This window comes from Streptomyces sp. E-08 (genome assembly GCF_049913095.1).
GTDB lineage: Bacteria > Actinomycetota > Actinomycetes > Streptomycetales > Streptomycetaceae > Streptomyces.
This window is the reverse complement of sequence record NZ_CP183971.1, coordinates 7,017,422-7,927,083: the sequence shown is the minus strand read 5'-3', so window position 1 is coordinate 7,927,083 and position 909,662 is coordinate 7,017,422. Positions and strand designations below refer to the sequence as shown.

Sequence of the window (909,662 nt, the reverse complement as noted above, 5' to 3'; positions counted from 1 at the left end):
CGGTCGTGGGCGGGGGCAACGTCACCGGCGGGAACTTCTCAGTACTCGATCGGGTCACGCCGCATGAGGCGGCGCAGGAGCAGGGTGAAAGCGGCGACCAGGACAAGGCTCGTGACGTCGGCCGCGCACACCACGCCGATCTGCGGGATGCCGTCGCCGGTGAACGCGTTGCGGTAGAAGACGCCACCAGGAGTAGGGCGAGGCGTCCGCCGCCGACCCGGCCCGCCCCGGGGCCGTCGGTCCTGCTGCCCTCCGATGCCCAGTGCGAGGCGCCACAGGTGTGGCGCCTCGCTGGACTGAGCGGGGCCGTCAGCGGGCGGCGGTCCTGATGGGGTGGGTTCCTCCCGCCGTCTCCAGAAGGGCTGCCGCTCCGAGGAGCAGATCCTCGCGGTGGTGGCGCGCCACGAGCTGGACGGCGCAGGGGAGCCCGTCGCTCTGTCCGGCCGGGACGCTGATCGCCGGGTGGCCGGTGTCGTTGAAGACGGAGGTGTACGCGATCGGGACGGTCCGTTCGCGTATCACCTCCGCGAGGTCGGGGCCCTCCGCCCACCAGGCCGTCGTCGGTACGGTCGGGGTGAGCAGGAGGTCGTGGCCGGTGAACAGGTCGGCCGCCCACTGGTCCAGGCGCGCCCGGTGCTCCCAGTACTGGGCGATCTCCTCCACCGTGACCGCGCGGCCCTGCTCCAGGACGGCCGCGAACCACGGCTCGAAGTCCTCTGGGCGGGCCGTGAAGGTCTCCAGGATGCTGGTGAGCCGGGCGCGGGCGAGTACCTTCTGCCTGAGCTGGGCGAGGAGGGGGAAGTCGTCGGCGCCGGGCAGTGCGGCGTCGTCGTCCACGACGTGGAGGCCCTGGGCGCGCAGCGCGTCCGCCGCCCTTTCGAGGGCTGCGAGCTGTGCGGGCTTCGGGTCGGCGACGCCGAAGGTGCGCAGTACACGGACCCGCGGCTGATGTTCGAAGTGTGCTGTGACGGCTTGCTGATAGGAGATCCCGGGCGCCGGCAGCGAGAACGGGTCCGCCGCGTGGTGGCCGGCTGCGACGTCCAGGTGGAGAGCGGTGTCCAGTACGGTGCGGGTCACGCAGCCCAGGACGGTGTTGCGGGGCCAGTGCGTGCTCCGGGACGGGCCCTGTGGGATGCGGCCCCGGCTCGGCTTCAGACCGACCAGTCCGCAGAGGGCGGCGGGGATTCGGGTGGACCCGCCGCCGTCGCCCGCGGTGGCGAGGGCGACCAGCCCGGCGGCGACGGCCGCGGCCGAACCGCCGCTGGAGCCGCCCGGGGAGAGGTCGGTGTTCCAGGGGTTGCGGGTGATGCCGAAGGCCTCGTTGGCGGTGTGGACGCCCGCGCCCATGGGCGGCAGGTTGGTCTTGCCGATGACGATCGCGCCGGCCGCGCGGAGCCGGGCGACATGGACCGAGTCCCGGACGGCGGGCGGGTTGTCGCGGAAGGCACGGGTGCCGTGGCTGGTCGGGAACCCGGCGGCGTCCTCGCCGTCCTTGACGAGGACGGGCAGGCCCGCGAGCGGGCCGAGTGCGGGGGCGTGACGGCCGATGCGCTCGGTGGCGTCGGCGGCCTCGGCGAGGGCGCGCTCGGCATCGAGCCGGACCACGGACCCCAGGACGCCGTCGTGCTCGCGAACGCGGTCCAGGGTGTGGTGCATGAGCTCGGTGGGAGAGAGGGCGCGGCTCCGCATCAGAGCGATGAGCTCGGTGGCCGAGGCGTAGGAGAGGTCGGTCGTGTCAGTCATGGGCGGCGTGCTCCGGGTTGCGGGGAGGGGGCGGGGTACGGGGTTCGGCGTGTGCGGTGGCTTCGAGGCTGAGTCCGGTCGTGCGGGGGCCGAGGGTGACGGCGACGACTCCGCCGACAACGGCCAGACCGGCCAGGAAGAGGAAGACCGCGCTGTAGCCGAGACCGGTGAAGACGGCGGCGATCAGGGTGGGAGCGGCGAGGTTGACCACCCGGGACAGGGCGTTGGCCGTGCCGGAGCCGAGGGCGCGGATGCGGGTGGGGAAGGCCTCGGCCGAGTACACCTGCAGGAACGGCACGGTCATCTGGAACAGCACGTTGACGGCGCAGCCGAGGACGAGGACGGCGGCGGGTGCCTGTACGAGCGCGAAGAGGAGGAGTGCGAGCGCACTCAGGAGGCCCAGGACGAACTGGGTGACGCGCCGGTCCCAGCGGTCGATGAGCGGAGCTGAGAGCAGGGCGCCGAGTGGCGCGGCGGTGGCGAGGACGGCCGACATGAGGAGGGTGTCGTCGAGTGCGAGACCGTTCTCGGCGAGGAGCGTGGGCGTCCAGGTCTGGAAGGCGGAGTAGGTGAGCAGCCCGGTCGCCCACATCGCCGAGACGACGAGGAAGGTACGGCGGTGGGCACCGTCGAGGAGGTCCCGCAGACGCGGCGGCGCGAGGGCCGGCGAAGGTCCTGGCAGAGGGTGTACCGACGCGGGATCGGCTGGTCCGGACCCCGCGGGCCCGGCTGCCGCGGACACCATCGGCCCGGGTCCCGTGGCCGTGGGCTCCCGCCCCGCCGGCCCCGCTCCGCACTGCCGCTCGATGGCGCGGACGATTTCGTCCGCCCGCGCGAACTCCCCGCGGGCGACGAGCCAGCGCGGGCTTTCCGGTACCCAGCGCCGGATCAGCCAGGCGAAGACGCCCCCGAAGAGCCCGAGCGCGAAGACCGCCCGCCATCCCCAGCTGCCCTGCGGGACGAGGAGGTAGCCTGCCCAGCCGGCGACGGGGATGCCGAGCGAGCCGATGACGACCTTGTACGTCTGTAGCCGTCCCCGGTGGGCGGCCGGGACGAACTCCGTCAGGACGACGATGGCGACGACGGCCATGCCCTGGGTTCCGAAGTGCGCGGCGAAGCGCGCCGCCATGAGCTGCCAGGGGTTCTGGGCCAGGACGCACAGCAGGGTTGCCGCGCAGTAGACGGTGACGAAGACGAGCATGGTGCGCCGCCGTCCGGCCCGGTCGGCGAGCCGGCCGCCGAGGATGCCGCCGGCGAAGGCGCCGAGCGAGGCGATGCCGGCGACGGCGGCGATGTCCGTCAGGGAGAGGTTCCACTGGGTGCGCAGGGCGGGGGCGACGAACGCGAAGGAGTACGTCTCCACCCACTCGAAGAGGATCATGCCCGCGAGGGCGAGGACCAGTCTGCGGTGGAACGTGCCGAGCGGGAGCCGGTCGAGGCGGGCTCCGAGCGTCACCGCGGCGGCCGACGCTTCGGTGGTGCTCATCAGATCACTCCGTCGGCCCGCAGGGCGGCGAGTTCGGTGGGGCCGAGGCCGAGCAGCTCCCGGTAGACCTCGGTGTTGTGCTCGCCGAGCGCCGGGCCGGTGGAACGGATGCTGCCGGGCGTCTCCGACAGGCGAGGGATCGGCGCGGGCATGGGGAGTGCGCCGAACTCGGGGTCCTCGACGTGGACGAGGCTTCCGCGTTCCAGGTAGTGGGGGTCGGCGGCGATGTCGGCGATGCTCATCAGCGGCGAGGCGGGGACGCCCGCGTCGTTGAGCAGCTCGGTGAGCGCGTCGGCCGTACGCCCGGCGACCCAGTCGGCGATGAGCGCGTAGAGCCGGTCCGCGTGCTCGATGCGCGCGCTTCGGGTGGCGTACTCGGGTGCGTCGGCCAACTCGGGGCTGCCCATGACGGCGGCGAGGCGACGGAAGAGCGGGTCGGTGCCCGCGTGCAGGGAGAGGCGCCGGCCGTCAGCGGTGGTGAAGTCGGTGGCGGGGACGATCAGCGGGTTGCGGTTGCCCAGCCGTTCACGGACCCGGCCCGTCGTGGCGTACGCGGTCAGGGCGTCTTCGGAGGCGCGGAAGCCTGCCTCGTAGAGGGCGAGGTCGACGACCTGGCCGCCGCCGCCCGCGGTGTCGCGGTGATAGAGGGCGGTGACGACGGAGAAGGCGCCGAGGTAGGCGGCCATGTAGTCGATGGTCGAGTACCCGCTGCGGACGGGCGGCCGGTCGGGGTCGCCGGTGACGTGGGTGAGTCCGGCGAAGGCGCTGGCTATCCGGTCGAAGGAGCCGCGGTCGCGGTACGGGCCGGTCAGGCCGTACCCGGTGACGTACACGAGGACCGTGTCCGGCGCGAGGACGCGGAGGGAGTCGGGGTCCAGGCCCCATTTCTCCAGTGTGGGCGGACGGTAGTTGGTGATCACCACGTCGAAGCGGGGGACGAGCTCACGTATGAGGCGCTGCCCGCTTGCGGTGCGGAGGTCCAGGGTGACGGACTTCTTGTTCCGGGCCTCCTGGGCCCAGTACGGGGAGCGTCCGCCGCCGGCGGCGCCCCGGGTGAAGTCGCCGTGCCCGGGTTCCTCGACCTTGACGACCTCGGCACCGAAGTCACCGAGGAACGTGGCGGTGACCGGTGCCGCGAGGACGGTGGAGAGATCGAGGACACGGATGCCCGCCAACGGAAGATTCGCCATGCGATGCCCCTCACACAGTAGTAACGTTTCGTTATTAACGGAACGTTGTTAGCGGGACCTTAAGCTAGGCGTCGCGCAGAGGACAAGACCTCTGGGGAAGACGCCGCGAAGGAAGAAGCCGACTGATGGACGGGGAGCCGGGCGTGAACGAGGGGCCAGGCGTGAGCGAGAACGGCGCCAAGCCGCGGCGCCGCCGTCGCAGCCGACAGGAGACCGAGGCCGACCTGCTCGCCGCCGCGCGCCGGCTACTGCAGCGCGACGGCGTGCTCGCGGGCGTCAACCTGCGCGAGATCGCGACCGAGGCCGGGGTCAACCACGGCCAGATCTACCAGTACTTCGGCAGCCGACAGGCCCTGCTGCGTGCCTCGGTCGCGGATCTGGTGGACCGCCAGACGGCCGAGCAGGACGCCGGGTTCTGGGAGCTGCCCTTCGCGGAGCGCAGGGCGACCATGTTCCGGCACCGGCTCGCCGAACCCGAGGTCGTACGCCTGGAGGCGCTGCTCGCCCTGGACGGCGACGAGGGGGTGAACCCACTGCCCCGCTTCGCCCAGACCCGGCGCAGCCTGGAGCGGGACCGGCGCGAGGGCGCCCTGCCCCCGGACGCCGACGCGGTGGCCGCCCACGTCATGGCGGCCTCGGCACTGGTCGGGTACGTGATCTTCCGCGAGGCGTACGCGCGGGACACGGGCATCCCCCTCGACGAACTCGACGAACGCGCCGAAGGCGCCTACGCCCGAATGGTCGCGGGCCTCGCGGGGACTCCCCCGACAGAAGAGACGCACGATCCGACGGCGCGGTGACACGCCGGAACCCCTGCGATCACCACCCACGCCGAGGGCGGTCCCTGACGTGTGGCGCCAGGTGGTGTCGCGGTCACCGCTGCTGAGCTGCGCTGATGTGCCCGCCGGCGCCTCGCTCCGCACCCGGCGCCCGGCACCCCGGGGAATCCACCCGTGCCCCGAGGCCGCCCTCCTGACCGGCGAGTTGAAGGAGCAGGTCGACCTCACGCAGGTCGAGGTCCAGTTCCAGCTGAAGCTGGGCGTGATCACCCTGATCCCGAAGTCGTACCTCCTCCCCGACCTGCTTGCCGCCTGGGGCGCGAAACTGTCCGGCGACCCCAGGCCGCCCGCCGGTGAGTGGAAGCAGAGCTGGACCTTCCAGCTGCCCAGGGAGATCCCGAAGGGCGACTTCCGCCTTTACCTCACCTCGTACGCCGAAGACGACTCGGACTTCGCCGACCTGAAGGCGCACGTCGACTTCCGCAAGCCCTGACGCCGAAGCCCACCGGGTTCTGTGCGCGCCGGCACATGCCGGCGCTCGGGGCCGTCGCGCCACCAGTGCCCGGCGGCCCCGTGCTGTTGAGTGCGGGCCGTTCGGACTGGCCTCGCTGCTTCAGGACTCCGGTCGGTTCGCGGTCGGCGGCGCGGGCCGCGTCAGTTCCGGGCCATACACGGGCCAGATCGCGGCTCTCGCGTACTCAGGGCGCACCAGGACGATGCCGCGCCCGGCGCCGCACGCGAAGCAGGCGATCACGAGTCCCGTGAGGACGCGTACCTGCGCGTCGAGTCGGCCTTGTCCGAGCTGCGCGGTACCCCCGTCTGTTCGAGCTGACGCTCCAGCTGACGGACCGTCCGAGGCCATCAGCGATGACCGACATGCGAACTCGACGATCGCCATCCTGGCCGGGGCCATCACCGGAGCTCTGGCCCGCGGCACGGCGGCTCCGGCCGCCTCACCATGCCGGCTTGCGGGTACGGGCATAGACGAAGGGGCCCGCCGGGTGGTCCTCGAAGTGGAGGTGCGGGCCGGTGACGTTGCCGGTCGCTCCGACCTTGCCCAGCTGTTGGCCCGCCCTGATCTGCTGGCCGGTGATGACGCCCCGTTTCGACAGGTGGCAGTAGACGTACACCCGGCCGTTCTCGGCCTGGAGGCCGCCCCAGCGGCCGTAGGCACCACCGTTGTCGTTGGACCACTGGATGGAGCCGTCGCGTACGGCGACCACCGCAGTGCCCAGTGCCGAGGCATAGTCGTCCCCGGTGTGGTAGCCGGCTAGGTACCGCGGATTCTGGATGCCGTAACGGTAGGTGACGAGATGCCCGGGCACCGGGGAGGGCACCCTTCCCGACCCCCCTTCGCCCTGGACTTCGAACCCGAAACGGGCACCGAGCTTCTTGAGCGAGTCCATTCCCGGGAGGCCGTCCGCGTCCGCGCCGGAGAAACCGAGGTGCCGCTGCCACTTGGCGTAGGCCTCTCTGGTGCGATCACCGTAGACACCCGGGCCCGAGCTGAAGTCGAGTCCCACCGCCTGGGCAAGGGCCTCTTGGACCACCAGGACGCTGGCGTTGTGCGCACCTGGGTGCAGCTCCGACAGACGTACGATCTTGGACATGATGGGCGTCCCTTCGTGGACCGTGATCAGTAGCCGCACGGTCCACGGTTGGGGTCGAACTGACAGACGCGGCCTGCGAGGTTCGTCCCGTCGCGGTACACGCCGTATCGAGCCATCACATAGTTCATGGCTGCGCAGATGTTGGCCACGCCGTCGTAGATGACCGTTGACGTACCAGGCTGGTGGAACGAGGCGAACGTCGGCGGGATGACCTGCATGACTCCGCGGGAGCAGTTGCGTGGATGGCCGTCGCTCTGCTTGGGCCCGGTGGCGTTGGTGTCCCAGTCGTTCACCGCGTTGAACCGGTACGACGACTCGCGCCGGGCGGCGACCAGGATGCCCGGCACCCAATGAGTCTCCGGTACGCGAAGGATGCGGCAGGCCTCCTTGGCCGCCGCCGTGGTGCTTCCGTCCGGCACGTGATCGAACTTGACGCTCGCCAGGGGGATGGCGGAGTGCCCTTCGACCTCTCCGTCCGGCAGGATAGGCCGCTCGAAGAAGCTCAGCCCACGGACCGTGAACCTCTGCCGACGGCCCAGTTCGGTGAGCGAGAAGCGCCCGAACACACCGTCCGCGTCGCCCTCGGTGAAGCCGAGCTTGCGCTGGAAGGCGGCCACCGCCGCTTTCGTACGCGGCCCGAACGTGCCCGGTGCCGCAGCGTAGTCAAGCCCCACTTCCTTGGCGAGCGCGCCCTGGACGATTCTCACTGAGGTGTTCCGCGCGCCGAGCACGACCTCCGAAGCTGTCACCGCGATGTCCGAACGCGGCAGTACGGGACCGGCCCAGCGCCATGAGGCGACGGCCGTCCCGCCCCGGTGATCGTCGGGGTCGGCGGTGGGCGGACAGCCGTCCTCGAACTTCGGCGCGAAGTAACCGACGACCTTCATGCTGCGCCGCTCCGTACGGTGCGAGTAGACGCCGTAGCCCTGGCCCGCGTCTTCGGCGTTCTCGGGAACGGTGTTGCCGCCCTTGGTGTAGACGTGGGTCTCGTCGAAACCGACCACGACCTCGGTGTGGCCGCCGGAGGACAGGTTCGTCCACGCCCCGATGGAGGGGTAGTCGGACCACTGATCGCGCGTCCTTGCCCATTCGGTGAAGACGGAAACGTTGTTGACCTTGGGAACGATGTGGTCCAGGCCGACGTCGGCGTACATGTCCCAGTTGAACATGACGCACCACGGCTCGCCGTCCTCGCCGAACTGCCTTCCGAACTGTGTCCGGTTGTCATAACCGGTCCCCGGCACGTTCGTCTCGTACACACCCTCGGGAACGCTCTGGATCTGATCGACCAGTCTCCGCCATTGAGGTGCTGCCATCGTCCGCCCATCCCTTCGATGAGTCGGCGTTCAGGGAACCCGACAGGACTTTGGTACGGAGGCCCACCCCTTCCAGCGAATCAGCCACGGCTGGTGATCGCCACCGGAGTGGGCGGTTGCCCCAGACGGCTTCACTGACGGCGATCGGTCCTGATGCGGAGCCCATGACCATGTGGCCCTCGGGCGTCCCCGCCGTTCACCTGTCCCTGTCTTCCGCGTCGGGGTCGATGCGGGCCGTCTGCCGGCCTGGAGTCCGGCCTCGGCACACCGCTACGGGGCCGGTTTGACGTTCTTCATCGTGGAATGCGAGGTGACGTTCTTTGCATTCACCGCCCGACGACTCGTCGAGGAGGCCCCCTTGCCTAGGCACTGTCCGGCGGATCATGTGATTACTAGAATTCAGGAGCGTCCATTCCCTGTTGATCAGCGCCGCGGACTGGATGGATGCGGCAGTGATGAGCGGCGCAGATCCGGTTCTTCCCGCAGCGGAAGGCGAACGGGGGGCCTGTGGGGAGTCGACGGTTGCATGGATGTCTCGGGGCGGCGGTGGCTCTGCTGCTCGCGATATCCGCTGCCACGCTCCTGGGCAGGTCGTGGACCGCTTGCGACGTGGGTGTGAACAACGCGGCCAACAGCGGTTTCCTGTTGTGGCTGTTCATCCCGGGCCTCTGGACGGTCCTGCTGCTGGCCTGGGTCGCGGTGGGCGCCCTTCTTGGGAGCCGTCCCCTTCTCCATGCCTTTGTCCTCGCGGTGACGCTCCTCGGCGTTGCCTGGTGCGTCATCTCGCTCTTCTGGGAGGGCGCCGCCTCTCCTCCCTGCCCCAACGGTGTGCCCCCGTGGTGGCCAAGCTTCATCCCTGCCCCGGGATTCTGAGCTCGGTCCCGGTGGGTCACGGCTTGAGCCAGAGGCGGACTGCTGCTGCGGTGACGGTGCCGTGGAAGACGTAGGCCGCGCGTCGTAACGGGTCGCGACAGCACGGGAGTTCTTGAGGCGGTTGATGGTCCGCTCGACCTCGTTCCGGCGCCGGTAGCGGTCAGGGGCGAAGCCGGTGGGTCTTCCGCCCGCACTGCCTTTGCGTCGGCGATTGGCACGTTGGTCCTTCAGTTCCGGGATGGTGTTGCTTGATGTCGCGCCGTCGCAGGTAGCGGCGGTTTCGGCGGGAGCTGTATGCCTTGTCGCCGCTGACGTGGTCGGGCCGGGTCCGGGGCCGTCCACCCAGTGGGCGGGGAACCCGGATCCGGTCCAGGACCTCGATCATCTGCGGGGCGTCGCCCCCACTGGCCTGAAGTGATCAGGAGAGCCATCGGGCGGCATCCGCCTTCCCCGGCGAGGTGAGCCCGCCCCGGGACCGTCCGAGCCCCTCGTCGGGGTGGTGGTGCCCGGGGCGTCGTCCTTAAACAGGATCCCGTTGAGGCACGCGGCTCCGATGGGGATCCGTGAAATCCCCAGGTCTGCTCTTCGTTCCTCAGTCCCTGCTTGTACACCGATGATCGATTGGCTTGTCTGAGGGGACGTAGCCTGTTGCCGCACGGGACATCGTTGAGGCGGGTAAGAAGTCACTGTGAGCGTTGGCAAGAAGTATGGAACGCACCCAGAGGTGATCGCGGCACTACTGGATGTCGTCGGCGAAGCAGCGATGGTGCTGTCGTTCCGGGAGGACCGCACGTTCGCCGCACTCAGTGTGGGGCGCTTCGGAGCTGTGGGATCGACTCGGCTGGACTGGGCAGGGGCCGAAGTCATCGAGCGGTGCGAGTCGTTCGACGCGGACGAACTGCGCAGGCTGGTTGCTTCGTGCGCTGGGGCGGACGAACTCGCAGTCGTGTTCTGGAGCAATCTCGCAGTGCCGTCCGTGGCTTTGCCTGCCGCTCTTGTAGCAGTCCAGGCGGAAGCAGTGTTGGAGTGCTCTCCTGAATGCTGGATCTATCTCGTCGACAGCGGAGTGCTGGTCGAGTTCCAGGACGGCGAGGGATTCACCGCGGGAAGGGTTCCGCGCTGATGCTGCTTCGACGCGGGTGGGGAATCCCGGTGAGCACGTGTCCCACCCCTGAGCCCGGGGTGGGGAAATTCAACGATCCCCATCAGCTCTCCATCCGTCTTGTCAACCGCCAGGCTGAGAGCTGCTCACACAAGGAGGTGCCCGCTACATGCAAGCGACGCAGCAGGTGAGGTCTTCCGAGAGGAAGATGGTGAACCGTCGCTTTGAGCCGGTGATCGTCGCCAGGAAGATCCGGGCTGTTCCTGCGGCATGAAGTCTGGCGACAGCTTCGGGTAGCCCGGGACGAGGCGTGACACCGGTTTCGAGCATGACTTGGTGCCGGTGGGACCAGATGTTCCAGAGCTGTGGGCAGAGGCGGATTGGCTTCCGAAGAACTTGAAGGCCGCGCCGACCTGGAGTTGAGCCCGGGCTGCACGTGCAGAGGTGCTGTCGTCCCGGTCGAGTGCGGATGCCCGGTCTTCACGGTTCACGCGGCCAGTCTGCCGGACCTTCCCGAGCGTGAAGCGGGTGACGGTCATGTCAGGGACAGCATTTGCCGGTGGGTGATGAGGCAGCAGGCGAGCTTGAGGTGCCAGAGCATCCAAGTGCTCTTCCAGTACTACGCCAGTTCCTGGACGGTCTTCAGGAGCACTCCAATCTGCTCGTCGAGGGAGTGACCGTCTCCGCCGCTGAGCACACGGCCGGGCGCCGACGACGCACAACAACCGCGTGGTCGCCGCCGGCCGCCTGCCCCGGCACCCCGCACACACCGTACGGTCCCGTTCCGCGACCTGGTCGCGGACGGGGCCGTGGGCTGTCTCGGCCGCGGTCACCCCACGCTGCTTCTGCGGGGTTTGCGAGGGCGTTTCGATCATGCGAACTACGTGCGTCGACCGTCCCGTACGCCGTTGAGGACCCCGTCCGCACCGGCGAGACTCCTGCCTGATACAGCCCCGCGTGGCCCCTCGGGCAGCGCCGGCATGTGGTCCTCGTCCGTGTCGCGAGCGCGGTCCATCGCTGCGCCCGACGGCCGGTTCCCGCACATCACGCCGCGCGGGGAGTACCCGAGAGGGCGGTGACCGAGCACAACAAGACGGTGTTCACCACCCGGCGGCACCAAGTCGGCCAACCGTGCGAAGAACGTCGTCGGGCAGGGCCCGGCCGTTCCGCGGAACCGGCTCTACTGCGACAGCGCTCGCCGCGAGAAGAACCGGTTGACCGCGGTGGCTACCTGCAAGCGGGGGGCGCCGTGGGCCGACTGCCTCGTGCTGCGCGGCAGCATGCCGATGGACGCCTCGTTCGGCGACTCCGCCCGTGCCACGAAGGACATCGACTGAGTCGTCGTTTCCGAGACCTGGCGCATCGAGGACGCCCGGACCCGTGCGATGCCGGGTATCGCCGCGGCAGCCGAGCACCTCGCCGCGAAGCGCGGGACGGATCTGGCGATTGCCGCGACCGGTGTCCGAGTACATCTGGACGTACGAGCGGGTACCCGGGCACCGTCTCGTCCTGCCGTGGGCCGCACCCGGGCTGCCCGGTGGCGGGCCAGCTCGACTTCGTCCTCCACGAGCGCCTCCCGACCCGTCCCCACCCCGCTGAGGTCGCAGGCGTCCGCCTGTCGGCCGCGGGCCGGCAGTGCTCCTTGGCCTGGAAGCATGCGACTGAGCTGCGACATGTGCATGTCGACCAAAGACCTGTGGGTCATCCCGTTCGCTGGGCGTTGGCTGACCTTGCCAGGGGCCCGTCCCGAACGCGCAACAGCGCGGGAGGCATCTCCTCGATTTTCAATGTAATGAAACTCCAAGGACGGACGGTCAGCCCCGCGAAGCACAACCTTACGAGCAGCAACTACGTGACAGGTACGATGTTTGATTGCATCGGCGGCGCGAGCGAGGACCCTCAAGCTGCACGCCTCCACAGGCCGGCCAGGCTGATCCTTTCAATAAAGATTGACTCTGGCGCTGCGTCAGGGGGAGGATGACGCAGCGCGACACGGCCATGTGCACCCGTCATCGGGCCGTCAGAAGAGGCCGAACACTCCGCGCTGTCAGCCGTCGCCCGTAAACAGCGGGCGGCTGCGCCCCAGCACTCCATCGATCCGGGGGGATCCCTGCATGTCCATCACCACTCGTCGCTCGTTGGCGCTCACTGCCGCGACCCTGCTGGTTGCGGGCTTCGCCGCCGCGAGCCCGGCCGTGGCCTCGACGAATCCCGTGCCGGCCGCATTCGCGGCGTCTCCCAGCGGCGTCGGGGTCGCCAACCCGACCCCGGCCGTGGCGCCGCGTCTGGCTGCCGCCCCCACGTTGACCCGCAGTGAAGTCCTCCAGCGTGCGAACTCCTGGGTGGGACTGGGGCTGGTGTACTCCGGCGGCGGCACCTACCAGGGGTATCGGACGGACTGCTCCGGCTATGCCTCGATGGCCTGGCAGCTGGGAGGTCCCGGACTGGACACCACCAGCTATGTGCCCGCAGGTGCGGCCGAGTGGATCGACAAGGCCGACCTGAAGCCGGGAGACGCCCTCCTGAACGACGGTGCAGGTCCGAACGGCCACATAGCCCTGTTCGCGAATTGGACCGACGCCTCGCACACCTCGTACATGGGCTACGAGTTCACTCCGGGGGGCGTCCAGTACCGCACCATCCCCTACCCGTACTTCAGTGGGCACGGCACGTTCAAGCCGGTGCGTGCCAACAACGTGGTCGACGACGTCGTGGACCCGGGTCCGGAGAACGTGGGGGTCTATCGTCCCTCGACACACGAGTTCCACCTGCGTCTGGACGACGGCCAGTTGAGGAAGATCGGCTGGGGAACGGTCGGCGACCGCCCGATCGCCGGAAACTGGGACGGACAGGGACCCGAGAACGTCGGCATCTACCGGCCCTCCACCCACACCTTCCACCTCCGCATGGACAACGGGACCGAGAAGCAGATCGGCTGGGGCAGCACCGGCGACATCCCGATCAGCGGCAACTGGGACGGCGGAAAGAACGAGAACGTCGGCGTCTACCGACCCACCAACCACACCTTCTACCTCCGCGCCGACGACGGCACCCTCCTCACCGAAGCCCCCTGGGGAGACGACGGCGACATCCCCGTCTCCGGAAACTGGGACGGCGGCCACGCCGACAACTACGGCATCTACCGCCCCTCCACCCACGAATTCCACCTCCGCATGGACGACGGAACCCTCAAGAAGGTCGGCTGGGGCACCACCGGCGACCTCCCCGTCGTCGGCGACTGGGACAACACCGGCCCCGACAACCTCGGCATCTACCGACCCGGCGCCCACCAGTTCCACCTCCGCGCAGCCGACGGATCACTCCTCACGCAGCTCACCTGGGGCGACGACGGAGACATCCCCCTCTCCGGCAACTGGGACGCACCGCAGTAACGCCCTCTCTTCTGCCGGGGGACGGCGTACGGCCCCTCTCATGAGCCCCGCCCGACCCGGCCCCCGGCAGAAGTAGCGCGCCGTCCTTCTCCCCTCTCGATCCGGAAGCCGAGCAGATCACCATGTATTCACGCCTGCGCCGTCATGCGACGGGCCTCGCCACCGCCACCGCCATCACCGCCGGCGCTCTCGCCGGCGCCACGGGCGCCCAGGCCGATGACCTCACGGACCTGTCGAACCCTGCCGCCGTGACCCGGGCGCAGGACTACTCATGCGGGCCCGTCCTCGGCTCCGACCAGGCCCTGGCCGACCAGCTGAACCCCGCGCTGACGGGCAAGCTCCGCGGCTTCATGACGCCCTACCGGCTGTCGTGCGCACGGGCGATCGTCTCCGCCGTCCGCTCCCGAGGGCTGTCCGAGCGCGCGGCTGTCATCGCCGTGACCACCGCGATAGTCGAGAGCACCCTGCGCAACAACCCGGTCGAGGAGGACCACGACAGCGTGGGCCTCTTCCAGCAGCGGGCCAGCTGGGGTTCGTTCGAGAACCGGATGAACCCGACCTGGTCCACCAACGCGTTTCTGGACGTGATGCTGACCGTGAACAACTGGGAGACCCGTCAGATCGGCGACGTCTGTCAGACGGTACAGCGCTCGGCGTTCCCCGAGCGCTACCAGCCCGAGGCGGGCGACGCCGGGCTGATCGTCGCCGTGCTGTTCCAGCCCGATCCGGGTCCGGAGAACGTGGGGGTCTATCGTCCCTCGACACACGAGTTCCACCTGCGTCTGGACGACGGCCAGTTGAGGAAGATCGGCTGGGGAACGGTCGGCGACCGCCCGATCGCCGGAAACTGGGACGGACAGGGACCCGAGAACGTCGGCATCTACCGGCCCTCCACCCACACCTTCCACCTCCGCATGGACAACGGGACCGAGAAGCAGATCGGCTGGGGCAGCACCGGCGACATCCCGATCAGCGGCAACTGGGACGGCGGAAAGAACGAGAACGTCGGCGTCTACCGACCCACCAACCACACCTTCTACCTCCGCGCCGACGACGGCACCCTCCTCACCGAAGCCCCCTGGGGAGACGACGGCGACATCCCCGTCTCCGGAAACTGGGACGGCGGCCACGCCGACAACTACGGCATCTACCGCCCCTCCACCCACGAATTCCACCTCCGCATGGACGACGGAACCCTCAAGAAGGTCGGCTGGGGCACCACCGGCGACCTCCCCGTCGTCGGCGACTGGGACAACACCGGCCCCGACAACCTCGGCATCTACCGACCCGGCGCCCACCAGTTCCACCTCCGCGCAGCCGACGGATCACTCCTCACGCAGCTCACCTGGGGCGACGACGGAGACATCCCCCTCTCCGGCAACTGGGACGCACCGCAGTAGCAGCGCCACTCCCCGCGATCAGTGTGGCTCGCTCTGTCGCCCGGCCCGCCTCGGTGTGCCGGGCGACAGGTCCCGGGCGGTCCTGAGGACCTCGGGACGGTCAAGGGCGGCCGAGACCCGGGCGAACCACGCGATCTCGCCATCCAGGGCGTCCGACTCGCGCCGTACCTGAAGCCTGCGCCCCGGCGCGGGATCGCGTTTGTCCGACGAGGCCTGGCTGGCGTAGCGGAGCAAGGCCGCCTCCGCCGCCGGCGCGACATGGGCCTCGTCTACTCCCGCCTGCCGCAGTGCGGCCTCCGCTCGGGCTTGATGACCGGAGTTCAGGTGCGTCTCCAGGGCGAGGATGCCGTCCTGGATCTCGATGACGCACCGGTAGAGCCTCAGTCGGGGGTTGCCGTGCCTGAGCTCGTCGGGCAGCGGCAGCACCACGCCCGGCGTCGCCGCCTGCAGCAGCCGCCACAGTGGCATGATGCGCTTCTGCTGCGCGACAACGGCCCGCTTGTACCGGAACTCGGCGAAACCCGGCCAGAGGACGGCAAGGCCGAACAGCACCCACGTCAGACCGAGGAGGGCTTGGGTCACCGTGGTGACGACCGCCGACTGCGGCACTCTCCAGCCAAGCTGCTGTGCGGTCACATAGACCAGCCGGTGTACGAGATAGACGGCGTCCGCCAGGAACGCGGACTTCAACAACCACATCGCCGTGCGCGCCGGGCCGGGGGCCACCTGCTTCCCGTGCGCCCAGCACACCCGCGCCGCCACCGCGACGCCGAACGCGGTGAACGACGTGAGCAGGGTCCAGTACGCGAACCCGGCAACGGACTTCTGGCCGTACGTCAGCAGGTCCACCTCACCGTCGGGTCGCGGCATCACCGCGAACACGACGGCCAAGGTGAAGGACTCGGCGGCCAGGAGACGCATGTTCAGCAGGGACACGCGGCCCCGGGCCCGGCCCGTGATCTCCCGGACGAACTCGATGACCGCGGCGGTGCCGACCAGCCCCACCACGTGCACCAGAAGGTTCGTGATACTGGCGATACCGATGAGCGCGTCCGTCACCCGTCGTACTGCCGGCGTGCCCAGGGTCACCGCGAGCGTCCACGAGCCCCACATCACCGTCAGCACTCTGTTGCGTCGCGGAGCCGCCTGCCACCCGGCCAGGCCGTACGCGCTGAGGAGCCACAGGAGCGGAAGCGTGATCAGCTCATACGGCCTCAACGTTCACCCGCCACCGGTATGTGTCCGCGAAGGTCCCCATCGCCAAGGAGATCGCGTCGACGGACCCGATCGGAGCCGAAGCAAGCGCGGACGGCCGCGCGTCGACGTACTCCCACAGCAAGGAGGCCAGCAGTTCGGCCTCGGCCTCCTGCCCTTCGTCCGTTCGGACCGGATCGCGTGCCAGGAGCCGAGCCGCCATCCGGGGGTCGAGGTCCGGGAACAGCTGCCGCAGGGCCACCTCGTCCGGCTCCCCCACCTGCCGGTGGTCCAGCAGCATGTGCGCCAGTTCATGCAGCACGATGTGCGACTGGTGAAGCGAGCTCGTTCCCACCGCGTGGTAGACGTGATCGCTGTCCCCGAGCGCGATCCACACGCCGCAGATCTGCGTGTCCGCGCCGTCCTCCTGGCGGAGGGGGAAGAGACGCAGGGGTCGGCCCCGGTGCCGCGCCACGGCGTCCGCCAGCGCCTCGATGGTGAACTGCCGCGGCAGGTCCAATTGTCTGATCAAGGAGTCGCAGTGCGCTTTGAACGCACGCCAGTCCTGCTCCCGCACTCCACGCCCCCACACTCGAACGGCATCAATCTACCGGGCCCCCCGCCCGCACATGGATTCTAGAGCGCCGCTCAGAACAGGCTACGAGGCGGCGTCCTGCGGAGCCTGGCCCTCGTCCGGGCGCTTGCCACCGGTTGAGTCGAACGCGCCGCTCTGCTCGACCAGAGAGCGCACCATGTCCAGACCCTGCGCGGACATGGTGGCCACGGCTGCCGCCCGTAGTGCGACCGAGCGCACGTCGTTCTCCCGCATCGCCGCGATCAGCGCGAGCTGGGCCGCCACGCGCTCCGCAACCTCGTCGTCGATGAAGTAGGCCTGTGGGACGCCGAAGAAGTCACCCACCGCCCGCAGTGTGCCGATCGTGGGATTTCCGGCCTTTCCCTTCAACAGCGTCCACAGTCGGCCGACGGAGACCTTCGGTTCCCCGTCCCCGGCGGCAGCACTGATGCCGGCGACGACCTCCTGCAAGGTGTAGCGGCGATGCAACGGCTGCACGTGAGCAAACAGGAACTCGAGCCGCTCGCCCAGTCGTGCAGCCTCAGGGTCGGCGGAAGTCTCCGCCTCCGCCCTGGAGCTGTCCCCGTCATTCACACCGCTCGCCCTTTCACCGCCTGAGACCACCTAGCCTATCCTCGCGCGGGGCCGGCGAGGACGCCTCGCGTGGCGTCCCTGGCCGTGGCCAGACGGTCCCATGGGGCTCTTCGACGAGACGAGACCTGCGGCCCAGCGCCTGCGGATGGGTGGCTGGGCCTGTCTCACCGTCGACGCTTGCGGCGGTGGGGGCCGGCATGGTCTGCGACTGCTCGGCCCGGATCTCGACCCCAGGCAGCAGACCGACTCTGACACTCACCTGAGCGCCTTCCACTGATCTCAAGCCGCGTTGGCAAAGCGTCCGCCGGCCCGTGGGTGGGCACCTGTGCGAGGACCTCGCGGAACCGGGCGCGATCTTCGACCGGCACCGGATGCTTCGCCCTCGCATCGCGCCTCGGCCGGATCTCTGCCGACACACGTACGCGCCCGTTGATCGAGAGGCCACCGCACGATCGGAATAGCCTCAGCACCGACCGGCAAGTCCCCGCCGACCGGCGCCCCGTGAACCGTCCACCAGGGCTCCCGTGGCTACCGAGGGGACGGCAGAGGAGTCGCTGGCCATGGCTGGTCAGCCGAGCGATCAGCAGAGCGCCGCCGGCGTTCAGGTCGATGGCCCAGGTCACCGGGCTGTCCTCGGCCAGCGCGAGGGCGTCGCCTATCAGCTCCAGGAGCTCGGGCTCATTGTTGGGCACCCGGCGCGATGGCGCCTTCGTTCCGTCCGTGTCGATCACCGTGCAGTGATGCGCGGCCTTGCCGGCATCCGTCCCCGCCCACAGCTCGGGCTCCCGAGCCTCCCTCATCGATCGGTTGACCGGTGCCTGCAGACGACCACGCCGACGTGTCCTTACGAAGCGATCTCTGTTCGCTTATCCCAATGAGTGGCCGTGTCGTCGCGGGGCGCTGGGCGGCCAATCAGTCAAAGCCACAACCACGGCATGAGCGCTTCCAGCCACACCCAGGCCCCTGGGTCTCCCGATCGTACGAAGGACCGGAATCAACCCGCCAACACGGTAAGGAGCGCTTCACGTGGCGGGTCTCGCCGGCTGAAGCGCTCAGCGTGCCGTGCCTCCCCGGTGGGCATAGACGGGGAGCCATGGTGCGATGACGGCGGCGTCCCAAACCCTGGCAGTCAGCCGCGCGCCGTGAGATCGTCCGCGGGTGACCGACGCTGCTGATGGGGCAATGATCTTGAGACGGCCGGACGACCGCGCTGCGTCCGCCCTGCGCTTCGCGACGGAACTCGTCGCGTGGGTGGCCACCCCCTGGGCCCTGGCCAGCCACTCATGGCTGCTTGCCGCCCTGTCCGTGCTGGCCCTGATCGGCCTTCCGACGTTGCTCTCCACCCCGGGGGACAAGGCCAACGTGATCATCGCGGTGCCGGGATGGGCCACGATCCTGCTGGTGCTGCTCCAGCTCGCCGCGGCCGTGGTCTCCTCATGGCTGGCCTGGCCCGCCTGGGCGGCGGCCCCCGTGACCCTGCTGGCCGCGGCCACCCTCGTCACGGAGCGTCGACGCTGGCGGTGGCTTGTCTCCGCGAACCGAATCGCCAACTGAAGCGCTCACCCGCCAGCTGGAGCGCTCAGTCGCAATGGCGGGGACCAGGCGTTTTACGCGGGCCGGTCTACAGCTCGATGCCGAGCAGCTCCACGTCGGTGAACTCCCCGTCCGAGCCGGGCGCGCGGCTGTTGTTGGCGCGGAAGTACATCCGGGCCAGGCCCTCGGCCGCGATCTGCCTGAGCTACCGCAAACGGTGCGGCCCACTCAGCGTCCGTCCGCCGGCCTTCGGCCGCGGGGCCTACAAGCACCACAACACGGTCGAGCGGTGCATCAACAGGCTCAAGCAATGGCGCTGTCTGGCCGATGCTGTCGAAGTACCGGCCTCCTCTGGGATGGTCCCCGCGCAGGTGACCTCGTCCTTCGCTGTGCCATGACATCCACTACTCGAGGGCCTTCGGGTGCTCCGCAGCAGCCGACTTGTTGCCCGTTCCGCGGTCCAAGCCCTGGCGCCTCTGTCTCGTGGCGCGTTGGATCGAGGCGTGCTCCGTGGAGACTTGTCGGCCCGCCCCTCGTTGGCGTGCCGACTGGCTGCCGCCACGGGCAATCTGCCAAGGAGCCCGCTCCGTGCCGACCAAGTTCCGGGCCATACGCGGACCAGCCGCCTGCAGCTTGGCCGTATCGTGGCCGTTTCCGCTGGTCAGCGGCCATGCGAGGCGTGTACCACCAGCACACCAAGAACCTGCTGTGTCGGGCGTCCCTCTCGGCATGGGATTGGATCGTCAGGCGCCCGACGTCATAAGGGTTCTGGCCTCAGCGGGCGCCCGAGGCTCGCTCGATCTCGAAGGCCGGAAACGGCGTCCGCTTGCTCTCCGCGAGAAGACGGCGGTGAAACGCGTCCAGGACGACGGCGGTCCGGGCGTGTCGTTCGATGATCGCGGCGATCTCCGGCGTGACGCCATCGGGCTTGCGGCCGGCGATCCATTCACGGAGGAACGCCTCCTGATCCGTGTCGACCCGTATGCCGTCGGGCAAGTGGTGGCGGAGCAGGTGGCTCGGGGTGTACCAGCGGTCGTAGGCGAGATGTTGGGAGAGGAACTCGGCCTCATTCGCCGCGAGTTGGAAGCTCGAGCTCAGGGCGAGTCCGAAGTCCGCGAAGTAGAGAAGTCGTCCGTCGGTCAGGATGTTGCGGAAGTGGGCGTCGAAGTGGACGAGCCCGTGAGAGCTCATGAACGCGGTCCCGCGTGCCAGAGCCTCCTCCACCCATGGGTAGGGCGAGCCGCCCGCGCTTCGCTGGCCGGCTTCTCGCTGGTCGGCCAGCCACGTGGCGAGCGTCTGTGGCACGTGTTCCAGGAAGAGGACCAGACTGTGGGAGGACCGGCCGATGGCCTCCAGCCGCTCGCGCACGGCCGGTGAGTCCTCCCAGTGCGCGACCGCTCCGTCGATGCCCCCGAACTCGTCGGCGAACCCCTCGGGAGGGGAGTCGGGCAGGACCCGCCAGTGGTACATCAGCGGAAAGCCCTCGTACTCGTTTCCGAGGACCCAGTGGGTCGTCATGGTGTGCACGGCCAGCTCGCGCCAGGCTCCGAACCCGGCCGACCCCACTCCGTACTGGTAGAACATCGGCAGTCCGAAGAGATTCGCCGTCGACCGCACGTTCTCCGGCCGCAACTCGATGTCCGTCAAGGGGACCCGCTTGACGAAGACACGCGTCCCGTCGATGTCCAACTCCGCCGACCTGCCGCCGATGCCGGACCCGAGCGGTGCGACGGCCGCCACGACCTCGCCGAGCCGGTGGTCGCTCAGCAGGGACAGGCGTGTGGCGACGGTCCCGTACGTGGCGAGGCGCGCGGCATGCCACGGGTCCGGGTGGTACATCGACGGCTCCTCAGTACCCCGAACCAGGGCGTCGGTGATCTCATGAACGTGATCGACCCTATCGGCCGAGACGACCCCTGCACGCCCCTGCACGCCCTCGAAGCCGTCCCCGAACGCAACCAGGGTGTACGGCGCCGACGGTCGCCGTCAGCGCGGTCGCCACCATGGACGGCGCCCCCGGCCGGAGAAGCCGGTTGCGCCGGGGCGCCGGGGCCGCTCCCGGGGAACAGGCGCCGGAGTCGGTGCCGGTCGGCCGGTGGGCCTGTGCCATGGACGTGTACGTGTACGTGTACGTGTCCCCCAGTCGTCCCGCGGGGCTTGGACCGCGGGTCGCGCCGTCCCCTCCCCACACTTGCGCCGCCTCACGGTCGGGTCCGGCTCTGTCGCGCACCACGCGTGGGATCCGACGTCCGTCCGCCCGGCCGCTATACCTTCCGAGGGCAGGACAGCGCCAACACTTCACATCCGACCGTTAGGGCCGCCACCGTGACCGGAAGCACCCCAGAGACGACCGAGAGCCCGAGGCCGGACGAGTCCTTGGGCGAGCCACGATGGCCGATGGCAGCAGCCGTCGTCATCGCCATGGTGCTGACCGTCTTCCTCCCCGACGACCTCCGTCTGGCACCTCGCTGGGTTCTCCCTGCCATCGAGGGACTGCTCCTGTTGGCGCTCATCGCCGGCGACCCGGGCCGGATCGACCGACGCACGGCCGCCTTGCGGAGCCTGTCGATCGCCCTGGTGGGAGTTCTGGCCCTCAGTGCCGTCTGGTCGACCGTGCAACTGGTCGACGACATCCTCCATGCCGGGAAGGAGACCAGCTCCGCCACCAGCCTGCTGCAGACCGGCGGCACGGTGTGGGCCTGCACCGTCCTCGCCTTCTCCCTGCTGTTCTTCGAGCTCGACAGCGGTGGACCCGCCTCCCGCGCCCACCGCATGCCCTCCAGCCCCGCGCTCGCCTTCCCCCAACAGCTCGATCCCCGGCTGACCAGCGCCGACTGGCGACCCCGCTACATCGACTACCTCTACCTCGCGCTCACCAACGCGACCGCCTTCAGCCCCACCGACGTCATGCCCCTGGCCCCCTGGGCCAAGATCACCATGGGTGTTCAGTCCCTGGTGTCGCTGCTCATTCTCGGGCTCGTGGTCGCCCGTGCCGTCAACGTCCTCGCCTGACGAGTTGCCGGAACGACCAGGTCGGCCGCACGGCTCCCGCTGTGTCGTACGACGCCGGGCCACGGCCGTCCTCCGACTCCCCGGGCCTTGGAGCAGCCATCGGGCCCACGACCGGACGTCGATCCCGCGTCGGCGTCTGGTCAGCCGCCACCAAGCACACAAGGCGAGGGCCCCACCTCGGGGCGAACCGGGGTGGGGCCCTTCCTCTTCGTGCTGTCGTTCAGGCTAGTTCTGGACATTGCGGCGACGCCGCATCCACCACACCAGGGCAGCGCCGGTGGCGGCGATCGCCGCGGCGATCCCGGAGATCAGGCCGATCGGGGTGTCCGATCCGGTGTCGGCGAGGCCGCCGTCCGGGTCCGGCCGGTTCGCCGGAGGCGTCGCGCCCCCACTGCCGCCGGTGTCGCCGTTGCCAGGCTTGGTCGGGGCCGGGCCCGGCGACGTGGGCGGATCGGTCGGGTCGGTCGGCTTCGGCGTCGGCGTCGGCGTCGGCGTCGGCGTCGGGTCGGGCTTCCCGTCATCCGTCAGGGCGGCGCCGTTGCCACCCAGGAACGCGGTGTCGCTGTCGCGAGCAGAGGTCTCGGTGCGTACGGAGTCCTTGGTCGCGCGGGGCAGTTCACGGTGCTGGGCAGTGAACTCGGCGCCGGTGACGTTCCGCTTGGGGGCCTTCGCGAAGTCGATGCCGCCGACGAAGAACGTGTAGATCCGGCCGTCGCCGAGGGGCCATTCGTAGGTGAAGTCACCCTCGGTGAAGGACTTCACCATCTCCCTCCACACGGTCCGCTTGTCCCAGTGGGCGTTCTCGCCACGCAGCGGCCACCGCTTCAGGTTGTTGCTGTTGATGATCGGACGGAAGTCGGTGGCCTTCTTCGCGTCCTGCTGGCGGATCCACTCGGCCGCGACGCGGGACTTGTAGACGCGGCGCAGGTCCGCGTACTTGGGGTCGGTGTTGATCTGCTTCTCGACGTGCGGGACGAGATACTGGGTGATCAGCCGGTGGCTGCGCTCCTTCTCCTCCTTGCTGAGCCTCTTCGAGCAGTCCTCTCCCGGTACGGGGGTGGAGAAGTCCATCGCCGCGTGGTTGACCTTCAGCGGGGCGTCGAGGATGTAGATCCCGCCGTCCTGCTCGCGGACCTTCGCCCGGCCGGGAACGATCCAGTTGCGTCCCGATCCCCAGCACGGCACCCCGTCGACCTTGGGGGCGGCGTCCATGAACTCCTTGCCCGGGGACTTCTTGGGGTCCATGGCACGGGAGAAGTCCCGCTTCATCTCCATGTCGGCCACGAGGAGGACACGGCCGGCGTCGGTTTCACCGAACGTCTTGTCCATGATGATGTCGGGCTGGTCGGGGTTGAGGTTCACCCACTGCCGGTCCGGGGTCAGCGCCAGCCACGTGAACAGGGCATCGGAGGCCAGTTCGAGCTTGGCCTGTCCACCCCAGCCCGGGTTGTCGTCCTCATCGGGCATGAGGTCGGCCTTCATGGAGTAGTCCAGAGCCTTGCCCTTGACCGGGTTGCCGACGTACTGGAGCTCCAGAGTGGAGAAGTCCACCCCGCCCGGGCCCCGGCCGAGCGCGGACCGGGAGTTGTTCGCCACGTACTGGTTCTGCAACTGCCGGGCCTGGGACGGGTTCTGTCCCGACCCGTAGGCCATCGAGGCGCCCGGGCCCTGGGTGCCGCGGTTCGGCAGCGGGTTGAACACGTTGTACGTCTTCGTGTACTTCGTCTGCGGCCACAGGCCCTTCGCGGTCGCCCGGCGCTCCGCGATCCGGATCGGATTGTTCCCCGTCCCCCGCTCGGCCCGCAGCTTGTCGTTCTCGGCCTTGTAGTCGCGGAGGGTGGCCCCGTTCGGCTTCTCCGACGTGAACATCGTCAGGCGGTGCCGGGTGAAGTCGTACTTCGCGTCCTTGTGCCGCAGGATGATCTTGTCGGCCCGGAGCTGGGCCGGCTTGCGCTTCCCGTCGGACTTGAACTCCCCCAGGTCACCGGTGCGCTGGTTGTAGGAGTCGTACCGCCGGGAGGCGATCTTCTTGCCGTCCTTGTCGAAGATCTCGATCGTGACCTCGCACAGCCAGTCAGGGCCGACCATGTTGAAGTCCTGAACCGCCTTGACCTCGAACACGCCCCCCTTCTGCTTGCTGACCTGCGCGCTGATCAGGTTGACCTTCCAGCTGCCGAACGGCTTGGGGTTGTTCGATTCGTTCCGATGCCGCTTGTAGCGGGAGTAGATCGCTTTGCGCATGTCCTCCGGATCCTTGGAGGCCGCATAGGCGTTGTCCCACTTGTCGATGTCCGCGCGGCTGCCGGTGACCTGCCCCAGCTCGGCCGCAGTGGGCGCGGGAACGTTCTCGAACCCCTTGAACGCGTTGTCGTAGTAGTACTCCTCGTCCGGCCCGGACTTCGTCCAGTGGTGCTGACCCGTCGGCGCACCCGAGTTGTTCGGCGTACGCGGGATGGTCCTCTTCAGGTGCATCTGATCGCACCGCTTGCCGCCGGTGATCTTCGCGTAGTCCCCGGGCGCGGCCGACGCCGCGGACGGCAGGCCGACCAGCAGCACCGTCGCCGAGGAGACGACGGCCAGCGCGGCAGATAAGCGCCTCTTCAGACGCTGTCGTATGGGTGTGCTCACGTAGTGTCCCTGGTCGTGGGGGCCACGGGACTCACAACTGCGAGGGCAGGCCGGACAAGGGGCCCCCGTATCGTGCCCGCTCCTGCCGCCCCACCACACTAGGGGCCGTCAACACCCCACGTACAAGCCGTTGTTGACGCGTCGTGTGATGAGTCCGAGGAGATCCTGCGCGGGCGGCAGCACGGTTCGGTAGGTTCTGGCCATGACCACACCCCACTCCGACTACGACTCCACCCGCCACCCCGACCTCCTGGTCTGGCTCACCGAACGCCGGGCCGCCTTCGAGAGCTGGGCTCGGGAAGCCGGCGGCGTCGACGGGTTCGACTTCTCCGATGCCTCCCTCGACGTCCTGGAAGACCTGGTCAAGGAGACGTTCGCCGAGCCGGAGGAGATCACCGCCCAGCGCCGCTCCCCCTTCGTCCAGGGTGCCGTGTGGTACATCGGCGAGACCCTGCGCCGACGGCGCGAGGGCTGGGTGTGGAAGTTCGAACCGGACGTCACCTTCGGTCTGCTCCCGGCTTTCTACCCGGCGGACCCGGACCCCGCGTACCTGGACACCCCCTGCGTCGGCGCACCCGACGCCAAGCCCGGCGACCACTGGTACCCCCTGAACACGCTGCGCCGACTCCTCGTCACCGAGGACGAGTTCGACAACCCGATCGACGAAGGCCTCGTCGGCATGATCGAGGGCTGGTACGACGAAGACGAGGAGGTCGACGAGTAACCGCCGCCCGCAGTGCGGGCGGCAGGCCATGTCGGACGAATGGATCTCGTGGTGGGTCGTGTGAGCCGACGGCTCGGGATGGCCGGCCGTCCCAGCCGGACTCCGTCCGGCCCGCGCTCTTCGACGACACCGCTGTCTTCGACCGCCGGTGCAGGGAGGCGCGACGGGCGGTTCGACTGTCGTCAGGCCTCTGTGGCCGCACGCCGGATCGCGTCGAGTGTGCGCGCCACGTCGTCGTCGGTGGTCGACCAGTTGCTCACCGAGATCCGCATGACGCGTCTGCCGTGCCAGGTGGAGCCGCTGATCCACGCCGTGCCGTCGTCGAGCAGCCGGGCGAGTACCCGCTCGGTGCGTCCGACGCTGCCGAACTCGGCACAGACCTGCGTGAACGCGACCTCGTTGAGAACCGTCGCGCCGTCGATCCCGGCGATGCCGGCGGCGAACGCGGACGCGTGACGACACAGCCGCTCGACCAGGTCGGAGACGCCTGATCGGCCGAGGGACCTGAGAGCGGCCCACACGGTGAACGCTCGGCCGCGCCGCGAGAGTTCGGGCACCTTGTCGATGGGGTCGCCGTGCTCGTGCTGGATGAGGTAGTCGCCACGCTGGCCCATCGCCGCCCGGACCGCGGACGCGTCGCGCACGATCGCGAGTCCGCAGTCGTAGGGGACGTTCAACGTCTTGTGGGCGTCCGTCGCCCAGGAGTCCGCGTCCGCGCAGCCCGCCGTCAGGTGGGCGTAGCGCGGCGAGGCCGCTGCCCACAGTCCGAACGCGCCGTCGACATGGACCCAGGCGTCCGCCTCGCGCGCCGCACGGATGCTCGCGGCGAAGGGGTCGAAGGCGCCGGAATGGATGTCGCCGGCCTGGAGGATCACGATCGTGGGGCCCTGTCCGCCCGCCGTCAGCGCCCCGCGCAGGGCCTCGGGCTCGATGCGTCCTTGACCGTCCGCCGCCACCAGGTCGGGCCGACCGAGCCCGAGGTAGCGCAAGGCCAGGTCGATGGCCATGTGCCGGGACTCGCCTGCGACGACACGCACGGGCGGGCCACCCGTGAGGCCGTCGCGGGCGACGTTCCAGCCGGTGCGCCGCAGCACCGAGTCCCGCCCGGCGGCGAGACACGTGAAGTTCGCCATCGTCGCACCCGTGGTGAAGCCTACGGAGCTGCCGCTCGGCAGGCCGAGCAGATCGAGCAACCAGGCGCCGGCGATCTCCTCCGCCGCCGCGTACGCGGGCGAGACCGTGCGCATCACACAATTCTGGTCCCAGGCGCTGACCAGCCAGTCGGCAGCCAGGGCGGCCGGCTCGGTGCCGCCCACCACGAAGCCGTAGAAGCGGCCGCTGGGGAACGCGGTGAGCCCCGGCTCACAGGCCGTGGCCAGCAGGTCGACGACGTCGGCGGGAGTGCCGGGGCCGGCAGGAATTTCGGTACCGAGCGCGCTCACGACCTCGTCGACCGAGGCGCGGGCGGGAATCCGGCGGTCGGGCAGGCTCGCCAGCCACCGGACAGCATGCTCGTACGCCTGTCGGAGCGCCGCCTCACGCGCGTCCATACCTCGGACTATGCGACCGTCGCCGCCGCCCCGCAAGCCGACCGCGGTCGGGGTCCCTCGCGAGATCCGGAGGGAGAGTCCGGATGCGTTCCGGCTGTCGCGTTCCCCCGACGGGTCGACGTACTCGCCCCGGAGCCCGACGTCGCGTCCGATGGATTGGATGGGACGGGGACGGGGGCGGGAGGCGGATGGGCGGATGGGGGAACCATCTGGGCGCGGGCGCCCGGCTCGCCGCCCAGGCGTTCCTCGCCGCGGTGCCTCGACCGCGGCGGTGTGCCGGGGCCGGTCTCTGCCGGTCTGGGACCCAGCCCTTGAACCCATGCCCGTTCTCAGGACACTCTTCGTGTCGGCCGTCTCCATGGCCCGTGGCGGTCTCACCGCGCCGGCTTACGGAGACCGAACAGATGGAAGAGGTCCGCATGACCACGCGTACTCCGCAGGAACTCGCCGTCCCCGTACGAGGAGGCGACCTCGCCGTGGCCCGCTGGCCGGGCGAAGGGCCTGCGGTCATCGCCCTGCACGGCATCACGGGCAACAGCTTGTCCTTCGGCGCCGTCGCCGAGCGGCTCGGCGACATCGATCTGTACGCCCCGGACCTGCGAGGCCGGGCCGGCAGTGCTGGTCTGCCGGGTCCCTACGGCATCCCCGTCCACGTCGAGGACGTCCTCGCCGTCCTCGATCACCTCGGCCTGCGTCAGGTGCTGCTCCTCGGTCACTCCCTGGGGGCCTTCACCACCGCGGTGGCCGCCGCGCGGCACCCGGACCGCTTCCCGCGCGTGGTCCTGGTCGACGGTGGCCTCGGGTTCCCGATTCCGGGCGGCGCGGACATCGACGAGGTGATCGAGTCGGTCATCGGCCCGGCGATGCGCCGGCTCAGGACGACCTTCCCGAACGGCGACGCGTATCGCGCGCTCTTCCGTGAGCACCCGGCCTTCACGGCCCACTGGGGCCCGCACATCCAGGCATACGTGGACCGCGACCTGGCCGGCGAGCCCCCCGAGATACGCAGCAGCTGCGTCCTGGACGCGATCCGTGCGGACGGCGCGGGCCCCATCGGCGACCCCGAGACGCTGGCCGCCATCCACCAGCCGGAGGTGCGCGGCACCATGCTGTGGGCGGAGCGAGGAGTGATGAACGAGCCTCAGGGGCTGTACGACGAGGCGCGTCTGGCCGCGGGCGACCTCTCCCCCGACCGGATCACCACCCGCCGGGTCGACGACACCAACCACTACACGATCCTCTTCGCGGAGAACGCGACGGCAGCCATCGCAGAGGCGGTGCACACGGAGCTGAAGCAGATGTAGCACCGGACGCTTCGTGACACACGGGGCCGAGCGTGCGTCTGATGCTGCGGAACAACGCACATTCCGCGGTCGGCCTCCAGAAGCATCGCGGGCACTGCGACGACCCGGGGCAAGCGTCGTCGGGCCTGCCCGCGGGGCCGCGGACCCGTACAGGGGTGCCGTGACAGACCTACCGGGCTCACAGCATGGTGCTTCCCGTCAGGGCGAGGCCGGCCGCTACCGCACTATCCCGGGCTCTGCGGCGACAGCCGCTGCGTGATCCGGTTGAACAAGTCCGTCAGCGGCTCGCTGATCTCCTGGCCGAAGGCAGACAGCCCGTAGGTGACCTGGGGCGGCGTCGTCGGCTCCACCTCCCGCCAGATCAGGCCGTCCTCGACCAACGCGCGCAGGGTCTGAGCGAGCATCTTCTCGCTGATGCCCTGGATGCTGTTGCGCAGCTCGAAGAACCGAAGGTCGTTGTTCCGCAAGGAGATCAGCACCCAGATGCCCCATCGGCTGGTCACGTGGTCGACCATGTCCCGCGCGGGGCACTCGGTGTGAAACACCTCATACCGATTGCCCACCTCGGCCTGTTTCAACTGCGCGCCTTCCTTCATGTCCGGAGCTTACCTCTGGGTATGTTCTTACGAAAAGTAAGCCCAACTCCTAGCGTCAATTGCCGTATTGCACGACTGACCAGGAGCTGAACATGATTGTGGTGACCGGGGCCACCGGGAATGTGGGCCGACCTCTGACTCAGGCCTTGGCCAAGGCTGGCGAGCAGGTGACGGCTGTGTCGCGGCACGCGGTGGCGGTGCCGGACGGCGTCCGGCATGTGGCGGCCGACCTGGCCGAGCCGACAAGCCTCACGCCCGCGTTGGACGGGGCGAAAGCGCTGTTCCTCCTGCTGTCCGGCGACCTGCACGCACCCGAAGCCAGGCCGGCCGACATCATCGGCCTGGCCGCGGCCCGTGGGGTCCGCCGAGTCGTCCTGCTGTCTTCGCAGGGAGTGGCGACCAGGCCGCTCGGCCCGTCGCGGGTCGCGATGCGCGCGGTGGAGGACGCGTTGCGGGACTCCGGCCTGGCCTGGGCCGTCCTGCGACCGGGCGGCTTCGCCTCCAACGCCTTGGCCTGGGCTGAGTCCGTCCGCACGCAAGGGACGGTCGCCGCGCCCTTCGGCGACGTGGGGGTGCCGGTCATCGACCCGGCAGACATCGCCGACGTCGCGGCGGCCTGCCTGCTGGACGACCGGCACGCCGGCGGGGTGTACGAGCTGACCGGGCCAGAGGTCATCACGCCGCGTCAGCAGGCGGAGGCGATCGCCACCGCACTCGGCTCGCCTGTACGGTTCCACGAACTCACCCGCGACGAGGCCAAGGCCATGATGACCCGGTTCGTGCCGGTGGAGCTCGCCGACGACACCCTCGACATCGTCTCCGCCCCGAACCCGGCCGAACTGCGGATCAGCCCGGACGTCGAACGAGTCGTCGGCCGCGCCCCGCGTCCCTTCAGCGACTGGGTCGCCCGCAACATCGCCGTCTTCCGTTGAGGCAACGACTCAACGGAAGAACACCTGGCGCCTCGTGCGGCTGTGGCCGCACGAGGCGCCCACCTGCGCGGAGCCCCGTTGACTTGTGCGTGGCCAGCAACAAGCCTCCGAGCCGCGCCGCAACCCGTTCCCCACCCGTCAGGCGCCGGCGCCCGCGGCCGGGCGGTCGTCGTCCGCATCGTCGTAGTCGACCGTGCCCGAGACCAGGTTCCCCGCGAGCCCGAGGAGCAGGAAGAGCCAGACCAGTACCTGAGCGGTGGTGCTCAGGCGAAGCGGACGCGTCGCGGAATACGCGGGCTGTGACGCGGCCTCGGGGGCGTCGCCCAGGAGTCCCTTGGGATACACCGGCGTCAGCATCGTCGCGTAGGCCACCAGTCGCATCCGGTACCGGACGACGGCCGCCGTTGCGCCGAAGACCGGCTCGGGGAGGCGGCCCAGGACGATGCCGATCAGCCAGAACACCCAGCTGATCGCGAACCAGCCGGCCTGCGCGAGACTGCTGATGATCGCCGCCGGGATCATCAGGATCAGCCGGAACAGCACGGCGAGCCGGTTGAGCGGGGTGGCTCGCAACTCAATGCGCACCGGGTAGTCGGGGGCGTCGAAGGAGAACGGCGGGTAGCGGTCGACGAGCAGGGCCGCACTGGCCGAGACCCGGGTCTCGTAGGCGAGGACCGAGTACAGGAAGGACGAGATCGCGTCGGGCAGGCGGCCCAGGACCAGGGCGCTGAACCAGGCCGCGATCGTGACGAAGAATGCGGCGAACGACAGCACGGCGACGACGATGAACTGCGGCAGGAGCAGCAGCCAGCGCAGCAGTACCGTCCAGCGACGCTGCTCCCCCGGCGGGGGCACGTCCAGAGCCGGCCGCCATTCGACTCCTTCGGCGTCGGCCGAAGGCCGGGGCTCCCAACCTGCTGTCATGACCGCATCCGCCTCTCCCGCTCTCCGCGCTCTCCCAGGTCACGTCGATGCTGCCGCAGCCGGCCGGCCGTCGCACCGCCACGGGGCCATCGGGACCACACGGGGGGGCCGCCCGAAGTCTGGAGCCCCTCAGCATGCGCCGACTCACCGCCGCCCCGACCGAGATCCGGGCCGTATCGCGGACCGGTCGCGTACACCTCGTCCGAGTCCATGCCGTTTTCGCTGGTCAGCGGCCACGTGAGACGCGTACCAGCAGCAGACGGTGTCTGCTGCTGGTCAGCTACTCACCGATGAAGCTCGGGTTCTTCCCGGGGCAAGCGGAGAGGCGCCTCGCCTGCGCTTCTGCCAGCGGTTCACCGGCCGCACGGCGATGCAGCCCGGGCACGGCCGGTGTGGTCCGCGAGCCGATGGCCCCGGTCACTGCAGCCCGATGCGCCGCGCGATCTCTTCGGTGTGCCGCAGTCGCGCGGGCGCGTCCTCGCCCAGTGCCGCGACGACTCCGGCGACGACGGTCTCGACCACGGCGAGGGTGGGCACGAGACTGTCGTACGGCGACGGCGTCGTGACCAGGCTGGGCAGCACGACCTCGGCGTGGGCGGAGACCGGGGACAGCCATCGGTCGGTGAACAGGACGACCTTCGCCCCCTGTTCCAGCGCGAGTTCGGCCATGGTGACCTTGTCCTGCTCGTAGCGGCGGTAGTCGAAGACGACCAGGACGTCGCGGCGTGTCAGCGCACCGAGCGCCGCGGTCCGCTCGACGTCACCCGCGGGGAGGAGGCGGATGTCACCACGCAACTGCATGAGGTGCAGTCCGAGGTACTGGGCGAGGAGATGCGTGAAGCGGCCGCCGGCCAGGGTGATGCGCCGTCTGCCGTCGGCCAGGAGCGAGACGGCGTGTTCCAGGTCGTGCGGCGGGAGTTCGGTGAGGGTCTGCGCGACGGCGGAGCTGAACAGCCTGCTTCCCCGCCCGAGAAGGGACCCTTCGCCGTCCGTCGCCTCGTCGATACGGGCGCGGTCGGCGGATTCGTACAGGGACAGGGGCGAGGCGTTGCGTTCGTCGAGTTCCTCGCGCAGGGCGGTCTGGAAGTCGGGGAAGCCCCGGTAGCCGAGCCGGTTGACGAAGCGGATGACGGTGGGGGCGCTGACGCCCGCCCGTCCGGCGAGGACGGCGACGGTCTCGAAGCCGGCGGAGGGGTAGTTGGCCAGGAGGACGCGGGCGACCTTGCGCTCGGCGGGGCTGAGGTCGCCCAGCTTGTGCCGGATCACGTCGGCGAGTGCGCCAGAGGCCATCGCGGGTTCCCCTCTCGGTCGTCGGCGGGGCTGCGGCCCGCGTGCCGAGCCTAATGCCGATCATCTACGGCCTGATCCAGGCCGCCTCGGGGGCGGTAACGGGTGCTCCCGCACCGGGCAACGGCGCGATGAACCGGTGCGGGAGCGTCGGGGGCGGCGTCAGTCGCTGCGACCGTCGCCGAGGTCGGCGATGAGGGAGGCGAGCAGGGCGACCCTGGCGGGGACCGTACTGACGTCGAGCCATTCCTCCGGGGTGTGGTCGGCGCCGCCGACCGGTCCCAGGCCGTCCAGGGTCGGGACGCCTGTGCCGGCGATGGTGTTGGCGTCCCCGACGCCGCCTGTCGCCGTGGCGCCGAAGACCAGGCCCAGGCGTGCGCCGATTCCCCTGGCCCGGTCGAGCATCCGGCGGGAGGCGTCCGTGTCCTCCATCGGCGGGCAGGACGCGAGTTCCTCGACGGTGACGCGGGTGCCGGCGACGACGGGCCGAGCGGCGGCCTCCTCGAGGGCTGCGGTGGCCGCGCGCATCCCGCTGTCCGTGGCCGAGCGGATCTCGACGAGGAGTTCCGCCTCGGGGCAGACGACGTTGAAACGGCTGCCCGCGCGGACGACGCCCACGTTGAGGGTGACGCCCTCCCACTCTCCGTTCAGCGCCTGGATCGCGATGACGAGGTGGGCGGCCGCCAGAGCCGCGTTCGCTCCGCGTTCGGGTTCGATGCCCGCGTGGGCCGCGCGGCCGGTGACGGTGAGCCTGAAGTCGGCCACACCCTTGCGCGCGATGACCAGGTCGCCGTTCTCCCGGGCGCATTCGAGGGCGAGGGCGTAGTGCGCCCCGTCGGCCGCCCGCCGGGTGACCGGTCGGCTCGCGGGTGAGCCGATCTCCTCGTCGGGGGTGGCGAGGAAGACGAGTTCCGCGTAGTCCTCGATGCCTGCCGAGGCGAGGATCTCGAGGGCTGCAAGGCCGGCGATCAGGCCTCCCTTGTCGTCGCTGACGCCGGGTCCGTGGGCGAGGGATCCGTGGAGGGAGAAGGGTCGTTCGGCGGCGGCGCCGTCGTCGAAGACGGTGTCCATGTGCGCGGCGAGAAGGACTCTGCGGCCTCCGTCGGCGACGGCGAGGCGACCTTCCTTTCGGCCGATGAGCACATCTCCGACGCGGTGTCCGCCGGCCGGCGGAAGCGGGACACGTTCCACGGAGAAGTCCAGCCGCTCGAGCCGGGCCCGGACCAGGTCGGCGACCCGGTCGACGCCGTCGGCGCTGTACGAGCCGGAGTCGATCGCGACGAGTTCGGCCAGGTCCTCCAGGTACCGCGCCTGGTGTGCGTGGGACAGGGACAGCAGCGCTTCTTCGAGGGGCTGCTGTCGGAGCGGGGCGCTCACAGGACCTTCGAGAGGAAGGCGCGGGTGCGCTCCTGCTCCGGCTCGGCGAGGACCCGTCGGGGGTCACCGGATTCGACGACGACGCCTTCGTCCATGAAGACGGCCAGGTCACCGACTTCGCGGGCGAAGCCGATCTCGTGCGTGACGACGACCATGGTCATGCCGTCGTCCGCGAGCCGGCGCATGACGTCGAGAACGTCGCCGACGAGTTCGGGGTCGAGCGCCGAGGTCGGTTCGTCGAACAGCATCAGTTTCGGTTTCATGGCGAGGGCGCGAGCGATGGCGACGCGCTGCTGCTGGCCGCCCGAGAGCTCGGCCGGGTAGTGGCTCTCGCGGTCGGCGAGCCCCACCTGGTCCAGCAGGGCCCTCGCCTCGTCGCGGGCGCGGTCCTTGGCCGCGCCGGCGACCTTGACCGGGGCCTCCATGACGTTCTCCAGGGCGGTCATGTGCGGGAAGAGGTTGAACCGCTGGAACACCATGCCGATGTCGCGGCGCCGGGCGGCGACCTCGCGCTCACGCAGCTCGTGGAGGCGGGCGCCCTGCGGCCGGTGGCCGACGGGTTCGCCGTCGACGGACAGCCGCCCTCCGTCGATCTTCTCCAGATGGTTGATGCACCGCAGGAACGTGGACTTGCCGGACCCGGAGGGCCCCAGCAGGCAGCACACCTGGCCGCGTCGGACCGTCAGGTCGATGCCCTTGAGGACCTGGAGATTCCCGAAGTGTTTGCGTACGCCTTCGGCGTGCACCATGGGCGCGTTCAACGGCCCGCCTCCTTCTGTGTGCGGCCGCGCAGGGCGGTGAGGGGTCCGGCGCACAGGCGTCGCAGGGGGGAGAGCTCGGCGCCGCGGGCCGTGCCCCGTCCGTAGCGGCGTTCGAGCCACGCCTGCGGGACGCTCAGGAGGCTGACCAGAGCCAGGTACCAGAGCGACGCCACCACGAGCATGGGGATGACCTGGTAGTTCTGCCCGTACACGTCCTGGATGTTGGACATCAGGTCATGCGCCGCGATCACCGACACGAGGGCGGTCATCTTGAGCATGTTGATCGTCTCGTTGCCCAGCGGCGGGATGATCACCCGCATCGCCTGGGGCAGCACGATCCGCCGGATGGTGAGTGCCGGGCGCATGCCGAGCGAGTGGGCCGCCTCGGTCTGGCCGGCGTCGACGGACCGGATCCCGGCACGGACGATCTCGGAAGCGTACGCGGCCTCGTTCAGGCCGAGCGCGAGCAGGGCCGCGACGGCCGGGGTGAGCAGGGTGTTGGTGTCGGCCCGGAAGAAGGTGATGCCGGTGAACGGGACGCCGATCATCACCTGCTGGTAGAGGGCTCCGGCGTACCCCCAGAAGATGATCTGCACGAGCAGCGGGGTGCCGCGGAAGACCCAGACGAACAGGGACGAGAGACCGTACAGAACCGGGTTGGCGGAGAGCCGCATGACGGCCACGAGGGTGCCGAGGACGAGGCCGAGGGTCATCGCGGCGGCGGTCAGCCACAGGGTGGTGGTCAGGCCGTCGAAGATGAGCCCGGCGAACAGGTAGTGGCCGACGACGTCCCAGTGCAGGTTGCCGTTCTTCGCGAGTGAGCCGATGAGGCCGGTCAGTGCGGCGACGGCGGCCACCGCGGAGATCCAGCGACCCCAGTGGTGGACGGGGACGATCTCGAGGGTGTCGGTCGCAAGGGTTTCACCGGCGTGCGGTGTGCCCACGTGGGTGGTCGTCATCTCTAGTCCACCGCCGCGTTCGTGGTGGCTTCCTTCACGGCGATGGAGGCGACGCCGTACTTGTCGCAGATCTTGGTGAGGGTTCCGTCGTCGATCAGTGCCTGCAGTGCCCGCCTGATCGCTTCGGTCAGTTGCGGGAGTCGTCTGGTGACCGCGATGCCGTTGGGTGACGAACGGTAGCCGGCCGGCGCCTGGGGGTCTTCTGCCAGGTCGAAGGCCTTGCCTCCGTCGGCGGTCTTGGCCGACCAGCCGGCGGCGGGTTTGGTGACGACCTCCGCGGTCACCTTGCCGGCGCGCAGGGCGAGCTGGGCGTCGGATTCCTTGGGGAAGGTCTGGATGTCGGCCGTCTCCCGGCCGGCCGCCCGGCACGTGGCCTGGTGGGCCTTGAGCAGCTTGTACTGGTTGGTCGCCGCCTGGACGCCGACCTTCCTGCCGCAGAGGTCGTCCAGCGTACTGATCTTCGCCGGGTTGCCCTCGGCCACCAGGATGCCCGAGCCGGATCGCGAGTAGTCGACGAAGTCGACGACCTTCTGCCGCTCCTTGTTGTCGGTCAGTGCGGACATCGCGGCGTCGAACCTGCCGGCCTGGAGTGCGGGCACGATGCCGTCGAACTTCGTCGGGGTGAAGGCGAACCTGACGCCGAGCTTCGCGCCCAGGGCCTGGCCGAGGTCGTAGTCCAGGCCGGTCAGGTCGTTCTTCCCCTCGGTGACGAACATCGCGAACGGGGGGTAGGGGACGTCCGTGGCCACGCGCACGGTGCCCGCCTTCTTGATCTGCTCGGGCAGGGCCTCGTGGAGGGTCGCGTCCCGTGTGACGGTGACCCCGGCGACCCGGCCCCCGGCTGCCGATTCGCCACCGCCGTCGTCGCTCGCGCCGCAGCCGGACACCACCGCCAGAACCGTGCAGGCCAGCACGGCGGTCGCCCCGCGGCGGGGCACAGAGATGTACATCAACGTCGTTCCCTCTCGGACGTCCGAAGCGGGCGGAATCACCTCCGCCGACGTTCCAGAAGTTACACATCAATGTTTGTGATGGCTAGATGTAATGCCTATTACTTGCGGGTCTCGGCAACGGGACCCTCGGCCCCGGTGGACACGGCGACTCGGGTGGGACCCCGGTGGACGCGGTGACTCCGGTGGACGCGCGACTCCCCCGCCACGGCATACCGGTCGACCGGTCGACCCTGGTCATCGATAATGGGTCGCATGCCCCGAAATACCACAGAAAAGGCGCATCGTCCGTCCACCCTGACGGTCAAGGGACGGGACATGCGGTTGCGAACCCTCGCGTTCTTGACCCTGGCCGCCCTGGCGATCTGGTTCATCGCGGTGAACACGGGGTCGGTCACCCTCAGGCTGTGGATCCCAACAGTCACCCTCCCCCTCTGGATCGTCCTCACCGTCACTCTTCTCGTGGGCATCGTTCTCGGCCTGTTCATCGCCCGCCGCCGCGCGCAGCGGTGACGAGCGGTCCCCGCCACTGCGGGTCCCCCCTCGCGCGAGGGGGGACCCGTTGGAGCGGCCACGGAACCGGCCGGCGACCGGCGTCGCAGCCGGTGGGGCGGAAAGGGGTCCCCGCGACGGGCCCACTCGGTCCGGTCTACGGCGGAGTGCAGCGAGTCGGTGGAAGCGTCACCCAGGAGGGCGCGATCAGTGGCGCGGCGCCCAGCACGATGTTTAGCTGACTGAGAGTGATCGCTACTGAGCACGCGCTCCTCGGAGTTGATCCAGAACCTGTCGCCGGGCAAAAAGGAGATTTCGTCCATGGTTAAAAAGGGTCAGAAGTTTGAGGTCGACATCGACGGGATCGACCTGCCTGACGAATTGGTGCAGCGCATCGACTCCGCAATCCGGAAGGCGGTACTCACCGAGCTGGCCACCGTCGATCTCAACGGTCGTTCCATCGACCTCCTCCGGGAGGGCCTTGCGTTGGAGTCTCTGGGCCTGCCTGGCCACACGCAGGGAGTTCACATCAGGAAGGCGCCGGCCTGAATGCCCGGTTCGGAATCCGGCGCCGGCTCGTCCCCCCGCGCCGCAGCGGCCACACAAGGGACGACGTGTCCGAGCTCGACCTGCCACGAAGGTGCCGTACTCATCGGCGTGCTGGGCGACGACGGGCGCCTGGGCTACCTCCGCCCGCCGCTCACCGTCGACGACGTGTTCGCAGAGGCCTGCAAGCAGCACGGCGATCCCGAGTCGCGGTTCCGATTCGCCGACACCTGTCGACAGGACTGCTGTGAGCACTGGAGCGGTCAGGACTGTTCCCTGGTCGGCCGCTTGATCAGCTCCGGGACCGACACGGCGCTGGAGGTGTCGGAGCGTGGCCTGCCACGATGCGCCATCCGAGCCGATTGCCGCTGGTTCTTCCAGGAGGGCTCGGCTGCCTGTGCCGTCTGCCCGATCGTGGTCTACCGGCCCCGCGACTCACCCACCACCCTGGGTTCGCACGACGCATGACGTGACAACACCTCTCAATCGTCAGTAGTGAGAGGTCCTGGATCTCTGACCCTTTGTCAAGACTGGTGGCACTGGGCGTCGGTCGGCCCTCGCAGGCCGCCCACGGCTGATGCGGTGGCGCGCCCTCGGAACCCAGGAATCAGTGCGCCGTGCGGGCCCGCGTGAAGATCTACGCGGTCAACCCGATGGCTGCCTCCCGCTACCGCGACCGGCACGGAGTCAGCCGCAAGAAGTCCGACCCGGGCGACGCCCTGGTCCTCGCCCACATCACCCGCACCGACGCGCCGATGCACCGCCCGCTGCCCGCCGACACCGACCTGGCCCCAGCCGTCGCCGTCCCGGCCCGAGCAGCGCAGGACGCGGTCCGGAATCGCCGGCAGGTCGCCGATCAGCTGCGGTCTCTGCTCCAGGAGTACTTCCCGGCGATGATCGAGGCGTCCACGGACAAGCCAGGAACCTTGAACCGCCCTGACGGCCGCCACGCACCCACACCTGCCCTGGCAGCCAAGCTGCCGATGTGGGAGCTGACCGCCATGCTCCGGCGGGCCGGCCCCGCCGGTGCCTCGGGCGAGGTTGGTCGCAGTAGCCCGTCCTGGGCCACTTCGAGCGGCACAAGGGCTCCATCGGCACCTGAGGCCGCTCTTTCAGTGCCCCTGCATCCACGAGCGCGCGTCCGCTGCCCGATGCTCTGGCCCGACCCCGCCCAACGCGACCGATTGGTCGAGATCCGCAACAACCTGATTGCCCGTCACGCCCCCTCCGCTTCACCACATAGGACGCGGGCTCAGCCTTTCTGTTGCAGCTGGATGCGGCCTGTCAGGCGGTCGATGACCTGGCGAGTGCCACCGAGCAAGCCTTTCGGTCACACCCAGACGCGGCGATCATGCCGAGCTTCCCGGGGATCGGTCCCCAGGTAGAAGCGACACCCCAGGTCTTCTGGTCACACCAGCCCCTACTCGCGTGCAGGCAGGTCGAGCAGCAGCCGCGGCCCGGGGTGAAGCAGCCGGCCGAGGAAGAGACCGATGCCGGCTGCGCCGGTGGCGTAGTCGTCGGAGATCCTGCGCAGCCATCGGCCGGGCCACGCCACCCCTTCAGGCCGATTGATCCTGAACCACATGACCGTCTCGGCCATGTCGAGGGCGAGGTCGTGGTACATGGGCTCGCCAGTGTGGATGTGAAGGTCCGTCATGAACTCGCCGATTCCAGCCAGGCCCTCGAACTGTCCGGGCTCGACTGAGAACTTGACGGCTGCGTCATTGGCGATGCGGCGCGCGGCGGCGAGGAACCGTGCGTCGCCCAGGACTCGGTGGAAGCGCACTAGTGTGCTGCCGATGCCGGCACCACCCGTAATCCAGTACGGCTTGACCAGGGTGTCGCCGTCGAAACTCTTCCATTGCCACCCGAGAGGCGTCTCCATCCGGTGCGCGAGATCGTAATCGATCGCTTGCACCGCTGCGTCCCGGAACCTGGTTTCTCCGGTCAAGGAATAGAGCTGCAACAGGAACAGGCCGCACCCTGCGGCGCCATACCCGAACCCATAGTGGACAAGGCCGTCAGAATTCTGCACCCAGTGGAGGGTGTCTCCCTCGCGGCGGGCGGTGTCCATGAGGTGATCGGCCGCCTCGACAGAGCGGTCCAGGAGAGCCGGGTCGCCCAGACCTTCGTACAGGCGAAGCGCTGCCAAGCCCCATCCGGCGCATCCGAACAGGACGTTGGCCTCATCGAACAGGAGCGGTGACTTGCCGGCGAGCGCCATGGCCTCCCGGGCCCTTTCCGGCATGCCCAACTCCAGGAAAGTACAGGCAATTCCGGCGAGCCCGACGTAGAGGCCTGGCGGATACGCTTCCGTGTCGAGGGGCTGCTTCAGCAGCCATGTGCGCGACTGCTCGGGCAACTCCGCCGGCGTGTAGGGATGATGGAGGAAAAGGGCGGGGCCGCATGCCCCGTACGCCACGCTCATCGGGTTCGTCGCAAAGACTGCCGAGTCGGCGGGCCACAATCGGTCGGTGCGCTCGTGGTCGGCTGTGCTCAGGACATAGCGGGCAGTTTGCGCGAGTGTCACCCTCGCGTCGTCGTGAATCTTCTGACGGGAAGCAGCATCAAGAAAGAACGGACGGAGAGGGGTCTCTGCCAAGGACATAACTCCTCCTTGCCCCGAGGTCTTCAGTAGCACTGTAGGGGGCGCCACCTCCGGATGCGAACGGACAAGTAAGAACCTATGTTTGAAGCAGGGGCAACCTGCGGGAGTGAAGGAGACCTCCCATGTCAGAGACAGAACCTGATCTCTCTGCACAGCTCGAAACTCTCTTGGCCAGACTCGCGCGGGTCGAGAGAATCCTGCACCTACAGGCGCTCAACCCCGCATCGCCCGAGACAGGCGAAGACGATATGGCGGGAAGCACGCAATCGAACTACTGCCACGGGAACAGCCACGCAAGCATGGGCTGCGTGCTGGGGGAAGACGCCCGAACGCGGTAGACCACGACCACGACGACACGCATTCTGAGGAACCGTGGTCGCTGAACCACGGGCCCACCCCAATAGCCTTGGGCCGGCGGGTGGGCGCCAAGAGCGGCTGATAGGGCCGCTGCCATCAGGCGCGGACTTCTTTCACGGTTCTCCTCGATGAAGTGAAGGAGACCTCCCGATGCCGGAACCTGATCTTTCCGCACAGCTCGAAGCATTCTCAGCGCGGCTGGCACGAATCGAGAGAATACTGCAGCTGCAGGCACTGGACCCCACGTCGCCTGAGACAGGGGAAGCCGATTGCGGCGGAAGCAGTCAGTCGAACCATTGCCACGGCAACAGCCACGCAAGCATGGGGTGCATCAGGGCACTAGACCCACAAGGATAGTGCACCAAACAGTTGGGACACCGCGAGAGGTGACCACCATCAGATTCCTGAGGGGCAGGTTTCAGGACTGCGGCGAGGAAACACCCGGGGGCGCTTTGTCGGCGCCTCCAAAAGGGGATGGATCCGCGCGATGACAGAACTCGATCTTTCTGTTCAACTCGAAGAGCTATCAGAGCGTCTGACACGGATGGAGAACATCCTGCAGTTGCAGGCGCTTCATGCCACCTCACCTGAGACACGTAACGACGCGGGCTGCGGCGGGAGTAGCCAGTCGAACCATTGCCACGGCAACAGCCACGCAAGCATGGGCTGTGAGCGCGCATTCGGGGACTACGGCAACAGCCTCCCAAGCATAGGTTGCGTTCGTGAATTCGAGGTCTGAGGTCAAGAGATACCCGATCAACGCGACTCGCGTCCGGGTGTGCTCCGTTGGCTCTGGTGGCTACCAATAAGAGCCGAAATCTGGGCACGACGGGGAGGTTCCCACCATGGACACCTACTCAGATTTCAATGAAGCGTGGTCCAGGCGAGCACTGTCCCCACTGTACCGCGAGAACCTCGCTCAACTGCTTCCCGCAGGGTGGACGATCCATCGGCACGACATCTGGCTTCATGCCAACAGGGAGGAATCCAGCTGGCCGAACGGTCAGGCTCACGAGATCACACAGGGCTTCAAGATCCATGTCTCTTCCGCACTCGACACAGCGCTTCAGGTCATGAAGATCGTCATTCCGGAGTGTGTCAAGCGAGGAATCGAGTTCAAGGTTGTCGGAGACCCTCAGCTGCACATCATGCTCGACGGAAAAAGGCAGACGCGTGCGGCTTCCGGCAAGTTCATGACGATCTACCCACTTGAGACAGAGGCGATGCGGGAACTTCTCGAAGTGCTCTATCGCCTCACCCGGGACGAACCGCTCGCAGGTCCGCACATTCTCTCCGACCGACGCTACCGCGACAGCAGGATCCTCTCCTACCGCTACGGAGGTTTCTACCCTCCGCAGCGCGTCCGGATCGACGGAACCCATGAGACTCTCCTGGTCTCCCCGGACGGGGAATACGTCTCCGATGAGCGCGTCCCGTACTTCAGGCTGCCGCCGTGGGCGGTAGACCCCTTCGGTGCAGGACCTTTGACTCGATCCGGCGAGCAAATCGCGCTCAAGGACCGGTACTTGGTGGAGTCGGCGCATGGGTTCTCCAACGCGGGTGGAACCTACTACGGGACCGACACGGTGACGGGCGCCCCCGTTTTCATCAAAGAGGCCCGGCCTCTGACCAACTGCTGGGTCCGGGACGGGAGGTCCTGGGACTCGACGAACATCCTGCGTCACGAATTCGACGTTCTCGAAAAGCTCCATCCTCTGCCCTGGGTACCCGCCCCCGTGGACTGCTTCGAAGACGCGGAGCACACCTTCATGGTCCAGGAACGCGTGACGGGCATGAACGTGCGCCAGTTCTGGGCCCGCAACGATGTGATCCTCAGCCCATACATCAGGGTGCCCGGGCGGCTCGAGAATTGGGTTCCCATCTTCCGGACCGTCGCGGAAAAGCTGATATCCATGGTCATCGAGGTCCACGGCCAAGGGGTCCTTCTGGGCGATCTGTCGCCGGACAACGTCCTCATCGACCCCGAAACCCACGACATGTGGCTCGTCGACTTCGAAAGCGCCGTCATGGACGAGGACGACCTGGACCAGCATGCACGGGGTGTCCTGTGGGGCACCCCGGGTTTTATGCGCCCGAAGCGGACAGAAGGCCAACACCTGGCCCCCGAAGACGATTTCTACGCTGCGGGAATGATTCTCTACGGCGCGCTGTGCCCAGTCAATCAACTGTTCGATCTCAATCCGTCTGCCCGTGAGGTCTTCCTGGACGGATTCATATCTCTCGGGCTTCCTCATGCGGTGAGAACGACGATCGACTCCGCTCTCGCAGGCGACTCCAAGAAGGCCTTGGAGTCGTTGGAGAGCCTGTCTGTGCCTTGAGGTCTTCCCGGCCAGAAACGCCTTCGAAGGTGAGATCCATGACCCAGAATCAGCACACAGCAGTGTCCAACCAGCCGCAAGGGGAGAGCTCCCTGGTCCAGGCAGCGATGTTCAGTCCGCCTCACCGTCCCGTTCCGCCGACCCAAACGGCACTGCTTCGAGGCGCCGCACCGCAGCAGCAGAAGCAACAGCAACAGACAGCACTGTCGGAGATCCCCGTCCAGGAGATTCACGGCGAGACAGAGGACGTTGAGGGCTACGACCAGCCAGGGCCCGAATCCCTCCTCTCGGGAGAGTGGACCGCCCCCAGCGGCCTGCTCCCCGACGTGGGGCAGGCGTCGTTCGGGCCTCCGCCCTCACCAGCGGAGACAGTCCACGGCCCCGACGACCGCGTACAGATCCAGAACACAGCAATCTATCCGTGGAGCGCGCATGCGTCGTTGCTGATCACCGCCAACGACTACTCGACCTGGATAGGTACCGGCTGGTTCATCGGACCGCACACTTTGGCCACCGCCGGCCATTGCGTCTACATCAAGAACAGCGGCGTCCCGGGCCGTGACGGCTGGGTGAGGAGCATTCAGGTCATGCCGGGGCGCAATGGAGCCCTGCTGCCGTTCGGCTTCGTGACCTCCTTGGCCTACCACTCGGTGACGGGTTGGACGGATACGGGCGACGAGAACTACGACTACGGGGCGATCAACACTCCGATCAACATGGGCAACACCACAGGATGGCTCGGTATAGGCACCTGGCCCGACGACGACCTCCTCGCGACCGCCGGGAACATCGCCGGATACCCAGGGGACAAGCCTGCCGGAACGCAGTGGTACGCAAGCCGCCAGATCAGCTCCGTAACACCGTTCAAGGTGTACTACGACATAGACACCGCCGGCGGTCAGAGCGGAACGGCGGTGTACCGGGCCATCGGGGGCGACCGGTACGGCTTCGCCGTCCACGCCTACGGAGGGACGACGGTCAACTCCGGTACCCGTATCAACCGTGCCGTCTACGACAACCTCGTGAGTTGGTCAGCCTGAGCCATGGCCGACCGAAGGCAACGTTTCGGCCCGCCCCTACGTCCGCCGCCTTGGGTTTCGCCTGACGACGCCTGTTGGTGTCATGGCAGACGACAGAGCCATCCCTGTCGGCTCGCCCCTCGTTTGGGCCATCGCCGTCGCCACGGACCGCTGGTGAGCGCCCGCTCCACGCCGACAAGATCCGGGACATGCATGAGAGGCGCCTGACCTGTGCTTATACCCGTCAGACTGCCCTCCATGGACTGCTTCGGTGACGCGGTTGCCAGGAAGGTCGGCCAGAATGACGGTCCTGGCACTCGCAGGCACCGTCCGTGTCCGTTTTGCTCCTACCGGTCACCGGCGCATCACGGTGTCGCGCCCCCGCGAGTCGGAGGGCGTGGTCTGTCGCGCGAGGGGCCCGCTCGTCACGTCGCTGAGCGGGCCCCTCGCGGATACTCTGGGATTCATGATCGAGTCCGGACGGCCGGGGCACCGCCGGAGCCCCGGCTACGGCAGGCTCGTGCGGCTGTCGCCGGTGATTCTGACCGTCGTGATCGCCAGCCTGGCCTACGCCACTCCGCCGGAGCTGGCCTTCAGCCGCCTCCTGCCCGCGGCGCCGGCTCTGGCCGCCTCCATGTGGCCGGTGCTCCCGACCGTCCTCCTCGGGACCGTCTGCCTCCTTCTGATGATCGGCCTCAGCTTCGTCTTCCCCGATCTCGGGACGTGGTGGACGTGCGGCGGGATCATCGCGGTCACCGTGGCCGCCGCGTACGGGAGCCACGTCCGGCTTCAGCGGGAGCGCACGCTCTTCCAGGTACGGCTCGTCGCCGACGCGGCCCAGCAGGTGGTGCTGCGGCCCCTGCCGCACCGATTCCGGAACGTCGAGATCGAGTCGCTGTACCTCGCCGCCGCCGCGGAGGCTCGTATCGGCGGGGACTTCTACGAGGTGATCGACACTCCGTACGGGGTACGGCTGCTCATCGGCGACGTACGGGGCAAAGGCCTGCCGGCGGTGGGGGCGGCCGCGGCGATCGTCAACGCCTTCCGGGAGGCGGCGCACGGCGAGGCCTCCATGGCCGATGTCGCCCGCAGGCTCGATGCCAGCTGTGCCCGGCACAACGCCGCCCATCCGCCCGAGGCACCGATGGAACGCTTCGCCACCGCGCTGCTCGTCGAGATCCCGCATCAGGGCAGCCGCATCACCATCGTCAACTGCGGACACCCACCGCCCTTGATCCACAGCCTCAGGAACGTGCGCATCCTGGAGCCGTCCGTCCCGTCGCCGCTGCTCAGCCTCGCGGAAATGATCGGCGACCATTACCGTGCGGACGCCTTCGACTTCGCTCCCGGCGAGCTTCTCCTCCTCTATACGGACGGGGTCGCCGAAACCCGCGCCCGGGACGGTGAGTTCTTCCCGTTGACCGCGTGGATGCGCCGACAGCCCCCCACACCTCCCCGTGATCTGCTCACGGCACTGCACCATGACCTCCTACGTCACAGCAGAGGCAGTCTCGACGACGACATCGCCGCCTTGGCCGTACGCCTGCACACCCCGTGAGCCAGGCCTGTGGGCCCGTCAGGGCACGGGCAAGGCCTGTTCCGCCCAGATCGTCTTGCCCGTCGGCATGTACCGGGTGCCCCAGTGCTCGGTGAGCTGGGCGACCATGAACAGGCCGCGTCCGCCCTCCTCGTCGTTGCCGGCGTAGCGGGCATGCGGTGAGGTGTGCTGGGAGTCGGAGACCTCACAGATGAGGGAGCGGTCCCGGATCAGGCGCAGACCGATCGGGCCGGAGGCGTGACGGATCGCGTTGGTGACCAGTTCGCTGACCACCAGTTCCGTGGTGAAGGCCAGATCGTCCAGTCCCCACCGCCCCAGCTGCTCCGAGGCCATCGCACGTGCGCGTGCGACGAGTGCGGGGTCCGAGGGCAGCTCCCAGGCCGCCACCTGGCGTGTGTCCAGGGCACGGGTGCGCACGACGAGGAGCGTCACGTCGTCCCGCACACGGTCCGGCGCCAGCTCCGCGACGATCTGGGCGCACAGCAGGTCGGACGACGATTCCCGCTGCTCCCCGAGCACAGCCGCCAGGCGGTCCAGCCCCACGTCGACGCCCTGACCCCGGGCCTCCACGAGGCCGTCGGTGAACAGGACGACCAGGCTTTCCGCGGCGAGCTCCACTTCCGCGCCCTCGTAGGGAAGCCGTCCCACGCCCAGAGGAGGCCCCGGTGGCAGGCGGAGGAAGGTGACGGGGCCGTGCGGCTGCACCACAGCCGGCGGCAGGTGTCCCGCCGCCGCCCAGGTGCTCGTCCGGGAAGCCGGATCGTAGATCCCGTACACGCACGTCGCTCCGACGGCGCCACTGCCGTCCGGGCCTTTCGCGTGGTCGTCCGACGCGTCCCTGCCGACTTGATCGCTCAGCCGGGCCAGGAGTTCGTCGGGCGCGAGGTCGAGCTCGGCCAGGGTGCGCACCATCGCGCGCAGGCGCCCCATGGTGGCAGCGGCTGCCAGCCCGTGGCCGACGACGTCCCCCACGACGAGTCCGACCCGTGCGCCGGACAGCGGAATGACATCGAACCAGTCACCGCCGGCGCCGAGGTGACTGTCGGCGGGCAGATAGCGACTCGCCGCCTCGACGGCGGTCAGCTCGGGCAGCGACCGGGGCAGCAGACTGCGCTGGAGCATGAGCGCCGCGGTGCGTTCCCGGCGGTACCGCCGGGCGTTGTCGATGTACACAGCGGTCCGCGATGCCAGCTCCTCCGCCACCGCCCGATCGCCGTCGTCGAAGGGTTCCGAGTCCTCGCCCCGCACGAAGGTGACCAGGCCCAATGGCGTCCCCCGCACGATCAGCGGGACGTACAGTCGTGTCGGCGCGACCGCGGCGTCCGCGGTCACACGGCCCCCCGCCAGGCTCTCGGCCTGCGACGATCCGGCGGTGTACGCGACCCGCTCCCCCACCCGGGAGGGTTCTCCGTCGGAATCGGCCACACGTACCAGGTCCCATGCCGTGACGGGCTTCGGCTCCTCTCCCTCGAGCACCTCTGCCGCCACGTCGACCAGCACGGCGTCGGCGTACTGGGGCACGGCGATCCTGGCGAGCTCCGCTGCCGTTCCGGACGGGTCGAGCGTCGCCCCGATCCGTGCACCGGCCTCCGCGAGGAGCGCGAGGCGCTGCTGCGCACGGTAGTGGTCGGTGACGTCGATGGACTGTTCGCACACGCCCACCGGCTCTCCCCTGCCGTCAAGGAGGCGGAAATAGGACGAGGACCAGACGCGCTCACGCCGCGGGTCGGACGGGGCGCGCCCTCGGAAGTGCACGTCGATGACCGGCTCACCGGTCTCGAGGATCTGTTGGACGAAGTCCTCGGGCGGCATCAGATGCTGGGTGGTGAGGACGTCGCCGGGAAAGAGTTCGGTCATGGAGCGGCCCAGCGATGCCTCGAGGTCGCCGCCCAGTTCCCGGACGCTGGACGCGTTGGCCCACAACAGGCGCGCGCCGGGGCCGTAGATGGTCAGTGTCACCGGCGACTGGGTCACGAGCCCCTGCAGCATCGCCTGTCGGGTCTCCCACCAGCGAAGCCCCTGCAGCTCGGCCGCCATGAGCACGGCGGAGGGGACCCGGCCCGTGGAGTCCCCGTCGGAGACGGGGGTCAGGGGACGCAGCGTCACTGCCACACGTACGGTGTGTCCGCTGCGGTGGCGCACGTCCACGACGGCACTGCGTGTCCCGTCGAGCCGCAGCCGCTGATCCGGCCGCCGCTCTTCCGATCTGTCGCGATCGGCGTGGGGGGTCACGAGCAGGTCCGCCGCCGGGCGTCCCAGGACCTGCGAAGCGGGATAGCCCAGGAGGGCCTCGGCCTCATGGCTCCACCCGACGAGTACTCCGTCTGCGGCAAGCAGGGCGAAGGCGGCCGGGGGCGGACCGAGGTGCCCGCCTTCGTCCGCCCCGGCGGGAGCAGTGAAGGGTAGCCCTTCCATGGTCCCATCATCCTTCCGTGCGGTCGCGACCGCAGTGCGCCCGCTCCGGTCCGGGCGGCCACCGCACAGGGCGGGACGCGGCCCGCGGCGCTTTGGCGCTCGGGTTGCGGAAGCTCCACGGTCGTTGTCGCGCCCGCCCGGCCCTCGTACGACGGACCGGTGCGGGCGGCCGGTGTCGGCCGAGCCCTGGATGATCCACCGGTGATGCCGTGGGGGCAGGCGCTGTGAGGTTCGGCCACGCGGTCAGGGCTCCTCCCTTCGCGGCAGTGCGGTGAGAAAGGCGCGGATCTCGTCGGCCTCGGGGACAGCGAGGGCGGTGTAGAGGTTCAGGGCCTGTCGCGCGTGGTCGTGGGCGAGGTCGATGCGACCCAGGTCGCGGTGGACGTGCGCCAGGCCGTCGTGGGCGCGGGCCTGCTCGGGGCGGTAGCTGAACTCGCGGGCGAGGGTCAGCGCGGTGTCGTGTTCGGTCTCGGCCCGGGCGAGGTCGCCCATGGCCCGGGCTGCTTCCGCCAGGGCGTTGAGCGACTCGGCCTCGTCTCCGGGGAAGTCGAACCGCCGGCTCAGTTCCAGGGCTTCGTGATGGTGGCGCCGGGCCTCGTCGTAGCGGCCTTGCCGTTGGTACAGCAGCCCGATGTTGTTCTGCACGATGGTCTCGCCGATGCGGGATCCGGTATCGCGGTACGCGTGCAGCGCCTGCCGATGGTATTCGTGGGCTTCCTCGTGGCGTCCCCGGCGTTCGTGGACGATGCCGAGGTCGGTCAGGCACCTGGCTTCGCCGCCGCGGTCGCCGAGCTCGCGGAAGAGCACGAGGGACCGGGCGCAGTGGTCGTGAGCCCGGTCGTACTCCCGCCGCCGCCTGGAGACGTTGCCGAGGCCCTGCAGTGCGCGGGCCGCGGCGCCCTGATCGCCGGTCTCGGACGCCAGGTCCAGGGCGTGCCGGTAGTGCTCGGCCGCTTGCTCGTAGGCTCCGTGCCACCAGAAGTGCACCTCGCCGAGATCGATGAGCGTGCGCGCCTCGGCGGCTCTGTCGCCGCTCCGGCGGCCGGCTCGGAGTGCCAGGTCGTGGAGGACCAGCGCGTCGCCCTGGTGGGCGTGACCCAGCAGGTAGCGGTGCAGGATGGCGGCGAGTTGGCTGGTCTGGGGGAGCCAGTCGTGCTCGGCCGCGTACTGGCCGGCCGCCATGAGGTTCGCGCGCTCGCCGTCCAGCCAGGCGGTCGCCTCGGCCTCGTCCCGTGGGGGCGCGGCCGGGGTGTCCGGCGTGGGGATGCGTGGCCTGCGGTTCCTGCCCTCGGGGTAGAGGAGGTCGATGGCCGTGCTCGCGGTGTGGAGATAGTGGTGGAACAGTCGGCCGAGGGCCTCCCGCCGGGCGGTCGGGGGTTCCTCGGCGGCCGCGGTGGCCAGGGCGTGTTCGCGCAGCAGGTCGTGGAAGGTGTACCGGCCCAGCTGGTGCTGGGCCAGCACGTGGGCGTCCAGGAGGTCTTCCAGGAGCGTCTCGGCGTCGTCGAGCGGGAGGTCGGCCAGGGCGGCCGCCGCATCGGGGCTGACGTCGCGGCCCGGCTGGAGCCCCAGGAGCCGGAACATGCGTTGCTGATCTGCGGTCAGCGACTGGTAGGACAGCGTGAACGCCGCCGCCACTCCTCGCTCCTGGGTCGCCAGTTCGGAGAGTCTGCGGCGCTGGTCGCGCAGCCGGTCGGCCAGATGGGCGACGGTCCAGCGGGGGCGATGGTGCAGACGGGCGGCGGCGATGCGCACGGCCAGCGGCAGGAAGCCGCACAACTGCAGGACATCGAGGACGGCCAGGGGTTCGGCGGTCGCCCGTTCGCCGACGATCGACGTGAACAACTCCACGGCGTCCGCGGCGGGCAGCACGTCCAGGGACAGGGCGTGTGCCCCGTCCAGGTCGGTCAGTCGCCGGCGGCTGGTGATCAGGATCAGTGTGCGGGAGGCTCCGGGCAGCAGGTGACGTACCTGGTCGGCGCCGAGGGCGTTGTCCAGCACGGCCAGCACACGACGCCCGGAGAGTTCGGACCGCCACAGCGCGGCGCGATCGGCGACGGATGCCGGTATGTGCTGGGCGGGAACGCCGAGTTGGCCCAGGAGGACCTCGAGCGCGGTACCGGCGTCGAGCGGCGCCTGGCCGGCGGTGTGCGCCTGCAGGTCGACGAAGAGCTGTCCGTCCGGGAAGCGGTCGGCGAGGCGGTGCCCCACGTGCACCGCGAGCGTCGTCTTGCCGACCCCGGCCATCCCGTCGATCGCCGAGATCGTCACGACGCCGCCGTTGTCTCCCGACCACAGGCGGGTCAGCCCGTCGAGTTCGCCCTCACGTCCGGTGAAGTCCGGGACGTCGTACGGCAGGAAGTTGATGCCCTGCCGCTTCGCCGGCGCGGGGAGCGGCGGACGCAGGTCGGGGGCGTCCCGCAGGATGTCCTGTTCGAGCTTGGTGAACGCGTGGCCGGGATCCAGTCCCTGGTCCTCGGCCAGGGTCGCCCGGAAGGTCCTTGCCACGTGCAGCGCGTCGGTCTGGCGTCCGGCCCGGTGCAGGGCGAGCATCAGCTGGCCGCAGAGCCGTTCCCGCAGGGGATGGGCCGCCGCGTGGACGGACAGTTCGTCGATCAGGTCCTCGTGCCGCCCCTGGGCCAGTTCCAGCTCGGCCAGGCGCTCGACGGCGGTCAGCAGCTGGCCGTTCAGACGTGCCCTGGCGCTCTCGACGTAGTGACCGGTGATGTCCGCCAGCGGCTCTCCCCGCCAGAGCGCCAGCGCGGTGCGGATCTGGTCCGCGGTCTCCCCCGGGGCGTCGGGGACGGCCGGCGCCTTGGCCATGAGGCCGGTGAACTCGTCCAGATCGAGTTGTCCCGGCTCGGGCGTGATCACGTACCCGGCCGGCCGTGTGGCCAGCATTCCGTCGGCTCCTGAAGCGCGCAGCATCCGTCGGATCGCAGCGATCGTGGTCTGGATCTGCGCGCGGGCGGAGTCCGGCGGCAGCGGCCCCCACATCGCGTCGATCAGGCGATCCGTGCTGATCACCGCCCCGGCGTGCAGCAGCAGGTAGGCCAGCACCGCGCGATGCCGGGGTGCGAGACCGGGCGCGTCCGAACCGGGAGCCACGGCCTCCACCGGACCGAGGATCGTGAACCGCATGCCGTTACTCCCGGGGTCACCAGCGCGTGCATCGAAGAAGCATCGGGAATGTATCAAGATCACCCGGCAGGGTTACCGGCATGCCAGCACTACACACCGTTGAACCGGAGATCGCGACCGGTGAGGCAGCAGCCCTGTTCACCGCCACGCACCGGGCCATGGGGGTCATCCCCAACCTGGCCCGGGTGATGGCCAACAGCCCGGCCGTACTGAAGGGGTACGTGGGCGCCCTCACCGCCCTGAACGCGGAGGGAACCCTGCCGGCGGACGTACGCGAGCGCATCGCACTGCTGGTGGCGCAGGAGAACCGCTCCGACTACTGCCTGTCCGTCCATGCGTTCCTCGGCACCAGGACGGCCGGGCTGAGTGCGGCCGAGGCCACCCGCGCACGCCACGGCGAGGCCGACGACCCGCGGCCCGCCGCCGTCCTGGACCTGGCCGCCGTGCTGGTACGCGACCGCGGAACCGTTGCCGAGGAGCAGCTGGCCGCGGCCCGGCGAGCCGGCCTGTCCGACGGTCAGATCGTCGAGGTCGTCGCCCACGTCGCCCTCAACGTGTTCACCAACTACCTCGCCACGGCTGCCCGCATCGACATCGACTGGCCGCTCGTGCGCCACACCGACTGAAGGAACGCGAACGCGATGACACGGACAGAGCCGTATCGCCTGACCCGGACCACCCCAGCAGCCCTCCGCACAGCGAAGACCATCCCCACCCAGGAGTCCCGCATGTTCACCGTCGTCCCCCTCCCTCAGGTCTCTCCTGACGATGCCGCCGCCTGGCACGCGGTCGTGGCGGCCTCGCTCGCCGGCGATCTGCCTGAGGAGCCCCGGCCCACGTTCGAGCAGGTCCACGCCCAGCTCACCGTCATCGGAAGGGACAACCGCCGACTGCTCTGGCAGGCCACCGGCACCGACGGCAGCGTGATCGGTGTGGCCGGGCTGCGGTTGTTCACCTCGCCCGGCCAGAGGCACCTGGCCGAGCTGGAACTGCACGTCCGTCCGGACCGGCGGCGCTCGGGCGTCGGCTCGCACCTGCTGGCCACGGCCGTGGAGGCGGCACAGGCCGAGCGGCGCCGCAGCCTGATCACCGCCGTGGCGGGCGGCGGGCCGGGGGACGCCTTCTGCGCCGTGCGCGGCTTCCGGCAGGTCCTCGCACTGGACCACCTGCTGCTCGACGTCGCGCGGGCCGACGATGCCGCGGCCGACGCCCAGCACCCCGGTTACGAACTGGCCTGCTGGACCGGCACGGTTCCCGACGGCCTGGCCGAGGCGTTCGCCGCCGCCAAGAACTCGATGAACGACATGCCCACCGGCGAGATGGACTACGGCAGCCAGGCCTGGACCGCCGACCGGGTCCGGGCCATGGCCGAGGTGCTGGCCGACCGCGGTGACGTACTGCTGACGACCGCCGCGCTCCGCACGGGGGAGATGGCCGGATACACCGAGATCGTCATCCGTGCCGGGGAGACCCGCCGGGCGCTGCAGTACGACACCGTCGTGGTGCCCGCACACCGTGGTCACGGACTCGGGCTGTGGGTCAAGGCCGAGATGGTGCGCAGGCTCCGCGCCGAGCACCCCGCCATCGTGGAGATCGAGACCGACAACGCCCAGGACAACGCCCACATGCTCGCCGTCAACCGGCAGCTTGGCTTCCGTCCCCACCGCAGCACCCACGAGTACCAGCTCGACCTGCCCACCACCTGACCGCCGCTGGACCACGCCACGACCGGCCACCCCACGGGCAACCTGTGCCGACCCCGTCGGCACCCGCGAGTCCGTTCCCTCGGGAGACGCGGATGGACCAGTGGTCCGCCGGCCTCCACACCTGAATCCCGCCGCACCGACGCCGGCTGATGCCGGCACCCACAGAAACGAGAATCACGACATGCGTGTCCTGTTGATGGCGTACGGATCCCGCGGCGACATCGCGCCGCTGGCGGGACTGGCCGCGCAGTTGCGGAAACACGGCGCGGAGGTACGCGTCTGCGCACCGCCCGACGAGGAGTTCGCCGGACTGCTGGCCGGCGTCGGCGCGGAGTTCGTGCCCTTCGGGCGGGACGTGCGCGCGCTGCGGACGGGGGCTCCGCCGTCGGACGCGGCCGCGTTCGCGGCCGAGCTGGTCGCCGCGCACTTCGACACGGTGGCCGAAGCGGCCGAGGACTGCGACGTGCTGGTCGCCAGTGGGCTGATGCCGGCGGGGGCCCGCTCGGTGGCCGAGAAGCTGGGCATCCGCTACGTGTACGCGGGCTTCCACCCCTTCGAGATGCCTTCCGCGCACTACCTCCCGTCGCCCCGGCCGGGCCCGCCCGCCCCGCCCTGGATGACCGACGGCCAGGACCTGTGGGACCTGGACGCCCAGAAGGTCGACGCCCTCTACCTCCAGCCCCTGAACACCCACCGCGCGGCGATCGGCCTCGCGCCGGTGGACAACGTCCGCGACCACGTCTTCACCGAACGGCCGTGGCTGGCGGTGGACCCGGTCCTCGGTCCGTGGCAGCACATGACGAACCTCGCGCTCGTGCAGACCGGCGCGTGGATCCTGCCCGACGAACGCCCCCTGCCCGCCGACCTGGAGGCGTTCCTCGACGCGGGCACCCCACCGGTGTACGTCGGCTTCGGCAGCATGCCCATGACCGCAGCCGCCGACATCGCGCGGACGACCGTGGAGGCGGCGCGGGCGCAGGGCCGCCGCGTGCTCGTCTCCCGCGGCTGGGCCGACCTGGCCTTGGCGGACGGCTCGGACGACTGCCTCGCCGTCGGCGACGTCAACCACCAGGCGCTGTTCGGCAGGGTCGCGGCGGTCGTCCACCACGGCGGCGCGGGCACCACGACCACCGCCGCCTTGGCCGGTGCGCCCCAGGTGGTGGTGCCCCAGTTCGTGGACCAGCCGCACTGGGCCGCCCGCGTGGCCGAGCTCGGCATCGGCGCGGCACACGACGGCCCGACCCCCACCTTCGCGTCCCTGTCAGCCGCACTCAGGACGGCCCTGAACCCCGAGACACGGACCCGGGCGAAGGCTGTCGCCGGCACGATCCGCACCGATGGGACGGAGGTGGCCGCGAGACTGCTGCTCGCCCCGGAGCACGCTGCGCCGGTGAGCCGCGAACAGATCTCCGCGATCGCGCATGCCGACCACCCGATCAAGTCCCCGCTCGGCGACGACTCGGTCAGCCGGCTGCTCGAACGCAGCCTCACGCGAGGTGACGAGCGCGTGCTCGACCTCGGATGCGGCACGGCGGAGTGGCTTCTGCGTGCCCTGGCCACTCGCCCGCACCTGCGTGCCGAGGGCGTCGACGTCTCCGAAGTCTCCCTGGCGCAGGCCCGCCGGGCCGCGAGCGAACTCGGCGTCGGTGAGCGCCTGGTCCTTCACCGGCAGGAGGCCGCGGACTTCGTCTCCGCGCAGCCGTTCGACCTGGTGATCAGCGTCGGCGCCACGCATGCCTTCGACGGACTCCTCCCCACCCTCGCGGCGGCCCGCGAGCACCTGGCCCCCGGCGGGCGCGTCCTGATCGGTGAGTCGTTCTGGGACCGCGCCCCTTCACCGGCGGCCGTCGAGATGTTCGGTGAGCTCGACGACCTGGCGACCACGGTGGACCGCGTCGTCGCCGACGGGTGGACACCCGTCCACGGGCACGTCAGCACCCGCAGTGAGCTGGACGCCTACGAGTGGGCCTGCTGGGGCTCGCTGGCGGCATGGGCCCTGGACCACGCCGACGAGCCGGCCGGCGCGCAGGTGCTCGAGACGGCCCATGCCCAGCGTTCGCAGTGGCTGCACGGATACCGGGACAGCTTCGGTTTCCTCTGCCTGGTCCTGCGTCGAACGTCGGATTGAGGGCCGGCCGGTGCTTCCGCGTGCGAAGTCCGCCGCGGTGACGGTGGGTTCGCCGTGACGGCAGAGCCAGCGCCGGAATTGGCCCGGGTCGTCCGGGTAGCAGCTCATGCCGCCGACGGGCACGTTGAGCCGGTGCTCGGGGAACTCGGTGGCGTACGCGGTGCCCCGGCCCGCCTCCGGCGCGGGGTCGACGAGGATCAGGTCGAGCGGGATACGGCGCCGGGCCGCCCCTTCGCACAGCTGGACGGCGACGAGCGCACCGGCCGCGCCCGCGCCGACGGCCGCCACGGTCGGTCGGGGACGGGCGGACTCGGCGGACGGCGAGGACGCGACAGTCACGACGGACACCACGGAACGCGCGATGGACGGACCGCTCGTCAGCGTGCGGGACCTGAAGCTGACGGGTCTCGAGTACCGGGGGCGGCGGCTCCCATGCCGGATGTGTGGCGTGCCGTGCGGACCAGCCTGCGCCAGGTCCTGGAGAGCACGACCCTCGCGGATCTGGCGACGGGGACACTGCCCGAGCTCGTACGGGACCGGGCCCGCGACTACAACGACGACGTGCGGACGTACCCGTAGCGTCCACGGCCCTCGACGGCCCGCCCCGTACCCTCGAAGGCGTGCCGTCCTCCACCGAGACCCCTGAGCGCGCCGGATCCGCCGACGGCCGACCGCGTCGCCTGTTCGTGCTGCGGCACGCCAAGAGCGCCTGGCCGGAGGGCGTTGCCGACCGGGACCGTCCCCTCGGCCCGCGCGGGCTGCGCGACGCCCCGGCAGCCGGAGGGTTCCTGGCGGAGAGCGGCGCACTGCCCGGCCTCGCCCTGTGCTCCCCGGCCCGGCGCGCCCGCCGGACCTGGGAGCTGGCCGCCGCTGAGCTGGACGGACCCGTGCCCACCCGCTTCGACCCGCGGCTGTACGGGGCGGACGCCCAGGAACTGCTCGATGTCCTCCACGGCGTACCCGACGAGGTCGCGACCCTGCTCCTGGTCGGGCACAACCCGGGGCTGGAGGACCTGATCCTGCTGCTCGCGGGCAGGGCGGCCGGGGACGCCCTGGACCGAGTGCGGACCAAGTTCCCGACCTCCGCGATCGCCGTCCTGACCTGGTCCGGCACCTGGGCGGACCTCCACGCCGGCGAGGCGCTCCTGACGGACCTGGCGATTCCCCGCGGAGCCCGCGACTCGTCCTGAGCGGGACGGATCCGCGCGCCGTCGCGCCAGACGGCCGAGCACGTCGGACAGCCGGAGCCAAGAACGACACCGGCCGACCGTGGCGGTGCGTCGGCGAGGTTGATCGTTTCTTCCTACTCCGCACGGATGACGTCATGTGTCCGCGCCCAACTCCCCGGGGAGTACGCACCCGACGAGATGAGGTGCGGCATCGTGTGGGAACTGAGGCGCCCGTCGCGGGCCCGTGGCGTGCTGCGCGGTGCGCCGCGCGCAGCGGCCGCGGCAGGGGTCACGCCCGGCGTCTGGCAGTCGGCACCGGACATGCCGTTCGCGGGGTTCTGGGCTCAGCCGGACGGGGCGGCGGCCCTGTTCGGCGCCGACGGCGTGCTGATCGCGGGCGGCGAGGACGGTCGTCGGCTGCCGACCGACCTCAGCGCGCTCCTCACCCCGTCCACCGGTGTCTGGACGTCCACGCCCCCGCTCCGGCAGGCCCGCCGCCTGCACACGCTGACCCGGCTCGAGAACGGTCAGATCCTGGCGGTGGGCGGTATCGGCGCGGGCCCCGGAGCGCCCTCGGCCGGCCTGGCCACGGCGGAGTTGTACGACCCCGGGAGCGGGGGCTGGGTCCCCGTGGGCGGTCTCTCCGAAGGGCGCTTCTCGCATTCCGCGACCGCGTTGAAGGACGGCCGTCTGCTCGTCGCGGGCGGCTGCACCGCCCGCGACGACCACTCGCTGCGCACCTTGCGGTCCGCCGAGTTGTACGACCCCGGCAGCCGGGCGTGGACTCCGGTGCGCGCGCCGATGACGGACGCCCGGTTCGGGCACCCGACGGTGCGGTTCGACGACGGCCGGGTGCTCCTCGTCGGCGGGGCGCTCGCCGTCGGGCGGGGCAGCTACGCGGCGCTCGGCCACTGCGAGGTGTTCCACCCCGCCGATTCGACCTGGTCGCCCACCGGCACCCTGGCCACGGCGCGCAAGGGCCACCAGGCCACGCTGCTCCTCGACGGAGACGTACTCGTGACGGGCGGGGACATGCGCGGGTTCCGGGACGAGGACTGGGCCTACGACCCGTACAGCCAGTGGACCTCCGAGCGGTACGACCCGGACGCGGGCACCTGGAGCGCCGACGCCGACATGCCCTGGGGCCGCAGTCACCACCGGGCGGTGGCGCTCAGGTCCGGTGCCGTGCTGGTGCTCGGCGGCACCGACGACTCCTCGCTCGCCGTCGGCTACCAGAACGCCGTCCTGTACGACCCCGACGCCCGCGCCTGGTCCGACGAGCTCCCGATGGCCGAAGGCCGCTGGGCGCCGGCCGCCGTCGCGCTGAACGACGGCCGGGTCCTGGTCCTCGGCGGACTCACGCACTCCGGTGCGGCGGCCCCGGTACCGGGCGAGGACCAGGTCACCGCCACCACCGAGACGTACACGCCCTGACCGACGGCCCCCATCGGCGCACGGTGCGAAAGGAACGGAATGCGCGACCTACTGGCCGGCGGAGCGGGGTCCACGGCGGGCACGAAGGAGATGCCGTCGGACCCGGCCGGGCACTCCCCCTCACGGACCGCCGCGGGTGGCTGGACGGCTGCCGGGGAGTTCCCGGTTCCCCTGGTCTACTGGCACGGACAGTACGAGGGGCCCGTCACCCTCAAGGACGGCCGTGCCCTCGCGGCGGGCGGCGCGGGACCGCTGCTGCAGGCCCTGGCCGACTCCTGCGTGTACGAACCCGGCCCCGGCATGTGGACGGTGACCGGTTCGCTGGTCCGGGACCGGCGTCTGCACTCGCTCACGGCGCTCGCCGACGGCCGCGCGCTGGCCGCCGGAGGGGTGCCCGGCCGGCAGGCCTATCCGCAGCCGTCGTTCGCCCACGCGGAGCTGTTCGACCCCGGCAGCGGTATCTGGCGGGCCACGACGGAGATGACCAAGGCCCGCAACGGCCACTCGGCGACCCTGCTCGGCGACGGGCGGGTGCTGGTGGCGGGCGGGCAGCGGCCCCGCTCGCGCCACGGCATGCTCACCCTCGCCGACGCCGAGATCTTCGACCCGGAGCACGAGACCTGGGAGCCGACGGGCGCCATGACCGTGGCCCGCTGGGGGCACATGGCCGTGCCGCTGCCGGGCGGCCGCGTCCTCGCCGTGGGCGGCATGGTCGGCACCACGCGGTACGGCGGCGACCCGGCGCTCGGCCTGTGCGAGGTGTACGACCCCGGGAGCGGCACCTGGGAGCCGACCGGGTCGCTGAGCGCGGCCCGCGGCCTGCACCAGGCGGTGCCGTGGCCCGACGGGTCCGTGCTGGCCGTCGGCGGTGAGTCCGGCCGCGCCGCCGACGACGCCCGCTTCCGCCCGTACAGCCTGGCGAGCACGGAGCTCTACGACGTGGTGACCGGGGTGTGGCGACCGGGGCCGCCGCTGCCGTGGGGGCGCTCCTACCACCGGGCGGTGCTGACCACGGACGGGGTGCTCGTCTTCGGCGGCACCGAAGGCGCCTGTTTGCACACGGGGTTCGCGAGCACGCTCCTCCGACGGGACGGTGCCCGCTGGTGGGAGCCGGTGGGGCCCATGCTCAGCGGCCGCTGGGCCTTCGGGGCGACGGTGCTCGGTGACGGGCGGGTGCTCGCGGCCGGCGGCGTCTCCCGCGCGGACGCGGCCGCCCCCAGGAGCACCGAGGCCGTCCCGGCCGGCACCGCGGAGGTGTTCACGCCATGAGCCGAGGACGGTGGGCGGCGGCCGGCGAACTGCCGTGGGAGCGGAACCTGTTCGGTGCGGCGAGTTCCGCCGTGCGGCTCGGGGACGGACAGGTCCTGATCGCGGGCGGCGGCGACGACCGGCTGAAGGCCGAGGACGGGACCGCGCTCTTCGACCCGCGCTCCGGGGCGTGGACCGGGGCGGCGCCCCTCCGGGAGGCCCGCCGGATGCACTCGACCACCCTGCTGGCCGACGGGCGCGTGCTCGTGGCCGGGGGCAGCGGAGGTTCTGCGGCCTACCCGGTGCAGGCGCTGGACAGCGCCGAGGTGTACGACCCGGACGAGCGGCGCTGGTCGGACGGCGGGCGGATGGGGCAGGGACGGTGCGGGCACTCCGCGACCCTGCTCCCGGACGGCCGGGTGCTCGTGGCCGGGGGCACCGCAGCCCGCTCCCCCGACAGCGAGCGCTCCCTCGTCTCGGCCGAGGTGTTCGACCCGGAGTCGGGGCGGTGGAGCCCGACCGCCCCGATGCTCGATGCCCGCTCCTTCCACCCTGCCGTGGCCCTGCCCGGTGGCGCGGTGCTCGTCGCGGGCGGCTGGGCGGCGACCCGCCGCGACTGGCGTGGGGGTGCGGGACTCGCGTACTGCGAGCGCTACGACCCGGCCACCGGCAGGTGGACGCCCACGGGCGGCTTCGTCGCCGCCCGCACCGGACACCGGCTGACGCCCCTGGCCGACGGGACGGTGCTCGCCACCGGCGGCGGCGACCCCGACGCCGGCGCGCAGGGGCGTCCTGACCCGTACAGCCGGGCCACCGCGGAACGGTACGACCCCGCGACCGGCACCTGGAGCCGGGAGGCGGACATGCCGTGCGGCCGGGCGCTGCACCAGGCCGTGCGCCTGCCCACCGGCGAGGTGCTGGTCGTCGGCGGCACCGGCGACACGCTCGGAGAGGCCGGTTACCGCAGTGCCGCACGCTACGACCCGCGCTTCGGGACCTGGTCGGCGGAGCCGGGCATGGCGGTCGGGCGGGTCGACTTCGCCGCGACCGTCCTGGCCGACGGCCGGGTCCTGGTCGCCGGCGGGGCGGTGCGGACCGGACCCGCCACGCCCTCGGGCTCGTACCTCCGGCTCACCCGCACCAGCGAGCTGTTCACCGTGTAGTCCCTCCCCCACCGCACAGAGGAGTTCCGCCATGACCGCAGAGCCCGCCGGCCCATCCGACTCCGCCCCACCGGTGCGCCGCCACGTCACCGGCACCGTCGAGGACGGCGGCCGGTCGGCCGCCGCCGGGACCCTGGTCGAGCTCGTCGCCCGGCGGTTGCGGTCCACGAGCACGCTCGGCGAGACCCGGACGGGAAGCGACGGACACTTTCGGCTGGAGTACGAGGCCCCCGCCGGGCCGGCCGGTCTGGTGGTACGGGTGTCGTCCCCCGACGGCAGGTCGGTCGAGGTCCCCTGCCCGGCGCCCGACTCCGGGAGGGTCCTGGACGTCACCCTGCCCGCGGATACGCGCAGCGAGTACGCGCGGCTGCTCGCGGCGGTGGCACCGCTGCTCGACGGCGCCGATCCCGCCGGACTCGCTCCCGAGGAGGTGGGGTTCCTCGGCCAGGCCGCCGGGGTCGACGCGGCCCACGTCCGCCTCGCCTCCGGGGCGGCCCGGCTCGCGGCCGCCACCGGGCGGCCGGCGGAGCTGTTCTACGGTCTGCTGCGCCGGGGTCTGCCGGACGACCTCGGGGAACTCGCCCTGCGGCGTACCCGTGACGTACGGGACGCGCTCGCGACAGCCGTGGAGACCCGCCTGATCGACGGCGCGGACGGCGCCGAGGAACTCGTCGCAGCCGTACGCGGCAGCCAGCTCGGCTTCGAAGGATCCGCGAGCGCCGGCGGGGCCGCGGGCGTCGACGGCCACGACGCCGGGACGCGGCCGCCCGCCCTCGCCCGCCTCTTCACGCTCACGATCGCGGACCCGGAGGTGCGGCAGCGCCTCTTCTCCGCCCACGTCGACCACGACGGGCGTGAGGCCACGGCCCGGGAGGCGTTCGCCGCCGTCGGCGCCCCGACCGCCACGACCGAACGCCTGCTCCTCGCCCTGGAGTTGGATCGGGTGGCCGACGGACACCCCGAGCTGGTCGGGGCGCTCCTGGACCGCTTCGACAGCGGGGAGCTCGCCCACCCGCGCGAGCTCGTCCGGCTCGACGGGCACTGGGAGGGCCTCGTCGCGGAGGCGGGCGGTCCGCCCCATGCGAGTCCGCCGGCCTTCTCCCCGGAGGAGTACGCCGAAGAGCTGCGCTCCCGCGTCGAGCGGACGTACCCGACCGCGTACGTGGCCCATCGGCTCGCCGCCGCCCCGGCGCCGGACAGCGCCCCCGCCGCTCGCTTCCTCGCCGCGAACCCGGACTTCGACCTGGTGAGCACCCCGGTCGACGCCCGCAGCGTCCCCGACGAGGAGGCCCGTCCCGAACTGGCCGCCCTCCAGCGGGTGTACCGGGTCGCCCCGCGCTTCGACGCGACGCGTGCGCTGCGGGGCGAGGGGTTCTCCTCCTCCGCGGCCATCGCGGCGGTGGCCCGGGACACGTTCGCCGCGCGGATGGCTGACCACCTGGGCGAAGAGGAGGCGCACGCGGTGCACACGCGGGCGCTGCGGGTGCACGCCGCGGCCGTGAACCTGGTGGCGGACCTGCGGACCGCCGGGCAGTTCGAGGTGCCGTGGCTGCCCCGGGTGGAGGCGCACACCGATCTGGTCCCGGACTGGGGGGAGCTGTTCGGTTCCGCGGACCAGTGCGCCTGCAAGGAGTGCCGGACGCTCTACAGCCAGCCCGCCTACCTGGTGGACCTGCTGTACTTCCTGAAGCGGGCACCCAGTTCCGGGTCGATGGGCGAGCTGGGCGAGAGCCCCATGGCGGACACGCTGTACGCCCGGCGGCCGGATCTGTGGCACGTGAAGCTCGGCTGCGACAACACCAACCTGACCCTGCCGTACATCGATCTCGTCAACGAGGTCCTGGAGAACGCGATCACCCAGGACCCCGCCACCGGGGACACCTTGCGGCAGAGCAGCGGCGACTCGGCGCACCTGCGGATCCAGCCGCAGTGGACCAATCACAGCGCCTACAGCTGGCTGGCCGACGCCGCGTATCCGTGGTCACTGCCGTACGACCTCTGGGCGGACCGCGCCCGCAGCTACCTCGGGTTGCTCGGGGTGCGCCGCGAGGAGCTGATGGCCACGCTGCACCCGGCCGGCGCGGACTCCGTCGAGGTGGTCGCGGAGAGCCTGGGCATCACCCTGGCCGGGCTGCGGCTGATCACCGGCGAGTCCACGGGGCCGACGCGGACGCTGGCCGCGTTCTACGGCAGGCCCTTCGGCATGCAGACGGCCCAGCTCCTCGACTCCGTCTCGACGGTGCGTGCCATGCTCGACACCGCCCAACTGGACTATCCGGAACTGGAGTCGCTGCTCGGCACTCGCTTCGTCGACCCGGACCGCACACTGACGATGGAGCCGACCGACCCCGACCATCCGTGCGACACGGCCCTGTTGCGGATCAACGGTGTCACCGCGGACACCCTCGACCGGCTGCACCGCTTCGAGCGGCTGCGCAGGGTGCTCGACTGGCCGGCGCACCGGCTCGACCGGGTCATCGCCACCTGCACCCCGGGCGAGCTGACCGCCGCGACGCTGTCCTGCGTGGTCGCCGTACGGCGTCTGTCCGACCGGTTCGGCCTGCCCGTGGAACGGCTGCTGTGCCTGTACGGACCGCTGGACACCCATCTGTACCGCACCGGCGACGACCCTTCGCTCTACGACCGCCTGTTCCTCGACGACACGGTGGTCGCCGCCGTGCCGGGCGGCCGTAACCCGTTCACGCTGAACCCCTCCCGCACCGAGGTCGATGCCGTCGGTGACCTGCACTCCTATCCCGTGTCGGCCGCCCTGCTCGGGAGCCTGGAGATCACGGACACGGAGCTGAGCGCGCTCGTCGACGGACCGCGGGCCGTCGTCGCGGACACGCGCCTGACGCTCGCCAACCTCTCCGCCCTGGTGCGCACGGTGACACTGGCCCGCGCCGTCCGGCTGTCGGTCGCGGACCTGCTCCGGCTCTTCGAGCTGCGCGGCGGCAGTCCGCTGCGGCCCGACCGGCCCGCGCCCGGCGCCGGGAGGACACCGGGTGACGAGACGGAACTGCCCGCCGGCCGGCCCGTACGGCTGAGTCCCTCGCCGGTCGACGACCCGGGGCGCCGGGAGTCGTCGGCGGGCTCCGGGGGCGCGGTGGGCGAGCCGCCGCCGACCGGGGACCCCGCCGCCTCGGTGCGCGCCTCGCTCGCGGAGACCAGCAGGTTCGCCGACGAAGTGGAGGCGATCCTGGCCGGCGGACTGACGGTGGCCGAGGCAGACGCCGTGCTGACCGCGACGACCGGCCCCGAGGGCTCGACCGTGCCGTCGGACACCGCGCTCGGCGCGGTACTGACCGGCCTGCGTACGGCCCTGCGAGCGGTGTACGAGCAGACGGCTCAGACCACGGACGACAAGGGCACACTGACGGGACGCCATCTCTCGCTGCTGGGATGGGAACCGACCCGGGTCGAGCAGGCCGTCACCACCCTGCTGGGCACCGCCGTTTACTCCGTTCCGGTGCCCGACGACGTCGGCTCCCGCCCGTATCCCGCGGATCTTCCGGTGCGCTTCGACCCCGGTCCGGACGGGCAGGGAATGCTCCGGTTCACCGGTCCGATGACGCTCGCCCAGCGGGACCGGATGTACGGCCTGGGCTCCGGCGAGTTGTGGGGGATCTACGTACGGAAGCTGTTCGCGGGCCCCCGGGACTTCGTGACCACCCAGATGAACGCCTACCGGATCCCGGTCTACCGGACGCCGCTGACCCTCATGCCCGCCGATCTCGTGTTGCCGCCCGAACTCGTCGGCAAGGTGTTCCACGATCCGTCGGCGCGGACGCTGTGCTCCGTCGGTCACCGCAGCCAGGAGGAGATCGAGGCCCTGACGAACGCGAGCGGGGACGTCGACTTCCAACGTGCGGTGCACCTGCTGCAGGGGGCGCAGACCGAACCGGTCGAGGACGGGAACACGTTCCTGGACGCGTCGCATGCCCACAGCCTCTTCGACGAGCCGCAGGCACCGGCCGACCGTTTCCGGCTCGTCCTGTCCGTCCTGCTGCCGGAGCTGCGCCGTCGGATCGGCGAGACGACCGTGAAGCTCCAGCTCGGCCAGGCGACCGGCCTCGACGCGGGCTCGGCGGACGCGCTGCTCGGGACGTGGCTGCGCGCCCTGTCCGTGCCCGGTCCGCTGGTCCTCGACTTCCTCGACCCCGCCTTCGTCGGCAGCGACCCGGCGGTGGCCGTCACCCGCACGGGCTTCCCCGCCCAGTTCACCGCCCTCTCCCTGCTGCACCGGGTCGCCCTGGCCCTGTCGCGGCTGCGGGTCACCGGCGAGGAGCTACCCTGGGTGATCGGGTACGCGACGGGCGCCGGCTGGCTCGATCTCGCGACGCTGCCACCGGCCCGAGTCGAGGGCGCCACGCCGCTGTACCGGCCGTTCGTGCGCCTGCTCGATCTGCTCGCCCTGCGCGACACCCTGCCCGGCGGATCGGACACGCTCCGAGCCGTCCTCGCCGCCGGTCGCGGACCGGAGGCGTCCGGCTACCGCGTCTTCGACACCCTCAGCGAGCGGACCGGGTGGAACAGGGACGACATCGAGGTGCTGTGCACCGCCGACATGCTGGGGATGGCCCTGCCCGGCGAGCTCGGGGACGAGCGGGGCCTGGGCAGACTGCGGGCGGGCGTGTCGCTGCTGCGCCGCCTGGGGGTGTCGGCGGCACGGGCCGGCGCCTGGATCCCGTCGCGACTCCCGAGGGACATCGTGCAGTCGACGATGATGGCCGCGAAGGCGCGGTTCTCGCCGGAGGACTGGCTGGCCGCCGCCGTCCCCGTCGCGGACGCCCTGCGCGAGCGCCAGCGGGCCGCGCTCGTGTCCTATCTCGTCGCGAACCCGCTGACCACCAGCGGCGGATTCCCGTACTGGAAGGACGTCAACGGCCTCTACGACCACTTCCTGCTCGACGTGGAGATGGGCGGCTGCCGGCTGACCACCCGGACGGCCCAGGCGATCAACACGGTGCAACTGTTCGTCCAGCGGGTGCTGCTCGGCCTGGAGCCGCGGGTGCGACCCGGTGACGACGAGACCTGGGAGCAGTGGGAGTGGATGAAGCGCTACCGGCTCTGGGAGGCCAACCAGAAGGTCTTCCTGTACCCGGAGAACTACTTCCAGCCCGATCTGCGGCTCGGCGCCTCCCCGTTCTTCACCACCCTGCACAACGAGCTGATGCAGAAGGAGGTGGTCGGCGACAACATGGGGGAGGTCTACCGCAACTACGTCGACCGGCTCGACTCGGTGGCCCGGCTGCAGCCCTGCGGCATCGTCCACGACCTCTCCACCGGAGTGGAGGTGGTGCACCTGTTCGCGTGCACCGAGTCCGCGCCCCGGATCTTCCACTACCGCCGCTGGACGAAGAACCGGACCACGTGGACGCCGTGGGAGAAGATCGACCTCGATCTCGACACCCCGGCCCTGATCCCCTTCGTGTGGAACAAGCGCCTGCAGGTGATGTGGCCGACGTTCGTGAAGTCGGGTGATCCGCAGGCGATCAGGAGACTGCCGGATCCGATGGTGAAGGGCTCGGCGATCGAGCAGCCCCAGATCTACTGGAAGACGCAGCTCAACTGGACCCAGTACGCGAACGGCACCTGGCTGCCGAAGCGGATCACGCAGTCGCTCGACACGTTCCGGGGCTGGCAGCCGTCGAGTCAGGAACAGCAGATCGCCAACGAGGCGGACCCGTTCAAGACCACCGGCCACTACCGGCTCTACCCGCAGAGGGGGCCTGGCGGCGAACTGACGGTGTGGAGCGTGTACAACCTGCACGGCAGGCCCTACGGCGGCCCGCGGGGCGGAGTGATCTCCGGCGCGTTCCGGTTCGGCCTCCGCCCGGGTTCGGTCACCGTCGACCCCCACATCTGGTGCGAGGACGACACTCCCGAGGCCGCGGCCCGGGGGCAGCTCTTCATCTGGCCGGTCGACACCCAGAACATCAACAACGAGTTCGTCGAAAGGCTCGACCCCAACGCTCCCCCCGGCTCCCGGCCGAAGGTGCACCTCCCGGAGTTGTTCCACTTCCACGGCAGCAAACTGATCCTGGAGAACCCCCAGGGCCCGGCCCTGTTCCGGCTGCAGATGCCGGTCGACTTCGCCTCGCCCGAAGGCTGGCTCTACGACTCGGCCACGTTCACCGACGGGGCACGCAGCTACCACATCACACCGGACCTGCGGCCCGCCGGCCGGACGCTGCTCCGCTTCACGCCGATGTACCACCCGCACGTCGACCTCTTCCTGAGCCTGCTCAACCGCGACGGCACGCGGGCCCTGCTGGACCGGTCGGTCCAGCTCGACCCGGGCGCGCAGTGGGAGCTGTTCGACTTCCGCACCTACGGCCCGACCGATCTGGTGTCCCCGGAGTACCCCACGGAGAGCGAGGTGGACTTCACGCCGGAGGGCACCTACGCCGACTACAACTGGGAGCTGTTCTTCCACATCCCGCTCCTCATGGCGCAGCGGCTCAGTGCCAACCGGCGCTTCGCCGAGGCGCAGCAGTGGTTCCACACGATCTTCGATCCGACCTCGCGGTCCGGCGGCGACTCGCCCGGGCGCTACTGGATCACCAAGCCGTTCCACCTGCAGCAGGACTACCAGCGGCAGCGGATCGAGGACATCCTCAAGCGCCTCGCCGAGGGCGACACGGGCGAGCGGCGCCGGGTCGAGGAGTGGCTGGCGCATCCCTTCCAGCCGGACGTGGTCGCCAAGTTCCGGACGACCGCCTACCAGAAGGCGGTCGTGATGCGGTACCTGGACAATCTGATCGCCTGGGGCGACAGCCTCTTCCGCGAGGGCACCCTGGAGTCGGTCAACCAGGCGACCCAGATGTATCTGCTCACCGCCGAGCTCCTCGGGCCGCGGCCCGTGTCCGTACCCCCGCCGAACGAGCCCGCGCCGCTCAGCTACGCCGAGCTGCGCGCACGCGACGCGGCGGCGCCGGATCCGGTGACGGCGGCCGAGCACCTGATCCCGGCGGGCGGGGCGGAGCCGCCGCCGACGAGGATCGCGCCCGGTCTCGGCCTGGGCTGGCTGACGTACTTCCGCGTTCCGCCCAACGACAAGCTGCTCGGCTACTGGGACACGGTCGAGGACCGTCTGTACAAGATCCGCCACTGCCAGGACATCGAGGGCGTACAACGCGCGTTCGAGCTGTTCGGAGCCCCGATCGACCCCGCCCTGCTCGTCGGCGCCGTGGCGACGGGTGCCGCTGCGGCGTCCGTGTCGGAGGACCTGGGCGGGCCGCTCCCCCACTACCGCTTCACCACCATGGTCACGAAGGCCAGGGAGTACACCGCCGAGGTCAAGGCCTTCGGCGGGCTGCTGCTCTCCGCGCTGGAGAAGCGGGACGCGGAGGCGCTCGCGCGGCTGCGCTCCAGTCATGAGACCGCCCTGCTCGACGCGGTGCGGGAGCTGCGACTGTCCCAGGTCACCGAGGCGGCCCACACGGTGGCGGGGCTGCGGCAGGCGCGGGACGGGGCGACGAGGAAGCAGGACTACTACGGGTCGCGCCGGAAGATGAACGCCGGCGAGAAGGTGCACGAGGTCCTCACCGGCCTGGGCATCGGCACCCAGTCGGTCGCCGCGGTCATCGACATGACGGTGAGCGTCATGAGGATGCTTCCGGAGCTCAAGCTGGGTACACCGACCACGATCGGTGCGACCTGGGGCGGCACCAACCTCGGCGAGGCCCTCAAGGGGCTGTCCGGCTCGCTGTCGCAGATCGCCGGCACCTTCCACTCCGGGGCCTCGCTGGCGGCGACGCTGGCCGGCTACGAGCGGCGCTCGGAGGAGTGGGACTTCCAGAAGGGCCAGGCCGATTCGGAGATCGCGAACTACGACGCCCAGATCGATGCCGCGGTCGTCCGCCACGAGATCGCCCGGCGGGAGCTCGCCAACCACGACCTCCAGGCCGCCCACACCCGGGAGGCGGACCGCTTCCTGCACGACAAGTACACCGGCCAGGAGCTGTACGACTGGATGGTGGGTCAGCTGTCCACGTCGTACTTCCAGGCGTACCAGCTCGCGTACGACACGGCGAAGCGGGCCGAGCAGGCGATGCGGTACGAACTGGGCGCCGACGGCCCGCCCCTCGTCCGGTTCGGCCACTGGGACACCCTCCGCAAGGGCCTCCTCGCGGGCGAGCGGCTCGCGAGCGACCTGAACCGGCTCGACGCCGCGTACCTCGCCGACAACGCGCGCGAGTTCGAGCTGGCGAAGGCGGTGTCGCTCGCCCAGCTCGACCCGACCGCGCTCCTGTCGCTCAAGGAGACCGGCAGTTGCTACGTGTCCCTGCCGGAGGTCCTGTTCGACCTGGACACGCCGGGGCACTATCTGCGGCGGATCAGGACGGTGAGCTTCACCGTGCCGTGCGTCGGCGGCCCGTACACCGGCGTGAACCTGACCGCCACGCTCCTGCGGAGCAGTGTGCGGACGGACACCCGGCTGCCGGGCAACCGCTACGCGCGGCAGACGCCGGACGCCCGGTTCCGGGACTACACGGGACCGGTCCAGTCGGTCGTGACCAGCAGCGGCCAGGACGACAGCGGGCTCTTCGAGACGAATCTGCGCGACGAGCGCTTCCTGCCGTTCGAGGGGGCGGGCGTGATCGGCGAGTGGCGGCTGAGTCTGCCGCAGGAGTTCCGGCAGTTCGACTACGAGTCGATCGCCGACGTCGTCATGCATCTGCGGTACACGGCACGCGACGGCGGGGCCGGCTTCGCCGACCGGGCCGTGTTCGAGCTCCGCGACGGCCTGAACGGCTGGCTCCACGCACACGGCGGCACGGGCCTGCTGCGTGCCGTCAGCGCGCGGCGCGAGCTCGGCGACCAGTGGTACCGCTTCGTGAGCGGGGCGAGCCCGACACTGCGGTTCCCGGTGTCCAAGCGCTGGTTCCCGCGCCTGTTCTCCGACGACGGCATCCGCCTGAGCGACCCGCAGGTCGTGCTCGTGCTCTCGACGGATCTGTTCGACGGATCGACGCGCTACGTGGACTGTTACGGGACGGGGACCGGCGACCTGACGCTGACCCTGAAGCCTCCTGAGGGCGACGGCGTCCCGGCCACCCTCAGCGCCGACCCGCAGCTGAAGGCGCAGCCGCGGGCCCGCTTCGACGTCGAGGGGCAGGTCGCCGAGCACGACGAGGACTGGCTGCTCACCGTGCCGCTCCAGGGTCTCGACCCGCGCCTGCGCAAGGGCGGCGGGCTGAACCCGGACGCGGTGGTGGACCTGGTCCTGGTGTGGCAGTACGAGGTGACGCGGGTGGCGTGACGGGCGGGGGGCGGCGCCGTCGAGGCGCCGCCCCCGTCCGGCTCACCTCCGCCCGGTGATGATGTCGTTCAGATCCGATCCCGGTCTCCGTGCCTCCGCCCCCAGAGCCCGCACGGCCTCGATGAGGGCGTTACGGTACTCCCACGTGTGCTCCGGCTTGCCGTCCAGGGCCTTCGTCAGCTCCCTGAACACCGGCGCGTGGTACCGCTCCCCGTGTGCCCCCTTGTGCCCTTCGACGGGCTCGAGGTTGAAGTCGCTGTCGAGCGTCACGTCGGGCACGCCGGGGATGCTCGCCTTGGCGAAGATCTCCTTGAAAAGCGGCGTGTACACACTGTCCTTGTTGCCGACGATGTGGTGCTTGGGCGGCGGCTTCTCCGGGAGCTTCTCCGGCTCGCGCCCCGAGTCGAAGAACTGCTGCCGGGCGGCCTTGTCGGCGTCCTTCTTCTTCGCGTCCGCCCGGGCCCGCTCGTCGATCCAGTTGTTCGACGGTCGCGGCGGAGCCTTGCGCGGTGCCCCGGTCTGCTCCTTGGGCGCCGTGTCGCCCTTCTGCGGCGGCTTGCCCGCTCCCCCGACGGCGGGCTTGGGCGGTGCCGGGTCCTGGTCCTTGGGGACGGCGGGGACGAACTTGCCGTCGACCCAGTTGCCGTGGATCTTCTCCGTCCCGGGGTCGGGGTCCGTGCGCGGCGGCGGAACCACCGCGGGCGGCTGCGGCTTCTCCTCGTGGGTGGCGTACACGTACGCGCCGTACGCGACCGCGGCCACCACGAGGGCGACGGCCGCCAGTTTGAAGTACCCCGGGGCGACCCGGGCCACGACCCCGGCCGCCTCCAGCGTGGGCGCGGCCGCGGCGGCCGCCGCCGCGAACTTGCCGCCCTCGTCCACCAGTCGCCCGTCCGGGTCGTGGAACCGCACCGGTCCGCACCGCGCGTACGCGTAGCGGCACGGACCGTCCGCCAGTCCCGCCGGGTCGCAGCTCGTCCAGCGGCCGAGCCAGGGGGCGTAGTAGCGGGCGCCGAAGGACGAGAGGCCGGTCTCGTCGTCCCGTTCCTTGCCGGTGTACCGGTAGCGCTTGAGGCCGGTCTCGGCGGCGGTGCGGCCGGACTGGAAGGCGGTCGTGCCGTAGGGGTGGTACTCCTCGTGGCCCACCAGGGCGCCGTTCTCGTCGAGTTCGACGCGGACGGATTCCTGGTGGTCGGCGAACCGGTAACGGACGGCGGGCCGGCCGGCGGGGAGGGTGGCCGTCTCGACGAGGGCCACGGGCTCGCCGGCGTCGCCGACGCGCAGGGTCTCGCGTTCGAGGGCCGTGCCGCCCGCGCCGTACTCGCGGTAGAGCTCGAAGCCGCCGACGTACCGGCGCTCGTTCTTGAGTGCCCCGGCCGCCGTCACGGTCACCTTGCGGGCCCGTTCACCCATGGAGTCGTAGACGTAGTACGTCGTCTCGGGCGTGCCGGCGTTCACCACCTGCCGTGCGGTGGCCGCCAGGCGGTCGCCGTGGTCCCAGCGCATCAGCGGAAGGTGCGGCATGCGGGTGATGTCGCCGTGCGCGTCGTGGGCGTACCGGGCGCCGTAGCCGCCCTCCGTCGCGTAGTCCGGCAGGCCGCCGGCCTCGCCGGGCAGGCTGGTGGCGAGGAGCCGGTTGCTGTCGAGCGCGTACTGGTGGTGGCGCCGCCACAGGGTGGGGCCGGGGGCCTCGACGTCGGTGCCCTCGTGGTGGGCGAGATGCATGAGGTTGCCGACGGCGTCGTAGCGGTAGCGCTCCACGTAGCCGCGCAGCCCTTGGAGGTCGTGGGGGTGGACGCGGGCGCCGGCGAAGGGGTGGTCCCGGTGGCCGCCGTCGGGCGGGTCGGGCAGGAAGTCCGTCTGGCCCGTGTGTTCGCGCCCGCTCGCGGCGACCAGCCGGTAGAGCGCGTCGTGGGTGTGGTCGCGGGCGGTGTCGACGCCCGCGATCGTGGCGAGTGCGGCGTCCTCGACGCGCGTGATGTTGCCGACCGGGTCGCGGGTGTAGTGGAGGTCCTGCACCACGGAGGCGTTCGTGAACAGGAGCGAGGCGGTGGCGTCGGGGTCGGCCGGCCGGGTGGTGCGCACGCCGGTGAGGTGGAAGGTGAGCGGGTCGTACGTGTACGTGCGGCGGGCGCCGTTGCCGTAGGCCACGCGGGTGCGCCGCCCGTGGGCGTCGTAGTCGACGTCGGTGACGAACGCGGTGGACGCCGCGGCGCCGCGCAGCCGGACGTCGACGCGCTCGGGCAGGCCCGCCTCGTTGTAGGACCACAGGGTGACGAGGCCGTCGGGGGTCGTGGTCGCGACCGGGCGGCCGAGGGCATCGTACGTGGTGCTCGTGGTCAGCGGCGGGCCCGGTTCGAGGAGCGGTTCGGCGAGCTCGGCGGTCCGGTCCGGGTCGGTGAGGGAGCCGAGGGCGGACCAGTCCGTCGTGCCGGTGTAGTCGCGGGCGAAGCGGCGGGAGGTGGCGAGCAGGTTGCCCTGGAAGTCGTAGCGTTCGCTGGTCGTCGCTCCGGCGCCGTCGTAGACGCGGAAGGCCCGGCCGCGCAGGTTCCGGTCGGGGTCGGGGTGCGTCTCGCCGTAGACCCGGTGCTCGACCAGTGTCTCGGGTGCCGGTGGGTCCGCGGGGTCGCGCGGAGCCCCGGTGACGGTCGTGTCGCCGGTCGCGGTGACGTACGTGCCGACGGGGCGGCGCAGGGGGTCGTAGGTCGTGCGGGTGCGGAATCCGCGGGCGTTCCAGGTGAAGAGAGGTCCGTCGGTCGCGTCCTTGAGGGTCCAGCGGGCGCCGGAGTCCGGGCTGTGCTCGAAGAGCGCGCGCCCGGTCAGGTCGTAGCCGGCGCTGAAGCCGCCCGGGGACAGGTTCTGCGGGTCGTCGAGGGGATGGGGCCCGGGTGGGAGGGGTGGGACGGTGTGCTGGAGGACCCGGTTGCCGCGTGGGTCCTGGATCCAGAGCGGAGTGCCCTCCACGTCCAGCCGGGTGAAGGTGACGTGCTTCTCGTCGACGCCGTCGAGCCTGTTGTGGGCGATCGTCAGGACGGTGTGGCCGAGGCTGTCGAGCAGCTTCCGTCCGGGGGTGCCGGCGTGGGCGGCGGCCTGCCGGGCGGCTCGGCGTTCGGCGGGCAGGGCGGAGGTGCTCGTCCGCGCGTACCACCCGTTGCCCGGTTCGAGGACGGTGTCGTTCTGGTCGTGGTCGGTGACGTGCCAGGGCGAGAAGTCGACGCGGCGGTGGCTGCCATCGGGGAGGTCGGTGCGGATCAGCCGCCCGATCGCGTCGTAGAAGTGCAGCGGGGTGACGCCGTGCTCGCCGGGTTCCTCGAAGCGGTGACCGCTCTCGGGCGGGCTGAAGTAGGGCTCGTACCGCTTGACCGGGTTCCCCTTGTTGTTGACGACGGTCTTGCCTTCGGCGATCCAGCGCAGCGGGCCGCCCGGTGCGTCGGGTTCTGCCTGGGCCTTCCTGACCAGGGGGTTGCCGACGCCGTCCGTGTAGAGGAAGGCGGCCTGGAGGGGGCTCTCGGTCTGCTCGTCGGCGTGCCGTTCGCGGGTGAGCACGGCGGTGCAGGGCGGGTGTGCGGCCCAGACGACCTCGCCGTCGCGGAGTTCCTCGCCGAAGTGGCAGAGCCATCGGTTCCTCGCGCCGAGGAGCAGGGTGCGGGCGTGCGCGGGGTCGTAGGCGTCGGTGGCGAAGAAGGCGGTGAGGGCGGTGAGTCCGGGGTCGAGCGCGGCCGGGTCGAGCCCCGCGAGGTGGTCACCGGTGCCGTCCTTGCCTCCGTGCGCGTCCGCGGCCGGCAGGCCCAGGGCGTCGAACCGGACCTCGGCGTGGTTGCCGTTGATGTCACGGATCCTGCGGGGCGCCATGACCCGGTAGTCGTGGGCGAGCACTTCGGTGCGGTTGCCGAGGGGGTCGGTGCTCACCCTCACGGAGAGCCCGTACGGGTCGTGTTCCAGGCGGGTGCTGTTCCCGAAGGGGTCGGTCCGGCCGGCGGGCAGGAAGAACCGGGTCGCCGCGTCGGGGGCGTACTCGGCGCCTTCGGAGCAGCGCCAGTACCGGCCGGCGGCGTCCTCGCCGAGGAGCCGTACGGCGGCCGGGCCGCCGAGGTGGCCGCTGACGGCCCGGTCCGCCGCCGCGGCCCTGACCTCGGCGGTCGCCTTGTCACCCAGGACCGTCGTGAGCATCGTGTCGGTCCAGGCGAGGGTGTAGGTCCCGAACGGCACGGCGCGGGCCGTCAGGCCTCCCAGGGGCAGGGGCGCGGTGAGCGTCTCGTCGTGGAAGAGCGTGCGGACGAGTTCGAGGAGCCGCTTCTGCGGTGTCGTACGGTCGGGCAGCTGGTGGTGTTCGAGTTCGGCGACCGGGATGCCGCTGCTCTGGTACCGCTCGCCGAGCCGGAGGCGCCGCAGGCCGTCCGCGGTGACCCACCGGCCGTCGCCCGCCCGGACCGGGCCGATCCCGGTCAGCTCGTACGTGCGTGCCTCGCAGGGCAGGGGGAGGCGGTGCCGGTCGGGGTGGGACGGGAGCGGGTCGGTGGTGCGGCTCTCGGTGTAGGCGACGTGGATCTCGCCCTGGACGGCGGCGACGAGGGCCTCGGTGCCGGGCGGCAGGAGAGGATCCGCGAGGGGGACCGGGCGGGTGCGCGGGTAGGCGACGGTGACGGCCTGGAGGACGCTTCCGTACGCGTCGACGGTGAGGTTGAGGGTGTGGACGATCCGTGGATCGGGTGCGGGTGCGGACCCCGTGGAGCGCAGGTCGAGTTCGTAGTGGTGGGCGACGGTCTCGCTCTCGTACGTGTGGAGGACGGCGTGGTGCCCGCCGACACGGGGCTGGACGAGGCGGACGTGGTGGGCGTGCGAGGTGGCGGCGAGCACGCGGACGGGAGCCGGGGGTCGTTCCGCGTCCTCCGCGGCGCCGAGGTCGAGTTCGTACGTCTCCTCGCGGAGGAGCGCGCCGTGGAACGCCCTCACCGCCTCCCGCCGTTCGTCGGGGCCGAGCGGCAGGCCGTCGTGGCCGGGGCCCGGCGACGCGTACTCGTCGGACGCGCGGAAGTACTCGTGCCGGAACGGGTGCAGCGGGTCCCGGCCCTCGACGGGCACCCCGGTGTGGTGCCAGGTGACCGTCCGCACGGGTGGCTGGTGGAGCCGGTGGTCGGCGGTCACGTACGGGCTGTCCGCGTTGGCCGCGGCGAACGTGCCGTAGTCCTCGACGTCGGTCCGCTCCACACGGGCGAAGCCGCGGAACTCGCGCTCGGTCCCGTCGAAGCAGCCGTGGTGGTAGCTGTAGCGGCTGGTGAAGGCCGTCCCGCGCCACTTGTCGCGCGTGGTCGTCCGCTCGACCACATGGACGGGGAAGGGCAGCGTGGTCGCCCACGGGGTGCCCGCCCGCCGGTCGCGCAGGGCGAAGGCGGTGGAGGGCGCGTACGTGACCTCGGTCTCGGCGCCGAGGTTGTTGCGCACCCGGGTGAGGAGGTGGGGCTTCACCCCGCCCATCAGGTCGAGATAGCGCAGGGGGCGGCGGCCGTCCTCCGGCAGGGGTGAGGACCACACCAGGCAGGCCGTGCCGTTGCCGAGCAGGTCGACGGCGAGGACGTCGGTGAGGGTGTCCGCCGGGGGCAGTGCCGGCAGCGGTACGGGCGGCGCGAAGTCGTTGCCCGACCGGTTGAAGTGGATCAGCGCGCCGTCCGGGTGGAGGTGGAGGAGGTCGGTGCTGCCGGAGCCGTCGACGTCGGCGAGGAGGATGCGGCGCTGGTCGAAGCGGTCGGGGTGGTCGGACGGGGCGCCGGCCATCACGATCTTCGGGCCGAAGCGGCCGTGGCCCAGGTTCGGCCAGTAGCAGACCTCGCCATTGCGGATGCGGACGAGGTCGCTGAGGCCGTCCCCGCTCATGTCGGCCAGGTGGACCGACTGTTCGGCGTCGGCGAGGACGAGCACCGGGCCGTGCTCCTCGTCCTGGGCGCGCCGCTCGCGCCGCTCGGGAGCGAAGCCCTCTTCGCCGAGGGAGGGGTGCCAGACCAGGGCGTCGTCCTCGGTCACGAGGACGTCGGCGAGTCCGTCGCCGTCCAGGTCGACGAACCGGAGGCGGGGATCGTTCCAGTCGCGGTCGGGCAGTGAGCCGAACGGGGTGTACGGCCCCCATGCGCCGTCCGCGGCGCGTTCCTGGAACCCGGGGTCGGGCCCGGTGAAGCGGACGAGGTCGGGGCGTCCGTCGCCCGCGAGGTCGAGGAACCGGGCTCCGGTGGCCAGGGCGAGGGACGGGCGGTCCAGGACGAGCTCGGGCGGCCCGAACCTGGCCTGGGCGACCGGAGGGACCCGGGCGGATTCGGTGTCCGGGGTGGACCGGCCGGCTCTCGTGGCCCGTGGCGCGGCGAGCGGGCTGAGGTTGCGCTTGTAGAACCACCCGCCGCCCTGTTCGGTGAGGATGCCCGGCAGCCCCTCGCCGTCCAGGTCGACCCACATGTGGCGGGTTCCGTCCAGGCCCGTGGGCAGTCCGTCCAGGCTCTCCTCGTCGAGGTCGCGCAGCGTGTGGTCGACGACGGCCTCGGAGTAGTCGAACTCGACCGGGGGCAGGGCTCGGGACCGGTAGCCGTCACCGTCGCGCTGGTAGCCGCGGTGGGTGACCGCCGCGAGGGTGGCGTGCACGCCGTACGCGTAGCGGAGTTCCGTCGAGCGGACGAGGCAGTCGGCCCCGACGTCCGGCTCGTCGGGAAAGTGATGGAACATCAGGATGCGTCGGCAGAGGCGGTGGGTCCGCGCCTCGAAGCCGGAGCGGAACGAGGAGAAGGGGTCGGGGCGGGCGGCCCAGGGGCCGGTGCCCCGCGGGGTGGGGGCGGCCGGGTCGTGCTCGCCGTAGTCGAGGACGAGCTCGAAGTGCCATTGCTCGGCGGCGGGGTGCGGGTGCCAGCCGGTGGCGGGGTCGAAGGAGGACGGCCAGGGGGTGCGGTTTCCGTAGCGGATCCGCTTGAGGTGGCGGTTGGCCGCGCGCTGCCGGTGCCGCTCGTGGCCGGCTGCCGTGTCCACGCACTCGTCGTCCTCGGGCCGGTAGCCGTAGGCGACGAGGTTGCCCCGGTCGTCGTGGCTCTCGCAGATCAGCCAGCTGAACACGCGCGACCCGTCCGCCGGGTCGGCGATCCGTGACTCCGGGGTGCGCCCGTACCAGGTGGTGACGTCGTCGCGGGAGATCGAGCGCCAGAAGACGTCCGTCGGGTCCAGGGTGTTCGTCCAGCGCTCGATGCGGGCGAAGAGGCCCTCGACGCGGGGGCGGTAGCGCCGGACGGTGTAGCGGGTGCCGCCGACCGTGCGCGGCGGCAGCGCTTCCGGCACCCAGCGGTCGCCGTCGGGGACGAGGACGGGTACGAGGTCCTCGGCACCAGCCAGGACGAACACGTCGGAGTCGGCCGCGTCGTCGTACCGTGGCACGCCCTTGTCGGTTCGGCGGGTGATCGCGGGAAGCCCGAGGCTCCAGCCGAGTCCGAAGGGCCCGTTGCCCGCGCCCGAGTCGTAGCCGAGCGCGAGGGCGGGTCCGAAGCCCGAGCGCCCGGGCGTGGCCGCGACCGGTACGGTCATGGCACCGGTGCCGGTCACCGGATTGGCCCCGAACTTCTCTCCGATGCCCTTGATCGCCCCGCCGCCCTTCGGCAGGCTCACGGCGGGCGGACGCCGTGGAGCGGACGTGGGTGCACCCGTCGTGCCGGGCCCGCTGTCGGCCGCACTCGGCGCGGATTCGCTGTTGATGGCCACCACAACCCCCACCTGATCATCGCCCCGGGTACACGGAAGCTAGTACACCGGCCCTTACTCCCCCATGCACGACATACATGCCGTCGAAGCACACACCCGACATCGCACACCCGAGTGCGCCGCGCGCGCCCCGCCACGTCCCGGAGGGCTGTCGTCGGGGGCGAAGCGCAGGCGATGATCCATGTCACTGTCGTGGGTCCTTCAGAAGGCCACGGCGCAGCCCTTAGCGTGGCCGGAACGAGCCGGGCGCGACGCGGGCGCGTGCCGCTGAGGGCACCGCGTACGCAGGGAGGTGTCGGCGACCCGTAGTGCTCATCACCGGCAGGGTGAAGGGATCATGATGTTCCGCAAGGTACTGGTGGCCAATCGCGGGGAGATCGCGATTCGCGCGTTCCGCGCCGGCTACGAACTGGGGGCGCGCACGGTTGCCGTCTTCCCGCATGAGGACCGCAACTCTCTGCACCGGCTGAAGGCCGACGAGGCGTACGAGATCGGTGAGCCCGGGCATCCGGTGCGGGCCTACCTCTCCGTCGCGGAGATCATCCGGGCGGCCCGCCTGGCCGGCGCGGACGCCGTCTACCCGGGCTACGGATTCCTGTCCGAGAACCCGGAACTGGCACGCGCCTGCGAGGAGGCGGGCATCACGTTCGTGGGGCCGTCGGCGCGGACCCTGGAGCTGACCGGCAACAAGGCGCGTGCGGTGGCCGCCGCCCGCGAGGCCGGTGTACCCGTGCTCGGTTCGTCGGCGCCCTCCACCGATGTGGACGAACTGGTGGCGGCCGCCGAGAGCGTGGGGTTCCCGGTGTTCGTCAAGGCCGTCGCCGGTGGCGGCGGCCGCGGCATGCGGCGGGTCGAGGACCCCGCGACGCTGCGCGAGTCCATCGAGGCGGCGGCCCGTGAGGCCGAGTCCGCGTTCGGCGACGCCACGGTCTTCCTGGAGAAGGCCGTCGTCGACCCGCGCCACATCGAGGTGCAGATCCTCGCCGACGGCGAGGGCAATGTCATCCACCTGTTCGAGCGGGACTGCTCGCTGCAGCGCCGTCACCAGAAGGTGATCGAGCTCGCCCCCGCCCCCGGTCTGGACCCGGCGGTGCGGCAGCGCATCTGCGACGACGCCGTGAGGTTCGCCCGCCAGATCGGCTACCGCAACGCGGGCACCGTGGAGTTCCTCCTCGACCCCGAGGGCAACCACGTCTTCATCGAGATGAATCCACGCATCCAGGTCGAGCACACGGTGACCGAGGAGGTCACGGACATCGACCTGGTGCAGTCGCAGCTGCGCATCGCCGCCGGGGAGACCCTCACCGACCTCGGCCTGACGCAGGAGTCCGTCGTCCTGCGCGGCGCGGCCCTGCAGTGCCGGATCACCACCGAGGACCCGGCCAACGGCTTCCGACCGGACACCGGCATGATCAGCGCGTACCGCTCGCCGGGCGGCTCGGGCATCCGGCTCGACGGCGGCACCACCCACGCCGGTACGGAGGTCAGCGCCCACTTCGACTCGATGCTGGTCAAGCTGACCTGCCGCGGCCGGGACTTCAGGACCGCCGTGGACCGCGCGAGGCGCGCGGTGGCCGAGTTCCGCATCCGGGGCGTGTCCACGAACATCCCGTTCCTGCAGGCCGTGCTCGACGACCCGGACTTCCAGGCCGGCCGGGTCACGACGGCCTTCATCGAGCAGCGGCCGCACCTGCTCACCGCGCGCCACTCGGCCGACCGCGGCACGAAGCTGCTCACCTACCTCGCCGACGTCACCGTCAACAAGCCGCACGGCCCCCGGCCCGAGCTCGTCGCCCCGGCCACCAAGCTGCCCCGGCTGCCCGCCGGCGAGCCGCCCGCCGGGTCCCGGCAGCGGCTCGCCGCGCTCGGCCCGGAGGGCTTCGCGCGCGGTCTGCGCGAGTCGCCGACCCTCGGCGTCACCGACACCACCTTCCGCGACGCCCACCAGTCGCTCCTCGCCACCCGGGTCCGTACGAAGGACCTGCTCGCCGTCGCCCCGACGGTGGCGCACACCCTGCCGCAGCTTCTGTCCCTCGAATGCTGGGGCGGCGCCACCTACGACGTCGCGCTGCGCTTCCTCGCCGAGGACCCGTGGGAGCGGCTGGCCGCGCTGCGCGAGGCCGTCCCGAACATCTGCCTGCAGATGCTGCTGCGGGGCCGTAACACCGTGGGGTACACCCCGTACCCGACGGAGGTCACCGACGCCTTCGTGCAGGAGGCCGCGGCCACCGGCGTCGACATCTTCCGGATCTTCGACGCGCTCAACGACGTCGACCAGATGCGCCCCGCGATCGACGCCGTACGGGAGACGGGGACGGCGGTCGCCGAGGTCGCCCTGTGCTACACGTCCGACCTCTCCGACCCGTCGGAGAAGCTCTACACGCTGGACTACTACCTGCGGCTGGCCGAGAGGATCGTCGCCGCGGGCGCGCACGTGCTGGCGGTCAAGGACATGGCCGGTCTGCTGCGCGCCCCCGCCGCGGCCAGGCTGGTGTCCGCGCTGCGCCGGGAGTTCGAGCTCCCGGTGCACCTCCACACCCACGACACGGCGGGCGGCCAGCTCGCCACGTACCTCGCGGCGATCCAGGCCGGCGCGGACGCGGTGGACGGCGCGGTGGCCTCCATGGCCGGGACCACCTCGCAGCCCTCGCTGTCGGCGATCGTCGCCGCCACCGACCACTCCGACCGGCCCACCGGCCTCGACCTGCAGGCGGTCGGCGACCTGGAGCCGTACTGGGAGAGCGTCCGCAGGATCTACGCCCCCTTCGAGGCGGGTCTGAGTTCACCGACCGGGCGCGTGTACCACCACGAGATTCCCGGCGGGCAGCTCTCCAACCTGCGCACGCAGGCCGTCGCCCTCGGCCTCGGCGACCGGTTCGAGGACGTCGAGTCGACGTACGCCGCCGCGGACCGGATGCTGGGCCGTCTGGTGAAGGTCACGCCGTCGTCGAAGGTCGTGGGCGACCTCGCGCTGCACCTCGTCGGCGCCGGCGTGGCGCCAGAGGACTTCGAGGCGGCGCCGAACCGCTACGACATCCCCGACTCGGTGATCGGCTTCCTGCACGGCGAACTGGGCACTCCGCCCGGCGGCTGGCCGGAGCCCTTCCGCAGCAAGGCGCTCCAGGGCCGCGCCGGCCCCAAGCCGATGCGGGAACTCACCGCGGAGGACCGCACCGGCCTGGCCGAGGACCGGCGCGCGACGCTGAACCGCCTCCTCTTCCCCGGCCCGACGAAGGCGTACGAGACACACCGTCAGGCGTACGGCGACACGAGCGTGCTCGACAGCAAGGACTTCTTCTACGGGCTGCTGCCCGGGAAGGAGTACGCCGTCGACTTCGGGCCCGGCGTGCGGCTGCTCATCGAGCTGGAGGCCATCGGCGAGGCCGACGAACGCGGCATGCGGACCGTCCTGTCCACCCTGAACGGCCAGCTGCGGCCGATCCAGGTCCGTGACAACGCGGCGGCCGCCGACCTCCCGGTGACCGAGAAGGCGGACCGGTCCGACCCCGGGCACGTCGCCGCGCCGTTCGCCGGTGTGGTGACCCTGGCCGTCGCCGAGGGCGACGAGGTCGAGGCCGGCGCGACGGTGGCCACCATCGAGGCGATGAAGATGGAGGCCTCGATCACCGCCACGACGGGCGGACGGGTGTCCCGCCTGGCCATCACCAGGATCCAGCAGGTGGAGGCCGGCGACCTCCTCGTCGAGATCCGGTGAGGCAGTAGGCGTCCGGCGGCCGGGACACCGCATCGGGTGTCCCGGCCTTCGGCCGTCACGGCGGCCCCGGGGCCGATGGTTTCGGTGCGTCACGACGCCTTGGCCGGGGTCGTCGCCGGGGCGCGGTTCCACTGCATCCGGGACCACGGCAGGGCGAGCCGGCTCCGGTGGGAGACCTCACGCGGGGTCAGGTCGCAGATGCGTGCGGCTTCGCGGTGCCGGGCGTGGACGGTGTCGACGTAACGGTGTCCGGTGTCGGCGGCGACGAAGAGGACCGTCCGCTCCGGGGACCGGTCCCGTTCGTGGCGGGCGGCGAGGTAGCCGGCGCCGGTGGACAGGCCCGCGAAGACCGCGTGCCGGCGCAGGAGGTCCACGCTGCCGGCGAGTGCCGCGTCGAAGGAGATCCAGTGGAGGGTGTCGTACAGCTCGTGCGAGACGTTCCCGAAGGGGATGGAGCTGCCGATCCCGGCGATGATGATCTCGGGGTCGGAGACGTGCTCGGAGCCGAAGGTGACGCTGCCGAAGGGCTGGACGCCGACGAGTCCGACATCGGCCTCGCGCCCGTCGGGGGTCTCGCGCAGGTAGCGGGCGAGGGCTCCGGTGGAGGCTCCGGACCCGACTCCTCCGACGAGGGTGAGCCCGTCCGCTCCGGTCGCCTCCCGGATCCGGTCGGCGACCGCGCGGTAGCCGAGGTAGTGGACGTCGTCGTGGTACTGCCTCATCCAGTGGTACTCGGGGTGCTCGGCGAGGATCTCGTGGATCCGTTCGACGCGGCGCTTCTGGTCGAGTTTCAGGTCGCTGCACGGCTCCATCCGCTCCAGCGTCGCTCCGAGCACGGCGAGTTGGGTCCTCAGGGTGTCGTCGACCGTCGTCGAGCCGACGATGTGACAGCGCATTCCGTGCCGGTGACAGGCCAGGGCGAGGGCGTAGGCGTAGATGCCACTGGAGCTGTCCAGGAGGGTGTCCCCGCGGCGCACCACTCCGTTGTCGAGCAGGTGGCGTACCGCCGCGAGGGCGGAGACCACCTTCATCGTCTCAAAGCGCAGGCAGACGAGCCGGTCGTCGAGGCGTATCAGGTCCGGCCTGCCGATCGACTCCGCGATGTGCTGGTCCATTCGGGAGCTCCTTGGTCGTGGTGAAGGTCGTGAAGGTCCGGGTGGCGGGGATGCCGTGGGCGTCGAGGGCTCCCAGGCAGCCGCGGACGCGGTGCCGCAGCCCCGGGGCGGCGGGGTCGAACAGCACTCCCGCCACCGCGCCGCTGTGCGCGATCTGCACACCCACCGCCCCGGCCTGGCGTGCGATGCCGGTCAGCGCGTCGAACTCCGGATGGCCGAGCACCTGCTGACCGCGCGTCGCGCTGGCGGTGGCCACCTCGCCGAGCTGCTGCACGTCGCCGGTGGCCACCGCCCGGCGGAGCAGCGCGCGCAGCCGCTCGAAGGCCCGTACGTCGCCGTCGCCCGCTTCGCGCACCGGCAGCGAGAGGGTGTCCACCGGTGCGCCCCCGCCGAGGGTGCAGCCCACCACGACCAGCGGTGGCAGGGCCGGGCCGAGGACCTCCAGGACGCGGCCCTCCCGCTGGGCGAAGAGGACCGGGCGGCCGTCCAGCATCAGCGGGTCGCAGGCGAGCTCCGCCCGTACGGCGAGCCGGGCGATCGTGTCGCCGGGCAGCCGCAGCCCGTACGCGTCCGCGACCGCGCGCACGGTGGCGATCACGTCGCTGGTGGAGCTGCCCAGGCCCAGGCCCACGGGTACGTCGCAGGTGAGCAGCACGTCTCCGCCGCACGGTGGCTCCCCTGTCCGCCGGGCGCACTCGGCCACCGCGAGGGCGGCGGCCCGCGCGGCTTTCGTACGGTCGGCGGGCAGGACGGTCAGCGCCTCGGGCGCCGTGCCGGGCCTGCGGGTGAACACGGCGGCGCAGCCGGGCCCGGCCATGGGGAGGGTGACCAGGCCCGCGCACCGGTGCCCGTCGTCGTCGAGGAAGACGCCCTGGAGGAGCTCGCCGTGGTGACAGGGGGCGTACCCGGTGCCGGTGGGGAGTTCACCGGCGCGGGAGGTCGCCGGGAGGGCGGCGGGGATCACGCGCCGCCCGCCGTCCGGTAGCGGTACAGGGTCGTCTCCTCGGCGCTGAACTGGGAGAAGGGGAACGGTTCCGCTGATACGGCGGTCACTCCGGAACCGAGGAACGCGCGGGCGACGGCGCTGCCGCTCTGGGCGTAGACGACGAGCGGGATGCCCCGGGTCCGGCAGCGCTCCAGGATGGTGTCGAACGAGCCGTTGCTCAGGGTCATTCCGGTGGCGACGACGGCCTCGGCGCGGTCGAGGACCTCGTGCATGTCGTCGGTGACCGGGTCACCCCACTGGGTGGCCTTGAGGTTGAAGTCGCAGGGCAGCGGTTCCCCGCCTCGCTCGCGGATCGCCGCGACGAGCGGGTTGACGACGCCGATGAGGCCGACCCTGGCGCCCTGCTCGATGTCCAGCAGGCCGGCGATGGCCGCGTCGCGGGCCTTCGCACGGACCTCCGGGGTGCCGGCGGGGAGGGTGACGCCCTCGGCCGCGTTCGCCGCTGCGGCCACGCGGTGCGGACGGGTCTCGGAGAGGTAGGCGTCGAGGGCCGCGATCCGCAGCGGGCGCGGCGCCTCGCGCAGCAGGACGTCGAGGGGGGTGCCGGAGGAGTCGCGGCAGATCGACGGGGCGATCTCGCCGGCCTCGAAGGCGCAGCCGCCGAAAGAGCCGCCGAGGCGGACCAGGACGTACTGGTTGAGGTAGGTGGTGTCGCCGCCGGCCAGGCGGGTGCCGTGGTGGATCCAGAACACGCTGGTCGCGACGAGCGTGGAGGGAGGCGGGCCGTGCTCGCCGGCCAGGACGGCCGCGATGAGCCCGTCGACGGTCGTCACGGTGGAGGCGCCGGGGGCGATGGCGGTGGGGGTGGGCTGGGTCATGGGAACTCTCGTTTCACAGGGAGGGTCGGGGGGCCGGCGCCGTGGCCGGGACCGGGGTGCCGAGCGGCCCCCGGTAGGCGACCTGGGGGTGCCCCAGGGCGTCGGTGGTGAGTTCGGCGTCCACCTCGAAGACCTCGGCCAGCCGTCGGGCCGTCAGGACGGCGGCGGGCGGGCCGGAGGCGACCAGGCGGCCGTGGTGCAGGAGCAGCAGCCGGTCGCAGTACCGGGCGGCCAGCGACAGGTCGTGCAGCGCGACGAGGACGGTCCGGTCGGTGCCGGTCAGCAGCTCCATCAGTTGCAACTGGTGGGTGACGTCGAGATGGTTGGTGGGTTCGTCGAGCAGGAGCCCGTACGGCTGCTGGGCCAGCGCGCGGGCGATGTGGGCGCGTCGGCGTTCGCCGCCGGACAGCGCCTTCCAGGAGCGGTCGGCGAGCGCGGTGAGTCCGAGGCGCTCCAGCGCAGCGGCGACGACCGCCCGGTCGGTGGCGTCCGGTCCGCGCCAGGGGTCCCGCGACGGGATGCGTCCCAGGCCCACGACGTCGGCGACCCGCAGGTCGCTGTCCGCGCCCGCGTCCTGGTCGACGAAGGCGACGCGGCGGGCGATCCGGCGGGCGCTCCAGTCCCGTACGGACACGCCGTCGTAGCGGACCGTGCCCGCGTCGGGGGTCCGCAGGCCGGCCAGGCAGCGCAGCAGCGACGACTTGCCCGAACCGTTGGGGCCGATCAGTCCGACCGTCTCGCCCGGCGCGATGTCGGCGCAGACGCCGCGTACGACCGGCGTGCCCGCCACCGACCAGCTCAGGTCCTCGGCGGTGATCCTCACAGTTCACCCCGCCGGCGCAGGACCATCAGGAAGAGCGGGACGCCGAGCAGTGCGGTGATCACGCCCACGGGAACCTCGCGGGGTGCGAAGGCGACCCGCGCCAGCGCGTCCGTCCACACCAGGAACACCGCGCCGGCGAGCGCCGCCCACGGCAGCAGCACCCGGTGCAGGGGTCCGACGAGGAACCGCACTCCGTGGGGGACGATCAGCCCGACGAAACCGATGGCGCCGACGCTGGCCACCGCCACCGCGGTCAGCACGGCCGTGACCACGAGCAGCAGCATCCTCGTATGCCGTACGCCGATCCCGAGGGACGCGGCGGTGTCGGCGCCGAACGCGAGCCCGTCGAGGGCAGGGGAGCAGAGCCAGGCCACCGCCAGTCCCAGCGGGGTGGCGACCGCGCAGACCGCGACGGTGTCCCAGCGGGCCGGCGCCATCGAGCCGAGCAGCCAGTGGGTGACGGCCCGGGTGGTGTCCGCGTCCGCCGAGGCCATCAGGACGAGCGAGGTCAGCGCGGTGAAGAGCTGCCCGACGACCACGCCGGTGAGGACGATGCGTACCGAGTCGAGGCCGGTCCGCCGCAGCAGCGACAGGAGCAGCCCGAAGGAGAGCAGCGCGCCGGCCAGCGCGCCGCCGGTGACCCCGAGCGTGCTCGCGCCGACTCCGAGGACGACCACGGTGACGGCTCCCGCGGACGCTCCCGAGGAGACGCCGAGCAGGTACGGGTCCGCGAGCGCGTTGCGGGTGACGGCCTGGAGCACCGCGCCGCACACCGCGAGCGAGGCGCCGACGAGGGCGGCCATCAGGACGCGCGGCAGACGCAGGTCCCAGACGAGGGAGTCGACCAGCGGGGGCAACGGCTCGACGTCCAGGCCGAGACGGGCACCGAGGACCCGTGCGAGGTCGCTCCATCCCACGTCGGCCGTGCCGATGCGCACGGACGCCACCGCCGAGGCCGCCAGGCCTCCCGTGGCGAGGAGGAAGAGGGCGGCCCGGGCCGCCGGGGACCTGCCCGGGCGTCCGGCGGACCCGGCGTCTCTGCCGGGCCGGGGCCGGGTGGGGACGGTGTCCCCCGTCACCGCCCGCTCGCGGACCGCCGGGAGCGGGAGTCGCGCCACGCTGCTCGGAGTGTCCTGGTCAGCGGACATACCCGAGGTCCTTCATGCCGTCGGCGAGGAGTCCGAGGGCGTGCACGGAGCGGACCGACGGGTCCAGCTCGATGCCCGGCACCTCCAGGATCCTGCCGTCGCGGACCGCGGCCAGCCGGGAGATCACGGGGTGCGCCGTCATCGTGGCTCGCTTCTCGGCGGCGCTGTCGCCGGGCCGGCCGCGCTCGGACAGGTCGCCGATCACGATGAAGTCGGGGTCGCGCCGGGCGACTTCCTCCCAGGAGACCTCGGGCCAGTCCTCGTTCACGTCGTCGAAGGCGTTCTTCGCGCCGACGATCCGGCTCATCTCGCTGGGCAGACCGGTCCTGCCCGCCACGTACGGCATTCCGTTGAACACGGAGTAGAGGTAGACCACGGTCGGCCGGTCCGCCCCCCGGGGCGTCCTGGCGGCGTTCGCCCCGGCCCGGGCGACCGCGGCGCGCTGGGCGGCGGCGAGCTCGCCGGCCCGCTTCTCGGCGCCGAAGATCCTGCCCAGGTTCTCGTAGTCGGAGAAGAGGAGCTCGAAGGGCGTCGTGGAGGCGGGGTTCTGCCGGGGGCAGTCCACGGCGCTGACGAAGGTGGGGACCTTGAGGGCGGCCAGCTCCTCGCGCGTGCCGGCCCGGTCCTCGGTGTAGAGGTCCGTGGAGCCGGCGACGACGAAGTCGGGGGTGGCTGCGCGCAGTTGCTCGCCGGTGGCGATCTTCGGGGCGATGACCGGGACCTTGGCGTACGCGGCCTCGTACGGCGGGGGGATCTTCGTCTTGAGGTTGGCGGTGCCCGCCATCCGGTCCTGGAGCCCGAGTTCGAGGAGGGTCTCGGTCGAGGTCTGATCCAGGGCGACGGCCCGCTTCGGAGGTTCGGCGAAGGACGCCTGGCGGCCGCAGCTGGTGACGGAGACCGCCCCTGCGGAGGCCGGGGCGGTCGGCTCGCCGCCGGTTCTGGAGCCGCTGCCGGCTGTCGTGGAGCAGCCCACGGCGGCCAGGGCGAGGGTGAGGGCGATGGCGAGGCGGGCGGGATGGCGCATGGGTTCTCCGGTCTGCGGGAGGGCGTGGGTGTTGTCGTGCACCGGGCAGGAATGCTCCGTCGGAAGGGTACTGTAATGGAATTCATTTTCATTAACGACTCCGGGGTGGGGTTCGGCGAACCCCACCCCCGCCTCCGAGGAGCAACCACACCGTGGCAACCCCACCCGCGCCCACAGCGGCGAAGTCCCCGACCGTGCCGCCGCGTTCGGTCCTCCGCGACATCACCTTCCTGCGCCTCTGGGCGGGCACCACCGCCTCCGGCCTCGCCACCTGGGCCCTGCCGTTCGTCCTCGGGCTCGCCGTACTGCACCACGACCTCGGCGCCACCGGCCTCGGGCTGGTCCTCGCCGCCCGCACGGCGGGCTTCCTCGCCGCCGTCGCCGTCGGCGGCGTCCTGGCCGACCGGCACTCACGCCGCGCGGTCGTGCGCTGGTCCGCCCTCGCGGCGGCCGCCGCCGCTCCCCTCCTCGCCGCCGGACTCGACCGCTCACTCGTGCTGATGACGGCGGCCGCCGCGCTCGCGGGCGCCGGACAGGGCGCCTGCCGCCCGGCGTTCCAGGCACTCACCGCCGAGACCGTCGGCCCCGACCAGCGCCAGCAGGCCAACGCCGCCATGACCATGGCCGTACGCAGCTCGACGCTCACCGGACCCGCCCTGACCGCCCTCCTCGCGGCGTTCCTCGACGTGGGGTCGCTGCTCCTCGGCATCGGCCTGCTCTGGCTGGTCGCCGCCCTCGTCCCGGGCAAGGGCACGTACACGGCGGCGGACCCGGCCGCCGAGCCCGGCCCGCGCCCCGGCTTCCGCGCCGAGTTCCTGGAGGGCATACGGGAAGCACGCCGGCACCCGTGGTTCCTCGCCGGGCTCGCCGCCCTCGTCGCGGTCGTCGCCCTGGGCTACTCCGCCACCAGCGTCGCGCTGCCCCTGATCAGCCGGGACCGCTACGGCACCGAGTGGGTGCTGGCCTCGGCCATGACCGCGTACACCGTGGGCGCGCTCTGCGGCGCCATGGTGATCGCCCGCCGCCGGCCGCGCTCCCAGGGGTGGGCCGCCTTCGCCGGTCTGGCCGCGTACGGTGTCGCGCCGCTGAGCCTGATGCTGCCGGTGCACCCGGTCGTGGTCGTCGCCGCGTACGCCGTCGCCGGGATCGGGATCGAGCTGTTCAACGTGCCGTGGTTCACGGCCACTCAGCGCGAGGTCGCCCCGGACAGGCTGGCCCGCGTCTCGTCGCTGGACTTCCTGGTCTCCTACGGTCTGGCGCCGGTGGGCCTCGCCCTGATCGCCCCGGCCATCGACGCGTTCGGGGTCACTCCCGTACTGGCCGTGTGCGCCGCCGCCTGCTTCCTCGTACCGGCAGCGGCGGCGCTCGTACCCACCTCCCGCCACTTCGCCCGGACGGCCCCGCCGACGACCGACTGACGGACCGGCCCACCACGACACGAGCCCTGTCGCCGCCCCGATCGGCGCGGGCGGCTTCCTACGGTGGAGGGGCGCACCGCCGTGGCGGTGCGCCCCTGGGGTGGTCAGCCTTCCGGAGGCCAGCCCGTCGTAGTGGTCAGCCTGTCCGGAGGCCCAGCCCGTAGTAGGTGACGTCGTAGCCGTCCACGTATCCCGCCTCGCCGCCGATGATCAGGTCGGTGGGATCGCTCGCGCCCGCCGCCCTGGCCGTGGCCACGAGCATCTCGGCGAGTGCGCGGCCCTTCGGCTCGCCGGGGCCGCCCGCGTCCACACGCCACACCGGATCGTCGTCGCCGAAGACCGATGCCGTGTGCGGGAAGTCGGCGACCGTGCCCCAGCCGAGTGCGGCCGGAGCGACGTCGTCCGGGGCGAAGCAGGCGATCGAGAGCCGGTCGCCGCACACCACGTCGAAGAGAAGGGGCGCGCTCTGGCCGTTGCGCCCGTAGAACGGCATGGCGAGCCGGATCCCCAGGGCGGTCGTCTCGGCGGGCAGCGCTCCCAGGAAGTCGCTCAGCGACCGCGTGACGGTCTCCCAGCTCCGGGCGGTCCACCCGCCCGGGAACCCGAGGCCGACGTTGGCCTGATCACGGTTGCTGCCGAAGAAGCCGCTGATCGCGTGCTCCTCGCCGACGCCCTGGCGCCAGAACCAGTTCTCCGCGGGGTCGGTGGGCTGCAGGACCAGCTCCGGCCCCGACGTCCCGGCCCGCAGTTCGAGCGTGTCCGGGCTGCCGCGCCAGCGCAGGAAGGGGGCGCCCCAGAGCGGCTCGCTGTCGTAGAACGGGCCCATCTCACCGTGCGAGCCCATGATCGACGGCCTGCCCAGTGCGGCGGTGACTTCCTCCTTCGCGGCACGGAAGGCCGCCGCCTGCGCCGCGGCGTCCGGTGCGGGAACCGCCACGGGGACCGCGAGCTCCACGTACGACTCGCCGTCGACGTAACGCTTCTCGTAGTCGCCGACCGGGCGCAGACGCGCGTCGCCCGAGGACCGGCCGGTGATCAGCACGGGAGCGTCCGACGTGCCGGCCCAGGCCCACCCCAGCTCGGCCGCCAGGGCCCTCGCACCCTCCGGCGTCCAGCCGCCGGTGTCCGCCGCGACGAGCCGCCGGGCCACCTCCCCGATGGATTCCTCTGCTGTGCTTCCCTGTTGTGCGTTCATCCGGCCATCGTCCCGCATCCCGCACCCCGCAGGTTCAGGGAGCGGGGACGGGTCCGCCGGGACGAAACCGCTCCACCCCGACGATGTGGCGCACCTTGAGCGGGCGCACGACCACGGCCGCGGCTGATCGTCGCTCTGCCGGGCCCGCACCGTCCCGTCATTGACAGTTGTCGACCTTGGTCGGTCTAATGCGGACGCGTAGCCATCGGGCCCGTCCGGTCCGGTCACGAGGGAGGGCGCGGTCGTGGGTGTGCACATCGGCGTGCCGGACGACGCACCGGCCGGGATCGCGGAGCTGTACGGGCGGGACCGCACGTGCCGGACCCTGGGCATCGCCCTGGAGGAGGTCGCGCCGGGCCGGGCGCTGATGCGCATGCGGGTGGGCGAGGACATGGTGAACGGCCACGGCATGGCTCACGGAGGCTTTCTCTTCCTCTTCGCCGATGCGGCGTTCGCTTACGCCTGCAACGGCTACGGGCCGGTCACCGTGGCGCAGTCCGCGCAGGTCTCCTTCCTGCTGCCGGCCGCGGTGGACGACGAGCTGCTCGCCGAGGCCGTGGAGCGGACGCGCTCGGGCCGCAACGGGATCTACGACGTGACGGTCCGCCGGACGGACGGGACGGTCGTCGCGGAGTTCCGCGGACAGAGCGTGATGCTCGCCGGCAGGGCGCGGCCCCAGCCCGAGTGACGGGCGCGGCCCGACGGCGGACGACACCGACGGGCCGCGGGACGTACGACCGCCCGGTCAGCCGGCCGGACGCTCGTCGACCACCTGCCTGAGCTTGCCCGTCCGCGGGTTGGTGAGCAGCTCGGCGCGCGGCACCCACTCGATGCCCAGCTCGTGGATGGCGCCGTCCGCGACCTCCGCGGGGAACAGCGGCCGGGCCGCGTAGACCGCCTCGACGAGCCGGGCGCTCAGGTCCGCCGGGGGCTCTTCGACGTACCCCAGGCGCAGGATCAGGCCGTCCCGTCCGTCCCAGCGGCGCTGCACCATCTGCATGCCGGCTATGTGCCGGTCGGGGTCCGCCTCCACGAGCACCGCGCGGACGTCCTCGATGGGCATCGAGACCGTGCCGACCCGTCCGCCCTCCATGGACCGGCCGAGGAGGCGGAAGCGCGTGCACCGCGGGTCGACCCACTCGCCGCGGTCGCCCGTGGGAAACCTGATGACCGGCATGAGGGTGCGGAACAGGTTGGTGACCATGACGCGGCCGGGCACTCCCGGTGTGGTGATCGGCTCGGCGGTGACGTCGTCGACGAGTTCCACCACCGTCCGGTGCGGGAAGGCCTCGTGGACCCGTACGTCGTCACCGGGTACGGGCCGCCCGACGAGACCCGCGTCGATGGAGGCGTAACCGACCGAGGCGATGGCCGCCTTGGGGAAGGCCCTCAGCAGGATGGGCCGCAGGTCGGTGAAGAGCAGGTCGCCGCCGAAGAGCAGCAGTTCCACGGAGTCGGCGGTCCGGCCCCGCCGGACGAGGCACTCCGCCACGGCGGCCAGTTTCATCGGGACGCCGGCGAGGACGTTCACGCCGAAGTCGTCGATCAGGTCGGCGATGAACTCGTTGGGGGCGCCGGCACCGACGGGCAGGCGGACGTTGTCCACGGGGGCCGCGTGCAGGGCGTGTTCGATGTAGAGCATTCCGCCGTACAGTTCGCCGGCCCAGAAGAGGTTGGCCACCCGGTGCCCCGGCTGCAGCCCGGCCCGCACGATGCCGGCGCCGAACGCCGTGACCGAGTCGGCGTGCTCCGACCGCGACCAGACGGACAGCTTGGGCACGCCGGTGGTGCCGCCGGTCCTGTAGACCCCGGCGTCGGTCAGCGGGCCGGTCAGCACCCGGTTGTCCGGCCAGGTGTTCGCCGCCCAGAACTCCGCGTGGTCGACGACGGGAAGCTGGGTGAGGTGCGAGACCGTCCGTGGCACGTCCCGGTACGCCTCCGCGTAGAAGGGCGAGTGCGTGCGGACGAAGTCGACCAGTTCCTGAAGGGTTTTGGCGGGCACTACCTCTCCTGCTCTGTGTCGTCGGATTCCCGTCGGCGCCCGATCCACGTACGTGCGAGTTCCCGCACGACGGAGCCGTCACGGTCGGTCAGCTTGTGCTCCAGGTAGGCGGCCGCCCAGGGGTTGGTGGGAACGCGGAAGGCCGGTCGCTCGGCCCGTAGCGTCCGGACCACGACCTCCGCCACCTCGGACGCGCTCTGCCCGGCGCCCTCCCATCCGTGGTGGACCACCCAGTCGATGTAGTCGGCGAAGGTCGGGCCGTAGGGTCCGGAGGCGGCTTCGATGGTCTTGCGGTTGACGTCCGGGAAGATCCCGAACGAGGTGTCCCTGACGAATCCCGGGACCACGACGGACACCCTCACCCCGTGCGCCTCCGCCACGGGAGCCAGGCTCTCCATGAACCCCTCGACGGCGAACTTGGCCGCGCAGTAGGCCTCGTTGAAGGGCTGCCCGACGATTCCGTGGACGCTGCCGATGGTGACGAGACTCCCGCGGGCGGCCCGGAGCAGCGGCATCGCGGCCCGGCTCACCTCGACCACCCCGAAGAAGTTCACCTCCAGGTTGGCCCGCAGTGCCTCCGTGGTGGACATCTCCAGGGTCGGGTCGAAGTTGGAGACGCCGGCGTTGTTGACCACGGCGTCGAGCCGTCCGTACGCCTGGTGCACGTCGTCGACGCAGCGGGCGATGCAGTCGGCGTCGGTGACGTCCAGTCTGCGGATGTCCAGAGGGACGCCGGCCCGGTCGGCCTCCTCCCGCAGGGCCCCGGCACGGCCGGGCTCGCGCAGGGTGGCGACCGTGGTGAAGCCGGCCCGTGCCGCGGCGATCGCCGTGGCCTTGCCGATGCCCGAGGACGTCCCGGTCACCAGGACCACCCGACGCCCTTCGCTCCCTCCGGTGCTCATGAGGTGCCCTCGGCCAGGACCGGTTCGGCGTTCCCGCCGTCCGCCTCCGGTGTCCGCTGCCGTTCGGCCGCGTCCAGCAGGCGCTGGATCCGCAGCGCGGGCAGGAAGGACAAGGCCGCGAGCAGCGTGCCCCCGGCCATGGTGACCCGGGCCGCGTCCAGTACGCCGAGCGGGCCGGTGAGCAGGCTGACCGCGAGGCCTCCGGCCAGGGCGGCCAGGGGGATCACACCCCAGGTCGCGGTACGGAAGGCCGCGTGCATCACCCCCTGGTTCCGTGCGGCCATCCGGGACTGCCGGATGGGGGCACTGCTCACGTTGATGAAGGACATGAAGAAGCCGTAGCAGCCCATGGTCACGGCGATCACGGCCCCGGCCGGGAGCGCGGGTGCGGCGAGCACGCCGAGGCCCACCAGGCAGTGCAGGAGCAGCGCCCAGGCCAGCATCCGCCCCGTCCCCAGCCGTTCACCGGCCTTCGGAGCCAGGGCCGCGCCGGCCAGGGCGCCCACCGCGGCCACGGACATGGCGGCGCCGAAGACCCCGACGGAGACGCCGAGTCCCTGGTAGGCGAGGATCGGGAGCACGGTGACGAAGACGGGCCCGCCGCAGTTGAGCGTCACGGCCGCCACCACCACCCGGCGCAGCACCGGGTCGGCCCAGTTCAGCCGGAAGCCCGCCGTCAGCCGCTCCCACACCGTTCCCTCGGCGGTGGTCCGCTCGCCCCAGGGCCGCATGGAGCGGATGGACAGGGCGGAGATCAGATAGCTCGCTGCGTCGACGAGCAGGGCGGCGACGCCCAGGGCGCTGTAGAGGCCGGCGGCCAGGGACGGGCCGGAGACCTCGGAGACCGAGCGGCTGCCTTCCAGCCGGGAGTAGGCGCGGACCAGGTGGTCCTTCGGCACCACGGCGGGGACGGCGACGAGATAGCCGACGGTGAAGAAGATCGTGGCGCCGCTGATCACCGCCACACAGGCGAAGAGGAGCGGGGTGGAGAGCCAGCCCTGCCAGTACGCCAGGGGAATGACGGCCACCGCCGCCAGCCGCGCGAGGTCGCAGACGAGCAGGGTGCGGCGGTTGTCCCACCGGTCCACCAGGACTCCGGCCAGCGGACCGAGGAGGGGTATGCCCAGGTACTGCGCCATGGCGACGATGCCGACCTGGAACGCGGAGGCGTCCAGGGCGAAGATCATCACGGTCGGAACGACGAAGACGGTGATGCGGTCACCGACGGTGCTCACCGACTGGCCGATCCAGAAGCGGTTGAACTCGGCGCCGAGTGACACCGGCCGCGCGAGCTTCACGGCCCCTCCAGAACCACGAGGCCGGAGGTCTTGCCGGTCCGGTCGTTGCTGATCAGGTCCGCGACGGGGCGCACGCGGAAGTTCTCCGGATCGTGCTGGAAGGCGGTGCTCAGGGTGAAGGTCTCGGTCAGGAGCTCCTTGCGGAGCGGTTCGACGTCCACGGTCGCGCCCGGGGCGGTGAGCAGCAGCACCTCCACGGATGCGGCACGCCCGCCGGTCTCGGAGATCACCACCTGGGCGCGCGAGACACCCGCCTCCCGCTCCACGCGTGTGATCACCTCTTCGACGTGCAGGCCCAGGCCCCGGACCTGGACGACGCTGTCGCGGCGGCCGAGCACCTGCACGGCCCGCCCGGGCCGGCCGCACGGGCACGCCACCAGTCGTCCCGCGTCCCCGGTGCGGTAGCGCAGCACCGGGTTGAGCATCTCCGGGTTGAGGGTGGTGAAGTCCAGGAGCTGGTCCTCGCCCACGTGGACCAGCTGGTCGGGCAGGGTGTGGAAGGTGTCCGCGGGGCAGTCGGGGGTGTTGGTCCCGACCACCCAGGTCTCGGTGCTTCCGAACATGCCCCAGCGCCGGGCCGCCGGCGCGACCGCGGCCATGTCCTCCTCCAGCTGTGGCTGCCACGCCTCGCCGAGCCAGAGCACCTTGCGCAGGTCCGGCAGTTCCAGGCCGGCGGCCCGGGCGTGGGCGAACCAGAGCCTCAGCACGCTCGGGGTCCCGCCGATCGCCGTCACCCCGCGTGCCGCGAAGAAGGCCAGCCACTCGGCGTACTCGTCCTTGGCGACCGATCCCAGCGCCATCACCTGGCAGCCGGAGAGGTCGGCCAGGGCGGCGACCAGGAAGTGCGCTCCCCACATGCGTCCGGCACCCCAGGCGTTGACGAAGACGTCCTCGCGGTCCAGCGGCTGCCAGTGGGCGTGCACCCCGGACATGTAGAAGCCGGTGGGCGCGTGGCCCAGTTTGGGCGCTCCGGTGCTGCCTCCGCTCTGGAAGAGCCAGGTGGCGCCCTGCTCGGCGCGGGGTTGCAGGTGGGCGAGGGCGACGTTGAGGTCGTCCTTGAGCAGCGGCGGGAGCGCGGCGACGCCGTCGAGGGTACGGATGTCCTCGACGTCGCGGTAGCGCGCGGCCAGTTCCGGCACCTGCCGCAGGAGTTCCAGTGTCCTGCGGGCGACCGGCAGCCGTGACTCGGCCGCCTCCGGGGTGAGCGAGAACATCGTGGTCAGCTCCCTTCCGTCGGTGAGGTGAACGGGGACGCTTCGCCGTCGGCGTCGGCGAGGTGCCGGGCGTGGGCGTCCCGGTAGGCGGCGAAGCGGGCCCGGGTGATGTCCCGTTGGACCGTCCCGTCCGGGTCTCCGGGGACGCGGGGTATGACGCCGTCGGGCTCCAGCTCGGAGAACCAGAACCGCTGTCCGTCGTGGAGGAAGTCGAGGCAGAAGAACGGGACGGGCAGCCGTTCGGCGAAGTAGGCGGTGGCCTTGGCGAGTTCCTCGGGCACGGGAGTGAACTCCATGGTGCCGCCGTGGCTCATGTTGGCGACGGCCGAGCCGGGTTGCGGGGTCCGCTTCAGGACCGTGTGGGGCGCGCCGTCGATCACGTACACCCGGTGGTCGACCGTGCCGTCCCCGAGGTAGGGCTGGACCACGAGCGTGGTGTCGCCGCCCTGCGCGAGGCTGGCCAGGCCCCGGATGTCCCCCACGCTCCGCGCCAGGTTGATGCCGCCGCCACCGCACCAGCCGGCCGGCTTGACGATGGCCGGATACGTCATGTTCCCGAGGGCCACCTCGTACAGGTGCCTGCTCACGTCGCGACCCGTGCCGATGCGGACGGTGGGGATCGGGGGGACCGGGGAGCCGCCGAGGTGGAGCAGGGTGGCCAGCTTGTCGTTGCCGATCAGCGAGGTCTCGGGCGGGAAGGGCAGGTAGAAGCCGGCCTGTTGCAACACCGCGCTCAGGGCGTACTGGTTGAAGACGTCCATCTGCTGGTACGGCAGCGAGTAGAGCGCGGTGATGAAGAGCGTGTCGCGGGGGGTGACGGGCTCGTCGTCGACGTAGACCCGGGTGCGTCCGGGTTCCGTGCAGTCCACCGTCACCGCGTCGGGGGAGTGCCGGGTCCAGCTCATGCCCAGGTCCGCGGCGGCCTCGGCGTACAGGTCCCAGAACATGGCGTGCCACGTCCCGGCCATCCGGGTCGATTCCCGGTCGGGGAAGATCCAGCACATCCGGCGCAGCGGGCCGGTGGCGGGGCGGGCTGGGAAGGCGTTCACGGGGTGACCTCCGGAGCGGTGGGTCGGGGGTGCGGGGCGCCGGCCGATCCGTCCTGAGCGGGGGCTCGCTCCGTCCACCAGCGGCGGCCCGACTCGGGAAGGGTGTCCAGCGGGTCGTAGTACGGGTGGCGCCGGGCCAGCGCCCCTTCGAGGTCCTCGTCGGGCGACTGCCGGACTTCGAGGCCGGTGCGGTAGTTCTTCGTCCAGTACGAGATGCCGCGCTCGCGCTCGTACGCGACGGCCTGGTGCACCCAGCGCTTGCCGACGTGCGGTACGTCGCACACGATCCGCGGGGTGGCGTAGCCGGGGAGGTACCCCATGATCGCCTCCTGGAGCCGCTGGGCCTGGTGGAGGGAGGTCCGCCAGTGTTCGGCGTGGGGTATCACGTCGCAGAGGTAGAAGTAGTACGGGAGGATGCCCGCTTCGCCCTGGAGCGCGAAGCAGAGGTCGAGCAGGTCCTCGGGGGTGGCGTTGACCCCGCGCATCAGCACCCCCTGGTTGCGGACGTCCCGGACGCCCGCGTCGAGGAGGGCCCGGGCGGCCTCGGCGACCAGGGGGGTGACGGACTGCGCGTGGTTGGCGTGGGTGTGCACCGCGAGGTTGACCGCCCGCCGGGCGGCGACCGAGGCGACCCGCTCCACGCCTGCGACGACCTCGGCCCTGAGCCAGTGCTGGGGCAGGCCGACCACGGCTTTGCTGGCCAGGCGGATGTCGCGCACCGACCCCAGGTCGAGCAGCCGCATGAGGAAGGCTTCCAGCTGGGGCCAGGGCATGTTGGCGACGTCTCCGCCGGACACGACCACGTCGCGCACGGTGGGGGTCCGCTTGAGGTAGTCCAGCATCTGCTCCTGCCGGTCCCTCGGGCGGAGCACGAGCCTGGCCTTGGTGACCTGGGGTGTGGAGGTGCCGACGAGGTCCATCCTGGTGCAGTGCCCGCAGTACTGCGGGCAGGTGGCGACCAGTTCGGCCAGGACCTTGTTCGGATAGCGGTGGGTGAGGCCCTCCACCACCCACATGTCCGCCTCGTGCAGCGAGTCCCGTCCCGCCTTCGGGTGGCTCGGCCACCGCGGGTGCCGGTCCGAGCGCACCGGCAGCATGTACCGGCGGACGGGGTCGGCGAGGAACGCCTCGGTGAACGCCCCCGGTTCCACGGCGGCCCGGGGCGCCATCGTGTTGAGCATCTGCGGCGTGATCAGCATAGCCATCGTGGCGAACTCCGCCTGGTCGGCGGCGAGATCCCCGTAGAAGTCGTCGGTGAGCAGGTCACCGACGACGTCCTTGAGCTGGCGCGGGTTCTTCACGCAGTGGGCCCTCTGCCACTGGGCGTCGCGCCACTCACGTTCCGTGACACGGCGCCATCCCGGCAGCCGTCGCCAGTCCGGCTCGGTCAGCGGGGTCCGCGCGTACTGGTACGGCTGCGGGATCATCGGGGCCCGCCTATCGGCCGGTCAGGAAGGTGGCGAAACGGGTCCGGAGCTCTCGCTTGAGCACCTTTCCGGTGGGGCCGAGCGGGAAGTCCTCCGGAGCACGCGCGATGCTCACCGCGGCCAGCGGTGTCAGCCCGGCGTCGGTCAGGGCCTTGTTGGCCGCCTCCTGGACCTCCTCCGCCGTGCTCGCGGCGGCCTCCGCCTGCAACCTGACGACCGCCAGCGGAAGTTGCCCCTCTCCCTGTCCGGCGGGAACGCCGATCACCGAGCAGTCCTGCACCAGCGCGGCGCAGTCGGCGAGCAGCACCTCCTCGATCGGCAGGCTGTACGCCGGACCGCCCACGGTGTCGATGACGTCCACCGTACGGTCGAGGTGGTAGAACCGTCCCTCGGTGTCACGCCTGGCCACGTCGCCGGTGAGCCAGTAGCCGTTCCGTTCGAACGTGCTGGTGAGCCTGTCGTCGTTCCAGTATCCGGGGGTGCGCGAAGGCGTGATCACACCGAGCAGACCCACCGTGCCGTCGGGGACCTCCTCGCCGTCCTCGTCGAGCACCGCGGCCTTCTCCACCACGTCCAGGGGCTTGCCGACGCAGCGGTCGTCGCGCCCGCTCTCCGGCGTGGTCATCTGTCCGAACAGGGCCATGCCCATCTCGGACGAGCCCAGACCGTCGATGAACTGCGAGCCGGGCAGGGGCGGCTGCTCCTCCTTCTCCGCGGGCAGCAGCCAGGGCCTGACGAGGCCGGCGGGCCGCTCGCCGAGCTGCACCAGCCGGCGGATGTGCCCGTAGTGGGCGCTGTCACCGGTGTTGAACCAGGAGTGCACCTTCGCCGCTCCCTCCACCGGGAGTTCTCCGGTGGCCAGTTCCACGAAGGTGCGGGGGAAGGAGGCGACCATGGTGGGCAGGAAGGCCTCCATCACCGGCTCGACGACCGTACGCCGCCAGTCGGACATGACCACGGTCGGCAGGCCCAGCAGGGTGGCGGTGAGGAAGTAGCTGAGGCCGCCCGCGTGGGTGTGCGGCATGAGCGACATCAGCCGGTCGTCGTTCTCCGCGGGGAAGCGCACCATGCGCGGCTGCTTGCCCTCCCAGAACTGGCGGTGCGCCAGCTTGGTGGACTTCGGCGTCCCCGTGGTCCCGGAGGAGTGGATGAGCGCGACCACGTCGTCGGCGGCGTGCTCGTACGGGTAGACCGCGGGGAGCTCCGCGGACACGGCGTCGAAGGCGTGGAGTTCGGCCGCCATGGCGATGAAGCGGGGACGGCGGTGAGGGGTCTCCCGGTAGGCGGCGGCCAGCCGCGTGGGGTCGTCCGCGACCACTCCCACGACGCCCACGTGGTTCAGGTAGCGCACCATCACCTCGTGCGGCATGGCGTCGTTGACGAGGGCGGGGACTGCCCCCAGCGCGGCGAGCGCAAGGAAGTGGACCAGGGGCTCCAGGCCTTCGCGGACGACCACGCCGACCGGATCGCCGGGCCTGACACCGTTGGCCCAGTACCACTTGGCGTGATGGTCGCGCAGGGCGGCCATGTCGAGCAGGCTGTGACCGCGCAGTTCGACCGCGCCCCGGTGGTCGACGCGATGGGTGTAGGCGTACGGGACCGCGCGGTTCGGGTTGACGGCGATGGCGTGGTCGAGGAAGTTGCCCGCCCCGAGGGTGGGCTCGGTCATCAACGCCTGTCTGGCCGCGAGAGGCGCGATGGACGTGTGGTCGCTCATGAGGTCTCCCGTTGGGCGTCGCCGGGACGGATCCTGGTGGGGCCGGGGCCCGACGACTGATCGAAGGCTTGCTGTTCTCGGCGGAACTTGTGGTTCGGCTTGCCTTTCCCGTGCCGTCGTGAGGTGCGGCGCACGGGCTGACCTCGGACGCGTCGCGGTGTGTCGTGACGTGTCGCGATCGGCACGGGGGGAGGGTCGGGTCGGTGGGTACGGAGGTGCGGCGAAGACGAGAGGGAGGTCCGGAGGCGGCTCGGAGCACGCGCGCGTGCCGGGCCGGGGGTCCGGCAGGGGCGACGGGCGCCGGCGGAACGGGTTCCTGGCGGGCGAGGGCCGGCGGGGCGGGGACGGAGCGGCTCCCCGGCGGCGCGGGCCGGTCGGTCTGCGGCCGTACCGCGGCCCGTACCGGCGCCCGTGCCCCTTCCCGTACCGCCTCTTCCCGTACCGGGTCTACGGGCGGGCGAGGATCTCCGCTGCCACCCGGCGGCCGGAACGGATCGCCCCCTCCATCAGTCCGAAGAACTCGGTGCTGGTCTCCGTTCCGGCCCAGTGCACCCGCAGGTGGGGTGCCGCAAGACCCGGGCCGTGCCGCACCCAGTCACCGGGACCGAAGAGAGCGGCGTAACAGCCCTTGCTGTAGGGCTCGTTGACCCAGTCGGTCACGTGGAAGCCCACGGGTTCGGGAAGCATCGGGAACAGACGGGCCGCCTGCTCGACCGCCGCCGACCGCTGCTCCCGCGGATCGAGCGCGGCGAAGCGATGGGCCTCGGCGCCCGTGACGAAGCCGGTGAGGACACCGACTCCGGCTCCCGCTCCGGCTCCGGCGCCGGTCGGCGAGTCGTCCACGGTGGACAGCAGCGGTCCCTCGGCGTTCACCGACCACCCCGACAGACCGTGGTCCCGCCATACCGGCGCCGGATACACCAGGTGGACCTTGACCGCGCAGCCCCGCGCGGTGCGGTCGCTCGTCCGGCGTGCCGGCGGCTCGGGCCGGTGGTCGACGGCGTCGGCGAGCAGGGGCGGCAGGGCCATGACCGCCACGTCGGCCCGGTACTCCCCGCTCGGGCTGTGGACGGTGACCCCCTCGTCGTCCTGATGCACGCTGTGGACCGGCTCGCCGAGCCGCACCCTGGCCCCGAGCCGGGCGGCCAGCCGCTCGCACACCTGGTGGGCGCCTCCGTCGATCCGGTCCTGCTGGGCACCGCCCTCGAAGGCGTTCAGGTAGCGCAGCCCACCGCCGGACCGCAGGTAGAAGGCCACGTGCAGGATGGACACCCTGGCCGGGTCGGCCGCCATCATCTCGCCCAGGAAGAGCGGGAAGAAGAGCCGGGCGTCCGGGTGCGCGAGGTGGTGATCGGCCCAGGCTCCGGCGGTCAGGGCGTCCAGCTCCTCGGCGCCCGGCGTGAGCCAGGGGGCATCGGGGCGGACGGTCGCGGTGAGTTCGTCGAGCCTCTCGAAGAGGTCGCCGAGGGCCACGGCGTTGAGCGGCGGGAACCGGCCGTCCCGGGTGCTGTCGTCGCTCCCGAGGGCGAAGCGGCTGGCACCCTCCATGACGGTGGGCGTCGCCTTGAGGTCCAGCTCCGCCATCAGGGAGTGGAGCTCCGTGTGCCGGTCCCCCAGGTAGGCGGCGCCCGCGTCCACCCAGTCCTCGGCGGAGACCTGGAGTCCTCTCGCCCGACCGCCGACCCGGTCGCGTGCTTCCAGTACGGTCACGTCGACCCCGGCGGCGGCGAGTTCGGTCGCGGCCGTCAGTCCGGCGAACCCCGCCCCGACCACCACGGCGCTGGTGACGCCGTCGGAGCGCCCGGGGGCGCCGTCGGCCCCGGTTCCTTCGGGCGCGGTCACCGGGCCTCCGCGATCTTCTCGGCGAGCCGTTCCGGGGTCGGAGCGCCGACGAAGTCCTCGAAGGTCAGCTCCACCCCGTAGGAGCGGGCGATGGCGCTGAGCACCCGCGTCGCGACGAGCGAGTCGCCGCCGAGGAGGAAGAAGTCGGAGTCCGCCGCGACGTCCTCGGTCTCCAGTACGCGCCGGAACATCGCCACCACGCCGTCGGTGCCGGCACCGGCGGGTGTGCCTGGGCCGGCGGGCGAGTCCTCGGCGGCCGAGGGGGTGGTGTCAACGCTCATCAACGGTCTCCTTTGACCTGTTCACGGTTGCGTATCGCTGGTGCGAGGCTCTCCGGTCGACCTTGCCGCTCGTGGTCAGCACGAGGTGCGGGACGACGGTGATCCGGCTCGGTACGAGATGGGCGGGCACCCGCTCACGCAGGTAGGCCCGCAGGTCGCCGTCGAGATGCCCGGTCTCGGTGTCCGGCCTCGGCACGACGTAGGCGACGAGTGCGGCGCGGCCGACGCTGGTGGCTCCGGTGACGGCCACCGCGTTCACCGCGGGGTGGCCGGCGAGGTGTGCCTCCACCTCGGCCGGATCGACGCGGATGCCCCGGATCTTGATCTCGTCGTTCAGCCTGCCCTCGTGGATGAGGAGACCGTCCGGCGTCCTGCTGACCCGGTCTCCGGTACGGAACCGGCGCTCGCCGCCCACGACCGCGTACCCCTCCTCGGTGGCCCGGGCCATGCCCAGATAGCCGAGGGCCAGCGCGGGGCCGCCGATCAGCAGCTCGTCCTGGTCCCCGATGTCCTCCACGACGTGGGCCAGGGGCCGGCCGATCGGCGCCCGGGTGCCGCTCGCCCAGTCCCAGCCCGGGACCGGGGCGCCGGGGCCGTGCAGATCGACGGCGTGGGTGATCAGGGTGGTCTCGGTGCATCCGTAGGTGTTGACGAGCCGGATGCGGCCCGTGTCGAGGCGGCTCCAGTCGGCCAGCCGTGCGGGGCTGACGGCCTCCCCGCCGATCACCGTCAGCCGGACGCAGTCGGGGAGGGTCGTTCCCTCCTCGGCCAGGTGGAGCACGAGCTCGTGCCAGAAGGCCGTGGGGAGGTCGAGGACGCTGACGCGTTCCCGCTCGATCATCCGCAGGAACCGGGGGAAGGATCCGGAGTGCGCCTCGCGGTCGAACACCAGGCCGGCTCCGGCCGTCAGTGTCGGGAGGATCTCCTCCAGCGAGGTGTCCCAGTTGAGCGAGGCGAACTGGAGCACCCGGTCCTCTTGCGTGAGCGATAAGAGCTCACGGAGCGAGCGCACGGAGACCGAGATGGCCCGGCGCGGCGTCACCACCGGCTTGGGCCGGCCGGTGGAGCCCGAGGTGAAGAGGATGTACGCCGGTGCCTCGGGGCCCCTGTCCCGCGCGAGGCCGCCGGTGGCCGCCGCCGCGGCCTCTCCCGTCTCCTCCTGGCCCCAGGGGATGACCGGCAGGGCGAGTCGGGGGTCCAGAGCCGCGCCGGTGTCGATCACCGCACGGCAGTCGGCCGCGGATGCCATGTCCTGCTGGCGCGCCGGCGGGAAGGCCGGATCGACGGGGCAGTAGACGCCTCCGGCCGCGAGCACGGCGAGCAGCGCGACGACGGTCTCCGGTGTGTGCGTCGCCGGCACGGCGATGGCTCCGTGCCACGGTCCGAGGCGCTCCGCGAGGCCGTTCACGAGCTTGTGCAGCCGGCGGTACGTCACGACCCGTCCCTCATGGACGAGCGCCGCGCGATCCGGGTGACGAAGAGCGGCTTCCGTGAAGGCCTCGATGAGGTCCGGAGTGGTGCCAAGGGTCTCGCACTGCATCGACTTGATCGCCCCGAATAAGCTTGAAAGCGCCTGTCCGTGCCCGACGAACGGGGACTCTACATGCGAACAGGTGCTGCCACAATGGGAGTTGTGGAGAATTGATGATCTCCGTGAGCACAGCGTGATGGCGTGTGCTCCGGCAGGTCAGAGCCCCTGCGGGGGTTCCGCTTCCGCTTTCGACGCGGGGGCGTCAGCGGAGGAGTCCCCACCGCGCAAGGCGATGCCCGACCCTTCCCTCAAGGGGCCGAAAGTGAGGCATCACCTCCGAGAGGGATCACATCGTCCTTCGACGCGACGACGAAGCGGTCGACGACTAGACAACCGTCCCGCCGAGCGGGCCGCGGCCACCCCGGCCGGTCCATGTCAGGCTCCTCTCCCCGAGGGCGGCCACCCGCGTCGCCCGTAGAGCACGGCGGCAGCCGACCCGACGCACACCGCCGCCCGAAGCGCCTCCGTACCTGCCGGTCCTGACGTCCGGTGCGCGGGACCGTGGTGGCGGCCCACCACCCCCCGGCGAAGGAGATCCCGTGCTCGAAGGCTTCGGCGAGGCGCTCGCGGACCGGGAGTACTACCTGCCGCTGCCCAGCGTGCCCGACCCCGGACCGCGCTTCACCCCCGGCGGGGTGCCGCCGGGCCTGCGCGGATCGACCCAGGGCATCTGGACGGTCTGGGGCGGTCCGCGGGCGGGGCTCGCCGAGCAGGGCTGGAAGATCCACGTGTCGGCGCGGCTGGACCGGGCGCAGCACGTGCTCGACACGGTCGCCGGGATCTGCTTCTCCGAAGGCGTGCCGTTCAAGCACCTGAGCGCCCGGCTCTTCTTCCTGTTCCTCCATCACAAGCACGCCGTGCGGGCCCAGGCGGGCAAGTTCTGCGCCGTCTATCCACCGGACACGGCGACCGCCGGCCGACTCCTCGAACGCCTGCGCGACGCACTCGACGGGGAGGAAGGGCCGTACGTCCTCACCGACCGGCGCTTCCGCGACTCGCGGACGGTCCACTACCGCTACGGCTCCTTCGACGGCGCCCACAGCCGACTCCGGGCCGACGGCACCCGGGAGGGTCTGATCCGCGACGGCTCCGGCCGCGAGGTCGTGGACGCGCGGATGCCCGCCTTCCACCTGCCCGCGGGGATCACCGACCCCTTCGTCGAACAGGAGGAGCAGCCGCACGCGGGCCCGATCCTGATCCGCGACTACGAGGTGACGCGCGCGGTGCGCCTGAGCAACGCCGGCGGCGCCTACCAGGCCCGCGACCGGCGAACCGGCCGCACCGTCTTCCTCAAGGAGGCCCGCGCCCACAACGGCCTGGTCTTCGACGGGACCGACGCGCGGCAGCGGCTGCGGCACGAGTACGACCTGCTGCGCGAACTGCACGCGGTCGCCCCCGGGGTGGGCCCGGAACCGCTGGACCACTTCACGGAGTGGGAGCACGACTTCCTCGTCACCGAGTACGTCGCTGGGCAGCCGCTGGTGGGCTGGCTGAGCCGGTCCTCCCCGCTGGCCCGCGCCGACCGCACGGACGGGTCCGTCGCCGCGTACTACGAGGCGTGCCGGCGGCTGCTGTCCGGGCTGGACGCCACGCTGGAGCGGCTGCACGCTGCCGGATACCGGTTCGGTGACCTCAGCCTGGGCAACGTCCTGGTCACACCGTCGGGCGGGGTCCGTCTCGTGGACTTCGAGGCGGCCTCGGCGCTGTCGGCGGCCCCGTCCGGGATGGGCACTCCGGGGTTCACGCCGCCGCCCGGCCTGCGCAGGGCCGACACCGATCCGCTGCTGCAGGACCGATACGGCACGTCGGCGGTCGCGCTCGCCTTCCTGGCGCCGTTCCACGAGATCGCCGAGCACGCACCCGCCAACCTCGCACTCCTGCGCCGCGATCTGGCGGACGTGGCTCCGCCGCAGGACCTGTGGCGGCGGGCGACCGCATTCCACCTGACGGAGGACCGGGCGCAGGACGCGTACGGTCCCGGCCGCCCGCCCTCCCCCGCCGAGCTGGACACCGATCCGCGCGGCTGCCTCACCCGGCTGGCCGAGGAGGTGGCGGCGGGGCTCCTCGGGATGGCCGACGCCGACCGGCCGGAGTGGGCCTTCCCGCCCTCGCCCGAGGCGTTCCGGACCAACAACGTGTGCCTGGCCTACGGCACGGCCGGGGTGGTGCACGCCCTGCACCGCGCCGGGGCCGCGGTGCCGGAGGAGATCGGCGAACGGCTGCGCAACGACACGCTGGCGCTGCGCGACGCGCTGCCCCCCGGGCTGCTCGTCGGCTCCGCCGGCGTCGCCCGGGTCCTTGCCGACCTCGGCCGGCTGGACGAGGCCGTCGACCTGCTCCGGGACGCCGACGCGCACCCGCTCACCGCCTCCTGCGGCACGCTGGCCGGCGGGCGCGCCGGGGTCGGCCTGGGCTGGCTCGCCCTGCACCGCCTGACCGGGGAGAAAGGCCACCTGGAGCGAGCCGCCGCGGCGGGGGAAGGCCTGCTGCGCACCCCCGACCTGCCGGCCACCCTCGGCGAGCACGACGCCCGCGGCCTGCTGCACGGCCGCTCGGGGCTCGCCCTCTTCCTCCACCGCCTGGCCCACGACACCGGCGAGACCCGTTTCCTGGAGGCGGGCCGCCTGCTGCTCCACCAGGAACTGGACCGGACCTTCCCGCTGGACGACGGCGCCCTGTCCCTGTCCGACAACGCACGGCTCACCCGTGCCATGCCGTACCTGGCCACGGGCGCGGCCGGTCTCGCGGCGGTGCTCACCCGCTACGTGGCCACCGCGCCGGACGAACGCGGTGCCGCGGCCCTGCCACGACTGATCGCCGGCATCCGGGTCTCCTGCGCGACGAAGGAGGCGGGCCTCTACCGGGGGCTGGCAGGACTGACCTGGTGCCTGACCGAACACGCCGAGCTCACCGGCACGGACGCCGCCCGCAGGGACGCCGTGCGCGCCGCGACCGGCCTGCTGAAGTACGCCGTCCCGTACCGGCGCGGCGTCCGCTTCCTCGGAGCGGGTTCGCAGCGGTTCACCGCCGACCTGGCCAGTGGCGGGGCCGGCGTCCTGCTGACCCTGCACCGCCTGCTGGCCGGACCGCTCCTGACGGGGCCCCACCCTGCGCGCCTCCGGCTCCCGGCAGCCGTCTGACATCGGACGGGCCCCATGAACCCCTGGGCAGGACGGCGAACACCTCCGTGCCCAGGTCTGCGTCGACCGACCGAAGCACCACCACGACAGGAATGAGGAGATCAACCATGAGCCAGATCCTCGCGCTCCAGACCCTGGACACCGAGCAGGAAGCCGACGCCTTCGTCGCCCCCTGCTTCAGCGTCGCCTGGAGCATCACCGACATCTTCCCCGAGCCGATGTAGCAAGCCGTCACCCGCGCGGGCCGGAACCGGTGCTCCTGGCACCGGTCCCGGCCCGGCCGCGCTCGCGCGTTCGACGGCCGACCATCGATCCACAACGGCGCAGCGGGGTGCCGTTTCCTTCGTTCGTGTCGCGGACCATACTGGTCGGGCCCTGATCGCCCACCGAACGGTTCCATGGCCAAGAACAGCACTTCATCGACCACCGTCCCCGACACCGCCTGGCTCGCGCGTGGGCGTCACCTCGGGCCCGAGCCCGAGCGGGACGTCCGGCGCAACCTGCTCGCCCTCAAGGCGGCCCGGGTGATCGACGACTTCCTGGACCTCGACCCCGTCGAGGCGGCGCGTTCCACCGACCTGTACCCCCGGGGCGAGTCCGCCGACCCGGGCCCGTCCGCCCGCCGCCTCTTCGAGGCCCGCTGGCGCGTGGCCGACAACGTCACGGTGCGCGCACAGCTGACCACGTACGAGCCCGAGTCCCGCCGTACGAAGGGCGAGGGTGTCGCCTGGGTCCTCGCGGCCGAAGCCGAGAGGGCGTGGGAAGCGAGCTGGCCCTCGCCGGCCACCATGTTCTGGCCCGACAGCGACCAGGTCGCATGGGACCACGAAACGGTGCCGGACGTACGCCTGCGGGCGGCGAACCACCTGCCGAAGGACGACGACGAGTTGCGCCGCCTGTTGCGGGCCTGCACCCGGCAGAGCTGGTTCATCCATGTCGTCGTGCACGAGGCGATGACGCCGGACGCCCTGGGACGCCGGCCGATCACGGCGTTCCTGCCACCGAGCCTGCGGCACCGCGTGGTCGAACACCGGGCCACGCCGGAGCAGGCGCTGATCGCCGACTTCGTGATGAAGCGTGAGCTGGGGGTGGGGATGCCGCGCGGCGGCGCCGTCGTCCTGCCCCCGACACCGCAGGCCGTCGCATACGACGCGGAGCGGTTCACGATTCGCGACGTCTTCCTGGACGGCACGGAACCCACCAGGCTCCTGGACAAGATCAAGGAGTTCGCCTCACTGCCCCAGCCCATGCCGGCCGAGGCCGAACGGGTCCTGACCCGGCTGCGCGAAGGCTGGCACCTGCTCACCCCCGACGAGGAACTGGCCCACGCACGGGCCATGGTCACCAAGTACGCCGAGGCCCTCGAAGCCATGACCGCATCCTGCGACCTGTACCGGGAGGCCGCCGAGTCGGCACTCGACGCGCTCGCGGAGGCGACCGACCGCGACGGCGCACCCCGGACGACATCTCCGGCGACGACCGGGGACGACCCCTCGCCCTGGAAGAGCCTCACGAAGACACTCGCCCGCTTCCGCGGCCCGAACCCCCAAGCGCCGGACAGGCAGGTCCAGCAGCGTCCGCACGACCAGTAGGACTGGCGACCGGTATCGGTCGCTGCCGCCGAGTACGCCGCCGAAGCCTTCCCCGCCTGGGCGGTACCCGACCGCTCGGTGCGGTCGGGTACGACGACGGCGTACCGGCGGCCGGGGCGAGTACCTGGCAGAGCTCCAGGCCGGACGCGGTCGATGGGGTGTCGGCCGGCCGGGCGCGGCACGGCACGTCAGGTCGTCAGGCACCGGACCGAGGACTGGAGGCGTGGTGACCGCTCGTCGGGAGGCGCTCAGGGGCCGGAGTACGCCCATATGGCGACGCTTGATGCCACGTTAGGTATCGAATGAACTACGCCAAGTCGCCAGTCGGGCCGAGGAGGCTGACGGTGGGCACGTCGCTGCGTTCGAGAAGCCGACAGACAGTCAGCCGACGCACGCGACGAAAGGAAGTCTTCGATGCGCTCTGCCCGCATTCTCTTCGCTGCGACGGCCGCCGCCGGCACCCTGGCGCTCGTCGCACCCACCGCCTACGCCAGCACCGCGGGCGACTGGGACAAGGACGAGCAGTCCCACAGCCAGCAGCAGGAGCACGACAAGCCGCACGGCGGGGTCCACACCGGCTCCGGCGCCCTCTCTCTCGCCGACGGCGACGACTGGTCCAAGGGCGACCAGGAGAAGGGCGACCACGACAAGGGTGACCACGACAAGGGCGACCACGAGAAGCCGAAGGGCGGCATGCACACCGGCTCCGGCGCCCTCTCCCTCGTCAACGGCGACGACTGGTCCAAGGGCGACCAGGAAAAGGGTGACCACGACAAGGGCGACCACGACAAGGGCGACCACGAAAAGCCGAAGGGCGGCATGCACACCGGCTCCGGCGCCCTCTCCCTCGTCAACGCCGACGACTGGTCCAAGGACAAGGAGACCGAGAAGGAGAGCGGCTCCAAGCCGGAGAAGGAGAACGGCTACAAGCCGGAGAAGCCGTCGGGCGGCATGCACACCGGCGGTGGCGGCCTCGCGGACACCGGCGCGAACGTGACCGGCGCGCTGGTGGTCGCCGCAGGCCTCGCCGCCTTCGTCGTCGTCCGCCGCAGGAAGGCCGCCGGCAACGCCTAGCAGTATCCGGACGTGGGGGCCCGTCACAGCGGCGCCCCCACGTCCGGCCCCGTACGGAACTCCGCCCGCATCCGAAAGGTGTCCTCCGGTGACGACCCCACCCGACCCCGTCAGCACGGGAACATCCCGACGCACCGCGCGATGGGTCGTCCGAGGCGTGTTCTGGGCCGTAGCACTGGCCGTGCTGCTGTACGCCTTCGGCGGGAAGATCTTCACTTCGGACGCGACCTCCCCGACCACGCCCCCTGTGCCCTCTGCGACGGAGCAGGCCCCGGCAGCCGCACCACAACCCGCTCGACCGCACGCCTCTGCCTCGTCCCGACCCGGCGAGACCACGGTGAAGAGCCTGGCCATGCCCCGCTCCGCCCCCGTTCGGCTGCGGATCCCCAAGATCCGCGTGGACGCCCCCTTCACGGGGTTGAAGATCGGCCCGACCGGTGCCCTGGACCCGCCTCCGGCGGACGACACGAACCTGGTCGGCTGGCAGAGCTCCGGGATCTCGCCCGGTCAGCGGGGCACGGCGGTCATCGCAGGCCACCTGGACACGAAGACCTCCCCGGCGGTCTTCGCGCGCCTCTCCGAGCTCTCGCCCGGGGACAGCTTCGAGGTCGACCGCGACGACGGCACCACCGCGGTGTTCCTGATCGACTCGGTGGAGAACTTCGACAAGGACGACTTCCCCGACAAGCGCGTCTACGAGGACACCCCCGACGCCCTGGCCCGGCTCATCACGTGCGCCGGTGCCTACAACCGCACGGCGCGCGACTACACGGAGAACCTCGTCGTCTTCGCCCATCTGGACACCGTCGCCTGACCCGGCACCGCCGGCCGCCGCACCGCAGCGTCCGGCGCCGGGCTGCCCTTCCGCACGGGAAGGCCGGCCGGGGTGCCGGCCGGCCGCGTTCTCGCCGCCCGCAGGATCGGGCTCGGGCGGCTCGGCAGGCGGGAAGGTGGACTTCGACACCGTCTTCAAGACCGAGGAGAAGTTCAAGCAGACCGGTCGGCCTCATCGCACCGCCCCTGCACGGGCCGGGAGGCGCCGACGCGCCACGCGGCTCTAGAGGCCGATGTCGCGGCGGTTCATGTCGTCGAGTGATTCTCGGCGTACGAGTGTGCGCGCGGTCGTGCGGCAGCGCTCCCGGACCTCCTCCTCGTCCAGTACGTAGACGGGGCCGCCGAACCGGGCCGCCGCCTCGGCGAGCGACACACCGGCGACGGTCACGTCGCCGCTGAGCCCGGGGCGGGTGGAACGCGGCCAGATCGACAGGCCGTCGGTCTCGGGCGACGCGGGCGACGGCACCTGGGATGCCGTGAGGGGCCGGGACACGACGTCTCCTCAGCCGATCAGGAGGTTGATGCACGAGAGGGCGGCGGCGACGCCCGCCACCCGCAGGACGCCCACGTGCCGGGGGTCCCAGGTCCGCCAGGAGCCCTCGTCGCCGGGGGGCTTCGAGACCCCGGGAGCGGCGAACTGCGGGTCGACGGTGAGGGCCGTGACGCCCAGGGGCGTCACGAGGGCGCGCAGTGCGGGCTCGGAGAGCCTGACGCAGGCGTGGTCGGGGCCGAGGGTGGCGGCGAGTCTGGCCTCGGAGGTGAATCCGACGGCCGTCCGGCCGCCGAGCGGGGTGCGGAAGAGGCGAGCGGAACAGCCCGCGGGTCCCGGCCGGACGGGGACGAGAAGAGGTCCGGCCGGGACGCGTTCGGAAGGCTCGGGGTCCTCGGAGTGCTCGACTTCGGACATGGCGGTGCCCCTCGAAGAAGGAGAAGACGACGTGGAGTCACGCGGCCGCTCTGCCGTGCGCTCCGAGATGAGGCTATGCCCACCGGACCGGGGTCCGGCCACCTCCCTGACGCGCGCTTGACGCCCTGGGCCGGCCTCCTGACGCCCTCCTGACGGACCCGGCGGAAGGGCAGGGGCCGGGGAGACGCCGGCCCCGCGCCGTTCAGCGGCCGTGCGTCATCGTTCGGCGTGGGCCGTGGACGCGGAACGCAGTCTGAGGGTGACGATCTGGAACGGGCGCAGGGTCAGGGACACCCGGCCGGCCGCGGTCCGTCGGGCGGCGGGCTCCTCTCCGGGGGCGAGCGGGCGTTCCAGGAGGTCCGTCACGGTGGCCGACTCCAGCGGGAAGCCGGTGGTCAGCAGGGTCGTGGCCCGTCCGCCGTGTGCCTCGTAGAGGCGTACGACGACGTCGCCGGTGCGGTCGTCGGCGAGTTTCACCGTGTCGACGACGACGGCGTCGTCGTCCGTGGCCACCAGGGGTACGACCTGCGCCGGGGCGCCGGGCACGGAGCGCTCGGGTACGTTGAAGCCGTATCCCTCGCGTACCGCGTCCGCGATGTCGGCGCCGATCACGAACCCGTACCGCAGGTGGTGCCGGCCCCGGTCGGAGTCCGGGTCGGGGTAGCGCGGGGCGCGGAGCAGCGAGAGGCGGACCGTCGTGGTGGTGCCGCCGTCGGGGCGGACGTCCCGTGTGACCTCGTGCCCGTAGGTGGAGTCGTTGACCACAGCCGCGCCCCAGCCCCGTTCGCCGACGTGGAGGAAGCGGTGGGCGCAGAACTCGAACTTGGCGGCGTCCCAGCTGGTGTTGGTGTGGGTGGGGCGCTGGACGTGCCCGAAGGGGATCTCCGCGCTGGAGTGGTCGGCCCGTACGTCGAGCGGGAAGGCGGCCTTGAGGAGCTTCTCGTTCTCGTTCCAGTCGATCTCGGTGTCGATGTCCAGGCGCCGGGATCCCTCCCCGAGGGAGACGAACTGCTCGATCCGGGAGTCGCCGACGGTCCGCACGATCCGCACGCCGTCCGGCTCCGCCCGCACCGACTCGGCGTCCCGGAGGTCGTGCACGGTGTTGCGGTAGAAGGCGTCGATGTCCCAGGCGTCGTACTCGTTGGGGAAGTCCTGGTGGAGCTGGAGGAGGTTGGCCGCGGCTCCGGGGGCCAGGGCCTCGCGGGCCGCCGTGAGGTCGTACGCCGAGGTCACCAGGCCCCGGTCGTCGATCCGGACGCGGACGAGTCCGTTGTCGAGGAGGTGGCCGCCCTCGACCGGTACGGGAGCCACCGGGCCGGCCGGCGAGCCCGTGCACGGTGACGCGCCGAGGGCGGGGATGCCGTCGCGTGTGAACGGGGACGCGTTGAAGACCACCTTGTTCTCGCCTTCCCCCGCCAGCGCGCGCTGGGCGGCGGCGACGATCGACTCCAGCTCGGCGGTGACCGCCGCGTGGGTCGCCTCGGCCTCGCGGTGCACCCAGCCGATGGAGGAGCCGGGCAGGATGTCGTGGAACTGGTGCAGCAGGACCGTCTTCCAGAGCCGGTCGAGGGTCTCGTACGGGTACGCGAACCCGGTGCGGACGGCCGCGGTGGCAGACCACAGTTCGGCCTCCCGGAGCAGGTGCTCGCCGCGCCGGTTGCCCTGCTTCGTGCGCAGCTGGCTGGTGAGCGTGCCGCGGTGGAACTCCAGGTACAGCTCGCCGAGCCACACCGGGGCGTCGGGGTACTCCGCGTGTGCCCGCTCGAAGAAGGCGGCGGGGCTCTCGACGGCGACCCGCGGCGAGCCCTCCAGGTCCTCGACCCGGGCCGCGCGGGCCAGCATCTCGCGGGTGGGGCCGCCGCCGCCGTCTCCGTAGCCGAACGGGAGCAGTGAGCTGTTGGCCGCCTCCCTGTCCTGGAAGTTCCGTACGGCGTGGGCGAGTTCGGCGCCGGTGATCTCGGCGTTGTACGTGTCGACGGGCGGGAAGTGGCTGAAGATCCGGCTCCCGTCGATGCCCTCCCACCAGAAGGTGTGGTGCGGGAACCTGTTGGTGGTGTTCCAGGAGATCTTCTGGGTGAGGAACCAGCGCACGCCGGCGAGTTTCATCAGCTGCGGCATGGCCGCGTTGTACCCGAAGGTGTCGGGCAGCCACATCTCGGTCGTCTCGACGCCGAACTCGTCCAGGTAGAAGCGCTTGCCGTGGATCAGCTGCCGGGCGAGGGCCTCGCCGCCGATGATGTTGGTGTCGGGTTCCACCCAGAGGCTGCCGACGGGCAGGAACTGTCCGGTCCTCGCCTTCTCCTGGACGCGGCCGTAGACCTCGGGTCGGTGTTCCTTGAGCCAGGCGAGCTGCTGGGCCTGGGACATGGCGAAGCGGAAGCCGGGGTGGTCGTCCATGAGGTGGGTGACGTTGGAGAGCGTCCGGGCGACCTTGCGCACGGTCTCGCGCAGGGGCCAGAGCCAGGCGGTGTCGATGTGGGCGTGTCCGACGGCGGACATGCGGTGGGCGCTGGGGGCGGCGGGAGCCGCGAGCGCGGGGCGGAGCACCTCGCGGGCGGCGGTGGCGCTGCCGGACACGTCCTGCAGGTCGATGCCGTCCAGGGCCCGCTCGATGGCCTGCTGGAGCTGCCAGCGGCGCGGCTCGGCCTCGGGGAGTTCGCGCATGAGCTCGCCGAGGACGTCCAGGTCCTGGGCGAGTTCCCACACCTCGCTGTCGAAGACCGCCAGGTCGAACCGGAGCAGCTGGTAGAGCGGGGCATCGGTGGCGCCGGTGCCGCTCAGCCAGGAGGGACGGTCACCGGTGCGGGTGGGTGCGTGGCTGTCGTTCAGGTTCGGATTGGCGGCGGCCTCGACGTAGTACGTGAACTCCTCGCCGCCGACCGCCGGGTCGGCCACGGGGATGTAGGCGTTGCGGGGGTTGAGGGCCTTCACGACGGTGCCGTCCGCGCGGTGGACCAGGCCCTCGCTGGAGAAGCCGGCCCCGGTGAGGTTGAAGCCGATGTCGACGACGGCCTCCACGCGGCGGCCGGCCCACTCCTCCGGCACCCTGCCGCTGATCCGGAACCAGCTGGTGGTCCACGGCGGCCCCCAGCGGTGGCCGAGCGTCACCGGCTCGTACGGTGCGGCCAGGCCGTCGGCGACGGGTACGGGTTCGCCGGGGACGTTCCAGATCGCGATGTCGAGCGGGACGGTACGGGCGTGGACGGCGGGCCTGATCCGCTGGTCGAGGACGCGGGCGAGCCGCTGCTCGGTGAGGCGTTGCCTGCTGTGCATGGATGTCTCCGGAGTCGTAAGGGAAATGAGGTCAGCGGCCGTGGCGCGTCACGCCGTCCACCACACCGTGGTGTGCCCGGGCAGGGTGAACGCCTCGCCGGGCGGGCCTTCGACGGCCTCGATCGGGGAGCTGGAGAGCAGCGGGCGCCCGACCGAGGGGATGATCAGTACCCCGTCCGCCGTGTTGGCCGTGCAGACGAAACCCGGCCGCCGGAAGGCGAGGACGCCGTGGGGCGCGTCGTCCCACTCGACGGTGTCTCCGGCGCCGAGGCCCGGGTGCCACCGGCGCAGGGCGAGCGCCGCACGGTACAGCTCCAGGGTCGATCCCGGGTCTCCTGTCTGGGCCTCGACGCTGAGGGTTCCCCAGGCCTCGGGCTGCGGCAGCCAGCTGCCGCCGGTTCCGAAGCCGTACGAGGGGCCGGCGAGGGTCCAGGGAATCGGCACCCGGCAGCCGTCGCGGAATCCGTCCGTCTTCCCGCTGCGGGCGAAGGCCGGATCCTGGCGCACGTCGTCCGGCAGGTCGGTGACCTCGGGGAGGCCCAGTTCCTCGCCCTGGTAGAGGTACGCGGAGCCGGGCAGCGCGAGCATCAGGAGCGTGGCGGCGCGGGCCCGGCGCAGACCGAGGGCGCGATCACCCGCACGCGGGCACTGTCCCTCGGGCTGCGGACCTGCGAACCGTGTGGCGTGCCTGCAGTGGTCGTGATTGGACAGCACCCACGTCGCCGACGCCCGCACCTTCCGTACGGCCTCCAGCGAGGTGTCGACGACCCGCCGGATCTCCTCGGCGTCCCAGGAGGCGCCCATGAGAGCGAAGTTGAACGCCTGGTGCAGTTCGTCGGGGCGTACGTACAGGGCGGTGCGTTCCTCCGTGGGCGCCCATACCTCGCCGACCGCGATCCGCTCCCCCGGATACGAGTCGAGGACCCGGCGCCACGAGCGGTAGATCTCGTGGACGCCGTCCTGGTCCCACATCGGCGAGGCCTCGGTGCCGAGCATCCTGCGCTGGTCGGTGCGGCCGATGTCGGGCAGCCCTTCGGCCTTGACCAGGCCCTGGGCGACGTCGACCCGGAAACCGTCGACTCCCCGGTCGAGCCAGAATCGCAGGATCGAGTGGAAGTCGTCCCGTACGGCCGGCTGGTCCCAGTCGAAGTCGGGCTGCTCGGGGGCGAAGAGGTGCAGGTACCAGTCGCCGGGGGTCCCGTCCGGGTTCTTCGTGCGGGTCCAGGCGGGGCCGCCGAAGACGGAGGTCCAGTCGTTGGGAGGCAGCTCCCCGTTCTCGCCCTTTCCGGGGTGGAAGTGGTAGCGGTCGCGGTACGGCGAGCCCGGTCCCTCCTCGCGTGCGCGCCGGAACCACTCGTGCCGGTCGGAGGAGTGGTTGGGCACGAGGTCCACGATCACTCGAATCCCGAGCTCGTGGGCGTCCCGGATCAGCTCCTCGGCGTCCGCGAGGGTGCCGAGGGCGGGCTCCACGGCACGGGGGTCGGCGACGTCATAGCCCGCGTCCGCCTGGGGGGAGGCGTAGAAGGGGTTCAGCCACAGGGCGTCGACGCCGAGGTCCCTCAGATACGGCAATCGGCTGCGGATGCCGGGGAGGTCGCCCATGCCGTCGCCGTTCCCGTCGGCGAAGCTGCGCGGGTACACCTGGTAGACAACGGCTTCCCGCCACCATGCCGGTGGAGGTGCCGCCGGAGCGACCCTGTCGGAAGCATCGGATGCGTACGGGGACATCGTCTGTCTCTCTCGGCAGAAGGTGGTGGTGTGTCGACGGGGCGGCGGCCTCAGTCCTCGACGGGTCCCAGGTCGGGTGTGCCGCGGAGGTCCACCGTCCGGGTCGTGGAGCCGTGCAGTTCGAGGACGGTGATCTCGTTCCGTCCCGCGCGCAGGACCGGGGCGGGGACGTAGAGCGTGGTCTGCGGGCCTCGGGACCAGTAGCGGCCGAGCGCGAAGCCGTTGATCCACATCAAGCCCTTGGTCCAGCCGTCCAGGGCGATGAAGCCGTCGGCCGGGCGGGCGATGTCCACGTGTCCGCGGTGGAAGGCCCGGCCGACCGGGGGCGCGGACGCGTCGAGGGCCCCGGTCGTGCACCTCCTCGACGCGGAGCACGGTGCGGCCGGCGGCCGGGAGGGTCGTCTCGTGCAGGACGAATCCGAAGGACTGGCCGAGCTGTTCCATGGAAGTGGGGCAGGTCGAGACCTCCGTCCGCGCGGAACTCGCCGCGCCGGGGCGCGTGCCGGTTCCACGGGACGTAGGTTTCGACCGTGTTGAGCCCCAGCAGCCTCGCCTTGTGGAGCCGGTCGGTCCACTGCTCCGGGTGGACGCGGAAGGAGTGCAGTCCACCGGGGATGATGCGGAACGGTCGGCCGTCGAGACGGAAGCCGTCTGCGGCGATCTCCAGTCGAGGCACGGCTGTGGTGCTCCTTGGGTCGGTGCCGCCGTCCGTGCGGATGTGCCGGTGCGCCGGTGCGCCGGTGCCTGAGGCTGTCGGTCAGGCTCGGGGGGCGGAGAGCGCCGTCAGCCCTTGAGGCCGGAGTGGGCGATGCCTTCGACGATGTGGCGCTGGGCGACCAGGAACATGACCACCAGAGGGGTGATGGTCACGACGGCGCCCGCGAACAGGCCGGGCAGGTTGATCGTCTGCGCCGTGAGGAAGGTGGACAGGGCGATCTGTGCCGTCCAGGAGGACGGGTCCTGCCCGATGACCAGGGGCCACAGGAAGGAGTTCCAGCTGTCGATGAAGGCGAGCGCGCCGAGGGAGGCGAGCATGGCTCCGGACGACGGCAGGGCGATCCGGCGGTAGAGGCCGAGCCAGCCGAGGCCGTCCAGGCGGCCCGCCTCCTCGATCTCGCGGGGGAACTGCAGGTAGAAGTTGCGGAAGAGCAGGACCGCGAAGGGGTTGAAGAGTCCGGGGGCGATGATGCCCCACAGGGTGTTGACGCCTCCGAGCGAGCCCACGACGACGAAGGTGGGCACGAAGGTCGCCGAGCCGGGGATCATGAGCGTGGCCAGGACGAGGCCGAGCACGACGCCGCGTCCGGGCACGGGGATGCGGGCGAGCGCGAAGCCCGCGGCCGAGGCCAGCAGGGTCGACACCGGGGCCGTGATGGCCGCGATCAGCAGGGAGTTGCCCAGGGACCGGCCCATGTCCACGGCGGGGTCGTCGAACAGGGAGGTGAAGTTCTCCCAGTGCATCGTCGAGGGCCACCAGGTCCACTCCGGCGCCGTCAGCGTCCGCGCGTCCATCAGCGCGTTGCGCAGCATCAGGTAGAAGGGGGTGAGGAACACCACCATCAGAATCCCGGCCAGCAGGCCGCGCACGGGGCGCCGCAGGGAACGGGCTCCCTCTCGTACGGTCGTCACCGCGCTCACTCCTCGCTCTTTCCGAAGCCCGTGACCCGCCCCTGGACCAGGGTCACTCCGACGATCAGGGCCGTGAGGACGAAGGCGCCGGCCGATCCGAGACCGTAGTTCTGGGCGCCCATCGCGGTGTCGTAGAGGTAGGTCAGCGGGGTCTTGACGGGCGCGGTGCCCGATCCGGACATACCGCCGCCGAACAGGTTGTAGAACTCGTCGAACGCCTGGAACGCCGCGATGAACAGCAGCATCAGCACGGCCACCGAGGTGTTGCGCAGCATGGGCAGGGTGATCCTGCGCAGCAGACGAAGCCCGGTGGCTCCGTCCAGGGCGGCGGCCTCGTACAGTTCCTTCGGGATCGCCTGCAGGCCGGCGAGGAAGAGCACCATGTAGAAGCCGACCTGGAGCCACAGGCGCAGGGTCACCAGGGCGATCCAGTACAGCGGGGGCGAGCCGCCCTGCAGCCAGGGGACGGCCTCCATCCCGAACCAGTCGCCGATCATGTTGGCGATGCCCGCCGGCATCCCGCTGAACAGGGACATCTTCCACACCAGCGAGGCCGCGACGTACGAGACGGCGGCCGGGATCAGGAACGCGGTCCGCAGGACGGCCCGGCCCCGCCGGATCCGGTGGACGAGGAGCGCGAGGCCGAGCGAGGCCGCGAACGTGATCGGCACGATGAACAGGGTGAACAGCAGGATCTTGACCAGGGAGCCCTGGAAGACGGCGTCGCCGAGCAGCTGCCGGTAGTTGTCGAGCCCCACCCAGTCGCCGAGCGCGATGGTGCCCTGGGCGTCGCTGAGGCTGAGCAGGAAGCTCCAGGCGATGGCGATGTACTTGAACACCCCGAGGCCGATCAGCATCGGCGCGGTGAGCAGGGCGAACGCGCCCCAGGAGCGCAGGTCGGTGCGGCGATCGCGGGGCCGGGCGGGGCCCCGCGGTGTGACCGCGGGGCGCCCTGCCTTCTCGGAGCGTGGTCCGGAGTGCGTGGTGGCGTTCATCAGGACAGCTGCTTGTCCACGGCGGCCTGGGCCTGCTTGGCCGCGTCGGCCAGCAGCGGGGCGGCGTCTCCCTGGCCGGTGACGATCTTCGCGACGGCGCCGGCGAACGGGGTGCCGGAGGCGGAGTCCCAGGTGTTCGGGTTGCTCCTGCCGTACTTCGCGGCCAGCTCGACGGCCTCCTTGGCGGTGCCCTTGCTGAGCTTGGCGGCCGTGGCGGCGACGGACCTGCGCGGCGGGACGTGGAAGCCGTAGCCCTCGGCCCAGTCCTGCTGGAGCTTGGTCTGGTCGATCCAGAGCCACTTGACGAACCTCTTGGCCGCGTCCACGTTCTTGCCCTTGGCGTTGACGCAGCTCGTCCAGCCGCCGACCCGGAGGACCGGGCTGCCGCCGGCCTTGAAGGCGGGCCAGGGCAGGATGCCGAAGTCTTCGCCGAGCGCGTCCACGATGGCGGGCATGGCCCAGAGCCCGGTCCACTGCATCGGCACGACGTCCTGGATGAAGGCCGAGGGGTCCCACCAGTCGGTGGTGAAGCCGAGCAGCACGGACTTGTCGTCGTGCAGGCGCTTGAGGCCCGTGATGGCCTCGACGGCCTGGGGAGAGGAGAAGGCGATCTTGCCGTCGGCGACCAGCTCGCCGCGGTTGGAGAACACCGAGAGCGCCGGAGTCTCGCCGACTCCGTCGTTGCCGATGAACAGCCCCTTGCTCTTCTTGGTGGTCAGCGCCCTGGCGGCGGCGACGAGCGCGTCGTAGGTGGTGGGCGGGGTGATCCCGGCCTTCGCGAGGGCGCTCTTGCGGTAGTAGAGCATCTGGACGTCGTCGATCATCTTGACGCCGTAGAGCTTCCCGTCGACGGTCACCAGGTCGCGGCCGCCCTGGTTGAAGTCGTCCTTGGCGCTGCCGTACTCGGCGTCGAGCGCGGCGACCTGGCCACGCCGGGCGAGCCCCTGGGTGAAGTCGCCGTGCTCGAAGACGTCGGGTGCGGCGTCGGTGAGCAGCGAGGCGTTCAGCTTGGCCGTGTAGTCGCCGGGCACCCAGGTGACCTTGACCGCTATGTCCGGGTTGGCCTGGGTGAACTCGGTGGCGTAGCGGGTGAGGGCCTGCTGGGTGCCGACCTCGCCGTAGGCGTGGGACCAGACGTTCAGGGTGGTCTTGGCCCCGGACGAGGAGCCGCCGGTCGGGCTGGTGGTGCAGCCGATCGCCGTTCCGGCGACGAAGAGGAGGGATCCGCCGAGGAATCCTCTGCGGCTAAGCTGGGCTCTCTGTGCGCTCATGTCGTTTCCTCGCGTGGTGATGGGGGCGTGCGGGTTGCGTTGTCCGGCGGGGCCGGTGTCCGACGATCACGGCTGGCAGGCGGTGACGGACATCGGTCACGTCGGTGACGTGGTCCGGTGACCGGGGTCCCGGTCACACGGCGTTCTCAGGGTGACCGTTCGTCGCGGTCCGTGGCGGCCCTACGGGAAGAGCGCCTGGATGCTGACGACGGCCGCGGCCCGGGCCCATTCCTCCCAGGGAAGGGGCCGCAGGGTCAGCGGGCATTTCGCGGCCGCTTTGAAGCAGTGGGCGGCGTACGCCTCCCTGATGTGCACTCCGAAGAGGTCGTAGGTGTCGAGCCCTTCTCCGGTGACGACGACGCGTTCGGGGCCCAGGAGGCTCACTAGGTTGGCGATGCCGACACCGATGGCCTTGCCGGCCCGGGCGAAGGCCTCCCGCGCGGCGGGCTCTCCCTCACGGGCGAGGCGGACCGTGCCGTCGAAGTCGAGGTCGGTGCGGCTGGTGGCCCGGCGCACCGTGGTGAGGATGGCGTCGCTGGAGGCGATCGCCTCGACGCAGCCGATGGAGCCGCAGTGGCAGCGCGGTCCCGCGGGATCGACGCTGATGTGGCCCATCTCGCCGGCCACCCCGTAGGCCCCGTCGACCAGTTGGCCGTTCACGACGATGCCGGAGCCGATGCCCGCGCCGATGGTGACCAGCGCGAAGTACTCGGTGCCGATGCCGTCGCCGAACCAGTGCTCCGCGACGGTCAGGGCCTTGACGTCGTTGGCGATGGTGACGCTGAGCCCGGTGGCACGGGCCACGTCCTCGGCCAGCGGCACGTCGCGCCACCCGGGGAGCACCGAGTAGCGCACGCGCCCACCGGGCCGGTCGACGTCACCGGACACGGCGATGCCCAGGTGCCGGGTGCGGGGCCTGAACTCCGGCTCGGTGTCGAGGAGTTCGTCGACCAGCTCGGCGATCAGGGCACACACCGCCGCCGGGCCGCGGTCACCCAGCGGCCGGCTCGCGTGGACGCGAGGCCGGGACCGCAGGTCGCACACCGTGCCGTACAGGGTGTCGGCGCTGATCTTCACTCCGACGAAGAACTCCCGGTCGGGGGTGACGGACAGCGGGTTCACCGGGCGTCCGGCCCCTGGAGCGGTACGCTCCGGTGGGAGTTCGTGCAGGTAGCCGTCGTCGATCAGGGGCCGGGCGGCCTTGGTCACCGCGGTCGAGGACAGCCCGGTGCGGCGGGCCAGTTCGACCCGGCTGAGCGGGCTCTCGGCCAACAGCAGGCTCAGGATGGCGGTTTCGGCCGGCGCGGTGACCAACGGCCTTGTCTGGTTCGGAAACACGGCGGCAACGTACCGGTAAATAAATAAGTTCGTCCAGTATTGATTTTCGCGAACCGGCCCCCCTACCCTCGGGTCACTTCCGCGTCTCTCCGGAGGCTTTGCCGACGGCCGTCCGCCCGCCGCGCGCCACTGCTCACGTTCGCCCTACACCTCTCTGGGATCACACGTGTCTCGAACGTCCTCGACCGTCTCGTTCGACCGCTCCCTCGGGCTCGCGGTCCTCCGGACTCCCCACAGCATGTACGCCGTTCGCATCGGGGCCGACGGCAGCCCCCGGCATCTGTACTGGGGACCCGGCCTCGACGTCGCGGAACTCGGGGCGCTGCCCGACGTGGTCTCCCCCGCGTCCAGCAGTTTCGAGGCCGACGCCGCGCCGGACGAACTCGCCCCCGAGACCGGAGCGCGCTTCGGGCCCGCGGGCCTCCAGGTCCGCTTCGCCGACGGCACGCGCGGCGCCCAGTGGAACTTCACCGGCCACCATGTCGACGGCGGCGAGCTGCGACTTCGCCTTGCCGACCGCCACTACCCGCTGACCGCCGAGCTCTGCTACCGGGTCCGCCCCGACAGCGACGTCATCGAACGCTGGACGGAACTCACCCACACCGGGAGCGCGGACTCCGGCCCGATCGCGGTCGCCCGGCTGGACTCCGCCTCCTGGACGGCGCCGGCCCTGCCCGACTACCGGCTCAGTCACCTCGCCGGCGGCTGGAACAGCGAGTTCCAGCTGCACCGCGACCGGCTCCCGGTCGCCGAGACCGTGCTCACCAGCCGCCGCGGCGTCACCAGCCACCACGCCAACCCCTGGCTCGCCGTCGACGACGGCACCGCCGGCGAGGAGGACGGCGAGGTCTGGAGCACCGCCCTGTCCTGGAGCGGAAGCTGGCGCATCACCGCGCACCGGGATCCGGTCGGCCGCACCACCTGGACCGGCGGCTTCGGCCACGAGGGAGTCGGCTGGACGCTCGGCCCGGGCGAGACCCTGCGCACCCCGGCCTTCGCGGGCCTGTACACCGACGGCGGCTTCGGTGCCGCGAGCCGCGCCTGGCACACGTACCTCCGTACCCACGTGCTCCCCTCCCCCGACCGGGACCGGCCCGTCCTCTACAACTCGTGGGAAGCCACCGGCTTCGCCGTCGACCACCCCGGACAGCTGCACCTGGCCCGCCTCGCCGCCCGCGTCGGAGCGGAGCTCTTCGTCGTGGACGACGGATGGTTCGGCGCACGGACCAGCGACCGGGCGGGCCTCGGCGACTGGACACCCCGGCCCGCGGCCTTCCCCGACGGCCTGCGGCCGCTCGCCGACGAGGTGCACCGCCTGGGCATGGACTTCGGGCTGTGGGTCGAGCCGGAGATGGTCAACCGCGACAGCGACCTGTACCGCGCCCACCCCGACTGGGTCGTCCACGCACCGACCCGGGACGCCACGGAGCTCCGCAACCAGTTGATGCTGAACTTCGCCCGGCCCGAGGTCGAGGCGTGGGCGCTCGGGACCCTGGACCGGCTGGTCCGCGACAACGCGGTGGACTGGCTCAAGTGGGACGCCAACCGGGTCGTCACCGAAGCGGGCTGGCCGGGACATCCCGACCCCGACCGGCTGTGGATCGACCACACCCGCGCCGTGTACCGCGTCATGGACCGCCTCCGCGCCGACCACCCGGGACTGCGGATCGAGGCCTGCGCGGGCGGTGGCGGGCGGGTCGACCTCGGCGTCCTCGCCCGCACCGACCAGGCCTGGACCTCCGACAACACCGACCCCGTCGACCGGATCGCCATCCAGGACGGCTTCAGCCAGCTCTTCCCCGCGCAGTCCATGGCCGCCTGGGTGACCGACAGCCCCAACGTCACCACCGGCCGCGCCACCCCCCTGCGCTTCCGCTTCCACGTGGCGATGGCCGGGGCGCTCGGACTCGGCGGGGACCTCACCCGCTGGTCCGAGGAGGAACTCGACGAGGCGGCGGTGCTCGTCGCCCGCTACAAGGAGATCCGCCCCCTCGTCCAGCACGGGCGGCAGCACCGCCTCAGTGGCCCCGCCGGCGTGACGGGCGTGCACTACGCCTCCGAGGACGGCGCCGAGCACGCCGTCCTCGCCTGGCGCCCCGCGACCCGCTTCGGCCACGCACCCGCCGCGCTCGCCCTGCCGGCGCTGGACCCCGCGGCCCGGTATCGGGACCTGGACGAGGGCACCGTCCACATCGGCGCCGTCCTGGCCCGGCACGGAATCGATCCCGCCCTGCCCGAGGGCGACTACGCCAGCCGGTTGATCCGGCTTCGCCGCACGGCCTGAACAGCCGTGGTCACTCCCACCGGGCTCTCACAGGTGCAGCGTGCCCCTGAGGGCCCGGTGGGCGAGCGGCGCGTGACCGTGCAGACGGCGGAACGCGGTGCTGAAGGCACGGACGTCGGCATAACCGCAGGCCTGGGCCACCTCCGTGACCGAGGCACCGGCGTCGAGGAGCAGGGCCGCGCCCAGATCGAGCCGCATCCGGCGCAGGCTCGCCATCAACGAGCCACCGGTCTCGTGCCGGAACAGCCGCTCGGCATGGCGCGCCGACAGGTGAACGGCGGCCGCGACGTCCCGGACCGTCACGGGCCGGGACAGGTTGTCGGCCAGATAGCGCTGCATAGCCGCCACTGCGGGCGACAGCCGGGGCGCCGCGGGCGATCGCGTACACAGGTCCTCCTCGGCCGCGAAGGCCCGCGCGGTGTCCACCACGAGTGCGGCCCCGAGACCGGAGAGCACGGACTCGTACCCGGACCGCACCGGAGCGGCGTGCTCGCCGAGTGCCGTGACCAGGGACGCCAGCGAACCGATGCGCCGTGACACCGTCGGCCTGGTGATGTCGGTGAGCCCCGACCACCAGCCCCGTTCCCCGGGACTCGGGGCGTCCTTCCCGGCCCGCAGGGCAAAGCTCCAGAAGGCGATGCCCAGCGGGTCCGTGTGGCTCGACTCGATCTCGTGCACGTCACCGGGCCGGGCCAGGAAGACGTCACCGGCCCCGACGTCGTGATGCTCGGCGCCGGTGCTGAACCGCCCGGCGCCCCCGTAGGCGAGGCAGACCTCGTAGAAGGAGTGCCGGTGCCAGTAGTTGCGCCAGGGCGACTCCGGATAGAAACCCCAGCTGAGGAAGTCGACCTGAAAGGCCCCGGCCCGGCAGGTCTGCAGCACACCGCTCAGCTCGGTGAACGAGCCGGCGTCCGCCACGCTCCTCAGGTTCAACCGGATCTCCTGCCCGTGGGGTCGACGCCGGCCAGCATCATGCCCTGGCCCCGCGAGTGGTCGTGCGCCCGGACCGCCGGCGGATCCGCCGGGTCCCGGAACTGCACCAGCCAGGTGGTGCGAGCCTCGCCGCTGAGGTTCACACCGGAGGCGTGGACGGTCAGGTACGAGAAGAAGAGCACGTCACCGGCCTCGGCGGGAAGCGGCACGGTCGCGTCGAACGACACGTCGGGAAGGTGGTGCCCGCCGTCCTCCACGTGCTCCAGAGGGCCCTGGCGGTGGCTGCCCGGCACGATCCGGACGCAGCCCTTCTCCTCCGGGGCGTCGTCCAGGTGGAAGATCGCGGCACCGACGCGGTGGTGGGTGTGCGGGAAGAACGGATGGTCCTGGTGCGGGGGAAACGGCGACCCGTTCTCCGGCGGCTTCACGAACAGCTTCGTGTGGTGCAGCTGCACGTTCGGCCCACCCAGGACCGCCGCCGCGACGCGAGTGAAGCGTTCGTCCGTCAGCAGCCGGGAGAACGCCGCGGAGTGGAACTGCACGTCGTGCAGGTGCCGCAGCCGGGTCGGCGTTCCGGCCGCCACGCCGGCCGCCGAGTCCCAGGTCGCGTTCTCGTCGTCGTCCAGCGTGGCCAGCGCGTCGTGGGCGCTCTGGCGGTAGGCGGCCGCCTCCTCCCTGCTCAACAACCCCTTGGCGAGCACGTACCCGTGCTCGTCGTATTGACCGGCCAGGGCCGCGAGTTCGGCCCTTCCCCACGTCACCGTCACTGTCTTCCTCCCACGTCCCGACCGGTCGGAGTGCCGCCGGGTTCGGGAACGACACTAGGTATCGGGCCCGTGCCCGCTGTAGGCCCGCGACGGACGGGGGTGTTCGCGAGACGGACACGGGCCCCTCGCCGCAGACCGGTGGGTCGGCGCGCGAAGACACGGGTGACGGAGGGTCAGTAGACATCCGTGGGGCGGGAGCCGGGTAGCGGGGAGATCGGCATGACGGGGTTGCCGAAGGGCCGGCGCCAGTCGCCGGTGCCCGCGTAGGTCTGCAGGAAGCGGCTGGAGTACATGCCGATCAGGTCGGCGTGCCCGTCGCGGGGGGTGAGGTCGCCGATGCCGATGAGCACCGCGTACGCGTTCCAGCCGCTGCCGACGCGGGTGCGCGGCACGAACGTGCCGTCGCCCTTGCCGAGGTAGAGCCAGAGGACACCGTCCTTGCCGCGGGCGACGAGGTCGCCATGGGCCGCTCCGCCGAGGTTCCCGGGGACGACGAGCTTGTTGTAGTCGCCCCAGCCGCCGCCGATCCTCTTGCGCGCGGAGAAGGGCGCGTTCGCGTTCCCGGTGCCGGGGTAGAGCCACAGGACGCCGGTCCTGTCGGTCGCGAGGAGGTCGTTCCGGCCGTCGCCGGTCAGCTCGGAGCCGCCGGCGAGCTTGTCGTACACCTGCCAGCCGCTGCCCACGCGGACGCGGGCGCCGAAGGGTGCCTTGAAGTCGGCCTTGCCCTCGAAGAACCAGAGGACGCCGGTCCTGTCCCGGGCGACGAGGTCGTCGTTGCGGGTGCCGCCGAGGTTTCCGGTCGCGGTGATCCGGTCGTACGTGTTCCAGCCGGGGCCGATCAGCGTCTCGCGCGCCCGTTCGAAGCTGGCGAGGTCCCTGATCTGCCGGGCGTCGTAGAGAGAGGTAGCCGTTGCCCTCGCGGACGAGGACGTCCGGTGAACCGTTGCCGTCGAAGTCGCGGGGCCGGGGCGCGCGGGTGAGGGTGAAGGAGCCGGTACGCACGACGGTCGGGCCGATGCCGTTCGCGGGCGTGGCCGTCAGCTTCCAGGTGTAGGCGCCGTTGTAGGCGCGGTAGCCGTCGTCGAAGCGACCGTCCCAGGTGACAGCGGGGTGCGACCAGTTTCCGCCGGGCCAGTGGGAGTTCGGCCGGGCGGTCCGGCCCGAGGCGGTGTGCGTCAGCGTCAGGTCCAGCGTCGCGTTGGAGCGGCTGAGCTTCATGGCGGCCGTCAGCTCCCCGCCCGCGCGGTCGAAGTCGAAGGTGCCGGTGGGCGGCAGCGTCTCTTCGAGGACCGTGAGGGCCGTCGGCCGGCCGGAGCCGCGGACGAGGGTGGCGGCGGGCTTGCCGGTGACCCCGTCGGGGGCGATCCGGTAAAGGCCCTCGCCGTGCGCGAGGGTGCCGCCGAGGACGAGCAGGTTGCCGTCCTGGTCGTAGGCGGTGGATGACGCGTGGTCCAGGAGCGGGAACGTTTCGCCCGTCGTCAGGGAGCGGGCGGTGAGCGCGTGGAGGGGGTCGGCTCCGGTGGAGGCCGTGCCGCCGCCGGGCCGGACGTACAGCGCCCAGTCGCCGAGCGGGCGGACCTCGACACCGCTCGCTTCGCCCGTGGTCGTCAGCGGCACCCGCCGTACGTCCTGCGTGCCCCGTTCCGCGTACGCCAGCACGGGGTTCTGGCGCCACTCGATCCATGCGAGGTGATGCGCGGCCCGGGCGACCGAACCGACGCGGTACGAGGAGTCGGGGATCGCCTCGTACGTCTCCGTCACCTCGCCGGTCGCCACGTCCACCACGCAGATCCGCTGCGCGTACTGGGGCGGTTCGTACCTGCCGTAGCCGATCGCGACCCGCCCCGGTCCGGCGTCGTACAGGTCGTAGTCCCAGCGTCCGACCGGCGTCGCGACCGGACGGTCGACGATCCGGCCGTCCTCCACGGAGACCAGGCGGTACGTCACCTTGTAGTCCACGTAGAAGGTCATCAGGAGCGTCGTGCCGATGACCCGGCGCAGGTGGTAGCGCTCGCCGGTGGGGCCGAGGCCGGACGTGTCGATCACGACCGGCGCCGCCGTCCCGCTCATGTCGGTGAGGGTGTACACGTCCCCGTCCCTGGAGGCGACGAGGTCCGTGCCCGTGCTGCCCCACTTGGGCCCGGTGGAGAGCGTGACGGTGGGACCGCCCGAGTACGGCGTCCAGCGGTACTCGGCGGTCTCCGGCTGCCAACCCGTGCTGGTCAGCATCCCGGTCCGGCCCGCGCTGAGCAGCTTCGAGTCCTCCGGGAGGTCGAGCGGGGCCTGCTCCTCCGCCGCCTCCTGCGCGGTGACGGCGGCGACCGCCGGTGCCGCCGCGAGGACCGGGGCCGTCAGGCCCCGGTGGTCAGCGCGAGGACGACGGCGACGGAGAGTCGCCGACCGGTGGGGCTGAGGTGCTTCGAGGGGGTTTCCTCCGGGCTCTGTGGTCGTGGCGTGCACGCGCCACGACCACAGGACTCACGACAACCGTTCAAGGTTGTACGGCTCATAGGGTGAGAGATGATCAGACGAAACCGAACGGGGAGGACCTTGATGAACGTGACTCTGCAGGTGGACGCGACGCCGTCCGCCCCCGCGCTCCACCTGCGCGCGTGGAACGACGGCGACGCCGAGGCACTGGTCGAGGCTTGTCGCGATCCCACGTTGCGTCGATGGACGAGCCATCGAGTGGAGAACACCGAGGACGCGGCCGAGTGGCTGGAGCTTCAGAGGCGCGGCTGGGAGACCGGAGAACGGCTGAGCTTCGCCGTACTTGAAGATCACTCCGCCACCGGCGAGACCCGACTGGCCGCCAACGTGGTCATGAAGCGGACCGGTCCCGGCCAGGAGTCCGCAGAGGTCGGCTACTGGACAGCGGCCCACGCCCGAGGCCGGGGCGTGGCGCCTCGCGCCCTGGAAGCGCTCACCGGTTGGGCCTTCGACGCCTTCAGGGCCGAGGGCCTGGAGCGTCTCGACCTGTTCCACCAGGTGGACAACCTCGCGTCGTGCCGGGTCGCGGAGAAGACCGGATACCGGTTCCACCGGACCCTTCCGGCTCGTCCGCCGTTCCCGAGGGACGGGCACTGGCACATCCGGAGGGCCGACGCTCCCGTCTGATGCCCGGGGGCGGCCGCCCGCCCGCGGTCCAGGCCGCACCGGGCCAGAACCCGGGCGACCGGGGAAGCCCCATCGGCCAGGCCCGTTCCGGGATGCGTCTCGGCGCCCATGAGGACGCCGCATGACGGACAATCCTTGTGGGGGGCGGGAACGAGCCCACCGACCGCAGGGGTCGCCATGTCCGATCTGCCGGCTGCCGCCACACCCACGCGGGTCCTCCTCGTCGACGACCACGAGGTCGTCCGCCGGGGCCTTCGCGACCTGATCGACGACGAACCGGACCTGGAAGTGGCCGGTGAGGCGGCGACGGCGGCGCAGGCCCTGGCCCGGGGGCCGGCGCTGCGGCCGGACGTCGCGGTGCTCGACGTACGGCTGCCGGACGGCGACGGCATCTCCGTCTGCCGGGAACTGCGCTCCCGGATGCCCGAGCTGGCCTGCCTGATGCTGACGTCGTTCGACGACGAGGACGCCCTGCTCGACGCGATCATGGCGGGCGCGGCCGGGTACGTGCTCAAGCAGATCAAGGGGACCGACCTCGTGTCGGCGATCCGTACCGTGGCCACCGGGCAGTCGATGCTGGATCCCGCCACCACCGCGCGCCTGATGCGTTCGCTCAGGGATCCCGAGACGGCGAAGCCTCCCGAGGACGAACGGCTCGCGGTGCTGTCCGAGCGGGAGCGGTCCGTACTCGACCTCATCGGCGAGGGGCTCACCAACCGGCAGATCGCGAAGCGGCTCTACCTGTCGGAGAAGACCGTCAAGAACCACATCTCGCGGCTGCTCGGCAAGCTCGGGGTGGAACGCCGTGTGCAGGCCGCCGTCATCGCCGCGCAGGCGCACGAGCACGCCTCCGAGGAGACGTAGAGGCTGTCACTCCCGCTCGTCCGGGAGCGGGATCCGCCACTCCAGTACCGTGCCGCTGCCCGGCTCCGCTCTCGCGTGGACCGACATGGTGCCGCCCAGCCGCTCGGCCCTCTCGAAGAGGTTCCGCAGTCCGCTGCGGGCGCCTCCCCGCGGGATGCCGGTACCGTCGTCACTCACCGTCACCGCCAGCACGCCGTCCTCGGCGACGACCGCCACCTCTGCCCGGCGGGCCCGCGCGTGCCGGGCCACGTTGGTGAGCGCTTCACCGATGACCGCGATCACCTCGTCGGCCGCCTCACGGGGCACGTTCGTGTCGAGGAGACCCTCCATGCGCAGGGCCGGGGCGGATCCGAGCGCGGTCGCGGCCTCGTCCACCGCTTTGACGACACGGTTTCTGAGCTTCGGGGCCTCGGAGGTCTCGTGTTCCCGGAGCGCGAAGATGGTCGACCTGATGATCTTGATGGTGGCGTCGAGGTCGTCGATCGCCCGGGTCAGCCGGTCCGCTGCCTCCGGGTGCTCGACGAACCGACGGGCGCTCTGCAGCGTCATCCCCGTGGCGAACAGACGCTGGATGGCGAGGTCATGCAGGTCACGGGCGATCCGGTCCCGGTCCTCCAGAAGGATCACCTGCTCGGCGTCCCGGCGACGGTCGGCCAGTTCGAGCGCCAGGGCCGCCTGCCCCGCGAATCCGGGGAGGGCGGTGATCTCCGAGCCTGTGAACGGGGGCCGTCCGTGCCGCCGCGCGAGGATCAGCACCCCGCTCAGTCGTTCCTTGGTGCCGACCGTCACGGCCACCGCGGGGCCGAAGCCCACCCACCGTTCGGGCTGCACCCTGATGCGCGGCTCGTGCTCGACGTCGACGACCGTGAGCAGGCCCTCCTGCGCGAGGGCGGCCTCGGCCAGGGTTCCTTCGCTGGTCGGCAGGACGACGCCCCGGTGCGCTTCGGCTCCCTCGCCGCGGGCGAGCGAGCCCCGCAGTTCACCGCCGGCACCCACCAGGTAGAAGACCCCGATGTCGGCACCCGCGATGTCCACGGCCTGCTCCAGCATCCCGTCGAGCACCTCGGTCTCCTCCGCACCCGACAGGAGGGCGCTGGTCAGGTCGGAACTCGCGGCGAGCCACCGCTGCCTGAGGCGGCCTTCCTCGTAGAGGCGGGCGTTCTCGATGGCGATGCCGGCCGCGACGGCCAAGGTCGTCACCACGGCCTCGTCCTCGGCGTCGAAGTCGACCCCTCCACGCTTCTCGGTCAGGTAGAGGTTGCCGAACACCTCGTCGCGGACCCGGATGGGCACACCCAGGAAGGTGTGCATCGGCGGATGGTGCGGGGGGAACCCGTACGAGGCGGGATGCTCGGACAACTCGGCGAGCCGCAGCGGTTCGGGGTTGCGGATCAGCTCACCGAGCAGCCCGTGGCCGGAGGGCAGGTCCCCGATCCGCGTCCGCAGGTCGTCTTCGATACCGACGGGCAGGAACTCGGACAGGCGCTTGTCGTCGCCGATGACGCCCAGCGCGCCGTACTCGGCGTCCACGAGGGTCACTGCCGCTTCCACGATGCCTCTGAGCACCGTGGGCAGGTCGAGTTCCCTGCCCACGGACATGACGGCTTCGAGGAGTCCGTCGAGGCGGTCCCTCGTCCCCCGCACGTCGTCGATGCGCGCCTGGAGCTCGTCGAGCAGCTCGTCGAGGCGCAGCCGCGGCATCCTGCTGCCCGTCGGACGTGTGCCTTCCGGCTCCATCGCCACCTCCGGCCACGTCCGGCGCACGGTCCGCGCTCCACGGGCTCTTCTTCACCGTAGTCCCGATGGGGAATCGGTGCCGGTGACACCGGGCGGCCCGCGGTCCGCGGGGTCCAGGGCGGGGCGGGGCGTGCGCTTCGGGCGACGAGCCCGTTCGGTCCTGGCCTTGGACCGTTCGGCCCTCCCCGACCCCGGGCGTGCGTTGGAGGGTGGGTGAGGCGGGACGGCGCACCAGCCGGGCCCTCGCCCTCGAACGGGAGGCGCGGCGATGAAGCACATGAAGGTCGGCGGTCTGATGACCGACGGCGTGGTCTCGACGGTCCCCGCGACGTCGTTCAGGGAGGTGGCGGAGATGCTCGCCAAGCACGAGATCAGCGGGGTGCCCGTGGTGGACGAGGACGACCACGTCGTCGGAGTCGTGTCCGGGAGCGACCTCCTGGCCCGCCGCGACCTCACCGCACGGGACCTGATGACCACGCCGGCCGTGACAGTTCACGCCGAGGAGACGGTGGCGGACGCGGCGCGGCTGATGGGGCGTCGCGGAGTCGAGCGCCTTCCCGTGGTCGACGCGGAGGAGCGCCTGGTCGGCATCGCGACCCGCCGCGATCTCCTGTACGCGTACCTCCGCCCGGACGCGGAGATACGGCGCCGCGTCCGCGAGGACGTCCTCGCGGATGCCATGCACCTGCCCGCGGCCGCGGTGGACGTGCACGTCCACGACGGTGTGGCGACGCTCGCCGGTCGTGTCCGGCGGCGCCGTCAGGCCCTGATGCTCGTCGCACTCGCCGAGCGGGTGGACGGCGTCGTCGCCGTCGTGGACCGACTGGCCTTCCACGAGGACGACACACGACCCTCATCCTCCACCCGGACTCCGCACGACATTTCCTGGTGACTCATCGCAGACGGGACGAACCGTGTCCAGCACCGCTCTGATCCAACCCCTCGTGACGTCGCTGATCGAAGACGCCGTCACGGCTCCCTCGATGCACAACGCACAGCCGTGGAAGTTCGTCGCCAGGACGGAAGCCGGCGTCATCGAGCTGCACGGTGATCCGCAGCGCGGCATGCCGCACGGAGACCCCGACCACCGTGCCCTCCACCTCGGCTGCGGCGCCGCCCTGTTCGGTCTGCGGGTCGCCGCCGCGCACCGGGCCCTGAGTCCGGTGGTGCGGCTGTTGCCCTCGCCCGAGGATCCCTGGCACTTCGCCGACGTACGGCTCGACGGCCCCGACGAAGCCGACAGCGATCTGGGCGCGCTCCATGCCGCCCTGGCGCGGCGGCACACCAGCCGCTTCCCGTTCACGGAGGAACGGATCCCCTCCGAGGTGATCGACGGACTCCGGGCCGCGGCCCGGCTCGAAGGCTGCCGGCTGGTCGTACCGGGAGAGTGGCACGCCGACACCGTCATGGGTCTCGTCCACGCCTCCGAACTCTTCGAGTCGGCGGACGAGTCCGTACGCGCGGAGATCGCCGCCTGGACGCGCACCGGTGCGGCCGGTGAGGGCCCTGGCACCGAGGGGATTCCCTCGTACGCGTTCGGCCCCCGGCAGTACGACGTGACCTCCCCGGTCAGGGACTTCGACGCCCCCCGGCGGGTGCCCGGCCGCGCCTCGGCACGCTTCGAGAAGCGGCCGCAGATCGCCCTGCTCGGGACGGCCGGGGACACGCGGGCGGAATGGCTGAGGGCCGGCCAGGCGATGCAGCGCGTCCTTCTGCAGGCCACCCTGGACGGACTCGCCACCTCCCTCATGTCCCAGCCACTGGAATGGCCGGAACTCCGTTTCGACGCACGCGATCCCAGCTCGGCGGTCGGCTTCGTCCACATGGTGTTCCGCCTGGGCTACGGCCCCCAGGGGCGGGCCACCCCGCGTCGGCCCGCATCCGAGGTGCTCACTTTCGGCTGAAGTCCCCTCACCGACGCTGATGCGCCTCAGGTAGTACGAGACGGTCGCACGCCACGGTCGGCGCCGCTCACCGTCAGGCCCGCCCTAGACGCGTCGGAGCTGTCGATCGAGTCGGGCAGCGGATGGACGGACAGGTCGGCGAAGGGCACGCGGACGTACTCGGCCTGGGTGCCGTCGAGGGTGTGACCGAGGATCCAGCCTCCCCGCCGCGGCACTGTCCGTAGCGGCTCTCCCGGCAGAAACGGCACCTGCCGCAGGCGCAGATGCAGGAGACCAGGACGCGGTCCCCGGGTCGTACGGTGCGGACGTCGCCGCCGGTCTCGGCCACCGTGCCGACCGCCTCGTGCCCGAGGACCCGGCCGGGGGTCACCTCCGGGACCTCCCCTTTGCGGATGTGCAGGTCCGTGCCGCAGACGGTGACGGCGTCGACCCGCACGATCACGTCGGCAGGGTCCTCGATACCCGGGTCGGGTACGTCCTGCCCAGGCCGTCCGGCCCGGCCCCTGGAAGGCGAGTGCCTTCATGGCGCCCGCCCACTTCCCTCGCGCTCCGCTGCGGTCCTTCGCCCACCAGGCTCCGCCCGGAACTCGGGAGACACATGGGCCGGTCGGCCCCCGATGGACCCGAACGGCCCCTCCGGGGCGGGCCCGGTCGGATGCGAGGGTGAAGACTGGTACACGTTCCGAAGGAGGGCCGGCCATGCCCGAGGCAGCCCCGAACCCCGCTCCCACTCCCCCGCGACCGGCGCTGCTCAGCTTCCTGGGCGGGGTGGGTACGGTCACGGGAAGCAAGTTCCTGATCGAGAGCGACCACGCGCGGATCCTCCTCGACTGCGGTCTCTTCCAGGGTTTCGCGCCGCTGCGGCGGCGCAACTGGGAACGGTTCGCCCGCGACGCCGGGGACGTGGACGCCGTGGTCGTCACCCATGCGCATCTGGACCACTGTGGCTATCTGCCGCGCCTGGTGCGGCAGGGTTTCAGGGGGCCGATCCTCACCAGCGCCCCCACCGCCCGCCTCGCCGGGATCGTGCTGCGCGACAGTGCCCGGCTCCAGATGGAAGCCGCCCGGCACGCCAACGAGCACGGCTGGTCGAAGCACCGTCCGGCCAAGCCGCTGTACGACGACGCGGACGTGGAGAAGACGCTGTCGTTCTTCGACCCCGTCCCGATCGGCGTCGACGTGGAGATCATGACCGGAACCACGCTCAGGTTCCACCACGGCGGGCACATCCTCGGCTCGGCGTGGGCACACCTGACGCTGGAGGACGGCCACACCCTGGCCGCCTCCGGCGACCTCGGACGGCCCGGGCATCCCCTGCTGCTGCCGTCGGAACCGTTCTCGGGCTCCGACGTCCTGCTCATGGAGTCCACGTACGGCGACCGCCGTCACGACCAGGACTCCGCGAGGTCAGAGTTCGCCGCAGTGATCGGGCGGACGCTGGCCAGGGGAGGAACCGTCGTCATCCCCGCCTTCGCGATCGACCGCACCGAGGTCGTGCTGCACGAGCTGAGCCGGCTGCGCGACACCGGCGTCCTTCCCCGGTCGGTCCCCGTGTACGTGGACAGCCCCATGGCCCTGGCCGCGCTGGACGTCTACCGGGACGCCGTACGGGAGCGGTCCACCGAGCTCCGGCCGGAGATCCTCGCCCGAGGCGAGTCCGCGCTGAGCCCCGAGCCGTTCCTCGCCGCCAGGACCGTCCAGGAGTCCATCGACATCAACAGCACGCACGGCCCGGCCGTCATCGTCTCCTCGGCCGGCATGGCCACCGGCGGACGCGTCCTGCACCACCTTGACCGGCTGCTCCCGGACCCGCGCAACGCCGTCGTCATCGTCGGCTTCGCCGCCGCCGGCACCCGGGCGCGTGACCTGGTCGACGGAGCCCGGACACTGAAGATGTTCGGCGCGTACGTGCCCGTACGGGCCGAGATCGCCGACGTGCCCTACTTCTCGGCCCACGCCGACGCGGACCAGATCGTCGACTGGCTGCGCGACGCCCCTCCCCCACACACCACCTACCTCGTCCACGGCGAACCGACGGCGTCCGCCGCCCTGCGCGACCGCATCGACCACGAACTGGGCTGGACGGCCGTCGTGCCCCGCTCGGGGGAGGCCGTCCTGGTCCGCTGAGGCCGGCCCGTCGGTCCCGCCCGTGGGACCCCTGGACGACCCCATGAAGCCCGCCGGCATTCGGCCCCCGGCCCACGCCCGTCGAGGAGGGCGCCATGACCACCCCACCGTTCACCGTCGCCGACGTGATGACCAGGAAGGTCGTCGCCGTGCTGCCCGGCGCGGAGTTCAAGGAGATCGTCACCGCCATGGAGCGGTGGAAGGTCACCGCCGTGCCCGTGGTCGAGGGCGAGGGCCGCGTGGTCGGAGTGGTCTCCGAGGCGGATCTGCTCGTCAAGGAGGAGTTCCACGACCACCGCCTCGGCCTCGTCGAGCAGATGCGGCACCTCGACGCCACCGCCAAGGCCGGCTCTCGCCGCGCCGAGGACCTGATGACCTCCCCCGCCGTCACCGTCGCCCCCGAGGCGTCACTGCCTCAGGCCGCGCGCCTCATGGCCGCCCATCACGTCAAGCGGCTGCCGGTCGTCGACACGACCGGCGCGATCCAGGGGATCGTGAGCCGCGCCGACCTCCTCAAGGTCTTCCTCCGCCCGGACGACGATCTCGCCGCCGAGGTGCGCCACGACGTCATCGAGCAACTGTTCCCGCTCTCCCACCGGAAGGTCGGGGTCCGTGTCGACGCGGGTGTCGTGACCCTTTCCGGCGAGGTGGGCGACAGCGCGCTCATCCCTCTCGCGGCACGCCTGGCCCGGGCCGTCGAAGGCGTGGTGGACGTACGGTGCGATCTCAGCGCCCGGGGCAGGACACAGCCACACCCGAGGTGACCACCACCGACCCGTATGCCCCGAGCTCGGGACAGCTGGTACGTACGCCCCGCACAAGGCCGGTGACGGCGCGTGCTTCGGCCGACGACAAACGTCAGGCGTCGTCACCTCCGGCGTCGCTGCCTCGGCGGGGACGCCCGGACCATACGGGTTCCACCTGTTCCCACTCCCGCTCCCATGCCGCGAGCCGGTGGCCTTCGGCCCTCCGCCGGACGAGGAGGACCACACCCGTTCCCGCCACCCCGACGGCGCCTGCTGCCGCGGTGCCTCCCGAGACGGAGGTGAAGGCCCGGTCCGCGGCGCTCCCCGGGGGCCGGGCGGGCGCTCCCGCGTCGTCCACCCAGATCGTCACGGTGCGCCCCTGGGGCGTCCGAGGCGGAACGTGGATGCTCCCGGACCGGCGGACGTCGGCAGGCTGTTCCCACACCGCCGGAGCGGTGGCCTGCGGCTTCCCGCCGTAACGGGTGGCGGCCCGCGGCTCCTCGGCCGGTCCGGTCGTGGTCGCCCGAACCTGGTGGCGGTGGACAGCGAGCTCGCGATCGGCCCTGGCGCCCGCGTTCCACAGCAAGCCGGCGGCCACGGCACCGCAGATCAGGGCGGCCATCAGAACGAAGACCAGCGCCGCACGCCCGAATCGCTCATTCGGCTGCGACGCGGCCCCACTGCCCGGCGGCTCCTGGCGGGACATGGGTGGCCTACAGCTCTGTGGCACCGGTCAGGGGGGCGGCGCCGAGTTCCGTTCCGATGTGGTGGGCCCACGCCCGGATCCGTTCCGGGTTGCGGAAGTCGCCGCCCTTGCCCCGGCTCACCATGTGCCGGGCGACCGGGTCCGACGTCTCGGCGGTCACGGCGCCGCCGAACGGAGCCGAGTGCGCGGACGTCGCGGGCCGCCACCCGGGCAGCCCGGGAAACTCCCTGCCGAACCAGTCGTTGAAGTCGGGGAGGAGGCTGTGCCCGCGCTCCACCGTGCCTCCGGCCATTGTTCTGCTCCTCGTGTACGGGGCCCGGTGCGGGTTGCCGTGGGCCCGAAAAGCGGTGCGGACAGGCGGCGGATCGGGCCGTCGCCCGCGTTCATCGTCGTGAGCCGCTCGCTGTCGGCGCGTACGTCGATCATGGCCGCCAGAGCGTCCTCTCGCTCCACCGTCCCGCCCCGGACCAGGTGCGCCCAGTGCCGAGCGGGGCCGACACCCAGGGCCGGTCGGTCCGTGGGGAAGCGGGACCGTTCGGCCCATGGCCGGTCCCCTTCCCGCCCTTCTCGTTCTGCAAGGGACACGGTGATCACCGGGTCCTCGGTGTGGTGCGCCAGGCCGTGGACTCGACACCTCACTGCTCTCCGTCCTGGGGCTCCGGATGCCGCTGGGGCACCACGGCCACCGGGCACGCGGCATGGTGCAGGGCTCGGTGGGCGACCCTGCCGAGCTCCCGACCGACGAGAGCATCCCGGCGGCGGGCCCCGACGACCATCAGGTCGGCGGCGGCGGAGCGCTCGGTCAGCACCCTGCCGGCAGAGCCCTCGACCGTGGTGCTGCGCAGACGGACCCGCGGGTACTCGGATGCGGCGGCCCCAAGGGCCTTGTCGAGCAGTTCGGAGGATCGTTCCGCGGAGCCGGCACCCTTGTCGCCGCTCGGCAGCACCTGGTCGGCAGGCGCGTGAGAGTGCCGTCGCCAGGCGAGGACGACGTCGAGTTCCGCGTCCCGCACGGCCGCCTCACGGAAGGCGAACCTCACCGCCGGCGCATCCACGTCGTGCTCTCCGACGCCGAGCAGCACGCGCTCGTGGCGTGCCTCCAGGGCATGCCGATCTCCTCTCACGACGACGACCGGGCAGTGAGCCCGGGCGGCCACGACGAGACCGACGGATCCCCGCAGGAGGTCGGCGAGCTCGCCGCGCCCGGGGGACCCGACGACCACGGCCATGGCGCTCTGTCCCTCCCGGAGCAGCGCGCTGGATGCGTCCTCGCCGAGGACGTCCGTGGTGACGGAGAGACCGGGTGCGCGCGCTCGGACGCGTTGGGCCGCGGTGGCGACGATGCTCTCGGCAAGGATCTGGCCCGAGGGCCGGTCCGCGCTCCGGGTCGGCACCGCTCCCTCGTACCGCTCCCACAGCGAGGCGTGGACGATCCGCAGGGGGCATCCGTGCCGTACCGCCTCGTCGACGGCCCAGTCCAGTGCCGTGAGGCTCGCGTCCGACCCGTCGACTCCTATCACCAGGGGTGATTCCATCGTGCCCACCGCCTTTCCGGGGCGTGACCTCCGGGCTGATGGAGCCGGGCAGGGCCGGTCGGGTCCCGGCCCGCCCCGCGCGGCCCCACCAGGACCGGCACGACGAGAGGCGGGGCCTGTCCGCTTCCCGCGGATCCTGATGATCGCGCGGTACGCGGCTCGAAGCCACTTCTCCGGGTCCTGGGAGCGGGCCCCTCCGCACCTCCAGGAAAGCATCGCCCCCCGGTCCGTGCCAGGCCTGGCGGCCCTGTCGGACGCGACGCGCGCGGCGGCGTTCCGCCGTGCGTAGGCGCACGCGACCGACGTGCCCTGCCGTGTGGTTCGCCCACCGGCCCGGCCCCGGAGCGTCGCGCGCCTAAGATCACCGGGACGGGGGACGGCGGACGAGACACGGGAAGGCGGCGGACATGGCGGACGAGCGCGTGTACCTGGTGACCGGGGGCGGAACGGGGATCGGGGCGGCGACCGCGCAGTCACTGACCCGGGCGGGACACAAGGTGGCGGTGTCCGGACGCCGCCCCGAGCCGCTGCGGCTGGTCGCCGAGGAGACCGGCGCCCTGCCCGTACCGTCGGACATCGGGGACCCCGCCGCCGTGACCTCGCTCGTCGAGACGGTGGTCGGTACGTACGGTCGGCTCGACGGCCTGGTGCTCAACGCCGGCATCGGGCGGGGCGGCGGGGTGGGAGAGGTGACCCTGGAGGACTGGGACGAGGTCATGAGGACCAACCTCACCGGTCCGTTCCTGCTGCTGCGCGCCGCGCTCCCGCACCTGCTCGAAGCCCGCGGTGCGGTGGTCGCGGTGGCCTCGGTGTCCGCCCTGCGCAACGGCGTCGGGAACGCCGCCTACGCCACCTCCAAAGCAGCGCTGCTCCAGCTGTGCCGCTCGCTCGCGGTCGACTACGGGGGCACGGGGTTGCGCGCCAACACCGTGTGCCCGAGCTGGGTGCGCACCGACATGGCGGACCGCCGGATGAACCGGTTCGCCGACGAGGCGGGCCTGGAGGGGAACGGTCTGGAAGCGGCGTACGAGGAGGTCACCCGGGTCCTGCCCGCCGGTCGGCCCGGTGAGCCGCGCGAGGTCGCGGAGGCCATCGCCTGGCTGCTGTCGCCCGCCGCCTCGTTCGTGAACGGTGCGGTGCTCACCGTGGACGGCGGCGCGACCGCACTCGACCCGGGCACCCTCGGCTTCGAGTTCCGGCTGGAGCCACGCGTCCCGCGGACCTGACCGGCACTCAGGGCCGAGGCGGCCGGGCCGCCGCAGTACCTCGGGAAGACGCAGAGCGGGGAGGCCGTCCGGGAACACTTCCGAGACGCGCCTATGCGCTGCATGTCACCCCGGCTCCAGTGGACCTCTCGCTGCCCGGCTGCTGCGGCGTGCCTCCCCAGCGCAGGACTCGAGGATGGGCATCGTAGAGCCGACCCCCACGTTGGAGATGTGTACCGTGAAGGCTCCGATCAGGCTCATTGTCCTTCCCTTTGCTGTTGCCCTCCTCATCAGCGCCTGTGGCGATGAAGGAGAACCGAGTTCAGAATCCCAGAAGAAGAATCTGCAGCAGGACGTCGAAGCGGTGCTGGCCAGTGACGTCCCCGGCGCAGTGGTGGTGACTGCCGACAACGGGAACCAGGTCGCCAACGCCTGGGGAGTGGGCGACATCGCATCCCGTGCCCCCATGCGGGTGGAGGATCGGTTCAGGATCGGCAGCCTGGCCAAGTCGTACGTGGCGGTCGTCATTCTTCAGTTGGTCGACGAGGGAAAGATGACTCTCGATGATTCCGTGCAGAAGTGGCTGCCCGGCCTGGTCCCCGAAGGGGAGAAGATCACGGTCCGCCAGCTGCTGAACCACTCGAGCGGAATCCCCAACTACGAGGAGAACCCGAAGTACCTGGCCCCGTACCTCGCCGGTGACGTCACGCATGTCACGACGCCGCAGCAGCTCGTGAAACTGGGAACATCCCTGCCGAGGAAGTTTCAGCCCGGTACCGACGCCTCATACTCGAATACGAACTACACGGTTGCCGGGCTCATCATCGAGAAGGTATCCGGGGCCCCTCTGGCCTCCCAGTTCAACGACCGCATCTTCAAGCCGCTCAAGCTCGATTCCTCCTACTTGCCCACCGGGCCCGATATCGCCGGACCCCACGCGCACGGATACTTCGTGCTCGGGAAGCCGCCCGCCACCGACGTGACGCGATTCAGTCCCTCCATCGCGTGGGCCGGTGGTGGGATCATCGCATCCCCAGGCGATGCCTCGTCGTTCTACCACTCTTTGCTGACGGGCCACCTGCTCCCGCCTGACCTGATGAAAGAGATGATGACGACGGTGACAGGGAAGAGTGGCGCCACATACGGTCTCGGGATCGTACCCCGTCAATTCTCCTGCGGTACCTGGTGGGGGCACAGCGGGAATTTCCCCGGGTACCTCGTCGAGTCGTACGCAACGACGAACGGTCAGCGTCAGGCGACCGTCGCGCTGAACTACGATCCGAACTCCATGCAGGAGAAGACGAAGAAAGCGGTCGAGAAGCTCATGGATGCGGCCGCGTGCTCGAAAACCGAATAGGACCGCAGGCTGACGGAGCCAGTCGCGCACCGCGACCGGTCCAGCTGGGCGTGATCAGGGCTACGGGTCGGTCAACGCCCCTGCTGTCGCGGGGCTGACGTTCCGCCAGTGCCCCGGAGCGACGAGCCTGAGTCGATGCTCCGGCGGAATGAGTACGGCTACTCAGGCGGCCGGTGGCCACCGGCCCGCAAGGTACCGACATGCGATCGATTCTCTCCCCTAAGCCCCTGCTCACCGCCGCACTCGGCAGCGTCGTCGTCCTGGCCGCCGTCGGCACCCAGAGCGCCCACGCCACCACCACCCGCGGCTCCGCCGCCACTGTCACCTCCACCGCCTCGACTCGCGCATCCGCCGCCCACGCCTCCGTCGTGCGGAGCGCCCGGCCGGCCACCGCCGTGACGAGCGCCCGCGAGGCCGAGGCACGGTTCCTGGAGCTGGCCGACCTCATCGCGCAGACCTGTGAACCGAACGTCAACGGCGCCGTCGGCCAGCCGGCATCGGCACCGACCCCCGACAGCACCATGCCCGTCCTGGCCGACCCGGTGCCGCTGATTCCGACGGAGGAGTGCGCCGCCAAGAGGCACCAACTCCGGATCATCAAGGCGTTCTCCGGAAAGGAGACGGCCACGTACGAGCAGATGCGGGACAGGCTGACGACCCTGAAGTACCCCGGGGCACGGATCCACCGCATGCCGAACTTCGCGGGCAGGCCCGTGGCGAGGCTCGACCTGCGCGTGGGAGCAGAACACCTGGCCCTGGAGGTCACCGACATCGGCCACAGCGTCATGGTCGAGGCGTTCGGCGCACCGCACGACGTGAGCGTGACCGAGGTCCGTTTGAAGAGGGAGCCGGCCCGGCCCACCTCCTGATCTGACGGACGGCCCCCGGAGGGGACCCGGACCGCGCCGAGAACTCGCTGTGCTGCGGTCCGCTCTCCAGTCGGCCACAGCCGAGGGATGTCCCCAGCGCATGGGGTCGGGTTGTACGCCGCCCAGCGCCGCCGACCGAGTCCACATATGCCTGTGGCCGGTTCGTGCACGACTCTGGCGTACACGACCCGGGCGGTGGCAAGGTGAACGGCAAGCGGCCCTCCGCACCGCTCCCCCGCGGTCCAGGCCGCCGGCCGCGCTCCGCGTCCCCCGTGGGAGCCATGGCCGCGCCTGCCTCCCGGCTCCCCACGGGAGGCCACAGGCGTGCGGGCTGCCGCTGCTGCGAAGCCGACATCCGAAGCGACGTCCTCGACGGTGCCGCACCGGCCGACCGGAGCCGACCCCGGACCATCCACCGTGCACCTCTTGTCCGGTGCACCTCTTGTCCGGCCGTGCATCGGCCTGGTACTCACGGTGGGCCCCCTCGCGTGGTGCGTGGGGTGTAACCCCGCGTGTGACGGAGGCGTGATCGTCCGGAAACCGGGCCTTCCTACGGTCGGAGGCGTGGGAATCTGCCCACCTGGTTCGTCGATGGGGAGGGGTGCCGGTGGCGTCGCGGGACTCAGGGACCGAGGCTGTGCGGACGGTCTGCTCGTACTGCGGGGTCGGCTGCGGGATCGTTCTCGACATCGCGCGTGATCCTGCCACCGGCCTGCGGCGCGCTGCGAAGGCCTCCGGCGACAAGAGCCATCCGACGAATTTCGGCCGGCTCTGCACCAAGGGCTCCACGAGCGCGGACATGCTGGCGGCGCCCGGGCGCGCCACGGCCGCGCTGGTGCGCGGAGCGGGGCGGCGCGGCAGTCGAGACCGACGTCGACGCCGCCGTCACCGAGGTCGCGAGGCGGCTGCGCGCGATCCTGGACGAGCACGGTCCTGACGCGCTGTCCTTCTACGTGTCCGGGCAGATGTCGCTGGAGGCGCAGTACCTGGCGAACAAGCTGGCCAAGGGCTTCGTCCGCACGAACCAGATCGAATCGAACTCCCGGCTGTGCATGGCGTCCGCCGGGTCCGGTTACAAGCTGTCGCTGGGCGCGGACGGTCCCCCCGGCTCGTACCAGGACTTCGACCGGGCCGACGCGTTCTTCGTCATCGGCTCCAACATGGCCGACTGCCACCCGATCCTCTTCCTGCGGATGATGGACCGGGTGAAGTCGGCCGGGGCGAAGCTGATCGTCGTCGACCCGCGACGGAACGCCACCGCGGACAAGGCCGACCTGTTCCTCCAGATCAAGCCGGGTACGGATCTCGCCCTGCTCAACGGGCTGTTGCACCTGCTCGTGGAGAACGGGCACGTCGACGAGGCGTTCGTGGCCGAGTTCACGGAGGGGTGGGAGGCGATGCCCGCCTTCCTCGCGGACTACCCGCCGGCCAGGGTCGCCGAGATCACCGGCATCCCCGAGGCGGACATCCGTCAGGCCGCGCGGTGGATAGGCGAGGCCGGTGAGTGGATGAGCTGCTGGACCATGGGACTCAACCAGTCCACGCACGGCACCTGGAACACCAACGCGCTCGTCAATCTGCACCTCGCCACCGGCGCCCTCTGCCGCCCCGGCTCCGGGCCCTTCTCGCTGACCGGTCAGCCCAACGCCATGGGGGGACGGGAGATGGGCTACATGGGACCCGGCCTTCCCGGACAGCGTTCGGTCCTCGTCGACGCCGACCGCGCCTTCGTCGAGGACCTGTGGCGGATCCCCGAGGGCTCGCTGCGGACCGAAGTCGGGCGCGGCACCGTCGAGATGTTCGAGCAGATGGCGGCCGGCGACATCAAGGCCTGCTGGATCATCTGCACCAACCCCGTCGTGTCCGTCGCCAACCGGAAGACCGTCATCACCGCCCTGGAGGCCGCAGAGCTCGTCATCACCCAGGACGTGTTCGCCGAGACCGAGACCAATGCCTACGCGGACGTGGTTCTGCCCGCCACCCTGTGGGCGGAGTCCGACGGCGTCATGGTCAACTCCGAACGAAACCTCACCCTCGTCCAGGGCGTGGTCGACCCGCCCGGTCAGGCCCTGCCCGACTGGCTGCTCATCGCCCGCGTCGCCTGCGAGATGGGCTTCGCCGAGGGGTTCACGTACGCGTCCGCGGAGGAGGTGTTCGAGGAACTCACACAGGCCTGGAACCCGCAGACCGGCTGGGACCTGCGCGGCATCGGCTACGAGCGGCTGCGCACCACCCCGGTCCAGTGGCCCGCCCCCGACGTCGACGGCCCCGACCGCAACCCGATCCGCTACGTGAACGACGGTGTCAGTCAGACGCTCCTGGTACGCGAGGACGGCACCCGGCCCCGGCTGGTCTTCCCGACGTCGAGCGGACGCGCCCGGTTCTTCGCACGACCGCATCTTCCGGCGGCCGAACTCCCCGACGACGACTATCCGTTCGTCCTCAACACCGGGCGCCTTCAGCACCAGTGGCACACGATGACCAAGACCGGGAAGGTCGCCAAGCTCGCGAAACTCAACCCCGGCCCTTTCATCGACATCCACCCCGAGGACGCGGCTGCGCTCGGGATCACCGAGGGCGACCACGTGGAGATCGCCTCGCGCCGTGGACGCGCCGTCCTGCCCGCCGTCGTGACCGACCGGGTCCGACCCGGGAACTGTTTCGCTCCCTTCCACTGGAACGACCTGTTCGGCGAGTACCTCAGCATCAACGCCGTCACCAACGACGCCATCGACCCGATCTCCTTCCAGCCCGAGTTCAAGGCGTGCGCGGTGACACTCGCGAAGACAGCCGCTCCCGTACCCATCGCACACCCGGAGCCGCAGTCGTCCGGAGAGACGATGCGCACCTCCGGCTCGGCCCCTGCTGTCACCGGCGGGCCACGCACGGAAGCCGTGCCCGCACTCGCCGGTCTCTTCGGCGTGGCCGACCTCGTCCCTCCTCCCTTCACCGAACCGGAGCGTCGCTACCTCGCGGGCTTCCTGTCCGGACTTGCCGGAGCGTCGGTCGACGGCCGCGTCCCCGTCCTCCCGGTGTCCGCGCCCTTCGCGCCGGAGCGCGGTGTCTGGGTCGACGGCGTCCTCGCCGGGATGTTCTCCCGTACCGACGCACCGGCTCCGTCTCCGTCCTCGCCCTCGCCCTCGCCCTCGCCCTCACCCTCGCCCTCGCCCTCGCCCTCGCCCTCGCCCTCGCCCTCGTCCCCGGCCTCGTCCGGGCCGATCGCACCGGTGGCGCCGGACGGGACGGCCACACCGATCGCACCCTCGGGAAGGGGGCCGCAGGCCGCCCCCGCACGTCGTCTGCTGGTCCTCTGGTCCTCCCAGACCGGGACCGCGGAGGACTTCGCCGCCACCGCCACCGGCCGCCTGGCCGAGGCCGGGCATGCTCCGGCCCTCCACCCTATGGAGAGCGTCGACCTTGCGGAGGTCGGCCCCGACACCGACCTCCTGGTCGTGACGAGTACGTTCGGGGACGGAGACGCCCCCGACAACGGGGCCACGTTCTGGCAGAAGCTGGCCTCGCCCGACGCCCCGCGCCTGGACGGCGTCCGCTTCTCCGTCCTGGCCTTCGGCGACTCCAGCTACGACGACTTCTGCGGCCACGGTCGGCGTATCGACGAGCGCCTCGCCGAACTCGGCGCCACCCGTCTCCATCCCCGTACCGACTGCGAACCCGACCACGAGGAGCGCTCCGAAGCCTGGCTCACGGCTCTCCTCCCCCTTCTCTCCGCCCTCGCACCGGAGCCGCACCCCGCCTCCGTGACGGCTGGGCAGCTCACGCCTTCGGCCCGCACCGCTGCCTACGGCCCGGCTGGGGACGGGCAGGGCTCCGATACGACGCGGTCCGCCACGTACACGAAGGCCTCGCCCTTCCCCACCCTCCTCATCGGCAACCACCTCCTGAGCCTTCCCGGCTCCCAGAAGGAGGTACGCCGGTTCGCCTTCGACACCCGCGGCGGCGAACTCGCCTACGAGGCGGGCGACGCCCTCGGCGTCTGGCCGGCCAACAGCACCGACCTGGTCACCGAGTGGCTGGCCCTGACGGGACTCCACCCCCACGAGCCGGTCGACGTCGGCTCCTCCGGTCCTCTCCCACTGGCCGAGGCCCTGCGGACCCGGTTCGACATCACACGGATCACGCCCGACCTGCTGAAGTTCGTGGCCGACCGCACAGGGAGCCTCGACCTCAGGCGGCTCCTGCGCCCGGGGAACAAGGACGAGGTGGCGAAGTGGAGTTGGGGGATGCAGATGGCCGATGTGATGGGCGGCTTCCCCGTACGCGCTTCCGCCGGTGAGTGGACCGGGGTCCTCAAGCGGCTGCAGCCGCGGCTGTACTCGATCTCCTCCAGCCCCCTCGCCCACCCGAGCGAGGTCCGGCTCACCGTCTCCGTGGTCCGCTACGCCAACGACCGCGGCCGGGACCGCACCGGCGTCTGCTCCGCCTACCTCGCCGACCACGCCGACGACGGCCCCGTACAGGTCTTCGTCCAGCGTTCCCCGCACTTCCGCCCACCAACCGACGCCGCCGCACCCATGATCATGGTCGGTCCCGGGACGGGCGTGTCACCCTTCGTCGGCTTCCTCGAGGACCGGCTGGCCCGCGGCCACACCGGCCGCAACTGGCTGTTCTTCGGCGAGCAGCGCGAGGCCACCGACTTCTACTACCGCGAGGACCTGGAGGCCCACGTGGCCTCCGGCCACCTCGACCGCCTCGACGTCGCCTTCTCCCGCGACCAGCGCAACAAGGTCTACGTCCAGGACCGGATCCGTGAACACGGCTCCGCCGTCTGGTCCTGGCTCCAGGACGGCGCCCACTTCTACGTCTGCGGCGACGCGACCCGCATGGCCAAGGACGTCGACCGGGCGCTGCGCGAACTCATCGCCCGTCACGGCGGGATGAGCGACGAGGAGGCCGCGGCCTACGTGAAGCAGATGGCGGCCGAGAAGCGGTACGTCCGCGACGTCTACTGACGCGTCGCCCGAAGGCCGAGCGGCGACGAACCGCCCTCGCGAGCCGGGCCCCTCGGCCTCCGGACGTCAGGGTCAGGTATCAGGAGCCGGCGTCAGGCATCAGGCATCAGGCATCAGCGTGTACGACGTCCACAGCTGTCACCGCGCCCGTCACGCGAGGTCCAGCAGCTGCTCGTAGAAGCCGCCGAAGACGTAGGTGCGGCCGAAGTCGGCCTCGTACTCCTCGAAGATCGGGCCGAAGTCGGCGGAGGCGACGTCGTCCTCGCCGATGACGCGGTCCGGCGGGTTGTCCTGGTAGGGCAGCAGGGTGTTGGGGCCGAAGCGGATGATGCGCTTGTGTCAGTGCCTGGTGGTCCCGAACATGTCGTTCGCCAGGTCACGGATCGCGTCGCTCACCTCTCGCTCGCCCCGGCCCGGCGCCACCAGGCCACGCCGCTCGATCTCGGCGAAGAGCGCGATCGCCTTCTCCTGCGCCCCGATGAGGCCGGCCACCCGCCCGCTCTCGTCGAATGCCATCGTCAATCGCTCCCCGTGCTCACATTTGCCAGACCTTCAGGGATATCAGCATGGCAAAGGGCGTCACGGCCACCACCATCTCGCGGATACCATTCGATGATGATCGACTTTCGTGCCCGCACCCTGGTCTTCGACATCGACGGCACCCTCTGCTTCGACGGACGGACCATCGACGACCGGATTCTCACGGCGATCGGAGACTGCGAGCGCGCCGGCCACTCCCTGGTCTTCGCCTCCGCCCGACCCGTCCGAGACCTCCTGCCCGTGCTCGACGGGGCCTTTCCGTCCGCCACGCTGATCGGGGGCAACGGAAGCCTCGTCTCGGTCGACCGCCAGGTCCGGGCCCGGGCCACGTTCGGCCCTGACGTGCTCGGGGCCCTGATGGACGCGATCGGACGGTACGAGGCGACGTACCTCGCCGACGGCCCGTGGGACTACGCCTATACGGGACCCGAGGACCACCCGGTCAGGAGCCGCGTCGATCAGGGCAAGCTCGCGAACAGGGTCGACCTCGCCGAGCTGCCCGAGGTCGTGAAGCTCCTCGTCGTCGAAGCCTCGGACCTGGCCGGGTTCGCGAACGTGGGCCGTGGGCTCGGGCTGACGGTCAACCATCACCTCGACGAGGCGATCGTGGACCTCGCCCCGGCTTCGACGACTAAGCGGGAAGCCCTGGCTTCGATGGGGATCAACGCCTATGTCGCGTTCGGCAACGACATCAACGACCTCGACCTCCTGGGCCACGCGGAGCGAGCCGTACGCGTCGGCGCCCACCCGGCCCTGGACGGCATCGCCCATGTGACCGTGCCGGCCGACCCTGAGGCGGTCGCGACCGAGATCTCCCTGCTGGCGCGGACAGCCTCGTCAGCCGAACCGGTGGGCCTGGCCGAGGCCATCGACCAAGCGATCGTTTCAGAATGAGTTGATTGATCTCCAGTGGGTGAGGCTCGGTTCCGGCTCGTCGGGCGCTCTGCTCGACAGCTGCGCCGGCTCAGGCCCGAGCAGGGAAATCCGGATGGCCGGCATAGGCCGAAGCAAGATCACGCAAGTCGTGGCACGGCCAGGGATCGCGGGCGTGACGGGCCAGGATGCGCCGCTTGGCCTCGACTTCGCGCAGGATGCGAGCCGGGTCGTGCAGAGCCACATGGAGAGCGATCGTGGGGTGGAAGCCGGAGAGGTCGACCTGGCAGAAGTCGACCGTGTGGCCGTGGGCAACCCACTCCCCGCACCCGTCACCGTCGCAGCGCCGGGCCAAGTCCGCCTCCTCGTCCAGCCGCGCCTCAAGGAATCTCACGAGTTCTTCAGTCATGCGGGCATTCTCGATGCTGCGCCGGACATCATGGAACGATTTTGTGGCTGTTGGCGTGCTCACAGCGTCGGAGCCGTCGTGGACAGCTCCGCCTCTCCGACGAAGGCCGAGCCGGCAACCACGACGCCTTGCATCGCGGCACGAGCTGTGGCTGTCGCTCGTCCTCGACCGAGGTGCTACACGAGTAGCACCAGGTTCCACGCCGCCCAGGTCAGGGCCAATGGCAGAAAGACGGGGAGGAAGATCTCACGGATGGTCCGGAAGGGCGGCTTGACCGGGTCCTTCCACCGGTAGAACGTCGCCGCCAGTCCGAGGAGCACCGTGGTCAATGCGGCGATGCCGGTGAAGAAGGCGTAGTCGGCCACGTCATCCCCATGGCTGATGAGCCTGCCGCACACGAAGACGACGGGGCCGAGTCCCATGGCGAGGAAGCAGCTACCCGTGACGAGGCGCCCGTCCCGCACGTGCCAGGCGGGACACCGGCGGCGCTGATCCGGTCGCCGGTACGCGGGGGTGCGGCGGCACAGGGCCCTCGGCCGTGATCGTGGGCGCTGCTGCGCGCAGTACGGCCGGGGTGCTTTCCACGGTCGGGCGGTCTTCGGGGTTCTTGGCGAGGAGCGCGGTGATGAGGGAGGCCAGGAGGGGGCCGGCGTGCTGCATCGGCGGGGGCTCGTGAAGGGCGATCGCGACGATGGTGGCTGTCGGGGTCTCGCGTCGGAACGGGGAGATTCCCTCCACCGCCTGATACAGCATCACCCCCAGCGAGAACAGGTCGCCGGTGGCCTGGTCCTGGCTGCCCTGGAGGCGTTCGGGGCCATGTACTCGGCGGAGCCGATGACGCCCCCGGTGGCCGTGAGGGCCGCGCGCGGGGCGGGCAGCCGCCCGTCCGCGCGCAGGGTCTCCTCCAGGGATCGTCCCGGTATCGCCCGCCGACGAGCCGCGCCGCCCCTCCTGCACTCCCAACGCCTCTCACCTCTCCACGAGTTCACCACGCCCAGCCCGGGGCCTGACCGAGGGGCACGCGCGGAGCACCAGACTCCCACCGAACCACGGGCCCGATGAGCTCTTCGGGCCATCGGGAGTTCGGCAGTCGCCGGTCGGACCGTCACTCGTACCGGTACCTCAGCGAATCCGCCTCCGCCTGCTCGATGTCGGCGATCGTCAGCTCCGGCATCCGCAGCTGGGCCAGCGTCACCTCGGCCGAGGTCGGCTGGGCATCCGCCGGCAGCCACTGCTCCGGCTTCCAGGCCGCGCTGCGCAGGAGCGCCTTGGGGCAGTGCGGGTAGACCTCCTCGATTCCCACCACCAGCGCGCTCGCCGGCGGCTTGCCCACGGCGGTGAGCTGCGCCAGCAGCTCCGGACGGGTGGAGACGCAGGCCCGGCCGTTGACCCTGAGCGTCGTGGTGCGCCCCGGGATGATGAACAGCAGCCCGGCCCGTCCGGTGGCGATGACGTTCTGCAGGGTGTCGAGACGCTTGTTGCCGGTCGCGTCCGGTATCGCCACCGTCCGCGCGTCCAGGACGGTGACGAACCCGGCGGGGCCGCCGCGCGGGGAGACGTCACAGTTGCCCTGAGCATCCGCGCTGGCGACCAGGACCAGCGACGAGCAGCCGATCAACCTCCGCGTCTGATCGGTGAGTTCGGTCATCTGCTTGCGTACGGCCGTGTCTTTGGGGAGTTCGTAGACCTGGCGCAACGCCTGCTGGTCGGGCACGGCGTCGAGGCGGAGTTCGTCGAAGGCACTGCTGGCAAGGAAAGTCGTCATGTCCCCCGACCCTAGTGGGCCGCCCCGCGATCGATCTTGGCGGCCCGGCCGGCCCGGCATGCGGTTCCACAGACCCGCGACAGGCGTCCAAGGGTGCTCGTCCTCCTGGCAGGCAGTGGCGCTACTCGGTCCACGGGTCGGCGATGTCGTGAAAGCCCCGCTCCTCCGCTTCGAATCAACCTCCCATCCACGCGGTCGGCACAGCGCCCAAGCGCGCATCTGTGTCCATGACAGGCGATCAGATAGGCATTTGCCAGCTGTCTTACGTAACTGCCCTGGTGGATGCACGATGCTCGTTGGAGTCCGGCGGTCAGTCGGAGGGGTTCTCGCCCTGTGCGATCTCCACCCCTCGGTGCAGCCAGACGGCCCCGGCGGCGGAGGAGACGCTCGCCGCCGAGCAGAGCAGGATCATGGCCAGCAGGGCGGGGGCGACGCGACGCGTGGGGGCTTGGGCGAGCAGCGCCCTCACCCGGGCGGGGACCGGGCCGGTGGTGCCGCCCGCCGCGAGGACCGGGCGTTCCGGTCCCGCTGGACGGGCGTTCGCCGCGAGGGCGGCGCGGCCGACGGCACGGGCGGCCAGACGGCGATCCCCGCACGCCCGGGCGGCACTCTCGTCCGCGGCCCGCTCGACCGCGAACGAGACGTGCGGGACGGCGGCGGCCAGCGCCGGGTGACACCGGCCGGCCAGGGCGGCGACCGCGAGGAACAGGTGATGCCGGGCGGTCAGGTGGGCGCGCTCGTGGCCGAGGAGCGCCTCGCGCTCGTGGCTGTCCAGGGCGCGGAGCATGCCGGCGGTGACGACGATCCGATCCGTGCCGCGAGCGCCGCCGGGGAGCGCGAACGCGTCCGGGCGGTCGTCGTCGATGACGCACATCCCCCCGGCCTCGGGGAGCCCCGCCACCCTGCGGCGGGCCGAGCGCAGCCGGGCCGCTTCGGCCAGGGCGCCGCGGACTGCGGCCAGCAGCGTCACGGCGAGGGCGCCGGCCGCCACGGCGGACACCGCGGACACGAGGGCCGCCGGACCCGCCTGGAGCGGCTGGAGGAGGTGCAGGAGGGCCGCGAGCTGGGGGACCCGTACCGCGAGCGGGAGCAGCAGGACGCCGAGGCAGGCGATCACACCGACGGCCAGCGCGGCCGAGGCACCCGTGATCGCCACGAGGGCGATGTCCGGACGCACGCGCTCGACGGTCCTGCGCGCCAGGGGCGGCAGGGCCCAGGGGAGCAGGAGGGGAAGGAGGAGGAGGGCGATCACGGGCCGTCTTCCTGCGGGATGGGGAGGTGAAGGAGGAGGACGATCACGGGCCGTCTTCCTACGGGAGGGGAAGGAGGAGGGCGGTCACGGGCGCTCTTCCTGCAGGAGGCGGCGCAGCTCGGCCTCGTCGTCGGGGCTGAGCCCCTCGACGAAGCGGGCCAGGACGAGGCCTCGGTCGTCGCCGCCCTGGTCGAGCGCGCGGTGCATGCGGCGGGCGGTCAGACCGTTCGAGTCCTCCACGGCGAAGTAGACGAAGCCCCGGCCGCCCGGACGGCGCCCGATCACGCCCTTGTCGTGGAGCCGGGCCAGGAGCGTGGCGACGGTGGTGCGCGCCAGATCCTGGGATATCGATGCCCTCACCTGGGCGGCCGTCTGGGGTGCCCCGGCCGCCCAGAGAGCCGCGAGGACGCTGGCCTCCAGCTCACCGGCGGGCCTGCGCTCGCCTTCGGAGACCGTCATGGAACCCCTTCCCTCCACTTTGCGTCTACAGTGAAGTAGACCGACTACTGTCCTGTAGACAGGATAGGCGGTCACCGCCGATCCGTGCCTGTCGAGCACCCGGTCGCCCCTGCGGCCGCCTCCGTCCCCGCCCATCAGAAGGGGCTTCGCCCATGACCCCCGCGCTGACCGTCGCGTCACAGGTGCACCTCGCCGTGAACGTCCTCGACGCCCGGTCCCTGCTCGCCGCCTTCGGCACGCTCGGCATCGCCGTCGTCCTCTTCGCCGAGACCGGCCTGCTCATCGGCTTCTTCCTGCCCGGCGACTCGCTGCTGTTCACCGCGGGCCTGCTCTGCGCCGGCTCGTCCACCCAGCCCGGCCACCTGTCGCTCCCCTGGGTGCTGGTGGCCGCCGCGACCGGCGCGCTGGCCGGGGCGCAGACCGGCTACCTCCTCGGCCGCAAGGCGGGCCCCGCGTTCCTTGCCCGCTCGAAGTCGAAGAAGATCGGTGAGGGCGCCGACCGGGCCGCGGAGATCCTGCGGCGGTACGGGTACGCGAAGGCGATCGTGCTGGCCCGCTTCCTGCCGATCGTACGGACCGTCCTCAACCCTCTCGCCGGTGTCCTCGGCGTCCCGGCGCGCGCCTTCACGACGTGGCAGGTCCTCGGAGGGCTGCTGTGGACGGTCGGACTGGTCCTGGCCGGATACGCGCTCGGCGCCTCGGTGCCGAACGTCGACCACTACCTCCTGCCGATCATCGCCGCCGTCGTCGCCGTCTCCCTGATCCCCGTAGCCCTGGAGCTCACCCGCTCCCGGCGAGCGCGTCGGCCCGGCGGGAACGTCTGATGGCCGGGGTGATCGCCGCGACGCCGGTCGCCACGAACCCCGAGGCCTTCGACGGCTCGGGCATCGACGGGACGGCGTACCTCGACGTCGTCCACACCGCGCAGGCCGCCCCGGCGTGGCTCGACCACCTCGTCAGCGGCTACTCCGCCTACGGCCTCGCCCTGTTCGCCGTCCTCACGGTGGTCGCCTGGTGGCGGGCCCGCGACCAGGGCCCCGAGCGGGCCGTCCGTGCACTCGCCGTACCGTTGATCACCGTCGCCGCGTTCGCCGTCAGCAGCCTGTCGAAGCAGGTCGTACGAGAAGCCCGCCCCTGCCAGTCGCTCCACGTGACGGTCCTGGAGGCGTGCCCGGCCCCGGGCGACTGGTCCTTCCCCAGCAACCACGCCACCCTCGCCGCCGCAGCGGCCGTCGCGCTGCTGTTCGTCTCTCGCCGGCTGGGCGCGGTCGCCCTGGCGGCGGCGGTCCTGATGACCCTCTCGCGGGTGTGGGTGGGGGCGCACTACCCACACGACGCCCTCGCCGGGTTCCTCCTCGGCGCCACCGTGTCCCTCCTCGCCACCTGGACCGTGCGCCGCGTTCCGGGCTCCCTTTCCGAGCGGCTGGTACGCGGTCCCCTGCGCCCCCTGCTGGCCGGGCGGTGACCGGCGGCGGGGCCGCCCAACGGTTCGGGCGGGCGGGCCTGACGGCGGTGGCGGCCTTCGCGCTGCTCGCCACGGCGGTGCTCCACGCCCCGGACGGCCTGCTGCCCGCCGACGCGGCACTGCACGACTGGTCCCTGCGACACCGGCCCGCACTCGCCGTGGCCGTGGCGCGGGCCGTCACCGCCACCGGCACCGGGCTCCTTCCGTACGCCGTGGTCGTCCTGGCGGGACTGGCCGCGGGCGGGACGCGGCGCAGGCGCAGCACCGCATCCGCCGCGTTGTGCCTGTGTCTCGGCGCCGGGCAGGCTCTCCGGTACGCCGTGATGTCCCTGATCGCCCGGCCGCGCCCGCCGGCCGGGGACTGGGCGACCCAGGCCTCGGGCTGGTCCTTCCCCTCGGGCCACGCCACCACCGCCGCCATGACCGCCGGGCTCGTGATCGCCGCCCTGGTGCTGCGCGGCTCACGACTCCCCCGGCTGCCACTCGTGCTGATCGGCGGATGGGCCGTGTCGGTGGGGCTGACCCGCGTCTACCTCGGCGTGCACTGGTTCTCCGACGTGGTCGCCGCGTGGCTGTTCGCCGCTGCCTGGCTCGCCCTGAGTGGATCCGTGGGGCAGTGGTACACCAGGGGCGCGGCGACGATCGGAAACACCTCTCGATCGCCCAGCGAACCCCGGTGACCGAGAGCGCCCCTTGATCGCCCGGCGAATCCTCGTGGTGGAGGACGACCGTGCCCTGCCCGTCGCGTCCCCCGCCCTGTCTCTGCTCAGCTCAGTTGCTCGGCCAGCCCGACGATGATCCCGCTCGGTCCGCGGAGGTAGCACAGCAGGTAGCTGTCCTCGAAGCGCATCACTTCGCCGACGAGTTCGGCGCCGTGCGGCCGGAGGCGGGCGAGGGTGTCCTCGATGTCGTCCACGGCGAACATGACGCGGTGCAGGCCCCGGGTGTTCGCCGGGGTGGTCTCCGGCTCGGGGGTGATCGCCTTCGGGCTGTGGTACTGCGCCAGTTCGAGCCGGCCCGGGGCGTCCGGGATGCGCATCATCGCGATCTCGCATCGCATGTTGTCGAGCCCGACGACCTTCCCCGCCCAGCTTCCCTCGATCGGCATCCTGCCTTCCAGCTCCATGCCGAGCTCGGTGAAGAAGGCGACGGCGGCGTCGAGGTCGTCGACGACGATGCCGACGTTGTCCATGCGCTGAATCGTCATGCCCCGAGGATAGGGACCGCGTCCGGCACCGCCGGCTCGACCAGCCGTCCCGCCGGTCACCATTACTTCCTGCGAAGGTTCGGACTCAGCTCTACTTCCTGCGGAGGTCGGTCGGACTCAGCTCGGACGTCCGAGCATCGCGAGGCGGCTGGCCGTGCGGTCCAGGTCCCGGGTGAGCGCCTGGTCGGCGGGGAGCGCGGTCAGGGGGTCGGTGCCGATGAGGACGAGCCGGATGTCACGGTCGCAGGCGACGTCGACGAGGTTCGCGAACCGCTGCCGTCCGTCCGCGGAGGCCTCGGCCAGCGGGGGGACACCGTCCAGGACCAGTGTGCCGAAGCGTTCGGCCAGGGCGAGGTAGTCGGGCACCGCCGTCGCGGTCTCGCACAGCGCTTCGAAGGCGAGCCACACGAGGTCGCCGCGTACCGCGCGGGCCGGCAGCTCCCTCAAGTGGGCCGGGACGGTGGTGGCCTCCGCGGGCGCCGGGACGGTGAGGCCCTGCGTCTCCAGGGCGGTGTCCCCCGGGGCCAGGCATAGGCCCGTCGCGAACCGGCGGCCGCCGTCCTGCGACCGGGGCGGGGCCAGTCGGCGGAAGTCCACCGGACCCGAGACGTCCAGGACGTCCATCCGCTCCTCTATGAGCTGGATGGTCGGCTCGAACAGGTGGTGGTAGAGCGGATCCGGCATCAGCCCGGCGGGCGGGTAGTTGGAGGTGGTGACCAGGGTGATCCGGCGGTCGAGCAGCGTACGGAAGAGGCGTGCGATCAGCATCGCGTCGCCCGCGTCGTGCGCGTGGAACTCGTCGAAGACCAGGACCCGGCTGCCCCCGATCAGCTCGTCGAGAGCGCTGTCGACGGCGCTCTGCCCGTCGTGGCGGGCGCCCGGTCGGGTCACCCCGTCGTGCAGCCGGCGGAAGAAGTCGTGGAAGTGCAGACGGCGTTTGCGCTCCGTCGGCAGCCCTTCGTAGAAGGTGTCCACGAGCCAGGACTTCCCCCGGCCCACCGGGCCCCAGACGTACAGGTCGCGCGGCGGCCTGGGGAAGGTCCACGCCGGCCGGGCGAGCTCGCCCGCCAGGCGGGCCAGCCGTTCGACGGCGGCCTCCTGCGCCGGGGCGACCGAGAAGCCGCGCCGTGCGGCGGCTTCGTGGAAGTGGCTGCGCATGGCCTGGACGTGCTGGGACACAGGTCTGTTCATCCGTTCGTACGCGTGGGTCTCGGGGTCGGGGCATCGGCTCGTCGACGCAGCAGCCGACGGGTGAGGGGGCAGGCGGATTCCGGGGCCGTGGACGCCGGTTCCAGGACGTCCACCGTCCCGCGGCCGCCGTCCACCCGGCTCCTGTCCCCGGTCCGGATCCGGGTCGTCGCGGTGCCGCATCCGACCACCGCCGGGATGCCGAGCTCCCGCGCCACGATCGAGGCGTGGGAGAGATTGGCGCCGACGTCCGTCACGATCGCCGAGATCCGCGTGAACAGCGGTGTCCAGCCGATGTTCGTCACCGTGGTCACCAGGATCTCGCCGGGCCGGATGGCCTCCCCCTCCTCCACGGTGGCGACGACCCGGGCGATCCCCTCGACCACGCAGCCGGACGCGGGCGAGCCCGCGACCCTGTCCGTGGCCGGTGTCGTGTCCTGTGCGTCGAACAGGTCCGCCCGCCGGTTCGGGTCCGGCGGCCCAGGCCTGCGGGTCGAACTCGCCCCGGATCAGGGTCGGGTAGGCGGGCAGCCCGCGGTAGCCCTCGTACGCGGCACGGCGGGCCGGCACCACGGCGAGCGGGGCCCGGTCGCCGCCGGGCACCGCGAGGATCTCCTCGCGGGACAGGAAGAACCGCTCCTCCCCCGCCCCGCTGATCTCACCGGTCCGCAGGACGAACGTCCGCAGCAGCCAGAAGACGCGGGCCACCTCGGTACGGGCGGCCTCGCGCAGGCGCGCCGCCGCCCAGGTGTCCACCGCCTTGCGCAGGCCCGCCACCCGCCGCGGGTGCGCGGCGGCCAGTCGGTCCCACGCCGCCGCGCGAGCCGTGGTCTGCCGCCCGAGCCGCAGTGCCGCGTCCTCCTCGACCGTGCCGAGCGCGGCGAGCTGCCGGCGGCGGCGGAAGTACGGCACCACCTCCGACTCCCACAAGGCAGACAGTTCCCCGGCGTTCGCCGCGGCGGCGACACGGGCGCGCAGGTCCTCGCAGCGTTCGGGTGCCTCCTGCAGGAACGTCGGCAGCTGCTTCCCGTTCGCGCGGATGCGGCTCATCAGCGCGAACGCCTCACCGATCGTCTCCCGCCTGACCCGCGGCCTGGATGCGGGCAGCAGTGGAATCGTCACGCCCTCGGGCAGTCGCCCGAAGACGAGCTCGTTGGCCCGGGCGAAGGTGCGGCCCTGTCCGAACGCGGCGGCGAGGGTGGCCGTGACGCCGAGGTTCATGTAGAAGCGGCCGCCGATGTTCCCGTACATCGGGCGTCCCTCCAGGCTCGCCCCGACCATGACGTCGCCCATGAACGCCTTCACGAACGACCAGGTCGCCGGCGTCATCACGTCCGGGACGGCCTCGCCGAGGTTGGCGCTCGTCCAGAGGGAGTCGGTGCCGGTGCTGTCGTTCCACACCTCGGGCCGGGGCGCGGCGACCGTGGTGACGGGCCGTGCCTGGAGGATGCGGAAGGAGCCTGCCTCACGGGCCCACTCGACGTCGCGGGGCTCGCCGTACAGTTCCTCGATCGCGCGTCCGAGACGGGTCAGTTCACCGGCCACCGCGGTGGTGAGGGCCGGGGCTTCGCGCAGGTCGGCGGGGACCGGCCGCTGCCGTGCGCCGCCGGACGGAAGGGTGCGCCCTCCGACTCCGACCACAAGTGGGCCGAGAATTCCGAACTCAAGCCGCTCCCCCACCGCATCCCCCCTAGCCGACCGCGCCCTGCCAGCAAGATCACCTTACCGGCACAGGACGCCGGAGCGCGGTTCGGCCACCCCTCCGCGATACGGGCACCCGGCACCAGCGGGACGGGAGATGTCTACGGGTGACGTCGACCCGAAGTCCCTTACACCGGCGCGCACTTGAGGGACCGTCGGGAGCATCTCACTCGACGACGCAGCGAGGGCCGCAGGGGCGGAGTGACACCCCTGCGTCACATGGGGAGCGAGAAGAGCCGTACGGGTTCCGAGACCCAGCGGGCATCGTCGTGCAGGGGTGTCACCATCGTCCGCAGCGGCATGGTCACCAGGCGGCCCTCGGGCTGTTCGACGAGTACTTCCTTGTCCACGAGGTGCCATCCGAGGCGCTGGTAGAGCGGCACGAGGGGAGGTCGGCAGAAGAGGAGGGCGTGCCGAGGGCCCATGGTGCGGGCGTGCGCCAGGGCCGCGGTGACGACGAGCCGGGCCAGGCCCTGACCTTGCATGCCGGGCGCGACGGCCACTCCTCCGACGCCCACCACCTCTGTCCTGGTGTCGCCGATCGCGACAGGCAGTCGCAGCAGGCCGGTGTGTGCCACGAGCCGTCCTTCGTGCCTGATGCCGAAGTGCTCCTCTTTCGGCAGCCAGGTCAGACCTGCCGAGGCGACACCGAAGGGGTCGTCGCCCTTGCCGAGAATCTCTTCCTGGTCCGTCTTCGTGTACCCGGGGAGCCGCACCACGTCGGGTGCCACAGGGGATCGCTGGTCAGACATCCCCCCATCATGATCTTTCGGCCGGACAGGGCCAAGTCGATCCCGCTCGCGGAATCGACGCACGACACCCGGCCAACGACGTCGTCGGATCGTCAGTTGCCGAGGGCCGGCCTGATGCCGATGACGGTACCGGTGATCCGGTCGAGCAGTCGGCGAGCCGGGGGCTTGCGGAGCCGTCCTTGCAGGACGCGGGCGAAGCCGATGAGGACGGCGGACCCAGAGCAGACCGATCACGATGGGCACCGTGGTGAGCAAGAGTCCCATGGCGCCCCATCGATTCCGGGAGTCAAGGCGAGAAGCCCTACAACCTCTCCGCCGCTCCGTGGAGCCGGGTCAGCAGGTCCATGAGCTGTTTCTGCTCGTCCGGGGTGAGGGGTGCGAGCAGTTCGGCATTGGCGACTTCGGCCAGAGCTCCACAGCGGGAGAGGACGGCCGCGCCCTTCGGAGTGACGGTGACTGCGTTCTTGCGGCGGTCGGAGGGGTGGGGGGAGCGCATGCGCCATGAGGTCGACGGTGGGCCCGAAGTGCTCGTCGCCGAGGAGGTCGACCGACCCGAGGCAGCCGCCGGGGAGGTGCTGATCCGGGTCGAGGCGATCGGGGTGACCTTGCCCACCGTGCGCAAGGTACGGGTGGGCGGCGAGCCGATCCCGCTCGGAGGCGAGGTCGCCGGGGAGATCGTCGCCCTCGGCGCGGGAGTCACCACCTTCGCCGTGGGAGACCGCGTCACCGGGCTGTGCTTCGCGGACGCCTACGCCGAGTTCGCGGTCCTGAACACCGCCATGGCCTCCCTGGTTCCGCACGGCGCGACCGCCGTGGAGGCGGTCGCCCTGGTCCGCAGCGGCCTGGTGGCGCGCGGCGCCTACGAGTCCGCGCGTGTGGAACCCGGCGAGTCGGTACTGGTCACGGCGGCGGCCAGCGGCGTGGGCACGCTGGCCCTCCAGTACGCCAAGGCCGGTGGGGCAGCTCGCGTCGTCGCCGCCGTCAGCAGCGCCGACAAAGGCGACTTCGTCCGGGGGCTGGGCGCCGACGAGGTCGTCCTCTACGAGGACGCCGACTGGGGCGCCCCGTACGACGTGATTCTCGACGGCGTCGGCGGCGACCTCCTCGGCCGCGCCGTGCGGGCCCTCGCGACGGGCGGCCGACTGGTGGCCTTCAGCTCCGGCGGCGGCACGGTCGAGGCGTACGAACTCCTGGTCCGCGGCGCCTCGATGATCGGTTTCCAGATGCGCGTCATCGCTGCCGACAAGCCCGAACTGTACGACCGCTGGCTACGCGAGCTCTGGCAGATGCGCGACGCGGGCACCCTGCGCACCGCCGTACACGAGGAGATCCCCCTCACGGACGCCGCCCGAGCTCACACCCTCATCGAGCAGCGCCGCAACCTCGGGAAGGTTGTCCTTGTCCCCTAAAGCCTCTCTGGTGCCCCGTCCTCAACCGACCAGGCGCCGGCACCAGTCCAGAGGGGTGACGGTGATGGCCCGGCCGGGGTCACGGTCCCACTCGGCGTGGAGGCCGACTGCCGCGAGGGCGGTCACGACCTCGTGGCCGATGGCTCCAGTGGTCTCGGACGAGCCGTCGAACCCGCCGTAGAGGAGCGTCAGTCCGTGGCCCGCCACGGCGGAATCCGTGCACCGGGTGTGGAAGTAGACGAAGCCGCGGGTGTCAGGGCCGCCTTCGGCACCGATCTCGGACTGACCGCAGCTACGGCAGCAGGCCAGCAGCGACCAGGGCAGGCCACCGCGCCAATCGGCCTCCTGGCGTGCCCAGCCGGTCATCGCCGCAACCACGGCCTCGGGCCGGTCAGCCATCGCCTGGAAGTGCCGGTCGGCGGCACCGTCCCGATACTCCAGCGTGTAGTCACCACCGGCCTTGTGCCAGACCTGGGCGAAGACATCAGGCAGGTCGGGTATCCGCTGGACCACCAGGAAGCGGTCACCGTCGCCACCGATTCGCCGGACCAAACGGGCCAGCTCCTCGGCGGACACGCGGACGTACCGCTCCCGGTTCTCCGTCTTCACCACGATCTCCAGCATGCGCAGACTCTCGCACGCCCCTCGCCCCATGACGCGGGCCGCCTTGTCGGGGCGCTTCCCTGCCCGCGCGCCGTTTCGAAGGTGCAGCCCAGGTGCAGGGTCGCCTCTCGCCCCTTCCCGCACTCTCGCGTACCACCCGTCATACCTGAGAGCTACCCAGGAGTTTGGCTCCCCGGCGGGACGCCGACCACAAGGAGTGCTGCCTAGTTTCGGGACCTGGAACGAACCCCCGGTACGAAAGGAACTCCCATGGCGCGCCTCCCGCGTGGTCTCCGCCGCGCACCCTCTCCCGGACGGCTTCGCCGTACGCTGCTCGCCGCGTTCGTCTCCGCCGCCGTCGCGGTGCCGGTCGCGGGGGCCGCGCTGCCCGTGGACGTGCCCGCGCCCGCACCGGCGCCGGTCGTGCCGCTGGTCTCGGCGACGTCCGCCGAGCTCGCCGCGCGGTACGCGGCCGGGCGGGAGGCGGTGCGGGCGGCGGAGCACAGTGCCGAGGCGTACGGGGCGCACAAGCGGGCCGCCTCACTGCGCTCCATGGCCGCGGCCGGGCGCCAGTTCCTCTCCTTCGACGGGCGGGACGGCGGCCGCAGCGCCGAGGTCGTCGGCGACCTCGCCCGGGCCGACCGGATCGCGGTGCTCGTCCCCGGGGCCGACACGGACCTCGACCGCTACGGGCGCTTCCGCGCCGGCGCCGTCGCCCTGCACGACGAGCTCCGGAGCGAACCCGGCGCCCGCGCCGCCGTCGTCGCCTGGCTCGGCTACCGCACCCCCGCCACCGGCAGCACCGCCTCCCTCACTCCCGGCCGGGCCGACCGGGCGGCATCCGCGCTCCGCGCCTTCGTGGACGAGCTGCGCGGGGCGAAGCCCGGAGCCCGGATCACCCTCCTGTGCCACTCCTACGGCTCCGTGGTCTGTGCCCGAGCCGCCTCGGACCTCCCCGTCGACGCCCTCGTCCTCTACGGCAGCCCCGGCACCGGTTCCGACACCGCCGCCGGCCTCCGTACCCGGGCGGCCGTCTGGGCCGGACGCGGCACCGCCGACTGGATCGGCGACGTCCCGCACGTCCGCCTCCCGCTGCTGCCCGGCTCCGAACTCGGCTTCGGCGAGGACCCCATGGACCCCGGCTTCGGTGCCCGCACCTTCGACGCCGGGGAGGGTGGCCACAGCGACTACCTCGTCCCCGGGTCCGTACCGCTGGAGAACATCGCACGGATCACCGACGGCCTGGAGCCCCGCCATGCCTGAGCCCGCGCACCGGCTCCGTACGTCCGTAGGCACCGCCGTACGTACCTCCATAGCCGCTCCCCTCCATGCCTTCGTCGAGCGGGTCGAGGCCGCCACCCCGCCCGGGCGCGACCGTGCCCTAGACGCTCTCCGCGGGCTCGCCATCCTCGGCGTGGTCCTCGGGCACTGGCTCGTCACCGCGCTGGTCACCGACAGCGGCACCCTCCGCGCCGACAGCCCGCTCGGCCATCTGCCCGAACTCACCCCCGTCTCCTGCGTGTTCCAGACTCTCGCCGTCTTCTTCCTCGTCGGCGGGTACGTCGCCGCGCGCGGTCACGGCGCCGCGCGCGCCCGGGGCGAGACCCACGGGCGCTGGACCGCCGCCCGGATGCGGCGCCTGTTCCGGCCGGTGGTTCCGCTGCTCGCCGTCTGGACCGTGGCGACGGTCATCATGCTCGCCTGTGGCGTGCCCTGGCAGACCCTGCACACCCTGGGCAAACTGGTGCTGTCCCCGCTGTGGTTCCTGCTGGTCCTCGCCGCACTCACCGCCGCCACCCCGCTCGTCGCCCGGATCCATCCGCTGTGGCCGCTCGCCGTCGTCGTCCATGTCGACCTGGTCCGCTTCGGATTCGACGGGCCCGACACGCTCAGCTGGCTCAACCTGCCCGCGGGCTGGCTCGTCCCGTACTGCCTCGGCGCCCTCGTCGCCCGCCGAGGCCCCCTGCCACGCGCGGCCGCCTGGGCGCTGCTGCTCGGCGGGGCCGCCGCCACCGGGCTCCTCGTGGCCTTCGCCGGTTACCCCGGCTCCATGGTCGGCGTGCCCGGCGCCCCCGTCTCCAACCTCAACCCGCCCACCCTCGCCGCCGTCACCTTCGGCCTCGCCCAGTCCGGCGCCGCCCTGCTGCTCCTCGGTCCGCTCCGCCGCGTCCTGCGCAGGCCCGCCGCCTGGGCGGCCATCGCCCTGCTCAACCTGCGGGCCATGACCGTCTTCCTCTGGCACCAGACCGCGATGATCGCCGTCACCGTCGGCGGACTCCTCACTGCGGGGCTCCTCGGCCACGGGCCGCTGACCGGGCTCCACACCGCCCCGGACGGGTATGCGTGGGTCCTCGCCCGGCTCGGCTGGTTGGCCCTGTTCGTGTGTGCCCTGGTGGTCTGCGGGGCCGCCTTCCACGCGTACGAGCGCACCACGCAGCGTCCGGCGGGCAGGCCCGACGTCCGGACGGAGGCACGGCATGCCTAGGCTGTGGCAGCCCGACGATCTTCGAAACCACGACCACGAGCACGACCACGTCCACGCCAGGGGGAACACAGTGAAGGACGCCACACGGTGGGAGGCGTCGCTGCGCGCGGTGCCCGGCATCCTCCGGGCGGATCTGTGGACAGCGCGCCGCGACCCGCTGCCGCGCAACCGCTGGCTCAACTGGCTGCCGCACGCCCACCTCGTACTTCTCATCGTGGTGTTGGGCGTGTGGAACCTGAACCTCTTCGCACGGTACATGGACCCCACCCCCGGCAGCGTCACCGCGCTCGTCGTCGCCCAGTGCGCCGCCCCCATCCTGGCCCTCACCCGGCCCACCCCCGGCTGGTGGCTCTCCACGGCCGCGCTCATGGTGTCGGTGAACATCACCTCGTCCGTCCTCGGCGCCGAATGGCCCTGGAACACCGCTGCCATCGCCCTGCACACCGTCGTGCTTCTGCTCCTCTCCCTGCGCGTCCGGCCCGTCGCCTCGGCGACCGCCTTCGGCATCACGTTGCTCACCGGGCTCGGGGCGCTCAGCCCCGGCAGCGTTCCGCACGCGCCCACGCTCTGGGCGGGGACCACCGCCTTCGCCACCGCCACCGTCGTCGGGGCCTCGCTCCGCGCGACCCGCGTGTCGCGCACCCGGCTCGTCGAGCAGGAGGAACTGACCGCCGAGGAGCGCGCCCGGCGCGCGCTGCTCGAGGAGCGCGGCCGGATCGCCCGCGAGCTGCACGACGTCGTCGCCCACCACATGTCCGTCATCTCCATCCAGGCCCAGGTCGCCCCCCACCTGGTCGAGAACCCCTCCCCGGAGCTCCGCGAGAACCTGGCCGGCATCCGGCAGAACGCCGTCGACGCCCTCACCGAACTGCGCCGCGTCCTCGGTGTCCTGCGCGGTGACGGGGCGGCGGGCGATGCCGCGGCGGGCGTACGGCACGCCCCGCAGCCCACCCTCGACCGGCTCGGCGAACTCCTCGCCAACGTCCGCGCGACCGGCCTGGACGTCACCGCCGAGACCGTCGGAGCGCCCCGGCCGCTCTCTCCGGGCACCGAGCTCTCCGCGTACCGCATCGTCCAGGAGGCCCTGAGCAACGCCATGCGGCACGCGCCCGGCGGCCGGGCCTCCGTGGCGACGCACTACCACGCCGACGGGCTGACCGTCCGGGTCACCAACACCGCCGCCACCCGCCCGGTCGGCTCCGTACCCTCGGGAGCGGTCCGAGAGCCCGGCCACGGGCTGCTCGGGATGCGTGAGCGCACCGCGATGCTGGGCGGCGAACTCGCTGCCGGACCCACCCCCGACGGCGGCTGGGACGTCACCGCCACCCTGCCCGCTCCGCTTCTCGACCCACCCCACACGAAGGACGGTTCATGACCTACGGCAGCGACGGCCTCGACGGCAGCGGTTCCGGCCGCGACATCCGGGTGCTCATCGCCGACGACCAGGTGATGGTCAGGCAGGGTTTCACCGTCCTCCTCAACGCGGAGCCCGGCATCCAGGTGGTCGGCCAGGCCGTCGACGGCGCCGACGCCGTCGCCAAGACCGCCGAACTCGCCCCCGACGTCGTCCTGATGGACATCCGCATGCCCGGCACCGGCGGCCTCGAAGCCACCCGGATCCTCACCGAGCCCGCCGACGCCACCGTGAAGGTCCTGGTCCTGACGACCTTCGACCTGGACGAGTACGTGTACGAGGCGCTGCGCGCCGGCGCGTCGGGCTTCCTGCTGAAGGACGCCTCCGCCGAGGAACTCGCCCAGGCGGTACGGGTCGTGGCACGCGGCGACGCACTGCTGGCGCCCAACGTGACCAAGCGGCTCATCGCCGAGTTCTCCCGGCTCAGCCCCGCGCCCCGCTCCCCGCACCCGGGCCGGGCGGGCGCCCTGACCGAGCGCGAGACCGAGGTGCTCACCCTCATCGCGCAGGGCCTGTCCAACGCCGAGATCGCGGGCCGGCTGGTGGTCGCCGAGCAGACCGTGAAGACGTACGTGAGCCGGATCCTCACCAAACTGTCGCTGCGCGACCGCACGCAGGCCGCGGTCCACGCGTACGAGACGGGGCTGGTCCGCCCGGGCGGGATCTGACGGCGGAGTTCCTCCCCCGGACCCTCAGACCCCTCGCCTCCGGGCCCCTCGTTCCGTTCATTCCGGAGCTGTCCGGGGTTCCTGGTCCTTCGGGACGGCGCGGTCGCCCGGGTGGCGGACGGCGCACAGGAAGCCGAGAGCGAGGGCGACGGCCATGCCGTAGAAGACCCATTGGTTGGCCTGGGCGAAGTCCATCTGGATGGCCGACATGGCGTCGCGGGTAGCTTCGGCGACCTGGCCGGTGCCGGTGGGCGGGGTGGCGTCGCCGTGGCCGGAGACGGAGTCGGTGATGCCGCGGGCGACCTGGTCCGCGGTGGCGGGCGCGATGCCCCGTGCCCGGAGCGTGTCCGTCACGTTCTCCGTCATGGCCCGGGACAGCAGGGTGCCGAACACCGCGAGGCCGACGCTCGCCGCGTAGTTGCGGACGGTCTGGGTGATACCGGTGACCTCGCCGTACGAGGCGCCGATGGCCCGGTTGACCGCGTCCGTCGACGCCGGGGCCAGGATGAAGCCGATGCCCGCGCCGGCGAGCGCCGCGTACGGCCACTGGTCGTGCATGGACAGGTTCGTCAGTTCGTTGGCCCACAGGGCGAAGCCGACCGCGCCCAGGCTCGTCCCCGCCTTCAACGCGGGGCGCGCGCCCCGTTTGTCGAGGATCCGGCCGCCCCACTGGGAGGCGAGCGCGAAGCCGACGAAGAAGTACAGCAGGAAGAGCGCCGCCTGGTTGGGCGAGGCGCTGAGGGACACCTGGGCGTAGACGGAGGAGAAGAAGAACACCGGCACGAAGGCGAGCATCGCGAAGAACAGCACGGCGGTGTCGACCGTGAACGCCTTGTCCTGGAAGACCCGCAGGTCGATCAGGGGGTGGCGGAGGCCGCGCTCGTACCGTACGAACACGTACAGGATCGCGAGGCCGCCGACGACGCACAGCCAGGTGGCCCAGCTCCCCCATCCCCAGGACCACGCCTGCTGGAAGCCGAGGACGCTCAGGCCCATGCCGGCGGCGACGAGTGCCGCGCCGCGCACGTCGAGGGTTCCGGGGCGGGGGCGGTCGGCGATGTGCGCGAGGGTGGTGAGGATCAGGGCGATGACCGCGACCGGGACGTTGACCCAGAAGACGGCGCGCCAGGTCCAGGAGGCCGTGAGCCAGCCGCCGAGCAGCGGCCCGACGGCGGTCAGCGCGCCGGAGATCCCGAAGAACAGGGCGAGGGCCCTGCCCCGCCGTTCGACGGGGAACACCGCCACGACCACGGCCAGCGCGGCGGGGAAGAGCAGCGCCGCGCCGAGACCCTGCACCGCCCGGAAGGTGATGAGCCAGGGCTGGGCGTAGTCGCCGGAGGGGACACAGCCGCAGAGGACCGACGCGACGACGAAGACGACGGTGCCGATGACGACGACGCGCCGTGGCCCGTACAGGTCGGCCAGGCGGCCGCCGAGGGCGAAGAACGCGGCGAGGGCGAGGAGGTAGGCGTTGACCACCCATTGCATGCCCGAGCTGGAGAGTCCCAGTTCGCGCACGATGTCGGGGGCGGCGATGGAGACGATCGTCTGGTCGATGAAGGTCATCGCCACCGCGAACATCATCGCCGCGAGTGCCACTGTCTGGTTCGGGAGCCGCCCCCCGTTCGTCTGCGCGGGGCGCGGCTGTGGACCCGGTTCCGTCCGGCTGCTCACTCTGTCCAGTCTGGGACCGTCCGTGGCTTCGCGCACGCCGTGCGGAGGGTCAGGCCAGGACCCGGAGGGCCGCGGGCATCGCCCTGAGGGTCACCGGGAGGGTCGCGTCGACCTCGCCGTCCGCGCCGTACGGCAGGGGGCGGTCGGCTTCGATGCGGACCTCTCTGCCCCGCAGGATCTCGATCTGAGGACGCTTCACGTGTACGCCCGTCTTCAGTTCGTTCATCATGGCGAAGAAGAGACGCTTGGGCGCCTCCTTGATCACCACGACGTCGAGGAGGCCGTCGTCGACCCGGGCGCCCGGGGCGATCTGCCTTCCGAACCCGTAGTAGCCGGAGTTGGCGGCGACGACGGTGTAGCCGGTGCGCTCGTGCCGGATCCCGTCGATCGTGATCCGGTACGCGGCGGGCTTCCAGGCGAGGACCGCCCGGAGGCCGCCGGCGTAGTAGGAGGCCGCGCCGCGCAGCAGACGGGAGGCGTTGGCGTGGCGGTTGGCCACCGCGTCGACCCCCGCGTACACGCTGCCGAGGATGCAGGTCCCCCGGTGCCGGGCGGACTCCACCTCGATGGTGTCCACGGCCCGCGGCTCGCCGTCGAGCAGCACCTTGGCGAGGCCCGGGGCGTCGGTGGGAAGCCCCAGGGCGCGCGCGAAGTCGTTGCCGCGGCCGGCGGGGACCAGGCCGAAGACCGTGTCCGTGCCGCTGAGCGCGCCGCCGACGGTGCCGGCCATGCCGTCACCGCCGACGGCGAGCACGACGTGCCCCTTGGCTCCGGCCTCCCGGGCGAGTTCCTGCGCGTGTTCCAGGCTGCGGCTGTAGACGGTGTCGAGCCCCGCGCCCGCCTCCCTCAGCAGCCGGGCCAGCGGGAGCAGGCTCGCCGTGCCGCTGGAGCCCCCTGCGGTGGGGTTGACGACGGCGGTGAACTGTCGCATGGATCTGGCCTCCGGGCGGCAGAAGAAGGTTCGGGAGGGAGCGGTTCGGGGGGCGTTCGGGGTGTTCGTGGGAGGGTACTCAGCGGACGGGGATCAGGACCCCGGGGCTCAGCACGTCCGACGGGTCGACCTCGGCCTTGACGGCCTGCAGCATGCGGATGCCGAGGGGGCCGATCTCGCGGGCGTACCAGTCGCGGTGGTCGGTGCCCACGCCGTGGTGGTGGCTGATGGTGCCGCCCGCCGCGAGGATCGCGTCGTTCGCCGCCCGCTTCACCGGCGCCCAGTGCGCGACGGCGTCCTCGCCCTGCGCGGAGACGACGGTGAAGTACAGCGAGGCGCCGTTCTCGTACGTGTGCGAGATGTGGCACATGACGAGCGGCGGGGTGCCGGCCTCGGCGAGGGTCTGGGTCAGCGCGTCGCGTACGGCCGTGTACAGGCCGGGGATCGCGGACCAGAAGGCCGCGGTCTCCAGCGTCTCGGCGAACGCGCCGGCGTCGAGCAGCGCGTCGCGCAGGTAGGGCGCGTTGTAGCGGCCGTGCTCCCACTTGTCGCCGGCTTCCTCGCCGATGAACTCGCCGTCGCAGGCGAGGAGGACCTCGCGCGCGGCGGCGCGTCGGGCGGCCGTGTCGGCCTCGGTGCCCTCGAAGCCGACGATGGCCATGCAGCCGGGGTTCTGCGGGAGTTCGGTGTTGCCGATGGCGTCCGGCTGTGCCAGTCCGATGAAGGTCTCGGACTCGTCCGAGAGGCGCAGCACCGTGGGCCGCGGGCCGTCCTGGGCGAGGCGGCGCAGGGCCGCCGTGCCCGCTTCGAAGGAGGCGAAGCGCCAGCCTTCGTAGATCCGCTTCTGCGGCAGCGGGCGGATGCGCACGGTCACGGACGTGATCACGCCGAGGGCGCCCTCGGAGCCGAGGATGAGCTGGCGCAGATCGGGGCCGGCCGCCGAGCGCGGGGCCCGGCCGGTCTCCAGGGTGCCTTCGGGGGTGGCGACCGTCAGGCCGACGACCATCTCGTCGAAGCGGCCGTAGCCGGCGGAGGCCTGGCCGCTGGAGCGGGCCGCGGCGAAGCCGCCGACGGAGGCCCATTCGAAGGACTGCGGGAAGTGGCCGAGCGTCCAGCCCTGTTCGTTGAGCAGCGCCTCGCACCGCGGGCCGCGCAGTCCGGGCTGCAGGGTCGCGGTGCGCGACACCTCGTCGACGGCGAGGAGCTGGTCGAGCCTGCGGAGGTCCAGGGCGACGAAGGGCCGCTTCGTGGTGGGCGTGAGGCCGCCGACGACGGAGGTGCCGCCGCCGAAGGGGACGGCGGAGAGGCCGTGGTCCGCGCAGGCCCGCAGGACGGCGAGGACCTCGTCGTGGCTGCCGGGGAGTACGACGGCGGCCGGGATGTCGTCGACCTCGCCGGCGCGGATGCGCAGGAGGTCGGGTGTCGACTTGCCCCGGGTGTGCCGGATGCGGCTCTCGGCGTCGTCCCGCAGGCCGTCGGGGGCGGCGACGGCGGCGCGCAGTGCGCTGTCCGCCTCGTCGGTCAGTGCCGGGGCGGGCACGTCGATGTCGGCGAGGGCGGACGGGCCGCTCTCTCGCGGGGTGACGCCGAGCAGGTCCCGCAGCAGGCCGGTGACCGATTCGGGCAGGGGTGCCGCCTTGGCCGGGTCGCCCCAGCCGCTCCACAACATGTCCACTTCGAGAGGTTCCTCACGGTCTGTTTCACGAACGGCGCTGCCACTCGGCCTGCGCTGGCATTACACTGTGACAGATGACGCCCATTCGTCACAACCATGCGGACGCAGACCCCGTACTCGACGCCGCACGCGACTGCGTGCTCGCCGTCGGCGTGCGGCGAACCACCCTCACCGACGTCGCCCGGCGGGCCGGCGTGTCCCGGATGACGCTGTACCGGCGCTGGCCCGACGTACGCACCCTCGTCGGCGACCTGATGACCCGTGAGTGGATCGCCGTCGCCGCCGGCGCCATGCCGCCCTCCGACGACGACCGGCCCGAACGAGAGCGGATCGTCGAGGGGCTGGTGGCGGGAGTCGCCGCGTTCCGGGCCCAGCCGCTGTTCCGGAAGATCCTCGACGTCGACCCCGAGCTGCTCCTGCCGTACGTGCTCGACCGGCGGGGCGCCAGCCAGGACGCCCTGCTCGGACTGCTCGTCACCGCGCTGGACGAAGGGCACGAGGACGGCTCCGTACGCCACGTACACCCCGACCTCCAGGCCCGGTCCCTCCTGCTCGTCGTCCAGTCCTTCACGCTCTCGCTGCGCACCATGGCCGACGAGACCGATCCCGAACTGAGCGAAGCCGCCTTCCTCGAAGAGCTGCGCACCCTGTTGGAGAGGACCCTCACCCCATGAACCCCACGAGCAGCACCGCCCTCCCCGGGGCCTCGCTCAACGCCGAGCGGCGCCGGCGCGACCTGGAACGGCTCTCCGACAGCGACACCGGCGCCGTCGTGGACGTCCTCGTCGTCGGGCTCGGCGCCACCGGCGCCGGAGCCGCGCTCGACGCGGCCACCCGTGGGCTCACCGTCGCCGCGATCGACGCCCACGACCTGGCGTTCGGCACCTCCCGCTGGAGCTCCAAGCTGATCCACGGCGGACTGCGCTACCTCGCGTCCGGACAGCTCGACGTCGCCCACGAGAGCGCCGTCGAACGCGGCATCCTCATGGAGCGCACCGCCCCCCACCTGGTGCGCGCCCAGCCGTTCGTGCTGCCGCTCACCCCGCTCGTCAGCCGCGGCCAGGCCGCCCTCGCCCGCGCCGGGTTCCTCGCGGGCGACCTGCTGCGCGTCGGCGCCCGCACCTCGCGCCGCACGCTGCCGCAGCCGCGCACGCTGTCCGCCGTCGAGACCCGCCACCTCGCCCCGGCCCTGCGCCGGGTCGGGCTGCGCGGCGGACTCCTGTCCTGGGACGGGCGGCTCACCGACGACGCCCGCCTGGTCACGGCGATCGCCCGCACCGCCGCCGCCCACGGCGCCCGCATCCTCACCCGTACGCGCGCCCTGGAACTCCACGGCGACGGCGCGCTGGTCCGCGACGAGACCACCGGCCAGGAGCTGCGCCTCCGCGCCCGTACGGTCATCAACGCGGCCGGCGTCTGGGCGGGCGGCCTCATCGACGACGTACGCCTCCGGCCCTCGCGCGGCACCCATCTCGTCCTGCGCTCCGAGACCCTCGGCACGCTCTCCGCGGGTCTGCACATCCCCATCCCCGGCGAGACGAACCGCTTCGTCCTGGTCCTGCCCCAGGGCGACGGACGCGTGTACGTCGGCCTCACCGACGAGCCCGTCGACGGCGACATCCCCGATGTGCCGTCGGTCCCCGAGACCGACATCGGCTTCCTCCTCGACGTGCTCGGCTCCGCGCTCGACGTCACCGTCCACCGGTCCGACGTGGTCGGGGCGTTCGCGGGCCTGCGGCCCCTGCTCGACACCCGGGACGCCTCGGGCCGCACGGCCGACATCTCGCGCAAGCACGCCGTGCTCACCTCCCCCGACGGCATCGTGACCGTCGTCGGCGGCAAGCTGACCACGTACCGCCGCATGGCCGAGGACGCCGTCGACGCCGCCGTGGCCGCCCGCGGCCTGGACGCGGGCCCGTGCCGCACCGCGTCGCTCCCGCTCGTCGGCGCCGCGCGGCCGCAGACCCTCGCGGGGCTCGACGTACCTCCCCGTCTCGTCCAGCGCTACGGCTCCGAGGCACCGGCCGTCCAGGCCCTCGGCCTCGCGGATCCCGCGCTCGCCGAACCCGTCGTCCCGGGCCACACCGTCACCGGCGCCGAACTCGTGTGGGCGGTCCGCCACGAGGGCGCCCTCGACACCTCCGACCTCCTCGACCGCCGCACCCGCATCGGCCTGGTCCCGGAGGACCGCGCCCAGGCCGAGGAGGCGGCCCGGGACGCCCTCGCCCGCACGGCCCGGGTGGCGTGAACGGAGGGTGCCCCTGCCCGGACGCGCGGGCGGGGGCGCCGTCCGCACCCCGGCCGGAGCGAGGCCGTACCGGATGCACCGCGCGACGTCCGGTGTTGGAATGGCGACCAGGGACCTCCACGATGCAGAGGTGACGTTGTGAGCGAGCAATTCGAAGAGATCGGCCCCATCGACTACGTGGTGGTCGAGTTTCCCGGCAGCCGCATGACGGGCGAGGGCTTCCAGCTCCTGATCGACCTGGTGGACCGCGGCCTCATCCGGATCCTCGACCTGATGTTCATCAGGAAGGACGAGGACGGTTCGGTGACCGCGCTGGAGATCGCGGATCTCACCGGGGACGGCGAGCTCGACCTCTCCGTCTTCGAAGGCGCCCAGTCGGGGCTCCTGGGTCAGGACGACCTGGAGGAAGCCGCCGCGGCCGTGGAGCCCGGCAACTCCGCCGGTCTGCTGATCTACGAGAACGTGTGGGCCGCGCCGTTCGCCACCGCCCTGCGCCGGAGCGGTGCCCAACTGGTCGCCTCCGGGCGGGTGCCCGTACAAGCCCTCCTCGCCTCGCTCGACGCGGCCGAGGAATCGGCCTGACCCCTTGGGCCCCCGGCTCCTCAGCCGACGGGCCCGGAAGCCGTCCGACGCCTTCGCGTCGGACACGAGAGGAGTACGCGATGCCCGGTCTACTTCGTGGAGTGGCCCGCACCGCGGTCGTCGCGGGTACGGCGACCGCCGTGTCCAACCGCGTGTCCCGCCGCCAGCAGGGCCGATGGGCCGCCCAGCAGGGCTATGAGCAGCAGCCGGCCGAACCGCCGCCCGCCGCCGCCCCCGCCGCCCCCGCTCCGCAGCCGGCCGACAGCATGGAGAGCAAGCTGGACCAGCTCAAGCAACTCGGGGAGCTCAAGGAGCAGGGCGTGCTCACCGAAGCCGAGTTCGAGCAGCAGAAGCGCAGAATCCTCGGCTGACCGGCCCCCGGACGAGGGCCTCGGGGACGCCGCCGGCTCCGGGGCACGGAGGGGCCGAGTCCCGGTGGCTCGGCCGGTCGGGCCTCGGGATCATTTCCCCGGGAGGACACCCATGGCCCCTGACCCGCACAAGCCGACGCCGGAGGACTCCCCCGGCGCCGGGGCGGCGGAGAGCCCTGACGCGGCGGAGGACCCCGAGGCGGCGGAGAGCCCCGAGGCGGCGGAGAGCGAGGGCCCCGAGCCGGCCACCGGCTTCTGGAAGCGCCGTCGGTCGCCCGGCCTCACGCTCCCCGGCTGCTGGGGTGCCCTGCTCCTCGCCTGCCTCTCCTTCTCCCCGTCGCTGCTCCCTCGCGGCGGGATCCTCCAGGGTCTGATCTGCGGCATCAGCGCGGCCATCGGGTACGGGCTCGGGGTGACCGCGGCCTCGGTGTGGCGGGCGTTCGCCGACCGGGAGGCGCGGATCCCGTCGCACCGTTCGTGGCGGGTCCTGACCGTCTGCGCGATCGTCCTGTTCGGTCTGTCCTTCGGTCTCGGCCAGTACTGGCAGCACGAGATCCGCACCCTCATGGGGGTCACCGACTACAACCTCCTCTTCACCATCGCCTGCCCCTTCGTCGCCGCGCTCGTCTTCTGGCTGCTGTTGCTGGCCGCCCGGGGACTCCGGCGTCTGTACCGCCGGCTCGCCGGCCTCCTCCGCCGCTGGATCGGTCCCCGCGCGGCGCGGGTGGTCGGCTGGGTCGTCGTGGCGGGCCTGGCGTGGGCCGTCGTCAGCGGGGTCCTGCTGGCCGGCTTCGTGAGCGCGGCCAACGAGGCGTTCTCGGTGCGCGACACGGAGACACCCGAAGGCGTGCACCAGCCCACGTCGACGGTGCGCTCCGGCGGGCCGGGGTCGCTGGTGCCGTGGGACTCGCTCGGCAGACAGGGCCGGGTCTTCACGGGCAGCGGTCCGACGGCCGCCGACATCGGGGCGTTCACCCACCGCCCGGCGCAGGAACCCGTGCGGGCCTACGCCGGACTCGCGACCGCCGACACCACCGAGTCGCGCGCGGAGCGGGCCGTCGCTGACCTCGTACGGGCCGGCGGCTTCCACCGCGCCAACCTGCTCGTGATGACGACCACGGGAAGCGGCTGGGTCGATCCCGCCGCCGTGGACTCCTTCGAGTACCTCGGCGACGGAGACGCCGCCACCGTGGCGTTGCAGTACTCGTACCTGCCGTCGTGGCTGTCCTATCTCGTGGACCAGTCGAAGGCGCGCGAGGCCGGTCGCGAGCTCTTCGACGCCGTCTACGACGTCTGGTCCAAGCTCCCCCAGGACCAGCGGCCGCGCCTGTTCGTGGCGGGCGAGAGCCTGGGGTCGTTCGGCGCGGAGACGGCCTTCAGCGGCGAGTACGACCTGCGCAACCGCACCGCGGGCACCCTGTTCGCCGGTCCCCCGAACTTCAACACCCTGTTCCGCGAGTTCAGCGATCACCGCGACGCGGGAAGCCCGGAGAACGAACCCGTCTACAAGGACGGGCGGACCGTACGGTTCACCGACGACCCGACCACCGGGATCACGCCGGAGGGAGCGCCGTGGAACGGTACGCGGGTGCTGTACCTCATGCACCCGTCCGATCCGATCGTCTGGTGGAGCCCCGACCTGGCCCTCTCCGAACCCGACTGGATCGGCGAGGCTCCCGGCGGCGACGTGCTCGACGAGATGGTCTGGATCCCCTTCGTGACGTTCTGGCAGGTGACCGCGGACCTGCCGTTCTCCACGGGCGTGCCGGACGGCCACGGTCACACGTACAAGGCCGCGTACGTCGACGGCTGGAACGCGATCATGCGGCCCACGGGCTTCACACCGCAGGACCTGGACCGACTGCGCGACGTCATCCAGCCGGATCACTGATCCCGTGCGCCCGGCACGGCCGCGGGGTCACCGCAGCAGGAAGCCGACGACGTAGCCGAAGGCGTTCACCGCCCAGTGCAGGCCCATGGGCGCCAGCAGGCTGTCGCTGCGGCGGCGCAGTTCACAGAACAGGACGCCCGCCGCCGCCGTGAACAGCACGGCCGCGGCGACCGCGACCGCGGAGCCGAGCCCGGACTCCCCGAAGACGCCGGTCAGGGCGGGTTTCGCGGTCGCCAGGTGCAGGGACGGCAGGACGTGCCACAGGCCGAACAGCAGACTCGACACCGTGGTCGCCCAGACCGTCCCGCGCGCCCGGCGCACCAGTCCGTAGAGCACCCCGCGGAAGGCGATCTCCTCCACCAGGACGGTGCCGACGGGGACCACCACGAGGACGCGCACCGCCAGCTCACCCCCCGTCATCCCGTCGTACCGCCGGTCCTCGAACAGCGAGCGGGTGGCCGGCAGCAGCGCTCCGACGAGGTAGACGGCCGCGACGAGCCCCGTCAGGGCCGCGGCCCACCTGGCACCGCGGGCCAGTGTCCCGGGCGCCAGCCCCGCGTCCGCCCACGAGCCGCCCGCCCAGCGGAGCACCCCGAGGAGCACGACGGCGACGACGACCGCCGCGACCAGGCGGAGCGCGCCGGTCCAGGTGTGCAGAAGGAGGTTGGCCGCGACGAGAACGGCGACCGTCAGGACGACGGCGGGCCAGGTGCCGAGCGGCCGGCGCCACCGGCCCCGCGGCGGGCCGTCCGCGGGGCGGGGCCGCCGTACGACGGCCCGCCGGCCGTCGTCGGGATCGCGGCGGGACACCGGAACCGGTCCGTGCGTGGGTGCGGGGGCGGGGGCGGGGGCTACGAGCGGTCGCGCTTGAGCGAGTCCATGATTCCCTCGGCCCGGTGGCGCACGCTCTTCGCCTTCTCACGGAGCCTGGCCTTCGCCTGGTCCGTCCTTCCCTCGGCCTCGAGGCGCTCGTGGCCGGTGATCTTGCCGGCGATCTCCTTGAGCCTGCCCTTGGCCTTGTCCATGGCGTCACTCATGCTCGCGCTCCTCCGTCCGATCGGTTCCCACCCTCCACGCTAGGTTCGGACGACCCCCGGTGCTCGTCGGCCGAAACCGGAGGTGAGGCGGCGGCCCCACGAAGGGTGCAGACTTGAACCGGAGCCTCGCACGGTCCGTCTCCGGCCCTTCTGTGCGGCCGTGCGACGGGCGGGGCTCCCTGGGCCATCCACCCGGGCGAGCGGGAGGACACATGACCACGTCACAGGGCTCCGCACCCGGCACCGGACCGGAGGACAGCACCGGCGACCCGTTCGGCTCTTCCGCGGGCGACCCGTCGGACCAGCTGGCACGTCTCGGCCGTTCCTGGACCTGGCTCCTCGGCGCGGCGATCGCGACCCTCGTCCCCGGCATCCTGCTGCTCGTCTGGCCGGACGTGACCTTGCACGTCGTCGCCGTCCTCATCGGGCTCTACCTGCTGGTGATCGGCGGCTTCCGCTTCGTGTCCGTGTTCGGCCGCGACAGCGGCGACCGCGTGCCCGGCCTGATCGTGGCCGTCCTGTGCGTCCTGGGCGGGGTGCTGTGCCTGAGGAACCCGCTCCAGACGATCGCCGCGCTGTCGCTCATCGTCGGCGCCGTCTGGCTGGTGTCCGGCATCGTCACCCTGTACTCCGCCATCGCCACGAAGAACATGCCGCACCGCGGTGTCGTCATGGCCGTCGGGCTCCTCGGCATCGTCGCGGGAATCGTGGTCCTGGCCCTTCCGACAGAGTCGGCCCGGGCCCTGACCAGGCTGCTCGGACTGTGGCTCGTCCTCATGGGCCTGGCCGAGGCGGCGTTCGCCCTGGCGTGGCGGTCGGCCCTGCGCAGGGCGGGCATCACGGGCCACGGCGCACCCGGCCCGGGCACCTGAGGGCCCGCGGCACCGACGGCGTGTCGCGCTGCTCCTGACGGCCCGTCCCGCCTGACTGTCTGCTCGCCGCCGCACGTGCCGCTCGACGCGACCGCCGAGCGCGACATCGACCCGGAGATCCGCCGCTGGCTGTCCTTCGCCCGCCAGAAGGCCACCGAGATCGCCACGCGGCCCGCGGGCTGTCCCGGGGCCCCTCGGCCATCGCCGCCGAGCCGGCCGCCGACCGCCGCGAGGTCAGGGCGGAACTGACCGGCCACAAGGGCTGACGCCCCGGTGTCCGGGCCGGACGCGTGGTCGTCCGGCCCGGACAACCACGCCCGGTCGACGCCCACGCCCCCGGCGGCATGAGGTGTGCCACAGGGGCTGTCGAAGGCACGTCGGGCCCTTCCGCGCGCGCCGTGCGCTCTGGTAGACGTGGTGGCGTACTTGTTCGATTCACCCGGAAAGTCCCCCCATGGACCACGCCCCCGACTCTCATTCCGACCTGGTCGGCTTCAGCATCGACCTCACCGTCGAGGAGGCACGTCGGCGTGCCGAGGTCGTGGCGGCGCTCGGGCCCGACTGGGACCCCGTGGCCGTTCTGCGCGAGGAGGAGGCGGCGCACGCACTGCTGTACTCGAACCTGGACGAGGAGCAGCAGAAGGTGCACGCGATGCTGGTCGCGGCCGGTGTCCTGCCCGGGGAGGTGCGGGGCCGTGCGTCTTCCGATTGATCCCCACGCCGACCCGGCCCGGCGGGCCTGGGTCGCGTGCCCCGGCTGCGACGACGCCCGTGACTGCGGGACGTGCCTGGACCTCCGGAACTGCCGGAGCCACTGGCGCTACCTGATCGGGAACAAGGGGCCCCGGGTCCACCTGCAGTGCCCGAACTGCACCCACACGTGGACCCTCGACACCTCCCGCGGGCGACCCGGCCGCCGGGTCTGAGCTCAGCAGATCCGCGGCAGCTGCTCTCCGAGCGGCATGTCCACGACGCGGGTGCCGCCGAGTCCGGTCCGCGCCACCACCATGCCCGGGTGGGTCTCGACCGCCTCGCCGATCACCGCCGCTCCGGCGCCCAGGGGGTGGGCGCGCATCGCGGCCAGTACGGCGTCCGCGTGCTCACGCGGGACGAAGGCCACGAGCTTGCCCTCGTTCGCCACGTACATGGGGTCGAGTCCGAGCACCGCGCACGCGTTGCCGACCGCCTCGGGGACCGGAACGGCACGCTCCTGGATGACGACGCCCGTCCCCGACGCCGCCGCGATCTCGTTCAGGGATGCGGCCAGACCCCCGCGCGTGGGGTCGCGCAGCACGTGCAGGTCCCGTGTGACGGCGAGCATCGCCTCGACGACGCCACCGAGCGGTGCGCAGTCGCTGGTGATCTCGACACCGAATTCGAGGCCCTCCCGCACGCTCATGATCGCCACGCCGTGCAGACCGATCGGGCCGCTCACGATCACCACGTCCCCGGGCACGACCCGCTGCGGGCGCAGGTCGACGCCGTCGGGGATCAGTCCGACGCCCGAGGTGTTGATGTAGATGCCGTCGCCGTGACCGGCCTCCACGACCTTGGTGTCACCGGTGACGACCTGGACTCCGGCCCCGCGCGCCGCTGCGCCGAGGTCCTGCGCGACGCGGGCGACGACGTCGGTCTCGACGCCTTCCTCCAGGATGAACCCGCAGGAGAGGTGGCTCGCGCGGGCGCCGCTCATGGCGAGGTCGTTCACGGTGCCGTTGACGGCGAGGTCGCCGATGCTGCCCCCGGGGAAGAACAGGGGGCGTACCACGAAGGAGTCCGTGGAGAACGCCAGGCGGGCGCCGCCGATCCGGATCTCGGCCGCGTCGGCGGTGTGGGCGAGGGCCGGTCCGCCGTAGGCGGGCGCGAAGACGTGCTCGATCAGCTCGGCGGAGAGTGCTCCGCCGCCGCCGTGGCCCATGACGATGCGCGGCTGGTCGCGCAGGGGCGCGGGGCAGGTCCAGGCGAGCATGTCGGGCGCCGGCTGCGGGGCGGCGACCGCCGGGGTGGTGCTGACGGTGGTGTCGGGCACGGTGTCAGGCAAGGGGGCTGCCCTCCAGGGAGGCGGTGACCGGGGTCGGGGTGCCGGGGGCCGTGCGGGCCGGGGCGGGAGGCCGCTGTCCCGGGGTGCCCGCGTCGAGCCGCCGGTAGAGGTAGTAGGCGGCGCAGGCGCCTTCGCTGGACACCATGGTGGCGCCGAGCGGGGAGCGGGGGGTGCAGGTGGTGCCGAACGCCTCGCACTCGTTCGGTTTCAGCAGGCCCTGGAGGACTTCGCCGCTGCGGCACTCGGCGGGCTCGCGGGTGTCGATCCCCCCTACGGAGAAGCGGTGCTCGGCGTCGTGGTCCCGGTAGCGTTCGGAGAGGCGCCAGCCACTGGCCGGGATGACGCCGATGCCGCGCCAGGCCCGGTCGGTGATCTCGAAGACGTCGCTCAGCATCGCCTGTGCCGCCGGATTGCCCTCTGCCGTCACGGCACGCTCGTAGGCGTTCTCGACGGTGTGCTCACCCCGCTCCAGCTGGAGCACGGTCCTGCGGACGCCTTCCAGGATGTCCAGCGGCTCGAATCCGGTGACCACGATCGGCACCTGGTGGCGTCGCGCGAGCTCCGGGTACTCGGCCGTGCCCATCACGCTGCAGACGTGGCCGGCCGCGAGGAAGCCCTGGACGCGGCAGTCCGGGGACCGCATGATCGCGTCGATCGCCGGGGGGACGCGGACGTGGGAGACGAGCAGGCTGAAGTTGCGGATGTTCCGCTTGCGCGCCTGATGGACCGTCATCGCGTTGGGCGGCGCCGTGGTCTCGAAGCCGATGCCGAAGAAGACCACCTCCCGGTCCGGGTTCTGCTCGGCGATCCGCAGCGCGTCCAGCGGGGAGTAGACCACCCGGACGTCGCCGCCCTGCCCGCGGACCTGGAAGAGGTCGCGGCCCGTGCCGGGGACTCGGAGCATGTCGCCGAACGAGCAGAAGATCACCCCCGGCCGGGAGGCGATCTCCAGGGCCTTGTCGATCATCTCCAGCGGCGTGACGCAGACCGGACAGCCAGGGCCGTGGATCAGCTCGATCTCGGGTGGCAGGAGCTGGTCGACACCGTGCCGGATGATGCTGTGGGTCTGGCCCCCGCAGACCTCCATCAGGGCCCAGGGGCGGGTCACGGCCGCACGGATCTCGTCGAGCAGCCGGCCCGCCAGCTCCGGGTTCTGGAACTCGTCGATGTACTTCACGGCCGCGCCTCTCCGTGGACCTCGTCCTGCGTCTGCCACTCGATTCCCGCGGCCTCGGCCTCGGCGGCCTCCCACGGGTCCCCGAACTCCTCCTGGAGCAGGCCGAGGGTCTCGAACAGCTCCAGCGTCCGCCTGGCCGACTCCTCGTCGAGCCTCTGGAGGGCGAAGCCCACGTGCACGATGGCGTACTCACCGGGCTTCAGGTCCGGCAGGTACTCCAGGCACACCTCCTTGACCACGCCTCCGAAGTCGACCGTGGCCATCCGGGTGCCGTCCCGGTCCTCGACGTCCAGCACTCTTCCGGGTACCGCCAGGCACATGCGTGTCTCCTCACTGTCGCTCTCGTCGCGGCGTTCCGCGGGCCGCCCCGTCGGTGATCCGGGCGGCCACGACGAGCTGGCCGAGGGCCAGACCGCCGTCGTTCGGCGGGATCAGGCGGTGGCGCAGCACGGTGAAGCCGTCCTCCCGCAGTCCTTCGGCGCAGGCCGAGGAGAGCAGCGTGTTGGCGAACACTCCCCCGGTCAGGGCGATGGTCTCCACGCCGGTCTCGCCGCGGGCGGCGGCGCAGACCGTACGCACGAGCCGGGCCACGGCGAGGTGGAACCGCGCCGCGACGACGGTCGCGGGGGTCCCGTCCAGGACGTCGGCGACCACCGCGGCCAGCAGGGGTGCGGGGTCCGCGGTGCGCGGGGCACCGGCGTGGGGCGAGGCGAGGCGGAAGGCGTAGCGTCCGTCCTCGGCCACGGCGGGTGCGCGCAGGGCCGCGGCCTCCAGTTCGATCGCGGCCTGCGCCTCGTATCCCGCGTGGTGGCGGATGCCCGCGAGGGAGGAGACGGCGTCGAAGAGGCGCCCCATGCTGGACGTGGGCGCACAGTTCAGGCCGCGCTCCAACTGCCTTTTCAGTACGGGTAGTTCTCCTGGCGCGCAGGCGCGCGTGCACGGCAGCGCAAGGTCGGCGGCGAGGCCCGCGGCCCGCAGGTGGGCCAGGGCCATGCGGTAGGGCCGCCGTACGGCCGCGTCGCCGCCCGGCAGGGGCACGTAGGCCAGGTGGGCGAACCGCTCGAACCCGGCGTAGTCCGCGAGCAGGAACTCACCGCCCCACACGGCGCCGTCGAGACCGTAGCCGGTGCCGTCGAAGGCGACGCCGATCACGGGGGCCGTGCCGTCGAGGCCGTTCTCGGCCATCGCCGACGCGACGTGCGCGTGGTGGTGCTGTACGGGGACGACGGGCCGTCCCGCCGCGTGGTCGCGGGCCCAGCGGGTGGACCGGTAGGCGGGGTGACGGTCGGCGGCGAGCAGTCCGGGCCGTACGCCCGTGACGGACTCCAGCTGCCGCTCGGCGGAGGTGAGGGCGAGCTGGGTGGCGAGGTCGTCCATGTCGCCGATGTGGGCGGAGAGCCAGGCCTGGCGTCCGTCGCCGAGGCAGAAGGTGTTCTTCAGGTCCCCTCCCACGGCGAGGGAGGGGGCGACCTCGACGGGCAGCGTGACCGGCAGCGGTGCCCAGCCCCGGGAGCGGCGCAGCGTCAGCTGCTCGCCGTCGCAGACGCGGACGACGGAGTCGTCGCAGGGCACGTGGATGGGCCGGTCGTGCAGCAGCCAGGCGTCCGCGAGTCCGGCGAGCCGGGTCAGCGCCTCCGCGTCGTCCGTGACGATGGGCTCGCCCGAGAGGTTGCCGCTGGTCATCACGAGGAGCCGGGGTCCTTCCCGGTCCGCCGCGCCGAGGCCGAGGAGGAGGTGGTGCACGGGGGTGTACGGGAGCATGAAGCCGAGGTCGGGGCTGCCGGGGGCCACCGCCGGGGCCGGGGAGGCCCCGTGGCGGTGCTGTGCGTCGTCGCGGCGGCGCAGCAGGACGACGGGCCGGACGCCGCCGGTGAGGAGGTCGCGTTCGAGCGGGCCGAGGTGCGCGAGGGGCTCGATGTCGGCGAGGCCGGCGGCCATCATCGCGAACGGTTTGTCACCGCGCGCCTTGCGGCGGCGCAGTTCGGCCACCACGTCGGGGTTCGTCGCGTCGCAGGCCAGGTGGTAGCCGCCGAGGCCTTTGACGGCGAGGATCGCGCCGGAGGCGAGCATGGTGCGTGCGGCGGCGACCGGGTCGGGACCGGGGGCGCGGCCGGGGACGGCCCGGTCGGCGTCGGGGGCCCGGCCGGTGTCGAGGGGCCCCGTGACCAGCCGCAGCCGGGGCCCGCAGTGGGGGCAGGCGACGGGCTGTGCGTGGAAGCGCCGGTCGGCGGGGTCCGCGTACTCCCGGGCGCAGTCCGGACACATCGGGAAGCCGGCCATGGTGGTGTGGACCCGGTCGTACGGCAGTCCCGTGACGATCGTGAACCGGGGGCCGCAGTGGGTGCACGTGATGAAGGGGTGCAGGTACCGCCGGTCGGCGGGGTCCGCCAACTCCGTGAGGCAGTCGTCGCAGGTGGCGGTGTCCGGCGGGACGAGGGTGCGGACGGCGCCGCCCCCGCGGGAGGGGACGATCGTGAACCCGCTGCCGCCGCTCGCGGCCACCTCGGCCGCCTCGACCGACTGGACCCGGGCCAGGGGTGGGGCGTCGGGCGCGAGGCGGGCGCAGAAGGACGCGACGTCCGCGGGGTCTCCCTCGACCTCCGCGACGACGCCGTCGGCCGTGTTCGTGACGTGGCCGGACAGCCGGAGGCCGGTGGCGAGGGCGTAGACGAAGGGCCGGAAGCCGACCCCCTGCACGACGCCGCGGACGACCACCCGGCTGCGCCGCGGGGCCGTGGCGGGGGCGGGTCCGGGCCGCGCCGTGGTCACGCGCCGGCCCGGGCCATCACCGGGGTGTGGACGCGGTCGCCCTCGGCCGTGGCGAGGGCCCGGTCGAGGAGCGCGCCGGCTCCCCGGCCGTCACGCACCGAGCTGAGGACGACCTCGACGCCGGGGTTGACCTGCTGCACGTTCGCGCGGAAGGCCGTCTCGTCGAACTCGGCGACCTCGGCCATGTCGGTCTTGGTGACGATCACGAGCTGGGCGAGGCCGAACGCGGTGGGGTACTTGAGCGGCTTGTCCTCCCCCTCGGTGACCGAGGCGAGGACGACGCGGAGCGACTCGCCCAGGTCGTAGCCGGCGGGGCAGACGAGGTTGCCGACGTTCTCGACGAACAGCAGCCGGGTGGTCTCGGGCAGCCAGTCGTGCAGGTGCCGGGCGACCATGTCGGCTTCCAGATGGCAGAGGCCGTCGGTGAGCACCTGCTTGACGGGGGCGCCCGAGCGGGCCAGGCGGCGGGCGTCGTTCTCGGTGGCGAGGTCGGCGGTGAGCGCGGCGGCACTGACGCCCCGTTCACCGGCGAGGCGCAGTTCGCGCTCCAGCAGGGCGGTCTTCCCGCTGCCGGGGCTGGAGAGCAGGTTGACCACCGTGGTGCCGCGGGCGGTCAGTTCGGTGCGCAGGATCTGTGCCGCGGCCTCGTTCTTGGCGAGAACGGCACGCTGGAGATCGACGGCTCGGCACATGCTCAGCTCTCCTCGGTGATCGGTTGGCGGTGTTCCTCGCGCGGCGCCCCGGGGTCGGCCCGGGGGACCTCCCCGATCCCGGGATCGGCCCAGCGGACCTCCCTGATCCGGAGTTCGCGGCCGGAGACGAGTTCGGCGGCGGCGGCGCCGCAGCCGGGGCAGAGCAGGGTCGGCGGCATGCCGACCGGCCAGACCTCGGCGCACGGTGTGCAGCGCGCGGTGCCGGGGACGGTACGGGTGATGAGCTCGGCGCCCTCGACGACGGTTCCGGCGCAGGCGAGTTCGAAGCAGAAGGCGAGGGCGTCGGCGACGACGCCCGCCAGCTCGCCCACGTCCAGGGCGATGCTGCTGACGCCGGCGGCCCCGCGCGACCTCGCGGCGGTCTCCACCTGGTCGACGACGGCGACCGCGAGGGACATCTCGTGCATCGGTCTCCGTCCTGGGCGCGGGCGTGGGCCTCGGGCGCCATTAGAGAACGGGGGGTGGCGGGGGCACGCCCGGCGCGCCGGGACCGGGCGGGGGTGTCGTCCGTTCGGTGCAGCCGCCGCCACCGGACCCGAGGGGTGTCACATCCTGCTGATGCGCAGGTAGCGGCGGAGGTCGGGGAGGACTCCCACGACGACGGCCGCGACGGCCAGGGCTGCGGTGGCGGCGACTGCGGCGCCGAGGATGCTCCTGTGCATGGTGCTCTCCGTTTCGGTGGTCATACGACGGCTTCCTGGCGGACCAGTTCGGTCACCATGCGCACCGCCTCGGGCACGGCAGCGGCGACCTGCGGGCTGAGCCCGATGCCCTCGTCGAGGAGGGCCGGTTCGCAGCCGACGACGAGGATCCGCCGGGGCGGCGCGGCCCCGGTTCCCGCGCACAGGGTGTCGAGCAGGGCGAGGACGGCGTCGGGGGTCATCCGGTGGCCGTCGAGCGGCGCGGGCTCCGTGCCGCGGGCGTCGGCCGCCGAGGCGTCGATCAGATAGAGCGTGCCCGGTTCGCCGCCGCGGGCGGTGACGTCGACGAGGACGAGGGTGTCCCAGCCGTCGAGGAGTTCGTAGGCGAGGTGGACGCCCCGGACCCCGACGTCGGTCAGCTCGACATGGGCGGGGAGTTCCTCACGGGCGAGCCGCCGCAGGGTCTCCACGCCGAAGCCGTCGTCGCCGAGGAAGATGTTGCCCACGCCGGCCACGAGGGTGCGGGCCGTGCCGGGCGCCCCGGGCGCGGGGCGGTTCACACGTCCTCCAGGGCTTCGACCTCGTCGGGCTGGAAGTAGAGGAACCGGCCCTGCTCGCGCCGGATGTCGGCGCCCGGGTCGTCCTCCACGGTCACCGCGATGTGGACTCCGCCGTCGACGTCGTGGAGGACCGCCTCGACCAGCGCGCCGCGCCCGTCGAGGAACAGGTCCTGGGCGTCCGTGCGGCGGAGCCGTGGGCGCAGGACGACCCTGCTGCCCGCGCGGACGGCGCGACCGTCGACGAGGACGTGGTCGCTGCCCGGGTCGACACCGGTGTCGCCTCCCGGGTCCCACCACGGGGTGTCCGGTTCGAGGATGTTCCCGGCCGGCTTCGGGGGCCCGGTGATGCTCTGGAGGCTCCGTACCGCGCCGTGCAGACGTTCGAGGACTTCGGGCGGCATGGTGTCCGCCAGCTCGATCACCGCCGCCGCGCGGGCGTCGGTCCCCCGGGCCTCGCGCTTCTCCTCGTCGGTGAGGGCCGCCGTGCGCAGGGCGAGGATCTCGTCGATCTCGGTCGCGTCGTAGAGGGCGCCGGGGCTCTCGGGCGCGATGGCCGGGTGGTCCTCCAGGATGATCGGCGAGGAGAGCACGAGGTCGCCGCGGCCGGGTTCTCCGGCGAGGACGGGCCAGGTGTGCAGGTTGCGGCAGGCCGCGACGGCGCCCTTCGCCCACTCCGGCGGGTCGGTCATCGACAGGAACGAGCCGCCGTCGAGGCGGAGCAGGGTGTGGGTGGCGACGAGGGAGTACGGCAGTGCCGCGTGGCGGTCGGTGTCCCGCTCGGCGGTCCAGTCGCTGGTGTTCTCCACCGTGACCGACAGGCGCTCGACGCGGTACGGGCCGTCGAGTTCGGCCGCCGAGATCCGCAGGGTGCCGCTGATCTCCTCGCGGCGGCGTACGAGCCGGCCGAGGACGCGCCCGTCGGGGTCGAGGACGTCCTCCGTCTCCTCGGCGGCGGGCCGGGTGAAGGGCAGGGCGGCGCCGTCTCCCCGGAGGTCGCCGACGGGCACGGTGAGGGTGACGCGTTCCTCGACGCCCTCGTCCCAGGGCACGAGGACCCGGTCGGGCAGGCGGAGTTCGCCGGTCGGGGCGAAGGTGCCGTCCTCGCGCGATTCCTCGACGGTGCGCCGCTGGGCACGCAGGAAACGGACCTCCACGGAGAGTTCGGCGCCGGTCCTGGGCTCCATCAGGCACTCGGTGAGCTGGAAGTCGTGCTCCTCGGCGGCGGCGCTCCAGGACGGCGGGACGAGGACCCCGAACTGCCAGCGGAGCCGGTTCTTCGCGGCGGACGCGCGGTACGGGTAGAGGACGTACCCCTCGAAGAGGACGGCGTCGGCGACGTGCCGGGCGACGGCGAACCGCGCCTCGGTGACGGGGGTGAAGGCGACCGTGGTCATGGGGTCCTCTCCCCCGCCGCTTCGAGCAGGGACTCGACGGTGGCCTCCCACGACGGGAGGGCCCGGCGGGAGCGGTAGGCGAGCAGGGCGTCCATCGCGTCGCCCGGGAGCCGGATCCATCCGCAGCCGGGGAAGTGCTGGTCGATCATCTCGCGCCAGACCTTCACGGGCATGCGGTGGGAGACCTCCTTGTCCCAGGGCACGGGCTCGACGTGGAAGCCGCCGGCGCCGGTGAAGGCGGTGCCGGAGAAGAGCAGGAGCAGCGGGACGTCGCCGTCGGAGAGCGCCCGGAAGTAGCGGGAGGCGGCGATGTCGGTGTCGTAGGTGCACGGCACGACGAGGTCGGTCTCGATCTCGTCGGTGAAGCCGGGCACCATGACGGAGGCGTGGGCGAACTGGACCGGGTTGAGGGTGCTGCCCCACCGGGAGCGTTCGCCGAAGAGGTCGCCGAGGGCGGCGGCCTCGATGTCGTCGTAGCCGCGCCGGGCGGGTTCGACGCGGATCTGGCAGCGCAGGGCCATGGCGTGGACCCGGGTGCCGCCGGTGGCGGTGATCCGCAGCCGGAACACGAGCGTGGGTCCGGCCGCGTAGGCGTCGGCGCGGACGCCGGTGCAGCTGAAGGAGAACTCGGTCACGGCCGGCTCCCCTGTGGCTCGCGGGCCAGGCCTCGGACGCGGGCGAAGAGGTCGTCGAGGTCCGCCCGGGCCTCCGCGCCTCCGTCGAAGCCCTGCCAGTGCAGTCGCATGCGGCCCACCAGTTCGTAGCAGAGGTCGATCGGCACGAGGAAGCACTCGGTGCGGCCGTCGTGGCGGCGCAGCAGCAGGGCCTCGACGTCGGGTTCGAGGTGGGCGGCGAGCCGGGTGGCGTCGAGGACGGACCGCCAGGCCTCTTCGTCCGGTTCGCCCTCCGTGGCGCCGGCGGGGCTCGGGTAGAGCGCCACCGGCCGGTCGAGCGCGGAGTTGTGGAAGAGGAACGCGACCGAGACGGGGATCCGCAGCGACTCCCAGGTCCGGTCGTCGATCCGGTGGCCGGGGTCCCTGAGGAAGCGGCCGGGGACCGCCCGGAACCGCCCCGGGGAGGCGGCGGAGCGGTCCATGAGCTGCGCGCACGGGCCGCAGGCGCAGACCAGGGCCCGCTGGTCGGTGTCGACGAGGTGCGGGTGGCGCTCCTCGGCCGCCAGCGGGGCGCCGCACAGTTCGCAGCGCTCCTCGCGGGGCGGGCGGGGGGTGGTGAACCGGCGCAGCCCGGTGGGGCCCGGGGGCCGCACCGCGCTGTTCGGGGGCCCGTTCACCGGGCGGCCGACGATCGGCCGTCCGCGCCCGCGAGCGACGGACGGGTGCCGATCTGGAGCAGCGCCGGTTCGCGCGGGGCGCCGCTCTCCAGTTCCACGCCGGTCACCTCGGGGGCGAAGCAGGCCAGGGCGTCCACGGCCGCCTGCCGGACGGAGTCCTGGGTGCCGGAGCAGCCGCAGCCGGACGAGGCGGTCGCCCGCAGCCGCAGCACGCCCGTCGCCGGGTCGAAGCCGGCGTTCTCCACGGGCTGCGGCAGCGCGGACAGGGCGCGTGCGATGCGGGTCGGCGCGTCCTCGGGGTGCAGTCCGTGCAGGTTGAGGAGGCTCGCGACGAGGTCGTCCGCGAGCAGCGGGCCCAGCGGGTCGGCGGGCGGACCGGCGGCGGGACGCCCCAGGAGTTCGACGACGCGGGCGATGCCGCTGCCGTAGAACTCCATGAGGACGCGTACGACTTCCTCCGCGGCCGCGCAGGCCTCGGCGTCGCCTTGCTCGGCGAGCCGGTCCAGGACCTCCTCGACCCGTCGGCCCGCCTGTTCGGCGGTGGTCGTGCTCATCCGGCCAGACCGCTCAGGCCGGTGGGCACGTGCATCTGCTTCACGGTCCTGCCGCTGCCGGTGTACATGTGGACGCCGCACGGCAGGCAGGGGTCGAAGCTGCGCACGGCGCGCATGATGTCGATGCCCTTGAAGTTCTCGGGCGTGTTCTCCTCGAAGATCGGGGTGTTCTGCACCGCGTCCTCGTACGGACCGGGGGTCCCGAACGTGTCCCGCGTGGAGGCGTTCCACGGCGTCGGCGGGTAGGGGTGGTAGTTGGCGATCTTGCCGTCCCTGATGACCATGTGGTGCGAGAGGACGCCCCGTACGGCCTCGGTGAAGCCGACGCCGATGGACTCGTCCGGCACCTCGAACTTCTCCCACGTCTGCGTGCGTCCGGCGCGGACCTCCTCCAGGCCCTTCTCGGCGCAGTGCAGGGCGACGGCGGCCGCGTACGCCTGGAAGTAGGTCCGGGCGCGGTTGCGCTCCAGGGCGTTGCTCCACTTCGGGATCTTCCACTCGAAGGTGGTCTCCGGCTTGGTCATCGTCCGGGGGAGGTTGATGACGACGCTGTGCCCGGTGGCCTTGATGTAACCGATGTCGACGAGGCCGGAGAGCGCGGTGGACCACAGGCGCGCGAGGGGGCCGCCGCCGGTGTCCAGTGCCAGGTGGTCCTTGCCGTCGAACCAGCGCGGGGACATGACCCAGCTGTACTTGTCGTCGAAGTTCCGCTTCTGCGGGGCGGGGATGGTGTGCTGGTTCCACGGGTGGCGCGGGTCGACCGGGTTGCCCAGGGGGTCGTGGGTGACGAACTGCTCCTGGCCCTGCCAGTCCTCGTAGTACGAGCTGCCGAGCAGGATCCGGATGCCGAGGTTGATCTCGGTGAGGTCGTTGGTCACCAGTTTGCCGTCGACGACGACACCGGGGGTGACGAACATCCGCCGGCCCCAGTCGGTCATGTTGGCGTAGGTGAAGTCACAGTGCTCGGGGTCGTTGAGGGCGCCCCAGCAGCCGAGCAGCACGCGGCGGCGGCCGACCTCCTCGTAGCCGGGCAGCGCCTCGTAGAAGAAGTCGAAGAGGTCGTCGTGGAGCGGGACGACCCGCTTCATGAACTCCACGTACCGCATGAGGCGGCTCATGTAGTCGGTGAACAGCTGGACGGACGCGACCGTGCCGACACCGCCGGGGTAGAGGGTGGAGGGGTGGACGTGCCGCCCCTCCATGAGACAGAACATCTCCCGGGTGTAGCGGCTGACCTGGAGCGCCTCGCGGTAGAACTCGCCCTCGAGGGGGTTGAGGGAGCGCATGATGTCCGCGATCGTGCGGTAGCCGTGCTCGGCGGCGTGCGGTGCCTCGGTGCGCTCGGCGAGCTCCAGGACGCCCGGGTTGGTCTCGCGGACCATCTTCTCGCAGTAGTCGACCCCGACCAGGTTCTCCTGGAAGATGTTGTGGTCGAACATGTACTCCGCGGACTCGCCGAGGTTGATGATCCACTCACCGAGGTGCGGCGGCTTCACGCCGTACGCCATGTTCTGCGCGTACACGGAGCAGGTCGCGTGGTTGTCACCGCAGATGCCGCAGATGCGGCTGGTGATGAAATGCGCGTCGCGGGGGTCCTTGCCCCGCATGAAGACGCTGTAGCCGCGGAAGACGGAGGACGTGCTGTAGCACTCCGCGACGCGCTTCTGTTTGAAATCGATCTTCGTGTGGATGCCGAGGCTGCCCACGATCCGGGTGATGGGGTCCCAGGCCATCTCCACAAGGCCGGAGCCGTCACCCGTCGTCTTCGCCGGAGATGCCATGGTCGCTTTCGTGCCCTTCGTCAACTCTTCGACTACGCGAACAGGGGGGTGGATGGGGGGTCCTGCGGGGGTCGCGCGAGGGGGTCACGGTCACCAGGGCGGCCGGTAGCCGGTGGTGATCCGCTCGCCGGTGTGCCGCCACTTCGGCTCCTTGTCCACGGTTCGGGCCGTGATGGTCCGCAGGCGGCGGATGACGGAGCCGTACACGCCGCTGGCGGTGCTGGAGACCTTGCCGCCGGGAGGTTCGTCCATGAACGGCATGAACTTGTCCGGGAATCCGGGCATCGTGCACGCGATGCAGATGCCGCCGACGTTCGGACAGCCGCCGACCCCGTTGATCCAGCCGCGCTTGGGGACGTTGCACTTGACGACCGGACCCCAGCAGCCGAGCTTCACCAGGCACGTGGGCGAGTCGTACGTCGACGCGAACTGGCCCTGCTCGTAGTAGCCGGCCCGGTCGCAGCCCTCGTGCACGGTCGCCCCGAACAGCCAGGTCGGCCGGAGCTTGTCGTCGAGCGGGATCATGGGCGCGGAGCCGACCGCCTGGTAGAGCAGGTAGGTCAGTGTCTCCGCGAAGTTGTCGGGCTGGATGGGGCAGCCGGGCACGCACACGATGGGGATGCCGGCATGCGACTTCCAGTCCCAGCCGAGGTAGTCCGGGAGGCCCATCGCGCCGGTCGGGTTCCCCGCCATGGCGTGGATGCCGCCGTACGTGGCGCAGGTACCGATCGCGACCACCGCGAGGGCCTTGGGCGCCAGCCGGTCGATCCACTCGCTGGTGGTGATGGGCTGACCGGTCTCCGGGTCGTCGCCGAAACCGCTCCAGTAGCCCTCCTGCTTGATCGCCTCGTTCGGGATGGACCCCTCGACGACCAGGACGAACGGGTCGATCTCACCCCGCTCCCCCTTGAAGAACCACTCGATGAAAGTGTCGGCGCCGCCCACCGGACCGCACTCGAAGTCGATCAGCGGCCAGTGGACCGCGATCCTGGGCAGCCCCGGCAGCCCCGCGAGGGCGATCTCCTCGATGCTGGGCTGCATGGCGGCGGTCAGGGCCACCGAGTCGCCGTCACAGCTCAGACCCGCGTTGATCCAGAGGATGTGGATCGGCTTCTCTTCGCTGCCGGGTGCGGCACCCTGGTCCTCGACCGGGGCCGGCTTCACTGCGCTCATGGGTCGCCTCCTGAGGAGGGATGGGGCGAAGGCCTCGTTTCGGGCCTGGGTCTTGCTTAACAGTCGGCCGATCCGCCCGCGCCCGCACCTGGGCCGTCCGGGACCGCCGCTCGCGAGCCTGCCTCCTTACGGACGAAGGCCCGGCGCCGCGCGTGGTAGCTCGCGGCGGGATCCTCGAAGATCGCCCGCATGCGGGCGAGCTCCCTCTCCCGGTGGGCAGCAAGGGGAGCGACGGACTCCGCGCGCTCGTGTTCCGCCTTCTTCGCGGCGATCCGCGGCTGGAGACCGCCGCGGGATGCCAGGTGGAGGGCCGATCGGGTGATCTCGGCGGCGAACTCCCCCGGTCCGCAGTCGACGACCCTGTCGACCAGACCCAGGTCGAGCGCTGCCGCGGCGGACACCGGGCGGGCCTCCTCGGTGAGGCGCGCGGCCAGGGCCTCGCCGACCCTCCCGGGCAGGGTGCGGGTCCAGTACTCGGATCCGTACAGACCCATGCGCCGGTAGTGCGGGTTGAGCACCGTGCCCGAACGGCACCAGACCTCGTCGGCGGCGAGGGCGAGCATCACGCCGCCGGCGGCGGCGTTGCCGCCGATCGCGCTCACGACGAGCCGGTCCGTCGTGGTGAGCACGGCCTCGACCAGGTCGTTCATGGCGTTGATGTTGGCCCAGGACTCGGCTGCGGGGTCGGCGGCGGCCTCGATGACGTTCAGGTGGATGCCGTTGGAGAAGAAGTCGCGCTGTCCGCCGATCACCAGGACGGAGGTGGGGCGGCCGCGGGCGGTCTCGTACGCGGCGAGGAGGCGGCGGCACTGGTCGGTGCTCATCGCCCCGCCGGGGAACGAGAAGGACAGGACGCCGACCGGTCCCTGCTCGCGGTACCGGATGTCGGACCAGGTCCGCCGGTCCGGCACCGGTTCGGCGGGCGCCGGAAGTTCGGGGAGCTCCGGCAACCGGCCGGCGAGGGCCAGGGTGGCGGGGAGCTTGCAGGCACGCGGACGGCCGGGGCCGGTGCGGGCACGGAGCTCGGGGATCCACACCGCACCGTCCACGGTGGCCCGGCAGACCGCGCCCGCCCGGGTGGCGAGGAGGGCGCCGGGCCGCCCGCGCAGACCGTCCTCCGCGTGGCCCCCGTGCAGGAACCACTCGGCGCCGAGCAGCCGGTCCGGCACACCGGGCTGCGAGTCGGCGGCCCGCAGGGCGCGCAGAACGGTCTCGGTGGTGTCCTCGTCCCACGAGATCCGACGCTCCTCCTGCCGGAGCGCGGGGCGGGCTCGGCTCTCGCCGGTCTGCGGACGCGGCGCCACCCCGGCGGCGACCCTCTCCACGGCCAGGAGCACGGCGGTCACGGCGGCGTCGGACAGCTCGTTGCGGTACAGGTCGCTCTTGCCGACCTCCGGGACGCGGAACCCGGCGGACGCCCAGACGTCGCCCGCGTCCATCTCGTCGTCGGCCTGGAGGACGGTGACGCCCCACTCCTCGACGCCGTCGAGGATCGCGTGGTCCAGCGAGGACGGGCCGCGGTCGCCCACGGGCCCGGGGTGCACGATCAGGCAACGGTGCGCCGTCCACACGTCGCGCGGCACGACGGCCTTCAGCATGGGGGCCACGACCAGCTCGGGCGCGTGGCGCGCCACGGCCTCGCGGACGGCGGCCCCGTCGGGGGTGACCTCCACGGCGACGGTGTGCCCGCGGTCGCACAGCTCGACCAGGACGCGCTGGGTGAGGCTGTTGAAGCCGGCGGCGACGAGCAGGATGCGCATGGACGGCCTTTCCGGGTCGCGGGGGACGGTGCGGGCTTGGCGCCCAGTGGACGGTCCGGGCCTCGCACCGCGGTGGACGGTGCGGGCTCGCACCGCGGTGGACGGTGCGGGGCCTGGCGCCGCGGTGGACGGTGCGGGGCCTGGCGCCGCGGTGGACGGTGCACGCCTGGCGCCGCTGTCCACCGACCGCCTGCGATCATCAGGCAGCGCGCGCCGGGCGGCGGGGCGGCGGAGCCCGCAGCTCACCCGTTCGAGGCCTGCGTCCGACCGATTGGCGGGCACACGCACGCTCCTGCGCATGCACCCCCGATGGAGCCTCCCTACGATGAACGCGTAGGTCTCGCCGTTCTGTCCGGCTCGACGGGTGCGAGGGAACATGACCGCTGAGGACGCCGCGCCCGACGGGCGGCCCGTGGGTTTGAAGGCGAACGCCATCGGCTTTGTCGACGCCCTCGTCATCGGGCTCAACGCCACCTCTCCCGCCTACTCGCTCGCGGCCGTGATCGGCCCCGTCGTCGCCCTGGTCGGGATCTACGCCCCCGGCGTCATGGTCGCGTCCTTCGTCCCGATGCTGCTCATCGCGTCGGCGTTCTACTACCTGAACAAGGTCGACCAGGACTGCGGCACCACCTTCTCCTGGGTCACGCGCGCCATGGGCCCCTGGGCCGGCTGGCTCGGCGGATGGGCCATCACCATGACCGGCGTCCTGGTCGTCGGCTCGCTCGCCGACGTGGCCGTCAGTTTCGCCCTGCTCGCGTTCGGCCTGGACGGCTGGGTGGACAACACCTTCGTCCGCCAGCTGCTCACCGTGCTGCTGATCCTCGTCATGACGGCCGTGTGCGTCATCGGCACCGAGCTGTCGGCCCATGTGCAGAACGTCCTGATCCTGGCCCAGGTCGCCTGCCTGCTCATCTTCGTGGGCGTGGCGCTGTACAGCGTCTACAACGGCACGAGCAAGTACGACTCCGTGGAGCCGGCCCTCAGCTGGCTGAATCCGTTCGGCGCCGGTGGTGCCGCGCTCACGAGCGGGCTGCTGCTCGGCGTCTTCATCTACTGGGGCTGGGAGTCGGCGGTCAATCTCACCGAAGAGGTCGAGGACTCCGCGACCGCGCCCGGCAAGGCCGGTCTCTGGTCGACCGTCATCCTGCTGGTGACCTACGTGTCCGTGGGCTTCGCCGTTGTGGCGTACGCCGGGCCGGCGTTCCTGGCCGAGAACGCGGACGAGGAGGAGTTCGTCTTCGCGAAGCTCGCCACGGACGTCCTGGGCGGCTGGGACTGGATCCTTCTCCTCGCCGTCTCCACCTCCGCGATCGCCTCCACCCAGACGACGATCATCCCGGCCTCGCGCACCGCGCTGTCCATGGCCCGCCGCCGTGCGCTGCCGTCCTCGTACGGCCACATCAGCCCGCGCTTCCGGACGCCCGACGTGAGTACGTGGTGGGTCGCCGGGATCGCCATCGCCTGGTACCTCGCGGTGAGCCAGATCAGCTCCAACGCCCTGTTCGACTCGCTCACCGCACTCTCCCTGCTCATCTCCTTCTACTACGCGCTCACGGGCCTCGCCTGCGTGGTCTACTACCGCCGCCACCTCTTCCAGAGCGTCCACAACCTCCTGTTCATCGGGCTCGGCCCGCTGGTCGGTGCCGGACTGCTCACGTGGCTCCTGGTGCGGTCGGTCGCCGACATGTCCGACCCGGAGAACTCGTACAGCGGCGCCTCGTGGTTCGGCCTCGGTCCCCCGCTCGTGATCGGCATCGGCATCGCCCTCGCCGGCGTGGTCATCATGGTCGCCTGGCGGCTGCGGGCCCCCGCCTTCTGGCGGGAGCGTCCGGGCGTGGCCGACCCCGAGCTGGTCGGCTCCCACGGCCTTCACAAGGAGTCCTGAGATGTCGGTCGTCCTGGGCTACGACGAGTCCCCCGGCGCCGCCCGGGCGCTGCGCATCGCGGTGGAGGTGGCGGCGGCCTTCGACGAGCGGCTCGTGCTCGTCTACGGGGCGGCGGCCCCCGGCCCGGTCGGCGAGGAGTACGCGTCCCACCACGAGGCCATCCGCCAGGCCGGCCGCACCGGTCTGGAGCACGCGGTCACCGAGGCCGAGCGGGCGGGTGTGCCGACCGTGGTCGAGGTGATCGACGACAAGCCCGCCCAGGCCCTCATCGAGGCGGCGGCCCGCCACGACGCACGCGTCATCGTGGTCGGCAGCTGGGGCGAGAGCCCGATGCGCGGAGCGCTCCTGGGCTCGACCCCTCACAAGCTCCTGCACATGTCCACCGTCCCTGTGCTGTGCGTCCCTCCCGAGGAACGGGCGTGAGGCGCGGGCAGGCGGGGCCGTGACGCCCTGAGCCCGCCCTCGGCGACCCGCGCGGCGACATGCGAACGGAACGAATGCGTCCGATCCGCCCTTACACGTCCGGGTGTTGACGCATCGTCAGAGCGGATCATACACACGGATGTTTGGGCGCAAGTCGGGAGAGCCCACCGCGGACATGGGGGCTGATTCCGGGCGGTGGACGGCCCTTGACGACCCTTGGACGGTGTGCGAATCTCTCGACAGGTCTGGACCAATGGTCTTCATCGGGCGGGGCCGGAGATACCAGACGCCTCGGGGCATCCTGGCATGTCCGGTGGTCCTGACCGCTCACGGCCGTCGACCGGTCCACGGGGGGTGGACCTGCGCGACACGACGGCCGGTGCCGTGGCCGAACCCGGCCGCCGCAGACCGCCATGGGCGCCTGCGGCACACCGGGGTGCGGCAGCCCAAGCCCCCGCCACCCACACGTTCACCCGCACCGCTCCTTGACCACGCTCCGACGTCCTAAGTGAGCCGCCCATGTCCGAAGTCCTCTCCCTGACCGACCGCATACCGGCCTCCCCCGCGCAGCAGGGGGTCTGGCTGACCGATCGGCTGGGACTGGCCCGTGAGGCGTTCCACATGCCTGTACGGATCTCCTTCGACCGGGTCGACATCGCGGCGCTGGCCCGCGCGGTGACCGCCGTGACCAGGCGTCATCCGGCCCTTGCCGCCCGCCTGGTGGAACGTGACGGCCAGGTCTGGCAGGAACCCGCGGCGCGACGGCCCGAACTGGTGCTGCTCGACGCGCCGGCGGACAAGGCCCATCTGGAACGGCGGCTGGCGGACGAGGCCGCTCAACCGTTCTCCCTGGAGACGGGCCCGCTCAGCCGCTTCAGCCTGCACCGGCACGCCGACGGGAGCGCGGAACTGCTGGTCACCGCCCACCACGCGGTCTTCGACGGCAACTCCAAGGACGTCCTGATCCGGGACCTCGCGGCCGCGTACGGCTCCGCGCCCCTGCCCGTGACCACCGCGCCGCCCGCACCGGCACCGACGGCGGATCCGGACACCGTGCGGCGGGCCGCCGAGTGGTACGGGCCACGCTGGGCCGATGCCACCGACCCGGTACTCCCCGGTGCACCACGCACCTCGACCGCCGCCGGTCCCGGTGAGGCCGTCGAGTGGCGCCTCGGCCGCGGAGAGGCGGCCGAGTTGGCCGCCGCGGCCGCCCTCGGCGGCACCACGGTCTTCGAGTTCCTGCTCGCCGCGCTGCACGGGCTGCTGCGGCGCTACGGCGGCGAAGCGGTTCCGGTGTCCGTCCCGCTCTCCACCAGGACGCCTGAACTCGGCCAAGAGATAGGCATGTTCGTCAACGAACTGCCCGTCCACGCACCCGCGGCCGACGCGACACAGACCTTCACCGCCTTCGCCGCCGCCGTCCGGGCCGAGCTGCGGGCCGGATACCCGTACCGCAACGTTCCCTTCGGTGCCGCCGTCGCCGGACTGGGGCCCCGCGTCGGCCTGTCCGCGGTCTCCCTCGGCTACCGTCGGCGCGGCCCGGACCCGGACTTCGCCGACACCGGGGCCCGGATCGCCTGGGCCGTACACCACCGCACCGCCCGCAACACCCTCCACCTCCAGATCGTCGACGCCCCCGGCACCCCGGGCGGCATCGACTTCAGCCTCCAGTACGACGCGGCCGCACTCGCCCCCGACACGGCCCGCCGGATCGCCGGCCACTACCGCACCCTGCTCGCCGCCGCGGTCGCCGCGCCCGGCACCCGGCTGGTGGACCTGCCGCTCCTGGACGCCGCCGAACTCCGGGCCGTCACCACCGGGCCCAACGCCACGGACCGGCCCTACCCGGCCGACCGGACCGTGCTCGACCTGGTCCGCGCCCAGGCCGCCGCCACCCCCGAGGCGATCGCGGTCACCGCCGCCGGCCACCACCTCACCTACCGCGAACTCCTGCTCCGCGCCGATGAGTTGGCCGGAGTGCTGCGCGCACGGGGCGTCCGGCCCGGCGATCTGGTCGCCCTCCACCTGGACCGCACCGCCGACCTCCCCGCCACGCTGCTCGCCACCCTCGCCACCGGGGCGGCGTACCTGCCGCTGGACCCCGGCTATCCGGCCGAGCGCCTCGCCCTCGTCCTGCGCGACTCGGGAGCCGTTCTGGTGCTCGCCGACCTCGAGCCCTCGCCCGCGGTCGCCGATGCCGCCCGCGCGGTCCTGCGGCTCCCGGCACCTTCGGCGCGGAACCCGGCCGAGGTCGCTCCTGGCATCATCGAGGACACCGCCCCCGGTCCCGACGACGTGGCGTACGTCCTCTACACCTCGGGCTCGACCGGTCGCCCCAAGGGCGTCGCGGTCGGCCACCGGGCGCTGGTCAACCTGCTCACCTCCTTCGCCGACCGGCTCGACTCCGGGCCTCGGCACTCCTGGCTGGGCCTGACCTCGCTCTCGTTCGACATCTCGGCGCTGGAGCTCTACCTGCCCCTGATCACCGGTGGCCGCCTGGTCCTGGCCCCGGACGGACTCGCCGTCGACGGGCCCGGGCTGCTGGCCCTGATCGACGGCGAAGGTGTCACCCATGTCCAGGCCACGCCGTCCGGATGGCGGGTCATGCTCACGGCGGGAACCGGCACCGAGGCGCTCACCACCGTCACGGGCCTGGCCGGCGGCGAGGCGCTTCCGCTCCCGCTCGCCCGCGAACTGCGCGCGCGCACCGCCCGGCTGTTCAACGTGTACGGGCCCACGGAGACCACCATCTGGTCCACCTGCGCCGAACTCCCCGCCGCACCCGAGCAGGTCCGCATCGGCCGCCCGATCGCCAACACCCAGGTCTACGTGGTCGACGCGCGGCTGCGCCCCACCCCGCTCGGCATCCCGGGGGAGCTGGTGATCGGCGGGGACGGCATCGCACACGGCTACCTCGGCCGACCCGGACTCACCGCCGAACGGTTCGTGCCGAACCCGTTCGGCCCGCCCGGCACCCGGCTCTACCGCACCGGAGACCAGGCCGCCTGGACGCCCGGGGGCGAACTGGACTTCCTCGGCCGGATCGACGAGCAGGTCAAGATCCGCGGCCACCGGATCGAACTCGGCGAGATCGAGGCCGCCCTGCTGGAGCACCCGGCCCTCGCCCAGGCGGCCGTCGCTGTCCGCACCGAGGAGGACGGCGAGCCCTTCCTGGCCGGCTACCTGGTCCCGGCCGCGGGCGCCCGGCCGCCCGCCCCCGCCGATCTGCGCGAGCACCTGCTGCGCACGCTGCCGGCCGCGATGACTCCGCAGCGCTGGCTCGTCATGGAGCGGCTGCCGCTCACCCCGAACGGCAAGCTGGACCGGCGGGCCCTGCCGGTACCGGCACGCGAGGCCCCGGCGACACGGGCGGCCGAAAGCGGCGACGAGACGACCGAGACGGTCCGCCGGATCTGGGCCGAGGTGCTGGATCTTCCCGACGTCGGCCCCGAGGACGACCTGTTCGACCTCGGTGGACACTCGCTGACGGTGGTTCAGATCGCCGCCCGGATCCGCGACGCGCTCGGCGTGGAGGTCGACTTCGACGTCTTCTTCGACGTCCCGACCCCCGCCGGCATCGCCACGGCCGTCCGCGAACGCCGGTAGGGCCCTCCACCGGGGGGCGCGGCCCGGCCGCTCCCCCACCGCACCGGGCACGGGCACTCCCTCAGCGCGCCGGGTACGGGCCGCTCGGCCGCGCCCGGACCCCGGCCGCGCGCTGCCCGCGCGACGGCCGACCCACCGACACGCAGACACGCAGACACGGCCACACGGCCATACGACGACACGGCGACGGCCGACGGCCGACGGCCGACCGCCGACCGCCGACCGCCGACCGCCGACCGCCGACCGCCGACCGATCCTCCGACGCGTCCGCGCCCGCTCGACTCCCTCGCCGAAGACTCCCTCACCGAAGAGTCCCTCACCGCACGCCCGAACAGGAACCCGATGACGGATACCCAGGACCTGCCCGCCGGCTGGTCCCCAGCCAAGCGCGCCCTGCTCAGCCGGCGGCTGCGCGGCACCTCAGCCCCCGCCCGGGTGGTGGACCCCCGCCCGGCGGACATGGCACCGCCCCTCTCCAGCGGTCAGGAACGGCTCTGGTTCATGGACCAGTTCGCTCCCGGCTCCACGGCCTACACGCTCGCACCGGCCCGCCGGTTCCGGGGCCCCTTCGACCGCGCCGCGCTCGACGCCGCGCTGAGCGACCTGGTGGCCCGGCACGAGAGCCTGCGGATGACCTTCCGCACCACCGAGGCGGGCACCGCCGAGGTGACCATCGCCGAACCCGCGCCGTTCGCCGCCCTGCACCTGGACGCCGCCGGGGACCCGAACCCGGAGGCGCGGGCCGCCGCCGAACTCGGCGCGCTGATCGCGCAACCCTTCGACCTCCAGGCCGGCCCGCTCCTGCGCGCCCTGGTGATCCGCATCGCCGAGGACGACCACGTCGTCGCCCTGGTGATGCACCACATCATCTGCGACGGGTGGTCCATCGACCTCCTCAACCGCGAGATCGACGTCCGCTACGCCCACCACGCCCACGGCGCACCGGGTGAACTCCCAGCTCTGGACGTGCAGTTCGGTGACTACGCGGCCTGGCAGCGGGACCGTCTGGAGAACGGCCGGCTCGCCGCCTCACGCGCGTACTGGCGGGGCGAGCTCGACGGCGTCCCGGCCCTGGAGCTGCCCTCCGACCGTCCCCGCCCCCCGCTGCTCACCTTCGACGGGGCCGCGACCGAGTTCCGCTGGAGCCCTGGACTCTCCCGTCGGATCGGTGAGGTGGCGCGGACCTACGGCGCCTCCCCGTACATGGTGCTGATAGCCGCGTTCCAAGCGCTGCTCGGCCGGCACACCGGGCAGCGCGACTTCGCCGTCGGCTCGGCCGTCGCCGGCCGTCTCCACCGTGAACTCGAGAACGTGGTCGGGGCGTTCGTCAACATGCTCCCCATCCGCGCCCGGCTCTCCCCCGGCCTCGAGTTCGGCCAGCTCATCGGCCGGGTCCGCGAGACCACGCTCGACGCGTACGCGCACCAGGAGGTTCCGTTCGAGCAGATGGTCAACGACCTCGCGGTGGAACGCGACGTCAGTCGCGCCGCCGTCTTCCAGACCACCTTCGCCTTCCAGAACTACGGCGACCGCGCCGCCACCCCGGCCGCGGGCCGACCGGACTCCGAGGGCTTCGGCTACGAGGCCACCACCACCCACGCCGACCTCGCCCTCTACATGCGCGAGGAGCCGGACGGCGGCCTCTACGGTCTGTTCACCTACCGCACGGATCTCTTCGACGCCGGAACCGTCGAGCGCCTCGCCGAGCGGTTCGAGCTCCTGACCGCGGCCGGCGTCGCCGACCCCACGCTGCCGGTCGACCGGCTCCCGCTGCTCGGCGCGGCCGAACGCACGGCCGTGCTCGAGACCTGGGCCGTCGGTCCCGCGCTTCCGGACGGCGGTCCCGCCACGCTCACCCGGGCCCTGTCCGAGGCGGCGACCCGTACGCCCGAGGCGCCTGCGCTGGTCTTCGAGGACCGGACACTGACCTACGGGGACCTGGACCGCCGCGCCAACGCCCTGGCCCGGCGCTTGCGGACGCTGGGCGTGGGTGCCGACGACCGGGTCGCCGTCTGCCTGGAGCAGTCCGCCGAGCTCGCGGTCGCCCTGGTCGCCGTACTCAAGGCCGGCGGCGGCTACCTGCCGCTCGACCCCGAGCAGCCCCCCGCCCGGCTCGCCCACCTGGTGGCCGACGCCGGAGCCAAGGTCCTGATCACCGACGCCGTACTGAGACCGCGGTTCGGCGACCACCCGGCGGTCGACCTGCTGACCGACGGCGGTGCCGACGCGACACAGTGGGACGAGTCACCCCTGGAGGAGGTCTCCGGACCGGACCACCTCGCCTACGTGATCTACACCTCGGGCTCCACCGGCACCCCCAAGGGCGTCGCGGTGCAGCACCGCCAGCTCCTCAACTACCTCGCCGGCGCCGGCGAGCGGCTGCGGATCGAGCCCGGCGCCGCCTTCGGACTGCTGCAGTCGCTCTCCTTCGACTTCAGCATCACCATGCTCTACCTGGCGCTGACGACCGGCGGGCGTGTGCACCTGCTGCCGCGCCGGATCGCGGGTGTGGAACTGGCCGCGGAGATCGAGCGCGCGGGCATCGACCACCTGAAGATGACGCCCTCCCACCTGGCCGCACTGACCGCCGACGCCCCCCTCGAACGGCTGCTGCCGCGCCGTGCGCTGGTCCTCGGCGGCGAGGCCAGCAGCTGGTCCTGGGCGGCGGGCATCGCCGCGCTGGGCCGGTGCGCCGTGTTCAACCACTACGGGCCGACCGAGGCGACGGTGGGGATCACCGTCCACGAGGTCACCGCCGACGGCCTGGACGCACCGGGCAGCACCCCGATCGGCAGGCCGCTGGCCGGCGGGCGCTGCTACGTGCTGGACGAGGCCCGCAACCCCGTTCCCCCGGGGGTCACCGGCGAGTTGTACCTGGGCGGGGACCGGCTGGCCCGTTGCTACCTCGGGCGGCCGGACCTGACGGCCGAGCGCTTCCTGCCCGATCCGTACGCCGGTCCGGCGGACGATCCGTACGCCGACCCGGCGGACCCGGAGCCGTCCGGCACCGATCCCGCCGGCTCCGCCCCGGGCGCCCACGTGACCGGCGGACCCCGGATGTACCGCACCGGCGACCTGGCACGCTGGCGGACCGACGGGACGCTGGAGTACCTCGGCCGCGGCGACGACCAGATCAAGGTGCGCGGGTACCGGGTCGAGCCCGGCGAGATCGAGGCCGCGCTGACCGCCCTGCCCGCCGTCACCCAGGCGGTGGTCCTGGCCCGGGGCGAGGGCGTCCGGCAGAACCTCGTCGCCTACCTGGAACGCCCCACCGGAGGCGCGGCGCCGACCGCCTCCGAACTGCGTGCCGCCCTGGGCGAGGTCCTGCCGGACTACATGGTCCCGGCGCGCTACGTGGTGATGGAGCGGCTGCCGCTGCTCGCCCACGGCAAGGTCGACCGGAAGGCGCTGCCCGCGCCCGCGGACGGCCCGGCCGACGGGGGCGACCACGTCGACCCCGAGGGCGAGACCGAGCGGGTGATCGCCGCGATGTGGGCCGAGCTGCTGGATCTTCCCCGGGTCGGCGCGCTGGACGACTTCTTCGACCTCGGTGGTCACTCCCTGCTCGCCACTCAGCTGGTCGCCCGGATGCGCCGGGCCTTCCCCGACCTGGCCACCCCGGTCGGCGTGATGGACCTGTTCAGGCATCCGACGGTCCGGCGGCTCGCCGCCCTGGTGGCCGCGCCCGAGGGCGACCGCGGCCCGCGCGGGCTGCTGCACCTGCTCACCCCCGAGCGCCGCGAGGTGGCCGCCAGTGTGGTCTGCGCGCCCTACGGAGGCGGCAGCGCACTGATCTACAAGCCGCTCGCCGACGCACTGCCGGCGGACTGGGCGCTGCACTCGATCGCCGTCCCCGGCCATGAGCTGGGCGAGGAGGCGATGGACGTGGACGAGGTCGCCCGGCTCTGCGCCGAGGAGATCGTCGCGAACGTCGCCGGACCGCTGGTGCTCTACGGGCACTGCGGGGTCGGCGTCCGGCTGACGGTGGAGATCGCCCGCCGGGTGGAGGCCGCCGGGCGGGAGATCGACGCCGTCCACCTCGGAGGCATCTTCCCGTTCGCCCGTCCGAAGGGCCGTGGCGCCGCGCTGGCCGAGCGCTTCGCCGAGCTGTCCGCCCGGCTGCGCAGCGACCAGGGCATGATCAACGCCCTCGCGGCGGCGGGCCTGGACGTGGACGAGGTCGACGAGGACCAGCTGCGGCTGATCGTGCGGAACCGCCGGGTCGGCACCCAGGGCGCCGAACGCTACTTCGGGGAGCTGTACGAGAGCGAGGGCGGCACCCTCACGGCACCGGTGATCGCCGTCTGCGGCGACCGCGACCCGGCGACCGAGTTCTACGAGGAGCGGTTCCGTGAGTGGCACCGGATCACCGGCACCGCCGCCGTGGTGGTCCTGGACGAGGCCGGGCACTTCTATCTCAAGTACAGGGCCGCGGAGTTGGCGGACATCCTGACGGGGGTGCACCGCTCGATCGCCGCCGGCGAGGAGGCCCGCCACGCACGCGGCGCCGACTCCACCTGGTGGCTGGCGGGCGTGTCCCGCGAGGGAGCCGGGACGGTTGCGGCGCCGGTACGCGGGCGGCCGGAGCGGTCCGGGACGGCGGGGACCGCACGCAGGGCGCGCGGGAGTGGCCCGGTCCGCCCGACCATGGGCCGCTTCCTGACCATCGCCACCGGCCAGCAGCTGTCGATGATCGGCTCGGCCCTCACCGAGTTCGCCCTGCCGATCTGGCTCTACCTGCAGACCGGTTCGCTGTTCCAGCTCGGCCTGCTCGCCGCCTTCGGCCTGGTGCCCAGTGTCGTCGTCGCCCCGCTGGCCGGCGCGATCGTCGACCGCGGCGACCGACGCCGGGTGATGCTGTGGGGCGACCTCGCGGCCGGCCTGACCCAGGCGGCCCTCCTGGTGCTGTACCTCAGCGGTTCGCTGGAGATCTGGCACACGTACGTGCTGATCTCCGTGCTCTCCGCGGCGCTCGCCTTCCAGCGCGTCGCCTGGGGCTCCGCGGTGCCGCAGCTGGTGCCCAAGCGCTTCCTGGGCCGCGCCAACGGTGTGGTCCAGATGGCCCTCGGTCTGGCCCAGTTCCTCGTCCCGCTGATCGCGGTCGGCATCCTGCACCTGATCGGCCTCGGCGGCATCCTGGTCTTCGACGTCGTCAGCTACGTGGTCGCCACCGGCGTCACCCTGGCGGTGCGCTTCCCGGACGCGATGGCCGCCACCCGCCGCGAGACCGTCGGCGCCGAGATCCGGGCGGGCTTCCGACGGGCGCTCGGGAGCCGCCACTTCAGGGCCATGCTGTTCTGGTTCGCCGCGCTGAACGTCTTCCTCTCGCCGCTCTTCCTGCTCGTCACCCCGCTGGTGCTGTCCTTCTCCTCGACCGCGGCGGCCGGCTGGGTCTCCACCGCCGCCGGCCTGGGTGCCGTGCTCGGCGGCCTCACCCTGCTGGTCTGGGGAGGCCCGCGCCGGATGCGGCTGCGCGGTGTCCTGCTCGCCACGACCGGCCTGGCCGCCGCCTGCGTCGTCACCGGCCTGCGGCCCTCGGTGACCGTGGTCGCCGTCGGCGCGTTCGGCATGACCTACGGGCTCGCGCTGCTCAACGGCATCTACGCGACGGTCGTCCAGACCAAGGTGCCGATGCGCTTCCACGGCCGGGTGATCGCGGTGAACACCATGGTCGCCTGGTCCACCCTCCCGATCGGCTTCGCCCTGGTCGCCCCCCTGGGCCCCGAGCTGCTCCAGCCCCTGATGGACGAGGGCGGCGCGCTGGCCCCGACCGTCGGCGCGCTGATCGGCACCGGCGACGGGCGCGGCATCGGCCTGCTCTACCTGGTGTTCGGCCTCGCCATGGCCGCACTCGTCCTGATCAGTTTCTTCATCCCCGTCCTGGCGCGCTTCGACCGCGAAGTCCCGGACGCCGAATCCGACGACCTGATCGGCCTGGAAACCCTGAAGGCCCGCGCGAGAAGCGAGAGACACGCATGACCTCCCCGACCCCGATCGCCCGCCATCCGCTGACCGACGAGCAGCGCCGCCTCTGGTTCCTCCAGCAACTGAACCCGGAGGACGCCGGGTTCAACATGTACCTGAACCGCCGGTGGAGCGGCCCGATCGACCCGGGGGCGCTGAGTGCGGCGCTCACCCGGCTGACCGCCCGGCACGAGGTGCTGCGCACCCGGTTCGCCCTGGACGGCGAGCAGCCCGTCCAACTCGTCGAGCCCGTGCGGGACGTCGACCTCGCCCGTGTCCCGGTCCCGGACGCCGCGGAGGAGTCCTTCACCGCGGCCTGCGCCCCCTTCGTCAACGCCCCCTTCGACCTGGGTGAGCGCCCGCCGCTCCGGGCCGTCCTGGTCAGCGCCGGCGAGCACGAGCACGCCCTGGCCGTGGTGGTCCACCACATCGTCTCCGACGGCTGGTCGTTCACCGTGCTGTGGCGTGAACTCCTCGCGCTGTACCGCGAGGAGATCGGCGAGGCGCCGGCCGAACTGCCGGACCTCAAGCTCCAGTTCGGGGACTTCGCGCGCGCCGAGCGGGCCAGGCTGGACGACGGGGCGGCCGAGGAGGCATTCCGGTACTGGAGCGAACGACTGGCCGGCGTCGGCACCCTGCGGATGCCACTGGATCACACGAGACCCGCCGAGCCCGCCCACCCGGCCGGCTTCGCCGACCTCGCGCTCGGGCCGGGCCTCGTCGCCGGGCTCGACGCCCTCGCACGCGAGCAGCGCTGCACCCCGTTCATGGTGCTGCTCGCCGCCTACCAGTGCGTGCTGGCCCGCTGGAGCGGCAGCCACGACTTCGCGGTCGGAACCCCGCTGGCCGGCCGCAACGAGACCGCCCACGAAGCGCTGCTCGGCTACTTCTCGCGCACCGGGGTGATCCGCGCGGACCTCACCGGCGAGCCCGGCTTCCGCACCGTGCTGCGCCGGGTGCGCTCCGCCACGATGGCCGCGCTGACCCACCAGGACGTCCCGGTCGAGCGGGTGGCCGCCGCACTGGACCTGCCCGCGCCGCCCGGCGCCGGCCCCCTCTACCAGGCGGTGTTCGTCCACCAGAGCCAGTACCAGCTGGCCGGTGCCGACGAGCGGACCGCGCTGCCCGCGGGCGTCCGGACGGCGAGCATGGACTCCGGTTTCGACCGGGCCAAGACCGATCTGCTGCTGGACAGTTGGCGTACCCCGGACGGTGGGATGACGCTCTCGTTCTGCTTCGACCGGGAGCTCTTCGAGCGGGCCACGGTCGAGGGCCTGGCGCGCCGGGTCCGTGACCTGCTCGCCCGGGCCGTCGTGGACGTGGAGCTCCCGCTGCACGGTGACTGGCTGCTGTCCGGTGAAGAGCGCACCGCGCTGCTCGCCCTCGGGGCCGGACCCGCCGTCGCCGAGGACGCCCGACCGGTCCTGCGCGGTTTCGCCGAGCAGGTCGCCGCCCGTCCCGACGCTCCCGCTCTCGAGTGTGCGGGCCGCGTCCTCACGTATGCCGAACTCGATCTCGCGTCGGACGAGTTGGCCGGTCGACTGGGTCAGGTAGCCGGCCGTGCGGTGGGCGTCCGGATCGCGCCCTCCTTCGCCCTGGTCACCGCCCTCCTTGCGATCTGGAAGGCCGGCGCCGGCTATCTGCCGCTCGACCCCGCGCATCCGGCCGAGCGCCAGCGCCTGATGCTGGGCGAGGCGGACGCCGCCCTGCTGCTCACCGGAGGCGAGCTGCCCGAGCTGGGGGTCCCGGTGCTGGCCGTCGGCGATCCGGACGCCGGGGCCGAGGAGACCGGCGCCGAGGAAGCCGGGGCAGAGGAGACCAGGACCGGGCAGACCAGGACCAGCGGGTTCGGCGCCTCCGGCGTCGAGGCCGGGAGCGTGGGCCCCGCCGTGGCCGCGCTGCCCGGGTCCGAGCCGGGCGGTCTCGCGTACGTCCTCTACACCTCGGGCTCCACCGGCACCCCCAAGGGCGTCGCCGTCGAGCACGCCGCTCTCGCCGAGCGCGTCCGCTGGATGGCGGGACCGGAGGGCTACGGGCTCGGGCCGGGCGACCTGATCGTCCAGTTCGCCTCCGTCGGCTTCGACACCCACGCCGAGGAGATCTGGCCCGCCCTCACCGCGGGCGCCTGCGTCGTCCTGCTGCCCGGTGGCGGCCGGACCCTGCCCGACCTGCTGCGCGGCGAGACCGGGCGGTCCGTCACCGTGCTCGACCTGCCCACCGCGTACTGGGAGGAACTGGTCTCGCTCGGAGAGCAGACCCCGTGGCCGCCGGCACTGCGCCTGGTCGTCCTCGGCGGTTCCGAGGCACGCGCCGCCGCCGTCGCCCGGTGGCGGGAGCGGCACGGCGACACCGTCCGGCTGGTCAACACCTACGGCCCGACCGAGGCCACCGTCATCGTGACCGCGGGCGAGCTCGGCGGCCGCCCCGTCGGCGAGCCCGCCGACGGGCAGCGCCCGCCGCTCGGCCGTCCGCTGCCGGGGGTGCGGCTCTACGTCCTGGACGAACACGGCGGCCTGCTGCCCGCCGGATCCGAGGGCGAGCTGTACATCGGCGGCAAGGGCCTCGCGCGCGGCTACCTGAACCGGCCCGGGCTGACGGCGGAGGCCTTCCTGCCGGACCGGTTCGCCGACGCCCCGGACGGCCGGATGTACCGCAGCGGCGACCGCGTCCGGTGGCGCGGCGACGGCCAGTTGGAGTTCCTCGGCCGCACCGACGACCAGGTGAAGATCCGCGGATACCGGATCGAGCCCGCCGAGATCGAGGCCGCCCTCACCTCCCACCCGGCCGTCGGCCGTGCGGCGGTGCTGGTCCGCGACGGCCGCCGGCTGATCGCCTACGCCGTCCCGCGAACGACCCCCGGGCAGGGGTCCGCGGCCGCTCCTCCGCACCCGGCCGAACTGCGCGAACACCTGGCGCTGCGGCTGCCGGTCTTCATGGTGCCGGACGCCGTGGTGCTGCTCGACACCCTCCCGCTCACCGCCCACGGCAAGCTCGACGCCGCGGCCCTGCCCGACCCGGGTCCGGCGGGCGCGTCCGACGGACACCTGGCGCCCCGCACGGAGGCCGAGGCCCTGGTGGTCGAGGTCTGGCAGGAGGTGCTCGGCGTGCCGGAGGTCGGCGTGCGGGACGACTTCCTCGCCCTGGGCGGGGACTCGCTCCTGGTCACGAGGGTCGTCGCCCGCATCCGCGCCGACGTCGGCATCGACCTGTCGATCCGTGACGCCTTCGAGAGCCCCACCCCGGCGGCCCTGGCCGCCCGGATCGAGGCCCTGCTGATCGCCGAGATCGACGCCCTCAGCGAGGAGGAGGCCGCGGGCCGGCTGAACTGACTTCGCGACCCGCGCGCCCCCTGCCCGCACCCCGGGGTCCGCCGTCGGACACCCAGTACACGACATCCGTCCCCACGCATCGCATCGGAGAACGCCATCGCCACCACCGTGCCGCCCGCCGCGACGACCGTCCCGGAGCTCCTGGACGCGCGGGCCACCGAACACCCCGACCACACGGCCCTGCACGTCGTCGGCGGCGGGGAACTCACCTACCGCCGCTGGCGCGCGGAGGCGCTGCGCGCCGCCGCCGGACTGGCCGCCGCCGGGGTCGCACCGCGCGACAGGGTGGTGCTGCGGTTCTCCAACGCGCGCTGGGAGCGGTACGCCGTCGCATTCCTCGCCGTCCAGTACGCGGGCGGGGTGCCCGTCCCGGTCCGTGAGGACCTGTCCGAGGCCGATGCCGCCGCCCTGGCCGCGCTGGCCGAGGCCGGCACGGTCCTGACGGACGGCGACCTGCCCGGCGTACCGGAACGCGTGCAGCTGCGTCTGGACGCTCTGCTCGCGGCGCACCCCGAGCCGCCGCCCTGCCCGCCCCACCGGGTCGCTCCGGCCGACCCGGCCCAGGTGATCGGCACCTCCGGCACCACCGGCGCGCCCAAGGGCGTGGTCGCCGCGCACGGCAACCTGACCGCGGGCCTGGCCGTGCACCCCCGCCGCCGCGCCTACGCCCACTCGCGGCACGCCCTGCACGCCTTTCCCCTCGGGACCAACGCGGGTCAGGTGATGCTCCTGAACGCACTGACCGCCGCGCCCACGGTCCTCAGCCTGCCGCGCTTCGAGGCGGACCTGTTCGGGAGGGCGGTCGAGGAGTTCGGGGTCGGCACGGCCTTCCTGGTGCCCTCGATGGTGATCGAACTGGTCAACGCGGGCACCGCCGGGCGCCACGACCTCGGGAGCCTCCGTCTGGTCAACTCCTCCGCCGCCGCACTGCCCGTACCGGTGGCGGCCGCGCTGGCCGCGGCACTGCCCGGCGCGACGCTGGTCAACACCTACACCTCCGCCGAGGCCTCGCCCGCGCAGATCTCGACCGTGGTCGACGCGCGCCGCCCCGGCTCGGTGGGCCGCCCGGCGGACCCCCGTGCCCTGCGGATCCTCGACGCTGACGGGCAGCCGCTGCCCGCCGGTCAGGTCGGCGAGGTCTGGCTGCGCCAGCCCGGACCGCCCCGCGGCTACCTGGGCGCAGCCGGGCACAGCGCCCGGGTGTTCCGGGACGGCTGGGTGCGGATGGGCGACGTCGGACGCCTCGACCAGGACGGGTACCTGTACCTGGTCGACCGGGAGAGCGACGTCGTCAAGAGCGGTGCGCTGAAGGTCTCCACGCTGCGGATCGAGGAGGTGCTGCACGAGCACCCGGCGGTCGCGGACGCCGCCGCGCTCGGCCTGCCGCACCCGGTGATGGGCGCCGTCCCCGCGGCGGTGGTGGTGGCCGGGCCCGGCGGTCTGGACCTGGACGAGCTGCGGCTGTTCCTGAGCGCCCGGCTGAGCCGGCCCGAGCTGCCGGTCCGGATCCTGCTCGCGGGCGACCTGCCCAGGAACCCGAGCGGCAAGGTGGTCAAGCACCTGCTCCGCCCGCTGTTCGACGCCTCCCCCGAGCCCACCGGTCCCGCGGTCGCCCCGGCCACCCCGACGGAACTGCGCCTGGCCGAACTCTGGCGGCGCCTGCTCGGCCGACCGGTCACCGATGTCGCCGCCGAGTTCTTCGCGCTGGGCGGCGACTCGTTCCGGGCGGTCCAGCTCGCCACCGGTATCAGCGCCGAGTTCGGGATCGGCGTGGGCACCGGCGTGGTCTTCGAACGGCCCTCGCTGCGCGCCCAGGCGGCCTGGGTGGACCACCCCGACCGGCGGCCGGCCTCTGCCGAAGGAGCGTCGGCCGGGACGGAGACCGTGACGCCCTACCTGGCCGCGCTCCGCGCGCAGTCGCACGCCGTCGCCCTCACCTCGCAGCAGGAGAACTTCTTCCGCTGGATGGCCGAAGCCCCCGGGCGGGACGCCGGTGCGGTGACGGCGCTGTTCCGGGTGGTCGACCGGCTCGAACCGGAGACCCTGGGCCGGGCGCTCACCGAGGCGGTACGGCGCCATCCGGCGCTGCGCACCCGGTTCGAGGCGGTGGGGGACGGGGTCGTACGGACGGTCCTGGACGAGGAGCCCCGGGTACGGATCACCCTGACACGGGCCCCGGGGGCCACGGACCCGGAGGTGGACGCCCTGCTGCTGGCCGAGCGCGACCGTCTCACCGATCTGGCCCGTGACCCGATGACGCGCCTCCTCGTGGTCAGCCGGTCGGACACCGACCACGTGGTGCTGGTCGCGACGCACCACATGGTGTCCGACGGCTGGTCGGTCGGTGTGCTCCTCGCCGACCTCGGCGTCCTCTACTCCGCGCTGCGGCGGGGCCGCACGGCGCCGCCTGCCCGTTCGGGCCAGGGTTACGAGGATTTGGTGCACTGGTCGAACGGGCACTGGCCCGCCTCCCGGGCCCACTTCGGGTCCGCGCTGGCCGGAGCGCCCGAGGCCGTCGAGCGGTTCGCGGGCCGCCGGGCGGTGGACGAAGTCCTCACCCAGGGGCACGAGTTCGAGGTTCCGGCGCGGCTGGCCCGGGCCCTGCGGGCCCGGGCGGCCGAGCTGGGCGCCACACCCTTCCTGGCCGTCGCCGCGGCCTGGACCGGCCTCCTTGCGAGCCGCAGCGGCCGTCCCGACCTGGTGGTGATGACCCCGGTGCCCGGCCGCCCTCGCCCGGACGCCGAGCGGGCGGTGGGGTGCTTCGTCCAGTCACTGCTGTTGCGGGTGGACGTGGGCGGAGGACCCGGCTTCGCCGAGCTGGTGGACCGGCTGCGGGTGGTCTACGGCGAGGCACTGGACCACCAGCTGTACCCGTTCGCCGAGTTCAGCCCGTCGGTGCCGTTCGCGGCCTGGCTGCGGTACGAGGCGTGGGCCGCGCCCGCGCAGCTGCCCGGCCTGGCCTGCGAGCCCTGGGAGCTACCTCGCGGGAGCACCGTGACCTGGCCGCTTCCGGGCGGTGACCGGGGCGTGCCCGAGCTGACCGTGGCCGAGCAGCCGGACGGGGGCCTGCGGTGCTGGCTGCAGTACAACGCGCTGGCCTTCGACCTCCCCGTGATCACCGGACTGGCCGAGGAGTTCACGGCCGCGCTGGCCACCGCCTGTGGGTGAGCGGTGGGTCTGAACGGGGTTCTTCGCAGGGGGCGTTCGGCGTGCGTCGCCTAACGCCCGCGCGTGAGGGCGTTAGCCGGGCGTTTGCGGAGGATGGGAGTCTCACCTGGGCAACCGCGGTCGTCGGACCGCGGTTCCCGACTCGTCCGACACCGCTTCCCGTGCTTGCGAGAGGGTTCGATGCACTCGAACGACAGGAACCCGAAGCGTGACGGCGAACGACCTGGCCGGACCCCCGCCAGGGCCCGTTCCGCCGGAAACGGCTCCCCTGCCGGACTTCTCGCGCTTCAGGCAGCCGCGGGCAACTCCGCCGTGGTCCAGATGCTCCGCCGGGCCGGCCAGGCCCCAGCTCTGCAGGAGCAGCACCAGCACGGTGCCGGCTGCGGCCACCCGCAGGCCGTGCAGCGCTCCGCCGTCCACGACGTCCTGCGTACCGGCGGCCGTCCCCTGGACGACAGGACGCGCACGGACATGGAGGCCCGCCTCGGGGCCGACTTCTCCGACGTCCGCATCCACGACGACGCCGCCGCGCAGGCTTCCGCGGCCGAGGTCGGCGCCCGCGCCTACACCAGCGGACATCATGTCGTCGTCGGCGCCGGCGGCGGCGACGCCCACACGCTGGCGCACGAGCTCACCCACGTCATCCAGCAACGCCGGGGCCCCGTCGCCGGCACCGAGAACGGCCAGGGCCTCAAGGTCTCCGACCCGTCCGACCGCCACGAGCGCGAGGCCGAGGCGAACGCCGTGCGGGTCATGCGGTCCGCGGCACCGGTCCAGGGTGCCCCGGCCACGGAATCCGCGGGCCCCGTCGCGGCGTCGTCCACCGGCACGACCCCCGCGATCCAGCGGCACATCTCCTTCAATCCGACGGGCGCGGGCGGCAATCCGCAGTTCGAGGTGGACGGCACCCGACCGGGCTGGCAGGGGCCGGTGGCGGGCGCTCCCGGCGCCGGAAACTCCAGGAACCACCAGATTCCGTTCGACGGGATACAGAACGACCTGGCCCTGCGGCTCAACAACTACATGAACTTCGGGGGCGTGAACGGTGGCGCCGTAGCCCAGGCACAGCTCACCGCCATAGAAGCCCTGACGGATTCCCTGTTCCCCACGGCCGGGACCTATCAGAGGAACATGAGGGCCACCAGGGCCGCACTGATCAGGGCCATCGACACGGGGAACGCGAACGATTCCCACAACTACGCGCGCAGCCTCCTCTCGCAGATGAACAGCTCGCCGGACAACATCCGCAACGGTCCTTCCGGCCTGAACTCGAGCATCTCCGACAACCTCGACGTCGAGTTCAACGCCGGCTCCACCCCGTTCACGGGTTCCGCCGAAACCGCCAACGGCGTGCAGCAGTTCAACGCCCTCCAGGTCCTCACCCTCCAGGCGCGGAGCAACGACATCGTCTTCGGATACTCCCAAGGCGCGGTCGGGGCACCGGGGTTCGTCCTGGACCCGGTGACGGGCCTCCAGATGTCCTCCACCGCCGCCCCGAGCGGAGTCGGGCGGCATCCCGGCGGCGGCAGCTGGCCCGTACTGGTGCGAGACCCCTCGGGCGCGGGAAACCACCTGCTGTTCTGGGACTAAAGGGTGTTGCAGAAGGTGGTGTCCGGGCAGGTCAGGGCCGGTCTTGGCGCCGGTCCGGTCATGCGGTGAGGGCGAGGTTGTGCATGTGGGCGACGGCCTGGACGGCGTGATGGAGGCCGGTGCCGCGCTGCCGGCAGTCGCGGAGGATCTTGTAGTGCTTCATGCAGGCGAAGGCGTGCTCGACGCGGGCCCTGACGCGACGGTGTTCGGCGTTCCACGATCCACAGCCGCTCGACCGCGTCGGCGGGACGTGCTGCCGGCTCGAGCGCGAGCAGTGGCCGCAGCCGCTTGATCACCCGGCAGACGGTCGCGGGCGAGCAGCCGAACAGCGGCGCGAGCTGCCGCATGGTGAGGTTCGTGCGGTAGCAGACGGCCACCAGCAGCACCCGGTCCGGCCGCCCCCGGGCCCATTCCCACCCCGTTCACGCACAACCTTCAACAGCCGCTCGAACTGCCGCATCCGCAGACCCGTGAACGTCTCCACCCACAACGGCTCAGCCCACAACACCCCACACATACAGGGGAAATGCCCGCCTCGCAGACTTCTGCAACACGCTTTAGGGCGTGTATCGAAAGCACGGACAGGCGGGGCGGGGTGATGTCCCGGTCCGGCCCGTCCGCTCTCTGCTAAAGGTCGAGTTGATACTGGTGTGTCGTGTGCGTGGGTGTGTAGCCGAGACCGTCGTTGACCCGTCGCATATGCGCGTTGCTGTCGGGGCCTGTCGGATCGACTCGGCCTTCATCCATCGGCCGAGGCCGTGACCTCGGTGCTCGGGCAGGACCCCCGTGCCGTAGTGCTGGCCGTCACCTGTGCCGTTGCCGGGGATGACGAGTTCGGTGAAGGCGGCGATCGAGCCGCAGAGTTGAGCTCGGCCGCCTCTTGACCGACCCCAGACCTGACGGCGAAACGCCGCGGCTTGCCGGGGCGTTTCCTCAGTTCAGCGCAAACCGTCTGTGTCGTCGTGCTCTTCGCCGATTGGGAGTGGCCGACGGTCCTCCATCGGGTCATCGCTGTAGATGACCGCGGAGACCGCGCTGTCGTAGGCATCGTCGAGGCCGTTACCGCTTGCGCCGAGTATGTTCTCCCAGTCAATTCCCATACCTACGAGCCTACCCGTAGTGTTCGAGGAACCGAGCGATGTGGGCGTTGAGCTCGTCCGCCTGGGCAAAGATCGCAGCTTCCTCTCCTGGAAGGTGGGCGGCGCGGCCGGCCAGCCTCGTCATCGGGCTAGGGCCTGTGTCAAGTGGATCAAGTGATGTATGCGGATCCGGGAGGGCCGTATGCTGCACTCGCATGAAGGATCTTGGTAGTCAGATCGCGTACTGGGACAGCGTCGGCGCAACGAAGACGTTCACTCATCCGGTGAATCTGAGCTGGCTGGCGGGGGTGAGTCCGGACGCCCGGGTTCTGGACTACGGCTGCGGGTACGGCCGTGTCATGGCCGAGCTGGGCGAGCACGGTTTCCGCGACGTGTCCGGCGTGGATCTGTCTCCCGCGCTGATCGAGCGGGGCCGTCAGTCGCGGCCTGACCTGCGCTTCGCCGTCCTGGAGTCCCCGCCGGCCCTGCCTGCCGCGTCGGGGAGCTTCGACGTGATCCTGCTGTTCGCAGTGCTGACCTGCATCCCCGACGGCAATGCTCAACGGGAGCTGGTCAATGAGCTGAACCGCGTCCTGGCGCCTGGCGGGCTGCTCTACGTCAGCGACGTGGTCCTGCAGGACGACGAACGAAACCGCAGCCGTTACGCCGCCTATGCCCGGCAATTCGACACGCCTTACGGCGTCTTCGCCACCGACGACGGTGTGGTGTGTCGACACCACGACATCGCAGAACTGCGGGCCCTGCTGTCGGGCTTTGACCCGGTGGACGAGCAAGCGATCGAGGTCGCCACGATGAACGGCCACCGGTCGCAGGCGGTGCAGCTGCTGGCCCGCAAGCGGTAGCGATCACAGCCACTCGTTGATGGCCGCGATCAGCACGGTCCCCTCGTAACGGACGGAGAGCTTGTCATACCTCGTGGCCACCGCGCGGTGGCGCTTTACGCGGTTGATCCCGCACTCCACCGCGTGGCGCTCGCGAGCCTTCGGCGGTTGCGGGCCTGGTCGGCCTTGTCCGGGATGGTGCAGCGAATCCCGCGGCGGCGCAGGTAGCCGCGGTTCCTGCGGGAGGCGTACGCCTTGTCGGCCCGCACGCAGTTCGGGCGGACGCGTGGCCGTCCCGGACCGATGCGGGGCATCCACGAGGCGGTGCGCGAGCGGGTGTTCGCCCCCTACCGCGAGCTGTTCCTCGCCGCGCTGGCGCGCGGGGCGGCCAAGGGCGAGGTGGACCCCGCAGTGCTGACCCCCGTCGTGGCCAACACCGGGCCCGCGATGCTGGTCCACCGCTACTTCCTGGAAGGACCCGGCATCCCCGACGACTTCATCGTCGACGTGGTCGACCAGGTCCTCCTTCGGATGGTCAGGCCCTAGGGAACCTTGCCCCAATTCGCGGCCTCCGCGATCGCGCCCTCCAGCAAGGCCTGGAAGACCCCGGCATCCTGCCATTGCCGCGACCTCGAGGGCGAAACCCGCAGATTGACCTCAATCCGATACGGGCCCCAGTGACGCCGACCGGAGCACGTGGTCTTCGGGCGGTGGGCGGCGGGAGCGGTCCTGCATGAAGTCCTGGTGGCGGACGTCGTCGGCCGGCCGCCCCGGATCCCGTAGCGCCCGTCTCACTCCGTCGGTGTCTCCGTCCGGCGCCGTGCGACGGGGGGCGCCCCGGTCATCGGGGGTGGCACGTGGCTGCGGCTTCGGCGCAGCCAGAGGTAGAGCATCAGGCACGGCAGCAGCAGTCCGCCGACGGTGAGGGCCAGGAAGGCCGGGAAGCCGCTGATGTGGGTGACCAGCCAGTCGAAGTTCTGCCCGAAGAAGCCGACCACGAAGGACAGCGGGAGGAACACGCTGGCGAGGATGGTGAGTCGTTCCATCGTGGCGCTCTGGCGAAGGTTGATCTTGTTCTGCTCGACGGAGATGACCGCGATGTTCGCTTCCAGGACGGTGGTCAGGAGGTCGCGCTGGGCGGCGACCTCCTCGTTGACCAGCAGCAGGTGGTCGTGCACGTCGCGGATGTAGGGCAGGAGCGCGGGCGGTGACTTGCCGGCCTGCAGGCGCCGCCCGAGTACCGCGAGCAGCGGGTGCACCGCGCGGTAGAAGTCCGTCGCCTCGCGGCGCAGGAAGTAGATCCGTTCGGTCGGGGCGACCGCCCCGGAGAACACGGTGGCCTCGATCTGCTCGATGTCGCGTTCCAGCTCCTCGATGACGGGCGCGTAGCTGTCGACCACCTGGTCGAGGATGGCCCACAGGGTGGAGGCGCTCCCGGCCTTCAGCAGCTCGGGGCGGCTTTCGAGCCGGCTCCGGGCTTCGCTCAGCTCGCTCGCGATGCCCTGGCGCACGGTGATCACGAAGTGTTCGGCGAGGAAGACGCTGATCTCGCCGGTGTCGATCTCCTCGCGTTCGTCGTCGTAGCGTGCCGTGCGCAGGATGATCAGTTCGGTGCCGTCCTCGTACTGCTCGGCCTTCGGCCGCAGGTGGAAGGTCCGCGCGTCCTCGACGGCCAGCTCGTGGAGTCCGAAGACCTCACGGATCCGTCTCAGTTCCTCGGGGCCCGGTTCGAAGACGCCCAGCCAGACGAAGCCGCCCCGTCTGCAGTGCGCGGCCGCCTGCTCCAGCGGCATCGCGCCCTCGTGCTGCCGGCGCCCGTCCCGGTAGTGCGCGCAGTCGACGATCATGGCGTCCTCCTTCCGCCGGCCGGCGTACGCCGTCCCTCGCCCACGGCGCGTGGCGCAGCGTGTCGGCCCCACAGCAATAGATGCTCCTCCGACGCGGCGGGAATGTCGTCATGCCGGGGGCTCGGGATCCCGCTCTCGTCGTGACGTCCCGGGCAGTCCGGCCTGCGCCGACACGCCCGCCCGGATGCGGTGATCGGCAGGACCGGTCGACGAGGATCGCACTGCGGGCACCGCACGACGACGCGGCCATGCGGCCGCCCGCGACGATCGTGCCCGGCTTCGGCCGGCCGCACCCGCCCGGGTGCGGGGCTCCCCCGGCGTCGGGCCGGACCGGGCCGTTCCCCTCCCAGCCCGTCGGAGTCACCATGGCCCCACCCTCCCCGGACTCGTCTCGCCCCCACCGCTTCGGGGCGTCGATCCTGCCGGTTCTGATCCCCGTCGCGGTCCTGATCATGGTGGCGGTGAGCGTGGGGTCGAGGCTGCAGTTCGCCGAGCGACAGGCGGTCGACACGGTCCGCACGGCCGGCTCCGGGGCCGCCGACCGCGTGGACGTGACGGCCACCGTCCAGCACGTGGACGCGGCGGCCCGGGAGCTGGTGCTGCGGGTCCGGGTCACCCCTCGGGGGACGTACGCCGAGGAGGACGGGACCGCCCCGGTGGCCGATCTCGTCCTCCAGACCTCCGCGGCGACCCTCGGCGACCTGGCGTTCGAGGCGCACGAGCGGCTCACGACGCGGGACATTCAGGTCGCGATCACAGGCGGATCGATCAGCGACTACCCGTTCGACACCTACGAGTCCGAGATCGAGTTCTGGGCCCTGCTCGGCGGCGAGCAGGTCCCGGTGCGGCTGCTGTTCTCCAACAACGACACGCTCTTCTCGGTCTCCGCGACTCCCGCGGCCTCCCGGCAGGAGGCCACCATGGGGCTGTGGGTGGCGCGGTCGGGCAGCCAGACCGTCTTCGCGGTCTTCATGATGGTGGTGATGTGGGCGCTGGCGACGTCCGTGATCATCGGGGCCTGGTACCTGACGACCCGGCGCAAGGGCCTGGTCTGGCCGGGCCTCGCCTGGATGGCCGCCACGCTGTTCGCCCTCGCCGCGTTCCGTAACACGGCCCCGGGCTCACCTCCGATCGGCTGCGTGCTGGACTGGTTCGCCTTCCTGTGGGCCGAGACCGTCATCGCCCTGTGCCTGATCACCGTGGTGATCACCGGTGTCCGCGCCGCCCTCCGTTCGGACGAGGGCTCCTGAGGCGGTTCACGGCGCGATCTCGAAGGCAGGCGGCTGGAGGCCTGCGAGACATCGTGTGTCCGGCGCGGTCGGCTTGTCGAAGAACGACCGGGTGATCGTCTGGGCGCACGCCGAGTCGGCGAAGACCACGTGGGCGACGTAGGGCACGGTGACGGCGGTGGACCGGCTCAGCGTCCGGGCGACGTACGCCCCGTTGCTCGGGGCGGTCTGGGCGTCGAAGCCGCCGGAGAGGGCGAGGGTCGGGATGTCGCTGCGCGTCACGTCCCGGATCCAGGCGGGCGCCGGAGGGATGTCCCAGGCGCGGCAGTCGTCGTGGAGCCAGGCGAGCTGCGGGGCGTTGGCCAGCATCGATCGGGGGAACGTCGGGAACGCGCGCCGACCGCCTCGGATGATGTCGGCCCGGCTCTCGTAGGGGGTCCACTGGCTGCAGAAGATGCCGTAGACGAGCCCGTGGGCGACCCTCCCGATGGCCTGCGGACTGTACTTGCCGCCCGCGAGCTGCTCCGCGATGCGCTGCGGATCGCCGTGGGCCAGTGCGTCGAGGGAGCGCGGCACCCCGGCCGCCACGTGGGTGGCCGAGGTCAGCCAGGTGACCAGGTTGCTCCCGTCGAGGACGACCTTCACCGGTTCGGGGTGGTCCGGGACGGTGACGGTGGTGGTGAGCGGTCGTGCCTCCAGCTCGCTGACGAGGCGGAGGAAGGTGGCCTTCAGGTTCGGGTAGCGGGTGTTGCAGGCGGGCTGCAGTTCGCAGGCCTTGAACAGGCCGTCGAAGCCCTCTCGTGCGGCCTTCCAGGTCACGGCCCCGCCGGCGAGGGAGGGCGGCAGGACGCCGTCGATGCCGACCGACCGGATGCCGTCCGGGTGCAGGCGCATGTAGTTGAGCGCCAGCTGGGTGCCGTAGGAGATGCCGAAGACGTTCCACTTCCTGATGCCCAGCGCGCGGCGCAGGGCATCGTAGTCGGCGGCGCTCTCGATGTCGTTGTAGGCGCCGGGGTCGGCGCCCTTGGCCACCACGCTGTCGCGGCACTCCCGTGTCGCCCGGACGTGCAGGCGCCCGGTGGACGGTGCGTTGGAGACGAGGCCGAGGGCGCGGGCGTTGAACGCGTCGATGTTCGCGCAGGTGAGCTCCGGGTCGGCCGAGTAGGTCCCGCGCTGGGACATGAAGATCACGTCGCGGTCGCTGTTCAGGCCGCCGGCGAGCGCCATCGGGATCTCGGAGACGGCGTCGTCGCCGGGGCCGCCGGCGAACCACACGATCGGGTCGGGCGACGGTCGCTCGCTCACCGCGGGGATGATCGCGACCGCGAGGGTGATCTTCCGTCCCCGGTGCCGGGACCGGTTCTCGGGCACGGTCAGCGTTCCGCAGTGGGCGCGTGCCAGGTCGGGGATCGGGTCCGCCGTCCTCGGGCAGGGGCCGGGCTCGAAGCGGGCGCCGTCCGCCGTCCGGGCGACCGTGCCGAGCGGCGCTCCGGCACCGGCCTCGGCTCGGGCGGGCATCGCGGCCAGGCCGACGACGAGGGCACCGGCCGTGGCTCCGGCCAGCGCGGCCGGGAGCCTGCGCGGTGCGCGCCGGTGTCGGGGTGGGACGAGGGACGTCATCGGGTCTCCGCTTCGGGGGTGACGGTGAACGGTTCCGGCGTGAGCCCGGCCACGCAGCCGGTGTCGGGAGCGGTCGGTCGGGTGAGGAAGGACGCCAGGACGCTCTGCGCGCAGGACGACTGGGGGACCACGAAGTGGCCGATCCCGGGGATGAGCACGGCGGTCGAGCGGGGCAGCGTGCGGCCGGTGTACGGTCCCCAGCTCGCACCCGTCTTCGCGTCGAACGTGCCGGAGACGATCAGCGTCGGCACGTTGCTGTGGGTGGCCACCCGCTGGACCGCGGTGCGGTCCGGTACGTTCCAGACGCGGCACAGGTCGTACTCGAAGGGAAGCTGCGGCGCATGGGCCAGGACCGTGTCCGGCCACCCGGGGAACGCCCGGCGCCCGGCCTCCAGCACGTCGGTCCTCGAGAAGCCCGGCGCCCACTCGCCGCACGCCACCGAGTGCGTCAGACCGTGGGCGAACTCGCCGATGGCGGGCGTCGCGCCGGCGGCCCGGGCCTGTGCGAAGCGCTCCGGGTTCCCGTGGGCGAGTTCGTCGAGCGCCGCGGGGACGTCGACGGCCGGCATGGCGCCGCCGTCGGCGACCAGCAGGTTGACCAGTGCGCCGCCGTCGAGGACGACCCTCACCGGGCTTCCGCCGCCGGGGGGACGCACCGTCAGCCTCAGGGGATGCGCCTCGAGGCGCCGGACCTGCTCGGTCAGGGTGCGCGAGAGGTGCGGGTAGCGGCCCTTGCAGGCGGGCTGGGCCTCGCAGGCCGCGAAGATCGTGTTGATCCCCTCCTGCGCGCTGTCCCAGGCCCACGGCAGGCTCACGATCTGCGGCGGGACGACCGAGTCGATCGCCACCGAGCGGATCCCCTCGGGGTGCCGGCGCAGGTAGGTGAGGGCCAGGTCGGTGCCGTAGGAGTAGCCGTAGACGTTCCACTTCCTGATGCCCAGCGCCGTGCGCAGGTCGGCGAAGTCCGCGGCGTTCTCGGTGGTGTTGTACGCGCTCAGCCGGATTCCGTCGGCCGTCAGGCGGTCCCGGCACTCCTTCGCCGCACGCACCAGGAGGCGCCCGGTGGAGGGCGCGTCGTACGGGAGCCCCACGGCGGCCGCGTTGAACCGGTCGAGCTCCGGGCAGGCCAGGTTCGGCTGTGAGTGGAGTCCGCCGCGCTGGGTCATGACGATCAGATCGCGGTCCCGGTTCACACCGGAGTCGATCAGGAAGGGGATGGCCCCGAGCGCGTCGCCGCCGGGGCCTCCCTCCATGAACACCACCGGGTCCTGGGCCGGCGTGGACGACGCGGCCGGGATGACGGCGACGGTGAGTCTGATGGTCCGTCCGCCGCGGTGGGTCCGGCTCTCGGGCACCTCCAGGAGGCCGCATCGTCCGGGGATCGGGTCGGGCGTGGTCGGGCAGGGACCGGGGACGAACCGCGCCGGGCCTCCCGGACGGGGGCCGGTCGGGGGAGGACCCACGGCGCCGCTCGGCGCCGGGGCGACCGTGCCCAGGAGCGCCAGACCGGCCGCGACGACCGCCACCCGGGCGGGCGACCGCCGGGAGCGGCGCGGCGCGTACGGTCGCGGCCCCCTCGTTCGTACGAGCCCGCCGCTCCCACGAGCGGGCGGCAGGCAGCCTGTTCCGATGGCTCGTTCCGCCATGTGTTCCTGTCTTTCTGAGGATCCCGGCCACGCCGGGACCGACGACGATGCGGTGCGGCTCCGCGCATCCCCGCATACGTCGGGTGGCGGCCACCGCCAGGCCAGCGTCGGCGCCGTGACGGGCGGGCACCACCGGAGGGATCCAGTCGGAGCAGTCCGTCGTCGCGCCTCCTTCCGGCCGGGCTCACCCCCGTTCCGGCCCGGCTCCGCGCGTCCGTTCCGGCGGGTGGGGGAGCACACTGGCAGGAGGAGGGGGCGGGAGGCTTGCCCCGACCGGGTCCGGCCGGTCCGCCCGCTCGTGGAAGAGGGTGCGCGGATGCCCAGAACTCGGTCCTCGTCCCGCTCGCGCTACGCCCCCGACCGGGGGCTCGCGACGCGCATGGCGACGACGATGTTCCTGATCGGCCTGCTGTACGTGGTCTTCGTCGGCGTTCTGCTGGTACTGCTGCGCGGATCCTGGCCGATCATCCTGCTGATCACGGGCGCTCTGTTCGTCGGGCAGTTCTGGTTCAGCGACCGGATCGCCGCGCTGGGCATGGGAGCACGTGAGGTGACCAGAGAGCAGGCGCCCGAGCTGCACGGCACCGTCGACCGCATCTGCGCACTGGCCGACATGCCCAAGCCGAAGGTGGCCATCGCCGAGAGCGACGTGCCGAACGCGTTCGCGACCGGCCGTGGCGAGAAGACCGCGCTGGTCTGCGTCACGACGGGCCTGTTGCGACGCCTGGAGCCGGAGGAGCTGGAGGGGGTCCTCGCGCACGAGATGTCCCACGTGGCGCACCGGGACGTCGCGGTCATGACCATCGCGTCCTTCCTCGGCGTCCTGGCCGGGATGATGACGCGGGTCGCGCTCTACAGCGGTCTCGGACGCAGCCGGGACAGCACCATGGGCCTCGCCGTGATCCTCGTGCCCGTGGTCAGCGCGGCCGTCTACGTCGTCAGTTTCCTGCTGACCCGCGTACTGTCCCGCTACCGCGAACTGGCCGCCGACCGCGCCGCCGCGCTCCTGACGGGCCGCCCGTCGGCGCTCGCCTCCGCGCTCACCAAGGTGAGCGGCGAGATGGCCCGGATCCCGACGAAGGACCTGCGCAAGGCGGAGCCGTACAACGCCTTCTGGTTCGCGCCGGCCTTCTCCTCCAAGGAGAGCCTGAGCCGGCTGCTCTCCACCCACCCCACCCTGGAGCAGCGGCTCGAGCAGCTCACGCGGATCTCGGCCCAGCTCGGTGGGGCGTGACGGCGGTGGGACTTCTCGACAGCATCCTCGGACGCAGCCGGCCGGTCCGGCCCGACCTGGACCGTCTCTTCGGCCTGCCGGCCGCGGCGCTCACCCTTGAGGCGGGCACGGGGTTCGTCCCGGCCGGTGCCGGGTCGGTGTGCTTCGCCGCGGTGGAGGGCGGTGCCTTCGCCCGCCTGAAGGGAGAGGTACGGGACCTCCTCGACGTCGAGGTGGTGGCTGCCCCCGACCCGGGCGGGGGTGACGGCGGGGGCCGGAGCGCCGGACCGGGGGCGTACCCCGTGACGTACTCCTCGGACGCTTACGGCTACACCTGGCTCACCGTACGACGTCCCGCCGAGGACCTGATCACGCTGGTCAACGACCTGCACGCGGTCAACGCGCTCCTTGAGGAAGCCGGGTTCGGCCCCAACCTGCTCTGCTCCCTGACCGCGTTCCGCGCTGCGGCGGCCGGGGCGCGGGGCCCGGGGACGGAGGGGGATCCGGTGGACGGGGACCGGGCGGAGGGGGCGTGGACGGACGCTCCGGGCGCCGGCGGGCACCGGGCGCGCGACCTCGCGCTCGTGTACCTCTACAAACGCGGCACCTTCTACCCCTTCGCGCCGCGCGCCGATCGCGCCGAGAGTCGCGACAACACCCTTGAGGTCCAGGTCAGGGGCCTGCTGGCCGGCGATCTCGCGATGGAGCCGGACATGGAGCGGTGGTTCCCGGTCTGGGGCGCGCCGGGGCTCGGCGGTACGGAGCGGCTCCCGGAGCTCTGACCGCCGTTCGGTGCGTCGTACGCCCCGCCGTACGGTCCGTCGTACACCCCGCCGTACGGCCGCCGTCCGGATCGTGCGGGCGGTGTCAGTCGGCGATCGGCCAGTTGAGCTCGGTCCGCAGGTCCCGAGGGTCCATGTCCGGCGTCGGCTGCGTCACGTACACCTCCCACCGGTACTCACCGGCTCGCAGCCCCTGCGCCCGGATCCAGGCCCCGAGCCGCTCCCAGGTATCCCCGAGCCCGTCGAAGCCGCCGTGGTGCGTCACCCGCGCGACCCGCCCGCCGGGCAGCTCGCCGGTGACGACCCCGTGCTCGGCCCGCACCTCCCTCCCCGTGACGAACCCGACCTCCAGGTCCCACTTCTCCCCCGGCGCCCCGTGATGCAGGCCGAACGCGGCGCTCCGCGGCGGGACCCGCTGCTCGCGCAGCACGCGCCCGAGTGCTCCGAAGGCCTCGTCGAAGAAGGTGCGCACTTCGGCCGGGGACACGACGCCGTGCACGACGGCGGTGGTCTCGGGTTCGCGTTCCACGAGCCGGGGCTGCTGCTCGGGGTCCTGGGTGCTGCTGTCGTGGTCGTTCTGCGTGTTCATGTCGTTCCGACGCTCCGATCCGCGTTGACGGCGTACTCGGAACGTACCGACCGGATGCGTGTCGGAAAGTCATCGGCGCGCCCGGAGCGGGATCCGCCGCGTGGAGTCCTCATGGCGTGAGGACGACCTTGCCGGTCACCGTGCCCGATTCGGCGAGCCGCAGCGCCTCGGCGACCCTCGCGAGCGGCAGGACGGCGGCGACCTGGGCCGTGATCTCACCGCGCCGCTGGGCGGCGAACACCTCGGTGAGGTCGGCCCGCAGGCGGGCGCGGAAGCGGTCGGCGGCGAAGGCCCGGCCGGCCCAGATGTTGAAGAAGTACGCACGGCGCCCGTTGGGCAGGGCGTTCCACAGCCACACCCGGCCGAGGATCTTGAGCACCGGCCACTGCTTGGAGCCGGTGTCGTCGCGCGTGGCGGCGCTGCCGTACGAGACGAGGGTGCCGCCGGGGGCGAGCAGTCGCCAGGAGTCGCGCACGCTGCGGGCGCCGATGTGGTCGAACACGGCGTCCACTCCTCCGGGCGCGAGTTCCCGGACGCGGGCGGGCACGTCCTCGGTGCGGTAGTCGACGGGAGTGACGCCCAGGGCGCGCAGGGCGTCGTGATGCCGGGCCGAGGCGGTGCCGATCACGGTGGCGCCCGCCGCGCGGGCGAGCTGGACGAGGACCGTGCCGACGCCTCCGTTCGCGCCGTGCACCAGCACCGTCGCGCCGGCCCGCACCCGGGCCCTGCCGTGCAGCATCTGCCAGGCGGTGATGCCGTTGACCACGAGCGCCTCGGCCTCCGCCGCGCCGAGGCCGTCGGGCACGGGCACCGCGTCGGCCGCGTCGAGGACGACGTGGCTCGCCCAGCCGCCGACCTTGACGAGCGCGGCCACCCGGCGTCCCACGAGCCGGGCGTCGACGCCCTCGCCGGCCGACGCGACGGTGCCGACGAGGTCGTACCCGGGCACGAAGGGGAACGGCGGCTGGTCGTAGTAGCGGCCGCGGCGCATCTGCTGCTCGGCGAAGGACACCCCGGTCGCCTCCATGGCGACGACGACCTGTCCGGGGCCGGGGGCGGGCACGGAACCGTGCCGCAGACGAAGCCCCTCGGGCTCGACGGTGCCGGGCAGGACGACCTCGACCAGTTCCGTGGTTTCCATCTCACGCCTTCTTCAGATGTCGCCGGATGCGTTAGAAGCTATAACTAAAGTGACGGTACTTAGCGAGGGTGTCAACCCCACTCCCCATTTCCCGCTATCGCCCCTCGTCATCGCGATAGGGTGTAACGAAGGGCAGTGCAAGGGCGATGGGCGACGGCGAGGGGTGAAGAGTGATGAGCGAAGCGGCGGCGACCCCGCGCGAGCGGTACCGGAGCCAAGTGCGGGCGGAGATCAAGCAGCACGCCTGGGCGCAGATCGCGGACGCCGGGGCCTCGGCGCTCTCGCTGAACGCCATCGCCAAGCGGCTGGGGATGAGCGGCCCGGCGCTCTACCGCTACTTCGCCGGCCGCGACGAGCTGATCACCGAACTCATCCGCGACGCGTACCGCAGCCTCGCCGACACGTTCCACGCCGCCGCGGCGGACGGCGCCGACGTCACGGCGCTCGCGCACGCCCTGCGCGACTGGGCGCTCACCGACCCCCAGCGCTACTTCCTCGTGTACGGCACGCCCGTGCCGGGCTACCACGCGCCGGACGACGTCACCGGGATCACCCAGGAGATCATGGGCGTCCTGCTCGACGCCTGCGCCACGCTGCCGGACGGCGCCACGGCCGCCGTCCCCTTCGACGCGCACCTCGCGGCCCACCGGCAGTGGGCCGACCCCCACCCGGCCCCGTCGGCGGCCCTCCGTCGCGCCCTCGCCTTCTGGACCCGCCTCCACGGGGCGCTGTCCCTGGAACTCGCGGGCCACTTCACCGGCATGGGCTTCGACCCGGCCCGGTTGTACGCGGCGGAACTGGACGAACTCACCGGAGCGGCCCGCCCGGGGGCCTGATCAGGCCACGGAACGGGCCCTCCTTCGACCTTCCGGGGAACCGTTCAGCGCACCCAGGTGCCGGTGAGCGTCCGGACCGCGGAGCCGTCCAGGTCGGCGAGCGTGGTGCCGACGAACGCGCGGGCCCACTCGGAGGTCTGGACGCGGAACGGGGGCCTGTCCCCAGCCAGGGCCTCGACGATCGAGGCCGCGGCCTCGAAAGGCGTCTGGGCGTTGCCGAAGGACTCCTGGGTGCGGGCGATGTACGCCCGGAGGGCCGGGGCGTAGGGTCCCGCCGCGGCGAGCATGGCGGGGACGTCCAGGCCGATGTTGGCGACGAACTCGCTGGCCACCGCGCCCGGTTCGACCACGACGACGTCGACCCCGACGGCGGCGGCGACGGGGTCGAGCGACTGCATGAAGCCCTCGACGGCGAACTTCGCCGCACAGTAGGCCTCGTTGAAGGGCTGACCGACGGCGCCGCCCACACTGGTGACGGTGATCACCCGGCCCCGGGACGCCCGCAGGTGCGGCAGGGCGGCGCGGGTGGCGGCGACCACGCCGAAGAAGTTGACCTCCATGGCGCCCCGGACGTCGTCGAGGTCCATCTGCTCGATGGTGCCGACCTGTGCGGCGCCGGCGTTGTTGACCAGCGCGTCGAGGCGGCCGTGCTCGGCGATCACCTCGTCCAGGCACGTGGTGATGCTGTCGGGGTCGACGACGTCCAGGCGCTTGACCTGGATCCGGTCGGTGACCGCGTGCTCCGCCGCCGCCTTGAGCAGCGCCTCGGCCTTTCCGGTGTCGCGCATGGTGGCGATGACGGTCCAGCCGTCCCGGGCGGCGGCCACGGCGGCGGCCAGGCCGATTCCGGAGGACGTACCGGTGATCAGGACGGTCTTCTCGCTGGTCATCAAGGGGTCTCCTTGCTTGTCGAACGGAGCCTCGGCCCGCAACCGGGGAACTCCCCACTTCTGCCCGGGAGGCTAACCGGGGGACTCCCCGGTTGTCCAGATAGACTGGATCCCGACGAAGGGAGCAGCCGTGACCACCCAGCCGAGCGTCTTGCGCGCCGATGCCCGCCGCAACCGGGAGCGCATCCTCGAAGCGGCCGTACGCGCTTTCGCCGAGAAGGGCGCGGACGTACCGATCGACACGATCGCCAAGGCGGCCGGCGTCGGCTCGGCCACGCTCTACCGCCACTTCCCGACGCGCGAGGCGCTGGTCGAGGCCGCCTACCGCAACGAGCTGGCCCGTGTCTGCGACAGCGCCGCCGAACTGCTGGCCGGCCTCCCTCCGGACCGGGCCCTGCGCGAGTGGATGGACCGGTTCATCGACTACCTGGCCGCCAAGCAGGGCATGGCGGACGCCCTGCGGGCCGCCGTCGCCTCGGGCGCGGACCCCTTCGCCGAGACCCTCGACCGGCTCGGCGCAGCGATCGACTCCCTGCTCCACGCGGGAGCCGACGCCGGTCTCCTGCGCTCGGACGTCGACCCCTTCGACGTCGGCCTCAGCCTCGCCGGTGTCGCCCTGATCACCAGCTCCCCGGCCCAGCGGGACCGGTCCGGCCGCCTCCTCGACCTGCTCCTCGACGGGCTTCGCCACGGAGCGGCCGGGTGATCCCCCATCGGGTTCGCCCACTCCTCACCGTCGCTGTGACCGACCGCGCCCCTGTCGGCCACAGGGAGCGACCGGGCAGAGGTTCGCGGTCACAGCTCTAGCCGCGAGCCGCGGCCGGCAGGGCGAGGCGCCGCTGCCGGTCCAGGGGCGCGAGGGCGAGCAGCAGCAACACGCCGGCCAGGGGCAGGAGATCGAGGCTCATCGCGGCCACGGCTATGCCCGCGATCACGACGAGCGGCCGCCAGAGGGCGATCCGCCGGATCGCCGCCAGCTGCACCGAGAGCAGGACCAGGCCCACGTAGAAGAGCAGCGGACCGATCGTGTAGACGGCCGGTGTGACCCCCGCATGACTCCTGACCTCCTCGAACAGGACGTCCATGGCCTCCCGGTCCGCGCACAGGAACCCGACGACCAGATCGATCACGGTCTGTGTCGCCGCGGCGGCCGCCCCGAGCAGACCCGCGACGGCCGCGGCGTCGGCGAACCACCGTGCCGCCGCTCCGCGCCCCGCCCTCGCCCACCGTCTCAGGGACCACATCAAGGGCACGAAGGCCGACACGGAGGCCAGCAGCGCGAGATGGCCGACCGACCAGGCGAGGCCGGGGCCGTGGGTGGAATCGGTGAGGCGGATGACTCCGTAGAGGGCCATGCACAGGGGGGCCAGGGTGAAGGCGGTCCACGGGGGCGTTGTCGTCGTCATGGAACGATCATGCTGACGACGCACCCCGCACGGCATCGGGGAGAGCCCTGACGCACCCCCCGGCTATCCCCTGGTCGACGTCAGGGTCGCGACATCTCCCCGATGCCCAGGCGCACTTCGAGGGCCCGGGGATCGGACCGTCGCCGTGGACGTCCGTCACGCGCCCTCGGGTCCAGCGGGGCCGCCGCCGGTGAGCGGGTCCCCGGTCGGCGTCACGAGCCGCCCGGCGCGGTCCACTTCGGGTCGCGGCCGCTCAGCCCCACCGTACGGTCCAGCAGGGGAGCCCTTTCCGGGACGGGCACCGCGGCGCCGAAGAGGCCGCCACCGTCCCCTTGCTCCTCGGCCGCGGCCAGCAGGAACGTGTGCGAGGCGCGCAGCGCGGCCGGGTCGGGCGCGTACGCCTGCCCCGTGGCCCGGGCGAGGTCCCAGCCGTGGATGACCAGCTCGTCGGCGGCCACGATCCCCGCGACGTCGCCGGGCAGGTCCACACCGCCCGCACGGGTGAATCCCGTCCAGGCCTGCGGGTCCCGCCAGGCCTCGGCCAGCTCCGCCAGGAGCCGCGGCAGTTCCGTGCGCCAGCCGGCCGGAAGGACCGGCCGGGTGCTGCCGGGCGGGACGGCGGTGCTGGGGCCCAGGTCCTTGCGGGCGGCGTCACGGAACGCCAGGGACAGGCCGGCCAGGTGTCCCAGCAGGTCGGTCACCGCGTACTCCGGGCAGGGCGTCCGGCCGGCGAGCCGCGCCTCCGGCACGCCCGCCGCGAGACGCGCCACGATCAGCGCCTGGGGTCCGAGGTCGAGATCGGTCATGGATGTCATCTGCTCTCCTCCGGGACTACGGTCTGAAGGGTGGACCGGCCGCGCGCCACGAACTCATCGCGAGGCGGCCGGGGAATCGTCGCCGGCCGCCATTCCCTCCGAAGAGCGAGGCATACCGTGCGGGCACCCCGAGCAGACGCACAAGGGTCGAAGCCGCACCCGAGCGGCCCAAGCCGGGCGCCGAGCGTGATCGACCGCGTGCGGCCGGGAACCCCTGACCCCGGTGCCCGGGACCGTCTCCCGCGGCCGCCCGCTTCCGCAGGAAAGGACCTTCGCCATGACCGCAGCGCCCCCGACCGTCACGCTCGGACCCGACAGCGACCTCTCCGAGGTCTTCGAACTCGCGCAACAGCTCCGGGTCGACTCGGTGCGCGCCAGCACGGCGGCGGGCTCAGGCCACCCCACCTCCAGCCTGTCCGCGGCCGATCTGATGGCCGTACTGATGACCCGCCACCTCCGCTACGACTGGGCGGCGCCGGACAACCCGGCCGGCGACCACCTGATCTTCTCCAAGGGTCACGCGTCGCCCCTGCTGTACGCGATGTTCAAGGCCGCCGGCGCGATCGACGACGACGAGCTGATGACCACGTACCGCCGCTTCGGCCACCGCCTCCAGGGGCATCCGACCCCGGTCCTGCCCTGGGTGGACCTGGCCACCGGCTCCCTCGGCCAGGGCATCGCGTACGGAGTCGGGATCGCGCTCGCCGGCCGCGACCTGGAGCGGCAGCCGTACCGGGTATGGGTGCTGTGCGGCGACAGCGAGATGGCCGAGGGTTCCGTGTGGGAGGCCCTCGACAAGGCCGGGCACCACCGGCTCGCCAACTTCGTCGCCCTCGTCGACGTCAACCGCCTCGGCCAGAGCGGTCCCACCGAGCTGGAGTGGGACACCGACGCGTACGCCCGGCGCGTCGAGGCCTTCGGCTGCCGGGCGCTCGTGGTCGACGGCCACGACCTGGCGCAGGTCGACCGGGCCCTGACCGTGGCCGCGGACGGAACGGGGCCCGCCGTGGTCGTCGCCAGGACGGTCAAGGGCCGTGGCGTCTCCGAGGTCGCCGACAAGAACGGCTGGCACGGCAAGCCGCTGCCGAAGGACATGGCCGAGCGGGCCGTCGCCGAGCTGGGCGGCGTCCGCCACCTGGCCGTACACGGCCCGAGGCCGCCGGCGGGCCGGCCCCCGCACGCGGACGCCGGCGCGGCCGCGGCGGCCCCTGTGGAACTGCCGCGCTACGAGGTCGGGGACGAGGTCGCGACCCGCGTCGCGTTCGGCGCCGCCCTCGCCGCGCTCGGCGCCCGCCCCGAGGTGGTCGCCCTGGACGCCGAGGTCGGCAACTCCACGCACACCGAGGACTTCCAGAAGGCCCATCCGGAGCGGTTCTTCCAGACGTACATCGCCGAACAGCAGATGATCGCCGACGCCGTCGGCATGGCCGTACGCGGCTTCCGCCCGTACGCCACGACCTTCGCCGCCTTCCTCACCCGTGCGCACGACTTCATCCGCATGGCCGCCGTCTCACAGATCACCATGTCCCTCTGCGGCACGCACAGCGGCGTCGAGATCGGCGCCGACGGACCCTCGCAGATGGGCGTCGAGGACCTCGCCATGATGCGCGCGGTCCTCGGCTCCACGGTGCTCTACCCCGCCGACGCCACCTCGGCGGCAGCCCTGACCGCCACCATGGCCGACCTCGACGGCATCTCCTACCTGCGCACCACGCGCGGCGCGTATCCGGTGCTGTACGCCGCCGGCGAGACCTTCCCGGTGGGCGGCTCCAAGACCCTGCGTCAGGGCGAAGGAGACCGGGTCACCCTCGTGGGCGCGGGCGTGACGCTCCACGAATGCCTCGCCGCCGCCGAGGAGCTGGCCGCCGACGGTGTGCGGGCCCGCGTCGTCGACCTCTACTCCGTCAAGCCGGTCGACACCGACACCCTGGTCCGGGCCGCCCGTGAGACCGGTGCCCTGGTCGTCGCCGAGGACCACCACCCCGAGGGCGGAATCGGCGAGGCCGTGCTGTCCGCGCTCGCCCCGGGCGGCCACCAACCGGCCTTCGCCCACCTCGCGGTCACCCGTCTGCCGGGCTCGGGCACCACGAAGGAGCTCCTCGACGAGGCCGGCATCTCCCGGACCCACATCGCCCGCGCCGCCCGCGCCCTGCTCGACCGGTAGGCGGCGGCACTGGACCTCGACCGGTAGGCGGCGGCACTGGACCGGAGGCGACGCGCGCGACGCCACGACGCAAGGAACCGCGCAACGCCACGACGCAAGGAGCCGCGACGCCACGACGCAAGGAACCGCACAACGGGCCCCACCGGCCGGGCGGCGACGCTCACGCGCCGTCGCCCACCGTGATCCGTACACACTCCCGTACGACCTCGCCCAGATCACGGCCGTCGCGGTGGAGGTCACGCTGACGCCGCGCGCCGCCGCCCCGCTCCCGGAGGGCGGCCAGAGCGCGCCGGGCCCCGTCCCGGTCGCCGGTGGAGTCCAGAGCCGCGTCCGTGTGCTCCAGGAGGGCGTCCAGGGCCACCCCGGCGGTTGTCTCGCACATCGAGCGGGGGTCGAGGAGCGGCCCCTGGAGCCCGGAGCGGGCGGCGCGCCAGGACGCGAGCCGCAGCAGTCCCGCCGGGATCCGCGCGGGAGGGTCTCCGGCGCGCCAGGCGCGGGCGGCGGTCTCCACGAGACCCCGGGCCAGGGTCGCCACCAGCACGGTGGTGTCGGGCTCCAGGCAGACGTCGGCGACACGGATCTCCACGGTGGGGTAGGTGTGGGAGAGCCGGGCGTCGAAGTAGATCATGCCCGCGTCGCGCAGCACCCCCGTGGCCAGCATGTCGCGCACCCTCTCGTGGTAGCCCTCGGCGCTGCCGAAGGGCTCGTACGGCCCGGCCGAGGGCAGGCGGTTCCAGACCCGGCTGCGGTAGCTGCTGTACCCGCTGTCCCTGCCGTCCCAGAACGGCGAATTGCCGCTGATCGCGTTGAGGAGGGGGAGCCAGGGCCGGATGCGGTCCAGCACGGCGACCCCCTCCTCGTCGGATTCGACGGAGACGTGGACGTGGCACCCGCAGGTGAGCTGCTCCTGCGTGGTGAGGGCGAACTGCTCCGCCATCCAGCGGTACCGGCGGCCGAGGTTGCGCGACGGTTCCACCGGCAGCGGCGAGGTCGCCAGGGCCGCGACCCGGGCGCCGGCCTCCTTCGCGTGGCGAGCGGCCTCGGCGCGCCATCGGACGATCTCCTCCCGCAGTTCGTTCATGCCGCTCAGGGGCCGGGTCGCGAATTCCAGCTGCTCCTGGTGCAGCTCCTTCTCGAACACGCCGTCCGCGCCCTCACCCCCACCGGCCGCCGCCGCGGCGAGCACCGCGGACGACACCGCGAGCGGCTCCCCCGTCGTGGCGCTGACGAGCAGCAGTTCCTCTTCGACTCCTACGGTGCGCATCGATGCTCCTGTACGACTCCGGGCACGCCCTGTCACGCGGACTCCCCGGAGTCCGCAGGCCCTGCGTCTGCCCACGACGGCCGGGACAATGCTCCTCTCGCCGAGGACCAGGTACGTGATGGGCTCATGCCGGCCCGTGGCCACCCTGATGACGGAGTGCAGCGCCCACCTGCGGGCGAAGCCCGGGGCGCCATCCGCTCGCTGATCCGGTGGGTTCACTCTTTCTCGGTCGTGTGACCGCCAGCCTCCCCGCCGGGCCTCCCCCAGGCGAACTCCGACCGCCCCGGTGGCACGCACGTGCCCGCTTCCGCACACTTTTCCTATGGGGACCCGTGTCGACGCGCTCCTGCGCCGTGTGGCCCAAGAGCTCAGGCCGCGGACGAACCAGTCGGCCGACGTCTTGGTGCGTCGCATACGCAGCGAGGTTCCCGAGCCCTCGGTGGACGAGGACATCGCCGACCTCGTGGCGGAGGAGACGGCCGGTCACATCACCACGTTCCTCGACGTCCTCGAACACGGCGGCGACGCGGCCGACTACACCGCGCCGCCGCAGGCCGTGGAGATGGCGCGCCTGTACGCGAGGAACGGCGTGCCGATCAGTTCGCTCCTGCGCGCCTACCGGCTCGGGCACCTCGCCATGTTCCAGCTGTTGCAGGGCGAGATCCTCCGGCTCACCGACGACCCCGAGCTGGTCAACGCCGCGGCGATGCGGCTGATGGAGGCCGGTTTCGGCTACGTGGACCGGGGCTCCGAGCAGGTCGTCGCGGCCTACCAGGAGGAGCGCGACCTGCGGCTCCGGCACCGACTCGTCCTGACGAACGAGGCGAGCCGGCGGATCGGGACGACGCTGGACGTCGGCCGTACCGCTCGGGAGCTCGCGGACGTCGGCACCGACGGCTTCGCCGCTCTCGTCACCGTCGACCTCCTCGACTCCGTCCTCGACGGCGAGGGGGCACGGACGCCGTCGGATCCGCCGCCGCTCCGACGCGTCGCCCACCGGTCCGCGTCGGGTGACGACCCCGGAGGACCGTCCGACGGCGAGGGCCCGACGCACACGTACCCCGAGGGGTCGGCGCCGGCGGACGCGCTGGCCACCGGCCGCCCCGGGTTGTTCCACTCCGCGACGTCGGGCACCCCCGGGTGGTGGCCCCCGGACACGGACGGGACCCCGCACCGCTTCCGCTCGGCCCTGCTGCTGCCCCTGGTGGCGCGCGGCGACACCCTGGGCCTGGCCCAGTTCTTCCGCGACGAGAGCGCGGCGCCGTTCGACCAGGAGGACCTCACCCTGGCACAGGAGATCGCGGCCAGGGCGGCCGTGTCCGTCGACAACGCCCGCCGGTACACGCACGAGCGCTCCACCGCGCTCACCCTCCAGCGCAGCCTGCTGCCGCGGCCCACGGAGGAGCAGTCCGCCGTCGTGGCCGCCTCCCGCTACCTTCCGAGCGGTGCCCGCGCGGGCGTGGGCGGCGACTGGTTCGACGTCATCCCGCTGTCCGGGGCCCGGGTCGCCCTCGTCGTGGGTGACGTGGTCGGCCGGGGGCTCCACGCCGCCGCCACCATGGGCCGCCTGCGGACGGCCGTCCGCGCCTTCGCCGACATCGACCTGATGCCCGACGAACTGCTCACCCACCTCGACGACGTGGTCATCCGGCTCCAGCGCGAGGAGGGCCGGGACGACGGCGAGCTCGGCGCCACCTGCCTCTACGCGGTCTACGACCCGGTCTCCCGGATGTGCTCACTGGCCAGCGCCGGACACGTGCTGCCGGCCCTGGCCACGCCCGCCCCACCGGCCGACGCCCACGGCGACGGCGACGGCGACGGCGACGGCGACGGCGACGGCGACGGCGAAGGTCCGGGGCGGTCCGCCCGCTTCCTCGACATGCCGATCGGTCCCCCGCTCGGCCTGGGCGGACTCCCCTTCGAGACCGCGCAGTTCGAGCTGGCGGAGGGCAGCCTGCTGGTGCTCTACACCGACGGACTCATCCAGCGGCGGACGGAGGACGTGGACGCCGCCCGCACCACCCTGCGCGACACCCTGGCCGCGGCGCCCGGGCCGCCGGACGAGGTGTGCGACCGGCTCCTCGCCGCGCTGCTGTCCGGCCATCCCGCCGACGACATCGCCCTGCTGGTCGCCCGCACCCTGGCCCTCGACCCGGGCCACGTCGCCACCCTCGACCTCCCCTCGGACCCGGCGGCCGTCTCGGGGGCCCGGCGGTTCACCTCCGACACGCTGTCCGCCTGGGGACTGGACGACCTGTCCTTCGGTACGGAGCTCATGGTCAGCGAGCTCGTGACGAACGCGATCCGTTACGGCAAGAGCCCCGTCCGGCTCCGTCTGATCCGGCAGGCCTCGCTGACCTGCGAGGTCTTCGACGCGAGCAGCACCGCTCCGCATCTGCGCCGGGCCCGCACCTTCGACGAGGGCGGCCGCGGCCTGCTTCTCGTCGCCCAGATCGCCGAGCGCTGGGGCACGCGGCACAGTCGCGAGGGAAAAGCCATCTGGGCCGAGCAGGCCCTGCCGCGCCGGCTCCCCTGACATCGGAGCCCGCGCGGGCCACGGGCATCAACGGCTACGGCACGACCGAGACGGCCTCGCTGATCACCGTCCCGCCGGACGCGGACGCCGTCGAACTCCGGCTCCCCGGGGAGCCGACCCGCCGGGCTCCGTGACCCTCCCGCACGGGGGATGATGGGTTTCACATTGACGGAACGCCAGGTCAGGAGCTTCCCATGGCGAAACGGATTCACCAGCCCCGCGAGGACGCGGAGTTCGATTTCATCCTCGGGATGAGCACGGTTCCGGTCCTCGCGTACTTCACCGGGGCGTGGCCCAAGGCGATCGAGCCCTGCCGGGCGATGGACCTCGTCGTCGGTGACATCGCCGACGCGTACGCGGGCCGCCTGACGGCCGTCCGTACCGACATCACACGCTGTCCCGCCGCGACCCGGCGGTACGGCGTCACCGGCGCCCCCTCCTGCGTCCTCCTGGTGGCGGGCGAGGCGGTGGCCCACGCGACGGGCCCCATGACGGGCTCCGAGGTACGGCAGCTCCTGGACGCCCACCTCTGAACCGGCGCGAACTCCCTTCCTCCGCACCGCAGTAGGGCCTGCCCCACCCCGACCCAGGGGGCCCGTCGGAGTGATCGGGACCCGTCGCGCGTGATCGGCTGTCCGCACGGGACTTCGCGCGACGGAAGGTGGACGGATGAGAGTCCGAATCGGCTACTCGGCCTGGATCGTGGGCGTGGTGCAGTTCTTCGTCGTCCACTGGATCGTCGAGTCGGCCTGGGGCCGACCGTACAGCTGGGCCCGGAACAACATCAGCGACCTGGGCAACGCGCACTGCGCCCTGCAGGCGGAGCCCGAGCCCCGGTACGTCTGCTCACCCGAGCACGGTCTGATGAACGTCTCGTTCGTCGCCCTGGGAGTGCTGCTCGTGCTCGGCGTCGCCCTCACCGGCGGCGCCGCCCTGTGGCGCGGCGGCCGTGCCACTGCCACGGCCCGCCTGCTGCTCGCCGCTGCCGGCGCGGGATTCGTGCTGGTCGGGCTGGCCCCGGCGGACGTCGACGAGAACCTGCACGTCCTGGGCGCCCTCCTCGTGATGGCGGCGGGCGACATCGGGCTCGTCCTGGCGGGGTTCCGCCTCGCGACCCACGTGCCGGGCCCCCTGCGCTGGGGCGCCGGCCTGCTCGGCGTCACGGCGATCACGGCCCTGGGGCTGTTCCTCTCCCACCGGTACCTGGGGCTCGGCATGGGGGGCATGGAACGGCTGGCCGCGTTCCCCCTCCTGTTGTGGGCGCTCGCCGTCGGGGTCCGGGGCGTCGGGGCCGGTGTCGCCGGTTCCGGGGGCTCGGGGCCCGCGGCGGTCGCCGATGAGGCCGGACGACGGCCCGGGGCCGTAGCCTGGTAAGCGCCGCGGACGACCTGCCGCGGCTTCGGAACGCCGACATCGGACAGGAGAGCGGCATGGACGGCTCCGTCTGGCTCATCGTGGCCGTGGTTCTCGCGCTCGTGGTGGCGGGTTTCGCGGCCGTGCTGCTCGTCCGGGTCTTCCGGGCTCGGCGGCTGCTGCTCGACGCCGGTGTCCCCCTGCAGTCCAAGGCGCTCTTCTGGGCGGCGGTGGTCTACACGATCTCGCCGATCGACCTGATTCCGGACCCGGTCTACCTGGACGACATCGGCGTGCTCATGATCGCCCTCAAGGTGCTGCACGCGGCGGCGGCCGGAAGCAGGACGGCCCCCGGGCGGCTGACCGAGGGCCCGTAGGGGATCCCCGCGGTCCGGCCTCCCGGCGTCGGCGGGCCGGTCGCCCTCAGGAGGGCAGGTCCTGTTCCGCCCAGACCACCTTGCCTGTCACGGTGCGGCAGAAGCCCCACCGGCGGCACAGCATGTTGATGAGCTGGAGGCCCCGGCCGCCCTCGTCGCTGAGATCCGCGTGCTGGATCTGGGGCAGGTCGGGGCCCGTGTCCGAGACCTCCACGACCAGACGGTCGCCCCGCAGCAGCCGGATGGTCCCGGGGCCGTTGCCGTAGCGCAGCGCGTTGCCGACGAGCTCGGAGACGACGAGCTCGAAGACGTCGGCGAGCTCGGTCAGGTCCCACGCGGCGAGCTGGTCCGTCACCAGGTGACGGGCGACGGACGCCGCTCTGCCTTCCTGCGGCAGCTCCCATTCCCGCAGGTCGGCGGGGTCCTCCGAGCCCACCGTCGCGACGAGGAGCACGGCCTCGTCGAACCGGGCCGCGTCGGCGGGGGCGCACTCGATCAGGCCGCCGCCTTCGAGCGCCCCGGGTTCCAGGTCACGTGCGGCGGAGCGCAGACAGTCCAGCTGGTGGTCGATGTCCTCGGACCGTGACTTGATGAGCCCGTCCGTGTACATGACCAGGCTGCCGTCCCTCGGCGCCTTCAGACGGATCGGGTCGTACGGAATCACTCCCGCGCCCAGCGGCGCGCCGACGGGCACGTCCACGAACTCGGCGGAGCCCTTTCCGTCGAGGAGCAGCGGCGGCAGGTGCCCTGCGCTGGCCAGCGTGTACGTGGAGTCGGCGGGGTCGTACACGGCGCACAGGAACGTGGCGACCTGCTCGTCCTCCAGGTCGCGCGTGGCGAGGTCGAGCCGGGCCAGGACGCGCTCCGGGGCCATGTCCAGGGTCATCAGGGTGCGGGCCACCGCCCGCAGCCGCCCCATGGTGGCGGCTGCGGGCAGCCCGTGGCCCATGACGTCGCCCACCATGAGGGCCGTGCGTCCGCCGGGCAGGGCCATGACGTCGTACCAGTCCCCGCCCACGCCGTGGTGGGCCGCCGAGGGCGCGTACTCGGCCCGCACGCGCAGCCCGGGCGTCACCGGGGTCGCGCGCGGCAGCAGGGCCCGCTGCAGGGAGACGACGTGCTCGCGCTCACGCCCGTACAGCCGGGCGTTGTCGATGTAGACGGCGGCTTGGGACGCCAGCTGCTCCGCCAGCGCGAGGTCGGTGGAGGAGAACGGCGGGCTTCCGCGGCCGCGGACGAAGTCGGCACTGCCGAGCAGCAGCCCGCGGGCGATGAGGGGCACGGCGAGGTAGCTGTGGACTCCGGCGGCGCGCATCTTCGCCGCGGCGCTCTCCGTCGGCGCGACCTTGACGAAGTCCTCGTTCCGCATGCGGCTCACGAGGACCGGCCTGCCCTGTCGCAGGCAGTAGCGGTGCAGCAGCGTCTCGTGGGCCTCCTCGGCGCGGGCCGAGGTCTCGCCGACCGGGGTGGGCTCCAGGGAGGAGAGCGACTCGACGGCGCACAGCGCGGTGGCCCGCATGAGCGGGGCGCCCGTGCCCGTCCACCGTGAGCCCTCGTCGCCCCGCAGGACGCTCTCCAGGATGTCGACGGCGGCGCCGTCGGCGAAGCGGGGCACGGTGAACTCGGCCAGCTCCTGGGCGGTGCGTTCCAGGTCGAGGGTGGTGCCGATCCTGGAGCCTGCGGAGTTCAGCCAGGCGAGCCGCCCTCGGGTGGTGAGCCGGTCGAGGGGGACCTCGCCGCCGATCCGGGCACGCCGCCCGCGGGCACCGGGCGAGCGGTGCACCGCGGCACCCTTTCTGGTCGAAGCGCGGGCGGTCAGGCGCCGCTTCCCCTCGCCGCCGTTCACTCTTTCGACCTCCCGACAGGAACTCGACCGTTGTCGGTGCCCAGCATGCACCCTTTTCCGGCCGCTTGGCTGCTCCCGACCGGTACGGCGCGGAAAGCGGGCGGGCAGAGGCCCCTGGGAGGCCGGCACGGCCACGCTCCGGTCCCCGGGGATCGACGTACGGTGATCACGGCGGCGTCGTCGGGCGGGCACGGGTCGGCGCGGCCCTCAGAACCGGTCGGACGCGAGGTCGCCGCTCCGGCCCAGCCGGCCCGCCCGGTCGCGGGCGGCGGCGGCCCGCGAGGCGTCACCCAGGGACTCCGCCAGGCGGGCCCTGCTCAGCCAGTTGTACGGACTGTCCGGGCGCAGCGCGGTCCGCTCGCTGATCAGCACCCGCGCCTCGTCGTGCCGCCCGGACCGCAGGGCCGCGTCCAGGAGCGTCTTCTGGAGCGCGTCACGCTGTGCGTGGCTTCCTCCGAACTCGTGCAGCCGTCGCCGCAGCGGCCACAGCAGCGCCAGGACGGTGGCGTGGTCTCCCGCGGCGTGGGCGACGAGCGCCTCGCACACGGGCAGGCCCACGTCCGCGGTCATCGCGTGGTTGGTGACCTCTCCCGCGCCCGGTTCCGTCAGCCAGCGCCGGCGGTCGGCGATCAGCCGACGCGCCTCGCCGATCCGGCCCGCGCCGACGTAGGCCATGACCGCGTGCACGTCGTTGAAGGCGTAGAACGGGGGATCGGCCCGTGCCGTCCAGGCGTCCGCGAGCGCCTCCCAGCGGCGGGCCTGGTCGGAGCGCGCGAGATGGAACCGCCACAGCATGGCCGCCGCGTCGAGGAGTTCCATCGCCACGCCCCTGGAGTCCTCGTTGTGCAGGGCGGTGTCGTAGATGCCGAGCGCCGTGTCGGTGCGGCCCGCCTCCAGGGCGTAGAGGGCGTAGTGCCACCAGGTGTGGACCGTCAGGAAGGTGCCGTCCGACCAGTCCTCGGCGCGCGCGTCGAGATAGGCGGTGCCGTCGGCGAAGCGGCCCTGCATCTCGTAGGTGTGGGCGACGGCGTGGATGGCCCACACGTCGTGGCGGTTCCGTTCGACGGCGGCCGCTCCCGTGTCCCGTGCGTGGGCGTAGTGCCCGGTCTCCTCGAGGCCGAACGCGTACATGCCCAGGAGCGGGCCCCGGTGGGGGTCGTCCTCGTCCCAGGCGGACAGGGCGCCGCCGATCCTGTCCCGCAGGCGCAGCGCGTCACCGGTGAGGAAGTCGAGCTGGTGCCCCACGAAGAGGGCGAGCGCGTCCCGCGGGTGGGCCACGGTCAGCTCCTCCAGGAGTGCGCTGCCCCGCCGCAGGTCGCCCGCGAGCAGGCTGTCGGCGGCAGCCGTGTGCAGCCGCTCCCTCAGGGGCAGACTTGTGAGGTCGAGGCCGGAGACGAAGCCGTCGAAGCGGCGCCGCGCCTCCGCGGCGGCCGTCGGCTCCGTGCCCAGGACGCCCAGATAGGCCGCGAACGCGTGCGCGACCGGCGCGGCGGGGGCGGCCGCGAGCAGGTCGTCGACGGCGCCGGCCACTTCGGGGCGGAAGAAGAGGAGTGCCTCCACCGCGCGGTCCAGGTGCGCGGCGGCCTCCGCCGTGCCGTTGTACACGTCGTGGCCGTACCGGTCGGTCGCCAACGCTGATCACCTCGTCATCAGAGCCACACCATCAGGGGGCGTCGCCATGGGGACGCCCCTCCCATGGAGCCAGGAACGGGCGCCCGGGCACAGTCCCTGAACAGGTGATCCGGAGGCGGCACGCGCGAGGAGCGCCACCGGCCGGGAGGTGACCGGGCACGGCCGGCGGTGGATCGACCACCGCGAGGGGCCCGAGGGCGCGGCGGGTCGGGCGTTCCGCCTCCCGTCCGGGGGTCCGGCCCGTAGCGTGGGTGCCATGACGGCGATAACCCCGCGCGAGGCCCGGCGCTGCTTCAACGCCCATCACCCCGTTCACGCGGCGTACTACTTCTGTCCCGAGCACGACGAGACCTACGCGGAACTCGGCCTGGAGGGCGGCCCCATGGCCTACCTGGCCGGGCGGGCCGCTCCGTTCGGGGCGGTCGGCCCGGGCGTGGTCACGGCGGCGTTCTACACCTTCCACCCGGACCTCGTCGCACGGCACCTTCCGCGCGCCTGGGAGGTCACGTCCCCGGCCGCCGTCCTGGAGGCCCGGCTGCGGATCACGGACGCGTATCTGACCCGGCTGTTGGGGCGGGAGGCGCTGGCCTCCCGGGAGATGGCGGAGGCCGCCGGGCTGGCTCTGCGCGCGGCCGAGGGATGCGGTCGGCCGGGCAGGACGCTGTACTCGGCCAACGCCGACCTGCCGGTGCCCGAGGCACCGCACCTGGCCCTGTGGCATGCCGCGACCCTGCTGCGGGAGCACCGCGGGGACGGGCATGTCATGGCGCTCTCCGAGGCCGGTCTCGACGGTCTCGAGGCCCTGGTGTCCCACACGGCCACGGGAACGAACTGGCGTCCCGCCCACCTGCGTTCCGCGCGGGGCTGGTCAACGGAGGAGTGGGCGGCGGCGAGGGACCGGCTGGTGGCGCGCGGGATCCTCGACGGCGACGGCGAGCTGACCGGCGAGGGGGCGGAGCTGCGCCGCGCCGTGGAGGCCGCCACCGACCGTCTGGACGTGGCGCCCTACGCGCGTCTGGGGGCGGAGGGCACCCGGCGGCTCACCGAACTGGCGGGTGCCTTCTCCAAGGTGGTGCTGGCGGGCGGCGGGCTGCCGCTCCAGGACATCGGCAAGCGCTGAGGGCCCGCCGACGCCCGGAGGACAGATCCTAGGCTCCCTGTTCCTTCGCGGCCCGGGCCATCGCCGCGAGCACGTCCTCCAGGGCTCGCAGCGTCTCCTCGTCCCTGACCCGGCCGTCGGCGACCTTGGCGCTCGCGAGCGCGATGGGGAGCGACTCGGGGAGGATCTGCGCGCCCATCACCTCCAGGGTCTCCTTGACCCAGGCCTGGGCCCGGTCGCCGCCGGTCATCGACGGTGAGGCGGTGACCACGGCGACCGGTTTGCCCACCAGTTCCCCGCCGCCGACCACCCACTCCAGGGCGTTCTTCAGCACCCCCGAGGTGCCGTGCGCGTACTCGGGGCTGGAGACGAGCACCGCGTCGGCGGACTCCAGCAGCGCGCGGAAGGCCAGGACCTCGGGCGGCGGGCACTCGGCCTCCACGTCCTGGTTGAAGAAGGGCAGGTCTCCCAGCCCCTCGTAGACCGTCATCGAGGTCGGCGGCAGACACAGTTCGGCTGCCGTCCGTACCACCGCGGTGTTCAGCGACTTGGCCCGCAGGCTTCCGGAGAAGGCGACGAATTTCAACTGTTTCCCTTCCTGCTTTCGGGGATTCCCCAGGTTCGTGTGCGGATCGACGACGGGCGGCCCGTTCCGGGGAGGGCGAGCGCCGCGGCGGCGCCGTCGCCGACGTCGACATCGGTCACCGTCCAGGAGTCCGGGCCCGCCCCCGCGGCGCACCGGACGCCGACGGTCCCGGCGCGGCCGGGGCTGACGTCGACGGTTCTCAGGTCCATGGCGATGCCGACGCCGACGGCCTTGGCGACCGCCTCCTTGCGGACCCAGGCGCGGTGGAAGGCCCGCAGCCGCTCCCCCGGCGGAAGGCCGAGCACGTACGCCGCCTCTGCCGGTGAGAGGCACTGTCCCGCCGTCGCCGGGACGTCGAGCGGTCGCACGGTCTCGACGTCCACCCCCACGGGCCCCGACAGGGCCACGGCCACCAGTGCGTGCCGTCCCGAGCGGGAGAAGCCGAAGGCCGGGGCCCCGGGGGGTTCGGCGACGCGCGGGGGTCCGTGGCGGTCGCTGCCGCACCCGGGGCAGCGCGCGCGTCCCCAGGTGATCGTGTCGGCGCCGACGTCCAGGTGCTCCGCGAGGACGCGGCGCAGGGCGGCCCGTCCGCCCACGAACGACGCCCGGTCCTCCGCCCGCCGGTAGCGGTCGGCCCTGGCGCGTTCGGCGTCGTCGAGCAGGGCGAGGTCGTCCTCGGTCGCGGTGGGCGGGAGCGACACCGTCCACACGTGGGCCTCGGGCGTCGTCACGGGCGGAGCTCCGGCGTGGTCCGGCGCGCCGCGGCCACCGCCGCGGTGATGCGCCGGGCGACCGGGCGGCGGTGCTCCGACAGGTAGAAGTGTCCGCCGTCGAACATGTTCACACCCAGGAAGCGTTCCGTCCGGCCCGCCCAGGCGGCCAGGCGCTCCCGCCCGACGACGGGGTCGTCGGCACCTCCGAAGGCGGAGACGGGGACGCGGAGCGGTTCGGCGTCCGGCGCCGGCCGCCAGGTGTCGACGAGGGCGAAGTCGTTGCGGAAGGTGGGGCCGAAGTAGCTCCAGGTCGCCTCCTCGTCCAGTACGGCGGAGGGTGTGCCGCCGACGGACCGGAGCCAGTCCCGCAGTTCGTCGTCGGTGAGCAGGTGGCGTGCCCTCGGCGTGGTGGTCGTGCCCCGGGCGGGCTGCGGCGCGGCACCGCACGCGGAGACGCCCAGCCAGACGGGCAGGGTGCGTCCCTCGGCCGCCAGACGCCGTGTCAGTTCGTACGCGACGAGGGAGCCCATGCTGTGCCCGAAGAAGGCGAAGGGGCGGTCCGTCCAGGGCTGGAGCTCCCTGGCGAAGTACGTCACCAGGGCGTCGGTGTTGTCGATCAGGGGGACGCCGCTCAGGCGCCCCCGGCCGGGGGCGTCGAGCACGCACACCTCCCAGTCGGACGGGAACTCGTGCTCCCAGTTCCGGTACAAGAGGTGCGAGCCGCCGGCGTGGTGGAAGAGGAACAGGCGCAGCGCGGCCCCCGGCACGGGCCGGGGGCAGGTCACGGCGCCGTGCGCCAGCGGACGCCGGGCCGGCAGCGCGGCCGTACGGGGCACCATGTGCGTCCTCACTTCCCCGCCGGGGACAGGGCCTCGGCTCCGGCGGCGTCCCGGGCCTCCGCCGCGAGGACGGCCATGCGGGCGAAGTCCACCACCTGCGTCGCCATGGCCTCCAGGCGGCTCCGGAGGTGCGGATCGGTGCACCGGCCGTCCGGCCCGAAGCCTGCCTCCGTGGTGTTCACCACGACGCCGAGGGGGGTGGGCCAGCCGCGCAGGGCGTGGGTGACGTCTCGGAGCGCGGCCAGCGTGGACACGCCCCCCTGCCAGCCCTGGGCGACGGCGAGGCTGCCGACGGCCCGCCCGCTGAAGTACGGGCGGGCGTCGTCGCGCAGTTCCTCGACGTGGTCGAGGGCGTTCTTCACGAGTCCCGAGATGCCCCCGTGGTAGGCCGGGCTCGCGAGGACGAGGCCGTCGGCGGCGGCTATCTCGGACACCAGTCGGAGCGCCCGCGCCGAGCGGAGCTCGGACGTGGGGTCGTAGAGCGGCATCACCAGCTCGGCGCCGCCGATCAGCGACACCTCCGCTCCTTGGCGCTCCGCCTCGGCGAGGACGGCGCGGAGGGCCCGTTCGGCTGTCGAGTCCGGCCGGGGCGAACCCCCGATTCCGACGACCTTCACGGTCTGCTGCACAGTGATTCGCCCCATTTTCTTTCGCCAGGCCTACGGGTGGGTGCTCGGGTCGCCGCGGTCAGGCGGCGGCCGTCTCGGGTGCGGCCGCCGCGGACTCGCTCCGCGCGCTCTCGTGCAGGTCGCGGCCGCGGATGAACACGAAGGCGATCGCCGCGCCCACGGCGGCGACCACGGCGCAGACGACCATGACGTCGGCGAGGGAGTCGACGAAGACGGTGCGGGCCGTCGCCGTCACCTGGTCGAGGACGGACGGGGAGACGGAGTCCGCGAGGCCGGAGGTGCCGCCGGTGGCGACCTGCTGTCCCACGGCCTCGGCCCGTCCGTCGAGCTCGGTGCCCGTGGCCGAGGCGGCGAAGGCGTCGACGACCTTGTGGTGGAAGAGCGCGCCGAAGGCGGCGACGCCGACGGCCACGCCGACCTGCTGGAAGGTCTCCCCCATGCCGGAGGCCATGCCGGCCTTCTCGGGCCGGACGACGCCGATGGTGACGGCGGCGCGCGGCGGGTTGAACAGGCCCATGCCGACGCCGGTGACGATCATGCTGGGCAGCATCGCCGTCCACGAGTCGTCCGGCCCGACGAGCACCATCAGGCCCATGCCGAGGGCGATGAGGCCGATGGACAGTCCGATCAGCAGGCCGGGCGCCACCTTGGCGAGCAGGCCCCCGGTGACGCCGGCGACGACGAAGAGCGTGAGCATCATCGGCATGAAGCGCAGTCCCGTCTCCCAGGGCGAGTACCCCAGGACGTTCTGCACGTACGAGATCTGCAGGAAGACGGCGGCGAGGCTGGTCGCGTTGGACAGCAGCGTGGCCAGGCAGACCCCGGTGAAGGTGGGCGTGCGCATCAGGGAGAGGTCGAACATGGCCCGTTCGCCGCGCACCTTCTCGATGACGACGAAGGCGGCGAGCAGGACGACACCACCGGCGAACGCCCCGACGATGGGGGCGCTGGTCCAGCCGGAGGCCTCGCCGCGCAGGAATCCGAGCACGAGCAGGCCGAGACCGAGGCCGAAGCTCAGCATGCCGGGCCAGTCGACACCGTGGGCGGCCGGTTCCCGTGACTCCCGCAGCCGCAGGGCGCCGACGATCAGGGCCGCGACGCCGATCGGCACGTTGATGAGGAAGATCCACCGCCAGCTGAGCGCGTCGGTGAGGAAGCCTCCGACGAGCGGCCCGAAGGCCAGGGCGAGGCCCGCGACTCCGCCGAAGACGCCGAACGCCTTCCCTCGGTCGGCGCCCCGGTACTCGTTGCCGATCAGGGCGGGTCCGACGGAGAAGAGCACCGCGGCGCCGACGCCCTGGACTCCGCGCGCGATGTTGAGCGAGAGGACGTCCTGGGCGAGGCCCGCGCCCAGCGAGGAGAGGGTGAACAGGACCAGGCCCGCGCCGAAGACCCGTTTGCGGCCCAGCCGGTCGGCGAGCGAGCCGCCGGTGAGGAGGAAGGCGGCCAGGGTCAGGGTGTACGAGTCGATCACCCACTGGAGGTCGGAGAAGTCCGCCCCGAGCGAGGTCCGCAGGTCCTGCAGTGCGACGTTGACCACGGTCACGTCGAGCATCAGCATGAACATCGCGACGGAGGCCAGCGCCAACGTCCATGTCCGGGCGCGGTCGGCCGGCGGCCCGTTCTCCGCCTGACTGCCGACGGCTGCTTCGGCTGACATCACGTTCTCCTCATTGCTCCGCGGCACCTCGGTGCCGCATTTGTCGGTCTCTTGCGAACTCACCGCGGTCACGCGGGCGTGTGGAGGGCTCCGGGCCCGGAGCGCCAGGTCCGTGTCCCCGGGTCGTACGCGCCCTTCTCCGCCCCCCGCAGGCCCGTCACCCGGACGAGGGCGCGGCCGTCCGGGGCGACCAGGGCGCAGTGCTCCTCGCCGGAGGAGGCGTCGGACCAGTGGCGGAGCACCAGTCCCTCCGGCCAACCGGCGGCCAGGTCCTCGTCGTTGGCCGGGGTGTACAGGTCGAGGGAGGCGAGCGCCGTGGGCACGATCACCGGCACGTCCCCCGGGCGGCGGCCGTCGAGTACGGAGGTGCGCAGCAGGCAGTCGAGGGCGACGCTCGGCAGGATGAAGCGGGAGAGCACGCTCCCGCCCGGCGGAAGGGAGAGCCGCAGTTCCGCGGATCCGCCGTCGGCCGCAAGGCGGGGGTGCCGCAAGGCACGGAAGACACCGCTCAGTTCGACCGGTGTGCCGGGGAGTTCGTACGTGTTGGGCGCGTCGGGTCCGCCGGGCGGGGCGGGCGGGCACAGGGGGCCCTCGGGCAGCGTCCGCGCCAGGTGCACCACCATGCGGGAGTGCTCGCGCTCGGGCACGGGCCCGGCCCCGGGCGACGTGATCCGCACGCGCACCCGGTCGCCGTCGCGTACGGCCGAGACGCGCAGGGTGCGCGGCCAGCGGTGCCGGGCGGCCCGGATGAACTGGGACAGGACGACATCGGTGACGCGCGCCGGGACGAGGCCGGGGGCCAGTTCGGCGGCGGCCTCGGCCGCCATTTCGAGGATGAACGTCCCGGGTACGGTCGGCCGGTCGTCGACCAGGTGGTCCAGGAGGTACGGGTGCTCGTCGAGGCCGACCTCGAACTCCCAGGTCGCCGACGTGCCGTCGCGGTGGGCCGGGCCCGTCAGGTAGGCCCGCCGGCCCACCGGTGCCGGGACGCTCCGCCGCTCCGGTGTGTGCGCGGCCTCCCGCTCGCAGGCCGCGCGGAAGCCGGGTGCCCTGCGCTGGAGGGTCGTCCAGTCCGCGTCGCCGATCCATGTGGTGGCGAGGCCGTGGCTGCCCCGGCCGCGGAGTTCGGCGCGGAAGAACTCCCGGCCCTGGGCATCGGTCATCTGGCCGATCTCGCCCTGCCGGGCCAGGAAGGCACCGCCGGGGGTGTCCGCCGACGCCATGCCGGACTCGACCCAGAGTCCGGAGACCAGGGCCACCTCGTCCGCGCCCTCGGTCGCCCGCGCGTGCGCGGCGGCGAGGAGCAGGAACTCGTTGGCCGCGCCGTAGTCGGGCTCTCCGCGCAGTCCGGTGAACGCGGAGACGGAGCTGACGCTGCACCACAGCGCGGGGTTCCGGCCCCGGAGCGCGGCCCGCAGATGCGCGTATCCGCGCACCTTCACGTCCCGTACGGTCCGGAAGTCGGCGAGCTTCTTGCGGGCGATGCCCGCGGAGCGGGCCAGGCCCGCTCCGTGCACCAGGACGTCCACCCGGCCCTCCGCGGCCAGGATCTCGTCGATCACGGTGCGCACGGCGTCCCCGTCGAGTACGTCGCACTGGCGGTAGTGGACCCGGCCGGCGCCGACGGAGCGTTCCAGCTCCTGGAGCGTGCCGGTGCGTTCGAGCTGCTGGACGGCCCGGTCGTAGCGCCGGCTCAGGGCGGCCGGGGTCTCGGAGGGGTACGCCGTCATCAGCTGCCGCAGGGCGTCGGCGCGCGGCAGCCGGGCCAGGGCGGTCGCGGCCGGGTCGGGCGCGGGGCCCGTGCCGAGCAGCCAGACGCCGCGCGGTGCCCGGTCGGCCACGAGTTCGTGGACCAGGTGGGCGGTGAGTCCGCGCGCGCCGCCGGTGGCCACGATCACCGGGTCCTGCGGCAGACCGAGGCCCGTGCCGTCGCCTTCGCCGTCGCGCGGTGCCTCGACGGGCAGCAGCATGAGTGCGTGCCGTACGCCGCCCCTGTCGTGGACGACCGGGATGTGGTGGTGCGCGGCCGATTCCTCGGCCAGTCGGGCCAGCCCGGCCCGCGCGTCCTCGGTGTCGGTGGCCAGTGCGTACACCAGGCAGCCGGGGAGCTCCTGGGACAGGCTGCGCACCAGTCCGCCGAAGAGGCCCACGGCCGGTACGGGGACGGCGCCGTCCGCGGCGTCCAGCGCGAGGACGGCGAGGCAGCCGCCGTCGTCGAGCGGCGCGGCGGCGTGCTTGGCCGCCAGGAACGCCAGGTCGTGGAGGGCGAGGACGCGCTCGGGCACGTCCCAGGCGGCCGCGCCGGCGCGCGATCCTGCGACGACGACGCGGATCTGACCGAACGGCCTGCCGTCCGCGGTCAGCAGCGCCTCCAGTTCCCCGGGCGCGTCGAGGCGGGTCACCGGGAACGGCAGGCTCGGGTCGGAGGTCCCTGTCCCGGGCGCGACGACCAGGCAGTCCGCCGGTATCCCGACGTCGCGCAGCGCGCTCGGGTCGTCGGTCAGCACCAGGCTTCCGGCGGGCAGCGCCGCCACGCCGGGACGGACGTCGCGCGCGGGCACGGGGCGCAGCACGAGCGCGTGCCGGGCGAGATGGCCGCTCAGGGATCCGGCGGACCGTGGGGTGGTGACATCGGCCACCGGCGTGGCGGCTTCGGCCACCGGCGTGGTGACGTCGGCCCGCGGCGTGGCGGCTTCGGCCACCGGCGTGGTGACGTCGGCCCGCGGCGTGGCGGCTTCGGCCACCGGCGTGGTGACGTCGGCCGGCGGCGTGGCGGCTTCGGCCACCGGCGTGGTGGCCGGCGTGGTCGCTTCGGCCTGCTCCCACGCGCCCTCGGCCGCCCCGTGCGGTGTGACCACGAGGGCGGGCGTGTGGGTGTCCTCCCGTGGCCGCACGACCGTGTGCCGCCCGGAGTGCAGGGCGTGCAGGAGGGCCACGGCGCCCTCGGCCCCGCGGTGGTTGCGTTCCCGTACGGGCTCGTCGTCGCCCGTCCCGGCGGGCGTGCCGTCCGTCGCGAGGTCCAGGCGGCCGAGGACCGTCATGCCGTGCTTCCGGGCGACGCTCAGCCGCGTCAGGACGAAACCGACGGCGGCCTCCGCGTTCTCCTTGCTTCCGTGGGTGGGAACGTGGTCCGTCGCGGCGTTGACGCCGATGACGACGGCGAGGTCCATCTCGCCGTCCCGGAGGTAGCGGACGGCGGTGGCCAGGGCCGAGTTGGTGGAGTCCCGGCCCGCGTCGAGGGTCATGTTCGGCCCGTGGAGGTCCAGCTGCTGCACCACGCGGGCCGCGATGACGTTGGGCATGAGGCCGGGGTAGGCGTCCTCGTTGACCGGGCGGGACATGGCGCGTATCGCGTCGTCCAGCGCCCGGGGCGGTACGCCGTCGGGTCCGGTCAGCCTGCGGAGCAGGTCCTCGCGGTAGCAGCGCAGGTCGGAGGCGAGGGCGGCCCGGGTGGGCCCGCTGTGGCCGACGAGCACACCGGTGCGCGCGGACAGTTCCGCGTCCTTCGCCCACGCCCCGGAGAGGCGGTCCGCGCAGCGCACGGCCATCAGCTGGCTGCGGTCCATGGCCGCGATCGCCGAGGGCGCGAGCCGGACCTCCACGGGGGACGGCAGCGGGTAGGCGTCGCCGAAGGAGGACGGCCAGTCGGCGGTGCCGCCCGACAGCCAGCGGGCGACGCGCTCCTCGTCCGGGTCGCCGGGGAAGTGCGTGCCCTCGGCCACCACGACGACCGGGTCGACCTCCGTCGGGCGGGTGGCGGTGGTCTCCGCGCGGGCCGGGGGCCGGTCCGTGAGGACGAGGTGGCCGTTGGTGCCGCCGAAGCCCATGGCCGACACCCCGACGGTGCGGCGGCCGGCCGAGGCGGCCCACGGGACGTCGTCGACCGGCACGCGCACGGCCGTCGTCACGCCCTCGGGCAGTTCGCCGAACTGCCGCTGGGCGGGAATGACTTCGTGGCGCATGGCGAGCAGGGCGTGGATGGCCGACACCGCTCCCGCCGCCCAGCCGGCGTGCCCGACGAGCGACTTGTTGGACGTCATCGTCCACGTCTTGTCCGGCCCCGCGCTCCGGGTGAGGGCGGTCATCTCGGTACGGTCGCCGGTCGGCGTACCGGTGGCGTGCGCGACGATCCAGTCCACGTCCTCGGGCGTGACCCCGGCGGAACGCCAGGCCCGGTCGAGGGCGATCGTCTGGCCCGCGGCGTTGGGGGCGTAGATCGCCTTGCCGCGCCCGTCGGACGATCCGCCGAAGCCGGCGACGAAGCCGAGGACGGGGTCGCCGTCGGCGATCGCCCGCGCGTACGTCTTCAGGGCGAGCACGGCGGCGCCGTCGCTGAACAGCACGCCGTCGGCGTCCCGGTCCAGGGAGCGCACCCGTCCGGACCTGGACAGTCCGCGGAGCTTGGAGAACAGCACCAGGTTCTGGGCGCTGAGCGCGAAGGCCCCGCCGCACAGGGCCACGTCCGCCTCGCCCGCGAGGAGCGCCCGGACACCGAGGTCGACGGTGTACAGGGAGGAGGAACAGGCGGTGTCGACCACGACGATCTCCGCCGACCCGGGAAGATCGGGGGCGGCCATCCGGGCGATCCGGTAGGGCAGGACGTCCTCCGGGGAGTCGGAGGCGAGCGGGTAGAGCGTTCGGAAGGTGTCCGGCAGTTCCTCCCCCGCTTCGGCGAGGATCCCGCGCACACCGGCCGTGACGAGGCTGTGCTCCAGGTGGTGGCTGCCGTCGGGGGTGAGGCCGACCGCGAACAGCTGGCGGTCATCCGGCCGGACGGTGACCTTCTCGGTGGCGCCGAGCAGCGAGTGCCGCAGCCACAGCGCCGTGTACTCCTCGCTGTCGAAGGCCCCGGACGCGAGTTCGTCCCGCAGGCGCGGGTGCGGTTCGAATCCGGTCATGAAGCCCGAGACGCGCGAGTAGGTCTTGTCCTCGGCGGTGGCGTCGGCGGACCAGAGGGCGTCGAGGTCGAGCCGGTCCCCCGGTTCTCCGAAGACCGGCTCGCCGTTCTTCAGGAGCTCCCAGAACTGCTCGGGCGAACTCGCCCCGGGGAGGGCGAGCCCCATGCCCACGACGACGACGGCGTCGTCGGCCGGCGGGGTCGGAGCCGGGGCCGGTGCGCCGCCGAAGACGAGGGTCCTGCCGTCGACGGATGACGCGTCCTCGGACACCAGGAACCCGACGAGCTGCGCGAGGGCCCCGGCCGCGGACCGCTCGGCCTCCTCCCGTACGAGGACGGCGTTGACCCGCACCCCGTCCGGTGTCCCGGCGGCGGTGTCGCGCACGAGCTCGGCCACCGCCTCCTGGGCCGGCGGGGCCGTGACCACGTGCACGATCGCACCGTTCGCGTGCGGCGTCAGGAGGGTGAGGGCCCCGGCCGTCGCCGTACGGGCGTCACGCGGGCCCGGCTCGCCGGTCACGAGGTTCACGAGCGCGTCCACGCGGCCGGGGCGGTCCGGGTGGCCGCCGGCCGGGCCCGTCGCGGCCCTGATCCCGGGCGCGTCGTACGCGTCGCAGGTCACGACGTGTGCGCCGAGCCGCGTGAGCCGCTCGGTGAGGGGCGCGCCGAGCGACCGGCCTGCGCCGGTGACCAGGACGGTGCGGCCGGAGAGGTCGAGGGACATGCTGGCTCCCGTTCAAGTAGAGATCAGCGCGCGGACGGCCGGGCGGCGGTGATGAGGTCGGCCAGGTCGGCGAGGGTCGGCTGGGCGACGAAGCGGCCGTCCACGGCTGACTCCCCGAGCCCGAAGTGCGCCGACACCTTCCCGAGCATCTCCGCACGCTTCAGCGAATCGATCCCCAGATCCGCCTCCAGATCCGCGTCCCCGGTGATCACCTCCACCGGATAACCCAGCGCCGACGCGTACAACTCCCGCAACTCGTCCAGGACTTCGACCACGGAGGCGACGGGCTCCGGTGCGGCTCCCCGGGCCTCGGTGATCAGTCCGGCCAGGTCGGCGAGCGTGGGCTGGGCGACGAAGCGGCCGTCCACGGCCGACTCCCCGAGCCCGAAGTGCGCCGACACCTTCCCGAGCATCTCCGCACGCTTCAGCGAATCGATCCCCAGATCCGCCTCCAGATCCGCGTCCCCGGTGATCACCTCCACCGGATATCCCAGCGCCGACGCGTACAACTCCCGCAACTCGTCCAGGACTCCGGCGACGGAGAGAACGGGCGTCGCCGGGGCCGGCGCGGCAACCGGAACCGGGGCGGAGTCCGCGGGCGCGGCAACCGGAACCGGGGTGGAGTCCGCGGGCGGGGCAGCCGGCGCGGACGCGCCGCCCCGCGTCCGTACCGTGCTGGTCGCGACGACCTCCGGCACGCTGCGCCGTACGAGTCCCGAAAGACCCGCCTTGCCGCACTCGACGAACCTCGTCGCGCCGTCGGCGTGGAGCTCACGCACGGCGTCCATGAACCGTACGGGGGTGGTGAGCTGACGGACCAGCAGCGCCTTGAGGTCGTTGTCGTCCCGGAGGTGGCCGCCGGCCACCGGCGAGTACACCGCCCTGCGCAGCGGATGCTGCCGGATGCCGGTGATCGCCTCGCCGAAGGCCTCCCCGGCGAGCGCGAGGACGGGACTGTGGAACGGGAAGGGCGCGTTCAGCCGGGTGGCCTGCACACCGAGCGCTCCGGCCAGCTTCGCCACGAGCGCGACGGCCTCGTCGGGTCCCGACACCACCGTCTGGCGGGGTGCGTTGCACACGGCGACGGCCAGTCCCCGGTCGGCGACGGCGCCCACCAGGTGGGCGGCGCGGGCGGCCGGCAGCTCCAGGGCCACCATGCCGCCGTCCGACGGGCAGTGCGCGAGGAGCGCCTCCGAGCGGTGGCACACCAGCCGGGCCCCATCGGCGAGGCCGAACGCCCCGGCCACGGTCAGCGCGGCGATCTCCCCCATGCTGTGCCCGACCACGACGTCCGGCGTGTCGTGTCGCTCCGCGACGCGGAAGCTGCCCACGGCCGCGGCGAACACGGCGAGTTGCAGGGCGAAGGAGTCCGAGCGGACCAGGTCGGCCGCCGAGGGGGAGTCGGTGCGCGTCAGCAGCCCCGAGACGCCGCCGCGCCCGAACTCCGCGGCGATCCCGTCCACCGTGTCGAGGACCTCGCGGACCTCGGGCGACCCGTCGCCGGCGAAGAGCCCAGGGGTGTAACCCCCTTGACCGGGCAGGAGGAAGACCGTTTCAACCGCCATCATGCGTCCTTTGCGTCCTTCGTGGGGGTGAGTGGCATTGCCGGGAAGCGGCGGGAGGTTCACCAGGTGACGGGGAGTCCGCGGACCCCGTACAGCACCATGTCGTGGCGGAACGGCAGGTCCTCCAGCGGCCGCGCGAGCTTCAGCGTGGGCAGGCGGTCGAAGAGTCCGGCGAACACGGTGCTCAGCTCGACGCGGGCGAGCGTCAGTCCGATGCACTTGTGGAAGCCGTGGCCGAACGCGACGTGCGCCTGCGGGTCCTTGCGGTGGATGTCGAAGCTGTCGGGCTCCTCGAACACGGCCGCGTCGCGGTTGGCTGCGTTGATCATCACCAGGAGGCCGTCGCCCGCCCGGATCTCCTGGCCGCCGACGGTGAGGTCCTCCGTGGCGGCGCGGGGCAGCCCGGCGTGGTTGATGGAGAGGTAGCGGAGCAGTTCCTCGATGGCCTGCGGGTACAGCGAGGGGTCGGCCTTGAGGTCGTCCAGCTGGTCCGGGTGCTCCAGGAGGGTCGCCGTGCCCAGGCCGATCATCTGGGCCATCGTGTCGTAGCCGGAGAGCATCAGCAGGGCGGCGAGGCCGACGAACTCGTCGTGGCTGAGCCTGCCCGCCTCCTCCTGTGCGACCAGACGGCCGAGCATGTCGTCGGTCGGCTGTTCCTTGCGGGCCCTGACGACGCCGTCGAAGTACGCCATGAGCTCGCGGGCGGCGCCCTCGGCCTGTTCGGGCGTGCTGCTGCGGTCGAGGATCGTGTCCGTGAGGGTCACGAAGACCGTGTGGTCCTCGTACGGCACGTCGAGGAGTTCGCACATCACGGTGGCGGCCATCGGGAGGGCCAGCTGCTTCACGAGGTCGGCGGTGTTCCCCTGACGCACCAGCTCGTCGAGCAGCGTGTCGAGGATGGCCTTCATCCGGGGCCGCTTCGCCTCCATCTGGCTGATGAGGAACTCGCGGGTCACCAGGCGGCGCAGGCGCGTGTGGTCCGGTGCGTCCTGGTTGAGGAAGAAGCCGGGCGGGAGCGGGGTGTCGCCGGAGATGTAGGAGGGGTAGCCGGGGCTCTTCGGGTCGGAGCTGAACCGGGTGTCGGTGAGCACGGCGCGTGCGTCCGCGTGGCGGGTCACCACCCACACGGCCTCGCCGCGCGGGGTCTGCACCCGGAACACCGGCTGCTCGGCGCTGAGCTCGCGGTACCGCGGCGGCGGGTCCAGCGGGTGCCGGCGCGGCATCGGGAAGGCGGGCACGGCAGGAGCGGTCATCACGAACTCCACTGGGTCTGGGGGCGGGCGGTGCCACCGGGAGGGGCGGGCAGGAAGCCCGACGCGACGAAGTAGTCGAGGTAGAGGTCGAACAGTTCGCGTTCGACCGGTGCGCACTCGATGCCCGAGCCGTCGAGTGCGGCACGCAGGTTGTCGGTGCGGAAGTCCGGCCTGCTGCCCAGGTAGCCGACTTCCTCGGCCGGCTGGTCGGCGCCGAACAGGGGGAGGTACACGGCGAGTTCGTTCTCCTCGCCGCGCTCCACGGCGGCGGCGAGCTCGCGGTACCAGGTCCGGTACTCCAGGCGGCGCAGCGGATAGCCGTACGCCACGATCAGCTCGAAGATGTCGTTCATGCTGACGGACCGGGCGCTGGGGACGTTGAAGACGGCTTCCGGGCGGCCTCCGGAGAGTGCGGTGTGCACCACCGTGGCCGCGCAGAAGTCCACCGGCACGAGGTCGAGGAGCAGGTCGTAGTCGAGGTAGGCGCCCAGCTGGACGCAGCCCTTGATCAGGTGGTTGATGAAGGTGTCGGACGAGCAGGCGCCGGTGGTCTGCGATCCGGTGATGGCGCCGAGGCGGTACACGTGGGTGGGCACACCGCGGTCCCGGGCCTGCAGCATGAGGGTGTCCGCGACCCACTTCGACTGGCGGTAGCCGCCGACGACGTGGTCGGCCTCGGTGAGCCGGGTCTCCGCCCAGCTGCGCTCCCCCTCGTGTCCCGGGTACACGCCGATCGTCGAGACGAAGTGCACGGCCTTGACCCGCTTGCGGCAGGCGAGCCGCAGTACCTCCAGGGCGCCGAAGACGTTGACGGGCTTGATCTTGGCGTAGGGGACGATCCAGCTGGAGATCGCCGCGTTGTGGATGATCAGTTCCACGTCGGCGGCGAGTGTCTGGTGGTCCGCCTTCGTCAGCCCGAGGTAGGGGCGCCCGGTGTCGCCGGGGACTCCGGCGATGCGCTCCTGGTCGCCGTCCCGCAGCAGCCCGTACTCGGCCAGGTTGCCGAGCACCCGCTCGCCGGCCTGTTCCGGCCCGTCGGCGCGTACCAGGACGTGCACGGTGGCGTCCGAGCGGTCGAGCAGTTCGCGGAGCAGGAAGGCCCCGGTGTATCCCGTGCCGCCGGTGAGCAGGACGGTGCGGTACGGGCCGGTCGACGCGGGCGCGGCGCCCTCCTCGGGCGTGATGTCGGCCGGCAGGACGGCGTCGGTGGCCATCGCCTCGCTCGTGACGCCGCGGGGGTTGCCCGCGCCGGTCACGGTGGGGTCCGCCTCGGAGCTGACCATGCGGGCCAGCTGGGCGACGGTGGGGTCCTCGAACATCCTGCGGAGGTCGAGGCGCACGTCGTAGACCTCCCGCACCTGGGCGGTCATCTGCAGGACCGTCAGGGAGTCGCCGCCCAGGTCGAAGAAGCTGGTCTCCACCCCGACCTTCGGCAGGCCGAGCAGGTCCTGCCAGATGCGGGCGAGTTGTGTCTCCACCGGGGTGCGGGGGGCGACGAAGGCGGTCTCGGGGGTCTCGTCGGCCGTCAGGGGAGGCAGGCTCCCGCGGTCCACCTTGCCGTTGGGCAGCTTCGGCAGCTCGGGCAGCACCACGAAGTGCGCCGGGACCATGGCGTCGGGGAGGTGCGTCCTCGCGTAGGCGCGGAGGGAGGAGCGCAGCCCCGCCGCCCAGGCCGAGGTGAGCGGGTCGTTGGCGAGTGGTCGGGTCGTGCTCATGCCTCGTCCTCGGTGTCGTCGTGGGCGGGGACCGGCGTGGAGAACACCGCGTCGAAGGTGTCGAGGCGGCCGTCCGCCGGCACCAGGGCCCGGAGCCGGCGTCCTTGCTCGGCGGCCAGGTCGAACAGGTCCTCCGGGTGGGCCCCCGCCTCGTCGTCGAGGTCCCACAGGAGCCGTTCCAGGTCCCATCCGGTGGCCGCGCCGTCGGTCTCCTCCAGCGCGCGTACGGCGGCCGTGGTCCGCAGCAGCCTCCGGTTGGGGATCCCGGTGACGACCAGGTCCTCGGCACTGCCAGCGAGTCGCCGTCGTACGCCGTCGAGGCCGTCGTCGAGCGCGTCCCAGGGGAGGTGGTGCCCGGGTGTTCCGGGCGTCGCCGGGTCGCCGATCAGCAGGGTGACGTCGTAGCGGAAGAGGGAGAGCTCGTTGTCCGCGGCACCGCGCTTCAGCTCGACGCGTACCTCGCCGATGCCGTCGAGGCCGGCCGCCAGCTCGTGGAAGAAGGCCGGGGACAGGCACAGTTCCCGTTCCTCGTGCAGCCGGCGGGCGATCGCGGAGCGGATCTCCTCGACGGTGTGGAGCGGCCCGGACCGGTGGAGCGCGACGGCGGTGTGGAACTCGGGCAGCATCTCGACCGAGCGGACATCGCCGACGAAGACCGCTCCCCCGGGCCGTACGGCCCGGGCGGCGTCGGTCAGGACGGTGCGCAGGTAGTCGGTCCCGGGGAAGTACTGCGCCACGGAGTTGATCACGACCGTGTCCAGGCTCCCCGGAGCGAGGCGGGTCAGGTACTCGGGACCGGACTGCTCCAGGTGGACGTGCTCGGGGAGCGGTCGTCCGAGGGACGCGGCCGCGGCGGTGAGGGCGGCGGGCGAGACGTCCACGCCGTGGTACTCCCCGACCCGGTCGGCCAGGTTCCGGAGGACGAGTCCGACGCCGACGCCGATGTCGGCGACCGCGGTGGGACGGAGCGCGCGGATCCGGTCCACCGTGTGCCCCAGCCATTCCCGCATCTCGGGGACGGGGATGGGCTCGCCGGTGTAGCTGCTGAGCCAGCCGGCGAACTCGGCGCCGTCCTGCGGGGCGCTGTCGGAGGTGGTGTACGCGCTCTCCCAGACCTCGCCCCAGCCGCGGACGTGCGCGTCCTGCACCGAGGCGTCGGAGAGGGAGTCCGCGGGAGACACGTAGGCCACGAGCTCGGTGCCGTGAGCTCCGTCGATCGCCGTGACGGCGACCGCGTCGAGCCGGGGGTGGCGCGAGAGGACGCTCTCGACCTCGTCGGGCTCGACGCGGTGGCCGAGGATCTTCACCTGGCGGTCGACGCGGCCGAGGAACTCCAGGCCGCCGTCGGCGCGCCGGCGCACCCGGTCGCCGGTCCGGTAGAACCGGCCGGTGCCCTCGACTCCGGTGACGAACCGCTCGGCGGTCAGCTCGGGCCGTCCGACGTACCCGGCGGCGACGCCGTCGCCGCCGATCCACAGCTCGCCCGGGACGCCGACGGGGAGCGGCCGTCCCCGGTCGTCGACCACCCGCACCTCGGTGTTGGCGATCGGGCGGCCGATGGAGATGGTGGCGGCCGTCGCGTCCCGGCGCGCGTCCAGCTCGTGCACGGTCGACCAGATGGTGGTCTCGGTGGGGCCGTACATGTTGTGGATCCGCACCTCGGGCAGGGCTTCGAGCAGGCGCCGGGCGAGACCCGAGGGGAACGCCTCGCCGCCGATGAGCAGGGCGCGCAGGCCTCGCAGCGCGTCCAGGGCGGCGGGTTCCGCGGCGACGGCGGTGAAGAGCGAGGGCGTGCCCTGGACGAGGGTGACCCGGTGCCGCTCGCAGAGTTCCGCGAAGGAGTGGGCGCCCTCGGCGACCTCGGTGTCATGGGCGTCGCGGAGGCGGTCGACCCAGGTGAGGCTCTCCATCACGGCCTGCGCCTCGACACCGAAGTCGACCAGGCAGGCGATCTCGTCGACGCCCGCGCCGGCCAGCGCGCGGACGAGTTCGGCGCAGGTGTCCGGGGAACCGAAGAGGCCGGAGGTCTCGAAGTACCGGTTGATCGCCATGTCGATGACGGCGTCGATCTGCTCCTCGGCGCCCATCTCCGGGAGGTCCTTGCCGGTGGAGGCGAAGAGGGTGCGCCACAGCTCGGTGGAGCTGCGCAGATAGTCGCGGAAGGGTTCCCGCGCCTGTTCCCTGGCCCGCTCCGTGTCGTCCGACATGAAGGTGTGCACCATGACGGTGACCTGTCCGGGACCCTGGTGTCCGGCGGCTTCCCGGGCCTTCCGGTACGCCTTGATCTTCTCCGCGAGGTCGTCGGGGCTCTGGCCGAACAGGTGGGTGAGGAGGTTCGCGCCGGACGCGCCGGCCTTCTCGAAGGTCTGCACGGTGCCGACGGAGGTGAGCCAGACGGGCGGCTCGTCCTGGACGGGCGCGGGGAATATCCGTACGTCGACGAGTTCGCCGCTGCCGCCGACGCGCTGGACCGGTTCTCCGCGCCACAGCCTGCGGAACTCGTCCAGCTGGTCGGCCATGTGCTGTTTGCGTCCCGCGAAGTTCTCCGGGCGCAGGACGAAGTCGTTGGAGTTCCACCCGGCGGCGAAGGCCAGGCCGACCCGGCCGTTCGAGAGGTTGTCGACGAGCGACCACTCCTCGGCGATGCGCACCGCGTCGTGCAGCGGGGAGACCACGCTGCCGCAGCGCAGGGCGATCCGCTCGGTGACGGTGGCCAGCGCGGCCGACATCACGGAGGGGTTGGGGTAGAGGCCGCCGAACGCGTGGAAGTGCCGCTCGGGCGTCCACACGGCCTCGAAGCCGTGGGTGTCGGCGTACTTGGCGGCGTCGAGGACGAGCTGGTAGCCCTCGCGGTGGGACGCCCCCGCGGACGCGGCGAAGAAGAAGAGGCTGAAGCCGAGGGGCCGCTCCCGGGCCTCCGACCGGGGGACGAGGTTGGTGATGACGCGTTCTCCCGCGACGACCACCTTGGCGCCGTGGGTGAGCGGCCACAGCAGTTCGAGGACCGAGATGTCGAAGGAGACGCTGGTCACGGCGAGGACGACGTCCTCGGTGCCGCAGCCGACGCGGTCGTCCATGCCGGCGAAGAAGTTGACGGCGTTGCGGTGCCGCAGGGCGGTGCCCTTGGGCTTTCCCGTCGAGCCGGACGTGTAGATCACGTAGGCGGTGTCGTCGCCGGTGACCTCGGCCTCCGGCGGTGTCGCGGGCGAGCGCTCGATGGTCGCGGCGTCGGCGGCGACGTCCACCACACGCGGTGCGGTGAGCCCGTCGGGTGTGCCCGGCCCCCTGACGAGACAGCCGATGCCGGAGTCGGCGGCGATGTCCGCCAGGCGCCCGCCGGGGAAGGCCGGGTCCATCGGTACGTACGCGGCGCCGCTCTTGAGTACCGCCAGGAGGGCGACGACGAGGTCGACGCCACGGCGCAGGCTCACGCCGACCAGGTCCCCGGGCCCGACGCCCTGGTCCCGCAGGTGATGGGCGAGGCGGTTCGCCCGGGCGTCCAGGTCCGCGTAGGTCACCTCGTCGAAGCGGTGCGCGACCGCGATCGCGTCCGGGTGCGTGCGGGCCTGCCGCTCGAACTGTCCGTGCACGGTGTCCGAGGGGTCGTACGGCACGGCCGTGTCGTTCCAGGCGGCCAGCTGGGCGTGCTCGGCCGGGGCCATCAGGTCGACGGAGGTGAGCCGCTCGTCGGGCTGCCGGGCCACGGCGGTCAGGGCGCGCGCGTAGTAGCCGGTCAGCCGCGAGCAGAACTCCTCGGGCAGAACCGCCAGGTCGCAGTCGAGCCAGAGCTGGAGCCGGCCGTGCTCGGGGTCGATGAGGAAGTTCACGGCGAGCGGGTAGTTGGTCTCGGCGACGCCCACCGTGACGGCCAGGAGGCCGTCGGCCGACCGGTGGCGGTCACGGTGGAAGTCCATGAAGTTGACGTAGCTGTCGAGCTGGAGGCCCTCGCCCACGTCGTGCTGCATCTGCGCGAACGGGTAGCGGCGATGGGCCGCCGACCGGCGCTCGTGGTCGAAGACCAGGCGCGCCGTGTCCAGGAGGGTGGTCGCGGAGACGTCGAGGCGCAGCGGGAGGGTGTTGAGGAAGACGCCGATCGTCTCGTCGCCGCCCTCCTCCTCCAGACGGGCGTTGGCCACGACGCCGGTGAGCACCTCGTCGTCCCCGGAGACCAGGCGCAGCACGGCGAGGTGCGCGCCGACGAGGAGCGACTTGAGCGGCAGTCCTGCGTGTCCCGCGAGGGAGCGCAGCGCGGCGGCGACCTCGTCGTCGACGGGTACGTCGTACCGCTGGTTGGCGGCCGTGCGTGCGGCCTCGGGGCGGTCCTGTGCGGTGGCGCCGCGGGACACGAGCCGGGTGGGCTCGGCGCCGCGCAGGAGGCCGGTCCAGTGGTCGCGCGCCCGCTCGTCGGCCAGGGCCCGGCGCTCCGCGGCCACGAAGTCCCGGTAGAGGGAGCGGACCGGCGGCAGGTCGAGGGGCTCGCCGGCCAGGCGGGCGCGGTAGTGGTCGGCCACCTCTTCGAGCATGCGCATGTCGCTCCACCCGTCGAGGACGACGTGGTGTTCGATCACGGAGAGCTCGAAGGCCTCGGGTCCGCAGGGGTGCGCCACGAACTTCAGGAGGGGCGCGACCTCCGGGTCGAAGCGGGTGAACTTGGCCTGCTCGACCCAGTCCGTGACGGCCCGCAGCCGGGCCTCGTCGTCCAGGCCGCCGAGGTCCAGGCCGGTTTCCAGCGGGATCTCGACGTGGCTGTGCACGAGCTGGAGGGGTTCGGAGAAACGGGCCAGTTCGAAGGAGCAGCGCAGGGAGGGGTGCCGGGCGGCGGTGTCGTCGATCGCGGCCCGCAGGGCGGCGGGGTCGAGGCGGGTCGCCACCCGTGCGCTGGTCACCACGCGGTAGACGGAGGAGTCCTCGGCGTAGGCCGCGTGGTAGAGCATGCCGGCCTGCATGGCGCTGAGCGGATAGGCGTCGTCGAGCCCGTCGGGCAGCAGCCGCCGGTCCTCCGGGGTCAGGAGTCCGAAGGGGGCGCGGTCGGCGGAGTCCTCCCGCTGTTCCAAGGGCCGCAGGACGAGGGCGAGTTCGCGGATCGACGGGCCCTGGAGGAGCTCGGCGACGTCGAAGGTGCGGCCGCCGCGTTCGACCTCGGCGCGGACGCGGATGGCGTGCATGGAGTCGCCGCCGAGGACGAAGAACGAGTCGTCCACGCCGATCGCGTCGGTGTCCAGGACGGTGCTCCACGCCCGGTGGAGGAGCCTCTCCTCGTCGGTCCGCGGCGGCGTCAGGGTGCGTTCCGGCCGGCTCTCGGGGACGGGCAGGGCCTTGCGGTCCAGTTTGCCGTTGGACAGCAGGGGCAGGGCGTCGAGGGTGACGAAGTGCGCCGGTGCCATGTACGCGGGCAGGCGCTCCCGCAGCCAGTCCTGGAGCTCTCCCGGTGCGGGAGCGTGGCCGTCGGGCACGACGTGGGCGACGAGGCGGCGCTGTCCGTCACCGCCGACGGGTGCCGTCACCACGGCCTGGTCGACGGCCGGGTGTGCGAGGAGCACGGACTCGATCTCGCCGGGCTCGATGCGGAATCCGTGCACCTTCACCTGGTGGTCGAGCCGGCCGCGGTAGAGGACGACGCCGTCCTCGCGCAGCACGGCCAGGTCTCCGGTGCGGTACAGCCTGCCGGGGCCGAAGGGGTTGTCGACGAAGCTCGCCGCGGTGAGTTCGGGGCGGTTGAGGTAGCCCGAGGCGACCTGGACGCCGCCGATGTGGAGCTCGCCGGCGATGCCGTGCGGCAGGGGACGGCCCTGTCCGTCCAGTACGTAGAGGCTGGTGTTGGCGATCGCCCGGCCGATGGGCACGGGGCCGTGGACGTCCTCCGGGGTGCACCGCCAGTGGGTGACGTCGATGGAGGCCTCGGTCGGCCCGTAGAGGTTGTGCAGTTCGGGACCCGTGTGCCGCGCGAAGAACCGGCCCACGGTCTCGGGGCGGAGGGCCTCGCCGCTGCACAGGACGCGGCGCAGGGTGGGCAGGTCCCCGCTGGTGGGCTCGGCCAGGAACAGGTCGAGCATCGAGGGGACGAAGTGCACCGTGGTGATGCGGTGGCCGCGGATGACGTCCGCGAGCGCGCGCGGGTCGCGCTGGGCTCCGGGGGCGGCGAGGTGGAGCACGGCGCCGGTGAGCAGCGGCCAGAAGAACTCCCACACGGAGACGTCGAAGGTGAAGGGCGTCTTCTGCAGGACGCGGTCGTCCGCTCCGATGCCGTACTCCTCCTGCATCCACAGGAGCCGGTTGACCACGCCCCGGTGCGGTACGGCGACGCCCTTGGGGCGGCCGGTCGACCCGGAGGTGTAGATGACGTACGCGGTGTCCTCGGGCCCGGCCGTGCCCGGGAACGGACCGGACGCGGGCAGCGTGGGCAGCAGGACGTCGACGGCGACGGCCTCGGCGCCGGTTCCGGCGAGCCGCGCGGCGAGGTCCGAGCGCGTGAGGACGACGCGTACGCCGGCGTCCTCGATCTGGAACGCGACGCGGGAGAGCGGGAGTTCGGGGTCCAGGGGCACGTAGGCCGCGCCTGACATGAGGACCGCGAGCAGCTCCACGACCAGGTGGAGCGAGCGCTCGTCGTACACGCCCACGACCTGGCCCGCCGTGACGCCGTCGGCGCGGAGGCGGGCGGCGAGGGCGCGGGCGCGGTCGACGAGCTCGCGGTAGGTCAGCGAGCCGTCCTCCGTCTGGGCGGCGACGGCGTCCGGCGTCCGTGCGGCCTGCTCCTCGATGAGTTCGTGGAGCGGTCGGCTGAGGTCGAACTCCCGCGCGTGGGCGGTCGCTTCGGCCTCGATCGAGGCGCGTTCGGACGCGGTCAGGACCTCGATGTCGCCGACGGGCAGCTGCTCGTCGGCGCGGGCGAGGGTGTCCAGGAACGCGGCGAACCGGTCGCGGTGCGCGGTCACGGTCGCGGCGTCGTGCAGCTCGGGGTCGGGGTCGAACGACAGCTGGAGGTCCGCGCCGTCGGCGCCGCCGAAGAACTCGATCGAGAGGTCGCGCACGGGTCCTGAGGACACCTGGCGAACGGTGCCGAGGAGGTCGCCGAAGCGCAGCTGTCCGTCGAACGACACCACGTTGACGACCACGCCCGGGAGTTCCTCGGCGGCTCCGGTCCGCCGGAGTTCCCGGTGCAGGGCCTCGCCGCGGAACCGCTGGTGCGCGAGCACCTCGCCGGCCCGGGCGGCGACGTGCCGGACGAGTTCGCCGAACGGCATGCCGGGGCGGACGGACAGCCGCAGGGGGAGGATGTTGGCGAGCATGCCCGGTGTGGTCAGCGCGGTGCGCGTGGTCCGGGCCCGGACGGGCAGTCCGACGACGATCTCGTCGTGCCGGGTGATCCGGTGGAGGTAGGCCGCGGTCGCGGCGAGGACGACGACCGCCCAGGGGGTTCCGTGCCTGGCGGCCAGCTCGTCGATCCGCCCGACCCGTACGGGGGGCTGGAAGCGTTCGGCCGGCGGGGAGGTCCTGGCGCCGCGGTCGCCGAGGCTGATGTGTTCGGGCCAGGGGGCGGCCTGGTCGAGCCAGTGGGCGCGGTCGCTCTCGTGGGCCGGCGACGCCCGGTAGGCGGCTTCCTCGTCGAGGAGTTCACTCAGGGTGCCGGCGCTCTTCTCGCGTACGGCCGTCCCCTGGTCCAGGGCCGTGTAGATCTGCGCCAGTCGGCGCCAGTAGAGGACCTGGCCGTATCCGTCCAGCACGATGTGGTGGTACCGGAGGTGGAAGAGGTGGTGATCGGGGGCCAGGCGGAGCAGTGTGTGGGTGAAGAGCGGGTCGTTCTCCAGGTCGACCGGAGTGGCGAGGTCCGACCGCACCCATTCCTCGGCGGCGCGTAAGGGATCACTCCGCCCGCTGAGATCCCGTACGTTCAGCGGGGCTTCGACCTCGGTGGGCAACTGCCACGGGTTGCCCTTCTCATCCGCAACGAACCGGACGCGTAAGCAGTCGGTCTCGGCGATGGTGCGCCGGACGGCCTCGGCCAGGTGTCCCTCGTCCAGACGGCCCCGGATCTCGATGTATCCCCCGCAGTTGTGGCGGGCGCCGCCGGTGTCCAGCTGGTGGGCGATCCACACTTCGTGTTGCGCGGTGGACACAGGTAAGCGCCCGGCAGAGCTCTTCACGAGTCACTCCAACTCTCGGTTCCAAGAAGGCGCACGACTCGTGCCCGCCGGGCGCGCGGGGCGCATGGGGCAGGGCGGACGAGCAGGGGTGCGCACTGAGTGCTTGCAGCCTGTGGAGACAGTGGCGGCGCGGCCGCCTCGGCGAGCCGCGAGGGCCCGGGACGGCCGCTACATGCGGCGTCGAGCGGAGGGCGCCGAACCGGGCCAGGTGCGCGTGAACATAGGTATCCCCCGTACGTGCCGCGCGAGCGGCACTCCCCGTTGACCCGGCGCCTCAGACGCCGGGCAGAACGCCACGCCCCGGGACCCGGCCTCTCGGGCGGTCCCGCCGCATGACTGGTCCCCAGCCAGCCATACGGCGCACACCGTGTCAAGGCATTGCAGCAGCGAAGAGGCGTCGTTCACCGGCGGCGTTTACCCGGCACTCAGGGGGACTTGACCATTCCATTGCCGGGGAGGCTTCCCACATGGGGAAACGTTCCCGCCGACTGATCACCGCGTGAACAGGAGTCCACACGGCGAGTGATGTTAAAGCTTGCGTCAAACGGCAGCGTCGGTAAGGGAGTTCAGCCGACGAGGAGGTCCTCCCTGAGGTGCTTCAGCTCGCGGTGGTCGATGCCGAGGGCGTCCTTCAGGTAGCGGTCGAACGAGCCGTACGCCGTCCCGACCTCGTCGTAGCCGGAGTTGAGGTACTCGGGTCGGACGTCGAGCAGCGGCTTATAGACGGCGGCCTGCGCGGGCGGAAGGTGGCCGAGCACGGCGTCGTCGGCGGCCTTGCGATAGGTGTTGCTGGCGAGGTAGTCGGCCATGACGGTCTCGCGCGGCACGCCGAGGGCGGTCAGCAGGGCGGCGGCGGCCCAGCCGGTGCGGTCCTTGCCGGCGGTGCAGTGGAAGAGCACGGAGCGCGCGTCGTCCTCGGCGATGCCGTCGAACACCTTGCTGTACGCCTTCCTGCCACCCTCGCCGCTGACCATGGACTTCTCCGCGTCGACCATCATCCGCTCGGCCTCGGCGGGGGTCCCGGGGAGCTGCTGGAAGGCGCCGGAGCCCGCGAAGACGTCCGCGACGACGTAGTCGGCGCCGGCGGGGACCCGGTCGGGGCCCTTGGCGCGCTCGTCCGCCATGCGCAGGTCGAAGACGGTCCGCACGCCCAGGCGGCGGAGCCTCTCCTGGTCCTCGGGGGTCAGGCGGTCGAGGGCGTCCGAGCGGTAGACCTCGCCCATCCTGACCCACCGGCCGTCCTCGGTGCGGTAGCCGCCCGCGTCGCGGAGGTTGACGGTTCCGGAGAGCCTGACGAGACGGTCGGCGAGCCGCAGGCCCTGGCCGCGGTCGGCCTCGAAGCGGAACCACTGGCGGTCGGCGGCGGGCAGGCCGGTGACCACGGCGCGGCCGGTGGCACCGCCCCGCGCGACGACCCTGCCGTTCGCGCGGATCTCGACGCGCCGTACGCCCTCCGCCTTCCAGTCGAGGGTGTACGAACCGTCGGAGCCGGCGGTGACGGTGGCCTCGGTGAACGGAATGGAGTGGCCGGAACGGTGCTGTTCACGGGCCCGCGACAGGCCCTGCCCGGAGGTGCTCGCGGTGGCGGTGGGCGCCAGGGGAAGGCCGAGGGTGAGGGCGGAGACGACGGCGGTCGCGGAGAGGGTTGCCTTGTTCATGGCCGTGAGACTGGGCGGCCGGGGCGAACCTCGCGTGAACGCGGCATGGCCGGATACCGCCCCACCGAAGACAGATGGCACAACATGCCACCCGTGCAATCCATGCAGGCCGTCGGCGGACCGTCACCGGCTGCGGAACTACGCCTCCGTGGGCAGCCTCTCGATCGCGACGAGTGCCGCGTCGTCGCCGAGATGGCCGCCCGCGTACTCCTGCAGATCGGCGCGCAGCCGCCCGAGGAGGGTCGGCGGGTCCTCCCCGGCCCAGGCCGTGAGCCGCTCCGTCAGCGGATAGAAGGCGCGCGTCCGGTCGCGCGCCTCGACCACTCCGTCCGTGTAGAGCAGCAGGACGTCTCCGACACCGAAGGGAAAGGTCTCGACCGTCACCTCGGGAGAGACGATGTCCGCGAGACCCAGCGGAGGGCCCGCCTCGGCCGTGTCGAGCGGGATCACCTTCCCGCCCCGGATGAGCAGCGGCGGCGGATGCCCCCGGTTCACGAGCCGCACCACCGGTTCGCGATCGGGGATGTCCAGGACGAGTGCGGTGACGAAGGCCTCGTCCGTGTCGGCGGCAGCCCCGCCCCCGCCGGACCCCGCACCGCTCGACTCCCCGGCGTCCTCCTCCGAGCCCACCCCCGCCTCCAGGTGCCCGACCAGTTCCGGCAGCTCCTGCTCGCGCCGGGCCGTGACCCGGAAGGCGCCCAGGACGAGCGACGCCTCGCTGATGGCGTCGAGCCCCTTGCCCCGGGCGTCGCCGATCAGCAGCCGGGTCCCGGACGCCGTGCGGGCCGCCGCGTACAGGTCCCCGCCCATCTGCATCTCCTCATCGGCCGCGAGATAGACCGAGGCGATGTGCAGCGGGCCCGCCCGGTGGGGCAGGGGACGCAGCACGACGCTCTGGGCCGCGTGCGCGATCGACCGCAGCCGCGTCACCCTGCCCTCGTCCCGCTCGCGCAGATGGGCGAAGAAGGTCGCGATGACCGAGATCAGGACCAGCGCGACGATCTGGTAGGTGTGGTTGAGGTCCGTGAACGTCGTCCGCGCGACGGCCACCACCGACTGGGCGAGCACGGCGACCGCCCCCACGAAGGCCGTCATGCGCGGCCCCGCGAAGGACGCCGTCACGGCGGGCGCGGCGATCAGGAACGGCCCCAGGTGCACGTCGGGGGGCACCAGCACGTCCACCACGGTGACCAGCGCGATCAGCGCGAAGGGCACGGCGAGCAGCAGCCGGCCGCCGCGCCGGGAGAGGCGCGGGACGAAGACTCTGCGGCGGGACCCCATGGGAAAGGCATACCTCAGGTGCCGTGGCGTGTCCTGTTGCCCGCCGGCCACGGGCCGGGCGGCCCCCGGACGCGTGTCCCGCGGATCCGGTTCCGTGATCACGATCACTCTTGTTCCCGGGGTTCCGTGTCAACCGGCGGGCCCACGACAGGCGTATGCGGGGTGTAGTCGGAGATCCGGGAGTGTTCGTTGACCGTCGAGGAGTTCGAAGAGTTCTACGCCCATGCGGTGGCGCGGCTCACGGGCCAGTTGTACGTGATGCTCGGCGACCTGCACGAGGCGCAGGACGTGGTGCAGGAGGCCTTCGTCAAGGGCTGGGACCGGCGGCGGCAGCTCGACCGGGACGGCCGGCCCGAGGCGTGGATCCGCACGGTCGCGTGGCGGCTCGCGGTGAGCCGCCGGCGGTTCCGCCGGCGTTCGACCGAGGCGTGGCGGCGAGGGGCGCCGCCGCCCACGGTCGAGGGCCCGGGACCGGACCACCTCGTGCTGGTCGAGGCGCTGCGCGGCCTGCCGCCGCAGCAGCGGCGCACCCTCGCGCTGCACTACCTGTGCGACCTGAGCGTCGACCAGGTCGCAGCCGAGACCGGTCTGTCGACCGGCACCGTCAAGACCCACCTGTCCCGCGGCCGGGCGGCGCTCGCCCACCGGTTGGAGGACCCACGGGGCGCGCACCCGCACGCCGGGGAGCCCCGGGGCGGGCGCCCCCACAGCGGGGAGCGGCCGGACGCGCGCCCCCGTACCGACCGTTCGTCCAGCGAGGAGGCCCCCGGTGAATGAGTCCCACGACCCGCTGAAGTCGCTCTTCGAAGAGGCCGCCGCCGCGGGCCGGGCCCGTGTTTCCTACGCCCCGGCCGCCGAGATCAGCGCCCGCGGGCGGCGCGCCCACCGGCGCCGTCTCGCGGTGCTGGCCGCGGCCGCGTGCCTGGTCGTGGGCGGCGGGGGCGCCGCGCTCGCCACCCTCCTGCCCGGCTCCTCCGGGCCGGTCCTGCCCGCGACCACCCCGTCGGTGGGCGGCCCGACCCCGGCCCGTACGAGCACGGGCACGGACGCCCCCCTCCCGCCGGGGGCCACCACCGCCCCGCCCGGGAGCGCCACCGCGTCTCCCCCGCTCGGGACGCCCACGAGCACGTCCGCGACCACCACACCGCCCGGCGGCGCCGGCTAGGCCCCGCCCCTTCCTTCCCCTCCCGAGCCTCCAGGGACCGCCGCGCGACGCCGGGCCGTCCCGCGCCCCGCCGTGCCCTCCGAGAGAAGCGGACGCCCGCCATGACCCTGATGGATCGAGACATCCCCGGCATACGAACCATCGCGCCGTCGGCGCGGCGGAGCCGTCTCCGTCTCGACGCCGGCGACCGTGACGTCCTCACCCTCTACCTGTTCACACGCGTCGCCGTCCTCCTCGCCGCGTACTGCACCGCGTGGCTCTTCCCGCGCGACCCCGAGACCCACCGGCCGCAGCCGTTCGCGGCGGTCGTCGGGCAGTGGGACTGGAACCACTACCTGCACATCGCCCGCGACGGCTACTTCCCCGACGACCCCTCGGCCCGGCCCGAGGAGTGGGACAACAGGGAAGCCTTCTTCCCCGGCTTCCCGCTCCTCCTGAGGGCCCTTCACCTCGTCGTCCGCGACTGGGCGGCGGCCGGACTCCTCGTCTCCCTCGTCGCCGGGGCCGTCGCCGTCCTCGCCCTGGGCCGCATCGCCCGGCTCCATCAGCCCCGGGCGGCAGACGGCCGGCGGGCCGTCCTCCTCCTGCTGGTCTCGCCGTGCGCCGTGTTCCTCGCCGTCGGCTACACCGAGTCCCTCTTCCTCGCCTTCGCCCTGCCGGCCTGGCTCGCGGCACGGCGCCACGACTGGCGGCTCGCCGCGCTCCTGGCGGCCGGTGCCACCACCGTGCGCGTCAGCGGGCTGTTCCTCGTCGCCGCGCTGGTCGTCCACTTCGCCCTCACGGCACACCGGCGGGGCGAGCTGCGGAGACTGCCGTGGCTGGCGCTGCCCGCGCTGCCGCCACTCCTCTACTCCTGCTACCTGTACGGGCACACCGGGGACCCGATGGCCTGGAAGCACGCCCAGGAGCGCGGCTGGTACCGCGAGTTCCACGCCCCCTGGGAGGCCTGGGGCACCACCTGGGAGGCCGCCTTCGGCCACGGCTACACCACGCCGTACGCCCTGATGTGGCAGGCCGAGCTCGTCGCCATGGCCGTCGGCCTGGTCACGGTGGCCCTCCTTGCCCGCGCACGCCGCTGGCCCGAGGCGGTGTACGTCGCGCTCAGCCTCTGGGCCCTCGGCACCTCGTACTGGTACATGTCCGTCCCCCGCGCCACCCTCCTGTGGTGGCCGCTCTGGATCGGCCTCGCCGCGTGGACCTCGCGCGGGCCCCGGCGCTCGGCCGCCTGGCTCTGCCTGTCGGTCCCGCTCTCCGTCGTCCTCGCCGTGACGTTCTTCTCGGGGCGCTGGGCGGGATGATTAGGGGGTGTCTTGTCGATCAGGCCGCGAGCCCGGCCTGATCGGCAAGACACCCCCTAGGGGGTCTCCGACGCCCCGACGAGGGGGTCGGAGGCGCCGAACGCCCGGCGGTAGGCGGCGGGCGAGACGCCGAAGGCCGTGCGCATGTGCGCGCGCAGGGAGTTCCCCGAGCCGATACCCGCCCGGTGCGCCACGAGGTCGATGGGGAGGTCGGTGGTCTCCAGGAGCTGTTTGGCCAGTTCCAGGCGCTGCGCCGTGAGCCACTGCACGGGCGTCATCCCGACCTCGTCCCGGAACCGCCGGGTGAAGGAGCGCAGGCTCATCCGGGCGTGCTCGGCGAGCCGGGCGAGGGTGAGCGGCTCCCCGAGGTGTTCGAGGGCCCAGGCGCGCGTCCCGGTCGTGCTGGCGAGGGTCGGCTCGGGCACGGGCCGGTCGATGAACTGGGCCTGCCCGCCGTCCCGCCACGGCGGTACGACGCACATGCGGGCGGCCCGGTTGGCCGCCGCGGCACCGTGGTCGCGGCGGATCATGTGCAGGCACAGGTCGACCCCGGCGGCCACCCCGGCCGAGGTGAGCACGTCGCCGTCGTCGACGAAGAGCACCTCCTCGTCGAGCTTGACCCGGGGGTACGCCCTGCGGAACTCCGGGGCCAGGTTCCAGTGGGTGGTGGCGGGGCGCCCGTCGAGCAGACCGGCGGCGGCGAGCACGTACGACCCGGTGCAGATGGACACCAGACGGGTGCCGGGCCGGATCCCGGCGATGGCTTCGGCGACCTCGGGCGGCAGCGGGCCGCCGTGCCCCAGCTCCGGCATGGCGTGCGTCGGCGGGACGACGACGGTGTCGGCGGCGACGAGCGCCTCGGGGCCCGCCGCGGGCTGCACGACGAACCCGGCGTCGCTCGGGACGGGCGCGCCGTCGGCGGTGCAGACGGTGACCTCGTACAGGGGGCGGCCCTCCTCGTCCTGGACGCTGCCGAAGACCCGCGAGGGGATGCCGAGCTCGAAGGGCGGCACGCCGGGCAGCGCCAGGACCGCGACGCGGTGGGCGCGGACCGGAGCCGTGTTCGGGGTCGTCTCGTCCATGGCCAAATCCTGGCACATAGTGGCCCGAGGGCCAACACCGCGGAGGGCCGCGAGACGGGAGGGTGAACGAGTCGCCGCCGGAGAGGTTCCGGCGGACGCCCGACGAGAAGGAAGAAGGCGGAGCATGCGTGCGGTGGTCGTGGAGCAGTGGGGCGGTCCTGAGAAGCTCGTCGAGCGCGAGGTGGAGCGCCCGGAGCCGGGCCTGAACGAAGTCCTCGTGCGGGTCCACGCCGCCGGAGTGAACCCGGTGGACTGGCACACCCGTGCGAGCGGTGCCCTGATCACCTGGGGCGCGCCGGCGATCGTCGGCTGGGACGTGTCCGGCACGGTCGAGGCGGTGGGGCCAGGCGTCGGGAGCCTCCGGCCCGGCGACGAGGTCTTCGGGATGCCGCTGTTCCCCCGGCAGGCGGGCGGCTACGCCGAGTACGTCGTGGCGCCGGCCCGTCACCTGGCGCCGAAGCCGGCGTCCCTCACCCACGTGGAGGCCGCGGCGCTGCCGCTCGCCGCGCTGACCGCCTGGCAGGCCCTGGTCGACGCGGCGGACGTGCGGCCCGGCGAGCGGGTCCTCGTGCACGCGGCGGCCGGCGGCGTGGGTCACTTCGCCGTCCAGATCGCCAAGGCGCGCGGCGCGTACGTCATCGGCACGGCCAGCGCCGCCAAGCACGCGTTCCTGCGGGAGCTGGGCGCGGACGAGGTGGTCGACTACCGCGAGGCCCCGTTCGAGGACGCCGTCTCCGACGTCGACGTCGTCCTCGACGCGCTCGGCGGCGAGACGGCCGAGCGTTCCCTGAAGGTGCTGCGGACCGGGGGCCGGCTCATCACGCTGCCTCGCCCGGACGACGTCCCGGCCGCCCCCGACGGCGTGCGGGCCGCCTGGGTCCTGGTCGAGCCCGACCACCTCGGTCTGCGCGAGATCGCCGCCCTGGTGGAGAGCGGCGCGCTGCGCCCGGTCGTCGACACCGTCCTGCCGCTGTCCGAGGCGGCGAAGGCCCACGAACTCGGCGAGCGGGGCCGGACGACCGGCAAGATCGTCCTGTCGGTCGTCTGACGCCGGGCCGGTCTCCCGCCCGTCGGCCGCCTCCTCCGGGGAGGCGGCCGACGGGGATCCCCCTCGGAAGCGTCAGGCGACGTTGACCGCGGTCCAGGCCTTCGCGACGGTGGCGTACTCGGTGCTGGTGGCGCCGTACAGGTCCTTCGCCGCGCTCAGGGTCGCGGTGCGGGCGCCCTTGTAGTCGGTGGTGGAGGTCATGTAGACGGTCAGCGCCCGGTACCAGATGGCCGAGGCCTTCTGGTTGCCGATGCCGGTGACGGCGGAGCCGTTGTACGTGGGGCTGTTGTAGGTGACGCCGTTGATGGTCTTAGTGCCGCTGCCCTCGCTGGCGAGATAGAACCAGTGGTTGCCGACGCCCGAGGAGTTGTGCACGTCGAGCCGGCCGACGCTCTTCGACCAGTAGTCGGCCGAACGGCCGTCCAGGGACGGCTTGTCCATGCGGCGCAGCCACGGCGGGGTGGACTGGTCGCTGAAGAGGTAGTCGGGCGTGTCGATCGCGTTGTTCGCGTACCACTCGACCATGGTGCCGAAGATGTCGCTGGTGGCCTCGTTGAGGCCGCCGGACTCGCCGCTGTAGCGGAGGTTGGCGGTGGCCGAGGTGACGCCGTGGGTCATCTCGTGGCCCATGGTGTCGAGGTCGACCTGCTCGGGGTCGACGCTGCCGTCGCCGTCACCGGTCATCATGCAGAAGCAGGCGTCCGACCACTGGGCGTTGTCCCAGTTGGTGCCGACGTGGACGAACACGGTGGCGCCGCGGCCGTCGTTCTTGATGCCGTTGCGGCCGAAGGTGGACTTGTAGTAGTCGTACGTCTTCGCGGTGTTGGCGTGCGCGTCGACGGCGGCGGTGGCGCGGTCGGTGGAGAACTTCCTGCCGTCGCCCCAGATGTTGTCGGCGTCGGTGAACAGCGTGCCCGAGGACGCGTTCAGGGACGAGGACGAGACGTTGTGCGCGTCCTTGGTGACGTGGCCGCGGACCGGGTCGATCAGGGCGAAGGTGCCGTTGGCCTGCTGGGTCGTGTCGAGGGTGATGTCCCCGGTGTACTCGGAGTGGCCGGTGGCGGTGGCCTCGCGCTCGGTGTCGTAGCTCTCGATCGAGGCACCGGTGGTGGCGTCGGTGACGAAGACCTCGCCGTGCGGCTGGCCCTTGTCGCCCAGGCCCTGCACCGTGGTGCGCCAGGCGAGGCGCGGGGTGCCGTCGGCGGCCCACACGATCAGCTCGGGGGTGGACCGGGCGTCGTCGACCAGGCCCTCGGAGCGCTTCAGGGCGCCGGCGGCGGTGCCCTTGGCGTCGACCCCGGGGGTGACGGAGGCGACGGCCACCTTGTGCGCCCTGGCGTGGGTGGAGCCCTTGAGGGAGCCGTCGGCCTTCTGGTGGACGACGAAGTCGCCGCCGACGACGGGGAGGCCGCGGTAGGTCCGCTCGAAGCGGACGTGCTGGGTGCCGTCGGCGTCGAGCACGACGTCCTTGACGTGGAGCTTCTGGCCCGCGCCGAAACCGAAGGTGTCGGCGTGACGGTTCACGTTCGCCTCGGCCCGGGATATCGCGGTGTCGTGCGCGGAGGTTCCCCGCTGGGCCGCGTCGGGCTGCGACCAGGCCGGCACGGCCATCGCGCCCGTGGTGACGACGGCCGCGGCGACCATCGTGGAGAGGGCAAGGAGAGGACGGGACATGACGGGGTGTTCCTTCGCTCGTCGTGGGGGGTGACGACGTCCTGGGACGTTGACGCGAAGTGTTCACCAGGTGACATGTTCCTGACGTGATCCCATGTGGGATACAACAGCGGAGCTATAGGGGGTGGGCAGCCCTGGGTTTCAGCGGTCCGAGCCGAGGGCGAACTCCGCCCCGCCGTCCTCCCACCAGGCCAGGTACTGCGGCCGCTCGCGCACCAGCGACAGGTACGCCTCCGACAGCCGCTCGCCCACCGCGTCGGCGAGCTCCGGCGGCACCGACTCCGGGTTCCAGGCGAGTTGGAGCCGCCGGTGGAAGGGGACGTCCACCAGGGGTCGCTGCACGGTGCCCTGGGCGGGGACGTCGGCGCTCGGCCACACCCCGCAGACGGCACGCCGGCCGGCGACCAGGATCTGCGCCACGGAGAGGTCCGGCGTCACGTGCGCGACGCGCGGGGTGAATCCCGCCGCCTGGCACGTGAGATGGAGGTACGCGTGCACACCGCTCTCGTCCGCCTCCGGCATGACCCACTCCTCCCCGCTCAGATCACTCAGGCGGACCCGCTCCCGGCGTGCCAGCGGATGGTCCTCGGCGAGCAGGACGAAGACCGGCTCACGCAGCAGCGTGCGCGTCACCACCGACTCGCCGACCGGCAGGGGGAATCCCGGGAACTCGCCGAACACCGCTATGTCGCATTTCGACTGACTCAGGGCTTTCACCAGGGTGTGCACGGAGCGGCGGGCGTCGATGGTGAGCCGGCTCTCCGGGACGAGCTCGAAGAGGGCCGAGATGAGGAGCGACACCAGGGGCCCGGCCGTGCCCCCCGCCCGCAGGGGTGCCACGGTCCCCTGGTCCGCCTCGGCCGCCGATCGCGCGTGCTCGCGCAGCCGGTCGAAGCCCACCACGAGGTCGCGGGCGCAGCGCAGCACGTACTGCCCGTTCGCGTTCGGCTTCACGCCCTCGGCGCTGCGGACGAACAGCGGGCCGCCCAGCTCGTGCTCGATCCGCTTCAACTGCGCGCTCGTGGCGGGCTGCGAGAGCTGGAGGCGTGCGGCGGCCTTGCGGATGCTGCCGGCCTCGGCGACGGTGAGCAGGACACGGAGGTGCCGGAACTCGAGGTGCATGAACATTCCCCGCTCAGGGCGGAGGGCCCTGTGCACCCCCCGTGACCAGCAGAACCAGCTGCCCGAGGGCATGGTGACCAAGATCCGACGGGGCTGTCGGAGCGGCAACCACGGGAGGGCAAAATCTCCGTGCCCGGGGCCCGGCGCCTCTCCCGGTGGCGCCGGGCGGTGGGCGCGCGCTCAGAGGCGTACGAGGGCCTCGCGGGTGAGGTCCGACAGGGCCGGGTAGCCGTCCACGGCCATGATCAGGTCGGCCTCGGCGAGCAGCGAGCGCAGGACGTGGACGACGCCGTCCGTGCCGCCGAGCGCGAGCCCGTAGACATAGGGGCGGCCGACGCCGACGGCGGTCGCACCGAGGGCGAGGGCCTTGACCACGTCCGCGCCGCTGCGGACGCCGGAGTCGAAGAGGACCGGCAGACCGTCGGCCGCCTCGACCACGGCGGGCAGCGCGTCCAGGGCGGGCAGGCCGCCGTTGGCCTGGCGGCCGCCGTGGTTGGAGCAGTAGATCCCGTCGACCCCTCCGTCCCTGGCACGGCGGACGTCCTCGGGGTGGCAGAGGCCCTTGAGGATGATCGGCAGGTCCGTGAGTGAGCGCAGCCAGGGGAGGTCGTCCCAGGTCAGCGGGTTGCCGAAGACCCCGACCCACTCCAGTACCGCCGCGCCCGGGTCCTCCTCGGGCGACTTCGCGAGACGGGCCCGGAAGACCGGGTCGGTGAGGTAGTTGGCGAGGCAGTGGCCGCGCAGCTGCGGGAAGTTGCTCGCGGCCAGGTCGCGTGGGCGCCAGCCGGTGACCCAGGTGTCGAGGGTGACGACGACGGCCTTGTACCCGGCCGTCTCCGCGCGGTGGACCAGGCTGGCGGCCAGGTCGCGGTCGGTGGGGGTGTAGAGCTGGAAGAAGCCGGGGGTGTCGCCGAACTCCGCGGCGACCTGCTCCAGCGGGTCGACGGTCAGCGTGGAGGCCACCATCGGCACGCCGGTGCGGGCGGCGGCCCGGGCGGTGGCCAGATCGCCGTGGCCGTCCTGGGCGCAGAGCCCTATCACGCCGACGGGCGCCATGAAGAGCGGCGAGGGCAGGGTGTGGCCGAAGAGGTCCACCGTCATGTCCCGGCGGGTCGCGCCGACCATCATCCGCGGGTACAGGCCCCACCGCTCGAAGGCCCGGACGTTGGCGTCCTGGGTGAACTCGTCCCCGGCGCCGCCGGCCACGTAGGAGAGGACCGACGGCGGGAGCGCGCCCCGGGCCTTCGCCTCCAGTTCCGCAAAGGTCATCGGCAGGGCGGGCGTCACCCCGCCGAGGCCATTTAGGTAGATCTCGTTCTGGTAGTCGCCGAACTGCGGGTTCGTCATGGCGTGTCTTCCTGTGAGGAGGGCCGGGGCGCCGGGCGTACGGCCGCCGGATGCGCTCGGCGCCCCCCGGGAGATCCGCGCCGCGAGGTTACCCCGGGTCAGGCCGGAGCGGAGGGCGTCCGCGACGACCGGCCCCCGTCCGCCCGGTTCACGATCCGCAGCTCGGGAAAGCGGGCTCCCGGGTCCTCGAACAGGGTCGTCGGGCGGTGCTTGAGGTGGAGGTCGAAGAAGGCGGTGAGGGCGGCGCGTTGGGCCGCGAGGGAGCGGCGCGGGTCGACGGTGCCGATCAGCTCGGGGGCCGCGGGCACCGGAAGGTGTGCGGTGACCTGCGGGAGGACGACCTGGAGGTCGGTGTACGAGCCGTGGCGCGCGTCCCGCAGGAGCAGCGTGATCCGCGGGCCGGGCGAGCCGGGCCGCGGCGTGCTCCCGCCCGGCTCCGCGGCCGGGGGCTTCCCGTCGGAGACCATAAGGAGGTACGGCCCTGTGACACCGGTGTGGGCGACCGGGCCGACCAGCTCGCCGTCCAGGTTGGCCGCCGCGCGGACGCGTGGGTCGTCGTGCGCGAGCTGGGCGGCGACGGAGCCGCCCAGGGACTGGCCGAACATGCCGGTCCGGGAGGTGTCCAGCACCTCGGGGAGTCCTGCCGGGAGCGGTCGTCCCCCGGCGTCGGGGTTGCGGCCGGCGGCCAGGGCCTCGATCCGCCGGAGGACGAACCGGGCGTCGGCGACGCGCGCGCGTGCGTGCTTCTCCAGGAGCTCCGCGATCACCTCGGGGGTGAGGTCGTCGGGCAGCGGGACGGCGCGTTCGACGCGGCCACCGGGGAACTCGACCTGGTCCGCCTCGTACGGGGAGTCGAGCGTGACGACGACGTAACCCCGGCTCGCCAGCTCCTCCACCACAGTGGTGCCGAGTGCGCGGGTGCCGCCGTCGCCCGAGGAGAACAGGACGACCGGCAGCCGTCCGGCCGAGCGCGCGGCCGGTGCGCCCGTCCGCGCGTGCGTGCGGATCCCCCGCCAGTCCACCGCTCCGGCGGGGACGGTCATGCCGGGTGCGGAGTGCGCGTCCCAGTCGGCGGCCGCCCCCGGGAGCAGCCAGGGGGCGACCGGAGACGTCCCTCGCCGGTCCGCCGGGTACCAGACGCCGATCATCAGCTCCCGGAAGGGTTTCGAGGGCACGAGCGGGTCGGGGCGCGTCCGGTCGACGAGGTGGAGGTCGACCGTGCCGACCGGCCACGGCCCGGTCGGCGGGGGCAGGGAGACCGCCACGGGCGTTCCGCCGGGGGGAGGCGGGGCGCTCCCGGCACCCCCCGCCGGCCGGCCGGACGGGGAGCAGGCGGTGCCCGTCGTGGCGAGGACGGTGGCGGCCGCCAGTTTCATCAGCGTTCTGCGTCGGGGGTGTCGCATCGGTGGGCTCCTCCGGGAGACGGCCGGTCACGGTCCGAGAAGCATGTCGACGGCGCACGATCCGCCGCGACGTGCCGGGGGACGATCCGGGTATCCCGGGGGCGCACTCCCTTCTCCTCCTCCGGCGGGAGGCGGAGGCCCGCTCCGGCGCCCTAGCGTGGGCGAGATGAAGACACTCCTCGCCCCCGCGGCGCGCGTGCCGGTCCTCGTGCGGGACGCGGCGCTCGCGGCGGCGCTCTTCACCGTGACCTTCGGACCCGGGCGGCTCGAAGGCACCACGGGGGTGGTCCTCCAGACGGCGCTGGTGCTGCCGCTGGTGTGGCGGCGCCGGGCTCCCCTGACCGTGTTCTGGGTGATCGCCGCCGTCGCCTGCGGGCAGTGGCTGCTCGGTGTCCAGTTGCCCGCCGACGCCGCGCTGCTGATCGCCCTCGGCACGGTCGCCGCCCGCTCTCCCCGGCGTCAGGCGCTGGTGGCCGGGGCCGCCCTGCAGACCGGTGTCCTACTGTCGGCGGCGCGCTGGGCGCCCGAGGGCCGGTTCCTCGCCTCCGCCGCCGCGCTGACCGCCGCGGTCGCCGCGTCCGGCCTGCTCGGGCTGAACCTGCGGCTGCGTCGCGCCGCCGAGGAGGACCGCGTCGCCCACCTGGAACGCGAGCGGGACCGGACGGCTCGGCTCGCGATGGCCGAGGAGCGGGCCCGGATCGCCCGGGAGATGCACGACGGCGTCACCCACCACCTGTCCGTCGTCGTCGCGCTCGCCGACGCGGTCGTGTACGCACGGCCGGCCGACACGCTCGCCGTGACCGAGCGGATCGCCGAGACCGGACGGCAGGCGCTGACCGAGATGCGGCGTTCGCTGGGACTGCTCCAGGACGGCGAACCCGAGGCCGAACGCCATCCGGCACCCGGCCTGGCGCAGCTCGACGGCCTGTGCGCGCGGATGCGTGCCGTGGGGATGCCGACCGCCCTGCGGATGGACGGCGACGCCTGCGCTGTCCCCGCCGCGGCGCAGCTGACCGCGTACCGGATCGTGCAGGAGTCCCTGACCAACACGCTCCGGCACGCACCCGCCGGGACGCGCGCCGAGGTCCGCGTCTCCTGCGACCCGGGCGGCGTCACGGTCGAGGTGACCGACGACGGCCCCGTCGCGGCGGGCGCCGCGCCGGGGCGCGGCATCACCGGGATGCGGCAGCGCGCGACGGCCCACGACGGTGTCCTGGGCGCCGGCCCCCTTCCCGGCGGGGGCTGGCGGGTCTCGGCGCGCCTGGCCGCTGGAGGCGGCCGATGAGCGTCCGTGTCCTGCTCGTGGACGACGAGGAGCTCCTGCGCGTCGCGTTCACCCTGATCCTGCGCGCCGAGCCCGGCCTGGAGCCGGTCGGCGAGGCCCCGGACGGCGAGGCGGCCGTCCGTCTGGCCCGCGAACTGCGGCCGGACGTGGTCCTGATGGACGTACGCATGCCGGGCACCGACGGCATCGAGGCGACACGCCGGCTGGTGCGGGAGTCACCCCTGACGCGGGTGCTCGTCCTCACCACCTTCGATCTCGACGCGTACGCCTTCGGTGCGCTCCAGGCGGGGGCGTCCGGCTTCCTCCTCAAGAACACCAGGCCCGAGGAGCTCGTCGCCGCGATCCGCGACGTCGCCCGCGGGGACGCGGTGGTGTCCCCACGGGTGACCCGGCGCCTCCTGGAGAGCTTCGCGCACCAGCTTCCCGTCGCCGCCCCGGGCGGTGACGAGCGCCTCCGGCTGCTCAGTCCGCGCGAGCGGGAGGTCCTCCTCCACACCGCCCGCGGCCTGACGAACGCGGAGATCGCCGCGGCCCTGCGTCTGGCGGAGCCCACCGTGAAGAAGCACCTCGGCCGGATCCTGGCCAAGCTGGGGCTGCGCGACCGGGTGCAGGCCGTGATCTTCGCGTACGAGACAGGCGTGGTCAGACCGGTCTGAAACCGTGCGGCCGGGGGGCGGCCCGGCCCCGACCTGCGCGGGGACCGGCCGGAGGCGGGCCGGGAGCGGCTCGTTACAGTGGGGGCATGCCTCGTACCTCTCCTGCTGTCGCCCTCGACGCCATGCTCTCCGGCAACGGGCGCTTCGTCGCCGGGACGCCGGAACACCCCAACCAGGACGCCGCCCGCCGCGCGCAGCTCGAACCCGGGCAGGAGCCGTTCGCGGTCATCCTCGGGTGCTCCGACTCGCGGCTCGCGGCGGAGATCATCTTCGACCAGGGGCTCGGGGACCTGTTCGTCGTACGGACCGCGGGCCATGTACTGGGGGCCGAGGTGCTGGGCAGCGTCGAGTACGCCACGAGCGTGCTCGGCTGCCGGCTGGTCGTCGTCCTGGGACACGACTCGTGCGGCGCCGTCGCCGCCGCCCGCGCCGCGGTGGAGAACGGTCTCCCGGCGGCCGGCTTCGTCCGGGACGTGGTGGAGCGCGTGACGCCGAGCGTCCTCGCGGCCCGCGCCGCGGGCCTGACGGAGGACAGCGACATCATCGACGAGCACATAAGGCACACGGTGCAGCTGCTCATGGACCGTTCCCGGGTCCTCTCGGAGCAGGTGCAGACGGGCGAGGTGGCGGTCGTCGGACTGGCCTACCAGCTCGCCGAGGGCAGCGCGCGCCTCGTGACCTCGCACGGCGTCGAGGACGCGCGGTGAGCGGCCCCGTGGCACGGCGCTTCGACTGCGCGGACGCCTCGGGCCGGTCGGCCGGCATCGAAGCGGCGGTGGCGGCCCTCGGGGAAGGGCGTCTCGTCGTCCTCCCGACGGACACCGTGTACGGGATCGGCGCGGACGCGTTCGATCCGCGGGCCGTGGCCGGTCTGCTGGCCGCGAAGGGGCGGGGCCGGCACAAGCCGTCCCCCGTGCTCGTGGGCTCGAAGGACGCACTCGACGACCTGGTCGCCGAGCTGCCGAAGACGGCCGAGGACCTGATCGGGGCGTTCTGGCCGGGCGGTCTGACCCTGGTGCTCCGCCACCGGCCCTCGCTCTCCTGGGACCTGGGCGAGACCGGCGGCACGGTGGCCGTGCGGATGCCCGACCACCCCCTCGCCCTCGACCTGCTGGCCGCGGCCGGCCCGATGGCCGTCTCCAGCGCGAACCTCACCGACCGGCCCTCGCCGGAGGACTGCGACGCGGCCCTCGGGATGCTCGGCGACTCGGTGGCGGTGTACCTCGACGGCGGGCGGACCGCCGGACCGGTGTCTTCGTCGATCGTCGACCTGACCGGCGACGTCCCCGTTCTCGTACGGGAGGGTGTCCTGTCCGCCGAGGTACTGCGCACGGTCGTGCCCGCTCTGGTCGTGCGCTGACCGCCCGTCCGGCCGCTCCCGCGCCCCGCGGTCAGGAGCGGTCGCGCCTCCGGCCGCCGTGCATCTCCAGGCGCTCCCCGGGGAACCTCTCGCGGAAGCCGCGGTCGTGGGAGACCACGACCACCGCGCCCGGATAGCCCGCGAGCGCCGTCTCCAGGTCCTCGACGAGGTCGGGCGCGATGTGGTTCGTCGGCTCGTCGAGGACGAGGAGGTCCGCGGGCCGGGTCACCAGTCGGGCGATCTGCAGGCGCCGCCGCTGCCCCGCGGACAGCGCCGCGACCGGGACGTGCAGGTCCTGTTCGCGGAACAGGCCCAGCGCGAGGAGCGGTACGGCGTACTCCTCCGGCGGCCCCGGCCGGCCGGCCGCGAAGGCGGCGAGCAGTGGGATCCGCGGGGAGCGATCGGGCAGCTCCTGCGCGAGGTACCCGATCCGCCCGGGGCGGCGCACCGTGCCCGCGTCCGGTTCGAGATCGCCCGCCAGGACGCGGAGGAGCGTGGTCTTGCCCGCCCCGTTCCCGCCCGTGACCAGCAGGCGCTGACCGGGCGCGACGGCCAGCGTCCCGTCCAGGCGCAGCCGTTCGCCGACCGTCACGCCGTGCAGCTCGGCGAGGGGTCCTCCGCCGGGAGGCCCGCCGTCGGCCGTGAGCGGCGTCGCCGTGAACCGCAGCGGTTCGGGTGGTGCCGCGACCGGGTCGCGCCGCAGGTGGGCGAGGCGCTCCCGGACCGCCCGGACCTGCCCGCCGAGCTTCGCCTCGTGCGAGCGGCGGTGCTTGCCGAAGCCCTGGCCCGGGTCCCTTCCGGTGGTCGCCAGGCGCCGCCCTGCGGCGTCGAGCAGCTCCTCGGCGCGGGCCGTCTCCAGGAGCCAGGCCGCGTGTTCCTGCTCGGCGCGGCGCCGGGCCGCGGCCTTCGCGGCGCGGTAGCCGGCCCAGCCGTCTCCGTACCGGCGCACGGTCCTCGTGTCCCGGTCCACCTCCAGGACGGTGGTGGCGATGCGTTCCAGGAAGCCGCGGTCGTGGGTGACGGCGACGACGGTGCCGCGATGGGCGCGCAGTCGCTCCTCCAGCCAGCGCACGGCCGCCGCGTCGAGGTGGTTGGTCGGCTCGTCCAGGAGCAGGAGCTCCGGGGCCGCGGCGAGGACGCCGGCGAGCGCGAGGCGCGACTGCTCGCCGCCGGAGAGCGAGCCGAGCGCGCGGTCGCGGGTGATGCCGGCGAGCCCGAGGCCGTGCAGGGCGGCGTCGACGCGGGCGTCCGCCTCGTATCCGCCGCGCTCCCCGTAGGCGGTCAGGAGTTCGCCGTACGCGGCGAGTTCGTCCGGCGACGCCTCGCCGAGGCGCTCCTCCGCCGCGCGCAGCCGGTGTTCCATGGCCCGGAAGTCGCGGAGGGCGAGGTCGACGGCGTCCTGCACCGTGCGGTCCGCCGCGAGGTCGAGGGTCTGGCCGAGATGGCCGGTGCCGCCGGGGAAGCCGACGGTGATCTCCCCGGCGTCCGGGGTCTCGGCCGCGGCGAGCAGCCGCAGGAGGGTGGACTTGCCGGAACCGTTCTCACCGACGACGGCGGCCTTCTCGCCGGGCCGGACGGTGAAGGTGACCCGGTCGAGGACGGTCCGGAGGCCGTAGGACTTGGTGACGTCCTTGACCGAGAGCTGTGCGCGTTCACGCATGGCGGCACTTTCCTGAGTGGGTGTCGAGGGGCATCGGAGACGGCGGCGACAGCCGTGCCGGGACTCAGAGAAAGTGGTGGAAGTGCATGGCCCCACGATAGAAGACGATACGTATCGTCTGCATCTGTATTTCGCCCGCCACGGCTCGGAAATCCGTGGACGCATCCGCGGAAGATCACGTACGGTGTGGCTTCACGCCGCGTAACGAACGGAAGGAGGCGAGTGCCGTGCAGTTCACACCTTTCCCGCGCTCCCTCTTCCGCTGCCCCGGCGTGGTTCGTCAGTTCTGACCGGGAGCGCTCCGAGCAGTCTTCTTCCCGGAGGAACCCATGACCGATCCGGTCATCCGCACGCTCTCCACGAGCGACGCACATCTCTTCGACGCACTCCCCGACCCCCTCGGCGCCCGTGAGGGCCATCGGCGTACCCGCTTCCGCCCCGACTGGAAGCGCGTCGCCCTGCGCGACGGCGAGGTCGTCGCACGCGGCGCGTGGTGGGGCGGTCCCGACGACGCGGAGCCCGTCAACATCAACTGGTTCGACGTGGCCGAGGGCGAGGAGGAGGCCGGGGCCGCACTCCTGCGTTCCGCTCCCTGGCAGGTCGAACTGGAGATCAACCTGCCCGGCGGCTGGCGGGAGAGGACCGACCTGCGCGCCGCCGCCGAGGCCCGCTTCGCCGCCGCACGCGCCGCGGGGTACGAACTCCTGGTGGAACGCTTCCTGTACCGATGGACCCCGGAACAGGGCCTGCCCGAGCGGCCCGGACGCCTGCGGTTCAGCGCCGAACCCGACGACACCGTCTTCTTCGACGCGCTGCGCCGCATCCACTCCGCCACCCTGGACGCCCACGCGCTCAGGGCCGTGGAGGAGGGCGGGCTCGACCAGGCCGCCCAGGAGGAACTCGACTTCTTCCACTGGTGCCCCTCCCCGCGGGAGTGGTGGCAGACCGCCCACACACCGGAGGGCGACCTGGCCGGCATCCACATCCCGGCCCACAACCCCTCCGGCCCGACCATCGGTTTCATCGGAGTCGTCCCGGAACACCGCGGGCGCGGCTACGCCTACGACCTCCTCGCGGAGTGCACCCACCTCCTCGTCGAGCAGGGCGCGGAGTTCGTCAGCGGAGCGACGGACCGGGGCAACGTCCCCATGGCCGCGAACTTCGCCAAGGCCGGCTTCCCCGTCACCAAAGAACGCATCAACTTCCACCCGGCGGGCCACGCGGCCTAGCGAGGCCTAGCGAGAAGCAGCACGCGGTGAGCGGTCCGGACCGAGAGACAGGTCCGGACCGCTCGTCAGTGGCGGAGGAAATGCCGGCACCTTCCCGGTGAGCGGGAAACGGACCCTGCGCCGGGACGCCCCTCCCTGACACGCTCCCCTCCGCTGTGGTTCCACCGCCCGCGCCCCGCCGGGGGACGGGGCAGCAGGGAGGACGTGACAGATCATGAGGGGCGCGCAGACCATCGCCCGGCTCGCGGACTGGGCCGCGGAGCGGTACGGGGATGAGGAGGCCCTCGTCTTCGGCGAGGAGCGCTGGACGTTCGCGGACCTGCGCGAGCGGGTCGACCGGGCGGCCCGCGCGGTGATCGCGCAGGGGGTGCGCCCCGGCGACTCGGTCGCCGTGTGGGCGCCCAACAGCGCGCGCTGGGTGGTGGCCGCGCTGGGCGCGGTGGCGGCCGGCGGGGTGCTGGTCCCGGTGAACACCCGTTACAAGGCGGCCGAGGCCGCCGACATCCTGCGCCGCTCCCGCACCCGGCTGCTGTTCACCGAGCACGACTTCCTGGGGACGGACTACCGGGCACTGCTCGCGGACGCGGGGGAGGAACTCCCGCTCCTGGAGCGGACGGTGACCCTGCACTCCGCGGACTGGCCGCGGTTCCTCGCGGGTGCCGACGGGGTGACCGCGGAGGACCGGCTGGCCCGCACCGCCGCCGTGGGGCCCGGCGACACCGCCGACATCCTCTTCACCTCCGGCACCACCGGCCGCCCCAAGGGCGTGCCCACCACCCACGGGCAGAACCTGCGCGTGTACGACGCCTGGGCCCGCACGGTCACGCTCCGGCGCGGCGACCGCTACCTGCTCGTCAACCCCTTCTTCCACACGTTCGGCTACAAGGCCGGCGTCCTCGCCTGCCTGCTCCACGGGGCCACGGTCCTCCCGGAGCGGGTCTTCGACGCGGACGCCGTGCTCCACCGGATGCAGGAGGAGCGGATATCCGTCCTGACCGGCGCCCCGACGGTCTTCACCTCGCTCATCCGCCATCCCGAGCGCGAGGCGTACGACCTGAGCGCCATGCGGATGGCGGTCACGGGCGCGGCGAACATCCCCACCGCGCTCATCGAGGAGATCAGGACGAACCTCGGCGCGCGGAGCGTCAACACCGCCTACGGTCTCACCGAGTCCACGGGCGTGGTCGCGATCTGCCCGCCGCACGAGTCCCCGGAGACCCTGGCCCGGACCTCCGGGACGGCCCTGGAGGGCACGGAGCTGCGGATCGACGCGCCGCCCGGGGAGCCCGGCGAGATCCTCACCCGCGGCTATCACGTGATGCACGGCTACCTCGACGACCCCGGGGCCACCGCGCGTGCCGTCGACGCGGACGGCTGGCTGCACACGGGGGACGTCGGGATCCTCGACGAGCGCGGGTTCCTGCGGATCACCGACCGGCTGAAGGACATGTTCGTGGTGGGCGGGTTCAACGTGTACCCGGCGGAGGTGGAGCAGGTGCTGCGCGGCCACCCGGACGTCCTGGACGCGGCGGTCGTCGGGGCGCCGGACGCGCGGCTCGGGGAGGTCGGCGTCGCGTACGTCGTACCGGCGGCCGGGGCCCGGGTCGACGCGGCGGGGCTGACCTCGTACACGCGTGAGCGGCTGGCCAACTTCAAGGTCCCTCGCGCCTTCCACGCCCTCCCGGCCCTCCCCCACAACGCGGCGGGCAAGGTCGACAAGAGGGCGCTGCGGCGGTCGGCGGAGAACACCACCACCCGATGAGGAGAGTACGAACGTGAACGACAGCAAGATCCAGTCCGTCGACGTCGTCGTCGTCGGAGCGGGCGTCACCGGTCTGTACGCCGTGCACAAGCTGCGCGGTCTCGGCCACAGCGTGCGCGGCTTCGAGCGGGGCGGGGACGTGGGCGGCGTCTGGTACTGGAACCGCTACCCCGGCGCTCGCTGCGACGTGGAGTCCGTGGACTACTCGTACTCCTTCGACGAGGAGCTCCAGCAGGAGTGGGACTGGAGCGAGAAGTACGCGACGCAGCCGGAGATCATCCGCTATCTGCGCCATGTCGCCGACCGCTTCGACCTGCGCCGCAGCTACTCCTTGGGCACCTCGGTGACCTCGGCCGAGCTGGACGAGGAGACGCTGCGCTGGACGGTCCGCACGGACGGCGGCGAGGTGGTGTCGGCCCGGTTCTGCGTGTTCGCCGTCGGCTGCCTGTCCAGCGCCCACGTGCCGGACATCCCGGGGGCCGGTGAGTTCGCCGGCGCCGTCCACCACACCGGCGCCTGGCCGCGCGAGGGCGTGGACTTCGGGGGACTGCGCGTCGGCGTGATCGGCACCGGCTCCTCCGGCATCCAGGCGATCCCCCTGATCGCCGAGCAGGCGGCGCACCTCACCGTCTTCCAGCGCAGCGCCAACTTCAGCGTCCCGGCGGGCAACAGGCCCCTGGACGACGAGACGCGCCGCCGGCAGAAGGCCGCATACGCCGAGCGGCGTCGCCTCTCCCGGCTGAGCGGCGGCGGCTCGCCGCACGAGGCGCACCCCTCGGCGACGTTCGGGGTGTCCCCCGAGGAGCGGCGGGCCGCTTTCGAGGAGCGCTGGGCACTCGGGGGCGTCCTGTACTCGAAGACGTTCCCGGACCAGCTCACCGACCGCGCGGCGAACGACGAGGCGCGGGCGTTCTGGGAGGAGAAGGTCCGTGCCGTCATCGAGGACCCGGCCGCCGCCGACCTGCTGGTGCCGACGGACCACCCGATCGGCACCAAGCGGATCGTCACGGACTCGCACTACTACGAGACGTTCAACCGTGACGACGTGCGGCTCGTGGGCCTGCGGGAGAACCCGATCGAACGGATCGACCGCGGCGGGGTCGTGCTGGCCGACGGCAGCCGGGTGGATCTCGACGCGATCGTGTTCGCGACCGGGTTCGACGCGATGACCGGCGCGATCGACCGGGTGGACGTCCGGGGGCGCGGCGGCCGGAGCCTGAAGGAGGTCTGGAGCGGGGGTCCCCGCACCTATCTGGGCCTGGGCGTCGACGGCTTCCCGAACCTGTTCAGCCTGACGGGTGCCGGCAGCCCGTCCGTCATGGCCAACGTCGTGCTCTGCGCCGAGCAGCACGGCGACTGGCTGGCCGACTGCCTGCGCCATCTGGACGAGCACGGCTACCGGGCGATCGAGGCGAGCGGGGAGGCCGTCGAGCAGTGGGTGGCGCAGTGCCGCGACCGGGCGGCCGCCACCCTGTTCCCGGAGGCCGACTCCTGGTACCTGGGGGCCAACATCCCGGGCAAGCCACGGGTGTTCATGCCGTTCATCGGCGGCTTCGGGGTGTACGGGGAGATCATCGCGGACGTCGCGGCCTCGGGGTACAAGGGGTTCGAGCTGATACGCCGCTGAGACCGCGCCGGCACCTGGAAAGCGCCCCGCCCCTCACCTGATCGGGTGAGGGGCGGGGCGTACGCGCGCGTGCCGGCGGATCAGGGCGCGGTGAGGGCCTTGCGCAGGGCGGCGAAGGCGGCCGCGCGGGCCTCGGCCGCCGCGGGCAGGGCGCCCGCCATGGAGAGGAAGCCGTGGAACATCCCCGCGTGGTGCCGGGTCTCCACGGGCACCCCGGCGGCGGTGAGGGCCTCCGCGTACGCCAGGCCGTCGTCCCGCAGCGGGTCGAAACCCGCGGTGACGAGCTGGGCGGGCGGGAGCCCGGACAGGTCGGCGCCCGCCAGCGGGGCCGCGTAGGGGCTGGTGCGGTCGGCGGGGGACGACAGGTAGCCGTCCCAGTACCAGCGCAGGTGGTCGGCGGTGAGGAAGTACCCCTGGGCGTTCTCCCGGTGCGAGGGGCGGGAGCGGGTGGGGTCGAGCATCGGGTAGTAGAGCGCCTGGCAGGCGATCTCGGGGCCGCCCCGGTCGCGGGCGAGCAGGGTGAGGACGGTGGCGAGGTTGGCGCCCGCGCTGTCCCCGGCGACGGCGATGCGGCGGCCCGGGAACGTCGCCGCCGTCCAGAGGAGGGCCGTGTAGGCGTCCTCGGGGGCGGCGGGGAAGGGGTGCTCGGGGGCGCGGCGGTAGTCGACGGAGACGACGGTCGCCTCCGTGGCGAGGGCGAGGGAACGGCAGAAGGCGTCGTGGCTGTCGAGGTCGCAGAGGACGAAGCCGCCCCCGTGACAGAACACGATCACGGGGCTGGTCTCGTGGACGCCCGGGTCGTAGACGCGTACGGGCACGCCGTCGGCGTCCTCGTCCGCGACGCGGGCGACGGGCGGGTGGGGGACGTCCGGCCGGGGGCGGGCGGCGAAGAAGGCGCGCACCTCGGCGATGTCCGTCATCTCGGTCGCCAGCGGGGGGAATCCCGCGGTGGCCAGGTCGATGACCGCCTGCACGTCGGGGTCGGGCCGGATCACGCGTCCGCTCCCTTCAGGGTTCGGTTCACTCGTGCTCTCCTTTCGGGGTTTGTTCACGCGTCCGCTCCCTTCGGGGTTCGGTTCACTCGTGCTCTCCCTTCGGGGTGAGGGCCGGCATGCGGCCGGCCGACGCACCGCCGTCCACGGCGAGTTCGGCGCCGGACAGGTACGAGGCGTCGTCGGAGGCGAGGAACGCGACGAGCCGGGCGACCTCCTCGGGCTCCCCCACCCGTCCGAGGGGCGCGGCGGGATGGTCCTTCGTACCCAGGTGGGCGGTCATGGCCGTCGCGATGGCTCCGGGGTGGACGGAGTTGACGCGGATGCCGTCCCCGCCGAGTTCCAGGGCGGCCGTCCTGGTGAGGCCGCGCAGGCCCCATTTCGCGGCTCCGTACGCGCCGTGTCCCCAGATGCCCTGGAGGCCGGCCTGCGAGGAGATGTTGACGATGGAGCCCCCGCCGCTCGCCCGCATCGCGGCGGCGACGGCGCGGATGCCGAGGAACGGGCCCATGAGGTTGACGCGGAGGATCGCCTCCAGGCGGGCCGGGTCCTCGTCGGTGATGAGTGAGGTGGAGTAGACGGCGGCGTTGTTGACGAGGACGTCGAGCCGGCCGAAGGCCTCCAGGGCGGTGTCCACGGCCGCCGCCCAGGACTCCTCGTCGGTGACGTCGTGGCGTACGAAGCGGGCGGCGGCGCCGAGGGAGGCGGCCGTCGCCTCTCCCTCCGCCTCCAGGACGTCGGTGAGGACGACCTTCGCCCCGAGGGCGGCGAAGAGGCGGGCCTCGGCCTCGCCCATGCCGCGTGCCGCGCCGGTGACCAGCGCGACCTTTCCTGTCAGATCGGCGGCCATCAGGGGTTCTCCTCGGTCGGTCGGGGTGACGATCACCGTGCTGCCCCGCAGGTCCGTCACGGGGGCGCTCACCGCGCCCCGGCGGAGCGCGTACGGGAGATGTGGTCGGCTGCGAGCCAGCTGAAGGTCATGGCGGGGCCGATGGTCGCGCCGGGGCCCGGGTAGGTCTCCCCCATGACGGCGGACGAGACGTTGCCGGAGGCGTACAGGCCGTCGATGGCACTGCCGTCCTCCCGCAGGACGCGGGCCGTGGCGTCGGTGACCAGGCCGCCCTTGGTACCGATGTCGCCGGGGTGGACGGGGATCGCGTGGTACGGGCCCTTGTCCAGCGGCGCCAGGTTGGGGTTGGGCAGCGTCGGGTCGCCGTAGTAGCGGTCGTAGACGCTCTCGCCGCGGTGGAAGTCCTCGTCGCGGCCGGTGCGGGCGAAGCCGTTGAAGCGGTCGACGGTGGCGCGCAGCCGCTCGGGGGCGACGCCGATGCGGGCGGCCAGCTCCTCGACGGTCGCGGCCCTCTTCACGAAGCCGCTCTCCAGCCAGGGCTTCGGGAAGGACTGGCCCGGGAAGAGGCCCATGAAGAGGTAGCGGGCCTTCGCGGTGGCGTCGAGGATCAGCCAGGACGGCACCGTGCCCGCCCCGGGCCGGTCGTTCGCGTACATCGCGTCGACGAACTCGTGGTACGGGGCGGCCTCGTTGGCGTAGCGCTCCCCCGCCTCGTTCACGATGACCATGCCGGGGATGCCCCGGTCGGCGACCAGGAAGAACGGCTTGCCCTCGGGGGGCACCACCGACGGCGCGCCCCAGACCCTGTCCATCAGGTCGGTCGCGGCGCCGAGGGCCACGGCCGGTTCCAGGGCGTCGCCGGTCTGTCCTTCGGAGGCGGAGCTCCACGCGGTGGAGGTGGGCGCCGGCAGGTACTTCTCGCGGAGCCGCTGGTCGTGGGAGAAGCCTCCGGAGGCGAGGACGACGCCGCCGTTCGCCCGGACGGTCAGTTCCCGGCCGTCCCTGGTGACGCGGACGCCGGTGACCCGGCCGTCCTCCTCGACGAGCCCGGTCAGCGGGGCGGACAGCCACAGGTCGGCGCCGAGGGCGTCGAGGGAGTGGCGCATGCGGGCGATCAGCGCCTCGCCGAGGGACAGCGGCTCCTGGCCGGAGAGCCGGGCCCTGACCGCCTGGGCGCCCACCTTGACGGCGGTGCGGCGGCCGGCCCAGGTGCGTCCCACCATGTTCAGCTGCCGGAAGTCCTTGGAGGTGATGGTGAGGCCGTACGTGGGGAGTCCGGCGCGCCGCATGGTGGCGCGCTGCTCGGGGCCGAGCTTCCGGAAGTCGAAGACCTGCGGTTCGACGGAGCGGCCCTGCGGGTAGCCGCCGAGCCGCTCGGGGTAGTAGTCGGAGTAGCCGGGGGTGTAGACGAAGCGCACGGCCGTGCGGTCGTGGAGCTCGCGCACCATCCGCGGTCCGTGGGTGACGTAGGCGTCCTTGCGTGCGGCGGGGACCCGGTCGCCGACCGTGGCGTCCAGGTAGGCGCGGGCCTTCTCGGGGGTGTCTCCGAGCCCGGCCTCGTCCAGGTGGAAGTTGTCCGGGACCCAGATCGCGCCGCCGGACAGGGCGGTCGAGCCGCCGTAGACCTCGGTCTTCTCCACCACCAGGGCGGTCAGGCCGCGCAGCCGGGCGGTGAGGGCCGCGGCCATGCCGGCGGCGCCGGAGCCGACGACCACCACGTCGTACGTGTGGTCCCACGTGTCGTTCATCGCGTTCTCCCTGGTCGTGACAGGGCCTGTCCGGCAGGCCCTGGGTGGGTCGGCGGCCGGGGCGGACCGTCCTCCGCCCCGGCCGCCGGGTCATCGCGCGGTGATCCGCGCGTCGGTGAGGACTTGCGCGTCGCCTCGGTCGGCCGACGTGGCGGTCAGCCGGTGGCCGTCGGGGGTGTCCCAGACGCGCAGCCGCAGGGTCTCGCCGGGGAAGAAGACCCCGGCGAAGCGGGTGCGGCAGGAGGCGACCGCGCTCGCGTCGCCGCCGAGCAGGCGGTCGGTGACCGCCTTGACCGCCATCCCGAAGGTGCAGAGCCCGTGCAGGACGGGTCGGTCGTGGCCCGCGCCGCGGGCGGTGGCGGGGTCGGCGTGCAGCGGGTTCCAGTCCCCGGTGAGCCGGTAGAGCAGCGCCTGCTGACGGAGCGTCGGGATCTCCGCCACCAGATCGGGGGCCCGGTCGGGCGCGGGAAGGCGCTCGGAGGGACCGCGGTCGCCGCCGAAGCCGCCCTCGCCGTGGACGAAGATCTGGTTGCGCTGGGTGATCAGCGGCTCGTCGTCCTCGCCGAGGAGGGTGGACTCCTGGACGATGACGGCGGCCCTGCCCTTGTCGTACACGGCCGTGGCCCGGGTGACCGCGGTCGCCCGCGCGGCGGCCGGCAGCGGGCGGTGCACGGTGATCTCCTGCCCGCCGTGCAGCACGTGCGCCAGGTCGATGTCGACGCCCGGCAGGTCGAAGACCTGGAAGCCGACGCCTCCGGTGCCGCCCGCGACGACGCCGAAGGTGGGCAGGACCTGGAGGCCCCGCTCGTGTCCTTCGTAGACGTAGCGCAGTTCGCGCGGGTCGGTCTCGGGGCTGCCGGCGCCGAGCGCCAGGTGGTAGAGCCGTACGTCGCGCTCGTCCCAGACGACCTCCGTGCGCACCGGCGGCGCGGAGACCGCCTTCTCGGCGTCGAGGGGCATCAGAAGGCGCCCACGGCGTAGCGGCTGCGGAAGAACAGCAGCGGCCTGCCGTCCTCGCCGGCGTCCAGCGCCACCACCTGGGCGGTCACCAGATGGTGGTCGCCCGCCTCGTACACGGCGTCGAGCTCGCACTCCACGTGGGCCAGCGCCCCTTCGACGCGTACGGTGCGGTGCTCGCCGGTGCTCCAGGGCACCCCGGCGAACTTGTCGGGGCCGCTGCGGCCCAGCGCGGCGCAGGTGGCCCGCTGGTCCTCGGCGAGGATGTTGACGCAGAAGCGGCCCGACCGCTCGATCCTCGGCCAGCTGGTGGAGTTCTTGCCGACGGCCAGCATGACCAGCGGAGGGTCGAGGGAGAGCGAGGCGAAGGACTGGCAGGCGAACCCGACGGGCTCCCTGGTGTCGGCGTCGAGCGACGCCACCACCGTGATGCCGCTGGCGAAGCGCCCGAGGACGTCCCGGAACTCGGAGGGCGGGATCAGCCGTTCCACTGGTGGCCCCAGAAGCTGTCGGCGGTGATCTCCTTCGCGACCCACGTGGCGGGGTCGACGACGAGCCCGTCCCAGCCGTACTCGACCTGGAAGCCGCCGGGGGCCTGGGCGTAGAAGGACACCATGCGGTCGTTGGTGTGACGGCCGAGGCTGGAGGCGATGGGGATGCCCGCGGCGTGCGTGCGGTCGAGGCCGCGGCCCACGTCGTCGAGGGTCTCCAGCTCCACCATGAAGTGGACGATGCCGGGGGGCAGGGCGCCGGGGTAGAGGCCGAGGCTGTGGTGGCGGCGGTTGGGGCTCAGGAAGTGCATCCAGTGGAAGTCCCGCTGCTCGGTGGCGGTCGGGACGGCCTGCGGGGGCAGCTTCATGGAGTCGCGCAGCTGGAAGCCGAGCAGGTTCTCGTAGAAGTCGAGGGCGGCCTCGATGTCCGGCACCGGGAGGACGACGTGGCCGAGGCCCAGGTCGCCGGTGACGAAACGGTTGCCGTACGGGGTGCCGAGCGCGCTGTGGTCCTGGGCCTGGCCCCAGTAGATCTCCAGGGGGTTGCCGCCCGGGTCGGTGACGTGGATCAGGCCCTGGACGCGGCGCTCGGCGAGTTCGGCGGGGTCGGCGGCCTTGACGGCGACGCCGGCCTCCTCCAGCTCCTCGGCGGCGCGGGCGAGGGCGGCGGCGCTCGCCACCTCCCAGCCGGCGGCGAGGAGCCGGTCGCTCTCGCCGGCCTGGATGACGATGCGGTGGGTGCGGTCGTCCAGGCGGAGGCAGAGGGTGTCCTCGGTGGTGCCGGTCGCCTCCACCATGCCGAGGACGTCGAGGGCGTAGCGCCGCCACTCGTCCAGGGTGGTGGTCTCCAGACGGAGGTAGCCGAGAGCACGGATGTCCATGGGGTGCACCTCTTCGGTGGAAGGTTCGGAGGACTCAGTGGGAGAAGAAGTCGACGGCGAGGCGGTTGAACTCGTCCGCCTGCTCGGTCTGGGCCCAGTGGCCGCAGTGCGGGAAGACGTGCAGGCGCGCGTCGGGGATGGTCCTGAGGGCGACCAGGGCGCCGTCGAGGGGGTTGACGCGGTCCTCGCGGCCCCAGGTGAGCAGCACCGGCTGGGTGATGCGGTGGGCCTCGCGCCAGAGCATCGTGTCCTCGGCCCAGGCGGGGTGGGCGAAGGAGGCGCCCATCCGGGCGCTGCCGAGCCGGGTGTCGGGGTCGGTGGCCGAGGCGAAACGCTCCTCGACGAGTTCGTCGGTGACGATGGACGGGTCGTACGCCATGACACCGAGGAAGGCGCGCATCTGCTCCTTGGTGGGCTCGGGCGAGGCGTTGAACTCGAAGAGCCGCTTGATGCCCTCGGTCGGGTCGGGGGCGAAGAGGTTGACGGAGACCCCGCCGGGTCCCATCAGGAGGAGCTTGCCGGCCTTGTCCGGGTGGTTCAGGGCCATGCGGACGGCCGTGCCGCCGCCGAGGGAGTTGCCGATGAAGTGCGCCCGTTCGATGCCCAGTTCGCCCATCAGGGCGGCGACGGCGTCGGCGCTGAAGCTGAAGTAGTCCTTGTCGAGCTCCGGCTTGTCCGAGCGGCCGAAGCAGGGCTGGTCGACGAGGATCGTACGGAAGTGCTGGGCGAGGACGGGGAGGTTGCGGCCGAAGTTGCTCCAGCCGGAGGCCCCGGGACCGCCGCCGTGCAGCATGATCACGACGGGGCCCGCGGCGGCAGCCGCTGGTGTCTCCGTGTCCCGGTCCGCGGGCGCGGCCTCGTGGTAGTGGAGGGTGAGCCCGGCCGCCTTGACGGTTCGGGAGGTCGACTCGTAGGTGAGCTCTGCCATCGTCAACGCCTCTCAGGCCATGGTGTCTTGGATGTCGATGCCGAGCGCGGCCTGCCCGTACATGACCAGTGCCCGCTCGGGGTCGTTGGCGGCGTGGCCGCGGCCGGTGTGGGCGTCGCGCCAGGCGCGCTGGACGAGGCCGGGGCCGGTGCGCATGGCGCTGCCGCCGGAGTTCTCCATGAGCAGGTCGACGGCGGCGACGGAGCGTTCGGTGGCGAGCACCTGGTCGCGGCGGGTGCGGGTGCGCAGCTCCATGGGGATCTCCTCGCCGCGCTCGGCGAGGGCGTACATCTCGCCCATGTTGCGGGTCAGTTGCAGCCAGCTCGCGTCGATGTCGCTGGCGGCGCGGGCGATCCGTACCTGCGCGAAGGGGTCCTCGGCGACCTTCTGCCCGTACGAGACGCGGAACCGCTGCCGGGTGGCCTCGGCGTACGACTCGAAGGCGCCCTCGGCGATGCCGACGATCGGGGTGGAGATGGTGGTCGTGAACACCCCGGCGTAGGGCAGCCGGTAGAGCGGCTCGGGGTTGACCTCGTGACCGGGCACCTTCAGTGAGGTGACGGGACCGAAGCTCAGGGCGCGGTGCTCGGAGACGAAGACGTCCTCGACGACGACGTCGTTGCTGCCGGTGCCGCGCAGGCCGACGGTGTCCCACACGTCGTCGACGCGGTACTCGGACCGGGGGACGAGAAAGGTGCGCATGTCGACGGGGTTGCCCTCGCCGTCGGTGACGAGGCAGCCGAGGAGCGCCCACCGGGCGTGGTCGCAGCCGGAGGAGAAGTGCCACCGGCCGGAGAGCCGGAAGCCGCCGTCGACGGCGGTGGCCTTGCCGGTGGGGGCGTACGAGGAGGCGATGCGGGTCTTGGGGTCCTGGCCCCACACCTCCTGCTGGGCGCGGGGGTCGAACAGGGCGACGTGCCAGGGGTGGACGCCGACGACGGAGGCGACCCAGCCGGTCGATCCGCACGCCTTGGCGATCTCCTTGACCGCCGTGTAGAAGACCACCGGGTCGGCGGCCCGGCCGCCGAAGGCCTTGGGCTGCAGCAGCTGGAAGAAGCCGGTGTCCTCCAGCTCCTTGACGGAGGTGTCGGGCACGCGGCGCAGCGTCTCGGCCTCGGCCGCGCGGTCGCGCAGGGCGGGGGCGAGGTCACGGATCGCTGCCAGGACGTCATCGGCCATGGGGCATCCCCTTTCGGGTCGTGGTGGGGGAATGCCAGGACCGTACGGCGTGCCGCACGGCAGCGAAATGCGCTGCTCCCACTGAGCGGGAACCCCCGCCGGGAACCCCCGCCGGGAGGCTCCGCCGGGACCCCCGCCGGGAGGCTCCGCCGGGTGGGAAGGGGCCGACCCGCCGGTCGGAACGGGGCGACCGGGCCTCCCCGGCCTCCCGGGCCTCCCCAGCCTCCCCGGCCTCCCCGGCCTCCCGGGCCTCCCCGGCCTCCCGGGCCTCCCCGGCCTCCCGGGCCTCCCGGTCAGAGCATGGGGTCGTGGACGTCCATGCCCAGGGCGTCCTGCGCGTAGAGGAGCAGTGCTCGCTCCACGTCGTTGGCGGCCTGGCCGCGGCCGGTGTGGAGGTCGCGCCAGGCCCGCTGCAGGACGTCGTCGCCGACGCGCAGGGGACCGCGGCCGGCGTTCTCCATGAGCAGGTCCACGGCGGTGAGGGCGCGTTCGGTGGCGAGCGCCTGGTCGCGGCGGGCGCGGGCGCGCAGCTCCATCGGGATCTCCGTGCCGCCGCGCGCAACCGCGTACAGGTCGGCCATGTTGCGGGTGAGCTGGAGCCGGGCGGCGTCGATCTCGCCGGCCGCACGGGCGATCCGTACCTGCGCGAAGGGGTCCTCGGCGGCGCGCCGGCCGTGCGGGGCCTTCAGGCGCTCGCGGGCGGCGCCGACCTGGTCCTCGTGGGCGCCCTCGGCGATGCCGACCATCGCGGTGGAGATGGCGGTGGTGAAGACGGCCGCGTAGGGCAGCCGGTAGAGCGGTTCGGGGTGGATCTCCTGGCCGGGGCAGCGCAGCAGGGTCACGGGGCCGTAGCCGAGGGTCCGGTGGGCGGGGACGAAGGCGTCCTCGACGACGATGTCGTTGCTGCCGCTGCCGCGCAGGCCGACGGTGTCCCACACGTCGTCGACGCGGTACGCGGACCGGGGGACCAGGAAGGTGCGCATGTCGACCGGGCGGCCGTCCGCGTCGGTGACGACGCCGCCGAGCAGCGCCCAGCGGGCGTGGTCGCAGCCCGCGGAGAAGTGCCACCGGCCGGAGAGCCGGAAGCCGCCGTCGACGGCGCTGACCTCCCCGGTGGGGGCGTGGGAGGAGCAGATCCGGGTGGAGCCGTCCGCGCCCCAGACCTCCTCCTGCGCCTGTGGGTCGAGCTGGGCCACGTACCAGGGGTGGACGCCGAGGACGGACACGGCCCAGCCGGTCGATCCGCACGCCTTGGCGATCTCGTGCACGGCGGCGTAGAAGACGGCCGGGTCGGCGGCGAGACCGCCGTACGCCCGGGGCTGGAGCAGCCGGAAGAAGCCGGCGTCCGCGAGCTCCTCTACGGAGACGTCGGGGAGCCGGCGCAGCTCCTCCGCCCGGGCCGCGCGGTCGCGCAGGGCGGGGGCGAGGGCGCGGACCGCCGTGAGAACGTCCTCGTCGCGCATGGGCGCCCTCCCGGAATCCGGTCTCGTCGTGCCGTGACGACAGGGAACCTACGCGTTACTGTTCCGAGACGGAACTCCCTCTTCCCAGCGCCTGTCATCCTCTGGCAATCTCCACGCAATACCGGAGATTACGGGCCCGGCCAGGGTCGATCGGCTGTGCTGTCCGTGTGGGAGGTGCCGATGACGACCAGTGCTGTCGAGGCTGTCGAGGCCGGGATGCCGCCTCTTTCCCTGCTGGAGAAGGCGGCGAAGGTGCTGAGCGCCTTCGAGAGCGCGGGGCCGCGGCTCACCCTCACCGAGGTCGTGCAGCGCTCGGGCATCCGCAGGTCGTCCGCGCACCGGATCCTCGATCAGCTGGTGCAGCTGCGCTGGCTGGAGCGCGAGGGCCGCGACTACCGGCTGGGCATGGGCATGCTGGAGCTGGGCGCCATGGCCTCGCACCACAACCGGCTCCGCCGGGCCGCGCTGCCCCATCTGCACGCGCTGCACGAGTCCACCGGCCATCTGGTCCACCTCACCGTCCTCGACGGCTCCGAGGTGGTCTACCTGGAGCGGATCGGCGGCTCGGACGACTCGGTGGTGCCCTCGCGCACGGGCGGACGTCAGCCGGCGTACTGCACGGCCTCGGGCAAGGCGATCCTGGCGTTCGGCGACGGCACGGCGGTGGACCAGGTCATACGGGACGGTCTCCGGCCGCGTACCCCGCGCACCCTCACCCGCCCGGACTCCTTCCGCCGCGAGCTGGCGATGACGCGGGAGCGCGGCGTGGCCTTCGACCACGAGGAGGGGTACCGGGGGGTGTTCTGCGTGGCCGCTCCGCTGCGCGGCGCGGGCCGGGCGATCGCGGCGGTCTCGGTGAGCGGCCACGGCGTCCACCGGGAGATGGAACGGCTCGCGCCGGCCGTGCGCGGCTGCGCGCGGTCGGTGTGGCAGTCGATGTTCGGGCCGGGACGGCATTCGGAGAAGCGGGACCGGCAGGCCGGTCCGGGGTCCCCCGAGACGCTGCCGCAGCCGTCGATGGACAACATGATGGCCTGGCTGCGCTTCAGCGACTGGATGTGACGCCGCCGTCCCCGGTGCACCCTCCCGGGCGCCGGGGACGGCGGGAGCTCCTCCGGGTGGTCACCAGACGCGGTCGCCGCGCAGGACCGCGTCGGCGCCCCCGTCGACGAAGACCACCTGCCCCGTCACGAGCGCGTTCTCGGGCGAGGCCAGCCACGCGATCAGCGGGGCGATCTGCTCGGGACGGGCGTGGCCGTGCAGGGGCATGGGGACGCTCCGCTCGACGAGCTCCCGCATCCCGGGGTCGTCGAGCAGCGGCCGGGTCAGGGGCGTGACGACCACGCCGGGGGCCACGGCGTTGAGCGGGACGCCCGCGCCGGCCCACGCGTCGGTGGGGGCGGCGCGGCGGACCCAGCGGGAGATCGCCGCCTTGGACGAGGAGTAGACGAGGTGTCCCTCGCCGCGTTCGACGGCGGCGCGGGACGCGGCCACCGCCGCCGTCTCGTCCCCGGCGAGCGCGGCGTCCACGATCGCGCGGTCGGTCGGGTGGACGGAGTCGACGGATCCGACGACCACGGCCCGCGGATCGGTGCCGGCCGCGAGGAGCGGGCGCAGACCGTCGAGCGTGGCCACGGCTCCGAAGTGGTTCACCTTGACGGTGAGGGGATCGAAGTGGGCGACGCCCGCGCAGGAGACGACCGCGTCCAGCCGGCCACCGGTCAGTTCACCGGCGCGGGCGACGAGTTCGGCCCGGCCCTCGGGCGTGGACAGGTCGGCGCGGATGTCGCCGTCGGCGAGGTCCGCGCCGATGACGGTGTGGCCCCGCTCGCGCAGGAGGGCCGCGGTGGCCGCGCCGATGCCGGAGGCCGCTCCGGTGACCAGACAGGTTCGGGACATGGCGGATTCCTCGTCAGGAGTAGGTGATCTCGACCCGGTCGGTGAGCGGGACGGCCTGGCAGGCCAGGACGTATCCCTCGGCGATGTCCCGGTCGTCCAGGACGTCGTTGCGGAGCATCGTGACCTCGCCCGCCACGACCCGGCAGGTGCAGGCGCTGCAGGCGCCCTCCCGGCAGGAGTACGGGGCGTCCACGCCGGCGGCCAGGAGCACGTCGAGCAGGGGTGCCGCCGCGGGCCAGGCGACGGTGTGGGTCTCGCCGTCGAGTTCGATCTCGGCCGAGGCCCCGCCCGCCGCCGCCGTGTCCACCGCCACGGCGGGGGCGTCGAAGACGTCCGCGCCGAGGGAGAAGAACCGTTCCCGGTGGATGCGGTCGCCGGGCGCGCCGAGCGTGCGCAGGGCCTGCTCGACGGCGTCCATGAGCGGCTGCGGGCCGCAGACGAAGGCCTCGCGGCCGGCGTAGGGCGCGAGCGCGGCGGCCAGCCGGTCCACGGAGGGCAGGCCCTGGAGCGACTCCAGCCAGTGGAGCACGAGCAGCCGGTGCGGGTGGTCCTGGGCCAGTGCCCGCAGTTCGTCGCGGAAGACGACCGAGGACTCGTCGCGGTTGGCGTACAGCAGCACCACCCTGCCCCGGCCCTCGGCGAGGGCCGATTTGGCGATCGACAGGACCGGGGTGATGCCGCTGCCCCCGGCGACGAGCAGCAGGTCGCCGTCGAGGGAGTCGGGGGTGAACGTGCCGGCCGGGGGCAGCACCTCCAGTTCGTCGCCCGCCGCGAGACGGTCGCAGACCCAGTTGGAGCCGTACCCGCCGGCGACGCGCTTGACGGTGATCTTCAGGGGCTCGCCGGTGTGGGGCGAGCTGGCGAGGGAGTAGCAGCGGGCGGCCGGCCTCCCGTCCGCCCCGGGCAGCTTCAGGGTGAGGAACTGCCCGGGGCGGTACGTGAAGCGGTCGGCGCTCTCCGGTGGTGCCTGGAGCACCAGGGAGTGCGCGTCGGCCGTCTCGGCGATGACCTCGACGACCCGCAGCCGGTGTGTGCGGGAGGCGGTCGTGGACTCAGGCACCGACGGCCTCCGGGGTGCCGGACTCCAGGGTGCCGGACTCCGAAGTCCCGGACTCCAGGGTGCTCACCGTCAGGGTTCCGTCCTCGACGGCGCGGGCGATGCTCGCCCGCAGGGACCGGCAGGTCCGCATCCGGGCGGTGGTCCCGCCGGGCCCCACCCGGTCGCGGAACTCCGCGCAGGCGACGGCCGCGTCGGCCGTCCACTGCACGGAGGTGTGGGCGACGCTGAACTTCTCGCACAGGACCTGGTTGCCGCAGGCAGCGCACTCCACCGCTCGCATGTCAGGCTCCGGCTTCCGTCTCCGCCGCGCGGCGCGCGAGGTTCTCCTCGACCTCGGCACGCCAGGCCGCGTTGGCGCGCTGTGTGTCGATCTCGAACTCGAATCGGCGGGTCATCTCGTCCTTGACGTCGGCGACGTCGACGTAGAACTGCTCGTACCAGCGGCGGAGCTGGTAGACCGGGCCGTCCTCCTCGGTGAGCAGGGGGTTGTCGATGCGGGTCTTGTTCCGCCAGATCTCCACGTCCTGCTCGAAGCCGACGGTGGCGCCCTCGGCGGTGAGCCGCGCGGCCTCCGCGGCCTGCTCGTCCGTCATCCCGGGGAGCCGCCGCACGATGGCCCCGTACTGGAGCAGGAAGCTGTCGGCGTCGATCGGGTAGTGGCAGTTGATCAGGACGATCTCCATCTCCGCGCCGCCGCCGACGTCGCTGTAGAGGTGGTCGATCATGTAGGAGGGGCCGAAGTAGGAGGCGTCGGAGCGGAGGCGGCCGGAACTCAGGGTGCCCAGTTCCATGTCCCCGCGGGGGCTGCTCTCCATGTACTGCGTGGCGACGTGGCCGTCGAAGACGTTCTTGAAGTACTCGGGGAACGCGTAGTGGACGTAGTAGAAGTGCGCCATGTCCACGACGTTGTCGACGATCTCGCGGCAGTTGGCGCCCTCGACCCGCAGGGTCTTCCAGGTCCAGTCGCTCCACTCGCCGGCGTCCGGGCCGTGGATGCCCGCGATCTCGGGGACGGTGACCTCGGGGGGCGGCGGGTTGCCCTCGGGGTCGTTCCAGACGAAGAGCTGCCCGTTCCGCTCCATGGAGATCCAGGCGCGGGTCCTGGCGCGGGGCGGGACCCGGCGGGCGTACGGGATGCCGGCGCAGCGGCCGTCGCCCGACCAGCGCCAGTCGTGGAACGGGCAGGCGACGGCGTCGCCCTTGACGCTGCCCTGGGCGAGGTTGCCGCCCATGTGGGGACAGTGGGCGTTCAGGACGTGCAGCAGGCCGTCGCCCTGACCCTGGAAGACCACCAGCTTGGTGCCGAAGGCCTCGATCTCGTGCGGCGTGCCGTCCTTGAGGTCCTCTGCGAGGCCGAGGCAGTGCCAGCCCCGGGCGAACCGCGTCGGCGGCGTGCCCGCGTCGATGACCCGGACCTCGTCGTTGAGAGCAGTCATCTCGTCCCTCCTGATTTCTGTCGTGTCGGTTCAGCGCTGTGCGGCGAGTTCGACGGCGATGTCGATGAGCTGGTCCTCCTGGCCGCCGACCAGGCGGCGTTCGCCCGCGCGGAGGAGGATCTCGGCGCCGGAGACGCCGTAGCGCTCGGCCTGCCGGTAGGCGTGCTTGAGGAAGCTGGAGTAGACGCCGGCGTGGCCCATCAGCAGGGCGAGCCGGTCGAGCCGGCACTCGTCGTCCATGACCGGGCGGACGACGTCCTCGGCCGCGTCGATGATCTTCAGTACGTCGATGCCGGTACGGATGCCCATCTTGGCGCAGACGGCGACCAGCGCCTCGACGGCGGTGTTGCCCGCGCCGGCGCCGAGCCGGCGGGTGGAGCCGTCGATCTGCAGGGCCCCGGCCCTGATCGCGGCGATGGAGTTCCCGGTGCCGAGGGCCAGGTTCTCGTGGCCGTGGAAGCCGACCTGGGCGTCGTCGCCGAGCTCGGCGACCAGGGCCTGGACGCGGTCGGTGACGTCGTCCATGACCATGGCGCCGGCCGAGTCGACCACGTACACGCACTGGCAGCCCGCATCGGCCATGACGCGGCCCTGGCGGGCCAGCTTCTCGGGGGTCGTGGAGTGGGCCATCATCAGGAAGCCGACGGCCTCCAGGCCCATCTCGCGGGCGAGTCCGAAGTGCTGGACCGCGATGTCGGCCTCGGTGCAGTGGGTGGCGATGCGGCAGATGTCCGCGCCATTGCCGTGGGCGGCGCGGATGTCGTCCTTGACGCCGAGTCCGGGGAGCATCAGGAAGGCGATCCGCGCGCGCCGCGCCGTGTCTACGGCGACCTTGATCAGTTCCTGTTCGGGTGTCCTGGAGAAGCCGTAGTTGAACGAGGATCCGCCGAGCCCGTCGCCGTGCGTCACCTCGATCACCGGGACGCCGGCGTCGTCGAGGGCGGCGACGACGGACCGGACGTCCTCGGCGGTGAACCGGTGGCGCTTGGCGTGCGAGCCGTCGCGCAGCGAGGAGTCGGTGACGCGGATGTCGAGGGTGTCCGAGTAGGGCATGCGAGGTGCTCCTTACGCGCCGGGAGCGAGGATCGCCTGGGCGAACTCCTCGCCGACCCTGGTGGCGGCGGCGGTCATGATGTCGAGGTTTCCGGCGTAGGGCGGCAGGTAGTCGCCCGCGCCCTCCACCTCCAGGAAGATCGCGACGCGGGCCATCCCGCCGTTCTCGGGGCTCGGGTCGTCGAACTGCGGTTCCGCACGCAGCCGGTAGCCGGGCACGTAGGTGGCGACCTGCTCGGCGATCTCCTTGACGGAGAGGGCGATGGCGTCCCGGTCGGCGTCCTCGGGGACGGCGCAGAAGACGGTGTCGCGCATGATCACGGGGGGCTCGGCCGGGTTGAGGATGATGATGGCCTTGCCGCGCTCGGCGCCGCCGATGGTCTCGATGCCGCGCGAGGTGGTGCGGGTGAACTCGTCGATGTTCGCGCGGGTTCCGGGGCCGGCCGAGACGGAGGCCACCGAGGCGACGATCTCCGCGTACGCCACGGGCACGACGCGGGAGACCGCGTACACCATGGGGATGGTGGCCTGTCCGCCGCAGGTGATCATGTTGACGTTGGGCCGGTCGAGGTGCTCGCGGAGGTTGGCGGGCGGTACGACGGCGGGGCCGACGGCCGCCGGTGTCAGGTCGACGGCCTTGATGCCGAGCTCGGCGTAGCGGGGGGCGTTGGCCCGGTGGACGGAGGCGCTGGTGGCCTCGAAGACGATGTCGGGCCGCTCGTCCTGGGCGAGGAGCCAGTCGACGCCCTCGTGGCTGGCCTCCAGACCGGCGCGGGCGGCGCGGGCGAGGCCCTCGCTGCCGGGGTCGACGCCGACCATCCAGCGGGGTTCGACGTACGCGGAGCGCAGCAGCTTGTGGAGCAGGTCGGTGCCGATGTTGCCGGATCCGACGATGGCGGCGGTCGCCTTTGCCTTGATGGTCATGATCACCTCAGATGAACGAGAGGGAGACGGAGCCGAGGCCGCCGAACCCGGCGGTGAAGGTCGCCCCGGCCGCCACGTCGACGGCCCGGGTGCACGAGCCGGGCAGCACCACGTGCCCCTTCTTCAGGGACACGCCGAAACGGGCGACGGTACGGGCCAGCCAGGCGACGGAGAGGGCCGGATCGCCGAGCACGGCGTCGCTGCGGCCCTCGGCGAGGAGCTCTCCGCCGCTGCTCAGCCGGGCGTCGATCGCCTTCAGGTCGAGCTCGCGGGGGTCCCGGCCCTCGCCGATGACGTATCCGGCGGAGGAGGCGTTGTCCGCGATGGTGTCGGCGATGGTGATCCGCCAGTCGCGGATCCTGCTGTCGATCAGCTCCAGGGCGGGCACGACGCGTTCGGTGGCGGCGAGGACGTCCTCGGGGGTGCAGCCCTCGCCGGGCAGGTCGTCGCCGAGGACGAAGCCGACCTCGACCTCGACGCGCGGCCGGCAGTAACGGGCGGCGGTGACGGGGATGTCGGGCCGCAGCTCCATGTCGTGGAGGAGATGGCCGTAGTCCGGTTCGTCCACGCCCATCATGCGCTGCATGACCGGGGAGGACAGGCCGACCTTGTGACCGCGCACCTCCGCTCCGGCCGCGACGCGGTGCCGGATGTTGACGAGCTGGATCTCGTACGCGTCCTCGGTGTCGATGCCGGGGAACGCCTCGGTCAGCGGGGCGATCGGCGTGACACCGTCTTCGGCGGAGCGCAGCAGCTCGGCCGCCTCGAGTCTCTGGCGGTCCGTGAGCATGGCGGGTCCCTCCTGCGGGCGGTTGGGGCTGTCCGGCGAGGCTAGGCGGGGGCGGCGGGCAGGAGGGAGCGCCCGTTCCCGGTGAGCGGGAAACCCTCACGGGGCGGGGTGCGGAGCCCCGCATCGGGGCCGCGCCCGCCCGCTGTTGGTGACGCCCGCCCGTTGCGGGCCGCGCCCGCCCTTTGTGGGCTCGCGCCCGCCCCTTGCGGGTGGCGTCCGCCCGTTGTGGGCCCGCGCGCCCCGCAGTTGTGGGTCCCCGCCCCGCCGTTGTGGGCCGCGGGCCCGGCCCCGCCCGTTGTGGGCAATCGTTCCGCAGGGCGGAACGGGTGGGCACAACGGACGGCGCCCCGTGCCGGGCCCAGGCTTCCGCGCCCTGGCCCGCACCGGATGTGCGCCGCGCAGAAGGGTGCGGGTCCAGGCTCGGAACGCGGAGGCGCCGCGAAGGGCGCCGTCCCGTGTGCCCACCCGTCCCGCCCTGCGGGACACCTGCCCACACGGCGGCGGGGCACCGCCCACACGGCGCGGGCCCACACGGGCGGCGGACCAAGGCGCCGCACAGCGCGGGCGCGGGCCCACACGGCGGCGGGGCACCGCCCACACGGCGCGGGCCCACACGGGTAGCGGACCAAGGCACCGCACAGCGCGGGCGCGGGCCCACACGGCGGCGGGGCACCGCCCACACGGCGCGGGCCCACACGGGCAGCGGACCAAGGCACCGCACAGCGCGGGCGCGGGCCCACACGGCGGCGGGGCACCGCCCACACGGGCAGCGGGCGCGGGCCCACACGGGCAGCGGGCCGAGGGGCCGCGCGGTGCGGGTGCGGGCCCGTACGGGCGTGGGCCCACACCCGTGCGGGCCCGCCGCATAACGGTGGGGCTCACAAGGGCTCGCCCGTGCGCCGCGGGCGTCAGTGCGAGCCGTAGACCGGGTGCGGGGGTTCCGAGGCCGCCAGGAGCTTCAGGGTCGTCTCGCCCGCCTCCGTCGGCGTCCAGCGGGCGCCCTTGTCGGCCGTCGGGCCGGGCCGCCAGCCCTCCATGACCGTGATCCGGCCCGCCTCGGCCTCGAAGACCCGGCCCGTGACGCCGGCCGAGGCCGCGGAGCCCAGCCACACCACGAGCGGGGAGACGTTCTCCGGGGCCATCGCGTCGAAGCCGGCCCCCGTGGGCGCGGCCATCGTCTCGGCGAAGGTCTGCTCGGTCATCCGGGTGCGGGCCGCGGGGGCGATCGCGTTGACCTGGACCCCGTACCGGCCCATCTCGGCGGAGGCGACGAGCGTGAGGCCGACGATCCCGGCCTTGGCGGCGGCGTAGTTGCCCTGGCCGACGCTGCCGAGCAGGCCCGCGCCGGAGCTGGTGTTGATCACGCGGGCCACGGGCTCGCGCCCCGCCTTGGCCTCCGCCCGCCAGTGCGCGGCGGCGTGCTTGAGGGGCAGGAAGTGGCCCTTGAGGTGGACGCGCATGACGGCGTCCCAGTCGTCCTCCCCCAGGTTGACGAGCATGCGGTCGCGCAGGAAGCCGGCGTTGTTGACGAGGGTGTCGAGCCGCCCGAAGGCGTCCAGGGCGGTGGTGACGAGCGAGGCCGCGCCGTCGGAGGTGGCGATGTCGCCGCCGTGGGCGACCGCCTCGCCGCCCGCCGCCGTGATCTCGTCGACGACCTGCTGGGCGGGGCCCGCGCCGCCCCCGGTGCCGTCGAGGCCGACGCCGAGGTCGTTCACGACGACCTTGGCGCCCTCGGCGGCGAAGGCGAGCGCGTGCGCGCGGCCGAGGCCGCGGCCCGCGCCGGTGACGATGACGACGCGTCCGTTGCACAGTCCGGTCATGGTGGGTGCCTTTCGGTGGGTGGGTTTCAGTGGTTGGCGGTGGCCGCGTCCAGGAAGGCGGGCCGTTCTCCGCCCCCGTGCACGAGCAGGCTGGCGCCGCTGATGTACGCGGCCCGGTCGGAGGCGAGGAAGACGCAGGAGTCGCCGATGTCGCCGGGCTCGGCGAGCCGGCCGAGCGGCACGGTGCGGCCGACGGAGGCGATGCCGTCCTCGTCGCCGTAGTGCAGGTGGGAGAGTTCGGTGCGGACCATGCCGGGGACGAGCGTGTTGACCCGCACCAGGGGCGCCCATTCCACCGCCATGGACCGGGCGAGGTTGTCCAGGCCCGCCTTGGCGGCCCCGTAGGCCGCGCTGCCCGGTGAGGGACGGGTGCCGCTGACGCTGCCGATCATGATGACGGACCCTCCCCCGGGCTGGTGCCGCATGACCTCGTACGCGGCGAGGGAGGCGGTCAGGGGGGCGACGAGGTTCAGTTCGACGACCCGGGCCTGCTGCGCGGCCGACCCCTCGCCGAGCATCCGGAAGGGCGTTCCGCCCGCGTTGTTGACCAGGACGTCCAGCCGTCCGTGGTCCTCGCGCACCCGGTCGAAGAACCCGGCGACGGCGGCCGGGTCGCGCAGGTCCACGGGGAGGAAGCGGGCCGTGCGCCCCGCCGCCTCGACGGGCTTCTCCGGAGCCCGTCGTGCGCAGGTCACGACCTCCGCACCGGCTTCGAGCAGGGCCCGGGTGATCCCGGCGCCGACGCCCCGCGTGCCGCCGGTGACGACGGCGACGGATCCGCTCAGATCGATGGTGACTGGCAAGGGACACCTCCCGCAGCGCGCGAACCGCTGCTATCTTCCACCTAACAAACGTTTGGTGGAAAGGTAGCTGATCTGCTCATGGGTGTCTCCACCTCCGCCCCGGACAAGGGCATCGCCGTCGTCACCGTCGACTTCCCACCGGTCAACGCCCTCCCCGTACAGGGCTGGTACGACCTCGCCGCCGCGGTCCGCGCCGCCGGTGCCGATCCCGAGGTGCGCTGCGTCGTGCTCACCGCGGAGGGCCGCGGCTTCAACGCGGGCGTCGACATCAAGGAGATCCAGCGCACCGCGGGGCACGACGCCCTCCTGGGCGCCAACCGCGGCTGTTACGAGGCCTTCGCCGCCGTCTACGACTGCGAGGTGCCGGTGATCGCCGCCGTGCACGGCTTCTGCCTCGGCGGCGGCATCGGCCTCGTCGGCAACGCCGACGCGATCGTCGCCTCCGAGGACGCGACCTTCGGCCTGCCCGAGCTGGACCGAGGGGCGCTCGGCGCGGCCACCCACCTGGCCCGGCTCGTCCCGCAGCAGCTGATGCGGGCCCTCTACTACACCTCGCGCACGGTCACCGCCGAGGAGCTGCACCGGCACGGCTCGGTCTGGCGGGTCGTCCCGCGCGAGCGGCTGCTCGGCGCGGCGCTCGAACTCGCGCGGGAGATCGCCGCGAAGGACGGACAGCTGATCCGGCTCGCCAAGGCCGCGATCAACGGCATCGACCCGGTGGACGTCCACCGCAGCTACCGCTTCGAGCAGGGCTTCACCTTCGAGGCCAACCTCAGCGGCGTCGCCGACCGGGTCCGCGACGCCTTCGGCAAGGAAGCCACCTCCGGCGAGGACAAGGAGCAGCAGTCGTGAGCAGGGACAAGACGATGACCGCCGAGGAGGTCGTGGGCCGGCTCCGGAGCGGCATGACGATCGGCATCGGCGGCTGGGGATCACGGCGCAAGCCGATGGCCCTGGTGCGCGCGCTGCTGCGCTCGGACCTCACCGACCTGACCGTCGTCTCGTACGGCGGCCCGGACGTCGGCCTCCTCGCCGCGGCCGGGAAGATCCGCAAGCTGGTCGCGGCCTTCGCCACGCTCGACTCCGTCCCGCTGGAGCCGCACTTCGGCGCGGCCCGGCAGCGCGGCGACTTCGAACTGGTGGAGCTGGACGAGGCGATGGTCATGTGGGGCCTGACCGCCGCCGTGCACCGGTTGCCCTTCATGCCGATACGGGCAGGGCTCGCCTCGGACGTGATGACCGTCAACCCCTCGCTGCGGACGATCACCTCCCCGTACGAGGACCGCGAGGAGCTCGTCGCCGTCCCCGCGCTGCGCCTGGACGCCGCGCTCGTCCACGTCAACCGTTCCGACGCGCACGGCAACGGCCAGTACCTGGGCCCCGACCCGTACTTCGACGACCTGTTCTGCGAGGCCGCCGACACCGCGTACGTCTCCTGCGAGCGGATCGTGGAGACCGAGGAGCTGCTCAAGGACGCGGCGCCGCAGTCGCTGCTGCTCAAGCGCGCCTTCGTCGACGGGGTCGTCGAGACCCCGAACGGCGCGCACTTCACCTCCTGCGCCCCCGACTACGACCGGGACGAGGCCTTCCAGCGCGCCTACGTCAAGGCGGCCCGGGACCCGGAGGGCTGGCGGGAGTTCACCGCCCGCTTCCTGTCCGGCGACGAGGACGCCTACCAGGCCGCGGTCGCGGCGTTCCACGAGGAGGAAGCATGAGCGACACCCTGACGAACGCGACGAGGGCCGAGTACTGCGCCGTCGCCTGCGCCGAGGCGTGGCGCGGCGCCGGCGAGGTCCTCGCCAGCCCGATGGGCACCGTCCCGATGATCGGCGCCCGGCTCGCGAAGCTCACCTTCTCCCCCGAACTGTTGCTGACCGACGGGGAGGCGCTGCTCATCGGCGACGTCCCGGCGGTCGGCGCGGCGCCCCGGGTGGTGGAGGGCTGGCTGCCGTACCGGCAGCACCTGGCCATGGTCACCACCGGGCGCCGGCACGTGATGATGGGCGCGAGCCAGATCGACCGGTACGGCAACCAGAACATCAGCTGCATCGGCGACTGGGCGCGGCCGAAGCGCCAGCTCCTGGGCGTGCGCGGCGCCCCGGTCAACACCCTGAACAACCCGACCAGTTACTGGGTCCCCAGGCACTCGACGCGCGTCTTCGTCGAGCGGGTCGACATGGTCTCGGGCGTCGGATACGACCGGGCCGCCGCGGCTGGCCCCTCCGCGACCCGCTACCACCGCCTCCCGGACGTCATCAGCGACCTGGGCGTCTTCGACTTCGAGACCCCGGACCGCACCATGCGCCTACGCTCGCTGCACCCCGGCGTCACCGTCGAGCAGGTCCGGGAGGCGACCGGCTTCGCGCTGACCGTCCCCGACGACGTGCCGTACACCCGCGAGCCCACCCCGGAGGAACTGCGGCTGATCCGCGAGGAGATCGACCCGAAGGGGCTGCGTGACCGGGAGGTCCCCTCGTGAGCGACGCCGTGATCGCCACCCCGCTCACCGAACTCCTCGGGGTGCGCCACCCCGTCGTTCAGACCGGCATGGGATGGGTGGCGGGCCCCCGCCTGGTCTCGGCCACCGCCGAGGCCGGGGCGCTCGGCATCCTGGCCTCGGCGACGATGACCGTCGACCAGCTGCGCTCGGCGGTGCGCGAGGTGAAGTCCCGTACCGACGCGCCCTTCGGCGTGAACCTGCGCGCGGACGCCGGGGACGCGGCCGAGCGCGTGCGGATCATCATCGAGGAGGGCGTGAAGGTCGCCTCCTTCGCGCTCGCGCCGTCCCGCGAGCTGATCGCCCGGCTCAAGGACGCGGGGGTCGTCGTCATCCCCTCCGTCGGGGCCAGGCGGCACGCCGAGAAGGTCGCGGCCTGGGGCGCCGACGCGGTCATCGTGCAGGGTGGGGAGGGCGGCGGCCACACCGGCAGCGTCGCCACCACCGTCCTGCTCCCCCAGGTCGTCGACGCCGTGGACATCCCGGTCGTCGCGGCGGGCGGCTTCCACGACGGACGCGGCCTGGTCGCGGCTCTCGCCTACGGCGCGGCCGGCATCGCCATGGGCACGCGCTTCCTGCTCACCTCCGACAGCACGGTCCCCGACGCGGTGAAGGCCCGCTATCTCGAAGCGGCGGTCACGGACGTCACGGTCACCACCAAGGTGGACGGGCTGCCGCACCGGATGCTGCGCACCGATCTCGTCGACGCGCTGGAGCGCTCGGGCCGGGCCGCCTCTCTGCTGCGGGCGGTCCGGCACGCGGCGGCCTTCCGGCGCGAGTCCGGCATGAGCTGGCCGCAGATGGTCCGTGACGGCCTGGCGATGAAGCACGGCAAGGACCTCACGTGGAGCCAGATCCTGCTGGCCGCGAACACGCCGATGCTGCTCAAGGCGTCCATGGTCGAGGGCCGCACCGATCTGGGCGTGATGGCGTCCGGGCAGGTGGCCGGGCTGATCGACGACCTGCCGTCCTGCGCCGAGCTCGTCGACCGGCTGATGACGGAGGCGTACACCGCGCTCCGCGCTCTGCCCACCACGGACTGACCGCTCACGCACGTGACCGCCGGGGTACCTTCACCCCGGCGGTCACGTGTCTCCACCGATCCCCACCGCACCGACCCGAACGGAACCGCCATGCCGATCCAGCGGCTGAACCACGCCGTCCTCTTCGTCTCCGACCTGGAGCGCAGCCTCGCCTTCTACCGTGACGTCCTTGAGTTCCGGCCGCTTCCCCAGGCGTTCCCCGGGGCGGCCTTCCTCCAGGCGGCGGGCTCCGCGAACGACCACGACCTCGGTCTGTTCCAGTCCCCCGAGCGAGGCGCCGGGCACGCCAGGGGGCGGGTCGGCCTGTACCACCTGGCCTGGGAGGTGGACACCCTCGCCGAGCTGCGGCGCATGCGGACCCGCCTGGCGGAGGCGGGAGCCCTGACGGGCGCGAGCAACCACGCCTCCACCAAGGCCCTCTACGCGCGGGACCCGGACGGCATCGAGTTCGAGGTGTGCTGGCTGGTCCCCGACCACGCGGTGGCCGGGGAGCTGACGACGATGACCTCCCCCACCCTCCCCCTGGACATCGAGGCGGAGATCGAGGTGTACGGCGCGGAGACCCCGGGAGGCCCCCGCACCGGTCACGCGGTCTGGCAGCGGATCTTCGGCGCCGGCCTCACAGACGCTCGATGATCGTCACGTTCGCCTGACCACCGCCTTCGCACATCGTCTGGAGGCCGTAGCGGCCGCCGGTGCGCTCCAGTTCGTGGAGCAGGGTGGTGGTCAGCTTGGTTCCGGTGGCGCCGAGGGGGTGGCCGAGGGCGATGGCGCCGCCGTTGACGTTGACCTTCTCCGGATCGGCGCCGGTCTCCTTCAGCCAGGCCAGGACGACCGAGGCGAAGGCCTCGTTGATCTCCACCAGGTCGATGTCGTCGAGCGTCATCCCGGCCTTCTTCAGCGCGTACGCCGTCGCCGGTATCGGGGCGGACAGCATGCGGATCGGGTCCTCGCCCCGCACCGACAGGTGGTGGACGCGGGCGCGCGGCGTCAGCCCGTGTTCGCGTACGGCGCGTTCCGAGGCGATGAGCATCGCCGAGGCTCCGTCGGAGACCTGGGAGGAGACCGCGGCGGTCAGCCGGCCGCCCTCGACGAGCGCCTTCAGCCCGGCCATCTTCTCCAGGGTGGTGTCGCGGCGCGGGCCCTCGTCGGTGGTGACGTCCCCGTACGGGACGATCTCGCGCGCGAAGCGGCCCTCGTCGATCGCGCGGGCGGCCCGCCGGTGCGAGCGCAGGGCGAACTCCTCCATGTCCCGGCGGGAGATGTCCCACTTGGCGGCGATGAGCTCGGCGCCGTGGAACTGGTTGACCGGCTGGTCGCCGTAGCGGGCGCGCCAGCCCTCCGAGCCGAGGTAGGGGCCGTCGGTGAGGCCGAGCGGATCGGCGGCCTGGCGGCTGGCGAAGGCGATGGGGATCATCGACATGTTCTGCACGCCGCCGGCGACGACCAGGTCCTGGGTGCCGGACAGGACGCCCTGCGCGGCGAAGTGCAGGGCCTGCTGGGAGGAGCCGCACTGCCGGTCCACGGTGGTGCCGGGGACCTCCTCGGGCAGTCCGGCGGCCAGCCAGCTGGTGCGGGCGATGTCGCCGGCCTGCGGGCCGACGGTGTCCAGGCAGCCGAAGACGACGTCCTCGACGGCGGCCGGGTCGGCACCCGAGCGCTCCATCAGCGCCTTCAGGACGTGTGCTCCGAGGTCGGCCGGGTGGACGGCGGACAGTCCGCCGTTCCTCCGGCCGACCGGGGTGCGTACCGCTTCGACGATGTAGGCCTCGGCCATGGTCACTCCTTGTTCGTACGTCATGCGTACGTCCGATGTCCGTCACGGAGGGCGATGCCCTCCAGCACCATCGACAGGTACTGGCGGGCGATCTCCTCCGGGCTGTGCTGTCCGCCCGGCCGGTACCAGGACGCGGCGACCCAGACGGTGTCGCGCACGAAGCGGTAGGTGAGCCGGACGTCGAGGTCGGTGCGGAAGACCCCGGCGGCCACGCCGCGCTCCAGGGTCCTGAGCCAGGCCTCCTCGAACCTCCGCTGGGAGCCCGCGAGATAGCCGAAGCGCGGCTGCTCCCGCAGGTGCCTGGACTCCTTCTGGTAGATGGCGACGGCGGCGCGGTGCCGGTCGATCTCCCGGAACGATGCGGTGACGAGGGCCTCCAGGGTCTCCCGCGGGCCGAGCAGCGCGGCGAGCACGGCGTCGTACCGGGCCCACAGCTCGTCCAGGAAGGCGCGGAGGATCTCGTCGAGCATCGACTCCTTGGAGTCGAAGTGGTAGTAGAGGCTGCCCGCGAGCAGGCCGGCCGCGTCGGCGATGCGGCGGACGGTGGTGGCGTCGTACCCCTGGGCGGCGAAGACCTCGGCCGCCGTGTCCAGGATCTCGCGGCGCCGCTCCGGCGCCGGTCTCACGGGTGCTGGCTGCTGACGGAGAGGACCTCGCCCGTCAGGTACGAGGAGTAGCCGCTGGCCAGGAAGACGATCACGTTGGCCACCTCCCAGGGCTCCGCGTGGCGTCCGAAGGCCTCGCGGGAGGTGAGCTCCTCCAGGAGTTCGGGGGTGGTGACCTTCACCAGGTGCGGGTGCATGGCCAGGCTCGGGGAGACGGCGTTGACCCGTATCCCGTACGCGGCGGCCTCCAGGGCGGCGCAGCGGGTGAGGGCCATCACGCCGGCCTTGGCGGCGGCGTAGTGGGCCTGTCCCTTCTGGGCGCGCCAGCCGACGACCGAGGCGTTGTTGACGACGACGCCCCCGGCGCCCGCGTCCTTCATGCGGCGCAGTGCGGCGCGGGTGCAGCGGAAGGTTCCGTTGAGGGTGACGTCGAGGACCCTGTCCCACTGTGCGTCGGTCATGTCGACCAGGTCGGCGGTGCCGCCGAGGCCGGCGTTGTTGACGACGACGTCGAGGCGGCCGTGGCGCTCGACGGCGAGGTCGAACAGGGCGGCGACCTGGGTCTCGTCGGTGACGTCGCAGGGCAGGGCGGCGACGCGGTCCGCGCCGAACTCGGCGGCCAGTTCGGCCTCGGACTCCTTCAGTCTGCGGGCGTGGGCGTCGGAGATGACCACGCGCGCGCCCTCCTCCAGGAGCCGCCGGGCCGTCGCTCCCCCGATGCCGGCGCCGGCGGCGGCGGTGACGACGGCGTCGCGGCCGGCGAGCAGACCGTGGCCCGGCACGTAGGGGGGTGGGGTGCCGGTCATGGGCGGACCTCCTTGGGCAGGCCGAGGACGCGCTCGGCGATGATGTTCCGCTGGATCTCGTTGGATCCGGCGTAGATGGTGTCGGAGCGGGAGAAGAGGTAGAGCCGCTGCCAGTCGGTGAGGTCGTACGGTGCTCCGTCGGCCAGCATCCCCGCGGCTCCGCAGACGTCCATGGCGAGTTCGCCCAGTTCCCGGTGCCAGGTGGCCCAGAAAATCTTCCCGATGGAGGCCTCGGGGCCGGGGGCCCCGGAGGCGACGCCGTCGAGCATGCGCAGGGCGTTGAAGCGGATGGTCTCCAGGCCGATCCACGCGCGGGCGATGCGGTCGCGGATCAGCGGGTCGGCGGCTGCCCCGTTGCGCCGGGCCAGCTCGACGACGGCCTCCAGCTCGCGGCGGAAGCCGACCTGCTGGCCGAGGGTGGACACGCCCCGCTCGAAGCCGAGGGTGGCCATGGCGACCTTCCAGCCGTCGCCGGGGGCTCCGACGACGTGGGAGGCGTGGGTGCGGGCGCCGTCGAAGAAGACCTCGTTGAACTCGGAGGTCCCCGTGAGCTGGACGATGGGCCTGATCTCGACGCCGGGCTGGTCCAGGGGGACGAGCAGGTAGGACAGGCCGTGGTGGCGGGTCGATCCGGGCTCGGTGCGGGCGACGACGAAGCACCAGTCGGCCTCGTGCGCCAGTGAGGTCCACGCCTTCTGTCCGGTGACGACCCACGCGTCGCCGTCGCGCTCAGCGCGGGTCCGTACGTTCGCGAGGTCCGAGCCGGCGTCCGGCTCCGAGTAGCCCTGGCACCACTGCTCCTCGACGGTGACGATCTTCGGAAGGAAGCGCTCGCGCTGTGCGGGGGTGCCGAAGGCGATGAGGGTGGGTCCCAGGAGCTGCTCGCCGATGTGGCTGACGCGGGCGGGGGCGTCGGCGAGGGCGTACTCCTCGTGGAACGCGACCTGCTGTTCGAGGGTCGCGCCCCGTCCGCCGTACTCCTTGGGCCAGCCGACGCAGGTCCATCCCGCGGTGGCCATGTGCCGCTCCCAGGCGAGGCGTTCGGCGTGTGCCTCGTGTTCCCGTCCGGGGCCGCCGCGTCCGCGCAGGGCGGCGAACTCGCCCGTGAGGTTGGCGCTCAGCCAGCCGCGGACCTCTCTGCGGAACTCCTCGACGTTGCTCATGGCCGTACGTTAACCTACCAAACACTTGTTAGGGAAGGAGGGCGGATGTCCGCTGCCCGCACCGCATCCACGGCACCGGTCCGCTACGAACGCCTCGGCCCGGTGGCCGTGGTCACGATGGACCGGCCCGATTACCGCAACGCCCAGAACTCCGCGATGACGTACGCCCTCGACCGCGCCTTCTACCGCGCGGCCGACGACGACGAGGTCAAGGTCGTCGTGCTCGCCGGAGCGGGGAGGCACTTCTCCGCCGGCCACGACATCGGCACCCCCGAACGCGACGCCCACCTGCCGTTCGACCGGAAGGCGGGACTCTGGTGGGACCACTCGGACAAGAGGGGCGCGGAGAGCCGCTTCGCCCGCGAGTCCGAGGTCTACCTGGGCATGTGCCGACGCTGGCGTGAACTGCCCAAGCCCATGGTCGCGTCGGTGCAGGGCGCCTGCGTCGCGGGCGGCCTGATGCTCGCCTGGGTGTGCGACCTCATCGTCGCCTCCGAGGACGCGTTCTTCGCCGACCCCGTGGTCCGCATGGGCATCCCCGGCGTCGAGTACTTCGCCCACCCGTGGGTGATGCCCCCGCGCATCGCCAAGGAGTTCCTGTTCACCGGCGACCGGATGGACGCCCGACGGGCCTACGAGGTCGGCATGGTCAACCGGGTCGTGCCGCCCGGGGAACTCACCGAGCGGACCATGGAACTGGCCCACAGGATCGCCGAGATGCCCCGCATGGGTCTGGCCCTGACCAAGCGCGCGGTCAACCAGGCCGAGGACCTCCAGGGCCTGCACACCGGCATGGACTCGGTCTTCGGGCTGCACCACCTCGCCCACGCGCACAACGCCGAGACCGCCCCCGACGCGCTGGGCGGCATGGACATAGCCTCGATGCTGCGACATTCCGGGGGACGACCCCCCTACCCCCGGGAGGCGGGAGCCTGATGGACCTCGACTTCTCCGCGGCGGAGGACGCCTTCCGGGCCGAGGCCCGCGCCTGGCTCACCGCCCACGTGCCCGACACCCCGCTGCCCTCCCTGGAGACGGAGGAGGGCTTCGCGGCCCACCGGATCTGGGAGCGGACGCTGTCCGACGACCGCTGGTCGGTGGTCTCCTGGCCCCAGGAGTACGGCGGCCGGGGCGCCTCGCTGCTCCGGTGGCTGATCTTCGAGGAGGAGTACTACGCGGCCGGCGCCCCCGGCCGGGTCAGCCAGAACGGCATCAACCTCCTCGCCCCCACCCTCTTCGAGCACGGCACCGACGAGCAGCGCGCCCGCGTCCTGCCCTCCATGGCGAGCGGCGAGGTCATCTGGGCCCAGGCCTGGTCCGAGCCCGAGTCCGGCTCCGACCTCGCCTCGCTGCGCTCCACGGCCGAGCGGACCGAGGGCGGCTGGCTCCTGCGCGGCCAGAAGACCTGGTCGTCCCGGGCGGCCTTCGCGGACCGCGCCTTCGGCCTGTTCCGCAGCGAACCCGACACCCCGAAGCCGCACCAGGGGCTCACGTACCTGATGTTCCCGCTGGACGCCGACGGCGTGACCGTACGGCCCATCGGGCGCCTCGACGGCAAGCCCGCCTTCGCCGAACTCTTCCTCGACGACGTGTTCGTGCCCGACGAGGACGTGATCGGCGCGCCGGGACAGGGCTGGCGGGTCGCCATGAGCACCGCGGGCAACGAGCGGGGGCTGACCCTGCGCAGCCCCGGCCGGTTCACCGCCGCCGCCGAGCGGCTCACGGAGCTGTGGCGGGAGACCGCGGACCCCTCCGACACAGCCCTGCGCGACCGGGTCGCCGACGCGGTCATCGGGGCGCGCGCCTACCGGCTGTTCGCGTACGGGGGCGTCTCGCGCATCGCCGCCGGAGGCGCCATCGGCGCCGAGTCCAGCCTCAACAAGGTCTTCTGGTCCGAACTCGACATCGCGCTCCACGAGACCGCCCTCGATCTGCTCGGACCGTACGGCGAACTGTCCGACGGGGCCGCGGACGCGCCCGCGCACGGCGGCTGGGCCGAGGGCCACACCTTCTCCCTCGCCGGACCCGTCTACGCCGGCACCAACGAGATCCAGCGCGACATCATCGCCGAGCGGCTGCTCGGCCTCCCGAAGGGACGCCGGTGATGCGGTTCCTCCTCGACGACGAGCAGCGGGAGTTCGCCCGCTCCCTCGACTCCATGCTCACGGCGGCCGGCACCCCCGCGGCCGTACGGGCCTGGGCGGCGGGCGACACGGCCCCCGGCCGCGCGCTCTGGTCACGGCTCGCCGAGGCGGGGGTGTTCGCCCTCGCCGTACCCGAGCGGCACGACGGGCTCGGCCCGCTGCCGGTCGAACTGGCCGTCGCCTTCACCGAACTGGGCCGTCACGCCGTGCCCGGACCGGTGGTGGAGACCGTCGCCGCGGCGGCGCTCCTGGACCGGCTCGGCGACGACACCTCCGCCGCCCTGCTGCCGCAGATCGCCTCGGGAAAGGCGGTCGTCTCCCTGTGCGTGCCGGCCGCGGGCAGCCCCTACGCCCTGGACGCCGACACCGCCGACGCGGTGCTCGTCGTCGAGGGCGACACCGTGCGCCTCGCGGAGACGGCCGGCCCCGTCCAGCCCTCGGCCGACCCGGCGCGCCGGCTGGCCCGCCCCCTCGGCGGAACCGTCCTGGCGCGCGGCCCGGCGGTGACCGCGGCCGCCGCGCACGCCACCGAGGTCGCCGCCCTGGTCACCGCCGCCCAGTGCCTGGGACTCGGCCGGGCCCTGCTCGACCGGACCGTGGAGTACGTGAAGCAGCGCACCCAGTTCGGGGTCGCCATCGGCACCTTCCAGGCGGTGAAGCACCGCCTCGCCGACACGCTCATCGCCCTGGAGTTCGCCCAGCCGCTGTTGCACGCGGCGGCGCTGGCCCTGGCGGAAGGGACCGGCCGCGGCTCCGCCGAGGTCGCCGCGGCGAAGGTCACGGCGGGCGAGGCCGCGTACGCCGCCGCCCGCACCGCCCTCCAGCTCCACGGGGCCGTCGGCTACACGGAGGAGCTCGACCTCGCCCTGTGGATCCGCAAGGCCCGTCCCCTCCGCGATGCCTGGGGCACCCCCGCGGCCTGCCGCGCCCGCGTCCTCGCCCCCTGACCGGTCACCCCGGACGGTGTCCGCCGCCCGGTCGGGGCGGCGGGCCTCCCCCGTCCGTCTCGGGCCCCCACCGCTCGTCGTCCCCCGCATCCCTACCGCACCCGGGAGCCAGCGTGTCCCCCGCACCGTCCCCGCACACCCCCGGAAGACCCTCGGACCCCGCCCTGCTGCACAGGGTGGCGCTGTCCGGTCTCCTCGGCACCGTCGTCGAGTACTACGACTTCCTGCTCTACGGCACGACGGCCGCGCTCGTCCCCGGCGAGCTGTTCACCCGACCCGCACCGAGAGGAGCAGAGGCATGAGGCCGACGGAGGAACAGGAAGAACTGCGGTCCGCCGTACGGGCCGTGCTCGGACGGCACCCCGGAGAGGCGGCCTGGCGACCGCTGACCGGGCAGATCGGCGTCGCGGGACTCGCCGTCCCCGAGGAGTACGGCGGCGCCGGGTACGGGGCCGGGGAGGTCCACGTGGTGATGGAGGAGCTGGGGCGGGAGCTCAGCCCCGTCCCGTACCTCGGCTCCGCGGTGCTCACCGTGCCCGCGCTGCTCGCCTCGGGCGACCGGGAGGCGTGCGCGCGGCTGCTGCCCGACCTGGCCTCGGGCGCCGTGGTGGGCGCGCTGGCGTGGGCGGAGCACGGCTCCTGGGACCCGTCGGCCGTACGCGCCGAGGCCACCGCGCGGCCCGGCGGGACGTGGCGGATCACCGGGACCAAGGACCACGTCCTCGACGGCGCGGAAGCCGGGGTCCTGCTCGTGGCGGCCCGCACGGGAGCGGACGTCTCGCTCTTCGAGGTCCCCGTGGACGGCGCGGGAGTGGCCCGCTCGGCGGCCGTGACGATGGACTCCACCAGGGCGCAGGCGCGCGTGGTGCTCACGGAGGCGGAGGGGCGGCTCGTCGGCGCGGAGGGCGAGGGCGAGGGCGTGCTCGCGCACGTCCTCGACCTGGCCTGCACCGCGCTCGCCGCCGAGCAGGTCGGCGCCGCCGCGCGCTGCCTCGACATCACGCTCGCCTATGCCCGGGAGAGGGTCCAGTTCGGCCGGCCGATCGGCTCCTTCCAGGCGGTCAAGCACCGCCTCGCGGACGCCTACGTCCTGGTGGAGTCGGCGCGCTCGGCGGCGCTCGGCGCCTCCTTCGCCGCCGCCGCGGCCGACCCGGCGCTGACCCGGCTCGCGGCCGGGGCCAAGTCCGCCTGTTCGGAGGCGTTCTCGGCCGTGGCGGGCGAGATGATCCAGCTGCACGGCGGCATCGGCATCACCTGGGAGCACGACGCCCACCGCTACTTCAAGCGGGCGCACGGCTCGTCCCGGCTCTTCGGCCCGCCCGCCTGGCACCGCGCCAGGCTCGCGGCGGAGCTGGGCCTGACGGCGGCCTGATCACGTCCCGAGGGAGCGGGGGCGCCGCCCCACCCGGACGGCGTCCCCGCCCTCGGTCATGAACCGTTTGACCTCGACTTAACTTCAGGTTCTACGGTGTTCCTCGTCGCGAACAACCCCCGTGAGGAGCACCGGACATGACGACGTCACCTCTCACCGACGCCCAGCTCGCCACCCAGCCGGCCGCGTACTGGACCGGACTGGCCTACGAGGCCCTCATCGCCTTCACCCGGGACCGCCAGGCCGAACTCGGCTTCACCCAGCCCCAGTTCTGGCTCCTGCGCAACCTGTCCGGGAACGACATCTCGGCCGACGGCCACGGCATGACCCTCCCCGAGCTGCGGGAGGCGATGCGCTCCTACCTCAGGCCCGAGGACGATCTGACGGCCGAGTCGCGGGTCCTCGTCGAGCGCGGATGGCTCCGTCTCGACGACGAGGGGAGGCTGTGGATCACCGAGGCGGGAGAGGCGGCCCGTGTCGACCTCAAGCAGCACGGGCCGGCGATCCGCGGGCGCATCCACGAGGGCATCGACGACGCCGACTACGTCACCGCCCTCAGGGTGCTCCGGCAGATGCTCCGGAACACCGGCCGCCCCGTGGACTGAGCCTCCCGGATTCAGCCCACCGCCTCGATGTGGGCGAGCACCGCGGCCGATCCGTCCTCCGCGGCGATCCCCCGGGCGAGTTCGGCCGCGCGGCGGCGGAGCGCCGGGTCGGACAGGCACGCCGTGATCGCGTCGCCGAGGGCCGCGGCGGTCAGGTCCTCGAACGGCAGGGGCCGGGGGGCGACTCCCAGCCCGTGCAACCGGGCCGCCCAGAACGGCTGGTCGGCCATCACGGGGACGGGCACGGCGGGTACGCCGGCCCGCAGACCGGCCCCGGTGGTGCCCGCGCCGGCGTGGTGGACGGCGGCGGCCGTGCGCGGGAAGAGCCAGTCGTGCGGGACGTCGCCGACGGTCAGGACGTCGGCGCCCCAGCCGCCCAGCTCCGCCCAGCCCGCCTGTACCACCGCGCGCACGCCCGCCCGCTTCACCGCCTCCGCCACCAGCTCGCTGAGCCGCTCCCCCTCTCCCGCGGCCATGCTGCCGAACCCGATGAACACCGGGGGCGGACCGGCCTGGAGGAAGTCGGCCAGCTCGGCCGGGGGCTGCCATCCGTCCGGCCGCGCCGGCCACCAGTAGCCCGGCACCTCGACGCCGGACGGCCAGTCCTCGGGGCGCGGCAGCACCAGCGGGCTGTATCCGTGGAAGGCCGGCCGGATGTCCGCCGCCGCCGAGGGCGTGCTGTCGGGAAGGCCGAGGCGGTCGCGCAGCCGGGTCACCGCGCCGGCGAGGACGTTCTCGGCGCGCCTCAGGACGTCCCGGCCCGCCGCGAGGTTGCCCTCGGGTCCCGGGTCTTCGGTGCCCCGCGCGTTGGGCAGCGGGAAGCTCCGGGTCGCGAACGACGGGACCAGGTAGGTGCCGACGACGGGAATGCCGAGGGCGTCGCCGGCCGTCCGGCTCAGCGGGGCCGGGCCGTGGGCGGTGAGCAGCACGTCGGCTCCGCCCGCCACGGCCTCCGCCACCCCGTCGGCGAGCCCCTCGGCGTACGCCCGGGTCAGCGCCTGGGCCTCCTCCCGGGAGGCGGCCCGGGACCAGCCCCGGATCAGCCCCTGCGGGTCCCCGGGCACGCTTCGGTGTTCGAGCCCGCACCCCTCGACGAGCGGGGCGAAGGAGGCGTGGGCCGCCAGGGCGACCTGATGGCCCGCGTCCAGCAGCCGCCGCCCCAGGCCCGTGAAGGGGGCGACGTCGCCACGGGAGCCGGCGGTGACGATCAGAATGCGCATGGCGCGATTCTCCTCGCCGGGGGCCGGCCGCGTCTCACGGAACGGCGACCAGCCGCCTCAGGAAGGCGAGGTCCACCTCCAGGAGTGTGCCGGCGACCGTCCTGCGCGCTGCCGGGAGGACGGGGGCGTACGAGGGCACCGCCAGGACCGCGCAGCCGGCCGCCTCCGCGGACGCGACGCCCGTCGGGGTGTCCTCGACGGCGACGCAGCGGGCCGCAGCGGCGCCGAGGGCGGTCAGTGCCGCCCGGTAGGGGTCGGGGAACGGTTTGGTGCGCGGGGTCTCCCCCTCGGCGACGGACGTGGCGAAGTGGTGCCGCCCGAGGGCGTCGAGGACGGTGTCCACGACCGGCCGCGGCGAGGCGGAGACCAGTGCCGTGGGCATCCCCGCGGTCCGGAGCGCCGCGAGGAGTTCCACGACGCCGGGCAGCGGCTCGACCCGGCCGCGTACCAGCTCGGTGAAGCGCCGTTCGAGGGACGCGGCGAGCCGGGCCGGATCCGCGTCCCGCGCCGCGCGGGAGGCGAGGTGCCGCGCGCAGGGCTCGATCGCCCGGCCGAGGACGGACGCGAGGTCCGCCTCCGTGAGCGCGAGGCCGAGACCGAGGGCCTCCTCCTCGACCGTGCGCAGCCACAGCCGCTCGGTGTCGACGAGCGTGCCGTCCATGTCGAAAAGGACCGCCTGGAGTCCGGTGGGCACGGGGGCCTTCCTGGTGGTCGGGATCGGGCTCATTCCTCGGTGGGTCCGAGGTCGGGCGTGTTCCGCAGGTGGACACGGCGCGTGGTGGCGGCATGGAGTTCGAGGACGGTGACCTCGTTGGCTCCGGGGCGCAGGACGGGCCCGGGGACGTACAGGCTGGTCTGGGGCCCCCGGGACCAGTGGCGGCCCAGGGGGAAGCCGTTGATCCAGGCCAGGCCCTTCGTCCAGCCGTCGAGGTGGAGGTAGGTGTCGGCGGGCTCGTCCACGGTGAAGGTGCCCCGGTGGAAGGCCGGTCCGACCGGCGGCCTGGCCGGGTCGGAGGGCCGCAGGTCGAGGCAGTCCAGGTCGTCCAGGGGCAGGGCGCGGCTGTGCCAGACGGCGGGCGCGGTCCCGTTGAGGGTGGTGCGGCCGAGGAGGCCCTTGCGGTCGTGGAGCCCCTGGCCGTAGTTGACGCGGCCCTGGTTCTCCACGAGGACGGCGAGCCGGGCTCCCGGGCGGGGCACGGTGAAGGCGAGGGCGTGTTCGTGGTTCTCCCGTTCCAGGACGCCGACGGGCTGGCCGTCGACGAAGACCTGGGCGCGGTCGTGGACGTGCTCGGCGTGCAGGACCACGGGGCCGGGCGTGGGCAGGTCCGTCTCGTGGAGGACGAAGCCGAAGGGGTGGCCGAGTTCCTCCAGGGACAGCGGCCGGTCGGCGGTCTTCGGGACGCCGAGGGCGTCGACGTGGTCGAACAGCGCGGCCGTACGGGTGAGTTCGACGGTTCCGTACGCCGCCTTGGGTCCGGCGGCCGGTGGCGGGTCGGCGGGCACGGACGCGTGACGGGCGATGACCTCGCGGAAGGCGGCGTACTTGGGCGTGGGGTCGCCGGCCTCGTCCAGGAGGGCGTCGTAGTCGTAGGAGGTGACGGTGGGCCGGTAGGTGCCCTTGTCGTTGGCGCCGTTGGTGAAGCCGAAGTTGGTCCCGCCGTGGAACATGTAGATGTTCACGGAGGCGCCCGCGGCGAGCAGGAGGTCGAGCTCCGCGGCGGCGTCGGCCGGGTCGCGGCGGGCGTGGACGCCGCCCCAGCGGTCGAACCAGCCGATCCAGAACTCCATGCACATCAGAGGACCCTCGGGCCGGTGCGCGCGCAGCGCGGCGAGCCCTTCGGCGGTGCGGCTGCCGAAGTTGGCGGTGGCCAGGACTCCGTCGAGACTGCCCCGGTCCAGGTCGGCGGGCTGGTCGGAGGTGAAGAGGGGGACGTCGACGCCGTGGCGGCGGAGCAGGTCCGCGAGCTCGGCAAGGTAGGGGGTGTCGTCGCCGTACGCGCCGTACTCGTTCTCGACCTGGACCGCGAGGACGGGGCCGCCGTTGCTCGCGAGGTACGGACGGAGCGGCGGCAGGAGCGCGCCGAGGTACTCGTCGACCGCCCGCAGGAAGCGCGGGTCGCGGCTGCGCAGGACGATGCCGTCCTCCGTGAGCAGCCAGGAGGGCAGGCCGCCGCCCTCCCATTCGGCGCAGATGTACGGCCCGGGGCGGAGCAGGACGTGGAGTCCCTCGGCGGCCGCGGCGTCGAGGAAGCGGGGCAGATCGAGGGCTCCGTCGAGGTGGAACTCGCCGCGGCGCGGGGCGTGCAGGTTCCACGGCACGTAGGTCTCGACGGTGTTGAGACCGAGGTCGCGGGCCTTGCGGAGGCGGTCGGCCCACTGCTCCGGGTGGATCCGGAAGTAGTGCAGGGCTCCGGAGATGATGCGGAACGGGCGGTCGTCGAGACGGAATCCGTCGTCGGCGATCTCCAGTCGGGGCATGGTGGTGGTGCTCCTCGGGTGCGGGAGGCCGGGCCGGCCGCCCGGGTGGGTCGGCCGGCCGCGGTGCGGACGGAACTCGGTGAGTTCGCTCAGACGAGCGGACGGCACAGCAGGGCGTCGGGGACGCCGCCGTGGTTCCACTTCCAGGTGAAGGCGACACCGGCGAGGTACTCGCCGTCGGTGCACTGGCCCTTGTAGTGGCCGGGTGCCCAGTCGCTCGCGGTCGAGCCGCCGGTGGCGGGGCGGTTGTCGCCGTGGTCGAACCAGAGGACGCGGCCGGTGGTGGGGAGGGATGCGGTGGCGGGTGCGCACAGGAGGGCCGCCATGGCGTTGCCGTGGACGCTGTAGCCCACGGCGAACGTGCGGTCGGGGCACTGGAGCTTGTTGTAGCCGCTGGCCCAGTCGCCGCCGGTCACGTACCGCTCGTCGGTGACGACGGTCCAGGGGCCGCTCGCCTTGGCGGGCTGCCCGGCGTCGGTGCACAGGCCCCGGCCGCTGCTCCGGGCGAGGCCGGTGACGCGCTGGCTGTCGGGGCAGTTGCCCTTGCGGTTGCCCGGGGACCAGTCCGGCTTGGCCAGCGTGGTGGTGGAGACGTCGTAGTCGGCGTAGTCCAGGTTGAGCATGTTCCAGCGCGGGGCCGGGGCGACGGGGCCGGTCCGTCCGGTGGCGTTGACGAGCTTGTTCCAGTCGGTGGCGCGCCAGTCGCCGGCGTCCATGACGCCGAGCCGGGTGCCGTCGGCGCTGTAGTTGACCATGGCCCAGTTGTCCTGCGGCGTGCCGTTCGCGTCGGTCCAGCCGACCAGGGGCCAGATGGCGAAGTCGGAGTCGTTGCGGACCAGGATGTCGGTGAAGTTCGAGAACCAGGCGCGTTCCCGGGCGTCGGCGGGCCCGCGGCCGGCGGCGCCGAACTCGCTGATCCAGACGGGTGCGGTGAAGTGCTGGCCGGACCGGGTGACGAACAGGGCCTGGTCGTCGACGACCTGGGCGAGCTGCGCGGGGGTGAGCTCCTCGTAGCGCGGGTCGTGCGTCTCCCCCGTGCCGGTGGCGCCGGTGTGGTTCGGTCCCGTGTAGCCGTAGAAGTGGGCCGCGTAGACGAGCTTGTCGGAGCGGATCAGGGTGTTGGACAGGGTCGCGACCGGGGTGAGCGTCGGGCGGCTGTGGGGGGTGATGTCGGTGGGGATCCCCTGCCAGTTGATGCCCTCCATGACGACGAGCATGTCCGGATTGGCCTGGAGGATCTTGTTGCCGGCCTCCTCCAGGGCCTTGTTGAGGTCGTGGTCGTCGCCCCAGCCCCAGTTGGCGTCGTCCCAGGTGTCGCGGCGGACCTCGTTGCGCAGGTCGGCTCCGACGACCCGCTTGTCGGACCGGTAGCGCGTCGCCAGGAAGACCCAGTCGTCGATCCACTGCTGGGTGGTCTGGCCGCTGTTCCAGCGTTCGTTGCCGTCGAGGCCGCAGCAGAAGCGGTAGCTGGTGGTGTGGTTGTTGAGGATGACGGCGAAGCCGTCCGCCGTGAGGGCCGCGACGACGGCGTCGAGCACCTGGAGCGGGGTCTTGCCCTTCAGCTGAGGGTTGGCGGCGACGGCCGCGTCGGGGACGACGCTCGTGTCGTGCACGAGGGCGTTGGCGAACGGCAGCCGGATGCTGTTGAGGCCGAGGGCGTGGAAGTCGGCCAGGATCCGGGAGATCGGTGTCCTGTCCAGGCCGAGCGGGATGTTGTGCGACATCTGCCGGGCCTGGTGGTTGGCGACGTCGCCGACGTCGCCGCTGCCCTGCCAGGTGCCCTGCGCGCCGGCCCAGTTGCCGGACTTGAGCTTGAAGCGGTCGCCGTCGGCGTCGACGACGTACCGGTCCCGGGTCGAGAGGGGTGCGGTCCACGAGGCGGCGAGCTGGGGGCCGATGAGCGCCGGGGGCGCCGCCGTCCCGGTGTCCGCCGCGGCGGTGTTCGGGGTGAGGGTGGCGAGGAGGAGTGCGGTCGAGGTGGCGAGGACTGCGGTCGCGCGTCGGAGCAGGGTGAAGCGGGAGGTCACGGGGGCTCCTTACGGTGGGAGTGGGGTGCCTGCCTTGTGCGTGGTCCGGTGCGGAACCCGTGGAACGTGGTGCGGGACCGTGCTGCAACATAGATCAAATAAATAACTTCTTCCAGTATTGATTTGGGAGTTGGGCTCGCCCTACGCTCGGCCCCGCCTCCGTGCCACTCCAGGACGTCGCGAACGCGCGCTCGTCCTGGGGTGGCCGCGTCGCCGCGCCTCCAAGTCGCCCTGCACCAGGCACCGTTCCCCGCCACGTCACCACAAGCCCCTGGAACTCCCCATGGACAACGCCCGCGTCCTGGTCGTCGGCATCGACGGCGTACGCTTCGACCTCCTCCCCGGCCTGCACACGCCCCACCTGGACGGCATCGCCCGCGCCGGCTTCCTGGCCCCCGTCGAGGTGGACTCCGTGACGCCCACGATGTCGGGTCCGTGCTGGACCACCGTCGTCACCGGCGTCGGCGTCTCCAAGCACGGCGCCTGGGGCAACCGCCTGGACGGCAACCGCCTCGACGTCTTCCCCGACTTCACGACCCGCCTCGCGAAGGACTGCGGACGGCGGACGTTCGCGGTCGGCGGCTGGGAACCCCTGTTCCTCGCCCAGCAGGGCGGCCCCCTCTTCACCGCCCCCACCCGGCTCCGCTACACCGCTCCCCGCGAGGACACCCCCGAGGCGTGGGAGGAGGTGGACGACAGGGTCACCGACGACGCGGAGCACCTCCTCGGACTCGGCGAGGACCTCCACGCCGGATTCGTCTACCTCGGTGCCGTCGACGAGACCGCCCACTTCCTCGGCTGCGGCGAGGAGTACCGGCGGTCGATCGAGGCCGCCGACCGGCGTCTCGGCCGGCTGCTCGGCGCCGTACGCGAGCGGCCCGGATACGCGGCCGAGCGGTGGACGGTCATCGTGGTGACGGACCACGGCCATCGCGACGAAGGGGGCCACGGGGGACGGAGCCTCCTGGAGCGCACCGCCTGGATCGCCGCGTGCGGTCCCGGGCTGACCGCCGGCGAGGTCCCCTCCCCGCTCCACCACGCCGATGTCGCCGCCCATGTCTACACGGCGCTCGGGATCACGCCCGACCCCCACTGGACGCTGGACGGGACCGCCTTCACGCGGTGACCCGGCCGACCCGCACGATCATTCTCCGCGACCGCCGCCTCAGCAGAGGTGCACGGCCACTCCGCACAACCCGAGCCGCGCACGAGCGGCCGCACGCCACACCCGCAGGGGCCCGTCGAGAACGCTCTCCTCGCCCTCGCCGTAGTCCAGCCAGTCCCGCGCCTCCGCGGCGGCCCGTTCGGCCGGGGCGAAGGTCAGCGCACGGTCGACGTCCGACAGGCTCGCGCGCACCTGGGCCGCGGTGAGCCGGCATGACGGGGACGCTAGCGCCCGCCACTGACAGAAGGCGGGCGCCGGGAGCGAGGCGCTCAGGCCGGGCGTCTGGCCATGACGACCACGCCCGGGCCCGTGTGTTCGTCGGCGGGGACGCGGAGTTCGGCCACCGGGTGCAGGCCGGCCTGTTCGATCAGGGTGACGAGCTGGTCCGGGCGCCACTTGTGGGTCGTCCAGCGGACCGGGACGCCGCCGTAGGCCTCGGTGCGCAGGAAGTCCTCGTCGCCGACGTGGGTCGCGGTGATGAAGTGGCCGCCCGGCTTCAGGGCACGCGCGAACATCGCGAGCACCTGCGGGAGGACCTCGCGCGGCAGGTTGAACAGCGACCACCAGCCGAGGACGCCGGCGAGGGACCCCTCGGCGAGGTCGAGTTCGGTGGCGGAGGCGACGTCGAAGCGGCACTGGGGGTGGAGCCGGCGCGCGTTCTCGATCATGCGCGGGGAGAGGTCGACCCCGCTCACGTCGAGACCCCGCTCGGCGAGGTACGCGGTCACCGTTCCGGGTCCGCAGCCGACGTCCAGGACGGGCCCTGCCCCGCCCACGCTGTCGGCGAAGGCGTCGATCGACGCCTTGAACCACGGATGGCGACGGATGTCACCCACTCCCGTCGTCAGGACCATGTCCACGTAGTTGTCGGCCACGCGGTCGTAGGACTCACGGACCGTGTCGAGATCTGACGGGCGGTCGATTCGGTGGGCGCACATCCGCTCATCTTAGGAGCGTGCCGCCCCCGGCGGACCCGGTGTGGATCTCGTGGGGATCGACGGCAGGTCTTGCACCAAGGGACCTTCAAGCTGGCGATTGCACCCCAAACGCCCCACCCATAAAGGGCATTGGCGACACGGTGGCCAAGTGGCCTTTCGATCCGGCGTTCTGGAACCCTCCGTTCGACTTGTTCGACACCCGATCAACGGAGGCAACCCCGCATGCCCTCAAGGCGAATACGTCGCGCCTGGCTCACGGCGGCCACCGCGGCCTCGCTCGCTCTCACCGCCCTGGTGTCCCCGGCCCGGGCCCAGGACGTCCCGGCGGGCACCTCGGACCCGACGGTCCAGGAGCCGCTCGCCGCCGAAGCCCCTCCCTCCGCGTTCGCGGCCGCCGTGAGCTCGCCCGGCGGCGCGGCCTCACCCGGTGACTTCACGCTGTCCCCCGGCGCGCTGAACGCCGAGACCGCCACCCGCGTCGCCCGCCTGGACTCCGTGCTCCCCAAGTCGGGCGTGCAGAACCTCCTGGCCGGGGCGAACCGCACGGTGCAGCCGTGGTGCTCCCGCGACCCGTTCGGCACGGCACCGGACCCCGACATCAAGTACTGCCTGCAGAACGACGACTCCGTCTCGCGGGAGTGGGTCCCCCAGGGCTTCACGGGCGTCTCCGACGCCCAGGACGACGAGCTGTGGGGCACGGCCGGGAACATCCAGCTGTTCGCCTCGTACGACGGCTGGGACCCGGGCCGGGAGAACGACCCGGACCCGGCGACCGGCGACTGCACCACGGCCGAGCTGGAGGCCGATGACGCCTGCAACCAGAAGGGCGTCCGGATCACCTTCGTACAGAGCCGGGTCAACCCGGCCTCCGGCATCTCGGAGGTCAAGTACCGGCACGTCCTGCTGGGCTGGACCTACGTCAACTCCGCCGACCACGTCTCCTTCGACGGACTCCACGCCTCCGAGTACCCGATCCAGAAGGGCGTCCACGCCGGCGGGATCGTCTGGTACGGCAACTACCTGTACGTCGCCGACACCCGCAACGGCCTGCGCGTCTTCGACGTGCGCACCATCATGGACCTCGACCCCGACGGCGACCCCACCACGCACGACGCGATGGGCAGCGACACCGACGGGGTGAAGACCACCGCGAACACCGAGGACAAGACCAAGGTCGGGCGGCACGACAACGTCTGGTACAGCTTCGGGTACCGCTATGTGATGCCGCAGGTCGCCGCGTGGAAGTTCAAGGCGAAGCAGGGCAATCCGGCGGGTTCGTACGCCTGCGTCGACACCGGCGCCCCGAAGGCCTCCTTCATCTCGCTCGACCGCAGCACCACCCCGGACCGCCTGATCATGGGCGAGTACTGCCGTCCCGCGGGCGACCTCGACTCCCCCGGCCGCGTCGCCTCGTATCCCGTCGCGGACCTGGAGGGACGCTCCGCCGACGTGACCGCGCAGGGCTGGGCCGACTACCTGCCGCTCCCCGGCGGCGGCGCCCAGGGCGCGGCGGCGCAGGACGGCACGCTGTACGTGAACGAGTCGAAGGGCACGGACGAGCCCGGCAACCTCTGGCGATTCGGCTGGAGCGACGGTCAGTTGGTGGCGAAGGGAGCGGCCGTCAAGACGGCCCGGGGTGCCGAGGACCTCTACGTCGAGCGCGGCACGGGCCGGCTGTGGTCGCTCTCCGAGCACCGCCCGGCGTCGGAGTCGGACTGCACGGCGAACCGGGACTCCGCCGATCCGGCGGGCACGGACTACTGCCAGCGGGTGCTGTACGGGCACAAGCTGAGCTGGCTCGACGCCCGGCCGTAGCGGGAGCGGGGCGGAGCGCGTTCCCGCCGGCCGATTCCGTACCCCGGAGAGCACCCTCCCCGGGGTACGGAAACGGCCAAGAGGAAGGACGCGCTCCCCTCGCGCGGACGCCGGGCCGCGAAAAGCCCGCGAGGACTGCCCTGAGCGGGGCCCGAGGGCCCCGCCGTCGCGCAAGGATCGCCCCGCCGTCACAGTGCGGTCACACTCCCATCGCCGCCCCATCGAACTCGGGCATTGCACGATGGCCGGAAACCACGGGAATCAACGCCCCGCTCCCCCACCCGCGTTGATCACGTCTTTCTCTCCTCACATACTGCGCTGACCGGTGACGGGCGCCCTCGTGGCCCCGGCCGGGAATCGACCACTCGACCTCATCCCAAGCTCCTGGGGGAGACTTGCGCGCACACGTGCAGAGAGCACGCGCCTTCACCATCGCAGCGGCCACATCGGTGGCGCTCGTGGCAGGCATGACAGGCCCCGCGGCGGCGATCGCCGCGACCGCGGCGGCCGCACCGGGCGACACCACCCGCCTCGGCGGTACCGAGCGGATCCCGCTCGTCACCGGCGACCGCGTGGTGGTGGACGCCAAGGGCCGGATGGTGGGCTTCGAGGCCGCCAAGGGCCGTGAACACATACCCGTCCAGGTGCAGCGCACCGGGGACCGCACGCTCGTGGTGCCCGCCGACGCGCGGCGCCTGATCGCCACGGGCCGCCTCGACCAGCGGCTCTTCGACCTCGACGTGCTCACCGACCCGCGGCTGCGGAAGAGCCACCGCGCCGGGCTCAAGCTGATCGTGCAGTACGCGGGGGGCGCCGACGCGGCACGCGCCGAGGTGCGCTCGGCCGGCGACACCCAGCTGCGCCGTACCTTCCCGACGCTCCACGCCGACGCCATCCGGACGCCCCGGGAGGACGTGGCCCGGGTGTGGGAGGCGCTGACCAACCCGCAGACCACCGGCCTGCGCGCCACCGCCTCCGGCATCGACAAGGTGTGGCTGGACGGGGTGCGCGGCGCGAGCCTCGACCGCAGCGTCCGGCAGATCGGTGCCGACAAGGCGTGGGAGTCCGGTTTCGACGGCACGGGCGTGAAGATCGCCGTCCTCGACACCGGTGTGGACAAGACCCACGACGACCTGAGGACCCAGGTCGTGGGCGAGAAGAACTTCTCCGCCTCCGCCGACGCCGTGGACCGCGTCGGGCACGGCACGCACGTCGCGTCGATCGCCGTCGGCACCGGCGCCAGGTCCGGCGGCCGGTTCAAGGGCGTCGCCCCCGGCGCCAAGGTGATCAGCGGGAAGGTCCTGGACGACGAGGGGTTCGGGGACGACTCCGCCGTCATCGCGGGCATGGAGTGGGCCGCCGCCGAAGGCGCGGACGTCGTCAACCTCAGCCTCGGCGGCCCCGACAGCCCCGGCGTCGACCCGCTGGAGGCCACGGTCGACCGGCTGACCGCCGAGAAGGGCATCCTGTTCGCCATCGCGGCGGGCAACGAGGGCGAGACCGGCCCGGAGTCCGTGGGTTCGCCGGGCAGCGCGGACTCCGCGCTGACCGTCGGCGCCGTGGACAAGGACGACAAGCTTGCGCCCTTCTCCAGCACCGGCCCGCGCGTCGGCGACGGAGCCGTCAAGCCGGACGTGACCGCGCCCGGCGTCGCCATCACGGCGGCCGCCGCTCCCGGCAGCGCCATCGACACGCGCCCGGGCACGCCGCACCCCGCTCCGGGCTACCTCCAGATCGACGGCACCTCCATGGCCACCCCGCACGTCGCGGGCGCCGCCGCCCTCCTGAAGCAGCGGCACCCCGACTGGAAGTCCGCCGAGCTCAAGGGCGCGCTGACCGGTTCCGCCAAGGGCGGCGCCTACACCGCCTTCCAGCAGGGCACGGGCCGCATCCAGGTCGACCAGGCGCTGAAGGTGAACGTCGTCGCCGAGCCGGTGTCGCTGAACTACGGCACGGCGCTCTGGCCGCACAACGACGACAAGCCCGTCACCAAGAAGATCGCGTACCGCAACCTCGGGGACACGAACGTCACCCTGGACCTGTCGGTGTCCGCCCTCGACCCGTCGGGCAGGCCCGCCCCGGCCGGGTTCTTCTCGCTCGGCGCCTCGAAGGTGACCGTGCCCGCGGGCGGCACCGCCGAGGTCGACCTCGTCGCCGACACCAGCGTCGGCGAGGCCGACGGCACCTATTCGGGCTACGTCACCGCCACCGGCGCGGGCCAGTCCGTCCGCACGGCCGCGGTGGCCGTACGGGAGGCGGAGTCGTACGACCTCACCGTCCGGACCCTCGGCCGTGACGGCGCCGACGCCCAGAACTTCGCCACCACGCTGACCGGCGTCGGCGGTCCTGCGGCGAACTTCCAGGCCCGCGTCGACAACGAGCCGGGCGCCCACACCATCCGGGTGCCCAAGGGTTCGTACACGCTGAACACGGCCGTCTACCAGGACCCGTCGGACTACACGGCGGGCACCGACTGGATCGCCCAGCCGAAGCTGGAGATCACCGGCGACACCACGGTCGTCTCCGACGCCCGCACCACCAAGCCGGTGGACCTGACCGTGCCCGGCATCGACAAGGCCGACTACGCGGGTACGTACTACGAGGTCGCGACCGGCATCGGCCGCATCGGCAACGGCTGGGTCCTGCGGGGCTTCACCGGCTTCCGCACCGCCCACATGGGGCCGGCCGTCACCGACGGCTCCCTCCTGCAGACCTGGGACGCGCACTTCGTGAAGGACGCCACCAGCCAGTACTCGGTGGCCTTCGGCGGAAAGACGAGCACGGTCGCGACGGGCTACACCAAGCACGTGAAGGCGACCGAGCTGGCCACCCTCAAGGTCGGTCTCGGCGCCTCCGGGCCCGGCAAGTCGGCGCTCGCCTCCCCGTACGCCCACCTGCCTGGCGCGCCGGAGGGCAACGGCTTCTCCGCTCCGCAGCCGGCGCCCGGCACGCGCACCTTCTACGTCTCCACCGGAGACGGCGCCACGTGGCTCACCCGGTACAACCAGCTGGGCGACAAGGACCAGTGGGGCTACCCGGCATTCGAGGGTGCCTGGGAGATGGTCAAGCCGAAGCGCTACGAGGCCGGCCGGACGTACCGCGAGACCTTCAACACCGGTGTCATGGGCCCGCTCCTCGGTGAGGGCATGGGCGTCTTCCGTACGGTCGACCCGGTGACGGGCGTGCAGCAGATCGTCGGCGCCGTGCCGCTCGCCTCGGACGGCGAGGGGCACTCCGGGACCGTCCCGTACTCCTCGTCCACCTCGACGCTGTACCGCGACGGGGTGAAGGTCGCCGAGAGCACCGACCCGCTGAGCGGATACGAGCCGTTCGCGGTCGACGCCGCCGACTCCGAGTACCGGCTGACGGCCTCCGTGGAGCGCCCGGCGAAGACCGGGGCGGTCTCCACCCGGATCGAGACCGGCTTCACGTTCCGTTCGGCGCAGGTCGCGGCCACCACGGCGCTGCCGGTGTCCACGGTCCGCTTCGCGGCCCCCGTCGACCTCGGCTCGCGTCTCCCCGAGCGCGTCTCGGTCCTGGTGCCGGTGACCGTGCAGGGCGCGGCGGCCGGTGCGAACCTCAAGTCGCTCGCGGTGTCCGTGAGTTACGACGGCGGGAAGACCTGGCAGTCCGCGAAGGTCGTGGGCGGGCTGATCTCCGTGAAGAGCCCGGCGAAGGACAGCGGCATCGCGCTCTCCGCCAAGGTCACGGACAAGCAGGGCAACACGTCGACGGTGACCGTCCACAACGCGTGGCTCGGCAAGTGATCCCCTCCCGGTGACCTCGGTCGCCGGACGCGGCGCCACCACCTCCCGGTGGTGGCGCCGCTCCGTCGTGCGCGTCAGGCCCGGCGGAGCGCCGAGCGGCCCGCGTAGCGTGCCGCGTCGCCCAGCTCCTCCTCGATCCGGATCAGTTGGTTGTACTTCGCCGTGCGGTCGGAGCGGGAGAGCGAGCCGGTCTTGATCTGGCCGCAGCCGGTCGCCACCGCGAGGTCGGCGATGGTGGTGTCCTCCGTCTCGCCGGAGCGGTGCGACATGACGGCCGTCCAGCCGGCCCGCTGTGCCGTGGCCACGGTGGCGAGCGCCTCGGTCAGGGTCCCGATCTGGTTGACCTTGACGAGGACCGAGTTGCCGACGCCGGTGCGGATGCCCTCGCGCAGCAGCTTCTCGTCGGTGCAGAACACGTCGTCGCCGGTGAGCTGGCAGCGGTCGCCGACGCGGGCGGTGAGCTCGCGCCAGCCGTCCAGGTCGTTCTCCGCCATCGGGTCCTCGATGGAGACGATCGGGTAGGCGTCGATGAGCTTGGCCAGGTAGTCGGCGTTCTCGGAGGGGGTGCGGCGGACCCCCTCGCCCGCGTAGTCGTACACGCCGTCGCGGAAGAACTCCGACGAGGCCGGGTCCATGATGAGGCCGATGTCCGTGCCGGGGCGGTAGCCGGTGCGCTCGATGGCGGACACCACGAAGTCGAGCGCCTCCTCGGCGGTGCGCAGCGCGGGCGCGAAGCCGCCCTCGTCGCCGACGCCCGTGGAGTGGCCGGCGGCCAGCAGGTCCCGGCGCAGGGTGTGGAAGACCTCGCTGCCCATGCGGACGGCTTCGGCGAAGGTGTCCGCGCCCACGGGCGCGATCATGAACTCCTGGAAGTCCAGCGGGTTGTCGGCGTGGGCGCCGCCGTTGACGATGTTCATCATCGGCAGCGGCAGGAGGTGGGCGTCGGGGCCGCCGAGGTAGCGGTAGAGCGGCAGGCCGTGGGCCGCCGCGGCGGCCTTGGCGGTGGCGAGGGAGACGCCGAGGATCGCGTTGGCGCCGAGCCGGGACTTGTCGGCGGTGCCGTCGAGGGCGATCAGCGCGGCGTCGAGGCCCGTCTGGTCCGCCGCGTCCCGGCCGCGCACGGCCGCCGCGATCTCGCCGCCGACGTGGGCGACCGCGCGGTCGACGCCCTTGCCGTGCCAGCGCGCCGCGTCCCCGTCCCGCAGTTCCACGGCCTCCCGGGCGCCGGTGGAGGCGCCGGAGGGAACGGCCGCGCGCCCCAGGGAGCCGTCCGTCAGGACGACGTCGACCTCGACGGTCGGGTTGCCGCGGCTGTCGATGATCCGGCGGGCGGTGACGGCGTCGATGGCGGCGTCGACGGTGCCGGATTCCTTGCTGGACATGGTGGTTCCTCCCCGTGGTCGTGTGCCGTGACCCGTGGCGCGTCCGTGTGGGCGCCGAGCCCGACACGACCGAACTCTACAGCAATGCTGTTCAGTTTCTCTGTTCAGTTCTGCTGTACAGCATTGCTGTGCAGGTCAGCCGCACAGCGGCCCAGGACCACGGGGTAAAGTGCCGTATGCCCACCCCGGAAGCCGCCGCCATCGCCACCGAACTGCGCACCGCGATGGGCAAGCTCACCCGACGCGTCAAGGACGAGGACCGCATCCCGCTCGGCCAGGCCGCCGTGCTCGGGGCCCTCGACCGCAACGGCGCGATGACCACCAGCGACCTCGCCGCCGATCAGCGCGTGCGCCCCCAGTCGATGGCCCGCGCGGTGGGCCTCCTGATGGAACAGCACCTGGTCACGCGCCGGGCCCACCCCACGGACGGCCGCAAGTCGCTGGTCGAGCTGTCGGACGCCGGCCGCTCCGCGCTGGAGGCCGAGCGGGGCCGCCGGGCCGGCTGGCTCGCGCAGGCCATCGAGGTCGAACTCACGGACGAGGAAAGGACGCTGCTGGCCCGGAGCACCGCCCTCCTGGAGCGGCTGGCCGGGCGCTAGCCGCCGAGTACGCGTACGGCCTCCACGATCAGGTCCCAGAAGGCGGCCGTGTCGACCTCCATGCCGACCTCGGTGCCGGCGGGTTCGTCCGTCACCCCGTGCAGGTCCACCACCGTCGCGCCCCGGGTGTGGGTGCCGTTCAGCTCCACGGTCACCGACGCCCGCACCAGGCTGACCAGTGGGGGGTTGATCAGGTGCGCGACGGTGAGCGGATCGTGCAGCGGGGGCGCGTCGAAGCCGTACACCTCGCGGTAGGTGGACGCGAAGTAGGTCAGCAGGTCGACGCAGAGCGCGCTCAGCGGAGTGCCGAGCGCGGCGATCCGGGCGACGACCTCGGCGGTGGCCCGGACCTGGTGGGTCGCGTTGAGGCCGAACATGGTCACCGGGAGGCCGCTGCGGAAGACGATGTCCGCCGCTTCCGGATCGCAGAGGATGTTGAACTCGGCGGCGGGCGTGGTGTTGCCCCGGCCGGTCGAGCCGCCCATGAGCACGATCCGCTCGATCCGTTCGGCGAGCTCGGGGTGGGCGAGCAGGAGGACCGCGATGTTGGTGAGCGGCCCGGTGGGGACGAGCGTGACCGGTGCCGGGTGCGCGAGGAGGGTGTCGCGTACGAGGGTGAGGGCGTCCCGCGGGTCCTGCGGCACGTCCGGCTCACCCCGCGCGAAGCCGGGCCCGTCCAGGCCGGACTCGCCGTGGATGTTCTCGGCGATCCGGCGCGGTGCGTGCAGCGGCCGGTCGCGGCCCGCCGCGACGGGTACGCCCCGGATCCCGGCGACCGAGCAGACCCGGCGGGCGTTGAGGGTGGTCTTCTCCAGCGTCTGGTTGCCCGCGACGGTGGTGATCGCGAGCAGGTCGATCGCGGGGTGCGCGGCGGCCAGGAGGATGTTGAAGGCGTCGTCGTGACCGGGGTCGCAGTCGAGGATCACGGGAACCGGCATGCCCTCACCGTCCCACATCGGGCCCGGCACGCGAAGGACCCGGGACCTGGAGAAGCCCCGCTCGCCCCTCCGGTACGCCCGGAACGCTCCCGTCCGGCCGTACGGGCGTTCTAGCGTGCTCGGATGACCTCGCCCAGGAACTGGCGCGCACCGCTGCTCGCCCTCGTGACCGTCCTGACGCTCTCCGCCCCGGCCTCGGCGGCGCAGTCCCCCGTCGGCGTCTCCGCCGCCGCGCCCGCGGCGACACCGGACCGTCCCTCCTACGACGTGAAGCTGCGCGCCGACGCCGACGGCTCGCACTGGACGGGCCGCCAGACGGTGTCGTTCCGCAACGCCTCCCGCACTCCGCTGCGTTCGGTGGACGTACGGCTGTGGGGCAACGGCACCGACGGGTGCGGGGTCCCGGGCGCGCCGTCCCCGGTCCGGGTGAGCCGGGTCGCCGGCGGCACCCCGCGGCCGCTCGCCGTCGGTTGTACCGCGCTGCGGATCGACCTCCCGAAGCCGCTGCCGTACGGGGCGCGGGCGCGCGTCTCGTTCGACCTCGCGATCGCCGTCCCGGACCGCGTCCACCGCTTCGGCCGGGACGGCGCGTACCGCTTCCTGGGCAACGCGCTGCCGCTGCTGTCCGTGCAGGACGCGCGGGGGCGCCACCTGGACCCGGACGTCGGCTTCGGCGAGAGCTTCTACACCCTCGCCGGTGACTTCCGCGTCGCGCTCGACCACCCGGACGCGCTCGTCGTCCCCGCGACGGGCACCACCACCCGGCACGCGGGCGCGCCCGGGCGCACGGTCAGCACCAGTGTCGCCCGCGGGGTGCGGGACTTCGCCTGGGCGGCGGGGCCCTTCCGGTCGAAGAAGGTGACCACGCCGGGCGGGGTGCGGCTGAACGCGTACTGGACCGCCACCACGCCCGCGGAGGGCGTCGCCGTCAGCCTGAGGGACGGCGCGAGCTCGGTCGACTCGTTCGGGAAGCGGTTCGGGCGCTACCCGTACGGCGAGCTCGACCTCGTCATGAGCGACCACCTCGACGACTTCGGCAGCATGGAGTTCCCCGGTCTCGTCCTGCTGTGGACGGAATCGGAGGGCTCGGCCGTCGTGCACGAGATCGCCCACCAATGGTTCTACGGCATCGTCGGCAACGACCAGTTCGCGGCGCCGTGGCTGGACGAGTCGTTCGCCCAGTACGCCAACCAGTCGTACTACCGGGAGGACACCGCCGGCTGCTGGGAGGACCAGGGCATGTGGCCCAGCGACACGGCCGCCCTCACCCGGACCATGGGCTACTACGCGGACGGCCGCCGTTCGGAGTACGTCCGGGTCGTCTACGCGCGGGGCTCCTGCGCCCTGCACGACCTGGAGCGCGTCCTGGGCGGCCCGCGGATGGCGGCCGTGCTGCGCGGCTACGTCCGGGACCACTGGCTGGGCGTCGCCACCACCGCGGACTTCAAGCGCGCGGCGCAGGCGGCGACCGCCAGGGACCTCGGTCCGTTCTGGGCCGAGCACCGGATCGGCTGAGAGCGGTCAGGCGTCCCAGGTGACCGGAAGGCTCTTCACCCCGTAGATGTCCGCGGTCTCCGGGCGCAGGGCGACGTCCTCGGCCGGGACGGCCAGGCGCAGCGTGGGGAAGCGCTTGAAGAGGGCGGCGAACGCGACCCGCATCTCGACGCGGGCCAGCTGTGCCCCGAGGCAGAGGTGGATGCCGTGGCCGAAGGCCAGGTGACCGCCGGCGTCCCTCCGCAGGTCGAGCGTGTGGGGGTCGGGGTAGCGCTCGGGGTCGCGGTCGGCGGTGTGGTACGAGAGGACGACCGTCGTGCCGGCCTCGACGGTCTGGCCGCCGACCTCGACGTCCTCCAGCGCGGTCCGCATGAAGGACTTGGCGACGGTGAGGTAGCGCAGGAGCTCCTCGACGGCCTGGTCGACGAGCGCCGGATCGGCGCGCAGCGCGTCGAGCTGGTCCGGGTTCCGCAGGAGGGCGAAGGTGCCGAGGGAGAGCATGTTGGCGGTGGTGTCGAACCCTGCCGCCAGGAGGATCAGGCTGATCCCCTTCAGCTCCTCGTCGGTCAGGTCGCTGTCCGTGAGTTCGCTGAGCACGTCGTCGGTGGGGTTCGCGCGCTTGGCGGCCACCAGCCGGGCGAGGTACTCCTGCGTGGCGGTGTAGGCCGCGATCAGGTCCTCGTCGCTCGTCTCCCCGCCCATGAACGTGTCGATCTGCTTCTGGAAGGAGTCCCGGTCCTCGTACGGCACGCCGAGGATCTCGCAGATGATGATGGTGGGGATGGGCTTGGCGAAGGCGGTCACGAGGTCCGCCGACGGGCCGGCCGCCTCCATGGCGTCCAGACAGTCGGCCGTGACCTGCTCCACGCGCTCGGTGAGCAGGCGCATCCGCCGGGCGGTGAACTTGCCGACGAGGGGCTTCCGGTAGCGCCCGTGCTGGGGTTCGTCCATGAGGAGGAACTCGCCGGGCGGGGCCGGCGGCAGCTCGAAGTCGACCACGTTCATGAGGTCCTTGCGCGAGCTGAACCGCGGGTCGGCCAGGACCGACCGGACGAGGTCGTGTCCGGTGATGATCCAGCCCGGTGTGCCGCCGGGGTGGGTGTAGCGGCTGATCGGGCCGTGCTCGCGGGCCTCGATCAGCTGGGCCGGCGGATCGAAGGGGCATCCCGCGGGGCGCTCGGTGGGCAGGTCGGTGACGGTGTGGACGGACTCGCTCATGGCCATTCCTCGATCTCACGGCGGCAGGTGTTCGAACCACCCCGAAAGCTACGTTGCGTTCATGGTTTCGTCAATGATCCAAAACCCATACCCCCAGCTTGCGGCAGCGAAATTGATGCAATGACCCTGCGCCTTAATGCAACGCCACGTTGCAATGGATCACCGCTTCGAGGACCTCGGACCCGTCGGCACCCGGGTCGACCGCTCTTGACCACCGTGATCGCAGGGCATTAATTTGCGGGTCTGCACCGGCCCATGACGACCGAGAGGAGGCGACCGGCGGATGAACACCAGCTCCGACCTGAGTCGCCTCGCCCACATCACGGTCTGGGTTCCGGGCCGCATCGCCCACGGCTGCTGACGACGCCGTCCCCCGTGCCCTTCCGGGGCACATCACGGTTTCCCCTCACCCTTCCCGGCACGCCACGGTCGCGTGCCGTTCCGCGCCCGCCTCTCCCCCGCGGCGCGTCCGAGCACAGAAAGCTGCCCGACATTGGCGAACATGAGGAACCGACCCATCGCGCACCGAATCGAGGGCCCGTCATGGTAGAGGCGCGGATCACCGTCAACGGCGAGGAAGCGCCCCTCGCACCGGCCGCGCCGCACACCACGGTGCTGGACTTCCTGCGCGAGCGCGGCCTCACCGGCACCAAGGAGGGCTGCGCGGAGGGCGAGTGCGGCGCCTGTTCGGTCCTGGTGGCCCGCCCCGGGGTGAACAGGCCCACCGACTGGGTGGCGGTCAACGCCTGTCTGCTCCCGGCCGCGTCACTCGACGGCCAGGAGATCGTCACCTCCGAGGGCCTCGCCACCGGCGGCGCGCCCGGCACGCCGCCCACCCTGCACCCCGTGCAGGAGGAGATGGCGGTCCGCGGCGGATCCCAATGCGGCTACTGCACCCCGGGGTTCGTCTGCAGCATGGCCGCCGAGTACTACCGGCCCGACCGCTGCGCCCACCCGCAGGCGGACGGCGCATCCGGCGCCGAGCACGGCCCGAACGGCTTCGACCTGCACGCGCTCAGCGGCAACCTGTGCCGCTGTACGGGCTACCGCCCGATCCGGGACGCCGCGTTCGCCGTCGGTACGCCCACCGACGAGGACCCCCTCGCCCGGCGCCGGGAGGAGGCCCCGCCCGCACCGGTCGCCACCGAGTACGCCCGGGACGACAGCGTGTTCGTCCGGAAGGCGACCCTGGCGGAGACGCTGCGGCTGCTGCGCGAGCGGCCCGACGCGGTGGTGGTGGCCGGCTCCACCGACTGGGGCGTCGAGGTGAACATCCGCTCCCGGCGCGCCGGCTGCGTGGTCGCCGTCGACCGCCTTCCCGAACTGCGGGAGCTGCGCGTCGAATCCGACCGCGTCGAGATCGGCGCGGCCCTGACCCTCACCGAGATCGAACGCCGCCTCGACGGCGAAGTGCCGCTCCTCGCCGAGCTGTTCCCCCAGTTCGCCTCCCGGCTCATCCGCAACGGCGCCACCCTCGGCGGCAACCTGGGCACCGGCTCCCCCATCGGCGACAGCCCGCCGGCCCTGCTCGCGCTCGACGCGTCCGTGGTACTCGCCGACGCCGACGGGGAGCGCGAGGTCCCCCTCGCCGCGTACTTCACCGGCTACCGGCAGAGCGTGCGCCGTCCCGGCGAGCTGATCCGCGCCGTGCGCGTACCGCTGCCGCTGTCGCCCGTCACGGCCTTCCACAAGATCGCCAAGCGGCGTTTCGACGACATCTCCAGCGTGGCCGTCGCCTTCGCGCTCGACGTCGAGGGCGGGATCGTCCGCAAGGCGCGCATCGGCCTGGGCGGCGTGGCCGCCACCCCGATCCGCGCCCTCGCCACCGAGGCGGCCCTGGAGGGCCGCCCCTGGACGGCGGAGACCGTCGAGGCCGTGGCGCCGGTGCTGCGGGAGGAGGGCACACCGATGGACGACCACCGGGCCAGTGCCTCCTACCGCTCCGCCATGCTCGGCCAGAGCCTGCTGAAGCTGTACGCGCGAACCACCGAGGCGGTGTCGTCATGAGCCAGTTGTCCGAACGTCCCGAGAAGCCCGTCGTCGGCCTCTCGGTGCCGCACGAGAGCGCCACCCAGCACGTCACCGGCACCGCGCTCTACACCGACGACCTGGTGCACCGCACCAAGGACGTGCTGCATGCCCACCCGGTCCAGGTCATGAAGGCCCACGGCAGGATCACCGCGCTGCGCACCGCGCCGGCGCTCGCCGTGCCCGGCGTGGTGCGCGTGCTGACCGGCGCCGACGTGCCCGGCGTCAACGACGCCGGGATGAAGCACGACGAGCCGCTCTTCCCCGACGAGGTCATGTTCCACGGGCACGCGGTCGCCTGGGTGCTCGGCGAGACGCTGGAGGCGGCCCGGCTCGGCGCCGCGGCCGTCGAGGTGGAACTCGACGAACGGCCCTCCGTGATCACCCTGGCGGAGGCCATCGCCGCCGGCAGCTTCCACGGCGCCCGGCCGGTGATGGTGACCGGCGACGTCGACGCGGGCTTCGCCGACTCCGCGCACGTGTTCACCGGTGAGCTGCAGTTCTCCGACCAGGAGCACTTCTACCTGGAGACGCACGCGGCGCTCGCCCACATCGACGAGTCCGGGCAGGTGTTCGTCCAGAGCAGCACCCAGCACCCCTCCGAGACCCAGGAGATCGTCGCGCACGTGCTCGGCCTGCACAGTCACGAGGTGACCGTGCAGTGTCTGCGGATGGGCGGCGGCTTCGGCGGCAAGGAGATGCAGCCGCACGGGTTCGCGGCCGTCGCCGCGCTCGGCGCCCGGCTCACCGGCCGGCCCGTCCGGGTCCGGCTCAACCGCACCCAGGACCTGACGATGTCCGGCAAGCGCCACGGCTTCCACGCCTCGTGGCGGATCGGTTTCGACGCCGAGGGCCGCATCCAGGCCCTCGACGCGACGCTCACCGCGGACGGCGGCTGGAGCCTGGACCTGTCCGAACCGGTGGTGGCCCGCGCCCTGTGCCACATCGACAACACGTACTGGCTCCCCCACGCCCGCGTCACCGGCCGGATCGCCCGGACCAACAAGGTCTCCAACACGGCCTTCCGCGGCTTCGGCGGGCCCCAGGGCATGCTGGTGATCGAGGACATCATGGGCAGGTGCGCGCCCCTGCTGGGCCTCGATCCGGCGGAGCTGCGGGAGCGCAACTTCTACCGGCCGGGGCAGTCGACGCCGTACGGGCAGCCGGTCGTCCAGCCGGAGCGGATCTCCGCCGTCTGGGAGCAGGTCAAGGACAGCGGCGGCATCGCCGACCGCCGGCGCGAGATCGCCGCCTTCAACGCCGCGCACCCGCACACCAAGCGGGCCCTCGCGCTCACCGGCCTCAAGTTCGGCATCTCCTTCAACCTCACCGCCTTCAACCAGGGCGGCGCGCTGGTGCTGATCTACAAGGACGGCTCCGTCCTGATCAACCACGGCGGCACCGAGATGGGCCAGGGCCTGCACACCAAGATGCTCCAGGTGGCGGCGACCACCCTGGGCATCCCGCTGCACAAGGTGCGCCTCGCCCCGACCCGTACGGACAAGGTGCCCAACACCTCCGCCACCGCCGCCAGCGCGGGGACGGACCTCAACGGCGCGGCGGTGAAGGACGCCTGCGAGCAGCTGCGCGGGCGGCTGCTCCAGGTCGCCGCGACGCAGCTCGGCACCCACGCCTCGGACGTCCGCATCGTCGAGGGCGTCGCGCGCGGCCTGGGCGGCGACAAGGAGCTCGGCTGGGACGAGCTGGTGCGCACCGCGTACTTCCAGCGCGTGCAGCTGTCGGCGGCCGGCTTCTACCGGACCGAGGGGCTGCACTGGGACGCCAAGACGTTCCACGGCTCGCCGTTCAAGTACTTCGCGCACGGCGCCGCCGCGGCCGAGGTGGAGGTGGACGGCTTCACCGGCGCGTACCGCGTGCGGCGGGTGGACATCGTGCACGACGTCGGCGACAGCCTGTCCCCGATGATCGACATCGGCCAGGTCGAAGGCGGCTTCGTGCAGGGCGCGGGCTGGCTGACCCTGGAGGACCTGCGCTGGGACGCCGGCGACGGGCCGCACCGCGGGCGTCTCCTCACGCAGGCGGCGAGCACGTACAAGCTGCCGAGCTTCTCCGAGATGCCCGAGGAGTTCCACGTCACGCTCCTGCAGAACGCCGGCGAGGAGGGCGCGGTCTACGGCTCCAAGGCGGTGGGCGAGCCCCCGCTGATGCTGGCCTTCTCCGTGCGGGAGGCGCTGCGGCAGGCCGCCGCCGCGTTCGGGCCGGACGGGATCAGCGTCGAACTGGCCTCGCCCGCAACGCCGGAGGCGGTGTACTGGGCGATCGAGGCCGCTCGCCGGGGCGGCGCGGCTGCCGGCGTCGGGGCCGGCGCGGAAGCGCTGAGCGGTGCCTGACATGACGTGGTTCGCCGCGGTCGCGCGGCTGCGGGCACGCCGGGAGGCCGGCGTGCTCGTGACCGTCGCGACCGTGCGCGGCCACGCCCCGCGCGACGCCGGCGCGAAGCTCGTGGTCGGACGGACCGAGACCTGGGGGTCGATCGGCGGCGGCAACGTGGAGGCGGTCTCGATCGACCGGGCCCGGGAGATGATCGCCGCGGCCGCACCGGAGCCCGAGCTCATCGACTTCGCCCTGAACGACAAGGTGACCAACCGGCACGGGGTGCAGTGCTGCGGCGGCACCGTGTCGGTGCTGCTCGAACCCCTGCCGGTGGTAAGGGCGGTGGCGATCTTCGGCGTCGGGCACGTCGGGCTCGAACTGGCGCGGATCCTGGCCCGTCAGGACCTCGACCTCCATCTGGTCGACTCCCGCTCCGACACCCTCACCGCGGAGCGGCTCGACGTCCTCGCGGACGCGGTGGCGCGGGTGCGGGTGCACCACACGCCGCTGCTGCCCGAGGAGGTCCTGGAGGAACTGCCGCTGGGCACCCACGTCCTGATCATGACGCACGACCACGCCGAGGACGCGGCGCTGTGCGATGCCGCCCTGCGCACGAGCCACCTCGGCTCCATCGGGCTGATCGGGTCGGCGGCCAAGTGGGCGCGGTTCCGCAGGCGCCTGGCCACCGAGGGCGGTCACGACGAGGCCGTCATCGACCGGATCAAGACCCCGATCGGCCTGGCCGAGATCACCGGCAAGGAGCCCGCGACGATCGCCGTCAGCGTCGCCGCCGATCTGCTGCGCACCTTCGAATCCGCCTTCGAGTGACAGGAATCGACATCGCTCGGCCCGCTCCGTTCGACACCGGACGAGGCGATGCGGGAGCCGATCGCCTTCCGGAGGCCGCCCGGGATCGTGCGCGCGGCCCTCGGGGACGATGCCGGACGCCGGGTCGCGGGGCTGCTCGCCCCTGACCCGCTCGCGCCCGCCCGGGGCGGCCGGCCCGCGTGAGGCGTGGGCCCGGCGCGATCCGGTGGCGGGCCGGTCGGCGCCCCCGCGCGACCCGTTCGCCGGGTGGTGCGGGGGCGCCGGACCTGCTGGGGCCGCGGGCCGCCGGGGTCCGGACGTGGGGGGGCTTACAGGCCGCCGGTGTCCGGACGTGGGGGGGGGGCTTACAGGCCGCCGGTGTACAGGAGCGCGTTGGGTGTGCCCCCGCTGACGTTGCTCAGGGCGCCCTCCGTCGCGTTGTCGTCGATCCACTCGGCGACCTCGGCCGGGCTCGCCGTGGGGTGCTCGGCCTTGTAGAGCGCGGCGACTCCGGTGACGTGCGGGGCGGCCATGGAGGTGCCGCTCAGGGCGACGGAGCCGCCGCCGACGCGTGCCGAGACGATGTCCTCGCCGGGTGCGAAGATCTCCACGCAGGGCCCGTAGTTGGAGAAGGACGTCTCCTCGTCCCGGATGTTGGAGGCCGCGACGGTCAGGACGCCGTCCGCCGAGGCGGGCGACACCTCGCAGGCGTTCTTCGACGAGTTCCCGGCCGCGATGACGGGCAGCACGCCCGCGGAGTACAGAGCGGTGGCGGCGTCGTTCAGGGCCACGGACCTGTCGCCGCCGAGCGAGCCGTTCAGGACCGCGGGCTGCCGGGCGTTCTTGGCGACCCAGTCGAGTCCGGCGATGATGCCGGAGTACGTGCCGCGGCCGTCGCAGCCCAGCACGCGGACGCTCACCAGGGAGGCCTTCCGGGCCACCCCGTACGTCATGCCGGCGACCGTGCCCGCGACGTGCGTGCCGTGGCCGTTGCAGTCCTGGCCGAGGCGCCCGTCGCCCATGGCGTCGAAGCCGAACGCGGCGCGGTTGCCGAACTCGGCGTGGCCGTAGTCGATGCCGGTGTCGAGGATGTACGCGGTCACGCCGGCGCCGCTGCCCCGGGTGGTGAAGTCGTTGTCGAGCGGCAGGTCTTGCTGGTCGATCCGGTCCAGGCCCCAGTCGGCGGCCGGTCCCCGGGCGGCGGAGGACGTGACCGGCTGGGGCGGGGCGGCCGCCACCGCGTCCTCCTCCACCGAGGTCACTCCCGGGGTGCTCCTGACGGCCGCCAGCTGGAGGTCGGTCAGCGGGGCCGCGAAGCCGTTGATGGCCTTGTCGTAGACGAACGTGGGACGGAGGTCCAGCCCCGCTGCGACCGCCGCGGCGTCGGCGGTCCCGTCGAGGGTCACGATGTACTGGCCGGGCACCGCGTCGGCGGCGGTGACGAGCGGCGCCGGGGTCGGCTCGGGACCCGAGGCGGACGCCGTCGCCGTCGGGGCGGTGACGGCGAGGGCGGTGAGGGCGGCGCTCGCGAGAGCGAGTCTGGTACGCGTGTTCATGCCCCGAGGGCATCATGCAGAAACGATCAGACCCTACGACATCTCCGAGCGATTCCGGTCGATTCCAACGGATGCCGGACACGTCACCGCCATGGTCCGCGCCCATGCGGTGCCGTGCCTCAGCGTCTCAGCTTGAGCAGCACCGCCTCCGCGTCGTCGTGCCGGAGCGCGTCGAGGAGCTCCCAGGCCTGCCGCCACGCCTCGCGCGCGTCCTCGGGCCGTCCCGCCGCCCACTCGACGTCGCCGAGGTGGTCGAGCGAGACGGCCTCGTGGAACGGCGCGCCGACCTCACGCAGTCCCTCCGCCGAGACCCGGAAGCAGTGGGCAGCCCGCTCCAGGTCGCCCGTCTCGTGGTGCACCACGCCCAGGCTGTCCCAGGTGAGGCCCAGACTGCGGCGGTCCCCGAGCTCCTCGAAGACCAGGCGAGCGGCGTCGCACATGGCCAGCGCCTCGGCGTGGTTGCCGAGCAGCGCCTGGAAGTAGCCCACGTTGTTCAGGGCCTTGGCCTCGCCGCTCCGGTCTCCCCGCTCCCGGAAGAGGCCGAGGGCCAGCGCGTTGTGGCGCAGTGCCTCCTCGGCGCGCTCCTGCCGCTCGTACCTGCCCGCGAGGTCGAGGTGGACGTCGGCCTGGCCGAGCAGGTCCCCCTCTGCGGTGAACAGGTCGAGGGCCCGCCGCAGATGGGTCCCCGCCTCGGGGTCCCGCGCGGTCCAGCGCAGGGCCGCGGCCAGGCTCCGGTGCGCCCGGGCCCGGGCCGTCGGGTCGTCCATGCGCTCGGCCGCCGCCAGGGCGGCGGTCTGGACGGTCGCCCCGTCCGCCCAGTGCCCGCCCCAGGAGAGGTAGGTCTTCAGGACGTACGCCAGCTGCCAGCACGCCAGGTCGAGGCCGCTCGCGCCCGCCCGGACGACCGTCTGGACGAGGGCCGCGTGCTCGCCGGTGAACCACTCCCTGGCCTCGCCGATGTCCGCGAGCGGCTCGGGTCCCACGCCCCGCCCCGCCTTCGGGGGCAGGTCGGCGGGCGGCAGTTGGGGATCCATGAGCAGCGCACCGCGCTGCGCGGTGTGGAGGTAGTGCTCCGTGACCCGCCTCAGGGCGGTGCGGCGGCTCGGCCCGGAGTCGACCTCTTCGCCGAGTTCCACGGCGTACGAGCGCAGCAGGTCGTGGAAGGCGTACCTCCCGTCGGCGCCCTCGGTGACCAGGTTGGCCTCGGCCAGCTCGGTCAGCAGGGCGTGCGCGCGGGGCCCGGGGAGCGCCGAGAGGCTGCCCGCCACGGGCACGGTGATCCCCGGGCCGGGATGGACGGCGAGCAGCCGGAAGAGCCGTGCGGCGTCGGTGCTCAGCGTCTCGTACGACCAGGAGAGCACCGCGCGGACGTCGCTCCAGGCGTCGCTTCCGGTGAAGGCGTCGAGACCGCGGGCGCGGCGCAGCCGTTCGACGAGCCGGGTCAGGCTGAGGGTGGGGGTGACCGCCGCCCGTGCGCCCACGACGGCCAGGGCCAGCGGGAGGCGCGCGGCGAGCTCGACGGCCTCGTCGACCGCGTGGGGGTCGGCCGCGACGCGCGCCTGGCCGACGCGCGCGGTGAGGAGCTCGCGGGCCTCCTCGGGCGACAGCACGTCGAGCGCCACGGGCTGGGCGTCCTCGACGGCGACGAGTCCGAGGAGCTGGTCCCTGCTGGTCACGACGGTGAGGCTGGTCGCGGACCCGGTCAGGAGCGGCCGCACATGGGCGGCGTCGCGGGCGTTGTCGAGGAGGATCAGGTAGCGGCGGCCGTCGGTGAGGGTGCGGTAGAGGGCGGTCCTGGCCTCCTGGGCCGCCGGGATGCGTGCGCGGGGCACGCCGAGGCCTTCGAGGAGGCTCCGCAGGGCGCTGTCCGGTGTCACGGCGGATCCGTCCGGGGCGAAGCCGCGCAGGTTCAGATGGAGCTGCCCGTCGGGGAAGTCCGCGCGGACGCGGTGCGCCCAGTGGACCGCGAGGGTCGTCTTGCCCACGCCGCCGGGGCCGGAGACGACGATCGGTCCGGTGCCGGCGTGCCCGCGGGCCTCCTCCAGGAGCGCGTCGAGCCGCGCCAGCTCCGCCCGCCGGCCCGAGAAGTAGCGGGAGACGGGAGGAAGCTGGGCCGGTGCCGCCGCCGCACCGTCCCCCGCGGGCTTCCCGGAGGCGGCCGATACGGGTGCGGGTGCGGGGGGCTTGGGCGACGCGGGCTCGTCGTCGCCCCGGAGGATGTCCGCCAGCGCCTCCTGCACGGCGCGGCCGGGTGAGACGCCGAGCTCGTCGGCGAGGATCCTGCGGAGCCGGTGGAAGACGGCCAGGGCCTCCGCCTGACGGTCGGTGCGGTGCAGGGCGACCATCAGATGGCGGTGGAACCCCTCGCGCAGGGGGTGCTGTTCGGTGAGCGCGTACAGCTCCGCGGCCAGGCCGTCGTACCGGCCGAGCCGGAGGTCGGCCTCGCAGCGCCACTCCAGGGCGACGAGCCTGGCCTCGTCGAGGGCCTGGAGGCCCGGCCCGTACGGCACGCCGTGACCGAGGGCGGGCAGGTCGGCGAGCGGGCTGCCCCGCCAGAGCCCCAGGGCCGTCGCGCAGGCCTCCCGCACGGTCTCCCAGTCCTCGCGGAGCCGGGCGCTCCGGGCCGTCCCCAGCAGCTCCTCGTGCCGGTCGCTGTCGAGCGCGCCGCGGTCCACGTCGAGGACGTATCCGGGCGGCACCGAGCGGAGGCGCACCGCCCCCTCCGGGCCCAGCGTCCTGCGCAGGCGCGTCACGTGGTTGTGCAGGGAGCTGGAGGCCGTCGCGGGCAGGTCCGTACCCCAGAGGGCGGCCTTGAGCTCGTCGGAGGAGACGACCTGACCGCGCTTCAGGAGCAGGATGCCGAGCAGGGTCCGGACCTTCGTGCCGCCGATGACGAGGGGACCGGCGGCGTTCTGCGCCGTGAGGGGGCCGAGCAGACCGAAACGCATCCGTGTGACTCCAGGGCTCGGTGGATCGAATGACCGCGTGCGTCGTTGAACGGGCTGGTCACAGGTTGTACGCCACACATCACAGCGCAGGCGAACCGGACACACGTTCATGTCTCGAATGTGAGCTTGAACGCGGGCTCCATACCGGGCAGGACGGCTCAATTCGTCTGTGGAAGCGGCGAGTTCGCCGCACCGGGGACGCCAGGAAGCCGTTCCCGGAGGTGCCTCCCGTGCTGCTCGTCATCCTCGTCGCCGTCGCGGCCCTGCTCGCGGGCCTCGCCGCCGACCGGTACCTGCGGCCGCGGTTGCTCACCGAGGACGACGACACCGGCATGGCCGTCAAGGACCTCGTCGGACCTCTGCTGACACTGACCGTCCTTCTCCTCGCGTTCGTCCTGGTCACCGCGAACGGCTCCTACGGCAAGGCGGAGGTCGCCTCCCGGGGTGAGGCCCGCGCCCTGGACCAGCTCGTCGAGACCGCCGAGTACGCCCCGCAGGTCCAGCGCTCGCGGATCCAGGCCGACGTCGTCTGCTACGCCCGCGCCGTCCGCACCCGGCAGGCCACCCGTGACTTCCTCGCCCACAGCCGGGTCACCGAGCTGCCCTGCGACAGCCAGGGCAACCGGGTCGCCTGAACCGGCCCCGCCGGGACGCCCGGCCTCCCTCATGGACAACACTGGCGCCGTGCGGCGGAGTTGTGTTCTCCTGAACCCATGAGCCTGCTCGTGACGCGCCGACACGTGGACTACGTGCGCGTCACGACCATGGCGTGTTCCGGCTGACACCGAGGCCTCGACCCGGCGTCCGGACACCGACGCGCTCGCCCCGACCGTTCCTGGGCGCCCCCTGACGGCCTCGTCCTGCCCCGCGCTCCGATCGTCCCCCCTTCTCGGCGGGTACACGACCGCGCGCACCTCACACCATCCACTCCCGCAGGAGGAGACGCATGAGCGTCCGTGGCATTCCCACCGCCCCCGAGACAACCACGACCGATCCGGAGCTCTTCGCGACGGAATGGGAGAAGTGGCACCTGGACAAGGACGCACGGCTCGCCTCGGAGCACGGCTTCCTCGCGATCACCGGTCTGCACTGGCTCTCCGACGAGCCGCAGGCCTTTCCCGGCGCGCCCGGGACCTGGTCGACGGGACCCGAGGGTGCCGTCGTGGAGCTCGACGAGGGCGGCGAACTCGTCGTCGGTGGCGTGCCGGTCCGCGGGCGGCACCTCTTCGGCGTCATCCCCGAGCGCGGAGGCGTCGACGCCGTCTGGGGCGACACCGTGATCGAGGTCGCCAAGCGCGGCGGCAACGACGTGATCCGCCCGCGCCACCCCGGCCACCCGCTGCGCGTCGCCTTCGCCGGCACACCCGCGTACGAGCCGGATCCGCGCTGGGTGGTCACGGGCCGGTACGAGGCCTTCGACGAGCCGCGGCCGACGACGGTCGGCGCCTCCGTCGAAGGGCTGCAGCACGTGTACGACGCTCCCGGCCGGGTCGTCTTCCGGCTCGCGGGGCAGGAGCTGAGCCTGACCGCGTTCAACGGGCACGCGCCCGGCAGCCTCACCCTGCTGTTCACCGACGCGACCTCGGGCGTCACGACGTACGCGGCCAACCGGAATCTCACGGTGGAGACGCCGGGGCCCGGCGGCGAGGTCGTCCTCGACTTCAACCGCGCGACCAATCTGCCCTGCGCCTACACGGACTTCGCGACCTGCCCGCTGCCGCCGGCCGAGAACCGGCTGCCCGTCGCCGTCGAGGCCGGGGAGCGGATCCCGCACGAGCGCGGCCCGGTCTCCTAGCCGGGCCCACGGGATCGCCCGGGAGCGGTCTGTTGCCGCCGCGTTTCGGCTCCATGGCCACCCCGTGGCGATCACGGCCGGATCCGGCCCGCCCGGCGGGACACCCCCTAGCATCCGGTGGAACGGCCCCGCGGCTGCCGCGGGGCCGTTTCCCGCACCCCCCAAGGACAGGTTCCCCATGGGCATTTCCCGCACCCTCGGCGTCGACGAAGTACTGCCCCGGCTGGCCGAGTTGCACGTGGTCGACGTCCGCACTCCCGGAGAGTTCGCCTCCGGCCGCCTTCCTGGCGCCGTCAACATCCCCCTGGACCGCATCGACGCCGGCCTGCCGGACCTGCGGCGGGCGGCCGAGGCCGGAGCGCTGCTCCTGGTGTGCGCCTCCGGTGCCCGCTCCGACAAGGGCGCCGCGGTCCTCGCCTCCCACGGGATCGCCGCCGCGAGTCTGGCCGGTGGCACCCGGGCCTGGGCCGACGCCGGTCACGGGCTCGAGCACCCGCCCGGTCCGGTCCGGGCGGTCTGGGGGATGGAGCGTCAGGTGCGTCTCACCGCGGGGGGCCTGGTGCTGCTCGGGCTCGCCCTCGGGCTGTTCGTGCACCCGGCGTTCCAGCTGCTGTCGGCGGCGATCGCCGCGGGCCTGGTGTTCTCGGCGGTGACCGACACCTGCGGCATGGCGGCGGTCCTCGGGCGGCTCCCCTTCAACCGGCGGGGCCCGGCCTCCCTCGGCTGATCCCGGGGCGCGGGTCACTCCCGTGGCGGTGGCCCCGACGCGCAGGGGGCTCCGCCACCCCGGCCGGTCCGGCCGAGCAGCGCCGTCAGGAGCACGGCCGTCAGGGTTCCGGCGACCACGCCGCTGCCCAGGATCGTACGGGCCCAGCCGGGGAACCCCGCGTACAGGTCGGGGCTGAGCAGGGGCAGCAGTCCCGCGGTGAGCGCGAGCGCCGCCGTCAGCGAGCCCGGCCCCGTGCCGGACAGGTCGGCCCGGCGGAGCATCTCGACGCCCATGACGGCGATCACCGCGTACACGACGAGCGCCGAGCCGCCCACGACGGCCTCGGGGATCCCGGCGAGCACCCGCGAGACGGGGGCGGCCAGGCCGAGGACGACCAGGAGCGCTCCGGCGCCGGCGGTCACGAACCGGCTGCGGACCCCGGCGAGGCGGCCGATGCCGATGTTCTCGGCGCTGGTGACCATGAGCGAGGTGCCGAAGAGGCCGCCGGCCAGGGACACCAGGGCGTCGGCGCGGGCGACGCGAGGGACGTCCCGCTCGGGGGCCGGAGTCCGGCCGACGGTCTCGCTGTTGAGCACGGTCTGCCCGGTGATCTCGGCGAGCGTGGTGAGGCTGAAGACGAGCAGCGGCAGCGCGGCCACGAGGTCGAACCGCGGGGCACCGAAGGGCAGGAACACGGGCAGGGCGAAGCCGCTGCCGGCCGCGGGGCTGAAGGAGCCCAGGCCGGTCCCCACCGCGACGAGGGTTCCCGCCGCCATCCCGAGGAGGACGGACGTCTGTCGCCAGACGCCGCGCAGGAACACGTACGCGGCGAGGGTCGCCGCCACGGTGAGCGCGGCGAGGAGCACCGCGCGCGGCTCGCCCGTGCCGTCGGGACCGGTGACGAGCCGGGCCGCGACGCGGATCATCGCGATGCCGATGAGCAGCACGGTCACGCCCATGACCAGGGGCGGGAAGAGGCGTACGACACGGGCGTACAGCGGCAGGACGGCGAGCAGCAGCGCGGCCGCCAGGAGGACGGCGCCGGTGGCGGTCGCCGGGCCGTGTTCCTGGGCGATCTGGAGGAACAGGGCTGTGGCGGCGCCGCCGGGCAGCATGACGAACGGCAGCCGGCCGCCGATCCGCCACACGCCGAGGGACTGGAGCAGGGCGCCCGCTCCGCAGAAGAGCAGGACGGTGCTGAGCAGCGAGGCCGTCGCACCGGGCGACATCCTCAGGCTTCCGGCGACGAGGAAGACGGTGGAGACGGGGGCGGCGATCATCGCCAGGACGTGCTGGGCCGCCAGGGGGACCAGGCGCCGCCAGGGGACCCGGGCGTCGACGGCTTCGGCCGGGCGGGTCCCGGCGGGGGCGTCGGTCGGTGCGGTCGTCATGCCGTCTCCTCCAGCCACGGGATCTCGGCGGCGGTGTAGCGGTAGGCGCGGAAGACGGCGTTGGGTTCGGAGGGGAAGAGGCCGCGGACCTCGCTCTCGCCGTAGCCGGCGAAGTGCGGGACGACGTACTCCCAGCAGAGGTAGCCGTCCTTCGTCACCTCGAAGAGGCGGCCGGACGGGGAGTCGGTGACGAGCGTGTTGCCGTTCGGCAGGCGCTGCGCGGAGCCCATGAAGGGCGCGAAGAAGAACTCGCGGGCCGGGTCGTGGTACTCCCACACGATCTCGCCGTCGGTCCGGTCGATCTCGACGACACGGGAGTAGGGGACGTCGTGGCCGGGCCGGAAGACGCCGTTGTCGAAGACGAGGAACCGGCCGTCGTCCAGTTCGGTGGGCGCGTGCTGCTGGCTGACCGTGCCGGGGCGGCTGCGCCAGAGGATCTCGCCGGTCTCGCGGCTGATGACGACGACGGCCGAGACGCTCCGCAGGCTCGCGAGGATGTTGCCGTCCCGCAGGGGCGTCACGCTGTTGATCAGCGGCCAGTGCTCGCGGGCGTAGGCCTCGTGGAGGGGGAAGGAGTCGCGGTCGAGGTGCTCCGCGGCGCGCCAGGACCAGAGGAGTTCGCCGTCGGGGCCGACCTCCTTGACGGTGTCGGCCCAGACGACGCCCGCGGCCTCGGAGCCGGGCACGCCGCCCCGTACGGCGGCGGCCTCGTCCCCGGCGAGGGGTTCCAGGGCGGTGTAGAGGATGCGGCCGTCGTCGAGGTGGTGGGCGTCGTGGTGCTGGAGGGGGTCGCGGTGCTCCCGCAGCACGGTGCCGTCGGGTGCCGCGCGGAGCATGACGCCGCCCCGGTACTTGTGCCACATCGGGAAGAGCGCCTTCTCGCCCGGGAGGACGCCGTTGTAGGCGAGGGTGCCGTCGGCGAGCAGCCGGGCGTGACGGCCGGGGCGGTACGGGAGGTTCCACCGGTGGACGGTGCGGCCGTGGAGGTCGACGAGGTGGACCTCCCCGGTGCCGGTGAGCGGTGCGTAGAGGGTGTAGCCCTCGGACGCGGCCGTCTCGTCGAGGGCGATGAGGCCGGTGGGACGGCGGCGGCGTGAGTTCTGGTCGATCGTGGGCACGTCGGAGCTCCTCCTTCAAACTTTCTTTGATGAGAACAACCGACTTTGACGGTAGGGGCGTGGTGTGACGGGCGTGTGTCGGGAGTACGAAACCGTCTCCGGGCCGTCTCCGGGCCGGGGCCGCGCGCCGCGTAGGGTGCGGGTCATGCGCCGTGGAACAGGACGAACGGCGCCACGGGGCGGGAAGGGACGGGACCGACCATGGAGGCCGTGAACACACCGCGGGTGGGCGCCGCCGTGCGCCGCCGGCGACGGGCACTGGACCTGACGCTCGCCGAGGTGGCGCGCAGCAGCGGGCTCTCGTCGCCGTTCCTGAGCCAGATCGAGAACGACCGGGCGCGCCCCAGCATGCGCTCGCTCCAGCGGATCGCGGACGCCCTCGGGACGACGGCGGTCCAGCTGCTCGCCGCCTCCGACGAGACCCGCACGGTCGACGTGGTGCGCGCGGACGACGACAGCGGCCTCGACCGGGAGGCGCGCGTCCGGCCGGTGGTCCGCGGCCGTCATCAGCTGCACGCGCTGGAGTTCGTCGGCGCGCACGAGGCGGACCGCGAGTTCCGGCACCGCAACGACGAGCTGCTGTACGTGGCGGACGGTTCCGTGGAGGTGGAGGCCGACGGTCGCGTCCACCGGCTCGGCCGCGGGGACACGCTGCTGCTGTCCGGTGGCGTGCGGCACCGCTGGCGCACCACCGAACCGGGCTCACGGGTCCTCGCCGTCGCGATCGGCGACCACGTGGAGGTACTGGAGTCCTGAGCCCGGACCGGTCGTGCCCGCTCGTGCGATCGGCCCGAACCCCCTTCTGCGGAGCGGGCGTCAGGCCTCGCGGGCTCCCTCGTACATCGCCTCGACGACCTCGGCGTACTCGCGCTCCACGACGGGGCGCTTCACCTTGAGGCTCGGGGTGAGTTCGCCGTGCTCGACGTCGAGGTCGCGCGGCAGCACGGCGAACTTCTTGATCGTCTGCCACCGCTGCAGGTCGCCGTTGACGCGCTGGACGAAGCCGTCGATCAGCGCGTGCACCTCCGGCGAGGAGACGACCTCGGCGTAACCGCGGCCCCCGAGGCCGTTCGACGCCGCCCAGGGCATGATGACGCTCTCGTCGAGCGCGATCAGGGCGGTGCAGTAGTTGCGGCCGTTTCCGATGACCAGGATGTTGCTGACGAACGGGCAGACGGCCTTGAACCGGCCCTCGATCTCCGTGGGCGCGACGTACTTGCCGCCCGAGGTCTTGAACAGGTCCTTCTTGCGGTCGGTGATCCGGAGGAAGCCCTCCTTGTCGACCTCGCCGATGTCCCCGGTACGGAACCAGCCGTCGCTCTCCAGGACTTCGGCGGTCTTCTCCGGAAGGTTGTGGTAGCCGCGCATGATCCCGGGGCCGCGCAGGAGGATCTCGCCGTCCTCGGCGATCCGGACCTCGGTGCCGGGAAGCGGCCTGCCGACCGTGCCCACCCGGTAGTCGTCGGCCGGGTTGACGGTGCACCCCGCGCTGGTCTCCGTGAGGCCGTAGCCCTCCAGGACGGGCACGCCCGCGCCGGCGAAGAAGTAGCCGATGTCGGGGGCGAGGGCGGCGCTGCCCGAGGCGCTGCCCCGGAGCTCGCCGCCGAACGCCGCCCGGATCCTGCCGTAGACCAGCTTGTCGGCGAGGGCGTGCTGCGCGGTCAGCCAGAGGGGCACCGTGCGGGTCCCCGTCGCCACCAGGCTCTCCTGGCCGGTCCTGGCGTGCTCGCGGGCGACCTTCGCCGCCCACCGGAAGATCCTGTACTTCGCGCCGCCCTCGGCCCGGGCCTTCGCGGCGATGCCGTTGTAGACCTTCTCGAAGACCCTCGGCGCCGAGGCCATCACGGTCGGCCGGACGACGGGCAGGTTGGTGACGATGCGGTCGATCCGCCCGTCCACCGCGATCACGTGCCCGGTCCGCACCTGACCGGAGATCAGGGCCTTGCCGAAGACGTGGGACAGCGGCAGCCACAGGAACTGCACGTCGTCGGGTTCGAGGAGGCCGCTGACCTCCTGGGCGACGCCCTGGTAGGACCAGCAGTCGTGCACCAGGCGCACGCCCTTGGGACGGCCGGTGGTCCCGGAGGTGTAGATCAGGGTGGCGAGTTGCTCGCGCTCGATGGCCCCGACCGCCGTCTCGACCGCCTCCGGGTGCTCCTGGAGGTACGCCGTGCCGCGCGCCTCCAGCTCGGCGAGGCTCAGCACCTCCAGGCCCTTGACCTGCGGGAGGTCCGCCTCCGGGTCGAAGAGGATCGCGTGGCGGAGCTCCGGCAGCCGGTCCGTGTGCTCGGCGGCCTTGGCGAGTTGGGCGGCGTTCTCGACGAAGATCGCCCGGCTGCCGGAGTCGGCGAGGATGTACGCCGTCTCGTCGGCGTCGGTGCTCGGGTAGACGGCGGTCGCGGCGGCGCCCGCGCACATCACTCCCAGGTCGGCGAAGATCCACTCCACCCGGGTCGAGGAGGAGATGGCCACCCGCTCCTCGGTCCTCAGCCCGAGGGCGAGCAGGCCGGCCGCGATCGCCGTCACGCGCTCGGCCGCCTGGGCCCAGGTCAGCGAGCGCCACTCCTCGGCGCCGGGCACTCCCTGTCCGGCCGGCACGGGGTAGCGGTAGGCCTCCCGGTCGGGCGTGGCCGCGACCCGCGAGAGGAAGAGGTGCGCCACCGAACGCGGCCGGTTGTCGAGCTGGTACTGCGCGGAACTCATGGCGACCTCCGGGCCCAGTGTGCCCGCCAACGTTGTTGACCGGCAGGTAACTTGTGCGCAGAGGTGAGGCTAAGGGGTAACCCGTCACCGCGTAAGGGGTCGGTCGGCGTCCGTCTCGCCCCCCTGTGCCGCGATCAGCGGGCCCAGGAGCCGTGTGCCCGGCCCGACCCGGCCGCCGGGGCCGGGGAGTTGGGTCGTTCCGGCGACCGTGAGCGGCTCCCGGCAGGCGTCGCAGGCCACGACGGGGGTGGCGACGTGCCCGCAGGCGTCGTGGCGGATCCGGGCGGGCGGGCCGGCGGGCCCGGCGTACCACTTGTCGCCCCACGCCATCAGGGCGAGCAGGACGGGGTAGAGCTCCTGCCCCTTCTCGGTGGGCACGTACTCCTCGCGCGGCGGACTGTCCTGGTACCGCTCGCGCGCGAGCACGCCCTCCTCGACGAGCCGGGCGAGGCGCGCCGCGAGGACCTTGCGGGAGAGGCCGAGATCCTCCGCCAGCTCGTCGAAGCGGCGGATGCCGACGAGGACGTCACGCATGATCAGGGCCGTCCAGGCGTCGCCGAACAGGTCGGTCGCGCGGGCGATCGAGCACGCGACGTCGGAGAGCGGGGTTCGGGTCACCGCCCCATCCTATCCACCTTGGGTTCCCTCAGGGAACTGGACGATGCTAGGTTTACTCGGGGAACCCACCCCGCACGTCGAGGGAGCCGTCATGCCCGTCGCCCCGCACATCGCACTCGACTCGGCCGGGCCCACGGCCGTCGACGGCCGCCACATCCGGGCCCTGACCTTCCAGTCCGTACGCCTCGCCTACCTGCGGCACGTGCTCTCCCGGCTGGACCTCCCGGCGGATGGCGGCCGGGCGCTCGTGATCGGCAGCGGGCGCGGCCTGCTGGCCCGCGGACTCGCCCGGCTCGGCTTCGAGGTCGTCGCCGCCGACCCCTCCCCCGCCGCGACCGCGCTCGCCGCGGCGGCGGACGACGGCCTCGGCGTCACCTACCTGACGTCACCCGCGGAGGAACTCGACCTGCAGAGCGGCTCGTTCGACCTCGTGTACTGCGCCGACACCCTGGAGATCACCGAGCGGCCGGACGACGTCCTCGCCCGGGCCGCGCGCGTCCTGCGCCGCGGCGGAGCGTTCGTGTACGACACGGTGAACCGCACCCCCGTGTCCCGCCTCATCTACCTCGGGGCCTTCCAGGCGTTCCCCGGCACCCGGATCATGCCCCGCGGCCGGTACGCCGCGCACCGCCTGCGCCGCCCGGCGGAGCTCGCCGAGGCCCTGGGCCGGGCGGGCCTGTCCACGCGGGACGTCACGTCGTTCAAGCCGCGCGCCGTACGCAGCCTGGTGCGGGCCACGCACGGACGCAGGCGCGGCAGACTGACCGACGAGCAGCTGCCGGGCCTCGTCGACATGGTGCTCCGGCCGGACGGCAGCCCGGTGGTGACGTACCTGGGGTACGCGGTCCGCCGGGCCTGAGCCGCCTTCGGTGCCCTCCGGCCGGGCAGAGCGGTCCGGTCCTACGGACGCGGCTTCCAGGACCCCGGGCCCCGGTCGTCCAGCAGGGCGCAGACGAACTGTTCCTCGACCGCGCGCAGCCGGGCCAGCAGGGCGGGGTCCCGCGTGGCCTGGGCGGCGACGGAGATCGTGACGGCGCGGCGGCCGTCCCGGGTGGCCGCGGCGAACTGCGTGTAGCCGGGGGTGTTGCCGGTGTGGCCGAGGACCGTGCCGCACCGGGTGGTGTAGCGGAAGAGCGCCAGACCGGCCGCGTTGGCCCCCGGGCCGGCCGGCTCGGAGGCGCCGCCGGGGAGGAAGTCCTGCTGCGCGCGGCGGGTGGCGGGGGTCAGCAGCTCCGGTCCCGCGTAGCCGCCGATGAACCTGTTCAGGTCGGCGGGGGTGGAGACGATGCCGCCGGACGCCCAGGCCCCGGAGGCGCTGATCGCCTCGCTCACGTCCTCGGGCGGCTCGCCGGGCGTGGTGTCGTAGCCGTGCAGGAAGGGGCGGGGCAGCAGATGGCCCTGCGGGAGGCTGGTCCCGGTGAGGTCGAGCGGGCGGTACACGAGCTGGCGCAGCAGCGACTCGTAGGGGCGCCCGGTGGCCTGCTCGGCCATCAGGGCGACCGCGATGTTGTCCGAGTTGGAGTAGGCGTAGCGGCTGCCCGGCGGGAAGGCGAGCGGCTGCCCGGCCACGAAGTCGAGCAGCCGCCGGGAGTCGAAGTGGTGCCGGGGGTCGGCGCGGACGATGTCCTGGAACGCCTGGCTCTTGCTGTAGTCCGGGAGTCCGCTGGTGTGCTGGAGCAGCTGACGCAGGGTCACTGCGTGCCAGGCCGCGGGCAGTTCGGGCAGCCACCGGCCGATCGTGTCGTTCAGGCCGAGGGCCCGCCGGTCCACGAGGCTCAGCGCGACCGCGCCGCTGAAGGCCTTCGCCGCGCTGGCGATGCGCATGTGGTCGTCGGGCCGGGGCGGGCGCCCCGTGCCGAGCTCTGCCGTGCCGGCCCGGTAGACCTGGCGTACGCCGTCCCGGGTCAGTACCGCGATCGCGCCGGGCGGGCCGCCCGGTGCCCCCACCAGACCGGCGAGGGCCCGCTGGAGTGCCGGGTCGCGGTGACCGGAGTCGTGCGGCACCGGGCCGGGCGGGGTCGCGGCGACCGGTCCGGCCGCGGCGCCGCTCAGGACGGCGGCCGCCGTGACCGCCCCGACGGCCGCCGCGCGGAGCCGGCGCCCCGGGCGAGGTCCGGTACGGCCGGGGGCGGAGCTCGTGGAACTCCGGCCGCCGTGCGCGGCGGGGACACGTCGGGGCATGCGCTACCTCCTCGGTGGCGGGACGAGGAACGGCGCGCGGCGCGCGGTCCGGACGCGGTCGGGCGTCCGGGCGTCCGGGCGTCCGGGCGCTCCTCGGACACCGGGCCGTGTCGTTCCTGGGTTCGGCCACCCTCTCGCGGAGCGGGCCGCGCCGCGCGGCGCCTGCGCCATCCGGCCCACACCCGCGCCCCGCGGACCCCGCCCTCAGGCTCCGGTGGCCGTCCGCTCCCCGGACCCGCCCCGGTAGCCGAGGACGACCAGGGCGGTGGCGGCCAGGACGACCGCGCCCGCCGTGCGCAGCGCCGGGCTCATCGCGTCGGCGAAGGACCCGACGCGGGCGTCGGCCTGGTGCGCGGCGAGCACGGTGCCGGTGACGGCCACACCGAGGGCTGCACCGATCTCCCGCGCCGAGGTGCCGAGGCCGGAACCGAGGCCCGCCCGGTCGGTGGGGAGGGAGGTGACGACGCCGACGGTCAGGGCGGGCATGCACAGCCCGGTGCCGGCCGATATGACGAGCAGCCAGCAGGCGTACAGCGCGTACGGCGTGGCCGCTCCGGCGGTGGAGACCCCCAGGAGTCCGGCGCCGATGAGGAGGAGCCCGGTGGCGACGGCGGGGCGCGGGCCCGAGGCGGCCTGCCAGCGGGTCGCGACCTTGGGGAAGAGGGCCATGCCGAGGGTGAGCGGGACGATGGCGAGCCCGGTGAGGGCGGGGCCGTACCCCTTGACGTACTGGAGGTACTGCGAGTTGGCGTAGAAGAGCGAGAAGAGGCCGAAGAACCCTGTGGCGGTGCCGAGGACGGCGGCGCGCAGCCGCCGGGAGCGGAAGACCCGCGGGTCGAACAGGGCGGCCGGCGAGCGGAGCGCGTACCAGGTGAACAGGCCGGTCAGTGCCGCGCCCACCGCGAAGAGGACGAGGATGCGGGGGGAGGTCCAGCCGTGCGCCGGGCCTTCGATGATGCCGGCGAGGAGGGCGACGAGGGCCGCGACGAGCAGCAGGGTGCCGCGGGGGTCGGGGCGCCCGTGCGCGGAGCGCTCGGTGCGCGGGACGGCGACCGCGACGGTCCAGGCCAGGACCGCGGCGAGCGGGACCATCAGCCAGAACAGGGCCCGCCAGGAGAGGAACTGACCGACCGCTCCCCCGCCGGCGTTGCCCGCGAGACCGCCCAGGCCGACGGCGAGGGTCCACGAGGCGAGGGCTCCGGCCCGGCGTTCCGGCCCGGCGAGCCGCACGAGGATCGACATGGTCGCGGGCATGACGCAGGCGGCCCCCGCGCCGGACACCCCGCGGCCGGCGATCAGCAGCGCCGGTGACGTCGCCAGGGCACTGATCGCCGCCCCCGTGGCGAACAGCGCCAGACCGGCGAGCAGCACGCCCTTGCGGCCCCGGCGGTCGCCGAGTGCTCCGGCGGGGATGAGCAGTCCGGCGAAGACGATGACGTACGCGTCCACCGTCCACAGCAGTTCGGTGGCGGACGGATGGAGGGTGGAGGCGGCCAGTTGCGGGATGAGGAGGTTGATGGCGGCGACCATGCTCTGCGCGACGAGGACGCAGGCGCAGAGGGCGAGCAGGGTCGGCCGGGTGAGCGGGCCCGGCGCGGTGTCGGCCGGGGCGGAGGGAGGCGGTGAGAGGGCAGGCGAGGACATGGCTCCTCCGGGGAGCGTCGTGGTGAGGGGATGTGCGCCCACCGTAGGCTCGGCCCGTGGATTACTTCCAGTGCATCTTTCGCAAGGGGTGAGTGCGTGTGACGCAATCCGTGGAGCCGACCGGTCTCGACCTCAATCTTCTGCTCGCCCTCGACGTCCTCCTCGACGAACAGAGCGTGCGGGGAGCGGCCAGGCGGCTGCACCTGTCCGAACCGGCCACCAGCCGCACGCTGGGCCGGATCCGCAAGGCGCTCGGGGATCCGATCCTGGTGCGCGCGGGGCGGGCGATGGTGCCGACACCGTACGCGCTGTCCGTCCGGGCCGAGGTCGGCGCGGTCGTGGAGCGGGCCAGGGCGCTGTTCGCGGCCTCGGGGCCCACCGATCTCCGCACCGTCGCACGGACGTTCACGGTGCTCGGTCAGGACGCCCACGCCGCACAGCTGGGCCCCGCCCTCCTGGCGCGGGCGGGCCGCGAGGCGCCGCTGACGCGGTTGCGGTTCCTGAACGAGAGCCACGTCGACGCGCCGACGCTGCGGGAGGGGGTCGCCGACCTGGAGATCGGTGTCATCGACACCGTGCACCCCGAGGTGCACACCGAGCACGTCCTGGACGACCGCATGCTCGGGGTCGTCCGGGCGGAACACCCGCTGCTGCGGGGGCGCCTGACCCGGCGGCGGTTCGCGACGGAGGCGGACCACCTGGTCGTGTCGCGCCGGGGCAGGCTGCACGGCCCGGTCGACTCCGCGCTGGCCGAGTACGGGCTGCGGCGCCGGGTGGTGGCGGGCGTCGGCACGTACCCGGCGTCGCTGTTCGTCCTCCGCGACACCGACCTCGTCGGCCTGATCAGCGCGCGGAGCCGGGTACTCGCCGAGTCCCTGGGGCTCGTCACCTTCGACGTCCCCCTCGACCTGCCGCCGCTGCCGGTCGGCCTCGCCTGGCATCCGCGCCACGACGCCGACCCGGCCCACGCCTGGCTGCGCGGCTGCGTGAGGGACCTCCTGCTGGACCGGTCCGGCTGAGCGCGGACCGGTCCGGCGGGCGCGGGTCAGGCGACGCGGTCGGTGGCGAGCCGTGCGGCCAGGGCGGGGATGCCGAGGGCCTGCTCCTGGGCGGGTGTGGCCTGATACAGCTTGTTGGTCAGCTGGTACGGGTCGTCGACCAGGTCGTAGTACTCGCGGAACTTCACCTGGCCGGTGCCGGTCACGGTGCCGTTCCCGTCGGTGGTCAGGTCGTAGTACTCCGTGTACTGCTCGTCCTTGGCCACGTACGAGGACCAGGCGGGCGCGCCCCCGGTACCGGTGCCCTGTTTCCACCATTCCACCAGGAGGTGGTCGCGGCTGTAGCCGGTGAGCAGCGACCGGCCGTCCTGCGGGGCGGCGGGGGTGATGCCGGCGGCGTCGAGGATGGTCGGTGCGATGTCGATGTTCGCGACGATGCGGTTGTCCTGGGTTCCCGCGCCGAGGCCGCCGGCCGGCCACGAGAGGTAGAACGGCACCTCGTGCGCCGGGCGGTAGGGCACCGACTTCGCCGTCCAGCCGTGGTCGCCCCAGCTGAAGCCGTTGTCCCCGATGTAGATGACCAGGGTGTTGTCGAGCTGACCGAGGGCCTGCAGCCGGTCCTTGAAGGCCTGGACCGCGTCGTCGACGGAGAGCAGGGTTCGCAGCTGTTCGGCGCGGATCTGCCGGCCGTCGGCGAGGGTGCCGGTGGCGTTCTTGATGTAGCCCGGTTTGTCGGCGCGGTCGCCCTCGGGGACGGAGGGGCGGCCGTTCCAGTCCGGGACGGCGGTGCCGGCGTACTTGGCCTCGGGGGTGCGCGGGCCGTGGGACGCGTAGGGCGTGACGTAGGCGAACCAGGGCCGGGGGTCGGTGGCGGCCTTGTCGAGGAACTTCAGGGTGCGGTTCCTGACGACGGTGGTGGTGTAGCCGTCGATCGTCTGGACGGCGCCGTCGACGTTCCAGCGGGCGTCGACGTACCCGGGCTGGAGGAGGGCGAACTCCTCGAAGTGCGGCGGGTTGTCCTCCAGGGTCCAGGAGTTGAGGTACTTGCCGAAGAGGCCGGTGCGGTAGCCCGCGTCCTTGAGGTACTTCTGCACGGTGGTGTTCTGGTCGAGCGCGTACGAGGCCTTGTTGTTGCGCACGCCGTGGTTGTGGGCGTGGCGGCCGGAGAACACGCTGGAGCGCGAGGGGGCGCACAGCGGGGTGGTGACGTGACCGTCGGTGAACCTCACGCCCTGCTCGGCGAGCCAGGCGACGGTCTTGGGCAGCGCCCATTCGGTGTGCTTGGGCTGGTCGTCGGTGACGATCAGCAGGATGTTCGGCCGGGCGGCGGCAGCGGCGGGGCCGGCCGCGGCGACCTGCGCGACGGCGGGCACGGCGGTCGCGGCCGCGACGGCGGCGGCGCCGCCGAGGAAGCCTCGCCGGCTCACCTGCGGGCGTCGGTTCTCGCTCATGGTGTCCGTTCCTCTGGGTGCGTGGGCACAGGGGGCGCCCGCGCGCGAACGGCGGTCGGTGCCGCCGCCGGGCACGGTGCGGAAGGGGAAGAGACGGGAGTCGGGCGGAGGCCGCCGGGTGGGGATCCCGTGGGGGGAGGGGGCGCGTTCAGCGCGCCGGGGCGACCGTACACAGGGCGCTCGCCACGTGCCCCTGGTCGACGTGGCGGCGCGCAGTGAGGATTCCTGCTGCCATGGCCACGACAATATGGGGAGGGGGCCCGCAGTTCCATGTACGGCGGATGAAATGGCGTACCTACCGGCCGACGGGCAGGAGGCGGTGTCCGGTGCCAGGGTGAGCCGTACTGGATCCGCGAAAGGAATCACCATGCTCACCACTGCCTTCGTGCCGGGCTCCCCCTGCTGGCTCGACCTCGGCGCCCCCGACGTACCGGCCGCCGCGGCCTTCTACGGCGCCGTGCTCGGCTGGGAGTACGAGCCCATGGGCGAGGGGCAGGACGCGGAGGGCGGGATGCTGCGGAAGGACGGGAAGGTCGTCGCCGGGCTCGGGAAGCTGACCGAACCCGGCGCGCGCTCGGCCTGGATGATCTACTACTCCGTCGCCGACGCCGACGCCACGACCCGGGCGGTGGAGGACGCGGGCGGCACGGTCCGGGTGGCGCCGAGGAGCTTCGGCGAGCAGGGCCGGATGGCCCAGTACAGCGACCCGCTCGGGGGACAGTTCGCCGTCTGGCAGGCGGGCGACATCAAGGGCGCCGAGCTGGTGGACGAGCCGGGCTCGCTGAGCTGGACCGAGCTGTACACGACCGACGCGGCGGCCGCGAAGGCCTTCTACGGCGGGGTCCTCGGCTGGTGGTTCGAGGACATGGCACTGCCGGAGGGCGCGGGCACGTACAGCCTCATCACCCCCGCGGGGCTTCCCGCGGAACGCATGCACGGCGGCCTCATGCAGCTGTCCGCGGAGGATCTCGACATCGCGGGCGGACGGCCGTACTGGCACCCCGTCTTCGCCGTCGCCGACTGCGACGCCACGGTCGCCGAGGTCACCCGGAAGGGCGGGAGCGTCCAGATGGGGCCGGTGGACATGGAGGGGGTCGGCCGGCTCGCCGTCTGTCTCGACCCGTCGGGCGCCGACTTCGTGGTCCTCACCCCGCCCGCGGGCTGACCCGGTCTGGAAACGGGGCCGCCGCCCCGTGAGAATGCCCCCATGACCGATGCAGCAGCGACACCGGCGGAGCACGACACCGTCCGCGTCGAGCGCGACGGGCCCGTGACCACGGTGATCCTGTCCCGGCCCGCCGCCCGCAACGCCGTGGACGGGCCGACGGCGGAGCGACTGGCGGACGCCTTCCGCTCGTTCGAGGCCGACGAGGACGCCGCGGTCGCGGTGCTGTGGGGCGAGGGCGGGACGTTCTGCGCGGGCGCCGACCTCAAGGCCGTCGGGACACCGCGCGGGAACCGGGTGGCGCCCGACGGCGACGGCCCGATGGGGCCGACCCGGCTGCGGCTGACCAAACCGGTCGTCGCGGCCGTCAGCGGCCATGCCGTGGCCGGCGGCCTCGAACTGGCCCTCTGGTGCGACCTGCGCGTGGTCGAGGAGGACGCCGTCTTCGGGGTGTTCTGCCGCCGGTGGGGCGTGCCCCTGATCGACGGCGGCATGGTCCGGCTGCCGCGGCTGATCGGCGAGAGCCGCGCCATGGACCTCATCCTGACCGGCCGTCCGGTCCCCGCCTCCGAGGCGTACGACATCGGGCTCGCGAACCGTCTCGTACCGTCGGGCGGAGCGCGGGCGGCGGCGGAGGAACTCGCCCGGGAGATCGCCGGGTTCCCCCAGCAGTGCCTGCGCCACGACCGGCTGTCCGTGCGCGAGCAGCACGGCCTGCCCGAGCCCGAGGCCCTGGCGGCCGAACTGCGGCACGGCATGGTGCCCCTGTCAGCAGGCGAAACCCTGTCGGGCGCCGCCCGCTTCGCGGCCGGGGCGGGACGACACGGCTCGTTCACGGCCTGAGCCGTCCGGGTCACCCCCTGGGGTGTCCGCTCCCCCGTGATCGGCCGTACGAGGCCGCTGTCGACCGCTCCCGGCGCGTCGGTTCCGCTCCGGCGACCGCGCCGGAAGGCCCGCCTCCCGCGTCTGTCACCTCGCGGGGACAGGGAGGGGCCTGTTCCGCCGAAGCGCGTCCGCCGAGGGCACGCCCACGGGGCAGGGACCGGCGAACACGCCCTGGTCGATCCTCCAGCCCCCGCCCCGCGCGGGGAGCGATTTCCGGCCTCCGCACCAGTCGTCCGCCCTCCCTCCCCCGGGCTTCACTGGCTCGGAACCGCAGCCGCACCTGCGCCGGCTGATCGAGCGGCTGACCGTCCGCTCGTCCACGCAGACCCCGCTCCTGACCCGGCGGGCCCTGTGCGCGCTGTAGCTTCACCTCCCGCTCGCGGAAGGTGTCGCTGTCGCACACCTGGCAGCGGATCGGCCTGTCACCGATCGCCGCGTGCACCGGCTTGGCCGTGCGGGGGCTCGCTCTGTCCGCCGCTTCCGGCGGTGTTCGGGTACGGGTGGGGCGCCTCGGTGGCGCGGAGGATCGCGGTCTCGACGGCCGTGACGCGGTCGGCGAGCAGGGTGAGGGCGGCGACCGCCCGGGACAGGGCGTCGTCCCCGGGGCCGCCGAGGGCGCGTGTCCGGGCGGCGGTCAGTTCGGCCCGGCGCGCGGCCTGTGCGGGGGTGAGGGTGCCGCGGAGGGCGGCGAGCGCGAGGAGGTTGGCCTCGGCGTCGGTGGTGAGGGTCTGGGCCTCGGCGGTGTAGTGGTCGTCGACGAGGGCGCCGACCTCGGCGCCGTCCATGACGGGCGAGATGCGGGCCGCGATCCTGTTCATCGTGCGGTAGGACCCCTGGAGCCTGAACGGCGGTTCCGTGCGGGTCTCGTCGGCGGTGGCGGCGGAGGCGATGTACGCCTCGTTGACGGCGAGGACCGTCTCGCGGGCGGTGAGGAGGTGCCGGAGGACGGCGAGGACCTCGTCGAGTTCGGCCGGGTCGTAGGCGTGGGCGAGCCGGTCGCGGCGGGCGGCCGGGTCCCCTGCCGCGAGGCGGGTCAGCAGTTCCAGGTCGGCGCGGTCGCGGCCGGCGAGCGGGGCGAGGACCGGGTGGGACGTGAGGGCGTTCTCGACGAAGCTGAACGCGAAGGCCTCCTCCTTGCCGGTGAGGACGTCGCCGAGGTTCCACACGTCGGCCCGGTTGGCGAGCATGTCCGGTACGCGGAAGGCCCGTCCGGACTCGGTGTACGGGTTCCCGGCCATGCAGACGGCGAAGCGCTTGCCGCGCAGGTCGTGCCCGTTCAGGGTGCGGGTGGCGTCGCAGAGGGGGATGAACTTCTGCAGGAACTCCGGTGAGGCGTGCTGGATGTCGTCCACGTACAGCAGCACGTTGTTGGCGGCGGCCAGGGCGAACGCGATCTTCTCCAGCTCCCGCCGGGCGGCGGCGTCGGGGGCCGCGGCGGGGTCGAGGGAGGTCGTGCGCGGTCCGAGGGCGGGTCCGTCGACCTTGACGAGGAGCAGGCCGAGGCGTTCGGCGACGTACTCGACGAGGGTGGTCTTGCCGTAGCCGGGCGGGGAGAGGAGCAGCAGCAGTCCGTGGGAGTCGGCGCGCTTGGCGTCCCCGGCCGCGCCGAGCTGCTTGGCGAGGCTGTCGCCGACGAGCGGGAGGTACACCTCGTCCACGAGCCGGTTGCGGACGAAGGACGACATGACCCGGGGGCGGTACTCGTCCACGCGGAGCCGGGCGCGCTCGCGGGCGAGGAGATCCGCCCGCTGCCGCTGGTAGGCGCGGAAGGCAGGCACGTCGTGGTCGGCGAACTCCCTTGTCCTGGACAGGAATTCGTCGAGCCGCAGCTCCAGCGAGCGGGCGCGTACCCGGGGGTGGCCGCCCAGGAGTCCGGTGACCGTCGCCGTGGTCGGGGCGGTGACCTCGTAGCGGTCGAGCCCGGGGCACAGTTCGACGGCGACGGCCTCGGCGAGCACGCCGGCGTCGTGCGGTTCCCCGGACACCGAGGCGTACGAGGTGAGCCAGGCCTCGGCGAGCTGACGCCGTGCGCCCGGCTCGGTGAGGGCGGCGAGGGCGTCGTCGTAGGCGGAGGAGCCGACGGTGCGGCGGAACTTCTCCAGCAGGGTGCGCGCCGCTCCGGAGACGGCGAACCCCGGTGGCCCGGAGGCGAGTTCGGCGATCAGGTACGCGGCCGCCGACGCGTCTCCCGTCGCCTCCGCCAGCTCCTCCCTGAGCCCGTCGAGGGCGGACTCGGTGCCGAAGAGATCGCGGGCCCGGGTCAGCGCGACGGCGCGGTGGGTCCACTGCTCGCGGGCCTCGGCGGTGGTGGCGTGGGCCCAGAACATCTGGGCGGCGGCGCGGGCCGCCCCGGTGTGACCGAGCGGTCCCGCGCCCTCGCCGAGCTCCAGGACGGCTGCCAGGATCAGGGCCGCGTCGTGGTCGTGGACGCCGTGCTCGTATCCCTCGTCGTAGGCGGCCTCGGCCGCCCGCCGTGCGAGCGCGCCGAGGTCCGCGCCGGCCAGGCCGTCCGCGCCGTGTTCGGCCAGGAGGCGGGCGGCCAGGTGTTCGGCGCGGTAGACCTCCGGGGACTCGGAGGGCAGGGTCCTGCCCCAGAACGGACGGGCCGCGGCGAACGCCGGGTCGGTGACGGGCGCGCGGTAGTCCGTGCCGGTCACGGCGAGGACGAGCGTGTCCCCGTGCGGTACGAGGGTCAGCTCGGGGGCCTGCCGGGTGACGGCGAACCGGTGCCGGCCGAGCCGGATCGTGTCGCCGCCGTCGGAGAACAGCTCGGTACGGTCCCGCAGCGCCCGTCCGGCCTCCTGCCGGGCGGCGGCGAGTCGGCTCTCCAGTTCCTCCGCCCGTACCGGGTCGTCGAGTTCCCGCAGCTCGGCCGTGGTGCGCCGGATCCTGGCGACCATGGGGTCGGAGGCGAAGTACGTGTGCACCTCGTCCAGGCCGGTCAGGTTCACGGCCCGCCGGGCGACGGCCTCCAGGACCCGGCCGGCCGATTCGGCGAGGCGTTCGGCGCGGCGGGCGCGGGCGTCCTGGAGGGACTGGCGGCGCGCGGTGAAGGCGTCGTGGATCTCGGTGCGCCGCTCGGCGAGGCCGGTGAGGAAGCCGTCGTGGTCGGCGAAGCGGGACTCCAGGTTCTCCAGCTGGAGCAGGAGCCGGCCGAACTGTTCGTCGCAGCGCTCGGGGGTGTCGGCGGCGGCCAGCGCGCCCGTGACGGCCTGGCCGAGCAGGGCGAGCTCGGCGGCGAACTCGGCCCGGCCCTCCTGGTCCAGGAGTTCGGCGCGGCGGGCGGCGAGGAGCGCCCGGGCGCGGTTGAGCGCGCCGAGGACGTCGGCGATCCGCGCCAGGATCGAGGCGCGGACGGTCGCGTCGCCGATGTCGAGTCCGGCGATGACCTCGCTGAGCGTGCGCAGCTCGTGGGTGCGCGCGTCGATCCGTTCGGCGGCCGGGCCCGTGCCGGCGACGGTGGTCACGGCCTCGGCCTCGGCGGCGAGCCGTTCCGCCTCGGTGTGGTGGGGGGTGAAGGCGTCGTCGCCCTTGAGGAAGGCGACGGCCCGGCGGGCGGCCGAGGCGATGTCGGCCTCGACGTCGGCGGCGAGGGTGTCGATGCCGTCCGTGTCGGCGTACCGCATGTCCCGCAGGGTCACCAGGTGTCCCTGGGCGTGGCGGAGTTCGGTGATGCGGGAGATCCACTCCCCCGCCGTGGCGGGCGCCTCGCCGCGGACGCGGCGGACGAGGCGGCTGATCTCCTGGGCGGAGTCGGCGAGGGCCTCGGCGGCCTGCCGGGTCAGCGCGGTGACGGTCGCGAACTCGTCGAGGACCTGGGCCGCGGTGGCCCGCAGCTCGGCCAGCGGGGTGCCCAGGTCGCCGGCGTCCGGGTCTCCGAGCCAGTGGTGGACGTCGCCCGCGCGGACGCAGGCGGCGACGAGCGCCTCGTACGTCCCGGCGGCGGGGGTCTGTTCGCCGGCCTGCCGGGCGATCGCCAGGCAGTCGGCGATGCCCCGGACGAGATCGGCGTTGCCAATGCGGGTCAGCGGGCCGTTGCCGGCGGGGCGGGCCCGGGTGTCGGAGACGTACGGCGTGCGCCAGATCTGGACCGGGTGGACCCGGCCCGGTTCGTCGGGGCCGCCGCGGAGCACGGCCATCGTCCCGTCGTCGAGCAGCGCGTACCCGCGGCAGACGACCGGGGTCGCGATCTCCTTGCCGATCAGGTCGTACGGGAGGAGCAGGGTCCGGCCCTCGTCCCGGGTGCGGAAGACGTAGAGGAGGTGCTCCCCGTCGGGGGAGCGGACCGTCCGGTCGAAGGCGAGTCCCTCGGTCTCGGTGTCGAAGGTCCTCACGGCGCCGGAGGCCAGGCAGTAGCCGCCGGGGAAGACGATCCCCTCGTCCTCGGGCAGCCGCAGACAGGCCTGTCCGATGCCGTCGAGTCTGACGACGGTGCCGGTCAGTGTGTTGAAGACGAGGTGGCGGCGGACCTCTTCCCTGTAGGGGCGGATCCGCACCAGGATCAGGGCTCCGACGGTCGCGTGGGCCACCTCGGCGTCGGCGAGGGACTGCAGCGGCTCGTCGACGGGCTCGGTGTGGACGGCCCCGGCGGTGTCGGTGTCGTCGTCGGTCCTGACCGTCAGCGTCCCGCCTGCCGTGGAGACGTACAGGCGGCCGGCGAGCGAGATGCGCGGGTGCCGTCCGGGCACGTGGTCGTCGCGGGTCGTCTCCACCCAGCCGAGGTCGTCGGAGGGGGGCAGGACGTGGTCGCGCTCGCCGCGCGCGTCCAGGAACCGCGTCTCGCCGGAGGGCCCGACGGACCAGCGCAGCACCCGCAGGTCGTCGCCCTGCTCCCCGGTCCGGAAGACGGCGAGGATCCGGCCCTCCGTCCGCCGCAGCCGGACCAGCCGGGCCCCCCGGTAGTAGCGGTGCAGCGCGGAGAACTCCCGTACGAAGTCGGGGTCGTCCAGGAGTCCGGGCACCGCCTGCTCGGGCAGCGGGTTCAGGTCGCGGTCGTGGAGGGTGAGGACGTCGGAGACCGAGACCTCGGAGAGCGCCGCGCCGGACGGCCGGCTGCCGAGGAGCAGCAGGCCGTCGCCGACCGCGACGAGGTCCTGGGGCACGCGGGCCCGCTCGCTGTCGAGGTGCCGCGTGTCGGCGAGGGCGAGCTCGCCGGAGCCGAAGGCCTCGATGCGGGCCTCGTTGAGGGCCCCGGCGCGCCGGGCCAGTTCGGTGGCGCGGGCGGTGAGCCGGTCGCGCAGCACCGTGTACGTGTCCTGGTCGATTCCGGCACCCATCTCGTCCCGCTCCTTGTACGGTGGTGTCTACGGGTCCGGTGCCGCCAACTCCCCCGTTTGCCGGCACCGGACCCTCTGCGACCGCTCCCCCCCGGGGGCGGTCAGTTCTTCGCGGTGCCGTTCAGCGCGGCCGTCTCGGCCGGTGCGGCCGGGGCCGGAGCGGGGACGTGTCCGTCGAGCACACCGGACTTCATGACCTTCGCGAGGAGCGCGGAGGCGCTGAGGTTCCGCACGTCGACCGTGGACAGCGAGCCCAGCACCCTGGTCAGGTCCTCGGTGAAGGACTCCTCACCGTTCAGCCACGGGCCTGCCAGCGTCCGCGCGGTGGTGGAGTGGTCCATGAACCCGTCGACCGACCTGCCGAGGGAGATCGACTGCACCAGGCGGTCGAGGAAGACCGACTCCCCGCCGACGATGCTGATGTCGGCCTGCTCCAGACCGGTCGCGAGGACGGTGGCCTGCGCCTCCGCGACCTGCCGCTGGACGTCGAGCCCGGCGAGCCGGATCTCCTTCTCGGCCGCGAGGCGCAACCGGTACTCCTCGTGGGTGCGCGACGCCTCGTCGAGGGCGGCCATCGCGGCGGCCTTCTCGGTGAGACCGGCCGCCTCCGCCTTCAGCTTCTCGCCGATCGCCGTGGCCTCGGCGAGCGCCTTCTCCCGCGTCCCGGCCGCCTCGGCCAGTGCCTTCTCGCGGACGCCGGCCGCCTCGGCGCGCAGCCGTGCCTCGGTGGCCTCCGCCTCGGCGCGGCCCGACTTCCCGATGACGTCCGCCTCCATGTCCCGTACCCGTACGGCCGCGAGGCCCTCGGCGGCCGCCTCCGCCTGGACGCCCTCGGCGAGGCGGATCTTGGCGCGGGCGTCCATCTCGGCCGCCCGGTTGCGGGCCTCGGCCAGGGTCAGCTCCTCGGCGGCCCGGTGGACGGCGGCCTGCTCGGCCGCCTCCGCCGCCTTGATGTCCTTGACCAGCCGCTCCTGCGCCTCGGCCTCGGCCGCGATGACGACGGCCTGCCGGGTGCGCTCGGCCTCCTCGACGACGCGGAGCCGCTTGATGGACTCCTCCTGCTCGGCGACCGTCCGGTCCACGGCGACCCGCTCCCGGATCACCTCGGCGATCTCCCGGCGCTCGGCCTCGACCTCCTTGTCCGCCGCGATGCGGGTGAGTTCGGTCTCCCGGTCGCGGGCGATGACCTCCAGGAGGCGGTCCTTCTCGATCCGCTCGTTCTCGACGGCGATGACCCGCTCGCGGTTCTTCTGCGCGACGGCCACCTCGCGGGCCTGGTTCTCGCGCTGGACGCCGAGCTGCTCCTCGGTCCTGAGGAAGGCGCTCTGCGCCCGCAGCCGCTCCTCCTCCACGACCCGTGCGGTCTCCGCCTCCTCACGGGCCCGTGAGGTGTCGATCTCCCGCTTCTGCTTGATCTCCGCGTCGGCCTGGCGCCGCTCCAGCTCCAGGATGGCCTCGCGCGCGTCGACGTTCTGCCGGGTGATCTCCTTCTGCTCGTTCTGGCGGTACTCGTTCGTCCGGACGTTCTCGAGGGCCGTCAGCTCGGTGATCTTGCGGATGCCCTGGGCGTCGAGGATGTTGCCGGGGTCGAGCTGGCTCAGCGGCGTCTGCTCGACGTGGTCGATGGCGGCGTCCTCCAGGTGGTACCCGTTGAGGTCGATGCCGATGAGCTCGATGATCCGGAACCGCAGTTCCTCGCGCTTGGTGTAGAGGTCGGTGAAGTCCAGCTGCTTGCCGACGGTCTTGACGGCCTCGGAGAACTTGGCGTGGAACAGCTCCTGCAGCGTCTCCTTGTCGCTGGCCCGGGCGGTGCCGATCGCCTGCGCGACCTTGATGACGTCGTCGACGGTCTTGTTGACCCGTACGAAGAACGAGATCCGGATGTCGGCGCGGATGTTGTCCCGGCAGATCAGTCCGTCGCGCCCGGTCCGGGAGATCTCGATGGTCTTCACCGAGATGTCCATGACCTCCGCCTTGTGCAGGACGGGCAGGACGATCTGTCCCGTGAAGGTGACGTCCACCTTCCGCATCCTGGAGACGATCAGCGCCTTGCCCTGCTCCACCTTGCGGAACAGCCGGCCGACCAGCAGGAGCACCGCGACGGCGATGAACAGGACAACGGCGACCAGCACGCCGATGCCTCCGGTGATGGCGTCCATGAGAAACCCCGTGTCCCTGTGTCGTGGCGTCGACGGAAGGAACAGGAGCCGCTCGCTGTTTCCGTCTCCCGGCATCGGGTCCGCGCCCGTGCCCTCCCGTGCCGCCATCCTGAAGGACGATCACCCTCGGTGCATTGCCGTGACCCGGCAGTCTTCGGCGTCCTCTCGGTGCCGGTGACGAACCCTGACGAACGGCATGTCACTCTTGATCACCACGTCAAGAAGTCGTCAAGGACGTGTGGAGAAGGGGGAGGGACCGTGGCGGAGAGGGAGCCGGCCGAGGAGTACCTGGAGGGGTACGCCGAGATCCTGGCGAGCGTGTGCGCGACCCGCCGCAGGCTCAGCCGGGAGGAACGCGAAGCCCTGGGCGCGCTCGGGGAGCGGGCGGCGGAGGCGGGCCTCGGACTGCGGGGCCTGGTCCGCGCCCACCTCACGGCCGCCGAGCGGGTGCGCCCCGGCCTGTCGCACTCCGCCGCCGACCACCTCCTGACCGCCGTCGAGCAGGCCGTGGACGCCTTCGCCGAGGGGCACGAACGGGCCCAGCGCCTGGCGATGCGTCAGGAGGAGGCCGCGCGCCGGGAGTTCATCGACGACCTGCTGTACGGCCGGAGCGACCTCGGCCGGCTGGCCGAGCGGGCCGAGCGCTTCGGACTGCTCCTCTCCCACGCCCACGCCGTGGCCGTCGCCCAGGGCCCGGAGCCGTACAGCGACGGCTACGCGGTCACCCGTGCCGTCGAGTCCTCGCTCGTCGCCCGGTTCGGCGACCGCCGGATCCTGCTCACCACCAAGGACGGACGGCTGATATGCGTCGCCCCGGGCGACGAGCCCGAGGTGCTCGCCCACTTCGCCAAGCAGGCGTACGCGGCGACCGACGGCGGACAGGTCGCCGTCGGCCGCCCGCACCCGGGCGCGGGCGGCGTCGTCCACTCGTACGAGGAGGCCCTCAACGCCCTCGCCCTCGCGGCCCGCATGAACCTGACCGATCCGGTCCTGCACGCCACGGACCTCCTCGTCTACCCCGTCCTGACCCGCGACCGGCAGGCCATGGCCGACCTCGTGCGCACCGTGCTCGGCCCGCTCGGACAGGCCCGCGGCGGTGCGAAGCCCCTCCTGGACACGCTCACGGCGTACTTCGACACGGGCTGCGTCACCGCCCAGGCGGCCCGCAGCCTCAGCCTGAGCGTGCGGGCCATGACGTACCGGCTCGATCGCATCCACCGCCTGACCGGCGCGGATCCCGGCGATCCCGTCCAGCGCTACACCCTCCAGACGGCCGTCATCGGCGCCCGCCTCCTGGACTGGCCGGACCAGCCGCTGTGACACGGCCCCACACACCCCAGAAGGATCGTTCCTTTACGGGAGCGATCCCGAACTGATCGACAACAGTGGAGAGTTGTCGGTTTCCGGTCGTCCCTGGCGGGCAGGTTTGGAGAGCCGCAGGGCGGGCAGCACCCCGCCTCGCGGCACACCGGTGCGGGCCGAGGACACAAGGAGGTCGGTCCCCATGACAGTGCGTGCCGTCGAAGTCCCCCTGCTGTGGATGCCCTACGCGCTGCGGGTGAACCCGCATCTGCCCGCCCTGCACGAGGAGAGCGAGTCCTGGGCGCGCGCCATGGGCATGCTGGACGGCTACCGGGGCCCCGCGGCCCGCCCCGCGATCTGGACCCGGGCCGCGTTCCACGCCATGACCGTCGACCAGCTGACGGCGTGGACCCTTCCCGACGCCTCCCTCGCCGACCTCCGGCTCAACCACCGGTTCAACATCTGGGCCCTGGCCTGGGACGACTACTTCGCCTCCGCCTTCAAGCAGACCGGCGACCTCGCCGGCGCACGCGCCTTCACCACCCGGCTGCACGCCTTCCTGCGGCCCGGCGGCGCCCGGCCGCCCGAGCCGACGAACGCCGTCGAGCGGGGGATCGCCGATCTCCAGCAGCAGCTCTTCCCGCCGCGACTGGCGCACTGGCGGACGGAGTTCAACCGCGCCCTCGCCCGGTACATCGACGCGGGCGTCGAGGAACTGGCCAACAGCCGCAGCGGCCGCATCCCCCATCTGATCGACTACGCGCCGTTCCGGCGGGAGAGCTTCGCCGCCTACACGGCCCCCTACTCCGTCGAACTGGCCACCGGCGCGCGGATACCCGAGCAGATACGGCACTCACGGACCGTCCGTGCCCTGCTCGACGCCTTCATGGACTTCATGGGTCTCGCGAACGACATCGCCTCCTACGAGAGGGAGGTGCACGAGGAGAAGGACGTCAACAACCTGGTGCTGGTCGTCGGAACGTCCCTGGGCATCTCCCTGCGCGACGCGGTACCCGCCGCCCTGAACCTGGTGAACGCCCGCCTGAGGGACTTCGAGCACCTCAGGCGGAACGAACTGCCGCCGCTCGTCCACCGGTCCGGCCTCGACCGCGACGAGCGGGCCGATCTCGAGACCTGGCTCACGGGCGCCTGCGGCTTCCTCTCCGGCCTCCACGCCTGGTACACCGGGGCACCCCGCTACGCCTCCGCGGACGTCTCGTTCCCGGAGTGAGAACAGCGGGGTCGCCCCGGCGCGCGGCTACCTCCCGCGCAGGAAGCGCCCGACGCGCGACAGCCACGAGACCCGGGGCGCCGGACCCCGTACCGCCGCCCCCGGGGGCGCCTCCGCCGCCGCGCCCGCGTCCGGCAGCGGGGCCGTCGCGGGCCGTACGTCGCTGCGGACCGGCGGGGCCGGCAGCGGGGCCGGGAGGTCGTCGGCCTGCGGAGGCCGCGGGGCGAAGGACACGGGCAGGGCCGTGAGGTGCCGGGCCCAGGTGGAGGAGCGCCAGCTGAGGCTCTCCTCGGGGACGGACAGGGCGATGTCGGGCAGCCGGGTGAGCAGGATGTCGATGCCCGCGTCCGCGATGATGCGGCCGATGTCCTGGCCCGGGCACTCGTGCGTGCCGGCGCTGAAGGACAGGTGCGCCCGGTTGTGGTGCACGGGCGTCGCCGCGTCCGGCCGGATGGCCTGGTCGACGTTGCCCGCGGCCAGACCCAGGAGCAGCATGTCCCCGGCCTTGATCTGCTGCCCCCCGAGGGTGGTGTCGTCGTTGGCCCAGCGGCCCGGACACACCATCAGCGGCGGCTCGTCCCAGAGGACCTGCTCCACCGCCTCGGGCAGGGTCATCTGACCGCCCGCCAGCGAGCCGCGGAACCGCGGGTCGGTGACGACCATGCGCAGGACGTTGGACATGAGGTTGGCGGTCGTCTCGTAGCCGGCGAGGAGGATGAGCCGCAGGTGGTGCTGGACCTCCTCGTCGGTGAGGCCCGCGGGGTGGGCCATCAGCGCCGAGGCGATGTCCAGGCCCGGACGGGACCGCTTCGTGACGACGAGCTGTGCGAGGCACTCCAGCACATAGGCGTTGCTGGCGAGGGAGGTCTCCGTCGCCTTGAACAGGTCACGGGCGGCGTGCACCAGCCTGGGGGCGTCCTCGTCCGACATCCCGAGGAGGTGGGTGAGGGTGAGCATGGGCAGGTGCTCGGCGAACCGCTCCACCAGTTCCACCTCGCCGTCCTCGCAGAACGAGTCGATCAGCTGGTGCGCGAAGCGGGTGATGGAGCGCCGCACGCCCCGGTGGTCGAACTGGCTGAGCGAGGCCGTGACCGCGCCGCGCAGCCGCTGGTGCTCCTCGCCGTCCGCGCAGACGCAGTCGGGGCGCCAGCCGATCATCGGGATCAGCGGGGAGGTGGCGGGGTCGATCTCCCCGCTCCGCCAGCCGTGCCAGACGCGGGGGTCGCGGGAGAACTGGGTCGGGCGGCTGGCCACGTCCCGGTTCTCCAGGTACCCGAGGACGAGCCAGGCGCGGACGTCGCCGTCGAGGAGGACGGGCGCCACCGGGCCGTGGGCGGCGCGCAGCTCCTCGTACAGGCCCATCGGGTCCGTCTCGGCGGCCTTGCCGTAGAGGCGGGTGGCTCCGCCGGGGCCGTCGTGCAGGTGGGCCGGGCAGCCCGGGGGCGGGATCGCCCCGGGCTGTGCGGTGTCGTGTTCGGTGGGTGGGAGGGTCATGCGGTCTCCTGGGCGGCGGCGAGGGTGCACAGATAGCCCATCAGCGAGAGCAGGGCGTCGCGGCAGGACGCCCGGTCCCGTGCGTCACAGGTGACGATGGGCACGGTTTCGCTGAGGGCCAGAGCGGTGCGCAGATCGGCTAGGGGGTACTGCGGGGCCTCCGGGAAGGTGTTGACGGCCACGACGAACGGGACGCGGCGGTCCTCGAGCCGGGTGATGACCTCGAAGGAGACCTCGATCCTGCGGGTGTCGACGAGGACGACGGCACCGAGCGCGCCCTCGAAGATGCCGTTCCACAGGAACCAGAATCGCTCCTGTCCGGGGGTGCCGAACAGGTAGAGGATCAGTTCCTGGTTGATGCTGATCCGGCCGAAGTCCAGCGCGACGGTGGTGGTCTTCTTGCCCCGGACGCCGGGGTTGTGGTCGATCCCGACGCCCGCCTGCGTCATGGTCTCCTCGGTGGTCAGTGGCGGGATCTCGCTCACCGCCCCGACCATGGTCGTCTTGCCGACTCCGAAGCCGCCGACGACCACGACCTTGACTCCCCTGGCGCCGTGCGGCAGCAGCAGGTCGGTGTCGCGCCGGCCGGCGGCGAGTACGTCAGAGCTTGCGTAGTCCATGGATCACCGCCTCCAGTAGGCCGCGTTCGGGATAGGCCGCCACGGGCACGGGCGCGATGGCCTCGACCCGTTCCTCCTCGACGAGTTGGGTGAGCAGCACGGTGACGATGCTGAAGGGGAGGCTGAGGTAGGCAGAGACCTCGGCCACCGAGAGCGGGTACGTGCACAGGGTGAGGATGGCCGCGTGCTCGGGCTGCATGGCGGGGTCGGGTTCGGACCTCGTCGCGATGAGGGTGACCAGATTGAAGGTCCCGGACGAGGGGTCCGGGCCTCCGGTAATGACGTAGAGCGGGACGGGTGTGCCTTCATTCCAGGGGCCCTGGTTCTCCGATGTCACATCGCCTGCCCGACGTCCTCACGGGGCGGGCTGGTCATGTGCTGGCCGATGCGGATGACCAGCGTGCGCATGCGGTCGCCGAGGAGTCCGGCGTCCACCTCCTGGTCGGCGAGGACCGCGAGATAGGCCCCGGGACCGGCGGCCATCATCGAGAAGTAGCCGCCGTCGGCCTCGATCCCGACCATCCGCGTCGATCCGTCCCCCTGCGGGAACATCTGCGCGATGGCCCGCGCCAGGCTCTGGATGCCGGAGCAGGCGGCGGCGAGCGCGTCGGCGGTGTCGGGGGCCGTGTTCGCCTGCCCGATGCACAGGCCGTCCGACGACAGGACGACCACGTGTCGCACGTACGGGACGCTGCTCACCAGGTCCGTGAGCATCCAGTCCATGTTCGGCAGTGGCTGCATGTTACTCGTCCTCATCTGACGGCTCGCTGGGGGAAGGGGAGGGTTCGGCGACCGTTCTCCTGTCGCCTCTCTTGTCGCCGTTGAACGCCTCCCACATCAGTCCCGGCTGCCGGGAACCGCCGGAGGTGCCCCGGGAGGCCGCCGGATCGGCGGAGGGCGCGGGTCCCGTCTGGACGACGGGGGTCGGTACGGGCGACTCGCGCCGTCGCTGCGGGAGCGCGGGCGAGGGGGAATCCCGTCGTCGCTGCGGGAGTCCGTTGGCGGTCCTGCGGATCTCGACGGTGTCCGCGCCGGCGCCGGGCGCGGGGGTCGGCCGGGGCAGGACGGGGCCGCCGATGCGCCTGCGGAGGAGCTCCGGGCTCCGCAGGGCGGACTGCGGCACGGTGGTGATCAGGCGGCGGGGCACGAGCACCACGGCCCGTACGCCTCCGTAGGCGGAGGTGCGCAGGTCGACCTCGCAGCCGTGCTCGCGGGCCAGCCGGCTGACCACCGGGAGGCCGAGCTGCGTGAGCTCGCCCAGACCAGACAGGTTGATCGCGTTCCGCGACTGCGCCATGACGCGTTCGACGCGCTGCCGGACCTCTTCGGTGAGGCCCACGCCGCGGTCCTCGATCTCGATCGCGATGCCGGTGGGCACCTCGCTCGCGGTCACCTCGACCGGGGTGTGCGGCGGGGAGAACGTCGTGGCGTTGTCGAGGAGTTCGGCGAGCAGGTGCATCAGCGGCTCGGCGCCGGGGCCGACCACCGCGACCTCCGTCACCGACGTGAGCTTCACGCGGGGGTAGTCCACGATGCGGGACATGGCCCCGCGCAGGACGTCGTAGAGCGGGATCGCCTTGGACCACTGTCGGCCGGGGCGGGCGTCGCCGAGGACCGCGATGCTGGCCGCGAGGCGGCCGATCAGGGCGTTGCGGTGGTCGACGTCCTGCAGACCGCGGGAGACCACGAGGTCCGTGCCGTGGAGGATCTGCATGGCGTGCAGGTCCTTGGCGAGCTGGTGCACGATGGCCTGGACGCGGCGGGCGACCGCCACCAGGGCGCGCTGGGAGGCGTCCCGGGTGTTCTCCTCGGCCTCCACGGCTTCCAGGAAGGTCTGCAGGGCGCCCATGAGGGCTTCCGTGTAGTCCGGGTCCAGGTGCTTCCCGAACCTGACGGCCCTGAGGATCTCCCGGGAGGGGTCGCCCTTCTGCAGACGGGCGACGGCCGCGGGGAGGAGTTCCTCGGCGAGCCAGACGACGGTGGCCCGCTGGTCGCCGAGGCGTCCCAGCAGCTCTGCCTCCCGCTGGGCGTGCCGCTCCGCCGCCTCGGCGACCGTCCGCGCGTGACGGTCCGCCACGGCCGCGCGTGTTCGGCGCGCGGCGGTGGCGGAGGTGACGAGCGTGAGCAGGACCGCGGCGAGTCCGCACCAGGCGACCGGTGTCCGTATCTGCGCGGGAGAGACGAGGAGCGCTATCGCGGAGGCCGCGGCGAGGACACCGGGCGGGAGGAGCCATACCCGGGCGGCCGCGGCCGGACCGGATCTGGAAAGTGAGCCTGCACGAACCATCAGGGGGTCCCTAAACCGTCTGAAAACGAACGGACTGAGGTGATGCGATGCGCCGACGGGTCGCTTCGAAAGCGCGCGGGCGACCGCTTTCCCTCACGGCCGCGCTCCGTCCGCGCGCCCCCAGCGTTCATGACTCGCTGTGAGCGCGCCGCAACACATCGGGGAGCATAGTCAGTTCGGGTTCGCCATGTGACCTTGCTGGAAGGACAGCCTCCAGCGGTCATTTCGGGCCCAGAAAGCGACCGATTGCCGAACGAAAATGTAATGAACCGATCGCGTTCTGGCGTCCGGGCGCATGGGTCCGCCCCCGGCCCGCCGCGCGGTGCGACGAGGATCGGGGGCGGAGCGGGAGACGGTCTCCGTCAGGCCCGGGCGCGGCTTCCGCGCGCGCGGCGGCGGAGGTGGACCGCGCCGCCCGCGACCGCTCCGGCGAGCAGGACGCCGCCCACGGCGAGCGGGGTGCTCAGGGAGTCGCCCGCGGCCTCCGCGGCCGTTCCGGCGGGCCCGGCGGCGATCGCGACCGTCGCGGCGGGACGGGCGGCGCCCGCGGCCGTTCCGGCGGGACCGGCGGCGCCCGCGGCCCAGCCGAAGCCGGCCTCGACGCCGCCGTGGGGCCGCCGCACGGCGATCTGGTAGGTCACGGTCTGCTTGATCCGCGGCGGGCACTTCAGCGTCACCGTGTCGGTGCCGGCCGTGGCACCGTCCGGCACCACGAACTCACCCACCAGGACACCCTTCCGGCTGCCCGGCAGGAGGTGGAACTGGCCGCCGGCCTCGGACTCGCCCTTGCCGTAGGTCTCCTTGCCGCAGGCGGTGGTGGTGACGGTGACGGTGGTGCCCGGAGCCGCGCGCAGCGGGCTGATCCGGACGTCGGGTTCCCCGGCGGCGGCGAGAGCCGTGGGGGCGGACAGGACGACTGTGCCGACGATCAGGCCGATCTGCAGTCCGGTGCGTGCGCGACGCATGCTCATCTCCTTCGGTGGAGCGTTCCGGCCGGCTCCATCGCGCGGCACCTGTGCTGTTGCTCCGTGCACGAGGCAAAGGCCGCCCCGCGGTCCTCGCAACACGGGGAGCGCGTTCGGCCGTCCACCGGTCGGGCCCACGTCGTCGCACGCCCCGATCCGTCACAGCAGGTCACCGTCGTGCGCGTACCGCCGCACGGGTGATCCATCCCCGCACGCGAACGGACCAGCGTCCGCACGGCCGCCCCGCGGAGGCCCCGGTCGGCCCCGGCCCGCCCGGGGGATCAGCGGTGGCGGGCCGGAACACACGCTCATAACTTCGCGATATGACGAAACGACAGATCGCCCTCCTGGCGTGCACCGCGGCCCTCACGGCCTCGGGGCTCGGAGCCGCCGCGCCGACGGCCGGCCACGGGACGGTGCACCGGGTGAAGCCGGGCGAATCGATCCAGAAGGCCGTGGACTCCGCGCGCCCCGGCGACACGATCCTCCTCGCCCCGGGCACGTACCGCGAGAGTGTCAGCATCACCACCCCGAACCTCACGCTCCGTGGTTCGAGCGTCTTCCGCACCGTCATCGCACCGGCCGCCACCCCCGGCACCGACGCGTGTGCGAAGGCGGGCAACGGCATCTGTGTCACCGGCACCGAGGCCCGCCCCGTCGAGGACGTGACCGTCCGCTCGCTGACCCTCAGGGGCTTCGCCGCGAACGGCCTGTGGGCGAAGTGGACCGACCGCCTGGAGGTCCGCGGCGTCACCGCCGAGTCCAACGGCACCTGGGGCATCGCCCAGGAGCGGTCCGTACGCGGCGTGCTGCGCCACAACGTCGCCCGGAACAACGGGGACGCCGGACTCTTCCTGGCCAACACCGTCACCGAGGAGGGCGGAGCCACCGACACCCACGGCACGGTCGTCAGCGGCAACCGCGTGTCCGGCAACCGGATCGGCATCACGGTGCGGCGCCTGCGGAACCTGACGGTCGACCACAACGAGGCGACGGGCAACTGCGCCGCCGTGTTCGTCGTGGGCGACGAGTCCACCCCGCGCGCCGGGGCGATGACCGTGCGCCGCAACCACATCCACGAGAACAACAAGCTGTGCCCGAAGACCCCGCGCCTGCCCGCCCTCCAGGGCTCGGGCATCGTGCTCACCGGCGCCGAGGACACGGTCGTCGAGCGCAACCGGGTCGAGGACAACGTCGGCAGCTCCCCGCTGTCCGGCGGCATCGTGCTGTTCAAGAGCTTCGTGGGCGTCCCCAACGAACGGATCGAGATCCGCGACAACGTGGCGCTGCGCAACGGCGCCGCCGACCTGGCCGACCGCGACACCGGAAAGACCAACACCTTCCGCGGCAACACCTGCGGCGTCTCCCAGCCCGCGGGCATGTGCTGAACCCTCCCTCCCCTCCCCCACTCGTAGGGCACGACAGCAAAGGCAAGGCGAAACAGATGACGACCGTCGAATCCGCTCCCCCGCCGCCCATGCGGCTGAGAGAACTCGTCTTCGGCGCGGCCTGCGCCGCCGCCGTGCGCGCGGCCGCCCGCCTGGGCGTGGCCGACGCGCTGGGAGACACGCCCATGACCGCGGAGGACCTCGCGGCCGCCGTGCACACCGAACCGCGCACCCTGCGGCGGCTGTTGCGCGCCCTGTCCTGCCAGGGCGTCTTCACGGAACAGCCCGACGGCACCTTCGCCCACACGGAGATGTCCCGGCTGCTGCGCGAGGACGACCCGCACAGCCTGCGCTACATCGCGCTGTGGTGCACCGAGCCCTGGACGTGGGACGTCTGGCCCCGGCTCGACGAGGCGGTGCGCTCCGGCCGCAACGTCTTCGAGGACGTGTACGAGAGGGAGTTCTTCTCGTACCTCAACGAGGAGGCCCCGGAGTCCGCGTACGTGTTCAACCGGGCCATGACGACGTCGAGCCGGCAGTCCGCCGAGGACGTCGCCGACCTGCTCGACCTGCGCGGGGCGTCCTCCGTCGCGGACATCGGCGGCGGCCAGGGCCACGTCCTGGCGAGCCTCCTGGAGAAGCACCCCACGCTGCACGGCACGCTGCTCGACCTGCCCGCGGTGGTCGGCAACGCCGACCCGCGGCTGCGCGAGGGCGGCTCGCTGGCCACCCGGGTCACGATCGAGCCCGGCGACTGCCGCGAGTCCATCCCGGTCCGGGCCGACGTCTACGTCATCAAGAACATCCTGGAGTGGGACGACGACAGCACCCGCAGGTGCCTGGCGAACGTCCGGAAGGCCGCGAAGCCCGGCGCCCGGGTCGTCGTCATCGAGAACCTCGTGGACGACACCCCGTCGATGCGGTTCACGACGGCCATGGACCTGCTCCTGCTGCTCAACGTCGGCGGAGCCAAGCACACCCGGCAGAGCATGGTGGAGCGGCTCACCGACGCCGGGCTCCTGATCGGCGAGATCCGTCCGGTCAACGCGTACCTGCACGCCTTCGAGTGCACCGTGCCCGCCTGATCGGGGACCCGCCGGAAACCCGAGGCCGCCCGCTCCGCGTCGTACGCGGGGCGGGCGGCCTCGGGTTTCACCGGGATCCGGGCTCAGGAGCCGGCGTCCCGCTCCCAGCGGTAGAAGCAGTGCGCCATGGCGTCCTTGGGACTGCGCCAGGTCTTCGGGTCGTACGCGCTGACGTACGCCTCCAGACGCTCGCTGACGCCGCGGAACTCGGGGTGTCCGGCCAGCCGGGCGACGTTCGGCGCCGGGTCCTGCTCGGACTCGATGAGGTGCAGGTAGACGTCGCCGAACTGGAACAGGCTGCGCCGGGCGACCCCCACCAGGTGCGGCAGCTCGCCGCGGTCGGAGTCGGCGAACACGTCCGCGATCGCGGGCGCCGAGCCGGGCGCCATGCGGGCGACGATCAGTGCGTGGTGCATCGTCTTCCTTTCTGGGACGGACCTACCGGGGGCTCGTCAGGCGGGCCGGACCGAAGCGCTCCGGCCCTCTTGCGCCGCCTGGACGAGACGGTCCCGGATGAGGGCCATCTGGGTGCGGGAGTTGCGGTTGATGTTGTCCGTCATCCAGGCGTCGTCGACGGGGGCGTCGGGCTTCATCGCGAAGTCCTGGATCCAGCGCATCTGCACGCCGCCGGGGAGCTCCTCGTACTCCCAGGCGATGTTCATGTGCGCGAACGGTCCGGTCTCGACACGACGGGCCCGCACCTTGCGGTTCACGCGGTCCGTGGTGCGCTCCGACACCCAGCTCCAGACCTTCCCGTTCTCGTCCGGGTGCATGGTCAGGCGGAACTTGGTGGTGTCGCCCTTGCGCTCGATGACCTCGACGGAGGCGTACTCGCTGAAGAGCTGCGGCCAGTTCTCGATGTCGTTGGTCATGTCCCAGACGAGATCGAGGGGGGCGTCGATGGTGATGCTGTTGTCGGTGTGTCCGGACACGTCAGACTCCTGCCAGGGTGTTGTTGACGAGGGCGATGAACTCCGCCGGCGTCTTGCAGCGCTCGGCGTCGGTGGGCAGCGCCACGCCGTGCCGGTTCTCCAGCTCCCCGACGATGCCGAGCAGGCCGAGCGAGTCGACGCCGAGGCCGCTGAAGGGGGTCTCGGGGGCCTCCTCGAGCTGTACCGGGTCGACGGTGACACCGGCCGACTGCTTCATCAGCGTGGCCAGGTCGCCGAAGGTGAACTGCGTGGTGATCATCTTTGTTTCTCCTTCCTCGCCCGGTCCTACCGGGCGAGTCCGCCACCGCGGCGCACGACGAGCGCCGCGTTGGATCCCATGAGTCCCCGGCTGAGGACGAGTGCCGTGCGCAGCTCGGCGGGCCGAGCGCGGGACATGACCACGTCGAGGTCGCAGTCGATGTCGAACACGTTGGGGGTGGGGGGCACCAGGCCGTGCTCCATGGCGAGCACCGCGGCCGCGGTGTCCAGGACGGGTGCCCCGCAGTAGGCCCGGCCGTAGCCGGTCTTGGGCGCCGTCACCGGGACGCGCGTGGCGTGCGCGCCCAGGGCGTCGGCGATGGCCAGGGCCTCGGCGCGGTCCGCCTCCGGTACGCCCAGGGCGTCGGGGAAGACGACGTCGATCTCCTCCGGGGCGCAGCCGGCCTCGTCGAGGGCGACCCGGATGGCGCGGGCGAGTCCCTCCCGGGACTCCTTCCAGCGGGAGGCGCCGGTGAAGGTGGCGCCGTGGCCGGCGACGGTGGCCCGGACGGTCGCGCCCCGGTCGAGGGCGCGCTGTTCGTCCTCGACGACGAGCATGGCGCCCCCCTCGGCGGGGACGAAGCCGCAGGCCTTCGCGGTGAAGGGACGGTAGGCGCGGTCCGGGTCCTCGACGGTGCTGAGCTCCGGGTAGCCGAGCTGGCACACCATCGAGTACGGGGCGAGGGGCGCCTCCGCGGCTCCGACGACCACGGCGCCGGTGCCCCTCCGGACGGCCCGGGCGGCGTGCGCGAGGGCGTCCAGCCCGCCGGCCTCGTCGCTGGCGACCACCCCGCACGGGCCCTTGAAGCCGTGCCGGATGGAGATCTGGCCGGTGCTCGCGGCGTAGAACCAGGCGATGGACTGGTACGGGCCGACGAACTTGGAGCCCTGGCCCCACAGCTTCTGCAGCTCGCGCTGGCCGAACTCGCCGCCGCCCGATCCGGCGGCGGTGACGACGCCGATCGAGAAGGGCTCCTCGGGGTCCTCGTCGTGGCCGAGACCGGCCTCGTCGAGGGCGAGCGAGGCCGCCGCCATGGCGTAGTGGGTGAACCGGTCCGTCTGGACGAGGAAGCGCTCGTCGATGAGGTCCGAGGCGTCGAAGCCCTCGACCTGGCCGGCGACCTTGAGGGGCAGGTGTTCACAGCCCTCGCGGCTGATCCGGTCGAGGACGCCGAGGCCCTCCCGGACGGACTTCCAGTACGCGTCGGCGCGCAGTCCGTTGGGGGCGATCACACCGATCCCGGTGACGACCGCCCGCGGTGGCCGCTGTGTGCTCATCGTGTCCTCCCGCCCGGCCCGGTCAGGAGCACCGCGGACTGGAACCCACCGAAGCCGCTGCCGACGGAGAGCACGTTCCTCAGCTTCCGGGGGCGGGCGGTGCGCGGCACGTAGTCCAGGTCGCACTCGGGGTCGGGGATCTCGTAGTTGGCGGTCGGGGGCACCACCTGGTGCTTCAGGGCGAGCACACAGGCGGCGACCTCTATCGCGCCGATCGCGCCGAGCGAGTGGCCCACCATGGATTTGATGGAACTCATGGGCGTGTCGTACGCGTGGGCGCCGAGGGACCGCTTGACGGCGGCGGTCTCGTGCCGGTCGTTCTGGCGGGTGCCCGAGCCGTGCGCGTTGACGTAGTCGATCGACGTGGGGTCGAGCCTGGCCTGGTCGAGCGCGGTGTCGATCGCCCGGGCCATCTCCAGTCCCTCACCGGTCAGACCGGTCATGTGGTAGGCGTTGCCGTACGTGGCGTAGCCGCCGACCTCGCAGTAGATGTGCGCGCCCCGGGCCCTGGCGTGCTCGTACTCCTCCAGGACGAGGACGGCCGCGCCCTCTCCCATGACGAAGCCGTTGCGGCGGTTGTCGAAGGGCTTGGAGGCGTGCTCCGGGTCGTCGTTGTCCGGGGACGTGGCCTTGATGGCGTCGAAGCAGGCCATGGTGATCGGGGAGATCGGCGAGTCCGACGCCCCGGCTATGACGACGTCCGCCCGGCCCTCCTCGATGGTGTGGAAGGCGTAGCCGACGGCGTCGAGGCCGGAGGTGCAGCCGGTGGAGACGGTCTGCACCGGGCCGCGGGCCCCGAAGCGCTCGGCGACCACGGCCGCGAGCGTGCTCGGTGAGAACGCCAGGTGCAGCTTGGGTTCGGCGGCGCGGTGGTCGACGTCCCACCGTTGTCCGCCCGCGCTGACCAGGACGTAGTCGTGCTCCAGCCGGGTGGTGCCGCCGACGGCGCTGCCGAGGCTGACGCCGACGCGCCAGGGGTCCTCGGTGCCGGTGTCGAGCCCGGAGTCGCGGACCGCCTCGTCGGCGGCGACCGCGGCGAACTGCACGTACCGGTCGGTGTGTTCGGCCAGGTCGGGCGGCAGGCCGTGGGCGTACGGATCGAAGTCGCACTCGGCGGCGATGCGGGAGCGCAGGCCGGCGGGGTCGAACAGGGTGATGCCACGGGTCGCCGTACGCCCCTCGGCGAGGAGGTCCCAGAAGGCCGCCGTGCCGGCGCCGCCCGGGGCGACCACGCCGATGCCGGTGACGGCCACGCGCCGGGTCACTCGAGCGCCCCCTCGACGGCCTCCTCGGTGTCGACGTGGCCGAGGCTCGGGTGCGGGGCGAGCGGCCCCAGGTGGAAGACCATGCGGGCCTCCACGTCCCCGACGTTGCGGAAGCGGTGGCGCATGCCGATCGGGATCAGCAGGCCCTGGTCGGGCGCGAGCGTGTGCGTCTCGCCGTCCAGGTCCACCTCGAAGCGGCCCGAGACGACGAACACGAACTCCTCGGAGTACGGGTGGTAGTGCTCGGCGATGCGCTCGCCCGGCTGGGCGATGGCCATCCCCATGAAGCCGCTGGTCGATTTCACCGTGGCGGGCGTGAGCACGGCCCGCACGTCACCCCCGCGTCTGCGGTTGGGCTCCGTGTCGCTCAGGTTCACGATGAGCCGAGTCTGCTCCAGCATGGTTGATACCTCCGAGTGGTGCGGTGCGGTGGGACGGACGGTCGGGGCCCTTCGGCCGGGCGCCGGACTCCCGGGAGCGGGCGGGACCCTTCGGGCCCGCGCCGGTCTCCCGGGAACGGCGGGGCCGGTGGCCCCGGGACGTCGTCTCAGGAGTCGGCCGCGCGGCGGTCGGTGACCGGCAGCATGTCGGCGTGCGACAGGAGCCGGTTGAGGTTGCGCTCGGTGTCCAGAGAGCCCTCGACGCCGATCGCGGCCCCGTCGAGGAGACGCTCCAGCACCTTGGCCTTCCTGGCACCCTTGACGCCGAGGGCGGCGACGGGGTCGAGGTCGAGGTCGCCCTCGACGTCCACGAGACGCACCACGACGTCGTCGCGCTGGAAGACCGTGCTGCCGTACACGGGGCTGTCGGGGTCGACCGCCGCCTCCGCGTCCTGCTGGGCGAGGAGCCGGGCCAGGTCGGTGCCGCGGCCCGGCTTGGCCGGGTAGTACAGCGCGTGGCGCTTGAGGTGGGCCGGCTCGGGGCGGGCGGAGACCACGTGGTGCACGGCCGGCAGGGCCGCCCGGGTGAAGAAGACGCGGGCCGACTCGGGGTCGGTGAGGTCCCGGTCCTGCTCCAGGTAGGGGTTGATGGCCTCCTCGACGGCCCGGACGCCTGGCTGCCGGGCGACGTGCCGCAGCGCGGACAGGAGGTCGCCCTCCACCTCGACGGCGCGCACGACCCGGTTGCCGTGCATGAACAGCGAGGTGCGGCGCAGCCGCGTGTTCTCGTCGACCTGGGCGGCGGGCGACTCGTAGCCGGCCAGGAGCTCCGCGACCTTCGACTCGGAGCCGGGCTTGACGGTGAAGGTGAGCGCGTGGCGCGTCACGCCGTCGCCCACCCGGGCCGCCACCTGCTCGCCCGCCGCCGTCTCCGGCGTGAGCGGCCGCTGGGCGCCGGTCTCCCGGAGGATGCTGTAGCGCATGGACCGGGTGTCCCGGACGCAGCTGTGCATCGGCTTGACCATCTCGACGTGTTCCTCGCTGTTCACCCAGGCGAGGAAGGGCGGGGCGCTCTCCCACTCACTGGTGATGAGCCACTGCGAGGGGTTCTCGATGGACTGGCAGAGCTGGTCGCTGACGTGGCCGGGCACGCCCGCCACCTGCTTGCGCATGACCTCGTACGCCTCGAGGAACTGCTGCTGGGCTCCGTCGTACAGGTCGAGCAGCAGGATCACCCGCAGCCTGGACCCGTCGAACACCGACTGCGATATGCGTGCCGTGCTGGTCATACGGCGCACCTCTTCTCGTCTGCGAGAGCGGGGAGGGACCGCCTGGCTCCGAAGGCCGGGGTCGTCATGTACCGAACGTTGGCTCGGGCGCACGTTCTACGCGAGTCCCACGGAGCGGATGAGTGAACAACGCGTCATTCGGGTGCCCTCCGCGCACGGTCCGGGGCCTCGCCGGGCAGGCATGTGCATCCCATCCCCGACCCGCGTCACCGGTGACGCTGGAGGCCATCGATGAACCGAAGCGAAGCGACCGGTGAGATCGGACACCGCACGCCCGTCCTCATCGTGGGCGGCTCCCTGGTGGGCCTGTCCACCTCGCTCTTCCTGGGGCGTCTCGGCGTGCCGCACACGCTCGTCGAGCGCCACGCGGGCACCTCGGTCCACCCGCGTGGACGCGGCAACAACGTGCGCACCATGGAGGTCTTCCGCGGCGCCGGTGTCCGCGGGCGCATCCACGAGGCCGCGAAGACCCTGTCGGCGAACAACGGGATCCTGCAGACGCCGACCCTGGTGGGCGATGCCGGCGAGTGGCTGTTCCGGCACATCGACCCGGGGGGCGGCCTGGCCCGGTTCAGCCCCGCCGAATGGTGCCTGTGCAGCCAGAACGATCTCGAACCCGTGCTCCTGGAGAGCGCGCGGGAGCTCGGCGGGGACCTGCGGTACTCGACCGAACTGATGTCGTTCGAGCAGGACGCCGAAGGGGTTACCGCGCGGGTCAAGAGCCGGGAGACCGGCGAGCACACCACCATCCGGGCGGACTACCTCGTCGCGGCCGACGGGCCGCGCAGCCCCGTCCGCGAGGAGCTCGGGATCGGGCAGACCGGCCCGGGCGACCTGTTCCACAACGTGAGCATCACGTTCGAGTCGCGCGACCTCGCGGCCGTCGTCGGCGACCGCCGCTTCATCGTCTGCTACCTGACGAGCCCGGAGGGCGACGGGGCGCTCCTCCCGGTGGACAACGCCGAGCGGTGGGTCTTCCACGCCCCCTGGCATCCCGAACACGGCGAGACCCTGGAGGAGTTCACCGACGAGCGGTGCAGGGAGCACATCCGGCGCGCCGTCGGCGTACCGGACCTCCACGTGGAGATCACCGGTCGGGCCCCGTGGCACGCGGCCGAGCGGATCGCCGAACGGTACGGGGACGGGCGGGTGTTCCTCGCCGGCGACTCGGCCCACGAGATGCCGCCCACGGGGGCCTTCGGCTCCAACACCGGCATCCAGGACGCGCACAACCTCGCGTGGAAGCTCTCGGCGGTACTGGGCGGCTGGGCCGGCCCCGAACTCCTCGCGTCCTACGACGCGGAGCGCCGGCCCGTCGCGGAGGCGACCAGCGCCCGCGCCTCGTCGCGTTCGGTCGAGCACAGCCACCCCGGGTACGCCCCCGGGCCGGGGGCGGGCGGGAAGCGGGGCGGGATCCTCAACGTGGCGCTGGGCTACCGCTATCCGCGCGGCGCGGTCCTGGGCGCGGACACGACGGTGCCGGTCGTCCCGGACGGACTGAACCTGACGGGCGAGCCCGGCAGCCGCGCACCGCATCTGTGGCTGGACCGGTCGGGTGAGCGGATCTCCACCCTGGACCTGTACGAGCGGACTCCCGTGCTGCTGAGCTCGGCGGGGGCGATCGGCGGCTGGCACACCGCGGCGGGACGCGTGGCCGAGCGGCTCGGGGTGCCCCTCGTCTCGTACCGGATCGGCGACGGGCCGGACGCGGAGCTGTCCGCCGCGGACGGCGAGGACTGGGCGCAGGCGTACGGCGTCACCGCGAACGGGGCGGTGCTCGTCCGCCCGGACGGATTCGTCGCGTGGCGGTCCGAAGGGACGTCGGAGGACCCGGAATCGGCCGTACGGGCCGCCCTCACGGCCGTACTCGGCCTGGACTCCCGGCCCGGCGCCCGCTGAGACGGCGGGGGCGGGGCCGCACCCTTCGGGGAGCGGCCCCGCTTCCGTTTGGGCACCCACGAACGCGTACCCCTCCGTACGGGTAGGCGTCCTCGTCGGGGGCGCCCGCGCCAGTACGGGTGGGACCTGGCGGCGTCCGGTCCTGGCGGCGGCCGGGCCCCGCCGACCCGGGGCGGACGCGGCCCACCCGGGCCGGCCCGGGGTGTTGCGAGGGCGCGCGTTAGGGTGTGGGGTGCTTCCGCGAACCCTTCTCACCGGCCCGTCACTCGCCGACGCCGCCCTCCTCGGCCATGTGGAACAGGGCCGGGAGTGGCCGCTGCTCGTGTGGGCCCCCGGCCCGGGCGTCCGCATGGTGTCGAGCGCCGTCCTCGGCGGAGGCATCGGCGAGCGGCAGTGGGTCGTCAACGCCCAGGTCCCGCCCGGCTACGCCCGCCTCGACCCCGTCGCCCACCTCCGTGACCTGGCCTCCGGGGCCGGACTCGACGGCGCGGGCGTGGGGCTCATGACGGCCGCGTCGGTCGCGGACCGCCGGTACGCCGAGGACGGCGGCGCCCAGGCCGTGGTCACCGCCGGGATCGGAGTACGGGGCTGGGCCGCGCTCCCGGAGGCCGGCGGCGTCACGCCCCCGCGCCCCGGAACGATCAACATCATCGTCTGCCTCCCGGTGGCGCTCACGGACGCCGCGCTCGTGAACGCGGTCGCCACCGCCACCGAGGCCAAGGTGCAGGCCCTGGTCGAACTGGGCGCCGACGCCTCCGGCACGCCGACGGACGCGGTGTGCGTGGCCGCGCCCTCGCCCGGCGGGGGCGCCGTCGAGTCGTTCGCGGGGCCGCGTTCCCTCTGGGGCGCGCGGCTCGCACGGGCCGTGCACGCGGCGACCCGCGCCGCCTGCGCGGAGCTGCTCCCTCCCCCGGCCGCGCGCCCCTGAACCGGCCCCGCCGCCGTCAGCCGTGCGAGAGCAGCGCCGCCGTGAGTTCGGCCGCGCGCCGGTGCCAGAGGTCCGCGCCCCGGAGCATCGCGTGGCCGCCGACCGGCATGGGGATGCCCGCCGCGTCGGCGCCCGCCTCCCTCGCCCGCCGGACGAACTCCCAGGACTGGCGGGCCGAGGTGACCCGGTCGGTCTCGTCGTGGAGCAGGTAGAGGCGCCGGCCGCCGAGGTGGTCCACGGGCTCGTCGGCGGGGCACCAGGGCGCGAGCGCGACGACCCCGCGCACGGCGGGGTCGCCCGCCGCGCGGAGGGCGGCGCGGCCGCCCATGGAGTGGCCGAGGAGCACGACGGGCACGGACCCGGCCTGCTCCCGGAGCCGCGCGAGGGCGGCCTCGGCGTCCCGGGCGGCGTCGGCGCGCGCGCCGTTCCAGCCGCGGTGGCGGTAGCGCACCTCGGCGATCAGCACGCCCCGGCCCCGGACGGCCCGGGTGACGGCGCCGACGAAGGGGCGCATGCGGAGCGCCGGGAGGTTGAGGGCGGGCGGCGGCTCGGGGCCCTCGGCGCGGCCGCCGTGGAGGAACAGCACGGCGGCGGTGGGCTCGGGGGGAGCGCTGCGGACGAGGAGCGCGGTGGGGTCGGCACGGCGGGTACGGCACAGGGTCATCGCGCGGCCCTTCCGTTCGCGCGCCCGCGCGCGGCCGGGGGAACGTACCCGCCGGTGCGGGCCGGGGAACCGGGCCACTGCGCCATGGGTCCTCCAGGAGTAAGGGGTCGGAACGACCTCGGGGGCCGAAGTCTGCCAGGCGCACCGGCCGGCAGGTACACCGCGCCGCCCACGACCGCTCCCCGGCGCCGGAGGGCCGGGAGACCGTCCCCATGATCTGTCACCTCGGGTCGCCACGGCGGAACGGACACCACGGAACGGCCACCGCTCGGCCGGCGCGAAGCGAGGACCGCGGAACGGGCGGCGCGAAGCGGCCGGCGCGAAGCGAGGACCGCGGAACGGGCGGCGCGAAGCGCGCGGCCCCGCCGCGGACCCGGCTCGTTCGCACCCTCGACTCGAACGCGCGCACCCGCAAGGATGAGCGCCGTCGGTCCCCGGCTCCGCTTGCGTGGCCGAGGGCGCGGGGCGTCGGAAAGTGGTCGCCCCGGGGCCTGTCTTCCGGATCGGGCCGGATCGGGGCCCGCGAGCCCGGCGCGGTCCGGGAGGCAGGCCCCGTGCCGTCGTCCTGTTCGAGCAGGGAGCCTGATGGGCAGCCGCCTGATCCGTCGTTGCCGCAACACCTTCGTCGTCACGGTGCTCGCCGTCGTGACCTCCGCCGCCCCCGGCGTGCCGGCCCCGCCGGGCACCGCCGCCTCCGCCGCCGCGCCCGCCTTCGACCCGGGGCCCGCACGGGCGGGCCTGGAGCGCCTGCTGGCCTCCAGGGCAGGACAGTTCGCCCTGATCCCCGTCGAGGAACCGGACTCCGGGGACTACTTCTCGGTCTCCGGCGGGGCGGGTGCGATCGAGGTGCGGGGCACCTCGCCCGCCACGCTGCTCACCGGAGTGGGCTGGTACCTCGAACGGGTCGCCGGGGTCGACATCGGCTGGCCGGGCGACAGCGTCGGCCGTCTGCCGGCCACGCTGCCCGCGGTGTCCGGGACGATCACCCGATCCGCGGCCGTGCCCCACCGCTACGCCCTGAACGACACCGACGAGGGCTACTCCGGCGCGTACCGGGACTTCGCCTCGTACCAGCGCGACATCGATCTGATGGCGCTGCACGGGGTGAACGAGGTCTTCGTGCCGACCGGTGCCGAGTACCCGTACTACGAGGCGCTCCAGGAGTTCGGCTACGACGCGGCGGAGCTGCGGGCGTGGATCCCCGGGCCCGCGCATCAGGCCTGGTGGCTGCTGCAGAACATGTCGGGCTTCGGAGGGCCGGTGTCCGAACGGCTGATCGAGGACCGGGCGGCGCTGGGGAGCCGGATCGCGGGACACCTGCGCGACCTCGGGATGACCCCGGTGCTGCCGGGGTTCTTCGGTACGGTGCCGCCGGGCTTCGCGGACCGGAACCCCGGCGCGGCGACCGTCCCGCAGGGCAAGTGGGTCGGGTTCGCCCGCCCCGACTGGCTGGATCCGACCGGTCCCGTCTTCGGTGAACTGGCCGCCGCCTACTACCGGGCGCAGCGCCTGCGGTTCGGTGAGAGCGACATGTTCAAGATGGACCTGCTGCACGAGGGCGGCACCCCCGGCACGGTGGACGTCACGAGGGCGGCGGGGGCCGTGCAGGAGGCCCTGGACACCGCGCACCCCGGCGCCACCTGGGTGATGCTCGGCTGGCAGAAGAACCCGTCCGCGATCCTCCTGAACGGTGTGGACCGGAACCGGGTGCTGATCGTCGACGGCCTCTCCGACCGGTACGAGGGGCTCGACCGCGAGGCCCAGTGGGGCGGGGCGCCCTACGCCTTCGGCGCGATCCCGAACTTCGGCGGACACACCACCCTGGGCGCCAACACGGGTGTGTGGACGGAGCGTTTCCCCGCGTGGCTGTCCCGCTCGGGCAGCGCGCTGCGCGGCATCGCGTACCTCCCGGAGGGCACCGGCGGCAACCCGGCCGCGTTCGACCTGTTCACCGAACTCGCCTGGGAGCCGGGCCCGGTCGACCAGCGCGCCTGGTTCGCCGCGTACGCGGCCCGGCGGTACGGCGGTGCCGACCCGCACGCGGCCGCCGCGTGGGAGCAGCTCCGCCTCGGCCCGTACAGCGGCGCGTCCGGCACGTGGAGCGAGCCGCAGGACAGCCTCTTCACCGCGCGGCCGAGCCTGACGGCGGCCACGGCGGCGCGCTGGAGCCCGACGGCGATGCGGTACGACGCCGGGACGGTGGAGCGCGCCCTGTCGGAGCTGCTCCAGGTGGCTCCGGCGCTGCGGTCCTCGGACGCATACCGCTTCGACCTGGTGGACGTGGCGCGTCAGGCGCTCACCAACCGGGCCCGCGTCCTGCTGCCGCGCATCAGGACCGCGTACGACGCGAAGGACCTGGCGGGGTTCCGGGCGCTGGTGCGTGAGTGGAACGCCGACGAGGAGCTGCTCGGACGGCTCGTCGCCGCCGACCGCCGCTTCCTGCTGGGGCCCTGGCTGGCCGGCGCCCGTTCCTGGGGTGCCGACGCGGCGGAGCGCGACCGGCTGGAGTACGACGCCCGTTCGATCCTCACCACCTGGGCCGACCGGGGGCCGAGCGAGACCGGGGGGCTGCGCGACTACGCCAACCGCGAATGGGCCGGTCTCGTGCGGGACGTGTACGCGCCGCGCTGGGCCGCGTACTTCGCGGGGCTCGACACCGCTCTCGTACGGGGCACGGCGCCGGCCGCCATCGACTGGTTCGCCCGGGACGACGCCTGGGCGCACGGCCGGCAGGCCTACCCCACGGTGCCGACGGGCGACCCGGTCGCCCTGGCGGACGAGGTCGCGGCGGCTCTGACCGCGGCGTCCGCGGCCGAGCGCCGATGAGGTGACGGGGCGGGCGGCGGCGCACCTCGTTCGGCGCGCCGCCGCGCGCCGCCGGCCGGGCCCGGCCGGCGGTGTCCCGACGGTCAGTCCCGGCCGCGCGAGAACCAGTTCCTGCGCGGACCGGGCACCGACTGCTTGTCGGGCCAGGTCGGTTCACCGGGGGCGGCGAACGGGACGGGGGCCGTCGCGCCCGGCGGGGCCGGGTGCGGGGGCCGGGTCGGCGGCTGCACGCGCTTCAGCCGCGCGCGCCACGGGCCGTCCGCCATCTCGAACTGGACGACGAGCGGCCCCTCGGGCAGCGGAACGGTCTCGCGCCGCTTGCCGATCTCGTTGACCACGTTCTCGTACTGCGGCAGGGTCGTGTGGTCGTCGTGCCCCGCGAGTTCGTAGACGTGGACGATGAGGTTGTCGTCGCCGCGGTAGTGGACGGCCATGTCGGCCACCCCTCCCGTGTGCAGCAGCACCTCGGGGCCGCGGAACTCCGCTTCCTCCTCCGTCAGTCGGCGCGCCGCCGCCAGCGGCGACACCTGGACCTGCCAGGGCCCCTCGGCCTGCAGCTTCAGGCGCAGGGTGCCGTGCGCCGGCACGGTGGCCAGCAGGCGGCCCCGGAAGTCCTCCTCCGTGCTGTTGACGAGGTTGTCCTTCTCCTTGTTGCGCCGGTCGAGCACCCAGAGCCCCGTGTACCCGTCGCCCCTGACGTCGAGCTGGACGACGACCGGCCCCGGCGGGAGCCCGCCCACGGTGATCACGTCGTTGTCCCGGCCGGTCTCCGTGTACGGCTCGAACACGGGCCCGTACGTCCACCAGTCGGCGGCTCCGGGAGCGACGGGCGCCACGGGCGGGATCACCGTGGGAGGGACCACCGCGGCCGGAGGCGCGGGAGCGGGCGGAGGCGCGAAGCCGGGCGCGGGCACGGGCGGAGGCGCGAAAGCGGGCGCCGGCGCAGGCGCAGCCGGTACCGCCGCTCCTCCCCCGGCCTGTGCGGTGTCGGCCACGTCCACGCCGTGGTCCGTGGCCAGACCGGCGAGCCCGCTGACCCACCCCTGGCCCACGGCGCGGAACTTCCAGCCGCCCGCCCGCCGGTACAGCTCGGCCAGCACCATCGCCGTCTCCCCGCCGGCGTCCGTGACGTCGTACCGCGCCACCGAGGTGCCGTCGGGCGCGTAGGCCTCCACCGACAGTCCGGCGGCGTCCCGCATCGCTCCCCGCTCCGTCGAACCGACGAGCAGCACACGGGTGATCTGCTCCTCCACGGCGGTCAGACCGACCTCCAGCCACGCCGTACCGGCTTCCACCTGCGTCAGCCGGACGGTCCCGGAGGGATGCACCGGGGCGCCGTGAAAGACGACGTCTCCGTCACCCCTGACCGTGCCGGCGTCGCCGAGCAGCAGCGCCATCGCGTCCACACCGCCGCGCACGGCGATCCTCAACGGCACCGACGGAACGAATCCGTTGCTCCCCTTGGTCATCTCCCCCACGACACACCGGCCCTTCCTTCCACGTTCCCACCCGAGACCCTCACAAAGAGGATCTTGCAGCGGCCGGGCGGTCCCGGACAAGGTCCCGGCCCCCCGGCGCCTCCGGCGTAGGCTTCCCCCGACACACACGGGGCAAGAGGGGGACGCATGACGATCGGTGCGGCGCGGAGGTGGGGGTCCGCCCTCGACTCGGTCGTGGTGTACGCGCAGGGCGCGCTGTGCCGGCGCCTGGCCCGGGGCGTCGTGCCGCCGGACGGCCGGGTGCGGGTGACGGGCCTGCCCCGCACGGTCGATCCGGGTTCCCTGCGGGCGCGGGTCCTGGGCGACTCCGCCGTGCGGGTCACCGAGGCGCGCGTGGAGGTCGAGGCGGAGCCCCGGGGTGCCGGCGCTCCCGACGGCCTGCGGGGCGAGGCCGACCGGCTGCACGAGGTCCACGCGGCGGCGCTGGCGCGCCGTGACCGGCAGGCGGCCCTGATCGCGGAGGTCGGCGGTCTGCGCCCGGTCCCGCCGCCCCGCAAGCGCGAGGACCCGCACCGCCGTACCCCGGTCGAGGCGTGGCTGGAGCTCGCCGACTTCGTCGACGAGCGGTTGGCGGCGCTCCATGCCCGGCTCGCCGAGCTCGACGAGGCGGTGCTGCTCGCCGAGCACGAGCTGGAGGTCGCCCTCGACAAGCTCGACCGCGCCTCCACCGACGCGCCGCCGGCCCACGTGGAGACCACGGTCTGCGCTGTTCTGACCCTTGACGGCGCCGGTGCGGCGGACGAGGTGGAGGTGGAGCTGGAGTACGGCGTGCCGGGTGCCGTCTGGGTGCCGACGTACCGCCTCACCCACCGTCAGGGTGACGGCGGCGGCCGCCTGGTGCTGCGTGCCTCGGTCGCCCAGCGGACCGGCGAGGACTGGACCGGGGTGCGCATCGCGCTCGCCACGGCCGATCTGCGGCGCCGCACCGATCTCCCGGCGCTCCGCTCGGTCCGGATCGGCCGCCGCCAGTCCGCGCCCGCGCCCTCGGGCTGGCGCGAACCCCCGGCGGGGCTCGCCGATCTGTTCTCCGGGTACGAGGCGGCCGGCCCCGCGCCGGAGCCCTTCGCCGTCGGTTCGGCGCTGCGGGGCGGCGTGCCCGTTCCCGTGGCCGCGCCCGCACCCGCCGCCGTACCGGCACCGCCGCCCCCGCCGCCCGCCGGGCCCGCGCAGCCGGGTGCCGCGTACGGCTCCGCCCCGGAGTTCCTCGGCGGCGGGTCGCCGGGCCGCGCGCGGGCGGCGGCCCCGCGCCCCGGCGGGCGCCCGCGCGGCGGCGGCGCGGGCTTCGGAGCCCGCCCGCCCCAGGCCGCCGCACCCGCGGCCCCGGCGGCCCCGGGCGCCGCGGCGCCCCCGCCGCCGGTGGGTCCGCCGCAGCCGAGCGGCGCCGAACTCGACTACGCCGCCCTCGTCCTCGCCGGCCCCGAGGAACCCGGCGCCCGCCGTGGCCTGTTGTTCCCCGGCGCGTCCGCCGACGCGGTGGCCGACGAGTACCGGCGCCGCGCCGAGACGGTGGCGGCGCTGCCGCTGCCCCGGCACGCGGTGCGCCCCCGTGCGTCGGCGGGTTCGTTCGACCACCGATTCGACGCCGCCGCCCGTGCCGACGTGCCCTCGGACGGCACCTGGCACACCGTCACCGTCGGCGAGATCCCGGTCGTCCTGCACACCGAGCACATCTGTGTGCCGTCCGTGGACCAGACCGTCTACGCGACCCTCGCGGTCTCCAACACCACACGCCAGGCGCTGCTCGCGGGCCCGGTGGAGGTCACCGTCGACGACGACTTCCTGGTGACGGCGGCCCTGCCCACCCTCGCGCCCGGTGGTGTCCGCCGGCTGGGGCTCGGGCCCGCCGAGGGCGTCCGCGTCACCCGCCGCACCCATCTGAAGGAGTCGACCGCGGGTCTGCGCAACAACGTCACCGTGCTCGACCACCGCGTCCACGTGGAGCTGGCGAACCGCCTCACGGGCCCCGTCACGGTCGAGGTCCACGAGCGGGTGCCGGTCTCCTCCGAACCGGACGTCCGCATCGAGGAGCGCGCCGACTGGACGGCACCCGACGAGGGAGCCGCGCCGGAGCCGCACGCTCCGGGCACCCGCGTCTGGCGGGTGGAGCTGCCCGCCGGCGGCACCGCCGCGCTGGACGGCGGCTACGAGATCCGCATACCGGCCGGCAAGGCCCTGGTCGACGGCAACCGCAGGAGCTGACACCCACCATGACCACGGAATCCCGGCCGATCCCGCTGCCCGTCACCGCCGTCACCTGTCTGGAGGACCGCGCCCACGTCGAGCGCACCGCCACGCTCGACCTGGAGGCGGGCGTGCGGCGCCTGCGCCTCGGGCCGGTCAGCGCGCTGGCCGTCGACCGCACTCTCCACGCCGAGCTGGCTTCCGGCCACCCGGCCACCGTGCTCGACGCGCGGATCGTCCGTGACTGGACGCCCCGGGCCCCGATGGCTCCGGCCGAGGACGACTCCGCCCTCCGCCGCCGTTCGCACGCCCTGGAGGAGGAACGCCTCGCGGTGGAGCAGCGGCGCGACCGGCTGCGGGCCCGTCTCGACCTGCTCGGCCGGCTCGCCGCCGACCTGCTGCGCGAGATCGGCGAGGGTGCCGGCCTCGGCGAGTCCGAGGGGCCCCGCTGGGGCCGCGAACTGGACCGCGTGGACGCCGAACGCGACACTCGCGGTGAGGAACTCCGCGCCGTGGAAGCCCGCTTGGGGGTCCTCCACACCGAACTCGGCTCGACCCGGCGGGCCCTGGAACTCGCCGAGGAGGAGCCCCCCGAGTTGGTCGCCCATGTGGAGCTGACCGTGGAAGCCTCGGCCGCCGGGCCCGTACGGCTGCGGGTGAGCCACCTCACCCCGTGCGCGCTGTGGAGACCCGCGTACCGGGCCGCGCTGGACGGGGACTCCCTGACGCTGGAGACCGGCGCGGTGGTCTGGCAGCGCACCGGCGAGGACTGGTCGGACGTACGGCTGACGCTGTCGACCGCACGGTCTGCGCTCGCGACCGATCCGCCGCGGCTCACCGAGGACCGGCTGACGCTCAAGGACCGCACCGCGGCGGAGCGCCGCACGATCGACGTCGAGGTGCGCGAGGAGGAGATCGCGACGCTCGGACCGGCCCCGGTGCTCGGTCTGCCGGGCGTGGACGACGGCGGGGAGGCGCGGGTCCTGCACTCCCCCACGGCGGTCTCCGTGCCCTCGGACGGGCGTGCCCACCGGGTGCCGCTGTCCTCGTTCACGACGCTCGCGAGCAGTGAGTACGCCTGCTCGCCCGAGCTGTCCCCGCTGGTCACGCAGGTGGTGCGGGGCGACAACCTGTCCGGTCACACGCTGCTCGCCGGGCCGGTGGACCTCGTCCGGGGCAGCGGGTTCACGGGCCGTGGCTCCCTGGACTTCACGGCCCCCGGCGCCCCCTTCGAGCTGGCCTTCGGCAGCCGTGACGACCACCGGGTGGTCCGGTACGCCGAGGAGTCCCGCGACACCACGGGCCTCACGCAGCGGACCGTGGTCACCCGCACGGTCCGGCTGCACGTCTCCCGGTTCTCACCGCCCGGAGAGCGGGGTGACCGGGTGATCGTCCTTCGGGAGCGGATCCCCGTCTCCGAGGTCTCGGCGGTGGAGGTGCGCCTGCGCGAGGAGGCTTGTTCCCCTGCGCCCGGCGCGGTCGACGCCGAGGGCATCGTCCGCTGGGACGTCTCGCTGCCGCCCGGCGGGCGGCGTACGGTCACGCTGGTGTACGAGCTGTCGGCGACGGCCAAGGTCGCGGGGCTCTGAGCCCCCGGGGCCGCGGCGGCCCCGGCGCCCGGGCCCTCGGCGCCGGGCACCCTACCAGCGCGGCACCTCCCCCATCCGGAACTCCCACTACTCTCCACAATCGTGCGGATGCGTGCGGTAGTCATGGGGGCGGGAGGGAAACACCTTGGTCTTCAGTCTAGGTCGCCGCCGCAAGGCCGCCGCTGTCAGCACCTGTCCGTTCACGCCCGCTTCCCCGTCCGACGGACGGGCCGGCCAACCGCCCGCGTACGCACCGCATGTGACGGATCGGCAGGAGGCCGAGGACTTCCTCCGGCAGTTCCATCGGGAACAGCCCGGCGCCGGGGACGTGGAGCGCCGGGTCCGTGAGGCACTGGCCGAGATCGGCAGGACGGGCACGTACGCGCACACCCCGGCCGAGCTCTCCTTCGGCGCCCAGGTCGCCTGGCGCAACGCGGCCCGCTGCATCGGCCGGCTCTACTGGCGCAGCCTCGTCGTGCGCGACCTGCGGCACGTCACGACGCCCGACGACATCGCCGCCCACTGCTTCGAGCACCTGCGGCTCGCGGGGAACGGCGGCCGGATCCGTCCGGTGATCTCGGTGTTCGCCCCGGACCGGCCGGGCCGGCCCGCGCCGAGGATCGTCAACGACCAGCTCGTGCGGTACGCCGGGCACCGCACCCCCGAGGGCCGCTGGGCCGGTGACCCGCGCGGCGCCGCGTCGACGGCCCGCGCCCTCGACCTTGGGTGGAAGCGGGACGAAGAGCCTTTCCAGGTGCTCCCGTTGATGGTCGAGGAGCGTCCGGGCGCGCGGCCGGAGTGGTACGAGGTGCCGGACCGCTGCGTCATGGAGGTGCCGCTCCGGCACCCGGACCACGGGTGGTTCGCGGAGCTGGGGCTGCGCTGGTACGCGGTGCCGGCGATCAGCGACATGACGCTGGAGATCGGCGGGGTGCGCTATCCGGCGGCGCCGTTCAACGGCTGGTACATGGGCACGGAGATAGGCGCCCGCAACCTGGCCGACGCCGAGCGGTACGACCTCCTCCCGGTGGTCGCCGACCGCCTGGGGCTCGACCGCTCCTCGGAGCGGACGCTGTGGCGGGACCGGGCGCTCGTCGAGCTGAACGTGGCGGTGCTGCACTCCTTCCAGGAGGCCGGGGTGACGATGGCCGACCACCACACCGAGTCCGAGCGGTTCCTGCGGCACATCGCGCGGGAGAGCCGGCACGGCAGGCCCACGCCCGCCGACTGGAGCTGGATCGTCCCGCCCGTGTCCGGCTCCGCGACTCCGGTCTTCCACCGGTACTACGACCCGGTGGACACGTCCCTGCGGCCCGCGTTCCTCGCCCGGGGGCAATAGCGGGGGGGGTGGCCGCGGGGCCCGGGCGGGAGGTGGCTCGTCCGCCGAGTGGTCCCTTCGCCGTCCCGGGGGGACGCTGGAACTGAGCGCGTCCGGGGTCCCGGGCGCCCCGAACGGAGCGCCCGCCCGGCCGGGAAAGGCCGCGTCATGCGCATGCTGCTGAAGGTGCAGATGGACACCCAGGCCTCGAACGAGGCCATCAAGCAGGGAAAGCTGCTGAAGCTCATGGAGGGCGCGCTCCAGCAACTCCAGCCGGAAGCGGCGTACTTCACCGTGGAGAACGGCTGCCGGACCGCGTACCTCTTCTTCGACCTGGCGGACCCCTCCCTGATGCCGAAGATCTCGGAACCGTTCTTCATGGAGATCGGCGCCAAGATCCACTACTCGCCGGTCATGAACCCGGACGACCTCCGCAAGGGCCTCGCTGCGGTCATGCCCTCCTGAATCCCGCGCGGGCGCCTCACGCGGACTCCCGGCGGCCGACGTAGCGGATGACCTCGCAGTCGTCGAGGATCACCAGACCCTCGCCGACCATCTCGTCGAGCTGGGGCAGGAAGGCGCGGATCTTCTCCTCGGTGTCGACGACGACCACAGCCACCGGGAGGTCCTCGCTCAGGGACAGCAGCCGCTGGGTGTGGATCAGCGAGGACGCGCCGAACCCCTCGATGCCGCGGAACACGCTCGCGCCCGCGAGACCGGCCTCCCGGGCCCGGCCGACGATCTGGGTGTACAGCGGCTTGTGGTGCCACAGATCGGACTCCCCCACGAAGACCGTCACCCGCAGGGCCCTGCCCGTCAGCCTGGTCATCGCCGCCTCCCTGCCGTGCGCGGCCCCTCGCGCGGCGGCGAGGCGGGCCCGCACTTCGAGTCTACGGTCGTGACTCCCGGGCGGGGGCCGGCCGGAAACGCCGGCCCCCGCCCCGAGCGGCGTGGGTCAGCAGCCGCTCGTGAGCCAGCGGCAGGCGGTGATCAGCGCGGCGGCGTGCTCCTCGCCACGGGCGTCCTCCGTGCGGACCTCCTCCGGCAGAACCTGCAGGGCATCGATGTCGTACTCCGTCATGACGGTCTCCATTCGTCGGATGTTCGGGTGAAACGCCGGCGGCCTGCGGCCGCCGGACACTCAGGGGTGGGCCGGCCCGTCCTCCGGCAGCCAGGCCCGCGGGCCGCCGCCGCGCAGACGCAGCAGCAGGGACAGGCTCCCGGCGAGGCCGGTGCCGTACTCGGCGAGGACGGTCCTGCGGTTCTCGTCGGGCACCAGGAGACGCCCGTCGCGCAGCACGGACTGCGCGGCCAGGTGCTCGACCAGCAGCTCGGCGGCGGCGCGATGGCTCTCGTCGCCCGTCCGGACGGCGGCGTCGAGGAGGAACTCGGCGTTCCCCGCGAGCCCGTGACAGGTGGCAGGCGAGTCCGTGACCCTGCCCGCCCGCACCGCGCGGGCCGCACCGTCCACCAGGTCCCGCAGGAGCGGGTCGGACGCGCCGGTCGCCGCCCAGAGCCGGACCAGGAAGGTGCCGACCCCGGAGGAGCCGCTGCACCAGTGCCGGGCGAGCTCCGGTGCGTCGGAGAGGTGCCGGGCCCGGTCGACGGGCCAGAGCGCACCCGCCGGGCCGCTGCGGGCCGCCGCCGCGAGCGTGGCCCCGGCCTCGGTGGCCGCGTCGAGGAACCGCCCGTCCCCGGTGGCCTCCGCGGCGAGCAGCAGGAACGTGCCGACCCCCGCCACACCGTGGGCGAAGCCGTAGTGCCAGGCCCCGGCGAGCGCCGAACCGAAGTCCTCCGGCACCGGCCAGAAGACGCCCTCGGGGGTGCGCCGGGCCGCGTCGAGCAGTCCGTCCGCGGCCTCGGCGGCGCGGTCCAGGAAGCGCGGGTCTCCGGTGGTCCGCCAGAAGTGCAGCTGCGTGAGGCCGGAGCCGGCCACGCCGTGGCACACGTCCGGGTTGGGGCCGCGGACGGGCAGACCGAGGGCCAGCCCGGCGGCCCGCTCCGCGAGGGCGGTGTCGTCCAGGGCCCGCGCGGCGTCCAGCAGGGCCCAGGCCGTGCCCGAGCGGCCGAAGTGCAGCCCCGGGAGGTCGCTGGGCAGCGCCTCCTGCCGTTCCACCGTCCAGCGGGCGGCGGAACGCAGGCCCTCGGCGAGCGCCTCCCGGGTCAGGGGACCGGTCTCCTGGGCAGGGAAGCCGGCGTCCCCGTTGCCGAGCGCCCGGGCGAGCAGGGCGACGCCGCCCGCCGCACCGTGCTGGAGTGCCACCGGGTCGCAGGTCTCGCCGAACGAGTCCGAGGCCCAGAGCCGTTCGGGGTGGTGCGGGCGCATCGTGGCCAGCAGGTGGGCGATGCCGTCATGGAGGAGACGCGCGCGCGTGGCCGCCGGGTCCGGCCGCTCCTCCGGGGACGGGCGGGTGTCCGACCGCGCCGTCGTCTCCCCCGGGTCCCCCGCGAGGAACTCCCGTGCCCGGTCCAGGGTCCAGCGGTCCCCCGGTGCGTCCCTCGTCAGCCCCAGGACCAGCGGCGCGAAGCGTCGTACGCGTGCGTCGTCGCGGCCCAGGAGCGCCACGAGGTCCGCGAGGCGAAGCTCGTCCGGCCGGGCCGTGGCCCGGGGAAGGTCCTCGGCGAGGACCGGATCGGCGCCGCTCAGGGCGTGCAGGACGGTGGCGCCGAGGGCGTACAGGTCGACGGACGGCGGCAGGGCCGGGGCCACCTGGTCGACGGCGCGCAGCTCGGGCGCGGTGTAGCCGGGGGTGGCGCCGAGCACCCACCGCTCCCCCTCCGGGGCCGCCATCTCCAGGTCGATGAGGACGAGCCGTCCGTCCGGGGTGACCATCACGTTGTTGGGGTTGAAGTCGTGCAGGGTGACGCCCAACTCGTGGGCGGTGGCGACGAGTTCGACGAGCCCGCGCACCAGGGAGTCGGCCGTGGGGTCGTCGGGGCAGGCGCTGCCGTCCCGTGCCAGGCGCTCGGCGACGGTGCGCCGGAGGGTCGCCCCGGGGACCGACGCGGTGGCCAGGAACACGCTGCCCTGCTGCTCGAACACCTCGACGAGCCCGGGGACCCGGTCGGGCCGCACGTGCCCGAACCGTTCGAGCAGGGCGGCCTCGCGGCGCAGCAGGTCCCGGACGTCCAGGCCTTCGAGACCGGCGCCGACATGGGGCCGGGCCTGCTTGACGACGACCTGAGCACCCGTGCGGGTGTCCTCGGCCCGGAACACCCCGCCCTTGTTGGAGTGCTGGATCGCGCCCCGGACGAGGAAGCGGTCGCCGAGCAGGACGGGCCTGGCGGTCGCCGTGCTGCGGGCGGGCGCGGCGGGGCGGTCGGGGAAGGGGTCACCGGCCCAGGCGGGCGGGCTGAACCAGGCGTTGCGCTCGTCGGCGACCGGGCGGCCCTCGGGGTCGGTGAGGCGGGCGGCGAAGGCGCCGTCGGCCGTCAGTTCACGGACGCCCTTGAACACGCCGTACCGGTAGAAGACCTGGCTGCCGGGGCGGTAGCGGCGGTCGGAGAGCACGGCGGGGCCCGGAAGTCCCTCGGTGGCGCGGTGGAGTTCCTCGGCGAGCCGCCGGAACTGCTCGTCGTCGGCCGGGTACACGGTCAGGAACTTGCCGCCCCCGCCGCGGGCGAAGCGCCCGGACACCAGGGCGGCGACCTTCGCCGGGCTCCCGGCGAACTTGAAGGCAGCGCGGTGGGCGACGAGGACCTCGGCGCTCCTGGCGAGGACCAGGGGCGCCGAGAGCGGGGTGGCCGGGACGTGCAGCTTCCAGCCCTGGGCCCGCGCGACGGCCCCGGCGGGCACGACGTGGCACCAGAACGCGTCGGGCCGGACGCTCCAGTCCACCGGTTCCGCCCGCTCCGGTGCCGCCTCCTCCGGTGCGCCGCGGGCGATCACGGCGCGCACGATGTCGGGCAACAGGGCCCGGTCCGCCGCGCTTTCGGCGCGCGACCGCCGCGGGCCGGGGGCGGACGGGGAGGGGTTCCCGGTGGGTGACGACACGCTCTTCGTCCTCGCTTTTCGCAGGGGTGACGAGTGGGCGGGCGGCGGCGGCCGACCTACAGCTCCGGACGGACGTAGTCGTCGCCCCAGCTGGTGTCCATCGGGCTCCCGGCGACCGTCCGCGGTGCCTCCGGTGCGCCGTCCGCCGTGGCGAGGGCCGCTCCGCCGGCGAGCAGGACGGTGAGGAGAAGGACGCAGCGGACGGCAACGGACATGGTGCGGCTCCTGGTTCGGGAGAGGTGAGGAGGGGCGGGAAACACCGCGTCTGGCGGGTTCACGCCGTATGTCGGCCTGGTGGGGTTTCCCTCGGCCGGTCACCACCAGTCCACCCCGGCGAGCCCGCTTGGTCCAGCGCCATGACCTGGCAATACCCTGCATGGCACGGAAGTAGCAGGGCCGCATCACGGGGGAAACGTGTGACTACTGGGGTGGATGTGGACGGAATGCCTCGGCTGGACGCCGGGGCCGTCGCCGTCTTCGCGTACGTACTGGAGCACGGCAGCCTCACCGGCAGGCCTGCGGAGGGACTTCCGGCCCTCGGCCTCGGACCGGACGAGGTCGAGGCGGCCTGCGGGACCCTGCGGCGGCTCCGGCTTCTGCGGCCCGCGCCCGGCCGTCCCGGGGAGCTGATCCCGGTGAACCCGGACGCCGCCGCGGCGGAGGTGGTCGGCCCGCTGGAGGCGGAGCTCGCGCGGGCCGCCGCGCACGCCCAGTCCCTCCGGGACGATCTGCACTCCCTGATGCCGCGGTACCGCGCCGCCCGGCGCGAACAGGGCCGCCGGGAGGGCCTCGACGTACTGCCCGACATGGCATCCGCCTCCGCGATGCTCACCGAGGAGTCGGCCCGCTGCCGGGAGGAGGTGTTCAGCATCCAGCCCGGCGGCGGGCGTGCGCCGCACCGCCTGGGGGACGCCGTCGAGCGGGACGTGGCGATGCTCCGCCGGGGCGTGCGGATGCGCACGCTGTACCAGCACTCGGCCCGGTCGAGCCTGTCCACCCAGGGGTACGTGGAGCGGCTCACCGAGGCCGGCGCCGAGTACCGCACGGCCGCCGAACTCCCCGACCGCGCCGTGGTCTTCGACCGGTCGGTCGCCTTCCTGCCCCGGCGCGCGGACGGGGGTACGGGCGAGGGCGCGGTCCTCGTCCGGGACCCCGACGTGGTGGCGTACCTGTGCCGCGTGTTCGAACAGCACTGGTCCGGGGCGGCGCCCTTCCTCGGCACCAGCGAGGCCGCGTACAAGGAGGTCGGCCCCAGTCTGCGGCGGGCGCTCGTGGGGCTGCTCGCGGAGGGCGCCAAGGACGAGGTGATCGCCCGGCGCATGGGGATGTCGCTGCGCACCTGCCGCCGTCACATCGCCGAACTTCTCGACGAGTTGGGTGCGGAGAGCCGCTTCCAGGGCGGTGCGCTCGCGGAGCGCGCCGGGCTCACGGGCACGGAGGTCGCGACCGACGCGGTGGGGGCGCCCGGCCACCGGTAGGGTGCCCTCCGGCAAACAGTGTTCTGCGTGGGGAGACATGGGCTCATGGGCGGTCAGCAAGCGGACCGGGACGGCTCCGAGGTGTTCCAGCCTCTGGCGGCGGACGACCCGACGACGGTCGCCGGATATCGGCTCGCGGCGCGGCTCGGCGCCGGCGGCATGGGCAAGGTGTACCTGTCGTACACGCCCGGCGGGCGGGCGGTGGCGATCAAGCTGATCCGTCCGGAGTTCGGCGAGGACGCGGAGTTCCGCCGTCGTTTCGCGCAGGAGGTCCGCTCGGCGCAGCGCGTCCAGGGGCTGTTCACCGCGCCCGTGATCGACGCGGACCCCGAAGGCGCGCAGCCGTGGCTGGCCACCGCGTACGTTCCGGGGCCCTCGCTGGCCGACGCGGTCGTGGCGCACGGCGCGCTGCCCGTGGAGACGGTGCTGCTGCTCGTCGCGGGCATGGCCGAGGCCCTGCACGTCATCCACGGCGCGGGCATCGTGCACCGCGACCTGAAGCCGTCCAACGTGCTGCTCGCCGCCGACGGTCCCCGCGTCATCGACTTCGGCATCGCCCACGCGGCCGACGCGACGTCCCTGACGGGCAGTGGAGTCACCATCGGGACGCCGTCGTTCATGGCGCCCGAGCAGGCGGCGGGGCGGCCGGTCACCGGGGCCACGGACGTGTTCGCGCTCGGTCAGGTCGCGGCGTACGCGGCGACCGGGGTCCCGGCCTTCGGCGAGGGGACCGGGCACGGGGTGCTGTACCGGATCGTGCACGAGGAGCCGGACCTGAGCGCCGTTCCGGAGCGGCTCACCGAGCTCGTCACGCGCTGCCTGGCGAAGGACCCGGAGGCCCGGCCGACGCTCTCCGAGATCATCGGGCTCTGCCAGGCCGCGAACGCGGCGACGGTGCTGCGCAGGCCGGAGGACTGGCTGCCGGGTGCGGTCTCCGCCGAGATCACCGCCCGTGTGGCGGCTCCCGCGCCTCCGCAGACGCCCCCGCCGCCGACGGTCGCCCCGTCGGCCGCGCCCGCGGGGTACTCGCCGACGGTGCCGGCCGCGCCGTCGACCCCGCCGCCTGGCTACGGCCCGCCGCCGAGCACGGCGCCCGCCGCCCCGGCGACGCCCGTCGCCCCGGCGGCCCCCGCCGTCGGGTACGCGCCGACGCAGGGGCCGGGCAACTCCGCGTACACGCCGACGCAGGGCCCCGGCGGTCCCGGATACGCCCCCACGCAGGGACCCGGCGGTCCCGGATACCCGCAGCAGCAGTGGCCCGGCCGGCCGGCCCCTGCCGGACACCAGCCGCAGCCGCCCCAGCGGAAGAAGAGCGGTGGACGCGGTCTCGTCATCGCCGTGGCCGCCGTCCTCGCCTTCGCCGTCGCGGGTGGCGCGACCGCGTACGTCCTGCTGAAGGACAAGGACGGGCAGACCTCCTCCGAGGCCGGCGGGAAGCCCAACGGCAAGGGCTCTCCGAGCACACAGGGCAGCGGGGGCACGGGAACCGGCACGGGCACGGGTACGGGTACGGGTACGGGTACGGCGAGTTCGACCCCCAAGCCCTCCGCGACGGCCGCCCCTGAGCCCGCGACGTACAAGGACATCAACCTCACGGCCGGCTACCACCTGACCCTCGGGGACGAGAACGTGCGCCCGCAGGACGGGGAGGACAACAACTACGAACTCTCCTACGACACGGGCGGCTACCTCGACGCCGAGAGCAGCGGCGGCAATCTGGTGCTGCTGGACCCGGGTCAGGAGGGCAGCCTCGAAGCGTGCCGCGCGGAGACCCGGTTCACCACGAACATCTACGTGAACAAGCTGTCGCCGGGCCGTCAGGTCTGCGTCACGACGGGCACGGGCCATCTCGGCCTGGTCACCGTCAAGGCGTTCTCTCCGGAGGACTCGCCCAGCACGTACATGACCCTCGATCTGACGGTCTGGCGGAACGCGGCTCCGTCCGCGTCGACCAGCTGATCACTTCTGCAACACATGCCGTGATCTGCATACCGATCCGATCAAGAGAGGTTCCGAACCGATCAAGATCGGATCTATAGTGCCGTCGTTACGACTCCCCACCCCGCGTGCCTGTTCTCGAGAGTCTGGTTGATGTCGGCGCCGTCCACCCCCTTCCGCCCTGCCCTGCTCGCCTCGTTGCTGACAGCCGCCGCAGGTGGTGCGCTCGCCGTCGCGGCGACCGCCGCGGCGCCGGCCGAGATCCGCTCCGCACTCGGCTGGTTCGCCGGCGGCGGCGTGCTGCTCCTCGCAGCCGCCGCCGCGGCGGTCACCTGGTACGGGCGGACCTCACGCGCACTGAGCCGGAGGGCCGAGACCCTCACCGCCGAACTCGCCTCCCTGGAGGCCCGGGCCGCCCGGCACGCGGCCGACTCGGCGCGCGAGACCGCCACGCTGAAGGAGCGGTACGAGGCGGACGCCTCCGCCGCGGAGGCGGCCCACACCGCACGGACCCGGGAACTCGTCCGGGCCCACACCGCACAGGCCGAGGAGCTGACCCGGGCTCAGGCCGAGGAGACGCGGCGGCTGGAGGCCCGGCTGCGCCGCGCCGAGTCCGGCCGGTCCGCCGCCATGGCCGCCGCCGCCAACGCGGCCGGCCGCATGCAGGCCCTGGCCACGAGCATGCTCGCCGACCTGCGGGAGATGGAGCACCGGCACGCCGACGAGGACGTGCTGACCGATCTGCTCCACCTCGACCACCGCACCGCCCAGGCCGGCCGCCTCGCCGACTCCGTCGCCGTCCTGACCGGCGCCCGGTCCGGCCGCCGCTGGGCCCGGCCCATCGTCATGGAGTCGATCCTGCGCGGCGCCATGGGCCGGATCGGCGGCTACCAGCGGGTGCGGCTGCACTCCAGCAGCGACGCGGCCGTCGCCGGCCACGCGGCCGAGGGCGTCATGCACGCCCTGGCCGAACTCATGGACAACGCGGCGAACTTCTCGCCGCCCACCGCCGAGGTGCACGTCTACGTCGAGGAGGTCCCGGCCGGGGTCATCATCGCCGTCGAGGACAGCGGCCTGGTGATGAGCGACGTGCAGCTGCGCCGCGCGGAGGCCGCGGTCGGCTCCACCACGCAGGACCTGGCCGGTCTCTCCGGCACCCGGCTCGGTCTGGCCGTCGTCGGCCGGCTGGCCCGCAAGCACGGCCTGACCGTGTCCTTCCGCCCCTCGGCCCGCGGCGGCACCGGCGCGCTGCTGATGCTGCCCCAGGACCTGATCAGCCACGCGCCCGCCGAAGCGCCCACCGAACCCGCCGCCGTCCTGCCGCCCCTGACGAGCCGTCGCCCGGTGACGCCCCCGCCCGCTTCCCCCGAGGCCGCGGCGACCCCCGCCCCGGCCGTCGAGCCCGAGGCCGTCCACGACAGCGCGGCCGAGAGCACCGGCGAGCACCCCCGGTTCGGCGAGAGCGGTCTGCCGCGCCGCCGTCGCGGCCGGGCGATGGCCGCCGCCCACCCCGACGGCCCCGAGGCCGCCCCCAAGCCGCGCACCGAGGGCCCCCGCACGGGCGCCGCGGCCGGCGCGGCCACCCGCTTCGGCAGCTTCCGCCAGGCGGTCCGCGGTTCCGGCACTCCAGCGGCCGGCACCCGGACGACGACCGACGGAGAGCCCGCCGCCGAACCCCCCGTCGCCGCGCCGAGCGCCGACGCTCCCCGCACGAACCCCCCGTACCCGGAAGGCACCCCGTCATGACCGGCACCACCACCGACGAGAAGCTCAGCTGGCTCCTGGAGGGCCTGCTGGAACGCACCCCGGGCACCCGTCACGCCCTGGTGCTCTCCCGTGACGGGCTCAAGCTCTGCCGCACCCCCGAGCTCTCCGTCGACCAGGCCGACCAGCTCGCGGCGATCGCCGCCGGCATCCAGAGCCTGTCACACGGTGCCTCGGTGGAGTTCGGCGACGGCACGGGCGGCGTCCGCTCCGCGATGGCCGAGTTCTACGGCGGCATCCTGTTCATCGTGGAGGCCGGCGAGGGCGCCCACCTCGCGCTGGTCGCCGACGAGGACGCCGACGCCGGGCTCGTGGGCCACAACATGTCCGAGCTGGTGGAGCAGTTGGGCGAGTACCTGGTCGCGAGGCCCCGGGGATGAGCCGCGGCAGGCCGGGCCGGGACGACTCTCCCGACCGGCTCTACACCCTGACCGGCGGCCGCAGCCGCGCCGGGTCGGACGCCTTCGACCTGGTGACGCTCGTGGTCTCCGAGAGCGATCCGGTCCCCGGCATGCAGTCCGAGCACGCCGCGATCCTGCGCATGTGCCGTTTCCCCACGGCCGTCGTGGAGGTGGCGGCGGGTCTCGGCCTGCCGGTGTCGATCACGCGGATCCTCCTCGCCGACCTGCACGACACCGGCCGGATCAGCGCACGGCACCCCCGCGCCGCGTACCGCCTTCCCGATCACGACATCCTGGAGCAGGTGCTCGTTGGACTCCGTAACCTCTGAACAGCGCCAGACCCTGCACAGCACCGCCGACAACGGACTGAAGATCGTCGTCGTCGGCGGTTTCGGAGTCGGCAAGACCACCCTGGTCCGCTCGGTCAGCGAGATCCGTCCGCTGAACACCGAGGAGACCATGACCCAGGCCGGCGAGGGCGTCGACGACACCGTCGGCGTCGCCGCGAAGACGGCCACCACGGTCGCCTTCGACTTCGGCCGGATCTCGCTGGACGCGCACAACGTCCTGTACCTGTTCGGGGCGCCCGGCCAGGAGCGGTTCTGGTTCCTGTGGGACCGGCTGTTCTCCGGGACGCTCGGCGCGGTCGTCCTCGTCGACACCCGCCGGCTCGCCGACTCCTGGTACGCGATCGACCGCCTGGAGCACCACGGCACGCCGTTCGTCGTCGCCTGCAACGACTTCGGCGGCCCGGCCCACACCCCCGCCCAGATCCGTGAGGCCCTCGACCTCCCCGACGAGATCCCGCTGGTCTTCTGCGACGCCCGGTCGCGCGAGTCCAGCAAGCAGGTGCTGATCTCGCTCGTGGAACACCTGCGGACCGTCGTCGCGGCCTCGCGGCCGACCCCCCACCCCATCCCGGAGCCCACCCCGTGACCCTCCCCGAGCCCCAGCCGGTCCCGCTGAGCGGGCCCCGGTTCCAGACCGACCCCACCGAGCTGTACCGGCAGATACGACGCGAGCACGGGGCCGTCGCCCCGGTCGTGCTCGACGGGGACGTGCCGGCCTGGCTGGTCCTCGGCTACCGCGAACTGCACCAGGTCACCAGCGACCCGGTCCTCTTCTCGCGCGACTCCGACCTGTGGAACCAGTGGGACGCGATCCCGGCCGACTGGCCCCTGCTGCCCATGATCGGCCGCAAGCAGCCGTCCATCCTCTACACGGTCGGCGAGCGCCACCGCGAGCGGGCCGGGGTCGTCTCCGACGCGCTGGAGGCGATCGACCCCTTCGTCCTGCGGGAGCGCGCCGAGCGGTTCGCCGACGAGCTCATCGACGCGCTGTGCGGCAAGGGCTCCTGCGACATCATCGCCGAGTACGCGATGCTGCTGCCGGTACGCGTCCTCGCCAGCTGCTACGGCTTCGCCGACGAGCAGGGCCCCGGCCTGGTCACCGCCATGAACGACATGATCAACGGCCAGGAGGGCGCGCTCGACGGCCAGCGCCACCTGGCGGAGTCGATGTTCGCGCTGCTCGCCGCCAAGTCCGCGGATCCGGGCGACGACGTCGCCTCACGGATGCTCGCCAACACCGCCGGGTTCACCGTCGAGGAGGTCGCCCAGGACCTCATGGTGATGATGGCCGCGGGCCACCAGCCGACCGCCGACTGGATCGGCAACTCGCTGCGCCTGATGCTCACCGACGACCGGTTCGCGGCCTCGCTCGCCGGCGGCCGGCACAGCGTCGGCGAGGCGATGAACGAGGTCCTGTGGGAGGACACCCCGACGCAGAACGTCGCCGGCCGGTGGGCCTCCCGCGACACCCACCTCGGCGGGCGCCGGATCGGCAGCGGCGACCTGCTGCTGCTCGGCCTCGCCGCCGCCAACTCCGACCCCCATGTGCGCACCGACTCCGGCGCGTTCACCGGCGGCAACAACGCGCACCTCTCCTTCGGTCACGGCGAGCACCGCTGCCCGTTCCCCGCCCAGGAGGTCGCCGAGACCATCGCCAGGACCGGGATCGAGGTGCTGCTCGACCGGCTCCCCGACGTGGACCTCGCGGTCACCGGCGGCGCTCTCGCCCGCCGGCCCTCCCCCTGGCTGCGCGGCCTGACCGCGCTCCCCGTGACGTACACCCCGACCCCCGCCCTTGGAGCCCTCGGATGAGCTGCCCGTACGACCACACCGCCGCCTCCGGCACCGACGTGATCGAGCTTGACCCCTTCGTCACCGACCTCGACGGCGAGAGCGCGCGGCTGCGCGCCGCCGGCCCGCTGGCCCGTGTCGTCCTGCCCGGTGGGGTGCCCTGCTGGGCCGTCACCCGGCACGCCGAGGCCCGCAAGCTGCTCACGGACGGCCGCCTCGTCAAGGACATCGACGTCTGGGGCGCGTGGCAGCGCGGCGAGATACCCCAGGACTGGCCGCTGATCGGTCTCGCGAACCCCGGCCGTTCGATGCTGACCGTCGACGGCGAGGAGCACCGGCGGCTGCGCACGCTGGTCGCGCAGGCGCTGACGGCCCGCCGGGTGGAGCGGCTGCGCGCGGGCATCGAGTCCCTCACCACGGAGATGCTGGACCGGCTGGCCGAGCGTCCGGCGGGGGAGGTTGTGGACCTGAAGGCGGAGTTCGCGTACCCGCTGCCGATGAACGTGGTGGGCGAGCTGATGGGCGTGGACCCGGCCGACCATCCGCGGATGAAGGCGCTGTTCGACAAGTTCTTCTCGACGCAGACGCCGCCCGAGGAGGTGCCGCAGATGATGGCGGACCTGGGCACGCTGTTCGCGGGGATCGTGGCGGGCAAGGCGGAGCGGCCGGGCGACGACCTCACGAGCGCGCTGATCGAGGCGTCGGAGGGCGGTGACCGGCTGACCACGGAGGAGATCACCAACACCCTCCAGCTGATGGTGGCGGCCGGGCACGAGACGACGATCAGCCTGATCGTGAACGCCGTGGTCGCCCTGGAGACCCACCCCGAGCAGCGGGCGCTGGTGCTCAAGGGCGAGGTGCCGTGGGAGAACGTGATCGAGGAGACCCTGCGCTGGTCGACGCCCACCTCGCACGTCCTGATCCGCTTCGCGTCCGAGGACATCGAGGTCGGCGACGGGGTCCTGCCGAAGGGCGAGGCGCTGATCGTGTCGTTCGGCGCGATCGGCCGGGACGAGGAGCAGCACGGTCCGACGGCGGGCGAGTTCGACGTGACCCGCACGCCGAACCGGCACATCTCCTTCGGGCACGGCCCGCACGTGTGCCCGGGCGCGGCGCTCTCGCGTCTGGAGGCCTCGGTGGCGCTCCCCGCCCTGTACGAGCGCTTCCCGCACCTGCGCCTGGCGGTCTCCCGCGAGGAGCTCCGCAACAAGCCGGTGGTCACCCAGAACGACCTCTTCGACCTCCCGGTCGTCCTGTCCTGACGGGTTCCGGCGCGTCCTGCTCGAAACGCCCCGTGGCCTCGGCCGCGGGGCGTTATGCTGGCTCCATGCATCTGTCGTCGTGCCTCAGCTGGTGGCGCTCCTCCTAGGAGCGGCCATTCCTCACGCACGACCGGGCCGTTCGGACGAACGGCCCTTTCGCTATTCCTGGCTCATGGGTCCTGTCGTCCCGACGGCGCCTCCGACCCAGACCAGGAGACCTCATGAGCACCCTCGCCCCCGCCCTCCCCTCCGCCGCGGACGCGCTCGGGACGACCGCCGCACGGACGCGCAGCGCGGTCCTGGAGCGACGGATCCTCGAGGATCCGGGGCGCTTCCGTGTGCTGACCGGCGACCGTCCCACCGGGCGGCTGCACCTGGGGCACTACTTCGGCACCCTGCACAACCGGGTCCGGCTCCAGGACCTCGGGGTGGAGCTGTTCGTGATCATCGCGGACTACCAGGTCCTGACCGACCGTGACGTGGCGGACCACCTCACCGAGCACGTCGAGGAGTTGGTGCTCGACCACCTCGCCGTCGGCGTGGACCCGGAGCGCAGCACGGTCTTCACCCACAGCGCCGTGCCCGCCCTGAACCAGCTGCTGCTGCCCTTCCTCAGTCTGGTGTCGGTGGCCGAGCTCAACCGCAACCCCACCGTCAAGGACGAGATCGCCCACTCCCGGCAGTCCGCCGTCAGCGGTCTGATGTTCACCTATCCCGTCCACCAGGCCGCGGACATCCTCTTCTGCAAGGCCAACCTCGTCCCCGTCGGCCAGGACCAGCTGCCGCACCTGGAGGTCACCCGTACCGTCGCCCGCCGGTTCAACGACCGGTACGGCAGCGGCGGCGCCGTCTTCCCCGAGCCCGACGCCCTGCTGTCCGACGCGCCGCTGCTGCTGGGCACGGACGGCACCAAGATGAGCAAGAGCCGCGGGAACGCGATCAGCCTGGCCGCCGGTGCCGACGAGACCGCCCGGCTGATCAAGGGCGCGAAGACCGACTCCGAGCGGCACATCGCCTACGATCCGGCCGGCCGTCCCGAGGTGGCCTCCCTGCTCCTGCTCGCGGCCCTCTGTCAGGGCCGGACCCCCGAGGAGGTGGCGGAGGGCATCGGCTCCGCGGGGTCCGCGGCGCTGAAGCGGACGGTGACGGAGTCGGTCAACGAGTACCTGGCGCCGATCCGGGCCCGCCGGGCGGAGTACGCCGGGGACCGCGCGTACCTCCGCGGGATCCTGCGCGAGGGCAACGAGCGGGCCCGCGCCGTGGCGGACCGGACCCTGGGCGAGGTGCGGGCGGCGATGAACAGTCACTACTGACGTATGTTTCCGGCATGGGAATGACGGAGGGGACCGTGGACGCCATCGACCGGGCGCTGCTCGCCGAGCTCCAGCGCGACGCCACACAGGCGTACACGGTGCTGGGCAAGGCCGTGGGGCTGTCGGCCGGTGCCGCGCACGAGCGGGTGCGCAAGCTGCGGGAGCGCGGGATCATCCGCCGCACCACGGTGGACGTCGATCCCGCGGCCCTCGGGCAGGACGTGCTCGCCTTCGTCATGGTCGACTCGTCGGCGTGGATCGGGGATTCGGCGGCGGCGTTCGCCGCGATCCCCGAGATCCAGGAGGCCCACGTCATCGCCGGCAGCGCCTCGGTCCTGGTGAAGGTGCGCACCTCGACCACGGTCCGGCTCCAGGACGTGCTGCGCCGGTTGTACGCGATCGAGGGTGTGAACGGCACGCAGGCGACGGTGTCCCTGGAGACCTTCTTCGAGCGGCCGGTCTCCACGGACTGACGTCCCGCGCGCCGTGCGTCAGCCCGCGGCGCCGCTCTCCAGGATGCCCTTGAGGGTCATCTCGTCCCTGGGCATCTCCTTCCGCACGTGCGGGCGGACGACGAGGGGGACGAGTGCCTTGCCGATGCCGTGCCCCTCGAAGTCGAGGGAGAGCGTCAGCCGGGAGCGCTCGCCGTCGTCCAGCGGTTCGATGGTGCCCTGGACGTCGCCGCGTACGGGGCCGTCGATGCCGTGCACGTGCCAGTGGTTCGGCGGCTCCCACTCGATGACCTGCATGGTGGCGGTGAACTCCCGCTTGCCGAGGCGCCGTGTGACGGCGGCCTTGGAGCCGACCGCGAGGGGGGCGTCGCCGATCCTGCGGACGGACACCGCGCTCTCCTGCCACTCGGGCAGATGGGTCGGGTCGGTCACGTAGGAGAAGACGTCCGCGGGCGGGCGGGCGATGTCGACGGTTTCCTTGATGGCGGACATGTCGCCTTCTTCGTTCTGCGGGAGACCTCGTCCGAAGCCCGTGCGCCGGCGTGGGTCCCGTTGTCGCTTCGTACAAATCCTCCCACTCCGGGCGGCGCCTCGCCAGCCTCGATCCGAGTAGGCGTACTCATGCCGGAGCCCGGCCCCGGCGGGAGCATGACAGCAGGCGGGTGGACCGGTTCGGAGGGGGCCGCATGAGCAGGGTCGTGGGCGGGCTACTGGTGCGCCGGGTTCTTCCTGCTCAGTACGGCCTTCCGGCCGGCCGGAGCGTACTTCGGGCAGCTGCGGCGCCGGCTCGGCCTGCTGCTCCGGGAGGTGACGTACCCGCGCGACGACGTGGTGGCACTGCGCGAGCGGGTCGCGGCCCTGGAGGGCGGCGCGACGGTGCTCGACGGCAAGGCGGAGGAGCAGTACCGGGCCCTCGCCGAGCTGCGCCGCACGGTGGACGCGGTCGGGCTCTCGGCGCACGGCCGGGCGGACGCGACCGACCGGCGGATCGCCGCGCTGGCGCGGGAGTTCGAGGCGACGGTGAACCGTCTCACCGACAACGAGGAGATCATCACCGGCCTCAAGGCGTTCCTGCGGCTGCTGCGCGCCACCGACGGCACGGCCGGCCCGGCGCCTTCCTGAGCGGCGGGCCGCACGGGCCGGGCGTGCGCACCGGCGACCCGCCTCGGCCGGCACCCCACGACGGCGGGGCATCACGCAGAGTGACCGTACATGGGGTCGGTCTCACGCCCGGGACCGCCACCGAGGGCGGAGGGCGCCGGGGGCTCACCCGCTTGCCGGTCCCGGGGTTGCGGCTAATGTCGATATATAGGCCATATGTACATCCTCGTTCCCGCGCTCACGAGGTGAGGGACAGGGGGCGTACGAAAGGAGCCTCCGATGACCCGTACATTGCGGAGCGCGATCGCCCTGGCCGGAGCCGCGGCCCTCTCCCTCGGAGTGATGGCGACGAGCGCGACGGCCCTGGGCGCGGGGAGCCAGAAACAGGACGTCAGGATCGGACTGCTGCTGCCGGAGAGCAAGACCACCCGGTACGAGACGTTCGACCGGCCCTACATCGAGCAGAAGATCAAGGAACTGGCGCCCGACGCCCAGATCGACTACTACAACGCGGCCGAGAGCGCCACCACCCAACAGCAGCAGGTCAACACCGCGCTCGCCAAGGGTGACAAGGTCCTCATCCTCGACGCCGTGGACGCCAAGTCCATCCAGTCCTCCGTGCAGAAGGCCCATGACGCGGGCGTCAAGGTCGTCGCGTACGACCGCCTCGCACAGGGCCCCGTCGACGCCTACGTCTCGTACGACAACCACAAGGTGGGCGAGCTGCAGGGCAAGGCGCTCCTCGACGCGCTCGGCGACAAGGCCAAGAGCGGCGAGATCGTGATGCACAACGGGTCGCCGACGGACCCGAACGCGGCCGAGTTCAAGGCCGGCGCGCACTCCGTCCTCGACGGCAAGGTGAAGATCGGCAAGGAGTACGACACGCCCAACTGGGACCCGAACAACGCCAACCAGCAGATGTCCGGCGCCATCAGCTCCCTGGGCAGGGACAAGATCGTCGGCGTCTACTCGGCCAACGACGGACTGGCCGCCGGCATCTCCACCGCCCTCAAGGCGGCCGGGATGAACGTGCCGTTGACCGGTCAGGACGCCCAACTCGACGCGATCCAGCGGATCCTGCTCGGCACCCAGACCATCACGATCGAGAAGCCGTACAAGCCGGAGGCCGACATCGCCGCCACCATGGCCGTCGACCTCGCGGAGGGCAAGAAGCTGTCGTCCGACCTGATCCCCACGACCGTCACCAACGGCAGTGACCACAAGGTCGCCGCCCGGCTGCTCGACCCGGTCGTCGTGAACAAGGACAACATCAAGGACACCGTCGTCAAGGACGGGCTCTACACGGTCCAGCAGATCTGCACGCCGACCTACGCGGCGGCCTGCAAGGACGCCGGCCTCACCTGAGCCGGCCTATTTCCACCCGGTCCGGGGCGGACGGTCCCGGTCCCGGCCCGAACGGCCGGGACCGGCCGGTCCGGTCCCGAACGGTTCGCGCGAGCGGAGGAGGCGGTTCCCTTGCCGGAGCCACCCGTGCTCACCCTGCGGGGGATCTCCAAACGGTTCGGCGCGGTGCAGGCGTTGAAGGACTTCGACCTCGAGGTCCACCCCGGCGAGGTCGTCGCCCTCGTCGGCGACAACGGCGCCGGCAAGTCCACCGCCGTCAAGTCCATCGCCGGGGTGAACCCGCCCGACGAGGGCGTCATCGAGTGGGAGGGCCGGGCGGTCTCCATCAACCGGCCGCACGACGCCCAGAACCTCGGCATCGCCACCGTCTACCAGGACCTCGCCCTCTGCGACAACCTCGACGTGGTCGGCAATCTCTTCCTCGGCCGCGAACTGCGCCGCTTCGGCGTCCTGGACGAGGTCCGGATGGAGCAGCGCTCGCGCGAGCTCCTCGACACCCTCTCCATCCGCATCCCCAGTGTCCGGATCCCGGTCGCCTCCCTCTCCGGCGGCCAGCGCCAGACCGTCGCGATCGCCCGCTCCCTGATCGGCGACCCCAAGGTCGTCATCCTGGACGAGCCGACCGCGGCCCTGGGCGTGGAGCAGACCGCCGAGGTCCTCGACCTGGTGGAACGGCTCCGCGAGCAGCGGCTCGGCACCATTCTGATCAGCCACAACATGGTGGACGTCATGGCGGTCGCCGACCGGATCGCCGTGATGCGCCTCGGCCGGAACAACGGCTTCTTCGACAAGCGCTCCACGACCACCGAGGAGATCATCTCCGCGATCACCGGGGCCACCGACAGCGCCGTCACCCGCCGCCAGGCCCGCAAGCGGGAGGAGGAGCGATGAAGCGCGACCGCGCCCCCGGCGGCTCCGCCGCCCAGGAACCGGCGCCCGATTCGATGCCCGCCGTGGACACCCGGCTGCTCGTCCGCGAGGAGGGCCTCAAGGGGTACCTCGGGGAGTTCCGCCGCAAGCTGCGCAGCGGCGAGCTGGGTTCGCTGCCCGTCGTCGTCGCCGTGATCATCATCTGGACGGTCTTCGGCAGTCTCAACAGCACGTTCCTCTCGGCTCAGAACCTGTCCGACCTCAGCCAGCAGATCGTCGGGACCGGCATGATCGCCGTCGGTATCGTCTTCGTCCTGCTGCTGGGCGAGATCGACCTCTCCGTCGGCTCCGTCAGCGGCCTGTGCGCCGCCATCTTCGCCGTACTCAACGTCCTGAACGGCATGAACCAGTGGCTGGCGCTGCTCGTCGCCCTCGCGGGCGGAGCGGCCGTCGGGCTCATCCAGGGCTTCTTCTTCGCGAAGGTCGGCGTGCCGGCGTTCGTGGTCACCCTCGCGGGCAACCTCGCCTGGAACGGTCTGATGCTGCAGATCCTCGGCTCCAGCGGCACGGTCAACATCCCGAGCGAGAGCATCGTCTCCAAGCTGTACTCGACGATCTACCACAGCCCCGCCGCGGCCTACGTGGCCGCCGCCGTGGGCGTCGGGCTCTTCCTCGCGGCCTCGCTGCTGGACGCCGGACGCCGCCGGGCCGCCCGGGTGCCGTTCCGTCCGGTCTCCGAGATCGTGCTCCGTACGGTCGTGATCGCCGCGATCGCGTTCGTCACGGCGTACATCCTCAACCAGTACCAGGGGCTCCCCCTCGCCCTCCTCATCTTCCTGGTCCTGCTGGTGGTTCTGGACTTCGTGCTGCGCCGTACGACGTACGGGCGGCGGATCTTCGCCGTCGGCGGCAACATCGAGGGCGCGCGCCGGGCCGGCATCAGTGTGCCCTTCGTCCGGATGACCGTCTTCTCGATCGCCGGGACGATGGCGGCCGTCGGCGGCCTCTTCCTGGCCGGGCAGATCCAGTCCGCGAGCCAGACGTCCGGCGGCGGCAACCTGCTGATGAACGTCATCGCCGCGGCCGTCATCGGCGGCACGAGCCTGTTCGGCGGGCGCGGCTCGGTCTGGTCCGCCCTCCTCGGGGCGCTGGTGATCGGGTCCATCCAGTCGGGTATGAACATCATGGGCGTCAGCAATGCCGTCCAGTTCATGATCACCGGATCGGTCCTGCTGGCCGCCGTGGTCGTCGACTCGCTCTCCCGCCGGAGCCAGAAGGCCGCGGGCCGGGCGTGATCCCCGGGCTCCGGGGAAGGAGGCCTCATGGAGTCGGACCCGAGTCCGCGCGGCGATCTGCTCCACGGCCGTGACGAGACCGAGGAGGAGCGGGCCGACCGGCGCTGGACCGAGGTCATGCAGGAGATCCGGGTGGCGCAGACCGGAGTACAGATCCTCCTGGGCTTCCTCCTCACGGTGGCGTTCACCCCGCACTTCCAGGGACTCGGCCACACCGACAAGACGATCTACATCATCACGGTCGTCCTCGGGTCGCTGGCCACGGGCGCGCTCATCGGCCCCGTCGCCTTCCACCGGATCGTGTCGGGCCGACGGCTGAAACAGCAGGCCGTCGCCTGGGCCTCGCGCCTCGTCTTCACCGGTCTCCTCCTGCTCCTGGCGACCCTGACGTCGGCCCTCTTCCTCGTCCTGCGGGTGGTCACCCACGACGGGTACGTGCCCTGGCTCGTCGCCGGCGTCCTCGCCTGGTACCTGGCCTGCTGGTTCGCGCTGCCCCTGTGGGCCCGGTCCCGTTACACCAGCGACGAGTGACGCCGGCGGACTCAGGCCCGGCCGTCCGGCTCCGACGAGCCGGGGCCGATCCTCAGCTCGAAGTCCCCGTCGTACTTCTCGTGGCCCGCGATCACCGCGAGTTCGACGGCCTCCTCACCCAGCTCGCCCCGGACGATGAGCGGGTCCTTGCGCAGGTCCCGCATGAGCGCCACGCACATCCCGATCATCACGAGCACGAACGGCGCCGCCACCAGGATGGTGAGGTTCTGCAGTCCGGCGAGCGCGTCGCCCTGACCGTCGCCGATGAGCAGCATGATCGCGGCGACGGCGCCGGTCACCACGCCCCAGAAGACCACCACGAGGCGGGTGGGCTCGAAGGCGCCGCGCTGCGAGAGCGTGCCCATCACGATGGAGGCGGCGTCCGCGCCCGAGACGAAGAAGATGCCGACCAGGATCATCACCAGCAGGCTCATGGCGCCGGAGATCGGGAACTCCTGCAGGACGCCGAAGAGCTGGCCCTCGGGCGTGGTCCGACCGGCCAGCTCGCCCTGCTCGCTGAGCTTCATCGCGGTCCCGCCGAAGATGGCGAACCAGACGAGGCTGACGGTGCTGGGGACCAGGATGACCCCGCCGACGAACTGCCGGATGGTCCGGCCGCGGCTGATGCGGGCGATGAACATGCCGACGAAGGGCGTCCAGGAGATCCACCACGCCCAGTAGAAGACGGTCCAGCTGCCCAGCCAGTGATGGATGTCGTCGCCGCTGGTCGCCTCGGTGCGGCCGGCCAGCTGCGGCAGGTCGCCGAAGTAGGCGGCGAGGGAGGTGGGCAGCAGGTCGAGCACGATGATGGTCGGTCCGGCGACGAAGACGAAGACCGCGAGGACCGCGGCCAGCACCATGTTGATGTTGGAGAGCCACTGGATCCCCTTCTCCACCCCGGAGACGGCCGACAGGACGAAGGCCACGGTGAGGACGGCGATGATGGCCACGAGCAGGCCGGTGCCGGTCTTCTCCATCCAGCCCAGTTCCTCGAACCCGCTGCCGATCTGGAGCGCGCCGAGGCCCAGCGAGGCGGCGGAGCCGAAGAGTGTGGCGAAGATGGCCAGGATGTCGATGACACGGCCGGGGCTTCCGTACGCCCGCCTCTCGCCCATCAGCGGGACGAACACGGCGCTGATGGTCTGGCGGCGACGGCACCGGAACGTCGAGTACGCGATGGCGAGTCCGACGACGGCGTAGATCGCCCACGGGTGGAGCGTCCAGTGGAACAGCGTGGTGGCCATGGCGGTCTGCATCCGCTCGGCCGAGTCGGCGGGACGGGTGCCGGGCGGCGGGGTGCCGTAGTGGGCGAGCGGCTCGCTCACGCCGTAGAACATCAGGCCGATGCCCATGCCGGCGCTGAACATCATGGCGATCCACGACACCGTGCGGAACTCGGGGCCCTCGCCCTCCTGGCCGAGGGTGATCCGGCCGTAGCGGCTGACGGCCAGCCACAGCGCGAAGACGACGAAGCCGGACGCGGCCAGCATGAACGCCCAGCCTCCGTTGCGGATCAGCCCGTCGAGGAGGCTGGTGGAGGCGTCCTCCAGGCTGTCGGTGGCCGTGGCTCCCCAGACGACGAAGGCCACGGTGAGGACGGCGGTGACGCCGAACACGATCCGGTCGGTGCGGGCGCTGCCGTGGTGCTCGGGGCGGCCGGGAAGGTCTGCCGTCACCGGCAGCGATTCCCGGCCCGCCCGTTCGGCGCCCGCTCGACGGCCTTGCGGCCTCTGATCTTCCTGCGACACAGACGGCACCTTTCAGGCATTACGGGACAGACAACACGATGTCTCCGTAAGGCAGTACCACAGGCACGGCCGAACTCCGTGGAACGACGGCCGAGTCCCGCGCTTTCCCCCGCCGGGCCCGGACGCACGCCCCGGGCCGGCCGGCGCACGACGGGCTCAGAACACCGGTGATCCGGCGAAGAGTTCCTTCACCCAGTGGGCACTGGCCTCCGCACAGCCCGTGGTCGGCGTCCCGGGGAAGAGACGGAACCAGGAGACCGCCCGGCCGAGAGCGGCGAGCCGGGTGGCGAGCGCCGCAGCGCGGCGCAGCTCCGGGAGGGAGGGCCCCAGGTCGCTCCAGGGTTCCAGATAGGCCTCGCGCAGCCGGTGCACGTGTTCGGGGCCGTGGCGCTCCCGGACGGCCTGGGCGGGGACCAGCAGGCTCGCGAAGGGGTGGGCGACATTGGCGTCGCCCCAGTCGAAGAAGGTGAAACGGCCGGCGGCGGGGGCGAGGAGCTGCGCGTCGTGCAGGTCGCAGTGGTCGAGCGAGTCCGGGATGCCGTACGCGTCGAGTTCACCGCACCAGTCGAGGAGCCGGGGGCGCTGCCCCCGGAGGGCACGGCGGGCGTCCGGGTCCAGGGTGGCGTTGCCCTCGACGAGGCCGTCGAAGATGTCCGGCAGCTGGGCCGTGCGGCCGCCGGGCACGCCGAGGCCGGTCATCCGGTCCGTGTACGGGGTCAGGGCCCGCTGCATCCGCGCGTACTGACCGAGCGCCTGCGCCCAGGACTCCGGCCCGGCACCACCGGTGTCGAGGACGTGCCGGAAGAGCGGCCCGCCGTCGGGGAGCAGCGACCAGCCGCGCCCGGCGTCGACCGCGAGCGGCGTCACGACGTGCTCGGGCACCCAGTCGGCGAGCGCGCCCCCGAGGGCGGCCTCGAAGGCGGCATCGGGTGCGCTCGCCTTGAACCAGACGGCCTCGCGCTCCCCGGCACCGATCCGGAAGCGGATCAGGATCGACCAGGGCCGGACCCTGACCTCACGGGGCCCGGTCTCCTCCAGACCGTGGCGGGCGAGCTCCCGCTCGGACCAGCCGAGGGCGGCCGTCCGCCAGTCCTCTTCCTCCCAGGGGGTGACCGCGTCCCCGAACCGCCCGCGGTCGACCGTCATCGTGGCTCGTGCGTGTCCCATCGGGCGATTCCACCACCGGGGCGGGCCGGGCGCACGCGAATATCGGCGGAGCCCGGGAGGAAACCGGAACGACGTCGAGGATATTCGTATACCAAATTGACGGTGGGCAAACCTTCCAACGAAGAAGGAATCCCAGGCAAGTGCGGCCCCTGGCATCTCACCCTTGTCCAGCCCTCGTCACTTGGTATACAAAATGCGGAGTCGCCGGCCACTCCCCAAGGAGCTCCCATGTGCCTCGAAGCCACCCCACCGCCCCCACCCTCGGTGACCCGTCGCGGCGTCCTCGCCGGGGCCGCCGCCCTCGCCGGCACCGTGGCCGTGTCCGGCACGGCGGCCGCGGCGTCACCGAAGGGGACGGCTCCGGGCGCCGGAGCACCGGCCGGAGGCGACCTCGTGATCCGGGGCGGCACCCTCCTCGACCCGGCCACCGGCGAGGTCACCGAGGACGCCGTCGTCGTGATCACGGGCGGAACCGTGCGTGCGGCGGGCCGCGAGGGCACCGTCACCGTGCCGCGGGGCACCGAGGTCCTCGACGCCCACGGGCAGTGGGTCCTGCCCGGCCTCGTGGACGCGCACATCCACCTCAGCACCGCCGCCGAGGCCCGCGACGCCCTGCACAAGGGCGCGACCAGCGCCCGCAGCGGATCGACCACCTTCTACCAGGACATCGCGGTCCGCGAACTCGCCCGGCACAGCCCGGCGCTCGCCCCCCGCCTCACCGCCGCCGGCGTCTTCGTCACCCCGGACCTCGGCGACACCGTCCTCGCCGACCCCGACCTCACCCCGCTCGCACGCCTGAAGGACGGCGTGCGGTCGGCCGAGGCGCTGCGCCGCGTCGTCGAGGTGAACCTCGCCCGCGGCGCGGACGTCATCAAGACCCGCGTCAACGAACGCGCCGGGCTGCCCGAGCAGGACCCGCTGGCCCAGGTGTACTCGTACGAGCAACTCGCCGAGATCGTCGCCGCGGCCCGGCGGCGCGGCAAGGGCGTCCTCTGCCACAGCTACAGCGAGCAGGGCTGCCACGACGCGGTGACCGCCGGGATCCGCTCCCTGGAGCACGGTGCGTTCGTCGGCGAGCGGACCCTGACCGAGATGCGCCGCAGGGGTACGTACTTCACGCCCACCCTCACCGCCATCGCCGGCCTGGCCGAGTCCACGAACCCGGTCCTCGCCGAACGCGGCCGCACGTACCTGCCCGTCCTGAAGCGCGCCGTCCTCGCCGCGCACGAGCTCGGCGTCCCGCTCGCCGCCGGCACCGACTCGTCCGGCGGCACCGTGCGCCCCATCGGCCGCGAGGTCGAACTCATGCGCGCGGCGGGTCTTTCGGCGCTCGACGCCCTCCGCACGGCGACCACCGGCGCCGCCCGCCTCCTCGGCACGGAACGCACGGTGGGCCGCCTGGCCCGGGGCTACGCGGGCGACGCGATCCTCGTGACCGGGGACCCCCTGTCCGATGTGACGGTCCTGAAGCAGCCGACGCGCGTGGTACGAGCGGGCGTACCGGTCTGACACCGGGCGATACCGCGACGGGCCGACGACCCGCGCGGTGCGGCCCGCCCCCGTGTCGGCCGCACCCGCGCGGGCGGCGCCTCGGCCCCTGCCGCGCGAGCCCGCTCCCCAACCGGGCGGTGCCCGTCGCCCACCCCTCAACCCTCCCAAGGAGCACCATGCACTCGTCCCCCGCCCTCTCCCGCCGTACCATGCTCGCCGGGGCCGCCGCCCTCGCCGGAGCCACGGCCACGGCCACGACCGCCTCCACGGCCTCCCCCGCCCAGGCCGCCGCCCCCGCGGCCGCCCACCGCTCCAGGACCGTCGTCTTCCGCAACGTCCGCCCGTACGGCGCGGCGAAGGCCACGGACCTCGTCGTCGTCGACGGCCGGATCTCGAGCGGCCCGGCCCCGCACGGCGCGAAGGTCGTCGACGGCGGCGGCCGCATCGCCCTCCCGTCCCTCGTCGACGCGCACATCCACCCCGACAAGACCACCTGGGGCGGCTCCTGGGTGAGCCGGCGGCCCGCCTCCGCCATCGCCGACTACGTGGCGCAGGACGTCGAGTTGTTCCGCGCCCAGCGGCGCCCCGTCGCCGAGCGGGCGTTCGGCCTGATGAGCCACGCCGTCGCCCGCGGCACCCGCGGCATGCGCGCCCACGCCGACGTGGCCCCCGCGTACGGCCTGGCCGGCGTCGAGGGCCTGGCGGAGGCCCGCGAGCGCCTGCGCCACGCCCTCGACGTCCAGATCGTGGCGTTCCCGCAGCACGGCGTCATCCGTACCCCCGGCACGGCCGGCCTCCTGGAGAAGGCGGCCCGCCAGGGCGTCATCGACATGATCGGCGGCATCGACCCGATCGGCTTCGACCAGGCCCTCGACGAGCAGCTCGACGTCGTCTTCGGCATCGCGGACCGGCACGGCGTCGGTGTCGACATCCACCTCCACGACCGCGGCGAGAAGGGCATGCGGGCGATGCGCGGGATCGTCGAGCGCACCCGCGCGCTCTCCCTCGCCGGAAAGGTGACCGTCAGCCATGTCTTCTGCCTGCCGGGCCTGACGGACAGTGAACTCGGTTCGATCGCCGCCGACTTGGGCGAGCAGGACATCGCCCTGACGACCGTCGCGCCGTCGGACTCCCTGGTGCTTCCGATCGCCCGGCTGCGCGAGCACGGCGTACGGGTCGGGCTCGGCTCCGACGGTGTGCGCGACTCCTGGAGCCCGTTCGGGGACGCCGACATGATGCACCGCGCGCACATCCTGGGTTGGGTGACGGACGTGCGTCTCGACGACGAACTGAACGAGTGCTACCGGGTCGCGACCCACGGCGGCGCGGACGTCATGGGTCTCGCGCACGCCGACTTCCGGCCCGGCGCACCGGCCGACTTCGTCCTGGTGCGGGGCGAGTGCCTGCCGCAGGTCGTCGTCGACATGCCGCGCCGGGACATGGTCGTCCACGGCGGTGTGGTCGTGGCACGTGACGGGGAGTTCCTCGCCTGACAGGACCGAGGGGCCGCCGGTCCCCGGGCGTGCCTCCGACGTGACGTCGTCGGAGGCACGCTCGCGGAGGGAGCACCGGGGGTCGATCCCCCTGATCAGACGGCCCGCACTACAGGTACGGCCGCGTGATCAGCTCGATCGCGTGACCGGACGGGTCCTTGAAGTAGACGCCGCGGCCGCCGTGTTCGGTGTTGGTCTCACCGGGGCGCCGCATCTGCGGATCGGCCCAGTGCTCGATGTCGCCGTCGCACAGGCGCCGGTACGCCCGGTCGAAGAGCTCGTCGTCGACGAGGAACGCGTAGTGCTGCATCTGGATGTCCACCGGGGGCTCGGCGAACTGGAGCAGGACGCCGTCGGCGAGCTGGATGTTGAGGAAGGGGCCCCAGGACGGCGCCTCGGGGATCTCCAGCAACTCGCGGAAGAAGCGCGCGGACTCGTCGCGGTTCTTCGACGCGATGATGGTGTGGTTGAACGTGACTGCCATGTGGATGACCTCGCTGTTGATTCGACACGGAGAAGGGACTCGCAGTGCTCTCGCACTGGGGAGGTCCGCGTGCCGAACCGTCGGGGTGCCTGTCGCGCACCCGTCGAGCGATCAGTCGTCCACCGGATGGCCCGTCTGTGCGTGGCGTGTCGCCGGTCCGGTGTTCATGACGGGTGACGCTACTTGATCCCCCGCACCCGGGCAAGGTCCGCCCCGGACCGCACCGACCGGGGCCACGGGATCACCTCACGAACTCCCGGTCCCCGTACCGCACCTGGGCCCGGTCCCAGTCGGCGCCGACGGCCGAGACGAAGCCGCGGGCCAGCGGCAGGTCGTCGACCGCGGCGACGAGGACGAGCCGGCCGTCGAGGGTGACGGAACCGCCGCCGAGCCTCTCGCGGGCCTCCGGGTCCGCGACGAGCGCCTCTCGCAGTTCGCTCACCCGCACGCCGGGGACCTCGATCTCGACCGCGTCGGTCTCCGGCGACGTGCGCGGCAGGCAGCGGAAGGTGAGGACCGCCTCCTGGTGGTACTGCTTGGCGACGACCCCGGCGATGTGGTGGAGCCCGTCGCGGCCGACCCGCTCGACGTCGAACTCGCGGGACCGCTCGTACGTCGCCTGCCGCAGCTCCCCGGACCAGAACACTCCGTCGAGGAGCTCGGAGCGACCCGGCCGTGCGCCGTGGGCGCGGATGATCTGCCGTACCTCGTGGCCGAAACGGGTGAGGCGGGTGTCGAGCCGGGGGTCGTCGGGGTCGGTGATGATCGCGGTGTTGTCGGTCGCGAAGATCTCCGCCGCCGGGCAGTCCTGCGCGTCGGGGCTCGCGTACGTGCTCGGGGCGCCGATGACGCCGAGCAGCAGGGCGGCGACGGCCGAGGCGAGGAGGCGGGCGCGTCGCCCGGTGACGGCGTTGTTCATGGCCTGGTCAACGAGCCGGGGTGAGGATCGGCACGGTGCCGCGGATGAGTACGCGTGCTCATGTCCGGAGCCCTCCGCCGCTCCTACCGTGGTCGTACGGCACGCGCCGACGCGGGGCGGTCGCAGCGAGCGGAGAGGAAGCGGGGCATGAGCTTCGACGGACGGCGCCCCCGGGGCACGTGGCCCACGGCGTACCTGGTGACGGTCGCGGGGCTGAGCGCCGCCGGGTTCCTGCTCGACGGACTGGTCTTCTACGTCTCGATCTTCGCCACCGACAGCTGCGGCACCGACGACCCCGCGCCCGTGTGCACCGGTCCCGGGATGCTGGCGATGTGGGCGCTGCCCTGGGTCGGCCTGGGGCTCGCGACGGCGGTCTCCGGGGCGCTCGGCGTGGTGGCCTGGCGCCGCGGGCGTGCCCCGTGGGCGTACCTGCCGCTCGGCACCCTGCTCTACGCGGCCTCGCTCGTCGGCGCGTGGATGATCATGCAGGCGTGACGCCGTGTCCCGGGCGGGCGGGCCCTCGGGACACGGCGCGGTGGGTGCGACCGCGGATCGGATCAGGCGACGACCTTGAGGGTCTTGGCCTCGCCGTACTTGTCGAGGGCCTTGAACAGGGCCTTGATGTGGTCGGGGTGCAGCTTCACGCAGCCGAGGGACTTGTAGTCCCGGTCGCGATCGGTGCGGCGTGGACGCGGTCGGGCTGTCTGGCGCAGGAACGGATCGAGGCGCGGCTCAAGAGCCGATTCGCCGGCCGGACCATGCGGGGCCTGAGCGATTCCAGCTTCAACCGCTACAAGGATCCGGAGGCCACCGCGTTACCCGACGCGGAGGTCCTCGCGGCCCTCGCCGAGCTCTTCGGAGTCGGGGACGACGAGGCGGAGCGATGGTCGCGACTGCTGGAGGAGGCCCGCACGGAGGCACGAAGGCGCAGGGCGGCCGTACGGGGGCACCGGCGTGCGCCTGACCGTCCCGACCGGACGGTCCGCCGTCACTCCGCTCGACGCCTGTCCGCGCACGACCTCGCGGCCGAGCGCGTACCAGGCGATGGCCTGGGTGATCGGCGAGTCGGACATGAGCTGGGGGGAGCGGGAGACGTCCATGACCGTGCACGTCCAGCCGGACCGCTACCGCTGGAACGACCAGCTGCCCTGACCCCCGCGGGGCGCCCACGCGGGTGGTTCAGCCGTTCGGGAGGATGACCGCCCGGCCGTCGATCCGTCCCTCGTGCAGCCGTTCGTACGCCTCGGGTGCCTCGTCCAGGCCGTAGGTCTCGACGTGGACGTCGACGGCTCCGGTACGGGCGAGGTCGAGGACCTCGATCAGCTCGGCGCGGGTGCCCCAGTAGGGGGAGGCGACGGAGACCTCGTAGGGCAGGGCGCCGAAGCCGACGGGCAGGGTGCCGCCGCCCAGGCCGACGATGGTGACGTCGCCCTCCACCGCGGCCATCGCGCCGGCGGCCGTCACCGTGGGCTGGGCGCCCACGAAGTCGAGCACGACCTCGGCGCCCCGGCCGCCGGTCAGCTCCCGGACCGTGGCGGCGGCGTCAGCGTCGGACAGGACCGTGTCGTGCGCGCCGACGGCACGCGCGAGGGCGAGCTTCTCCTCGGTGACGTCCAGGGCGACGACCCGGGCCGCGGTCATGGCGCGCAGCAGCTGGACGGCGACGTGGCCGAGCCCACCCGTGCCGATGACGACGGCGGTGCTGCCGGGGACGAGCTTCGGCAGGGAGCGCTTGATGGCGTGGTACGGGGTGAGGCCGGCGTCCGTGAGCGGGACGGCCCGCACGGGGTCGAGGCCGCCCAGCGGCACCAGGTGGCGCGGGCTGTCGACGATCATGTACTCGGCGATGGCGCCGGGCGCGCCGAGTCCGGGCGGCCTGATGCCGAGCTCCGCGGCCCGCAGACAGTAGTTCTCCTTGCCCTGGGCGCACATGAAGCAGCTGCCGCAGCCCCAGGGGCCGTACACGGCGACGGCGTCCCCGACGCCGAAGCCCTCCGCGCCCGGTCCGAGCGCGGCGACGGTGCCGACGCCCTCGTGACCGAGGGTCAGGGGCAGCGGGAACGGCAGCTGTTCGGCGGACCAGCTCATGACGGCGATGTCGGAGTGGCACACACCGGCGGCGGTGACCTTGAGGAGCACCTGTCCCGGCCCGGGTTCGGGGTCGGGGACGGTGACGACCTCGGGCGGGGTGCCCACGGCGCGGTACTGGAGTGCCTTCATGACGTTGTCCTTTCGGGTGGTTCAGCGGGCGGCGGGGGCGCCGTCGGCGAGGTGGCGGGCGGCGACGGTGCCGGGCGCGCCGGGACGCGCCCCCGGCACGGCGCGCGCGCGGCCCGGTTCTGCCGGCGTGTCCGTCGGGGTCGGTGGCGGTTCCGCCCCGAGCAGCGCGAAGGCCTCCTCGACCAGGGCGGGGAGCGCCTCCCTGTCGTCACCGGACGTCCAGGCGCGCGCGGCGGCCATGAGGGCCGCTGCCCCGCTCCCCACGGCGACGGCCGGACGCAGGTCGCGCTCCGGGTCGGCCCCGAGCCTCCGGGCCACCAGGCGTACGGAGGCGGCCTCGCCCTCCAGGAGGACGCGCCGCAGCACGGCGCGCAGGGACGCCTCGTGCTCGGCGAGGCGGAGCAGTTCCCGCACGCCGTCGCGGCGGTGCCAGGCGGGGTTGACGGGGTCGGCGAGCCAGACCCGCAGGGCGGCGCGGTAGGCGGTGAGCGGGGTCTCCGTCTCCGGGCGGGCGGCGAGGGCCTCGTTGATGCGCGCGCAGTCGGCGCGGATGCCGTCGACGACGGCCTCCTCCTTGGAGGCGAAGTACCGGCTGAAGGTGCGCCGGGAGACGCCGACCGCGTCGGTGACGTCCTCGACGGAGACCGCGGCCGGTCCGCGTTCCCGCACGAGCCGCAGCGCGGCCTCGCCGAGCGCCTCGCGGGTCCGTGTGCCCTTGGGGCCCCGGCGCGGGTTCCGCCGTTCTCGTTCCGCACCCATACGTGCACCATACACCTACAAATGTCCCAGTGGGACATTTGTGACGAGTTCTCGCCAACTGGTCACTCCTCCGCACCGCTCGGTGCAAAGTGGGACGGATCTCCCGCGGACCGGCGGTGGTCCGCGCGAAAGGAGTGGTGCCGTGCTGTTCGACTTCTTCGACCGGTTCCGCCGGAGCGGCAACGGTCCCGGCGGGCGCGGTCCGGCGTCCACCCCCGCGAACCTGGTCCTCGACGCCGACTTCTCCTCCGCCCGGCAGTGGGTGGCGGGCCACTCGTGGGCCTATCCCGACGGGGGACCGACGAATCGGGGCGACAACAAACTCGACTATCTGGTGGAGGACCCGTCGTACAGCCGGACGGGGACGTTCCGTGCCAAGCGCAGGACCGACGGCCTCTGGAGCACCGGCCTGCTCACGACGGAGGGCAGCGACGAGGGGTTCCTGGTGCGGGCGGGCGACGTCCTGGAGGCCCGGGTGCGCCTGCCCGTGGAGACGGGCGCGTGGCCGGCGATCTGGACCTGGCTCGACGGCGGCCAGGAGATCGACGTCTTCGAGTACCACCCCGACAACCCGGACCTCCTGGAGCTGTCGAACCGGGTGCGGGGCCGGTACCTCTACTTCCGTGACCCGGCGATCCGCCCGGGGGCGTGGGTGGACCTCCGGGTCGAGCTCGGCGCGCGCTCCGTGGTGTGGTGGGTGAACGGCGCCCGCGTCTTCGACGACCGCCGCGGGGTGGGGCGTTCCTGGCGGGCCCACCTCATCGTGAACCTCTCGGTCTGCGCGGGCCGGTACCACCCGGCGCCCGACCCGGGCGCGACGGAGATGTCGTACGAGGTGGCGGAGTTGCGCGTGTACCGGAACTGAACGAACGCGCCTCCCCGCCCCCTCCCCGTGTCCCCCCCGTCCCCCGTCTCCCCCGTGTCAGCCGTCCGCGAGCAGCCCTCGCAGGGCGGCGGCGAGGCGCTCGTACTCCTCGGCGCGGTTGTAGATCTGTCCGGAGATCCGGATGCCGCCGCCGTCGGGCCAGGACCAGATCAGCACCCGGAAGCCGAGCCGGGCGGCGATCTCCTCCCGCAGCGCGGCGGCCTCCTGCTGCGTGCGGGCGATGCCCCTGGGCAGGCGCAGCGAGCGCATGGCGAGGCCCTCGGTGTGCGGCAGCGGGGTCAGGCCGGGGACGTCGGCCAGCAACTCGGCTCCGTGGTGTACGAGTTCACTGTTGTGGGCGCGGACCCGTGCGGCGCCGAGCCCGGCGATCAGGTCGAGGCCCTCGGGGGCGGCGAGCCAGCCGGTGTAGTCGGCGGTGGCCCGGTACTCGACCGCGCGCGGGAAGCCCCGGTCGACCTCCCACGAGGGCACGGGCGCGGACACCCGGGCCCGGTGGGCGGGCGCCACCGCGAGGACGGCGCTGCCCGGCGGGGCGTAGGCCCATTTGTGCAGGTTGCCGAACCAGAAGTCGGGGCGCCCCGCGAGCGGTTCGGCGAGCATGCCGGGTGCGTGGGCGCCGTCGACGACGGTGGTCACCCCGCGCTCGCGGAGCGCGGCGAGCAGCCGGGGGCCCGCGACCGTCCGGGCGGTGGGTGAGCTGATGTGGTCGAGGAGCGCCACCCTGGTCCGGGGCGTGAGTCCGGCGAGGACCGCTTCGCACACCGCGTCCTCGTCCGGCAGGGCGGGGTCGAGGGCGACGGTGACCGTACGGGCGCGGCGGGCCGCCGCCGCGACGACCGTGCCGTAGCCGTGGTCGGTGACCAGGACCTCGTCGCCGGCGTCCAGGCGCAGGGCGTCGAGGGCGAGTCCCGCGGCCTCGGTGGCGTTGGTGACGAAGGCGATGCCGTCGGGGTCGGCGCCCAGGTGGGTGGCGACCCGGCCGCGGGCCGCGGCGACGCGGTCGGGGACGCTCAGGAAGAAGGCGTCGGGGTCGGCCGCCGCCTCGGCCGCGAGGTCCCGGTGGACCCGGGCGACCGGCACCGGGACGGCACCGTAGGAGCCGTGGTTGAGGTGCGCGACGTCGGGGGTGAGCCGGAACAGCGCGGGACCGCCCGGAAATGCGGCGGGCGCGCTCATCGGACCTCGACGGTGACGGTACGGCCGGGGGCGACGCGCGTACGGACGACGGTGTACGTGACGCCGTCGACGACCTCGGTACGGGCCGGGCGGCGCACTCCGTCGACGGCGACGGCGGCGTGGGCACCGGGGAAGCGCGCCTCCCAGGTGTAGGCGCCGGTGCCCGTGGCGTGGGTGAGGGTCGAGCGGCGGTCCGTGTCGTGCCGGAGGGTGAACGCGGAGTCCCCGACCCGCAGGTCCTCGACGCTCAGCCACTCCATGCCGGAGGGCAGCCGCGGCTGGGTGGTGAGGGTGCGGGCGGGGGCGTTCGGGGTGACGCCCATGAGTCCCTGGACGGTCTGGGCGACGAGGGTGAACGAGACCTCGGGGTAGTCGCCGTTGGTGCCCTGGCGGGAGTTGACGTGCTGGACGTCCTTCTCGGCGTAGACGTGGCGCATCCACTTCCAGGCTGTGTCGGGGCGGCCGCCGGCCAGAAACGTGTCGGGGAGGTACGTCAGGGCCTCGATGTTGTCGGGGCGTCCGGCTCCCTCGGACTGGGCGTCGACGTAGTCCAGGTAGGCCTCGCGGCGGGCGCCGGGGTCGATGATCCCCTTCATCGGCATGAACCAGCTGTTCTCCTTGCCCCAGCCGGTCAGGGCGCGCCCGTCGGTGGTGTAACCGCGGACCATGTCGGCGCCCGAACCCGTCCCACTCCAGGTGGAGTTGAAGTACGTCCTGAGGTCGCGGGCGCGGCGCTCGAAGAGGCCGGCCGTGGCGCGGTCGCCCTTGGCGCGGGCGAGGGCGGCCATGGCGCGGTAGGCCTGGTACTGGGAGCCGATGGCGTCGCCCGCCTCGGTGAGCGGCTCGTCGCTCTGCTCGTTGTAGCTGGCGGTGCCCTGGAAGATGCCGCGCCCGGTGCCTTCGGCGACCGCGACGCCGCCGTTGTCCTTCCGGCCGTCGTGGAGGGTGACGAAGTCGTCGGTGGTGTGCCGGTAGAACGCCCACAGGGCGGGGTCGTCGAGGTAGGCGGGGTCGCCGCTCCAGCGGTACGCCTCCTCGGCCTTCTGGACGAGTTCGAAGGGGGCGGGCACCTCGCGGACGAAGAGGCTCGGGCTCCGGTAGTCGATGGAGAGGGGGCTGCGGTTGTCGAAGTTGAGGGCCCACACCGGGTAGTAGGCGTGCTCGGCGGTGGCGGAAGCCGCGAAGGCGCGGAGCATCTCCCTGTTCTCGGCGTGCAGGCCGAGGATGCCGGCACCGGCGAGCTGGTGGGCCATGTCGCGGGAGTAGTAGCCGCTGCGGTTGGCGTAACCGGCCCAGTAGGAGGGGGCGTAGACGCCGGTGCCCGTGCCGCCGGTCTGGCGCTCGTCGGCGTCGAGCGGGCCCTGGGTGCCGGGCAGGTGCACCCAGCTGTTGGCCTTGTCCTTGGCCCAGTCGAACATGGCGACGATCTCGGGGTCGCTGGAGGAGACGCGGGGGTCGGCGGGGGCGGCGGGGGAGACCATGACGTCGTCGACGTTCACCCAGCCCTGACCGGACTGGAAGGCGATCTCCAGGCGGTCGCCCGGGGCGAGCGCGATCCTGCCGAGGGTGTGGCGGCGGTAGTTCGCGGCGGCGGGCAGGGTGCGCTCGGCGACGGCGGTGCCGTTGACACGGAGGGAGTAGGTGGCGCCGGGGCCGCCGGTGGCGATCCAGGCGGAGACGAGATAGCCGCCGCGGCCGGTGGCCGTCACGGTCTGGGAGACCTTCATGCCGCTGCCCGCGTCGAGGTAGGCGAGCCGGTTCCCGGAGTGCGGGTTGTTGACGGCGACGCCGGTTCCGGCGGTGAACTCCCATCCCTTGCCGCCCTGTTCGAAACCGGGGTCGGTCACGGCGAGCAGCGCCGGAGCCGGGGCGGACGGCCGGACGGGGTCGGCCTGCGCCGTGGCGAGGGGGGTGAGGAACGCCAGGGCGGCGGCGAGCGGCAGCGTCGTACGGAATCGCTTCATGGGGTCTCTCCCGGATCGGGGGGTGATCGGTCGGCGCGCGGCACGCTAACAACCACACCTGAAGACCTGCAAGAGATCCGGCAATGATCAACAGACTGTCGAACTGAAGGTTTTCCATAGAACGTTGCAAGCCAACGGGTTGGGGGCATGGGCGGACGTCGTGCGGCCGCCCATGTCCGCGGTCCCAGCGGCCGTATGACGACGCGACGGGCCCGGTCGCCCGCTCGGCGCGTCGGGTGTTGCGTAGGCTCGAACGGAGCGTTCCGCGCGGACCCGCACGACGCCGTCCCTACGCCGAGGAGGACCCTGTGAGCACCGCCGGAGAAGGACGGCAGCAGCTGGACGAGGCCAGTGTCGTCAACGCGAAGCGGACCCTCCTCCAACTGCTCGCCCGGGCGGGGGTCTGGCCCGGCGACGCGGAGGAGCTGATCGGTTTCGTCGAGGCGGGCGCACTCGCCCTCGCGTACGAGGAGATCGGCGCGGCCGAATGGAGCGCACCCGACGGGACGGGCGAGCCGTACGCCTCCGCCTGGCTCGACGGGGCCCGGGCCGTCACCGACGCGCTGGGCGCGGTCTCCGAGCGGGCGCTGCGGCGCGCCGTCGCCGCGGACCCCTCGGCCGCCTCACCGGACGACCGTCCCCCCGTCGGACGGACGGAGCTGGAGCGGACCCATGTGGCGGTGACCCCGCTCTACCTCTCCTTCACCGACGTCTCGGACCTCGACCCGGAGGTCACCGAGCAGGTGCTGCGGGCCCTGCTCCGCACGATGAGCTCACGTCAGCGGGCGGGGTACGCGGGCCGGCTCGCGCAGTTCACGTCGGAGCACCGGGCGCGCCTGGAGCGGCTGTACGCCGAGTACGGGCCGGGCAGTGCGATCGCCATCCACGGCCGGTACTCCCTGATCCACTCCCCCACGAGCGTCGCCGTGCTGGAACGGCTCGCCACCGCGCCGGGCGACCTGCACGAGGAATGGGACGCCGCGGAGCTCCCGCCGGCATGGCTGGACGGGCTGACGACGGCGTGGGAGGCCTCGGACTGACGGCCGTTCACACCCGGGGGCGGCGTCACGACCCTGGCGCCCGGGACCACTAGGGAATAGGTTAGGCTCACCTAACAAGCGCCTCGCCCTGGCCGCTGCCCGGCATCCCCATGCCCGGAGAAGCGGCGGCGGGGCGTCAGCACACCTCTGCCCGGAGACAAGGATCCGCCATGCCTGCACTGTTCACCCCCCTTCGCCGCCGCGTCCTCGTGGCGGGTGCCGCCGCGGTCTCGCTCGGCCTCATGGTGACCGGGTGCGGCTCGGACGACAAAAGGGACGACGCGAAGGACTCGGCGGCCAAGGCTCCGGCGGGGGCGTTCCCCGTCACCATCAAGAGCGCCCTCGGTGAGGCCGTCATCAAGGAGAAGCCGAAGCGCGTCGTCACCCTCGGCCAGGGCTCCGCCGAGACCGCCATCGCCCTCGGCAACGTCCCCGTCGGCATCGAGAGCTACCCCTGGGGCAGCGACAAGACCGGCTACCTGCCCTGGATCCACGACGCCGTGAAGAAGTCCGGCGCCACGCTGCCCAAGCAGTTCGACGGCGGCGAGGAGCTCGACATCGAGGCCATCACCGAGCTGGAGCCCGACGTCATCCTCGCCCCCTGGTCGGGCATCACGCAGAAGCAGTACGACCTCCTCAAGGACATCGCTCCGACGGTCGCCTACCCCGAGAAGGCGTGGAGCACCGACTGGGACCAGCAGATCGAGATCGTCGCGAAGGCGCTCGGCCAGCCGGAGAAGGCCAAGGAGCTCACCTCCAAGATCGACAAGCAGCTCGCCGACGCGGCCGCCACGCGCCCGAACTACAAGAACGTCACGTTCTCGTACATCTACAACACCGGCCCCGGCACCCTCGGCGTCTTCAAGCCCGCGGAGCAGCGCGTCGCGATGGTCTCCAAGCTGGGCCTCAAGGTCGACCCGGTCGTGAACACCTTCAAGGAGACCGAGGGCACCGACTCCGCCCTCATCGGCCTGGAGAACGCCAACAAGCTCTCCAAGAGCGACATCGCCTTCACCTTCTACATGGACGACAAGTCCCGCAAGGAGATCGAGGCGCAGCCGCTGTACGCGGCCATCCCCGCGGTCAAGAAGGGCGCGCTCGTCCACAGCAACGACCAGCCCTTCGTGACGGCCTCGTCGATGATCAACCCGCTCACGGTGCCGTACAGCATCGAGCGGTACCTCCCCATGATCGACAAGGCTGTCGCCAAGGCCGGGAAGTAGCAGCGGGTCCCCGGCGTGACCACTCTCTCCCGGATCGGCCAGGGCCCCGCCGTCGTACGGCGGGGCCCTGGCCGGCACCTCGCAGCCGCCGCCCTGTGCCTGCTCCTGCTCGCCCTCGCGGTCCTCGCCAGCGTCATGTTCGGCAGCAAGCCGACGTCCGCGGCCGACGTCCTCCGGGTCGTCACCGGTGCCGGCGACGACTACCTCAGGACCGTCGTCGAGAGCCGCTATCCCCGTACCGCGCTCGGCCTGCTCGCGGGTCTGTGCCTCGGTGTCGCCGGCACGCTGATGCAGGGCATCACCCGCAATCCGCTCGCCGAGCCGGGACTTCTCGGCATCAACGCGGGCGCGTCCGCCGCGATCGTCGCCGCGACCGCGTTCCTCGGCGCCTCCGGGCAGCGCGAGAACATCTGGTGGGCCCTCGTCGGCGCCCTGGCGACCGGGGTGATCGTCCACCTGATCGGCACGGCCGGCGGCGGCAGCGGACCGGTCCGCCTGGTGCTCGCCGGAGCGGTGCTCTCCGCCGTCCTCGCCGCGTTCATCCAGGCCGTCGCGCTGTCCCGGCCGCAGGTCTTCGACACGTACCGCTACTGGGTGGTGGGCGCGCTCGGCGGGCGCGGCTTCGACGCGTTCTGGGCGGTCCTGCCGTTCGCCGCCGTCGGCTTCGTCCTCGCCGTGCTCCTCGCGCCGGGGCTGAACGCCATGGCCATGGGCGACGACAAGGCCGCCTCGCTCGGCATCAGCCCCGCGCGCGTCAAGGGCGCCGGGCTCCTGGCCGCGACGCTGCTCAGCGCCGCCGCGACGGCCGCCGTCGGCCCCATCGCCTTCGTCGGGCTCGCCGTACCGCACCTCGTCCGGGCGCTGGTGGGCGCCGACTTCCGCCTCCAGATCCTCTTCACCTCGCTCGCGGGGCCCACGCTGCTGCTGTTCGCCGACGTCGTCGGCCGCGTGCTGCTCCGTCCGCAGGAACTCATGGTCGGTGTCGTCACCGCCTTCGTGGGCGCGCCCGCGCTGCTCTTCGCCGTCCGACGTATGAGGGGAGCGGCATGAAGACCGCCGAGCGGATCGACGACCCGGCCGTGACCCCGTCCCGGCCGCCCGTACGGCCCACGGGCCGGAGCCTCCTGAGGATCGGTCCGTGGGTCGCGGTCCCCGTCCGGCGCCCCACCCTGGTCGCCGCCGCGGTGACGCTGGTGCTGCTCCTCGGGGCGGCCGTGGCGACACTCTCCCTGGGCCGCCTCGGCATCGACCTGGCCGACCTCCCGTCGGCGCTCATGGGCGAGGCCACCGGCAAGAACGCCTTCGTCCTGAACCGGCTGCGCGGCCCCCGGCTCGTCGTCGCCATCGCCACCGGCGCGGCGTTCGGCCTGTCCGGGGCCCTCTTCCAGTCGGTCACCCGCAACCCGCTGGGCAGCCCGGACGTGATCGGGCTCGGGGCGGGTTCCGGGGCGGGTGCGGCGGCCGCCGCGCTGTTCTTCCCCGATGTCGTGCCGGTGCCCGTCGGCGCGCTGGTCGGCGCCGTGCTCGCCATGGCGGTCGTCTACCTCTCGACGGGGACCGGGTTCCGCAACCCGGGACGGCTGGTCGTGGCCGGCATCGGTGTGGCCGCCATGTCGACGGCCCTCACCCAGTACGTCGTCTACGCCGTCGAGCGGGACAAGGCCAGTGCGCTGACCGCGTACATCAACGGCAGCCTCTCCGCCCGCTCCTGGGACGACGCGACCACGATCTGGGTGGTGCTGCTCGTCTGCCTGCCGCTCGCGGCGCTCCTCGCACGGCCCCTGAGCATCGGTGAGATGGGCGACGACCTGTCGACCGGCCTGGGCGCCCGCCCGGCCCGCACGGCGACCGCGGCGGTCACGCTGTCGATCGTCCTGTCGGCCGGCGCGGTCAGCGTCGCCGGACCGATCGCGTTCATCTCCCTGACGGCACCGCAGATCGCCAAGCGGGTCACCCGCGGCGGCGGTCCGCACCTGGTCATGTCGACGCTGCTCGGCGCGCTGCTCCTGGTCCTCGCCGACCTGACCGCCCAGCAGCTGCCGCTCTTCGACAACCTGCCGGTCGGCCTGTACACGATGGCCGTCGGAGGGGCGTACCTCGGCTACCTCCTGCTGCGGGAGTGGAAGCGTCCGGCCGTCTGATCCAAGGGGGCCGGTGCGTAGGGGGGCCGCTGTGCGGTCCCCCTACGGCTGTCCCAGCGGCTCCCCCGCGCGCAGGTTCCAGCGGCCCGCGCGGCCGGTGAGGTGGACGGCGGTCAACGGGCGGACGTCCAGACGCCAGGCCATGGCGTCCGGTGCCGCGAGAGCGTGGACCGTCGCGGCGCGGATCACGTCCGGTTCGGCCACCGCGGTGACACGTCCCCCGTCGTCCCGGAGGGCGTCCATCCAGGCGCCGACCCGGACGCGCAGCTCCCGCAGGGACTCCCCGCCGTGCGGGGCCGCCGCCGGGTCCGAGAGCCAGGCGGCGACCGCCGCCTCCTCGGCGGCGGCGACGGCCTCCAGGGTCCGTCCCCGCCACCGGCCCATCGCGCAGCCCGCGAGCGCCTCCACCGGCTCCGCCGACAGCCCGAGGGCCTCCGCCGTGCGGCGGCAGCGCCGGGACGGCGAGACGTACGCGCGCGAGGAAGCGCCGACGGCGTGCGCGAGGGCCTCGGCGTGGGCGACGCCCGCCGCGTCGAGAGGGCCGTCGTCGTCGAACCGGACCTCGCGCAGCGCCTCGCTCGTCGCGGGCGGGATCAGCGTCAACCGGACTGTCATCGGGTTCCTTTGCGGCGGGTGGAGGAGGGGCGAGGCACGGCGGGACACTCACCGGGGGGCGTACGGACAGTGATGCACGCCTCACGCCCTTGGCGAGGGTCTCCGCGCGCGGTACCGTCAGGCGACATTTGAACAGCGTGACGACGGCGAGACGGAAGCCCGGTGAGAATCCGGCACGGTCGCGCCACTGTAAGCCGTGGCGTCCCCGAGCGTGACGCCACGGTGAGTCAGACCCGTGGACCGTCGTCCTGCACCACCGTCTGGGACGCGAGTTCCCACAGGAGGTTCCATCATGGCCGAGGCCGTCGTCTCCGCTGCCGCTTCCACCCCTTCCGTCGCCGTACCGGCTCCGCTGCCCGTCCGCGCGGTGCTGCCCTGGGCCTTCTTCGTCGGGCTGCTCGCGCTGATCGCGCTGTACTTCGTGGGTGCCGAGCAGGGCGCCACCTCCGTGTTCGCGGGCACCGACGTGCACGAGTGGGTGCACGACGGTCGCCACCTGCTCGGCTTCCCCTGCCACTGAGAGGCGAACCGCACCATGCACGCCTCAACTGTCAGATCCCTGCTGGTCCGCGGCATGCTCGCGGGCCTCATCGCCGGCCTGTTCGCCTTCGCCGTGGCCTACGCGGTGGGTGAGCCGCCCGTGAACGGCGCGATCGCCGTCGAGGAGGCCACCGCCGCCAAGGAGGCCCCGGCCGCCCACGGGGCGCACGCCGGCCACGGGGGCGGCGCGGCCGCCGCCGAGCCCGCAGCGGAAGAGGAGGAGATCAGCCGCTCCACCCAGTCGACCTTCGGGCTCGCCACCGGCGTCCTCGTGTACGGCGTGGCGCTCGGCGGCATCGCCTCGCTCGCCTTCTCCTTCGTGCTGGGCCGCGTCGGCCGGTTCAGCCCCCGGGCGACGGCGGCGCTGACCGCGGCCGCCGCGTTCACCACGGTCTATCTGGTGCCGTTCCTCAAGTACCCGGCGACCCCTCCGGCCGTCGGCAATCCGGACACCATCGGGCAGCGCACCACCCTGTTCTTCCTGATGATCCTGCTGAGCGTGCTCCTCGGGATCGGCGCCGTGATCGCCGGGCGCCGGCTCGCGCCGCGCCTGGGGAACTGGAACGCGACCCTGGCGGCCGGCGCCGGGTTCGTGGTCGTCACGGCGGTCGCGTTCGCCGTCCTGCCGGACAACACCGACGCCGTCGCGGCGGGCTTCCCCGCCGCCCTCCTCTGGGAGTTCAGGCTCGCCTCCCTGGCGATCCAGCTGGTGCTGTGGGCGGTGTTCGGGATCGTCTTCGGCGTCCTCGCGCAGAAGGCGCTGGCGGCCCGCACGGCCGCCTCCGACACGGAGGCCCGGCTCACGGCCCCCGTCGCCGGCTGACCTCCGGGACGATCCGACGCCGCCCCGCCCACCCCCCGGTGGGCGGGGCGGCGTCGTCCCGCCGAAGGTGCCGAGCCACTGGTGAAGGCCGCCCTCCGGCACGGCCCGTCCGGACTCCATCGCCCCGGCCGCGCCGCAGCCGATCAGCAGGCGCAGCCAGGCACCGCCGTCGGTGGCCCCCTCGGGGAAGACGTCGAGGAGGCCGGCCGCGATCGCGTCCGTGGGCGGATGGGCCGTCAGGATCGGCTCGGCCGCCGCGAGGAGGGCGTCCGGGACGGACTTCTTCCGGGTGACCGACAGGATCGTGCCCACGGTCCCGGCGACCTCCGCGTCCCCGAGTCCGGCCTTCTTCGCGGAGGCCCGTACCCGGCGGACGAGATCCGCCGGAAGGTCGGCGGGCGAGGCGGCCCAGGCCGTGAGGAACGCCTCCAGGGCGGTGTGCGCGGCGGCGGGCTCCAGCGTCTCGGCGAGGAACCGCTGATGCGCGCCGAACTCCTTGGCGGGCATGGCACCGCCCTGGGCGAACAGCAGCCCGTTGGCCCGGCGGTAGGAGGGATCGACGGGCAGACCGTGCTGGGCCTCGGCCGCCCGCGCCGCCCCGTAGGCCCGCCCGCCCGGCCTGCTCCCGTACCCGATCAGCCGGTGGCCCACGGTGTCCCAGAACCACGGCAGATGCGACGGCGGCAGCTGCCGCGCCCGCCGTGCCATGGCGTCGACGAAGGCGCCCGGCTTCGTCCAGGACCGGCTGAGCTCGGCCCCCATGTCCTGGACCAGCGCGGGCGCGGCGTCGACGGCACCCGGGTCGTGCGCGGCGACCCAGTCGGCGTAGGTGGTCGACACGTGCCTTCCGGCGGTGGGCAGCAGGGCATCCAGCGAGACGATCACTCCTGTGATCGTCGCACGCACCGCTGACACCACCCACGGGACCGGGCGTCCGTCACCCGTCAAGGGCGGCGCGGGGGTCGCGTCACCGTCGGGTGACGGCCCTCGGGTCCGCGCTCAGCCAGTGGCCCGAGGTGGCCCAGCCGGTCAGGCGCCGGGCCCGTCCGCCGTCGGCCGTGCCGTCGGCGCCGAACGAACCCCCTTCCTCCACGAGGCGCAGTCCCGCCAGGGCCGGTGCCAGCCGGGCGGCCACGTGGAAGGGGTGACGGGCGGTCTCCTCCCGCATCCGCGCCAGCACCCCGGCCGCCGCCGCGTCGTCGCACATCGACAGGTGGAAGAGCATCTGCCGCCAGGCGTACGCCGCGTCCTTGATCGTGGCCAGCGGGCGCGGCTCGTGGTGCACGCGGGCCGTCAGGCGGCACACGGTGATGAAGCAGCGGCGCGCCAGGTCCGCCCAGCCGGACGCGGGGACGATGCCGACGCGGTGGACGAGGGAGGCGAGATTGTGCGTGGTGAGGATCTGCGCCTGCTCGATCACCGTGCCGTTGGCCGCCACGCCGTACGAGGAGGGCCCACCGGCCCGCTCGTGGCACAGGGCCGCGAATCCGGAAGCCGTCCGGGCGCCCGCGCGCCTCGACGCGTTCCCGGCGAGGGCGAGGACCGCCTCGTAGTCGATGCCGTAGTACCGCTCGTACAGTGTTCCGCCGCCGAGGAGTTCGGCGGCCACCGTCGCGGCCGACTGGAACTTCGGGCTGAAGGTGCCCATGAAGATGTCGGCGGCCAGCTCCTCGACGAGCGGGGCGTCCAGGCCCGCCCGGCCTGCGAGCACCGCGAGTTCACGCACGAGGGGGTTGGGCAGCAGGGTGCCGGGGAAGCCGTCCACGGCCACCTCGCCGAGCTGCCGCAGCGCCGCGTGCGCGGAGCCCTCGGTGCGCGCGCCCTCGCCGCGCCGTGCCGACACCGCGCGGACCCAGGGGAGTTCCCCGGGCCCGACCTGTCGTGCCAGGTCGAGCAGCAGCAGCGAGCGGCGCCCGCGGAACGCCCGGTAGTTCGCGGCCATGAGCGCGCGCAGGGACCCGTCCTCGTACACCGCCGCGGTCTCGACGGCGACGAGCTGGGGAACCAGCTCGGCCATCACCTCGGCGGACGGGACCACCCCGAGTTCCACGAGCGTGGCGAGCGGCGCGCTCCGCGCCCCCTCCACCACACGGCGGATCGCGGGCGGTACGGCCGTGCCGGCGGGCAGGCCCGAGCGCCGGCGCTCCGCCTCGGTCACCGGGGCGACGAGCGGGGTGACGTCGGCGGCACCAGCGTCCTGCGGGAGGCCGGAGAGGCGCTCGGCCACGAGGTGCGCCAGGGCCTGGTGGGAGGGCAGCGCGGCCTGGGCCGCCTGGGTGTCGCGCAGGGCGGTGTGCCGCTCCGATCCGGGCAGCCCCCGCTTGCGGACCATGGACGCGACGGCGTGCCGCAGCAGTCCGGTCCGCCGCGCGTCGAGGGGGCGTCCGGCCGTGGTCTCCTCCAGTGCTCCGCGCAGGATCCCCACGTTGCCCTTGGGGTCGCGGTGTCCACCGCACCGGGTGTGCTCGCGGGCCAGGCTCCCGTACCGGTCGAGGAGCGCGGCCCCGCGCGCGTGCCACCCGGCGTCCGGATCGCGGCCGAGCACGCGGTGTTCGGGGTCGGCCGTCTCCAGCCAGTGCCGGAGCAGATCGTCCGCGAAGGGCGTCCACACGGCGAGCGCCTCGCGCTGGGCCTCCACGGCGCCGTTCGACCGGCGGCGTGCCAGCGCGGCTCCGGCGTCCGCGACGGTACGGCGGTGCACGGAGCCGGTGTCCGGTGCCGGGGCACCCGAGGGGCGCGGGGTGAAGCGGAGCCGTCCCGCGAACGGGCGCAGCTCGGAGACGAGTTCGAGGGCGGCCTCGGCTTCGCCCGCGCGCACCAGCCAGGCCACCGTCAGCAGCGCGGCCTCCTCGGGGACGACGATCTCGTAGCGGGCGGAGTCCAGCAGCGCCCACAGCTCCGTGAGCCCTTCCTCTGTGAGGGAGCGGGCGAAGAGCGCCGCCCTGTCCTCCGGCAGGCCCGCTCTCCGAGCGGCCTCGGTCTCGTACGGCAGCAGGGGGCCGCCCGCGATCGGCGCGCCGGTGGCGAAGCCGCCGCGCAGCACTTCGGGCGTGACCCAGGCGGGCAGGCCCTCCACGGGGGTGCGCGAGCCGATGCGCAGCGTGCCGTCGGTCATTCCGGCGAGCACGCGGCGCCAGCCTCGGACCCGTTCCTCGGCACGGGCCCTGGTGGCCGGGTCGGCGTCGGTGAGCGCGGTGACGAAGGCCCTGGCGAGGTGGTCCTCGGCGTAGGAACCGGACATCTTCGGCGGCTGCTTGTCAGCGTGGGCGTCCATAAGCCGACGTGGCGGGTTCCGCCCCCGCGCCCTCCGGGTCCCGAGCCCGGTGCTCTGCTGCTGAGCTACACGTCGTGTGGAACGGACGGTAGTCACCGGGCCGGGACCCGGGCAACGGGGTTTCGTCGCCGCCGGCGCGGGCGCCGTCCGGGCCTGGACGGCCCCGTCCAGGCGGAAGCCGTCCAGGCCCGGACGGGCGCGGACGTCTTCGCATTGGGAGCGCTCTCAACCAGTGGGGGTTACAGATATCCTGGTCCGCGCAGGACCGCACAGCACCCATCGGACACGCACACCGCACACCCCGTCCAGCCGACGCAGCCGAGGAGCGCACGCCTTGCCCGAGCAGACCACGGGGTCCCGCCCCACGCTGGAAGCCGTCGCCGCACGCGCCGGGGTGTCGCGCGCCACGGCCTCCCGGGTCGTCAACGGGGGCGCGGGCGTGCGCGCCCCGCTGGTGGAGAAGGTGCTCAGGGCCGTCGAGGAGCTGGGTTACGTGCCGAACCACGCGGCCCGCACCCTGGTCACCCGGCGCAACGGTGCCGTGGCCGTGATCATCGCGGAGCCCGAGTTCCGGATCTTCTCGGACCCGTTCTTCGAGCAGCAGGTGCGCGGGATCAGCCGGGAGCTGACCGCTCACGACTCCCAGTTGGTGCTCCTGTGGGTGGAGGGTCCCGGAGACCACGAGCGGATCTCGCGCTATCTCGGGGGCGGGCACGTCGACGGCGCGCTGGCGTTCTCGCTGCACAACGACGACGCGCTGCCGACCGTGATCGAGCGGGCCCGGATCCCGGTGGTCTTCGGCGGGCGGCCCGCCCCCGGCATCGATCCCGCCGTGCCCTTCGTCGACTGCGACAACCGCGGTGGCGCCCGCGAGGCGGTACGGCACCTGGTGGGTCTCGGGCGGAGGAGCGTCGCGCACATCTCCGGCCCCGCCGACCAGACGTCCGCGATCGACCGGATCCACGGCTACCGTGACGTCCTCCTGGACGCCGATCCCGCGCTGCTGTGCCGGGGCGACTTCACCGAGGAGAGCGGGGCCCGCGCGATGGCGGAGCTGCTCGACCGGCGGCCGGACGTGGACGGGGTGTTCGTCGCCAACGACCTGATGGCGTCGGGGGCGTTGCGGACCCTGCGGGAGCGCGGGGTGCGGGTGCCGGAGGACGTGGCGGTCGTCGGCTTCGACGACATGGCCTCGGTGGTCGACAGGACGGTCCCCGCGCTGACGACCGTGCACCAGGACATCGAGGGCATGGGACGGCTGATGGTCAAGCTGCTGATGCGGCTGCTCGACGGGACCGGCCCCGAGATCCCGGGGTCCGTCATCACCCCGACCTCGCTCGTCCGCCGCGCCTCCGCCTGAGGGAACGCGTCGCGGCCGGGCGCCCCGCGCCCGGTCCGGCCGCCGCGGGCGGCGGCGGCGGGCGGCGGGCGGCGGCGGCAACGGGCGGCGACGGCGGGCGGCGACGGGCCCCGGGATCGCCCCCGGGGCCCGCCGCCGTCCCGCGCCGCGGAGGGGTCAGTCGTACGGGATGACGAGGACGGACCGGTCCGTGCCCGTCTGGAGCCGGGAGTCGGCGTTCCCGATGGCGCTCCAGACCTCCAGGCGGACCGTGCCGCCGCGCAGGTCCCCGAGCGTGCCGGTGGCGGACTTCAGGCCGCGCGCCTGGGCGTACTCCTCCCAGCCGGTGACCGGGTCCGTCGCGAAGTACTGGTAGGTCTCCGTGCGGTCGAAGGTGCCGTCACCGGTCAGGTCGTAGCTGACGCGGGCCTGCTGGCCCAGGCCGACCGCCGTGCCCGCGTCCACCTGGAGGCGGAAGGCGGTCGAACCTCCGCTCCTGAGCGTGCCGTTGACGTTCCTCGCCACGTAGACGAGCGGCTGCGTCGGGGTGCCGTCGTGGTTGGCTCCCCCGGCGGAGGCGAGGGTGTCGCTGCCCGCCGTGGCTCCGCCGGCCGTGGTGAGCGTGCCGCCGGTGCGGAGCTGGAAGGTGTTGCCGGTGGAGGGCCCGGGGCCGGGGTCCGGGTCGGTGCCGCCCGTGCCGGTGCCGGTCGCCGTGGAACGGGCCGGTACGGAGAGGGACTTGCCGTCGGAGAAGGTGACCGTGCGAGCGGTCGTGCCGTGGTTGTGGGCCACGTACGTGCGGGTGGTGCCCTTCAGGAAGACGGCCGAGGTGGGGAGGGAGCCGGTGACCGTGGCGTCGGGCGCGCCGAGGGTGTCGAGCGCCGTGAGCCAGTGGTAGGTGTGGGCCTTGGACTCCCCCGCCTCCGGGGTGTAGCCGGCGTTGCCCGCGTCCCACTTCGCCTTGGCGGCGCCGGGGTCGGCCAGGGACTGGAACTCCCAGAGGATGTCGCGCCATTCGACGGCGGGTCCGCCGTTCTCGCGTTCCATCTCGGCGATGTTGCGCCGGACGGCGTCCTTGTGTCCGCCGAGCTGGAGCGAACCGCCGGTCACGGGCAGGACGTTGATGCCGTGGATCTCCTCCGGGTTGGCGGTCCACCAGGTGGAGTAGGCGGCGCCGCTGCCCCACACCATGCCGGCGGTGTCGTGCTGGAAGGAGGCGGGGAAGACCTGCTGGTCGGCGTCGAACCAGTACTGGGCGATGGCCTCGCCCTCGGTCGTCAGGAGGTAGGTGCCGAGGTCGCGGAGCTGGGTGTCGCCGGTGGCCGAGCCCCAGAGGACGAGGGCGGCGCTGAGGTTGGTGGACTCCGAGGAGGACTCCTGGTTGTTGCCGGCGGCGAAGCCCTGGTGGCCGCTGGCCCAGCTGTGTCCGGCGTAGACGTCGAAGCCGCGCAGGAAGGGGAAGGCGCCGTCGGTGCGGCTGGGGTTGGCGGTGTCGCGGACCAGGGTCCTGACCATGGAGCCCCACGCGGAGTCGGCGGCCCAGGCCGGGTCGTACTGGGCGACGATCGCCGCCGCGTACACGTAGTAGCCGTAGTGGAAGTGGTGGTCGTTGAGTTCGGTGTCGCTGCCGTAGGAGGCGGGGTACCCGGTGAGGGTCTTCCAGGCCTGGTCGTACGAGAACTCGTTGGCGCCGCCCGCCGTGAACCAGTCCTGGAGGCGGCCCTTGATCAGACCGAGCAGCTTGTCGCGGATCGCGCCCTCGCCGATCTGGTCGGCGAGCGGGACCAGTTGGGCGAGCCTGCCGAGCGCCTTGCCCGTCCAGTACGTGTCGACCGCCCCCGAGAACGGGTCGGTGGAGTTCGCCACCTCGTTCAGGTGGCCGCGGAGCCGGGCGGCGTCCACACCGGCGCCGGGGAGCGCCGGAAGCGTGGCGGCGGCCCGCTGCGAGGTCGTGAAGGAGGCGGACTCGCGGACCTTCATGGTGCCGCGCGGCGAGACGTACGTGTACGGGGTGAGCGGGTCGGTGGTGTGCAGCCACTGGTGGCGGTAGAGCGCCTGGAGGGTGCCGCGTTCGGTGCCCTCCTTCGCCTCGGTGGTGAGGGTGTAGGTGGCGCGGACGCTCCCCGCGTCGTAGCTCCAGTTCACGGTGGACCCGGTGACGAAGCTGTACGCGTACTTCCGGTAGGTGGCGAGGGCGTCGGTGGAGGGCAGCACGGCGACGGAGAAGTAGTCCTTGCCGCCGAGGCCGGCGGTGACGGTCGTGCCGGAGACGTTCCAGTCGGTGCCGGTGGGTGCGAAGAGGGCGTAGTGGTGGCCCGCGACGGTGATGCCGAGGACGTTGCCCTGGTCGGCGAAGACGGTGGGCGTCCCGGCGGTGGTGATCCGGGCGTCGCCGCCGGTGCCCTTGGCGTACACGAAGGGCAGGCCGTGCCCGATGGTGGTGCGCAGGGTGCGGGCGCCGTCGGACCAGTAGGGGGTGACGGTCCAGTCCGACCAGGCGTCGGCCTTCGCGTCGGGCGAGTTGAGGCCGGTGAGGCCGAGGGTGAGGTCGCGCTTGTGGGCGAACTCGTACTGGCGCCCGTCGCCGACGACGGCGGGGCTCGTCGGGTAGCCGATCTCCAGGCCGCCGGCGACGGCCTGGTAGGTGAGCGGGTGGCCGTACATGGGGGTGGAGTACGGGTTGTCCCCGTACCGCTGGAAGGCCAGGGAGGACCACCAGTCGTTGGTGGGGACCGGCTTGCCCTGGGCGGCGGGGGTGACCTTGGGGGTGACCGGGGTGCCGGTGTTGGTGGTGGGTCCCGACGTGCCGGCGGGGCGTGTGTCGGAGTAGCTTCCGGCGCCCATGGGGACGGTGGCGGCGGCCGCGGGACCGGCGGCGGGGCCGAGTCCCAGGGCGGCGAGGGCGGAGACCAGGACCACTGCTGCGGCCGGCCTGGTGCGGGGGGCTGGCATGAAGGAGCACCTCGTGTCGTCGTCGCGACGGATGGGGGGCGTGCACGGGGAGCGGTGCGAGAGCGCCGCGGGAACAGCGTGAGAGCGCTCTCAGAACGTCGGAAACGTAAAACCCGCGAAACGACTGTGTCAATGGATTGAACACAAGAGGGAGTTGAGCTCACCTCCCGTCCGATACGCCTTCGAGCCTTGACGGATACCCCTCCCCCCGGGCACGCTCCCCCCGCAGGCTTGAGAGCGCTCTCAGTCGCTCTCGCTCGTTCCGGAGCCAAGGAGGCTTCCCATGCCCATCGCCCGAGCCGCCAGAAGAACCGCCGTCCGACTGGGGGCGGTCGTACTCACCGGGGCACTCCTGGCCGCCTGCGGAAGTTCGACGGACGGCGCGTCCGGGGACGGTGCCGGGGGCGAGGTCACGGTCACCGTGGACCTCTTCGGCTCCTTCGGATACAAGGAGGCCGGGCTGTACGCGGAGTACGAGAAGCTCCACCCCGGCGTCACGATCAAGCAGACCGACACCGAGGACGAGGCCGACTACTGGAAGTCCCTCCAGACCCGGCTCGCCGGCGGCGGGGGCCTCGCCGACGTCCAGGGCATCGAGGTCGGCCGCATCGCCTCCGTCACCCAGCAGCAGGCCGAACGGTTCGAGGACCTCAGGAAGTACGGGGCGGACACGCTCAAGGACCAGTTCGCCCCGGCCAAGTGGGCCGCCGCCACCGGAAAGGGCGGCGAGGTCCTCGGCCTCGGCACGGACGTCGGCCCGGAGGCCCTGTGCTACCGCACGGACCTGTTCCGGAAGGCCGGACTGCCGACCGACCGCGAGGAACTGGCGAAGAAGTGGGCCACCTGGGACGGCTACCTGGAGCTGGGGAAGCAGTACAAGGCGAAGGCCCCCGGAAAGAGCGCGTGGATCGACAGCGTCGGCAGCCTGTACTCGATCATGATCGGACAGGAGAAGGAGCGGTACTACGACGCCTCCGGAAAGCTGATCTGGGAGGACAACCCCGCCCTGCGCACCGCCTGGGACCACGCCGTCGAGGCCGCCCAGGGCGGCCTGAGCGCCAAGCTGGACCAGTGGTCCCCGCAGTGGAACCAGGCCTTCGCCGCCGGCTCCTTCGCCACCATCCCCTGCCCCGCCTGGATGCTCGGCTACATCAAGGGCCAGGCCGGTGAGACCGGCAAGGGCAAGTGGGACGTCGCCCCGCTCCCCGGCGGCGCCGGCAACTGGGGCGGCTCCTACCTGGCCGTGCCCAGGGCCGCGCAGCACAAGAAGGAGGCGTACGAGCTGATCAAGTGGCTCACCGCGCCCGAGCAGCAGACCCGGCTCTTCGAGAAGCAGGGCAACTTCCCCTCCGCCACGGGTGCGATCGAGAAGGTCGCCGGCGCGAAGGACGCGTACTTCTCCGGCGCCCCGATCGGGAAGATCTTCGGCGACGCGGCGAAGGCTGCGCCGGTCCAGGTCCTCGGCGTGCACGACCAGAACATCGCCCAGCAGATCACCAACGCGCTGAGCGAGGTGGAGCGCAAGGGCACCTCGCCCGAGAAGGCCTGGTCGAACGCGAGGAAGGGCGTCGAGAACACCATCGGCTGACGTGAGCCGCCGGGTGGGGCTCCGCCACGCGGAGCCCCACCCGGCCCGCCGCCCCTCCCCGTCCCGTCCCCTCCCCCGCTCCGCACCCTCACCGAAGGGCCGCATCGTGACCCTCACCGCACCTCAGGCGCCGGCCCCGCCGCGTGTCGTCCCGCCGCCCCGGCCGGGGGCCGCGCGGCGGGCCTGGCGGACGGCATCGCCGTACGCCTATCTCGCCCCGTTCTTCACCCTGTTCGCCGCGTTCGGTCTCTTCCCGCTGCTCTACACGGCGTTCGTCTCGCTCTACCGCGTGGAGCTCCAGACCCCCGGCGACATGGAGTGGCGCGGCCTCGGCAACTACACCGCGCTCCTCGGCGACGAGTACTTCTGGGTCGCACTGCGCAACACCTTCACCATCGGCGTCCTGTCCACCGTGCCGCAGCTGGTGATGGCCCTCGGCCTCGCGCACCTGCTGAACTACCGGATGCGCGGCCGCACGTTCCTGCGGACGGCGGTCCTGCTGCCGTACGCGACCTCGGTCGCCGCCGCCACCCTCGTCTTCGCGCAGCTCTTCGGCCGGGACTTCGGGCTGATCAACTACGCGCTCGGTCTCGTCGGCGTCGACCCCGTCGACTGGCAGAACGGCACCGTCGCCTCGCAGATCGCGGTGTCCACGGTCGTCATCTGGCGCTGGACCGGCTACAACGCGCTGATCTACCTGGCCGGCATGCAGTCCATCCCCGACGAGCTGTACGAGGCGGCCGCCATGGACGGGGCCTCGCGGTGGCGCCAGTTCTTCCACGTCACCCTGCCGGGGCTGCGGCCCACGATCCTCTTCACCGTCATCGTCTCCACGATCGGCGCGACGCAGCTGTTCGGCGAGCCGCTGCTCCTCGAAGGGTCGATCTCGGGCGGCATCTCGCACCAGTACCAGACCCTCGGCCTCTACATGTACGAGCAGGGCTGGGGCTTCTTCCACCTGGGGCGGGCCGCGGCCATCGCCTGGGTCATGTTCCTGCTCATCGTGGTGCTCGTCGGGCTCAACGCCCTGATCGCGCGCCGCCGTTCACGCAAGGAGGCCGACCGATGACCGCGCTCGTCCGCCCGGCACGCCGCGGGCCCGCGCGGGCGGGCCGCACCCTGCACGCCGGACCGCTCGCCTACGCCGTCCTGGTCGTCGCCGTACTGGTCTCCGCGTTCCCGTTCTACTGGACGATCGTCGCCGCCAGCCGGTCCAACGCCGACCTGGCGAAGGTGCCGCCGGCCCTGCTGCCGGGACCGCACCTGATGCGCAACTTCGAGGCCGTCCTCGAAGAGGCCGACATCGGCAAGGCCGTGCTCAACTCGCTGCTCGTCTCCGGGTCGATCACCCTCGGCACCGTCCTGTGCTGCACGCTCGCCGGTTTCGCCTTCGCGAAGCTCCGCTTCCGGGGCCGGGGCGCGCTGCTCGCGGTCACCGTGGGCACCATGATGATCCCGCCGCAGCTGGGGGTGATCCCGCTGTTCATGCTGATCGCCGAGCTCGGCTGGGTGAACCAGCTCCAGTCGGTGATCCTGCCGGGCCTGGTGTCGGCGTTCGGGGTGTTCTTCATGCGGCAGTACCTGGTGCAGTCGCTGCCCGACGAGCTGATCGAGGCGGCCCGGGTCGACGGGGCGTCCACCGCCAGGATCTTCTGGTCGATCGTGGTGCCGATCGCCCGGCCCGGCATGGCCGTGCTCGGTCTGCTGACCTTCATGGCCGCGTGGAACGACTTCTTCTGGCCCGTCGTCGCGCTCTCCTCCTCCGAGCCCACCGTCCAGGTCGCGCTGCGCCAGCTCGGCGGCGGCTACGTCCACGACCAGTCCGTGATCATGGCGGGCACCCTCCTGGGCACGCTGCCGGTGCTGCTCGTCTTCGGCCTGCTCGGCCGGCAGATCGTCGGCGGCATCATGCAGGGCGCGGTCAAGGGCTGACGCCCGGCCCCGTCTTCCTCCTCCTCTCTCCTTCTCACTCCAGGGAGTTGCCTTCCCATGACCGCGCTCGACGCCCACTCCGGCCTCACGACCGCCCTGCGCTTCCCCGAGGGCTTCCGCTGGGGCACGGCCACGGCCGCGTACCAGATCGAGGGGGCAGCCGCCGAGGACGGCCGCACCCCCTCCATCTGGGACACCTTCAGCCGTACGCCCGGCAAGGTGCGCAACGGCGACACCGGTGACATCGCCGCCGACCACTACCACCGGGTCGACGAGGACGTCGCCCTGATGCGGCGGCTCGGGGTGACCGACTACCGCTTCTCGGTGGCCTGGCCGCGGGTCCAGCCCACCGGGCGCGGCCCGGCCGTCCGCAAGGGCCTGGACTTCTACCGGCGGCTCGCCGACACGCTCCTGGAGGCCGGGATCCGGCCGGTGGTGACGCTCTACCACTGGGACCTTCCGCAGGAGCTGGAGGACGCGGGGGGCTGGCCGCACCGGGAGACCGCGTACCGCTTCGCCGAGTACGCGGGGATCACGGCGGACGCCCTCGGTGACCGGGTCGCCACCTGGACCACGCTCAACGAGCCGTGGTGCGCGGCCTTCCTCGGCTACGGCAACGGGGTGCACGCGCCGGGCCGGACCAGCGACCTCGCCGCGCTGCGCGCCGCGCACCACCTGAACCTGGCGCACGGCCTCGCGGCGCGGGCGCTGCGAGGTGCGCTGCCCGGTTCGGCGGAGGTGTCGCTCACCCTCAACCTGCATGCCGTACGGGCGCGTTCGCAGGCCCCGGAGGACCTGGACGCGGCGCGCCGGATCGACGCGGTCGGCAACCGGATCTTCCTCGACCCGGTGTTCCACGGCCGGCTCCCGGAGGACCTGGTCCGCGACACGGCGTCGGTCACGGACTGGTCGTTCGTCCGGGACGGGGACCTGGCGACGACGGCCGCGCCGATCGACTCCCTCGGCATCAACTACTACTCGCCGGCGGTCGTCGCGGCGGGCGCCTCGGAGTCGCCCTCGCCGTGGGCGGGGGCCGAGCGGCACGTACGGTTCGAGCCGGCGCCCGGGCCCCGGACGGCCATGGACTGGCCGGTGGACGCGGACGGACTGCACGAGCTCCTGGTGCGGCTTCGGGACGAGCTGCCGGGCGTCCCCCTGGTGATCACCGAGAACGGCGCGGCGTACGACGACTACGCGGACCCGTCGGGGAACGTGAAGGACCCGGAGCGGGTGGCGTACCTCCACGCGCACCTGGCGGCGGTGCACCGGGCGCTCGCGGACGGCGCCGACGTGCGCGGGTACTTCCTGTGGTCGCTGCTGGACAACTTCGAGTGGGCGTACGGCTACAGCAAGCGGTTCGGCATCGTCCACGTGGACTTCGCGACGCAGCGAAGGACCCTGAAGGACAGCGCCCTGTGGTACGCGGAGGTCATCGCCCGGGGCGGTCTCGGGGAGGCCTGAGACCGCCCGGACCCTACGACTTCAGGGCGCCGGCGACGAAGTCCTGGGTGAGCCGGGCGGCCGACGCGACCGGGATGTACTGGTCGTCGAAGGGGAAGAAGTCCAGGACTCCCACGGCCCCGTAGTCCGCCCAGAAGCAGGTCGTCATGGGGAAGGTGTCGGCGACGTTCTGCCGGCACTTCACGACGAGGGCGGCGCTGGTGACGGTCTCCGCCTCGCCGGTGGGGTTGCGCCCGTAGTCCTTCGCCTGGTTCATGGAGGCGTCGAAGACGCGGTCCAGGGAGGCGGCGGGGTCCGGCACGTTCGCGTAGAGGCGGGTCCTCGCGGTGAAGGTGGGCGCGGAGGCCGACATGGTGCCCTTGCGGAGGACCGTGCGGGGGCTGCCGAAGCAGGACACCTCGGCGGCGCCGTCCTGGCCGTCGCCCTCGATCTCCTTCAGCCCGTCGTCGCCGGTGACGGACATGTCGAGGTCGCTGCCGAAGTGGAAGCCGCCGTCGCCCTCGTCGCAGACGAGGCCTTCCATGGCCGGCACGGCGACGGTGGTGTGGCGGGTGCCGGGGTCGGCGGCGAGCTTCCCCGCCGTCGCCCCGGTCCCGGGGTGGCCGGTGGCGGGCGTCGCGCCGGCCGGCCCGCCCGCGGGCCGTTCGCCGTCCGCCGGTCCGGCGGAACCGCAGCCCGCCACCGCCGACGCCAGTACGACCGCGGCGACGACCGTCCCCCACCTGTTCACGTGCGCGCTCCCCCGACAAGTCACCGAGTCGATCAAGGTCCTGGTGATCATACGGGTGCCCCGGGAAGCGGCGTCCCAGCCCCCGGAGGCCCCGACGGGAACGGATACGTGCCGACGGCCACGCCCTGAGGGTCAGGACGCGTTCGGGCCCACGTCCGTGGGGGTGAGCGGGCGGCGGACCGGGGCCAGGGTGGAGTACTCGTCGGCGCCGATGTCGCGGCTGGTGCCGCGGACGTGGCCGTCGATGTCCTCCGGGACCTGCGTCGTGGTGAGGGTCGCGGCGCCGATCGCGGGGCTGCCCGCCGCGAGCCGGTACACGCCGTCCGTGGACGGCGTCAGGCGGGGGTCGACGCGGGTGTAGCCGGCGTTGGGGAGGGTGCCGTCGGAGGCCGCGCCCCAGAGGATGTTGCCCTGCCAGACGAAGCCGGTGTTGGCGCCCATGGCGACGAGGCTGCCGCTGTCCCCGACGATGAGGTTGTCGGCGACGACCACGTCCCGCGGCTCGTAGGCGCGGGTCTCGCCGGAGATCGAACTCTTGTTGGCACGCAGGGTGTTGTGGACGATCACCGCGCGGTCGCAGGCGTCGTTGCCGCGCCGCTCCTCGGTGCTCTCGCCCGCGTGGTGGTCGCGCGTGGTGCCGCTGCCGATCACGAGGGCCCGGCCGGTCAGGCCGGCGAGGTGGTTGTTGACGACGAGGTGGTCGTTTCCGTAGAGGCGGATGCCCTCCTTGCCGCCGAGGAGCCAGTTGCCGTCGACGGTGGTGCCGTTGCCGTGGCGCAGCACGATGCCGCCCTGGCTGTCGCGGATCGTGTTGTAGCGGATCGTGTTGCCGGAGGACTTCACCGAGATGGCCTCGGGGTCTCCGTCGCACCGCTCGAACAGGTTGTACTCGACGATCGCGTCGGCGACGGACAGCGCCCGGCTGCTGACGCCGAGCCGGATCGACTCGCCGCCGTTGGTCCCCGTGTAGGCGTGGCCGGAGAAGTGGTTCTTGAGGACCTGGAGGCGCTGGGCGACGGCGGTCGTGCCGGGCCCGTCGACGACGAGGAAGATGCCCTGGGTGGTCCGGTCGTGGAAGTGGTTCCGGTCGACCTTGGCGTCGTCGCCCTCGACGAGGACCCAGTCGAGGCCGTCCACGTCCGCGAACCGGATGTCGTTGCGGGTCAGCCGGATGCCCGTGCTGCCGGCCGGGATCTCCAGCGTGCCGCTCTGCCGGAGCGCGAAGCCGCTGATGGTGACCGCGCTCGCGCCGTCGAGGACGAAGCTGCGCTCGCCGCGCAGGACGGCGCCGCCCCGGGTCTGCGAGACGATCGTGATGCCGCTGCGTCCCGAGACGTCGATGGCGCCGCCCGAAGGCACGGTGTAGGTGCCGTCGGCGACGACGATCCGGTCGCCGGGGACCGCGCGGTCGATCGCGCTCTGCAGCGCGCTCAGCGAGGTGACCGGGGCCGGTTCGGCCGCGGCGGCGCCGGTGGCGAGCAGGGTGTCGAGCGGGACGGCGGCGGCCGCCGCGCCCAGCAGCGAGCCCTTGAGGAAGGTACGTCGTCGCATGATGCCTCCTGGAGAAGGGGTGTCGTCGTTCTGTGTCCTGTGCCCAGGAAGCCGGGCCGACGGGACGACGAGGGGGCCCCGACCCGCCGGGGCCCGGTGCGGGCCCCCACGGCCCGCACCGGGTCCCGACCGGTCGGGGCCGGTTCCGGAAGCCGCCTCCCGGCGGCCTCGGCCCGTCCTGCCCGGTGCAGCCCCACGACGGCACCCGTCAGGACGGCGGCCGCCTCGGCGCCCGCCTCGGTCCCGCTCGTTCCGGTCTGTTCCTCGGAACGCGTCGGCGGACCCGCCGGTGGGTTGGTCGCCCCGCCCCGGCCTGCCGACACGCCCCACCCTGCCCGGTGCCGCTCACGTCTCGCTCACGTTCCGCTAACGCCCGTCGACGGAAGGGACCGGCTCGATCGGCTCCCGGTCCTCCCTCCGATCGGTTTGACAGATCGTCACACGGTGACGGGAGTACGGATCGGGTACTGAGGTACCCTCTCGCCCTTCGGAGCACGTACCCGATTCTTCAGTGAAGCGAGCGATCACAGATGACCGAGCTGAGCCGGATATACGTGGACGCGTGCCTGCGCGGGGACGGCGGACTGGCGACCGCCGTCGCGCGGGCCGAGCTGCCCCCGGCCTTCGAGGCGGCCTGGCGCCGGCACCTGCTCCCCCGGCCCTGGTTCGTCCCCGCCCCGGAGACGGCCGCGTTCGCGCGGGACCTGGAGGGTCTGCTCGGCCTCCTCCTGTCCCTGCCGGAGCGGCTCTTCGGCGGGGACGTCGAGCGGTACGCGGCGGAGATCGGGATCGAACCGCCGCTCGTGGCGCTGCTGCGCCGGGCCGGTACGGGCGTCCCGGCCAGGCTGGGCCGTGCCGACGCGTACCACGACGGCACCGCGTTCAAGCTGCTGGAGTTCAACCTCGGCAGCGAGATCGGCGGCCTCGACATGGACGTCTTCGATCAGGCGCTGCTCCGGGTCCCCGAGTTCGCCGGCTTCGCGCGCGAGCACGGACTCGGCCACGTGGACATCGCCGCGCGGATGGCCGCCGTCCTGCGCGACCGGGCCCGCCCCGCGCTGTCCGGCGCGGCGGAGCCGGTGATCGGGCTCATCGAGGGGCGCGGCGGTGTCGGCCCGTACGGACGGCTGATGCGCGCCACCCAGGAGGCGATGGCGGAGCACGGCCTCGACCTGCGGATCGGTGAGATCGGCGACGTACGCGCGCGTGCCGACGGAAAACTCACCCTGGACGGCACCCCGCTCGATCTGGTGCTGCGGAACTTCGCGGCGAGCCAGCTGCTCGACGACCCGGCGGGCCCGGAGGTGGCGGAGCCGTTCTTCCGCGCCCACGAAGCGGGCAGGACCGTCCTGTTCACGTCCCTGGAGAGCGGCCTCTACGCGCACAAGAGCGCCCTCGCCCTCCTCTCCGACCCACGGGGGCACGACGCCTTCGACGCCGGCGAACGGGCCCTGGTCGAGCGGGTCCTGCCGTGGAGCCGCACGCTGCGCGCCTCCGGCCCCGCCGAGCTGCTCGACCTCTGCCGGGAGCGGCGGGAGCGGCTCATCCTCAAGCCCGGGGCCGGATACGGCGGTCTGGACACGTTCGTGGGCTGGGAGTGCACCGACGCCGACTGGGCGAAGGCCCTGGACCTCGCGGTCGAGCGCGGCGGCTACGTCGCGCAGGAGCGGGTCGTGCCGCGGCCCGAGCCCGTGTACGACCCCGCGACCGGGACCGTGGACGACTGGGTCGCGGCGCTGGGGTTCTTCCTCACCGACGAGGGTTACGCGGGCGCGCACGCCCGGGTCAACCGCGCCGACGGCGGCGCGATCGTGGGCATGAGCAGCAACCCGGACACCCGCATGACCGGGGTGTTCACCCATCCCTGAGGGTGGGCGCGTCTCCTCGTTCCTCTCGTTCCTCCAGGCGCCGAGGCCGGCAAGGGCGGGGGGCGAGACGGCTGCGGCGCGCGGCAGAAGGATCACGGGCCCCCGACGGCCCGCATGCCCCCGGCACGGGCGGCCTTCGATGCCTCGTCGGAACCGAGGAGGTCGAGGACCTCGCGGGCACGGGCGGGCCGGGAGGAGACGGCCAGTACGCCTCCGCTGAACGTCGAGGTGATCGCGGTGTCGCCCGGCAGGGGGCCTGCGACGACGACGCCCGGCAGGTCCATCAGCTCGCTGTGCTGCTGGAAGGCCAGGTCCGCCCGCGACGAGGACAGCAGGCTGCCGGCGGGCACGCCCGGTGGCGCCTGGACGAGCCGGTCCCCCAGGACCTCGGCGAGGTCCAGCCGGGCGATCAGATCGACGAGGGCCGTGCCACTGGGGCCCGTGGAATAGGCGATCCGCCTCGCCGACAGCAGGGCGGCCCGCACGTCGGACTCCGAGCGCAGCGGCGGGACCGGCGTTCCCTCCGGCACGGCGGCGACGACCTCGGACACCCACAGGGGGCGCACCGTGTCGCCGAGGACGTACCCCTCCCCGGCCAGCGCGGCCAGCGCCCCGTCGGCCAGCACGAGCACGTCGGACTCCGCGCCCTCACGCACCCGCCTCGCGACCTCGACGCCGCCCGCGGATTCGAAGCGCACCGCCGGCCCATGGGCGAGCCGCAGGTGTGCGGTGACCTCGGCGAGCACGAGCCGCGTCGCCATTGAGGACAGCCCAGAGATCTCCCGGTCCATGTCTCCTCCTTGGTTTCCGACAGATGGTAAGGGAGCGCGAAGGGTGCCTCCACGCGGGTCTGCGAGACTGACCGGGTGAGCACAACCCAGAACACAGCGGCTGGAAAGGTCCTTCTGATCCTGTCGGCCTTCGACCGCGAACACCCGTCGCAGACCCTGTCCGACATCGCCCAGCGAACGGGGCTGGCTCTCAGCACCGCCCACCGCGTGGTGGCGGAGCTGGCGGCGTGGGGGGCTCTGGAGCGTGCGGAGGACGGGTCGTGGCACGTCGGGTTGAGGCTCTGGGAGATCGCCTCCGGATGCCCCCGTACGCAGATCCTGCGTGACGTGGCCCTCCCGTTCATGCAGGACCTCTACGAGGTGACGCACGAGAACATCCAGCTCGCCGTGCGGGAGGGCACCGAGCTCGTGTTCGTCGAGCGGATCGCCGGGCACCGGTCGGTACAGCTGCTGACGATGGTCGGGAGCCGGTTCCCCGTCGGCTCCACCGGAATGGGCCGGGTGTTGCTGGCGCACGCGCCGCGGGACATCCAGGAGGAGGTTCTCGCATCGCCCCTGCGGGCCTGGACCCCGCACACCGTCACCGACCCGAAGACACTGCGCGCGCAGCTGGACCGCATCCGCCGCGAGCAGGTCTTCGTCAGTGACCGTCAGCTCTCGGAGGACACGGCGGCGGTGGCCGCGCCGGTACGGATCGGCCGGACCGGGCCCGTGAGCGCGGCTCTGGGGATCGTCGTGGCGGCCCGCAGCGCGAGCCGCGCGCGGGGGCTGCGCGAACCCCTGCTCAGGGCCGCGTACGGAATCTCCGACGAGCTCGGCCGGCGAGCCCGCACGGCGCCCTGACCTCCGAGGCGCTTCCGCCTGACGGAAACGACGGCGACCGGCCGCCCCTCCGGGTGTCAACGTTCGAGCAACCCCGAACGTCCGCACCCTCCCAGGAGATGCCATGGCCGATGCCCCCGTCGACACCGTCGCCTCGGTGCCCGTCGCCGTAGTCGGCGCCGGCCCCGCCGGCCTGATGCTGGCCCACCGGCTGGGGCGGGCGGGTGTCGAGACGATCGTGCTCGACACCCGCACCCGGCACGAGATCGAGACCACGCAGCGGGCCGGCGTCCTGGAGGCGGACGTGGCCCGGGACCTGGTCGAGACCGGCGTCTCCGACCGGATCCTGCGCGAGGGCCACGAACACGAGGGCACCGAGATCCGGTTCGGCGGCCGGGCGCACAGGATCCACTTCAAGGCCCTGGTGGGAGAGTCCGTATGGCTCTATCCGCAGACCGACGTCTTCATCGACCTGGCCGACGCGCGGGACCGGGACGGCGGAACGGTCCGCTTCGGCGTCAAGGACACCGAGGTCCTCGACATCACCACCGACGCCCCTCGGGTCCGCTACACCGCCGCCGACGGCTCCCGGCACGAGATCCGCGCGCGGTACGTCGTCGGCGCCGACGGCTCGCGCAGCATGTGCCGCAACCTGGTCCCCGAGGACCGGCGGGTGCGGTACGGCAAGGAGTATCCCTTCGCCTGGTTCGGCATCATGGCCGAGGCCCCGCGCAGCGCGCCCGAGCTGGTCTACGCCCACTCCGAGCACGGGTTCGCGCTGATCAGCCAGCGGACCGAGACCGTGCAGCGGATGTACTTCCAGTGCGACCCCGACGAGTCCGTCGACGCGTGGACGGACGAACGGATCTGGGAGACGCTCCAGGCCCGGGTGGCCGGCGAGGACGGCTTCCGCCTCGCCGAGGGACCGGTGCTCGAGAAGGCGGTCCTGCGGTTCCGCTCGTTCGTGCAGGAGCCGATGCGCTGGGGCTCGATGGTCCTCGCGGGAGACGCCGCGCACACGGTGCCGCCGACCGGCGCCCGCGGGCTCAACCTCGCCCTTCACGACGTGAAGGTGCTCGCCGACGTCCTTCTGCGGGCGCTCGGCGGCGGGGGTGAGGCCGCGCTCGACGACTACCAGCCGCGGGCGTTGGAGCGGATCTGGCGGGCCCAGAACTTCTCCCACTGGCTGACCGGGCTGCTGCACACGCCGCCGGGCGCCTCACCGTTCGACCGGCGCCGCCGACTCGGCGAGCTCGACAACGTGGTGGGAACGCGCGCCGGACGCGCCTATCTCTCCGAGCAGTACACCGGCTGGCCCGTCAGCGCCCAGGGCTGATTCCGACGACTTCCAGGAGCAATCCGTGATCATCGACTGCCACGGTCACTTCACCACCGCACCGCAGCAGCTGGGGCAGTGGCGCGACCGCCAGATCGCCGCCGCCGAGGGCCGCGGCGCCGTCCCGGACCCCGACGAGCTGATCATCACCGACGGCGACCTGAGGCGGGCGATCGAGGGCAACCAGCTGCGGCTCATGGACGAGCGCGGCAGCGACCTGACGATCTTCTCCCCGCGTGCGAGCTTCATGGCCCACCACATCGGCGACTTCGCGGTCTCCTCGGTGTGGGCCCGGATCTGCAACGACCTGGTCCACCGCGTCGGCACGCTCTACCCCGACCGCTTCGCGATGGGCGCGATGCTGCCGCAGTCGCCGGGCGTCGACCCCGCGACCTGTCTGCCCGAGCTGAGCCGCGCCGTGGAGGAGCTCGGGGCGGTCACGATCAACCTCAACCCCGACCCGTCGGGCGGCAGGTGGAGCGCGCCGCCGCTGACCGACCGGAGCTGGTACCCGGTCTACGAGGCGATGGTCGCGTACGACATCCCCGCGATGATCCACGTCAGCACCTCGTGCAACCCGGCGTTCCACACCACCGGCGCCCACTACCTGAACGCCGACACCACGGCGTTCATGCAGCTGCTCCAGGGCGACCTGTTCACGGACTTCCCCACGCTGCGGTTCGTGATCCCGCACGGCGGTGGCGCCGTCCCGTACCACTGGGGCCGGTTCCGCGGCCTCGCCATGGCGCTCGGCCGCCCGGACCCCGAGACCCTGCTCGACAACGTCTTCTTCGACACCTGCGTCTACCACCAGCCCGGCATCGACCTGCTCACGCGGGTCGTCCCCAGCCGGTCCGTGCTCTTCGCCAGCGAGATGATCGGCGCGGTCCGCGACATCGACCCGCACACCGGCCATCACTTCGACGACACGAAGCGGTACGTCGACGCCACCCCGCACCTGTCGGACGAGGCCCGCGCCGCCGTGTACTCCGGCAACGCCCTGCGCGTCTACCCCCGACTCGCCGACCGCCTCGCCGCGGCCGGCCGCTGACCCCAGGAGAACCACCCATGGAACACACCGAACTCGGCGTCGTCCACACGAAGATCGACCGTGCCGACCCGGAGGCCGTCGCGGAGCTCGCGAAGTACGGCGTCGCGACCATCCACGAGGCCATGGGCCGGGTGGGGCTGATGCGCCCCTACCTGCGCCCCGCCTACCCGAAGGCCCGGATGTGCGGCACGGCCGTGACCGCGCTCCTCCAGCCCGGCGACAACTGGATGCTGCACGTCGCCGCCGAGCAGATCCAGGACGGCGACGTCGTCGTCGCGGCCTGCACGACGGAGAGCGAGGACGGCTTCTTCGGCGAGCTGCTCGCCACGTCGTTCCGCGCCCGCGGCTGCCAGGGCCTGATCATCGACGGCGGCGTCCGCGACGTCACCGACCTGGAGAGGATGGACTTCCCGGTCTTCTCCCGCGCGATCAACGCCAAGGGCACCGTCAAGGCCACGCTCGGCTCCGTCAACGTGCCGGTGGTCTGCGGCAACGCCCTCGTGCGCCCCGGTGACGTGATCGTCGCCGACGCCGACGGCGTCGTCGTGGTGCCGCGCGAGCGGGCCGCCGAGGTGGCCGCCGCCTCCGCCGCGCGCGAGGCCGCCGAGGAGGGCAAGCGCGCGCAGTTCCGCGCGGGCAGGCTCGGCCTGGACATGTACGGCATGCGCGGCCCGCTGGCCGGGCTCGGCCTGCGGTACGAGGACTGAGGATGACGACCTTCGAGAAGACCCCGGGCTGGCTGGACTGGTACGCCGGCCCCAGCCGACCGCGGTTCCGGCTCCCCTCCGGCGCTGTCGACGCACACTGCCACGTCTTCGGACCCGGCGCCGATTTCCCGTACGCGCCCGAGCGCAAGTACACGCCGTGCGACGCGTCCAAGGACCAGCTCTTCGCGCTCCGCGACCACCTCGGCTTCGCCCGCAACGTCGTGGTGCAGGCGACCTGCCACGGCGCCGACAACACCGCCATGGTCGACGCCCTGCGGGCCTCCGGTGGGCTGGCCCGGGGCGTGGCGACGCTGCGCCCCGACGTCACCGACGCCCAGGTGCGGGAGCTGCACGAGGCGGGCGTCCGCGGGGTGCGGTTCAACTTCGTCAAGCGGCTGGTGGACGCGGCGCCGCAGCAGGATCTGCGGGACGTGGTCGAGAAGATCGCGCCGTACGGCTGGCACGTCGTCGTGTACTTCGAGGCGGCAGACCTCCCGGATCTGCGGGACTTCCTGCTGTCGATCCCCGTCCCGCTGGTCGTCGACCACATGGGGCGGCCGGACACCGCGAAGGACCCGGAAGGGCCGGACTTCGAGGCGTTCCTGAACTTCCTGCGGGCGCGTCCGGACATCTGGTGCAAGGTGACGTGCCCGGAGCGGCTCTCGGTGACCGGCCCACCGGCCCTCGGCGGGGAGCGGGACGCCTACCGTGACGTGGTCCCCTTCGCGCGGCGCGTCGTCGAGGAGTTCCCCGACCGGGTGCTGTGGGGCACCGACTGGCCCCACCCCAACCTCACGGACCACATGCCCGACGACGGCCTGCTCGTCGACTTCCTCCCGCACGTGGCTCCGACGCCTCACCTGCGGCAGAGGCTCCTCGTCGACAACCCGATGCGCCTGTACTGGCCGGACGCCGACTGACCCGCCCACGAACGGAGGCCACCATGTCACTCGACAAGACCTACAAGCTGGTGCCGGGGACCACGATCTTCGACGCCGAGCAGTCCGCCAAGGGCTACCACCTCAATCAGTTCTGCATGTCGCTCATGACCGCGGAGAACCGCGCGGCCTACCTCGCCGACGAGCGCGCCTGTCTGGACGCCTGGCCGCTGCGGGAGGAGCAGAAGCAGGCCCTGCTCGACCGCGACCTCAACGCCGCCATGCGCGAGGGCGGCAACATCTACTTCCTCGCCAAGTGGGGCGCGACCCTGGGGTTCTCGTTCCAGCAGATGGCGGGGTCGATGACCGGCATGACCGAGGAGGAGTACCGCGCGATGATGGTCGGCGGCGGCCGCTCCGCCGACGGCAACCGCATCGACCACGCGGTCCTGGAGGCGGCACACGCCGATCCGACGCCCCCGGCCGACCACGCCGTGATCACCGGCGCGGTCTTCACCTCCCATGTGCCGGCGATCGGTGCGGCGATGGACCACGGGAAGACGGAAGAGCCCTACTGGCGACCGGTCTTCGAGGGATACGAGTTCTCCAGGGAGTGGGAGCGGGAGAACGTCCCCGACGTGATCTTCCTGGTCTACAACGACCATGCCTCCGCCTTCGACCTGTCGCTGATACCCACCTTCGTCCTCGGGACGGGGGCGGCCTTCCCCACCGCCGACGAGGGGTACGGGCCCCGTCCCGTGCCCGGCGTCGAGGGCGACCCGGACCTGGCCGCGCACATCGCGCACTCGCTCATCAGGGACGACTTCGACCTCACGCTCGCGAACGAGCTGACGGTCGACCACGGCCTGACCGTCCCGCTGTCCCTGATGTTCGGCGACACCGGGAAGTGGCCGTGCAAGGTGATCCCCTTCCACGTCAACGTGGTGCAGTACCCCGTCCCTTCGGGGGCCCGCTGCTTCGAGCTCGGCCGTGCCCTGCGCCGCGCGATCGAGTCGTACGACCGGCCGCTCAAGGTGCAGGTCTGGGGCACCGGAGGCATGAGCCACCAGCTCCAGGGCCCGCGCGCCGGCCTCATCAACCGGGAGTGGGACAACGCCTTCCTGGACCGGCTGGTCGAGGACCCCGCCGGCCTCGCGCAGGTGCCGCACCTGGAGTACGTCGAAGAGGCCGGCTCCGAGGGCATCGAGCTGGTCATGTGGCTGATCGCGCGCGGCGCGATGAGCGACGTCGACGGATCCGGCGAGGTCGAGGTCAAGCACCGCTTCTACCACGTGCCGGCGTCCAACACGGCCGTCGGACACCTGATCCTGGAAAACCACCCCCGGGCCGAAGAGCCCGCCGTGAAGGAGTGACATGACTGACGACCGGACCCTGCGGATCGCCCTGGCCGGCGGCGGTGCCTTCGGCGCCAAGCACGCGGCCGCGCTGCAGCGGATCGAGGGCGTCGAGGTGGCCGCCGTCGTGAGCAGCAGCCTCGAACGCGCCCAGAAGTTCGCCGCGGAGCAGGGCGTCGGGCGCGCCGTCGCCTCCCTGGACGAGGTGCTGGCGATGGACGACGTCGACGCCGTCGTCCTCGCCACCCCCACGCAGCTGCACGCCTCGCAGACGCTGGCGTGCCTCGAAGCGGGCAAGCACGTCCAGGTCGAGATCCCGCTCGCCGACTCGCTCGCCGACGCCGAGGAGTGCCAGGCTGCGGCGGAGCGCTCGGGCCTCGTGGCGATGGTGGGCCACACCCGCCGCTTCAACCCGAGCCACCAGTGGGTGCGGCGGCGGATCGAGGCCGGCGAGTTCAGCGTCCAGCAGATGGACGTGCAGACGTACTTCTTCCGCCGGAAGAACCTCAACGCGCTCGGCCAGCCCCGTTCGTGGACGGACCACCTGCTGTGGCACCACGCCGCGCACACGGTCGACCTGTTCGCGTACCAGGCGGGTTCGCCGATCGTGCAGGCCAACGCCGTGCAGGGCCCCCTCCACCCCGAGCTGGGCATCGCGATGGACATGTCGATCCAGTTGCGGGCGGAGAACGGCGCCATCTGCACCCTGTCGCTGTCGTTCAACAACGACGGTCCGCTCGGCACGTTCTTCCGCTACATCGGCGACACCGGCACGTACATCGCGCGGTACGACGACCTGTTCACCGGCAAGGAGGAGCCGATCGACGTCAGTGGGGTCGACGTGTCGATGGACGGCATCGAGCTCCAGGACCGCGAGTTCGTCGCCGCCATCCGCGAAGGCCGCGAGCCGAACTCCTCCATCGCCCAGGTGCTGGCCTGCTACCGCACCCTGGCGACGCTGGAGGAGCAGCTGAACGCTGTCGCGGGCTCGTGACCGCACCGTCCTCGGCCGGCGCGGGGCGTGCCCCGCGCCGGCTCGGTCCCTTCGAGGTCCCGGCCATCGGCCTGGGCTGCATGAACCTGAGCCACGCGTACGGTGTCCCGCCGACCCCGGAGGCCGCCGAGCAGGTGCTGCTGACGGCGTTGGAGGAGGGCGTCACGCTCTTCGACACCGCCGCCCTCTACGGCTTCGGTGCGAACGAGGAGCTGCTCGGCCGGGTGCTGGCCCGGCACCGGGACCGGATCGTGCTGGCGAGCAAGTGCGGGATGACCGGGGTCGACGGCCGGCGCGTCATCGACGGGCGGCCGGAGACCCTCCGGCGCACCGTGGACGAGGCGCTGGCCCGGCTGCGCACCGATGTCATCGACCTGTACTACCTGCACCGGGTCGACCGGCGGGTCCCGGTGGAGGAGAGCGTCGGGGCGATGGCCGAGCTCGTCGCGGCGGGGAAGGTGCGCGCGCTCGGGCTCTCGGAGGTCTCCGCGGCGACCCTGCGCCGGGCGCACGCCGTACACCCGATCGCGGCCCTGCAGAACGAGTACAGCCTCTGGTCGCGCAACCCGGAGCAGGGCACGCTGGCGGCGGCCGGTGAACTCGGCGTCGCCCTGGTGGCCTTCAGCCCGCTGGCCCGCGGCTTCCTCACCTCGGTGCCCCCGGAGCCCGGCGGTCTTCCCGCCGGGGACATCCGCCGGGGCATGCCCCGCTTCGACACCCGCCACTATCCCGCGAACCTGGTGCTGCGGGAGGAGCTGGAGAGGATCGCCGGCGACGCGGGCCTGGGCCTCCCGCAGTTGGCTCTCGCCTGGGTCGTCTCCCGGGGCTCCCACGTCATCGCGATCCCCGGCACGAGGTCGGTCCCGCATCTGCGGGAGAACCTGTCCGTGCTCGACCTCGCCGTACCGGACGAGGTGCTCGACGCGGCGGACCGGGTGCTGAACGCCACGACCGTCCACGGGGCGCGCTACAACGAGTCCACGCTCGCCGAGATCGACACCGAGCGCTGCGGCGGAGCGGGCTGACACGCAGGACAGGGGCGGTACCGACCGAGTGGCCGGTACCGCCCCTTTCGTGTGCCGTCCCGGCGGGCGGGGTCGTCGTCGCCCCGCCCGCCCTTGACGGCCCGCAGCAGGCCTCCGCCCCGTGCGGTGAGCGGAGGCCTCCCCCGTGCGGGCCCGAGGGGTGGTCTGTCAGGCGTAGTGGCGGTAGACGGCCTCGGCGACGCAGGCCGGCTTCTCGTTGCCGTCGACCTCGACGGTGAACGTGAGGGGCATCTGCACGCCGTTGCCCTTGACCTCCTCCACCGTGCCGACGACGCCGTGGAGGCGGATCTTCGCACCGACGGGGACGGGGCTGGGGAAGCGGACCTTCTCCAGGCCGTAGTTGACGCTCATCCTGGTGCCGGTGATGGTGAGCAGCTCCCCGAAGAGCGGGATCATGAGGGAGAGAGTGAGGTAGCCGTGGGCGATGGGGCCGCCGAAGGGGCCTTCCTTGGCCTTCTCCGGGTCGGTGTGGATCCACTGGTGGTCGTCGGTGGCGTCGGCGAAGGTGTTCACCCGGTCCTGGGTGATCTCGAGCCAGCGCGTGCGGCCGAGATCGGCTCCGCTGAGGGACTTGAGTGCGTCGAGGCCGTTGGCGGTGGTGGACATGGAGGGTCCTTTCGATGGCTGGGGGAGGGTCGCTCCCCGCTGTGTCACGGGTGGGGGTGCTCGGCGGGACCGGTGGCGTAGGTGTCGCGCACGGCGGGCTTGATGATCTTCCCGGAGGGCGTGCGGGGCAGCGCCTCGGTCACCACGAGCGACTTGGGGATCTTGTACTTGGCGAGCCGGCCCGTGAGGTGGCCGAGGATGTCGTCCTGGTCGGCGCGGACGCCGGGTCGCAGGACGACGACGGCACGGCCGACCTCGCCCCAGACCGGGTCCGGCACACCGATGACGGCGCACTCGGCGACGGCGGGGTGGTCCAGGACCGCGTCCTCCACCTCGGCCGGATAGACGTTCTCCCCGCCCGAGACGAACATGTCCTTGGCCCGGTCGACGATGTAGGCGAAGCCCTCGTCGTCGGTGCGGGCGATGTCGCCGGTGCGCAGCCAGCGGCCGTCGGTGAAGGCGGCCTCGGTGTCCTGTGGCCGTCCCCAGTAGCCGGTCATGACGTTGGGGCCGTGGACGAGGACCTCGCCGCGCTCCCCGGGGCCCACCTCGCGGCCGTCGGGCCCGACGACACGGGTGTCGGTGAAGAAGTGCGGCACCCCGGCGGAGCCCGCCTTCTCCGAGGCCTTCTCCCGGTCCAGGAACAGGACGCCGGGGGAGGCCTCGGTCATGCCGTAGCCCTGGCTGAAGGCCAGGCCGCGGTCGAGGTACGTGGCGATGGTGCGGGCGGGCACGGGGGCACCGCCGCAGTTGAGGGTGCGCAGGCTCGACAGGTCGGCGGTCGCCCAGCCGGGCCGGGCGGCGATCGCGTCGTACATGGTGGGCACGCCGAACAGGTACGTCACCCGCAGGTCCTCGATGAGCCGCAGGACGCGCTCGGCGTCGAACGCGCCGAGGAGGACCACACGTCCGCCCTTGAGAAGGGTCGGGAGGCAGGTCATGTTGAGGCTGCCGGTGTGGAACAGCGGGGCGACGACGAGGGTGACCTCGTCGCCGGACAGGTCGGTGTCGACGAGGACGTTGACGCTGTTCCAGACGACGTTGGCGTGGGACAGGACGGCGCCCTTGGGGCGGCCCGTGGTCCCGGAGGTGTACATGATCATGCACGGGTCCTCGGGTGCCACGGTCTCGTCCAGCGGGTCGGTCGCGGCGCCGGCGAGCAGTTCCTCGTGGCCGAGAGCTCCCTCTTCGTCGGGGCCGGCGATCGCGATCCGGTGCGCCACGTCCGCCTCGGCCGCCGCGGCCCGGCCCGCGTCGGCCAGCTCGGGCGCGTGGACGAGGACGGTGCTGCCCGAGTCGGCCAGGTTGTACGCCAGCTCCGGCACCGTGAGCCGGGTGTTGAGCGGGACGAAGACCGCGCCCAGCGCGCCGGCGGCGAACAGGGTCTCCAGGTACACCGGATGGTTGGGGCCGAGATACGCGACCCGGTCGCCCCGCGCCACGCCGAGCGCGCGCAGGGCGTGGGCGAGGCGCAGGACGCGCTCGTGCAGCTCGCCGTAGGTCAGGGTGCGGTCCTCGTGGACGACGGCGACCCGGTCGGGGGTCTTGCGGGCCCGGCGCGCGGGCCAGGAGCCGATGCCTTGGTTCAACACGTCGTCTCCTTCAGTCCGCCGTCAGACCCAGCAGGTAGGCGGCGTTCCCCTTGAGGATCTTCGGCCGGACCTCGGGCTTGATGTCGAGCTTCTCGAAGTCGGCGAGCCAGCGGTCGGGGGTGATGACGGGGTAGTCGGAGCCGAAGAGCACCTTGTCCTTCAGCAGGGTGTTGGCGTACCGGACGAGCTGCGGAGGGAAGTACTTCGGGGACCAGCCGGACAGGTCGATGTACACGTGCGGCTTGTGGGTGGCCACCGCCAGGGCCTCGTCCTGCCAGGGGAAGGAGGGGTGGGCCAGGACGATCCGCAGCTCGGGGAAGTCGACGGCCACGTCGTCGACCAGCATCGGGTTCGAGTACTTCAGCCGGATGCCACCGCCGCCCGGGACGCCGGCGCCGATGCCCGTCTGACCGGTGTGGAAGAGCGCGGGCACGCCGAGCTCCTCGATGGCCTCGTACAGGGGGTAGGCGAGCGGGGCGTTCGGGGCGAACGCCTGGATGCTCGGGTGGAACTTGAAGCCGCGGACGCCGTACTCCTCGACCAGGCGGCGTGCCTCCCGCACGCCCGCGCGTCCCTTGTGCGGGTCGATGCTCGCGAAGGGGATGAGCGTGTCGGCGTGGGCGGCGCAGCTCTCCGCGATCTCCTCGTTGGAGATCCGCGGGTGGCCGGTGGCGTGCTCGGCGTCGACGGTGAACACCACCGCCGCCATGTGGCGCTCCCGGTAGTGGTCGGCCATCTCGTCGATGGTCGGCTGCCGGTGGCCGTGGGCCTTGAAGTACTCCTCGGAGGCTCCGAAGAGCTCCGGGCTCAACGCTCCGTGGCCGTCCTTGGAGATCTCCGCGTGCGTGTGCACGTCGATGGCCGTGAGCCGGTCGAGGTCGAGCGCGAGGTCTCCCATGTCACGCCACCGGGGCCTGGGGCGCGGGGATGCCGTAGGTCTCGGGCTCGGCACCGACGCCGCCCGGCCACTCGACGGCGATGGAGTCGGCGGTCCAGCCGCCGTCGGCGAGGGCGACGGACTTCTCCTTGGGGTGCGCCCACAGGGCGAGTCGGTCGCCGCCGATGCCGATGGCCTGACCGGTCACTCCGTCGGAGTCGTCCGAGGCCAGGAAGGTGATCAGGGCGGCGACGTCCTCGACGGTACCGAGGCCCTCGTCCTTGCGCAGCCAGTCCGGCAGCGGCTCGCCCGTCCGCTCGGACTCCTCGATGACCGGGGCGAAGGCGGGGATGGTCTTGGTCATCTCGGTGGCGGCGACCGGGACGACGGCGTTGACGGTGATGCCGGCGCGGCCCAGCTCCATGGCCCAGGTGCGGGCCATGGCGACGATGCCCGCCTTGGCGGCGGCGTAGTTGGTCTGGCCGAAGTTGCCGCGCTGGCCGGCCGGGGAGGAGATGAGGACGAGGCGGCCGCCGGTGCCCTGCTCGCGCATGCGGACGGCCGCGGCGCGGGCGCAGGTGAAGGTGCCGCGCAGGTGGACGCGGACCACGTCGTCGAAGTCCTCGTCGGTCATCTTCCACAGCACGCGGTCGCGCAGGATGCCGGCGTTGGTGACGAGCACGTCCAGGCGCCCGAACTCCCGCACCGCCGTGTCCACCAGGTCCTGCGCCGCCGCGCTGTCGCCGACCGCCGCGACGACGCCGGTCGCCGTGCCCCCCTCGGCCGTGATGGCGGCGACGGCTTCGTCGACGACGGCCCGGTCGACGTCGTTGACGACGACGGCGGCACCGGCCGCGGCGAGGGCCTGGGCGTAGGCCAGTCCGAGACCTCGTCCGCTGCCGGTGACGACAGCGACCTTGCCGTGAAGATCCATGGGAGGTGCCTCTCGTGAGGGGGGTGGAAGGGACATGCCGAAGTCCCGGCACGAGCCGGTGATCGACAGGAATCCTGATGAATGTCAGTCTCGGCATTAACAGGATTCCTGTCAATGTTTTAGGGTGAGGGTGCCGCCACCCCGGCGGCAGCCGGTTCGGGAGCGGTACGCCCCCGGGCGCACCTTCACCACGGGAGGAAGAACGTGAGCACCTCGCTGCTCTACCTGCTCAAGAGGACGGAGCTGGCGGTGCGGGCCCGCCTGGAGGAACTGGTCAGGCCCGCCGGGATCACGGCCCTGCAGTACACCGCCCTGACGGTGCTGGAGCGGCACGACGGCATCTCCGCCGCACAGCTCGCCCGCGACTCCTTCGTCACCGCCCAGTCGATGGCCGACATGGTCCGCGCCCTGGAGAGCCGGGGCCTGGTCCGCCGCGAGCCCAACCCCGCCAACCGCCGCGAGCGCCTCATCCTGCTCGCCGAACCGGGCCGGCGACTGCTCGCCGAGTACGCCGGGCCGGCCCGCGCGCTGGAGGCGCGTATGGTCGCCGACCTGAGCGCCGAGGAGATCGGCGTACTCAGGGAGGCCCTGGTCGGGGCGTGGCGCTCCCTGTCCTAGGACAGGGAGATGCCGGGCGCGGGGGCAGGCGTGTGGTTCCGGATCACCGCACCGACTTGACCGGGATCACCGCCGCCGCGCGAGCGGGGACGTGCGACGGTAGGGGTCAGCTGTCGAAGCCGAGGCCGAAGCGGTCGAGCGTGCGCAGCCAGAAGTTGCGGTGACCTTCGTTCCGGTCGGCGCGCGCCATGGACCACTTGGTGATGTTGATGCCGATCGAGCGGACGGGCTCGGGCGGGAAGGGCAACGGCTTGCGGCGTACGAGTTCCAGGCCGGTGCGCTCCGTGTGCTCGCCGGCGAGCAGGTCGAGCATCACCTCGGCACCGAAACGGGTGGCGCCGACGCCGAGGCCGGTGAATCCGGCGGCATAGGCGACCTTGCCGTGGTGACTCGTATCAAAGAACACGCAGAATCGGGTGCTGGTGTCGATGGCCCCACCCCAGGCGTGACTGAACCGAACCCCTTCCAGCTGCGGGAACGTGGTGAAGAAGTGCTGGGCGAGCGTCGCGTACGTCTCGGGCCGCCGGTCGTGTTCGGGGCGGACCGGGCCGCCGTGGTAGACGGCGTCGTACCCGCCCCAGAGGATGCGGTTGTCGGCGGAGAGCCGGACGTAGTGGAACTGGTTGGCGCAGTCGGCGAAGCCCTGCCGGTTCTTCCAGCCGACGGAGGCGAGCTGGGCCTCGGTGAGGGGCTGGGTCATCAGCGCGTAGTCGTACACGGGGACGGTGTACGGGCGGTGGCGCCGGAGCAGCGAGGGGTAGGCGTTGGTGGCGAGCGCGACGTGCCGGGCGGTGACGCGGCCGTACGGGGTTCCGACGCCGATCACGGCACCGTGCTCGTCCAGCGAGGTCGCCGGGGTGTGCTCGTGGATGCGGACGCCCAGGGCGAGGCAGGCCCGCTTGAGGCCCCAGGCGAGCCGGGCCGGATTGACCATGGCGACGTCGTCCCGGTTCCACACGGCGCCGAGGAAGGTCGGGGAGTCGATCTCCGCGCGCACCGCCTCGGCGTCGAGCAGGAGGGGCTTGCCGCCGTGGCGGGCTGCGTGCTCGGCCTCCTCTGCGAGGCCGTCGAGCTGGTAGCGCTCGGTGGCGACGACGAGGGATCCGGTGCGCTCCCAGTCGCAGTCGATGCCGTGGCGCTCGATGGCGTCCTCGATGGCCTGGAGGTTCTCGCGGCCGAGGCGTTCCAGGAGGCCGATCTCGTCGGGCCAGCGCTGGAGGCCGTTCGCGAGGCCGTGGGTGAGGCTGGACTCGCAGAATCCGCCGTTGCGTCCGGAGGCGGCGGCGCCGACCTCGTCGGCCTCGATCAGCACCACGTCGGCGGAGGGGTCGCGCTCCTTGGCGACGAGGGCGGTCCACAGGCCCGTGTAGCCGCCGCCGACCACGAGGAGGTCGCAGGTGGTGCCGCCGACGAGGGCGGGGGCGGGCTGCGGCCGGCACGGGTCGTCCAGCCAGAACGGGGTGGGGTCGACGTCCCGGAGCGAGCTGAGGTGGTCCATGGATGTTCCTTCGGGGTCGCGGAGACACCCGAGTGCGGGAAGCCTCCGAAGTGCCGCCCATGAGACTCCGCCGCGCGGAACAAGGTCAATGGTGTTGACGTAAGCCCGCCCGCGTCATCCCTCCGGGCTCGGCCCGGGTCGCAGGGTCGCCACCGCCGCCAGCATCAGCTCCAGGGCGAACGGGTACCCGCTGCCACTCATGTCGGCGGCCAGCAGCGGGAACGTCGCCGCGATGTTCGGGTGGGTGTCGGCCGCCAGACGGCCGTAGACCGCGTGCCACACCTCCGCCTCCTTCTCCTGGGCCGCCGGCGGCAGCGCGAGCGCCGCGGCGTCCTGGGCGGCGAAGGCGAGGGCCTGGTCGACGAAGGCGTGGTAGACGCGGACGGCCAGGGCGTCCGGGAAGCCCGCGGAGCGCAGGACGCCGAGGATCCGTTCGACCGCCCGCGTCTCGTAGGGCCGTCCGGTGGTGCGGTGGGCCGCGAGGGCCGCGGCCTGCGGATAGGCCATGTAGCAGCCGTGGATGCGCAGTCCGAGGTCGCGGAGGTCCGCCTGCCAGTCGCCGGTGGCCTTCCAGCCCTCCTGGGCCCGGCCGATCATCTCGTCGGCGACCGCGAGGAGCAGCGCGTCGGTGTTCCGGAAGTAGCGGTAGAGGGCCGTGGGGTCGGCGCCGAGCGCGGCGCCGAGACGCCGTACCGACAGGGCTTCCGCGCCGTGCTGGGCGATCAGGCGCAGCGCGGTCTCGACGATGAGCCGCTCCGAGAGGACGGCGCCCTGCTTGGTGGGGCGGCGGCGCTGCCGGCTGCCTTCGGGGACCACGCGTTCGGACATGGCCGGAACCTTACGTCAACGCCATTGACGTGTAAACGGCCGGAACGCTTGCATGGCGCCCACCAACCGACACCACACCATCTGTTCTGGAGCGCCCATGACCACGGCCGATCTGGTCTTCACCCGCGGTCCCGTCTTCACCGCGGATCCGGCCCGCACGCGGGCGTCCTCGCTCGCCGTCGTCGGCGAGCGGATCGTGGCCGTCGGCCACGACGAGGTGCGGGACCTCGTCGGTCCCGGCACGGAGGTCGTCGACCTGACGGGGAAGCTGCTGCTCCCCGGGTTCCAGGACGCCCACATCCACGCCGTCGGCGGCGGCAAGGAGCTGGCCGAGTGCGATCTCACCGGCACGGTGGGCGTCGCCGACTACCTGGAGCGGATCCGGGAGTACGCGGACGCCCACCCCGAGCGGGCGTGGATCACCGGCGGCGGCTGGTCGATGGAGAGCTTCGAGGGCGGCATGCCGACCCGGCAGCTCCTCGACTCCGTCGTACCGGACCGGCCGGTCCTGCTGTCCAACCGTGACCACCACGGCGCCTGGGCCAACTCCCGGGCGCTCGAGCTCGCCGGGCTCACCGCCGGGAGTCCCGACCCGGCCGACGGCCGGATCGAGCGCGAGGCCGACGGCTCCCCCAACGGCATGCTCCAGGAGGGCGCGATCGGTCTCGTCGCCCGGCTGGTGCCGCCGGCCACCGCCGGGGACCGGCTCGCCGGGCTGCTGCGGGCCCAGAAGCTGCTGCACTCGCTCGGCATCACGGCCTGGCAGGACGCCCTGCTCGGCTCCTTCGGCGGCATGGCCGACCCCTCGGAGGCGTACCTGGAGGCCGCGGGCGACGGTTCGCTGACGGCCCGGGTGACCGGGGCGCTGTGGTGGGACCGGGAGCGGGGCGCCGAACAGATCCCCGAACTGGTGGCCCGGCGGGAGAAGTTCACCTCCGGCCGGTTCCGCGCGGGCTCGGTGAAGATCATGCAGGACGGCATCGCGGAGAACTTCACCGCCGCCATGACCAGCCCGTACCTGGACGGCTGCGGCTGCGCCACCGCCAACAGCGGGCTGAGCTTCGTCGATCCCGAGGCGCTGCGCGGGTACGTGACCGAGCTCGACGCCCTCGACTTCCAGGTCCACTTCCACGCCCTGGGCGACCGGGCCGTCCGTGAGGCCCTGGACGCGCTGGAGGCGGCGATCGCCGCCAACGGGCGCCGTGGCAACCGGCACCACCTCGCCCATCTCCAGGTCGTCCACCCCGAGGACCTGGCCCGTTTCGCGGCGCTCGGCGCCATCGCGAACATCCAGCCGCTGTGGGCGGCGCACGAGCCGCAGATGGACCAGCTGACCATCCCGTTCCTGGGTCCCGAGCGCGCCGCCTGGCAGTACCCGTTCGGCGACCTGGTCCGCGCCGGGGCCACCCTCGCCGCGGGCAGCGACTGGCCGGTCAGCAGCCCGGACCCGATCGCGGGCATCCACGTCGCCGTCAACCGCCGCGACCCGGAGGCCACCGACGACCGGGTCTTCTACGCCGAGCAGCGCCTCGACCTCAGCACGGCGCTCGCCGCCTACACCGCGGGCACCGCGCACGTGAACGGTCTCGACGACACCGGCAGCCTGCGCCCCGGCCACCTCGCCGACCTGGTCGTCCTGGACCGCGACATCCTCACCGGCCCGCCGGAGGAGATCGCCGAGGCCCGGGTCGAGCGGACGTACGTCGGCGGGCGGCTGGTGCACGCGGTCTGACCGGGCCCGGGGCCCTTCGTCGGCCTCCCGTCGTCGCGGGGCGTACGGGAAGTGATGTCAGGCCCTACGCCGGAGGCCTCACCGACGAGGCCCGTACGTCGAGACGCGTCTCCACGAGCGTCCCGGCGGGCTCCCGGCGGCCGTGCTCCAGGACCGCGACGAGGTGCTCGACGCCGGCCTCCGCGACCGCCTCGGGCCGCAGGCTCAGGGTGGTCACGGGCGGTTCGGTGTGCAGGGCCGTGGCGTCCTCGCTGACCAGGACGACCAGCAGGTCGTCCGGGACCTCGTACCCGTGGCGGCGCGCCGCCTCCAGGACGAGGGGCGGGCTCGCCTCGGCGACGACGAGGAGGGCGTCGGGGCGCTGCGGCCCGTCACCGGTCAGGGCGGTCTCGACGGCGTCCACGACCGGTCCGTTGCCGGGTTCACCGACCCGTACCACCCGCTCCGGCACGTCGTGGGCGGCGCACCACTCCCGGTGGGCGGCGAACACCTCGACGTGGAAGCGGGTGGTGCTGTCCGGCACCACGAGGACGGGTCTGCGGGCCCCCTGCTCACGGAGGTGGTCGAGGGCCTCGCGGACGGCGCCGCCCGCGTCGACGTCCACCCAGTAGGCGCCGGACAGCCCCTCGACGGAGCGGTCCGTGAAGACGGGGACGCCGGCCGCGAGGAGGCCCTCGACGACCGGGTCGTCGGCGACGGGGTCGGCGACGACCACGGCGTCGAGGGACAGGTCGGCCCACTCGCTCTGCAGGGAGCCGGCGGGCAGCAGCACCACGGCGTAGCCGCGGCGCAGCGCGCTGGCGGCGGTGGCGCCGGTGAGCCGGGCGAAGTACGGCGACTCGAGAAAGGTGGTCCAGGGAGTGGCGGCGAACTCGCCGACCACGTATCCGATCAGCCGGGCCCGTCCCGCGCGCAGATGGCGCGCGGTGGCGTTGGGCCGGTAGCCCATTCTGCGCGCGGTCTCGCGGGCCTTCTCCCGGACCTCGGGGGAGAGTCTTCCGGTGCCGTTGAGCGCCGCCGAGACGGTGGTCTTGGACAGGCCCGCCTCGCGGGCCACGTCGACGAGGCGGACGCGCGGGACGGGCGGCGAGGGCTGCCCGCCGTGCCGTGAAGCTTCGGTCATGGGGTGATGGTGCCACCCTCGTGACCTCTGCAAAACCGTTCCCGCAAAGTAGCCCGCAGGCCTTGTGCGGGAACGTTCCCGCACCAATACTCGCTCCATCCCCCCGAGCCCGTCACTACACCCGTAAAGGGGTGGGTCCCCATGCGCATGCCCAGAGCCATCGCGCTTCTCGCCTGTACCGCCGCGCTCGCGGCCACCACCGCCGCCTGCTCCGGCGCCACGAAGCCGCCGGCGGCCGGCGGCGGCACGCACTTCACGGTCGATCCGACCTCACCGCCCGCGCAGGGCCCGCTGGACTCGTTCACCTGGTCGCTGTACGCCGAGCCGTACACGCTCGACTACGCCCTCGCGTACGACTACCCGCCGAACACCGTCCTCGCCAACGTGTGCGAGTCCCTGCTGCGGGTCACGCCCGACATGAAGCTCGTGCCCGGTCTCGCCGTGAAGTGGTCGCAGCCCGACCCGCGCACCCTCGTCTACACGCTCCGGCCCGGGGTGAAGTTCCACGACGGCACCACGATGACCGCGGACGACGTGGTCGCCTCGTTCAAGCGCCAGATGGACCCGAAGACCGGCTCCCCGTGGGGTTCGTCCTTCAAGACCGTCGACTCCATCGAGAAGACCGGCCCGCTGGAGGTGACCATCCGCCTCGGCAAGGCCGACGTCCTCTTCCACGAGCTGATGGCCGCCTCCCCCGGCACCGTCGTCAGCGCCGCCTCGCTGAAGAAGGAGGGCAAGGACTACGGCACTCCCAAGGGCAGGCTGAACTGCACCGGTCCCTACGCCCTCGACAGCTGGGCCCAGGGCGACAGCATCACCCTGAAGAAGAACGCCGCCTACTGGGACAAGACCCTCACCCCGAAGTCCGAGAAGGTGAAGTTCACCTTCGTCGAGGATGCAGCGGCCCGCTCCAACGCCCTCCTCTCCGGCGCCGCCGACGGCGGCTACCTGGTCCCGTCCTCCTCCTTCGCCCAGCTGCGCTCCAGCGACAAGGGCAAGCTCCTCTTCGGCCCCAACACCGCCGCCGCCGACCTCGCGGTCCTGGACTTCCACGGCCCGCTGGGCAACCTCAAGGTCCGCCAGGCCCTGTCGATGGCCCTCGACCGGAAGAACATCATCAAGGCCGCGGCCGGTGGCGTCGGCGTCCCCGCCAAGGCCCCCGCCGCGCGCGGCGCGTGGGCACTGGCCCCGGAGAGGACCGCGGAGCTCTACGACACGCTGCCCGAGCCCGTGTACGACGTCGAGGCCGCCAAGAAGCTCGTCCAGGAGGCCCACGCGACCGGCCGGACGATCACCATCGTCACGAGTTCGCTCGCGCCGGAGATCAGCGTCGTCGCCAACGCCGTCCAGGACGCCGGCCGCCGGATCGGCCTCGACGTCAAGCTGAAGCCGGTCTCCCCCGACGCGTACAGCAGCATCTTCGTCGACCCGGACGCGCGCGAGGGCCTCGACCTCGTCATCACCAACGGCTACGACAACACGCCCGACCCGCTGGAGTTCTACCAGTACCTGCGCACCGGCGACTTCGGGAACTACGGCCGCTGGTCCGACGCCGAGTACGACGTCGCCTTCGACCGGGCCAACTCCGAGCCCGACCCCGCCAAGCGCGCCGAACTCACCGCGAAGCTCCAGAAGATCGCGATGGACCAGCTGCCGATCATCCCCGTGTACGAGGCGCCCTACTCGGTCTTCCTCGGCAAGCGGATCACCGGCGCCCCGACCGGCATCTCCCAGCTCTACTTCCCCTGGGCCGCGACGATCGGGGCCTCCCAGCGATGACGCGCTACCTCGTCGGACGGCTCCTCGGCCTGGCGGCGGTGCTGTTCGTGACCTCCCTCGTGGTCTTCGGCTCGATCCACCTGGCCCCCGGCGACCCGGTGTCGTTCCTCCTGCACGGCCGCCCCGCCACCCCCGCGACCGTGGCGGCCCTGCGGGCCGAGCACCACCTCGACGACCCGCTGGTCACCCAGTACGCGAAGTGGCTCGGCGGCGTCCTGAGCGGCGACTTCGGCCGCTCCGCGCAGTACCACCAGGACGTGGCCTCGCTCATCGGCTCGCGGCTGCCCGGCACCGCCCTGCTCGTCGGCTACGCCGCCGTGCTCGTCGTGGTCCTCGGGGTCGCGGCCGGCATCCTGGGCGCGCTGCGCCCCGGCGTCCCCGACCGGGCGGTGCTCATCGGCACCGGTGTCGCCACCGCCACGCCCTCGTTCGTGACGGCCATCGCGCTCGTCTCGCTCTTCTCGGTGCAGCTCGGCTGGTTCCCGGGGCCCGGCGGCGGCACCCCCGAGGGCCTCTCCGACCGGCTGTACCAGCTGACCCTGCCGGCCTTCGCCCTGGCGCTGTCCTTCGCGGGACTCCTCGCCCGGGTGACCCGCTCGGCGATGCTCGACGAACTCGGGCGCGAGCACGTCGAGGTGGCGCGGGCCCGGGGCGTCGCGGGCCGGTCCGTGGTCCGCCGGCACGTGCTGCGCAACGCGCTCGGCCCGGTCGTCACCGTCGGCGGCACGATGCTCGCCGGCCTCCTCATCTCCACCTCGATCGTCGAGACCGCCTTCGACGTCCCCGGGCTCGGCTCGCTGCTCGTGCAGTCGGTCACCGCGAAGGACTTCGCCGTCGTGCAGGCGATCACGCTGCTCAGCGTGGCGGCCTTCGTCCTCGTCAACCTCGTCGTCGACCTGCTCGCCCCGCTCATCGACCCCCGTCTCTCCCTCGGGGAAGGCTCCTCATGACCTCCACCACCTCCGCACTGCCGTACCGCAGGCCGGGGCTGCGCGTGCTGCGCCTGTTCGGCCAGGGACCGCTCTTCGCGGTCTCGGTCGCGGTGCTCGCGCTGCTCGTCCTGGTCGCCGTGCTCGCGCCCGTCCTCTCCCCGTACGACCCCGAGGCGCTCGACCTGTCGGCGAGCCTCGTCGGTACGACGGGCGACCACCTCCTCGGTACGGACCAGTCGGGCCGGGACGTCCTGTCCCGGCTGCTCCACGGCGCCCGCACCGGACTGCTCGGACCGCTGCTCGTCGTCGGCGTCTCCACCCTCCTCGGCACCGTCCTCGGTGTGGTGGCGGCCTGGCGGGGCGGCTGGGTGGACACGATGCTCTCCCGCTCCATGGACATGGTCTTCGCGATCCCCGGTCTGCTGCTCGCGATCCTGCTGGTGTCGGTCGTCGGCTCGGGACTCACCGCGCCCGTGATCGCCATGTCCGTCGCGTACACGCCGTACGTGGGCCGGCTCGTCCGGGGCATCGCCCGGCAGGAGAAGGCCCGGCCGTACATCGAGGCGTACCGGGTGCAGGGCTGGTCCGGCTGGACCGTGTGCGTGCGCCATCTGCTGCCCAACATCGCGCCGACGGTCTTCGCGCAGTCCGCGATGAACTTCGGGTACGCGCTGATGGACCTGGCGGCGCTGTCCTTCCTCGGCTTCGGGGTACAGCCGCCGGCCGCCGACTGGGGCGCCATGATCAACGAGGGGCAGGCGGCCGTCCTGCAGGGGGCGATGCTGCCGGCCCTCGCGCCCTCCGCGTGCATCGTGCTCGCCGTGGTGGCGTTCGGCATCGTCGGCGAGGGGCTCGCCGACCGGATCGCGAAGCGGGAACGGTGAACGCGATGAGTACGGTGGCGAAAGCACCGGTCCTGGAGATCGAGGGCCTCGGCGTCCGGCTGGCCGGCGACCGGGCCGCCCGGCCCATCCTGGACGGCGTCAGCCTGACCGTGCGGCCGGGCGAGACGGTCGGCCTGGTCGGCGAGTCCGGCTCCGGCAAGTCCGTGGCCTGCCGCAGCGTCCTCGGGCTGCTGCCCGGCGGCGCCCGCACCGAGGGGGAGGTCCGGGTCGCCGGGCGGGACGTGCTCGCGATGAACCGCGCCGAGCTCACCGCCGTGCGGTCCCGGCAGGTCTCAATGGTCTTCCAGGACCCGCGGGCCTCCGTCAACCCGCTGCGGCGGGTGGGCGACTTCCTCACCGAGGGGCTGCGCGCGGCCGGCACGCCCGCCGCCGAGGCGACCGCACGCGCCGAGGAACTCCTCGACGCGGTCGGCATCCGCGACCCGCGCGGCGCCCTGCGCCGCCATCCGCACCAGTTCTCCGGCGGCATGCTCCAGCGGGTCGTCATCGCGGCCGCCCTCGCGAGCGAGCCGGACCTCCTCGTCGCCGACGAGCCGACGACCGCGCTCGACGTCACCACCCAGGCCGAGGTCATCTCGATCCTGGCCCGGCTTCGGGCCGAGCGGGGCACGGGCATGCTGTTCGTCACCCACGACCTCGAACTGGCCGCCGCTATCTGCGACCGGGTGTACGTCATGTACGCGGGCCGGATCGTGGAGACGCGGTCCACGGACGAGCTCTTCGACCGCCCCCGCCACCCGTACACGGCGGGACTGCTCGCCTGCACCCCGCGCATCGAACCGGGCGCGCCGGCCCCCCGGCCGATCCCCGGCCGCCCGGTCTCCCTCGCGGAGGCGCCGCCCGGCTGCTCCTTCGCCGCGCGCTGCGCGCACGCGCTGCCGCGCTGCACCGAGGAGACGCCCGCGCTCGTACGCCACGGGGACGGGCTCGCCGCCTGCCACCGCGCCGAAGAAGGGATCACCCTGTGACCGTCCCGCCCGTCGCACTCAAGCAGGGTCTGGTCGTCGAGGGCCTGCGCAAGCGGTACGGGGACCACACCGCCGTCGACGGCGTGTCCTTCGCCCTCGCACCCGGGTCCTCGCTCGCCCTCGTCGGCGAGTCCGGCAGCGGCAAGACGACCACGGTCCGCATGCTCGTGGGCCTGGAGCGCCCGGACGGCGGCACGGTCCGCCTCGACGGCCGGGACCGCTCCACCCGTCCGCGGGGCCGGGCCGAACGGCTCGCCAGGGCCCGGGAGATCCAGATGGTCTTCCAGGACCCGTATCTGTCGCTGGATCCCCGGGTGACCGTCTCGGGCTGCCTCGACGAGGTCCTGCGCCTGCACACGGACCTCGACCCGGCCGGCCGCCGGACCCGTGTCGCGGAACTCCTCGACCAGGTCGGTCTGGGCGCGCGCGAGGCCGCGGCGCTGCCCCGGGGGCTCTCCGGCGGTCAGCGTCAGCGCGTGGCGATCGCCCGCGCCCTCGCCGTGGAGCCCCGGGTCCTCGTCCTCGACGAGGCGGTCGCCGCGCTCGACGTGTCGATCCAGGCGCAGATCCTCGAACTCCTCGGCGCCATCCGCCGCGAGTCGGGCATCGGCTACCTGTTCGTCACGCACGACCTCGCGGTGGTCCGGCACATCGCGGACGAGGTGCTGGTCCTGAAGTCCGGCCAGGTCGTGGAGACGGGGCCGACCGGGCGCGTCCTGGACGCGCCGGAGCACCCGTACACCCGGCTCCTCCTGGACTCCGTGCCCCGACGCGGCAGGCGGTCGGTGCACGGGTGAGTGCGGGCCGGGGGGAGCCCATCCCCCCGGCCCGCGTGCGGGTCAGTCCGTCAGCCGGGCGAGGACCGCGCGCATCGACCGCTCCACGACCGCCCGGGACTCGTCGGTGGGATCGACCAGTTCGAAGGCGTGGTGGGCGTGCGGCGCGTCGACGACCTCGACGTCGGCGCCGCGCTCCTTCGCGGCCGTCAGGAACGCCTCGACGGTCGCCGTGAAGACCTCGTGCTCCAGACCCGCGCGGGTCAGCACGACCGGCGGCCCGTCCGCCGTGCCCACGGTGTCCACCGGGCGGAAGCGGGCTTCCACCGCGTCCCATCCGGGCAGCGGGGCCAGGGCGGGGTAGTTCGCCGCCACGCACCGCAGCCACGGCGGGGGCGCGGCGAGCCAGTCCGCGGCGAGGGGCCCGCCGGTGGAGAAGAACCAGAGCGCGATCCGCTCCCCGTCGACGCGCGGGTCGGCGCGGACCAGTTCGACGGCCTCGGCGAGGTCTCCGGCCGCGCGGGCGTAGTCGGCGAGGCCGTGCAGCCGGTGGTCCAGGGTGACCCCGACGACGCCCAGGCTCGCCGCGTAGCGGCCGTATCCCCGGAAGAAGGGCGTGTCCCGCGGGGTCGGCCGCTGGTCCACGGCGATCGGGCCGCCGTGGACGAAGACCACGGCGGGCCGGGGTCCGTCGGCGTCCGGGAGGTGGAGGTCGACGCGTCCGACGCGCTCGCGAGGCCGCTCGGGCACGTCGAGGAGGAAGGGCAGGAGGTGGGACGGCTGCTCGTGGGCACGCTCGGGCGCCGTCACCCGGTGGCCCTCGCCGGCCGCCGCGCGCAGCAGCACCTCGGCCAGGTCCCCGGGAGCGGAGAGCATCGGCCAGTGCCCGGTGGGGAGTTCGAAGAAGCGGAAGCGGTCCTCGGCGAACACCCGGAGCTGCGGCGGGCCCGAGGCCACGGCCATCTCGACCATGGCGATGCTCTGCCCGTTGGCGGCGCACAGGACGCCGGTGGTCGGGAGGGCGGACGCGGCGCCGGTCAGGGTGAGCGGCTCGGTGAGGGTGCCGGCCGGCTGGGGCGCCGCCTCGCTCTCCAGCCGTGCGAGGGCCTCGGCGGGGATCCCGTCGACGCTGCCCCACCGCGTCCAGGTGCCCGGTGCGGGCGGCGGGACCGGCTCGCCGGGCCGTGCGGCGACCAGCTCGCGGACCTCCGGGTCGGGTACGGAGCGGACGGCCGCGTCGCCGCCCTGCGGCGGTCCCGTGTCGACGGAGACGATGCGGGCGACGCGCCCGGGGCGCCGGTCGGCGGCGCCGAGGACCGGGTGCAGGCCGTACCCGTGTCCCACGAGGACCACCTCGGCCGCCGTGATCCCGTCGACGAGGCGGACCAGTTCGCTGATGTGCGTCTCCAGGCCGGTCCCGGGACCGGCCTCGGCGCGCCGGTCCCCCGTCCCGGTCAGGGTCACGGGGTACGCCTCCGCTCCCGCCGCCCGCAGCCGGGCGGCGGTCTCCTCCCACACCCAGCCGCCGGTGAACACGTCCGACACCAGCACGAAAGCCGTCATGACCGTCTCCTCGTCTTCTCTCGGGGATCTCTCGGGGATGTCCGGGGGATCTCTCGGGGATCTCTCGCGGTCACGCTAGGAACTCCCCCTGCGGGAGATTCAAGGGAGCCGTCCGGGGCGGGCCGGCGGGACGTCAGAATGGGTGGGCCCGGAGTCGATCGGGTCCCGCTCAAGGAGGTCCACCTCGTGTCGTCCGACGGTCTGTGGAGCATCGGCGAGCTGGCGGCGCGGGCGGGGGTGACCGTCAAGACCGTGCGGTTCTACTCGGACCGGGGTCTGCTGCCCGAGGCGGGCCGGAGTTCCGGGGGGCATCGCAGGTACGGGGCCGAGGCGGTGGACCGGCTGCGGTTCATCCGGTCCCTGCGCTCGCTCGACCTGCCGGTTCCCGAGGTGGAGCGGGTGCTGGAGGACGACGGGGCCGGCGGGGCGCTGGAGGAGGCCGTCGCGGGGCGGCTGCGGGACGTGGGCTCCCAGCTGGTGGCGCTGCGCTGGAAGGAGGCCTCGCTGCGGCTGCTGCGGGACTGCGCCGCCGGGGAACGGACGGAACGACTGCGGCTGCTCGGCGCGCTGCCCGCCCCGCCCGACACGGACGCCCTGGCCCGGTTCTGGCGGCGTGCGCTGCCCGCGCGCCTGCCGCGGCCGGTGGTCTCCATGGTCCTGGACGCCGTGGTGCCGCGGCCTCCGGAGGAGCCGGACCCCGAGCAGGTGCTCGCCTTCGCCCGGCTGCACGCGCTCGTCACCGACCCGCGCCTGGAACGGCCGGAGTTCCGGCCCGGGCCGCCGCTCCCGGACGGCGAGTACCGTCCCGTCGTGCTGTACGAGGGTCTGGCCGAGGCGTACGGTCTCGCCTCGGCCGAGGTGCTGGCCGGGCGGGCGCCGCAGGACGGCGGGGCCCTGGACTGCTTCGTCGCCGCCTACGCCCACGCGTGCGGGGAGGCGGACACACCGGCCTTCCGGCGCCGGCTCATCGGCCTGCTCGCCCTGGACGACAGTCCGGTGCTGCCCCGGTACTGGAAGCTCGCCGCCGGTCTGTTCGCCCCGGACGAGCCGGTCCTCGGCATGCTGCACCACCACCTGTCGGTCGCCCTGCGGATCCAGGTGCACGGCCCGGCTTCCTGAGGTCTCCCACATGGTGGGCGGACGGCTGTCCACGGGCTGGGCGCCGGGGTGGCGGATCTCGCCGCCGTCCCGCCGTCGCCGCAGGTCAGGGACGTACGGAGGGTGTGTCAGGTGGCGCAATACTGCGGCAACACCACCGGGGCCGGTCCACCGCTACGTTCCGTGCCATGCCCGCCGAACCCGCTCCCGCCGCCCGCCCCGTCGCCGCAGCCCGCCGCCGGCGGCTGCGCGCCGACCGGGCGCGGCAGCTCGCCGACCTGCTGCGGCACCAGATCCTGGCGGGCGGCTTCCCCGGTGGGGTCCTTCCCCTGGAGGACGTCATCGCGGCCGACTACCGGGCCAGTCGCAACACCGTCCGGCAGGCCCTCGACCTGCTGCGCGGTGAGCAGCTGGTCGCCCGGCAGCCGGGCGTCGGGACGGTGGTGGTGTGCGAGAAGTACCCGCACGGCCTGGACCGGCTCCAGGGTCTCGCGGAGACGCTGCACGAGCACGGCCGGGTCACCAACGAGGTCCGGACCATGGGCCCGGTCGGCGCCCCCGGTCCGGTGGCCCACCGGCTGGGCCTGCCCGAGCACACGGACGTGCTCTGCATCGAGCGGCTGCGCCGCCTGAACGGGCTGCCGCTGTCGCTGGACCTGTCGTACCTCCCGATGGACGTCGGGGGTGAGCTCCTCGGCTGCGACCTGGAGAACACGGACGTGTTCCGGCTCCTGGAGCAGCTGACCGGCGGTCCGCTCGGGCACGCGGAGATCACCCTGGAGGCCGTCAACGCCGACGCGCACTCCGCCGCCGTCCTCCAGGCGCCGCGCGGCGCCGCCGTCCTGATGCTGGAGCGGCTGACCTGTCTGCCCGACGGGCGGCCGGTGGACCTGGAGTTCATCCGGTTCCGCGGCGACCGCATCACCATGAGCGGCGTGCTCCGCCGCTCCCTCTGAACCCTTCGGCTCCCCCGTACACCCCTTTCCTGGAGACAGCCATGCCTGTGGTCCCCCAGCGCGGCGACGTGCCCGTGACCGTCGACGAGTCGAAGTGCATCGACGGCTGCACGCTCTGCGTCGACATGTGCCCGCTCGACTCGCTCGCGATCCGCGAGGAGGACGGCAAGGCCTACATGCACGTGGACGAGTGCTGGTACTGCGGCCCGTGCGCCGCCCGCTGTCCCACCGGCGCGGTGACCGTCAACATGCCCTACCTGCTCCGGTGAAAGGCCGAACTCCCATGCAGTCACGAAGACTTGCCCTGTCCCTCCCCCTCGCCCTGCTCCTGCCGCTCGCCACCGCCTGCGGCGGCGGGGGCGCCGACGGCTCCGCGGGCGGGAAGGCGGTCACGGTGACGGTCGGCTATCAGTCGAAGACCATCAACACCGTCACCGCCGGCACTCTGCTGCGCTCCCTCGGCTACTTCGAGGAGGAGCTCGCGGCGCGAGGCCGGAAGGACGGGAGGACGTACAGGGTCGTCTGGCAGGACTATGCGACCGGGGCTCCGATCACCGCCCAGATGACCGCGGGGAAGATCGACATCGGTTCGATGGGCGACTTCCCCCTGCTGATCAACGCGGCGCGCGGCAAGCAGCTCAAGGAGCCGACGCGGCTCGTCGCGGTGACCGGGTACAACCTGCGCGGTGGCCTCAACACCGTGGTCAGGGCGCCCGGTTCGCCGCTGCGATCGCTGCGGGACCTCAAGGGCCGCAAGGTGTCGACCAGTGTCGGTTCGGCCGCCGACGGGACGCTGGTGCGGGCCCTGCGGCGGGCCGGGCTCGATCCGGCGAAGGACGTCCAGAAGGTCAACCAGCAGCCGAGCGTGGGCGCTTCGGCGCTGACGGCGGGATCGGCGGACGCGCTGTCCCAGTTCGTCGCCTGGCCGGGTCTGCTCGCCTTCCAGGGCCGTGCGACGGCGCTGTACGACGGGGCCGAGCTGAACCTGCCGACCTTCCACGGGGTCACCGTCCGCGAGCGGTTCGCGAAGGAGCGGCCGGAGGTCCTCGACGCGTTCCTGCGCGCGCAGCGGCGGGCCACGGACGAGCTGCGCCGCCGGCCGGTGGCCTCCGCCGAGTCGGTGGCGAAGGAGACCGGGCTGCCGGCCGAGGTGGTCTACCTCTACAACGGCGCCCAGGGCATCGCGACCTTCGACCCGGCGCTCCGCCCCGAGCTGGTCTCCGCGCTCAAGGAGGACGTCCCGGTCCTGAAGGAGGCCGGCCTGGTGAAGGACGTCGACGTGGACGCCTTCGTCGACGCGGCTCCGCTGCGGCGCGCGGTGCCGGGCGCCGCGTACCCGAAGGCGCGTGCCGCGCGGGCCGAGCTGTGGCCGGCGGGCCAGGACTCGACCCGTTCCTTCGATAGCCCGAAGGCGCTCCTCAAGGCCGTGAAGGGCGCCCGGGTGCGGGCGGCCTACGTGCCGGACGCGGTGACCGGGACGCTCTGGTTCGCGGACCGCGCGGTCTGGGTCGTGGACGGCGGGGAGTTCCGCGCGTTCGTGACCCGGGAGGGCGCGGAGCGGTACCTCTCCGGGCACGCCGGCTCCCGGATCCTGTCGTACGCGGACGCCGTGGGGCTCGCGTCGTGAGCGCCACGGGCCCCGGCCGCCGCCTGGTCCGGGTGGCCTCCCCGCTCGCGGCGCTCGGCGTCTGGCAGCTGCTGACCTCCCTGGACGTCAATCTGTGGCTGCGGTTCGAGCAGTTCCCGACGGTCGTCGAGGTCGCCTCCGCGCTCGCCGACCGGATCGGCACCGAGGCGTACTGGCAGGACCTCGGCCACAGTCTGCGCCGGATCGCGCTGGGCTTCCTCCTCGCGGCCGTCCTCGGCGTGGCCGCGGGGACGGCCGTGGCCCGGTCCCGGTGGGCCGCGGACACCCTGGGACCGCTGGTGGAGGTGGTACGGCCGATCCCGGCCATCGCCCTGGTGCCGGTCGCGATCCTGCTGCTGCCCACGAACGAGCAGGGCATCGTCTTCATCACCTGCGCCGCCGCCCTGTTCCCCGTCCTCGTGTCGACCCGGCACGCGGTGCGGGCGCTCGACCCGGCGTGGGAGGAGGCCGTGCTCACCCTGGGCGGGGGCCGGGCCCGGGTGCTGTTCTCGGTGGTCCTGCCGGGCTCCCTGCCGGGCATCTTCGGCGGTCTGTCGGTGGGCATCGGCGTCGCGTGGATCTGTGTGATCTCGGCGGAGATGATCTCCGGCGAGTACGGGGTGGGCTACCGCACCTGGCAGGACTACACGGTCGTCGACTACCCGGGGGTCTTCGTCGGCATGGCCACCATCGGCGTCCTGGGCCGGCTCACCTCGACGGCGGTCGAGGCGCTCGGCCGCCGGGTCACGGCCTGGCTGCCGAGCCCCGCCGAGCGCGGCGGGCACGTCCCCTCCCGCGCGCCGGACTCCCCCGCGGACGAGGCACCCGTCCGCACCGCCGTCGTCGTCCCCGTACCCGAGAAGGAGCCGGTGCCATGAGCGCGGCCGTGATCCCGCCGAACGCCGCCCCTCCGGCCGGCGCCGAACTCGCCCTGCACGGAGTGCGGCTCGGCCGTCCGGACGGCGCCGCCGTGTCCGGTCCCGTCGCACTGCGGGTCGCCCCCGGTGAACTCCTGACCGTGGTCGGTCCCTCCGGCTGCGGCAAGACGACCCTGCTGCGGACGCTCGCCGGGCTGCTGCCCCCGCTGGAGGGCCGGGTCACCCAGGACGGCGAGCCGGTGCGCCGGCCCGGCGCGGACCGGGCGCTCGTCTTCCAGCACGACGCGCTGCTGCCCTGGCGTTCGGTCCGCGCCAACGTGGAGCTGCCGCTCGCGATCCGCCGTGTCCCGCAGGCCGAGCGGCGCCGCTCGGCGGACGAGTGGCTGGAGCGGGTCGGTCTCGCCGGTCACGCGCACCGGCTGCCGCACCGGCTGTCAGGCGGGCAGCGCCAGCGCGTGCAGCTGGCCCGCGCGCTCGCCGGGCGGCCCCGGGCGGTCCTGATGGACGAGCCGTTCGGCGCGCTCGACGCAACGACCCGCGCCGGTATGCAGGACCTCCTCGTGGAGATCCTGCGCGGCACGGGCGCGACCGTCGTCTTCGTCACGCACGACGTGGACGAGGCGCTCCATCTCGGCGACCGGGTCGTCCTGTTCGCCTCCGGCGAGGTCCTGGACGTGCCGCACCCGCGGGTGCGGGACGCCCTGCACGCCCCCGCGACGGAGGCGCTGCGCCGCCGCGTCCTCGACTCCCTCTGAAAGCCTTCCGAAAGGTCCCCTCCCGTGGACATGGCCACCCCCCTGACCGTCCCCGACCTCGCCGCCGCGACGGAGCTCTCCTGCGACGTGCTCGTGATCGGCGGCGGCACCGCCGGCACGATGGCCGCCCTGACCGCCGCCGAGCGCGGGGCGGACGTCCTGCTCCTGGAGAAGGCGCACGTCCGCCACTCCGGCGCGCTGGCGATGGGCATGGACGGTGTCAACAACGCGGTCGTGCCAGGCCGGGCCGAACCCGACGACTACGTCGCCGAGATCACGCGCGCGAACGACGGACTCGTCGACCAGTCCACCGTCCGGCAGACGGCGACCCGCGGCTTCGCGATGGTCAGGCGCCTGGAGTCGTACGGGGTGAAGTTCGAGAAGGACGAGCACGGGGAGTACGCGGTCCGCCAGGTGCACCGGTCCGGTTCCTACGTGCTGCCGATGCCCGAGGGAAAGGACGTGAAGAAGGTCCTCTACCGGCAGTTGCGGCGCCGCGAGATGCGGGAGCGGATCCGGATCGAGAACCGGGTCATGCCGGTCCGGATCCTCACCCACCCCGAGGACGGCCGGGCCGTCGGCGCGGCCGGGTTCCACACCCGCACCGGGGAGTTCGTCGTCGTCCGCGCGGGCGCCGTGATCCTGGCCACCGGCCCCTGCGGGCGGCTCGGCCTGCCCGCCTCCGGCTATCTGTACGGCACCTACGAGAACCCGACGAACGCCGGCGACGGCTATGCGATGGCGTACCACGCGGGCGCCGCGCTCACCGGGATCGAGTGCTTCCAGATCAACCCCCTGATCAAGGACTACAACGGGCCCGCCTGCGCCTACGTCGCCAACCCGTTCGGCGGGTACCAGGTGAACCGGCACGGCGAGCGGTTCGTCGAGTCGGACTACTGGTCGGGGCAGATGATGGCCGAGTTCGCGGCCGAACTCGCCTCGGACCGGGGGCCGGTGTACCTGAAGCTGAGTCATCTCCCGGAGGAGACCATCGGCGCCGTCGAGTCGATCCTGCACACCACGGAGCGGCCCACCCGGGGCACCTTCCACGAGAACCGGGGACACGACTACCGGACCCACGACATCGAGATGCACATCTCGGAGATCGGCCTGTGCGGCGGGCATTCCGCCTCCGGGGTACGGGTCGACGACCACGCCCGCACGACCGTGCCCCGGCTGTACGCGGCCGGCGACCTGGCCTCCGTACCGCACAACTACATGATCGGCGCGTTCGTCTTCGGGGACCTGGCGGGCGAGGACGCGTCCCGGTACCGGGCGTACGAGGGCGAGCTGGACAGCGCGCAGGTGGCGGCCGCGCACGAGCTCGTCTACCGGCCGCTGCGGAACCCCGACGGGCCGCCGCAGCCGCAGGTCGAGTACAAGCTGCGCCGGTTCGTCAACGACTACGTGGCACCGCCGAAGACGGGCGCGAAACTCTCCCTGGCCGTGGAGGCGTTCGACCGGATGTCCGCGGAGATCAGCGGCATGGGGGCCCGTACGGCGCACGAACTGATGCGGTGCGCGGAGGTGTCGTTCATCCGGGACTGCGCCGAGATGGCGGCGCGGGCCTCGCTCGCCCGGACGGAGTCGCGGTGGGGCCTCTACCACGAGCGGCTCGACCACCCCGAGCGGGACGACACCGGCTGGCTGCACCACCTGGACCTGCGCAAGTCCCCCGCCGGGGCGATGGAGTTCACGGCTCGGCCCGTCGAGCCGTACGTCGTGCCGGTGCCGGAGTTCTCGCCGCCCGGCGGTCCCGAGCGGCTCCTCGGTGAGGTGGAGCTCGTGCCGGTGGCCACCGCCGGGGCACGGGACGCTGTCCCGGCGGCCCGGGACCCCCGTCCGGCCGCCGCCGCGGCCGGGGTTCCCTCGCCCGCCGGACCGCACCCCCGGCTCCTCCGGCTGCTGGCGCTCGTGGAGGACTCGCCCGACCTGGCGGCGCTCGGCCCGTTCCTGGACGACGCCGATGCGGCCGTGCGGGCCGCCGCCGTCACCGCGCTCGGGGAGACCGCGCCGGCCGGGGCCGGACCGGCGCTCGCCGCGCGGCTGCAGGACGGGGCGGCGCCGGTCCGGGCCGCGGCCGCGGCCGCGCTGCGGGAGCTGGTGGAGGTGCTGCCCGCCGAGCCGGCGCTCGGGGACGGGCTCCGGGAGGCCCTCGGCGTGCCCGATCCGGCCGTGCGGGCCGCCGCGCTCGACGTCCTGCGGGCCCTGCGGCTCGGTGACGCCCCGCTGTTCGCGGACGCGCTCGCCGACGCCTCCGTGGAGGTGCGCGTCCAGGCCGTCCGGGCCCTGGTCTCGGTGGACGCGGTCGGGGAGCTCGCGCGTGGCGCGGCCGACCCGGCGCGCGAGGTCCGGGTCGCGGTGGCCCGGGGTCTCGCGGCCGTACGGTCCCCCGCGCCGGAGCCGCTGGCGCCGCTGCTCGACGACCCCGACCCGCTGGTCAGGGGCGCCGCCCTGGCCGCGCTGGCGGGCACCGGCTGCCCTCCGTCGTACGCGGCGGGGGCGGGGACGGCGCTGGGCGACGGCGCCTGGCAGGTGCGGTCCGGGGCGGCGACCGCCCTCCGCGCGGCGCCGCCGGGACTCGCCGTCCCCGCGCTCGCGGGGGCGCTCGCCGATCCGAACGCGGACGTGCGCAAGGCCGCCGTCCTGTCGCTGCTGGCCCACCGGGCCGAACCCGCGGCCCGGGCCGCGCTCGCCGGGGCGGCGGACGACCCGGACGCCGACGTTCGCGCCTACGCCTCCCGCGCGACCCGCTGACCCGCCGCCGTGTGCGGGTGAGCCGGGAGCGCCCGGGCGGGTGATGGTCGGCGGCACCTGGGTGAACGCGTGCTTGCGGGGCGTCGGGGCGGGGAAGGGGCGCACGGACTCAGGACGACGAGGAGGTGGTGCCGGTGTCGGGGCCTACGACCGGGGACGCGGGTGGAGCACCGTGCTGGCTGAATCTGTCCGCACGCGATCTGGAGGCGGCGCAGCGTTTCTACGGGGCCGTGCTCGGGTGGACGTTCCGGCCGGGCGACCTCGGCGACGCGTACGTGGTGGGTGAGCGGGACGGGGTGCCGGTGGCCGGGATCGCGCCGGTGGCCGCCGAGCCCGCGGTGCCGGTGGCCTGGACGGTGTTCTTCGGCGTCGACGACGCCGACGCGGCGGTGGCGCGGATCCGGGAGCGCGGCGGGACGGTCGGCGTGGGCCCGATGTCGTTTCCGCCGCAGGGCCGGGCGGCGTTCGCGACGGATCTGGAGGGCGCGGTGTTCGGTGTGTGGGAGGGGCGCCTGGTCTCGCGCTGGCACGTCGGCGAGCGGCAGGCGCCGGCCTGGGTGGAGCTGCACAGCCGCGACGCGTTCGACGCGGCCGTGTTCTACGGCGGGGTGCTGGGCTGGGCGGACGGGCGGCCGGGCGCCAGCGAGGTGTCGTACGAGGACGACCGGGTGGTGCTGCGACGGGACGGCGAGGCCGTCGCCCGGCTCAACAGCGGTCCGGTCGAGTCCGCGTCGCCGAGCCCACAGCTGAGGCCCCGCTGGCTGGTCCGCTTCCGGGTGCGGGACCTGGAGGAGGCGCGGGCGGCGGCGGTGGCGCACGGCGGGTCGGTGGTGCCGGGCGGCGAGTGGGCCGGGGTGCGGCCGCCGGTCGGCGGCGACGACGAACGCCGGGTGGTGGTCCTGGACCCGGACGGGGCGCTGTTCACCGTGGAGGCGGAGGACAGGGGGTGACCCGGGGCCTGTGATCCACAGCTCTCTGTTCGGACGTTCCTTGTGCTGACCGTAGACGATCCTGCAATCTTCATCTCACGCAGGATCAGGTTCGGCATGAGTAGCGGCTGTCAGGAAGGGAAGGGCCCATGAGCGGCGAGCGCCCCGAGCTGTACGAGATGTTCGACGAGCGGTTCCTCACGGGACGGTGCATGTACGGCGACGACTCCCTGGAGGTGCTCCACACGGGCTGCCGCTGGGCCGAGGGCCCCATCTACCTGCCCGCCTCGCGGCAGCTGGTCTGGAGCGACATCCCGAACGACCGGCTGCTGCGCTGGGACGAGGAGACGGGGGCCGTCGCCGTCTTCCGCCGCTCCGCCGGGCACACCAACGGCAACACGCTCGACCGCGAGGGGCGGCTGGTCTCCTGCGAGCAGGGCAACCGGCGCGTGACGCGCACCGAGCACGACGGCACGGTCACCGTGCTCGCGGACCGGTGGCAGGGCAGGCGCCTGAACAGCCCGAACGACGCGACGGTGAAGTCCGACGGTTCGATCTGGTTCTCCGATCCGGACTTCGGCATCACCAGCGACTACGAGGGCTACCGCGCGGAGAGCGAGATCGGCTCCAACAACGTCTACCGCATCGATCCGGACAGCGGCGAAGTACGTCTGGTCGCGGACGGGTTCGGCGCGCCGAACGGTCTCGTGTTCTCCCACGACGAGCGGCGGCTGTTCGTCTCCGACACCCGGGCCGGCTTCATCCGGGAGTTCGACGTGCGCGAGGACGGCACGCTCTCCGACGGCAAGGTCTTCGCCGACGCCTCGGCCCGGGAGAAGGCCCGCTTCGACAACCTCCGCTTCGACGCGGAGGGCCGCCTGTGGGTCGCCGCGATGAGCGACGGGGTGCACTGCTACGACCCCGACGGGACCCTGATCGGCCGGCTGGACGTCCCGGAGCCGGTCGCCAACATCTCCTGGGGCGGCGCCAAGCGCAACCGCCTCTTCATCGCGGCCCAGACCAGCCTGTACTCGGTCGTCATGAGCGTCACGGGCACCCACCCCACCGGCCCCGGCCGCCGGCCCTGGCTGGGCGCGGCGGCCTGAACCGCGGCCGGCCGTCGGTCAGTTGCAAGAGGGAGAGCGGGCTTCACGGCGGTCGAGAACTGAGGGGCTCGGGACGCCTGCCGCCGGGGCGTGGACCGGCGAGGGCCCCACCGGTCGCGTCTCCGCGTCCGGTGGGGCCCTCCGGGTCCGGCGCGCGCCTCTGCGGTCCGCGCGCCGGACGGGGTCGTGCCGTCACGGGGCCGTCCCCACGTACCCCGCGGCGGTGCGACCCGGTCCTCGCCGGCGTCAGGCGGTCGTGGCACGCGGGGCCGGGAGCGGGTCCGCTCCCGGTTCGGCGTCCCGGGCGGCGTCGCCGGGGGCCGCCGCGGCCTTCGCGGGGATCAGCGCGGCGACCACCGAGGCCACGAGGCCGACACCGCAGCCGATGAGCATCGCGACGCGGAAGCCGTCCTCGGAGGGCAGCGCGTGGCCGCCGAGGCTGGTGGTCATCTGGGCGAGGACGACGCCGATGACCGCGGCGGAGACGGAGGTGCCGATGGAGCGCATCAGGGTGTTGAAGCTGTTGGCCGAGGCGGTCTCCTCCTGCGGCACGGCGCCCATGATGAGGGCCGGCATGGCCCCGTAGGCGAGTCCGACGCCGGTGTTGCAGATGAGGGTCACGGTGAGCAGGCCCCACGTGGAGCCCATGAGGGCGAGGGAGGAGCCGTAGCCGGCGGCGATGACGAGCGCGCCGACGGAGAGCGTGACCTTGGGACCGCGGGCGGCGGAGAGCCTGGCGCCGAGGGGCGCCAGGATCATCATCATGAGGCCGGCCGGGGCCATCCAGAGGCCCATGGCCATCATCGACTGGCCCAGGCCGTACCCGGTCGCCTCGGGCAGCTGGAACAGCTGGGGGACGACCAGGGACTGCGCGTACATGGCGAAGCCGACCAGGACCGAGGCCGCGTTGGTCAGGAGGACGACCGGGCGGGCGGTGACGCGCAGGTCGACGAGCGGGTCGGGGGTGCGCAGCTCCCAGGCTCCCCAGCCGAGCAGGACGACGGCCGCGACCGCGAAGAGGACGAGCGTGGTGGCGCTGCCCCAGCCCCAGGTCGCGCCCTTGGACACGGCGAGCAGCAGGGCGACGAGTCCCACGCCGAGGCCGAGCGCGCCGGGCACGTCGAAGCGGCCGGGGGCGGCGGCGCGGCGCCCGTCGGGGACGACGCGCCAGATCAGGGCGCCGACCACGAGGCTCAGTGCGGCGGCGACCCAGAAGAGCACGCGCCAGCTGGCGTTCTCGGCGACGGCGGCTGAGAAGGGCAGGCCCAGGGCGCCGCCGACGCCCATGGAGGCGCTCATCAGGGCGATGGAGCCGCCGAGCCGCTCGGGCGGGAGGATGTCCCGGAGCAGGCTGATGCCGAGCGGTACGACGCCCATGCCGAGGCCCTGGAGTCCACGTCCGACGATCATCGGGACGACGGACGAGGCGAGCGCGCAGACGATCGAGCCGGCGACGAGCGGGACCACGGAGGCGAGCAGGACACGCCGCTTGCCGAGGGTGTCGCCGAGGCGGCCGGCCACGGGGGTGGCGACGGCACCGGCGAGGAGGGTGGCGGTGATCACCCAGGACGCGTTGGATGCGGTGGTGTCGAGCAGCTTCGGGAGGTCACCGATGAGCGGCACCACCAGGGTCTGCATGAGCGCGGCCACGATGCCGGCCATGGCGAGGACGCCGACGACGCCGCCGGGGCGGGCGTCGGGCTTGGAGCCGTCCACGGGTTCTCCCTCGTAGTTTTCTTTCTTCGTCATGTGCATCATGCACATCTCTTGCTCTATACACAAACTATGCAAGATGCACATGGTTGCGGGACAGGAGAGAATGCCCTCATGGACAAGCCCACCCACCTGGTCGAGTTCGAGAGCATGCTGCTCGGACGGCACGCCCACCTGTACGGGCCGCGCGCCCGCGCGGCCGGGGGCCAGCTCGACCGCAGCGCGTACGTGCTCCTCACCCGCATCCGGATGCACGGGCCGATGTCCATCGGACAGCTCAGCGAGGCCTTCGGCCTCGACGCCTCCACCCTCAACCGGCAGACGGCCGCGATGCTCCGCGCCGGCGTCGTGGAGCGCATCCCGGATCCGGACGGCGGGATCGCCCGCAAGTTCCGCATCACGGAGGAGGGCGAGCGCCGCCTGGAGGCCGACCGGACCTCGAACATCGAGGGCCTGGAGCGGGTGCTGGAGGAGTGGTCACCCGAGGACGTGTCCCGCTTCGCCGCCTACCTGGAGCGTTTCAACCGGGACATCGAGCGGCTCGAAGGGCGCCCCTGGCCCCGGCCGTGACGGATCTCAGGCGCCGCGATGCATCGCGGCCCGCCGGTCCACGGTCGCCAGGGCGGTGTTGACGAGCGCCACGGCGGCGAACACGACGGCCCACACCGGCCGTCCGAGACCGAGGAGCGCGAGCGCCGCCGCGCCGAACACCAGGGCCTTCACGAGCAGAACGCCCGCGAGCGGCACCCGGAACCGCGCCTTCGGCGCGGCGAACAGCCCCCACACGACAGCCGCGAGAGCGGGCGCGGCGACGGCGAGCAGCAGCCGGAGCGCCACGTTCTCCGCGGCCTCCCACCCCCACCGGGCCAGTACGGCCAGGGCGGCGAGCTCCAGCAGGAACGCCAGCCCCTCGTTGACCGCGTGCAGCGGGGCGGGCAGCTTCATCGGGAACCTCTCGACGTCGATCACGCGCGCGCGGAGGGCCCGGCGCGCGCACGGCCGACCCGAGCGTAGACGTCGGGCGCCGCTTCCGTCAGAAGTCTTTACCTCCCCGCCCCGGCGGCGGTAACTTCCGCCCGACGCAAGAAGTTTCAGAAACTTTCCGATCGCGTTTCCAATGGTGCCGATCCCCTCAACTCCCCACCGGCCCGTGCGGGACGCCTCCGCCTGGAGCATCAGATGAGCCGCATCCCCGTCCCCCGGCCCGGACGCCCGGGGGCCGTCCTGGCCCTGGCAGCCGGCCTGCTCGGCCTGCTCGCCGCGCCACCCGGCGCACCGTCACCGTCCCCCCGGACCTCCCCCGCCGCGGCCGTCGCGGAGAACACCGCGACGGTCTTCTACTGGACGAAGACGAAGAACTGGACCGCCCACAACCTGCATTACGCCCCTGACGGCGGCTCCTGGACCACGGTCCCGGGCGTCGCCATGGAGCCCGCCTGCACGGACTGGGTGAAGAAGACCGTCAGCCTCGGCACGGCCGCCGGGCTCCAGGCCACCTTCAACAACGGCAGCGGCACCTGGGACAACAACGGCGGCAGGAACTACGCCCTGGGCACCGGGAACATCACCGTCAAGGACGGGGTGGTCGCCCACTCCGACCCCTGCGCCGACACTCCCCCGCCGGCCTCCGCAAAGGCGACGGTCTACTACTCCACCGAGGCGCTCGGCTGGACCACCGCCAACCTCCACTACCAGCCCGCGGGCGGCGCCTGGACCGCCGTCCCCGGCGTCGGCATGCAGGCCGCCTGCGCCGGCTGGTGGAAGCGGGAGATCGACCTCGGGACGGCCGCCTCCCTCAAGGCCGCCTTCAACAACGGCAACGGCACCTGGGACAACAACGGCGGCTCCGACTACACGATCGGCACGGGCGTCTCGACCGTACGGAACCGTGTGGTGACGGCGAACGCGGCCGACCCGTGTGCCGCGACCCCGCCCGACACCCGGGCCCCCACCGTGCCGGCCGGGGTGACCGCCACCGCCGACGGCGTCTCCGTCCTGCTCTCCTGGGACCCCGCCACCGACGACCGCGGCGTGACGAAGTACCAGGTCACCCGGACCGGCGGCAGCGGCGGCACGGTCGTGACCGACGTCGCCTCCACCGTGTACTCCGACACCGGACTCGCCGAACGGACCGCGTACACCTACACGGTGAGGGCCGTGGACGCCGCCGGGAACGTCTCCGCCGCCTCGGCCCCCGCGACCGCCACCACCGGCGACAGGCCGGCCACCCCCGCGACCGGGAAGCCGCTCGGCACCGACCCGCGCAAGGACCCGATCTACTTCGTCCTGACCGCCCGCTTCAACGACGGCGACCCGTCGAACGACCGGGGCGGCAGCCAGCACGTGAAGTCGGGGAACGCGGCGAACGACGACCCCATGTTCCGGGGCGACTTCAAGGGCCTCATCCAGAAGCTGGACTACGTCAAGGGCCTCGGGTTCTCGGCGATCTGGGTGACGCCGGTGGTCCTCAACCGCTCGGACTACGACTACCACGGCTACCACGGCTGGGACTTCTACAAGGTCGACCCTCGCCTGGAGTCCGCCGGCGCCTCCTACCAGGACCTGATCGACGCCGCCCACGCCAAGGGCATGAAGATCTACCAGGACGTCGTCTACAACCACTCCTCCCGCTGGGGCGCCAAGGGCCTCTTCGTCCCGACCGTGTACGGCGTGCGGGACAGCCAGTGGAGCTGGTACTACGACGAGAAGCAGCCCGGCTTCGAGTACGACGGCCTGACCATCGACGCGAAGACCGGCAAGTCGTACTACAACGGCGACCTGTGGTCGACGGCCGAGCCCGCAGGCAACACCTGCGTCAACTGGGGGAAGCCGACGGGCGGGAAGAGCGCCGAGGGCTACACGGTCTACAACTGCCAGTGGCCGAGCCCCACGTCGGGCATGTTCCCGAAGGAGCTCTACCACCAGTGCTGGATCGGCAACTGGGAGGGCGAGGACTCCCGTTCCTGCTGGCTGCACGAGGACCTGGCGGACTTCAACACCGAGAACGCGACCGTCCAGAACTACCTGATCGGCGCGTACGACAAGTACATCGACATGGGCGTCGACGGCTTCCGCGTCGACACGGCCGTGCACATCCCGCGCACCACCTGGAACCGCCGCTTCCTGCCCGCTATCCAGGAGCGGGTCACCCAGCGCCACGGCGCCGAGGCCGCGAAGAACTTCTTCGTCTTCGGCGAGGTCGCCGCCTTCGTCAACGACAAGTGGAACCGCGGCTCGGTGAACCACTCGGCGCAGTTCTACACCTGGAAGGAGCGCAAGGAGTACGACGCCGACGACGCGAAGGCGGCGCTGGAGATGTACGACTACGAGCAGCAGCAGGGCACCGGCAACCAGCCCACCTCCACCAACGCCTTCCTGGACGGGAACAGCTACCACACCCCCGACCACAGCCGCTTCTCCGGCATGAACGTCATCGACATGCGCATGCACATGAACTTCGGTGACGCGCAGAACGCCTTCTCCAACGGCAAGGACTCCGACGACAGTTACAACGACGCCACCTACAACGTCGTGTACGTCGACAGCCACGACTACGGCCCGAACAAGTCGAGCGAGCGGTACGCCGGAGGCACCGACGCCTGGGCCGAGAACATGTCCCTGATGTGGACCTTCCGCGGCATCCCGACGCTGTACTACGGGTCCGAGATCGAGTTCCAGAAGGGGAAGAAGATCGACTGCGGGCCGACCTGCCCGCTGGCCGACACGGGCCGGGCCTACTTCGGCGACCACGTGACGGGCTCCGTCACGGCCACCGACTTCTCTCAGGTCTCCTCGGCCTCGGGAGCGGTCGCCACCACGCTGCAGCAGCCCCTGGTCCGGCACGTGCAGCGGCTCAACCAGATCCGCCGGGCGATCCCCGCGCTCCAGACGGGCCAGTACTCCACGGAGGGCGTCACGGGCGGCATGGCGTTCAAGCGCCGCTACACCAGCGGCTCGACCGACAGCTTCGCGCTCGTCACGGTCTCGGGCGGCGCCTCCTTCACCGGCGTCCCGAACGGCACGTACACGGACGCCGTCACCGGCGACGTCCGGACCGTCACCGCCGGGACCCTCTCGGTCGCGGCTCCCGGCAAGGGGAACCTGCGGGTGTACGTCCTGAACGGTCCCGGAAGGATCGGCACGGCCGGACCGTACCTCAAGTAGCGCGCACGGCAAGGGGCGACGAGGGGGAGGACCGAAATCCACCCCCTCGTCGCCATGTTCAAGTCAAGATTTTGTTACGTGAACGGGCTTGTCGGACAGAAGACTTCCTTCCGCACCGTCCGTCTGGGATCTTGCGTCCACCCCACACATCACAGGGCCCGGCCGGCGCCACCCGCGCCACCGGGTCATCGGAGGACGCATTGTTTTCCCAGATATCCGGCCGCGTGAGACTCGCGGCGACCGTTCTCGGCACGGCCCTCGCGCTCGCCGGACCGGTCTCCCTCGCCCAGGCCGCCCCGCTCGACAACGAGCCGCTCGCCGCCTTCACCGCGGCCGCCCGGACGAACACCGCGGCGCCCGCCGCCTGGGCCGCGGGCACCCGCGCCTACCTGGTCATCACGGCCCCGGGTGACACGACCGCCGTCCGCACCGCCGTCGCGAACAACGGCGGCTCGGTCTTCGCCTCGTACGACGCGATCGGCGTGATCGTCGCGCACTCGACCTCCGCCTCCTTCGCCGCCACGATGCGCGGCGTCTCCGGCGTCCAGAAGGTCGGCGCGACCCGCACCTCCGACGTCCCCGCGGACGCCTACAACCCGGCGCTCCCGGCCAACCCCTCGCAGGCGACCGCGCCCACGACCGAGCCCGTGCGCTCGGACATGACGCAGATCAAGGCCGACCAGGCCTGGGCCGTCAACCCGGGCTCCGCCTCGGTCAAGGTCGGCATCCTGGACACCGGCGTGGACGACCAGCACCAGGACCTGGCGCCGAACTTCAACGCCGCCGACTCGGTCTCCTGCGCGTACGGCAAGACGGACACCCGCACCGGGGCCTGGCGCGACGTCGACCAGCACGGCACGCACGTCGCCGGCACGGTCGCGGCCGCCAAGAACGGCAAGGGCGCCATCGGCGTCGCTCCCGGCGTGAAGATCTCCTCGGTGCGCATCGCCGAGCCCGGCACCACCCTGTTCTTCGCGGAGAACACCATCTGCGGCCTCGTGTGGGCCGGTGACCACGGCTTCAAGGTCACCAACAACAGCTACTACACGGACCCGTGGCAGTTCAACTGCCCGAACGACCTCGACCAGGCCGCCATCCTGGAGGGCGTGGGCCGTGCCCAGGCGTACGCCGACGGCAAGGGCTCGCTCCAGGTCGCGGCGGCCGGCAACTCCAACGTCGACCTGGCCAACAAGACCACCGACTCGTCGAGCCCCAACGACTCGACGCCGGTGACCCGCACCCTCACCAACGCCTGCCTCGACATCCCGGCCGAGCTGCCGGGCGTCGTCACGGTCGCCGCCAACGGCACCAGCGGCACGTCCAAGGCCTCGTTCTCCAACTACGGCCGTGACGTCATCGAGGTCTCGGCCCCCGGCGAGTCCGTCTACAGCACCGCCCCCGGCGGCAAGTACGCCTCGCTGAGCGGCACCTCGATGGCCTCCCCGCACGTGGCGGGCGTGGCCGCGCTGCTCGCCAGCGCCAACCCGGCGTACACCCCGGCGGACATCCGGGCGAAGCTCGGCGAGCAGGCCACCGACCTGGCCTGCCCGTCGGACGCCCGCTGCACCGGCACGACGGCGAAGAACAGCTTCTTCGGCGAGGGCCGCGTGGACGCCCTGAAGGCCGTCGGCGGCTCCACCCCGCCGGCCGGGGCGTACTTCGAGAACCTGACGGACGTCGCGGTCGCGGACAACGCCACGGTCGAGAGCCCCATCACGGTCAGCGGTGTCACGGGCAACGCGCCGGCGACCCTCAAGGTGGGCGTCGACATCAAGCACACCTACATCGGTGACCTGAAGGTCGACCTGGTGGCGCCGGACGGCACCGTGTACACGCTGCACAACCGGACCGGCAGCGGCACGGACAACATCGCCCAGACCTACACGGTCAACGCCTCCTCGGAGGTCGCGAACGGCGTCTGGAAGCTCCGTGTGAACGACAACGCGAGCCAGGACACCGGGAAGATCGACGCCTGGAACCTGACCTTCTAGCACGTCCCGACCCGGGAGACGGGGCCGGAGCCGCCATGGCTCCGGCCCCGTTCGCGTACCCCGGGTCACTCCGGCGGAAGAAAGTCCGTACCGGGGGGTAGGCCTCCCCCGGACCGTTGTTGTACGTTCCGTCTAACAAGCTTGCTAGACGCAGCGTCTAACAAGCTTCCCGAGCCGCTCGCGCGACCCCGAGGAGCCGCACCATGGCAAGCAGCACCGTCCGTCCTGACAACGAGAACGACGACGTCGCCGCGCGGCTGCTCCTGTCGGCCGCGAAGCTCTCCTACGACCCCGCCACCGAGGTCGACTGGGACACCCCCCTCGACAAGGACTTCCACGGCCAGAGCCCGGAGTGGAACAGCCTCTACGGAACCGCCTACTGGAACGAGATGAGCGAGGAACAGCGCAAGGAGCTGACCCGTCAGGAGTCGGCCTCGGTGGCCAGCACCGGCATCTGGTTCGAGATGATCCTCCAGCAGCTGATGCTCCGTGACATCTACCGCATGGACCACACCGACCCCCGGTTCCAGTGGGCCCTCACCGAGATCGCCGACGAGTGCCGGCACTCGATCATGTTCGCCCGGGGCTCCCAGAAGCTCGGCGCGCCTTCCTACAAGCCCAGGAGGCCGGTCCTCGAACTCGGCCGCTTCATGAAGACCGTCGGCTTCGGCGAGGCCGCCTACGCCGGCATCCTCGTCGCCGAGGAGGTCCTCGACGTCATGCAGCGCGACTGGATGCGCGACGAGCGGGTCGTCCCCTTCGTCCGCACCATCAACAACATCCATGTCGTCGAGGAGTCCCGGCACATGAAGTTCGCCCGGGACGAGACCCGCCGCCACCTCGCCCGCGCGAGCAGGGCCCGCCGCCACTTCCAGGCGCTCGTCGTCGCCATCGCCGCGTACTACATCATCACCAGCCTGGTGAGCCCGGAGGTGTACGTGCGGGCGGGGCTCGACCCCGAGCGCGCCCGCCGCGAGGCCGCCGCCAACGAGCACTACAAGGCGCTGCTCCGCGCCAGCTGCGCCGGGCTGATGGAGTTCCTCGCGGACGTCGGGATGCTGACCCGCCCCGCGCTCTTCTTCTACCAGCGCGCGCACCTCGTCTGACCCGCCCCCGTCCCCCGGATCCGAGCTGAGCCGACGCCATGACCTACGCCATCACCCAGACCTGCTGCAACGACGCCACCTGCGTCGCCGTCTGCCCGGTCAACTGCATCCACCCGACGCCCGACGAGCCGGACTTCGGCACGACGGAGATGCTGTACATCGACCCGAGGTCCTGCATCGACTGCGGTGCCTGCGCCGACGCCTGCCCCGTCGACGCGATCTTCCCCGCCGACCGGCTGCCCGAGCCCCTGCGGGAGTACGAGGCGATCAACGCCGCCCACTACGCGGGACGCGAGCCCGCCCCGGTCCTGGCGTCGCCCACCTTCCACCCCTGGGGCGAACCCTCCTTCTCCCGCTCGCTCCCCTCCGACTTCGCCCCGATCCGCGTCGCGGTCGTCGGCACCGGACCGGCCGGGATGTACGCCGCCGAGGACCTGCTCCTGCACACCAACGCCGAGGTGACGCTGATCGACCGGCTGCCCGTCGCCGGCGGACTCGTCCGGTACGGCGTGGCCCCGGACCATCCCGCGACCAAGGGCGCCGGGGACACCTTCGCCCGCTTCCACGCCCACCCCCGCGTCCGGATGCGGCTCGGCGTCCAGGTCGGCGTGGACGTCACCCCCGGGGAACTCGCCGCGCACCACGACGCGGTGGTCTACGCGGTGGGCGCGCCCTCCGACCGGCGTCTGGGCATCCCCGGCGAGGACCTGCCGGGCAGCGTCTCGGCGACCTCCGTCGTCTCCTGGTACAACGCGCACCCGGAGACCGGCGCGGACGCCGTGCGGCTCACCGCCGAGCGGGTCGTGGTCGTCGGCAACGGCAATGTGGCGCTCGACGTGGCCCGGGTCCTCCTCACGGACCCCGACGCCCTCGCCCGTACCGACATCGCCGACCACGCCCTCGCGGCCCTGCGCGACGCCCGGGTCCGCGAGGTGGTGCTGCTCGGCAGGCGCGGCCCCGAGCACGCCGCGTACACCACCTCCGAACTGCTCGCCCTGAAGCACCTGCCGGGAGTCGACCTGGTCGTCGACGACCGGGACCCGCGCACCGGCACGGCGATCGACGCTGCGGAGCCCGGGGCGAAGGCCGCGCTTCTGGGGGGCGTCGACCGGGAGACGGTGGACTGGACGCGGACCCCCGCGGCGGACCGGCGCCGGATCGTGCTGCGCTTCCACTCCGCCCCGGTCGAGGCCCTCGGCGAGGAGCGCGTGCGGGCGGTGCGGGTGACGGAGGAGGGGACGGCGGCCGGTCCGGAGATCGGGGCGGGGCTGCTGGTCCGGGCCATCGGCTACCGGGGGGTGCCGCTCGCGGGGCTGCCGTTCGACGAGACCACCGGAACCGTGCCGCACGAGGCGGGCCGGGTGGCGGGGCTGCCCGGAAGCTACGTCGTCGGCTGGATCAAGCGCGGGCCCACCGGGGGCATCGGCGCGAACCGGGCGTGCGCGGAGGAGACGGTCGGGACGCTGCTCGCGGACGCGGTCGCCGGGGCGCTGCCGAAGCCGACGGGCACGTCGCAGGAGTTCCGGCGCCTCGCGAAGAGCCGCAGCGGACGGGGACTCGTCGACGCGCGCGGTCTGGCGTCCATCGACCGGACCGAGCGGGCGCGGGGCCGGGACGCGGGGCGTCCCCGGGTCAAGCTGGCCACGGTGCCGGAGCTCGTAGCGGCGGCCCGGGGCGGCAGGCTGCGCCTGCGGGACTGAGCGGTCGCGCACTCCTCGGATCCGGCCCGGGACGGCGGGCCGGTGCGGAGCGGTACGGACCGGGCGCACGGACCGGCGCATGGGCCGGGCGCAGGCATGAGCCGTACGCGTCGGGCGTGGGCGTCGGCCGTACGGTCAGACCGCGACGCTCAGCGCCTGGCGGACCACGATCGCGTTGAGCCGTACCGCGAAGGGCACGATGTCGGTCAGGTCGAGCGCCAGCGTCTCGGCCTTCGGCAGCTCGACGGTCACGTCGACGCAGAAGGCCAGGGCGTACATGTGGTCCCCGGTCTCCTCGTCCTGGAGGGCGAAGAACAGGTCCCGGTAGAAGCGGGTGCGGTCCCCGGACTCCTCGTAGAAGGAGAGTCCGGGCTGCCCCTCCTGCGCGGCGAGCCCGGTGAACGCCTGGACGAGCTCACGCTCGACCGTGGCCCAGAATCCGGCCTCCGCGCACTCCGGCGGCAGCGCCTGGCGGACGGCCTCCTTGAGGGAGAGGACCATGACGAGGACGGGGGCGTACTCCTGGAGCCCCCAGCCCCGGACCATCTTCACCACGTCGCTGTCGGGGACGGCCGAGGCGGCCCGGTGGATCGCCTCGAAGTCGAAGTTGACGGTCGCCGGGGCGATCGCCTCCTGGAACACCCGGTCGATGGACCGGGCCTGGTCGAGGTGGTCCGGTGCCACCTCGACGACGGTCCTGAAACTGGCGGCCAAAGCTCCTCCTGGATGATCTCTGTGATCAGGAGGGGTCAGTATGCCGAGGCGCGGGGGGCCGGGCGCCGGGCGTCCGCCGTGCGGACGGCTCAGCCGCGGCCGCGGCGCGGCTTCCCGCTCCGGCCGGAGGCTCCGCCGCCCTTGCGGGACGCCGAGGGGCGGCCCGCGGTCCGGGAACCGCCGCCCGGCTTCCCGGACCTCGCCGGCTTCGCGGCCCGCTGCTCCCTGGGCTGCTTCTGGCCCTTCTTCTCCTCGGCGCGGCGGCCCCGGGTGCTGTTCACGGTGCGGCCGCGCACGATGCCGATGAACTCCTCCACCAGGTCGGGCGCCTCGTCCGCCGCCGGCCACGACAGGGCCACCCGCGACTGCGGGACGCCGACGAGGGTCCGGTAGGTGAGGTCCTTGCGGTGGTGCAGGCGGGCCAGCGACTGCGGCACCGCGAGCACGCCGACGCCCGCCGCGACCAGCTCGATCGCGTCGGCGGTCGTCTCCGGGCGCTCCATCGCGGGGCGGCCGGGCGGCTGCTCCCAGCCCAGGGTGTCGTCGAGGGGGTGCAGGACGAGCTCCTCGGCGAGGTCGTCGGCCGAGACCTCCTCCACCGCGGCGAACAGGTGGTCCTTGGGGACGACGACGACCGTCGTCTCGGTGTAGAGGGGGATGGCGCTGAGGTCGTCCCCGTCGACGGGGAGCCGGACGAGACCCGCGTCCACGGTGCCCTCCCGGAGCGCGCCGAACGCCTCGGCCGGTGTGACGGCGTGGAGGGTCAGGGGCACGTCGGGCAGGCGCTCGTTCCAGATCCGCACCCACTTCGCGGGTGTCGCTCCCGGCACGTAGGCGAGCCGGAAGGAGGAAGGGGAAGGGGAGGTATCAGCGGGGGAAGCGTCCGAGCCTGTCACTCCGCCAGGTTACCGGTAGCAGCCGTGGTCGGAGCTCGGCCGCACGCTCGATACCCTTGACACCATGACGTCGCACCAGAACGCCCAGACGATGAAGCCCGCGACCGCGGCGAAGAAGCTGGGTGTGTACCTCGAGGCCACCCCCGCAGAGTTCCAGGAGGGTGTCGTCTCGCGCTCCGAGCTGAACGAGCTCCAGGCCAACCCTCCCGCCTGGCTCCAGGAGCTGCGCGAGAAGGGACCGCACCCCCGCCCGGTCGTCGCCAACAAGCTGGGTGTCTCCATCGCCGGTCTCGCACGCGGCGGGATCACCGAGCCGCTCACCACCGAGCAGATCGAGGCGATCAAGCAGGAGCTCCCCGAGTGGCTGACGAAGGAGCGCGCCACCCAGTCGGAGGTCCGCAAGGAGACCGTCCGCATCAAGGAGCGCGACGCCGAGCGGGCGCGCCGCGGCCAGGGCGACTGATCCGAACGTTCGCACGCCACGCCGGTCCGGTCCGATGCACTTCGGAGCGGACCGGCGTGGCGTTCTCCCTTGCGCGGGAGTCATTCCCCCATGAGTGACACCAGCACCGCGTACGAGCCGCCGGTCGTCGTCGGCGTGGACGGGTCCGAGCACAGTCTCCGGGCCCTGGAATGGGCGCTGGGCGCCGCGGAGGGCCTGGGCGCGCCGCTGGTGGTGGCCCATGTGCGCTCCGAGGCCCTTCAGCTCGGCGCCGCCCGTATCGCCTCCCTGGGCACCGCGCCGGAGCTTCCCGACACCGTCGCGCGGGCCGTGCGCACGGTGGTCGAGGAGCGGGGGCACCGGGTTCCGGTGCGGTACGACTCGCTGGACGGGTCCGTGACGGACGCCCTGCCGGCGGCGGCGAAGGGGGCGCGGCTCCTGGTGACCGGGTCCCGGGGGCGCGGCGGATTCGCCAGCCTGCTGCTCGGTTCGACGAGCCGGACCCTGGCCATGTCGGCGCCCTGTCCGCTGGTCGTCGTGCCGCACGAGGCGAGGGCGGCCGCGCTGGAGAGCGGGGCGCGGGCGGGCCGGGTGCTGCTCGGGCTGCACCCCGAGGAGACCTCGGACGAGGTGCTGGGCTTCGCGTTCGAGACGGCTCACCACCGGGGCGTATCCCTGGAGGCGGTGACCGCGCTCCGGCTGCCGCCGCCTGCGGGCGCGCTCCTGGCGGCCCCGTCGCCCGCGCTCCAGGTTCCGCCGCCGTTGCCCCTCGCGGAGGACGCGGACGACCTCATGGGGGAGGCGGGGCGGGAGCAGGAGGAGCGGCTGCGGCCCTTCGCAGCGCGGTGGCCGGGGGTGGAGCTGGTCCCGGTGGTGGTGCCGGGTGACGCGGCGGGCCGGCTCGTGGAGGGCTCGCGGGACGCGGGGCTGGTGGTCGTGGGGCGGCACCACAGGCACCGTCTCGGCTCGCTGCTCATCGGTTCCGTCGCCCACGCGGTGCTGCAGCACGCGCACTGTCCGGTGGCGGTGGTTCCGCCGGCCTCCGGAGAGCCCGGGGCATGACAGTCCCCGGCGGTCCGGGTCGGTTCGCGCGGTCGTCGGCCGTCGCCGACGGCTCCGTGCCCGACCGGCCCCGCCGGGGGCCTGGCCAGAGCCGAGGTCAGGGTCACGCGGGCCTTCGGACGTCTCCGTCGGCGGGTGCGGCTCTCTCCGGTTGTCCGGTGTAAGAACGAGTGTCCTCCCTTTTTCACACGTTTCAAGAGGTTTGAGGACTTTTGTTGCGCGTCATGGGGCGTGTCAGTGGTGCCTGGTACACAGGGCCCATGACGACCGCAGATCACGCCGCCACCGCCCGCCGCAACACCGAGCCGCCCACCGCCGGAGCCTCGTTCGGCGCGGGGGTCGTGGTGACCGACGGGGACGGCCGGATCCTCCTGGGCCTGGACCGCTCGGGGGTGTGGGAGCTGCCGGGCGGCAAGGTCGAGCCGGGCGAGTCCGTCGAGGAGGCGGCGGTGCGCGAGCTGGCCGAGGAGACGACGCTCGTCGCGGACGCCTCCGACGTGGAGGTCCTCGGACTCCTCCTGGACACGGTCACCTCGACGCGGCTGACCCGGATGACCGCGGCCACGGCCGTGCGGAACTTCCGGGGCGAGCCCGCCGTGGCGGAGCCGGAGAAGATCGAGCGCTGGGCGTGGACGGACCCGGACGACCTTCCGGAGGCCCTGTTCCTGCCGTCGGCGCAGGTGCTGCGGATGTGGCGGCCCGGGATCGCCGTCCCCGACGCCCCCTTCCACCGGTACTCCCTGGGCCGGCTGTCCGGCTGAACCCGGCGGTAGCGGTGCGTCGCCGCGCGGGCCCCGGCGAGCGTGGCTAGCGTGGCCGGAGGAACACGTCATCGAATCGGAAGTGGGAGTCACCGTCATGGCCGCACGACCTGAAGGCACGCCGGTCTGGACCGACGCGATGTTCACCGACGTCGAGGGCGCCAAGACGTTCTACGGCGATGTCCTGGGCTGGACGTTCGGCGAGTCCTCCTCGGAATTCGGCAACTACACACAGGCCTACAAGGGCGGCAAGGCTGTCGCGGCCGTCGTCCCGCCGATGCCGGGCCAGGACGGGGAGCCGCAGTCGGCCTGGTGTCTGTACTTCGCCTCGCCGGACGCCGCGGCGACGGCGGAGAAGATCCGGGGCGCGGGCGGCACCGTCCTGATGGAGCCGATGCAGGTCGGCGACTTCGGCTCGATGTGCATCGCGCAGGACCCCTCGGGCGTCACCTTCGGCGTCTGGCAGGGCGGCACGCACGAGGGCTTCGAGCGGGAGGGCGAGCCCGGTGCGTACGCCTGGGCGGAGGTCTTCACCCGTGAGCCGGCGAAGGCGGACGCCTTCTTCACCGAGGTCTTCGGCTTCGGGTCCAAGAAGATCAAGGACGAGCACATGGACTACCGGGTCTTCGACCTCGGCGGCCCGCAGCCGGTCCTCGGCCGGATGGTGATGTCGGACGAGGACTTCCCCGCCGAGATCCCCGCGTACATCCAGATCTACTTCGCCGTCGACAACTGCGACAAGGCCGTCGAGCGGGCCGAGGCCCTCGGCGGTCGGAAGGTGTTCGGGCCGATGGACAGCCCGTTCGGCCGGTTCGCGGCGATCCTGGACCCGCAGGGCGCCGCCTTCGCGGTGATCGACGAGAAGACGACCGTCGGGGACATGCCCGAGTTCGAGTAGGCGGAGCGGGACGGCGCGGCGCCACGGGGCGCCGCGCCGTCCTCCGTCAGGCCTTGTCGCGGACGGCGACGATGCCGTTGAAGACCCCGACGTACGCGGTGCCGTCGGGGCCGATGGTGATCGGCGCCCAGTTGTTGTCGTAGGACAGACCGGTGCCGGTGAAGCGCGAGAACGCGCGCTTGCCGGTGCGGAAGTCGACGGCCGTCAGGTACCAGGCGTCGATCCCCCAGACGCTGGGCCGCTTCTCGTAGAAGTAGAGCAGTCCGTTGGCGGTGGAGAGCTTCGGGACCGTGGAGGGCGAGCGGACGTCGCTCTCCCAGACGGTGTCGCAGCCGCTGCCGTCGGCACGGACGTCGACGCGGGTCGCGCCGCCGACGACGCTGCGGCCGAGGAGGAGCGTACTCGGGTTCTCGTAGCCGTAGTTGTTCTCGACGACGAGGCTGTTGCCCCAGCTGATCAGGGAGTTGTCGGTGGTGGAGGCGCCGGAGCCGAAGACCGGCACCTTGCAGACGAGCCGCTCGGCGGCGGGCACGCCGGCGCCCCGGCGGTAGACGAGGACGTTCATGCGGTCGTCGGCGTTGTCGGTGATGGCGACGTACTGGTCCCGGTCGCCGAAGAGGTCGGGGGTGGTCCCCGAACCCTGGTTCACCGAACCGGGCTTGGTGCCGGTCCCCCGGTCGTACGCCTCGCGCCACTGGACGCGCGGGGCGCCGTCGGCGTCGGCTCGGAAGCTGTACAGGGCGTGGTCGGTGACGATGGAGACGCCGTCCTCGGCGACGGAGAAGGAGTTCTGGATCTCCTCGCCGTCGAGCCGGATGACCCGCAGGGCGCCGGTCGCGGGGTCGACGGTGCCGACGCGGCCGAGGCGGGTCACCCACCAGATGCGGCCGTCCCAGTCCGGCATGACGGAGGTGACGGGGTCGCAGACGCCGCTGGGGAAGAGGTTGGTCCAGCTGACGCAGTCGTGCGGGACGAGGGAGGTGAGGTCCCAGTCGTTCTCGACGGTGAACTCCCAGGCCCCGTCGGCCTTCTGACGATGTGCGATGCGCAGGACGTGCTGGCGGGAGTCGGCGAGGACGACCCGGTCCCGGTCGTCCAGGTAGAAGTAGGCGCCGCCGGAGGTGTCCTTGAAGATCTTCTCGAAGTCGAGGCGGGTGACGGCCTCGACGGTGGAGGAGCGCTGCGGCAGCTCGTACTCGGCGAGGGTGTCCAGGGTGCGCGGGTCGAGCAGCTTCAGGAGGAAGCCGCTGAACGTGCCGCAGACGGTGACGAGACGGCCGCCGGAGTCGAAGGTGACGGTGGCGCACTCGCCGCCGACGGCGGCCATCTTCGCGCTGAGGACCTCGGGGTCGCGTCCGAGCGGCCCGGAGAAGGGGTGGGTGCCGCTGCCGGCGCCGTCGGCGTGCATGCCGCTGCGGCCGTTGGGGGCGAGGTACGGGTGCTGGGCGGGGCCCTTGCCCGGCACGGGCCGCGCGGTGGCGGGAGCGCCCTCGTAGTGGTCGACGAGCCGGTGGCCGGGGGCGAGCGGTATGTCCTCGGCGGCCTGGGCGACGGGGGCGGCGCCCGCCAGGAGCATCGCCGCGAGCGCGGTGATCAGCGCGAGCGCGCGTGCTCGTCTACGGGGCGGTGAGGTGGTCAAAGCGGCTCCTCGGATCCTGATGTGTGTCGCGCCGGCGGCCGACGGGGAGTCGGGTGGCCGCGTGTTTCGCTACCGTCGGTGACGGTCTCCGGTCGCTCAGGCGCGTGCAGTCGTACTCGGCTGCGCTGAGGTCGTGCGGGCCCGGTTCTCACGGATCTCGTCGTGGTGGGCGGCGGCCCAGCCGACCAGGGACGTGGCGATCTCGTGGAGGCCACGGCCGAGCGGGGTCAGGGTGTACTCGACGCGCGGGGGCACTTCGGCGTAGGCGGTGCGGGAGATCAGGCCGTCCTGCCGGAGCTGGCGCAGGGTGAGGGTGAGCATGCGCTGGGAGATCCCGGGGACTTGGCGCTGCAGGTCGGTGTAGCGCAGCGGGCCCGGCTCCAGGACGGCGATCAGCAGCAGGCTCCATTTGTCGCCGACGCGGTCCAGGACCTCGCGGATGAAGGCCATGTGTGCGGCGGGGATCGCCGCGCACGGCCCGATCGCCGCCGCCCCGACCGCCTCCGTCCCACCGACCGCCTTCGCTTCACCGGTCTTCGCCACTTCGCTTGCCCGTTCCATCACGCACATTCCTCTCCGGCACGCACACGGATGTGCCTTTTGTACCGCCTTCCATACTGGTCCACCATGGCGTTACGAACAAGTCGTAAGAATTGGAGTTGCGCGGTGAAGGTGGACATCTGGTCCGAGGTGACGTGCCCCTGGTGCGGGCTGGGCCATCACCGTCTGCAGCGGGCCGTCGAGCGGTTCGAGCACGCGGGCGAGGTGGAGGTGGTCCACCCTGCTCCGCACCGCCTGGGACGACACCCACCCCCTCACCTCCGTCGCCGGTGGCGGTGACGCCCCGGCCTGCGGCCCGGACGGCTGCGCCGTCCCCGCACACGGCTGAACCCCCTCATAGCCCCCGTGATCCAGAACCGAGGAGTCCGATGACGTCCTGCTGTGGGTCCTGCAGGGACTGCTGGCCTCAGTGTTCGCGACGGCCGGCGTCATGAAGACGACCCAGCCGATCGACAGGCTCGCCGGCGCTCTTCCCTACACCAAAGACCTCGCCCCGGGCACGGTCCGGCTGATCGGGGCGGCCGAGCTGGCCGCCGCCCTCGGCCTCGTCCTGCCCGCCGCCACCGGCATCGCGGTGCTCCTCACCCCGCTCGCCGCCGTCGGCCTCGCGGTGGTGATGGCGCTGGCCGGCACCTTCCACCTCCGCCGCCGGGAGTACAGCGCGATCGGCATGAACGCCGTGCTGCTGGCCCTGGCCGTCGTGGTGGCCTGGGGCCGCTTCGGCCCGTACTCCTTCTGACCTTCCGAATCCGTCCCCGGCCGGCGCCCGCCGTCGGCCGTTTGCCCATGAAAGGCGATGACTTCCCATGACCGACCTGCTCGTCCTTGGCGGCAGTGGCCGCACCGGCCTCCACGTCCTGGCGCAGGCCACCGAACGCGGCCACCGCGTCCGCGCCCTCGTCCGCGATCCCTCCGCCGTCCACGCCCCGGCCGGCATCGAGCTGATCCAGGGCACGCCCGCGAACATCGACGACATCCGCAAGGCCGCCCGGGGCACCCGGGCGGTGATCAGCGTGCTGAACAACGCCCGCGCCTCCGACAACCCCTGGGCCAAGCCGGTCAGCCCGCCGATGTTCATGACCGACGCCGCCCGCAACACCCTGACCGTCATGGCCGAACAGGGCATCCGGCGGATCGCCCTGACCTCCTCACAGGGCGCCGGCGACGACTGGGCCCGCCTCAACCCGCTGGTGAAGGCGTTCATCAACCTGTCGAACATCAAGGTCGGCTTCACCGACCACACCGGCGTCGACCAGGTCGTGCGCGCCTCCGACACCGACTGGACCCTCGCCCGCGCCGTCGCCCTCACCGACAGGCCCGCCACCGGACCCCTGCGCGCCGCCGACCCCGGCACCACCACCCCCGGGCGCTGGATCAACCGGGCCGACCTCGCTCGCTTCCTCCTCGACGCCGTCGACGAGGAGACCTGGATCCGCGGCGCGCCGCTGGTGTGGAACACCCGCGGCTGACCCACCCCGAACCTTTCTCCGGATCCGTCACTGCTGGTGTTGCGTACTGCTGGTGGCCTCCGACAGCGCCGCCCCGGCCGGTAACCGCCCCCGTCGCCGATCCTGTTCTGGCACGGTAACCCGCTGCCGAACCTCCCGGTGCGCGACCGCAGCCGACGCAGCTGGACCGCCGTCTGGCCCGCGCCTACGAAACCCTGCCCCCACACTCCGAAGCCAAGATCCACCTCACGATGACCAGCCCCAGGCCTCGGCGTCGCCGAGGCGACGGTCTACGCCCTACGGAGGCTGAGATCGCGGCCACTCTCAGTAATACCCCAGTCGGATTCGACGCTCGGCTCGCCCTTCCGGACCGGGAGCTGCGGGCTCGTCACCGGCCGTGCGGCATGATCGTAGGGAAACGGGGCTGGCAAGAGGGGACGGCGAGGCTGTGAACGAGCGGGCCGAGCAAGCGCGGATCTCGACGGCGAAGGAAGCCGCGGACAATGATCTGGTGCTGGCCTTCGGCCGCCTCCAAGGTGCCGCCAACCGCCTCGAGTACATCCTGGGCCGGGCCCTGGAGAAGGAGTGCGGCATCAGCCACCTCATGTACGAGGTGCTGCTCATCCTGGGACGCGCCGGTGAGCCCGGCCTGCCGATGCGGGCCCTGGCCCAGGAGCAGGTGCTGACCACGGGCGGCGCCACGCGGCTGGTGGACCGCATGGTGGAGGCCGGGCTCGTCGAGCGGGTCGAGGACCCGGGCGACCGGCGCGGCCGCCTCGTCCGGCTGACGCCGAAGGGCGCGCAGAAGGCGGTGGCCGCGTCGCGGGTGCATGTGGAGAACATCCGCCGCTACTTCCTGGAGCCGATTCCGCCCGGCGACCGGGACCGGTTCATCGAGGATCTGCGAATTCTGAGTCATTCGGCGCGTGACGTGCTGCCGCGCCTGCCCTGACGCTGCGCCCTGCGAGGGACTTTCGGCCTGCCGGGAAGGGGCGTCGGACCCCCGGGGAATATCTGACGTGTCAGTTACTGTTTCGTCAGGTACATCGCTCGCGTTCGGCGGGCGCCGCATCTCAAGCGAGGCCATCATGAAGCTCGTGAACGTCTTCGACGCCTATTGCGGCTGGTCGCACGGGTTCTCCAACACTCTGCGCCAGGTCGCCGCCCGCCACTCGGGACTGCCTGTGGAGGTGGTCTCCGGTGGCCTGTTCACCGGGCCGCGCCGGGTGCCGATCCGCGAGTTCGGCTACGTCCAGGGCGCCAATGCCAAGATCGCCGAGCTGACCGGCGCCGAGTTCGGCGCGGGGTACACGCGGCTGATCGCCGACGGCTCGTTCGTCATGGACTCCGAGGCGGCGGCCCGGGGCGTCGCGGCCCTGCGCGCCGCCGCCCCCGACCGTGCGGTCGAGTCGGCCGCGGCCCTGCAGCGCGCGTTCTACGTCGACGGCCTGAGCCTGTCCGCCCCCGCGACCTACCGGACGGTCGCCGGAAGCATGGGGCTGGACGCCGACGCCGTCGTCGCTGCCTTCGAGGCGCCCGGGGTGCGGGCCGCGGCCGAGGCCGACTTCCGACGCGCCGCCGAGCTGGGCGTCAACGCGTTCCCCACGCTCCTCGCCGTCGACGGCGCGCGCGTGAGCGTACTGGCCCGCGGCCACGCCACACCCGACGAGATCGACCAGCGCCTCGCCGCGCTCACGGCCTGACCCCCCACCCCATACGGAGCCCCCCATGAGCACCCTCTCCTTCAAGGTCCTCGACCTGGACTTCCCCGCCGGGTCGAAGAACAAGACCGCCACCCTCGTCACCGGCGAGCACAAGGCGCTCCTGGTCGACGCCGCCTTCACCCGCGCCGACGGGCACCGCCTGGTCGCCGAGATCCTCGACTCGGGCAAGACGCTGACCACGGTGTTCATCAGCCACGCCGACCCCGACTTCTACTTCGGCGCCGAAGTCATCGCCGACGCCTTCCCCGAGGCCGCCTTCGTGGCGACCCCGCTCGTCATCGAGCACATCAAGGACTCCTACGAGGGCAAGCTCAAGGCGTGGGAGGCGCTCGGTCCGAACCTGCCCACCCGCCTGGTCGACCTCACCCCGCTCACCGGCAGCCTCACCCTGGAAGGCCACCGCTTCGACCTCAAGGGCGGCCCGGCCGCGCTGCCCGACCGCCACTACCTGTGGCAGCCCGAGCAGCGGGCCCTTCTCGGCGGCGTCCTCCTCTTCCAGCAGGAACACGTCTGGGTCGCCGACACACCCACCCCCGAAGACCGCTCGGCCTGGCTGAAGCTGCTCGACGAGATGGCCACCCTCAAGCCCGCGCTGGTCGTGCCGGGCCACCGGCTGCCCGGCACTCCGGCCGATGCCTCCGCCATCACCGCCACCCGCGACTACCTGCTCGCCTTCGAGGATGAACTGGCCAAGGCCGCGGACGGCGCCGCGCTGACGGAGGCCCTGGTGACCCGCTACCCGGACTACGGCATGCTCATCGCCGCGCAGATCGGGGCCAAGGTCGCCAAGGGCGAGATGAAGTGGGGCTGACCGAAATGCCTTACGAGAGCACCGTCTTCGCCACCTCCACCGCCCCCGCCGATGTCGTACGCCGCCAGTACCTGGCCTCGGCGGCCGGTGACCTTACGGAACTGCGGGCCACGCTCGCCCCGGACGTGGAGTGGACGGAGATGGCCGGCTTCCCGCTGGCCGGGACGTACCGCACGCCCGAGGGCGTCACCGCGAACGTGATGGAGAAGCTCGGCGCCGACTGGGACGACTGGACCGCCCACGACGACACGTACGTCGTGGACGGCGAGAACGTCGTCGTCCTCGCCCGCTACACCGCGACCAACAAAGCCACCGGCAAGCCCATCGACGTACGCGTCGCCCACCACTTCACCGTCCGCGGCGGACTCATCGTCCGCTTCGAACAGTTCGTGGACACCGCGCTCGTCCGCGATGCGATGACCGCCTGACGAAATGGAGTGGCGCCCCGCAGGTAGCCGCCCCGTCGGCCCGCTCGCAGGGCGCTGCGCAGCAGCGGCGCGGGGGCGAACACGCGCCGCCGCCTCGGACGACGCCGTCCGGTGCCGCCGCACCTCGCCAGGAGCCGGCGGAAGAGGTCGCCGCGACAGCCGCACATCAGGCTGCGGCTGCTGACCGGTCGAGCATCGCCCACGGCCCCTCGGCGTCGACGTTGGCGCCGAAGAGCTCGGTGCCGGGCTGCAGCCGTACAGCGTCGGCCGGCGATCCCACCCCACCTCCCGCAAGACCACGTGTCAGGCGCCGCAGAACCAGGACCTGACCGGAAGGGCGGGCGCTGGAGCGTCGTCCTGACGGGCGCCGGCCGGCACTGGCTGGCGCACGGCACCTACCCTCCCCGCGGGTCAGGTCCGCGAAAGACCCGGGCCACCGCTCCGCAACCGCCACCCACGGGCCGCTCTACAGCGGAAAGCCGCCCTCCGGCCGAGATGTCCCATCGGCCAGGAGGGCGGCGGCCTGTCAGCGATCGCGCCTCAGCTCAGACGTCGAACGTGAGTCATCCGGTGTCGGGGTCAGGAAGGGTCGCCGTACTGGAGGCCGCGGCCGTTGGTGCCGATGTAGACGCGGCCGTAGACGTCCGGGTCGCCGGTGATGACTCCGACGCCACCGATGCTGCCCCACTGGTGGGCGTCGTCGTTGACGCGGAGCCAGGTGGCGCCCTTGTCAGTGGAGCGGAAGACGCCGGTGACGTCCTTGACGGTGCCGATCAGGTACAGGGCCTGGTAGGAGGCGCCGGGTGCGGCCTTGCCGAAGCCGAGGGCGGAGGCGGACTTCACCGTGGTGAGCGCGGTGAAGGTGCGGCCGCCGTCGGTGGAGTGCAGCAGCCCCTGGCCGCCGCCGGCGATCCACAGGTCTCCGGCGATGCCGGGGACGGCCGTGACCGGGCCGGAGGGCAGGCCGAAGGCGCGGGCGGTGAAGGTCGCGCCGCCGTCCGTACTGGCGTAGAGCGTGCCGCCGCTCAGCGAGTAGAAGGTCCCGGCCGAGGAGCGGTCGGCGATGACGACGGCGTCGGCGCCCAGTCCGCCGACCCTCGACCAGCTCGCTCCCTTGTCGGTCGACCGGTACGGGGCCTGGCCGGACTGGGTCCAGACGATGGTCGAGCCGTCGGCCGCGAGCGCGACGCGGCCGTCCTGGGCACCGGCCACCGGCTCGGCCTTGAAGCCGTTCCAGCTGATGCCGCCGTCGGTGGAGTAGGCGCCGTCCTGCGCGCCGCCGTGGCCGACGCGGACCATCACCGAGGGGTTGGACTGGGCGAAGTCGATGTCCGTGCTGTTGGTCATCACCGGATTGCTCAGCCGCCCGGCCGGGACCTTGTTCAGGTCGTCGTGGCGGAAACCGCCTTGGTCACCCATGGCGGTGACGACAGCGGCGCCGCCGGGCGGGGCGATCGCGTCCATCAGTGCGGTCTCCTCGAGGCCCCGCGCCCCCGCGGTCCAGTGGCTGGTGCCGCCGCTGTCGGTGGCGTCGGCGTCCTTGCTGCGCCAGATGCCGTTGCCGGTGCCGTACAGCACGTGCCCGGAGTCGAAGGGGTCGATGGCCAGGGCGGTCATCCAGTGACCGGTGTGGGTGCCGACGTACGGAGCACCCGAGGCGTCCCGCACCGACTGGTCCGCCAGCGCCTTCCAGGTCGTACCGCCGTCGGTGGTGCGGTAGATCTCGTCCTCGGGCCACCAGCGGTCGAGGGTCGTGACCATCACCGTGGACGGCTTGCGCGGGTCGACGGCCAGGCCGGAGAACCCGTAGCCGCCCTGGGAGGGGGACACGTTCTTCCAGGCCCCGCCGCTCGGCGTGTACTTCCACACCGAGCCGGCCGTCACGCCGTTGGGGCCGAGAGCGTTGGTGTACGTCAGGTAGAGGGAGCCGTCGCCGGAGAGGACGCCGTGCTGCGGCAACTGGCCGGTGGGCTGTCCGGGGACGGCCTGCCAGGTGGTGCCGCCGTCGGTGGAGCGGTACAGGGAGGTGGACCCGTCGGCGACGCCGACGTAGACCGTGTTGCTGCCTGCCGGGCCGTACGTCACGAAGGAGATGCCGCCACCGCTGCCCGCCCCGTCCTTGACGGGGAACGAGGAGACCTGCCGCCACGTCGCACCGCTGTCCGTGCTGCGCCACAGGCCGTTCTTACGGGTGCCCAGCAGCAGGGTGCGGTTGTCCGAAGGGTCGATCACCAACCGCTCCCCGGCCCCGCGGCCGTCCTCGTTGCCGCCCAGTTTGAACGGCAGGTCGGCGCGCTGGAAGGTGCGGCCACGGTCGGTGGAGCGCAGGATCGCGCCGTTGCCGGCCCAGTCGTTGGTGTAGGTGCCGGTCGCGAGGTAGAGCCGGTCGGGGTCGACGGGGTCGGTGGCCAGCGCGTCGATGCCCAGCAGGTTCCAGTCCTTCTCGCCGAGCCAGTCGGTCAGCGGGATCCACTGCTCGGCCGCGGCGTCCCAACGGTAGGCGCCGCCCATGTCGGTACGCGCGTACAGCAGCCCCTTCTCCCGGGGGTTGAACACCAGCCCTGTGACGTAACCGCCGCCCACCACCTGGGCGTTCTTCCACGCGTACGGTCCGGTCCCGGTGGCCGGGGCCTCGGCCGTCCTCACCAGCTTCCACTGCTGGTTGGTGCTGCCATGGCCGCCGTACTGGATGACCGCCGCGCCGTCGGCCGTGGTGCCTCCGGAGACGTCCAGGACCTGGCCGCTCCTGCGGGAGGTGAAGGTGACGGCGCCGGAACCGCTCACCTCGTCGATCCTCCACTCCTGGGAGGCGGAGGAGCTGTCGGTCTGCTGCTCGGCGGCAGCCGCCTGCGCGGTCGAATCGCCCGTTATGCCGAGCACCTTGCCGCTGTTGCGGTTCACCAGCTCGTAGTAGCCGTCGCCGGTGGAGCGCAGCCTCCACTGCTGGTTGGCCGTGTTCTGATCAGTCCACTGCTGGATACGGGTGCCGTCGGCGGTGGAGAAGGCGTTGACGTCCAGCACCTTGCCGCTGCGTACCGAGACCAGCTTGTAGTAAGCGCTGTCGTCGACCGTCGCGGCCTGCGAGTCGTCCTGCACGAACAGGAGGTACGGCACGACGGTGGCGGGGACACCGAGCAGCAGAGCGGTGGCGGTCCTGCGACGGCGGTGGCGGCCGCGGCGCCCGGCGTTGGTGGGGGTGTTCATGGGGGGTGTTTCTCCTTGTGTAACCGTGGATCGGGCAGGTCAGCGCTGCAGGGTGAGGACGCCGGGCCGGTACGGCAGTTGGTCGTAGGGTCCGCCCGCGGTAGGGGACTTGCCCTGGTACAGGAACTGCAGGTTGCAGGGGTCGATGGTCATGGTCTGGTCGGGGTTGGTACGGATCAGGTCACCGTGGCTGATGTCGTCGGTCCAGGTGGCGCCGCTGTTGGCCTTGCCCGCGAAGGGGTTGTTCTCGCCGGCGGCCTGCGGGGTCCACGCACCGCTCAGGCTGGAGGCCGTGAACGAGCGGAAGTAGCGCCGCTCGTTCGCACCCCGAGCCTCGACGGTCAGGAGGTACTGGTTCTGGCCCTGGACCTTGTAGACCTGCGGCGCCTCGAAGAGGTTCTTCGCCGTGTCGCTCATGACCGTCGTGTACGACGAGCCGAAGTTGCCCGGGAAGTTCCCGATCGGCATGCTCGCCCGGTAGATCTTGCCGTTGTCACCGGCGAAGAACAGGTACATGTTCTTCTCGTCGGCGATCAGGGTCTGGTCGATCGGGCCGGTGCCGGATTCGGTGCGGGGGATGCTGCCGGTGAACAGCGGCTGCGGCGCGGACCAGCTGTCGGGGTTGGTGGGGTCGCTCGACGTGCGGTAGCTGAAGGGCGAGGCACCCCACTGGTACGCCAGCACCCAGATCTTCTTGGGCGCGAAGTAGAACAGGGTGGGCGCCACCGCGTTCTGGCCCATCCGGATCTGATCGGCCGACGCCATGTCCGACCAGTTCGTGAAGGGGCTGAACGCCATCGAGCCGTACGAGGTTCCCGACGCGCTCGACGCGTAGACCAGGTGCTTGCCGCCCAGCATCACGTGGGTGAAGTCCTTCACTGCGGCCCACCCGTTCGACGGCTGCGCGAGGGGACCCGTCGAACTCCACTTGTACGTCGACGGAAGGGCGCACGTTCCGCCGCCCGTCAGGGAGGGCCCGGTCCACTTCTGGTTGCCGACGGACGCACAGGAGTACAGCTGGATCGTGGTGCCGTTCGCGGTGGCGGCGCCGACGGCGTCGAGGCACAGCCCGGACTGGACGCCGGTGATCGCGCCGCCGGCATCGACGTTCCACTGCTGGTTGGCGCCGCCGTTGCAGTCCCAGATGACGACCGGGGTGCCGTTGGTGGTGCCCTTGCCCTTGGCGTCCAGACACTTGTCGCCGTACGCCCTCAGCTGCTTGGCGGCGGTGTAGGTCCAGCGCTGGTTGGTCTGCCCGCTGCAGTCCCACAGTTGGGCCCGCGTGCCGTTGGCGGTGGCGGAGCGGGGGACGTCGAGGCAGCGGCCGGAGGCGACGCCCTTGATCTCCCCCGTACCGTCGGTCGGCTTGCCCGGGGTGGTACCGGAGCCGGAATGGAGAGCGCTCATGACGGCGGTGTACGCCGGCTTGGGCTTGCCCCCGCTGTCGAACAACAGCGGGCTCTCGCCGCTGCGCCAGGAGTCGCTGTCACGGACGCCCCACACCGTGATGCCGGTGCACCGGGGCACGGACAGGCAGGTGCTGACCGCGTCCGCGTAGTGGGTGGGTGAGGCCTGGGCGATGTCCAGCTCGGTGATCTGGACGTCGACGCCCAGGGCTGCGAAGCCGGCCAAGGTGGTCTTGAAGCCGGCCGGCGGGCCGCCCGCCCCGAAGTGGCTCTGGAACCCGACGCAGTCGATCGGCACGCCGCGGGACCTGAAGTCCTTGACCATGCGGTAGACGCCCTGGGTCTTCGCGTCCGACCAGTTCTCGATGTTGTAGTCGTTGTAGCAGAGCTTGGCCGAGGAATCGGCCGCACGGGCGGTGCGGAACGCCTCCTCGATGAAGCCGTTGCCGAGCACGTTCCGGAAGACCGAGTCGCGCAGCCCGCCACTGCCGCCGTCGGCGAAGGCCTCGTTGACCACGTCCCAGGCGTAGATCTTGCCCTTGTAGTGGCTGATCTCGGTGGTGATGTGGTGGTTCATCACGTCGCGCAGCGTCTTCGCGTCGTGGATGGCCCCGACCCAGGAGGGGAGCTGCGAGTGCCAGACCGTGGTGTGGCCGCGCAGGCGCTGGCCGTGTGCCAGGGCCCGATCGACGATCCGGTCCGCGGGGCCGAAGCTGAAGTTGCCGCGGGACGGTTCGACGGCGTCCCACTTCATCTCGTTCTCCGGGGTGATCATGCTGAACTCCCGGTCGGCGATCGCGGTGTACGCGGAGTCGCCGAGCCTGCCCGCGGCCACGGCCGTGCCGAAGTACCTGCCCGAGGGGGCGGCCTGGGCGCCCAGCCCCGCGGCTCCGGCGGAGCTGGGGAGGAGCGTCACGACGCCGGCCACCAGCGCCGTGGCCGACAGCCCTACCGCCCATGTCCGGCGACGCCGGCGAAGCCGGTGCAGGCCCTTCATGATTCACCTCGCGGGTGCTGCATTCCGGTCGCGCTGGGTTCTTGGATGTGTCGCGTCATGTGAGGCGCTTTCTTCAGGGGATACGTCTGTGGGGGTCGGGCCCCTGCCGCGTCGGCACGTCATGACGGGCCGCGGGAAGGACACCCCTGAAGTGGAGGCTTGCGAGCGCGCGGTCTCGTAACGAAAAAAGTCGCGCCGTCCGCAGGATTGCCCGGTGACGCATCTCGCAGGCAGAAAGCGTTATGCCGGACGCCGTGACCTGGTCGCGCCCATGTATGCCGGACGCCGTGACCTGGTCGCGCCCATGGAAGAGGGGCGCCGCAACGGTCTGCGGTGAACGCCGGTCACGGTGTGGGTCAGCTGTGGGTGGATCGCCCGAGGAGCGGTGCTCAGGCCCCGGGGCTGCGCACGATGAAGGAAGCCTGGCCGGCGAAGGTCCGCGTGCCGTCGGAGCCGTCGAGCCAGATACCGCCGTCGCGGTGGCGGAGGACCGATCCCGGATAGTTGTGCGCGTGCAGGGTCACGGTCCCGGCGACCGCCCCGGGACGGGGACAGAAGGTGGCGTCCTCACGGAACAGTGCGCTGCCGTCGTCGGTGCTCAGCCGCAGCCGCAGGTAGCTGTGACGGAGATACCGGCCGTCCGCGGCGCGGAAGGTGACGCACCGCATGTCGGCCAGTCCCCCGACGACCGTGAAGGTGATCCGCTGACGTGCCTGCGCGCCGCTGGACGCGGTCACGCCGCCGAGGGAGGCGAAGTCGCCCTTGTAGGTGACGAACAGGCCGGGACTGTCCGCGGACTCCAGCGATCGTGCGCCCAGCGCAACGGTGCCCGGGACGGCGGACGGACCGACCGAGGGCCGGCTCACCGGGGACGGACTCGCCGGGGACGGACTCGCCGGGGACGGTCCGGCGGAGGTGGCGGTGCGCGAGGGAAGAGGCGTGGGGGCGCCGACCGTGGGAGCGGCGGTGGCGCCGGGAACTCGGGGCGCCGGTTCGGGCCAGGTCGCGTAGGTGGCGGTCCCCGCGATGAGCACCGCACCGGTCGCGAGGCTCACCAGCGGATGAGCGGTCACCGCCTGGAGCTTGCCGGCAAGAGCGCCGTGCAGACCACCTCCCCCCGTCGCCGTGCCGACGGCGACGGGGGCCCCGACCAGCCCGGCAGCACTCGCCGCCGTACCCGACAGCAGGCCCTTGGCGGCCAGCGCGGCGACCAGTGCGGCCGGGACGGTCAGCGTCGTGAGGCTGAGCGGCAGCAGTTCGGCCGGCACCCGTTCCGCCGACGCCCCCGTGCAGACCGAGCAGTCACGGGTGTGCCGCGCGATCCGCTTGCGCCACACCGACGCGCGGTCACCGTCCCAGCCGACGACGGTCCCGTCCAGCTGCGGACAGCGCGGGTCGGCCTCCAACGCGGCGACGATCGTCCGGCACAGTTCCAGCTGCTCGCGCATGCGTTGCAGGCGCACTCCGACGTGCGCGACCGTGAGCCCCGTCGCGGCGGCCATGTCCTCCCGGCTGAGCAGGCCGGCGCATTCCTGCCACCACAGGGACAGCAGCATCCGGTGGTCCGGGTCGAGCCACCGGCCGGCCTCGACGACCCGGCGCCGCTCGTCCGACACGTGCAGCCGCAGGATCGTCACGTCCACGGGCTCGGCGCCGGCGTCCGGTATCCGGCGTGCCTCGTCGATGACCGTGGTCCGGTCGGCGAGGGCGTGCTGCCGGTGCCAGTGCGTGTTGATCTGGCGGAGCGTGATCGACACCAGCCACGACCGGAAACTCTCCGGGGCACGCAGGGCGGGCAGGTCACGCACCACGCGCAGCAGGGTTTCCTGGACGACGTCGTCGACGTCGGCATGTCCGCTCAGCGCTCGCCCGACGATGTTGTAGACCAACGGCAGGTACGCGGCGATCAGCTCCTCGCGCGCCCGGTCGTCACCGGCGTGCGCCGCGACGACCAGCCCCGCGTGGTCTGCATCAATGAGCCCCATTCCCACCTTCTCCAGGGGAGCGATCCGCCGAGTACGGCGGCACACCCTAGCCTCGACGAAGGCATACGGCCAAAGCCTGCGCCTCGGGCGGACGGTCTGGCCCGTGCCGGCTGGGGGCCCTCGGCCGCGCCGGCCGCGTCGTCGTGCTGCGGATAGAGGGTGTAGTTCCAGTAGCCGTGGAAGCGGTGCCGGTGTAGGGGCAGGGCGTCGACATCTGTGTCGGTGACCTTGGTGCCGGTGTCGTTGGCCGGGGAGGTGTCCGAACAGTGACCAACCCCCTCGCCAAACCACCTTCCTCCCTGCATATGCTGCTGAAGTGCAGTTGGAATTGAGACATCTCGAAGCTGTCTGCCGGATAGCGGAAGCAGGCAGTCTGGGGCGCGCGGCAGCCCTGCTCGGAGTGTCCCAGCCGGGCCTGTCCGCCCAGCTCCGCCGGATCGAACGCGTCACGGGCGGCGAGCTGTTCGTCCGCAGCCAACACGGCGTCGAGCCGACGCCACTGGGCCAGTTCGTGCTGTCTAAGGCACGCCGGGTGATCGGCGAGATGGACGCCCTCACAGCGGGCGCCCGGGCCGCCGCCCCGCACCCGACCCTGCGGCTCGGCTCCATCCTGCTCGTCCTGACCGACCGGCTGCTCGGACACCTGGAACAGGAACTGCCCGGCCACGAGATCGAGGTCAACACCGAGCACTCGGTGACCACCCTCACCCACATGCTCGGCGCCGGACAATACGACGCGATCATGTACGGAGAGGTCTCCGACCACGAGGTACCGCTCCCCGACGGCGTGGCGGCCCGCACCCTCATCCCTAAGGAGCCGGCCTGCGTACGCCTGTCGGCCACCCACCCGCTGGCCGGACAGGACCAGATCCACCTGGCCGATCTGGCGGAGGAAACCTGGACGATCATCGTGGAGGAAGATGACGGCAGCCAAGAGGCCATGGTCGACGCCTGCCGCAGAGCCGGCTTCACACCGAAGCTGCGCTACCGGATCGCAGACCGCAAGATGCGCTGGGACCTGATCGCCGCCGGACGGGCCATCTCCCTGTGCCAGCCGACCTCGCCGCACGCCGAGGGCACGGTACTGCGGCCGCTGGCCGGCGACCCGCTCACCGGCCGCATCCGCCTCGCCTGGAACCGATCCACGCTCTCCGAAGACCGGGCCCGGCTGCTGTACCGGGCAGCAGGATATGCGTATCTCGACAATGTCCCCCACAACACCTTCTATCGCTCCTGGTGGGAGGCCCGTCCCGAGCTACATCCGAACCTGGACTGAACGCACCCGGGCAAGCCGCGAGCAGGAGCAGGCCAAAGAGCATTCGCCACTGCATCACCAACGACTTTTGTCAGGGCCTCTACTGATCTTTCGTAAGTTCGGTGGGTGTGGTGGCTGGTTGTCAGGTCTGTGTGGCCAGGAAGGACCATGGCTCTCGGGGGTTGTTGTTGATGCGGTGGATGCCCTTTTCCGTGGCGCCGGCTGAGGGAGCAAGGAGACTCCTGATTCGTCGAGGAACACGATCCAGGCACGTGTGTTCACGGCCCCTTTCTGATCCGCGGCCATTCGTGCGCGATCCAACGGGCGATCGCCGCATCGTCCCGTTCCGCCGCCCGACGCTCCGGCCGTTGCAGCCTCCACCCGAGCCGGCCGGTCGGTAGCCGCCACACCGACGCCCTCGACAGCGACACCCCCGTCACCGGTTGACGACCGCACCGATTCGCTCCAGGGTCCACAGATCGGCTCCGAAGCCGGGCGTCTGGGCACCCTGCTCCAGCGCGGTCCGCACCTGCTCGACCTGGGCATCATCCAGTTTCGGCGGCCGACCGGTGGCCGGGCTCCGGCGCAAGGCGTCCGTGCCGCCCTCCTCCCACACTCGTTTCCACCGCCGCACGCTCCCATCGCCGACTCCCAGCATCCGCGCGATCTCGGCGCCCGAACGCCCCTGCCCGAACAACCCCGCCGCCCGCACACGCCGGGCCTCGGCCACCTACGGCCGCGGCAAAGCAGGAATCACAGAATCGGAGGCAACCGACGAAGGCACATGGGGTGCTGTCGGGGAGCATGGGGCGATGCACATGGATCAACCGCCGCCTTGCGAGGTGAAAGTCATCGATTCAGCCTCGCTGTTCAGGCTGGAGGAACGGGCGTACGACCTCAGTCTGAACTCGCGGTTGGACCTGGCGTGGGTGCGAGCGAATGCGGCGCCCGACGGCACCCACTACCTGTGGCCGGCCCTGTGGAACAGTTTGTCCCACCGATCGGACGTTCCGCGTCAGCTGCGGTGCGAGCTGTTGATGACTCTGCATGCGGGAGACCGCGTGGTGGGCTGGCTGGACGTGCTTCCGGACGACTTCGCCCCGCTGCCCAGGGTGACCTCACGCGAAGAGGGGATGAAGGTCAGGCAGCTCCTTGACCGTGCTCCTTCGGTCAGGGAGTGGCTACTGCGGGAAGGCGGCGGCCCGGGCCAGCTGTGACAGGCGCCGCCGGCAGACGAGTGCGCATCCCAGGGTGAGGAAGGCTTCGTGGATGTCGTCGCGGATCTCCCAGCGGATCCGCAGGCGACGGAACCAGTGCAGGTGGGCGAAGGCGCGCGCTCGACAACCCGGCGTTGGGTGCCGAGTCCGGAGCCGTGTTCGGTGCCGCGTCGCGCGATCAGTGGCTTCACGCCGAGCGCGCGGACGAGATGGCGGCACTTGTCGTGGTCGTAGCCGCGGTCCCCGAGCACGATGCCGGGGCGGCGCCGTGGCCGGCCGCGCTTTCCCCTCACCGAGGGCACTGCCTGGAGCAGTGGGATGAGCGGGGTGACGTCGTTGCGGTTGCCGCCGGTCGGGGTGACGGCGAGCGGGATGCCGGTGGCATCGGTGATCAAGTGGTGTTTGCTGCCTGTCCTGCCCCGGTCGACAGGTCTTCGTCCTGTTTTGGGGCCCTTTCAACGCTCGGATGCGGGAGCCGTCGACCGCTGCCGCATCGTGTCCTGAGGGCCCGCCTTCTCCACGTCAGGGAGAGGCCTCGCCGATTCGGGCGACCAGAACCGGACGGGCAGCTTGAGATGCAGGCGCACGCATGAGGCCCGGATCCACAGGATCCGGGCCTCATGTCACTTCAGTAGCGGGGACAGGATTTGAACCTGCGACCTCTGGGTTATGAGCCCAGCGAGCTACCGAGCTGCTCCACCCCGCGTCGGAAAGGCCAACTGTACGCCACCCGCGGTACCGCCCAAGACCAGGTCGCTTGGTCTGCTCGGCCGTCCGTACATCCTGGACCCGTGAGAGCAGGTCACGAAGCCCACCGCGAGATGTTCGAGGACCCGCCGGTCTTCTCCTCCTGCGAGCAGCACGCCCGGTCCACCGGTTTCCCTCGCCGCCCTGCGCCGGTCTGACCGTCGAACCACTCCATGTCCAGTTCGGACACCTGGGCACACTGCAACGGGGGGAAGGAAGCGGGACGCCCGGAGCGCTTGGGGTTGGTCAGTCCGGCCGGGCCCCGCTCGGCGAAGCGGCCTCGCCACCTGCGCACAGTGTCCAGATGGAGGCCGGTCTCCTGGGCGATGCGCGCGTTGGAGCGTCCACGCGCCGCGTGCAGAACCACCTGTGCCCGCAGACGCAGCCGGTACTCGGTCTTGGGGCCGTAGGCCGTCTTCTTCAGCCGCTCGCACTCGGAGGCGGTCAGGAAGATTCGGGCATGCGGAAACCAGAGGCAACGCGGAGAGCCGCTTACGAGAAGTGGATGACGACAGGGTGCGAGAAGCGCACCCTTCCTGCGGCGTGCGCCCTGCACGGTGGTTCCGGTCAGTCGGTGGCCGTCAGTGCCTCGCGTGCGGTGGTGAGGATCTTCTCGGAGAGCGGGGAGCCTTTGGTGGCCCGGGACAGGACGAGGGCGCCGAGCATGGTGCACAGCCGGGTGATGCCGTCCTGGTCCGCGGTGTCGAGCCAGTCGGCGAAGTCGCCCACTCCCTGGGTGTAGACGCGGCGGGCCTCGCTCTCTCCGCCGTCACGGGCCATGTCGGTGGCGAGTGCGGCGGCGGGGCACCCGTCTGCCGCGCTGTCGCGGTGCTCGGCGGAGAGGTAGGCGTCGATCAGCGCCCGCTGGGCGGCGTCGCGCTGCCCGGCGTACTGATCGAGCCCGTCCTTGTGGTGCTGGGCGAGTTCGCCGAACGCGTGGGCGGTGGCCTCGTCGATGAGTGCCTCCTTGGAGGCGAACTGCTTGTAGAAGCCGCCGTGGGTCATACCGGCCGCCTTCATGAGGTCGGCGACGCTGACGTGGGTCCCCTGTTCTCTGAACAGGCGGGAGGCGGTTTCGACGACCCGTCGGCGGTTCTCCTCCGCCTGCGCCTGCGATACGCGGCCCATCCGCCACCTCCCGATTGGATGTCGACTGGCATCTATCTTAGAGCAGTGCTTAGATTGTAGTCGTAATCTAATTGATGTGGGTCGCTTGACGGCGGCCGTGGCGCTGGGAGTGGGCATGGAACTGAAGGACGCGGCAGCAGTGGTCACCGGAGCCAATCGGGGGCTCGGACGACACCTGGCCGCCCAGCTCGTGGAACGCGGGGCCAAGGTGTACGCGGCGGCCCGTCGCCCCGAAACGGTGGACCTCCCGGGTGTCGTCCCGCTGCGGCTCGACGTGACGGACGCGGAGTCGATCCGGGCCGCGGCTCGCACCGCCTCCGACGTGACGCTGCTGGTCAACAACGCGGGCGTCTCCACCGGAACGCCCCTGATGACGGGCAGTCCGGACATGGTGCGCTTGGAGATGGAGGTGAACTTCTTCGGCCCGCTCGCCGTGACGCGGGCTTTCGCCCCGGTCATCGAGTCCAACGGCGGCGGCGCCGTGCTCAACGTGCTGTCGGTCCTGTCCTGGCTGCACCCGGCCGACCTCGGCGCCTACGCCGCGGCGAAGGCCGCGGCATGGGCGCTGACCGGCGCGGTCCGGGAGGAGCTGGCGCCCCGGGACATCACCGTCTCGGCGCTGCACGTCGGATACATGGACACGGACATGGCCGTCGGCGTTCCCGCCCACCAGAAGACCGCCCCCGCCGAGGTCGCCGCCCAGGCCCTGGCCGGCATCGAGCGGGGACTGCCCGAGATCCTCGCCGACGAGACCACCCGGCACGTGAAGCGGAGCCTGGCCGCATCGCCGAACGCAGCGTGAGGCGCGCCGCCGCATCGGCATGGGGCGTCATGAACCAGCAGTGAACACCAGAAGGAATCTCGTACCGGGGCAGCCCGAAGCGAGCGGAGATCCCGTCCCTTCGCGGACGAGGCAGGGAGACAGCGATGAAGGCCTACGTGATCGAGAAGTACGGTGACCAGTCCGCGGTGCGCGCCGCCGAGATGCCCGATCCCGAGCCGGGCGCCGACGACGTGCTGGTCAAGATCCATGCGGCGAGCGTCAACCCGCTGGACTTCAAGATCCGCGATGGCGCCTTCAGGATGATCCTCCCGTACCGCCTCCCTCTCGTGCTGGGCAACGACCTCGCCGGAGTGGTGGTCCAGGTCGGCTCGGCCGTCACCCGGTTCGCGGTGGGTGACGAGGTCTACGCCCGGCCCGACAAGGACCGCATCGGCACCTTCGCCGGACTCATCGCCGTCCACCAGAACGACCTGGCCCACAAGCCGGCCACCCTCACCATGGCGGAGGCCGCCTCCCTTCCCCTCGTGGCCCTCACCTCATGGCAGGCGCTGGCCGAGAGGGCACAGGTCCGGCCGGGCCAGAAAGTCCTGATCCACGCGGGCTCCGGCGGAGTGGGCACCGTCGCCCTCCAACTGGCCAGGCACTTGGGCGCACACGTGGCCACCACCGCGAGCGCGGCCAACGCCGCCCTGGTCAAGGAACTCGGCGCAGACGTCGTCATCGACTACCGCACCCAGGACTTCGAGGAGGTCCTGGACGGCTACGACGTCGTCCTGGACACCCTCGGCGGCAAGACCCTGGAGAAGTCGCTGCGGGTCCTCAAGCCGGGCGGGAAGGTCATCAGTGTCGCCGGGCCGCCCGACGCGGACTTCGCCCGCGAGCTCGGCGCGAACCCGGTCCTGCGGCAGGCGATGAACGCGCTGAGTTTCAAGACCCGACGCCACGCCAAGCGCCAGGGCGTGACCTACTCCTTCCTGTTCATGAAGGCCAGCGGCGAGCAGCTGCGCGAGATCACCCGGCTCGTCGACGCCGGAGAGGTTCGCCCCGTCGTCGACCGTGTCTTCCCCTTCGAGCAGACCCTCGAAGCCATGGAGTACGCCGAGAAGGGCCGCGCCAAGGCCGGCAAGGTCGTCGTCGCGATGGTGTGAGGGCCGGCACCCGCCCCACCACCGACAGACCCCGGGCGGCGAGAGGATCCCGCCAGTTCCTCTTCTTCACCGACACCGAACACGGCCGGCGCGAAGCACGCGCCTTCCTGGAACGGCTGAAGGAGCGCACGGACCGCCGCGACAAGGCCATCTCGCTCACGTCGTTCCGCGCCCAGCTGAAGGCCATCCACCGGTGGGGCCTCCAGCCACCGGCCGACCTGTCCCGCATCCGCCAGCCAGTCCTGGTGGCCAACGGCGAGAGCGACCGGATGGTGCCGAGCGAGAACACCCTCGACCTCGCCGCACGGCTGCCCCGGGGCGAACTCGTCCCCCTCTACCCGGACGCCGGGCACGGCGGAATCTTCCAGTTCCACGACGAGTTCGTGGCCAGGGCCCTCGCATTCCTCGAAGCACGGCCCGACACCTGACCGCTGAGGCCACATCCCCCGCCGTTCCCGGGCGCGGCCCCGGAACTGCTTGAGACCGTTGACACAGCGTTCGACCACGTTGCGGAGCCCGTAGAGCTCGCTGTCGAAGGCCGGTGCTCTACCTCCGGCCTGTCCGCGCCGCAGGCGGTTGACCTTCTGGCCCGCTTGCTCCGGGCTCACAGCCCGGATGCCCCACCCCCGATGCAGCTGCCGACCTCCTCTGGAAGAGAACTGACGGGTGTCGCGCCGGCGCCCGCCGGTAGCGGGTGAACACGAGAAGTACATGCAACCGCCCCTGGTTTCATGCACCGTTCACGAGTGGCGCGAGGGGAGCCCGGGAGGGGCCGATAATGGCGTGGTGAACGACAGTGGTCCGCGCGTGGTGCTCGCCGAAGACTCCGTCATCCTGCGGGACGGGATGGTCGAGCTCCTCGAAGCCCGCGGGTGCCGGGTGGTGGCCACGGCGGGGACGGCGACCGAGCTGCTCGCCGAGGTCTCCCGGCACCGGCCCGACGTCGCCGTGGTGGACGTCAGGATGCCCCCCACCCACACCGACGAGGGCATCCGGGCCGCCGTGGAGATCCGGGCGACCGTGCCCGGGGTGGGCGTCCTCGTCTTCTCCCAGCACATCGAGAACGCCTGGGCCTCCCGGCTCCTCGCCGGCGGGGCGACGGGTGTCGGGTACCTCCTGAAGGAACGCGTCGCCCGCACCTCCGAGTTCATGGACGCGCTGCGACGGGTCGCGGGCGGAGGGACAGCGCTGGACCCGGAGGTCGTCGACCGGCTGGTGAACGGCGAGCGCGGCGGCCGGGTGGAGACCCTGACGCCGCGCGAGCGGGAGGTCCTCGCGCTGATGGCGCAGGGCCGCTCCAACCGCTCCATCGCCGAGCGGCTCGTGGTGTCGGAGCGGGCCGTCGAGAAACATGTCGCCGCCGTCTTCACGAAGTTCGGCCTTGCCGCCACTCAGGAGGACAACCGGCGGGTGAAGGCCGTGCTCGCCTATCTGTCGGAGACCGGCGGGTGAGACCGCCCGCGGGTCGGTGGGACGGTCACAGCCCCGCCGGCAGCTCGGCCGTGACCTCGGTCGGCCCGCCGGGCGGGCTGTCCACGCGCAAGGTGCCGTCCACCGCGGCGAGCCGCTCGGCCAGACCGGCGAGCCCGGTGCCGCCGCCGGGCGTCGCGCCGCCGCGGCCGTCGTCCCGGACCGTCAGGCGCACCCGGCCGTCGCGCACGGTGGCCGCGAGCGCGGCCGTCCGCGCGCCGCTGTGCCGGGCGATGTTGGTCAGCAGCTCCGCCGCGCAGAAGTAGACGGCGCGCTCGATGGCCTCGTCGGGGCGTTCGGCGAGGTCCAGGCGGACGGTGACGGGGACGGGCGAGGTGGCGGCGAGTCCGGGCAGCGCCTCGCCGAGGCCGCCGTCCAGGGCGACGGGGTGGATGCCGCGGGTGAGCAGCCGCAGCTCGGCGACGGTCTCCTCGGTCTGGCCGCGGGCGCGGTCGAGCAGGGCCCGCAGCCGGGCGAGGTCCGGTCCGGTGGCCGGATCGAGCGCGTCCTCGGTCAGCGAGAGCGTGATGGCGAGGGCCACGAGCCGGGCCTGGGTGCCGTCGTGCAGATCGCGTTCGAGGCGGCGGAGCCGGTCGCCGTTGTCCGCGAGGAGCACGGCGCGGGCCGACTCCAGCTCGCGGACGCGGCGCTGGGCGCGGGCGGGCCCGAGCAGCAGGGACCCGAGCCGCCGATTGGCGCCGGCCCACAGGCGCAGTGCCCCGGGCGTACCCGCCAGCAGGGCGAGGCCGAGGAGCACGGAGAGCGCGTCCAGCCAGGCCCCCGGCGGGGATTCGGGCTCCAGCAGGCGGCCCCAGAGCGGGAAGCCGATGAGCCACCCGCACGCGAGGGGCAGCACCACCGCGGCGACGAACCCGAGCACGCCGAGCGGCAGCCGCAGGACCAGATAGAGCAGCGTCCGCCAGGCCACCGGGTCGGTCAGTACGACACGGCCGAGGGCGAGGAGGCCGTCGGGGCGGGGAATCCCGGCCGGGGCCTCGATGGATGCGCCGAGCAGCGCGCCGACCAGGCGCCGGTGCGGGGTGCCGAGGCCGCGCGCGCCGAGGAGTGCGAGGACCACGAACGGCAGGCCGAGGACGGTGAGCGAGAGCAGCGTCCCCGCGTACACGACGGCCAGGGCGTACGCGCCGCAGATCAGGGCGACGGGGAGCCCCACGACAGCGAACACCCACTCACCGGCACGCACGGAGAAGTACCTCCGCCGCCCCGTACCGGCTCCGGCCCTGCCGGGGGCGGCCCTGCCAGGGGTGGCCCCCGGCCCGGCGTCCGCCCCCGGCGCACCGGACGGTGCGGTCTCGTCGCCGGGCGGGCGCTTCTCCGGGCGGCTCAGGGCGGGTGTGTCAGTCACGGCCGCCGCCCGCCGTTTCCGCCGCCGGGCCCCCGATCGCGCGCAGGCCCGCGCCGAGGATGCCCGGGACGGTCAGCGCGGCCGCGCCCGCCACGATCCAGCCGCAGGCGACGACGGGCACGGACGGCATCGCGGAGCCGGTCGCCGCCGTGCTGAACGCGGCCGTGGCGAGCGCGGCGACCGCGGCACCGAGGAGGACGCCGACCGTGGTGGTGAGCAGGGCCTCGGCGGTGAGCATGCGCAGCAGCTGCCGCCGCGTCGCCCCGACCAGGCGCAGCAGCGCGAACTCGCGGCGCCGCTCCCCGGTGACAGCGATGACCGTGTTGATCGTGGAGACGGCGGCGAAGCAGGTGAGCATGGCCAGTTCGGCCTGGCGGAGCCAGACGTCGGTGGCAGAGGCGGCGTCGGTCGGCCCGGCCGCGTGCTCGGCGGTACGTGTCATGATCATCATGGTCGCCGACAGGCCCACGAGCAGCGCGACCGGCACCACGGCGGACGTCAGCCGCCGGGCGTACCCGCGCAGATTGGCCTCCGCGAGCCAGCCGGTGCCGGGCAGCAGCGCCCGCAGGGGCGCGCCCAGGACGGCCACCAGGGCGCGCGCCGCGAGTGGCCCGGTCAGGCCGACCGCCACGAGGAGCACCAGGGAGCCGAGCAGGGCCGCCTGTCCCGCTTTGTCCACCTCCTCCGGCGGTCGCGTCGCGGCAAGGCGCAGCAGCAGGCCGCCGCCCACCAGGGCGCAGACGCCCGCGAGCAGGCGCGGCACGCCGGTCCGCCCCTGCTCGGTGGCGGTCGCGGTGAGCGCGGCGGCGGGCGCGATCCGGGAGACGCGCCGGACCGCGACGGCCGTTGCCGCGAGGCCGACGGCGAGCGTGATCGCCACGGCGACAAGGGCGGGCAGCGGTGTCACCGGCACCCGCAGGTCCGGCGCGGCCATCCCGCGGTCTCGCAGGGCGGCGAGGAAATGCCGCGCGGCGTACGCCCCTGCGAGCGCACCGGGCACGGCGACGGCGAGTGCGGTGACGAGGATCTGGACACGGACCAGGCGCCGCACCTGCCGGGGTGTGGCGGCGATGGTGCGCAGGAGCGCGAGCTCGCGGTGCTGACGGCGGAGCGCGAAGCCGATCGCGTTGACGACGACGAAGAAGGCCACGAGGACGGCGATCTCGCCGAAGGCTCCCGCGATCACCATGAGGCCGGGTCCGGCCACCGGCGTCGCGCGGACGGCCTGGTCCGCCGTGACCTGGGTGGCGAACAGTGAGCCGAACAGCGTCGTCGTGGCGACGAGGAGGAGGAGTGCGACCGCGAGGCCGGCGAAGGCGGCCGGACGGCGGCGCAGTTGTCCGAGGGCGAGGAGGACCACGGTGCTCACCCGCCGAGCCGGCCGAGGCGGGCCGCGATCTCGGCGGCGGTGGGCCGGTCCAGCGCGTCGACCACGCGGCCGTCGGCGAGGAGCAGGACCCGGTCCGCGTACGCGGCGGCGACGGGGTCGTGGGTGACCATCGCGCAGGTCCGGCCGTCCCGGTCGACGCCGTCGCGCAGCAGCGCGAGGATCTCGCGGCCGGTGGCGCGGTCGAGCGCGCCGGTCGGTTCGTCGGCGAAGAGCACGCCCGGCCGGGCGACGAGCGCGCGGGCGATGGCCACGCGCTGCTGCTGGCCGCCGGAGAGCTGTCCGGGGCGGTGCCGCTCGCGTCCGGCGAGACCGACCCGGGCGAGCGCGTCGAGGACGCGGTCGCGGTCCGGGCGGGTGCCGGCCAGCCGTCCGGGCAGCTCGACGTTCTGGGCGACGGTCATGGCGGGCATCAGGTTGAACGCCTGGAAGACGAAGCCGATCCGGGTGCGCCGCAGTTCCGCCAGTTTCCGTTCCGGCAGCCGGGTCACCTCGGTGTCGCCCCACCGGACGGTGCCGCGGGTGGGGCGGTCCATCCCGGCGAGGCAGTGCAGCAGGGTGGTCTTCCCGGATCCGGAGGGGCCCATCACCGCGGTGAAGGTGCCGGGTGCGAGGTCCACCGACACCCCTCGCAGCGCGTGTACGGCGGCTGCGCCGCGCCCGTACGCGCGGTGCAGGTCCTCGGCACGGGCGGCGGGCGCCGTACTCGTGTCTGTCGTCGTCTCAGCCATGCCCTCATCCTCGGCGGGCACGGCGGGGCGGGTCGATCGTGCCCGCCCCCGGATCGGGGGTTCGGATATCCGAACCCCCGGCGGGCGGGTCAGGGCCTGAGGCTGGAGACCACGTCGGCGGTGGCGGCCACGCCGTTGTGGATGGTGGGCGCCATGCTGGTGCCGGCGAGGAAGAAGCCGAGCAGGGCGCAGACGAGGGCGTGCGTGACCTTGAGGCCGCCGTTCCGCAGGAAGATCACGGCCAGTACCAGCAGCAGCAGCACGACAGAAATGGAAACGGCCATCGCTTTCACGTCCCTCCGTCGCCGCACCGGAATTGCGGCGTTCGGCGGACAGTGTGGCGGAATGCGCGGTCCGTCCGGGCGAACGGCGGGGCGGCCATACGGGTGAGATTCGGTCAGGGCGTGGCGGGCAGGCAGTCCTTCCATTCGACCGTTCGGTCGCACCAGCGGTTCAGCAGGACGCGGTCGTGGCCCACCGCGAGGAGGCCGGCGCCGGTCTCGGCGCGGTAGGCCTCGACGGCGGCGACGAGGGCCGCGGTCGTGGAGGCGTCGAGCATGGCGGTCATCTCGTCGCAGATCAGCCACCGTGGGCGGAGGGTCAGGGCGCGGGCCAGGCAGGCGCGCTGGAGCTGGCCGTCGCTGACCTCGTGGGGGCGGCGCCCGAGCAGGTCGGGGGTGAGGCCGACGGCGGGGGCGAGGGCGGAGACCCGGTCGGCGGTCTCGGCGCGGCGGCCGGTGGCGCGCAGGGGTTCGGCGATCAGGTCGGTGAGGGTGAGGCGGGGGTCGGCGGCGGTGCGGGGCTGCTGGAAGACGACGCCGACGGCGGTGCGCTGCTCGCGCGGGGCGCGGTGGCGCCAGGCCCGTACCTCGGTGCCGTCGAGGACGAGACGGCCCGCGTCGGGGCGGTGGAGGAGGGCGGCGACCCGGGCGAGGGTGGACTTGCCGCAGCCGCTGGGGCCGAGCAGTCCGACGGACTCGCCGGGGGCGAGGGTGAGGGAGGCACCGCGGAAGACGGGGGCGCGGCGCTCGTATCCGGCGGTGACGGAGTCGAGTTCAAGCACGGGGGTGCTCCGGGTGGTGGCAGGCCACGCCGGCCGCCGGTTCGGGGCGGGTGGCGCAGCGGGCGGTGGCGCGGGGGCAGCGAGGGGCGAAGGCGCAGCCGTCGGGCAGGTCGGAGAGCTCGGGCGGCATGCCGGGGACCGGGGTGAACGCCCGGTCGGGCAGGGCGTCGAGGAGTCCGCGGGCGTAGGGGTGGCGGGGGCCGGTGGGGCCGAAGAAGCGGTGGGCGGGGGCGATTTCGACGATCCGTCCGGCGTACATGACGGCGACGCGGTCGGCGATCCGCGCGGCGGCGGCCAGGTCGTGGGTGATGAGGAGCAGGGCGCGGCCCTCGTCGGCGTGGCGGCGCAGTTCGTCGACGGTGCGGTCGACGAGGTCGCGGTCGAGGCCGGTGGTGGGTTCGTCAGCGAGCATCAGCCGGGCGTCGCCGATGAGGGCGAGCGCGGTGGCGGCGCGCTGGGCGAGGCCGCCGGAGAGTTCGTGCGGGTACCGGTCGAGGTGTCCGGCGGGGAACGCGGCCCGGTCCGCGGCGTCCTCGGCGGCCTTGCGCCGTGCCCGGCGGGAGGTCCCGGTGAGGGCGCGGACGGTCTCCTCCAGGTGGGACCGTACGGTGCGGACGGGGGTGAGGTGGGCGGCGGGGCTCTGCGGCACGAGGCCGGCGCGCCGGCCGCGCACGGTGCGGGCGAGGGTCTTCTCGTCGGTGGCGAGGAGATCCGTGCCGTCGCCGCCTCCGGGTTCCGCGAGGAACGCCGTACCGGAGGTCTCGGCGTTGCCGGGGAGGAGGCCGAGGAGGGCGGAGGCGAGGACGGACTTGCCGCAGCCGCTCTCGCCGACGAGGGCGAGGCACTCCCCCGCCGCCAGGTCGAAGTCGGCGTCGCTGACGGCGGCGACGGTCCGGCCGCCGCGCAGCCGGAAGCGGACGGTGAGGCCGCGGACGCTGAGGACGGCGTCCTCGGCCCGCTCGGCGGAGACGGCCCGGAGGGCGCGCTCGACGCGGGGGTTCACAGCGTCAGCTCCGATCGGCGGCGCGGGTTGAGGCGTTCGCGCCAGACGCCCGCGAGTCCGGCGAGGGCGAGGGTGGGCACGATGAGGAGGAGGCCGGGGAAGAGGGTGGGCCACCAGTCGCCGGCGAGCAGCGAGGAGCGGGCGTTCTGCACGAGGTTGCCGAGGCTGGCCCGGTGGCTGGGGAGGCCGAGGCCGAGGAAGGACAGCGCGGACTCGTGCCACATGGCGTGCGGGACCATCAGGACGGCGGCCAGTCCGGCCTGCGGCAGGACTGCGGGCAGCAGGTGGCGTACGGCGACGCGCCACCGGGAGGAGCCGCCGGAGACGGCGGCGTCCACGAAGGGCCGGGTGCGCAGCGAGAGGACCTCGGAGCGGACGATCCGGGCGGTGGAGAGCCAGTGGGTGACGGCGACGGAGGCGATGACGGGCCAGACGCCGGGCCGGAAGAGGGCGACGACGAAGATGCCGAGCAGCAGGTGGGGCACGGAGGAGAAGGCGTCGACGAGCCGCATGAGGGTGCGGTCGGTCCAGCCGCCGAGCGCTCCGGCCGCGGCCCCGACGGCGGTGCCGACGACGGTGGCCACGAGCGCGGCGCCGAGTCCGACGAGGAGCGAGATCCGCAGGCCGTAGACGCAGCGGAGGAGCAGGTCGCGGCCGAGGTCGTCGGTGCCGAAGGGGTGCTCCCAGGAGGGTGGGAGGAGCTTGCGGGAGAGGTCGACGGCCTGTTCGTCGAGCTGGACGAGCGGGGGCACGAGGAGGACGGCCAGGAGGATCACGCCGACGGTGACGGCGGAGGTCCACAGCCGCAGGCGGTGGGTGCGCGGGTCAGCCATCGAAGCCCACCCTCGGGTCGGCGAGGCCGTAGAGCAGGTCGGAGAGGAGGTTGCCGAGGAGGACGGCGGCGGTGGCGAGGACGGTGAGCGCGGCGAGCAGCGGGAAGTCGACGGAGGTGGCGGCCGTGACGGTGGCGGCGGCGATGCCGGGCCAGCTGAAGACGGTCTCCACGAGCAGGGCGCCGGTGATGAGTTCGGGGACGCGGGAGCCGACGAGGGTGAGCATGGGGAGCATTCCGGAACGGAGGGCGTGGCCGGTGAGGACGGTGCGTTCGCGCAGGCCGCGGGCGCGGGCGCCGCGCACGGGGTCCTCGTCGAGGGCGTCGCCGACGCCCTGGCGGACGTACAGGAAGAACCAGGGCAGCTGGGAGAGGCCGAGGACGAGCGCGGGCAGCACGAGGTGGCGGGCGACCTGGCCAGCGGTGACGGTGTCGCTGGCGGTGTCGGTGAGTCCGCCGGCGGGCAGGGCACCGAGCTTCAGGGCGAAGAACCAGATGGCGAGCAGCCCGAGCCAGAAGGCGGGGGCGGCTTCCAGGGTGTACGCGGCGGAGCTGACGGCCCGGTCGAGGAGGCCGCCGCGGCGGCGTCCGGCGAGGACGCCGAGGAGGGTGCCGAGGACGATGGCGACGGTGAAGGCGGTGACGGCGAGGAGGACGGACCAGCCGAGGCGTTCGCCGATGACCTCGGCGACGGGGCGGCGCAGGACGGCGGAGTCGCCGAGGTCGCCGGTGAGGGCCGAGGCGAGCCACTCCCACCAGCGGGCCAGGAGGGGCCGGTCGACGCCGAGGTTGGCGCGGAGCTGGTCGAGGGTCTCCTGCGAGGCGGTGAGTCCGGCGGTGCCGGCGTAGGCCTTGACGGGGTCGAAGGGGGAGGCCTCGGCGACGGCGAACACGGCCAGGGTGACGCCGAGGAGGACGGGGACGGCGGCGAGTGCGCGCCGTCCCGTCATCCGGGCCATGGCCCCCCAGGGGAGGCGGCGGCTCACTTCTTCGGCTTCCAGTTCTCCACGTTCCACCAGGGGCCGGAGGCGAGGCCGTGGTCGTGGGGTTCGGTCTGGGTGGACAGGCCGTCCCAGGCGTCGTTCACGACGTAGAGGTGGTCGATGTGGGTGAGGAAGGTGTAGCCGGGGTCCTTGGCCAGTTCGCGCTGGACGGTGTCGTACGCGGTGTGGCGCCTGCCGGGGTCGTTGGTCCGGCGGCCGTCCTCCAGGGCGCGGTCGACGGTCTTGTTGTCGTACCGGGCCATGTTGTTGAAGCCGTCGCCGCCGAGGGTGGACTTCAGGAGCAGGTACTGGTCGAAGTCGGGGTCGCCGGGCGAGCCGCCGCCCGCGAGGACGGCGTCCGTCTTCATGCGGGGCTCGATGACCTCCCAGGTGCCGGCCTGGGTGGTGACGGCGATGCCGGCCTTCTTGGCGTCGGAGGCGTACGCGAGCGCGTGGTCCTGGCGGAGCTTGTCGCCGGAGAGGTACCAGAGGGGGAACGCGGCGCGGACGCCGTCCTTCACGCGGATGCCGTCGGGACCGGGCTTCCAGCCGGCCCGGTCGAGGATCTTCCGCGCGCCGTCGAGGTCGTGGCGCCGCTCGGTGCCCCGGGCGAACCAGGGACTGTCGGTGGGGACGGGCCCGTAGGCGGGCTTTCCGGCGCCTTCGAGGATCTGGTCGACCATGGCCTGCCGGTCGACGGCGAGGTCGAGGGCGCGGCGGACGGCGGTGTCGCCCGCGACGGCGTTGTGGGTGGGCAGGGTGACGGTGCGGTAGTCGAAGGTCTTCGCCGTCCAGGTCTTCTTCGCCTTGTCACCTTTGAAGCCGGCGGCGAGGTTGGGCGGCAGGATCGCGCCGTCGAGGTCGCCCGCGCGCAGGCGGGTGGCGCGGACGTCGTCGTCCTTGATGACCGCCATGGTGAACCTCTTCACCGCGGGCGCGCCGTTCCAGTAGGCCGGGTTGGCCGTGAAGCTGAGCTTCTCGCCCTTGGACCAGCTCGTGAGGACGTACGGTCCGGTGCCGATGGGCCTGCTGGTGAAGGCGCCGGTGTTGACGTCCTGCTTCGCGGTGACGTGCTCGGGGGCGATGGCGTGGACGGTGCGCTCGGCGAAGGGCGCGTAGGGGTACTTGAGCCGGAAGACGACGGTGTCGTCGCCGACCGCCTCGACGCTCCTGAGGGCGTCGAGTTCGGTGCGGGACGGGTTGTTCGTCCTCGGGTCGAGGATCGTCCGGTAGGTGTGGACGACGTCCTTCGCGGTGAAGGGGACGCCGTCGCTGAAGGTGACGCCCTTGCGGAGGGTGTACGTGTAGGTGAGGCCGTCGGCGCTGACGCGGGGCAGCTTCACGGCGAGGGCGGGCTTCAGCTTCATCCCGGCGTCGAAGGCGAGGAGCCCGTCGAAGATCTTGGAGTTGCCGTCCTTGCCGTAGCCGAGGAGGGGGCTGAGGGTCTCGGGCTCGTAGGCGATGCCGACGACCACGGAATCCTTGGGTCCGCCGGAGCCGCCGGCGGTGGCGCCGGGGTTCGTGCAGGCCGCTGTGGCGAGGGCGAGCGCCCCCGTGAGTGTCGCGGCCGCCGCACTGCGGATGGATCGGGCGGTCATCGTGCCCACACCCCTTTTGAAGATCAACTGTTATTGCGAACAGGTTGCAATTAAACAGTAGGTAAAGGGGTGCGGGCACAGGGGGGTCCTTACCCGGGTGCGGGCAGGTCCATCAGCGCGGCGATCGCGTCCTGGTGGCGGCCCGCGGAACCCAGCGCGATCTGGTCCGACTTGGCCCGCTTCAGGGCCAGATGCGCGGGGTGCTCCCAGGTCATCCCGATCCCGCCGTGCAGCTGCACGCACTCCTCGGCGGCGCGGACCGCGACCTTGGAGCAGTACGCCTGGGCGACCGCCACGGTGAGCGGCGCGTCCGGGCTCCCGGCGGCGAGGGCGTCGGCGGCGGCGCGGGCCGCGGCCCTGGCCCCGACGACGTCCAGCCAGAGCTGGGCCATGCGGTGCTTCAGGGCCTGGAAGGAGCCGACGGGCCGGTTGAACTGGTGGCGCTCGCGGGTGTACCCGACGGTCTCCTCCAGGCAGCGTTCGGCGAGGCCGAGCTGCTCGGAGGCGAGCAGCCCCGCGCCCGCGAGCAGTCCGCGCCGGACGGCCGCGCGGGACGCGTCGCCGTCGGCCAGCCGCGTACCCCCGGCGCTGCCGGGGTCGACGACGGCGAGCGGCCGGGTCAGGTCCAGCGGGGTGAGCGGGGTGACGACGGCGTCGGCGGCCGGGACCGCGTACAGGCCGTCGGGACGCGCGACGAGGAACACGTCGGCGGCGACCGCGTCGGCGACACCGCGCACCGGGCCCTGCGCGGTGCCCTCGCCTCCCGCGAGCGGCGGGTGCGGCGCGGTCGAGAACGGCACCGCGAGAACCGCGACGCGCTCACCGGACGCGAGCTCCGCCAGGAGCCCGGCGGCCGGGCCGCCCTCCCCCGCGAGCGCGAGCAGCGTCTCCGTGGCCACCACCGCGCTCGTGAGGTACGGCAGCGGGGTCACCGCGCGGCCCAGCTCCTCCAGGACCACGGCGGCCTCGCGGTGGCTCGCGCCCTGGCCGCCCAGCTCCTCGGGCACGAGGAGCCCGGCGGCGCCGATGTCGCCCGCGAGGGACTTCCAGAGACCGGGGACGTACGGATCGTCCGTCTCGATCCGGTCGAGCAGCACCTGGTGACCGGCCCGTTCGGTGAGCAGGGCGCGGACGGCGGCCCGCAGGTCGTCCTCGGTGTCGGAGTACAGGAGATCGGTCTGCGCTGTCATCGGGCCAGGTCCTTCCAGGCGACGTCCTTGTCGTTGCGGGGCTCCGGGGGCAGGCCGAGGACCCGCTCGGCGACGATGTTGAGGAGCACCTCGCTGGTGCCGCCCTCGATCGAGTTGCCCTTGGACCGCAGATAGCGGTAGCCCGCGTCGCGGCCGGTGAAGTCGACGAGCTCGGGGCGGCGCATCTCCCACTCCCCGTACAACAGGCCTTCGTCACCGAGGAGTTCGACCTCCAGGCCGCTGATGGCCTGGTTGAGGCGGGCGAAGCCCAGCTTCATCGCGCTGCCCTCGGGGCCGGGCTGTCCCGCGACGAGCTGCTGGCGGAGGCGCTCGCCGGTGAGCCGGGCGACCTCGGCGTCGACCCAGAGGTCGAGGAGGCGCCGGTGCAGGTCGTGGGTGCGCAGCTCGGGGCGCTCGCGCCAGGTCGCGGCGAGCTTCCCGATCATGCCGCCCTCGCGGGGGATGCGGGCGCCGCCGATGGAGACCCGTTCGTTCATGAGGGTGGTCTGGGCGACGCGCCAGCCGTCGCCGACCTCGCCGAGGCGGTGGGCGTCGGGGATGCGGACGCCGGTGAGGAAGACCTCGTTGAACTCGGCCTCGCCGGTGATCTGGCGCAGCGGCCGGACCTCGACGCCGGGGTCGGTCATGTCGCAGACGAAGTAGGTGATGCCGCGGTGCTTGGGCGCGTCCGGGTCGGTGCGGGCGATGAGGATGGCCCAGCGGGCGACGTGGGCGCTGGAGGTCCACACCTTCTGCCCGTCGATCACCCAGTCCTCGCCGTCCCTCACCGCGCGGGTGCCGAGCGCGGCCAGGTCCGAGCCGGCTCCCGGTTCGCTGAAGAGCTGGCACCAGACCTCCTCGCCGACCCAGAGGGGGCGCAGGAAGCAGGACTTGACCTCGTCGGAGCCGTAGGCGAGAAGGGTGGGGGCGGCCATGCCCAGGCCGATGCCGATCCGGCGCGGGTCGTTGTCGGGGGCGCCCGCGGCGGCGAGTTCGGCGTCGACGACGGCCTGGAGGGACCGGGGCGCGTCGAGCCCGCCGAGGCCCACGGGGTAGTGCACCCAGGCGAGTCCGGCGTCGAAGCGGGCCTTCAGGAAGTCGGTGCGGTCGGTCGTGGCGGGCGGGTGCTCGGCGAGCAGCTTCCCCACGAGGGAACGGAGTTCCTCGGCGTCGGTCATGCGTGGACTCCTTCCGGGAGGACGACCAGGCGGCCGGTGGTGGTGCCGTCGGCGACGCGCTGGACGGCGTCGGCGGCCGCGGCGAAGGGGACGCGCTCGCCGATCAGGGGCTTGACGATCCCCTTGGCCGCGTAGGCCGTGAGGGTCTCGTGGCAGCGGCCGATCAAGGCCGGGTCCTTCGCCGCGTACAGGCCCCAGTGGAGGCCGAGGACGGAGTAGTTCTTCACCAGGGCGTGGTTGAGCGCGGGGGCGGGAACGGTGCCGGACGCGAAGCCGACGATCACGATCCGGCCCTCGAAGGCCACGCACTTGGCGGACTGCTGGTAGGCCTCGCCGCCGACGGGGTCGTAGATCACGTCCGCGCCCCGGCCGCCGGTGGCGGCCTTGACGGCGGCGACGACGTCCTCGGAGCGGCGGTCGATCACCACGTCGCAGCCGAGGGCGCGGGCGACGGCGGCCTTCTCCGGGCCGCCGACGACGCCGATGACGGTGGCGCCGGCCGCCTTGCCGAGCTGGACGGCGGCGCTGCCCACGCCGCCGGCCGCCGCGTGCACGAGGAGGGTCTCGCCCTCCTGGAGGGCGGCGCGGCGGTGCAGGGCGAACCAGCCGGTCTGATAGCCGATGTGCAGGGCGGCGGCCTCGGCGTCGTCGAGCGCCTCCGGGGCGGGCAGGAGCCCGGCGGCGTCGGCGAGGGTGTACTCGGCGAAGCCGCCGTGCGGGAGGGCGACGGTGGTGACGACCCGGCGCCCGTCCTCGGTCTCGGCGCAGACCTCGACGCCGGGGGTGACGGGCAGCGGGGGCCGCACCTGGTAGTGGCCGCGGCAGAGCAGCGCGTCGGGGAAGTTGACGTTCGCGGCGCGGACCCTGAGGAGGACCTGGCCCTCGCCGGGCACGGGCGGTTCCACCTCCTCGCGGCGCATCACCGCGCCCGGTTCGCCGTTCTCGTACACACGCCATGCCTGCATCCGGAAGCCTCCTCCGTACCGAGCGGTCGGTGCATACTAAGCGGTCGCTTGCTCGCTGCGGAACCGGGTCAGCCGGACTTCTTCGGACGCGCCCGTACGTGCATCCGCTCGCCCTGCGGCCCGAAGAGGCTCAGGAACTCCACCGGCCCGTCCCCGGCCGGGCCGAACCAGTGCGGGACGCGGGTGTCGAACTCGGCCGCCTCGCCGGCGGCCAGCACCACGTCATGCTCGCCCAGGACGAGCCGGAGCCTCCCGGAGAGCACGTACAGCCACTCGTACCCCTCGTGCACCCGGGGCTCGGGGGCCTCCTGGGCCTTCTCCTGGATCACCTTGTACGCCTGGAGCCCGCCGGGCTGCCGGGTCAGCGGGTACATCGTCCGGCCGTGGCGCACGATGGGCTTCGCCTTGACGCGGGGATCCCCCACCGGCGGCGCGCCGACCAGCTCGTCGAGCGGGACCTGATGGGCGCGGGCGAGCGGCAGGAGCAGTTCGAGGCTGGGCCTGCGCTGCCCGGACTCCAGCCGGGACAGGGTGCTCACGGAGATGCCGGTGGCGGCGGAGAGCTCGGCCAGGGTCACCCCGCGGTCACGGCGGACACGGCGGAGCCTGGGGCCGACCTCGGTCAGGACGGCGTCGATGCGGTCGTCTTCGGTCATGCGTCCAGTGTTGCAGAAACGGCAAGATTCCTTGCCGAGGAGGCACAAGCGGAATGACTCTCTCCCCATGAACACGCACACAGACTCCCCTCTCGGACGGTACGACGCCGTGGTGGTCGGCGGCGGCGCCGCCGGGCTCAGCGCGGCACTGATCCTGGGCCGCTCGCGGCTGCGCACCCTGGTCGTCGACGCCGGCGAGCCCCGCAACGCCCCGGCCGCCCACATGCACGGCGTCCTCTCGCGGGACGGGACGAGCCCCGCCGACTACCTGGCGGCCGGCCGGCGCGAACTCGCCGCGTACGGCGTGGACGTGCGGGACGGCCGGGTGACCGGCGCGGCACGTGACGGCGAAGGCTTCGCCGTGACCCTGGCGGACGGCACGAGCCTGTCCGCGCGGCGGCTGGTCGTGACGACCGGACTCGTCGACGAGCTGCCGGAGATCGACGGGGTGGCCGAGCGCTGGGGCCGGGACGTCGTGCACTGCCCGTACTGCCACGGCTGGGAGGTCCGCGACCTGCCGTTCGGCGTGATCGCCCACCCGGCGATGCCGGCGCACCAGGCGCTGACGGTCTCGCGCTGGTCCCGGGACGTGACGCTCTTCCTCCACACGGCCGGCGAGCTCTCCGCCCGGGACGCCGCGCTGCTCGGCGCGGCCGGGGTCCGGGTCGTGACCGGTGAGGTCACCGGGCTCGCCGTCGAGGACGACCGGCTGACCGGCGTCCGGCTGGCCGACGGGCGGATCGTGCCCCGCGCGGTGGTCTTCGTCGCGGCGCGGCGCCTCGCGGCCCGGGACGCGGTGCTTCGGGAGCTGGGCGCGGAGCTGCGCGAGACCCCGTTCGGGGAGTTCGTCGCGGTCGACGGGACGGGCCGGACGAGCGTGCCCGGCGTCTGGGCCGCGGGGAACGTGACGGGCCCGCAGGAACAGGTGGTCAACGCGGTGAGCCGGGGCTACCGGGCGGGCGTGGCGATCAGCAACGAGCTGCTGCTCGCGGACCTGGAGGAGGCGGCGGCCCGTCGGCCGGCCGGATGAAACGCGGCGGCTGGGGCTGCGCCGTCCGGGCGCACGGGTGAGGATCGGCCAGGGTGACCACATTCGGCCCCGCACGACGCAAGGACGGAACACCACCCATGCTCGGTACGCAGTTCACCAAGGGCTCCCCCAACTGGATCGACCTCGGCAGCCCCGACACCGGCGCCTCGGCCGCCTTCTACGGCGCCGTCCTCGGCTGGAGCTTCCGGTCGGCGGGACCGGACGCCGGCGGCTACGGCTTCTTCGAGCAGGACGGCGCCACGGTCGGCGCCCTCGGCCCCCTCACCGAGGAGGGCGCGACCTCCGCCTGGACGGTGTACTTCCAGACCCCGGACGCGGACGCCACCGCGAAGGCCGCCGAGACGGCCGGCGGTGTCGTGCGCGTCCCGCCCTTCGACGTCATGGAGGCGGGGCGCATGGCGTGCCTCACCGACCCGGCCGGCGCCGAGTTCGCCGTCTGGCAGCCGGGGGAGGTGAAGGGCCTGGACCGGACCTCCTCCACCAACACCCTCCTCTGGGCCGAACTGCACGTCGCCGACCCGGAGTCCACCCTCGGCTTCTACCGGACCCTGTTCGGCTGGCGCTGGTCGTTGATGGACGCGCCCGGCATGACCTACCGGGTGATCTCCACCGCCGAGGGCGACCAGGAGGACACCTCCTTCGGCGGCGCCGCCGCGCTCCAGAACGAGGGAGACGCCACGCGCTGGGTCCCGTACTTCATGGTGGAGGACCCCGACGCGGTCACCCGCACGGCCCAGGGCAGCGGCGGCTCGGTCGTCATGCCCGCCGCCGACGTCCCGGACGTCGGCCGGATCGCCTGGATCGCCGACCCCTTCGGCGCGGTCTTCGCGGTGATGAAGCCCTCGCCGAGGGCGTAGGCCCTGCGCGCCTCGGCGGCCGCGCGCACGCGCGCACGGCCGCTGGACACCGAGGAGCACCGCGTCCCGGCCGACCGCCCTGCGGCCCCGTCGGTCGCCGCTTCCCGGCAGGACCTCCCGTCGACCTGCCCCAGGCCGACAGGGCCTAGCGGGCGAAGAGTTCGAACGTCACCGCCGGACGGTTGCCGAAGCGGCTGGAGGCGCGGGACGTCGCCGTGGTCAGGAAGTCGCGGACGTACTTCTCCGGGTCCTCGTCCGTCAGGGCCTCGATGTAGGCGCGGTGGCAGAGGAGGGAGCGGATCGCGCGGTCCAGGCCGGGGGTCGCGTCGGCCGCGTGGGTCGGGGTGCTGGAGGCGGCGACCGCGACCCAGCGGACGCCGTTCCAGGGGTCCAGGCCCTGCTCGGTCAGCTCCGGGAAGATCCAGCGGTTGCCCGCGTCGGCCGCCGCGTCGAGCGTGGCGCGGCCGACCGCCAGGTGGTCGGGGGTGTTCCAGGGGGCGCCCGGGCCGCCGCCCCAGGTGTCGCGGTGGTTGAGGGTGATCACGAGTTCCGGACGGTGGCGGCGGATCGCCGCCGCGACGTCCCGGCGCAGCCCGAGTCCGTACTCGATCACGCCGTCGCGGTGGTCGAGGAACTCGACGGTGTCCACGCCCACGACGGCGGCGCTGTCCCGCTGTTCGCGCTCGCGGAGGGGGCCGCAGACGTCGGGGGCGAGGGTGTCGATGCCGGCCTCGCCGCGGGTCGCGAGGACGTACGTGACCTCCTTCCCCGCGTCCGTCCAGGCGGCGACGGCCGCCGCGCAGCCGTACTCCAGGTCGTCGGGGTGGGCGACGACGGCGAGCGCGCGCGTCCAGTCGCCGGGCATCTCCAGGAGGTCCTGGGGCTCTGTGTCGATCATGAGCGCAGGATACGGCTCGCGTCCGCGGCCGTCGGGCGGAACGCTCCGGCGAGGATCACCGAGCGCGAGATGTGGCGCGGGCGGTCGGGGTTGAGCCCACGCCGGTCCGCGAGGGCGACCGCGAGCCGCTGGACGCGGACCAGGGCCGCGACGGGGTCGATGGCGTCGGCGGCGAACAGGGCGCCCGTGGACTCCACTTCGTCGCGCAGGCCGGAGGGCTCCGGACCGATGCAGCAGACCAGGCTCGCACGGTCGCTGATGGTGATCGGGCCGTGCCGGTACTCCATAGCGGCGTACGACTCCGTCCAGGCGCGGGCCACTTCGCGCAGTTTCAGCGCCGCCTCGTCGGCGAGCCCCACGGTCCAGCCGGTGCCGAGGAAGGTGAACTGGCCGCGCCGTTCCCAGGCGGCGGGCAGCCGCTCGTACAGGACGAGTTCCGCGTCGGCGATCGCCGGGCCGAGGTCCACCCCGAGCCCGGCGCGCAGGAGTTGGAGGGCCGTGGTGGCGAACCGGGTCTGGACGACGGACCGTTCGTCGGCGAAGCCGAGGTCGACGACCCTGTCGGCGAGCCGCCCGGCGGGACTGTCCGGGACCCCGGTGACGACCAGCGTCGGGACCGTGCCGGCGGCACGGGCGAGCAGGTCCACGACCTCCGTGGTGGTGCCGGAGCGGGTGAGCGCGACGATCCGGTCGTAGCCGCGGCCGAGCGGGGTGGTGTCGGAGGCGGGGAACGCATCGGTCTCCCCCGCGCCGAGGGACTCCCGCAGGGCCGCGTAGGCGCGGGCGATGAAGTACGAGGTGCCGCAGCCGACGACCGCGACGCGCTCGCCGCCGGCCGGCAGCAGGCCCGTGTCGCGGGCGGCGATCTCGGCGGCGCGGCGCCAGCAGTCGGGCTGGCCGGCGATCTCCGCGCTGACGTGGGTGCTCATGGTCAGGGTCCTCTCCTCGCAGGGTCCCTCACGGGTCCGGACCGAGTTGTATCCGTGCCGGACCAGAGCACACCATGAGCAATCCGTACTCACCTCTTGGACTTTTGCGGGTCCCCCTCCGTCCGCCCTCCGCAGGACGCGCGGACCACCAGGCGCGGCCTCAGCTGCACCTGGTGCAGCGGGGCCGCGTCCCCCTCGGCGAGCCGCCGGAGGAGGATCTGCGCGGCGAGGCGGCCGAGCTGGTACTTGGGGGGCGAGACCGCCGTCAGCGGGGTCTCGGCGACGTCGGCGAACTCGTTGTCGTAGCTGATCAGCGCGAGGTCCCGCGGCACCCGCAGACCGGCGCGGCGGGCCGCTCCGAGCATCAGGGCGGCCTCCCGGTCGCCGAAGCAGAGCGCCGCGGTCACCCCGCCGTCCCGCAGCGCGGCGAGGGCCCGGTCGGCGCGGTCCGGGTCCCAGTGGGCCATCACGTCCCGCTCGTAGGCCGCGGCGGGCAGGCCCAGGTCGCTGAGGGCGCGCGCGAAGCCGGACTCGATGGGCGCGGTGGTGGGCGCGTCCGTGCGGGCGACGAGGCCGAACCGCTCGTGGCCGAGGGCCCGCAGATGGCGCACCGCGTCGTAGGCGCCGCCCTCGTGGTCGGTGCAGACGTGCTCGGTGGGGTCGCCGGGGCCGTGGGCGGCGAGCCGGCGTTCGACGAGGACGGCGGGCACCGGCAGGGCGAGGAGCTCCTCGGCGCGCCGTCCCGGGTCGGTCGCGGTGTGCAGGCTGGGGACGAGGAGGAGCCCGTGAACCCCGGCCGAGAGGAGCCGTTCGACAGCGGCGTCCTCCTCGGCGGGGTCGTAGTGCGAGCAGGCGAGGACGAGCCGGGCGCCTGCCGCCGCGAGCTCCTTCTCGATGCCCTGGAGGACGCGCGGGTAGTAGAACGTGGTGTCGGGGACGAGGACGCCGACGATCCGGCGGTCCGCCCGGTCCCGCTCGGCCCGGTGGGCGGCGAACGTCCCCGCGCCCTGGCGCCGTTCGACGAGGCCGAGGGCGACGAGGTCCTCGTAGGCGCGGCGGACGGTGGTGACGGACAGGCCCGTCTCGATGGCGAGGGCCCGCTCCGTGGGGAGCTTGCTGCCCGGGGGCCAGGTGCCGTCGAGGATGCCGCGCCGCAGCTCCGCCATGAGGGCCCGGAACTTCAACTCCCGGCCGGACGCCGGTGTCTCGCGTGGCGCCATCCGGGCCCCTTCGTACGGACCGGGGCGCGCCCGGTGCCGGTGCTGATCGATTGCGCGCCGAATCCTATGTGTCCGCCGACGGTGGTCAGACCTCGTTCCGGGCGAGGGCCAGCAGCCGGTCGAGGACGCGCGGCCCGCCGGCCCGCACCCCGTCGTGCTCGAACTCGTCGGTCACCCAGGTCCGCAGGCCCCGCACGGCGCGCGCGGTCTCCAGGGAGTGGGCGGTGTCGACGTACATGTCGTCGTGGTAGACGGCGGCCGCCACCGGGACCCGGTTGGCGGCCAGGCGCTCGGGGTCGTACAGCGGGGTCCAGTCGGTGCGCGCGGCGAGCAGTTCCGCGGTCTCGCGCAGCGGGCGCAGGGCGGGGTCGGTGGTGAAGTGCCAAGGGTGGACGGTCTCGCCGGTGAAGAGCGGGGTCGCGCCCTCGGCGAGCGCCGCACGGGCGTCGAACTCGGGGTGCTCGGCGCGGATCCGCTCGGCGGCCCAGTCGGTGGGCCGTCGGCCCTGCGCGTAGATGGCCTCGTGGAGGACGGCGTACAGCGGGTGTCCCGCGTACGAGAGGTGCGCCTGGACCTGCTCCAGGAAGGCGTCGGAGAGCACGTGCCCGCCCGGGGCCGGCACGAAGGCGCCCTCCAGGAGCAGGTGCAGCTGGTGGGTGCCGTCGCCGGAGCCGAGGAGGATGCCGAGGGACTGGAAGGCCTCGACGGTGAGGAGGCCGCCGCCGGGCAGCGCGACCTCGTGGTCGAGGAGGTGGGCGGCGATCGCACGGACCCGCTCGGCGTCCTGCGGGTAGCGGGTGAAGTGCGCCTCGTTCTTCCGCCGGATGCGGGGGTAGGCGGCGCGGTAGACCTCGTCGGCGGTGGCGTCCAGGGAGGGCAGGCCTCCGGTGATGAGGACCCGTTCCAGGCCCTCGGGGGCGGTGGAGAGGTAGTGGGTGGCGCAGAAGCCACCGAAGCTCTGGCCCAGGACGGTCCAGGGTGCGCCGCCGGTGAGCCGGCGCCGGATCAGCTCGCAGTCCCGCACGATGGAGTCGGCGCGGAAGTGCGCCAGGTAGTCGGCCTGCTCGGCCGGACCGCCGCGCAGCGGCAGGGTCTGGCGGTTGGCGGGCGTCGAGCGGCCGGTGCCGCGCTGGTCGAGGAGGAGGACGCGAAACTCCTTCACGGCGCGGCCGAGCCAGGCCTGCGGGCCGATGAAGCGGCGGGCGCCGAAGCCGGGTCCGCCCTCCAGGTAGACCAGCCAGGGAAGCGTCTCGCGGCCCGGTCCCGCGTGGCCGCTCGCGACGACCTCACGGCCGAAGACCTCGATGCGCTCGCCGTCGGGGCGGGCGTGGTCGAGGGGGACGGGGAAGCGGTGGTCGGTGAGGACGAGGCCCGGCTGGCGGTAGGTGGTCAACGCTGCTCCTGCTCCTGTTCGGTGCGCCCCCGCGGGGACAGTGGATCACATGGAGTGAGCGGATCGGCGCGGGAGGACGCCCTTCTCCGTGAGGTAGGCGCGCGCCACGTCCTCCGGGAGCCGCCGCCAGCTGTCGACCCGTTCGTTGAGGTGCGCGAGGTCGGCGGTGGTGAGGACCGCGTTGAGCCGGGCGAGCGCGCGGGTGACGGCCTCGCTCCCGGCGCGGGCGCGGTTGACGACGGGGACGATGTGGTCGGCGTTCTGCAGGTGCTTGTCGTCGGCGAGCAGGACGAGCCCGAACGCGTCGAGCGTGGCGTCGGTGGTCGTGGTCAGGACGAGCTGGTCCTGACCGCTCTGCACGGCCTGTTTCGCCTGGACGGTACCGACGCCCTTGGGGTCGACGGCCGTGACGTCGATGCCGTAGACCTCCTTCAGGCCGGGCGCGCAGTACGGCCGCCGGACGCATTCGTCCCCGGCGGCGAGGCGGACGGGCAGCCGGGCGGCGCCGAGGTCGCTGAGGGTCTTCAGGCGGTGCTCGGCGGCGTAGGCGGCGGTGACGGCGAAGGCGTTCTGGTCGACGGCGCGGCCGGGGTCGAGGACGGTGAGCCCGCGGGGTTCCGCCAGGGCCCGGAGGGCCGTCATGGTCGCGGTCAGGTCGGGCGAGCCGACGGTCGGCGCGTCCGGGCCGTCGGCCTTGGCGTTCAGCCAGTCGGCGAAGGTCGCGGCGTACTCCGGCACGACGTCGATCTGCCCGTTCTCCAGGGCGGATTCGTACAGCTCGCGGTTGGTGACGGAGAGGATCTTGGTGCGGTAGCCGGCTTCTTGGAGCAGCAGCGCGTACATCTGGGCCAGGAGGTCGCTCTCGGTGAAACCGGCCGAGCCGACGACCAGCCGGTGGCTGTCGCCGGGCCGGCCCGTGACCGCCTCCCTGTTCTCCAGGGCGGGGCCGGTGGAGCACCCGGCGAGACCGCCTCCGGAGGCGAGCAGGGCGAGGCAGCACAGGGCGACGGCGGGCACCCGCGCCGCGCGCCCGCGCTCGCGCCTTCCGAAGCTGCCGGCGGGGACGGTCCCGGGCCGCCTCACGCGCCGCTCCCCCGCGCCCGTTTCGGGCCCGCGCGCTGCACGCCCTCGAAGAGCGCCTCGACGAGGAGGGCCAGCACGGCGACGAGGAAGGCTCCGGCGACGACCTGCGGGGTGGACGCGAGGTTGAATCCGGCGGTGATGATCCGGCCGAGCCCGCCTCCGCCGGCGAGAGCGGCCACGGTCGCGGTGGCGACGAGCTGGACGGCGGCGATCCGTACGCCGGTGAGGATCATCGGCAGGGCCAGCGGCAGTTCGACCCGGGCCAGGGTCTGGCGGCCCGTCATCCCCATGCCCCGGGCGGCCCGTACGACGTCGGGGTCCACGCCGCGCATCCCGACGTACGCGTTGGTGAGGAGCGGGGGCACGGCGAACAGCACCAGGGCGATGACCGTCGGCCACGGCCCGTACGGGCCGAGCGGGCTGAGCAGGAGCAGCACGAGGACGGCGAACGTGGGGACGGCCCGGCCGGCGTTGGCGAGGTTGACGGCGAGCGCGCCGCCCTTGCCGAGGTGCCCGAGGACGAGGGCGACGGGCAGGGCGATCAGGCAGCTGAGGAGGAGGCAGACGGCGGTGAGGAAGAGGTGCTCGCCGAGCCGGTTCCAGACGCCGTTCTCGCCGGACCAGTTCGCGGCGGTGGTGAGCCAGGACCACGCGTCGGCGAGGGTGTTCACGCGGCCTGGCCCCGGGTCCAGGGGGTGAGGAGCCGCTGCGCGCCGAGGAGGAGCAGGTCGGCGGCGACGGCGATGACCACGCAGAGCACGGAGGCGGTCAGGACCTGCGCCTTGAAGTAGGTGTTCATCCCCGCGTAGACGAGGTTGCCGAGGCCGCCGTGGCCGACGATCGCCCCGATGGTGACGAGGGAGACGGCCGAGACGGTGGCGATGCGGAGCCCGGCCATGGCGGCGGGCAGGGCGAGGGGCAGTTCGACGGCGAGAAGCAGCCGGATCGGCCCGTACCCGAGGCCGCGGGCGGCCTGCCGGGTCTCCTCGGGGACGGCGCGGAGCCCGGCGAGGACGTTCCGGACGAGGAGAGTGAGGGAGTACAGGACGAGCCCGGCCACGACGAGACCGGCGGAGAGCCCGTACAGGGGCAGGAGCAGCGAGAACATCGCGAGCGCCGGGATCGTGTACAGGAGCGTGGTGAGCCCGAGGACGGGCCCGGCCGCCCAGCGCCAGCGGCGGGCGGCGATCGCGAGGGGCAGGGCGAGCAGCACGGCGAGGCCGATGGCGGCGCCGGTCAGCTGGAGGTGCTGGACGACGGCGTCGGCGAGGATCTCGCGCCGGGTGGAGAGGTAGTCGCCGCAGATCCACTCGTTGCGGGCGAGGCAGTCGTCGGGCGGCGCGGTCACCCTCCCATTCGAGACCGCGGGTGGGTCCGGCGCACCCCGGCCGGGCCGTTCGGGGCGCGCACAGCGGCCGTCAGCCCCCGTCAGCCGCTGTCAGCCCCCGTCAGCCGCGTCAAGTCGCCGTCAGCCCCTGTCAGCCGCTCGACAGGACCGCGATGACGTTGCCCGCCGGGTCCGTGAACCAGGCGATGGCAGGCCCTTCGCCACCCCCGGAGCCGCGCACGACGCCCTTGTCGTCGGCCTCGAAGCCGGGGTAGCGCGCGAAGGTCACCCCGCGCCCCGCCAGGTCGTCCACGGCCCGGTCGATGTCGTCGACCTCGAAGTTGAGGACCGTGAAGGAGGCGGGGGCGTGGTTCTCCTTGGGGTAGACGAGGACCCGCGCCCCGCCGGGCAGGACGAGGTTCAGCATCCGCATCCCCTCCGGGCCGGCGTCCTCCACCGTGAGGCCGAGGACGTCGCCGTAGAACCCGCGCGCGGCGTCGAGGTCGTCCACCGAGAAGCCGCTGTACGCCGTGGTCTCGCCGAACATGGCGTGCTCCCTTCCGGGGCCCGGTGCCCGGGCACCCCTTCCAGGATCCCCCGCCTCCGCCGCGCCAGCCGCTCAGGGGGCGATCGGCAGCTGCCGCTTGTGATCGGTGAGCTCGTAGCGGCGCACGATCGTGGCGTACGCGGCCTCCGCGACCGGCTTCCCCTCCAGGAAGTCGTCGATGTCGTCGTAGGTGACGCCGAGGGCGTCCTCGTCGGCCTTGCCCGGGTCGAGGGTCTCCAGGTCGGCCGTGGGGGTCTTCCACACCAGGGAGGCCGGGGCGCCCAGCTCGTCGGCGATCGCGCGGACGCGGCGCTTGGTCAGGCCGGTCAGCGGGACGACGTCGGCGGCGCCGTCGCCGAACTTCGTGAAGAAGCCGGAGACGGCCTCGGCGGCGTGGTCGGTGCCGACCACGAGACCGTCGTGGGCGCCGGCGACCGCGTACTGGGCGATCATCCGCTGCCGGGCCTTGATGTTGCCCTGCACGAAGTCCTGGTGGTGGGCGTCGCGGAAGGTCACCCCACCGGCGAGGGAGGCCTCGAGGGCCGCGTCGCTGGACGCCTTGACGTCCACGGTGAGGACCCGGTCCGCGCGGATGAAGCCGAGGGCGGTCTGCGCGTCCTGCTCGTCGGCCTGGACGCCGTACGGCAGGCGCATCGCGTAGAAGGTGGCGTCGTGACCGGCGGCGCGGGCCCGCTCCACGGCGAGCTGGCAGAGCCGGCCGGCGGTCGTGGAGTCGACGCCGCCGCTGATCCCGAGGACCAGGGAGCGCAGGCCGGTGGAGGTGAGCCGCTCGGTGAGGAAGGCCACCCGGCGCTCGATCTCCGCCTTCGGGTCGAAGGTCTCGGCGACCTGGAGGTCCCGGGCGATCTGCTGCTGGAGGGCGGTGGACGCCGGGTCGGTCACGAAGGTCTCCTCGTCGGGGGTCGGTCGGCGGCGGACCGAGGTGTGCGGGGTGTACGGGGTGTACGGCGGCGCACCAGGGCGTACGAGGTGCACCGGGGTCGACTCTACGCGCCGCCCGGTCGGCCGTCGGACGCGTCCGGGGTGCAGAGCACCTCGACCCGCTGGACGTGGTTGTTGGCGAAGCCGCCGCGGTTCCACGGCTCGGTGAGCGGCTGCACGTTCCCCGCGGCGTCGGTGGCCCGCACGGTCAGGTGGCGCAGGCCTGGCGTCGCCGTCCAGGTGGCGCGCCAGGCGGACCAGGCCCACGGGTGCGCGCGGTCCCGGTCGAGCACGGCGTCGGTCCAGGCCGCGCCGCCGTCCTCGCTGATCTCGACGCGGGTGACCGGACCGTGCCCGGACCAGGCGCGGCCGGTGAGCGGGACCGGACCGGGCCGGACGACGCGGGTGCGGGACATGAAGTCGGGGAAGCCGGGCGGCACCATCAGGGCCCGGGGCGCGATGAGCGTGACGGGCTCCCCCGGGTCGTCGGCGGTACGGCGCAGGCGGTAGGCGACGCTCTGCTGGAAGCCGGTGTACGGGGTGGCGCTGAGCGTGATGTCGCGGAGCCACTTCACGTGGGCCATGCCGTACCAGCCGGGGACGACGAGCCGGAGCGGACTACCGTGCTGCGGCGGCAGGGGCGCGCCGTTCATCGCGTACGCGACGAGGACGTCCCGGGCGGGGTCGGCGGCGGTCGTCAGGGGCAGGCCGCGGCGGTAGTCCTGCTCGACGCCCCGTTCGATCCCGTGGTCGGCGCCGGTGAACACCGCCTCGGCCGCGTCCTCGGCGATGCCGGCCTCCGCGAGGAGGGCGGCGAGCGGGACGCCGGTCCATTCGGCGGTCCCCACGGCCTCGACCAGCCAGGGCTGGCTGACGGGGCGGGGTGTGAGCAGGGCCCGGCCGTTGCCCGCGCACTCCAGGGTCACCCGCCGGGTCACGGCGGGCCGGGCGCGGAGCGCCGCCAGGTCCAGGTCGAGCGGCCGCAGGACCCGGCCGCCGACGGTGAGCCGCCAGCGGTCCGGGTCGGTGGCGGGGATGTCGTAGTGCACGAGGAGGTAGTGGAGTCCGGGCGGGGTGACGTCGTACCGCAGGGCCTCCAGGGGGAGGCCGTGGTTGCGCGCGGCGAGGCCGAGCTCGTGCGCGGTGATCCCCTCGCCGGGTCGGGCCACGCGTCCCGGCGTGCTGATGTCGCTCGGACCGCTCAGGGATCCGTCCATGCCCTCATGGTCCGCCCGGCCGCGGCGTCCGGCACGTCGTGCCGGACGCCGCGGGGCCGCCCTTCGGGCGACGACGGGAGTTTGACGACCGGGCCTAGTCGGTCGGGCCCGGGCCGCGCAGGGCCCGGGCGAGGCCGTCCTGGGGGAGGCCGGTGAGGGCGCGGACGAAGATCTCCTCGTAGGCGGGTCCGCCGATCGTCGCGCGGGCGGTGTCCGTGTACTTCTCGTGCAGGGCCCGCAGGCCGGGCAGGCCGCGCCGGGGCTGGCCCGTGGAGCGCCAGAACGCCTCGCCCGTACCGCTCACGTCGGCCGCGCGCTCCCCGTCCCCGGCCGCCGCGAGGGCGGTGGCGAGGACGTCGAGGCCCAGGGCGACGCCGAGGCTCGCGCCGAGCCCGCGGGTGCCTTCGAGCATGGCGCGGGCGTGGCCGGCGGCGGCCGACGGGTCGCCCTCCAGGAGACCGGTGAGGGCGAGCTGGTACTCGAGGGCGGTCCGTGTCCAGTGCTCGTCGAGCTCCTCGCACAGGGCGCGCAGCCGGAGCGCCCCCTGCCGGGCCTCGGCGAGCCGGCCGAGGCCGGTGAGGGCGAAGACCCGTACGAGGTGGCAGCGGAGCCGGGCGGCGGAGTCGGCGGGGCCGCCCCGCGCGGCGTCGAGGACGTGGCCGACGACGACGTACGCGGCCATCGGCCGGCCGGTGGTCAGGGCGAGGAGTCCGGCGAGGGCGGCGGCGTCGAGGGTGAGCTCGCCGGGGCGGTCCCGGCCGCCGCGCGGGGCCTCCTCGTGTGCGGCGTACTCCGTGTGCCTGGCCTCGCGGGCGCAGCGCTCGCTCACCTCCTGGGCGGGGCCGAACTCGCCCTGGAGGACGAGGGTGACGCCGAGGGCCCACAGGGCCCGGGCCCGGACGCGGCCCCGGGCCCCGCCGAGGAGCAGGGCCTGTTCGAGGCCGTCGCGGGCCTCGCGGAGCCGGCCGCGGCAGGACCAGGCGAAGGCGACGGAGCCGATGAGGTCGAGGGCGGCGTCGGGGTCGGTGCGCAGCAGCCGGTCCAGGGCGGTGCGCAGGTCGGTGTGGTGGGCGTCGACCGTCCGGTACCAGCGGAGCTGGCGGGCGCCGTGCCATTCGGTCTCGGCCCGGCGGGCCAGGCCGCGGAAGTGCGCGGCGTGGCGGTCGGCGACCCTTCCGGTCTCGCCGGTCCGGTCCAGCCAGGTCGCGCCGTACTCGCGGATGGTGTCGAGCATGCGCATTCTGCCGCCGGCGTCGGGCGGGCGGACGACGGAGGAGCGGACGAGTCCGTCGAGGGCGGCGGGCAGGGTCGCGCGGTCCAGGGGGCCGCCCGTGCACACGGCCAGGGCGGAGGAGAGGTCGAAGGGGCCGCGGAAGACGGAGAGCCGGGCCCAGAGGAGGCGTTCGAGGGGTGTGCTCAGCTCGTGGCTCCAGCCGATGGCGGCCCTCAGGGTCTGGTGGCGGCTCGGCCAGACGCGCTCGGTGTGGGCGAGGAGGTCGAAGCGGGCTTCCGGCGGGGCGTCGAGGCGGGTGCCGAGCTGGTCGCGGACCGCTTCGGCGCCCTGGAGGCGGATCTGCGCGGCGGCGAGCTCCAGGGCGAGCGGGATGCCCTCCAGGCGTACGCAGATCTCGCCGGCGGGTCCGGCGGCCGGGAAGTCCTGTCCGGCGGCGCGGCGGAGCAGCTCCAGGGCGTCGCCGCCGGCGGGCGGCAGCGGGTCGAGGGGGACGAGGTGCTCGCCCGCGACGCCGAGGGGGCGGCGGCTGGTGGTGAGGACGGTGAGCCCGGGGGCGGCGGCGAGGAGTTCGGTGACGAGCCGCGCGCAGGGCTCGGTGAGGTGCTCGCAGGAGTCGAGGACGAGGAGCAGGCGGTCGTCGGCGAGCCGGTGGCAGAGCCCGGTGGAGGCCATGCCGGGGGTGTGGTCGGCGAGGTCGACGGAGTCGGCGACGAGCGCGACGAGGAGCCGGTCGCCGTCGAGCTGGCCGAGGTCGGTCCACCAGGCGCCGTCCGGGAAGCGGTCGGCGGCTCGGTGTGCGGCGCGCAGCGCGAGCCGGGTCTTGCCGACTCCCCCGACGCCGGTCACGGTGACGAGGCGGTGCTCCGCCAATGCGGCGGAGACGCGCTCCAGTTCCGTGCGGCGTCCCACGAAACCGGGGTTCTCGTCCGGCAGATGTCCACGCACGGGAGCAGTGTCCCTCATGAGCGTCCCGAACGGACCGGTGGAACCGGTTCGTTACGCGCGCGACGGACCGTGCTCCGCGGCGACCGGCCGTAATTCGTTTGACCGGGGCCCGGGCCGGGGCTGCACTGTGCGGGGCACCACGGACGGTGGTGCCGGTGTTCCGGGGAGGCAGCAGTACCGATGGAGATTCGTCCCACGACCGAGCAGGACCGCGGCCTCTTCGTCGACACGATGCACACCGCCTTCGGGCTCTTCCCCGACACGCCGGCCGAGGACGGCGGCGGGGTCTGGTGGTCGGCGCTCGAGATGGACCGCGGTCTGTTCGCCCTGGCGGAGGACGGGCGGCCCGTCGGCACGACCGCTTCGTACTCCTTCGAGCTCACGCTGCCCGGCGAGGTCCTCGTCCCGGTCGGCGGGGTGACCGCCGTCGGTGTGCTGCCTTCGCACCGGCGCCGGGGCGTGCTCAGCGCGATGATGCGGCGGCAGCTCACCGAGCTGCGGGCCCGGGGGGACTTCCTCTCCGTGCTCCTCGCCTCCGAGGCGACGATCTACGGCAGGTTCGGCTACGGGCCGGCGACGTACACGCAGCGGCTGACGGTGCCGCGGCGCCGGGCCGCCCTCGGGCTTCCCCGGGCGCTCGGGACCACGGACTCGACGAACGCGCCCGACGCGGGCTCGGTCGAGGTGCTGCGGCGTGCCGACTGCGCGGAGGTCCTCGAAGAGGTCTACGACCGGTACCGGCGCGCGCAGCCCGGCGCGCTGTCCCGGCCGCACCGCTGGTGGGCCCTGCGCGCGGGACAGCCCCCGATCGCTCCGGCGGCGCGGTACGTGGCGCTCCACCGGGACGCCGACGGGATCCCGGACGGGTACGCCGGTTACACGGTCGGCGACGACCGCACCCTGACCGTCGACGAGACGATCGCCGGCGACGACGCCGTGTTCACGGCCCTGGCCCGGTTCGTGCTCGAACACGACCTGGTCGAGAAGGTCGTGTTCAAGCACGTCCCGCCCGGGCACCCGCTGCGCTGGCAGCTCGCTGACTTCCGCGCCGGCGAGGTGGGCGGCGACACCGACTGGCTGTGGGTGCGGCTGCTGGACGTGCCGGGGGCGCTGACCGCGCGCGGCTGGTTCGCGGACGGCGAGCTCGTCCTCGACGTCGAGGATCCGTTCCTCGGCGAGCACGGCCGCCACCTGCTGACCGTCCGGGACGGCAAGGCGGAGTGCGTGCCGACGGACCGGGAGCCGGACCTGTCCCTGGACGTGCGGGACCTGGGCTCGGTGTACCTCGGTGGTACGGCCCCGAGCACGCTCGTGCGTGCCGGGCACGTCCGGGCCCACCGGCAAGGCGCCGCCGCCCTCGCCGACGCCCTGTTCCGCGGCGAGCGCGCCCCGCACTGCCTGCACTGGTTCTGAGCCGCGCGCCGGGACGGGTTCACTGTCCTTCGACCGTCACCTCCACGGAGTACCACCCCTGCGCCCCGTCGGGCATGGTGTCGGTGCGCCGCTCCGGCTGGGTGGCGCCGGTGCCGTCGGTGGCGCGGACGGTGAGGGTGTGGCGGCCCGGGGTGGCGTCCCAGGGGTGGACCCACTGGCGCCAGGTGTCGGCGCTGTCCTCGGCCGCGAGCCGGGCGTCCTGCCAGGGGCCGTCGTCGATCCGGACCTCGACCCGGCGGATGCCGCGGTGCTGGGCCCAGGCGACCCCGGCGACCATGACGGTGCCGGCGGCGGGGCGGGCGAGGGGGCGCGGGGTGTCGATGCGGGACTGGGTCTTGACGGGTGCCTGCGCCGCCCAGCCGCGCGGGACCCAGTAGGCGTCGTACGCGTCGAAGGTGGTGAGCTCGATCGACTCGATCCACTTGCAGGCGGAGACGTAGCCGAACAGGCCGGGGACGACCATGCGGACGGGGAATCCGTGTGTGAAGGGCAGGGGTTCGCCGTTCATCCCGAAGGCGAGGAGGGCGTCGCGGCCGTCCATGACGGCCTCGACGGGGGTGCCGATGGTCATGCCGTCGACGGAGCGGGCGACCAGCTGGTCGGCGGGGCCTCCCTCGGAGGGCGGGCGGACGCCGGCCTCGCGGAGGAGGTCGGCGAGTCGGACGCCGAGCCAGCGGGCGTTGCCGACGTAGGGGCCGCCGACCGGGTTGGAGACGCAGCACAGGGTGATGTCCCGTTCCACCACGGGTCGGGCCATGAGCTCGCGCAGGGTGACGGTGCGTTCCTCACGGACGCCGCTGCCGTGGATCCGCAGCCGCCAGCGTTCGGCGTCGACCTTGGGGACGACGAGCGCGGTGTCGACCCGGTAGAAGTCGCGGTTCGGGGTGACGAACGGGCTGATGCCGGGGACGGGGAGCTGTGCTCCGGCGGGCACGGCCGGTGCGGGGGAGGTGGGCCGGGGCAGGCGCAGGGCCTCGCGTGAGGCGGCGGCGTTCTCCTGTACGGGACTGCCGATGGCGCGGGCGATGGCGGAGGCCCCGGTCGCGGCGAGCCCGGTGGAGGCGGCGACGATCAGGAAGCCGCGCCGGTCCGCTCGCGCGGTGCCGGGCCCGGGGGTGAGGAGCCGGCCGGTGAGGACGTACAGCAGGAGCGCTCCCGCGGCGCCTCCGACGAGGGAGGGCACGGCGTCCATGGCGGAGGTGGAGTCGGGGCGGGTGACGGCGGCGAGGGCGCCGAGGACGCCGAAGGCGCCGACGGCCGCCGCGCCGAGCGCGCGGTGGCGGAGCGCGAGCAGCCCGATCCCGAGGGCGAGGGCGGCGAGCAGGAGCAGGATGCCGAGCTGGAGGACCGTCTTGTCGCTCTCGCCGAAGGCGCGGATCGCCCATTCCTTGAGGGCCGCGGGGGTCCGGTCGACGACGGTGCCTCCGACGGCCACGACGGGGCCCGCCTCGGGGCGTACCCAGAAGGAGGCGACGTCCGCGACGGCGAGGGAGACGTACGCCGAGACCAGGCCGCCGAGTGCGGCGAGGAGTCGGTCGGTGCGGGTGGGTCGGGGTGGTTCGGGGTGTGGCCCGGGCGCGGTCCTGGTGGCGTTCATGGGGGGATTCTCGGCACACCGGGGCGCCCGGTTGGGTGGGTTCACCCGGGCGGGGGACGGGACGGAGGGGCTCCTACGGCTTGCCCGGCTGCTCGCCCGGCGTCGCCAGGTCCTCCACCGCACCGGCCCCGACGACCGCCCCGGTGGACCTCTTGCCTCGGCGGAGCCTGCGTTCGAGCCAGGAGGCGAAGCTGGTGAGGGCGAAGTTGAGGGCGACGAAGAGGACGGCGACGACGGTGAAGCAGGCGATCGTGTTGGCGCCGTAGTTGGCGCTCATCGGGCGGACGGAGGCGAGGAGTTCGGAGAAGCCGAGCATGGCGCCGCCGAGGGCCGTGTCCTTGACGATGACGACGAGCTGGCTGACGAGGGCGGGGAGCATGGCGGTGACGGCCTGTGGCAGGAGGACGTACGTCATGGTCTGGCCCTTGCGCATGCCGATGGCCTTGGCCGCGTCGGTCTGGCCCGCGGGGAGGGCGAGGATGCCGGCGCGGACGATCTCGGCGAGTACGGAGGCGTTGTAGAGGACGAGGCCGGTGACGACGGCGTACAGGGGCCGGACGTCGGGGCTGATGTCGGTGAACTCGGAGTAGGCGGCGTTCGCGAAGAGCATCAGGATCAGGACGGGGATGGCCCGGAAGAACTCGACGACGGTGCCGGCCGCGACGCGGACGGCGCGGTGGTCGGAGAGCCGGAGGATGCCGAGGAGCGCGCCCAGGGGCAGGGCGATGGCCATGGAGAGCGCGGCGGCGATCACGGTGTTCTTCAGGGCGGGCAGGATGTACGTCTCCCAGACGCGGGGGTCGGTGAAGAAGGGCGCCCACTTGGCCCATGCCAGCTGGTCCTTGTCGGCGAGGCTCGCCACGACCCACCACACCACGGCGGCGAGGCCGATCAGGAACAGCAGTGTCCAGAGCAGGTTGCGCCGCCGGGCGCGCGGCCCGGGGACGTCGTAGAGGACGGTGGGTGATTCCTTCACCGCTTCACCGCCACCTTCTTGGCCACCCAGCCGAGGAAGAGGCCGGTGGGCAGGGTGAGGCAGAGGAAGCCGACGGCGAAGATCGCGGAGATGAGGATGAGCTGGGCCTCGTTCTCGATCATCTCCCGCATCAGCAGGGCCGCTTCGGCGACGCCGATGGCGGCGGCCACGGTGGTGTTCTTGGTGAGGGCGATGAGGACGTTGGTGAGGGGGCCGACGACGGAGCGGAAGGCCTGCGGGAGCACGATCAGGCGGAGGACCTGGAGGAAGTTGAGGCCGATGGCGCGGGCGGCCTCGACCTGTCCGAGGGGGACGGTGTTGATGCCGGAGCGGAGGGCCTCGCAGACGAAGGCGCTGGTGTAGGCGGTGAGGCCGAGGACGGCGAGCCGGAAGTTGATGGCGGTGAACCGGTCGGCGCCGAGGGTGACTCCGAGGGTCTGGAAGAGGCCGAGCGAGGTGAAGACGATGATGACGGTGAGGGGGATGTTGCGGACGATGTTGATGTAGACGGTGCCGAAGCCCCGCATGAGGGGGACGGGGCTGACGCGCATCGCGGCCAGCAGCGTCCCCCAGACGAGGGAGCCGATCGCGGAGTAGACGGTGAGCTGCACCGTCACCCAGAAGGCTCCGAGCAGGTCGTACCCCTGGAGGAAGTCGAACACGGCGGCCTGCTCACTGGACGACGACGCCGATCTTCGGGGCGGGCTCGTTCTGGTAGCCGGCGGGGCCGAAGTTCTTCGTGACCGCCGCCTGCCAGGAGCCGTCGGCGACCATCTTCTCCAGGGCCGTGTTGATCTCGGCCTTGAGGTCGCTGCCCTTCTGGACGCCGATGCCGTAGTTCTCGTTGCTCATCTTGAAGCCGCCGAGCTTGAACTTGCCCTTGAACTCGGGCTGCGCGGCGTATCCGGCGAGGATCGAGTCGTCGGTGGTGACGGCGTCGATGACCCCGTTCTCCAGGCCGGTCAGGCACTCGGAGTAGCCGCCGTACTCCTGGAGCTGGGCGTCGGGGGCGATCTTGTCCTTGACGTTCTGCGCGGAGGTGGAGCCGGTGACCGAGCAGAGCTTCTTGTTGTTGAGGTCCGAGGGCTTCTTGATGGAGTCGTCGTCGGCGCGGATCAGGACGTCCTGGTGGGCGAGGAGGTACGGGCCCGCGAAGTCGACCTTCTCGGCCCGCTTGGGGGTGATCGAGTACGAGGCCGCGATGAAGTCCACGTCCCCTCGCTGGAGCAGCGTCTCGCGGTCCGCGCTCTTCGCCTCCTTCCAGACGATCTCGGACGGGTCGTGGCCGAGCTGCTTGGCGACGTACTTCGCCACGTCCACGTCGAAGCCGGTGTAGGTGCCGTCGGGGGTCTTCAGGCCGATGCCGGGCTGGTCGAACTTGATGCCGATGGTGATCTTGCCGTTGTCGTCGTGCTGGAGCGCACCGGCCGCGCCGTGCGCGAATCCGGCGGACGTGAAGGAGAGGACGACGGCCGCCGCGACGGCGACGGTGGCCCTGCGGTTCCTGAGCGGGTTCATGAGGATCACCCCTGGGGGCTGCGGTTCGGGCGACCGGGCGGCCGCGGCTCATTGATGCGGTCTCGGCTCAGTGATGCGGTCTTGGATCAGTGATGCGGTCTCGGACGGTTCAGTGATGGAGGATCTTGGAGAGGAAGTCCTTGGCGCGCTCGCTGCGCGGGTTGCTGAAGAACTCGTCCGGGGTCGTCTCCTCGACGATCTTCCCGTCGGCCATGAAGACGACGCGGTTGGCGGCGGAGCGCGCGAACCCCATCTCGTGGGTCACGACGACCATCGTCATCCCGTCCCGGGCGAGTTGCCGCATGACTTCGAGGACCTCGTTGATCATCTCGGGGTCGAGCGCGGACGTCGGTTCGTCGAAGAGCATCACCTTCGGATCCATGGCGAGGGCGCGGGCGATCGCCACCCGCTGCTGCTGGCCCCCGGAGAGCTGGGCCGGGTACTTGTCGGCCTGTGAGGCGACCCCGACCCGTTCGAGGAGGGCCCGGGCCCTCTCCTCGGCCTTCTTCCGGTCCTTCTTGCGGACCTTGATCTGCCCGAGGGTCACGTTGCCGAGCACGGTCTTGTGGGCGAAGAGGTTGAAGGACTGGAAGACCATGCCCACGTCGGCCCGCAGGGCCGCCAGTTCACGTCCTTCGGCGGGCAGTGGCCGCCCGTCGACGACGATGTCGCCCGCGTCGATGGTCTCCAGGCGGTTGATCGCCCGGCACAGCGTCGACTTCCCCGAGCCCGACGGCCCGATGACGACGACGACCTCTCCGCGGTGGATCGTGAGGTCGATGGCCTGGAGGACGTGAAGGGGGCCGAAGTGCTTGTCGACCCCGCGCAGGACGACGAGCGAGTCTCCACCGTCCGGGACGGGCATGGCACCCTCCAGGGTCACGCCCCCGCTTGCCGCTCCCTCCTCACGTTCATGCTCCGCCCTCGGCCCGGCGCGCGCACTCCGGACGCGGGGTGTACGGAGGGTGGTCCCGGCGTACGGAGGGTGAGCGGAGGCCCGGTTCGGCGCGCCGGTACCCGGTCGGCCGCTCCGAACCCTGCGCACGGGGGCGGGCGGGCTCACACTGGGGGGTGGGAGCCGAGTGTGCGAGGAGGGTCCACCATGAGCAGAGCCGCGCCCAAGGTCAGCACGTTGCCGACGGAGCACCGGGAGCGCCTGATGGCCTTCGCCGAGGACGTGTACTTCGATTCCGGTCACCGCCTGTTCGAGGAGCAGCAGCACGCCGACCGGTTCTGGATCGTCAAGACGGGCGCGGTGACCCTCGACGCGAAGGTGCCGGGCCGGGGGGCGCCCGTGATCGAGACCCTGCGCCACGGCGAGCTGGTCGGGCTCTCCTGGCTGTTCCCGCCGTACCTGTGCCAGTCGGGGGCCGAGGCGATGACGCCGGTGCGGGCGTACGAGTTCGACGCCCCGGCCGTCCGGTCGATGTGCCACTCGGACACGGAGTTCGGCGCCGCGGTCGTGTTCTGGGTGGGGGCGATCCTCGCCCACCGCCTCCATGTGACCCGGGTCCGCCTCCTCGACCTGTACGCGCCGCACGGGAGCGGCATCATGGCCTGATCCGGCACCCCGTGGGGGCCGGCCCGGGGCCGGGCACGGCCGTGGGCGGCCCGGACCTCCGCCGGCGTTCCCTGGACGATCGTGGTCGCCGCCGCCGGTTCCGTACGGGCCTCCTCGGGGGCGGGACCGGAGGGTCCCCGGCGCACCACGTCGGGGAGGAGCGGATCGCACGCCGTCCGGCCTTCCCCCCGGGCGGCACGGGACCCGGGGGGTAGGGGGGCCCGGGCCGGTACGGGACCCGGGCGGTACCGTGGAAACGCTGCACCGCACGACCGTTACGCACCGAGCAGCATTCCGTACGCACACTCCGGCGAGGAGCGGCGAGGCACGCATGAGTGACCCGACGACGGCACGCGGGGCGATCGCCCTCGTCACCGAGGACTTCACCGAACTCCCCTTCGACGAGGGCCCTTTGCCCGACGACGGGCCGATCGGGTGGCCCGGGTACTCGGCCGCGCACGCCCGGGCGGCCGCGCGCACCGGCGAGACCGAGTCGGTGGTCTGCGGGACGGCCGTGGTGGGCGGGGTGACGGCGGTACTGGTCTCCTTCGAGTTCCGGTTCCTCGGCGGGTCGCTCGGGGAGCGGACCGGCGCCCGGGCCGCCGCCGCCCACGCCCTGGCCCGGGAGCGCCGCCTGCCCGTGGTCGTCCTGCCGGCCACCGGCGGCAGCCGGATGCACGAGGGCATGCGCGCGCTCCTCCAACTCCAGTACCTGGCGCGCGAGTCGGAGCTCACCCGAGCCGCCGGGCTGCCGCAGATCGCCATCCTGCGGGATCCGACCACGGGCGGCGGCTGGGCCACGCTCGGCGCGGGGTCCGACGTCGTCCTCGCCCTGCCCGGTGCCCAGGTCGGCTTCGCCGGCTCCCGGGTGCGGCCGCCGGACGCGGACCCGGCCGCGTACACCGCCGAGGCGCAGCTCGCGCACGGTCACATCGACGCGATCGTGCCGCCCGCCTCGCTGCGCGAGACCCTCGGGCGGTGGCTCTCGCTCCTGGTCCACCCCGCCGAGGGCCCGGTCCCACCGCCGTACGCGCTCGGCGATCCGGGGGCGCCGCCCGCCCCGAGCGGTCGGGAGGCCGTGGCGCGAGCCCGACGCGCGGACCGGCCCCGGGCCGCCGCGTACCTCGACGCCCACTTCACGCTGCGCGAGGAGATCTCGGGCGACCGCTGCGGGGGCGTCGACCCGGGCATGCGGTGCGGCTTCGGGCGGCTCCCCGACGGGCGCACCGTCGCCTACGCGGCGCAGTGCGGCACCGCGACCCGCCCGGCCGGTTTCCGCACGGCGGCCCGGCTGGTGCGCCTGGCCGGGCGCCTCGGCGTCCCGGTGCTGACCCTCGTCGACACCCCGGGCGCCGCGAACGACCCGGCGGCGGAGCGGGAGGGCGCGGGGACGGCGATCGCGGACCTGTTCGCCGCGGTCGCCTCCGCCCGCACGCCGCTGACGTCACTGCTCGTCGGCGAGGGCGGCTCGGGCGGCGCCCTGGCCCTGGCGGCCCCGGGCAACACCTGGGCCACGCCGGACAGTTACTTCTCCGTCATCGCCCCCGAACTGGCCACCGCGATCCTGAAGAGACCCCCCGAGGAAGCCCCGACCACGGCCGACCAGCTCCGCCTGCGCCCCCAGGACCTCGTGGACCTGGGGGTGGTGCGGGGGGTGGTGGACCGGGCGAGCCCGAACGACCGGTGACGCACGGCTACGCCGTGGTCTCGCGCGCCATCACGTAGGTGTTCCCGATGTCGGGATCGCCGTAGAAGAAGAACAACACCAACGCGTCGCGCTCGTCACGGTCCACATAGAAGGACCACGCGTACGTCGACGGGGGCTCAGGAGCCGAGGGGTCCGCGGCCGTCAGGCCCGGACGCATCGCGACGCGCGTCCGGGCGGTCAGCGCGAGCCGCACGACCTGCCCGCCGTCATCGTCGGCCAGTCGCCAGGTTCCCGTACCGGAGAGACGCCAGCCGTCCTCGAAGTCGAAGTCCTGCCCGTCGAGCCTGTCGAGAAGGGCCGTTCCGTCGCCGCGCAGCACGACGCGGGTCCCCTCGACGTTCTCCCACGCTCCGGCGACCTCGGCCGTCGTGGCGTCGTGGAGCCCTGTTCCCTCGTAGTACTGGTACGGACCGGCGCACGCGGCCAGGAGCGTCACCACCACCATCAGACCGCCCAGGCGCACCCACCACGCTCCCGGCCCACGTCCCCCCGCCACCCTGCTCTCCCGCCCTCGGCCCGCATCGGCGCACCGTCCAGGGTGAGCCGTCGACGGACACCTTGGCAGAGATATTGAACGCGTTCAACTCGGCGGTCGGAGCAGTGGTCCGCCACCCCCTAGTCCGCCCCGCCCCTCCCCCGTCCCGGTGGCGCGCCGATCTCCAGCCACACCACCTTGCCCACGGCTCCCGGGCCCTTGTCCCGGCTGCCCCAGGCGCCGGCGAGGCGGTTCAGGACCAGCAGGCCGTGGCCGCCGGGCAGGGCGGCGGACCGGGGGACCCGGATGTGCGGGTGCTCCGGGCTGGCGTCGTACACCTCGACGCGCAGCAGGCCGTCCCCGTGCCTCAGGACCAGCTCCTCGGGGCCCCCCGCGTGCAGACAGGCGTTGGTGACGACCTCCGACACCAGCAGCAGGACGTCCTCGACCCGCTCCTCCGCCTCCTCGCCGTCCGCCGGGATCCAGCCCCAGTCGGCCAGCGCCCGTGCCGTGAAGTCCCGGCAGCGCGAGACGACCCCGCGCGACCCGTGCAGCACGAGCCTGCGGACCTGGCCCGGGGGCGGCCCGGCCGCGCCGTCAGCCATGGACCTCCTCGCCGTCCCTTGGGCCGGCCTCGTCGGCCAGCGCCTCGGTCAGGTCCCCGTACACGCGGAAGACCCTCACCGCCCCGGTGATCTCGAACATCCGTTCCACCGGCGGGCGGAGTCCGGCGAGGTCCAGGCGCCCGCCGGTCTCCCGCAGCCGCAGACGCGCCCGCAGCAGCTCGTTCAGGCCGGTCGAGTCGCAGAAGGTCAGGCCCGAGCAGTCGACGACGACCCGCCGGGCCCGGGGGTGGTCGTCGAGCGCTCCGCCCAGCGGGCCGACCGTGTCGTGGTCGAGTTCGCCGCGCAGGGCGAGGACCACCACCGCGTCGGACGTCCCGGCCCCGGCCGCGACCCGGACGGCGAACCGGTCCTCCCTGCCGTCGTCGGCGTCCATGGACACCGCCCACCTCCTCGCACCGCTCGGCAACGCCATCTCTTCCCACCCAGTTTCGGACAGGTGGCCACAATTGACCTCCGCTGGGCCGTGACCAGGGCGTTCGTGATCCCGATCGAGTGAACGGCGGGCGCGCGCCCCGGCCGGCGGCCGTCGGCGGCGGGAGCATACGGAGGACATTCCCACCACCGAGGAAAGGCCGCTGCCGTGCGCCGTGCCCTGATCGTCGTCGATGTACAGAAGGACTTCTGCGAGGGCGGCAACGTCCCCGTGAAGGGCGGGGCCGGACGGGCCGTCGCCATCGCCGATCTCATCCGGGGCGCCGACGGCGACTACGCGCACGTCGTCGCCACACGCGACCACCACATCGACCCCGGCGGCCACTTCTCCGACGACCCGGACTTCGAGAACTCCTTCCCCGTGCACTGCGTCGTCGGCTCCGAAGGAGGCGAGTTCCACCCGGAGTTCGCGCCCGTCGTCGACTCCGGCGAGGTGCACGAGGTCTTCTTCAAGGGCGCGCACTCCGCGTCGAAGAGCGGCTTCGAGGGAGCCACGGACAGCGGTACGCCGCTGGGCGAGTGGCTGCGTGAGCGCGAGGTCGACGGGGTGGACGTCGTCGGCATCGCGACGGACCACTGCGTGAAGGCGACGGCCCTGGACGGTGCCCGGGCGGGCTTCGACGTGCGGGTGCTGCTCGACTACACGGCGGGCGTCACGGCCGAGACCACGGGGGCCGCGCTCGACGAGCTCCGCGCGGCGGGCGTCGAACTCACGGGCACACCGGTGGTCCTCGCCTGACGCCACGGCCCCCACGCGGTCCCGCACCCCGCCCGCGACGCCCGACCGACCGCCCGCGTGGGCGGTCGGTCGGTCGGGCGGGCGCGGGCGGTCGGGCGCGGGCGTTTGGCGCGGGGCGGTCGGGCGCGGCGCGGGGCGGTCGGGCTAGCGGGGCTGGACCGCCCCGTCGTAGACGTGGTCCGGCGTCACGACCGCCGTGATCGCGCGGGCGAGCAGCGTCGACGGCTCCTGGCCCTGGCTGGTGATGTCCGTGTTGATCATGATGACGAGCGTGGCGTCCCGCTCCGGCAGGTACACCGTCACCGTCTCGTACCCCGGGATCGAGCCGTTGTGCCCGATCCAGCCGTTGGCGTCGAAGATGCCGAGGCCGTAGCTGAGGCCCGGGACCCCCGTCGGGATGGTCTTCATGCGCTGCGCCTGCGTCTCGGGGCTGAGCAGCTCCCCGGTGGCGAGGGTCTTCGCCCAGTGCCGCAGGTCGTGCAGGTCGGAGATCATCGCCCCGGCGGCCCAGGCCCAGCTGGGGTTCCAGTCGGTGCTGTCCGCGACCGCGCCGCTGAGCGTCTGGTTCGTGTAGCCGCGGGGGTGCGGCTCGGGGAACTCGGGGCCGCTCGGCAGGAACGTGTGGCGCAGATGGGCCGGCCGGAGCACCCGGTTGCGGAGGAAGCCGTCGAGGGGCTGTCCGGTCACCTTCTCGACCACCAGGCCGAGGAGCACCAGGTTGCTGTTGGAGTACTCGAACTTCGCGCCCGGCTTGAACGTGTTCCTGTGCTTGAAGCCGTACGCGAGCGACTCCTCGGGGGTGAAGGAGCGCTGCGGGTCGCTGAGCAGGTCGTGGATGAAGTCCGGGTCGGACGTGAACGGGAAGAGGCCGCTGCGCATCTCGGCGAGGTGGCGCAGGGTGATCCGGTGGCCGTTCGGCACGCCGTGGACGTAGCGGGCGATCGGGTCGTCGAGGCCGATCCGGTGGTCGTCGACGAGCTTGAGGAGCGCGGTGACGGTGAAGGTCTTCGTCTCGCTGCCGATGCGGACGTAGCCGTCGGTGGACATCGGCTCGCCGGTGGTCTTGTCGGCGACGCCGGTCGCGCGGACGTAGCTGCCCTGCCCCGGCATCCAGAGGCCGACGGCGACGCCGGGGATGCCGGCCTGCTTGCGGACGTCCTCGATCGCCTTGTCGAGCCGGGCGGTGAGCTCGGGACCGAGTCCGCCCGGCGGACAGTCGTCCTCACCGTGCCGGTCGGCGCCGACGGCGCTCACGGCGTGGACTGCGGCGGCGGGCGTCGCCGTCATCGGGGCCAGCACGGACGCCACGAGCAGCGTCGCGGCGAACAGGCGGCGGGAGGGGGTACGTCGCATGTGGGGGGCGCCTCTTCCGGGTCAGGAGAGCTTCGGGACGGCCCACATCACCACCGGGGGCCGACACGGAGGCCCTCCCTCCCGGCGCCCGCCCGGCGAGTCCACCCGTACGGGGCCACGCGGGGAGCCGGGACGGCCTCCGGCCCGGGCTGCCGGACGTCGGATAATGGCGGCCGACCCCTACACCTGGAGACGAAGGACCGATGACACTGACAGTGGGCCGACGGGTGAGGCTGACGGCCGATGTCCGGCTGGCGGGACGGGTGGTCCCGGCCGCCGACCCGCTCGGAGGGACCGACACGGGGACGGACTCGGGCGCGGACACGGGCGCGGGCTTCCTGGTCCTGGCGGCCGGCGTCGAGGGCACGGTCGAGCGGGTGGACGAGGACCGGCCGCAGAGCCACGAGGTCCGCGAGTACGAGCGGCTCAGGTCACTGCTCGACGACTTCGGCCACCAGATGCCGCCGGGCAGCAGGCAGCAGCTGGAGGAGCAGGTCGGCTCCCTGGAGCCGGCGTGGACCGCGTATCGGGAGCGGAAGCTCCGGCTGACCGTCCGTGTCCGCTTCGACAACGGCTTCGCGCTCGACGACGCCCCCGGAGACCTCTTCCTCTCCGTCTGACCGCCGCCGACGTCCGTCTCACCGCCCCCGACGCTTTGCGGTTTCCGCAAAGTTCTTTGCCACTCCGCCTCCTTCGGTCCGAGTCTGGACGCCGTCCGCACTCGTCGAAGGGGGAACTCACGTGCTCACGACATCCCTGCCCGCCCCACCGCCCTCCCCGCTGGGCGCGCGCCGCCGCTGGACGGTGCTCGCGGTCTGCGCGCTCAGCATGTTCCTGGTCGGTGTCGACGCCACCATCGTCAACGTGGGACTGCCGGAGATCGGGCGGGGCCTCGACGTGGGGACCCGCGGTCTCGAATGGGTCGTCGACGCCTACACCGTGGCCATGGCCAGTCTGCTGATGGTCTCCGGCGCCCTCGCCGACCGTCTCGGCCGCCGCCGGGTCTTCCGGTACGGGCTGGTCGTCTTCGGTCTGGCCTCCCTCGCGTGCGCCTTCGCGCCGTCGCTCGGTGTGCTCGTGGCCGCCAGGGCCGTGCAGGGGGTGGGGGCCTCGATGCTGAGTCCGGTGGCCCTGGCGATCGTGGTGAACGCGATGCCCGACCCCCGGGAACGGGCCCGCGCGATCGGCGTCTGGGCCTCGGTGTTCGGGCTCAGCATGGCGGCGGGCCCGGTCACCGGCGGGGCGCTGATCGCCGCGTTCGGCTGGCGCGCGGTGTTCTGGATCAACGCGCCGGTCGTGGTCCTCGCCCTCGTCCTGGTCGCACTGTTCGTGCCGGAGTCCCGTGGGGAGCGGTCCCGTCGTGTCGACCTGCCGGGTCAGGTGCTCCTGACGGCGGTGCTCCTCCTCACCGTCGGCCTGCTCATCGAGGGTCCCCGCATCGGCTGGACGTCGCCGACGGCCCTCACCGGTTACGTGCTGACCGCGGCCGCCGCGGCCGGCTTCGTCCTGGTCGAACTCCGGCGCGAGGAGCCCCTGATGGACCTCGGCCTGTTCCGCCGGCCGCCGTTCGTCATGGCGGTGCTCGGCGCCACGGCGGTCTTCGTCGCCCTCAACGTGACCCTGCTGCTCAGCACCCTCTACCTCCAGCAGGCCCGGGGCTGGACGCCGCTCGCGAGCGGCGCCGCGACGCTGCCCATGGCGCTGGGGGCCACGCTGTGCGCGCCGTGGTCGGGCGTCCTGGTGGGCCGCGTCGGGCCCAGGCTCCCGCTGCTCCTGGCGGGCGGGTTCACCGCCGCGGGCGGGCTGTGCCTGGTGGGCCTGGACGGGGACACGGGCGTGCCGCTGATCCTGCTGGCCTTCCTGCTGGCCGGGATCGGGTTCGGTTTCGCCAACGCCCCCCTGACGAACACCGCGGTCGGCGGTCTGCCGCCGTCCCGGGCCGGAGTGGCGGGGGCGATCACGTCCACCTCGCGCCAGGTCGGTGTGGCGGTCGGCATCGCCGTCGCGGGCGGACTGGTCTCGGGCGCCGCCCCGGCCGGCCTCGCGGCCGCGACGCGTCCGGGCTGGCTGGTCGTGTCGGCGTGCGGACTCTTCCTGCTCGTCGTGGCCCGCACGACGGCGTCGTCGAAGCGCTGAGGATTCCCTCCGAGTCTTGGCCGCGCGCTGGACGCGCGCTGTACGTCCGCTGTACGGCGACTGTACGGCGGCTGTACGGCGGCTGTACGGCGCGCGGCGAGAGTGGCAGCACCCCGAACGCAGCGGCGTTCGGGGCCCGTTCACTCGATCCAGGAGCCTGAGGATGAGGCGCCTGATCACGGGCGGTCCACGGGCTCCACGGGCTCCACGACCAGGCGGAAACCCCGCGCCGCAGGGACTCCGCGACGGGCTCGTCGTCTTCCACCAGCAGTACACGCACGGGGCAACCCTAGTTCGGGTTCCGTACGCCCGTTCACCACCGGGGAGCGGCCCGGGGGTCAGTAGTAGTGGCGCATGATCTCGTCGGCCCAGGCGGGCTGTTCGGTCGGGCCCTGGGGGCCGAACTCCGTCATGTACGGCTTGATGTCGAGGACCGGTGTGCCGTCGACCGCGTCCAGGCCGCGCACATGGAGGTCGAGTCCGTCCGTGCGGACCAGGCGGCAGCGGGAGACGCCGATGCGGTTGGGGCGGTTCTTGCCGCGCTGGGCGAAGATCCCGACCAGCGGCCAGTCCTCGTTGCCGCGTGGGTGCCGGGCGCCGGTCTGGACGCTGTCGGGGCTCACGCGGTCGAAGTGGTACACGACCTCCAGGTGCGAGAAGGCGTCGAGGCCGGCCAGCGCCTCGGGGCCGAAGGCCTCCGCGTCGAGGCGGACGATCGACTCGACGTCCCCCCACGCGTCGTCCCGCACCTCGCCCCGACCGCCGACGACATGCGCCACGGGGCGCGAGACGACCGTGCCGGGGGTGTGTCCGGTGTGCTGCTCCTCGTGCTCCTGCGCCATGGGTCCCTCGTCCTCTCGGGGTGGTGGCCGCGCCCCGGCGGGGCGGGCGGGTGCACGCTACCCCGTGACGAGGGGCCGTCAGATGCCGGGCCCGTACCCCGGATCCGGGCCCTGACGCGGATGCCACCAGGCCGCGAGACCCCAGAGCGCGAGTCCCGCGACGGCCGCGCAGACGAGCGCCGCCACCCAGGGCCGGAACCGCCGGACGGCAGCCGCCCAGGTCAGCGGGGGGACGACGAGACCGGCGAAGAGGATGAGCGGCAGGTCGACGAGGATCACGCCCCAGTCCCGGGCGTGCGACTCGAAGCCGCCGTCGATGCTGTACGCGGCCCGGGGCAGCGCGAAGGCGCCCGCGACCGCGACACCGATGACGGCGAGCACGCAGCCGACGGCGCTCTCCACCCGGTCCCGCGATTCCTGTGACGGGTTCTCGCTCATGCCCGGGACGGACGCCGGGGGGCGCCGCCCGGTTCCGCACACCCGCGCCGTCCGTCCGTCCGTCCGTTCGTCTGTCCGTCCTGCTACCGGGTCAGGACGATGGCCGTGAGCACCAGTCCCTCGCGCACGAGCCAGCGTCCGGTGAAGTGGTCGCGCCGGACGCCGCCGGTCACCGGGCCGGGGACGAGCAGCCGGGCGGTGAACGTGCCCGTGTGGGCCCGCGGGTCCGTGTGGGCCCGCGGGTCCGGTGCCGGCTCGAACGCGACGGACGCCTCGTCGAAGCCGAGCTCTCTCCGGGTCAGCGGGTACCAGGTCTTGAAGACGCTCTCCTTGGCGCTGAAGAGCAGCCGGTCCCAGGGGACGCCCGGGATGCGGGCGGCCAGCGCGTCCAGGTGGCCCCGCTCCCCGGGCAGCGACACGCCGTCGAGGACCCCCTCGGGCAGGGGCGCGGCGGGTTCCGCATCGATGCCGAGCGACAGGACGTCCGCGGTCCTGGCCAGGGCGGCGGCCCGGTAGCCGGCGCAGTGCGTCATGCTGCCGGCCACGCCCTGCGGCCAGCGCGGCTCGCCGCGGGCGCCCGGTGCGAGGGGTGTCTCGGGCAGGCCGAGGCGGCGCAGCGCCAGCCGCGCGCACAGCCGTACGGTGGCGAACTCGCGCCGTCGCCCGGGGACGGCGCGCGCGACGGCGGCGGCCTCCTCGGGGAAGAGGGTGACGGGCTCCGTGTCGTCGCGGCGCCAGGCGGAGGCGACGGCGTCCGGGAGCAGGTCCGCGATCATTCGGCGCTCCTCCCTGCCTCTTCGGTGGCGCGTTCCCACGCGCGCAGGAGCTCGCCGGGCAACCGGCCGCGGTCCGGCACCTCGATGCCCTGGGCACGGCCCCACACCCGGAGTTCGTGGGTGTTCAGCCCGCCGGGTCCCCCGACCGGCAGCCCGGGGGTCTGCGGAGGCGCTGTGATCCAGTACCGCCGCTTCGTTCCGTACGCGCTCGTGCGGACGTCCTCCAGGACGCCGCCGTTGCGTTCGATCGTCCGCGCGGAGGCGGGGTTGTCCTCGTCGCAGGTGACCAGGACGCGCCCCAGACCCAGGTCCCGGGCCCGGTGGAGGAGTTCTCCGAGGGCGCGGCTCGCCACACCCAGGCGGCGGGCGGATGGCCGCACGCTGTAGCCGATGTGGCCGCCCGTTTCGAGGAGGAAGTCGTTGAGCGAGTGGCGCAGTTCGGCGGCGCCGAGGTAGGTGTCCCCGTCGACGATCCACAGGTACGTGGCGTGGACGCGGCCCGGGGCGGCGGGCACCGTGGCGTCGCCCTGCTCGCGCAGTCGTTCCACCCAGGCCGAGAAGGCCTCCGGCCGGTCGAGGCCGCCGTCCGGGGCGAGCCGCAGCCCCGCCCCGTCCTGCTGCGCGCCGGCGGGCCATTCGGCGTACGCCTCCGTCCACGAGGGGCGCAGCCGGACGGTGGGAGTGATCAGTTCGAGCATGTCCGCGACAGTACCGGCCGCGAGGGCCACTCCCCCGGTCGGCCCCGCTCGCCGACCCGTCGGTCGCGGGTGACGATGGCCTACGGGGACCCGGCGGGGGCGAGCCAGTGCTGGAGGCACCCGTGGCGCACCACCGCACCACCACCGACGTCCTGATCGTGGGCGCGGGCCCGGTCGGCCTGAGCGCGGCGGCCGAGCTGCGCCGGCACGGCGTGCACTGCCGTCTCGTCGACCGGCTGCCGGCCCGCCTCCCGTACGCCAAGGCGGTCGGGATCCAGCCGCGCACCCTGGAGCTCTGGGACCGGATGGGCCTGGTCAGAGCGGTCCTGGAGGCCGCCGTGCCGCTGCGCGGGCAGATGATCTACGCCGACGGGCGCGAGCAGGGCCGCATCGAGCTCGCGATGCCGCCCGAGGTGCCCTACGGGTTCGCCGCGCTTCCGCAGTACGAGACGGAGCGGCTCCTGGAGCAGTACGTCGCCCGGCTGGGGACGGTGATCGAGCGCGGCACCGAGCTGGTGTCCTTCACCCAGGACCGGGACGGGGTCACCGCGCGGCTGAGGACGGCGTCCGGTGCCGACGAGGAGCTGCGGGTCCCGTACCTGATCGGCTGCGACGGCGCGCACAGCGTCGTCCGGAAGACCCTGGGTCTGTCCTACGAGGGCGGGGCGTTCCAGGAGGCGTACATGCTCGGCGACGTGGTCGCCGACTGGGACCTGCCCCACGAGTACGGCATCCGCTCCAGCCGGAAGGCCTCCGACGGTTCCACCGACGTGCTGGTGTGCATCCCGCTGCCGGGCGCCGGGCGCTACCGGATGTCGATGAAGCTCCCGCCGGAACTCGCCGGCTCTCAAGGCGCGGACGTGGGCGCGGGCGCGCCGGACGGGGTGGCGCACGGTCTCGACGGCGGCCGGGGCCCCGGGCTCGCCGACCTCCAGGCGGTCGTCGACCGTCTCGCGCCCCGCCCGGCACGCCTGTCGGGGCTGCGCTGGTCCTCGGTGTTCCGCATCAGTCACCGCATCGTCGACCGGTACGGCCGGGGCCGGGTCTTCGTGGCGGGCGACGCGGCGCACATCCATCCGCCCACGGGCGCCCAGGGGATGAACACGGGGGTGCAGGACGCCTGCAACCTGGCCTGGAAGCTCGCCCTCGTGGTGCGGGGCGAGGCGGGTCCCGAGCTGCTCACGACGTACGACGCCGAGCGCCGTCCGGTCGGCGAGGAGGTCGTCGGCCGGACCGTGCGGCACGCCGTGCGCGGGATCGAGGCCGACCCCGAGGACCGGCGGACGCTGCTCCTCCGCGAGGCGCAGTTGCTCGTCGGCTACCGGGGCGGTCCGCTCTCCGGTGCTCCGTACGGCCCCGTGGGCGCGCCGCAGCCGGGCGACCGGGCTCCGGACTGCGCGGGTCTGACCACTCCGATCGCCGCGTTTCCGCTGCGACTCCTCGACGTGCTGCGGGGGCGCCCGGGGCATGTGGTGCTGCTGTACGGGTCGGACGGGCGTGAGCTGGCGGCCTCCGCCGCCGCGGCGCGGGCGGTGGGCGGTCTCCCGTCCGTGGCGGTCCTCCCGGCCGGGCCGGACCGAACCGACCGGCCGGACGGAGCCGACCGGCCGGACGAATCCGAACGGCCCGACGGAACCGACCGGCCCGACGGAACCGACCGGCCCGACGGAACCGACCGGCCCGACGAGACCGGCGCGGCGGGCGGATCCTCCGGGCCCGGGGATCCGTCCCTGCCCGTGTACCGCGACGCCGCCGGGGAGTTCGCACGGCTCTACCTCCCTGACGGCGCCACCGGTTTCCTCGTCCGTCCCGACGGGCAGCTGGGTGCCCGTTTCCCGCTCGCGGGTACCGCCGCCGCCCTGAGCGGATATCTCAGGGCCCTGTCCGTGCGGCGGGACACCCCGCTACGGGACCCAGTGGTTGCCTGAGGCCGTGATCATGACCTGGAGCTGGATGCTGGCCGAGAAGTAGCTGCTGGTGTCGACCGGGGTCGCCACCATCTTGTTCCACAGGGCGTCAAGCCAGGCCTGGCTGCCCGGGTCGGTCATCGCCGCCACCGCGAACGGCGCGAAGAAGGCGGCCTCGCTGCCCGAGGAGATCTGGGTGCCGTTGAGCTTGTAACCGACGGCGATCTTGTTCGGGTCGCCGCCGGTCTTCGTCTTGATCCAGCCGTTGAGCTTCCGGGCGGCCGCGAGGGACGTGGCGTCGCCGCTGGTCACGGCGTCGTCGGCGATGCGCCACGGCGTGCGGCAGGCGTTCCACCAGTAGGCGCCGTCGTTGGGGTCCTCCAGGACCTGCCCCGGGGCGGGCCTGGGCGTGGTGTTGGTGTCGACGACGAAGTCGGGCAGGAGTCCGGTGCCGGAGGCGTACGTGGACTGGAGGCGGGAGATCTGCGTCTGGTGCGCGCTGCGCACGGAGTCCCAGGTCGTGTCGCCCGAGGCCGCGCGGAAGGCGCGGAAGTGGTCGACCATCCAGTCCGAGGTGCGGGTGATGTAGTAGTACTGGTCGCCCGAGCCGCTCCAGTCGCCCAGCTTCAGCAGCTTGGTCGTCGGGTTGACCTCGTCCTTCTTGATGGCGGCGATGTGCTTGAGCGCGAGGTCCTTGTAGTTGTACGTGCCGGTGCTGCCCCACTGCTTGTCGGCGAGGAGCAGGCCGTAGGCCACGTCCATGTCGCCGTCGGTGGCGCCGTCCCCGCCGTTGACGCTCTTGCAGGCGGTGTCCTGCTCGGCTGCGAGGAGGTTCGGATTGACCGAGGAGGGGTGGTCGATCTTCCACTTGACGAGACCGTCGAAGATCTTCTTGGCGTCCGGGTCGGCGCCCGCCATGGTGGCGGTGACGACCATGCCGTAGCCCTGCGCCTCGGCGACGTACGGGTGGTCGGCGTCGGGCGAGATGACCTGGTACCAGCCGTTGCCGCAGTTCTGCCGGACGAAGGCGGCCTTCCACTTGTTGTAGTAGTCGACGACCTTCTGGTCGAGCGCGGACTGCGTGCCGGTGGGCTTCAGGGTCCCGGCGGCGTACGGCCTGAGGTGGCTGCCGAAGGGGACGGCCGGACCGCTGCCGCCTCCCCCGCCGGTGCCTCCCGGCGCGCCGTACACCTCGAACTCCCAGAGGGAGTATCCGTACGGCGTGCCGCGGCCCGTGCCGTACATCCTGACGTACCGTCCGCTGCCGGAGACCGTGACGTCGTCGGTGGCCCCGTCACCGGCGGTGGTGGAGTAGACGTCGGTCCAGGTCGACCCGTCGTCGGAGGTCTGGATGCGGTACGTCCTGCCGTACGCGTCCTCCCAGTTGAGCTTCACCCGGGAGATCGTGTGGCGGGTGCCCAGGTCGATCCGTATCCACTGCGGATCGACCCCTTCGGCGCTCGCCCAGCGGGTGGTGGCGCTGCCGTCCACCGCGAGACCCGCCCCGAAGGCCGAGGTCTCGACGGACGAGGCCGTCACCGGTTTCCCGCCGGACACCAGGCCGTCGGCGGCCTGCGCCTGTGGCAGGACCGTCAGGGGCAACGCCAGCAGACCCGCTAGCCCGATGAGCGAAACGCTTCGTCGACGCATGTCAACTCCCTTTCCCTCCATGGCCAATCGTTAGGAAATATTCCTAACCATTGGCCGGGAGAGTAGAGAGACCATCCGTCCGGCGCAAGACCCCGTGCACGGGGGACGTCAGGTCCGCGCCTCCTTGAGCGCCGTGTGGACCGACCAGACGACCGAGACCAGCGGAACCGCCACCACCGCGCCCACGACGCCCGCGGCGATCGAGCCCGCGATCACCGAGATGGCCACGACCAGCGGGTGCAGCCGCACCGCCCAGCTCATCACGAGCGGGTGCAGCAGATGCCCCTCGATCTGGCCGATGACCACGATCAGGGCGATGACGATGGCCGCCACCAGCGGGCCCTGCGAGGCGAGCGCCACGATGGCGGCGACCGCGAGGGCGATCGGCGAGCCGATCAGCGGGACGAAGGCGGCGACGAACTCGAGGAGGGCGAGCGGCACCGCGAGCGGGACGCCGAGGGCCCAGAGGGCGATGCCGACGAGGATCGCGTTCGTCGCGGCCACCAGGACGATGCCGTGCGTGTAACCGGTGAAGGTGCTCCAGGCAGCGCGTCCGCCGATGCCCACCCGGCCGCGCACCGACCTCGGCAGCTGCTCCTGGAACCACGCCCAGTGCCGGTCGCCGGAGTGGATGAAGAACACCGACGAGAACAGGGCGAGGGCCAGCGCGGCGAGGACGGCGACCACCTGGCCGGCTCCGCTCACCGCCGTGCTGAGCAGGTCCGAGCGGTGACTGGAGAGGTAGTCGCCGACCTTGGACTGCAGGCCGGAGAGCGCGTCCGGGGCGAGGCGGAACGGCGGCCGCTGCAGCCAGCGCTCGATCCGCCCGACGCCGTCCCGGAACTCGCGCACGAGCGTGCCCCGCTGCCCCGCGACCGCCTCACCGACCAGCGTGAGCACCCCGAGGACGAGCACGATGCCGGCGACCAGGGTGAGGGCGACGGCCGGACCGCGGGGCAGGCGACGGGCGACCAGGTCGGCCACGGGCCGCAGCAGCGCGGTGATCACGAGGCCGAGGAAGAGGGCGACGCCGATCTCGTGGAAGCGGCCGAGCACCGCGAACAGGCTGTAGACGAGGAGACCGACGGCGAGCAGCCGCCATGCGTAGGCGGCGGCCGTACGAAGGAAGGGGCTGACCGTCGGGGGTGTGGCTGGCTGCATGGCCATCGACGTACCACCGTGGGCCGGCCGGGCCACGCCCGAGGGCCGGGATTCGCCCGACCCGGTCCCGTCATTCGGCCGTCCGGTGTGCAGAATGGACCCCGATTCCGGCGTCTTCACTCTCGGGGGAACGTGACGTGTCCAGACTGAACCGGTGGTACCTCGCCCTTGCCTTGGCCGCACCGCTCGCGCTCGCGGGCTGCAGCAGCGCACCTCCGCCGCTGGAGTTCGGCGCGGCGAAGCCTTCGGGCCCGGAGCTGGCGGCACGGCCCGCCGCGAACGGCTCGCTGACGCTCGATCAGTGGCCGAACGCCTGCGAGGTGCTGAGCGACGACGAGATCCGGGCGATACTCCCGCAGGCGACCGGCTTCGAGCGGGACCCGGTCAAGGTCACGATCATCAACTTCAACCCCCTGTCCGAGTCCGCGCCCGGGACCACCGGCGACGTCCCGGCGGGCGGCTGCGAGTTCAGGTTCGGGCTGCCGTCCGAGTACGAGAGCGAGCACAACAGCAGCGTCAAGGTCACCTTCACGGCCATCGCCGACGCGGCACTCGTCGAGCGGAACTACGCCGAGGACCTCAAGGACGCGCGCGAGCGGGCGGGCGAGGGCACGTACAAGAAGGAGTTCCGGGACCTGGGCACCTCGCTCGGCACCGACGGCTGCTTCCTGCCGGACGTCTCCGACGGGCCCACGTGCCACCAGGGCCCCTACCAGTTCGAGGTGAGCGGCATGTCCACGGCCGACGGCGTCGGGGAGTACCCGGCGTCGAAACAGAACTGGAGCGAGAAGGTCCTCACCGAGGTGGTCCGGACACTGGGTCCCCGCATGCGATGACGGTGACGGGCCCGGTCCCGGCGACCGCGGCCACCGCGGCCCGGTCGTGGTCGGTCCACTCCAGGAGCCGCAGCCCCGGCCGGCCGCCCGCCTTGAACCGGGCCTCGCCGCGCACCCAGAGGCGGAGCAGCGCCGCGTCCGGGTCCGGCCCGGCCTCCGCCTCCCGCAGCTCGGCCCCGGGCAGGAGCCGCCGCAGTACGGGAAGGGGGCCGGGCCTGCGCGTCGCGGGCTCCACGTCGACGCCGAGCGGACCGGGGCCGACGGCCGCCGCCGCGAGGCCGTCGGCGTGGCTCAGGCTGACGCCGAGGGCGGGCCGGCGGCTGAGGTACGGCCGGCCGTGCCCGTACCGCCGGCACTCCTCACAGAACTGGTCCGGGCCGGAGTCCTCCGGCGGGAGCCCGGTGAACCGGGCGACGCAGAGGCGCAGGAGGAGGCGGGCCGCCACCACGTCGTCGCGGCGGCCCGGCACGCGGATCCGGTCGAGCCGCCGCCGCTCCCAGGGCGCGAGCAGGCCCTCGTGGAGTGCGGGATGGTCCAGGACCTCCCCGGTGGTGGCCACGACGGCCAGGGCCGCCGTCACCGGCGGCGAGGGATCACGTGGCGGCACTCAGGAAGCGCTCCTGGACGCGGCCGATGGTGCGGAAGTCGTCGATGGTGACCTCCTGGAGGTCGATGGAGCTGCCGGAGAGCTCCTCCAGGAGGTCGATGAACTCCAGGAAGTCCATGGAGTCGATGAGCCTGGCCTCGATGAGGTCCTCGTCGGCGTCGATCGGCCCGTCGAGACCGGGGTTCTTCTCGTGGAGCCACGCGGCGATGGGGTCCATGGGGTGGTGACGCTCCTTGCTGTGTCGGGTGCGGTGGTACGGGTCAGGCCTGGGCGTCGCGCAGCCGGCCGAGGGCCTGCTCGGGGGTGCCGTGGGCGAGGATCATCGCGTGCACCCAGCGCTCGACGCCGAAGGCGACGCAGGCGCTGTACGCGGGGCCTTCCGAGCCGGCGCGGATGTCGAGGCGCTCGCCGAAGAAGTTGCGGTGCCGGTTGACGGAGGCGATGGCCGTGCCGTCGGGGGCGCTGAACTCGTGCTTGACGGGGTCGAGCGCCATCAGGCGGGCCCGGGAGCCGCCCTTGTCGTAGAAGGGGTCGTCGGCCACGGCCCGGGACAGGTCGAGGCCGAGGCGCCCGGCCAGCTCCTGGACGAACTCGGCGCCCTGTTCCAGATGTTCGAGCGCGCCCTGCTTGGTGCCGAGGTAGAGGACCTCGCGCATGTGGAAGCCCCACAGGCGGCGCAGTCCGTCGTAGTGGGTCTCGTTGCGGAAGCAGCGGCCGGCCGCGGAGAGCCGCAGTCCGCCCTCGCCGACGTCCCGGCCCTCCAGGGAGAGCAGCAGGCCGTAGCAGGTGGCGGACGGCAGGAGGTAGCCGGTGGGCCGGAGCGGAAGGTCGCCCGGCGTCTCCCCGGCCGCGAGGCCGTCGAGGGCGTCGGGTGCGAACCGTCCGGCGGAGACGCCGAGATGCGGGAAGTTCCGGAAGAAGTCGAGCCGCGCGAGGCTCTCCACGGAGAGCAGCGGCGGGCCGACGACCTCGGGGGCGGAGAGCCGCGCGGCCAGGCCGGTGAGGAGATCGTCCAGGCCGTGGAGCAGGGCGGTGCGGACCGGGTCCAGTGTGATCAGGCCCGGGCCGGGGCTCTTCAGGCCGCCGTCCGGCAGGACGGTGGTGCCGGGTGCGCTCGTGGAGACGGGCGTGTTCATGGAATCGCTCCCTCTGGGCGTGGGCGAACAGTCAAGGCGTGGGGTCCTCGTCGACCACGGCACGCGAAGAAGCCGCCTGATGCTCCATCAGGGACCGGACTGCGCATGGGGACCCTAAGCCAGCTCGCCGATGGTTGTCTAGACCAAAGCCGCCGCGCCAAAGGGGCGAAAACCAGCCCATCGGGTCCTTGACTCCCCATATCGCGGGGGCACTTGACAGAAGTGCTGGTCTAAACCAATTCTTCTGAACGACGTGGCCGCCTGACCTCCGGCCACCGCATCTGGAGGGACCCATGACGACACCCGCTCCCCACCGCCCCGCGCGCCGCCCCCGTCTGCACCGGGCGGCGTCGGACCTGCCGTACTTCAGCGCGGACGGCGAGTCGTACCTCGCCCAGACCACCCTGCGGGAGCTGAAGAAGTCGCGGCCGCTGCGGGTGCTGTCCGAGGAGGACTTCGCCCACTGGCAGACGTACGGCTACGTCGTCGTCCGCGAGGCGATCCCCGCCGAGGCCGCACGGCGCCTGCTCGACTTCACCTGGGACTTCCAGGGCCTCGACCCCGACCGGCCGGACAGCTGGTACGAGGACCGGCCGTTCCGTTCCGAACTGGACCAGCAGCTGCACGTGTACGGCTTCGTGGAGGCGTACCACCACCAGCTGCTCTGGGACAGCCGCCAGGCCCAGCGGGTCTACGACGCCTTCGTGGACGTGTGGGACTGCGAGGAGCTGTGGGTCACCCAGGACCGCCTCAACCTCAACCCGCCCAACGTGCGCAACCGCGACCGCGCCCTGATCGAACCCACCGACCGGGGCTTCGACATCGAGCTGCACTGGGACATCGACACCACGCTCGGCGTGCCCCCGCAGCGGGTCCAGGGCATCATCGCGCTCAACGAGACGCGCCCGGAGTCCGGCGGCTTCCAGTGCTGCCCGGAGCTCTTCCGGCGGTTCGAGGAGTGGAAGCCCGGCCAGCCGGCCGACCGCGACCCCCTCCGCCCCGCCGTGGACCGGACCGAGTTCCCCGTCGTCCGCCCCGACCTGCGCCCCGGCGACCTGCTGATCTGGAACGGCCTCCTCGCCCACGGCGTGGCGCGCAACACCTCGGCGGACCAGGTGCGGGCGGTGCAGTACCTGTCGATGATGCCGGCCCTGGAGGAGCACGCGAAGCTGCGGAAGTCCCGGGTCGAGTCCTGGCGGCACCTGCGCACCCCGCGCTGGAACCGCACCCTCGTCGGCGACCCCGTCCTGCACGAGTCCAAGCGCTACCCCACGGCCACCCTGAACGAGCTCGGCAGCCGCCTCCTCGGACTCGACTCCTGGCACGGCACGGAGGCGCACGCGGAACCGGGCGCGGCAGCGGGGACGGGCGCGGAAGCGGAGTCGGGCGCGGAAGCGGGGCCCGGCGCGGAAGCAGGGCCGGGCGCGGACGAGGAGTCGGCGTGCGCCGTGTCTGTCTGACCCTGCCCACCCACCGTGCCTGCCCCGAGACGATCCGGGCGGTGGCGGCGGAAGCCGCCCACGGCGCGCGCCACTTCCGCGCCGAGGTCCACCTCCTGATCCTGGACTCCTCCGACGCCCCGGTCCTCGCCGAACACCGGCGCACGGTGGCCGCGCTGCCCCCGGTGCCCGGCGTGGTCGTCCACCACCTCGACGAGGCCGCGCAGCGGACCTTCCTGCGCGAGGTGATCGCCCGCTCCGGCGCCGCCGAGCCGGAGCGCCTGCTCGGCCTCATGCTGCCGTCCCGCGTGTCCTACGGCGCCTGCACCAACCGCGCCTTCCTGTTCGCGGAGGCGCTCGGCTGCGCGTCCGTGCACCGCAGGGACTCCGACAGCCGCTACCAGCACCTGGACGGGGAGCCGGTCTTCCCCCTCCACCACGAGCTCACGGCCCTGGGCCGGCCGGCCGCCGAGGTCGCGGGGCTCGTGTCCCGCAGCCGGCTCGACCCCGCGTGCGCCCACCGGCCGGTGGCCCTGGTCGGCGGCTCGTTCGTCGGCGAGATGTCCGTGGACGTCGCGGAGATCCGCCGGCTCGACCCCCTCGTGTACGAGGACGTCATCGGCCTGTCCGTACCGGACGGCTATCCGGAGATCTGGCGCGCGAACCTGATCGCCGAGTCGTTCCGCGGCGCCGGTACCGCCGCGTTCGCCGGCGACCTGACGACGCTCACCACCGTCAGCCCCACGCGCGTCGACATGTGCAACGTCGCCCTGGCGCGCGAGGTGTACGGCCGGGTGCCGCTGCCGCCCGCCACGGACACCATCGGCAGTGACTACTTCCTCCTCCACCTGGTCCACGACGCCCGGCTGCCCGGCGTGCTGCACAACCGGCACATCGTCAACTTCCATACCGGTGAGCGGCGTTCAGACCGGGGCTTCCTCGCGTACCAGCTGCGGTTCGCGAAGTTCCTGCTGTCGACCCCGCACCTCCACTCCGTGTACGCCGGGACGTCGGCGGCCGGCGCCGCACTGCTCGACACCGCCGGCGCCCTCCGGGCCTCCGTCGTCGCCGGGCTGGTCCGGGAGAGCACACGGCTCGACCCGGTGGAGAACGCCGAGCGCCTCGACGTCGTCGACCGCTCGTACCGCAAGCTCGGCGGCCGCTACGCCGAGGCCGCCGACTTCCTCGCCGCCCACCGGGAGCGACTCGTCGACGAAGTCCGGGAGGACATGGCGGAGTTCGCCGTCCTGATCGACGCCTGGGCGGCCGTGGTCCGAGCGAGCGCGGACCACGGGATGTCCTCGAAGGACGTCGCATGACGACGACGGAGCCGGAGACCGCGGGGCCGGAGACGACGAGGACCGGGGCGGTGAAGTCCGGGACGGTGAAGGCGTCCACCGTCACCGTCCGCTACACGGGCGGTGAGGAGCGCCGGGGCCCCGTCACGATGGGCCAGGCCAACATGATCCGCTGCATGCTGCGGGACGAGCCCGAGCACATCAACATCCACGCCGTGTGGCCGGTGCCCGGCGGAACCCGGACGGAGTCCGTGATCGACGCCCTGCGCGCCCTGGTGGTGCGGCACGAGGCGCTGCGCACGACCTTCCCGCACGCGCCGGGCGAAGCTCCGCGCGAGCAGGTCGTCGCGGCCGAGGGCGCGTTCACGGTCACGGTCCTCGACCACGAGGTCCTCCCCCGCGAGGCCGCCGGCCACGCCGACTCCGTGGCCTGCGCGAACCGCGTCGACCGCTTCCGTCTGGACCGGGACTTCGGGCTCCGGATCTCGCTCGTCGCCCTGGACGGGGCACCGGTGTTCGTCGCCCTGGCGGCGAGCCACGCCGTGACCGACATCAGCGCCCTCTCCGTCCTGGAGGAGGACTGGCTCGGCCTGCTCGCGGGCCGGACGCTCCCCGAGGTGACGGCCTTCACCCCGCTCGACCTCGCCGCCGTGGAGGCGACGCCGGGCGGGCTCCGGAGGTCGGAGGCGTCCCTGCGGCACTGGGAGCGGATCATCCGCACCGGGCCCCAGGCGATGTTCGCGGAGCCGGGCGCCGTGGGCACCGAGGTCGAGGCGGAGCAGCTGACGCTCCGCTCGCTGCGCGGCGCGCAGGCGCTCGCCCGGGTGGCGGAGCGCACGGGCGGCCTGCCCTCCACGGTGCTGCTCACGGCCTGGTGCGCGCTCGTCGCCCACCGTACGGGCCAGTCCACGTGCGTCGCCGCCGTCCCGACCTCCAACCGGTTCCTGCCCCGGCTGGCGCGCTCGGTGAACACCGTGTCCCAGGACGCGCTGCTCTCGCTCGACGTGTCGGTGCCGTCCTTCGACGCGCTGCTGCGCAAGACGTGGGGAGCGGCGCTCAACGCCTACCGGCACAGCCAGTTCGACGCGGTCCGCCTCTGGGACATGATCGACGCCGTCACCCACGAGCGGGGCAGCCGCTTCGCCCGCGACGTCGTCTTCAACGACGTCAGCACGCTCCCGGCCGGCCCGTCCGCGGGCGACGCCGAAGGGCCCGCACTCGACGTGGTCCGGGGGCCGGTCCAGGTGCTGCCGACCCGCGTGCTGACCTTCGTCCACGAGACGGCGCCGCTGCTCCGGCTCGGCCTGTGGGTCGATCCCGCGCTGTTCGCACCGGACGAGGCCGAGGGCTTCCTCGTCGGCCTGGTACGGCTCCTGGAGGCGGCCGCGACCGAGGACGTGCCCCTGGCGGCACTCACCGGGGTCACGGGCGTCCGGCCGGTCGAGCGCGGCGCGGGGTGGAACCGGGTGGACGGCTCGTGGGTGTCGCCGTCCGAGGTGGCGGACGTGCTGAGCGGGGCCCTGGGCGGCGTACCCGCGCATGTCGCGGAAGGCGCGACGGCGGAGGACGGCCTCACGGCCTTCCTCGCGTGCGGCGACTCCCCGCTCACTCCGGAGGGGGCGCACGCGGCGCTGATGGACGCCCTCCCGGGCCGTCCGGGAGTGCTGGCACCGCGCCGGTACGTGATCGTGCGGGACGCGCCGGCGGAGGCGGACCGGACCAGTGCGTGGCTCCGGCAGCGGATTCTCAGGGAAGGGGCCGGCCGGGACCGGCGCAGGTGACATGACGACCGATGACATGACCGTGGAAAGGGAGCAGAACTCCCTTCCGAGCCCGTGGCGTTCGCATCGCTTCCGGCTGTTCTTCGCCGCCCGCAGCACCTCACTCCTCGCCGACGGCATGCTGATGGTCTCGCTGACCACCGCCGTGCTCGGCGCGGGGTACGGGGCGGCGGGCGTGGGCTACGCGCTGGCCGCCTGGATGGCGCCGATCGTCCTGCTCGTGCTGTTCGGCGGCGTGCTCGCCGACCGGTTCACCCCGCAGGTGATGATGGTCGGCGCCGACGTGGTGCGGATGGTGGCCATGCTGGCGCTCGCGGTGCTCCTCGCCGTCGGCGACATGCGGCTGTGGCACATGATGGCGCTGCTCGCGCTCAGCGGCACCGCGACCGCCATGTTCCAGCCGGGTCTCGCGAGCCTGGTGCCGCGGGTCGCCGAGGACATCCAGCGGGCCAACGCGCTGCTGCGCATCTCCGAGTCGATCTGCACCCTGCTGGGCCCGGGTCTCTCCGGCCTGCTCGTGGCGTACTGGGACGTCGCCGGGTCCTTCGTGGTCATCGCGGCCTTCTACGCGTGCAGCGCGCTCGGCCTGGCGCCGCTGCGGAAGCTCGGTACGGCCCGGGACGAGAGCGACGAACCGATCCTGCGGCGCCTGGCCACCGGGTGGCACGAGTTCCGGTCCCGTTCGTGGCTGTGGGGTGTCATCGCCGTGTGGGCGGTCTACGGCCTGTTCGTCTTCGGTCCGGCGCTGCCGCTCGGCGCGGCGCTGCTCACCGAGCAGCACGGCGCGAGCGGGTACGGCTGGATCGCGTCCGCCGACGGCGCCGGGACGATCGTCGGCGGATTGCTGGGCATGCGGGTCCGGCCGCGCCGCCCGCTCGTCGCGGGCGCGTGCGCGATGTTCTTCTTCTCGCTCAACCCCCTGGCGCCCGCGCTCGGGTGGTCGTTCACCGTCACGGCGCTCACCGGTGTCGTGGCCGGCTGCGGGTTCGCGTTCTGGGGCGTCATGTGGGCGACGAGCGTGCAGTCGCACATCCCGCTGGCCGTGCTGAGCCGCGTCTCCGCGTACGACGTGGCCGGTTCGATCATGGTCATTCCGCTGGGTCGCGCCCTGTCCGGGCCGGCCGCCGAGAGCGTGGGCGCCGACCGGGTCCTGCTCTTCTCCTCGGTCATGGGCCTCGTGCTGATCGCCGTCATGCTCTCGGTCCCGGCCGTCCGCGCCCTGCGCCGGGCGCCGGAAGGGCCCGACGACCGTCTCAGGCAGGCGTGAGGGCCATCGCCAGGGCCACCACCGCGAGCAGTGCGAGGTACGCGCACGCGTGGACGCGGTCCGGGATCCGGGGCGGGCGGCGGCGCAGGACGGCGATGACGGGAAGGGCGCCGAGGAGCAGTGCCCCCGCCGCGCACGGGTCGACCAGGCCGACCAGCCCGGTGCCGGCCGCCGTGGCGGCCGGGGGCGGGGAACCGGCGAGGGAGACCGCGACGGCCGGGAGCGCGACGGCGAGGGTGAGGGGGTTGGCCAGCGCGGTCGCCACCCGCATGGGGTGACCGGCCCGGCGCATCGCGGGGACGGTCATCACGCTGCCGCCGACGCCGAGGAACGCGGCCACCGCTCCGATCGGGGCTCCGGCGGTGGCGGGCAGCGGCCTCGGGACCCCGGCGGGCTCGGTGCCCGGCCGGGTCGCGGTGCGGAGGAAGCCGGGCCGGAGCAGCAGGTCGAGAGCGGTCAGGGCGATGTACGCGACGAACGCCCAGCGGGCCAGGTCCGGCGGGGCGAAGCGGGTCGCGTACGCCCCGGCGCAGGCGCCCGCCGCGAGGAGCGGCAGCAGGGCGCCGGTGCCGCGCAGGGCGAGGAGCACGGGCCGCGGGGTGACGGCGGTGGCGAAGGCGGCGCTCACGACCATCACCAGGGCCGAGGTGGCGGTGGCCACCGGGAGGGCGGCCGGGCCGAGGGCGGCGTCCGCCCACACCACGACCGGAACGGCCACGAACCCGCCGCCGAACCCGAACAGCACCGTCGTCGCTCCGGTGAGGAGCCCGATCGTCATCAGCGTCACCACGTCCATGGGGTCAAGACCACCAGGTGGAGCGGGGTTCCCGCATGCGATGGTCGGCAGCGTTCTTTCGCGTCTCGGCCAGTACGGTGGCCCGGTGAGGAACATCCCGCTGGACGACGTCGACCACCTCGACCGGGCCGTCCTGCCGATCGGCACCGACTATCCGGCCGGGCACGTCCTGGAGTGGCACCAGCACCGGCGGGCGCAGTTCCTCTACGGGGCGACCGGCGTGATGGTCGTCGACACCGCCGACGGCACGTGGACGGTGCCGCCCGAGCGGGCCGTCCTGATCCCGGCCGCGACCCCGCACCGGGTCCGGATGCTGGGCGTGAGCACGTGCAGCCTGTACGTGGAGCCCGGCGCCGTCCCGTGGTGGCCGGCGCGCTGCACGGTCGTGGACGTGCCCCCGCTGCTGCGGGAACTGCTGCTCGCCGCCGTCGGGTTCGAGCCCGAGTACAGCCTGTCGGGGCGGGAAGGGGCGATCGCCACCCTGCTGCTGCACGAGATCGCCGCGCGTTCCCCGCTCCCCTTCCACGTCGGGATCCCCGCCTCCGGGGACCTCGCGGCGCTGTGCCGGGAGTACCTGGCCGCCCCGGACGCGACGGTCACCAACACCGACTGGGCGGCCAGGACCGCCCTGAGCGAGCGGGCGTTCACCCGGCGCTTCCGGACGGAGACGGGCGAGAGTCCCGCCGTCTGGCGGTCCCGCGCGCGTCTCCTCGCGGCCGTGCCCCTGCTCCGGACCGCGTCGGTGAGCGCGGTCTCGGGCCGTCTGGGGTACGCCTCCCCGGCCGCGTTCACCGCGGCCTTCACGCGGTCGTTCGGCATGCCGCCGTCCCGCTTCACGACGGAGCGTCTCGCGGCGAGCGGGGGCTGAGCGCCCCGGCGCCGCGCTCAGCGGTTCAACGGGTCAACGGGTCAACGGGTCAACGGGTCACCGTCCACTTCTGGTTGGCGCCGCCGGAGCAGCTCCAGATCTGCAGGCGGGTCCCGTTGGCGGAGCTGTTGCCCGTGGCGTCCAGGCACTTGCCGGACTGCGGGTTCACGATGTCCCGCGCGGAGCCGGTGGTCCAGCGCTGGGCTCCCGTGCCGTTGCAGTCCCACAGCTGGACGGGGGTGCCGTCGGCGGTGCCCGCGGAGGTGACGTCGAGGCACTTGCCGAGGGCGCGGACGGTGCCGTCGGCCGCGAGGGTCCACTGCTGGGCGGCGGTGCCGTTGCAGTCGTAGAGCTGGACGGCGGTGCCGTTCGCGGGGTTCGCGCCGGCCACGTCGACGCACTTGCCGCCGATGCCCGTGACGGGTCCCGCGCCGGAGGGGCTGTCGGCGGTGGTGACGCGGACGTGGTCGACGACGAGCTGCTGCGGGAGGGCGGTCGAGCCGTCGGGGTCGCCGGGCCAGTAGCCGCCGACGGCGAGGTTGAGGATGAGGAAGAAGGGCTTGTCGAAGACCCAGGTCCGGCCGCCGAGGTCGGCGGGCGTGCGGGTCTGGTAGACCGTCCCGTCCACGGACCAGGTGATCCGGCCGGGAGACCAGTCGACGGCGAAGGTGTGGAAGGCGTCGGCGAAGGCCTGTCCGCCGGGCAGGGTGTGGGCGGCGCCGATGCCGCCGGAGCCGGAGTAGCCGGGGCCGTGCAGGGTGCCGTGGACGGTGGAGGGTTCGAAGCCGACGTTCTCCATGACGTCGATCTCGCCCGAGTTCGGCCAGCCGACCTGGCCGATGTCGTCACCGAGCATCCAGAAGGCGGGCCACATGCCCTGGCCGCGCGGCACCTTCATGCGGGCTTCGACGTGCCCGTACCGCGTGGTGAACCTCCCGGCGGTGTTGAGGCGGGCGGAGGTGTACTCGCAGCGGCCGTACCAGCAGGAGTAGTTGCCCGGGTTCTCCTTGCGGGCGGTGATCACCAGGTGGCCCTGTCCGTCGAGCGCGGCGTTGGCGGTGCCGGCCGTGTAGTACTGGCGCTCGTGGTTGCTGACGTTGTCGCCGGTCTCGGTCTGCCAGCGCGTGCCGTCCACGGCGGATCCCGCGGGTCCGTCGAAGTCGTCGGAGAAGGTGACGGCGGCCGTGGCGGCGGCGGGCCGGAGCGCTTCCGGGGGCCCGGCGGCCGGGCCGGGCGCCGCGACGGCGAGGGCGAGGGCCGCCACGGCGGTGGACAGGGGGCGCAGTCGTGAGCGGGAGGAGGTCATGGCTGTCTCTTCCGTCGGCTGTGGGGGGTACGGCGGGACGACGCGCTTCACCGCCTCCATGATTTAAGGAGTGAAGGAAGGGGGCGTCAAGAGGTGCGACGCCCCCTTCGACTCCGCGCGGTTCAGCGGGGGTTGCCCGCGTGGGTGAGGGTCTCCCAGGCCGTGAAGAGGTTGTCGGTCCCGGCCGGACGGCGGGCCTCGGTGAGCTTCTGCGTGTTCGTCATCGCGTATCCCAGGCGGCCGTTCAGGGCGTTGAAGCCGACCTCGGTGACGGGTCCGAGGTGGTCCTTGAGCGTGCCCCCGCACAGCCAGGAGGGGACGGGCTCGCCGAGCTCGTACTTCGCCTGGAGTCCGAGGGCGTGGCGCAGCCGGTCGGCGACCTCGGGATAGAGGTCCTGCCCCTGGATGCGGCTGGTCTCGGCGATGTGGGCGATCGCGGACAGGCCGTAGCCGGTGTGGGTGAGGTCGCGGCAGGTCTCCTGGGTGAGCCCGTCGACGAAGGTGGTCTGACCCTGCCAGTACCGGACGAGCTCGTCGCGGGTGTCGAGTCCGCTGCCCGGCGCGGCCTTCGGCAGGGCGCCGTCGCTCGCGAGGTAGATGTACGCGGGGACGCGACCGCGGAACTTCGCGACGGCCTTGTCGTACGCGGCGCGGTCCTCCAGGAAGACGGCGATGCCGAGGGCGGCCTCGGTCATGCTCAGCTCCCAGTTGCCGTTGGACTGGGAGCCGCCCGCCACCTCGGGGAGGTAGACGGTGCGGAGCATGGTCCTGAAGCGGTCGACGCGGGCCTGCGGCCAGCCGGTGTAGGTGTACCGGATGATCTCGGCGGCCCGCGGCCAGGAGGAGCCGGCCCAGCCCGTCTGGAGGGGCGCGTTGGAGTTGGTGTGGTCGGTGATCACGCCGGACCAGGCGTCCATGATCTCGATCGCCTTCTCGGCGTACCGGCTGTCGCGCGTGACGTACCAGGCCAGGGAGAGGGTGTACGCGGCGAGGGCGTCCTCGCGTTCGTCGGTGCAGCCGTTGTTCGGGTTCGAGTACGAGCCGCACTCGACGACCGCGCGGGGCTTCGGGGTCCGGGTGAGCGAGGCGTACCTGCTCGCCTTCATCTGGTCGAAGGCGCCCTTCCAGGGCTGCGCGCCCGCGGTGACCTTCTCCCGGGTGAAGTCGAGCTGTCCCCGGGAGACGAGGACGCCGGGGTGGACGAACGCGGTCGGGGCGGCCTCGGCGCGGCCGCCCGCGGGGACGGCGACCAGCGTGGCCAGGAGGCCGGTGAGGAGCAGGGGAGCGGTGAACCATCGAGTCATGGAGTTACCCCTTCTTCATGGATGTGAACGGGGGACGGTCATCGAAGGTGGAACCTAAAGGTCTGCACCAGACCCGTCAAGAAGGCCCGTTCAAGCCGAACGCACACGAAGAAGCGTCACCGGCACCCGCACACGAGGCCCATCCGTTCATGTCCATGAATCGACTGGAGACGGCTGCGGCGGCCCGTGTCGTGGGGGCGGGCCCGGCTTCCGTACGATTCCCCCCGTTGCCACTCATACGTCTGAAGGAGATCCTCATGGCCCAGGTCACGCTGAAGGGCAGCCCCGTGCAGGTCAACGGCGCTCTGCCGGCCCCCGGTAGCCAGGCCCCCGAGTTCACGCTCGTCGCCGAGGGGCTGGCGGACAAGACGCTCAAGGACTTCGCCGGCCTGCGCAAGGTCCTCAACATCTTCCCGAGCGTCGACACGCCGACGTGCGCCTCCTCGGTCCGCGCCTTCAACGAGAAGGCCGGGCAGCTGGACAACACGGTCGTCCTCTGCATCTCCGCCGACCTGCCCTTCGCCCAGGCCCGCTTCTGCGGCGCCGAGGGCCTCGAGAACGTCAAGAACCTCTCGACGCTCCGCGGCCGCGAGTTCCACACCAACTACGGCGTGGAGATCGCGGACGGCCCGCTGGCCGGCCTGACCGCCCGCGCCGTCGTCGTCCTCGACGAGAACGACACGGTGCTGCACGCGCAGCTCGTGGGCGAGATCGCCGACGAGCCGAGCTACGACGAGGCGCTCGCCGTCCTGAAGTAGTCCTCAGCGAAGCGGGACACAGTCGAGGAGCCCTCCACCGGCATCGGTGGAGGGCTCCTTCGCGTGTCCCGTGCTCAGGCACAGCCCGGGCAGAGTCCCCGGTACGTCACGTCCGCCTTCGACACCGTGAAGCCGAAGCGCTCCTCCGGCGGCAGGACGGCGAGCGGGTCCCCCTCCGGGCGGACGTCGCGGATGATGCCGCAGTTCGAGCAGACCAGGTGCTGGTGCGGGTGGTGCGCGTTCGGGTCGTAGCGCTTGGCCCGCCCGTCCGTGGAGAGCTCCACGACCTCCCCCAGGGCGACCAGCTCGCCCAGGGTGTTGTAGACCGTGGCCCGCGCGATCTCCGGCAGCCGCTCCACCGCGCGGGCGTGGACCTCGTCCGCCGTGAGGTGCACGTGGTCCCCGGCCAGGACCTCCGCGACCACCCGGCGCTGGGACGTCATCCGCCAGCCACGCGCGCGCAGGCGCTCCAGCAGGTCACTCATGTCTCACCTCATCGGCATCGGCAAACTTGGCGTGGTTCTTGACTTGGACTAGGTCCATCGTAGGATCGGTTTCGAAGATGGCCAAGGGACAGGAAGATTCCAGCACGGCGGGGAGAACCACACGTGGGACTCGCGCCAGGCCCGTCCGCCGAACGCACTTCCTAGAGCACTGTGATCCGCCAGGTCCGGAGGGATTCCGATGTCTGAGAACCACGAAGCAATCGTCGCCGACGCGAAGGCGGAGGGCGCGGGCGGTTGCCCCGTCGCGCACGGGCGCGCCGCACACCCCACCCAGAGCGGTGGCAACAGCCAGTGGTGGCCGAACCGGCTGAACCTGAAGATCCTCGCCAAGAACCCCGCGGTGGCCAACCCGCTGGGTGAGGACTTCGACTACGCGCAGGCCTTCGAGGGCCTCGACCTGTCCGCCGTGAAGCAGGACATCGCCGAGGTCCTGACCACCTCGCAGGACTGGTGGCCCGCCGACTTCGGCCACTACGGCCCGTTCATGATCCGCATGGCCTGGCACAGCGCCGGCACCTACCGCATCAGCGACGGCCGCGGCGGCGCCGGCGCCGGCCAGCAGCGCTTCGCGCCGCTGAACAGCTGGCCGGACAACGGCAACCTGGACAAGGCCCGCCGTCTGCTGTGGCCGGTGAAGAAGAAGTACGGCCAGAACATCTCCTGGGCCGACCTCATGATCCTCGCGGGCAACGTCGCCCTGGAGTCGATGGGCTTCGAGACCTTCGGCTTCGCCGGTGGCCGCGCCGACGTGTGGGAGCCCGACGAGGACGTCTACTGGGGCCCGGAGACCACCTGGCTCGGCGACGAGCGCTACACCGGCGACCGCGAGCTGGAGAACCCGCTCGGCGCGGTGCAGATGGGTCTGATCTACGTCAACCCGGAGGGCCCGAACGCCAACCCGGACCCGATCGCCGCGGCCCGCGACATCCGCGAGACCTTCGGCCGGATGGCGATGAACGACGAGGAGACCGTCGCCCTCATCGCGGGCGGCCACACCTTCGGCAAGACCCACGGCGCCGGCCCGGCCGACCACGTGGGCGCCGACCCGGAGGCCGCCTCGCTGGAGGAGCAGGGCTTCGGCTGGAAGAGCACCTTCCGCACCGGCAAGGGCCCGGACGCCATCACCAGCGGTCTGGAGGTCACCTGGACCACCACGCCGACCCAGTGGGGCAACGGCTTCTTCAAGAACCTCTTCGAGTACGAGTACGAGCTGACCAAGAGCCCGGCGGGCGCCCACCAGTGGGTCGCCAAGAACGCCGAGGCGATCATCCCGGACGCGTACGACCCGGAGAAGAAGCACCTCCCGACGATGCTCACCACCGACCTGTCGCTGCGCTTCGACCCGGTCTACGAGCAGATCTCGCGCCGCTTCTACGAGAACCCGGCCGACTTCGCGGACGCCTTCGCCCGCGCCTGGTTCAAGCTCACCCACCGTGACATGGGCCCGGTCGTGCGCTACCTCGGCTCCGAGGTCCCGTCCGAGGAGCTCCTCTGGCAGGACCCGCTGCCGGCCCGCACCGGCGAGCTCGTCGACGCCGCGGACATCGCCTCCCTCAAGGAGAAGATCCTCGGCTCCGACCTCACGGTCACCCAGCTGGTCTCCGCCGCCTGGGCCGCCGCCGCCTCCTTCCGCGGCAGCGACAAGCGCGGTGGCGCCAACGGCGGCCGCGTCCGCCTGGAGCCGCAGCGCAACTGGGAGGTCAACAACCCGGACGAGCTGGCGCAGGTACTGCGCGTCCTGGAGGGCGTCCAGGAGTCCTTCAACTCCGCGCAGACCGGGGGCAAGCAGGTCTCCCTCGCCGACCTCGTCGTCCTCGCGGGCGTCGCGGCGGTCGAGAAGGCGGCCGCCGACGCCGGCCACGCCGTCGAGGTGCCGTTCACCCCGGGCCGCGTGGACGCCGCCCAGGAGCAGACGGACGTCGAGTCCTTCGCCGCCCTGGAGCCGGCCGCGGACGGCTTCCGCAACTACCTCGGCAAGGGCAACCGCCTCCCCGCCGAGTACCTGCTCATCGACCGGGCGAACCTGCTCACCCTGAGCGCGCCCGAGCTGACGGTCCTCGTCGGCGGCCTGCGCGTCCTCGGCGTCACGCAGCCGCAGACCTCGCTCGGTGTCCTCACCGAGACGCCCGGCCGTCTGACGAACGACTTCTTCGCCAACCTGCTCGACCTGGGCACGGAGTGGAAGTCCACCTCCGAGGACCAGACCACGTTCGAGGGCCGTGACACCGCCACCGGCGCGGTCAAGTGGACGGGCAGCCGCGCCGACCTGGTCTTCGGCTCCAACAGCGAGCTGCGCGCGCTGGCCGAGGTCTACGCGAGCGACGACGCGAAGGCGAAGTTCGTGAAGGACTTCGTGTCTGCGTGGGACAAGGTCATGAACCTGGACCGGTTCGACATCGCCTGATCCTCACCGCACGCCGGGGCCGGCCCGGGTGGCTCCACGCCACCCGGGCCGGCCCTTCGCGTACCGGAGCCCTTACCGACACCCTTCCCCTGTCTCCTTTCTGACACCACATGAGACAACCCACGGCTGTCCGTCACCGTCCTCACGAGACGAGAGGGGCACCGCGGAAGCCGGAAGACCGGCCTCCTCCCGGTGCCCCGACGAGACCGATCGTGAGGAAGACCGCTTTGATACGTGTCACACACGGCGTGACCACCGCCGTGGCGTTACTCGCCCTGACGGCGGCGTCGCCCTGGCCGGCGTCCGCACAGCCCTCACCCGGATCACCGACGGCGGCGGCCCCGGTAAGCCGGTCCGGTGGCCTCGCCCTCCCGGAGGGCTGGAAGGTCACGGGGGCCGGGGCGGGCGCACGGCTCGTCTGGACGTCGCCCGAGCCCATACCCGTGGGCGACGCCCGGGTCGAGTTCCACGCCGGCGACCGACTGCTCGGCCGCCCGCTCGCCCAGCCGGACGGACGCTCCTTCGCCCTCCCCCTCGGGGACGTCCGGCTCGAAGAGGGCACACAGCTGCGGGTGACGGCCGGCGGACGACGCCTCGACACCCCGGGACGCGCCGGCGCCGCCACCGAGCGCCCCCTCTCCCCCGCCCCCGTACCGCCGGCCCCGCTGCCCGCGAACCGGGTCGACCCGGGAGTGCCCGGCCCGTACCGGACCGTCGGCGGCGAGTACGCCCTGCGATCCGTACGGCTGCCGGGCTTCCCGCAGCCCGTCGAGATGCGCGCCACGGTCGTCGGGCCGGCCGGTGCGCCGGGGAAGCGCCCGGTGGCCCTGTTCCTGCACGGCCGCCACGCCACCTGCTACACCCCGGGCACGGAGGACGTCCGGATGACCTGGCCGTGCCCGGCCGGCACCCGGCCGATACCCAGCGAGCAGGGCTACCTGCGGGCACAGCGACTCCTGGCCTCCCAGGGGTACGTGACGGTGTCCATCGCCGCGAACGGCGTCAACGGGCAGGACGAGAACGCCGAGGACGGCGGCGCCCAGGCCCGCTCCTCCCTGGTCCGGCTGCACCTCGCCCGCTGGGCGGACTGGGCCGCGCACCGGGCCTCCGCCCCGGCGGCCGTGCGGAAGACCGCGCCCGCCGACCTCTCACGGGTGCTCCTCGTCGGGCACTCCCGGGGAGGCGAGGGCGTCAACCGGGCCGCGGTCGACAGCCTGAACCCGCCGCCGGCCGCCCAGGACGGCTACCGGGGCCCCGTGCGGTGGAAGATCCGCGGCAACGTCCTGATCGGTCCCACGGTGTTCGGCCAGAACCCGGCCCCCGACGTGCCCTCCACGGCCATCCTGCCGGGCTGCGACGGCGACGTGTCCGACCTCCAGGGCCAGATCTACGTCGACGGCACCCGCGGCGTCGGCCGGGGCAGCGCCCTGCACAGCGCGGCCTACGTGGTCGGCGCCAACCACAACTTCTTCAACAGCGAGTGGACTCCGGGCCAGGCGAAGGCGCCGGCCACCGACGACTTCTCCTCCGAGGACGGGGTCGACCCGGTCTGCTCCCCCGGCACGGCGACCCGCCTGACGGCGACGCAGCAGCAGGCCGCGGGCGCCGCCTACATCGCGGCCTCCGCCCGGCTGTTCGTCGCGGGCGACGACGCCGTCCGGCCGCTGCTCGACGGCACCGGCCGCCGCGCGCCCTCGGCCGGACCGGCGCGGGTCCTCACCCACGCCGTCGGCGGGAACCGCACCGGGGCCTTCCTGCCGGGCTCCTCGGTCACCGTCTCCGGCGGCGGCCGGCTGTGCGCCCAGGTCGACCCCGACGCCGCCCGCGCCTGCCTGTCGCCCGAGCAGGGCTGGTCGCCGCACTTCGCCTACTGGGAGACCGCTCCCGAGCCGGGCCGTGACGCCGTCGCGATGAAGTGGACGGGCACGGGAGGCCGGGTCACGGTCCGCCCGTCGCGGCCGGTCTCCCTCGCGGGCGCCGGATCCCTGGCCCTGCGCGTGATCGTCCCGCCCAACAGCACCGGCACCGAGCTGGACGTCGCCGTGACCGACGCCTCCGGGCGCCGCGCCGCCCTGGGCCGTACCCGCGTCGACGGACTGCCGGGCAGCCCGCGCACCGCCGCGTACTGGGGCCGCGAGGTCCGCGTGCCGCTGGCCGCCGTGGCTCGGGCGGGCCTCGACCCGAAGCGGATCGCCACGCTCGAACTGACCCCGCGCGGCGGCGCCGGAAGCGCCTGGCTGATGGACGCCTGGGGCTGGCGCCCCGGCACCCCGGCGGCGAACCCCGTGCCGCTCACGCGCGTCGACATCGGCCGCCTGACCGTCGCGGAGGGGAATTCCGGGGTCCGGACCTACCGGGTGCCGGTGACGGTCTCCGGACGGGGCAGCGGGCAGGTCCGCCTGTTCGTGCCCGTGCCCGGCACCGACGAGGTCACGTCCCGCACCGTGACGGTGCGCCCGGGACGCCATGACATCGACGTGCCGGTGCAGGTACGGGGCAACACGCGCTACGGCTACGACGTGCGGCACGACGTGTTCGTCAAGGCGGTGCGCGGCACCGTGGTCGGAGCGCACCGGGGCGGCGTGACCGCGCGCAACGACGACGCCATGCCCACCATGCGCCTGACGCCCGTGGCCGACGACGTGACCGAGGGCTCGGCCCTGAGCTGGCGGCTGACGCTCTCCGCGCCTGCCGACGTCGAGATCGCGGGCGGCATCCTCCTGAAGCCGGTGACCGGCGGTCCGGAGCTCTCCACGGCGGACCTCGACCCGACCTGGGTGGAGACGCAGTTCGGCGAGGTGCCGCAGCCCGCCCGGCCGCTGTCCGGGGTGACCGAGGGCGGCACGAGCCTGTGGCTCTCCGTTCCCGCGGGCGAGACGACCGCACAGGTGACCGTCCCCACCGTGCGGGACGGGGTGGCGGAGCCGACGGAGTCCCTGCGGGCCGCGCCGTTCACGTACGACGAGTCCTGGGAGCCGGTCCTCGGACCGGAGTTCACGGGCCGGGTGAGGGACGCGGCCTGAGCTGATCCCCGCGTCCTCGCGTGGCGCCATGTGGCACCAGCTGGTGCCACATGGCGCCATTTCGTATCGCCAGCGACAGTGAAAGCCAGTCGACACCCCGGCCACCCCGTTGAACTTCATGACATTTACGCAGGTCAGAGCGGGTCGTCGACAGCGGAGCCACACTGACCCCACTCTCACACTTGCAGATGGCGCCACAGTGGTGCCATGATGACGTCATGGACCTCACCCCGTATGTCGACAACCTCCGCCGCGAACTCGCGGTGGCCGCCGAGGCCGGTGGCGAAGAGGCCCGCGAGCTGGCGGAGCGACTCACCGCCCCCCTGGAGTCGGCGGCCCGGCTGACCATGCTCCACGTGCTCTCCGCCGCGACGGACGAGATCACCCGCGAGCTCGCGCCCGGTTCGGTCGACGTACGGCTCCGGGGCCTCGACCCCGACTTCGTGGTGGCACTCCCTCCCGGCGGCGGCGCCCCCGCGGAGCCGGCCGACGCCACCGAACCCCTCCCGGCACCGGCCCTCGCCGAGGGCGACGAGGGCGGCACCGCCCGCGTCAACCTGCGCCTGCCGGCCCACCTCAAGACCCGCGCGGAGGAGGCCGCGGCCCGCGAGGGCCTGTCGGTCAACGCCTGGCTGGTGCGGGCCGTGTCGGCGGCGGTCGGCGGCAGCACCCGGCCGCGTACGCCGGAGAAGTCCCAGACCGCCGGACAGAGCATCACGGGCTGGGTGCGCTGACCGCACCCCGCCCGCACCACCTCACCTCCCTCACGTCCCACCTGCGGGGACGATCCGAAGACCCAAGAGGACGGGACAGCCATGCCTTCTTTCGACACGCCCGAACCGATCTCGGTCACCGCCTACGTCTACGCCGGCTCCCTCCAGCTCATCGCGAGCGACCGCCCCGACACCGTCGTCGAGGTGCGGCCCCGCGCCCCCAAGAAGGACCTGGACGTCCGCGCGGCCGACCAGACCGAGGTCACCTACGCGGGCGGCGTCCTGACCGTCACCACGCCCAAGGCCAATCTGCTCGGACGCGGCGGCACCGTCGACGTGACCGTGGAGCTGCCCACCGGATCGCGCGTCGACATGACCGGCACCGGGTCCAGCCTGATCGGCGAGGGACGGCTCGGCGAGGTCCGCGTGAAGACGTCGGCCGGTGACGTCCGTCTCGACACCACCGGCCCCCTGCACCTGACCGCCCCGCACGGCCAGACCACCGTGGAACGGGTCGAGGGCGCTGCCGAGATCACCAGCAGCACCGGAAACCTGCGCGTCGGCGTCATCGACGGCCACGCCGTCCTGAAGAACTCGCACGGTGCCACGACCGTCGGCACCGTGACCGGCGAACTGCGCGTCAGCGGCGCCAACGGCAGCATCGACGTCGCGCGCGCCGAGTCGTCGGTCACCGGCACCGCCACCAACGGCGCCCTCCGCGTCGCCGAGGTCACCCGTGGCGAGGTCCAGCTGGAGACCTCCAACGGCTCCATCGAGATCGGCATCCGCTCGGGCACGGCCGCCTGGCTGGACGTCAACTCCCACCGCGGGCACGTACGGAACACCCTCGCCGCGTCCGAGGCCCCCGAGCCGACCGAGGAGACCGTCAAGGTCCGCGCGAGGAGCAACTGGGGCAACATCGACGTCCGCCGTGCCAAGGCCTGAGCACCACCGCCTCGCCCCGCCCTTCCCCTTCCCCTTCCCCCTTCCTCAGGAGGGCCCCATGCCTTCTTCTGTCATGACCATGACTGCTCCCATCCAGGCCATCGCAGCGAACGGGCTGCGCAAGTCCTACGGCGACAAGACCGTCCTGGACGGCATCGACCTGACCGTCCCCGAAGGCTCGGTCTTCGCCCTCCTCGGCCCGAACGGCGCGGGCAAGACCACCGCCGTGAAGATCCTCTCCACCCTCGTCACCGCCGACGCCGGCCAGGTGACGGTGGCGGGCCACGCACTGGCCACCGCCCCGCAGGCCGTGCGTGCCGCGATCGGTGTGACCGGCCAGTTCTCGGCCGTCGACGGTCTGATCACGGGAGAGGAGAACATGCTCCTGATGGCGGACCTGAACCACCTGCCGAAGAAGGAGGGCCGCCGGGTCACCGCCGAACTCCTGGAGCGCTTCGACCTGACCGAGGCGGCGAAGAAGCCGGCCTCGACCTACTCCGGCGGCATGAAGCGCCGCCTGGACATCGCCATGACCCTGGTCGGCAGCCCGCGGATCATCTTCCTCGACGAGCCGACCACCGGCCTGGACCCCCGCTCCCGGCACAACATGTGGCAGATCATCCGCGAACTCGTCACCGGCGGCGTCACCGTCTTCCTCACCACCCAGTACCTGGAGGAAGCCGACCAGCTCGCCGACCGCATCGCCGTCCTCAACGACGGCAGGATCGCCGCGGAAGGAACGGCGGAGGAACTCAAGCGCCTGATCCCCGGCGGGCACATCCGCCTCCGGTTCACCGACCCCACCGCCTACCGCGCCGCCGCCACCGCACTCACCGGGGCCACCAGGGACGACGAGGCCCTCGCCCTCCAACTCCCCAGCGACGGCAGCCAGCGCGAACTGCGCACCCTCCTCGACCGGCTGGACACGGCCGGCATCGAAGCCGACGAACTCACGGTCCACACGCCGGACCTGGACGACGTCTTCTTCGCCCTGACCGCCACCGCCACCGTCCCCGCCCCGTCCAAGGAGACCGTCCGATGAGCACCCTCGCCCTCGCCGCCCGTGACACGTCCACGATGCTGCGCCGCAACCTCCTGCACGCCCGGCGCTACCCCTCGCTCACCCTGAACCTGCTGCTCACCCCGATCATGCTCCTGCTGCTGTTCGTCTACATCTTCGGTGACACCATGAGCGCGGGCATCGGCGGCGGCGACCGCTCCGACTACATCGCCTACCTCGTCCCGGGCCTGCTCCTCATGACCATCGGCTCGACCACGATCGGCACGGCCGTCTCGGTCTCCACCGACATGACCGAGGGCATCATCGCCCGCTTCCGCACCATGGCCATCCACCGCGGCTCCGTCATCACCGGCCACGTCATCGGCAGCGTCATCCAGTCCGTGATCAGCGTCGTCCTCGTCGGCGCGGTCGGCGTCGCCATCGGCTTCCGCTCCACCGACGCCACCGCGATCGAGTGGCTGGCCGCCTTCGGCCTCCTGGTCCTCTTCGCCCTCGCCCTGACCTGGATCGCCGTCGGCATGGGCATGGTCAGCCCCAACGCGGAGGCCGCCAGCAACAACGCCATGCCGCTGATCTTCCTCCCGCTGATCTCCAGCACCTTCGTCCCCGTCGACCAGATGCCCGGCTGGTTCCAGCCCATCGCCCAGTACCAGCCCTTCACCCCCGCCATCGAAACCCTCCGCGGCCTGCTCCTGGGCACCGAGATCGGCCACAACGGCTGGCTCGCCCTCGCCTGGTGCCTCGCCCTCGCCACCCTCGGCTACTTCTGGTCCAAGGCGGTGTTCAACCGCGACCCGAAGTAGGCGCCCCGAAGAGGATGGGCGGCGTACTCCGACACCCGCGTCGGCGTACGCCGCCCCTCGGCGTTCAGGACATCGACGGTCGTGGCCCCGTTCTCGGTGGTCAGAGCGGACATGCGGGGACTCCTTCGTACGCGGGTCCGCTCAGGGTCTCCCCCGGTCACCGCCCCTTCCGCCGTCCTGGCGCGTTCTTGGCGCCGACCGCCACTCTCCTCACGGCTTCCTGACGCGGTGGCCGCCTCACGGCACGGCGCCGAGGGGCACGGGCCGCGAGCGGGCGCGGGGCGCTGTTCCGCCACGTCGAGTCGATGTCGGATGATCTTCGATATCGCGGGCAGGTGCCTGCGCTGCGATCCGCGCTAATCGGCTCTCACGCGTCTGGTGTCGTGTGCCCACATCGCGATCTCGACGCGGTTGCGTGCGCCGAGCTTGGTCATCAACGAGGCGACGTGGGTCTTGACCGTGCTCAGGCTGACGAAGAGCTCGGTGGCGATCTCGGCGTTGGTCCGGCCTCGTGCCACCAGCGCGAGCACCTCCTCCTCGCGCTCGGTGAGAGGGTTGCGCGGCTGGACCGGTACCGCCGGCGCCTGGTCGGCGAAGGTCGCCAGCAGCCGGCGGGTGACGTTGGGGGCGATCAGCGCGTCCCCGTCGGCCGCCGCGTGGATGGCCTGCACGAGGAGCTCCGGCCCGGCGTTCTTGAGCAGGAAGCCGCGGGCGCCGGCGCGCAGGGCGCCGAGGACGTACTCATCGAGGTCGAAGGTGGTGATCACGACGACCGCCATCGGGTCCGTCACGCCCGGCCCGGCCAGGCGCCGCGTCACCTCGACGCCGTCGAGCCCGGGCATCCGGATGTCGACGAGGAGGACGTCGGGACGCAGCCGGGTCGCCAGGTCGAGCGCTGCGAGCCCGTCTGCCGCCTCCCCCACGACCTCGAGGCCGGGTTGCGCGCCGAGGATCATCACCAGCCCGGTCCGGACCAGGTCCTGGTCGTCGGCCACGACGACACGGATGCTCATGCCGGCGCCGCCGTCGGCAGCACGGCCTCGACCACCCAGCCACCCTCGGACCCCGGCCCGGCGGAGAGCGATCCGCCGAGGAGCTGGGCGCGTTCGGCCATGCCCAGCAGGCCGAACCCGGGCTCCGGGGCCGGCCCCGGCCCGGTCTGTCCATCGTCGCTGACACGCAGCCTGACGGCGTCGCCCTCCCGGCGTACGTCGATCGCGACGCGGGTCGCGCTCCGGGCGTGCCGTACGGCGTTGGTCAGCGACTCCTGCGCGAGCCGGTAGAGCGCGGCGTCCACGGGTCGTGCCAGCCGGGCGAACGAACCGTCCAGCGAGACCTCGACGGTAGGCGTCGTGTGGGTGCGCGCCAGAGCGGGCAGGTCCGCGACGCCCCGCTGCGGGGCGTAGGCGACGGCTTCGTCCTCACGCAGCACCCGAACCATGGATCTCATCTCCTCCAGGGTTCGCGACGCTTCGGACTCGATCGCGGCCAGGACCTCGGCAGCCTTCTCGGGCTGGATGCCGGCGACGACGCCACCGGCCTGCGCCTGCACCGCGATGGCCGAGACGTGGTGGGCCACGGTGTCGTGCAGCTCTCGCGCCAGCGCCACCCGCTCCTGATTGCGGATCTCGCGCTGTTGGCGATGCCAGAGGTCCGCGCGGTAGCGGAACACCACCGCGAGGGCGACGCACAACAGCAGGAGGACGCTCCCGCCGAAGACGTCGGCCCAGCCCGCGGAGGTGGCGTACATCCCCAGCGCGGCGACGGCTGTCACGAACGCCGTCCCCGAGACGATCTCCCGTCCCGAGCCCCACCGCACCAGGGAGTAGAGCAGGATCAGGGCGGCCATCATGGAGTAGAGGCCAAGGTCCCCGTCGTGCGCCGTCAGCTGGAGGACCGAGAGCAGCCCGGCGACCCCCCACCCGACCAGGACGGCCATGAGGGGGCGGCCCCGCCGCCAGAGCAGGGCAGGCACCAGCGCCAGGGCGAGCACCGTGACGAGTGGTCGCCAGGCCAAGCCCGGCCGAACGATGCCCTCGACCAGGGCGGCGGCCGTGAACACGCCCGCCAGCAGCCAGTCCGGACGACCGATGGGTGGGGCGTCCGCAGGCCGCGGCTCATGCCAGACGGAGCGCCGGAAGGTGACCACGGCACCAGCCTAGGCATCGTCGCGCCCCGGCGTATCCGCCGAAAGAACGAGAGGGAGACCATGCCATCGGCCAGGCGAACGGAAGCCCCCGGGCCGAGGTGCCCGCCGCCGGGCTCGGCGATCGTGGACCTACCGATCCTCACGACGACATCGGAGCCACGATGAGCACACGTCAACCCACAACCGCCGCACTGGAAGACCAGCGGATCCCGCTGAGAGCCAAGCTCGCCGCGACGTGGACGGCCTTCATGTTCCTCTACGCCTACGTGGACATTCTCAACTTCTTCACGCCCGGCGTCGTCAAGGACATCCTCGACGGCAAGGTCTTCGAGTTCGACCTCTCCCAGGCCTTCTCGACCGCGGCGCTGGCCCTCGTGGCCGTCCCGATCTTCATGGTCGTCCTGTCGACGACGCTGCCCGCCCGGGCGAACCGCATCACGAACCTCATCGTGGCCTCGCTCTACGTCCCCGTCACGGCGTTCAACGCGGTGGGCGCGTCCTGGCTGTTCTTCTACGGCCTTGGCATCGCACTGGAATTGATCCTTCTCGCCCTCATCATGCGGTACGCCTGGACCTGGCCCCGTACCGTCGGCGATCACGGCGACCAGCCCGGAGCGTGAAACCGTTCGCGCCCAGTCACAGGCGTGCCTGCGACGACAGCACCCGGAACCGTGTGTTGACCATGCGCCAGAAAAAGGTCAGCGCACTCGCCCGCGCGGCTTCAGCGGGGTGGCGGGGAGCTCCGGGGCGGACAGCCGGGCGCCGTCGTAGCCGTGGACCTCGCCGAACCGCGAGCCCTTCTCCCAGTCCTCGCGCGCTTGTGCGATCTCCTCACCGGATCGGCCGATGAAGTTCCACCACATGACGATCTCCTCCTCGAAGGGCTCGCCGCCGAGGAGCATCAGGCCCGCGTCCGAGACGGCCCGGAGGGGGAGTTCCGTGCGGCCGCAGCCGAGGTAGAGCATGGAACCGGGCAGGACGGGGACGCCGTCGACGTGGGCCTCGCCGGACATCACGAGGACCGCGTACTCGAAGTCGGGCTCCAGGGGCAGGCTCGTCTCCGCTCCCGCCGCGAGGGCGAGGTCCGCGCCGACGAGCGGGGTGTACGTGGTGCCGGGCGAGGCGGCGCCGTCGAGCGCGCCGAGGATCACCGTGGCGGTCAGGCCCGGCGCGGTGACCCGGGGCAGATCCCCGTGGTGCTCGAAGTGCGGCTCGACGTGCCGGTGGGCCTCGGGCAGGGCGACCCAGAGCTGCGCGCCGTGCAGGAAGCGGGCGTGCGGCCGGGGGCTCTCCTCCGAGTGGGAGATCGCCCGGCCCGAGGTCATCAGGCCCAGTTCGCGGGGGCGGACGGTCTGGAGACCGCCGGTGGAGTCGCGGTGCAGCACCTCGCCCTCGTGGAGCCAGCTGACCGTCTGCAGTCCCATGTGCGGGTGCGGCGGGACCTGCATGCCGGGCTCGTCGGCGATGTCGTCGGGGCCGTAGTGGTCGACGAAGGCCCAGGCGCCGACCATGCGCCGGCCCAGGTTCGGGAGCAGCCGCCGGACCTCGGTCGACTCGCCGAGCTGGACGCGGCGGGGGCTGAGGAGCTCGCGTACCGGTTCGGCGACGACGAAGCCGCGGCCACCGCACACGGCCAGCGCGGCCTGACGATCGAGATTGCTCATGGCTCTCAACCCATCCTTGATGGAATGTTCAACTAACTTGCGGAGTTGTACTGGTCGACCACCCCCCAGGGTGGCAGATCCGGAGCTCTGGAAAGGGAGAGCAAGTGAGCGACACGTACTACGAGTTCGGAACGGCCGGGGAACGCTGGGACCGGGCGCGGCTCTTCTTCGACGCCAAGGAGTACGGAACCGCCGTCCGCCTGCTGCGCGGTCTCGTCGCCGAGCACCCGGAGCAGACCGCCCAGCGGCTCCTTCTCGCCCGCGCCTACTACCACTCCGCCCAGCTCTCCCACGCCGAGACGGAGCTGCGCGCCGTCCTGGAGCGCGACCCGGTCGAGCACTACGCCCGGCTGATGCTGGGGCGCACCCTGGAGCGCCAGGGCCGCCCGGCCGAGGCCGCGCCGCACCTGCGGATGGCGGCCGCCATGTCGGGCGAGACGCTGTCCTGACGGCGGGAGCGGGTTCCCTCCGGAGCTGGTCCCGGGCCCGGGACGGGCTCGCTCCAGAGCTCGTTGCGGGCACGTCCCGGGCTCGTGCCCGACTCGTCGCGGGCGCGGCCCGACGCGCGACCGATACCCCCACGCGGTATATTCGCGGCGAGGAGGTCCCGGCTGTGCGTACACACCGAGCGGAACGTCGTGGGCGGGCGGGAGGTGCCGTGGTGCACCTCCTGCTCGTGGGCGTGCTCGCGCTCGGGGTGTTCCTGATGCACTCCGTGGGTCACCCCGAGGGCTCCGGCGGCGGTATGGACACCGCGTCCGCCGCGCACCACGGCGCCCTCGCGCAGGCCCCTTCCCCGCACGACGGCGGGGACGCCGACGCCCGGCACGAGCCGGGCACGGCGATGGACATGACCACCCTCTGCGTGGCCGTCCTCGGCGCCTGGCTGCTCGCGGGACTCGTCCGGGCCGCGCTCGGACGCCGCCCCGACTGGCTCACGCTCCTCCTCGCGCGGCTCACGCCCGCGCTCGGCCCGCACGCCCCGCCGCGCCGGCCACCCGACCTCGCCCAGCTGTCCGTCCTGCGGATCTAGGCCGTACCCCGCCACCGCGGGCGCCTCGCGCTGCCCGTGAACGCTTCGGCCCACCCCTCTCCGTACGCGTACTCCGTACGTACGGACAGCACACGAGGAATCACCCACATGCGTGCCTTCACCCACCGCACCGCCCGGAAGTTCGCCCTCCCCGGCGTCGTCACCGCGGCCGGCCTCCTGCTCGCCGCCTGCGGCACCGAGGACGGCGCGGGCGGCATGGACCACGGCGGCGCCTCCGCGTCCGTCACCGTCTCCCCCTCCACCACGGCACCGGGGGCCGGCGCCGAGGCCGGCGCGCCCGGCGCCTTCAACGACGCGGACGTCATGTTCGCGCAGATGATGATCCCCCACCACGAGCAGGCCCTGGAGATGGCGGAGCTCGCCGCCGGCCGGGCCGAGGACCCCGAGGTCAAGAAGCTGGTCGCCGCGATCGAGCAGGCCCAGGATCCGGAGATCCAGAAGATGAAGGCCTGGCTGAAGGGCTGGGGCAGGCCCGAGTCCGCCGGCGGTCACGGCTCCGGACATGGCATGTCCGGGATGATGTCCGACCAGGACATGAAGGACCTCGCCGCCGCCCAGGGCAAGGCCTTCGACCGGAAGTTCGCCGAGCTGATGATCGCCCACCACGACGGCGCCGTCACCATGGCGAAGGACGAGCAGAAGAACGGCCGCAACGCCACGGCCAGGAAGCTCGCCGACGACGTCGTGCGGACCCAGTCCGCCGAGGTCGCCCAGCTGCGGAAGATCCTCGACCGGCTCTGATCCGGCCCGATCGACACGACACCTCCGGTGCGGCCCGTCCCTCCGCGGGACGGGCCGCACCGCACCCCTGCCTTCCGGCCTCCGCACCCCTGGCGAAAGAACCATGACGACGTACTTCTCCGGCCGTCCGGCCACCACCCTGGGCGCCGCGCTCACCGCCGCCGCCCTCGCCCTGACCCTGACCGCCTGTTCCTCCGACGACCCGGCCGCGGACGACGCCGGTCCCGGATCGGCCCTCAGCCACATCCACGGCCTCGGGCTGCGCGGCGGCACCCTCTACGTCGCCACCCACCAGGGCATCCACACTCCGGACGCCGACGGCCGGCCGGTCCTCGTCGGAGACCACCGCGACGACTTCATGGGCTTCACGATCACCGCCGAGGGCGTCTTCCTCGCGAGCGGGCACCCGGCGCCCGGCAGCGACGGCCCCGCCGACCTCGGGCTCGTCGCCTCGGCGGACTTCGGTCGCACCTGGCGGGAGAAGTCGCTCGGCGGGAAGGTCGACTTCCACGCGCTCGACACCGCGCGCGACTCCACCGTCTACGGCTACGACAGCACCGCCGGCCTGCTGAGGGTCAGCGCCGACGGCGTCACCTGGGACGACCGCGCCGCGCTGCGCGCCCTCGACATCGCCGTCTCCTCCGCCGCCGCGGACACCGTCCTCGCCACCACCGAGACCGGCGTGGTCCGCTCGACGGACGGCGGCCGGAGCTTCGCCCCGGCCTCCGGACGGGTCCTCGCGTACGTCTCCTGGGCCGCCCCCGACGCCCTCTACGGCGTCGACCCGGAGGGCGTCCTCTACCGGGGGACGGACGGGGGCACCGCCTGGACCCGGGTCGCCACCGTGCCCGGTGGTGCCCCGCAGGCCTTCACCGCCGTCGACGCCCGCCGCCTGCTCGTCGCCACCGGGGAGGGGGTGTACGAGTCGGGTGACGGGGGCCGCCGCTTCGAACGGCGCATGGCGGTGGAGTCCGGGAGCGGCGGCCACTGAGCGGAGCGACGAACCGGGGTAGGTGAGCGTCGCGGCGAGCGGGGGGCGGTGAGGCGTCGCGGCGAACGGGGGCGCCGGGCGGCCGTCCGCGGGCTACGCCTCCGCTCGCCGGTCCACGACCACCTCGCCGCCGACCACGACCGTCTCCGCCACCGTGCCCGGGATCTCCTCGGGGGCGATGCGCAGGATGTCGCGGGAGAGGACGACGAAGTCGGCCAGCTTGCCCACGGTCAGCGAGCCCCGCTCGTGCTCCAGGAAGTTCGCGTGGGCCGAGCCCAGCGTGTAGCCCTCCACGGCGGTGGCGACGTCGATCGTCTCGCCCGCAGTCCAGGCCTCGCCGCCGCCGGGCGCCCGGCGGGTGACGGCGGCGTGGATGCCGACCATGGGGTCCATCTCGGCGACGTTCCAGTCGCTGGAGAGGGCGAGGACGGCACCGGCGGCGTGCAGGCTGCGCAGCGGCCAGGCCTTGTGCCAGCGCTCGGGACCGACGTTCTCGGCCCAGTCCTTGCCGGGGCCCGCGATGTCGGGGGCGGCGTGCCGGGGCTGCATGCAGGCGACGACGCCGAGCGCAGCGAAGCGCGGGGTGTCGGCCGGGTCGAGGCACTCGACGTGGACGACCTGGTGGCGGGCGTCGCGCGGCCCGTTGACGGCGCGGGCCCGTTCGACGGCGTCGAGGACGGTGCGGATGCCCCGGTCGCCGGTGGCGTGGACGAAGCACTGGAAGCCGCGCGCGTCGAGCCGGGTGAGCAGCTCGGCGAACTCCTCGGGCGGGTAGAAGGTGTCGCCGCGGTGGTGGGAGCAGCCGGCGTACGGCTCCAGGAGGGCGGCGGTGCGGGGCTCGACGACGTCGTCGATGTACAGCTTGAGCGGGCCGACCCGCAGCCGGTCGTCGGCGTACTCGTCGGCCGCCGTCTCGAAGGCGTCGAGGTCCGCGTCGGTGGTGCCGCGCGGGTGGAAGAGCGCGGCGACGATGCGGGAGCGGAGCCGGCCCTCGTTGCGGGCGCGCTCGAAGAGGGCGAGGTCGTCGAGGGAGTTCTGTGGTTCGACGACGGTGGTGATGCCGTAGCCGATGGCGTCGTCCAGGCTCTTGGCGAGGCGTCCGTACTGCCGGTCGGGCGAGGCCCAGGGGAGGCCGAGCTCGCGCAGGGCGCGGTGGCCGTCGCGGGAGAGGCCCTTGACGGCGAAGTCCTTGACGAAGCCGGTGGGCTCGCCGGTCGCGGGGTCGGTGACGGCCCGGCCGAAGGGCAGCTCGGTGTGGTCGCGGTCGACGCCGAGCCTGTGGAGGGCGGCGGTGTTGAGCCAGGCGGTGTGGACGTCGTAGCTGAGGACGAGGGCGGGGGTGTCGCCGGTGGCCGGGTCGAGGTCGGCGGCGGTGGGCATCCGTCCGTCGGGGATGGCGGAGTAGTCGAAGGCCTCGGCCTCGATCCAGTCCGCCTCCGGGTGGGCCTCGTGCCAGGTGCGGATGCGTGCGTGGATCGTGTCGAGGGTGCGGGCCCCGGCGAGCTGGACGCAGGCGTCGTCGGACCCGAGGCGGACGTGGTTGTGGGCGTCGACGAAGCCGGGCAGGACGAGCCGGCCGCCGGCGTCGAGGATCCGGGTGTCGGCGCCGGTCCAGTCGGCGGCTTCGGCGTCGGGGCCGATCCAGACGATGCGTCCCGCGCGTACGGCGAGGGCCTGGGCCTCGGGGAGCGCCGGGTCGACGGTGTGGATGCGGGCCCCGGTGAGGACGAGGTCGGCGGGGGCGGTGCGGTTCATGGGGTGGGACTCCGTGTCGTACGGGGGCGGGGAGGGGTTGCCGAGGGGGGCTACGGGACGGGGGTGACGCGCCCGCGGGCGAGGAGCACGTACACCAGGGCGGAGACGGCCGCGCCGAGGAGCGTGAGGTCGGCGCCGCCGAGCGGGGCCACGAGGGGGCCGGTCCACAGCTCCGAGTCGCAGGTGAGCGCGGAGAAGACGAGGCCGGCGAGGAGCGCGGTCAGGCCGGCCGGGTGCCAGCCCGAGCGGTACCAGTAGGCGCCGCCGGCGTCCGCGTGCAGGCCTGCGGAGTCGTAGGTGCAGCGGCGGAGCACCATGTCGGCGAGGAAGACCCCGCCCCAGGGCGCGAAGACGATGATGAGGAGGGAGAGGAAGGAGAGCAGCGAGGTGGTGAAGTCGGTGAGGAACAGGGCGCCGAGCGAGCCGACGGCGGTGACGCCGGCGCTGATGACGATGGCGCGGGCCCGGCTCCAGGGGATGCCGAGGACCTGGAGGTTCAGGCTCGACGAGTAGAGCGTGATGATCGAGTTGGTGACGGAGCCGCCGAGGACGAGGGCCAGGAAGAGCGGCTGGAACCAGCCGGGGAGGAGGCTCTCGGTGCCCGCGACGGCGTCGGTCATGTCGACCTGGGTCGCTGCGGCCACCCCGGCGACGCCGAGGGCGACGGAGGAGACGAAGCCGCCGAGCGCGCCGCTCCAGGTGACGGCCCTGAGGGTGGTGGTGCGGGGCAGGTAGCGGGTGTAGTCGGCGGGCATGGGGAGGTACGAGAAGGGTCCGGCCAGCATGACGACGAAGGCGAGGCTCCAGCCGGAGGCGCCGGGCGCGGCGGCGGGGGCCGAGGTGTCGGCGCCGGGCAGGACGAGGACGAGCAGGGCGGCGAAGCCGGCGGCGAGCACGTACGCCATCCAGCGTTCGGCGAACTGGACGGTGGCGTGGCCCCAGAGGGCGACGACGAAGGTCAGTGCGAGGGTGACGGCGAGCGCGAGGGCGCGGGCGGCGTTTCCGCCCTGCCAGCCTAGGTCGGTGAAGAACGCTTCGAGGGCGAGGGTGCCCACCACGGTGTTGACGATGGTGTAGCCGATGCTGACGATCCAGTTCAGCAGGCCGGCGGGCCAGTTGCCGCGGCGGCCGAAGGCCGCGCGGGAGATGACGAGGGTGGCGGTGCCGGTGCGCACGCCGCTGAGTCCGGCCGCGCCGATGGCGAGGAAGGAGAGCCCGCCGAGTACGACGACGGCGGTCGCCTGCCAGAAGGAGAGCCCGAAGGCGACGGCGAGGGCGCCGTTGATGACGTAGGTGAAGGTCAGGTTCGAGCCGAACCAGAGCCAGAAGACGTCCTTGGCTCCGCCGTGCCGTTCGGCGTCGGGGATGGGGTCGATCCCGTGCTCCTCGACCTGGAAGACCTCGTCGGTCGCTGTCCGGCCCGCGGTCACGGGCGCCGTCTCGTGTTCGAGCACACCGCACTCCTGTCGTGGATCGATCTTGAATGCTGTTCTAATTTTTAGAACGGCATTCAAGATGTGCGATGGATTCAGGCCACGTCAAGACCTTCGGAGGTTGCGGTTAAGGTCGATCCCGCAGACAGAGGGCGCGGGGACCCGCGACGAACAGGACGGGGACGGCGGCGGTGGCAGGCGCGGCACGACGGCGGGACGGACACGTCACCCAGGAGCGGATGCTGGAGGAGGCCATGGCGGCGATCGCCGAGAACGGCCTCGCCTCCCTCACCATGTCGGCGCTCGCCGAGCGGCTCGGCACCAGCGGCGGCCACATCCTGTACTACTTCGGCAGCAAGGACCTGCTGCTGCTCGCCGCCCTCCGGTGGAGCGAGGCCGCGCTCGCCGAGGAGCGGCGCGCGCTCCTCGCCCGGCGGATCACGGCCGAGCGCAAGCTCGACCTCTTCCTGCGGCTCTACCTGCCCCGCGGCCCGCGCGACCCGCGCTGGACCCTGTGGATCGAGCTCTGGGCCCGCACCCCGGGCAACACCGCGCTCCGTGAGGCCCAGGCCGAACTGGACACGGGCTGGCAGGAGGACCTGGAGGCCCTGCTCGCGGCGGGCGCGGCGCGCCGGCGGTTCGCCCCGCTGGACGCCGGCGCCCGCGCCTCCGAACTCCTCGCCCTCCTCGACGGACTGAGCACCCGGGTGGTCCTCGGAGAGGAGACGGGGCGGGACCCACGGCCCGCCCTGGAGGTCGCCCGCTCGGCGGCGCGCGCCCTCGTTCCTCCGTACTCCCCGACCACCGAAGCCGGTTGATGCCGCGTCAGCCCCGGTAGGCCTCCAGGAGCCGCAGCCACGCCTCGCTCAGCGTCGGATACGCCGGAACGGCGTGCCACAGGCGGGCGATCGGCACCTCGCCGGCGACGGCGACCGTCGCCGAGTGGAGGAGCTCGCCGATCCCGGGCCCGACGAAGGCGGCACCGAGGACCACCTCCCGGTCCAGGTCCACGACCATCCGGGCGTGCCCCCGGTACCCCTGGGCGTACAGGCCGGCCCCGGCGACCTGTCGCATGTCGAGGTCCACGGCCCGCACCCGGTACCCGGCGCGCTCCGCCTCGGCGAGGGTGAGCCCGACGGAGGCGGCCTCGGGGTCGCTGAAGACGACCTGCGGCACGGCGGCGTGGTCGGCGGTGGCCGCGTGCGCGCCCCACCGCCCGGTGTCCAGGGAGTCACCGCCGTGCGCGCGGGCGGCGATCGCGGCGCCCGCGATCCGGGCCTGGTACTTGCCCTGGTGGGTCATGAGCGCGCGGTGGTTGACGTCGCCCACGGCGTAGAGCCAGTCGCTCCCGGTGACGCGGAGGCTGTCGTCGGTGTCGAGCCAGGATCCCGGGGTCAGACCGACCGTCTCCAGGCCGATGTCCTCGGTGCGCGGCCTGCGGCCGGTCGCGAAGAGCACCTCGTCGCCCTCGACGTGGTCGCCGCCCTCCAGGACCACGGTGACGGGTCCGGTGCCCCCGTCGCGCACCACCGCGCTCACCGCCACGCCGGTGCGGACGTCCGCGCCGCGCGTGGTGAGCGCGGCGGCCACGTGCTCGCCGAGGAACGGCTCCATGCGCGGCAGCAGGCCCCCGCCCCGTACGAGCAGGGTCACCTTCGCGCCGAGGGCCTGCCAGGCGGTGGCCATCTCCACGCCCACCACTCCCCCGCCGACCACGACGAGCCGCTCGGGCACGCGGTCGGCACTGGTCGCCTCGCGGCTGGTCCAGGGATGCGCCCCGGGCAGTCCCGGCAGCTCCGGCAGGAGGGCGCGGGTGCCGGTGCTGACGACGACGGCGTGCCGGGCGGTGAGCACGTGGTGCTCGCCCTCGGGGCTCGCGACCTCGACGCGGCGCGGTCCGAGGAGCCGGCCGTGGCCCCGGAAGACCCGGACGCCGATCGAGTCCAGCCAGTCGATCTGGCCGTCGTCCTTCCAGTGGCCGACGACCTCGTCCCGGTGGGCGAAGACCTCCATCGCGTCCAGGGGACCGTAGACCGACTCGCGCAGCCCCGCGACCCTGCGCGCGTCGGAGCGGGCGATCGCGGGGCGGAGCAGCGCCTTGCTGGGCATGCACGCCCAGTACGAGCACTCGCCGCCGATCAGTTCGCTCTCGACGATCGCCGCGGTCAGGCCGCCCGCCCGCACCCGGTCGACGACGTTCTCGCCGACCGGGCCCGCACCGATCACCACCACGTCGTAGGTGTGCTCGTCTTCCACCGTTCGTGTCATGGCTCCCAGTCTGGTGGCAGGCGTGCGGAATAGCGCGGCTCGATACGCCGTTGTGCCGGGCGAGTCCCCAGGGGACCGTGAGGACACCGCCAGGAGACCCGAAAGGCAGGCAGTATGAGCACCGTAGAGCTCACCAAGGACAACTTCGACGAGATCGTGAGCGGGGGCGATTTCGTCCTGATCGACTTCTGGGCTTCCTGGTGCGGTCCCTGCCGTCAGTTCGCCCCGGTCTTCGAGGCGGCGTCCGAGCGGCACCAGGACCTCGTCTTCGCCAAGGTGGACACCGAGGCGCAGCAGGAGCTGGCGGCGGCGTTCGAGATCCGGTCGATCCCGACCCTGATGATCGTCCGTGACAACGTGGCCGTGTTCGCACAGCCCGGCGCTCTGCCGGAGGCCGCCCTCGAGGACGTGATCGGTCAGGCGCGCAAGCTGGACATGGACGAGGTGCGCAAGTCCATCGCGGACGCACAGGCGAAGTGACCCACCGCGAGGGGGGTACGGGAGAGCGTCCCGTACCCCCCTCGCGTCATGTCCGCGTGCCTGGCTCCCTCATCGCTCCAGGACCAGCGCGAGGCCCTGGCCGACGCCGATGCAGAGCGCCGCGAGGCCCGTTCCGGAGCCGGCCGCGGCGAGCTGGTGGGCCACCGAGCCGGCCAGGCGCGCACCGGACGCGCCGAGCGGATGTCCGATCGCGACCGCTCCGCCCCGAGGATTCACGATCTCGGGGTCGAGTTCCGGCCATTCGGCGAGGCAGCCGAGCGACTGGGCCGCGAAGGCCTCGTTGAGCTCGAAGGTCGTCAGGTCGGCGAAGGAGCGCCCGGCCTTCCCCAGGGCCCGGCGGACCGCCTCGACGGGGCCGAGGCCGAAGAGCTGGGGCTCGATGCCGGTGACGGCGGAGGCGCGGATCCGGGCGAGCGGCTCGCGGCCGGTCTCGCGCAGTCCCTCCTCGTCGACGAGGAGCAGGGCGGCCGCGCCGTCGTTGAGGGGCGAGGAGTTGCCCGGGGTGACCGTGCCGCCCTCGGGGCGGAAGGCGGGCCTGAGCTTGGCGAGCGCCTCCATCGACGTGGTGTCGCGGATGCACTCGTCGCGGGTGAGGTCCACGCCCTCGTACGGGACGACCTCGTCGTCGTACAGCCCCTTCGCCCAGGCCTCGGCGGCCTTCCGGTGGCTGGCGAGGGCGAAGGCGTCCTGCTGCTCGCGGGTGATGCCGTGCTTGTCGGCGACGAGCTCCGCGCCCTCGCCCAGCGAGACCGTCCACTCGGCGGGCATCCTCGGGTTCGTCATGCGCCAGCCGAGGGTCGTGGAGTGGAGCTGCTGGTGGCCGGCGGGGAAGGCGCGCTCGGGCTTCTGCAGCACCCAGGGGGCGCGGGACATGGACTCGACGCCGCCCGCGATCGCCACGGAGGCGTCGCCGAGGGCGATGGCGCGGGCCGCCTGGATGACGGCCTCGAGCCCGGAGCCGCAGAGGCGGTTGACGGTGACGCCGGGAACGGTGACGGGCAGTCCGGCGAGGAGGACGGCCATCCGCGCGACGTCGCGGTTGTCCTCGCCCGCGCCGTTGGCGTCGCCGAAGTAGACGTCGTCCACGCGCGCGGGGTCGAGCGCGGGCGAGCGGTCGACGAGCGCGCGGACGACGTGGGCCGCGAGGTCGTCGGGGCGGACGGACGCGAGGGCGCCGCCGAACTTCCCGATCGGGGTGCGGACGGCGTCGACGATGTAGACGTCGCGGATGCTCATCGGTTCTCTCCCACGTGACCGGCGGAACGACTCTGTTCGCCTGGTGAAACAATCTTCGCCCGACGGGGCGCGGAGAGTCTCTGCCGGACGGCCCGCCGTGTCAACGGGCCGTTTCGGGACGTTCCTCAGGATCCGGACACACCGGGAACGATCGGGGAGGTCAGCTGCGCACGAAGGGGCGGACCAGGGCCGTCAGTCCGTAGTCGAGCTCGCGGCCGTCGACGAGCAGCGCCTCGACCGTGCGCGTCTCGGGGTCGATGTCGGCCCGGATGCCGTGTCCCTCGTAGATCGGGTAGCCCGACTCGCCGTGCCGCCCGCTGGCCTCCACGACGGCCGAGCGGACGGCGCTGTCCGCGACGGAGGCGCCGCCGCGGTCCTCGACGTGCGCGGGCACCAGCAGGATCTCGAACCGCTTCGGAACTGTGCTCATGCACCGAAGCTAAGCGCTGGGCCGGAGCCGTGCCCGCCCGAGCGGGTGCCTTCCCTGTGGCTCCCGCATCGGCCGCACTCCCGCCCGGGCCCCCGACGGGCGCCGCGACCCCCGACGGGCCTCCCGCCCACCCGGGCTCCCGCCGGTCCCCGCCCCGCGTTCAGCTGGACTCCCGCCGGACGACCCGTGAGTCGAGCAGGTCGCGGGAGACCGGTGCGGCGCCCGGTTCCCGTACGGCGCGGTCGACCAGTTCCGCCAGCTCTCGGCCGACCACCATGTCGATCCGTACGGTGCTGAGCCGGGGCCGCAGCAGCCGGCCGAGGAGCAGGTCGTCGGCGCCGATGACGGCGGTCTCCTCCGGTACGGAGATCCCGGCGTCCTGGAGCGCCCGCGCCAGGAGCATCGCGTACTCGTCGTTGTACGCGAAGACGCCGTCGAGCCCGAGCTCGCGCCACCGCCCGGCGAGCGCGTCGGCCGACTCCTCCTCGTACCGCAGCGGCAGGGGTACGACGGTGGCGCCGGTGCCCTCCACCGCACGGCGCGCGCCGCCGAGGCGGGGCCCGGAGAACATCGTGAGGCCCGGCTCCTCGGGCACGACGACACCGATCCGGCGCCGGCCGGTCTCCACGAGGTGCCGGGCGGCCACCTCGCCGACCCGCCCCTGGTCCATGACGAGGGCGTGGGTGCCCTCGACGCGCTGGGTGCCGAGGGTGATCACGGCCCGGGCCCCGGACCGCTTGAGGATCTCGACGGCCTGGCCGGTGAGCTCGACCTCGCCGAGGGAGACCACGGCCACGGGCCGCAGCTCAGCCCAGGCGCGGGCGGCCTCCTCGGCCTCCAGTCCGACGCTGCCGTACTGCACGACCGTGTAGTCGAGGCGGCGCAGGGCCCACTGGAAGTCGTTGAAGAACTGGCTGTACAGCGGCCCGACGGGGACGTGGGAGGTCGGGAGCAGCACCATGCGGCTGTGGCCCGCGCGCAGGCTGCGGGCCGCGGCGTGCGGCACGTAGCCCAGCTCCTCGGCCGCCTCGCGCACGCGCTGCCGGGTGGGCTCGCTGATGCGGACGGCCGAGGTGTTGTTCAGGACGTACGAGACGGTGGCCCGCGAGACGCCCGCGAGCCGCGCGACGTCGGCGCTGGTCGGGACCGCGCGCCCGGAGGGGCGTTCGGGGGACTGTTCGGTTGGCTGAGTCATCGATCCGGCATCTTTCCAGAACAATCCGGCGCAAGGTCTGGCGGATGGCCGGAACTGGGTGCTACACAATGCTCACACGTGTCACTGACACGTGTCACCTCCCCGTTCAATCCGTTTCTCGCCCCCGTATCGGGCGATCTCCTCAGGAGGGCAAAGTGGCCCTTTCCTCCCCCGGGACCGGCTCCGACACGGGCGCCCCCGGCTCCGCCACCGTCCCCGGCTCCCCCGCGTCCCCCCGGCCGACGCGCGGCCTGCTGCCCCTGCTGCTCGCCGGCAACACCGCGATGTACGCGCTGTACATCGGCGTCCCCGGCATGCTCCTGGCCCTCCAGATCGAGGCCATCGACCCCGCGGACAAGGTGGCGAACTTCGGCCTCGTCTCCGGCATATCCGCGATCTTCGCCACGGTCTTCAACCCGGTCGCGGGCGCCCTCTCGGACCGCTCCGGCCGCCGCAACCCGTGGATCCTCGCGGGCGGCCTGCTCGCCCTCCCCGTGATGCTTCTCCTCGGCAGCGTCCACACGATCCTGCTGGTCACCATCGCCTGGTGTCTGGGACAGGCCGTCATGAACATCTACCAGGCCGCCATCACCTCCGTGGTCCCCGACCGGGTGCCCCTCGCCGCGCGCGGCAAGGCCTCCGCCGCCGTCGGGCTCGGCCTCCCCATCGGCTCCACGATCGGCGCCCTCCTCGGCGCGGCCTTCTCCGAGCACTACCGCACCGGCTACCTGGTCTTCGGCGCGATCGTCGCCGCCACCGCCGTGCTCTTCACCACCTGCGCCCGCGAGGAGCGGATGCCGCCGAAGGCGGCGCTTCCGGTCAGGGAGCAGATCGCGGCCTTCGGCAGCGCCCTCAAGGACCACGACTTCCGCTGGGCCTTCATCGGACGCGCCCTGCTCGTCCTCGGCTACTTCGCCGTGGCGGGCTTCCAGCTGTACATCCTCAAGGACCACACGGACCTGCCCGCCGGGCTGAGCGCCGAGGAGGCCGTGGCGATCCTCATGCCGGTCAACTCGCTCGCCATGGTGGTCTCCACCGTCCTCGGCGGCTGGCTCTCGGACCGCTTCGACCGCCGCAAGCTGTTCGTCGGCGCCTCCGCCGCGCTCGCCGCCGTCGCGCTGGTCATCCCGGCCGTCTCGGCGAGCTGGACCGCGATGCTGGCCTTCTCCGTCGTCAACGGCCTCGGCTTCGGCTGCTACATGGCCGTGGACACCGCGCTCGTGACCATGGTGCTGCCGAAGGCCGAGGACGCGGCCCGGGACATGGGCGTCCTCAACGTCGCCAACGCCGGACCGCAGATCGTCGCCCCCTTCGTGGCCTCGCTCATCGTGTCGCTGAGTGGCGGATACACGGCGCTCTTCCTGGTCGCGGCCGTACTGTCGGTACTCGGCGCGCTGGCCGTGCGCCCCATCCGCAGCGTGCGCTGACCCCGTCGGCGCGGGCCGCGGCCCAGAAGCTGCGTGCGCCGGCCCCGGCCGGTGCCCGCCGCGACCCGTCCGCGGCGCGCGCCGGGCTCCGCCGTCGCCGCCGAGCACCGCAGGAAAGGCGGCACCGTGCGTCTGCACACGACCACGTGGGGATCCGGCGACCGGACTGCCCTGCTCGTCCACGGCATCATGGCCGACCACCGCACGTGGCGCCGGGTCGGACCCGCGCTCGCCGCGCGCGGCTACCGGGTGATCGCCGTGGACCTGCGGGGGCACGGGGCGAGCGGCCGGGCCGCGGGTCCGGAGGAGTACGGGCCGGAGGAACACGCCGACGATCTCGTGGAGTCCCTCCCGCCCGGCGCGGAGCTGGCGATCGGGCACTCGCTCGGCGGGCTCGTCCTCGCCCGGGCGGTGGAGCGCCTGGCGCCGGCCCGCGCGGTCTACTCCGACCCCGCCTGGCACCTGGCGGCCGGTCCCTGCGGCTACCGGGCCGAGCTGTTCGTCCGGGGCAAGTCGATGACCAGGGAGCAGATCAGGGGGTTCAACCCGCACTGGCCAGACGAGGACGTCGACGTCGAGATGGCGTCGGTACGGGACTGGGACGAGCGCACGGCCCACGGTCTCACCCCGTTCGTGGGCGCCGACCTGTGGCCGGTCCGGCCCCTCGTGCCCTCCCTCGTCACCCTCGCCGATCCGAGCACGCTGGTGCGGCCGGACCAGGCCCGGATGCTGACCGAGCGCGGCTTCGAGGTCCGTACGGTGAAGGGCGCGGGGCACACGATCCACCGGGACGAGTTCGACGGGTTCATGTCCGCCCTGGACGGGTGGATCTGACGTACCGTTCAGCCATGGACGAAGCGTCGATGGACAGCTCGATGATGGGACTGCTCGGCCGGGTGACCGGCACCGTCGGCCCCGGCCTCGTCGGCGAGGTGATCGTCCGGATCCGCGGCGGCGCCGAGCACTTCCTCGCCCATCCCGCCACGCCGAAGGAGCGGATCGAGGTCGGCACGGTCGTGATGGTCATGGAACATCTCCCTCCACGCACCGTCTATGTCACAGCCGCGTACGACAGTTGACCGAACCGTTGAGTGGCGCCCGTCACGGGCGCACACTCCCTTCACCGGGTCCGCTCGGCTCCGGTGAAGGGGGACCTTGTCCATGGGCATCGGAATTCTGGCGGGCGTCGTCGTCGGCGCGCTCGCCGTTCTGATCGGTGTGTTCAAGATGATGTGGCGCGTCGCGGAACCCAACGAGGCGCTGATCATCTCCGGCTCCAACCACAAGAACGAGGGCCTCGGCGCGGGCATGGGGTTCCGCATCGTCACCGGCCGCGGCACCCTCGTGCTCCCCGGCGTGCAGGCGGTGCGGAAGCTCTCGCTGGACCTCAACGAGACGCAGCTGTCCGTCGAGTGCGTCACCCACCAGGGCATTCCGCTCAAGGTCCGCGGTGTGGTGATCTTCAAGGTCGGTGACGACTTCGTGTCGATCGCCAACGCCGCCCGCCGCTTCCTGGATCAGCAGAAGCTGATGTCGGAGCGGGTGCACATCGTCTTCGCCGGTCATCTCCGCGCCATCGTCGGCGGGTTGACCGTGGAGGACATGATCCGTGACCGGGAGAAGCTGACCGGGCAGGCGCGGTCCGCCTGTGGCACGGAGATGGAGAAGCTCGGTCTGATCGTCGACTCGCTGCAGATCCACGAGATCGAGGACCCGACCGGGTACATCAAGAACCTGGCCGCCCCGCACGCCGCCGCCGTCCAGCGGGACGCGAGGATCGCGCAGGCGGAGGCGAACCGGCGGGCGACCGAGGCCGAGCAGCAGGCCGCGGCGCGCATGTCGGAGGCGACGCGCGACAGCGAGATCCTCCAGGCGGGCTACCAGGCCGAGCGGGACCAGGCGTCCGCCCGGGCCCGGCAGGCCGGCCCGCTGGCCGATGCCGCCTCGCGCCAGGAGGTCGTCGTCCAGGAGACCCGGGTCGCCGAGCTCGAGGGCCACCGCAAGGAGCAGCAGCTCCAGGCGGAGGTCCGCAAGCCGGCCGACGCGATGGCGTACGAGACCCGGACGCTGGCCGCGGCCGAGCGTGACGCCCGGATCTCGGCCGCCGAGGCCGAGGCGAAGGAGACGGAGCTGGCGAGCGCGGCCAGGGCGACGGCGACCCGGCTCACCGGTGAGGCGGAGGCGGCTTCGCAGCACGCCCAGGGCCTCGCGGTCGCCGAGGCGACGCGCGCGAAGGGTCTGGCGGAGGCCGAGGCGATCAAGGCGCGGGCCGCGGCGCTCGCGGAGAACCAGGAGGCCGTGGTCGCGCAGCAGTTGGCGGAGAAGTGGCCCGAGATCGTGGCGGCGGGCGCGTCCGCCTTCGGGAACGTCGACCAGATGGTGCTGCTGAACGGCGCCGACGGCATGGCGGACGTCTTCGCCAAGGCGCTGACCATGGGTGGAACGGGCCTCGGCCTGGCCCGCCAGCTCCTCGCCACGATGAACCCGGCCGCGCAGGAGAAGGCGACCGGGGTGGCGCTTCCGGTGCCGCCGGCGCAGCGGTCCGGGGAGAGCGTGGAGATCCCGGTCGGCGACGGGGAGTAACCCCGTACGGAAGGGCCCGGTGCCCTCACGGCACCGGGCCCTTTCCGGTTGCGACGAATGCGCCCCGCCGGTTGGTGCCGGTCATGGAATGACCGCTTCGGAGGCCGTTGCCGCGGCCGTCCTGTCAGTTGTGGCCGAACTTGCGTTCCTTGCGGTGGGACGCGTGCTCGACGAGGGGCATCGACGTCTCTCTCATGGGGGCCGGCGCGCTCTTCTCCTTCGCGGCCGCTTCGGCGCGGTGCTCGTGGCCGCCGGTACGGGCTCCCCGGTTCGTCCGGGTCTGTTTCTTGCCCACGATCGTGCCTCCCGTGACGGGTGTCGGACGGTGGTCCGTATCCCTTCAGCCTGGCACGGGGGTGGAAGACCCGCATGTCAGAGCGGTTCCCCGAAGACCCGCCGGAAAGCGGCCAGCGTCGGGGTGCCGGTGGCGCGGTCCAGGATCGCGAAGGTGGTCTCCTCGAAGTGGCCGGCGAAGCGGCCTTCGCCGGTGAGGAGCGTCCTGAAGGTCCGCGCGACCTCCGCCGGGTCGTTCCGGAAGACGCCGCAGCCCCAGGCGCCGAGGACGAGGCGGCGGTATCCGGCCGCGGCGGCCGTCTCCAGGACGCGTTCGGCGCGGGAGGCGAGGGCGGCGGGGATGTGCCCGGCGAGCTCGGGGGTGCTGCGCCGGACGACGCCCGCGTTGGGGGCGGGCGAGGTGAGGAAGCCGACCGTGAACGGCTCGGCGAGCAGGGCGCCCCGGTCGTCGCGGAAGACCGGGACCCGGGGCGAGTGGATGACCCGGTCGGTGTAGAAGGCGTCCCTCTCGGCGCGGTGGTGGGCGTAGTAGTCGGGGGCGCGCAGCAGAGTGGCGTGGAGGGCGGAGGCCCGGCAGAGGGCCTCTTCCTGGGCCTGGGCGCCGTTGAGGTAGCCGCCGCCCGGGTTGCGGGCCGAGGCGAAGTTCAGGACGGCGACCGGGCGGGTGGTGTCGGCGGCGGTCATCCGGCGGGCCGCCGCCAGGCTGCTCTCGGGGGTGACGGTGAGGGTGGGCGTCCGGTCGGTGTCGGGGGTGACCGGGACGGGCTCGGGGCCGTGGAGGCGGGTTCCGGCCAGGGCCGCGGCCAGGTCCTCGGTCAGGGAGACGGTCCGGCCGTCGGGGGCGCGGTAGTGGCCCGCCGTGACGATCTCCTCGGTCCGCCGCGCGATCTCGCGCAGTCGTGCACTCATGGATCCCAGGGTGATCGTTTCAGCACGGTGGGGACAACGGGTTTTCCGGGACTGCGGGGGATTTCGGACACGCGGGGGCACAAGGGGGCGCGTGCGGGCCCTCCGGGGCGCTCTTGCACGCCGCCCGATGGTGGCTTTAGGTGGAAGCAGCGGTTCACCCGAGGACCAGGAGGTGCACGGATGTCGCCTGGCGGCATACCGCGTGGCGGCCCCCCTCTCACCGAGGCGGAGGCGGAGGCTCTGCTGCGATGTATCTGCTTCAAGACCGGCCCGCCCCGCACGGTGGGGGTGGAGCTGGAGTGGCTCGTGCACGAGCTGCGGGACCCCCGGGTACCCGTACGGCCGCCGAGGCTCGCGGCCGCGCTGGACACCGTACGGGCGCTGCCCCTGGTGTCCGCGCTCACGTTCGAACCCGGCGGGCAGCTGGAGCTCAGCTCGCGCCCGGCCGGCTCCCTCATGGAGTGCCTGGACTCGCTCGCCGCCGACCTGGCCGCGGTGCGGGCGGCGCTGGGGCCGCTCGGTCTGACCCTCAGCGGATACGGGGTGGACCCCTGGCACGCGCCGCGCGGCCGGGTCCTCCACGAGCCGCGGTACGACGCGATGGAGACGGCGCTCGACCGGACCGGACCGTCCGGGCGGGCGATGATGTGCGACTCGGCGTCGGTGCAGATCTGCCTGGACGCCGGTCTGGAGGAACCGGGTCCACTGGGCTACCACCGGCGCTGGCAGCTGGCCCACCTCCTCGGCGCGGTGCTCGTGGCCGCCTTCGCCAACTCGCCCGTGCACGGCGGGCGCCGCACCGGCTGGCGCTCGACGCGGCAGGCGCTGTGGGCGGATCTCGACCCGCGGCGGGCGCTCGCGCCGCCGCCGGACGGGGAGCCGCGCGCGGAGTGGGCGGCGCACGTCCTGGACACCCCGGTGATGTGCGTACGGGCCGAGGAGGGTCCGTGGGCGGTGCCGGAGGGGCTGACGTTCCGGGAGTGGCTGCGGACGGGCCTCCCCCGTCCGGCCGACGCCGACGACCTGCGCTATCACATGACGACGCTGTTCCCGCCGGTGCGGCCGCGCGGTCATCTGGAACTGCGGATGGTGGACGCGCAGCCGGGCCGGGACGGCTGGATGGTGCCGGTGGCGGTGACGACGGCCGTGTTCGACGACCCGGAGGCGGCGGAGACCGTGTACCGGGCGGTGAAGCCCCTCGCGGAGCAGGCGGGGACCGGCCCCGCCCCGCGCAATCCGCTGTGGGAGACGGCGGCCCGTGACGGTCTCGCCGATCCCGGGCTGCACGGAGCGGCGCGCGAGGTGTTCTCCGCCGCGCTCCAAGCGCTGCCCCGGATCGGGGCGAGCGAGGAGGTGCGGCGGGCGGTAGCCGCCTTCCACGAGCGGTACGTGATCCCCGGGAGCTGCCCGGCCGACGGACTCCAGGTGGTGACGTCATGACGGTGACCGGAGCGGGAGCGGATCCCGAGGCCCTGCGGCGGCGGGCCCTCGACGCCCTCTCGACCGCGCGGGAGCGGACCGCGCTCCTCACCTCCTGCGTGGAGGACGGCGAGCTCACGGCGCAGCACTCGCCCCTGATGTCCCCGCTGGTCTGGGACCTGGCGCACATCGGCAACCAGGAGGAGCAGTGGCTGTGGCGGGCCGTCGCGGGGCGCGAGGCGCTGCGGCCCGAGATCGACTCGCTGTACGACGCCTTCCAGCACCCGCGCGCCTCCCGCCCGTCGCTGCCGCTGCTCTCGCCGGGCGAAGCCCGTTTCTACGCGGCGGACGTCCGGCTCCGGGTCCTCGACGTGCTCGAACGGACGCCGCTGGAGGGCCGGCCGCTGATCGACGCGGGGTTCGCGTTCGGCATGATCGCCCAGCACGAACAGCAGCACGACGAGACGATGCTGATCACCCATCAGCTGCGGAAGGGGCCCGCGGCGCTGACGGCTCCCCCGCCGCCGGTCCTGCGCTCCGGCCCCCTGCCTCCGGAAGTCCTCGTCCCCGGCGGCCCGTTCACCATGGGGACCTCGGACGAGCCGTGGGCGCTGGACAACGAACGCCCGGCGCACCCCCGGATCGTCCCCGCCTTCCACATCGACACCACGCCCGTCACGAACGGCGCCTACCTCGCCTTCATCGCGGACGGTGGCTACACGGACCGCCGCTGGTGGCGGCCGGAGGGCTGGGCGCAGATCCGGGAGCACGGCATCGGCGCACCGCTGTTCTGGCGCCGGGACGGCGCGCAGTGGCTGCGCCGCCGGTTCGGCGTGACGGAGCCGGTGCCCGAGGAGGAGCCGGTCCTGCACGTCAGCTGGTACGAGGCGGACGCCTACGCGCGCTGGGCGGGGCGCCGGCTCCCGACCGAGGAGGAGTGGGAGAAGGCGGCCCGCCACGACCCGGCCTCCGGGCGCTCCCGCCGCTACCCGTGGGGTGACGCGGATCCCGGTCCGGAGCACGCGAACCTCGGGCAGCGGCACCTGCGGCCCGCGGCGGCCGGGAGCTATCCGGCGGGCGCCTCGCCGCTGGGCGTACGGCAGTTGATCGGTGACGTGTGGGAGTGGACGGCGAGCGACTTCCTGCCGTACCCGGGGTTCACGGCCTTCCCGTACAAGGAGTACTCGGAGGTGTTCTTCGGTCCGGAGCACAAGGTGCTGCGGGGCGGCTCCTTCGCGGTGGACCCGGTCGCCTGCCGGGGGACCTTCCGCAACTGGGACCTGCCGGTGCGGCGCCAGATCTTCTCCGGCTTCCGGACGGCGCGGACCGCGGAGCTCGACTGATGTGCCGTCACCTCGCGTACGTGGGCGGGCCGGTGGCGCTGGGAGAGATCCTGGTCCGGCCCGCGCACGCCCTGCTGCGCCAGTCCTGGGAGCCCCGTGCGCAGGACAGCGGCGTGGTGAACGCGGACGGCTTCGGCGTGGGCTGGTACGCCGAGGGGGATCAGGCGCCCGCGCGGTACCGGCGGGCCGGCCCGATCTGGGGCGACCTGTCCTTCGCCGACCTCGCCCGGGTGGTGCGCTCCGGGGCGTTCCTGGCGGCGGTCCGGGGGGCCACGCTGCCCGGCGCCGACGGGGAGGCCGCGGCGGCGCCGTTCACCGCCGGGCCCTGGCTGTTCAGCCACAACGGCGCGGTCGGGGGCTGGCCGGACTCGCTCGCGGCGCTCGCCACCGCGCTGCCCGCCGGGGAGCTGCTGCGCCTGGAGGCGCGCACGGACTCGGCGCTGCTCTGGGCGCTCGTCCTGCACCGGCTGCGGGCCGGGGACGCGCCGGGGGCGGCGCTCGCCGACACCGTCCGGGAGGCCGCCGCGGCGGCCCCCGGTTCCCGGCTGAACCTGCTGCTCACCGACGGCGAGCGGATCGCCGCGACCGCCTGGCGGAACAGCCTCTGGTACCTGTCGGGCCCCGGCCGGGTGGTCGTGGCCTCCGAACCGTACGACGACGATCCGCGCTGGCGGGAGGTGCCCGAGTACACGCTCGTCACCGCCGACCGCGCCGATGTCACCCTCACCCCGCTCAAGGAGCCGTCCGCGTGAGCCCGTTCCAACTGACCCGCACCCTCGCCGCGGACGCCGCCGGCGCCGCTCTGCGCGCCGACGTCCTCCACGGACTGACCCGCTCCCCCAAGGAGCTGCCGCCCAAGTGGTTCTACGACGCCCGGGGCAGCGTGCTCTTCGAGGAGATCACCCGGCTGCCCGAGTACTACCCCACGCGGGCGGAGCGGGAGATCCTGGTCGAGCGGGCGCCGGAGATCGCGGCCGCGACCGGGGCGCGGACGCTGGTGGAGCTGGGGTCCGGTTCCTCCGAGAAGACGCGGTTCCTGATCGACGCGCTGCAGCCGGGGCTCGACGCGTACGTGCCGGTGGACGTGAGCGAGTCCGCGCTGGTCGGGGCGGCGGAGTCGCTGCTCGCGGACCGGCCGGACCTGTGGGTGCACGCGCTGGTCGCCGACTTCACGCGGGGGCTCGCGCTGCCGGGGACTCCGGGGCCGCGCCTGGTGGCCTTCCTCGGGGGCACGATCGGCAATCTGCTCCCGGCCGAGCGGCACACCTTCCTGCGGTCGGTCCGCGCCATGCTCGCGCCGGGCGACGCGCTGCTGCTCGGCACGGACCTGGTGAAGGACGAGGCCACGCTGGTGGCAGCGTACGACGACGCGGCCGGGGTGACGGCCGAGTTCAACAGGAACGTGCTGTCCGTGATCGACCGCGAGCTGGGCGCGGACGCCGATCCGGCCGCCTTCGACCACGTGGCGGTCTGGGACGCCGAGCGGGAGTGGATCGAGATGCGGCTGCGCGCCCGCCGCGCGCTGACCGTGAAGATCCCGGAGCTGGATCTGGTGGTGCCGTTCGCGGCGGGCGAGGAGATGCGGACGGAGGTGTCGGCGAAGTTCCGTCAGGCCGGCGTACGGAAGGAGCTGGCGGCGGCCGACCTCGAACTGTCCCGGTGGTGGACGGACGGCGAGGACAGGTTCGCGCTGTCCCTGGCGACGGCTCGCTGAGCCGCCGCGGCCAGGGCACGGCGGTCCGGATACCGAACACTGAATAGCGGATCCAGTATTCGGATGTCGGCGGTCATCCGCCGGGTGCTGACGACCCGCCACAGGGACGCGCCGAGCGGATCGTCCCCGACGTACGCGGCGGCCCCGGTGGGCCGGTAGTCGATCCGTACGGGCAGCACGGCGCACCCGCTGTCCAGGGCCGCCTGGAACGCGGCCGGGCGGAACCGTCCCCCGGCCCGGCCGCACCACGTCGACCCCTCGGGGAACACCACCACCCGGCCCCCGCCGTCGAGCACCCCGGACATCGCGCGCACGGTGCCGGGCAGGGCCCTGAGCCGGTCGCGGTCGATGAAGAGGGTCCCGCCGAGCGCGGCGAGCGTGCCGAGGACGGGCCAGCGGCGGACCTCCGTCTTGGCCACCATGCGGCCCGGGAGCACGGCCGCGACCAGGGGGATGTCCAGCCAGGAGACGTGGTTGGCGACGACGAGGAGCGGGCCGGGGAGCACGCCCGCGGCCCCCTCGTACCGCACGCGCACGCCGAAGGCGCGGAGCACCGTCCGCACCCAGCTCCGGGCGAGGGCGAGCCGCGCCGAGGCCGGGAGCAGGCCCGTGGCCGGGGCGAGCAGGACGCCGAGCAGGACGACGGCGATCCCGGCGGTCAGCCGGGCCACGGCGAGGACGGCGCCGGCCCGTTCGGCCCGGCGGCCGGGGGCGGTGTCCGGATGGGCGGCGCAGTCGCCGGGGGTGCAGGGCGCCGTGGGGAGCCACGGCGGGAGGGCCGTGGACCCGTTCACCGTGCCGGGACGAGCGAGAGGAAGTGGTTGAGGTAGCGGGGGTTGGTGCGGCGCAGCGAGAGCAGCACGTAGAGGTCGGCGACGCCGAAGTCGGGGTCGTGCGCGGGGGCGCCGCAGACCCAGGCGCCGAGCCGCAGGTAGCCGCGGAGCAGCGCCGGGAGCTCGGTGCGGCCCTCGGGGCGGATGACGCCGTCGGGGCTCCACAGCTTGTGCGGGGTGACCCAGTACTCCTCGGGGGCGAGGTGCTTGGCCTTGACGGTGTCCCAGGTGGCGGCGGCGAGGGTGCCGCCGTCGGCCAGCGGGATCGAGCAGCAGCCGGCGAGCCAGTTGTGGCCGGTGCGGGTCATGTAGCGGGCGAGGCCGGCCCAGATGAGGGCGATGACGGCGCCGTTGCGGTGGGCGGGGTGGACGCAGGAGCGGCCGACCTCCACCAGGTCGTGCCGGACGGGGGCGAGCCGGGTGAGGTCGAACTCGCTCTCGGAGTAGAGCCGTCCGGCGGCGGCGGCCCGGTCGGGCGGCAGGATCCGGTAGGTGCCGACGACCTCGCCGGTGCTCTCCTCCCGTACGAGGAGGTGGTCGCAGTACGCGTCGAAGGCGTCGCCGTCGAGGCCGGGCCCGGGACCGTCGAGCAGGGCGCCCAGCTCACCGGCGAAGACCTGGTGGCGCAGCCGCTGGGCGGCCCGTACGTCCTCCTGGTCCCGGGCGAGACCGACGACGTACCGGGGCGTGGGATCCTCGGCCGGGGCCTGGGACGGGGGCTGGGGCTGTACGGGGACGGTCAGGTTCGGTGCGGGGGCGGCCGGGGGCTGTGCGGGGACGGCCAGGGGCTGTGCGGGGACGGCGAGCGCGGGCGTCGGTGCGGACATGGCGGGCTCCTCCGGCGGACGGAAGGGGAAGGGGCGGGACCGGGCCGCGTGGGCGGTGGCCCGGCTCCTTACTTCTTCCGTCACCGGCTGGATTCGACATGACCGTTCGGGGGCTCGCGGGTGTGCGAACGCTGAATGCTATTCGGCGAGGGTGTCCGTGATCGCCTCCGAGGCGTCCTTGGCCGCCTTCACGGGGTCCTCGCCCTGGAGGACGGCCGTCATGTACGGCTTGATGGGGTTGTCGGCCTCGACGTTCGCCCACTGCGGGGAGTTCGGGGTGGCCCGGCCGCGGGCGGCGCCCTTCGCCATGACGGCGGTGGCCTCCTGGCCGGCGACGACGGAGGCGAGGCCCTTCTTGTTGGGCACGTAGCCCATGGCGCGGGCGAGTTCGGACTGCCACTTCTCGCCGGCGAGGGCCTTGACGACGTCGAGGGCAGCGCCGCGCTGGGGCGCGTTCTCGGGGATGATGAGGTCGGAGCCGCCGGTGAAGACGGCGCAGGGCTGACCGGCCTTCTTGCCGGGTATCGGGAAGTAGCCGAGCTTGTCCTTGAGGTCCGGGTTGGCCTTGAGGATGGCGGCGACCGCGCTGGGCGTGGCGATGAGCTGGGCGACGTCGCCCTTGGCGAAGACGTCGGCCTGCGGCGGGGTCTGCTCGTCGGCGTTCTTCGGGCCGGAGCCGAGGGCCTGGAGCTCCTTGTAGAAGGACATGCCGCGCCGGGCGGCCGGGCTGTCGAGCGCTCCGGTCCACTGACCGCCCTTGTCGACGGCGAGCTCGCCGCCCTCGTCCCAGATGAAGCCGGCGAGGGTGTACCAGTCCTGTCCGGCGAGGTAGATGCCCTGGGAGCCGTTCTTGTCGAGCTTCTCGGTGTCGTCGAGCCACTCGTCGCGGGTGGCCGGCGGCTTGTCGACGCCGGCCTCGTCGAACAGGTCCTTGTTGTAGATGACGATCCGGTTGGCCGCGTACCAGGGGATGCCGTACTGGGATCCGGAGATGCTGCCGGGCTCGGCGAGACCGGGCAGCCAGTCCTCCCGGCCGAGGTCGCGGACCGACTCCAGGGTGAGGTCGAACAGCTTGTCCGTGTCGGCGTACTGGGCGACCTGGGTGTTGCCGACCTCGATGACGTCGGGGCCGCCGGAGCCCTGGATGGCCTCGGTGACCTTCTTCCCGATGCCGGTCCACTCCTGGATGGTGAACTCCAGTTCGACGCCGTCGTGCTCCTTCTCGTACGCCTCCGTGAAGCGCGAGAGGAAGTCCTCGCTGACGCTGTCCCGCATGAGCCAGACGTTCACGGTCTTCGTCCCGCCGTCGCCGCCCGGCAGCATCCCGCAGCCGGCGAGGGCGAGCGCCGTGGCGGCGGCCAGAGGACAGGCGAGATGGCGGTTCTTCACGTGGGTCACCTTCTGCTCGGGTTCAGCACAGGGTCGTGCGCATGGGGGGCTGACCCGGCATGGGGGGACCGAACGGGGTGTTCGCGCGGGTATGTGGCCTGGATTCTGGTCTGGACCAACGAGATGGTCAAGTCCTTGACGATCCCGTTCCGCACCCGGACGGACGATCTGTTCCGTTACCGTCGGTAGTCACCCGCGGGTCGCCCGGCCCCCGTCGTGTCGCGCGCCGACGCGCGCTGGGGCACCGTGGAGGGAACGCACCGAGAGGAGTTCGGCCCCCATGTCGAATCACACCTACCGCGTCACCGAGATCGTCGGCACCTCCACCGAGGGCGTCGACGCGGCCATCCGCAACGGCATCACGCGCGCCTCGCAGACCCTGAGGGGTCTCGACTGGTTCGAGGTGACGCAGGTACGCGGCCACCTCGTCGACGGCGCGATCGAGCACTACCAGGTCGGCCTGAAGGTCGGCTTCCGCCTGGAGGACGAGGAGTGACCACCGGCTCCGGCCGGCCTCAGGTGCGGCCCTCCGTCTCCTGAGCCTCCCTCAGGGTCTCGGAGGGCTCCGCCCAGCGGGCCCGCACGACACGGAAGCCGGCCGCCTCCGCGGCGTCGCACACCGCCAGGTCGTCGTCGACCAGCATCCTGACCGTGCGGTCGGCCGCGAGGCGGCGCAGGATCTCCACCTTGGTCACCCGGGCGGGCCGGAAGTCACGGTTGCGCCGCATGTGGACGGGCCCCTCGGGCAGCCCCTGCCCGGACAGCCACTCCAGGGTCGCGCGGCGGCAGCGCTCGGGCCGCCCGGTGAGGTAGACCACGTCGCACTCCTCCGCCGCCTCGCGGCACAGTGCGACGCCCTCCTCCAGCGGCGGGTCCTCGGGCGCCGCCGCGAAGAAGGCCTCCCAGTCCTTGGGCCTGCGCTCCAGGAAGTGCTGGCGGTGCGCGGTGCCGGCGAGGGTGTTGTCGAGGTCGAAGACGGCCAGGGGCCTGTTGTCCGAAGTCACGCACCCAGCGTAGGAGCCGCACACGGGAGACTCCCGGGAATCCCTCCGGGCCCGACGCGTTGAACCCTCTGTGAGCACCTTCCCCGACGGCATCCGCTTCTCCGTCCTCGACCGCTCCCGCACCCGCGAGGGCGAGGACGCCCCGCAGGCGCTGCGCGCCACCGTGCGCCTCGCCCAGGAGGCGGAGGCCCTCGGCTTCCACCGCTTCTGGGTGTCGGAGCATCACGGCGTGCCCGGGGTCGCCGGTTCGGCGCCCACGGTGCTCGCGGCCGCCGTCGCCGCCGCGACCTCCACGATCCGGGTCGGCACGGGAGGGGTCATGCTCCCGAACCACCGGCCGCTGGTCGTGGCCGAGCAGTTCGGCGTCCTCGCCTCGCTCTTCCCCGGCCGGATCGACATGGGTGTCGGCCGCTCGGTGGGCTTCACCGACGGCATCCGCCGGGCCCTCGGCCGGGACAAGGACGACGCCGACCGGTTCGGGGAGCAGCTCGACGAGCTCCTCGGCTGGTTCACGGGCGGACAGACGGCCCATCCGCAGGTGCACGCGCGGCCCGCCGAGGGACTGCGGGTGCCGCCCTTCGTCCTCGCGACCGGGGAGGGCGCCGGGATCGCCGCGGCGGCCGGAGTGCCGCTGGTCATCGGCGACCTGCGCGGCCGGGACCGGCTCCTGGCGGCCGTCGACACGTACCGCGCGGACTTCCGCCCGTCCGCGTGGGCCGCCGAGCCGTACGTGGTCGTCGCCGGGACGGCCGCGGTGGCCGCCACCGAGGCGGAGGCGCGGCGGCTGCTGATCCCGGAGGCCTGGTCGCTCGCCTACTCGCGCACCCGCGGCGATTTCCCGCCGCTCGCCGCGCCCGAGCGGATCGAGGGGCTGCCGATGACGGAGAAGCAGCGCGGTCTCTACGCGTCGGGGCTCGACGGGCACATCCACGGCACGGAGGAGCAGGTGGCCGCGGCGCTGGAGCGGGCGGTGAAGGAGACCGGGGCGCAGGAGGTCCTGTTCACCACGAGCACCTACGACCGGGCGGCGCTGAGCGAGTCGTACCGCCGGCTCGCCCGGGCCGTCGGCCTGACGGCTCCGCCGCCTCCTGACAGCACCGCACCGCCGGCCTCCTGACGGCAGGGGAGCGACCGGGGCAAACGCGGACCATTCGATAGGGTCGCCCCATGCACGACACGCCCCACGATCCGTACGTCCGCGTCCGAGGCGCCCGCGAGCACAACCTCGCCGGTGTCGACGTCGACATCCCGCGCGACGCGCTGGTCGCGTTCACGGGGGTCTCCGGCTCCGGCAAGTCGTCGCTCGCCTTCGGGACGATCTACGCCGAGGCCCAGCGCCGCTACTTCGAGTCGGTGGCTCCGTACGCGCGGCGGCTGATCCACCAGGTGGGGGCGCCCGCCGTCGGCGAGATCACCGGTCTGCCGCCCGCGGTCTCCCTGGAGCAGCGCCGGTCCTCACCGAACGCCCGCTCCTCCGTCGGTACGGTCACCACGCTCTCCAACTCCCTGCGGATGCTGTTCTCGCGCGCCGGCCGCTACCCGGAGGGCGCGGAGAGGCTCGACTCCGACGCCTTCTCCCCCAACACGGCCGCGGGCGCGTGCCCTTCGTGCCACGGCCTCGGGCTGATCCACGACACCCGCGAGGAACTCCTCGTGCCCGACTCCTCCCTGTCGATCCGTCAGGGAGCGATCGCCGCCTGGCCGGGCGCCTGGCAGGGGAAGAACCTGCGGGACGTCCTCGACACCCTCGGCCACGACGTCGACCGGCCGTGGCGGGAGCTCGACGCGAAGGACCGGGAGTGGATCCTCTTCACGGACGAGCAGCCGGTCGTCACCGTGCACCCGGTGCGCGAGGCGGGTCGCATCCAACGCCCGTACCAGGGCACATACATGAGCGCACGCCGCTATGTCCTGCGTACCTTCTCCGACTCGAAGAGCCCGTCCCTGCGCGCCAAGGCGGAGCGCTTCCTCACGAGCGCGCCCTGCCCGGCCTGCGGCGGCGGCCGGCTGCGGCCCGAGGCGCTCGCGGTCACCTTCGCCGGGCGGAACGTCGCCGAGCTCGCCGCGCTGCCGCTCACGGCCCTGTCCGAGCTCCTCCCGACGGCCGCGGACACCTCGGAGACGGCCCGCGTCCTCACCGAGGACCTCGTCGCCCGGATCGCCACGGTCACCGAACTCGGCCTCGGCTACCTCAGCCTGGACCGGGCCACTCCCACGCTCTCCAACGGCGAGCTCCAGCGGTTGCGGCTCGCGACCCAGCTGCGCTCCGGGCTCTTCGGCGTCGTGTACGTGCTCGACGAGCCGTCCGCCGGTCTGCATCCGGCGGACACCGAGGCCCTGCTGGTGGTCCTCGACCGGCTCAAGGCGGCCGGGAACTCGGTCTTCGTCGTGGAGCACCATCTCGACGTCGTCCGGCACGCCGACTGGCTCGTGGACGTCGGCCCGCGCGCCGGGGTCCACGGCGGGCGGGTGCTGCACAGCGGGCCGCCGGACGGCCTGGCGGGGGTCGAGGCGTCGGCGACCCGGCGGTTCCTGTTCGACCGGGCGCCCGCGCCCGCGCGGACGGTGCGGGAACCGGCGGGCTGGCTGCGGCCCGGGCCGGTCACCCGGCACAACCTGCGCGGGGTGGACGCGGCCTTCCCGGTCGGGGTCCTGACCGCCGTCACCGGCGTCTCGGGGTCCGGGAAGTCCACCCTCGTCGACGCGCTCACCGAGGAGGTGACGGGCGTGCACCGGCTGGTGACGGTGGATCAGCGGCCGATCGGCCGGACGCCGCGCTCCAACCTCGCCACGTACACCGGCCTCTTCGACGTCGTGCGCAAGCTGTTCACCGAGACGGAGGAGGCCAGGGCACGCGGGTACAAGGCGGGCCGCTTCTCCTTCAACGTGCCCGGCGGCCGCTGCGAGACCTGTCAGGGCGAGGGCTTCGTCTCGGTGGAACTCCTCTTCCTGCCCAGTACGTACGCGCCCTGCCCCGACTGCCACGGCGCCCGCTACAACCCCGAGACGCTCCGGGTCCGGCTGCGCGGCCTCACGATCGCCGAGGTCCTCGACCTGACCGTCGAGTCCGCCGCCGCCTTCTTCGACGGGACGCCCACCGCGGCGCGCAGCCTGCGCGCCCTCCTCGACGTGGGCCTCGGCTATCTGCGGCTCGGACAGCCCGCCACCGAGCTCTCCGGCGGCGAGGCGCAGCGCATCAAGCTCGCCTCGGAACTCCAGCGGCCGCGCGGCGCGCACACCCTGTACGTGCTGGACGAGCCGACGACCGGGCTGCACCCGGCCGATGTGGAGGTCCTGATGCGGCAGCTTCACGGGCTCGTGGACGCCGGGCACTCGGTGGTCGTCGTCGAGCACGACATGGACGTCGTCGCCACCGCCGACTGGGTCGTCGACCTCGGCCCCGGCGGTGGCGACCAGGGGGGCCGCGTGGTGGCGGCCGGTCCTCCGGAGCAGGTGGCGCGGGCGGCGGAGAGTCGCACCGCACCGTATCTGGCCCGGGCCCTCTCCGCACGGCCCTGAGGAGTCCCCCTCGTACGCCTCCTCGGCCAGGCCTTCGCCGACGTGTCCGGCCCGTGACTGGCCCGCGCCCGGCCGGCGCGCCACGGCGGTCAGCGGCGGGCGGCGCGGCGGCCCGCCGCCACGTCGGCGAGTGCCGCGGCGAGGGAGGCCGCGACGAAGGCGATCGAGACGAGGAGGCCGTGGTCGTAGGCGGCGGCCCAGCCGTCCCGGGCGACGTGGTCGAAGAAGACGGAGCCGACCGCGGCGATCCCGATCGCCGAGCCGACCCGCTGACCGGTCTGCAGGGTGCCGCCGGCGGTGCCCGCGCGGTGCACCGGCACCTCGGAGAGGGTGAGGGTCTGGTTCGGGGAGATCACCAGGCCGCTGCCGAGGCCCGCGAGGAGCAGCGGGGCGAGCAGGGCCCAGCCCACGCCCTGGCCGGGGACCTGCTGCACCGCGAACGCGGCGCCGACGAAGCCGACCGTCACCATCGTCAGGCCGAGGACCACGAGCGGCCGGCCGAAGCGGTCCACCAGCCGGCCGCCGATTCCGGCCGCGAACCCCGAGCCCAGGGCGAAGGGAGTGATGGCGAGTCCGGCCTGGAGCGCGGTGTAGTGCAGTCCGTTCTGCAGGTAGAGCGTGCTGACGAAGAAGATCGAGGTGAAGCCCGCGAAGTAGAGCAGGATCAGCAGCGAGCCGAGCCAGTAGGACCGGAGGCGGAAGAGCGTCAGGTCGATGAGGGGCTCGGTGCCCGACCGCGCGCAGCGGCGCTCCCATGCCACGAAGACCGCGAGCAGCGCGGCGGCGGCGAGGAGGAGCCGGTACTTCCCGTTCCCGGACCACTGCTGGGACTGGACGAAGGGCAGCAGCAGGGCGAGGACGGCGGCGCCGAGGAGCACCACGCCGACGGGGTCGAGTCTGCCGAGCCGCACCGGCTTGGCGTCCGGCGTGTCGGGCAGCAGCCGCCGGGCGAGGAACAGGCACACGATCCCGATCGGGAGGTTGACGTAGAACACCCAGCGCCAGCCCTCCTCGGCTCCCGCCGCCTGGATGATGAGCCCGCCGAGGAGGGGGCCGACGGCGGTGGAGACGCCGACGACGGTGCCGAACATCCCGAAGGCCCTGCCGCGCTCGGCTCCCCGGAACATCTGCTGGATGAGCGCGGAGATCTGCGGTGAGACCAGGGCCCCGGCCGCTCCCTGCGCCAGTCGTGAGATCACCAGCCAGAGGCTCGACTGCGCCGCTCCGCAGGAGACCGAGGCGAGGGTGAAGAGCGCGAGGCCGACCATGAAGACACTGCGCCGGCCGCGGGCGTCGCCGAGCCGTCCGGCCGGGATGAGGAAGAGGCCGAAGGCGAGGGCGTACCCGGAGAGCACCCACTGGAGGTCCGACTCGGGAGTGTCGAGACCGGAGCGGATGGAGGGCAGCGCGACGTTCACGATCGACACGTCGAGGAGGATCATGAAGCCCGCCACGAGGCAGACGCCGAGCGCCTTCCACCGCTGGGGGTCCGGTTCCTCCTGCTGCCCGCGCGGGGCCTGCGCCGACTCTTGCCGGGTCACGTGTCCTCCTCGTTCCGTCGGGTACGGCGCGGTGGACGGCGTGCGACACGGACCGTGTGCGCCGCCCGGCCTGCGAAGGCCCGAGTACCCGTCGCGCGCGTTCCGGATACCTCCTTTCCTCCTGGATCATCCGTTGATGTCGGCAAATGCCGCGCCCCGCCCCGGGACGCCCGTGGGGGCACCCGGGACGGGGAGGGGTTCCGGAGACCGTCAGGCCGCCGTGTCGAACGTGTAGTGCGGGGTGTGGTCCAGCATGTCCGCCGGGGTCACGTCGTTCCACGGACGCATGGTGTCGCCGAGGTCGACGACGTTGGCGGTGCCGGCGGCGGGCAGGTAGGTCGACCGGGGGTGGCGGGCCTGCCAGTCGGCCCACAGCTTGTCGATGAAGGCGTGGTGCATCCAGAACACGGGGTCGTTCGGGGAGACTCCGGTGGCCATCTGGCCGCCGACCCAGACGTGGACGCGGTTGTGGAGGTTCACCCCGCGCCAGCCCTCCAGGTGGTTGCGGAAGCCGTCCGAGGAGCTGTTCCAGGGGGCCGTGTCGTACGTCTCCATGGCGAGCACGGAGTCCACCTCGGCCCGGGTGGGGAGCTGGCGGCCGCCGGCGCCGAGGTCGCGCCGGAGGTAGTCGCGCCCGTCGACGCGCACGTTGATCGTCCAGCGGTTCCCGGTGCGGGCGAACGGGCCGTCCGTCACCTGGCCGTCGCGGGCCCGGCCGGTGCCGCCGAGGAAGTCGGGCGCCCACAGCGAGGAGCGGGAGGTGCGGTCGGCCGTCCAGTCCCAGTAGGGCAGGGTGACGGTGGCGTCGACGGACCGCAGCGCCTGCTCGAACTGTATGAGGAAGCGGCGGTGCCAGGGCAGGAACGACGGCGAGCGGTGGCCGACGCGGTCGCCGCTGTCCGTGTCGCTCATGATGAACGCGTTGTGCGTGGTGACGAAGGCGTCGTACTGCCCGGAACGCTTGAGCTCCAGCAGCGCGTTGACGAAGCGCCGCTTCTCGTCGGCGGTGAGGGTGGCCTGGTTCTTGCGTACGGTCATGGTGGTGCGCTCCTGGATCGGTCAGGCGAGGGTCAGCGGAACGAGCGGGGCGCCCTGCAGTTCGCGGACGGCGGCGCGGGCCACCGCCTTGGGCGTGGCCACCGGCTCGTAGTGGTTGATGACGCTGATCCAGGTGCCGTCGGCGTTCTGCATGACGTGCAGTTCCTCGCCGTCGATCGTCACGGAGTAGCCGCCTGTGTGATGGCCCCCGTGGTGGCCGCCGTGCGACGGGCCGCCCTTGATGCGGCGGCCCTGGTAGACCTCGTCGAACGAGGCCGGGCCGGCCGCGGGAACGGCGGCCCGGGGAGCGGCGGCGGCCTGGCCGGCCAGGGCGAGGCCCGCGGCGGCGCCTGCCGCGCCGGCCGCGACGCCGAGCGCCCGGCGGCGGGTGATGCTGGACATGAAACCCCCAAGTGGTCGGTGCGACCGGGGGGTCGGTCATGTCCCCCCGGCGGTTCCCATCAGTACCCGGGGGTGTCGGCGCGCCGGAAATTCCCGGCGGCGGGTTGGCCGTGAAGTGGACAAGATGCCACGGTAAGTACAGGTTTGAACGGAGTTGATCTTGCTGTCCCGGCAGGCAGGAGCACCCCGGAGCGAAGATCCTACGGAGAAGGTGACCATTCCGTGAAGGATCTTCGGTCGCGGGGTGCGCGGAGTGGCGGAGCCCACGCCGCCAGACTGTCCGGAATCCGGTCAGCCGCGGGGGGCCTTCCTCCGGGCCCGCAGCCACTCCCTGTTCATCGCCGTGATCGACGGGAGCGGGATGCCCTTCGGGCAGGCGGTGGCGCATTCGCCCGTCAGGGTGCAGCCGCCGAAGCCCTCCGCGTCCATCTGGGCCACCATGTCCAGGACCCGGGTCTCGCGTTCCGGGGAGCCCTGGGGCAGGACGTTCAGGTGGTTGACCTTGGCCGAGGTGAAGAGCATCGCCGAACCGTTCGGGCAGGCCGCCACGCACGCCCCGCAGCCGATGCACTCGGCGTGTTCGAAGGCCGAGTCCGCGTCGGCCTTCGGGACGGGCGTCGCGTGGGCCTCGGGGGCCGCGCCCGTGGGCGCGGTGATGTAGCCACCGGCCTGGATGACCCGGTCGAAGGCGGAGCGGTCGACCACCAGGTCCTTGACCACCGGGAAGGCGGACGCGCGCCACGGTTCGACGTCGATCGTGTCGCCGTCGCGGAAGGACCGCATGTGGAGCTGGCAGGTCGTGGTGCGCTCCGGCCCGTGCGCGTCGCCGTTGATGACGAGGCTGCACGCGCCGCAGATGCCCTCGCGGCAGTCGTGGTCGAACGCCACGGGGTCCTCGCCGCGGAGGATGAGTTCCTCGTTGAGGGTGTCGAGCATCTCCAGGAACGACATGTCCGCGGAGATGCCGTCCACGTCGTAGGTGGACATGGCGCCGGGGGCGTCGGCGTTCTGCTGGCGCCAGACGCGCAGGGTGAGCCTCATGCATAGCTCCGCTGGGTGGGGTGGACGTACTCGAAGGCGAGGTCCTCCTTGTGGAGGACGGGGGCGGCCCCGCCGAACTCCCAGGCCGCGGCGTACGCGAACTCCTCGTCGTGGCGGGCCGCTTCGCCGTCGGGGGTCTGGGACTCCTCGCGGAAGTGGCCGCCGCAGGACTCGGCACGGTGGAGCGCGTCGAGGCACATGAGCTCGGCGAGCTCCAGGTAGTCGACGATCCGGTTGGCCTTCTCCAGAGACTGGTTGAACTCCTCGCCGGTGCCGGGGACCTTGACGCGGTTCCAGAACTCCTCGCGGATCTCCGGGATGCGGCGGAGCGCCTTGGTCAGGCCCTCCTCGGTGCGGGCCATGCCGCAGTACTCCCACATGAGTTCGCCGAGTTCGCGGTGGAAGGAGTCGGGGGTACGGTCGCCGTCGACGGAGAGCAGGAGGTTCAGGCGGTCCTCGGTCTCGGCGAGGACCTCGCGGACCACCGGGTGGTCGTCGGTGACGGGTTGGCCGGCCGGATGACGGGCCAGGTAGTCGTTGACGGTGGCGGGCAGGACGAAGTAGCCGTCGGCGAGGCCCTGCATGAGGGCGGAGGCGCCGAGCCGGTTGGCCCCGTGGTCGGAGAAGTTGGCCTCGCCGATGGCGAAGAGGCCGGGGACGGTCGTCTGGAGGTCGTAGTCGACCCAGAGCCCGCCCATCGTGTAGTGGACGGCGGGGTAGATCCGCATGGGGACCTCGTACGGGTTCTCCGCGGTGATCCGCGCGTACATGTCGAAGAGGTTGCCGTACTTCTCCTCGACGGCCTTGCGGCCCATCCGCCGGATCGCGTCGGCGAAGTCCAGGTAGACGCCCTGCCCCCCGGGCCCCACTCCCCTGCCCTCGTCGCAGACGTTCTTCGCGGCGCGGGAGGCGATGTCGCGGGGGACCAGGTTGCCGAAGGAGGGGTAGATGCGCTCCAGGTAGTAGTCGCGCTCGTCCTCGGGGATGTCGGCGGCGGGGCGCGTGTCGCCCTTCGCCTTCGGCACCCAGATGCGGCCGTCGTTGCGGAGCGACTCGCTCATGAGGGTCAGCTTGGACTGGTGGTCGCCGGTGCGCGGGATGCAGGTGGGGTGGATCTGGGTGAAGCAGGGGTTGGCGAAGTACGCGCCGCGCCGGTGGGCCCGCCAGACGGCGGTGGCGTTGGAGTTCATGGCGTTCGTCGACAGGTAGAAGACGTTGCCGTAGCCGCCGGTGGCCAGGACGACGGCGTCCGCGTAGTGGGTGGTGATCTCGCCCGTGATCAGGTCACGGGCGACGATGCCGCGGGCCCGGCCGTCGACGACGATCAGGTCGAGCATCTCCGTACGGGCGTGCATCTCGACGTTGCCCGCGGCGATCTGCCGGGAGAGTGCCTGGTAGGCGCCGAGGAGGAGCTGCTGGCCGGTCTGGCCGCGGGCGTAGAAGGTGCGGGAGACCTGGACGCCGCCGAAGGAGCGGGTGTCGAGGAGGCCGCCGTACTCGCGGGCGAAGGGGACGCCCTGGGCGACGCACTGGTCGATGATCTCGACGGAGATCTGGGCGAGGCGGTGGACGTTGGACTCGCGGGCGCGGAAGTCGCCGCCCTTGACGGTGTCGTAGAAGAGGCGGTGGACCGAGTCGCCGTCGTTGCGGTAGTTCTTGGCGGCGTTGATGCCGCCCTGGGCGGCGATGGAGTGGGCGCGGCGCGGGGAGTCCTGGAAGCAGAACTGCACGACCTGGTAGCCCTGTTCGGCGAGGGTGGCGCCGGCGGAGCCGCCGGCGAGGCCGGTGCCGACGACGATGATCCGGTGCTTGCGCCGGTTGGCCGGGTTGACCAGTCTCGCCTCGAAGCGGCGGGTGTCCCAGCGCTCGGCGATGGGCCCGGCGGGCGCCTTGGTGTCGGTGATCGGCTCACCGGTGGTGTAGTCGAGGTAGCTCATGTCAGCTCACCACTCCGGTCATGACGGCGACGGGGACGGAGACGAAGCCCGCGGTCAGGACGAGCGCGAGGGTGTTGGCGAGCACCTTGAGGAGGCGCTCGCGGCGGGCGCTGCCGACGCCCAGGGTCTGGGCCGCGCTCCAGAAGCCGTGGCGGACGTGGAGGCCGAGGGCGAGCATGGCGGTGATGTAGACGACGTCGCCGTACCAGGTGGAGAAGGTGTCGACGACGTTCTGGTAGGGCTTGCCCTCCTCGAAGCCGCCGGGGTGCACGGTGCCGGTGGTGAGGTCGAGGATGTGCCAGACGATGAAGAGGGCGAGGATGACGCCGCCCCAGCGCATGGTGCGGGTGGCGTACGAGGCGCGCCTGCGGCGGTGGACGTACGCGGTCGGGCGGGCCTTCAGATCGCGCCGGCTGAGCTGGTACGCGGAGACGGCGTGGGCGGCAACGGCGGCGAGGAGCACGATCCGGACGAGCCAGAGGGCCCACTCGTGGTGCAGGACGGGGGCGCCCATGACCCGCAGCCAGTGGCCGTAGGCGTTGAACTCCTCGGGGCCGAAGAAGACCTTGAGGTTGCCGGCGACGTGCGCGACGAGATAGCCGAGCATGATGAGCCCGCTGACGGCCATGACCGTCTTCTTGCCGAGGGTCGACGACCAGAATCCGCGGGAGGGTGTGGAGGACGGCGGGCGGGCGGCCGTCCGGTCCCTCGTGGGTGCCAGAGCCATGTTCCCGACGCTAGGGCCGAAGGGTCCGAGAGGTCCAAGACATGGTCCGGCTGATCTCCATAGGATGAAGCTATTCATGTCCTCTACGCTGGGACCATGCAGTTCCAGCAGCTCCACTACTTCGTGGCCGTGGCCGAGACCCGGCACTTCACCCGGGCCGCCGAGCGCGTGCACGTCTCGCAGCCCTCGCTCTCGCAGCAGATCAAGGCCCTGGAGCAGGAACTGGGCGCGGAGCTGTTCAGCCGCGCCCGGGGGAACATCGCGCTCACCGACGCGGGCGAGGCCCTGCTGCCGCTCGCGCGCCGGATCCTCGCCGACACGGAGACGGCGCGCCTGGAGGTGCAGGAGCTGGCGCAGCTCAAGCGGGGCCGGGTGCGGCTCGGTGCGACGCCGAGCCTGTGCACGGGGTTCCTTCCGGACGTGCTGCGCGCCTTCCACGACCTGCACCCGGGGATCGAGCTCCTGATCGAGGAGGGCGGCTCGCACGATCTCGTACGGGAGCTGGCGCGCGGGGCGCTCGATCTGGCGCTGGTCGTCCTCCCCCTGCCCTCCCCCTCCCCCGCCCTGACGACGGTCGAGCTGCTGCGGGAGGACCTGGTGGTGGTCTCCGCGGCCTCGGAACCGGCCCCGCGCCGGCCCGTACGGATCAAGGACCTGCGGGACCAGCCGCTCGTGATGTTCCGGCACGGCTACGACCTGCGGGAACTGACCGTGGCGGCGTGCCGGGCGGAGGGCTTCGAGCCCACGTTCACCGTGGAGGGCGGGGAGCTGGACGCGGTGCTCGGTTTCGTACGGGCGGGGCTCGGGCTCGCCGTCGTGCCGGCGATGGTCGCGGGGCGCGCGGGCCGGGACCTCCGTGTGACGGCCCTCGCCCGGCCGGGCCTGCGCCGCACGATCGCACTCGCGCACCGCAGCGACGTGGCGCCACCACGCGCGGCCCGCGAACTCCAGCGGCTGCTGCTGCGGCGCGGCGCCTGACGCCACTGGCTGGGCGGTGCCCCACTGCGTGTTGGCAATCGTCCGGGCGACGCCCCCTGTGGAACGCCTGCACGCGACGGGCGGGGCGCCGGCCGAGGGCGCGGGCCCGCGCGGGGGTCGGTGACGCTCGTCGGGGCGCGGGCCCGCGCAGGCGTGAGCGCACCGCCCGGCCGCGGGGCTACACCGCGTCCGCCAGGAGCAGCGAGTGGATCCGGTCCGGGGCGCCCGGGCGGGCGTAGTACCAGCCCTGGGCCGTGTCGCAGCCGAGGTCGCGGAGCTGTCGGGCCTGGGCGCCCGTCTCGACGCCCTCGACGGTGACCGCCAGTTCCAGGCTGTGCGCCAGCGACACGATCCCCTCGACGATCTTGAGGTCGACCGGGTCCACCGGATGCTGCTGCATGCCCCGGGTGAAGGACCGGTCGAGCTTCAGGACGCTGACCGGCAGCCGCCGCAGGTTCGCCAGGTTCGAGTAGCCGGTGCCGAAGTCGTCGAGGGCGATGTCCACGCCCATCTCGGCGAGCTGCCGCAGCGGCTTCAGGAGGTCCTCGTCGGCGCCGATCAGGGCCGATTCGGTGACCTCCAGGCAGAGCGCGCCCGGTTCGAGCCCCGAGCGTTCCAGGACGTCGACGGTGTCGGCGACCAGGCGCGGGTGGTGGAGCTGCGTCGGGGAGAGGTTGACGTTGATCCGCAGCGGGCCGCCGTCGGAGTGCCGGGTCTGCCAGAAGCGGGCCTGGCGCACGGCCTCCTGGAGCACCCAGCGGCCGAGCGGCACGATGAGGCCGGTGTCCTCGGCGAGCGGGATGAAGCGGTCCGGGCCGAGCACGCCGTGCTGCGGGTGGCACCAGCGGACGAGGGCCTCCGCGCCGTGCACGCTGCCGTCTCCGAGGTGGACGAGCGGCTGGTACTCGATGAAGAACTCGCCGCGCTCCAGGGCGGTCGGCAGGGCGGTGGTGAGCCCGTGGCGGGTGATGGCGCGCGCGTCGGCCTCGGGGTCGGCGAGTTCGAAGCGGTTGCCGCCCGCCGACTTGGCCCGGTACATGGTGATGTCGGCGCTGCGGAGCACCTCGGCCGGGGTCCGCTCCCCCGCCGGGCCCTCGACCACGCCGAGGCTGCCGCGCACGGTGAGTTCGCGGCCGTCGATGCGGAGCGGGGTGGCGAGGGCGGCGAGGATGCGGTCGGCGAGTTCGGTGACGTCCCGTTCGCCGCCGGGGGCGGTGGTGAGGGCGACGAACTCGTCGCCGCCGAGCCGGGCCACCATCTCGCCGCCGCCGGTGACGCAGCTCTGCAGCCGGTCGGCGACCTCGACGAGCAGCCGGTCGCCGGTGGAGTGGCCGAGGCTGTCGTTGATGACCTTGAAGCCGTCGAGGTCGAGGTAGCAGAGGCCGAAGCGGGCGTTCTCGCCGGGGGCGAGCGCCTTCTCCAGGCGTTCGAAGAACAGGGTCCGGTTGGGCAGCCCGGTGAGCGCGTCGTGGGTGGCCTCGTACCGCAGGCGCAGATGGAGCAGGCGCCGTTCGGTGGTGTCCTCCATGAGGGCCAGCTGGTACTGGGGGCGGCCTTCGGCGTCGCGGAGGAGCGAGACCGTGAGGTTGGTCCACAGAACCGTTCCGTCACCGCGGTAGTACGGCTTCTCGACGCGGTAGTGCTCGCGCTCGCCGCGGACCAGCTCCTCGTACAGCTTCCAGACGTGCGGCCCGTCCTCCGGGTGGACCCACTCGCTGACCTTCCGGCTGCGCACCTGGCCCTCCATCCCGCCGAACATGCGGGTGAGGGTCTCGTTGACCTCCAGGACGTTGCCGTCGAGGTCGGCGATGCCGATGCCGATCGCCGCTCCGTCGAAGACGGCGCGGAAGCGGCTCTCGGTGGCGTGCAGGGCTATCTCGGCGGCGCTGCGGGCGGCGAGCGCGGAGCGGGCGATGGCCTCCTGCTCGGCGCGGGTCCGCTCGCGCAGGGCCTGCGCGTAGCCGGCGGCCATGGCGTGCTGGAGGCGGGAGCAGCGGGCCCGCAGTTCCTCGGTCGCGAGGTCCGACTCCGTACCGCAGTAGAGCACCAGGTACGAGTCGACGACGCCGAGGCTGCGGCCGAGCGCGTCCGGGTCGGTGCAGTGGGCGGCGACGAGGGCCGCTCCGGCGCGCTGCGCGGGTGCCGTGTCGAAGGGGCGGGCGTGCAGGGCGTCGCACAGGGTGCGGGCCAGCGGCAGCAGGTGCCCCTCGAACTCGGCGCGGGTCAGCGAGGTGGCCGTCACCGGGAAGATCGCGCGGCTCCAGATGGTGACGAACCGCCTGAGTCTGTCCTCCGGGCCGTCGGCTTCGGCGACGGCGCCGGTCGGCTGCGACGGGACCTTCACGCCGTGCGCCCCACCCCTGCGAACCCGGAGAAGGCGTACGGATCCTCCTCCTCGGCCGGGCTGTCCGGCCGCCACAGCGGCATCGGGACGAGTCCGGGCTCGATCAGTTCGGTGCCGTCGAAGAAGCGGGCGATCTCGTCGCCCGACCGCATCACGAGGGGGTTGCGGATGTTGCGGTAGACGCCGACGGTGCCGCCGGCCTGCTCCTCGGTGAGGGGGATGCCCTCGTACGAGGCGTGGGTGAGGACGACGAGGCTGCCGGGGGCGAGGGCGTCGACGAGTTCGCGGACGGCCTCGTACGGGCGGTCCTCGTCCTCCAGGAAGTGCAGCACGGCGACGAGGAGCAGGGCCACCGGCCGGTCCAGGTCGAGGAGTCGGGTCACGTCGGGGCTGTACAGGATGTCGGCGGGCTTGCGCAGATCGGCGGCGACGACGGCCGCGCTGTCGTCGCCCTCCAGGACGGCGCGGCTGTGGGCCACGGCGACGGGGTCGTGGTCGACGTAGACGACGCGGGCGGCGGGGTCGGCGGCCCGGGCGACCTCGTGCACGTTGCCGAAGGTGGGTATGCCGGAGCCGATGTCGAGGAACTGGGTGACGTCGTTGTCAACGGCGTGACGCACGGCGCGCCGCATGAAGGCACGGTTCGCCTGCATGACCTTGGGCAGGCCCGGCATGAACTCCATGGCCTTGCGCGCCGCTTCCCGGTCCACTTCGAAATTGTGCGAGCCGCCCAGATAGAAGTCGTACATACGGGACACGCTCGGCACCGAAATGTCGATACCGGGCGGAGCCCAGGCGGGACGCTCCATCAATGTCTCCAACAAGTCGCCACGGGGATGCGGCCATGTGTTCGCGGCCGGTGTTCGAGGTGAGGCTACTGATCGCCCGCCGGGAGAGCGAGTAGAAACGGAAATTCGCGGTCCGTTCTTGGTCACACGCCATTGGCACGTGCTCTTGGAACGCAGAGTTCACGCCTTCAGGCTGTGCAAATTCACGTGCATATGATCGTGCGTCGGCTCCCGGGACGGTGCCGGTCGCGGCCGACGGAGCCCCAGGCCCCGTCCGTACCTCGGCTGTTGCCGCTCCCGGGGCCCGGTCGCCGGTGCAGGATGCCCTGTTGGCCTGCCCGTCCGACAGGGCGACAACCGGACAGTTCTTGGCCGGGAGGCCTGAACGGACCGTGTCGGCCACCCGTCCTGAATCATCGCGCCCGGCATTACCGGGCATTGCGCCGAATCCGACGCCGACACCCGGCGAAACGTCAAGCCCCCACATCCGGAGATCCCCTCCATCTGGCGAATCCCGCCGGATTCCGCCCCGGCGCGCCGCCGTTGTGATCAAGCTCGACGGCGTGTCTCTGTACGGATCACTCCTCGCGCGGCCGCTGGCGGCCCTCGGGCTCGTGTGGCTGCTCGCCGCACCGGTGCCCGCCGCCGCCGACGCCTGCGCCTACGCCTCGACCGACTCGGGCGGTTCGCTGATCGTGGTGGCCGTCGCCGGCGACGGCCACCACGACGGCGACGACCACGGCAACGGCGGCGGGAAGGGCCACGGCAAGGGCGGGGGCCACGACCACCACGGCGACGGGAAGGGCCACGGGCACGGGCATCACCACCACCCGAAGCCCTGCGACCCCGAACCGCCCCCGCCGTGCCCGTCGCCCACGCCCACCCCGACGCCCACGCCCACCCCGACGCCGACGCCCGAGCCCCCGTCGCCCTCGCCGTCCCCCTCCCCGAAGCCGACGCCGAAGCCGGTGCCGCCCGAGCCGGTGCCGCCGCGGCCCGTGCCGAAGCCGCCGGCCACCAGGCCCGCGCCGCGACCGGAACCGCCGTCCCCCGCGCCTCCGCCCACGAGGCCGCCGCGGCCGGCGCCCGCACCACCGCCTCCCCCGTCCCCGACGCCCACCGTGCGGGCCCGGCCGCCGGCCCCCTCACCGGTGCCACTGCCGCACTACCGCCAGGCGGCACGGGCCAAGAAGCAGGGCGGCACCTCCGTCGTCACGGCGACGCTGATGATCACCGCCCCCGCCGTGCTCGCGACGGCGATCCTGCGCCCCCGGTCCAAGTGACCCCGGGTCCCGTCGACCCCGAGGGCCCCAAGTGCCCCACGGGCCACACCGATCCCGCCGCCCCACCGACCCTCTGAACCCCGCCGGAGGAATCCATGTCCGATTGGCTTGTTCTCTCCCTCGCGATGGCCGCCGCCTGCGCCGTCGTGCTCACCATCGTCGTCATGAACAACCGTCGCCTCCCCGAGGACGACGACCCCAACGAAACCCCCGACGTCATCGAGTACATGACGATGATGATCGGCGTGATCTACGCGATCGTGCTCGGTCTGGCCATCGCCGGTGTCTGGGAGGCCCGGGGGGCCGCCCAGGAGACCGTCCGGCAGGAGGCCCAGGCGATGCACGAGATCTCGGCGCGCGCCGAGGTGTACCCGCAGGAGGTCCGCTCCCGGATCCGCGCCGACGTCGACGCGTACGTCTCGTACGTGGTCCACGACGAGTGGACGTACATGGCCGAGAACGGGGAGCTCAGCGACGAGGGCACCGCGCTCCTGGAGCGGGTGCGGCGCAGCGTCACCGACTACCAGCCGGCCAACGACTTCGAGGGGCAGGCGTACCAGCCCCTGGTGGACCAGGTGGCCGCCGCCGACGACGCCCGCGGGGCGCGCGGGCAGAACGCGGGGGCCACCATGCCGGGGGTGGTCTGGTTCGGCCTGATCATCGGGGCACTGGTGACGGTCGGCCTGATCTTCACGCTGCAGATCCGCAGGACCGGCCGGGAGCTGCTGCTCGCCGGGCTCTTCAGCGTCCTGATCGCGTTCCTGCTGTTCCTCATCTGGGACTTCGACGCGCCGTTCGGCCGGGGCATCTCGGCCACCGCCGCGCCGTTCACCGATCTGTTCCCGCAGATCACGCGGTGAGCCGCCCCGTGCGAGTGGGCCGCCCGGGGGACATGGGTGCCCCATTCGCACGTCTGGGATCGCGGCTGTGGTAGTGCGCTCCTAGCGTTTCGGGCATCGAGGCGCACGCCCTTCGCGGGAACCCCCTTCCGCGGCTGCGCCCCGGGACCCGGAGGATTCACCATGCGCGCGATACGTGCCGCCACCACTGCCCTGTTGGGGGCGGCCGCCCTCGCCCTGGCCGCCCCCGCCGCCCTCGCGGCGGACGGTGCTCCCGCGTCCGGCGCGCGGGCACCCGGGGCCAAGGCACCGGGCGATTTCCTCGTGTCGCCCGCGGTCGTCGCCCCGGGGGGCCGGGTGACGCTGAGCGCCCCCGGCTGCGCCAGTACGGCGACGGCCTCGGCGGGCATCTTCGACACGGCCACCATCGCACCGGGTGCGGCGGTGACCGCCACCGTGGACGCGGACGCCAAGCGCGGCGCCGTGTACACGGTGCTCTTCAACTGCACGGGCGGCGTGCAGGACACCGTCGCCCTGACCATCAGCGGCTCCCCCACCGCCACCCCGACCATCAGCGCCACGATCCTCACGCCCCCGCGCGGGGTGCAGGGCGGTCTCGGCGGCTCGATGGCCCCGAGCACCGCCGAGGTGGCCGTGGGCGGGGCGCTGGCCGTGACCGCCGTCTCGGGCGCCGCGGTCTACGCGATCCGCCTTCGCAGCGGCGCGGGCCGGCGTCACTGAACGGGCGTCGTGGCCCGGACCGGAGCGGTGCCCGGCGTCCCGCGGACGCCCGTCGCCCCCGGGTCCCGGTGGGACTCGGGGGCGACGGGCACAGCGGGCCGACCGGGAGGTTCGGCCGGTCAGACTCCCGCGCCGGTCAGGCGCCGGCGGCGGGCGATGAAGAGGCCCCCGCCGAGTGCGGCCGCGGCGACGAGCGAGCCGCCGACGGCCATCTCGGTGGAGCTCGGGGCCATCGAGCCGCCGAGGCCACCCTGCGCGCCCTGGCCGGCCAGCACCCGGAACGGCTGGGTGAGGGTACGGCCGTTGCACTGGACGGCCAGGTTGTACTGGCCGGGCGTGGCGTTGTTGAAGATGCGGGGGGTGGCGGTGGAGACCCCGTTGACGGCGGCGGGGAGCGTGGTCGTCGGGAAGGCGTTCGAGGTGACCGTGCCTCCGGCGCAGCCCCGGACGGTGATCGTGAGGATCGCGCCCTGGTGGACCGCGAAGGGGGACACGGTGACGCCGTTGGAGCCGTCTCCGCCCCGCTCGGTCTGGAAAGGGCTGACGGTCACGCTGCTGGGCCCGTGGGTGGCGGTGGCGAGGGGGGCCGCGAGTCCGAGCGCCGCGAACGCGGTCGCCGTCACCGCCAGAGTGCGTGCAGCACGCATGGTTGAACCTCCTGTGGAAGACGCCCCAAAGCGGTGCTCCGGGAGATTCGACGAGTACGCCTTCCATGACGAACCATCACAAGCCGGTGCGAGCCGTGCATGTCGGCACTGGGCCACCCCGGTGAGGCGACACGCCGGGGGCGGAACCCCCCGAGGTGACGGATTCGCAGGTCACGGCCGTTCGGGATGCTTATCTGACGATTACTCGGATGGGTCAGCCGGGCTGTCACCCACCTGCCCGTCGCCTCCGCTTCGGCGGGCTCCGGCCCCCGCTCGCGCCGCACCGCACGCGGGGTCGGCGGCCGCACACCCCCGCGCCACCGTTCACCGGCGGTCCGCAGACCTCCCCGCGGGGCCCGGACACCCGTCCGGAGGCGGCCCCCACCCGTTCGCGCCGTCCGGCGCGACGGCCCGCGCGACCGCCCTTACCGTTCTGACGACGCCGAGAAGGGAGAACCATGCCCCCGAAGGACTTCCGCGTCTTCCAGCGCAGGAGACGCCAACCCTGGGGCGTCCTGGCCCTCGCCATGCTGTCCGGACTCGCGATGATGCGCAACGGGGTGGACGTCGCCCTCGGGCCGCCCCAACCCGCCGCCGCCGCCCGCCCGGCGGGGCACCCGGTCACCCCGACGCCGCCCGCGGCGAGCACGGGCCTGGAGCCGCTGCCCTTCGCCCCGGCGTCCCGGATCAAGATCCCGGCGATCCAGGTGGCGGCCCCCGTCATGGACGTGGGCCTGGACGCGGACGACTGGGTGGCGGCCCCTCCCCCGGAGGACCCCAACCTCGCGGGCTGGTACCAGAACGGCATCGCGCCCGGCCAGCGCGGCACCTCCGTCATCGTCGGCCACGTCGACAACGCGAAGGGCCCGGCGGTCTTCTACGGCCTGGGATCCCTGCAGAAGGGCCAGCACATCGAGGTCGAGCGGTACGACGGCCGGGTCGCGGTCTTCGAGGTCTACGGCATCGAGGTGTACGCCAAGGACAACTTCCCCGGCGTGCAGGTCTACGCCGACAACGGCGAACCGGAGCTGCGGGTGATCACCTGCGGCGGCGGCTACACGCGCGCGCGTGGCTACGACGGGAACGTCGTGGTCTACGCGCGCATGGTCGGTTCGCGCTAACTAGCACGGGCGGAAGGGCCCCGGCACCGAGGTGCCGGGGCCCTTCCGCCGTTCCGGAGGGTCAGCGCCGGGGAACGGTGATCCGGTAGCCGGCGTCGAGGAGTTCGGGCAGGTAGCGGCGGAGCGCGGCCACGCTCTGGGAGCGGTTGCCGCCGGCGTCGTGGGAGAGGACGACGACGCCGGGCGCGGCGCCGTCGAGGACGCGGCGGACGATGGGGCCGGTGCCGGGCTCCGTCCAGTCCAGGGTGTCGACGGTCCAGGCGAGCGGCTCCATGCCGAGCTCGGCGCCGATCTCGAAGGAGAGCTTGTTCCAGGCCCCGTAGGGCGCCCGGTACCAGAGCGGTGCCGTGCCGAGGGCCCGCTCGACGACCTCGCTGGTGGAACCGAGCTCGTCGCGGATCCGGGAGGGCTTGAGCTTGGGGATGAGGGGGTGGGACCAGGAGTGGTTGCCGACGACGTGTCCGTCCGCGTCCATCTCGCGGAGCAGGTCCTGGTTGTCGACGGCCATCTCACCGCAGACGAAGAACATCGCCCGGCAGTCGTAGTGCCGCAGGGTCTCCAGGATGCCGGGGGTGTACCGGGGGTCGGGACCGTCGTCGAAGGTCAGCACCATCGAACGGCCGACCCCGGACATGCTGAGGAAGGGCCGCTGCCGCACCGGCGGGACCGCGCGCCGGAAGGCGGGGGGCGCGTACGCGGTCATGGGCTGGAGCCGGTACGCGGACGGGCGCGGGCGGGCGGCCTGGGGTCCGGCGGCCGGCCCCGCGCGCCCCGGGCCGGGGGTGCCGCGGGGTCCGGAGGCGGCGTCGCCGGCCGTGTCGGGCGTGGCGAACCGGTCCGCCGCGAGGACTCCGACGGTGGCGGTGGCCCCGAGGGCGGCGGCGAGGCGCAGCACCGCCCTGCGCCCACTGGGCATCTCATCCTTTTTCATGACCAATGGTTCATACGGGCGAGGGTCCGGGCAGCTCAGCGACACCGGCCCCCCGTCCGAAAACACCCGATGAGCCGATAGCCTCGGAGCGTGAGCGAACAGCAGCCCGGCCGGTTCGAACGCGGCACCGACGGCCCCAAAGTGATCATGGCGGGGGTCGACGGCTCCGCCTCCTCCCTGCGTGCCGTGGCGTACGCGGCCGGGCTCGCCCGGCGCCAGAACGCGCTGCTCGCGCTCGTGTACGTGCAGCCGGTGATCCCGGCGGGCGCGGCGCTGGGCGTTCCGGTGTCCGGGACGACCGAGGAGATCGCCGACGACCTCGTCGCGGAGATCCGGACGTCCGCCGAGCGGGTCAAGGACCTGTGGCGGATCCGGTGGGAGTTCCACACCTTCCGGGGCGACGCCTACGCGGGCCTGGTCCAGGCCGCGGACGAACTGACGGCGGACGCCGTGGTGGTGGGCGCCTCGCAGTCGGCGGGCCACCGCTTCGTCGGCTCGGTCGCCGTCCGCCTGGTGAAGGCGGGCCGCTGGCCGGTCACCGTCGTGCCGTGACCGGCCGGGCGCACCCCTCGCCCTACTTGCCCATCACCAGGCCGTCCTTGTCGGCGCCCCGGCCGAGCACCACGTCCCGGATGGTGTCGCGGATCCCGGCCTGGTGCGCGTCCCCGGCTTCCGCCGCGCCGAGGTCGACCACGCGCCCGTGCGCGGTGTCGAACCACTGGGGGAGGAACTCCGCCTTCGTGACCTCCCAGCGTCCGCCGGGGGTCCTGGGCGGGGCGAAGGTGAAGCGGCCGATGCTGCTCTGGTTGCCGCGCGGGTCGTAGGAGCCCTCGTGGTTGATCATGTCGCCGGCGATCTGGTCGCCCATCCCGTAGACGACCCAGGTCCCGTTGACCTTCTCGTAGGCCTGGGGCACATGGGCGTGCGTACCGATGACGAGATCCACGTCCGGGCGCCCGCCGCTCCGCGAGGCGGTCAGCGCGCGCCCGAGGGAGAGCTGCCGCCCGTCGGGTTCGGTCTGCCACTCGCTGCCCCAGTGGACGCTCACGACGACCACGTCGGCGCCCGCGGCGCGGGCGGCGCGCGCGTCGGCGATCACCCTGCCCTCGTCGAGCATGCTGACCGCCCAGGGCTGCCCCTCGGGCAGCGGGTAGCCGTTGGTGTCGTAGGTGTAGGCGAGCTGGGCGACCGTGGCGCCGCCGGCCTTCAGCAAGGTGGGCCTCGCCGCCTCCTCGGCGGTACGGGCGGAGCCGGCGTGCCGGACGCCCGCCCTGTCGAGCGCGTCGAGGGTACGGCGCAGGCCCGCGGCCCCGTCGTCGAGGGTGTGGTTGGAGGCGGTGGAGCAGGAGTCGTAGCCGGTGGCCTTGAGCGCCGCGGCGATCTCGGGGGGCGACTTGAAGGCCGGGTAGCCGGTGTAGGGGCCGCCCTCCTCCCCGTACACGGTCTCCATGTGACAGATGGCCAGGTCGGCGCCGGAGACGACGGGCTTCGCGCCGGAGAGCATGGGGCCGAAGTCGTAGCCGGCCCCGTCCGCGTCCTCGCCGGCCCGCCGGATGATCGAGTCGTGCGGGAGGATGTCGCCGGAGGCGACCAGGGTGAAGCCGGCGGGCGCGGAGGCCCCGCCGGGCGCGGCGGACGGGGCGGGCGGGGTGGGGGTGCCGTCGGCCGGGCCGCTCCCGCCGGCGCAGCCGGTCGCCGCCGCGAGCAGGAGCGCGGCGAGCGCCGCCGCGGGTCTGGTGCGTGAGGTCATGTCCGGCACTCCACCCGATTCATGTGATGAACATCTGTTCTGATGAATTCATCTCCTGGGAAAGCCGCAGTCAAGGGTCAAGGCCGCGCGGGGTGACGAACCCCGCTGAAACGGACGCACTGACTCCGTCCGACCGTTCGCCGTGCCATTCGCCGCTCGGTGCGACCGTTCGTCGCAGACCGCTGTCCGTTCCCTGTCCCCCGCCGTCCGGATGCGTTCGGATACGCCCCGGACGACGAGGCGCGGGAGAGGCGGGCAGCATGACGACGGCGACGACGGTGACGACCGACGAGCGGACCCTGGAGGAGCTCCAGCGGGACCACGGGCCCGCACTGCTCTCCTTCCTGCTCGGCCTGACGCACGGGGACCGGCAGCGGGCCGAGGACCTCGCCCAGGAGACGCTCGTACGGGCCTGGCTGCACCCCGAGGCCTTCGACGGCCCCTACACCTCGATGCGCCCCTGGCTCTTCACCGTGGCCCGCCGCCTCGCCATCGACGCCCGCCGCTCACGCCTCGCCCGGCCCGCCGAGATCGGCGACGGCGTCCTCGCGGTGACGCCCGACCCCGCCGACGCCACCGCGTCCGCCGACGCCGCGCTCGACGTGCGGGCGGCCGTGCGCGGACTGAGCCCCGAGCACCGCGCGGTGCTCGTCCGTCTCTACTTCCACGGCCTCACCGTCAACGAGGCCGCCGTCGACCTCGGCATCCCCGCCGGGACCGTCAAGTCCCGCTCGCACTACGCGCTGCGGCAGCTGGGCCGCTCCCTGCCCGGCTACCGGCCGCGGCGCGCGGCCGTTGCCCGGGCCCGTGCCGGGGCCCCACAATGACGCCGTGACGCTGACTCTCACCGCCGCCGAAGAGCTCCTCGCCGACAACTTCGCCCCCTGGGTCCTCGATCTGGGGCTCACGGTCGAATCCGTCGGATCCCCCGGATCCGCCGACGGCCACGAGGCCGTGCTGCGGCTCCCCTGGTCGGACCGGCTCGCCCGCGAGGGCGGCGGCCTCTCCGGCCAGGCGCTGATGGCCGCCGCCGACACCGCGACGGTCATCGCGGTCGCCGCGGCCCGCGGCGGCTTCGTGCCGATGACCACCGTCCAGCAGTCCATCAGCTTCCAGCGCGCGGTGATCGGCGCCGACGTCCTCGTCCGCGCCCGGCTCACGAAGACCGGCAAGCGGATGGCGTTCGCGGACATCACGATGACGGCCGACGGCACCGAGGAGACCGCGGCCCACGCGACCGCCGTGTACGCGCTCCTCGGCTGAACCCGCCCGGACTCCCGCCCCTCCCGACCCGCCCGACCCACCGCGCACCAGGAACCTCACCCGCACCGATCCGGCCGGGAAACGTATCCGAAACCCCTCGGGCGAGTTGAGCAAAGCGGGACCCGCGGGCGCCCTTCACGGAGGAGGCTCTCCCCCGGGCCCCTGACATCCGGGGCCACTCACGTCCGGGAGAAGGTGGGAGCGTTGCTGCCCGAGAGCACGAACGGCGCCGGCGGCACGAGCGGCGGCGGCCTCGCCGTTCCGATGGCCTGGCTGTGCGCCGAGTACCTGGCCGACGAGGTGCTGCGGGCCGCCGCGCTCGTGGCCCCCGGCTCACTGGAGTACCGGGCCGGCCTCCAGGCCCTGGCCCTCACCGTCCACCTCGCCGGGGAACCGGACGGCCCGGCCGGACCCGGGGGCGCCTGGTCCGCCCACCGGGTCGACGAGTGGCTGCGGCACACCGCGTACGACCGGCCCTGGCCGCCGTGGGTCGAGGAGCGGCTCGCCGCGCGGACGGCGGACGGCGGCGACGGCCCGGACCTGGCGCTCGCGCGGACCTCCTGGCGCCGGCTGCGGGACACCTGGATCCTCGCCGCCGACCTCGACGGCCGCACCGACCCCGAGGAGCCCGTCGACGAGACCGAGCAGATCTGGCTGCCCGCCTGGAAGCTGGGCCTCCCGCTCGCGCACCTGTCGCTGCACCTGCGCTGACTAGGAAGCCGAAGGGTGCACCCCCGGGCGGTACTTGGGGACCCGTACCGTCACCTTCATCCCGGCACCGACCCCCGTCTCGATGACGAGCCCGTGCTCCGCCCCGTACACCTGGCGCAGCCGCTCGTCCACGTTGGACAGGCCGATGCCGGAGCCCGCCGGGTGCTCCCCGCGCAGCACGGCGCGCAGCAGCTCCGGGTCCATGCCGATGCCGTCGTCCTCGACCGTCACCACCGCCTCGGCGCCCGCGTCCCGGGCGGCGATCGTGACCCGGCAGCCCCGCTCACGGTCCTGGAGGCCGTGCTTGACGGCGTTCTCCACGAGCGGCTGGAGACAGAGGAAGGGCAGGGTCACCGGCAGCACCTCGGGCGCGATCTGCAGCGTCACCTTCAGGCGGTCCCCGAACCGCGCCCCCGCGAGGGCCAAGTACTGCTCGACGGCCCGCAGTTCGTCGGCGAGCTGGGCGAACTCGCCGTGCCTGCGGAAGGAGTAGCGGGTGAAGTCGGCGAACTCGAGGAGCAGCTCCCGGGCCCGCTCGGGGTCGGTGCGCACGAACGACGCTATGGCGGCGAGGGAGTTGAAGATGAAGTGCGGGGAGATCTGGGCGCGCAGGGCGCGTATCTCCGCCTCCACGATCCGGGTGCGCGAGCGGTCCAGTTCGGCCAGCTCCAGCTGGACCGAGACCCAGCGGGCCACCTCGGTCGCGGCCCGCACGAGGACGGCCGACTCCCGCGAGCCGTAGGCGACGAGCGCGCCGAGGACCCCGTCCTCCCCGGTGAGCGGGGCGATCACGGCCCAGCGCAGGGGGCACGCCGGGTCGTCGCAGCCGCTGTGGGCGGAACGGCTGCGGCCGGTCTCCAGGGTCTCGGCGGCCTGCTCGGGCACGTGCGCGCGGTGGTGGTCCTCGCCCGGCCCGTCCCAGGCGAGGACCGCGCCCCGGTCGGTGAGGCACAGCGCCTCGGTGCCGAGCAGCGAGCGGAGCGTGCGGGCCGCCTTGCGCGCGGTCTCCTCGGTGAGTCCCGCGCGCAGCGGGGGCGCGGCGAGCGAGGCGGTGTGGAGGGTGTGGAAGGTGGCCCGTTCGACGGGTGTGCCGAGGTCGGCATCGGCGGCGGCGCGGCCGTCACGCCGGGCGGCGAGCCGGCCGAGGACGAAACCGGCGGCGAGCAGCACGGCCCCGGCGGCGGCAGCGGCGGCGAGGGCGATGCCGTTCACCGGCGGGCCTCCCGGGTACTCACGAGCGGGCCTCCTGGGTGCTCGGCGAAAGCTCCTCCCGCGCACTCATCGGCGGGCCTCCTGGGCGGGGACGGTGCCGGTGATCTCCTCCGGGAGGTGGAGCCGGGCGAGGAGGGCGGGGGTACCGCGCGGGATCCGGCGGGGGGTGGCGAGCGAGACGAGCACCATCGTCAGGAACCCCAGGGGCACCGACCAGACGGCGGGCCAGGCCATCAGGGTGTGCGGCCAGCCCCCGGGGGCGGCTCCGGCCCGGGTCGCCATCACGGCGGCGAGGGCGGAGCCCCCGCCGAGCAGGAGGCCGGCCATGGCGCCGGGCGGGGTGAGCCGCCGCCACCAGATGCCGAGGACGAGCAGCGGGCAGAAGGACGAGGCGGACACCGCGAAGGCGAGGCCCACGGCGTCGGCGACCGGCACCTTGGAGGCGACGACCCCGACGCCCAGCGGGACCGCTGTGGCGAGCAGCGTCGCGAGGCGGAAGTGCCGGACGCCCCGGGAGGGCAGCACGTCCTGGGTGAGGACCCCGGCGACGGACATGGTGAGCCCGGAGGCGGTGGAGAGGAAGGCGGCGAAGGCGCCGCCGGCGAGGAGCGCCCCGAGGAGGTCGCCGAGGAGTCCGCCGAGGATCCGCTCGGGCAGGACGAGGACGGCGGCGTCGGCGGAGCCGGTGAGGGCGAGTTCGGGGGCGTAGATCCGCCCGAGGGCTCCGTACAGGGGTGGCAGCAGGTAGAACGCGCCGACGAGTCCGAGGACGACGAGGGTGGTGCGGCGGGCGGCGCGGCCGTGCGGGCTGGTGTAGAAGCGGACGGCGACGTGCGGCAGGCCCATGGTGCCGAGGAAGGTCGCGAGGATCAGTCCGTACGTGGCGTACAGCTGGTGCCCGTCGCGGCCGCCGGCCAGCGGCTGGGACCAGCCGAGGGGGTCGGAGCCGCTGGCGGCCCGCTCGGGCAGTGGGCTCCCCTGCGCGAAGGAGAGCGTGGTGCCGGCCAGGACGTGGTGGGTGCCGGGGGCGAGCGTCACCGTCCGGCCGGTGTACGCGACGGAGTCCACGCCGCCGGTGACGGTGACCGTGAGCGGGTCGTCGAGCCCGATCCGTACCGTGTCGGCGACCTTCACGACGGTGTGGCCGCGCAGCACGGCGGGGGCGTCGAAACGGGCCCGGGGCGCACCGTCCCCGTACCAGGCGGCGAGCAGGAACAGGGCGGGGACGAGCAGGGCGGTGAGCTTCAGCCAGTACTGGAAGGCCTGGACGAACGTGATGCTGCGCATGCCGCCCGCGGCGACGGTGCCGGTGACGACGAGGGCGACGAGCAGCCCGCCGACCCAGTCGGGGGCGCCGGTGAGGATCTCCAGGGTGAGCCCGGCGCCCTGGAGCTGCGGCAGCAGGTACAGCCAGCCGATGCCGACGACGAAGAGGCTGGCGAGCCGCCGGACCTGCGGGGATTCGAGGCGGGCCTCGGCGAAGTCGGAGAGGGTGTACGCCCCCGAGCGGCGCAGCGGGGCGGCGACGAGGACGAGCAGGACGAGGTGTCCGGCGGTGTAGCCGACCGGGTACCAGAGCATGGCGGGGCCCTGGACGAGGACGAGTCCGGCGATGCCGAGGAAGGAGGCGGCGGAGAGGTACTCGCCGCTGATGGCCGCGGCGTTGAGGCCCGGCCGGACGGTCCGCGAGGCGACGTAGAAGTCGGAGGTGGTGCGGGAGATCCGCAGGCCGAGGGCGCCGATGAGGACGGTGGCGAGGACGACGGCGGTGACGGCGGCGACCGCGTAGGCCTGGTTCATGCGGGCGTGTTCACCGTTCTCACCGCTCCACGAGGCCGGTGAAGTCGCGCTCGTTGCGCTCGGCCCGGCGGACGTACCAGTGGGCGATGGCCCAGACGACCGGGTACACGCCGAAGCCGAGGGCGGCCCACACGAGCGCCTCGGGCGCGGGCAGCGCGAGCAGCAGCGGCAGCGAGCCGACGAGCAGGGCCAGGGCCCCGAGGGCGGTGAGGGCGGCACGGAGCTGACTGCGCATCAGGGAACGCACGTAGGTGTGGCCGAGGGTGGTCTGCTCGTCGATCTCGGACCGGGCCGGCGGGTGGGCCGGGCGGCGCCCGGAGGGTGCGGGCACGGCTCCCGGACCGTGGGCGGAGGCGTAGGTGACGGTCTCGCGCCGGGGCCTGCGCGGGGGGTGGTGCTCCGGCATCTGCGTCCGCTCTCTGACTGGCTCCCTGGAGCGTGGAGTGTACGCAGAGGGGGTGCGGCCCCGGTAGGGGTACGCGGCTCAGCCGCCGGCCCGGCGCATCAGGAGGTCCCGCAGGTGGCGGGCGTGGCGGCGGCTCACGGCCAGGTCGGTGTCGCCGAGCCGGACGGAGGTGGCGCCGCCGTCCAGCCGGAGTTCGTCGATGCGGGCGAGGGCCACGAGGTGGCTGCGGTGGATGCGGACGAAGCCCCGGTCGGCCCACCGCTCCTCCAGGGTGGAGATCGGGATGCGGACGAGGTGGCTGCCCTGGTCGGTGTGGAGGCGGGCGTAGTCGCCGTGGGCCTCGACGTAGGCGATCTCGTCGACGGGCACGAAGCGGGTGACGCCGCCGAGTTCGACGGGGACCTGCTCGGGGACGGCCGCGGTGAGTACGGCGGGCGCGGCGGTGGCGTGGACGAGAGCGTGGACGCGGCGCACGGCCTCGGCGAGCCGCTCGCGGCGGACCGGCTTGAGGACGTAGTCGACCGCCTTGAGGTCGAAGGCCTGGAGGGCGAAGCCCTCGTGGGCGGTGACGAAGACGATGTGCGGGGGCCGGGCGAAACCGGCGAGCAGCCGGGCCAGTTCGAGTCCGGTGAGGCCGGGCATGTGGATGTCGAGGAAGACGACGTCGACGGCCTCGTCGCCGTCGGGACCGGCCTCCAGGGCGCGCCCGATCCTGCGCAGGGCCGCGGTGGCGTCCCCGGCGCCCTCGGCGGTCCGCACCCGGGGGTCGGCGCGCAACAGGTAGAGCAGCTCGCCGAGGGCGGGCTCCTCGTCGTCGACGGCCAGTACGCGCAGCATGCGCGGGAGTCTAGGAGCCGGGAATCCCCTGGAGGGAGCCGGGGGCTCTATTTGAGGAGTTTCGACAGGCGGCGGTCGGCGAGGACCTTCCCCCCGGTCTGGCACGTCGGACAGTACTGGAGGGCGGAGTCGCTGAAGGAGACCTCGCGGACGGTGTCGCCGCAGACCGGGCACGGTTCGCCGGCCCGGCCGTGGACGCGCAGGCCGCTCTTCTTCTCGGCCTTGAGCCTGCCCGCGGCGAGGCCGTGGGAGCGTTCGACGGCCTCGCCGAGGGTGCTGCGCATCGCCGTGTACAGGGCGGTGGTCTCCTCCGGGGTGAGGTTCTGGGTGGGTTTGAACGGGGACATCCTCGCGGCGTGCAGGATCTCGTCGCTGTAGGCGTTCCCGATGCCGGCGAGGAGGCTCTGGTCGCGCAGGGCGCCCTTGATCTGGCGGCGCTCTCCCGCGAGCAGGGCGGCGAACTCCGCGGGCCCGAAGTCCTCGGCGAGCGGGTCGGGGCCGAGGCGGGCCACACCCGGGACCTCCTGCGGGTCGTGGACCAGGTGGACGGCGAGGCGCTTGGTGGTGCCCGCCTCGGTGAGGTCGAAGCCGTCGCCGCCGGTGAGGGCGGTGCGCAGCGCCAGCGGGCCCCTGCCGGGCTTCGGCGGGCCGGAGGGCAGGGGGTCCAGCCAGCGGAGCCAGCCCGCGCGCGCCAGGTGGATCAGGAGGTGGAGCTCTCCCGCGGTGCCGGTGGTGGTGAGGTCGAGGAACTTCCCGTGCCTGCCGACCGCGGTGACCTCGGCGCCCTCCACGGCGCTCAGGGGCGGGTCGTACGTCTTGAGGACGCTGATCGCGACGGGCAGGACGCGGGCGATCTCCTTGCCCACCAGGTGCGCGTCGAGGAACGAGCGGAGCGCTTCCACCTCGGGGAGTTCGGGCATGGCTCCACCCTGCCGCAGAGGGGATCGGGGCGCTCGCCGGAGAGCCCTTAGGGTGTCCGACGTGCGCGTACTGCTCGTCGAGGACGACGAAGACCTCCGGTTCGGGGTGGCCGCCGCTCTGCGGGCCGCCGGGCTCGCCGTGGACGAGGCCGCCGATCTGCCCCGGGCCGACGAGGCGCTGTTCGTCACCGCGTACGACTGTGCGGTCTTCGACCGGATGCTGCCGTCCGGGGACGCCGCCGCCTTCGTGGACGGGCTGCGGCGCGCAGGCCGCGGGGTGCCCGTGCTGTTCCTGACCGCGCGCGACTCGGTGGCGGACCGGGTGGAGGGCTTCGCGAGCGGCGGGGACGACTACCTCGTCAAGCCGTTCGCCGTGCCCGAGCTGGTCGCCCGGGTGCGCAGCCTCTGCCGCCGGTCCGCTGTCGTACGCCCGCCGGTGCACCGCGTCGGCGACCTGGAGATCGACACCGCCCGCCGGCACGTCCGCCGCGCCGGGGTGCTGCTCACGCTCACCGGCAGGGAGTTCGCCGTCCTTGAGGTCCTCGCGGCCCGCTCCGACCAGGCGGTGTCCCGCGCCGAGCTGATCGAGAGCTGCTGGGACGAGATGGCCGAACCGCAGTCGAACGTCCTGGAGGTGCTCGTCTCCCAGCTGCGCCGCAAGCTCGGGGACCCGCCGCTGATCCACACCGTGCGCGGGGTCGGCTACCGGCTCGCGCCGCCCGAGGGCGCGCGGTGAGGCGCGTGCGCCCGGGCGGGGCGGGGGCGCTCACGCCGGCGGCCCGGGTGCTGCGGCTGCGCCGGCGGATCAGCCTGCTGTTCGCGCTGACCAGCGCCGTGGGGCTGATCGTGATGGCCGTGCTCGCCGTGCGCGGCGACAGCGGCCGGTGGCGGGAGCAGCTCGACCACACGATGGACGCCGACACCAGCTGGGCGCTCGGGCTCCTGGAGACCGACGAGCACGGGCGGCTCGTCCTGGACGTCCTGGCGGACTCGGTGGACACCGCGTGCCCGCCGCTGACCGTGCTCCTCGTGGACGGGGACGACAAGGGCGCGCTGACGGTCGAGCACGCGCCGACGAAGCCGTGTCTGGCCGTGGACCGGGGCGTGGTCCTGGAGGCGGGCCGTGCGGCGGTGCGTGCCGACGGCGTACGGGCCCTCGACGGGCGGACGACGGGCGGCGATCCGGTGCGCGTGTTCGCGCAGCCCTTCTACGCGCCGGAGGCCGCGGACGACGCGGCGCCGCAGGGCGTGCTCGTGACCGTGTCCGACGCGAGCGCCCAGCGGGACGCCCACCGGCGGCTGGTGTGGCGGGTGACGGTCGGCTGCGCGGTGCTCGTCCTGCTGTCGGCGGCCGTCGGCCACGTCCTGTCGGGGCGGGCGGTCCGGCCCGCGCTCGCCGCGCTCGACCGGCAGGAGGCGTTCCTCGCGGACGCCGCGCACGATCTGCGGACCCCGGCCGCCTCGCTCCGGACGCTCGCCGAGACGGCGCTGCGCGGCGAGACGGACGGCGCGGACGTGCACCGGCGCACGCTGCGCCTCGCGGAGGGGATGGGCCGGCTCGTCGACGGGCTGCTCACCCGGGCCCGTCTCATGTCGGGTACGGCGGCGGTGGCACGGCAGCCGCTGCGTCTGGACCAGTTGGTGGAGGCGGTCGTGGAGGAGGCTCCCGCGGCGGGCCATCGCGTCCGGGTCGAGACCGTGGCGGCGATCGTGGTCGCCGATCCCGATCTCGTGCGCCGGGCCGTCGGCAATCTCCTCGACAACGCCCTCACGCACGGCCACGCGCCGGGCGTACCGGCGGACGTGCTGGTCACGGTGGGCGGGGACGGCACGCTGACGGTCGAGGACGCGGGTCCCGGCCTGCCTCCGGAGGTGGCGGGCGCCCTGTTCGAGCGGTTCCGCAGCGGATCGGGGTCCACCGGACTCGGTCTGTCCATCGCCTCCTGGGTCGCCCACGCCCACGGCGGCAGCCTGACGGCGGAGCGGTCCGCGGCCGGTGGGGCACGGTTCGTCCTGCGGCTTCCGACGACGGGCTGACCGAGGGGCCGGCCGCGAAGGCTCCCTCCCCCGGGCAGGCGTCCTCAGCAAAACCTCAGCATCGTTGCGCGACCCTTCCGTGGACCGATCACCCAGGGGAGTTCCTCGTGTTGCGCACCACCGCCCGCCGCCGGGCCCTCGTCCTCGCCCTCGCCCTCCTCGGCAGCACCTCCCTGGCAGCCTGCACGGCCGGGCCCGCCGGGGACGGGGACCGGCCGCGCGCCTCGGCCGCCCCCGCCGACCCGGCGGCCCGCCCGGACCTGAGGCGCTTCTACGGCCAGAAGCTCGTCTGGCGGCCCTGCGGAGACGTCCGGTGCGCCTCGCTCACCGTGCCGATGGACTACGCGCGCCCCGAGGACGGCCGGACCTTCGTGCTGCCGGTGGCTCGGGCGGCGACCGCCGTCCCGGGGAAGCGGGTCGGCTCGCTCGTCCTCAACCCCGGCGGCCCGGGCGAGCCCGGTGCGAAGCTCGTCGAGGACGGCGTCGCCGACGAGCTCGGCAAGGGCGTGCGGGACCGGTTCGACGTCGTGTCCTTCGACCCGCGCGGTGTCGGCCGGAGCGAGCCGGCCCTGACGTGCCTCACCGATGACGACACCGAAGCCGAGGACGACACCGTGGCCGAGGACGACACCGAAGCCGAGGACGACACCGTGGCCAAGGACGACACCGAAGCCGAAGAGGACCCCGCGGAGCCCGCGGACGAGGCACCCCTCTACCCCCGCACGACGGCCGCGCGCGCCGAGGCCCTCGCCGGCGCGCGGGCGCAGGCCGCCGCGTGCCGGAAGGCCAGCGGTCCGCTGCTGCCGCACGTGGGGACGGTCGACGCCGCCCGGGACCTGGACGTGCTGCGGGCGGCCCTCGGCGAGCGCCGGCTGACCTACGTCGGCTGGTCGTACGGCACGAGCCTGGGCACCTCGTACGCCGAGCAGTTCCCCCGCCGCGTACGGGCGATGGTCCTGGACGGGGCCGTCGACCCGTCGCTGGACTGGCGGCAGCGCGCGCTCGGCCAGTCGGCAGGTTTCCGGGACGCGGTCGAGGAGTACGCCGACTCCTGCGCGGACGTGGTCGGCGAGGGCTGCCCCGGCTCGTCGCCCGGGGAGATACGGGAGCTGATCGACCGGCTCCTCGACCGGACGCGGCGCGATCCGCTGCCGGTCGACGGCTCCGAGGACGGTGTCGGCACGGCGGGCCTGGTCGACGCGCTCAGCCTGTCCATGTACACCCCGGAGGCGCAGTGGGAGCGGCTCTCCGAGGCGCTGCGGGCGGCGGACGAGGGGGACGGCACGAAGCTGGCGGCCCTGGCAGCGGACGGGGACGAGACCCCGGACACGGAGACCGACACCGCCGAGGGGCCCTCGGACGACGTGCCCGAGGACAACGGCGAGGCGGCCCTGATCGCGGTCAACTGTCTCGACGTCCCCCACCCGCGTGACGCGCGGGCCTACTGGGACGCCCTTGCCCCCGCCCACACGGCCGCGGGTCTCTACGGCACCTCCGGGGTGACGAGCGAGCTGGTCTGTGAGGACTGGCCGGCCGGGACGCAGCGGCCGCACCGGGTGAGCGCGCCGGGCGTCCCGCCGGTCCTCGTCGTGGGCACCACGGGCGACCCGGCCACGCCGTACGCCGAGGCGGTGAGCCTGGCACGCCAGTTCCCCGGCGGCATGCTGCTGTCCTTCGAGGCCCCCGGCCACACCGGGTACGGCCGCGACGCCTGTGTCGACGAGAAGGTCGAGGCGTACCTCGTCTCGCTGACGCGGGTCCGCCCCGGCGCTACGTGCGCGCCGTAGCGTCCGGCGGGTCGAGCAGGTCGAGTTCGGCGGTGAGGGCGGCGGCCAGGGCGTCGACGTCGGGGACGGCCGCGCCGTCGGCGACGAGGCCGATGTGGACCCGGCCGCCGTACGGGGACATGGCGACGGCGAGGGACTGGCCGCGGGCGAGCGGGGCCATCGGGAAGAGCGCGTCCAGCGGGGCGCCGCCGAGGGAGAGCGCGGAGCGGGGCAGCGGCACCTGGGTGACCAGGACGTCGAAGAGGAGCCGGGCGGCGCCTGCGGCGAGGGGGGCGCCGAAGCGGTGGGCGAGCGGGTGCAGCTGGTCGGCGAGGAGGGCGACGGCGCCCGCTCCGCGGAAGGGTCCGGCGGCCTTGTTGCGGTCCATGGCGGTCCGGACGGCGGCGAGCCGGGCGGCCGGGTCGGGTTCGGTGACCGGCAGGTCGAGGAGGTAGCCGGAGAGGCTGTTCCCGGGTCCGGCGGGGGCGCCGGGGCGGCGGCGGGAGACGGGGACGAGGGCGCGGGGGTCGGCGCCCGGGAGTGGCATGCCGCGGCTGTCGAACCAGCGGCGCAGGGCGCCGGCGACGAGGGCGAGGAGGACGTCGTTGGCGGTGCCGCCGGTGGTGCGGCGGATGCGGTGGACGCGGTCGAGGGGCAGGGTGGCGGTGGCGATCCGGCGGGTGCCGCTGGAGTCGGCGGCGAGCGGGGTGGCGGGGCGCGCGTCGAGGCGTCCGGCGCGGGCGACGGAGGAGCCGACGACCGAGGCGCCGACCTCGACGGCCCGGCCGAGGTCGCCGAGGCGGTCGCGGGCGATGCCGAGGAGGCGGCCCGGGCCGGGGAGCCAGGAGCGCGGGGGGACGGGGCGGGCGCGGCCCGCGGGGCGGCGGCCCGCGGCGATCTCGTCGAAGATCCCGGCGCCGATGGCGACGGCGCGCATGCCGTCGGCGAGGGCGTGGTGGAGTTTGACGAGGACGGCGAAGGAGCCGTCGGGGGCGCCGCTGAGCAGGTACATCTCCCAGGGCGGGAGGCCACGGGCGACGGGCCGCTCCATGAGTTCGGCGGCGAGCCGGGCGGTCTCGGCGGGGAAGTCGGTGCCGGGGAGGGCGATCTCGCGGACGTGCCGGCGGACGTCGAAGTCGGGGTCGGCGGTCCACGCGGCGCCGCCGACGGGGAACAGGACGTCGCGGACGCGCATCCGGAGCCGGGGGACGGCGGCGGCGCGGCGGGCGAGCAGTTCCAGGACGTCGGGGGGCTGCTGCCGGGTGGTGGGTGGCGGGGGGCCGAAGTGGGCGAGGGCCCCGAGGTGCAGGGGGTGCTCGGTGGATTCCAGGTGCCAGAAGGCCAGGTCCAGGGGTGCCAGTAGCTCGCTGCTCACGGTGTCCTCTTGTCCTGCGGTGTCCTGCGGTGGCCTCCGCGGAGAGGCGGGTGGGGGAAGTCAATCGCGTACCGTCAGTTACGGTCAAGTACGATCAGTTCACGCTCAGTTAACAAGTTCAACGCTCCACGGTGAACTCGCACCACACACACTTGCCGCCGCCGCGTGATTCCACGCCCCACGCGTCGGAGAGCCCGTCGACCAGGAGCAGCCCCCGCCCGGACACGCCCGCCTCCCCGGCCTCGCGGCGCCGGGGCAGGGCGCTGGACCGGTCCTCCACCTCGACCCTGAGCCGCCGCGGGGGTCCGGTCAGCATCCGCAGGGTCACGATCGCCCCGCCGTCGGTGTGCATCAGGGCGTTGGTCATCAGTTCGTCCGCGACGAGTTCGATCTCGTCCGCGCGCTCTCCCGCGCCCCAGGCCCGGACGGCGGCCCGGATCATGTGCCGGGCCGAGCTCAGCGCCTCCGGGTCGTTCTGCGCCACGTGCTGCTGGAAGCGGCCGGTGCCCTGCGGGTGGTAGGTGCCGTGGCGGCGCAGCAGCAGGATCGCGACGTCGTCCTCGCCGCCCCGGTCGGCGACCACGTCGCACAGGTGGTCGGCGAGCTGCTGGAGGTCGGCGGGGCCGCGCCGGACGAGCGAGGAGAGCCACTGGAGTCCCTCGTCGAGGTCGGCTCCGGGCTTCTCCACGAGGCCGTCGGTGTAGAGCATCAGCGTCTGGCCGGGGTCCAGCTCCAGGGTGGTCACGGGATAGTCGAGGCGGCCGAACTCCGCCGAGAGCCCCAGCGGCAGGCCTCCTTCGACCGGAAGTCTCCGGCAGCGTCCGTCGACCTCCCTGATCAGCGGGTCGACGTGACCGGCGCGCACCACCTGGACGACCCCGGTGGCGAGGTCGACCTCCGCGTAGGTGCAGGTGGCGAAGCGTTCGGTGTCGAGCTCGTGGAGGAACACCGAGGCCCGGGCCATGACCGTGGCCGGCGGGTGCCCCTCGGCGGCGTAGGCGCGCAGCACGATCCGCAGCTGGCCCATGACGGCCGCCGCGTGGGTGTCGTGGCCCTGCACGTCGCCGATGACGGCGCCGACCCGCCCGCCGGGCAGCGCGATGACGTCGTACCAGTCGCCGCCGATGTCCCGGCCGAGGCGGGCGGAGCGGTAGCGGACGGCCGTCTGGGCGCCGGGCACCTCGGGGATCCGGCGGGGCAGCATGGCCTGCTGGAGCCCTTCGGCGAGGTCGTGCTCCTGTTCGTAGAGCATGGCCCGCTGGAGGCTCTGGGCGATGCTGCTGCCGAGGGCGACGAGCAGGGTCCGCTCGTCCTCGCTGAATCCGCTCTTGTCGCTGTAGAGCAGCCCGAGCGCGCCGATGGGCCGGGCCTGGGCGATGAGCGGGAGGTAGGCGGCGGCGGTGATGCCGAGACCGCTGATGTGCGGCCAGAGCACCGGGAAGGACTCGGCGAAGTCCCGGGGCGAGTCGATGAACCGGGGGCGCAGGGTGCGGATGACCTCGCTCATCGGGTACGGCTCATCCACCCGGGTGAACCGGGTGCCCGGCACGAACGCGCCTTCCGGTCCCTCGGCGACCAGCTGGATCCGGCCGGCGTCCAGGAGGCCCATCACGAGACTGGCGGCACCGAAGTGTTCGAGCGCGTGCGAGTCGTTGAGCAGGTCGATGACGTCCTGCACGGTCCGGGCGTAGGCGAGGGCCGCCGTGGTGCCCTCGACGACGCCGGCGCGCCGCCGGCGCCCCTCGTCGAGGCCGAGCCGGGCGGCGGACTCGCTGAGTTCGTGGGTGGCGTCGCGCAGGATGCCGACGATGCGGACGGGCCGGCCGCTGTCGTCCCGGTGGACCATGCCCTGGGTGTGGGTCCACTGGTGGCTGCCGTCCCTGCGGCGGATGCGGAAGTACGCGCCGTACTGCTCGCTGCCGTCCTTGAGGGCCTGGGCCACGAGGGTGTCGAGCTGGCGTCCCTCGTCCGGCAGCACCCGGGGGCCCAGGCTCTCGGGTCTGCCGTCGTACTCGCCGGGGTCCATGTCGAAGACGTCGAGGGCGGCGGCGTCCATGGACATGGTCCCCGCGACGAGGTCCCAGTCGAAGCCGCCCATCCGGAAGGCGGAGCCGTAGTCGGCCAGGATCCGTGTCGCGGCCCCCGGCCCCTCCGGCGCACGGCGCGGCCGTGCGCTCGCCTCCCCGCCCCCGTTGCCCGCAGTCATGGGGCCACGCTAGGCGCAGCCCCGCCCGTGCGCACCAGGAAGATCCGTTTCACCCCTGGAAGGTCTCCGGCTGGTCGGGGACCGCCCCGGCCGGGAAGAGCTCGTCGGGCGGCTGCTGCCCGTCCGGGTCGGCGGGCGGCTCGACGGGCTCCGCGAAGGGGTCGGGGAAGGGATCGGTGTACGGGTCGGGGGCCGGCTCCGTGTACGGATCGGGGGCCGGCGGGGTGGGTGCCGACGGATCGGTGCCCGTGCCGCCGGTCCCGGACGGGTCGGGGGCGTCGGGGCGCGGGGTCGTGGGTGCGGGCCGGGCGGGGTCCGGGGAGGTGGGCGCCGGCGGCACGGGGGCCGGGGAGTCGGGGCCGCCGGGGTCGGGCGTTCCGGAACCGGTGAGGGCGCAGGTGTCCGGGTCGCAGGCCGGCGCCACGGCGGGCTCCCGGTCCTCGTCCCCGTCGCTGCCGGTCCGCCGCTCGATCCAGGTGCTGTCGGTGGTGTTCACGATGACCAGGCTGCCGACGACGGTGGTGGTGGGCCGGACGACGATCACCCGGTCGGGGTCGAAGCCGTCCCAGGGTTCGCCCTGGTGGATGCCGCCGGGGTCGGCGGCGGGGCTGCGGAGCGGGTTGCCGCAGGCGCAGCGGACGCGCGGGGAGCCGTACTGGTCGACGAGGACCGAGGTGCCGGTCTGCAGGACGGCCTGGTAGGCGCTCGCCCGGCCCTCGCGGTAGCCGTGGCTGGTGACGCGGGTGTCGGCGCGCAGGGCCACCGGGGTGAGCCCGCGCAGCCAGTCGGCGACGCCGGCTTCGGGGATGCCGGCGGCCTCGGCGAAGGCGCGCGCCTTGGTGCGGTCGGCGGCGAGGAGCGCGACCTGCCGTTCGACGTCGCAGCTGCCGACGGCGCGCGTGCCCCCGTAGAGGCCGGGGGTGGAGCCGGTGACCTCGTGGGCCGGTGAGGGGCCGTCGTCCGGCCCCCGGTCCTGGGCGGCGGGCGGTGCGGTGTTCCGGACGGTGGAGGCGGTGAAGGGGTCGGGGCCGTGGGCGCCGAGCGGCTGGAGGAGGACGTCCTGGACGGGGGCCGCGGCCGGTTCGCCCCCCGCGCCCTCCCAGGCGGTGGAGCAGCCCGCGAGCAGCAGGGCGGGGACGAGCCCCGCGGCGGCGAGGCCGGTTCGCCGCGTCCGGCGGAGGGTTGAGCGCACCTGGTTCTCCCGACTTCTCGGTCCTCCGGGCCCGGCGCCCGGCTGCGGCCAGTCCCTCATGTGTGTCGCAGTGCGTGAGGCGGCGCAAGCGGAGAGCGGCCGACCGGGTCGGCCCGGACGGAGACTTGAACGCGTTCAAGAAAGGGCCTACGCTCGGCTCGCTGGTTGAACACGTTCAAGTGGGGGTGGTGGCGTATGACCGTGCTGTCGGTCCTGGTGAGTTCGGTCGTGATGATCGGCATGTTCTGGGTCGTGCCGACGGGGCTCGCGCTCCTCGACGGTCCCCGGCCACCGGGGTGGGACGCGCTCCGGCGCGCCTGGCCCCTGCTCGCCGTCCCCGGCGCCCTCGCCCTCTGGCTGCCCCGCTCCGGCGCGGCGACCGTGCTCGCCGGCGCCTACGCCCTCGCCACCCTGGCGCTCGCGCTCCAGGCCCCGGCGCGGCTGATGCTGACCCGCTCGGTCCGGCCGAGCGAGATCGCCGTCCTCTCCGCTCTGGTCGCGCCGTCCGTCGCCGGCCTGGCGCTCGTCGCCGAGCGGGCCTCGTACCCGCTGTTCGGCTTCGACCTGGACCTCCTCGCCCTGACCGTCCCGCACTTCCACTTCGCCGGCTTCGCCGCCGCCCTGGTCGCCGGACTCGTCAGCCGCGCCTCGGACGGTCCCGCCGCCCGCCTCGCCGCGCTCAGCGTCCCCGCCGGCACCCTCCTCGTCCTGCTCGGCTACTTCGTCGACGACTGGGCCGAGCTCGCGGGGGCCGTCGTCCTCACGGCCGGCATGGCCGCGGTCGCCGTGCTGACCCTGCGCGAGCGCCGCGAGCTCGCCACCGACCCGCTCACCCGCGGCCTCCTCGCCGTCTCGGCCCTGGTCCTCGTCGTCACCATGCTGCTCGCGCTCAGCTGGGCACTGGGCGAGGCGACCGGACTTCCGCACCTCTCCCTGACCTGGACGGCCGCCACGCACGGCCTGGGCAACGCCCTCGGCTTCGCCGTCTGCGCACTCCTCGCCCGGCACCGCCTCAGGGCGGACCGCCCGTCCCCGTCCCTCCCGCACCGCCCGCGAACGGAGCTTCCGGCATGACCCGCCTCACGCACACCCTCTCCCGCCCCGCCCGCCGCCGCCCGGGCCTCACCTACCGCGAGGTCGGCGCCACCCGCACCCCGGACGCGCTCCCCACGGGCTACCACCACCTGCGCCACAGCACGGTCGTCGGCCACGGCAGGGCCGCGTTCGAGGCCGCGGGGGCGGCCGTCACCACCTGGCGGATGCACCGCAGCTCCGGGGCGCGCGTCCGAGCCGACGCCGGGCGCGCCTGGCCGGGCGTCCAGCTGGAGGTGGCGCTGGGCGCGGGACCGCTGCGGCTGGGCGTCCCCTGCGCGGTGATCTGGACGGCGTACGAGAAGGAGCGCGTCGGCTTCGCCTACGGCACCCTGACCGGGCACGCGGAGTGCGGCGAGGAGTCCTTCGTGGTCGAGCTCGAACCGGACGGCACGGTCCGCTTCACGGTCACCGCCTTCAGCCGCCCCGCCACCTGGTACACCCGGCTCGCCGGGCCACTGGTCCCCCGGCTCCAGCACGCGTACGCGCGCCGTCTCGGCCGGACGCTCGGGCGCCTCGTCAGGACGTGATCCCGGGCCGATACTGGTAACGATGGAGTGGTTCACGGCGCCCGACCAGTGGCTGGGCCGGATCGTCTTCCAGCGGGGCCTCGCCGGGCTGTACTGCGTGGCGTTCCTTTCGGCAGCCCTGCAGTTCCGGGCGCTGATCGGGGAGCGCGGCATGCTCCCCGTACCGGAGTACGTGCGCCGCACCCGCCCGCGCGACACCCCCTCGCTCTTCCACTGGCGCTACTCCGACCGCCTCTTCGCGACCGTCTCCTGGTCCGGCGCCGCCCTCGCGCTCGCGCTCGTCGCGGGCGCCGGGGACGCGGTGCCGCTGCCGGTCTCGATGCTGCTCTGGCTGGTGCTGTGGGGGCTGTACCTGTCGATCGTGAACGTGGGCCAGACCTGGTACTCCTTCGGCTGGGAGTCGCTGCTCCTGGAGACCGGCCTCCTCGCCGTCCTCCTCGGCAACGACGACACCGGCCCGCCCGTCCTCGTCCTCTTCCTGCTGCGCTGGCTGCTCTTCCGGGTCGAGTTCGGCGCCGGCCTCATCAAGATCCGCGGCGATCCCTGCTGGCGGAACCTGACCTGCCTTTACCACCACCACGAGACCCAGCCGATGCCCGGCCCGCTGAGCTGGTTCTTCCACCACCTGCCCCGCCCGCTGCACCGGGTGGAGGTGGCCGCCAACCATGTCGTCCAGCTGTTCGTCCCGTTCCTGATCTTCGCCCCGCAGCCGGTGGCCACGGTGGCGGCCGGACTGATGGCGGCGACCCAGCTGTGGCTGGTGCTCTCCGGCAACTTCGCCTGGCTGAACTGGCTCACGATCGTGCTCGCGCTCTCCGTCGTGGACGCCTCCCCGGTCGTCGGCGAGCACCCCCAGCCGGATCCGCCGCTCTGGTACGTGGTCGTGGTCGTCGCGATGACCGCCTTCGTCCTGGTACGGAGCTACCGCCCGGCGCGCAACCTGCTCTCCAAGCACCAGGCGATGAACCGCTCGTACGACCCGTACCACCTGGTCAACAGCTACGGCGCCTTCGGCACCGTGGGACGGGTCCGGGACGAGATCGTCGTCGAGGGCACCGACGACCCGGTGCCGCACCCGGGCACGGTGTGGCGGGAGTACGGATTCAAGGGCAAGCCCGGCGATCCGCGCCGGCTGCCCCGCCAGTTCGCCCCGTACCACCTGCGGCTCGACTGGCTGATGTGGTTCGCCGCGCTCTCCCCCGGATACGCGCGCGAGTGGTTCGGGCCCTTCGTGGAGCGGCTGCTCGACGGCGACCGGGACACCCTGCGGCTGCTCGCCCACAACCCGTTCCCGGACGCGCCCCCGGCCCTCGTCCGCGCCCGGCTCTACCGCTACCGGTACACGACCTGGCACGAGCTGCGGACGACCGGGGCCTGGTGGCACCGGACGCTGGTACGGGAGTACCTGCCGCCGATCCGCCTGCGGGAACCCACGGACACCTCCCGCTGAACGCACCGGTGCCCCCGGACCGCGAACGGCCGGGGGCACCCGGGGTGAAGCGGGTGGATCAGTCGATACCGGGCAGGATGTGGGGCTCCGCGAGGTCCTCCTCGTAGCCGGCGAGCCGGATCGGGGCCGCGTGGGCCCACACGTCGAGGCTGCCCAGCTCGCCCTTCCGGCGGGGCCGGTCGTTGCGTTCGGCCGGTCGCGGTTCCTGCTTCGTCAGTTCGGTTGTCACCGCGCACTCCTTTGTGTCGCGTACCTGTGGGACAAGTGCCGGTTCGGTCGCGGTGGCGCCGTTCAGGGCGGGACCGCGGCCTTGGTGGCAGGCCTGTCCCAGGGAAGGCCGTGAAGAATGTGTGGCTCCTCGGTGGCCGACCGTGTGCCTCAGATTAACCAAATGAGCACGCCTGCGCTCTACCGGGCTCCAAAGTGTGATGCGATCGAGTGAACGGAGCCGAAAAAGCGCCCCATCGGGCCGACGGGGCGCTCTTGCCTGAACGGCGGGACCCGCTGTAGCGGGGCCTCGGGGACGGCTACCAGTTCGCGGGGGCGTAGTCCTTCAGGAAGCAGCCGTACAGGTCCTCGCCCGCCTCGCCGCGCACGACCGGGTCGTACACCCGGGCCGCGCCGTCGACGAGGTCCAGCGGGGCGTGGAAACCGGCCTCGGCGAGACGCAGCTTGTCGAAGTGCGGACGCTCGTCGGTGATCCAGCCGGTGTCGACCGAGGTCATGAGGATGCCGTCCGTCTTGAACATCTCCTCACCGCTGGTTCGCGTCACCATGTTCATGGCGGCCTTCGCGGCGTTGGTGTTCGGGTGGCCGGCGCCCTTGTAGCCGCGGCTGAAGACGCCCTCCATCGCGGAGACGTTCACGACGTACGAGCGACCGCTGGCGGCCTTCTTCGCCGCCTCGGCCATCACCGGACGCAGCTTGCTGATCAGGATGAACGGCGCCGTGTAGTTGCACAGCTGGGTCTCGAGCAGCTCCACCGGGGAGATCTGCTCGATGCTCTGCACCCAGGTGTTGGACTCGACGACGTCGGGCACGAGGCCGCCCGCGTCGATGGCGGTGCCGTCGAGGTGACGGGCGATGCTGGCGTTGCCCGCGACCAGGGCGAGGTCCGCGACCTGCTGCGCCTCCAGGTCACGCACGCCGGCGGGAAGCTCGGACGATCCCACGAGCTCGCCGACGGCGCCCGAGTTGAACGCGCCGATGACGTGGTGGGCGGGCAGCTCGCCGGCGGGCAGCGGAGCGCTCTCGCCCTCGACGAGCGCGGCGTACGCGGAGGGCAGCCGGCGCACGGTCTGCGTCGCGTTGTTGATGAGGATGTCGAGCGGGCCCGCCTCGGTCATCTGGTCGGCGAGCGCGACGGCCTGGGCCGGGTCGCGCAGGTCGATGCCGACGACCTCCAGACGGTGCATCCAGTCCGCGGAGTCCTCCATCGCCTTGAAGCGGCGGATGGCGTCCTTGGGGAAGCGGGTGGTGATGGTGGTGTGGGCGCCGTCGCGCAGCAGCCGCAGCGCGATGTACATGCCGATCTTCGCCCGGCCGCCGGTGAGCAGCGCGCGCTTGCCGGAGAGGTCCGCACTGGCTTCGCGCTTGGCCCGGTTCAGCGCCGCGCACGGCTGGCAGAGCTGGTGGTAGAAGTAGTCGACCTCGACGAACCGCGTCTTGCAGACGTAGCAGGAGCGCGGACGCTGGAGTATCCCCGCGATCCGGCCCTCCTCGGTGACGGAGGTGGGCAGCAGGCCCTCGGTCTCGTCGTCGATGCGCTGCGCGGAGCCGGTGGCCGTGGCCTCGGTGACCGCCTTGTCGTTGGCGGTCTTCGAGGCCCGGCGCTCCTGGCGGCGGCGCTGCTTCACCGTCCGGTAGATCCCGGCGGTGGCGCGCCGCACGGTGATCGCGTCCGGGTGGTCGACGTCGATCTTGTCGAGCTCGTCGAGGACGCTCAGGCAGACGGCCAGGCGCTCGGGGTCGATACCCGGCCCGTGGTCCTGGAATTCTTCGGTCACCGTCATGGCCTTCGGGTTCCTCGTTCGCTCGTACGTCGCCGCTCGCGGGCTTTCAAAGACCCAACTTTACGGAGCGGGGGGCCGCGCCTCCAAACCCGTTCGGGGGGCGTGGTCGAAGACACAGTCCCCGCACAGCCCGCCGGCCGGGCAGCGGTAGTAGAGGCAGCAGCTGGTCCGGCGCAGCCGGGGGCCCCGGACCGTCCCTGCGAGGTCCGGATGCTCCAGGAGGCCCGAGACGAGGGCGCCGGCCCGCTCGGCCGCGTCCGGACTCCCGTGGGCGCGGGCCCAGCGGACGAGCTCCCGCAGCGCGCCGGCGAGGGCGGAGCCCGCGTTGCCCCACAGGAGCCGCGGGGAGATGTTCCCGTCGCGGCGCAGGGCCGCGTGGAGCGGGACGAGATGGGCCGCCTGGACGGCCGCGCGCAGCTCGTCCACCGTCGCGGGACGGGTCGCCGAGCCGGCCCACCACAGGTCGTCGGGCGAGGTCAGCGCCCCGTCCCAGTACAGCTCGGAGGGGTCGAGGAGCGGGAAGCGGCCGTGGATCGCGGCCGGGCCGAGGGCGGTGGACCAGAGCCGGGCGGCGAGCCCGAGGTGGGCGACGGACGCCCCGACGCGTCGCTCGGGGGCCCCGAGGCGGGCGGCGACGCGGTCCACGCGCGCGGTGAGGGGCCCGGTCTCCCCCGCGTACAGGACGGAGAGGGGGCGGTGTGCGCCGCCGGTCGCCGGGGCGCTCGTCCGCAGGGCGAAGAAGCCGCCCGGCGACCCGCCGTCGTCGCTCGCGCCGCGTTCCATGCGCACGCCCCCCCGCCCCGGAGTCCTGTGGTCGGCTCCACCGTAACTTCTCCGAGGTCTTCCGAAGACTTTCGAAAGGGCTTCCGGAGCGGCTCCAGAATGATCGGAAAGCCTGCTTTGCACCCGTTCCGACCTGCGAGGGCGTACATCCCGAGGCGTACACGGAGGCCGCGTACTGCGTCGGTGGTATCCGCGAAGACGTCCCCTGGTACGACGACGCGGACGGCCGGGAGGAGAGATCGTGGAAGGTATGAGTCCACTCATGCTGTCCGTCGTCCTGGCCCTGGCCTCCGCGGTCGCCTACGCGGCCGCGGCGATCGTGCAGGAGCGGGTCGCGGCCTCCGCCGCGGGTCCGCGCTACGCGCCGCTGCGCAGCGGCGCCTGGTGGGTGTCCGTCCTCCTCAACGGCATCGGCGCGGCCCTGCACGTCGCCGCCCTGGCGTACGGGCCGCTCAGCCTGGTCCAGCCCCTCGGTGCCCTCACCATCGTCTTCGCGCTGCCCATGGCGGCCCTGTTCGTCGGCCGCCGCGCCGGGCGGCGGGCCTGGCGCGGCGCGCTCATGGCGACGGTGGGCCTCGCCGGGCTGCTCAGCCTCACGAACGGCGCCGAGGCCCGGTCCCTGACCGACGGGGAGCGCTGGCTGCTCGCGGGCGCCACCTTCGGCGCGGTGGCCGTCCTGTTCACGGCCGCGCGCCTGGCCGGGCGGTCCGTGCTGCGCAGCGTCGTGCTCGCCGCGGCGGCCGGCGTCTCCTTCGGCATGGCCTCGGTGCTCACGAAGTCGGTGGCCGAGGAGTGGACGCCCCGGTCCCCGCTCGCCGAGTGGACGGGCCTGCTCGTGCTCTCGGCGTTCGCGGTGACCGGCCTGCTGCTCTCCCAGGCCTCGTACCGGGGCGCGGGGCTCGCCGCCCCGCTCGCCACCGTCACGGTGGTGAACCCCGTGGTCGCGGCGGCGGTCGGCGTGACGCTCTTCGGCGAGAGCTTCCGCTACGGGGCGCCGGGCACCGTCGCCGCACTGGTCTGCGGCGCGGTCGCCGCGGGCGGCCTCGTCCAGCTCACGCTCGACCGCATGACGGTCCCGCCGGAGTCGCGGTCGGTGTCATCCGGCTCCCCCGTGGCGTCAGACGGAGACTCCCCGCGCCCTGAGGTAGGCCAGGGGGTCGATGTCGGATCCGTACCCGGGACCCGTCCGAATCTCGAAGTGGAGGTGCGGTCCCGAGCTGTTGCCGGTCGATCCTGAGCGCGCGATGCGCTGACCGGCGTGCACCCGCTGACCCTCGCGGACGGTGAGCGCGGAGAGGTGCGCGTACTGGCTGTAGCGGCCGTCGTCGTGGCGCAGGACGATCTGGTAGCCGTACGCGCCGCCCCACCCCGCCGAGACGACCCGGCCGCCGGCGACGGCCTTGACCGAGGTGCCGGTGGGCACGGGGAAGTCGACGCCGGTGTGATAGCCGCTGGACCAGGAGGACCCTCGGGTGCCGTAGCGGGTGCCGATGTCCGCGGAGACGGGCGCGGAGTAGCCGTCTCCGGAGGGCTTGGCGGCGGGCTTGGGCCTGGGGTGGACGACGGGCCGGTGGGTCGGCTTGGGCTGGGCCACGGGCTTGTGGCTCGGCTTGGGCTTGGGCTGGGCGACGGGCTTGTGGCTCGGCCTGGCGGTGGCCTTCGGGGCCGGCTTGACGGGTGGCTTCGTGGAGGGGCGTGCGACGGGGGCCTGGGCGGGCAGGGCCCGGGGATGCGCGGCCTTGGTCGGCGCGGCGCCGACCGGCCGGGCGGTCTGCGGGGACGGGGCGGCCTTCTCGGCGGCCTTGCGCTCCGCCTTCTGGGCCTTCTCCGGCTTTCCCGCCTCCTCGGCCCTCTCGGCCTTCTCGGCCCTCTCGGCACTCTTCGGCACCGTGATGCGCAGGGTGAGGCGCTGGCCCGGGTGGATGAGGTCGGGGTCGTCGCCGACGACCCGCCGGTTGGCCTCGTACAGACGCTGCCAGCCGCCCTTGACGTGCTCCTCGACGGCAATCTTCGACAGGGAGTCGCCGGGCGTCACCGTGTACATCTCGCGCACCGTGGGCACGGTGGTCGGGCTCGCGCTCCGCGCCGGCCGCTCGGGTAAGAGGCGCTGACCGGGCAGGGACGCGGTGCGGACGTCGTTCCCGCCGCCGGTCGGTTCGGCCGCCGTGGCGCGCCGGGGGGTGACGCCGGGCGACTCGCCGCCGCGGGCGAGCCCGGCGTCGGGGCCGCAGGACGGCCAGGCGCCGGGTCCCTGGCCCTTCAGGACGCGTTCGGCGATCGCGATCTGCTGGTCCTTGGAGGCGAGGTCGGCGCGCGGCGCGTAGTGCGTGCCGCCGTACCGCTCCCAGGTGGACTGGCTGAACTGGAGGCCGCCGAAGTAGCCGTTGCCGGTGTTGATGTGCCAGCTGGAGGAGGACTCGCAGGACGCGACCTTCTCCCAGACGTCCAGCGAGGCGGCCTGGGCGGCGCCCGCGCCGATCAGCGGCAGCGCCATTCCGGCGCCTCCCGCCGTGACGGTGAGCGAGGCGCGGTTGATCCGGCTCGGCTGGTGGCGGCGGTGACGTCCGCGTACGGCCATGGGCCCCCCTTGAACACAGCAGCAGCCGTCCAAGTTAGGGGTGGCGCACGCTCCGTGACAAGGGCCACGCGAAACCTCAAGCCCCGTCCGTCACCTTCGCGTTGACTCCGGTCGCTCTCCGGCGGGGCCCGGTTCGGGCTGAGGCTCGGGTTCCGGTACGGGACCGCCCGGCTGGGGCGCGGGCGGAGGCGATGGATCCGGAGGGACCGGCACCGGGTTCGGCGGGGGCACGGGCGGCGGTGAGGGGACCGGCGGCGGGATCGGCGAAGGCGGCAGCGGATCGGGGAAGGGATGGGTCATCACGGACCTCCCGGTCGGCGGGGCCCCGTGCGCGGGGCCCCCTTCCAGGGTGGCCCCGCGGCCCGGGCGGCGCCCGCCGGATCTCGTCGTCCGGGAGCTCGGGTGGCCTCCGGCCCTCGGCTCAGCCCAGCGCGGGCACGGCGTGCGGGCTGCGCGCCGTGTCACTTCCGGGAACGGGCGCGGACGCGTCGCTCCCCAGCTCCACGATGCGATTGTCGCCGTCGACGTGCACGACGCGCGGCACGAAGGTCCGCGCCTCCGCGTCCTCGACCTGGGCATAGCTGATGAGGATCACCAGGTCGCCGGGGTGCACGAGATGGGCGGCGGCGCCGTTGATCCCGATGACGCCGGAACCGCGCTCTCCCTCGATGACGTAGGTCTCGAGGCGGGCCCCGTTGTCGATGTCGACGATGTGGACCAGCTCGCCGGGCAGCAGGTCGGCCGCCTCCATGAGCTCGGCGTCGACGGTGACGGAACCGACGTAGTGCAGGTCGGCCTGGGTCACGGTGGCACGGTGGATCTTTGACTTGAACATGGTGCGTATCACTGAGGCACTCCTGGACATAGGCTCCCTGCCCGCGTTTTCGCAGGTCAAGGGCTGTTTTCACACCCTACAACGAGTCGCAGGCACGGGCAGCTGTCCCCAGGTCTCCAGGACTCGTGCTGGCCACGTGCCGACTTTCGTGACGAATCGCCAGGCGCTCCGAGAGGGCTTCGATCGCCCTGCCGAGACCCACCGCGACGACGGCACAAGCCTACGCAGCACCCCCCGAACGGCCTCCGTGATCACCGTCACTCCGGCGGTCTGGGCGACGGTCAGGAGCGAGGGCGGTCGGCCGGGAGGCGAGGCACCGCCCACCATCGTGTGGCAGCGGCTGATCGACCGGGTTGTGGGCCTCGACGACGCTGCTGTGCTGCTGCCCGGCTTCGACCGGGCCTCCCCGGCCGGGATGACCATGATCGATCCGCTCCACGGCTGAATCCACGGCGGACGCGGCCGGGCGCCGGGCGTGGCGTCGGGATGTGGACGGGTTGTCGGGCCATGATGCCGGAGTGCGACTTGATCACGTGTCCTATGCGGTGGCCCGCGACAGCTTCGTCTCGACCGTCCAGCGGATCGGATCGGCCCTCGGCGCCGGGTTCGTCGACGGGGGCGTGCACCCGCGGTTCGGCACCCGCAATTTCATCCTCCCGCTGAGCGGCGGCACCTACGTCGAGGTCGTCACCACACTCGACCACCCCGCCGCCGACCGCGCGCCCTTCGGCCAGGCGGTCGCGCGCCGCGCCGCCGAGGGCGGCGGCTGGCTCGGTTGGGTGGTCTCCGTCGACGACATCGCCCCGGTCGAGGCCCGCCTCGGCCGCACCTCGACCGAGGGCCACCGTGTCCGCCCCGACGGGTTCGACCTGAGGTGGAAGCAGATCGGCCTGCTGGAACTGATGGAGGACCCGCAACTCCCCTATTTCCTTCAGTGGTTGGTCCCCGGCGAGGAGCTTCCGAGCGCCGACCCGCGCACCTCCACCACCATCCACGGAGTCTCCATCGCCGGCGACGCCGCCTCCATCGCCGAATTCCTCGGCGAACCGGCCGACCACCCCCTCGACCAGATCGACGTCACCTGGGTCGAGGATGAGGAACAGGGCCTGGTTTCGGTCGAGTTCGCCACCGCCCACGGCCCGGTCACGATCTGACCCTTTGACGGGAGGCGCGTCGCGGCGGACGATTCGGGGCCTCCCGGACGCCAGCCCTCCCCTCCCGCGCCTGGACGCTTCACTCGGTCGACGTAGTCCGCCTGGGGCGGCCGCAGGCGCCAGGCACGCTCATCGAGGACGTGGCCACGTCGCGGTGCGTCAATGCCGGCAGGACGGCCGGACGCGGAGCAGCTCGGTCCGCAGGACGGGTGCGCCGTCGACCGGTGCCGGGTTCTCCGCGGTCGGCTCGATGCCTGCGGCGGCGATTCTGTCGAGTGTCGTCAGGCCGTCGGGGCCGACCGTGCCGAACACCGTGTAGTTCGGTCGCAGCGCGGAGTCGCCGTAGACGACGAAGAACTGTGAGCCGTTCGTGTTCGGACCGGCGTTGGCCATCGCCAGCAGGCCGCGCCCGTAGAGGCGGCGCGCGCCGGTGGGATCGGTGGGTGCGGGCGGCAGGTCCACCGGCAGCTCGTCCTTGTACTTGTACCCGGGGCCGCCCTCACCGGTACCGGTCGGGTCGCCGCACTGCAGGACCTTCAGCGTCGGGTACGCCGTCAGGCGGTGGCACACCGTACGGTCGTAGAACCCGTGCCGTGCCAGGTGCAGGAAACTCTGCACCGTGCACGGCGCCTTGGCCCGGTCTACGTGCAGCGGGAGCGAGCCCTGGCTGGTCGGAACTGTCATGTCCACCGCGCCACGACTGGCGGTGCGCCGCGGGTCGGGCGGCAGCGGAACGGGGCGCGCCGGCGGCTCGTCCGGGGTCTGCGTGTACTGGCAGGGGCCGTGTGTGGTGCGTGGCGGAGCGCTGTCGGAAGCGGTGGCGACACTCCCCCCGGACACGACTAACGCCACGGCCGCGAATGCGCTGATCAGTGCTCGCTTCATCTTGCACGCCCTCCCGATGATCTCCAGGTCTTGGAGCGGTCGCAGTCTAGGGCGTGGTGGGGTCGGCGGGAGTGGAAGTTCCGGCCGATTGCCCGAGTCGACGTGCGGCCTCCGGGATGCGCCTCCAAGAGGCCGGGGGGAAGCTTGAAGTGTGGCCACAATCGGAGGCACGGCTGGTCGGTGCCCCCGACCGTCAGCGTCTCTCCACTTCGTGATCGACCTCGGCCCCGCCCCTGACCCGGCCTGTGTCGCCTGACCCGGCCTGTGTCGCCCCGGGCAGGCTCAAGGACGACGCCGGCTCCGAGCTCATCGAAGGCCGTAGTGATGAAATCAACATCCAACACTGAAAAGTCGCGTGTCGTGGCCACGATCCCTGTAGGAGCGGAGCCGGTCGGTGTCGCGGTGGACGTTCACGACCACGTCTTCGTCGCCAACAGGCTTGCCAACACCGTGTCGGTCATCAACTCTGTGACGAACACCGTGACCGCCACCCTCAACGTCGGATTCCGCCCTGAAAGCGTCGCGACCGATCCTCAATTCGGCGTCTACGTCGCCAATGGCGGGAATTTCACGGTGTCGGCACTGGACAGATTCCACACCCTCGTCACCACCATCGAAGTCGGAGGCCCGCCCGGTCTCCCGCTACCCGACATGCTGAGGGTGGCGGTCGATCACCTCATGGGTCGGGCCTACGTGGCGAACCGAGGTCTTCACAGGGTGTCGATCATCGGACTCAGCAGCGATCCACCCGCCCTGTCCTTCGACTTCACCGACGTCGACGGACCCCTCGGGGTGGCGGTCGATCCCGTGAGTCACCGCGTCTTCGTCACGCAACCCGACCACAACAAGGTGTCGGTGATCGATGCCACGACCCACACGGTCGTCAAGAGCTTCGCCGTCGGTCCGCATCCCACGGGCATCGCGATCGACCCCCAGAAGCGCCGGGTCTATGTCGCCAACTCCGGATTCAGGACGGTGTCGGTCATCGACATGCCGACGGGCGGCGTCGCCGAGATCGACGTTGGTCAGAGCCCGACCGGTGTGGCGGTCGACTCCCATGGTGCCGTCTACGTCAGCCACCCCGACGACCTGGTGAGGGTGATCGATCCCGGCTCCGCCGGCGTGATAGCCAGGATCCCCGTCGGCTCCCAGCCACAGGGACTGGTCTTCGAACACCACAGCAACCGCCTCTACGTCGCCAACCGTGGCGACGGCACGGTTTCCGCAATCGACCTTGCCGGCGGTTAGGGCGCCTTCAGGAACTCCTGACGCTGGGCACGGTGCCACCCGCCGTCGCGAAGGGTGAGCGGGAGATCGGTCACGACGATCACGTGGTTCATCGGCTTGTGGCGGGTCGTGTCCTCAACACGACGGGACACGAGGGTCATCGACTTCGTTACGCTCTCTCCTCCCGAGTGCTGGAGGTTGCGATGAGCGAACACCTTGTCCACACGGTCGAGGTGCCGTTGGCGGACGGCAGTGACGAAGCGATCCGTGTTCAGATCCGCGAGGTGGACGAAACCCTCGTCCGGGTGGGCCGCGGAGGCCGCTCCGTCGCCCGGGCGGAGCGGTCGTTCGGACAGATGCTGGACACCGTGCGCCCAGTGGCGGAGAGCTTCGTGGGCAGGTTCCGGGGGATGGCCGACGCACCGGACGAGATCACGCTGGAGTTCGGTGTGTCACTGTCGGCCGAGGCCGACGTGGTCATCGCCAGCACCGCGACGTCGGCCAATTTCTCCGTGAGCATGACGTGGCACGGAAGTGACGCACGAGACCCAAGTGGGCCGGTCTCGTAGGTAAGTTGACACAGTCAGCTTGCGGTGGGGGGCGTGGAGGCCACGGTGTCGGGAGACGAGTCACGGAGCGCCGACGAGGCGCTGAACGCGGCGGTCGTCCGCGTCCGGGGAGAGAACGGCGCGATCGCCGGGGCAGGCGTCCTCGTCACCCCGGACCGTGTGCTGACCTGTGCCCATGTCGTGTCGGACGCACTGGGGAGGGAACGCCACCTCGAAGTCGCCGGCGGCACCACGGTTCTGGTGGACTTCCCGTTGGCCGACGGGACCGGGAGGCGGGATTTCACCGCCGAGGTCGAGCGGTGGATACCAGAGGAACCTCGGCACTGCGGAGACGTCGCGGTCCTGCGGTTGCGGGACGTGGCTCCCGGCACGTGTCCGCTGCCGATGGCCGACTCCGACACGCAGCTTTCGGATCGTCCGGTGCGCACTGTCGGATTTCCGGACGGCGAGCCTGGCGTGATCTGGCATCGAGGGGAGCTCAGCGGCAAGTCGGAGGGAGACTGGATCCAACTCTCCCGGGCCAACACACGAACCTCACGCGTCACAAAGGGTTTCAGCGGCAGCCCCGTCTGGGACGAGCAGCGGGGCGCGGCGGTCGGCATCGTCGTCGCGGTCGAGGGCAGACAGGACGACACTCAGCAGGCATTCGCGATCAGCGTGAAAGCGGCGCTGCGGGAGCTGCCCGACCTTGCTCACGCCCTGACTCCGGACCCCTTTCGCGGCTTGGCCACCTTCCAGGAGAGCCACGAGCAGATCTTCTTCGGACGCGGCGACGACATCGAGGAAGTGGTCACGACCCTGAGAGGAGACCACCCGGCGGTCCTCCTCTACGGGCCGTCGGGCTGCGGGAAGTCCTCGCTGGCGCTGGCCGGCGTGGTGCCCGAGATGCGGCGGGACGGCTACGAAGCCCTGGTGGTGAACGCGGGGGCGGACGGGACCCTGCTGTCCGGGTTGGCCACCGACCTCTACGAAGCCGTTCGCACCGGACGGTACGGGGATCCGCGCGCGGAGAGCGTCGACCAGGTGGAGGGCTGGCTCGCCGACAAGGGCCTCGTGGACACTCTGAACCGCCTGCGGGGTGAGGCGGGAGGCAAGTACATCGTCGTACTCGACCAGGCCGAGGCCCTCCTGGATCGAACCGGGGCAGAGATCGAGGAAGCCGTCAGGGTACTTGTTCCCGGAGGCGGTCCGGGGACTGGATCACGCCTGCTGGTCACCCTCCGCTCCGACTTCATGGACGCGGCGCTCAAGCACCCTCGGCTCGGCCCCCTGCTGCGGAACAGCAGGACGATCCCGTTGACGCCCATGTCCCGGGACCAGCTCAGAGAGGTGATCACCAGACCGCTGGAGAAGGCCCCGGCCGTGACGTACGACCCGGGGCTGGCTCGACGCATCCTGGACGACGCGTGCGGCGAGCCCGAGAACCTGCCGCTCCTCGGCTTCGTACTGAAGAGACTGTGGGACGACCGGTTCGCCGGCCGGCTGCGCACGACGACGTACGAGGCGATGCACGGCGTGTCGGGCGCGTTGGAGAAACACTGCGACCAGGCATGGAAGGAGTGCGTCGGGGCGAACGCGAAGGCCGATGCGGCGCGGCTGCTCAGGGGCCTGGTCCGACTGCTGCCCGGGAGTGAGATCCCTCTGCGGCGCAGGCTGACCCGAGAGGAGGCGGGCACGGCCGTATGGGAGCTCGCCACGTCGTTCGCCGCACGACGGCTGCTCGTGCTGCGCGGAGGCACCGGGCAACCGGAGACCGCCGAGCTGGCCCATGAGACATTGATCAACGTCTGGCCCGCGCTGAGGAAACAGGTGAGGGACGACGGCGAGTTCCTCGCGGGCCGGGCGGAGCTGAACCATGACCGCGACCGCTGGACGAAGGAACACAGGTCGACGGACCTGCTGCCCGGTGCGATCCAACTCGCTTCCATTGAAGCCTGGTTGGGGGGCAAGGAAACAGAACTCTCCGAGGAGGAAAGGGACTTCCTTGCGCGGGCGAGAAGGCGCCAGCGGGTACGGCGAGCCCGCATCCGCGCCTCCTGGACCGCGGCCGCCATGGTGCTCGCGTTGATCGCCAGTCTCGGCACCTTCCTCGTCTACCAGCAACGCGTCAGCACCCAGCGCGAGGCGGAATCACGTTCGCGCCTGCTGGCCGACTTCTCCGCCGAAGTCGCGAAGCAGGATCCGGGACAAGCCGCCCTGATCGCCATGGGGGCGTACGAGATCGCGCCGACGGATGAGGCTCGCAACGCGATGCTGCGCAGGTACGACCAGTTCAAGGACGCCGCGTGGGTGCTGAGCGGGACCGAGGGGCAGATTCTGGAAGCGGCGACGAGCGTGGACGGCATGGTGACGCTGGTGACGTCCAGCAACCAGCGCGCCACGCTGTTCGTACGCCAGGCCGGGGGGAGGATTCTGCGCCACCCGCTCGGCCTTGCCGAGATGGCCTTCCACCCGCTGGTCAGCCGGGACGGACGGCGGATCGCCTATCTGTCGGCGGCGGGCAGCCTGGTCTGGCACGACGTCACTCCCGGGGCTGACAAGGCGGAGAACCTGCTGGGGGCAGCGCATCCGGTTCGCGACCGGGAGTTCAAGGACAAGGTCAGCTCAGAGGCGGAGAGCCAAGAGGACAGCGTCATGGCCTTCTCGCCCGACGCCGGGCACCTGGCCACGGTGGCGGACGGACGGCTGCGGCTGTGGGATCTGGCGACGGCACGCTACCGGGTGGTGCCTGGGAAGTGGCCCACGACCGGAGTCGCCGTCTGGTTCGGTCCGAACGAGGACACGCTCGTCGTCCGACGGCCCGGCTCGGGCGACGGTGAATCCTCGTTGGCAGCTGTGGATGTCGGCACGGGAAAGGTGCGTGAGCTGCTGGAGGGAGTCGACTCGTCCACGTTGTTCGGTCCGGCCGTCGCTCTGTCGGGGGACGGAGGCGTACTGGTCGTCTGCAGCGAGAAGGGCCACGACGCCGTCTACCGGGCCCTGCGTGTGACGGACGGGCGGGTACTGAACAGCTACTCGGCCAAGGACAAGGGGTGCGAAAGCGTCGCTGTGGACGCGAAGGGGGAGCGCTTCGCAGTCGCCTCCCTCGGCGATCGGACACTCGTCCGCACCAGGCCTGGCGGCCAGGTGCAACAGGTCCCGGGACCTTCCCTGGAGAACCACACCGGCCGTCTCCTCGGAGATGCACGTGCCCCGGTCCTGCTCGCCCAAGCTGAAGGCAGCAACGCGCTGATGGCCCTGCCCCTGAACGGGGTCGACCTCGACGGTGGCGACATCGTCGTCAACGATCCGAAGCTGATCGACGGCGGGAAGACGATGGTGGCCCGGGTCCGGCACTGGGCCGAACCTGACAGCGAGGAGGTTCTGGCGCTCGTCGACGTGACGTCCAGGCGGATCACGTCCCAGGTGAGGCAACCCGAGATGCGTGGGCCGGTCGAGCCGGCCCGCGCGAACTCGCTGACGGTCAACGACGCCGGAACGCTCGTGGCGGACGTGGTCGACCACAACGAGATCGTCGTCCGACAGATCCCGTCCCTGCGCAAGGTCGCAGAGATCACCACACTCATGCCTCCCGTCGATGAGGTCGGGAACGGGGACGCGCTGGAGCTCGACTTCATCCGGGGCGACGAGTTGATGACGCGCTCCGGCAGCCGGATCGAGCACTGGAACGCCCGGGACGGCCGCCGCCTCTCCGAGGTCATCGACGCCCGGGCGCTCGGACTCGCCAAGCCGGGCGAGGGGGCGCCCGATTCGGGCTTCGCGGTGGACGGCCGCCCCGAGTCGGGATACCTGCAGATCATGGTCTGGGGCGACCACACGCTGCACGCCGTCGATCTGCGCACAGGCGCGGAGGACGAGGCACTGCGCATCCCCCTCGGCCCGGACGTCGAACGGGCCTTCCTCAACAGCACAGGACAGTACGCGGCGGCGAAGACGCCGGGCGGCATGCTGGAACTGTGGTCGGTCGGGTCCGGGCAACGACCGAGAAGAGAGGTCGGCCCACTCGGACCGCTGGGATCGAACCGCCTGTTCACGGGCGACGGGTTCACCTTCGACTTCACAGGGAACGAGGGCGAGTTCTACCTGGCCAACGGGAGTTCCGTGCGCTTTCAGCAGGCATCGGATCCCAGCCACTTCGAGTCCTACGACTTCGCGGCGCATCAGTACTTCGTGGCGGCCACCAAGGACGGGAAGACCTTGCTGAGGGCCCTGTCCGCAGGTGGCTTCGGAGGAAACGATGGCGGAGGGCGCCTGGACCTGTTCCGCCTGGACCCCGAACTCTGGAAGAGCCACTTGTGCGACGTCATCGGCCGTGACCTCACCCAGGACGAGCGCCGTGGCATGCCTGCTGGGCTTCCGGACCGTATGTGCCCGGCCTGACCTGCGGGGTGCTTCCACCCGTCCCTGTGCCTTCCCCGGAAGGCCACCTCTTCCTGCGTACGAACGGGTGACCTCTCCACGTGAGGCCGGAGCCCCGGTGGTGCGGAGCTCACGCCGGTCGCGTCCTACCCGGTCCGCTCCGGGGCCCGGTGCTCTACCGTCCCCCTCATGCGACCTCCGCTGCTGCACCGGCGCTGCCCCGAACTGGCCGGCTCGCTCCCCTTCCTCCGGCTGGGTGCGGCACCCACGCCGGTGCGGCCGCTGCCCGGGCCGGGCACGCGGGTCGGGCTGTGGGTCAAGGACGAGAGTGGATACGGCGACGGCGGCTGGGGCGGCAACAAGGTCCGCAAACTGGAGTGGCTGCTGCCGGAGGCCCGCCGGCGCGGCGCGAGGACCCTCCTCACGGTCGGGGGCCTCGGCACCAACTGGGGCCTCGCCGCGGCCCGGTACGCACGGGGGCAGGGCCTGGAGGTCGCCCTCGGCCTCATCGATCACCCGGTCGACGAGCACGTGCGGGACCAGGTGGAGCGGCTGCGCGCCTCGGGTGCCTCGCTGCACTTCCTGCACACCAGACGCAGGCTGATCCTGGCCGCTCCCTGGCTCTTCGTCCGCCACGCCCACGGCTTCAGGCTGCCGTACTACCTGCCGGCGGGCGGGTCCTCGCCGCTCGGCACGCTGGGCGCCGTGGAGATCGCCCTGGAACTGGGCGCGCAGGTCGAGGCCGGTGAGCTGCCGGAGCCGGCGTGGCTGGTCACCGCCGTCGGATCCGGCGGCACCACCGCGGGACTGGCCCTCGGACTGCGGCTCGCCGGGCTGCGCACCCGCGTCCTCGGCATCGTGGTCAACGACACCCTGCGGCTGGACTCCGGCTCCCTCCTCGGGATGGCCCGCCGCTCCGCGGCCCTGCTCCGGGCCCGGGGCGCGGACGTGACCGGCGTCGTGCCCGGACCCGACGCGATCCGCGTCGAGACCGCGTGGCTGGGCGACGGCTACGCCCACCCCACCCGGACCGGTGACCGGGCGCTCGCCCTGGCCTCGGCGCAGGCCGGTCTGACCCTGGAACGCACCTACACCGCCAAGGCGTTCGCCGCCCTGCTCGATCTCGACGCGGGCGGCGGGCTGGGCGGCGGCCCGGTGGTCTTCCTGCAGACCCACGGACCCCGATGACACGGCATCGGGGCGCGGACGGGGCACCGGCAGCGCCCGCAGGGGAACGGACCGCGTCGATGACGACGAACGCGAGGCCCGGGACGCTGGGCGAGCACCTCGCGGCCCTACTCCTCCCTCTCCTCCGGCTCCGCGTGCCGTGAGGCGCCACGGGCGCCGAGTGCGGAGAGGGAACGGTCCGCCGGCAGGCCGATCAGTTCGGGGTGCACGAAGAACTCCTTCTCCCCCTCCGGCTTCATCTCGTCGGGCGTCAGCGGGTTGGCCTTGGCCCATGCGTCGCGGCGGACGCCGGTGATCTGCCAGCAGACCTCGAGGCCGGCCCCGCCCCCCGCGATCGCGAAGGTGCGATCGGCGAGGGCGTCGCTGATGTGCAGATCGGGGGCTGCGGCGCCGACGGCTGTGAGCTGATATCGGAAGGACTCGTTCAGCGACTCGAACCACTCCGGCAGTTCGACCGTGGCACGGCCGTCGCCGTCGAGGACGACCGTCCCGTCGTAGACGCTCTTCATCTCGGAGGACACGACGCCCGCGTGGACCAGGAAGCGGTCCAGATCGAGCGGGTTGTCGATCCGTATGAAGAAAGCGCCGTCGGTCACCTTTCCGGTGATCACGACGTCGCCGTCCAGAAAGGCGGCCCGCTCCGTCCCCTTCGCGTAGAGGCCGGTGGCTCCCTCGGCCTTGACACCGTAGCCCTGGGGGCTGTTGCCGTAGACACCCGGGCCGAAGGTGCAGGTGCCCTCGACGCCGGCGTGCTCACCGCCGCCCTTGCCCTTCACCCCGGGGTTGTCCGAGCTGCTGCCGAGGACACCGGGGTTCTCGCCGCCGCCGGTGCCGGTCACCCCCACGCCGCTCTCACTCGTGCCCGAGACGCCGGTGCCCTGCTTGCTCGACGCCGACACACCCGCGCCCTCGTCGCTCGCGGCCAGGACGCCCACGCCGGTGGTGCTGATGCCCGAGATCCCCGCGCCGCCCTTGCCGGTGCCGACGACGCCGGTGCTGGTCTCACCGCCGGTCCCCGAGACGCCGGCGCCGTCCGTGCTGGTGCCGGACACGCCCGGACCCGAGGTGCCGGTTCCCTGCACGCCCGCGCCGGCGCCGCCGCCCTTGCCGGTGACGCCCGCTCCCTTCGTACTCTCACCGGAGACCCCGGCACCGTCCGTGCTCGTACCGGACACACCCGCGCCGGCCGTACCGACGCCTTCGACACCGACGGAGTTCCCTCCACCGGTGCCACGGAGGCCGACACCCTGGGTGCTGGTGCCCATCACCCCCGGCCCGGCGGCCGCGCTGCCCCGGACACCCGCGCCCTCCTCTCCCCCCTGACCGGTGACGCCGTCGCCCTTCGTGCTGGTGCCGGAGACGCCCGTGCCGTCGGTGCTCTCGCCCGACACTCCGGGTCCGGTCGCGGCCTTGCCCTGCACTCCTGGCGCGGCGCCACCGCCCTGCGCGAGGACGCCCGGACCGGTGTCACTCGTACCCGAGAGTCCTGGACCGGTGCTGGCGGTGCCGAGGACGCCCGCGCCCGATCCGCCGCCCGTGCCCGTGACGCCGTCGCCCTTCGTGCTCGTCCCCCGGACTCCCGGGCCGTCGACACCGGAGCCCTCGACGCCAGCGGCGGAGCCGCCTCCCTCGCCGGAGACGCCCGTGCCGTCGGTGCTCTTGCCCATCACCCCGGCGCCGTCCTGCGAGCTTCCGAGCAGCCCGGCTCCGGACTTCGCGGCGATGCCGGACACACCCGCGCCGTCCGTGCTCCTGCCCTCGACTCCGGGACCGTCGGTGCCGGTGCCGGTCACGCCGGGGCTGCCGGGCGCACCTGTGCCCTTCACCCCCGGGCCTTCGGCGCTCGTGCCCTCCACGCCCGGGCCTTTGGTCCCGTTGCCCAGCACGCCGGCGCCCGTTCCCGTGCTGAGGCCCGAGACGCCGACCCCGGCCTTGCTGATTCCCGCGACACCCGTGCCGTCCTGGGCATCCTGGGACCGGCCCACGACCCCTACTCCCTTGTTCTTCTTGGTGTCGCCGAGCACGCCGGCGACCGGCGCATCCGTGGTTCCCGTGTTCCCGGTGCTGCCGATGACACCGCTGCCTTCGGAGCTGTCCCCCCACACTCCGAACTTCGGCGGGGTCGGGAACGAGCTGGACACATCCTGTCCTGTGACCTTTGGCATGGCCGGCTCCTCTCGCTGTGCCGACGGGCCTTCCGGACGTCACTGATAGGCGAGCTGGACGCAGAAGACCGTCACCGACTTGTCTTCTTCCGCCCCGCTGACGTCGACTGTCAGGTAGTAGCGGTGTGTGTCGTTCGAGATCTTCACCTCGCCCGGTGGTCCCGCCGGAGTGCCCAGACTCGTGGACTCGACGAGGAAGCCGGTGCCTCCACCGATGGTGATGTCGACGCCCACGAGGGCCACCCTCAGCGTGCCTGTGCTGGACAGATTGCTACCGGTCACGAGCAGCGACCGCACGAGTGCACCGTCCGGAAGCACCACGTTCATGAAACCGTGTGCCTCGGTCGCGTCCGTCGGCTTCTCGACCGTGTCGATGTGCTGCGACCAGGGCGGCACCTCGGCCCCGGCGTCGCTGTAGGACACCAGGGCAGGGGTGAGCGTGAGATGGCGCGTCGGGGTGCCCAGCGATTCGATGATCGGGTTGATCTGATTCTCCGCCAGCCCCGCGAACTCCTCCTCCAGCAGGTGGAACCGGCGGTTGAGCCCGTCCTCACCACCCGCCTGGACTCGGTCCTGGTTGTCGATCCAGTCCTTGTGGGTGAACTGCGGCTTGTAGTGCTCAATCATGTCGATGGTCCTTGCGGAGGCGGACGAAGGAGGACGAGAAGGGATCCGCGACGTGGTACGTCGGGAACGTGTACAGCCGGGGCCGTTCGGTCTCCTCGGGATCGAGACCGGCCAGGGCCCTCAGGCGGTCGGTCCGGCATTCCACGCCGAGGGGGTGGAACCAGTTGAGGACGTTGAGGATCAGGTCGTACTGGTCCTTCGTGATGGCCGCCTCGGGCAAGAGGTCCAGCGAGTCCTTGAGCCTGACCTCGCACTGGTAGGGCCTGAGCCCGTCGGCGGGGAGGTACGTCGCCCGGATCGTGACGCGTCCGGGGACTCGGCCGACGACCTCGCACACCGGGGCGTCGGGTGTCTTCGGCTCGGCGGCGCCGTATCCGTGCGGGATGGAGGACCACACGAGGACCTCGCCCGTGCCGGTGCCCAGCGGAAGCTCGGTGTCGAGCCGCGGCGGGCCGGGCGGGTGCTCGCCGAGAGGAGCGGGATCGGCGAGGAGCACGGTGCCGCCGTGGCGCGGAGCCATGACGAGGCGGGGCGGGTACGGGGCACCGGCGGGACTCGCGGCGAGGGCGGGCCCGCCTCGTCCCGGGCTGAACACCTGCGGCAGGCGGACGTCGGTGGCGACGTCGACGAGGTGCACCCGGCCGGCAGCCGAGGACGAGCCTTCCGTCGCCACGTACAGCAGCTTCTCGTCGCCGCTGAGGCTCAGGGCCACCGGCGCCGCACCCGCGGGAAAACCGCTGATGACGGCCGTCGGGCTGGTGCCCGGCGGACTGTAGACGCGGATCTGACCGCCGTCGGCAGGGTCGGCTCCGGGGCAGATCACGTAGAGCTTCTTCCCGTCCGCGGTGACAGCGACGGAGTGGGCGGTCGGATCGCCCGTGTCGACCGTCTCGTGCAGGGTCAGCGTCGCGCGCTCCACGCGGCACCACCGGCCGTTGTCCAGGACGGCGAACAGGGAGGGGCTGCCGGCGGCGACCGCGAGGGACCGCGGCGCGGCGGGCAGGTGCAGCGGCGCCGCCTGCGCGCCGGTCGTCAGGGCGAAGGCGCGCAGGTTCTGGTCGGTGCAGCCGACGTACAGCCGACTGGTGTCGGCCGCCAGGACCGCGGGACCGGAGCAGGTGAGGTCCGACGGGGTGGTGGCCGGCTCCAGGTCCGGGTTCAGGACGGAGATCCGGCCGAGCCGTTCGTGCGCCACGAAGAGGTGTCCGCCGCCGAAGGCGAGGGAGCCGGGGAAGGGTGCGACCCTGCGTGGTGAGGTGTCCCGGCGGAACGCGGGGCGCGGACCTGCCCCCTTCAAGGTGAAGGAGGTGACCCTGTGCGTGCCCGGTTCGGCGAGGAAGACGCGTGAGCCGTCGGCGGCGAAGCAGGCCGCGGTGGGTTCGGCGGCGGGATCGACCTCGACCTGGACGGACTCCCCCGTCACGACCTCGCCGGGGCCGGTCACCGTCAGTTGTTCGCCGGGGGCGACGGCGACCCGGACGGTCTCCGGTCCGTCCGGATCGCCGGACGGGGGCGAGTCGATCCGGATGAGGTCGAAGCCCGCCGCGAAGGCCCGTGCCGCGAGGGCCGACGCGGTCAGTGTGGTGTGGCGGAGCCGCAGGGCCCGGCCCTGGGCGTGGAGGGCCGCGTCGGGGTCGGGTTCGGAGCCGGGGGGCGGTGGCCCCTGGGCCTTCTCCGGGACGTACGACACCAGCACCATGAGCGTGCCGGCCGTGCCCTTGAGCAGGTCGAGCAGCCGGACGAGGGCGTCGGCGGTGACGCGCTGCATGAGCCGGTTCCTGGGCTCGTCGCCGTACTCGACGGGGCGCGGGGCCCGGTCCAGGTCGTCGGTGCGTACGCGCAGCGTGTTCGGGTCGAAGTCGCTGGTGGGCGGGCCGGCCGCGGCCGCCTCGGTGGGGTCGCGGCGACCGGTGCCGCTGATGCTGTGTCCGGCGGTGAGGGAGGAGTCGGCCAGACCGATCCGGATCCGGCGGGTGCCGCCGGCGACGTGGCCGTGGCGTACGACCTCGACGCGGACCGAGACGTCGCCGGCGGCGAGGGCGTGCAGGGTGCCGGGTTTGCGCGGCGGGAAGGCGGCGTCGCCGGCTCCCGAGCGGAGGATGGACCACCGGATCTCGGCGTCGGTGAACCGGGAGGGGTCGGGGAAGACGCCGAGGACGAGCGTGTCGCCTTCCGTGACGTCCGGCCGGCCGGCGGCGTCGTCCGCGGTGGCCGTGGTGATCCGGAAGACCTCGCCGCGCGGTTGGGCGGCGTGGACGAGTCCGTCCCTGGTGTGCTGGACCCAGCCGAATCCGGCCGCGTGGGCGAGCGCTCCGAGCCGTTCGGGGGTGACGCCCGGCGTATGGGTGAGCAGGACGGCGCGCCCGACTCCGTGCAGGCCGGTGGAGGTGGCGTCGTACGCCTTGACCACGTGCAGTGCGCCGCCGGCGGGGCGGTCCCGGGCGGCGAGGCGGAGCAGGAGAGCGTCCAGGGCGCGGGAGACGCCGAGTTGCATCCGGTGGCTGTCCTCGTCGTCCGCGAACGTCAGTCCGGCCTCTGCGGGGCGGCTGATCAGCCAGGCCGGGTCGAAGTCGGGCTCGTCCCGGGCGGCGGTGCCGACGGCTGCCTCCTCCGGTGTGCCGAACTCACCCTCGGCCGTGACGGACTGGCTCAACGTGAGCTTCGCCGGAAGGACGCGCAGAGGCAGTCCGCCGGCGGCCACGGTCCTGCTCTGTTCCTCCACCACGAACGGCTCGTGGTCCTCCGGGGCGAGGGCGATCGCTCCGGCCGCCGCGTTCACCGCGGCCTGGAGCCGGTCGGGGGTGGGCAGGAGCCAGGAGTGGAAGATCTGGAGCCGGCGGCGGTACTGCCCGTCGGGCTCGCCGGTGACCGGGGCGAAGGTGTCGCGAGCCGTGCCGGAGAGCCGTACCTCTTCGATCAGACCTGTGTACTGGGCGGCGGGGTCCTGCTTCTCCGGGGACTCCGTTGCCCGGCCGATCACGAGCTTGGCGGCGCTGGTCAGGGCGCCGAGGGGTGCGCCCGTGACGCGGCGGGCCACCTCCTGCCCGTCGACGTGGAGCAGGACGGTGCTGGTGCCCTCCTCGCGGGCGAGCACGCCGGCGATGTGGTGGAAGGCGCCGTCCGCGAGGTCGTGGTCGGCGAACAGGTCGACCACCGTGCTGCCGTCGGAGAGGGAGAAGCGGAGGTTGTGGTCGATGCCGCGGAAGGTGCCCACGGTCAGGGCCCAGCCCTTGTCTTCCAGGGTGTCGAGCCGCATGCGCTTGGCGACGACGACCCCCGTGGTCGTGGTGGCCCGGTCGGGCCGCACGACCGCTTCGACGGTGAAGTCGGCGGAGGCCGGGAGGGCGAAGGCCGGGGCGTCGTCGACGCTGATGAAGCTCGTGTCCGGCCCGGAGTCGAAGCCGAGGCCGAAGCCGAGGCCGAAGCCGAAGGCGTGCGCGAAGCGCCCCGTCCGGCCACTGCGGGCGCCGGTGTTCACCCCCGGGCGGGCGGGCGCGGCGGCGTCGACGACGGTGGTCACCGGCGCGGCGGGGTCCTGGACTCCGTCCTCGTCGGGCGGGGGGACGTCGTCGAGGTGGAAGAGCGCGATCGTGGCGTCGTCCACGGTGTGGGGCCGGGGCGGGAAGCGGGGGGCGCCCAGGTCGAGACCGAGGAGGTCGAGGCTGACGCCATGGGCGGTCTCGGTGTTGCGCTGAGCCGTCACGTCCCGGAGGTGGTCGGCGACGAGCTCGTGTTCCGCGCCGATGATCCAGAGCAGTTTGGCCAGGTTTCCGAGCAGCGCGGTGACGTCCCAGGTGACGGTGCCGAAGGTACGGGTGGGGGCGACGGGGGCGAGTGTGACGAGCCGCAGCCGGTCGGTGACCTCGGCCGCGCGGCCGGGGATCGGCACGGTCACGGCGCGTCCGGCCGGGTGGCCCGCCGGGATGTGCAGGTCGACGTGCTCCGTCTTCATGCCCTTGTCCCGGATGTAGCAGACCCGGACGGTGAGGGGCCGGGTGACGTCCTGCCGGGGGGCGAGCAGGTAGCGGGGGGAGGCGGGCGGCTTGCCGTAGACGTGCTCGTAACGGTCGAAGTCGTACGGCGGGACGGTGACCTCCTCACTGTCCTGCTCGGTGACCAGCGGAAGGGACATGTGTTCCATCCCCCGGTCGTACGGGGCGGGGAGGGCGTCCCGCATGACGGCGAGGGCGCCGCCCGGCAGCGGGTCGCGGAGGCGCGGAGGTCCGCAGGATCGTGTCGTGTTCATGTGACCACGACCTGGAGGTCGGCCATGGAGGTGTCCACGGAGAAGCGGGCGATCTCGTCGGGGGCGAGGTCCAGGTTCTCGCCCACGGACAGTTCCTGGGACCCGCCGTAGGTGCCACCGCCGTAGGCGGTCTGCCCGAAGGCGGGGGCGAAGCGGCGCAGCCGCAGGTTCTGCACGTCCACCACGCCGGCGGCGGTGCGGGCGCTGAGCACGATGTCGGAGTGGAGCACGCCGTGTCCGAGCCGGAGCCGGTTGACGGAGGCCCGTACGGCGTCGAGGATCGCGCCTTTGACGGCTTCCTCGTCGTGGCCCGCCTCGACGACGAGGGTGGCGCGCAGCCCGACGTCGACCTGGTTGGCCGCGAGGATGTCGGGGAAGATCGACACCGGTCGCCACTGCCGTACGACGTCGACCACCTCTTCGTACAGGCCGGGGACGAGTGACTCTCCGTCGTGCCACGGCCAGCCGGGCTCGGCGGCGACGACGATGTCGAAGAAGTAGGGGGAGCCGGTCTGGCGCTCCCGGGAGAAGGCGCGGCTGCCGAAGCGGAAGGTCCCGTAGGCGCGACGGGTGGCCTCGACCCCGCCGAGCGGGTCGAAGATCGCCGCGTCCCGCACGCCGTTCACGTCGAGCACCTGGGCGAGCAGCGCTTCCTGCGTCCATACGGTGCGGGGGACGCCGAGCAGGCGGGCCCGGTAGACGGCGTCGGACTCGCACACGTCACCGTCGTGGAAGGCCTCTTGCGTGACGGCAGCGACCTCGGCGGCACCCAGGTTGAGGTTGCGCCGGGCCCATTCGGGGTCGAGGTGCATCTTCGCGCCGCCGGAGATGTTCCCGGCCTCGCCGCGCTCGACGGCCTCGGCCTCGGCGGTGGCGGTCCTCTCCTCCGCGGAGAGGACGACCGCCCCCGTGGTGCGGAAGGTCATGACGGGCCCGCCTGCCGCGCGCTCGGTCACGATGACCGTGCCCTGCGGGAGGGCGTAGCGGCGGCCGGGTTCCCCCTTCGCGATCGTGAGGAGGACGGTTCCGTGGGCCCGCAGTTCGCGGCGTCGCAGGCCCAGGTCGCAGCCGAGCAGGTCGAGACCGGGCCCTTCGGCGGTGGTGACGAAGGTGCCGTAGTACTGGGATTCGAGGGCCCGCCACAGGGCGTGGGTTTCGAGGGCCGCGGCGTCCAGGACCTTGCGCAGGGCGCTGCCCGAAGTGAGGTCGACGTCGTCGCCGAACATGGCGCGGGCGCGGGTCTGCTGGTCGGCGATGATCCGGTCGATGCCCTTGACGACGAATCCGTCCTCGGCGACGCCGAACCGTTCCTCGGAGGTCATGGGGTCCCCCTTGCTCGGAGGGTGACTGTGGTGTTCGCGACGGTGTCGACGATGGCGTAGACCGCGTAGACGCGTGCCGCGTGCGCTGCGGCGACTTCCCGCCGGTGGGTCTCGGCGTCGAGTCCGGGCAGCAGCTCCAGGTAGCGCGGTTCGTCGTCGAAGAACACCTCGCGCACATCGGTGACCCGGAGGTCCGAGCTGAGGCAGCGGACGAGTTCCATCGTGAGGAACTGCTTGCGGGTGGGCAGGTCCTCGGCGTAGACACCGATGGCCAGGCGGTCGAAGCCGAACACGGTGTTGAGCCGGTCGCTGCCCCGCTGGGTGGCGACGCCCAGCTCCAGTGCCTGGCTCAGGGCGTCGGCTCCGACGACGAGGGCGAGGTCGTGGGACCTTTCGTCGAGGACGAGGTCCCCCTCGTCGAGGGCGAGGCTGCGGCCGAGGCTCGGCGTACCTTGCGGAGGGGTGTCGCCGGAGACGTAAGGGCGCATCGCGGCGGCGGCCGGCTCCGATCCGGCCGACGAGACGCGGAAGGCGGTCGCGAGGGCCGGGGCGGGGGGTGAGGGGCCGGCCCTCAGGGAGTCTCCGGTCTGTCCTCCGGGTCGGTCTCCGGACGGGAGACCGATCTCGGCACCGTCGGCGGGACGGTCGTCGCGCGGTTCCAGCGGTTCGTTCCCGGTCATCAGAGGCTCTCCAGCAGGTCCTGGCCGGCGTCGGCCACCGTCCACCGCGCCGCGCCCTGCACGCTGGTGGTGACCCCGGAGGCCGTGGCCAGCAGGACGGGGGTGCCGCCGACGGTCAGCTTCTTCGTGAATCCGTCGGGGGTCGCCGGTGCCGTGATGAGACAGGCTTTCTCCACCCCGCCGGAATTCGCGGTGCAGGGGGTGATCATGCCCGGTACGGGGGCGGTCGCCGAGCCGAACTGGAGGCCGCTCTCCTTGCCCGCGAGGACGACTCCCTTGCCCTTGACGGTGACCCGGGGGTCACCCGCGGCGAGTCTGAGCCTGCCCTTGTGGGTGCACTCGATGATCGCGCCTTCGACGAGTACGAGGGACATCAGCTGATCGCCACCTTTCCCTGGCCGATCGTGAGGGTCACTCCCTCGGATCTGAGCACCACGTCCTGCTTGCCCGCGTCGACGGTGACCTTTCCGTCGGAGTCGATCTTGACGGTGGTCCCCGTCGCGTGGGTGATCAGGAGAACTTCGGCATCGCCTTCGATGGGGCGCGTACCGACCTGTGAGCAGACCTCCTTGCCTATCGCGATCTTCAGCCCGATCGCCTCCACGACCCGGCGGCCTTCGGCGGTGATCAGGTCGTTGGCGGACTTCCCCGTGGGCTGGGGCGTGGTTCCGGGGGTGACCTCGGTGGGCAGACAGAGCCACCAGTCGCCCTCGTAGGACTTGGGACGTTCCATCTCGGGATCGTTGGCCCACACGAAGCCGGTCACCACGCCGTCGTCCGGGTCACCCCTGACCTGGTTGAGGATCGCGCGCATGCCCGGGTACACCGGGACCGACAGGCCGACGTTGTGCCAGGCGAACGGCGACACGAGGGGCCTGTCGTACCGTTCTCCGCTCTCTCCGGTGACGGGCAGGTCCACGCTGGGCGACGCCTTGGCGTGGTCGGACTGCTGGCCGACGGTCACGTTCGCCACCCGCTTGTCCGGCTTGGCCGTGTCGACCTGGCCGACATCGACGGAGGGGGTGGCGGCTGCGCGCTCCTGGGCCTTGCCGGCGATCAGGTCCCCGATCGAGTGCGGGGTCGCCTTGCGGGCGAGCTCGCTGCGCCGGTGGTTGCCGCCCACGCCGCTGAACTCCACGGCACGCCCGGTGCAGGTGTATCCGTTCTTCGGCGAGAACGTGTGGGTCAGCTGAAGGACACGAAAGTTCATGAGCGGCTTCTCGTAGCCCTCCACTCCGGCGGCGACCATCTGGCCGGCCCGCAGGGAGGGGACGCCGAGAACCGTGAAGTCGAAGAGCTCGACGTTGTCCGGGTCCGGCTTGTCGGTGACCACGGCCGGCTGTTTGCCGACCGCTTCCAGCTGGGAGGGTCTGAACTCGGCCAGCCGGGCCACGGTCATCGTCTTGTACTCGACGAGACAGTCTTCCGCGAGCATCGCGGCCGCGAGCAACGCGGCCGGGGGAATGAAGGGGAACCTGCTCTCGCTGGGCGGAGAGCTGAGCGTCAACCCGCACTGGGCCTTGCCGTCCTGGACGAGGATCTCGTAACCGAAGTCGGAGGCCATGGCCTTGAGCAGCGCGAAGGAGTTCTTGCCGGACCTGTTGATCGGGCGTTCGGGGGCGTCGGGTTCCTCCGGGCCCACCAGGTCGACTCCGGCGAGCCCGACGATGGCCTTCGCCGCGTCGTAGGGCGTCGTCTCCTTCTTCGAGAGGGCGGCCGTGGGGGGTCTGCTGCCCGGGTCGGTGTGGTTGAGCAGCCGGTACGCGGCTTCCTCGTGCCCGGTGAGGCGGATGCCGAGCGGAGGGAACCGGGTCGCCGACCTGATCGCGTCGACCCTGCCCGACAGGACCACTTCCTGCCCGGAGGGGTCGTCCAGGTATCCGAGGTGGATGTCCACGTCGACCCCGCCGTCCGGACCGGGCTTCTCCGCGAGCGCGTCCGTCAGCACCTTGTGGACGGGGAGCGGCAGGTCCTCGAAGGCGATCTCGAACGTGCCCGGTTCACCGATCGCGTACGTGATCGAGATCTCGGCGTCGGCCAGTACCGACCCGCTGCGGACGTCGTTCGAGATCTTCAGCCGAAGGATCGGGAAGTCGAGCTGGTACCAGAGGATCACTCCCATCGCCGTGCCACCCCGATCACGATCCGGGAGCCGTAGTGGCCCAGTCCGTTGAGGTTGCCCCTGGCGACCGTCGCCTCGACGAGCCTGACGGCCAGCGGACCCGCCTCGTGCACGAGATCCGGCTCGGGGACGAGCTTGCGCAGGAGCAGGACACGCGGGCCGTCGGGGCCGGGGCCCTCCACCCTGAGCACCAGATGACCGGGAGGTACGGGCCGCAGGCCGGGATCGTTCGGCTGGGGTGCGCGGCTGTACGCCGCGAGGTCGTACAGCGTCTCGGGAGGGTCGTCCTCGCCGCCGTCGAAGTTGGCGTACAGGGCGAAGTCATAGGTGGCCTCACCCACCGGACACCGGAAGACCTGCGGAAGGCCCGCGTCGGGATCGACCGGCAGTCGGTGGAAGAGCAGTTCGGCGCTCACAGTCCGCCGCCCAGCTGGCGAGCGAGCGAACGCGTCTTGCTCACGGTGGGGATCGCGGCGGAGCCGACGGCGAGCGCGAGGTCAAGGGCCTCCCCGAGTATCGCGGTCAGGCTGGAGCGCGGGACCTGTTCGAGGCTGATGGTGACGTCCACGGCGTCCCTCTTCTGGTTGGACTGCGTGAAGCGCAGGCTGGTGATCTGCATGTCGAGGCTGACGGTCATCCCGCAGACCACCGGAAGCCCGGCCAGCTTCATCAACGGCGCCGTGGAGCCCGCCAGTGCCCGGGAGGTCAGCGCCATCGTCTCCAGGCCCTTCTTGGACAACAGCCTTGTCTGGCCGACGAGTACGGCCTCCACGCTGATCGTTCTGGTCGTCGGCGCCGTGAGCTGGGTGAGACGGCTGCCGGCGATCCTGGCCACCTGGTAGCCCTCGCTGAGAGTCAGACTGGTGACCGTGAACAGCGGCACCGCGCCGATCAGGACGGGAACGTTGAAACCGGCCGGCATCGTCCGCACCTCCCTTCCCTGGTCATGTCCTCGGGCCTCCTCGCCTGTGCGCGCGCTTCCTCTTCCGCTCCGGCTCCGGCTCCGGCACGTCTCCCGGGATCTCGTACAGCGGTTCGCCGAGCACGTCCTCGCCGACCTGGGGGTCGACGCGGGCGGGTGGAGTCGGGTCGACGCGGTAGCGCGGTTTCGGTTTGCGTGGCGTGGGGTCGACCCGCACACGGCGGCCCGCCGCGGCGGCGGCCACGGGGTCGTCCTCGATGTCGATCCGCAGGCGCGCGTCCGGATCGGGCTCGACCTCTGCCGTCGTCCCGGGCTCGGGCTTGGGCTCGGGCTTGGGCCTGGCCTCTGTCGTGGCCTCGGGCTCGGGCTTGACCTCGGGCTTGGCCTCGGGCTCATGCCTGGCCTCTGTCGTGGCCTCGGGCCCGGGCTCGGGCTTGACCTCGGCCTTGGGCTTCGCCTTGGCCTTGGACTTCGCGTCCGCCTTGGCCTTGGCGTTCTCCTTCGCCGCTGCCTTGGCCTTCGACTTCGCCTTCGCCTTGGCCTTCGCCTCTGCCTTGGCCTTCGCTTTGGCCTCTGCCTTGGCCTGTGCCTTGGCCTCCGTCTTGCTCTTGGCCTTGGGTTCGGCCTCGGCCTTCTGCTGGGGCTTGAGCTTGGGCTTGGGTTCGGCTGCGGGCTCGGGCTTCGGCTTGGTCTCCGGCCTGGCCTTCGCCTTCTCCGGGGGCCGGAGCTGCGGTCCTGCGTCGGCTGCCGTCCCCCTCGGACTCGCCCTCCGGGTGACCCTCGGCGCTCGCTTCCTCTGCTTCGCAGCCCTCAACCGATCGAGCAGCTCCAGCTGCTCCGCGTCGGTCAGCCAGTCCAGGTTGTGCCGGTACTTGGCGAACCACTCGACGAAACTCTCATGGGGCACGCCCACGTCACGCGGCAGGTGCTTCCCGCTGATGAGTTTCTCCTTGATCTCGGACAGCGCACGGATCACGCCTTCCGCCCCGCCCTCCTTCCTCGCCTCGACCAGCGTCTGCGTGATCCACTTGTAGTAGTTGTCCGTGTGCAGCACCTCGTGACGCGTCCAGCCCTGGGGGATGATCTTCGGGTCCATGGAGGTCCTGGGCAGGTAGACACCGTTCAGCGGGTCGTCTGCCGGATTGATGCCCACCTCCTCGAGGATGGCCCTGGGCACCTCGGCACGAACGTCGCGCGCCGCGGCGGCGTGGTGCGGAACGTTCCCCTCCTCCTGGTACTGGCCGATGCGTTCCATGGACTGCCTCAACTCGTACGAGGGCGACCCGGCCACCCCGGTCTTCGACTTGAGCTCGTCGCGGGCGCTGAGTGCCTGCGCCGGAGCCTCCTCGGCCTCGTGATGCAGGGCCTTGGCCTCGCGGGTCGCCTTCCCCTCCGCCTCCGCCACGATGTCGGCGACGTGTCCCTCGGTCGTGGCCTCGGCCTTGACCAGGTCCTCGAACTTCTCCAGCTGCTCCATGGCCTTCGCGGGGTCGGTCTCTGCCGCCCGCGAGATCTGCCGTAGCGCGTTCTCCATCGCCTTCGGGTTCTTGACCTCGCCCTTGGGGAACCGCTTGCGCAGTTCCTTGATCCGCTGCTTGACCGGGGCGAGTTCAGCGGCCGTCGCCTTGACGCGGGGCGCCTTGGGCGGCCGGTCCACCCGCCGCCATGCCCCCTTCTTCCCCTGGTTGAGCTTCTCGACCAGCTCGCCGAACTCCACGGCCTTGCCCTCGGCCATGTGCTGCGCGCGCATCTTCTCCAGCTTCGCGATCATGGCGTCGAAGGCCTCCGCGCTTCCGCCGGAGCGGGAGTGCATCTGGCCCACGACGGTGATCCCGTACTGATGCACGGCCTCCATGCGCCGGCTGTCCCCCGCCAGCATCGCCAGCAGGTCCGCCTTCACCTGGGCGCGGGGCCCGATCCGACCGAAGCCGATCTGCTCCAGCATCTTGGCGAACCGGGCGCCCTCGCCGTCCTGGAGCGCTTCGACGACCTTGGAGACCTCGGCGATCTCGAAGCCGTCCTTCCCCGTCAGGCGGGCGAAGGTCTGCGCCAGCTCCGGTGTGAGACCACCCGACTTGGCACCCAGCACCCCCAGTACCTCGGCCTTCGGCCGGAGCTCGGCGAGCACGGGGCCGAACCGGGGATGCTCCATCAGCGCTGCCAGGTGGGTGCCCTCGGCTATGTCGACCTCCTGCAGTACGGCGCCGAGACGGATGCCGTCCTCTTCGGGCAGCATGAGCATCAGGTCCACGACCGCGTGCTCGTCCTTGAGCCCCCTCAGTACGGCGCTGCCCGCGTGCAGCGCCCCGGCCAGCCGGGTGAAGCGGGCGGCGATCCGCTCGCCTTCGAACGCCTTGACCATCTTGAGGAAGCGCAGGATGGCGACGATCTTCTCGATCTTGGCCAGTGCCTCGACGACGGCCTGGATCTCCGACATCCAGGTGAGCGCCTCGACGATCACGGCCCACTTGATCCTCGTGAGCGCTCGCGGACCGACTCCGAGGATCGCGGCTCCGCGCAGCCCGTGGACGAGCGCCTTGCCGACGTGCTTGATCAGATCGCTCAGCCGCCTCGTCGACACGGGATCGCCGAATTGAGCCAGGTGGCAGGTCACCACGAGTTCGTGGAGAGCCCAGAGCCCCGACAGGATCTTCTCGGGCTGGGTCAGCATGATCTTCAGGGATTCGAGCATGCCCAGGACGAATCCCATGACCGCTCTGACGGCCTCCTCGATCTCGATCGCCTGCTTGAGGCCGATGACGGCGGTCTGCTCCTGCCGTACGTTGTGGCTGAGCCCCGCGTCGTGGCGCATCGTCAGGTTCAGGGCCTCGGCGACGAGATCGACGAATTCCCTCATCGTCAGGGTCTGCTCGGCGCCGAACTTCTCGCCGACCGCCGTGAGGAGGTCCCAGAGGTCGCTTCCCATGTCGGCGAAGAGCTGTTCGTACAGGCCGGCCTCGATCAGGCGCGCCCGGACCGCCTTCAACTCAGACCGGTCCTTCAGCGAGATCATGATCTGGATGATCGCGCTGCGGTGTTCCTCGAACGTCCACGCCTTGACCAGGACTTCCAGGTACCTTGCCCTCGCCTCCTCGCCTGTCAGAGCAAACGCCTTCGCGTTCATCTCGGCCAGCTGGGCGGCGGCCTTTTCCAGATCCTCGTCGTTCCCGGCGAGGCCGGAGGTCACCAGGCGGTCGACTTCCTGGAAGGTGAGGAGCTTCAACTCTTCGGCGGAGAGCCAGAATTCCTGTGCCGACCGGCTCATCCGGATCCAGCGCCTGCCCTCGTCCGAGTCTCCCCACACCCAGCCGCGTTCCTTGGTCCACAGCAGGTTCACCGCGTACCGGTGACCGTCCAGCGTGGAGATGAAGGGCAGGACGCGGAAGCCCGTGAAGGTGCTGATCTTCTGGCCTTCGAGCTCCCAGTTCGCCACGGGTCTGCCGATGGTCTCGTCGGTGACGGTGGGTGCCGTGGCGACGGCGAGGTAGTAGCTCTCGGACGTTCCGAGCGAACCCTCCAGGATGACGAAGGAGCGGGCGCCGAAGAGGTGGTCACCGAGTTGGACCGCGTGGATGAGGCTGCGCGAGCGTGCGTAGCGGGTCGCCTCACCCAGCAGCACGAGCTGCGTGGCGCCGATGACCATCACGGCGCGTCCGTCGACCGGGCTCGGTCCTTCGACGACCTGGCTCTGCGGATCCGACACCACGGTGACGCTCGTCTTCCTTCGAGTGCCGCCGGTGGCAGCCAGGCGCACGTCCTCCGTCCCGCCCTCCTCGGCTGCGGCGGCTTCCTCCGGCGACACCCATGGGGCGCGGGTGGTGCCGGGCGTGGGCGCAGCGGGCTGCGGCGACGTCTGCTCGGGCGAGGGGGTGAGGGAAGGGGCCGGCGGGGTGGTGGAGGAGGCCGGTGGGGTGGCGGAGGGGGCCGGTGGGCTCGCGGCCGTGTCCTTGGAGGTAGCCGTGTCCTTGGCGGTGGCCGTCCCGGAGGTCTGTAGCGTGTCGGCCGGCGGCTCGCCGGATTCCGCGGTCTCCTTCGTCTCCTGCGCCGGGGTCTTGCCCGGGCGGTCCTTGCCCGTCCCCTGCCCGGATCGCTCCATTCCCTCCCCACCGGATCGCTCCTTTCCCTCCCCACCGGCTCCCGCCGTCTCTTCCCTTCCGTCCTCCGGGTCCGACACGGCCATGGCGAAGGTGAGATGTCCGCGCGCCTCCAGAGCCGACGCCACCGGCGATCCGGTCGCCGTCGCGTCGACGGCCGTCGGCCCGCCCGGGCGCGGGCCGGCGATCCCCGCGTTCCGGTCGTCCTTGTCGACGGCCCGGGCGACCGCGCCGAGCAGCAGCGTTTCCAACTGCGCTTGGTAGGAGGGGTGTTCGCCGGGCCCGGTGAAATCCACCGACGTCGGTAGATGGAGTCGTCGGTACGCCACGCCGCTTGCCGCCGTCTCCGCGGCGGTGACCGGCGTGACCTCGACGAGTGCCTTCACGGGGCCGCCCGCCCGCGGTCGGCGGCGTCGGCCGGGACGATGTCGGGGAATCCCGCGGCGGCGACCTTCGCCCGGGCGTACTCCAGGCGTGCGATCAGTGCCTGCTCGACCACCTCGGCCAGGCGTTCCAGACCGGCGGGCGAGGGCGTCCCGGTGATCCTGACCGTGATGGGGAAATGGCAGGTGATCGTGGTGGGCATGTGAACTCTCCGGGCCGCGCGGTCAGCTGAGGGCCTCGTACAAGGCCTCGTAGATGCCAGAGACGAGTTCCTGGCGGGTCTCCTCGGCGATGTCTCCCGCCAGGACCACTTCGATCGGGAAGTGGAAGTGGAGTTCCGCCCCCGGACCGGAGACCATGACGGGCTCCGGTCCCGTGACCTCGGGCAGCGCGCCCGGCTGCTCGGCTTCCTGGTGCGACATGGGGTCCTCCGTACTCACGTCAGGTCGTGGTGGTGACTTCCAGGCAGACACAGTTGAAGGTGGTGGTCGGCACGCCGTCGATGAGGACCGTGGTCGCGGCGGACGTGATGAAGCATTCGCTGAACAGGATCTGCTGGAACGTCCAGTCCTTGCCGGAAGCCTCCTGGAGGCCGATGTTGAAGCTCTCGTGGTGCAGGGCGATGTCGGTGAGCTTGGCGACCACCGGGCCGATCGCCTTCACCGCCATGGAGAAGGTGAACGCCTTGGGCTGGACGACGTGGGCGACGTTGTCGGCCTCCAGTGAATGCAGGGGCTGCACCGGACTGTTGAACGTGGGGCTGAAGGAGTCGATGGGGGTGACCGCCGTGGTGCCGAGCATCACCGTCAACCGGGTGTCCCACTTGACCTCGGGCATCTCATCGCTCCTTAACCCTTGAGGACCAGCTTGACGGCGATCTGGTGGATCACGCCCGCGTAGACGACCGAGACCTCCATGTCGACGTTCCGGCCGCTCCGCCCCTTCCTGATCAGCTCGAGTTCCTCGGCGCTCAGGGTGGCGCGGTCGCGTTCCAGGAGCACGAGCAGCGGGATGTGGATGGCGTAGCTCTCGATCACGCCGCGGCTCACCAGGGGCGAGAGCGCGCCCTGGACGAGCGTGACGACCGTGCGCAGCCCCGGGCGGTCGATGCGGACGTCGCCGACGGCCTCGATCAGCGTGGCCTTGATCCGGAAGCTGATGTCGTCCAGGGTCCGCACGATGTCGATGTACTTCTTGTTGCCGCTCGGGCTGGCGGTGAGCCCCTCGCCCAGGTACAGGCCGTGGCCGGGGAGCAGCACCGGGCTCGTCACCCAGTTGATCGAGGCGTCGTAGTAGTCCTGGATCTCGGCGGCCGTGAAGAGGGCGGTCATCTCGATGGAGATCGGCTTGAGCAGGAGGGAGATGTGGGGTTCCTGGCCCGCGATCACTCCGGCGACCGCCGCCGCCACGTCGTCGCCGGACTTGTGCGCGACCAGGACCATGCGGTTGTCGTGGATCGACCCCTTGTTCAGGGCGATCTGCTTGCTCTGCGTCAGGGTCTGGTCCAGCATGGCGACTCCGATGCGCTCGCTGCCGTCTCCGCCGCTGTTGGACACCTCGATGACGTGCTTGGCCAGGAGGTCGACCGGGTGGCTGGTGGCCGGAGTCTCGTTCAACGGAGTGTTGGCGAGGACGACGATCTGCGCCGGGACGTCCTTGGCCGCAGTGAACGCGCCGGTCCAGACGGGGCTGTCGAAGGCCACCTCAAGGCCCCAGACCTTGGTCGGGGGCGGCGTCTGCCGGAAGGCCAGGGCGATGGCGGCGGCGAGATCACTCAGGCCGAGAGCGACCACCGGGTCGTCCGCCGCGTGGGGTTTCGTCAGGTTGTCGTCGAGGCTCCAGGTGGACTTGCCGCCCGTCACGTCGCCCGCGCTCGCTATCGTGCGGACCTCGACCGAGTCGTCCTTCCCGATCGCGACCTGCGTTCCGACCGGGAACTTGGCCGCGGCCTGGGCGGTCTTGGTGGGGGGTTCGACCTTGTCCACCAGCTTGGTCGTCCCCTTCGGGTACGCCGTCTCGGCGTCGCCCGGGTACGTGAACGGCCGGGCGTCCGTGGCCACGCCCCCGAAGGCTCCCTTGCCGATGACGAGAATGTCCCCGAAGGCTCTGGTGGCGGGCGCGAAGAGATCGCTGCTCGCTGTGACAGTGATGTAGTTGAACGGCATCGACTGCTCCTCACCGTGTGCGCGCCCGGTCTCCGGGGAGGGGGCGCGGCCGGTGCCCGCCGGATGCTCAGGGCGCCGTCTCGAAGACGGCGACGAATCCCTGGGTCGCCAGCAGATCGCCGACCAGTTGCTCGGTCGTCCGTGACGGTTCGTCGGTGGCGGTGGCGGGGAAGACCGCCAGCCACGCGCTGGAGGCGAGCAGGGCGGTGCCGTCGTGGGCCTCCGGCTGCGGACTCGCCATGTCGACCGCCCGTCTGGCCTGGCTGAGCCGGCGCAGCGCGCCGACGGGGTCGAGGCGGTCGAAGATGAGCGTCGACACCCGCAGGGGGAGGCTGCGGGCCGGCGCCGAGGGATCGAAGGGTGGTGGGTCCTCGTACTGGAGCCGGTAGGCCCGCTCGAACTCGTCCTGCCGTGCCCCGGCGCCGCCGGCCGCCGCCCAGGCGTCCGCTTCCACCGACGAGAGAAGGCTGCCGACCGGTGCCACCTTCACCGTGACCACGGTCTCCAGCGACATGTCGATCCAGTGCACCGGGGGTGTCGCCGGGATCTCGACGGTGGCACGGGCCTGTTCCGTGGTGGGGATCGACTTGTCCCATGATCCGTGGACGGCGATCGTGGCGTGGACGGCGGTCTGGAACTCCGTGCGGTCGACGCGGACGGACTCCACCGATCTGATGTCGAGCTGGGCCGGGTCGTAGACGGAGACCAGCAGCGACCGCACGCGCTCGCGCTCCGGGTCGGCGGCCGGGACCAACAGTGCCTCCACGTTCTCCGGTCGTAGATACCGGAGCATCAGACCGTCCGTGAAGGGAATCGTCGCTGTCATCGTGCTGTCGCCATCAACCGGTGTTGAACTGCGGGAGGCAGAAGGCGCAGCCGTTGAAGCCACGTGCCTGCGCCTCCTGTATGCGCGCGTACGGCTGCTTGTGCGCATCGCTGATCTGGTTCCAGAGCGGACACGTCTTGATGTGCACCTCGCCGGTCTTCGGATTGGCGAAGAACCATTCGTCCAGGTCCTTGATGGCGACGATCTCGAGCGTGACGCGTCCGGCCACCTCGAAGTCCTGGACCTGGGTGGCGATGAGGTCGTAGCTCTTGAGGTGTTCGGCCTCGTGGGAGAAGTCGACCGTGAGGACGGCCGACACCTCGTCATGGGCGTCGAGCCGGAAACCGTCGACGAGCGCCGTGTCGCCGCCGGACATCTGCAGCGTGGAGCGGACGTCTCCGGGCTCCGTCACCTCCACGTGGGTGAGGGTGGAGGGCTCCACGATACGGCTCAGGGTCCGGATGGTGATCTGGGTGTCCGGTGGCATGCTCGTGGCGTCCAGCTCCCACGAGTCGTCCGTCGCCGTCGGCCCGCCCCGGAGCAGGAAGGTGAAGCTGCTCTGGCCACCCAGGATGGACTTCTTCGGGTAGACGTTGCGCTGGCCCACGTTGTTGTCGTAGCGCACGAGCCGGTCGTGCGGCACCGGCTTCGCCGAGGTGGACGTGATGGCGGGATCGTCCGCACCGTGCACGATCGCGATCAGGCATTCATGACCTTCGATGGTCGGCGTCCAGGGGAAGGGGCCGACGCGCACGGAGCCACCGGGCGGGATCGGTGAACGGATCAGGGCGTCCTGGCTGATCGGCTTGAAGCTGGACGGCCACGTCATGCCGGTCCCCGGGTCGCACCGGTAGGTGTTGAGGGTGAACCGGTCGGCCCCGGCCTCCACGGTCCCCCGGTTGTGCACGCGCACGTAGAGGTAGTTCTCCCTATCCACGATGGGATCCTGGGGCCCCGCCTCGGGGTCCTCCCCCGGGCTGTCCTTGGGCTGGTTGCGGACCCAGATGTCGGGCGAGGTCCAGTACGGCTCCTCGCTCGGCAGGAGACCGGTGTCCTGGTCCGAGTCGGCGATGAACACGTCGACGTCCGGCCTCGGCCAGAGCCCCTGGCGGACGAAGGCGTCGTTCATCACGTAGTGGTGCAGACCGCCGTTGACCGTGACGTCCGCGGCGATCAGGGCCTCGCCCAGGAGGACGGCGTTCTTCTTGCTCTGGGGTGTGTTCGCCGGGATGCGCGGGATCATCGCCAGGAGGGTCTTGATCATCTTGTCGGCGGCCTTCTTCCGCACCTCACTCACATTCGACTTCCCGCCCATGCCGAGGTAGCACTGCCACAGCGCCGAAGCCAGCATGGAGGTGCGCTCTTCGGCGGAGTAGTCGCCGAAGTCCGCGTCGTCGAAGCGCTGGGTCAGGTCGAGCCGGCGTGCGTGACTCCACTGGTCCTGCGCGTTGTTGTCGAAGGGGAAGGTCTCGGTGCGCCGGTTCTGCGCCTTGTTGAACTGGTCCCGGTAGATGCCGGCCATGACGTCGCAGATGCTGTGCTCGTACTCCAGGGGTTCCGTGGCGCCGGGCCTGAGCCACTGCACGACCCCGTGCGTGTACTCGTGCACGATAATGCCGAGGTCGGCGGCCCCCGGTACGAGCTTCATGTCGAAACGCATCCGCGGGGGTGTCGTCGTGCCGATCCACTCGCTCTTGTCGGTGCTGTCGGCTCCCTGCGGGTCGATCTCGACCTTGATCATGCGGGCGTTGAGCACCGGGTCGCCCAGGCTGCGGAGATACCGGGCGAAGGAGTCGGTCCAGTAGTAGGCGTTCGCACTGAGGAACGCCTTGTCCTTGGGGTGGGTGGCGAACACGAAGGTGGGGGAGTCCGACTCCGGCTGGGCGAACCCCGAGGCGTCCCAGTCGACGCAGCGGCACCAGTCGCCGTCGAGGCGGAACCTGCCGTCGCCGTCGGGCGACGCGATCTGTGTCTGGACCTCGTGGGCGAACGGCTTCAGCATGTCGTCGGTGGACAGGGAATTCAGGTCCTTGCCCGACTCCGTCACGGGGTCGGGTACGTAGACGTTGAGCGTCGCCGTCACGTAATGACCCGCGATCCCTATCCAGAGCAGCTTCCCGGTGACGGCGTCGACGACGACGCGGAAGTGCTCGAAGGGGCCGGTGGTCTCGACGATGAGGTCGTGGACGAGGTGCAGCTTGCCGTCGGGGCGTCTCTGCCCCTGCTTCAGGAGCGCGGCCGGGGCGGTGGGGCGGTCCGCGCCCGGGAGCGGGGGCCTGGACGTGTCCCGGAGGTAGACCAGATTGTCGCGGACGACGGTGACGGCCTCGTACCCCTCACGGAAGGGTGCGAGCGCGCTCTTCTCGACGAGGTCGGGGGCCTGCGCCTCGCTCACGTCGGGGGCGTCCGAGACATCGGCCTCCGTCGTGTTCTCCGCCTGAACGACGGCCGCCTGCCCCGTGTCCGCCACCATCAGGAGCGTGGCGCCCAGTATGGGGACGTCCTGGTGGAACTGTTGGTAGCGGACGTTGAGTGTCCCCGAGGCCTCGTCCTTGCTGACCTCTCGGAGATCCGTGCCGTCCGTCCCGAGCTCCCCCGCGCGCTCGCGTACGAAGGTGTTGACGGCCCTGCGGGCGGTCGGCGCGCGGAAGAGGGTCGCCCCGGGGTCGACGTATCTGCGCAGGACGCCCCCGGTGTCCCGGTGCTCCCCGACCCCGCGAAACAGCTTCAGGGGCAGGCCGGGCTGCGGGCCCGGGTCGTTCCTGTGCCTGCGTTCCTCGTTCCGGCCCATGACGTGCTCCTCTGCGCACACGGATCCACACCCCCTGGCGGCCCGCCCCTCGATGATGGGCGTCGCCGCCCGGACCGCAGTCGACCGACCGCTGCGGTGCGGGCGGCGCCGGGTTCGTCAAGGGGCCTCCGCGGACGTGGGGGCCGGGACGCACCTGGGGCGGCCGGCGCCTCCTGCGGCCTGCGCGGCCACCGGGCCGGCGTGGTCGGGGAGCGGGAGGTGCGGGGAGGTACGGAGCGCCGCCATCGCGGGGCCGCCGGCGGCGACCGCCGTACGGATCACGAAGGTGCTGCAGTGGTGCCCGCCGCTCATGGCTCCTGCTCCCATCACCTGCGGCCGCGTCCCCTCATTCAGCTTAGACACGTGCGCGCCGGGCGGCCACGCAGCCGGTTCGGCCGAAGCCCCTTTGGTCACCGACCGTGTTGATCGGCCGTCACTGTTCACCGACAGTGCTGATCGACCGTCACTGTTCCCGGGCGTCACCGCGTCAGGCGCTGTTGGCGTCCAGGAGGCTGCAGGTGCGGTCGCTCGCGCCGCTGAGGGTGAGGGGGACGCCGAGGCCCGCGCACATGCGGTGGGCGCGGGCGAGGGCGCTGAGGGTGGCGGGGCTGGGGTCGGCGGCCGGGACCGCGATGACCACCCGGGCGGGCCGGTGCTCCTGGACGAGGGCCTGGATCTGGAGGGCGGCCGCGGCGCGGTTGGTGACGTCCAGGTCGCGGTGGAGCGTCACGTGCAGGGCGTCGTGACGTACGGCGTGGCTGATGAGCAAGGGTCCCTCCGCACAGGAGACGAGGAAGGCCCACGGGGGGACGTCGGTGTGGGCGGTTCGTCCGAGGATGTCACGAGTGGCGGCTCTGTGGCGCTCTCGTGGCGTGCACGGCGCGGAGTGTCCGTCCGGATCAGTTGAACCCGCAGGGCCTCCGGGCGCCTCCGGGCGCTCCGGGAGCGAGGGCCGCCGGGGCGGCGGTGGTCCCGGGATGGGCCGGAGCCCGGGCCGCGCAGCGGGCCCGGGCTCCGGCGGGGTGCACGTGAGCCGTACACCGGCGTGGCTGCCCGCCTCCCGGACGGGCGTCACGCGCGTGAGTTTCAGTGCCAGTACTTCATGGTCGAACCTCCTCCCCCGCTCGTGGGCGCAGAGTGACCTCGAAGCGGTCGAGACCGCGGAGGGTCAGATTGCGCCGGTGGTCCGGTTCCGCGACAGCCCGTGCGTCCGGGTAGTCCCTGGCCAGGGCCCCGAGGACCGATCCGGCGAGCCGGATCGCCATGGACGCGCCCAGACAGGCATGGGCCCCGCGTCCGAACCCGAGGTGCGGGTTCGGGGCGCGGTCGAGTCGCAGTTCTGTGGGGTGGTCGAACCGCAGCGGGTCGTGGTTGGCCGCGCCGAGGAAGAGCGTGACCGGATCACCCGCCTTGAGGGTGACTCCACCCAGTTCGGTGTCGGTGACGCAGACCCGGGCGTCCGCCTGGACCGGTGCGTCGTACCGGATGAGTTCGTCCACGGCCGCGGCCGGGCTCGCCCGGAACGCGTCGAGCGCGCCGGGGGTGGTGAGGAGGGCGGCCGCGGCGTTGCCGAGGAGCCGCGAGGCGGATTCGTAGCCCGCGTGGAGCACGGCGCGCAGACTGTTCCGAAGAACCGTTTCTGCCACGCCACTGTCCGCCGCATGCTCCGCCACGTACGCGATGAGGCCTTCCTTCGGCGGATCCGCGAGCCACCCGCCGGCGTACTCCGCGAGCCTCGCGCGGGCCGCGACGGCGGGCTCGTGCTTCTCGGGCCACAGCCCGGCGTCCATACCGTCGACGACGGTACGGGACATCGGCACGAACCAGTCGAGCTCGGGCGCGGGGACGCCGAGGAAGGCGGTGACGAAACGGAGGGCGACCGGCTCGGCCAGCTCCCCGACGAAGTCGAAGGAGGGCCGCGGGGCCAGCTCCGCGAGCAGGTCCGCGATCTGCTGGTCCAGGCCGTCGTGCAGGGCCTGGCGGTCCTGGGCGCGGAAGCCGTCGAGCAGCAGGTGCCGGATGGCGGTGTGCTCCGGCGGGTCGAGGGTCTGGACGCTCAGCAGCGGGGCGGGGATGTCCTCCCCGGCGCGGCGCCAGTCGGAGGCGAAACGGTTGCTGTCCGTGAGCACCGCGAGGCAGTCGGCGTGGCGGGTGAGGACCCAGGAACCGAGCAGTTCGTGCCAGAAGACCGGCGCGGCCTCCCGCATCCGGGCATAGGCCGGGTAGGGGTTCCGCAGGATCGACGGGCGGGCCAGATCCAGGATCGGGTCCACGGCTGCCGCTTGCTCCACGAAACGTCTCCCCCTGTGCATCGGGCCTGGTTGAGGCCTTGGCTGCCTGCGAGTCGAGCGGTGCGAGACGCCGGATCACCGGTGGGTGGAACGCCTCGCTGGTGCTTCACCGGCTGTTCGCCGGTCCTTCCCCGTACATCATCCGAGCCGAGCGCCGGTGACGCTACCACGCAACTGGGGTGGCTGGTATGACTACCTGCCAGAGATCTTTCACAAAGCTTCGGGGAGTTACGGAAGATGACCGGTCAAGACCAGACAATCATTCACGATGTCCCGGTAAACGTTGCTCAACAGCCCAACCCCTACCCGCTCTTCGAACGCATCCGTGAGCACGGAGTCGTCCAGCGCGTGCGGCTGAATCCCACTCTTGAAGTCTGGATGGTCACGGGTTACGACGAGGCGGTCGCCGCGCTCACCGACCCGCGCCTCAGCAGCAGTCCCGTCGGGGTCAACGGGCTGGAGGAGGAGATGGCCCACCAGGAGCGCACCAACGTCCTGATGGCCAGCATGCTGGTGGCCAACGGCGAGGACCACACCCGGCTGCGCAACCTCGTCTCGAAGGCCTTCACCTTCCGCCGCGTGGAGGCGCTCGCGCCCCGCGTCCAGGCGCACACCGACGCCTTCCTCGACGCGATCGCGAAGCGCGGATCCGCCGACCTCGTCTCCGAGTTCGCACTGCCGCTGCCGATGGCGGTGCTCAGCGAGCTCATCGGCATCCCGGCCGAGGGACAGCCGGACTTCGCCCGGCTCGCGGTCGGTCTCATCATGCCGCCCAACACCCCCGAGCGACTCGCCAAGGGGGCCGTGGCCCGCGCCGAACTCACCGAGTTCTTCGAGCCGTTGATCGCGGCGCGCAAGGCGGACCCCAAGGACGACCTGCTGAGCGCGCTCTGCGCCGCGCAGGCCGAGGAGAAGATCAGCGACCGCGAGCTGACGGCCATGGCCATCCTGCTCACGCTCGCCGGCCACGAGACGACGGCGAGCCTCATCGCGAACGGCGTCCACGCACTGCTGCGTCACCCGGAGCAGTTCGCCGCGCTGCGCGACGACCCCTCGCTGCTGCCCGGCGCGATCGAGGAACTCCTGCGCTTCGAGGGCCCGGTGAGCCGGGGTGTCGCACGCTTCACGGTCGACGCGTACGAGATCGGCGGCGTCACCGTCCCGCCCGGCGAGATGATCATCATCGGGCTCGCCGCGGCCAACCGTGACCCGGCGCGATACGACCGCGCCGACATCCTCGACGTGGCACGCCGCGAGGTGCCGCAACAGCTCGCTTTCGGCCATGGTGTGCATTTCTGCCTGGGCGCCCCGCTGGCCCGCGCGGAGGCCAGGATCGCCATCGGCACCCTGCTGCGGCGCTTCCCCGACCTCCGGCTCGCCGACCCGGACGCGGACCTGAGCCGCCGCGAGGGCATCCTGCGCGGCATGGCGACGCTGCCCGTGACCTTCACGCCCGAGTCCTGACCGGCGGCGACGGACGAAAGGACACAGGCACATGGGAACGGCTTCCGCCCCCGCGGAGTTCGACGAGATCGCCCCGGGGTACGACGAGTCGCGCGGCGGTACGGAACGGGCGGCGGGCTTCGCCGCGATGCTGGCACCGCTGCTCGACCCGGGCCGCCCGGTGCTCGACGTCGGCGTGGGCACCGGCATCGTCGCGGCCGAACTGACCGCGCTCGGACACACCGTGCACGGGCTCGACCTCTCGCCGGGGATGCTCGCGCGGGCACGGGCCCGGCTGGGGGCGCGGGTGGCGGTCGCCGACGCCTGCCGCCTGCCGGTGCGGACCGGATCGGTGGACCAGGCGGTGTCGACCTGGCTCCTGCACGCGGGACCCGACAACCGGGCCGTCATGGCCGAGGTGGCGCGGATCCTGCGGCCGGGCGGACGCTATCTGGTGATCCCGGCGGGCGGAACGCGCCCGACGGACGACATCGGCGTCCTCGTCGGGGAGTTGGAGGACGCCCTGGATCCGGAGGGCAGCCGCCGCGACGACCCGGACCGGCTGGCCCCGATCGCCGCGGCCCACGGCCTCGTCTACGAGGGGACGGCCTCGGAGCGCCCCACGTCGTTCGAGGTGTCGCCGCGGGCGATGGCCGCGTCACTGACGCGCGGTCTGTTCACCGGGGCGTGGGCGGTGGGCGGTGAGGCGACCCGTCTGGTCGACGAGACCAGGTCGCGCCTGCTCGCCCTGCCCGACCCGGACGGCCCCCGGGTCAGGCAGGGGGCGGACGTCGTCCTGACCTTCACCCGCCGGGCCTGACGGACACGCCCACCCACTGTGGCCATGCGTTCCGCCGGGTCGGCGCCCGCCCCGTTGTGGGCAATCGTTCCGCGAGGGCGGTGCCCACCCGTCCCGCCCCGCGGGACGATTGCCCACACGGGCAGCGGGCGAAGGCCCGGCCGGACGCGGGCACGCGGGTGGCCGGCGCGCCGCCCCGCCGGGAACGGACGGCCCACAGGGCCGGGGCCCGTCAGACTCGGCCGCGCAGCGCCGCCGCGTAGGCCTCGTCCGGGTCCAGGCGCCGCAGCTCCTCGGCGATCAGCTCCGCGGTGGTCCGGACCTTCAGGGCGAGGACCCTGCTGGGCTGGCCGGGGATGGCGAGCCGCGCGACCGGGCCCTCGGGCCGGTCGATGCGGATCTCCCCGTCGGTGGTGCCCATGCGGACGGCCGTGACGACGGGCCCGTCGGTGACGACCCGGTCGACGGGGACGCCGAGCCGGACCTCGAACCAGCGGGCGAGGAGCTCGGCGCTGGGGTTCTCCGCCTCGCTCTCGACCGCGGCGGAGGTGACGGCGAGCGGCGCCTGGTCGAGGGCCGCGGCGAGCATCGAGCGCCACGGGGTGAGCCGGGTCCAGGCGAGGTCGGTGTCGCCGGGGGCGTACGAGGCGGAGCGCTTCTCCAGGGCGGCGAGGGGGTCCTCGACCGCGTACATGTCGGTGATGCGGCGCTGCGCGAGCGAGCCGAGCGGGTCCCGGGAGGGCACCTCGGGGGCGTCGACGGGCCACCAGACGACGACGGGGGCGTCCGGCAGGAGCAGCGGCAGGACCACGGAGTCGGCGCGGGCGCCGAGTTCGCCGTAGAGCCGGAGCAGGACCGTCTCGCCCGAGCCGGCGTCGGTGCCGAGCCGGACCTCGGCGTCGAGGCGGGTCTCGTACCGCTCCCGGGGGGTGCGGGCATGGCGCTTGATGACGACGAGGGTGCGGGAGGGGTGTTCCCGGGAGGCCTCGTTGGCCGCCTTGACGGAGTCGTAGGCGTTCTCCTCGTCGGTGACGACGAGGAGGGTGAGCACGGCGCCGACGGCGGGGGTGCCGACGGCCCTGCGACCCTGCAGGATCGCCTTGTTGATCTTGCTGGAGTCGGTGTCCGTCAGATCGATCTTCATGTGCGGCGCCCGTCCCTTCCTCTGCGGCGAGCCTAACCCTCCCGCGCGGCCCCCGTGTGCGGGTCCCCCCCTCGCGCGGTCTACTCCGGTTCGGCGGAAGCCTGTTCCTGGGCGCGGCGGCCGACGACGGCCGCGGCGGCGATCGCCGTGCCGACGAAGGCGGTGACGACCACCCAGGGGCGGTCGAGGACGTGTCCGGTGGCGTGGTCCAGGGAGTAGCGTCCGGCGCCCGCGATGCCGATCGCGGCGGCGGTGAAGCCGAGGAAGGCCGGGTACTCGTAGCCTCCGCCCTGGGCGAAGAAGCCGGCCGGGGCGTGCACGGCGACGGCCCCCGCCATGGCTCCGGCCGCGGCGGCGCCGGCGGCCGGGGTGGCGAGGCCGAGGGCGAGGAGGACGCCGCCGCCCGCCTCGCCGAGTCCGGCGGCGATCGCGCTCTCCCGGGGCGGGTGGAAGCCCATGGCCTCCATCCCCTTCGCGGTGCCCTCGATGCCGCCTCCCCCGAACCAGCCGAGGAGCTTCTGCGTGCCGTGCGCGGCGAGCACGGCACCGGTGCCGACCCTGAGCACGAGCAGCCCGAGATCGCGTCGGTTGGGGTGGGCCATGGGTTCTCCAGATGCCGTCGGCGGTGGCGTACGCCGTCCACTCTCGTCCGGATCGCTCCCGGTCGCCCTCCGAAGCCCACACCGAATAGGCCACTTGAGTCATGTTTTGCGGCGTTTGCCCACTGTTGCTTGACTGAGTGGGCTTTCGCCCCCGAGGGAAGTGGGTACGCATGTCCGCCGAGTCCACCGAGACCGCAGCGCTGCGGGAGAAGGTCCGGGCGCTGATGCCCCGGGCGAAGGAGGACCTGACCGCGCTGGTGGCGATGCGCTCGGTCGCCGACCCGCGCCAGTTTCCGCCGGAGGAGTGCGCCAGGACCGCCGACTTCCTCGTACGGGCCTTCACGGAGGCCGGACTGCGGGACATGCGCCGGGTGACGACCCCGGACGGCACGGACGCGGTGGTGGGTCACGCGCCGGGGCCCGAGGGGGCGCCGACGGTGCTGCTCTACTGCCACTACGACGTGCAGCCGCCCCTCGACGACGCGGCCTGGCGGACCCCGCCCTTCGAACTGACCGAGCGCGACGGGCGCTGGTACGGGCGCGGCGCCGCCGACTGCAAGGGCAACATCGCCATGCACCTGACGGCGCTGCGCGCGCTCGGCGGGCCGGAGGGCCGGGGCTTCCCCGTGAACATCAAGTTCGTGGCCGAGGGTTCGGAGGAGCAGGGGACGGGCGGCCTGGAGCAGCTCGTGCCGCTGCAACCCGAGCTCTTCGCCGCCGACACCCTGCTGGTCTGCGACACCGGCAACTTCGCGCTCGGCCTGCCCACCACCACCACCTCCCTGCGCGGACTCACCAACGTCGTCGTCACCGTCTCCACCCTCAAGGGCGAGATGCACTCGGGCATGTTCGGCGGCCCGGCGCCCGACGCGCTGGCGGCGCTCGTCCGGATCCTCGACGGCCTCCGCGACGAGCACGGCAACACGGTGGTCAAGGGACTCGCCGGCGACGGAGTCTGGGACGGCGTCGCCTACCCGGACGAACAGTTCCGCACCGACGCGGGCGTCCTGGACGGGGTGTCCCTCGTCGGCACGGGCTCGGTCGCCGACGAGCTGTGGGCCCGGCCCGCCGTCACCGTCCTCGGCATCGACTGCCCGCCGGTGGTGGGCTCCTCGGCCGCGATCCAGGCGAAGGTACGGGCCAGGGTCAGCCTGCGCGTGCCGCCGGGGATCGACGCGGACGACGCCCGGCGCGCGCTCACCGACCATCTGATCTCGGCCGCCCCGTGGGGTGCCCGGGTGGAGGTGGAGCCGGAGAGCGTCGGCCAGCCCTTCCGGGCCCGCACCGACGGACCCGCCTACCGGGCCCTGGGCGCGGCGCTCCGCGAGGCGTACGGGAAGGACATGGTCCAGTCGGGGCAGGGCGGGTCGATCCCGCTGTGCAACGTGCTCGCCGCGCACTTCCCGGAGGCGGAGATCGCCCTGATCGGGGTCGAGGAACCGGGCTGTCTCATCCACGCGCCGAACGAGAGCGTGGACCCCTCCGAGATCGAGCACATGGCGCTGGCCGAGGCCCTCTTCCTGCGCTCCTACGCCGCCCCGCTCTGAACCGCCGACACCCGCAACGAAAGGACCGGTTGCGTCCCATGACACAGACTCACGGCAGTCCGCACGACCGCTCCACCCGGGCGGAGGTGCCACCCGGTCCGCTGGGGATGCTGGCGGGCTTCGCCTGGCAGGCCCTGCTCGTCGCCGGGCTCGTCTCGCTGGTCCTCGGCGTCCTGGTCCTGGCCTGGCCCGAGGCCACCCTGAAGGTGGTGGGGGTGCTCTTCGGCGTGTACCTGCTGCTCAGCGGCGTGGTGCAACTGGTCGCCGCCTTCGGCACGCACGCCACCACGGCGCTGCGCGTCATGGCCTTCATCAGCGGCGCGCTGTCGATCCTGCTCGGTCTCTTCTGCTTCCGGGGCGCGACGCAGTCGATCCTGCTGCTCGCGCTGTGGATCGGGATCGGCTGGCTCTTCCGCGGCATCATGCAGGCGGTGGCGGCCGCCTCCGACCCGGCGACCCCGGCGCGCGGCTGGCAGATCTTCCTGGGCATCGTCAGCGCGCTCGCCGGAATCGTGCTGATCGTGTCCCCGCTGGAGTCGGCGGCGGTGCTCACGGTCCTCGGCGGCATCTGGCTGCTCGTCGTCGGTGTGACCGAGAGCGTCACGGCCTTCATGGTCCGGTCCCGCGCCAAGGACCTCCCGGCGGGCGCCTGACCGTCCCTTCCCCGGCCGACCTCCCGCCGCCCGCCCGGTCTCCGGGCGGGCGGCGGGCGTTCTTGACGGGTGCGCTACATTTTGCCGGTCCTTGACCACCGATCCCCCGCGATCGCGACCCTTCGGAGCCGGCACTTCATGAGCGACATCGTCAACGGCCTCGGCCGGGCCGGCGCCTACGGCGCCCTCGGCGTGGTCCTGCTGATCCTCGGCATCGTGCTCGTGGACCTGCTGACCCCCGGCAAGCTCGGGCGCCAGATCTGGGAGGACCGCAACCGCAACGCCGCGACGCTGCTGAGCTCGGCGCTCCTCGGCGTCGGCGGCATCGTCTTCACGTCGATCTGGACGACGTACGACGACTTCGGCAAGGGCCTCGTCTCGACGGCCGCGTTCGGTCTGCTCGGCCTGGTGATGATGGCGGTGGCCTTCCTCGTCGTCGACCTGGTCACGCCCGGGAAGCTGGGCGCCACGCTCGTCGCCCCCGAACCGCACCCGGCGGTCTGGGTGACCGCCTCCTGCAACCTCGCGGTCTCGGCGATCGTCTCCGCCTCGATCGCCTGATCCCCGCCCCGCGTCCGGCCCTTCAGGACTCCAGCGGCTCCACCTCCAGGAAGCGCCGGCCGCGCGGCCCCTTGTAGAGCAGGGCGTCCCAGCCGAGCCGCGCCAGGACCGGCACGCACGCCCCCAGGGCCGCCGTCTCCTCCCCGGCGGCGCCCGCCCCGGGCGGGCCGAGCCACTCCACCACGGCCGTTCCGGGACGCTCCCCCGCCGTGACCCGGTACCCGGTGGAGAGCCGCGCCCCGGAGGGGTCCACGGACGAGGGCGTGATGCCACCGGACTCCAGGGCGAGGGCCACCGCCCGGACCGGCCGGCGGCGCTCCCAGTCGGCGGGCACGGCCCTCGGGTCGCCGCCCCGGAGCAGGGTCAGCCGTCTGATCTGGAGCAGCCCGTCGACGGCCGCGCGGATCTCCCGCGACCGCTGCTCGGCCCCGTCGGGGGGAAGCGGCGGCCCGTCGCCGGTGGCCGCCTCGAACACGCCCGGGCCGCTGCCCGCGCCGGTCGTCACAGCAGCCGCCGGATGTCGCCGCGGACCCGGTAGAACCCGCCCGCGGCCGGGTGCAGGGCATCCACCACGTACCGCGCGCCGGGCTGCCGGATCGCGCGCGGGAACTGCACGTTCCACGCGGAGTCGTACCCCTGCGAGACGACCCGCACCCGGGTCCTGCCCGCCTCGGTCACGCACTCGACGACCACCGAGCCGGCCGGGGCGTCGCTCACGGCGGTCACGGCGGTCACGGTCGTCGCCGGCTCGTACACCGGCAGGGCCGCGGCGAGCTTGACGTCCCGCGCGACCGGCACCGTGCCCCGCTGGGCGGCCTCGATCGCCGCCTCGCTGGCGTCCACGCAGACCAGCGAGCCGTCCGTGGTCACCAGGTAGAGCCGCTCGTCCCGGTACTGCATGGAGAGCGCCGAACCGCCGCCCGTGCCCAGCTTCCACAGCCGGGTGCCGTCCTCCGCGAAGCAGTAGACGGAGGACGCGGAGTCGGCCGCGAAGACGAACCGGCCGCCGGGCGAGGTGGCGCAGGAGTACACCGGGCTGTCGCAGGAGTACACCGCCTCCACGCGCCCGTCCCTCTTCGCGATCCGCTGCACCTTCTTGCGGGACGTGCCCGCGTACACCGCGGTGTCCTCCTGCCAGCCGAAGAGGACCCCGCCCTCGGTCGCCGTGTGCCACAGCTCGCCGCCACCGTCCGGCGCGTGGGCGGCGACGCCCCGTGTGTCGCCGTAGTAGACGGCGTCCCCGTCGGCGCGGACCATCCACGCGTGCTCGCCGGCGCCGGAGCGCGCCCACTGGTGTTCGTCCTCGTGGTCGATGACCGTGAGCCGGCCGGAGCGGTCGGCGACGTGCAGGACGCCCTCGTGGATGTCGAGCCAGAAGATGTCGACGTCGGTGGCGATGTCGTACGCGGCGAAGGGCAGCTTGGACGACAGGTCGTACACCTTGCCGTCGTCGCAGCCCGCGTAGATCCAGAAGTCGTCGGCCACCAGGCACTTGACGCCGTCCGGCAGGCTGAACCGGGCCTGGACCTCGCCGGTGCGGTCGAGCGTGAACACGTCCCCCGCCTGGTTGCCCACCCAGCAGCGCTCCTCGTCGACGTGGATTCCGAAGGCGGCCGAGCCGGTGCGGAAACGCCACAGGACGGGGGCGACGGCCCGCGCGGTGGAGGGCGCGGAGGTGACCTCGCGGCGCGTCACGGGGCGCGCGGCGCGCTGCCCCGGGACCGCCGGGGCGTATCCCTTGCGGACCTTCTCGCCGATCTTCTTCGCCGCGGCGGCCTGGGCCTTCGCCGCCGTCGGGAACGTGGAGCGCTGGGTCTGGCCGTCCGAGCCGATCCGGCCGTAACGGACCGACACCGCGAGGTCCTCGACGGTCACTTCGTAGAACTTGTGGGCACCGCCGCCGTCCTGCGACAGCTCCAGATAGGTCGTCGTCGTCATGGTGAAAACGGTAGGGGCCACCACTGACAACGGCCCGCGGTGAGGCTTTGGCCCAGGGGACCAAAGGCCCGGACATTCAGGACCTTCGTAGTGGCATTCCGGACATTCACCCCTGTGACCATGGTGCGTGAAGATCATCCGACGAGCCGTCACCCCACGAACGGCCGGAAGGGCCTCATGACCGAGCTGCAGAAACGGCCCCTGCCCGTCCGCGTCCGCCGGCACACGGACGGCATACCGATGAACGACCTCTTCCGGTCGGACCCGTCTCGACCCGACCCGTCTCGGCCCGACCCGTCTCGGCCCGACCCCTTCCGGACCGACCCGTCCCGCCCCACCCGGGCCCTGCCCCGCTCGGGCGAGGAGACGGCCGGGACTCCCACCGCGTCCGTCACCCTGCCCCGCCGGCCGCCGCCCGACGAGCCCGATCTGACGGAGCGTCCCGGCACCGCCCTCCCCGGCTGGGTCGCCGTCGCCACCGGTCTCACCGCACTCGCGGGCGTCGCCTCCGCCCTCTGGCGGGCCCGCCCGCTGCGCACGGCCGAACTGCCGCCGTGGCAGTGGGCCGCAGTCGCCGGCTGCCTCGTCGTCGCCGTCGTCTCCTTCGGCGGTCTGACCCGGGGCCGGACCGGATCCGCCTGGGTGCTCTCGCTCTTCGGCCGCTACCGGGGCAGCGTCCGGCGCACCGGCCTCGTCTGGATCAGCCCCTTCGTCCTGCGCCGCCGGATCGACGTACGGCTGCGGCACTGGCGCAGCGAACCCATCGCCGTCGTCGACGCGGAGGGTTCGGCGCTGCGTGTGGTGGTCCTGGTCGTGTGGTCGGTGCGCGACACGGCCCGCGCGCTGCTCGCGGTCGACGACCACCTGGGCTATCTGCGCGAGCAGGTGGAGGCGGCGACCGCGCGCGTGCTCTCGCAGCTGCCGGCGGACGCCTTCCGGGGCGACGCGCCGACCCTGCGGGACGCCGAGGCGGTCGGCGACGCCCTGACCCGGATGCTGGCGGCCGAGTGCCGGCCGGTCGGCGTCGCCGTCTTCTCCGCCCAGCCCACCCGTATCGAGTACGCCCCCGAGGTGGCCGCCGCCATGCGCCGGCGGCAGATCGCCGTCCTCGACGCCAAGCACCGGGACTCCGTCCTGACCGGTGTGATCGACGCCGTGGACGACACCGTCACGCGACTGACCACGCGCGGGCTCGTCGAGCTCGACGACTTCGAACGCCAGGCCCTGGTCAAGGACCTGACCGTGGCCTTCTACACCCGGAGTGGCGGCCGGGCCGAACCGCATCAGGAGTGAGGATCATGCAACCCCACGACGAGGCCCCCGAGTTCGACGTGCCCGCCTTCACCGACGAGATACCCGCGGGCTGCGCGTGCGCGGGCTGCGTGGACGCCGCCCGGGCCGGCCGGGCACCGGGCGGGCCGCGCGTCCTGCACGGCGTGCGCCGCGCGGTGGTCGCGACCGTGGGCGTGGTCGCCCTGACGGGCGCCGGCGCGGGACCGGCCGCCGCCGAGCCCGCCCCGGCGCACGCGGGCTGGGACGGCTCCCGGTACTGGTTCCGGAACGCGGCCGGCGAGTGGCGCTGGACCAGTCACCACGCCACGTACGCGCAGCGCACCGGCACCCCGGGAGGCACCGGGCGGCAGTCGGCGACGGGCGGCGGCGAGCGCACCCGGGAACCGGTCTTCCACGGCCGGCGGGGGTGGGACCGGGAGTCCCGGGTCTACTGGTACCAGTCACGCGGTCACTGGTACTGGACCCGTCACGCCTGGAAGTACGAGCAGCGGACGGGCCGCCCCGCGCACCCCCCGGCGCCGTCCACCCCCACGGCGCCGTCCGGTTCCTCGCGGGGGTGGACGGCGCCGGTCTCCTCGTACGTCTTCACGGGGTACTACCGGCAGCCCGGCTCCTGGTCGAAGGGCTACCACACGGGGCAGGACTTCGCGGTGCCGTCCGGCACGACGGTCCGCGCGGTGGGCCCCGGCCGGGTGGTGACGGCCGGGTACAACCGCTCGTACGGCTACGAGGTGGTGATCCGCCACCCGGACGGCCGCTACAGCCAGTACGCCCACCTCTCCCGGATCGACGTCTCGCCCGGGCAGAGCGTGTCGGGCGGGCAGCGGATCGCGCGGTCGGGGGCGACCGGGCGGGTGACGGGTCCGCACCTGCACTTCGAGGTGCGGACCACGCCGTACTTCGGCTCGGACGTCGACCCGCTGGCCTATCTGCGCCGGCACGGGGTGTCCGTGTAGCGGGGCTCCGGTCAGGCCTCGACGCGGTCCGTCGCCGCCCGCCGGTTCTCCTTGACCGTGATCCGGCCCTTGCGGATCGTGGCCAGTCGGGGGGCCCGGCGGGCGACGGCGCTGTCGTGGGTGACCATCACGAAGGTCAGCTTGTGCTCGTCGCAGAGCCCTTCGAGCAGGTCCACGATCTCGTCGCGCATCGACTCGTCGAGGTTGCCGGTGGGTTCGTCGGCGAGCAGCACCTTCGGCCGCTTGACCAGGGCGCGGGCGATGGCCACGCGCTGCTGCTGGCCGCCGGAGAGTTCGGACGGCAGGTGTCCGAGGCGCTCGCCGAGCCCGACCGACTCCAGGGCCTCGGCGGCCCGGGTGCGGCGCTCGGCGGCCTTGACGCCGAGCGGGACGAGCGCGGTCTCCACGTTCTCCTGGGCGCTGAGCGTGGGGATGAGGTTGAAGCTCTGGAAGACGAATCCGATGTTCTGGCCGCGCACGGCCGTCAGCCGGCGCTCGGACAGCGAGGCCAGGTCGGTGCCGTCGAGCAGCACCCGGCCCGAGGTGGGGCGGTCGAGGCCGCCGAGCATCTGGAGGAGGGTCGACTTGCCGCCGCCCGTGGGGCCCTGGATGACGAGCCGGTCCCCCTGGTCGAGGGTGAGGTCGATCCCGGCGAGCGCGTCGACTCTCGTCTGTCCCCGCCGGTACTGCTTGGTGACGCCGATGAGTTCGTACATGGTGGGACTCCTGTGGTCCGTGGGGGTGTGTTCGGGCGGCCGGCGCTATTCGACGCGGCGCAGCGCGTCGGCGGGGCGCAGCCGCGAGGCGCGCCAGGCGCCGAAGGCGCCCGCGACGAGTCCGCCGCCGAGGGCGAGGAGGACGGCGAGACCCACGGTGGTGACGCTGACGGGGGCCGTGAGGGCGATGTCGACCGTCCTGCCGACCGCCGTACGGGCTCCGCCGGGGCCGCCGCCGAAGCCCGTGCCGCCGCGTCCGCCGCCGAACCCTGCGCCGCCCGCGCCGAGTTCGGCGGTCAGGGTCGGGCTCGCGGCGGTGACGGCGTACGCTCCGGCGAGGCCGACGGCGATACCGAGGGCGCCGCCGATGACGCCGTTGACGAGGGCCTCGCCGACGACCTGGCGGGTGACCCGGCCGCTCTTCCAGCCGAGGGCCTTGAGGGTGCCGAACTCGCGGACGCGGCGGCCGACGGCGGCGGAGGTGAGGAGTCCGGCGACGAGGACGGCGGCGAGCAGCACGGCGTACGAGAGCCACGTGCCGACGTCGGAGGCGAGGTCGGAGGCGGTGTCGAGGGAGCCGGAGACCGTCTGCGCGAGGTCGGCGGAGGTGGTGACGGTGGTGCCGGAGACGTTCTTCTGGATGGCGGTCTTGACGGCGTCGATGCGCGTCGAGTCGGTGGCCTTCACGTAGATCGTGGTGACCTTGCCGGCGGAGCCGGAGAGGGTCTGCGCCTGCTTGAGGGGCAGGTAGACCTGGGCGGCGGACTGCCCGCTGTCGGCGGTCGCGATGCCGACGATCTCGAACGTGACGCCCTTGACGGTCAGTTCGCCACCGACGGAGAGGTCCTTCTCCTGCGCGTAGGCGCTGTCGACGACGGCGACCTTCGCATCGGTCTCGGTGGTCCTGAAGGGGCGGCCGGTGGAGACGGTGGAGGTGGTGAGGGGCCCGAGGCCGGGGGCGGTGACGTCGGTGCCGTAGATCGTGAAGGAGTCGACGTCGAAGGCCGCGCCGCCGCCGGTCACGGTGTCGCCGGGGCCGCCGGTCCCGCCGCCCGGGCCGCCGCGCCGGGTCTGGCCGTCCTGGCCCTGCTGGATCTCACCGCGCTTGAACTCGCCGTTGATCTTCAGGTCGACGAGGCTCAGACCGCCGACGGCCTGGTCGACGCCCTGCTGCTTCGCGACGGTGCCGACGGTGGAGTCGGCGAGGGTCTGGAAGCCCTGGACCATCAGCCGGTCGCTGCTCTGCTCCTTGCCGTCCTCCTTGCCCTGGAACTCGAACCGGGGCCGCTGGGGCTGCGCACCGGCCTCGGGCCGCTCCTGCGCCTTGGTCACCGTCAGGTCCGTACCGAGGCCGTAGAGGGATTCCAGGACCTTGCCCTGGGCGCGGCTCATGCCGGAGGACACGGAGTTGACGACGATGACCAGCGCGATGCCGAGCGCGAGCCCGGAGGCGACGACGAGCGCCGCCCTTCTGCGACGGCGCAGTTCGCGCCGGAGGTAGGTGAAGAACATGGGCGCGAAGCTAGGTGCGGGACGTGATGACGGGATAAGGCCGTCGTGAGAGCGGGATGAGAGCGGTGCGCCGGTACGCTCGGGCGCCCGGCGGCCGGGTCGGCCCCCGTCAGGCGCTCACGCGCTCAGCTGTTCGGCGGCGCGTACGCCAAGGGGTCGGCCAGGACGGCGTGGAGGATCAGGGCCGCGGCGCCGCGCGACGCGTCCGTGGCGGCGGACGCCGGGCGCAGACGCGCCGCGTCCGGCGTCCAGAGCCCGGAGACGACGCGGGCACAGAGCTCCTCGGTGAGGGCCGGTGCCAACCAGGGCATCAGGTGCGGATAGATGCCGCCGAGGACGACGGCCTCGGGGTCGAGGAGGTTCACGGCCCCGGACAGGGCGCGCCCCAGCATCCGGCCCGCCTCGGCGAGGGCGGTGAGGACGTTCGGTTCCCCGGCGCCGGCGCGGCGCGCGAGGTCCGGGACGCCGGTGGCGTCCGCCGAGGCGAGGAGGGCGGCCTGGCCGGCGTACTGCTCCAGGCAGCCGCGGGAGCCGCAGCGGCAGCGCGGTCCGTCGGCGTCGACGACGAGGTGTCCGATCTCGCCGGCGAAGCCGTGGGCGCCGCGCAGGAGTTCGCCGTGGACGACGATCGCGCCGCCGACGCCGATCTCCCCCGTGACGTGCAGGAAGGTGCGGATCCCGCCGAGGGAGCCGGACCACAGCTCGGCGAGGGCCGCCATGTTGGCCTCGTTGTCGGAGGCGAGGGGGAGGCCGGCGGTGCCGGGGCGCAGCGCGGCGAGGGCCTTGCCGAAGAGGGCCTCGGCGGGGACCTCGTTCCATCCGAGGTTGGGGGCCTGCCTGACGGTCCCGTCGCGGACGAGCCCGGGGAGCGCGAGTCCGGCGCCGGCCGGGGCGAGGCGCAGTCCGGCGGCCTCGTCCAGGGCGTCCGCGGCGATGCGCGCGGCGCGGGCGAGGACGTCGGCGGCGGGGGCATCGCGGTTGTCGAGGTGCTCGGTGCGGCGGACGCGGTCGGTGCCGTTCAGGTCGACGACGCGGACGGTGACGTAGTCGACGTTGATCTCGACGCCGAGGCCGGCGGGTCCGGTGTCGGCCGGTGTGAGCACGGTGCCCGGGCGTCCGGCCTGGCCGCTGAACGTCTTGCCCTTCTCGACGAGGAAGCCGAGGTCGAGGAGTTGCTCGACGAGGGAGGAGACGGCGGGGCGGGTGAGCCCGACCCGGGCCGCGACCGCGGCGCGGGTCGTCTCGCCGGCCTCGTGGACGGTCCGCAGGACGAGGCTCAGGTTGTGCCGGCGCACTCCCGACTTGTCGGCCTTGGGTCCCGTGGGCTGGTTCATGGTGAGCGAGAGCCTAGTCGCCCCATTCGCTCACATGAAACAGTTCGGTGACCGAACCATTTTGCGCTAGGCTCCGGCCATGACGCTTCCGCGCGACTACCGCGGTCAGACCTGTGCCCTCGCCCGCTCGATGGAGATCGTCGGCGAGCGGTGGACGCTGCTGATCCTGCGCGACGCCTTCTACGGGGTCCGCAGGTTCGGCGAGTTCGCCGCGCACCTGGGCGTCCCCCGGGCCGTCCTCACCGACCGGCTCGCCACCCTCACCGAGGCCGGCGTCCTGACACGCCGCCCCGGCGAGGGCACGGGACGCCGCGAGGTCTACGGGCTCACGCCCAAGGGCGTCGCGCTCTGGCCGGCCGTCCGCGCGCTCACCACCTGGGGCGAGGAGTTCTACGCGGCGGGGGGCGGCCCGCGACGGGTCTTCCTGCACGCGGCGGACGAGTCCCCGGTCGCACCGGACGGGCTGTGCACGGGCTGCGGCGCGGCCGTGCCCGTCGAGGACCTCCTGGTCGCCCCCGGCCCCGGGCTCGCCCCCTCGGCCCCGGACGACGACCCGGTGACGGCGGCACTCGCCCGGCCGCACCGGTTGCTCACCCCGCTGCTCCCCACCGCGCCCTCGGGGCGCTCCACGAAGGGTTCACCCTGATGAAGATCCTGGTCGTCGGCGCCGGTGCCACCGGTGGCTACTTCGGCGCCCTGCTCGCCCGCTCCGGCGAGGACGTCACCTTCCTGGTCCGCCCGGCCCGTGCCGCGGCGCTGCGCGAGCGCGGGCTGCGGGTCGTGGGCCGGGACGGGGAATGGACGGTGGAGCCCCGTCTCGTCACGGCCGACGAGCTGCTCGTCACGGCCGACGAGCTGCGCGAGCCGTACGACCTCGTGCTGCTGTCCGTGAAGTCCACCGGCCTCGACCGGGCGATCGAGGACGTGGCGCCCGCCGTCGGACCGGACACGGCCGTCATACCGCTCCTCAACGGCCTCGCCCACATCGACGCCCTCAACGCCCGCTTCGGCGCGTCGGCCGTGCTCGGCGGCGTCGCCAAGGTGGTCACCACTCTCGACGACTCGGGCGACATCCGGCGGCTCGCCCCGCTGGCCCATCTGGCCTTCGGCGAGCAGGACGCGGCGGCCGGGACCGTCTCCGCGCGCGTGGAGCGGATCCGCAAGGTCCTGGAGGGCGCGGGGATCGACGCGCCGGTACCGGCGGACGTCCTCACGGCGATGTGGCACAAGTGGGTGTTCATCACGACGTTCGGCGCGGTGACGAGTCTGATGCGCGGCACGGTCGGCGAGGTGTACGACGCGGAGGGCGGTCCTGCCCTGGGCCCGGCGGTGCTCGACGAGGCCGCCGCGGTCGCCGCGGCGGCCGGGCACCCCGTACCGGAGGAGGAGCGGGCGGCGACGCTCGCCGTGGTGTCCGCGCCGGGTTCGCCGATGGTGCCGTCCCTCTACCGCGATCTGGCGGCGGGCCGGCCCACCGAGGTCGAGCACCTCTTCGGCGACCTGACGGCGCGGGCGCGCGCCCTCGGCGTGGCGACGCCGCTCCTCGACCTGGCGACCCTGCACCTGCGCGTCCACCAGCGCCGGACCGCCGGAGCCTGACGCACCGGCACCTGACCCACCGACCCGCCGACCGCTCCCCCGCCGGAGTCCGACCCGCCGCGCGGGGGAGGAGGCGCCCCTCCCCCGCGCGGCGGAGGCGGAGCGGCCTCGGAGGCGATGCCCGGGGGCACCGCCCCACGGCAGCCTGTCTCCCATGATGAAGCTCAAGGCCCTGCCCAACGTGCCCCGCTGGGCCGTCCTCGCCGCGCACGCCGTCCCGCTGATCGTCCTGCCCTCCGGCATCTGGCGCGTCGCCCTCACCTTCGGCGCGCCGGTGGCCCGGGTGGAGGATCCGACGCTCGGCCTGGCCGCGTACCAACTCGGCCTCACGGTGCTCGCCGAGCTGCTCGCGTTCCTGACGCTGGGCCTGGTCCGGGAGTGGGGCGAGGTGTTCCCCCGCCGGCTGCCGTTCCTCGGCGGTCGCCCGGTCGGCGCGCGCGGCGCGACCTCCGCCGCGCTGGCGGGGGCGTTCGGACTCGTGGCCCTCACCTGCTGGTTCACGTACGTGGTGTACGCGGGTATCAGCGAGTACTCTCCCGTCGCCCACATCGAGGGACCGTTCCAGGAAGCCCTGCTCTACGCCTGCTACCTGCCGCTGCTGGCCTGGGCTCCGCTGCTCACGGCGGTGGCCGTCGCGTACCACCGCCGCCGGGGCCTTACGTCAACATCGTTGACGCGCTGAGCGGACGGCGGTTCGATGCTGCCGTCGAGGCGGTCCACCGCCCGGCGACGAGCCTCCGCCGCCCCAGGAAGGGCCCCACCATGACCGAACCCACCGACCTCGCCTACATACCGGCCACCGAGGCCCTGACCCGCTTCCGCGACCGCTCGCTGTCACCGGTCGAGCTGATGACCGCGGTCATCGCGCGCGCCGAGGCCGTCGAGTCCAAGGTCAACGCCCTCGCCGAGCGGACCTTCGAGCTGGCCCTCGCCGGAGCGCGCGAGGCCGAGGCGCGGTACGCGGGCAAGGGGGAGGCGCCCCGGGCGCTGGAGGGGCTGCCGGTCGCGACGAAGGAGGAGCAGCCGCTCGCGGGCCGCCGCAGCACGGACGGTTCGCTGGCCTTCCGCGACGAGATCGCCGACGAGACGCACCCGGTCGTCGAGCGGGTGCAGGCCGCCGGTGGCATCGTGCACGCGCGCACGACCACCCCGGAGTTCAGCTGCGCGGCCTTCACGCAGTCACGGCTGTGGGGCGTGACGCGCAACCCGTGGAACCTGGAGTTCAGTCCGGGCGGTTCGTCGGGCGGCGCCGGTGCCGCGCTCGCAGCCGGGGAGACGACGCTCGCGACCGGCTCCGACATCGGCGGCTCCATCCGCGTTCCCGCCTCGTTCACGGGCACCGTCGGCTACAAGCCGCCGTACGGTCGCGTGCCGGCGATGGCGCCGTTCAACCTCGACACGTACTGCCACGACGGCCCGATGGCGCGGACGGTCGCCGACTGCGCCCTCCTCCAGAACGTCATCGCGGGGCCGCACCCGCTCGACGCGGTGTCCCTGCGCCCGAAGTTCACCCTGCCGGAGCGCTTCGAGGGCGTCGAGGGCCTGCGGGTGGCGCTGTCGGTCACCCTCGGGGACTGGCCGGTCGATCCCGAGGTCGAGGCCAACACCCGCGCGGTCGCCGAGGCCCTGCGCGCGGCCGGGGCGGTCGTGGAGGAGGTGGAGGTCCCGATCACGCGGGCGGTCGTGATGGAGGCCGCGATGATCCACTTCGGCTCGGTCTTCGGCCCGTACGTCGCCTCGGTCGCCGAGGAGCACGGTGACCTGCTCACCGCGTACGCGCTCGACTTCGCCGAGCGGACCGCCGAGGCCGTCCGCGAGCCCGGAAGCATCATGCGCGGTCTGGAACTGGAGGCCTCGGTGCAGCGGACGCTCGGCGTCCTGCACGACCGCTACGACCTCCTGCTGTGCCCGACCACGGCCGTCCCCGCGCTGCGGGCCGACGACGACTACCTCGCGACCAAGGTCGTGATCGGCGGCGTCGAGCTGGACTCGTACGTGGAGGCCGCCATGACCACGGCGTTCAACATCGCCAGCCGCTGCCCGGTGCTGAGCGTGCCGTCCGGTTTCGCGTCGACCGGTGTCCCGACCGGAGTCCAGCTCGTCGGCCGCACGTACGACGACGCCACGGTGTTCCGCGCGGCGGCGGCGATCGAGGCGGCCCGCCCGTGGACCCGGCGCCCGGCGCTCTGAGCGACAGGAGGGACCTCGGTCGTCGATGACCGGCAGCGCGGCTCCCGGGAGGCCTCGGCCCGTCCTGGGAGCCCCGTGTCCCCGGCGACGGTGATCGAAGTGAGTACACGTACTCAGGTGCCGGCCGTCGGGCTTCTCCATGCTGGGGAGCCAACGCCGGACCGCCCCAGGGAGCACGCATGGACCACGCCATACAGCTGCGCACCGCCACACCCGGTGACCGCGACTGGATCCACGAACTGCGGCACCGGGTGTACGCGGAGGAGCTGGGCCAGCATCCGGTGCACCCGTCGGGGCGGTTGAGCGACGGGCTCGACGGCGACAACGTGTACCTCGTGGCCGCGCGCGGGGAGACGCGGATCGGTTTCGTCAGCCTCACCCCGCCGTGGGTCGGCCGCTACGCGCTGGACAAGTACCTGACGCGCGAGGAGCTGCCGGTCCTGTCGGAGGAGTCGCCGTTCGAGATCCGCGTCCTGACCGTCGAGGAGCGCTGGCGGTCCACCGCGGCGGCGCCGCTCCTCATGTACGCGGCGCTGCGCTGGGTCGCGGCGCGGGGCGGCCGCCGGGTGGTGGCGATGGGACGCACGGATCTCCTCGACATGTATCTCGCCGCCGGGCTGCGGCCGTCGGGGCACACGGTCCGCTCGGGCGCGGTCTCGTTCGAGGTGCTGAGCGGGTCCGTGGACGAGCTGACGAGGACGGTCGGGGAGCGTCACGGCCGGACCCTGGAGCGCCTGCGGGAGGCCCTCGACTGGCGGTTGGACGTGGAGTTCGCTCCGCGCGCGGACGGCTGCGAGCACGGCGGTGCCTTCTTCTCCGCGATCGGTACGGACTTCCGGACGCTGGCCCGCCGTCACGAGGTCGTCGCGGCCGACGTGCTGGACGCCTGGTTCCCTCCGTCTCCTCAGGTCCGCGCGGTGCTGGCGGAGGATCCGGGGTGGGCGGCGCGGACCTCGCCGCCGACGGGGGCGGAAGGGCTGCTCGCGGAGATCGCCGGGGTGCGCGGGCTGCCGGTGGAGTCGCTGGTCGTCGGGGCGGGTTCGTCCGATCTGATCTTCCGCGCGTTCGGCCGGTGGCTGACGCCGGGGAGCCGGGTGCTGCTCCTCGACCCGAGCTACGGCGAGTACGCCCATGTCACCGAGCGGGTGATCGGCTGCCGCGTGGACCGGCTCCGGCTGCGCCGGGAGGACGGCTGGCTGCTCGATCCCGCCCGGCTCGCCGCCGCGACCGCGGACGGGCGGTACGACCTCGTGGTGGTGGTCAATCCGAACAATCCGACCGGCCGCCACGCTCCCGCCGACGCGCTGCGCGCCGTGATCGAGGCCTCTCCCGCGCGGACCCGGTGGTGGATCGACGAGGCGTACCTGGGCTACGTCGATCCCGCGGAGTCGCTGGCGGGGCTCGCCGCCGTCGACCCCCGGGTCGTGGTGTGCACGTCGCTCTCGAAGATGTACGCCTTGTCGGGGATGCGCGCCGCGTACCTGGTCGCCGACCCGGACACGGCCGGGGAGCTGAGGCGCTGGACGCCGCCGTGGCCCGTGAGCCTGCCGGCCCAGCTGGCCGCCGTGACGGCGCTGCGCGACCCCGGGTACTACGCGGAACGCTGGGCACGTACCGGAGAGCTGCGACGGGCGCTCGCCGCCGAACTCGCGGAGCTCGACGGGTTCTTCTCGGTCGACGAGGGACTGGCGAACTTCCTCACCGTGACCCTGCCGCCGAACGGACCGGGCGCGGCCCGGCTGGTGCGTGAGTGCCGGCGTCACGACGTCTACCTGCGCGACCTGTCGCCGATGTCCCCGGCGTACGAGGGGCGGACCTTCCGCGTCGCCGTCCGCGACGCGAAGGAGAACGCGCGGATCGTCGCCGCGTGCCGGAGCGCCCTGGACGCGCTCCGTACGCCGGGCTCGGTGCCGACACCGGTCACGGTCGCGGCGGGTGCGCCGGGCGGCGGGGTCTCCCCGTGACGACCGCGACGACCGTCCCTGGTCTCGTGCCGTACCTCGGTGGCGCCCTGGCGGTCGGCGGGCTCGCGGTGGCGGCGACGCGGCGGCGTGAGCTGATGGTCCGCTGGTGTGTGTGGGCGCTCGGCGTACCCGTGGTCACCGGCGCCTTCTGGCTCGGGCCGCCGGGGATCGCGGTGCTCGCGGCCGTGGTCGGCGTGGTCGCGGTGGCGGAGTTCGGCGGGCTGCTGAGGCTGGGCACGGTGGACCGGGCGGTGCTCGGCGCAGCGGTCGTCGGGCTCGTCGCGGCCGCCTGGCTGGCCCCCGGGGAGGTGCTCCGGGTCGCGGCGGTCGGAGCGCTCGCGATCGCCGGGGTGCCCCTGCTGTCCGGCGACGCCGAGAACGGGCTCCGGCGGCTGGGGGCGGGCCTGCTGGGGCTCGTGTGGCTGGGTGTCCTGGCCGGTCTCGTCCCGTCGGGCGCGGTGGGCCTCGTCCTGTTCGTGGCCGTGTCGATCGCCGACATCGTCGCGTACGGCGCCGGTCGCCGCCTCGGCGGCCCCCGGCTCTCCGCGCTGTCGCCCGCCAAGCGGTGGAGCGGCACGCTGGCCGGGGCGGCGGCCGGTCTCCTGGCGCTCGCCGTGCTGTCGTCCCTGACGTGGCAGACGGCGGTGGCCGTGGCGGTCGGCGGACCGCTCGGGGACCTGCTGGAGTCGATGGTGAAGCGGGGTGCCGGGGCGAAGGACGCCGGCCGCTGGCTTCCCGGCTCCGGGGGCCTCCTCGACCGCATCGACTCCCTGCTCTTCGCCCTGGCGGTGCTGCTGGTGCTCAGCTGAAGCGTGGTGCGGGCGAAGGCGGCCGTCCGAGCGGGTCCGGGGCGGCCGCCCCACCGTCCGGCGGATCATGTGGTGACTGGTGCGGCACCGGGCGTCCTTCGCCCTGTCGTCGGTCGGCGGTGCCGGCGCGTGCTGAGCAGCGCGGTCACTCGGCGTCGAGCTGGTGGTCGGCCCAGACGTAGCTTTCGGGCAGCAGGTCGCTGATGAGGACGGTGCGGACGCGATCGCCGTGGCCGACGATGACCTTGAGGGCCGGGAAGTAGTCGAGGAGGACCTGGCGACACCGGCCGCACGGGGGAACGACCCCTCGGTCACGGTCGCCCACCGCGACGATCGTGTCCAGCTCGTAGGCGCCCTGGGCGGCTGCCGTGCCGATGAGGACCAGCTCGGCGCAGGGGCCGCCCGTGAAGTGGTAGGCGTTCACGGCGGTGACGATGCGGCCGTCCTCGGCGCGGGCCGCGGCTGCCATGGTGTGGTTGTCGCCCCGGCAGCGCGTGCGAGCGACGTGCGCCGCCGCCTGGATGAGCTCATGGTCGACGGGAGGGGTCTGCGTGCTCATTCTCTCTGCCTTCGTCCGGTGTCGTGAGACGTTGACCCGAGTGACGAGGGAACGCAAGCGAGTATCTCTTCGTCGTCATCGATCTTCCGCGCCGGCACCCGTCCGGGGACGCCTGAGCTCGGCGAGCCACGCAGCCGGCTGCTCGTCGCCGTGCGGGTAGGTGCCGCGCTCGTCTGCGGGAAGGTCGATGCCGTGGAGGAGGTTCAGCGCCCACCAGGAGATGTCACCCCGGACGAGCCCGTCGTCGGCCACCCACCGCCCGGCCCAGCGGTCGGCCTCGTCCCGGGTCGGACGGCCGTCGACGAGCGCGACGAACCGCTCTTCGATCTCGTCCAGCGTCGGCTGGTGTCTGGCCTCCATGTCGTGCGCGAGCTCGTCAGGGCCGTCCGTCGCGGCGGACGTACGTGTCGCTCGCGGTCGGCATGGAGTTGTGGGCGGCGAAGGAGTTGAAGGAGACCTTGTCGGTCTGGGCCTGCCGCAGTGCCTGCTGTTCCTGGAGTACTCCGTCGACCGTGTCGGCCCCGCCGCGGCCCCTGCGGAGCAGGGTGACGATCAGCAGGGCCCCGATGCCGCCGAAGACGCCGAACAGGATGAGTAGCGAAGTCATGGTGTCTCCCCCGTCTTTTGCCGCAGGGTAGCCCGGAGATCACTGTCGCGGACAGGGCTTTTGTCGGCCGATCTCCCGGGGACGGACGTCAGCGGAGCAGTACCGGTGTCGCCGCGGCGAGCACGGTCGCGATCCGTTCCCAGGTCTCCTCGTCCCGTGGGGCCGCGGGAAGGAGTTCTCCCGTGCCCGTGCCCCAGGCGGTGGCGAGCGCCACGGGGTCGGCGCCGGTGACGGCCGCCGCGGCGAGGGCCGCGGCGCCCAGGGCGACGAGTTCCTCGGCGGCGGGGACCACCAGGGGGCGCCCGGAGAGCCTGCGGACGGTCTCTGTCCAGGCCCGGCCGCGGGCGCCGCCGCCGATGAGGCGCAGCGGCCGGTCCCGTACGGCGGACGCGGCCGGGTCGAGGCCGCAGGCGGCGAGGAGTTCGTCGAGGGCGCGCAGGACGGTGAAGGCCGCCCCTTCGTAGGCGGCGCCCAGGATCGCGCGCGGTGCGGAGCCGTGGTGGAGGCCGGTGACGAGGCCGGCGGCGTGCGGGAGGTCGGGGGTGCGTTCGCCGTCCAGGTACGGGAGGACCACGACGCCGCCGCCCGGTGCGGCGTCCTCGCGGTCGAGGCCGAGCAGCGTGGCGAACCGGTCGACGGCGAGCGTGCAGTTGAGGGTGCAGCCGAGCGGGAGGTACGTGCCGTCGGTGGCCGCGAATCCGGCGAGTCCGGGGGCGGCGGGGCGGGCGCGGGTCGCGGCGAAGACGGTGCCGGAGGTGCCGAGGCTGACGACCGGGTGGTCGAGCAGGCCCGCGCCGCCGAGGCCGAGTCCGACGGCGGCGGCCATGTTGTCGCCGGTCCCGGCGGCGACGACGACCGTCGGGGGCAGGCCGAGGGCCTCGGCGGCGGCCGGGGTGAGGGTGCCGGCGCGGGTGGCGCCGGAGGGGGCGACGGCCGGCAGCAGGGCCGGGTCCAGGCCGAGGAGGTCGAGGACCTCCGGGTCGTAGGTGCCGGCGGCGGGGCCGTACCAGCCGGTGCCGGAGGCGTCCCCGGGGTCGGTGACGGCGACGCCGGAGAGGCGCTCGGTGAGGTGGTCGTGCGGGAGCCGGACGCCGCGCACGGCCTCCGCGCGCTCCGGTTCGTGCTCGCGCAGCCACTGCCACTTGGCGGCGGTCACGGCGGCGACGGGCACGGAACCGGTGCGTTCCAGCCAGGACGCGGGTCCGCCGAGGCGGGTGGCGAGGGCGGCCGCGTGGGGTGCGGAGCGGGTGTCGTTCCAGAGCAGTGCGGGCCGCAGGGGCCGGCCGTCGGCGCCGAGGGCGACGAGGCCGTGCTGCTGGCCGGCGACCGCGATGCCGGTGACGGAGGCCGCGGGGACGCCCGCGGCCCGTACGGCCGCGCGGACGGCCGAGGCGAGGGCGGTCCACCACTGTTCCGGGTCGCTCTCGCGCGCCCCGGCGGAGCCGGTGACGGTGTGCGGGGCGCGGCCGAGGCCGAGGAGCTCGCCGGTGTCGGCGTCCACGGCGACGGCCTTGGTGGACTGCGTGGAGCTGTCCACGCCGATCACGACGGAGCGGCTCGTGGGCACGTCCTCACCTCATCTCTCGACTCTTGGGGGCTGGCGCCAAGCGGGCCCGTCCCGTATTAGTTATCTCAGAAAACAAATCCGTCGGCCAGTACCTGGGAGACACCATGCCGGAGCGCTTCGCACCCACCCCCGAGGACCGGTTCACCTTCGGCCTCTGGACCGTCGGCTGGCAGGGCCGCGACCCCTTCGGCGAGGCCACCCGCCCCGCCCTCGACCCCGTGGAGGCCGTCGAGCGGCTCGCCGCCCTCGGCGCGTACGGCATCACCTTCCACGACGACGACCTGATCCCCTTCGGGACGCCGGACGCCGGGCGCGACGCCATCGTGAAGCGCTTCCGGGCCGCCCTGGACCGCACCGGGCTCGCCGTGCCGATGGCGACGACGAACCTCTTCACCCACCCCGTGTTCAAGGACGGCGCCTTCACCGCCAACGACCGGGACGTACGCCGCTTCGCCCTGCGCAAGACCCTCCGCAACATCGACCTGGCCGTCGAGCTCGGCGCCACCACCTACGTCGCCTGGGGCGGCCGTGAGGGCGCCGAGTCCGGCGCGGCGAAGGACGTCGGGGTCGCGCTCGACCGCATGAAGGAGGCCTTCGACCTGCTCGGCGCGTACGTCACCGAGCAGGGCTACGACCTGCGGTTCGCGATCGAGCCCAAGCCGAACGAGCCGCGCGGCGACATCCTGCTGCCCACGATCGGGCACGCGCTGGCCTTCATCGAGCGCCTGGAGCGCCCCGAGCTCGTCGGCGTGAACCCGGAGACGGGCCACGAGCAGATGGCCGGGCTCAACTTCCCGCACGGCATCGCGCAGGCGCTGTGGGCGGGCAAGCTGTTCCACATCGACCTGAACGGCCAGTCGGGCATCAAGTACGACCAGGACTTCCGCTTCGGAGCGGGCGACCTCCGTCAGGCGTTCTGGCTGGTGGACCTGCTCGAGACGGCCGGCTACGCGGGCCCGCGCCACTTCGACTTCAAGCCGGTGCGCACGGACGGCTTCGACGGGGTGTGGGAGTCCGCGAGGAACTGCATGCGGAACTACCTGATCCTCAAGGAGCGCGCCGCGGCCTTCCGCGCCGACCCGGACGTCGTCGCGGCGCTCGCCGCGTCCCGGCTGCCCGAGCTCGCCGTCCCCACGGCCGCCGACGGACTCGCGGGGCTGCTCGCCGACCCCACGGCGTACGAGACGTTCGACCCGGACGCGGCCGCTGCGCGTTCGATGGCCTTCGAGCACCTGGACCAACTGGCCCTGGAGCACCTGCTCGGCGTGCGCTGAGCCACCCCTCGCGGTCGCCCTGCCACACTACGTACCGCAGGGCGACGGCACCGACCGGGACAGGGCCGCCACCCGACCCGGACCGTCCCCGAGGAACCGTGATGCGTGTCGCCCTCTTCGTCACCTGCGTCAACGACGCCGTCTTCCCCTCGACGGGCGTGGCCACGGTCCGGCTCCTCGAACGGCTCGGCGTGGACGTCGACTTCCCGGCGGCGCAGTCCTGCTGCGGGCAGCCGCAGTTCAACACCGGCTACCGCGCGGAGACCGAGCCGCTGGTACGGCGCACGGTCCGGGCCTTCGAGGGGTACGACCACGTCGTCGTCCCGTCCGGCTCGTGCGCGGCGATGGTGCGGCACCACTACCCGTCGTTCGGCGCGGACGCGACGCGTCTGGTGCCGCGTGTGCACGAGCTGACGGAGTTCCTGGTGGACGTGCTCGGCGTGACGGACGTGGGCGCGTACTTCCCGCACCGCGTGACGTACCACCCGTCCTGTCACGGCCTGCGGCTCCTCGGACTCGGCGAGCGCCCGCGGCGGCTCCTGGAGGCGGTGAAGGGCCTGGAGCTCGTGGAGCTGCCGGGCGCGGAGGAGTGCTGCGGCTTCGGCGGCACGTTCGCGGTGAAGAACCCGGACGTCTCGGCGGCGATGGGCGCCGACAAGATCACGAACGCGCTGTCCACGGGCGCGGACATCCTGTGCGGCGCGGACAACTCCTGCCTGCTGCACGTGGGCGGCATGCTGAGACGACAGGAGGCACCGCTGCGGGCGCTGCACCTGGCGGAGATCCTGGCGAGCACGGAAGAGGAGCCCTGGCGGTGAGCGGAACCTTCGTCGGCATGCCGGCCTTCCCCGAGGCGGCGCGGGAGGCCGTGGGGGACGCGACCCTGCGCGCCAACCTCCGCCACGCCACCCACACCATCCGGGACAGGCGGGCACGGGCCGTGGCCGAGCTGGACGACTGGGCCGCCCTCCGCGAGGCGGGCCGCCGGATCAAGGACCGGACGCTCCGTCACCTCGACACGTACCTCCTCCGGTTGGAGGAGGCGGTGACGGCGGCGGGCGGCACCGTGCACTGGGCGGCCGACGCGGGGGAGGCGAACCGGATCGTCACGGAGCTCGTGCGTGCCACCGGGGAGACCGAGGTCGTCAAGGTCAAGTCGATGGCCACCCAGGAGATCGGGCTCAACGAACACCTGGAGGCCGAGGGCATCGCCGCGTACGAGACGGATCTCGCCGAGCTGATCGTGCAGCTCGGCGAGGACCGCCCCTCACACATCCTGGTGCCCGCCATCCACCGCAACCGCGGCGAGATCCGTGACATCTTCCGCGAGAAGATGGGGAGTTGGGGCCGCCCCGCACCGGAGGGGCTGAGTGACGCCCCGGCCGATCTCGCGGAGGCGGCCCGGCTGCACCTGAGGGAGAAGTTCCTGCGGGCGAGGGTCGGGATCTCGGGCGCGAACTTCATGGTCGCCGAGACCGGCACGCTCGTGGTGGTGGAGTCCGAGGGCAACGGCCGCATGTGCCTCACCCTCCCCGAGACCCTCATCTCGGTCGTCGGCATCGAGAAGGTGGTGCCGACGTGGCGGGACCTGGAGGTCTTCCTCCAGACACTTCCCCGCTCCTCGACCGCCGAGCGCATGAACCCGTACACGAGCATGTGGACCGGGACCACCGACGACGACGGACCGGGCACCTTCCACCTGGTCCTCCTCGACAACGGACGCACGGACGCCCTCGCCGACGAGGTGGGACGGCAGGCGCTGCGCTGCATCCGCTGCTCGGCCTGCCTCAACGTCTGCCCGGTGTACGAGCGGGCCGGGGGCCACGCGTACGGCTCGGTCTACCCCGGTCCGATCGGCGCGATCCTGACCCCGCAGCTGCGGGGCACGGCGAGCGAGGTCGACGCCTCCCTGCCGTACGCCTCCTCGCTGTGCGGCGCCTGCTACGAGGTGTGCCCGGTCGCCATCGACATCCCCGAAGTGCTCGTGCACCTGCGGGAGAAGGTGGCCGGGGAGGGCGGGAAGGGCCACCGCCTGGAGCGGGCCGCGATCAAGGCGTCCACCTGGGTGCTCGACCATCCGGGCGTGCTCGCCGCCGGGGAGCGCCTCGCGTCGGTGGCCCGGAAGGCGCCGCTCCCGAAACGGCTGCCCGGCCCGGGCGCACGCCAATGGACCGACCACCGCGACCTTCCCGAACTGCCCGCCGAACCGTTCCGCGACTGGTGGAAGAAGAACCGGACATGACCGCCACCGGTCCACGCACCACGAACGGACGACCCCTTTGAGGAGCGACCGCACATGACCGACTCCCGCGCACGGATCCTCGCCCGGGTCCGCGCCGCCGTCGAGGGTGCGCCCGAGACCGTCCCCGTCGAGCGCGACTACCGCACCAGCCACACCCCGGACGACCCGGACGCCCTGCTCGACCTCCTCCACGAGAACCTCGCCGACTACCGGGCCCACGTCCACCGCACCACGCCCGGCGATCTGGCCGGACTCGTGGCGGGGCTCCTCGCGGAGCGCGGTGCCCGCAGCGTCGCCGTCCCACCCGGCCTGCCCGACGAGTGGCTCGCCGCGACCGAGGCCGTGCGGCGGTTCGACGAGCCCCGGCTGACCCCGTACGAACTCGACGGCACGGACGCCGTGGTGACGGCGTGCGCGGTGGCGATCGCCGAGACCGGCACGATCGTCCTCGACGGCGGTCCGGGCCAGGGCCGCCGGGCGCTCACCCTCGTCCCCGACCTGCACCTCTGCGTGGTGCGAGCCCCGGAGCAGGTGGTGGCCTCCGTGCCGCTCGCGCTCCCCCGGCTCGACCCGGGACGGCCTCTGACCTGGATCTCCGGCCCTTCCGCCACGAGCGACATCGAACTCGACCGGGTGGAGGGCGTCCACGGGCCGCGGACCCTGGAGGTCGTGCTGGTGACGGGGGCCTGAACCGCTTCGGCGGGCCGACGCCCCCACGAGCACGGCGCCGTGGCAAGCCGGCCGCAGCGTGTACGCCGGGGGGGAGCGCCGTGTGCGCAAGAAGCACGAACAGAAGATGCTGCGGCAGATGGCGAGCGGGGAGCCGGCCGGGCTCAACCTCACCGCGACGACGAGGAGACGCACCCGACTCGCCTTCCTCGCGGAGCACCGGCGCGCATGGCCACGTTCCTCACCCTGGCCGCCCTGGGGCCGGGCTCCGAGTACGGCGAGGACGCGATCGGCGCCCTCACCGTCTCCGGCGCCGCCGCGGCCGCGATGGCGGCGCCGCTACCCGTCGGATTCGCCGTCAGCCGGCGCTACGTCGTCACGCACACCGCCCGGCTCCCAGGCCCGCTAGTCGGCCACGGGCTCGGGCTCCGCGAGCAGGTCGTCGACGAGGGTGAGGCGGGTCTCGGGGAAGTACTCCGCGATCGCCTCGCGCATCATCGCCAGGCCCTCCGGGTCGGGGGTCACGCTGTTCTCCCGGGTCTCCCGGTCGGGCCAGCGCGCGTACGCCACCCAGGTCCCGTCGTCCGCCCGGTGGAGCCGGGACCCGTAGCTGCCGCACTCCTGGTGGATCGCCAGGGTCACCCGGTGCCAGCCGTCGGCGAGCAGCTGTTCCTTACCCGGACGAACCCGCCACCGGTACATGACCGCGAACATCTCTCCGCCTCTCTCGTCACGGCAGGCAACCCGCGTCACCCCCGCCAACGACTGAACTACACCGACCAGTTCACCGTCAAGACTGAACGGTACGGTCTTTACTGTTCTGCCGGCGCGGACCCGGCTCGGCCCCGCCGCGGGCCCCCGCGAGCACGCCCCGCAGGGGCAGCGCGACCAGGACGGCGGCACCGACGAGGGCCGCGCTCGCCCAGAGCGGGCCCCGGTCCCCGGCCCCCGCGCCGAGGGCCACCGCGGCGAGGAGCGGGCCGAGGACGGCTCCGGCGTTGAGCGCGGCCGTCGCGTAGGCGCCGGCCAGGGTGGGGGCACCGTCCGCCTCGTACAGGACCCGGGTGATCAGGGTGGCGCCCACCGCGAACGACAGGGCCCCCAGCACGAGCACGAGGACGAGGAGGGCGGCAGGCCACTCGGCGAGCAGCGCCAGGGCGGGCCAGCCGACGAGCAGCAGCGGGGCACCGACGGTCAGCACGAGGCCGGGCCGCCGGTCGGCGAGCCGTCCGGCAGCGGTCACCCCGGCGAGGGAACCGGCGCCGAAGAGGACCAGGACGACGGGGACCCACACGGCGCCGAGCCCGGCCGTGCCGGTCACCAGGGGCGCGAGGAAGGTGAAGCTGCCGAAGGTGGCGGCGTTCACCAGCGCGCCGAGGAGCATGACCAGGAGCAGGCGCGGGCGCCGCAGCCGTGAGATCTCCGCCCGCAGCGCGGGCCGTCCGGCCTCGTCCTCCCCCGGGCCGGGGACACCCCTGAGGATGCCGACGACGGCGGGCAGGCAGAGGACGGCGACGGCCCAGAAGGCGGCCCGCCACCCGAACAGCGTGCCGAGCAGGGCCCCTCCGGGGACGCCGGCGATCGTGGCGGCGGTCGTGCCCGACAGCAGGACCGCGAGCGCGCGGCCCTTCCGCTCGGGCGGGACGAGCGCCGCGGCGGTCGTGAGGGCGACGGCGAGGAACCCGGCGTTCGCGAGGGCGGCGACGGCGCGGGTCGCCAGGAGCACGGGGAAGCTCGTGGTGAGGGCGGCGACGACGTGGGCGGCCTGGAACACGAGGACGAACCCGAGGAGCCCGGTCCGGCCGGAGCGGCCTCGGGCGAGGACGGCCGTCAGCGGGGCGCCGACGACCATCCCGACGGCGAAGGCCGAGGTGAGCAGACCGGCGGTCCCGACCGGGACGCCGAGTGCGGTGGCGATGTCCGGCAGCAGGCCGGCGAGCATGAATTCGGAGGTGCCCATGGCGAAGACGGCCAGGGCTAGCAGGTAGAGCGGGAGAGGCATCGAGGCTCCGGGGTGAGGAGAAAGCACGAGAGGACTCGTCTCGTCACCGCGGTCAGCGCCCCTGGGCGCGTGCCGGTGTACTCAGTGGTGCAGGGGGCTGACGGCGTGACCGAAAGCCCCCACCCTGGATGCTTCGGGGCTCGACATGGGGGCAGACTACCCCGCCTCGCCTCCTGGGGCACCGGGATTTCCCTCCCGGGGGATCACGACGCCTCCGCCCAGACGCCGTCGCGCATGATGTGCCGGCCCACCATCTCGGGCTCCTCGTTCCAGGCCTCGACGGCCGTCGGGCGCACCCTGAACCAGTGGTAGGCGGGACCCGAACCCATGGGGTCCCAGCCCGTCTTCTTGTGGAACGCGTCCGCCACCTCCACCGGCACCTCCTCCGGGCCGAAGACCGTGACCTCGCCGTCCAGCAGCACGACGTCCCGGGTGTGCCCGAGCGCCAGACGCACGCGGCCCCCGTCGGCGAGGTTGCGGCCGGTGGGGTTGCCGATGCGCGTGCACAGCCACAGGTGGGTGGCGTCCCAGAGGAAGGCGAGCGGCACGAGGTACGGCTCCCCGGCCGCGCCGGCCGTGGACACCCAGATGTCCTGCTCCTCGTCGAGGCGGCCGAGGACGTCCCGTACGCGGCGGGCGGTGTCACGCAGAGGCTGAGTGTTCGTCATGATCGTCAGCCTAGCCGCCCGTTCCCCGCGGGACGTCCTGCTCACCGCACTCCCGGAAGGCCCCGCGCCCGGCGCTCAGGGGCGGAACAGCGGGAAGCCGGCACCGCTCCAGAGCGCGCGGAGAGCGGCGGGCTCGTCCTGTCCGTCCCGGGGATCCTCGGTCCGCCACACCCTCGACCTCCGGGTGGTGTCGTCGTACGACGGCCAGCCCGGGTCCCCTGTGGCGGCGAAGGCAGCCCAGGACTCCATCATCCGGCGGGCCAGTTCGCGGTCGGCGGAGGTGGGGGCGCCGCCGATGAGGAAGGCCACGCAGTCCTTGTCGACGTTGCCGAAGACGAACGGGACGTCCGCGCAGTGCCAGGCCCGCACCGCCCCCTGCGGACCGGTGCGCCGGCGGTCGAAGCGGGACAGGAACGCCCGGCCGCCGCCCCGGGCGTGCTGCTCGGCGAGCCGGTGGGCGTACTCCCCGAAGAGGAGGTCGCCGAAGACGGCCAGGTACACGTCGAGCACGGGCGCTTCGGGCCGCGCGGCGCGATAGCCGGCGACCAGGCCGTCGGGAAGCCCGAAGTCTGCGGCGAAGCGGTCCAGTTGCTCCTCCGTGGTGACCTTCGCGCTGCTGCCGACGGCGTCGAGCAGCCAGTACTCCTCCGTGGTGTGGCAGACGAGCAGGTCCACGTCGCGGCCCGCACCGGCGGCGAGGCCCGTGAGGGGGTCGAGGGGCAGGACGCCTCCGTCCAGGACGGGGGCGTAGAGCGAAGGGTCGTAGTGGCGGGACCCGGAGGCGGGATCCCGCCGGTACGCCTCGACGACCTGGTCGGACGCGGCGACCAGGGCCTCCGGGGGCGCGGAGGCCAGGCCGTCGGGGGTGGCCGGGCACCCGGCCGCGGCGGCGACCTCGCGCGTGGTCGCGGCGGCGATGCCGAGCGTGTAGTGCGGGCTGACGGGGCTGAGCGCGACGGCACGGTGGAACAGCCCGCGGGCCCGGTCCATCACCATGAGGCAGGCCACCGACGCGGCCCCGGAGGACTGGCCGGCGACCGTGACGTGGCCCGGGTCGCCGCCGAACGCGGCGATGTTCTCCCGCACCCAGCGCAGGGCCGCGACCTGGTCGAGGAGCCCCCGGTTGTCGGGGAAGGCGGTCCCCGCGGCGGCGGGTACGTGCCCGAACCCCTCGAAGCCGAGCCGGTAGTTGAGGGTGACCACGACCAGGCCGGTGCGGGCGAGGGCGTCGCCGTCGAAGTCCGGCTGGGCCGAGGAGCCGAACGTGTAGGCGCCGCCGTGGATCCAGACCAGGACGGGCAGCGAGCCACCGTCCGGTGCCGGGGTCCACACGTTGACGGTAAGGATGTCCTCGTCACCGGGCGACCACACGGGCGAACCGGGCAGCTCCGCCGACTGCGGGGCGACCGGGCCGAAGGCCGTGCCGTCCCGCACCCCGGTCCAGGCGGCCGCCGGGGCGGGCTCCCGGAACCGGAGGGCGCCGAACGGCGGTGCGGCGTAGGGGATTCCGAGCACGGCGACCACCTCGCCGGAGGACCGGAAGCCCCGTACGGCACCGCATGTCGTCTCGAAGATGTCCATGGCCTCAGCCTGTCATCGCGTCCCTCACCTGCGCCAACACCAAGATCATGATGATTGACGCACCCATGATGTCAATGCCGGGCCACCGGGCGACTGCGGCGCCGCCTGCCGTACGCGACGGTGAGGACGCCGAGGAGCGGGCCCCACAACACGAGGGGGGCGTAACAGACATAGAAGGAGACGGCCGTCCAGCCGCCGACCTCACTCGGGAAGTCGGCGGGAATCGTGTCGCCGCGGATCGTGGTGCCCCTCACCTCGGTGATGGGCGCCAGCACGGTCCACAGCAGCGTGAGCGCCGTGGCTCCGAGGGCGGCGGGGACGAGGACCGCCACCGGAGGGATCCTGCGGCCGCGCAGGACGGGGACCCAGGCGGGGACGACCTCGCCCCAGCGGGCGACGAGCCCGATCGCGGTGAACGCGACGGCCTCGGAGAAGAGGGAGAGGAAGACGATGTACACCCGCTCGCCGATGCCGATCCCGGAGTCGAAGGCGGCGGGGAGGCGCCAGAGGCCCGACGGGAGAACGGTCAACGGCACCGCGAGGGCGAGGAGTCGTATGCGGCGCGAGACACCCGGGACGGGGGTGTGGGCGGCATGCCAGGCGGAGCGGATCCGGCCCGGAGCGACCGATGGTCGGCCCTCGGCGCGGGAGAACGCCTTGGTGGCGCGGTCCTCGGCGCGGGAGAACGCCTTGGTGGCGCGGTCCTCGGCGCGGGAGAACGCCTTGGTGGCGCGGCCCTCGGCGCGGGAGAACGCCTTGGTGGCGCGGCCCTCGGCGCGGGAGAACGCCTTGGTGGCGCGGCCCTCGGCGCGGGAGAACGCCTTGGTGGCGCGGCCCTCGGCGCGGGAGAACGTCTTCATGTCGCGGTCCTCGGTGTCCGCGGGCCGGCGGTCGGCCCGTCACCGACGACGATCCCGTCCGCGAGCCGCCGGCGGATCGCCCGCGGGGCCGAACCCCCTCCGCCGCACGGGCGAGAAGTGGTCGGCCGGAGTCGCGGGCGGGGCCGCCCGGTGGCGACACCCGATCCACCGGGCGGGCCGCCCGGCAGAGCCTCCCGATCAGACGGGCGATCGGCTTCCCGCCCTGCTGCTCGGGCCGCCCGCGCGGGTTTCCCGATCGGCCGGCGGTCCGCCCGGCCGACAGGGAAGCCCTGACGGGTCCGGGCTCTCCGGCTCAGCTCAGCCGGGTGTCCGCGTAGAGCGTCATCGCGCGGCGCTGGTACTCGGCGAGTCCGACGGCGATCCGGTCGAAGTTCTCGCGGAACCGGGCGTCCTCGGCGTAGGTCCGCGCCAGCCCCCGGTACGCCTCGGCGTTCGGCGTCCAGAAGCGGCAGACGTCCCGGTAGTGGGCGTCCACCTCGGCCTGGACCGCCGGGTCGTCGGCGGGCGTGCCGGCGGCCATGTGCTCGGCGAAGCGGATCATCTGGGCGGTGGCCTCGCGCTGCCACTGCTCGGTCGTCTCGGGGCTCATCCCCTCGACGACCCGCCGGGACCGCTCGTACGCCTCCGGCCACCGCTCCCGCGCCTCGGCCTCGATCGCGGGGTCGGGCCGGAAGCCCTCGAAGAGGTTCTCGGGGCGGTTGACGCTCACCATGTCCTGGTCCTCGCTTTCCTCGAGTTCGGCGATGGTGCGGGCGACCGTCCGGGCCAGGGCGCCGAGCCGGTCCTGCTCCGCGAGCAGCCTGACGTGGTGCTCGCGCAGGACGGTCACGCGATCGGCCCCGCTGTCCAGGACGTCCCGGATCTCGCGCAGCCCGACCCCCAGCTCCCGCATGAGCAGGATCTGCTGGAGTCTCAGCAGCTGGGGCTCCTCGTAGTGACGGTGCCCGTCACCCGCGGTCCACGCGGGCGCCAGCAGACCGATCTCGTCGTAGTGCCGCAGGGTCCGGGAGGTGACCCCGGACATGCGGACCACGTCCACGATCGACCAGGCCATGACGGTGTCCTCTCCTCGCCGGGGGCCGGCGTCTCCGGCCCTGTACGAGAACCGTAGGAGTTGACGCCGCGTCAACCGCAAGTCGGCTGCGGGGGTGGTCGTGCGCACGGTCGGAGGCATGGCATGCGGGTGGTTCTCCTCGCGGCTGGGAGGTCGGGGATGCGAAGAGCTGACGGTGCGACGTACGGCGGTGCGACGGTGCGACGGTGCGACGGTGCGACGGTGCGACGGTCAAGCAGTGAACCAGTGGGAGCGCTCCCACTGTGCAGTTGGGGCCCAACGCCGTCAAGATGTGTGAGGAAGTCGAAGCCGAAAGCCGGGGAATTTACTCAACTCCTCTTTTGCTTGACGGCTGTTGGCGCTACGGTCTGCCCCGACCCAGTGGGAGCGATTCCATCCAGTCGGCACACCGTCAGGGCTGTGCCCTCGCTGTGAGGACTCGCTCATGCGACATCCCCCACGTCTGTCCGCGCTGCTCGCAGGAGCGGCGCTCACGACGGCGAGCACCGCTCTCGCCGTCATGGGTACGGCCGCCGGAGCCTCGGCCGCACCCGCCTGCACCGTGGAGTACTCGGTCGTCGGCCAGTGGGCCGGCGGCTACCAGGGTGCCGTGTCCGTCACCAACAACGGTGCCGCGCTGACCGGTTGGAGCCTCGGCTTCGACTTCTCCGCCGGCCAGGTGATCAGTCAGGGCTGGGGCGGCACGTGGTCCCAGTCCGGCACTGCCGTCACGGTCGTCAACGAGAGCTGGAACGGCGCCCTCGGCACGGGCGCGAAGGTCTCGGGCGGCTTCCTCGCCTCCTGGACGGGCGCCAACCCGGCACCCGCCGCGTTCACGCTCAACGGCACGCCGTGCACGACGGCCGGCCCGACACCGACGCCGACCCCCACCCCGACAACCCCGACCCCGACCCCGACCACCCCGACGACCCCGCCGCCCACCACTCCCCCGACCCCCGTCACCGGTGCGCCCGAACTGACCGTCTCCGGCAACCGGTTCACCGATCAGAACGACGCCACCCGCCGCCTCCTCGGCGTCAACCGCTCGGGCGGCGAGTTCATGTGCGTCCAAGGCCACGGATTCTTCGACGGCCCCGTCGACGACGCGTCCGTCCAGGCCATCGCCGGCTGGAAGGCCAACACGGTCCGCATCCCCCTCAACGAGGAGTGCTGGCTCGGCCTCGACAACATCAAGCCCGAGTACCGGGGCGCGAACTACGTCACCGCCGTCAAGGACCTGGTGGCCAAGGTGCTCGCCCACGGCATGACCCCCGTGGTCGAACTGCACTGGACCCACGGCCAGTACACCGGGAACTCGGCGGGCTGCTCCGACGTGTACGCGTCCTGCCAGAAGCCAATGCCGGACGCCCAGTACACCCCCGCGTTCTGGACCTCGGTCGCGAACACGTTCAAGAACGACAGGCGGGTCGTCTTCGACCTGTTCAACGAGCCCTATCCGGACCGGGCCACCTCCACCGCGGCGCAGGCCTGGGCCTGCTGGCGCGACGGCGGCACCTGCCCCGGGATCGGCTACGAGGTCGCCGGCATGCAGGACCTGGTGGACGCCGTCCGCGCCACGGGGGCGACGAACCTCGTCCTCGTCCCGGGCCTGGCGTACTCCAACGACCTCAGCCAGTGGCTCACGTACCGCCCCACAGACCCGGCGGGCCGACTGGCCGCCGCCTGGCACGTCTACAACTTCAACTCCTGCTCCGACGAGACGTGCTGGAACGCCACCCTCGCCCCGGTGGCCGCGGAGGTGCCCCTCCTCGCGGGCGAGATCGGCGAGAACACCTGCGGACACGCGTTCGTCGACCGCGTCATGAAGTGGTTCGACGACCGCGGCCTCTCGTACCTCGGCTGGACCTGGAACACCTGGGACTGCAACTCCGGTCCCGCGCTGATCACTTCGTACGACGGCACTCCCACCGCGTTCGGCATCGGGCTGCGCGACCACCTGCGCGCCCTCACCTCCTGACCACACCCGTACGAGCACACCCGTACGAGCACACCCGTACGAGCACACCCGTACGACCACACCCGTACGGCCACATCCGTACGGCCACACCTGTACGACCACACCCCCGGAAAGGAACCCCCACCCGCATGAGCCGCACCAGTCGCACCGCCCTCCTGGCGGCACTCGGCCTGATCACGGCCACCGGCGCCACCGCCACCGTCTTCGGCACCGCCACCGCCGGCGCCGCCACCCCCGGCTGCAAGGTCGACTACCAGATCACCAACCAGTGGAACACCGGCTTCGGGGCCAACGTGACCGTCACCAACACCGGTGACCCGATGGCCGCCTGGACCCTGGAGTGGTCCTACGCCGGCAACCAGCAGGTCACCCAGGGCTGGAACGCCGCCATCACCCAGTCCGGCACCGCCGTCACCGCCAAGAACGTCTCCTACAACGGAACCCTGTCCACGGGCGGTTCCACCTCCTTCGGGTTCAACGGCTCCTACAGCGGCACCAACGCCGTGCCGGCGACCTTCAAGCTGAACGGCGTCGTCTGCAACGGCGCCACCGAGCCGACGACACCCCCGACCACACCGCCCACCACTCCCCCGACGACCCCGCCCACCACGCCTCCGACCAACCCGCCGGCCGGCACCAGGGCGGACAACCCGTACGCCGGCGCCAAGGTGTACGTGAACCCCGAATGGTCCGCGAAGGCGGCGGCCGAGCCGGGCGGCACCAAGGTCTCGAACCAGCCCACCGGCGTCTGGCTGGACCGGATCGCCGCGATCAGCGGCTCGAGCTCCTCCATGGGCCTGCGCGCCCACCTCGACGAGGCCCTGAAGCAGAAGGGCTCCGGCGAGCTCGTCGTCCAGCTGGTCATCTACGACCTGCCCGGCCGCGACTGCGCCGCACTCGCCTCCAACGGCGAGCTCGGCCCGACGGAGATCGGCCGCTACAAGACCGAGTACATCGACCCGATCGCCGCGATCCTCGCGGACTCCAAGTACGCGGGGCTGCGGATCGTCACCACGGTCGAGATCGACTCGCTGCCCAACCTGGTCACCAACGTCTCCGGGCGCCCCACGGCCACCGCCAACTGCGACGTCATGAAGGCGAACGGCAACTACATCACCGGCGTCGGCTACGCGCTCAAGAAGTTCGGCGCGATCGGCAACGTCTACAACTACATCGACGCCGGCCACCACGGCTGGCTGGGCTGGGACGACAACTTCGGAGCCTCCGCCGAGCTCTTCAAGCAGGCCGCCACGGCCGAGGGCTCGACCGTCTCCAACGTGCACGGCTTCATCGTCAACACCGCCAACTACAGCGCCCTGAAGGAGGACCACTTCACCATCGGCGACAGCGTGAACGGCGTCTCCGTGCGCCAGTCCAAGTGGGTGGACTGGAACCGGTACACCGACGAGCTGTCGTACGCCCAGGCCATGCGCGCCAAACTGGTCTCGCTCGGCTTCGACGGCAACCTCGGCATGCTGATCGACACCTCCCGCAACGGCTGGGGCGGCGCCGCCCGGCCCACCGCCGCGGGCCCGACGACGAGCGTCGACACGTACGTCAACGGCGGCAAGTACGACCGCCGCATCCACCTCGGCAACTGGTGCAACCAGTCCGGCGCGGGCCTCGGCGAGCGGCCCCAGGCGGCACCGGCCGCGGGCATCGACGCGTACGTCTGGATGAAGCCCCCGGGCGAGTCCGACGGCGCCTCCAAGGAGATCCCGAACAACGAGGGCAAGGGCTTCGACCGGATGTGCGACCCCACGTACACGGGCAACGCCCGTAACGGGAACAGCATGTCGGGCGCGCTGCCGGACGCCCCGCTTTCGGGCCAGTGGTTCTCGGCCCAGTTCCAGGAACTCCTGAAGAACGCGTACCCGGCGCTGTAGCCCGCCTCGGCACAGCGGACCCCCGGGGGATCCCGATCCCCCGGGGTCGTCCGTGCGCGCGCCCGGAGGGCCCGTCAGGAGGACTCCCGCACGATCAGCTCCGTCGGCAGCACGCGCCGGCGGGGCTCCTCCGGTGCGGTCTCCGCGATGTCCCGGAGCAGCATGCGCGCCATCGTGCGGCCCATCTCCTCGATGGGCTGCCGCACGCTCGTCAGCGGCGGGTCCATGAGCCGCGCGACCGGTGAGTCGTCGACCCCGACGAGGGCCACGTCCTCCGGCACCCGGCGGCCCGCCTCCCGCAGGGCCGCGCGCGCGCCCGCCGCCATCACGTCGGAGGCGGCGAAGACGGCGTCCAGGTCCGGCCTCCGGCCGAGCAGCAGCCGCACGGCCCGCCGGCCACCCTCCTCGGTGAAGTCGCCGGCCCCGACGAGGGTCTCGTCCGGCGGGAGTCCGGCCTCGGTGAGGCCGGCCCGGTAGCCACCGAGCCGGGCGCGCGCCACGTACATGTCGAGGGGGCCGGTGACGGTCGCGATGCGGCTCCGGCCGCGGCCCACCAGGTGGGCGACGGCGGCCCGTCCGGCGCCGATGTTGTCGGAGTCCACGTACGGCACGGGCTCGGCCTCCGCGCGGCGGCCGTTCATCACGACGGGGAGGCCCAGTTCCCTGATGCGGTCGGGCAGCGGGTCGTCGCCGTGGACCGAGGCGAGCAGCACGCCGTCGACGCGCTGGGCGGCGAGGTACTGCTCGAAGCGCCGCCGCTCCCGCTCGCTGCGGACCAGGGTGAGCAGGAGCTGTTTGTCGGCCTCGGCGAGTTCGGCGCCGACCCCGCGCATCAGGTCGAGGAAGTAGGGCTCGGCGAAGAGCCGGGCCTCGGCCTCCGGGATGACGAGGGCGATCGCGTCGGTGCGGCTGCCCGCCAGGGCGCGGGCGGCCTGGTTGGGTACGTAGCCGAGTTCGGCGACGGCCCGGGCGACGGCGGTTCTGGTCCGCTCGCTCACCCGGGGGGAGCCGTTGATCACCCGGGAGACCGTGCCCCGGCCGACCCCGGCCCTGGACGCGACCTGCTCCAGGGTGGGTCTGCCGCTCCGCCGTCCGCTCACGACTCCCGAACTCCCCTCGTAGGACAACGCACTGCTCACCGAAGGCCCACGGAGGGGTGGGAGCGCTCCCAAACTAGTCCACGGCCACCACTTCGCGCCACGCGCCCGTGTTCAGGAGATGACGGCCCGGGGGCGGCGAGACGCCGCGAAACCCCCGGAAAACCTTCCGGTAACGAATCCGCGTTCATCTCTTGACACCCACACCCGCCAGGCAGCAACCTTCCGGCAACGACGTGGGAGCGCTCCCATACGGGACGCGACACAGCCCTGCAACACAGGCCCCGGCGGGCACCGCCGAGCCGCGATCAGCCGGCCGGGCCTCCTGGCGCACAGAGAGCACCACCTTGGACGAGGAGAGTGGAATGCGCACTTCCAGCAGCAGACGCGGACGCCGTGCGGCGATCGCGGCGATCGCCGCCGTCGTGACCGGCACGACCCTGCTCACCGGTTGCGGCAGCGACGACGACGGCGGCAAGGGCGGCGCGAGCGGCCAGGGCGGCGGGAAGATCACGCTGCGGATCGGGACCTTCGGTTCCTTCGGCTACGACGACAAGACCGGCGCCAAGCTCTACGCCGAGTACGAGCGGCTCCACCCGAACATCAAGATCGAGGAGTCGAACGTCTCCGACGGCCAGAAGTACTGGGACACGCTGAAGCTGCGCCTCTCCCAGAACAGCGGCGTCGCCGACATCCAGGCCGTCGAGGTGGGCTACATCGCCGAGGCGACCGGCACCGCCATGGCGAGCAAGTGGGTCGACCTGGGCAAGGAGGGCGGCGCGGACCTCGGCGACTTCCTCGACTGGAAGGTCAAGCAGGCGACGACGGCCGACGGCAAGGTCATCGGTCTCGGCACCGACATCGGCCCCATGGCCATCTGCTACAACAAGGACCTCTTCGCCAAGGCCAAGCTGCCCACCGCCCGCGAGGAGGTCGCCAAGCTGTGGGTCGGCGACTGGTCCAAGTTCCTCGCGACCGGCGAGAGGTACAAGGCGGCCGCGCCCGTCGGCACCGCCTTCCACGACTCCGCGAGCGGCCTGTTCAACGCCGTGGTCTCCAGCGACCCGGTGCAGTACGCCAACGCGAGCGGCGAGCTCGACTGGGAGAACAGCCCCGGCGTGAAGCAGGCCTGGAACACGGCCGTGAAGGCCGCCCAGGGCGGACTCACCGCCAAGCTGCGCCAGTTCGACGAGAAGGGCACGTGGAACGCGGCCTTCAAGAACTCGAAGTTCGCCACGGTCGCCTGCCCGAGCTGGATGACCGGCATCATCAAGGACCAGGCGGGCCCCGCCAATCAGGGGAAGTGGGACATCGCCGCGCCGCCGGTCGCCGGTAACTGGGGAGGCTCCTTCCTCGCCGTGCCCAAGGCCGGCAAGCACACCAAGGAGGCCGCCGAGCTCGCCGCCTGGCTGACCGCCCCGGAGCAGCACGCCAAGGTGTTCGCGGTCAACGGCAACATCCCCTCCTCCAAGGACACGCTCCTCTCCTCGGCGGTCCAGGAGGCGAAGCTGCCGTACTTCGGCGACACCCCGGTCGGCAAGATCTTCTCCAGCGCGGCGGCCGGCATCACCCCCGCCGCCATCAGCCGCTACGACGGCCAGGTGAAGACCTTCCTCACCGACAACGGCATCCTCGACATCGAGCAGCGCGGCACCGACCCGGCCAAGGCCTGGGAGAACGTCAAGAAGCTGGTCGACGACAAGATCGACCAGTAGCGGGGGCGTCCGCCGGTCCGCCGCCGCCTGCCGGGCGGCGGACCGGCACCGTCCGCACCACCGCACGCATCGACCTGGAAGGACGCCCCCGTGGCCACCTCCGTTCGGGCGGGGCGGGACGGTACCCCGCCGTCCGCCGCACCGCCCTCCTCCCCCGGATCACCCGGATCCCCCGGCTCCCGGCGCCGCCGCTCCTCCCCGGGCGGACTGCGCAGCAGGCTCTACCGCTGGGACATCAAGGCGATCCCGTACGTCTTCGTCGCCCCGTTCTTCCTCACCTTCGCCGCCTTCGGCCTCTTCCCGCTGATCTACACGGGCTGGCTCTCGCTGAACCGGGTGGAGCTCGGCGGTGATCCGACGTGGAAGGGCCTCGAGAACTACACAGACCTCGCGACCAGCGAGTTCTTCTGGAACGCGCTCCTCAACACCTTCACCATCGGGGTGATCTCGACCGTTCCGCAGCTGCTCATGGCCCTGGGTCTGGCGCACCTGCTGCACTACAAGCTGCGCGGCCGGGGTTTCTTCCGGGTCGCGATCCTCGCCCCGTACGCCACGTCGATCGCGGCGGCGACCCTGGTCTTCGCGCAGCTGTTCAACACCGACTACGGCATGATCAACGGTCTCCTCGGCTGGATCGGCCTCGATCCGGTGGACTGGGAGTCGTCGAGGTGGCCGGCGCAGATCGCCATCTCGGTGATCGTCACCTGGCGCTGGACCGGCTACAACGCACTGATCTACCTGGCCGCGATGCAGGCGGTGCCGCAGGACCTCTACGAGGCGGCCTCGCTGGACGGCGCCTCCCGCTGGCGCCAGTTCCTCAGCGTCACGATCCCGTCGATCAGGCCGACGATCCTCTTCACGATCATCGTCTCCACGATCGGCGCGACCCAGCTGTTCGGCGAGCCGATGCTGTACGGCGGCAGCGTCGGGATCAGCGGCGGCAGCGGCAACCAGTTCCAGACGCTGAGCCTGCTGATGTACGAGAAGGGCTGGGTGACCGGCGCCCTGGGGCAGGCCTCCGCGATCGCCTGGGTGATGCTCCTGATGCTCCTCCTGATCGGCGGCGTCCAGGCCCTCGTCTCCCGCAATGACCGCAAGAAGCTGGGGGGATGACCTCATGGCCCGCACACTCGCATCGCCCCGCCCGGCTCCCGCGCCCGGTCGCCGGCTCCGTCCGTCGGCAGGCCGCCAGCACCACGCGGGTCCGCTGACGTACGTCCTGCTCGTCGTCGCCGCGTTCGTCTCGCTCTTCCCGCTGTACTGGAACGTGGTCGCCGCCTCGCACACCGGCGAGCGGGTCGTGGAGGCCCCGGCGCCGCTGCTGCCCGGCAGGCAGCTCCTGGACAACCTCACCTTCGCCTGGAACCAGGTCGACATGGGCGAGGCCCTGGTCAACACCACGGTCGTGGCGAGCCTGGTGGCGTTGTCCACCGTGCTGTTCTCCACGCTCGCGGGCTTCGCCTTCGCCCGGCTGCCGTTCCGGGGCAAGGGCATGCTGCTCTCGCTGGTCGTCGCCACGATGACGATCCCTCCGCAGCTCAGCGTGATCCCGCTCTACCGGATCATCACGGACCTCGGCTGGTTCGACCAGCTCCAGTCGGTCGTCCTGCCCTCCCTGGTCGCCGCCTTCGGTGTCTTCTTCATGCGTCAGTTCCTGGTGGAGGCGCTGCCGGTGGAGCTGGTGGAGGCGGCCCGGATGGACGGGGCGCACAGTCTCCGGATCATCTGGCACGTGGTCTTCCCGGTGGCGAGGCCCGCCATGGCCGTGCTCGGCATGCTGGTCTTCGTCCAGGCCTGGAACGACTTCTTCTGGCCCTTCATCGCGCTCACCCCGGACGGCAGCCCCACCCTCCAGGTGGCGCTCGCCGGCCTCGGCGCGGGCAACCACAGCGTGAACCAGGCCGTGGTGCTGACCGGCGCCCTGATCTCCACCGTGCCGCTGCTGCTCGTCTTCGCCCTCCTCGGCAAGCACATCGTCGGCGGCATCACGGCCGGCGCCGTCAAGAGCTGACCGGCCATCCGTCTCCGTCACCCCCGTACCCGTGTTGGGAGCCCCCTCCTATGACCGCGCCCGAAACCCGGCCGCTCACCGCCGTCCGTTCGTTCCCCGCCGACTTCCTGTGGGGCGCCGCCACCGCCGCGTACCAGATCGAGGGGGCGGCGGCGGAGGACGGCCGCACCCCCTCCATCTGGGACACCTTCGCGCACACCCCCGGCAAGGTCTTCGAGGGCCACACCGGTGACGTGGCCGTCGACCACTACCACCGGTTCCGCGAGGACGTCGGGATCATGGCCGAACTCGGCCTGAACGCCTACCGGTTCTCCGTCTCCTGGTCCCGGGTGCAGCCCACCGGCCGGGGCCCCGCCGTCCAGCGGGGTCTCGACTTCTACCGGCGGCTCGTCGACGAGCTGCTCGGTGCCGGGATCGAACCGGCCCTGACCCTCTACCACTGGGACCTCCCGCAGGAGTTGGAGGACGCGGGCGGCTGGCCGGAGCGGTCGACCGCCGAGCGGTTCGCCGAGTACGCGGGCATCGTCGCGGACGCCGTCGGCGACCGCGTGAAGCGCTGGACGACGCTCAACGAGCCGTGGTGCAGCGCCTTCCTGGGGTACGGATCCGGGGTGCACGCCCCGGGCCGTACCGATCCGGTGGCCTCGCTGCGCGCCGCCCACCACCTCAACCTCGGGCACGGTCTCGCGGTGCAGGCGCTGCGCGCCGCGCTGCCGTCCGACCGGCAGCTCGCGGTCTCGCTCAACCTGCACGAGATCCGGCCGCTGACCGGTGCGGCCGAGGACCTGGACGCGGCCCGCCGGATCGACGCCGTCGGCAACAGGATCTGGCTCGGCCCGATGCTGGAGGGCGCCTATCCGGAGGACCTGCTCGCCGACACGGCGCACCTGACCGACTGGTCCTTCGTCCAGGACGGGGACACGGCGGCCGCGAACCAGCCGCTGGACCTGCTCGCGGTCAACTACTACACGCCGACGCTGGTCTCGCACGTGCCGGACGGCGCGGAGAAGCCGCAGGACGACGGCCACGGGAACAGCGAGCACTCGCCGTGGCCCGGCGCGGACGCGGTCGCGTTCCACCGGGCGCCGGGCGAGCCGACGGCGATGGGCTGGGCGGTCGACCCGAGCGCGCTGTACGACCTGCTGCGCCGGGTCTCGGCCAGGTACCCGGGTCTGCCGCTGGTGATCAGCGAGAACGGGGCGGCGTACGAGGACGTGGTCGGCGCGGACGGTTCGGTGCACGATCCGGAGCGTGCCGCCTATGTGCACGCGCACCTGGAGGCGGTGCACCGGGCCATGGCGGACGGGGTGGACGTGCGCGGCTACTTCCTCTGGTCGCTGCTCGACAACTTCGAGTGGGCGTACGGCTACGCGAAGCGGTTCGGCGCGGTCCGGGTGGACTACGACACCCTGGAGCGCACGCCGAAGTCCAGCGCCCGCTGGTACGCGCGGGTGGCGCGCTCGGGCGAGCTGCACGCGCCCGGCGCGGACTGAGCCGGGAGGGCGGAAGGGCCGTGCCCGGCACGGCCCTTCCCCGTCTGCGGGACGGCGGTCAGATGTCGATGACCCGGTAGCCGATGACGTAGACGCCGCCGGAGCCCTCGACCGAGCGCCACTGGGTCTCCGCGCCGACCTCGCTGCCGGTGACGAGCGTGGCGCCGAGCTTGTCGTCGGAGCTGGTGGAGTCGTAGTCCCACAGGGTCAGGGTGCGGGCCTGCTCCTTGCCGAGGATGAGCGCGGCGTTGCCGTTGCCGTCGGCCATGGAGCGGACGTAACCGGTGCCCATGGTCTGGTACTTGACCCCGTTGCCGGGCCAGACCTTGACGGCGTTGCCGTTGGCGTCGGTGATCTTGAGGTAGGCCTCGTCGTGGTCGCCCTCGCTGTTCTGCTGGCAGTGCAGCTCGAACAGCTCGATCCGCACGTAGTCGATCGGCTCGGCGTGCGCGGTGCCGGCGAAGGCGCCGAAGCTGCCGAGCGCGAGCAGGGCGGTGGCGGCCGTTCGGACGATTCGGTTCTTGCGCATGTGGTCCCCCCACACATCAGGTCACGCAGGTGACGTGGTGTCCGGTCCGCCGTCCCCGGCGGACCCGGTGTGCCGTTTCCCCCCGGCACGACACCCACTGTGCCCGACGGAGCCATCCTGCTTCTACGCGCGTTCCGCTGGACGGAACGGGGTCGGGAACTACAGGACGAGGGCGCTCGGCGGCACCGGTCGCCGCTGTCCGCCGCGGGCGAGCGCGCGGGTGACCGCGGCCCCCGCCCCGGCGACGGCCCGGGCGAGGTCGTCGAGTCCGCGGCCCGCGGGGACCATTCCGGCGAGCGCCGCGACCGTACGGCCGTCCGGGGCGCGGACCGGCAGCGCGGCGCAGCACACCCCGTCCATCACGTCCTCGCGGTCGAGCACCGCCCCGCCCCGCAACGGCCCCCGCAGCGCCTTCCCCGCGGCGGTGTCGAGGCGGAACGCGATCCCGTCGCGGACGGGGAGCAGCGGCTCCAGGTCGCCCGGCACCGAGCTCACCGTGATCGCCATGTCCTCGCGCAGCACGGCGAGGACGACGCTGGCGCCGGTGACGGCCCGCAGGCGCTGGAGCGGCAGCCGGGCGGCGGACCGCAGGCCGGGGTGCGGTTCCCAGGCCTGGCCGAGGCGGTAGAGCTGCGGTCCGACCCGGTAGCGGTTGCCCCTGCGTTCGACGGCGCCGACCGCGACCAGCTGGTCGAGCAGCCGGTGGACGCTGCCCTTGGGCACTCCGCAGGCGAGTGCGAGTTCGGTCACCCCGGCCTCGTCGCCGTTCCGGCGCAGGGCTTCGAGCAGCGCGAACGCGCCTTCCAGCACCCCTCGGCCGCGTTCGGCGCGCCCCGGTGCGGCCGTCTGTGCGAGGCCGCCCGTTCTCGGTCCCGTTCCGGTGTCCATGTGAGTCCCCCTGACTCCGTACGCCCGGCCGTGGTCCCCCGATGGCGCGGCTCCGGGCCCACGTCCCACCATGCCGCAGACCGGACGTTCCGCCGAAAGGGCTGGGCGGAATCGTCGTTTCGTGTCGTGCGTCCCCCCGGCGCCCAGGATTTGTCGACTCGTCACATCCCGTCCGGTGTGGGGCCCCGGCGAGGCCACCGTCGATACCTAAGCTCTGCGTCCATGAACGTTCCGTCCTGGATCCGCCGACGCTTCGGTTACGGCCCCGCGGTCCTCGCCGCGGCCCTGGTCCTCGCCACTCCCCCCACCCTCTCGGCCGAGCCGGCCGGGTTCACACCGCGTCCGACGGGGCCGCACCACGCGCCGTCGGCCACTCCCGTGTCCGCCCGGCTGCGTGCGGCCGGTGCTCCGATGATCGTGTTCGCCCACCGGGGCGCCTCGTCCGCCGCGCCCGAGAACACCCTGGTCTCCGACGAGGTGGCCCGGCGGGGCGGCGCCAAGTGGATCGAGAACGACGTCCAGCCCAGCAAGGACGGCGTGCCGTACATCCTCCACGACGCGACCGTCGACCGGACGACCGACGGCACGGGCACGCTCCGCTCCCTGACGTCCGCCCAGGTGGACGCCCTGGACGCCGGTTCCTGGTTCGCCCCCGTCTTCGCCGGCACGCGCATCCCGACGCTGGCGGCGCAGCTGGCGGACCTGCGGACGCGCGGCGGCAACCTGCTCCTGGAGATCAAGGGCCGGCAGACCGAGGCCGAGGTGGCCCGGATCGTGCGGGACGTCCGGGACCAGGACATGACCGGCCGGGTCTTCGTCCAGAGCTTCGACGTCGTCTCGCTCCAGCGGATGTACCAGCTGGCGCCCGAGCTGCCGCTGGGGCTGTTGCGCGACAACCTGGACCCCGATCCGGTCGCGATCGCCCGGGACCTGCACCTCTCGGCGTACAACGTCGCGGACAAGGGTCTCTCGGTGCGTCCCGCCGCCGTCGACGAGCTGCACGAGGCGGGCGTGGCCGTGAACGTGTGGACGGTCGACAGCGCGGCCCGCTGGAAGGCGCTCGACGAGCTCGGCGTGGACGGTGTGATCACCAACCGCCCGACGGAGCTCACGGGCTGGATCGCGGGCCGTCAGGCCTGAGGCCGGTCGGGCCGTCCGTCCGTGCCCGCGCCCGGGGCGGAGGCCGGTCGGCCGGTCCCGGTGAGTTCGGCGAGCAGTCCGGGGTTGACCACCCGGAGGATCGTCGCGATGTCGCCGGGGTCGGCCGCCGGCCACAGGACGGCCCTGGCCGCCCGGTACTTGGCGGCGAGCCGTTCCCGCTGGGCGGGCGGGAGGGCGGCGGCCCGGTCCGCGCGGCTGTTGTGCGCGTTGTCGGCGATCTTCACGAGGGTGGCGGCCGGGTTCCCGGTGATGCGGCGGAGCTTCTCCTCGTAGGCGAGGTCCGGGTGGTTGGTGACGGCTTCGACGAGGGCGACGACCTCGGCGGGGATCCCGGCGGCGCGGAGCCGCTCGGCCGTCCAGTCCGTGTCCTCGATGACGTCGTGCAGCAGTCCGGCCATGGCCAGGTGCGGGCCGAACGGCTCCAGTCCGGCGGCGACCGCGCGGACGTGGGCGACGTAGGGGAGGCCGGTCTTGTCGAGCTGTCCGGCGTGCGCGTGGTCGGCCAGTGCGTCCACTTCGGCGAGCGTCTTCATGTGCCCCATCATCCCTGCCACATGATGTTCACACGGAAGGGGGAATGCGGGCCCCGGAGCGGCGGGTTGCCGGGAGCATGACTCTTGGAGTGACGCTCAGTTCGACCTCCCGGCAGCTTCCGATCGACGACACGGTGAGTCTCGCGAGAGAGGCGCGCGACGCGGGCCTGCACTCGGCGTGGTTCGGCCAGACCTTCGCGTACGACTCGCCCTCGCTCGCCGCGATCGTCGGGCGCGAGGTGCCCGGGCTTCAGGTGGGGACGTCCGCGATCCCCGTCTTCGGCCGCCATCCGCTGCTCGTCTCCAGCCAGGCACAGACCGCGCAGGCCGCCACGGGCGGCCGCTACCACCTCGGACTCGCCCTCGGCACCCGGCACCTGACCGAGACCGGCTTCGGCCTCCCGTACGAGCGGCCCATCGGGCTGCTCAGGGAGTTCCTCACCGCCCTGCGGCCGCTCCTGGAGACGGGCGAGGCCGATTTCCACGGCGAGCTGCTGACCGCGACGACCCCCTACTCGGCGGCGGTCCCGGGGGCGCGGCCGACGGTGCCGGTGCTCGTCGCCGCGATGGGGCCGCAGGCCCTGCGTGTCAGCGGTGAACTCGCCGACGGCATCCTGCCGTTCCTCGCGGGGCCGCGCGCGCTCGCCGAGCACGTCGTGCCGGCGGTGACCGCCGCCGCCGAGGCGGCCGGCCGGCCCGCGCCCCGGATCGTGGCACTCGTGCCGGGCGTGGTGACGGCACATGCCGAGGTCGTACGGGAGAGGGCGGCGGAGGCGCACGCGCTGTACGAGCGGATTCCCTCCTACCAGCGTGCGATCGAGCTCTCCGGCGCCGAGCGGGCGGCGGACCTGGCGGTGATCGGTGACGAGGAGGCCGTCGCCCGCGAGGTGCGGCGCTATCGCGAGGCGGGGGCGACGGAGGTGGTGTTCACGTCGACGGACCTGGGGGGCGAGGACGACCGCCGCCGGACCTGGAAGCTGCTGGGAGAGCTGTCCCGACAGGAGGAGACCCGCTAGGCCTTCTCCGCGCTCCGGGCCTCCTCGTCGGCCTGGAGCGCCTCTTCGCCCTCGGTGTCCAGGTGCGGCAGGATCCGGTCGAGCCAGGCGGGGGTCCACCAGGCGTGGCTGCCGAGGAGGGTCATCACGGCGGGCACGAGCAGCAGGCGCACCACGGTGGCGTCGATGAGGACGCTGACGGCGAGCCCGAGGCCGAGCATCTTGATGACGATGTTGTCGGAGACGATGAAGGCCGCGAAGACGCTGACCATGATGAGGGCGGCGCAGGTGATGACCCGGGCGGTGATCTCCAGGGCGTGGGCCACGCTGGCCTTGGCATCCCCGGTGCGCAGCCAGGCCTCACGGACGCGGGACAGCAGGAAGATCTCGTAGTCCATGCTCAGGCCGAAGACGATGGCGAACATCATCATCGGGACGTAGCTCTCGATGGGCACCTTGCCGTTGACGCCGAGGGCGGGTCCGCCCCAGCCCCACTGGAACACGGCCACGACGACGCCGTACGAGGCGGCGATGGAGAGCACGTTGAGCACGGCGGCCTTCACCGCGACCAGGACGCCGCGGAAGACGATGAGGATCACGAGGAAGGCGAGCCCGACCACGACGGCGATGATCAGTGGCAGACGGCTGGAGACGATGTCCAGGAAGTCGACCTGGGCGGCCGTGTTCCCGGTGACGTAGGTCTGCGCGTCGGTGCCGGCGGCCGCCTGCGGGAGGACGTCGTCGACCAGGTGGTTGGTCAGCTCGGTCGTCTTGGCGTCCTGCGGGGATGCCACGGAGTAGGCGGTGCCGACGAGGACGTCTCCGTCGGAGGTGGTCTGGAGCGGGGTGATGTAGGCGGCGTTCGGGACGCCCGTCAGCGCGTCCTTGAGTGTGGTGCCGAGGTCGGCCCGGTCGGCGGACGGCACCGCGGACTGGTCGACGACCACCGTGAGCGGTCCGTTCGCGCCGGGGCCGAAGGCCGTGGAGATGAGGTCGTAGGCCCGCCGGTCGGTGAAGGACTCGGGGTCGGCGCCGTCGCCGATGTGGCCGAGCTGGATGAAGAGCAGGGGGAACGCGAGGACCAGCAGGACGAGGACTCCGCCGGTGAGGAACCGCCAGGGGCGCCTCTCGACGCGTTGGGCGTACCGGTGCCAGGTGCCGTGCGCGGGCGCTCCGGGCTCGGCGTCGGTCTCGGCGACGGGCTTGCGGACGTGGTAGCGGTCGATGCGCTTGCCGACGAGTCCGAGCATGGCCGGGACGAGGGTGAGCGCGGCGATGACGGCGGTGACGACCGTGAAGGCGGCCGCGAGGCCGAGTTTGCCGATGAAGGTGACGCCGGAGACCCACAGGCCGGACAGGGCGATGATGACGGTGCAGCCGGAGACGAGGACCGCACGTCCGCTGGTGGTGGTCGCGAGGGCGGCCGCGTCGGCGGGATCGTGGCCGTTCATGAGGTTCTGGCGGTGGCGGGTGATGAGGAACAGCGCGTAGTCGATGCCGACGCCGAGGCCGATCATGGTGGCCAGGGTGGGTGAGACGGTCCCGAAGGTGAAGGCGGCCGCCATCAGGCCGAGCAGCGCGAGCCCGCAGACCGCTCCGAGGAGCGCGGTGACCAGCGGCATGACGGCGCCGATGACGCTGCCGAAGCCGATGAGGAGGACGACGATGGCGACGGCGAAGCCGATGGCCTCGCTGGTGCGGTCGTCGGGGGCCGGACGGGCGAGTTCGCCGAGCGAGCCGCCGTACTCGACGTCGACGCCGGCGTCCCTGAGCGGCTGGACGGCGGCGTCGACGCCGTTCAGGTAGTCGGGGCCCAGGGTGGAGGGCGCCACGCTGAAGCGGACGGTGATGTAGGCGGTCTTGCCGTCGGTGGAGAGCGGTCCGACGTTGGGCGTCCCGGCCGGGAGCGGCGGCGGGGTGGTCCCGGGAGGCGGGAGCGGGTTCTGCGCGCCGATGACCTCCGGCAGCTTCGCCAGGGCGGCGACGACGGAGTTGACCGCGGACGCCTCCTGGGTGAGGGGCTTGGAGGGGTCGTTCAGGACGACCTGCGCGCTGTATCCGCCGGCCGCGGGATCGTGCGCCTTGAGGACGTCGAGTCCTTCGGCCGACTGCACGCCCGGGAGGGCGAAGTTGTCCTCGTACTCGCCGCCGACGGCCCGGTCGAGGACCTGGAGTCCCGCGACGGCCGCCAGCCAGAGGGCGATGACGATGATGAAGTGGCGGGCGGACCAGTGCCCGATGCGGTACAGGGCGCCTTGGGAGGGTGCGGGCCGGCTCTTGGCCGGGCTTCCTGCGTTCATGGCGTGGCCGTGTCCGGATAGGGAAGTCCCCGAGCGGTTCCGGCACCCGCTTCACGCGGGCCTACGCCGTCCATGGTGCGCCTGCCGCGGCGCTCCGGCATCTCGGCCGGGAGGGCGCCGCGAGCGGCGGGCGCCGGTTCAGGTGAGGAGCCGGCCGGTGTGGGAGGCGCGGCGGGCGGCGGTGATGAGGGCGTGGATGCGGGGGCCGGCCTGGTCGACGTCGGTGAGGGGAGTGGGGAACGGCAGTCGGGCGTCCCGGTCGTGGCCGGTGCGGTGTTCGAGGCGCAGGGTGATGCCGTACCGGTCCAGGGCGAGGGGGAGGACGCGCGCCACGTCCCGTTCGGGGAGCGGGCGGACGAGGCGGAGGAGCAGGGGGACGAGTTCGGCGTGGCGGTCGACGAGGTGGGTGAGCATGTTCGCCTCGCAGCCGGCCATCGGGTCGGGGTCGGTGCCCCGGATCTCGTCGAGGGTGACGAACGTACGCCCTTCGTCGTCCTGGAGGAGGGCCTGGTGGAACTCCACACAGGTGCTCGTGGTGGTGTCCGTGGTGTACGGGGCGGAGAGGAGCCCCGTGAGGGTGACGCGGGCGCGCAGGCGGCGCCGTACGGGGGTGGGGGCGATGTCGGTGAGTTCCAGGCGGACCGGGATGCGCGCGTTCCGTCCTGCGGGGCAGTCCTCGGAGGGGTCGTGGAGGTGGATGTGTCCCATCGGCCCGGTGCCGTCGAGGCGGTGGACCTCCTGGTGCAGGCCGTCGGTGACGACGGTCATGGAGTGGGCGGAGGTCAGGATCGACCGGACGCGTTCGGCGGGCGTGGGCCGCGCGGGGTGGGCGCTGAAGGGACGCATGCACGTTCTCCCTGGATGAGGTGGCGGGGACACCCGAAGCCGTCGACTTAGGCAAGCCTAACCTAACCCATCGGGGGGAAGAGAAGAAGGTCACAGTCGTACGCCCTCCTGCTCCTTTGTGGATCTCCCCTAGCATCCGAGCCATGACGGTCCTGCCTGACGACGGGCTCTCCCTGGCGTCCGAATTCCCAGACGCGCCACATGAGCAGTGGCAACACCTCGTGGCGGGTGTCCTGCGCAAGTCGGGCAAGGAGGTATCCGGCGCCGCCGCCGAGGACGCCCTGTCCACCCTCCTCGAGGACGGCCTCGGCACCCGCCCGCTCTACACCGCGCGCGACACCGCGCCCGACCCCGGACTCCCCGGCTTCGCACCCTTCGTGCGCGGCGGACGGGCCGAGGGCAACACCGGCGGCGGCTGGGGCGTGCGCCAGCGCCACGCGACGGCCGACAACGAGGCCGTCCTCGCCGACCTCGAGAACGGCGTCACCTCCCTCTGGCTCGGCGTCGGCGGCGCCGGCATCCCGGTGTCCTCACTCGACGGCGTCCTCGAAGGCGTCTACCTCGACCTCGCGCCCGTCGTCCTCGACGCCGGCGCCGAGACCCCGGCGGCCGCCGAGCGGCTGTTCCGGCTGTACGACGAGCGGGGTGTCGCCCCGGAGGCGGCCCGCGGCAACCTGGGCGCGGACCCGCTGGGCCACGAGGCCCGCACCGGCCGCCCGGAGTACGACCTCGCCTCCGTCGCCGGCCTCGCGCGCCGCTGCGCCGACACGTACCCGGGGCTGCGCGCCCTCACCGTGGACGCCCTGTCGTACCACGAGGCCGGCGGCTCGGCCGCGCAGGAGCTCGGCTGCTCCCTCGCGACCGGCGTCGCGTACCTCCGTGGCCTGACCGCCGCCGGACTGAGCGTCACCGAGGCCTGCGGACAGCTGGAGTTCCGCTACGCGGCCACCGCCGACCAGTTCCTGACGATCGCCAAGCTCCGTGCCGCGCGCCGCCTCTGGGCCCGCGTCGCCGAGGCCTGCGGCGCCCCGGAGTCCGGCGCACAGCGCCAGCACGCGGTGACCTCGCCGGTGATGATGACGCGCCGCGACCCCTGGGTGAACATGCTGCGCACCACCATCGCGACCCTCGCCGCGGGCGTGGGCGGCGCCGACAGCGTCACCGTGCTGCCCTTCGACGACGCCCTCGGCCTGCCGGACGCCTTCGCCCGCCGGATCGCCCGCAACACCTCCACCGTCCTCATCGAGGAGTCCCACCTCTCCCGGGTCATCGACCCCGCCGGCGGCTCCTGGTACGTGGAGCGCCTCACCGACGAACTCGCCCACGCCGCCTGGGAGTTCTTCCAGACCATCGAGCGTGAGGGCGGCCAGGAGGCCGCGCTGCGCTCGGGGACGGTCGGCGAGCGGCTCGCCGAGACCTGGGCCGCGCGCAGCAGGAAGCTCGCCACCCGCCGCGAACCCATCACCGGCGTCAGCGAGTTCCCGCACCTCGCGGAGAAGCCCGTCGACCGCGCGCCCGCGCCCGAGGCGCCGTCCGGCGGCCTCCCCCGCGTCCGGCGCGACGAGGCGTACGAGGAGCTGCGCGCCCGCTCCGACGCCCACCTCGCGGCGACCGGCGCCCGGCCCCGCGTCTTCCTGGCCGCGCTCGGCCCGGCGGCCGCGCACTCGGCCCGCCTCACCTTCGCCGCCAACCTCTTCCAGGCGGGCGGCATCGAGGCCGTCACCGAGGGCACGTTCGAGGAGAGCGGCGCCCGCGAGGCCTGCCTCTGCTCCAGCGACACGCTCTACGAGGAGCGGGCGGAGGCCACCGCCGGGGAGCTGCGCGCGGCGGGAGCCGGGCACGTCCTCCTCGCCGGGCGCCCCGCGTCGTACGCCGGTGTCGACACGTACGTGTTCGCCGGATGCGACGCCGTCGCCCTGCTCTCCACGACCCTCGACCGCATGGGAGTGTCCTGATGTCCATCCCCGATTTCTCCGGGATCGAGCTCGGGGCACAGGCCGCCGACGGCGGGCCCGACGAGTGGCGCTCGGCCGTCAAGAAGGCGGCGGGCGGTGACGACCTGCTGTGGGAGACCCCGGAGGGCATCGCCGTCAAGCCGCTCTACACGGGGCAGGACCTGGAGGGCCTGGACTTCCTGGACACCCGTCCGGGCATCGCCCCGTACCTGCGCGGCCCGTACCCGACGATGTACGTCAACCAGCCCTGGACGATCCGTCAGTACGCGGGGTTCTCCACGGCCGAGGAGTCGAACGCCTTCTACCGGCGCAACCTCGCCGCCGGCCAGAAGGGCCTGTCGGTCGCCTTCGACCTGCCGACCCACCGCGGCTACGACAGCGACCACCCGCGCGTCACCGGTGACGTCGGCATGGCCGGAGTGGCCATCGACTCGATCTACGACATGCGCCAGCTGTTCGACGGCATCCCGCTGGACAAGATGTCCGTGTCGATGACGATGAACGGCGCGGTGCTGCCGGTCCTCGCGCTGTACATCGTGGCCGCCGAGGAACAGGGCGTACCGCCCGAGAAGCTGGCCGGGACCATCCAGAACGACATCCTCAAGGAGTTCATGGTCCGCAACACGTACATCTACCCGCCCGGGCCCTCGATGCGGATCATCTCCGACATCTTCGCGTACACCTCGCAGCGGATGCCGCGCTACAACTCCATCTCCATCTCCGGGTACCACATCCAGGAGGCGGGCGCGACGGCCGACCTGGAGCTGGCCTACACGCTCGCGGACGGCGTGGAGTACATCCGCGCGGGCCGGGCGGCGGGCCTCGACGTGGACGCGTTCGCGCCGCGCCTGTCGTTCTTCTGGGCGATCGGCATGAACTTCTTCATGGAGATCGCCAAGCTGCGCGCCGCCCGGCTGCTCTGGGCGAAGCTGGTGAAGCAGTTCGACCCGCAGAACACCAAATCGCTGTCCCTGCGCACCCATTCGCAGACCTCCGGCTGGTCGCTGACCGCGCAGGACGTCTTCAACAACGTCACCCGGACGTGCGTGGAGGCGATGGCGGCCACCCAGGGCCACACCCAGTCGCTGCACACGAACGCCCTCGACGAGGCGCTCGCGCTGCCCACCGACTTCTCCGCGCGCATCGCCCGCAACACCCAGCTGCTCCTCCAGCAGGAGTCCGGCACCTGCCGGAGCATCGACCCCTGGGGCGGCAGCGCGTACGTCGAGAAGCTCACCTACGACCTGGCCCGCCGCGCCTGGCAGCACATCCAGGAGGTCGAGCAGGCCGGCGGCATGGCCAAGGCCATCGACGCGGGCATCCCCAAGCTGCGCGTGGAGGAGGCCGCGGCCCGCACCCAGGCCCGGATCGACTCCGGACGGCAGCCGGTGATCGGCGTCAACAAGTACCGGGTGGCGTCCGACGAGCAGATCGACGTCCTCAAGGTCGACAACTCCTCCGTCCGCGCCCAGCAGATCGCCAAGCTGCGCAGGCTGCGCGAGGAGCGCGACGAGACCGCCTGCCGGGACGCGCTCGACGCGCTCACCCGCGCCGCCGGCGGCGACGGCAACCTCCTGGAGCTCGCCGTGCGGGCGGCCCGCGCTAAGGCCACCGTCGGGGAGATCTCCGACGCCCTGGAGAAGGTCTACGGACGGCACGCCGGCCAGATCCGTACGATCTCCGGTGTGTACCGCAACGAAGCCGGCGAGTCCCCGTCCGTGGAGCGCACCCGGGCCCTGGTCGACGCCTTCGGCGAGGCCGAGGGGCGCCGGCCGCGCATCCTCGTCGCCAAGATGGGCCAGGACGGCCACGACCGCGGCCAGAAGGTGATCGCCACGGCCTTCGCCGACCTGGGCTTCGACGTGGACGTCGGCCCGCTGTTCCAGACCCCGGCCGAGGTGGCTCGCCAGGCCGTCGAGGCTGACGTGCACATCGTCGGGGTCTCGTCGCTGGCCGCGGGTCACCTGACCCTCGTGCCGGCGCTGCGGGAGGAGCTGGCGGCGGAGGGCCGCGAGGACATCATGATCGTGGTCGGCGGCGTCATCCCCCCGCAGGACGTGCCGACGCTCCTGGAGATGGGCGCGGCGGCCGTGTTCCCGCCGGGGACGGTGATCCCCGACGCGGCCCACGACCTGGTGACCCGGCTCGCGGCCGGCCTCGGGCACGACCTGTGATCGGTCTCGACACGTACGTCAAGGGCGTGCTCGACGGGAAGCGGGCGGTGATCGCACGGGCGATCACCCTCGTCGAGTCGACGCGCCCCCAGCACCGGGCCCTCGCGCAGGAGCTCCTCACCGAGCTCCTGCCGCACAGCGGCAAGGCCGTGCGGATCGGGATCAGCGGGGTGCCCGGGGTCGGGAAGTCGACCTTCATCGACGCGTTCGGGACGATGCTCACCGGGCTCGGCCACCGGGTCGCGGTGCTCGCCGTCGACCCGTCGTCGACCCGGACGGGCGGCTCGATCCTGGGCGACAAGACGCGGATGGAGCGGCTAGCCGTCGATCCCGCGGCCTTCGTCCGCCCCTCCCCCAGCGCCGGCACGCTCGGCGGGGTCGCGAAGGCGACCCGCGAGTCGATGGTGGTGATGGAGGCCGCGGGGTACGACGTGGTGCTCGTGGAGACGGTGGGCGTCGGCCAGTCCGAGACCGCCGTCGCGAACATGGTCGACTCGTTCCTGCTGCTCACCCTGGCCCGTACGGGCGATCAGCTCCAGGGCATCAAGAAGGGCGTCCTGGAGCTGGCCGACGTGGTCGCCGTCAACAAGGCGGACGGCCCGCACGAGCGCGACGCCCGCGCCGCCGCCCGTGAGCTGGCGGGCGCGCTGCGCCTCATGCACGGCGCCGACGCGGTCTGGGCGCCGCCGGTCCTCAGCTGCAGCGCGCGGGAGTCGGCGGGTCTCGACGAGGTCTGGGAGCGGCTGCGGCAGCACCGCGCGCTGCTCGACTCGACCGGCCGCCTGACGGCCAAGCGCCAGGACCAGCAGGTCGACTGGACGTGGTCGATGGTCCGGGACGAGCTGCTGCGGCGGCTGAGCGCCGACCCGGCGGTCCGGGACCTCACGCCCGCCCTGGAGCGGCGGGTCAGGGACGGCGCGCTGACGGCGACGCTGGCCGCCGAGGAGATCCTGCGCACGTTCGGGGAGCGCCGGGACTGATCCGGGCCCGGCCCGCCCGGCGGGCCGGGTTCAGGCGTTCTTCTCCATGCCCGGGCGCAGCCGGGCGAGCAGGGCGTACAGGGTGGCGCTGTCCTCCGCGCCGAGCGTGTCGAGGGCGCCGTGGGTCGCCTGCATCTCCTCGCGGACCCGCCGGATGACCTCCCGGCCCTCGTCGGTCGCCACGACGTTCTTCACGCGCCGGTCGGAGGCGTCGGGCTCGCGGCGCACCAGACCGCGCCCCTCAAGGCGGTCGATGATCCCGGTGACGTTCGACGCGTCGCAGACCAGCAGCGTGGCGAGGGCGCGCATCGGCAGCGGGCCGTTGAGCTGGGCGAGGACCTTGGCCTGCGTGGACGTCAGCCCGTGGTGGGCGGCGGCCGCGGCGAAGTCGCGCCACTGGGCCGTGCCGATGGCGGCGAGGAGCTCAAGCAGCTGGAGCTTGGTGGGCGTCTCGGGGGTCGTCGCGCTCATGGTTCGAGCGTACTCAGGATCCTTGACATTATCAATTGTTTACTTAACGACCTCAAGCACTTACTTGACCTCCTCAAGCATCGGGCCCTAACGTCGTCGTATTACTTGATGACGTCAAACATCGATGATCTGAAGCTCTGAGAAGGCCCCCACACCATGAGTCACGAGACCACCCCGCCCGCCGCCGATCCCCGGCGCGAGACGCTCGTCGTCTTCGCGCTGAGCCTCGCCGCCATGGTCGTGTCGATGATGCAGACCCTGCCGGTCCCGATCCTCGGCCTCATCCGCGCCGACCTGGGCACCTCGGCCGCGAACGTCAGCTGGGTGACCACGGCCACGCTGCTCTCCGCCGCCGTCTTCACCCCGCTCCTCGGCCGCTTCGGCGACCAGCACGGCAAGAAGCCCACCCTGGTCGCCGTCCTCGGCGTCATGGTCGCCGGCTCCGTCGTCGCCGCCCTGGCGACCTCGCTCCCCCTGCTGATCCTCGGCCGCGTCCTCCAGGGCGCCGCCACCGCGATCTTCCCGCTGGCGCTGTCCGTCCTGCGCGAGGAGGTCCGCCCGCAGAAGCTGCCCGGCGCGATGTCCCTCGTCAGCGGCACCCTCGCCTTCGGCAGCGGCCTCGCGCTCGTCGCCACCGGCCTGCTCACCTCGGGCTCCGACGCCGACTACCGCAGCGCCTTCTGGATGGCCACGGGCTTCGCCGCGATCGCCCTGCTCGCGGTCGTGTTCCTGGTCCCCGCGACCCGCCACAAGACCGGCGGCCGCACCGACTTCCTCGGCGCGCTCACCCTCGGCGCGACCCTGCTGCTGCTCCTGCTGCCGATCTCGCAGGGCCACGAGTGGGGCTGGACCTCCGGCCGCACCCTCGGCAGCTTCGCCGCCGCGGCCGTCATGACCGCCGTCTGGGTCCTCACCGAGCTCAAGGTCCGCGAACCCCTCGTCGACATGCGGATGTTCGTGCACCGGCCGGTGCTCATGGCCAACCTGGCCGGCATCCTCGTCGGCTTCGGCATGTTCGCGAACTTCCTGGGCGTCTCGTATCTCGTCCAGATGCCCGAGGCCCTCACCGGCTACGGCTTCGGCGCCTCGATCCTGCGCGCCTCCGTCGAGTTCCTGCTGCCCGGCGCGATCGTCTCCCTGCTCGCCTCGCCGATCGGCGGCCGGCTCGTCCGCCACCGCGGCCCCCGCACGGCGCTCACCCTGGCCGCCGCCCTCGGCGCCGTCGGCTTCGGCTGGCTCGCCCTCGACCACGGCCACACCCTGTCGGTGATCGGGGCCGGCGTGATCGTCGGCGCGGCCGTCAGCTTCGGTTACGCGGCCATGCCCGCCGTCATCATGGCGAGCGTCCCGCACCACCAGAGCGGCATCGCGAACGGCATCAACTCCATCTCCCGCTCCACCGGCAGCGCGATCGGCAGCGCCGTGGTCACCACGATCCTGGCCTCGCAGACCATCGAGCACCTGCCGAAGGGCGTTCCGGCCCTGCCCGCCGAGTCCGGCTTCACGCTCACCTTCTGGATCGGTGCCGCCGCCTTCGCCCTGGTCGCGGTCATCGCCCGCCTCGGCCTCCGGCACGGCCCGGCGCCCCGCGCCGAGCGGGTGGCCGCACCGGCCTCCGCGGCCTCCGCGGCCTCGGAGGCCTCCGAGGCCGAGAAGGTCCCGGCCGCATGACACGATGGTCGGGCCCGTCGTCCGACGGGCCCGACCCTCCGGCGGTGCGGGTGGTACGTCAGACGCGGTCGGCCGCGATCAGGACGTACTGGAAGGAGCCGTCCTTGTACGACTCGATGAACGCCTCCTCGATGCCGGTGACCAGCGAGGACGTGGCACGCAGCTCCCAGTAGGGCAGGGTGTCCGGCGTCAGGTCGATGACGGCCTGCGGGACGAGCCGGTTGTCGGCCATCGCGCGCAGGTACTCACGGCGGGAGTGGATGTTGCACTCGAAGTGCGCGTTGATCTGGGACACCCACTTCGAGGGCTGGCCGTACCTCGGGTTCCAGCAGCCGGTGATGGTCACGTACCGGCCGCCGACCTTCAGGAACCGGGAGTGCTCGGCGAACAGGTCGTCCAGGTCGACGTACATGCTCGACTCGTTGTTCCACGAGCCGGCGATGCTGCCCTTCTCGAAGGGGGTGTCGAGCATGTTGCAGACCTGGGCGTGGACGTGGTCGTCGATGCCCAGCTCCTTGGCCCGCCTGTTGCCGAACTCGGCCTGCGTGGAGGAGAGGGTGACGCCCTCGACCTTGCAGCCGAACCGCTGGTGGGCCATGACGCTCGAACCGCCGCGGCCGCAGCCCGCGTCGACGAGGGTGTCCTCGCTGCCGATGACACCGAGGTGGTCCAGGAGGACCTCGGCCTGCGCCGACTCCAGCCGGTGCAGCTCGGTGATCAGCTTCTTCTCGTACTCGCTGTCCTCGACGTCCCCGAGGGCGGCGTGGTCGACGGCGCCGATGCCGTAGTGGTGGTGGTACAGCCCGTCGACGTCACCGAGGCGCAGGTTCACGGGCCTGGCCTCGGCGTTCCAGTAGCGGGCGATGTCTCCCTGGTACGGCGTCGCCGGGCCGGGGACGAACGCGGAGGTGCCGTTGACGGTGGGGAGCTCGGTGTTGGTCACTGAATGAATCCTTCTTACCAGAAATCGGGCAGGCTGTAGCGGTAGGTATTGGTCTGGTGCCAGTAGTGGTTGCCGTCGACCCACACGGCCACTCCCTTCAGGAAGCGGAGCACGCTCGGGACGGGGCAGGCGGCGGCCAGTTCCGCGGACGCGGCCTCGAAGTCGCGCATGAGGTCGTTGTGGACCTCGACCGCCTTCAGGTACGCGTCCTTCTCCGAGAGGGACTCCCGGTCTGCGAGCACCACCGGCAGGTTCATGTGCTGGCCGGGGCTGGCGAGTTCCTTGGTGTACGAGTACAGGTCGTTGACGATGGTGCTGGCGTTGCCGGCCAGCGCCAGGACCCGCTGCATGGCCGGCTGGGCGTGCAGGTCGGCGGGGAGTTCGTAGCCGCCGACGGTGTCGGTGATGGTGGGACAGGGACGGAAGTTGTTGAACTGCCGCATGGTGAGGTACTCCCACACCTCCGGCACGTGGTTCGTCTCGTCCCACGCGGCCTCGGCGAGATAGCCCATGTGCAGCCGGGCCATGTCGTGCCGGAACCGGTCGGCCTGGGAGGGCGTCGCCAGGCGGACGAAGTACTCCATGGCCGAGCGGTAGGAGCGCCGGGGCGCGTCCGCATGGAGCGACTCCGCCCACACCGGCTGGTACTCGGCCGTCGAGTGCAGCGGGTCGAGGGCGGTGTGCGCGAGGAGGAGCCGTCCGCCCAGACCGATGGGCGAGCCGCCGAGGTCCTCGCAGTAGCAGTCGTCGACCGCGTTCTCGGCGACCATCAGCCGGGCGGCGACCATGAGGTGCTCGATGGTCGGGGCGTCCGGGTGGCAGGCCACCATGTAGCGCCCGACGTGGAACCCGTCGAAGTCGCCCTCCCAGTCGTCGGGGTAGAGCTGGATCTCGTCGAGCGCCCAGGACTTGATGCGGAGGCTGACCTCCTCCACCCGCACCGGGTCGGGCTCCGGCACGGGGTGCCAGTAGAGGCCCGGGATGATGAGGGCGTCCGCCGGAGCGGGGGGCTCCGCCGGGAGTGCCGGAGGCTCCGCCGGGAGTGCCGGGGGTTCCGCACGCCGGACCAGGGACAGGCCCGCCGTGCCGAACCCGCTGGGCCCGCGCGGCACCCACCCCGGATCGGGCCGTGACGGCGCGACCACGACGGGAGTCGCGACGGCGGCAGCTCCGACGGGGGTCCCGGTGGGGAGCCCGGCGGGGGCTCCGGTGGGGAGCCCGCTCGGGAACCCGGAAGAGGCCCCGGTGGAGAGCCCCGCCCCGTCCGGGAGCCCGGCGGGGGCTTCCGGGCCGGGCTCGGTGGGGACGGGCCGCGCTTCGGCGAGGCCCTGGGGTACGGCGAAGCCGTGTGCCGCCGCGTCGGCGAGGACGCGGGCGGTGAAAGAGGCCGCGGCGCCGGGCAGGCTGGACTGCAGAGGGGAAGGCCCGGGATCGGGCATCCGTGACTCCTTGGAGAGGTGGGTGGGCCGTCCCGGATGGCGGGCGTGCCGGCCCGGCCCGGATGGTCCGGGTGGTGGTGGCCTGCGGGGGGGAGAGCTAGTCGCGCCGGCGCGCGATCTGCACGTTCTCCAGAACGCCGAGCGCGTTCGGGACCAGGACGGCGGCGGAGTAGTACGTCGTCACGAGGTACGACATGATCGCCTGCTCGCTGATGCCCATGAACCGCACCGACAGGCCCGGCTCGTACTCCTCGGGCAGGCCGGTCTGGCGCAGACCGATGACGCCCTGGTTGTCCTCGCCGAGACGCATGGCGAGGATCGAGCTGGTGTTCTCCTTGCTGATGGGGATCTTGTTGCAGGGCAGGATCGGGACCCCTCGCCAGGCCGGGACCCGGTGCCCGTCGAGCTCCACGGTGTCCGGGTAGAGCCCGGCCCTGTTCCACTCGCGCCCGATGGCCGCGATGGTCCGCGGGTGGGCGAGGAAGAGCTTGGTGCTGCGGCGGCGGCAGAGCAGCTCGTCGAGGTCGTCCGGGGTGGGCGGGCCGGAGTGCGGCTGGATCCGCTGCTTGAAGTCGGCGTTGGGGAGCAGCCCGAACTCCGGGTTGTTGATGAGCTCGTACTCCTGGCGCTCGCGCAGCGCCTCGACGGTGAGCCTGAGCTGTTCCTCCGTCTGGTTCATCGGCCCGTTGTAGAGGTCGGCGACCCGGGTGTGGACCTTGAGGACGGTCTGGGCGACGGAGAGTTCGTACTCGCGCGGCTTGAGCTCGTAGTCGACGAAGGCGCCGGGGATGTCGGCCTCGCCCTTGTGGCCGGCCGACATGGCGATCTCGGCCTCGCCGTGCTTGTTCTGCCGCTGGAGGGGCAGCGAGCTGAAGTCCTCGATGTGGGCCTGCAGGCTCGGCGCCGAGGAGAGGATGTGCGCGAAGTCGGCGCGGGAGAGGGTCAGCAGGGTGCCCGCCGTCTCGGCGGTCGCGGTGTAGTCCCAGCCGGCGTCGCCGTCGAGGAGGGCGTTCTCCCCGAAGCGGTCGCCGTCGGCGAGCGTGGCGACGGTCACCTCGTCGCCGTACTTGCCGACGGAGGTCTGGCTGACGCGGCCGTGGGCGATCATGTGGATCTGCTCGGCGGGACCGCCGCGCTGGACGAGCACCTCGCCGGCCCGGAAGTCGCGCTGGACGCAGCGGTCGGCGAGCGCGTCGAGCACGCCGTCGTCGTCGAAGCCGCGCAGCAGGGCCAGTTCGCCGAGCTCGCGGGGGATGACGCGGACGCGGGCGCCGTCCTGGACGAACTCGATGCGTCCGTCGCCGACGGTGTAGCTCAGCCGGCGGTTCACCCGATAGGCGCCGCCCTTGGTCTCCACCCAGGGGAGCATCCGCAGCAGCCAGCGGGAGCTGATCTCCTGCATCTGCGGGGCGGACTTGGTGGTGGTGGCGAGGTTGCGGGCGGCTGCGGTACTGAGGCTGGACTGCCGGGGCGGCGCGGGCGTCACGTCCGGGCGGTCGTCAACGGTCATCGAGCGAGCTCTCCTTCGCAAGGGCCGGCAGGTCGGCGCACGGGGGCGCAGAAATCCGGTGAAAGAAGATAAAGGGGGGCGAAGATCCGGGAATCCGTCCAGATCTCGGGGAACAGTAACGGCCGCCGAGCCCGCCTCGCTCAAGGAGTCCGAGGGCATTACCTCCATGCAGTGATCTTGCTCGAAACCATGTTTATCTGTGCGATCGGTGTGGTTCAGGCCAACCGATCGAAGTCGGCCGACGACCCGCGAGGGGCCCGCCGGGGTCGGTCGCCCGTTCGGCCCCCGGCGCGCGGGGGCCGAACCGGACCGGTCACGCGCGACTGGTCCATCCGGAGGAGACGACCCCCTCCGCGTGCGTCGTGTTGACGGGTGGTCAGCGCTTCAGCTGTCCGTCCAGCCACTCGAGGACCTCGGGGGTCACGGGGTCGGTGATGTCGGCGAACTCCTCGTGCTTCTTCAGGAACTTCGCCACGTAGGGGCAGACGGGGACGATGCGCATGCCGGAGGCGCGGACGTCGGTGAGCGCCCGCTCGACGAGGATCGAGGCCAGGCCCTGGCCCGCGTAGGCCTCGTCGACCTCGGTGTGGAAGAAGACGCGCCGGTCGTCGCGGTCGCGGTAGGCCGTGAGGCCCGCGCGCTCTCCGTCGACGAGGATCTCGTACCGGTGCCGGGGGTCCACCCGCCGGACGGCGGGGGCGGCCGGGGTCTGCTCGGTCATGGGGAGTGCCTTTCGTGTGAGGTGGGGCGTGCGCGGAGGGCGTCGGCCGTCAGCGGCGTGCGGGGTTCCTGCGGGGTGCGATCCGGGCGTTGGGGAGGGCGGGGGCGGGGAGGCGGTCGCCGGGGTAGCCGTCGACCGTGCCGAAGCGGTCGGAGGCCTTCTCCCATTCCTCGCGGGCCTCGGCGATGTCCTCGTGGCTGCGGCCGATGAAGTTCCACCACATGACGATCTCCTCCTCGAACGGCGTCCCGCCGAGGAGGACCGCGCGGGCGGGGGCGTCCGAGGTGTTGGTCAGGGTCAGCGTCCCGGCCCCGGTGCCCGCGTACCCCAGCTCGGCCGGGCGCAGGAGGGTGCCGGCCAGGCGGACCTCCCCCTCGTCGACGAGCAGGCCGTGCTCGAAGGCGGGGTCCGTGCGGAGGGTGACGGTCGCACCCGCGTCGATGAGGAGTTCGGCGCCGAGGAGCGGCGTGAAGGTGCGGACCGGGGAGGTCGAGCCGGCGAGCGACCCGAGGAACACCCGGATGTCGGCTCCGTCGACGCGGACGGTGCCGGGGGCGTAGTGCTGGAAGTCCCGCGCGGCGTTCCGGTGCTCCTCGGGCAGCGCCACCCACAGCTGTACGCCATGCAGGGTGGTGGTGCGGGTGGTGGAGACCTCGGTGTGGCTGATGCCGTGGCCGCCCGTCATGAGGTTCAGCTCCCCGGGACGCACGTACGCGTGGCTGCCCAGGCTGTCGCGGTGCTCTATCTCGCCGCTGAACAGCCAGCTCACGGTCTGCAGCCCGATGTGCGGGTGGGGTGCGACGTCCATGCCGCCGGACTCGGCGACGTCGTCGGGGCCGTAGTGGTCGGCGAAGCACCAGGCCCCGATCAGTGTCCGGGCCCGCTGCGGGAGCGTGCGCCGTACGGTCATCGCCCGCGGCCCGCCCAGGGGGACGTCCCGTGCCGTCAGGACCTCGATCTCCGTGGTGCTCATCGCCGACCCCTCCATGAAAGTAGTTCCATTTTCAACAATCATGGACGATGATAGCCCCTGCGACGGTGACACGCACGGTCGTCGGACGAGGTCGTGGGGCCTCGGGAAGGAGCACACGGTGAGCGACACGGCGGGAGCCACGGCGGACGGGCGGGTCTACGTCGACAAGCAGAGCCCCAAGGCCTACCACGCACTGGTCCAGACGGCGGAGGCGGTACGCGCCACGGCGGGCGACGCCGGGCTCGACCGCCTCCTGGTGGAGCTCGTCAACCTCCGCGTGAGCCAGATCAACCGCTGCGCGTACTGCCTCGACGTGCACACCAGGGCCGCCCTGCGGGCCGGTGAGACGACCCGCCGCCTGGGCGTGCTCGCCGCCTGGCGCGACACGGCGCTCTTCACCGGGCGGGAGCGCGCGGCCCTGGCCCTCGCGGAGGCCACCACGGCCCCCGCCGACGCCCTCGCGCAGGAGCGCGCCTACGAGGTCGCGCGCGGCGCCCTGACCGACGACGAGATCTCGGCGGTCGTCTGGGTGGCGATCACGATCAACGCCTTCAACCGGGTCTCGATCCTGAGCAAGCACCCGGTACGGGAACCGGCCCCCGGTTCCTGAGGGGACCGCAGGTCCCCGGCTCCCGAGCGGACACGGCGAAGGTCCGGTGCCGTCGGGGCGCCGGACCTTCGCGTCAGGGGATGTGCCGGGTCGGTCAGGTGGAGATCTCCGGGAGGACCCCGGTGGCCGGCGCCGCCAGGTCGGTCAGCTGGCGCAGCTGCCCCAGCTCGTTCACCCGGCTGAGCCCGCCCAGCTGTTCGGCGATCCCGGGGAACCGCCCGCGGGACTCCTCGGGGATGCCGGTCATGGTGAGGGCGTCGAGCTCGCTGACGGGGTTCACCTTCGGGCCGAGCGGTCCCGAGGTGTCGGCGGCGCTCGCGGCGGAGGCCGCGGACGCGCCCAGGCACGAGAAGGCGGCGGCGACGGCGAGGATCGAGGAGATACGTCGTGTAGAGGTCACACCCTCACAACGGGCCGGCCCGCCGTGGGACACGGGCCGCCCCCGCTCTCACCGTCCGAACGGGGGTCCCGGCACCAAGGAGTCGGGCGAGGAGAGCGGAGAGGCTATTTCAGTAGGGTTCTGAGAAGGAAGCCTCTCCATGGCCTCGCCCTGCGACGACCGTAGCAGTCAGGCCGGGATCAGATCGCGCAGATTTTCGGGCGTGAGGACGCGCGAACCCGGCGGCAGGCCGGCGGGCCGGTCCAGACCGATGTACGTGACGGGCCCGTCCGGCAGCGTCGAGCCGTCCCACCAGGTCGTCGTGGTCGCCTCGGAGGTCATCAGAGCGGTGAGGTGGCGGACCGTCAGCGGGGTGCGGGCGAGCAGGCCCCGGAGCAGGACCCCGACCGACACGCGGTTCTCCTCGACGCGGTTCGCGGACGGGTTGCCCCGCAGGTACAGGTGCAGCCACCGCGCGCGCCAGCCGCCGTCCTCGCCTCGCTCGAACGCGAGCGGCAGCGCGACCCGGCCGGGCCCGCGCAGGTCGGACTTCATCCGGACCGTGCGCGGCTCGAAGGGACGGCCCCGCTGCTCGGTCTCGCGCAGCATGAAGCCGAAGAACGACTCCTCGACCGCCTCGAAGTCCTCGCCGGAGTAGAGGTTCACCTGCGGGACGACGTAGCTGCCGCGGACCGCGCCGAGCCGCAGGTCGATGAACTCCGAGGCGCCTTCGGGCGCGTCGGTGACGTCGCCGGAGTGCGTGCCCTCGACGGCGGTGAGGGCCGTGTACGAGAGCCAGGTGACGGTCGCGAAGTCGTCGTCCAGGACCAGCGCCGAGAGGTCGTAGTCGGTGCAGAGTTCCTTCTGCTTCCAGTACGTGAAGAAGCGCAGCAGCTCGCCCTCGACCGGCGAGACGGAGCCGCGCGGCAGGACGCCGAGCCCCGCCGCGGTCGCCCGGCCGCTGAGCGGGAGCGCCACGTCCAGGACGGCGGGGTCGAGGAGGAGGTGTCCCGGTGCGGGGAGGCGGCGCCGCGTCTCGGCGTCGAGGACCGCGCAGAGCCGCTCCCGTACCGCGGGCGGCAGCGGCGGGCGGGTGTCGGGCGTGACCCAGGCGGCACCGAGCCGGTTGACGAACACCCGCCGGTCCCCCTGCGCGCCCGTGCGGTTCTGGACGTGCTCGCGGAGCGAGAGGACGACACGGCCGGAGACGTGGGGGACGGCCCTCTCGAACGCGGCGAGCACGGCGTCGAGTTCCTCCTGCCCGTCCGCCGCGCACAGCAGCCGGTCGAGGGCGCGGAGCAGCCGGCCGGGGGCGGAGGTGAGGAGTTCGGCCGCGCCGACGACGTCGTTCCGCGCGAGGAGTTCCTCGACGCGGCCGTTGAGGGAGGGGGCCTTCCGCTCGCCGCGGGCGACGGCGAAGACCTCGGCGGCGTGCGGCCACCGCGGGTACTCGTGCGGGTGCAGCCGCTCCCCCAGGCGCTTCCACGCCTCGCGGTGCGCGGCGACGTCGGCGAGCTTCGCGGGGGCTGCGGCGACGACGGCGTCGAGGCCGCCGAGCAGGGCGCGGCGGGCGGGCCGGGACAGCGCGCGGAAGCGGGTCGGCTCGTACAGTCCGACGTCTCCGTCCGAGAGGGCGCAGGCCAGACGCAGGACGTCGGTCACCGTGTCGAGGAGGAGGTCCGCGCCGGCGTCGAGGCGGGCGCGGTTGACGACGGCGCGGTGCTCCCGGACGGGGATCGCTTCGGGCTGGGGGCCGTCGACCCGGTGGGCGGCGAGGAACGCGAGGTCGCTCCGGTGCTCGTCGCCGAGCGGGGTGGTGCTTCCGGCCAGGGCCAGGTAGAGGGCGGTGATCTCGTCCTCGGGGGTGCCGCCGCGGTGCAGGACCGTGACGCGGTCGCCCGCCGCGGCGATCAGCTCGTCGTGCACGGCGAGCATCTCCTCGTACGTGTGGCGGTAGATGCCGTACGAGGGGAGGGTGAGCAGGTCGAGCACGCCGGCGCGCAGCCGGTCGAGGACGCCGGGGCGCGCGGTGTCGTCGTCGAGGGCCTCGGCGAGGCAGCGCCTCCAGAAGTCGAAGGTGTCGGGCACCCCGGCCGGGAAGTCGGCGAAGTACGCGTTGTGCCGGACGTCGTCGCCGACGAGCTCGCGGACGGTGTCGAGAGTGCGGGTCGCGACGGCGACGACCGTCTCCTCCGGCAGCCGGGACAGCTCTTCGAGCAGCCCGGCCGAGAGCTTGAACCCGACCGACATCAGGGCGGCGTCGAACCGCCGCGCCGTGACGTCCCCGTGGCCCTTCCCCCGGCCGGCGGCGGTGGCCGCCGGGAGGGGGACGCGATGGGTGTGCCGGACGACCAGACGTTCGAGAGCGTGGACCATTCCGGCATGCTGCCAGCCCCGAACGGCCCGGTGCACGCGGATTTCGGGCCGTGGGGGCGGGCGGGCGCGGGGCTCAGGGCGCGGTGATGACGGGGAAGCTGAAGGGGTGTCCGTTCTGCTTGAGCCACGGCAGCACCTGCCGCAGGGCCGCGACGGTCTGGCTGCGGTCGCCGCCGCCGTCGTGGAAGAGGATCGTGGGCCCGTTGGACAGCTCGTTCTTGACGGTGTTGACGATCGAGGCGGTGCCCGGCTGCTCGAAGTCCTTGGTGTCCACGTTCCAGCCGAGCGGCCGCATCCCCGCGGCGGCGGCCATCTTGCGGCTGTCGGGGGTGAACGCGCCGCCCGGGGCCCGGTAGTACTCGACCTGCGCTCCCCCGGCGGCCTTCTCTATGAGCCTCTTCGCGTCGAGGATCTGCTGCTTCTGGTACGCGACGGACTTCTTGTCCATGGTGGTGTCGTGGGTCATGGTGTGGTCGCAGAGCCGGTGGCCCTCCGCGACGACCCGCTTGACGAGGTCGGGGTGCTGCTCGGCCTGGGGCCCGATCATGCAGAACACGGCCTTGACGCCGTTCTCCTTGAGGATGTCGAGCATCTGGGGCGTCCAGCGCGGGTCCGGGCCGTCGTCGATGGTGATGTTCACGGCGGTGCCCCCCGCCTCGGCCGCGTGCGCGATGCTCTCGGGCACCTTCCGCGGCGGCACCTTGGCCGGCGCCTGGGGCTTCCCGTCCGGAGCCTGCGAGACGGGCGCGCCCCCCATCCTCGCGGAGGCCTCGTTGTCCATCAGCGCCGCGACGCCCCACACCGCCAGACTCAGCCCCACCGCCGACGCCACCACGGCTATGTGCGCGGTGTACTTGCCCTGCCCCATGGAAATCCCCACTCCCCGTCCGTTCCGACCTCTCCCTGGTGAGAGGACGGTACGAGGAGCTGGAAGGTTTCACCGAATCCGGATCAACTGCCGACGACCGGCGGCGGGGCGTCCGGACGCCGGATCAGGTCCCCTCGGTGGGGCGTGCGAGCCGGGTCCGGTCCCCTCGGTGGCGGGGCGTGCGACGCCGGATCAGGTCCCGCCGGCGAGCGCGTGGACGATCGCCGACGCGAAGGCGTCGAGGTCGCGTGGTCGGCGCGAGGTGATGAGGGGGTGGCGTCCGGAGGTGTCGACGACGACCTCCCGGTCCCGCCAGGTCCCTCCGGCGTTCTCCAGGTCGGGACGGAGCGAGGGGTACGAGGTCAGTTCGCGGCCCCCGGCGAGCCCGCTGTCGACGAGGAGCCACGGGCCGTGGCAGATGGCGGCCACCGGTTTGCCGGCCTCGGCGAAGGCCGAGACGAGGCGCCGGGCGTCGGGGTCGGTGCGCAGGCGGTCGGCGTTCAGGGTCCCGCCCGGCACGATCACGGCGTCGTACCCGTCCGCGGTCGCCCGCGCGAGGGTCGTGTCCGGCAGGACGTCGGCTCCGGGGTGCCGGTCGGAGACGAGGGTCCGTACGGCCTCGTCCTTCTCCGCGGCGACCGTGACCCGGGCTCCGTTCTCGCGCAGGACGGCCATCGGTCTCCGCAACTCGTCCTGTTCCGTCCCGTAGTTCGTCGTGAGGACGAGGACGTTCTGTCCGTCGAGCTTTCCGTCGGGCGGCACGATGCCTCCTCTCGGGTTGTCGCTGCCCCCGTCACTCGTGCGCCTCACCCCGCACACGCGTCTCAAACATCGCGCCCGTCCTGTGTCACGGCGCGCATGTTCTCGGCGGAAGGGGGCAACCGCGCTGGTACCGAGTTCCCGCGCCGACACCGACCGGCCGGGCCCCGCAGGCAGCGGAGGTGCAGCCATGGTTCCCCTTCTCCTCGTACTCCTCGTGATCCTGATCCTGTTCGGCGCGGGGTTCGCCGTCGAAGTGCTCTGGTACGTCGCCATCGCCGTCCTGGTGCTGTGGCTGCTCGGCTTCTTCATGCGGAGCGGCAGCGGCCGCTGGTACCGCTGGTGATCCCGGCTCCCCGGCACGACGTGCCGCCGCCCCGGACGCTGTCCGGGGCGGCGGCACGTGATGTCCGGGAGTTCCGGACCCGATACCTCACGTCTCCGGCCGCGTTCCCGTCCCCCGTCGCCGTATGCGGCGGACGACCAGGATCAGCGTGCCGAGCAGGGTCAGCACCCACACGGCGGCGAACGCCCAGATGAGCGCCGGCGCCCCGGTGGCGACGGCGAGCACGAGCAGGGCGAGGGTCATGACGCCGAGCGCGGCGACGCCGAGGGAGGGAAGGCGGCGGCGGGCTCCGGCGATGGAGGGCGCGGACAGGTGCGGGGGCCGCCTCATCGTGCGCAGCCTGCGCGCGAGCGCCTCGTCCCGTTCCAGTGCTTCCTCGATCTCCGCCAGAACGCGCCGCTCGTGTGCCGTGAGCCGGGCCTCGTCCATCGCGGACACCTCCTCCCGATCACCGGGGGCCGACGCGAGCGCGTCGCACCACCGCGAGTTCTCACGACAATCGTGTCAAACCAGTCCAAGAAGGGCATCCTTAGGGCAGGACGCTCGACCGACGGACCCCCGCCGCCGCTCCCTGGCTGCGGCGCAGGCCCCTCGCCACCGTCGAAGGAGCCCTTATGCCCACCGCCGGAGACCGCTCCGCGCTCTCGCCCACCACCGCCCCCGCCCCGCGATCCGGGGCCACGTCCGTCGCGCCCGGTGCCTCGACGCGCCGCCGGGCGCTGGACGGGCTTCCCGAGCCGATCCGCCCCACGGCCGTCTCCACGGACGACGCCCGGACGCTGTCCGTGGCGCTGTTCGCCCGGCTCCGGGAGCTGGAGGAGGGGACCCCGGAGTACGCGTACGTCCGCAACACGCTGGTGGAGCTGAACCTCAGCCTCGTGAAGTTCGCGGCCCGCAGGTTCCGGAACCGTGCCGAGCCCGCGGAGGACATCATCCAGGTCGGCACGATCGGCCTGATCAAGGCGATCAACCGCTTCGACCCCGACCGTGCCGTCGATTTCTCCGCCTTCGCCCTCCCGACCGTCGTCGGTGAGATGAAGCGCTTCTTCCGGGACACCAGCTGGGCGGTGCGCGTCCCCCGCCGGCTCCAGGAGCTCCGCATCGACCTCGCGAAGGCCTCGGACGCCCTGGAGCAGAGCCTCGGCCGCCGCCCCACCCGTGCGGAGCTGTCCGCGGAGCTGCACCTCACGGAGGAGGAGGTCGCGGAGGGCCAGCTCGCCGCCCACGGCTACGCGGCCCGGTCCCTGGACGTCCCCGCCGACGACGAGACCGCGGGCCCCGGCTCCGGCGCCCGCCGTCTGGCCGAGACGGAGCCCTCGTACGAACTGATCGAGTCGCTGACGGCCCTGCGGCCCCTGCTCGCCCGGCTCGACGACCGCGACCGGCACATCCTGGAACTCCGCTTCGGCCAGGAACTCACCCAGGCGGAGATAGGCGACCGGGTCGGCCTCTCCCAGATGCACGTCTCGCGACTCCTCACCCGCATCCTCGGCGACCTCAGGAACGGTCTCCTCCAGGACGACCCCGCGACGGACTGCCCGAGCGGCTGACCACGGGATCCCGGCCCCGGCGCGAGACGGAGGCATCCCCGCGGCGGAACCGGGCAGGGGCACCCGGTACGAGCTTGCGCAACACGTGCGAGGAGACGGGTGAGCACCATGGACGCGGGCGGCCGGACGGGAACACCGGGGGCTGCGCGGACGGACCGGCTCCTCGTGGAGGTCCTGCGCGGGCGGTGGCCCGGCACCGTCGTCGTGTCGCTCGACGGCGAGCTCGACCACGACACGGCGGAACCCCTCCGGAACGCGCTGGAGGCGGCCTCCGGGGCCGTCCGCGTCGTCGTGGACTGCTCGGGCCTGCGGTTCTGCGACTCGACCGGACTGAACATCCTCCTGCGGACCCGTCTGCGACTGCTCGCCGAAGGCGGTCACGTCGACCTCGCCGGACTGCGGCCGCCGGTGGACCGCGTCTTCCAGATCACCGGGGCCCTGCGGCTCTTCCCGGTGTACGAGGACACCGGCACGGCGCTCGGCGGGAACCCGCGTCCGGCATGATTCGCCCGGCCCTGGCGGGGCAGCCGCCACGTATGACCATTCCGCGCACGGGGCCCCCGACCACGCGTACACGCCGGTACGAGCTGGCCGCGGGTGACGGGGTCGTGCGGGAGTGCCGTGAGCACACGCAGCGGGCCCTGAGCGAGTGGTTCGGGGCCGGGGGCGCGCCCGGGGAGGTCGCCGCCGAGGACGCGCTGCTGCTGGTGTCCGAGATCGTCACGAACGCGCTCACGCACGGTGGCGTCCCGTACGAACTGCAGCTCGACCGCACGGGCGGCCGCCTGTGGGTGCAGGTCAGCGACACGAGTCCGGTGCGGCCCCGGCCCCACGGGCGGCACCACCCCGACCGCCCCTCCGGGCACGGCCTGTACCTCCTCGGCCGGCTCTCGGACGCCTGGGGCTGCCTCCCCCGGGACAGCGGGAAGGCCGTCTGGTTCGAGCTGGAGGTACCGGCCGGGGCCGGTCGCGCGTCACCTGGGTGACGCGGAGCGGGAGGGGCACGCGCCCGGCGAAGCGGGCCTGAGCGAAAGCGTGCACGCGCCCGGCGACGCGACCCGGCCGGATGGTCGGAAATTCCCTCCTTCCGATCATTTCCGTCGGTTGGCGTTGCTCTGCGTGTTCTCACGGTCGCGCGGTCCGCCGTGCGCGAGCATGACGGACGCCGAAACCGTCACGATGAGCGGAAGAAGGACCCACGTGCCCGGCAGCGACAGCGAGAACCCGGCGATTCCCGCACCCACCCCGACCGAGACCCGGCCCAAGACCAACACGGACTGGTGGCCGAACCAGCTGGACCTCCAGGTCCTCCACCAGCATTCGCCCCTGTCCGATCCGATGGGCGAGGAGTTCGACTACGCGAAGGAGTTCGCCGGCCTCGACGTCGACGCCCTGAAGCGGGACGTCTTCGAGGTGATGACGAACTCGCAGGAGTGGTGGCCCGCCGACTACGGCCACTACGGGCCCCTCTTCATCCGGATGAGCTGGCACGCCGCGGGGACGTACCGCATCGCGGACGGCCGGGGCGGTGGCGGCCAGGGCGCCCAGCGCTTCGCCCCGCTCAACAGCTGGCCGGACAACGCGAGCCTCGACAAGGCGCGCCGGCTGCTGTGGCCGGTCAAGCAGAAGTACGGGCGGAAGATCTCCTGGGCCGACCTGCTGGTCTTCGCGGGCAACTGCGCCATGGAGTCGATGGGGTTCAGAACCTTCGGGTTCGGCTTCGGACGCCCCGACGTCTGGGAGCCCGAGGAGATCTTCTGGGGTCCCGAGGACACCTGGCTCGGTGACGAGCGCTACAGCGGCGACCGGCAGCTGACCGGTCCGTTCGGCGCCGTGCAGATGGGGCTGATCTACGTCAACCCGGAGGGCCCGAACGGCAACCCGGATCCGGTCGCCGCCGCCCGGGACATCCGGGAGACGTTCGCGCGCATGGCGATGAACGACGAGGAGACCGTCGCGCTCATCGTCGGTGGCCACACCTTCGGCAAGTGTCACGGCGCGGTGGACCCGGAGTACGTCGGCCCGGAGCCGGAGGCCGCGCCGATGGAGCAGCAGGGGCTCGGCTGGCGGAACGCGTACGGCAGCGGCAAGGGCGTCGACGCGCTCACCAGCGGGCTGGAAGGGGCCTGGACCACCGAGCCGACGAAGTGGGACAACGGCTATCTGGACAACCTCTTCCGGTACGAGTGGGAGCTGACCACCAGCCCCGCGGGCGCCCAGCAGTGGACCCCCAAGGACACGTCGGCGCAGGGCACGGTGCCCGACGCGCACGATCCGTCGAAGCGGCACGCGCCGATGATGCTCACGACGGACCTGTCGCTGCGGCTCGACCCGGTCTACGCGCCGATCGCGAAGCGCTTCCACGAGAACCCGGACCAGCTCGCGGACGCGTTCGCGAAGGCCTGGTACAAGCTGCTGCACCGCGACATGGGCCCCCTCTCCCGCTACCTGGGCCCGTGGATCCCCGAGCCGCAGCTCTGGCAGGACCCCGTCCCCGCGGTCGGCCACGCGCTGGTCGGGGAGGCGGACGTCACCGCGCTCAAGGCCCGGATCCTCGACTCGGGGCTCTCCCTCGCGCAGCTCGTCACCACCGCCTGGGCGTCGGCGGCGAGCTTCCGCGGCACGGACAAGCGCGGCGGCGCCAACGGGGCGCGGATCCGGCTCGCCCCGCAGAAGGACTGGGAGGTCAACGACCTTCCCGAGGTGGCACGGACGGTCGAGACCCTCGAAGGGATCCGCGCGGACCTGGAGTCGGCCGGCGGGGCGCGGATCTCGCTCGCCGACCTGATCGTCCTCGGCGGGTGCGCGGCCGTGGAGCGGGCCGCGAAGAACGCCGGGTACGACGTCACGGTCCCGTTCGCGCCGGGGCGCACGGACGCCTCGCAGGAGCAGACCGACGTGGAGTCGTTCGCGGTGCTCGAACCCCGGGCGGACGGCTTCCGCAACTACCTGCGGGCGGGCGAGAAGCTGTCGCCGGAGACCCTGCTCCTCGACCGCGCCAATCTGCTGACGCTGACCGCGCCCGAGATGACGGTGCTCGTCGGCGGCATGCGGGTGCTCGGCACCGGGTTCGGGGGGTCGTCGCACGGGGCCTTCACGGACCGGCCGGAGTCGCTGACCAACGACTTCTTCGTCGGGCTCCTCGACATGGGCACGGAGTGGAAGGCGTCGACGTCCGAGGAGAACGTCTTCGAGGGCCGCGACCGGACGACGGGCGAGGTGCGGTGGACCGCCACCCCGGTCGACCTCGTCTTCGGTTCGCACTCCCAGCTGCGGGCTCTCGCGGAGGTGTACGCGTCCGCCGACGCGGGCGAGAAGTTCGCGCGCGACTTCGCGGCCGCGTGGGACAAGGTGATGAACCTGGACCGGTTCGACCTGCGCTGAGTCCGGGCCGTCGCGGGAGGCCCGGCCGGGACTCCCGCGACCGCGTCCCGTGCCGGAGCCTGGTGGTGCCGACACCAGGAGCGGTACGCACTGTCGGCGGGGCGCCGGGTGATCCACCGTGGTCGCCATGAACCAGCGCACCACTTTGATCACCGGCGTCACCCACGGGATGGGACGCGCGCTCGCGCTCGACCTGGCGCCCCTCGGCGGCACGCTCCTCCTGCACGGCCGGAACGCCGAACGACTGGCGGCCGTGGCCGCCGAAGTCCGGGAAGCGGGCCCCGGCACCGCGGTCCGCACGTATCTCGCCGATCTCTCCGACCTGGACCAGGTGCACGCGATGGCGGCACGGATCCGGGCGGCGGAGCCGCGCCTCGACGGCCTGATCCACAACGCGGTGGCCGGGGGCGGCTCACGGCCGCTCGTCCGGGAGCTGAGCGGTCAGGGCCATGAACTCCGCTTCGCGGTCAACCACTTGGCACCGTACGCGCTCACCCGCGCCCTGCTGCCGCTGCTCACCGCCTCGGCTCCGGCGCGGGTCGTCAACGTCGCCTCGATGGGACAGGATGCCGTCGACTTCGACGACGTGATGCTGGAGCGCGACTACGAAGGGCTGCGCGCCTACTGCCGGAGCAAGTTGGCCATGATCATGGCGACCTTCGAGCTGGGCGCCGAACTGGAGGGCACCGGAGTCACGGTGAACGCCCTCCACCCGGCCCATCTCATGGACACGCCCGGCGTCCGCGCCTACGGGCTCACTCCCGTCATCACCACGGAGGAGGGCGTCCGCCCGACCGTACGGCTCCTCCTGGACCCGGAGCTGGCCACGGTCACGGGGCGATACTTCGACCGCTTCACCGAGGCGCGGGCCCATGAGCAGGCCTACGACACTGAGGCGCGCGAGCGCCTGATGCGGCTCACCCACGACCTGGTCGGACACCGCTGAGGGAGGCCGTGGTGCCGTCGGGCGTGGTGAGGTCACCCCCTTGGACCGCGCACCCCGCCACGCCGGTCGCGGCGCAGCAGACTCGCTCTCAGCGATTCCCCCACGCTCGAGGAGCCCGCATGTCCCCGCTCGCCTCCGGCCGCGCGTCCCTCTCCCGCCGCGCGGGGCGGGCTCCCGCCCCGTGGAGGTCGACTCCCGGCACGTCGCCGTGACGCCCCGCCCCCGGACGGTCGCCGGCCCCGTCGTCCTCGTGGGCCACTCGTACGGCGGCGCCGTCATCACCGAGGCGGGCGACCTGCCCAACGTCACCGCACTCGTCTACATCGCGGCCTTCGCGCCCGACGCCGGGGAGAGCCCGGGCGGCATCACCGAGGAGATGCCGCCGGCCGCCGTCGCGAACATCGCCCCCGACTCCGACGGCTACCTCTGGATCGCGCGGGACAAGTTCCACGAGAGCTTCGCCCAGGACCTCGCCCCCGACGAGGCCCTCGTCATGGCCGTCACCCAGAAGGCCCCGCTCGGCTCGACGTTCGGCGACAAGGTCACCGCGCCGGCCTGGCGCTCCAAGCCGGTCTGGTACCAGGTGTCCACCCAGGACCGGATGATCCACCCCGACAACGAGCGCCGCATGGCCGCGCGCATGAACCCGCGCAGGACCGTCGAACTCGACGCGAGCCACGCCTCCCTGGCCTCCCAGCCGAAGGCCGTCGTGGACCTGATCGAGGACGCGGTGAACGGCACCGCCGGCTGACCGGACCGGGATCCGCGCCCCGCCGCCGCGCTTCCCCGTCTCGCCACGACCGCGGCCGCACGCCTCGCCGCCGCGTCCCCGCGCGGCGGCGGCCCGGTCCGCCGCGCGGGCCTGACGGGTGATGTTCGCGCGGGTCGGGCGCACCTCCGCCGCCGCACGGGCGCCACCTGCCGATACTCCGGCCATGACACCACCCCGTACCACGCCCAGGGCGCGTCGTGCCGCGGCCGCCGCCCTCGTCGCGCTCGTCACGCTCGGCGCCCCCGCCGCTTCGGCGGCCGGCCCGGCGGGCGACCCCGGCCACCGCCGGGCCTGCGTCGCCTCCCGCCTGCCCGACGCCGGCCCGGCGCGCGACGTCCTGAGGATCGCCGAGCGGGCCAAGGCCGAGATGGACCTCAAGTCCGTGATCCTGCGGGTCACCGTCGGCGGCCGCGAGGTCGTGACCACCGCGCTCGGCGAGTCGATGACGGGCGTGCCGGCGACGCCCGCCATGCACTTCCGCAACGGCAACATCGCGATCAGCTACATGGGCACGGCCCTGCTGCGCCTGGTCGACCGGGGCGCGGTCCGTCTCGACGACCCCGTCGCCCGCTGGCTGCCCGGTCTGAAGGACGGCGACCGGATCACCCTGCGCATGCTGGCGGCCTCCACCACCGGTCTCGTCGACTACGTGCGGCTGCCCGCGTTCCAGCAGGCCGTGTCCGCGGACCCGTTCCGCCAGTGGACGGCCGAGGAGGTCGTGCGGCTCTCGACGAGCCAGGATCGGTGGTACGAGCCGGGCACCGACTGGAGCTACTCGCACGCCAACTTCGTGCTGCTGGGTGCGGCCCTGGAGAAGATCACCGGCACCCGTCTCGACGTCCTGCTCCAGCGGGAGGTCCTGGGCCCGCTGCGCCTGCGCGAGACCCGGAACGGCTTCACCCCCGACATCCCCGAGCCCGCCCTGCACGCCTTCACCTCCGACCGCGGCACCTACGAGGAGTCCAGCTTCTGGAACCCCTCGTGGACCACGGCCCCGGGCGCGGTGGAGACCACCGACATCTGCGACCTGGCGAGCTCGGCCGCCGGCATCGGCTCGGGCCGGCTGCTGTCCCCGGCGTCCTACCGGGAGTTCCTGAACCCGGGGACGGTCGGCCTGGGCCACGCCACCGACACGTGCCCGGCGACGGTCTGCCTCGCGCAGACCGAGGCCACCCACTACGGCCTGGGCGTGCTCGTCCTGGGCGACTGGGTGTCCCAGCACCCCTTGTTCTTCGGGTACTCGGCGTCCCAGGCGTACCTGCCGTCCGAGCGGCTGTCCATCGCGGTCTCGACCACGAACGGCCCGGACGCCGCGGCCGGCCACTCGGCGCACCTGATCGCCCAGCGCATCGCCGCCGCCCTGGCCCCGGCGCACCCGATCCCCGACTTCGGCTGACCTCCGGCTCCGGGCCGGCGCCGGACTTCGGTCACGCCCGACTCCGGTCACGCCCGACTCCGGTCACGCCGGACTTCGGTCACGCCCGACTCCGGTCACGCCCGACTCCGGTCGGCGCCCGTCGCGGACGGTCCGCCTCGGACCGCCGCCGATTCCCCGCCCCGCGCGTGCTCGGCGGCCTCGGCGGCGGTGTGGGACGAGGCGAACGTGAAGGCGCGCGGGGACGGCCCGTTCGTCCGCAGGTCGGCCAGCCGCTCCACGGCCTCGGCGACGGTGGGGACGTGCCCGGCGGGGACCCACCAGAGCACCAGGTGCGACTCGACGTGCCGGTGGAACCAGTCGCGGCGCCCGCGCATGACCTCCAGGTGCCCGCTGCGGTAGGCGAAGTCCCACAGGGCCTCCTGGTTCTCCCACACCGACAGGTTCACGATCACGTCGTCGCCGAGCGGGCGCAGGCCGGTGGCGTCCGCCTCCCCGTCCTCCACGAGCCGCCACACGAAGCCGGGCGCGGCGTCGGCGGCGGCGTTGACGGGATCGAGCATCTCGACGAACGGCGCCACGCGCGGGTCGTCGAGGGGGAAGCGGAGCCTGGCGACGTTGAGCTGGGCGAGGTGCGGGGCGGGCGTGGATGTGGTCATGCCCTCATCCCAGCACGCCCCGCTTTTCTATGTCAATGAGCGTTGTTTTTAGAATCCTCGACCACCACGCAGCACTCCCCCGGCCGGGCGTCCATCCGGGCGCGGACGGGCCCGTCCGCGCCCAGGAGCCCTTCCAGGAGGGCGAGGTTCATGCCGCAGACGAGCGGCGGGAAGCGTTCCGCGACGGCATGGAAGGGGCAGTTACGCATCCGGACGACGGGCGCCTGCCCGCTGTCCTCCAGGTAGGGCTCGTAGCCGCGGGCGGCCAGCAGCTCCACGACGCCCTCCAGGGAGCCGGGCCCCTCCGGGCCGCGCAGCGCCTCGCCCCGGCGGCGCGCCGCCGCGCACAGCCCGGCGTCGAGCCCGGCCTCCTCGGCCGCCTCGGCGAGCAGCTCGGCCGCGGTGCGGTAGTCGCGGCCGGGCAGCGACACCGAGCGCTCGGCGGGCGCCCGCGTGTACACCTTGGCGGGCCGCCCCGCGCCCGGCCCCGTGCGCCCCGTGAGGCGACGACTGCCGCTCTCCAGGAGCCCGGCCTCGGTCAGCCTGTCCAGGTGGTGCGCGGCGAGCGTCCGCGCCACTCCGGCCCCTTCGGCGGCCTCGTTGCGCCCGACCTCGCGGCCCTGCGCCACCACGTACTCGTACAGACGGCGCCGTACAGGATCCTGCAGCACCGCGATCGCATCGATGTCCTCCATCGGCCCATTCTAGGAACAACGCGGATTGGCGATAGAAACGGGCGTGCCGGTCCGCGCGCGGCCGGGTGCTACCTTCGGCCCCCGTCGGACGACCGGGAGCACGTGGTGACAGAGGCGACAGAAGCGGCACGGCCCGAGCCGGACGCGCGGCCGCGCGTGCGGAGGAAGCCGCAGCAGGCGCGCAGCAGGGCCCGGGTCGAGGCCATCCTGGGCGCGGCCGACCGGCTCCTCTCCCAGGAGGGGTACGAGGCGCTGACGATGCGCCGGATCGCCGAGGACGCGGGCGTGCCGGTCGGCAGCATCTACCAGTTCTACCCGGACAAGGGCGCCGTCGTGGACGCGCTCGGCCGGCGGTACCTGGAGACCTTCGGAACCGCCATCGACGAGCTGGTCGAGCGGGCCGTCGAGGGGGAACTGACCGACCTGGTCGGCACGATGGTCGACGTCTACAGCGAGGTGTTCCGGTCCCAGCCGGGCGGCATGGCGCTGTGGGCCGGGCGGCACCTCAGCCCCGAGCTCGCCCGGGCCGACGAGGCGAGCAACGCGCTCATCGCCGAGGGCCTGCTGCGCATCGTGGAGCACCTGACCGGCGGGCAGGGCGGCGAGCGGGCGCGGCGGGCGACGCGGATGGTGGTGTGGGCGGCCAACGCCGTGCTGCACGAGGTGTTCAAGGGGGGCGGCGAGCCGGACCTGGAGACCGTCGAAGAGCTCAAGCGGATGCTGGACCGCTACTGGGAGGACCTGCGCGAGCGACTGGCCGCCGGGGAGGGGTGAATCCGGCCGGTCCCGGCCATAGAACATGAACGAGTGTTCATGTTACGTTGCGGCCCACCTCGGACGGCGAGCCAGCAGCGAAGGCAGGTATCCGTGACCTCCAGCCCCACCGATCCCACCCGACTCCCCCGCCTCCCGGCCGGCTTCGTCTGGGGCGCCTCGACCGCCGCGTACCAGATCGAGGGCGCGGCCGAGGAGGACGGCAAGGGACCCTCGATCTGGGACACCTTCGTACGGCGCCCCGGAGCCGTCCGCGACGGCCACACCGGCGAGGTCGCCTGCGACCACTACCACCGGTTCGACGAGGACGTCGCGCTGATGCGCGGGCTCGGGCTCGACGCGTACCGCTTCTCGGTCTCCTGGCCGCGCGTCCTGCCCGGCGGCGCGGGCAAGGTCGAGCCGCGCGGCCTCGACTTCTACGACCGGCTGGTCGACGCGCTGCTCGACGCGGGGATCGAGCCCACGCCCACGCTCTTCCACTGGGACCTGCCGCAGGCCCTGGAGGACGAGGGCGGCTGGCTGAACCGCGAGACGGCGTACCGGTTCGCCGAGTTCGCGGCGGTGACGGCGGAGCGGCTCGGCGACCGGGTCAAGCGGTGGATCACCCTGAACGAGCCGTTCGTCCACATGGCCTTCGGCTACGCCTTCGGGGTCCACGCCCCGGGCCGCGCCCTGATGCTGGACGCGCTGCCCGTCGCGCACCACCAACTGCTCGGCCACGGCCTCGCGACCGCCGCGCTCCGGACGGCCGTCCCGGACGCCCAGGTGCTCATCGCCAACAACTGCACGCCCGTGCGACTGCGCGCGGACGCCCGCTCGGACGGGGACGCGGCGGCGGCCTCGGCGTACGACGCCCTGCACAACGGCCTCTTCAACGACCCGGTGCTCAGGGGTCGTTACCCCGACCTCTCCGCGTACGGGATGACCGACCCGAGCTGGGGAGGAGTGGTGCGCGACGGGGACCTGGAGATCATCTCCGCGCCGCTGGACGGCATCGGCATCAACTACTACAACCCGACCTGGGTGACCGCCCCGGCCGATCCCGCCGCCGGGCTGCCGTTCGACCTGACCGAACCTCAGGAGACGTACCGGCGCACCGCGTTCGACTGGCCGGTCGTCCCCGAAGGGCTCACGGAGCTGCTCACCGGCCTCAAGGACCGCTACGGCGACGCCCTGCCGCCGGTGTGGATCACCGAGAACGGCTGCTCGCACCCGGCCGGGACCGACGACCCGGAGCGCGTCGACTACCTCGCCGGCCACATCACCGCGGTCGCGGACGCCGTGGCCCTGGGGGTGGACGTGCGCGGCTACTTCACCTGGTCCCTGCTCGACAACTTCGAGTGGGCCGAGGGCTATCACCAGCGTTTCGGCCTGGTCGAGGTCGACTTCGCCACCGGAGAGCGCACCCCCCGGGCGAGCTTCGCGTGGTACCGCGACCTGATCGCCTCCCAGCGGCCCTGAGCGACGGAGTCATCATGGCCCACGCTGCGGAAGAGGCCGCCGAGGACGTCGCCGCCGTCCTCGCCGAGCCCACCGTCCCGGTCGAGGCCGGGTGGACGGCGAGCCTCTCGCTGGCCACCCTCGCCGTCTTCATGGCGTTCATGACGCCCATTCAGATCCTGTTGCCGCTCCAGCTGGAGCACATCGACCCGGACGACAAGAACACCGCGCTGTCGCTCGTCACCGGTCTCGGCGCACTCGTCGCGGTCCTCGCGAACCCGCTCGCCGGCGCGTGGTCGGACCGCACCACGAGCCGGTTCGGGCGGCGCAGGCCCTGGATCGTCGGCGGCGCCCTCACCGGGGCGGCGGGCCTCGTGGTCACCGCCTCGCAGCACACCGTGGCGGGGGTCGCCGTCGGCTGGTGTCTCGCGCAACTGGGCCTCAACGCGATGCTGGCCGGCGTCACCACCCCGATCGCCGACCGCGTGCCGCTCGCCCAGCGCGCGGTGGTCTCCGGCTGGACGGGGCTCATGCAGTCCGTGGGCCTGGTCCTGGGCGCGCTGATCACGACCCTCCTGGTCACCGGCGTGGGGGCCGGCTACGTCACGCTCGCCGTGCTCACCGTCGCCCTCGCCCTCCCCTTCGCCCTGCGCCAGACCGAGCCGGCCCTGCCCCGGGCGCTGCGGCCCGCCTTCGACGCGCGCACCTTCGCCCGCTCCTTCTGGGTGAGTCCCCGGCGGCACCCCGACTTCGGCTGGGCGTGGCTCACCCGGTTCCTGATCAACCTGGGCAACGCCCTCGGCACCCTCTACCTGTTCTACTTCCTCGCCGACGCGGTCCACCACGACGACCCCGGCACCGGCGTACTGATCCTGACGGTGGTCTACACCCTCTGCGCGGCCCTCACGGCCGTCCCCGTGGGGGTGCTGTCCGACCGCGCCGGACGCCGCAAGGGGTTCGTCGTCCTCTGCTCGCTCGTCATGGCAGCCGCCGCGCTGCTGCTCGCCCTGATCCACACCTGGCCGTCCGCTCTCGTCGCCGCGGCGGTCCTCGGCGGGGGGTACGGGATCTACCTCGCCGTCGACCAGGCCCTGGTCACCCAGGTCCTGCCGGCGGCGGCCGACCGCGCCAAGGACCTCGGCGTCATCAACATCGCGAACTCCGGACCCCAGGTCCTGGCCCCCGCCCTCGCCTCGCCGGTCATCGCGCACCTCGGCGGCTACACCGGCCTGTACTCCGCCGCGGCCCTGGTCATCCTCGTCGGCGGCCTCCTCGTCCACCGCATCAGGGGGGTGGCCTGACACGGAGACCCGGCACCGGAAGCCGTCCCACTGACTGAAATTGTTCATTCAGAGTCTTGATCCCTGTTGGCCTCCATGCGAGATTCGGCGCACCGCAGTGCGGGTCGACGGCTGCGGTCCGTCCGGGCACACAGGAATCGCAGCGGGGAGAGGTCTCCACCATGCCGGTCCAACACACTTCCGGGGAGCGACTCGCGATGGAGCGCCGCACCATCGAGGTCATTCCCGACACCGAGCGGCACGGCACGCCGCGCAGCCAGTTCACGCTGTGGTTCGGCGCCAACATGCAGATCACCGCGATCGTCGACGGCGCGCTCTCCGTCGTCTTCGGCGCCGACGCGCTGTGGGCGATACCGGCCCTGCTCCTCGGCAACGTGCTCGGCGGCATCGTGATGGCGCTGCACTCCGCCCAGGGCCCGCGGCTCGGCGTACCGCAGATGATCTCCAGCCGCGCGCAGTTCGGCGTCCACGGCGCCGTCCTGCCGCTGCTGCTCGTGATCCTCATGTACCTCGGCTTCGCCGCGACCGGCAGCGTGCTGGCCGGCCAGGCGCTGTCCGCGATGCTGCACGTCGACGACACACGGGTCGGCATCCTCGTCTTCGGGGTGCTGACCGCCGTGGTCGCCGTCACCGGCTACCGGCTCATCCACGCCGCCGGCCGCGTCGCCACCGTCGCCGGCGTGCTGGGCCTCGGCTATCTGCTGGTGCGGCTGTTCACCCAGTACGACGTCGGGGCGCACGTGGGGACCAAGAGCTTCGAGGCGGCGACGTTCCTGCTCGCCGTCGGGCTCGGCGCCGGATGGCAGCTGACCTTCGGCCCGTACGTCGCCGACTACTCGCGCTACCTGCCGCGCGACACCAGCACCCGCGCGACGTTCTGGTCCACGTTCGCCGGCTCCGTCATCGGCTCGCAGTGGGCCATGACGCTCGGGGCGCTCACCGCGGCCGTCGCGGGCAAGGCCTTCCTCACCGACCAGGTCGGCTTCCTCGGCGAACTGGCCGGCCCCGCGGCCCTCGCGTTCCTCATCTACCTGGTGATCGTCGTCGGCAAGCTGACGGTCAACTGCCTGAACGCGTACGGCGGTTTCATGTCGATCCTGACCACCGTCACCGCCTTCGACGGCCGCTCGCGGATCTCGGCGACCGCCCGCGCCGTCTCCATCGTCGGCTTCACCGCCGTGTCGATCGGCATCGCGCTCGCCGCCAGCGCCGACTTCCTGAACAACTTCAAGAACTTCGTGCTCCTGATCCTGATGGTGTTCACCCCGTGGAGCGCGATCAACCTGGTCGACTACTACCTGGTCTCCCGCGAACGCGTCGACATCCCCGCCCTGTACGACCCGCGCGGCCGCTACGGCCGCTGGAACGTCACGGCGCTGACCTGCTACGTCGTGGGCGTCGCCGTGCAGATCCCGTTCCTGGCCACCAAGCTCTACACCGGCGCGATCACCGAGAGGCTCGGCGGCGCCGACATCTCGTGGATCGTGGGCCTGGCCGTCACCGCCGCCCTGTACTGGCTGTGGGTGCGCCGCACCGCCGACCCGCCCGCCGAGACCGTGCACCCGGCGGACACCGACGGCGGCGACCGGACCGCGGCGACCGTCGCCTGACCCGTCCTCACCCCACGGGTGCGACATCCGCCCAGAGGGCGGCGGCGCCGGGCGCGAGCGGCTCGACCGCTCCGCCCGGCGCCGCGTCGTCCGCGTCCCACCACACGCCCTGCCCGGCCTCCAGGGCGACCCGCCCGTCCACGGCCCGCCACCGGCCGCGCAGCACGTAGAGCACCCCGGCGTGCCCGCCGGGCGGCACGACGGGCCCGGTGACCCGCTCCACCCGGGCCTCCGCGCGGCCACGCCGCACCATGAGGTTGAGCACCCGGCAGGGCCCGCCGCGCAGCTCGGCGGCCGGCTCCAGGTCGCCGGGGAACGCGAGGGGCTCCTCCGCGCGCGTCGTCCGGTCGAACCCCCCGGGAGCGGTCAGCCGGACGCCGTCGCCGGCGAGGAGGGTGAGCGTCCGGTCGACCCCGGGGAACGCCGAGAACGGCCCGTCGCCGTCGATGTCGGCGACACTCGCCCGCCAGCGGAACTCCTCGGCACCCATCGGCCACGAGACGATCTCCCGGGTGGCTCCGCCGCCGTTCCGCCACCGGCCCGCGGTCAGGGTCTCGACATCGAAGCGGTGCATACGGACTCCCGAGCTGTGTGCGGTACGGGTGCCGATCACACCCGTCTCCGCCAATCTACGACCCCTCAGGGACGGTGGGCGCGTCGGTCCCTCCGGGTCGGTCCGCAGGACGCAGGCCGAACGTGGCGGCCAGGCCTTCGGAGCCGTCCTCCGTCACGTGGACGACCCGGGGGGTCGAGCCGTGGCGCAGCCAGCGCAGGGCGAAGAGCCGTGCGGTGAGCGCCGCGCCCACCGCGCCCGCCAGGTGGTGCCGCTGTTCACTCCAGTCCACGCAGTACCGGATCGGCGGCCGGCGGGCCGGCAGCCGGTCGAGGTCGACGCCGAACCCGGCCAGCGTCTCGCGGCCGGTGTCGGTGAGGCGGTAGTCGACGTCGTGTCCGTACCCGGACGCGCCGTCGCGCACCGGCCGCCCGGGCCGGCCGGTGCCGTCGTGTCCGGCGAGCAGGCCGCCCCGGAGCAGGGCCTCCAGCAGGTCCACACCGAGCCGGCCGGCGAGATGGTCGTAGCAGGTACGGGAACGGCGCAGCGCGCCGGCGGTGCTGCTCGCGCGCAGCGAGGTGACCGGCAGGGGCGGCGCGATGACGGCCAGCGCCTCCAGGGCGAGGCTGACGTCGGGGCCGGCCAGGCGGTAGTAGCGGCACCGGCCGACGCTCTCCATCCCTACGAGCCCCGCCTCGACGAGCTTGCCCAGATGGGCGCTCGCCGTGGCGGCGCTCACCCCGCCTCGGCGGCGAGCACACCGGCGGCGAGTGCGCGGCCGTCGCCGAGCGCCTTCAGCATCCGGGCGCGGGACGGATCGGCGATCAGCTGTGCGGCCCGGGCGATGTCGGGCTGATGGTGCACCTGGTCCCGGCCCCGGCCGGTCGTCGTCCTTGCCATGCGACTGAGCGTACTGCGGGGACACTTCGACGGGTGACGAAGCGTCGCGCGCCGAGACTGGATCCCATGACGTCCACGCACCGCTCGTCCTCCCCCGCCCGCACACCCGCCGGATCCGCCGCCCCGGCACCGGGCTCCCCGCCCCTGTCGCTCCCGCCGCTGATCGCGCTGAGCCTCGGGTACTTCCTGGTGATGCTGGACGTCACGGTCGTGAACGTGGCGGTGCCCGCCGTCCAGGGAGCGCTGGACGCCGGCGCGTCGGACCTCCAGTGGATCGTCGACGGGTACAGCGCGTCCTTCGCCGGGTTCCTGCTGCTCGGCGGCGGGCTCGGCGACCGCTACGGGCACCGGACGCTGTTCCTGTCGGGCCTCGGGGTCTTCGCGGCCGCTTCGGCGGGCTGCGGGCTCGCACCCTCGGCGGGGGCGCTGATCGCCGCCCGGCTGGCCCAGGGCGCCGGGGCCGCGCTGCTGGTCCCGGCGTCGTTCGCCCTGGTGCGGGCGGCCTACCCCGACCGGGCCCAGCGTGCGCGGGCGGTGGGGCTTTGGGGCCTCGTCTCGGCGGTCGCGTTCGGCGCCGGTCCCGTGGTCGGTGGCCTCCTCGTCTCCGGGTTCGGCTGGCGCGCGGTGTTCTGGGTGAACCTGCCGGTGGCCGCGGCGGCCGTGCTGCTGACGTTGCGTCACGTACCGGCGCCCGGCCGGAGGGAACGGCCGGGCCGGATGGATCCGGCCGGCCTGCTGCTCGGCGTGCTCGGGCTGCTGGGCGTGGCCGGCGCGCTGAACGAGGCGGGTTCCGCAGGCTGGTCCTCGCCGGTGGTGCCGGCCCTGTTCGGGGGCGGCTTCGGGTGCCTGGCCGCCTTCGCCGTCGTCGAACTGCGCCTGGAGAAGGGCTCGGCCGTACGACCGGGGGGCAGGGAGCCGCTGCTGCCCCTGTCGCTCTTCCGCGAGGTGCGGCTCACGGCGACGACCCTCGTCGGCCTGCTGCTCAGCTTCGGCTACTACGGGCTGCTGTTCGTCGTCACGCTGTACTTCCAGCGGGAGCGGGGCCTCGGCGCGCTGGGCACCGGGTTCGCCCTGCTGCCGTCGGTCTGCATGGGCTTCCTCGCGGCGCCGCTGTCGAGCCGGCTGACCGCGCGCGGCGGTCCGTACACACCGATGGCGGGGGCGCTGCTGCTCGGGAGCGCCGGGTTCCTGGGCTGGCTGGCCGCCGGTCCCGACACCCCGTATCCGGTGCTGCTCTTCGCGCTCATGGCGACGGGTCTCGCGACACCGGTCACCGTGGTCGCCGCCACCGTGGCCGTCATGGAGGCGAGCCCCGCGGACAGGGCGGGCACGGCGTCGGCGGTGTTCCAGGTGTCCCGCCAGGTGGGCAGCGCACTGGGGGTGGCCCTCTTCGGCACGCTCCTGGGCCCGGCGGGCGGCACGGTCGACGGACTGCACGCGTCGGCGGCCGTCGCCGCGACGGCGTTCCTGCTGGCGTCGGCGCTGGCGGCCCTCGCCGGGCGCCACGGCGGTCGGCTGCGGAGGTGAGGAGCGGCGCCCGACCGCGGCAGGTGTGCCGGGGTCGGGCGCCGCTGTCGTACCGCGTGGCCGTACCGCGCTGTCGAACCGTCAGGTGACGGTGATGAACCGGGCGGTGCTCGGCACCCCTTGGGCGTCCAGGGCGAAGAGCATGTAGGTGCCGGGCAGGACCACGCCCTTGTCGGCCGGGATGGACACCGTGTACGAGCCGGGCGACACGGCCGTGGACGCCAGCGGGACCCGCCGCTGGTCGTTGTCCGTGGAGTGGGTCGCGGCAGCGGCCCGCATCAGGACGAAGGAGGCCACCGGCCCCCCGGTGCCGACGGTCAGCGAGGTGCCGGCGGCGGCCCGGGGCGGTACGCCGCCGGTGATGACGGGACGCGGCTTGGGCGAGCCGTCCGCGTTGAGCAGGTACGGCGGCGTGAACACGGCCCCGTCGGCGTGGTTGGTGGCGCAGTCGCCGCACAGGCCGCCGCCGCCGGAGAAGATCCGCCCGTCGGGCAGCAGGTTCGCCACGCTGTGGTAGTTGCGCGGGATGCCCATGGTGGCGAGGGGGGTGAAGCGTCCGGTCGCCGGGTCCCACAGCTCGGGGGTCAGCACGGACGTGGCGTCGCTGAACGGCAGGGGGTACGACTGCCCGCCGAAGACGGCGACCTTGCCGTCGGGCAGGACGACACTGTTGGCGAAGGCGCGGGCGTGGGCCATGTCGCCCGTGCGCACCGCCCTGGCCTGATCGCCGTCGACGCTCACGGTGTACGCGCGCGGGGTGGCGGGCGTCTTCTCGTACGCGGGCGAGCCGCCGAGGGTGAGCAGCTTGCCGATGTCGTACGGGACGGCGTTGCCGGTCATGGCGTCCTGGCTGTCGGCCCGGTTGCCCGCGGAGGTGATGCTGCCGTTCCCGGTGGTCGTGATCCAGTTCATCCGCTTGCTCGGGCCGAGCTGGAGGACCTTGCCGCCCGAGGTCGCGTACAGCCACATGTGGTTGTCGGCGCGGTAGGCGCCGCGGGGGTCGGCCGTCATCGCCGGGGCTGCGGGGACGCCGGGGAGCTTGCGCCAGGTGCGGGTGTCCGGGGACCAGACCTCGCCGGCCCTGTCGCCCGTGGCCCCGCTCCAGGATCCGCCGAGGACGAAGGCCTCTCCGGTGGAGAGCAGGGTCATGGCCTGGTAGCCGCGGGCGATGTTCATGCTGGTGGTCGCGGACCAGGCATCGGTGGCCGGGTCGTAGATGCTCGCCTTGTCGGCGTTGCTGCCGCCGGTGACCAGGACCCGGCCGTCGGCGAGCATCGCTATGCCCGGGCAGAACATGTCGTGGCCGGTGTTGTCGATGCGGCGCTGGGTGACCCTGCCCGTCCTGAGGTCCATGATCGCGGTCTGGGTGTAGCCGTTGCTGCCGCCGAAGCGGTCGATCGCGTACGCCGACCAGGCCAGGAGCTTGTCGCCCGGCAGGACGGCGGTGGCCACCGGCACCAGGGGGAAGCCGGTGACACGGCTCCAGGTGCCGTGGACGGCAGGGTTGGCCGGTCCGCTCAGGCGTATCTCGGCGGCGGAGGTCCAGGGCCCCCGGTTGCCGGCCTCGCGGGACACGGTCAGGCGTATGAACCGGGCGTTGACCTTGCGGGTGAAGGTGGCGGTCTTGACGGTGTCGTCGTCACGCCAGGTGCCCGAGGCGACCGGGGTGCCGAAAGCGGTGCCGTCGGTGCTGGTGGTGACGGTGTACGTGCCCGCGCGCCCGTTGGCTCCGTCCCTGCGGGGCTGGTAGACGAGCGCGGAGACGGCCGCCGTGCGGTGCATGTCGACGGTGAGGGTGTGCGGCAGCGGGGCCGGGGTCCCGGACCACCTGCTGTGCCAGTAGGTGCCGGCGTCGCCGTCGAGGACGTTGGCCGCGCGGCCGTTCTCCTTGAGGGTCTCCTCGTCGCTCGCCGTGGCCGTCCATCCGGTCCTGGGCAGGTCGACGGTGGCCGCCGGGGTTCCGGGGTCACCGAGGAGGTTGAGCTCCGCGGCGGAGGTCCACGGACCGCGGTTGCCGGCCTCGGTGACGGCGGTGAGCCGGACGAACCGCGCGCCCTGCGGGGCGAATCCGAGGGTCTTGGCGACGGCGTCGTCCGCGAGCGTCCCGGTGGCGACGGGGCTGCCCCAGTTCAGGCCGTCGGTGCTCAGGCTGATGCTGTACTCACCGACGCGCCCGTTGGTGCCGACGACGCGGGGCTGGTAGACGAGCGCCGAGACCACCGCCGTGCGGTGCATGTCGACGGTGAGCGTGTGCGGCAGCGGGGCCGGGGTGCCCGTCCACTTGCTGTGCCAGATGGTGGCCGTGTCGCCGTCGAGGACGTTGGCCGCGCGGCCGTTCTCGCCGGAGGACTCCTCGTCGCTCGCCGTGACGGTCCACCCGGTCCGGGCGAGGACGGGAGCCGTCGGCTCCAGGGCGTTCGCAGGGACCACACCGTGGTGCGGCGCCGGCTTCGCCGCCGGCGGGGCGGGGGCCGTCGGCACCGGCCGGGGTATCGGACCGCTCCTCACCCCCGTACTCGCCACTCCGAGCCATGGGGTGAGGCCCACGATCAGCGAGCCGAGACCGAGCGCGACGAGCAGAGGAGAGCGACGGACGCGTATGCCGCGGGGCTGCAATCGGACCTCCTGGCGGACCATGAAACGGTACGGGCCCCTAGAACATAGGTCAGAACGGAGCAACTCGACTACTGAACAGTTCAGTTGGCGCGAACACGTGCCGGCAGCACGCGATGCCTCGGCGCCACGAGGTCGACGAGGCCCCCGGAAACGGCCCAAGGGCCGCTTCGAACCACTCCGAAACGACCCTTCGGCCTGCTCGCGATCCGCCCGGCGCCCGGGGAAGCCGGCGTCAGCGCGCCCCGGTGGCGGCCCGCGTGACGTACGCGTCGATGTGGGTCTGGGTGAGGGTGTTGCCCTGCGCGTCCGTCAGCTCCGCGCGCAGCGACACCGCCTTGCCGGGCCCCGGCGTCGTCACCGTGATCCGCCCGCCGGTCACCGCCGTCTTCGTCCAGGTGGCGCCCCGGTCCGTCGACACGGACACGGTCAGCGACCGCACCCCCGACGTCCGGGCCGCGCCCTCCACCGTGACAGCCACCGGGCCCGTGGTGTGGGCCGGGGCGATGCCGTCGAGCGCGAGGTCGGGGCCGAAGCGCACGGCGCTCAGCGGGAGGTCGGTGGCGGTGGCCGTCGCGGCGGAGGTGAACGTCCACGCCGCCGTGACGCTCCCGCGCGGCCGCGTCGCGCTCGCCGTCAGCCGGTAGGCGGCCCGCCCCGCCGGCACCGTGAACGAGGCGTGCCCCGGCTTCTCGCCGCGGCGGGTCGCGAGCAGCGTTCCGTTGCGGTGCAGCGTGACGGTCGACGCGGTGAACAGGGGCGAGCTCGGCGTGTGACCGTCGCCGTCGGCGAGCAGCGGCACCGTCAGGTCCAGGGTGTCGCCGGTGCGCTGCGCGACGGGCCGGGCGCCGGGCGAGTTGTCCAGGGCCGGGCCGAAGACGGGGACGTCGAAGGTGTGCACCGTGGTGGAGCCGGGCGTGAACGGGCGCCCGAGGACGAAGTAGTTGTTGGCGGGCCCCTCCTCCTCGGTGTGCGCGCCGTACACGAGGTCCCAGGTGCCGCGCTCGGGCGTGAGGAGGAACGTCCCGGTGCCCCCCGTCGGCACCGCCAGCCCCAATGCCGGGGAGGCGCCCACCGAGGGCGAGAACTCGACGAGGGCCGTTCCGGTGCCGGACGCGGGCACCCCGGCGCGCACCACCAGGGTGGCCAGGTCGGCGAGGGCGGGGTGCCGGACCAGGCCGGTCAGGGCCCGCTCGCCCCGGAAGGCGTAGCCGAGGGCGCAGACGCCGGCCGGCCGGCGCCAGTACGTGTCGACCCAGGTCCGCACGGAGCCCTGCTCGGCGGCCGGCCCCAGGTGCGCCGTCCGCAGGTCGAGCGACATCGACAGCAGGTTCGCGACCGCGGTGAACCCCTCGTACGTCACCTCGGCGAACGCCCCGGTCTGCTCGTACCTGGCGTCGTCGACCGGCGGCCGGATGTCCACCGGGCGCGCGACCCGGGCGTCGAGGACGAGGGTCGTGTCGCGGTCGATGTCCAGCCGGGGCCGGACGAGCCAGTCGTTCCCCCAGTTCCCCTCCCCCACCGGCCTCGTGGCGATGGTGGCGTCGAGCATGTACCGCCCGGCGGGCACCTGGAGGGTGACGGTACCGGGCGATCCCTTCACCTCCCGGCCGCTGCCGGCGTCGGGTCCGGACAGCGCGGTCAGCAGGGTGCGGTAGTCGGTGGTCGGCACGCCGTCGCGGCCCAGGTGGACGAGGGTGAGCGCGAACGTGCCGGAGGCGCCGGGTGTCCGGCGCCCTGCGGGAGCGGCGTGTGCCGTGACGGCCGGAAGGCAGACCGCGGCGGTACCCGCGGCCGTCGCGACACCGAGCCCACGCAGCACGGAACGGCGCGTCGCCGTCCGGGCGGGGACGGGCGGAACGGACAGGACGGGCGGGACGGACGAGGGAGAGGACTTCGAGGAGAGGTTCATGATCAGCACTGGACCGGCCCGCGCCCGAGTTCCCGTGAACCACGTCACACCCCGCCCGCGGCGCCGTCGCCCGTACGGACAGGCGCGGACCTTCGGCCGTCCCGTCCCGTGTGCCCTGACCGAATGGGAGAATGCGGCCTCGGCCGGAGCGTGCGGCATCTCGGATCCGGGGCTCCAGTACCGACGAGCGGGGGGTAGCCATGGCATTGGCCATGTGTCCACTGTGCAGCGACGACGAGGACATCGAGGCGGTCCGCCCGCTCGACGGCGGAGGCCGCCTCTTGAAGCACCGGTGCGGCTTCGCATGGGAGCACAGGGAACCACCGGTGGTCCCCCGGAAGGACCCGATCCGCTCCTTCGACGAGCTCAAGTCCCGCTTCCCCAGGGCCGAGGACGTCGATCCCGGGCAGATGGAGCGCGTGACCCGGCTGAAGGAGCGGTACCTCGCCGGCAGGCCGGACCTCGACCCCGCCGTGGCGGACTACTGGGCGAAGTACCAGAGGATCTTCTCCCCGGACGGCCTGTGGACGTGCGACCCCAGGGTGCTCAAGGACTTCGCCAACTCCGAGGTCGGAGCACGCCCCGGCAATCAGGCGACCTTCAACTCCGCGTGGAACGACATGGGCGACGCCGCAGCCGGGGAGGCGACCCGGCAGACGATCGAGTACCTCCTGCGCGGACCCGACGACGTGCCGCTCGAAGACCGACTCGGGCATCTGCTGTCCGGCACCCAGCCGTTCGCCATGACCGGCTTCAAGGAAGCCCTCCTCACGAGGGTCCTCTGCGTGATGCACCCCGACCGCTTCCTCACGATCCTGAAGTACACGACCGACGCCGGCGGCAAGCGTGAGATCGCTCGGCTGGTCTACGGCCTGGAGCTCCCGGCGCCCGAGTCGGTGAACTGGACTCTCGGCCGGCTCATCCTGTGGAGCAACAACCTCCTCCTCGCCCTCGCCGGCGACGGCTTCGCCAACCGACAGCACGCCGCCGCGTTCCTCTGGTGGGCCAAGGACCGGCTCGGAGGACGAGGGGCGGCTTGACCGTTCCGCGCGTCGAGCTCGCCGCGCGGGAGCGCGCGGACGCACCTGTGCCCCCGTTGCCGGCCAGGCACCCCGGCCCGGACTTTCACACACCAACGGCGATGCCCTCAGGCCAACGCCAGGAGCCGTCGCAGGCGCAGTCCTCGTGCCCGCCGGGCTCCGGGTCCGCAAACTCTTCCACTGCTCGATCACGGTGTCCGGTGCCCGATCACGTTGTCCGGGTCGATGGGGGCACGGTGGGTCTGCGATCGGTCACGTCGTTTCGCCGGGCGTATCGAGCGGCTTCCGACCGGTTCGCCATGCCGAGCTTGCGCAACACTGCGGCCACGTGGTGCTCTACGGTGCGCCGCGACAGAAACAGCTCGTCGGCGATCTCGGCATTGCGGAGTCCGTCGGCCAACAGGGTGAGCACCTCCTGCTCACGGGTACTCAGCCCGTCCGGGCCGGCAGCGCGGGTCGGGCGTCTGGGGATGTCGCGCACCCCGAGCCTGCGCAGGCGGCGGGCGGTGATGTCGCGCATCGGCCGTGCTCCCAGGCGGTCGAAGGCCGCCAGCGCCTCGCGCAGCATCCCCTCCTCGGCGGTGTCGGCGAGCGCGAGCGCGGCCTCGTAGGGGCAGCCGATCTCCTGCCAGAGCTCTGCCGACTCGCGCGGGCGGCCCGACAGCTGGAGCCGGTACGGTTCTGCGGCCCGCGCCGGAACGGCGGCCGGTCCGTTCGCGCGCGTGAGCCAATAGGCCAGCTCACCGAGAAGCCACGGCTCGCCCTGTGACACGGCAGCCGCCAGGGCCGGAGTGGCCATCGTGCGCACCTGGTCGAGGTCGCCGGCATACGCCGCGGCCTCCGCCAGGGCGGGCGTGGAGCCGATGATCCAGCCGACGACCGGTTCGGCGGTGACCATGATCGAACCCACCCGAGTCAGCAGGGGGTCGGGATCGGAGTCGCCTCGACGGGCGCGCAGTCGGCCCAACACCACCATGGCGATCATCCTGCGCCCGTGCGCGACGATGAACGGCCCAGGTGACGGCCAGGTCTGGCCGCTGGGCCGGGACGTGGCCGTGTGCATCCGCGTGGACGACGGGCTCACCCAGGTGGGTGTCTTCCCCGCCAAGGACCGGCTGCCCGAGTTCACCGCCGAGCGGCAGGCCGCGTTCGATCGGTTCGTCGGGCACCTACCGGACGGGCCCTCCCTCGCCGGCGCCCGGCGGGTGTCGAACCTCATCGGCACTACCGACTACCCGTGCATACGCCGCGATCCCGCACCGCGGCCCGGGCTGGCCCTGATCGGCGACGCCGCCACCGCCTCGGACCCGGTTCCGGCCGTGGGCTGCGGCTGGGCGTTCCGCAGTGCCGCGTGGCTGGCCGACGCGACCGCCGAGTCCCTGGCCCAGGGCCGGGACCCGCACCGCGCGCTGCGCGGCTACCGCCGGGCACACCGGTTCATCGACGCGTACGACGCTCTGGGCCGACGGGAGGCACTCGCCAGGCCACCCAGCCCACTCCAGCGGGCGGTCCGCGCGGCAGCCGTGTCCGACCCGTGCATCTCCCGTCGACTCGCGGTCTTCGCGACGCGGGCAGCGCCCCCGTCGGTACTGCTGAACCCCACGGTCATGATCCGGGCCGCGGTCGCATCCCGGGCGCCGAAACCGCGGGGCATGCAGCGGACTCGTCCAGCCGATCAGGACCGGGTTCCTTCACGAGGCCGGGGACGGCGGCGTACGGAATGATGGGAAGGAGAAGCATGTGCCATGGCTGCTCGCCGCAGGATTGTCGCGGGCCTGCTGGAGGTCCTGATGCTGACCACTCCCGTATGCCGCCTTCTCGGTATCGATACCCCGATCGTCTGCGCGCCCTTCGGCCCCTGGGACGAGGTCGATCTCGCGGCAGCAGTGTGCCGGGCCGGTGGGCTCGGCAGCCTCGGCACGGCGGTGCGGCCCCTCCCGGAACTGCGGGAGCAGTGGGCCCGGCTGCGAAAGCTGACCGACCGGCCGTTCGCGATCAACCACACCAGTCGCCCCCTCGACGAGGAGGCGTTCCAGGCCACGATCGAGGAGCGGCCGGCCGCGATCTCCTTCCACCTGGCCGTGCCGCCCGACCTGATCGCCCGGGCCCACGACGCCGGCATTCTCTGGATCCAGCAGGTCTCCAGCCGCGGTCAGGCAGACGAGGCTCTCCAAGCCGGGGCCGATGTGATCGTCGCGCAGGGCGGCGAGGCCGGCGGGCAGGGCGGGGACGTCGGCACGATGGTGATGGTCCCCGACGTCGCGGACCTGGCGGGCGAGGTACCCGTACTCGCGGCCGGCGGGATCGCCGACGGCCGCGGCCTGGCCGCGGCCCTGGCGCTGGGCGCGCAGGGGGTGCTGATGGGGACGCGCTTCCTCGCATCCCAGGAGATGAGCGTGTCGCAGGCGTGGAAGAACCGGATCGTCGCGTCGGCCGCCGCGGACACGGTGAAGGTCGTGGGCAGCGAGCGGATCCTGCCGCCCTTCAACCTCCCCGGTAGTGCCGGAGTGCCGCGCTGCCTGCGGACTCCCCTGGTGGACGCCCTGCGTGAAGACCCATACCAGGTGGACCCGGTGGAGACCGTGCCCCGCGTGATGGCGGCGATCCTGGCCGGCGGCGGCGAAGAGTACCTCCCCTTCACCGGCCAGTCGACCGCCCTCGTCCACGAGGTCTTGCCCGCCGACGAGATCGTCCGCCGGACGGTGAAAGAAGCCGAAGCGGCGCTGGCGGCGGCAGCCCGCGCGATCGGTCCCGGGCGGTGACGACCCTCGGTCCCAGGGATGTGGAGGCCCTGACCGCGCTCGACGCCACCGCCCAGGCAGAGTTGGTCCGTAGCGGCGAAGCCACGGCCGAGGACCTCGTCACGGCGGCCGTCACCCGCATCGAAGCCTTGAACCCGCAGCTGAATGCCGTCGTCACACCGGTGTTCGATGAGGCCCTGGAGCAGGTTCGGGCCGGGCTCCCGAACGGCCCGTTCACCGGAGTTCCGTACCTGCTCAAGGACCTCATCGCCGAGCAGGAGGGCGTCCGCTTCTGCGAGGGGTCGGTCTTCCTGCGTGACCACGTCTCACGACACGATCAGGAGCTCGTACGGCGGCTGCGCGCCGCCGGCCTGGTCATCCTCGGCAAGACTGCCACGCCGGAGTTCGGCATGAGCCCGACCTGCGAGTCCACCCTCTACGGGCCGACGCGTAACCCGTGGGACCCCGTCCGGACCACGGGCGGTTCCAGCGGCGGGTCGGCGGCGGCCGTCGCGGCCCGGATGGTGCCCGCGGCGCACGGCAACGACGTCGGCGGCTCGATACGCTTCCCCGCGTCCTGCTGCGGGCTGTTCGGCCTCAAACCCAACCGCGCCCGGGTGCCGCTCGGAGCGGCGTACGGGGACGCCTTCGGGGGCTGGGCCTGCGAGCACGCCCTGACCCGCTCGGTACGGGACTCCGCCGCACTGCTCGACGCCGTCTCAGGCCCGGAACCGGGCGACCCCTACCCGGCCCCGACCTCGCCGGGACCCTTCGCCGACCAGACCCGTCGCGCACCAGGCAGGCTGCGGATCGCGTTCAGCGCACGCCCGGCGGACGGCCACCCCGTGCACCCCGACTGTGTCGCGGCCCTGGACGACGCCGTCCACCTCCTCACCGGACTGGGCCACGACCTCGTCGAGGCGGACCTCCCCGGCCTCACACCGGAGGTCGGCGCCGCCATCGGCACCGTGTACGGCGCCGGCGTGTCCTGGATCATCGCGTACTGGATCCGCGAACTCGGCCGCGAGCCCCGCCGGGACGAGCTCGAACCACTCACCCGGGCCTACTGGGAACACGGCGTGCGCCTCACCGGCGGGAACTACCTGCTGGCCGTCACCACGCTCCAGGGCTTCGCCCGCACCGTCGCCCACTTCCTCACCCGCTTCGACACCTGGCTCACCCCGACTCTCGCCCAACCACCCCTGCGCCTGGGCGAGATGACCTCCACCGAGGACGAACCACTGCGCGCCGCCGACCGGAGTGCTCCCTTCGTCGCCTTCCCCGCCGTCGTCGCCAACATCACCGGCGCCCCCGCCATGTCCGTACCCCTGTACTGGTCCGGCAGCGGCCTGCCCATCGGCGTCCACTTCCTCGGCCGAGTCGGCGACGAGGCAACCCTCCTCCGCCTCGCCGCCCAGCTCGAACACGCCCGCCCCTGGGCCGACCGCCACCCGGACCCCTCCACCACGCCGACGTGACGAGATCCGGCCGCCGGGGGCAGCCTGGAGGGAGGACACGCCACCGCCCTCTGGCACCGATCGATAACAACGCCCTGCGCGAGGGGCGATCCTGACGATCCGTTCACCGGACTGGTCTTCTGCCGGCCCGACGGCCGGCCTCTCGGACCCCACCACGTCCTGGACCGGCTCCACCAGCTGTCCGTAGAAGCCGGCGTCCCGCGGATCAGCGTCCACGACCTGCGGCACCTGGCCGCCACCATCACCATCACCGTCGGCGTCCCGCTCACCGTGGTCTTCAAGACGCTGCGGCACTCCACCCTGTCAGGCCGGCCACGGGACGAGCCGCCCGGCGTGGCTGCGACCACCATGCGACCACCATGGCTCCGGACGCAGGAAAGGCCGTCCTCTCATGGATGAGAGAACGGCCTCCGACCAGCCAAAAGCATGGTCGGGACGACAGGATTTGAACCTGCGACCCCTTGACCCCCAGTCAAGTGCGCTACCAAGCTGCGCCACGTCCCGGTGCTCGTCTCCGCGGTGTTTCTCCCGCGTCGCCGTGCAGGGAAAACATTACCTCACTCCGGAGGGTGGGATGACGCACGGGCTGTCACGCCATGCGGGGTGGGGAGGTCTGCGCCGCAGGTGGCGGCCAGGGCCGTCGCCTCGGCGAGGGTGGCGGCGGAGCCGGTGGCGTGGGCGAGGTCGAGGCGGGCGCGGGCTTCCTCGTAGCGGGACGGCGACGCCGCGAGGTGCGCGACGGCCCGCTCCAGGAGGCTGCGGGCCTCCGTGGGGTCGGCGAAGAGGGCCAGGCAGCGCAGGGCCTCGCCGAGCGCGGTGTGCGTGCCGAGGCGCTCCGCGTGGGTGAGGGCCTCTCGCGCGATCCCCGCCGCCCGGTCGGGGTCGGTGGGTGCGAGGGCGCGCGCGAGGTCGAGCGGCCACGGGGCCCACACGATGTGGTGGCGACCTCGGACGGTCAGGGCCTCGGCGGCCCCCTCCAGGGTGGACACGGCCTCCTCGACGCGGCCTTCGGCGAGCAGCAGCCGGCCGAGGACGCTGGGGCCGTCCGGGAGCACGATCGCGCCCGGCCAGGGCGGGCCGAACGCGTACCGGTCGGCCACGGCCCGCGCCTGTGCCGTACGGCCCCGGGCGACGAGCGTGTCGACGAGGAGGCAGGCGGTGTCCCAGTGGACGGGGAGGCCGTCGCCGACGCGGTCGGCGAGCCGGAGGCCCTCCTCCAGGTGGTGCTGGGCGCGGGGCAGGTTGCCGCGGCGCCGGTGGACCAGTCCCAGGAGGGTGTGGCCGAAGGCGAGGTGGGCCCCGCTCCAGCCGGAGATCTCGAAGGCCCGGACCGCCTCGGTGAAGAGGGCCTCGGCCCGGTCGGGACGGTCGGCGAACGCGTACGCGATGCCGGTGAAGGCCGGGATCTCGAAGCCCCAGACGGGGTCGGTCCAGCCGAGGCCGCGGGCGGGCGCGCCGTCGACGAGGGAGAGGTCGCAGAGCCGGACGACCTCGGTGGCGGGTTCCCCGCGCATCGTCGCGTCGAAGCTGCGGACGGTGATGAGGGCCCGTTCGGAGTTGTCGGCTCCCGTCAGGCCTGCGGTGAGTTCGGCGAGGCGGCGGGAGCGGTCCGGGCCGTCCTCCTCGGACGCCTGGAACCCCTCGTAGATGAAGTGCGCGGCCTGGAGCCGCCGTCGGCCGGTGCCGGGCGGGGTGCGGGCGTACTCGACGGCGGCGGCCCGCGCGGCCTCCTGGAGCTGGTTGTTGTGGGCGAGGGCCTGGACGAGCCGGTAGGTCGCGTCGATGCGCAGCTCGTCGTCGAGGCCGGGCAGGTCGAGCGCGGAGCGCAGGTGGCGGACGGTGGCCGCGGGCGCGGTGAGCAGGGAGGCGCAGCCGAGCTCGTAGAGGACCCTTGCGTACGTGTCGGCGCCGGGCGGTTCCACGAGGGCCCGCTCCAGGCAGCGGCGGGCCGCGTCCGGGGCTCCGACGGCGAGGTGTTCGACGGCGGCGGCCCTCAGCCGGCCCACGACGTCCTGGTCGTCGTCGGGGTGCACTTCGAGGAGGTGGCGGGAGACGGCGGCCGGTCCGTGGCCGGCCTGGGTGAGCGCCCAGGCGGCGCGGCCGTGCAGCGCGGTCCGTACGCCCGGGGGCACGGAGCCGTACACGGCGGTCGCGATGAGCGGGTGCGTGAACTCCAGGGGCGGGACGGGCACGAGGGCGAGTCCGTTCCGGCCGTTCGTCGGCGCGGTCACGATCCTGGCGGCCCGGAGGAGTTCGGTGTACTCGGCGACCTGCTTCGCGCCCAGGCCGGTGAGGGCGGCGAGGAGCTCGGGTGTGCTGTCCGTGCCGAGGACCGCGGTCGCCCAGGCGAGCCGGGTCGGGCCGCTGCCGAGTTCCTCCAGGCGGGCGACGAGGCCGCCGCCCCGGGCTCCGGCGCCGAGGTCGCGGAGGAGTCCCGCGGAGCCGGCGACCGGTTCGAGCATCCGGTCGCGGGCCTTGGCGAGCAGTTCGACCGTCTCGTACGGGTTGCCGGAGGTCACCGTCCACACTTCGCGGCAGAACGGCTCGTCCGCGTGCCCGCCGAGGGCGTCCCGGGCGAGCGCGGCGGTGGCGCCGGACGTGAGGGCGTGCAGGCCCAGGGTGAGCACGGCGCGGTCCGCGAGCGCGGCGAGCGTCGCGGGCCCGCCGGGGCCCTGCGGCTCCCGCACGAACGGGCGGTGGGCGAGGACGACGAGGACCGGCAGCCGGCGGCCGCGCCGGGTCCGGGTGAAGGCGTCGAGCCAGGCCAGGGATTCGGCGTCGGCCCAGTGGACGTCGTCCACGAGCAGCACCGGGGGCCGGTCCCGCAGCCGGTCCGCGAGGCGGTCCAGGAGCCGGGCGAGGCCGAGCAGCACGCCCTGCGGGTCGGCGGGCGCGTCCGAGGAGGGCACGGCGAGGCCGAGTGCGGGCGCCAGGAGGTCGAAGTGGTCGCCGAAGAGCTGCCGCACCTCGTCGGCGGCGAAGCCGTCCAGGGCGGGCTGGAGCAGCTGACGGGTGAGGTGGAAGGGGACGGAGGTGAGGGTCTCGCCGCCCCGGGCGGTGAGCACGGTGCAGCGGTCGCGGGCGGTGCGGTGGATCTCGGCGAGGAGCGCGGTCTTGCCTATGCCCGCCTCGCCCCGGTAGACGAGTATGCCGCCGCGTCCGGGACCGCCCGCCGCCGCCCCGGCGACGAGTTCGTCGACGGCGTGGGCGGCCGCGGCGAGCTCCGGACCGCGTTCGAGCAGGCCGCCGCGCCCCGCGTCGGAGACGCCGGACGCGAACGGCGTTGCGGACGGCGACTGTTCGGGATCCGTCGGCACCGGTGACTCACTCCCCACACGAACTGTTGGCATGACGCGTCCGGCACCACCCGCGCGGACCGGAACAGCGCCGGACCGACGAGCCTAGCGCTCGTGATCGTCCGACGGGCGACAATGGGAGGGTGAACCGGACAACGGGTGACCACGGCGGTGGCGGTGACGGGGCCGGCGGCGGTGTCGAGGGCGCCGGCAGGGGTGCCGACAGGGGTGCCGGCAGGGATCGTGACCAGGAGGGGCGCGCCCGCAGTGCCCGGCCGCGCGACGGTCTCGGCCGTCCTCTGCCCTACGGGGCGGAGGGGGTGCCGCGGCTGCCCGAGGGCGTCGTCCGCGTCCCCGGGGAGACCGTGCGGGAGGCGCAGCGGCTGCTGGACGCCGGGATGCCGTTCCACGCGCACGAGGTCTTCGAGGACGCCTGGAAGTCCGGCCCCGTGGCGGAGCGGGACCTGTGGCAGGGGCTCGCGCAGCTCGCCGTCGGCCTGACGCACGCGGCCCGCGGCAACGCGGCGGGCGGGGCCCGGCTGCTGCGCCGGGGCGCTGACCGCCTCGCGGGCGGGAGCCCCGTCCCCGGTGCGTACGGGATCGATGTCGGCGGACTGGTCGTGTGGGCGCGGGAGTTGGCCGATCGTACGGAGTCCGGGAGCGGGGGCCGCGTGGACGCCGCGGCGGAGGCGCCCCGGCTACTGCCCTAGCGCGCGGACCAGGACGGACGTGTGGCTCACGGAGGGGTCCTTCGCGGCCGTCAGGAGGGTGACGGTGTCCCGGGCGGCGAGGTCCCGGAGCCGGTCGAGCGCCGCGGCGGCCTCCGGGGCGTCGAGTTCGGCCTCGTAGCGGCGGCTGAACTCCTCGTACTCGCCCTCGGTGCCGTGGTACCAGCGGCGGAGTTCGGTGGACGGGGTGAGCGCCTTGGGCCACTCGTCGATGCGTGCGTCCGTCTTCTTGAGGCCGCGCGGCCAGAGGCGGTCGACGAGGACGCGCACCCCGTCGTCGGGTGACGGGTCCTCGTAGACGCGGCGGACGCGGACGGCGGGGGTGCTTGCGGCCATGGCTCCAGGGTGCGGGACGGGGCCGTGTCCCGCCTTCCCCGACGCGCGGCGGAGGGGTGGGTTCGCGTCCTCGCACGTCCTCGCACGTCCTCGCACGTCCTCGCACGTCCTCGCACGTCCTCGCACGTCCTCGCACGTCCTCGCACGTCCTCGCACGTCCTCGCCGGTCCGTGCGGGACGGCGGCTCAGCCCTTGACGCGCAGGGCCGGGAGGAGGACGGCGTCGACGAAGGTGGGCATGGTCGAGGCGTCCGCGAAGCGCTCCTCGAAGATCCGCTCGATGCGGAGCATGCCCATGAAGCAGGGGGCGACGAATCCGATCGCCGGGTTGTCGGCGTCGACCTCGCCACGGTCGACCGCGCGGGCCACGACCGCGTCGATGGCCGCGATCTCGGGGGCGATGACGGTCTCGCGGAGCGCGGCACGCAGGTCGGGGTGCTGCATGTACGCCTGGGCGACGGCTTCCATGAGCTCGGCGTCCCGTTCGCGGTGGGAGGCGGCGATCCGGGCGGCCTCGCGCAGGTCGCCGGCGAGGGTGCCGGTGTCGATGCCGGTGAAGACGGTGCAGCGGCGCTGGGCGAGCGCCGCGGTGACGAGCTGGGGCTTGGTGCCCCACTGCCGGTAGAGGGTCGCCTTGCCGCACTTGGTGCGGGCGGCGACGCCCTCCATGGTCACCGAGTCGTAGCCGCCCTCGCGGAGGAGGCAGAGCACGGCGTCGTACAGCTCCGTCTCGCGCTCCGGCGTGATCTTGCTGCGACGGGCTGCCGCGGTCGCGGCCTGAGTGGACATCGATCCTCCCGGACACCTCTGTCTCTGCACATACGAGAGTAGGGGGTGCACAATCGAGACGCAAACGTATCGAGACGCTTGCGTCTCGATCGAATCGGATCTAGGCTCACTCCGTTTGTTGGCGATTTGACGGATTAGAGGGCCGCACGATGGCTGTCGGGATACGCGGGACACGAGGACCTCGTCCTGCAGGACCGGGGACGCCTCCCACCCCCGGCCCGGCCGGGACCGGAGGAACCGAGGACCCGGACGTCACGTCGGAACCCGAACCCGAACCCCCGTCCGGCTCCCCGTCCGCGTCCGAGTCCGCCAGACCGCCACTCGTGCGCGAGCTCCTGCTCGTCACCGCGCTCTTCCTCGTCTACAAGTTCGGGCGGCTCTTCGCCAACGGCCACGAGGCCCGCGCCTTCCAGAACGCCGACCGCGTCTGGGACGCCGAGCGCGCGATCCACCTGCCGGGCGAGGGAACGATCCAGCAGCTGCTCCTGCACGGCGAACCGCTGATCCGGGCGGCCAACACGTACTACGCGGCCGTGCACTTCCCGGCCACCATCGCCTTCCTGGTCTGGCTGTACTGGCGCCGCCCCACGCACTACCTGTGGTCGCGCCGGGTCCTGGCCCTCACCACCGGCGCCGCGCTCGCGCTGCACCTGCTGATGCCGCTCGCCCCGCCCCGGATGCTCGCCGCCTCCGGACTCGTCGACACGGCCCGCGTCTACGGCCCCTCCGTCTACGGGGCGACGCCGGAGACGGACTCCATGGCGAACCAGTTCGCGGCCATGCCGTCCCTGCACTTCGGCTGGGCCCTGATGGTCGCGATCGGCCTGATCGCCGCCACCCGGTCCCGCTGGCGGGTGCTCTGGCTGCTGCACCCGCTGTTCACCCTGCTCGTCATCGTCGGCACCGCCAACCACTACTGGTTCGACGCGCTCGCCGCCGCCGTCCTCCTCGGCCTCGCGCTGCTCGCCGTCCGCGCGCCCGGCCGGCGGACGGCGCCCCCACCCGTAGCCCGCCCGCTCGGTGCGGCACCCCTCCCGGTCGGAGCCCTGCGATGAACCCCGCCGCCGGCACCGCGCTCGCGGTCCTCCTCTCCCTCGTCTCCGCCGCCGGGTACGCGCTCGCCGCCGTCGCCCAGTCCCGGCTCGCGGCCGCCTCCCCCGCCGCCCCCGACGGGCGCGGCGCGCTGCGCGCCCTGCTCGCGCGCGGTCAGTGGTGGTCGGCGGTCGGCCTCAACGCGGCCGGAGCCCTCGCCCACGTGGCCGCCCTGCACTACGGGCCCCTGACGCTGGTGCAGCCGCTCGGCGCGCTGACGCTCGTGGCGGCGCTGCCGCTGGGCGCGTACTGCGCGCGGCGCCGGGTGACCCGTACCGAGTGGCGCGGAGCCCTCTGGACCCTCGGCGGACTCGTCGGGCTCGTCGCCGTGACCGGGCCCACGGCCCCCGGCGAGGCGCTCAGCCTGCGCGAGTCCCTGATCGTCGCCGCCGCGACGGCGCTCCTCATCGCCGCACTGGCCTCCGGACGGCTGCACGGGCGGGAGCAGCGCGGGACCGGCGGCCCGGCCGGACGCAGCCTCGGGCACGCGACGGCCTCCGGGATCGCCTCGGGCGTCGCCTCGGCGCTCACCCAGACGCTGACCGCCGCGCTCGCGCTCGACCTGCCCGGCGCGGAGCCGTCCTGGTGGCAGACCGCGCTGCTCGCGGTGCTGATATCCGGCTTCGCCTCCGGGGGCCTGCTGCTGTCCCAGGCCGCCTACCGGGGCGGGCTCGCGGCCCCGCTGGCCGTCGTCAACCTCTCCAACCCGGCGGCCGCCGCGGTGATCGGCGTGGCGCTGCTCGGCGAGACCTTCCGGGCGGGCGCCTGGGGCTGGCTCGTCGCGGCGGGCGCGTCGGTGGTCGCGGCACGGGGCGTGGTCCTGCTGACGAAGGGGGGCGCGCCGGAGGTGGCGACGGCACCCGGGGCGGTGGGTTCGGCCCCCGCCGCGGAGGCGCTGCCGATGCCCGCCCCCCGCCTCTCCGACCTCCCGACCCGCTCCGAACTCCCCGACCTCCCGACCCGCTCCGGCCTCCCCGGTCTCCCGGACCTCCCCGGTCTCCGCGACCTTCCCGGCCTCGCGCCGTCGGACGGCGAGCCGGCTCCCGCGCCGGTCGCGGGCTGAGACGGCGCCCGAACCTCATATTCGTCATCTTGACGACAACCAGGAACGCCCCCTATCGTCAAGCTGACGACAAGGGGGTTTCCATGGCTGACATCACGCGACGGGCCGGCTGGCGCCATCTGCGCTCCGCACCCACCGCCCACATCCGCCACCAGCGCCGCGGCAAGCTCGTCCACGACGGCGAAGGGCTGAGCTTCTGGTTCCGGCCGCTCACCGCCGCCCTCTCCGAGGTGCCGGTGAACGACCGCGAGCTCGCGATGGCCTTCCACGCCCGCACCGCGGACTTCCAGGACGTGAGCGTGCAGTCCACGGTCACGTACCGGATCGGCGACCCGGGCGCGGCGGCCACCCGGCTCGACTTCTCCATCGACCCCGACACGGGCGCGTGGCGCGGCACCCCGCTGGAGCAGCTCGCCACCCTCCTCACCGAGACGGCCCAGCAGCACGCCCTCGACGTCCTCGCGCGCACCACGCTCGCCGCCGCCCTCGTCGACGGCGTGGCGGCGGTACGGGACCGCATCGCGGCCGGACTCGCCGACGAGCCGCGGCTTCCGGACACCGGGATCGAGGTCGTCGCGGTCCGGGTGGTCGCGATCCGCCCCGAGCCGGAGGTCGAGCGGGCCCTGCGCACGCCCGCGCGCGAGCAGATCCAGCAGGAGGCCGACCGGGCCACCTACGAGCGCCGCGCGGTCGCCGTCGAACGGGAACGCGCCATCGCCGAGAACGAGCTCGCCAGCAAGATCGAGCTCGCCCGGCAGGAGGAACGGCTCGTCGAACAGCGCGGCACCAACGCCCGCCGCGAGGCCGAGGAGAACGCGGCCGCCGACGCGGTGCGGGCCGAGGCCGAGGCCGTACGGAAGGTCCGGCTGGCCCGGGCCGAGGCGGAGGCGGCACGCGAGGTCGGCGAGGCGCGCGCCGGAGCGCAGTCCGCGTGGCTGCGGGCGCACGCCGAGGCCGACCCGGCGACGCTGCACGCCCTGGCGGTGACCCGGGCGGCGGAGAACCTGCCGCGCATCGAGCACCTCACGCTCTCCCCGGACGTGCTGACCGGTCTGCTGGCCAAGCTGGGCGGCGAGGGCGGGGCGCGGCCGTGAGCCTCGCACCGCGCGCGGTGCTCGTGCACCGGACCACGGAGTACGAGGAGCTGCTCGCCCGGCACGGGACGCACGGGCAGGCCGCGTTCTTCCTCTCCGCGCGCGGCCGCTCCGTCGACGCGGTGCGCGAGCGGCACGAGCGGACCCGGCGGGCGCTCGCCGAGGTGGCGGGCGCGGTTCCGCTGACCTGGCGCCAGACCCGGGTCGAGCGGGCCGATCTGGACCGGTTCCTGTTCGGGCCCGAGGACGTCGTGGTGGTGGTCGGGCAGGACGGCCTCGTCGCCAACGCGGCGAAGTACCTGACGGGACAGCCCGTCCTCGGCATCGACGCCGATCCGGGGCGCAACGCGGGGGTCCTGGTGCGGCACAGGCCGGACCGGGCGCGGCGGCTGCTGCCGTACGCGGCGGGTCCCTCGGCGGCGGTCGACGAGCTGACGATGGTCGAGGCCGTCACCGACGACGCGCAGCGGCTCCTCGCGCTGAACGAGATCTACGTCGGCCCGCCGGGCCACCAGACCGCCCGCTACACCCTGGGGTTCGACGGCACGGACGTCCCGCCCGAGCCGCAGGCCTCCTCGGGCGTCCTGGTCGGCACCGGGACGGGCGCCACGGGCTGGCTCCGCTCCCTGTGGGAACAGCGGTCCAGCGCGCTGACCCTGCCCGCGCCGGCGGACGAACGGCTCGCCTGGTTCGTCCGCGAGGCGTGGCCGTCGCCGGCGACCGGCACGTCCCGCGTCGAGGGCCTCCTCGACGCGGGGCGCGGCTTGCGGCTCACGGTCGAGTCGGACCGCCTGGTCGCCTTCGGCGACGGTGTCGAGTCGGACGCGCTGGAACTGACCTGGGGCCAGACGATCCACCTCGCCGTCGCGCCCTCCCGCCTGCGACTGATCCACTGAACGGGCCGCGTCGTGGGCGACGCCCCGCCGTGGTGGGCAGGCGTTCCGCCGCGGCGGTCGCCCGCACGGCGGTGGGCGACGGGCACTTCCAGGGCGCTGCGCACCACGGGCAGGCGCCGGCCCGGCGAGACGGGCGCAGGGGCGTCGGCCGACGGGCGGACCCGCCGCCCGACAGTCCCGCGGCCGAAAGCGATCGGTCCCGGGGCCGCGCGGAGCCGGGCGGCGTTATGCTCGGCGCGGTTTGCCCGGGTTCCTGACCGTCCGGGCGTTCGCCCGCCCCCCGGCCGTCGAAGGACACCCATGACCTCCGTCTCCTCCGGTTCGCTGTCCGTCTCCTCCGCCACGCCGCAGGAGTGGGCGCTCGTGCGGTCCTGGGCCGCCGAGGAGGGGTGGAATCCCGGACTCTCCGACGTCCCGGCGTTCTTCGCGCAGGACCCCGCCGGCTTCTTCCTCGGCCGGGTCGACGGGGAGCCGGTCTCCGCCATCTCGGTCGTCACCTACGACGCCGCCTACGCCTTCCTCGGCTTCTACCTCGTCCGCCCCGACCTCCGCGGCCTCGGGCACGGCCTCGCCACGTGGCGCGCCGCGCTCGCCCACGCGGGCGGCCGGACCGTGGGGCTCGACGGGGTGCCCGCGCAGCAGGACAACTACCGTCGCTCCGGCTTCCGCCCGGCCCACCGCACCGCGCGGTACGTGGGCGAGGTCCCGGCCCCCGACCGCCTGGCGACCGGACTGGTGGCGGCCGGGCGGGCGAACCGGGCGGCCCTCGCCGCGTACGACGCCGTCTGCCACCACGCCGACCGGCCCCGGTTCCTGGACACCTGGCTGTCCACGCCCGGCCATCGGGCGCTGGCCCGTGTCGTCGACGGTCGTCTGACCGGATACGGGGTGGTTCGTCCCGCCGAGGACGAGGCGCGTGTGGGGCCGTTGTTCGCGGACACCCCGGCGGACGCGGCGGCCCTGCTCGACGGGCTCGCCGCCGAGGCCCGGGGGTTCGGCGCGGACCGGATCGCGGTCGACATGCCGGAGTCGAATCCGGCGGCGGCCGCGCTGGCCCTGGAGCGCGGTCTGGAGCCGACGTTCGAGACGGCCCGGATGTACACGGGCCCGGTCCGCCCGGTGGCCGGGGAGCGCGTCTTCGGCGTCACCACGCTCGAACTCGGCTGACCTCCCCTCGAACCGGAGCGCCACGGGGCCCCGCGCGCGTCGCCCCCGACGGCGCCGCATACCCTTGCCCGGCGGGCTCTCCGAGCCCCTCGTGCGGTTCCCTCGACCCCTCCCCTCAAGGGACCCCCGCCGCCCGGTGAGGGGTGACAAGGGTTTTCCCCGTATCGGGTTCACCACCCCGTTCCCTACTGTCCTCCGCACCGGCAGATATCATCCCCCGAGCGCACCCTGACAGGTGCATGCGGAGGGGGTGCCGTCCGCCGGGGACGGCCTTGACCCGGGCCGTCGCGCCGGTGGCGGCGCACGGGCCCCCCAAGCCCAGGGAACGACGGACGCGACCCCACTTCGCCCCGTGCGTCCCGCGCCGCCGCCACTGCTCCGCAGTTACGTCGTACTCGAAAGGGCCACACCTTGAACGGTTCCAGGCGGAGAGTCATATCCGTGGTCGCGAGCGCCGCGATCCTCGGTGCCGCTGCCATGACCTCCGGGGCGTTCGCCGCCGCCCCGGTCGCTGCCACCCCGAAGCCGGTTCCGGCTTCGCAGACGATGCGGGCGCTTCCCAGCGCCCCCGTCGAGAAGGTGATCGTCACCTACAAGACCCGGACCGCCGAGGCCGGTTCCAACACCGCCGCGAAGAGCGACACGGCCGAGAAGGCCGCGAAGACGGGCGAGAAGCTCTCCTTCGAGCGCCGCCTCGCCGGCGGTGGCGCCCTCGTCGACCTGGGCGGGAAGGCGACCAAGCAGGACGTGACCGAGGTCATCGACGCGTTCCGCGCCGACCCGGCCGTCGCCTCGGTCGAGCCCGACATCCGCGCCTACGCGATGGCGGTCACCCCCGACGACACCGACTACGCCAAGCAGTGGGACCTCTTCGAGCCCACCGGTGGCATGAACGTTCCCGCAGCCTGGGACAGGACGACCGGCTCCGGCGTCACCGTCGCCGTCATCGACACCGGCTACGCCGCCCACTCGGACGTGGCGGGCAACATCGTCGCCGGCTACGACTTCATCTCGACCTCCGCCGACGCCCGCGACGGCAACGGCCGCGACGCGGACCCGAAGGACGAGGGCGACTGGAACGCCACCGCCGGCGAGTGCGGCACCGGCTCCACCGCCTCCAACTCCTCCTGGCACGGCACCCACGTGGCCGGCACCATCGCCGCGACCACGAACAACACCAAGGGCATCGCGGGCATCGCGTACAACGCGAAGATCCAGCCCGTGCGGGTGCTCGGCAAGTGCGGCGGCTCGTCCTCCGACATCGCCGACGCCATCACCTGGGCCTCCGGCGGCACCGTGCCCGGCGTCCCGGCCAACGCGAACCCGGCGAAGGTCATCAACCTGAGCCTGGGCGGCGCCAGCTCCACCTGCCCGAGCGTCTACCAGACCGCGATCAACGGCGCCGTCTCGCGCGGTACCACCGTCGTCGTCGCCGCGGGCAACAGCAACGCCAACGCCTCCGGCTTCACCCCCGCGAACTGCTCCAACGTCATCACCGTGGCGTCGACCAGCCGTGAGGGCAACCGGTCGTACTACTCCAACTACGGCACCATCGTGGACGTGGCCGCGCCCGGCGGCGAGACCCGTCGCTCGACGGACACGCCCGGTACCGTCACCACCCCCGAGAACGGCATCTACTCCACGCTGAACTCGGGTCTGACGACCCAGTCGACCGAGACGTACAAGCCCTACCAGGGCACCTCGATGGCGGCGCCGCACATCGCCGGCCTCGCCGCCCTCCTGAAGTCGGCCAAGAGCACCCTCACCCCGGCCGAGATCGAGTCCGCGATCAAGACCAACGCCCGTCCGCTGCCCGGCACCTGCACCGGCGGCTGCGGCACCGGCATCGCCGACTCCGCGAAGTCCGTGAACGCGGTCCTCGACACGACCCCGCCGACCGGCACCGTCTTCACCAACGCGACGGACGTGCAGATCCCGGACAACACCACCGTGTCGTCCTCGATCGCCGTCACCGGCCGCGCGGGCAACGCCCCCGCCGCCCTCAAGGTCGGCGTGGACATCAAGCACACCTGGCGCGGGGACCTGGTCGTCGACCTGGTCGCCCCCGACGGCACGGTGCGCAACCTGAAGGCCTCCTCCTCCTCGGACAGCGCCGACAACGTCCTCACCACGTACACCGTCGACGCGTCGAGCGAGGTCGCCAACGGCACGTGGAAGCTCCAGGTCCGCGATGTGGCCACGGGTGACACCGGCTACATCGACTCGTGGAGCCTCACCTTCTGACGCACCACCGCACCACCTCTGAACCACCCCCCACATCAGCATCATTGCTGGTCAGCGACGCGCCCGTGGTCTACACCACTGGCGCGTCCTGGCGTTGTGGGGACACGCACCCACGAAGCCGCTGTCCGAATGCCGGACAAGGGGCCTGGACTGTGCCGGTGGGCTCCGTATCCTCTGCGCACGGGGTTCATGGGCCGGGCCCCGAGGGGCCGGAGGTGGTGGACAGTGACGACAGCGCCACAGAGCCCTGCCCCGGTGGGCCGGCAGGAGCTCCTCACCCGGCTCGAACGCGCCCTCCACACCCGGGGCCGCGCCCTGCTCACCGGACCCGCGGGCGTCGGCAAGACCGAGGTCGCCCTCGCCGAGGCGGCCCGCGCGGAGGCGCGCGGCGAGACCGTCCTGTGGCTCGCGACCCTGCCGTCCGACCGCGAGATACCCGGGGCGGCCGCCGCCGCTCTCGTCGCCTCGGTCGCGGCGACCGTCACCTGGCCGGGCCTCGGCACCGGCGGACCCGCCGTCGAACCCTCCGCGCCCGGGACGCCCGGGGCGTCCCCCGGCGGAGCCCTCGGGGTGCTCGACTCGGGGGTGCTCGCCTCCGGGGTCTTCGACCAGCTGCCGGGCCCCCAACGCACCGCCGTCGCCATGCTCTGCCGCGAGGCGCCGATCGACGCGGGCGGCTGGGACCCGATCGCGCTGCGCCTCGGCATCGCCAGGATCCTGCGCGCCCTGACCTGCCGGGGTCCCGTCCTGCTCGTCGTCGACGGGGTCCAGCACGTCGACGCGGACAGCGCGGACCTGCTCCGCTTCGCCCTCCACCTGGCCCCGCCCGCACTGCGGGTCGTGGCGGTGGAGACCCCCGAGCCGTACGCCGAGACCCACGAGCCGTACCGCGACAGCCACCGCCCCGACGACCCGCACGCCGCGCACCTCTGGGTGCCCTCGGAGGCGGACGTGCTGCGCGTCCCGCCGCTGCACGCCGACGAGATCGCCGAACTCCTCATCCACCACCGGCTGCCCTCCCGGATGGCCGGCCGCATCCACCGCGCGAGCGGCGGCAATCCGCGGCTGGCACTCGCCGTGGGCCGCTCGCTCGCCGACGCGCGGACCCCGGTGCACCACGCCGAGGCACTGACGCTCTCCGGGCGCGCCCGCGACCTCGCCCGCCAGCTCCTGGGCGCCGCGCCCCCAGCCGTACGCGAGACGCTGCTGCTCGCCGCCCTCGCGCTGCGCCCCTCGGCCACGCTGGTGCGGCGCGCCGGACGGCCCACGGCGGAGGCGGACCTCGCCGCGGCCGAACGAGCCGATCTGGTCTCGCTCTCCGAGGACGGCTCGGTGACCTTCACCGCCGGGCTGCTGCCCTCCACCCTGGTGCACGACGCTTGCTGGGCCGAGCGGAGCGCCGGGCACGCGGCGCTGGCCGAAGTCGTGGACGATCCCGTCGAGGCCGTACGGCACCGGGCGCTGGCCACCGAGCGGCCGGACGAGGAGCTCGCCGCCGAGGTCGCGGCCGCCGCCGACCTGGCCCGGCGGCGCGGGAACAGCGCGCTCGCCGCCGAACTGGCCCTGCTGGCCGCCGAGTCGACACCGGGACGGCACGGCACGCGGCGGATCGCGCGGCTCGTCGACGCCGCCGAGGAGGCCGCCCGCGCCGCCCGCGCCGACCTCGCGATGCGGGCCGCCACCGATCTGCTCGCCCGGGACGCGGTGCCGTCCGACCGGGTCAGGGCGCGGCTCGCCGTGCTCGACACCGCGGGGCAGGGGCTGACCGGGCTCGACGAGATGTACGTCCACGCCATGGAGGACTCCGAGGGCGACACCGCCCTGCGGGCCGCCGTGCAGCTGCGTCTCGCCGTCAAGTACGTGCTCGCGGACGGTGATCCGGAGCGCTCGCGCACGGCCGCGGTCGAATCGGCCGCACTGGCCGCCTCGATGGGCGATCCCCGGCTCGCGGCGCAGGCCCTCACCGTGCAGGCGCGGATGGAGCGGGCCCTCGGCGCGCCGGATGCCGAGGCCGTGCTCGCCCAGGCCCGCGGTCTGGAGCTGGCCGAGCGTCCGCTCGGAATCCGCAACGCCGCACAGATCCTGACGATCCGTCACGCCCTCTTCGACGACCGTCTCGGCGACGCGCGGGACGAGCTGAACGCGCTGCTTCCCCTGGTCCAGCGGCGCGGCTCCGTCGAGGACACCATCGAGCTGTTCTCGACGCTCGCCGCGATCGAGTCCCGCAGGGGCGCCTGTGCGGCCGCCCTCGCGCACGCGGGCCAGTCCCTCGCCCTCACCCTGGAGGCGGGCCTCTCCCCCGGCCCCGCCTGGTACACGCTCTCGCTCGCGGAGACGGCGGGCGGCAGCTTCGCGCGGGCCGCGAGCTACGCCCGCCGCAGCGTCCAGGCCTCGGAGGAGGAGGGCGACCGGGTCTTCCTCTCGCGCAGCCGGTACGCGCTCGGCCGCGTCCAGCTGATCAACGGCGACGTCGCCGCCGCCCTGGAGACCCTGCGGCGGGTCCAGGCCGACGAGCGCGCCCAGTCGACGGTGGACCCGTCGATGCTGCGCTGGCACGAGGAGCTGGCCGAGGCGCTGCTCGGCCAGGACGCGGGCGACGAGGCCCTGGCGCTCCTCGCGGAGGTCCGGCCGGTGGCGGAGCGGCTCGGCCGGTCCACGGTCCTGCTGGGCTGCGACCGGGCGTACGCCCTGTGCCTGGCGGCGGAGGGCCGGACCGACGAGGCGGCCGAGCTGCTCACCCGTACGGCGGAGAGCTTCGGCCGGGCCGGTCTTCCGCTGGAGCGGGGGCGAGCGCTGATCGCCCTGGCCCGGGTCGAGCGCCGCCGCCGGCGCCGGTCGGCGGCGCAGAGCGCCCTGCACGAGGCGGCGTCGGTGTTCGAACGGGCCGGGGCGGCCCCGTGGCTGGCCCTGGCGAGCGAGACGCCGGCGGGTGAGGCCGCGGGTCCCGGTGCGGGCGGCGAGGAGTCGGTGTCCGCGCTCGCGTCGCTGACGGAGGCGGAGCTGCGTCTGGCCCGTCTGGTGGGCCAGGGCGCGAGCAACCAGGAGGCGGCGGCGAAGCTGTACCTGAGCGTCAAGACGGTGGAGGCGCGGCTGACCCGCATCTACCAGAAGCTCGACGTCCGCTCCCGCGCCCAGCTGGCGACCGCACTGCGCCCGTAGTTTCGCGGTGTACGACGCACCGCCCACCCGGGCCCCCGGCATCCGCACGACCGGCCCACCCGTCCGCCCCCTGACGGACGACCACCACCCCGAGGCCCCGGACACGGCAGGCCCTTGCCGGAGCGCCCGACGGGCCGGGTCCGGTCTCCCGGATCCGGCCCGTCGGGTCGCCGGCGCGCGGCTCAGGCCCGCGCCGCGCCGAACCAGGCCGTCAGACGGTCGTCGAGTTCGTTCTGGTCCTCGCCGGCCCAGACGACGTGTCCGTCCGGACGCAGCAGTACGGCGGGCGCGTCGAGTTCCTCGCTGACGTCGACGACGTGGTCGACGCGGTCCGACCAGCCGTCCGCCGAGAGCCGCCCGGTCTGGTCGAGGAGCAGGCCGCGGCCGCCGTGCGTCAGCTCGTACAGCCGGCCCTGCTTGAGCGTGACGTCCCGCAGGCGCCGGCCGAGGAGTTCATGGCCCTCGCCCAGGTCGTAGCGGACGTCGACCGCGGTGATCATGCCGGTGATGTACCGGTTGACCTCCTCGAAGTCCATCAGCTTCGAGAACAGTTCCCGCAGCGCGGTCGGGCCGGCCTCGCTGCCGAGGAGCATCATCTGCGCGCGGGTGTTCTCGATCACCCGGGCACCGGCGGGGTGCCGTTCGGCCTCGTACGTGTCGAGCAGTCCCTCCGGCGCCCAGCCGCCGACCGCGGCGGCCAGCTTCCAGCCGAGGTTGAACGCGTCCTGGATGCCGAGGTTGAGGCCCTGGCCGCCGGTCGGCGGGTGGATGTGCGCCGCGTCGCCGGCGAGGAAGACGCGGCCGACGCGGTAGCGCTCGGCCTGCCGGGTGGCGTCGCCGAAGCGGGACAGCCAGCGCGGCGAGTGCACGCCGAAGTCGGTTCCGGCGAAGGCCCGCAGCTGCGCCTTGAAGTCGTCGAGGGTGGCCGGGGTGGCACGGTCCTCGGCGACGCCGTCGGCGGGCACGACGATCCGCCAGCCCCCGTCCCCGAGGGGCGTGAGAGCGAACCGCAGCTGGGTCTTGTTGACCTCCGCGACGGCGGCGGCGACCTTCTCCGGATCCGCCGTCACCTCCATGACGCCGAGGAGCGTCTCGACCGTCGCGGGCTCACCGGGGAACCCCACGCCGAGCAGCTTGCGCACCGTGCTGCGGCCGCCGTCGCACGCGGCGACGTAGCGGGCGCGCAGCTCCGTTCCGTCCGCGAGCCCGACGGTCACCCCGTCCTCGTCCTGGTCGATCCCGACCACGGCGCTGTCGCGCCGGATCTCCGCGCCGAGTTCCCGCGCGCGCTCCTCCAGCAGCCGCTCGGTGTCCGGCTGCGGTGTGGCGAGGCCGTAGGGGTGGGCCGTGTCGAGCCGCTCGGGCCACGCCTTCATCACGCCGCCGAAGAGGCCGCCGACCTGGAACTTCTCGCTGATCGCGGAGAACCGCCCCAGGAGGCCGCGCTGGTCCATCATCTCGACGCTGCGGGCGTGCAGGCCCTGACCCCGGGACTCCCGGGTGGGCTCGGCCAGTTTCTCGAGGACGACCACCCGCACGTCGTGCAGGCGCAGTTCGCTCGCCAGCATCAGGCCGGTCGGTCCGCCGCCGACCACGATCACATCGAACATCTTTACGCCCCGTTTTCCGCAGTTCCTTGCTTCGAACGGAGATTCTGCTGCATGACGGGGGCCTTGCGGCAAGGCCCCCCGTGCGCTATATCTTGAGAGTGGCAAGGAGAGTTCGTTCCTCCTTGCCTTCTTTTGTTTTCCGACTGTTCTCCCCGGGGACCGACGCCCTCAGACCGTGAACGGGCGCTGGTTCAGGAACTCCGGGGCCGGGGTGCCGGTCACGTAGAGGTTCGGGCTCTGGGTCGGGGGCAGCAGGCGCTGGATGTCCCGGTGGAAGGTCCGGTAGTCGCCCCGGAAGGCGCCGTCGTCCCACACCCGGAGCAGGGCCCCGGTGAAGGCTCCGTTCCGGGCGCCGTCGGCGGCGACCTGGTTGTCCTGGCAGGCCGAGACGAGGAGCGCGTCGGGGACCGACCCGTCGGCGGGGGCGTCCTTCGCGAGGCTCCGCCGGAGGTCTTCGAAGTAGGCCCGGTCGCGCGCGTTGAGACTGCGCTGCGTCGGCTCCGGCATGAACCGTCCCTCGCTCTCCCGCGCCGCCCCGCCGGGGAGCTCGATGCTGCTGCCGCTGTGGCAGCAGTCGAAGAGCGCGAGGATCCGTACGTCGTCGGCGAAGGCGCGGAAGGCCTGCTGGACCTCGTCGTCGAGGAACTGGCGGTCGTAGAACACCAGGGTCTCGTCGAGCGCGTCGGGCTCGTCGTCGGGACCGTCGAGGTCGGGGACCTGACCGCCGTGGCCCGAGTAGGTGAGCAGCATGATGTCGCCGGGGACGAGACGGGCGGCGGCCTCGTGGAGCACGGAGGTGACGTTGGCGACCGTGCCGTCGGCGGTGAGCAGGGTGGTGGCCTCGAATCCGGCGGTCCTGGCGAGGCGCGCCATGTCGTGGGCGTCGGCCTCGCAGGCGTTCAGGGTGCCGTCCCAGCCCTCGTACCGGGCGGGGTCGACGCCGTTCAGTCCGACGTGCAGGGAGAGTCCGGTGGCCATGAGGTGCCTCCTCGTGCGGAGCGGAGGGATGGAGGGCCCGGGCGTCTGATCGAGTGGCCTGCGGTCCGGCGCCGAGCGCGACCCTCTCCACGCGGTACCTACATCGTATGAACCCATCCGACGCGCCGCTCCCTCCCGGCCGGCCGACCGTCGCCGAACGCCTGGCCGCCCTGACCGGCCGCACCGGCTACGACGAGGCCTTTCTCGGCCCCGTCGTCCCCCTGGCGCTCCCGGTCCGGGACACCATCGAGACGGTGATCCTGCCGTACACCCACTTCACCGTGGTCTTCCGGCCCGACCGGCGCCTCGCGGCCTCGACCGCGGTGTGCATCGAGGGACGGGAGCTGCTGCTGGACATGCCCCGGGACGATTTCTGGGAGTTCGATCCCCGGCTGCCGGAGGAGCGGCAGGCCGGTCCGGAGATCTACGCGAACAACAGTCTCGACCGGGGGCACCTGGTCCGCCGCCTCGATCCCGTCTGGGGCGACCCGGCGGTGGCGGCCCTGGCGAACGCGGACACCTTCCACTACACCAACGCCGCTCCCCAGGCGGACGTCTTCAACCAGGGCAAGGAGCTCTGGCAGGGCCTGGAGAACTACCTGCTCGACCACGCCGCGGAGTACGACCGGAAGCTGACGGTGCTCACGGGGCCGGTGCTCCAGGACTCCGACCCGCCGTACCGGGGGCTCCAGGTGCCGCTGCGGTTCTGGAAGGTGGCGGCCTTCGTCCAGGACGGGGCGCTCGCCGCCGCCGCGTACGTCCTCGACCAGAGCCCCGACCTGAGCCGGGACGCGGAGCGGGCCCTGGCCGGGGCCCCGGCGGGCGCGCCGCCGCCGCTGGGGCCGTTCCGCACGTACCAGGTGCCGGTCTCGGACGTCGCGGAGATCACCGAGCTGGAGTTCGGGCCGCTGCCGGAGGTGGACGTGATGCCGGTGTACCGCGAGCCGGAGGAACGCTGGCGGCGCCTCGAGTCGTACGCGGACATGGTCCTGCACCCCTGACGCCCGGGCACCCGCCGGGGAGCGATTGCGACCGTCCCGGCCCGGTGAAACCATGATAGGGATCAGCCAGTTCGTCTGGCCTCGACCGGTCACGGCCGGTCACGATTCTCGTCAGGTCCGGCGCCGGAGCGACCGGCGCTGCGCGAAGAGCGCCGGGCAGGTGCGGTATGCCGCTCACCGAGACGGAATGGGGGCTCGTCGCGGGCTGGGTGCGGGACCATCTCCTCGACACCCCCGAGCCCCGGGACCGGTTGCTGCGCGCGGGCCTGCCGGCCGACTTCGTCGAGGACCTGCCGCTCACCCCGGACGCCGACCGGAACGCCCTGCTCGTCGTCGCCGCGGCCCGCCGGGACATCGCCCACCAGCGCCGGCTGCTCTCCGTGCTCGCCGGTCTCGACGCGCTCGCCGCGATCGACGACCCGCACGCCTTCGAGCAGGGCGCCGAGGCCCGGAACCTGCTGACCCGGCTGCGGGAGGACGAGCGGCTGCGCCGCTCGCCCCGCGACCCGTTCGACAGCATGCTCCTGAAGCACGGCACGGAGGTGTTCCTCGACCGGGGCGAGCTGCGCGAGAAGCTCCGGGGCTTCCTGGCCGACCCCGAGCAGACCGTGCTCGTCGTCGACGGGCCGCCGGACAGCGGACGCTCGTACACCTACGAGCTCATCCGCCACCTCGGGCAGCACTGCGACTTCCGGCCGGTACGGGTCACCCTCGGCCGCACCTCGACGGCGGCGCGCCTGATGGAGCGGCTCTGGGCCTTCGTGGCCGGGCCGGAGGGCGACGAGCTGCCGTTGAATCCGACACGGTTGAACGATCCACTGCCCTGTTTCGAGGACGCCGCGCACCGGATCGTCGCCAGGGCGACCGCCGCGGAGGAGCGCTTCTGGCTGGTCCTCGACGACTGCGACCGGCTCGACCCCCACTCGGACGTGTGGGACTGCGTCGGCGTCCTCGCCCGGGCGATCTACGAGCACACCCCGGTCCGCGCCGAGACGGTGCCCCGCCTCGTGCTGCTCGGCTACGCGACGACGATGCGGCAACTCCCTTACGAGGTCCGCAAGAACGAGTGCCGCGACACGACGAGGATCGCCGGCGAGGACGATCTGCGGGCCTTCTTCACGGAGTTCTTCACCGACCACGCCCCCGTCGGGGAGGAGGAGACCGTCCGCGAACTCACGGAGACGGCCGTGGCCGAGGTGTTGCGGGCCGTCGCGTCGCCCTCGCACCCGGACAGCCCCATGCGCCGGCTGTGCACGGCCGTGGAGGACGTCGTACGGCTCCACCGCGCGCTGCCGCCGACGGCACCGCCGCCGGGCGAGGCGGGTCACGTCCTGCGCGACGCCCTGCGGACCGGCCTCGCCGCACCCGCCGACGCGCTGCCCGACCTGCGCAGGTCCTACCGCGAGGCCGCCTGCCTGCTCCAGGAGTTCGACCCCGCACGGCTCCGGCTCACCGGCGAGGAGCGTGCCACGGGGAGGGCCGTCCTGGAGCTGGTCGACGACTGCACGGCGCTGCCGGCGCCCGGGGGCACCGTGTGGACGCTGAAGCCCGAGATCCGCGACGCGACGCTGGCGGGCCTGGCGGGCCCCGGAGCCGCGCTGAGCCTCCTGCGGACCGGGATCGGCCTGCGCCCCGAGGGTCCCGGCCCGGAACGCACGGCCCTGGCCCTCCTGACGGGCGCGGGGCTGCCGCCGGGCGCCGCGGGACCCTACGGCGCCCCGGACGGCGAGGACGAGGTCGAGGTGCTCTCCGACGCGCTGCAGGCCGTCCTCTGGCTGAGCCGGGTGCCGGGGGTGACCGGGCTGCCCGGCGTCGACGAGGTGCAGCACCGGCTGGAGCGGGCCCAGCTCGTCCAGCCGCTGCGGCGTCTCGTCCGGGGGACCTTCCACGGCCGCACCGCCGAACTCGACGCACTGCACGCCTATCTCGCGCTGCCCGAGGAGCCGGCGGAGCCGCCCGTCCTCCTGCACGGCGTCGGCGGCATCGGCAAGAGCACGCTGCTCGCCAGGTTCCTCGTCGACGCGCTCGCCGCCGCCGGCCCCACCGGATTCCCCTTCGCCTACATCGACTTCGCGCGCCCGACGCTCTCCATCCACGAACCCGCCACCGTCATCGCCGAGATGGCCCGGCAGCTCGGCGTCCACCACCCGGAGCACCGCGCCGCCTTCGAGGAGCTCGCGGACGAGTGCGAGCGGACGGCGGCGCTCCAGCGCGGCGAGCGCAACGAGCTCGACGAGCTGTCCCGGCTGGCCGGGACCCGGGCGACGCTCGGCCGCGACTACTCGTCCGACTTCCACGCCCGGGCCAGCGCCCGTGAGCAGGAGCTCGCCCACCGGGTCGCGTCCCTGGTCGCCGAGGCCGTCCGGCCGCCGCCGGGCGACCCGCCCCCGCCGCTGGTCGTGGTCGTCGACTCCTTCGAGGAGGCCCAGTACCGGGGTTCCCCCGTCATCGCCCGCATGTGGGCCGTCTGGACGGCCCTGCGGGCCGCCTACGCGCGGCTTCGGTTCGTGGTCTCCGGGCGCGCGCCGATCGACCACCCGGCCCGGGTCCTCACCCCGCGCACGATGGAGCTCGCCGAGCTGGACCGCGAGGCCTCCGTGGACCTGCTGATGTCCTCCGGGGTGGACGACGAGCCGCTGGCGGAGGACCTGGCCGACCGGATCGGCGGGCATCCGCTGAGCCTCAGGCTCGCGGCCCGGACGGCCGTCGCGCTGGGCACCGGCTCCCGCTCGCTCGGCGAGCTGCTGCGCGGACTTCCGTCCCGGCGGCGTTACTTCGACCACCAGGTCGACCAGATGCTCATCCAGGGCATGCTGTACGACCGGCTGCTCAACCACATCGCGGAGGACGACGTCCGGGCCCTCGTGCAGGCGGGTCTGGCCCTCCGCCTCATCACCCCCGACCTGATCCTGGAGGTCCTCGCGAAGCCCGCGGGGCTGACGGTCGAGAGCGCCGCGGAGGCCCGCGCGCTCTACGGTCTGCTCACGTCCCGGGTCGACCTGATGGAGTCCGCGGGACCGGAGGCCATCCGGCACCGGACCGATCTGCGGGCCATCATGCTGCGCCTCTCGGACAGCGCACGGACGGACCTGATGCGGGCCGTGGACCGCAGGGCCGTCGCCTACTACGCGGCCCGCGAGGGGCCCAGGGAGCGCGCCGAGGAGATCTACCACCGGCTCCGGCTCGGCGAGAACCCCCGTACGGTGGAGGCCCGTTGGGAGCCCGGCGTCGCGTCCTACCTGAGCGGGTCGGCGCACCGCGAGATGCCGCACCGCTCGGCCGCGTTCCTCCTCGGCAGGATCGGCGGCCACGTGCCCGACCAGGTCATGACCGAGGCCGACCAGGAGGACTGGGAGCGGATCGCCGCGCGCGAGGTCGAGGACCTGCTCACCCAGGGGTACGTGGAGGCCGCGGGCCAGCGGCTCGCGGAGCGGCGGCCGTGGACCCCGTGCAGCAGGCTGCACGCGCTGCTCGCCGAGACCCTGGCCCGTTCGGGCCGGACGGCGGAGGCGCGCGCGGGCGCCGAGCGGGCCGTGGACCGGGCGGAGGAGGCGGGCTGCGCGGAGACCCGGCTCGAACTGCTCCAGCTGTCGGCCCGGCTCGCCCAGGACACCGGCGACTTCGCGGCGGCGGAGCGGGACCTCCAGGAGGCGGAGGAGATCGCCGGGGGCCTCGGGCTGCGCCACGAGTCGCTGGGCGTGCTCGTCGCCCGCTCGCGGCTCGCCGCGCTCGCGGACGGTGACGCCGCCCCGGCGGAGGAGCGGCTCGCCCGCACACTGCGCGGCATGCCGGACGCGGACCTGGCCCGGCAGCCGTCCCTCGCCCGTACGGCGGCGGCCACGGCGTGCCGGGCGGACCCGGGGCTCCTGGAGCACACGCTGCGGCTCGTGGGGCTCCCGGCGGACGAGGAGGCGGTGGTCACCGAGCTGGCCCGCTGGATCGACACGACCCTCACCGACGAGCCGGGCCTCCGCGGGCCGCTGACCCGCATCCTGGAGTCCGCCGCCGGCTCCGGGGGCGAGGAGGCTTCCGGTGGCGCCCGTCCGGACCTGGAGCGCATCGAGCGGGACCTGCGGGAGGCGCGGCGCCGCGGCACCCTGGACGGCGTCGCCCGGCAGGCGCTCGCGCTCCGGGACGGCAGCGGGGACCTGCTGCTCGGGGTGGCGTCCGCGATGGACGCGGGCCCGGCCGCGCACACGGCCGTCCCGGCCGGGCCCGGCGCGGAGCAGGGGCCCCGGACCGGTCTGTGGACCCGCCCGCCGCCGAACGCCGCGGGGGCCGCGCTCCGGAAGGTGCCGTACCTGCCGCAGGAGGAGCTGGTCCGGGTCCGCAACGCCGCCATGGAGGCGGGGCTCGCGGACCGGGCCCTGCGCCCGGCGCTGCTCAAGGGCATCCCGGGCTACTTCACGGCCACCCTGGAGCCGCTGGCCGACCCCCGGGAGCAGGCGCACGCCGACCTCAACGCGATGAACCAGGTCGAGCGTCTCCTCGACGGCCTGGTGCCGCTGGAGATCTGGTTGCACAACGCGGTCGAGCAGACCCGTGAGCAGGGCCCGCGCGCCGTCCTGCAGGGCGCCCTGGACGCCGTGGCCCGGGCGATCACGGGCGAGGCGGAGCTGTCGGCGGAGATGATGCCCGGGGAGCTGAAGGAGGAGATCGTCCTCCAGGACGACACCGTGCCGTACGAGTTCCTGCACGGCGGCATCCGGGCCGGTGCCTCCGTCGCGCTGCTGCGGATCCCGCCGTACGAGTCGGGTGCGCCGCTGTTTCCCTCGTATCCGCACGGCGGCACCGGCTGGATGATCGCCCCGGGGCTGCTGATCACCAACCACCATGTGGTGATGGCCCGTTCGTGGGAGTCGGGCGTCCGACCGTACGTGAGCGACGAGGATCTGCGGCTCCAGGCGCTCATGTCGCGCTCCCGCTTCGACTTCGTCGAGAACGCGGCGGCCGCGCCGGAGGCGACGGCGGGCGAGCTCGCGGCCTGGGACGCCGCACTCGACTACGCGATCGTGCGGCTCTCCGCCGACCAGCGGGAGCGGCCGACGCTCCGGATCGCCACCCGGCCGCTGCTCGTCCGCGAGCGGCAGCGCGTCCCGGTGAACATCATCCAGCACCCCGGCGGGCTGCCGAAGCGGGTGGCGCTGCGCAACAACCTGGTCTACCGGGCCGACGAGCACGACATCCTGTACTTCACCGACACCCGGGGCGGTTCCTCGGGCTCCCCGGTCTGCCTCGACGACTGGACGGTGGTCGGGCTGCACCGGGGGACGCGGAAGGTGGACGAGGTCGAGTTCCAGGGCGCCCGGACGCGGTTCGTGAACGTGGGCACCCAGATGAGCGGCATCCTGGCCCATCTCAGGGAGTTCCGGAAGGAGTTGTACGAGGAGATCATGGCGGCCCAGTCGGGGCGGCCGGCCCGGGGGGACGGGGAACGCGAAGCCGAGGTGAGCGAATATGCCGAACGGACCACGGAGCGTGTCGCCGGTGGCGACCGGCGCGGAGCGGATCTTCGGTGACCTGCGGGAGGTCGCCGCGCGGGTGCGCGCGGAGCTGGAGGCGGAGATCGCCGAGTCCGCGCTCGAACTGCCCGCGGACGTGGCCCCGGCGGCCGAGATCTCCCGCTTCGCACGCGAGGAGCGGGCCCGCGTCCTGGAGGCCGGGGTCAGCGGCCTGGAGAAGCTGGCCGGGCACCGCGAGGACGAGCTCGACGGCGACGAGGCCTTCGGCGTGGAGGCGATCGTCCTCCTGGAGGGCCGGCCGGCGATCCTGGTCCAGCGCCAGGACTTCGCCGCGCAGCACGACGAGTGGGCGGTCCTGGAGCCGCAGCGTCCCGCGATCCGGGAGTCCCTCGTACGGGTCGGCCGGGTGGAGGTCACCGGGCATCCCAGCCTGGACTGGATCGGGACGGCCTTCATGGTCGGTCCGCGCACGGTGATGACGAACCGTCACGTGGCGGCGGAGTTCAGCCGTTTCGAGGGCGAGCAGTGGACGCTGGAGTTCGGCATGTCGGCGCGGGTCGACCCGGCGGAGGAGCTGCCCGTCGCGGGCGCGCCGCCCGGGCCCTCGGTGGCGTACGAGATCACCGACGTCATCGGTGTCCACCCCGACGTCGACATGGCGCTGCTCCGCGTCGAGCCCTCGGCGGAGGACGGCCTGCCGACGCCGCTCGCGGTCGCGGCGGACGCGCCGGCGAGCCTGCCGGGCCGCCCGGTGTACGTGATCGGCTACCCGGCCTGGGACGGCCGGCGCAACGAACCCGAGTCGATGCGCCGGATCTTCATGGACGTCTACAACGTGAAGCGCCTCCAGCCGGGCACGGCCACCGAGTTCGTGCCCGGCGGGCTGGTGATGAAGCACGACTGCTCGACACTCGGCGGCAACAGCGGCTCCCCGGTGTTCGACCTCACCGACCACCGGGTCCTCGGACTGCACTTCGGCGGCCGCTACGGCACGGGCAACTTCGCCGTCCCCCTGTGGGAGCTCGTGGACGACCCGCTGCTCGCCAAGGCGGAGGTCAACTGGGTCTGACCTGGGCCCTGTCGTCAAACTCCCGTCGTCGCCCGAAGGGCGGCCCCGCGGCGTCAGGTGCGTGCTCTCGGCGTGCCGGGCGCGAGCCCTCGTACTGGACGTACTCGGGCTTGTGCCCGGTGCGGCGAGAGCGCGTGCATGGCGTCGCGGGGCAGGCGGGAGTTTGACGACAGGGCCTAGGCCCGGTCCCCGAGGGCGACGGCGAACGCGCCGCGTGCGCCGGTCCCGTCGGCGAGGCGCCACTCGGCGACGACCCGGCCGCGGCCCGGTCCGCCGTCCTCGTCGGCGCGCAGGACGCGCCGGACCCGCAGGGTCAGCGGTGCGGCCGCGCCGGTCTCCCGTACCGTCACGTCGGTGTGGTCGGGGCCCTCGGTGACCCGTACGAGCTCCGCCGCGGTCCCTGCGGGGGCGAGCGAGGCGGCGACGCTGAGGTCGGTCGTGTCGTCGACGGACTGGTCCTGCGCCTGGGCGTGGCCGGCGAGCAGGGCGTACAACTGCGCGACGAGCACCGGGTCGTGGGTGCCGTCGTAGATCCAGCGCGTGCCGAGGACGCCGTGCTCGGAGGTGCCGATGAGGGCGTCCTCGGCGCCTTCCAGGGGTGCGCCCCGGTAGGTCATCGGGATCAGATAGGTGAGCGCGTCCGGCCCGGCACCGTCGGTGACCGCCATGAACTCGATGCCCACCTCGCCCGCGGGGTCGTCGAGGCGGAAGCCGCCCGCCTTGGCCGGGCGCGGCCCGTCGGCTCCGCCGGCGTACCAGGTGCGGCTGGGCAGCCACGCGGTGAGCAGTTCCGCTTTGGTGGGCTGCATCGTGGTGTGGTGGATGACGGCCATGCGCGTTCCCTCTCGACCCGGGTCAGGGAACCGCAACCTAACAGACGGGCCGGGTCGCGATGCGGGGGCGCCCACGCCGCCCTAGCCTGGAGGTGGAGTGTTGTCCCCGGCCGGCAGGAGGCCCGCCGTGAGGTACTCGCACACACGAAACCGTCGCGTCTGCGCGGCCCTCGCGGCCGTGGGGATCCTCGTCGCGCCCGTCGGCGCGGGCGCGGCCTTCGCGGCCGAACCCCCCGGCCCCGCCGCCCTCGTGGCGGCGGCCCCCTCGCCATCGGCGGACGCGGGATTCCCGGAGCTCACCCCGGCCGTCGCCGCCCGTCTGGACCGGGCGGTGCAGGACGTGGTGAAGGAGGCCGGTGTCCCGGGTGTCAGCGTCGCCCTCTCCGCGCCCGGCAAGGGCACGTACATCCGCTCCTTCGGCGTCGCGAACAAGGCGACGGGCGAGTCCATGGACCCCGGTCTCTTCATGCGGATCGGGAGCGAGACCAAGACGTTCACGGTGACCGCCCTCCTCGAACTGGTCGACCAGGGCAAGGCGGGTCTGGACGATCCGATCTCGAAGTACGTCGACGGGGTCCCGAACGGCGACAACATCACCCTGCGCAACCTCGCCTCCATGCGCAGCGGTCTCTTCAACTACTCGGCGGACGAGGACTTCTACAAGGCGCTCACGTCCGATCCGTACCGGCCCTTCACTCCGCAGGAGTTGCTCTCCTACTCGTTCAAGCACCCGATCCAGTTCCAGCCGGGCGCCGAGTTCGACTACTGCAACACGAACCTGATCCTGCTCGGTCTCGTCGTGGAGAAGGTCAGCGGAACACCGCTGCACGACTACATCCAGAAGAACGTCATCGAGCCGGCGGGCCTGAGCCACACGGTGTTCCCGACCGACGCCGCCTTCCCGAGCCCGCACGCCCACGGCTACACCGAGCAGACCGCCTCGGGGAAGCTGGAGGACTCCACCGACTGGAACCCGTCCTGGGCCTGGGCGGCCGGTGCGATGATCTCCGACCTCCAGGATCTGCGCACCTGGGCCCGGGTGGTGGCGACCGGGACCCTCCTGACGCCGAAGACACAGGCCGAGCGGCTGCACGTGTACCCCTCGGGCATCCCCGGCGCGGGGTACGGCCTCGGCATCTTCAACATCCAGGGCTGGATCGGCCACAACGGCTCCCTGCCGGGGTACGAGTCGCTCACGATCTATCTTCCGGAGGCCAAGGCCACGCTGGTGGTCCTCCTCAACACGGACGTCCTCCACGACAACATCGAGCCCAGCACGCTGTTCGGCCAGGCCATCACCCGCATCGTGACGCCGGATCACGTCTTCGACATCCCGGTGACGCAGGCCAGGCCGAGTCCGAGCGGAAGCTGACGCACGTCCCCCCGCCCCACGACCGTCGAGAAACGGGAGCAGCAATGACCGGTGGACCCGAGCCCCTCAGCGCCGTCGCCCGCGAGGCCCTGGAGGGCGAACTCGCCGACCTGAAGACCGAACGCGAGGCGGTCGCCGCCACCCTGCGGGACGGCGGTGGCGACGAGACCGGCGACCGGGCCGACCAGGCGGACGAGTTGCAGCGGGCCGACGAGCTCGACCGCCTCGACGGGCGGGTCACCGAGATCGAGGGCCGGCTCCGCGAGGGCGCCGTCGCCGAAGCGCCGTCCACCTCCGCGGTCGGCGTGGGCAGCAGTGTGACCGTGCGCTTCGCGGACGGCACCGAGTCGAACCTCCACATCGGCGAGCTGGCGAACGCCCTCGACGCGACCCTGGTCACCGCCGAGAGCCCGCTCGGCCGGGCACTGCTCGGCCACGGCGCCGGCGACACCGTCACGTACGACACCCCCGAGGGCCGGACGACCGCGGTCGTGGTCTCGATCGGCTGACGGCGGCACGGGTCAGCCGGTGACGATCGTGGCGACGAGGTTGATCGTGGTGGCCAGGATGCTGGCCCCGAAGACGTACGACAGCAGGCAGTGCCGCAGGACGACCGACCGGATCGTGGGACTGGAGACGTTCGTGTCGGAGACCTGGTAGGTCATGCCGAGGTTGAAGCTGAAGTAGAGGAAGTCACTGTACTTCGGCGGGTTCGGGGAGTTGAAGTCGATGCCGCCGCCGGGCTTCACGGCGTAGTAGAGGTACGCGTACCGGGTGGCGTACGTGAGGTGGAGCCCCGCCCAGGCCATGAAGACGCCGCACAGCGCCGTGGCGGCCGCCGCGTGGCTCAGGGCGGTGTGGCCGACCAGGAGCAGCACGACGATGGCGACGAGCCCGGACAGGGAGGCCGTGACGACGAGGAGTTCCTCGACGACGGGCCGGAACTCCTCGCGCCGGACGTTCCGGTGGGTCGTGGCGGCGTCCATGGGCCACAGGGCCGTCCAGCCGCTGAGGACGAAGAGGGTCTCGGCCGTGGCGATGCCGGCGAGGACGCCCAGCGGGGTGCCGGTCACGGCGGCGACGGCCGCGCCGGACGCGGCGCCGACGAGCGCCGACCCGGCCAGCCGGGGTACGGCGCCGAACAGCCGTGGGTTCACGGCTCAGGGCTCCAGGACGACGACGGCCTCGTCCGTGTAGGCCAGGAAGGTCAGGGTCTCCTGGAGGTACAGCTGGACGCTGGTCGCGTCGTGCGAGGTGTAGCCGATCGCCACGTCCTGGCCGATGCGCAGTTCGAAGTCGCCGCCCCGGGTGGAGAGGACGAAGCCGCCGTCGAGGGCGGGCGCCCAGATCGGGGAGCCGTCCAGCATCCGGGCGAGGTGGGCGGCGATCGGGTAGCCGTGGTCGGAGGTCTCGCTGACCGCCCGGTACTGATCGGCGCCGAGCAGCAGCGCGTACGGACCGTCGACGCCGGCGAGCCGCAGGGAGGTGAGCGCCCTGCTGACCGTGTCGGGGAAGTCGCTGGGTTCGGGAGGCAGCCGCAGCACCGGGTTCGAGCTGCGGGCGCGCAGCCCCGCGACGCCCGCCGCTCCGTAGCCGTCGAAGACGGTGCGGTCCTCGACGAACGCGAGGGTGCGGGCCGCGTCCTTGACGGGCTGCCAGTCGGAGTCCTTCGATCCGCGCTCGACGTCGTCGACGGCGGCCCGGTCGACGGTGAACGGCACCCGGAGCTCGACCAGGGGCCGTACGTCGCGCAGCCGGGCCGTGACGCCCGGCGCGGGGGCCGGCAGGTCGGTGAGGTGGCCGGTGCCGACGGCGGAGAGCTCGGGCCCGGCCGCGTCGGGGACGTCGACGACGCGGCGGCCCGCGACGTTGCGGCGGAAGGTGCGGCGGGCCTCCTCCTCGATCTCGGCCCACGCGGCGGCGGTGATCGGGGCGAGTTCGCGGTGGAGGTTGCTGGTGGAATCGGGGGACGTCATGGGGCTGGGGCTCCTTTCAGGCTGCCGATGCCCAGGGTCAGGCCGGGGGCCGCGGCGGCCGAGGGGGCGGGGAGGTCGTCGAGGAGGCCCGTGCCCGGCACGAAGAAGAGGCCGCCGGTGACGGCCCGGGAGAAGTCGAGGATGCGGTCCGTGGTGCCGGGCGGGTCCCCGAGGAACATGTTGCGGAGCATCCGCTCGGTGACGGCGGGGGTCCGCGCATAGCCGGCGAAGTAGGTGCCGAACTCGCCGGCGCCGATCCGCCCGAACGGCATGTTCGCGCGGAAGATCTGCTGCTGGACGCCGTTCTCGTCGGTGACCGTGTTGAGCGCGACGTGCGAGTCCGGGGGCTTGACCTCGTCGGACAGTTCGATGTTGGACCCCTTGCCGCGCCCGATGACGTGCTCCTGCTGCTCCACGGTGAGCGCGTCCCAGGCCGGCATGTCGTGCAGGTACTTCTGGACGATCACGTAGCTTCCGCCCCGGAAGTCCGGGTCCTCGTCGCCGATGTGGACCGCGTCGGCGGCCGTCGTGCCCTCGGGGTTCTCGCTGCCGTCGACGAAGCCGAGCAGGTCGCGGTCGTCGAGGTACCCGAAGCCGTGGACCTCGTCGACGACGGTCACGGCGGGGCCGAGGGCGGCCACGATGTGCCGGGCCAGTTCGAAGCAGAGGTCCAGGCGCCGGGCCCGCAGGTGGAAGAGCAGGTCACCGGGGGTGGCCGGGGCACGGTGTCGGGGCCCCCGCAGGGTCGGGAAGGGGTGCAGCTCACGGGGGCGAGGACCTCCGACGAGCCGGTCCCACCCCTCGGAGCCGATCCCGGCGACGCAGGTGAGGTGCGCTTCGGGGACACGGAACGCGACCGAACGGGTCAGTCCCGTCACGTCCTGGAGCACCTCCCGCACGGCGGTCTCACCACCCGGGTTGACGGTGGCCACCAGGAAGACGGCCGCCCGGGAGGGCGGGGCGACGACCGGCTGGGGTACGACCATGACGCTCCCACGAGAGATGACCGGGAAACAAACCGACTTGAAGCGAAGAAAACGGACAGCGCCAGCGTAGGTGCGCATGATCCGTCACGCAGCACGACGCGACCCCTCCGCCATGAAGGGCCCGTCCGTCAGGACGCGGCCCTTCCGTCACGACGCGGCCCCTCCGTCGTGAGGTGGCATGCGCCGGGCGAGGGGCTTAGCCTGCCCGAAGGGGTCCTTTTGTCCCATCATGCCCATGCGTCCGCAGGGCGAGAGGGTGAAGCGCCTTGAGCACCGACCAGGACGAGAGCACCACCCAGGACGAACGGGAACCCCGGGTGGGTCCGACCCCGGAGGGCGAACCGGAGTTCCGGCCGTACCACCACCCGGCCGCCGGCTGGGGCGCAGCGAAGAGCGTGACGAGCTTCCTGGTGCGCGAGGGCGCACTGGTCGACGGACCGCGCGCGATCATGCGGATGAACCACGAGAACACCGGATTCGACTGTCCCGGCTGCGCGTGGCCCGACGACACCAAGGGCCTCCACCTGGACATCTGCGAGAACGGCATCAAGCACGTCACCTGGGAGATGACCCGCAAGCGGGTCGGGCGCGAGTTCTTCGCCGCCCACTCGGTGACCGAGCTGGCCGGGTGGAGCGACTACGACCTGGAGAACGAGGGCCGTCTCACCGAGCCGATGGTCTACGACCCCGGTTCGGACCACTACGTCCCGATCAGCTGGAAGGACGCCTTCGCGCTCGTCGGCCGCACCCTGCGCGGCCTCGACGACCCGAACCGGGCCGCGTACTACACCTCAGGCCGGCTCGGCAACGAGGCCACGTTCCTCTACCAGCTGATGGCCCGTGAGCTGGGCACGAACAACCTGCCCGACTGCTCCAACATGTGCCACGAGGCCAGCGGCCGGGCCCTCCAGGCCTCCCTGGGCACCGGCAAGGGCACGGTGGACCTCCAGGACTGGGAGACCGCCGACGCCCTGTTCATCTTCGGCGTGAACGCCGCGTCGAACGCGCCCCGGATGCTCACCGCCCTCGCCGAGGCCCACCGCCGCGGCGCCCAGATCGTGCACGTCAACCCGCTCGTCGAAGCGGCCGCCACCCGCACGATCGTCCCGCACGACTTCACGGACATGGCCCTCTTCAAGACGACGAAGACCAGCACGCTGAACCTCCAGCCGCGGATCGGCGGCGACATGGCCCTGGTACGGGGCATGGCCAAGGCGGTCCTGGAGCAGTCCTCGACCGATCCGAAGGCCCTGGACCGGGAGTTCATCGAGCGGCACACCTCCGGCTTCGAGGAATACCGCGCCCTGTGCGAGGCCACGCCGTGGGCGGAGCTCGAACGGCAGTCCGGGCTGAGCCGCGCGGACATCCTGAAGGCCGCCCGCGTGTACGGCGAGGCCGACCGCTCCATCGTCAGCTGGTGTCTCGGCGTCACCCAGCACGAGCACGGCGTCGACACCGTGCGGGAGATCGTCAACCTGCTGCTGCTCCGCGGCAACCTCGGCCGGGAGGGCGCCGGCCCCTCGCCCGTACGCGGCCACAGCAACGTCCAGGGCAACCGCACCTGCGGCATCGACCACCGGCCCACCGAGGCGTTCCTGGACCGGCTCGCCGAGGTGTGCGAGATCGACCCGCCACGGGCGCACGGCAAGGACACCGTCACGAGCATCAAGGCGATGCACGACGGCGAGATCACGGTCTTCGTCGGCATGGGCGGCAACTTCGCGCTCGCGGCCCCCGACACCCCGTACACCTACGAGGCGCTGCGGAGGTGCGAGCTCACGGTGCAGGTCAGCACCAAGCTGAACCGCAGCCACATCGTGCACGGCCGGCAGGCCCTCATCCTGCCCTGCCTCGGCCGGACCGAGAAGGACCACCAGCGCAAGGGTGTCCAGAGCACCTCGGTCGAGGACTCGATGAGCATGGTGCACCTGTCCGTCGGCATGAAGAAGCCCGCTTCCGCGCACCTGCTGTCCGAGCCGGCGATCGTCGCCGGCATGGCGCGCGCCGCACTGCCGGACAGCGCCACGCCCTGGGAGTGGTACATCGAGGACTACGACCGCATCCGGGACACCATGGCCCGCGCGCTCGACGGCTTCGAGGACTTCAACCGGCGCGTACGGCTGCCGCTCGGCTTCCGCATCAAGCAGCCCGCCCGGGAGCTGGTCTTCCTCACCCCGTCCGGGCGCGCCGAGTTCTCCAGCGCCGAACTGCCCGACGTGGTGCCCGCGCCCGGCACCCTGGCGCTGGGCACCATGCGCTCCCACGACCAGTGGAACACCACCATCTACTCCGACAACGACCGCTACCGGGGCGTCAAGAACTGCCGCACGCTGGTCTTCATGAACCGGGCGGACATGCGGGAGCGCGGGATCGCCGACATGGGGCGCGTCGACATCACGAGCACCGCGAAGGACGGCAGCCGGCGGCATCTGAAGGGCTACCTCGCCGTCCCGTACGACATCCCGCGCGGCTGCGCGGCCGGCTACATGCCTGAGATGAACGTGCTGTGCGCGCTGGGCGACTACAGCACCCAGAGCGACCAGCCGATCATGAAGCACGTCAAGGTGACGATCGAGACCGCCTCCTGAGGTCCGAGGCCGCCCCCCTGACGTCGGGACCCTCCTCCTGACGTCACGTCACCCGGTGCGGACCAGCCGGTCCAGGAGGAGGTAGGCGCGCCGTTCCGCGGCGGCGAGCTCGGTCGGGTCGATCTCGGCCGGCCACAGCTCGCCCGCCGCGGCGTCGTCCGCCTCCCGCAGCTCCACCGCGGCCGCAGCCAGGCGCGTCTGGACGAGCGGGAACGACCGTGTGTCCCCCTCCTCCAGGGCCCGTTCGGCCCGCTCCGAGGCCTCCGCACAGGCGGCGAGCGCGCGCTCCGCCCGTACCGCCGCCCGGTCGTGGACCACCATCAGCGCGCAGCCGAGCCCGACGGCGACTCCGAGCACGCTGCTCAGGGCCCGGTCCTCGACGAGCGCCCCGGCCGGCGCGGGCGCGGCCAGGTCGGTCATCAGCAGGGCCAGCGGGGTGAGGAAGACGACGCCGAGACCGTAGTTGCGGGCCACGACGTACTCCAGGAGGAACTCGAACAGCACGATCACGAGGACGAGGGTCACCGGCTCGGGGCCCAGGGCGAGGACGCCGAGGGCGAGCAGGAGGCCCGCGACCGTGCCGAGGGTGCGCTGGACGGCCCGCTGGGCGGCGGTCCGGACGTTGACCGAGTGGAGGACGGCGGCGGCGGAGATCGCGGCCCAGTAGCCGTGCCCGAGGCCCAGGAGGAGCGCGATCCCGCCCGCGAGACCGGTGCCGAGGACCATCCGCAGCGCCGGCACGAGCAGGACCGCCGCCCGGCCGTGGGCCGGTCCCGTCACGAGTGCGGCGGCCCGGAGTCCGGTGGCGCGCAGGGTGGTCGGATCGGCCGGGACGGGCCCGGGGCCTCCGGGGCGTGCGGCGGGTGCGGGGCGGGCGACCACCCCGGCCTGGGAGATCAGGACGGGCAGGGCGAGCTCGGGCAGGATGCGCGGGGCCCGCCGGCGGCGGGCGGCGAGCAGCCGGGCCTGGCGGCGCAGGGTTCGGGCCAGGCCCGCGGGGTCGTGCGGCGGACGGCGGGCGGAGCCGACGAGGAGGGACCAGCACAGGTCGGTGAGGCGCACGCAGGTGTCGCCCCGGCCGCGCCGCTCGGTGCCGGACGGGGGCAGGACGCCGAGCGTGCGGTACGCCTGGAGGACGGCGGCGGTCGCCCGGTGCCGTACGGGCCGGGCGCCGTCTGCCGTACCGCTGGCGTCCCCCGTACCGCTCGTGTCCCACAGGTCCGCGAGCTCGCGCAGGGCGGCGGCGACGGCGAGCCGCTGGGGGCGGTCCGGGTGGACGAGCCCGCCCGCCACGGCGAGGACCCAGGCGACGGCCGCACCGCACGCGGCCAGGCCCGCCCGGGGCAGGACGTCGTCGGGGGCGGAGGTGCCGTTGGCCGCCACCGCGAAGGAGAACAGCAGCAGCACCGCGCCGAGGCCGCTGAGCCGGGCCGCGTCGCAGGCGAGCTTCGCGAGGCCGGCGACCAGTGCCGTCGCGGCGACGGTCACGGCGGCGCCCACTCCCCCGTCCCCCGGCCGCACCCAGGCGGCGAACGCCGCGCCGCAGCCCACGCACACGGTCATCGCCACGGCGACGACGGCGAGTACGCGGGCGCGGCGGGCGTAGGGCAGGTTGCGGCCGAACGTGGTCGTGAAGGAGCCCAGCATCGCGTAGACGGCCTCGTCCGCCCGCCCGGCGAGCGCCATCGGCACCGCGGGCAGCGCCATGGCGAGCGCGGCCCGCAGCGCGAAGGACAGGGCGCCGTCCACGCTCTGCAGGGCGAGCGCGCCCCTCGGGGAGAGCGCGCGCCCCAGGCGGGCGACCACGTGCCGCGGTGCGCCGACCCGCCGCTCCTCGGCGGGTGCGTCGTCCACGGCCGGACGTCAGGCCGCCGCGGCGCCGGTACCGACGTCCTCGTGCTTGCGGACCGTGCAGTGCAGCGAGTCGTCCACGACGTCCGCGACGATCGTGTCGCCGGGGTCGGCCTCGCCGCCGAGCAGCAGGGAGGCGACGCGGTTGTCGAGCTCCCGCTGGATGGTGCGGCGCAGCGGGCGGGCGCCGAACGCCGGCTGGTGACCGTGGGCGACGAGCAGCTTCTTCGCCGCCTCGGTGACCTCCAGGGTCATGCCCTGCGCGTGGACGCGGTGCTTGCTCCGGTCGAGGAGGTGGTCGACGATCTCCGACAGGTCCTCCTCGGTGAGGCTGTGGAAGACGATGATGTCGTCGATCCGGTTGAGGAACTCGGGCAGGAAGCGTCCCCGCAGGTCCTCCATCAGCTGGTCCTTGAGCTCGGCCGCGTCGCCCTCGTGGGCGAGGATGCGGTGGGCGCCGATGTTGGACGTCATGATGACGACGCAGTGACGGAAGTCGACCGTGCGGCCCTGGCCGTCGGTGAGGCGCCCGTCGTCGAGGATCTGGAGCAGCGTGTTGAAGACGTCGGGGTGCCCCTTCTCGATCTCGTCGAAGAGCACGACGCTGTACGGCTGGCGCCGCACCTTCTCGGTGAGCTGGCCGGCCTCCTCGTAGCCGACGTATCCGGGAGGCGCGCCGACGAGCCGGGCGACGGTGTGCTTCTCCTGGAACTCGCTCATGTCGAACCGGATCATGCGGTCCTCGGCGCCGAAGAGCAGCTCGGCGAGGGTCTTGGCGAGTTCGGTCTTGCCGACGCCGGTGGGCCCGAGGAAGAGGAAGGAGCCGACGGGCCGGTTCGGGTCGCCCATGCCCGCACGGTTGCGACGCACGGCCTCGGAGACCGCGGTGACCGCCTCGTCCTGGCCGACGATCCGGGCGTGCATCTCCTCCTCCAGCCTGAGGAGCTTCTCCTTCTCGCTGGCGGTGAGCTGCGAGACGGGGATGCCGGTGCGGCGGGAGACGATGTCGGCGATGTCGGAGGCCGTGACCGAGACGACGCCCTCGCGGCGCTCCTCGATGCCGGCGAGCTCGCCCTCGGCCTCGGCGATCCGGTCCTTGAGTTCCTTCGCCTTCTCGAAGTCCTCGGCGTCGACGGCCTGGTCCTTCTCGCGGCGCAGTTTCGCGAGCCGGTCCTGGCGGCTGACGACCTCGGTGGAGCGGCCCGCGCTGCGGAGCCGTACGCGTGCCCCGGCCTGGTCCATCAGGTCGATGGCCTTGTCGGGCAGGAAGCGGTCGCTGATGTAGCGGTCGGAGAGCTCTGCCGCCGCCGCGAGGGCGCCGTCGGCGAAGCGGACCTGGTGGTGGGCCTCGTACGCGTCCCGCAGCCCTTCGAGGATCTGCACGGTCTCCTCGACGGTCGGCTCCGGGACGAGGACGGGCTGGAAGCGGCGTTCGAGGGCGGCGTCCTTCTCGATGTGCTTGCGGTACTCGTCGATGGTGGTGGCGCCCACCACGTGCAGTTCGCCGCGGGCGAGGGCGGGCTTGAGCATGTTGCCCGCGTCCATCGAGCCCTCGCCGGTGGCGCCCGCGCCGACGACCGTGTGCAGCTCGTCGATGAAGAGGATGATGTCGCCGCTCGCCTCCTGCACGTCCTCGATGACCTTCTTGAGGCGCTCCTCGAACTGTCCCCGGTACTGCGCTCCGGCGACCATGCCGGACAGGTCCAGGGAGACGACCCGCTTGCCCTTCAAGGTGTCGGGGACCTCGTCCGCGACGATCCGCTGGGCGAGTCCCTCCACGATGGCGGTCTTGCCGACGCCGGGCTCGCCGATGAGCACGGGGTTGTTCTTGGAGCGCCGGGAAAGGATCTCGACGGTCTGCTCGATCTCGTCGGCCCGGCCCACGACGGGGTCGAGCCGGCCCGCCCTCGCCTCCTCCGTCAGGTCCCGGCCGTACTCGTCGAGGGTAGTCGCCGGCTGCTTCGCGGCGGCGGGCGCGCCGCCGGACTCCGGGCGGGCCGCCTGGTCGGTGAGGCCGCGCAGCCTCTTCACGTCCAGGTCCTCGGCCCGCAGGAAGCGGGACGCCCCGGAGTCGGCGTCGCCGAGGAGGGCGCTGAGGATGTGCTCGGGGCCGATGTACGAGACCCCGGCGGCCTGCGAGTAGGCGTGGGCGGTCGCCAGGGTCCGTTTGGCCGCCGGGGTGAGACCGGGTTCGGCCGACGGCTCGGCGGACTCCCGGGGAAGCACGTCGGCGAGCTGTTCGGCGAGCTTGTCCGGGCTCACCCCGCCCTGGGAGAGCAGCCGGCGGGTCGGTTCGACCTGGGTCGCCGCCCACAGGAGGTGTTCCGTGTCGAGGTCGGAGCTGCCGTCCGCGTCGGCCTTGCGCGCGGCCGTGTTCAACAGCTCGTGGGAGGACTCGGTCAGCAGTCGTCCGATGGGCACGCGCTGCACCGCCGGGGGCGAGGACGCGGGCGACATCCCGAAGAACCGGTCGAACAGGTCGCTGAAGGGGTCCGACGAACCGAAGGGGGAACCGAACGCCATCGACATGACAGCTCCTGGAGGCGCGGAAGGAGGGGCTTTCCCACTCAAACCCGGCGTTCACCGCTCCGCAATCGGAGCGGATGGCGATGCGGCCGGCACACCGGCCTCCCGCTCGGCGACCGGAGCGTGACCGGCGTCACACCCGACGCACGGGACTGGCGGCGCGCCCGACGCACGGGACCGGCGGCGCATCCGACGCGCAGGACCGGCGGCGCGCCCGACGCACGGGACCGGCGACGCGCCCGACACGCCCCCACCCGCAGTGAGCCGAAATGCCCGGATCGCCGCCCCGCCCGCCGACGATGGCCCCATGACCTCCGCGATCCCCCCGAACGCCCCGGACCCCGTCCCCCAGGTCCGTGCCACCGCTCTCCTCCGGCACGCCAAGCTGTGGCTCGTACCGACCGTCCTGTGCGCCCTGGTGTCGCTGCTGCTGTCGCTCCTCTACATGGGCGGCATCCTCAGCCCGAGCGACCACCTGAACCGGCTGCCCATCGCCCTGGTCGACGAGGACGAGGGCCGTCCGCTGCCGGGGCAGTCGGAGAACCTCGGCAAGCAGATCACCGACTCGATCGCCGCGACCGGCTCCTCGAAGGCCGACATCGACTGGCGCCGCCTCGACCGCGCGGAGGCCCAGGACGCGCTGGCCTCGGGCAAGATCTTCGGCGCCCTGGTCGTCCCGGCGGACTTCACCGTCTCCGTCGCCGCGCTGACCACGAACCGGGCGACGGTCCGCCCGACGCTCACCGTGCTCACCAACCCCGGCCTCGGCAGCCTGGGCTCGTCCCTGGCCTCCCAGATCAACCAGGGCGCGGCGCACCGGGCCTCGCTGACCATCGGCAAGCAGCTGGCGGCCGCGGCCTCCGACCCGACCACGCGACTGCTCCTGGCCGACCCCGTCGCGGTCACCACCCGCGTCGGACACCCCATCGGCCGGCACAGCGGGCTGGGCCTGACCGCCTTCTACTACACGCTGCTGCTCGTCCTGAGCGGATTCATCGGCGGGAACCTCGTCCACAACGGCGTCGACACCGCCCTCGGCTACACGGACAGCGAGATCGGTCCCTGGCACACCCGCCGGCCGACGGTCCCCGTCAGCCGCACCCAGACGCTCGTCCTGAAGATGCTGATGACGGCGGGGATCTCACTCCTGACGACCACGCTCGTCATGGTCGCCACGATCGCGATCCTGGGCATGGACGCCGGCCATCTGCCGATGCTGTGGCTCTTCTCCTACTGCGCGACGGTCGCCGTCGGCCTGGGCGTCCAGGCCATCAACGCCGCCTTCGGCGGCATCGGCCAGCTCGTGTCGATGTTCGTCTTCATCGCACTGGCCCTCCCCTCGTCCGGGGCGACCGTCCCCCTGGAGGCCACGCCGGCGTTCTACCGCTTCCTGGGGATCTTCGAGCCCATGCACCAGCTCAGCTCGGGCGTCCGGTCCATCCTGTACTTCGACGCCCGGGCCGACGCGGGACTCGCCCGCGGCTGGATCATGATCGCGGTCGGCGTGGTGGTGGCCCTGGCGTTCGGCTTCGCCATGACGCACTACTACGACCGCAGGGGGCTGCGCCGCCTCACGCCGCAGCCCGCCTGAGCGGTTACCAGGGGCGGCTGAACTCGATGGAGCGGTTGTTGTTCCGGAGGTTGAGGAGGGAGTGCCCGGACCGGGCGCCGATCATCTCGAAGGCCCCCTTGTAGCCGGCGCTGTAGTACAGCGTGCCGATGTAGCCCTCGTACCAGTTGTAGGCGGAGCCCGCGTTGTTGCCGGCCCGCTGACCGCTGCCCGTGCCGGTGCCGCCGCAGAAGTACAGGGGGCGGGGATCGGAGTACGGCATCTTCAGCGCCAGCATGTCGTAGATGGGGTGGCCGATGTTGACCCACGCGCCCTTGTACTCGGGGCTGTAGTAGAGGCGGAACCGGTACTCCTCCGACTGGTTGGCGCACGTCTCCATCGACATGATGGTCATCTCGTCGTTGGAGATCCACGCGGTGGGGTCGCCCTCCGCGTGGGCCATGCCCGTGCCGGTGAAGGCGGATGCGCCCATCACCGCGGCGACGAGGGCGGTGCGCAGGCGGCGGCGCGAGGTGGTCGAGGTCTGCATCAGAACTCCGGAGTGATCGTCGGAACGGAATCGTCGGGAAGGAAGCAGTGGGGTCAGGGGCGGGCGAGGACGTCCGCCGCCTTGCGCACGGTGGTGTCGAGGGCGCGGCGTTCCGCCGTCAGCGCCTTCGCGTTGCTCTGGACGGCCGCGCGCTGGATCCGCGTCTCCGCGTCGTGCCAGACCTCCGCGACCCGGTACGTGGCACGGCAGTCGAGGTCGGCGAGCGCCGTGTCCACCTCTGTGCGGGAGACGCCCTCGGGCCGGGGCCTGAACCTGGGGTCGTCGTTGGCGGCCATGGGCGCCGGGTAGGTGTACCCCTTGGCCTTCATGCAGGCGGACCACCGCGCGAACACCGTCTTCACCCGCGGGTCTTGCGTGGACGCGGGGTACGAGTCGTTCGTGAGGCGCTGCACCAGCGGGGAGACTGCCTGCGACGAACCGCCCAGGGTCCGGCGGGCCTCGCCGAAGCAGCCGCCCTCGGGGATCCTCCGCCCCGCGTAGAAGTCCCGGCGGGCCTCCGGGCCCGCCTTCTGCCGTACCTCGGCGGGGACGTCGGAGCCGCCCAGGACCAGCTGGGCGTCGTCCGAGAGCCGGGGCCGCGCATCGGCCTCGCGCAACGCCCGCTCGTAGCGGTCCCGTTGGGCCGGGTCCACCTGGTAGCCGAACTTCGCGGACATCACGGCGTCGTGGATGCCGTACCGCCAGTCGAGCATGTTCTTCGGGCCGATCGCGGGAAGCTCGGGGGCCGGCTTCCAGTCGATCCCGAACTCCTCGAGGCACCGGCCGACCAGCTTCTGTTCCGCGCGGGCGAGGGTCCTGGTCTGCTCGGTGGTGGGGCGGTACGCCTGCATGGGCAGGGTCCAGGTCGACGGGTCGGCGGAGGAGCGCGCCGCGACGGTGGCGGCGGCCGGTGCGGCGGGCCCCGGCTGCCCGGTGGAGCATCCGGTCAGGGCGAGGGCGGTCACGGCGAGCGCCGCGCCCGTCCGCAGGATTCTGTCCCGGCTGCTCGTCATCGGCGGAGGGTTCCTCACGTGCGGGGAAGGGGGGCGGGATCCGGACCGCCGGGGCCGGCAGGTACGGCTCCGGAGGCGGCGACCGGAAAACTAACAGCCCGCGCCGGGCCCGTGGGGGCGCCTACGCCCCCGTCCCGCGCTGTCCCAGAACCGTCCCCGAGGCCTGGCGCGGGGCAGGGCGCCCTGCCGTCACCGCAGTTCGGGGGCGTATAGGGAGCGTCCCTCGCGTGCCGCCCCGGGTCCGCCGCCGAGGCCTCCCCCGCCCGTCCCGGACCCTGTCCCGTGTCGCATCCCGCGCCGCATCCCTGCCGTGTCCCGCGTCGCGTGTCCCGCCTCCCCCGGAAACGGCCGGAGGCCGTGTCGGATGTCTCCGACACGGCCTCCGGCCGACCAGGGTGCCCCGGTCTACTCGTCCTCGTCCCACGGCGGTTCGAGCTCGTCCATGTCCCACGGCGGCTCCTCGTCGGAGGACGGAGGGACGTCCGGCTCCGCGCGCCGCACCGCCGGCGCGGCAGCCGGCGGGGTGGCCGGAGCGGCGGGTGCGGGCGGAGTGCTCGCCCCGGCACCGCCGGCCTCGGCCAGGGCGTCGAGGACACCCTCGGCGTACTTGGTCAGCTTGGCCTCGCCGACGCCGCCGACGGTGCCGAGCTCCTCGACGGTCGCGGGCATACGGGTCGCGATCTCGCGCAGCGTCGCGTCGTGGAAGACGACGTACGCCGGCACGCCCTGCTCGCGCGCCGTCGCGGCCCGCCAGGCGCGGAGGGCCTCGAAGACCGGCACGGCGGCCGCGGGCAGATCGACCGGCACGCGGGCGCCCTTGCCGGAGCGGGCCCCGGACTCCTTGCGGGCGGCGGCGACCGCCTTCTCCTTGCGCATCGGGACCTGACGGCGGCCGCCCAGCACCTCGCCGCTGTCCTCCGTGAGCACGAGCGTCCCGTAGTCGCCCTCCACCGCGAGCAGCCGCTGCGCGAGGAGCTGGCGGACGACCCCGCGCCACTCGGCGGTGCCCAGGTCCGATCCGACGCCGAACACCGAGAGCCCGTCGTGGTCGAACTGGATGACCTTGGCGGTCCTCTTGCCCTGGAGGATGTCGATGATCTGGCCGGCGCCGAACTTCTGGCGCCGCTCCTTGGCGAGCCGCCACACCGTGGACAGCAGCTTCTGCGCGGCGACGGTCCCGTCCCAGGACTCCCCCGGCGTCAGGCAGGTGTCGCAGTTGCCGCACGGCTTGCCGGACTGCCCGAAGTACTCCAGGAGCCGCACCCGCCGGCAGTCGACCGTCTCGCAGAGGGCGAGCATGGCGTCCAGGTGCATGGCCAGGGAGCGGCGGTGCGTCTCGTCGCCCTCCGAGCCGTCGATCATCTTGCGCTGCTGGACGACGTCCTGGAGGCCGTACGCCAGCCACGCGGTGGCGGGCTCGCCGTCGCGTCCGGCGCGGCCGGTCTCCTGGTAGTAGCCCTCGACGGACTTGGGCAGGTCGAGGTGGGCCACGAAGCGCACGTCGGGCTTGTCGATGCCCATGCCGAAGGCGATGGTCGCCACCACGACGACCCCGTCCTCCCGCAGGAAGCGGGCCTGGTTCGCCGCGCGCGCCCGGGCGTCCATCCCGGCGTGGTACGGGACGGCGTCGATGCCCTGCTCCACGAGCGCGGCCGCCGTCTTCTCCACCGAGGCGCGCGAGAGGCAGTAGACGACGCCCGCGTCCCCGTCGTGCTCGGTCCTGATCAGCTCCAGGAGCTGCTTGACCGGGTTGTTCTTCGGGACGATGCGGTACTGGATGTTGGGCCGGTCGAAGCCCGCGACGAAGTGCCGGGCGTCCTCCAGGCCGAGCCGCTTCGCGATCTCCGCGTGGGTGGCCTCGGTGGCCGTCGCGGTCAGCGCGATCCGCGGCACCTTCGGCCACCGCTCGTGCAGCATCGAGAGCGCGAGGTAGTCGGGCCGGAAGTCGTGACCCCACTGGGCGACGCAGTGCGCCTCGTCGATCGCGAAGAGCGACACCGTTCCCCGGTCGAGCAGCCGCTGGGTCCCCTCGGTGCGCAGCCGCTCCGGGGCCAGGTAGAGCAGGTCCAGCTCGTCCGCGAGGAACGCCTGCTCGACGGCCTGCCGCTCGTACGGGTCCTGCGTCGAGTTCAGGAAGCCGGCCCGCACCCCGAGCGCCCTGAGCGCGTCCACCTGGTCCTGCATCAGGGCGATGAGGGGCGAGATCACGACTCCCGTCCCCGCTCTGACCAGGGCGGGGATCTGGTAGCAGAGCGACTTGCCGCCGCCCGTCGGCATCAGGACGAGCGCGTCGCCGCCGCCGACGACCTGCTCGATGATCTCCTGCTGCTCCCCGCGGAAGGAGCTGTAGCCGAAGACGCGCTGGAGCACCCGGGCGGCGTCGGAGATCTCCTCGGAGGCGTCGGAGACCGCCTCCGAGGTGTCGGTGATCTCGTCGGAGGTGTCGGGGGCGTCGGAAAGGACCATTTCTGAAGCCTAGCCGTCCGCACCGACACCCCGGCCCCGCCCGGGACAACCTGTGGACAACCCCGAGTGGGCCCTGTACGACATCAGGACCGACCCCACCGAGATCCCCGGAGGCGCCCCTTCAGCGCAGGCCGGCGGGCGAGGTGGGGGTGTCGTCGAGGAAGCCGCCCGACTGGTGCTGCCACAGCTTCGCGTAGGCGCCCTCGGCGGTGAGCAGCTCCTGGTGCGTGCCCTGCTCGACGATCCGTCCGCGGTCGAGGACGACGAGCCGGTCCATGGTGGCGACGGTGCTGAGCCGGTGGGCCACCACGAGCGCCGTCCGCCCGTCCATGAGCCGCCAGAGCGCCTCCTGCACGAGGATCTCGCTCTCGGAGTCCAGGGCGCTGGTCGCCTCGTCGAGCAGCAGGATCGGCGCGTCCCTCAGGATGGCCCGGGCGAGGGCGACCCGCTGGCGCTGGCCGCCGGAGAGCTTCACTCCGCGCTCGCCGACCATGGTGTCGAAGCCCTCGGGGAGGGCGTCCGCGAACTCCGTGACGTGCGCCGCCTCGGCCGCCCGCCGGATCTCGGCCTCGGTGGCGTCCGGGCGGGCGAAGGCGATGTTCTCGCGGAGGGTGCGGTGGAACATGGCGGGGTCCTGCGGCACGTACGCGATCATGCCGCGCAGATCGGTCTGCCGGAGCCGGCTGATGTCCTGGCCGCCGATGGTGATCCGGCCGCCGTCGATGTCGGTCATCCGGAGGAGCAGCCGGGTGAGTGTGGTCTTGCCGCCGCCGGACCGGCCGACGAACCCGATCTTCGCTCCGCCGGGCACGTCCAGGTCGAGGCCCTCGAAGAGCGGCTTCGCGCCCGCGTGGGCGAAGGTCACCTTCTCGAAGGAGACGTCGGCACCCCGGGGCCGGAGGGGTTCGGGCTCCTCGGCGTCGAGGACGGTCGGCGGGTCGAGGAGGAGCTCGGTGAACTGCGCGGCCTCGGTCATGGAGCTCTCGAGACGGCGGTAGATCTGGTTGAACTCGAACATGATCCGGGTCGCGTTCGCGTAGTACGTGAAGGCGACGATGACGGCCTCCACGCCGTGCTGCCCGCCGCCGAGGGTGACGGCGAGGACCAGGCCGAGGACGTTGGTCAGGACGGACATCGGCGCGACGAGCGTGTCGATGCGCAGGTTGCCGTAGTCCCAGGAGCGCAGGGTCAGCCGCCGCGACTCGGCGACGCGGGAGCGGTGCTCGGCGGCCTCGCGCCGCTCGGCGCCGAAGGACCGGACGGTGTCCATGTTCGTCAGGCTGTCGGCGACGTGGCCCGAGACCCGGGCGATGGCCTGTTCTCGCTGGGCGACGAGCTCCTGGCGGCGGCGGATCAGCGGGGCCACTCCGACGCCGGTGACCGCGATGAGGACGAGGAGTCCGACCACGAGCAGGGGGTCGTACTGCCAGAGCACCACGGAGGCGAACAGCAGCGGGACGAAGCTGCCCATGACGGAGAAGGTCAGCGTGTCGATGCACTCCTCGAAGCGGGAGGCGAAGCTGAGGACCCGTTTGGTCAGCGAGCCGGCGAAGTTGTCGTGGAAGAACGCGGCGTCCTTGGCGAAGAGTTCGTCCATGCCGATGACGTACAGGTTCTCGATGCCGCGGGCGTCGAGCCGGTTGAGGCAGTGCAGTCCGACGCGCCAGAGGGCCTCGCCGAGGAGCAGGACGCCGGCGAAGACGAGGACGTACGGGAGGAGGGAGCCGAGCCCGTCGCCGGTGCCGTCGCCGGCGATGCGGCCGACCAGCTTGGCCACGACGAGGGGGGCGATGTAGTTGATGCCGATGTTGCCGAGTGCAGGAAGCAGGAGGGCCGGGGCGGCCAGCCGGCGGAGGCGGACCAGCTCCCGTGCGTAGAAGCGGACGGCGAGAAGGACCGAACCCTTGTTGGGCATGCCTTCGCGCGATTCTGGTGATCCCATACCCAACCCTGTGTGGTCGTACCGAAGGTGAGCAAAAGGAGTCTCCCGCGCGGACGCTGCCGCGGTCCAAGGATTTTCCGCCGGGAAAACGCGAATGGTGGCCGGGACGTATCCCGACCACCATTGGGTCACTTCTTGTGTCCGAGGGGGGACTTGAACCCCCACGCCCGATAAAGGGCACTAGCACCTCAAGCTAGCGCGTCTGCCATTCCGCCACCCGGACCGGTAGCCCGCCGCGATCCGCATCTCTGCTGCCCGCGGCGACAGAGAACAATCTACCAGGCCTCCGGGGTGCTCTTCACCCACGTTTCCGGTGGTCAGCGGGGGTGAGGGGCGTCACGGCCCGACCGTGGCGGCCGGCGGGGTCCAGCGGCGGGTGCGGGGCGGTCCCGACGGGAGGCCGTAGTCCTTCCTGAGGTGCTCGGGGATGGCGTAGTGCATGACGCGTCCGCGCGTGAGCGAGGACAGTTCGAGGACGGTGGCGAGGTGGCCGAGGCGGTCCAGGGCCCACGCGCCGAGCGGGGAGCGGTCCTCGATGGTCTCCAGGACGCCGAGGAGGTGGGGGACGGCCTTCACGACGGTGTCCCACGGCGTGCGGGGCACGTCCAGCCAGTCGCCGCACGTGTCGCCGACGAGGTGGCGGATGAGAGCGGAGACGATCGGGTCGAAGAACGTGCCGGGGACGACTTCCTCGTAGAGGTCGATGAGCTGCCGGGTCAGGTGGACGCCCTCGGGGGACGGGCCCATGTGGCGGATCACGTACAGATCGAGGAAGCCGCGGGCCTCGTCGAGGGACTTGGGGACCGCCTCCTGGTCGACGCCCAGCATCGCGCCGACCACGCGCCAGGCGTAGAGGTAGGCGTCCGCGCCCTCGGGGGACATGTGGATGCCGAGGCGGTGCAGGCTGTCCAGGACGAGCATCGAGAAGAACATCTGCCCGCCGATCATGTCCTCCTGGCAGATCGGCACCCCCAGGCCCTCGACGTCCCAGCGGTCCTCGCGCCGGAGGTGGTGCCGGATCGAGGCGTGCAGCAGGCGGACCTTCTGCGCGGCGGGGATGAACCGGCTGCCGGCCTCGAACGCGTCGGGCTGCATCAGGTGGACCGTGAACTGTCCGGTCTCCGCCATCCGCCGGGAGGGGTACTTCAGGCCGTGCGTCGCCGACAGCAGCTTCGCCACGTGCGGGACGAGGTAGCAGGCGGGCATGGACGCGAAGGACAGTGCGGTGGAGATGTGCACGTTGTTGTCGATGAAGAACAGCCGGGCCTTCTCCATCTCCCCCCAGTCCACCCAGGACGGCGGGGCGCTCGTGGCCTGGAGGTACTCGCGGGCGACGTCGGGCAGTCCGTCCGGCAGGGGGGAGCCCGCGGTGGAGACGTACCGCATGAGGGTGTTGAAGGTGCCGACCTCCCCTCGCGCGAAGAGGGTGGCGACCGTGGCGTCGGCGAGTTCGTCGCCGGTCCGCCTCAGGGCGTCCATCGACGCCTCGGTGAAGCTCATGGGAGGGGCTCCTTGTGTCTCGGTCAGGAAGCGCGGACCGACGCCGAGTGCGCCAGGGCGGTGAGCGCGGCGGCCGGCGCCGCGGGAAGGTCCAGCTCGTCGAGGGCGCCGAGGGCCTCTCCGACCCGCTCGGCGATCATGGCCTCGACACGGTCGGGCGCCCCCAGCCGCCGCATCACCTCGCGTACGGCCTCCAGCGCGTCCCCGTCGGGCTCGCGCCGGCCGAGCAGCTCGCGCAGCCGCCGGCGTTCCTCCTCGCCCGCGAGCCGCCAGGTCTCGGCGAGGAGGGTCGTGGGCCGTCGTCCGCGCACGTCGTCGGCGCCGGCCTTGCCGGTGGTCTCCGGGTCTCCGAAGAGGCCGAGCAGGTCGTCCCTCAGCTGGAACGCCTCGCCCAGCGGCACCCCGTACGCCGAGAAGCCGGCGCGCAGACGGCCGCCGGCGCCTGCCAGGGCGCCGCCGATGAGCAGCGGCTGCTCGACGGTGTACTTGGCGGTCTTGTAGCGGATCACCTTCAGCGAGGCCGTCGTGTCCGGGGTCGCTCCGGTGTGCAGGATCTCCAGGCACTCCCCCGCGACCAGGTCCCGGGCGAGCGCCGCCCAGAGCGGGCGGGCCCGGCCGAGGTAGGCGGCGGGGAGGCCGCTGGTGACGAAGAGCTGTCCGGCGAGCGACATCAGAAGATCCCCGACGAGCATCGCGAGCGAGCGGGCCCCCGCGACGGCCCGCGGGTGGTGCTCAAGGGCGGCGCGCAGGGCCACGTGCGGCGTGGGCCGGCCGTGCCGCAGCGGGCTGTCGTCGATCAGGTCGTCGTGCACGACGGCGGCGGCGTGCACCAGTTCCATGGAGGCCGCGGCCCGCACGAGCGCGTGGCTGTCGGGCTGGCCGACCGCGCGCCAGCCCCAGTAGCAGAACGCGGCCCGCAGCCTCTTGCCGGCCGCGACCGCCGACTCCAGCTGGTCGGCCACCGGGCCGAGGGCCGCGTCGACCGCCGTGAGTTCACCGGCCTCGTGGGCGACGTATCCGTGCAGCACCTCGTCGACGCGCGCCTTGAACGCGGCCGGCTCCCACCGCTCAGCCACCGTCGCCCGCCCGCCGCGCCAGCACGTGCCGGGCGAGGACCTCCAGGTGGGCCGGCGGCGGGGACGCGTACCGGTCGAGCGCGAGGCGGCCGCGCGCCTCCAGGTCCCGCTCGGCCTCGGAGGCCATCTCGGCGGCGTCCGAGCGCCTCAGCAGCCCCCGCAGGACCCCGAGGCCCGAACCCACCGTGCTCACCGCCAGATCGGCGAGTCCCGCCGCGAGCAGCACGGCCCGCCCCTCCAGTCCCCCGACGGCCCTCTCATCCGCTCCACCGACGGCCCTCCCCTCCGCTCCCCTGCTGGATCCCGATTCCCGCGTCACACCCATCCCCCCACGTCCACAACGCCGGCGTCACCGCCCCCAGACTGGCGCCGGCCGGGGGGACGGCGGCGGCGGAACTCACGAACGAGTGATCATCTCGTCGGCGTGTACGAGGCCCGCTCCACCCGCCTCAACCCACCACGCCCTCTTGCCACTCGGTCCCCTCCTTTCGAGAATGCACATGACAACCGAAGGATTTCGGTTGCACCGTCGTTCCAGAGGGGAACCCCCACATGAAGAAGCCTCTCGCCGGCGCCCTGCTCGCCCTGCTCCTGGCAGGCGCGGCAGCGGTCCCGGCCGCCGCCTCCACACCCCGGGAGACGGTCGCACAGGCCCCGGCCGCCGCGCCCGCACCCCAGGGCCAGGCCGTGACCGCCGTCGACTTCGCGGGAACCGTCGCGCTCAGCAACTGTTCCGGCTCCGTCGTCCGCGCACCCAGCTCCCTGCCGAGCGACTTCGCGCTCGTCCTCTCCAACGGGCACTGCCTGGAGTCCGGCATGCCGGCGGCGGGCCAGGTCATCAAGGACAAGCGGTCCACCCGTTCGTTCACCCTGCTCAACTCGGCCGGCACCGGCGTCGGGACGCTGCGCGCGAGCAAGATCGCGTACGGCACGATGACCGACACGGACATCTCGATCTACCAGCTGACCAAGACGTACGCGCAGATACAGAGCCAGTACGGCATCAGCGCCCTGACCCTCAACGACGCCCACCCGACCCAGGGTTCGGCGATCAAGGTGGTCTCCGGGTACTGGAAGCGGATCTACAGCTGCAACGTCGACGGCTTCGTGTACCGCATGAAGGAGGGTGACTGGACCTGGAAGGACTCGGTCCGCTACACCTCGGCGTGCAACACGATCGGCGGCACGTCCGGCTCCCCCGTGATCGACGCCACCACCGGCAAGGTCGTCGCCGTCAACAACACCGGCAACGAGAGCGGTGAGAGCTGCACGGTGAACAACCCGTGCGAGATCGACCAGAACGGCACCGTGACCGTCCACCAGGGCATCAACTACGCCCAGGAGACGTACACGATCGTTCCCTGCATCGGCGCCGGGAACGTGATCGACCTGAACCGCGCCGGCTGCACCCTGCCCAAGCCGTAACCCCCGGGACCCGCCGGCCGTCCGGATCCGGACGGCCGGCGGGTCCGCCGCACGACTCACCAGCGGATGAGTACGTGTACTCATCACGCGGACCCCGCTCTCGCCGAGACTGGACACACCAGCGAGAGAGGCCCGTGACAGTGACCGCGCAGCAGACCCGACGACCCCGTCAGACCCGCCCCACGACGGGCGGGACGTTCGCCCGCCGCCCGCTCCCCGCACTCGCCGTCGCGGGACTCGGCGTGGCCCTCCTCCTGACGGGATGCTCGACCCAGGAGCGCGTCTGCGGCTCCGGCCGCTACCCCGTCAAGGCGGTCGGCAACGCCTACGGCGAGGACTGCGTGGCCGACGGCCAGGAGCCGTCCGAGGGCTGGGTCCGCTACCCGGAGGGCCAGGTGCCCGAGTACGTCGGCGACACGTGGGACCGCCACTGGAGCAACGTCGTCGTGGACGCCGAGGGCCGTCCGGTCCGGGGCTGACGACGCCGGAGGGTCGGGGCGTCACCTCGTACGCGCCCGACCCGACGGAGAGTCAAGGCGTCATCGCGTACGCCCCGACCCGGCGGACGATCAGGGCGTCATCGCGTACGCCCCGACCCGGCGGAGGATCAGGGCGTCATCTCGTACGCCCCCGACAGCGCCTCGACGCGCTGCCAGACCCGCCCCGAGCGCGCCTCGTCGACGACCGGGCGCCGGACGGCGCCGAGCGCCCAGAGCTGCTGCTGCTCCGTCGCCGAGTCCTTGCCGTGCAGCTCGACGGCGTGCGCGGAGAAGTCGCGGACGAGGACGGCGAACAGCTCGTCGAGCACGTCCTCGTCGAGACCGGTCAGGGCCGCCTGCTCCAGGACCAGCTGTCCGTGGACGACGAGCGCGAAGAGCTGGCCGACCGCGAGGAGCAGGTCGAGGTCACGGCTCTGCTCCTCGTCGGGAGCGGCCTTGAGCACGAACTCGCAGAGCGCGTCGGCCTGTTCGCGGAAGCGTGCGACGTTGGCCACGTGGGCGTACGCCTCGTAGGCCGGGCGCCAGTCGTGGAAGCGGACCGAACCGAGACCGCGCGCCGGGCCCTGGCGGAACAGGAAGGTGTCGTCGGCCGCGTCCAGGCGGGTCGGGACGGGCTCGTACGCGACCGGGTCGAGAAGGTGGTTGCGCATGAACTTGAGGATCAGCGCCAGGTTGACGTGGACCGTGCCCTCCAGCTTCGGCAGGCCGCGGATCTCCACGGCGGCCTCCGCGAAGTAGTTGTCCTTCTCGAAGCCCTTGGCGGCGATGACGTCCCACATCAGGTCGATGACCTTCTCGCCCTCCGTGGTCACCTTCATCTTCGTCATCGGGTTGAAGAGGAGGTAACGGCGGTCGTCGGGCCCCGCGGTGCGGAAGTAGTCGACGGCGCGGTCGCTGAACAGCTTCATGCCGACGAGCCGGACGTAGGCGTCGGTCAACTCACGCCGCACGTGCGGGAAGACGGTGACGGGCCGGCCGTACAGGATGCGGTTCTGCGCGTGGGTGACGGCCTCGTACATCGCGTGCTCGCAGATGCCGATCGAGGCGGTGCACAGGTTGAACTTGCCGACGTTGACGGTGTTGAGCGCGGCGTCGAAGGCGGCGCGCCCGGAGTGCAGCACGTCCTCAGCGGCGACCGGGTAGTCCTCCAGACGGAACTCGCTGACGTACTTGGAGGAGTCGACGACGTTCTTGACGAGGTGGTACGCCGGGTGACGGCTGTCGGCGGCGAAGAAGACGTAGCCGTCGGGGCCCTCCACGTCGGTGCGGCGGCCGAAGACGGAGACGAGCCCGGCGGCGTTGCCGTTGCCGATGTAGTACTTGGAACCGGTGGCGCGGAAGCCGCCCGTGCCGTCGGGCTCCAGGAGCATGTCGGTGGAGTAGATGTCGGCGCCGTGGGACTTCTCGGAGAGGCCGAAGGCGAACACCTCGCCCTGGGCGAGGAGTTCGGCGGCCCGGGCGCGGGCGGCGGCGTTGTCGCTCTGCCAGACCGGGCCGAGGCCGAGGATGGTGACCTGCCAGGCGTACCAGTAGTCGAGTCCGTAGAAGCCGAGGATCTCGTTGAGGGCGGCGATGCGGGCGGTGTCCCAGCGCTTGTCGCCCTCGCCCTCGCCGGCGGCGGCGCCCGGCGTCAGGAAGGTGGCGAAGAGCCCCTCCTCGGCGGCGAAGGCGAGGAAGTCGCCGAGCCAGGCCCGGGTCCGGTAGTCCTCGATGATCCGGCGCTTGCCGCGCGCCTCGAACCAGTCCACGGTGGCGCGCAGCAGCCGCCGGGTCTCCGGGTCGAAGTGGGCGGGGTCGTACGTGTGCGGGTTGAACAGCAGCGGGTCGGCCATGGCGTCCGCCTTTCCGGCTCGTGATGAGGGTGTGGTGGTGCGGAGGGTGGTGCGGGAGCGGGTGTCAGCGGCCGGTCTCGAACCGGCCGAGCGTGGCGAGCACGTCGTCGAGCCAGGTGATCATCATTCGCTCGTACGCGATGCCGCCGCGCAGCACGGCGTGCTGGAGCTCCCGCTCGGCGTCGGGCGGACCGTCCGTGCCGGACGGCGGGAAGTCCCGCGCCTCGCCCGCGAGATAGTGCTCCAGGCGGTCGGTGTGCGCCCGCCGGTGCCGCTCGACCTCGCCGATCAGCGCGGCCGGATCGTCGAAGGCGGCGCCCCGGATCTTCACCGCGAGGTCGTGCCGCACGCTCTCGGGCTCGATCGGCGCGTGCAGCCACGCGGAGAGCGCGTCCCGTCCGGGCCCGGCGACGGAGTACTCCTTCTTGTCCGGGCGTCCCTGCTGCGGCACGTCCCGGACGTCCACCCAGCCGTCGCTCTCCATGCGCTTGAGCACGCGGTAGATCTGCTGGTGGGTGGCGGTCCAGAAGTATCCGATGGACCGCTCGAAGCGCCGGGCCAGCTCGTAGCCGGATCCGGGCTTCTCGAGCAGGGACACGAGGATCGCGTGGTCGAGCGCCATGCGCCCGATCCTGCTATGCAACGAGTTGCATAGCAAGGTGGCCGGGGGTGATGAGACACGGCTCACGGGCGTTGTCAGTGGTGCGCGATAGCTTCGAGATCGTTCCGGAGTTCGTGCTTGAGGGGGAATTCGTGGGTGTCGAGCATGCGTTGAAGGTCGTCCTCGTCGACGTCGACGACAAGGTGGTGGAGGCCTGGCGGTCCGCGTTCGCGGACACGCCGGAGGTCGAGATCCGGCAGGGGTCCGTTCTCGACGTCGACGTCGACGCGTGGGTGTCCCCCACCAACGCGCGGGGCCGGATGGACGGAGGGGTCGACGCCGTCGTCAAGCGGCACCTCGGTGCCGGTGTGCAGGTGCGGGTGCAGCGGGCGATACGCGACGGGTTCGGCGGGAGCCTGCCGGTGGGCAGCGCGGTGTGCGTCCCGTCCGGGGCGGCCGTGCCGCGGTATCTGATCTCCACCCCGACGATGAAGCAGTCCTCGCAGAACATCAGCTCCACCATGAACGTGGCGCTGGCGTGCGCGGCCGCGTTCCAGGCGGTGCACCTGCAGAACCTGGCGAAGCCGGGCAGCATCCGCTCGGTGGCCCTCGTCGGGATGGGCGCGCGGACCGGGCAGGTGCCCGCCCAGGTGTGCGCCAATCTGATGTGGACGGGCTACACCCTGTTCCACGACCACGGGTTCGCGGACTACGACCGGTTGCGGGCCGCCGTGCTGGGGCAGCTCGACGACATCGAGGGCGCGGGACCGGCGCAGCGGGTGCGGATCAAGGTGCCCGAGCAGGCGCCCGCCACCGCGTCGGCCGCCGCCGCTGCGCCCGCGGCCGCCCCGACCGAGTCCGCCACCACGGCCGCGCCCGCCGACCCGCTGGGGCTGGCCGACCTGTTCACCGGTGGCGGTGAGCCGTGGCTGCCGCTGCTCGGCCCGGTGATCGAGGCGCAGCCGGGGGCCGGCGCCTTCATCGGCCCGAAGCGCAGCCCGGAGGTGGTTCCGGTGCGCGAGCTGACGTTCCAGGCGCTCAAGCCGCATCCGCCGCACAAGTGGAAGGTCGTCGCCTTCGGGCAGAACCCGTACCCGCGGGCGGAGAGCGCGACCGGCATCGCGATGTTCGACAACACCTTCCACGACTGGAAGGACAGCCAGTTCGGCCGGGTGGTGAGCATTCGCTGCCTCATCAAGGCGGCCGCGATGTGGAAGTACGGCATCGCCAGGAAGACGCCCGTCGGCGACGTCCGGGCCCTGCTGAAGAAGGAGGACACGGTCCAGCCGCCGGAATGGTTCCAGGCGATGCTGACCCAGGGCGTCCTCCTGCTGAACGCCTCCCTCACCGCGAGCGCGGACGGGGCGGTGCCGACGGAGCAGCACACCTCGTTCTGGCGGCCCGTGGCCGAGCAGATCGTCGAGGAGATCCTCCGGGCCAAGCAGGGCGCCGAGGAGGAGGACCGCGGGGTGGTGTTCGCCTGGTGGGGCGCGCACGCCCGGAGCCTGAAGCGGGTCGTCCAGCGGCTGGAGAAGAAGTACCCGGGCGTCGAGGTCCGGCACCTGGACCACGCGAACCCGGCGGCGCAGGGGGACCTCTTCTGCGAGGGGGACCACTTCTCCCAGGTGAACGACGCCCTGGCGGCGGTGGGGGCCGAGCCGGTCGACTGGCTGCCGCGCAAGGGCTGGGACCAGGACGCGGCCGGGGCCGGCGGGTCCGGTGGCGGGGGCGTCGCGGAGCGCATGGGCGCGTTCATCGCGTCGACGATGGAGCTGCACCAGCTCTATCTGGACCGGCTCACGAGCGTCAAGGACGAGGGGCTCGTCCTGCCGCCGATCACCGGGGTGTTCGACACGCCGGTGATGGACTTCCGGAAGGCGGTCGAGCCGGTGACGAAGGTGCTGGCGAACCTCGACCGGTACGTCGAGCGGTCGAGCCGGTTCGCGGAGGCCAAGGTGGCGGAGGCCGAGGGCGGACCGTCGGGACCCGGCCTGTCGGCCGACGCGATCTCGGCGCTGTACCTGTACACGTGCGAGTCGGCGTTCTACCGCGAGATCAACGCCGTGCTGCGGTCGCCGGACCGGGAGCGGCTGGAGCCGTACCTGCCGTATCTGCGCCTCCTGTTCTCGGCCGTCGCCGACCTGCCGGCGCAGAAGCGGCCGCTGTGGCGCGGTGTGGCGCTGGACCTGCGGTCGCAGTATCCGCTGGGGCGCACGGTGACCTGGTGGGGCGTCTCGTCGTGCACCTCCGAGCCGAGCGTGGCCCGGGCGTTCCTCGGGAGCCGCGGCAGGCGGACCCTGTTCGAGGTGACGCCCGCGCGCGCGGTGGGCATCCGGCGGTTCTCCGCGTTCACGGGTGAGGAGGAGTACATCCTCACCCCGGGCACGCAGCTGAAGGTGACGGAGGTGACGACCGAGCGCGGCGGGCTGAGCACGGTGCGCCTGACCGAGCTGGAGGGGCAGGGGCTGGTGTCGTAGGGGTGCCGGGCGGGGCCGGCCGGACCCACGGCGTCCCCGTCCCTCTCCACCGGGTCCGGGCGGCCGACAGCTCTGCGGCACGCCCGGCCGGTGTCAGACGCCGGCCCGGCGTCTGCCGCGCACGCGGCGCGGATACGGGAAGAGGCGCGGCCGGCGCTTGGCGGCCACGTCCTCGACCCAGCCGAAGGCCAGTACCAGCAGGCCGATCAGTGGGATCGCCACCATCAGCGGGAACCACTGGCTGGTCAGCAGCCACTGGCCGTGCTCGTAGAAGAAGCCGACGGACCAGAGGGGGTCGATCAGGGGGATGGCGGCCACCAACGCGGTCTCGTGCCAGAGGTAGACGCTGACGGCGCGTGCGTTGAGCAGGCTGATCAGACCGTTCCAGCGTTCCAGTGGCTTGGGCCACTGTTCCCAGGAGGGACTGACGTGGAGCAGGAGGGCGACGAAGCCGAAGGACCACAGGGCCTGGGCTATCGGCCAGCTCTCGATGTCGGTGGGGACGGTCGGATCGACCGGGCGGGTCTGCAGGTACCACCAGCCGGCCACCATGATCAGCGGCGCCACGGACGGCACGACGTACTGCGGGATCTTCTTGAGCAGGCCCTCCTGGTGAGCCATGCCGAGGATCCAGCAGGAACCGAAGGTCGCGAAGTCGGTGGCGGTCTCCCAGACCCGGCCGTAGACGAACTCCTGGTCGATGAAGAACGTGTTCATGGCGATCGACAGTGCGATCGGCGCGGACAGCGTCACCACCGGCATCCGCCGCAGCACCCACAGCATCAACGGTGAGAGCAGGACGAACCAGAGGTACGCGCGGAGGTACCAGAGCGGGACGATGACCTGCGCCGCCCAGCCCTGCCCCACAAGATGGTCGAAACCGTTCAGCGAGTCGGCGTACGGCGGAGTGCTCAGCGGCACGATCCAGAACAGCAGCTTGCCCCACCACCAGCCGGGGTGGCCCTCGGCGTCGGGCCCCCAGCCGTCGACGATCTCGATGGTGAGCATGACCCCGCCGAACAGCCACATCGGCGGCAGCAGACGGCGCAGCCGGCTCCGGATGACGCCGAGGGCGGGCCGGCTGAGCGAGCGCGTCATCAGCGACCCGGCCAGCGCGAACATCACGCCCATCGACGGGAAGACGATGGGCAGCCAGAACCAGCCGAAGTTGTGGTAGAGCACCACACGGAACAGTGCCAGCGCGCGCAGCAGGTCGAGATAGCGGTCCCGGCCGCCCTTGCGCGGGGCCGGTGCCACCGGCCCCGGCTCCGGTTCCGGGGCCTGGCGCAGCACGGCGGGGACTCTCAGCCGGAGGGTGTCCTGGACACCGCCGAACTCGAAGGACGCGGTCATGGTCAGGCCTCCACCGGTGCGGCGACCTCGCCGGTGCGCCGGAGCTTCTGCCAGCGCAGTCGGCCACCGGTCAGCGCGGTGATCGCGGACTGCAACAGGACGATGTACATCAGCTGCCGGTAGACCAGCTGCTGGATCGGCAGGCTGATCAGGTGCAGGGTCTTCTCTCCGTCGAGCCGGAAGGCGTACCAGGACAGCGCGGCCTGGAGCAGGATGAAGCCGCCCCAGCTGGCGAGGGTGATCGGAGCGTCCGCGAACAGCACTCCGTACAGCAGGAACATGTCGACCAGCGGCGCAAGCAGCGGGGCGACCACGCCGAACAGCACGACGAGCGGCAGCCCGATCCGGCCGAAGCGCCCGGCCGGGCCGCGGGCCGTCACCGCGCGGCGGTGCTTCCACATCGCCTGCATGCTGCCGTAGCTCCAGCGGTAGCGCTGCGACCAGAGCTGCTGGAGGCTGGCGGGGGCCTCGGTCCAGGCGCGGGCGCGCTCGGCGTAGACGATCCGCCAGCCGTCGCAGAGCACCGCCATGGTGATGTCGGTGTCCTCGGCGAGGGTGTCGTCGCTCATGCCGCCGACCCGTCGCAGGGCCTCCTTGCGGAAGGCGCCGACCGCGCCGGGGATGGTCGGGATGACGTTCAGCATGTCGTACATCCGGCGGTCCAGGTTGTGGCCGAGGACGTACTCGATGTGCTGCCAGGCGCCGATCAGGCTCTCGCGGTTGCCGACCTTGGCGTTGCCCGCGACCGCGCCGATCGCCGGGTCGCCGAAGGGCTGGACCAGTTCGCGCACCGTCGACGGCTCGAAGACGGTGTCGCCGTCCATCATCACGATGATGTCGTACGACGCGGCCGCCACGCCGGTGTTGAGTGCGCTGGACTTGCCGCCGTTGACCTTGCGGATCAGCCGGACGAAGGGCAGCCGCATCTCCTCGACGATGTCCGCGGTGCCGTCCGTGGAACCGTCGTCGATGACGATCACCTCGATCGGGTAGTCGCTCGCGGCCAGGGAGTTCAGGGTGTTCGCGATGCACTCGCGCTCGTTGTACGCCGGGACGAGGACGGTGACCGGCCCGGTGACGGGCGGTCCCCACGCGTTCCGCCGCCGGGAGCGCCGCGCGTGCAGCGGCGCGAGCACGAGCATCAGCGCGAACCGGCCGAAGTTGAGGAAGCCGACGAGGGCCAGGAGCCCGACCAGGACCGGCAGGGTGAGCACGGCGACGCGGCTGGCCCAGATGAATCCCTTGCCCGCCCACAGCTGGTAGCCGTGGACCGGCACCGTGGCGTCGGTGGCGCCGAGCGCCTCGGAGATGGTGGCGAAGCGGTAGCCCTCGCCCTGGAGGTCGTCGATGATGCGCTCGAGCGCCTCGACGGTCTCGCTGCGGTCACCGCCCGCGTCGTGGAGCAGGACCAGCTCGCCCTTGCCGGGCTTGCGCGGCATCGCCGCCTTCACGATCTCGTCGGCGCCCGGACGCTTCCAGTCGTCGGTGTCGCGGTCGATGAAGGCGGTGAGGTAGCCGTGGGAACCCACGTACTTGATCACCGGATAGTTCCAGTCGTCGAGCGCCGAGGCCTCGGAGGAGTACGGCGGACGGAACAGCGCGGTGTGGACGCCCGCGACGCCGGCGAGTGCCAGCTGCGTCTGGGCCAGCTCCCAGCTGATCCTGGCCCGGGACTGGTACGCCAGGTCGGGGTGGGTGAAGGTGTGCACCCCGATCTCGTGGCCGCCCGCGACGATCTGCCGGATCAGCTCCGGGTGGCGCGTGGTCATCGCGCCGGTCACGAAGAAGACCGCGTGGATGCGGTGGGCCGCGAGCACGTCCAGGATCTTCGGGGTCCACTCCGGCGAGGGGCCGTCGTCAAAGCTCAGGACCACGGTGTGATCGGGGACCTGATAGCTCACCGGGCGCTCGTTCCGGCTGCCGCGCGCGTCGATGATCGGGCCGCCCTTGAGCAGGTTGCGCGGCACCGTCGTCTTGTCGACCGAGGTCGCGATCCGGGTGTCGTGGAACGCCTCGTTGGTGGCGAGGCCGCGCAGCACGAGGAGCGCGAGCAGGCAGGCCAGCAGGGACAGCGGCATGAAGAAGCGCAGCGGCGGCGCGGCCAGTCGGCGCGGCCTGAGCGGGGATTGCCGGCGGCGCTGGTGGCGGGACAAGGGCGCTCCTGGAGATGGGTGGTGCGGACGATCAGGCACGCGCTGCCGGTCCGCAGGCGTTGCTCCGGGCGGCACGGCGGTCGCGGCACGCCGTGGCATGTCGTGGCGCGTCGCGACGTACGGGGTGAAGGCCGAATTCTCGGGTGGGGTGTCGCCGACCGCGGCCCTAGGGCCGGGAGGGCGACAGGGGTCCCTTGGTGGGCAAGTACGAGGGCTTCGGCGGTATCCCCATCGCCGGGGCGTCCGACTGCACACCGATCAGGCTCCCGCCCATGGCGGCTGCCAGGATCGCGCCGACAACGGAAACCGGCCAGCCGAAGCGCCGGAACAGGCGGCTGCGCAGACCCGACTGGTCGACGAACACCGGTGCCGGAGCAGGCTCCACCCCATGCGATTCGGAAACATCGGCGTGCGACGGGTATGCCGGTCCGTGCCCGAAGGGTGTGGCGACTTGGCGCATCTTGTGTGGCCTTTTTGTGCAGGGTGAGGAGACCGCTGAAGCGTAGAGCGGACCGTAACGCATGTCCCGAATCGATTGGTGTGCGATATCCGTATTTGACGTGATCCGATCGACTGTCGTAACCGGATCGGTATGTCGAACGGACAGACGCAGACCCGTGCGTGGCCGGATCGATCGCGCGAACGAGGCGGCTTGAACCCTTCGCTAGGATGACCCCTCGATTCACGTGACCAGTGAGTGATCCGCATGCAACGGGCGTGTCTGAAAACCGCCCTCTGCGCCCCAAGGAGCCCGTGTGAGCCAGCCCCGCCGCACCTCTCGTCACCGCGCGTGGGCCGTGCTCGCGCTGCCCGCGGCCCTGTGCGTACTCGCCGCGTGTTCCGCCGGCCCCGCCGCGTCCGGTGGGGACGCCGACGCCGCCGGGCCGGGGCGGGACGCCTCGCCGAGCCCGTCCGGGCCGCCGGGGACCCTGTTCGACGACTTCCACTACAGCGGCGCCGACGACCCGGCGCTCGCCGCCCACGGCTGGGAGGTCCGTACCGGCGGGGGCGGCCCGGGCATCAAGGACACCTGGGGCACCGACGGTGCCGGCTTCCCCTCCGACACCACCGCCCAGGGGGGCACGGTCCTGCGGCTGCGGTCCTCCACCGACGGCACCGAGCAGGGCACGGAGCAGGTCGAGGTGCAGAGCACCGGCACGAACTTCTTCACGGGGACCTACGCCGCCCGGATCCACCTCAGCGACGAGCCCAGTGGCGGTCGCGACGGCGACCACGTCGTCCAGACCTTCTTCCCGATCTCCCCCGCGGACTCCTCGGAGAACTACAGCGAGCTCGACTTCGAGTACCTGCCGAACGGCGGCTGGGGTTCGGTGGGGCCGCAGCTCGACAACGTCAGCTGGTACAAGGCCGATCCGCCGGACCGGGTCAGCCACAGCCTCAAGCGGCCCCTCGGGGGCTGGCACACGATGGTGATCACGGCGATGGACGGGAAGGTCACCTACTCCCTGGACGGCAAGGACCTGTTCACCAGCTCCGGCAAGTACGTCCCGCGCGAGAAGATGGACATCCACTTCAGCAACTGGCTCATCGACCTTCCCTTCGCCGGTGGCCTGCGCACCTGGGACATGAAGGTCGACTGGGTCTACTACAAGGCCGACGAGGCCGTCTCGACGGCGGACGTCCGGAAGGCCGTGGCCGGCTTCCACAGCGCCGGCACCGACTACGTCAACACCGTGCCGCAGTCCTGACCCGTCCGGAGAATCGTTTCTCTCACGTCCCTTGCCAGGGAGTTCACCCCCTCCCTACCTTGGTTCAGCGAGTCCCGGCCCAGCGGGTCCACCGGCCCGGGCCGGCCGTCATCTGCACCTCAGCGCACGACACAACCTGGAGGCGTCACATGCCCTTAGCCGTGCCGGATCTGCTGGAAGCCGCCGGGTTCCGCGACGCGGGTCCCCTGGAGATCGACGACGAGGCGATCGCGTTCGAGGACGACGACCGCAGCGACCGCGAACACACCGCGTGTCTCGCCGACCCCTGGGTGACCGCCACCACCCGCTTCGCGTGTGACCTGAACTCGTAGCGGTGACCGTCTCCATCGCCGGCCGCAGCGGCTGGTCCGACGGCACCTGGTCGTACCTGAACGATCCGCGGATGCCGGCGATGGAGCACGGCTGGAAGCTGCACGTCTCGGCGCGTCCCGGCGACCTCGAGACCGTGACCCGGCTCGTCCTGCCCGTGCTGGCACGGCACGTCTGCCACGCGAAGTTCGCCCGTGACGCGGAGACACTGCGCCGCCTCAACTCCGGGGTGGTGAGCGCCGGAGCCGTCGGCAAGGCGATCACCGTCTACCCCCCGGCCGGCGCCGTGGTCGACGTCGCCCTGGAGCTCGCCGCCGTACTGCGCGACCGGGAGGGCCCACGGGTCGTCAGCGATCGGCGGGTCGACCCGAGGGCGCCGGTCTACTACCGCTACGGCCCCTTCACGGGCGACTACCGGACCGGCCGGAGCGGACGGCTCGAATCCGTGATGACCGGGCCGGACGGCCGGATCTTCGACGGCCTGGCCGTCGGCCGCTACCGGTGCCCGCCCTGGGCCGAGGACCCCTTCGCGACCGGATCCGGACGTGCCGAAGAGCCGTCCGCGTCCGGCTTCGGCGGCGGACGCTACGCCGTCACCGCCGGCATCGCGCGCGCCGCCCGGGGCAACGTCTACCGTGCGGTCGACCGTACGCTCGGGCGGCCGGTCGTGGTCAAACAGGCCAGGGCCTTCGTGGGCGAGGACGAGTCGGGTACGGATGCCCGCCACCGGCTCCGCAACGAGCGCACGGTCCTCACCGCGCTCGACGGCGTCACCGGGGTGCCCCGCGCACTGGACTACTTCGCCCACCGGTCCGACGAGTACCTGGTGATGAGCAGCTGCGGCGACCGGAACCTGCGCGGAGAGGTCCTGCGGAACGGCCCCTACCGGGACGACGACACCCGGTCCGCGCGCGCCCTGTCCGCCCTCACCTCCCGTCTCCTGGGCATCCTGGACGCGGTCCACGGCCGGAACGTGGTCGTCCGCGACCTCAAGCCCGACAACGTCGTGCTCGACGACGCGGGCCCCGGCCACTGCCACGTGATCGACTTCGGGAGCAGCGAGTGGAACGGCTCCGGCCCGGGAGGGGCGACCCCCGGATACAGCGAGCCCGTGCTGCACACGACCGGACCGGCGGCCCCCGCCGACGACCACTACGCCCTCGGCGCGACCCTCTTCTTCGCCGCCACCGGCCTGGACCCGGTGGTCGTCGGCACCGACCACCGGGTCAATCGGGACAGGACGCTGGCCTGCCTGGCCTGGGCGCTGCCCGGGCGCGCCCACCGGGAGGTCCGGGCCTCGATCACCGGCCTGATGAGCTTCGACCCGGCCGAACGGACCGCCGCCGCCGACCGTCTGCGCACCGGCAGGGCCGGGACGGCACGCCGGCCCGCCCGTCCCCGCGTCGACCGCGAACGGCTGGACGAGATCATCGAGCACACGACCGCGTACTGCGTCGGTGAGGCGCAGGCGATGGTGGACCCGGTCCGGGCCGCGCAGCTGAACGTCCCCACCTCGATCGACGTCTACGGCGGCAGTTCGGGACTCGGCCTCGAACTCCTCCACCACGCGCACCGGCCCTCCGTGCGTTCTGCCGTGGACGCGTTGGCGCGGTGGACGGCGGAACAGTCCAGGAACCTGCCGCCCGGTTTCTACACGGGGCGCACCGGCGTCGAACTCTTCCTCGCGGAGGCGGGGTTCGCGGCGGATCCGGGCGGGGACACCGACGTGCGGTCCGGCCACCCCGTCCTTCCGGAGCGCGCACCGGACGGCGGCCCTCCGGAGGCGGACCTGATCGCGGGCGCCGCCGGAATCGGCCTCGGCCGGCTGCTGCTCGCCCGGCACGCCCTCGGGGCCGGTCACCGGAGCGCCGCGGACCGGCACCTCGCCGTCGCCGCCGACTGCGACCGGATGCTGGCCTCGGGCACCGCCCGGCTGACGCCGGCCGGTCAGGACACGGCCGGCAGCGCGGCGCTCCGCGAGGGCATGGCGCACGGCGAGGCGGGCATCGCATGCTTCCTGCTCGCATACGCCGGCGCGACCGGGGACCCGGACGCGGTCGGCCGCTCCGAGAAGGCCGCCGCGCGACTGGCCGCCGTGACACCCGACATCATCGCGGCGGCCGCCGGGCCGGGGGCGACACGCCGCTACGGTTCGTGGTGCCGGGGCCTGGCCGGCATCGGGACCGTCCTCGTCAGGGCCGCCGAACGCCTCGACGAGCCCGGGTACCTCGACCTCGCGCAGCGGGCCGCGCGCGCGTGCGCCGCACTGGCACCGCGGATGCCGCTGGTCACGCAATGCTGCGGACTGGCGGGAGTGGGCGACCTGATGGTGGACGTCGCGGAGGCGTCGGGGTCCGAGGAGTTCTGGGACGCGGCCGAGAAGGTCGCCCTGCTCGTCCTGAGCCGCAGTGGCGGCACCTGGTCCCGCCCCGTTTTCCCCGACCCCGGCCTCACCCGGCCGAGCCCCACCTGGGCCGGCGGCTCCGCGGGCGTCCTGTCCTTCTTCAGACGCCTGCACTCCCGAGGCGGCCCCCGCCTCGGCCTGACCACCTGACCGCTGGCCGCTCGGCGGCCTCGGCGGCCGAGGGTGCGGTTCCTGACCGACATTCAGGTTACACATCACCCATTGAATAGGTCTACCAACTCCTCGACTAGGCTGGCCCCATGCCGCCGACACGCAAGTACGTCTCGCCCCTGCGGGAACAGGCCGCCGCCCAGACGCGTGCGGGGATCCTCCGGTCGGCGACCCGGCTGTTCGCCGAACGAGGCTACGGACGAGTGACCGTCGCGGACATCGCGGCCGAGGCGGGCGTCTCCTCGAAGGCCGTCTTCGCGAGTGCCGGCAGCAAGGGCGACATCCTCAACGAGATCGTCGAGACGGCCGTACGGGCCTCCGGCTCCGCGGCGGCGATCCGCGCCGTACTCGACGCGCGGGACCCGGAGTCCGCTCTCGGAGCACTGGCCCACGGCACCCGGACGGGGAACGAAAGCATGTTCACCGTGCACGAGGCGATCCACAAGGCGCTGCCGTCGCACGAGGACGGCGAGGCCCTGTGGGAGCGCGCCACCGCCGACTACCGTGCCGCCCTCGGCACCGCCGCGCACCATCTGCACACCCTGACGCAGCCCGCCCGACCGCAGGAGGAGACGGCGGACCTCCTGTGGTTCTGGTTCGGCCCGGGCAGCTGGCGCACCCTGGTCGTCGAGAACGGCTGGCCCTGGGACCGCGCCGAAGCCTTCCTCCTCCACACCGCCCTCGCCACGCTGCGGACGCCGTGATCCCCTGCCGAACAGCGGTCGACGCGCGGGCCACGGACCCTCAGGACGCGTTGGCCCCCGACCCGTCTCCAGGAACGAGTCAGGGGCCGTTTCAGATTACTCTGAAACGGCCCCTGATCTGCGACTCTTTCGAGTCGGGACGACAGGATTTGAACCTGCGACCCCTTGACCCCCAGTCAAGTGCGCTACCAAGCTGCGCCACGTCCCGATACCCGTCTGACCTGGGGTTTCCCCTGGCCGAACGCGCATGAGAACAATACCGCACTTTCCCCGGTGGTCACGCACGCGTTTCCTGGCGCTCTTACGCGGGGACGGCGCGCTCACTCTCCGTGACGCGCCCTCGCGCCCCGGAGTGCGCCCGCGCGCCCGCCCCGGTGGCCCGGAAGAGCGGTTCTGGAGGTCGGAGGGCGGTGTCACCCGGGCAGGAAGAGGGGTGAACGACTTCGGGAATGCCGCTCTTCTGGGGAGGAAGGGGCTGATGTGTCGATACCAGAGGGCTCGTCGTCATATGCCGATGTCTTCGTTGCCATGGGCATGTGGCAGAAAATTGACTACGGGGAAGGGACTCCGAACCGGGTCGAGAAGGCCAAGGCCTCGCGAAACACACTCAGAAACAAACGTCAACCATTCCGGTTTCGGACAAATTTGGTGGCGATATTGATCCGTTCCGGAAAGATCAACACCATGAAGAGGTCGGCCTGTTCGGGACGGGACCACTGCCGATGCACCACCTGTCCGGACAACCCACCGGACAGGCGTCTCGCAGGTGAGGACTCGCATGGACAGCTACTTCAGCAGTCGGCTGCATCATGAGCTCAGGGAAACGGTCCGCGACTTCGCTGAGCGTGAGGTTCGGCCCCGGATAGCCGAGATGGAGGCCTCCCGGACGGTCCACCACGAGCTGTCCCGCAAGATCGCCGAGCAGGGCTGGCTGGGCGCGACAATCAGCCAGGAGTACGGCGGTATGGGCGCCGGCCATCTGGCCAAGACGATCATCATCGAGGAGCTCTCCCGCGTCAGCGGCGCCATGGGCGCCATGGTCCAGGCCTCCCAGCTGGGCACCGCCAAGATCGTCCACTTCGGCAGCGACGAGCAGCGCAAGACCTGGCTCCCGGAGATCGCCGCCGGCGCCTGCCTGCCGACGATCGCAGTCACCGAGCCCGAGTCCGGCGGTCACGTCCTCGGCATGAGCGCCAGCGCGGTCCGGGACGGCGACGACTACATCCTCAACGGCAGCAAGGTCTTCGTCGGCAACAGCCACGTCGGCGATCTGCACGGTGTCGTGGTCAGGACCGGTCCGGGGTCGAAGGGACTCACGGCCTTCCTGGTCGAATCCGATCGTCCGGGCTTCAGGACCGGTCCGCAGCAGCAGGCCATGGGGCTCCACGGCTTCAGCTTCGGCGAGCTGATCTTCGAGAACTGCCGGGTTCCGGCCTCCAACCGCCTCGGCGACGAGGGAGACGGCCTCGCCGTCGCGTACTCCTCCAGCGTGCTGTACGGACGGGCCAACCTCACCGCCGTCTCGCTCGGCATCCACCAGGCGATCCTGGAGGAGACCACCCGCTTCGCCTCCGAGCGCATCCGCTACGGCAAGCCGCTCCACGACCTGCCCACCGTCAAGCTGAAGCTCGGACAGATGCAGTCCCGGCTGATGACCGCCCGGCTCGCCGCGTACCACGCCGTGCACCTGCTCGACCAGGGCCTCTCCTGCGACACCGAGCTGATGAACGCCAAGCTGGTCAACGTCGAGTCGGCGATCGACTCCGGCCGCAACGCCATGGAGATCCACGCCGCCGCGGGCCTCTTCACGGACCGGGCCATCGAGCGCTACCTCCGGGACGCGCACCACATCTTCGCCCCGGCCGGCACCTCCGACATCCAGCTCCTGCGACTGGCGGAGGTCGCCCTCGGCCAGGACAAGGGCAGTTGGTCGGAGCGGCTGTCCGAGCTGGTCCGTACGCCGGAGCCGGTACCGGCACACGTCTGACCCCCACCCCCACGGCCGGGAGCCCCGGTACGGCCTGCGCCGTACCGGGGCTCCCGGCCGTGGTCACGCGCCCACGATCAGAACATGCCGTCCTCACGGCGGTTGATCTGCTCCATGAGCTCCGCCGCCATCGCCTTGATCGTCTCCAGACCGGCGCGCCCCCACGGCCGTACGTCGGTGTCGACCACGCAGATGGTGCCCAGGGCGACACCGGTACGGTCGATCAGCGGAGCCCCCATGTAGGAGCGGATGCCGATCTCGTCCACGACCGGGTTCCCCGCGAAGCGCGGGTAGTCGCAGACGTCCTCCAGGACGAGCGCCTTGCGCCGCACCACCACGTGCGGGCAGTAGCCGTGGTCGCGGGCCATGAAGCGGCCGACGCCGCCGGCGCCCGCGGCAGCCGCACCGAGGTCGCTGCCGGAGTGGGTGCCCTCGGGGGTGTGCAGCCCCGCGAAGAACTGCCGGTTCTCGTCGATGAAGTTCACCATCGAGAACGGGGCGCCGGTCACGTCGGCGAGCCGGTGGGCGAAGTCGTCGAACGCCGGGTCCGGCCGCTCCCCGAGACCGAGTTCGCGCAGCCGCTGCACACGGGCCGGCGCCTCCTTGTCGATGGGGGTCAGCAGGAGGTGACCGGTCGGGTCGTAGGTCATGGCGTGGCTCCGTAGCTCGGCACGGTGTCCGGGATGGTGGTGAGCAGATGCTGGACGAGGGTCAGCAGGGTGCGGATGCCGGAGCTGGAGATCCGGGCGTCGCAGAGGACGACCGGCACCTCCGGCTTGAGGTCGAGGGCGGACCGGATCTCGTCCGGTTCGTAGCGGAAGGCGCCGTCGAACTCGTTGACCGCCACGACGAACTGGATGCCGCGCCGTTCGAAGAAGTCCACGGCGGAGAAGCACTCCTGGAGCCTGCGGGTGTCGGCGAGGACGACCGCTCCGAGCGCTCCCTCGGAGAGCTCGTCCCACATGAACCAGAAGCGCTCCTGGCCCGGGGTTCCGAAGAGGTACAGGACGTGGCGGTCGTCGAGCGTGATGCGGCCGAAGTCCATGGCCACGGTGGTCGTGGTCTTGGACTCCACACCCTCCAGGCTGTCGGTGGCCGCGCTGACCGAGGTGAGCAGTTCCTCGGTGCTCAGCGGTTCGATCTCGCTGACCGCGCCCACGAGGGTCGTCTTGCCCACGCCGAATCCGCCCGCCACCAGGATCTTGAGCGCGGTGGGGAACGGGTCGGTCGCGAAACTGTCGTGGCGCTCAGAGCCGTTGTCGTAGGCCATCGAGCACTGCCTCCAGCAAGGAACGGTCGGTGGGATTGGCGTGGAAGCGCGGCGCGCGGGCGGTCAGCGCCCCGCAGTCCACGAGGTCGGAGAGCAGGACCTTGGTGACGACGGCCGGCAGCCGTAAGTGCGCCGCGATCTCGGCCACCGAGGTGGGTCCGTCGCACAGCCCGAGGGCCAGGCTGTGCTCGGGACCCATGTGCGTCTGGGGGGTGGATCCGGTCGCCATCACCATGGACAGCAGGTCCAGCGCGGTGGTGGGCTTGGTCCGGCCGCCGCTCACGGTGTACGGGCGGATCAGCCGCCCGGCCGCGTCGTCGAGCCAGGGTCCTTCCTGATGAGACGTCACGTCTACTGCCCGAGACCGCCCACCGCACCGGCGGCCTGCCGGGCGGGGGTGACCAGATAGGGACGGACGCTCTTGACGAGCATGGCCATCTCGTAGCCGAGGACGGCGGCGTCCGCCTCGCGGCCCGCGAGGACGGCCAGGCAGGTGCCGGAGCCCGCGGTGGAGACGAACAGGAGGGTGGAGTCGAGCTCCACGACCACCTGGCGGACCTCGCCGCCGTCGCCGAACCGGGCACCCGCGCTGCGGCCGAGCGAGTAGAGCCCGGAGGCGAGGGCCGCCATGTGGTCGGCGGCGTCGGGGTCGAGGCCGTGCACGGATTTCACGAGACCGTCGGAGGAGAGCAGGACGGCGTTGCGGGTGTACGGGACCCGCTGGACCAGGCCGCTGAGCAGCCAGTCGAGGTCCGAGGAATGGCCGGTCGGCACATTGCTCGCCATGGTGATCTACTCCTTGTGCGCGTCGCCGGGACGCAGCGATTCATGGGGGGCGGGCTGGGATTCGGCGAGGCCGATACCGCGCTGGAACGCGGCCATCAGGCCCGGGTCGTGCAGGGCGTGCTCCTCCGTCTTGCGGGTCGCGGGCTCGTCGCGCAGCTGCGGGACGATGTGCTCCTGTGCGCGCCGCTTGGGGAGCAGGGGCCGACCGTCGGCCTCGGCACGGGGGGCCGGGGGAAGCGGCGAGAGCAGGTGCTCCGGCGGGCCCGCGTGTTCGGCGCCGGCCGGCTGGGCCGGTATCGCGGGGGCGTGACCGGGGTTCCCGTACCCGCTGGAGTACGAGCCGAGCACGTGCGTGTCCTCGTGACGGGCGGGGGCCCGCTCCGGGGACGGCGAGGAAACGGACGACGGCGGTACGGGGGCGGTGACGGCCGTCCCGCTCATGGCCGCCGTCCCGCCCAGGGAGCCGGTTCCGCCCAGGGCGCCCGTCCCGGTCATGGCGCCGGTCCCGCCCAGGGCGCCCGCTCCGCCCACGGCGGTCGGCATGGTCGTCTGCATGGCCGCCTGCGCGTGGCCGGTGAGGTGACCCGGGGTGTGCGCCGCGACCGGGGCCGGTGCCTGGCTCGGCACGGGGGCCGGAGTCGGGACCGGAGCCGGGGTGTGGCTCGGGGTCGCCGTGGGGGGCGCGACCGCGGGCTGGGGCTGCATCTGCACCTGGCCGGGCGGGATCGCCGCGGAACCGGCGGTCGCGGCGGCCTGGCGCTCGTGCTGGGCGAGGCCCTCGGGGTCGGAGCCGAGGAGGCCCTGCGGGAGCACGAGGACGGCCTGGACGCCGCCGTAGATGTTCGACTGGAGACGCACGGCGATGCCGTGCCGGCGGGCGAGCGCCGAGACGACGAAGAGTCCGATGCGGCCGTCCTGGAGCAGGTGGGCGACGTTGACCTGGTCGGGGTCGGCCAGCAGGGCGTTCATCTTGTTCTGCTCGGTGACGGGCATGCCGAGGCCCCGGTCCTCGACCTCGATCGCGAGGCCGGCCGTGACGTACTGGGCGCGCAGCAGCACCGTGGTGTGCGGCGCGGAGAACAGCGTCGCGTTCTCGACGAGTTCGGCGAGGAGGTGGATGACGTCGGCCACGGCATGGCCCCGGAGCGTACCGTCGATCGGGGGTACGAGCTTCACGCGCGGGTACTGCTCGACCTCGGCGATGGAGGAGCGCAGCACCTCGGTCATGGTGACCGGGTTCGACCACTGGCGGCGGGAGATGGCGCCGCCGAGCACGGCGAGGTTCTCGGCGTGGCGGCGGATGCGGGTGGCCAGGTGGTCGACGTGGAACAGGCCCTTGAGCAGCTCCGGGTCCTCGACCTCGTTCTCCAGCTCGTCGAGGAGCTGGATCTCGCGGTGGACCAGGGACTGCAGGCGCCGGGCGAGGTTGACGAAGACCTCGACCTTCTGTTCGTTTCCGACGCTGCTGGAGAGTCGGGACGCCTGGACGACGGCGGCCACGGCGGCCTCGTGAGAGCGACTCAACTCCTGTGAGAGCAGGTCGAATTCGTCACCTCCCGTGGCGGTGTTCGGCTGCGCGGGGCGGGGCGGGGGACCTTCTCCCCTGCGCAACTGTTCGACGACCGTACGGAGTTCGCTCTGGCCGCGCGCACTGGTGCGGCGCAGGGCGTTGCACCGGTCGAGGACGGCCTTGGAGGCCCGGTCCGCGCCGAGCGCGGCGGCCGTCACGGAGGCGACGGTGAGGGCGGCGGCTCCGGTGAGCGCGGCCCAGAGCCCGGGGGTGGGGCTGGCGCCCGTGGAGCGGAGGGTGAAGAGCACGGCCGCCGCCCCGCCGAGGGCGACCGCGACGGCGGGGAGCACCGAGGTGCGCAGGAGTTGGGGGCGTATGCGGGCTTCCGCCGCGAGCGGCGCGGAGGCCTGCGCCGGGGGGTCGCTGTGGGTACCGGTGGCGGAGCGGGCGCCTGGCCGGCCGTGCCGCCCGCCCTCGCGTCGATCGGACCGCGAGGCGGGTGCGCGAAGTTGAGACATGAGTGTCCTTGGTACGTGCCCAGGAATCGGCGTACTGCGGGGGTGTTCTGCAGGGGGTCTACGGGGGCCTACGGGGGAGGTGTTCTACAGACGTTCGATGAGCCTACCGATGATCATCAACCACACACTGTAGTCGTCAACCGTTCATGTGCGGTGCGCAGTTGGCAAACTTACCCGTAGACCGGGTCGCTCTGGTATCGCCCCTGGGGCGACAGGCCGAGAACGATCGGCCGAAAGTCGATCTCGTGGCGCGGAAAGACCTCCGCCGGGCGGGAGCGGAAGAGGGTGGAGGCGTCCCCACACCTCCACCCTCTGCGGAAATCGCCCCGAGCGGAATCCCCCGGAGGAGGGGCGGAACGTCCGGTTCACCCACCCCCGGAGGGTGCGGGCGACGCCTTGCCACCCCAGCCGACGCCCCCGTCCCGCTCACCCTGTGCGGCCACGGCCCAGGAATCCGCGCCGGCTCCGGCCGTCGGATCCGACGACACACCGAACCCACCCGCAACGGGGCGGTGACGGTCAGTGAGATTCGAGATGCCGTCGGGTGGACACACGGCCGCATCAGGAGCGGAGGATCCGGCGCGGACTCAGTGGCCGCGCCCCGCACTCCGCTCGGCGGCGTCGAACGCGGGCGCGAGGGGGGACAGTGCCGCGCGGAGCCGGTCGGCCAGGGAACCGGTGGGCACGACCAGCCCTCCGGCGCCGAAACCCCCAGGGACACCGGACCCGCCTCCCACACCGGAGCCGCCGGCGGCATCGGAACCCACAACGGCACCGGAACTCCCTGCGGCATCGGAACCCCCCACGGTGCCGGAACTCCCTGCGGCCTCGGAACCCCCGACGGCGCCGGAACTTCCTGCGGCATCGGAACCCTCTACGGTGCCGGAACTCCCTGCGGCCTCGTCGGTCCTGGCCGGTCGGAGCCAGCCCTCCAGTCCGATGCGGACCGCCGCGGCCACGCTCGCCGCGAGAACGCGGGCCGTGAGCCCCTCGGTGTCGCCCAGACGTTCGGCGATCGCCGCAGCGAGAGGGGGCTCGATGTCGGCGGTGGACCCGAGGAACGCCTCGCGCAGCGCCGCCCGGGTGGTGATCAGGAGCAGCGCCCGTTCGTCGCCCTCACGGACGTTCGCGTACTGCTCGGCCACCGCTTCCGTGACGGCGTCGGCCAGGCGTACGTCCACGGGCCGGGCGGCAACGGCCGCCGCGATCCATGCCTCCCGGTCCGCCGTGACGGCGGAGACGATGGCCTGCTCGCGACTGGCGAAGTAGTTGTTGTAGGTGCGCGGGGAGACTCCGGCCGCCTCCGCGATGTCCTCGACCCGCACCTGATCCGGTCCGCGCTCCACGGCCAGGCGCAGGGCCGCCTCGCGCAGCGCCTCGCGCGTGGCCTGCTTCTTCCGCTCCCGCAGCCCTGCCGGTGGTGTCGTCACCGCACCAGCGTTCCATACAGGACTGCGCGCCCGCAATCTTACGTGTACGCATTTTTTCGCTCACGCAATCTTGCGTGTACGCATTTCCCCTGTCAGTCTCGACCCCCGTCCGAGTGCGACAGAGAGGCGCCACCATGCGGGCAAGAGGAATGACCTACGACACGGGATTCGTCGTGCACGGCCGGACATCCCGTGCGCACTTCGACCCCGCGGTGGTCCGGCGCGAACTCGCCGTCATCCGCGACGACCTGCACTGCAACGCGGTCCAGATCATCGGCGGGGACCCGGAGCGACTGGAGCTGGCCGCCGCTGCCGCCGCCGATCTCGGCCTGGAGGTCTGGTTCTCGCCCTATCCGCTGGAACTCGCCCCGGAGCAGATCCTCACGCTCTTCCGCGACTGCGCCGAGCGGGCGGAACGACTCCGGGGACGCGGGGCCGCCGTCGTGTTCGTCACGGGGGTCGAGCTGAGCGTGATGAACCGCGGCTTCCTGCCGGGAGGCACCCCCGAGGAGCGCGTCGAGGGGCTGATGGCCCGGCCCGAGCGGCGGGCCAAGGCGATGCGCGAACTCGGCGTGCGGGTCAACGCGTTCCTCCACGACGCCGCGGCGACGGTCCGCGAGCGCTTCGGGGGCCGGCTCACGTACGCGGCCATCCAGTTCGAGCAGGTCGACTGGACCCCCTTCGACCTGGTGACCTTCGAACTGATCCGCTCCACCGAGGTCGCACCCGCCCACGGGCCTCCAGCACCATCGTGTGCGGCCACAGTTCGGGGAGCTCCCCCGCACAACCCCGGGCCTCCAGGAGGGCCACGGCCTCCTCCGCGCGGTCGAGTTCGACCAGCACCCTCAGCAGCGGCGCGAGCGCCAGGGACTGCATCGGGTCGGGACCCCGCTGCTCGCCGAACACCTCGAGGGCCTGCCGGGCGTCCCGCTCCGCCTCGTCCAGCCGCCCGGACTCCAGCCGTGAGACGGACCGCAGGGCCAGCGCGACGACCGTCGTCGACAGATTGACCGTCCCCCGCCCGGTCAGCATCGCGTCGCACCACTGGCCCACGAGTTCCAGCTGGTCGGCCCAGAGCAGCGTGAACGGCGTGTACGGCATCGACAGCGACTCCCGGCCCGACTGCAGATGGCTCGTGAGCGCCTCGTCCAGGGCCTGGATCACCGCGTCCGCCGACGTCCGCACCTCGATCGCCGCCCGCAGGCTCTCCAGGGACAGCCGGTGCAGCCTGCTGTCGGTCCCCCACTCGGGGAGCTTCGCGAGCAGATCCGTGATCCGGGTCGCCGCCGACGCGCCGAACAGCGCCGTCATCGCTTCCGCGCTGTCGATCTGGCGCAGCAGCGCCTCGCGCGACCGGGACGGCGGCAGCGCCGCGATGCCGACCCGGCACTCCTCCAGCGCCTCCGCCGACTGATCGACCTGATGGGTGAGCAGGAGCCCCTGCGCGTAGGCGAGAACCGTACGCACCCGGGCGTGCGGGGTCAGCTCCCGGCCCAGCCGTGCCCGCAGCCGGGGCACGAGACCGTGCGGGTCCGTGATCAGTTCCAGGGAGTCCAGCGTGGTCTGGATCCCGTCGCGGGTCTCGTCCGGCAGGGGCTCTTCGAGCGCGCGCCGCAGCAGGCTCCGCGCCCAGTCCACCCTGCGCTCGTTCACGGCCTCCATGGCCGCGGCGCGCAGCAGTTCGGGAGCCCAGTCGGTTCCCGTGGGGCCGGTGCGCAGCAGGTGCCGGACGACGTCCGCGGCGGGGGCGCCGCGGCGGTGCAGGCCTTCGGCGGCGCGACGGTGCACGCACTCCGGCACCACGGCCTCCGGAAGCTTGCGCAGCGCCTTGCCCACGACGCGGTGCACGTAGGAGGGACACGCGGCGTCGGTCACGAGCCCCATGCCGGCCAGCACGGCGAGGCCGCCCGCGCCCTCCCGCTCCGCCAGGCCGGCGGCCTCCGCGGTGAGGGCCGAGTCCGCCCGCCCCTCCAGGAGGGCGATGGTCTCGGCGACGCGCGGCACCTCGGCGGGCAGGTGCGAGAGCCGGGTCCGCACCGTGGTCGCGACGAGGCTCTCCAGGGCCCCCCGGGACCAGTCGGCCCCGGCGGACTCCCGGTGGGGTCCGGTCGAGGCCCTGATCACGGCGTCGAGCAGCATCGGATTGCCCCCGGTCAGCGCGTGCACCTCCTCCACGACCGATACGGGGGTGTGGCCGAGGAGGCTGTCGACCAGTTCCCTCGTCCCGGCCGCGGTCAGGGGCGCCGGGTGCAGCACGGTCCAGCCGCCGGCCTCCTGGAGCGCGGCCAGCACCGCCGGCGCGGTCACCGGCTCACCGCGCCGCCGCGTTCCGACGATCGCGACGGGCCAGCGCTTCAGTCGCCGGGCCGCGTAGGCGAGGACGTGCAGCGACTGCTCGTCGCAGAAGTTCAGGTCGTCGACGGCCAGGACCACCGGGGCGCGTTCGGCGAGGCCGCGGATGGCCCCGACCATGGCGTCGAGAACGTGGACGTCGTGCACGCCCGTGTCGGAGTCCATGGTCCGCAGCAGGTCGTCGGCGGACCGTGCCGCCTCGGTGCCGCCCGCGGCCAGGGCGGAGAGGTGGGGCTCCAGGAGCTGGCGCATCACCCCGTAGGGGAATCCGGCCTCCATGGTGCTGCAGCGAGCCGTGCAGACGGTCAGCTGACGTGCGGATGCCATCTAGAGCGTTCTGAGGCCGGCCGAGGGAGATCTGGGCAGCGTCCTGGGCGACCTGCTCATGCTGGTGGTCCTGGGAGGCAGGGAACGCACCGAGAGCGAGTGGACCGAGCTGCTGGAGTCGGCGGGGTTCACGATGCGGCGGGTGTGGGACGACCCCGGCCTGGCCACCGTGCGCGGGCACAGCGTCATCGAGGCGGTCGTCCGGCAGGAGGCCGACGTGTCGGACGCCGTCCGCTCCGGCCCGCCGAAGGCCGCGGCCGCGTAGCGGGACCGCGGCACCGACCGCGCGGGGTGCCCCCACGGCACGCACCGCCGGAACCGGCCCGGGGGCGCCGTCAGACGGCGCCGCGGGGACCGGATCGGGGCGATCGGCGCAAGGCCGCGGACCCGGGACCGGGACCGGATCTGGGCGATCCCCGTAAGGCTGCGGCCCCGGGATCGGGACCGGGACCGGCTCGGGGCGATCGCCGCAAGGCTGCGGCCCCGGGACCGGATCGGAGCGATCCCCGTAAGGCCGCGGCCCCGGGACCGGATCGGGGGCGGCGCCGTCGGGTGGCCGAGGGGGCCGCACCCCTCGGCGTCACCTGCCGGGCAGGTCCGCGCGGCGGCGCGGGGCTGTCATCTGTCGCCGGCGAGGTCGAGGTCGTCGCTGCGCTTCTCCCCGGGCGCGACCTCGACGCCGCGCGGGCGGCGCCACGGGCGCGGGACCGGGCGGGACACCGCCCGCCACCACGACTCCCCCGGCAGCTTCCCCGCGGGCTCGAACGGCTCACCGGGGCGGGGGAACGCCACCGCCTGGCCGGCGTCCTCGGCCGCGTCCCTCGTCCACTCCCCGGGCTCCGCCCACGGGTGCGGAGCCAGGTTGAACGTGCCCCAGTGGATCGGCAGCAGCACCCCGCCCGGGGCGCCCCCCTGAAGGTCGAGATGGCTCTGGACGCCCTCGGCCGGGGTCATGTGGATGTCGGTCCAGAACTCCGAGTACGCACCGATCTGGATCATGGTGGCGTCGAAGGGGCCGTGGGCGGCGCCGATGTCCTTGAAGCCGGAGAAGTAGCCGGTGTCGCCGCTGTGGAAGATCCGGTGGGCGGGTCCCTGCACGACCCAGGACGCCCAGAGCGTGTGCTGCGTGTTGCGCAGTCCGCGCCCGCAGAAGTGCCGGGCGGGGGTGGCGGTGAGCGTCAGCTCGCCGATCCCGGTGGACTCGTTCCAGTCCAGCTCGCGCAGCCGGGAGGCGGACACGCCCCAGCGCTCCAGGTGCGCCCCGACGCCGAGCGGCACCGCGAACAGCGTGTCGGTGCCGGCCAGCGCCTTGATCGTCGGCAGGTCGAGGTGGTCGTAGTGGTCGTGCGAGATCACGACCACGTCCACCGGGCCGAGCGCGGCGAGCGGCAGGGGCACCGGGTGGAGCCGCTTCGGACCGGCGAAGGGGAAGGGGGAGCAGCGGTCGCCCCAGACGGGGTCGAACAGGACCCGGTGGCCGTCGATCTCCGCGAGGACGCCGGAGTGCCCCATCCAGGTCAGCCGCAGACCCGTGGCCGGGGGCTTCGCCAGGTCGGCGAGGGTCGTGGGGTGGACGGGGATCGCGCCGGTGGGGGCTCGGCGCGCGCGCCCTTCCTTCTCGAAGTAGACCTTGGCGAGATCGACGCCGGACCCGGAGGGCCCGCGTCGCGCCGGCTCGGGGTTCTGGAAGATCCCGTCCGCGAAGTTCGGCGAGCGGCGGATCCTGGCGAGGCGCTCACCCGTGGGATCCGCGCCGAAGGACTCCGGGCGCAGTGCGCGCAGCCGGGCCCGTGGGGAACGGTCGGAGCCGGTACCGGTCACAGGACCTCCTGATCTCTGGGGGTCGTTCCATTATGGGCGGCCCGCGCCGAAGTCCGCCGGGCGGTCGGTCATACTGAACCACCGTTCAGTACGGCCGCCCGGTCGGCCCGTCCCCCACGAGGAGATCCGCGATGAGCCCCACCCCCCTGTTGTCCATCGGCTGGACCGACCACGTGACCGGGCGCCGGGGCCACCTGGTGGTCGACCGGCTGGTGCGCGGGGTGGCCAGCGGCGGGCTCCGGATGCGGGAGGGGTGCACGCGGGAGGAGGTCGCCGGGCTCGCCCGGGGCATGACCATGAAGGAGGCCCTGCACTACGACCCGTCCGCCCGGTACGTGCCGCTGGGCGGCGCCAAGGGCGGCATCGACTGCGACCCGCGCTCCCCCGAGGCGTACGGGGTGCTGGTGCGGTACCTGCGCGCCATGCGGCCGTACGTCGAGCGGTTCTGGACCACCGGGGAGGACCTCGGGCTCACCCAGGACCTGGTCGACCGAGCGGTGACCGAGGCCGGTCTCGTCTCCTCCGTGCAGGCCGTCTACCCGCTCCTGGAGGACGAGGTCGCGGCCCGGAAGCGGCTCGCCGACGCGTTCGCGATCGAGGTGGACGGCATCGGGCTCGACGAGCTGGTCGGCGGCCTCGGGGTCGCCGAGTCCGTGCTCGTCGCCCTCGACCGGGCCGGACGGCCGTACGCCGGTACCCGGGTGTCCGTGCAGGGCCTCGGCACCATGGGCGGGGCGACCGCCCGCTTCCTGGCCCGGGCCGGACTGCGGGTGGTGGCCGTCGCCGATGTCCGGGGCACCGTCGCGAACCCCGACGGCCTCGACGTCGAGGCGCTGCTCGCCGCCCGGGACGCCCACGGGACCGTCGACCGCTCCGCGCTGCGGCCCGGTGACCGCGAGGAGCCCGGGGACGCCTGGCTCTCGGCCGACGCGGAGGTCCTCGTCCCGGCGGCCGTCTCGTACGCGATCGGCAGCGCGAACCAGGACCGGATCACCGCCCGCTGGATCGCCGAGGCGGCCAACATGCCGGTCCTGCCGGAGGCCGAGGAGGCGCTCGCCGCGCGCGGGGTGACCGTGCTGCCGGACGTGGTCGTGAACTCGTGCACGAACGCCTGGTGGTGGTGGACGCTCTTCGGCGACATCGAGGCCGACGCGGGCCAGGCCTTCGACCGGGTACGGGGCTCGATGCGGGCACTCGTCGGCGGGATGCTCGACCGGGCGGAGGCGGACGGCGTCAGCCCGCGCGCCGCGGCGCACGCGCTGGTGGACGAACGACTGCCCGTCATCGCCGAACGCTACGGCTGGTACTGAACCCGCCACGCGCCGCACCCGCAGACGATCATGCCCTTGTCATGTGCTGTGTAGGCTGCACGGCGTGGCGAGAGTGCGGTTGAGCGTGGCCGAGCGGCGGGACGAACTGCTGGGGGCCGCCGTCGAGCAGATCGAGGCGCGCGGTGTCGCGGCCGTCCGGATCTCCGACGTGGCCGCCGCGCTCGGGGTGAGCAACGCGCTCGTGCTCTACCACTTCTCCTCGAAGGAAAAGCTGGTCGCCGCCGCCTTCGCGCACGCCGCCGAGGCCGACCTCGGCCAGCTGCGACGGGTCCTCGGACGACGCTCCACGGCGGAGCGGCGCCTGCGGGCCGCGGTGCGCTGGTACGCCCCGACCGGCCAGGCCAAGGGCTGGCGGCTGTGGATCGAGGGCTGGGCGGCCTCGCTGCGCGACCCTGAGCTGCGCCGGGTCGCCGCCTCCCTCGACCAGGAGTGGAAGGCGGCGCTGACCCGGGTCATCGAGGAGGGGGTGACCGCCGGGGAGTTCCCCTGCGCGGATCCTGCCGCGGCGGCCTGGCGGCTCACCGCCTTCCTCGACGGCCTCGCCGTGCAGACCACGGCCTACCCCGGCTCCCTCTCCCGCGCCGCGATGCTCCGCTGGGCGGACGAGGCCCTGTCCCGCGAGCTGAACCTCCCGACGGCGCACCCCGCGGAGCCCGACACCCACGGACCACAGGCGCCGGAGGACGCCCCTGGGCCCGAAACCGGCGCACCTCGGGTGCCCGAGGGCACCCCTGGGCCCGAGACCGACTGACCGCGGGAGCCGGAGGACGGCCCTGGGCCCGATACCGGCGTACCTCAGGTGCCCAAGGGCACCCCTGGGCCCGAGACCGACTGACCACAGGCGCCGGAGGGCGCTCCCGGGCCCGATCACGGGCTGCCGGGCGGCGCGGGCCCCGGCCCCCGGCCCCCGGCCCCGTCCCGGTCCCCGTCCCCGTCCCCGTCAGATCAGCTCGTAGACCGCCGAGACCGTGACCTGCTCCTCGATCTCGCCCGGTGCCAGCGGAACGCTCTGTCCGTCCGCGGAGACGCCGCCGGGGGCCGCGCCCGGGCCCGGGCGTACGGACTCGCCCTCGCTCAGCGAGACGAGCCGGCCCAGCCGGTGGCCACTCAGCTGCGCGTGCTGCGAGGCCTTGTCGTACGCGTCCCGGTAGGCCGCCTCGCGGGCCTTCGCCCGGAGCGCCGAGGGGTCGGCGACGTCGAAGACGACGCCGTTGACCCGGACCGCGCTCCCGGTGGCGTCGTTCACCGCGCCGACGACCTGGCCGGTCCGGTCGATCTCCCGGACCTTCACCGAGAAGGACTGCCCCGCCTGATAGCCCGTCACCTTGCTGTCCCCGTCCTTGGTCTGGGTATAGACCGGGGCCAGCGAGAGGCTGTCGGTGCGGATGTCCCGGTCGGGGAGCCCCTGCTGGTGCAGGACGTCGAGCAGTGCCTCGGCCGCGGTGGTCTGCGCCGCCATCGCCTCCTTGGCCGTCGGCCGGGTGGCCTCGACCCCGACCGACAGGAGCGCCAGGTCGGGCGCGGCGGAGGCACGGCCGTTGCCGGTGACGGTCACCGTGGCGGTGGCCGGGGCGGCCTTCCGGGCGGTGGCACGGAGGGCGGTCCGCTCGGGCGTGGCGGCCAGGGCGGGGGCCGCGGTCCCGGCGAGGAGACCGCCGAGCACGGCGGTGGCGGCGAGCAGTCGGGCGGTACGGGCGGCGCTGGGCCGGCGGATCGTCACGGGCGGTCCCTTCGGGGGTGGGTGCCGGGGCTCCGGCGGGCACATCCCAGCACCCGGCGCCGCCGCCTCCCGCGCGCCACTCCTGACCGGCGGCTCCCTTCACCTCTCCGCACCAACCGTGCCCGGCCCCGGGCACGGCGCTCAGGTCTGGACGAGCGGCTCGTACGCCTCGGGCCGGAGCCCGAAGGTCCAGGCGACGCCCTCCCGCGCGGTCCTGGTCGTGGGCGGCACCCGCAGCCAGTACGTGCGGTGGGTGCCGTCCGGCTCTGGCGTGGAGTTGACCACCTCGACCATCACCACGTCCTCGTCGTCCGCGAGTTCGATCCGCCAGAGCACGCCCGTCCCGTCGCTGTGGGCGTGCCGGGCGCCGGAGGCGTCGAGGTAGCGGTCGTAGCCGTAGTACTCCAGCATCACGCGCCGCAGTTCGGCGTTCTCCTCCGCACGGATCCGCGCGGGGGTGAGGCCGGGGAGACCGGCGAGGAACTCGGCGGGCACCGCCATGCCCCGCCAGGCGTGGAGGGCGAAGCCGTCGGGGAAGGCGAGCGCGGGCCCGTCGCCCCGGTCGAGGCGTCCGGCCTCGTCCCGGTGGAGCTCGACGGGGCGCTCGCAGACCACGACCGCGTGCTCGTACGGCCACCACCAGCCCGCGTGCTCGGCGACGGCGGCGAGGCCGGCGAGCCGGTCGCCGTGCCCGTCGAACGCGGCGAGCCAGGCGGCATCGTGCTGGCCGAGCACGGCGTCGAGCAGCAGCAGCCGCACCTCGGCCGCCGCGACGCCCGGCCTCGGCGGCGCTCCCGCCCGTGTCCCCTCGGGTCCCGGCACCTCCCCGGCCTCCCCCCGTGTCCCGTCGGTGCCCGCCGACTCCGTCACCCCCGCCCGTATCCGGTCGGCGAGGTTCCGCGTCGGGTCCCAGAGCCGTGCGCCGGTCGCCTGCCAGTGCGCCGCCCAGCCGGCCGGGCCGAGCGCGTCGTGGAGGCGGCGGCGCTCCTCGGCCCACGGCCGGGTGCGCACGTCGTCCCGTACCGAACGGCCCCGGTCCGCCAGGCCCCGTACGAGCGTGACGGCGACGAGCGGCGAGTCGGCCCACAGGACGCGCTGCGGCTCGGCGAGGCCGGCCGTGCGGTACGCGAGCCGGACGCCGGCCTCGGCGGCGGCCCGGTCGGCGGGTCCGGTGGTGGCGGCGACGGCCCGCCACTTGTCCGCGGTGGTGGTGCGGTTCATCTCGTTCTCCCCCATGTCCTTCACTTCTCTCCGGCGGACGTCAGTCCGCGACGATCCGGTACGCGCCGGGCACGTACTCCCGCTGCCGCACCACCCGGTACCAGCCCTTGGGGAGCGGTATCGGCGCGTGCTCCTCGTGCACCACCCGTCCGCCCTCGGGCAGTTCGAGCAGGAGCGGGCCGAAGGGCCCGGGTTCCCGTACGAGCCGGCCCGGGCCCGGGATGGCGTGGGCGTGGCCCGTGACCTCGCCGTGGGCGAGGACCAGGCGGCCCCGGGAGTCCCTCGGCTCCCCCGCCTCCCCCTTCACCCGCTCCGGAACGGCCGTCTCCGCGACGGGCGCGATCAGCACGTCTCCCTGCCGGTACATGGCTCTCCCCAACCCGTCCGGCACGTGCGGCCGGACACGAGAACGACGCTAGGACCCGCCACTGACAATCGGTCCGGAGGCGACCCGGCGGGGGGTGTTGTCGGTGCCGCTTGGTACAACTCTCTCCATCAGCCGACCCACCCCGACCGTTGTCTGGAGCGCCGCCATGACCGTTGGCACCTACCTGCAGGAATTCCACGGCCTGCCCGTGTTCGACTTCCCGGGCGCGGACGCGCAGGTCGAGCTGCCCGTGGCGGACGCGGTCGCCTGGCGGATCTCCGCGCCGACGTACTCCGACCCCGGGGACGAGCTGTGGGGGCCGCAGTTCGAGCGGTTCCTGAAGACGGTCGACACGGGTCGGGTGCGCGCGCTGGTCGTCGGGGGCTGGGACGAGGCCTACGAGAACTCGTCCGCCGACATCGTCACCGCGCTGATCGGCGCGAACAACCGGCTGACGGGCCTGGAGGCGGTCTTCCTCGGCGACATGACCGGGGAGGACTGCGAGATCTCCTGGATCATCCAGTCCGACGTGACGCCGCTGCTCGCCGCCTACCCGGCGCTCCGGGAGTTCGGGGTGCGCGGCGGCTCGGAGCTGGCCTTCCCGTCGATCCGGCACTCGGGGCTGCAGGCCCTGGTCGTGCAGACCGGCGGTCTCCCCGCCGACGTGGTGCGCGGCATCGTGGGCAGCGACCTGCCCGCCCTGGAGAAGCTGGAACTCTGGCTCGGCACCGACGAGTACGGCGGCGACAGCACCCCCGACGACCTGGCGCCGCTGCTCGCCGGCACGGCCTTCCCCGCCCTGCGCGAGCTGGGCCTGTGCGACAGCGTGATCCAGGACGCCGTGGCCGCCGCCGTCGCGGGCGCGCCGGTCGTCGCCCGGATCGAGCGGCTCGACCTGTCCATGGGCGTCCTCACCGACGAGGGCGCCGCGGCCCTCCTCGACGGGCAGCCGCTGACCCACCTCACCCACCTCGACCTGTCCCACCACTACCTGTCGGCGGCGATGTGCGAGCGGGTCCGCGCCGCGCTCGTCCCGCACGGCGTGACCGTCGACCTCAGCGACGAGCAGGTGGCGGAGGACGACGGCGACGGCGACGTCTGGCGCTACGTCGCGGTCGCCGAATGACCTCCGGCCCGCGCCTCGTGGTCGTCGGCGATCCGGCGGGCCGCCGCGTCGCGTTCTTCCAGGACGCGCTGCGGACCGCCGGGCTGCCCGGGGCGCGGGCGGTGTCCTGGCCGGACGTGCTCAGGGGCCGGGCGCGGTTCGCCGCGGGCGAGACGGTGCGGCTGGATTCTCCCGGCGAGGATCCGGAGGCCGACCTGCTCCTGCGCGGGGTCGACGATCCGGCCCGGGTCGAGGGCACCGGCCGCTGGTACGGACGGTTCACCGCCGCCGTGGCGGACCTCGGCCGTTCCGTCACGGAGGCGGGCGCCGTCCTGGTCGACGACCCCGCCGAGCTCGCCGTCCTGTTCGACAAGCGGCTGAGTCACGGCCTGCTCCGGGCGGCCGGGGTCCCGGTGCCGGAGTCGCCGACCTCGGGTCCCGGCGCTCCGGTGGTGCGCGGCTGGGCGGACGTCAGGGCGCTGACCGCCGGGGCCGGTCTGCGCCGGGTGTTCGTGAAGCTCGCGCACGGCTCCTCCGCCTCGGGGGTGCTCGCGGTGGAGACGAACGGCGCGGGCCGGGTCCAGGCGACCACCTCGGTGGAGCGCGCGGCCGACGGACGGCTCTTCAACTCCCTGCGGGTACGGCGCTACACGAGCGAGCGCGAGCTCGCCGCGATCGTGGACGCCCTCGCCCCCGACGGCCTGCACGTCGAGCGGTGGGTGCCGAAGGCCACCCAGGCCGGCCGGGCGGCCGATCTGCGGGTGGTGGTGATCGACGGGCGCGCCACCCACGCCGTGCTCCGCACCAGCCGTTCCCCGATGACCAATCTGCACCTGGGCGGTGCCCGGGGCGATCTCGACGCCGCCCGGGCGGCGATCGCCGCGGCCGGGGGCCGCTGGGAGGACGCGCTGGGGGTCTGCGAGCGGGCCGCCGCCGTCTTCCCCGGCACCCGGTGCGTGGGCGTGGACCTGCTGCCCACGAGCGGCTGGCGGCGCTTCGCCGTCGGCGAGGTGAACGCCTTCGGCGATCTGCTGCCCGGCCTGACGGGCCTGCCCGGCGGCGGCGCCGAGGGACTCGACACGTACGGCGCCCAGGTGGCGGCGCAGTTCCCGGGCAGCCGCGGCGCAGGCCGCACCACCGACACCACCCGCACCACCACAGGAACGAGCACCCCGTGAACCAGCCCGACATGAACGCGATCGTCGGCAGCCACGACCTGCTCCTGGTCACCCTCGACACCCTCCGGTACGACGTGGCGGCCGAGCTCGCGGCGGCGGGACGCATCCCGAACCTGGCGCGCCACCTCCCCGGCGGCGTCTGGGAGCAGCGGCACGCGCCCGGGAGCTTCACGTACGCCTCCCATCAGGCGATCTTCGCCGGTTTCCTGCCGACACCGGCGTCGCAGGGACCCCACCCCAGGCTGTTCGCGGCCCGTTTCGCGGGCAGCGAGTCGACGGCCGACGGCACCTGGGTCCACGACACCCCGGACTTCGTGTCCGCGCTGGCGGGCGCGGGCTACCGGACGGTCTGCGTCGGCGGGGTGGGCTTCTTCAACAAACAGCCGCCGCTCGGCTCGGTGCTCCCCGGCCTGTTCGCGGAGAGCCACTGGGAGCCCTCCTTCGGCGTCGCCTCCCCCAGCTCCTTCGAGTCCCAGGTCGCGTGCGCCGAGGAGGTCGTCGCCGGGATGGCCCGGGAGGAGCGCCTGTTCCTCTTCGTCAACGTGTCGGCGCTGCACCAGCCCAACTGGTTCCACCTGCCGGGCGCGACGCGTGAGGCCGGCGACTCCCGGGAGACCCACGCGGCGGCCCTGGAGTACGTCGACCGGCACATCGGGCGGCTCTTCGCCGCGATGAGCGGCCGCCGCCCCTGTTTCGCGATCGTGTGCTCCGACCACGGCACCGCGTACGGGGAGGACGGCTTCACCGGGCACCGGCTGGGCCACGAGGCCGTGTGGACCGTGCCGTACGCGCAGTTCGTGCTGGCCGGGCCCGAAGGCGGGGCGGCGGCATGAGCGACGCCACCCACCCGCACATGAGCGACGCCACCCGCCCCTACATGGGCGGCTCCCCCCGCCCGTACCGGAGCTACGTCTACGCCTATCCGCACAAGACGGCGTACCGCGCGCTTCCCGGGCGCCCGGAGCTGGCCGCGCTCTGGGCAGGGGAGCCGAAGGACGCGCTCTCCCTCTACGCGCACATACCGTTCTGCGAGGTCCGCTGCGGCTTCTGCAACCTCTTCACCCGGATCGGCGCCCCGGACGAGCTGACCACCCGCTACCTCGACGCCCTCGACCGGCAGGCCGCCACCGTCCGCGAGGCCCTCGGGGAGGCGTCGCCGGTGCGGTTCGCCACGGCGGCGTTCGGAGGCGGCACGCCCACCTTCCTCACCGCCGCCGAGCTGGAGCGGCTGTGCGACATCGCCGAGAAGCGGACGGGCGTGGACCTGCGGGCGGTGCCGCTGTCCGTGGAGACCTCCCCGGCGACCGCGACCGCCGACCGGCTCGCGGTCCTGGCGGACCGGGGCGCGACCCGGCTCAGCATCGGGGTGCAGAGCTTCGTGGAGGCGGAGGCCCGGGCGGCGGTCCGGCCGCAGCACCGCGCGGACGTCGAGGCGGCGCTCGGCCGGATCCGGGACACCGGCGTGCCCGTGCTCAACATCGACCTGATCTACGGCATCGACGGGCAGACGGAGCGGTCCTGGCGCGTCTCGCTGGACGCGGCCCTCGCCTGGCGGCCCGAGGAGCTGTACCTGTATCCGCTGTACGTGCGCCCGCTCACCGGCCTCGGCCGGGTCCAGGACCCGGCGGCGGCCGACCGCGAGTGGGACGAGCGGCGGCTCCGTCTCTACCGGTACGGCCGGGACCACCTCCTCGCGCACGGCTACGAGCAGGTGTCGATGCGGATGTTCCGCCGTGCCGACGCCGGTCCCGCCGGCCCGGACGACTACGCCTGCCAGACGGACGGCATGATCGGCCTGGGCTGCGGCGCCCGCTCGTACACCTCGGCCCTGCACTACTCCTTCGACTACGCCGTCGACATGCGGGAGATCCGCTCGATCATCGACGCGTACACGGAGACGGAGGACTTCTCCCGCGCCGAGGTCGGCCGGGCGGTGGACGCGGACGAGGCCCGGCGCCGTCATCTGCTCCAGTCGCTGCTCCAGGCCGAGGGCATGGAGGTCGCCGGGTACGAGGAGCGGTTCGGGTCCTCGCCGTTCGCGGACTTCGGCCCGGAGCTCGCCCGGTTCGAGGAGTACGGCTGGATCGCGGACGCCCCGGCGGGCCTGCTGCGGCTGTCGCCCGAGGGGCTCGCCCACTCGGACGGGCTCGGCCCTGAGCTCTTCTCCCCCGCCGTACGGGCCGCGATGGCCGCGTACGAGACGAAGTAGGCGGCCACCGTGGACCTCACCGTGCTCTACCGGGGGCCGCTCTCCTCCTGCGACTTCGACTGCCCGTACTGTCCCTTCGCCAAGCGCCGGGACAGCCGCGAGCAGCTGCGCGCGGACCGGGCCGCGCTCGAACGGTTCACCGGCTGGGCCGAGGCGCAGACCGGGGACCGGCTGCGGATCCTGTTCACCCCGTGGGGCGAGGGGCTCGTCCGCTCCTGGTACCGGCGGGCGCTGGTCGAGCTGTCCCGGCTGCCGCACGTGGAGCGGGTGGCGATCCAGACCAACCTGAGCTGCCGGACCGAGTGGCTGGCCGAGGCGGACCCGGAGAGCGTGGCCCTCTGGTGCACGTACCACCCGGGGCAGACCCCGTACGAGCGGTTCCTCGGCAAGTGCCGGGAGCTCGCGGAGCGGGGCGTCCGGTACAGCGTCGGGGTGGTCGGTCTGCCCGAGCACCGGGAGGACGCCCGCCGGCTGCGCGCCGCGCTGCCGCCGCACGTCTACCTCTGGGTGAACGCGGCCGAGGGGCACACGTACACCGACGCGGAGGCCGAGGGCTGGACGGAGCTCGACCCGCTGTTCCCGTACAGCCGGCACCCGCACCGCTCGGCGGGGCTGCCCTGCCGTACCGGCGAGTCGGTGATCTCGGTGGACGGCGAGGGGACGGTGCGGCGCTGCCACTTCGTCAGGGCCGAGCTGGGAAACCTGTACGACGGCTCGTACCGCGCCGCCCTGCGTCCCCGCGCCTGCCCCCTCGCCCGCTGCGACTGCCACATCGGCTACGTCCACCTGGAGACGCTGCCGCTGTACGACGTGTTCGCCGGCGGGGTCCTGGAACGGATCCCCGCCGCACCCCCGATTACAGCGGCATGAGGTCGGGGCGCTTCGCCTCGACGTGGTCGCCCGAGCTCTCGCCGCGCAGCCGGCGCCCGATCCAGGGCACCAGGTACTCCCTGGCCCAGTGGATGTCGTCGCGGCGCACCTCCAGGGTGCCGCGCGGCGGGACCGGCGGCCAGGGCTGGTCCGGGTCGGCGGGCACCGGCAGGCCGAGGACCTGGGCGGCGCGCAGGGCGACGCGGGTGTGGCCCTCGGCCGAGAGGTGCAGCCGGTCGTCGTCCCAGGCCCGCCGGTCCTGGACGGACTTCAGCGACCACAGGTCGAGGACCGGGCAGTCGTAGCGGTCCGCGATGGCCCGGACGTGGCCGTTGTAGGTGGCGATCTTGCCGCGCAGGTGCTTGAGGAGGGTCACGCCGCGGGTGTCGAAGCCGGTGGTCACCATGACCGTGCCGACGGCGGAGGTGAGGTCGGCGACGGCGCGCTCGAAGCGCTCGGCCACCTCGTCGGGGTCCGTTCCGGGGCGGATGATGTCGTTGCCGCCCGCGCAGAAGGTCACCAGGTCGGGGGCGAGTTCCTTCGCCCGGGGAACCTGTTCCGCCACGATCTGGTCGAGGAGGCGCCCGCGTACGGCCAGGTTGGCGTAGCGGAAGTCGTCATGCTCCGGCAGCTCGTCGGCGAGCAGCACCGCGAAGCGGTCCGCCCAGCCGACGTACGTCCCGTCGGGCCCGGGGTCTCCGACGCCTTCGGTGAAGCTGTCACCGATCGCCGCGTACGACCCGAATGCGTTCTTGTCTGTTGATCTCGAATCGTCTGCCACGGGAGCACATCCTTCCCCTTCGGCTGTGACCTACGCGACCGTAAGGAGGGGTTGACGCCGGGTGACATATGCCACCGATAAAGATTCCACCAAGCCGGAATACGCCGGAGGCCCGGCACGTATGTGCCGGGCCCCGGGTGCTGAAGCGGCGTCAGATGCTCACGCCGTGCTGGCGCAGGGCGGCCAGCGGGTCGATGTCGGAGCCGTACTCCGGGCCGGTCCGCATCTCGAAGTGCAGGTGCGGGCCGGTGACGTTGCCGGTCGCGCCGGAGAGGCCGATCTGCTGGCCGCCGGTGACGGTCTGGCCGGCGGAGACGGAGATCGAGGACAGGTGGGCGTACTGCGAGAAGGTGCCGTCGGCGTGCTGGATGACGACCTGGTTGCCGTACGCACCGCCGTCACCGGCGGAGTAGACGGTGCCGGGGCCGACCGCGACGACGGTGGTGCCGGTCGAGGCGATGAAGTCGACACCGGTGTGGTAGCCGGAGGACCACATGGAGCCCGAGGCGCGGTACGGGGTGCCTATGCCGCCGCTGACCGGGGCGACCCAGCCGGAGGAGGAGGTCGTGCCGGCGGAGGAGGAAGAGGAGGAGGACGACGCCGGGGTGGAGGCGGCGGCGGTCTCGGCGGCGGGGGCCGAGGGGCGCTCGCTGCTCCGCGAGGCGCGCGAGGTGTCGCCGTTCTTGCCGGAGGCCTGCGCGCTCTTCTTGTGCGCGGCCTTCGGTGCGGCGGCCTTCGCGGTGCCCTTCGCGCCGAGGGTGAGCTTCATGCCGGGCAGGATCAGCGAGGGGTTCTCACCGACGACCTGACGGTTGTCCGCGTAGAGCTTCTGCCAGCCGCCGGCGAGGTGGTGTTCGGCGGCGATCTTCGACAGGTAGTCGCCGTGGACGACGGAGTACGTCCTCGGCGCGGCCTTCGCGGTGGCGGGCGCGGCCTTCACCTGGGCGACGGCGTGGGCGGGAGCGGCGACCGGGGCGGCCTTCTCGGCGGCGTGGGCGCCGGTGGCTCCGAGGAGCGGGAGGGCGACGACGGCGCCGCCGGTGCCGGCGGCGGCGATGCCGCGGGTCAGGCGGCTGGACTTGACGCGGCGGTGCTTACCCTTTGCGGGCATGGCGAATTCCTCTCCGGCGCCTACGAGGTGAGCTGTCGGGTTCGGACTGGAGATGTCCGGCCGCGTTCTCACGCGGCTTCACCCCGAGCCGTCCTTCTTCGAGGGATCGGCGTACTACCTGGGTCCCCCGCTCCTGCCGCGTACGGGTGAGTGCGGATTCCGGTCGGTGGCAGGATTCGGCGGTCCGTCCGGAGTGAGCGCGACGCTAGACGAGTGGGGTCGGGGCGAACAAGCCACGGTTTTCAAGTGCTCGGGGATTCCTCGATGTCCGGCCTGAATTCCGGTCACCCTCCGTGGATGACGGTCCCTCGATCTCCTTTTCCCGGGGGGAATTTGGAAAAGACGATCAGGCACGGTCCGTCACGGTTATGACGCTGCTCACGCGCCGATCCCCATCTCCCCTGCAACCGGGGCGGGTTATGCCGAACCCCTCAATACGGACAGATCACCCATTCCCGTCCGAGGGGGTGCGTGCCCGGGTCTCCGAACGAGATGATTGCCCCAGGAACCGATCTACAGAACAGGAGCAGCCGTGACGCAGCAGCTGCCGCAGGTCCCGCCCGCCGAAGCCGCCGAGCCCGAGCTCACGGAGGTCCGCAACTTCCGGGACGTGGCCGGCCTGCCGACGACGGACGGGCGCGCCGTCCGCCCCGGCCGCCTCTTCCGCAGCGGCCACCTCGCCCACGCGACGGAGGACGACGCCGCCTTCCTCGCCTCGCTCGGCCTGCACACGATCTTCGACTTCCGCAACGAGTCGGACCGGAAGGTCGAGGGCGCGGACGTCGAGCTGCCCGGCGTACGGAACGTGAACATACCGCTCAACGACCCGGCCGACGGCAAGGAGTTCTGGAAGCTGGTGCGTGACGGCGAGACCGACCAGCTCCGGGGGATCCTCGGCGACGGCAAGGCGGCCGCCCGGATGTCCCGTTCGTACCGGAAGATGATCGTCGAGCGGACCTCGGAGCACAGCCGGATCCTGCACTCCATGGCCGAGGAGAGCGTCCCGGTCCTGATGCACTGCGCGGCCGGAAAGGACCGGGCCGGGCTCGCCATCGCGATCACCCTGCTCGCGGTCGGGGTCGAGCGGGAGGCGATCGAGGCCGACTACGTGAAGTCGAACGACCCGCACCGCCGCTACAAGGTGCGCCGCAGCTCCACCGCCCCGGACGCGATGTCGCCCGAGGTGATGGAGCTGCTGAGCCCGCTCTTCGACGCGCGGGTGGAGTATCTGCGGGCCGCCTTCGAGACGATCGAGGCGACCTGGGGCTCGGTGGACGCCTACCTCACCGAGGGCCTGAAGCTGGCCCCGGAGACCCGCGAGCGGCTGCGGGAGCGCCTGCTCACGGAGGCGTAGCCCCGGCTACTGGTTCTGCCCGCCCAGCGTGAAGAGCAGGTAGAGGAAGCCGGCGAAGAGGTGGCCGGCGATCAGATAGGCGAAGAGGCGGAGCACGAGCCCCTTGGGGAACTTGCCCTCACCGCGCTCCTCGCCGGTGACAGGTGCGGACTTCTGGGACATGTCGGGCCTTTCCTGAAGAATCGTCACGAAATGTCAGCGCCTGTGCGGGGTCCCGTCGCCGAGGCACAGCTCGGCGGCGGGGCTCTGCATCAGGGTATGGACGAAGAGCAGCTCGGCTCCGCCGGGCGTGGCGGCGCCGATCCGGTGCGGGGTCAGCGAGTCGAAGTGCGCGCTGTCCCCGGGATCGAGGACGTGGACGGCCTCGCCGAGCGCGAGCCGCACCCGGCCCTCCAGGACGTGGATCCACTCCTCGCCCGGATGGACGCGCACGATGTCGCCCCGGGTGGCGTACGGCACGTGGACCCGCAGGCACTGGAGCGCGCGGCCGGCTCCGCCCGCCTGGCGGTAGATCCAGCCGTCGGCCTCGACGGGTTCGGAGCGGCCGGCCCGGACGACGGGGTCGCGCTCGGGCGGCGCCTCTCCCAGGAGCTCGGAGACCGTCGTACCGTAGATGCGGGACAGGGCGAGCAGCATCGGGAGCGAGGGCTGCCGGTTCCCGGTCTCCAGGCGCGAGAGGTGGGCCGGCGAGAGGCCGGCCCGCTGGGCGGCGGCCTCCAGGGTGAGTCCCCGACGGCGGCGCAGGGCCCGCAGCTGCGGGGCGACGTCGGGCAGGACGCCGGGGGTGGCGGGGTCCGGGTAGGTCTCCCCGGGGACGTGGTCCATGCGTCCATTCCGCCAGGTTCGTGCCTCTGAGGCAAGTTTCTTGCCTCAGAGGCAAAACCCGGACGGGATCCGCGTCGAGATCCGGTCAGCGCTGCGCGACCGCCTGCTTGACCAGCGTCTTCCCGAAGTCCCACATCAGTCCGCCGCCGCCGTGGGCCTCGTCCATGACCGCGGTGAAGGCCGTGACGAACCGGTCCACGTCCGCCTCGTCGATGATCAGCGGCGGGATCAGCTTGATCACCTCCAGGTGGTCCCCGGACACCTGGGTGAGGATCCGGTGCCGCTGGAGCAGCGGGACGACGACCATCTGGGCGAAGAGGCCCTTGCGGGCCGCCTGGAGCATCGTCCAGCGCCCGCGCAGCCCGAGCGAGGACGGTCGCCCGAACTCGATCCCGATCATCAGGCCGCGCCCGCGGATCTCGTGCAGCAGCTCGTACCGGGGCACGAGCTCCTTCAGGCGGCCCGAGAGCAGGTCGCCGATCCGGCGGGCGTGGGCGACGGTGTCCTCGTCCTCCATGACCGACAGGACGGCGAGCCCGGCGGCCATGGCCTGCGCGTTCGATCCGAAGCTCGCCGAGTGGACCAGGACCCGGTCCATCGACGAGTACACCTTCTTGAAGATCCAGTCCTTGCCGAGGGTGGCGCCGACCGGCACGTAGCCGCCGGAGAGCGCCTTGGCGACGCAGACCAGGTCCGGCTCGACGCCCTCCTCGTGCTGGTAGGCGTAGAAGTCGCCGGTCCTGCCGAGGCCCGTCTGCACCTCGTCCGCGATGAGCAGCGCACCGTGCCGGTGCAGCAGCTCCTGGGCGCCCCGGAGGAAGCCCGGTGGCGCCTCGTGGACGCCCTTGCCCTGGATGGGCTCGACGACGAAGGCGGCCACGTCGCCCCTGCGCAGCTCCCGCTCCAGGGCACCGAGGTCGCCCAGCGCGATCGCGGTGTCCGGCAGGAGCGGGTCGAAGCCCTCACGGAAGCCCTGCTCGCCGTTGACGGAGAGGGAGCCGGTGGTGAGCCCGTGGAAGGCGTGGTGGCAGTAGAGGACCCTCGGCCGCCCGGTGGCGTACCGGGCGAACTTGAGGGCGGTCTCCACGGCCTCGGTGCCGCTGTTGCCGAAGAAGACCCGGTCGAGGTGCGGGCTGTGGGCGAGCAGCCTCTCGGCGAGGAGCCCCGGCAGCGGCTGGCAGTCGAAGCGGGTGAGGTCGGCGAGCTGGGCGTCCAGGACGTCGTGGAGGGCCTTGCGGACGACGGGGTGGTGCCGTCCGAGGCCCATCACGCCGAAGCCGGCGAGCATGTCGAGGTGGTCGACGCCGTCGGCGTCCCAGAAGTGGGCGCCCTCGGCCCTCTCGTAGACCTTGTCGAAGCCGATGGTGTGCAGCATGCGGGGCAGCTGGTGGTTGAGGTACCTGGCGTGCAGCTCGTACCGCTCCGCGCCGCGCTCGGAGAGCAGCGCCCGCAGGTCGAACCCGCCGGTCATGACGTGCTGTTCCCGGAGACCGTCTCCCGGATCGCGCGCAGGGACTCCTTGAGGGATCCCATGGTGGCGAGGACGGCGGTGGGCTCGTAGCCGCAGTGCGCCATGCAGTTGGCGCAGCGGGGGTCCTTGCCGCGGCCGTACTTGTCCCAGTCGGTGTCCTCGACGAGTTCGCGGTACGTGGGGACGTATCCGTCGCTCATCAGATAGCAGGGTCGCTGCCAGCCGAAGAGGGAGTAGTTGGGAATGGCCCAGGCCGTGCAGGGGAAGTCCGCCTTTCCTTCCAGGAAGTCCAGAAAGAGCGGCGAGTGGTTGAGGCGCCAGCGCCGCCTGTTCCCGCCGGCGAAGGCCTTCTTGAAGAGTTCTCGGGTCTGCTCGACGCCGAGGAAGTGCTCCTGGTCGGGGGCCTTCTCGTAGGCGTAGGCGGGCGAGATCATCATTTCGTCGACCTGGAGGTCGTCGTTGAGGAAATTGAGCACCTCGATGATGGTCTGCGGCGTGTCGGTGTTGAAGAAGGTCGAATTCGTGGTGACCCGGAAGCCGCGCCGCTTGGCCTCCTTGATGGCCGCCACCGCCTCGTCGAACACGCCCTCCTTGGCGACGGACTCGTCGTGCCGCTCGCGCAGCCCGTCGATGTGGACGGCGAAGGCGAAGTACGGGGAGGGGGTGAACTTCTCCAGCTTCTTGCGCAGCAGCACCGCGTTGGTGCAGAGGAAGACGTACTTCCGCCGGGCCACCAGCTGGCGCACGATCTCGTCGATCTGCGGGTGCATCAGGGGCTCGCCGCCCGCGATGGACACCATGGGGGCGCCGGACTCCAGGACCGCGCCGACCGCCTGGGCGACCGGCATGCGCTGCTTGAGGACACCCGCCGGGTGCTGGATCTTTCCGCAGCCCTCGCACGCGAGGTTGCAGGCGTAGAGCGGCTCCAGCTCGACGATCAGCGGGAACTTGTCCCGCTTGCGGAGCTTCTGTTCGAAGAGGTAGGTCCCGACGCGGATGGACTGACGGAGCGGCATGGCCATAACTCGTTCACCTCCTGGGGAGCAGCGAAGAACGGTGCCATTCGAAGAACGCGGGAAGGACGGCACGCAGAACACGGAAGGCTGATATTCCCCCGCGTACCGTGCCGATCCGGACCAGTTCATGTTCCGGAGCGTCCACGACCACCCGGACGGCCGCAACCGGGCGGGGTCCGGAAGACGTCGCGGTACGGAGCGTGGCGGCGGACTCCATGTCGACGGCGATCGCGCCGCCGGCCCGCAGCGCGGCCCGCTCGGGGCCGCGCACCACGTGGTCGGAGCCGATCAGCGGCCCGGTGTGGACGGCGCGCCCGGGCACCGCCCGCTCCAGGGCCTTCACCAGGAGCTCGGTCCCGGTGCAGGGGGTCGTGCCGTCGCCGGCGCGGGTCTCGTCGGCGACGATCAGGTCCCCGGGGTGCATGCCCGGGGCGAGGCCCGCGCAGAAGCCGGAGGCGATGACCGCGGCGTCCCGCCACCGCTCCTCGCCGAGGACCCGGGACACGGCCCGGTGGGCCCGGTCGGGCCCCATGCCGGTGCGCAGCACGGTCACCGGGCCGGGTGCGCCGCCCCGGTCCGCGCTGCGCAGGGCGAACTGCTCGATGCCGAGCGCGCAGGCGATCAGCAGCGGCGGGGCGGCGCCCGGGCCGGGCTCGCGGCCCATCAGTCCTCCTCGCGCGGCGCGGGGTCCCCGTACACGTAGCGCCCGAGCGCCGTGAGGGGGAACACCTGCCGGTAGAGGTGGTAGTTGATGGAGAAGTCCCAGGGAAAGCCGGTGCCGGTGAAATGGGGCTCGTCCCAGGAACCGTCCTCCCGCTGGGCCGCGGTCAGCCAGGCGATGCCCCGCCGGACCGGTTCGGAGTCGCGCTCGCCCGCCGCGAGGAGGGCGATCAGGGCCCACGCGGTCTGGGAGGCGGTGGAGGGGCCGCGCCCGACCCACTCCTCCTCCTTGTACGAGCGGAGGTCCTCGCCCCAGCCGCCGTCGTCGTTCTGCACGGCCCCCAGCCAGCCGACGGCCCGGCGGATCGCCGGGTGGGAGCCGGGCAGCCCGGCGGCGGCGAGCGCGGGGAGAACCGAGCCCGTGCCGTAGACGTGGTTGACGCCCCAGCGGCCGAACCAGGCACCGTGCGGCTCCTGTTCGGCGAGCAGCCACTCGATGCCGCGGCGGGCGCGCGGGTCCTGGGCCATCCCCTCGTAGGCGAGCATCTCCACCACGTGGGCCGTGACGTCGGCGGAGGGCGGGTCGATCACCTCGCCGAAGTCGCAGAACGGCAGCTTGTTGGGGAAGACGCTGGTGTTGTCCGCGTCGAAGGCTCCCCAGGCGCCGTTCTTCGACTGCATGCCGAGGGTCCAGCGGGCGCCCCGGGCGACGGCCGCCTCCACCCGGGCCGGGTCGGGGTGCCGCACCCGGCGCAGGGCGAGCAGGACCTCGGCGGTGTCGTCGATGTCGGGGTAGTTGTCGTTGTGGAACTCGAACGCCCAGCCGCCCGGCGGGAGTCCGGGCCTCCGCACCGCCCAGTCCCCGGTCCGGGTGATCTCCTCGTCGAGCATCCAGTCCACGGCCTTCACGAGCGCCGGGTGGTCGGGGCTCAGCCCGGCGTCGGCGAGCGCGATGGTGGCGAGGCAGGTGTCCCATACCGGCGACTGACAGGCCTCGATCATCCGCGAGCCGTCCTCGCGCCAGATCGCGAACCGGTCGAGCGACTCCAGGCCGGCCCGCATGACCGGGTGCTGGAGGTCGTAGCCGAGGAGGTGGAGGGCGATGACCGAGTACACGGCGGGTGGCTGGATGCCGCCCCAGCAGCCGTCGTTCTCCTGGCGCTCGACGATCCACCGGGCGGCGACGTTCATGGCCGTGCCGCGGACCCCGCGCGGGGCGAAGCGGTGGTAGACGTGCAGCGCCTTGTCGAGCCGCTGGAAGAGGCCGTCCCAGCCGGTGGCCGGGGCGAGCGGGCGGGGCGAGTTCGGCCGGGCCGGGTCGGTGTGCAGTTCGTCCAGCGGGAACGGCGCGGGCCGGACCGGGCGCTTCGCGGAGACCACGGTGAGCGGCACGATCGTCTGCCGGGCCCAGCAGCCGAAGTCGTAGATGTTGAGCGGGAACCACTTCGGCAGGAAGAGCAGCTCCGGTGGCAGCTCGGGCAGGTCCTCCCAGCGCCACCAGCCGAAGAGGGCCAGCCAGATCCGGGTGAAGACCCGGGCGGCGGCGATCCCGCCCCGGGCACGGACCCAGGCGGAGGCGCGGGCCATGTGCGGGGCCTCGGGCGGGTCCCCGGCGAGCCGCAGGGCCACATAGGCCTCGACGGTGGCGGAGAGGTCGCCGGGGCCGCCGTAGAAGGTGGCCCAGGCGCCGTCCTCGCACTGCTCCCGGCGGATGTGGAGGGCGGCGGCGCGGGTGGTGTCGGCGTCGAGGATGCCCAGGAACTGGCGGAGGAGGAGGTCCTCGGCGTCCATGGTGACGTTGGTCTCCAGGTCGCCCTTCCACCAGCCCTCCGGGTCCTGCCGGCCGAGCAGGTGCTCGACGCCCCGCCGGGCGGCCCGCGCGGCGCTCTCGTCGAGCTCCTCCGGCGCGGTGGTGTCGTACGTCTTGCTGGCCGCGGCCGCGCGGGGGCCACCGGCCCCGGCGCTTCCGTCGGTCGTCGCTGTCATGGCTTCCCCTTTGCGCAGTCGGTTGCTTCTGCTTCTACGGGTCTGCCGTCGGCCGGCGCCGGATGGCACCGGCCGGCGACCGCGAACTCATATCAGGGTGATGGTGATCATCTCTTCCGTACGACCACGAAGTCGGCCAGGGCGACGAGCTGTGCCCGCACGCGGGCGGGCATGTCCACCTCGTTCAGGGCCTCGATCGCGACCGCGTGCTGGCGGCGGGCCTCCTGGGAGGTCCACTCGCGTCCTCCGGCCTCCTCGATGAGGGCCGCGCGGGTGGCGAACTCCTCCTCGGAGAAGGTGTCGAAGTCATGGGACTTGGCGTCCGCGGCGAGGAGTTCGCCGAGCCGCTCGGAGGCCGGGCCGCCCGCGGCGAGGGCGGCGACGACCGGCAGGGACTTCTTGCGCTGGCGCAGGTCGCTCCAGGTCTGCTTGCCGGTGGACTCCGGGTCTCCCCAGATGCCGAGGAGGTCGTCCACGGCCTGGAAGGCGAGGCCGAGGTGGTAGCCGTACTCCTCCAGCTTGTCGGCGGTGCGGTCGTCGGCCCCGCCGAGGACCGCACCGATGGAGACGGCGCAGGCGAGCAGGGCGCCGGTCTTGTTGCCCTCCATCTCCAGGCACTCCTCGACGGTGACCCGCTCCCGGTGCTCGTAGGAGATGTCCTGGGCCTGCCCGTCGATGAGCTTGCGGCTGGCCGTGGTCAGCCGGCGGGTGGCGCGGCCGGCCTCGACGGTGCCGAGTTCGAGCAGGATCTCGTTGGCGAGGGCGAAGAGGGCGTCGCCGACGAGGATCGCCTGCGCGGGGCCGTGCACCTTCCACACCGTGTCGCGGTGGCGGCGCTGCTCGTCGCCGTCCATCAGGTCGTCGTGGAGCAGCGAGAAGTTGTGCACGAGCTCCACCGCGACGGCGCCGGGGATGCCGACCTCGGGCGCGGCGCCCGCGGCCTCGGCCGACAGCAGCGCGAGCGCCGGGCGGACGGCCTTGCCGCCGTCGCCGTCGGCGGCGTTGCCCTGGGCGTCGATCCAGCCGAAGTGGTAGGCGGCCACGGTGTCCATGGGCGGCGCGAGGCGGTCGACGGCCGCCCGCAGTACGGGGGTGGACAGGGTCCGCCCCCGCTCCAGCAGTGCGGACACGTCCGCGGTGTCGACGGCCGGTTGTCCCGGCGGCACTGTCGGCACGGTCTCTCCTCTTGTTCCGGTACTCACACTCATACCGCCTCCTGCAGCGGATGGTCATGGCGGCGGCCGAGGGCGGAGAGCGCGGCGCTCGCGGCGCTGAAACCGCTGCGGACTGCACCCTCCATGGTCGCGGGCCAGCCTGTGGCGGTCCAGGCCCCGGCCAGATACAGCCCCGGGGCCCTGGTACGGGCGCCGGGCCTGAGCCGGCCGACGCCCGGGGTGGGGGCGAACGTGGCCGTCCGCTCCCTGGTGACGAAGAAGTCGCGGACGCCCGCGCCGCGGGCGGCGGGCAGCAGCCGCTCCAGCTCGGGGAGGTACTTCGCGCGCAGGGCGGCGACGGGCTCGTCGATCTCGTCCTGGGCGGCGGACTGCGAGACCGCGAGGTACTGCCCGCCGCCGGTGAGTCCGGAGGAATCGGTGCGGTCGAAGACCCACTGCACCGGGGAGCCGAGGGCGGTGAAGAAGGGCCGCTTCAGCACCTTGCGGTCGTAGACCACGTGCAGGTTGAGGATGGGTGCGGTGTCGATGTCGAGGAGCCGGTCGGGGTCGTCGAGGGCGCCTTCGGGCAGCAGGCCGTGGGTCTCGTGCTGCGGGACGGCGAGGACGACCGCGTCGGCCTCCATGCGCTCCCCCGGTACGTCGACGGCCCAACGTCCGTCGTCGGTACGGGAGATCCGCTCGGCCTTGGTGCGCAGCGCGGTGCGGACGCCGAGGGCGTCGAGTTCCTTCGCCGCCCGGGTGTCGTGGAGTTCGCCGAGCGGGACGTGGGCCCAGCCGATGTCGGCGGCGCCGGGCTCGGAGAGGAGTCCGGTCTTGAAGACCATCGCGGCGAGCCCCATGGAGGCCTGCGGGGCGGGGGCGTTGAGGGTGGGGATGCCGACGAGGTCCCAGAGGGCCTCGACGGTCCGCGGGGACTGTCCGTGCCGGCCGAGCCAGGTGGCGAAGTCGATGCCGTCGAGCGCGGGGTCGGCGGGGTCGAGCTTCTTCAGGGCGAGCGCGGCCCGGCCGACGGAGGCGCGCTCGGCGAGGGAGAGGTGCGGGTACGTGGCGAGGCTGCGCGCGAGGTGCAGCGGTACGGGCAGGTTGTCGCGGCCGATCCGGCCGAGCCGGGGGCCGCGGGGGTGCGCCACGTCGAGGACGGGCACGTCGAGCCGGTCCTGGAGAGGGGCGAGCGCGGTGCCGTCGACCCGGTCGAGGAACCAGCGGTAGGCGGTGCAGCAGCGCAGGTAGACGTGCTGGCCGTTGTCGACGGTCAGGTCGCCGCGGCGGAAGGAGAAGGCGAGGCCGCCGAGCCGGGGCCGTCCTTCGAGCAGGGTGACGTGGACGCCGCTCTCGGCGAGCCGGAGCGCCGCGGTGATCCCGGCGAGCCCGCCGCCGACGACGACGGCGCTGGGCCGAGAGCCACCACCGGTGCCGGTGCCGGTCCCGGTGCTCGCGCCCGTGCCGGGGCCCGCGCCCGTGCCGGGCGGGCCCGGCGGGGTGTTCCGCTCGGTTCCCTCGTCGTTCACGCGGCCTCCGTTCGGGTCGTCGCGGTCGGGTTCCGGGGTGCCTCGGGCAGGGACGCCGGGAAGGCGCCCGGGGTTGCCCGGCGGGCGGGGGCGCAGGGGCGCATCAGGCACGCCTCCTGACGGTGCGGCGGGCGATGTGGCGCGTGTCGAGGCCGGAGAGCCCGCGCACGGCCACGTACGCCTTCTCGCGTCCCGGCAGGGAGACGCGGCCGCGCAGGACGGCCTCGGGGTCGCGCTCGATCCGGTCGAGGAGGCGCCGGTAGATGCCGGCCATGGCGGCGACGCAGGCGCCGCTGCGCCGGTCGAGCATGGGCAGGAGCCGGTAGCCCTCGGCGAACAGGGCGCGGGCGCGCCGCACTTCGAAGTGGACGAGGCCGGCGAAGTCGGCGCCGGGGGCGGGGGTGTCGCTGTCGAAGCCGTCCGAGCAGCCGAACTTGGCGAGGTCGTCGGCGGGCAGGTAGGTGCGCCCGTTCCCGGCGTCCTCGCGTACGTCCCTGAGGATGTTGGTGAGTTGGAGCGCGAGGCCCAGGGTGTCGGCGTACTCGCCCGCGCGGTCGGCGCCCTGGGCGCCGGGCTGGGTGCCGAAGACGCCGAGGGAGAGGCGGCCGATCGCGCCGGCGACGCAGCGGCAGTAGACCTTGAGGTCGTCCCAGGTCTCGTAGGTCGCGCCGCGCACGTCCATGAGGACGCCGTCGATGAGCTCGTCGAGGCCGCCGAGCGGGATCGGGAAGCGGCGGGCCGAGTCGGCGAGGGCGACGGCGACGGGGTCGGTGTCGTCCTCCTCGACGAGGCCCTTGCGGACGCGGTCGAGGACGTCACGGGTGGCTTCGAGCCGCTCCCGCTTGTCCTCGGTCGCGAGCGGGCCGTCGCCGATGTCGTCGACGCGCCGCGAGAAGGCGTACAGCGCGGACATCGCCTGTCGCTTCTCGGCGGGGAGCAGCCGGATCCCGTAGGCGAAGTTGCGGGCCTGCTGGCCGGTGACCGCCTCGCAGTAGCTGTAGGCGGCCTGGACCGGTGCGGACGGCTGGTGCTGTGCCTCCACGGTCGCGCTCACCCCTCTCTCCGCGCCTGGAGCAGTACCGCTCCCGCCTGGCGCATCAGGCTCGGCTTGGTGGACTTCGGTGGGCCGGCCAGTACGTCGTATCCGGCGTCCGTGACTGCGTCGAGGGCGGCGAGGCCCCCGGCGGTGAATCCGGCGAGAAGGAGGCGGAGACGTCCGTGGACGCTGCCGACGAGCGGAAGGCCGGCGTGCAGGAGGGCGCGGGCCCGCTCGGCCTCGAAGGCGATCAGGGCGCGCACGGAGGCTCCGGCGCTGGGCTCTGCGAGGTCGCGCTCGGTCACGTGGAAGCGCTTGAGGTCCTCGGCGGGCAGGTAGATCCGGTCGCTGGCGAGGTCCTCGGCGACGTCCTGGAGGTGCTCGACGAGCTGGAGGGCGGTGCAGATCTCGTCGGAGCGCCGGATCCGCTCGGGGGTGTCGGTGCCGGTGATCGCGAGGACGAGCCGGCCGACGGTGTTGGCGGAGAGCTCGCAGTACGCGAGGAGGTCGTCGTACGTCTCGTAGCGGCGGACCTGCTGGTCCTGCCGGTTGGCGGCGATCAGGCCGAGGAAGGGCCCCGGGGTGAGCCCGCACCGGCGGACCGTCGGCTGGAGCGCGCGCAGCAGGGGATGGTGCGGGGTGGAGTCGAAGACCCGGTGGAGGTCGGTCTCCAGGGCGTCGAGGAGGACGAGCCGGTCCTCCGCCGCCGCGGGGTCGACGCCGAGGTGGCGGGCGTCGGCGCCGCCGGGGGCGAGGTCGCCGTCGCCGATGTCGTCGACGAGCCGGGCGTAGCCGTAGACGGCCATGAGGTCGTCGCGCCAGGCGCGGGGCAGGAAGAAGGGGGCCACGGGGAAGTTCTCGTCCGCGGCCTTGCCGAGTGTGGCGCGCGAGGAGGCGTCGGTGCGCGCCTGCCGGGTCTCCGTCACTGGGCGCTTCCTGACGGAGGGACGGCGACACCCTCGTGGAGCTGGAGAATCTGCGTCATGGCCGTCACGTCTCCCGTTCTACACTGCCGATCCAATCCATCCTATTTCGGACACGCCGCCGACCCCCGCCCGTAGGGCCGCCACCCGGGGCCCGATGGCCGCGGGGTATCGCCCTACTTGCCGCGAAACAGACCGGTCCAGCTTACGTTGTACGACGACCTTCGCCATTCCGGGGTGGCCCGCGGCGCGCACTCGCCCCGGGCGAGCCGTCAACTCGCCCGCGCAGTAGGGGAGTTCGACTTCAGGAGGCGCCCGCTCCGGAGACCACCATGGCGAGGGTCGCCTCGACGGCGACGCTCCTGCCCTGCGCGGAGAGACGGCGAAGGGGCCCGTCCACCAGGAGGAGTGACAGTCCGTGCACGGCCGACCACGCGGCGGCGCCGGTGGCGGGGCGGGCGCCGGGCCGCGCGGCGCCGAGCGCGGCGAGCGCGTCGAGCGCCTCCCTGAGCAGGGTGAACGCGCGGATCTCGGGCTCGGCGGGCGGCCGGTCCGGGAGGCACTCGCCTCCCGGGGCGGGGCGGGGGACGCAGAACGCGGCCCGGTAGAGGCCCGGCTGCGCGACCGCGAAGCCGACGTAGCCCCGGCAGAGCGCGGTGACCCGGCGCTCGGCGGCGAGGAGGGGGTCGTCGGCGCCGGGCTCGCGGGCCGCGGCCTTCTCCATGGCGGCGGCGAGCTCCCGCCGGGCGTGCGCCCTGACGGTGCGGAGGAGTTCACCGCGCCCGTCGAAGTGCCGGTAGGCGGCGGTGGGCGAGACGCCGACCCGGCGGGCCGCCTCGCGCAGGACGACCCGCTCGGGGCCGCCTTCGGTGGCGAGGTCGACGGCCGCGCAGATCAGCGCGTTGCGCAGGTCGCCGTGGTGGTAGGTCTTTCCCGCCGAGGTCGCTGCCATGGGCTCATCCTGCCCGAAGTTAACCGCATGAACATTCCAGGTGGGGAAGCGACGCGCGAAAACCGGAAGAGCCCCTACCGGATGAATGAATCCGGCGGGGGCTCCTCGCGGGGCACTTCCCCCGGCTCAGCGCGCGGTCTCGCGCTCGTACGCCTTGAGGACCTCGTCCGTGGGGCCGTCCATCAGGAGCTGCCCCTTCTCCAGCCAGAGCACCCGGTCGCAGGTGTCCCGGATGGACTTGTTGCTGTGGCTCACCAGGAAGACCGTGCCGGCCTCCTTGCGGAGCTCGCGGATGCGCTCCTCGGAGCGGATCTGGAACTTGCGGTCACCGGTGGCCAGCGCCTCGTCGATGAGGAGGACGTCGTGGTTCTTGGCCGCCGCGATGGCGAAACGGAGCCGGGCGCCCATGCCGGAGGAGTACGTCCGCATGGGCAGGCTGATGAAGTCGCCCTTCTCGTTGATGCCGGAGAAGTCGACGATGTCCTCGTAGCGGGAGCGCACCTCCTCGCGGCTCATGCCCATGGCGAGGCCGCCGAGGATCACGTTGCGCTCACCGGTGAGGTCGTTCATGAGGGCCGCGTTGACGCCCAGGAGCGAGGGCTGCCCGTCGGTGTAGACCTTGCCGCTCTCGGTGGGGAGCAGACCGGCGATGGCACGCAGCAGCGTGGACTTGCCGGAGCCGTTGGTGCCGATGAGGCCGATGGCCTCGCCCCGGTACGCGGTGAAGGTGACACCGCGGACCGCGTGGACCTTGCGGACGCCCCGCGAGACCTCGGCCTTGCCGCGGCCGACGATCCGGCTGAGCGCCGCCGTGGCGCTGCCCCTGCCGCCGCCCCCGGTGTTGACCCGGTACACGATGTGGACGTCGTCGCAGATGACGGTGGGGACGTCGCCCCGGTCGGTGTCAGCCACGGCCGTACCTCTCTTCCGCCTTCCAGAAGTAGACGAACCCGCCGATGCCGAAGACCAGGGCCCACACCAGGGCGGTCATCCAGACGTGGTCCGGCAGGTTGTGCGCGCTGTAGCCGTCGATCATCGCGTAGCGCATCAGGTCCATGTAGACGGCCGCCGGGTTGTACATGAGGACGTCGGAGATCCAGGCCGGCTTGTCGGCGAGCATGGTCTGAATCGAGAACATCACGCCGGACGCGTACATCCACGTGCGCATGATGAACGGCATGAGCTGCGCGAGGTCGGGCGTCTTGGCGCCCATCCTGGCCACGATCAGGGCGAGACCCGTGTTGAACACGAACTGCAGGAACAGCGCCGGGATCACCAGCAGCCACCGGAGGGAGGGGTAGCTGCCGAAGAAGAGCGCGATCGCCACCAGCACGATCATCGAGTACAGCAGCTGCTGGAGCTGCTGGAGCGAGAAGGAGATCGGGAGGGTGGCGCGGGGGAAGTGCAGGGCGCGGACGAGTCCGAGGTTGCCCGAGATCGCCCGGACGCCCGCCATGACCGAGCTCTGGGTGAAGGTGAACACGAAGATGCCGGTGACGAGGAAGGGGATGTAGACGTCCTTGCTCATCCCCTGGCCCGCGCCCAGGATCAGCCCGAAGATCAGGTAGTAGACCAGGGCGTTGAGCAGCGGGGTCGCGACCTGCCAGACCTGGCCCAGCTTGGCCTGGCTGTACTGCGCGGCCAGCTTCGCGGAGGAGAAGGCCAGGATGAAGTGGCGCCGGCTCCACAGCTCACGGACGTACTCGAACAGACCGGGCCGGGCGCCGCTGACGGCGAGGCCGTACTTCGCGGCGAGGGCGGCCGGCTCCAGGCCCTCGCCGACGGAGGACGGAGGCGCGCTCGTCGCGACCGCCCCGCCCTGGTGTGTGTCACTCACAGTCGAAACTTTCGTGTTCAAGATGCGCGGCACGTGGAGTACCACGATGTCAGACGACCGGGGGGCGACCCAGCCGGGTCAGCCGCCACACCGTACGCCACCTCATGGGGCGGCGCGGTCCGCAGGGAGTCGTCCAGCCCGCGCGGAATCCGCCGAGCCACGCCTTCAGCGCGGAGAGCGAGGGCCGCCGGGCCAGGGTGAGCAGGAGCCAGACGCCGAGATAGACCGGCACCAGGGGCGCGGGCAGATTGCGACGTGCCAGCCAGACTCGGTTGCGGGCCACGTTGAAGTGGTACGAGGCGTGCCGGGACGGGGCTGTGGTGGGGTGCAACAGCACCATGTCGGAACGGTAGTCGATCATCCAGTCGGCGTCGAGCGCGCGCCAGGCGAGGTCGGTCTCCTCGTGCGCGTAGAAGAAATCGCCCGGCAGACCGCCGACTTCGGCGAAGACCTTGGTGCGGACGGCGTTCGCGCCGCCGAGGAAGGTGGTCACGCGCGAGGAGCGCATCGGGTCGGCCGAGCGGAGCCGCGGCACGTGCCGGCGCTGGGTGACCCCGGTCTCCGGATCGGCGATCCGGAAGCTGATGATGCCGAGGCGCGGGTCGGCGGTGAAGGCCTGCCGGACCAGCTCGGCGGTGTCCGTGTGGGCGAGCAGCCCGTCGTCGTCGAGGAAGAGCAGGACGTCGACGTCGGTGCCGCCGGGGCCGAAGGCCTCGATGCCGACGTTCCGGCCGCCGGGGATGCCCAGGTTCTCGGGCAGGTCGACGGTCCGGACCCAGTCGGGCACCCCGGTGACCGGGGTGCCCTGACCGACGACGACGACCTCGACCCGGTCGCCCTCCTGCGCGGCGACGGAGTCGATGAGCGCGCGCAGGTCGTCGGGGCGGTCGCCCATCGTGATGATGACGGCGCCCACCCTGAGCGGCGTGCTGACGGCCGGCCTCACTTCAGCCTGCTGGAGACCATGATCGACACCAGGTGCAGCACGGTCTGGAGCAGCGCGATGCCGGCGAGGACGGCGACACCGAGCCGGGTGAAGAAGAGGTCCCCCCGGATCTGGTCCGCGATCGCCAGGACCACGATGAGCAGCGAGGCCTCGATGCCGAGGACGAGCCGGTGGAACTTGAGCGCGGCGGCGGCCCGGCGGGCCAGCGCCATCCCGGAGGAGCGCGGCTCGGAGGCCGCCTCCTTCACCGGCGGCAGACCGCCCTGGTGGCGGGCGACGCCGACGAGGTCGGTCTCCG

At 72.9% G+C, this 909,662-nt stretch carries 767 protein-coding genes, 5 tRNA genes, 14 pseudogenes and 1 riboswitch (1 of these 787 cut by a window edge); of the genes and pseudogenes, 358 read left to right on the top strand and 428 right to left on the bottom strand.

Annotated elements, in window-relative coordinates:
- Positions 1-309: 309 nt before the first annotated feature.
- The 3 genes from ACN9MM_RS36230 to ACN9MM_RS36220 are packed head-to-tail and all read right to left on the bottom strand — an operon-like array spanning position 310 to position 4,419.
- Complete coding sequence (locus ACN9MM_RS36230) at positions 310-1,743, bottom strand: amidase (protein ID WP_426368007.1); 1,434 nt, start codon at positions 1,741-1,743, stop codon at positions 310-312.
- Entirely contained in the window at positions 1,736-3,229 is a 1,494-nt protein-coding gene (locus ACN9MM_RS36225) for an MFS transporter (protein WP_426368006.1), read from the bottom strand. The genes ACN9MM_RS36230 and ACN9MM_RS36225 overlap by 8 nt, the downstream gene beginning before the upstream one ends.
- Positions 3,229-4,419 carry a CaiB/BaiF CoA transferase family protein gene (locus tag ACN9MM_RS36220; RefSeq protein ID WP_426368005.1) on the bottom strand — a complete coding sequence of 397 codons (1,191 nt, stop codon included), beginning with the start codon at positions 4,417-4,419 and terminating at the stop codon, positions 3,229-3,231. The genes ACN9MM_RS36225 and ACN9MM_RS36220 overlap by 1 nt, the downstream gene beginning before the upstream one ends.
- Before the next feature lie 161 nt (positions 4,420-4,580).
- Here ACN9MM_RS36220 and ACN9MM_RS36215 point away from each other — a divergent pair, with 161 nt between their 5' ends.
- Together ACN9MM_RS36215 and ACN9MM_RS36210 are read left to right on the top strand one after the other, a co-directional pair.
- A complete protein-coding gene (locus ACN9MM_RS36215) occupies positions 4,581-5,219 on the top strand; it encodes a TetR/AcrR family transcriptional regulator (RefSeq protein WP_426368004.1) in 639 nt (212 codons plus the stop codon).
- Between the two features lie 64 nt (positions 5,220-5,283).
- A complete protein-coding gene (locus ACN9MM_RS36210) occupies positions 5,284-5,691 on the top strand; it encodes a hypothetical protein (RefSeq protein ID WP_426368003.1) in 408 nt (135 codons plus the stop codon).
- Between the two features lie 460 nt (positions 5,692-6,151).
- On the opposite strand, the gene ACN9MM_RS36205 is transcribed toward ACN9MM_RS36210, so the two are convergent.
- Positions 6,152-6,808 carry a peptidoglycan DD-metalloendopeptidase family protein gene (locus tag ACN9MM_RS36205; protein ID WP_426368002.1) on the bottom strand — a complete coding sequence of 219 codons (657 nt, stop codon included), beginning with the start codon at positions 6,806-6,808 and terminating at the stop codon, positions 6,152-6,154.
- Between the two features lie 26 nt (positions 6,809-6,834).
- On the bottom strand, positions 6,835-7,962 hold the full coding sequence (locus tag ACN9MM_RS36200) for a peptidoglycan-binding protein (protein WP_426368001.1): 1,128 nt from the start codon (positions 7,960-7,962) through the stop codon (positions 6,835-6,837).
- Positions 7,963-8,670: 708 nt separating this feature from the next.
- Here ACN9MM_RS36200 and ACN9MM_RS36195 point away from each other — a divergent pair.
- Complete coding sequence (locus tag ACN9MM_RS36195; RefSeq protein ID WP_426368000.1) at positions 8,671-8,997, top strand: hypothetical protein; 327 nt, start codon at positions 8,671-8,673, stop codon at positions 8,995-8,997.
- Between the two features lie 16 nt (positions 8,998-9,013).
- Here the strand turns inward: ACN9MM_RS36195 and ACN9MM_RS36190 are convergent.
- A pseudogene (locus ACN9MM_RS36190) lies at positions 9,014-9,514 on the bottom strand (IS5 family transposase); the annotation flags it as partial.
- Between the two features lie 171 nt (positions 9,515-9,685).
- On the opposite strand from ACN9MM_RS36190, the gene ACN9MM_RS36185 reads away from it, so the two are divergent.
- The 4 genes from ACN9MM_RS36185 (at position 9,686) to ACN9MM_RS36170 (ending at position 14,891) form a co-directional block, all read left to right on the top strand.
- Positions 9,686-10,120 (top strand): hypothetical protein, encoded by a 435-nt coding sequence (locus tag ACN9MM_RS36185; protein ID WP_426367999.1) that lies wholly within the window; start codon positions 9,686-9,688, stop codon positions 10,118-10,120.
- 1,193 nt (positions 10,121-11,313) lie between these two features.
- On the top strand, positions 11,314-11,436 hold the full coding sequence (locus ACN9MM_RS36180; protein WP_426367998.1) for a hypothetical protein: 123 nt from the start codon (positions 11,314-11,316) through the stop codon (positions 11,434-11,436).
- A gap of 777 nt (positions 11,437-12,213) precedes the next feature.
- A complete protein-coding gene (locus tag ACN9MM_RS36175) occupies positions 12,214-13,491 on the top strand; it encodes a hypothetical protein (RefSeq protein ID WP_426367997.1) in 1,278 nt (425 codons plus the stop codon).
- 122 nt (positions 13,492-13,613) lie between these two features.
- Positions 13,614-14,891: a hypothetical protein gene (locus ACN9MM_RS36170; RefSeq protein ID WP_426367996.1), complete on the top strand. Its 1,278-nt coding sequence runs from the start codon at positions 13,614-13,616 to the stop codon at positions 14,889-14,891.
- 18 nt (positions 14,892-14,909) lie between these two features.
- Here the strand turns inward: ACN9MM_RS36170 and ACN9MM_RS36165 are convergent, their stop codons facing one another.
- The 4 genes from ACN9MM_RS36165 to ACN9MM_RS36150 all read right to left on the bottom strand — a co-directional run bounded on the left by ACN9MM_RS36165 (position 14,910) and on the right by ACN9MM_RS36150 (position 18,053).
- On the bottom strand, positions 14,910-16,109 hold the full coding sequence (locus ACN9MM_RS36165; protein WP_426367995.1) for an MAB_1171c family putative transporter: 1,200 nt from the start codon (positions 16,107-16,109) through the stop codon (positions 14,910-14,912).
- Positions 16,096-16,662 carry a hypothetical protein gene (locus tag ACN9MM_RS36160; protein WP_426367994.1) on the bottom strand — a complete coding sequence of 189 codons (567 nt, stop codon included), beginning with the start codon at positions 16,660-16,662 and terminating at the stop codon, positions 16,096-16,098. The genes ACN9MM_RS36165 and ACN9MM_RS36160 overlap by 14 nt, the downstream gene beginning before the upstream one ends.
- 81 nt (positions 16,663-16,743) lie before the next feature.
- Positions 16,744-17,253, bottom strand: a complete 510-nt coding sequence (locus ACN9MM_RS36155; protein ID WP_426367993.1) for a hypothetical protein — start codon at positions 17,251-17,253, stop codon at positions 16,744-16,746.
- Between the two features lie 164 nt (positions 17,254-17,417).
- The gene (locus tag ACN9MM_RS36150) at positions 17,418-18,053 is read right to left on the bottom strand and encodes an IS110 family transposase (protein WP_426367992.1); all 636 of its coding nucleotides are present in this window, start codon (positions 18,051-18,053) and stop codon (positions 17,418-17,420) included.
- Positions 18,054-18,435: 382 nt separating this feature from the next.
- Here ACN9MM_RS36150 and ACN9MM_RS36145 point away from each other — a divergent pair, with 382 nt between their 5' ends.
- On the top strand, positions 18,436-18,807 hold the full coding sequence (locus ACN9MM_RS36145; protein ID WP_426367990.1) for a hypothetical protein: 372 nt from the start codon (positions 18,436-18,438) through the stop codon (positions 18,805-18,807).
- A gap of 753 nt (positions 18,808-19,560) precedes the next feature.
- On the opposite strand, the gene ACN9MM_RS36140 is transcribed toward ACN9MM_RS36145, so the two are convergent.
- Positions 19,561-20,625, bottom strand: a complete 1,065-nt coding sequence (locus tag ACN9MM_RS36140) for a protein kinase family protein (protein WP_426367989.1) — start codon at positions 20,623-20,625, stop codon at positions 19,561-19,563.
- Positions 20,626-21,183: 558 nt separating this feature from the next.
- On the opposite strand from ACN9MM_RS36140, the gene ACN9MM_RS36135 reads away from it, so the two are divergent.
- Entirely contained in the window at positions 21,184-21,798 is a 615-nt protein-coding gene (locus ACN9MM_RS36135; protein ID WP_426367988.1) for a hypothetical protein, read from the top strand.
- A gap of 225 nt (positions 21,799-22,023) precedes the next feature.
- On the opposite strand, the gene ACN9MM_RS36130 is transcribed toward ACN9MM_RS36135, so the two are convergent.
- A complete protein-coding gene (locus ACN9MM_RS36130; RefSeq protein WP_426367987.1) occupies positions 22,024-24,426 on the bottom strand; it encodes a hypothetical protein in 2,403 nt (800 codons plus the stop codon).
- A gap of 202 nt (positions 24,427-24,628) precedes the next feature.
- On the opposite strand from ACN9MM_RS36130, the gene ACN9MM_RS36125 reads away from it, so the two are divergent.
- Positions 24,629-25,150 (top strand): hypothetical protein, encoded by a 522-nt coding sequence (locus ACN9MM_RS36125; protein WP_426367986.1) that lies wholly within the window; start codon positions 24,629-24,631, stop codon positions 25,148-25,150.
- A gap of 182 nt (positions 25,151-25,332) precedes the next feature.
- On the opposite strand, the gene ACN9MM_RS36120 is transcribed toward ACN9MM_RS36125, so the two are convergent.
- Entirely contained in the window at positions 25,333-26,700 is a 1,368-nt protein-coding gene (locus ACN9MM_RS36120; protein WP_426367985.1) for a pyridoxal phosphate-dependent decarboxylase family protein, read from the bottom strand.
- A gap of 419 nt (positions 26,701-27,119) precedes the next feature.
- Here ACN9MM_RS36120 and ACN9MM_RS36115 point away from each other — a divergent pair, with 419 nt between their 5' ends.
- Positions 27,120-28,004: an alpha/beta hydrolase gene (locus tag ACN9MM_RS36115; protein WP_426367984.1), complete on the top strand. Its 885-nt coding sequence runs from the start codon at positions 27,120-27,122 to the stop codon at positions 28,002-28,004.
- A 224-nt stretch (positions 28,005-28,228) separates the two neighbouring features.
- Here ACN9MM_RS36115 and ACN9MM_RS36110 read toward each other — a convergent pair whose 3' ends face one another.
- On the bottom strand, positions 28,229-28,600 hold the full coding sequence (locus ACN9MM_RS36110; protein ID WP_426367982.1) for a winged helix-turn-helix transcriptional regulator: 372 nt from the start codon (positions 28,598-28,600) through the stop codon (positions 28,229-28,231).
- Between the two features lie 92 nt (positions 28,601-28,692).
- Between ACN9MM_RS36110 and ACN9MM_RS36105 the strand changes: the two genes are divergently transcribed.
- Positions 28,693-29,532, top strand: coding sequence for an SDR family oxidoreductase (locus ACN9MM_RS36105; protein WP_426367980.1), 840 nt, complete (start codon positions 28,693-28,695; stop codon positions 29,530-29,532).
- Between the two features lie 138 nt (positions 29,533-29,670).
- Here the strand turns inward: ACN9MM_RS36105 and ACN9MM_RS36100 are convergent, their stop codons facing one another.
- From ACN9MM_RS36100 to ACN9MM_RS36075, 6 genes are all read right to left on the bottom strand, one after another.
- A complete protein-coding gene (locus tag ACN9MM_RS36100; RefSeq protein WP_426367979.1) occupies positions 29,671-30,456 on the bottom strand; it encodes a DUF4389 domain-containing protein in 786 nt (261 codons plus the stop codon).
- A 417-nt stretch (positions 30,457-30,873) separates the two neighbouring features.
- Positions 30,874-31,746: a MurR/RpiR family transcriptional regulator gene (locus ACN9MM_RS36095; protein ID WP_426367978.1), complete on the bottom strand. Its 873-nt coding sequence runs from the start codon at positions 31,744-31,746 to the stop codon at positions 30,874-30,876.
- A gap of 159 nt (positions 31,747-31,905) precedes the next feature.
- The gene (locus tag ACN9MM_RS36090) at positions 31,906-33,120 is read right to left on the bottom strand and encodes a M20 family metallopeptidase (RefSeq protein ID WP_426367977.1); all 1,215 of its coding nucleotides are present in this window, start codon (positions 33,118-33,120) and stop codon (positions 31,906-31,908) included.
- Positions 33,117-33,869 carry an amino acid ABC transporter ATP-binding protein gene (locus ACN9MM_RS36085; protein ID WP_426368919.1) on the bottom strand — a complete coding sequence of 251 codons (753 nt, stop codon included), beginning with the start codon at positions 33,867-33,869 and terminating at the stop codon, positions 33,117-33,119. The genes ACN9MM_RS36090 and ACN9MM_RS36085 overlap by 4 nt, the downstream gene beginning before the upstream one ends.
- An 8-nt stretch (positions 33,870-33,877) precedes the next feature.
- Positions 33,878-34,840, bottom strand: a complete 963-nt coding sequence (locus tag ACN9MM_RS36080; RefSeq protein WP_426367976.1) for an amino acid ABC transporter permease — start codon at positions 34,838-34,840, stop codon at positions 33,878-33,880.
- A 2-nt stretch (positions 34,841-34,842) separates the two neighbouring features.
- Positions 34,843-35,790, bottom strand: coding sequence for an ABC transporter substrate-binding protein (locus ACN9MM_RS36075; RefSeq protein WP_426367975.1), 948 nt, complete (start codon positions 35,788-35,790; stop codon positions 34,843-34,845).
- Positions 35,791-36,108: 318 nt separating this feature from the next.
- Between ACN9MM_RS36075 and ACN9MM_RS36070 the strand changes: the two genes are divergently transcribed.
- From ACN9MM_RS36070 to ACN9MM_RS36055, 4 genes and pseudogenes are all read left to right on the top strand, one after another.
- Complete coding sequence (locus ACN9MM_RS36070) at positions 36,109-36,303, top strand: LapA family protein (protein ID WP_426367974.1); 195 nt, start codon at positions 36,109-36,111, stop codon at positions 36,301-36,303.
- Positions 36,304-36,561: 258 nt separating this feature from the next.
- On the top strand, positions 36,562-36,831 hold the full coding sequence (locus ACN9MM_RS36065) for a hypothetical protein (protein WP_426367973.1): 270 nt from the start codon (positions 36,562-36,564) through the stop codon (positions 36,829-36,831).
- 108 nt (positions 36,832-36,939) lie between these two features.
- Positions 36,940-37,296 (top strand): hypothetical protein, encoded by a 357-nt coding sequence (locus ACN9MM_RS36060; RefSeq protein ID WP_426367972.1) that lies wholly within the window; start codon positions 36,940-36,942, stop codon positions 37,294-37,296.
- 164 nt (positions 37,297-37,460) lie between these two features.
- Positions 37,461-37,847 (top strand): annotated as a pseudogene (locus ACN9MM_RS36055) (IS110 family transposase); the annotation flags it as partial.
- A gap of 401 nt (positions 37,848-38,248) precedes the next feature.
- Here the strand turns inward: ACN9MM_RS36055 and ACN9MM_RS36050 are convergent.
- Positions 38,249-39,436 carry a lanthionine synthetase C family protein gene (locus ACN9MM_RS36050; RefSeq protein WP_426367971.1) on the bottom strand — a complete coding sequence of 396 codons (1,188 nt, stop codon included), beginning with the start codon at positions 39,434-39,436 and terminating at the stop codon, positions 38,249-38,251.
- An 844-nt stretch (positions 39,437-40,280) separates the two neighbouring features.
- On the opposite strand from ACN9MM_RS36050, the gene ACN9MM_RS36045 reads away from it, so the two are divergent.
- The 4 genes from ACN9MM_RS36045 to ACN9MM_RS36030 all read left to right on the top strand — a co-directional run bounded on the left by ACN9MM_RS36045 (position 40,281) and on the right by ACN9MM_RS36030 (position 44,709).
- Complete coding sequence (locus ACN9MM_RS36045; protein WP_426367970.1) at positions 40,281-40,532, top strand: hypothetical protein; 252 nt, start codon at positions 40,281-40,283, stop codon at positions 40,530-40,532.
- A gap of 106 nt (positions 40,533-40,638) precedes the next feature.
- Positions 40,639-42,132, top strand: a complete 1,494-nt coding sequence (locus ACN9MM_RS36040) for a protein kinase domain-containing protein (protein WP_426367969.1) — start codon at positions 40,639-40,641, stop codon at positions 42,130-42,132.
- 38 nt (positions 42,133-42,170) lie between these two features.
- Positions 42,171-43,172 carry a trypsin-like serine peptidase gene (locus ACN9MM_RS36035; protein ID WP_426367968.1) on the top strand — a complete coding sequence of 334 codons (1,002 nt, stop codon included), beginning with the start codon at positions 42,171-42,173 and terminating at the stop codon, positions 43,170-43,172.
- A gap of 445 nt (positions 43,173-43,617) precedes the next feature.
- Positions 43,618-44,709, top strand: a complete 1,092-nt coding sequence (locus tag ACN9MM_RS36030) for a PP2C family protein-serine/threonine phosphatase (protein ID WP_426367967.1) — start codon at positions 43,618-43,620, stop codon at positions 44,707-44,709.
- Between the two features lie 18 nt (positions 44,710-44,727).
- Here the strand turns inward: ACN9MM_RS36030 and ACN9MM_RS36025 are convergent, their stop codons facing one another.
- Together ACN9MM_RS36025 and ACN9MM_RS36020 are read right to left on the bottom strand one after the other, a co-directional pair.
- On the bottom strand, positions 44,728-47,124 hold the full coding sequence (locus ACN9MM_RS36025) for a SpoIIE family protein phosphatase (protein ID WP_426367966.1): 2,397 nt from the start codon (positions 47,122-47,124) through the stop codon (positions 44,728-44,730).
- Positions 47,125-47,367: 243 nt separating this feature from the next.
- On the bottom strand, positions 47,368-50,262 hold the full coding sequence (locus ACN9MM_RS36020; protein WP_426367965.1) for an AfsR/SARP family transcriptional regulator: 2,895 nt from the start codon (positions 50,260-50,262) through the stop codon (positions 47,368-47,370).
- An 80-nt stretch (positions 50,263-50,342) separates the two neighbouring features.
- Here ACN9MM_RS36020 and ACN9MM_RS36015 point away from each other — a divergent pair, with 80 nt between their 5' ends.
- From ACN9MM_RS36015 to ACN9MM_RS36000, 4 genes and pseudogenes are all read left to right on the top strand, one after another.
- Entirely contained in the window at positions 50,343-50,888 is a 546-nt protein-coding gene (locus ACN9MM_RS36015) for a carboxymuconolactone decarboxylase family protein (protein ID WP_426367964.1), read from the top strand.
- A 102-nt stretch (positions 50,889-50,990) separates the two neighbouring features.
- Entirely contained in the window at positions 50,991-51,968 is a 978-nt protein-coding gene (locus ACN9MM_RS36010; RefSeq protein WP_426367963.1) for a GNAT family N-acetyltransferase, read from the top strand.
- A gap of 181 nt (positions 51,969-52,149) precedes the next feature.
- Positions 52,150-53,337 (top strand): annotated as a pseudogene (locus tag ACN9MM_RS36005) (glycosyltransferase); the annotation flags it as partial.
- A 21-nt stretch (positions 53,338-53,358) separates the two neighbouring features.
- On the top strand, positions 53,359-54,096 hold the full coding sequence (locus tag ACN9MM_RS36000) for an SAM-dependent methyltransferase (protein ID WP_426368918.1): 738 nt from the start codon (positions 53,359-53,361) through the stop codon (positions 54,094-54,096).
- Positions 54,097-54,117: 21 nt separating this feature from the next.
- Here the strand turns inward: ACN9MM_RS36000 and ACN9MM_RS35995 are convergent.
- Positions 54,118-54,384 (bottom strand): annotated as a pseudogene (locus tag ACN9MM_RS35995) (FAD/NAD(P)-binding protein); the annotation flags it as partial.
- Positions 54,385-54,528: 144 nt separating this feature from the next.
- Between ACN9MM_RS35995 and ACN9MM_RS35990 the strand changes: the two are divergent.
- The 6 genes from ACN9MM_RS35990 (at position 54,529) to ACN9MM_RS35965 (ending at position 68,378) form a co-directional block, all read left to right on the top strand.
- Entirely contained in the window at positions 54,529-54,675 is a 147-nt protein-coding gene (locus tag ACN9MM_RS35990) for a hypothetical protein (protein WP_426367962.1), read from the top strand.
- Between the two features lie 41 nt (positions 54,676-54,716).
- Entirely contained in the window at positions 54,717-55,286 is a 570-nt protein-coding gene (locus ACN9MM_RS35985) for a SixA phosphatase family protein (RefSeq protein ID WP_426367961.1), read from the top strand.
- A 192-nt stretch (positions 55,287-55,478) separates the two neighbouring features.
- Positions 55,479-56,699 carry a Kelch repeat-containing protein gene (locus ACN9MM_RS35980; RefSeq protein WP_426367960.1) on the top strand — a complete coding sequence of 407 codons (1,221 nt, stop codon included), beginning with the start codon at positions 55,479-55,481 and terminating at the stop codon, positions 56,697-56,699.
- Positions 56,700-56,738: 39 nt separating this feature from the next.
- A complete protein-coding gene (locus tag ACN9MM_RS35975) occupies positions 56,739-57,968 on the top strand; it encodes a Kelch repeat-containing protein (RefSeq protein ID WP_426367959.1) in 1,230 nt (409 codons plus the stop codon).
- Entirely contained in the window at positions 57,965-59,110 is a 1,146-nt protein-coding gene (locus tag ACN9MM_RS35970; RefSeq protein WP_426367958.1) for a Kelch repeat-containing protein, read from the top strand. Before ACN9MM_RS35975 ends, ACN9MM_RS35970 begins: the two co-directional genes overlap by 4 nt.
- A gap of 31 nt (positions 59,111-59,141) precedes the next feature.
- Entirely contained in the window at positions 59,142-68,378 is a 9,237-nt protein-coding gene (locus ACN9MM_RS35965) for a neuraminidase-like domain-containing protein (protein ID WP_426367957.1), read from the top strand.
- A gap of 42 nt (positions 68,379-68,420) precedes the next feature.
- Here ACN9MM_RS35965 and ACN9MM_RS35960 read toward each other — a convergent pair whose 3' ends face one another.
- A complete protein-coding gene (locus ACN9MM_RS35960) occupies positions 68,421-76,007 on the bottom strand; it encodes a SpvB/TcaC N-terminal domain-containing protein (RefSeq protein ID WP_426367955.1) in 7,587 nt (2,528 codons plus the stop codon).
- A 433-nt stretch (positions 76,008-76,440) separates the two neighbouring features.
- Between ACN9MM_RS35960 and ACN9MM_RS35955 the strand changes: the two genes are divergently transcribed.
- On the top strand, positions 76,441-79,815 hold the full coding sequence (locus ACN9MM_RS35955; protein WP_426368917.1) for a pyruvate carboxylase: 3,375 nt from the start codon (positions 76,441-76,443) through the stop codon (positions 79,813-79,815).
- Between the two features lie 89 nt (positions 79,816-79,904).
- On the opposite strand, the gene ACN9MM_RS35950 is transcribed toward ACN9MM_RS35955, so the two are convergent.
- Genes ACN9MM_RS35950 through ACN9MM_RS35925 form a run of 6 tightly spaced genes read right to left on the bottom strand, consistent with a single transcriptional unit; the run spans position 79,905 to position 85,791 of the window.
- Positions 79,905-80,930, bottom strand: coding sequence for a pyridoxal-phosphate dependent enzyme (locus ACN9MM_RS35950; RefSeq protein ID WP_426367953.1), 1,026 nt, complete (start codon positions 80,928-80,930; stop codon positions 79,905-79,907).
- Positions 80,851-81,894 (bottom strand): GHMP kinase, encoded by a 1,044-nt coding sequence (locus ACN9MM_RS35945; RefSeq protein WP_426367952.1) that lies wholly within the window; start codon positions 81,892-81,894, stop codon positions 80,851-80,853. Before ACN9MM_RS35945 ends, ACN9MM_RS35950 begins: the two co-directional genes overlap by 80 nt.
- Entirely contained in the window at positions 81,891-82,754 is an 864-nt protein-coding gene (locus ACN9MM_RS35940) for a Rossmann-like domain-containing protein (RefSeq protein ID WP_426367951.1), read from the bottom strand. Before ACN9MM_RS35940 ends, ACN9MM_RS35945 begins: the two co-directional genes overlap by 4 nt.
- A gap of 13 nt (positions 82,755-82,767) precedes the next feature.
- Positions 82,768-83,577: an ABC transporter ATP-binding protein gene (locus ACN9MM_RS35935; protein WP_426367949.1), complete on the bottom strand. Its 810-nt coding sequence runs from the start codon at positions 83,575-83,577 to the stop codon at positions 82,768-82,770.
- Entirely contained in the window at positions 83,574-84,725 is a 1,152-nt protein-coding gene (locus tag ACN9MM_RS35930; RefSeq protein ID WP_426367948.1) for a FecCD family ABC transporter permease, read from the bottom strand. Before ACN9MM_RS35930 ends, ACN9MM_RS35935 begins: the two co-directional genes overlap by 4 nt.
- Positions 84,715-85,791 (bottom strand): ABC transporter substrate-binding protein, encoded by a 1,077-nt coding sequence (locus ACN9MM_RS35925; RefSeq protein WP_426367947.1) that lies wholly within the window; start codon positions 85,789-85,791, stop codon positions 84,715-84,717. The genes ACN9MM_RS35930 and ACN9MM_RS35925 overlap by 11 nt, the downstream gene beginning before the upstream one ends.
- A gap of 110 nt (positions 85,792-85,901) precedes the next feature.
- On the opposite strand from ACN9MM_RS35925, the gene ACN9MM_RS35920 reads away from it, so the two are divergent.
- Positions 85,902-87,167: an MFS transporter gene (locus ACN9MM_RS35920; RefSeq protein WP_426367946.1), complete on the top strand. Its 1,266-nt coding sequence runs from the start codon at positions 85,902-85,904 to the stop codon at positions 87,165-87,167.
- Positions 87,168-87,303: 136 nt separating this feature from the next.
- Here the strand turns inward: ACN9MM_RS35920 and ACN9MM_RS35915 are convergent, their stop codons facing one another.
- Positions 87,304-88,362 (bottom strand): hypothetical protein, encoded by a 1,059-nt coding sequence (locus tag ACN9MM_RS35915; protein ID WP_426367945.1) that lies wholly within the window; start codon positions 88,360-88,362, stop codon positions 87,304-87,306.
- A 244-nt stretch (positions 88,363-88,606) separates the two neighbouring features.
- Here ACN9MM_RS35915 and paaI point away from each other — a divergent pair, with 244 nt between their 5' ends.
- Positions 88,607-89,050 (top strand): hydroxyphenylacetyl-CoA thioesterase PaaI, encoded by a 444-nt coding sequence (gene paaI / locus ACN9MM_RS35910; RefSeq protein WP_426367944.1) that lies wholly within the window; start codon positions 88,607-88,609, stop codon positions 89,048-89,050.
- Between the two features lie 57 nt (positions 89,051-89,107).
- Here paaI and ACN9MM_RS35905 read toward each other — a convergent pair whose 3' ends face one another.
- The 10 genes from ACN9MM_RS35905 to ACN9MM_RS35860 form a co-directional block, all read right to left on the bottom strand.
- Positions 89,108-90,364 (bottom strand): phenylacetate--CoA ligase family protein, encoded by a 1,257-nt coding sequence (locus ACN9MM_RS35905; RefSeq protein WP_426367943.1) that lies wholly within the window; start codon positions 90,362-90,364, stop codon positions 89,108-89,110.
- Positions 90,364-91,266: an SDR family NAD(P)-dependent oxidoreductase gene (locus tag ACN9MM_RS35900; protein ID WP_426367942.1), complete on the bottom strand. Its 903-nt coding sequence runs from the start codon at positions 91,264-91,266 to the stop codon at positions 90,364-90,366. Before ACN9MM_RS35900 ends, ACN9MM_RS35905 begins: the two co-directional genes overlap by 1 nt.
- Complete coding sequence (locus tag ACN9MM_RS35895; protein WP_426367941.1) at positions 91,263-92,564, bottom strand: MFS transporter; 1,302 nt, start codon at positions 92,562-92,564, stop codon at positions 91,263-91,265. Before ACN9MM_RS35895 ends, ACN9MM_RS35900 begins: the two co-directional genes overlap by 4 nt.
- Positions 92,561-93,778, bottom strand: a complete 1,218-nt coding sequence (locus ACN9MM_RS35890; protein ID WP_426367940.1) for a phenylacetate--CoA ligase family protein — start codon at positions 93,776-93,778, stop codon at positions 92,561-92,563. The genes ACN9MM_RS35895 and ACN9MM_RS35890 overlap by 4 nt, the downstream gene beginning before the upstream one ends.
- Positions 93,779-93,783: 5 nt before the next feature.
- Positions 93,784-94,827 carry an ATP-grasp domain-containing protein gene (locus ACN9MM_RS35885; RefSeq protein ID WP_426367939.1) on the bottom strand — a complete coding sequence of 348 codons (1,044 nt, stop codon included), beginning with the start codon at positions 94,825-94,827 and terminating at the stop codon, positions 93,784-93,786.
- A complete protein-coding gene (locus ACN9MM_RS35880) occupies positions 94,824-96,254 on the bottom strand; it encodes a KamA family radical SAM protein (protein WP_426367938.1) in 1,431 nt (476 codons plus the stop codon). Before ACN9MM_RS35880 ends, ACN9MM_RS35885 begins: the two co-directional genes overlap by 4 nt.
- Positions 96,255-96,264: 10 nt before the next feature.
- The gene (locus ACN9MM_RS35875; RefSeq protein WP_426367936.1) at positions 96,265-97,971 is read right to left on the bottom strand and encodes an AMP-binding protein; all 1,707 of its coding nucleotides are present in this window, start codon (positions 97,969-97,971) and stop codon (positions 96,265-96,267) included.
- A 447-nt stretch (positions 97,972-98,418) separates the two neighbouring features.
- A complete protein-coding gene (locus ACN9MM_RS35870; RefSeq protein ID WP_426367935.1) occupies positions 98,419-99,813 on the bottom strand; it encodes a flavin monoamine oxidase family protein in 1,395 nt (464 codons plus the stop codon).
- On the bottom strand, positions 99,810-100,094 hold the full coding sequence (locus ACN9MM_RS35865; RefSeq protein WP_426367933.1) for an acyl carrier protein: 285 nt from the start codon (positions 100,092-100,094) through the stop codon (positions 99,810-99,812). Before ACN9MM_RS35865 ends, ACN9MM_RS35870 begins: the two co-directional genes overlap by 4 nt.
- The gene (locus ACN9MM_RS35860; RefSeq protein WP_426367932.1) at positions 100,084-101,634 is read right to left on the bottom strand and encodes an AMP-binding protein; all 1,551 of its coding nucleotides are present in this window, start codon (positions 101,632-101,634) and stop codon (positions 100,084-100,086) included. Before ACN9MM_RS35860 ends, ACN9MM_RS35865 begins: the two co-directional genes overlap by 11 nt.
- Before the next feature lie 530 nt (positions 101,635-102,164).
- Between ACN9MM_RS35860 and lanKC the strand changes: the two genes are divergently transcribed.
- From lanKC to ACN9MM_RS35840, 4 genes are all read left to right on the top strand, one after another.
- Positions 102,165-104,765 (top strand): class III lanthionine synthetase LanKC, encoded by a 2,601-nt coding sequence (lanKC, locus tag ACN9MM_RS35855; protein WP_426367931.1) that lies wholly within the window; start codon positions 102,165-102,167, stop codon positions 104,763-104,765.
- Positions 104,766-105,163: 398 nt separating this feature from the next.
- On the top strand, positions 105,164-106,357 hold the full coding sequence (locus ACN9MM_RS35850; protein ID WP_426367930.1) for a hypothetical protein: 1,194 nt from the start codon (positions 105,164-105,166) through the stop codon (positions 106,355-106,357).
- 414 nt (positions 106,358-106,771) lie between these two features.
- Positions 106,772-107,431, top strand: coding sequence for a hypothetical protein (locus ACN9MM_RS35845; RefSeq protein ID WP_426367929.1), 660 nt, complete (start codon positions 106,772-106,774; stop codon positions 107,429-107,431).
- An 88-nt stretch (positions 107,432-107,519) separates the two neighbouring features.
- The gene (locus ACN9MM_RS35840) at positions 107,520-108,245 is read left to right on the top strand and encodes a class F sortase (RefSeq protein WP_426367928.1); all 726 of its coding nucleotides are present in this window, start codon (positions 107,520-107,522) and stop codon (positions 108,243-108,245) included.
- Between the two features lie 243 nt (positions 108,246-108,488).
- Here the strand turns inward: ACN9MM_RS35840 and ACN9MM_RS35835 are convergent, their stop codons facing one another.
- The 10 genes from ACN9MM_RS35835 to ACN9MM_RS35790 form a co-directional block, all read right to left on the bottom strand.
- Positions 108,489-108,758: a hypothetical protein gene (locus ACN9MM_RS35835; protein ID WP_426367927.1), complete on the bottom strand. Its 270-nt coding sequence runs from the start codon at positions 108,756-108,758 to the stop codon at positions 108,489-108,491.
- 9 nt (positions 108,759-108,767) lie between these two features.
- Positions 108,768-109,172, bottom strand: coding sequence for an SAV_915 family protein (locus tag ACN9MM_RS35830; protein WP_426367926.1), 405 nt, complete (start codon positions 109,170-109,172; stop codon positions 108,768-108,770).
- 216 nt (positions 109,173-109,388) lie between these two features.
- Complete coding sequence (locus ACN9MM_RS35825; RefSeq protein WP_426367925.1) at positions 109,389-112,445, bottom strand: glycoside hydrolase family 38 C-terminal domain-containing protein; 3,057 nt, start codon at positions 112,443-112,445, stop codon at positions 109,389-109,391.
- Positions 112,446-112,493: 48 nt separating this feature from the next.
- Positions 112,494-114,173: a glycoside hydrolase family 13 protein gene (locus ACN9MM_RS35820; RefSeq protein ID WP_426367924.1), complete on the bottom strand. Its 1,680-nt coding sequence runs from the start codon at positions 114,171-114,173 to the stop codon at positions 112,494-112,496.
- Between the two features lie 50 nt (positions 114,174-114,223).
- Entirely contained in the window at positions 114,224-114,466 is a 243-nt protein-coding gene (locus tag ACN9MM_RS35815) for a hypothetical protein (RefSeq protein ID WP_426367923.1), read from the bottom strand.
- The gene (locus ACN9MM_RS35810) at positions 114,406-114,849 is read right to left on the bottom strand and encodes a beta-galactosidase (RefSeq protein WP_426367922.1); all 444 of its coding nucleotides are present in this window, start codon (positions 114,847-114,849) and stop codon (positions 114,406-114,408) included. The genes ACN9MM_RS35815 and ACN9MM_RS35810 overlap by 61 nt, the downstream gene beginning before the upstream one ends.
- A 107-nt stretch (positions 114,850-114,956) precedes the next feature.
- Positions 114,957-115,802: a carbohydrate ABC transporter permease gene (locus ACN9MM_RS35805; protein ID WP_426367921.1), complete on the bottom strand. Its 846-nt coding sequence runs from the start codon at positions 115,800-115,802 to the stop codon at positions 114,957-114,959.
- A gap of 5 nt (positions 115,803-115,807) precedes the next feature.
- Positions 115,808-116,797, bottom strand: coding sequence for a carbohydrate ABC transporter permease (locus tag ACN9MM_RS35800; RefSeq protein ID WP_426367920.1), 990 nt, complete (start codon positions 116,795-116,797; stop codon positions 115,808-115,810).
- Positions 116,797-118,068: an ABC transporter substrate-binding protein gene (locus ACN9MM_RS35795; RefSeq protein ID WP_426367919.1), complete on the bottom strand. Its 1,272-nt coding sequence runs from the start codon at positions 118,066-118,068 to the stop codon at positions 116,797-116,799. The genes ACN9MM_RS35800 and ACN9MM_RS35795 overlap by 1 nt, the downstream gene beginning before the upstream one ends.
- A 180-nt stretch (positions 118,069-118,248) precedes the next feature.
- Entirely contained in the window at positions 118,249-119,382 is a 1,134-nt protein-coding gene (locus ACN9MM_RS35790) for an ROK family protein (RefSeq protein ID WP_426367918.1), read from the bottom strand.
- 262 nt (positions 119,383-119,644) lie between these two features.
- Between ACN9MM_RS35790 and ACN9MM_RS35785 the strand changes: the two genes are divergently transcribed.
- On the top strand, positions 119,645-121,690 hold the full coding sequence (locus ACN9MM_RS35785; RefSeq protein ID WP_426368916.1) for an alpha-galactosidase: 2,046 nt from the start codon (positions 119,645-119,647) through the stop codon (positions 121,688-121,690).
- Between the two features lie 27 nt (positions 121,691-121,717).
- Here ACN9MM_RS35785 and ACN9MM_RS35780 read toward each other — a convergent pair whose 3' ends face one another.
- The 3 genes from ACN9MM_RS35780 to ACN9MM_RS35770 form a co-directional block, all read right to left on the bottom strand.
- A complete protein-coding gene (locus tag ACN9MM_RS35780; protein ID WP_426367917.1) occupies positions 121,718-122,623 on the bottom strand; it encodes a helix-turn-helix domain-containing protein in 906 nt (301 codons plus the stop codon).
- Entirely contained in the window at positions 122,620-123,384 is a 765-nt protein-coding gene (locus ACN9MM_RS35775) for a phytanoyl-CoA dioxygenase family protein (protein WP_426367916.1), read from the bottom strand. The genes ACN9MM_RS35780 and ACN9MM_RS35775 overlap by 4 nt, the downstream gene beginning before the upstream one ends.
- A 179-nt stretch (positions 123,385-123,563) precedes the next feature.
- Positions 123,564-124,073, bottom strand: a complete 510-nt coding sequence (locus tag ACN9MM_RS35770) for an FG-GAP repeat domain-containing protein (protein WP_426367914.1) — start codon at positions 124,071-124,073, stop codon at positions 123,564-123,566.
- A 1,352-nt stretch (positions 124,074-125,425) separates the two neighbouring features.
- On the opposite strand from ACN9MM_RS35770, the gene ACN9MM_RS35765 reads away from it, so the two are divergent.
- From ACN9MM_RS35765 to ACN9MM_RS35755, 3 genes are all read left to right on the top strand, one after another.
- A complete protein-coding gene (locus ACN9MM_RS35765; RefSeq protein ID WP_426367913.1) occupies positions 125,426-125,803 on the top strand; it encodes a hypothetical protein in 378 nt (125 codons plus the stop codon).
- 140 nt (positions 125,804-125,943) lie between these two features.
- On the top strand, positions 125,944-126,507 hold the full coding sequence (locus ACN9MM_RS35760; protein ID WP_426367911.1) for a GNAT family N-acetyltransferase: 564 nt from the start codon (positions 125,944-125,946) through the stop codon (positions 126,505-126,507).
- A gap of 177 nt (positions 126,508-126,684) precedes the next feature.
- The gene (locus ACN9MM_RS35755) at positions 126,685-127,371 is read left to right on the top strand and encodes a response regulator (protein WP_426367910.1); all 687 of its coding nucleotides are present in this window, start codon (positions 126,685-126,687) and stop codon (positions 127,369-127,371) included.
- Between the two features lie 6 nt (positions 127,372-127,377).
- Here ACN9MM_RS35755 and ACN9MM_RS35750 read toward each other — a convergent pair whose 3' ends face one another.
- Positions 127,378-129,108: a GAF domain-containing protein gene (locus ACN9MM_RS35750; RefSeq protein ID WP_426368915.1), complete on the bottom strand. Its 1,731-nt coding sequence runs from the start codon at positions 129,106-129,108 to the stop codon at positions 127,378-127,380.
- A gap of 268 nt (positions 129,109-129,376) precedes the next feature.
- Here ACN9MM_RS35750 and ACN9MM_RS35745 point away from each other — a divergent pair, with 268 nt between their 5' ends.
- Both ACN9MM_RS35745 and ACN9MM_RS35740 read left to right on the top strand, forming a co-directional pair.
- Positions 129,377-130,000, top strand: coding sequence for a CBS domain-containing protein (locus ACN9MM_RS35745; protein ID WP_426367909.1), 624 nt, complete (start codon positions 129,377-129,379; stop codon positions 129,998-130,000).
- 22 nt (positions 130,001-130,022) lie between these two features.
- Positions 130,023-131,012 carry an Acg family FMN-binding oxidoreductase gene (locus tag ACN9MM_RS35740; RefSeq protein WP_426367908.1) on the top strand — a complete coding sequence of 330 codons (990 nt, stop codon included), beginning with the start codon at positions 130,023-130,025 and terminating at the stop codon, positions 131,010-131,012.
- Between the two features lie 89 nt (positions 131,013-131,101).
- Here ACN9MM_RS35740 and ACN9MM_RS35735 read toward each other — a convergent pair.
- A pseudogene (locus ACN9MM_RS35735) lies at positions 131,102-131,536 on the bottom strand (alcohol dehydrogenase catalytic domain-containing protein); the annotation flags it as partial.
- A gap of 175 nt (positions 131,537-131,711) precedes the next feature.
- On the opposite strand from ACN9MM_RS35735, the gene ACN9MM_RS35730 reads away from it, so the two are divergent.
- Together ACN9MM_RS35730 and ACN9MM_RS35725 are read left to right on the top strand one after the other, a co-directional pair.
- Entirely contained in the window at positions 131,712-133,139 is a 1,428-nt protein-coding gene (locus ACN9MM_RS35730) for an MBL fold metallo-hydrolase RNA specificity domain-containing protein (protein WP_426367907.1), read from the top strand.
- A 95-nt stretch (positions 133,140-133,234) separates the two neighbouring features.
- Positions 133,235-133,903 carry a CBS domain-containing protein gene (locus tag ACN9MM_RS35725; RefSeq protein WP_426367906.1) on the top strand — a complete coding sequence of 223 codons (669 nt, stop codon included), beginning with the start codon at positions 133,235-133,237 and terminating at the stop codon, positions 133,901-133,903.
- Between the two features lie 94 nt (positions 133,904-133,997).
- On the opposite strand, the gene ACN9MM_RS35720 is transcribed toward ACN9MM_RS35725, so the two are convergent.
- The 3 genes from ACN9MM_RS35720 to ACN9MM_RS35710 all read right to left on the bottom strand — a co-directional run bounded on the left by ACN9MM_RS35720 (position 133,998) and on the right by ACN9MM_RS35710 (position 136,126).
- On the bottom strand, positions 133,998-134,591 hold the full coding sequence (locus tag ACN9MM_RS35720) for an Rv1733c family protein (RefSeq protein ID WP_426367905.1): 594 nt from the start codon (positions 134,589-134,591) through the stop codon (positions 133,998-134,000).
- A gap of 7 nt (positions 134,592-134,598) precedes the next feature.
- On the bottom strand, positions 134,599-134,883 hold the full coding sequence (locus tag ACN9MM_RS35715) for a hypothetical protein (protein WP_426367904.1): 285 nt from the start codon (positions 134,881-134,883) through the stop codon (positions 134,599-134,601).
- 343 nt (positions 134,884-135,226) lie between these two features.
- The gene (locus tag ACN9MM_RS35710; RefSeq protein ID WP_426367903.1) at positions 135,227-136,126 is read right to left on the bottom strand and encodes a universal stress protein; all 900 of its coding nucleotides are present in this window, start codon (positions 136,124-136,126) and stop codon (positions 135,227-135,229) included.
- A gap of 407 nt (positions 136,127-136,533) precedes the next feature.
- Here ACN9MM_RS35710 and ACN9MM_RS35705 point away from each other — a divergent pair, with 407 nt between their 5' ends.
- The 5 genes from ACN9MM_RS35705 (at position 136,534) to ACN9MM_RS35685 (ending at position 144,527) form a co-directional block, all read left to right on the top strand.
- Complete coding sequence (locus tag ACN9MM_RS35705) at positions 136,534-137,352, top strand: SDR family NAD(P)-dependent oxidoreductase (RefSeq protein ID WP_426367902.1); 819 nt, start codon at positions 136,534-136,536, stop codon at positions 137,350-137,352.
- 175 nt (positions 137,353-137,527) lie between these two features.
- The gene (locus ACN9MM_RS35700; RefSeq protein ID WP_426367901.1) at positions 137,528-138,688 is read left to right on the top strand and encodes a serine hydrolase domain-containing protein; all 1,161 of its coding nucleotides are present in this window, start codon (positions 137,528-137,530) and stop codon (positions 138,686-138,688) included.
- Between the two features lie 200 nt (positions 138,689-138,888).
- On the top strand, positions 138,889-139,557 hold the full coding sequence (locus ACN9MM_RS35695) for a hypothetical protein (protein ID WP_426367900.1): 669 nt from the start codon (positions 138,889-138,891) through the stop codon (positions 139,555-139,557).
- Between the two features lie 601 nt (positions 139,558-140,158).
- Positions 140,159-140,494, top strand: coding sequence for a hypothetical protein (locus tag ACN9MM_RS35690; protein WP_426367899.1), 336 nt, complete (start codon positions 140,159-140,161; stop codon positions 140,492-140,494).
- The gene (locus ACN9MM_RS35685) at positions 140,463-144,527 is read left to right on the top strand and encodes a molybdopterin-dependent oxidoreductase (protein WP_426368914.1); all 4,065 of its coding nucleotides are present in this window, start codon (positions 140,463-140,465) and stop codon (positions 144,525-144,527) included. Before ACN9MM_RS35690 ends, ACN9MM_RS35685 begins: the two co-directional genes overlap by 32 nt.
- A gap of 183 nt (positions 144,528-144,710) precedes the next feature.
- Here ACN9MM_RS35685 and ACN9MM_RS35680 read toward each other — a convergent pair.
- Positions 144,711-145,043, bottom strand: a pseudogene (locus ACN9MM_RS35680) (M24 family metallopeptidase); the annotation flags it as partial.
- A gap of 99 nt (positions 145,044-145,142) precedes the next feature.
- Here ACN9MM_RS35680 and ACN9MM_RS35675 point away from each other — a divergent pair.
- Entirely contained in the window at positions 145,143-145,961 is an 819-nt protein-coding gene (locus tag ACN9MM_RS35675) for an HAD hydrolase family protein (RefSeq protein WP_426367898.1), read from the top strand.
- A 70-nt stretch (positions 145,962-146,031) separates the two neighbouring features.
- On the opposite strand, the gene ACN9MM_RS35670 is transcribed toward ACN9MM_RS35675, so the two are convergent.
- The 6 genes from ACN9MM_RS35670 to ACN9MM_RS35645 form a co-directional block, all read right to left on the bottom strand.
- On the bottom strand, positions 146,032-146,349 hold the full coding sequence (locus ACN9MM_RS35670) for a DUF6221 family protein (protein ID WP_426367897.1): 318 nt from the start codon (positions 146,347-146,349) through the stop codon (positions 146,032-146,034).
- 176 nt (positions 146,350-146,525) lie between these two features.
- Positions 146,526-146,714, bottom strand: coding sequence for a hypothetical protein (locus ACN9MM_RS35665; RefSeq protein WP_426367896.1), 189 nt, complete (start codon positions 146,712-146,714; stop codon positions 146,526-146,528).
- 70 nt (positions 146,715-146,784) lie between these two features.
- On the bottom strand, positions 146,785-147,306 hold the full coding sequence (locus ACN9MM_RS35660) for a protein kinase domain-containing protein (RefSeq protein ID WP_426368913.1): 522 nt from the start codon (positions 147,304-147,306) through the stop codon (positions 146,785-146,787).
- Between the two features lie 148 nt (positions 147,307-147,454).
- The gene (locus tag ACN9MM_RS35655; RefSeq protein WP_426367895.1) at positions 147,455-148,114 is read right to left on the bottom strand and encodes an MSMEG_1061 family FMN-dependent PPOX-type flavoprotein; all 660 of its coding nucleotides are present in this window, start codon (positions 148,112-148,114) and stop codon (positions 147,455-147,457) included.
- Between the two features lie 310 nt (positions 148,115-148,424).
- A complete protein-coding gene (locus ACN9MM_RS35650; protein ID WP_426367894.1) occupies positions 148,425-149,366 on the bottom strand; it encodes a M56 family metallopeptidase in 942 nt (313 codons plus the stop codon).
- Positions 149,367-149,450: 84 nt separating this feature from the next.
- Positions 149,451-149,825, bottom strand: coding sequence for a BlaI/MecI/CopY family transcriptional regulator (locus tag ACN9MM_RS35645; protein ID WP_383661623.1), 375 nt, complete (start codon positions 149,823-149,825; stop codon positions 149,451-149,453).
- 152 nt (positions 149,826-149,977) lie between these two features.
- Here ACN9MM_RS35645 and ACN9MM_RS35640 point away from each other — a divergent pair, with 152 nt between their 5' ends.
- Genes ACN9MM_RS35640 through ACN9MM_RS35630 form a run of 3 tightly spaced genes read left to right on the top strand, consistent with a single transcriptional unit; the run spans position 149,978 to position 151,970 of the window.
- On the top strand, positions 149,978-150,649 hold the full coding sequence (locus ACN9MM_RS35640; RefSeq protein ID WP_426367892.1) for a DedA family protein: 672 nt from the start codon (positions 149,978-149,980) through the stop codon (positions 150,647-150,649).
- Entirely contained in the window at positions 150,649-151,290 is a 642-nt protein-coding gene (locus ACN9MM_RS35635) for a phosphatase PAP2 family protein (protein ID WP_426367891.1), read from the top strand. Before ACN9MM_RS35640 ends, ACN9MM_RS35635 begins: the two co-directional genes overlap by 1 nt.
- The gene (locus tag ACN9MM_RS35630) at positions 151,287-151,970 is read left to right on the top strand and encodes a phosphatase PAP2 family protein (protein WP_426367890.1); all 684 of its coding nucleotides are present in this window, start codon (positions 151,287-151,289) and stop codon (positions 151,968-151,970) included. Before ACN9MM_RS35635 ends, ACN9MM_RS35630 begins: the two co-directional genes overlap by 4 nt.
- A gap of 86 nt (positions 151,971-152,056) precedes the next feature.
- Here ACN9MM_RS35630 and ACN9MM_RS35625 read toward each other — a convergent pair whose 3' ends face one another.
- The 6 genes and pseudogenes from ACN9MM_RS35625 to ACN9MM_RS35600 all read right to left on the bottom strand — a co-directional run bounded on the left by ACN9MM_RS35625 (position 152,057) and on the right by ACN9MM_RS35600 (position 156,634).
- Positions 152,057-152,497, bottom strand: a complete 441-nt coding sequence (locus ACN9MM_RS35625) for a VOC family protein (RefSeq protein ID WP_382857177.1) — start codon at positions 152,495-152,497, stop codon at positions 152,057-152,059.
- 117 nt (positions 152,498-152,614) lie between these two features.
- Positions 152,615-153,640 (bottom strand): annotated as a pseudogene (gene zapE, locus ACN9MM_RS35620) (cell division protein ZapE); the annotation flags it as partial.
- A gap of 44 nt (positions 153,641-153,684) precedes the next feature.
- On the bottom strand, positions 153,685-153,990 hold the full coding sequence (locus ACN9MM_RS35615; protein WP_426368912.1) for a PEP-utilizing enzyme: 306 nt from the start codon (positions 153,988-153,990) through the stop codon (positions 153,685-153,687).
- 1,123 nt (positions 153,991-155,113) lie between these two features.
- A pseudogene (locus ACN9MM_RS35610) lies at positions 155,114-155,326 on the bottom strand (PEP/pyruvate-binding domain-containing protein); the annotation flags it as partial.
- Positions 155,327-155,601: 275 nt separating this feature from the next.
- Entirely contained in the window at positions 155,602-156,138 is a 537-nt protein-coding gene (locus tag ACN9MM_RS35605; RefSeq protein WP_426367888.1) for a GNAT family N-acetyltransferase, read from the bottom strand.
- 301 nt (positions 156,139-156,439) lie between these two features.
- Entirely contained in the window at positions 156,440-156,634 is a 195-nt protein-coding gene (locus ACN9MM_RS35600; protein WP_426367887.1) for a MarR family winged helix-turn-helix transcriptional regulator, read from the bottom strand.
- Here ACN9MM_RS35600 and ACN9MM_RS35595 point away from each other — a divergent pair.
- Positions 156,633-157,547 (top strand): quinone oxidoreductase family protein, encoded by a 915-nt coding sequence (locus ACN9MM_RS35595; protein ID WP_426367886.1) that lies wholly within the window; start codon positions 156,633-156,635, stop codon positions 157,545-157,547. The two genes, ACN9MM_RS35600 and ACN9MM_RS35595, sit on opposite strands and share 2 nt — an antisense overlap.
- 21 nt (positions 157,548-157,568) lie before the next feature.
- Here ACN9MM_RS35595 and ACN9MM_RS35590 read toward each other — a convergent pair whose 3' ends face one another.
- Positions 157,569-158,171, bottom strand: coding sequence for a DUF6891 domain-containing protein (locus ACN9MM_RS35590; RefSeq protein ID WP_426367885.1), 603 nt, complete (start codon positions 158,169-158,171; stop codon positions 157,569-157,571).
- A 249-nt stretch (positions 158,172-158,420) separates the two neighbouring features.
- Between ACN9MM_RS35590 and ACN9MM_RS35585 the strand changes: the two genes are divergently transcribed.
- From ACN9MM_RS35585 to ACN9MM_RS35570, 4 genes are read left to right on the top strand one after another with little or no spacing between them, the layout of a single operon-like run.
- Positions 158,421-159,413: an alpha/beta hydrolase gene (locus ACN9MM_RS35585; protein ID WP_426367884.1), complete on the top strand. Its 993-nt coding sequence runs from the start codon at positions 158,421-158,423 to the stop codon at positions 159,411-159,413.
- Positions 159,406-160,635 (top strand): acyltransferase family protein, encoded by a 1,230-nt coding sequence (locus tag ACN9MM_RS35580; protein ID WP_426367883.1) that lies wholly within the window; start codon positions 159,406-159,408, stop codon positions 160,633-160,635. The genes ACN9MM_RS35585 and ACN9MM_RS35580 overlap by 8 nt, the downstream gene beginning before the upstream one ends.
- Positions 160,628-162,010, top strand: a complete 1,383-nt coding sequence (locus ACN9MM_RS35575) for a sensor histidine kinase (RefSeq protein WP_426367882.1) — start codon at positions 160,628-160,630, stop codon at positions 162,008-162,010. Before ACN9MM_RS35580 ends, ACN9MM_RS35575 begins: the two co-directional genes overlap by 8 nt.
- Complete coding sequence (locus ACN9MM_RS35570) at positions 162,007-162,717, top strand: response regulator (protein ID WP_426367881.1); 711 nt, start codon at positions 162,007-162,009, stop codon at positions 162,715-162,717. The genes ACN9MM_RS35575 and ACN9MM_RS35570 overlap by 4 nt, the downstream gene beginning before the upstream one ends.
- 57 nt (positions 162,718-162,774) lie before the next feature.
- Here ACN9MM_RS35570 and ACN9MM_RS35565 read toward each other — a convergent pair whose 3' ends face one another.
- From ACN9MM_RS35565 to ACN9MM_RS35555, 3 genes are all read right to left on the bottom strand, one after another.
- Complete coding sequence (locus tag ACN9MM_RS35565; RefSeq protein ID WP_426368911.1) at positions 162,775-164,301, bottom strand: MFS transporter; 1,527 nt, start codon at positions 164,299-164,301, stop codon at positions 162,775-162,777.
- A 139-nt stretch (positions 164,302-164,440) separates the two neighbouring features.
- Positions 164,441-165,322, bottom strand: a complete 882-nt coding sequence (locus ACN9MM_RS35560) for a diacylglycerol/lipid kinase family protein (RefSeq protein ID WP_426367880.1) — start codon at positions 165,320-165,322, stop codon at positions 164,441-164,443.
- 79 nt (positions 165,323-165,401) lie between these two features.
- Entirely contained in the window at positions 165,402-166,997 is a 1,596-nt protein-coding gene (locus ACN9MM_RS35555) for an FAD-binding oxidoreductase (RefSeq protein ID WP_426367879.1), read from the bottom strand.
- Positions 166,998-167,071: 74 nt separating this feature from the next.
- On the opposite strand from ACN9MM_RS35555, the gene ACN9MM_RS35550 reads away from it, so the two are divergent.
- From ACN9MM_RS35550 to ACN9MM_RS35530, 5 genes are all read left to right on the top strand, one after another.
- Complete coding sequence (locus ACN9MM_RS35550; protein ID WP_426367878.1) at positions 167,072-167,671, top strand: TetR/AcrR family transcriptional regulator; 600 nt, start codon at positions 167,072-167,074, stop codon at positions 167,669-167,671.
- The gene (locus ACN9MM_RS35545) at positions 167,668-169,245 is read left to right on the top strand and encodes a glycerol-3-phosphate dehydrogenase/oxidase (protein WP_426367877.1); all 1,578 of its coding nucleotides are present in this window, start codon (positions 167,668-167,670) and stop codon (positions 169,243-169,245) included. The genes ACN9MM_RS35550 and ACN9MM_RS35545 overlap by 4 nt, the downstream gene beginning before the upstream one ends.
- 138 nt (positions 169,246-169,383) lie before the next feature.
- Positions 169,384-169,827 (top strand): DUF6325 family protein, encoded by a 444-nt coding sequence (locus ACN9MM_RS35540; protein WP_426367876.1) that lies wholly within the window; start codon positions 169,384-169,386, stop codon positions 169,825-169,827.
- Positions 169,828-169,907: 80 nt separating this feature from the next.
- Positions 169,908-170,198 (top strand): SHOCT domain-containing protein, encoded by a 291-nt coding sequence (locus ACN9MM_RS35535; protein ID WP_426367875.1) that lies wholly within the window; start codon positions 169,908-169,910, stop codon positions 170,196-170,198.
- Positions 170,199-170,310: 112 nt separating this feature from the next.
- Complete coding sequence (locus ACN9MM_RS35530) at positions 170,311-172,089, top strand: alpha/beta hydrolase (protein ID WP_426367874.1); 1,779 nt, start codon at positions 170,311-170,313, stop codon at positions 172,087-172,089.
- A gap of 27 nt (positions 172,090-172,116) precedes the next feature.
- On the opposite strand, the gene ACN9MM_RS35525 is transcribed toward ACN9MM_RS35530, so the two are convergent.
- Together ACN9MM_RS35525 and ACN9MM_RS35520 are read right to left on the bottom strand one after the other, a co-directional pair.
- The gene (locus tag ACN9MM_RS35525; protein WP_426367873.1) at positions 172,117-172,899 is read right to left on the bottom strand and encodes a CPBP family intramembrane glutamic endopeptidase; all 783 of its coding nucleotides are present in this window, start codon (positions 172,897-172,899) and stop codon (positions 172,117-172,119) included.
- Between the two features lie 41 nt (positions 172,900-172,940).
- A complete protein-coding gene (locus ACN9MM_RS35520; protein WP_426367872.1) occupies positions 172,941-173,126 on the bottom strand; it encodes a CsbD family protein in 186 nt (61 codons plus the stop codon).
- 212 nt (positions 173,127-173,338) lie between these two features.
- Here ACN9MM_RS35520 and ACN9MM_RS35515 point away from each other — a divergent pair, with 212 nt between their 5' ends.
- From ACN9MM_RS35515 to ACN9MM_RS35505, 3 genes are all read left to right on the top strand, one after another.
- Entirely contained in the window at positions 173,339-173,998 is a 660-nt protein-coding gene (locus ACN9MM_RS35515; protein WP_426367871.1) for an HdeD family acid-resistance protein, read from the top strand.
- Between the two features lie 454 nt (positions 173,999-174,452).
- Positions 174,453-174,710, top strand: a complete 258-nt coding sequence (locus ACN9MM_RS35510; protein WP_426367870.1) for a DUF6400 family protein — start codon at positions 174,453-174,455, stop codon at positions 174,708-174,710.
- The gene (locus tag ACN9MM_RS35505; protein WP_426367869.1) at positions 174,694-174,924 is read left to right on the top strand and encodes a hypothetical protein; all 231 of its coding nucleotides are present in this window, start codon (positions 174,694-174,696) and stop codon (positions 174,922-174,924) included. Before ACN9MM_RS35510 ends, ACN9MM_RS35505 begins: the two co-directional genes overlap by 17 nt.
- A 2-nt stretch (positions 174,925-174,926) precedes the next feature.
- On the opposite strand, the gene hypE is transcribed toward ACN9MM_RS35505, so the two are convergent.
- The 15 genes from hypE to ACN9MM_RS35430 form a co-directional block, all read right to left on the bottom strand.
- Positions 174,927-175,967, bottom strand: coding sequence for a hydrogenase expression/formation protein HypE (gene hypE, locus ACN9MM_RS35500; protein WP_426368910.1), 1,041 nt, complete (start codon positions 175,965-175,967; stop codon positions 174,927-174,929).
- Positions 175,968-176,031: 64 nt separating this feature from the next.
- The gene (gene hypD / locus ACN9MM_RS35495) at positions 176,032-177,216 is read right to left on the bottom strand and encodes a hydrogenase formation protein HypD (protein ID WP_426367868.1); all 1,185 of its coding nucleotides are present in this window, start codon (positions 177,214-177,216) and stop codon (positions 176,032-176,034) included.
- Positions 177,213-177,536, bottom strand: coding sequence for a HypC/HybG/HupF family hydrogenase formation chaperone (locus ACN9MM_RS35490; RefSeq protein WP_426367867.1), 324 nt, complete (start codon positions 177,534-177,536; stop codon positions 177,213-177,215). The genes hypD and ACN9MM_RS35490 overlap by 4 nt, the downstream gene beginning before the upstream one ends.
- Before the next feature lie 10 nt (positions 177,537-177,546).
- On the bottom strand, positions 177,547-179,985 hold the full coding sequence (gene hypF / locus ACN9MM_RS35485; RefSeq protein WP_426367866.1) for a carbamoyltransferase HypF: 2,439 nt from the start codon (positions 179,983-179,985) through the stop codon (positions 177,547-177,549).
- Positions 179,982-180,677 (bottom strand): hydrogenase nickel incorporation protein HypB, encoded by a 696-nt coding sequence (gene hypB / locus ACN9MM_RS35480; protein ID WP_426367865.1) that lies wholly within the window; start codon positions 180,675-180,677, stop codon positions 179,982-179,984. Before hypB ends, hypF begins: the two co-directional genes overlap by 4 nt.
- A 2-nt stretch (positions 180,678-180,679) precedes the next feature.
- Positions 180,680-181,105, bottom strand: coding sequence for a hydrogenase maturation nickel metallochaperone HypA (locus ACN9MM_RS35475; RefSeq protein ID WP_426367864.1), 426 nt, complete (start codon positions 181,103-181,105; stop codon positions 180,680-180,682).
- 138 nt (positions 181,106-181,243) lie between these two features.
- On the bottom strand, positions 181,244-181,384 hold the full coding sequence (locus ACN9MM_RS35470; protein ID WP_426367863.1) for a DUF6893 family small protein: 141 nt from the start codon (positions 181,382-181,384) through the stop codon (positions 181,244-181,246).
- A complete protein-coding gene (locus tag ACN9MM_RS35465; RefSeq protein ID WP_426367861.1) occupies positions 181,381-181,899 on the bottom strand; it encodes a hydrogenase maturation protease in 519 nt (172 codons plus the stop codon). The genes ACN9MM_RS35470 and ACN9MM_RS35465 overlap by 4 nt, the downstream gene beginning before the upstream one ends.
- Positions 181,896-183,293 carry a hypothetical protein gene (locus ACN9MM_RS35460; protein ID WP_426367860.1) on the bottom strand — a complete coding sequence of 466 codons (1,398 nt, stop codon included), beginning with the start codon at positions 183,291-183,293 and terminating at the stop codon, positions 181,896-181,898. Before ACN9MM_RS35460 ends, ACN9MM_RS35465 begins: the two co-directional genes overlap by 4 nt.
- On the bottom strand, positions 183,290-183,928 hold the full coding sequence (locus ACN9MM_RS35455) for a DUF6084 family protein (protein ID WP_426367859.1): 639 nt from the start codon (positions 183,926-183,928) through the stop codon (positions 183,290-183,292). Before ACN9MM_RS35455 ends, ACN9MM_RS35460 begins: the two co-directional genes overlap by 4 nt.
- On the bottom strand, positions 183,925-184,584 hold the full coding sequence (locus ACN9MM_RS35450; protein WP_426367857.1) for a DUF5947 family protein: 660 nt from the start codon (positions 184,582-184,584) through the stop codon (positions 183,925-183,927). The genes ACN9MM_RS35455 and ACN9MM_RS35450 overlap by 4 nt, the downstream gene beginning before the upstream one ends.
- On the bottom strand, positions 184,581-185,138 hold the full coding sequence (locus tag ACN9MM_RS35445; RefSeq protein ID WP_426367856.1) for a hypothetical protein: 558 nt from the start codon (positions 185,136-185,138) through the stop codon (positions 184,581-184,583). The genes ACN9MM_RS35450 and ACN9MM_RS35445 overlap by 4 nt, the downstream gene beginning before the upstream one ends.
- The gene (locus ACN9MM_RS35440) at positions 185,135-186,919 is read right to left on the bottom strand and encodes a nickel-dependent hydrogenase large subunit (RefSeq protein ID WP_426367855.1); all 1,785 of its coding nucleotides are present in this window, start codon (positions 186,917-186,919) and stop codon (positions 185,135-185,137) included. Before ACN9MM_RS35440 ends, ACN9MM_RS35445 begins: the two co-directional genes overlap by 4 nt.
- Before the next feature lie 90 nt (positions 186,920-187,009).
- Positions 187,010-188,092, bottom strand: coding sequence for a hydrogenase expression protein HypE (locus ACN9MM_RS35435; protein ID WP_426367854.1), 1,083 nt, complete (start codon positions 188,090-188,092; stop codon positions 187,010-187,012).
- A gap of 56 nt (positions 188,093-188,148) precedes the next feature.
- Positions 188,149-189,852 (bottom strand): hydrogenase maturation protein, encoded by a 1,704-nt coding sequence (locus ACN9MM_RS35430; protein WP_426367853.1) that lies wholly within the window; start codon positions 189,850-189,852, stop codon positions 188,149-188,151.
- Positions 189,853-190,228: 376 nt separating this feature from the next.
- Here ACN9MM_RS35430 and ACN9MM_RS35425 point away from each other — a divergent pair, with 376 nt between their 5' ends.
- From ACN9MM_RS35425 to ACN9MM_RS35395, 7 genes are all read left to right on the top strand, one after another.
- Complete coding sequence (locus tag ACN9MM_RS35425; protein ID WP_426367852.1) at positions 190,229-191,737, top strand: APC family permease; 1,509 nt, start codon at positions 190,229-190,231, stop codon at positions 191,735-191,737.
- 1 nt (position 191,738) lies between these two features.
- Positions 191,739-192,161 (top strand): universal stress protein, encoded by a 423-nt coding sequence (locus ACN9MM_RS35420; RefSeq protein ID WP_426367851.1) that lies wholly within the window; start codon positions 191,739-191,741, stop codon positions 192,159-192,161.
- A gap of 519 nt (positions 192,162-192,680) precedes the next feature.
- Positions 192,681-195,767: a non-ribosomal peptide synthetase gene (locus ACN9MM_RS35415; RefSeq protein ID WP_426367850.1), complete on the top strand. Its 3,087-nt coding sequence runs from the start codon at positions 192,681-192,683 to the stop codon at positions 195,765-195,767.
- A gap of 342 nt (positions 195,768-196,109) precedes the next feature.
- Positions 196,110-201,746, top strand: a complete 5,637-nt coding sequence (locus tag ACN9MM_RS35410; protein ID WP_426367849.1) for an amino acid adenylation domain-containing protein — start codon at positions 196,110-196,112, stop codon at positions 201,744-201,746.
- On the top strand, positions 201,743-205,060 hold the full coding sequence (locus ACN9MM_RS35405; RefSeq protein ID WP_426367848.1) for an amino acid adenylation domain-containing protein: 3,318 nt from the start codon (positions 201,743-201,745) through the stop codon (positions 205,058-205,060). Before ACN9MM_RS35410 ends, ACN9MM_RS35405 begins: the two co-directional genes overlap by 4 nt.
- A gap of 108 nt (positions 205,061-205,168) precedes the next feature.
- A complete protein-coding gene (locus ACN9MM_RS35400; RefSeq protein ID WP_426367847.1) occupies positions 205,169-208,228 on the top strand; it encodes an AMP-binding protein in 3,060 nt (1,019 codons plus the stop codon).
- 321 nt (positions 208,229-208,549) lie between these two features.
- Complete coding sequence (locus ACN9MM_RS35395) at positions 208,550-209,818, top strand: DUF4157 domain-containing protein (protein WP_426368909.1); 1,269 nt, start codon at positions 208,550-208,552, stop codon at positions 209,816-209,818.
- A 58-nt stretch (positions 209,819-209,876) separates the two neighbouring features.
- Here the strand turns inward: ACN9MM_RS35395 and ACN9MM_RS35390 are convergent.
- The 3 genes and pseudogenes from ACN9MM_RS35390 to ACN9MM_RS35380 form a co-directional block, all read right to left on the bottom strand.
- Positions 209,877-210,335, bottom strand: a pseudogene (locus ACN9MM_RS35390) (transposase family protein).
- Between the two features lie 110 nt (positions 210,336-210,445).
- Positions 210,446-210,675 (bottom strand): annotated as a pseudogene (locus tag ACN9MM_RS35385) (GNAT family N-acetyltransferase); the annotation flags it as partial.
- 81 nt (positions 210,676-210,756) lie between these two features.
- The gene (locus tag ACN9MM_RS35380) at positions 210,757-210,918 is read right to left on the bottom strand and encodes a hypothetical protein (RefSeq protein ID WP_426367846.1); all 162 of its coding nucleotides are present in this window, start codon (positions 210,916-210,918) and stop codon (positions 210,757-210,759) included.
- Positions 210,919-211,112: 194 nt separating this feature from the next.
- On the opposite strand from ACN9MM_RS35380, the gene ACN9MM_RS35375 reads away from it, so the two are divergent.
- Complete coding sequence (locus ACN9MM_RS35375; RefSeq protein WP_426367845.1) at positions 211,113-211,760, top strand: class I SAM-dependent methyltransferase; 648 nt, start codon at positions 211,113-211,115, stop codon at positions 211,758-211,760.
- Between the two features lie 3 nt (positions 211,761-211,763).
- On the opposite strand, the pseudogene ACN9MM_RS35370 reads toward ACN9MM_RS35375, so the two are convergent.
- A pseudogene (locus ACN9MM_RS35370) lies at positions 211,764-212,053 on the bottom strand (transposase); the annotation flags it as partial.
- On the opposite strand from ACN9MM_RS35370, the gene ACN9MM_RS35365 reads away from it, so the two are divergent.
- Complete coding sequence (locus ACN9MM_RS35365) at positions 212,043-212,285, top strand: TetR-like C-terminal domain-containing protein (protein WP_426367844.1); 243 nt, start codon at positions 212,043-212,045, stop codon at positions 212,283-212,285. The pseudogene ACN9MM_RS35370 and the gene ACN9MM_RS35365 sit on opposite strands and share 11 nt — an antisense overlap.
- Before the next feature lie 245 nt (positions 212,286-212,530).
- Here the strand turns inward: ACN9MM_RS35365 and ACN9MM_RS35360 are convergent, their stop codons facing one another.
- A complete protein-coding gene (locus ACN9MM_RS35360) occupies positions 212,531-213,586 on the bottom strand; it encodes a magnesium and cobalt transport protein CorA (RefSeq protein ID WP_426367843.1) in 1,056 nt (351 codons plus the stop codon).
- Between the two features lie 365 nt (positions 213,587-213,951).
- On the opposite strand from ACN9MM_RS35360, the gene ACN9MM_RS35355 reads away from it, so the two are divergent.
- Complete coding sequence (locus ACN9MM_RS35355; RefSeq protein ID WP_426367842.1) at positions 213,952-214,836, top strand: DUF4436 family protein; 885 nt, start codon at positions 213,952-213,954, stop codon at positions 214,834-214,836.
- 6 nt (positions 214,837-214,842) lie between these two features.
- Here ACN9MM_RS35355 and ACN9MM_RS35350 read toward each other — a convergent pair whose 3' ends face one another.
- The gene (locus ACN9MM_RS35350) at positions 214,843-216,435 is read right to left on the bottom strand and encodes an alpha/beta fold hydrolase (protein ID WP_426367841.1); all 1,593 of its coding nucleotides are present in this window, start codon (positions 216,433-216,435) and stop codon (positions 214,843-214,845) included.
- The gene (locus tag ACN9MM_RS35345) at positions 216,432-217,790 is read right to left on the bottom strand and encodes an alpha/beta fold hydrolase (RefSeq protein ID WP_426368908.1); all 1,359 of its coding nucleotides are present in this window, start codon (positions 217,788-217,790) and stop codon (positions 216,432-216,434) included. Before ACN9MM_RS35345 ends, ACN9MM_RS35350 begins: the two co-directional genes overlap by 4 nt.
- A 607-nt stretch (positions 217,791-218,397) precedes the next feature.
- On the opposite strand from ACN9MM_RS35345, the gene htpX reads away from it, so the two are divergent.
- Positions 218,398-219,315 (top strand): zinc metalloprotease HtpX, encoded by a 918-nt coding sequence (gene htpX / locus ACN9MM_RS35340; RefSeq protein WP_189805057.1) that lies wholly within the window; start codon positions 218,398-218,400, stop codon positions 219,313-219,315.
- Positions 219,316-219,320: 5 nt separating this feature from the next.
- The gene (pspAB, locus tag ACN9MM_RS35335) at positions 219,321-220,076 is read left to right on the top strand and encodes a PspA-associated protein PspAB (protein WP_426367839.1); all 756 of its coding nucleotides are present in this window, start codon (positions 219,321-219,323) and stop codon (positions 220,074-220,076) included.
- An 85-nt stretch (positions 220,077-220,161) separates the two neighbouring features.
- Here pspAB and ACN9MM_RS35330 read toward each other — a convergent pair whose 3' ends face one another.
- Both ACN9MM_RS35330 and ACN9MM_RS35325 read right to left on the bottom strand, forming a co-directional pair.
- Positions 220,162-220,665, bottom strand: coding sequence for a GyrI-like domain-containing protein (locus tag ACN9MM_RS35330; protein WP_426367838.1), 504 nt, complete (start codon positions 220,663-220,665; stop codon positions 220,162-220,164).
- A gap of 109 nt (positions 220,666-220,774) precedes the next feature.
- Positions 220,775-221,806, bottom strand: a complete 1,032-nt coding sequence (locus ACN9MM_RS35325) for a medium chain dehydrogenase/reductase family protein (RefSeq protein WP_426367837.1) — start codon at positions 221,804-221,806, stop codon at positions 220,775-220,777.
- Positions 221,807-221,979: 173 nt separating this feature from the next.
- Here ACN9MM_RS35325 and ACN9MM_RS35320 point away from each other — a divergent pair, with 173 nt between their 5' ends.
- The gene (locus ACN9MM_RS35320) at positions 221,980-222,642 is read left to right on the top strand and encodes a TetR/AcrR family transcriptional regulator (RefSeq protein ID WP_426367836.1); all 663 of its coding nucleotides are present in this window, start codon (positions 221,980-221,982) and stop codon (positions 222,640-222,642) included.
- A gap of 44 nt (positions 222,643-222,686) precedes the next feature.
- Here the strand turns inward: ACN9MM_RS35320 and ACN9MM_RS35315 are convergent, their stop codons facing one another.
- On the bottom strand, positions 222,687-223,532 hold the full coding sequence (locus ACN9MM_RS35315) for an SDR family NAD(P)-dependent oxidoreductase (protein WP_426367835.1): 846 nt from the start codon (positions 223,530-223,532) through the stop codon (positions 222,687-222,689).
- Between the two features lie 130 nt (positions 223,533-223,662).
- Here ACN9MM_RS35315 and ACN9MM_RS35310 point away from each other — a divergent pair, with 130 nt between their 5' ends.
- Positions 223,663-224,238 (top strand): TetR/AcrR family transcriptional regulator, encoded by a 576-nt coding sequence (locus ACN9MM_RS35310; protein WP_426367834.1) that lies wholly within the window; start codon positions 223,663-223,665, stop codon positions 224,236-224,238.
- Positions 224,239-224,335: 97 nt separating this feature from the next.
- Here ACN9MM_RS35310 and ACN9MM_RS35305 read toward each other — a convergent pair whose 3' ends face one another.
- Positions 224,336-224,938, bottom strand: coding sequence for a hypothetical protein (locus ACN9MM_RS35305; protein ID WP_426367833.1), 603 nt, complete (start codon positions 224,936-224,938; stop codon positions 224,336-224,338).
- Positions 224,939-225,150: 212 nt separating this feature from the next.
- Positions 225,151-225,753: a TIGR03086 family metal-binding protein gene (locus tag ACN9MM_RS35300; RefSeq protein WP_426367832.1), complete on the bottom strand. Its 603-nt coding sequence runs from the start codon at positions 225,751-225,753 to the stop codon at positions 225,151-225,153.
- 277 nt (positions 225,754-226,030) lie between these two features.
- Here ACN9MM_RS35300 and ACN9MM_RS35295 point away from each other — a divergent pair, with 277 nt between their 5' ends.
- Positions 226,031-227,917, top strand: a complete 1,887-nt coding sequence (locus ACN9MM_RS35295) for a transketolase (protein WP_426367831.1) — start codon at positions 226,031-226,033, stop codon at positions 227,915-227,917.
- 160 nt (positions 227,918-228,077) lie between these two features.
- Here ACN9MM_RS35295 and ACN9MM_RS35290 read toward each other — a convergent pair whose 3' ends face one another.
- A complete protein-coding gene (locus tag ACN9MM_RS35290; protein ID WP_426367830.1) occupies positions 228,078-229,181 on the bottom strand; it encodes a glutamate--cysteine ligase in 1,104 nt (367 codons plus the stop codon).
- A gap of 322 nt (positions 229,182-229,503) precedes the next feature.
- On the opposite strand from ACN9MM_RS35290, the gene ACN9MM_RS35285 reads away from it, so the two are divergent.
- From ACN9MM_RS35285 to ACN9MM_RS35270, 4 genes are all read left to right on the top strand, one after another.
- Complete coding sequence (locus ACN9MM_RS35285; RefSeq protein WP_426367829.1) at positions 229,504-231,717, top strand: ATP-binding SpoIIE family protein phosphatase; 2,214 nt, start codon at positions 229,504-229,506, stop codon at positions 231,715-231,717.
- A gap of 194 nt (positions 231,718-231,911) precedes the next feature.
- Positions 231,912-232,250, top strand: coding sequence for a thioredoxin family protein (locus tag ACN9MM_RS35280; protein WP_426367828.1), 339 nt, complete (start codon positions 231,912-231,914; stop codon positions 232,248-232,250).
- Positions 232,251-232,386: 136 nt separating this feature from the next.
- Positions 232,387-233,091, top strand: a complete 705-nt coding sequence (locus ACN9MM_RS35275; protein WP_426367827.1) for a DUF998 domain-containing protein — start codon at positions 232,387-232,389, stop codon at positions 233,089-233,091.
- Between the two features lie 56 nt (positions 233,092-233,147).
- Positions 233,148-233,447 (top strand): YkvA family protein, encoded by a 300-nt coding sequence (locus ACN9MM_RS35270; RefSeq protein ID WP_426367826.1) that lies wholly within the window; start codon positions 233,148-233,150, stop codon positions 233,445-233,447.
- 46 nt (positions 233,448-233,493) lie between these two features.
- On the opposite strand, the gene ACN9MM_RS35265 is transcribed toward ACN9MM_RS35270, so the two are convergent.
- Both ACN9MM_RS35265 and ACN9MM_RS35260 read right to left on the bottom strand, forming a co-directional pair.
- Positions 233,494-235,230, bottom strand: coding sequence for an ATP-binding SpoIIE family protein phosphatase (locus tag ACN9MM_RS35265; protein ID WP_426367824.1), 1,737 nt, complete (start codon positions 235,228-235,230; stop codon positions 233,494-233,496).
- A gap of 270 nt (positions 235,231-235,500) precedes the next feature.
- Positions 235,501-236,925 (bottom strand): tetratricopeptide repeat protein, encoded by a 1,425-nt coding sequence (locus ACN9MM_RS35260; protein WP_426367823.1) that lies wholly within the window; start codon positions 236,923-236,925, stop codon positions 235,501-235,503.
- Positions 236,926-237,181: 256 nt separating this feature from the next.
- Between ACN9MM_RS35260 and ACN9MM_RS35255 the strand changes: the two genes are divergently transcribed.
- A complete protein-coding gene (locus ACN9MM_RS35255; RefSeq protein WP_426367822.1) occupies positions 237,182-238,045 on the top strand; it encodes an SCO6745 family protein in 864 nt (287 codons plus the stop codon).
- Between the two features lie 28 nt (positions 238,046-238,073).
- Here the strand turns inward: ACN9MM_RS35255 and ACN9MM_RS35250 are convergent, their stop codons facing one another.
- The 12 genes from ACN9MM_RS35250 to ACN9MM_RS35195 all read right to left on the bottom strand — a co-directional run bounded on the left by ACN9MM_RS35250 (position 238,074) and on the right by ACN9MM_RS35195 (position 263,688).
- Positions 238,074-238,610 (bottom strand): NADPH-dependent FMN reductase, encoded by a 537-nt coding sequence (locus ACN9MM_RS35250; protein WP_383664969.1) that lies wholly within the window; start codon positions 238,608-238,610, stop codon positions 238,074-238,076.
- On the bottom strand, positions 238,607-239,341 hold the full coding sequence (locus ACN9MM_RS35245) for a 4'-phosphopantetheinyl transferase family protein (RefSeq protein WP_426367821.1): 735 nt from the start codon (positions 239,339-239,341) through the stop codon (positions 238,607-238,609). Before ACN9MM_RS35245 ends, ACN9MM_RS35250 begins: the two co-directional genes overlap by 4 nt.
- Complete coding sequence (locus ACN9MM_RS35240; protein ID WP_426367820.1) at positions 239,338-240,162, bottom strand: thioesterase II family protein; 825 nt, start codon at positions 240,160-240,162, stop codon at positions 239,338-239,340. Before ACN9MM_RS35240 ends, ACN9MM_RS35245 begins: the two co-directional genes overlap by 4 nt.
- Before the next feature lie 8 nt (positions 240,163-240,170).
- Positions 240,171-240,806 (bottom strand): NADPH-dependent FMN reductase, encoded by a 636-nt coding sequence (locus ACN9MM_RS35235; protein ID WP_426367819.1) that lies wholly within the window; start codon positions 240,804-240,806, stop codon positions 240,171-240,173.
- A gap of 43 nt (positions 240,807-240,849) precedes the next feature.
- Complete coding sequence (locus ACN9MM_RS35230) at positions 240,850-242,451, bottom strand: MFS transporter (protein ID WP_426367818.1); 1,602 nt, start codon at positions 242,449-242,451, stop codon at positions 240,850-240,852.
- A gap of 68 nt (positions 242,452-242,519) precedes the next feature.
- Positions 242,520-248,072, bottom strand: coding sequence for an SDR family NAD(P)-dependent oxidoreductase (locus ACN9MM_RS35225; RefSeq protein ID WP_426367817.1), 5,553 nt, complete (start codon positions 248,070-248,072; stop codon positions 242,520-242,522).
- A 23-nt stretch (positions 248,073-248,095) separates the two neighbouring features.
- Entirely contained in the window at positions 248,096-249,640 is a 1,545-nt protein-coding gene (locus ACN9MM_RS35220; RefSeq protein ID WP_426367816.1) for an acyltransferase domain-containing protein, read from the bottom strand.
- Between the two features lie 56 nt (positions 249,641-249,696).
- Positions 249,697-250,890 (bottom strand): cytochrome P450, encoded by a 1,194-nt coding sequence (locus ACN9MM_RS35215; RefSeq protein ID WP_426367815.1) that lies wholly within the window; start codon positions 250,888-250,890, stop codon positions 249,697-249,699.
- The gene (locus tag ACN9MM_RS35210; RefSeq protein WP_426367814.1) at positions 250,890-252,605 is read right to left on the bottom strand and encodes a thioester reductase domain-containing protein; all 1,716 of its coding nucleotides are present in this window, start codon (positions 252,603-252,605) and stop codon (positions 250,890-250,892) included. The genes ACN9MM_RS35215 and ACN9MM_RS35210 overlap by 1 nt, the downstream gene beginning before the upstream one ends.
- Entirely contained in the window at positions 252,602-260,722 is an 8,121-nt protein-coding gene (locus ACN9MM_RS35205) for an amino acid adenylation domain-containing protein (protein WP_426367813.1), read from the bottom strand. Before ACN9MM_RS35205 ends, ACN9MM_RS35210 begins: the two co-directional genes overlap by 4 nt.
- Positions 260,723-261,315: 593 nt before the next feature.
- Positions 261,316-262,407, bottom strand: coding sequence for a tyrosine-protein phosphatase (locus tag ACN9MM_RS35200; protein WP_426367812.1), 1,092 nt, complete (start codon positions 262,405-262,407; stop codon positions 261,316-261,318).
- A gap of 138 nt (positions 262,408-262,545) precedes the next feature.
- Entirely contained in the window at positions 262,546-263,688 is a 1,143-nt protein-coding gene (locus ACN9MM_RS35195) for a PP2C family protein-serine/threonine phosphatase (RefSeq protein ID WP_426367811.1), read from the bottom strand.
- A 189-nt stretch (positions 263,689-263,877) separates the two neighbouring features.
- On the opposite strand from ACN9MM_RS35195, the gene ACN9MM_RS35190 reads away from it, so the two are divergent.
- The 3 genes from ACN9MM_RS35190 to ACN9MM_RS35180 all read left to right on the top strand — a co-directional run bounded on the left by ACN9MM_RS35190 (position 263,878) and on the right by ACN9MM_RS35180 (position 266,151).
- Positions 263,878-264,465, top strand: a complete 588-nt coding sequence (locus ACN9MM_RS35190) for a SigE family RNA polymerase sigma factor (protein WP_426367810.1) — start codon at positions 263,878-263,880, stop codon at positions 264,463-264,465.
- Positions 264,458-264,853: a hypothetical protein gene (locus tag ACN9MM_RS35185; protein ID WP_426367809.1), complete on the top strand. Its 396-nt coding sequence runs from the start codon at positions 264,458-264,460 to the stop codon at positions 264,851-264,853. The genes ACN9MM_RS35190 and ACN9MM_RS35185 overlap by 8 nt, the downstream gene beginning before the upstream one ends.
- A gap of 110 nt (positions 264,854-264,963) precedes the next feature.
- Complete coding sequence (locus ACN9MM_RS35180; RefSeq protein WP_426367808.1) at positions 264,964-266,151, top strand: mannosyltransferase family protein; 1,188 nt, start codon at positions 264,964-264,966, stop codon at positions 266,149-266,151.
- Positions 266,152-266,207: 56 nt separating this feature from the next.
- Here ACN9MM_RS35180 and ACN9MM_RS35175 read toward each other — a convergent pair whose 3' ends face one another.
- On the bottom strand, positions 266,208-267,233 hold the full coding sequence (locus ACN9MM_RS35175; RefSeq protein WP_426367807.1) for a GlxA family transcriptional regulator: 1,026 nt from the start codon (positions 267,231-267,233) through the stop codon (positions 266,208-266,210).
- Positions 267,234-267,357: 124 nt separating this feature from the next.
- On the opposite strand from ACN9MM_RS35175, the gene ACN9MM_RS35170 reads away from it, so the two are divergent.
- Entirely contained in the window at positions 267,358-268,281 is a 924-nt protein-coding gene (locus tag ACN9MM_RS35170) for an NADP-dependent oxidoreductase (protein ID WP_426367806.1), read from the top strand.
- Positions 268,282-268,353: 72 nt separating this feature from the next.
- Here ACN9MM_RS35170 and ACN9MM_RS35165 read toward each other — a convergent pair whose 3' ends face one another.
- The 4 genes from ACN9MM_RS35165 to ACN9MM_RS35150 all read right to left on the bottom strand — a co-directional run bounded on the left by ACN9MM_RS35165 (position 268,354) and on the right by ACN9MM_RS35150 (position 273,827).
- The gene (locus ACN9MM_RS35165) at positions 268,354-269,955 is read right to left on the bottom strand and encodes a M4 family metallopeptidase (RefSeq protein WP_426367805.1); all 1,602 of its coding nucleotides are present in this window, start codon (positions 269,953-269,955) and stop codon (positions 268,354-268,356) included.
- A gap of 141 nt (positions 269,956-270,096) precedes the next feature.
- Positions 270,097-271,077, bottom strand: a complete 981-nt coding sequence (locus tag ACN9MM_RS35160; RefSeq protein WP_426367804.1) for a LysR family transcriptional regulator — start codon at positions 271,075-271,077, stop codon at positions 270,097-270,099.
- Between the two features lie 180 nt (positions 271,078-271,257).
- The gene (locus ACN9MM_RS35155) at positions 271,258-272,424 is read right to left on the bottom strand and encodes an alpha-hydroxy-acid oxidizing protein (RefSeq protein WP_426367803.1); all 1,167 of its coding nucleotides are present in this window, start codon (positions 272,422-272,424) and stop codon (positions 271,258-271,260) included.
- A 98-nt stretch (positions 272,425-272,522) separates the two neighbouring features.
- Positions 272,523-273,827, bottom strand: coding sequence for an alpha/beta hydrolase family protein (locus tag ACN9MM_RS35150; RefSeq protein WP_426367802.1), 1,305 nt, complete (start codon positions 273,825-273,827; stop codon positions 272,523-272,525).
- Between the two features lie 166 nt (positions 273,828-273,993).
- Between ACN9MM_RS35150 and ACN9MM_RS35145 the strand changes: the two genes are divergently transcribed.
- The 4 genes from ACN9MM_RS35145 to ACN9MM_RS35130 all read left to right on the top strand — a co-directional run bounded on the left by ACN9MM_RS35145 (position 273,994) and on the right by ACN9MM_RS35130 (position 277,128).
- On the top strand, positions 273,994-275,112 hold the full coding sequence (locus ACN9MM_RS35145) for a sensor histidine kinase (protein ID WP_426367801.1): 1,119 nt from the start codon (positions 273,994-273,996) through the stop codon (positions 275,110-275,112).
- On the top strand, positions 275,109-275,768 hold the full coding sequence (locus tag ACN9MM_RS35140) for a response regulator (RefSeq protein WP_426367800.1): 660 nt from the start codon (positions 275,109-275,111) through the stop codon (positions 275,766-275,768). The genes ACN9MM_RS35145 and ACN9MM_RS35140 overlap by 4 nt, the downstream gene beginning before the upstream one ends.
- Before the next feature lie 86 nt (positions 275,769-275,854).
- Positions 275,855-276,475 carry a carbonic anhydrase gene (locus tag ACN9MM_RS35135; RefSeq protein ID WP_426367799.1) on the top strand — a complete coding sequence of 207 codons (621 nt, stop codon included), beginning with the start codon at positions 275,855-275,857 and terminating at the stop codon, positions 276,473-276,475.
- An 8-nt stretch (positions 276,476-276,483) separates the two neighbouring features.
- Positions 276,484-277,128 (top strand): L-threonylcarbamoyladenylate synthase, encoded by a 645-nt coding sequence (locus tag ACN9MM_RS35130; protein WP_383692434.1) that lies wholly within the window; start codon positions 276,484-276,486, stop codon positions 277,126-277,128.
- 31 nt (positions 277,129-277,159) lie between these two features.
- On the opposite strand, the gene ACN9MM_RS35125 is transcribed toward ACN9MM_RS35130, so the two are convergent.
- On the bottom strand, positions 277,160-278,788 hold the full coding sequence (locus ACN9MM_RS35125; protein ID WP_426367798.1) for an ABC-F family ATP-binding cassette domain-containing protein: 1,629 nt from the start codon (positions 278,786-278,788) through the stop codon (positions 277,160-277,162).
- A gap of 329 nt (positions 278,789-279,117) precedes the next feature.
- Here ACN9MM_RS35125 and ACN9MM_RS35120 point away from each other — a divergent pair, with 329 nt between their 5' ends.
- From ACN9MM_RS35120 to ACN9MM_RS35110, 3 genes are all read left to right on the top strand, one after another.
- Positions 279,118-280,017: a GNAT family N-acetyltransferase gene (locus ACN9MM_RS35120; protein WP_426367797.1), complete on the top strand. Its 900-nt coding sequence runs from the start codon at positions 279,118-279,120 to the stop codon at positions 280,015-280,017.
- Positions 280,018-280,231: 214 nt separating this feature from the next.
- A complete protein-coding gene (locus ACN9MM_RS35115) occupies positions 280,232-281,779 on the top strand; it encodes a FadD3 family acyl-CoA ligase (RefSeq protein ID WP_426367796.1) in 1,548 nt (515 codons plus the stop codon).
- 13 nt (positions 281,780-281,792) lie between these two features.
- Complete coding sequence (locus ACN9MM_RS35110; protein WP_426367795.1) at positions 281,793-283,406, top strand: flavin-containing monooxygenase; 1,614 nt, start codon at positions 281,793-281,795, stop codon at positions 283,404-283,406.
- Between the two features lie 80 nt (positions 283,407-283,486).
- Here the strand turns inward: ACN9MM_RS35110 and ACN9MM_RS35105 are convergent, their stop codons facing one another.
- From ACN9MM_RS35105 to hsaA (ACN9MM_RS35065), 9 genes are all read right to left on the bottom strand, one after another.
- Positions 283,487-284,401 carry an alpha/beta hydrolase gene (locus tag ACN9MM_RS35105; RefSeq protein WP_426367794.1) on the bottom strand — a complete coding sequence of 305 codons (915 nt, stop codon included), beginning with the start codon at positions 284,399-284,401 and terminating at the stop codon, positions 283,487-283,489.
- An 82-nt stretch (positions 284,402-284,483) separates the two neighbouring features.
- The gene (locus ACN9MM_RS35100) at positions 284,484-285,248 is read right to left on the bottom strand and encodes a glucose 1-dehydrogenase (protein ID WP_426368907.1); all 765 of its coding nucleotides are present in this window, start codon (positions 285,246-285,248) and stop codon (positions 284,484-284,486) included.
- Between the two features lie 68 nt (positions 285,249-285,316).
- Positions 285,317-286,996, bottom strand: a complete 1,680-nt coding sequence (locus tag ACN9MM_RS35095) for an FAD-dependent oxidoreductase (RefSeq protein ID WP_426367792.1) — start codon at positions 286,994-286,996, stop codon at positions 285,317-285,319.
- A 90-nt stretch (positions 286,997-287,086) separates the two neighbouring features.
- Positions 287,087-287,956 (bottom strand): MaoC/PaaZ C-terminal domain-containing protein, encoded by an 870-nt coding sequence (locus ACN9MM_RS35090; RefSeq protein WP_426367791.1) that lies wholly within the window; start codon positions 287,954-287,956, stop codon positions 287,087-287,089.
- Positions 287,956-288,444 (bottom strand): flavin reductase family protein, encoded by a 489-nt coding sequence (locus ACN9MM_RS35085; protein ID WP_426367790.1) that lies wholly within the window; start codon positions 288,442-288,444, stop codon positions 287,956-287,958. Before ACN9MM_RS35085 ends, ACN9MM_RS35090 begins: the two co-directional genes overlap by 1 nt.
- The gene (locus tag ACN9MM_RS35080; protein ID WP_426367789.1) at positions 288,432-289,325 is read right to left on the bottom strand and encodes a VOC family protein; all 894 of its coding nucleotides are present in this window, start codon (positions 289,323-289,325) and stop codon (positions 288,432-288,434) included. Before ACN9MM_RS35080 ends, ACN9MM_RS35085 begins: the two co-directional genes overlap by 13 nt.
- A 34-nt stretch (positions 289,326-289,359) precedes the next feature.
- Positions 289,360-290,253 (bottom strand): 4,5:9,10-diseco-3-hydroxy-5,9,17-trioxoandrosta-1(10),2-diene-4-oate hydrolase, encoded by an 894-nt coding sequence (gene hsaD / locus ACN9MM_RS35075; RefSeq protein WP_426367788.1) that lies wholly within the window; start codon positions 290,251-290,253, stop codon positions 289,360-289,362.
- A 12-nt stretch (positions 290,254-290,265) separates the two neighbouring features.
- A complete protein-coding gene (hsaA, locus tag ACN9MM_RS35070; protein ID WP_426367787.1) occupies positions 290,266-291,432 on the bottom strand; it encodes a 3-hydroxy-9,10-secoandrosta-1,3,5(10)-triene-9,17-dione monooxygenase oxygenase subunit in 1,167 nt (388 codons plus the stop codon).
- 293 nt (positions 291,433-291,725) lie between these two features.
- The gene (gene hsaA / locus ACN9MM_RS35065) at positions 291,726-292,895 is read right to left on the bottom strand and encodes a 3-hydroxy-9,10-secoandrosta-1,3,5(10)-triene-9,17-dione monooxygenase oxygenase subunit (protein ID WP_426367786.1); all 1,170 of its coding nucleotides are present in this window, start codon (positions 292,893-292,895) and stop codon (positions 291,726-291,728) included.
- Between the two features lie 180 nt (positions 292,896-293,075).
- Between hsaA (ACN9MM_RS35065) and ACN9MM_RS35060 the strand changes: the two genes are divergently transcribed.
- The gene (locus tag ACN9MM_RS35060) at positions 293,076-293,957 is read left to right on the top strand and encodes an IclR family transcriptional regulator (RefSeq protein ID WP_426367785.1); all 882 of its coding nucleotides are present in this window, start codon (positions 293,076-293,078) and stop codon (positions 293,955-293,957) included.
- 60 nt (positions 293,958-294,017) lie between these two features.
- Here the strand turns inward: ACN9MM_RS35060 and ACN9MM_RS35055 are convergent, their stop codons facing one another.
- From ACN9MM_RS35055 to ACN9MM_RS35015, 9 genes are all read right to left on the bottom strand, one after another.
- The gene (locus ACN9MM_RS35055; RefSeq protein WP_426367784.1) at positions 294,018-294,794 is read right to left on the bottom strand and encodes an SDR family oxidoreductase; all 777 of its coding nucleotides are present in this window, start codon (positions 294,792-294,794) and stop codon (positions 294,018-294,020) included.
- 13 nt (positions 294,795-294,807) lie between these two features.
- Positions 294,808-295,854 (bottom strand): 2Fe-2S iron-sulfur cluster-binding protein, encoded by a 1,047-nt coding sequence (locus ACN9MM_RS35050; protein WP_426367783.1) that lies wholly within the window; start codon positions 295,852-295,854, stop codon positions 294,808-294,810.
- Positions 295,847-296,134, bottom strand: coding sequence for a hypothetical protein (locus ACN9MM_RS35045; RefSeq protein WP_426367782.1), 288 nt, complete (start codon positions 296,132-296,134; stop codon positions 295,847-295,849). Before ACN9MM_RS35045 ends, ACN9MM_RS35050 begins: the two co-directional genes overlap by 8 nt.
- Before the next feature lies 1 nt (position 296,135).
- The gene (locus ACN9MM_RS35040) at positions 296,136-297,290 is read right to left on the bottom strand and encodes a Rieske 2Fe-2S domain-containing protein (RefSeq protein WP_426367781.1); all 1,155 of its coding nucleotides are present in this window, start codon (positions 297,288-297,290) and stop codon (positions 296,136-296,138) included.
- 30 nt (positions 297,291-297,320) lie between these two features.
- A complete protein-coding gene (dmpG, locus tag ACN9MM_RS35035; RefSeq protein ID WP_426367780.1) occupies positions 297,321-298,343 on the bottom strand; it encodes a 4-hydroxy-2-oxovalerate aldolase in 1,023 nt (340 codons plus the stop codon).
- Positions 298,344-298,355: 12 nt separating this feature from the next.
- A complete protein-coding gene (locus tag ACN9MM_RS35030; RefSeq protein WP_426367779.1) occupies positions 298,356-299,267 on the bottom strand; it encodes an acetaldehyde dehydrogenase (acetylating) in 912 nt (303 codons plus the stop codon).
- Between the two features lie 7 nt (positions 299,268-299,274).
- Positions 299,275-300,057, bottom strand: a complete 783-nt coding sequence (locus ACN9MM_RS35025) for a 2-keto-4-pentenoate hydratase (RefSeq protein WP_426367778.1) — start codon at positions 300,055-300,057, stop codon at positions 299,275-299,277.
- A 908-nt stretch (positions 300,058-300,965) separates the two neighbouring features.
- Entirely contained in the window at positions 300,966-301,877 is a 912-nt protein-coding gene (locus ACN9MM_RS35020; protein ID WP_426367777.1) for an SDR family oxidoreductase, read from the bottom strand.
- A 26-nt stretch (positions 301,878-301,903) separates the two neighbouring features.
- Positions 301,904-302,680 (bottom strand): SDR family oxidoreductase, encoded by a 777-nt coding sequence (locus ACN9MM_RS35015; protein ID WP_426367776.1) that lies wholly within the window; start codon positions 302,678-302,680, stop codon positions 301,904-301,906.
- Positions 302,681-302,758: 78 nt separating this feature from the next.
- Here ACN9MM_RS35015 and ACN9MM_RS35010 point away from each other — a divergent pair, with 78 nt between their 5' ends.
- From ACN9MM_RS35010 to ACN9MM_RS34990, 5 genes are all read left to right on the top strand, one after another.
- On the top strand, positions 302,759-303,532 hold the full coding sequence (locus ACN9MM_RS35010) for an enoyl-CoA hydratase family protein (protein WP_426367775.1): 774 nt from the start codon (positions 302,759-302,761) through the stop codon (positions 303,530-303,532).
- Positions 303,533-303,546: 14 nt separating this feature from the next.
- The gene (locus ACN9MM_RS35005; RefSeq protein WP_426368906.1) at positions 303,547-304,395 is read left to right on the top strand and encodes a CoA transferase subunit A; all 849 of its coding nucleotides are present in this window, start codon (positions 303,547-303,549) and stop codon (positions 304,393-304,395) included.
- Positions 304,392-305,159, top strand: coding sequence for a CoA-transferase subunit beta (locus ACN9MM_RS35000; protein ID WP_426367774.1), 768 nt, complete (start codon positions 304,392-304,394; stop codon positions 305,157-305,159). The genes ACN9MM_RS35005 and ACN9MM_RS35000 overlap by 4 nt, the downstream gene beginning before the upstream one ends.
- A gap of 11 nt (positions 305,160-305,170) precedes the next feature.
- A complete protein-coding gene (locus ACN9MM_RS34995; RefSeq protein WP_426368905.1) occupies positions 305,171-306,220 on the top strand; it encodes an NAD(P)H-dependent flavin oxidoreductase in 1,050 nt (349 codons plus the stop codon).
- 90 nt (positions 306,221-306,310) lie between these two features.
- Positions 306,311-306,856 (top strand): VOC family protein, encoded by a 546-nt coding sequence (locus tag ACN9MM_RS34990; protein WP_426367773.1) that lies wholly within the window; start codon positions 306,311-306,313, stop codon positions 306,854-306,856.
- Here ACN9MM_RS34990 and ACN9MM_RS34985 read toward each other — a convergent pair.
- Genes ACN9MM_RS34985 through ACN9MM_RS34970 form a run of 4 tightly spaced genes read right to left on the bottom strand, consistent with a single transcriptional unit; the run spans position 306,840 to position 310,571 of the window.
- Positions 306,840-307,997 carry an acetyl-CoA C-acetyltransferase gene (locus ACN9MM_RS34985; RefSeq protein ID WP_426367772.1) on the bottom strand — a complete coding sequence of 386 codons (1,158 nt, stop codon included), beginning with the start codon at positions 307,995-307,997 and terminating at the stop codon, positions 306,840-306,842. The two genes, ACN9MM_RS34990 and ACN9MM_RS34985, sit on opposite strands and share 17 nt — an antisense overlap.
- 20 nt (positions 307,998-308,017) lie before the next feature.
- Positions 308,018-308,623 carry a TetR/AcrR family transcriptional regulator gene (locus ACN9MM_RS34980; RefSeq protein WP_426367771.1) on the bottom strand — a complete coding sequence of 202 codons (606 nt, stop codon included), beginning with the start codon at positions 308,621-308,623 and terminating at the stop codon, positions 308,018-308,020.
- Positions 308,620-309,408 (bottom strand): SDR family oxidoreductase, encoded by a 789-nt coding sequence (locus tag ACN9MM_RS34975; RefSeq protein WP_426367770.1) that lies wholly within the window; start codon positions 309,406-309,408, stop codon positions 308,620-308,622. The genes ACN9MM_RS34980 and ACN9MM_RS34975 overlap by 4 nt, the downstream gene beginning before the upstream one ends.
- Complete coding sequence (locus tag ACN9MM_RS34970) at positions 309,405-310,571, bottom strand: acyl-CoA dehydrogenase family protein (protein WP_426367769.1); 1,167 nt, start codon at positions 310,569-310,571, stop codon at positions 309,405-309,407. Before ACN9MM_RS34970 ends, ACN9MM_RS34975 begins: the two co-directional genes overlap by 4 nt.
- 45 nt (positions 310,572-310,616) lie before the next feature.
- Between ACN9MM_RS34970 and ACN9MM_RS34965 the strand changes: the two genes are divergently transcribed.
- The 6 genes from ACN9MM_RS34965 (at position 310,617) to ACN9MM_RS34940 (ending at position 315,639) form a co-directional block, all read left to right on the top strand.
- Positions 310,617-311,507, top strand: a complete 891-nt coding sequence (locus tag ACN9MM_RS34965) for an enoyl-CoA hydratase (RefSeq protein ID WP_426367768.1) — start codon at positions 310,617-310,619, stop codon at positions 311,505-311,507.
- Positions 311,507-312,676: an acyl-CoA dehydrogenase family protein gene (locus tag ACN9MM_RS34960; protein ID WP_426367767.1), complete on the top strand. Its 1,170-nt coding sequence runs from the start codon at positions 311,507-311,509 to the stop codon at positions 312,674-312,676. Before ACN9MM_RS34965 ends, ACN9MM_RS34960 begins: the two co-directional genes overlap by 1 nt.
- Positions 312,676-313,662 (top strand): acyl-CoA dehydrogenase family protein, encoded by a 987-nt coding sequence (locus ACN9MM_RS34955; RefSeq protein WP_426368904.1) that lies wholly within the window; start codon positions 312,676-312,678, stop codon positions 313,660-313,662. Before ACN9MM_RS34960 ends, ACN9MM_RS34955 begins: the two co-directional genes overlap by 1 nt.
- Before the next feature lie 113 nt (positions 313,663-313,775).
- Positions 313,776-313,964 (top strand): hypothetical protein, encoded by a 189-nt coding sequence (locus tag ACN9MM_RS34950; RefSeq protein ID WP_426367766.1) that lies wholly within the window; start codon positions 313,776-313,778, stop codon positions 313,962-313,964.
- Entirely contained in the window at positions 313,961-315,034 is a 1,074-nt protein-coding gene (locus tag ACN9MM_RS34945; protein WP_426367765.1) for an acyl-CoA dehydrogenase family protein, read from the top strand. Before ACN9MM_RS34950 ends, ACN9MM_RS34945 begins: the two co-directional genes overlap by 4 nt.
- 137 nt (positions 315,035-315,171) lie before the next feature.
- Positions 315,172-315,639, top strand: coding sequence for a MarR family transcriptional regulator (locus tag ACN9MM_RS34940; RefSeq protein ID WP_426367764.1), 468 nt, complete (start codon positions 315,172-315,174; stop codon positions 315,637-315,639).
- Positions 315,640-315,650: 11 nt separating this feature from the next.
- On the opposite strand, the gene ACN9MM_RS34935 is transcribed toward ACN9MM_RS34940, so the two are convergent.
- The 4 genes from ACN9MM_RS34935 to ACN9MM_RS34920 form a co-directional block, all read right to left on the bottom strand.
- The gene (locus ACN9MM_RS34935) at positions 315,651-316,859 is read right to left on the bottom strand and encodes a glycosyltransferase (RefSeq protein WP_426367763.1); all 1,209 of its coding nucleotides are present in this window, start codon (positions 316,857-316,859) and stop codon (positions 315,651-315,653) included.
- A 34-nt stretch (positions 316,860-316,893) separates the two neighbouring features.
- Positions 316,894-317,586 (bottom strand): HAD family hydrolase, encoded by a 693-nt coding sequence (locus ACN9MM_RS34930; protein ID WP_426367762.1) that lies wholly within the window; start codon positions 317,584-317,586, stop codon positions 316,894-316,896.
- On the bottom strand, positions 317,583-319,337 hold the full coding sequence (locus ACN9MM_RS34925; protein ID WP_426367761.1) for a glycoside hydrolase family 35 protein: 1,755 nt from the start codon (positions 319,335-319,337) through the stop codon (positions 317,583-317,585). The genes ACN9MM_RS34930 and ACN9MM_RS34925 overlap by 4 nt, the downstream gene beginning before the upstream one ends.
- An 89-nt stretch (positions 319,338-319,426) precedes the next feature.
- On the bottom strand, positions 319,427-321,364 hold the full coding sequence (locus ACN9MM_RS34920) for a glycoside hydrolase family 5 protein (protein ID WP_426367760.1): 1,938 nt from the start codon (positions 321,362-321,364) through the stop codon (positions 319,427-319,429).
- 283 nt (positions 321,365-321,647) lie between these two features.
- On the opposite strand from ACN9MM_RS34920, the gene ACN9MM_RS34915 reads away from it, so the two are divergent.
- On the top strand, positions 321,648-322,490 hold the full coding sequence (locus tag ACN9MM_RS34915; protein WP_426367759.1) for an alkaline phosphatase family protein: 843 nt from the start codon (positions 321,648-321,650) through the stop codon (positions 322,488-322,490).
- A 39-nt stretch (positions 322,491-322,529) separates the two neighbouring features.
- On the opposite strand, the gene ACN9MM_RS34910 is transcribed toward ACN9MM_RS34915, so the two are convergent.
- Both ACN9MM_RS34910 and ACN9MM_RS34905 read right to left on the bottom strand, forming a co-directional pair.
- Positions 322,530-322,721, bottom strand: a complete 192-nt coding sequence (locus tag ACN9MM_RS34910) for a hypothetical protein (RefSeq protein WP_426367758.1) — start codon at positions 322,719-322,721, stop codon at positions 322,530-322,532.
- Positions 322,722-322,798: 77 nt separating this feature from the next.
- Positions 322,799-323,467, bottom strand: a complete 669-nt coding sequence (locus ACN9MM_RS34905) for a class I SAM-dependent DNA methyltransferase (protein WP_426367757.1) — start codon at positions 323,465-323,467, stop codon at positions 322,799-322,801.
- A gap of 222 nt (positions 323,468-323,689) precedes the next feature.
- Between ACN9MM_RS34905 and ACN9MM_RS34900 the strand changes: the two genes are divergently transcribed.
- Entirely contained in the window at positions 323,690-325,282 is a 1,593-nt protein-coding gene (locus tag ACN9MM_RS34900; protein WP_426367756.1) for a hypothetical protein, read from the top strand.
- Between the two features lie 467 nt (positions 325,283-325,749).
- Complete coding sequence (locus ACN9MM_RS34895) at positions 325,750-329,049, top strand: S8 family serine peptidase (RefSeq protein WP_426367755.1); 3,300 nt, start codon at positions 325,750-325,752, stop codon at positions 329,047-329,049.
- Between the two features lie 74 nt (positions 329,050-329,123).
- Here the strand turns inward: ACN9MM_RS34895 and eno are convergent, their stop codons facing one another.
- On the bottom strand, positions 329,124-330,431 hold the full coding sequence (gene eno, locus ACN9MM_RS34890; RefSeq protein ID WP_426367753.1) for a phosphopyruvate hydratase: 1,308 nt from the start codon (positions 330,429-330,431) through the stop codon (positions 329,124-329,126).
- Positions 330,432-330,607: 176 nt separating this feature from the next.
- Here eno and ACN9MM_RS34885 point away from each other — a divergent pair, with 176 nt between their 5' ends.
- A complete protein-coding gene (locus tag ACN9MM_RS34885; protein ID WP_426367752.1) occupies positions 330,608-331,030 on the top strand; it encodes a MarR family winged helix-turn-helix transcriptional regulator in 423 nt (140 codons plus the stop codon).
- On the opposite strand, the gene ACN9MM_RS34880 is transcribed toward ACN9MM_RS34885, so the two are convergent.
- Positions 331,027-331,968 carry a nucleoside hydrolase gene (locus tag ACN9MM_RS34880; RefSeq protein WP_426367751.1) on the bottom strand — a complete coding sequence of 314 codons (942 nt, stop codon included), beginning with the start codon at positions 331,966-331,968 and terminating at the stop codon, positions 331,027-331,029. The two genes, ACN9MM_RS34885 and ACN9MM_RS34880, sit on opposite strands and share 4 nt — an antisense overlap.
- Positions 331,969-332,091: 123 nt before the next feature.
- Between ACN9MM_RS34880 and ACN9MM_RS34875 the strand changes: the two genes are divergently transcribed.
- Complete coding sequence (locus tag ACN9MM_RS34875) at positions 332,092-333,483, top strand: M1 family metallopeptidase (protein WP_426367750.1); 1,392 nt, start codon at positions 332,092-332,094, stop codon at positions 333,481-333,483.
- A 6-nt stretch (positions 333,484-333,489) separates the two neighbouring features.
- On the opposite strand, the gene ACN9MM_RS34870 is transcribed toward ACN9MM_RS34875, so the two are convergent.
- On the bottom strand, positions 333,490-334,680 hold the full coding sequence (locus ACN9MM_RS34870; RefSeq protein WP_426367749.1) for a cytochrome P450: 1,191 nt from the start codon (positions 334,678-334,680) through the stop codon (positions 333,490-333,492).
- A gap of 543 nt (positions 334,681-335,223) precedes the next feature.
- Here ACN9MM_RS34870 and ACN9MM_RS34865 point away from each other — a divergent pair.
- From ACN9MM_RS34865 to xdhC, 3 genes are read left to right on the top strand one after another with little or no spacing between them, the layout of a single operon-like run.
- Positions 335,224-336,687 (top strand): xanthine dehydrogenase small subunit, encoded by a 1,464-nt coding sequence (locus ACN9MM_RS34865; RefSeq protein WP_426367748.1) that lies wholly within the window; start codon positions 335,224-335,226, stop codon positions 336,685-336,687.
- On the top strand, positions 336,684-339,059 hold the full coding sequence (xdhB, locus tag ACN9MM_RS34860) for a xanthine dehydrogenase molybdopterin binding subunit (protein WP_426367747.1): 2,376 nt from the start codon (positions 336,684-336,686) through the stop codon (positions 339,057-339,059). The genes ACN9MM_RS34865 and xdhB overlap by 4 nt, the downstream gene beginning before the upstream one ends.
- A gap of 1 nt (position 339,060) precedes the next feature.
- Complete coding sequence (xdhC, locus tag ACN9MM_RS34855; RefSeq protein ID WP_426367745.1) at positions 339,061-339,870, top strand: xanthine dehydrogenase accessory protein XdhC; 810 nt, start codon at positions 339,061-339,063, stop codon at positions 339,868-339,870.
- Positions 339,871-340,214: 344 nt separating this feature from the next.
- Here the strand turns inward: xdhC and ACN9MM_RS34850 are convergent, their stop codons facing one another.
- On the bottom strand, positions 340,215-341,405 hold the full coding sequence (locus tag ACN9MM_RS34850) for a S8 family peptidase (protein ID WP_426367744.1): 1,191 nt from the start codon (positions 341,403-341,405) through the stop codon (positions 340,215-340,217).
- Positions 341,406-341,524: 119 nt separating this feature from the next.
- Positions 341,525-344,353, bottom strand: coding sequence for an AfsR/SARP family transcriptional regulator (locus tag ACN9MM_RS34845; protein ID WP_426367743.1), 2,829 nt, complete (start codon positions 344,351-344,353; stop codon positions 341,525-341,527).
- Between the two features lie 230 nt (positions 344,354-344,583).
- On the opposite strand from ACN9MM_RS34845, the gene ACN9MM_RS34840 reads away from it, so the two are divergent.
- From ACN9MM_RS34840 to ACN9MM_RS34830, 3 genes are all read left to right on the top strand, one after another.
- A complete protein-coding gene (locus ACN9MM_RS34840; protein ID WP_426367742.1) occupies positions 344,584-344,988 on the top strand; it encodes a hypothetical protein in 405 nt (134 codons plus the stop codon).
- 311 nt (positions 344,989-345,299) lie between these two features.
- Complete coding sequence (locus tag ACN9MM_RS34835; protein ID WP_426367741.1) at positions 345,300-346,148, top strand: DUF1684 domain-containing protein; 849 nt, start codon at positions 345,300-345,302, stop codon at positions 346,146-346,148.
- Between the two features lie 178 nt (positions 346,149-346,326).
- A complete protein-coding gene (locus ACN9MM_RS34830; protein WP_426367740.1) occupies positions 346,327-346,875 on the top strand; it encodes a rhodanese-like domain-containing protein in 549 nt (182 codons plus the stop codon).
- 14 nt (positions 346,876-346,889) lie between these two features.
- Here the strand turns inward: ACN9MM_RS34830 and ACN9MM_RS34825 are convergent, their stop codons facing one another.
- Together ACN9MM_RS34825 and ACN9MM_RS34820 are read right to left on the bottom strand one after the other, a co-directional pair.
- On the bottom strand, positions 346,890-348,248 hold the full coding sequence (locus tag ACN9MM_RS34825; RefSeq protein WP_426367739.1) for a uracil-xanthine permease family protein: 1,359 nt from the start codon (positions 348,246-348,248) through the stop codon (positions 346,890-346,892).
- Positions 348,245-349,366, bottom strand: a complete 1,122-nt coding sequence (locus ACN9MM_RS34820) for an aryl-sulfate sulfotransferase (RefSeq protein WP_426367738.1) — start codon at positions 349,364-349,366, stop codon at positions 348,245-348,247. Before ACN9MM_RS34820 ends, ACN9MM_RS34825 begins: the two co-directional genes overlap by 4 nt.
- A gap of 210 nt (positions 349,367-349,576) precedes the next feature.
- Here ACN9MM_RS34820 and ACN9MM_RS34815 point away from each other — a divergent pair, with 210 nt between their 5' ends.
- Positions 349,577-350,122, top strand: coding sequence for a helix-turn-helix domain-containing protein (locus tag ACN9MM_RS34815; RefSeq protein ID WP_426367737.1), 546 nt, complete (start codon positions 349,577-349,579; stop codon positions 350,120-350,122).
- A 60-nt stretch (positions 350,123-350,182) separates the two neighbouring features.
- On the opposite strand, the gene ACN9MM_RS34810 is transcribed toward ACN9MM_RS34815, so the two are convergent.
- Positions 350,183-352,069 (bottom strand): AMP-dependent synthetase/ligase, encoded by a 1,887-nt coding sequence (locus ACN9MM_RS34810; RefSeq protein ID WP_426367736.1) that lies wholly within the window; start codon positions 352,067-352,069, stop codon positions 350,183-350,185.
- An 84-nt stretch (positions 352,070-352,153) separates the two neighbouring features.
- Entirely contained in the window at positions 352,154-352,687 is a 534-nt protein-coding gene (locus ACN9MM_RS34805; protein WP_426367735.1) for a winged helix-turn-helix transcriptional regulator, read from the bottom strand.
- Between the two features lie 43 nt (positions 352,688-352,730).
- On the opposite strand from ACN9MM_RS34805, the gene ACN9MM_RS34800 reads away from it, so the two are divergent.
- Positions 352,731-353,546, top strand: coding sequence for a class I SAM-dependent methyltransferase (locus ACN9MM_RS34800; protein WP_426367734.1), 816 nt, complete (start codon positions 352,731-352,733; stop codon positions 353,544-353,546).
- A gap of 41 nt (positions 353,547-353,587) precedes the next feature.
- Here the strand turns inward: ACN9MM_RS34800 and ACN9MM_RS34795 are convergent, their stop codons facing one another.
- Positions 353,588-354,868: a serine hydrolase domain-containing protein gene (locus tag ACN9MM_RS34795; RefSeq protein WP_426367733.1), complete on the bottom strand. Its 1,281-nt coding sequence runs from the start codon at positions 354,866-354,868 to the stop codon at positions 353,588-353,590.
- Between the two features lie 204 nt (positions 354,869-355,072).
- Positions 355,073-356,512 (bottom strand): MFS transporter, encoded by a 1,440-nt coding sequence (locus ACN9MM_RS34790; RefSeq protein WP_426367732.1) that lies wholly within the window; start codon positions 356,510-356,512, stop codon positions 355,073-355,075.
- 92 nt (positions 356,513-356,604) lie between these two features.
- Between ACN9MM_RS34790 and ACN9MM_RS34785 the strand changes: the two genes are divergently transcribed.
- Complete coding sequence (locus ACN9MM_RS34785; RefSeq protein ID WP_426367731.1) at positions 356,605-357,531, top strand: LysR family transcriptional regulator; 927 nt, start codon at positions 356,605-356,607, stop codon at positions 357,529-357,531.
- Between the two features lie 26 nt (positions 357,532-357,557).
- On the opposite strand, the gene ACN9MM_RS34780 is transcribed toward ACN9MM_RS34785, so the two are convergent.
- Positions 357,558-358,961: a sulfatase family protein gene (locus ACN9MM_RS34780; RefSeq protein ID WP_426367730.1), complete on the bottom strand. Its 1,404-nt coding sequence runs from the start codon at positions 358,959-358,961 to the stop codon at positions 357,558-357,560.
- Positions 358,962-359,328: 367 nt separating this feature from the next.
- Here ACN9MM_RS34780 and ACN9MM_RS34775 point away from each other — a divergent pair, with 367 nt between their 5' ends.
- Positions 359,329-360,126 carry a VOC family protein gene (locus tag ACN9MM_RS34775; protein WP_426367729.1) on the top strand — a complete coding sequence of 266 codons (798 nt, stop codon included), beginning with the start codon at positions 359,329-359,331 and terminating at the stop codon, positions 360,124-360,126.
- A 42-nt stretch (positions 360,127-360,168) separates the two neighbouring features.
- On the top strand, positions 360,169-360,969 hold the full coding sequence (locus ACN9MM_RS34770; RefSeq protein WP_426367728.1) for a crotonase/enoyl-CoA hydratase family protein: 801 nt from the start codon (positions 360,169-360,171) through the stop codon (positions 360,967-360,969).
- Positions 360,970-361,433: 464 nt separating this feature from the next.
- On the opposite strand, the gene ACN9MM_RS34765 is transcribed toward ACN9MM_RS34770, so the two are convergent.
- Positions 361,434-366,287 (bottom strand): DNA repair ATPase, encoded by a 4,854-nt coding sequence (locus ACN9MM_RS34765; protein WP_426367727.1) that lies wholly within the window; start codon positions 366,285-366,287, stop codon positions 361,434-361,436.
- A gap of 101 nt (positions 366,288-366,388) precedes the next feature.
- Positions 366,389-368,446: a flotillin family protein gene (locus ACN9MM_RS34760; RefSeq protein ID WP_426367726.1), complete on the bottom strand. Its 2,058-nt coding sequence runs from the start codon at positions 368,444-368,446 to the stop codon at positions 366,389-366,391.
- Positions 368,447-368,704: 258 nt separating this feature from the next.
- Here ACN9MM_RS34760 and ACN9MM_RS34755 point away from each other — a divergent pair, with 258 nt between their 5' ends.
- Complete coding sequence (locus ACN9MM_RS34755; protein WP_426367725.1) at positions 368,705-369,766, top strand: PucR family transcriptional regulator; 1,062 nt, start codon at positions 368,705-368,707, stop codon at positions 369,764-369,766.
- A gap of 184 nt (positions 369,767-369,950) precedes the next feature.
- Positions 369,951-370,979, top strand: coding sequence for a terpene synthase family protein (locus ACN9MM_RS34750; RefSeq protein ID WP_426367724.1), 1,029 nt, complete (start codon positions 369,951-369,953; stop codon positions 370,977-370,979).
- 27 nt (positions 370,980-371,006) lie between these two features.
- Here ACN9MM_RS34750 and ACN9MM_RS34745 read toward each other — a convergent pair whose 3' ends face one another.
- The 6 genes from ACN9MM_RS34745 to ACN9MM_RS34720 form a co-directional block, all read right to left on the bottom strand.
- On the bottom strand, positions 371,007-372,473 hold the full coding sequence (locus tag ACN9MM_RS34745; RefSeq protein ID WP_426367723.1) for a cytochrome P450: 1,467 nt from the start codon (positions 372,471-372,473) through the stop codon (positions 371,007-371,009).
- Positions 372,470-373,093: a GTP-binding protein gene (locus tag ACN9MM_RS34740; protein ID WP_426367722.1), complete on the bottom strand. Its 624-nt coding sequence runs from the start codon at positions 373,091-373,093 to the stop codon at positions 372,470-372,472. The genes ACN9MM_RS34745 and ACN9MM_RS34740 overlap by 4 nt, the downstream gene beginning before the upstream one ends.
- Positions 373,074-373,430, bottom strand: a complete 357-nt coding sequence (locus tag ACN9MM_RS34735; protein ID WP_426367721.1) for a DUF742 domain-containing protein — start codon at positions 373,428-373,430, stop codon at positions 373,074-373,076. Before ACN9MM_RS34735 ends, ACN9MM_RS34740 begins: the two co-directional genes overlap by 20 nt.
- Positions 373,427-373,834, bottom strand: coding sequence for a roadblock/LC7 domain-containing protein (locus ACN9MM_RS34730; protein WP_382857769.1), 408 nt, complete (start codon positions 373,832-373,834; stop codon positions 373,427-373,429). The genes ACN9MM_RS34735 and ACN9MM_RS34730 overlap by 4 nt, the downstream gene beginning before the upstream one ends.
- Position 373,835: 1 nt before the next feature.
- Complete coding sequence (locus ACN9MM_RS34725; protein ID WP_426367720.1) at positions 373,836-375,380, bottom strand: sensor histidine kinase; 1,545 nt, start codon at positions 375,378-375,380, stop codon at positions 373,836-373,838.
- A gap of 362 nt (positions 375,381-375,742) precedes the next feature.
- On the bottom strand, positions 375,743-376,345 hold the full coding sequence (locus tag ACN9MM_RS34720) for a sortase (RefSeq protein WP_426367719.1): 603 nt from the start codon (positions 376,343-376,345) through the stop codon (positions 375,743-375,745).
- Positions 376,346-376,668: 323 nt separating this feature from the next.
- Here ACN9MM_RS34720 and ACN9MM_RS34715 point away from each other — a divergent pair, with 323 nt between their 5' ends.
- Together ACN9MM_RS34715 and ACN9MM_RS34710 are read left to right on the top strand one after the other, a co-directional pair.
- Positions 376,669-377,733 carry a right-handed parallel beta-helix repeat-containing protein gene (locus ACN9MM_RS34715; RefSeq protein WP_426367718.1) on the top strand — a complete coding sequence of 355 codons (1,065 nt, stop codon included), beginning with the start codon at positions 376,669-376,671 and terminating at the stop codon, positions 377,731-377,733.
- 56 nt (positions 377,734-377,789) lie between these two features.
- Positions 377,790-378,818: a methyltransferase gene (locus ACN9MM_RS34710; RefSeq protein WP_426367717.1), complete on the top strand. Its 1,029-nt coding sequence runs from the start codon at positions 377,790-377,792 to the stop codon at positions 378,816-378,818.
- Positions 378,819-378,901: 83 nt separating this feature from the next.
- On the opposite strand, the gene ACN9MM_RS34705 is transcribed toward ACN9MM_RS34710, so the two are convergent.
- From ACN9MM_RS34705 to ACN9MM_RS34675, 7 genes are all read right to left on the bottom strand, one after another.
- Positions 378,902-379,234, bottom strand: a complete 333-nt coding sequence (locus tag ACN9MM_RS34705) for a TcmI family type II polyketide cyclase (protein WP_426367715.1) — start codon at positions 379,232-379,234, stop codon at positions 378,902-378,904.
- A gap of 36 nt (positions 379,235-379,270) precedes the next feature.
- Entirely contained in the window at positions 379,271-379,750 is a 480-nt protein-coding gene (locus ACN9MM_RS34700; RefSeq protein ID WP_426367714.1) for an SRPBCC family protein, read from the bottom strand.
- Position 379,751: 1 nt separating this feature from the next.
- Positions 379,752-380,009: an acyl carrier protein gene (locus tag ACN9MM_RS34695; protein ID WP_426367713.1), complete on the bottom strand. Its 258-nt coding sequence runs from the start codon at positions 380,007-380,009 to the stop codon at positions 379,752-379,754.
- Positions 380,010-380,035: 26 nt separating this feature from the next.
- A complete protein-coding gene (locus ACN9MM_RS34690; protein WP_426367712.1) occupies positions 380,036-381,286 on the bottom strand; it encodes a ketosynthase chain-length factor in 1,251 nt (416 codons plus the stop codon).
- Positions 381,283-382,551 carry a beta-ketoacyl-[acyl-carrier-protein] synthase family protein gene (locus ACN9MM_RS34685; protein ID WP_426367711.1) on the bottom strand — a complete coding sequence of 423 codons (1,269 nt, stop codon included), beginning with the start codon at positions 382,549-382,551 and terminating at the stop codon, positions 381,283-381,285. The genes ACN9MM_RS34690 and ACN9MM_RS34685 overlap by 4 nt, the downstream gene beginning before the upstream one ends.
- Entirely contained in the window at positions 382,548-382,952 is a 405-nt protein-coding gene (locus ACN9MM_RS34680) for a cupin domain-containing protein (protein WP_426367710.1), read from the bottom strand. Before ACN9MM_RS34680 ends, ACN9MM_RS34685 begins: the two co-directional genes overlap by 4 nt.
- Positions 382,953-383,098: 146 nt before the next feature.
- Positions 383,099-384,220, bottom strand: a complete 1,122-nt coding sequence (locus ACN9MM_RS34675) for a SchA/CurD-like domain-containing protein (RefSeq protein WP_426367709.1) — start codon at positions 384,218-384,220, stop codon at positions 383,099-383,101.
- Between the two features lie 231 nt (positions 384,221-384,451).
- Here ACN9MM_RS34675 and ACN9MM_RS34670 point away from each other — a divergent pair, with 231 nt between their 5' ends.
- Together ACN9MM_RS34670 and ACN9MM_RS34665 are read left to right on the top strand one after the other, a co-directional pair.
- Complete coding sequence (locus ACN9MM_RS34670; protein ID WP_426367708.1) at positions 384,452-386,119, top strand: FAD-dependent oxidoreductase; 1,668 nt, start codon at positions 384,452-384,454, stop codon at positions 386,117-386,119.
- 232 nt (positions 386,120-386,351) lie between these two features.
- Positions 386,352-387,047, top strand: coding sequence for an adenosylcobinamide amidohydrolase (locus ACN9MM_RS34665; RefSeq protein WP_426367707.1), 696 nt, complete (start codon positions 386,352-386,354; stop codon positions 387,045-387,047).
- Positions 387,048-387,063: 16 nt separating this feature from the next.
- On the opposite strand, the gene ACN9MM_RS34660 is transcribed toward ACN9MM_RS34665, so the two are convergent.
- Positions 387,064-387,711, bottom strand: a complete 648-nt coding sequence (locus ACN9MM_RS34660; RefSeq protein ID WP_426367706.1) for an alpha/beta fold hydrolase — start codon at positions 387,709-387,711, stop codon at positions 387,064-387,066.
- Positions 387,712-388,296: 585 nt separating this feature from the next.
- Between ACN9MM_RS34660 and ACN9MM_RS34655 the strand changes: the two genes are divergently transcribed.
- The gene (locus ACN9MM_RS34655) at positions 388,297-390,537 is read left to right on the top strand and encodes an alpha-N-acetylglucosaminidase (protein ID WP_426367704.1); all 2,241 of its coding nucleotides are present in this window, start codon (positions 388,297-388,299) and stop codon (positions 390,535-390,537) included.
- Between the two features lie 83 nt (positions 390,538-390,620).
- Here ACN9MM_RS34655 and ACN9MM_RS34650 read toward each other — a convergent pair whose 3' ends face one another.
- Positions 390,621-392,006, bottom strand: a complete 1,386-nt coding sequence (locus ACN9MM_RS34650; protein WP_426367703.1) for a TerD family protein — start codon at positions 392,004-392,006, stop codon at positions 390,621-390,623.
- Between the two features lie 156 nt (positions 392,007-392,162).
- Between ACN9MM_RS34650 and ACN9MM_RS34645 the strand changes: the two genes are divergently transcribed.
- The 4 genes from ACN9MM_RS34645 to ACN9MM_RS34630 all read left to right on the top strand — a co-directional run bounded on the left by ACN9MM_RS34645 (position 392,163) and on the right by ACN9MM_RS34630 (position 397,589).
- Positions 392,163-394,235 (top strand): DUF4139 domain-containing protein, encoded by a 2,073-nt coding sequence (locus ACN9MM_RS34645; RefSeq protein WP_426367702.1) that lies wholly within the window; start codon positions 392,163-392,165, stop codon positions 394,233-394,235.
- Positions 394,236-394,243: 8 nt separating this feature from the next.
- Positions 394,244-395,806, top strand: coding sequence for a mucoidy inhibitor MuiA family protein (locus ACN9MM_RS34640; protein WP_426367700.1), 1,563 nt, complete (start codon positions 394,244-394,246; stop codon positions 395,804-395,806).
- Positions 395,807-396,065: 259 nt separating this feature from the next.
- The gene (locus ACN9MM_RS34635) at positions 396,066-397,145 is read left to right on the top strand and encodes a nitric oxide synthase oxygenase (protein WP_426367699.1); all 1,080 of its coding nucleotides are present in this window, start codon (positions 396,066-396,068) and stop codon (positions 397,143-397,145) included.
- A gap of 147 nt (positions 397,146-397,292) precedes the next feature.
- Positions 397,293-397,589, top strand: a complete 297-nt coding sequence (locus ACN9MM_RS34630; protein WP_426367698.1) for a hypothetical protein — start codon at positions 397,293-397,295, stop codon at positions 397,587-397,589.
- A gap of 16 nt (positions 397,590-397,605) precedes the next feature.
- Here the strand turns inward: ACN9MM_RS34630 and ACN9MM_RS34625 are convergent, their stop codons facing one another.
- The 4 genes from ACN9MM_RS34625 to ACN9MM_RS34610 all read right to left on the bottom strand — a co-directional run bounded on the left by ACN9MM_RS34625 (position 397,606) and on the right by ACN9MM_RS34610 (position 401,333).
- The gene (locus ACN9MM_RS34625) at positions 397,606-397,953 is read right to left on the bottom strand and encodes a DUF190 domain-containing protein (protein ID WP_426367697.1); all 348 of its coding nucleotides are present in this window, start codon (positions 397,951-397,953) and stop codon (positions 397,606-397,608) included.
- Positions 397,954-398,079: 126 nt separating this feature from the next.
- Complete coding sequence (locus ACN9MM_RS34620; protein ID WP_255325155.1) at positions 398,080-398,205, bottom strand: hypothetical protein; 126 nt, start codon at positions 398,203-398,205, stop codon at positions 398,080-398,082.
- A gap of 60 nt (positions 398,206-398,265) precedes the next feature.
- Positions 398,266-401,118: a class IV lanthionine synthetase LanL gene (gene lanL / locus ACN9MM_RS34615; protein WP_426367696.1), complete on the bottom strand. Its 2,853-nt coding sequence runs from the start codon at positions 401,116-401,118 to the stop codon at positions 398,266-398,268.
- A 56-nt stretch (positions 401,119-401,174) separates the two neighbouring features.
- Positions 401,175-401,333 (bottom strand): hypothetical protein, encoded by a 159-nt coding sequence (locus ACN9MM_RS34610; RefSeq protein ID WP_426367695.1) that lies wholly within the window; start codon positions 401,331-401,333, stop codon positions 401,175-401,177.
- A 228-nt stretch (positions 401,334-401,561) separates the two neighbouring features.
- On the opposite strand from ACN9MM_RS34610, the gene ACN9MM_RS34605 reads away from it, so the two are divergent.
- The 10 genes from ACN9MM_RS34605 to ACN9MM_RS34560 all read left to right on the top strand — a co-directional run bounded on the left by ACN9MM_RS34605 (position 401,562) and on the right by ACN9MM_RS34560 (position 411,888).
- A complete protein-coding gene (locus ACN9MM_RS34605) occupies positions 401,562-402,596 on the top strand; it encodes a hypothetical protein (RefSeq protein WP_426367694.1) in 1,035 nt (344 codons plus the stop codon).
- A 45-nt stretch (positions 402,597-402,641) separates the two neighbouring features.
- The gene (locus ACN9MM_RS34600; protein WP_426367693.1) at positions 402,642-404,555 is read left to right on the top strand and encodes a protein kinase domain-containing protein; all 1,914 of its coding nucleotides are present in this window, start codon (positions 402,642-402,644) and stop codon (positions 404,553-404,555) included.
- A 132-nt stretch (positions 404,556-404,687) separates the two neighbouring features.
- Positions 404,688-406,280 carry a sensor histidine kinase gene (locus ACN9MM_RS34595; protein ID WP_426367692.1) on the top strand — a complete coding sequence of 531 codons (1,593 nt, stop codon included), beginning with the start codon at positions 404,688-404,690 and terminating at the stop codon, positions 406,278-406,280.
- On the top strand, positions 406,277-406,678 hold the full coding sequence (locus ACN9MM_RS34590; RefSeq protein WP_030690508.1) for a roadblock/LC7 domain-containing protein: 402 nt from the start codon (positions 406,277-406,279) through the stop codon (positions 406,676-406,678). The genes ACN9MM_RS34595 and ACN9MM_RS34590 overlap by 4 nt, the downstream gene beginning before the upstream one ends.
- Positions 406,675-407,028: a DUF742 domain-containing protein gene (locus ACN9MM_RS34585; RefSeq protein ID WP_426367691.1), complete on the top strand. Its 354-nt coding sequence runs from the start codon at positions 406,675-406,677 to the stop codon at positions 407,026-407,028. The genes ACN9MM_RS34590 and ACN9MM_RS34585 overlap by 4 nt, the downstream gene beginning before the upstream one ends.
- Positions 407,009-407,635 carry a GTP-binding protein gene (locus tag ACN9MM_RS34580; RefSeq protein ID WP_382870142.1) on the top strand — a complete coding sequence of 209 codons (627 nt, stop codon included), beginning with the start codon at positions 407,009-407,011 and terminating at the stop codon, positions 407,633-407,635. Before ACN9MM_RS34585 ends, ACN9MM_RS34580 begins: the two co-directional genes overlap by 20 nt.
- Entirely contained in the window at positions 407,632-408,861 is a 1,230-nt protein-coding gene (locus ACN9MM_RS34575; RefSeq protein ID WP_426367690.1) for a cytochrome P450, read from the top strand. The genes ACN9MM_RS34580 and ACN9MM_RS34575 overlap by 4 nt, the downstream gene beginning before the upstream one ends.
- A complete protein-coding gene (locus ACN9MM_RS34570) occupies positions 408,858-410,102 on the top strand; it encodes a cytochrome P450 family protein (RefSeq protein WP_426367689.1) in 1,245 nt (414 codons plus the stop codon). The genes ACN9MM_RS34575 and ACN9MM_RS34570 overlap by 4 nt, the downstream gene beginning before the upstream one ends.
- Before the next feature lie 221 nt (positions 410,103-410,323).
- Positions 410,324-411,415 (top strand): tryptophan--tRNA ligase, encoded by a 1,092-nt coding sequence (gene trpS / locus ACN9MM_RS34565; protein WP_426367688.1) that lies wholly within the window; start codon positions 410,324-410,326, stop codon positions 411,413-411,415.
- A gap of 35 nt (positions 411,416-411,450) precedes the next feature.
- Positions 411,451-411,888 (top strand): Lrp/AsnC family transcriptional regulator, encoded by a 438-nt coding sequence (locus ACN9MM_RS34560; protein WP_426368903.1) that lies wholly within the window; start codon positions 411,451-411,453, stop codon positions 411,886-411,888.
- A gap of 18 nt (positions 411,889-411,906) precedes the next feature.
- Here the strand turns inward: ACN9MM_RS34560 and ACN9MM_RS34555 are convergent, their stop codons facing one another.
- Positions 411,907-412,359 (bottom strand): SRPBCC family protein, encoded by a 453-nt coding sequence (locus ACN9MM_RS34555; protein ID WP_426367687.1) that lies wholly within the window; start codon positions 412,357-412,359, stop codon positions 411,907-411,909.
- A 315-nt stretch (positions 412,360-412,674) separates the two neighbouring features.
- On the opposite strand from ACN9MM_RS34555, the gene ACN9MM_RS34550 reads away from it, so the two are divergent.
- The 5 genes from ACN9MM_RS34550 to ACN9MM_RS34530 all read left to right on the top strand — a co-directional run bounded on the left by ACN9MM_RS34550 (position 412,675) and on the right by ACN9MM_RS34530 (position 417,029).
- Positions 412,675-412,989, top strand: a complete 315-nt coding sequence (locus ACN9MM_RS34550) for a hypothetical protein (protein ID WP_426367686.1) — start codon at positions 412,675-412,677, stop codon at positions 412,987-412,989.
- Between the two features lie 258 nt (positions 412,990-413,247).
- Complete coding sequence (locus ACN9MM_RS34545; protein WP_426367685.1) at positions 413,248-414,333, top strand: sugar ABC transporter substrate-binding protein; 1,086 nt, start codon at positions 413,248-413,250, stop codon at positions 414,331-414,333.
- A 111-nt stretch (positions 414,334-414,444) separates the two neighbouring features.
- Positions 414,445-415,224, top strand: a complete 780-nt coding sequence (locus ACN9MM_RS34540; protein WP_426367684.1) for an ATP-binding cassette domain-containing protein — start codon at positions 414,445-414,447, stop codon at positions 415,222-415,224.
- Positions 415,221-416,498 (top strand): sugar ABC transporter permease, encoded by a 1,278-nt coding sequence (locus ACN9MM_RS34535; RefSeq protein WP_426367683.1) that lies wholly within the window; start codon positions 415,221-415,223, stop codon positions 416,496-416,498. The genes ACN9MM_RS34540 and ACN9MM_RS34535 overlap by 4 nt, the downstream gene beginning before the upstream one ends.
- A 27-nt stretch (positions 416,499-416,525) precedes the next feature.
- Positions 416,526-417,029 carry a DUF6328 family protein gene (locus ACN9MM_RS34530; protein ID WP_426367681.1) on the top strand — a complete coding sequence of 168 codons (504 nt, stop codon included), beginning with the start codon at positions 416,526-416,528 and terminating at the stop codon, positions 417,027-417,029.
- A gap of 11 nt (positions 417,030-417,040) precedes the next feature.
- Here ACN9MM_RS34530 and ACN9MM_RS34525 read toward each other — a convergent pair whose 3' ends face one another.
- Together ACN9MM_RS34525 and ACN9MM_RS34520 are read right to left on the bottom strand one after the other, a co-directional pair.
- Positions 417,041-418,705 carry a BCCT family transporter gene (locus ACN9MM_RS34525; RefSeq protein ID WP_426367679.1) on the bottom strand — a complete coding sequence of 555 codons (1,665 nt, stop codon included), beginning with the start codon at positions 418,703-418,705 and terminating at the stop codon, positions 417,041-417,043.
- Between the two features lie 228 nt (positions 418,706-418,933).
- Positions 418,934-419,944 carry an aminoglycoside phosphotransferase family protein gene (locus tag ACN9MM_RS34520; RefSeq protein WP_426367678.1) on the bottom strand — a complete coding sequence of 337 codons (1,011 nt, stop codon included), beginning with the start codon at positions 419,942-419,944 and terminating at the stop codon, positions 418,934-418,936.
- Between the two features lie 228 nt (positions 419,945-420,172).
- Here ACN9MM_RS34520 and ACN9MM_RS34515 point away from each other — a divergent pair, with 228 nt between their 5' ends.
- Together ACN9MM_RS34515 and ACN9MM_RS34510 are read left to right on the top strand one after the other, a co-directional pair.
- Entirely contained in the window at positions 420,173-421,453 is a 1,281-nt protein-coding gene (locus ACN9MM_RS34515) for an amidohydrolase family protein (RefSeq protein WP_426367677.1), read from the top strand.
- A gap of 158 nt (positions 421,454-421,611) precedes the next feature.
- On the top strand, positions 421,612-422,928 hold the full coding sequence (locus tag ACN9MM_RS34510; RefSeq protein ID WP_426367676.1) for an amidohydrolase family protein: 1,317 nt from the start codon (positions 421,612-421,614) through the stop codon (positions 422,926-422,928).
- A 109-nt stretch (positions 422,929-423,037) separates the two neighbouring features.
- On the opposite strand, the gene ACN9MM_RS34505 is transcribed toward ACN9MM_RS34510, so the two are convergent.
- Both ACN9MM_RS34505 and ACN9MM_RS34500 read right to left on the bottom strand, forming a co-directional pair.
- Complete coding sequence (locus ACN9MM_RS34505) at positions 423,038-423,412, bottom strand: VOC family protein (protein ID WP_383669626.1); 375 nt, start codon at positions 423,410-423,412, stop codon at positions 423,038-423,040.
- Positions 423,413-423,653: 241 nt separating this feature from the next.
- Entirely contained in the window at positions 423,654-424,331 is a 678-nt protein-coding gene (locus ACN9MM_RS34500) for a hypothetical protein (protein ID WP_426367675.1), read from the bottom strand.
- 147 nt (positions 424,332-424,478) lie between these two features.
- Here ACN9MM_RS34500 and ACN9MM_RS34495 point away from each other — a divergent pair, with 147 nt between their 5' ends.
- Together ACN9MM_RS34495 and ACN9MM_RS34490 are read left to right on the top strand one after the other, a co-directional pair.
- On the top strand, positions 424,479-424,826 hold the full coding sequence (locus ACN9MM_RS34495; RefSeq protein ID WP_426367674.1) for a hypothetical protein: 348 nt from the start codon (positions 424,479-424,481) through the stop codon (positions 424,824-424,826).
- A gap of 459 nt (positions 424,827-425,285) precedes the next feature.
- On the top strand, positions 425,286-425,483 hold the full coding sequence (locus ACN9MM_RS34490) for a hypothetical protein (RefSeq protein ID WP_426367673.1): 198 nt from the start codon (positions 425,286-425,288) through the stop codon (positions 425,481-425,483).
- Between the two features lie 27 nt (positions 425,484-425,510).
- Here the strand turns inward: ACN9MM_RS34490 and ACN9MM_RS34485 are convergent, their stop codons facing one another.
- Together ACN9MM_RS34485 and ACN9MM_RS34480 are read right to left on the bottom strand one after the other, a co-directional pair.
- Positions 425,511-426,551 carry an NAD(P)-dependent alcohol dehydrogenase gene (locus tag ACN9MM_RS34485; protein WP_426367672.1) on the bottom strand — a complete coding sequence of 347 codons (1,041 nt, stop codon included), beginning with the start codon at positions 426,549-426,551 and terminating at the stop codon, positions 425,511-425,513.
- A 21-nt stretch (positions 426,552-426,572) separates the two neighbouring features.
- Positions 426,573-427,310 (bottom strand): TetR/AcrR family transcriptional regulator, encoded by a 738-nt coding sequence (locus tag ACN9MM_RS34480; protein ID WP_426367671.1) that lies wholly within the window; start codon positions 427,308-427,310, stop codon positions 426,573-426,575.
- A 223-nt stretch (positions 427,311-427,533) separates the two neighbouring features.
- Between ACN9MM_RS34480 and ACN9MM_RS34475 the strand changes: the two genes are divergently transcribed.
- Positions 427,534-428,175 (top strand): beta-glucanase, encoded by a 642-nt coding sequence (locus tag ACN9MM_RS34475; RefSeq protein WP_426368902.1) that lies wholly within the window; start codon positions 427,534-427,536, stop codon positions 428,173-428,175.
- A 57-nt stretch (positions 428,176-428,232) separates the two neighbouring features.
- Here ACN9MM_RS34475 and ACN9MM_RS34470 read toward each other — a convergent pair whose 3' ends face one another.
- Together ACN9MM_RS34470 and ACN9MM_RS34465 are read right to left on the bottom strand one after the other, a co-directional pair.
- On the bottom strand, positions 428,233-429,372 hold the full coding sequence (locus ACN9MM_RS34470) for an aminotransferase class V-fold PLP-dependent enzyme (RefSeq protein ID WP_426367670.1): 1,140 nt from the start codon (positions 429,370-429,372) through the stop codon (positions 428,233-428,235).
- Positions 429,369-431,336: a hypothetical protein gene (locus ACN9MM_RS34465; RefSeq protein WP_426367669.1), complete on the bottom strand. Its 1,968-nt coding sequence runs from the start codon at positions 431,334-431,336 to the stop codon at positions 429,369-429,371. The genes ACN9MM_RS34470 and ACN9MM_RS34465 overlap by 4 nt, the downstream gene beginning before the upstream one ends.
- A 308-nt stretch (positions 431,337-431,644) precedes the next feature.
- On the opposite strand from ACN9MM_RS34465, the gene ACN9MM_RS34460 reads away from it, so the two are divergent.
- From ACN9MM_RS34460 to ACN9MM_RS34445, 4 genes are all read left to right on the top strand, one after another.
- Positions 431,645-432,376, top strand: a complete 732-nt coding sequence (locus ACN9MM_RS34460) for a hypothetical protein (protein ID WP_426367668.1) — start codon at positions 431,645-431,647, stop codon at positions 432,374-432,376.
- Positions 432,377-432,546: 170 nt separating this feature from the next.
- Entirely contained in the window at positions 432,547-433,599 is a 1,053-nt protein-coding gene (locus ACN9MM_RS34455; RefSeq protein WP_426367667.1) for an iron-siderophore ABC transporter substrate-binding protein, read from the top strand.
- A gap of 15 nt (positions 433,600-433,614) precedes the next feature.
- Entirely contained in the window at positions 433,615-434,649 is a 1,035-nt protein-coding gene (locus ACN9MM_RS34450; RefSeq protein ID WP_426367666.1) for a FecCD family ABC transporter permease, read from the top strand.
- Positions 434,646-435,740 (top strand): FecCD family ABC transporter permease, encoded by a 1,095-nt coding sequence (locus ACN9MM_RS34445; protein WP_426367665.1) that lies wholly within the window; start codon positions 434,646-434,648, stop codon positions 435,738-435,740. The genes ACN9MM_RS34450 and ACN9MM_RS34445 overlap by 4 nt, the downstream gene beginning before the upstream one ends.
- 42 nt (positions 435,741-435,782) lie before the next feature.
- Here the strand turns inward: ACN9MM_RS34445 and ACN9MM_RS34440 are convergent, their stop codons facing one another.
- The gene (locus ACN9MM_RS34440; protein ID WP_426367664.1) at positions 435,783-436,355 is read right to left on the bottom strand and encodes a histidine phosphatase family protein; all 573 of its coding nucleotides are present in this window, start codon (positions 436,353-436,355) and stop codon (positions 435,783-435,785) included.
- Between the two features lie 292 nt (positions 436,356-436,647).
- Between ACN9MM_RS34440 and ACN9MM_RS34435 the strand changes: the two genes are divergently transcribed.
- The 3 genes from ACN9MM_RS34435 (at position 436,648) to ACN9MM_RS34425 (ending at position 438,547) form a co-directional block, all read left to right on the top strand.
- Entirely contained in the window at positions 436,648-436,875 is a 228-nt protein-coding gene (locus ACN9MM_RS34435) for a CbtB domain-containing protein (protein WP_426367663.1), read from the top strand.
- A 15-nt stretch (positions 436,876-436,890) separates the two neighbouring features.
- Complete coding sequence (locus ACN9MM_RS34430) at positions 436,891-437,718, top strand: CbtA family protein (protein ID WP_426367662.1); 828 nt, start codon at positions 436,891-436,893, stop codon at positions 437,716-437,718.
- 652 nt (positions 437,719-438,370) lie between these two features.
- Complete coding sequence (locus ACN9MM_RS34425) at positions 438,371-438,547, top strand: hypothetical protein (protein ID WP_426367661.1); 177 nt, start codon at positions 438,371-438,373, stop codon at positions 438,545-438,547.
- 138 nt (positions 438,548-438,685) lie between these two features.
- Here the strand turns inward: ACN9MM_RS34425 and ACN9MM_RS34420 are convergent, their stop codons facing one another.
- Both ACN9MM_RS34420 and ACN9MM_RS34415 read right to left on the bottom strand, forming a co-directional pair.
- Complete coding sequence (locus tag ACN9MM_RS34420; protein WP_426367660.1) at positions 438,686-440,992, bottom strand: hypothetical protein; 2,307 nt, start codon at positions 440,990-440,992, stop codon at positions 438,686-438,688.
- Between the two features lie 3 nt (positions 440,993-440,995).
- A tRNA-Pro gene (locus ACN9MM_RS34415) sits at positions 440,996-441,067 on the bottom strand.
- Positions 441,068-441,326: 259 nt separating this feature from the next.
- Between ACN9MM_RS34415 and ACN9MM_RS34410 the strand changes: the two genes are divergently transcribed.
- Complete coding sequence (locus ACN9MM_RS34410; RefSeq protein WP_426367659.1) at positions 441,327-442,352, top strand: LacI family DNA-binding transcriptional regulator; 1,026 nt, start codon at positions 441,327-441,329, stop codon at positions 442,350-442,352.
- A 156-nt stretch (positions 442,353-442,508) separates the two neighbouring features.
- Here ACN9MM_RS34410 and ACN9MM_RS34405 read toward each other — a convergent pair whose 3' ends face one another.
- A complete protein-coding gene (locus ACN9MM_RS34405; protein WP_426367658.1) occupies positions 442,509-445,283 on the bottom strand; it encodes a glycosyl hydrolase in 2,775 nt (924 codons plus the stop codon).
- 283 nt (positions 445,284-445,566) lie between these two features.
- Between ACN9MM_RS34405 and ACN9MM_RS34400 the strand changes: the two genes are divergently transcribed.
- From ACN9MM_RS34400 to ACN9MM_RS34385, 4 genes are all read left to right on the top strand, one after another.
- Positions 445,567-446,871: an ABC transporter substrate-binding protein gene (locus ACN9MM_RS34400; protein WP_426367657.1), complete on the top strand. Its 1,305-nt coding sequence runs from the start codon at positions 445,567-445,569 to the stop codon at positions 446,869-446,871.
- A 106-nt stretch (positions 446,872-446,977) separates the two neighbouring features.
- Positions 446,978-447,940 carry a carbohydrate ABC transporter permease gene (locus tag ACN9MM_RS34395; protein ID WP_426367656.1) on the top strand — a complete coding sequence of 321 codons (963 nt, stop codon included), beginning with the start codon at positions 446,978-446,980 and terminating at the stop codon, positions 447,938-447,940.
- Positions 447,937-448,803, top strand: a complete 867-nt coding sequence (locus tag ACN9MM_RS34390) for a carbohydrate ABC transporter permease (protein WP_426367655.1) — start codon at positions 447,937-447,939, stop codon at positions 448,801-448,803. Before ACN9MM_RS34395 ends, ACN9MM_RS34390 begins: the two co-directional genes overlap by 4 nt.
- Before the next feature lie 57 nt (positions 448,804-448,860).
- Positions 448,861-450,264, top strand: coding sequence for a GH1 family beta-glucosidase (locus ACN9MM_RS34385; RefSeq protein ID WP_426367654.1), 1,404 nt, complete (start codon positions 448,861-448,863; stop codon positions 450,262-450,264).
- Between the two features lie 13 nt (positions 450,265-450,277).
- Here ACN9MM_RS34385 and ACN9MM_RS34380 read toward each other — a convergent pair whose 3' ends face one another.
- Both ACN9MM_RS34380 and ACN9MM_RS34375 read right to left on the bottom strand, forming a co-directional pair.
- Positions 450,278-450,994 (bottom strand): hypothetical protein, encoded by a 717-nt coding sequence (locus ACN9MM_RS34380; RefSeq protein WP_426367653.1) that lies wholly within the window; start codon positions 450,992-450,994, stop codon positions 450,278-450,280.
- Positions 450,995-451,126: 132 nt separating this feature from the next.
- A complete protein-coding gene (locus ACN9MM_RS34375) occupies positions 451,127-452,545 on the bottom strand; it encodes a chondroitinase-B domain-containing protein (RefSeq protein WP_426367652.1) in 1,419 nt (472 codons plus the stop codon).
- 530 nt (positions 452,546-453,075) lie between these two features.
- Here ACN9MM_RS34375 and ACN9MM_RS34370 point away from each other — a divergent pair.
- A complete protein-coding gene (locus tag ACN9MM_RS34370) occupies positions 453,076-454,413 on the top strand; it encodes a hypothetical protein (protein WP_426367651.1) in 1,338 nt (445 codons plus the stop codon).
- 92 nt (positions 454,414-454,505) lie between these two features.
- Here ACN9MM_RS34370 and ACN9MM_RS34365 read toward each other — a convergent pair whose 3' ends face one another.
- On the bottom strand, positions 454,506-455,204 hold the full coding sequence (locus ACN9MM_RS34365; RefSeq protein WP_426367650.1) for a substrate-binding domain-containing protein: 699 nt from the start codon (positions 455,202-455,204) through the stop codon (positions 454,506-454,508).
- Positions 455,205-455,279: 75 nt separating this feature from the next.
- Between ACN9MM_RS34365 and ACN9MM_RS34360 the strand changes: the two genes are divergently transcribed.
- The 8 genes from ACN9MM_RS34360 (at position 455,280) to ACN9MM_RS34325 (ending at position 463,372) form a co-directional block, all read left to right on the top strand.
- Positions 455,280-456,047 carry an IclR family transcriptional regulator gene (locus ACN9MM_RS34360; protein ID WP_426367649.1) on the top strand — a complete coding sequence of 256 codons (768 nt, stop codon included), beginning with the start codon at positions 455,280-455,282 and terminating at the stop codon, positions 456,045-456,047.
- A gap of 103 nt (positions 456,048-456,150) precedes the next feature.
- Positions 456,151-457,362, top strand: a complete 1,212-nt coding sequence (locus tag ACN9MM_RS34355; RefSeq protein ID WP_426367648.1) for a 4-hydroxybenzoate 3-monooxygenase — start codon at positions 456,151-456,153, stop codon at positions 457,360-457,362.
- Positions 457,363-457,387: 25 nt separating this feature from the next.
- Positions 457,388-458,413: an amidohydrolase family protein gene (locus tag ACN9MM_RS34350; protein WP_426367646.1), complete on the top strand. Its 1,026-nt coding sequence runs from the start codon at positions 457,388-457,390 to the stop codon at positions 458,411-458,413.
- Between the two features lie 17 nt (positions 458,414-458,430).
- Positions 458,431-459,120 (top strand): 4-carboxy-4-hydroxy-2-oxoadipate aldolase/oxaloacetate decarboxylase, encoded by a 690-nt coding sequence (gene ligK, locus ACN9MM_RS34345; protein WP_426367645.1) that lies wholly within the window; start codon positions 458,431-458,433, stop codon positions 459,118-459,120.
- 2 nt (positions 459,121-459,122) lie between these two features.
- Positions 459,123-460,040: an amidohydrolase family protein gene (locus ACN9MM_RS34340; protein WP_426367644.1), complete on the top strand. Its 918-nt coding sequence runs from the start codon at positions 459,123-459,125 to the stop codon at positions 460,038-460,040.
- A 23-nt stretch (positions 460,041-460,063) separates the two neighbouring features.
- On the top strand, positions 460,064-461,371 hold the full coding sequence (gene ligA / locus ACN9MM_RS34335) for a protocatechuate 4,5-dioxygenase subunit alpha (protein ID WP_426367643.1): 1,308 nt from the start codon (positions 460,064-460,066) through the stop codon (positions 461,369-461,371).
- 1 nt (position 461,372) lies between these two features.
- Positions 461,373-462,347 (top strand): Gfo/Idh/MocA family oxidoreductase, encoded by a 975-nt coding sequence (locus ACN9MM_RS34330; protein ID WP_426367642.1) that lies wholly within the window; start codon positions 461,373-461,375, stop codon positions 462,345-462,347.
- Positions 462,344-463,372 carry an aldo/keto reductase gene (locus ACN9MM_RS34325; protein WP_426367641.1) on the top strand — a complete coding sequence of 343 codons (1,029 nt, stop codon included), beginning with the start codon at positions 462,344-462,346 and terminating at the stop codon, positions 463,370-463,372. The genes ACN9MM_RS34330 and ACN9MM_RS34325 overlap by 4 nt, the downstream gene beginning before the upstream one ends.
- A gap of 168 nt (positions 463,373-463,540) precedes the next feature.
- Here the strand turns inward: ACN9MM_RS34325 and ACN9MM_RS34320 are convergent, their stop codons facing one another.
- From ACN9MM_RS34320 to ACN9MM_RS34305, 4 genes are read right to left on the bottom strand one after another with little or no spacing between them, the layout of a single operon-like run.
- Complete coding sequence (locus ACN9MM_RS34320) at positions 463,541-463,999, bottom strand: MaoC family dehydratase (RefSeq protein WP_426367640.1); 459 nt, start codon at positions 463,997-463,999, stop codon at positions 463,541-463,543.
- A 44-nt stretch (positions 464,000-464,043) separates the two neighbouring features.
- Positions 464,044-465,591 carry an acyl-CoA synthetase gene (locus ACN9MM_RS34315; RefSeq protein WP_426367639.1) on the bottom strand — a complete coding sequence of 516 codons (1,548 nt, stop codon included), beginning with the start codon at positions 465,589-465,591 and terminating at the stop codon, positions 464,044-464,046.
- A 10-nt stretch (positions 465,592-465,601) separates the two neighbouring features.
- The gene (locus ACN9MM_RS34310; RefSeq protein WP_426367637.1) at positions 465,602-466,489 is read right to left on the bottom strand and encodes an amidohydrolase family protein; all 888 of its coding nucleotides are present in this window, start codon (positions 466,487-466,489) and stop codon (positions 465,602-465,604) included.
- A gap of 1 nt (position 466,490) precedes the next feature.
- Positions 466,491-467,402, bottom strand: coding sequence for an SDR family oxidoreductase (locus tag ACN9MM_RS34305; RefSeq protein ID WP_426367636.1), 912 nt, complete (start codon positions 467,400-467,402; stop codon positions 466,491-466,493).
- 204 nt (positions 467,403-467,606) lie between these two features.
- Here ACN9MM_RS34305 and ACN9MM_RS34300 point away from each other — a divergent pair, with 204 nt between their 5' ends.
- Positions 467,607-468,020 (top strand): MarR family winged helix-turn-helix transcriptional regulator, encoded by a 414-nt coding sequence (locus ACN9MM_RS34300; protein WP_426367635.1) that lies wholly within the window; start codon positions 467,607-467,609, stop codon positions 468,018-468,020.
- Between the two features lie 106 nt (positions 468,021-468,126).
- Here the strand turns inward: ACN9MM_RS34300 and ACN9MM_RS34295 are convergent, their stop codons facing one another.
- Both ACN9MM_RS34295 and ACN9MM_RS34290 read right to left on the bottom strand, forming a co-directional pair.
- Positions 468,127-469,518, bottom strand: coding sequence for an NAD(P)/FAD-dependent oxidoreductase (locus ACN9MM_RS34295; RefSeq protein WP_426367634.1), 1,392 nt, complete (start codon positions 469,516-469,518; stop codon positions 468,127-468,129).
- A gap of 114 nt (positions 469,519-469,632) precedes the next feature.
- Positions 469,633-470,346, bottom strand: coding sequence for a helix-turn-helix domain-containing protein (locus ACN9MM_RS34290; RefSeq protein ID WP_426367633.1), 714 nt, complete (start codon positions 470,344-470,346; stop codon positions 469,633-469,635).
- Between the two features lie 97 nt (positions 470,347-470,443).
- Between ACN9MM_RS34290 and ACN9MM_RS34285 the strand changes: the two genes are divergently transcribed.
- Positions 470,444-472,078 (top strand): amidohydrolase, encoded by a 1,635-nt coding sequence (locus ACN9MM_RS34285; RefSeq protein WP_426367632.1) that lies wholly within the window; start codon positions 470,444-470,446, stop codon positions 472,076-472,078.
- Between the two features lie 64 nt (positions 472,079-472,142).
- Here ACN9MM_RS34285 and ACN9MM_RS34280 read toward each other — a convergent pair whose 3' ends face one another.
- Positions 472,143-473,201 carry a LacI family DNA-binding transcriptional regulator gene (locus ACN9MM_RS34280; RefSeq protein ID WP_426367631.1) on the bottom strand — a complete coding sequence of 353 codons (1,059 nt, stop codon included), beginning with the start codon at positions 473,199-473,201 and terminating at the stop codon, positions 472,143-472,145.
- A 141-nt stretch (positions 473,202-473,342) separates the two neighbouring features.
- On the opposite strand from ACN9MM_RS34280, the gene ACN9MM_RS34275 reads away from it, so the two are divergent.
- From ACN9MM_RS34275 to ACN9MM_RS34255, 5 genes are read left to right on the top strand one after another with little or no spacing between them, the layout of a single operon-like run.
- Positions 473,343-474,980, top strand: a complete 1,638-nt coding sequence (locus ACN9MM_RS34275) for an ABC transporter substrate-binding protein (protein WP_426367630.1) — start codon at positions 473,343-473,345, stop codon at positions 474,978-474,980.
- The gene (locus ACN9MM_RS34270) at positions 474,977-475,930 is read left to right on the top strand and encodes an ABC transporter permease (protein ID WP_383667133.1); all 954 of its coding nucleotides are present in this window, start codon (positions 474,977-474,979) and stop codon (positions 475,928-475,930) included. Before ACN9MM_RS34275 ends, ACN9MM_RS34270 begins: the two co-directional genes overlap by 4 nt.
- Positions 475,927-476,796 (top strand): ABC transporter permease, encoded by an 870-nt coding sequence (locus tag ACN9MM_RS34265; protein WP_426367629.1) that lies wholly within the window; start codon positions 475,927-475,929, stop codon positions 476,794-476,796. Before ACN9MM_RS34270 ends, ACN9MM_RS34265 begins: the two co-directional genes overlap by 4 nt.
- Before the next feature lie 5 nt (positions 476,797-476,801).
- On the top strand, positions 476,802-477,785 hold the full coding sequence (locus ACN9MM_RS34260) for an ABC transporter ATP-binding protein (protein ID WP_426367628.1): 984 nt from the start codon (positions 476,802-476,804) through the stop codon (positions 477,783-477,785).
- Complete coding sequence (locus ACN9MM_RS34255; protein ID WP_426367627.1) at positions 477,782-478,582, top strand: ABC transporter ATP-binding protein; 801 nt, start codon at positions 477,782-477,784, stop codon at positions 478,580-478,582. Before ACN9MM_RS34260 ends, ACN9MM_RS34255 begins: the two co-directional genes overlap by 4 nt.
- A 42-nt stretch (positions 478,583-478,624) precedes the next feature.
- Here ACN9MM_RS34255 and ACN9MM_RS34250 read toward each other — a convergent pair whose 3' ends face one another.
- Complete coding sequence (locus ACN9MM_RS34250) at positions 478,625-480,124, bottom strand: dienelactone hydrolase family protein (protein ID WP_426367626.1); 1,500 nt, start codon at positions 480,122-480,124, stop codon at positions 478,625-478,627.
- Between the two features lie 186 nt (positions 480,125-480,310).
- Between ACN9MM_RS34250 and ACN9MM_RS34245 the strand changes: the two genes are divergently transcribed.
- The 9 genes from ACN9MM_RS34245 (at position 480,311) to ACN9MM_RS34205 (ending at position 490,230) form a co-directional block, all read left to right on the top strand.
- Positions 480,311-481,243: a MerR family transcriptional regulator gene (locus ACN9MM_RS34245; protein WP_426367625.1), complete on the top strand. Its 933-nt coding sequence runs from the start codon at positions 480,311-480,313 to the stop codon at positions 481,241-481,243.
- A gap of 167 nt (positions 481,244-481,410) precedes the next feature.
- The gene (locus ACN9MM_RS34240) at positions 481,411-482,178 is read left to right on the top strand and encodes a GntR family transcriptional regulator (RefSeq protein WP_382871149.1); all 768 of its coding nucleotides are present in this window, start codon (positions 481,411-481,413) and stop codon (positions 482,176-482,178) included.
- A gap of 41 nt (positions 482,179-482,219) precedes the next feature.
- On the top strand, positions 482,220-482,447 hold the full coding sequence (locus tag ACN9MM_RS34235) for a 4Fe-4S dicluster domain-containing protein (protein WP_041132702.1): 228 nt from the start codon (positions 482,220-482,222) through the stop codon (positions 482,445-482,447).
- Positions 482,448-482,461: 14 nt separating this feature from the next.
- Positions 482,462-483,805, top strand: coding sequence for an ABC transporter substrate-binding protein (locus tag ACN9MM_RS34230; RefSeq protein WP_426367624.1), 1,344 nt, complete (start codon positions 482,462-482,464; stop codon positions 483,803-483,805).
- Entirely contained in the window at positions 483,802-484,683 is an 882-nt protein-coding gene (locus ACN9MM_RS34225; RefSeq protein ID WP_426367623.1) for an ABC transporter permease, read from the top strand. The genes ACN9MM_RS34230 and ACN9MM_RS34225 overlap by 4 nt, the downstream gene beginning before the upstream one ends.
- Entirely contained in the window at positions 484,680-485,438 is a 759-nt protein-coding gene (locus ACN9MM_RS34220) for an ABC transporter ATP-binding protein (protein ID WP_426367622.1), read from the top strand. The genes ACN9MM_RS34225 and ACN9MM_RS34220 overlap by 4 nt, the downstream gene beginning before the upstream one ends.
- Positions 485,439-485,468: 30 nt before the next feature.
- Entirely contained in the window at positions 485,469-488,195 is a 2,727-nt protein-coding gene (locus ACN9MM_RS34215) for a fumarate reductase/succinate dehydrogenase flavoprotein subunit (protein WP_426368901.1), read from the top strand.
- A gap of 125 nt (positions 488,196-488,320) precedes the next feature.
- A complete protein-coding gene (locus ACN9MM_RS34210; RefSeq protein WP_426367621.1) occupies positions 488,321-489,145 on the top strand; it encodes a VOC family protein in 825 nt (274 codons plus the stop codon).
- Between the two features lie 128 nt (positions 489,146-489,273).
- The gene (locus tag ACN9MM_RS34205; protein ID WP_426367620.1) at positions 489,274-490,230 is read left to right on the top strand and encodes an SMP-30/gluconolactonase/LRE family protein; all 957 of its coding nucleotides are present in this window, start codon (positions 489,274-489,276) and stop codon (positions 490,228-490,230) included.
- Positions 490,231-490,476: 246 nt separating this feature from the next.
- Here ACN9MM_RS34205 and ACN9MM_RS34200 read toward each other — a convergent pair whose 3' ends face one another.
- The gene (locus ACN9MM_RS34200) at positions 490,477-491,979 is read right to left on the bottom strand and encodes an MFS transporter (RefSeq protein ID WP_426367619.1); all 1,503 of its coding nucleotides are present in this window, start codon (positions 491,977-491,979) and stop codon (positions 490,477-490,479) included.
- Between the two features lie 78 nt (positions 491,980-492,057).
- Between ACN9MM_RS34200 and ACN9MM_RS34195 the strand changes: the two genes are divergently transcribed.
- Positions 492,058-492,513: a MarR family winged helix-turn-helix transcriptional regulator gene (locus ACN9MM_RS34195; RefSeq protein ID WP_382871458.1), complete on the top strand. Its 456-nt coding sequence runs from the start codon at positions 492,058-492,060 to the stop codon at positions 492,511-492,513.
- A 6-nt stretch (positions 492,514-492,519) separates the two neighbouring features.
- On the opposite strand, the gene ACN9MM_RS34190 is transcribed toward ACN9MM_RS34195, so the two are convergent.
- Positions 492,520-492,888: a DUF2568 domain-containing protein gene (locus tag ACN9MM_RS34190; protein ID WP_426367618.1), complete on the bottom strand. Its 369-nt coding sequence runs from the start codon at positions 492,886-492,888 to the stop codon at positions 492,520-492,522.
- 234 nt (positions 492,889-493,122) lie between these two features.
- Between ACN9MM_RS34190 and ACN9MM_RS34185 the strand changes: the two genes are divergently transcribed.
- The 4 genes from ACN9MM_RS34185 to ACN9MM_RS34170 all read left to right on the top strand — a co-directional run bounded on the left by ACN9MM_RS34185 (position 493,123) and on the right by ACN9MM_RS34170 (position 500,904).
- Positions 493,123-496,107 (top strand): carbohydrate binding domain-containing protein, encoded by a 2,985-nt coding sequence (locus ACN9MM_RS34185; protein WP_426367617.1) that lies wholly within the window; start codon positions 493,123-493,125, stop codon positions 496,105-496,107.
- A 200-nt stretch (positions 496,108-496,307) separates the two neighbouring features.
- Positions 496,308-498,098, top strand: coding sequence for a S8 family serine peptidase (locus ACN9MM_RS34180; RefSeq protein WP_426367616.1), 1,791 nt, complete (start codon positions 496,308-496,310; stop codon positions 498,096-498,098).
- A 203-nt stretch (positions 498,099-498,301) separates the two neighbouring features.
- Complete coding sequence (locus ACN9MM_RS34175; RefSeq protein WP_426367615.1) at positions 498,302-499,204, top strand: AurF N-oxygenase family protein; 903 nt, start codon at positions 498,302-498,304, stop codon at positions 499,202-499,204.
- A gap of 38 nt (positions 499,205-499,242) precedes the next feature.
- The gene (locus ACN9MM_RS34170) at positions 499,243-500,904 is read left to right on the top strand and encodes an FAD-dependent oxidoreductase (protein ID WP_426367614.1); all 1,662 of its coding nucleotides are present in this window, start codon (positions 499,243-499,245) and stop codon (positions 500,902-500,904) included.
- A 135-nt stretch (positions 500,905-501,039) separates the two neighbouring features.
- Here the strand turns inward: ACN9MM_RS34170 and ACN9MM_RS34165 are convergent, their stop codons facing one another.
- Positions 501,040-501,618, bottom strand: a complete 579-nt coding sequence (locus tag ACN9MM_RS34165; protein ID WP_426367613.1) for a Type-2Aa cytolytic delta-endotoxin — start codon at positions 501,616-501,618, stop codon at positions 501,040-501,042.
- Between the two features lie 89 nt (positions 501,619-501,707).
- Positions 501,708-502,514 carry a LysR family substrate-binding domain-containing protein gene (locus ACN9MM_RS34160; RefSeq protein WP_426367612.1) on the bottom strand — a complete coding sequence of 269 codons (807 nt, stop codon included), beginning with the start codon at positions 502,512-502,514 and terminating at the stop codon, positions 501,708-501,710.
- A 64-nt stretch (positions 502,515-502,578) separates the two neighbouring features.
- Between ACN9MM_RS34160 and ACN9MM_RS34155 the strand changes: the two genes are divergently transcribed.
- From ACN9MM_RS34155 to ACN9MM_RS34140, 4 genes are all read left to right on the top strand, one after another.
- Positions 502,579-502,977: a DUF5997 family protein gene (locus ACN9MM_RS34155; RefSeq protein ID WP_426367611.1), complete on the top strand. Its 399-nt coding sequence runs from the start codon at positions 502,579-502,581 to the stop codon at positions 502,975-502,977.
- A gap of 90 nt (positions 502,978-503,067) precedes the next feature.
- Positions 503,068-504,018 (top strand): universal stress protein, encoded by a 951-nt coding sequence (locus ACN9MM_RS34150; protein ID WP_426367610.1) that lies wholly within the window; start codon positions 503,068-503,070, stop codon positions 504,016-504,018.
- 260 nt (positions 504,019-504,278) lie between these two features.
- Positions 504,279-504,779, top strand: coding sequence for a nucleotide triphosphate diphosphatase NUDT15 (locus ACN9MM_RS34145; protein ID WP_426367609.1), 501 nt, complete (start codon positions 504,279-504,281; stop codon positions 504,777-504,779).
- A gap of 97 nt (positions 504,780-504,876) precedes the next feature.
- Positions 504,877-505,677 carry a VOC family protein gene (locus ACN9MM_RS34140; protein WP_426367608.1) on the top strand — a complete coding sequence of 267 codons (801 nt, stop codon included), beginning with the start codon at positions 504,877-504,879 and terminating at the stop codon, positions 505,675-505,677.
- A gap of 46 nt (positions 505,678-505,723) precedes the next feature.
- Here the strand turns inward: ACN9MM_RS34140 and ACN9MM_RS34135 are convergent, their stop codons facing one another.
- Both ACN9MM_RS34135 and ACN9MM_RS34130 read right to left on the bottom strand, forming a co-directional pair.
- Entirely contained in the window at positions 505,724-507,253 is a 1,530-nt protein-coding gene (locus ACN9MM_RS34135) for a hypothetical protein (RefSeq protein WP_426368900.1), read from the bottom strand.
- Between the two features lie 159 nt (positions 507,254-507,412).
- Positions 507,413-507,766: a winged helix-turn-helix transcriptional regulator gene (locus ACN9MM_RS34130; protein ID WP_426368899.1), complete on the bottom strand. Its 354-nt coding sequence runs from the start codon at positions 507,764-507,766 to the stop codon at positions 507,413-507,415.
- Between the two features lie 487 nt (positions 507,767-508,253).
- Here ACN9MM_RS34130 and ACN9MM_RS34125 point away from each other — a divergent pair, with 487 nt between their 5' ends.
- The 6 genes from ACN9MM_RS34125 (at position 508,254) to ACN9MM_RS34100 (ending at position 512,288) form a co-directional block, all read left to right on the top strand.
- A complete protein-coding gene (locus ACN9MM_RS34125; RefSeq protein WP_426368898.1) occupies positions 508,254-508,616 on the top strand; it encodes a DoxX family protein in 363 nt (120 codons plus the stop codon).
- Positions 508,617-508,683: 67 nt separating this feature from the next.
- Positions 508,684-509,346: an NAD(P)-dependent oxidoreductase gene (locus ACN9MM_RS34120; protein ID WP_426367607.1), complete on the top strand. Its 663-nt coding sequence runs from the start codon at positions 508,684-508,686 to the stop codon at positions 509,344-509,346.
- Between the two features lie 427 nt (positions 509,347-509,773).
- Positions 509,774-510,277 (top strand): MarR family winged helix-turn-helix transcriptional regulator, encoded by a 504-nt coding sequence (locus ACN9MM_RS34115; protein WP_426367605.1) that lies wholly within the window; start codon positions 509,774-509,776, stop codon positions 510,275-510,277.
- Between the two features lie 136 nt (positions 510,278-510,413).
- A complete protein-coding gene (locus ACN9MM_RS34110) occupies positions 510,414-511,028 on the top strand; it encodes a DsbA family protein (protein WP_426367604.1) in 615 nt (204 codons plus the stop codon).
- 25 nt (positions 511,029-511,053) lie between these two features.
- The gene (locus tag ACN9MM_RS34105) at positions 511,054-511,860 is read left to right on the top strand and encodes an MBL fold metallo-hydrolase (protein WP_426367603.1); all 807 of its coding nucleotides are present in this window, start codon (positions 511,054-511,056) and stop codon (positions 511,858-511,860) included.
- A 5-nt stretch (positions 511,861-511,865) separates the two neighbouring features.
- The gene (locus ACN9MM_RS34100) at positions 511,866-512,288 is read left to right on the top strand and encodes a nuclear transport factor 2 family protein (protein ID WP_426367602.1); all 423 of its coding nucleotides are present in this window, start codon (positions 511,866-511,868) and stop codon (positions 512,286-512,288) included.
- A 579-nt stretch (positions 512,289-512,867) separates the two neighbouring features.
- Here the strand turns inward: ACN9MM_RS34100 and ACN9MM_RS34095 are convergent.
- From ACN9MM_RS34095 to ACN9MM_RS34085, 3 genes are all read right to left on the bottom strand, one after another.
- Positions 512,868-515,492 (bottom strand): RICIN domain-containing protein, encoded by a 2,625-nt coding sequence (locus ACN9MM_RS34095; protein WP_426367601.1) that lies wholly within the window; start codon positions 515,490-515,492, stop codon positions 512,868-512,870.
- A 39-nt stretch (positions 515,493-515,531) separates the two neighbouring features.
- Positions 515,532-517,895, bottom strand: a complete 2,364-nt coding sequence (locus ACN9MM_RS34090) for a non-reducing end alpha-L-arabinofuranosidase family hydrolase (RefSeq protein ID WP_426367600.1) — start codon at positions 517,893-517,895, stop codon at positions 515,532-515,534.
- Positions 517,896-518,284: 389 nt separating this feature from the next.
- Complete coding sequence (locus tag ACN9MM_RS34085; protein ID WP_426367599.1) at positions 518,285-519,880, bottom strand: sigma-70 family RNA polymerase sigma factor; 1,596 nt, start codon at positions 519,878-519,880, stop codon at positions 518,285-518,287.
- 316 nt (positions 519,881-520,196) lie between these two features.
- On the opposite strand from ACN9MM_RS34085, the gene ACN9MM_RS34080 reads away from it, so the two are divergent.
- On the top strand, positions 520,197-521,156 hold the full coding sequence (locus tag ACN9MM_RS34080; RefSeq protein ID WP_426367598.1) for a LysR substrate-binding domain-containing protein: 960 nt from the start codon (positions 520,197-520,199) through the stop codon (positions 521,154-521,156).
- Between the two features lie 257 nt (positions 521,157-521,413).
- Here ACN9MM_RS34080 and ACN9MM_RS34075 read toward each other — a convergent pair whose 3' ends face one another.
- Positions 521,414-521,566, bottom strand: coding sequence for a winged helix-turn-helix domain-containing protein (locus ACN9MM_RS34075; RefSeq protein WP_426367597.1), 153 nt, complete (start codon positions 521,564-521,566; stop codon positions 521,414-521,416).
- 5 nt (positions 521,567-521,571) lie between these two features.
- Positions 521,572-521,865: a helix-turn-helix domain-containing protein gene (locus ACN9MM_RS34070; protein WP_426367596.1), complete on the bottom strand. Its 294-nt coding sequence runs from the start codon at positions 521,863-521,865 to the stop codon at positions 521,572-521,574.
- 82 nt (positions 521,866-521,947) lie between these two features.
- On the opposite strand from ACN9MM_RS34070, the gene ACN9MM_RS34065 reads away from it, so the two are divergent.
- Positions 521,948-522,352, top strand: a complete 405-nt coding sequence (locus ACN9MM_RS34065; protein ID WP_426367595.1) for a hypothetical protein — start codon at positions 521,948-521,950, stop codon at positions 522,350-522,352.
- On the opposite strand, the pseudogene ACN9MM_RS34060 reads toward ACN9MM_RS34065, so the two are convergent.
- The 4 genes and pseudogenes from ACN9MM_RS34060 to ACN9MM_RS34045 form a co-directional block, all read right to left on the bottom strand.
- A pseudogene (locus ACN9MM_RS34060) lies at positions 522,317-522,847 on the bottom strand (IS5 family transposase); the annotation flags it as partial. The gene ACN9MM_RS34065 and the pseudogene ACN9MM_RS34060 overlap by 36 nt on opposite strands.
- Before the next feature lie 137 nt (positions 522,848-522,984).
- Positions 522,985-523,058: transfer RNA gene (locus tag ACN9MM_RS34055), tRNA-Met, on the bottom strand.
- Between the two features lie 96 nt (positions 523,059-523,154).
- Positions 523,155-523,655 carry a helix-turn-helix domain-containing protein gene (locus ACN9MM_RS34050; RefSeq protein WP_426367593.1) on the bottom strand — a complete coding sequence of 167 codons (501 nt, stop codon included), beginning with the start codon at positions 523,653-523,655 and terminating at the stop codon, positions 523,155-523,157.
- Between the two features lie 11 nt (positions 523,656-523,666).
- Positions 523,667-524,227: a TetR/AcrR family transcriptional regulator gene (locus ACN9MM_RS34045; protein ID WP_426367592.1), complete on the bottom strand. Its 561-nt coding sequence runs from the start codon at positions 524,225-524,227 to the stop codon at positions 523,667-523,669.
- Between the two features lie 115 nt (positions 524,228-524,342).
- On the opposite strand from ACN9MM_RS34045, the gene ACN9MM_RS34040 reads away from it, so the two are divergent.
- From ACN9MM_RS34040 to ACN9MM_RS34030, 3 genes are all read left to right on the top strand, one after another.
- Positions 524,343-525,029: an SDR family oxidoreductase gene (locus tag ACN9MM_RS34040; RefSeq protein WP_426367591.1), complete on the top strand. Its 687-nt coding sequence runs from the start codon at positions 524,343-524,345 to the stop codon at positions 525,027-525,029.
- Positions 525,030-525,154: 125 nt separating this feature from the next.
- Positions 525,155-526,159, top strand: a complete 1,005-nt coding sequence (locus tag ACN9MM_RS34035) for an NADP-dependent oxidoreductase (protein WP_426367590.1) — start codon at positions 525,155-525,157, stop codon at positions 526,157-526,159.
- Positions 526,156-526,587 carry an alpha/beta fold hydrolase gene (locus ACN9MM_RS34030; RefSeq protein ID WP_426368970.1) on the top strand — a complete coding sequence of 144 codons (432 nt, stop codon included), beginning with the start codon at positions 526,156-526,158 and terminating at the stop codon, positions 526,585-526,587. The genes ACN9MM_RS34035 and ACN9MM_RS34030 overlap by 4 nt, the downstream gene beginning before the upstream one ends.
- 30 nt (positions 526,588-526,617) lie before the next feature.
- On the opposite strand, the pseudogene ACN9MM_RS34025 reads toward ACN9MM_RS34030, so the two are convergent.
- A pseudogene (locus ACN9MM_RS34025) lies at positions 526,618-526,824 on the bottom strand (IS5/IS1182 family transposase); the annotation flags it as partial.
- Positions 526,825-526,966: 142 nt separating this feature from the next.
- Between ACN9MM_RS34025 and ACN9MM_RS34020 the strand changes: the two are divergent.
- Positions 526,967-527,611 (top strand): response regulator transcription factor, encoded by a 645-nt coding sequence (locus ACN9MM_RS34020; RefSeq protein ID WP_426368897.1) that lies wholly within the window; start codon positions 526,967-526,969, stop codon positions 527,609-527,611.
- Positions 527,612-527,636: 25 nt separating this feature from the next.
- Here the strand turns inward: ACN9MM_RS34020 and ACN9MM_RS34015 are convergent, their stop codons facing one another.
- From ACN9MM_RS34015 to ACN9MM_RS33955, 13 genes are all read right to left on the bottom strand, one after another.
- A complete protein-coding gene (locus ACN9MM_RS34015; protein WP_426367589.1) occupies positions 527,637-528,995 on the bottom strand; it encodes a sensor histidine kinase in 1,359 nt (452 codons plus the stop codon).
- Positions 528,988-530,355, bottom strand: coding sequence for an FtsX-like permease family protein (locus ACN9MM_RS34010; protein ID WP_426368896.1), 1,368 nt, complete (start codon positions 530,353-530,355; stop codon positions 528,988-528,990). Before ACN9MM_RS34010 ends, ACN9MM_RS34015 begins: the two co-directional genes overlap by 8 nt.
- A gap of 5 nt (positions 530,356-530,360) precedes the next feature.
- Complete coding sequence (locus ACN9MM_RS34005) at positions 530,361-531,113, bottom strand: ABC transporter ATP-binding protein (protein WP_426367588.1); 753 nt, start codon at positions 531,111-531,113, stop codon at positions 530,361-530,363.
- Between the two features lie 89 nt (positions 531,114-531,202).
- The gene (locus ACN9MM_RS34000) at positions 531,203-531,397 is read right to left on the bottom strand and encodes a hypothetical protein (RefSeq protein WP_426367587.1); all 195 of its coding nucleotides are present in this window, start codon (positions 531,395-531,397) and stop codon (positions 531,203-531,205) included.
- A 113-nt stretch (positions 531,398-531,510) separates the two neighbouring features.
- Positions 531,511-532,176, bottom strand: coding sequence for an ABC transporter ATP-binding protein (locus tag ACN9MM_RS33995; protein WP_426367586.1), 666 nt, complete (start codon positions 532,174-532,176; stop codon positions 531,511-531,513).
- Positions 532,169-533,179 carry an ABC transporter ATP-binding protein gene (locus ACN9MM_RS33990; protein ID WP_426367585.1) on the bottom strand — a complete coding sequence of 337 codons (1,011 nt, stop codon included), beginning with the start codon at positions 533,177-533,179 and terminating at the stop codon, positions 532,169-532,171. The genes ACN9MM_RS33995 and ACN9MM_RS33990 overlap by 8 nt, the downstream gene beginning before the upstream one ends.
- Positions 533,176-534,012, bottom strand: coding sequence for an ABC transporter permease (locus ACN9MM_RS33985; RefSeq protein WP_426367584.1), 837 nt, complete (start codon positions 534,010-534,012; stop codon positions 533,176-533,178). The genes ACN9MM_RS33990 and ACN9MM_RS33985 overlap by 4 nt, the downstream gene beginning before the upstream one ends.
- On the bottom strand, positions 534,005-534,997 hold the full coding sequence (locus ACN9MM_RS33980) for an ABC transporter permease (protein WP_426367583.1): 993 nt from the start codon (positions 534,995-534,997) through the stop codon (positions 534,005-534,007). Before ACN9MM_RS33980 ends, ACN9MM_RS33985 begins: the two co-directional genes overlap by 8 nt.
- Complete coding sequence (locus ACN9MM_RS33975) at positions 534,994-536,592, bottom strand: ABC transporter substrate-binding protein (RefSeq protein ID WP_426367582.1); 1,599 nt, start codon at positions 536,590-536,592, stop codon at positions 534,994-534,996. Before ACN9MM_RS33975 ends, ACN9MM_RS33980 begins: the two co-directional genes overlap by 4 nt.
- A gap of 89 nt (positions 536,593-536,681) precedes the next feature.
- Positions 536,682-537,782 (bottom strand): acyl-CoA dehydrogenase family protein, encoded by a 1,101-nt coding sequence (locus ACN9MM_RS33970; protein WP_426367581.1) that lies wholly within the window; start codon positions 537,780-537,782, stop codon positions 536,682-536,684.
- A complete protein-coding gene (locus ACN9MM_RS33965) occupies positions 537,779-538,960 on the bottom strand; it encodes an acyl-CoA dehydrogenase family protein (protein WP_426367580.1) in 1,182 nt (393 codons plus the stop codon). The genes ACN9MM_RS33970 and ACN9MM_RS33965 overlap by 4 nt, the downstream gene beginning before the upstream one ends.
- Positions 538,957-539,925: an NADPH:quinone oxidoreductase family protein gene (locus tag ACN9MM_RS33960; RefSeq protein WP_426367579.1), complete on the bottom strand. Its 969-nt coding sequence runs from the start codon at positions 539,923-539,925 to the stop codon at positions 538,957-538,959. The genes ACN9MM_RS33965 and ACN9MM_RS33960 overlap by 4 nt, the downstream gene beginning before the upstream one ends.
- 68 nt (positions 539,926-539,993) lie before the next feature.
- On the bottom strand, positions 539,994-540,581 hold the full coding sequence (locus tag ACN9MM_RS33955; RefSeq protein WP_426367578.1) for a helix-turn-helix domain-containing protein: 588 nt from the start codon (positions 540,579-540,581) through the stop codon (positions 539,994-539,996).
- A 67-nt stretch (positions 540,582-540,648) separates the two neighbouring features.
- Here ACN9MM_RS33955 and ACN9MM_RS33950 point away from each other — a divergent pair, with 67 nt between their 5' ends.
- The gene (locus tag ACN9MM_RS33950) at positions 540,649-541,611 is read left to right on the top strand and encodes an NAD(P)/FAD-dependent oxidoreductase (RefSeq protein ID WP_426367577.1); all 963 of its coding nucleotides are present in this window, start codon (positions 540,649-540,651) and stop codon (positions 541,609-541,611) included.
- Positions 541,612-541,709: 98 nt separating this feature from the next.
- Complete coding sequence (locus ACN9MM_RS33945; RefSeq protein ID WP_426368895.1) at positions 541,710-542,489, top strand: VOC family protein; 780 nt, start codon at positions 541,710-541,712, stop codon at positions 542,487-542,489.
- Between the two features lie 145 nt (positions 542,490-542,634).
- On the opposite strand, the gene ACN9MM_RS33940 is transcribed toward ACN9MM_RS33945, so the two are convergent.
- From ACN9MM_RS33940 to ACN9MM_RS33890, 11 genes are all read right to left on the bottom strand, one after another.
- Positions 542,635-543,387, bottom strand: coding sequence for a PIG-L deacetylase family protein (locus ACN9MM_RS33940; protein ID WP_426367576.1), 753 nt, complete (start codon positions 543,385-543,387; stop codon positions 542,635-542,637).
- A complete protein-coding gene (locus ACN9MM_RS33935; RefSeq protein WP_426367575.1) occupies positions 543,384-544,316 on the bottom strand; it encodes an SIS domain-containing protein in 933 nt (310 codons plus the stop codon). The genes ACN9MM_RS33940 and ACN9MM_RS33935 overlap by 4 nt, the downstream gene beginning before the upstream one ends.
- Before the next feature lie 89 nt (positions 544,317-544,405).
- On the bottom strand, positions 544,406-545,536 hold the full coding sequence (locus tag ACN9MM_RS33930; RefSeq protein WP_426367574.1) for a GntR family transcriptional regulator: 1,131 nt from the start codon (positions 545,534-545,536) through the stop codon (positions 544,406-544,408).
- A gap of 85 nt (positions 545,537-545,621) precedes the next feature.
- Positions 545,622-546,929 carry an alpha/beta fold hydrolase gene (locus ACN9MM_RS33925; protein ID WP_426367573.1) on the bottom strand — a complete coding sequence of 436 codons (1,308 nt, stop codon included), beginning with the start codon at positions 546,927-546,929 and terminating at the stop codon, positions 545,622-545,624.
- A gap of 45 nt (positions 546,930-546,974) precedes the next feature.
- Positions 546,975-547,946 carry an ABC transporter substrate-binding protein gene (locus ACN9MM_RS33920; protein WP_426368894.1) on the bottom strand — a complete coding sequence of 324 codons (972 nt, stop codon included), beginning with the start codon at positions 547,944-547,946 and terminating at the stop codon, positions 546,975-546,977.
- 62 nt (positions 547,947-548,008) lie between these two features.
- A complete protein-coding gene (locus tag ACN9MM_RS33915; protein WP_426367572.1) occupies positions 548,009-548,683 on the bottom strand; it encodes an ABC transporter permease in 675 nt (224 codons plus the stop codon).
- Entirely contained in the window at positions 548,680-549,360 is a 681-nt protein-coding gene (locus ACN9MM_RS33910) for an ABC transporter permease (protein ID WP_426367570.1), read from the bottom strand. Before ACN9MM_RS33910 ends, ACN9MM_RS33915 begins: the two co-directional genes overlap by 4 nt.
- A 130-nt stretch (positions 549,361-549,490) precedes the next feature.
- Positions 549,491-549,886, bottom strand: coding sequence for a VOC family protein (locus ACN9MM_RS33905; RefSeq protein WP_426367569.1), 396 nt, complete (start codon positions 549,884-549,886; stop codon positions 549,491-549,493).
- A gap of 72 nt (positions 549,887-549,958) precedes the next feature.
- Positions 549,959-550,789, bottom strand: a complete 831-nt coding sequence (nadE, locus tag ACN9MM_RS33900) for an ammonia-dependent NAD(+) synthetase (protein WP_426368893.1) — start codon at positions 550,787-550,789, stop codon at positions 549,959-549,961.
- A 104-nt stretch (positions 550,790-550,893) separates the two neighbouring features.
- Complete coding sequence (locus ACN9MM_RS33895; protein ID WP_426367568.1) at positions 550,894-552,045, bottom strand: sulfite oxidase; 1,152 nt, start codon at positions 552,043-552,045, stop codon at positions 550,894-550,896.
- 94 nt (positions 552,046-552,139) lie between these two features.
- On the bottom strand, positions 552,140-554,242 hold the full coding sequence (locus tag ACN9MM_RS33890) for an ATP-binding protein (protein WP_426367567.1): 2,103 nt from the start codon (positions 554,240-554,242) through the stop codon (positions 552,140-552,142).
- Positions 554,243-554,404: 162 nt separating this feature from the next.
- On the opposite strand from ACN9MM_RS33890, the gene ACN9MM_RS33885 reads away from it, so the two are divergent.
- Entirely contained in the window at positions 554,405-555,637 is a 1,233-nt protein-coding gene (locus tag ACN9MM_RS33885) for a GNAT family N-acetyltransferase (RefSeq protein ID WP_426367566.1), read from the top strand.
- A gap of 19 nt (positions 555,638-555,656) precedes the next feature.
- Here the strand turns inward: ACN9MM_RS33885 and ACN9MM_RS33880 are convergent, their stop codons facing one another.
- The 5 genes from ACN9MM_RS33880 to ACN9MM_RS33860 all read right to left on the bottom strand — a co-directional run bounded on the left by ACN9MM_RS33880 (position 555,657) and on the right by ACN9MM_RS33860 (position 560,614).
- Positions 555,657-557,255 carry a molybdopterin-dependent oxidoreductase gene (locus ACN9MM_RS33880; RefSeq protein ID WP_426367565.1) on the bottom strand — a complete coding sequence of 533 codons (1,599 nt, stop codon included), beginning with the start codon at positions 557,253-557,255 and terminating at the stop codon, positions 555,657-555,659.
- Positions 557,256-557,328: 73 nt separating this feature from the next.
- Complete coding sequence (locus tag ACN9MM_RS33875; RefSeq protein ID WP_426367564.1) at positions 557,329-558,231, bottom strand: amino acid ABC transporter permease; 903 nt, start codon at positions 558,229-558,231, stop codon at positions 557,329-557,331.
- On the bottom strand, positions 558,228-558,893 hold the full coding sequence (locus tag ACN9MM_RS33870; RefSeq protein ID WP_426367563.1) for an amino acid ABC transporter permease: 666 nt from the start codon (positions 558,891-558,893) through the stop codon (positions 558,228-558,230). Before ACN9MM_RS33870 ends, ACN9MM_RS33875 begins: the two co-directional genes overlap by 4 nt.
- Positions 558,894-558,903: 10 nt before the next feature.
- Positions 558,904-559,749: a glutamate ABC transporter substrate-binding protein gene (locus ACN9MM_RS33865; RefSeq protein ID WP_426367562.1), complete on the bottom strand. Its 846-nt coding sequence runs from the start codon at positions 559,747-559,749 to the stop codon at positions 558,904-558,906.
- Positions 559,750-559,858: 109 nt separating this feature from the next.
- Complete coding sequence (locus tag ACN9MM_RS33860; RefSeq protein ID WP_426368892.1) at positions 559,859-560,614, bottom strand: amino acid ABC transporter ATP-binding protein; 756 nt, start codon at positions 560,612-560,614, stop codon at positions 559,859-559,861.
- Between the two features lie 237 nt (positions 560,615-560,851).
- Between ACN9MM_RS33860 and ACN9MM_RS33855 the strand changes: the two genes are divergently transcribed.
- Both ACN9MM_RS33855 and ACN9MM_RS33850 read left to right on the top strand, forming a co-directional pair.
- Positions 560,852-561,310: a Crp/Fnr family transcriptional regulator gene (locus ACN9MM_RS33855; protein WP_426367561.1), complete on the top strand. Its 459-nt coding sequence runs from the start codon at positions 560,852-560,854 to the stop codon at positions 561,308-561,310.
- Positions 561,311-561,641: 331 nt separating this feature from the next.
- Positions 561,642-562,997 carry a carboxyl transferase domain-containing protein gene (locus tag ACN9MM_RS33850; RefSeq protein WP_426367560.1) on the top strand — a complete coding sequence of 452 codons (1,356 nt, stop codon included), beginning with the start codon at positions 561,642-561,644 and terminating at the stop codon, positions 562,995-562,997.
- A 7-nt stretch (positions 562,998-563,004) separates the two neighbouring features.
- Here ACN9MM_RS33850 and ACN9MM_RS33845 read toward each other — a convergent pair whose 3' ends face one another.
- From ACN9MM_RS33845 to ACN9MM_RS33835, 3 genes are all read right to left on the bottom strand, one after another.
- A complete protein-coding gene (locus tag ACN9MM_RS33845) occupies positions 563,005-563,481 on the bottom strand; it encodes a hypothetical protein (protein ID WP_426367559.1) in 477 nt (158 codons plus the stop codon).
- Positions 563,482-563,633: 152 nt separating this feature from the next.
- Entirely contained in the window at positions 563,634-564,098 is a 465-nt protein-coding gene (locus tag ACN9MM_RS33840; protein ID WP_426367557.1) for an ATP-binding protein, read from the bottom strand.
- Positions 564,091-564,492: an STAS domain-containing protein gene (locus ACN9MM_RS33835; protein WP_426368891.1), complete on the bottom strand. Its 402-nt coding sequence runs from the start codon at positions 564,490-564,492 to the stop codon at positions 564,091-564,093. Before ACN9MM_RS33835 ends, ACN9MM_RS33840 begins: the two co-directional genes overlap by 8 nt.
- A gap of 207 nt (positions 564,493-564,699) precedes the next feature.
- Here ACN9MM_RS33835 and ACN9MM_RS33830 point away from each other — a divergent pair, with 207 nt between their 5' ends.
- Positions 564,700-565,290: an isochorismatase family protein gene (locus tag ACN9MM_RS33830; protein WP_426367555.1), complete on the top strand. Its 591-nt coding sequence runs from the start codon at positions 564,700-564,702 to the stop codon at positions 565,288-565,290.
- Between the two features lie 144 nt (positions 565,291-565,434).
- Here the strand turns inward: ACN9MM_RS33830 and ACN9MM_RS33825 are convergent, their stop codons facing one another.
- Positions 565,435-566,643, bottom strand: coding sequence for a serine hydrolase domain-containing protein (locus ACN9MM_RS33825; protein WP_426367554.1), 1,209 nt, complete (start codon positions 566,641-566,643; stop codon positions 565,435-565,437).
- 203 nt (positions 566,644-566,846) lie between these two features.
- Here ACN9MM_RS33825 and ACN9MM_RS33820 point away from each other — a divergent pair, with 203 nt between their 5' ends.
- A complete protein-coding gene (locus ACN9MM_RS33820) occupies positions 566,847-567,263 on the top strand; it encodes a hypothetical protein (protein WP_426367553.1) in 417 nt (138 codons plus the stop codon).
- 121 nt (positions 567,264-567,384) lie between these two features.
- Complete coding sequence (locus ACN9MM_RS33815) at positions 567,385-568,779, top strand: MFS transporter (RefSeq protein WP_426367552.1); 1,395 nt, start codon at positions 567,385-567,387, stop codon at positions 568,777-568,779.
- A gap of 338 nt (positions 568,780-569,117) precedes the next feature.
- On the opposite strand, the gene ACN9MM_RS33810 is transcribed toward ACN9MM_RS33815, so the two are convergent.
- The 4 genes from ACN9MM_RS33810 to ACN9MM_RS33795 form a co-directional block, all read right to left on the bottom strand.
- On the bottom strand, positions 569,118-569,621 hold the full coding sequence (locus ACN9MM_RS33810) for an SAM-dependent methyltransferase (RefSeq protein ID WP_426367551.1): 504 nt from the start codon (positions 569,619-569,621) through the stop codon (positions 569,118-569,120).
- Between the two features lie 78 nt (positions 569,622-569,699).
- Entirely contained in the window at positions 569,700-570,059 is a 360-nt protein-coding gene (locus ACN9MM_RS33805; protein ID WP_426367550.1) for a hypothetical protein, read from the bottom strand.
- An 83-nt stretch (positions 570,060-570,142) separates the two neighbouring features.
- Positions 570,143-570,835, bottom strand: coding sequence for a 4'-phosphopantetheinyl transferase family protein (locus ACN9MM_RS33800; RefSeq protein ID WP_426367549.1), 693 nt, complete (start codon positions 570,833-570,835; stop codon positions 570,143-570,145).
- Entirely contained in the window at positions 570,832-571,533 is a 702-nt protein-coding gene (locus ACN9MM_RS33795; protein ID WP_426367548.1) for a GNAT family N-acetyltransferase, read from the bottom strand. Before ACN9MM_RS33795 ends, ACN9MM_RS33800 begins: the two co-directional genes overlap by 4 nt.
- Before the next feature lie 122 nt (positions 571,534-571,655).
- Here ACN9MM_RS33795 and ACN9MM_RS33790 point away from each other — a divergent pair, with 122 nt between their 5' ends.
- A complete protein-coding gene (locus tag ACN9MM_RS33790) occupies positions 571,656-573,461 on the top strand; it encodes an FAD-dependent monooxygenase (protein WP_426367546.1) in 1,806 nt (601 codons plus the stop codon).
- On the opposite strand, the gene ACN9MM_RS33785 is transcribed toward ACN9MM_RS33790, so the two are convergent.
- Together ACN9MM_RS33785 and ACN9MM_RS33780 are read right to left on the bottom strand one after the other, a co-directional pair.
- The gene (locus tag ACN9MM_RS33785; RefSeq protein WP_426367545.1) at positions 573,438-575,090 is read right to left on the bottom strand and encodes a glycosyl hydrolase family 8; all 1,653 of its coding nucleotides are present in this window, start codon (positions 575,088-575,090) and stop codon (positions 573,438-573,440) included. The two genes, ACN9MM_RS33790 and ACN9MM_RS33785, sit on opposite strands and share 24 nt — an antisense overlap.
- Before the next feature lie 108 nt (positions 575,091-575,198).
- Positions 575,199-576,251, bottom strand: coding sequence for an AI-2E family transporter (locus ACN9MM_RS33780; RefSeq protein ID WP_426368890.1), 1,053 nt, complete (start codon positions 576,249-576,251; stop codon positions 575,199-575,201).
- A gap of 137 nt (positions 576,252-576,388) precedes the next feature.
- On the opposite strand from ACN9MM_RS33780, the gene ACN9MM_RS33775 reads away from it, so the two are divergent.
- A complete protein-coding gene (locus ACN9MM_RS33775) occupies positions 576,389-577,087 on the top strand; it encodes a hypothetical protein (RefSeq protein WP_426367544.1) in 699 nt (232 codons plus the stop codon).
- On the opposite strand, the gene ACN9MM_RS33770 is transcribed toward ACN9MM_RS33775, so the two are convergent.
- From ACN9MM_RS33770 to ACN9MM_RS33760, 3 genes are read right to left on the bottom strand one after another with little or no spacing between them, the layout of a single operon-like run.
- A complete protein-coding gene (locus ACN9MM_RS33770) occupies positions 577,047-577,694 on the bottom strand; it encodes a 4'-phosphopantetheinyl transferase family protein (protein ID WP_426367543.1) in 648 nt (215 codons plus the stop codon). The genes ACN9MM_RS33775 and ACN9MM_RS33770 overlap by 41 nt on opposite strands.
- The gene (locus tag ACN9MM_RS33765; protein WP_369148046.1) at positions 577,681-577,911 is read right to left on the bottom strand and encodes an acyl carrier protein; all 231 of its coding nucleotides are present in this window, start codon (positions 577,909-577,911) and stop codon (positions 577,681-577,683) included. The genes ACN9MM_RS33770 and ACN9MM_RS33765 overlap by 14 nt, the downstream gene beginning before the upstream one ends.
- Before the next feature lie 43 nt (positions 577,912-577,954).
- Positions 577,955-578,830, bottom strand: coding sequence for a hypothetical protein (locus tag ACN9MM_RS33760; protein WP_426367542.1), 876 nt, complete (start codon positions 578,828-578,830; stop codon positions 577,955-577,957).
- A 293-nt stretch (positions 578,831-579,123) separates the two neighbouring features.
- On the opposite strand from ACN9MM_RS33760, the gene ACN9MM_RS33755 reads away from it, so the two are divergent.
- Genes ACN9MM_RS33755 through ACN9MM_RS33740 form a run of 4 tightly spaced genes read left to right on the top strand, consistent with a single transcriptional unit; the run spans position 579,124 to position 584,615 of the window.
- Positions 579,124-580,290, top strand: a complete 1,167-nt coding sequence (locus ACN9MM_RS33755; RefSeq protein WP_426367541.1) for a phytanoyl-CoA dioxygenase family protein — start codon at positions 579,124-579,126, stop codon at positions 580,288-580,290.
- Positions 580,272-581,588 carry a DUF6271 family protein gene (locus tag ACN9MM_RS33750; protein ID WP_426367540.1) on the top strand — a complete coding sequence of 439 codons (1,317 nt, stop codon included), beginning with the start codon at positions 580,272-580,274 and terminating at the stop codon, positions 581,586-581,588. Before ACN9MM_RS33755 ends, ACN9MM_RS33750 begins: the two co-directional genes overlap by 19 nt.
- A complete protein-coding gene (locus tag ACN9MM_RS33745) occupies positions 581,585-583,348 on the top strand; it encodes a condensation domain-containing protein (protein ID WP_426367539.1) in 1,764 nt (587 codons plus the stop codon). The genes ACN9MM_RS33750 and ACN9MM_RS33745 overlap by 4 nt, the downstream gene beginning before the upstream one ends.
- A 1-nt stretch (position 583,349) precedes the next feature.
- Positions 583,350-584,615 carry an MFS transporter gene (locus ACN9MM_RS33740; RefSeq protein ID WP_426367538.1) on the top strand — a complete coding sequence of 422 codons (1,266 nt, stop codon included), beginning with the start codon at positions 583,350-583,352 and terminating at the stop codon, positions 584,613-584,615.
- On the opposite strand, the gene ACN9MM_RS33735 is transcribed toward ACN9MM_RS33740, so the two are convergent.
- Positions 584,602-585,411: a sulfite exporter TauE/SafE family protein gene (locus ACN9MM_RS33735; protein WP_426367537.1), complete on the bottom strand. Its 810-nt coding sequence runs from the start codon at positions 585,409-585,411 to the stop codon at positions 584,602-584,604. The genes ACN9MM_RS33740 and ACN9MM_RS33735 overlap by 14 nt on opposite strands.
- Before the next feature lie 85 nt (positions 585,412-585,496).
- On the opposite strand from ACN9MM_RS33735, the gene ACN9MM_RS33730 reads away from it, so the two are divergent.
- Positions 585,497-586,279, top strand: a complete 783-nt coding sequence (locus ACN9MM_RS33730; protein WP_426367535.1) for an AraC family transcriptional regulator — start codon at positions 585,497-585,499, stop codon at positions 586,277-586,279.
- A 49-nt stretch (positions 586,280-586,328) separates the two neighbouring features.
- On the opposite strand, the gene ACN9MM_RS33725 is transcribed toward ACN9MM_RS33730, so the two are convergent.
- The gene (locus tag ACN9MM_RS33725) at positions 586,329-587,585 is read right to left on the bottom strand and encodes an RICIN domain-containing protein (RefSeq protein ID WP_426367534.1); all 1,257 of its coding nucleotides are present in this window, start codon (positions 587,583-587,585) and stop codon (positions 586,329-586,331) included.
- Between the two features lie 122 nt (positions 587,586-587,707).
- Positions 587,708-588,889, bottom strand: coding sequence for an alginate lyase family protein (locus ACN9MM_RS33720; RefSeq protein WP_426367533.1), 1,182 nt, complete (start codon positions 588,887-588,889; stop codon positions 587,708-587,710).
- 227 nt (positions 588,890-589,116) lie between these two features.
- Here ACN9MM_RS33720 and tpx point away from each other — a divergent pair, with 227 nt between their 5' ends.
- On the top strand, positions 589,117-589,647 hold the full coding sequence (gene tpx, locus ACN9MM_RS33715; protein ID WP_426367532.1) for a thiol peroxidase: 531 nt from the start codon (positions 589,117-589,119) through the stop codon (positions 589,645-589,647).
- A 74-nt stretch (positions 589,648-589,721) separates the two neighbouring features.
- Here the strand turns inward: tpx and ACN9MM_RS33710 are convergent, their stop codons facing one another.
- Positions 589,722-590,132, bottom strand: coding sequence for a Fur family transcriptional regulator (locus ACN9MM_RS33710; RefSeq protein ID WP_426367531.1), 411 nt, complete (start codon positions 590,130-590,132; stop codon positions 589,722-589,724).
- 199 nt (positions 590,133-590,331) lie between these two features.
- Here ACN9MM_RS33710 and katG (ACN9MM_RS33705) point away from each other — a divergent pair, with 199 nt between their 5' ends.
- The 6 genes from katG (ACN9MM_RS33705) to ACN9MM_RS33680 all read left to right on the top strand — a co-directional run bounded on the left by katG (ACN9MM_RS33705) (position 590,332) and on the right by ACN9MM_RS33680 (position 599,062).
- Entirely contained in the window at positions 590,332-592,557 is a 2,226-nt protein-coding gene (katG, locus tag ACN9MM_RS33705; protein WP_426367530.1) for a catalase/peroxidase HPI, read from the top strand.
- A 227-nt stretch (positions 592,558-592,784) separates the two neighbouring features.
- Positions 592,785-595,580 carry a hypothetical protein gene (locus ACN9MM_RS33700; RefSeq protein WP_426367529.1) on the top strand — a complete coding sequence of 932 codons (2,796 nt, stop codon included), beginning with the start codon at positions 592,785-592,787 and terminating at the stop codon, positions 595,578-595,580.
- A gap of 218 nt (positions 595,581-595,798) precedes the next feature.
- Positions 595,799-596,314 carry a hypothetical protein gene (locus ACN9MM_RS33695; protein ID WP_426367528.1) on the top strand — a complete coding sequence of 172 codons (516 nt, stop codon included), beginning with the start codon at positions 595,799-595,801 and terminating at the stop codon, positions 596,312-596,314.
- Between the two features lie 81 nt (positions 596,315-596,395).
- Positions 596,396-597,238 (top strand): DUF4097 family beta strand repeat-containing protein, encoded by an 843-nt coding sequence (locus ACN9MM_RS33690; protein WP_426367527.1) that lies wholly within the window; start codon positions 596,396-596,398, stop codon positions 597,236-597,238.
- 58 nt (positions 597,239-597,296) lie between these two features.
- Positions 597,297-598,280, top strand: a complete 984-nt coding sequence (locus ACN9MM_RS33685) for an ATP-binding cassette domain-containing protein (protein ID WP_426367526.1) — start codon at positions 597,297-597,299, stop codon at positions 598,278-598,280.
- Complete coding sequence (locus ACN9MM_RS33680; RefSeq protein ID WP_426365228.1) at positions 598,277-599,062, top strand: ABC transporter permease; 786 nt, start codon at positions 598,277-598,279, stop codon at positions 599,060-599,062. The genes ACN9MM_RS33685 and ACN9MM_RS33680 overlap by 4 nt, the downstream gene beginning before the upstream one ends.
- Positions 599,063-599,418: 356 nt before the next feature.
- Here the strand turns inward: ACN9MM_RS33680 and ACN9MM_RS33675 are convergent, their stop codons facing one another.
- Positions 599,419-600,075, bottom strand: a complete 657-nt coding sequence (locus ACN9MM_RS33675) for a response regulator (protein ID WP_426367525.1) — start codon at positions 600,073-600,075, stop codon at positions 599,419-599,421.
- The gene (locus ACN9MM_RS33670) at positions 600,072-601,211 is read right to left on the bottom strand and encodes a sensor histidine kinase (protein ID WP_426367524.1); all 1,140 of its coding nucleotides are present in this window, start codon (positions 601,209-601,211) and stop codon (positions 600,072-600,074) included. Before ACN9MM_RS33670 ends, ACN9MM_RS33675 begins: the two co-directional genes overlap by 4 nt.
- A 161-nt stretch (positions 601,212-601,372) precedes the next feature.
- On the opposite strand from ACN9MM_RS33670, the gene ACN9MM_RS33665 reads away from it, so the two are divergent.
- The gene (locus ACN9MM_RS33665; protein WP_426367523.1) at positions 601,373-601,831 is read left to right on the top strand and encodes a DUF6326 family protein; all 459 of its coding nucleotides are present in this window, start codon (positions 601,373-601,375) and stop codon (positions 601,829-601,831) included.
- 78 nt (positions 601,832-601,909) lie between these two features.
- On the opposite strand, the gene ACN9MM_RS33660 is transcribed toward ACN9MM_RS33665, so the two are convergent.
- A complete protein-coding gene (locus ACN9MM_RS33660) occupies positions 601,910-602,875 on the bottom strand; it encodes a pirin family protein (protein WP_426367521.1) in 966 nt (321 codons plus the stop codon).
- A 104-nt stretch (positions 602,876-602,979) separates the two neighbouring features.
- Here ACN9MM_RS33660 and ACN9MM_RS33655 point away from each other — a divergent pair, with 104 nt between their 5' ends.
- The 4 genes from ACN9MM_RS33655 (at position 602,980) to ACN9MM_RS33640 (ending at position 605,661) form a co-directional block, all read left to right on the top strand.
- Positions 602,980-603,324 (top strand): tetratricopeptide repeat protein, encoded by a 345-nt coding sequence (locus tag ACN9MM_RS33655; RefSeq protein ID WP_426367519.1) that lies wholly within the window; start codon positions 602,980-602,982, stop codon positions 603,322-603,324.
- Positions 603,325-603,533: 209 nt separating this feature from the next.
- Positions 603,534-603,908 carry a DUF6153 family protein gene (locus ACN9MM_RS33650; RefSeq protein ID WP_382869796.1) on the top strand — a complete coding sequence of 125 codons (375 nt, stop codon included), beginning with the start codon at positions 603,534-603,536 and terminating at the stop codon, positions 603,906-603,908.
- Positions 603,909-604,016: 108 nt separating this feature from the next.
- Positions 604,017-604,670: a DUF305 domain-containing protein gene (locus ACN9MM_RS33645; RefSeq protein ID WP_426367518.1), complete on the top strand. Its 654-nt coding sequence runs from the start codon at positions 604,017-604,019 to the stop codon at positions 604,668-604,670.
- Between the two features lie 103 nt (positions 604,671-604,773).
- Positions 604,774-605,661 carry a F510_1955 family glycosylhydrolase gene (locus ACN9MM_RS33640; RefSeq protein ID WP_426367516.1) on the top strand — a complete coding sequence of 296 codons (888 nt, stop codon included), beginning with the start codon at positions 604,774-604,776 and terminating at the stop codon, positions 605,659-605,661.
- 93 nt (positions 605,662-605,754) lie between these two features.
- Here the strand turns inward: ACN9MM_RS33640 and ACN9MM_RS33635 are convergent, their stop codons facing one another.
- Complete coding sequence (locus ACN9MM_RS33635; protein WP_426367515.1) at positions 605,755-607,416, bottom strand: amidohydrolase; 1,662 nt, start codon at positions 607,414-607,416, stop codon at positions 605,755-605,757.
- A gap of 50 nt (positions 607,417-607,466) precedes the next feature.
- On the bottom strand, positions 607,467-608,870 hold the full coding sequence (locus tag ACN9MM_RS33630) for a purine-cytosine permease family protein (RefSeq protein WP_426367513.1): 1,404 nt from the start codon (positions 608,868-608,870) through the stop codon (positions 607,467-607,469).
- 170 nt (positions 608,871-609,040) lie between these two features.
- Between ACN9MM_RS33630 and ACN9MM_RS33625 the strand changes: the two genes are divergently transcribed.
- On the top strand, positions 609,041-609,667 hold the full coding sequence (locus ACN9MM_RS33625) for a TetR/AcrR family transcriptional regulator (protein WP_426367512.1): 627 nt from the start codon (positions 609,041-609,043) through the stop codon (positions 609,665-609,667).
- 7 nt (positions 609,668-609,674) lie between these two features.
- Here ACN9MM_RS33625 and ACN9MM_RS33620 read toward each other — a convergent pair whose 3' ends face one another.
- A complete protein-coding gene (locus ACN9MM_RS33620) occupies positions 609,675-611,117 on the bottom strand; it encodes a dihydrolipoyl dehydrogenase family protein (protein WP_426367511.1) in 1,443 nt (480 codons plus the stop codon).
- A 114-nt stretch (positions 611,118-611,231) separates the two neighbouring features.
- On the opposite strand from ACN9MM_RS33620, the gene trxA reads away from it, so the two are divergent.
- Entirely contained in the window at positions 611,232-611,597 is a 366-nt protein-coding gene (gene trxA / locus ACN9MM_RS33615) for a thioredoxin (RefSeq protein ID WP_189804036.1), read from the top strand.
- A gap of 69 nt (positions 611,598-611,666) precedes the next feature.
- Here trxA and ACN9MM_RS33610 read toward each other — a convergent pair whose 3' ends face one another.
- The 3 genes from ACN9MM_RS33610 to ACN9MM_RS33600 all read right to left on the bottom strand — a co-directional run bounded on the left by ACN9MM_RS33610 (position 611,667) and on the right by ACN9MM_RS33600 (position 614,479).
- Positions 611,667-612,854: a thiolase family protein gene (locus ACN9MM_RS33610; protein WP_426367510.1), complete on the bottom strand. Its 1,188-nt coding sequence runs from the start codon at positions 612,852-612,854 to the stop codon at positions 611,667-611,669.
- A 160-nt stretch (positions 612,855-613,014) separates the two neighbouring features.
- Complete coding sequence (locus tag ACN9MM_RS33605) at positions 613,015-613,284, bottom strand: hypothetical protein (RefSeq protein WP_426367509.1); 270 nt, start codon at positions 613,282-613,284, stop codon at positions 613,015-613,017.
- A 160-nt stretch (positions 613,285-613,444) separates the two neighbouring features.
- Entirely contained in the window at positions 613,445-614,479 is a 1,035-nt protein-coding gene (locus ACN9MM_RS33600; protein WP_426367508.1) for a LacI family DNA-binding transcriptional regulator, read from the bottom strand.
- 155 nt (positions 614,480-614,634) lie between these two features.
- Between ACN9MM_RS33600 and ACN9MM_RS33595 the strand changes: the two genes are divergently transcribed.
- The 4 genes from ACN9MM_RS33595 to ACN9MM_RS33580 all read left to right on the top strand — a co-directional run bounded on the left by ACN9MM_RS33595 (position 614,635) and on the right by ACN9MM_RS33580 (position 618,489).
- A complete protein-coding gene (locus ACN9MM_RS33595) occupies positions 614,635-615,906 on the top strand; it encodes an MFS transporter (protein WP_426367507.1) in 1,272 nt (423 codons plus the stop codon).
- A gap of 126 nt (positions 615,907-616,032) precedes the next feature.
- Complete coding sequence (locus ACN9MM_RS33590) at positions 616,033-616,740, top strand: alpha/beta fold hydrolase (RefSeq protein ID WP_426367506.1); 708 nt, start codon at positions 616,033-616,035, stop codon at positions 616,738-616,740.
- Between the two features lie 14 nt (positions 616,741-616,754).
- On the top strand, positions 616,755-616,985 hold the full coding sequence (locus tag ACN9MM_RS33585) for a hypothetical protein (protein WP_426367505.1): 231 nt from the start codon (positions 616,755-616,757) through the stop codon (positions 616,983-616,985).
- A gap of 82 nt (positions 616,986-617,067) precedes the next feature.
- The gene (locus ACN9MM_RS33580; RefSeq protein WP_426367504.1) at positions 617,068-618,489 is read left to right on the top strand and encodes a flotillin family protein; all 1,422 of its coding nucleotides are present in this window, start codon (positions 617,068-617,070) and stop codon (positions 618,487-618,489) included.
- Positions 618,490-618,613: 124 nt separating this feature from the next.
- On the opposite strand, the gene ACN9MM_RS33575 is transcribed toward ACN9MM_RS33580, so the two are convergent.
- A complete protein-coding gene (locus ACN9MM_RS33575) occupies positions 618,614-618,784 on the bottom strand; it encodes a hypothetical protein (protein WP_426367503.1) in 171 nt (56 codons plus the stop codon).
- A gap of 77 nt (positions 618,785-618,861) precedes the next feature.
- Positions 618,862-619,692 (bottom strand): TIGR02452 family protein, encoded by an 831-nt coding sequence (locus tag ACN9MM_RS33570; RefSeq protein ID WP_426367502.1) that lies wholly within the window; start codon positions 619,690-619,692, stop codon positions 618,862-618,864.
- 180 nt (positions 619,693-619,872) lie between these two features.
- Here ACN9MM_RS33570 and egtA point away from each other — a divergent pair, with 180 nt between their 5' ends.
- Genes egtA through egtD form a run of 4 tightly spaced genes read left to right on the top strand, consistent with a single transcriptional unit; the run spans position 619,873 to position 624,168 of the window.
- Entirely contained in the window at positions 619,873-621,132 is a 1,260-nt protein-coding gene (gene egtA / locus ACN9MM_RS33565; RefSeq protein ID WP_426367501.1) for an ergothioneine biosynthesis glutamate--cysteine ligase EgtA, read from the top strand.
- Positions 621,129-622,454 (top strand): ergothioneine biosynthesis protein EgtB, encoded by a 1,326-nt coding sequence (gene egtB / locus ACN9MM_RS33560; RefSeq protein WP_426367499.1) that lies wholly within the window; start codon positions 621,129-621,131, stop codon positions 622,452-622,454. Before egtA ends, egtB begins: the two co-directional genes overlap by 4 nt.
- Complete coding sequence (egtC, locus tag ACN9MM_RS33555) at positions 622,454-623,206, top strand: ergothioneine biosynthesis protein EgtC (protein WP_426367498.1); 753 nt, start codon at positions 622,454-622,456, stop codon at positions 623,204-623,206. The genes egtB and egtC overlap by 1 nt, the downstream gene beginning before the upstream one ends.
- Positions 623,203-624,168: an L-histidine N(alpha)-methyltransferase gene (gene egtD, locus ACN9MM_RS33550; RefSeq protein WP_426367496.1), complete on the top strand. Its 966-nt coding sequence runs from the start codon at positions 623,203-623,205 to the stop codon at positions 624,166-624,168. Before egtC ends, egtD begins: the two co-directional genes overlap by 4 nt.
- Here egtD and ACN9MM_RS33545 read toward each other — a convergent pair.
- From ACN9MM_RS33545 to ACN9MM_RS33535, 3 genes are all read right to left on the bottom strand, one after another.
- Positions 624,063-624,962: a lysophospholipid acyltransferase family protein gene (locus ACN9MM_RS33545; RefSeq protein WP_426367495.1), complete on the bottom strand. Its 900-nt coding sequence runs from the start codon at positions 624,960-624,962 to the stop codon at positions 624,063-624,065. The two genes, egtD and ACN9MM_RS33545, sit on opposite strands and share 106 nt — an antisense overlap.
- On the bottom strand, positions 624,959-625,828 hold the full coding sequence (locus ACN9MM_RS33540; protein WP_426367494.1) for a GNAT family N-acetyltransferase: 870 nt from the start codon (positions 625,826-625,828) through the stop codon (positions 624,959-624,961). Before ACN9MM_RS33540 ends, ACN9MM_RS33545 begins: the two co-directional genes overlap by 4 nt.
- A 138-nt stretch (positions 625,829-625,966) precedes the next feature.
- On the bottom strand, positions 625,967-627,217 hold the full coding sequence (locus ACN9MM_RS33535; protein ID WP_426367493.1) for an extracellular solute-binding protein: 1,251 nt from the start codon (positions 627,215-627,217) through the stop codon (positions 625,967-625,969).
- A gap of 280 nt (positions 627,218-627,497) precedes the next feature.
- On the opposite strand from ACN9MM_RS33535, the gene ACN9MM_RS33530 reads away from it, so the two are divergent.
- Complete coding sequence (locus ACN9MM_RS33530) at positions 627,498-627,713, top strand: dodecin (protein WP_382869836.1); 216 nt, start codon at positions 627,498-627,500, stop codon at positions 627,711-627,713.
- A gap of 19 nt (positions 627,714-627,732) precedes the next feature.
- On the opposite strand, the gene ACN9MM_RS33525 is transcribed toward ACN9MM_RS33530, so the two are convergent.
- Positions 627,733-628,221 (bottom strand): hypothetical protein, encoded by a 489-nt coding sequence (locus tag ACN9MM_RS33525; protein WP_426367492.1) that lies wholly within the window; start codon positions 628,219-628,221, stop codon positions 627,733-627,735.
- Between the two features lie 70 nt (positions 628,222-628,291).
- Here ACN9MM_RS33525 and ACN9MM_RS33520 point away from each other — a divergent pair, with 70 nt between their 5' ends.
- Positions 628,292-629,338 carry an MsnO8 family LLM class oxidoreductase gene (locus ACN9MM_RS33520; protein WP_426367491.1) on the top strand — a complete coding sequence of 349 codons (1,047 nt, stop codon included), beginning with the start codon at positions 628,292-628,294 and terminating at the stop codon, positions 629,336-629,338.
- A gap of 50 nt (positions 629,339-629,388) precedes the next feature.
- On the top strand, positions 629,389-631,740 hold the full coding sequence (locus tag ACN9MM_RS33515; RefSeq protein WP_426367490.1) for an ATP-binding cassette domain-containing protein: 2,352 nt from the start codon (positions 629,389-629,391) through the stop codon (positions 631,738-631,740).
- Positions 631,741-631,829: 89 nt separating this feature from the next.
- On the opposite strand, the gene ACN9MM_RS33510 is transcribed toward ACN9MM_RS33515, so the two are convergent.
- From ACN9MM_RS33510 to ACN9MM_RS33485, 6 genes are all read right to left on the bottom strand, one after another.
- Positions 631,830-633,281, bottom strand: a complete 1,452-nt coding sequence (locus tag ACN9MM_RS33510; protein ID WP_426367489.1) for an MFS transporter — start codon at positions 633,279-633,281, stop codon at positions 631,830-631,832.
- A 210-nt stretch (positions 633,282-633,491) separates the two neighbouring features.
- The gene (gene melC2 / locus ACN9MM_RS33505; protein WP_426367488.1) at positions 633,492-634,319 is read right to left on the bottom strand and encodes a tyrosinase MelC2; all 828 of its coding nucleotides are present in this window, start codon (positions 634,317-634,319) and stop codon (positions 633,492-633,494) included.
- A gap of 21 nt (positions 634,320-634,340) precedes the next feature.
- Positions 634,341-634,721 (bottom strand): apotyrosinase chaperone MelC1, encoded by a 381-nt coding sequence (melC1, locus tag ACN9MM_RS33500; RefSeq protein WP_426367487.1) that lies wholly within the window; start codon positions 634,719-634,721, stop codon positions 634,341-634,343.
- A 291-nt stretch (positions 634,722-635,012) separates the two neighbouring features.
- Positions 635,013-635,762 carry a succinate dehydrogenase/fumarate reductase iron-sulfur subunit gene (locus ACN9MM_RS33495; protein ID WP_382869883.1) on the bottom strand — a complete coding sequence of 250 codons (750 nt, stop codon included), beginning with the start codon at positions 635,760-635,762 and terminating at the stop codon, positions 635,013-635,015.
- Positions 635,759-637,699, bottom strand: a complete 1,941-nt coding sequence (locus tag ACN9MM_RS33490) for a fumarate reductase/succinate dehydrogenase flavoprotein subunit (RefSeq protein WP_426367485.1) — start codon at positions 637,697-637,699, stop codon at positions 635,759-635,761. Before ACN9MM_RS33490 ends, ACN9MM_RS33495 begins: the two co-directional genes overlap by 4 nt.
- Before the next feature lies 1 nt (position 637,700).
- Positions 637,701-638,426, bottom strand: coding sequence for a succinate dehydrogenase (locus ACN9MM_RS33485; RefSeq protein WP_426367484.1), 726 nt, complete (start codon positions 638,424-638,426; stop codon positions 637,701-637,703).
- Positions 638,427-638,522: 96 nt separating this feature from the next.
- On the opposite strand from ACN9MM_RS33485, the gene ACN9MM_RS33480 reads away from it, so the two are divergent.
- A complete protein-coding gene (locus ACN9MM_RS33480; protein WP_426367483.1) occupies positions 638,523-639,404 on the top strand; it encodes a LysR family transcriptional regulator in 882 nt (293 codons plus the stop codon).
- Between the two features lie 178 nt (positions 639,405-639,582).
- Here the strand turns inward: ACN9MM_RS33480 and ACN9MM_RS33475 are convergent, their stop codons facing one another.
- Together ACN9MM_RS33475 and ACN9MM_RS33470 are read right to left on the bottom strand one after the other, a co-directional pair.
- On the bottom strand, positions 639,583-641,748 hold the full coding sequence (locus tag ACN9MM_RS33475; protein ID WP_426367482.1) for a putative bifunctional diguanylate cyclase/phosphodiesterase: 2,166 nt from the start codon (positions 641,746-641,748) through the stop codon (positions 639,583-639,585).
- Entirely contained in the window at positions 641,745-642,557 is an 813-nt protein-coding gene (locus ACN9MM_RS33470) for an SAM-dependent methyltransferase (protein ID WP_426367481.1), read from the bottom strand. The genes ACN9MM_RS33475 and ACN9MM_RS33470 overlap by 4 nt, the downstream gene beginning before the upstream one ends.
- Positions 642,558-643,099: 542 nt before the next feature.
- Here ACN9MM_RS33470 and ACN9MM_RS33465 point away from each other — a divergent pair.
- The 3 genes from ACN9MM_RS33465 to ACN9MM_RS33455 all read left to right on the top strand — a co-directional run bounded on the left by ACN9MM_RS33465 (position 643,100) and on the right by ACN9MM_RS33455 (position 645,399).
- Positions 643,100-643,819, top strand: a complete 720-nt coding sequence (locus ACN9MM_RS33465; protein ID WP_426367480.1) for a hypothetical protein — start codon at positions 643,100-643,102, stop codon at positions 643,817-643,819.
- A gap of 95 nt (positions 643,820-643,914) precedes the next feature.
- Entirely contained in the window at positions 643,915-644,679 is a 765-nt protein-coding gene (locus ACN9MM_RS33460) for a DUF4239 domain-containing protein (RefSeq protein WP_426367479.1), read from the top strand.
- Between the two features lie 162 nt (positions 644,680-644,841).
- Positions 644,842-645,399: a hypothetical protein gene (locus tag ACN9MM_RS33455; RefSeq protein ID WP_426367478.1), complete on the top strand. Its 558-nt coding sequence runs from the start codon at positions 644,842-644,844 to the stop codon at positions 645,397-645,399.
- 119 nt (positions 645,400-645,518) lie between these two features.
- Here ACN9MM_RS33455 and ACN9MM_RS33450 read toward each other — a convergent pair whose 3' ends face one another.
- Positions 645,519-646,046, bottom strand: coding sequence for a hypothetical protein (locus ACN9MM_RS33450; RefSeq protein WP_383662801.1), 528 nt, complete (start codon positions 646,044-646,046; stop codon positions 645,519-645,521).
- Positions 646,047-646,504: 458 nt separating this feature from the next.
- On the opposite strand from ACN9MM_RS33450, the gene ACN9MM_RS33445 reads away from it, so the two are divergent.
- Positions 646,505-647,167, top strand: coding sequence for a class F sortase (locus ACN9MM_RS33445; RefSeq protein WP_426367477.1), 663 nt, complete (start codon positions 646,505-646,507; stop codon positions 647,165-647,167).
- Between the two features lie 61 nt (positions 647,168-647,228).
- On the opposite strand, the gene ACN9MM_RS33440 is transcribed toward ACN9MM_RS33445, so the two are convergent.
- Positions 647,229-648,083: a polysaccharide deacetylase family protein gene (locus tag ACN9MM_RS33440; protein ID WP_426367476.1), complete on the bottom strand. Its 855-nt coding sequence runs from the start codon at positions 648,081-648,083 to the stop codon at positions 647,229-647,231.
- 105 nt (positions 648,084-648,188) lie between these two features.
- Between ACN9MM_RS33440 and ACN9MM_RS33435 the strand changes: the two genes are divergently transcribed.
- Positions 648,189-648,650 (top strand): universal stress protein, encoded by a 462-nt coding sequence (locus ACN9MM_RS33435; protein ID WP_426367475.1) that lies wholly within the window; start codon positions 648,189-648,191, stop codon positions 648,648-648,650.
- A gap of 22 nt (positions 648,651-648,672) precedes the next feature.
- Here ACN9MM_RS33435 and ACN9MM_RS33430 read toward each other — a convergent pair whose 3' ends face one another.
- Positions 648,673-649,848: a CapA family protein gene (locus ACN9MM_RS33430; RefSeq protein WP_426367473.1), complete on the bottom strand. Its 1,176-nt coding sequence runs from the start codon at positions 649,846-649,848 to the stop codon at positions 648,673-648,675.
- 260 nt (positions 649,849-650,108) lie between these two features.
- On the opposite strand from ACN9MM_RS33430, the gene ACN9MM_RS33425 reads away from it, so the two are divergent.
- From ACN9MM_RS33425 to ACN9MM_RS33415, 3 genes are all read left to right on the top strand, one after another.
- On the top strand, positions 650,109-650,675 hold the full coding sequence (locus ACN9MM_RS33425; protein WP_382868458.1) for a sigma-70 family RNA polymerase sigma factor: 567 nt from the start codon (positions 650,109-650,111) through the stop codon (positions 650,673-650,675).
- A gap of 4 nt (positions 650,676-650,679) precedes the next feature.
- Complete coding sequence (locus ACN9MM_RS33420) at positions 650,680-651,111, top strand: PaaI family thioesterase (RefSeq protein WP_382868457.1); 432 nt, start codon at positions 650,680-650,682, stop codon at positions 651,109-651,111.
- 204 nt (positions 651,112-651,315) lie between these two features.
- The gene (locus ACN9MM_RS33415) at positions 651,316-651,822 is read left to right on the top strand and encodes a hypothetical protein (protein ID WP_426367471.1); all 507 of its coding nucleotides are present in this window, start codon (positions 651,316-651,318) and stop codon (positions 651,820-651,822) included.
- Here ACN9MM_RS33415 and ACN9MM_RS33410 read toward each other — a convergent pair whose 3' ends face one another.
- The 5 genes from ACN9MM_RS33410 to ACN9MM_RS33390 all read right to left on the bottom strand — a co-directional run bounded on the left by ACN9MM_RS33410 (position 651,823) and on the right by ACN9MM_RS33390 (position 656,997).
- A complete protein-coding gene (locus tag ACN9MM_RS33410) occupies positions 651,823-653,034 on the bottom strand; it encodes a histidine kinase (protein WP_426367470.1) in 1,212 nt (403 codons plus the stop codon).
- A gap of 66 nt (positions 653,035-653,100) precedes the next feature.
- Positions 653,101-654,834 (bottom strand): cation acetate symporter, encoded by a 1,734-nt coding sequence (locus ACN9MM_RS33405; RefSeq protein ID WP_426367468.1) that lies wholly within the window; start codon positions 654,832-654,834, stop codon positions 653,101-653,103.
- Between the two features lie 19 nt (positions 654,835-654,853).
- On the bottom strand, positions 654,854-655,240 hold the full coding sequence (locus ACN9MM_RS33400; protein ID WP_426367467.1) for a hypothetical protein: 387 nt from the start codon (positions 655,238-655,240) through the stop codon (positions 654,854-654,856).
- A 78-nt stretch (positions 655,241-655,318) separates the two neighbouring features.
- A complete protein-coding gene (locus ACN9MM_RS33395) occupies positions 655,319-656,077 on the bottom strand; it encodes a LytR/AlgR family response regulator transcription factor (RefSeq protein ID WP_426367466.1) in 759 nt (252 codons plus the stop codon).
- Positions 656,078-656,124: 47 nt separating this feature from the next.
- The gene (locus ACN9MM_RS33390) at positions 656,125-656,997 is read right to left on the bottom strand and encodes an Fpg/Nei family DNA glycosylase (RefSeq protein WP_426367465.1); all 873 of its coding nucleotides are present in this window, start codon (positions 656,995-656,997) and stop codon (positions 656,125-656,127) included.
- A 61-nt stretch (positions 656,998-657,058) separates the two neighbouring features.
- Between ACN9MM_RS33390 and ACN9MM_RS33385 the strand changes: the two genes are divergently transcribed.
- The 3 genes from ACN9MM_RS33385 (at position 657,059) to ACN9MM_RS33375 (ending at position 660,821) form a co-directional block, all read left to right on the top strand.
- Entirely contained in the window at positions 657,059-657,733 is a 675-nt protein-coding gene (locus ACN9MM_RS33385; protein ID WP_426367464.1) for a response regulator transcription factor, read from the top strand.
- Positions 657,730-659,034, top strand: a complete 1,305-nt coding sequence (locus ACN9MM_RS33380; RefSeq protein WP_426367463.1) for a sensor histidine kinase — start codon at positions 657,730-657,732, stop codon at positions 659,032-659,034. Before ACN9MM_RS33385 ends, ACN9MM_RS33380 begins: the two co-directional genes overlap by 4 nt.
- Positions 659,035-659,141: 107 nt before the next feature.
- A complete protein-coding gene (locus ACN9MM_RS33375) occupies positions 659,142-660,821 on the top strand; it encodes an alpha/beta hydrolase (protein WP_426367462.1) in 1,680 nt (559 codons plus the stop codon).
- Here ACN9MM_RS33375 and ACN9MM_RS33370 read toward each other — a convergent pair.
- The 3 genes from ACN9MM_RS33370 to ACN9MM_RS33360 form a co-directional block, all read right to left on the bottom strand.
- Positions 660,805-662,175 (bottom strand): wax ester/triacylglycerol synthase family O-acyltransferase, encoded by a 1,371-nt coding sequence (locus ACN9MM_RS33370; RefSeq protein WP_426367461.1) that lies wholly within the window; start codon positions 662,173-662,175, stop codon positions 660,805-660,807. The two genes, ACN9MM_RS33375 and ACN9MM_RS33370, sit on opposite strands and share 17 nt — an antisense overlap.
- Positions 662,176-662,293: 118 nt before the next feature.
- Positions 662,294-664,381 carry a SpoIIE family protein phosphatase gene (locus tag ACN9MM_RS33365; RefSeq protein ID WP_426367460.1) on the bottom strand — a complete coding sequence of 696 codons (2,088 nt, stop codon included), beginning with the start codon at positions 664,379-664,381 and terminating at the stop codon, positions 662,294-662,296.
- 49 nt (positions 664,382-664,430) lie between these two features.
- Positions 664,431-665,573: a DUF6777 domain-containing protein gene (locus tag ACN9MM_RS33360; protein WP_426367459.1), complete on the bottom strand. Its 1,143-nt coding sequence runs from the start codon at positions 665,571-665,573 to the stop codon at positions 664,431-664,433.
- Positions 665,574-665,777: 204 nt separating this feature from the next.
- Between ACN9MM_RS33360 and ACN9MM_RS33355 the strand changes: the two genes are divergently transcribed.
- Genes ACN9MM_RS33355 through ACN9MM_RS33345 form a run of 3 tightly spaced genes read left to right on the top strand, consistent with a single transcriptional unit; the run spans position 665,778 to position 668,645 of the window.
- Positions 665,778-666,647, top strand: a complete 870-nt coding sequence (locus ACN9MM_RS33355) for a YndJ family protein (protein WP_426368889.1) — start codon at positions 665,778-665,780, stop codon at positions 666,645-666,647.
- Positions 666,644-667,195 (top strand): DUF1990 family protein, encoded by a 552-nt coding sequence (locus ACN9MM_RS33350; RefSeq protein WP_426367458.1) that lies wholly within the window; start codon positions 666,644-666,646, stop codon positions 667,193-667,195. Before ACN9MM_RS33355 ends, ACN9MM_RS33350 begins: the two co-directional genes overlap by 4 nt.
- Before the next feature lie 22 nt (positions 667,196-667,217).
- A complete protein-coding gene (locus ACN9MM_RS33345; RefSeq protein WP_426367456.1) occupies positions 667,218-668,645 on the top strand; it encodes a lipase maturation factor family protein in 1,428 nt (475 codons plus the stop codon).
- A gap of 58 nt (positions 668,646-668,703) precedes the next feature.
- Here the strand turns inward: ACN9MM_RS33345 and ACN9MM_RS33340 are convergent, their stop codons facing one another.
- The 3 genes from ACN9MM_RS33340 to ACN9MM_RS33330 all read right to left on the bottom strand — a co-directional run bounded on the left by ACN9MM_RS33340 (position 668,704) and on the right by ACN9MM_RS33330 (position 671,440).
- Positions 668,704-668,874, bottom strand: coding sequence for a hypothetical protein (locus tag ACN9MM_RS33340; protein WP_426367455.1), 171 nt, complete (start codon positions 668,872-668,874; stop codon positions 668,704-668,706).
- 298 nt (positions 668,875-669,172) lie between these two features.
- Positions 669,173-670,657, bottom strand: coding sequence for an SDR family NAD(P)-dependent oxidoreductase (locus ACN9MM_RS33335; protein ID WP_426367454.1), 1,485 nt, complete (start codon positions 670,655-670,657; stop codon positions 669,173-669,175).
- Between the two features lie 60 nt (positions 670,658-670,717).
- The gene (locus tag ACN9MM_RS33330; RefSeq protein ID WP_426367453.1) at positions 670,718-671,440 is read right to left on the bottom strand and encodes a (2Fe-2S)-binding protein; all 723 of its coding nucleotides are present in this window, start codon (positions 671,438-671,440) and stop codon (positions 670,718-670,720) included.
- A 250-nt stretch (positions 671,441-671,690) separates the two neighbouring features.
- Here ACN9MM_RS33330 and ACN9MM_RS33325 point away from each other — a divergent pair, with 250 nt between their 5' ends.
- Positions 671,691-672,677: a DMT family transporter gene (locus ACN9MM_RS33325; RefSeq protein ID WP_426367452.1), complete on the top strand. Its 987-nt coding sequence runs from the start codon at positions 671,691-671,693 to the stop codon at positions 672,675-672,677.
- On the opposite strand, the gene ACN9MM_RS33320 is transcribed toward ACN9MM_RS33325, so the two are convergent.
- Positions 672,558-674,018 (bottom strand): peptidoglycan DD-metalloendopeptidase family protein, encoded by a 1,461-nt coding sequence (locus tag ACN9MM_RS33320; protein ID WP_426367451.1) that lies wholly within the window; start codon positions 674,016-674,018, stop codon positions 672,558-672,560. The two genes, ACN9MM_RS33325 and ACN9MM_RS33320, sit on opposite strands and share 120 nt — an antisense overlap.
- A gap of 421 nt (positions 674,019-674,439) precedes the next feature.
- Positions 674,440-674,865, bottom strand: coding sequence for an aspartate 1-decarboxylase (panD, locus tag ACN9MM_RS33315; RefSeq protein ID WP_426367450.1), 426 nt, complete (start codon positions 674,863-674,865; stop codon positions 674,440-674,442).
- 235 nt (positions 674,866-675,100) lie between these two features.
- On the opposite strand from panD, the gene ACN9MM_RS33310 reads away from it, so the two are divergent.
- Positions 675,101-675,298 carry a hypothetical protein gene (locus ACN9MM_RS33310; protein WP_426367449.1) on the top strand — a complete coding sequence of 66 codons (198 nt, stop codon included), beginning with the start codon at positions 675,101-675,103 and terminating at the stop codon, positions 675,296-675,298.
- A gap of 73 nt (positions 675,299-675,371) precedes the next feature.
- Positions 675,372-676,007 carry a VOC family protein gene (locus tag ACN9MM_RS33305; RefSeq protein WP_426367448.1) on the top strand — a complete coding sequence of 212 codons (636 nt, stop codon included), beginning with the start codon at positions 675,372-675,374 and terminating at the stop codon, positions 676,005-676,007.
- A gap of 159 nt (positions 676,008-676,166) precedes the next feature.
- Here ACN9MM_RS33305 and ACN9MM_RS33300 read toward each other — a convergent pair whose 3' ends face one another.
- A complete protein-coding gene (locus ACN9MM_RS33300; RefSeq protein WP_426367447.1) occupies positions 676,167-676,691 on the bottom strand; it encodes a peptidylprolyl isomerase in 525 nt (174 codons plus the stop codon).
- Positions 676,692-677,252: 561 nt separating this feature from the next.
- Here ACN9MM_RS33300 and ACN9MM_RS33295 point away from each other — a divergent pair.
- From ACN9MM_RS33295 to ACN9MM_RS33280, 4 genes are all read left to right on the top strand, one after another.
- Complete coding sequence (locus ACN9MM_RS33295; RefSeq protein WP_426367446.1) at positions 677,253-678,140, top strand: YncE family protein; 888 nt, start codon at positions 677,253-677,255, stop codon at positions 678,138-678,140.
- A gap of 182 nt (positions 678,141-678,322) precedes the next feature.
- Positions 678,323-678,688, top strand: a complete 366-nt coding sequence (locus tag ACN9MM_RS33290) for a CU044_2847 family protein (protein ID WP_426367445.1) — start codon at positions 678,323-678,325, stop codon at positions 678,686-678,688.
- Positions 678,689-678,721: 33 nt separating this feature from the next.
- Positions 678,722-683,068, top strand: coding sequence for a trypsin-like peptidase domain-containing protein (locus ACN9MM_RS33285; protein WP_426367444.1), 4,347 nt, complete (start codon positions 678,722-678,724; stop codon positions 683,066-683,068).
- A gap of 168 nt (positions 683,069-683,236) precedes the next feature.
- A complete protein-coding gene (locus ACN9MM_RS33280; RefSeq protein WP_426367443.1) occupies positions 683,237-684,235 on the top strand; it encodes a pyridoxal-phosphate dependent enzyme in 999 nt (332 codons plus the stop codon).
- Between the two features lie 107 nt (positions 684,236-684,342).
- Here the strand turns inward: ACN9MM_RS33280 and ACN9MM_RS33275 are convergent, their stop codons facing one another.
- The 19 genes from ACN9MM_RS33275 to ACN9MM_RS33185 all read right to left on the bottom strand — a co-directional run bounded on the left by ACN9MM_RS33275 (position 684,343) and on the right by ACN9MM_RS33185 (position 708,870).
- Complete coding sequence (locus tag ACN9MM_RS33275; protein WP_426367442.1) at positions 684,343-686,400, bottom strand: hypothetical protein; 2,058 nt, start codon at positions 686,398-686,400, stop codon at positions 684,343-684,345.
- A gap of 39 nt (positions 686,401-686,439) precedes the next feature.
- Positions 686,440-687,027: a hypothetical protein gene (locus ACN9MM_RS33270; protein WP_426367441.1), complete on the bottom strand. Its 588-nt coding sequence runs from the start codon at positions 687,025-687,027 to the stop codon at positions 686,440-686,442.
- Positions 687,020-691,273, bottom strand: a complete 4,254-nt coding sequence (locus tag ACN9MM_RS33265; RefSeq protein ID WP_426367439.1) for a LamG-like jellyroll fold domain-containing protein — start codon at positions 691,271-691,273, stop codon at positions 687,020-687,022. Before ACN9MM_RS33265 ends, ACN9MM_RS33270 begins: the two co-directional genes overlap by 8 nt.
- Entirely contained in the window at positions 691,270-692,595 is a 1,326-nt protein-coding gene (locus ACN9MM_RS33260) for a baseplate J/gp47 family protein (protein WP_426367438.1), read from the bottom strand. Before ACN9MM_RS33260 ends, ACN9MM_RS33265 begins: the two co-directional genes overlap by 4 nt.
- A complete protein-coding gene (locus tag ACN9MM_RS33255) occupies positions 692,592-693,275 on the bottom strand; it encodes a hypothetical protein (protein WP_426367437.1) in 684 nt (227 codons plus the stop codon). The genes ACN9MM_RS33260 and ACN9MM_RS33255 overlap by 4 nt, the downstream gene beginning before the upstream one ends.
- The gene (locus ACN9MM_RS33250; RefSeq protein ID WP_426367436.1) at positions 693,275-693,649 is read right to left on the bottom strand and encodes a hypothetical protein; all 375 of its coding nucleotides are present in this window, start codon (positions 693,647-693,649) and stop codon (positions 693,275-693,277) included. The genes ACN9MM_RS33255 and ACN9MM_RS33250 overlap by 1 nt, the downstream gene beginning before the upstream one ends.
- Positions 693,649-695,397, bottom strand: a complete 1,749-nt coding sequence (locus tag ACN9MM_RS33245; protein WP_426367435.1) for a hypothetical protein — start codon at positions 695,395-695,397, stop codon at positions 693,649-693,651. The genes ACN9MM_RS33250 and ACN9MM_RS33245 overlap by 1 nt, the downstream gene beginning before the upstream one ends.
- The gene (locus ACN9MM_RS33240) at positions 695,388-695,813 is read right to left on the bottom strand and encodes a hypothetical protein (RefSeq protein WP_426367434.1); all 426 of its coding nucleotides are present in this window, start codon (positions 695,811-695,813) and stop codon (positions 695,388-695,390) included. The genes ACN9MM_RS33245 and ACN9MM_RS33240 overlap by 10 nt, the downstream gene beginning before the upstream one ends.
- Positions 695,810-696,319, bottom strand: coding sequence for a hypothetical protein (locus ACN9MM_RS33235; protein ID WP_426367432.1), 510 nt, complete (start codon positions 696,317-696,319; stop codon positions 695,810-695,812). The genes ACN9MM_RS33240 and ACN9MM_RS33235 overlap by 4 nt, the downstream gene beginning before the upstream one ends.
- Before the next feature lie 22 nt (positions 696,320-696,341).
- Positions 696,342-700,664 carry an AHH domain-containing protein gene (locus ACN9MM_RS33230; RefSeq protein WP_426367431.1) on the bottom strand — a complete coding sequence of 1,441 codons (4,323 nt, stop codon included), beginning with the start codon at positions 700,662-700,664 and terminating at the stop codon, positions 696,342-696,344.
- A 131-nt stretch (positions 700,665-700,795) separates the two neighbouring features.
- A complete protein-coding gene (locus ACN9MM_RS33225) occupies positions 700,796-700,999 on the bottom strand; it encodes a hypothetical protein (RefSeq protein ID WP_426367430.1) in 204 nt (67 codons plus the stop codon).
- A gap of 22 nt (positions 701,000-701,021) precedes the next feature.
- Positions 701,022-701,219, bottom strand: coding sequence for a hypothetical protein (locus tag ACN9MM_RS33220; RefSeq protein WP_426367429.1), 198 nt, complete (start codon positions 701,217-701,219; stop codon positions 701,022-701,024).
- 19 nt (positions 701,220-701,238) lie between these two features.
- Entirely contained in the window at positions 701,239-701,634 is a 396-nt protein-coding gene (locus ACN9MM_RS33215; protein ID WP_383784478.1) for a hypothetical protein, read from the bottom strand.
- Positions 701,635-701,645: 11 nt separating this feature from the next.
- Positions 701,646-702,962 (bottom strand): hypothetical protein, encoded by a 1,317-nt coding sequence (locus tag ACN9MM_RS33210; protein ID WP_426367428.1) that lies wholly within the window; start codon positions 702,960-702,962, stop codon positions 701,646-701,648.
- Between the two features lie 67 nt (positions 702,963-703,029).
- The gene (locus ACN9MM_RS33205; RefSeq protein ID WP_426367427.1) at positions 703,030-703,788 is read right to left on the bottom strand and encodes a hypothetical protein; all 759 of its coding nucleotides are present in this window, start codon (positions 703,786-703,788) and stop codon (positions 703,030-703,032) included.
- 13 nt (positions 703,789-703,801) lie between these two features.
- Positions 703,802-706,579, bottom strand: coding sequence for a hypothetical protein (locus tag ACN9MM_RS33200; RefSeq protein ID WP_426367425.1), 2,778 nt, complete (start codon positions 706,577-706,579; stop codon positions 703,802-703,804).
- A 117-nt stretch (positions 706,580-706,696) separates the two neighbouring features.
- Positions 706,697-706,891, bottom strand: coding sequence for a hypothetical protein (locus ACN9MM_RS33195; protein ID WP_426367424.1), 195 nt, complete (start codon positions 706,889-706,891; stop codon positions 706,697-706,699).
- Positions 706,892-707,066: 175 nt separating this feature from the next.
- The gene (locus ACN9MM_RS33190; RefSeq protein WP_426367423.1) at positions 707,067-707,348 is read right to left on the bottom strand and encodes a hypothetical protein; all 282 of its coding nucleotides are present in this window, start codon (positions 707,346-707,348) and stop codon (positions 707,067-707,069) included.
- Between the two features lie 331 nt (positions 707,349-707,679).
- On the bottom strand, positions 707,680-708,870 hold the full coding sequence (locus ACN9MM_RS33185; RefSeq protein WP_426367422.1) for a cytochrome P450: 1,191 nt from the start codon (positions 708,868-708,870) through the stop codon (positions 707,680-707,682).
- 348 nt (positions 708,871-709,218) lie between these two features.
- Here ACN9MM_RS33185 and ACN9MM_RS33180 point away from each other — a divergent pair, with 348 nt between their 5' ends.
- Together ACN9MM_RS33180 and ACN9MM_RS33175 are read left to right on the top strand one after the other, a co-directional pair.
- On the top strand, positions 709,219-710,334 hold the full coding sequence (locus ACN9MM_RS33180) for a cytochrome P450 family protein (RefSeq protein ID WP_426367421.1): 1,116 nt from the start codon (positions 709,219-709,221) through the stop codon (positions 710,332-710,334).
- A gap of 31 nt (positions 710,335-710,365) precedes the next feature.
- On the top strand, positions 710,366-711,133 hold the full coding sequence (locus ACN9MM_RS33175; protein WP_426367419.1) for a class I SAM-dependent methyltransferase: 768 nt from the start codon (positions 710,366-710,368) through the stop codon (positions 711,131-711,133).
- Between the two features lie 211 nt (positions 711,134-711,344).
- Here the strand turns inward: ACN9MM_RS33175 and opcA are convergent, their stop codons facing one another.
- Complete coding sequence (opcA, locus tag ACN9MM_RS33170; RefSeq protein WP_426367418.1) at positions 711,345-712,256, bottom strand: glucose-6-phosphate dehydrogenase assembly protein OpcA; 912 nt, start codon at positions 712,254-712,256, stop codon at positions 711,345-711,347.
- A gap of 80 nt (positions 712,257-712,336) precedes the next feature.
- Positions 712,337-712,858 (bottom strand): DoxX family membrane protein, encoded by a 522-nt coding sequence (locus ACN9MM_RS33165; protein ID WP_426367417.1) that lies wholly within the window; start codon positions 712,856-712,858, stop codon positions 712,337-712,339.
- A 170-nt stretch (positions 712,859-713,028) separates the two neighbouring features.
- Here ACN9MM_RS33165 and ACN9MM_RS33160 point away from each other — a divergent pair, with 170 nt between their 5' ends.
- The 3 genes from ACN9MM_RS33160 to ACN9MM_RS33150 all read left to right on the top strand — a co-directional run bounded on the left by ACN9MM_RS33160 (position 713,029) and on the right by ACN9MM_RS33150 (position 715,619).
- On the top strand, positions 713,029-714,405 hold the full coding sequence (locus ACN9MM_RS33160) for a dipeptidase (RefSeq protein ID WP_426367416.1): 1,377 nt from the start codon (positions 713,029-713,031) through the stop codon (positions 714,403-714,405).
- A 38-nt stretch (positions 714,406-714,443) separates the two neighbouring features.
- Positions 714,444-715,058 carry an HdeD family acid-resistance protein gene (locus ACN9MM_RS33155; protein WP_426367415.1) on the top strand — a complete coding sequence of 205 codons (615 nt, stop codon included), beginning with the start codon at positions 714,444-714,446 and terminating at the stop codon, positions 715,056-715,058.
- Between the two features lie 138 nt (positions 715,059-715,196).
- Positions 715,197-715,619: a DUF350 domain-containing protein gene (locus ACN9MM_RS33150; protein WP_426367414.1), complete on the top strand. Its 423-nt coding sequence runs from the start codon at positions 715,197-715,199 to the stop codon at positions 715,617-715,619.
- 22 nt (positions 715,620-715,641) lie between these two features.
- Here the strand turns inward: ACN9MM_RS33150 and ACN9MM_RS33145 are convergent, their stop codons facing one another.
- Both ACN9MM_RS33145 and ACN9MM_RS33140 read right to left on the bottom strand, forming a co-directional pair.
- Positions 715,642-716,124 (bottom strand): hypothetical protein, encoded by a 483-nt coding sequence (locus ACN9MM_RS33145; RefSeq protein ID WP_426367413.1) that lies wholly within the window; start codon positions 716,122-716,124, stop codon positions 715,642-715,644.
- Positions 716,121-717,557, bottom strand: a complete 1,437-nt coding sequence (locus tag ACN9MM_RS33140) for a WGR domain-containing protein (RefSeq protein WP_426367411.1) — start codon at positions 717,555-717,557, stop codon at positions 716,121-716,123. The genes ACN9MM_RS33145 and ACN9MM_RS33140 overlap by 4 nt, the downstream gene beginning before the upstream one ends.
- A gap of 177 nt (positions 717,558-717,734) precedes the next feature.
- Here ACN9MM_RS33140 and ACN9MM_RS33135 point away from each other — a divergent pair, with 177 nt between their 5' ends.
- Entirely contained in the window at positions 717,735-718,850 is a 1,116-nt protein-coding gene (locus ACN9MM_RS33135; protein WP_426367410.1) for an SPFH domain-containing protein, read from the top strand.
- 5 nt (positions 718,851-718,855) lie between these two features.
- A complete protein-coding gene (locus tag ACN9MM_RS33130) occupies positions 718,856-719,806 on the top strand; it encodes a M23 family metallopeptidase (RefSeq protein WP_426367409.1) in 951 nt (316 codons plus the stop codon).
- An 11-nt stretch (positions 719,807-719,817) separates the two neighbouring features.
- Here the strand turns inward: ACN9MM_RS33130 and ACN9MM_RS33125 are convergent, their stop codons facing one another.
- The 3 genes from ACN9MM_RS33125 to ACN9MM_RS33115 form a co-directional block, all read right to left on the bottom strand.
- Positions 719,818-720,522: an ABC transporter ATP-binding protein gene (locus ACN9MM_RS33125; protein WP_426367408.1), complete on the bottom strand. Its 705-nt coding sequence runs from the start codon at positions 720,520-720,522 to the stop codon at positions 719,818-719,820.
- Between the two features lie 45 nt (positions 720,523-720,567).
- On the bottom strand, positions 720,568-722,034 hold the full coding sequence (locus ACN9MM_RS33120; protein ID WP_426367407.1) for an ABC transporter permease: 1,467 nt from the start codon (positions 722,032-722,034) through the stop codon (positions 720,568-720,570).
- A gap of 125 nt (positions 722,035-722,159) precedes the next feature.
- A complete protein-coding gene (locus ACN9MM_RS33115; protein WP_426367406.1) occupies positions 722,160-723,368 on the bottom strand; it encodes an ROK family protein in 1,209 nt (402 codons plus the stop codon).
- 79 nt (positions 723,369-723,447) lie between these two features.
- Between ACN9MM_RS33115 and ACN9MM_RS33110 the strand changes: the two genes are divergently transcribed.
- From ACN9MM_RS33110 to ACN9MM_RS33085, 6 genes are all read left to right on the top strand, one after another.
- A complete protein-coding gene (locus ACN9MM_RS33110; protein WP_426367405.1) occupies positions 723,448-724,014 on the top strand; it encodes a winged helix-turn-helix transcriptional regulator in 567 nt (188 codons plus the stop codon).
- Positions 724,014-724,967 carry a ketopantoate reductase family protein gene (locus ACN9MM_RS33105; RefSeq protein ID WP_426367404.1) on the top strand — a complete coding sequence of 318 codons (954 nt, stop codon included), beginning with the start codon at positions 724,014-724,016 and terminating at the stop codon, positions 724,965-724,967. The genes ACN9MM_RS33110 and ACN9MM_RS33105 overlap by 1 nt, the downstream gene beginning before the upstream one ends.
- A 154-nt stretch (positions 724,968-725,121) precedes the next feature.
- Positions 725,122-725,649 carry a hypothetical protein gene (locus ACN9MM_RS33100; RefSeq protein ID WP_426367403.1) on the top strand — a complete coding sequence of 176 codons (528 nt, stop codon included), beginning with the start codon at positions 725,122-725,124 and terminating at the stop codon, positions 725,647-725,649.
- Between the two features lie 80 nt (positions 725,650-725,729).
- A complete protein-coding gene (locus ACN9MM_RS33095) occupies positions 725,730-727,157 on the top strand; it encodes an amidase (protein WP_426367402.1) in 1,428 nt (475 codons plus the stop codon).
- Positions 727,158-727,336: 179 nt separating this feature from the next.
- Positions 727,337-729,121: an aminotransferase class I/II-fold pyridoxal phosphate-dependent enzyme gene (locus ACN9MM_RS33090; protein ID WP_426367401.1), complete on the top strand. Its 1,785-nt coding sequence runs from the start codon at positions 727,337-727,339 to the stop codon at positions 729,119-729,121.
- Between the two features lie 68 nt (positions 729,122-729,189).
- Positions 729,190-729,930, top strand: coding sequence for a phosphatidate cytidylyltransferase (locus ACN9MM_RS33085; protein WP_426368888.1), 741 nt, complete (start codon positions 729,190-729,192; stop codon positions 729,928-729,930).
- Positions 729,931-730,075: 145 nt separating this feature from the next.
- On the opposite strand, the gene ACN9MM_RS33080 is transcribed toward ACN9MM_RS33085, so the two are convergent.
- The 4 genes from ACN9MM_RS33080 to xylB all read right to left on the bottom strand — a co-directional run bounded on the left by ACN9MM_RS33080 (position 730,076) and on the right by xylB (position 732,663).
- Entirely contained in the window at positions 730,076-730,489 is a 414-nt protein-coding gene (locus ACN9MM_RS33080) for a cytidine deaminase family protein (RefSeq protein WP_426367400.1), read from the bottom strand.
- Positions 730,490-730,564: 75 nt separating this feature from the next.
- A complete protein-coding gene (locus ACN9MM_RS33075) occupies positions 730,565-730,849 on the bottom strand; it encodes a hypothetical protein (protein ID WP_426367399.1) in 285 nt (94 codons plus the stop codon).
- A 16-nt stretch (positions 730,850-730,865) separates the two neighbouring features.
- Complete coding sequence (locus ACN9MM_RS33070) at positions 730,866-731,096, bottom strand: hypothetical protein (RefSeq protein WP_426367398.1); 231 nt, start codon at positions 731,094-731,096, stop codon at positions 730,866-730,868.
- An 88-nt stretch (positions 731,097-731,184) separates the two neighbouring features.
- Positions 731,185-732,663, bottom strand: coding sequence for a xylulokinase (gene xylB, locus ACN9MM_RS33065; RefSeq protein ID WP_426367397.1), 1,479 nt, complete (start codon positions 732,661-732,663; stop codon positions 731,185-731,187).
- Between the two features lie 104 nt (positions 732,664-732,767).
- Between xylB and xylA the strand changes: the two genes are divergently transcribed.
- The 4 genes from xylA (at position 732,768) to ACN9MM_RS33045 (ending at position 736,869) form a co-directional block, all read left to right on the top strand.
- The gene (gene xylA / locus ACN9MM_RS33060) at positions 732,768-733,937 is read left to right on the top strand and encodes a xylose isomerase (protein ID WP_426367396.1); all 1,170 of its coding nucleotides are present in this window, start codon (positions 732,768-732,770) and stop codon (positions 733,935-733,937) included.
- Between the two features lie 101 nt (positions 733,938-734,038).
- Entirely contained in the window at positions 734,039-734,755 is a 717-nt protein-coding gene (locus ACN9MM_RS33055; RefSeq protein WP_426367395.1) for a (Fe-S)-binding protein, read from the top strand.
- Complete coding sequence (locus tag ACN9MM_RS33050) at positions 734,752-736,179, top strand: LutB/LldF family L-lactate oxidation iron-sulfur protein (RefSeq protein ID WP_426367394.1); 1,428 nt, start codon at positions 734,752-734,754, stop codon at positions 736,177-736,179. Before ACN9MM_RS33055 ends, ACN9MM_RS33050 begins: the two co-directional genes overlap by 4 nt.
- Before the next feature lie 54 nt (positions 736,180-736,233).
- Complete coding sequence (locus tag ACN9MM_RS33045; protein ID WP_426367393.1) at positions 736,234-736,869, top strand: LutC/YkgG family protein; 636 nt, start codon at positions 736,234-736,236, stop codon at positions 736,867-736,869.
- Positions 736,870-737,253: 384 nt separating this feature from the next.
- Here the strand turns inward: ACN9MM_RS33045 and ACN9MM_RS33040 are convergent, their stop codons facing one another.
- The 6 genes from ACN9MM_RS33040 to ACN9MM_RS33015 form a co-directional block, all read right to left on the bottom strand.
- Complete coding sequence (locus ACN9MM_RS33040; RefSeq protein WP_426367392.1) at positions 737,254-737,562, bottom strand: antibiotic biosynthesis monooxygenase family protein; 309 nt, start codon at positions 737,560-737,562, stop codon at positions 737,254-737,256.
- 76 nt (positions 737,563-737,638) lie between these two features.
- Positions 737,639-738,850 carry a Cmx/CmrA family chloramphenicol efflux MFS transporter gene (locus tag ACN9MM_RS33035; RefSeq protein ID WP_426367391.1) on the bottom strand — a complete coding sequence of 404 codons (1,212 nt, stop codon included), beginning with the start codon at positions 738,848-738,850 and terminating at the stop codon, positions 737,639-737,641.
- Between the two features lie 203 nt (positions 738,851-739,053).
- Entirely contained in the window at positions 739,054-739,518 is a 465-nt protein-coding gene (locus ACN9MM_RS33030; protein WP_426367390.1) for a pyridoxamine 5'-phosphate oxidase family protein, read from the bottom strand.
- 75 nt (positions 739,519-739,593) lie between these two features.
- Positions 739,594-741,099: a carboxylesterase/lipase family protein gene (locus tag ACN9MM_RS33025; protein ID WP_426367389.1), complete on the bottom strand. Its 1,506-nt coding sequence runs from the start codon at positions 741,097-741,099 to the stop codon at positions 739,594-739,596.
- Positions 741,100-741,170: 71 nt separating this feature from the next.
- Positions 741,171-741,959 (bottom strand): hypothetical protein, encoded by a 789-nt coding sequence (locus ACN9MM_RS33020; RefSeq protein WP_426367388.1) that lies wholly within the window; start codon positions 741,957-741,959, stop codon positions 741,171-741,173.
- A gap of 313 nt (positions 741,960-742,272) precedes the next feature.
- Positions 742,273-743,034 carry a MerR family transcriptional regulator gene (locus ACN9MM_RS33015; protein ID WP_426367387.1) on the bottom strand — a complete coding sequence of 254 codons (762 nt, stop codon included), beginning with the start codon at positions 743,032-743,034 and terminating at the stop codon, positions 742,273-742,275.
- A gap of 445 nt (positions 743,035-743,479) precedes the next feature.
- Here ACN9MM_RS33015 and ACN9MM_RS33010 point away from each other — a divergent pair, with 445 nt between their 5' ends.
- Positions 743,480-745,012 carry a cellulase family glycosylhydrolase gene (locus ACN9MM_RS33010; protein ID WP_426367386.1) on the top strand — a complete coding sequence of 511 codons (1,533 nt, stop codon included), beginning with the start codon at positions 743,480-743,482 and terminating at the stop codon, positions 745,010-745,012.
- A gap of 128 nt (positions 745,013-745,140) precedes the next feature.
- On the top strand, positions 745,141-746,898 hold the full coding sequence (locus ACN9MM_RS33005) for a glycoside hydrolase family 6 protein (RefSeq protein ID WP_426367385.1): 1,758 nt from the start codon (positions 745,141-745,143) through the stop codon (positions 746,896-746,898).
- Between the two features lie 74 nt (positions 746,899-746,972).
- Here the strand turns inward: ACN9MM_RS33005 and ACN9MM_RS33000 are convergent, their stop codons facing one another.
- Positions 746,973-747,998 carry a LacI family DNA-binding transcriptional regulator gene (locus ACN9MM_RS33000; protein WP_426367384.1) on the bottom strand — a complete coding sequence of 342 codons (1,026 nt, stop codon included), beginning with the start codon at positions 747,996-747,998 and terminating at the stop codon, positions 746,973-746,975.
- A gap of 362 nt (positions 747,999-748,360) precedes the next feature.
- On the opposite strand from ACN9MM_RS33000, the gene ACN9MM_RS32995 reads away from it, so the two are divergent.
- The 4 genes from ACN9MM_RS32995 to ACN9MM_RS32980 all read left to right on the top strand — a co-directional run bounded on the left by ACN9MM_RS32995 (position 748,361) and on the right by ACN9MM_RS32980 (position 753,214).
- The gene (locus ACN9MM_RS32995; protein ID WP_426367383.1) at positions 748,361-749,710 is read left to right on the top strand and encodes an ABC transporter substrate-binding protein; all 1,350 of its coding nucleotides are present in this window, start codon (positions 748,361-748,363) and stop codon (positions 749,708-749,710) included.
- A 90-nt stretch (positions 749,711-749,800) separates the two neighbouring features.
- Entirely contained in the window at positions 749,801-750,823 is a 1,023-nt protein-coding gene (locus ACN9MM_RS32990; protein WP_426367382.1) for a carbohydrate ABC transporter permease, read from the top strand.
- 4 nt (positions 750,824-750,827) lie between these two features.
- A complete protein-coding gene (locus ACN9MM_RS32985; RefSeq protein WP_426367381.1) occupies positions 750,828-751,721 on the top strand; it encodes a carbohydrate ABC transporter permease in 894 nt (297 codons plus the stop codon).
- Positions 751,722-751,771: 50 nt separating this feature from the next.
- Positions 751,772-753,214, top strand: coding sequence for a GH1 family beta-glucosidase (locus tag ACN9MM_RS32980; RefSeq protein WP_426367379.1), 1,443 nt, complete (start codon positions 751,772-751,774; stop codon positions 753,212-753,214).
- 58 nt (positions 753,215-753,272) lie between these two features.
- Here ACN9MM_RS32980 and ACN9MM_RS32975 read toward each other — a convergent pair whose 3' ends face one another.
- Both ACN9MM_RS32975 and ACN9MM_RS32970 read right to left on the bottom strand, forming a co-directional pair.
- On the bottom strand, positions 753,273-753,743 hold the full coding sequence (locus ACN9MM_RS32975) for a hypothetical protein (protein WP_426367378.1): 471 nt from the start codon (positions 753,741-753,743) through the stop codon (positions 753,273-753,275).
- Between the two features lie 159 nt (positions 753,744-753,902).
- Entirely contained in the window at positions 753,903-754,631 is a 729-nt protein-coding gene (locus ACN9MM_RS32970; protein WP_426367377.1) for an IclR family transcriptional regulator, read from the bottom strand.
- Between the two features lie 222 nt (positions 754,632-754,853).
- Between ACN9MM_RS32970 and ACN9MM_RS32965 the strand changes: the two genes are divergently transcribed.
- On the top strand, positions 754,854-755,771 hold the full coding sequence (locus ACN9MM_RS32965) for a glycerophosphodiester phosphodiesterase (RefSeq protein ID WP_426367375.1): 918 nt from the start codon (positions 754,854-754,856) through the stop codon (positions 755,769-755,771).
- On the opposite strand, the gene ACN9MM_RS32960 is transcribed toward ACN9MM_RS32965, so the two are convergent.
- Entirely contained in the window at positions 755,762-756,325 is a 564-nt protein-coding gene (locus ACN9MM_RS32960; protein WP_426367374.1) for an HD domain-containing protein, read from the bottom strand. The genes ACN9MM_RS32965 and ACN9MM_RS32960 overlap by 10 nt on opposite strands.
- Before the next feature lie 77 nt (positions 756,326-756,402).
- On the opposite strand from ACN9MM_RS32960, the gene ACN9MM_RS32955 reads away from it, so the two are divergent.
- The gene (locus ACN9MM_RS32955; RefSeq protein ID WP_426367373.1) at positions 756,403-757,341 is read left to right on the top strand and encodes an LLM class F420-dependent oxidoreductase; all 939 of its coding nucleotides are present in this window, start codon (positions 756,403-756,405) and stop codon (positions 757,339-757,341) included.
- Here ACN9MM_RS32955 and ACN9MM_RS32950 read toward each other — a convergent pair.
- The gene (locus tag ACN9MM_RS32950) at positions 757,338-759,620 is read right to left on the bottom strand and encodes an MMPL family transporter (RefSeq protein ID WP_426367372.1); all 2,283 of its coding nucleotides are present in this window, start codon (positions 759,618-759,620) and stop codon (positions 757,338-757,340) included. The genes ACN9MM_RS32955 and ACN9MM_RS32950 overlap by 4 nt on opposite strands.
- Positions 759,621-759,758: 138 nt before the next feature.
- Positions 759,759-760,466, bottom strand: coding sequence for a DUF2470 domain-containing protein (locus ACN9MM_RS32945; RefSeq protein WP_426367371.1), 708 nt, complete (start codon positions 760,464-760,466; stop codon positions 759,759-759,761).
- 143 nt (positions 760,467-760,609) lie between these two features.
- On the opposite strand from ACN9MM_RS32945, the gene ACN9MM_RS32940 reads away from it, so the two are divergent.
- Genes ACN9MM_RS32940 through meaB form a run of 3 tightly spaced genes read left to right on the top strand, consistent with a single transcriptional unit; the run spans position 760,610 to position 765,575 of the window.
- Positions 760,610-762,421 (top strand): methylmalonyl-CoA mutase family protein, encoded by a 1,812-nt coding sequence (locus tag ACN9MM_RS32940; protein WP_426367370.1) that lies wholly within the window; start codon positions 760,610-760,612, stop codon positions 762,419-762,421.
- A complete protein-coding gene (gene scpA / locus ACN9MM_RS32935) occupies positions 762,421-764,595 on the top strand; it encodes a methylmalonyl-CoA mutase (RefSeq protein WP_426367369.1) in 2,175 nt (724 codons plus the stop codon). Before ACN9MM_RS32940 ends, scpA begins: the two co-directional genes overlap by 1 nt.
- Positions 764,592-765,575, top strand: coding sequence for a methylmalonyl Co-A mutase-associated GTPase MeaB (gene meaB / locus ACN9MM_RS32930; RefSeq protein WP_426367368.1), 984 nt, complete (start codon positions 764,592-764,594; stop codon positions 765,573-765,575). The genes scpA and meaB overlap by 4 nt, the downstream gene beginning before the upstream one ends.
- 30 nt (positions 765,576-765,605) lie before the next feature.
- Here meaB and ACN9MM_RS32925 read toward each other — a convergent pair whose 3' ends face one another.
- Positions 765,606-766,046 (bottom strand): MarR family winged helix-turn-helix transcriptional regulator, encoded by a 441-nt coding sequence (locus ACN9MM_RS32925; protein WP_426367367.1) that lies wholly within the window; start codon positions 766,044-766,046, stop codon positions 765,606-765,608.
- A 156-nt stretch (positions 766,047-766,202) separates the two neighbouring features.
- Between ACN9MM_RS32925 and ACN9MM_RS32920 the strand changes: the two genes are divergently transcribed.
- The gene (locus ACN9MM_RS32920) at positions 766,203-767,717 is read left to right on the top strand and encodes an MFS transporter (RefSeq protein WP_426367366.1); all 1,515 of its coding nucleotides are present in this window, start codon (positions 766,203-766,205) and stop codon (positions 767,715-767,717) included.
- Between the two features lie 58 nt (positions 767,718-767,775).
- Here the strand turns inward: ACN9MM_RS32920 and ACN9MM_RS32915 are convergent, their stop codons facing one another.
- The 5 genes from ACN9MM_RS32915 to ACN9MM_RS32895 form a co-directional block, all read right to left on the bottom strand.
- The gene (locus tag ACN9MM_RS32915) at positions 767,776-768,660 is read right to left on the bottom strand and encodes a geranyl diphosphate 2-C-methyltransferase (protein ID WP_426367365.1); all 885 of its coding nucleotides are present in this window, start codon (positions 768,658-768,660) and stop codon (positions 767,776-767,778) included.
- A gap of 14 nt (positions 768,661-768,674) precedes the next feature.
- Positions 768,675-770,099 (bottom strand): family 2 encapsulin nanocompartment cargo protein terpene cyclase, encoded by a 1,425-nt coding sequence (locus ACN9MM_RS32910; protein ID WP_426367363.1) that lies wholly within the window; start codon positions 770,097-770,099, stop codon positions 768,675-768,677.
- A gap of 97 nt (positions 770,100-770,196) precedes the next feature.
- Positions 770,197-771,609, bottom strand: coding sequence for a family 2B encapsulin nanocompartment shell protein (locus tag ACN9MM_RS32905; RefSeq protein WP_426367362.1), 1,413 nt, complete (start codon positions 771,607-771,609; stop codon positions 770,197-770,199).
- 376 nt (positions 771,610-771,985) lie between these two features.
- The gene (locus tag ACN9MM_RS32900) at positions 771,986-772,330 is read right to left on the bottom strand and encodes a GNAT family N-acetyltransferase (protein ID WP_426367361.1); all 345 of its coding nucleotides are present in this window, start codon (positions 772,328-772,330) and stop codon (positions 771,986-771,988) included.
- A gap of 49 nt (positions 772,331-772,379) precedes the next feature.
- Complete coding sequence (locus ACN9MM_RS32895; protein ID WP_426367360.1) at positions 772,380-773,303, bottom strand: pirin family protein; 924 nt, start codon at positions 773,301-773,303, stop codon at positions 772,380-772,382.
- 118 nt (positions 773,304-773,421) lie between these two features.
- Between ACN9MM_RS32895 and ACN9MM_RS32890 the strand changes: the two genes are divergently transcribed.
- A complete protein-coding gene (locus ACN9MM_RS32890; protein ID WP_426367358.1) occupies positions 773,422-773,913 on the top strand; it encodes a carboxymuconolactone decarboxylase family protein in 492 nt (163 codons plus the stop codon).
- Between the two features lie 94 nt (positions 773,914-774,007).
- On the opposite strand, the gene ACN9MM_RS32885 is transcribed toward ACN9MM_RS32890, so the two are convergent.
- The 4 genes from ACN9MM_RS32885 to ACN9MM_RS32870 form a co-directional block, all read right to left on the bottom strand.
- Entirely contained in the window at positions 774,008-774,313 is a 306-nt protein-coding gene (locus tag ACN9MM_RS32885) for a hypothetical protein (protein ID WP_426367357.1), read from the bottom strand.
- Positions 774,314-774,481: 168 nt separating this feature from the next.
- Positions 774,482-776,668 (bottom strand): hypothetical protein, encoded by a 2,187-nt coding sequence (locus tag ACN9MM_RS32880; protein ID WP_426367355.1) that lies wholly within the window; start codon positions 776,666-776,668, stop codon positions 774,482-774,484.
- A 73-nt stretch (positions 776,669-776,741) separates the two neighbouring features.
- The gene (locus tag ACN9MM_RS32875; RefSeq protein WP_426367354.1) at positions 776,742-777,536 is read right to left on the bottom strand and encodes a polysaccharide deacetylase family protein; all 795 of its coding nucleotides are present in this window, start codon (positions 777,534-777,536) and stop codon (positions 776,742-776,744) included.
- Positions 777,537-777,728: 192 nt separating this feature from the next.
- The gene (locus ACN9MM_RS32870; protein ID WP_426367353.1) at positions 777,729-778,298 is read right to left on the bottom strand and encodes a type 1 glutamine amidotransferase domain-containing protein; all 570 of its coding nucleotides are present in this window, start codon (positions 778,296-778,298) and stop codon (positions 777,729-777,731) included.
- A 187-nt stretch (positions 778,299-778,485) separates the two neighbouring features.
- Here ACN9MM_RS32870 and ACN9MM_RS32865 point away from each other — a divergent pair, with 187 nt between their 5' ends.
- Positions 778,486-778,641 (top strand): hydrophobic protein, encoded by a 156-nt coding sequence (locus tag ACN9MM_RS32865; RefSeq protein ID WP_426367352.1) that lies wholly within the window; start codon positions 778,486-778,488, stop codon positions 778,639-778,641.
- A gap of 87 nt (positions 778,642-778,728) precedes the next feature.
- On the opposite strand, the gene ACN9MM_RS32860 is transcribed toward ACN9MM_RS32865, so the two are convergent.
- Entirely contained in the window at positions 778,729-779,070 is a 342-nt protein-coding gene (locus ACN9MM_RS32860; protein ID WP_426367351.1) for a DUF3040 domain-containing protein, read from the bottom strand.
- Between the two features lie 185 nt (positions 779,071-779,255).
- Here ACN9MM_RS32860 and ACN9MM_RS32855 point away from each other — a divergent pair, with 185 nt between their 5' ends.
- The 7 genes from ACN9MM_RS32855 (at position 779,256) to ACN9MM_RS32825 (ending at position 786,689) form a co-directional block, all read left to right on the top strand.
- Positions 779,256-780,191, top strand: a complete 936-nt coding sequence (locus ACN9MM_RS32855; RefSeq protein WP_426367350.1) for a SigB/SigF/SigG family RNA polymerase sigma factor — start codon at positions 779,256-779,258, stop codon at positions 780,189-780,191.
- A gap of 108 nt (positions 780,192-780,299) precedes the next feature.
- Positions 780,300-780,695 (top strand): STAS domain-containing protein, encoded by a 396-nt coding sequence (locus tag ACN9MM_RS32850; protein ID WP_426368887.1) that lies wholly within the window; start codon positions 780,300-780,302, stop codon positions 780,693-780,695.
- Positions 780,696-780,727: 32 nt separating this feature from the next.
- Positions 780,728-781,177: an ATP-binding protein gene (locus tag ACN9MM_RS32845; RefSeq protein WP_426367349.1), complete on the top strand. Its 450-nt coding sequence runs from the start codon at positions 780,728-780,730 to the stop codon at positions 781,175-781,177.
- Between the two features lie 193 nt (positions 781,178-781,370).
- Positions 781,371-783,575: a catalase/peroxidase HPI gene (gene katG / locus ACN9MM_RS32840; RefSeq protein WP_426368886.1), complete on the top strand. Its 2,205-nt coding sequence runs from the start codon at positions 781,371-781,373 to the stop codon at positions 783,573-783,575.
- 127 nt (positions 783,576-783,702) lie between these two features.
- A complete protein-coding gene (locus ACN9MM_RS32835; RefSeq protein ID WP_426367348.1) occupies positions 783,703-784,521 on the top strand; it encodes an SDR family NAD(P)-dependent oxidoreductase in 819 nt (272 codons plus the stop codon).
- Between the two features lie 181 nt (positions 784,522-784,702).
- Positions 784,703-785,272 carry an alpha/beta hydrolase gene (locus tag ACN9MM_RS32830; RefSeq protein WP_426367347.1) on the top strand — a complete coding sequence of 190 codons (570 nt, stop codon included), beginning with the start codon at positions 784,703-784,705 and terminating at the stop codon, positions 785,270-785,272.
- Between the two features lie 184 nt (positions 785,273-785,456).
- A complete protein-coding gene (locus ACN9MM_RS32825; RefSeq protein WP_426367346.1) occupies positions 785,457-786,689 on the top strand; it encodes a serine hydrolase domain-containing protein in 1,233 nt (410 codons plus the stop codon).
- A gap of 95 nt (positions 786,690-786,784) precedes the next feature.
- Here ACN9MM_RS32825 and ACN9MM_RS32820 read toward each other — a convergent pair whose 3' ends face one another.
- Together ACN9MM_RS32820 and ACN9MM_RS32815 are read right to left on the bottom strand one after the other, a co-directional pair.
- The gene (locus tag ACN9MM_RS32820; protein WP_426367345.1) at positions 786,785-787,327 is read right to left on the bottom strand and encodes a DUF3291 domain-containing protein; all 543 of its coding nucleotides are present in this window, start codon (positions 787,325-787,327) and stop codon (positions 786,785-786,787) included.
- A gap of 32 nt (positions 787,328-787,359) precedes the next feature.
- Positions 787,360-788,022 (bottom strand): helix-turn-helix transcriptional regulator, encoded by a 663-nt coding sequence (locus tag ACN9MM_RS32815; RefSeq protein WP_426367344.1) that lies wholly within the window; start codon positions 788,020-788,022, stop codon positions 787,360-787,362.
- Positions 788,023-788,127: 105 nt separating this feature from the next.
- On the opposite strand from ACN9MM_RS32815, the gene ACN9MM_RS32810 reads away from it, so the two are divergent.
- The 4 genes from ACN9MM_RS32810 to ACN9MM_RS32795 all read left to right on the top strand — a co-directional run bounded on the left by ACN9MM_RS32810 (position 788,128) and on the right by ACN9MM_RS32795 (position 793,147).
- Positions 788,128-788,796 (top strand): TetR/AcrR family transcriptional regulator, encoded by a 669-nt coding sequence (locus ACN9MM_RS32810; RefSeq protein ID WP_426367343.1) that lies wholly within the window; start codon positions 788,128-788,130, stop codon positions 788,794-788,796.
- 93 nt (positions 788,797-788,889) lie between these two features.
- Positions 788,890-790,257 carry a GH1 family beta-glucosidase gene (locus tag ACN9MM_RS32805; RefSeq protein WP_426367342.1) on the top strand — a complete coding sequence of 456 codons (1,368 nt, stop codon included), beginning with the start codon at positions 788,890-788,892 and terminating at the stop codon, positions 790,255-790,257.
- Between the two features lie 14 nt (positions 790,258-790,271).
- Positions 790,272-791,537: an MFS transporter gene (locus ACN9MM_RS32800; RefSeq protein WP_426367341.1), complete on the top strand. Its 1,266-nt coding sequence runs from the start codon at positions 790,272-790,274 to the stop codon at positions 791,535-791,537.
- Positions 791,538-791,734: 197 nt separating this feature from the next.
- Complete coding sequence (locus tag ACN9MM_RS32795; protein WP_426367340.1) at positions 791,735-793,147, top strand: purine-cytosine permease family protein; 1,413 nt, start codon at positions 791,735-791,737, stop codon at positions 793,145-793,147.
- Positions 793,148-793,154: 7 nt separating this feature from the next.
- Here ACN9MM_RS32795 and ACN9MM_RS32790 read toward each other — a convergent pair whose 3' ends face one another.
- From ACN9MM_RS32790 to ACN9MM_RS32780, 3 genes are read right to left on the bottom strand one after another with little or no spacing between them, the layout of a single operon-like run.
- Positions 793,155-793,721 carry a HutD/Ves family protein gene (locus tag ACN9MM_RS32790; RefSeq protein WP_426367339.1) on the bottom strand — a complete coding sequence of 189 codons (567 nt, stop codon included), beginning with the start codon at positions 793,719-793,721 and terminating at the stop codon, positions 793,155-793,157.
- Positions 793,722-793,776: 55 nt separating this feature from the next.
- A complete protein-coding gene (locus ACN9MM_RS32785) occupies positions 793,777-794,439 on the bottom strand; it encodes an ArsR/SmtB family transcription factor (protein WP_426367337.1) in 663 nt (220 codons plus the stop codon).
- The gene (locus ACN9MM_RS32780; RefSeq protein WP_426367336.1) at positions 794,436-794,600 is read right to left on the bottom strand and encodes a hypothetical protein; all 165 of its coding nucleotides are present in this window, start codon (positions 794,598-794,600) and stop codon (positions 794,436-794,438) included. The genes ACN9MM_RS32785 and ACN9MM_RS32780 overlap by 4 nt, the downstream gene beginning before the upstream one ends.
- A gap of 66 nt (positions 794,601-794,666) precedes the next feature.
- Between ACN9MM_RS32780 and ACN9MM_RS32775 the strand changes: the two genes are divergently transcribed.
- Positions 794,667-796,127 carry an MFS transporter gene (locus ACN9MM_RS32775; protein ID WP_426367335.1) on the top strand — a complete coding sequence of 487 codons (1,461 nt, stop codon included), beginning with the start codon at positions 794,667-794,669 and terminating at the stop codon, positions 796,125-796,127.
- An 81-nt stretch (positions 796,128-796,208) separates the two neighbouring features.
- On the opposite strand, the gene ACN9MM_RS32770 is transcribed toward ACN9MM_RS32775, so the two are convergent.
- Together ACN9MM_RS32770 and ACN9MM_RS32765 are read right to left on the bottom strand one after the other, a co-directional pair.
- The gene (locus tag ACN9MM_RS32770; RefSeq protein ID WP_426367334.1) at positions 796,209-798,743 is read right to left on the bottom strand and encodes a discoidin domain-containing protein; all 2,535 of its coding nucleotides are present in this window, start codon (positions 798,741-798,743) and stop codon (positions 796,209-796,211) included.
- Between the two features lie 232 nt (positions 798,744-798,975).
- Positions 798,976-800,652, bottom strand: a complete 1,677-nt coding sequence (locus ACN9MM_RS32765; protein ID WP_426367333.1) for a serine protease — start codon at positions 800,650-800,652, stop codon at positions 798,976-798,978.
- 200 nt (positions 800,653-800,852) lie between these two features.
- Between ACN9MM_RS32765 and ACN9MM_RS32760 the strand changes: the two genes are divergently transcribed.
- Entirely contained in the window at positions 800,853-801,692 is an 840-nt protein-coding gene (locus tag ACN9MM_RS32760; RefSeq protein WP_426367332.1) for a hypothetical protein, read from the top strand.
- Between the two features lie 208 nt (positions 801,693-801,900).
- Here ACN9MM_RS32760 and ACN9MM_RS32755 read toward each other — a convergent pair whose 3' ends face one another.
- Positions 801,901-802,677 (bottom strand): helix-turn-helix domain-containing protein, encoded by a 777-nt coding sequence (locus tag ACN9MM_RS32755; protein WP_426367331.1) that lies wholly within the window; start codon positions 802,675-802,677, stop codon positions 801,901-801,903.
- Between ACN9MM_RS32755 and ACN9MM_RS32750 the strand changes: the two genes are divergently transcribed.
- Genes ACN9MM_RS32750 through ACN9MM_RS32735 form a run of 4 tightly spaced genes read left to right on the top strand, consistent with a single transcriptional unit; the run spans position 802,667 to position 806,310 of the window.
- Complete coding sequence (locus tag ACN9MM_RS32750; RefSeq protein ID WP_426367330.1) at positions 802,667-803,416, top strand: NAD(P)/FAD-dependent oxidoreductase; 750 nt, start codon at positions 802,667-802,669, stop codon at positions 803,414-803,416. The genes ACN9MM_RS32755 and ACN9MM_RS32750 overlap by 11 nt on opposite strands.
- 21 nt (positions 803,417-803,437) lie before the next feature.
- Positions 803,438-804,454, top strand: coding sequence for an NAD(P)H-dependent flavin oxidoreductase (locus ACN9MM_RS32745; protein ID WP_426367329.1), 1,017 nt, complete (start codon positions 803,438-803,440; stop codon positions 804,452-804,454).
- Between the two features lie 20 nt (positions 804,455-804,474).
- A complete protein-coding gene (locus ACN9MM_RS32740; protein ID WP_426367328.1) occupies positions 804,475-805,911 on the top strand; it encodes an amidase in 1,437 nt (478 codons plus the stop codon).
- Between the two features lie 24 nt (positions 805,912-805,935).
- The gene (locus ACN9MM_RS32735; protein WP_426368885.1) at positions 805,936-806,310 is read left to right on the top strand and encodes a tyrosine-type recombinase/integrase; all 375 of its coding nucleotides are present in this window, start codon (positions 805,936-805,938) and stop codon (positions 806,308-806,310) included.
- A 28-nt stretch (positions 806,311-806,338) separates the two neighbouring features.
- Here the strand turns inward: ACN9MM_RS32735 and ACN9MM_RS32730 are convergent.
- Positions 806,339-806,415 (bottom strand) — tRNA-Pro (locus ACN9MM_RS32730).
- A 53-nt stretch (positions 806,416-806,468) separates the two neighbouring features.
- A complete protein-coding gene (locus ACN9MM_RS32725) occupies positions 806,469-809,153 on the bottom strand; it encodes an ATP-binding protein (RefSeq protein ID WP_426368884.1) in 2,685 nt (894 codons plus the stop codon).
- A 197-nt stretch (positions 809,154-809,350) separates the two neighbouring features.
- On the opposite strand from ACN9MM_RS32725, the gene ACN9MM_RS32720 reads away from it, so the two are divergent.
- Entirely contained in the window at positions 809,351-809,917 is a 567-nt protein-coding gene (locus ACN9MM_RS32720) for a DUF309 domain-containing protein (protein ID WP_426367327.1), read from the top strand.
- Here the strand turns inward: ACN9MM_RS32720 and ACN9MM_RS32715 are convergent.
- Positions 809,906-810,271, bottom strand: coding sequence for a DUF488 domain-containing protein (locus ACN9MM_RS32715; protein ID WP_426367326.1), 366 nt, complete (start codon positions 810,269-810,271; stop codon positions 809,906-809,908). The genes ACN9MM_RS32720 and ACN9MM_RS32715 overlap by 12 nt on opposite strands.
- A 185-nt stretch (positions 810,272-810,456) precedes the next feature.
- Positions 810,457-811,059, bottom strand: coding sequence for a TetR/AcrR family transcriptional regulator (locus tag ACN9MM_RS32710; protein WP_426367325.1), 603 nt, complete (start codon positions 811,057-811,059; stop codon positions 810,457-810,459).
- A gap of 323 nt (positions 811,060-811,382) precedes the next feature.
- Here ACN9MM_RS32710 and ACN9MM_RS32705 point away from each other — a divergent pair, with 323 nt between their 5' ends.
- The 7 genes from ACN9MM_RS32705 to ACN9MM_RS32675 all read left to right on the top strand — a co-directional run bounded on the left by ACN9MM_RS32705 (position 811,383) and on the right by ACN9MM_RS32675 (position 821,774).
- Complete coding sequence (locus tag ACN9MM_RS32705) at positions 811,383-812,114, top strand: phosphatase PAP2 family protein (RefSeq protein ID WP_426367324.1); 732 nt, start codon at positions 811,383-811,385, stop codon at positions 812,112-812,114.
- Positions 812,111-813,214, top strand: coding sequence for a DMT family transporter (locus ACN9MM_RS32700; protein WP_426367323.1), 1,104 nt, complete (start codon positions 812,111-812,113; stop codon positions 813,212-813,214). The genes ACN9MM_RS32705 and ACN9MM_RS32700 overlap by 4 nt, the downstream gene beginning before the upstream one ends.
- An 83-nt stretch (positions 813,215-813,297) precedes the next feature.
- Complete coding sequence (locus tag ACN9MM_RS32695) at positions 813,298-814,308, top strand: SPFH domain-containing protein (RefSeq protein WP_426367322.1); 1,011 nt, start codon at positions 813,298-813,300, stop codon at positions 814,306-814,308.
- The gene (locus tag ACN9MM_RS32690) at positions 814,305-815,204 is read left to right on the top strand and encodes a hypothetical protein (RefSeq protein ID WP_426367321.1); all 900 of its coding nucleotides are present in this window, start codon (positions 814,305-814,307) and stop codon (positions 815,202-815,204) included. The genes ACN9MM_RS32695 and ACN9MM_RS32690 overlap by 4 nt, the downstream gene beginning before the upstream one ends.
- Positions 815,205-815,504: 300 nt before the next feature.
- On the top strand, positions 815,505-816,371 hold the full coding sequence (locus ACN9MM_RS32685) for a GNAT family N-acetyltransferase (protein ID WP_426367319.1): 867 nt from the start codon (positions 815,505-815,507) through the stop codon (positions 816,369-816,371).
- Between the two features lie 441 nt (positions 816,372-816,812).
- A complete protein-coding gene (locus ACN9MM_RS32680; protein WP_426367318.1) occupies positions 816,813-818,615 on the top strand; it encodes a S8 family serine peptidase in 1,803 nt (600 codons plus the stop codon).
- A gap of 225 nt (positions 818,616-818,840) precedes the next feature.
- Positions 818,841-821,774, top strand: a complete 2,934-nt coding sequence (locus tag ACN9MM_RS32675; protein ID WP_426367317.1) for an AAA family ATPase — start codon at positions 818,841-818,843, stop codon at positions 821,772-821,774.
- Between the two features lie 182 nt (positions 821,775-821,956).
- Here the strand turns inward: ACN9MM_RS32675 and rox are convergent, their stop codons facing one another.
- Together rox and ACN9MM_RS32665 are read right to left on the bottom strand one after the other, a co-directional pair.
- Complete coding sequence (gene rox, locus ACN9MM_RS32670) at positions 821,957-823,384, bottom strand: rifampin monooxygenase (protein WP_426367316.1); 1,428 nt, start codon at positions 823,382-823,384, stop codon at positions 821,957-821,959.
- A 168-nt stretch (positions 823,385-823,552) separates the two neighbouring features.
- The gene (locus ACN9MM_RS32665) at positions 823,553-824,362 is read right to left on the bottom strand and encodes a caspase family protein (protein ID WP_426367315.1); all 810 of its coding nucleotides are present in this window, start codon (positions 824,360-824,362) and stop codon (positions 823,553-823,555) included.
- Positions 824,363-824,469: 107 nt separating this feature from the next.
- On the opposite strand from ACN9MM_RS32665, the gene ACN9MM_RS32660 reads away from it, so the two are divergent.
- The 3 genes from ACN9MM_RS32660 to ACN9MM_RS32650 all read left to right on the top strand — a co-directional run bounded on the left by ACN9MM_RS32660 (position 824,470) and on the right by ACN9MM_RS32650 (position 831,894).
- Positions 824,470-825,363 carry a DNA/RNA non-specific endonuclease gene (locus tag ACN9MM_RS32660; RefSeq protein ID WP_426367314.1) on the top strand — a complete coding sequence of 298 codons (894 nt, stop codon included), beginning with the start codon at positions 824,470-824,472 and terminating at the stop codon, positions 825,361-825,363.
- A gap of 167 nt (positions 825,364-825,530) precedes the next feature.
- Positions 825,531-830,882 carry a trypsin-like peptidase domain-containing protein gene (locus ACN9MM_RS32655; protein WP_426367313.1) on the top strand — a complete coding sequence of 1,784 codons (5,352 nt, stop codon included), beginning with the start codon at positions 825,531-825,533 and terminating at the stop codon, positions 830,880-830,882.
- A complete protein-coding gene (locus ACN9MM_RS32650) occupies positions 830,821-831,894 on the top strand; it encodes a trypsin-like serine peptidase (RefSeq protein ID WP_426367312.1) in 1,074 nt (357 codons plus the stop codon). The genes ACN9MM_RS32655 and ACN9MM_RS32650 overlap by 62 nt, the downstream gene beginning before the upstream one ends.
- Positions 831,895-832,070: 176 nt before the next feature.
- Here ACN9MM_RS32650 and ACN9MM_RS32645 read toward each other — a convergent pair whose 3' ends face one another.
- Positions 832,071-832,727, bottom strand: coding sequence for a maltokinase N-terminal cap-like domain-containing protein (locus ACN9MM_RS32645; protein ID WP_426367311.1), 657 nt, complete (start codon positions 832,725-832,727; stop codon positions 832,071-832,073).
- Positions 832,728-832,854: 127 nt separating this feature from the next.
- Between ACN9MM_RS32645 and ACN9MM_RS32640 the strand changes: the two genes are divergently transcribed.
- Together ACN9MM_RS32640 and ACN9MM_RS32635 are read left to right on the top strand one after the other, a co-directional pair.
- On the top strand, positions 832,855-834,099 hold the full coding sequence (locus tag ACN9MM_RS32640; protein ID WP_426367310.1) for a serine hydrolase domain-containing protein: 1,245 nt from the start codon (positions 832,855-832,857) through the stop codon (positions 834,097-834,099).
- A 44-nt stretch (positions 834,100-834,143) separates the two neighbouring features.
- Positions 834,144-834,608 carry a GreA/GreB family elongation factor gene (locus ACN9MM_RS32635; protein WP_426367309.1) on the top strand — a complete coding sequence of 155 codons (465 nt, stop codon included), beginning with the start codon at positions 834,144-834,146 and terminating at the stop codon, positions 834,606-834,608.
- Between the two features lie 12 nt (positions 834,609-834,620).
- Here the strand turns inward: ACN9MM_RS32635 and ACN9MM_RS32630 are convergent, their stop codons facing one another.
- From ACN9MM_RS32630 to ACN9MM_RS32620, 3 genes are read right to left on the bottom strand one after another with little or no spacing between them, the layout of a single operon-like run.
- Entirely contained in the window at positions 834,621-835,256 is a 636-nt protein-coding gene (locus ACN9MM_RS32630; RefSeq protein ID WP_426367308.1) for a DUF1345 domain-containing protein, read from the bottom strand.
- Between the two features lie 3 nt (positions 835,257-835,259).
- Positions 835,260-836,075, bottom strand: coding sequence for a family 1 encapsulin nanocompartment shell protein (locus tag ACN9MM_RS32625; protein WP_426367307.1), 816 nt, complete (start codon positions 836,073-836,075; stop codon positions 835,260-835,262).
- Complete coding sequence (locus tag ACN9MM_RS32620) at positions 836,072-837,061, bottom strand: Dyp-type peroxidase (protein ID WP_426367306.1); 990 nt, start codon at positions 837,059-837,061, stop codon at positions 836,072-836,074. The genes ACN9MM_RS32625 and ACN9MM_RS32620 overlap by 4 nt, the downstream gene beginning before the upstream one ends.
- 266 nt (positions 837,062-837,327) lie before the next feature.
- On the opposite strand from ACN9MM_RS32620, the gene ACN9MM_RS32615 reads away from it, so the two are divergent.
- Complete coding sequence (locus ACN9MM_RS32615; protein WP_426367305.1) at positions 837,328-839,649, top strand: FdhF/YdeP family oxidoreductase; 2,322 nt, start codon at positions 837,328-837,330, stop codon at positions 839,647-839,649.
- Between the two features lie 48 nt (positions 839,650-839,697).
- Here ACN9MM_RS32615 and ACN9MM_RS32610 read toward each other — a convergent pair whose 3' ends face one another.
- Together ACN9MM_RS32610 and ACN9MM_RS32605 are read right to left on the bottom strand one after the other, a co-directional pair.
- The gene (locus ACN9MM_RS32610; protein ID WP_426367304.1) at positions 839,698-841,503 is read right to left on the bottom strand and encodes an FUSC family protein; all 1,806 of its coding nucleotides are present in this window, start codon (positions 841,501-841,503) and stop codon (positions 839,698-839,700) included.
- A gap of 9 nt (positions 841,504-841,512) precedes the next feature.
- On the bottom strand, positions 841,513-844,029 hold the full coding sequence (locus ACN9MM_RS32605; RefSeq protein WP_426367302.1) for an ATP-dependent Clp protease ATP-binding subunit: 2,517 nt from the start codon (positions 844,027-844,029) through the stop codon (positions 841,513-841,515).
- Between the two features lie 304 nt (positions 844,030-844,333).
- Between ACN9MM_RS32605 and ACN9MM_RS32600 the strand changes: the two genes are divergently transcribed.
- Positions 844,334-845,617 (top strand): YhgE/Pip domain-containing protein, encoded by a 1,284-nt coding sequence (locus tag ACN9MM_RS32600; protein ID WP_426367301.1) that lies wholly within the window; start codon positions 844,334-844,336, stop codon positions 845,615-845,617.
- Positions 845,618-845,621: 4 nt separating this feature from the next.
- On the opposite strand, the gene ACN9MM_RS32595 is transcribed toward ACN9MM_RS32600, so the two are convergent.
- From ACN9MM_RS32595 to ACN9MM_RS32560, 8 genes are all read right to left on the bottom strand, one after another.
- Entirely contained in the window at positions 845,622-846,125 is a 504-nt protein-coding gene (locus ACN9MM_RS32595; RefSeq protein ID WP_426367300.1) for a hypothetical protein, read from the bottom strand.
- 53 nt (positions 846,126-846,178) lie between these two features.
- Positions 846,179-847,138: a hypothetical protein gene (locus tag ACN9MM_RS32590; protein ID WP_426367299.1), complete on the bottom strand. Its 960-nt coding sequence runs from the start codon at positions 847,136-847,138 to the stop codon at positions 846,179-846,181.
- Positions 847,139-847,543: 405 nt separating this feature from the next.
- On the bottom strand, positions 847,544-849,604 hold the full coding sequence (gene recQ, locus ACN9MM_RS32585; protein ID WP_426367298.1) for a DNA helicase RecQ: 2,061 nt from the start codon (positions 849,602-849,604) through the stop codon (positions 847,544-847,546).
- A 121-nt stretch (positions 849,605-849,725) separates the two neighbouring features.
- Positions 849,726-851,519 (bottom strand): ABC transporter ATP-binding protein, encoded by a 1,794-nt coding sequence (locus ACN9MM_RS32580; RefSeq protein ID WP_426367297.1) that lies wholly within the window; start codon positions 851,517-851,519, stop codon positions 849,726-849,728.
- Between the two features lie 165 nt (positions 851,520-851,684).
- A tRNA-Leu gene (locus tag ACN9MM_RS32575) sits at positions 851,685-851,769 on the bottom strand.
- Between the two features lie 113 nt (positions 851,770-851,882).
- Positions 851,883-853,046 (bottom strand): oxygenase MpaB family protein, encoded by a 1,164-nt coding sequence (locus ACN9MM_RS32570; protein WP_426367296.1) that lies wholly within the window; start codon positions 853,044-853,046, stop codon positions 851,883-851,885.
- 23 nt (positions 853,047-853,069) lie between these two features.
- On the bottom strand, positions 853,070-854,122 hold the full coding sequence (locus ACN9MM_RS32565; RefSeq protein WP_426367295.1) for a polyprenyl synthetase family protein: 1,053 nt from the start codon (positions 854,120-854,122) through the stop codon (positions 853,070-853,072).
- On the bottom strand, positions 854,115-854,441 hold the full coding sequence (locus ACN9MM_RS32560; RefSeq protein WP_426367294.1) for a polyprenyl synthetase: 327 nt from the start codon (positions 854,439-854,441) through the stop codon (positions 854,115-854,117). The genes ACN9MM_RS32565 and ACN9MM_RS32560 overlap by 8 nt, the downstream gene beginning before the upstream one ends.
- Positions 854,442-854,674: 233 nt before the next feature.
- Between ACN9MM_RS32560 and ACN9MM_RS32555 the strand changes: the two genes are divergently transcribed.
- The gene (locus ACN9MM_RS32555) at positions 854,675-855,547 is read left to right on the top strand and encodes a S1 family peptidase (RefSeq protein WP_426367293.1); all 873 of its coding nucleotides are present in this window, start codon (positions 854,675-854,677) and stop codon (positions 855,545-855,547) included.
- 134 nt (positions 855,548-855,681) lie between these two features.
- Positions 855,682-856,026 carry an SCO0607 family lipoprotein gene (locus ACN9MM_RS32550; RefSeq protein WP_426367292.1) on the top strand — a complete coding sequence of 115 codons (345 nt, stop codon included), beginning with the start codon at positions 855,682-855,684 and terminating at the stop codon, positions 856,024-856,026.
- A gap of 128 nt (positions 856,027-856,154) precedes the next feature.
- Here the strand turns inward: ACN9MM_RS32550 and ACN9MM_RS32545 are convergent, their stop codons facing one another.
- Complete coding sequence (locus tag ACN9MM_RS32545; RefSeq protein ID WP_426367291.1) at positions 856,155-857,879, bottom strand: acyl-CoA dehydrogenase family protein; 1,725 nt, start codon at positions 857,877-857,879, stop codon at positions 856,155-856,157.
- Between the two features lie 64 nt (positions 857,880-857,943).
- On the bottom strand, positions 857,944-858,501 hold the full coding sequence (locus tag ACN9MM_RS32540; RefSeq protein WP_382873370.1) for a PadR family transcriptional regulator: 558 nt from the start codon (positions 858,499-858,501) through the stop codon (positions 857,944-857,946).
- A gap of 131 nt (positions 858,502-858,632) precedes the next feature.
- On the opposite strand from ACN9MM_RS32540, the gene ACN9MM_RS32535 reads away from it, so the two are divergent.
- Positions 858,633-860,957, top strand: coding sequence for an ADP-ribosyltransferase domain-containing protein (locus tag ACN9MM_RS32535; RefSeq protein WP_426367289.1), 2,325 nt, complete (start codon positions 858,633-858,635; stop codon positions 860,955-860,957).
- A 93-nt stretch (positions 860,958-861,050) separates the two neighbouring features.
- On the opposite strand, the gene ACN9MM_RS32530 is transcribed toward ACN9MM_RS32535, so the two are convergent.
- Both ACN9MM_RS32530 and ACN9MM_RS32525 read right to left on the bottom strand, forming a co-directional pair.
- Positions 861,051-862,310, bottom strand: coding sequence for an acyltransferase family protein (locus tag ACN9MM_RS32530; protein ID WP_426367288.1), 1,260 nt, complete (start codon positions 862,308-862,310; stop codon positions 861,051-861,053).
- 2 nt (positions 862,311-862,312) lie between these two features.
- A complete protein-coding gene (locus ACN9MM_RS32525) occupies positions 862,313-864,463 on the bottom strand; it encodes a bifunctional polysaccharide deacetylase/glycosyltransferase family 2 protein (protein ID WP_426367287.1) in 2,151 nt (716 codons plus the stop codon).
- 755 nt (positions 864,464-865,218) lie between these two features.
- On the opposite strand from ACN9MM_RS32525, the gene ACN9MM_RS32520 reads away from it, so the two are divergent.
- From ACN9MM_RS32520 to ACN9MM_RS32505, 4 genes are all read left to right on the top strand, one after another.
- On the top strand, positions 865,219-866,172 hold the full coding sequence (locus ACN9MM_RS32520; RefSeq protein ID WP_426367286.1) for a glycoside hydrolase family 16 protein: 954 nt from the start codon (positions 865,219-865,221) through the stop codon (positions 866,170-866,172).
- A gap of 149 nt (positions 866,173-866,321) precedes the next feature.
- Positions 866,322-866,504 carry an SflA family class IV lanthipeptide gene (locus ACN9MM_RS32515; RefSeq protein WP_426367285.1) on the top strand — a complete coding sequence of 61 codons (183 nt, stop codon included), beginning with the start codon at positions 866,322-866,324 and terminating at the stop codon, positions 866,502-866,504.
- Between the two features lie 2 nt (positions 866,505-866,506).
- The gene (gene lanL, locus ACN9MM_RS32510) at positions 866,507-869,056 is read left to right on the top strand and encodes a class IV lanthionine synthetase LanL (protein ID WP_426367284.1); all 2,550 of its coding nucleotides are present in this window, start codon (positions 866,507-866,509) and stop codon (positions 869,054-869,056) included.
- 110 nt (positions 869,057-869,166) lie between these two features.
- Entirely contained in the window at positions 869,167-869,781 is a 615-nt protein-coding gene (locus ACN9MM_RS32505; protein WP_426367283.1) for a TetR/AcrR family transcriptional regulator, read from the top strand.
- A gap of 134 nt (positions 869,782-869,915) precedes the next feature.
- Here ACN9MM_RS32505 and ACN9MM_RS32500 read toward each other — a convergent pair.
- Positions 869,916-869,989: transfer RNA gene (locus ACN9MM_RS32500), tRNA-Pro, on the bottom strand.
- Positions 869,990-870,559: 570 nt separating this feature from the next.
- On the opposite strand from ACN9MM_RS32500, the gene ACN9MM_RS32495 reads away from it, so the two are divergent.
- Positions 870,560-871,768, top strand: coding sequence for an acyl-CoA dehydrogenase family protein (locus ACN9MM_RS32495; RefSeq protein ID WP_426367282.1), 1,209 nt, complete (start codon positions 870,560-870,562; stop codon positions 871,766-871,768).
- 77 nt (positions 871,769-871,845) lie between these two features.
- Here the strand turns inward: ACN9MM_RS32495 and ACN9MM_RS32490 are convergent, their stop codons facing one another.
- The 6 genes from ACN9MM_RS32490 to ACN9MM_RS32465 form a co-directional block, all read right to left on the bottom strand.
- On the bottom strand, positions 871,846-872,418 hold the full coding sequence (locus ACN9MM_RS32490; RefSeq protein ID WP_382869324.1) for a GAF domain-containing protein: 573 nt from the start codon (positions 872,416-872,418) through the stop codon (positions 871,846-871,848).
- Entirely contained in the window at positions 872,415-873,038 is a 624-nt protein-coding gene (locus tag ACN9MM_RS32485) for a GTP-binding protein (protein WP_383693455.1), read from the bottom strand. Before ACN9MM_RS32485 ends, ACN9MM_RS32490 begins: the two co-directional genes overlap by 4 nt.
- Positions 873,016-873,387, bottom strand: coding sequence for a DUF742 domain-containing protein (locus ACN9MM_RS32480; RefSeq protein ID WP_382869327.1), 372 nt, complete (start codon positions 873,385-873,387; stop codon positions 873,016-873,018). The genes ACN9MM_RS32485 and ACN9MM_RS32480 overlap by 23 nt, the downstream gene beginning before the upstream one ends.
- Before the next feature lie 2 nt (positions 873,388-873,389).
- Positions 873,390-873,824 carry a roadblock/LC7 domain-containing protein gene (locus ACN9MM_RS32475; RefSeq protein ID WP_041132185.1) on the bottom strand — a complete coding sequence of 145 codons (435 nt, stop codon included), beginning with the start codon at positions 873,822-873,824 and terminating at the stop codon, positions 873,390-873,392.
- A 6-nt stretch (positions 873,825-873,830) separates the two neighbouring features.
- Positions 873,831-875,852, bottom strand: coding sequence for a sensor histidine kinase (locus ACN9MM_RS32470; RefSeq protein WP_426367280.1), 2,022 nt, complete (start codon positions 875,850-875,852; stop codon positions 873,831-873,833).
- Between the two features lie 587 nt (positions 875,853-876,439).
- A complete protein-coding gene (locus tag ACN9MM_RS32465; RefSeq protein ID WP_426367278.1) occupies positions 876,440-877,282 on the bottom strand; it encodes a TetR/AcrR family transcriptional regulator in 843 nt (280 codons plus the stop codon).
- A gap of 134 nt (positions 877,283-877,416) precedes the next feature.
- Between ACN9MM_RS32465 and ACN9MM_RS32460 the strand changes: the two are divergent.
- Positions 877,417-878,007, top strand: a pseudogene (locus ACN9MM_RS32460) (hypothetical protein); the annotation flags it as partial.
- Here ACN9MM_RS32460 and ACN9MM_RS32455 read toward each other — a convergent pair.
- Complete coding sequence (locus ACN9MM_RS32455) at positions 877,919-879,961, bottom strand: hypothetical protein (protein WP_426367277.1); 2,043 nt, start codon at positions 879,959-879,961, stop codon at positions 877,919-877,921. The pseudogene ACN9MM_RS32460 and the gene ACN9MM_RS32455 sit on opposite strands and share 89 nt — an antisense overlap.
- A 10-nt stretch (positions 879,962-879,971) precedes the next feature.
- Between ACN9MM_RS32455 and ACN9MM_RS32450 the strand changes: the two genes are divergently transcribed.
- On the top strand, positions 879,972-880,226 hold the full coding sequence (locus tag ACN9MM_RS32450) for a methyltransferase (protein WP_426368883.1): 255 nt from the start codon (positions 879,972-879,974) through the stop codon (positions 880,224-880,226).
- 353 nt (positions 880,227-880,579) lie between these two features.
- On the opposite strand, the gene ACN9MM_RS32445 is transcribed toward ACN9MM_RS32450, so the two are convergent.
- Positions 880,580-881,782 (bottom strand): MBL fold metallo-hydrolase, encoded by a 1,203-nt coding sequence (locus tag ACN9MM_RS32445; protein ID WP_426367276.1) that lies wholly within the window; start codon positions 881,780-881,782, stop codon positions 880,580-880,582.
- A gap of 131 nt (positions 881,783-881,913) precedes the next feature.
- Between ACN9MM_RS32445 and ACN9MM_RS32440 the strand changes: the two genes are divergently transcribed.
- A complete protein-coding gene (locus ACN9MM_RS32440) occupies positions 881,914-883,092 on the top strand; it encodes a Glu/Leu/Phe/Val dehydrogenase dimerization domain-containing protein (protein ID WP_426367275.1) in 1,179 nt (392 codons plus the stop codon).
- Between the two features lie 64 nt (positions 883,093-883,156).
- Complete coding sequence (locus ACN9MM_RS32435) at positions 883,157-883,864, top strand: TetR/AcrR family transcriptional regulator (RefSeq protein WP_426367274.1); 708 nt, start codon at positions 883,157-883,159, stop codon at positions 883,862-883,864.
- Positions 883,865-884,053: 189 nt separating this feature from the next.
- Here ACN9MM_RS32435 and ACN9MM_RS32430 read toward each other — a convergent pair whose 3' ends face one another.
- From ACN9MM_RS32430 to ACN9MM_RS32420, 3 genes are all read right to left on the bottom strand, one after another.
- Positions 884,054-884,833: an SIMPL domain-containing protein gene (locus ACN9MM_RS32430; protein WP_426367273.1), complete on the bottom strand. Its 780-nt coding sequence runs from the start codon at positions 884,831-884,833 to the stop codon at positions 884,054-884,056.
- A gap of 141 nt (positions 884,834-884,974) precedes the next feature.
- The gene (locus ACN9MM_RS32425) at positions 884,975-886,069 is read right to left on the bottom strand and encodes a DUF6745 domain-containing protein (RefSeq protein WP_426367272.1); all 1,095 of its coding nucleotides are present in this window, start codon (positions 886,067-886,069) and stop codon (positions 884,975-884,977) included.
- Between the two features lie 25 nt (positions 886,070-886,094).
- Complete coding sequence (locus tag ACN9MM_RS32420) at positions 886,095-886,421, bottom strand: hypothetical protein (RefSeq protein ID WP_426367271.1); 327 nt, start codon at positions 886,419-886,421, stop codon at positions 886,095-886,097.
- A gap of 166 nt (positions 886,422-886,587) precedes the next feature.
- On the opposite strand from ACN9MM_RS32420, the gene ACN9MM_RS32415 reads away from it, so the two are divergent.
- From ACN9MM_RS32415 to ACN9MM_RS32395, 5 genes are read left to right on the top strand one after another with little or no spacing between them, the layout of a single operon-like run.
- Complete coding sequence (locus ACN9MM_RS32415; protein WP_426367270.1) at positions 886,588-887,547, top strand: STM4015 family protein; 960 nt, start codon at positions 886,588-886,590, stop codon at positions 887,545-887,547.
- A complete protein-coding gene (locus ACN9MM_RS32410) occupies positions 887,544-888,704 on the top strand; it encodes an STM4014 family protein (RefSeq protein WP_426367269.1) in 1,161 nt (386 codons plus the stop codon). Before ACN9MM_RS32415 ends, ACN9MM_RS32410 begins: the two co-directional genes overlap by 4 nt.
- An 11-nt stretch (positions 888,705-888,715) precedes the next feature.
- Positions 888,716-889,537 carry an STM4013/SEN3800 family hydrolase gene (locus tag ACN9MM_RS32405; protein ID WP_426368882.1) on the top strand — a complete coding sequence of 274 codons (822 nt, stop codon included), beginning with the start codon at positions 888,716-888,718 and terminating at the stop codon, positions 889,535-889,537.
- A 44-nt stretch (positions 889,538-889,581) separates the two neighbouring features.
- Positions 889,582-890,913 (top strand): STM4012 family radical SAM protein, encoded by a 1,332-nt coding sequence (locus tag ACN9MM_RS32400; protein ID WP_426368881.1) that lies wholly within the window; start codon positions 889,582-889,584, stop codon positions 890,911-890,913.
- Between the two features lie 9 nt (positions 890,914-890,922).
- Positions 890,923-891,783 (top strand): STM4011 family radical SAM protein, encoded by an 861-nt coding sequence (locus ACN9MM_RS32395; protein WP_426367268.1) that lies wholly within the window; start codon positions 890,923-890,925, stop codon positions 891,781-891,783.
- Here ACN9MM_RS32395 and ACN9MM_RS32390 read toward each other — a convergent pair.
- On the bottom strand, positions 891,770-892,564 hold the full coding sequence (locus ACN9MM_RS32390) for an SGNH/GDSL hydrolase family protein (protein ID WP_382869363.1): 795 nt from the start codon (positions 892,562-892,564) through the stop codon (positions 891,770-891,772). The two genes, ACN9MM_RS32395 and ACN9MM_RS32390, sit on opposite strands and share 14 nt — an antisense overlap.
- Positions 892,565-892,715: 151 nt before the next feature.
- Entirely contained in the window at positions 892,716-893,675 is a 960-nt protein-coding gene (locus ACN9MM_RS32385; RefSeq protein WP_426367267.1) for a M23 family metallopeptidase, read from the bottom strand.
- A 2-nt stretch (positions 893,676-893,677) separates the two neighbouring features.
- Positions 893,678-893,834, bottom strand: a riboswitch (cyclic di-AMP (ydaO/yuaA leader).
- 373 nt (positions 893,835-894,207) lie between these two features.
- Between ACN9MM_RS32385 and ACN9MM_RS32380 the strand changes: the two genes are divergently transcribed.
- Complete coding sequence (locus tag ACN9MM_RS32380; RefSeq protein WP_426367266.1) at positions 894,208-895,029, top strand: tyrosine-protein phosphatase; 822 nt, start codon at positions 894,208-894,210, stop codon at positions 895,027-895,029.
- A 6-nt stretch (positions 895,030-895,035) separates the two neighbouring features.
- Here ACN9MM_RS32380 and ACN9MM_RS32375 read toward each other — a convergent pair whose 3' ends face one another.
- The 15 genes from ACN9MM_RS32375 to ACN9MM_RS32305 all read right to left on the bottom strand — a co-directional run.
- Complete coding sequence (locus ACN9MM_RS32375; RefSeq protein ID WP_426367265.1) at positions 895,036-895,191, bottom strand: DUF6126 family protein; 156 nt, start codon at positions 895,189-895,191, stop codon at positions 895,036-895,038.
- A 33-nt stretch (positions 895,192-895,224) separates the two neighbouring features.
- Entirely contained in the window at positions 895,225-895,854 is a 630-nt protein-coding gene (locus tag ACN9MM_RS32370; protein WP_426367264.1) for a helix-turn-helix domain-containing protein, read from the bottom strand.
- Between the two features lie 85 nt (positions 895,855-895,939).
- Positions 895,940-897,325: an aspartate aminotransferase family protein gene (locus ACN9MM_RS32365; protein WP_426367263.1), complete on the bottom strand. Its 1,386-nt coding sequence runs from the start codon at positions 897,323-897,325 to the stop codon at positions 895,940-895,942.
- Complete coding sequence (hpnH, locus tag ACN9MM_RS32360; protein ID WP_426367262.1) at positions 897,322-898,347, bottom strand: adenosyl-hopene transferase HpnH; 1,026 nt, start codon at positions 898,345-898,347, stop codon at positions 897,322-897,324. Before hpnH ends, ACN9MM_RS32365 begins: the two co-directional genes overlap by 4 nt.
- Positions 898,348-898,354: 7 nt before the next feature.
- Positions 898,355-899,005 carry a 1-hydroxy-2-methyl-2-butenyl 4-diphosphate reductase gene (locus ACN9MM_RS32355; protein ID WP_426367261.1) on the bottom strand — a complete coding sequence of 217 codons (651 nt, stop codon included), beginning with the start codon at positions 899,003-899,005 and terminating at the stop codon, positions 898,355-898,357.
- Positions 899,005-900,987, bottom strand: a complete 1,983-nt coding sequence (gene shc / locus ACN9MM_RS32350) for a squalene--hopene cyclase (RefSeq protein WP_426367260.1) — start codon at positions 900,985-900,987, stop codon at positions 899,005-899,007. The genes ACN9MM_RS32355 and shc overlap by 1 nt, the downstream gene beginning before the upstream one ends.
- A gap of 107 nt (positions 900,988-901,094) precedes the next feature.
- A complete protein-coding gene (locus tag ACN9MM_RS32345; protein WP_426367259.1) occupies positions 901,095-902,195 on the bottom strand; it encodes a polyprenyl synthetase family protein in 1,101 nt (366 codons plus the stop codon).
- Positions 902,192-903,670, bottom strand: a complete 1,479-nt coding sequence (gene hpnE / locus ACN9MM_RS32340; protein WP_426367258.1) for a hydroxysqualene dehydroxylase HpnE — start codon at positions 903,668-903,670, stop codon at positions 902,192-902,194. The genes ACN9MM_RS32345 and hpnE overlap by 4 nt, the downstream gene beginning before the upstream one ends.
- Before the next feature lie 103 nt (positions 903,671-903,773).
- Complete coding sequence (gene hpnD, locus ACN9MM_RS32335; protein ID WP_426367257.1) at positions 903,774-904,724, bottom strand: presqualene diphosphate synthase HpnD; 951 nt, start codon at positions 904,722-904,724, stop codon at positions 903,774-903,776.
- On the bottom strand, positions 904,721-905,632 hold the full coding sequence (gene hpnC / locus ACN9MM_RS32330) for a squalene synthase HpnC (RefSeq protein ID WP_426367256.1): 912 nt from the start codon (positions 905,630-905,632) through the stop codon (positions 904,721-904,723). Before hpnC ends, hpnD begins: the two co-directional genes overlap by 4 nt.
- 301 nt (positions 905,633-905,933) lie before the next feature.
- The gene (locus ACN9MM_RS32325; RefSeq protein ID WP_426367255.1) at positions 905,934-906,581 is read right to left on the bottom strand and encodes a TetR/AcrR family transcriptional regulator; all 648 of its coding nucleotides are present in this window, start codon (positions 906,579-906,581) and stop codon (positions 905,934-905,936) included.
- 126 nt (positions 906,582-906,707) lie between these two features.
- Entirely contained in the window at positions 906,708-907,493 is a 786-nt protein-coding gene (locus ACN9MM_RS32320; RefSeq protein ID WP_426367254.1) for an ABC transporter ATP-binding protein, read from the bottom strand.
- Positions 907,486-908,418, bottom strand: a complete 933-nt coding sequence (locus ACN9MM_RS32315; RefSeq protein ID WP_426367253.1) for an ABC transporter permease — start codon at positions 908,416-908,418, stop codon at positions 907,486-907,488. The genes ACN9MM_RS32320 and ACN9MM_RS32315 overlap by 8 nt, the downstream gene beginning before the upstream one ends.
- 49 nt (positions 908,419-908,467) lie before the next feature.
- Positions 908,468-909,313 carry a glycosyltransferase family 2 protein gene (locus ACN9MM_RS32310; RefSeq protein ID WP_426368880.1) on the bottom strand — a complete coding sequence of 282 codons (846 nt, stop codon included), beginning with the start codon at positions 909,311-909,313 and terminating at the stop codon, positions 908,468-908,470.
- Positions 909,314-909,360: 47 nt separating this feature from the next.
- A protein-coding gene (locus ACN9MM_RS32305) for a CDP-alcohol phosphatidyltransferase family protein (RefSeq protein WP_426367252.1) crosses the window boundary here: on the bottom strand, positions 909,361-909,662 show its 3' end. The gene runs 478 nt beyond the window's last position; 302 of the gene's 780 nt are visible here — the last part of the coding sequence; the start codon falls outside the window, past its right edge — the gene reads right to left on this strand; the stop codon is at positions 909,361-909,363.

Excerpts from the sequence above, each read along its gene's own strand:
- ACN9MM_RS36230 (WP_426368007.1), bottom strand. The coding sequence starts at position 1,743 with ATGACTGACACGACCGACCTCTCCTACGCCTCGGCCACCGAGCTCATC.
- ACN9MM_RS36225 (WP_426368006.1), bottom strand. The coding sequence starts at position 3,229 with ATGAGCACCACCGAAGCGTCGGCCGCCGCGGTGACGCTCGGAGCCCGC.
- ACN9MM_RS36220 (WP_426368005.1), bottom strand. The coding sequence starts at position 4,419 with ATGGCGAATCTTCCGTTGGCGGGCATCCGTGTCCTCGATCTCTCCACC.
- ACN9MM_RS36205 (WP_426368002.1), bottom strand. The coding sequence starts at position 6,808 with ATGTCCAAGATCGTACGTCTGTCGGAGCTGCACCCAGGTGCGCACAAC.
- ACN9MM_RS36200 (WP_426368001.1), bottom strand. The coding sequence starts at position 7,962 with ATGTACGCCGACGTCGGCCTGGACCACATCGTTCCCAAGGTCAACAAC.
- ACN9MM_RS36175 (WP_426367997.1), top strand. The coding sequence starts at position 12,214 with ATGTCCATCACCACTCGTCGCTCGTTGGCGCTCACTGCCGCGACCCTG.
- ACN9MM_RS36170 (WP_426367996.1), top strand. The coding sequence starts at position 13,614 with ATGTATTCACGCCTGCGCCGTCATGCGACGGGCCTCGCCACCGCCACC.
- ACN9MM_RS36150 (WP_426367992.1), bottom strand. The coding sequence starts at position 18,053 with ATGAGGGAGGCTCGGGAGCCCGAGCTGTGGGCGGGGACGGATGCCGGC.
- ACN9MM_RS36145 (WP_426367990.1), top strand. The coding sequence starts at position 18,436 with ATGATCTTGAGACGGCCGGACGACCGCGCTGCGTCCGCCCTGCGCTTC.
- ACN9MM_RS36140 (WP_426367989.1), bottom strand. The coding sequence starts at position 20,625 with ATGTACCACCCGGACCCGTGGCATGCCGCGCGCCTCGCCACGTACGGG.
- ACN9MM_RS36135 (WP_426367988.1), top strand. The coding sequence starts at position 21,184 with ATGGCAGCAGCCGTCGTCATCGCCATGGTGCTGACCGTCTTCCTCCCC.
- ACN9MM_RS36125 (WP_426367986.1), top strand. The coding sequence starts at position 24,629 with ATGACCACACCCCACTCCGACTACGACTCCACCCGCCACCCCGACCTC.
- ACN9MM_RS36120 (WP_426367985.1), bottom strand. The coding sequence starts at position 26,700 with ATGGACGCGCGTGAGGCGGCGCTCCGACAGGCGTACGAGCATGCTGTC.
- ACN9MM_RS36115 (WP_426367984.1), top strand. The coding sequence starts at position 27,120 with ATGACCACGCGTACTCCGCAGGAACTCGCCGTCCCCGTACGAGGAGGC.
- ACN9MM_RS36110 (WP_426367982.1), bottom strand. The coding sequence starts at position 28,600 with ATGAAGGAAGGCGCGCAGTTGAAACAGGCCGAGGTGGGCAATCGGTAT.
- ACN9MM_RS36105 (WP_426367980.1), top strand. The coding sequence starts at position 28,693 with ATGATTGTGGTGACCGGGGCCACCGGGAATGTGGGCCGACCTCTGACT.
- ACN9MM_RS36100 (WP_426367979.1), bottom strand. The coding sequence starts at position 30,456 with ATGACAGCAGGTTGGGAGCCCCGGCCTTCGGCCGACGCCGAAGGAGTC.
- ACN9MM_RS36095 (WP_426367978.1), bottom strand. The coding sequence starts at position 31,746 with ATGGCCTCTGGCGCACTCGCCGACGTGATCCGGCACAAGCTGGGCGAC.
- ACN9MM_RS36085 (WP_426368919.1), bottom strand. The coding sequence starts at position 33,869 with ATGGTGCACGCCGAAGGCGTACGCAAACACTTCGGGAATCTCCAGGTC.
- ACN9MM_RS36080 (WP_426367976.1), bottom strand. The coding sequence starts at position 34,840 with ATGACGACCACCCACGTGGGCACACCGCACGCCGGTGAAACCCTTGCG.
- ACN9MM_RS36075 (WP_426367975.1), bottom strand. The coding sequence starts at position 35,790 with ATGTACATCTCTGTGCCCCGCCGCGGGGCGACCGCCGTGCTGGCCTGC.
- ACN9MM_RS36070 (WP_426367974.1), top strand. The coding sequence starts at position 36,109 with ATGCGGTTGCGAACCCTCGCGTTCTTGACCCTGGCCGCCCTGGCGATC.
- ACN9MM_RS36050 (WP_426367971.1), bottom strand. The coding sequence starts at position 39,436 with ATGTCCTTGGCAGAGACCCCTCTCCGTCCGTTCTTTCTTGATGCTGCT.
- ACN9MM_RS36045 (WP_426367970.1), top strand. The coding sequence starts at position 40,281 with ATGACAGAACTCGATCTTTCTGTTCAACTCGAAGAGCTATCAGAGCGT.
- ACN9MM_RS36040 (WP_426367969.1), top strand. The coding sequence starts at position 40,639 with ATGGACACCTACTCAGATTTCAATGAAGCGTGGTCCAGGCGAGCACTG.
- ACN9MM_RS36035 (WP_426367968.1), top strand. The coding sequence starts at position 42,171 with ATGACCCAGAATCAGCACACAGCAGTGTCCAACCAGCCGCAAGGGGAG.
- ACN9MM_RS36030 (WP_426367967.1), top strand. The coding sequence starts at position 43,618 with ATGATCGAGTCCGGACGGCCGGGGCACCGCCGGAGCCCCGGCTACGGC.
- ACN9MM_RS36025 (WP_426367966.1), bottom strand. The coding sequence starts at position 47,124 with ATGGAAGGGCTACCCTTCACTGCTCCCGCCGGGGCGGACGAAGGCGGG.
- ACN9MM_RS36020 (WP_426367965.1), bottom strand. The coding sequence starts at position 50,262 with ATGCGGTTCACGATCCTCGGTCCGGTGGAGGCCGTGGCTCCCGGTTCG.
- ACN9MM_RS36015 (WP_426367964.1), top strand. The coding sequence starts at position 50,343 with ATGCCAGCACTACACACCGTTGAACCGGAGATCGCGACCGGTGAGGCA.
- ACN9MM_RS36010 (WP_426367963.1), top strand. The coding sequence starts at position 50,991 with ATGTTCACCGTCGTCCCCCTCCCTCAGGTCTCTCCTGACGATGCCGCC.
- ACN9MM_RS35990 (WP_426367962.1), top strand. The coding sequence starts at position 54,529 with ATGCCGGATGTGTGGCGTGCCGTGCGGACCAGCCTGCGCCAGGTCCTG.
- ACN9MM_RS35975 (WP_426367959.1), top strand. The coding sequence starts at position 56,739 with ATGCGCGACCTACTGGCCGGCGGAGCGGGGTCCACGGCGGGCACGAAG.
- ACN9MM_RS35970 (WP_426367958.1), top strand. The coding sequence starts at position 57,965 with ATGAGCCGAGGACGGTGGGCGGCGGCCGGCGAACTGCCGTGGGAGCGG.
- ACN9MM_RS35965 (WP_426367957.1), top strand. The coding sequence starts at position 59,142 with ATGACCGCAGAGCCCGCCGGCCCATCCGACTCCGCCCCACCGGTGCGC.
- ACN9MM_RS35955 (WP_426368917.1), top strand. The coding sequence starts at position 76,441 with ATGTTCCGCAAGGTACTGGTGGCCAATCGCGGGGAGATCGCGATTCGC.
- ACN9MM_RS35950 (WP_426367953.1), bottom strand. The coding sequence starts at position 80,930 with ATGGACCAGCACATCGCGGAGTCGATCGGCAGGCCGGACCTGATACGC.
- ACN9MM_RS35940 (WP_426367951.1), bottom strand. The coding sequence starts at position 82,754 with ATGACCCAGCCCACCCCCACCGCCATCGCCCCCGGCGCCTCCACCGTG.
- ACN9MM_RS35930 (WP_426367948.1), bottom strand. The coding sequence starts at position 84,725 with ATGTCCGCTGACCAGGACACTCCGAGCAGCGTGGCGCGACTCCCGCTC.
- ACN9MM_RS35915 (WP_426367945.1), bottom strand. The coding sequence starts at position 88,362 with ATGAACGCACAACAGGGAAGCACAGCAGAGGAATCCATCGGGGAGGTG.
- ACN9MM_RS35900 (WP_426367942.1), bottom strand. The coding sequence starts at position 91,266 with ATGAGCACCGGAGGGAGCGAAGGGCGTCGGGTGGTCCTGGTGACCGGG.
- ACN9MM_RS35890 (WP_426367940.1), bottom strand. The coding sequence starts at position 93,778 with ATGTTCTCGCTCACCCCGGAGGCGGCCGAGTCACGGCTGCCGGTCGCC.
- ACN9MM_RS35880 (WP_426367938.1), bottom strand. The coding sequence starts at position 96,254 with ATGATCCCGCAGCCGTACCAGTACGCGCGGACCCCGCTGACCGAGCCG.
- ACN9MM_RS35875 (WP_426367936.1), bottom strand. The coding sequence starts at position 97,971 with ATGAGCGACCACACGTCCATCGCGCCTCTCGCGGCCAGACAGGCGTTG.
- ACN9MM_RS35865 (WP_426367933.1), bottom strand. The coding sequence starts at position 100,094 with ATGAGCGTTGACACCACCCCCTCGGCCGCCGAGGACTCGCCCGCCGGC.
- ACN9MM_RS35860 (WP_426367932.1), bottom strand. The coding sequence starts at position 101,634 with ATGCAGTGCGAGACCCTTGGCACCACTCCGGACCTCATCGAGGCCTTC.
- ACN9MM_RS35850 (WP_426367930.1), top strand. The coding sequence starts at position 105,164 with ATGGCCAAGAACAGCACTTCATCGACCACCGTCCCCGACACCGCCTGG.
- ACN9MM_RS35845 (WP_426367929.1), top strand. The coding sequence starts at position 106,772 with ATGCGCTCTGCCCGCATTCTCTTCGCTGCGACGGCCGCCGCCGGCACC.
- ACN9MM_RS35830 (WP_426367926.1), bottom strand. The coding sequence starts at position 109,172 with ATGTCCGAAGTCGAGCACTCCGAGGACCCCGAGCCTTCCGAACGCGTC.
- ACN9MM_RS35825 (WP_426367925.1), bottom strand. The coding sequence starts at position 112,445 with ATGCACAGCAGGCAACGCCTCACCGAGCAGCGGCTCGCCCGCGTCCTC.
- ACN9MM_RS35820 (WP_426367924.1), bottom strand. The coding sequence starts at position 114,173 with ATGTCCCCGTACGCATCCGATGCTTCCGACAGGGTCGCTCCGGCGGCA.
- ACN9MM_RS35800 (WP_426367920.1), bottom strand. The coding sequence starts at position 116,797 with ATGAACGCCACCACGCACTCCGGACCACGCTCCGAGAAGGCAGGGCGC.
- ACN9MM_RS35795 (WP_426367919.1), bottom strand. The coding sequence starts at position 118,068 with ATGAGCGCACAGAGAGCCCAGCTTAGCCGCAGAGGATTCCTCGGCGGA.
- ACN9MM_RS35785 (WP_426368916.1), top strand. The coding sequence starts at position 119,645 with ATGTACGCCGTTCGCATCGGGGCCGACGGCAGCCCCCGGCATCTGTAC.
- ACN9MM_RS35760 (WP_426367911.1), top strand. The coding sequence starts at position 125,944 with ATGAACGTGACTCTGCAGGTGGACGCGACGCCGTCCGCCCCCGCGCTC.
- ACN9MM_RS35755 (WP_426367910.1), top strand. The coding sequence starts at position 126,685 with ATGTCCGATCTGCCGGCTGCCGCCACACCCACGCGGGTCCTCCTCGTC.
- ACN9MM_RS35750 (WP_426368915.1), bottom strand. The coding sequence starts at position 129,108 with ATGGAGCCGGAAGGCACACGTCCGACGGGCAGCAGGATGCCGCGGCTG.
- ACN9MM_RS35745 (WP_426367909.1), top strand. The coding sequence starts at position 129,377 with ATGAAGCACATGAAGGTCGGCGGTCTGATGACCGACGGCGTGGTCTCG.
- ACN9MM_RS35730 (WP_426367907.1), top strand. The coding sequence starts at position 131,712 with ATGCCCGAGGCAGCCCCGAACCCCGCTCCCACTCCCCCGCGACCGGCG.
- ACN9MM_RS35725 (WP_426367906.1), top strand. The coding sequence starts at position 133,235 with ATGACCACCCCACCGTTCACCGTCGCCGACGTGATGACCAGGAAGGTC.
- ACN9MM_RS35720 (WP_426367905.1), bottom strand. The coding sequence starts at position 134,591 with ATGTCCCGCCAGGAGCCGCCGGGCAGTGGGGCCGCGTCGCAGCCGAAT.
- ACN9MM_RS35715 (WP_426367904.1), bottom strand. The coding sequence starts at position 134,883 with ATGGCCGGAGGCACGGTGGAGCGCGGGCACAGCCTCCTCCCCGACTTC.
- ACN9MM_RS35710 (WP_426367903.1), bottom strand. The coding sequence starts at position 136,126 with ATGGAATCACCCCTGGTGATAGGAGTCGACGGGTCGGACGCGAGCCTC.
- ACN9MM_RS35705 (WP_426367902.1), top strand. The coding sequence starts at position 136,534 with ATGGCGGACGAGCGCGTGTACCTGGTGACCGGGGGCGGAACGGGGATC.
- ACN9MM_RS35700 (WP_426367901.1), top strand. The coding sequence starts at position 137,528 with ATGGGCATCGTAGAGCCGACCCCCACGTTGGAGATGTGTACCGTGAAG.
- ACN9MM_RS35695 (WP_426367900.1), top strand. The coding sequence starts at position 138,889 with ATGCGATCGATTCTCTCCCCTAAGCCCCTGCTCACCGCCGCACTCGGC.
- ACN9MM_RS35675 (WP_426367898.1), top strand. The coding sequence starts at position 145,143 with ATGATCGACTTTCGTGCCCGCACCCTGGTCTTCGACATCGACGGCACC.
- ACN9MM_RS35670 (WP_426367897.1), bottom strand. The coding sequence starts at position 146,349 with ATGACTGAAGAACTCGTGAGATTCCTTGAGGCGCGGCTGGACGAGGAG.
- ACN9MM_RS35655 (WP_426367895.1), bottom strand. The coding sequence starts at position 148,114 with ATGACGACTTTCCTTGCCAGCAGTGCCTTCGACGAACTCCGCCTCGAC.
- ACN9MM_RS35645 (WP_383661623.1), bottom strand. The coding sequence starts at position 149,825 with ATGACGGTCTCCGAAGGCGAGCGCAGGCCCGCCGGTGAGCTGGAGGCC.
- ACN9MM_RS35640 (WP_426367892.1), top strand. The coding sequence starts at position 149,978 with ATGACCCCCGCGCTGACCGTCGCGTCACAGGTGCACCTCGCCGTGAAC.
- ACN9MM_RS35635 (WP_426367891.1), top strand. The coding sequence starts at position 150,649 with ATGGCCGGGGTGATCGCCGCGACGCCGGTCGCCACGAACCCCGAGGCC.
- ACN9MM_RS35625 (WP_382857177.1), bottom strand. The coding sequence starts at position 152,497 with ATGACGATTCAGCGCATGGACAACGTCGGCATCGTCGTCGACGACCTC.
- ACN9MM_RS35605 (WP_426367888.1), bottom strand. The coding sequence starts at position 156,138 with ATGTCTGACCAGCGATCCCCTGTGGCACCCGACGTGGTGCGGCTCCCC.
- ACN9MM_RS35595 (WP_426367886.1), top strand. The coding sequence starts at position 156,633 with ATGCGCCATGAGGTCGACGGTGGGCCCGAAGTGCTCGTCGCCGAGGAG.
- ACN9MM_RS35600 (WP_426367887.1), bottom strand. The coding sequence starts at position 156,634 with ATGCGCTCCCCCCACCCCTCCGACCGCCGCAAGAACGCAGTCACCGTC.
- ACN9MM_RS35590 (WP_426367885.1), bottom strand. The coding sequence starts at position 158,171 with ATGCTGGAGATCGTGGTGAAGACGGAGAACCGGGAGCGGTACGTCCGC.
- ACN9MM_RS35585 (WP_426367884.1), top strand. The coding sequence starts at position 158,421 with ATGGCGCGCCTCCCGCGTGGTCTCCGCCGCGCACCCTCTCCCGGACGG.
- ACN9MM_RS35580 (WP_426367883.1), top strand. The coding sequence starts at position 159,406 with ATGCCTGAGCCCGCGCACCGGCTCCGTACGTCCGTAGGCACCGCCGTA.
- ACN9MM_RS35575 (WP_426367882.1), top strand. The coding sequence starts at position 160,628 with ATGCCTAGGCTGTGGCAGCCCGACGATCTTCGAAACCACGACCACGAG.
- ACN9MM_RS35570 (WP_426367881.1), top strand. The coding sequence starts at position 162,007 with ATGACCTACGGCAGCGACGGCCTCGACGGCAGCGGTTCCGGCCGCGAC.
- ACN9MM_RS35565 (WP_426368911.1), bottom strand. The coding sequence starts at position 164,301 with ATGATGTTCGCGGTGGCGATGACCTTCATCGACCAGACGATCGTCTCC.
- ACN9MM_RS35560 (WP_426367880.1), bottom strand. The coding sequence starts at position 165,322 with ATGCGACAGTTCACCGCCGTCGTCAACCCCACCGCAGGGGGCTCCAGC.
- ACN9MM_RS35550 (WP_426367878.1), top strand. The coding sequence starts at position 167,072 with ATGACGCCCATTCGTCACAACCATGCGGACGCAGACCCCGTACTCGAC.
- ACN9MM_RS35545 (WP_426367877.1), top strand. The coding sequence starts at position 167,668 with ATGAACCCCACGAGCAGCACCGCCCTCCCCGGGGCCTCGCTCAACGCC.
- ACN9MM_RS35535 (WP_426367875.1), top strand. The coding sequence starts at position 169,908 with ATGCCCGGTCTACTTCGTGGAGTGGCCCGCACCGCGGTCGTCGCGGGT.
- ACN9MM_RS35530 (WP_426367874.1), top strand. The coding sequence starts at position 170,311 with ATGGCCCCTGACCCGCACAAGCCGACGCCGGAGGACTCCCCCGGCGCC.
- ACN9MM_RS35520 (WP_426367872.1), bottom strand. The coding sequence starts at position 173,126 with ATGAGTGACGCCATGGACAAGGCCAAGGGCAGGCTCAAGGAGATCGCC.
- ACN9MM_RS35515 (WP_426367871.1), top strand. The coding sequence starts at position 173,339 with ATGACCACGTCACAGGGCTCCGCACCCGGCACCGGACCGGAGGACAGC.
- ACN9MM_RS35510 (WP_426367870.1), top strand. The coding sequence starts at position 174,453 with ATGGACCACGCCCCCGACTCTCATTCCGACCTGGTCGGCTTCAGCATC.
- hypE (WP_426368910.1), bottom strand. The coding sequence starts at position 175,967 with ATGCTCGCCTGGACCTGCCCCGCGCCCCTGCGCGACCAGCCGCGCATC.
- ACN9MM_RS35490 (WP_426367867.1), bottom strand. The coding sequence starts at position 177,536 with ATGTGCCTGGCGGTACCCGGAAGAGTGCTGGACGTCGAGGACCGGGAC.
- hypB (WP_426367865.1), bottom strand. The coding sequence starts at position 180,677 with ATGTGCCGAGCCGTCGATCTCCAGCGTGCCGTTCTCGCCAAGAACGAG.
- ACN9MM_RS35475 (WP_426367864.1), bottom strand. The coding sequence starts at position 181,105 with ATGCACGAGATGTCCCTCGCGGTCGCCGTCGTCGACCAGGTGGAGACC.
- ACN9MM_RS35470 (WP_426367863.1), bottom strand. The coding sequence starts at position 181,384 with ATGACCACCGAAACGGAGAGCACCATGCACAGGAGCATCCTCGGCGCC.
- ACN9MM_RS35460 (WP_426367860.1), bottom strand. The coding sequence starts at position 183,293 with ATGACCACGGTCGCCTTCACCCCCGTCACCGAGGCGCGGTTCGCCGTC.
- ACN9MM_RS35445 (WP_426367856.1), bottom strand. The coding sequence starts at position 185,138 with ATGAGCACGACCACCGCCGAACAGGCGGGCCGACGGGTCGAGGAGGTC.
- ACN9MM_RS35440 (WP_426367855.1), bottom strand. The coding sequence starts at position 186,919 with ATGGCATCTCCGGCGAAGACGACGGGTGACGGCTCCGGCCTTGTGGAG.
- ACN9MM_RS35435 (WP_426367854.1), bottom strand. The coding sequence starts at position 188,092 with ATGAGCGCAGTGAAGCCGGCCCCGGTCGAGGACCAGGGTGCCGCACCC.
- ACN9MM_RS35430 (WP_426367853.1), bottom strand. The coding sequence starts at position 189,852 with ATGCGCATCCTGCTCGTCGCCGCCGGCTTCAACAGCCTCACCCAGCGC.
- ACN9MM_RS35425 (WP_426367852.1), top strand. The coding sequence starts at position 190,229 with ATGACCGCTGAGGACGCCGCGCCCGACGGGCGGCCCGTGGGTTTGAAG.
- ACN9MM_RS35420 (WP_426367851.1), top strand. The coding sequence starts at position 191,739 with ATGTCGGTCGTCCTGGGCTACGACGAGTCCCCCGGCGCCGCCCGGGCG.
- ACN9MM_RS35415 (WP_426367850.1), top strand. The coding sequence starts at position 192,681 with ATGTCCGAAGTCCTCTCCCTGACCGACCGCATACCGGCCTCCCCCGCG.
- ACN9MM_RS35410 (WP_426367849.1), top strand. The coding sequence starts at position 196,110 with ATGACGGATACCCAGGACCTGCCCGCCGGCTGGTCCCCAGCCAAGCGC.
- ACN9MM_RS35405 (WP_426367848.1), top strand. The coding sequence starts at position 201,743 with ATGACCTCCCCGACCCCGATCGCCCGCCATCCGCTGACCGACGAGCAG.
- ACN9MM_RS35395 (WP_426368909.1), top strand. The coding sequence starts at position 208,550 with ATGCTCCGCCGGGCCGGCCAGGCCCCAGCTCTGCAGGAGCAGCACCAG.
- ACN9MM_RS35380 (WP_426367846.1), bottom strand. The coding sequence starts at position 210,918 with ATGGGAATTGACTGGGAGAACATACTCGGCGCAAGCGGTAACGGCCTC.
- ACN9MM_RS35375 (WP_426367845.1), top strand. The coding sequence starts at position 211,113 with ATGAAGGATCTTGGTAGTCAGATCGCGTACTGGGACAGCGTCGGCGCA.
- ACN9MM_RS35365 (WP_426367844.1), top strand. The coding sequence starts at position 212,043 with ATGCGGGGCATCCACGAGGCGGTGCGCGAGCGGGTGTTCGCCCCCTAC.
- ACN9MM_RS35360 (WP_426367843.1), bottom strand. The coding sequence starts at position 213,586 with ATGATCGTCGACTGCGCGCACTACCGGGACGGGCGCCGGCAGCACGAG.
- ACN9MM_RS35355 (WP_426367842.1), top strand. The coding sequence starts at position 213,952 with ATGGCCCCACCCTCCCCGGACTCGTCTCGCCCCCACCGCTTCGGGGCG.
- ACN9MM_RS35350 (WP_426367841.1), bottom strand. The coding sequence starts at position 216,435 with ATGACGTCCCTCGTCCCACCCCGACACCGGCGCGCACCGCGCAGGCTC.
- htpX (WP_189805057.1), top strand. The coding sequence starts at position 218,398 with ATGCCCAGAACTCGGTCCTCGTCCCGCTCGCGCTACGCCCCCGACCGG.
- ACN9MM_RS35330 (WP_426367838.1), bottom strand. The coding sequence starts at position 220,665 with ATGAACACGCAGAACGACCACGACAGCAGCACCCAGGACCCCGAGCAG.
- ACN9MM_RS35325 (WP_426367837.1), bottom strand. The coding sequence starts at position 221,806 with ATGGAAACCACGGAACTGGTCGAGGTCGTCCTGCCCGGCACCGTCGAG.
- ACN9MM_RS35320 (WP_426367836.1), top strand. The coding sequence starts at position 221,980 with ATGAGCGAAGCGGCGGCGACCCCGCGCGAGCGGTACCGGAGCCAAGTG.
- ACN9MM_RS35315 (WP_426367835.1), bottom strand. The coding sequence starts at position 223,532 with ATGACCAGCGAGAAGACCGTCCTGATCACCGGTACGTCCTCCGGAATC.
- ACN9MM_RS35305 (WP_426367833.1), bottom strand. The coding sequence starts at position 224,938 with ATGACGACGACAACGCCCCCGTGGACCGCCTTCACCCTGGCCCCCCTG.
- ACN9MM_RS35300 (WP_426367832.1), bottom strand. The coding sequence starts at position 225,753 with ATGACATCCATGACCGATCTCGACCTCGGACCCCAGGCGCTGATCGTG.
- ACN9MM_RS35295 (WP_426367831.1), top strand. The coding sequence starts at position 226,031 with ATGACCGCAGCGCCCCCGACCGTCACGCTCGGACCCGACAGCGACCTC.
- ACN9MM_RS35290 (WP_426367830.1), bottom strand. The coding sequence starts at position 229,181 with ATGCGCACCGTAGGAGTCGAAGAGGAACTGCTGCTCGTCAGCGCCACG.
- ACN9MM_RS35285 (WP_426367829.1), top strand. The coding sequence starts at position 229,504 with ATGGGGACCCGTGTCGACGCGCTCCTGCGCCGTGTGGCCCAAGAGCTC.
- ACN9MM_RS35280 (WP_426367828.1), top strand. The coding sequence starts at position 231,912 with ATGGCGAAACGGATTCACCAGCCCCGCGAGGACGCGGAGTTCGATTTC.
- ACN9MM_RS35275 (WP_426367827.1), top strand. The coding sequence starts at position 232,387 with ATGAGAGTCCGAATCGGCTACTCGGCCTGGATCGTGGGCGTGGTGCAG.
- ACN9MM_RS35270 (WP_426367826.1), top strand. The coding sequence starts at position 233,148 with ATGGACGGCTCCGTCTGGCTCATCGTGGCCGTGGTTCTCGCGCTCGTG.
- ACN9MM_RS35255 (WP_426367822.1), top strand. The coding sequence starts at position 237,182 with ATGACGGCGATAACCCCGCGCGAGGCCCGGCGCTGCTTCAACGCCCAT.
- ACN9MM_RS35240 (WP_426367820.1), bottom strand. The coding sequence starts at position 240,162 with ATGGTGCCCCGTACGGCCGCGCTGCCGGCCCGGCGTCCGCTGGCGCAC.
- ACN9MM_RS35235 (WP_426367819.1), bottom strand. The coding sequence starts at position 240,806 with ATGGGGCGAATCACTGTGCAGCAGACCGTGAAGGTCGTCGGAATCGGG.
- ACN9MM_RS35230 (WP_426367818.1), bottom strand. The coding sequence starts at position 242,451 with ATGTCAGCCGAAGCAGCCGTCGGCAGTCAGGCGGAGAACGGGCCGCCG.
- ACN9MM_RS35225 (WP_426367817.1), bottom strand. The coding sequence starts at position 248,072 with ATGTCCCTCGACCTCTCCGGCCGCACCGTCCTGGTCACCGGCGCAGGC.
- ACN9MM_RS35220 (WP_426367816.1), bottom strand. The coding sequence starts at position 249,640 with ATGATGGCGGTTGAAACGGTCTTCCTCCTGCCCGGTCAAGGGGGTTAC.
- ACN9MM_RS35215 (WP_426367815.1), bottom strand. The coding sequence starts at position 250,890 with ATGACCGCTCCTGCCGTGCCCGCCTTCCCGATGCCGCGCCGGCACCCG.
- ACN9MM_RS35210 (WP_426367814.1), bottom strand. The coding sequence starts at position 252,605 with ATGAGCACGACCCGACCACTCGCCAACGACCCGCTCACCTCGGCCTGG.
- ACN9MM_RS35200 (WP_426367812.1), bottom strand. The coding sequence starts at position 262,407 with ATGAACAAGGCAACCCTCTCCGCGACCGCCGTCGTCTCCGCCCTCACC.
- ACN9MM_RS35195 (WP_426367811.1), bottom strand. The coding sequence starts at position 263,688 with ATGGGGTCCCGCCGCAGAGTCTTCGTCCCGCGCCTCTCCCGGCGCGGC.
- ACN9MM_RS35180 (WP_426367808.1), top strand. The coding sequence starts at position 264,964 with ATGGATCGAGACATCCCCGGCATACGAACCATCGCGCCGTCGGCGCGG.
- ACN9MM_RS35175 (WP_426367807.1), bottom strand. The coding sequence starts at position 267,233 with ATGGACGAGACGACCCCGAACACGGCTCCGGTCCGCGCCCACCGCGTC.
- ACN9MM_RS35170 (WP_426367806.1), top strand. The coding sequence starts at position 267,358 with ATGCGTGCGGTGGTCGTGGAGCAGTGGGGCGGTCCTGAGAAGCTCGTC.
- ACN9MM_RS35165 (WP_426367805.1), bottom strand. The coding sequence starts at position 269,955 with ATGTCCCGTCCTCTCCTTGCCCTCTCCACGATGGTCGCCGCGGCCGTC.
- ACN9MM_RS35160 (WP_426367804.1), bottom strand. The coding sequence starts at position 271,077 with ATGCACCTCGAGTTCCGGCACCTCCGTGTCCTGCTCACCGTCGCCGAG.
- ACN9MM_RS35155 (WP_426367803.1), bottom strand. The coding sequence starts at position 272,424 with ATGACGAACCCGCAGTTCGGCGACTACCAGAACGAGATCTACCTAAAT.
- ACN9MM_RS35150 (WP_426367802.1), bottom strand. The coding sequence starts at position 273,827 with ATGCGACACCCCCGACGCAGAACGCTGATGAAACTGGCGGCCGCCACC.
- ACN9MM_RS35145 (WP_426367801.1), top strand. The coding sequence starts at position 273,994 with ATGAAGACACTCCTCGCCCCCGCGGCGCGCGTGCCGGTCCTCGTGCGG.
- ACN9MM_RS35140 (WP_426367800.1), top strand. The coding sequence starts at position 275,109 with ATGAGCGTCCGTGTCCTGCTCGTGGACGACGAGGAGCTCCTGCGCGTC.
- ACN9MM_RS35135 (WP_426367799.1), top strand. The coding sequence starts at position 275,855 with ATGCCTCGTACCTCTCCTGCTGTCGCCCTCGACGCCATGCTCTCCGGC.
- ACN9MM_RS35125 (WP_426367798.1), bottom strand. The coding sequence starts at position 278,788 with ATGCGTGAACGCGCACAGCTCTCGGTCAAGGACGTCACCAAGTCCTAC.
- ACN9MM_RS35120 (WP_426367797.1), top strand. The coding sequence starts at position 279,118 with ATGACCGATCCGGTCATCCGCACGCTCTCCACGAGCGACGCACATCTC.
- ACN9MM_RS35115 (WP_426367796.1), top strand. The coding sequence starts at position 280,232 with ATGAGGGGCGCGCAGACCATCGCCCGGCTCGCGGACTGGGCCGCGGAG.
- ACN9MM_RS35100 (WP_426368907.1), bottom strand. The coding sequence starts at position 285,248 with ATGGCCGCCGATCTGACAGGAAAGGTCGCGCTGGTCACCGGCGCGGCA.
- ACN9MM_RS35095 (WP_426367792.1), bottom strand. The coding sequence starts at position 286,996 with ATGAACGACACGTGGGACCACACGTACGACGTGGTGGTCGTCGGCTCC.
- ACN9MM_RS35090 (WP_426367791.1), bottom strand. The coding sequence starts at position 287,956 with ATGCCCCTCGACGCCGAGAAGGCGGTCTCCGCGCCGCCGGTGCGCACG.
- ACN9MM_RS35080 (WP_426367789.1), bottom strand. The coding sequence starts at position 289,325 with ATGGACATCCGTGCTCTCGGCTACCTCCGTCTGGAGACCACCACCCTG.
- hsaD (WP_426367788.1), bottom strand. The coding sequence starts at position 290,253 with ATGGCAGAGCTCACCTACGAGTCGACCTCCCGAACCGTCAAGGCGGCC.
- hsaA (WP_426367787.1), bottom strand. The coding sequence starts at position 291,432 with ATGGCCGATGACGTCCTGGCAGCGATCCGTGACCTCGCCCCCGCCCTG.
- hsaA (WP_426367786.1), bottom strand. The coding sequence starts at position 292,895 with ATGCGCGACGAGGACGTTCTCACGGCGGTCCGCGCCCTCGCCCCCGCC.
- ACN9MM_RS35060 (WP_426367785.1), top strand. The coding sequence starts at position 293,076 with ATGACGACCAGTGCTGTCGAGGCTGTCGAGGCCGGGATGCCGCCTCTT.
- ACN9MM_RS35055 (WP_426367784.1), bottom strand. The coding sequence starts at position 294,794 with ATGTCCCGAACCTGTCTGGTCACCGGAGCGGCCTCCGGCATCGGCGCG.
- ACN9MM_RS35045 (WP_426367782.1), bottom strand. The coding sequence starts at position 296,134 with ATGCGAGCGGTGGAGTGCGCTGCCTGCGGCAACCAGGTCCTGTGCGAG.
- ACN9MM_RS35040 (WP_426367781.1), bottom strand. The coding sequence starts at position 297,290 with ATGACTGCTCTCAACGACGAGGTCCGGGTCATCGACGCGGGCACGCCG.
- dmpG (WP_426367780.1), bottom strand. The coding sequence starts at position 298,343 with ATGCCCTACTCGGACACCCTCGACATCCGCGTCACCGACTCCTCGCTG.
- ACN9MM_RS35030 (WP_426367779.1), bottom strand. The coding sequence starts at position 299,267 with ATGACCATCAAGGCAAAGGCGACCGCCGCCATCGTCGGATCCGGCAAC.
- ACN9MM_RS35025 (WP_426367778.1), bottom strand. The coding sequence starts at position 300,057 with ATGCTCACGGACCGCCAGAGACTCGAGGCGGCCGAGCTGCTGCGCTCC.
- ACN9MM_RS35020 (WP_426367777.1), bottom strand. The coding sequence starts at position 301,877 with ATGACCGGACTGTGCAACGGACGCGTCGTCATCGTCACCGGCGCGGGC.
- ACN9MM_RS35010 (WP_426367775.1), top strand. The coding sequence starts at position 302,759 with ATGGGTGTCTCCACCTCCGCCCCGGACAAGGGCATCGCCGTCGTCACC.
- ACN9MM_RS35005 (WP_426368906.1), top strand. The coding sequence starts at position 303,547 with ATGACCGCCGAGGAGGTCGTGGGCCGGCTCCGGAGCGGCATGACGATC.
- ACN9MM_RS35000 (WP_426367774.1), top strand. The coding sequence starts at position 304,392 with ATGAGCGACACCCTGACGAACGCGACGAGGGCCGAGTACTGCGCCGTC.
- ACN9MM_RS34990 (WP_426367773.1), top strand. The coding sequence starts at position 306,311 with ATGCCGATCCAGCGGCTGAACCACGCCGTCCTCTTCGTCTCCGACCTG.
- ACN9MM_RS34985 (WP_426367772.1), bottom strand. The coding sequence starts at position 307,997 with ATGGCCGAGGCCTACATCGTCGAAGCGGTACGCACCCCGGTCGGCCGG.
- ACN9MM_RS34975 (WP_426367770.1), bottom strand. The coding sequence starts at position 309,408 with ATGACCGGCACCCCACCCCCCTACGTGCCGGGCCACGGTCTGCTCGCC.
- ACN9MM_RS34970 (WP_426367769.1), bottom strand. The coding sequence starts at position 310,571 with ATGAGCAACGTCGAGGAGTTCCGCAGAGAGGTCCGCGGCTGGCTGAGC.
- ACN9MM_RS34965 (WP_426367768.1), top strand. The coding sequence starts at position 310,617 with ATGTCCGCTGCCCGCACCGCATCCACGGCACCGGTCCGCTACGAACGC.
- ACN9MM_RS34960 (WP_426367767.1), top strand. The coding sequence starts at position 311,507 with ATGGACCTCGACTTCTCCGCGGCGGAGGACGCCTTCCGGGCCGAGGCC.
- ACN9MM_RS34955 (WP_426368904.1), top strand. The coding sequence starts at position 312,676 with ATGCGGTTCCTCCTCGACGACGAGCAGCGGGAGTTCGCCCGCTCCCTC.
- ACN9MM_RS34945 (WP_426367765.1), top strand. The coding sequence starts at position 313,961 with ATGAGGCCGACGGAGGAACAGGAAGAACTGCGGTCCGCCGTACGGGCC.
- ACN9MM_RS34940 (WP_426367764.1), top strand. The coding sequence starts at position 315,172 with ATGACGACGTCACCTCTCACCGACGCCCAGCTCGCCACCCAGCCGGCC.
- ACN9MM_RS34935 (WP_426367763.1), bottom strand. The coding sequence starts at position 316,859 with ATGCGCATTCTGATCGTCACCGCCGGCTCCCGTGGCGACGTCGCCCCC.
- ACN9MM_RS34930 (WP_426367762.1), bottom strand. The coding sequence starts at position 317,586 with ATGAGCCCGATCCCGACCACCAGGAAGGCCCCCGTGCCCACCGGACTC.
- ACN9MM_RS34925 (WP_426367761.1), bottom strand. The coding sequence starts at position 319,337 with ATGCCCCGACTGGAGATCGCCGACGACGGATTCCGTCTCGACGACCGC.
- ACN9MM_RS34915 (WP_426367759.1), top strand. The coding sequence starts at position 321,648 with ATGGACAACGCCCGCGTCCTGGTCGTCGGCATCGACGGCGTACGCTTC.
- ACN9MM_RS34905 (WP_426367757.1), bottom strand. The coding sequence starts at position 323,467 with ATGTGCGCCCACCGAATCGACCGCCCGTCAGATCTCGACACGGTCCGT.
- ACN9MM_RS34900 (WP_426367756.1), top strand. The coding sequence starts at position 323,690 with ATGCCCTCAAGGCGAATACGTCGCGCCTGGCTCACGGCGGCCACCGCG.
- ACN9MM_RS34895 (WP_426367755.1), top strand. The coding sequence starts at position 325,750 with ATGACAGGCCCCGCGGCGGCGATCGCCGCGACCGCGGCGGCCGCACCG.
- eno (WP_426367753.1), bottom strand. The coding sequence starts at position 330,431 with ATGTCCAGCAAGGAATCCGGCACCGTCGACGCCGCCATCGACGCCGTC.
- ACN9MM_RS34885 (WP_426367752.1), top strand. The coding sequence starts at position 330,608 with ATGCCCACCCCGGAAGCCGCCGCCATCGCCACCGAACTGCGCACCGCG.
- ACN9MM_RS34880 (WP_426367751.1), bottom strand. The coding sequence starts at position 331,968 with ATGCCGGTTCCCGTGATCCTCGACTGCGACCCCGGTCACGACGACGCC.
- ACN9MM_RS34875 (WP_426367750.1), top strand. The coding sequence starts at position 332,092 with ATGACCTCGCCCAGGAACTGGCGCGCACCGCTGCTCGCCCTCGTGACC.
- ACN9MM_RS34870 (WP_426367749.1), bottom strand. The coding sequence starts at position 334,680 with ATGAGCGAGTCCGTCCACACCGTCACCGACCTGCCCACCGAGCGCCCC.
- ACN9MM_RS34865 (WP_426367748.1), top strand. The coding sequence starts at position 335,224 with ATGGTAGAGGCGCGGATCACCGTCAACGGCGAGGAAGCGCCCCTCGCA.
- xdhB (WP_426367747.1), top strand. The coding sequence starts at position 336,684 with ATGAGCCAGTTGTCCGAACGTCCCGAGAAGCCCGTCGTCGGCCTCTCG.
- xdhC (WP_426367745.1), top strand. The coding sequence starts at position 339,061 with ATGACGTGGTTCGCCGCGGTCGCGCGGCTGCGGGCACGCCGGGAGGCC.
- ACN9MM_RS34850 (WP_426367744.1), bottom strand. The coding sequence starts at position 341,405 with ATGAACACGCGTACCAGACTCGCTCTCGCGAGCGCCGCCCTCACCGCC.
- ACN9MM_RS34845 (WP_426367743.1), bottom strand. The coding sequence starts at position 344,353 with ATGCGTTTCGGTCTGCTCGGCCCCCTCACGGCGCAGAACGCCGCCGGT.
- ACN9MM_RS34835 (WP_426367741.1), top strand. The coding sequence starts at position 345,300 with ATGAGCGTCCGTGGCATTCCCACCGCCCCCGAGACAACCACGACCGAT.
- ACN9MM_RS34830 (WP_426367740.1), top strand. The coding sequence starts at position 346,327 with ATGGGCATTTCCCGCACCCTCGGCGTCGACGAAGTACTGCCCCGGCTG.
- ACN9MM_RS34825 (WP_426367739.1), bottom strand. The coding sequence starts at position 348,248 with ATGACGACCGCACCGACCGACGCCCCCGCCGGGACCCGCCCGGCCGAA.
- ACN9MM_RS34810 (WP_426367736.1), bottom strand. The coding sequence starts at position 352,069 with ATGAGTTCCGCGCAGTACCAGCTCGACAACCGGCCGCGTTCGGTGGCG.
- ACN9MM_RS34800 (WP_426367734.1), top strand. The coding sequence starts at position 352,731 with ATGCTAGGTTTACTCGGGGAACCCACCCCGCACGTCGAGGGAGCCGTC.
- ACN9MM_RS34795 (WP_426367733.1), bottom strand. The coding sequence starts at position 354,868 with ATGCCCCGACGTGTCCCCGCCGCGCACGGCGGCCGGAGTTCCACGAGC.
- ACN9MM_RS34790 (WP_426367732.1), bottom strand. The coding sequence starts at position 356,512 with ATGTCCTCGCCTGCCCTCTCACCGCCTCCCTCCGCCCCGGCCGACACC.
- ACN9MM_RS34780 (WP_426367730.1), bottom strand. The coding sequence starts at position 358,961 with ATGAGCGAGAACCGACGCCCGCAGGTGAGCCGGCGAGGCTTCCTCGGC.
- ACN9MM_RS34775 (WP_426367729.1), top strand. The coding sequence starts at position 359,329 with ATGCTCACCACTGCCTTCGTGCCGGGCTCCCCCTGCTGGCTCGACCTC.
- ACN9MM_RS34770 (WP_426367728.1), top strand. The coding sequence starts at position 360,169 with ATGACCGATGCAGCAGCGACACCGGCGGAGCACGACACCGTCCGCGTC.
- ACN9MM_RS34765 (WP_426367727.1), bottom strand. The coding sequence starts at position 366,287 with ATGGGTGCCGGAATCGACCAGGACACGTACACGGTGCTGCGCGACCGG.
- ACN9MM_RS34760 (WP_426367726.1), bottom strand. The coding sequence starts at position 368,446 with ATGGACGCCATCACCGGAGGCATCGGCGTGCTGGTCGCCGTTGTCCTG.
- ACN9MM_RS34750 (WP_426367724.1), top strand. The coding sequence starts at position 369,951 with ATGACAGTGCGTGCCGTCGAAGTCCCCCTGCTGTGGATGCCCTACGCG.
- ACN9MM_RS34745 (WP_426367723.1), bottom strand. The coding sequence starts at position 372,473 with ATGACCCTCCCACCCACCGAACACGACACCGCACAGCCCGGGGCGATC.
- ACN9MM_RS34740 (WP_426367722.1), bottom strand. The coding sequence starts at position 373,093 with ATGGACTACGCAAGCTCTGACGTACTCGCCGCCGGCCGGCGCGACACC.
- ACN9MM_RS34730 (WP_382857769.1), bottom strand. The coding sequence starts at position 373,834 with ATGCAGCCACTGCCGAACATGGACTGGATGCTCACGGACCTGGTGAGC.
- ACN9MM_RS34725 (WP_426367720.1), bottom strand. The coding sequence starts at position 375,380 with ATGGTTCGTGCAGGCTCACTTTCCAGATCCGGTCCGGCCGCGGCCGCC.
- ACN9MM_RS34720 (WP_426367719.1), bottom strand. The coding sequence starts at position 376,345 with ATGCGTCGCGCACGCACCGGACTGCAGATCGGCCTGATCGTCGGCACA.
- ACN9MM_RS34715 (WP_426367718.1), top strand. The coding sequence starts at position 376,669 with ATGACGAAACGACAGATCGCCCTCCTGGCGTGCACCGCGGCCCTCACG.
- ACN9MM_RS34710 (WP_426367717.1), top strand. The coding sequence starts at position 377,790 with ATGACGACCGTCGAATCCGCTCCCCCGCCGCCCATGCGGCTGAGAGAA.
- ACN9MM_RS34705 (WP_426367715.1), bottom strand. The coding sequence starts at position 379,234 with ATGCACCACGCACTGATCGTCGCCCGCATGGCGCCCGGCTCGGCGCCC.
- ACN9MM_RS34695 (WP_426367713.1), bottom strand. The coding sequence starts at position 380,009 with ATGATCACCACGCAGTTCACCTTCGGCGACCTGGCCACGCTGATGAAG.
- ACN9MM_RS34690 (WP_426367712.1), bottom strand. The coding sequence starts at position 381,286 with ATGAGCACACAGCGGCCACCGCGGGCGGTCGTCACCGGGATCGGTGTG.
- ACN9MM_RS34680 (WP_426367710.1), bottom strand. The coding sequence starts at position 382,952 with ATGCTGGAGCAGACTCGGCTCATCGTGAACCTGAGCGACACGGAGCCC.
- ACN9MM_RS34675 (WP_426367709.1), bottom strand. The coding sequence starts at position 384,220 with ATGACCAGCACGGCACGCATATCGCAGTCGGTGTTCGACGGGTCCAGG.
- ACN9MM_RS34670 (WP_426367708.1), top strand. The coding sequence starts at position 384,452 with ATGAACCGAAGCGAAGCGACCGGTGAGATCGGACACCGCACGCCCGTC.
- ACN9MM_RS34660 (WP_426367706.1), bottom strand. The coding sequence starts at position 387,711 with ATGACCCTGTGCCGTACCCGCCGTGCCGACCCCACCGCGCTCCTCGTC.
- ACN9MM_RS34655 (WP_426367704.1), top strand. The coding sequence starts at position 388,297 with ATGGGCAGCCGCCTGATCCGTCGTTGCCGCAACACCTTCGTCGTCACG.
- ACN9MM_RS34650 (WP_426367703.1), bottom strand. The coding sequence starts at position 392,006 with ATGACCAAGGGGAGCAACGGATTCGTTCCGTCGGTGCCGTTGAGGATC.
- ACN9MM_RS34645 (WP_426367702.1), top strand. The coding sequence starts at position 392,163 with ATGACGATCGGTGCGGCGCGGAGGTGGGGGTCCGCCCTCGACTCGGTC.
- ACN9MM_RS34640 (WP_426367700.1), top strand. The coding sequence starts at position 394,244 with ATGACCACGGAATCCCGGCCGATCCCGCTGCCCGTCACCGCCGTCACC.
- ACN9MM_RS34630 (WP_426367698.1), top strand. The coding sequence starts at position 397,293 with ATGCGCATGCTGCTGAAGGTGCAGATGGACACCCAGGCCTCGAACGAG.
- ACN9MM_RS34625 (WP_426367697.1), bottom strand. The coding sequence starts at position 397,953 with ATGACCAGGCTGACGGGCAGGGCCCTGCGGGTGACGGTCTTCGTGGGG.
- ACN9MM_RS34620 (WP_255325155.1), bottom strand. The coding sequence starts at position 398,205 with ATGACGGAGTACGACATCGATGCCCTGCAGGTTCTGCCGGAGGAGGTC.
- ACN9MM_RS34610 (WP_426367695.1), bottom strand. The coding sequence starts at position 401,333 with ATGTCCGTTGCCGTCCGCTGCGTCCTTCTCCTCACCGTCCTGCTCGCC.
- ACN9MM_RS34605 (WP_426367694.1), top strand. The coding sequence starts at position 401,562 with ATGCCTCGGCTGGACGCCGGGGCCGTCGCCGTCTTCGCGTACGTACTG.
- ACN9MM_RS34600 (WP_426367693.1), top strand. The coding sequence starts at position 402,642 with ATGGGCGGTCAGCAAGCGGACCGGGACGGCTCCGAGGTGTTCCAGCCT.
- ACN9MM_RS34595 (WP_426367692.1), top strand. The coding sequence starts at position 404,688 with ATGTCGGCGCCGTCCACCCCCTTCCGCCCTGCCCTGCTCGCCTCGTTG.
- ACN9MM_RS34590 (WP_030690508.1), top strand. The coding sequence starts at position 406,277 with ATGACCGGCACCACCACCGACGAGAAGCTCAGCTGGCTCCTGGAGGGC.
- ACN9MM_RS34585 (WP_426367691.1), top strand. The coding sequence starts at position 406,675 with ATGAGCCGCGGCAGGCCGGGCCGGGACGACTCTCCCGACCGGCTCTAC.
- ACN9MM_RS34570 (WP_426367689.1), top strand. The coding sequence starts at position 408,858 with ATGAGCTGCCCGTACGACCACACCGCCGCCTCCGGCACCGACGTGATC.
- trpS (WP_426367688.1), top strand. The coding sequence starts at position 410,324 with ATGAGCACCCTCGCCCCCGCCCTCCCCTCCGCCGCGGACGCGCTCGGG.
- ACN9MM_RS34555 (WP_426367687.1), bottom strand. The coding sequence starts at position 412,359 with ATGTCCGCCATCAAGGAAACCGTCGACATCGCCCGCCCGCCCGCGGAC.
- ACN9MM_RS34545 (WP_426367685.1), top strand. The coding sequence starts at position 413,248 with ATGACCCGTACATTGCGGAGCGCGATCGCCCTGGCCGGAGCCGCGGCC.
- ACN9MM_RS34535 (WP_426367683.1), top strand. The coding sequence starts at position 415,221 with ATGAAGCGCGACCGCGCCCCCGGCGGCTCCGCCGCCCAGGAACCGGCG.
- ACN9MM_RS34530 (WP_426367681.1), top strand. The coding sequence starts at position 416,526 with ATGGAGTCGGACCCGAGTCCGCGCGGCGATCTGCTCCACGGCCGTGAC.
- ACN9MM_RS34520 (WP_426367678.1), bottom strand. The coding sequence starts at position 419,944 with ATGGGACACGCACGAGCCACGATGACGGTCGACCGCGGGCGGTTCGGG.
- ACN9MM_RS34515 (WP_426367677.1), top strand. The coding sequence starts at position 420,173 with ATGTGCCTCGAAGCCACCCCACCGCCCCCACCCTCGGTGACCCGTCGC.
- ACN9MM_RS34510 (WP_426367676.1), top strand. The coding sequence starts at position 421,612 with ATGCACTCGTCCCCCGCCCTCTCCCGCCGTACCATGCTCGCCGGGGCC.
- ACN9MM_RS34505 (WP_383669626.1), bottom strand. The coding sequence starts at position 423,412 with ATGGCAGTCACGTTCAACCACACCATCATCGCGTCGAAGAACCGCGAC.
- ACN9MM_RS34500 (WP_426367675.1), bottom strand. The coding sequence starts at position 424,331 with ATGAACAACGCCGTCACCGGGCGACGCGCCCGCCTCCTCGCCTCGGCC.
- ACN9MM_RS34495 (WP_426367674.1), top strand. The coding sequence starts at position 424,479 with ATGAGCTTCGACGGACGGCGCCCCCGGGGCACGTGGCCCACGGCGTAC.
- ACN9MM_RS34485 (WP_426367672.1), bottom strand. The coding sequence starts at position 426,551 with ATGAAGGCACTCCAGTACCGCGCCGTGGGCACCCCGCCCGAGGTCGTC.
- ACN9MM_RS34480 (WP_426367671.1), bottom strand. The coding sequence starts at position 427,310 with ATGGGTGCGGAACGAGAACGGCGGAACCCGCGCCGGGGCCCCAAGGGC.
- ACN9MM_RS34470 (WP_426367670.1), bottom strand. The coding sequence starts at position 429,372 with ATGAGCGCGCCCGCCGCATTTCCGGGCGGTCCCGCGCTGTTCCGGCTC.
- ACN9MM_RS34465 (WP_426367669.1), bottom strand. The coding sequence starts at position 431,336 with ATGAAGCGATTCCGTACGACGCTGCCGCTCGCCGCCGCCCTGGCGTTC.
- ACN9MM_RS34455 (WP_426367667.1), top strand. The coding sequence starts at position 432,547 with ATGCCTGCACTGTTCACCCCCCTTCGCCGCCGCGTCCTCGTGGCGGGT.
- ACN9MM_RS34445 (WP_426367665.1), top strand. The coding sequence starts at position 434,646 with ATGAAGACCGCCGAGCGGATCGACGACCCGGCCGTGACCCCGTCCCGG.
- ACN9MM_RS34440 (WP_426367664.1), bottom strand. The coding sequence starts at position 436,355 with ATGACAGTCCGGTTGACGCTGATCCCGCCCGCGACGAGCGAGGCGCTG.
- ACN9MM_RS34435 (WP_426367663.1), top strand. The coding sequence starts at position 436,648 with ATGGCCGAGGCCGTCGTCTCCGCTGCCGCTTCCACCCCTTCCGTCGCC.
- ACN9MM_RS34430 (WP_426367662.1), top strand. The coding sequence starts at position 436,891 with ATGCACGCCTCAACTGTCAGATCCCTGCTGGTCCGCGGCATGCTCGCG.
- ACN9MM_RS34420 (WP_426367660.1), bottom strand. The coding sequence starts at position 440,992 with ATGGACGCCCACGCTGACAAGCAGCCGCCGAAGATGTCCGGTTCCTAC.
- ACN9MM_RS34405 (WP_426367658.1), bottom strand. The coding sequence starts at position 445,283 with ATGCCAGCCCCCCGCACCAGGCCGGCCGCAGCAGTGGTCCTGGTCTCC.
- ACN9MM_RS34400 (WP_426367657.1), top strand. The coding sequence starts at position 445,567 with ATGCCCATCGCCCGAGCCGCCAGAAGAACCGCCGTCCGACTGGGGGCG.
- ACN9MM_RS34390 (WP_426367655.1), top strand. The coding sequence starts at position 447,937 with ATGACCGCGCTCGTCCGCCCGGCACGCCGCGGGCCCGCGCGGGCGGGC.
- ACN9MM_RS34385 (WP_426367654.1), top strand. The coding sequence starts at position 448,861 with ATGACCGCGCTCGACGCCCACTCCGGCCTCACGACCGCCCTGCGCTTC.
- ACN9MM_RS34375 (WP_426367652.1), bottom strand. The coding sequence starts at position 452,545 with ATGCGACGACGTACCTTCCTCAAGGGCTCGCTGCTGGGCGCGGCGGCC.
- ACN9MM_RS34370 (WP_426367651.1), top strand. The coding sequence starts at position 453,076 with ATGACCGAGCTGAGCCGGATATACGTGGACGCGTGCCTGCGCGGGGAC.
- ACN9MM_RS34365 (WP_426367650.1), bottom strand. The coding sequence starts at position 455,204 with ATGGACCGGGAGATCTCTGGGCTGTCCTCAATGGCGACGCGGCTCGTG.
- ACN9MM_RS34355 (WP_426367648.1), top strand. The coding sequence starts at position 456,151 with ATGGCCGATGCCCCCGTCGACACCGTCGCCTCGGTGCCCGTCGCCGTA.
- ligK (WP_426367645.1), top strand. The coding sequence starts at position 458,431 with ATGGAACACACCGAACTCGGCGTCGTCCACACGAAGATCGACCGTGCC.
- ACN9MM_RS34340 (WP_426367644.1), top strand. The coding sequence starts at position 459,123 with ATGACGACCTTCGAGAAGACCCCGGGCTGGCTGGACTGGTACGCCGGC.
- ligA (WP_426367643.1), top strand. The coding sequence starts at position 460,064 with ATGTCACTCGACAAGACCTACAAGCTGGTGCCGGGGACCACGATCTTC.
- ACN9MM_RS34330 (WP_426367642.1), top strand. The coding sequence starts at position 461,373 with ATGACTGACGACCGGACCCTGCGGATCGCCCTGGCCGGCGGCGGTGCC.
- ACN9MM_RS34320 (WP_426367640.1), bottom strand. The coding sequence starts at position 463,999 with ATGTCCACCACCGCCAACGGCCTCGACGCACTCAAGTCCCTCAGCGGA.
- ACN9MM_RS34310 (WP_426367637.1), bottom strand. The coding sequence starts at position 466,489 with ATGGGAGACCTCGCGCTCGACCTCGACCGGCTCACGGCCATCGACGTG.
- ACN9MM_RS34305 (WP_426367636.1), bottom strand. The coding sequence starts at position 467,402 with ATGGATCTTCACGGCAAGGTCGCTGTCGTCACCGGCAGCGGACGAGGT.
- ACN9MM_RS34295 (WP_426367634.1), bottom strand. The coding sequence starts at position 469,518 with ATGGACCACCTCAGCTCGCTCCGGGACGTCGACCCCACCCCGTTCTGG.
- ACN9MM_RS34290 (WP_426367633.1), bottom strand. The coding sequence starts at position 470,346 with ATGTCCGAACGCGTGGTCCCCGAAGGCAGCCGGCAGCGCCGCCGCCCC.
- ACN9MM_RS34285 (WP_426367632.1), top strand. The coding sequence starts at position 470,444 with ATGACCACGGCCGATCTGGTCTTCACCCGCGGTCCCGTCTTCACCGCG.
- ACN9MM_RS34280 (WP_426367631.1), bottom strand. The coding sequence starts at position 473,201 with ATGACCGAAGCTTCACGGCACGGCGGGCAGCCCTCGCCGCCCGTCCCG.
- ACN9MM_RS34275 (WP_426367630.1), top strand. The coding sequence starts at position 473,343 with ATGCGCATGCCCAGAGCCATCGCGCTTCTCGCCTGTACCGCCGCGCTC.
- ACN9MM_RS34270 (WP_383667133.1), top strand. The coding sequence starts at position 474,977 with ATGACGCGCTACCTCGTCGGACGGCTCCTCGGCCTGGCGGCGGTGCTG.
- ACN9MM_RS34265 (WP_426367629.1), top strand. The coding sequence starts at position 475,927 with ATGACCTCCACCACCTCCGCACTGCCGTACCGCAGGCCGGGGCTGCGC.
- ACN9MM_RS34260 (WP_426367628.1), top strand. The coding sequence starts at position 476,802 with ATGAGTACGGTGGCGAAAGCACCGGTCCTGGAGATCGAGGGCCTCGGC.
- ACN9MM_RS34250 (WP_426367626.1), bottom strand. The coding sequence starts at position 480,124 with ATGACGGCTTTCGTGCTGGTGTCGGACGTGTTCACCGGCGGCTGGGTG.
- ACN9MM_RS34240 (WP_382871149.1), top strand. The coding sequence starts at position 481,411 with ATGCCCGCCGAACCCGCTCCCGCCGCCCGCCCCGTCGCCGCAGCCCGC.
- ACN9MM_RS34235 (WP_041132702.1), top strand. The coding sequence starts at position 482,220 with ATGCCTGTGGTCCCCCAGCGCGGCGACGTGCCCGTGACCGTCGACGAG.
- ACN9MM_RS34230 (WP_426367624.1), top strand. The coding sequence starts at position 482,462 with ATGCAGTCACGAAGACTTGCCCTGTCCCTCCCCCTCGCCCTGCTCCTG.
- ACN9MM_RS34220 (WP_426367622.1), top strand. The coding sequence starts at position 484,680 with ATGAGCGCGGCCGTGATCCCGCCGAACGCCGCCCCTCCGGCCGGCGCC.
- ACN9MM_RS34215 (WP_426368901.1), top strand. The coding sequence starts at position 485,469 with ATGGCCACCCCCCTGACCGTCCCCGACCTCGCCGCCGCGACGGAGCTC.
- ACN9MM_RS34205 (WP_426367620.1), top strand. The coding sequence starts at position 489,274 with ATGAGCGGCGAGCGCCCCGAGCTGTACGAGATGTTCGACGAGCGGTTC.
- ACN9MM_RS34200 (WP_426367619.1), bottom strand. The coding sequence starts at position 491,979 with ATGACGAAGAAAGAAAACTACGAGGGAGAACCCGTGGACGGCTCCAAG.
- ACN9MM_RS34195 (WP_382871458.1), top strand. The coding sequence starts at position 492,058 with ATGGACAAGCCCACCCACCTGGTCGAGTTCGAGAGCATGCTGCTCGGA.
- ACN9MM_RS34190 (WP_426367618.1), bottom strand. The coding sequence starts at position 492,888 with ATGAAGCTGCCCGCCCCGCTGCACGCGGTCAACGAGGGGCTGGCGTTC.
- ACN9MM_RS34185 (WP_426367617.1), top strand. The coding sequence starts at position 493,123 with ATGAGCCGCATCCCCGTCCCCCGGCCCGGACGCCCGGGGGCCGTCCTG.
- ACN9MM_RS34175 (WP_426367615.1), top strand. The coding sequence starts at position 498,302 with ATGGCAAGCAGCACCGTCCGTCCTGACAACGAGAACGACGACGTCGCC.
- ACN9MM_RS34170 (WP_426367614.1), top strand. The coding sequence starts at position 499,243 with ATGACCTACGCCATCACCCAGACCTGCTGCAACGACGCCACCTGCGTC.
- ACN9MM_RS34155 (WP_426367611.1), top strand. The coding sequence starts at position 502,579 with ATGACGTCGCACCAGAACGCCCAGACGATGAAGCCCGCGACCGCGGCG.
- ACN9MM_RS34150 (WP_426367610.1), top strand. The coding sequence starts at position 503,068 with ATGAGTGACACCAGCACCGCGTACGAGCCGCCGGTCGTCGTCGGCGTG.
- ACN9MM_RS34145 (WP_426367609.1), top strand. The coding sequence starts at position 504,279 with ATGACGACCGCAGATCACGCCGCCACCGCCCGCCGCAACACCGAGCCG.
- ACN9MM_RS34140 (WP_426367608.1), top strand. The coding sequence starts at position 504,877 with ATGGCCGCACGACCTGAAGGCACGCCGGTCTGGACCGACGCGATGTTC.
- ACN9MM_RS34135 (WP_426368900.1), bottom strand. The coding sequence starts at position 507,253 with ATGCTCCTGGCGGGCGCCGCCCCCGTCGCCCAGGCCGCCGAGGACATA.
- ACN9MM_RS34130 (WP_426368899.1), bottom strand. The coding sequence starts at position 507,766 with ATGGCCTTCATCCGCGAGGTCCTGGACCGCGTCGGCGACAAATGGAGC.
- ACN9MM_RS34120 (WP_426367607.1), top strand. The coding sequence starts at position 508,684 with ATGACCGACCTGCTCGTCCTTGGCGGCAGTGGCCGCACCGGCCTCCAC.
- ACN9MM_RS34110 (WP_426367604.1), top strand. The coding sequence starts at position 510,414 with ATGAAGCTCGTGAACGTCTTCGACGCCTATTGCGGCTGGTCGCACGGG.
- ACN9MM_RS34105 (WP_426367603.1), top strand. The coding sequence starts at position 511,054 with ATGAGCACCCTCTCCTTCAAGGTCCTCGACCTGGACTTCCCCGCCGGG.
- ACN9MM_RS34100 (WP_426367602.1), top strand. The coding sequence starts at position 511,866 with ATGCCTTACGAGAGCACCGTCTTCGCCACCTCCACCGCCCCCGCCGAT.
- ACN9MM_RS34095 (WP_426367601.1), bottom strand. The coding sequence starts at position 515,492 with ATGAACACCCCCACCAACGCCGGGCGCCGCGGCCGCCACCGCCGTCGC.
- ACN9MM_RS34090 (WP_426367600.1), bottom strand. The coding sequence starts at position 517,895 with ATGAAGGGCCTGCACCGGCTTCGCCGGCGTCGCCGGACATGGGCGGTA.
- ACN9MM_RS34085 (WP_426367599.1), bottom strand. The coding sequence starts at position 519,880 with ATGGGGCTCATTGATGCAGACCACGCGGGGCTGGTCGTCGCGGCGCAC.
- ACN9MM_RS34065 (WP_426367595.1), top strand. The coding sequence starts at position 521,948 with ATGCACATGGATCAACCGCCGCCTTGCGAGGTGAAAGTCATCGATTCA.
- ACN9MM_RS34045 (WP_426367592.1), bottom strand. The coding sequence starts at position 524,227 with ATGGGCCGCGTATCGCAGGCGCAGGCGGAGGAGAACCGCCGACGGGTC.
- ACN9MM_RS34040 (WP_426367591.1), top strand. The coding sequence starts at position 524,343 with ATGGAACTGAAGGACGCGGCAGCAGTGGTCACCGGAGCCAATCGGGGG.
- ACN9MM_RS34035 (WP_426367590.1), top strand. The coding sequence starts at position 525,155 with ATGAAGGCCTACGTGATCGAGAAGTACGGTGACCAGTCCGCGGTGCGC.
- ACN9MM_RS34005 (WP_426367588.1), bottom strand. The coding sequence starts at position 531,113 with ATGGCTGAGACGACGACAGACACGAGTACGGCGCCCGCCGCCCGTGCC.
- ACN9MM_RS34000 (WP_426367587.1), bottom strand. The coding sequence starts at position 531,397 with ATGGCCGTTTCCATTTCTGTCGTGCTGCTGCTGCTGGTACTGGCCGTG.
- ACN9MM_RS33985 (WP_426367584.1), bottom strand. The coding sequence starts at position 534,012 with ATGGCTGACCCGCGCACCCACCGCCTGCGGCTGTGGACCTCCGCCGTC.
- ACN9MM_RS33975 (WP_426367582.1), bottom strand. The coding sequence starts at position 536,592 with ATGACCGCCCGATCCATCCGCAGTGCGGCGGCCGCGACACTCACGGGG.
- ACN9MM_RS33970 (WP_426367581.1), bottom strand. The coding sequence starts at position 537,782 with ATGACAGCGCAGACCGATCTCCTGTACTCCGACACCGAGGACGACCTG.
- ACN9MM_RS33965 (WP_426367580.1), bottom strand. The coding sequence starts at position 538,960 with ATGACCGACGCCGAGGAACTCCGTTCCCTCGTGGGGAAGCTGCTCGCC.
- ACN9MM_RS33960 (WP_426367579.1), bottom strand. The coding sequence starts at position 539,925 with ATGCAGGCATGGCGTGTGTACGAGAACGGCGAACCGGGCGCGGTGATG.
- ACN9MM_RS33955 (WP_426367578.1), bottom strand. The coding sequence starts at position 540,581 with ATGACCGAAGACGACCGCATCGACGCCGTCCTGACCGAGGTCGGCCCC.
- ACN9MM_RS33950 (WP_426367577.1), top strand. The coding sequence starts at position 540,649 with ATGAACACGCACACAGACTCCCCTCTCGGACGGTACGACGCCGTGGTG.
- ACN9MM_RS33945 (WP_426368895.1), top strand. The coding sequence starts at position 541,710 with ATGCTCGGTACGCAGTTCACCAAGGGCTCCCCCAACTGGATCGACCTC.
- ACN9MM_RS33940 (WP_426367576.1), bottom strand. The coding sequence starts at position 543,387 with ATGATCGACACAGAGCCCCAGGACCTCCTGGAGATGCCCGGCGACTGG.
- ACN9MM_RS33935 (WP_426367575.1), bottom strand. The coding sequence starts at position 544,316 with ATGAGCACCCACGTCAGCGCGGAGATCGCCGGCCAGCCCGACTGCTGG.
- ACN9MM_RS33930 (WP_426367574.1), bottom strand. The coding sequence starts at position 545,536 with ATGGCGCCACGCGAGACACCGGCGTCCGGCCGGGAGTTGAAGTTCCGG.
- ACN9MM_RS33905 (WP_426367569.1), bottom strand. The coding sequence starts at position 549,886 with ATGTTCGGCGAGACCACGGCGTACAGCGGCTTCTCGGTGGACGACCTC.
- ACN9MM_RS33895 (WP_426367568.1), bottom strand. The coding sequence starts at position 552,045 with ATGGACGGATCCCTGAGCGGTCCGAGCGACATCAGCACGCCGGGACGC.
- ACN9MM_RS33890 (WP_426367567.1), bottom strand. The coding sequence starts at position 554,242 with ATGAGGGACACTGCTCCCGTGCGTGGACATCTGCCGGACGAGAACCCC.
- ACN9MM_RS33885 (WP_426367566.1), top strand. The coding sequence starts at position 554,405 with ATGGAGATTCGTCCCACGACCGAGCAGGACCGCGGCCTCTTCGTCGAC.
- ACN9MM_RS33880 (WP_426367565.1), bottom strand. The coding sequence starts at position 557,255 with ATGAACGCCACCAGGACCGCGCCCGGGCCACACCCCGAACCACCCCGA.
- ACN9MM_RS33865 (WP_426367562.1), bottom strand. The coding sequence starts at position 559,749 with ATGAACCCGCTCAGGAACCGCAGGGCCACCGTCGCCGTCGCGGCGGCC.
- ACN9MM_RS33860 (WP_426368892.1), bottom strand. The coding sequence starts at position 560,614 with ATGCCCGTCCCGGACGGTGGAGACTCGCTCGTCGTCCTGCGCGGGGTC.
- ACN9MM_RS33855 (WP_426367561.1), top strand. The coding sequence starts at position 560,852 with ATGAGCAGAGCCGCGCCCAAGGTCAGCACGTTGCCGACGGAGCACCGG.
- ACN9MM_RS33850 (WP_426367560.1), top strand. The coding sequence starts at position 561,642 with ATGAGTGACCCGACGACGGCACGCGGGGCGATCGCCCTCGTCACCGAG.
- ACN9MM_RS33840 (WP_426367557.1), bottom strand. The coding sequence starts at position 564,098 with ATGGCTGACGGCGCGGCCGGGCCGCCCCCGGGCCAGGTCCGCAGGCTC.
- ACN9MM_RS33835 (WP_426368891.1), bottom strand. The coding sequence starts at position 564,492 with ATGGACGCCGACGACGGCAGGGAGGACCGGTTCGCCGTCCGGGTCGCG.
- ACN9MM_RS33825 (WP_426367554.1), bottom strand. The coding sequence starts at position 566,643 with ATGCGACGTACCCCCTCCCGCCGCCTGTTCGCCGCGACGCTGCTCGTG.
- ACN9MM_RS33820 (WP_426367553.1), top strand. The coding sequence starts at position 566,847 with ATGACACTGACAGTGGGCCGACGGGTGAGGCTGACGGCCGATGTCCGG.
- ACN9MM_RS33810 (WP_426367551.1), bottom strand. The coding sequence starts at position 569,621 with ATGGCGCAGGAGCACGAGGAGCAGCACACCGGACACACCCCCGGCACG.
- ACN9MM_RS33805 (WP_426367550.1), bottom strand. The coding sequence starts at position 570,059 with ATGAGCGAGAACCCGTCACAGGAATCGCGGGACCGGGTGGAGAGCGCC.
- ACN9MM_RS33800 (WP_426367549.1), bottom strand. The coding sequence starts at position 570,835 with ATGATCGCGGACCTGCTCCCGGACGCCGTCGCCTCCGCCTGGCGCCGC.
- ACN9MM_RS33795 (WP_426367548.1), bottom strand. The coding sequence starts at position 571,533 with ATGCTCGAACTGATCACTCCCACCGTCCGGCTGCGCCCCTCGTGGACG.
- ACN9MM_RS33785 (WP_426367545.1), bottom strand. The coding sequence starts at position 575,090 with ATGCGTCGACGAAGCGTTTCGCTCATCGGGCTAGCGGGTCTGCTGGCG.
- ACN9MM_RS33780 (WP_426368890.1), bottom strand. The coding sequence starts at position 576,251 with ATGCAGCCAGCCACACCCCCGACGGTCAGCCCCTTCCTTCGTACGGCC.
- ACN9MM_RS33765 (WP_369148046.1), bottom strand. The coding sequence starts at position 577,911 with ATGGACCCCATCGCCGCGTGGCTCCACGAGAAGAACCCCGGTCTCGAC.
- ACN9MM_RS33760 (WP_426367542.1), bottom strand. The coding sequence starts at position 578,830 with ATGAACACGCCCGTCTCCACGAGCGCACCCGGCACCACCGTCCTGCCG.
- ACN9MM_RS33755 (WP_426367541.1), top strand. The coding sequence starts at position 579,124 with ATGACGACACCCGCTCCCCACCGCCCCGCGCGCCGCCCCCGTCTGCAC.
- ACN9MM_RS33745 (WP_426367539.1), top strand. The coding sequence starts at position 581,585 with ATGACGACGACGGAGCCGGAGACCGCGGGGCCGGAGACGACGAGGACC.
- ACN9MM_RS33740 (WP_426367538.1), top strand. The coding sequence starts at position 583,350 with ATGACGACCGATGACATGACCGTGGAAAGGGAGCAGAACTCCCTTCCG.
- ACN9MM_RS33735 (WP_426367537.1), bottom strand. The coding sequence starts at position 585,411 with ATGGACGTGGTGACGCTGATGACGATCGGGCTCCTCACCGGAGCGACG.
- ACN9MM_RS33725 (WP_426367534.1), bottom strand. The coding sequence starts at position 587,585 with ATGACCTCCTCCCGCTCACGACTGCGCCCCCTGTCCACCGCCGTGGCG.
- ACN9MM_RS33720 (WP_426367533.1), bottom strand. The coding sequence starts at position 588,889 with ATGACTCGATGGTTCACCGCTCCCCTGCTCCTCACCGGCCTCCTGGCC.
- ACN9MM_RS33710 (WP_426367531.1), bottom strand. The coding sequence starts at position 590,132 with ATGAGTGACCTGCTGGAGCGCCTGCGCGCGCGTGGCTGGCGGATGACG.
- katG (WP_426367530.1), top strand. The coding sequence starts at position 590,332 with ATGTCTGAGAACCACGAAGCAATCGTCGCCGACGCGAAGGCGGAGGGC.
- ACN9MM_RS33695 (WP_426367528.1), top strand. The coding sequence starts at position 595,799 with ATGGACCTCACCCCGTATGTCGACAACCTCCGCCGCGAACTCGCGGTG.
- ACN9MM_RS33690 (WP_426367527.1), top strand. The coding sequence starts at position 596,396 with ATGCCTTCTTTCGACACGCCCGAACCGATCTCGGTCACCGCCTACGTC.
- ACN9MM_RS33685 (WP_426367526.1), top strand. The coding sequence starts at position 597,297 with ATGCCTTCTTCTGTCATGACCATGACTGCTCCCATCCAGGCCATCGCA.
- ACN9MM_RS33680 (WP_426365228.1), top strand. The coding sequence starts at position 598,277 with ATGAGCACCCTCGCCCTCGCCGCCCGTGACACGTCCACGATGCTGCGC.
- ACN9MM_RS33675 (WP_426367525.1), bottom strand. The coding sequence starts at position 600,075 with ATGAGCATCCGTGTCGTCGTGGCCGACGACCAGGACCTGGTCCGGACC.
- ACN9MM_RS33665 (WP_426367523.1), top strand. The coding sequence starts at position 601,373 with ATGAGCACACGTCAACCCACAACCGCCGCACTGGAAGACCAGCGGATC.
- ACN9MM_RS33660 (WP_426367521.1), bottom strand. The coding sequence starts at position 602,875 with ATGAGCAATCTCGATCGTCAGGCCGCGCTGGCCGTGTGCGGTGGCCGC.
- ACN9MM_RS33645 (WP_426367518.1), top strand. The coding sequence starts at position 604,017 with ATGCGTGCCTTCACCCACCGCACCGCCCGGAAGTTCGCCCTCCCCGGC.
- ACN9MM_RS33640 (WP_426367516.1), top strand. The coding sequence starts at position 604,774 with ATGACGACGTACTTCTCCGGCCGTCCGGCCACCACCCTGGGCGCCGCG.
- ACN9MM_RS33635 (WP_426367515.1), bottom strand. The coding sequence starts at position 607,416 with ATGAACCGCACCGCCCCCGCCGACCTCGTCCTCACCGGGGCCCGCATC.
- ACN9MM_RS33620 (WP_426367511.1), bottom strand. The coding sequence starts at position 611,117 with ATGACACGAACGGTGGAAGACGAGCACACCTACGACGTGGTGGTGATC.
- trxA (WP_189804036.1), top strand. The coding sequence starts at position 611,232 with ATGAGCACCGTAGAGCTCACCAAGGACAACTTCGACGAGATCGTGAGC.
- ACN9MM_RS33610 (WP_426367510.1), bottom strand. The coding sequence starts at position 612,854 with ATGAGCATCCGCGACGTCTACATCGTCGACGCCGTCCGCACCCCGATC.
- ACN9MM_RS33605 (WP_426367509.1), bottom strand. The coding sequence starts at position 613,284 with ATGAGCACAGTTCCGAAGCGGTTCGAGATCCTGCTGGTGCCCGCGCAC.
- ACN9MM_RS33600 (WP_426367508.1), bottom strand. The coding sequence starts at position 614,479 with ATGACTCAGCCAACCGAACAGTCCCCCGAACGCCCCTCCGGGCGCGCG.
- ACN9MM_RS33585 (WP_426367505.1), top strand. The coding sequence starts at position 616,755 with ATGGACGAAGCGTCGATGGACAGCTCGATGATGGGACTGCTCGGCCGG.
- ACN9MM_RS33580 (WP_426367504.1), top strand. The coding sequence starts at position 617,068 with ATGGGCATCGGAATTCTGGCGGGCGTCGTCGTCGGCGCGCTCGCCGTT.
- ACN9MM_RS33570 (WP_426367502.1), bottom strand. The coding sequence starts at position 619,692 with ATGAGTGCACGACTGCGCGAGATCGCGCGGCGGACCGAGGAGATCGTC.
- egtA (WP_426367501.1), top strand. The coding sequence starts at position 619,873 with ATGTCGCCTGGCGGCATACCGCGTGGCGGCCCCCCTCTCACCGAGGCG.
- egtB (WP_426367499.1), top strand. The coding sequence starts at position 621,129 with ATGACGGTGACCGGAGCGGGAGCGGATCCCGAGGCCCTGCGGCGGCGG.
- egtC (WP_426367498.1), top strand. The coding sequence starts at position 622,454 with ATGTGCCGTCACCTCGCGTACGTGGGCGGGCCGGTGGCGCTGGGAGAG.
- ACN9MM_RS33540 (WP_426367494.1), bottom strand. The coding sequence starts at position 625,828 with ATGTCCGCACCGACGCCCGCGCTCGCCGTCCCCGCACAGCCCCTGGCC.
- ACN9MM_RS33530 (WP_382869836.1), top strand. The coding sequence starts at position 627,498 with ATGTCGAATCACACCTACCGCGTCACCGAGATCGTCGGCACCTCCACC.
- ACN9MM_RS33515 (WP_426367490.1), top strand. The coding sequence starts at position 629,389 with ATGCACGACACGCCCCACGATCCGTACGTCCGCGTCCGAGGCGCCCGC.
- melC2 (WP_426367488.1), bottom strand. The coding sequence starts at position 634,319 with ATGACCGTACGCAAGAACCAGGCCACCCTCACCGCCGACGAGAAGCGG.
- melC1 (WP_426367487.1), bottom strand. The coding sequence starts at position 634,721 with ATGTCCAGCATCACCCGCCGCCGGGCGCTCGGCGTCGCGGCCGGCGCG.
- ACN9MM_RS33495 (WP_382869883.1), bottom strand. The coding sequence starts at position 635,762 with ATGAGGCTCACCCTGCGCGTCTGGCGCCAGCAGAACGCCGACGCCCCC.
- ACN9MM_RS33490 (WP_426367485.1), bottom strand. The coding sequence starts at position 637,699 with ATGAGCTACCTCGACTACACCACCGGTGAGCCGATCACCGACACCAAG.
- ACN9MM_RS33485 (WP_426367484.1), bottom strand. The coding sequence starts at position 638,426 with ATGGCTCTGGCACCCACGAGGGACCGGACGGCCGCCCGCCCGCCGTCC.
- ACN9MM_RS33480 (WP_426367483.1), top strand. The coding sequence starts at position 638,523 with ATGCAGTTCCAGCAGCTCCACTACTTCGTGGCCGTGGCCGAGACCCGG.
- ACN9MM_RS33470 (WP_426367481.1), bottom strand. The coding sequence starts at position 642,557 with ATGGAGCGTCCCGCCTGGGCTCCGCCCGGTATCGACATTTCGGTGCCG.
- ACN9MM_RS33460 (WP_426367479.1), top strand. The coding sequence starts at position 643,915 with ATGTCCGATTGGCTTGTTCTCTCCCTCGCGATGGCCGCCGCCTGCGCC.
- ACN9MM_RS33455 (WP_426367478.1), top strand. The coding sequence starts at position 644,842 with ATGCGCGCGATACGTGCCGCCACCACTGCCCTGTTGGGGGCGGCCGCC.
- ACN9MM_RS33450 (WP_383662801.1), bottom strand. The coding sequence starts at position 646,046 with ATGCGTGCTGCACGCACTCTGGCGGTGACGGCGACCGCGTTCGCGGCG.
- ACN9MM_RS33445 (WP_426367477.1), top strand. The coding sequence starts at position 646,505 with ATGCCCCCGAAGGACTTCCGCGTCTTCCAGCGCAGGAGACGCCAACCC.
- ACN9MM_RS33440 (WP_426367476.1), bottom strand. The coding sequence starts at position 648,083 with ATGCCCAGTGGGCGCAGGGCGGTGCTGCGCCTCGCCGCCGCCCTCGGG.
- ACN9MM_RS33430 (WP_426367473.1), bottom strand. The coding sequence starts at position 649,848 with ATGACCTCACGCACCAGACCCGCGGCGGCGCTCGCCGCGCTCCTGCTC.
- ACN9MM_RS33425 (WP_382868458.1), top strand. The coding sequence starts at position 650,109 with ATGACGACGGCGACGACGGTGACGACCGACGAGCGGACCCTGGAGGAG.
- ACN9MM_RS33405 (WP_426367468.1), bottom strand. The coding sequence starts at position 654,834 with ATGAACCAGGCCTACGCGGTCGCCGCCGTCACCGCCGTCGTCCTCGCC.
- ACN9MM_RS33400 (WP_426367467.1), bottom strand. The coding sequence starts at position 655,240 with ATGCCGGAGCACCACCCCCCGCGCAGGCCCCGGCGCGAGACCGTCACC.
- ACN9MM_RS33395 (WP_426367466.1), bottom strand. The coding sequence starts at position 656,077 with ATGCTGCGCGTACTGGCCGTCGACGACGAGGAGCCCGCCCTCGGCGAG.
- ACN9MM_RS33390 (WP_426367465.1), bottom strand. The coding sequence starts at position 656,997 with ATGCCCGAACTCCCCGAGGTGGAAGCGCTCCGCTCGTTCCTCGACGCG.
- ACN9MM_RS33365 (WP_426367460.1), bottom strand. The coding sequence starts at position 664,381 with ATGACTGCGGGCAACGGGGGCGGGGAGGCGAGCGCACGGCCGCGCCGT.
- ACN9MM_RS33350 (WP_426367458.1), top strand. The coding sequence starts at position 666,644 with ATGACCCGCCTCACGCACACCCTCTCCCGCCCCGCCCGCCGCCGCCCG.
- ACN9MM_RS33345 (WP_426367456.1), top strand. The coding sequence starts at position 667,218 with ATGGAGTGGTTCACGGCGCCCGACCAGTGGCTGGGCCGGATCGTCTTC.
- ACN9MM_RS33335 (WP_426367454.1), bottom strand. The coding sequence starts at position 670,657 with ATGACGGTGACCGAAGAATTCCAGGACCACGGGCCGGGTATCGACCCC.
- ACN9MM_RS33330 (WP_426367453.1), bottom strand. The coding sequence starts at position 671,440 with ATGGAACGCGGCGCGAGCGACGACGGCGGGTCGCCGGGCGGCTTCTTC.
- ACN9MM_RS33325 (WP_426367452.1), top strand. The coding sequence starts at position 671,691 with ATGAGTCCACTCATGCTGTCCGTCGTCCTGGCCCTGGCCTCCGCGGTC.
- ACN9MM_RS33320 (WP_426367451.1), bottom strand. The coding sequence starts at position 674,018 with ATGGCCGTACGCGGACGTCACCGCCGCCACCAGCCGAGCCGGATCAAC.
- ACN9MM_RS33300 (WP_426367447.1), bottom strand. The coding sequence starts at position 676,691 with ATGACAGTTCCGACCAGCCAGGGCTCGCTCCCGCTGCACGTAGACCGG.
- ACN9MM_RS33290 (WP_426367445.1), top strand. The coding sequence starts at position 678,323 with ATGAGCGAACACCTTGTCCACACGGTCGAGGTGCCGTTGGCGGACGGC.
- ACN9MM_RS33280 (WP_426367443.1), top strand. The coding sequence starts at position 683,237 with ATGCGACCTCCGCTGCTGCACCGGCGCTGCCCCGAACTGGCCGGCTCG.
- ACN9MM_RS33275 (WP_426367442.1), bottom strand. The coding sequence starts at position 686,400 with ATGCCAAAGGTCACAGGACAGGATGTGTCCAGCTCGTTCCCGACCCCG.
- ACN9MM_RS33270 (WP_426367441.1), bottom strand. The coding sequence starts at position 687,027 with ATGATTGAGCACTACAAGCCGCAGTTCACCCACAAGGACTGGATCGAC.
- ACN9MM_RS33265 (WP_426367439.1), bottom strand. The coding sequence starts at position 691,273 with ATGAACACGACACGATCCTGCGGACCTCCGCGCCTCCGCGACCCGCTG.
- ACN9MM_RS33260 (WP_426367438.1), bottom strand. The coding sequence starts at position 692,595 with ATGACCTCCGAGGAACGGTTCGGCGTCGCCGAGGACGGATTCGTCGTC.
- ACN9MM_RS33255 (WP_426367437.1), bottom strand. The coding sequence starts at position 693,275 with ATGACCGGGAACGAACCGCTGGAACCGCGCGACGACCGTCCCGCCGAC.
- ACN9MM_RS33250 (WP_426367436.1), bottom strand. The coding sequence starts at position 693,649 with ATGTCCCTCGTACTCGTCGAAGGCGCGATCATCGAGTGCACCCACAAG.
- ACN9MM_RS33245 (WP_426367435.1), bottom strand. The coding sequence starts at position 695,397 with ATGGGAGTGATCCTCTGGTACCAGCTCGACTTCCCGATCCTTCGGCTG.
- ACN9MM_RS33235 (WP_426367432.1), bottom strand. The coding sequence starts at position 696,319 with ATGCCGGCCGGTTTCAACGTTCCCGTCCTGATCGGCGCGGTGCCGCTG.
- ACN9MM_RS33225 (WP_426367430.1), bottom strand. The coding sequence starts at position 700,999 with ATGCCCACCACGATCACCTGCCATTTCCCCATCACGGTCAGGATCACC.
- ACN9MM_RS33220 (WP_426367429.1), bottom strand. The coding sequence starts at position 701,219 with ATGTCGCACCAGGAAGCCGAGCAGCCGGGCGCGCTGCCCGAGGTCACG.
- ACN9MM_RS33215 (WP_383784478.1), bottom strand. The coding sequence starts at position 701,634 with ATGCCCGAGGTCAAGTGGGACACCCGGTTGACGGTGATGCTCGGCACC.
- ACN9MM_RS33210 (WP_426367428.1), bottom strand. The coding sequence starts at position 702,962 with ATGCCGTTCAACTACATCACTGTCACAGCGAGCAGCGATCTCTTCGCG.
- ACN9MM_RS33205 (WP_426367427.1), bottom strand. The coding sequence starts at position 703,788 with ATGACAGCGACGATTCCCTTCACGGACGGTCTGATGCTCCGGTATCTA.
- ACN9MM_RS33200 (WP_426367425.1), bottom strand. The coding sequence starts at position 706,579 with ATGGGCCGGAACGAGGAACGCAGGCACAGGAACGACCCGGGCCCGCAG.
- ACN9MM_RS33195 (WP_426367424.1), bottom strand. The coding sequence starts at position 706,891 with ATGAGCGGCGGGCACCACTGCAGCACCTTCGTGATCCGTACGGCGGTC.
- ACN9MM_RS33175 (WP_426367419.1), top strand. The coding sequence starts at position 710,366 with ATGGGAACGGCTTCCGCCCCCGCGGAGTTCGACGAGATCGCCCCGGGG.
- opcA (WP_426367418.1), bottom strand. The coding sequence starts at position 712,256 with ATGAAGATCGATCTGACGGACACCGACTCCAGCAAGATCAACAAGGCG.
- ACN9MM_RS33165 (WP_426367417.1), bottom strand. The coding sequence starts at position 712,858 with ATGGCCCACCCCAACCGACGCGATCTCGGGCTGCTCGTGCTCAGGGTC.
- ACN9MM_RS33160 (WP_426367416.1), top strand. The coding sequence starts at position 713,029 with ATGTCCGCCGAGTCCACCGAGACCGCAGCGCTGCGGGAGAAGGTCCGG.
- ACN9MM_RS33155 (WP_426367415.1), top strand. The coding sequence starts at position 714,444 with ATGACACAGACTCACGGCAGTCCGCACGACCGCTCCACCCGGGCGGAG.
- ACN9MM_RS33150 (WP_426367414.1), top strand. The coding sequence starts at position 715,197 with ATGAGCGACATCGTCAACGGCCTCGGCCGGGCCGGCGCCTACGGCGCC.
- ACN9MM_RS33140 (WP_426367411.1), bottom strand. The coding sequence starts at position 717,557 with ATGACGACGACGACCTATCTGGAGCTGTCGCAGGACGGCGGCGGTGCC.
- ACN9MM_RS33135 (WP_426367410.1), top strand. The coding sequence starts at position 717,735 with ATGACCGAGCTGCAGAAACGGCCCCTGCCCGTCCGCGTCCGCCGGCAC.
- ACN9MM_RS33130 (WP_426367409.1), top strand. The coding sequence starts at position 718,856 with ATGCAACCCCACGACGAGGCCCCCGAGTTCGACGTGCCCGCCTTCACC.
- ACN9MM_RS33125 (WP_426367408.1), bottom strand. The coding sequence starts at position 720,522 with ATGTACGAACTCATCGGCGTCACCAAGCAGTACCGGCGGGGACAGACG.
- ACN9MM_RS33120 (WP_426367407.1), bottom strand. The coding sequence starts at position 722,034 with ATGTTCTTCACCTACCTCCGGCGCGAACTGCGCCGTCGCAGAAGGGCG.
- ACN9MM_RS33115 (WP_426367406.1), bottom strand. The coding sequence starts at position 723,368 with ATGAACCAGCCCACGGGACCCAAGGCCGACAAGTCGGGAGTGCGCCGG.
- ACN9MM_RS33110 (WP_426367405.1), top strand. The coding sequence starts at position 723,448 with ATGACGCTTCCGCGCGACTACCGCGGTCAGACCTGTGCCCTCGCCCGC.
- ACN9MM_RS33105 (WP_426367404.1), top strand. The coding sequence starts at position 724,014 with ATGAAGATCCTGGTCGTCGGCGCCGGTGCCACCGGTGGCTACTTCGGC.
- ACN9MM_RS33100 (WP_426367403.1), top strand. The coding sequence starts at position 725,122 with ATGATGAAGCTCAAGGCCCTGCCCAACGTGCCCCGCTGGGCCGTCCTC.
- ACN9MM_RS33095 (WP_426367402.1), top strand. The coding sequence starts at position 725,730 with ATGACCGAACCCACCGACCTCGCCTACATACCGGCCACCGAGGCCCTG.
- ACN9MM_RS33090 (WP_426367401.1), top strand. The coding sequence starts at position 727,337 with ATGGACCACGCCATACAGCTGCGCACCGCCACACCCGGTGACCGCGAC.
- ACN9MM_RS33080 (WP_426367400.1), bottom strand. The coding sequence starts at position 730,489 with ATGAGCACGCAGACCCCTCCCGTCGACCATGAGCTCATCCAGGCGGCG.
- ACN9MM_RS33075 (WP_426367399.1), bottom strand. The coding sequence starts at position 730,849 with ATGGAGGCCAGACACCAGCCGACGCTGGACGAGATCGAAGAGCGGTTC.
- ACN9MM_RS33070 (WP_426367398.1), bottom strand. The coding sequence starts at position 731,096 with ATGACTTCGCTACTCATCCTGTTCGGCGTCTTCGGCGGCATCGGGGCC.
- xylA (WP_426367396.1), top strand. The coding sequence starts at position 732,768 with ATGCCGGAGCGCTTCGCACCCACCCCCGAGGACCGGTTCACCTTCGGC.
- ACN9MM_RS33055 (WP_426367395.1), top strand. The coding sequence starts at position 734,039 with ATGCGTGTCGCCCTCTTCGTCACCTGCGTCAACGACGCCGTCTTCCCC.
- ACN9MM_RS33045 (WP_426367393.1), top strand. The coding sequence starts at position 736,234 with ATGACCGACTCCCGCGCACGGATCCTCGCCCGGGTCCGCGCCGCCGTC.
- ACN9MM_RS33040 (WP_426367392.1), bottom strand. The coding sequence starts at position 737,562 with ATGTTCGCGGTCATGTACCGGTGGCGGGTTCGTCCGGGTAAGGAACAG.
- ACN9MM_RS33035 (WP_426367391.1), bottom strand. The coding sequence starts at position 738,850 with ATGCCTCTCCCGCTCTACCTGCTAGCCCTGGCCGTCTTCGCCATGGGC.
- ACN9MM_RS33030 (WP_426367390.1), bottom strand. The coding sequence starts at position 739,518 with ATGACGAACACTCAGCCTCTGCGTGACACCGCCCGCCGCGTACGGGAC.
- ACN9MM_RS33025 (WP_426367389.1), bottom strand. The coding sequence starts at position 741,099 with ATGGACATCTTCGAGACGACATGCGGTGCCGTACGGGGCTTCCGGTCC.
- ACN9MM_RS33020 (WP_426367388.1), bottom strand. The coding sequence starts at position 741,959 with ATGAAGACGTTCTCCCGCGCCGAGGGCCGCGCCACCAAGGCGTTCTCC.
- ACN9MM_RS33015 (WP_426367387.1), bottom strand. The coding sequence starts at position 743,034 with ATGGCCTGGTCGATCGTGGACGTGGTCCGCATGTCCGGGGTCACCTCC.
- ACN9MM_RS33010 (WP_426367386.1), top strand. The coding sequence starts at position 743,480 with ATGCGACATCCCCCACGTCTGTCCGCGCTGCTCGCAGGAGCGGCGCTC.
- ACN9MM_RS33005 (WP_426367385.1), top strand. The coding sequence starts at position 745,141 with ATGAGCCGCACCAGTCGCACCGCCCTCCTGGCGGCACTCGGCCTGATC.
- ACN9MM_RS32995 (WP_426367383.1), top strand. The coding sequence starts at position 748,361 with ATGCGCACTTCCAGCAGCAGACGCGGACGCCGTGCGGCGATCGCGGCG.
- ACN9MM_RS32985 (WP_426367381.1), top strand. The coding sequence starts at position 750,828 with ATGGCCCGCACACTCGCATCGCCCCGCCCGGCTCCCGCGCCCGGTCGC.
- ACN9MM_RS32980 (WP_426367379.1), top strand. The coding sequence starts at position 751,772 with ATGACCGCGCCCGAAACCCGGCCGCTCACCGCCGTCCGTTCGTTCCCC.
- ACN9MM_RS32975 (WP_426367378.1), bottom strand. The coding sequence starts at position 753,743 with ATGCGCAAGAACCGAATCGTCCGAACGGCCGCCACCGCCCTGCTCGCG.
- ACN9MM_RS32970 (WP_426367377.1), bottom strand. The coding sequence starts at position 754,631 with ATGGACACCGGAACGGGACCGAGAACGGGCGGCCTCGCACAGACGGCC.
- ACN9MM_RS32965 (WP_426367375.1), top strand. The coding sequence starts at position 754,854 with ATGAACGTTCCGTCCTGGATCCGCCGACGCTTCGGTTACGGCCCCGCG.
- ACN9MM_RS32960 (WP_426367374.1), bottom strand. The coding sequence starts at position 756,325 with ATGAAGACGCTCGCCGAAGTGGACGCACTGGCCGACCACGCGCACGCC.
- ACN9MM_RS32955 (WP_426367373.1), top strand. The coding sequence starts at position 756,403 with ATGACTCTTGGAGTGACGCTCAGTTCGACCTCCCGGCAGCTTCCGATC.
- ACN9MM_RS32950 (WP_426367372.1), bottom strand. The coding sequence starts at position 759,620 with ATGAACGCAGGAAGCCCGGCCAAGAGCCGGCCCGCACCCTCCCAAGGC.
- ACN9MM_RS32945 (WP_426367371.1), bottom strand. The coding sequence starts at position 760,466 with ATGCGTCCCTTCAGCGCCCACCCCGCGCGGCCCACGCCCGCCGAACGC.
- ACN9MM_RS32940 (WP_426367370.1), top strand. The coding sequence starts at position 760,610 with ATGACGGTCCTGCCTGACGACGGGCTCTCCCTGGCGTCCGAATTCCCA.
- scpA (WP_426367369.1), top strand. The coding sequence starts at position 762,421 with ATGTCCATCCCCGATTTCTCCGGGATCGAGCTCGGGGCACAGGCCGCC.
- ACN9MM_RS32925 (WP_426367367.1), bottom strand. The coding sequence starts at position 766,046 with ATGAGCGCGACGACCCCCGAGACGCCCACCAAGCTCCAGCTGCTTGAG.
- ACN9MM_RS32920 (WP_426367366.1), top strand. The coding sequence starts at position 766,203 with ATGAGTCACGAGACCACCCCGCCCGCCGCCGATCCCCGGCGCGAGACG.
- ACN9MM_RS32910 (WP_426367363.1), bottom strand. The coding sequence starts at position 770,099 with ATGCCCGATCCCGGGCCTTCCCCTCTGCAGTCCAGCCTGCCCGGCGCC.
- ACN9MM_RS32905 (WP_426367362.1), bottom strand. The coding sequence starts at position 771,609 with ATGACCGTTGACGACCGCCCGGACGTGACGCCCGCGCCGCCCCGGCAG.
- ACN9MM_RS32900 (WP_426367361.1), bottom strand. The coding sequence starts at position 772,330 with ATGACCGAGCAGACCCCGGCCGCCCCCGCCGTCCGGCGGGTGGACCCC.
- ACN9MM_RS32895 (WP_426367360.1), bottom strand. The coding sequence starts at position 773,303 with ATGAGCACCACGGAGATCGAGGTCCTGACGGCACGGGACGTCCCCCTG.
- ACN9MM_RS32880 (WP_426367355.1), bottom strand. The coding sequence starts at position 776,668 with ATGGTCCACGCTCTCGAACGTCTGGTCGTCCGGCACACCCATCGCGTC.
- ACN9MM_RS32875 (WP_426367354.1), bottom strand. The coding sequence starts at position 777,536 with ATGGGGCAGGGCAAGTACACCGCGCACATAGCCGTGGTGGCGTCGGCG.
- ACN9MM_RS32865 (WP_426367352.1), top strand. The coding sequence starts at position 778,486 with ATGGTTCCCCTTCTCCTCGTACTCCTCGTGATCCTGATCCTGTTCGGC.
- ACN9MM_RS32860 (WP_426367351.1), bottom strand. The coding sequence starts at position 779,070 with ATGGACGAGGCCCGGCTCACGGCACACGAGCGGCGCGTTCTGGCGGAG.
- ACN9MM_RS32855 (WP_426367350.1), top strand. The coding sequence starts at position 779,256 with ATGCCCACCGCCGGAGACCGCTCCGCGCTCTCGCCCACCACCGCCCCC.
- ACN9MM_RS32850 (WP_426368887.1), top strand. The coding sequence starts at position 780,300 with ATGGACGCGGGCGGCCGGACGGGAACACCGGGGGCTGCGCGGACGGAC.
- ACN9MM_RS32845 (WP_426367349.1), top strand. The coding sequence starts at position 780,728 with ATGACCATTCCGCGCACGGGGCCCCCGACCACGCGTACACGCCGGTAC.
- katG (WP_426368886.1), top strand. The coding sequence starts at position 781,371 with ATGAGCGGAAGAAGGACCCACGTGCCCGGCAGCGACAGCGAGAACCCG.
- ACN9MM_RS32835 (WP_426367348.1), top strand. The coding sequence starts at position 783,703 with ATGAACCAGCGCACCACTTTGATCACCGGCGTCACCCACGGGATGGGA.
- ACN9MM_RS32825 (WP_426367346.1), top strand. The coding sequence starts at position 785,457 with ATGACACCACCCCGTACCACGCCCAGGGCGCGTCGTGCCGCGGCCGCC.
- ACN9MM_RS32820 (WP_426367345.1), bottom strand. The coding sequence starts at position 787,327 with ATGACCACATCCACGCCCGCCCCGCACCTCGCCCAGCTCAACGTCGCC.
- ACN9MM_RS32815 (WP_426367344.1), bottom strand. The coding sequence starts at position 788,022 with ATGGAGGACATCGATGCGATCGCGGTGCTGCAGGATCCTGTACGGCGC.
- ACN9MM_RS32800 (WP_426367341.1), top strand. The coding sequence starts at position 790,272 with ATGGCCCACGCTGCGGAAGAGGCCGCCGAGGACGTCGCCGCCGTCCTC.
- ACN9MM_RS32795 (WP_426367340.1), top strand. The coding sequence starts at position 791,735 with ATGGAGCGCCGCACCATCGAGGTCATTCCCGACACCGAGCGGCACGGC.
- ACN9MM_RS32790 (WP_426367339.1), bottom strand. The coding sequence starts at position 793,721 with ATGCACCGCTTCGATGTCGAGACCCTGACCGCGGGCCGGTGGCGGAAC.
- ACN9MM_RS32780 (WP_426367336.1), bottom strand. The coding sequence starts at position 794,600 with ATGGCAAGGACGACGACCGGCCGGGGCCGGGACCAGGTGCACCATCAG.
- ACN9MM_RS32775 (WP_426367335.1), top strand. The coding sequence starts at position 794,667 with ATGACGTCCACGCACCGCTCGTCCTCCCCCGCCCGCACACCCGCCGGA.
- ACN9MM_RS32765 (WP_426367333.1), bottom strand. The coding sequence starts at position 800,652 with ATGAACCTCTCCTCGAAGTCCTCTCCCTCGTCCGTCCCGCCCGTCCTG.
- ACN9MM_RS32760 (WP_426367332.1), top strand. The coding sequence starts at position 800,853 with ATGGCATTGGCCATGTGTCCACTGTGCAGCGACGACGAGGACATCGAG.
- ACN9MM_RS32750 (WP_426367330.1), top strand. The coding sequence starts at position 802,667 with ATGGCGATCATCCTGCGCCCGTGCGCGACGATGAACGGCCCAGGTGAC.
- ACN9MM_RS32755 (WP_426367331.1), bottom strand. The coding sequence starts at position 802,677 with ATGATCGCCATGGTGGTGTTGGGCCGACTGCGCGCCCGTCGAGGCGAC.
- ACN9MM_RS32745 (WP_426367329.1), top strand. The coding sequence starts at position 803,438 with ATGGCTGCTCGCCGCAGGATTGTCGCGGGCCTGCTGGAGGTCCTGATG.
- ACN9MM_RS32715 (WP_426367326.1), bottom strand. The coding sequence starts at position 810,271 with ATGGCCGCAAGCACCCCCGCCGTCCGCGTCCGCCGCGTCTACGAGGAC.
- ACN9MM_RS32710 (WP_426367325.1), bottom strand. The coding sequence starts at position 811,059 with ATGTCCACTCAGGCCGCGACCGCGGCAGCCCGTCGCAGCAAGATCACG.
- ACN9MM_RS32700 (WP_426367323.1), top strand. The coding sequence starts at position 812,111 with ATGAACCCCGCCGCCGGCACCGCGCTCGCGGTCCTCCTCTCCCTCGTC.
- ACN9MM_RS32695 (WP_426367322.1), top strand. The coding sequence starts at position 813,298 with ATGGCTGACATCACGCGACGGGCCGGCTGGCGCCATCTGCGCTCCGCA.
- ACN9MM_RS32685 (WP_426367319.1), top strand. The coding sequence starts at position 815,505 with ATGACCTCCGTCTCCTCCGGTTCGCTGTCCGTCTCCTCCGCCACGCCG.
- rox (WP_426367316.1), bottom strand. The coding sequence starts at position 823,384 with ATGTTCGATGTGATCGTGGTCGGCGGCGGACCGACCGGCCTGATGCTG.
- ACN9MM_RS32665 (WP_426367315.1), bottom strand. The coding sequence starts at position 824,362 with ATGGCCACCGGACTCTCCCTGCACGTCGGACTGAACGGCGTCGACCCC.
- ACN9MM_RS32660 (WP_426367314.1), top strand. The coding sequence starts at position 824,470 with ATGAACCCATCCGACGCGCCGCTCCCTCCCGGCCGGCCGACCGTCGCC.
- ACN9MM_RS32655 (WP_426367313.1), top strand. The coding sequence starts at position 825,531 with ATGCCGCTCACCGAGACGGAATGGGGGCTCGTCGCGGGCTGGGTGCGG.
- ACN9MM_RS32650 (WP_426367312.1), top strand. The coding sequence starts at position 830,821 with ATGCCGAACGGACCACGGAGCGTGTCGCCGGTGGCGACCGGCGCGGAG.
- ACN9MM_RS32645 (WP_426367311.1), bottom strand. The coding sequence starts at position 832,727 with ATGGCCGTCATCCACCACACCACGATGCAGCCCACCAAAGCGGAACTG.
- ACN9MM_RS32635 (WP_426367309.1), top strand. The coding sequence starts at position 834,144 with ATGACCGGTGGACCCGAGCCCCTCAGCGCCGTCGCCCGCGAGGCCCTG.
- ACN9MM_RS32625 (WP_426367307.1), bottom strand. The coding sequence starts at position 836,075 with ATGACGTCCCCCGATTCCACCAGCAACCTCCACCGCGAACTCGCCCCG.
- ACN9MM_RS32620 (WP_426367306.1), bottom strand. The coding sequence starts at position 837,061 with ATGGTCGTACCCCAGCCGGTCGTCGCCCCGCCCTCCCGGGCGGCCGTC.
- ACN9MM_RS32605 (WP_426367302.1), bottom strand. The coding sequence starts at position 844,029 with ATGTCGATGGCGTTCGGTTCCCCCTTCGGTTCGTCGGACCCCTTCAGC.
- ACN9MM_RS32600 (WP_426367301.1), top strand. The coding sequence starts at position 844,334 with ATGACCTCCGCGATCCCCCCGAACGCCCCGGACCCCGTCCCCCAGGTC.
- ACN9MM_RS32595 (WP_426367300.1), bottom strand. The coding sequence starts at position 846,125 with ATGCAGACCTCGACCACCTCGCGCCGCCGCCTGCGCACCGCCCTCGTC.
- ACN9MM_RS32590 (WP_426367299.1), bottom strand. The coding sequence starts at position 847,138 with ATGACGAGCAGCCGGGACAGAATCCTGCGGACGGGCGCGGCGCTCGCC.
- recQ (WP_426367298.1), bottom strand. The coding sequence starts at position 849,604 with ATGGTCCTTTCCGACGCCCCCGACACCTCCGACGAGATCACCGACACC.
- ACN9MM_RS32580 (WP_426367297.1), bottom strand. The coding sequence starts at position 851,519 with ATGCCCAACAAGGGTTCGGTCCTTCTCGCCGTCCGCTTCTACGCACGG.
- ACN9MM_RS32570 (WP_426367296.1), bottom strand. The coding sequence starts at position 853,046 with ATGAGCTTCACCGAGGCGTCGATGGACGCCCTGAGGCGGACCGGCGAC.
- ACN9MM_RS32555 (WP_426367293.1), top strand. The coding sequence starts at position 854,675 with ATGAAGAAGCCTCTCGCCGGCGCCCTGCTCGCCCTGCTCCTGGCAGGC.
- ACN9MM_RS32545 (WP_426367291.1), bottom strand. The coding sequence starts at position 857,879 with ATGGCCGACCCGCTGCTGTTCAACCCGCACACGTACGACCCCGCCCAC.
- ACN9MM_RS32540 (WP_382873370.1), bottom strand. The coding sequence starts at position 858,501 with ATGGCGCTCGACCACGCGATCCTCGTGTCCCTGCTCGAGAAGCCCGGA.
- ACN9MM_RS32530 (WP_426367288.1), bottom strand. The coding sequence starts at position 862,310 with ATGACCGCGTCCTTCGAGTTCGGCGGTGTCCAGGACACCCTCCGGCTG.
- ACN9MM_RS32515 (WP_426367285.1), top strand. The coding sequence starts at position 866,322 with ATGCCCTTAGCCGTGCCGGATCTGCTGGAAGCCGCCGGGTTCCGCGAC.
- ACN9MM_RS32505 (WP_426367283.1), top strand. The coding sequence starts at position 869,167 with ATGCCGCCGACACGCAAGTACGTCTCGCCCCTGCGGGAACAGGCCGCC.
- ACN9MM_RS32495 (WP_426367282.1), top strand. The coding sequence starts at position 870,560 with ATGGACAGCTACTTCAGCAGTCGGCTGCATCATGAGCTCAGGGAAACG.
- ACN9MM_RS32490 (WP_382869324.1), bottom strand. The coding sequence starts at position 872,418 with ATGACCTACGACCCGACCGGTCACCTCCTGCTGACCCCCATCGACAAG.
- ACN9MM_RS32485 (WP_383693455.1), bottom strand. The coding sequence starts at position 873,038 with ATGGCCTACGACAACGGCTCTGAGCGCCACGACAGTTTCGCGACCGAC.
- ACN9MM_RS32475 (WP_041132185.1), bottom strand. The coding sequence starts at position 873,824 with ATGGCGAGCAATGTGCCGACCGGCCATTCCTCGGACCTCGACTGGCTG.
- ACN9MM_RS32470 (WP_426367280.1), bottom strand. The coding sequence starts at position 875,852 with ATGTCTCAACTTCGCGCACCCGCCTCGCGGTCCGATCGACGCGAGGGC.
- ACN9MM_RS32455 (WP_426367277.1), bottom strand. The coding sequence starts at position 879,961 with ATGGCATCCGCACGTCAGCTGACCGTCTGCACGGCTCGCTGCAGCACC.
- ACN9MM_RS32440 (WP_426367275.1), top strand. The coding sequence starts at position 881,914 with ATGAGCCCCACCCCCCTGTTGTCCATCGGCTGGACCGACCACGTGACC.
- ACN9MM_RS32425 (WP_426367272.1), bottom strand. The coding sequence starts at position 886,069 with ATGGGGGAGAACGAGATGAACCGCACCACCACCGCGGACAAGTGGCGG.
- ACN9MM_RS32420 (WP_426367271.1), bottom strand. The coding sequence starts at position 886,421 with ATGTACCGGCAGGGAGACGTGCTGATCGCGCCCGTCGCGGAGACGGCC.
- ACN9MM_RS32415 (WP_426367270.1), top strand. The coding sequence starts at position 886,588 with ATGACCGTTGGCACCTACCTGCAGGAATTCCACGGCCTGCCCGTGTTC.
- ACN9MM_RS32410 (WP_426367269.1), top strand. The coding sequence starts at position 887,544 with ATGACCTCCGGCCCGCGCCTCGTGGTCGTCGGCGATCCGGCGGGCCGC.
- ACN9MM_RS32405 (WP_426368882.1), top strand. The coding sequence starts at position 888,716 with ATGAACGCGATCGTCGGCAGCCACGACCTGCTCCTGGTCACCCTCGAC.
- ACN9MM_RS32400 (WP_426368881.1), top strand. The coding sequence starts at position 889,582 with ATGGGCGGCTCCCCCCGCCCGTACCGGAGCTACGTCTACGCCTATCCG.
- ACN9MM_RS32385 (WP_426367267.1), bottom strand. The coding sequence starts at position 893,675 with ATGCCCGCAAAGGGTAAGCACCGCCGCGTCAAGTCCAGCCGCCTGACC.
- ACN9MM_RS32375 (WP_426367265.1), bottom strand. The coding sequence starts at position 895,191 with ATGTCCCAGAAGTCCGCACCTGTCACCGGCGAGGAGCGCGGTGAGGGC.
- ACN9MM_RS32370 (WP_426367264.1), bottom strand. The coding sequence starts at position 895,854 with ATGGACCACGTCCCCGGGGAGACCTACCCGGACCCCGCCACCCCCGGC.
- ACN9MM_RS32365 (WP_426367263.1), bottom strand. The coding sequence starts at position 897,325 with ATGACCGGCGGGTTCGACCTGCGGGCGCTGCTCTCCGAGCGCGGCGCG.
- hpnH (WP_426367262.1), bottom strand. The coding sequence starts at position 898,347 with ATGGCCATGCCGCTCCGTCAGTCCATCCGCGTCGGGACCTACCTCTTC.
- ACN9MM_RS32355 (WP_426367261.1), bottom strand. The coding sequence starts at position 899,005 with ATGGGCCGCGAGCCCGGCCCGGGCGCCGCCCCGCCGCTGCTGATCGCC.
- shc (WP_426367260.1), bottom strand. The coding sequence starts at position 900,987 with ATGACAGCGACGACCGACGGAAGCGCCGGGGCCGGTGGCCCCCGCGCG.
- ACN9MM_RS32345 (WP_426367259.1), bottom strand. The coding sequence starts at position 902,195 with ATGAGTGTGAGTACCGGAACAAGAGGAGAGACCGTGCCGACAGTGCCG.
- ACN9MM_RS32325 (WP_426367255.1), bottom strand. The coding sequence starts at position 906,581 with ATGGCAGCGACCTCGGCGGGAAAGACCTACCACCACGGCGACCTGCGC.
- ACN9MM_RS32310 (WP_426368880.1), bottom strand. The coding sequence starts at position 909,313 with ATGGGCGACCGCCCCGACGACCTGCGCGCGCTCATCGACTCCGTCGCC.